At 64.4% G+C, this 688,753-nt stretch carries 626 protein-coding genes, 5 tRNA genes and 8 pseudogenes (1 of these 639 only partly in view); 359 read left to right on the top strand and 280 right to left on the bottom strand.

From position 1 onward, the window contains the following. Window positions 1–722, bottom strand: partial view of an HTH-type transcriptional regulator RutR gene (gene rutR, locus RCH10_RS00530; RefSeq protein WP_409050843.1) — the 5' portion only. It extends 37 nt beyond the left edge of the window; 722 of the gene's 759 nt are visible here — the first part of the coding sequence; it begins with the start codon at window positions 720–722; the stop codon falls past the left edge of the window. A 150-nt stretch (window positions 723–872) separates the two neighbouring features. Here rutR and RCH10_RS00535 point away from each other — a divergent pair, with 150 nt between their 5' ends. The 7 genes from RCH10_RS00535 (at window position 873) to RCH10_RS00565 (ending at window position 7,442) form a co-directional block, all read left to right on the top strand. Further along, window positions 873–1,874 (top strand): isopenicillin N synthase family dioxygenase, encoded by a 1,002-nt coding sequence (locus RCH10_RS00535; protein ID WP_409050844.1) that lies wholly within the window; start codon window positions 873–875, stop codon window positions 1,872–1,874. Window positions 1,875–1,887: 13 nt separating this feature from the next. Further along, window positions 1,888–2,274: a VOC family protein gene (locus RCH10_RS00540; RefSeq protein ID WP_409050845.1), complete on the top strand. Its 387-nt coding sequence runs from the start codon at window positions 1,888–1,890 to the stop codon at window positions 2,272–2,274. A gap of 69 nt (window positions 2,275–2,343) precedes the next feature. Then, window positions 2,344–3,432 carry a BMP family ABC transporter substrate-binding protein gene (locus RCH10_RS00545; RefSeq protein ID WP_409050846.1) on the top strand — a complete coding sequence of 363 codons (1,089 nt, stop codon included), beginning with the start codon at window positions 2,344–2,346 and terminating at the stop codon, window positions 3,430–3,432. Between the two features lie 19 nt (window positions 3,433–3,451). Next, window positions 3,452–4,984 carry an ABC transporter ATP-binding protein gene (locus RCH10_RS00550; RefSeq protein ID WP_409050847.1) on the top strand — a complete coding sequence of 511 codons (1,533 nt, stop codon included), beginning with the start codon at window positions 3,452–3,454 and terminating at the stop codon, window positions 4,982–4,984. Next, the gene (locus tag RCH10_RS00555) at window positions 4,977–6,089 is read left to right on the top strand and encodes an ABC transporter permease (protein ID WP_409050848.1); all 1,113 of its coding nucleotides are present in this window, start codon (window positions 4,977–4,979) and stop codon (window positions 6,087–6,089) included. The genes RCH10_RS00550 and RCH10_RS00555 overlap by 8 nt, the downstream gene beginning before the upstream one ends. Then, on the top strand, window positions 6,086–7,039 hold the full coding sequence (locus RCH10_RS00560) for an ABC transporter permease (protein ID WP_323496818.1): 954 nt from the start codon (window positions 6,086–6,088) through the stop codon (window positions 7,037–7,039). The genes RCH10_RS00555 and RCH10_RS00560 overlap by 4 nt, the downstream gene beginning before the upstream one ends. Before the next feature lie 148 nt (window positions 7,040–7,187). Continuing rightward, window positions 7,188–7,442: a hypothetical protein gene (locus RCH10_RS00565; protein WP_187053792.1), complete on the top strand. Its 255-nt coding sequence runs from the start codon at window positions 7,188–7,190 to the stop codon at window positions 7,440–7,442. Window positions 7,443–7,487: 45 nt separating this feature from the next. On the opposite strand, the pseudogene RCH10_RS00570 reads toward RCH10_RS00565, so the two are convergent. Further along, window positions 7,488–7,778 (bottom strand): annotated as a pseudogene (locus RCH10_RS00570) (RcnB family protein); the annotation flags it as partial. A gap of 31 nt (window positions 7,779–7,809) precedes the next feature. Next, window positions 7,810–8,706 (bottom strand): transporter substrate-binding domain-containing protein, encoded by an 897-nt coding sequence (locus RCH10_RS00575; RefSeq protein WP_323496817.1) that lies wholly within the window; start codon window positions 8,704–8,706, stop codon window positions 7,810–7,812. 186 nt (window positions 8,707–8,892) lie between these two features. Between RCH10_RS00575 and RCH10_RS00580 the strand changes: the two are divergent. Then, window positions 8,893–10,009, top strand: a pseudogene (locus RCH10_RS00580) (FAD-dependent oxidoreductase). On the opposite strand, the gene RCH10_RS00585 reads toward RCH10_RS00580, so the two are convergent. Continuing rightward, entirely contained in the window at window positions 10,006–10,602 is a 597-nt protein-coding gene (locus RCH10_RS00585) for a cob(I)yrinic acid a,c-diamide adenosyltransferase (protein ID WP_409050849.1), read from the bottom strand. The pseudogene RCH10_RS00580 and the gene RCH10_RS00585 overlap by 4 nt on opposite strands. 69 nt (window positions 10,603–10,671) lie before the next feature. Between RCH10_RS00585 and RCH10_RS00590 the strand changes: the two genes are divergently transcribed. Beyond that, window positions 10,672–12,093 carry an FAD-linked oxidase C-terminal domain-containing protein gene (locus RCH10_RS00590; RefSeq protein ID WP_323496814.1) on the top strand — a complete coding sequence of 474 codons (1,422 nt, stop codon included), beginning with the start codon at window positions 10,672–10,674 and terminating at the stop codon, window positions 12,091–12,093. Between the two features lie 71 nt (window positions 12,094–12,164). Here RCH10_RS00590 and RCH10_RS00595 read toward each other — a convergent pair whose 3' ends face one another. The 7 genes from RCH10_RS00595 to RCH10_RS00625 form a co-directional block, all read right to left on the bottom strand. After that, window positions 12,165–13,112 (bottom strand): ParB/RepB/Spo0J family partition protein, encoded by a 948-nt coding sequence (locus RCH10_RS00595; protein WP_323496813.1) that lies wholly within the window; start codon window positions 13,110–13,112, stop codon window positions 12,165–12,167. Window positions 13,113–13,117: 5 nt separating this feature from the next. Continuing rightward, window positions 13,118–13,690, bottom strand: a complete 573-nt coding sequence (locus RCH10_RS00600; RefSeq protein WP_409050850.1) for an RBBP9/YdeN family alpha/beta hydrolase — start codon at window positions 13,688–13,690, stop codon at window positions 13,118–13,120. After that, window positions 13,680–14,594, bottom strand: coding sequence for a ParA family protein (locus RCH10_RS00605; RefSeq protein ID WP_409050851.1), 915 nt, complete (start codon window positions 14,592–14,594; stop codon window positions 13,680–13,682). The genes RCH10_RS00600 and RCH10_RS00605 overlap by 11 nt, the downstream gene beginning before the upstream one ends. 16 nt (window positions 14,595–14,610) lie before the next feature. Next, a complete protein-coding gene (locus RCH10_RS00610) occupies window positions 14,611–15,225 on the bottom strand; it encodes a LysE family transporter (protein ID WP_409050852.1) in 615 nt (204 codons plus the stop codon). A gap of 265 nt (window positions 15,226–15,490) precedes the next feature. Continuing rightward, window positions 15,491–16,144, bottom strand: a complete 654-nt coding sequence (gene rsmG / locus RCH10_RS00615; RefSeq protein WP_409050853.1) for a 16S rRNA (guanine(527)-N(7))-methyltransferase RsmG — start codon at window positions 16,142–16,144, stop codon at window positions 15,491–15,493. Further along, window positions 16,141–18,105 (bottom strand): tRNA uridine-5-carboxymethylaminomethyl(34) synthesis enzyme MnmG, encoded by a 1,965-nt coding sequence (mnmG, locus tag RCH10_RS00620; protein WP_409050854.1) that lies wholly within the window; start codon window positions 18,103–18,105, stop codon window positions 16,141–16,143. Before mnmG ends, rsmG begins: the two co-directional genes overlap by 4 nt. Before the next feature lie 394 nt (window positions 18,106–18,499). Then, window positions 18,500–18,685 carry a DUF1328 family protein gene (locus RCH10_RS00625; RefSeq protein ID WP_187053783.1) on the bottom strand — a complete coding sequence of 62 codons (186 nt, stop codon included), beginning with the start codon at window positions 18,683–18,685 and terminating at the stop codon, window positions 18,500–18,502. A gap of 204 nt (window positions 18,686–18,889) precedes the next feature. Between RCH10_RS00625 and gstA the strand changes: the two genes are divergently transcribed. After that, window positions 18,890–19,498 carry a glutathione transferase GstA gene (gene gstA / locus RCH10_RS00630; RefSeq protein ID WP_409050855.1) on the top strand — a complete coding sequence of 203 codons (609 nt, stop codon included), beginning with the start codon at window positions 18,890–18,892 and terminating at the stop codon, window positions 19,496–19,498. Here gstA and RCH10_RS00635 read toward each other — a convergent pair. Continuing rightward, entirely contained in the window at window positions 19,462–19,614 is a 153-nt protein-coding gene (locus RCH10_RS00635; protein ID WP_409050856.1) for a hypothetical protein, read from the bottom strand. The two genes, gstA and RCH10_RS00635, sit on opposite strands and share 37 nt — an antisense overlap. A 9-nt stretch (window positions 19,615–19,623) precedes the next feature. Then, window positions 19,624–20,811: pseudogene (locus tag RCH10_RS00640) on the bottom strand (YbfB/YjiJ family MFS transporter). Window positions 20,812–21,033: 222 nt separating this feature from the next. Here RCH10_RS00640 and RCH10_RS00645 point away from each other — a divergent pair. After that, window positions 21,034–22,137, top strand: a complete 1,104-nt coding sequence (locus RCH10_RS00645; protein ID WP_187053780.1) for an alkene reductase — start codon at window positions 21,034–21,036, stop codon at window positions 22,135–22,137. A gap of 51 nt (window positions 22,138–22,188) precedes the next feature. Here the strand turns inward: RCH10_RS00645 and RCH10_RS00650 are convergent, their stop codons facing one another. Both RCH10_RS00650 and RCH10_RS00655 read right to left on the bottom strand, forming a co-directional pair. Beyond that, window positions 22,189–23,535, bottom strand: a complete 1,347-nt coding sequence (locus tag RCH10_RS00650) for a sensor histidine kinase (RefSeq protein ID WP_409050857.1) — start codon at window positions 23,533–23,535, stop codon at window positions 22,189–22,191. Beyond that, window positions 23,532–24,221, bottom strand: coding sequence for a response regulator transcription factor (locus RCH10_RS00655; protein ID WP_323496804.1), 690 nt, complete (start codon window positions 24,219–24,221; stop codon window positions 23,532–23,534). Before RCH10_RS00655 ends, RCH10_RS00650 begins: the two co-directional genes overlap by 4 nt. Before the next feature lie 160 nt (window positions 24,222–24,381). Here RCH10_RS00655 and RCH10_RS00660 point away from each other — a divergent pair, with 160 nt between their 5' ends. The 4 genes from RCH10_RS00660 to RCH10_RS00675 are packed head-to-tail and all read left to right on the top strand — an operon-like array spanning window position 24,382 to window position 27,999. Further along, a complete protein-coding gene (locus tag RCH10_RS00660) occupies window positions 24,382–25,230 on the top strand; it encodes an alpha/beta hydrolase (RefSeq protein ID WP_409050858.1) in 849 nt (282 codons plus the stop codon). Window positions 25,231–25,267: 37 nt separating this feature from the next. Continuing rightward, window positions 25,268–25,609, top strand: coding sequence for a phosphopantetheine-binding protein (locus tag RCH10_RS00665; protein WP_323499718.1), 342 nt, complete (start codon window positions 25,268–25,270; stop codon window positions 25,607–25,609). After that, window positions 25,606–26,847, top strand: a complete 1,242-nt coding sequence (locus RCH10_RS00670) for a beta-ketoacyl-[acyl-carrier-protein] synthase family protein (RefSeq protein ID WP_409050859.1) — start codon at window positions 25,606–25,608, stop codon at window positions 26,845–26,847. The genes RCH10_RS00665 and RCH10_RS00670 overlap by 4 nt, the downstream gene beginning before the upstream one ends. 12 nt (window positions 26,848–26,859) lie before the next feature. After that, window positions 26,860–27,999: a sterol desaturase family protein gene (locus RCH10_RS00675; RefSeq protein ID WP_409050860.1), complete on the top strand. Its 1,140-nt coding sequence runs from the start codon at window positions 26,860–26,862 to the stop codon at window positions 27,997–27,999. Window positions 28,000–28,021: 22 nt separating this feature from the next. On the opposite strand, the gene RCH10_RS00680 is transcribed toward RCH10_RS00675, so the two are convergent. Continuing rightward, window positions 28,022–29,071: an aldo/keto reductase gene (locus tag RCH10_RS00680; RefSeq protein ID WP_187053775.1), complete on the bottom strand. Its 1,050-nt coding sequence runs from the start codon at window positions 29,069–29,071 to the stop codon at window positions 28,022–28,024. 74 nt (window positions 29,072–29,145) lie between these two features. Here RCH10_RS00680 and RCH10_RS00685 point away from each other — a divergent pair, with 74 nt between their 5' ends. Then, on the top strand, window positions 29,146–30,000 hold the full coding sequence (locus tag RCH10_RS00685; protein WP_187053774.1) for a PA4780 family RIO1-like protein kinase: 855 nt from the start codon (window positions 29,146–29,148) through the stop codon (window positions 29,998–30,000). Between the two features lie 14 nt (window positions 30,001–30,014). On the opposite strand, the gene RCH10_RS00690 is transcribed toward RCH10_RS00685, so the two are convergent. Beyond that, window positions 30,015–32,303 (bottom strand): heavy metal translocating P-type ATPase, encoded by a 2,289-nt coding sequence (locus tag RCH10_RS00690; protein WP_409050861.1) that lies wholly within the window; start codon window positions 32,301–32,303, stop codon window positions 30,015–30,017. A gap of 129 nt (window positions 32,304–32,432) precedes the next feature. Here RCH10_RS00690 and RCH10_RS00695 point away from each other — a divergent pair, with 129 nt between their 5' ends. The 4 genes from RCH10_RS00695 to creC all read left to right on the top strand — a co-directional run bounded on the left by RCH10_RS00695 (window position 32,433) and on the right by creC (window position 35,531). Further along, on the top strand, window positions 32,433–32,627 hold the full coding sequence (locus RCH10_RS00695; protein WP_187053772.1) for a heavy-metal-associated domain-containing protein: 195 nt from the start codon (window positions 32,433–32,435) through the stop codon (window positions 32,625–32,627). Then, window positions 32,628–33,050, top strand: coding sequence for a Cu(I)-responsive transcriptional regulator (cueR, locus tag RCH10_RS00700; protein ID WP_409050862.1), 423 nt, complete (start codon window positions 32,628–32,630; stop codon window positions 33,048–33,050). A 155-nt stretch (window positions 33,051–33,205) separates the two neighbouring features. Then, entirely contained in the window at window positions 33,206–34,051 is an 846-nt protein-coding gene (gene creB, locus RCH10_RS00705) for a two-component system response regulator CreB (protein ID WP_323499712.1), read from the top strand. Window positions 34,052–34,055: 4 nt separating this feature from the next. After that, a complete protein-coding gene (gene creC / locus RCH10_RS00710; RefSeq protein WP_323499711.1) occupies window positions 34,056–35,531 on the top strand; it encodes a two-component system sensor histidine kinase CreC in 1,476 nt (491 codons plus the stop codon). Here the strand turns inward: creC and RCH10_RS00715 are convergent. Next, the gene (locus RCH10_RS00715) at window positions 35,524–37,863 is read right to left on the bottom strand and encodes a penicillin-binding protein 1A (RefSeq protein WP_409050863.1); all 2,340 of its coding nucleotides are present in this window, start codon (window positions 37,861–37,863) and stop codon (window positions 35,524–35,526) included. The two genes, creC and RCH10_RS00715, sit on opposite strands and share 8 nt — an antisense overlap. Window positions 37,864–37,906: 43 nt before the next feature. Beyond that, window positions 37,907–39,304 (bottom strand): cell envelope integrity protein CreD, encoded by a 1,398-nt coding sequence (gene creD, locus RCH10_RS00720; RefSeq protein WP_409050864.1) that lies wholly within the window; start codon window positions 39,302–39,304, stop codon window positions 37,907–37,909. A 207-nt stretch (window positions 39,305–39,511) separates the two neighbouring features. Here creD and RCH10_RS00725 point away from each other — a divergent pair, with 207 nt between their 5' ends. The 9 genes from RCH10_RS00725 (at window position 39,512) to RCH10_RS00765 (ending at window position 49,855) form a co-directional block, all read left to right on the top strand. After that, on the top strand, window positions 39,512–41,635 hold the full coding sequence (locus tag RCH10_RS00725) for a VIT and vWA domain-containing protein (RefSeq protein WP_409050865.1): 2,124 nt from the start codon (window positions 39,512–39,514) through the stop codon (window positions 41,633–41,635). Between the two features lie 19 nt (window positions 41,636–41,654). Then, window positions 41,655–42,566: an exosortase Q gene (gene xrtQ / locus RCH10_RS00730; RefSeq protein ID WP_409050866.1), complete on the top strand. Its 912-nt coding sequence runs from the start codon at window positions 41,655–41,657 to the stop codon at window positions 42,564–42,566. Further along, the gene (locus tag RCH10_RS00735) at window positions 42,547–43,161 is read left to right on the top strand and encodes a hypothetical protein (protein WP_409050867.1); all 615 of its coding nucleotides are present in this window, start codon (window positions 42,547–42,549) and stop codon (window positions 43,159–43,161) included. Before xrtQ ends, RCH10_RS00735 begins: the two co-directional genes overlap by 20 nt. Window positions 43,162–43,192: 31 nt before the next feature. Further along, window positions 43,193–44,458: a biosynthetic peptidoglycan transglycosylase gene (locus tag RCH10_RS00740; protein ID WP_409050868.1), complete on the top strand. Its 1,266-nt coding sequence runs from the start codon at window positions 43,193–43,195 to the stop codon at window positions 44,456–44,458. A 197-nt stretch (window positions 44,459–44,655) separates the two neighbouring features. Next, complete coding sequence (locus RCH10_RS00745) at window positions 44,656–45,792, top strand: ABC transporter ATP-binding protein (RefSeq protein ID WP_323496788.1); 1,137 nt, start codon at window positions 44,656–44,658, stop codon at window positions 45,790–45,792. A gap of 103 nt (window positions 45,793–45,895) precedes the next feature. Continuing rightward, on the top strand, window positions 45,896–47,179 hold the full coding sequence (locus RCH10_RS00750; RefSeq protein ID WP_323496787.1) for a PotD/PotF family extracellular solute-binding protein: 1,284 nt from the start codon (window positions 45,896–45,898) through the stop codon (window positions 47,177–47,179). A 91-nt stretch (window positions 47,180–47,270) separates the two neighbouring features. After that, the gene (locus tag RCH10_RS00755; RefSeq protein WP_409050869.1) at window positions 47,271–48,188 is read left to right on the top strand and encodes an ABC transporter permease; all 918 of its coding nucleotides are present in this window, start codon (window positions 47,271–47,273) and stop codon (window positions 48,186–48,188) included. A gap of 4 nt (window positions 48,189–48,192) precedes the next feature. Further along, a complete protein-coding gene (locus RCH10_RS00760) occupies window positions 48,193–49,083 on the top strand; it encodes an ABC transporter permease (protein WP_323496785.1) in 891 nt (296 codons plus the stop codon). A 37-nt stretch (window positions 49,084–49,120) separates the two neighbouring features. Beyond that, complete coding sequence (locus RCH10_RS00765; protein ID WP_409050870.1) at window positions 49,121–49,855, top strand: aspartate/glutamate racemase family protein; 735 nt, start codon at window positions 49,121–49,123, stop codon at window positions 49,853–49,855. A gap of 27 nt (window positions 49,856–49,882) precedes the next feature. Here RCH10_RS00765 and RCH10_RS00770 read toward each other — a convergent pair whose 3' ends face one another. Then, complete coding sequence (locus tag RCH10_RS00770; RefSeq protein WP_409050871.1) at window positions 49,883–50,704, bottom strand: ferritin-like domain-containing protein; 822 nt, start codon at window positions 50,702–50,704, stop codon at window positions 49,883–49,885. Window positions 50,705–50,905: 201 nt separating this feature from the next. On the opposite strand from RCH10_RS00770, the gene RCH10_RS00775 reads away from it, so the two are divergent. Then, on the top strand, window positions 50,906–52,252 hold the full coding sequence (locus RCH10_RS00775) for a carotenoid oxygenase family protein (protein WP_409050872.1): 1,347 nt from the start codon (window positions 50,906–50,908) through the stop codon (window positions 52,250–52,252). A gap of 145 nt (window positions 52,253–52,397) precedes the next feature. Next, on the top strand, window positions 52,398–52,985 hold the full coding sequence (locus RCH10_RS00780; RefSeq protein WP_409050873.1) for a Spy/CpxP family protein refolding chaperone: 588 nt from the start codon (window positions 52,398–52,400) through the stop codon (window positions 52,983–52,985). Between the two features lie 104 nt (window positions 52,986–53,089). On the opposite strand, the gene RCH10_RS00785 is transcribed toward RCH10_RS00780, so the two are convergent. Then, window positions 53,090–53,515, bottom strand: coding sequence for a serine/threonine protein kinase (locus tag RCH10_RS00785; protein WP_409050874.1), 426 nt, complete (start codon window positions 53,513–53,515; stop codon window positions 53,090–53,092). A 269-nt stretch (window positions 53,516–53,784) separates the two neighbouring features. On the opposite strand from RCH10_RS00785, the gene RCH10_RS00790 reads away from it, so the two are divergent. The 5 genes from RCH10_RS00790 (at window position 53,785) to RCH10_RS00810 (ending at window position 59,774) form a co-directional block, all read left to right on the top strand. Then, a complete protein-coding gene (locus RCH10_RS00790; protein ID WP_323496779.1) occupies window positions 53,785–54,513 on the top strand; it encodes an endonuclease/exonuclease/phosphatase family protein in 729 nt (242 codons plus the stop codon). A 17-nt stretch (window positions 54,514–54,530) separates the two neighbouring features. Then, a complete protein-coding gene (clsB, locus tag RCH10_RS00795; protein WP_323499697.1) occupies window positions 54,531–55,787 on the top strand; it encodes a cardiolipin synthase ClsB in 1,257 nt (418 codons plus the stop codon). Window positions 55,788–55,822: 35 nt separating this feature from the next. Beyond that, window positions 55,823–56,800, top strand: a complete 978-nt coding sequence (locus RCH10_RS00800; RefSeq protein ID WP_409050875.1) for a YbhN family protein — start codon at window positions 55,823–55,825, stop codon at window positions 56,798–56,800. 59 nt (window positions 56,801–56,859) lie between these two features. Then, on the top strand, window positions 56,860–58,137 hold the full coding sequence (locus RCH10_RS00805) for a putative DNA modification/repair radical SAM protein (protein ID WP_409050876.1): 1,278 nt from the start codon (window positions 56,860–56,862) through the stop codon (window positions 58,135–58,137). An 83-nt stretch (window positions 58,138–58,220) separates the two neighbouring features. After that, window positions 58,221–59,774, top strand: a complete 1,554-nt coding sequence (locus tag RCH10_RS00810) for a UdgX family uracil-DNA binding protein (RefSeq protein ID WP_409050877.1) — start codon at window positions 58,221–58,223, stop codon at window positions 59,772–59,774. Here the strand turns inward: RCH10_RS00810 and RCH10_RS00815 are convergent. Next, window positions 59,771–60,349: an acyloxyacyl hydrolase gene (locus RCH10_RS00815; RefSeq protein WP_409050878.1), complete on the bottom strand. Its 579-nt coding sequence runs from the start codon at window positions 60,347–60,349 to the stop codon at window positions 59,771–59,773. The two genes, RCH10_RS00810 and RCH10_RS00815, sit on opposite strands and share 4 nt — an antisense overlap. A gap of 164 nt (window positions 60,350–60,513) precedes the next feature. Here RCH10_RS00815 and RCH10_RS00820 point away from each other — a divergent pair, with 164 nt between their 5' ends. Then, entirely contained in the window at window positions 60,514–61,047 is a 534-nt protein-coding gene (locus RCH10_RS00820; RefSeq protein WP_409050879.1) for a polyhydroxyalkanoate granule-associated phasin, read from the top strand. On the opposite strand, the gene RCH10_RS00825 is transcribed toward RCH10_RS00820, so the two are convergent. From RCH10_RS00825 to RCH10_RS00840, 4 genes are all read right to left on the bottom strand, one after another. Further along, the gene (locus tag RCH10_RS00825) at window positions 61,013–62,269 is read right to left on the bottom strand and encodes a metallophosphoesterase (protein ID WP_409050880.1); all 1,257 of its coding nucleotides are present in this window, start codon (window positions 62,267–62,269) and stop codon (window positions 61,013–61,015) included. The two genes, RCH10_RS00820 and RCH10_RS00825, sit on opposite strands and share 35 nt — an antisense overlap. Window positions 62,270–62,296: 27 nt before the next feature. Continuing rightward, complete coding sequence (locus RCH10_RS00830; protein WP_409050881.1) at window positions 62,297–62,785, bottom strand: hypothetical protein; 489 nt, start codon at window positions 62,783–62,785, stop codon at window positions 62,297–62,299. 112 nt (window positions 62,786–62,897) lie between these two features. After that, window positions 62,898–63,881 (bottom strand): magnesium and cobalt transport protein CorA, encoded by a 984-nt coding sequence (locus RCH10_RS00835; protein WP_409050882.1) that lies wholly within the window; start codon window positions 63,879–63,881, stop codon window positions 62,898–62,900. Between the two features lie 118 nt (window positions 63,882–63,999). Beyond that, complete coding sequence (locus RCH10_RS00840) at window positions 64,000–64,569, bottom strand: hypothetical protein (protein WP_409050883.1); 570 nt, start codon at window positions 64,567–64,569, stop codon at window positions 64,000–64,002. A gap of 321 nt (window positions 64,570–64,890) precedes the next feature. Between RCH10_RS00840 and RCH10_RS00845 the strand changes: the two genes are divergently transcribed. Beyond that, complete coding sequence (locus RCH10_RS00845; protein WP_409050884.1) at window positions 64,891–65,031, top strand: hypothetical protein; 141 nt, start codon at window positions 64,891–64,893, stop codon at window positions 65,029–65,031. Window positions 65,032–66,031: 1,000 nt separating this feature from the next. Here RCH10_RS00845 and gyrB read toward each other — a convergent pair. The 3 genes from gyrB to dnaA form a co-directional block, all read right to left on the bottom strand. Continuing rightward, the gene (gyrB, locus tag RCH10_RS00850) at window positions 66,032–68,665 is read right to left on the bottom strand and encodes a DNA topoisomerase (ATP-hydrolyzing) subunit B (protein ID WP_323496768.1); all 2,634 of its coding nucleotides are present in this window, start codon (window positions 68,663–68,665) and stop codon (window positions 66,032–66,034) included. 61 nt (window positions 68,666–68,726) lie between these two features. Then, window positions 68,727–69,833, bottom strand: coding sequence for a DNA polymerase III subunit beta (dnaN, locus tag RCH10_RS00855; RefSeq protein WP_409050885.1), 1,107 nt, complete (start codon window positions 69,831–69,833; stop codon window positions 68,727–68,729). A 286-nt stretch (window positions 69,834–70,119) separates the two neighbouring features. Beyond that, the gene (gene dnaA / locus RCH10_RS00860) at window positions 70,120–71,499 is read right to left on the bottom strand and encodes a chromosomal replication initiator protein DnaA (protein ID WP_409050886.1); all 1,380 of its coding nucleotides are present in this window, start codon (window positions 71,497–71,499) and stop codon (window positions 70,120–70,122) included. Between the two features lie 320 nt (window positions 71,500–71,819). Between dnaA and rpmH the strand changes: the two genes are divergently transcribed. From rpmH to RCH10_RS00905, 9 genes and pseudogenes are all read left to right on the top strand, one after another. Continuing rightward, window positions 71,820–71,954, top strand: a complete 135-nt coding sequence (gene rpmH, locus RCH10_RS00865; RefSeq protein WP_007834827.1) for a 50S ribosomal protein L34 — start codon at window positions 71,820–71,822, stop codon at window positions 71,952–71,954. Between the two features lie 80 nt (window positions 71,955–72,034). Further along, a complete protein-coding gene (locus tag RCH10_RS00870; protein WP_187053742.1) occupies window positions 72,035–72,424 on the top strand; it encodes a ribonuclease P protein component in 390 nt (129 codons plus the stop codon). Then, window positions 72,421–72,708, top strand: coding sequence for a membrane protein insertion efficiency factor YidD (gene yidD / locus RCH10_RS00875; RefSeq protein ID WP_323499685.1), 288 nt, complete (start codon window positions 72,421–72,423; stop codon window positions 72,706–72,708). Before RCH10_RS00870 ends, yidD begins: the two co-directional genes overlap by 4 nt. A 2-nt stretch (window positions 72,709–72,710) precedes the next feature. Then, the gene (yidC, locus tag RCH10_RS00880; RefSeq protein ID WP_409051316.1) at window positions 72,711–74,402 is read left to right on the top strand and encodes a membrane protein insertase YidC; all 1,692 of its coding nucleotides are present in this window, start codon (window positions 72,711–72,713) and stop codon (window positions 74,400–74,402) included. A 93-nt stretch (window positions 74,403–74,495) separates the two neighbouring features. Next, window positions 74,496–75,902 (top strand): tRNA uridine-5-carboxymethylaminomethyl(34) synthesis GTPase MnmE, encoded by a 1,407-nt coding sequence (gene mnmE, locus RCH10_RS00885; protein ID WP_409050887.1) that lies wholly within the window; start codon window positions 74,496–74,498, stop codon window positions 75,900–75,902. A gap of 86 nt (window positions 75,903–75,988) precedes the next feature. Further along, entirely contained in the window at window positions 75,989–76,456 is a 468-nt protein-coding gene (locus RCH10_RS00890) for a Crp/Fnr family transcriptional regulator (RefSeq protein ID WP_187053739.1), read from the top strand. A gap of 119 nt (window positions 76,457–76,575) precedes the next feature. Next, window positions 76,576–76,644: pseudogene (locus tag RCH10_RS00895) on the top strand (zinc-ribbon domain-containing protein); the annotation flags it as partial. A gap of 738 nt (window positions 76,645–77,382) precedes the next feature. Then, complete coding sequence (locus tag RCH10_RS00900) at window positions 77,383–77,619, top strand: hypothetical protein (protein ID WP_409051337.1); 237 nt, start codon at window positions 77,383–77,385, stop codon at window positions 77,617–77,619. 346 nt (window positions 77,620–77,965) lie between these two features. Then, on the top strand, window positions 77,966–78,538 hold the full coding sequence (locus tag RCH10_RS00905) for a hypothetical protein (protein ID WP_323499682.1): 573 nt from the start codon (window positions 77,966–77,968) through the stop codon (window positions 78,536–78,538). Window positions 78,539–78,554: 16 nt separating this feature from the next. Here RCH10_RS00905 and RCH10_RS00910 read toward each other — a convergent pair whose 3' ends face one another. Continuing rightward, entirely contained in the window at window positions 78,555–80,540 is a 1,986-nt protein-coding gene (locus RCH10_RS00910; RefSeq protein ID WP_409050888.1) for a cation:proton antiporter, read from the bottom strand. A 48-nt stretch (window positions 80,541–80,588) separates the two neighbouring features. Between RCH10_RS00910 and RCH10_RS00915 the strand changes: the two genes are divergently transcribed. The 4 genes from RCH10_RS00915 to RCH10_RS00930 are packed head-to-tail and all read left to right on the top strand — an operon-like array spanning window position 80,589 to window position 83,590. Continuing rightward, the gene (locus RCH10_RS00915; RefSeq protein WP_323496752.1) at window positions 80,589–81,590 is read left to right on the top strand and encodes a KpsF/GutQ family sugar-phosphate isomerase; all 1,002 of its coding nucleotides are present in this window, start codon (window positions 80,589–80,591) and stop codon (window positions 81,588–81,590) included. Beyond that, window positions 81,590–82,138, top strand: a complete 549-nt coding sequence (locus RCH10_RS00920) for an HAD hydrolase family protein (protein WP_323500382.1) — start codon at window positions 81,590–81,592, stop codon at window positions 82,136–82,138. The genes RCH10_RS00915 and RCH10_RS00920 overlap by 1 nt, the downstream gene beginning before the upstream one ends. Next, window positions 82,135–82,785, top strand: coding sequence for an LPS export ABC transporter periplasmic protein LptC (lptC, locus tag RCH10_RS00925; RefSeq protein ID WP_409050889.1), 651 nt, complete (start codon window positions 82,135–82,137; stop codon window positions 82,783–82,785). Before RCH10_RS00920 ends, lptC begins: the two co-directional genes overlap by 4 nt. Before the next feature lie 28 nt (window positions 82,786–82,813). Next, a complete protein-coding gene (locus RCH10_RS00930; protein ID WP_409050890.1) occupies window positions 82,814–83,590 on the top strand; it encodes an SDR family oxidoreductase in 777 nt (258 codons plus the stop codon). 50 nt (window positions 83,591–83,640) lie between these two features. Here the strand turns inward: RCH10_RS00930 and RCH10_RS00935 are convergent, their stop codons facing one another. Beyond that, the gene (locus RCH10_RS00935; protein WP_409050891.1) at window positions 83,641–84,147 is read right to left on the bottom strand and encodes an RNA recognition motif domain-containing protein; all 507 of its coding nucleotides are present in this window, start codon (window positions 84,145–84,147) and stop codon (window positions 83,641–83,643) included. Between the two features lie 381 nt (window positions 84,148–84,528). On the opposite strand from RCH10_RS00935, the gene RCH10_RS00940 reads away from it, so the two are divergent. The 5 genes from RCH10_RS00940 to RCH10_RS00960 all read left to right on the top strand — a co-directional run bounded on the left by RCH10_RS00940 (window position 84,529) and on the right by RCH10_RS00960 (window position 88,178). After that, entirely contained in the window at window positions 84,529–85,764 is a 1,236-nt protein-coding gene (locus RCH10_RS00940; protein WP_409050892.1) for a homoserine O-acetyltransferase, read from the top strand. Between the two features lie 19 nt (window positions 85,765–85,783). Beyond that, window positions 85,784–86,368: a methionine biosynthesis protein MetW gene (metW, locus tag RCH10_RS00945; RefSeq protein WP_409050893.1), complete on the top strand. Its 585-nt coding sequence runs from the start codon at window positions 85,784–85,786 to the stop codon at window positions 86,366–86,368. Window positions 86,369–86,423: 55 nt separating this feature from the next. Beyond that, the gene (gene otnI, locus RCH10_RS00950) at window positions 86,424–87,227 is read left to right on the top strand and encodes a 2-oxo-tetronate isomerase (RefSeq protein ID WP_409050894.1); all 804 of its coding nucleotides are present in this window, start codon (window positions 86,424–86,426) and stop codon (window positions 87,225–87,227) included. A gap of 49 nt (window positions 87,228–87,276) precedes the next feature. Continuing rightward, window positions 87,277–87,450, top strand: a complete 174-nt coding sequence (locus RCH10_RS00955) for a hypothetical protein (RefSeq protein ID WP_409050895.1) — start codon at window positions 87,277–87,279, stop codon at window positions 87,448–87,450. Between the two features lie 188 nt (window positions 87,451–87,638). Beyond that, on the top strand, window positions 87,639–88,178 hold the full coding sequence (locus tag RCH10_RS00960) for a polymer-forming cytoskeletal protein (RefSeq protein WP_187053727.1): 540 nt from the start codon (window positions 87,639–87,641) through the stop codon (window positions 88,176–88,178). Window positions 88,179–88,202: 24 nt separating this feature from the next. Here RCH10_RS00960 and RCH10_RS00965 read toward each other — a convergent pair whose 3' ends face one another. Further along, window positions 88,203–88,991 (bottom strand): DUF72 domain-containing protein, encoded by a 789-nt coding sequence (locus RCH10_RS00965; protein ID WP_409050896.1) that lies wholly within the window; start codon window positions 88,989–88,991, stop codon window positions 88,203–88,205. A 97-nt stretch (window positions 88,992–89,088) separates the two neighbouring features. Here RCH10_RS00965 and RCH10_RS00970 point away from each other — a divergent pair, with 97 nt between their 5' ends. Next, the gene (locus RCH10_RS00970; protein WP_323496742.1) at window positions 89,089–90,603 is read left to right on the top strand and encodes a M20 family metallopeptidase; all 1,515 of its coding nucleotides are present in this window, start codon (window positions 89,089–89,091) and stop codon (window positions 90,601–90,603) included. A 69-nt stretch (window positions 90,604–90,672) separates the two neighbouring features. On the opposite strand, the gene RCH10_RS00975 is transcribed toward RCH10_RS00970, so the two are convergent. The 4 genes from RCH10_RS00975 to RCH10_RS00990 form a co-directional block, all read right to left on the bottom strand. After that, window positions 90,673–91,161: a YidB family protein gene (locus tag RCH10_RS00975; protein ID WP_409050897.1), complete on the bottom strand. Its 489-nt coding sequence runs from the start codon at window positions 91,159–91,161 to the stop codon at window positions 90,673–90,675. 102 nt (window positions 91,162–91,263) lie between these two features. Continuing rightward, window positions 91,264–92,649: a M20/M25/M40 family metallo-hydrolase gene (locus RCH10_RS00980; RefSeq protein ID WP_409050898.1), complete on the bottom strand. Its 1,386-nt coding sequence runs from the start codon at window positions 92,647–92,649 to the stop codon at window positions 91,264–91,266. 31 nt (window positions 92,650–92,680) lie between these two features. Beyond that, the gene (locus RCH10_RS00985; protein WP_323500391.1) at window positions 92,681–93,430 is read right to left on the bottom strand and encodes a 16S rRNA (uracil(1498)-N(3))-methyltransferase; all 750 of its coding nucleotides are present in this window, start codon (window positions 93,428–93,430) and stop codon (window positions 92,681–92,683) included. Window position 93,431: 1 nt separating this feature from the next. Then, entirely contained in the window at window positions 93,432–94,595 is a 1,164-nt protein-coding gene (locus tag RCH10_RS00990; protein ID WP_409050899.1) for an aminoglycoside phosphotransferase family protein, read from the bottom strand. Window positions 94,596–94,714: 119 nt separating this feature from the next. Here RCH10_RS00990 and RCH10_RS00995 point away from each other — a divergent pair, with 119 nt between their 5' ends. The 3 genes from RCH10_RS00995 to rsmA are packed head-to-tail and all read left to right on the top strand — an operon-like array spanning window position 94,715 to window position 99,354. Further along, window positions 94,715–97,117 carry an LPS-assembly protein LptD gene (locus RCH10_RS00995; protein ID WP_409050900.1) on the top strand — a complete coding sequence of 801 codons (2,403 nt, stop codon included), beginning with the start codon at window positions 94,715–94,717 and terminating at the stop codon, window positions 97,115–97,117. A gap of 22 nt (window positions 97,118–97,139) precedes the next feature. Then, window positions 97,140–98,555 carry a peptidylprolyl isomerase gene (locus RCH10_RS01000; protein ID WP_409050901.1) on the top strand — a complete coding sequence of 472 codons (1,416 nt, stop codon included), beginning with the start codon at window positions 97,140–97,142 and terminating at the stop codon, window positions 98,553–98,555. 1 nt (window position 98,556) lies between these two features. Further along, entirely contained in the window at window positions 98,557–99,354 is a 798-nt protein-coding gene (rsmA, locus tag RCH10_RS01005; RefSeq protein WP_409050902.1) for a 16S rRNA (adenine(1518)-N(6)/adenine(1519)-N(6))-dimethyltransferase RsmA, read from the top strand. Between the two features lie 48 nt (window positions 99,355–99,402). Here rsmA and RCH10_RS01010 read toward each other — a convergent pair whose 3' ends face one another. The 4 genes from RCH10_RS01010 to RCH10_RS01025 form a co-directional block, all read right to left on the bottom strand. Beyond that, the gene (locus tag RCH10_RS01010; protein ID WP_409050903.1) at window positions 99,403–99,618 is read right to left on the bottom strand and encodes a hypothetical protein; all 216 of its coding nucleotides are present in this window, start codon (window positions 99,616–99,618) and stop codon (window positions 99,403–99,405) included. Further along, the gene (locus RCH10_RS01015; protein ID WP_261802611.1) at window positions 99,597–100,031 is read right to left on the bottom strand and encodes a barstar family protein; all 435 of its coding nucleotides are present in this window, start codon (window positions 100,029–100,031) and stop codon (window positions 99,597–99,599) included. The genes RCH10_RS01010 and RCH10_RS01015 overlap by 22 nt, the downstream gene beginning before the upstream one ends. A gap of 64 nt (window positions 100,032–100,095) precedes the next feature. Further along, a complete protein-coding gene (locus tag RCH10_RS01020) occupies window positions 100,096–100,509 on the bottom strand; it encodes a ribonuclease domain-containing protein (protein WP_409050904.1) in 414 nt (137 codons plus the stop codon). 203 nt (window positions 100,510–100,712) lie between these two features. Further along, window positions 100,713–103,061: an NADP-dependent malic enzyme gene (locus RCH10_RS01025; RefSeq protein WP_323496734.1), complete on the bottom strand. Its 2,349-nt coding sequence runs from the start codon at window positions 103,059–103,061 to the stop codon at window positions 100,713–100,715. A gap of 190 nt (window positions 103,062–103,251) precedes the next feature. On the opposite strand from RCH10_RS01025, the gene RCH10_RS01030 reads away from it, so the two are divergent. From RCH10_RS01030 to RCH10_RS01050, 5 genes are read left to right on the top strand one after another with little or no spacing between them, the layout of a single operon-like run. Further along, window positions 103,252–104,313 carry an SPFH domain-containing protein gene (locus RCH10_RS01030; protein ID WP_409050905.1) on the top strand — a complete coding sequence of 354 codons (1,062 nt, stop codon included), beginning with the start codon at window positions 103,252–103,254 and terminating at the stop codon, window positions 104,311–104,313. 43 nt (window positions 104,314–104,356) lie between these two features. Further along, window positions 104,357–105,841, top strand: coding sequence for a DUF4178 domain-containing protein (locus RCH10_RS01035; RefSeq protein WP_409050906.1), 1,485 nt, complete (start codon window positions 104,357–104,359; stop codon window positions 105,839–105,841). 27 nt (window positions 105,842–105,868) lie between these two features. After that, window positions 105,869–106,087 (top strand): DUF350 domain-containing protein, encoded by a 219-nt coding sequence (locus RCH10_RS01040; RefSeq protein WP_187053712.1) that lies wholly within the window; start codon window positions 105,869–105,871, stop codon window positions 106,085–106,087. An 11-nt stretch (window positions 106,088–106,098) separates the two neighbouring features. Beyond that, a complete protein-coding gene (locus RCH10_RS01045) occupies window positions 106,099–107,634 on the top strand; it encodes a polyamine aminopropyltransferase (protein ID WP_409050907.1) in 1,536 nt (511 codons plus the stop codon). Next, complete coding sequence (locus tag RCH10_RS01050) at window positions 107,631–109,217, top strand: FAD-dependent oxidoreductase (protein WP_409050908.1); 1,587 nt, start codon at window positions 107,631–107,633, stop codon at window positions 109,215–109,217. The genes RCH10_RS01045 and RCH10_RS01050 overlap by 4 nt, the downstream gene beginning before the upstream one ends. 13 nt (window positions 109,218–109,230) lie before the next feature. Here RCH10_RS01050 and RCH10_RS01055 read toward each other — a convergent pair whose 3' ends face one another. From RCH10_RS01055 to RCH10_RS01085, 7 genes are read right to left on the bottom strand one after another with little or no spacing between them, the layout of a single operon-like run. Continuing rightward, entirely contained in the window at window positions 109,231–109,359 is a 129-nt protein-coding gene (locus RCH10_RS01055) for an NAD(P)-binding domain-containing protein (RefSeq protein WP_409050909.1), read from the bottom strand. Further along, window positions 109,356–110,009, bottom strand: coding sequence for a dihydroxyacetone kinase subunit L (locus RCH10_RS01060; RefSeq protein WP_409050910.1), 654 nt, complete (start codon window positions 110,007–110,009; stop codon window positions 109,356–109,358). The genes RCH10_RS01055 and RCH10_RS01060 overlap by 4 nt, the downstream gene beginning before the upstream one ends. A gap of 7 nt (window positions 110,010–110,016) precedes the next feature. Further along, window positions 110,017–111,024 carry a dihydroxyacetone kinase subunit DhaK gene (locus RCH10_RS01065; protein ID WP_187053708.1) on the bottom strand — a complete coding sequence of 336 codons (1,008 nt, stop codon included), beginning with the start codon at window positions 111,022–111,024 and terminating at the stop codon, window positions 110,017–110,019. A 40-nt stretch (window positions 111,025–111,064) separates the two neighbouring features. Beyond that, complete coding sequence (locus RCH10_RS01070; RefSeq protein ID WP_409050911.1) at window positions 111,065–112,096, bottom strand: ABC transporter permease; 1,032 nt, start codon at window positions 112,094–112,096, stop codon at window positions 111,065–111,067. Beyond that, complete coding sequence (locus tag RCH10_RS01075) at window positions 112,093–113,655, bottom strand: sugar ABC transporter ATP-binding protein (RefSeq protein ID WP_409050912.1); 1,563 nt, start codon at window positions 113,653–113,655, stop codon at window positions 112,093–112,095. Before RCH10_RS01075 ends, RCH10_RS01070 begins: the two co-directional genes overlap by 4 nt. 27 nt (window positions 113,656–113,682) lie before the next feature. After that, window positions 113,683–114,681: a substrate-binding domain-containing protein gene (locus RCH10_RS01080; protein ID WP_409050913.1), complete on the bottom strand. Its 999-nt coding sequence runs from the start codon at window positions 114,679–114,681 to the stop codon at window positions 113,683–113,685. Window positions 114,682–114,704: 23 nt separating this feature from the next. Further along, window positions 114,705–115,739 carry an ABC transporter permease gene (locus RCH10_RS01085; protein WP_409050914.1) on the bottom strand — a complete coding sequence of 345 codons (1,035 nt, stop codon included), beginning with the start codon at window positions 115,737–115,739 and terminating at the stop codon, window positions 114,705–114,707. A 234-nt stretch (window positions 115,740–115,973) separates the two neighbouring features. Here RCH10_RS01085 and RCH10_RS01090 point away from each other — a divergent pair, with 234 nt between their 5' ends. Then, window positions 115,974–117,047: a LacI family DNA-binding transcriptional regulator gene (locus RCH10_RS01090; RefSeq protein WP_409050915.1), complete on the top strand. Its 1,074-nt coding sequence runs from the start codon at window positions 115,974–115,976 to the stop codon at window positions 117,045–117,047. A 1-nt stretch (window position 117,048) separates the two neighbouring features. Here RCH10_RS01090 and RCH10_RS01095 read toward each other — a convergent pair whose 3' ends face one another. The 5 genes from RCH10_RS01095 to RCH10_RS01115 are packed head-to-tail and all read right to left on the bottom strand — an operon-like array spanning window position 117,049 to window position 122,380. Continuing rightward, a complete protein-coding gene (locus RCH10_RS01095; RefSeq protein ID WP_409050916.1) occupies window positions 117,049–118,437 on the bottom strand; it encodes an aminopeptidase P N-terminal domain-containing protein in 1,389 nt (462 codons plus the stop codon). A 55-nt stretch (window positions 118,438–118,492) separates the two neighbouring features. Further along, window positions 118,493–119,206, bottom strand: a complete 714-nt coding sequence (locus tag RCH10_RS01100) for a nucleotidyltransferase family protein (protein WP_409051317.1) — start codon at window positions 119,204–119,206, stop codon at window positions 118,493–118,495. A 50-nt stretch (window positions 119,207–119,256) separates the two neighbouring features. Further along, window positions 119,257–119,646 carry an adenosylmethionine decarboxylase gene (gene speD / locus RCH10_RS01105; RefSeq protein ID WP_409050917.1) on the bottom strand — a complete coding sequence of 130 codons (390 nt, stop codon included), beginning with the start codon at window positions 119,644–119,646 and terminating at the stop codon, window positions 119,257–119,259. A gap of 19 nt (window positions 119,647–119,665) precedes the next feature. Further along, entirely contained in the window at window positions 119,666–121,900 is a 2,235-nt protein-coding gene (locus tag RCH10_RS01110; RefSeq protein WP_409050918.1) for a molybdopterin cofactor-binding domain-containing protein, read from the bottom strand. A 3-nt stretch (window positions 121,901–121,903) separates the two neighbouring features. Further along, window positions 121,904–122,380, bottom strand: coding sequence for a (2Fe-2S)-binding protein (locus RCH10_RS01115; protein ID WP_323496720.1), 477 nt, complete (start codon window positions 122,378–122,380; stop codon window positions 121,904–121,906). Window positions 122,381–122,563: 183 nt separating this feature from the next. Between RCH10_RS01115 and RCH10_RS01120 the strand changes: the two genes are divergently transcribed. Together RCH10_RS01120 and gap are read left to right on the top strand one after the other, a co-directional pair. Then, entirely contained in the window at window positions 122,564–124,699 is a 2,136-nt protein-coding gene (locus RCH10_RS01120) for a transketolase family protein (protein WP_409050919.1), read from the top strand. A 62-nt stretch (window positions 124,700–124,761) separates the two neighbouring features. Further along, on the top strand, window positions 124,762–125,763 hold the full coding sequence (gene gap, locus RCH10_RS01125) for a type I glyceraldehyde-3-phosphate dehydrogenase (RefSeq protein WP_323496718.1): 1,002 nt from the start codon (window positions 124,762–124,764) through the stop codon (window positions 125,761–125,763). A gap of 114 nt (window positions 125,764–125,877) precedes the next feature. Here gap and RCH10_RS01130 read toward each other — a convergent pair whose 3' ends face one another. From RCH10_RS01130 to RCH10_RS01185, 12 genes are all read right to left on the bottom strand, one after another. Then, the gene (locus RCH10_RS01130) at window positions 125,878–126,417 is read right to left on the bottom strand and encodes a hypothetical protein (RefSeq protein ID WP_409050920.1); all 540 of its coding nucleotides are present in this window, start codon (window positions 126,415–126,417) and stop codon (window positions 125,878–125,880) included. 107 nt (window positions 126,418–126,524) lie between these two features. Continuing rightward, the gene (locus RCH10_RS01135; RefSeq protein WP_409050921.1) at window positions 126,525–127,886 is read right to left on the bottom strand and encodes a hypothetical protein; all 1,362 of its coding nucleotides are present in this window, start codon (window positions 127,884–127,886) and stop codon (window positions 126,525–126,527) included. A gap of 30 nt (window positions 127,887–127,916) precedes the next feature. Continuing rightward, window positions 127,917–128,594: an NTP transferase domain-containing protein gene (locus RCH10_RS01140; RefSeq protein WP_409050922.1), complete on the bottom strand. Its 678-nt coding sequence runs from the start codon at window positions 128,592–128,594 to the stop codon at window positions 127,917–127,919. Between the two features lies 1 nt (window position 128,595). Continuing rightward, window positions 128,596–129,489, bottom strand: coding sequence for an XdhC family protein (locus RCH10_RS01145; protein WP_323500413.1), 894 nt, complete (start codon window positions 129,487–129,489; stop codon window positions 128,596–128,598). 53 nt (window positions 129,490–129,542) lie between these two features. After that, window positions 129,543–130,709 (bottom strand): VWA domain-containing protein, encoded by a 1,167-nt coding sequence (locus RCH10_RS01150; RefSeq protein ID WP_409050923.1) that lies wholly within the window; start codon window positions 130,707–130,709, stop codon window positions 129,543–129,545. A gap of 7 nt (window positions 130,710–130,716) precedes the next feature. Then, complete coding sequence (locus tag RCH10_RS01155; protein ID WP_409050924.1) at window positions 130,717–131,670, bottom strand: AAA family ATPase; 954 nt, start codon at window positions 131,668–131,670, stop codon at window positions 130,717–130,719. Between the two features lie 4 nt (window positions 131,671–131,674). Then, window positions 131,675–132,346 (bottom strand): SRPBCC family protein, encoded by a 672-nt coding sequence (locus RCH10_RS01160; RefSeq protein ID WP_409050925.1) that lies wholly within the window; start codon window positions 132,344–132,346, stop codon window positions 131,675–131,677. Between the two features lie 27 nt (window positions 132,347–132,373). Further along, window positions 132,374–134,788 carry an aerobic carbon-monoxide dehydrogenase large subunit gene (locus RCH10_RS01165; RefSeq protein ID WP_323498349.1) on the bottom strand — a complete coding sequence of 805 codons (2,415 nt, stop codon included), beginning with the start codon at window positions 134,786–134,788 and terminating at the stop codon, window positions 132,374–132,376. Next, a complete protein-coding gene (locus RCH10_RS01170; RefSeq protein ID WP_409050926.1) occupies window positions 134,785–135,276 on the bottom strand; it encodes a (2Fe-2S)-binding protein in 492 nt (163 codons plus the stop codon). The genes RCH10_RS01165 and RCH10_RS01170 overlap by 4 nt, the downstream gene beginning before the upstream one ends. 27 nt (window positions 135,277–135,303) lie before the next feature. Further along, window positions 135,304–136,167: an FAD binding domain-containing protein gene (locus RCH10_RS01175; protein WP_409050927.1), complete on the bottom strand. Its 864-nt coding sequence runs from the start codon at window positions 136,165–136,167 to the stop codon at window positions 135,304–135,306. Between the two features lie 154 nt (window positions 136,168–136,321). Next, entirely contained in the window at window positions 136,322–137,095 is a 774-nt protein-coding gene (locus tag RCH10_RS01180; protein ID WP_323500419.1) for a LytTR family transcriptional regulator DNA-binding domain-containing protein, read from the bottom strand. Window positions 137,096–137,201: 106 nt separating this feature from the next. After that, entirely contained in the window at window positions 137,202–137,510 is a 309-nt protein-coding gene (locus RCH10_RS01185) for a putative quinol monooxygenase (protein ID WP_409050928.1), read from the bottom strand. A gap of 216 nt (window positions 137,511–137,726) precedes the next feature. On the opposite strand from RCH10_RS01185, the gene RCH10_RS01190 reads away from it, so the two are divergent. Both RCH10_RS01190 and RCH10_RS01195 read left to right on the top strand, forming a co-directional pair. Beyond that, entirely contained in the window at window positions 137,727–137,960 is a 234-nt protein-coding gene (locus RCH10_RS01190) for a hypothetical protein (RefSeq protein ID WP_323500421.1), read from the top strand. A gap of 55 nt (window positions 137,961–138,015) precedes the next feature. Next, a complete protein-coding gene (locus tag RCH10_RS01195; protein ID WP_409050929.1) occupies window positions 138,016–139,332 on the top strand; it encodes an Nramp family divalent metal transporter in 1,317 nt (438 codons plus the stop codon). 104 nt (window positions 139,333–139,436) lie between these two features. On the opposite strand, the gene RCH10_RS01200 is transcribed toward RCH10_RS01195, so the two are convergent. Then, on the bottom strand, window positions 139,437–139,652 hold the full coding sequence (locus RCH10_RS01200) for a SlyX family protein (protein WP_323498342.1): 216 nt from the start codon (window positions 139,650–139,652) through the stop codon (window positions 139,437–139,439). A 4-nt stretch (window positions 139,653–139,656) separates the two neighbouring features. Beyond that, a complete protein-coding gene (locus RCH10_RS01205; protein WP_409050930.1) occupies window positions 139,657–140,733 on the bottom strand; it encodes a pirin family protein in 1,077 nt (358 codons plus the stop codon). Window positions 140,734–140,940: 207 nt separating this feature from the next. Here RCH10_RS01205 and RCH10_RS01210 point away from each other — a divergent pair, with 207 nt between their 5' ends. From RCH10_RS01210 to RCH10_RS01230, 5 genes are read left to right on the top strand one after another with little or no spacing between them, the layout of a single operon-like run. Then, window positions 140,941–142,194, top strand: coding sequence for a YihY/virulence factor BrkB family protein (locus RCH10_RS01210; protein ID WP_409050931.1), 1,254 nt, complete (start codon window positions 140,941–140,943; stop codon window positions 142,192–142,194). 33 nt (window positions 142,195–142,227) lie between these two features. Next, a complete protein-coding gene (locus RCH10_RS01215; protein ID WP_409050932.1) occupies window positions 142,228–143,019 on the top strand; it encodes a trypsin-like peptidase domain-containing protein in 792 nt (263 codons plus the stop codon). Next, entirely contained in the window at window positions 143,016–143,741 is a 726-nt protein-coding gene (locus RCH10_RS01220) for a glycine zipper 2TM domain-containing protein (RefSeq protein ID WP_409050933.1), read from the top strand. Before RCH10_RS01215 ends, RCH10_RS01220 begins: the two co-directional genes overlap by 4 nt. A 49-nt stretch (window positions 143,742–143,790) precedes the next feature. After that, window positions 143,791–144,120 carry a YnfA family protein gene (locus tag RCH10_RS01225; protein WP_409050934.1) on the top strand — a complete coding sequence of 110 codons (330 nt, stop codon included), beginning with the start codon at window positions 143,791–143,793 and terminating at the stop codon, window positions 144,118–144,120. Continuing rightward, window positions 144,117–145,235: a DMT family transporter gene (locus RCH10_RS01230; protein WP_409050935.1), complete on the top strand. Its 1,119-nt coding sequence runs from the start codon at window positions 144,117–144,119 to the stop codon at window positions 145,233–145,235. Before RCH10_RS01225 ends, RCH10_RS01230 begins: the two co-directional genes overlap by 4 nt. Window positions 145,236–145,286: 51 nt before the next feature. Here RCH10_RS01230 and RCH10_RS01235 read toward each other — a convergent pair whose 3' ends face one another. Next, window positions 145,287–145,763 (bottom strand): peptidylprolyl isomerase, encoded by a 477-nt coding sequence (locus tag RCH10_RS01235; RefSeq protein ID WP_323500433.1) that lies wholly within the window; start codon window positions 145,761–145,763, stop codon window positions 145,287–145,289. A gap of 37 nt (window positions 145,764–145,800) precedes the next feature. Continuing rightward, the gene (locus RCH10_RS01240; protein WP_409050936.1) at window positions 145,801–147,642 is read right to left on the bottom strand and encodes a DEAD/DEAH box helicase; all 1,842 of its coding nucleotides are present in this window, start codon (window positions 147,640–147,642) and stop codon (window positions 145,801–145,803) included. 271 nt (window positions 147,643–147,913) lie between these two features. Between RCH10_RS01240 and RCH10_RS01245 the strand changes: the two genes are divergently transcribed. From RCH10_RS01245 to RCH10_RS01255, 3 genes are read left to right on the top strand one after another with little or no spacing between them, the layout of a single operon-like run. Continuing rightward, window positions 147,914–148,516, top strand: coding sequence for a GAF domain-containing protein (locus RCH10_RS01245; protein ID WP_323498326.1), 603 nt, complete (start codon window positions 147,914–147,916; stop codon window positions 148,514–148,516). Window positions 148,517–148,533: 17 nt separating this feature from the next. Next, the gene (locus RCH10_RS01250) at window positions 148,534–148,914 is read left to right on the top strand and encodes a hypothetical protein (protein ID WP_323498325.1); all 381 of its coding nucleotides are present in this window, start codon (window positions 148,534–148,536) and stop codon (window positions 148,912–148,914) included. Window positions 148,915–148,933: 19 nt separating this feature from the next. Beyond that, window positions 148,934–149,521 carry a DNA-3-methyladenine glycosylase gene (locus RCH10_RS01255; protein ID WP_409050937.1) on the top strand — a complete coding sequence of 196 codons (588 nt, stop codon included), beginning with the start codon at window positions 148,934–148,936 and terminating at the stop codon, window positions 149,519–149,521. Here RCH10_RS01255 and RCH10_RS01260 read toward each other — a convergent pair whose 3' ends face one another. Next, window positions 149,522–150,790 carry an MFS transporter gene (locus tag RCH10_RS01260; protein ID WP_409050938.1) on the bottom strand — a complete coding sequence of 423 codons (1,269 nt, stop codon included), beginning with the start codon at window positions 150,788–150,790 and terminating at the stop codon, window positions 149,522–149,524. 156 nt (window positions 150,791–150,946) lie between these two features. Between RCH10_RS01260 and RCH10_RS01265 the strand changes: the two genes are divergently transcribed. After that, window positions 150,947–151,717 carry a class II aldolase/adducin family protein gene (locus RCH10_RS01265; RefSeq protein ID WP_323498321.1) on the top strand — a complete coding sequence of 257 codons (771 nt, stop codon included), beginning with the start codon at window positions 150,947–150,949 and terminating at the stop codon, window positions 151,715–151,717. A gap of 35 nt (window positions 151,718–151,752) precedes the next feature. Here the strand turns inward: RCH10_RS01265 and RCH10_RS01270 are convergent, their stop codons facing one another. After that, window positions 151,753–151,962, bottom strand: a complete 210-nt coding sequence (locus RCH10_RS01270) for a hypothetical protein (protein ID WP_409050939.1) — start codon at window positions 151,960–151,962, stop codon at window positions 151,753–151,755. 15 nt (window positions 151,963–151,977) lie between these two features. Between RCH10_RS01270 and RCH10_RS01275 the strand changes: the two genes are divergently transcribed. The 7 genes from RCH10_RS01275 (at window position 151,978) to RCH10_RS01305 (ending at window position 158,796) form a co-directional block, all read left to right on the top strand. Continuing rightward, a complete protein-coding gene (locus tag RCH10_RS01275) occupies window positions 151,978–152,175 on the top strand; it encodes a hypothetical protein (protein WP_409050940.1) in 198 nt (65 codons plus the stop codon). Continuing rightward, complete coding sequence (locus RCH10_RS01280) at window positions 152,175–153,113, top strand: 2-hydroxyacid dehydrogenase (RefSeq protein WP_409050941.1); 939 nt, start codon at window positions 152,175–152,177, stop codon at window positions 153,111–153,113. The genes RCH10_RS01275 and RCH10_RS01280 overlap by 1 nt, the downstream gene beginning before the upstream one ends. 9 nt (window positions 153,114–153,122) lie before the next feature. Next, on the top strand, window positions 153,123–154,508 hold the full coding sequence (locus RCH10_RS01285; RefSeq protein WP_409050942.1) for an aspartate aminotransferase family protein: 1,386 nt from the start codon (window positions 153,123–153,125) through the stop codon (window positions 154,506–154,508). Beyond that, the gene (locus RCH10_RS01290; RefSeq protein ID WP_409050943.1) at window positions 154,505–155,563 is read left to right on the top strand and encodes a histone deacetylase family protein; all 1,059 of its coding nucleotides are present in this window, start codon (window positions 154,505–154,507) and stop codon (window positions 155,561–155,563) included. Before RCH10_RS01285 ends, RCH10_RS01290 begins: the two co-directional genes overlap by 4 nt. After that, a complete protein-coding gene (locus tag RCH10_RS01295) occupies window positions 155,560–156,477 on the top strand; it encodes a DMT family transporter (RefSeq protein ID WP_409050944.1) in 918 nt (305 codons plus the stop codon). The genes RCH10_RS01290 and RCH10_RS01295 overlap by 4 nt, the downstream gene beginning before the upstream one ends. Before the next feature lie 33 nt (window positions 156,478–156,510). Next, window positions 156,511–157,227, top strand: coding sequence for a GntR family transcriptional regulator (locus RCH10_RS01300; RefSeq protein WP_409050945.1), 717 nt, complete (start codon window positions 156,511–156,513; stop codon window positions 157,225–157,227). A 156-nt stretch (window positions 157,228–157,383) separates the two neighbouring features. Beyond that, entirely contained in the window at window positions 157,384–158,796 is a 1,413-nt protein-coding gene (locus tag RCH10_RS01305) for an amidase family protein (protein WP_409050946.1), read from the top strand. A 48-nt stretch (window positions 158,797–158,844) separates the two neighbouring features. Here the strand turns inward: RCH10_RS01305 and RCH10_RS01310 are convergent, their stop codons facing one another. From RCH10_RS01310 to RCH10_RS01325, 4 genes are all read right to left on the bottom strand, one after another. Then, complete coding sequence (locus RCH10_RS01310; RefSeq protein WP_187053665.1) at window positions 158,845–159,141, bottom strand: cupin domain-containing protein; 297 nt, start codon at window positions 159,139–159,141, stop codon at window positions 158,845–158,847. Between the two features lie 48 nt (window positions 159,142–159,189). Continuing rightward, window positions 159,190–159,804 carry a DNA starvation/stationary phase protection protein gene (locus RCH10_RS01315; protein WP_323498311.1) on the bottom strand — a complete coding sequence of 205 codons (615 nt, stop codon included), beginning with the start codon at window positions 159,802–159,804 and terminating at the stop codon, window positions 159,190–159,192. 166 nt (window positions 159,805–159,970) lie between these two features. Continuing rightward, window positions 159,971–160,846: a transglutaminase-like domain-containing protein gene (locus RCH10_RS01320; protein WP_409050947.1), complete on the bottom strand. Its 876-nt coding sequence runs from the start codon at window positions 160,844–160,846 to the stop codon at window positions 159,971–159,973. Window positions 160,847–160,924: 78 nt separating this feature from the next. After that, window positions 160,925–161,242, bottom strand: a complete 318-nt coding sequence (locus tag RCH10_RS01325; RefSeq protein WP_409050948.1) for a hypothetical protein — start codon at window positions 161,240–161,242, stop codon at window positions 160,925–160,927. Between the two features lie 117 nt (window positions 161,243–161,359). Here RCH10_RS01325 and RCH10_RS01330 point away from each other — a divergent pair, with 117 nt between their 5' ends. Then, window positions 161,360–161,611 carry a hypothetical protein gene (locus RCH10_RS01330; RefSeq protein WP_187053661.1) on the top strand — a complete coding sequence of 84 codons (252 nt, stop codon included), beginning with the start codon at window positions 161,360–161,362 and terminating at the stop codon, window positions 161,609–161,611. A gap of 58 nt (window positions 161,612–161,669) precedes the next feature. Here the strand turns inward: RCH10_RS01330 and RCH10_RS01335 are convergent, their stop codons facing one another. The 4 genes from RCH10_RS01335 to RCH10_RS01350 all read right to left on the bottom strand — a co-directional run bounded on the left by RCH10_RS01335 (window position 161,670) and on the right by RCH10_RS01350 (window position 163,917). Further along, window positions 161,670–161,840 (bottom strand): hypothetical protein, encoded by a 171-nt coding sequence (locus tag RCH10_RS01335; protein WP_187053660.1) that lies wholly within the window; start codon window positions 161,838–161,840, stop codon window positions 161,670–161,672. 74 nt (window positions 161,841–161,914) lie between these two features. After that, window positions 161,915–163,315: an ATP-dependent RNA helicase DbpA gene (dbpA, locus tag RCH10_RS01340; protein ID WP_409050949.1), complete on the bottom strand. Its 1,401-nt coding sequence runs from the start codon at window positions 163,313–163,315 to the stop codon at window positions 161,915–161,917. Window positions 163,316–163,320: 5 nt separating this feature from the next. After that, window positions 163,321–163,584, bottom strand: coding sequence for a translation initiation factor IF-1 (gene infA / locus RCH10_RS01345; RefSeq protein ID WP_187053658.1), 264 nt, complete (start codon window positions 163,582–163,584; stop codon window positions 163,321–163,323). Between the two features lie 63 nt (window positions 163,585–163,647). Further along, the gene (locus RCH10_RS01350) at window positions 163,648–163,917 is read right to left on the bottom strand and encodes a hypothetical protein (RefSeq protein WP_187054809.1); all 270 of its coding nucleotides are present in this window, start codon (window positions 163,915–163,917) and stop codon (window positions 163,648–163,650) included. Window positions 163,918–164,371: 454 nt separating this feature from the next. On the opposite strand from RCH10_RS01350, the gene RCH10_RS01355 reads away from it, so the two are divergent. Continuing rightward, entirely contained in the window at window positions 164,372–165,496 is a 1,125-nt protein-coding gene (locus RCH10_RS01355) for a catalase family protein (RefSeq protein WP_409050950.1), read from the top strand. 16 nt (window positions 165,497–165,512) lie between these two features. Here RCH10_RS01355 and xylB read toward each other — a convergent pair whose 3' ends face one another. Further along, window positions 165,513–167,012 carry a xylulokinase gene (gene xylB / locus RCH10_RS01360; protein ID WP_409050951.1) on the bottom strand — a complete coding sequence of 500 codons (1,500 nt, stop codon included), beginning with the start codon at window positions 167,010–167,012 and terminating at the stop codon, window positions 165,513–165,515. Between the two features lie 127 nt (window positions 167,013–167,139). On the opposite strand from xylB, the gene RCH10_RS01365 reads away from it, so the two are divergent. Then, window positions 167,140–168,027: a gamma-glutamyl-gamma-aminobutyrate hydrolase family protein gene (locus tag RCH10_RS01365; protein ID WP_409050952.1), complete on the top strand. Its 888-nt coding sequence runs from the start codon at window positions 167,140–167,142 to the stop codon at window positions 168,025–168,027. A gap of 20 nt (window positions 168,028–168,047) precedes the next feature. Here RCH10_RS01365 and RCH10_RS01370 read toward each other — a convergent pair whose 3' ends face one another. Next, window positions 168,048–168,236 (bottom strand): hypothetical protein, encoded by a 189-nt coding sequence (locus tag RCH10_RS01370; RefSeq protein ID WP_409050953.1) that lies wholly within the window; start codon window positions 168,234–168,236, stop codon window positions 168,048–168,050. A gap of 26 nt (window positions 168,237–168,262) precedes the next feature. Continuing rightward, entirely contained in the window at window positions 168,263–171,244 is a 2,982-nt protein-coding gene (locus RCH10_RS01375) for a DNA topoisomerase III (RefSeq protein WP_409050954.1), read from the bottom strand. An 82-nt stretch (window positions 171,245–171,326) separates the two neighbouring features. On the opposite strand from RCH10_RS01375, the gene RCH10_RS01380 reads away from it, so the two are divergent. From RCH10_RS01380 to RCH10_RS01390, 3 genes are read left to right on the top strand one after another with little or no spacing between them, the layout of a single operon-like run. After that, window positions 171,327–171,920 (top strand): SET domain-containing protein, encoded by a 594-nt coding sequence (locus RCH10_RS01380; RefSeq protein WP_409050955.1) that lies wholly within the window; start codon window positions 171,327–171,329, stop codon window positions 171,918–171,920. Window positions 171,921–171,924: 4 nt separating this feature from the next. Further along, entirely contained in the window at window positions 171,925–172,737 is an 813-nt protein-coding gene (locus RCH10_RS01385) for a biotin--[acetyl-CoA-carboxylase] ligase (protein ID WP_409050956.1), read from the top strand. A gap of 5 nt (window positions 172,738–172,742) precedes the next feature. Continuing rightward, complete coding sequence (locus tag RCH10_RS01390) at window positions 172,743–172,949, top strand: sporulation protein (protein WP_409050957.1); 207 nt, start codon at window positions 172,743–172,745, stop codon at window positions 172,947–172,949. Window positions 172,950–172,954: 5 nt separating this feature from the next. Here RCH10_RS01390 and RCH10_RS01395 read toward each other — a convergent pair whose 3' ends face one another. From RCH10_RS01395 to RCH10_RS01405, 3 genes are read right to left on the bottom strand one after another with little or no spacing between them, the layout of a single operon-like run. Continuing rightward, a complete protein-coding gene (locus tag RCH10_RS01395; RefSeq protein WP_187053649.1) occupies window positions 172,955–174,394 on the bottom strand; it encodes a sensor histidine kinase in 1,440 nt (479 codons plus the stop codon). After that, window positions 174,391–175,065: a response regulator gene (locus RCH10_RS01400; RefSeq protein ID WP_409050958.1), complete on the bottom strand. Its 675-nt coding sequence runs from the start codon at window positions 175,063–175,065 to the stop codon at window positions 174,391–174,393. Before RCH10_RS01400 ends, RCH10_RS01395 begins: the two co-directional genes overlap by 4 nt. A 27-nt stretch (window positions 175,066–175,092) precedes the next feature. Next, window positions 175,093–175,566, bottom strand: coding sequence for a MarR family transcriptional regulator (locus RCH10_RS01405; protein WP_323498301.1), 474 nt, complete (start codon window positions 175,564–175,566; stop codon window positions 175,093–175,095). Window positions 175,567–175,711: 145 nt separating this feature from the next. Between RCH10_RS01405 and recA the strand changes: the two genes are divergently transcribed. From recA to RCH10_RS01420, 3 genes are read left to right on the top strand one after another with little or no spacing between them, the layout of a single operon-like run. Further along, complete coding sequence (recA, locus tag RCH10_RS01410) at window positions 175,712–176,821, top strand: recombinase RecA (RefSeq protein WP_323498300.1); 1,110 nt, start codon at window positions 175,712–175,714, stop codon at window positions 176,819–176,821. Window positions 176,822–176,850: 29 nt separating this feature from the next. Beyond that, window positions 176,851–177,300, top strand: a complete 450-nt coding sequence (gene recX, locus RCH10_RS01415; protein ID WP_409050959.1) for a recombination regulator RecX — start codon at window positions 176,851–176,853, stop codon at window positions 177,298–177,300. 46 nt (window positions 177,301–177,346) lie between these two features. Then, window positions 177,347–178,069 (top strand): hypothetical protein, encoded by a 723-nt coding sequence (locus RCH10_RS01420; RefSeq protein ID WP_409050960.1) that lies wholly within the window; start codon window positions 177,347–177,349, stop codon window positions 178,067–178,069. A gap of 26 nt (window positions 178,070–178,095) precedes the next feature. Here RCH10_RS01420 and argC read toward each other — a convergent pair whose 3' ends face one another. Next, window positions 178,096–179,019, bottom strand: coding sequence for an N-acetyl-gamma-glutamyl-phosphate reductase (gene argC / locus RCH10_RS01425; protein WP_409050961.1), 924 nt, complete (start codon window positions 179,017–179,019; stop codon window positions 178,096–178,098). 181 nt (window positions 179,020–179,200) lie between these two features. Between argC and sucC the strand changes: the two genes are divergently transcribed. The 15 genes from sucC to RCH10_RS01500 all read left to right on the top strand — a co-directional run bounded on the left by sucC (window position 179,201) and on the right by RCH10_RS01500 (window position 195,498). Continuing rightward, entirely contained in the window at window positions 179,201–180,367 is a 1,167-nt protein-coding gene (gene sucC, locus RCH10_RS01430) for an ADP-forming succinate--CoA ligase subunit beta (RefSeq protein ID WP_187053642.1), read from the top strand. Window positions 180,368–180,376: 9 nt separating this feature from the next. After that, entirely contained in the window at window positions 180,377–181,270 is an 894-nt protein-coding gene (gene sucD, locus RCH10_RS01435) for a succinate--CoA ligase subunit alpha (protein ID WP_187053641.1), read from the top strand. 93 nt (window positions 181,271–181,363) lie between these two features. Beyond that, complete coding sequence (locus RCH10_RS01440) at window positions 181,364–182,047, top strand: TerC family protein (protein ID WP_409050962.1); 684 nt, start codon at window positions 181,364–181,366, stop codon at window positions 182,045–182,047. Between the two features lie 22 nt (window positions 182,048–182,069). Further along, complete coding sequence (locus tag RCH10_RS01445) at window positions 182,070–182,879, top strand: Stp1/IreP family PP2C-type Ser/Thr phosphatase (protein ID WP_409050963.1); 810 nt, start codon at window positions 182,070–182,072, stop codon at window positions 182,877–182,879. A 42-nt stretch (window positions 182,880–182,921) separates the two neighbouring features. After that, entirely contained in the window at window positions 182,922–183,578 is a 657-nt protein-coding gene (locus RCH10_RS01450; protein WP_409050964.1) for an FHA domain-containing protein, read from the top strand. A gap of 18 nt (window positions 183,579–183,596) precedes the next feature. Continuing rightward, a complete protein-coding gene (locus tag RCH10_RS01455; protein ID WP_409050965.1) occupies window positions 183,597–185,864 on the top strand; it encodes a CHASE2 domain-containing protein in 2,268 nt (755 codons plus the stop codon). 27 nt (window positions 185,865–185,891) lie between these two features. Continuing rightward, window positions 185,892–186,698, top strand: a complete 807-nt coding sequence (locus RCH10_RS01460; RefSeq protein WP_409050966.1) for a 3',5'-cyclic-nucleotide phosphodiesterase — start codon at window positions 185,892–185,894, stop codon at window positions 186,696–186,698. 207 nt (window positions 186,699–186,905) lie between these two features. Further along, the gene (locus RCH10_RS01465) at window positions 186,906–187,364 is read left to right on the top strand and encodes a pilin (RefSeq protein ID WP_409050967.1); all 459 of its coding nucleotides are present in this window, start codon (window positions 186,906–186,908) and stop codon (window positions 187,362–187,364) included. 144 nt (window positions 187,365–187,508) lie between these two features. Beyond that, a complete protein-coding gene (locus RCH10_RS01470) occupies window positions 187,509–189,503 on the top strand; it encodes a glycosyltransferase family 87 protein (protein WP_409050968.1) in 1,995 nt (664 codons plus the stop codon). Next, entirely contained in the window at window positions 189,481–190,728 is a 1,248-nt protein-coding gene (locus RCH10_RS01475) for a glycosyltransferase family 2 protein (protein ID WP_409050969.1), read from the top strand. Before RCH10_RS01470 ends, RCH10_RS01475 begins: the two co-directional genes overlap by 23 nt. Further along, on the top strand, window positions 190,718–191,734 hold the full coding sequence (locus tag RCH10_RS01480; RefSeq protein WP_409050970.1) for a glycosyltransferase family 2 protein: 1,017 nt from the start codon (window positions 190,718–190,720) through the stop codon (window positions 191,732–191,734). The genes RCH10_RS01475 and RCH10_RS01480 overlap by 11 nt, the downstream gene beginning before the upstream one ends. Window positions 191,735–191,777: 43 nt before the next feature. Continuing rightward, a complete protein-coding gene (locus tag RCH10_RS01485) occupies window positions 191,778–192,521 on the top strand; it encodes an FkbM family methyltransferase (protein ID WP_409050971.1) in 744 nt (247 codons plus the stop codon). Between the two features lie 8 nt (window positions 192,522–192,529). Further along, window positions 192,530–193,234: a glycosyltransferase gene (locus tag RCH10_RS01490; RefSeq protein WP_409050972.1), complete on the top strand. Its 705-nt coding sequence runs from the start codon at window positions 192,530–192,532 to the stop codon at window positions 193,232–193,234. Between the two features lie 555 nt (window positions 193,235–193,789). After that, the gene (locus tag RCH10_RS01495) at window positions 193,790–194,608 is read left to right on the top strand and encodes a hypothetical protein (protein ID WP_409050973.1); all 819 of its coding nucleotides are present in this window, start codon (window positions 193,790–193,792) and stop codon (window positions 194,606–194,608) included. Further along, a complete protein-coding gene (locus RCH10_RS01500) occupies window positions 194,602–195,498 on the top strand; it encodes a class I SAM-dependent methyltransferase (RefSeq protein WP_409050974.1) in 897 nt (298 codons plus the stop codon). Before RCH10_RS01495 ends, RCH10_RS01500 begins: the two co-directional genes overlap by 7 nt. Before the next feature lie 115 nt (window positions 195,499–195,613). Here RCH10_RS01500 and RCH10_RS01505 read toward each other — a convergent pair whose 3' ends face one another. The 7 genes from RCH10_RS01505 to moaC form a co-directional block, all read right to left on the bottom strand. Next, window positions 195,614–196,150 carry a type IV pilin protein gene (locus tag RCH10_RS01505; RefSeq protein WP_315971444.1) on the bottom strand — a complete coding sequence of 179 codons (537 nt, stop codon included), beginning with the start codon at window positions 196,148–196,150 and terminating at the stop codon, window positions 195,614–195,616. Next, a complete protein-coding gene (locus RCH10_RS01510) occupies window positions 196,132–199,491 on the bottom strand; it encodes a pilus assembly protein (RefSeq protein ID WP_409050975.1) in 3,360 nt (1,119 codons plus the stop codon). Before RCH10_RS01510 ends, RCH10_RS01505 begins: the two co-directional genes overlap by 19 nt. 14 nt (window positions 199,492–199,505) lie before the next feature. Further along, entirely contained in the window at window positions 199,506–200,096 is a 591-nt protein-coding gene (locus tag RCH10_RS01515) for a PilX N-terminal domain-containing pilus assembly protein (RefSeq protein WP_409050976.1), read from the bottom strand. After that, the gene (locus tag RCH10_RS01520) at window positions 200,093–200,839 is read right to left on the bottom strand and encodes a prepilin-type N-terminal cleavage/methylation domain-containing protein (protein WP_409050977.1); all 747 of its coding nucleotides are present in this window, start codon (window positions 200,837–200,839) and stop codon (window positions 200,093–200,095) included. The genes RCH10_RS01515 and RCH10_RS01520 overlap by 4 nt, the downstream gene beginning before the upstream one ends. 35 nt (window positions 200,840–200,874) lie before the next feature. Beyond that, window positions 200,875–201,441: a type IV pilus modification protein PilV gene (pilV, locus tag RCH10_RS01525; RefSeq protein ID WP_323500470.1), complete on the bottom strand. Its 567-nt coding sequence runs from the start codon at window positions 201,439–201,441 to the stop codon at window positions 200,875–200,877. Then, entirely contained in the window at window positions 201,438–202,019 is a 582-nt protein-coding gene (locus RCH10_RS01530) for a GspH/FimT family pseudopilin (RefSeq protein WP_409050978.1), read from the bottom strand. The genes pilV and RCH10_RS01530 overlap by 4 nt, the downstream gene beginning before the upstream one ends. A 205-nt stretch (window positions 202,020–202,224) precedes the next feature. Then, entirely contained in the window at window positions 202,225–202,704 is a 480-nt protein-coding gene (gene moaC, locus RCH10_RS01535; RefSeq protein ID WP_409050979.1) for a cyclic pyranopterin monophosphate synthase MoaC, read from the bottom strand. A gap of 55 nt (window positions 202,705–202,759) precedes the next feature. Here moaC and RCH10_RS01540 point away from each other — a divergent pair, with 55 nt between their 5' ends. Further along, window positions 202,760–204,388: a M48 family metalloprotease gene (locus RCH10_RS01540; RefSeq protein WP_409050980.1), complete on the top strand. Its 1,629-nt coding sequence runs from the start codon at window positions 202,760–202,762 to the stop codon at window positions 204,386–204,388. 19 nt (window positions 204,389–204,407) lie between these two features. Here RCH10_RS01540 and RCH10_RS01545 read toward each other — a convergent pair whose 3' ends face one another. The 3 genes from RCH10_RS01545 to RCH10_RS01555 are packed head-to-tail and all read right to left on the bottom strand — an operon-like array spanning window position 204,408 to window position 206,138. After that, the gene (locus tag RCH10_RS01545) at window positions 204,408–204,761 is read right to left on the bottom strand and encodes a phage holin family protein (RefSeq protein ID WP_323500473.1); all 354 of its coding nucleotides are present in this window, start codon (window positions 204,759–204,761) and stop codon (window positions 204,408–204,410) included. A 44-nt stretch (window positions 204,762–204,805) separates the two neighbouring features. Further along, entirely contained in the window at window positions 204,806–205,333 is a 528-nt protein-coding gene (locus RCH10_RS01550) for a hypothetical protein (protein WP_409050981.1), read from the bottom strand. Between the two features lie 46 nt (window positions 205,334–205,379). Then, window positions 205,380–206,138 (bottom strand): TerC family protein, encoded by a 759-nt coding sequence (locus RCH10_RS01555; RefSeq protein ID WP_409050982.1) that lies wholly within the window; start codon window positions 206,136–206,138, stop codon window positions 205,380–205,382. A 473-nt stretch (window positions 206,139–206,611) separates the two neighbouring features. On the opposite strand from RCH10_RS01555, the gene RCH10_RS01560 reads away from it, so the two are divergent. Further along, entirely contained in the window at window positions 206,612–207,064 is a 453-nt protein-coding gene (locus tag RCH10_RS01560) for a DUF3717 domain-containing protein (RefSeq protein ID WP_323500476.1), read from the top strand. Between the two features lie 2 nt (window positions 207,065–207,066). Beyond that, on the top strand, window positions 207,067–207,369 hold the full coding sequence (locus RCH10_RS01565) for a putative signal transducing protein (RefSeq protein WP_187053619.1): 303 nt from the start codon (window positions 207,067–207,069) through the stop codon (window positions 207,367–207,369). A 27-nt stretch (window positions 207,370–207,396) separates the two neighbouring features. On the opposite strand, the gene RCH10_RS01570 is transcribed toward RCH10_RS01565, so the two are convergent. From RCH10_RS01570 to RCH10_RS01585, 4 genes are read right to left on the bottom strand one after another with little or no spacing between them, the layout of a single operon-like run. After that, entirely contained in the window at window positions 207,397–207,957 is a 561-nt protein-coding gene (locus tag RCH10_RS01570; protein WP_187053618.1) for a YaeQ family protein, read from the bottom strand. Beyond that, a complete protein-coding gene (purB, locus tag RCH10_RS01575; RefSeq protein ID WP_409050983.1) occupies window positions 207,957–209,336 on the bottom strand; it encodes an adenylosuccinate lyase in 1,380 nt (459 codons plus the stop codon). The genes RCH10_RS01570 and purB overlap by 1 nt, the downstream gene beginning before the upstream one ends. A gap of 50 nt (window positions 209,337–209,386) precedes the next feature. Then, window positions 209,387–210,475 carry a M48 family metallopeptidase gene (locus RCH10_RS01580; protein ID WP_409050984.1) on the bottom strand — a complete coding sequence of 363 codons (1,089 nt, stop codon included), beginning with the start codon at window positions 210,473–210,475 and terminating at the stop codon, window positions 209,387–209,389. Between the two features lie 7 nt (window positions 210,476–210,482). Further along, complete coding sequence (locus RCH10_RS01585) at window positions 210,483–211,670, bottom strand: YjgN family protein (protein WP_409050985.1); 1,188 nt, start codon at window positions 211,668–211,670, stop codon at window positions 210,483–210,485. 97 nt (window positions 211,671–211,767) lie between these two features. On the opposite strand from RCH10_RS01585, the gene RCH10_RS01590 reads away from it, so the two are divergent. Beyond that, complete coding sequence (locus RCH10_RS01590; RefSeq protein ID WP_409050986.1) at window positions 211,768–212,379, top strand: glutathione S-transferase N-terminal domain-containing protein; 612 nt, start codon at window positions 211,768–211,770, stop codon at window positions 212,377–212,379. A 288-nt stretch (window positions 212,380–212,667) separates the two neighbouring features. On the opposite strand, the gene RCH10_RS01595 is transcribed toward RCH10_RS01590, so the two are convergent. After that, window positions 212,668–213,216 (bottom strand): glutathione peroxidase, encoded by a 549-nt coding sequence (locus RCH10_RS01595; protein ID WP_409051318.1) that lies wholly within the window; start codon window positions 213,214–213,216, stop codon window positions 212,668–212,670. A 220-nt stretch (window positions 213,217–213,436) separates the two neighbouring features. Here RCH10_RS01595 and RCH10_RS01600 point away from each other — a divergent pair, with 220 nt between their 5' ends. Further along, window positions 213,437–214,294, top strand: coding sequence for a ferritin-like domain-containing protein (locus tag RCH10_RS01600; protein ID WP_187053613.1), 858 nt, complete (start codon window positions 213,437–213,439; stop codon window positions 214,292–214,294). Window positions 214,295–214,309: 15 nt separating this feature from the next. Here RCH10_RS01600 and RCH10_RS01605 read toward each other — a convergent pair whose 3' ends face one another. Then, window positions 214,310–215,365: a septal ring lytic transglycosylase RlpA family protein gene (locus RCH10_RS01605; protein ID WP_409050987.1), complete on the bottom strand. Its 1,056-nt coding sequence runs from the start codon at window positions 215,363–215,365 to the stop codon at window positions 214,310–214,312. Window positions 215,366–215,369: 4 nt separating this feature from the next. Beyond that, the gene (glnE, locus tag RCH10_RS01610; protein ID WP_409050988.1) at window positions 215,370–218,177 is read right to left on the bottom strand and encodes a bifunctional [glutamate--ammonia ligase]-adenylyl-L-tyrosine phosphorylase/[glutamate--ammonia-ligase] adenylyltransferase; all 2,808 of its coding nucleotides are present in this window, start codon (window positions 218,175–218,177) and stop codon (window positions 215,370–215,372) included. A 25-nt stretch (window positions 218,178–218,202) separates the two neighbouring features. On the opposite strand from glnE, the gene RCH10_RS01615 reads away from it, so the two are divergent. Genes RCH10_RS01615 through RCH10_RS01625 form a run of 3 tightly spaced genes read left to right on the top strand, consistent with a single transcriptional unit; the run spans window position 218,203 to window position 225,164 of the window. Next, on the top strand, window positions 218,203–222,327 hold the full coding sequence (locus RCH10_RS01615; RefSeq protein ID WP_409050989.1) for a YhdP family protein: 4,125 nt from the start codon (window positions 218,203–218,205) through the stop codon (window positions 222,325–222,327). 60 nt (window positions 222,328–222,387) lie between these two features. Next, entirely contained in the window at window positions 222,388–224,523 is a 2,136-nt protein-coding gene (locus tag RCH10_RS01620) for an ATP-binding protein (protein WP_409050990.1), read from the top strand. Between the two features lie 14 nt (window positions 224,524–224,537). Next, window positions 224,538–225,164, top strand: coding sequence for a response regulator transcription factor (locus RCH10_RS01625; RefSeq protein WP_409050991.1), 627 nt, complete (start codon window positions 224,538–224,540; stop codon window positions 225,162–225,164). A gap of 37 nt (window positions 225,165–225,201) precedes the next feature. Here the strand turns inward: RCH10_RS01625 and RCH10_RS01630 are convergent, their stop codons facing one another. Both RCH10_RS01630 and RCH10_RS01635 read right to left on the bottom strand, forming a co-directional pair. Beyond that, on the bottom strand, window positions 225,202–225,855 hold the full coding sequence (locus RCH10_RS01630; RefSeq protein WP_409050992.1) for an OmpA family protein: 654 nt from the start codon (window positions 225,853–225,855) through the stop codon (window positions 225,202–225,204). Between the two features lie 49 nt (window positions 225,856–225,904). After that, the gene (locus RCH10_RS01635) at window positions 225,905–226,066 is read right to left on the bottom strand and encodes a hypothetical protein (protein ID WP_187053606.1); all 162 of its coding nucleotides are present in this window, start codon (window positions 226,064–226,066) and stop codon (window positions 225,905–225,907) included. On the opposite strand from RCH10_RS01635, the gene RCH10_RS01640 reads away from it, so the two are divergent. The 3 genes and pseudogenes from RCH10_RS01640 (at window position 226,065) to RCH10_RS01650 (ending at window position 229,119) form a co-directional block, all read left to right on the top strand. After that, window positions 226,065–227,210, top strand: a complete 1,146-nt coding sequence (locus RCH10_RS01640; RefSeq protein WP_409050993.1) for a murein transglycosylase A — start codon at window positions 226,065–226,067, stop codon at window positions 227,208–227,210. The two genes, RCH10_RS01635 and RCH10_RS01640, sit on opposite strands and share 2 nt — an antisense overlap. A gap of 25 nt (window positions 227,211–227,235) precedes the next feature. Further along, window positions 227,236–227,406 (top strand): annotated as a pseudogene (locus tag RCH10_RS01645) (IS5/IS1182 family transposase); the annotation flags it as partial. Between the two features lie 399 nt (window positions 227,407–227,805). Next, window positions 227,806–229,119 carry a purine-cytosine permease family protein gene (locus RCH10_RS01650; protein WP_409050994.1) on the top strand — a complete coding sequence of 438 codons (1,314 nt, stop codon included), beginning with the start codon at window positions 227,806–227,808 and terminating at the stop codon, window positions 229,117–229,119. Between the two features lie 164 nt (window positions 229,120–229,283). Here RCH10_RS01650 and RCH10_RS01655 read toward each other — a convergent pair whose 3' ends face one another. Further along, window positions 229,284–231,704: a PhoX family protein gene (locus RCH10_RS01655; RefSeq protein WP_409050995.1), complete on the bottom strand. Its 2,421-nt coding sequence runs from the start codon at window positions 231,702–231,704 to the stop codon at window positions 229,284–229,286. Between the two features lie 122 nt (window positions 231,705–231,826). Between RCH10_RS01655 and mdeB the strand changes: the two genes are divergently transcribed. Further along, window positions 231,827–234,502, top strand: a complete 2,676-nt coding sequence (gene mdeB, locus RCH10_RS01660) for an alpha-ketoglutarate dehydrogenase (protein WP_409050996.1) — start codon at window positions 231,827–231,829, stop codon at window positions 234,500–234,502. Between the two features lie 79 nt (window positions 234,503–234,581). Beyond that, window positions 234,582–236,288 carry a putative bifunctional diguanylate cyclase/phosphodiesterase gene (locus RCH10_RS01665; RefSeq protein ID WP_409050997.1) on the top strand — a complete coding sequence of 569 codons (1,707 nt, stop codon included), beginning with the start codon at window positions 234,582–234,584 and terminating at the stop codon, window positions 236,286–236,288. Between the two features lie 9 nt (window positions 236,289–236,297). On the opposite strand, the gene RCH10_RS01670 is transcribed toward RCH10_RS01665, so the two are convergent. The 6 genes from RCH10_RS01670 to RCH10_RS01695 all read right to left on the bottom strand — a co-directional run bounded on the left by RCH10_RS01670 (window position 236,298) and on the right by RCH10_RS01695 (window position 247,018). Next, on the bottom strand, window positions 236,298–239,750 hold the full coding sequence (locus RCH10_RS01670) for a cellulose synthase subunit BcsC-related outer membrane protein (protein ID WP_409050998.1): 3,453 nt from the start codon (window positions 239,748–239,750) through the stop codon (window positions 236,298–236,300). Continuing rightward, window positions 239,726–240,904, bottom strand: a complete 1,179-nt coding sequence (bcsZ, locus tag RCH10_RS01675) for a cellulose synthase complex periplasmic endoglucanase BcsZ (RefSeq protein ID WP_409050999.1) — start codon at window positions 240,902–240,904, stop codon at window positions 239,726–239,728. The genes RCH10_RS01670 and bcsZ overlap by 25 nt, the downstream gene beginning before the upstream one ends. Beyond that, a complete protein-coding gene (bcsB, locus tag RCH10_RS01680) occupies window positions 240,901–243,219 on the bottom strand; it encodes a cellulose biosynthesis cyclic di-GMP-binding regulatory protein BcsB (RefSeq protein ID WP_409051000.1) in 2,319 nt (772 codons plus the stop codon). The genes bcsZ and bcsB overlap by 4 nt, the downstream gene beginning before the upstream one ends. Continuing rightward, window positions 243,219–245,405: a UDP-forming cellulose synthase catalytic subunit gene (gene bcsA / locus RCH10_RS01685; RefSeq protein ID WP_409051001.1), complete on the bottom strand. Its 2,187-nt coding sequence runs from the start codon at window positions 245,403–245,405 to the stop codon at window positions 243,219–243,221. Before bcsA ends, bcsB begins: the two co-directional genes overlap by 1 nt. Window positions 245,406–245,520: 115 nt before the next feature. Beyond that, window positions 245,521–245,775 carry a BcsR/BcsP family cellulose biosynthesis protein gene (gene bcsR / locus RCH10_RS01690; RefSeq protein ID WP_409051002.1) on the bottom strand — a complete coding sequence of 85 codons (255 nt, stop codon included), beginning with the start codon at window positions 245,773–245,775 and terminating at the stop codon, window positions 245,521–245,523. 232 nt (window positions 245,776–246,007) lie between these two features. Then, entirely contained in the window at window positions 246,008–247,018 is a 1,011-nt protein-coding gene (locus RCH10_RS01695; protein ID WP_409051003.1) for a diguanylate cyclase domain-containing protein, read from the bottom strand. A 115-nt stretch (window positions 247,019–247,133) separates the two neighbouring features. Between RCH10_RS01695 and RCH10_RS01700 the strand changes: the two genes are divergently transcribed. Together RCH10_RS01700 and ltnD are read left to right on the top strand one after the other, a co-directional pair. Continuing rightward, window positions 247,134–249,338, top strand: a complete 2,205-nt coding sequence (locus tag RCH10_RS01700) for an ATP-binding protein (RefSeq protein WP_409051004.1) — start codon at window positions 247,134–247,136, stop codon at window positions 249,336–249,338. Window positions 249,339–249,363: 25 nt separating this feature from the next. Further along, window positions 249,364–250,275, top strand: a complete 912-nt coding sequence (gene ltnD, locus RCH10_RS01705; RefSeq protein WP_323498188.1) for an L-threonate dehydrogenase — start codon at window positions 249,364–249,366, stop codon at window positions 250,273–250,275. 11 nt (window positions 250,276–250,286) lie between these two features. Here ltnD and RCH10_RS01710 read toward each other — a convergent pair whose 3' ends face one another. Both RCH10_RS01710 and RCH10_RS01715 read right to left on the bottom strand, forming a co-directional pair. After that, a complete protein-coding gene (locus RCH10_RS01710; protein ID WP_409051005.1) occupies window positions 250,287–251,936 on the bottom strand; it encodes an MFS transporter in 1,650 nt (549 codons plus the stop codon). Window positions 251,937–251,942: 6 nt separating this feature from the next. Further along, complete coding sequence (locus RCH10_RS01715; RefSeq protein WP_323500503.1) at window positions 251,943–252,446, bottom strand: Lrp/AsnC family transcriptional regulator; 504 nt, start codon at window positions 252,444–252,446, stop codon at window positions 251,943–251,945. A 174-nt stretch (window positions 252,447–252,620) separates the two neighbouring features. Between RCH10_RS01715 and RCH10_RS01720 the strand changes: the two genes are divergently transcribed. The 5 genes from RCH10_RS01720 to RCH10_RS01740 all read left to right on the top strand — a co-directional run bounded on the left by RCH10_RS01720 (window position 252,621) and on the right by RCH10_RS01740 (window position 262,238). Beyond that, a complete protein-coding gene (locus RCH10_RS01720) occupies window positions 252,621–256,229 on the top strand; it encodes an indolepyruvate ferredoxin oxidoreductase family protein (RefSeq protein WP_409051006.1) in 3,609 nt (1,202 codons plus the stop codon). A 233-nt stretch (window positions 256,230–256,462) separates the two neighbouring features. Then, the gene (yajC, locus tag RCH10_RS01725) at window positions 256,463–256,795 is read left to right on the top strand and encodes a preprotein translocase subunit YajC (protein ID WP_409051007.1); all 333 of its coding nucleotides are present in this window, start codon (window positions 256,463–256,465) and stop codon (window positions 256,793–256,795) included. Window positions 256,796–256,848: 53 nt separating this feature from the next. Further along, window positions 256,849–258,741 carry a protein translocase subunit SecD gene (secD, locus tag RCH10_RS01730; protein WP_409051008.1) on the top strand — a complete coding sequence of 631 codons (1,893 nt, stop codon included), beginning with the start codon at window positions 256,849–256,851 and terminating at the stop codon, window positions 258,739–258,741. Window positions 258,742–258,756: 15 nt separating this feature from the next. Then, window positions 258,757–259,710, top strand: a complete 954-nt coding sequence (gene secF / locus RCH10_RS01735) for a protein translocase subunit SecF (RefSeq protein WP_187053580.1) — start codon at window positions 258,757–258,759, stop codon at window positions 259,708–259,710. Between the two features lie 95 nt (window positions 259,711–259,805). Continuing rightward, the gene (locus RCH10_RS01740; RefSeq protein WP_409051009.1) at window positions 259,806–262,238 is read left to right on the top strand and encodes a DUF1631 family protein; all 2,433 of its coding nucleotides are present in this window, start codon (window positions 259,806–259,808) and stop codon (window positions 262,236–262,238) included. A 22-nt stretch (window positions 262,239–262,260) separates the two neighbouring features. On the opposite strand, the gene RCH10_RS01745 is transcribed toward RCH10_RS01740, so the two are convergent. The 3 genes from RCH10_RS01745 to RCH10_RS01755 all read right to left on the bottom strand — a co-directional run bounded on the left by RCH10_RS01745 (window position 262,261) and on the right by RCH10_RS01755 (window position 265,249). After that, window positions 262,261–262,776: a DUF494 family protein gene (locus RCH10_RS01745; protein WP_409051010.1), complete on the bottom strand. Its 516-nt coding sequence runs from the start codon at window positions 262,774–262,776 to the stop codon at window positions 262,261–262,263. 76 nt (window positions 262,777–262,852) lie between these two features. Further along, window positions 262,853–264,019, bottom strand: coding sequence for a DNA-processing protein DprA (dprA, locus tag RCH10_RS01750; protein ID WP_409051011.1), 1,167 nt, complete (start codon window positions 264,017–264,019; stop codon window positions 262,853–262,855). 9 nt (window positions 264,020–264,028) lie between these two features. Continuing rightward, window positions 264,029–265,249 carry a LysM peptidoglycan-binding domain-containing protein gene (locus RCH10_RS01755; RefSeq protein ID WP_409051012.1) on the bottom strand — a complete coding sequence of 407 codons (1,221 nt, stop codon included), beginning with the start codon at window positions 265,247–265,249 and terminating at the stop codon, window positions 264,029–264,031. Window positions 265,250–265,411: 162 nt separating this feature from the next. Here RCH10_RS01755 and def point away from each other — a divergent pair, with 162 nt between their 5' ends. The 10 genes from def (at window position 265,412) to RCH10_RS01805 (ending at window position 274,530) form a co-directional block, all read left to right on the top strand. After that, a complete protein-coding gene (gene def / locus RCH10_RS01760) occupies window positions 265,412–265,933 on the top strand; it encodes a peptide deformylase (protein ID WP_323498205.1) in 522 nt (173 codons plus the stop codon). 38 nt (window positions 265,934–265,971) lie between these two features. Then, a complete protein-coding gene (locus tag RCH10_RS01765) occupies window positions 265,972–266,451 on the top strand; it encodes a hypothetical protein (protein ID WP_409051013.1) in 480 nt (159 codons plus the stop codon). After that, the gene (fmt, locus tag RCH10_RS01770; RefSeq protein WP_409051014.1) at window positions 266,448–267,431 is read left to right on the top strand and encodes a methionyl-tRNA formyltransferase; all 984 of its coding nucleotides are present in this window, start codon (window positions 266,448–266,450) and stop codon (window positions 267,429–267,431) included. The genes RCH10_RS01765 and fmt overlap by 4 nt, the downstream gene beginning before the upstream one ends. Beyond that, on the top strand, window positions 267,431–268,171 hold the full coding sequence (locus RCH10_RS01775; protein WP_409051015.1) for an AzlC family ABC transporter permease: 741 nt from the start codon (window positions 267,431–267,433) through the stop codon (window positions 268,169–268,171). Before fmt ends, RCH10_RS01775 begins: the two co-directional genes overlap by 1 nt. After that, window positions 268,171–268,521, top strand: coding sequence for an AzlD domain-containing protein (locus RCH10_RS01780; RefSeq protein WP_187053571.1), 351 nt, complete (start codon window positions 268,171–268,173; stop codon window positions 268,519–268,521). The genes RCH10_RS01775 and RCH10_RS01780 overlap by 1 nt, the downstream gene beginning before the upstream one ends. 44 nt (window positions 268,522–268,565) lie before the next feature. Then, window positions 268,566–269,759: a phosphoglycerate kinase gene (locus tag RCH10_RS01785; RefSeq protein ID WP_409051016.1), complete on the top strand. Its 1,194-nt coding sequence runs from the start codon at window positions 268,566–268,568 to the stop codon at window positions 269,757–269,759. A gap of 56 nt (window positions 269,760–269,815) precedes the next feature. Next, on the top strand, window positions 269,816–271,270 hold the full coding sequence (pyk, locus tag RCH10_RS01790; RefSeq protein ID WP_409051017.1) for a pyruvate kinase: 1,455 nt from the start codon (window positions 269,816–269,818) through the stop codon (window positions 271,268–271,270). A gap of 252 nt (window positions 271,271–271,522) precedes the next feature. Continuing rightward, window positions 271,523–272,473: an alpha/beta hydrolase gene (locus RCH10_RS01795; protein WP_409051018.1), complete on the top strand. Its 951-nt coding sequence runs from the start codon at window positions 271,523–271,525 to the stop codon at window positions 272,471–272,473. A 117-nt stretch (window positions 272,474–272,590) separates the two neighbouring features. Then, on the top strand, window positions 272,591–273,490 hold the full coding sequence (locus RCH10_RS01800) for a fructose bisphosphate aldolase (RefSeq protein WP_409051019.1): 900 nt from the start codon (window positions 272,591–272,593) through the stop codon (window positions 273,488–273,490). A gap of 134 nt (window positions 273,491–273,624) precedes the next feature. Then, window positions 273,625–274,530 (top strand): phosphoribosylaminoimidazolesuccinocarboxamide synthase, encoded by a 906-nt coding sequence (locus RCH10_RS01805; RefSeq protein ID WP_323501319.1) that lies wholly within the window; start codon window positions 273,625–273,627, stop codon window positions 274,528–274,530. Between the two features lie 42 nt (window positions 274,531–274,572). Here the strand turns inward: RCH10_RS01805 and RCH10_RS01810 are convergent, their stop codons facing one another. Together RCH10_RS01810 and RCH10_RS01815 are read right to left on the bottom strand one after the other, a co-directional pair. Beyond that, window positions 274,573–275,016, bottom strand: coding sequence for an META domain-containing protein (locus tag RCH10_RS01810; protein WP_409051020.1), 444 nt, complete (start codon window positions 275,014–275,016; stop codon window positions 274,573–274,575). Between the two features lie 44 nt (window positions 275,017–275,060). Then, window positions 275,061–275,981: a tetratricopeptide repeat protein gene (locus RCH10_RS01815; RefSeq protein WP_323499038.1), complete on the bottom strand. Its 921-nt coding sequence runs from the start codon at window positions 275,979–275,981 to the stop codon at window positions 275,061–275,063. 36 nt (window positions 275,982–276,017) lie between these two features. Here RCH10_RS01815 and purE point away from each other — a divergent pair, with 36 nt between their 5' ends. From purE to RCH10_RS01830, 3 genes are read left to right on the top strand one after another with little or no spacing between them, the layout of a single operon-like run. Further along, complete coding sequence (purE, locus tag RCH10_RS01820) at window positions 276,018–276,575, top strand: 5-(carboxyamino)imidazole ribonucleotide mutase (RefSeq protein ID WP_409051021.1); 558 nt, start codon at window positions 276,018–276,020, stop codon at window positions 276,573–276,575. 17 nt (window positions 276,576–276,592) lie between these two features. After that, window positions 276,593–277,765: a 5-(carboxyamino)imidazole ribonucleotide synthase gene (locus RCH10_RS01825; RefSeq protein ID WP_409051319.1), complete on the top strand. Its 1,173-nt coding sequence runs from the start codon at window positions 276,593–276,595 to the stop codon at window positions 277,763–277,765. 34 nt (window positions 277,766–277,799) lie between these two features. Beyond that, complete coding sequence (locus RCH10_RS01830; protein WP_409051022.1) at window positions 277,800–278,798, top strand: L-threonylcarbamoyladenylate synthase; 999 nt, start codon at window positions 277,800–277,802, stop codon at window positions 278,796–278,798. A gap of 15 nt (window positions 278,799–278,813) precedes the next feature. Here RCH10_RS01830 and dacB read toward each other — a convergent pair whose 3' ends face one another. Then, window positions 278,814–280,235, bottom strand: coding sequence for a D-alanyl-D-alanine carboxypeptidase/D-alanyl-D-alanine-endopeptidase (gene dacB, locus RCH10_RS01835; RefSeq protein WP_409051023.1), 1,422 nt, complete (start codon window positions 280,233–280,235; stop codon window positions 278,814–278,816). 42 nt (window positions 280,236–280,277) lie between these two features. On the opposite strand from dacB, the gene tsaB reads away from it, so the two are divergent. From tsaB to RCH10_RS01865, 6 genes are all read left to right on the top strand, one after another. Then, window positions 280,278–281,033 (top strand): tRNA (adenosine(37)-N6)-threonylcarbamoyltransferase complex dimerization subunit type 1 TsaB, encoded by a 756-nt coding sequence (tsaB, locus tag RCH10_RS01840; protein WP_409051024.1) that lies wholly within the window; start codon window positions 280,278–280,280, stop codon window positions 281,031–281,033. Then, a complete protein-coding gene (gene rimI, locus RCH10_RS01845) occupies window positions 281,030–281,530 on the top strand; it encodes a ribosomal protein S18-alanine N-acetyltransferase (RefSeq protein ID WP_409051025.1) in 501 nt (166 codons plus the stop codon). The genes tsaB and rimI overlap by 4 nt, the downstream gene beginning before the upstream one ends. Continuing rightward, complete coding sequence (locus RCH10_RS01850) at window positions 281,527–282,285, top strand: uracil-DNA glycosylase (RefSeq protein WP_409051026.1); 759 nt, start codon at window positions 281,527–281,529, stop codon at window positions 282,283–282,285. The genes rimI and RCH10_RS01850 overlap by 4 nt, the downstream gene beginning before the upstream one ends. A 9-nt stretch (window positions 282,286–282,294) precedes the next feature. Then, window positions 282,295–283,119 (top strand): orotidine-5'-phosphate decarboxylase, encoded by an 825-nt coding sequence (pyrF, locus tag RCH10_RS01855; protein ID WP_409051027.1) that lies wholly within the window; start codon window positions 282,295–282,297, stop codon window positions 283,117–283,119. Window positions 283,120–283,294: 175 nt separating this feature from the next. Then, window positions 283,295–285,169 carry a DUF1800 family protein gene (locus tag RCH10_RS01860; protein WP_409051028.1) on the top strand — a complete coding sequence of 625 codons (1,875 nt, stop codon included), beginning with the start codon at window positions 283,295–283,297 and terminating at the stop codon, window positions 285,167–285,169. A gap of 8 nt (window positions 285,170–285,177) precedes the next feature. Next, window positions 285,178–286,668, top strand: coding sequence for a DUF1501 domain-containing protein (locus tag RCH10_RS01865; protein WP_409051029.1), 1,491 nt, complete (start codon window positions 285,178–285,180; stop codon window positions 286,666–286,668). On the opposite strand, the gene RCH10_RS01870 is transcribed toward RCH10_RS01865, so the two are convergent. Together RCH10_RS01870 and RCH10_RS01875 are read right to left on the bottom strand one after the other, a co-directional pair. Beyond that, window positions 286,652–287,281 carry a TetR/AcrR family transcriptional regulator gene (locus RCH10_RS01870; RefSeq protein ID WP_409051030.1) on the bottom strand — a complete coding sequence of 210 codons (630 nt, stop codon included), beginning with the start codon at window positions 287,279–287,281 and terminating at the stop codon, window positions 286,652–286,654. The genes RCH10_RS01865 and RCH10_RS01870 overlap by 17 nt on opposite strands. 4 nt (window positions 287,282–287,285) lie before the next feature. Beyond that, window positions 287,286–287,900: a phenylacetic acid degradation protein PaaY gene (locus RCH10_RS01875; RefSeq protein WP_409051031.1), complete on the bottom strand. Its 615-nt coding sequence runs from the start codon at window positions 287,898–287,900 to the stop codon at window positions 287,286–287,288. A 132-nt stretch (window positions 287,901–288,032) separates the two neighbouring features. Here RCH10_RS01875 and RCH10_RS01880 point away from each other — a divergent pair, with 132 nt between their 5' ends. The 22 genes from RCH10_RS01880 (at window position 288,033) to RCH10_RS01985 (ending at window position 309,798) form a co-directional block, all read left to right on the top strand. Next, window positions 288,033–288,815 carry an enoyl-CoA hydratase-related protein gene (locus tag RCH10_RS01880; RefSeq protein ID WP_409051032.1) on the top strand — a complete coding sequence of 261 codons (783 nt, stop codon included), beginning with the start codon at window positions 288,033–288,035 and terminating at the stop codon, window positions 288,813–288,815. A 2-nt stretch (window positions 288,816–288,817) separates the two neighbouring features. Then, complete coding sequence (paaI, locus tag RCH10_RS01885) at window positions 288,818–289,294, top strand: hydroxyphenylacetyl-CoA thioesterase PaaI (RefSeq protein ID WP_409051033.1); 477 nt, start codon at window positions 288,818–288,820, stop codon at window positions 289,292–289,294. Next, complete coding sequence (gene paaK / locus RCH10_RS01890; protein WP_409051034.1) at window positions 289,291–290,607, top strand: phenylacetate--CoA ligase PaaK; 1,317 nt, start codon at window positions 289,291–289,293, stop codon at window positions 290,605–290,607. Before paaI ends, paaK begins: the two co-directional genes overlap by 4 nt. Before the next feature lie 14 nt (window positions 290,608–290,621). Further along, entirely contained in the window at window positions 290,622–291,638 is a 1,017-nt protein-coding gene (gene paaA / locus RCH10_RS01895) for a 1,2-phenylacetyl-CoA epoxidase subunit PaaA (protein ID WP_409051035.1), read from the top strand. Then, window positions 291,635–291,952: a 1,2-phenylacetyl-CoA epoxidase subunit PaaB gene (gene paaB / locus RCH10_RS01900; RefSeq protein ID WP_409051036.1), complete on the top strand. Its 318-nt coding sequence runs from the start codon at window positions 291,635–291,637 to the stop codon at window positions 291,950–291,952. Before paaA ends, paaB begins: the two co-directional genes overlap by 4 nt. A gap of 116 nt (window positions 291,953–292,068) precedes the next feature. Then, window positions 292,069–292,842 (top strand): 1,2-phenylacetyl-CoA epoxidase subunit PaaC, encoded by a 774-nt coding sequence (gene paaC, locus RCH10_RS01905; RefSeq protein WP_409051037.1) that lies wholly within the window; start codon window positions 292,069–292,071, stop codon window positions 292,840–292,842. An 8-nt stretch (window positions 292,843–292,850) separates the two neighbouring features. Then, a complete protein-coding gene (paaD, locus tag RCH10_RS01910) occupies window positions 292,851–293,378 on the top strand; it encodes a 1,2-phenylacetyl-CoA epoxidase subunit PaaD (protein ID WP_409051320.1) in 528 nt (175 codons plus the stop codon). Continuing rightward, the gene (gene paaE, locus RCH10_RS01915; RefSeq protein WP_409051038.1) at window positions 293,375–294,472 is read left to right on the top strand and encodes a 1,2-phenylacetyl-CoA epoxidase subunit PaaE; all 1,098 of its coding nucleotides are present in this window, start codon (window positions 293,375–293,377) and stop codon (window positions 294,470–294,472) included. The genes paaD and paaE overlap by 4 nt, the downstream gene beginning before the upstream one ends. A 139-nt stretch (window positions 294,473–294,611) precedes the next feature. After that, window positions 294,612–295,757, top strand: a complete 1,146-nt coding sequence (locus RCH10_RS01920) for an ABC transporter substrate-binding protein (RefSeq protein WP_409051039.1) — start codon at window positions 294,612–294,614, stop codon at window positions 295,755–295,757. Between the two features lie 33 nt (window positions 295,758–295,790). Beyond that, a complete protein-coding gene (locus tag RCH10_RS01925) occupies window positions 295,791–296,819 on the top strand; it encodes a branched-chain amino acid ABC transporter permease (protein ID WP_409051040.1) in 1,029 nt (342 codons plus the stop codon). Next, the gene (locus RCH10_RS01930; RefSeq protein WP_409051041.1) at window positions 296,816–298,684 is read left to right on the top strand and encodes an ABC transporter permease subunit; all 1,869 of its coding nucleotides are present in this window, start codon (window positions 296,816–296,818) and stop codon (window positions 298,682–298,684) included. The genes RCH10_RS01925 and RCH10_RS01930 overlap by 4 nt, the downstream gene beginning before the upstream one ends. Further along, entirely contained in the window at window positions 298,681–299,427 is a 747-nt protein-coding gene (locus RCH10_RS01935) for an ABC transporter ATP-binding protein (RefSeq protein WP_409051042.1), read from the top strand. Before RCH10_RS01930 ends, RCH10_RS01935 begins: the two co-directional genes overlap by 4 nt. 28 nt (window positions 299,428–299,455) lie before the next feature. Further along, window positions 299,456–299,767 (top strand): EthD family reductase, encoded by a 312-nt coding sequence (locus RCH10_RS01940; RefSeq protein WP_323499016.1) that lies wholly within the window; start codon window positions 299,456–299,458, stop codon window positions 299,765–299,767. Between the two features lie 144 nt (window positions 299,768–299,911). Beyond that, complete coding sequence (locus RCH10_RS01945; RefSeq protein ID WP_409051043.1) at window positions 299,912–301,120, top strand: ABC transporter substrate-binding protein; 1,209 nt, start codon at window positions 299,912–299,914, stop codon at window positions 301,118–301,120. A gap of 62 nt (window positions 301,121–301,182) precedes the next feature. Further along, window positions 301,183–302,055 (top strand): branched-chain amino acid ABC transporter permease, encoded by an 873-nt coding sequence (locus RCH10_RS01950; protein WP_323501298.1) that lies wholly within the window; start codon window positions 301,183–301,185, stop codon window positions 302,053–302,055. After that, a complete protein-coding gene (locus RCH10_RS01955) occupies window positions 302,052–303,842 on the top strand; it encodes an ABC transporter permease subunit (RefSeq protein WP_409051044.1) in 1,791 nt (596 codons plus the stop codon). Before RCH10_RS01950 ends, RCH10_RS01955 begins: the two co-directional genes overlap by 4 nt. Beyond that, window positions 303,826–304,530: an ABC transporter ATP-binding protein gene (locus RCH10_RS01960; RefSeq protein ID WP_323499012.1), complete on the top strand. Its 705-nt coding sequence runs from the start codon at window positions 303,826–303,828 to the stop codon at window positions 304,528–304,530. The genes RCH10_RS01955 and RCH10_RS01960 overlap by 17 nt, the downstream gene beginning before the upstream one ends. Before the next feature lie 15 nt (window positions 304,531–304,545). Further along, window positions 304,546–305,391, top strand: coding sequence for a shikimate dehydrogenase family protein (locus RCH10_RS01965; RefSeq protein WP_409051045.1), 846 nt, complete (start codon window positions 304,546–304,548; stop codon window positions 305,389–305,391). Next, entirely contained in the window at window positions 305,388–306,983 is a 1,596-nt protein-coding gene (locus RCH10_RS01970) for a GMC family oxidoreductase (RefSeq protein WP_409051046.1), read from the top strand. The genes RCH10_RS01965 and RCH10_RS01970 overlap by 4 nt, the downstream gene beginning before the upstream one ends. 10 nt (window positions 306,984–306,993) lie before the next feature. Further along, window positions 306,994–308,049: a LacI family DNA-binding transcriptional regulator gene (locus RCH10_RS01975; RefSeq protein WP_323499009.1), complete on the top strand. Its 1,056-nt coding sequence runs from the start codon at window positions 306,994–306,996 to the stop codon at window positions 308,047–308,049. After that, entirely contained in the window at window positions 308,046–309,047 is a 1,002-nt protein-coding gene (locus RCH10_RS01980; RefSeq protein ID WP_409051047.1) for an NAD(P)H-quinone oxidoreductase, read from the top strand. The genes RCH10_RS01975 and RCH10_RS01980 overlap by 4 nt, the downstream gene beginning before the upstream one ends. After that, complete coding sequence (locus tag RCH10_RS01985) at window positions 309,034–309,798, top strand: SDR family oxidoreductase (protein ID WP_409051048.1); 765 nt, start codon at window positions 309,034–309,036, stop codon at window positions 309,796–309,798. The genes RCH10_RS01980 and RCH10_RS01985 overlap by 14 nt, the downstream gene beginning before the upstream one ends. 1 nt (window position 309,799) lies before the next feature. Here RCH10_RS01985 and RCH10_RS01990 read toward each other — a convergent pair whose 3' ends face one another. Beyond that, window positions 309,800–310,627, bottom strand: coding sequence for an IclR family transcriptional regulator (locus RCH10_RS01990; protein ID WP_323501294.1), 828 nt, complete (start codon window positions 310,625–310,627; stop codon window positions 309,800–309,802). Window positions 310,628–310,783: 156 nt separating this feature from the next. Between RCH10_RS01990 and RCH10_RS01995 the strand changes: the two genes are divergently transcribed. The 7 genes from RCH10_RS01995 to RCH10_RS02025 are packed head-to-tail and all read left to right on the top strand — an operon-like array spanning window position 310,784 to window position 317,629. Next, on the top strand, window positions 310,784–311,770 hold the full coding sequence (locus RCH10_RS01995) for an MBL fold metallo-hydrolase (RefSeq protein ID WP_409051049.1): 987 nt from the start codon (window positions 310,784–310,786) through the stop codon (window positions 311,768–311,770). Next, window positions 311,749–313,449 carry an FAD-dependent oxidoreductase gene (locus RCH10_RS02000; protein WP_409051050.1) on the top strand — a complete coding sequence of 567 codons (1,701 nt, stop codon included), beginning with the start codon at window positions 311,749–311,751 and terminating at the stop codon, window positions 313,447–313,449. The genes RCH10_RS01995 and RCH10_RS02000 overlap by 22 nt, the downstream gene beginning before the upstream one ends. Before the next feature lie 13 nt (window positions 313,450–313,462). Next, window positions 313,463–313,678 carry a DUF2783 domain-containing protein gene (locus RCH10_RS02005; RefSeq protein WP_409051051.1) on the top strand — a complete coding sequence of 72 codons (216 nt, stop codon included), beginning with the start codon at window positions 313,463–313,465 and terminating at the stop codon, window positions 313,676–313,678. Between the two features lie 39 nt (window positions 313,679–313,717). Beyond that, a complete protein-coding gene (gene hmgA / locus RCH10_RS02010) occupies window positions 313,718–315,052 on the top strand; it encodes a homogentisate 1,2-dioxygenase (RefSeq protein WP_409051052.1) in 1,335 nt (444 codons plus the stop codon). After that, entirely contained in the window at window positions 315,049–316,341 is a 1,293-nt protein-coding gene (gene fahA, locus RCH10_RS02015; protein WP_409051053.1) for a fumarylacetoacetase, read from the top strand. The genes hmgA and fahA overlap by 4 nt, the downstream gene beginning before the upstream one ends. Window positions 316,342–316,382: 41 nt before the next feature. Then, window positions 316,383–317,156, top strand: a complete 774-nt coding sequence (locus RCH10_RS02020) for a hypothetical protein (RefSeq protein ID WP_409051054.1) — start codon at window positions 316,383–316,385, stop codon at window positions 317,154–317,156. 8 nt (window positions 317,157–317,164) lie between these two features. Beyond that, the gene (locus RCH10_RS02025) at window positions 317,165–317,629 is read left to right on the top strand and encodes a type II toxin-antitoxin system VapC family toxin (protein WP_409051055.1); all 465 of its coding nucleotides are present in this window, start codon (window positions 317,165–317,167) and stop codon (window positions 317,627–317,629) included. A 25-nt stretch (window positions 317,630–317,654) separates the two neighbouring features. On the opposite strand, the gene RCH10_RS02030 is transcribed toward RCH10_RS02025, so the two are convergent. Next, window positions 317,655–318,107, bottom strand: coding sequence for an acyl-CoA thioesterase (locus RCH10_RS02030; protein WP_409051056.1), 453 nt, complete (start codon window positions 318,105–318,107; stop codon window positions 317,655–317,657). A gap of 104 nt (window positions 318,108–318,211) precedes the next feature. On the opposite strand from RCH10_RS02030, the gene RCH10_RS02035 reads away from it, so the two are divergent. Continuing rightward, window positions 318,212–319,216, top strand: a complete 1,005-nt coding sequence (locus RCH10_RS02035) for a Bug family tripartite tricarboxylate transporter substrate binding protein (protein WP_409051057.1) — start codon at window positions 318,212–318,214, stop codon at window positions 319,214–319,216. 7 nt (window positions 319,217–319,223) lie between these two features. Further along, complete coding sequence (locus RCH10_RS02040; RefSeq protein WP_409051058.1) at window positions 319,224–320,582, top strand: FAD-dependent oxidoreductase; 1,359 nt, start codon at window positions 319,224–319,226, stop codon at window positions 320,580–320,582. A gap of 36 nt (window positions 320,583–320,618) precedes the next feature. On the opposite strand, the gene RCH10_RS02045 is transcribed toward RCH10_RS02040, so the two are convergent. From RCH10_RS02045 to RCH10_RS02055, 3 genes are all read right to left on the bottom strand, one after another. Further along, window positions 320,619–321,377 carry a hypothetical protein gene (locus RCH10_RS02045; RefSeq protein WP_409051059.1) on the bottom strand — a complete coding sequence of 253 codons (759 nt, stop codon included), beginning with the start codon at window positions 321,375–321,377 and terminating at the stop codon, window positions 320,619–320,621. Between the two features lie 38 nt (window positions 321,378–321,415). Beyond that, window positions 321,416–321,865: a hypothetical protein gene (locus RCH10_RS02050; RefSeq protein ID WP_409051060.1), complete on the bottom strand. Its 450-nt coding sequence runs from the start codon at window positions 321,863–321,865 to the stop codon at window positions 321,416–321,418. A gap of 118 nt (window positions 321,866–321,983) precedes the next feature. After that, window positions 321,984–322,196, bottom strand: coding sequence for a hypothetical protein (locus RCH10_RS02055; protein WP_187053519.1), 213 nt, complete (start codon window positions 322,194–322,196; stop codon window positions 321,984–321,986). Between RCH10_RS02055 and RCH10_RS02060 the strand changes: the two genes are divergently transcribed. Both RCH10_RS02060 and RCH10_RS02065 read left to right on the top strand, forming a co-directional pair. Continuing rightward, window positions 322,180–322,833 carry a hypothetical protein gene (locus RCH10_RS02060; protein ID WP_409051061.1) on the top strand — a complete coding sequence of 218 codons (654 nt, stop codon included), beginning with the start codon at window positions 322,180–322,182 and terminating at the stop codon, window positions 322,831–322,833. The two genes, RCH10_RS02055 and RCH10_RS02060, sit on opposite strands and share 17 nt — an antisense overlap. A 67-nt stretch (window positions 322,834–322,900) precedes the next feature. Continuing rightward, window positions 322,901–323,920, top strand: coding sequence for a DUF3616 domain-containing protein (locus RCH10_RS02065; RefSeq protein WP_409051062.1), 1,020 nt, complete (start codon window positions 322,901–322,903; stop codon window positions 323,918–323,920). Window positions 323,921–324,073: 153 nt separating this feature from the next. Here RCH10_RS02065 and RCH10_RS02070 read toward each other — a convergent pair whose 3' ends face one another. Next, the gene (locus tag RCH10_RS02070; protein WP_409051063.1) at window positions 324,074–324,295 is read right to left on the bottom strand and encodes a hypothetical protein; all 222 of its coding nucleotides are present in this window, start codon (window positions 324,293–324,295) and stop codon (window positions 324,074–324,076) included. A 329-nt stretch (window positions 324,296–324,624) separates the two neighbouring features. Between RCH10_RS02070 and RCH10_RS02075 the strand changes: the two genes are divergently transcribed. Continuing rightward, complete coding sequence (locus tag RCH10_RS02075; RefSeq protein WP_409051064.1) at window positions 324,625–325,776, top strand: ABC transporter substrate-binding protein; 1,152 nt, start codon at window positions 324,625–324,627, stop codon at window positions 325,774–325,776. A gap of 95 nt (window positions 325,777–325,871) precedes the next feature. Here the strand turns inward: RCH10_RS02075 and phnN are convergent, their stop codons facing one another. From phnN to phnF, 3 genes are read right to left on the bottom strand one after another with little or no spacing between them, the layout of a single operon-like run. Next, window positions 325,872–326,414 carry a phosphonate metabolism protein/1,5-bisphosphokinase (PRPP-forming) PhnN gene (gene phnN / locus RCH10_RS02080; protein ID WP_409051065.1) on the bottom strand — a complete coding sequence of 181 codons (543 nt, stop codon included), beginning with the start codon at window positions 326,412–326,414 and terminating at the stop codon, window positions 325,872–325,874. Continuing rightward, on the bottom strand, window positions 326,411–327,139 hold the full coding sequence (locus RCH10_RS02085; protein WP_409051066.1) for a DUF1045 domain-containing protein: 729 nt from the start codon (window positions 327,137–327,139) through the stop codon (window positions 326,411–326,413). The genes phnN and RCH10_RS02085 overlap by 4 nt, the downstream gene beginning before the upstream one ends. Continuing rightward, window positions 327,132–327,899, bottom strand: coding sequence for a phosphonate metabolism transcriptional regulator PhnF (phnF, locus tag RCH10_RS02090; protein WP_409051067.1), 768 nt, complete (start codon window positions 327,897–327,899; stop codon window positions 327,132–327,134). Before phnF ends, RCH10_RS02085 begins: the two co-directional genes overlap by 8 nt. A 77-nt stretch (window positions 327,900–327,976) precedes the next feature. Here phnF and phnG point away from each other — a divergent pair, with 77 nt between their 5' ends. From phnG to phnE, 10 genes are all read left to right on the top strand, one after another. After that, on the top strand, window positions 327,977–328,489 hold the full coding sequence (phnG, locus tag RCH10_RS02095; protein WP_409051068.1) for a phosphonate C-P lyase system protein PhnG: 513 nt from the start codon (window positions 327,977–327,979) through the stop codon (window positions 328,487–328,489). Further along, the gene (gene phnH, locus RCH10_RS02100; RefSeq protein WP_409051069.1) at window positions 328,486–329,124 is read left to right on the top strand and encodes a phosphonate C-P lyase system protein PhnH; all 639 of its coding nucleotides are present in this window, start codon (window positions 328,486–328,488) and stop codon (window positions 329,122–329,124) included. Before phnG ends, phnH begins: the two co-directional genes overlap by 4 nt. 3 nt (window positions 329,125–329,127) lie before the next feature. Continuing rightward, the gene (locus tag RCH10_RS02105; protein WP_409051070.1) at window positions 329,128–330,264 is read left to right on the top strand and encodes a carbon-phosphorus lyase complex subunit PhnI; all 1,137 of its coding nucleotides are present in this window, start codon (window positions 329,128–329,130) and stop codon (window positions 330,262–330,264) included. Then, window positions 330,261–331,172 (top strand): alpha-D-ribose 1-methylphosphonate 5-phosphate C-P-lyase PhnJ, encoded by a 912-nt coding sequence (locus tag RCH10_RS02110; protein WP_409051071.1) that lies wholly within the window; start codon window positions 330,261–330,263, stop codon window positions 331,170–331,172. Before RCH10_RS02105 ends, RCH10_RS02110 begins: the two co-directional genes overlap by 4 nt. Beyond that, window positions 331,169–331,966 carry a phosphonate C-P lyase system protein PhnK gene (gene phnK, locus RCH10_RS02115; RefSeq protein WP_409051072.1) on the top strand — a complete coding sequence of 266 codons (798 nt, stop codon included), beginning with the start codon at window positions 331,169–331,171 and terminating at the stop codon, window positions 331,964–331,966. The genes RCH10_RS02110 and phnK overlap by 4 nt, the downstream gene beginning before the upstream one ends. After that, complete coding sequence (phnL, locus tag RCH10_RS02120) at window positions 331,963–332,679, top strand: phosphonate C-P lyase system protein PhnL (RefSeq protein WP_409051073.1); 717 nt, start codon at window positions 331,963–331,965, stop codon at window positions 332,677–332,679. The genes phnK and phnL overlap by 4 nt, the downstream gene beginning before the upstream one ends. Next, window positions 332,676–333,830, top strand: a complete 1,155-nt coding sequence (locus RCH10_RS02125) for an alpha-D-ribose 1-methylphosphonate 5-triphosphate diphosphatase (RefSeq protein WP_409051074.1) — start codon at window positions 332,676–332,678, stop codon at window positions 333,828–333,830. The genes phnL and RCH10_RS02125 overlap by 4 nt, the downstream gene beginning before the upstream one ends. Before the next feature lie 93 nt (window positions 333,831–333,923). Continuing rightward, window positions 333,924–334,790, top strand: coding sequence for a phosphonate ABC transporter ATP-binding protein (gene phnC, locus RCH10_RS02130; RefSeq protein ID WP_409051075.1), 867 nt, complete (start codon window positions 333,924–333,926; stop codon window positions 334,788–334,790). Between the two features lie 57 nt (window positions 334,791–334,847). Then, entirely contained in the window at window positions 334,848–335,792 is a 945-nt protein-coding gene (gene phnD, locus RCH10_RS02135) for a phosphonate ABC transporter substrate-binding protein (protein WP_409051076.1), read from the top strand. A gap of 39 nt (window positions 335,793–335,831) precedes the next feature. Next, window positions 335,832–336,638: a phosphonate ABC transporter, permease protein PhnE gene (phnE, locus tag RCH10_RS02140; protein ID WP_409051077.1), complete on the top strand. Its 807-nt coding sequence runs from the start codon at window positions 335,832–335,834 to the stop codon at window positions 336,636–336,638. Between the two features lie 14 nt (window positions 336,639–336,652). On the opposite strand, the gene RCH10_RS02145 is transcribed toward phnE, so the two are convergent. Then, window positions 336,653–338,491: an EAL domain-containing protein gene (locus RCH10_RS02145; protein ID WP_409051078.1), complete on the bottom strand. Its 1,839-nt coding sequence runs from the start codon at window positions 338,489–338,491 to the stop codon at window positions 336,653–336,655. Window positions 338,492–338,694: 203 nt separating this feature from the next. Between RCH10_RS02145 and RCH10_RS02150 the strand changes: the two genes are divergently transcribed. Together RCH10_RS02150 and RCH10_RS02155 are read left to right on the top strand one after the other, a co-directional pair. Then, a complete protein-coding gene (locus RCH10_RS02150; RefSeq protein ID WP_409051079.1) occupies window positions 338,695–338,934 on the top strand; it encodes a hypothetical protein in 240 nt (79 codons plus the stop codon). Window positions 338,935–339,003: 69 nt separating this feature from the next. Next, a complete protein-coding gene (locus RCH10_RS02155) occupies window positions 339,004–341,214 on the top strand; it encodes a phosphocholine-specific phospholipase C (RefSeq protein ID WP_409051080.1) in 2,211 nt (736 codons plus the stop codon). 147 nt (window positions 341,215–341,361) lie between these two features. Here RCH10_RS02155 and RCH10_RS02160 read toward each other — a convergent pair whose 3' ends face one another. Both RCH10_RS02160 and acpA read right to left on the bottom strand, forming a co-directional pair. After that, on the bottom strand, window positions 341,362–342,804 hold the full coding sequence (locus RCH10_RS02160; protein ID WP_409051081.1) for a glycerophosphodiester phosphodiesterase family protein: 1,443 nt from the start codon (window positions 342,802–342,804) through the stop codon (window positions 341,362–341,364). Between the two features lie 11 nt (window positions 342,805–342,815). Beyond that, a complete protein-coding gene (gene acpA / locus RCH10_RS02165; protein ID WP_409051321.1) occupies window positions 342,816–344,963 on the bottom strand; it encodes an acid phosphatase in 2,148 nt (715 codons plus the stop codon). A 276-nt stretch (window positions 344,964–345,239) separates the two neighbouring features. Here acpA and RCH10_RS02170 point away from each other — a divergent pair, with 276 nt between their 5' ends. From RCH10_RS02170 to RCH10_RS02180, 3 genes are read left to right on the top strand one after another with little or no spacing between them, the layout of a single operon-like run. Next, window positions 345,240–346,604: a cytochrome-c peroxidase gene (locus RCH10_RS02170; protein WP_409051082.1), complete on the top strand. Its 1,365-nt coding sequence runs from the start codon at window positions 345,240–345,242 to the stop codon at window positions 346,602–346,604. Between the two features lie 39 nt (window positions 346,605–346,643). Continuing rightward, on the top strand, window positions 346,644–347,582 hold the full coding sequence (gene tesB / locus RCH10_RS02175; RefSeq protein WP_409051083.1) for an acyl-CoA thioesterase II: 939 nt from the start codon (window positions 346,644–346,646) through the stop codon (window positions 347,580–347,582). A 2-nt stretch (window positions 347,583–347,584) separates the two neighbouring features. Then, a complete protein-coding gene (locus RCH10_RS02180; RefSeq protein ID WP_409051084.1) occupies window positions 347,585–347,845 on the top strand; it encodes a DUF1272 domain-containing protein in 261 nt (86 codons plus the stop codon). A gap of 30 nt (window positions 347,846–347,875) precedes the next feature. Here RCH10_RS02180 and RCH10_RS02185 read toward each other — a convergent pair whose 3' ends face one another. The 16 genes and pseudogenes from RCH10_RS02185 to RCH10_RS02260 form a co-directional block, all read right to left on the bottom strand. Beyond that, a complete protein-coding gene (locus tag RCH10_RS02185; RefSeq protein WP_323497878.1) occupies window positions 347,876–348,706 on the bottom strand; it encodes a YoaK family protein in 831 nt (276 codons plus the stop codon). A 61-nt stretch (window positions 348,707–348,767) separates the two neighbouring features. After that, window positions 348,768–349,418: an aspartate/glutamate racemase family protein gene (locus RCH10_RS02190; RefSeq protein WP_409051085.1), complete on the bottom strand. Its 651-nt coding sequence runs from the start codon at window positions 349,416–349,418 to the stop codon at window positions 348,768–348,770. Between the two features lie 10 nt (window positions 349,419–349,428). After that, window positions 349,429–350,148 (bottom strand): ABC transporter ATP-binding protein, encoded by a 720-nt coding sequence (locus RCH10_RS02195; protein ID WP_409051322.1) that lies wholly within the window; start codon window positions 350,146–350,148, stop codon window positions 349,429–349,431. A gap of 23 nt (window positions 350,149–350,171) precedes the next feature. Continuing rightward, window positions 350,172–350,927 carry an ABC transporter ATP-binding protein gene (locus RCH10_RS02200; RefSeq protein ID WP_409051086.1) on the bottom strand — a complete coding sequence of 252 codons (756 nt, stop codon included), beginning with the start codon at window positions 350,925–350,927 and terminating at the stop codon, window positions 350,172–350,174. Further along, window positions 350,924–351,913, bottom strand: coding sequence for a branched-chain amino acid ABC transporter permease (locus RCH10_RS02205; RefSeq protein WP_409051087.1), 990 nt, complete (start codon window positions 351,911–351,913; stop codon window positions 350,924–350,926). The genes RCH10_RS02200 and RCH10_RS02205 overlap by 4 nt, the downstream gene beginning before the upstream one ends. After that, a complete protein-coding gene (locus RCH10_RS02210; protein WP_409051088.1) occupies window positions 351,910–352,830 on the bottom strand; it encodes a branched-chain amino acid ABC transporter permease in 921 nt (306 codons plus the stop codon). Before RCH10_RS02210 ends, RCH10_RS02205 begins: the two co-directional genes overlap by 4 nt. Window positions 352,831–352,980: 150 nt before the next feature. Continuing rightward, window positions 352,981–353,886: an EamA family transporter gene (locus RCH10_RS02215; protein WP_323497872.1), complete on the bottom strand. Its 906-nt coding sequence runs from the start codon at window positions 353,884–353,886 to the stop codon at window positions 352,981–352,983. A 29-nt stretch (window positions 353,887–353,915) separates the two neighbouring features. Further along, window positions 353,916–354,935 carry a CobW family GTP-binding protein gene (locus tag RCH10_RS02220; RefSeq protein ID WP_409051089.1) on the bottom strand — a complete coding sequence of 340 codons (1,020 nt, stop codon included), beginning with the start codon at window positions 354,933–354,935 and terminating at the stop codon, window positions 353,916–353,918. Then, window positions 354,932–356,608, bottom strand: coding sequence for an amidohydrolase (locus tag RCH10_RS02225; protein WP_409051090.1), 1,677 nt, complete (start codon window positions 356,606–356,608; stop codon window positions 354,932–354,934). The genes RCH10_RS02220 and RCH10_RS02225 overlap by 4 nt, the downstream gene beginning before the upstream one ends. A 34-nt stretch (window positions 356,609–356,642) precedes the next feature. Beyond that, window positions 356,643–357,734, bottom strand: a complete 1,092-nt coding sequence (locus tag RCH10_RS02230; RefSeq protein WP_409051091.1) for an ABC transporter ATP-binding protein — start codon at window positions 357,732–357,734, stop codon at window positions 356,643–356,645. Then, a complete protein-coding gene (locus RCH10_RS02235) occupies window positions 357,731–358,771 on the bottom strand; it encodes an ABC transporter ATP-binding protein (protein ID WP_409051092.1) in 1,041 nt (346 codons plus the stop codon). The genes RCH10_RS02230 and RCH10_RS02235 overlap by 4 nt, the downstream gene beginning before the upstream one ends. Before the next feature lies 1 nt (window position 358,772). Next, window positions 358,773–359,657, bottom strand: a complete 885-nt coding sequence (locus RCH10_RS02240) for an ABC transporter permease (protein WP_409051093.1) — start codon at window positions 359,655–359,657, stop codon at window positions 358,773–358,775. A gap of 13 nt (window positions 359,658–359,670) precedes the next feature. Next, window positions 359,671–360,648, bottom strand: coding sequence for an ABC transporter permease (locus RCH10_RS02245; protein WP_409051094.1), 978 nt, complete (start codon window positions 360,646–360,648; stop codon window positions 359,671–359,673). 27 nt (window positions 360,649–360,675) lie between these two features. Beyond that, window positions 360,676–362,215: pseudogene (locus tag RCH10_RS02250) on the bottom strand (ABC transporter substrate-binding protein). Between the two features lie 167 nt (window positions 362,216–362,382). Beyond that, window positions 362,383–363,783, bottom strand: a complete 1,401-nt coding sequence (locus tag RCH10_RS02255; protein WP_409051095.1) for an NAD(P)/FAD-dependent oxidoreductase — start codon at window positions 363,781–363,783, stop codon at window positions 362,383–362,385. After that, on the bottom strand, window positions 363,780–364,148 hold the full coding sequence (locus tag RCH10_RS02260) for a nuclear transport factor 2 family protein (RefSeq protein ID WP_409051323.1): 369 nt from the start codon (window positions 364,146–364,148) through the stop codon (window positions 363,780–363,782). The genes RCH10_RS02255 and RCH10_RS02260 overlap by 4 nt, the downstream gene beginning before the upstream one ends. A 291-nt stretch (window positions 364,149–364,439) precedes the next feature. Here RCH10_RS02260 and RCH10_RS02265 point away from each other — a divergent pair, with 291 nt between their 5' ends. Next, complete coding sequence (locus tag RCH10_RS02265) at window positions 364,440–365,900, top strand: PLP-dependent aminotransferase family protein (protein WP_409051096.1); 1,461 nt, start codon at window positions 364,440–364,442, stop codon at window positions 365,898–365,900. A 14-nt stretch (window positions 365,901–365,914) separates the two neighbouring features. Here the strand turns inward: RCH10_RS02265 and RCH10_RS02270 are convergent, their stop codons facing one another. From RCH10_RS02270 to RCH10_RS02335, 14 genes are all read right to left on the bottom strand, one after another. Beyond that, entirely contained in the window at window positions 365,915–366,625 is a 711-nt protein-coding gene (locus tag RCH10_RS02270) for an alpha/beta hydrolase (protein WP_409051097.1), read from the bottom strand. Then, entirely contained in the window at window positions 366,622–366,849 is a 228-nt protein-coding gene (locus RCH10_RS02275; protein WP_409051098.1) for a hypothetical protein, read from the bottom strand. Before RCH10_RS02275 ends, RCH10_RS02270 begins: the two co-directional genes overlap by 4 nt. Then, window positions 366,846–367,925, bottom strand: a complete 1,080-nt coding sequence (locus RCH10_RS02280) for a LacI family DNA-binding transcriptional regulator (protein ID WP_409051099.1) — start codon at window positions 367,923–367,925, stop codon at window positions 366,846–366,848. The genes RCH10_RS02275 and RCH10_RS02280 overlap by 4 nt, the downstream gene beginning before the upstream one ends. Next, complete coding sequence (locus RCH10_RS02285; RefSeq protein ID WP_409051100.1) at window positions 367,922–368,359, bottom strand: nuclear transport factor 2 family protein; 438 nt, start codon at window positions 368,357–368,359, stop codon at window positions 367,922–367,924. The genes RCH10_RS02280 and RCH10_RS02285 overlap by 4 nt, the downstream gene beginning before the upstream one ends. Then, window positions 368,356–369,366, bottom strand: a complete 1,011-nt coding sequence (locus RCH10_RS02290; protein WP_409051101.1) for an ABC transporter ATP-binding protein — start codon at window positions 369,364–369,366, stop codon at window positions 368,356–368,358. Before RCH10_RS02290 ends, RCH10_RS02285 begins: the two co-directional genes overlap by 4 nt. Next, window positions 369,363–370,364 (bottom strand): ABC transporter ATP-binding protein, encoded by a 1,002-nt coding sequence (locus tag RCH10_RS02295; protein WP_409051102.1) that lies wholly within the window; start codon window positions 370,362–370,364, stop codon window positions 369,363–369,365. The genes RCH10_RS02290 and RCH10_RS02295 overlap by 4 nt, the downstream gene beginning before the upstream one ends. Beyond that, the gene (locus RCH10_RS02300) at window positions 370,361–371,278 is read right to left on the bottom strand and encodes an ABC transporter permease (protein ID WP_323497862.1); all 918 of its coding nucleotides are present in this window, start codon (window positions 371,276–371,278) and stop codon (window positions 370,361–370,363) included. The genes RCH10_RS02295 and RCH10_RS02300 overlap by 4 nt, the downstream gene beginning before the upstream one ends. After that, window positions 371,275–372,264 carry an ABC transporter permease gene (locus tag RCH10_RS02305; RefSeq protein ID WP_409051103.1) on the bottom strand — a complete coding sequence of 330 codons (990 nt, stop codon included), beginning with the start codon at window positions 372,262–372,264 and terminating at the stop codon, window positions 371,275–371,277. Before RCH10_RS02305 ends, RCH10_RS02300 begins: the two co-directional genes overlap by 4 nt. A gap of 13 nt (window positions 372,265–372,277) precedes the next feature. Further along, entirely contained in the window at window positions 372,278–373,855 is a 1,578-nt protein-coding gene (locus RCH10_RS02310) for an ABC transporter substrate-binding protein (protein WP_409051104.1), read from the bottom strand. A gap of 139 nt (window positions 373,856–373,994) precedes the next feature. Further along, a complete protein-coding gene (locus RCH10_RS02315) occupies window positions 373,995–374,810 on the bottom strand; it encodes an ABC transporter permease subunit (protein WP_323497859.1) in 816 nt (271 codons plus the stop codon). Then, entirely contained in the window at window positions 374,803–375,591 is a 789-nt protein-coding gene (locus tag RCH10_RS02320; protein ID WP_409051105.1) for a taurine ABC transporter ATP-binding protein, read from the bottom strand. The genes RCH10_RS02315 and RCH10_RS02320 overlap by 8 nt, the downstream gene beginning before the upstream one ends. Before the next feature lie 43 nt (window positions 375,592–375,634). Further along, entirely contained in the window at window positions 375,635–376,630 is a 996-nt protein-coding gene (tauA, locus tag RCH10_RS02325) for a taurine ABC transporter substrate-binding protein (protein ID WP_409051106.1), read from the bottom strand. A gap of 202 nt (window positions 376,631–376,832) precedes the next feature. Then, a complete protein-coding gene (uvrA, locus tag RCH10_RS02330) occupies window positions 376,833–379,901 on the bottom strand; it encodes an excinuclease ABC subunit UvrA (protein WP_409051107.1) in 3,069 nt (1,022 codons plus the stop codon). A gap of 46 nt (window positions 379,902–379,947) precedes the next feature. Beyond that, complete coding sequence (locus RCH10_RS02335; RefSeq protein WP_409051108.1) at window positions 379,948–381,363, bottom strand: chloride channel protein; 1,416 nt, start codon at window positions 381,361–381,363, stop codon at window positions 379,948–379,950. 116 nt (window positions 381,364–381,479) lie between these two features. On the opposite strand from RCH10_RS02335, the gene ssb reads away from it, so the two are divergent. Further along, window positions 381,480–382,013 carry a single-stranded DNA-binding protein gene (ssb, locus tag RCH10_RS02340; RefSeq protein ID WP_409051109.1) on the top strand — a complete coding sequence of 178 codons (534 nt, stop codon included), beginning with the start codon at window positions 381,480–381,482 and terminating at the stop codon, window positions 382,011–382,013. A gap of 47 nt (window positions 382,014–382,060) precedes the next feature. Here ssb and RCH10_RS02345 read toward each other — a convergent pair whose 3' ends face one another. Continuing rightward, a complete protein-coding gene (locus RCH10_RS02345) occupies window positions 382,061–382,483 on the bottom strand; it encodes a BLUF domain-containing protein (protein ID WP_409051110.1) in 423 nt (140 codons plus the stop codon). A 208-nt stretch (window positions 382,484–382,691) separates the two neighbouring features. Between RCH10_RS02345 and RCH10_RS02350 the strand changes: the two genes are divergently transcribed. After that, window positions 382,692–383,696, top strand: a complete 1,005-nt coding sequence (locus tag RCH10_RS02350) for an LLM class flavin-dependent oxidoreductase (RefSeq protein WP_409051111.1) — start codon at window positions 382,692–382,694, stop codon at window positions 383,694–383,696. 4 nt (window positions 383,697–383,700) lie between these two features. Here RCH10_RS02350 and mnmA read toward each other — a convergent pair whose 3' ends face one another. The 7 genes and pseudogenes from mnmA to RCH10_RS02385 form a co-directional block, all read right to left on the bottom strand. After that, window positions 383,701–384,801: a tRNA 2-thiouridine(34) synthase MnmA gene (gene mnmA, locus RCH10_RS02355; RefSeq protein WP_409051324.1), complete on the bottom strand. Its 1,101-nt coding sequence runs from the start codon at window positions 384,799–384,801 to the stop codon at window positions 383,701–383,703. A 58-nt stretch (window positions 384,802–384,859) separates the two neighbouring features. Then, window positions 384,860–386,581: a long-chain-fatty-acid--CoA ligase gene (locus RCH10_RS02360; RefSeq protein WP_409051112.1), complete on the bottom strand. Its 1,722-nt coding sequence runs from the start codon at window positions 386,579–386,581 to the stop codon at window positions 384,860–384,862. A 112-nt stretch (window positions 386,582–386,693) separates the two neighbouring features. Next, a complete protein-coding gene (locus tag RCH10_RS02365) occupies window positions 386,694–387,182 on the bottom strand; it encodes an NUDIX hydrolase (RefSeq protein WP_323497880.1) in 489 nt (162 codons plus the stop codon). A 10-nt stretch (window positions 387,183–387,192) separates the two neighbouring features. Then, window positions 387,193–389,229, bottom strand: a complete 2,037-nt coding sequence (locus tag RCH10_RS02370; RefSeq protein WP_409051113.1) for an ATP-binding protein — start codon at window positions 389,227–389,229, stop codon at window positions 387,193–387,195. Next, window positions 389,168–389,626 (bottom strand): annotated as a pseudogene (locus RCH10_RS02375) (CHASE2 domain-containing protein); the annotation flags it as partial. The gene RCH10_RS02370 and the pseudogene RCH10_RS02375, both read right to left, overlap by 62 nt. A gap of 21 nt (window positions 389,627–389,647) precedes the next feature. Next, the gene (locus RCH10_RS02380; RefSeq protein WP_409051114.1) at window positions 389,648–391,402 is read right to left on the bottom strand and encodes a FecR domain-containing protein; all 1,755 of its coding nucleotides are present in this window, start codon (window positions 391,400–391,402) and stop codon (window positions 389,648–389,650) included. Continuing rightward, window positions 391,399–392,127: a response regulator transcription factor gene (locus RCH10_RS02385; RefSeq protein WP_409051115.1), complete on the bottom strand. Its 729-nt coding sequence runs from the start codon at window positions 392,125–392,127 to the stop codon at window positions 391,399–391,401. Before RCH10_RS02385 ends, RCH10_RS02380 begins: the two co-directional genes overlap by 4 nt. A gap of 405 nt (window positions 392,128–392,532) precedes the next feature. Between RCH10_RS02385 and RCH10_RS02390 the strand changes: the two genes are divergently transcribed. From RCH10_RS02390 to RCH10_RS02435, 10 genes are all read left to right on the top strand, one after another. Beyond that, entirely contained in the window at window positions 392,533–393,675 is a 1,143-nt protein-coding gene (locus tag RCH10_RS02390; RefSeq protein WP_409051116.1) for a Re/Si-specific NAD(P)(+) transhydrogenase subunit alpha, read from the top strand. A gap of 12 nt (window positions 393,676–393,687) precedes the next feature. Continuing rightward, the gene (locus RCH10_RS02395) at window positions 393,688–394,011 is read left to right on the top strand and encodes an NAD(P) transhydrogenase subunit alpha (protein ID WP_187053461.1); all 324 of its coding nucleotides are present in this window, start codon (window positions 393,688–393,690) and stop codon (window positions 394,009–394,011) included. Then, entirely contained in the window at window positions 394,008–395,507 is a 1,500-nt protein-coding gene (locus RCH10_RS02400; protein ID WP_409051117.1) for an NAD(P)(+) transhydrogenase (Re/Si-specific) subunit beta, read from the top strand. Before RCH10_RS02395 ends, RCH10_RS02400 begins: the two co-directional genes overlap by 4 nt. Window positions 395,508–395,564: 57 nt before the next feature. Further along, window positions 395,565–397,259: a long-chain-fatty-acid--CoA ligase gene (locus tag RCH10_RS02405; protein ID WP_409051118.1), complete on the top strand. Its 1,695-nt coding sequence runs from the start codon at window positions 395,565–395,567 to the stop codon at window positions 397,257–397,259. Window positions 397,260–397,328: 69 nt separating this feature from the next. Further along, complete coding sequence (locus RCH10_RS02410) at window positions 397,329–398,339, top strand: ABC transporter permease subunit (RefSeq protein ID WP_409051119.1); 1,011 nt, start codon at window positions 397,329–397,331, stop codon at window positions 398,337–398,339. 1 nt (window position 398,340) lies between these two features. Beyond that, window positions 398,341–399,246 carry an ABC transporter permease subunit gene (locus RCH10_RS02415; RefSeq protein ID WP_409051120.1) on the top strand — a complete coding sequence of 302 codons (906 nt, stop codon included), beginning with the start codon at window positions 398,341–398,343 and terminating at the stop codon, window positions 399,244–399,246. Beyond that, a complete protein-coding gene (locus tag RCH10_RS02420) occupies window positions 399,243–400,262 on the top strand; it encodes an ABC transporter ATP-binding protein (protein WP_409051121.1) in 1,020 nt (339 codons plus the stop codon). Before RCH10_RS02415 ends, RCH10_RS02420 begins: the two co-directional genes overlap by 4 nt. After that, complete coding sequence (locus RCH10_RS02425; protein ID WP_409051122.1) at window positions 400,259–401,311, top strand: peptide ABC transporter ATP-binding protein; 1,053 nt, start codon at window positions 400,259–400,261, stop codon at window positions 401,309–401,311. Before RCH10_RS02420 ends, RCH10_RS02425 begins: the two co-directional genes overlap by 4 nt. 66 nt (window positions 401,312–401,377) lie before the next feature. Further along, window positions 401,378–402,976, top strand: a complete 1,599-nt coding sequence (locus tag RCH10_RS02430; RefSeq protein WP_409051123.1) for an ABC transporter substrate-binding protein — start codon at window positions 401,378–401,380, stop codon at window positions 402,974–402,976. A gap of 46 nt (window positions 402,977–403,022) precedes the next feature. Next, window positions 403,023–403,766, top strand: coding sequence for a 5'-methylthioadenosine/adenosylhomocysteine nucleosidase (locus RCH10_RS02435; RefSeq protein ID WP_409051124.1), 744 nt, complete (start codon window positions 403,023–403,025; stop codon window positions 403,764–403,766). A 115-nt stretch (window positions 403,767–403,881) separates the two neighbouring features. Here the strand turns inward: RCH10_RS02435 and corA are convergent, their stop codons facing one another. Then, window positions 403,882–404,874, bottom strand: coding sequence for a magnesium/cobalt transporter CorA (gene corA / locus RCH10_RS02440; protein WP_323497838.1), 993 nt, complete (start codon window positions 404,872–404,874; stop codon window positions 403,882–403,884). Between the two features lie 213 nt (window positions 404,875–405,087). Here corA and RCH10_RS02445 point away from each other — a divergent pair, with 213 nt between their 5' ends. From RCH10_RS02445 to hprK, 4 genes are all read left to right on the top strand, one after another. After that, window positions 405,088–407,235 carry an ATP-dependent helicase gene (locus tag RCH10_RS02445; RefSeq protein WP_409051125.1) on the top strand — a complete coding sequence of 716 codons (2,148 nt, stop codon included), beginning with the start codon at window positions 405,088–405,090 and terminating at the stop codon, window positions 407,233–407,235. A gap of 330 nt (window positions 407,236–407,565) precedes the next feature. Continuing rightward, complete coding sequence (gene hpf, locus RCH10_RS02450; RefSeq protein WP_187053451.1) at window positions 407,566–407,895, top strand: ribosome hibernation-promoting factor, HPF/YfiA family; 330 nt, start codon at window positions 407,566–407,568, stop codon at window positions 407,893–407,895. A 102-nt stretch (window positions 407,896–407,997) separates the two neighbouring features. Continuing rightward, entirely contained in the window at window positions 407,998–408,465 is a 468-nt protein-coding gene (locus RCH10_RS02455) for a PTS sugar transporter subunit IIA (protein WP_187053450.1), read from the top strand. A 28-nt stretch (window positions 408,466–408,493) separates the two neighbouring features. Beyond that, window positions 408,494–409,450: an HPr(Ser) kinase/phosphatase gene (gene hprK, locus RCH10_RS02460; RefSeq protein ID WP_409051126.1), complete on the top strand. Its 957-nt coding sequence runs from the start codon at window positions 408,494–408,496 to the stop codon at window positions 409,448–409,450. Here the strand turns inward: hprK and fur are convergent. Further along, window positions 409,447–409,866 carry a ferric iron uptake transcriptional regulator gene (gene fur, locus RCH10_RS02465; protein ID WP_187053448.1) on the bottom strand — a complete coding sequence of 140 codons (420 nt, stop codon included), beginning with the start codon at window positions 409,864–409,866 and terminating at the stop codon, window positions 409,447–409,449. The two genes, hprK and fur, sit on opposite strands and share 4 nt — an antisense overlap. A gap of 87 nt (window positions 409,867–409,953) precedes the next feature. Here fur and RCH10_RS02470 point away from each other — a divergent pair, with 87 nt between their 5' ends. Genes RCH10_RS02470 through RCH10_RS02485 form a run of 4 tightly spaced genes read left to right on the top strand, consistent with a single transcriptional unit; the run spans window position 409,954 to window position 412,491 of the window. Continuing rightward, window positions 409,954–410,505, top strand: coding sequence for an outer membrane protein assembly factor BamE (locus RCH10_RS02470; RefSeq protein ID WP_409051127.1), 552 nt, complete (start codon window positions 409,954–409,956; stop codon window positions 410,503–410,505). Between the two features lies 1 nt (window position 410,506). Beyond that, window positions 410,507–411,307, top strand: coding sequence for a 4-hydroxy-tetrahydrodipicolinate reductase (gene dapB, locus RCH10_RS02475; protein ID WP_409051128.1), 801 nt, complete (start codon window positions 410,507–410,509; stop codon window positions 411,305–411,307). A 10-nt stretch (window positions 411,308–411,317) separates the two neighbouring features. Further along, on the top strand, window positions 411,318–412,028 hold the full coding sequence (locus tag RCH10_RS02480; protein ID WP_409051129.1) for a MotA/TolQ/ExbB proton channel family protein: 711 nt from the start codon (window positions 411,318–411,320) through the stop codon (window positions 412,026–412,028). 16 nt (window positions 412,029–412,044) lie between these two features. Continuing rightward, window positions 412,045–412,491 (top strand): ExbD/TolR family protein, encoded by a 447-nt coding sequence (locus tag RCH10_RS02485; RefSeq protein ID WP_409051130.1) that lies wholly within the window; start codon window positions 412,045–412,047, stop codon window positions 412,489–412,491. Window positions 412,492–412,540: 49 nt separating this feature from the next. Here the strand turns inward: RCH10_RS02485 and RCH10_RS02490 are convergent, their stop codons facing one another. The 5 genes from RCH10_RS02490 to glgB form a co-directional block, all read right to left on the bottom strand. Next, window positions 412,541–415,051 (bottom strand): glycogen/starch/alpha-glucan phosphorylase, encoded by a 2,511-nt coding sequence (locus tag RCH10_RS02490; protein WP_409051131.1) that lies wholly within the window; start codon window positions 415,049–415,051, stop codon window positions 412,541–412,543. Window positions 415,052–415,090: 39 nt separating this feature from the next. Then, a complete protein-coding gene (gene glgA / locus RCH10_RS02495; protein ID WP_409051132.1) occupies window positions 415,091–416,551 on the bottom strand; it encodes a glycogen synthase GlgA in 1,461 nt (486 codons plus the stop codon). Between the two features lie 6 nt (window positions 416,552–416,557). Next, entirely contained in the window at window positions 416,558–417,850 is a 1,293-nt protein-coding gene (glgC, locus tag RCH10_RS02500; RefSeq protein WP_409051133.1) for a glucose-1-phosphate adenylyltransferase, read from the bottom strand. A 98-nt stretch (window positions 417,851–417,948) separates the two neighbouring features. Next, on the bottom strand, window positions 417,949–420,003 hold the full coding sequence (gene glgX / locus RCH10_RS02505; RefSeq protein WP_409051134.1) for a glycogen debranching protein GlgX: 2,055 nt from the start codon (window positions 420,001–420,003) through the stop codon (window positions 417,949–417,951). 28 nt (window positions 420,004–420,031) lie between these two features. Beyond that, a complete protein-coding gene (gene glgB / locus RCH10_RS02510) occupies window positions 420,032–422,206 on the bottom strand; it encodes a 1,4-alpha-glucan branching protein GlgB (RefSeq protein ID WP_409051135.1) in 2,175 nt (724 codons plus the stop codon). A 178-nt stretch (window positions 422,207–422,384) separates the two neighbouring features. On the opposite strand from glgB, the gene leuS reads away from it, so the two are divergent. The 7 genes from leuS to RCH10_RS02545 all read left to right on the top strand — a co-directional run bounded on the left by leuS (window position 422,385) and on the right by RCH10_RS02545 (window position 433,655). Next, on the top strand, window positions 422,385–425,015 hold the full coding sequence (gene leuS, locus RCH10_RS02515; RefSeq protein ID WP_409051136.1) for a leucine--tRNA ligase: 2,631 nt from the start codon (window positions 422,385–422,387) through the stop codon (window positions 425,013–425,015). Between the two features lie 18 nt (window positions 425,016–425,033). After that, window positions 425,034–425,573 (top strand): LPS assembly lipoprotein LptE, encoded by a 540-nt coding sequence (lptE, locus tag RCH10_RS02520; RefSeq protein WP_409051137.1) that lies wholly within the window; start codon window positions 425,034–425,036, stop codon window positions 425,571–425,573. A 27-nt stretch (window positions 425,574–425,600) separates the two neighbouring features. Beyond that, window positions 425,601–426,650, top strand: a complete 1,050-nt coding sequence (gene holA / locus RCH10_RS02525; protein ID WP_409051138.1) for a DNA polymerase III subunit delta — start codon at window positions 425,601–425,603, stop codon at window positions 426,648–426,650. Window positions 426,651–426,768: 118 nt separating this feature from the next. Continuing rightward, window positions 426,769–428,061 carry a glutamate-5-semialdehyde dehydrogenase gene (locus RCH10_RS02530; RefSeq protein ID WP_409051139.1) on the top strand — a complete coding sequence of 431 codons (1,293 nt, stop codon included), beginning with the start codon at window positions 426,769–426,771 and terminating at the stop codon, window positions 428,059–428,061. A gap of 145 nt (window positions 428,062–428,206) precedes the next feature. Continuing rightward, window positions 428,207–429,502 (top strand): glutamate--cysteine ligase, encoded by a 1,296-nt coding sequence (gene gshA / locus RCH10_RS02535; protein ID WP_409051140.1) that lies wholly within the window; start codon window positions 428,207–428,209, stop codon window positions 429,500–429,502. Window positions 429,503–429,580: 78 nt separating this feature from the next. Further along, complete coding sequence (locus RCH10_RS02540) at window positions 429,581–431,452, top strand: potassium transporter Kup (protein ID WP_323497821.1); 1,872 nt, start codon at window positions 429,581–429,583, stop codon at window positions 431,450–431,452. Window positions 431,453–431,633: 181 nt separating this feature from the next. After that, window positions 431,634–433,655, top strand: a complete 2,022-nt coding sequence (locus RCH10_RS02545) for a serine protease (protein ID WP_409051141.1) — start codon at window positions 431,634–431,636, stop codon at window positions 433,653–433,655. Here RCH10_RS02545 and RCH10_RS02550 read toward each other — a convergent pair. Next, window positions 433,652–434,554, bottom strand: a complete 903-nt coding sequence (locus RCH10_RS02550; protein WP_409051142.1) for a polysaccharide deacetylase family protein — start codon at window positions 434,552–434,554, stop codon at window positions 433,652–433,654. The genes RCH10_RS02545 and RCH10_RS02550 overlap by 4 nt on opposite strands. Window positions 434,555–434,621: 67 nt before the next feature. Between RCH10_RS02550 and RCH10_RS02555 the strand changes: the two genes are divergently transcribed. Both RCH10_RS02555 and gshB read left to right on the top strand, forming a co-directional pair. Next, entirely contained in the window at window positions 434,622–435,926 is a 1,305-nt protein-coding gene (locus RCH10_RS02555; RefSeq protein ID WP_409051143.1) for a benzoate/H(+) symporter BenE family transporter, read from the top strand. After that, on the top strand, window positions 435,926–436,885 hold the full coding sequence (gene gshB, locus RCH10_RS02560; RefSeq protein ID WP_323500956.1) for a glutathione synthase: 960 nt from the start codon (window positions 435,926–435,928) through the stop codon (window positions 436,883–436,885). The genes RCH10_RS02555 and gshB overlap by 1 nt, the downstream gene beginning before the upstream one ends. On the opposite strand, the gene RCH10_RS02565 is transcribed toward gshB, so the two are convergent. The 4 genes from RCH10_RS02565 to RCH10_RS02580 all read right to left on the bottom strand — a co-directional run bounded on the left by RCH10_RS02565 (window position 436,882) and on the right by RCH10_RS02580 (window position 442,828). Then, window positions 436,882–438,153: a PepSY-associated TM helix domain-containing protein gene (locus tag RCH10_RS02565; protein WP_409051144.1), complete on the bottom strand. Its 1,272-nt coding sequence runs from the start codon at window positions 438,151–438,153 to the stop codon at window positions 436,882–436,884. The two genes, gshB and RCH10_RS02565, sit on opposite strands and share 4 nt — an antisense overlap. Before the next feature lie 15 nt (window positions 438,154–438,168). Further along, entirely contained in the window at window positions 438,169–440,379 is a 2,211-nt protein-coding gene (locus RCH10_RS02570) for a TonB-dependent receptor (RefSeq protein WP_409051145.1), read from the bottom strand. A gap of 153 nt (window positions 440,380–440,532) precedes the next feature. After that, window positions 440,533–441,300 carry a class II glutamine amidotransferase gene (locus RCH10_RS02575; protein WP_409051146.1) on the bottom strand — a complete coding sequence of 256 codons (768 nt, stop codon included), beginning with the start codon at window positions 441,298–441,300 and terminating at the stop codon, window positions 440,533–440,535. Window positions 441,301–441,307: 7 nt separating this feature from the next. Next, complete coding sequence (locus tag RCH10_RS02580) at window positions 441,308–442,828, bottom strand: DHA2 family efflux MFS transporter permease subunit (protein ID WP_409051147.1); 1,521 nt, start codon at window positions 442,826–442,828, stop codon at window positions 441,308–441,310. 95 nt (window positions 442,829–442,923) lie between these two features. On the opposite strand from RCH10_RS02580, the gene RCH10_RS02585 reads away from it, so the two are divergent. After that, the gene (locus RCH10_RS02585) at window positions 442,924–444,330 is read left to right on the top strand and encodes a putative zinc-binding metallopeptidase (RefSeq protein ID WP_409051148.1); all 1,407 of its coding nucleotides are present in this window, start codon (window positions 442,924–442,926) and stop codon (window positions 444,328–444,330) included. Between the two features lie 25 nt (window positions 444,331–444,355). Here the strand turns inward: RCH10_RS02585 and RCH10_RS02590 are convergent, their stop codons facing one another. The 17 genes from RCH10_RS02590 to flgB all read right to left on the bottom strand — a co-directional run bounded on the left by RCH10_RS02590 (window position 444,356) and on the right by flgB (window position 460,899). After that, window positions 444,356–444,580, bottom strand: a complete 225-nt coding sequence (locus RCH10_RS02590) for a cysteine-rich CWC family protein (protein WP_323497812.1) — start codon at window positions 444,578–444,580, stop codon at window positions 444,356–444,358. 28 nt (window positions 444,581–444,608) lie between these two features. Next, a complete protein-coding gene (locus tag RCH10_RS02595; RefSeq protein ID WP_409051149.1) occupies window positions 444,609–445,865 on the bottom strand; it encodes a 6-phosphofructokinase in 1,257 nt (418 codons plus the stop codon). 42 nt (window positions 445,866–445,907) lie between these two features. After that, on the bottom strand, window positions 445,908–446,720 hold the full coding sequence (locus RCH10_RS02600; protein WP_409051150.1) for an enoyl-CoA hydratase-related protein: 813 nt from the start codon (window positions 446,718–446,720) through the stop codon (window positions 445,908–445,910). Next, entirely contained in the window at window positions 446,720–447,898 is a 1,179-nt protein-coding gene (locus RCH10_RS02605) for an acetyl-CoA C-acetyltransferase (protein WP_409051151.1), read from the bottom strand. The genes RCH10_RS02600 and RCH10_RS02605 overlap by 1 nt, the downstream gene beginning before the upstream one ends. 114 nt (window positions 447,899–448,012) lie before the next feature. After that, window positions 448,013–449,260, bottom strand: coding sequence for an HDOD domain-containing protein (locus RCH10_RS02610; protein ID WP_323497808.1), 1,248 nt, complete (start codon window positions 449,258–449,260; stop codon window positions 448,013–448,015). A 43-nt stretch (window positions 449,261–449,303) separates the two neighbouring features. Then, the gene (locus tag RCH10_RS02615; protein WP_323497807.1) at window positions 449,304–450,566 is read right to left on the bottom strand and encodes an HDOD domain-containing protein; all 1,263 of its coding nucleotides are present in this window, start codon (window positions 450,564–450,566) and stop codon (window positions 449,304–449,306) included. Between the two features lie 36 nt (window positions 450,567–450,602). After that, the gene (gene flgL, locus RCH10_RS02620; RefSeq protein ID WP_409051152.1) at window positions 450,603–451,805 is read right to left on the bottom strand and encodes a flagellar hook-associated protein FlgL; all 1,203 of its coding nucleotides are present in this window, start codon (window positions 451,803–451,805) and stop codon (window positions 450,603–450,605) included. Window positions 451,806–451,822: 17 nt separating this feature from the next. Continuing rightward, a complete protein-coding gene (flgK, locus tag RCH10_RS02625; protein ID WP_409051153.1) occupies window positions 451,823–453,706 on the bottom strand; it encodes a flagellar hook-associated protein FlgK in 1,884 nt (627 codons plus the stop codon). After that, on the bottom strand, window positions 453,703–454,554 hold the full coding sequence (flgJ, locus tag RCH10_RS02630; RefSeq protein ID WP_323497804.1) for a flagellar assembly peptidoglycan hydrolase FlgJ: 852 nt from the start codon (window positions 454,552–454,554) through the stop codon (window positions 453,703–453,705). Before flgJ ends, flgK begins: the two co-directional genes overlap by 4 nt. An 87-nt stretch (window positions 454,555–454,641) precedes the next feature. Then, the gene (locus RCH10_RS02635) at window positions 454,642–455,721 is read right to left on the bottom strand and encodes a flagellar basal body P-ring protein FlgI (RefSeq protein ID WP_261802601.1); all 1,080 of its coding nucleotides are present in this window, start codon (window positions 455,719–455,721) and stop codon (window positions 454,642–454,644) included. Window positions 455,722–455,776: 55 nt separating this feature from the next. Next, window positions 455,777–456,472 carry a flagellar basal body L-ring protein FlgH gene (locus RCH10_RS02640; RefSeq protein WP_409051154.1) on the bottom strand — a complete coding sequence of 232 codons (696 nt, stop codon included), beginning with the start codon at window positions 456,470–456,472 and terminating at the stop codon, window positions 455,777–455,779. Window positions 456,473–456,489: 17 nt separating this feature from the next. Continuing rightward, window positions 456,490–457,272 (bottom strand): flagellar basal-body rod protein FlgG, encoded by a 783-nt coding sequence (gene flgG / locus RCH10_RS02645; RefSeq protein ID WP_409051155.1) that lies wholly within the window; start codon window positions 457,270–457,272, stop codon window positions 456,490–456,492. 44 nt (window positions 457,273–457,316) lie between these two features. Continuing rightward, window positions 457,317–458,054, bottom strand: coding sequence for a flagellar basal-body rod protein FlgF (gene flgF, locus RCH10_RS02650; protein WP_409051156.1), 738 nt, complete (start codon window positions 458,052–458,054; stop codon window positions 457,317–457,319). Window positions 458,055–458,097: 43 nt separating this feature from the next. After that, entirely contained in the window at window positions 458,098–459,315 is a 1,218-nt protein-coding gene (flgE, locus tag RCH10_RS02655; RefSeq protein ID WP_409051157.1) for a flagellar hook protein FlgE, read from the bottom strand. A 27-nt stretch (window positions 459,316–459,342) separates the two neighbouring features. Beyond that, entirely contained in the window at window positions 459,343–460,023 is a 681-nt protein-coding gene (locus RCH10_RS02660) for a flagellar hook assembly protein FlgD (protein WP_409051158.1), read from the bottom strand. A gap of 15 nt (window positions 460,024–460,038) precedes the next feature. Next, a complete protein-coding gene (gene flgC / locus RCH10_RS02665; RefSeq protein ID WP_323497797.1) occupies window positions 460,039–460,443 on the bottom strand; it encodes a flagellar basal body rod protein FlgC in 405 nt (134 codons plus the stop codon). Window positions 460,444–460,446: 3 nt separating this feature from the next. Continuing rightward, window positions 460,447–460,899, bottom strand: coding sequence for a flagellar basal body rod protein FlgB (gene flgB / locus RCH10_RS02670; RefSeq protein ID WP_409051159.1), 453 nt, complete (start codon window positions 460,897–460,899; stop codon window positions 460,447–460,449). 195 nt (window positions 460,900–461,094) lie between these two features. On the opposite strand from flgB, the gene flgA reads away from it, so the two are divergent. The 3 genes from flgA (at window position 461,095) to RCH10_RS02685 (ending at window position 462,648) form a co-directional block, all read left to right on the top strand. Continuing rightward, on the top strand, window positions 461,095–461,883 hold the full coding sequence (gene flgA, locus RCH10_RS02675; RefSeq protein ID WP_409051160.1) for a flagellar basal body P-ring formation chaperone FlgA: 789 nt from the start codon (window positions 461,095–461,097) through the stop codon (window positions 461,881–461,883). 88 nt (window positions 461,884–461,971) lie between these two features. Further along, a complete protein-coding gene (gene flgM / locus RCH10_RS02680) occupies window positions 461,972–462,289 on the top strand; it encodes a flagellar biosynthesis anti-sigma factor FlgM (RefSeq protein WP_323497794.1) in 318 nt (105 codons plus the stop codon). Between the two features lie 2 nt (window positions 462,290–462,291). Beyond that, the gene (locus RCH10_RS02685; protein ID WP_409051161.1) at window positions 462,292–462,648 is read left to right on the top strand and encodes a hypothetical protein; all 357 of its coding nucleotides are present in this window, start codon (window positions 462,292–462,294) and stop codon (window positions 462,646–462,648) included. A gap of 134 nt (window positions 462,649–462,782) precedes the next feature. Here the strand turns inward: RCH10_RS02685 and RCH10_RS02690 are convergent, their stop codons facing one another. The 8 genes from RCH10_RS02690 to flhD all read right to left on the bottom strand — a co-directional run bounded on the left by RCH10_RS02690 (window position 462,783) and on the right by flhD (window position 471,271). Then, window positions 462,783–463,499 (bottom strand): RNA polymerase sigma factor FliA, encoded by a 717-nt coding sequence (locus tag RCH10_RS02690; protein WP_187053405.1) that lies wholly within the window; start codon window positions 463,497–463,499, stop codon window positions 462,783–462,785. 35 nt (window positions 463,500–463,534) lie between these two features. After that, window positions 463,535–465,034 (bottom strand): flagellar biosynthesis protein FlhF, encoded by a 1,500-nt coding sequence (flhF, locus tag RCH10_RS02695; protein ID WP_409051162.1) that lies wholly within the window; start codon window positions 465,032–465,034, stop codon window positions 463,535–463,537. After that, window positions 465,031–467,091, bottom strand: coding sequence for a flagellar biosynthesis protein FlhA (flhA, locus tag RCH10_RS02700; RefSeq protein WP_409051163.1), 2,061 nt, complete (start codon window positions 467,089–467,091; stop codon window positions 465,031–465,033). Before flhA ends, flhF begins: the two co-directional genes overlap by 4 nt. An 8-nt stretch (window positions 467,092–467,099) precedes the next feature. Further along, complete coding sequence (locus tag RCH10_RS02705) at window positions 467,100–468,281, bottom strand: flagellar biosynthesis protein FlhB (RefSeq protein WP_409051164.1); 1,182 nt, start codon at window positions 468,279–468,281, stop codon at window positions 467,100–467,102. Window positions 468,282–468,370: 89 nt separating this feature from the next. Continuing rightward, a complete protein-coding gene (motB, locus tag RCH10_RS02710; RefSeq protein WP_409051165.1) occupies window positions 468,371–469,345 on the bottom strand; it encodes a flagellar motor protein MotB in 975 nt (324 codons plus the stop codon). A 4-nt stretch (window positions 469,346–469,349) separates the two neighbouring features. Continuing rightward, a complete protein-coding gene (motA, locus tag RCH10_RS02715) occupies window positions 469,350–470,207 on the bottom strand; it encodes a flagellar motor stator protein MotA (RefSeq protein ID WP_187053400.1) in 858 nt (285 codons plus the stop codon). 164 nt (window positions 470,208–470,371) lie between these two features. Then, window positions 470,372–470,911: a flagellar transcriptional regulator FlhC gene (gene flhC, locus RCH10_RS02720; RefSeq protein WP_323498666.1), complete on the bottom strand. Its 540-nt coding sequence runs from the start codon at window positions 470,909–470,911 to the stop codon at window positions 470,372–470,374. Window positions 470,912–470,932: 21 nt separating this feature from the next. Then, window positions 470,933–471,271 carry a flagellar transcriptional regulator FlhD gene (flhD, locus tag RCH10_RS02725; RefSeq protein ID WP_323498665.1) on the bottom strand — a complete coding sequence of 113 codons (339 nt, stop codon included), beginning with the start codon at window positions 471,269–471,271 and terminating at the stop codon, window positions 470,933–470,935. Window positions 471,272–471,817: 546 nt separating this feature from the next. On the opposite strand from flhD, the gene RCH10_RS02730 reads away from it, so the two are divergent. The 4 genes from RCH10_RS02730 to RCH10_RS02745 all read left to right on the top strand — a co-directional run bounded on the left by RCH10_RS02730 (window position 471,818) and on the right by RCH10_RS02745 (window position 475,363). Further along, window positions 471,818–472,975 carry a flagellin gene (locus RCH10_RS02730; protein ID WP_409051166.1) on the top strand — a complete coding sequence of 386 codons (1,158 nt, stop codon included), beginning with the start codon at window positions 471,818–471,820 and terminating at the stop codon, window positions 472,973–472,975. Window positions 472,976–473,088: 113 nt separating this feature from the next. Beyond that, entirely contained in the window at window positions 473,089–474,528 is a 1,440-nt protein-coding gene (fliD, locus tag RCH10_RS02735) for a flagellar filament capping protein FliD (protein WP_409051167.1), read from the top strand. Window positions 474,529–474,630: 102 nt separating this feature from the next. Next, window positions 474,631–475,044, top strand: coding sequence for a flagellar export chaperone FliS (fliS, locus tag RCH10_RS02740; RefSeq protein ID WP_409051168.1), 414 nt, complete (start codon window positions 474,631–474,633; stop codon window positions 475,042–475,044). Window positions 475,045–475,063: 19 nt separating this feature from the next. Beyond that, entirely contained in the window at window positions 475,064–475,363 is a 300-nt protein-coding gene (locus RCH10_RS02745; protein WP_323498659.1) for a flagellar protein FliT, read from the top strand. 39 nt (window positions 475,364–475,402) lie between these two features. Here the strand turns inward: RCH10_RS02745 and fliE are convergent, their stop codons facing one another. Beyond that, window positions 475,403–475,720, bottom strand: coding sequence for a flagellar hook-basal body complex protein FliE (fliE, locus tag RCH10_RS02750; protein ID WP_187053393.1), 318 nt, complete (start codon window positions 475,718–475,720; stop codon window positions 475,403–475,405). Between the two features lie 149 nt (window positions 475,721–475,869). Between fliE and fliF the strand changes: the two genes are divergently transcribed. The 15 genes from fliF (at window position 475,870) to RCH10_RS02825 (ending at window position 487,701) form a co-directional block, all read left to right on the top strand. Then, window positions 475,870–477,591, top strand: a complete 1,722-nt coding sequence (fliF, locus tag RCH10_RS02755) for a flagellar basal-body MS-ring/collar protein FliF (RefSeq protein WP_409051169.1) — start codon at window positions 475,870–475,872, stop codon at window positions 477,589–477,591. A 13-nt stretch (window positions 477,592–477,604) separates the two neighbouring features. Further along, window positions 477,605–478,600: a flagellar motor switch protein FliG gene (fliG, locus tag RCH10_RS02760; protein WP_409051170.1), complete on the top strand. Its 996-nt coding sequence runs from the start codon at window positions 477,605–477,607 to the stop codon at window positions 478,598–478,600. A 3-nt stretch (window positions 478,601–478,603) separates the two neighbouring features. After that, window positions 478,604–479,299: a FliH/SctL family protein gene (locus tag RCH10_RS02765; protein WP_409051171.1), complete on the top strand. Its 696-nt coding sequence runs from the start codon at window positions 478,604–478,606 to the stop codon at window positions 479,297–479,299. A 22-nt stretch (window positions 479,300–479,321) separates the two neighbouring features. Then, window positions 479,322–480,686, top strand: coding sequence for a flagellar protein export ATPase FliI (gene fliI, locus RCH10_RS02770; RefSeq protein ID WP_409051325.1), 1,365 nt, complete (start codon window positions 479,322–479,324; stop codon window positions 480,684–480,686). Window positions 480,687–480,747: 61 nt separating this feature from the next. Next, window positions 480,748–481,206, top strand: a complete 459-nt coding sequence (locus RCH10_RS02775; RefSeq protein ID WP_409051172.1) for a flagellar export protein FliJ — start codon at window positions 480,748–480,750, stop codon at window positions 481,204–481,206. Continuing rightward, window positions 481,206–482,723, top strand: coding sequence for a flagellar hook-length control protein FliK (locus RCH10_RS02780; RefSeq protein ID WP_409051173.1), 1,518 nt, complete (start codon window positions 481,206–481,208; stop codon window positions 482,721–482,723). The genes RCH10_RS02775 and RCH10_RS02780 overlap by 1 nt, the downstream gene beginning before the upstream one ends. Window positions 482,724–482,895: 172 nt before the next feature. Further along, window positions 482,896–483,492 carry a flagellar basal body-associated protein FliL gene (fliL, locus tag RCH10_RS02785; protein ID WP_409051174.1) on the top strand — a complete coding sequence of 199 codons (597 nt, stop codon included), beginning with the start codon at window positions 482,896–482,898 and terminating at the stop codon, window positions 483,490–483,492. Window positions 483,493–483,540: 48 nt separating this feature from the next. Beyond that, on the top strand, window positions 483,541–484,536 hold the full coding sequence (gene fliM / locus RCH10_RS02790; protein WP_323498649.1) for a flagellar motor switch protein FliM: 996 nt from the start codon (window positions 483,541–483,543) through the stop codon (window positions 484,534–484,536). Beyond that, window positions 484,526–484,900 (top strand): flagellar motor switch protein FliN, encoded by a 375-nt coding sequence (fliN, locus tag RCH10_RS02795; RefSeq protein WP_323501868.1) that lies wholly within the window; start codon window positions 484,526–484,528, stop codon window positions 484,898–484,900. The genes fliM and fliN overlap by 11 nt, the downstream gene beginning before the upstream one ends. Before the next feature lie 21 nt (window positions 484,901–484,921). Next, entirely contained in the window at window positions 484,922–485,218 is a 297-nt protein-coding gene (locus RCH10_RS02800; RefSeq protein ID WP_409051175.1) for a FliO/MopB family protein, read from the top strand. Then, the gene (gene fliP, locus RCH10_RS02805; protein WP_409051176.1) at window positions 485,211–485,990 is read left to right on the top strand and encodes a flagellar type III secretion system pore protein FliP; all 780 of its coding nucleotides are present in this window, start codon (window positions 485,211–485,213) and stop codon (window positions 485,988–485,990) included. Before RCH10_RS02800 ends, fliP begins: the two co-directional genes overlap by 8 nt. A 30-nt stretch (window positions 485,991–486,020) precedes the next feature. Continuing rightward, window positions 486,021–486,290, top strand: a complete 270-nt coding sequence (gene fliQ / locus RCH10_RS02810) for a flagellar biosynthesis protein FliQ (protein WP_187053383.1) — start codon at window positions 486,021–486,023, stop codon at window positions 486,288–486,290. Between the two features lies 1 nt (window position 486,291). After that, the gene (fliR, locus tag RCH10_RS02815) at window positions 486,292–487,050 is read left to right on the top strand and encodes a flagellar biosynthetic protein FliR (protein WP_187053382.1); all 759 of its coding nucleotides are present in this window, start codon (window positions 486,292–486,294) and stop codon (window positions 487,048–487,050) included. Between the two features lie 49 nt (window positions 487,051–487,099). Beyond that, entirely contained in the window at window positions 487,100–487,402 is a 303-nt protein-coding gene (locus tag RCH10_RS02820) for a type II toxin-antitoxin system RelE/ParE family toxin (protein WP_409051177.1), read from the top strand. Then, a complete protein-coding gene (locus RCH10_RS02825; protein ID WP_323498644.1) occupies window positions 487,399–487,701 on the top strand; it encodes an addiction module antidote protein in 303 nt (100 codons plus the stop codon). The genes RCH10_RS02820 and RCH10_RS02825 overlap by 4 nt, the downstream gene beginning before the upstream one ends. Here RCH10_RS02825 and RCH10_RS02830 read toward each other — a convergent pair. The 5 genes from RCH10_RS02830 to RCH10_RS02850 all read right to left on the bottom strand — a co-directional run bounded on the left by RCH10_RS02830 (window position 487,698) and on the right by RCH10_RS02850 (window position 493,218). Then, window positions 487,698–488,327: a response regulator gene (locus RCH10_RS02830; RefSeq protein WP_409051178.1), complete on the bottom strand. Its 630-nt coding sequence runs from the start codon at window positions 488,325–488,327 to the stop codon at window positions 487,698–487,700. The two genes, RCH10_RS02825 and RCH10_RS02830, sit on opposite strands and share 4 nt — an antisense overlap. Continuing rightward, entirely contained in the window at window positions 488,324–489,415 is a 1,092-nt protein-coding gene (locus RCH10_RS02835; protein WP_409051179.1) for a histidine kinase, read from the bottom strand. The genes RCH10_RS02830 and RCH10_RS02835 overlap by 4 nt, the downstream gene beginning before the upstream one ends. A 110-nt stretch (window positions 489,416–489,525) precedes the next feature. Then, entirely contained in the window at window positions 489,526–490,113 is a 588-nt protein-coding gene (locus RCH10_RS02840; RefSeq protein ID WP_409051180.1) for a fasciclin domain-containing protein, read from the bottom strand. A 186-nt stretch (window positions 490,114–490,299) separates the two neighbouring features. Then, the gene (locus RCH10_RS02845; RefSeq protein WP_409051181.1) at window positions 490,300–492,483 is read right to left on the bottom strand and encodes a malate synthase G; all 2,184 of its coding nucleotides are present in this window, start codon (window positions 492,481–492,483) and stop codon (window positions 490,300–490,302) included. 57 nt (window positions 492,484–492,540) lie between these two features. Then, window positions 492,541–493,218 carry a haloacid dehalogenase type II gene (locus tag RCH10_RS02850; protein ID WP_409051182.1) on the bottom strand — a complete coding sequence of 226 codons (678 nt, stop codon included), beginning with the start codon at window positions 493,216–493,218 and terminating at the stop codon, window positions 492,541–492,543. Between the two features lie 235 nt (window positions 493,219–493,453). Here RCH10_RS02850 and RCH10_RS02855 point away from each other — a divergent pair, with 235 nt between their 5' ends. The 5 genes from RCH10_RS02855 to RCH10_RS02875 all read left to right on the top strand — a co-directional run bounded on the left by RCH10_RS02855 (window position 493,454) and on the right by RCH10_RS02875 (window position 497,993). Beyond that, complete coding sequence (locus tag RCH10_RS02855; RefSeq protein ID WP_409051183.1) at window positions 493,454–494,443, top strand: hydroxymethylglutaryl-CoA lyase; 990 nt, start codon at window positions 493,454–493,456, stop codon at window positions 494,441–494,443. 7 nt (window positions 494,444–494,450) lie between these two features. After that, window positions 494,451–495,644 carry a CaiB/BaiF CoA transferase family protein gene (locus RCH10_RS02860; RefSeq protein WP_409051326.1) on the top strand — a complete coding sequence of 398 codons (1,194 nt, stop codon included), beginning with the start codon at window positions 494,451–494,453 and terminating at the stop codon, window positions 495,642–495,644. An 83-nt stretch (window positions 495,645–495,727) separates the two neighbouring features. Beyond that, window positions 495,728–496,654, top strand: a complete 927-nt coding sequence (locus tag RCH10_RS02865; protein ID WP_409051184.1) for a LysR family transcriptional regulator — start codon at window positions 495,728–495,730, stop codon at window positions 496,652–496,654. A gap of 64 nt (window positions 496,655–496,718) precedes the next feature. After that, window positions 496,719–497,492: a glycosyltransferase family 2 protein gene (locus RCH10_RS02870; protein ID WP_409051185.1), complete on the top strand. Its 774-nt coding sequence runs from the start codon at window positions 496,719–496,721 to the stop codon at window positions 497,490–497,492. Between the two features lie 48 nt (window positions 497,493–497,540). Next, on the top strand, window positions 497,541–497,993 hold the full coding sequence (locus RCH10_RS02875; protein WP_409051186.1) for a DUF2214 family protein: 453 nt from the start codon (window positions 497,541–497,543) through the stop codon (window positions 497,991–497,993). A 116-nt stretch (window positions 497,994–498,109) separates the two neighbouring features. Here RCH10_RS02875 and RCH10_RS02880 read toward each other — a convergent pair whose 3' ends face one another. Next, window positions 498,110–498,385: a hypothetical protein gene (locus RCH10_RS02880; RefSeq protein ID WP_323498630.1), complete on the bottom strand. Its 276-nt coding sequence runs from the start codon at window positions 498,383–498,385 to the stop codon at window positions 498,110–498,112. 127 nt (window positions 498,386–498,512) lie between these two features. Here RCH10_RS02880 and argS point away from each other — a divergent pair, with 127 nt between their 5' ends. From argS to RCH10_RS02910, 6 genes are all read left to right on the top strand, one after another. Next, window positions 498,513–500,198 (top strand): arginine--tRNA ligase, encoded by a 1,686-nt coding sequence (gene argS, locus RCH10_RS02885; RefSeq protein ID WP_409051187.1) that lies wholly within the window; start codon window positions 498,513–498,515, stop codon window positions 500,196–500,198. A gap of 14 nt (window positions 500,199–500,212) precedes the next feature. Beyond that, complete coding sequence (locus tag RCH10_RS02890; protein ID WP_409051188.1) at window positions 500,213–500,965, top strand: SPOR domain-containing protein; 753 nt, start codon at window positions 500,213–500,215, stop codon at window positions 500,963–500,965. Between the two features lie 163 nt (window positions 500,966–501,128). After that, window positions 501,129–501,770: a thiol:disulfide interchange protein DsbA/DsbL gene (locus tag RCH10_RS02895; protein WP_323498626.1), complete on the top strand. Its 642-nt coding sequence runs from the start codon at window positions 501,129–501,131 to the stop codon at window positions 501,768–501,770. Between the two features lie 100 nt (window positions 501,771–501,870). Continuing rightward, the gene (lptA, locus tag RCH10_RS02900; protein WP_409051189.1) at window positions 501,871–502,617 is read left to right on the top strand and encodes a lipopolysaccharide transport periplasmic protein LptA; all 747 of its coding nucleotides are present in this window, start codon (window positions 501,871–501,873) and stop codon (window positions 502,615–502,617) included. Next, window positions 502,614–503,396: an LPS export ABC transporter ATP-binding protein gene (lptB, locus tag RCH10_RS02905; RefSeq protein ID WP_409051190.1), complete on the top strand. Its 783-nt coding sequence runs from the start codon at window positions 502,614–502,616 to the stop codon at window positions 503,394–503,396. Before lptA ends, lptB begins: the two co-directional genes overlap by 4 nt. Before the next feature lie 10 nt (window positions 503,397–503,406). Next, a complete protein-coding gene (locus RCH10_RS02910) occupies window positions 503,407–505,020 on the top strand; it encodes an RNA polymerase factor sigma-54 (protein WP_409051191.1) in 1,614 nt (537 codons plus the stop codon). A 9-nt stretch (window positions 505,021–505,029) separates the two neighbouring features. Here RCH10_RS02910 and RCH10_RS02915 read toward each other — a convergent pair whose 3' ends face one another. After that, complete coding sequence (locus RCH10_RS02915; RefSeq protein WP_409051192.1) at window positions 505,030–506,820, bottom strand: ATP-binding protein; 1,791 nt, start codon at window positions 506,818–506,820, stop codon at window positions 505,030–505,032. Between the two features lie 24 nt (window positions 506,821–506,844). Between RCH10_RS02915 and RCH10_RS02920 the strand changes: the two genes are divergently transcribed. After that, the gene (locus RCH10_RS02920; protein ID WP_409051193.1) at window positions 506,845–508,134 is read left to right on the top strand and encodes a class I SAM-dependent RNA methyltransferase; all 1,290 of its coding nucleotides are present in this window, start codon (window positions 506,845–506,847) and stop codon (window positions 508,132–508,134) included. A 24-nt stretch (window positions 508,135–508,158) separates the two neighbouring features. Here the strand turns inward: RCH10_RS02920 and RCH10_RS02925 are convergent, their stop codons facing one another. Continuing rightward, entirely contained in the window at window positions 508,159–508,698 is a 540-nt protein-coding gene (locus RCH10_RS02925; protein WP_409051194.1) for a cysteine hydrolase family protein, read from the bottom strand. Window positions 508,699–508,756: 58 nt separating this feature from the next. On the opposite strand from RCH10_RS02925, the gene RCH10_RS02930 reads away from it, so the two are divergent. Next, window positions 508,757–509,161 (top strand): putative toxin-antitoxin system toxin component, PIN family, encoded by a 405-nt coding sequence (locus tag RCH10_RS02930; RefSeq protein WP_409051195.1) that lies wholly within the window; start codon window positions 508,757–508,759, stop codon window positions 509,159–509,161. Between the two features lie 80 nt (window positions 509,162–509,241). Here RCH10_RS02930 and RCH10_RS02935 read toward each other — a convergent pair whose 3' ends face one another. The 3 genes from RCH10_RS02935 to RCH10_RS02945 form a co-directional block, all read right to left on the bottom strand. Further along, the gene (locus RCH10_RS02935) at window positions 509,242–510,204 is read right to left on the bottom strand and encodes a Bug family tripartite tricarboxylate transporter substrate binding protein (protein WP_409051327.1); all 963 of its coding nucleotides are present in this window, start codon (window positions 510,202–510,204) and stop codon (window positions 509,242–509,244) included. A 73-nt stretch (window positions 510,205–510,277) separates the two neighbouring features. Next, window positions 510,278–510,655: a hypothetical protein gene (locus RCH10_RS02940; protein WP_409051196.1), complete on the bottom strand. Its 378-nt coding sequence runs from the start codon at window positions 510,653–510,655 to the stop codon at window positions 510,278–510,280. Then, entirely contained in the window at window positions 510,652–512,049 is a 1,398-nt protein-coding gene (locus RCH10_RS02945) for an acyclic terpene utilization AtuA family protein (protein WP_409051197.1), read from the bottom strand. The genes RCH10_RS02940 and RCH10_RS02945 overlap by 4 nt, the downstream gene beginning before the upstream one ends. 101 nt (window positions 512,050–512,150) lie before the next feature. Between RCH10_RS02945 and RCH10_RS02950 the strand changes: the two genes are divergently transcribed. Next, window positions 512,151–513,065: a LysR family transcriptional regulator gene (locus RCH10_RS02950; RefSeq protein ID WP_409051198.1), complete on the top strand. Its 915-nt coding sequence runs from the start codon at window positions 512,151–512,153 to the stop codon at window positions 513,063–513,065. Window positions 513,066–513,070: 5 nt separating this feature from the next. Here the strand turns inward: RCH10_RS02950 and RCH10_RS02955 are convergent, their stop codons facing one another. Together RCH10_RS02955 and RCH10_RS02960 are read right to left on the bottom strand one after the other, a co-directional pair. Next, complete coding sequence (locus RCH10_RS02955; RefSeq protein ID WP_409051199.1) at window positions 513,071–513,985, bottom strand: hypothetical protein; 915 nt, start codon at window positions 513,983–513,985, stop codon at window positions 513,071–513,073. After that, window positions 513,982–515,718, bottom strand: coding sequence for an FMN-binding glutamate synthase family protein (locus RCH10_RS02960; protein ID WP_409051328.1), 1,737 nt, complete (start codon window positions 515,716–515,718; stop codon window positions 513,982–513,984). The genes RCH10_RS02955 and RCH10_RS02960 overlap by 4 nt, the downstream gene beginning before the upstream one ends. A gap of 63 nt (window positions 515,719–515,781) precedes the next feature. Between RCH10_RS02960 and RCH10_RS02965 the strand changes: the two genes are divergently transcribed. From RCH10_RS02965 to RCH10_RS03020, 12 genes are all read left to right on the top strand, one after another. Continuing rightward, window positions 515,782–516,576 (top strand): UPF0149 family protein, encoded by a 795-nt coding sequence (locus RCH10_RS02965; RefSeq protein WP_409051200.1) that lies wholly within the window; start codon window positions 515,782–515,784, stop codon window positions 516,574–516,576. Window positions 516,577–516,753: 177 nt separating this feature from the next. Beyond that, the gene (locus RCH10_RS02970; protein WP_409051201.1) at window positions 516,754–518,316 is read left to right on the top strand and encodes a type VI secretion system Vgr family protein; all 1,563 of its coding nucleotides are present in this window, start codon (window positions 516,754–516,756) and stop codon (window positions 518,314–518,316) included. 75 nt (window positions 518,317–518,391) lie between these two features. Further along, window positions 518,392–519,435 (top strand): DUF2345 domain-containing protein, encoded by a 1,044-nt coding sequence (locus RCH10_RS02975; RefSeq protein ID WP_409051202.1) that lies wholly within the window; start codon window positions 518,392–518,394, stop codon window positions 519,433–519,435. A gap of 47 nt (window positions 519,436–519,482) precedes the next feature. After that, entirely contained in the window at window positions 519,483–519,923 is a 441-nt protein-coding gene (locus tag RCH10_RS02980; protein ID WP_409051203.1) for a hypothetical protein, read from the top strand. A gap of 140 nt (window positions 519,924–520,063) precedes the next feature. Then, complete coding sequence (locus RCH10_RS02985; RefSeq protein ID WP_409051204.1) at window positions 520,064–520,579, top strand: hypothetical protein; 516 nt, start codon at window positions 520,064–520,066, stop codon at window positions 520,577–520,579. Next, window positions 520,576–520,926, top strand: coding sequence for a hypothetical protein (locus RCH10_RS02990; protein WP_409051205.1), 351 nt, complete (start codon window positions 520,576–520,578; stop codon window positions 520,924–520,926). The genes RCH10_RS02985 and RCH10_RS02990 overlap by 4 nt, the downstream gene beginning before the upstream one ends. After that, the gene (locus RCH10_RS02995; RefSeq protein WP_409051206.1) at window positions 520,923–521,561 is read left to right on the top strand and encodes a hypothetical protein; all 639 of its coding nucleotides are present in this window, start codon (window positions 520,923–520,925) and stop codon (window positions 521,559–521,561) included. Before RCH10_RS02990 ends, RCH10_RS02995 begins: the two co-directional genes overlap by 4 nt. Continuing rightward, window positions 521,558–521,905, top strand: coding sequence for a hypothetical protein (locus tag RCH10_RS03000; RefSeq protein ID WP_409051207.1), 348 nt, complete (start codon window positions 521,558–521,560; stop codon window positions 521,903–521,905). The genes RCH10_RS02995 and RCH10_RS03000 overlap by 4 nt, the downstream gene beginning before the upstream one ends. Further along, on the top strand, window positions 521,902–522,567 hold the full coding sequence (locus RCH10_RS03005) for a hypothetical protein (RefSeq protein WP_409051208.1): 666 nt from the start codon (window positions 521,902–521,904) through the stop codon (window positions 522,565–522,567). The genes RCH10_RS03000 and RCH10_RS03005 overlap by 4 nt, the downstream gene beginning before the upstream one ends. 2 nt (window positions 522,568–522,569) lie before the next feature. Beyond that, complete coding sequence (locus RCH10_RS03010) at window positions 522,570–524,663, top strand: hypothetical protein (RefSeq protein WP_409051209.1); 2,094 nt, start codon at window positions 522,570–522,572, stop codon at window positions 524,661–524,663. Further along, window positions 524,663–526,018, top strand: a complete 1,356-nt coding sequence (locus tag RCH10_RS03015; RefSeq protein WP_409051210.1) for a hypothetical protein — start codon at window positions 524,663–524,665, stop codon at window positions 526,016–526,018. The genes RCH10_RS03010 and RCH10_RS03015 overlap by 1 nt, the downstream gene beginning before the upstream one ends. 58 nt (window positions 526,019–526,076) lie before the next feature. Then, window positions 526,077–526,571, top strand: coding sequence for a pentapeptide repeat-containing protein (locus tag RCH10_RS03020; RefSeq protein ID WP_409051211.1), 495 nt, complete (start codon window positions 526,077–526,079; stop codon window positions 526,569–526,571). 11 nt (window positions 526,572–526,582) lie between these two features. Here RCH10_RS03020 and RCH10_RS03025 read toward each other — a convergent pair whose 3' ends face one another. The 9 genes from RCH10_RS03025 to apaG form a co-directional block, all read right to left on the bottom strand. Then, window positions 526,583–526,903, bottom strand: a complete 321-nt coding sequence (locus RCH10_RS03025; protein WP_323499247.1) for a GNAT family N-acetyltransferase — start codon at window positions 526,901–526,903, stop codon at window positions 526,583–526,585. Between the two features lie 34 nt (window positions 526,904–526,937). Then, complete coding sequence (locus RCH10_RS03030) at window positions 526,938–527,429, bottom strand: nuclear transport factor 2 family protein (RefSeq protein WP_409051212.1); 492 nt, start codon at window positions 527,427–527,429, stop codon at window positions 526,938–526,940. Between the two features lie 62 nt (window positions 527,430–527,491). Beyond that, the gene (locus tag RCH10_RS03035) at window positions 527,492–527,977 is read right to left on the bottom strand and encodes a CinA family protein (protein ID WP_409051213.1); all 486 of its coding nucleotides are present in this window, start codon (window positions 527,975–527,977) and stop codon (window positions 527,492–527,494) included. Window positions 527,978–527,981: 4 nt separating this feature from the next. Next, window positions 527,982–528,470, bottom strand: coding sequence for a phosphatidylglycerophosphatase A (locus RCH10_RS03040; RefSeq protein WP_409051329.1), 489 nt, complete (start codon window positions 528,468–528,470; stop codon window positions 527,982–527,984). A 206-nt stretch (window positions 528,471–528,676) separates the two neighbouring features. After that, entirely contained in the window at window positions 528,677–529,267 is a 591-nt protein-coding gene (locus RCH10_RS03045) for a TMEM175 family protein (RefSeq protein ID WP_409051214.1), read from the bottom strand. A gap of 30 nt (window positions 529,268–529,297) precedes the next feature. Next, window positions 529,298–530,272 carry a thiamine-phosphate kinase gene (gene thiL / locus RCH10_RS03050; protein ID WP_409051215.1) on the bottom strand — a complete coding sequence of 325 codons (975 nt, stop codon included), beginning with the start codon at window positions 530,270–530,272 and terminating at the stop codon, window positions 529,298–529,300. Between the two features lie 11 nt (window positions 530,273–530,283). Continuing rightward, entirely contained in the window at window positions 530,284–531,405 is a 1,122-nt protein-coding gene (locus RCH10_RS03055; RefSeq protein WP_323499253.1) for a YbdK family carboxylate-amine ligase, read from the bottom strand. 68 nt (window positions 531,406–531,473) lie between these two features. Beyond that, window positions 531,474–532,730, bottom strand: coding sequence for a cation:proton antiporter (locus tag RCH10_RS03060; RefSeq protein ID WP_409051216.1), 1,257 nt, complete (start codon window positions 532,728–532,730; stop codon window positions 531,474–531,476). An 85-nt stretch (window positions 532,731–532,815) separates the two neighbouring features. Continuing rightward, window positions 532,816–533,211, bottom strand: a complete 396-nt coding sequence (apaG, locus tag RCH10_RS03065; protein WP_323499241.1) for a Co2+/Mg2+ efflux protein ApaG — start codon at window positions 533,209–533,211, stop codon at window positions 532,816–532,818. A gap of 41 nt (window positions 533,212–533,252) precedes the next feature. Between apaG and rpe the strand changes: the two genes are divergently transcribed. Beyond that, the gene (rpe, locus tag RCH10_RS03070; protein WP_409051217.1) at window positions 533,253–533,963 is read left to right on the top strand and encodes a ribulose-phosphate 3-epimerase; all 711 of its coding nucleotides are present in this window, start codon (window positions 533,253–533,255) and stop codon (window positions 533,961–533,963) included. Window positions 533,964–533,978: 15 nt separating this feature from the next. Here rpe and RCH10_RS03075 read toward each other — a convergent pair whose 3' ends face one another. Beyond that, the gene (locus RCH10_RS03075; protein ID WP_409051218.1) at window positions 533,979–534,257 is read right to left on the bottom strand and encodes a hypothetical protein; all 279 of its coding nucleotides are present in this window, start codon (window positions 534,255–534,257) and stop codon (window positions 533,979–533,981) included. An 87-nt stretch (window positions 534,258–534,344) separates the two neighbouring features. On the opposite strand from RCH10_RS03075, the gene RCH10_RS03080 reads away from it, so the two are divergent. Both RCH10_RS03080 and RCH10_RS03085 read left to right on the top strand, forming a co-directional pair. Then, the gene (locus RCH10_RS03080; protein WP_409051219.1) at window positions 534,345–535,319 is read left to right on the top strand and encodes a succinylglutamate desuccinylase/aspartoacylase family protein; all 975 of its coding nucleotides are present in this window, start codon (window positions 534,345–534,347) and stop codon (window positions 535,317–535,319) included. Between the two features lie 61 nt (window positions 535,320–535,380). Next, window positions 535,381–536,331, top strand: coding sequence for a Ku protein (locus RCH10_RS03085; protein WP_409051220.1), 951 nt, complete (start codon window positions 535,381–535,383; stop codon window positions 536,329–536,331). A gap of 44 nt (window positions 536,332–536,375) precedes the next feature. Here the strand turns inward: RCH10_RS03085 and RCH10_RS03090 are convergent, their stop codons facing one another. Next, window positions 536,376–537,194 carry a transglutaminase family protein gene (locus RCH10_RS03090; RefSeq protein WP_323499236.1) on the bottom strand — a complete coding sequence of 273 codons (819 nt, stop codon included), beginning with the start codon at window positions 537,192–537,194 and terminating at the stop codon, window positions 536,376–536,378. 259 nt (window positions 537,195–537,453) lie between these two features. On the opposite strand from RCH10_RS03090, the gene RCH10_RS03095 reads away from it, so the two are divergent. Together RCH10_RS03095 and RCH10_RS03100 are read left to right on the top strand one after the other, a co-directional pair. Continuing rightward, a complete protein-coding gene (locus RCH10_RS03095) occupies window positions 537,454–537,600 on the top strand; it encodes a hypothetical protein (RefSeq protein ID WP_409051221.1) in 147 nt (48 codons plus the stop codon). Between the two features lie 61 nt (window positions 537,601–537,661). Beyond that, window positions 537,662–539,881, top strand: a complete 2,220-nt coding sequence (locus tag RCH10_RS03100) for a catalase (RefSeq protein WP_409051222.1) — start codon at window positions 537,662–537,664, stop codon at window positions 539,879–539,881. A 33-nt stretch (window positions 539,882–539,914) separates the two neighbouring features. Here the strand turns inward: RCH10_RS03100 and RCH10_RS03105 are convergent, their stop codons facing one another. Genes RCH10_RS03105 through RCH10_RS03120 form a run of 4 tightly spaced genes read right to left on the bottom strand, consistent with a single transcriptional unit; the run spans window position 539,915 to window position 543,337 of the window. Continuing rightward, window positions 539,915–540,292 carry a response regulator gene (locus RCH10_RS03105; protein WP_409051223.1) on the bottom strand — a complete coding sequence of 126 codons (378 nt, stop codon included), beginning with the start codon at window positions 540,290–540,292 and terminating at the stop codon, window positions 539,915–539,917. 7 nt (window positions 540,293–540,299) lie between these two features. Beyond that, window positions 540,300–540,662, bottom strand: a complete 363-nt coding sequence (locus tag RCH10_RS03110) for a response regulator (RefSeq protein WP_409051224.1) — start codon at window positions 540,660–540,662, stop codon at window positions 540,300–540,302. A 5-nt stretch (window positions 540,663–540,667) separates the two neighbouring features. Then, on the bottom strand, window positions 540,668–543,157 hold the full coding sequence (locus tag RCH10_RS03115) for a response regulator (RefSeq protein WP_409051225.1): 2,490 nt from the start codon (window positions 543,155–543,157) through the stop codon (window positions 540,668–540,670). Between the two features lie 3 nt (window positions 543,158–543,160). Then, window positions 543,161–543,337 (bottom strand): hypothetical protein, encoded by a 177-nt coding sequence (locus RCH10_RS03120; RefSeq protein ID WP_409051226.1) that lies wholly within the window; start codon window positions 543,335–543,337, stop codon window positions 543,161–543,163. 845 nt (window positions 543,338–544,182) lie between these two features. Here RCH10_RS03120 and RCH10_RS03125 point away from each other — a divergent pair. Beyond that, window positions 544,183–545,031 carry a helix-turn-helix domain-containing protein gene (locus RCH10_RS03125; RefSeq protein WP_409051227.1) on the top strand — a complete coding sequence of 283 codons (849 nt, stop codon included), beginning with the start codon at window positions 544,183–544,185 and terminating at the stop codon, window positions 545,029–545,031. Continuing rightward, window positions 545,028–547,511 carry a 7TM-DISM domain-containing protein gene (locus tag RCH10_RS03130; protein WP_409051228.1) on the top strand — a complete coding sequence of 828 codons (2,484 nt, stop codon included), beginning with the start codon at window positions 545,028–545,030 and terminating at the stop codon, window positions 547,509–547,511. The genes RCH10_RS03125 and RCH10_RS03130 overlap by 4 nt, the downstream gene beginning before the upstream one ends. Window positions 547,512–547,543: 32 nt before the next feature. Here RCH10_RS03130 and RCH10_RS03135 read toward each other — a convergent pair whose 3' ends face one another. Further along, window positions 547,544–547,927, bottom strand: a complete 384-nt coding sequence (locus tag RCH10_RS03135) for a hypothetical protein (RefSeq protein ID WP_409051229.1) — start codon at window positions 547,925–547,927, stop codon at window positions 547,544–547,546. Between the two features lie 28 nt (window positions 547,928–547,955). After that, window positions 547,956–548,405, bottom strand: coding sequence for a hypothetical protein (locus RCH10_RS03140; RefSeq protein WP_409051230.1), 450 nt, complete (start codon window positions 548,403–548,405; stop codon window positions 547,956–547,958). A gap of 417 nt (window positions 548,406–548,822) precedes the next feature. On the opposite strand from RCH10_RS03140, the gene RCH10_RS03145 reads away from it, so the two are divergent. From RCH10_RS03145 to RCH10_RS03155, 3 genes are read left to right on the top strand one after another with little or no spacing between them, the layout of a single operon-like run. Beyond that, a complete protein-coding gene (locus tag RCH10_RS03145; protein ID WP_409051231.1) occupies window positions 548,823–550,922 on the top strand; it encodes a CHAT domain-containing protein in 2,100 nt (699 codons plus the stop codon). After that, window positions 550,919–552,619, top strand: a complete 1,701-nt coding sequence (locus RCH10_RS03150; protein WP_409051232.1) for a ShlB/FhaC/HecB family hemolysin secretion/activation protein — start codon at window positions 550,919–550,921, stop codon at window positions 552,617–552,619. Before RCH10_RS03145 ends, RCH10_RS03150 begins: the two co-directional genes overlap by 4 nt. Before the next feature lie 13 nt (window positions 552,620–552,632). Further along, window positions 552,633–557,936 carry a beta strand repeat-containing protein gene (locus RCH10_RS03155; protein ID WP_409051233.1) on the top strand — a complete coding sequence of 1,768 codons (5,304 nt, stop codon included), beginning with the start codon at window positions 552,633–552,635 and terminating at the stop codon, window positions 557,934–557,936. Here the strand turns inward: RCH10_RS03155 and RCH10_RS03160 are convergent. The 5 genes from RCH10_RS03160 to RCH10_RS03180 form a co-directional block, all read right to left on the bottom strand. Beyond that, complete coding sequence (locus RCH10_RS03160) at window positions 557,933–558,802, bottom strand: FkbM family methyltransferase (protein ID WP_409051234.1); 870 nt, start codon at window positions 558,800–558,802, stop codon at window positions 557,933–557,935. The two genes, RCH10_RS03155 and RCH10_RS03160, sit on opposite strands and share 4 nt — an antisense overlap. Further along, window positions 558,799–559,575, bottom strand: a complete 777-nt coding sequence (locus RCH10_RS03165; protein ID WP_323499222.1) for a hypothetical protein — start codon at window positions 559,573–559,575, stop codon at window positions 558,799–558,801. The genes RCH10_RS03160 and RCH10_RS03165 overlap by 4 nt, the downstream gene beginning before the upstream one ends. A 10-nt stretch (window positions 559,576–559,585) precedes the next feature. Next, entirely contained in the window at window positions 559,586–561,577 is a 1,992-nt protein-coding gene (locus RCH10_RS03170) for a hybrid sensor histidine kinase/response regulator (protein WP_409051235.1), read from the bottom strand. Beyond that, window positions 561,574–562,728, bottom strand: coding sequence for an ABC transporter substrate binding protein (locus RCH10_RS03175; RefSeq protein ID WP_409051236.1), 1,155 nt, complete (start codon window positions 562,726–562,728; stop codon window positions 561,574–561,576). Before RCH10_RS03175 ends, RCH10_RS03170 begins: the two co-directional genes overlap by 4 nt. Before the next feature lie 121 nt (window positions 562,729–562,849). After that, on the bottom strand, window positions 562,850–564,724 hold the full coding sequence (locus RCH10_RS03180; protein ID WP_409051237.1) for an ATP-binding protein: 1,875 nt from the start codon (window positions 564,722–564,724) through the stop codon (window positions 562,850–562,852). Window positions 564,725–564,915: 191 nt separating this feature from the next. On the opposite strand from RCH10_RS03180, the gene phnD (RCH10_RS03185) reads away from it, so the two are divergent. From phnD (RCH10_RS03185) to RCH10_RS03195, 3 genes are all read left to right on the top strand, one after another. After that, on the top strand, window positions 564,916–565,935 hold the full coding sequence (gene phnD / locus RCH10_RS03185; protein WP_409051238.1) for a phosphate/phosphite/phosphonate ABC transporter substrate-binding protein: 1,020 nt from the start codon (window positions 564,916–564,918) through the stop codon (window positions 565,933–565,935). 2 nt (window positions 565,936–565,937) lie between these two features. Then, window positions 565,938–566,183 (top strand): hypothetical protein, encoded by a 246-nt coding sequence (locus RCH10_RS03190; protein ID WP_261802597.1) that lies wholly within the window; start codon window positions 565,938–565,940, stop codon window positions 566,181–566,183. A gap of 115 nt (window positions 566,184–566,298) precedes the next feature. Next, window positions 566,299–566,547 carry a hypothetical protein gene (locus RCH10_RS03195; protein ID WP_409051239.1) on the top strand — a complete coding sequence of 83 codons (249 nt, stop codon included), beginning with the start codon at window positions 566,299–566,301 and terminating at the stop codon, window positions 566,545–566,547. Window positions 566,548–566,656: 109 nt separating this feature from the next. On the opposite strand, the gene RCH10_RS03200 is transcribed toward RCH10_RS03195, so the two are convergent. Next, complete coding sequence (locus RCH10_RS03200) at window positions 566,657–567,634, bottom strand: MBL fold metallo-hydrolase (protein ID WP_409051240.1); 978 nt, start codon at window positions 567,632–567,634, stop codon at window positions 566,657–566,659. Window positions 567,635–567,943: 309 nt separating this feature from the next. Here RCH10_RS03200 and RCH10_RS03205 point away from each other — a divergent pair, with 309 nt between their 5' ends. The 22 genes from RCH10_RS03205 (at window position 567,944) to RCH10_RS03310 (ending at window position 599,067) form a co-directional block, all read left to right on the top strand. Further along, window positions 567,944–568,591: a glutathione S-transferase family protein gene (locus RCH10_RS03205; RefSeq protein ID WP_409051241.1), complete on the top strand. Its 648-nt coding sequence runs from the start codon at window positions 567,944–567,946 to the stop codon at window positions 568,589–568,591. A 179-nt stretch (window positions 568,592–568,770) separates the two neighbouring features. Next, window positions 568,771–569,106: a hypothetical protein gene (locus RCH10_RS03210; protein WP_409051242.1), complete on the top strand. Its 336-nt coding sequence runs from the start codon at window positions 568,771–568,773 to the stop codon at window positions 569,104–569,106. A 93-nt stretch (window positions 569,107–569,199) separates the two neighbouring features. Then, the gene (locus tag RCH10_RS03215; RefSeq protein WP_409051243.1) at window positions 569,200–569,892 is read left to right on the top strand and encodes a hypothetical protein; all 693 of its coding nucleotides are present in this window, start codon (window positions 569,200–569,202) and stop codon (window positions 569,890–569,892) included. Between the two features lie 767 nt (window positions 569,893–570,659). Beyond that, complete coding sequence (tssK, locus tag RCH10_RS03220) at window positions 570,660–571,991, top strand: type VI secretion system baseplate subunit TssK (protein WP_409051244.1); 1,332 nt, start codon at window positions 570,660–570,662, stop codon at window positions 571,989–571,991. Window positions 571,992–572,012: 21 nt separating this feature from the next. Then, window positions 572,013–573,350: a DotU family type VI secretion system protein gene (locus RCH10_RS03225; RefSeq protein WP_409051245.1), complete on the top strand. Its 1,338-nt coding sequence runs from the start codon at window positions 572,013–572,015 to the stop codon at window positions 573,348–573,350. Further along, on the top strand, window positions 573,347–576,943 hold the full coding sequence (gene tssM, locus RCH10_RS03230; RefSeq protein ID WP_409051246.1) for a type VI secretion system membrane subunit TssM: 3,597 nt from the start codon (window positions 573,347–573,349) through the stop codon (window positions 576,941–576,943). Before RCH10_RS03225 ends, tssM begins: the two co-directional genes overlap by 4 nt. Further along, on the top strand, window positions 576,940–577,611 hold the full coding sequence (gene tagF, locus RCH10_RS03235; protein WP_409051247.1) for a type VI secretion system-associated protein TagF: 672 nt from the start codon (window positions 576,940–576,942) through the stop codon (window positions 577,609–577,611). Before tssM ends, tagF begins: the two co-directional genes overlap by 4 nt. Further along, window positions 577,608–579,458 carry a protein kinase domain-containing protein gene (locus RCH10_RS03240; protein WP_409051248.1) on the top strand — a complete coding sequence of 617 codons (1,851 nt, stop codon included), beginning with the start codon at window positions 577,608–577,610 and terminating at the stop codon, window positions 579,456–579,458. The genes tagF and RCH10_RS03240 overlap by 4 nt, the downstream gene beginning before the upstream one ends. Before the next feature lie 60 nt (window positions 579,459–579,518). Beyond that, window positions 579,519–581,090: a murein transglycosylase A gene (locus RCH10_RS03245; protein ID WP_409051249.1), complete on the top strand. Its 1,572-nt coding sequence runs from the start codon at window positions 579,519–579,521 to the stop codon at window positions 581,088–581,090. A gap of 71 nt (window positions 581,091–581,161) precedes the next feature. Next, a complete protein-coding gene (locus RCH10_RS03250; RefSeq protein ID WP_409051250.1) occupies window positions 581,162–581,722 on the top strand; it encodes a hypothetical protein in 561 nt (186 codons plus the stop codon). Window positions 581,723–581,774: 52 nt separating this feature from the next. Further along, complete coding sequence (locus RCH10_RS03255) at window positions 581,775–582,575, top strand: type VI secretion system accessory protein TagJ (protein ID WP_409051251.1); 801 nt, start codon at window positions 581,775–581,777, stop codon at window positions 582,573–582,575. Next, complete coding sequence (tssE, locus tag RCH10_RS03260) at window positions 582,568–583,086, top strand: type VI secretion system baseplate subunit TssE (protein ID WP_187053301.1); 519 nt, start codon at window positions 582,568–582,570, stop codon at window positions 583,084–583,086. The genes RCH10_RS03255 and tssE overlap by 8 nt, the downstream gene beginning before the upstream one ends. A 5-nt stretch (window positions 583,087–583,091) precedes the next feature. Further along, a complete protein-coding gene (gene tssF / locus RCH10_RS03265) occupies window positions 583,092–585,014 on the top strand; it encodes a type VI secretion system baseplate subunit TssF (protein WP_409051252.1) in 1,923 nt (640 codons plus the stop codon). Then, the gene (gene tssG, locus RCH10_RS03270; protein ID WP_409051253.1) at window positions 584,990–586,090 is read left to right on the top strand and encodes a type VI secretion system baseplate subunit TssG; all 1,101 of its coding nucleotides are present in this window, start codon (window positions 584,990–584,992) and stop codon (window positions 586,088–586,090) included. The genes tssF and tssG overlap by 25 nt, the downstream gene beginning before the upstream one ends. A 19-nt stretch (window positions 586,091–586,109) precedes the next feature. Next, on the top strand, window positions 586,110–588,827 hold the full coding sequence (gene tssH / locus RCH10_RS03275; RefSeq protein WP_409051254.1) for a type VI secretion system ATPase TssH: 2,718 nt from the start codon (window positions 586,110–586,112) through the stop codon (window positions 588,825–588,827). Window positions 588,828–588,863: 36 nt separating this feature from the next. Beyond that, window positions 588,864–591,791 carry a type VI secretion system Vgr family protein gene (locus tag RCH10_RS03280; protein ID WP_409051255.1) on the top strand — a complete coding sequence of 976 codons (2,928 nt, stop codon included), beginning with the start codon at window positions 588,864–588,866 and terminating at the stop codon, window positions 591,789–591,791. A 17-nt stretch (window positions 591,792–591,808) separates the two neighbouring features. Next, window positions 591,809–594,400: a DUF2169 domain-containing protein gene (locus RCH10_RS03285; RefSeq protein ID WP_409051256.1), complete on the top strand. Its 2,592-nt coding sequence runs from the start codon at window positions 591,809–591,811 to the stop codon at window positions 594,398–594,400. Continuing rightward, the gene (locus RCH10_RS03290; RefSeq protein WP_409051257.1) at window positions 594,397–595,446 is read left to right on the top strand and encodes a pentapeptide repeat-containing protein; all 1,050 of its coding nucleotides are present in this window, start codon (window positions 594,397–594,399) and stop codon (window positions 595,444–595,446) included. The genes RCH10_RS03285 and RCH10_RS03290 overlap by 4 nt, the downstream gene beginning before the upstream one ends. Window positions 595,447–595,477: 31 nt before the next feature. Next, window positions 595,478–596,131 (top strand): DUF3540 domain-containing protein, encoded by a 654-nt coding sequence (locus tag RCH10_RS03295; protein ID WP_323498872.1) that lies wholly within the window; start codon window positions 595,478–595,480, stop codon window positions 596,129–596,131. 10 nt (window positions 596,132–596,141) lie between these two features. Then, a complete protein-coding gene (locus RCH10_RS03300) occupies window positions 596,142–596,537 on the top strand; it encodes a DUF4150 domain-containing protein (RefSeq protein ID WP_187053293.1) in 396 nt (131 codons plus the stop codon). 51 nt (window positions 596,538–596,588) lie between these two features. Further along, window positions 596,589–598,241, top strand: a complete 1,653-nt coding sequence (gene tagH, locus RCH10_RS03305; protein WP_409051258.1) for a type VI secretion system-associated FHA domain protein TagH — start codon at window positions 596,589–596,591, stop codon at window positions 598,239–598,241. A gap of 34 nt (window positions 598,242–598,275) precedes the next feature. Beyond that, a complete protein-coding gene (locus RCH10_RS03310) occupies window positions 598,276–599,067 on the top strand; it encodes a PP2C family protein-serine/threonine phosphatase (protein ID WP_409051259.1) in 792 nt (263 codons plus the stop codon). Between the two features lie 81 nt (window positions 599,068–599,148). Here RCH10_RS03310 and RCH10_RS03315 read toward each other — a convergent pair whose 3' ends face one another. The 5 genes from RCH10_RS03315 to tssA form a co-directional block, all read right to left on the bottom strand. Continuing rightward, on the bottom strand, window positions 599,149–599,715 hold the full coding sequence (locus RCH10_RS03315; RefSeq protein ID WP_409051260.1) for a hypothetical protein: 567 nt from the start codon (window positions 599,713–599,715) through the stop codon (window positions 599,149–599,151). Between the two features lie 48 nt (window positions 599,716–599,763). After that, window positions 599,764–600,246, bottom strand: a complete 483-nt coding sequence (locus tag RCH10_RS03320) for a type VI secretion system tube protein Hcp (RefSeq protein ID WP_323498868.1) — start codon at window positions 600,244–600,246, stop codon at window positions 599,764–599,766. A gap of 106 nt (window positions 600,247–600,352) precedes the next feature. Then, window positions 600,353–601,846 (bottom strand): type VI secretion system contractile sheath large subunit, encoded by a 1,494-nt coding sequence (gene tssC, locus RCH10_RS03325; RefSeq protein ID WP_323498867.1) that lies wholly within the window; start codon window positions 601,844–601,846, stop codon window positions 600,353–600,355. A gap of 42 nt (window positions 601,847–601,888) precedes the next feature. Continuing rightward, window positions 601,889–602,407: a type VI secretion system contractile sheath small subunit gene (gene tssB, locus RCH10_RS03330; RefSeq protein ID WP_409051330.1), complete on the bottom strand. Its 519-nt coding sequence runs from the start codon at window positions 602,405–602,407 to the stop codon at window positions 601,889–601,891. 51 nt (window positions 602,408–602,458) lie between these two features. Next, window positions 602,459–603,499 carry a type VI secretion system protein TssA gene (tssA, locus tag RCH10_RS03335; protein ID WP_409051261.1) on the bottom strand — a complete coding sequence of 347 codons (1,041 nt, stop codon included), beginning with the start codon at window positions 603,497–603,499 and terminating at the stop codon, window positions 602,459–602,461. 137 nt (window positions 603,500–603,636) lie between these two features. Here tssA and tssJ point away from each other — a divergent pair, with 137 nt between their 5' ends. After that, entirely contained in the window at window positions 603,637–604,098 is a 462-nt protein-coding gene (gene tssJ, locus RCH10_RS03340; protein ID WP_409051262.1) for a type VI secretion system lipoprotein TssJ, read from the top strand. Window positions 604,099–604,110: 12 nt separating this feature from the next. On the opposite strand, the gene RCH10_RS03345 is transcribed toward tssJ, so the two are convergent. After that, a complete protein-coding gene (locus tag RCH10_RS03345; RefSeq protein WP_409051263.1) occupies window positions 604,111–605,253 on the bottom strand; it encodes a type VI secretion system protein in 1,143 nt (380 codons plus the stop codon). Further along, window positions 605,250–606,602 carry a DotU family type IV/VI secretion system protein gene (locus RCH10_RS03350; RefSeq protein ID WP_409051264.1) on the bottom strand — a complete coding sequence of 451 codons (1,353 nt, stop codon included), beginning with the start codon at window positions 606,600–606,602 and terminating at the stop codon, window positions 605,250–605,252. Before RCH10_RS03350 ends, RCH10_RS03345 begins: the two co-directional genes overlap by 4 nt. A 197-nt stretch (window positions 606,603–606,799) precedes the next feature. Here RCH10_RS03350 and RCH10_RS03355 point away from each other — a divergent pair, with 197 nt between their 5' ends. Then, the gene (locus RCH10_RS03355; RefSeq protein WP_323498861.1) at window positions 606,800–607,474 is read left to right on the top strand and encodes a response regulator transcription factor; all 675 of its coding nucleotides are present in this window, start codon (window positions 606,800–606,802) and stop codon (window positions 607,472–607,474) included. Between the two features lie 24 nt (window positions 607,475–607,498). On the opposite strand, the gene RCH10_RS03360 is transcribed toward RCH10_RS03355, so the two are convergent. Beyond that, window positions 607,499–608,110, bottom strand: coding sequence for a chalcone isomerase family protein (locus RCH10_RS03360; RefSeq protein WP_409051265.1), 612 nt, complete (start codon window positions 608,108–608,110; stop codon window positions 607,499–607,501). A gap of 369 nt (window positions 608,111–608,479) precedes the next feature. Between RCH10_RS03360 and trpE the strand changes: the two genes are divergently transcribed. From trpE to RCH10_RS03490, 26 genes and pseudogenes are all read left to right on the top strand, one after another. After that, window positions 608,480–609,982, top strand: coding sequence for an anthranilate synthase component I (gene trpE / locus RCH10_RS03365; RefSeq protein WP_409051266.1), 1,503 nt, complete (start codon window positions 608,480–608,482; stop codon window positions 609,980–609,982). After that, the gene (locus tag RCH10_RS03370) at window positions 609,979–610,377 is read left to right on the top strand and encodes a GxxExxY protein (protein ID WP_323498858.1); all 399 of its coding nucleotides are present in this window, start codon (window positions 609,979–609,981) and stop codon (window positions 610,375–610,377) included. The genes trpE and RCH10_RS03370 overlap by 4 nt, the downstream gene beginning before the upstream one ends. A 20-nt stretch (window positions 610,378–610,397) precedes the next feature. Further along, window positions 610,398–610,982 carry an anthranilate synthase component II gene (locus RCH10_RS03375; protein ID WP_409051331.1) on the top strand — a complete coding sequence of 195 codons (585 nt, stop codon included), beginning with the start codon at window positions 610,398–610,400 and terminating at the stop codon, window positions 610,980–610,982. 14 nt (window positions 610,983–610,996) lie between these two features. Further along, window positions 610,997–612,040, top strand: a complete 1,044-nt coding sequence (gene ltaE, locus RCH10_RS03380; RefSeq protein WP_409051332.1) for a low-specificity L-threonine aldolase — start codon at window positions 610,997–610,999, stop codon at window positions 612,038–612,040. Between the two features lie 23 nt (window positions 612,041–612,063). After that, a complete protein-coding gene (gene trpD / locus RCH10_RS03385; protein ID WP_409051267.1) occupies window positions 612,064–613,110 on the top strand; it encodes an anthranilate phosphoribosyltransferase in 1,047 nt (348 codons plus the stop codon). 1 nt (window position 613,111) lies between these two features. After that, a complete protein-coding gene (trpC, locus tag RCH10_RS03390) occupies window positions 613,112–613,924 on the top strand; it encodes an indole-3-glycerol phosphate synthase TrpC (RefSeq protein ID WP_409051268.1) in 813 nt (270 codons plus the stop codon). Continuing rightward, window positions 613,921–614,652 carry a uracil-DNA glycosylase gene (locus RCH10_RS03395; protein WP_323498854.1) on the top strand — a complete coding sequence of 244 codons (732 nt, stop codon included), beginning with the start codon at window positions 613,921–613,923 and terminating at the stop codon, window positions 614,650–614,652. The genes trpC and RCH10_RS03395 overlap by 4 nt, the downstream gene beginning before the upstream one ends. A gap of 63 nt (window positions 614,653–614,715) precedes the next feature. Then, window positions 614,716–614,801: transfer RNA gene (locus RCH10_RS03400), tRNA-Tyr, on the top strand. Window positions 614,802–614,875: 74 nt separating this feature from the next. After that, a tRNA-Gly gene (locus tag RCH10_RS03405) sits at window positions 614,876–614,949 on the top strand. A gap of 40 nt (window positions 614,950–614,989) precedes the next feature. Then, window positions 614,990–615,064 (top strand) — tRNA-Thr (locus RCH10_RS03410). Between the two features lie 72 nt (window positions 615,065–615,136). Then, on the top strand, window positions 615,137–616,327 hold the full coding sequence (gene tuf / locus RCH10_RS03415) for an elongation factor Tu (RefSeq protein ID WP_187053275.1): 1,191 nt from the start codon (window positions 615,137–615,139) through the stop codon (window positions 616,325–616,327). Between the two features lie 11 nt (window positions 616,328–616,338). Next, window positions 616,339–616,414, top strand: a tRNA-Trp gene (locus tag RCH10_RS03420). Between the two features lie 72 nt (window positions 616,415–616,486). Then, window positions 616,487–616,870, top strand: coding sequence for a preprotein translocase subunit SecE (gene secE, locus RCH10_RS03425; protein WP_409051269.1), 384 nt, complete (start codon window positions 616,487–616,489; stop codon window positions 616,868–616,870). Continuing rightward, window positions 616,870–617,469: a transcription termination/antitermination protein NusG gene (nusG, locus tag RCH10_RS03430; protein WP_323498359.1), complete on the top strand. Its 600-nt coding sequence runs from the start codon at window positions 616,870–616,872 to the stop codon at window positions 617,467–617,469. Before secE ends, nusG begins: the two co-directional genes overlap by 1 nt. A 159-nt stretch (window positions 617,470–617,628) precedes the next feature. Then, window positions 617,629–618,060 carry a 50S ribosomal protein L11 gene (gene rplK / locus RCH10_RS03435; protein WP_187053272.1) on the top strand — a complete coding sequence of 144 codons (432 nt, stop codon included), beginning with the start codon at window positions 617,629–617,631 and terminating at the stop codon, window positions 618,058–618,060. Further along, complete coding sequence (gene rplA, locus RCH10_RS03440) at window positions 618,061–618,759, top strand: 50S ribosomal protein L1 (RefSeq protein ID WP_409051270.1); 699 nt, start codon at window positions 618,061–618,063, stop codon at window positions 618,757–618,759. A 261-nt stretch (window positions 618,760–619,020) separates the two neighbouring features. Next, window positions 619,021–619,566 (top strand): 50S ribosomal protein L10, encoded by a 546-nt coding sequence (gene rplJ, locus RCH10_RS03445; protein WP_323498360.1) that lies wholly within the window; start codon window positions 619,021–619,023, stop codon window positions 619,564–619,566. 46 nt (window positions 619,567–619,612) lie between these two features. Beyond that, complete coding sequence (rplL, locus tag RCH10_RS03450) at window positions 619,613–619,984, top strand: 50S ribosomal protein L7/L12 (protein ID WP_187053269.1); 372 nt, start codon at window positions 619,613–619,615, stop codon at window positions 619,982–619,984. Between the two features lie 287 nt (window positions 619,985–620,271). Next, window positions 620,272–624,396, top strand: coding sequence for a DNA-directed RNA polymerase subunit beta (gene rpoB / locus RCH10_RS03455; protein ID WP_323498361.1), 4,125 nt, complete (start codon window positions 620,272–620,274; stop codon window positions 624,394–624,396). Between the two features lie 20 nt (window positions 624,397–624,416). Continuing rightward, entirely contained in the window at window positions 624,417–628,646 is a 4,230-nt protein-coding gene (gene rpoC, locus RCH10_RS03460) for a DNA-directed RNA polymerase subunit beta' (RefSeq protein ID WP_323498362.1), read from the top strand. Between the two features lie 101 nt (window positions 628,647–628,747). Further along, window positions 628,748–629,317 carry a lema family protein gene (locus RCH10_RS03465; RefSeq protein WP_409051271.1) on the top strand — a complete coding sequence of 190 codons (570 nt, stop codon included), beginning with the start codon at window positions 628,748–628,750 and terminating at the stop codon, window positions 629,315–629,317. A gap of 136 nt (window positions 629,318–629,453) precedes the next feature. Continuing rightward, window positions 629,454–630,740: a 16S rRNA (cytosine(967)-C(5))-methyltransferase RsmB gene (gene rsmB / locus RCH10_RS03470; protein WP_409051333.1), complete on the top strand. Its 1,287-nt coding sequence runs from the start codon at window positions 629,454–629,456 to the stop codon at window positions 630,738–630,740. After that, complete coding sequence (locus tag RCH10_RS03475; RefSeq protein WP_409051272.1) at window positions 630,691–631,383, top strand: DUF4390 domain-containing protein; 693 nt, start codon at window positions 630,691–630,693, stop codon at window positions 631,381–631,383. Before rsmB ends, RCH10_RS03475 begins: the two co-directional genes overlap by 50 nt. Next, window positions 631,380–633,694: pseudogene (locus tag RCH10_RS03480) on the top strand (ATP-binding protein); the annotation flags it as partial. The gene RCH10_RS03475 and the pseudogene RCH10_RS03480, both read left to right, overlap by 4 nt. Before the next feature lie 51 nt (window positions 633,695–633,745). Then, entirely contained in the window at window positions 633,746–634,447 is a 702-nt protein-coding gene (locus RCH10_RS03485) for a response regulator (RefSeq protein WP_187053263.1), read from the top strand. Window positions 634,448–634,486: 39 nt separating this feature from the next. After that, window positions 634,487–634,562, top strand: a tRNA-Phe gene (locus RCH10_RS03490). Window positions 634,563–634,630: 68 nt separating this feature from the next. Here the strand turns inward: RCH10_RS03490 and RCH10_RS03495 are convergent. Next, window positions 634,631–635,323 carry a Crp/Fnr family transcriptional regulator gene (locus RCH10_RS03495; protein WP_409051273.1) on the bottom strand — a complete coding sequence of 231 codons (693 nt, stop codon included), beginning with the start codon at window positions 635,321–635,323 and terminating at the stop codon, window positions 634,631–634,633. A 237-nt stretch (window positions 635,324–635,560) separates the two neighbouring features. Between RCH10_RS03495 and RCH10_RS03500 the strand changes: the two genes are divergently transcribed. Further along, complete coding sequence (locus RCH10_RS03500; RefSeq protein WP_409051274.1) at window positions 635,561–635,854, top strand: hypothetical protein; 294 nt, start codon at window positions 635,561–635,563, stop codon at window positions 635,852–635,854. A 13-nt stretch (window positions 635,855–635,867) separates the two neighbouring features. Here the strand turns inward: RCH10_RS03500 and RCH10_RS03505 are convergent, their stop codons facing one another. From RCH10_RS03505 to RCH10_RS03515, 3 genes are all read right to left on the bottom strand, one after another. Further along, entirely contained in the window at window positions 635,868–637,025 is a 1,158-nt protein-coding gene (locus RCH10_RS03505; RefSeq protein ID WP_409051275.1) for a phospholipase A, read from the bottom strand. 14 nt (window positions 637,026–637,039) lie between these two features. Continuing rightward, window positions 637,040–637,396 carry a hypothetical protein gene (locus RCH10_RS03510; RefSeq protein ID WP_409051276.1) on the bottom strand — a complete coding sequence of 119 codons (357 nt, stop codon included), beginning with the start codon at window positions 637,394–637,396 and terminating at the stop codon, window positions 637,040–637,042. A gap of 98 nt (window positions 637,397–637,494) precedes the next feature. Then, entirely contained in the window at window positions 637,495–639,603 is a 2,109-nt protein-coding gene (locus RCH10_RS03515) for an ATP-dependent helicase (protein ID WP_409051277.1), read from the bottom strand. 102 nt (window positions 639,604–639,705) lie between these two features. On the opposite strand from RCH10_RS03515, the gene RCH10_RS03520 reads away from it, so the two are divergent. Together RCH10_RS03520 and RCH10_RS03525 are read left to right on the top strand one after the other, a co-directional pair. Further along, entirely contained in the window at window positions 639,706–640,695 is a 990-nt protein-coding gene (locus RCH10_RS03520; protein WP_409051334.1) for an AEC family transporter, read from the top strand. 47 nt (window positions 640,696–640,742) lie between these two features. After that, entirely contained in the window at window positions 640,743–641,567 is an 825-nt protein-coding gene (locus tag RCH10_RS03525) for a hypothetical protein (RefSeq protein ID WP_409051278.1), read from the top strand. A gap of 12 nt (window positions 641,568–641,579) precedes the next feature. On the opposite strand, the gene RCH10_RS03530 is transcribed toward RCH10_RS03525, so the two are convergent. After that, window positions 641,580–642,326, bottom strand: a complete 747-nt coding sequence (locus tag RCH10_RS03530; RefSeq protein WP_409051279.1) for a hypothetical protein — start codon at window positions 642,324–642,326, stop codon at window positions 641,580–641,582. A 178-nt stretch (window positions 642,327–642,504) separates the two neighbouring features. Beyond that, window positions 642,505–643,386, bottom strand: a complete 882-nt coding sequence (locus RCH10_RS03535) for a hypothetical protein (protein ID WP_409051280.1) — start codon at window positions 643,384–643,386, stop codon at window positions 642,505–642,507. Window positions 643,387–643,579: 193 nt separating this feature from the next. On the opposite strand from RCH10_RS03535, the gene RCH10_RS03540 reads away from it, so the two are divergent. Continuing rightward, window positions 643,580–645,154 (top strand): serine/threonine protein kinase, encoded by a 1,575-nt coding sequence (locus RCH10_RS03540; RefSeq protein WP_409051281.1) that lies wholly within the window; start codon window positions 643,580–643,582, stop codon window positions 645,152–645,154. A gap of 50 nt (window positions 645,155–645,204) precedes the next feature. Then, window positions 645,205–646,380, top strand: a complete 1,176-nt coding sequence (locus RCH10_RS03545; protein WP_409051282.1) for an OmpA family protein — start codon at window positions 645,205–645,207, stop codon at window positions 646,378–646,380. Between the two features lie 11 nt (window positions 646,381–646,391). Here the strand turns inward: RCH10_RS03545 and priA are convergent, their stop codons facing one another. Together priA and hemE are read right to left on the bottom strand one after the other, a co-directional pair. Then, complete coding sequence (priA, locus tag RCH10_RS03550) at window positions 646,392–648,521, bottom strand: primosomal protein N' (RefSeq protein WP_409051283.1); 2,130 nt, start codon at window positions 648,519–648,521, stop codon at window positions 646,392–646,394. 357 nt (window positions 648,522–648,878) lie between these two features. After that, a complete protein-coding gene (gene hemE / locus RCH10_RS03555; protein ID WP_323498377.1) occupies window positions 648,879–650,018 on the bottom strand; it encodes a uroporphyrinogen decarboxylase in 1,140 nt (379 codons plus the stop codon). 91 nt (window positions 650,019–650,109) lie between these two features. On the opposite strand from hemE, the gene RCH10_RS03560 reads away from it, so the two are divergent. After that, window positions 650,110–651,225: an NADH:flavin oxidoreductase/NADH oxidase gene (locus RCH10_RS03560; RefSeq protein ID WP_409051284.1), complete on the top strand. Its 1,116-nt coding sequence runs from the start codon at window positions 650,110–650,112 to the stop codon at window positions 651,223–651,225. Window positions 651,226–651,238: 13 nt separating this feature from the next. On the opposite strand, the gene RCH10_RS03565 is transcribed toward RCH10_RS03560, so the two are convergent. The 4 genes from RCH10_RS03565 to RCH10_RS03580 all read right to left on the bottom strand — a co-directional run bounded on the left by RCH10_RS03565 (window position 651,239) and on the right by RCH10_RS03580 (window position 656,598). After that, on the bottom strand, window positions 651,239–652,537 hold the full coding sequence (locus RCH10_RS03565) for an MFS transporter (protein WP_409051285.1): 1,299 nt from the start codon (window positions 652,535–652,537) through the stop codon (window positions 651,239–651,241). Between the two features lie 114 nt (window positions 652,538–652,651). Beyond that, complete coding sequence (locus RCH10_RS03570; protein ID WP_409051335.1) at window positions 652,652–653,254, bottom strand: redoxin domain-containing protein; 603 nt, start codon at window positions 653,252–653,254, stop codon at window positions 652,652–652,654. Between the two features lie 246 nt (window positions 653,255–653,500). Beyond that, window positions 653,501–655,783 carry a protein-disulfide reductase DsbD family protein gene (locus RCH10_RS03575; protein ID WP_409051286.1) on the bottom strand — a complete coding sequence of 761 codons (2,283 nt, stop codon included), beginning with the start codon at window positions 655,781–655,783 and terminating at the stop codon, window positions 653,501–653,503. After that, the gene (locus RCH10_RS03580; protein ID WP_409051287.1) at window positions 655,780–656,598 is read right to left on the bottom strand and encodes an alanyl-tRNA editing protein; all 819 of its coding nucleotides are present in this window, start codon (window positions 656,596–656,598) and stop codon (window positions 655,780–655,782) included. Before RCH10_RS03580 ends, RCH10_RS03575 begins: the two co-directional genes overlap by 4 nt. A gap of 127 nt (window positions 656,599–656,725) precedes the next feature. Here RCH10_RS03580 and RCH10_RS03585 point away from each other — a divergent pair, with 127 nt between their 5' ends. Next, on the top strand, window positions 656,726–658,084 hold the full coding sequence (locus RCH10_RS03585) for a PQQ-dependent sugar dehydrogenase (protein WP_409051288.1): 1,359 nt from the start codon (window positions 656,726–656,728) through the stop codon (window positions 658,082–658,084). 38 nt (window positions 658,085–658,122) lie between these two features. On the opposite strand, the gene RCH10_RS03590 is transcribed toward RCH10_RS03585, so the two are convergent. Further along, on the bottom strand, window positions 658,123–659,133 hold the full coding sequence (locus tag RCH10_RS03590) for a zinc-binding alcohol dehydrogenase family protein (RefSeq protein ID WP_409051289.1): 1,011 nt from the start codon (window positions 659,131–659,133) through the stop codon (window positions 658,123–658,125). A gap of 58 nt (window positions 659,134–659,191) precedes the next feature. Beyond that, a complete protein-coding gene (locus RCH10_RS03595; RefSeq protein WP_323498383.1) occupies window positions 659,192–659,989 on the bottom strand; it encodes an SDR family oxidoreductase in 798 nt (265 codons plus the stop codon). A 33-nt stretch (window positions 659,990–660,022) separates the two neighbouring features. Between RCH10_RS03595 and RCH10_RS03600 the strand changes: the two genes are divergently transcribed. After that, window positions 660,023–660,874, top strand: coding sequence for a creatininase family protein (locus RCH10_RS03600; protein ID WP_409051290.1), 852 nt, complete (start codon window positions 660,023–660,025; stop codon window positions 660,872–660,874). Next, on the top strand, window positions 660,871–661,680 hold the full coding sequence (locus RCH10_RS03605; RefSeq protein ID WP_409051291.1) for a molybdate ABC transporter substrate-binding protein: 810 nt from the start codon (window positions 660,871–660,873) through the stop codon (window positions 661,678–661,680). The genes RCH10_RS03600 and RCH10_RS03605 overlap by 4 nt, the downstream gene beginning before the upstream one ends. 45 nt (window positions 661,681–661,725) lie before the next feature. Here RCH10_RS03605 and RCH10_RS03610 read toward each other — a convergent pair whose 3' ends face one another. Then, window positions 661,726–662,364, bottom strand: a complete 639-nt coding sequence (locus RCH10_RS03610; RefSeq protein ID WP_409051292.1) for a YbhB/YbcL family Raf kinase inhibitor-like protein — start codon at window positions 662,362–662,364, stop codon at window positions 661,726–661,728. Window positions 662,365–662,471: 107 nt separating this feature from the next. On the opposite strand from RCH10_RS03610, the gene RCH10_RS03615 reads away from it, so the two are divergent. The 8 genes from RCH10_RS03615 (at window position 662,472) to RCH10_RS03650 (ending at window position 669,484) form a co-directional block, all read left to right on the top strand. Further along, window positions 662,472–663,989, top strand: a complete 1,518-nt coding sequence (locus RCH10_RS03615) for an ATPase domain-containing protein (RefSeq protein WP_409051293.1) — start codon at window positions 662,472–662,474, stop codon at window positions 663,987–663,989. A 2-nt stretch (window positions 663,990–663,991) separates the two neighbouring features. Next, on the top strand, window positions 663,992–665,728 hold the full coding sequence (locus RCH10_RS03620; protein WP_409051294.1) for a response regulator: 1,737 nt from the start codon (window positions 663,992–663,994) through the stop codon (window positions 665,726–665,728). A 58-nt stretch (window positions 665,729–665,786) separates the two neighbouring features. After that, on the top strand, window positions 665,787–666,035 hold the full coding sequence (locus tag RCH10_RS03625; RefSeq protein ID WP_323498389.1) for a GlsB/YeaQ/YmgE family stress response membrane protein: 249 nt from the start codon (window positions 665,787–665,789) through the stop codon (window positions 666,033–666,035). Window positions 666,036–666,057: 22 nt separating this feature from the next. Then, window positions 666,058–666,570, top strand: coding sequence for a hypothetical protein (locus tag RCH10_RS03630; protein ID WP_409051295.1), 513 nt, complete (start codon window positions 666,058–666,060; stop codon window positions 666,568–666,570). A 178-nt stretch (window positions 666,571–666,748) separates the two neighbouring features. After that, complete coding sequence (locus RCH10_RS03635; protein WP_409051296.1) at window positions 666,749–667,918, top strand: ABC transporter substrate-binding protein; 1,170 nt, start codon at window positions 666,749–666,751, stop codon at window positions 667,916–667,918. Window positions 667,919–667,949: 31 nt separating this feature from the next. Beyond that, complete coding sequence (locus tag RCH10_RS03640; protein WP_409051297.1) at window positions 667,950–668,195, top strand: DUF4124 domain-containing protein; 246 nt, start codon at window positions 667,950–667,952, stop codon at window positions 668,193–668,195. Window positions 668,196–668,199: 4 nt separating this feature from the next. Continuing rightward, entirely contained in the window at window positions 668,200–668,583 is a 384-nt protein-coding gene (locus RCH10_RS03645) for a hypothetical protein (RefSeq protein ID WP_409051298.1), read from the top strand. A gap of 34 nt (window positions 668,584–668,617) precedes the next feature. Further along, window positions 668,618–669,484, top strand: a complete 867-nt coding sequence (locus RCH10_RS03650; RefSeq protein WP_409051299.1) for a class I SAM-dependent methyltransferase — start codon at window positions 668,618–668,620, stop codon at window positions 669,482–669,484. Window positions 669,485–669,505: 21 nt separating this feature from the next. Here the strand turns inward: RCH10_RS03650 and RCH10_RS03655 are convergent, their stop codons facing one another. Next, a complete protein-coding gene (locus RCH10_RS03655; RefSeq protein WP_409051300.1) occupies window positions 669,506–670,180 on the bottom strand; it encodes a histidine phosphatase family protein in 675 nt (224 codons plus the stop codon). 241 nt (window positions 670,181–670,421) lie between these two features. Between RCH10_RS03655 and RCH10_RS03660 the strand changes: the two genes are divergently transcribed. After that, complete coding sequence (locus RCH10_RS03660; RefSeq protein ID WP_409051301.1) at window positions 670,422–674,564, top strand: autotransporter outer membrane beta-barrel domain-containing protein; 4,143 nt, start codon at window positions 670,422–670,424, stop codon at window positions 674,562–674,564. Between the two features lie 4 nt (window positions 674,565–674,568). On the opposite strand, the gene RCH10_RS03665 is transcribed toward RCH10_RS03660, so the two are convergent. From RCH10_RS03665 to RCH10_RS03700, 8 genes are read right to left on the bottom strand one after another with little or no spacing between them, the layout of a single operon-like run. Then, window positions 674,569–675,531, bottom strand: coding sequence for a threonine dehydratase (locus RCH10_RS03665; protein ID WP_409051336.1), 963 nt, complete (start codon window positions 675,529–675,531; stop codon window positions 674,569–674,571). 47 nt (window positions 675,532–675,578) lie between these two features. Further along, entirely contained in the window at window positions 675,579–676,211 is a 633-nt protein-coding gene (locus tag RCH10_RS03670) for a LysE family translocator (protein ID WP_409051302.1), read from the bottom strand. 2 nt (window positions 676,212–676,213) lie between these two features. Further along, window positions 676,214–676,906, bottom strand: coding sequence for a VOC family protein (locus RCH10_RS03675; RefSeq protein ID WP_409051303.1), 693 nt, complete (start codon window positions 676,904–676,906; stop codon window positions 676,214–676,216). A 2-nt stretch (window positions 676,907–676,908) separates the two neighbouring features. After that, a complete protein-coding gene (locus RCH10_RS03680) occupies window positions 676,909–677,850 on the bottom strand; it encodes a PhzF family phenazine biosynthesis protein (RefSeq protein WP_409051304.1) in 942 nt (313 codons plus the stop codon). Window positions 677,851–677,857: 7 nt separating this feature from the next. Then, a complete protein-coding gene (locus RCH10_RS03685) occupies window positions 677,858–678,499 on the bottom strand; it encodes a glutathione S-transferase family protein (RefSeq protein WP_409051305.1) in 642 nt (213 codons plus the stop codon). A gap of 31 nt (window positions 678,500–678,530) precedes the next feature. Continuing rightward, complete coding sequence (locus RCH10_RS03690) at window positions 678,531–679,739, bottom strand: PLP-dependent aminotransferase family protein (RefSeq protein ID WP_409051306.1); 1,209 nt, start codon at window positions 679,737–679,739, stop codon at window positions 678,531–678,533. A 52-nt stretch (window positions 679,740–679,791) separates the two neighbouring features. Next, window positions 679,792–680,742 carry a DMT family transporter gene (locus RCH10_RS03695; protein WP_409051307.1) on the bottom strand — a complete coding sequence of 317 codons (951 nt, stop codon included), beginning with the start codon at window positions 680,740–680,742 and terminating at the stop codon, window positions 679,792–679,794. Beyond that, window positions 680,739–681,338: a LysE family translocator gene (locus tag RCH10_RS03700; protein WP_323498404.1), complete on the bottom strand. Its 600-nt coding sequence runs from the start codon at window positions 681,336–681,338 to the stop codon at window positions 680,739–680,741. Before RCH10_RS03700 ends, RCH10_RS03695 begins: the two co-directional genes overlap by 4 nt. 119 nt (window positions 681,339–681,457) lie before the next feature. On the opposite strand from RCH10_RS03700, the gene RCH10_RS03705 reads away from it, so the two are divergent. Further along, a complete protein-coding gene (locus RCH10_RS03705; RefSeq protein ID WP_409051308.1) occupies window positions 681,458–682,882 on the top strand; it encodes a PLP-dependent aminotransferase family protein in 1,425 nt (474 codons plus the stop codon). Between the two features lie 24 nt (window positions 682,883–682,906). Here RCH10_RS03705 and RCH10_RS03710 read toward each other — a convergent pair whose 3' ends face one another. The 3 genes from RCH10_RS03710 to RCH10_RS03720 form a co-directional block, all read right to left on the bottom strand. Then, complete coding sequence (locus RCH10_RS03710; RefSeq protein WP_409051309.1) at window positions 682,907–684,220, bottom strand: OmpA family protein; 1,314 nt, start codon at window positions 684,218–684,220, stop codon at window positions 682,907–682,909. Window positions 684,221–684,327: 107 nt separating this feature from the next. After that, on the bottom strand, window positions 684,328–686,121 hold the full coding sequence (locus RCH10_RS03715) for a phospholipase D family protein (protein ID WP_409051310.1): 1,794 nt from the start codon (window positions 686,119–686,121) through the stop codon (window positions 684,328–684,330). A 115-nt stretch (window positions 686,122–686,236) separates the two neighbouring features. Then, window positions 686,237–688,138, bottom strand: coding sequence for an ATP-binding cassette domain-containing protein (locus RCH10_RS03720; protein ID WP_409051311.1), 1,902 nt, complete (start codon window positions 688,136–688,138; stop codon window positions 686,237–686,239). Between the last annotated feature and the right edge of the window lie 615 nt (window positions 688,139–688,753).

Here is a 688,753-nt window from a genome sequence, read left to right on the forward strand (position 1 = left end):
ATGCGCTGCACGTTCTCCACCGTCTCTTCGAAGAACGCCGGATCGTCGAGCGTGCGACCGGTGATGGCTTGCACCTGCACGCCGAAATCGGCGTAATGCTGCGTGGTCGCCCACAGCGCGAAGATCAGGTGATGCGGGTCGACAGGCGCCAGCTTGCCGGCCGCGACCCACTCCCTGATGACGTCCGATTTTCGGTCGACCAGATCGCGCAGTTCACGCCCCAGTTCGTCGCGCAATAACGGTGCGCCCTGAATCATTTCGAGGCAGAACAGCCGCGATGCGTCGGGCTGGTCGCGCGAGATCACCAGCTTGCGTCGGATGTAGTGGCCGATGGCTTCACGCGGGTCTTGCTCGGCGCTGAAACCGCGCAAGGGTTCGAGCCATACGGCAAGCAATTCGCGCAACACGCTCACGTACAGCTCTTCCTTGTTGGCGAAGTAATAGAGCAGATTGCTCTTGGAGACGTCGGCCCGCGCTGCCACCTGATCGACGCTGGTGCCATGCAGGCCGAAGCGCGAGAAGAGCCCCAATGCGGCACCAAGGATCACGCTGCGCTTGTCTTCGATCTGGCGCAGCCGGCGGTTCACCGCGGCCACGCTGCGCACGCCGGGCGTGCGCAGCGCTTGCCCGCGCTGCGACGGCTTGGTGGCGGGCGTCGACTTGACGGCCTTGGCCGTCTTGGCATTGGTCGCCTTCACCGCTCCTCCGGATGTCTTCGGCATGGGCTGCTGCTTTCTTGTTTCTGCATGCCGTGCTGCTTGCATGACGCGGGCCAGTTTGCCGCATTTGTCCATTTGGTCCAACTGGCACAAACGTTGCATGTCACTGCCGCTGCAGCGCACCGGTTCGCGCTGTTCAAAAGGATTCGACGCATGACCCTGCTGACCGTACCCATCATCGATCTCGCGCCCTACTTCGAGGGCACCGAACAAGGCCGCGCCGAGGTCGCACGCAAGGTCGACGAGGCTTCGCGCAGCATCGGCTTTCTGGTCATCACGCACCACGGCATTTCGCCCGAATTGATTGCACGCGTGTCCGAGCTGTCGCGCCAGTTTTTCGCGTTGCCGCTGGCCGACAAGCGCCGCGTCGACCGGCCGCGCGAAGACGCGGTGCGCGGCTACAGCGCGGTTGGCGAAGAAGGTTTGTCGTACAGCCTGGAAGAAGCGACACCCGGCGACTTGAAGGAGTCGTTCTCGGTCGGTCCGTCGAACGTGCCGGACGACGAGTACCACCGCGGCAAGGCGGCCGGCCCGCACTTCGAGCCCAACAGCTGGCCCGACATCCCGGGCTTTCGCGAGGCCTACGAGGAATACTTCGAGGCGATGAGCGAACTCTCGCGCTCGCTGATGCGCATCTTCGCGCTGGGCCTGAAGCTGCCCGAGCGTTTCTTCGACGACAAGATCGACGAACACATCAGCATGTTCCGCGTGCTGAGTTACCCGCCACAGAAAGAAGCCCCGTTGCCGGGCCAGTTGCGTGCCGGTGCGCACAGCGACTACGGCAGCCTGACGGTGGTGCTGCCCGACGACAAGGGACTGCAGGTGCTCAACAAGGCCGGCCAGTGGGTCGACGTGCCCCAGGTCGCAGGTGGCCTCGTCGTCAACATCGCCGACTTGATGATGCAGTGGACCAACGACCAGTGGGTGTCGACCATGCACCGCGTGGTCAACCCGCCTTTCGAGGCGGCGAGTACCAACCGCCGCCAGTCGCTGGTGTTCTTTCACCAGCCCAACTACGACGCGATGGTCGAGTGCCTGCCGAGCTGCCTGGCACCAGGCGACAAGCCGACGTACGCGCCCATTTCTTCAGGCGACCACCTGATGTCGAAGTTCGTGAAACAGACGACCTTCGGCGGCACCAAGGTCGCGGCCTGAGGCACACGTTTCGATGGCCCATCTTTCCTACGTCAACGTCTTTGCGAAAGACGTTCTCGCGCTCAGCGGCTTCTATCAACGCGTCTTCGGCTTCCCTGAAATCGAGGCGATTCGCTCGCCGATTTTTCGTGGGCTCGACACCGGTAAATCGAGCCTCGGCTTCAACGCGCTCGAAGCGTACGAGCTGCTGCACCTGGCCGAGTTCTCCGACACGCGCGGCGTCAAGTTCCTGCTCAACATCGATGTCGACAGCCAGGCCGATGTCGACCGCATGGTGCCGATCGCATTGGCCGCTGGCGCGACGCTGATCAAGGCGCCTTACGTCACTTACTACCACTGGTACCAGTCGGTGCTGCTCGACCCGGAAGGCAACGTCTTCCGCATCAACTTCATGATGTGACGCGGCCTCGGCGACTGTCTCCTTCTTCTCTTCTCGATGTCTTCAACGCTCACCACCAAAGGCCTGACCATGTTCCGCAAAACCGCCCCGTACGCCCTCGTGGCGCTGACCGCCTGCACCGTGCTTGTCGCGCCGGCCATGGCCGACGGCTTCACGCTCAAGGGCGAGCCGAAGATCGCGATGATCTATTTCGGCCCCAAGAACGACGGCGGCTGGACGCAGGCTTTCGACGAGGCGCGCATCAAGGTCGAGGCCGCGACGGGCAAGAAGATCCAGTTCGTCGAGAACGTGCCCGAAGACGCGTCGGCCATCAAGCCGGCGGCCGAGCGCTTCATTTCGCGCGGCGCGAACATCATCATCGGCACCGCCTTCGGCTACTCCGACACCTTCAAAGAACTGGCTGCCAAGTACCCGGACGTCGCGTTCCTCAACGGCTCGGGCACCACCAACGGCAGCAACCTCGAATCGTTCTACGGCCGCACCTACGAGAGCCAGTACCTGTGCGGCATGGCGGCCGGCGCGGCATCCAAGTCGGGCAAGCTCGGCTTCGTGGCGGCCAACCCCTTCGGCGTGGTGAACTGGACCGTCAACGCCTTTGCGCTCGGTGCGCAAAAGATGAACCCGAACGCCACCGTCAACGTGATCTACACCGGCGCATGGAACGACCCGGTGAAGGAGCGCGCGGCCGCCATGGCGTTGATCGACCAGGGTGCCGACGTCATCGGCCAGCACGTCGATTCGCCGACACCGCAGATCGTCGCGCAGGAGCGCGGCGTGTACGGCACCGGCCACCATCGTGATCTGCGCCAGTTCGCGCCCAAGGCCACGCTGTGCTCGTCGGTCTGGGTCTGGGACAAGTTCCTGACGCCCGAGCTGAAGAAGATCATGGCCGGCAACTGGACGCCTTCGCAATACGGCGCCTTCATCGAGATGAAGGACGGCGGCACCGACATCGCGGGCTTCGGCGCGGGCGTGCCCAAGGACAAGGCCGCGATGATCACGGCAGAGCGCGACGCCATCCTCAAGGGCAAGCAGATCTACGCCGGCCCGCTGAAAGACCGCGACGGCAAGGAGCGCGTGGCTGCGGGCGGCACGCTGTCGGATGCCGACCTGTGGAAGATGGACTGGTACGTCAAGGGCGTGGTCACGCAAAAGTAAGCGCAGGACATTCAGCGTCATGGCGACCGCGCTGCAGCTCACCGGCATCTGCAAATCGTTCGACGGTTTCAAGGCGCTGATCGACGCGGACTTCAGCGCGCGCTGGGGCGAGGTGCATGCGCTGCTCGGCGAGAACGGCGCGGGCAAGTCGTCGCTGATGAACATCGCGGCCGGCCTCTATGCGCCGGAGTCGGGCCAGCTGCTGGTCGACGACAACGCAGTGCGGCTCGATGGCCCACGCGATGCGGCGCGGCACCACATCGGCATGGTGCACCAGCACTTCAAGCTGGTGAAGCCTTTCACCGTGGCCGAGAACATCCTGCTCGGGCATCCGCTCGCATCGGGTGAAGGCAGTCATCGCAAGCGGCTCGGCATGCTCGAAGCGCAGATCCGCGCGAAGGCCGACGAGCTCGGCTTCGCCATCGATCCGCGGCAACGCACGGAGCGGCTGTCGATCGCCGAACAGCAGCGCGTCGAGATCCTGAAAGTGCTGCTCGCGGGCGCCCGCATCCTGATCCTCGACGAGCCGACCGCGGTGCTGACGGACCGCGAAGCCGAACGCTTGCTGTCGACGGTGCAGGCGCTGGCGCGCAGCGGTTCTGCCGTCGTGCTGGTGACGCACAAGATGGCCGACGTGAGGCGCTATGCCGACCGCGTGACGGTGATGCGCGGTGGCCGCACGGTGAAGACCGTCGACCCGAAGCAGACCGCGATGGCCGAGCTGGTGCAGCTCACCGTCGGCGACTCGATCGCGCACTCGACCTTGCGACCGCAGCGCTCGCAGGCCGGTGCGGCGCGGCTTACCGTGCGCGGCTTGCGCACGGCTGCGGCCAAGGTCGTCGGTGATGCGCGGCCTGCCCTCGATGGCGTCGACCTCACGCTGCACGCCGGCGAGATCTACGGTCTGGCCGGCGTCGGCGGCAACGGTCAAAGTGAACTCGCCGCCGCGTTGATGGGACTCGACTCGACGATCGATGGCGACATCACGCTGGAGGATTTCGGCGACTTGAAGGCCGCCTCGAATTCGCAACGGCGCGCGTTGCAGTTCGCCGCCATCCCGGCCGATCGCTATGGGCTCGCATTGGCCGGCGCCTTGTCGGTGGCGGAGAACTTCGGCATCGGCCAGGTGCATGGCGGGCGCTACGGCTCGCCGTGGCGGCTCGACACCACGCAGCTTCAAGCCGATGCGAAGGCCGCCGTGGAACAGTTCGACGTGCAGGGCGTCCGCAACCTGGACCAGAAGGCGGCATTGCTTTCGGGTGGCAACGCGCAGAAGCTGGTGCTGGCGCGCGAGTTCGGCCGTACGCCGCGCGTCGTGCTGGCGCACAGCCCGAGCCGCGGGCTCGACGTGCGCGCCGGTGCCGAGGTGCATGCGCGGCTGCTGGCCGCACGCGATGCCGGCGCCGCGGTGCTGCTCATCAGTGAAGACCTGGACGAAGTGCTGGCGCTGGCCGATCGCGTCGGCGTGATGACGCGCGGGCGCATCGTGGCGGAGTTCGATCAGCCGGCCGATCGGCAAGCCGTGGGACAGGCGATGGTCGACCATGGCTGAGCTCGCGGTGGACGCATCGACCGCCACGACCGTGGCACGGCAGCCGTTCGCAAGCCGGCGCTTCGCATTGGAGATCCGGCAGCAGATGGGATGGCTGTCGCAGGCCGCGATCCTCGTCGTATCGCTCGCCATCGGCATGGGCATCTCCGCGGCCATATTGGTCGCGGCGGGCGTGCCCGCGAACGAGCTGCTCAACGAGTTCGTGCTGCAGACGCTGTTCGACAAGCAAAGCCTGATGGCGGTGCTGTTCCAGGCGGCGCCGATGATCCTCGTCGGCATCGCGGCCTCGATGTCGTTTCGTGCGCGCTTCTGGAACCTCGGGCTCGAAGGGCAAATGATCTGGGGCGCCATCGGTGCGACGGCCATCTCGTTCTTCGACCTCGGGCCGCCGACCCTGCGCTTGCCGCTGATGCTGCTCATGGCGATCGGGCTCGGGCTCTCGTGGGCAGTGGCACCCGCGCTGCTCAAGCTGAAGCTCGGCGTCAACGAAATCATCTCGACGCTGATGCTCAACTACATCGCCGGCTACTTCCTGCTGCACCTCGTCTACGGCGCATGGAAAGACCCGAAGGATTCGTTCCCGTATTCGCCGCAGTTCCGCGCCTTCGAGCGGTTGCCCGAATGGTTCGGCAATGTGAGCACCGCGGCGATCGGCCTCGCGCTGATCGTTGCCGTGCTGGCGTGGTGGTTCGTCGGCATCAGCCGTGCGGGGCTGTACCTGCGCTTCGTCTATGCCAACCCGCGCATGGCCGACGCGGTGGGCGTGCCGGTGCGCCGGATGATCCTGTCGGCGGTGCTCGTGTCGGGAGCGTTGTCGGGCATCGCGGGCTTCGTGGTGGCGGCGGGACAGGAGGGCCGGCTGACGCAGGCCTTCTACGCGGGCTACGGTTTCTCCGGCATCCTGATCGCCTTCCTCGCGCGCAACAATCCGTTGGCCGCGACGGTGGTTGCGGTGCTGGTCGCAGCGCTTTTCGTGGCGGGGCGCAACCTGCAGGTGTTCTATCAAATCCCGTTCTCGATGGTGCAGCTGATCCAGGCGATCGTGGTGATCTGCGTGGCTTCGTCGGACTTCTTCATCCGACACCGGATACGGCGCGTTCGATGAGTGCTTTTGCGATCGCCACCAATTGGTTAGGCAATGCGCCGGACTTTGCAGTGCCGTATGCGTTGGCCGCACTCGGGCTCATTCTCACCGAGCGATCGGGCGTGCTGTCGCTCGGCGCCGAAGGCTTGATGCTGGTCGGTGCGCTGGCCGGCATCGGCGCGCAGATCGCCTTCGGGCATCCCGCTCTTTCGCTCGTCATTGCGATGCTGGCGGCGAGCGCGGTGTCGATCCTGTTCGCCGCCATGACGATCCTGCTGCGCGTGAACCAGGTCATCGCCGGGCTGGCACTGGTCTTCTTTTGCCAGGGCTTGACCAGTCTCGTCGGCACGCTGTTCGGCTGGACCAATGTGGCGGTGACCAGCTTCAGTGCGCTGCCGTTGTGGCCGTTGTCGGAGCTGCCGCTGGTGGGCCGGCTCTTCACGCAGAACATCGTCGTGTACCTCACGCTGCCGATCTTCATGGCGGTCGTCTGGTACCTCACGCGCACCAGCGCCGGACTGCGCATGCGCGCGGTCGGCGAGAACCCGCAGGCGGCCGATGCGGCCGGCATCAGCGTCGGGGCATGGCGCTTCGCTGCGGTGCTCTCTGGGGCGGCGCTGGTCGGGTTAGCGGGCGCCTACATCTCTGTCGTGAGCACCAAGCTCTGGATCGCCGGCATGACCGGTGGGCGCGGCTGGATCGCAGTCGGCCTCGTGATCTTCGCGCGCTGGTCGCCATGGAAAGCGCTGGCTGGCGCGGTGCTGTTCGGCTGCATCGAAGCGTTGATTCCGCAGCTCGCCGCGGCCGGCGTGCAGCTGCCGCAGTACTTCGTGTCGATGACGCCGTACGCCATCACGCTCGCCGTGATGATCTGGGTCGCGGTTGCACAAAAAAGTGTCGAGGGCGGCGGGACCAACGATGGCGAACCCGGTGCATTGGGCGAGCCTTATTTGCGGGAAGAAAGACGATGACTACCGCGAGAGATCACATGGAATCACGGGATCTGTGGGCCCATTGGCACAGTGCCGCGTTGCGGACACTGCAGCGCCAAATAAGTCCGCGTCAGCCGCTAAGTCAAGCGTACATTGGTACACAGTACTGCTCCCGAAATGGATCGTCATGCCACTGCGCCGCCCTCTCGTTGCCCCGAAGGATTTCGTTTCTGCCGAAACCATCCGGCGTGACCGTCTCAGGCTGGCTTTGCCGGCAACTGTCGCCATGCTCCGGGAGCGGCACGCCGACCAGATCGACGTCGACGACATCGAAGCCTACGTCGCTCTCAACTGGCTCGAGTGGCAGGGTGGCGGCCTCCGGCTGACGATCACGGGCAAGAACGTCTGCGCGCAGATGGCGCCGGCTGCTGTCGCCGATTAGCGCAGCTTGAAGTGGATACGGTCCACTGCCCGCACACCGTCGCGACTACTGATTCGAGATGATCTGCGCGATCAGCCCGGTCGCGATGGCTGCGAGCACGAAGTCACCGCCGACACCGACCCACTGGTAACCGCGCGGAGGCGCATTAAGGTGGTTGCCGCGCCAGTCGTTGACTACGTAATTGCGGCCACGGTATTCCGTCGGTACGCGGCCACCGCGACGCCAGTCGGCATGCGGCTGCGGGAAGCCGCCGCGATCGAACTGGCTGCCGGGGCGATAGTCCTGATGTCCCTAGCGGCCGTCGTCATGACGGTCGAAATGATCACGTGGCTGATGCCGTTGCCGTTGCTCGTATTGCTGATCGCGGTCAAGTCGCCGGCTTGTCGCTCGGCGTCTTGATGTTGTCCTTCAGTTCCTTGCTCATAGGCAGCCCGATGGGCAGGTTTTTCGGCGCGATGGGCTGCATGAACCACTTGTCGTAGAGCTTGTCGAACTGGCCCGACTTCATCAAGCCGGTGATGACGCCGTCGACCAGCGCCTTGTACTGCGGATCGTCCTTGGGCAGCATGCAGGCGTACGGCTCGACCTGCAGCGCTTCGCCGACGACTTCGAGGTCGGCCGGGGTTTTGGAGTTCGACTTCAACCCGTAGAGCAGGATGTCGTCCATCGCGAAGGCCGTGGCGCGATCGCTCTCCACCAGCAGCAACGAATCGGAATGGTCCTTGCCCATCACGATGTCGATGTCGAGGTTCTTGTCGGTGCTGTATTTGCGCACGACCTGAACGTTGGTCGTGCCGGTCGTGATGGCGACCTTCTTGCCCTTGAGGTCCGGGTAGTCCTTGATGCCTGCGCCCTTCTTCACGAGCAGCCGCGTGCCGGTATAGAAATGGTTGATGGCAAAGGCGACGTCCTTGGCGCGCGCCGAGTTGTTGGTGGTGGAGCCGCACTCCAGATCGAGCGTGCCGTTGGTGATGAGCGGGATACGGTTTTGTGACGTCACCGCCATCAGTCCGACTTCCAGATTCGGCTTGCCCAGTTTTTGCTTGACCGCTGCGACGATGGCGTTCGTCAGATCGACCGAGAAACCGACGGGTTTCTCAGGACCGTCGAGGTAGCTGAAAGGCACCGACGATTCGCGGTAGGCCACAGTCATCTTGTTGGCTGCGGCAATCTTCGCAAGCGTGTCGGCAGCATGCGCGCCGGTGGTGGCGGCGAGTGCGGCGGCAACGGCCAGCACGGCGGTAGTGAGGGCAGAAAGTTTCATGGAGACCTCTTTGGAAAATTGAACGAACAAGAAACTTGGGAAGAGCTCGGCAGTACGCAAGGCGGGTGCCAACATGTCCCGTGACACTGCACACGCCAGATCCGCACTGCGTCGCAGCTCATCATTAGCCAAGCTCGCGAGGTCGAGCGCATCGGCATTTTCCAGAACGAAGGAACGAGGACTTCCATGCACATTTGCGTGCTCGGCGCAGGCATCGTCGGACTGGCCACGGCCTGGCAACTGCAGCGCGACGGCCATCAGGTCACGGTGATCGATCGTGCTGCGCCGGGCGAAGGCGCGAGTGCCGGCAACGGCGCGCAGCTGAGCTACTCGTATGTGGCGCCGCTGGCCGATCCGTCGATCTGGCGACAGTTGCCGCACTTGTTGTTCTCGCCTTCGTCGCCGCTGAAGCTGCGCCCGAAACTCGATCCGCAGCAGTGGCGTTGGGGCCTCGCGTTCCTGGCTGCCTGCAATGCCCCGATGGCCGCTGCCAGCACTGCGCGTGTGCTCGCGCTGGCCGCAGCGAGCCGCGCCGTGTTCGACAGCGTGCGCGCCGAGCTGACGGCCGACATCGACTTTTCTGCCACCGGCAAGCTGGTGCTGTACCGCAGTGCCGATGCGGGCGGTGCACACGCCCAGTGAGTGCGCGGCCGATTGCCTCAAGGTATGCCGGGCGCTCGAACAAGTGCTGCGCGCGCGTGGCGTGGTCTTCTCGTTGGGTGCGGACATCGAAGGCTTCGACCTGAATAGAGGGAGCCAGCAAGGCCGCGTGCAGGCTGTGCAAGCCGCCGGAGGCCCGGTGCAGGCAGACGCCTTCGTGATGGCCCTGGGAAGCGCCTCGGCGCGCTTTGGACGCCAGCTTGGCGCCTACCTGCCGGTGTACCCACTGAAGGGCTACAGCATCACCCTCGACGTCGACAACTCGCCCGGCGCAGCGCCGACAGTGAACGTGACCGACAGCGCGCGCAAGACGGTGTTCGCACGCATCGGCTCACGGCTGCGCGTGGCCGGCATGGCGGAGATCGTCGGCCACGACAGCCGCATCCCCGAAGGCCGCATCGACACGCTGGTCGCCGCGACGAGAGCACTGCTCCCGCACTGCAGCGACTTTCTTGAACTCGCGCCGTGGACCGGCATGCGCCCGGCTACACCGACCGGCGTGCCGATCATCGGCCGCGTCGATGGCGCACCCGACAACATGTTCTTCAACACCGGGCACGGCGCGTTGGGGTTCACGCTGGCTTTCGGCTCGGCGGCCGAACTTGCGTCGAGACTGTCTCCTGCGGCTGCGGCAAGAAGCTAAGCCGTCGGCGCACCATCTTCGGCTGCGCCATCCGCCGCCGCACGCGCCATCCGCTCGCTCTTCCAGTAGACATCGTCGCCGCCGTCCATCCGGTTCAAGACCCGCGACAGCACGAAGAGCAGGTCGCTGAGCCGGTTCAGGTACTGCCGCAGCGCATCGTTGATCTCGGTGGCCGCACCCAGTGAAACGACCGCACGCTCGGCGCGCCGCGCGACTGTGCGGCACACATGCGCAAGCGAGGCCGCGCGCGTGCCCGCCGGCAAGATGAACTCCGCCAATCGTGGCAACACCGCGTTGTGCTCGACCAGCGCGTTGTCGATCTGCAGCAGCGCCTCAGGCTTCAGCAGCGTGTAGCCCGGCATCGACAGCTCGCCGCCCAGGTTGAAGAGTTGGTGCTGGATGTCGACCAGCAGCGCTCGCACATCGGCCGGCATCGCCTCGCACAGCAGCACGCCGATCTGCGAATTCAGCTCGTCGACGTCGCCCATGGCGTGCACGCGCAGGTGGTCTTTGGGCACGCGCGTGTTGTCGCCCAAGCCGGTGGTGCCGTCGTCGCCAGTGCGAGTTGCGATCTGAGTGAGGCGGTTGCCCATGGTGGTGTCTTTCTGCTGTGGAGTTTGGCGGTAGGTTCATAGAATGGTAGACCGCCTCCGGAGACATCCATGAACGCACCCACCGCCCTCGCCCATCTGACGCCTGAATTGGCGTTGCGCAACACACCCGACGCATTGATCGACGCGTTGAAGGCGCGCTTCGGCACCAACTGTTCCACGGCGCTCGCCGTGCGAACGCAACATGGGCGCGACGAGTCGTCGTTCGAGGCGCCACCGCCGTCGGCAGTGGTGTTCGCCGAATCGACGCAGGACGTCGCCGACGCAGTCACGCTCGCGAGCGAATACAGCGTGCCGGTCATTCCGTTCGGCGTCGGCTCGTCGCTCGAAGGCCATCTGCTCGCCGTGCAGGGTGGCATCAGCATCGACGTGTCGCGCATGAACAAGGTGCTCTCGATCAACGCTGACGACCTGACGGTGACGGTGCAGCCGGGCGTCACGCGCAAGGCGCTCAACGAAGAGATCAAGAGCACCGGCCTTTTCTTTCCCATCGACCCGGGCGCCGACGCATCGATCGGCGGCATGACCGCCACCCGCGCCAGCGGCACCAACGCGGTCCGCTACGGCACGATGCGCGAGAACGTGCTGGCGCTCGAAGTGGTCACGGCCGGTGGCGAGGTCATTCGTACCGGCACGCGCGCAAAGAAATCATCTGCAGGCTACGACCTCACCCGCCTGATGGTCGGCAGCGAAGGCACGCTCGGCGTCATCACCGAAATCACGCTACGCATCTATCCGTTGCCCGAGGCGGTGTCGGCGGCGATCTGCTCGTTTCCGAGCATCGAGGCGGCTGTGCGCACGACCATCGAGATCATCCAGCTGGGCGTTCCGATCGCACGGGTCGAACTGATCGACGTGAACACGGTGCGCATGGTCAACGCGTACTCGAAGCTCACGCTGCGCGAAGAGCCGTTGCTGCTGATGGAATTTCATGGGTCCCCGGCCAGCGTAAAAGAACAGGCGGAGACGGTGCAGGAGCTCGCCAGCGGCCACGGCGGCAATGCCTTTGAATGGGCAAGCACGCCGGAAGAACGCACGCGGCTGTGGGCGGCGCGTCACAACAGCTACTTCGCGGCGATTCAGTCGCGGCCAGGCTGTCGGGCGATTTCGACCGATACCTGCGTGCCGATCTCCCGGCTGGCCGACTGCCTGCTCGAGTCGGTGGCCGAGGTCGACGCCAGCGGCATCCCCTACTTTCTGGTCGGTCACGTCGGCGATGGCAACTTCCACTTCGGCTATCTGATCGACCCCAACGATGCCGAAGAGCGCACCAAGGCCGAGGCGCTGAACCATGCGCTGGTGATGCGCGCGATCGAACTGGAAGGCACCTGCACCGGCGAGCACGGCATCGGGCTGCACAAGATGGACTTTCTCGTGACCGAGGCGGGCGCGGGAGCGGTGGACATGATGCGGACGATCAAGCGGGCGCTGGACCCGAAGAACATCATGAATCCAGGAAAAATCTTCCGCTAGGTTTCGCTCGCTTATCTTCTCCTTGCCGGAGCGGTTGTCGATGCGGGTCAGCAGCGCGCTGGCTTCCTTTCCTATGCCATTCGACGTAGGCGATCGATCAGCCCATTCAGCGCCTCGAGCGTGCCGAAGTGGATCGCAAGCTCACCGCTCTGCTCCACTTGCCCGCCGCGCTTGGTGCGTTTCTTGAGCCGGACTTCGACTTCGGCTGTGAGCAGGTCGGCCAGCTCTTCTTCGACGCGCTGCAAGTCGCGAGACTTCTCGCCCGCTGCGCTGCCGTGGCGCGGCGAAGGCGACAGGCTGAACTCGGCCGCCAGCTTTTTGACCAGGGCTTCAGCTTCCCTAACCGACATCTTCTTTGCGGCGATCTGGTTGGCAGCGGTGATCTGCGTGCCACGATCGAGCGACAGCAAAGCCCGCGCGTGACCCATGTCGATGTCGCCCGCCATCAGCATGGCCTGCGCCGGCTCGGCCAGATTAAGCAAGCGCAGCAAGTTGCTCGCCGCACTTCTTGAACGGCCTACAGCCTGCGCCGCAGCTTCGTGAGTGAGCCCAAACTCAGCCACCAGCCTTTGCAGGCCTTGAGCCTCTTCCAGCGGGTTGAGGTCTTCACGCTGAATGTTCTCGATGAGCGACATCGCCGCCGCCGCTTCGTTGGGCACGTCGCGCACCAGCACCGGCACGCTGTCGAGACCAGCCAGTTTGGCTGCGCGGTAGCGACGTTCACCCGCGATGATTTCGAATTCTGCGTTCTTCGCGTCTGCCGATTCGGCGTCTAGCCGACGTACGAGGATCGGCTGCATGATGCCTTGAACCTTGATGCTCTCGGCCAATTCGTACAGCGCGCCCTCGTCCATGCGCGTGCGTGGCTGGTAGACGCCGGGCACCATTTGATCGAGCCTTAGCACGGTCGGGTTGTGCGCAATGCCGTTTCCGTCGAGGCTATCGCTGGCTGAAGATGCGGTCGGACCGAGCAAGGCTTCGAGTCCGCGGCCAAGGCCTTTGAGTTTTTTGGTGACCATGGTCGCTATTCTTCTTTCGAAATTTCGTTGAGCAGGGCGCGCCCTTGGGGCCAATCACCCAATCCAGATTCGCTGTTGAGATGTCCGCCTTTACCGGCGATGCCAGCGTCCACTGAATCGACAAAGCGGACTCCCCAGTCGGCGGCCATGTCTCGTGAGCGGTCTATGGCGCAATACGGATCGTTGTCGGCAGCGATCATCAGAGCCTTGAAAGGCAAGGTCTGCCGAACGATCGGCGCCCAGCCAGGGATCATTTGCCTCAGGTCATCGCGCTCGACGTCGCCCGGCGCAACGAGCAGTGCCGCACGCACCTTCTGCGTGTTGCGTGAGTGCGCGGCCCAGGCGGCGACGAGGATGCAGCCGAGGCTGTGTGCAACGAGGATCACCCGGCTCGGCGCGGCCAGCACTTCTTCTTCAAGGCGCGCGGACCAGTCGCCGCGGCGCGGATGCATCCACTCGTGTTGCTCGACGCGGCGGTCGCCGTAGAGCGTTTCCCAGCGGCTTTGCCAATGACCAGAGTCGCTGTTCTGCCAACCCGGCAGCAGCAGGACCGTACCGTCCGCAGGACTAGCCGCCATTGTGGTTCTGCACTTCTGGTTGCACGCCGGAGGCCTTGTCTGCCACACCCGCGGCGCTGGCTGTACTCACGCCAACGACGAGCCCGTCATCGGGGGGTGCCGACGGAGATTGCAATGCGCTGGCCGGCGGCATCTTTTCAACGAGCTCTTTAGCGAAGGCGACGAAGGCCACGCTGCCCTTGGCTGACGGGTCGAACACCACGCCAGGCAGCCCATAGCTCGGTGCCTCGGCGAGGCGCACGTTGCGCGGGATCACCGTGTCGAAAACCTTGTCGCCGAAGTGCGCCTTCAGTTGATCACTCACCTGCTGCTGCAGCGTGATGCGCGGATCGAACATCACTCGCAGCAAGCCGATGATCTGCAAGTTCTTGTTGAGGTTGGCGTGTACCTGCTTGATGGTGTTGACCAAGTCGGTCAGACCTTCGAGCGCGAAGTACTCACATTGCATCGGCACGATGACGCCGTGGGCCGCACACAGGCCGTTGAGCGTGAGCAGGCTGAGGGAGGGAGGGCAATCGATCAGGATGAAGTCGTACTCGGCGCCGACGGAAGCCAGCGCGGTACGCAGGCGCTTTTCCCGGCGGTCGAGCGCGACCATCTCCACCTCTGCGCCGGCCAGTTCGCGATTGGCGCCCAGGATGTCATATCCGCAACCCGCCGCCTCCAGCTTTTCGGCTTTGACGCGAGCTTCGGCCACAGTCGCCGCCTCAAGCAGCACGTCGTACACCGAGAGTTCGAGCTGCCGCTTGTCGATGCCGGACCCCATGGTCGCGTTGCCCTGGGGATCGAGGTCGATCATGAGCACGCGCTGACCGACTTTGGCCAGGCCTGCCGCCAAGTTGACAGTGGTGGTCGTCTTGCCGACGCCGCCCTTTTGATTGGCAATGCAGAAAATTTTAGCCATGTGCTTGTTCGGTCGGCTAGCGGGACAGCGCCAGCTTGACGCCGAAGCCGATCAGAAAAGCGCCCGCCACTTTTTCAAGCGTCGACGACACGCGCGGATTGGCACGGAGCCTTTCGGCAAGAAAGTAAGTCAACAAGGTGGCGGCAAGTCCATAAGCGAGCGTCAACGTGGCGATCGTCGCAGCCATCACGCCGAAGGTCGTGAGCCCCTGGTGCTGCGCCGGATCGACAAACAGCGGGAAGAACGCCATGTAGAAGACGATGGCTTTGGGGTTCAACAGCGTGATCGCCATGGCCTGTCGAAAAAAGTGCCGCGGTCGGATGTTGAGAATCGGTGCGGCGCCGGGCTTGGCAAGCAACATCTTTAAGCCGAGCCACGCGAGATAAGCAGCGCCCAGCCATTGGACGGCATGAAAGGCCATCGGATATGCGGAGAGCAAAGCAGCGACGCCAGCGACAGCGGCCCACATCAATACCTGGTCACCAGCGATCACACCCAGCGTGGCAGCCAAGCCACCTCGAATTCCGCCCTTGCCCGTCGACGTGATCAATGCCAGATTGCCCGGGCCGGGGATCAGCAAAAACAGAATGATGGCGGCGACAAACGCACCGTAGTCAGCGATGCCGAACATGGAATTGGGGGCTGTAGGAAAACCCCGAGTGTACGCATGGCGTCGGCATTCCCCAATGGCGGGCTGCCGGCCCGCCGCCAGCGCTCCGGCGCAAAACTTCGCTCAGCTGACGACGCGTTCGCCCGCTTCCGACATATCGCACGCGACGCCGACCAGTTACAGCGTGTGCTTCCGGGCCTCGGGTATGTGGTGGAAAAGCAGGTGATCGACACGGACGCGCCCTTCTGTCTTGGACGTCACGGTAAACGCCGCGATCAAGATTTGTCTAGTCCTTCCGAAGCCAGACGATGCAACGCTCGGCGTCCAGGCCGGGAACAACCAGTTGTTCCACGTGAAACACTTCCGTCCCGGCAGGCAGATTTTTAATCTCTTCATCCGGCGTTCGACCCTTCATCGCAAGCCATATCCCATCGGGCCGCAGGGCGTTTGCTGAGCCACCGACAAAGTCTCCAAGTGAGGCAAATGCGCGTGAACTGACGACTTCGTAAGGATCTGTCATGGCCTCGATGCGGGCATGCAGACCTGTGAGATTGGGCAACTTGAGTTCAGCCGCAACTTGCTGAACGAATGCGATCTTCTTGGCAACGGCATCGAGACAAGTCACATCGACATTCGGACAAAGGATCGCGATAACCGCACCTGGCAGGCCGGCGCCCGATCCCACATCCAGAAGACGGACCTTCTCCCACCCTCTTTTTCTCAACTCGCGACGAAGGGCGGGAACGACAGCCATGCTGTCAAGCAAGTGGTGCGTCAAAATGCCGCCCGGGTCGCGCACCGCCGTCAGGTTGTAGACCTTGCTCCACTTCATCAGGAGCGCGCCGTAGTTTCCCAACTGCGCCGATTGGGCATCCGTCAGTTCAACATTCAATGCCTCCGCGCCGCTTCGCAGCGCAGCCTCCGTGAGCACAGCGGTCATTCGGCAGCGTGCGGCTCTGGCAGCCTGACCCCAAGCCCCGACGCATCCGCTGCAAAGGCGCGATGTCCGCCCTTACGCAGATGCACCAGCAGCAACGAAATCGCTGCCGGGGTCACGCCTGAAATGCGCGAGGCCAGCCCAAGAGTCTCCGGCCGATGCTTCGTCAATTTCTGCCTAACCTCAAAGCTCAGCGCCGGCACTTGGGTGTAATCGAACGCGTCCGGCAACTTCAGATTCTCGAAGTGGGACGCGCGCTCGACTTCATCGTGCTGACGTTCGATGTAGCCCGAGTATTTAGCGGCGATTTCAATCTGCTCTATTTCGGTCTCACCCAAAGGCAAATTCGCAACGTACTTGCCACCATCAAGCGACATCAATGAGGCATAGCTGACATCCGGACGTCGAAGCAAATCAGCCAAGTTGTATTCGTGATCGATTGCCTTGCCGAGGACGCGCTGCGACTCGGCCGACGGAAGATTTCGCGGATTGATCCAGATCGATTTCAACCGTTCTGTTTCACGTGAAACAACATCACGTTTTCGGCTGAACGCATCCCATCGCGCATCGTCGACCAATCCGAGCTTGCGACCAGCCTCCGTCAGACGCATGTCGGCGTTGTCCTCGCGAAGTTGGAGCCTGAACTCCGCTCGGCTGGTGAACATACGGTAGGGCTCGGTCACGCCCTTTGTGATCAAGTCGTCGACAAGCACGCCAAGGTAGGCCTCGTCACGACGCGGCAGCCATGCGTCGTCGCCCCGGCATTGCAGCGCGGCATTCACGCCCGCAAAAAGACCCTGCGCGGCCGCCTCTTCGTAGCCCGTAGTGCCGTTAATTTGCCCCGCAAAGAACAACCCCCGCACCGCCCGTGTCTCAAAATTACTCTTGAGCTCGCGTGGATCGAAGTAGTCATATTCGATGGCGTAGCCAGGTCGGAGAATGTGCGCGTTTTCCAAACCGACCATCGAGCGCACCAGCTGATACTGGATGTCGAAAGGCAAGCTCGTCGAGATTCCGTTCGGGTAGTACTCGTTCGTCGTCAGGCCTTCGGGCTCCAGAAAGATCTGGTGGCTTTCCTTGTCTGCAAAGCGATTGATCTTGTCTTCGACACTCGGGCAATAACGCGGACCTATGCCGTCGATCTTGCCGGTGAACATTGGACTGCGATCGAATCCGGATCGGATGATGTCGTGGGTGCGCGCGTTGGTGTGCGTGATCCAGCAGGCCATTTGCGCCGGATGCATTTCGGCGCGCCCCATGAAACTGAACACCGGCATTGGACCAGTGCCGCCTTCCATGCCATCGCCGGGCTGCGCGGTGCATTTCGAAAAATCAATCGTTCTACCGTCGAGTCGAGGCGGCGTGCCGGTCTTCAAGCGGCCCTGCGGCAGCTTGAGCTCCTTCAGACGCGCCGACAGGCTGATCGCGGGCGGGTCACCGGCGCGTCCAGCCTGGTAGTTGTCGAGGCCGACATGAATGCGGCCGTCGAGAAAGGTTCCGGCTGTCAGCACCACCGCCCGTGCGCGGAAGCCAATGCCCACTTGCGTGACAGCGCCCACCACGCGGTCACCTTCGATGATCAGGTCTTCGACGGCCTGTTGAAAAAGCCAGAGGTTGGGTTGGTTTTCGAGCCGATGCCGAATCGCGGCTTTGTACAAAACCCGATCGGCCTGCGCCCGCGTAGCTCGCACGGCGGGGCCCTTGCTGGAATTAAGAATACGAAATTGAATGCCTGATTCGTCGGTCGCCAGCGCCATCGCACCGCCCAGCGCATCGACCTCTTTAACCAGGTGGCCCTTGCCAATCCCGCCGATCGACGGGTTGCAACTCATCTGGCCCAAGGTTTCGATGTTGTGCGACAGGAGCAACGTGCGCGCGCCCATGCGCGCCGACGCCAGCGCGGCTTCAGTGCCGGCGTGACCGCCACCGACGACGATCACATCGAATTCTTCGGGGTACAGCATGAATGAGGCGCGACTTTGACGCGCTGCAGCAAAGTGGGGCATCGATTTTAATCGCCGCCTCGGACATTCGCACCATCCTTTGCCTATAGGCCTCTCGAATCAAGGCATCGGAAAAGCCTGATGCCATCTGCCTCAAACGCTATCCTATTGGTAGCACCGGCAGGTCAGTCTGCGACAGCAATGACATAGGCCCGCTGCACCGTCGCCTCGTAGCTGATCTTCGACGAGCCCCGCACAGCTCCAAAACGGATAAAGCGATGCCGCTCCCCTCGTCGCGGCACGACCGCATCTGCACCTGAGGCTTGATGACCAGATGCTCTCTGCAAGGAGCCTGCGTGCCAAAGCCCGCGGCCTCTCCGTTCAGCAACAGGTGGGAGGGTGCACGAATGAAAAACTAGTCGAGCGCTTTTCGGACAGCGCCCACACCCAGTGCGGCAAGCACCAGGAACACAACCGCGAGGATCAGGAACAAGCCGAACAGCACCTTTGCAATGCCGGCCGCGCCAGCAGCTACACCACCGAAGCCGAGAGCACCCGCGATAAGCGAAATCACGGCAAAAACAATCGCGTACTTCAACATGGAAACTCCTTTGCAGCAGGCCACCGCCCGCAGGGAAACAGAGATTAAATGCTGGCGCGAGCGGCAGCGAATAGTCGGCGCACGCGAGGGACCGTAGGATAAACACGCGGACAACCGCTAGATCCTCCGCACTCGCACCCGAAGTCCATGGACCCGCTAGCATCCGCCGTCTTGTCGACACAAATGAAAGCAACGGAGCCTTCCATGAAGCTGTATTTCTCTCCCGGCGCCTGCTCGCTGTCGCCGCACATCGCCCTGCATGAAGCCGGCCTCGCGTTCGAGCCCGTGCTCGCCAGCACCAAGAGCCACAAGCTGCAAGACGGCACCGACTACTACGGCATCAATCCGCTCGGCTACGTGCCTATGCTCGAACTCGACAATGGCACGCGCCTGCGCGAGGGCCCGGCCATCCTGCAATACATCGCCGACTTGGTGCCGCTGAAAAACCTTGCGCCCGCTGCGGGCACGATGCCGCGCTACCGCCTGCAAGAGTGGCTGAACTTCATCGGCACGGAGATGCACAAGGGCTTCAGCCCGCTCTTCAATCCGGCCACGCCGGACGAGTACAAAGCCGTGGTCAAGGCACGGCTCGCGTCGCGCTACACATGGCTGGAGAGCGAGCTCGCAGGCAAGGAGTACCTGATGGGTGAGCACTTCAACGTGGCCGACGGCTACCTGTTCACCATCACCAACTGGGCCAAGCCGCTGGGCATCGACCTGTCGCCGTACCCGACGGTCATGGCTTGGCATGCGCGCGTCGGTGCGCGGCCGGCTGTTCAGGAAGCCTTGAAGGCTGAAGCCGCGCTGAAGTAGCGCAATGACTGGAGCGCGTCCGGCTCGTCTCGCATGCGCTGCACTGTCTGCCGGATCGCCTCGACCTCGCCCTTGTCGAAGCGGCCGAGGTTCTTGACCATAGGGCGCCATGCCATCGACCGTGGTCATGTCGGCATTGCCAAAGGCTTCTGCCTCGACGCCAACGCAGCGCCGATCCACAAGGTGATCGCCGACATGACGAGCCCGCGCGCCAGGCCACCCGAACCATCGGAAATCCAGCCGGCCACCGTCGGTCCGACGATCTGCCCCAGCGCGAAAGCGATCGTGAATGCGCTGATGCCGGTGGCCCACTGCGCTTGCGGCAGGTTGTGCCGGACCAATGCCGTGGTCGATGCCACCACAGACAGAAACACCGCGCCGAAAAGCACACCGGACGCCAACGCCACAGGCCACGACGTGCTCAGCACCGGCAGCAAGGTCGCTATGCCCAGCAAGGTGTTCAGCAATGCCTGCGGTCGACCATCCCGATAGCGATCGAGCAGGCCAGCCCAGAGACGCGACGACGTGACGCATGCCACGCCGAGCAACGAATAAAACAACGTGACGCCGCCGGCGCTGGCGCCCTGCTCGCGCAGCAGCGCGATGACGAAGGTCATGTAGCCGATGTAGCCTGCGCCGAAGAAGGTGTAGCCACCGAGTGCCCAGCCGAAGCGGCGCACCGGCACGGGCCGCGGACCGGCTCGCACATCCGCCGTGTTCGCGGGCACGGTCGTTCAGCGTGCTGTATTGCGGTCCAGCGCACGCACCGTCACAGCCAACACCATCGTCGCCACGGCACTGACCGCCGCCAGCATCCACCACGCCCAGGCCCAACCGTGCGGCACGCCCGCCGCCGCATGCAGCACCGGCGGCACCAGCAACGCCGACAGCAAGATGCCGAAGCCAGTCCCGCCGTAATAGATGCCCAGCAACAAACCGGCGCGCGTCGGGTGCTCGGCACCGAGCCGCGCAGCCAGCAGCCCACCCGCCACGAAGACCCATGCGCTGGCCACGCCGGCGAGCCAGCGTTGCAACAACAGGGCAGGCGCCGCTTCGACGAAGCCGCTCGCGGCCATGAAGATGCTCGCCAGCACAGCGCCCCACACCAGCAAGCGCGTGGGGCCGACGCGCCGCATCAAGGCCGGCATCACCAGCGCGCCCATCAGGTAGCCAAAGGCATTGGCGGTGTTCATGCCGCCGGCCAGCGCATAGCTCCAACCCAGATCGGCGCGCATCGGTGGCAACAGCAGGCCGTATGCGAAGCGCGTGATGCCGAGCGACACCGCTGCACCCATCGACAACGCAAAGGCCATTCGAAGCGGGCTACGAACAGAGCGCGACGCCGCCGATGACAGCGCGGCCAGGGCTGGCGTGTCGGGTGGCTTGGACAAAAAAGTCATGGGCTCGTGGCGGTCGGCGGATCATTTTGCGACACCCGACCGACGCCGCACGACAACCCTGTCACAGCACGTTTGCGCGCGCGGCGCTAACCTTGCTGCCCTCTTCCCCTTTTGTCCAACTTAGACCTGATCCCGATGCACACACTTTTCGACCCCGTACAAGCCGGCGACCTGCACCTCGCCAACCGCATCGTGATGGCGCCGCTGACGCGCAATCGCTCGCCCAACGCCGTTCCGCCCGACATCGCCTCGACCTATTACGCGCAGCGTGCCAGCGCCGGACTGCTCATCACCGAAGCAACCGCGATCAGCCAGCAAGGCCAGGGCTACTCCGACGTACCGGGCCTCTACGGCACCGAGCAGCTCGACGCATGGAAGAAGGTGACCGACGCGGTGCATGCCGACGGCGGCAAGATCGTCGTGCAACTCTGGCACGTGGGCCGCGTGTCGCACATCGACTTGCAACCCGAAGGCGGCAAACCCGTCGCACCTTCGGCCATCACCGCCAAGACCAAGACCGTGCTCATCAAGGACGGCGTCGCAGGCTTCGTCGACACCTCGGAACCCCGCGCGCTCGACGCTGGAGAGATCCCCGGCATCGTTCACTCCTTTGCCACTGCAGCACGCAACGCAGTTGAAACGGCCGGCTTCGACGGTGTCGAAATTCACGGCGCCAACGGCTACCTGCTCGACCAGTTTCTGAAGACCAACAGCAACCAGCGCACCGACGACTACGGCGGCAGCATCGAGAACCGCGCCCGCTTCACGCTCGAAGTCACGCGCGCCGTAGTCGATGCCGTCGGCGGCGGCAAGACCGGCATCCGCCTTTCGCCGGTGACGCCAGCCAACGGCGTCGAAGACGCCGATCCACAACCGCTCTTCACCTACGTCGTGAAGCACCTGGCGACGCTCGGCCTGGCCTACATCCACATCATCGAAGGCGCCACCGGCGGCCCGCGTGAACTGGACGACAGGCCGTTCGACTACGAAGCGCTCAAGGCTGCTTACCGCCAGGCCGGCGGCAAGGGCGCTTGGATGGTGAACAACGGCTACGACAAGCCGATGGCCGAGATCGCGGTCAAGGAAGGCGACGATCTCGTGGCCTTCGGAAGACCCTTCATCGCCAACCCCGACCTGGTGCGCCGCATCCGCGAAAGCGCGCCATGGAACGAGCTCGACAAGGCCACGTTGTACGGCGGCGGCACCAAGGGCTACACCGACTATCCGGCTCTCGCATAACTCCCGGCAGCCTGGGCGAAGCCGAACTCGCGCCTTGAAAGTGGGCGCGTCTCAGGCGCCAACGAACGCGACGTTGACGCGCAAGCCACCGGTGGCCGCGTCGTTTTCCAGCGTGAGCTCGGCGCCGAGCAGCTTGGCGTAGCGCGCCACGATCGACAGTCCGAGTCCGGCACCCTGGCCCAGCTTCTGCCCCGCCGCACCTTGCGACCCGCGCTGCACCAGTTCACGTTGCGCATCAGCCGGAATTCCGGCGCCATCGTCCACCACACTGAGCGTGCTGCCTGAGAGTTCGATCGTGATCGTGCGCCCGCCATAGCGCATCGCGTTGTCGATGAGGTTGTCCAGGATGCCTTCGATCAATGCGGCATTGGCATCCACCGTGACAGGCTTCTCAAGCCCGATCGCACCGAGATCGACGCCCCTCGCATCGGCGCGCGTCAGGTGCCGCATGACAGCTTCTTCAGCGAGGCGATCGAGCCGAACCGGCTCTCGTTGCAATCCGGCGTGCGCCTCATCGGCCAATGCGAGGCCGAGCAGCTGATCGACGAGGCGGCTCGCGCGTGCCTGGCTCGCCGCAATGCGTTCCAGTTGCTCACGCCACACCACGGGGTTTGGCTGAGCGAGTCCGTACTCGGCCAGCGCACGAATGCCGGCCAGCGGCGTCCGCAACTCGTGCGCCACGTTGCCGGCAAATTCCCGCTGCGCCCGAACGCTTGAACCGAGCCGTTCGAACAGCGAGTTGACGGTATTGCCGAGCCTTTGCAACTCGCGCGACGTCTGCGCCACCGGCACCGGCGCGAGGTCGCGCGCATCGCGGCGGTCGAGTGCGCGTTGCAGCTCTCCCAACGGCCGCAGGTCGTTTCGGATACGCCGCCAGATCCACAGCGCCAACAACGCGAGCAGGATGAGTTGCGGTGTGAGCGCATAGCTGAGCAGGCGCGCAACCAGCGTGGCACGGGCGCGCGTGGTCTGCGCGATGATCACTTGATAGGCATTGGGCGAGTCATGCCTGAGCACCACGGCACGCAACGCATTGCCCTGAAAAACGATGTCCGAAAAGCGCAGCTGCGCGTTTTCGCCAGGCGCCGGCGCTTCCAGCCCGGCGTTGCCTGCCAGCAGCGAACCATCGGGCCGCAGCACCGCGAAGTACACGGTTTCGACCTGATCGAAAAGCACCGTGGTCACTTCGCGCGGCGACAGCAAAAGCTCGATGCCGCCATCGCTCACCTGCACGTTGGTCGACACCGAATACGCATCGTCGAGCATCGCGTGATCGAAGGCCTGCTCGGTCAATACGTTGGCGATGAAGATCGCCACCGCCGTGCCGATGAGCCATGTCAGGCCCAAGGGCAGCAGCACGCTGCGCAGCACACGCTGCGTCAGCGAGGGCGCGTTCACTGCTCGGCTTCCAGCAGGTAACCGATGCCTCGCAACGTACGGATGCTTGCACCGCTGCCCAGCAGCTTCTTGCGCAGGCGCGAGATGAAGGCTTCGAGCGCGTTGTCGCCGAGCGCCTCATCGAAGGTCGAGAGCTTGTCCGACAAGGAGCGCTTGCTTACCGCATGACCCGGCGGGCTCATGAGTTCCCACAGCACCTCGAACTCGCGCGCCGGCAAGTCGAGCGGCGTGCTGCCCATCGCAAAGCGCCGTGCCTTGCGATCGAGCTTGAGCTGGCCGAGCGTGACCATGTCTTCGGTGCCCTTGGCGCGTCGCACCAAGGCCCGCAAGCGCGCTTCGACTTCGGCCAGATCGAAGGGCTTGCCGAGGTAGTCGTCGGCGCCTGCATCGAGACCGGCGATGCGCTCTTCGGTGCGGTCGCGTGCGGTGAGTACCAGCACCGGCGTGCGGTCACCACGAGCCCGCGCATGGCGCAACGCGGTAAGGCCGCTGCCAGTCGCACTGCCCATCGCACCGGTCACCGGCAAGTTGAGATCGAGCAGCACCGCATCGAACGGCTGCACCCGCCACAGGTGATCGGCGTCATCGACATTCGATGCGACATCGACGCGATGCCCCGCATCCGCGAGGCTGCGCAGCATCACTTCGCGCAGTACGGCGTCGTCTTCGACAAGGAGTATTCGCATCGGTTTTAGCTGGAGAAAACGGTGGTCTAAAGTACGTGTTTATACGCAATCAGAGGGTCAGCGGCACGTCAGCCGCTCGGCGCGATAAACGGGGCATGAGCATACGACAGCAGGTGATTTTCAGGGAGTGGGTTATCAGCAAAAGGCCAGGGGTCCACCGTTGAGCGCGCGGCCCGCATTTGTCATTGGACACGACCACGGCTTAGATCATTCAACGGCCAGTCGCACAGCGGTCGTGCTACTGCACGGCTTGTGCAGCACGCCCGATGAATTGCAGGGCGTGCAAAGCGCGCTGCGCAGCGTGGGTTACTCGGTGCACCCGATGTCGATCGATGGCTACTCTTTCAATCCAAGCGTCGAGAAGCAGCAAGCAGCTCCGTTCGAGCAGTGGATAGATTCGATCGAACGTCGCATCGACGCACTGCGCGCATCGCACGAGCGCGTGATGCTGGTCGGTATTTCAGCCGGCGCATCGCTCGCGCTGGCCGCAGCCATCCGCTGCGAGCGCCGCGTCGATGCACTGCTGCTGATGTCGACCACTTTGCGCTTCGACGGCTGGGCCGTTCCGCGCTGGCAGTTCTTGCTGCCGTTGGCGCTGTACACGCCGCTCGGCCGTTTCTGGAAGTACCGTGAGCGCGCTCCTTATGGCGTCAAGAACGAGCGCGTGCGCGCATGGATCGAGCGCGAACTGCGCACGCGTCGCATTTCCAGTGCAGGTTCTTCGGTGATCGGAATCGCACACATGCGCGAACACCATCGCCTGATGCGCCACGTGCGCAGCCAGCTTGGCCGCGTGGTCTGCGATCACGTGCTCGCGCTGCATGCGCGGCAAGACGAAGTGGCCAGCGTGAGCAACCTCGATCTGCTTGCGCGCGGACTGCGCTCGGCTTCTTTTCGTGCCGTGGTGCTGGGTGACAGCTATCACATGATCACCATCGACAACGACCGCCATCAAGTAGTCCGGCACGCCCTCGAGTTCGCTTCGACCATCGCGTACAGTGCTGGCTGACGCACGGACTCTCACCATCGGCACACAGGAGATCCACATGACCGCAACGACAACCTCGACGACGTCCGCGACATCGCCCACATTCAACACCATCGCCGGCATTTTGCGGAGCGACTTCAAGGTCGAGGCTGCAGCCGTTCAACCGACGACGACGTTGACCGACCTCGGCCTCGACTCGCTGGCGTTGATGGAGTTCGTCTTCGCTGTCGAAGATGCGTTTCACCTGCGCATTCCGGAAGAGCGCCTCGACCCCCGCGAGGCCGGCATCACGTTGCAACGGCTGTGCGAAGTCATCGACGATCTGCCCGCGCCCGCAGCGCCCGCCGTGGCATCGCTTGCGAACGCGCAGAAGCCGGTGCTGAGCTCGGTACGCGCATGAGCAAGGGCCAGGGCGCACGCATCGGCGTGAGCGGCATCGGGCTCGTCACGCCGCTCGGCCATACGTTGGCGCAATTCGACGACGCGCTGTTCGCGGGTCGCTCTGCGGTGCGCGCTCTCACGCTTGAAATCGAAGGGCTCGACGCGATGCAGCTCGCCGTCGCATCGTGCGACTTCGACGACTCCGAACGCAGCACATCGCGCTTGCCGCTCGACCGCGGCACCGCCATGGCCATCGCTGCGGCACGCGATGCATTCATCATGGCGGGCCTGGCCGAAACGCCACCCGACGGCGAGCGCCTCGGCGTGTATTGGGGCAGCGGCATGGCCGGCTCGGCGAGCTTCGACGAAACGGCGATCGCGCTGTATCGCCACAAGCGACGCATCCGCCCGACCGCCGTGCTGACCACGATGCCAAACGCCGCCGCGGCCGAGCTCGGCCTGCTGTTCGGTGCGCGTGGTGCAGCGTTGAGCTATGCATGCGCATGCGCCTCATCGGCTGTCGCTATCGGCGAAGCGATGCGCGCGATAAGAGGCGGCTGGATCGATATCGCGATCGTCGGCGGCCACGAGGCCATGCTCACGTCCGGCACGATGGCTGGGTGGCATTCGATGCGCGTCACCGCGCAGCCACCGGCGGACGACCCGTCGACGGCATGCCGTCCGTTCTCGGCCGACCGCGTCGGCTTCGCGCTCGGCGAAGGCGCTGCTGCGCTGGTGATCGAATCGGAAGCGCACGCCTTGGCGCGCGGCATGAAGCCCACCACCTTCCTGAGCGGCTACGCCACCAACTGCGACAGCGTGCACATGACCAACCCCGATGCGGGCGGCCAGGTGCGTGCCATGCGCGCAGCGTTGCGCGATGCCGGCCTCGATGCGACCGACATCGGCTACATCAACGCGCATGGCACCGCGACCGGCGCCGGCGATGCGGCAGAGGCAATCTCGGTGAACGAGGTGTTCGGCGATGCCGTGCCGGTCAGCGCGACCAAGGCGATTCACGGCCATCTGCTGGGCGGTGGCGGTGCCGTCGAGCTGGTTGCCACGCTGCGCGCACTGGAGCGTCGCAGCGTGCCGCCGACGGCCAATCTGCAGACGCCCGACGCGGCGTTCGCGCTCGACTTCGTGCGCGGCACCGCGCGCGCGGCACCGCGGCTGCGGCACGCCATTTCGAACTCGTTCGCGTTCGGCGGTACCAACGCCGTACTGGTCGCGAGTCGCGCCAGCCTCACCGACTGAGCGAAGCATCTCGTGCATCGTCTGGTGGTGTTGGTGGTGCCGGTATTCGCGTTGCTCATGGCGCTCGAGTTCGCATGGGGTTGGCGAAAGCAGCGCAACACCTGGCGGCTCAACGACGGCATCAGCAGCCTGAGCCAGGGCTTGTTGAGCCAGGCCGCTGCGGTCTGCACGCAGCTCTTTCAAATCGGCCTCTACGCGATGGTGTTTCCGCTGGCGACGCGGTGGATCCATCCGCCCGGCGAAACTTTCTGGGACAGCGCCATCGGCTGGGTGCTGGCCGTCGTGCTGTTCGACTTTTGCGACTATTGGCTGCACCGTGCGGGGCACGAGTCGGCCGTGTTCTGGGCCGCGCACTCGGTGCATCACCAGAGCCAGGACTTCAACCTGTCGACCGCGTTGCGGCAAGAGAGCACGGTCGCGCTATTGGGCTGGCCGTTCTACCTGCCAATGGCCTTGCTCGGCGTGCCACCCGAGCAGTTCGGCGTGGCGGGGCTCATCGTGCTGGTCTACCAGTTCTGGATTCATACCGAGCACATCGGCAAGCTCGGCTGGTTCGATCGCGTGTTCTCGTCGCCCTCGAATCATCGCGTGCACCATGCCGTCAACGACGAATACATCGACCGCAACTACGGCGGCATGCTGGTTCTGTGGGACCGGATGTTCGGCACCTTCGCCGAAGAACGCACGCCCTGCGTGTACGGCACGCGCAAGCCGCTGGACAGCTGGAGTCCCATGCGCGCGGTGTTCGGGCCGTATGTACCTTTGCTGCGCGATGCCTGGCATGCACGGCGCTGGCGCGACAAGCTGCGCGTGTGGTTCAAGGCGCCGGGGTGGCGACCGCCCGATGTGGCGACGCGCTTTCCCGAAGCACCGTTCGCGCTCGATGCAGTGCGTCGCTTCGATCCTTCGCTTTCGCGTGTTCAGCAGTGGACCGGCGCCGCGCACTTCATGCTGTGGGTCGCCGCGATACTTGCCTTCCTGTGGCAGGCAGACGAGCTGTCGTTCGGTGTGGATGCCGCGCTCCTCGGCTGCGTGGCGGCGGGGTTGTGGGTGACCGGCGCAGTGCTTGGTGCAACCGTCGGTTTGCGACGGGCTTGGGTGGTGCAAACGGTGTTGCTGACCATATCGGTCGTGCTGCTAACGAAGGCTTGACGCGAAGAGCGCCAACTCACGCTTACCGTGGCGCAGCCCGCTCCGCCATCTGCCCGCGCCGCAATTCCCCCTGCCGCTCGAACATCCACCCCGGATACTCTGGCGCCAGTGCGCTGGCATCGCCGATCTTCTTCAGCTCGTCCTCGCTCAACGACACCTTCGTTGCAGCCATGTTGTCGGTCAGCTGATCGGGTCGCTTGGCGCCGAGGATCACGCTGGTCACTTGCGGTTGATGCAGCAGCCACGACAGCGCGATCTGCGCCACCGACACACCTCTTGCTTCAGCGATCGGCCGCATCGCATCGACGCAATCCCAGGCACGCTCCTTGTTCACCGGCGGAAAGTCGAACTCGACGCGGCGGCTGCCGGCTTCGCCTTTTTGCTCTCGGCCGAACTTGCCGCTGAGCAGACCGCCGGCCAGCGGGCTCCACACCATCAGGCCGACGCCTTCGCTCTTCAGCATCGGCACGATCTCGCGTTCGAGATCGCGGCCGGCGACTGTGTAGTACGCCTGCAGCGACTCGAAGCGCGCCAGCCCGAGCCGCTCGGAGATGCCGAGCGCCTTGACGATTTGCCACGCGGCCCAATTCGACACGCCGACATAGCGCACATGGCCGTGGCGCACCAGCTGGTCGAGCGCGCGCACCGTTTCCTCGATCGGCGTAGCCGGATCGAAGCCATGAATTTGATACAGGTCGATGTACTCCAGCTGCATCCGCTTCAGGCTCGCCTTGACGCCGTCCATGATGTGACCACGCGACGCACCACGCGCATTGGGGCCCTTGCCCACGTCGCTGAACACCTTGGTCGCGACCACGATGTTTTCGCGCGGGACCTTCAGGTTCTTCAGCGCCTGACCGGTAATCTGTTCCGACAGTCCGCCCGCGTACACGTCGGCCGTGTCGATGAAATTAATACCGCCGTCGATCGCCTGGCCGACCAGCCGCTCGGCATCGCTCTGCTGCAGGTCGCCGATCTTTCCCCAGATGCCGTCGCTGCCACCGAAGGTCATGGTGCCGAGGCAAAGTTCTGAAACGAAGAGGCCGGTTCGGCCCAGAGGGTTGTGTCGCATGAAAGGACTCCGTTGAAGGATTGAGAAGAAACCAGAAGGGAAACCGAGCTGGCGTACAGAGCAGAATACGCCGGATGAAAGCACCTCCCAGACTTCAGGTTTTGGTCGACGAAGGACTCATCGACACGGTCGTGCGCCAGTTGATGAGCGGCAAAGAGGCGATGGTCTACGTCGTACGCAGTGGCGACGAGACGCGCTGCGCGAAGATCTACAAGGAAGCGACGAACCGGAGCTTTCGCCAAGCCGTCGACTACACCGAGAACCGCAAGGTCAAGAACTCGCGGCAGGCCCGCGCCATGGCCAAGGGCACCAAGTTCGGCCGGCAAGCCACCGAAGCCGCCTGGCAAAGCGCCGAGGTCGACGCGCTCTACCGCCTGGCCGCGGCCGGCGTGCGCGTGCCCACGCCCTACAACTTCGCCGAAGGCGTGCTGCTGATGGAGTTGGTGACCGACGCCGACGGCGACGCCGCGCCGCGCCTCAACGACTGCGTGTTCACTGCTGACGAAGCGCGCGGACACCATGCGACGCTCGTGAAGGAAGTCGTGCGCATGCTGTGCGCCGGTGTCGTCCACGGCGACTTGTCGGAGTTCAACGTGTTGCTGGCAGCCGACGGCCCGGTCATCATCGACTTGCCGCAGGCGATCGACGCGGCCGGCAACAACCACGCCAACCGCATGCTGCTGCGCGACGTCGCCAATCTGCGCAATTTCTTCGGGCAGTTCGCGCCGGAGTTGCTGAAGACGAATTTCGGCGACGAGATCTGGTCCCTGTACGAAAGCGGCGCCCTACAGGTTGAGACGCCGCTCACCGGACGCTTCGCGCGCCAGACCGGCCCGGTCGATGTCGGCAACGTGCTGCGCGAAGTCGACGACGCGAAAGCTGAAGAAGCGGCGCGCCGCGTGCGGATGCAGTTGCAGCCGGTGCGCTGAAATCGACCTGCGCGCTATCGACCGCTGCGACGACCTTCGCGCTTGAGCAACAGCGCATTCGCCATCACGCTCAGGCTCGAAGCCGCCATCGCCGCCCCCGCCACCACCGGACTCAGCAAGCCGAAGGCAGCGAGCGGGATGCCGGCCACGTTGTAGGCGAAGGCCCAGAACAGGTTCTGCCGGATCTTGGCCACGGTGCGCGCCGACACGTCGAGCGCCTCGGCCACCAAGGCGAGATCACCGCGCATCAGCGTGATGCCGGCCGCCTCCATGGCGACGTCGGTGCCGCCGTCGGGGTTTGCCATCGCAATGCCGACATCCGCGGCGGCAAGCGCCGGCGCATCGTTGACGCCGTCGCCGACCATCGCGACGACATGGCCGCCTTGCTTCAGCGCGGTGACTTGCGCGGCCTTGTCGGCGGGCAATACGTCGGCGAAGACATCATCGACCGCGATGCCGAGGCGCGCCGCCATAGCGTGCGCAGAACCGGGGTTGTCACCGGAGATCATGACCACGCGCAGGCCCCGCCCATGCAGGGTGGCGATGGCCTCGGCAGCATGCGGCTTGGGCTCGTCGGTGAAGGCCAGCAACGCGACGGCATGGGCCGCGTCGCTGGCATCGAAGCGCAGCAAAGCAGACACAGTGGCGCCGTGTGCGTGCAACCGCTCGAGCGCGGTCGCATCGACCGCCACACCGAGCTCCGCACACCAGCGCAGGCTGGCAAGGGCCCAACTCTGACCGGCGATGTCGCCGCGCACACCGCGACCTGGCAATGACCTGAGCCCGTCGAGCGCGTACGCCGTGATGCCGCGCCGCGAAGCGGCATCGGTCACGGCGCGCGCAAGCGGATGCGCGTTGCCGCCTTGCAGGCCCCCAGCGAGGGCCAGCCATGTTGCTTCGTCTTGTGCAATGCCGTCTGCAGTGGATGCGCCCTTGTCCGCTTCGAGCGACACCAGCGCAGTCAGCGCGGGCCGCCCCAACGTCAACGTGCCGGTCTTGTCGAACGCCACCGTGTCGACACGGCGCGCCATCTCGAGCGCGCTCGCATCCTTCACCAGGATGCCCCGCTTCGCCGCCATGCCGGTGCCGGCCATCACCGCCACGGGCGTCGCCAGGCCAAGAGCGCACGGGCAGGCGATCACCAGCACCGCGACCGCATGGATCATCGCGATCTCCACGCCACTTCCATGCAGCATCCAGCCTGCGAGCGTTGCCAGCGCGATGAGCAACACCACCGGCACGAAGACCGCGGCGATCCGATCCACCAGTCGCTGAATCGGCGCCTTGGCCGCCTGCGCGTCTTCGACCAGCCGGATGATTCGCGCCAGCACGCTCTCGGCACCGACGGCGCGCACTTCGATCACCAGCCGACCATCGCCGTTGATCGAGCCGCCGGTCAGCGAATCTCCGGGCCGCTTGGGCACTGGCAGAGGCTCGCCGGTAAGCATCGCTTCGTCTACCTCCGACTCGCCTTCGAGCACGCGTGCATCGGCCGGAACGCGCTCACCGGAACGTACCGCAAGGCGATCGCCCTTCATGACCTCTGCGAGCGGTACGTCGTTCTCGACAATCCGGCCGCCGCGCGTACCGGGCTCGCCGAGCAGATGCGCTACCTCGGGCCGCAACTGCTGCAGCGCACGAATGGCAGACGTCGCCTGCCGCTTGGCACGCGCCTCCAACCACTTGCCGAGCAGCACCAGCGTGATGACCACGGCCGATGCCTCGAAGTACAGATGCGGCACGCCGCGCCACCACAACCACAGCGACAGCCCGAAGGCCGCACTGGTGCCGAGTGCGACCAGCAAGTCCATGTTGCCGGAGCGCGCGAGCACCGCATGCCAGCCTGCGCGATAGAAGCGAGCGCCCAGATAGAACTGCACCGGCGCAGCCAGCAACAGTTGCGCCCACGCCGGCAGCATGAGGTCGATGCCGAAAGGCATGAACAGCATGGGTGCCAGCAACGGCGCCGACAACAACATGCCCAGCGCGATCGGCGCGAAGCCTTGCCAGGGCGATGCCGCCGCCGCGTCGGACAGCGCAGCGGCCGCTTTCGCCGAGCGCGGCTCGTAGCCGGCCGAACGCACCGCTCGCCGCAACAATGCATCGAACTCGCCGACTCCCGAGGGCAACGACGATGCGACCACCCTCGCCGACTCCGTCGCGAGATTGACGCTGGCACTGAGCACGCCGGGCACCCGATCGAGCGCTTTCTCGACGCGCGCGACGCACGACGCGCAGGTCATGCCGCCGATGGCGATGTCGAAGGTTTGCGAGGGAGCCGGGGTAGCCATCGAAGAATCCATGCGTGGAGACTAAAGCCTCACACGATGGCAAGGTCAAGTTGCAATTGAGACCCTGCGCTGGACATTGACATCGTGAGAAGGTTCAAACTCGGCGCTCTGTTCAATCCTCGAATCCAAAGGAACATCAAGATGAGCCAGAAATTCAACGTCACCGGCATGAGCTGCGGCCACTGCGTGAGCACGGTGCAAAACGCGGTGCAGGCCGTCGATCCTGAAGCGCAAGTGACCGTCGATCTCGAGACCGGCCATGTCGACGTGCTGAGCCTGCAGCCGCGTCAGGACATCGTTGCCGCCATCGAGAACGCCGGCTACCGGGTGCAATAGGTGCGCCACGTCGACAGCAGCCCGGTCAATGTCGCGATAGGCGAAGCATCGCGGCGCTCCGGCGTGTCGGCACGCATGGTGCGGCACTACGAAGGCCTCGGATTGCTGCCTTCAGTCGCACGCACCGACAGCGGCTACCGACAATACAGCGAGGCCGATGTGCACAGCTTGCGCTTCATCAAGCGGGCGCGTGATCTCGGTTTCTCGATGGACGAGATCGGCGAGCTGGTCGGTCTGTGGCACAACCGCCGTCGGGCCAGTGCCAGTGTCAAGCGCATCGCACAGCAGCACCTGAACGAACTCGAACAGCGCATCGTCGACATGCAGGCCATGCACAGCACGCTGGCGCACCTAGTGCATTGCTGCCATGGCGATGCGCGGCCCGATTGCCCGATCCTTGAAGACCTTGCAGGGTCGGCCTGAACACTTCCGGACCGGAGACGAGCGCCTGGTGCAGCTACCGATTGGTCGCTTTGCATGCGAACGCTGCGTCTTCCGGTGCCGATCGCATCGATTTCTGCCGATGGCACCCCGACCCAGTGAGCGCAGGCCGCGAAGGCGCGGCTACGATGCCGGGCATGTCGTCTCCGCATCCGCCACCGATTCCAGCGCCGCCATCAGCGTCATCCAAACTCCGCATCCTGATCGCGGAAGACGAATCGGGCATTGCCGACACGCTGCAGTACGTGCTCAAGTCCGATGGCTTCGAGCCGGTGTGGTGTGCCACGGCGCAACAAGCCATCGCGCAATTCACCGCGCAGCCGCCCGCCCTGGCGATCCTCGACATTGGCCTGCCCGACCTCAACGGCTTCGAGCTCTTCAAGCGGTTGCAGGCCATCACGCAAAGCACCGGCGCACCGGAAGTGCCGATGATTTTTCTGACCGCGCGCAGCGACGAGATCGACCGCGTGGTCGGGCTCGAATTGGGTGCCGACGACTACATCGCCAAACCTTTTTCGCCACGCGAACTGGTGGCGCGGGTACGGACCGTGTTGCGGCGCAGCGTGCGGCATGTGGGCGCTGCGCCAACGGCGAACACGCCAGCCGCTCCTCTTGCACCGACTATTGCACCGACTATCGCATCGCCCGCAGCGATTGCGCCTGTCGTTGTAGGCACGACACCTTTCGCGCTCGACGCCGAGCGCATGCAGATTCGCTACTACGGGCGCCCGCTCGAACTCTCGCGCTACGAGTACGGCCTGCTGCGCCTGCTGGTGCAGCGGCCCGGCCGCGTCTTCACGCGCGACGAGCTGCTGCAGCACGTGTGGGACGACGCCAGCGACAGCTTCGACCGCACGGTCGATGCGCACGTCAAGACCTTGCGTGCCAAGCTCAAGGCCATCGCGCCCGACGTCGAGCCGATCCGCACGCTGCGCGGCACCGGCTATGCGCTGAACGAAGACCTGCCGCCAACACCGGTTTGAGCGCGTGAGCCGGAGAACCCGCATCTTCATCGGCGTCCTGCTGATCTACAGCGCAGGCATCGCGTTCCTGCTGTATCGCGTGGTGCTCGACATCGATCCACGCTACCGCGAGTCGGCCGAAGAGTCGCTGGTCGACACCACGCAACTCATGGCCAGCATGATCGAGCAGGACGTCATCGCCGGCGCCATCAACCCCGCACGTCTCGACCCAATTTTTAAGTCGGTCTACGCGCGCGAGTTCTCCGCGCAAATCTACAACCTGCACAAGAGTCGCGTCGAGTTGCGCGCCTACGTGACCGACCGCAACGGCCGCGTGCTGTTCGATTCGCTCGGGCGCAACCAGGGCGCCGACTACTCGCAATGGAACGACGTGACCCAATCGCTCGCCGGCCTCTACGGCGCCCGCACTTCACGCGACGTCGAGAGCGATCCGCGCACCTCGGTGATGTACGTCGGCGCGCCGATCCGCTGGAACAACGAGATCGTCGGCGTCGTCAGCCTTGGCAAGCCGGTGCAGAGCTTCGGCCAGTTCATCGAGGACGCACGGGCGCGCACCTTGTGGGTCGGTGCCGGATCGGCCGCGGCGCTGCTGCTCTTCACGCTCATCCTCTCGGTGTGGCTGGTGCGACCCTTCGGCCTTACCGCCGACTACATCGCATGGCTGCGCACGCAGCGCGGCTTTCATCCGGTGCGCATGGTGCGGCGCGCCATCGTCATGGTGCGCGGCGCGTTCGGAGAAATGCGCGACGCCCTCACCGGCCGCAACTATGTCGCCGACTACGTTCAGACCTTCACCCACGAGATCAAGAGCCCGCTCTCGGCGATTCGCGGTGCGGCCGAGCTGATGCAGGAAAGCAGCATGCCCGAGGCCGAACGCGAGCGCTTCCTCGGCAACATCGCGCAAGAGACCGAGCGCATCCAGCAGATCGTCGACCGCATGATGGAGCTCACCGCGCTGGAGACACGGCGCGTGCTGGACCGTACCGAGCCGGTCGCGCTCGGCGTGCTGCTGCGCGAAGTCGCCGACAGCGCACGCACGAGCGCCGCGGCGCGCGGCATCACCGTGCGTGTCGATGGTCCGCGTGAAGACCTCGGCGAGTTGTATTGCGATGGCGATCGATTCCTGCTGCAACAAGCCGTGAGCAATCTGCTCGCGAACGCGATCGACTTTTCACCCGATGCAGGCGAGGTCACGCTGGCGCTGCGTGTGGCAAGCCGCAACGCCATCGTCACGGTGCGCGATCACGGGGCGGGCATTCCCGACTACGCGCAATCCAAGGTGTTCGAGAAGTTCTATTCGCTGGCGCGCCCGCACACGCTGAAGAAGAGCACCGGACTGGGGCTGGCCTTCGTGAAGGAAATCGCCGCACTGCACAGCGGGCGCATCGAGTTGGCGAATGCGAAGGGCGCCGGGGCAGTGGCGACGTTGACGTTGCCGCTGTCTTATCTGGCGAGGGATACGAATCGGCTCGTCACTTGAACATATCCAGAATCCGATTGCGCTCCTCTACCGGCGCGACCGGCGCCACCTGCTCCCCGGCCAACGTCTCCACCGGCACCACCGGCGCCGCATCCAGTCCCAGGCTCGCCACACCTCGCCCCGGCCCATAGTCGTCGAAGAACACCTCGCCGTCCGCATGCATCAGACCGGCGGGCTCAGGCACTTCGGCGACCTTCACGCCCTTGAGCGCGGCCTGCATGTAGCCGACCCAGATCGGCAAGCTCAGGCTGCCGCCTGTCTCGCCGCGCACACCCAGCTTGCGCGGCGTGTCGTAGCCGACCCAGGCGATGCCGACCATCGTCGGCTGGAACGCCGCGAACCAAGTGTCGACCGAATCGTTGGTCGTGCCCGTCTTACCGTAGATGTCGTCGCGCTTCAGTGCCTGATAGGCCTTGGCGCCGGTGCCGCCTTTCATCACGCTCTGCAGCAAGCTGTCCATCAGATAGGCATTGCGCTCCGGAATGGCGCGGTTGCTTTCGTCGAGCACCGGCGGCGTCACTTCACTGAGCACCTTGCCATCGCGATCGGTGACGCGCATCACCAGATGCGGGTCGACACGGTGGCCACCGTTGGCGAACACCGAGTAGGCCGTCGCCATCTGCATCGGTGTCACCGAGCCCGCACCCAGACCCATCGGCAAGTACGCCGGATGCTTGTCCTTGTCGAAGCCGAAGCGCGTGATCCAGTCTTGCGCGTACTCCGTGCCGATCGACTGCAGCACACGGATCGTCACCAGGTTCTTCGACTCCTGCAGCGCATGCCGCAACGACATGGGACCGTCGTAGGTGCCTTCGAAATTCTTCGGCTCCCACGGCTGGCCGCCGGTGGTGGCCGCATCGAAGAAGAGCGGCGCATCGTTGACCACGGTCGCCGGCGTAAAACCTTTCTCGAGTGCGGCTGAATAGATGAAGGGCTTGAAGCTCGAGCCTGGCTGGCGCCACGCCTGCGTCACGCGGTTCATCTTGCTCTTGCCGAAGTCGAAGCCACCGACCATCGCCTTGATCGCGCCATCGCGTGGATCGACTGCGACGAACGCACCTTCGACCTCGGGCAGCTGCGCCATCTCCCACGTGTTGCGTGGCGTCTTCATGACGCGGATCACCGCGCCGCGACGCACCTTGATGCTGGGGCCGGCCTTGTCGGAAAGACCGACCTGGCCGAGACGCAGGCCATCGCCCGTGATCTGCAGGATGTCGCCGTTGCCGCGCACCGCAGTCACCAACTTCGGCGCCGCGGTGAGCACCACGGCGGACATCACGTCGTCGTTGTCCGGGTGATCGGCCAATGCGTCGTCGACTGCATCGTCGAGCGCCTTGGGGTCGTCGGGCAAGTCGGCGAAGGCCTCGGGGCCGCGGTAAGTCTGGCGTCGCTCGTAGTCCATGATGCCCTTGCGCAACGAGCGGTACGCCGCCTGTTGATCGGCCGCCACCAGCGTGGTCTGCACGGAAAGCCCGCGCGTGTAGATGCTGTCGCCGTACTGCGCGTACATGAGCTGGCGCACGGTCTCGGCCACGTACTCGGCGTGCGGCCGGTTCGGGTCCGACGCATCGCGCAGATGCAGCGGCTCCTGCCTCGCCTCATCGGCCTGTGCGGCGGTGATGAAGCCGGTGTCCTTCATGCGGTCGATCACATGGAGCTGCCGCGCGCGCGCGCGCGACGGGCTGTTGATCGGGTTGGCGGTGCCGGGCGACTTGGGCAGGCCGGCCAGCATCGCGGCCTCGGCCACCGTGATGTCTTGCAAGGGCTTGCCGAAATAGACCTCCGACGCGGCCGCGAAGCCATAGGCCCGGTTGCCGAGGTAGATCTGGTTCAGGTAGATCTCGAGGATCTGGTCCTTGCTCAATCGACTCTCCAGCTTGAAGGCGAGCAGCGCCTCATAGACCTTGCGGCTCAACGTGCGTTCGGAGCTTAGATAGACGTTGCGCGCCACCTGCTGCGTGATGGTGGAAGCGCCCTGGCGCATGCCGCCTCGTAGATTGGCTAGCACCGCGCGCATCAGGCCGAGCGAATCGACGCCGCCGTGCTCGTAGAAGCGCGCGTCTTCGACCGCCAGCACCGCGTCTTTCATCGACTTGGGGATGGATGCGATCGGCGTCAGCGTGCGTCGCTCTTCGCCGAACTCGCCTATCAGCGTGCCTTCGGCCGAGAAGATGCGCAGCGGCAGCTTGGGCCGGTAGTCGGACAGCGACGATACGTCCGGGAGCTTGGGATAGATGACGGCCAGCGCGACACCGCCCACGAGCAGCAGCGACACCGCGCCGGCCGCCGCGGTAACGGCAGTCCATTTCAAAAGCTTGCGAATCGGAACCATGCGAACCTCAATATCTGAATAAACGTGTCGACGCAGCCAGACGTCACGGAGTGCTGGTGTCCAGCTGGCCCGTTGTTGCGTTCGACAGCGCGTACCAGTCGACCTTGCGCGTCGCCAGCATCAGTATCGCCAGCATGCCGAACACCAGCAAGGCGCCGAGCAATAACGCATTGCTCTCGGAAGCGAGCAGCCCGTACAGCGCGCCATACAACAGCGCTACGAAGGCAGCGAAAGAAGCGCCGCGCCGCCAGCCGCCGAGCACCGAGCTGAAGTACACAGCGAGCAGTGACACGCTTGCTGTTGCAGCAACAGAATAGGCCTGCCAGAACAGGAGCTTTTCAGACAGCGCCAGCAGCAGCAGGAAGAACAGCGCGATCGAAAGGCCGACCAGACCGTATTGCACAGGATGGAGCCGCAACTTGCGAAAAAGTTCGAACATGAAGCCGGCCATCAGCACGAGTCCGACGAAAAGCGCTCCGTACTTTACGGCGCGTGTCGACATCGCGTAGACGTTGAGCGGCTCTGCCAGCGTCACGTCGAAAGTTTCCAACGCGTTGCCCTGGGGCCCGCCCACACCAGAGCGCACCTGCTCGCGCGCCGCGCTCACCAGCGAAGAAACGCGCCACTGTGCGTCGAAGCCCTGAGGCGTCACGCTGCGCTCCGATGCCAGAAAACGTCCACCGAAGCTCGGCGCGGCCCATGGCGAGGTGATATGCGCAGTCGTGTCGTCGGCGATCGGCGCGATGGACAGCGTCTCTTGCCCGACCAAGCCAAGCTTCAAAGTAAAGGGTAGCGCTTCTCTCGCGCTCCACGCTTTCAACGCGCCACCGGCCAGCGGCGCATGAATACCGCCAGCGAGCCATGCATCTTTTTTGCCAAGGCCCGGAACGCGCTGCATGAAGCGCAGCCTTTCGCCAGCCAGCGTAAGCGCCGGTGAGCCATCGAGGCCACGCAAATCGCTGACGCCGAGAGCGAGGTATGGCGTGCCCGCTTCAATCGTGGACCCGGTTTCGCTGCGCGGGATCGACGCTGGATCGAAGGCGGCAAAACGCCCTTCCATCCCGGCATTGAAGGTATAGAACAGCACGTTGAAGATGCCGCGATAGCGCTGCTGCGGCGCCATGGTGCCTTCGATGCGAAGTGTCTCTGGAAACACCATGTGCGTGAGCGCTTTGGTCTTCCCTACAGTGCCCGTTACGTTGCCGGCGCTGTTGCGCTGTTCCTCGGACCAGCGCTCGGTGTACGGGACGATGAGCAGCGGCGCGACCAGCGTCTGCGGACCGGCGTAAGTCTGTCCGAGCTCTTCTGCTGCTTCCCGTCGACTGCCACCGCGCTCGTTGATCAGCGATCCGATCTCGGCCAGCGGGATGCACAACAACAATGTCAGCAGCACGAGCACGCCGATCTTGAACAGCACTGAATTGCGAAGGTTCTTGAACATTTTTTCCTCTCCCTGGATGTGGAACGACCCGATGCTCGCCTCGCCATCCGAAGTCCGTGTGAAGTGCGTCGACAGCGTCACTTCACACAGACTTCACACCAGGCGTGCGGCCGTCGAAGTCACCGCGCGAAGGCTTCATTGCGGCTTCTCTTTCGGCTCCGACATTCGACTCCGTGCACCGTTGCACGCACCGGAGAAGAAGCTGTCATGGACACCTGCCACAACCTAAACAACAACAACAGCGCATCGACCCGTCCGGGCCGCTGGCTCTGGGCGACCACAGTGGGCCTCGCTACGCTGGGCTTCGTCGCCCTCGGCATGCGGCCATTGCATGCCCAAGAAGCACCCGGCCCGCGCCTCAAAACCGAGAGCCCGTATTTCTTCGTGAAGAGCGACGACCCGTCGGTCGACCGCCTGCCGCTGAAGGGCACTGAAGTCAAAGTGCACATAACGGGCGTCATCGCCGACGTCACGGTCACGCAGCACTACCGCAACGAAGGCCAGCGCGCCATCGAAGCCAAGTATGTGTTCCCCGGCTCGACCAAGGCGGCGGTGAACGGTCTCAACGTGCGGCTGGCCGATCGCCTAATCACCGCGCAGATCCGCGAGAAGCAGCAGGCGCAGATCGAGTACGACACCGCAAAGAAAGAAGGCAAGACGGCCGCGCTGCTCGAACAGCATCTGCCCAACGTGTTCCAGATGAACGTCGCCAACATCCTGCCGGGCGACGACATTCAGGTCGAGCTGCACTACACCGAGTTGCTGGTGCCGCAGTCCGGTAACTACCAGTTCGTCTTTCCGACGGTGGTCGGCCCGCGCTACAACAGCACGCAGTCGTCGCAAGCCAATGCGAGCTGGGTCGCGCAACCGGTGTTGCGTGCGGCCGTGGCGCCGGGCACGACCTTCGCCATGAAGGTGGCGATCGACACGCCGATGGGCATCAAGGAAGTGCGTTCGCGCACGCATGGCATCGACATGAAGAAGGGCGATGCAGACAAACACGCGGACGTCACCTTGACGCAAAGCGCCGAGCCGGCGGACAACCGCGACTTCGTACTCGACTACCGCCTGGCCGGCGAAAAGATCGAGTCGGGCCTGATGCTCTTCAAGGGCCAGGGCGGCGAAGGTGGTGCGACGGCGGAGAACTTCTTCCTCGCGATGGTCGAGCCGCCCAAGTCGGTCGCGGCCACCGCCATCACACCACGCGACTACATCTTCGTGGTCGACATCTCGGGTTCGATGCACGGCTTTCCGCTCGACACGGCCAAGGTCGTGCTGCGTGAACTCATCGGCGGGCTGCGCACCAGCGACACCTTCAATGTGTTGCTGTTTTCAGGCAGCAACAAGATGCTGTCGCCGCACTCGGTGCCGGCCACGCGCGCCAACATCGAGCAAGCGCTCGCGACGATCCAGAACTACAGCGGCAGCGGCAGCACCGAGCTGATCCCCGCGCTGAAGCGCGTCTACGCCGAGCCCAAGCAGCCCGACGTGTCGCGCACCGTGGTGGTCATCACCGACGGCTATGTGACGGTCGAACGCGAGGCTTTCGAGCTGGTGCGCAAGAACCTCTCGCAAGCCAACGTGTTCGCCTTCGGCATCGGCTCATCGGTCAACCGCGGCCTGATGGAAGGCATTGCGCGGGCGGGCATGGGCGAACCTTTCATCATCACCGACCCCATTCAGGCGACCGAGGAGGCTGCGCGCTTTCGCCGCATGGTCGAGTCGCCGGTGCTGACGAGCGTGAAGGCAAAGTTCGAAGGAATCGATGTGTACGACGTCGAGCCGGCCGCACTGCCCGACGTGATGGGCGAGCGCCCGGTGATCGTGTTCGGCAAGTGGCGCGCGAACGCGGATGGTGGAGCGCCCAAGGGCCGCATCGTCATCGAAGGCCGCAGCGCCAATGGCCCGTATCGGCAGGAGCTGAAGGTCGACGGCGCAGTGCGTCAAGACACCGCCGCACTGCGCAGCCTGTGGGCACGCCACCGCATCGCGTCTTTGAGCGACCAGGAGACGCTGGAAGGCGGCGACAGCTTCAAGCAGCGCATCACCGATCTCGGCCTGCAATACAGCCTGCTCACGCAGTACACCAGCTTCATCGCGGTCGACAAGGTGGTGCGCAACGTCGCGCCGCAAAACACGGTGGGCGTCAACCAGCCGGTGCCATTGCCCAAAGGCGTGAGCGAGCTGGCTGTCGGCGGCGCCACGCTCGGTGCCGAAGTGCCGAGCACACCGGAGCCAGAGACGCTCGGCGCCATCGCGGTGGTGCTGTCGATGCTCGCGATGTTGCGCCGCCGCGCGCGCCGGCACGACGACCGCCGCTTCACGGCTTGAACCGGATCGATCGAACACCATGACGCTCGCTCACCTCGCACAGCACCATCCCCGCTTCGTGGACTGGAGCATTCACGTCGATCGCCTGCCAGCTGCCAGCTGGCTCGCACTGCAGTTCGCTGCGCTCACGCCGACCTGGTGCTGGATGGTCATCCGCATGCGCGACGGCTCGGACGATCCGCTCGGCGCGCTGGCCCTGGCCTCGCTCGCTGTGCTGGTCGGGCACCTTCGACACCAACTGCGCGCGGCGCCACGTCTCGGCTGGATCGCGCTGGCGACGGGCGGTACCTTGCTCGCCACCCTGGCGCGCAACGGTCTCGGCGTGGTGCCTGCTCTGCCGCCGCTCGCGGCCGGTCTGCTGGCCGTGCTGGCGCTGGCCTGCGGCCTCGTCGCCTTCCTGCCGAAGCGCGTCGCCGCGTTGCCGGTGGCAGGGCTCGCAGTGCTGGCACTGCCCCTGCTCTCGTCGCTGCAGTTCTATGCGGGCTACCCGTTGCGCGTGGTCACGGCCGAAGCCAGTCGCTGGCTGCTGGCGCCGGGGTTCGAGGTGATGCGTGAAGGCAGCACGCTGCTGGTCGATGGCCGCATGGTCATCGTCGACGCGCCCTGCTCCGGTGTGCAGATGGTCTGGCTCGGTTACTTCACCGCCTGCGCTGTCGCACTGTGGGCGCACCGCACGGACAGGCAGTTCGCGACGCGGCTGCCCGTGGTCGGACTGCTGGTGCTGCTCGGCAACATCGTGCGCAATGCGGTGCTGGTGGCGTTCGAAGGTGCCGGGCACGCGCTGGCGCCCTGGGCGCACGACGCGTTCGGCTTGTTGCTGCTGGCGCTGGTCTGCGGTGGCATCGCCTGGGCCATGGCGAGTAGGACGGCCAAAGCCATCCCCGGCTTGATCACATCCCCAGGAGGCCGTCGTGTCGACACTGCTCTTTGACCGCTGGTTCGCCAATCGTTTCCTCCATCGCGCGGTGCACAAGAGCCTGTTCGGTGCGGCCATGCTGCTGTGTCTCGTGTGGAGCACGGCCGCCGCCCTGCGTGCCTCACCCGTCACGCCACAGCCGGTGGCCGCCTTCCACGAATGGCCGCGCGCATGGGACGGCGTGCCGCTGCGCCCGCTGGCTTTGAGCGAGGTCGAGCACCGCTTCGCCGACCGCTTTCCGGGCGCCATCGCGCGCATGACCGATGGCGAGCAGATGTTCGTGCTGCGGCAGGTCGTGGCGCCGACGCGCATGCTGCATCCGGCTGCCGATTGCTACCGTGCGCTCGGCTATCGGATCGTGCAGGCGCGGCTGGAACGTGATGCACAAGAACGGCTGTGGCGCTGCTTCAACGCCCAGCGAGGTGCCACACGCATTGCATCGAGCCACCCAAGCCAACAGGGACAAACCCTGCGTGTCTGCGAGCGCATCGTCGATGCGAAGGGCACTTCTTTCACCGACACTTCAGCCTGGTACTGGGCGGCGGCCAGCGGTCGCTCGACCGGGCCATGGGAGGCCGTGACCGTCGCCCGCGTCACAAGACCGACGTAAGGTCATCGAATAAAGAGAGGGCGGAAAAACCGTGAAGAAGACGCTGCGTTTCGTGCTGTTCGGGCTGCTGGCCCTGGTGATCACCACCTGTGTGGCGGCAGCGTTGATCGCGCGCTTTACCCTGGCACCGGCGGCCGGTGAGTGGCAGACGCGCATCACGTTCGGTCCGGTCGATTTCGATGTCAGCGTGCCCTCGGCCATCCGCGTGGCCACTTCGCCGTGGTTCGCACCGTGGCTCGACGGCCGCTCGCTCGACACGCGTTTCGGTACCGTGCATTTCGCCTGGAACGACAGCGTCGGCGCACTCGAACTGCGGTGTGCGCCGTGCAGTGCGTCGGTGCCAGCACTGGGCTCTGCACCGATCCGGCTGGACCGCCTGACCGCCACCGTGCGTCGAGATGGCAACGCGCTGGCCGGCACGCTCGAGGCAACACCTGCCGCCAATGCCGGGGCCACCGGTGCCACTCTTTTGCGCGGCAACTGGGACGGCCGCCTCACACCCAAGTCACTGCCCATCAACGTCGACCTGCCCGATGCGCCCATCGCACTCTGGTACGCGGTGCTCGCGCCGGCGTTGCCCGAGCTGCAACGTGCCCGCATTGGCGGCAGCGTGGCGATGCGCGGCCAGTTCACCCTGCCCGCCGGCACCTTCGCGCTGCAGCCGCGCATCGCGCAGTTCACTGTCGAAGGGCTCGGCACCGAAGCGATGCTCGGCGCCCGCACCAGTTGCGGCTCGCCCGCCAAACTGAGCAACGACAGTTGGCTGACACGCGCCGTCATCGCCGCCGAAGATCAGCGCTTCTTCACCCACACAGGCTACGACCTGACCGAACTCACCGCTTCCATCGACAGCAACCAGAAGAGTGGCCACGTGGAGCGCGGCGGGAGCACGCTGACCCAGCAGCTGGCGCGACTGCTCGTCACCGGCAGCGACCGCACCGCCGAACGCAAGCTGCGCGAGCTGCTCTACGCCGTCGAGATGGAGCAGACCCTCGGCAAGGCGCGCATCCTCCAGCTGTACCTCGACAACGCACCCTGGGGCACCGACCTGTGCGGTGCCGACTCGGCGGCCAGGCGATATTTCAAGCGCAGCGCCGTCAAGCTCGAACCCGCCCAAGCCGTCTGGATGGCCGCCATGCTGAACAACCCGCAGGTCGCCGTCGAGAAATGGCAACGCGATGGCAGCATCGACGCCGCTCGCGCCAAGTGGGTCGCCGAAGGAGTGCGTGGCGTGACCCGTTTTCAGCGCGAGTCGCTGCTCAAGAATGTGGCCGCCGCCAAGTTCGCACCGCCCTGAATTGGGTTTCTTCCGCCGCTGTCGATGCACGGTTTGGGGCACCGATCACTTCTGGCTCCCGTCAGCTTGCGAATACTTTGCGCTGCCGCTCTGCCCCATTTCGACGCCACTCGCGATCTTGCGGAATAACCTGGTGCACCAGTGATGTGCACAAGGCTCGCCGCACAACTGGCACATGTCTTGCACAACAGCACTCAATGGATGCTGTCACTGCCCTGCCGCCCGCGGCCGTCGAAATCGTCTCGCTGACCAAGCAATACGCTGCCGGCACGCCCGCCGCTGTCGACCAGATCGACCTGCGAATTGCCAGCGGAAGCTACTGCTGCTTGCTCGGCCCCTCAGGCTGCGGCAAGAGCACCACCTTGCGCATGATCGCCGGCCACGAGTCCGTGTCGAGCGGCGACATCCTGCTGGACAACCGCAACATCACCGACTTGCCCGCCGCAGCCCGCGGCACGGCCATGATGTTCCAGAGCTTCGCGCTCTTTCCGCACCTCTCCGCGCTCGACAACGTCGCCTTCAGCCTGAAGATGAAGGGCATCGGCAAGGTGAAGCGCCAGAGGCAGGCGCGCGACCTGCTGGAACGCGTGGCCATGGGTCATCTGGCCGAGCGCAAGCCCGCTGAACTCTCCGGCGGCCAGCAGCAACGCGTGGCGCTGGCGCGGGCGCTCATCACCGAACCGCGCGTGCTACTGCTCGACGAGCCACTCTCGGCACTCGACCCGTTCCTGCGCATCCAGATGCGCGCCGAGTTGCGCCGATGGCAAAAGGAACTGGGCCTGACCTTCATTCACGTCACGCATTCCCAGGAAGAAGCGATGGCACTGGCCGACACCATGGTCGTCATGAACCACGGGCTGATCGAACAGGTCGGCTCGCCGCACGATGTGTACAACCATCCGGCCAGCGAATTCGTCGCCCGCTTCATGGGAGGCCACAACGTGATCGACACGCCGAACGGGCCGATCGCGGTGCGCAACGACCACATGCTGATCACACCGGCCAGCGAGCCCATCCAAAGCGCGAACGCCGTGGCCGCGCAGATCACCGACGTGGAATACCAGGGCACCTATGTGCTGCTCGGCCTCGAGTTGCTGCAAGGCGCACCGGGCCGCAAGACCGTGTCGGTGTTGCTGGGCGAAGCGCCATTTTTGGCCCGTCTCTACGCGCAAGGCGAGCAGGTCACGCTGTCGTGGCATGAAGCCGATGCGCGCGTGCTCGGCCCCGGCGTCAAGCGGCCGTCGGAGCGCGGTGAACGCAGGGCGCCACCGTCTTCCAACGCGGCGCCGGCCGTCCGCGATGCGACCGAAGTGCTGACGGTCATTCCCGCCTGACGGCACGTCGGCAACGCTTCGACCACGCGTCCTCGACTCTTCCGATACCGCTCCCGATTCCCGCGATCCCGTTCTCTCAAACCACAAACCTGGAGGCCTCCTCATGTCCGACCCTATCGACAACTCTTCTGCCAATGGCGTCAAGCGCCGCGTCCTGCTACAAGGCGGCGCGGGCATGGCCGGCATCCTTGCTGCGGGCGTCGCGCCCTTCGTGCACGCACAGGAAAAAATCGTCTTGCGCTACCTCGGTACGGCGGTCAACCAGGACAAGGCCATCGGCGAGAAGTTCAAGGCCGACACCGGCATCGAGATCCAGTATGTGGCCGTGACCACCGACGATGTCACCAAGCGCGCCGTGACCGCGCCCAACAGCTTCGACCTGATCGACACCGAATTCTTCTCGCTCAAGAAGATCGTGCCGACCGGCAACCTGAAGGGCATCGACGTCAAGAAGATCAAGAACGCCGACAAGATCACCGCGCTCTTCACCAAGGGCGAAGTGGCCGGCAAGAAGGTCGGTGACCAGGGCACCGCACCCAAGAAGGTGATCTACCTCGAAAGCGAAAAGTCGAAGAAATTCTCGACCACGCCGACGCAGTTCATGTCGCTCATCCCCACGGTCTACAACGCCGACACGCTGGGGATTCGCCCGGACCTCATCAAGCGCCCCATCACCTCATGGGCCGAGCTGCTGAACCCGGAATTCAAGGGCAAGGCCGCCATCTTGAACATCCCGTCGATCGGCATCATGGACGCGGCCATGGTGGTGGAAGCCAAGGGCATCCACAAGTACGCCGACAAAGGCAACATGACCAAGGCCGAGATCGACCTGACGATCAAGACGCTGATCGAAGCCAAGAAGGCCGGTCAGTTCCGCGCACTGTGGAAAGACTTCAACGAGTCGGTCAACCTGATGGCCTCGGGCGAAGTGGTGATCCAGTCGATGTGGTCGCCGGCCGTCACGGCCGTGCGCACCAAGGGCATCGCCTGCAACTTCCAACCGCTGAAAGAAGGCTATCGCGCCTGGGCTGCCGGCTTCGGTCTGCCAGCCACCCTGAGCGGCAAGAAGCTCGACGGCGCCTACGAGTTCATCAACTGGTTCCTCGACGGCTGGGCCGGTGCGTACCTCAATCGTCAGGGCTACTACAGCGCCGTGCTCGACACCGCCAAGGCCAAGATGGAAGGCTACGAGTGGGCCTACTGGATGGAAGGCAAACCCGCTTCGCAAGACATCAAGAGCCCGAACGGCGATGTGCTGGCCAAGACCGGCGCAATCCGCGACGGCGGCAGTTATGAAGAACGCATGGGCGGCATCGCCTGCTGGAACGCGGTGATGGACGAGAACGAGTACATGGTCAAGAAGTGGAACGAGTTCGTAGCAGCCTGAACACTGTTGCTCGCCCCCAGGTCGCTGCGCACTGCGTGTCGCGACTCCCACCCCCTGACCGGGGGCGACACTCCTCTTCCAACATTGATTCATGAGCGCACCAGCAACTTCCGGTCACGCCGTATCCCTGCCCAGCCACACCGTGAAGGCATGGTGGCAGGCGGCGCCGTTCGCGCTGGTATTCCTGCTCTTCTTCTTGATTCCACTGGCGCTGATCGCGATGGTCAGCTTGTGGAACTTCAACGAATACGAGCTCATTCCTGCCATCTCGATTCGCAACTACATCAGCATCTTCGAAGGCTGCACGCACCTCACCGACAACGGTGATTACTGCGTCACGCTCAGCACCTACATCAGCACGCTCAAGTTCTGTCTGCTGGTCTGGGGCATCACGTTGCTCATCGGTTTTTCGGTCGCGTACTTTCTCGCGTTCCATGTGCGCTCGTCGACCATGCAGACGGTGCTGTTCGTGCTGTGCACGGTGCCTTTCTGGACCTCCAACGTCATCCGCATGATCTCGTGGGTTCCGCTGCTGGGTCGCAACGGCCTGGTCAACCAGGGACTGATGAGCCTGGGCGTGGTCCACGACCCGATCGAGTGGCTTCTGTTCTCCGATTTCTCGGTGGTGCTCGCTTTCGTGCACCTCTACACGATGTTCATGATCGTGCCGATTTTCAATTCGATGATGCGCATCGACCGCAATCTGCTCGAAGCAGCCAGCGACGCCGGAGCGTCCGGCTGGCAGACGCTGTGGAACGTCATCGTTCCGCTGTCGCGCACCGGCATCCTCATCGGTTCGATCTTCGTCATCACCATCGTGATGGGCGACTTCGTGACCATCGGCGTGATGGGCGGCCAGCAGATCGCCTCCATCGGCAAAATCATCCAGGTACAGACCTCGTACCTGCAGTTCCCGCTCGCCGCAGCCAACGCGATGATCCTGCTGGCAGTCGTGCTCATGATCATCTGGGGTCTGACCCGGCTCGTCGACATCCGGAAGGAACTGTGACGCCATGAGCAACCGCATAGGCGAACAACGCTCCCCGGGCTTCTGGCCGCTGGCCATCGTCTTCGCGCTTTTCGTTGTCTTTTTATACGGCCCGATGATCACGATCTTCGTGCTCAGCTTCCAGGGGCCCGAAGGCGGCCTCACGTTCCCGCTGCGCGGTGTCTCCCTGCACTGGTTCTACAAACTTGCAGAAGGCCTCGGCACGGTAGACATCGGCGCAGCGTTCAGGCGCTCGCTCGCTCTCGGCGCCGTCGTCATGGCCTTCACCGTCGTACTGTCGGTTTTGGCAGGCCTCGCATTCCGCAAGAAGCTCACTGGCAGCAACGCCCTCTTCTTTATCACGGTGGCAAGTTTGATCATGCCGTCGATCATTATTTCGCTCGGCATCGGACTGCAGTTCCGCCTCATAGACACTGGCATCAAGGAAGCACTGACGGCACTCGGCGCAACCGACATGCTCGAGGGTTATGGCACAGCCCTGGGCCTCTTTACTTCGGCGCTCGGCGCGCACCTGACGTGGACCTTGCCCTTCGGCCTGCTCATCATGTTCGCCGTGTTCAACCGCTTCGACCCGGCTTACGAAGAAGCCGCGCGCGACCTCGGCGCCACGCCGTGGCAAGCCTTCAGGTTCGTCGTGTTGCCGCTCATCGGCCCTTCGATCGTCGGCATCGGCATGTTCGGCTTCACGCTCAGCTGGGACGAGATCGCACGCACCTCGCAGGCCATCGGCGACGTCAATACCCTGCCACTCGAACTGCAGGGACTGACCTCGACGGTGACGACGCCGTCGATCTATGCGCTCGGTACCGTGACCACCATCGTGTCGTTCGGAGTGATGGCGATCGCGCTCGGCTCGGCCGCGCTGCTGCGTCGACGTGCCGCGCGGCCCCGCTGACCCGAACGACGCCAAGCGATCCGGGAACAACGCCGCGATGCCCAGCCTGCTCGTCATCAATCCGAACACCTCGGCGTCCGTCACCGCGCTGCTGCAGGGCCACGTGCAAGCCGCTGCCGGCCCGGCCTTGTCTGTGCACACGTTGACGGCGCGTTTCGGCGCACCCTACATCTCGGACGAAGCCAGCTACGCGGTCGCGAACCACGCAGTGCTCGACAGCTGGGCGGTGGCGCAAGCGCAAGGACTCAAGCCGGACGCGGTACTGATCGGGTGCTTCGGCGATCCCGGACTTTTTGCGTTGCGGGATGGCGCTGGCGTGCCGGTGGGCGGCCTGGCCGAGGCGTCTTTCACGGCCGCCGCGTGGCACGGGCGCTTCGCCATCGTGACCGGCGGCGACCGCTGGCGGCCGATGCTCTCGCGCCTGGCCAACGCGCTCGGCTACGGCCAGACGCTGGCTGGCATCCACACGGTAGCGCCCACCGGCGCGCAGCTCGCCGCCGATCCGGTCGGCGCTCGCAAGCTGCTGGCCGAGGCCTGCTGCCAGGCCGCCGATCGGTTCAAGGCACAGGCTGTGATCCTCGGCGGCGCGGGCCTCGCAGGCATCGCCGCCGACATCGCAGCCCAAGTGCCGGTCCCGCTGGTAGACAGCGTCACTGCCGGTGCCCAATGGGCACTTGAAGCGCTGCTGAATCCAGGGGCACGCAATGTCTCGCCAGCCGGTTTCGGCGTCGCGTGGCAGAACGTATCCTGGGAACTCGAAGCCCTGCCCTGATGCGCGAGCGAGGTCAATGCCGCGGTGCTAGCGCAAGAACACGCGCTGCATGAACTGCTCGACTGGCCACTGAACTATGGCCTGCAAGGCCGGCGGCAGCGCCAGCGGGCGCATCAGCATCTTGAGCGTGGTGCCCGGTCGCAAATTGCGGCGGATGGTCGCGTTCATGCGCGCGCTGATCTGCTGCAGATAAGCCGAGTCTTCGGCACGCTCCGGGGCGTGCGACCTGGCCACGTGCCTGATCGCGCAGTCCGCGTCTTCGCTCTTCAGCTCCAGCGTGCGCCGGCCGACCGTCGCCAACACGCGCGCGCGACCCGGCGCTTCCTGCGCGCGATACCGCTTGAAGAAGCGATAGAAGTTCTTGTAGTGGCTGACCTCGTCGGCAGCGATGCGCTCAGCCAGCTCGTGCAATAACGGCTCGTTCGTGCTCTGGGCGAGAGCGCTGTAGTACGTCGCCGTGCCGGTCTCGACGACGCAGCGCGCTGCCAGCTCCAGCGCCCGCGTCGGCGCCAGCAGTTCGACCTTGCAGTAGGTCGCGTACTCATGGAGGAACGCGTCGAAGGCCGGCTGCCACGCGAACTCAGGCCAGACGTGCTCGACATAGGCTCGCAAGGCACGCCCGTGCTTTAGCTCTTCCGGCTCCCAGCGATCGCGAAGCCAGTCGGCCACCTCGGTATCGCCACGGAAGAAGTCGATCAGGTTGTGCGTGTAGAGATCGGAGCCACTCTCTATGAAAGAGGCACAACTGATCAGATAAAAAAGGTTCTCGTCCTCGTGTACGTCGCCGAGCACGATGCGCGAGAAATCAAGATCCTCCGCTTCCCATCGAGCGGCTTCGTGCGCTGGCATGTGCGTTCCCTGACGTTGTTGATTCGACCCTTGCTTCATTCTTCGCCCGTTGCCCAATCCCCCCTGTAGGCGCGTGACCAATTCAACTTATGAATGAGTTAGGACGGCATGCCCCTAAAAAAGCAGACCGCCGATACGATGGCATCGCGCAGGCACAGAAAGCCCAGCGCCGCGATTTCCGCGAAGAACAGGAGCCTTCTCATGAACGAAGCGACCCCGCGCCACACCGCGGCGCCATCGAACCTGGCGCCGATCGATTTCGAGATCGAAGTCGGCCCGTTGCCCTTGCACGGGACATTGCCTGAAAGTCTGCGCGGCACGCTGGTCCGCAACGGTCCGAACCCGCGCGTGCCGGACGCCAAGGCCCATTGGTTTTCAGGCGACGGCATGCTCCACGCCTTTCACATCGCCGACGGCGCGGTGCACTACCGGAACCGCTGGGTCAAAACGGGCCCGTCGGACGGCGTCGCCAACACCAATGTCATCGGCCACGCAGGCCGAGTGCTCGCGCTCGAAGAAGCACACCTGCCGGTCGTGATCGATCTGGCCACCCTCGACACGCTGGGCCCCACGGACTTCGACGGCGGCCTGCAGCACCGCGTCACCGCCCATCCCAAGACCGATCCGCGCACCGGCGAGCTGCTCTTCTTCGGCTACGGCACGCCCGAGTCGCTCTCCAGCGGCATGAGCTTCGGCACCGTCTCGCGCGAAGGCCGCGTAACGCGGCGGGAACATTTCGAGGCGCCCTACGCGAGCATGGTCCACGACTTCGCGGTCAGTGCCGAGCACGTGATGTTCCCGGTCATGCCGCTCACCGCCAGCCGCGAGCGCGCCCAATCGGGCCGGCCGCCCTTCGCGTGGGAACCTGCGCACGGCACACGCGTCGGCATGATGCCGCGCAACGGCAGCACCAAAGACCTGGTCTGGTGGTCGGGTCCGGCCTGCTACGTGTTCCATGTGATGAACGCGTGGGAAGCCGGCAACAGCGTGTTCGTCGACGTCATGCAGTTCGACCTGCCGCCGCTTTTTCCGTACCCTGACGGCTCGCCCGCCGGCGACAGCCGCACGCCCTCACGCCTCACCCGGTGGACCTTCGACCTCGACAACCCGGCCCATGAGTTCACGCAGACCGTGCTGGAAGAAACCCGCGGCGAATTCCCGCGAATGGACGAGCGCTTCGCCGGGTTTGCGTATCACCACGGGTGGTTCGCCGGACACGTCGCGCTGGACGATGGCGAGGTGCGCATGTACGCGAGCGTCATCCATATCGACCACGCGACAGGGGCGCGCGACATGTTCACCTTCGATGCGCCCGACATGGTTTCCGAAGCCATCTTCGTGCCCCGCGCCGCTGATGCCGAAGAAGGCGATGGCTGGCTCCTGGCCACCGTGTGGCGCGGCCGCAGCAACACGAGCGACCTCGTCATCTTCGATGCGCAAGACGTCGCCAAGGGCCCGGTGTGCACCGCCGTCTTGCCGCATCGCGTGCCGGTAGGCTTTCACGGCAACTGGTTTCCGGAAGGATCGACCCGCCTGACGCCCGATTGAGGCGGCCGCGGCCCGAATGATTCACTGAACAGTTCATTGAACTTTACGCAAGCTCACGCTGCGCTCACGGAATCGATACGGACGGCTTCCACACTTGCCCTCACCTGCTGCCCTTCGGTCGCAGGCTCCAAAAGGAAGCAACGTCATGATCAAACTCCGCCATCGTGTTCTCTGGGCCAGCATGCTGGCCACCGCTACGCTCGTCACTGCAGGAGCCTTCGCGCAACCGGCGCCATCGGCGCCGACGACTGCGCCCGCTGCGCCCACTGCTCAGGCTCCCGTCGGCAAAGCCGACCCCGCGGCCGACCATCGCCGCATGGACCACGGAGACCCCGCCAAGCGCTTTGCCCGCATGCAGGAGCACCGGGCCAAACGCATGGCGGCATTGAAAGAAAAGCTCAAGCTCAGCCCGACGCAAGAAGCTGCCTGGACCAACTTCACCGCATCCACGCAGCCCCCTGCAGGCCCACCACCGCAGCGGCCCGACCGCGCTGAGTTTGCCAAGCTGACAACGCCGCAGCGTCTCGAGCGCATGCAAGCCCGCCAGAGCGAGCGCACCGCCATGTTCGCGAAGCGGGCGGAAGCAACGAAGACCTTCTACGCGGGCCTGAATCCCGAACAGCAAAAAACCTTCGATGCGGAAACTGCTCACATGGGCCACGACGGTCACCGCGGTCACCACGGTCAGGGCGGCCCGGATGGCCATCGCCCGCCGCCTCCTGTCAAGGGATGAGCCATCCACGCTGAGTGCATAAAGGCTCAGCCTCGACGTCCATAAAAAAGCCCGTAGCGCTCATCGCGCTACGGGCTTTTGTTTTGCCTCACGCCAGTGCCGAATTAATTCGGCGTACCGCCACCTGCAGCTGGATTGGTGGGAACGTCTGGACGTTCGACCTTGTCACCACGCACCGGCTTGGTCTTGCGCCCCGCCATGCTGACTTCCTTGCGGGACATGTCACCGGTCGCCTGCATCGTCTCGTTGGGCTGCTTGGTCATCGAGCCCATCGTGCTCGCTTCGCCGGTTGGAATGGTCTTCGCGCGGTTGGCAGCGCGCGTCTCTGCCTTCACAGCTTCGCGCGACACCGGATCGGTGCCGTCAGGTCGCTGAGGCGGGTTGGTTGTACCGTTCTTGAGCGAGATCGTGCTGCCTTCGCCGCCCTTGGACGGATTGGGTGCTGCAGGCTTGTCCTGGGCCATTGCGCTGATGCTGCCGACGCCCAACAAGGTGGCGGTGAGTACGGATAACAGACGTTGGTTTTTCATGGCGATGTCCTTTACTGAATTTCAGAATGGATGGTTGAGCCCTTCCGCTCGAAAAGCTCTGGCTCTACCGTAGCCCCTGTTGGCGCGCACCGTGTCGGGGCGCAGCAGCCAGAGTTGTAGGAGCGAGGAGGGGTCGCACGAAAGGTTTCGGCAAGCTTTGGCAGGGTCGGAAAGGAATGAGGGCGAAGGTGGCGCGTTCCTACAGCCCATCGAGCGCGTGACCGTTACAACTGAGATCTGTGACACCCGCACCCACATCCCTCAAGGTCATGACAGTGAACACCCACAAAGGGTTCACTGCGCTCAATCGCAAATTCATCCTGCCGGAGCTGCGCGATGCCGTTCGCACTGTCGGCGCGGACGTCGTGTTTTTGCAGGAGGTGCTGGGCACGCATTCGCGGCACTCGCGCAAAGTCGACAACTGGCCCGAGGCACCGCACTACGAATTCCTTGCAGACACCATGTGGCCGCAATTTGCCTATGGCCGCAATGCGGTGTATCCCAAGGGACATCACGGCAACGCGGTGCTTTCCAAATTCCCGATCGTGCATTTCAAGAACCACGACGTATCCATCACCGGACCGGAGAAACGCGGCCTGTTGCATTGCGTGCTGCGCCTGCCGGGTCGCCCGGTCGATGTGCATGTGATTTGCGCGCACCTGGGTCTGGCGGAGGCACATCGGCAGCAGCAACTCGAACTGCTGTGCCATATCGTGCGAGACGAAGTGCCATCCGATGCGGCGCTGATCGTCGCCGGTGATTTCAACGACTGGCGCGGCCGCGCGCACGAGATCCTGGAACAAGGCGCTGCGCTGCACGAAGTCTTCTTGCAGGCCAATGGCAGCGCCGCGCGCACGTTTCCGGCACGCTTTCCCGTGTTGCAACTGGACCGTATCTATGTGCGCAATGCCGGCGTGCATTCGCCCATCGTGTTGCCGCGCAAGCCTTGGTCGCATTTGTCCGACCATGCGCCGCTGGTCGCAGACATCTCGCTGTAAACGATCGGGGTCAAACCATGAGCGCGCATTGGATCGCCGGCAACACCATCGCGCTGCTGGAAAACGGCGAGGAGTTTTTTCCGCGCGTGTTCGGGCTTATTGCCAAGGCCGAGCGAGAAGTCATCATCGAGACCTTCATCCTGTTTGAAGATGAAGTCGGCCTGGGGCTGCGTGATGCGCTGGTGTCGGCCGCCAGCCGCGGCGTCAAGGTCGACCTGATGATCGACGGCTTCGGCTCACCCGATCTATCGCCGGAGTACATGGCGTCGCTCACCTCGGTCGGCGTCAGGGTGCGTGTGTTCGATCCGGGCAAGCGGTACTTCGGGCAGCGCCTCAACATCTTTCGTCGCATGCACCGAAAGCTCGTCGTTATCGACGGGGCGCGCGCCTTCGTCGGCGGCATCAACTATGCGGCCGATCACCTGATCGCGCACGGGCCCAAGTCCAAGCAGGACTATGTGGTCGAGTTGACGGGTCCGATCGTCGTGGAAATCCATCGCTTCGTGCTGCACGCCATCGCGGTGGGTGGCAAAGGCGCGGGCTGGTTCAGGCGGCGGCTTCGGGCCGCGAAAGAACATGTGGACGTCGCCATTGCGCAACCATCAGGCACAGCCGATGTGCTCTTCGTCAGCCGGGACAACCGGCGTCATACCAACGACATCGAGCGCCACTACCGCGCTGCGATTCGCGCGGCCAGGCAGCGTGTCGTGATTGCCAACGCGTACTTCTTTCCCGGCTATCTCCTGATCCAGGAGATGCGGCGCGCCGCTCGGCGCGGTGTCGATGTAAAGCTCATCCTGCAGGGCGAGCCCGATATGCCAATCGTCAAGACCGCCGCCAGCATGCTGTATCACCACCTGCTGAATGCCGGTGTGCGGGTCTACGAATACTGCGAGCGACCGCTGCATGGCAAGGTCGCCGTGATGGACGATCGCTGGAGCACGGTCGGCTCGAGCAACCTCGATCCGCTGAGCCTGTCGCTCAACCTCGAAGCCAACGTGATCGTGCGTGACCGTGAGTTCAACGGCGTGTTGGCCGATCGCCTCGACACGCTGATCGCACTCAGCTGCAAGCAGATCAAGACATCGGACCTTACCGAGTGGAGCGGATGGCGGCTGGTGCGCAGCTTTTTCATCTTTCACCTGCTGCGCTGGTATCCCGCGTGGATTCGCTGGCTGCCGCGCCATGCGCCGCGCCTGCAACGGGTCGAGTCCGGTGAGCAAGGCAGCGGCAGCGCAACGGCGGGCGCTACGCAGACGGACACAGCCGCATGACACCGGCCGCGGCCCGGTCTATCAGGTCACAGCCAATGCCTCCGCGCCGGTCATGGATCGTCAACATCACGAGCAAGCCATGGTGGCCTTGGGCCAAGCGCATCGTGGTGCTGGGCTTCCTGGCCTTCGTCATCACGCTGCTGGTCGTCCAGGCCCGGTCTATCGACTGGTCGGAAGTAATGACGACCCTGCGCGCCTACCCGCTGCACGTGCTGCTGCTGGGTGCCGCGCTGGCAGCGTCGAGTCACTTGATCTACAGCACCTTCGATCTCGTCGGCCGGCACTACACCGGCCACAAGTTGCCGGCGGCAACGGTGATGGCCATCGCTTTCGTAAGTTATGCGTTCAACCTGAACCTCGGAACTCTGGTCGGTGCACTGGGGATGCGCGTTCGCTTGTATTCGCGGCTCGGGCTCGAGCCGACGACCATCGCCCGCATCGTCGGCAGCAGCATGCTGACCAACTGGCTCGGCTACTTTCTGCTCGCGGGCGCGGCCTTTCTGTTCTGGCCGCTCAAGTTGCCGGACACATGGCATCTGGGGATGGCCGCGTTGAGAGCGGTCGGCGGTGTGCTGATGCTGATTGCGCTCGCGTACCTGCTGCTGTGCGCGTTTTCAAAACGCCGTGAGTGGACGATCCGCGACCACGAGATCGCATTGCCCGCGCTGCCCGTCGCGCTGGTGCAGCTGGCAATGTCGTGCGCCAACTGGGCGGTGATGGGCGCCACCATGTATGTGCTGCTGCTCGGCAAGGTGAGCTATCCGATGGCGCTCGGCGTGTTGCTGATCGGTGCCGTTGCAGGCTTGCTGTCGCGTGTACCGGCCGGGCTCGGCGTGCTGGAGGCGGTCTTCATTGCCGTGCTCTCGCCACCGCTCGGCAACAGCGTGTTGATCGCGGCAGTGCTTTGTTATCGGGCGGTGTACTACTGGGCGCCGCTCGCGATCGCCGGGGCGCTGTATCTGCTCATGGAACTCAACGCGAAGAAGCTGGCCGCGTCAAAACAAGCCGCCTGAGGCAGGCGGACGAGACGAACGGTATGGATTGAATCCGATAACCACTGTAGATTCATCCAGTGGATATTCAACAGAAACTCGCTGTGCTGGCCGACGCCGCCAAGTACGACGCCTCGTGTTCATCGAGCGGCACCAGCAAGCGCAATTCGGTCGGCGGCAAAGGCATCGGCTCGACCGAAGGTTCCGGCATTTGCCACAGCTATGCACCTGACGGCCGATGCATCTCGCTGCTCAAGATTCTGCTCACCAACTTCTGTACGTACGACTGTTTGTACTGCGTCAACCGCGTGACGAGCAACGTGCAGCGCGCGCGCTTTTCGGTGAACGAAGTGGTGACCTTGACGCTCGACTTCTATCGCCGCAATTGCATCGAAGGCCTGTTTCTTTCCAGCGGCATCATCCAGAGCCCCGACTACACGATGGAGCAGGTCGTCGAGGTCGCGCGCGTGCTGCGCGAAGACCACGACTTTCGCGGCTACATTCATCTGAAGACCATTCCCGACGCGTCGCCCGAGCTGCTGCAAAGAGCGGGCCGTTATGCCGACCGGCTCAGCATCAACATCGAACTGCCGACGTTGCAGGGCCTGGCATTGCTGGCACCGGAGAAAGACGGCACGGCGATCCGCAGATCGATGGCGCGGCTGGCCGTCCACATCGACGACGCCAAAGGTGCGGCACGCGACAGCAGCGTCACCTCGATCGTCTCGATGCCAAACGCCACACCGCGCCGCGCCAAGCCGCCCCGCTTCGCGCCCGCTGGGCAGAGCACGCAAATGATCGTCGGTGCAGACGCCGCCGACGACGTCGCCATCCTGTCGACCAGCGCCAATCTCTACGGCGCCTACAGCTTGCGCCGGGTGTACTACTCGGCGTTCAGCCCTATTCCGGATGCCTCGTCTTCGCTGCCGTTGAAGTCGCCGCCCATGGTGCGTGAGCACCGGCTCTATCAGGCCGACTGGTTGATGCGGTTCTATGGGTTCTCGCACGAAGAGATCGTGCCCAAAGCACAAGGCGGCATGCTGTCGCTCGATGTCGATCCCAAGCTGGCGTGGGCGCTGGCGCACGTCGAGCGCTTTCCGGTGGACCTCAATGTGGCGCCGCGCGCCATGCTGTTGCGCGTGCCGGGCCTGGGCGTGAAGGCGGTCGACCGGCTGCTCATCGCGCGGCGCGTGCGGCAATTGCGCAGCGACGATCTTTCGCGACTGCATGTGCCGCTCAAGAAAGTGATGCCTTTCGTCGTGACGGCCGATCATCGGCCCGACCCCACGCTCACCAGCCACCGGCTTGCGGCGCAGCTGCGCCCCGCGCACGTGCAAGGTTCTCTGTTCGACGCATGAGGCCCTGTGGTTGCGTGACCGCTGCCCATGGCGCGCGCTCAATCCCTACATCGACCGCGACCGCTGCGTCATAGCCTTGGTTCATGGCAGGTCTCACGGTCACGAACATCTCACTTGCAAGCGAAACGGACTGGCCGGGCTTTCGCAACGAAGCCCGCGCGCTGCTTGCGAAACTGATCGCTCCTGCAGAAGTCGCATGGCACACGCCTGCAAGCGGCGCGGCAGATTTGTTCTCGGATTCCGACGTATCGCCGACCAGTCCACTTGTCGCAGCGCATTCGCATGGTCCGATCAACCTGGTGGTGCCGTCGTCTTTCGTCACGCTGTGCGAAACGGTCATTCTGCACAACGACCCCGCTCGCTTCGGCCTGCTGTACAGCCTGCTGTGGAGACTTGTCCATGAGCCCGCGCTGCGTCACGACCCGCTCGATGCAGGCCGTGTCAAGGCGCAGCACATGGCTCAATCGGTGCGGCGCGACATGCACAAGATGAAAGCCTTCGTGCGCTTTCGCACCGTTGAGAGCGGAGAGGGAAAGCCGCCACTGCACGTCGCGTGGTTCGAGCCCGATCACCACATTGTCGAAGCCGTGGCGCCGTTCTTCATGCGACGTTTTACGCAGATGGAGTGGGCCATCCTGACACCGGAGCGTTCAGTGCACTGGGATGGCGAGCGCCTGCACTTCGGCCCTGGCGGCGAGCGTCGCCATGCACCCGCGCCCGACGCGGGCGAAGCCCTGTGGCTCACCTACTACGCCAACATCTTCAATCCAGCGCGCCTCAAGATGGCGATGATGAAAAAGGAGATGCCGGTCAAGTACTGGCACAACCTGCCGGAGGCCGAACTCATCAGCGGGCTGGCAGCCGACGCGATGGCACGTAGCGGGCGCATGGTCGAAGCCGCGCCGACGCAGCCTGCGCGGCGCATCGTGCCCGTGGCAAGTGAGACGGCGCCGAGGGTGTCGAATGCGCCGCACGAGGGCGTTGCCGGGCCAGAAGACGTTGGTCGCGGCGTCTTCGCAGAGCTCACTGTTGCCATCCACCCCGCGCAGGCGCTGACCGCCCTCAAGAAAGCGACCGACCGGTGCCGTGAATGCCCCATCGGTGAACACGCGACGCAATCGGTGTTCGGTGAAGGCCCGGTCCACGCCGCACTGATGGTGGTCGGAGAGCAACCCGGCGACCAGGAAGATCTGCGTGGTCGCCCGTTCGTCGGGCCTGCCGGGCGCCTGTTCGATCAAGCCATCGCGCAGCTCGGTTGGCCGCGCGAGCAGCTCTATGTGACCAACGCGGTCAAGCACTTCAAGTTCGAGCTTCGCGGCAAGCGGCGCATTCACAAAACGCCGACTCAACGTGAGGCCTCCGCCTGTCTGCATTGGCTTGAAAGCGAGATCGAACAGGTTCAGCCGCATGCCTTGATTGCGCTCGGTGCCACAGCGGCCAAGGCCTTGCTGGGCCGGCCCGTCGCCGTCACGCGTGAGCGCGGCCAGTGGCACGACGGTCCGCGCGGACGCAAGGTGCTGGTGACGTTGCATCCGTCCGCATTGCTTCGCGGCGACCCTGCCGAGCACGAGCAGGCCTACAAGGCGTGGCTGGACGATTTGGCACTCGCCACGGACTGGCTCAAGCACGCCGTCTAGAAACGGTACCCGTACCGAACCTTGTAGAAGTTTTCGCCCGGATTCGGCTCCTTGATACCGGCGTTGGAGAAGTGCTGCACCCGCAGCGAGACCTCGTGCTGGCCGCGATCGCCAAAGCTACGACCGACGCCCAGCGCCTCAGTCAACTGGAAAGCCGTACTGAACCGATGCTCCGGGGTGCGATAGAGGTGGTCCATGACGACCGCACCGATGCCGCTCTCGACAAACCAGGGCGAAGTGCCTTCGGCAAGGCGATATCGCAAACTCGGCATCACGCCGATCTGCAAATAGTTGTGATGACCATCCTGAACGACGGGCGTGGCATGCCAGTTGGTGACCGACAGGTCGAGGTAGGTCGACATTGCAGCGGTGTGCAGGGACTCTATGGGTGTCCAAGGAATCATCGTGCCGACCGTCGCAGAGTTGGTGCCGCCGGTTTCGCCACCACGAAAGGCCCGGCCACCTTCAACATAAATTCTGATGCCCTGACCGTCGAAGGCATGGGCCGAACCCCACAAAAGCAGAAAACTGGCCGCAAAGACGGCACGAAGATCAACTTTTGGGATGGTTTTCACTAATGAAAAGGATCTCTACGTGGTGGCCAGTCGGCCACGAGAACGTTTCCAAATGCAAAGTAGGACGCTTTCACCAATCGCAGCGCTGTTGAATGCTGCACCGCAGCAAAAGGTGTCGGCCGAGACTATAGTTATCAATCGAAATCAACGCCGTCACACTTCCCATGTCCTCTCGTTCTACTTCTGCTTCGCCACGCTTCGTCAACCCGCTGATGGTGTGGACCGATGTCGTGTTCAAGACCGGGGAGATGCTGATGTCCTCCGGCTCGGTCATTCAGATCCGCACGCAACGCATGGCCTCCGCCGGGCTTGCGCCCAGCGCCGCCGACATGGCCGAATTTCAATTGATGGGCAAGGAGAAGTTCGAGGCTGCCAACGAGTCGACCGCCGCCATGGCGGACGAGTTGGGCAACAAGCAATTCATGCTCATGAACAGCGTCGTCAAGCACTGGATCGGCAGCGTCACCGCACTCTTCGCGCTGGCAAGCAGCACCACGCCAGCTCAGGCGATGGCGCACCATTCCGCTTTTGTCGATGCCGCCACGCGTTCCGCTGCCACGGTGAGCCAGCTGTCGAGCGCCTCCGCCCTGGCGGCACAGCGCGGGCTGCACCCGATTCACGCCAAGGCGACGTCGAACGCCAAGCGCCTGGCGCCCTTCGTGGTCAAAGCCGCTCGGGCACCAATCGCAGCAGCGTAATTTCAGACGGCGCGCCAAAGCGCTTGGGCGGACCCCAATAGCCGGTGCCGCGACTCACATAGACCCACATGTCACTCAGCTTGTGCAGCCCCGCCGTAAAGGGTTGCTGCAGGGGCACAAAGAGGTTCCACGGAAAAAACTGGCCGCCGTGCGTGTGACCTGACAACTGAAGGTGAAAGCCCGCATCGGCCGCCGCCGCGGCACTGCGCGGCTGATGCGCCAACAACACGCGGGTAGTCGCCCCAAGCGGAGCGCCGACCAATGAAGCGCGTGGGTCGCTGGCATGTGCCGCGTCGAAGTGCCCGGCAGTGAAATCGGTCACCCCCGCCAGCACCAATGCATCGGCATTCACCTCTTCGTCGGTTTGTGCGCCTCGCGGCGGACGGCCCTGCAACACCACATGCTCGTTGAGCAGCACCGTGAGGCCGAGCCGGCGCAGCTCGACGATCCACGCGTGCGCGCCAGCGTAGTACTCGTGGTTGCCTGTGACCACGAAGGTGCCGTGCCGCGCACGCAAGCCGGCGAGCGGCGCGATGTGGTCACGCAGCTCCGGGACCGTGCCGTCGACCAGGTCACCGGTGATGGCAACCACGTCGGCGTCGAGCCGGTTCACCGCCTCGACGATCCGGCTGATGTAGCCGCCCTTGATGGTCGGGCCTACGTGGATGTCGCTCAGCTGCGCGATCGTGAAGCCATCCAGTGCCGCCGGCAACCCGGTGATCGGCACGTCGACGCGCTTGATGCCTGCCGTGCGGCGCGCATTGACGAAGCCGATCAGAGAGGTCGCCGTCGCCACGCCCAAGACTGCCACAGCGCTCCATTGCCGCAACGCCAGCCAGTCGATCACCATGCCACTGGCCGCGCCGACAGCCCAGGTCAGCAACATGCCGACGTCTCTAAGGATCGTGAGCACGAACAGCGACGAGAACCAGCCCATGCTGATGAGCCCGATCCACTTCAGCACGTCGACGGCGGAAGTCTTTTTGGCGATGCCGCGCGACAGGAAAGGCAGCGGGATGGTGGCGGCTGAAACGAGCAGCGCGACGATCGCCAGCGCAGCGAGCGGCCACAACGGCCTCGACGATGCAAGCGCAGGCACAAGACGCAAGGCGATCAGCACATGCAACAGCGCTGTCAAAACACTCATGGAACGGAAAGGCATCGGGTCAGTCGGAACGGGCACGGCCCGGGAACAGACAACTGCAAGGGGCGTGCCGCACATTCAAGGCGCGGACACGGGTGGATATCGCTATGGCTTTGCTGTCGGCGCCGCGGCTGTCACAGAAGGGGCCACGTCGGCGCCCACGGGGAACAGAAACGTCGCCTTGGCAGGTGCGCCAGCCATGATTTGCAGCGGCTGCTTGAGGCTCTGGCCGCCGAGTTGGGCTTCGACCTCATACTCGCCGGGCTCGAGTCGAGCGACAAAGTACGGGCCACCCGACACCACGTTGTCGAGCAGCGCGGTGCCGCTTTTGTCGCGCACGGTCACGTGCACGTTGGCCGCTAAATCAGCACCTTTATGGTCCTTGACCGCGAACTCGAAGGTCGCTGCCCAGCGCGGTGACACGACTTGCATCAGCTCGGCCTCGTCGGCACCGATGCCGCCGCTCATGTACTCGACGCCATGCGTCATGAAGATCGGCGGATTGGCCGCGTTCGCCGATATCGCGCCCAGCAGCGCAACGCCACAAGCGGCCGCGACGAGCAGCGAACGGACCGGTGAGAAAAATGGTTTCATGATGAAAGTCCTTCGGTCTTCCTGGCGCGAATCGCACCGCTAACCACTGTGCTGCGCGCGCCTTAGGTGAGGCTGACTTCAGTCGGCGTCCAGGTCAGCGCTAAGGTCAACGTTACAACCAGCCGGCCTTGCGGAACCGCCAATACAAAACGCCGCACGTAGCAGCAATCAGGCCAAGGGCCATGAGATAGCCATAGCGCCACTTGAGCTCCGGCATCGCCTCAAAGTTCATGCCCCAAATGCCGGCAAAGGCCGTGCACACCGCGAAGATGCTGGCCCAGGCCGCCAGCCGCTTTGTGACCTCGCCATCCGAAATCGTCACCATCGAGAGATTGACGTGCACCGCGGTGCTGATGGTGTCGCGGATCGACTCGATCGAGCCGTTGATGCGACTCAGGTGGTCCACCACGTCGCGAAAGTATTCCTGCGAGCCGGCGCAAATCTGCGGCACGCGTCCGCCATGCAACTTGCCCGCGCCTTCCAGCAATGGCGCGACCGCGTGCTTGAGCACCATGGCGCGCTGCTTGAGTTCATAGAGCCGCTTGATACTCGCGCGCGGCTCACCCTGACTGAAGATCTGCTGCTCGACTTCTTCGAGCTCGACCTCCAGCGCGTCGATCACTGGAAAGTAGCGGTCGACCACCGCATCCATCAGTGCGTACAGCACGAAGCCGGAGCCATTGCGCAGCAGCTCTGGCTCACGTTCGCAACGCTCGCGCACGCCCAGAAACCCCGACCTGCTTCGGCTGCGCACCGACAGCACATAGTTCAGCCCCACAAACACATCCACCTCGCCGACGTTGAAGGTCGCCTCGCTATCAGCGGTCGCTGAGATCGGCTCAACGAGATGCATCACGACGAAGAGCGAGTCTCCGTACTCCTCGATCTTCGGCCGCTGATGGCCGTGGCTCGCGTCTTCGACTGCCAGCTCGTGCAAGCCGAACTCCGACTGCATCATCGCCAGCTCCTCAGGCTCCGGATCACTCAGTGCGACCCACACGAAACAGTCGGGCCGCGCGATGTAGTCGCTGATGCTGTCTACATCGATATCGGCTAGCTTGGCGCCGTGCTGGTAGGCAACGCAATTGATCAACATCGGCAGCTCGCATTGGAAAACGTGGGGATCCGATTGTCGGTACGCGGCCGCTTGCCTGCTGTTGCCACGCGGCTTTGCGGCCCGCGCCGCAACGGTGCAGAACCCCGGCGCAGCACGGTCAATGCTTGACCGACAACATCGCCGTGGTCCGCGATGCCTCCGTCACTTGCGGCGCGGGTGCCGGCAACGTCTGCGCCGTCACAGGTGCGGCGGCCTGAGTAGCGGCCACCATGTCGAAATTCGAAGGCCAGTTGAAAACTGCGTGCCCCGGCACATCGATGGAAACGCTGATCGATTGCGTAAGCGTGAGCCCGCCCACCGTCACGTCGACGTCGTAGGCGCCGGGCTCGAGCCGCGCCAGCATGACCGGGCCTGACGACAGCGCGTCCATGATCAGATCGCCATTCGACGCGTTGTGCACCACCACGCGTACCGGCGCCGGCAGCCTGGCGTTCTTCAAGCCGAATTCGAACGTGGCCGCCCAGCGCGGCGACACCATGGCCATGAAGGCCGCCTCGTCCTTGTTCGCACCACCGCTCATGTACTCGACGCCCTGTTGCGCGACGAGGATCGGCGGGTTGCTCGGGAGCGCATGCGCAGGCAGCGCGGCACAAAAGGCGAGACAGAGGCAAGCCAGCGCGCTGGATGCGTCGAACGAAGGTCGCGAATTCCTGGAAGGTGTGGTCACTGCCGAAGTCCTTGCCGCTGGAGGTGGTTAGAGAGGGTGTTGGGAGATTGCCAAGCGTTACCGCATGAGATTCTGCTTAGCAAGGAGCGGGCTAGCCACAGCGTTAACACCAGTGCGCTATGTTTTTTGTAGCGTCATCGTCAATGCGGGAGCGCTTTGCAGCAGCTTCAGGTGATTGATCACCCCTTCTATCTCTCGATCGACTACCCCTTTTTCCCGCCCATCTCTCGCCTGCGAATTTCGCCGACATCTACAGCGGTGCGCTCGCCGTCTTGATATGAACCAACATCAATCAATCTCACCCAAAACGGAGCCTCCACCATGGCTAACGCGCAATCCACCCTCGACGCAATCAAAGAAGCCCATGCCCGCCGGGCTGTTGCTGCTCATGGCGGCAGGAAGCGGTCGGGCGCGGGGCTGCGCTGCAATTTCTTCGAACGCGCGCGGCGGGGCCTGTTTTGAACGAAGACACTACGCCGCATGGCATTAAACGATCACGACCTTTTGCAAGACCGCCGAGAGGCGATGACAGTTTGGGAACGTGGCCTGCGACCAAAACAGGACAGCCACTGGGTGGTTTGGCTGGCGCTTGCAGCGGCAGTCGTATTCCTTGCATATAAAGGCGCCGAATGGTTGCTCGAGTGGCGCACTCCAACCCCCTGCCGCCACGACATCGAGTGCCCCGACGGCCGTCGCCACAGAACCAACACCCCCATCTGCATCAATTCAACCTGCGGCAAAACCAAACCCAAGCCCGACTGAAAGCTACGGGGTCACCAAGTGCATTTCCGCTTTGGGCACAACGGCGTACTCCGATGGCCCATGCCCGGAAGGCAGCCGCCCAACTATCGTCTGGGTGCAGCCTGATGTGAATCTCGCAGATGGGCTAAGTGCCGCAGACAAGGAAGCATCGACACGAAATAACAGTGCTGTCTTGGCCCAAATACATAGACAAGAACAACGTACCGCGCTGAGCGTTGAGAACGCTTCCAACGAGTGCACAACGCTCGATGCAAAGATAAAGTCGATCGATGCAATGGCGCGCCAGCCGCAGGGCGCATGGACGCAAGATCAACTGACCCGAGACCGGAAAGACGCGCGCGGTCGACAGTTTCGGTTGCAGTGCCGGCAATGATGCTGGCCATGAGCTTTTGGCTGCTTTCTTGCCGGCGCTATCAGTGCAATCAGGTGCGTTGCAGTTGCGCTTGAGCTGTAAGTAAAGCTACGCCCAAAAGATATTCAATGCCCCACACCGCCGTGCGACATAAATGGACCCCCGAAGAATTAATCGCCGCATTCAACCGTTATTGCTAATTGCATTTCGGCAAGCTGCACAAGACCTATCCTCAGATTGTTCAACTCGCTCGACTCTTAAACCGCACGCCCTCTTCGGTCGGATTGACCAAGTAAAACGCCACCCGAAGGTAGCGTCTTTGTCTAAATCAAGGCGCGTTAGTTACGATCAAACATCGATATTCGAAGCCCGCAGCGCATTCTGTTCAATGAAATTCCGCCGCGGCTCCACCTCGTCGCCCATCAGCATCGTGAACACGCGATCGGCCTCAATGGCATCGTCGATCTGCACGCGCAAGAGGCGACGCACGGTCGGGTCCATCGTGGTTTCCCACAGCTGCTCGGGGTTCATTTCGCCCAGGCCCTTGTAGCGCTGCCGTGAAGTGGTGCGCTCGGCTTCGCTGATCAGCCATTTCATGGCGATACGGAAGTCGGCTACCTTTTCTTCCTTTGCACGTTCGCCCTCACCACGTTTGACAACGGCGCCCTCGGAACTCAGCAGGTCGCGGAAGGTGTTGGCTGCCAAGGCCAGAGCTGCGTAGTCAGCGCCATGAACGAAGTCCTGCGTGATGACGCTGCTCTTGATATTGCCGTGATGCCGGCGGCTGATGCGCAGCAACGGTTTGTCGGTGCGCACGTCGAACTCGCTGGCAACTTCGGCAGGCACGCCGGTGCTGTTCAGCTCTCGCAGCTTGATCTGCAATGCGACGGCCGAGGCCTCAGCACTGCCCGGGTTGTCGAGGTCGAGCGCGACGCCGTCTGCAATGGCGCGCAGTGCCTCTGCATCCATGAAGTTTCGCAGCCGTGCGATCACGGCTTCGGCCACTTGGTGCTTGCGTGCCAGTTCAGACAACGTGTCGCCAGAGAGCGTGGTCGAGTTGGCGCCACCGGTTTCAATGCTCGCGTCTTTTAATGCGACCTTGAGCAGGAAGGCATCGAGTGCCGGACCGTCTTTCAGGTATTGCTCTTCCTTGCCGACCTTCACTTTGTAGAGCGGCGGCTGGGCAATGTAGATGTGGCCGCGTTCGACCAACTCGGGCATCTGGCGATAGAAGAAGGTGAGCAGCAATGTGCGGATGTGGGCACCGTCGACGTCGGCGTCGGTCATGATGATGATCCGGTGGTAGCGCAGCTTGGCGACGTTAAAGTCGTCCGCACCGCCGCCGGCACTGCTCCCACCTGCGCGGCCGATACCCGTACCGAGCGCAGTGATCATCACCAGGATTTCGTTGCTGGTCAGCAGCTTTTCGTAGCGTGCCTTTTCCACGTTCAGGATCTTGCCGCGCAGTGGAAGAATAGCCTGGAACTTGCGATCTCGCCCCTGCTTGGCAGAGCCGCCGGCTGAGTCACCCTCCACCAGGTAGACCTCGCAAAGTGCCGGATCTTTTTCCTGGCAGTCGGCCAGCTTTCCGGGCAAGCCCATGCCGTCTAGCACGCCCTTGCGGCGCGTCATTTCGCGCGCCTTGCGGGCGGCTTCGCGCGCTCGGGCCGCTTCGACAATCTTTCCGCAAATGATCTTGGCATCAGCCGGGCGTTCTTGCAGATAGTCGGCTAGCAACTTGCCAACGATGTCTTCGACCGGTGCACGCACTTCGCTGGACACCAGCTTGTCCTTGGTTTGGCTGGAAAATTTAGGCTCGGGCACCTTCACGCTCATGACGCAGCACAGACCTTCGCGCATGTCATCGCCAGTGACTTCAACCTTGGCCTTCTTGGCGAAATCGTTCTCGTCGATGTACTTGTTGATGACGCGGGTCATCGCGGCGCGAAGGCCGGTCAGGTGGGTGCCGCCGTCACGCTGTGGAATGTTGTTGGTGAAGCACAGGACTTGCTCGTTGTAGCCGCTGTTCCACTGCATCGCGACTTCGACGCCGATCTCCGTACCTGGGATGCCACCATAGGTTTCGGCCGGACGCCTGCCCTCTGCGTAGAAGACATTGGGGTGCAATACGGTCTTGCCTTTGTTGATGAATTCGACAAAGCCGCGCACACCGCCCGCGCCTGAGAAGTCGTCTTCCTTCCCTGTGCGTTCGTCGAGCAAACGAATGCGCACGCCGTTGTTCAGGAAGCTCAGCTCACGCAGACGCTTGCTCAGGATCTCGTAATGGAAGTCCGAGTTCTCGATGAAAATTGTCGTGTCGGGCAAAAAATGAACTTCGGTGCCGCGCTTGTCTGTCTCGCCGATGACCTTCATCGGTGACACCTCAACGCCGTTCACTATCTCGAGCAAACGGTTTTGCACGAAGCCACGGCTGAACTCCAGTTCGTGGATCTTGCCTTCACGACGAACCACCAGGCGCAGCTTCACGCTGAGCGCATTCACGCAGCTCACGCCCACACCGTGCAGGCCACCCGACACCTTGTAGCTGTTCTGGTTGAACTTGCCGCCTGCGTGCAGTTCGGTCAAGGCGATTTCAGCGGCAGAGCGCTTGGGCTCGTGCTTGTCGTCCATCTTCACGCCGGTCGGAATACCGCGACCGTTGTCAGTGACCGAAATCGAGTTGTCGGAATGGATGGTGACGACGATGTCGTCGCAATAGCCGGCCAGCGCTTCGTCGATCGAGTTGTCCACCACTTCGAAAACAAGATGGTGCAAACCGGTGCCGTCGGACGTGTCCCCGATGTACATGCCGGGGCGCTTACGCACCGCCTCCAAGCCCTCGAGGATCGTGATGGAGCCTTCGCCATACGAAGTGTCGGGCGCAATGATCTCAACCGGAATCGCACTTTCGATTTCAGGGGTGTAGACCGGTTCGGTATGCGGGGCTTCCGACGGAACTTTCGGCTTGTTTTCTTCGCTCATTGGGACTCTTTCCTCTCGCTCACTGACTCGCTAACTCGGGCAAACAGACTGGCTTATTTTTTTAAATTCGCATTGGCATCACGACGTACTTGAAACTCGCGTTGTCGGGAATGGTGAACAGGGCCGAGCTGTTCGAATCGGCCAAGTCCAACTTAACCATCTCCTGGCCCATGTTGGCCAATGCGTCGATAAGGTAGGTCACGTTGAAGCCGATCTCGATCGCGTCGCCACCGTAGTCGATGTCGAGTTCGTCTTGCGCTTCTTCCTGCTCTGCGTTGCTCGACGCAATGCGCAAAGTGCCGGGCTCGAGATTGAGGCGCACACCCTTGAACTTTTCGCTCGTCAGGATGGCGGTGCGTTGCAAGCTGGCGAGCAATGGTGCACGACCCAGCGTCACGCTGTTCTTGTGGTTCTTGGGGATCACGCGGTTGTAGTCGGGGAATTTGCCCTCGACCAGCTTGGTGACGAACTCCATGCCGCCAAAACTGAACTTCGCCTGGTTGTTGGCGAACTGCATTTCGATCGCGCCTTCGGCATCGGAGAGCAGGCGCTGCATCTCGAGCACCGTCTTGCGAGGAAGGATGACTTCTTGCCGTGGCACTTCGACGTCGAGCGTGGCTGATGCAAAAGCAAGGCGGTGACCATCGGTCGCGACCAGGCTCAATTGCTTGCCTTCGGCGACGAAAAGGATGCCGTTGAGGTAGTACCGGATGTCATGCACTGCCATCGCAAACGAAACCTGGCTGAGAAGGTCTTTAAGCGTCTTTTGCGGGACGCTGAACACGGGTCCGAAGTTGGCGGCTTCCTGCACCAGCGGAAAGTCTTCGGACGGCAGCGACTGCAACGTGAAGCGGCTTTTTCCGCCCTTCAGCACCAGCTTGCTCGCACTCGACTCCAAGCTCACGGTCTGGTCTGCCGGCATGGTGCGCAGGATGTCGATGAGCTTGCGCGCACCAATGGTCGTCGTGAAGTTGCCTTCGTCGCCACCAAGTTCTGATGTCGTGCGGATCTGGATTTCAAGATCACTGGTCGTGAGTTGCAACTGTCCGCCTGTCTTGCGGATCAACACGTTGGCCAGGATCGGCAGCGTATGCCGGCGCTCGACGATGCCCGCCACCGACTGCAGCGCGGAGAGGACTTTGTCTTGGTTTGCCTTCAGGACGATCATTTCTTACCTCTTCCTTATTTCTTTAATTTAATTTAGTAGTAGTAGATAAGGGCAGCGCTGCCCTGTGGAAAGAGGCATTTTCTCCTTTCCTGACAGGCACTTGCCTCGTCCCTCTGGCTGTGTGTAGCCGTGTTTTCTGCTGTCGTGCCAAAGCGCATAACTTTTCGGTTTGCGTCTGGCCTGTGGACAACTGCCCGCTTGTGCCGGAACTGTCCCCAGAGTTGTCCTTTGACAGTCTTGCTTGAATCTGTGATGACAAATAGATCATGGTTTCGATGCTCGCTTTTCAACCCTTGAGCGTCTGCTCGAGCACATGCAGCTGCTGATTGAGCTCGGTCAGTTGCTGGCGCTCTCCAGAGATCTTGCGCACAGCGTGCAGCACCGTCGTATGGTCACGCCCACCGAAGAGTTCTCCGATCTCAGGAAGGCTCTTCTGGGTCAGTTCCTTGGCCAGGTACATCGCGATCTGCCGTGGCCGCGCAATAGAGGCCGGGCGCTTCTTGCTGTACATGTCGGCGACCTTTATCTTGTAATAGTCGGCCACCGTCTTCTGGATGTTCTCGACAGAGATCTGCCGGTTCTGTATTGATAGCAAATCGCGCAGGGCTTCACGTGCCAGTGCGATCGAGATCTCTTTCTGGTTGAAGCGCGAGTAGGCGAGGATCTTGCGCAGCGCGCCTTCAAGTTCACGAACGTTGGAGCGCACGTTCTTCGCGACGAAGAATGCGACCTCTTCCGGCATTTCAGCTGACTCGGCACGGGCCTTGTTGATAAGGATGGCGACGCGCATCTCCAGTTCAGGTGGCTCGATGGCGACCGTCAAACCCGAATCGAATCGTGAAACAAGTCGCTCGTGAATGTCGGCCAGGCCCTTCGGATAAGTGTCGCTTGTCATCACGATGTGCGACTTCTTGGCAAGCAAGGCCTCGAATGCATTGAAGAACTCTTCTTGCGTTCGGTCCTTGTTGGCAAAGAACTGGACGTCGTCGATGAGCAGCAAGTCGAGCGAGTGATAGCGCTCCTTGAACTCGTCGAAAGTCTTGCGTTGATAGGCCTTAACCACATCCGACACGAACTGCTCGGCATGGATGTAGAGAACTTTGGCGTCGGACCGGTCGGCGAGCAGTTTGTTGCCGACAGCATGCATCAAGTGGGTCTTGCCCAAGCCAACGCCGCCGTAGATGAAAAGCGGGTTGTACAAGTGGCCCGGCATGCCGGCAACGTGCATGGCAGCGGCACGCGCCATTCGATTGGCGGTCCCTTCGACCAGCGTGTCGAAAGTGAGGCCGGAGTTGAGTCGGTTCTTGAAAGCAGCCGCGGCTGGATCTTCTCCCGGCCCAGCGACGTCGCGCGGTACATCGGTCTCGGACATCACCGCCATTGGCGTAGAGCGAACGGGCATTTCACGCGGAGCGAGCGCTAACTCAATAGCTACAGGCTGGCCATACATTTTCTCTGCCATCGACGCGATCTTGCCCGCGTACTGGGCACGAATCCAGTCCAGCTTGAAGCGGTTTGCGACGAACACCGTCATGCGCGAAAGATCGTCCGCAACCTGTGCAGTGAGCGGTTTAATCCAGGTATTGAATTGTTGCTCCGACAGCTCCTGGGCGAGCTGATCGACGCAGGCCTGCCACAGGCTTTCACCGATGTCGTCAGTCGACATGGGTGCTGTAAATGGTGGTGAATCCCTCGGGCATTCTCTTGTCTTTGTATTGTGGATATTCTCTGCGGCAAGCGCCCGACATTCTAACTTGTCAAAACCTTATCCACACTCCTGAAGACACCTGGAAAGGTCATGAGAAGGTGGTAAGGAATGCCGCTGGAGCGCAGGGACAGCACGCAGTTGTAGAGCGTCGAGAGCAACGCCAAACAAGCGATCATTGTTGCTTACAGAAATGTTTGCGATAATCGCGGGTTTCCCTGAAAACCCTTTTTGTGTTTCGGGGGGCTCGGCACCTGTCGGGCATATCAGGAAGAACCATCATGAAACGCACTTACCAAGCATCCAAAGTCCGCCGCGCCCGTACCCACGGTTTTCTGGTCCGCATGAAGACACGCGGTGGCCGCGCCGTCATCAACGCGCGCCGCGCCAAGGGCCGCAAGCGCCTGGCTGTCTGAAACCGGTCCGCGCGCCACTGCCGGACCGTCGAAATTTCGATCCGTCGGCCCCGGTTGCTGGTGCGTCGAGATTGCTTTCCATGCAGCGGCTCCAAACCCGCGCGCAATTCCAAGCCGTGCTCGCAGGTTCCACCGTGGCGCGCACTCCTCACTTTGCATTGCACCGTTGCCCGCTCGACGTGCCGGCCGGTGAAGTCGCGACCCTGTTCGACGTACAAGACGTCTGGCTCGGTGCCATGGTCCCCAAACGATGGGCAAAACGCGCGGTGACCCGCAACGCCATCAAACGCCAGATCTACAACGTGAGTGCAGCGCCGGAAGTTACCCTGCCGATAGCGGCGCACGTCGTTCGCTTGCGCTCCGGTTTCGATCGCAAGGAATTCGTCAGTGCGACCTCCGAAAAGCTCAAGGCCGCTGTGCGGCTAGAGCTGCAGCAGCTTTTGAAGCGGGCGGCAGGGGCACGCGCATGATTCGTGGTGTGCTGATCTGGCTGGTAAAGGCTTACCGTTTGCTGTTGAGCCCCTGGCTCGGCGCCTCGTGCCGCTTTACGCCCACTTGCTCCGTCTATGCGATCGAAGCGCTCGAGGTCCACGGTGCAGCGCATGGCAGCTATTTCACTTTGAAGCGTCTTGTTCGCTGCCAGCCTTTTTGCGCCGGCGGACACGACCCAGTTCCCACCAAAGGCAAGCGCCCATGTGACCCAACCAGGTCACTGTTCGCTGGTCTGTCTCCCGACAAGAAGTCTTCGCCATGAACATGCTCGATATCCGCCGAACCATCCTCTGGGTGATATTTGGCTTTTCACTGGTGTTGTTGTGGGACCAATGGCAAGTCTTCAACGGCAACAAGCCGACGTTTTTGCCCTCGGGTAAACCGACGGTGGCTGCAAATGCGCCTGCCACCGCCGGCGCAACCAATGGTGTGCCGACAGCCTCGTCTTCTACTTCGGGCGCGGCAGGCGCGGTGCCGACGCAAGCCGCAGCGCCGGCTGCGAGCGAACGCATTGCCATCACCACCGACCTCTTCAAGGCTGACATCGACAGCCAGGGCGCGACCGTCGATCACCTCGAGCTGCTCAAGTACGAAGACAACGGCGATCGCAGCAAGCATGTTGTGTTGTTCGAAGACGGCTCGCCAGCCACGCGTTACGTTGCCCAATCCGGCCTGATCAACCCCGTTGACAGTGGCGACAGGTTTCCGAACCATCTGACGCCGATGGCCGTTAAATCAGGCCCGCATGAGATGGCCGATGGCCAGAACGCGCTTGAAGTGACCTTCGAAAGCCAGCCCGTCGGTGGTCTGAAGTACATCAAGACCTACATCTTCAACCGCGGAAGCTATTCGATCGGCGTGCGCCACGAGGTCGTCAACATGAGCGATAAGCCACGTGACGCGCAGCTCTATCTGCAACTGGTGCGCCACGGCACGGTGGCCGCGGGCACGATGTTCGGCACCAATACGTTCACAGGCCCGGCTGCTTATACGAACGAAAAGAAGTTCCACAAGCTCGACTTCAAGGACATTGCCAAGGGGAAGGCAGAGCCACCGCCAGCCGCAAATGATGGTTGGGTCGCGATGGTCCAGCACTACTTCGTGTCGGCCTGGCTGTTGACGGGGGCAGGCAGCGACCAGTTGAAGCGTGAATTCCGTGTTCGCGATCTGGGCGACAACCTGTACTCGATCGCCATGGTGGCCGCCTTGCCAAAGATTGCTCCCGGGACCACGCAGGTCGTCAGCAGCAGCTTGTTCGCTGGCCCTGAAATCGAACGCACGCTTGAAGCGACTGCGCCTGGCTTGGACCTGGTCAAGGACTACGGCATCTTCGCCATCATCTCCAAGCCGCTCTACTGGTTGCTCAACGAGATCCACGCACTGCTGGGCAATTGGGGTTGGTCGATCGTCGCGCTGGTGGTGTTGCTGAAGGCAGCGTTCTATTGGCTCAATGCCAAAGCCTACGCCAGCATGGCCAAGATGAAGTCCATAAGCCCGAAGGTCACTGAAATGCGTGAGCGGCTGAAAGACAAGCCGCAGGAGATGCAGCAAGAGATGATGCGCATCTACCGCGAGGAAAAGGTCAATCCGATGGGTGGCTGCGTGCCGATCGTCATTCAGATCCCGGTGTTCATCGCGCTGTACTGGGTGCTGTTGTCGTCGGTCGAAATGCGCCATGCGCCGTGGATTGGCTGGATTCATGACCTTTCGGCGCCAGACCCCTGGTACATCCTTCCGGTCGTGATGACCGGCACCTCGTTGTTTCAGACCTGGCTCAACCCGACCCCGCCCGATCCGATGCAGGCCAAGTTGATGTGGATCATGCCGCTGGCCTTCAGCGTGATGTTCATATTCTTCCCGGCCGGCCTGGTGCTTTACTGGATCACCAACAACACTTTGTCCATCACACAGCAGTGGTTCATTAACAAGCGCCTCGGCGTATTGGGGAAAAAGTAGCCGCGGCGCATATACCCAACCTTGAAGGGCCGCAAAAGCGGCCCTTTTTTGTGAGCGCTCCGAACGTGCTCCAAGAACTGAAAGAATCGCGCCATGCTGTCTCGCACGAACGATCCGATCGTCGCCGTCGCCACTGCGCCGGGGCGCGGCGCTGTGGGGATCGTCCGCGTATCGGGCGCGCGCCTGGCGCCACTGATCAACGCGCTGTGCGGACGCGAACTCAAGCCGCGCGAAGCGACCTACCTGCCGTTTCGGGACGCGCGGGGTGAGCCGATCGATCGTGGCCTGGTGATTCATTTTCCGGCGCCGCACTCGTTCACCGGGGAAGACGTGCTGGAGCTGCAAGCGCATGGTGGCGCGGTGGTGCTGCAACTGCTGGTCGCGCGCTGTCTCGAAGCTGCGACGGAGATCGACGCGGCGACGAGTCTTCCGAGGCTGCCCCATCTTCGTATTGCAGAACCTGGCGAGTTCAGCCAGCGCGCCTTTTTGAACGGCAAGATCGATCTGGCGCAGGCCGAAGCGATTGCGGACCTGATCGACGCCAGCACTGAAGCGGCGGTGCGCAGCGCGTCGCGATCCCTTTCGGGCGAGTTCTCGCGCGAGATTCACAGCTTGCGCGATGCGCTGGTCAATCTGCGAATGCTGGTGGAGGCAACGCTGGACTTTCCGGAAGAAGAGATCGACTTTTTGCAGAAGGCAGATGCCACGGGGCAACTCGATTCATTGCGTGCACAAGTGACCGCAGTGCAACGGCGTGCACGCCAGGGCGCGTTGCTGCGAGAAGGGATTAAGGTGGTGATTGCCGGCCAGCCTAATGCAGGAAAAAGCTCGTTGTTGAATGCACTGGCGGGCGCCGAGCTTGCCATCGTGAGCGCGGTGCCTGGCACGACGCGGGACGTCGTCTCGCAAACGATTCAGATCCACGGCGTGCCCGTGCACGTTGCCGACACCGCGGGCCTGCGCGACAGCACCGACGAGGTCGAAAAGATCGGCGTCGCGCGTGCCTGGGGTCAGATCGAAGGCGCCGACGCGGTGCTTTTTCTGCACGACTTGACGCGCGCGGATACCGACATCTACGCAGCGGCGGACCATGAAATTCTTCAGGGCCTGCAAGCCAAGCTTTCATCGTCGGTACCCGTGGTCAATGTCTGGAACAAGCGGGATGCGGTCGCGAACACGCACCCTCGCTCCGGAATCATGTTGTCCGCCAAGACCGGCCTCGGCGTCGGGGCGCTGCGCGACAAACTGCTCGAAGTTGCCGGTTGGCAGGCGGTGCCCGAAGGGACCTATCTGGCACGCGCCCGACACGTGCAGGCGCTGGAGCGTGTGAGTGGGCACCTCGGCATCGCCAACGAGCATCTGCTTACGCGGGCGCAGCAACTCGATCTGTTGGCTGAAGAGCTGCGCCTTGCGCAAAATGCGTTGAACGAAATCACTGGCGAGTTTGGTCCTGACGATTTATTGGGTGTGATTTTTTCCCGCTTTTGCATTGGAAAGTAGTAGCAATCCGTATGCAAACGTGACATTTGTCGCTGTTCTGGCAGGCACTCCGCCATACTGCGCCACCTAACGCAGGTGTTGAAGCCATGTCATCGACCATCCAGGATTTGTGCCGCGCCGTCTCGCAAAACACGAGCTACGACGCCTTTGCGCCAGCGTTGACGCCGCCGCAATGGGAGATGCTTGCCAGCTATTTGCAAGTGTCCGACCTGGCCGTCGGCCAGGTCCTGATCGACCAGAACGCGCACGACCGAACTCTGTTCTTCATCGAGAGCGGTGCACTCAGTGTCCACCTCATCGGCGACAAGGGGCAGATGCAATTGGCCATCCTCAACCCCGGCTCGGTCGTGGGAGAGGGTTCGTTTTTCTCGCGCCTGCCACGCTCTGCCAACGTGGTGGCGACCGGTCCGGCTCGCGTTTGGAGACTGACGGCAATCCGCTTTTCCGAGATGTCGAATCGACAACCGGGACTGGCGCTGGAGCTGGTGCTGGCTTTGGGTGCAGTGATCGCCAGGCGCATGGTGAACAAGCCGAAGCGAGTCGCGGTCACCTGAGCGCATCAGGCCGGAGTCTTGCGCGGCCGGTGCGCGTCAGCAGTAACAAGCCGGAATCGGGTGATGACAGCCGACAGATCGCGGTTTAACATAGTTACAAAGATACTTTGGGGTGCGATATGGCTGTGGTATGTCCCGCGTGCGGCACCGAAAATAGAGACGGCGCCAGATTTTGTAAGGGTTGCGGCGGCAGGCTGACGTCGGGTTCCACGCTGCGCGCAGAAGCAGCGCACGTGAACGAATGGCCTGCTACCGAGCCCGCGCCGTTGGAGAAAGGGAAATTGCCACCCAGTCCGCTGGAACGTGGCAATCCTGCGCCCATACGACCGACTACCCCCGCTGTGCCATTCGAGGACGAAAGAACCGTCATCGTCAACCCCGCTGCGCGCTCGAAGCACCAGCCCGAGGACGTGACTCTTCTGAAGCCATCCATAGCGGAATCGACGCTGTTCCCTGCCTTGTCGCCTTCATCGCTTTCCTCCTCTCTACCTTCCTTGCAACCCGGCCCGCCTCGATCGACTTTCGTCGCAGCGGACGACGCCGTTTCGCGCCGTCATCCGGAGGCGCCGCTGACTTTGCCTGAGCCGAAATCTTCCAGCGGCGCCGGAATAGGCGTGATCGTGCTGTTGGCGGCCATCGTTGCAGGCGCTGGCTGGTACTGGTTTTCAGGCTGGGGTCCAGCAACAGAGGTTTTGTCAGTGGGGGTGCCAGCGGCAGGCAAACCGGCTGCTACGGGCGCTGTTGAACCGGCGCCGGCTGCCGAAATAACCACGGCCGTCGCATCCCCGGCAGCCTCGGCGACTGCGTCAGTCGCATCAACGGCGCAGCCGGCGCGTGGGACCTCCGAAACCCGCGCGGCACCCGCTCGCACCGCTGTAGCGACGGCATCTGCAAAGGCGAAGAAAGCTCAAGCACCCGCGCCTGTGGTGGCCGCCGCCGCGCCGGTCACGGCGGCGCCGACGCCGGTTCCGGCGCCTGAGCCACCCCCGCCACCGCCGGCCGCCCCGCAGACGGAATGCGCCGGGCGCAACTTCATCGCCATGGCGCAGTGCATGGTCAATCAATGTGCCAAGGCCGAATTCAAATCGCACCCGCAGTGCGATGCAGTAAGAAAGCAACAGCGGATCGACGAAGAAAAGCGTAACCCGAGCATGGCCAATTGAGCTGCGCTGACAACGCCTGCAAAACCGATCGCGCTGGTGCCGCTGGCGTACGGCCAGCATGTGCAAAGTAGCGAAGTCGATGTGGTGCGCAGCATGCTCGAAGCAGATCGATGACAAGGCGCCGTTTTGCGACGCATGCGGTGCTGCGCTGGGCCCCCGCTCGCAGCGCGCCCGGACGGTCGCTGCGTCTCTTGGTTCGTCTACAAATCAATCGACACCGCGTGGCACTGCCGACGGGAGGCGGCACGCAGCGTTTGGTGTTGCCACGACGCTGCTCGCCCTGTTTGTCGCGGTGCTTTGGTGGCCGAGGCCTCCCGAGGTTTCTGCGGATGCGCTGCAGACTGCCATGCGTATCGCCATAGCGCGAGGCGACAGCCCGGGTAGAGATCCGATTTGCGTAGCCAACGGCTTGGCCTACGACCAGGAGCCCGTCAATGTCGAGATCGACAATGCAGCCACGGTGTCGTGGATGAACATCCTCGTGGCGGCCGGCTTGTATGCGGCGCCTGCCAACGGCGTCTCCGGCGGTGCTGTGTCGCAGGCGCTCTTGGTGTACCAGCCGTTGCCCTCACTGGCCGACTGGGCCGGCGCGCGACGCCTGTGCATCGCGCGCGCAGTCAAGCTGGAAAGCGTGGCCAACATCGGTCGGGTCGACGACATGCGGCTGCGTGGCAAGCCGTACACCGGCGTTCCAGCCGACGTTCGGTGGGTGCTCGACCAACCCGCACCGTGGCTCGACAACCCGGGCGTCGCTGAGGCGTTGGCACGCGAGCTGCCGACCTGGCGCAGTGCACGCTGGCAACCGGCGGCGCAAGGATGGCAGTTGACCCAGCGCAAGAACTTCGTACGCATCGACGAGCAGTGGGTGCCGGGGGATATCGCGGATCTGCCGCCGACGCGCGCGGGCGCGGCGCTTTAAAGGCGTCGGTTTCCGTTCAACCCTTCTGCAGCCGTTCAACGGCCATCGCCAGATTCCCCGGTTTGCCCGACAGCACCAGCGTATCGCCGTCCAGCAGCACGGTGTCTTCCCCCGGTTCACTCGCCCGACCATCGTGCCGCCGAATGCTCGCCACTCGCACACCGAGCGCATGCAGCGCCAGCCGCGCCAGCGGCTGCCCGACCGCGCGCGCGCCTGAATTCAAAGTGAAGCTGTTGAGCCGCTCGTGGTCGAGTTCGTCCGCGTTGTCGTCGTCGGCGCCGTGGAAGTAGCCGCGCAGCAGGTTGTAGCGCGCGTCGCGCAGGTCTTGCACCACGCGGATCACGCGCCGCATCGGCACGCCGACCAGCGCCAGCGCATGGCTCGCCAGCATCAGCGAGCCTTCGATCGCTTCCGGCACCACCTCGGTCGCGCCGGCCGCCTGCAGCTTTTCGAGATCGTGGTCGTCTTGGGTGCGAACGATCACCGGCACCTGCGGCGCGTGCGCACGTGTGTTGGCCAGCACCTTGAGCGCCCCGGGTACGTCGAGGTAGGTCACCACCACAGCGCTTGCACGTGCCAGCCCCGCGGCCATCAGCGCCTGCAGCCGCGCCGCATCGCCGAACACGACCGAATCGCCAGCCGCGGCGGCCTGCCGAACGCGGTCGGGATCGAGGTCGAGCGCCATGTACGGGATGCCTTCTCGTTCCAGGATGCGCGCAAGGTTCTGGCCGCAACGGCCGTAGCCGCAGATGATCACGTGCTTGGCGGTGTTGATGGTTTTGCGCGCGATCGAGGTCATTTGTAACGACTGCTGCAGCCAGTCGCTGGCAACCAGTTTTCGCACGATCGCATCGCTGTACATGATGATGAACGGCGTGGCCAACATCGACAGCACCATCGACGCCAGCACCGGGCTGGCCAACTGCGGCGGCAACAGCCCACGGCCCTGCGCCAGTGTCAACAGGACAAAGCCGAACTCACCAGCCTGCGCGAGGTAAAGACCGGTTCGCAGCGACACGCCGGCAGTTGCGCCCAACAAGCGCGCCAACAGCATCACCAGACAGAGCTTGAAGAGCAGCGGCAGCACGAGCAGCACCGCGACCAACGTCCATTTGTCCAGCACGATGTGCCAGTCGAGCGCCATACCGATGGTGATGAAGAAGAGCCCGAGCAGTACGTCGTGGAACGGCCGGATGTCGGTTTCGACCTGGTGCTTGTATTCGGTTTCCGAGATGAGCATGCCGGCGATGAAGGCACCCAAAGCCAGCGACAGCCCGGCGAATTCAGTGATCCACGCGAGGCCGAGCGTGATCAGCAGCACGTTGAGGATGAACAGTTCTTCACTGCGCCGCCGCGCGACGATCGTGAGCCACCAACGCATCACGCGTGGGCCGCCGTAGAGCAGCACGCCGATCAAAAAGGTCGCTTTCGCCAGCGCGATGCCAAGGGCGGTGGCCAGCGCTTCGGGCGGCGCGCCCAATGCAGGAATCAGCACCAGCAAAGGCACTACCGCCAGATCCTGGAACAGCAGGACGCCCATCACGCGCGTGCCGTGTTCGCTCTCCAGCTCCAGCCGTTCGGCCATGAGCTTGACGACGATGGCGGTGCTGCTCATCGTGAGCGCGCCCGACAAGGCCAGCGCCGTTTGCCAGCCGAGTCGCCAGCCGACGGGTAACACCATGCTCAATACCAGCGTGCCGGCGGTCGCGATGGTCATCGTCAACAGCACCTGTAGCAACCCGAGCCCGAAGACGTGCTGCCGCATGGCCCGCAACTTGGGCAGGTTGAACTCGAGTCCGATGACGAACATCAGAAAGACCACGCCGAACTCGCCCAAGTGCTGGATGCCTTCGGTGTTTTGCGCAAAGGCGAACGCGTGTGGCCCGATCAAGACGCCTGCGCTCAGGTAGCCGAGCATCGGCGGCAGCTTTAGCATTCGGCAGGCCACCACGCCGATCACTGCGGCCAGCAAGTACAACAGGGCAAGCTCGAACGATGACATGGGCGGATGCTAGCAAGCACCATGCGCGCGGCCGATAAAATCCGGTCGATGAGTTCCCGCCCTCCCCTGGTCGCCCCGACCGACCCCGACAAGATGCTCGCGCGTGCCCGGACCACGTTCGACATCGAGGCCGCCGCCGTGCTCGGCCTGAAGAGCCGAATCGGCCCGAGCTTCGTCGAGGCGATCGACCTGATCCTGAACGTGCGCGGCCGCGTGGTTGTGATGGGCATGGGCAAGAGCGGCCACGTCGGCCGCAAGATCGCCGCCACGCTGGCATCGACCGGCACGCCGGCGATGTTCGTGCACCCGGCCGAAGCCAGTCATGGCGATCTCGGCATGATCAAGTCTGTCGACCTGGTGATCGCCATTTCGAACAGCGGCGAAAGCGATGAGCTCGCCGCCATCTTGCCGGTCGTCAAGCGCCAAGGCGTGCCGCTGATCGCCATGACCGGCCGCGCCGACAGCATGCTCGGCCGGCACGCCGACATCCTGCTGGACAGCGGTGTCGAGAAAGAAGCCTGCCCGCTCAACCTCGCACCGACCGCCAGCACCACCGCGCAAATGGCGCTGGGCGATGCCCTGGCGGTGGCCCTGCTCGACGCCCGCGGGTTCGGTACCGAAGACTTTGCGCGCTCGCATCCGGGCGGCGCGCTCGGCCGCAAGCTGCTCACGCATGTGGCCGACCTGATGCGCAGCGGCGACAACGTGCCACGCGTCACCCGCGACGCGAGCATGAGCGTGCTGATGCGCGAGATGAGTTCAAAGGGCCTGGGCGCTGCCGCCGTGGTGGATGCAGAGGGCCACGCCATCGGCGTCTTCACCGATGGCGATCTGCGCCGCCTGATCGAAACCGGCGCCGACCTGCGTGCGCTGACGGCGAGCGAGGTCATGCACCACACACCGCGCACAATCCGCGCCGATGCGCTGGGCGTCGAAGCGGCCGAACTGATGGAACAGCACCGCATTACCAGCGTGCTGGTCGTGGACGCCGACGGCTTGCTGATTGGCGCGCTCAGCATCAACGACCTGATGCGGGCGAAAGTCATCTGATGCCGTTCCCGTTCAAGGCCGAAACCCTGCTCGCCGCACAGGACATCCGCATCGCCTTCTTCGACGTCGACGGTGTGCTCACCGACGGCGGCGTTTACTTCACCGAAGAAGGAGAAACGCTCAAGCGTTTCAACACGCTCGACGGCTATGGCCTCAAGCTGTTGCGAATGGCCGGCATCACGCCGGTGGTGATCACCGGTCGCGACTCCAAGCCGTTGCGCGTGCGGCTGGCGGCACTCGGTATCGAACACGTACGCTTCGGCACCGAAGACAAATTGCCCGCGGCCGAGGCAATGCTCGCGGCGCTCGGATTCACTTGGTCGCAGGCCGCGGCCATCGGCGACGACTGGCCCGACTTGCCGGTGCTAGGTCGGGTCGCCCTTCCTGTCGCGCCAGCCAACGCGCACATCGAAGTTCTCGAGGTGGCGCTCTATGTCACCAAGGCACGCGGTGGAGAGGGCGCGGCGCGTGAGTTCTGCGATCTGCTGCTGACTGCAAACGGCCACTACCGCCGCTTGCTCGACGCCGCGCGCGGACCGGCCGCATGAAGTCGACCTGGGCGCTGCTGCGCGATGGTTTCGATCGCGTCACGATCTACCTGCCGATCATCCTGACTGCGGTGCTGGCACTCGGCACCTACTGGCTGGTGCGCAACGCGCCGCGCTTGATCGCCCCCACAGCCAAGGTGGCGCCGGTGCACGAACCGGACTACTTCATGCGCGGCTTCGTCATCAAGAACTACCTTGCCAACGGCGATTTGCGAAGCGAGTTGTTCGGCACTGAAGGCCGGCACTTCCCCGACACCGACACGCTCGAGGTCGACAAGGTCCGCTTGCGCTCGATTTCTCCGACCGGCTTTACCACGCGTGCCACTGCCAATCGCGGGCTCTCGAACGCCGACGGCAGCGAGGTCCAGCTCTTCGGCGACGCGATCGTCACCCGTGAACCGGGCAGCGCAGCCGGTGGTCAGCCGGTGCCCGAAATGCAGTTTCGTGGCGAGTTCCTTTACGCGTTTCTCGACACCGAACGCGTGACGTCGAACCAGCCCGTGACCCTCACGCGCGGCGCCGACAAGTTCACTGCCGACAACCTCGACTACGACAACATGACCGGCGTTGCCGTGCTGCGCGGCCGCGTGCGCGGTGTGCTGATGCCAGGCGCGAACCCGGCGTCGGCTGCCACCAAAAAACGCTGACCGTCTCTTGACCACCACTGGAGCCGCCATGGCACCCCTTGTTTTCATCACCGGTGCATCGAGCGGCATCGGCCAGGCGCTGGCAGCTCGCTTTTACGAAGCCGGCTACAACCTCGCGCTGGTGGCCCGCCGCACCTCCGAGATCGAATCGTGGGCGCAAACCCGGCAACTGGCTACCGACCGCTTTCAGATCTATGGCGCGGACGTAGCGCAAACCGACAGCATCGTGGCGGCGGGCGCGGATTGCATCGCCTGTCAGGGCTTGCCCGACGTGGTGATCGCCAATGCCGGCATCAGTGTCGGGATCGACACCGCGGAGCGGGGCGATATCGACGTGCTGGCCCGCACTTTCGCAGTGAACAACATCGGTCTGGCAGCGACCTTTCATCCGTTCGTCGCCGCCATGGCGAAGCGCGGCAGCGGGCGCCTGGTTGGCATCGGCAGCGTCGCGTCGATTCGTGGGTTGCCGGGGCATGGCGCCTACTGCGCCAGCAAGTCCGGCGTCGTGGCGTATTGCGAAAGTCTGCGCGGCGAATTGCGACCGAGCGGCGTTAAGGTCGTCACGCTGTGCCCCGGCTATATCGACACGCCACTGACGCAAGGCAACCGCTACGGCATGCCCTTTTTGATGCAGGCCAGCGAGTTCGCGGACGCGGCCTTCAAGACGATCGAGTCCGGTACCAGCTACCGGGTCATTCCCTGGCAAATGGGCATGATCGCCAAGCTCATGCGCTTGGTGCCCAACGCGCTGTACGACCGGCTCGTGCAAGGACGCGGGCGGAAAAAGCGGCAGACGGAGCACTAACCATTCAAAAAGGCTCCCGAGGAGCCTTTTAGTTCTGAGCAACTTGCTGCTCAGTAGCCGCCGTTCCCACCGCCTCCGTAGCCGCCACCACTGCCACCGCCGCTGCTACCGCCACCACCGCTGCGGCCACCACCGCTGCGGCCACCACCGCCACCGCGTGGGCCAGCACCGTAAGGGCTGCGGAAACCACCATCGCCACCACCGCCGCCGCTTCGGCCACCGCCGTAGCCTCCTCCGCCACCACTTCCACCGCCGCCGCCATATCCACCACCACCGGCGTAGCCGCCACCGCTGCGCGGAGGACGGGCTTCCATCGGCCGGGCTTCATTGACGACGACGCTGCGGCCGCCGAGCGGTTGGCCGTTCATGCCGTTGATGGCTGCTTGCGCTTCCGCGTCACTGCCCATTTCGACGAAACCGAAGCCCTTGGAACGGCCGGTGTCCCGTTCCATCATCACCTTGGCGCTGGTCACCGCGCCGAACTGACCGAAAGCCTGCTCCAGATCACCGTCGCGGACCGAATACGGCAGATTGCCGACGTACAGTTTGTTGCCCATCGATGGACTCCTGATATCAACACAAACACAAAAGCGATGGAACCCTGAAGGCGTGACCCAACGAACCGTTGTGTCGCGCGTAGCTGGCCGATCACCGAATTCGCCGCCCCGGAAGTTAGCGGGAAGCATTTTTATTATGAGTGAAATCTCATAAATGCAACGAAGAATTTGTGTTTGTGTCTTGCGCTGCAAGATTGGTGAAGTCAGCGCCCGCTTACAACATAGGCGTTTAGCGTGTTGCATGGTGCGACCGCCCTGATAGCGACGGCGTTGCTATACTTCGCCGACGCGCCGATTTGCTTCCAGCTTGCGGGCGCTTAACAAATACTGCTAAAGACGGATGCCGGATCCGGCTCGTTTTTGGCGACGCCGAGTTCTCACATGATCGTTATTTCTCAGTCGATGTTCTTCACGGGGCCGCTTGCTCTGCGAAGCGGCGCGTCGATCAGCGATTACTCGCTTGCCTGGGAAAGCTACGGCAAGCTCAATGCCGACAAGAGCAACGCGGTGCTGGTGTGCCATGCGCTCAATGCCTCGCACCACGTCGCGGGCGTGTACGAAGGTCAGGAGAAGTCGGAAGGCTGGTGGGACAACATGATCGGCCCGGGCAAGCCACTCGACACCGATCGCTTCTTCGTCATCGGCGTCAACAACCTGGGCTCGTGCTTCGGCTCGACCGGTCCCATGCACACCGACCCGGCGACCGGCCGCATCTACGGCGCCGACTTCCCCGTGGTGACGGTCGAAGACTGGGTCGATGCGCAAGCTGCGTTGCTCGACCGACTTGGCATTCAGCGGCTCGCTGCCGTCATGGGCGGCAGCCTGGGCGGCATGCAGGCCTTGTCGTGGACCTTGCAATATCCGGAGCGCGTTGGTCATGCCGTCGTCATCGCCAGCGCGCCCAACCTCACGGCCGAGAACATCGCCTTCAACGAGGTCGCTCGCCGCGCCATCGTGACCGACCCGGACTTCAATGGCGGCCACTTCTATGAGCACGGCGTCATCCCGAAGCGCGGTTTGCGGATCGCGCGAATGATCGGCCATATCACCTACCTCAGTGACGACGTGATGAACGAGAAGTTCGGGCGAATGCTGCAGCCGCGGGCCCCCACGCTACCCGCCGCGCGTGGGTCGCTGCCCCCCGAGAGGGCGCTCGCGCCTCCGGGCGGCCCAGCGGCGCTCGGCGCCGTCAAAGGCGAGGCCAACCCGACGACTTATCGCTATTCGACGCAAGAGGTCGAATTCCAGATCGAAAGTTATTTGCGCTATCAGGGCGACAAGTTCAGCGAGTACTTCGACGCCAATACCTATTTGCTCATCACCCGCGCGTTGGACTACTTCGATCCGGCACGTGACCACGGCGGCAACTTGAGCCTTGCCTTGGCTCAGGCCACGGCCAAGTTCTTGTTGGTCAGCTTCAAGACCGACTGGCGCTTTTCGCCGGCCCGGAGCCGCGAGATGCTGAAGGCCTTGCTCGACAACCGTCGCAACGTGAGCTACGCCGAGATCGATGCGCCGCACGGCCACGATGCCTTCCTGCTCGACGATGTGCGCTACGTCGGCGTCGTGCACTCCTACTTCGAGCGCGTCGCAACCGAGCTGGGGTCGCCGGCATGAGCGAACCTCTGAGCAACCCATGAGCGATAGCGACACCCAACAACTGATCGCCCGTCTGGTGCCTCACGGCGCGCGCGTGCTCGACTTGGGCTGCGGCGACGGTGCCCTGCTCGACCTGTTGCAACGCGAGCGTGGTTGCAGCGGCTATGGCGTCGAGATCGCCGACGGCAACGTGCTCAAGTGCATTCGCCGCGGTGTCGATGTCATCCAGCTCAACCTCGATGAAGGCCTGGCGATGTTCGACGACGCCTCCTTCGATGTGGTGCTTCAGATCGACACGCTGCAACATCTGCGCAATGCCGAAGTGATGCTGCGCGAGACCGCGCGCGTCGGGCGTATCGGCATCGTCGCCTTCCCAAATTTCGCGCATTGGCCGAATCGCTTGAGCGTGGCGCGTGGCCGCATGCCTGTGACGCGACGCCTGCCGTATCAGTGGTACGACACGCCCAATATCCGCGTTGGCACCTTCAAGGATTTCGAGATGCTTGCCGGGAAGAACCAGCTGCGCGTGCTCGACTCTTTTGGCGTGCAGGAGGACCGTAAGGTACGCTGGATGCCCAATGCGCGCGCCAGCACGGCGGTGTTCAAGTTCGAGCGCGCCTGAGGCGACGCCGGCACGAAGACCAGCCACTGAACAACAACGAGACAGGAGTTTTGCCATGCCGAAATTCGCGGCCAATCTGAGTTTTCTCTACAACGAGCTTCCGTTTCTCGATCGCTTCGAAGCAGCGGCGAAAGATGGCTTCAAAGCGGTCGAGTACCTCTTCCCGTACGAGTGGCCAGAGGCCGATCTGGCAGTTCGATTGCGCGACAACGACCTGCAGCAAGTGCTCTTCAACGCGCCGCCGGGCGACTGGGATGGCGGCGAACGCGGCATCGCCTGCTTGCCCGGGCGCGAGGCTGATTTTCGCGCTGGCATCCACAAGGCCTTGGGTTATGCAAAGGCGCTGTCGTGCCCACGCATCCACGTGATGGCCGGCCTGGTACCCGAAGGCATCGAGCGCGATACCTTGCAGCCGACCTACATCGCCAACCTGCATTGGGCCGCGGTCGAGGCGGCGAAACAGGGCACTGGGTTGTTGATCGAGCCCATCAACACGCGCGACATACCGCGTTTCTTCTTGAACCGACAAGACCATGCGCACGAGATCATCGATGCGGTCGGCGCGCTCAATCTGCAAGTGCAGATGGACCTGTACCACTGCCAGATCGTCGAGGGCGACGTCGCGATGAAGTTGCGCAAGTACCTGCCGACCGGGCGCGTCGGGCATCTTCAGATCGCCAGCGTGCCCGAGCGCAACGAGCCTGATCAGGGCGAGCTCAACTACGCCTATCTGTTCGCGCTCATCGACGAGTTGTCGGCCAATGGTGGCTGGGACGGCTGGCTGGGTTGCGAATACCGGCCGCGCACCACGGCGCACGAAGGGCTTGGCTGGAAGACGTCGATGAAAGTCGTCCGCTGAACCGCATCGATAAAGGCATACGCATGAAGGTTTCTCTCTCGTCGAACTGATGACGGCGTTCACGCTCGCATCGCCGGTCTACAGCGAGATGTTCGTCAAGAAGAGCCGCTTCGTGGGATGCGTGCAGCCCATGCCGGTTCGCAAGGCGGCGTTGGCAGTGATGCAGCGGCTCGGCGACGTATCGCAAGGTCGTATCGGGTGGATCGATCGTGTCGAGGATTGAGCTCAGGGCACTACCCATCGGCCGCAGCATGCGGGCCAGGCGGCCGAGGCATTCGATGGCAATCCCACGCAGCCGAAAGTATGCAGCGCACGCCGGTCGTTTTATTCAGTTACTCAAAATTTGTCCAAGAAGCGCCGAACCGCCCGACTGCGTTCTTACGATAGGGGATCTTTCTAGAGGAGCTACCCTTGGCCACACAGTCCCCCTTCTTCGGCAAACGCACCGGCGACACCGATTCGCTCACTTCCCGTCCTGCTCCATTGGTCGGCACGCCGACCAATCTGTCGGGCAGCCCCGTGCATCCTTCGTCTCTCGTCAACGCGCAAGCCGCCAATGCCGCAGCCGGCGGCTCGCCGATGAAGGAAGGCGGCAGCAAGCTCACCGTCGGCCCCAACATCAAGCTCAAGGGCGTCGAGATCACCGATTGCGATACGCTGATCGTCGAAGGTCTGGTCGAGGCCACGATGGACTCGCGGGTGATGCAGATCGCCGAGCAGGGCGCCTTCAAGGGCTCTGCCGAGATCGACATTGCCGAGATCCATGGCCTGTTCGACGGCAACCTCACGGTGCGTGAGAAGCTCGTGATCCACGCCACTGGCAAGGTCACCGGCAAGGTTCGCTACAGCAAGATCGTGATCGAAGAAGGCGGCCAGCTGTCTGGCGAAATCAGCTTCGGTGCCTCGGGTGCCAAGAGCGTCGAGACCAACAAGCCGCTGCAATCGGCCTGATCCGGAACGCTTTCACGAGCGTTCTCAGGCGGCGGGCTTCCATCCCAGACGCTCCAACAAAGCACCTGCCGCGGCCGGTGCTTTTTCTTTGGCGCCGTTGATGAAATAGACGAACACGTCACTCCTCTTTTTGGCCGACGGCGCTGCCCATTTCTGCGCTCGCTCGGCCCATGCATCGAGTGCTTTTGGCGCGTAGCCGGTCTTCAGTTTCGCATCGCTCATCATGAGCCGTGCATAGGTGAACTCGCCCTCGGGTTGTTCGAATGAAGGGAACTTGTCGGAGTCGGTGAAGACCGTCGTCACCTTGTATCTTTTCGCGAGCTTTTGGTACTCGGGCACGATGAAGCTCGGATGCCGTACGTCCATCACGTGGCGCAACGCATGGCTGCCTTCCTTCTTCGGCAGAAGGGCGAGAAAGGCTTCGAAGTCTTCCGGATCGAATTGCTTGGTTGGCATGAACTGCCAGACGATGGGTCCAAGCTTTTTACCCAATTCGGTGAGGCCGCTGCCGATGAATCGCTCGATCGATTCGCCCGCGGTCGAAAGCAGCTTGCGGTTGGTTGCGTAGCGCGTGGCCTTGAGCGAAAAGACGAAGTCGTCCGGCGCCTCGTCGTGCCACTTCCTGAAGCTTTCGGGCTTCATGGTGCTGTAGTAGGTGCCGTTGACCTCGATGGCGGTCGTGTGCCGGCTGGCGTGGCCGAGCTCTTTGGCATGCGACAGGCCCTTGGGATAGAAGTTGTCGCGCCAGGGTTCGAAGGTCCAGCCGCCGATGCCGACCCGTATGTTCGAGATGGTTGGTTTCGAAGTTGCCATGGGGTTGCATGGTGCGTTCGGCCTTTCGCTTTCGTCAACCTCTCCAAGCGGCGCAGAATAATGTTTTGCCCCTGCTCACCTTCAGCGGAGACCCCACATGAATGCACCCCTGCACCGCGAAATTCCCACCGGCCTGCTCGACGCTGGCCGCGCCCTGTCCGATGTCACTGTCAAATGGGACACCGACATCGTCAAGCAACTGACCGACTACATCGAGATCCCGGCCAAGTCGCCTGGTTTCGACAAAGACTGGTCAGCGCATGGCTATCTCGACACGGTGCTGCGCAACGCAGCGAACTGGGTCGAAGCGCAGAAGGTCGAAGGCCTCAAGCTCGAGATCGTCCGGCTCGAAGGCCGCACGCCCGTGCTGTTCTTCGAGGTACCCGCAACCGGCACCACGATGACCGACACCGTGCTCATGTACGGCCACCTCGACAAGCAACCCGAGTTCACCGGCTGGCGCAACGACCTCGGCCCCTGGACGCCCAAGTATCTGGACGGTCTGTTGTATGGCCGCGGTGGTGCGGACGATGGCTACGCGGTGTACGCCAGCGTCGCCGCGCTGCAGGCCCTGAAGGCGCAAGGCGCGGCGCACCCACGCATCGTCGGCCTGATCGAAACCTGCGAAGAAAGCGGCTCGTACGACCTGCTGCCTTACGTCACCGCGCTGAAAGATCGGCTCGGCGAAGTCGGGCTGGTGATCTGCCTGGATTCCGGCGCCGGCAACTACGACCAGCTCTGGCTGACCACGTCGCTGCGCGGCATGGCCAGCGGCACGCTCAAGGTCGAAGTGCTGACCGAAGGCATCCACTCCGGCGATGCGTCGGGCCTGGTGCCGTCGAGCTTTCGGATCATGCGGCAGGTACTCGACCGGCTCGAAGACAGCGCCACCGGTCGCATGTTGCCGGCCAGCTTTCATTGCGAAGTGCCGGCAGACCGGCTGGCGCAAGCCAAGGCGACAGCCGCGATCCTCGGCGAAGAAGTCTACAAGCGCTTTCCATGGGCGCACTACGACTGCGGTGGCTCTACCGCCTTCGCCCTGCCGACCACCACCGACCCGCTCGAGGCGCTGCTCAATCGCACCTGGAAGCCGACCTTGAGCGTGACCGGGGCCGAAGGCTTTCCGGCGCTCAAAGATGCGGGCAACGTGCTGCGTCCCTACACCGCGTTCAAGCTGTCGCTGCGCCTCCCGCCACTGGTCGATGCCGGTGCGGCGGTTGCGGAAATGAAGGCGCTGCTCGAAGACAACGCGCCGTACCAGGCCAAGGTGACCTTCGAGCACGGTGGCGGCGCCACCGGCTGGAACGCACCTGCCATCACGCCGTGGTTCGAGCAGGCGCTCAACGCGGCGAGCCAGGCGCACTTCGGCGCGCCGTGCGGCTACATCGGGCAGGGCGGCACCATCCCGCTTATGAACATGCTGAGTGCGGGCTTTCCGACCGCGCAGATGATGGTGTGCGGCGTGCTCGGCCCCAAGAGCAACGCGCACGGGCCCAACGAGTTCCTGCATGTGCCGTATGCGAAGAAGCTGACGGCAGCCGTGGCCGAAGTCATCGCCGCATTGCCTGTGGCGCATGCCGCGCATGCGGCAGGTGCCACTGCGACCGCCTGATCGCAATAGACAAAAAAAAGAGCGCCCTCCCGAGCGCTCAACTTGCGATGAAACCTGCAGGCTTCTTTGCTAGCCCTTTTGAAGCAATCCGCTCAACGATGACAGCAAATCGTCGTGCTCGCCTAAGCCCTGAGCGGGTACTTGTCCGTGCGGCGTCAGATGGTCGATCAACTGCGGCAGCATGGTCGCCAGCAGAGGCAACAGCGTCGCCGCGTTGATGCCCAACTTGCTGGCGATGCTCGCCACGGTGTCATTGCCGAGCACGTCGTTGAGCTGACCGCCAGAGATCGGCACGTTGTCGCCTTTGCCGATCCACGAGCCGACGACATCGCCGAGGCCGGCTTGCTCGAACTTGGAGACCAGGCCGCCGAGTCCGCCTTGCGACCCGTTGTTGGCGAGCAGGCCGCCGAGTGCACCGGCCAAACCGCCGAGGTCACCGATCCCGCCTAGGCCGCCACCCATGGGCATGCCACCGGCAGGCATGCCGCCCTGCGGTGCCGACTGCGACTGCGGCAACCCGCCCAACACCTGACCGACTATCGAATCGAACAATCCCATGAGTTTCCCCTCGTGCGTGTGACAGAACTGCTGGCATTGTCGGTTGACGCGCGGAATAAAGGAAACTGTCTTTTCCCTACCGGGCGCGCCGTCTTGCTGCAATTACTTCGGCGCCGTTGCCTGACCGACGACAGCCGTCCGGGGCGGGCGCTTTGCCAGCAGTGGTTCGCTCACGCCTTGCACGCCGACCAGCCCGAGCACGGTGAAGAGCGAGTTCTGCGCACCCTTCCACGCATCGGTGACGTCGATCCATTCCGACAGCGCATGAAAGTTGCCGGTCTTTCCACCGCCGCCGATGACGATGGCGGGAATGCCGAGAGACATCGGCACATTGGCGTCGGTGCTGGCACCTGACATCAGCGTCTTGAGGCCGAAGGCGGTGTTCGATCGCACTGCTGCTTCGACGATGACCGAATCGCCCGGTGTGCGGCCACCCGGGCGATCGCCGATGAGCTTGGTCGATGCGGTCAACGTGTCGACGTTCCAGCGCTTGTTCTCCGCAACGACGGCTTCGTCGATAGCGGTCAGGATTTTCTTCTCGGTTTCGAGCAGCGGCGCCATTGCATCGGAGCGGATGTCGATCGCCATGCGCGCGTCGGGCGCAATGGTGTTGACCGAGGTGCCGCCGCCCACGGTGCCAACAGTGAAGGTCGTCCGCGGCACGCTCGGCGTCTGGATGTCGGCGATCTTGGCGATGGCGCGGCCCATGCCGTGGATGGCACTCGGCACCTGCCCGAAGGCGCCGTAGCTGTGCCCACCCGGACCTTTGAAGGTCACTTCATAGCGATGGCTTCCGGTGCCCAGCACGAGCACAGCACCATCGGGTGCCGGCTCGAGGCCGACCATGCCGTCGATGTCGCGATGCTCGGCAAAAATGTGCTTCATGCCGCGCAGGTTGCCGAGCTCTTCTTCGCCGACATTGCCGACGAAGAGCAGGTCGCCGACGGTCTGCACCTTGTTGTCGTTGAGTACCTTGAGCCACGACAGCAGCACCGACAGGCCGCGTACGTCGTCTGAAATACCGGGCGCGTAGAGCTTGCCGTCGCGCTCTTTCACCTTGACGTCGGTGCCAGCCGGAAACACCGTGTCGAGGTGCGCCGAGATCAACAGCTTGGGACCGTTACTGGTGCCTTTGCGCAGGCCGACGACGTTGCCTTCGCTGTCGATGCGTGCATCGGCGAGGCCGAGTGCTTTCATGCGTGCGAGATAAGCCTCGGCGCGCTTCTGCTCCTTGAAGGGCGGCGCTTCAATCTCGGTCAGCATCTTCAGGTCTTCGATCGAGCGGGTGTGGTCGGCTTGCACCGCTTCGAGCAACTGCTTGATGACCTGTGAGGCCATCAGTTGTTCGAACGCCTTGTCGACGGCGGGTGACACCTGCAGCGGCGTTGGCGCCACGGCATTGAAGCCTTGGGCGTGAAGCGCGCTCGAGCAAAGGAGCGCGATTGCGGAAGTGACAGAAGCGAGGCGACGAAGTTTGAGGGCAAGCATCGGAGGAACGGGCGGAACAGGGTTGAGGGGCCTAGCGGGCTTCGGATGCGTCGGACAACAACATCAATGCCGCCAGCGCAGCGGTTTCAGCGCGCAGTACGCGGGCACCGAGCGTGGCCGGCATGAAGTCGTGCCCAATTGCCTCTTGCTCTTCGCTGCCGCTCAGGCCGCCTTCGGGCCCGCTCAAGACCAGTGCGTCGCGGCCACCGATCGTCGGAAGCACGGCGTTCAAGGGACGCGTCCCGTCCGCCAGGCTGAGGACGAAGCGTGCCGGTGCATCCGCCGGCGCCACTTCTGAAGGCATCGAACCGAGCCACGCAGCGAACGACCGGACCGGATGGATCACCGGCACGCGGTTGCGTCCACATTGCTCGCACGAGGCGATGGCGATGGCTTCCCAATGCGCGCGCTTCTTGTCGGCACGTTCACCGGCCAGGCGCAGCACGCCGTGCGCCGTCATCAGCGGCTGGATGCTCGCGACGCCCAATTCGGTTGCCTTTTCGACCAGCCAGTCCATGCGCTCGTTGGCTGGCATGCCGACGACAAGATGCACGGCACGCGCTGCTTCGCGCTCGATCGAACGATGGTCGCCGACCATGACTGCAACATCGCTGCGGCCCATGCGCTCGACCGTCGCGTCGTACTCGCCGCCGACGCCGTCGAACAGCGTCAGCGCATCGCCAGGCTGCATGCGCAGCACCTGCACATGGCGCGCAGCGCCTGCTGGCAGGTCCAGTGATACACGGGCACTCAACGGTACCGAACAATGAAACCGTGGCATCTCAGACGCGGCCGTACGCGAAGCCGGACAAAGCCGTGTTGCCTTCGACTTCGTCGATCACGCGCAGCAGTGGCGTCAGTTCCATGTACCGGGCCGCAGTGGCGCGAATGTAGGCAATGAAGCGGGGCGTGTCGGCCAGGTACTTCGGCTTGCCGTCGCGCAAGGTGAGGCGCGCGAAGATGCCAGCGACCTTCAGGTGGCGTTGCAGACCCATCCACTCGACCGCACGATAGAAGGCGCCGAAGTCGGCATCGACCGGCAACTTGGCCTTGCGGGCGGCGGTCCAATAGCGCACGGTGACATCGAGCACGAACGCTTCATCCCAGCTCAGGAAAGCATCGCGCAACAAGCTGGCGATGTCATAGGTGATCGGGCCGTAGACCGCGTCCTGAAAGTCCAGGACACCAAGGCGCGTACCGCCCTTGATGTCATTGGCAGCACCGAGCAAGCCGCCTGCTGCACCGTCGCGAACCATCAGGTTGCGCGGCATGAAGTCGCGGTGCACATAGACGTTGGGCGAGGCCAGGTTGCTCTCGACGATGAGCTTGAAGCTGCGTTCCAGCCGCTCCTGCAACTTGCCGGTGACCGCCATGCCGCGGTGCTGCGTGATGTACCACTGCGGAAAAAGGGCAAGCTCGCGTTCGAGCAAGGCGCGGTCGTAGGGCGGCAGTGCGTCAGGGCGCGATGCGAGCTGCCAGCGGATCAGCGCGTCGATCGCCTCGTCGTATAGCGGCCGGCTGGCGTTGGCATTCGCCGGGTCGACGACGTCTAGCATCGTGCGGTGGCCCAGATCGTCGAGCAGCAGAAAGCCGTACCTTTGATCCCACTCGAGCACCGCGGGCGCTGTCACGCCGGCCTCGCGCATCAGGGCAGCGACCTTCACGAAGGGGGCGCTGTCTTCTTTTTCGGGCGGTGCATCCATCACGATGCGTGTCGTGCCGTCGGCAGTGTCGACCCTGAAATACCGGCGAAAGCTCGCATCGGCGGATGCGAGGCGGACGGTGTCCGGACGCAACCGTTGTGTTGTCACCAGGCTCGCCAGCCAGCCGTCGAAGGCCGCGGACCGAGCCGTGTCTGGCCAGACGATCGCATCGACAGCTTCGAAGGGCTGCGACGGTTGTACCGGGGTCGTGTTTTCAGGGGCGGGAGACGAGGAGGCTGTCATGGATAATCGATTCTACAAATCCGACTCGCAGCCGCGCAGCCGCGCAGCCGACCTCCCTGCAACCACCGGCCCAGTTGCGCCGTTTCCCGACGAACCCTTGCACCGTGCCGATGCCTGAAATGAAACGAGCCATGTGGCGTCGTCGCCGCGCGCCGCTGCCTCTGGCCGCGCTGTCACTTGCGTTGCTGCATGCGCACGGCGCGCTGGCGCAGGATGCGCCCGCCGTCGATCCGCCGCTCATGCTCAAGCGCACGCCGCAGCTCACCGAAACATTGCCGCCAGCCGAGCGGGGCCAGCTCCCGAGCTTTGTCGATGGCGACAAGCTTTCGGGCCGACCCGATCTTGAAACGATCGTCGAAGGCCATGCCTCGATGCGACGGGGCGACACCGTCATCAACGCCGACCGCCTCGAGTACTACCAGCCGGACGATCTGGCCAAGGCTCGTGGCAATGTTCGCGTGAATCAGGCGGGCAATGTCTACGAGGGCCCCGAGCTCGAGTTGAAGCTCGAAACCTTCGAGGGTTTTTTCAACAACGTGCGTTATCGATTCCTCGCCACGGGTGCCCATGGCGACGCCGAGCGAATCGATTTCGTCGACAGCAACGTGTCGGTCGCTCGCCAGGCGACATACACCACGTGTCGGCGCGAGGACTATCCCGGCTGGATGCCGGCCTGGCTCCTAACCGCGGCAACGCTCACCACCGACTCCGAAGAAAACGTCGGCGTGGCGACCGATGCTCGGCTTAGCTTCATGGGCATCAGCACGCCGGCGCTGCCGTCCATGAGCTTCCCGCTCAACAACGATCGCAAGACCGGCTTCCTGCCGCCGACGGTGGGCATCAGCAGCGTCAACGGAATCGACATCACGGCGCCGTATTACTGGAACATCGCGCCCAACCGGGATGCGACCTTCTATCCGGACCTGATGAGCAAGCGCGGCGTCAATCTGGGCAGCGAATTTCGATACCTCGAGGACAAGTACTCCGGCCAAATCCGCTTCGACTACATGCCGACGGACGAGCTGCGCGATCGCAAGCGCTGGGGTCTTTGGACGCACCATGAGCAAACCTTCGATCCCAAGCCTTTCGGGCTCGATTCGCTCGGCATGGTGTTCAACATCAACCGCGTGAGCGACGACAACTATTGGCGCGATTTCACGCGCACTCCGTCGCTGACCTCGCGTCTGCTGGCGACCAATGGCGCGCTCAACTGGAGCAAGGACGACTGGAGCGGCGCTTTCGGCGCGACCAAGTACCAGACGCTGCAGTACGACGCCTCGACCATCACGCCCCCGTACGATCGACTGCCGCAGATCACCGCCAACTATGCCAAGTATGACTGGCACGGCTTGGACATCAAACTGGCGACCGACTACACGCGCTTCAGGGCCGATCCGTCGGTGCAGCTGCAGCCCAACGGCGACCGCGTGTTCGCCGAGGGCGAGATCAGCCGGCCGCTCTTGTCTTCGGGCGGTTTCATCATCCCCAAGCTCAAGCTGCACACCGCCAGCTACCAGCTCGACTCAGCGCTGGCCAACGGCTCGACCAGCGCGTCAAGTACGGTGCCGACCTTCAGCCTCGACAGCGGCCTCATCTTTGAGCGCGATGCCAATTTCTTCGGGCGCGCCTTCCGCCAGACGCTGGAACCGCGCGCTTATTACGTCTACACGCCGTACCGCAACCAGAGCAATTTGCCGATCTACGACAGTGCGTCCAACGACTTCAACTTTGCGACGGTCTACACCGAGAACGAGTTTTCAGGGCACGACCGGGTGTCGGCCACCAATGCGCTCACGGTCGGCCTGACCACGCGCCTGTACGACGCCGACACCGGTGCAGAGGCCGCGCGCTTCGGAATCGCACAGCGGTATCGCATCCGGGACCAGGACGTGACGCTGCCCGCCACCGGATCGACTGCTGCGTCTGTCGCCTCGCCGGCCGGGGTGAGCGATCTGCTGCTGGGCGCCCAGATCAACTGGACGTCGAAATGGAGCCTGGACACGACGTTCCAGTACAACGCCGACACGCACCGTTCGGTGCGCACCGCGGTCACGGCACGCTACAGCCCGGAGCAGTATCACAACCTCACTGCGTCATACCGCTTCCAGGCGCCGACGACGGCCGGCGGTAGCGACGGCAACAAGTCGATCGACGTCGGCTTTCAGTGGCCGCTGAACGACCTGTGGGGCGACAAGGGCAAAGACCTGGGGCCGGGGCGCGGTGCGGGTGGTGGGCGCTGGTATGCGGTCGGCCGCCTTAACTACAGCATCCAGGACAAGACCTTGACCGATGGCGTGCTCGGCTTCGAATACGACGGCTGCTGCTGGATCGGCCGCGTGGTGCTGGAACGTTTGAGCACCGGCCAAGTCTCAGCGGGTACGCGGCTCATGTTCCAGCTCGAGTTCGTCGGTTTTGCCAGTGTGGGCACCAGCCCGCTGCGCACGCTGACGCAAAACATTCAGCGTTATCAGCCCTTGCGCGCGCCCTATCCCGGCGCGAGCCGCTTCACCAATTACGACTGAGCCATCTGCCAGGACATCTGCCATGAACCACATCCGATCCACCCTTACTCTGGCCTGTTTTGCGACATTGGTCGTTACGTCCAGCGCACAGGCGCAAGGCTTTCGCCCAAGCGGTCGCGGCATCACCGACATCATGCGTACCGGCCCGCGTGTGGCTCCCGCACCGGGTGCGGCAGCACCTGCAGCGACGGCGTCCGGCCCGGCCGTGCAGCGCTCGGCGGAGTACATCGTGGCGCTGGTCAATTCGGAGCCGATCACCAACACCGAAGTGCAGTCGCGGATGTCTCGCGTGTTGAAAGAAAACGCTGAGGCCGAGCGCGTGCCGCGAGCTGAACTTGCGCGCCTGGTGCTGGAGCGGCTTGTCCTGGAGCGTGCGCAATTGCAGCTCGCGAAAGAGACACGAGTCAACGTCGACGATGTCGCGATCGAGCAGGCCGAGCAGACCGTGGCGCGCCAGAACCAGCTCAGCCTGAGCGAGTTGCGCGCCCGCGTCCAGGCCGATGGCATCACGCTCGACGAGTTCCGTAGCGACCTGCGCAATCAGCTGACGCTGACGCGCCTGCGCGACCGGGAAGTCGACAACAAGCTGAAGATCACCGACCTGGATGTCGACCAGTACCTGCGCGAGCAAAAGCTGAGCCCGAAAGCGAATGCACCCGATATCAATCTGGCTCAGGTCCTGGTCGCGGTGCCGGACGGTGCCAGCGCGGCGGATGTCGCCAAGGCACAGCAAAAGGCACAGGGCATTGCGCAGCGTGCCAAGGCGGGCGAAGACTTCGCCAAACTGGCACGCGACCTGTCGGATTCTCCGGAACGCGTGAATGGCGGCGCCATCGGCTTGCGCAGCGCCGACAAATACCCGCCGTTGTTCGTCGAGGCGACGCAATCGGTCGCGGTCAACGGCATTGCCGGGCCAGTTCGTTCGGGCGCTGGTTTTCATGTGATCAAGGTGCTTGCCAAGGGCGAGGCCGGGTCGGCCGAAGGCGTGGTCACGCAAACGCAAGTGCGCCACATCCTGCTGCGCAGCGACCCCAAGGTCCCAACGGCTGACGCGGTGGCCAAACTGGCCGAGTACAAGCGCCGCATCCAGAGCGGATCGGCTGATTTCGCGACCTTGGCGCGCGACAACTCACAAGATGGCAGCGCGAAGGACGGCGGCGAGCTGGGCTGGTCGCGACCGGGTCAGTTCGTGCCCGAGTTCGAAGAAGCGATGGATCGGTTGGCACCCGGCCAGATCAGCGACCCGCTGGTCTCGCGTTTTGGGGTGCACCTTATCCAGGTCGAGGGGCGTCGCGAATCCAAGCTCAGCCAGGCCGAGCAGCGTGAAACGGCGCGTGCCGAGTTGCGTGAGAAGAAGGCTGACGAAGCATTCGAAACCTGGGCGCAAGAAGTCCGTGCCCGCGCGTACGTCGAGTACCGCGAACCGCCGCAAAGTTGATGTGAAGCACATCCCGCGCAAGCGCTTCGGCCAGCACTTTCTGACCGACGGCGGGATCATCGATGCGATCGTGCACGAGATCGCGCCGCAGCCGGGTGACGCCATGGTCGAGATCGGCCCAGGTCTCGCTGCACTCACGCAGCCGCTGGTCGAGCGTCTCGGTCGTCTTACCGTGATCGAGCTCGATCGCGACCTGGCAGTGAGGTTGCGCGCTCATGGTCAGCTCGACGTCATCGAGTCGGATGTGTTGAAGGTCGATTTCGGTGCTTTGGCCGATCGCTTGGCGGTGCCGCCGGCAACGGGGCTTCGCGTGGTCGGCAACCTGCCGTACAACATCTCGACGCCGATCCTGTTTCACTTGCTTGATTCGGCGCATCGGGTGGTTGACCAGCACTTCATGCTGCAAAAGGAAGTGATCGATCGCATGGTCGCCAAGCCGGCAACGTCCGACTACAGCCGCCTGAGCGTGATGCTGCAGTGGCGCTACGAAATGGCCAACGTGCTGTTCGTACCGCCCGAGAGCTTCGATCCGCCGCCACGCGTCGACAGCGCCATCGTGCGCATGGTGCCGCTGGCCATTCCGCCGGCAGTCGATGTCAAGCGGCTCGGAGAGATCGTCCAGGTGGCCTTCAGCCAGCGTCGGAAAATCATGCGCCACACATTGGGCAAATGGCTGGAGACGCATGGCTTCGAAGGCGAGTTCGATGCGCAGCGCCGCGCTGAAGAAGTATCCGTCGCGGAATACGTGGCTTTAGCCCAGGCGGTGCCACCAAACTGCGCGACGAAAGTCACACAATGAGAAAAGCCCGCATTGCGGGCTTTTCTCTTGCTGCCTCTATGGCCGCCTTCAGGCAGCAGAAAGCCAATAGTTGGAGTTGAATGGGCTGCTCATGCGCAGCGCCAGTGGCGACACATCGACAAGTTTGTCGGTCGGCATCTTTTCCGCTGCGGGGTCGACGGTGAGGTCGATGCCCGAGAGCACGTCGGTGCCCTGCGAAGCCTCTTTCGCCCGTTCTGCTTGGCTGGTGTGTGCAGAACGGGCTACAGAAAAGAATAAAAGCACCTGAAGGGTATCTTTCGATCCCCCCAGTAGTCCGAGGCGTCCCGGAAGATATCGAGCAGTTGCTCGCGTGCTTCCTTGTCGAACTTGGCGTTGGCCGGAATCTGCTCGAGCACGATGATGAAACCGGGCTGCGGGCCCGATTTATGCAACGGATCTGTCATGCAGTCGTACAGCGCGTCGAAATTCTTCCCAAAATGCGCCGGGAAGGTGAACTGCTGGGCAATCAGGTCGAGCACGTCCTGCTTGGTCTGGGCGTTGCCCAGATTCGCATAGAGAAAGTGCTGGCCCGCCGCGTGCGCTGCTTCCTGCAGATCGTTGACGCGGAATGCGCGAATCGACTGCACGATGTTCGGTCGCACGGAACGAAGGGATAAGGTCATCTCCGTTGGTCTTTCCATAGTTGTCGTCAACATGTCTTCTTTCGTCATGACGCTTCGAGGCGTCGCTCCCCTCAACAGTTCATCGTTCATGCGGTCTTCATGGGACGATGCGCCGGAAACTTGCATAGTGGTCTGCCGTGTACCAGCAGGTGTCGGGCGTCCTGCGCTCGCCTGCGCAGACGATTCGTCTGGCGCCGCGATCACGCGACCCCGGGGTTTCGACCGTGTATTCGCGGTAGTTTCCGCGACGGGCTGTGGGTAACTGGCGTTCTCGGTTGCCGAAAACCATGCCGTCTTTGTCGTGAGCAAACGGGCCACCGTTCAAAATTGATTCGTAAGTTCGCTGACCCTGCGTCGGCAGTTCGGTCAGTGCAATCGATTCCTTCGCGGATTGACCAGCTGGGCGACTGAACCAGTCGCGGGCTTCGACATCAGATGTTCCCGTCGCCAACGCCGCCAGCAACAAGCCGGTGAACGCAAACTTCGAGGCAAAAAACGTGATCGAGGCCATTGACTGGACAGTGACCGCCAGGGGCACCAGAGGGAAAAGAGCGGGAGTTGAATTGGTGGATTAACCTTGGGGTTAACCCGAAAATTCAAGCCCGCCAGTGTGCACCAGCTCGGCACAAATAGCAAGTACCCTGCTCAAAGATTGAGCAGGGTACAAAGACTGCAGTGCGCCGCTAAGTTGGCGCCCGCTTTCGGTGCAGCGCCTTATCTTTCGACGTTGGCGTCGGCGACTGTCAGCGCCGTCATGTTGACGATGCGGCGCACCGTCGCGCTCGCCGTCAGAATATGCACAGGTTTGGCCGCACCCAGCAGGACCGGGCCGATGGCGATGTTGCCGCCTGCTGCCGTTTTAAGCAGGTTGTATGAAATGTTGGCTGCGTCGATGTTGGGGAACACCAGCAGATTGGCATTTCCCGCCAACGCGCTGTGGGGCATGACAGCGTCGCGCTGTTTGCCGTCCAGGGCCACGTCGCCGTGCATTTCGCCGTCGACTTCAAGCCAGGGCGCTTGCACGCGCAGCAGCGCGAGTGTTTTGCGCATCTTGAGGGCGCTGGGCTCGTTGCTGGTGCCGAAGTTCGAATGCGACAGCAGCGCGGCCTTGGGCTTGAGCCCGAAGCGCAGCATTTCCTCCGCCGCCATGGTCGTAATTTCGGCCAGTTCTTCCGGGCTCGGGTCGTAGTTGACGTGCGTGTCGACGAGGAACACCTGGCGATCCGGCAGCAGCAGGCCGTTCATGCAGGCATAGACCGGCACGTCCTGCGGCGTGCTCTCGCATCCGCCAGGTCGCTTGCCGATCACCTGGTCGATGTAATGCAGATGCGTGTGCGTCGTGCCCCAAGTGCCGCAGATCAGGCCATCGACCTCACCTTTGTGCAGCAGCATCGCGCCGATCAACGTCAGTCGGCGGCGCATCTCGATCTTCGCGGTTTGCACCGTCGTGCCTTCGCGCTCGGTCATGCGGTGATAGGTCTGCCAGAAGTCGCGGTAGCGGTGGTCTTGCTCGACGTTGACGATGTCGTAGTCGAGCTCTTCCTTCAGTCGCAACCCGAACTTCTCGATGCGTTGCGCGATGATCGACGGCCGGCCGATGAGCGTCGGCCGCGCCAAGCCTTCGTCGACCACGATCTGTACGGCGCGCAACACGCGCTCCTCTTCACCCTCCGAAAATGCCACGCGCTTTTTCGTCGCGCGCTTGGCGGCGTCGAAGATCGGCTTCATCGTCGTGCCCGACGCGTAGACGAAGCTTTGCAACTTGTCGCGGTAGGCGTCCATGTCCTTGATGGGGCGCGACGCGACGCCGCTGTCGGCCGCAGCTTGCGCCACGGCCGGTGCGATCTTCATCATCAGCCGCGGATCGAAGGGCTTGGGGATCAGGTACTCGGGGCCGAAGCTGAGCTTCTCGCCAACGTACGCTGCGGCCACGCGTTCGCTCTGCTCGGCTTGCGCCAGCTCGGCGATCGCGCGCACTGCGGCAATTTCCATCTCGTCGGTGATCGTCGTCGCGCCGCAGTCGAGCGCGCCACGAAAGATGTACGGGAAGCACAGGACGTTGTTGACCTGGTTCGGGTAGTCGGTGCGGCCGGTCGCCATGATCAGGTCGTCGCGCACCGCATGCGCGTCCTCAGGTGCGATCTCGGGGTTGGGATTGGCCAGCGCGAAGATCACCGGGCGGGGCGCCATCTTGGCGACCATCGCCGGCTTCAGCACGCCGCCTGCAGAGAGGCCCAGAAACACGTCCGCGCCTTCGATCACGTCCGACAGCGAGCGCGCTTCGGTGTTCTGCATGTACTGGCGCTTGTCGTCGTCCATCAGCTCGGTGCGGCCTTCGTAGACGACGCCCGCAAGGTCGGTCACGTAGACGTTCTCGCGCTTCAGGCCGACCTTGAGCAGCAAGTTCAAGCAGGCGAGCGCGGCGGCACCGGCGCCTGACGTGACGAGCTTGACCTGCCCGATGTCTTTGCCCGCGACCTTGAGGCCGTTGAGCATTGCGGCGGCAACCGTGATCGCGGTGCCGTGCTGGTCGTCGTGGAACACCGGGATCTTCATCCGCTTGCGCAGCTCGCGCTCGACGTAGAAGCAGTCGGGTGCCTTGATGTCTTCGAGGTTGATGGCGCCAAAGGTCGGCTCCAGCGACGCGATGATCTCGACCAGCTTGGCAGGGTCTTTCTCGTCGATCTCGATGTCGAACACGTCGACGCCTGCGAACTTCTTGAAGAGTACGCCCTTGCCCTCCATCACCGGCTTGGAAGCCAGCGCGCCGATGTCGCCGAGCCCGAGCACAGCGGTGCCGTTGGTGATCACGCCGACCAGGTTGCCGCGCGAGGTGTACTTGAAGGCGTTGAGTGGGTCTTTGACGATCTCTTCGCAAGGGGCGGCGACGCCTGGCGAATACGCCAGCGACAGGTCGCGCTGGTTGACCATTTGCTTGGTCGCCGCGATGGCGATCTTGCCGGGCACCGGGAACTCGTGATACTCCAGCGCGGCGCGCCGCAGCTCGGCGCGTTTGTCCTCGGCAGAAGGCGCGGACGGGGTGGCGGGGGTCGATTCGAACATGGGCCTGGGCTCCTTGGGCTGCGCTGCAATCGCGCTTCTTCTGGGGGCGCCGATTGTAGACCCCGACCCCGCCGGACATAGGCCGCATGGCAGAGCCGAGCACGCCCGAAATCCGTGTGGCCGTGCGGGGCAATGTGGCAATATCCCCAGGTCAAAAATCACCCCGGCATATTCCGGACGAGGAGCGACCATGGCGCTGATGGATTTCATCAAGAAACAGTTCATCGACATCATCCAGTGGGCCGAGACCGGCGATGGCACGCTGGCCTGGCGCTTCCCGATGGCGGAGATGGAAATCCAGAACGGCGGCTCGCTTACCGTGCGCGAATCGCAGATCGCACTGTTCGTGAACGAGGGCAAGGTCGCCGACGTCTTCGGGCCCGGCATGTACAAGCTCACCACGCAGACGCTGCCGGTGCTCACGTACCTGAAGAACTGGGACAAGCTCTTCGAGTCGCCATTCAAAAGCGACGTCTACTTTTTCAGCACGCGCCAGCAGATCGACCAGAAGTGGGGAACGCCGCAGCCCATCACGATCCGCGACAAGGACTTCGGCGCGGTGCGTGTGCGAGCCTTTGGCAACTACAGCTATCGGATTGCCGACCCCAAGCTGTTTTATAACGAGATTTCGGGCACGCGCGACATCTATAGCGTGACCGATCTAGATGGCCAGTTGCGCGGCATCGTGCTGCAGAACATCAGCAACGCTATCGCCTCCAGCGGCGTGCCGTTTCTCGACCTGGCGGCCAACCAGATCAGCTTTGCGCAAGCGTTGGCCGCGCAACTCGTGCCCGAGTTCGAGAAGATCGGCATCAAGCTCGAGAACATCACGGTGCAGAACGTGTCGCTGCCGGAAGAGCTGCAGAAGATCCTCGACCAGAAGATCGGCATGGGCATGGTCGGCAACGACATGGGAAAGTTCATGCAGTACCAGACCGCGCAGGCGATTCCGAAGTTTGCCGAGGGCTCGGCCAGCGGCGGTGGCATCGCGGGCGACGCGATGGGCCTGGGGGCCGGTGTGGCGCTCGGTCAGGTGATGGCGCAGAACCTGGCGCAGGGCCTGAATCCGAACAACAACGCCACAGCCGCCGCGAGCGCTGCCGCAGCGGCTGCGCAATCGTCGATCGCGGTCGTCAGCCCCGCCGATGTCATGACCACGCTCGAAAAGCTCGGCGAGCTCAAGACCAAGGGCATCCTCACGCAGGAAGAGTTCGACGCCAAGAAGGCCGACCTGCTCAAGAAGCTTGTCTAGACCCGCGACATGGTCCTGACAGCGCCCCCATGGCGCGTGTGCCGTGGCTGACGATACCGGCAGCCAGCGCTACTACCGCGCGCCGTGTCCCGGCTGCGGCGCGCCGGTCGAATTCCGGTCGGCGCAGTCGACGTTCGCCGTTTGCGCTTATTGCCAGAGCACTGTCGTGCGACAGGGCGAAACGCTGGCGCGCATCGGCAAAATGGCCGAGCTGTTCGACGACTTCAGCCCGCTGCAGCTCTTTTCCGCGGGCCGCATCCAGGACAAGCCCTTCACGCTGGTCGGTCGTCTGCAGTACGCCTACGAAGGCGGCCGCTGGACCGAGTGGATCGCGCAACTCGACGGCGACCGCACGGGCACGCTCAGCGAAGACAACGGCGCCCACGTCTTCACGCTGCCGTACGAACTGAAACAGCCGGCGCCGTCGGCCGGAGCATTGGTCGTCGGCGCGACCACCGCGTTCAACGGCCAGAACTACACCGTCGCGTCGAACCAGCAAGTGACGCTGGTGTCGGCGCAAGGCGAGCTGCCGAAGCTGCCCGATCTCGGCAAACCGTTCGCGATGGTCGAGCTGCGCAACGACCAGGGCCTGGTGCTGAGTCTGGACTACGGCAGCATGCCGCCCGCGGCCAGCCTGGGTCGGTCTGTGTTGCTCGACGACCTGAAGCTCACCGGCTTGCGGGACGAGTCGGGCAAGGAAGAAAAAGGCCGCGGCTTCAATTGCCCGAACTGCGGCGCGCCGGTCACCGTCAACTTCGCCGACAGCAAGACCATCACCTGCCGCGCGTGCAACAGCATCATCGACCTGACGCAGGGGATCGGCGGTGAACTGAAGCACGCCGAGCAAGCCGAGCCGGTGCGCCCGCTCATCGCGCTCGGTGCACTCGGGCAGCTGCAAGGCGCGTCGTGGCAGGTGGTTGGGTTTCAGCATCGAATGGGGCAGGAGCCCGGCGACGACGAGATGTTCGGCTGGGACGAATACCTGCTCTACAACAAGAAGCGTGGCTTCAGCTTTCTGGTCGACGCGACCGACGGCTGGAGCATGGTGCAGCCGACCACCGGCGCGCCCACCATGGCCGAAAGCGGTTCCGCTGCCACGTACATGGGCAAGCGCTTTCAGCAGCAGTACGCCTACAACGCCGAGACGACCTATGTGGCGGGCGAGTTCTACTGGAAGGTCGAGCGTGGACAAAAGACTTTCAACCGCGACTTCGCGGCCGGCGCCACGCTGCTGTCGATGGAACGCTCGGCCAACGAGCTGACATGGTCGTCCGGTGGCAAGCTCGACAGCGCGACGGTGGCCAGCGCGTTCAAGCTCGACGCGAAGAAGGACATGTTTAAGCGCGGCGACGTGCTGCCGGTGAGTGCTGCGTTGGGATCTGGCCTGGGCTGCGGCACCATCATCCTGATCGGTGTGGTGATCGTTGTTCTGTTGATCATCCTGAGCACTTGCAGCAGCTCGTCGGGCGGCTCACGCAGCTCGGGCGGCTCATACGGCGGTTTTTCGAGTGGTGGTGGCCACAAATGACACCCATTTTTTCCGGAAGTCCTCATCATGGGATTTGAATATTTGAAGCCGGGCGTGATCCTGTCGTCGCTGGTCTTCGCGCTGATCGGCGTGCTGATCTTCTGGCTGTGCTTTTTGATCATCGACAAGCTCACGCCCTACGACCTCTGGCACGAGATCGTCGAGAAGCACAACGTGGCCTTGGGGCTGGTGGTTGCCGCCATGAGCCTGGGCATCTGCATCATCGTTGCCGCTGCGATTCATTGACGGACAGTGCGTTGAACGGGCCTCGCTCGACTGGCCCGCAGCCCGTCGAAATCGCGCTGCTCGCCAGCGTCTTCGTCGTCGCGGCCTGCGGGCTGGTGTACGAGCTGAGCGCAGCAGCGCTGAGTTCCTACCTGCTGGGCGACTCGGTGCTGCAGTTCAGCACCATCATCGGCACCTATCTGTTTGCCATGGGCGTGGGCTCGTGGCTCTCGCGCTATTTCGATCGGCAGTTGCCCGCGCACTTTCTGCGCATCGAACTGCTGGTGGCGGTCGTCGGCGGCTCGTTGCCGGCCATCCTCTTTCTCGCCAACGCGTACCTGCCGGGTTCGTTTCGACTGCTGCTCTACGGGCTCGTGATGATTGTCGGCACGCTGGTCGGGCTGGAGATTCCGCTGGTCATGCGCATCCTTCGGCGCAACGTGCTGCTGAAAGATCTGGTGTCGCAGGTGCTGACCTTCGACTACCTCGGCGCATTGGCTGTGTCGATCGCTTTTCCGCTGTTGCTGGTGCCGCAGCTCGGCATGATCCGCACCGGCCTGCTGTTCGGCTTCATGAATGCGGCGGTGGCCGTGTGGGCGCTCTGGCTGTTCCGCCATGAGCTGCGCGGCATCGGTGCGCATGCAACGGCTTGTGCATTGGCGCTGATCGCGATCGGCACAGCCTTCGTGTTCGCCAACCACATCACGACGCTCGCCGAAGACAAGTTCTATCAAGACCGCATCGTGTTCAGCGACACGTCACCGTACCAGCGCATCGTCGTCACGCGCGGCCTGCTGGGGCATCGCCTGTTCCTGAACGGCAATCTGCAATTCGCCGAGCGCGACGAGTACCGTTATCACGAGGCGTTGGTGCATCCGGTGATGGCGGCGCAAGGTGCACCCAAGCGAGTCGCAGTCTTGGGCGGCGGCGACGGCATGGCCGTGCGCGAAATACTCAAATACCCGTCGGTCGAACAGGTGACATTGGTCGAGCTCGACCCGAACATGACCAAGCTCTTCACCGACCATGAAACGCTGGCCGCACTCAACGGCGGTTCGCTGAAATCGCCCAAGGTGAAGATCGTCAACACCGATGCCTTCCAATGGCTGCAGCAGCCGGGAGACATGTTCGATGTCATCGTCGTCGACTTCCCGGACCCGACCAACTTCGCGATCGGCAAGCTGTACACGAACAGCTTCTACGCGCTGCTCGAAAAGCGGCTTTCTGCGAGCGGCTATGCAGTGATCCAGACCACGTCCCCGCTGGTTGCGCGCAAGAGTTTCTGGACCGTCGCGACGACCATCGAATCGGTTGGGCTCACTGCCACGCCGTATCACGTGCATGTGCCTAGCTTTGGCGAATGGGGTTTCATCATTGCGAGCCGGCGGCCGTGGCGCGCACCCGATACGTTGCCTGGCGGCTTGCGCTTTCTGTCGGCGGCGACCTTGCCGCTGATGTTCGACTTTCCACTCGACATGGCACGCGTGCCGACCGAGGTCAATCGACTGTCGAATCAGATCCTGGTTACCACCTACGAAAGCGAGTGGGGCAAGGTGGTCGCGCATTGAAACGCCGGGATTTCATCGCTGCGACGGCGGGTGCGCTGACGCTCGCGGGCTGCGCCGCGCCGCTGTCGATCGAGGGCGGCTTCACCGGCATCGACGTGGCACGGGGCCATGCGCTGCGCGATGGCGCGCTGAAGAATGCGGCGCCGACAACGGTGCGCCGCACGCGCGTGGTGATCGCTGGCGGCGGCGTGGCGGGCCTGGCCGCCGCGCGCGCACTGCGACTTTCCGGCATCGATGACTTCGTGCTGCTCGAACTCGAAGACAGCGCTGGCGGCAACAGCCGCGGCGGCATGGTGGAAGGCATCGCCTGCCCACTCGGTGCCCACTACCTGCCGGTGCCCGGCGATGACGCGAGCGAAGTGCAAGACCTGCTCGAAGAACTCGGCCTGCGCAAGCGCGTGAGTGGCCGTTGGGAATACGACGAGCGCAACTTGTGCCACAGCCCACAGGAGCGGCTGTTCTTTCAAGGCGAGTGGCAAGAAGGCCTGCTGCCGGTGCATGGCGTGACCGAGTCGACGCTCGCGCAGTACAGACTCTTTGCTTCACGCGTCGAAGCGTTGCAGCGCAAGACGCGGTTCGCCATCCCCATGGCAAAGATCGCAGCGACGCCCGAGATGCTGGCGCTCGATGCGGTCAGCTTCGCGGCATGGCTCGACCCCGAAGGCCTCGTTGACGCGCATCTGCGCTGGTACCTCGACTATTGCTGCCGCGACGACTACGGCGCTGGCCTCGCACACGTCTCGGCCTGGGCTGGCATCCATTACTTCGCGAGTCGACATGGCTTCCATGCGCCAGGCGACGACAGCGGAGAACGCGACGCTGTGTTGACATGGCCCGAAGGCAATGCCTGGCTCGCGCGTCGTTTGGTCGCGCCACTCGGCGACCGGATCAAAGTGGCACATGCTGTCACGCGCATTGCCGAATCGCGATCCGGCGTCGAGGTCGATGCATTCGATGCCGCGACGAAAACGATGGTGCGCTGGGAGGCCGAACGTTGCATCGTCGCGTTGCCGGTTTTCATCGCGGCACGTGTGGTCGAGAACCCGCCTGCCGTTCTTCGCAACGCAGCGGCGAACGTGCGCTATGCGCCGTGGCTCGTCGCCAACATGCACCTGCGCGCGCCGTTGGCGGACAACGGCCACGGGGCCGCGCCAAGCTGGGATAACCTCGTCTACGGCACGCCCGGCCTGGGCTACGTCGACGCGCGCCATCAAACGCTGGACCCGACACCGGCACCGACCGTGCTGAGCTGGTACCGGCCGCTGGGCCCTAGCGCGAGCGATACCGACGACGGTCGAAAGCTGCTGCTCGAGCGGCCGTGGTCCGGGTGGCGCGACGACTTGCTGACGGAGTTGTCGGTGCCCCATCCCGATTTGCCGGCGCTCACGACGCGCATCGACATCACGCGCTACGGGCATGCCATGGCAATGCCGACGCCGGGGCTGCTGACCCAATTGGGTGCCGCGCAAAGAAGAGAACGCATCGTGAGCGGCCGACTGGCCTTCGCGCACGCGGACTGGTCGGGCTATTCGATCTTCGAAGAGGCTTTCACGCGCGGTCACTTCGCAGGACTCGACTCTTGAAGACAGTGGCTCTTCAGGCGTCTTTCAAAGTCTCAGCGTTGGGAGCGCTGCGGTTGTAGCACCGCACTTCGTGGCCTTTTTTGTGGACGGTCAGCCCCACCCCGGTACCCATGACGCCGGTGCCGATGATCGCAATTTTCATTTCGTGCTTTCGTCTTGCGTGGCGAAGGCCCGCAGCGTGTCGATGAGCAGGAACCCTACCGTCGCGCCCGCATCCTGCAGGCCCAGCGATTGCTCCTGGAAGCAGGCGGCTTTGCCATGCTGAGCCACCATGGTGCGGGTCGCTTCTAGTGCTTGCGCCGCGACCTCGGTTGCCAGCGTCAGCGCATCCGGCAGCGGCGATTGCGTCTTTGCTGACGATTCGAGCGAGGCTGCAATCGGACCGAGCACATCGACCACCGTCTTGTCGCCCGGCTGCGCCTTGCCGCGTTGCGCCACGGCATCGTGATAGGCCCGCCAGAACACACTCCATTCGGCAGTGGAAAGCGTGAGGCACTCGCTCAGAGCCTTGCCGCCACTCATGAAACCGGTCGCGGTCAACGTGCCCATGGTCGATGGCGCTGCCTTGGCGATCGCCATACCGGCAAGCTGCAGTGTCTTGCCGATTGAATCGCCCGTGTTGGCCTGGACCGAGACGAAGGCAGCGGCAAAGGCCTTGTTCATCGTGATGCCCAAGTCGCTGTCGCCGACCTTTCCATCGAGCTCGATCAGGAATGCGCGTTGCTGGGCAAAAACGTCACGCAGGCGTTCGAACAGTCCGGCCAGATCGGTCTTTCCAATGCTCTGCATCATGCAAGCCTCACAACGGGTTCTGCATGAAGAATGGAGACTGCGCTGGCGCCGCAATCAGTCGCTTGAGTTCATCGTCCAAATAGAGCAGAGAGATCGATGCACCCGCCATTTCCATCGCGGTGGCGAACTCGCCTACGTAGGCGTGAAAGATTGAAACTCCGCGCTCTTTCAGAATCCCCGAGACTCGCCGAAAGAGGATGTACAACTCCTCCTTGGGCGTCGCTCCGAGACCGTTCACCAGCACGACGACTTCGTCGCCTTTGCCCAGAGGACGTTCAGCCAGGATGGGTCGCATCATCTCGTCGACCACCGCGTCGGCCGACAACAACGGGCCGCGCCGAATGCCTGGCTCGCCATGAATTCCCATACCGATTTCCATCTCCTCTTCACCGATGGAAAACGTCGCGTGGCCGACCTCCGGCACGATGCAGCTGCTCAGTGCCACGCCCATGGTGCGTGTATTGGCCTTGGCCTTTTCGGCAACGCGCTTGACTTCGTCCAAGGCCATGCCTTCGCTCGCTGCGGCGCCAGCTGCCTTGAACACGAAGAATGTGCCGGCAACACCACGCCGCTTGTGTTCCTGCCCTGGCGGCGAAGAAGCGACGTCGTCGTTGCCGACCACAGACAACACCCGAATATTTTCCATTTCGGCCATTTCGGTGGCCATGTCGAAGTTCAGGATATCGCCGGTGTAATTGCCGTAGATATAGAGCACACCGGCACCCTGATCGATGGCTTTGGTAACTTCGTACATCTGGTCGGCGCTCGGCGATTGGAAGACGCCGCCGACAGCGGCGCCGTCCAGCAGACCCGCGCCCACGAAGCCCAGGAACAACGGCAAGTGCCCCGAGCCACCGCCGGTCGCAAGGCCGACCTTGCCCTTGATACGCGGCTGCGTTGACACCAGGCATCGGCGGTCCTGCGCCACGAAGCCGACCTGCTTTGGGTGAGCGGTGTAGATGCCGTCGAGCATTTCGTCGACGAAGTCTTCGGCTTGGTTTAAAAACTTCTTCATATTCTTCTCCTTATGTTTTTCGTTCTTGCGCTTGGCACGGTCAACGCCGGCGGCGCACCACAAAGAACGCACCTGCAACCAGAATGAAGGCGCCGACAACGAGGCGTTGCCAAGTGCTCGGCACGCCCGCCATGATCAGTACGTTGTTGATGACCACGACCAGCACCACGCCCAGCACAGTGCCCGTAACTGTCCCGGTACCACCGGTGATGCGCGCACCGCCCAACACGACCGCGGCGATGACGTCGATCTCCATCCCGACCAGGTCGAACGGGTTGGCCATTCGGCTGCTGCAGACATGGATCATTCCCGCCACCCCGGCCAGAGCGCCGGTGTAGGCAAAGATGAAGAAGTGCACCGCGCGCAAGTTATAGCCCAGGCGCTCTGCCACGTCGCGACTGCCGCCAGTGGCAAAGATGGCGCGCCCCATGAGGGTCCGATTGAGGATCCACCAAGTGAGGCCGGCGGCTGCAGGCAACGCCAGGAAGAACGCCGGCAACATGGCTTTGGTGCCGCGTACGGAGACGAACTCGATCAAGGCGAGTTTGCCGAAATGGTCCATTTGATCGGGTAACGAAGCGACCCATGCCGTACCGATGAAGGTCAGAAGAAATCCTCTGAACAAGTACTGAGTGCCGATGGTGACGATGAGCGATGGCGCTTTGAGTTCGTGGACCAGGAAGCCGTTGATCAGGCCGAGCACGCCGCCGCCCAGCGCTGCGGCGGCGAACACCAGTATCAGTGGCGCGCTCGGGAAGTGCGTCACCACCAGTTGCGTGACCGAATACATCGAGAGTGCGGCGATTGCCGTGAAGGACACATCGATGCCACCCGCCGCCAAAATAACGAACACGCCCAGCGCAAACAGCCCGGTGACCACGCTCGAGCGTGCGAGGTCGAAAAGAGTCGCGGCCTGGAAGAAGTCCGGATTGGCAATCCCGACGAATGCACACAGACACACCAGCAGGAACAAGGTGAAAAGCTCGGGACGCCGGTCGAGGCGCAACCGCAACCGGATCGGCCACGGCAAGCGTGTCGGCGGAGCGACGATCACGATGTTGGCCGATGTCATGAAGCGGTCTCTTGTTGCGCAGCCACCATGGTGTCGTACAGGCTTTCCTCGTCGGCATCGGCGGCCGCAAATTCCCGCGCGACCTGGCCGTGACGCATCACCAGAATGCGGTCGCAGTTTTGCAGCAGTTCCGGGAGATCGTCGCTGATGACGATGAGCGCCATTCCTTTTTCGGCCAGCGCCTGGATGGCTTTGTAGATCGTGTCTTTGGAGCCGACGTCGACACCGACAGTCGGGCCGTGGAGCAGCAGCAGTTTGGGCTGGATCGTGAGCCATCGTCCGATCAGAACGCGTTGCTGGTTGCCGCCTGAAAGCGATTGCACCGGGAGATCGACACTCGGCGTCATGACGCGCAGCTCGGCGACCAGCCCTTCGGCAATCGATCGCGCCTTGGGTCTGTTGAGCAGCCCCAGGCGGTTTTTCAATCGGTCCAGGATCAGTGCGCTCATGTTGATCAGGATGGGCTTGTCCAGGAACAGTCCTTCAGCCAGTCGATCCTCCGGCACGTAACCGATCCCGTGTTCGATCGCGTCCGACGGTTGGTTCAATGCGACACGCGTTCCTTCCATGCTGATGGTGCCGGAAGTTGCACCGAGCACGCCGGCAATGGCCAATGCGAGCTCGTTTCGCCCGGAGTCCATCAATCCTGTAATGCCAAGCACTTCGCCGCGGGCCAATTGAAAACTCACGCCCCGAAAAGAGTCTCCATAACCAAGGTTATCGACTCTCAACAAAAGCTGCCCATCTGGACTGCCGCGCCGGTATCGGCTTCCGTCGATGACCTTGCCGGTCATCAGCTGGCCGAGCTCGGACTTCGAGTAGCTATGGACGGGCCCTTGGGCCACGCATTGCCCATCACGAAAAACGATTGCGTTGCCGCCAATTCGATAGCACTCGTCGAGCTTGTGGGTCACAAATAGAACCGCCACCCGTTCTCGCCGAAGTTCGTCCACCACGCGGATCAGGTTGTCCACTTCCTTTCGGGTCAGCGAGGTGGTGGGCTCGTCCATGATGACCAGCTTGGCCCGCGTGGCAATGGCGCGCGCGATGGCCAGGAGTTGCCGAACGGCCAGTGGCAAGTCGGCGACGATCGTGTCCAGAAACACGTCGTCCGTCGCCAGGTCGACCGAGGCGAGGGCGCGGCGCGCTGTCGATCGCATCGCATTGCGATCCAGACGCCGTGCCAGCCGGCCGCCGTAGCGCACCAATTGCTCCGACAAGGCCACATTTTCGGCGACCGTCATATTGGGTATCAGCGACAAGTCCTGATATACCGTTTCGATGCCCGCCGTCAGCGACTCGATCGGCGTCAGTGAGCTGAAAGCCGTGCCATCGAGCCAGATGACGCCTTCATCGGGCGGCTGCGCGCCCGAGATGATCTTGATCAGCGTGCTCTTGCCGCAGCCGTTTTCACCGAGCAGGTGATAAATCTCACCCCGTTCAATGCGAAGGTCGATGCCACGCAGTGCATGCACGCCCCCAAACCGTTTGTGGATGCCTTGTACTTTAAGAAATGCGGGCGCAGTCGCAACCTCGTCTGAGCTTTGCCGTGGTTCCATCGTCTGGCCCGCTTCGCTTCTACCGGATCAGAACAGGTAGTTCTTGTAAGTCACCTTGTCGGCAATGACCATGGCGTTACCGACGAGCAGTAATCCTGTTCCGGGTCCCTTGGTGACCGAGACTTTTTCGTAGCCTTTCACGCCAAGGTTGATGCCATCGGTCAGAGCCTTCTTTTCAAGCAGCATCTTGGCAACGGTGTTCATCGCGATGCCGGCATCTTTTGGATCCCAGAAGCCAATTGCCGTGATGGCGCCGGAGTCGAGCAATTTGGCAGAGGGGTTGGGCAGACCAGTCCCGACCAGGCAGACCTTGCCTTGCAGACCAGCCTCCTCGATCGCGCGTCCGATGCCGAGCACGTCGTTGCCCGCAGAGCTTTGGAAGCCGCGAATATCGGGGTGCTTGCGAAGGATCTCCTTGGCTTTCTCATAGGTCTTGTTGGCGTCGTCGAATGACTCGTTCTTGGCGTCGACCAGTGTCATGCCCGGGTAGCTCTTGGCATTCGCGGCCCCCGCATCGACCCACTGCAGATGGGTGCGGCTTCCCAGCGATCCGACAAACGATGTCCACTTGCCCTGCTTGCCCATGCAGTTGGCGAGCTTCTCGTTCAACGCGGTGCCGTAGGCGGCGTTGTCGAACGCTTCGATGTTGGCGTTGGTGTTCTTCTGGTTATCGGCTTCGTGAGTGACCACGACGATGCCGCGGTCCATGGCGCGCTTGAGCACGCCTTCGATGACGGCCGGGTCCATCGGCACCACGGCCAGCGCACTGACTTTTTTGGCGACCAGATCGTCGATGATCTTTAGCTGTTGTGCGGCGTCGGCCGTAGCGGGGCCGCTCTGGCTTGCCATGACCGTTGGGTTCGACGAGGCAAATTCCTTGACGCCTACGTCCATCCGGTTGAACCATGGAATCCCGCTGATCTTGACCACGGTCGCGATCACGGGCTTGTCTTGCGCGTTAAGCACGCCGACGGTGGCAACCAATGCCGCTCCGATGACGGAAGCCTTGAAAGAAATGCGTTTCATGCGAGTCTCCAATTTCTAAACCCTCAGGACAGATTCTTCGATGCAGGAGGGGTCTGCATCGAGGAGGTGACAGATCGAATCGGTCGTCTGAAAAGGCTGCCGATGTCGTAGCGGCTGATGGCGAGAAACGCCAGAAGCAGAGCGCCCCAGGCGCAGTCGCGAAAGAAGTTCGAAACGTCGGCAAAATTGAGCATGCTCGACAGCAATTGCAGCGCCGTCGCAGACAGGAAGAGGCAAGTCATCCGGCCATAGCCACCTTCCGGCTTCACGCCCGCCATGACGGTGATCAAAATCGCGATCAGCAGATACGACTGGCCGTAGTCCCACTTCACGTTGACGTTTCTCGAAGCGATCAGCACACCCGCGACTCCGGCAAGCACACCGCAAAGACCGTAGGTCGTGACGAGCAGGCGGGTCAGTCCGAACCCTGCGTACCGCGCCGCCTTGGGATTCGTGCCCATGAGAAACAAGCGGATGCCAAAGGGACTGAACTTCAGAACCGCGCCAACCGACACCATGACGGCGCAGAAGATGAGAAACGAAATCGGCACCCCGAAAACCAATCCGTTGCCGATTTCCATCAATGGACCGGCACTCCCGACCCTGACCGACGGCCCGCCCGACAAGACCACGGCCAGCCCGGTGAACACGAGTTGGGTACCCAGCGTGCACAGAATCGGAGTCAGGCCGATTCGTGCGATCAGAAGCCCGTTGACGATGCCGCCGACCAATCCGACCACGAGGGCGACCGCTGCAAAGGCTGCCGTGAAGAGCATCGGGGCGTCATCGGCTGAGACCAGCGGCGACACCAACAACGCCGAAGTGACGCCAGCCAGATTGGCCAACGAGATGCCCGACAGATCGATGCCGCCGTTGCCGGAGCTCATTGCCAGCATCACGCCCATTGCGAGCAAGCCGAGCTCGGGCAACTGACCGGCCATCGACTGAAGGTTGTACGGATCGATGAAAGCCCCGCGCGACATGACGGCTCCGGCCAGCAACACAACGAGGTTGATGCCGACGAGGAACAGCAGTTGCGGATCGCGCTTGGCACTCACTTTGCTAAAACCTATTGACGTTTAGTTAATATCCTAGGATGTCGAGCTACGTCAAGAATCGGTAAAAACCCTTGTGAATTACCAATGGAGATGCTCAAACTATCAGCCGACTGAAAACACAGTCAATTGGAAAATTGGTGAGAAGAGTTAGTTGATAACGGGGTCGTTCAGCTACTATTTACTAAAACAAAGTTGTGTTCGCGAGAAGTCGCGGACACGGAAAGTACCGATCGCATGACCCCGACCATCAAAGACATTGCCCTGTCTGCACATGTTTCACCGGCCACCGTATCGCTCGTCCTGAACGGCAAAGGTGCAATCTCGGACGAGACCCGCGCGAAAGTTTTGGTGGCTGCGGCAGGGCTGAACTACATGCCGAAACCGGCCAAAGCCGCGAAGGCGGGTCACGTCGGCACCTTGCGTTTTTTAAAGATCGCCAAGCACGGCCACACCGTGAACCGCGACCACAACACCTTTATCTCCGACTACATCGATGGCATGTCCCAACACGCGACCGAACGTGGCTTCAAGCTGGAGGTCGTGAGCCATGAGGGCCAGCCGATCAAGGACGTCGTGGCCTCGCTTGCGGGCGCAAACCTGAGTGGCGTCGTGGTGTTGGGCACGGAGTTGACGCAAGGGGATATTCAGCTATTTCAGGCCACAGAGATTCCGCTCGTCGTCATCGACACCTTCTATGACGTGCTCGAGTGCAATTTCGTCAACATGAACAACAAGGACGCGGTCTACAAGATCCTGTCGCACTTCGTGGAGCGTGGGTTCCGGCGAATCGGCTTCATTGCAAGCAATGTCAAGACGATCAATTTTCATTTGCGCCGCGAAGCATTCGTGGAGGGTATGAAAGCGTTCGGCCTCAAGTTCAGTCCGCGCGATATCGTCACGGTCGATTCGACCTACGAGGGCGCCTACCAAGACATGTTGCGAAAGCTGCAGGACGGCCTGACGGTTCCGGAGTGCTACTTCTGCACCAACGACATCATTGCGTACGGGTGCATCAAGGCATTGCGCGAGTTCGACATCCGGATTCCCCAGGACCTTTCCCTGATCGGCTTCGACAACCTGCCGATGAGCGCAACCATGGACCCGCCGTTGACGACCATCGACGTGTCCAAGCAAAAGATCGGCTATCTCGCCATCACGCTGCTCGCCGAGCAAACCCGGTCTCAGATGAACAATCCTGCCGTCAAGATACTGGTCGGCGCCGACCTGATCGTCCGGGGGAGCGTGCTGCTTAAGGCGGTTGATCCCGTAACGGTCGCAGCACGGGTGAAAGCCGCATTGGCGGCCTGACCTAAGCCCGCATCAAAGCCTCGATCTCGTCCCCGTTCACAGGCACGCCGCGCGAGATTAATTCGCAGCCCGTCGCGGTGACGATCGCATCGTCCTCGATGCGGATGCCGATGTTGTGGAAGCGCTCGGGCACGCCTTCGCCCGGCCGCACGTAGATGCCGGGCTCGATGGTCAGCACCATGCCCGGATGCAGGATGCGGCTCGGCCGGTTCTTGATGATTTCGTTCGACAGCGGGTCTTTGCGTTCGCTCACTTCGCCGACCTGCGTGGGTTCGACGTAGCTGCCGCTGTCGTGCACGTCCATGCCGAGCCAGTGGCTGGTGCGGTGCATGTAGAACGGAAAGTAGGCACGCTTTTCGATCACGTCGTCGACGCTGCCGACCTTGTTGGCGTCGAGCAGGCCGACATCGAGCATGCCTTGCGCGAGCACCTTCACTGTCGCCTCGTGCGGGTCGTTGAAGCGGTTGCCGGCTTTGGTTGCGGCAACGGCCGCGTCCTGGCTGGCCAGGACCAGGTCGTACAGCGCGCGCTGCGGGCCGGTGAATTTGCCGTTGGCCGGAAAGGTGCGGGTGATGTCGCTGGCATAGCTGTCGAGTTCGCAGCCGGCGTCGATGAGGACGAGGTCGCCGGCATGCACGGGCGCCACGTCGGCGCGGTAGTGCAGCACGCAGGCGTTGGCGCCGGCGGCCACGATCGAGCCGTACGCCGGGTACTGCGAACCGCTAAGCCGGAACTCGTGCAACAGCTCGGCGTCGAGGTGGTATTCGCGCACCTCCTTGCCTTCGCGCAACATGCGGGCACTGAGCTGCATCGCGCGGATGTGCGCACGCGCGCTGATCTGCGCGGCGCGGCGCATCACGTCCTGCTCATGCGCATCCTTGACCAGTCGCATTTCGTCGAGCGGGCCACACAGATCGCGTTGTTCTTCGGGGCACAGCGCGCCGAATCGGACACGGGCGCGCACCGACTGCAGCCAGCCGTCGACTCGGGTTTCGAGTCCTTTGTGCGTCGCGAACGGATACCAGACCGTCGATTTGTTTTCGAGCAGCTTGGGCAGCTTGGCGTCGAGATCGGTGACCGAAAAAGCCTCGTCGATGCCGAGCGCGGACGGCGCGGCGTCGGGGCCGAGGCGAAAGCCGTCCCAGATCTCGCGCTCCAGGTCTTTGGGCGCGCTGAACAGCGTGGCACGACCGTCGCCAGCCAGCAGCAGCCAGCCGTTGGGTTCGGTGAAACCGGTCAAATAATAAAAGTAGCTGTCGTGCCGAAACAGAAAGTCGCTGTCGCGGTTGCGCTGGCGTTCAGGTGCGGTCGGGATGATGGCGATGCCGTCGCGGCCGAGTTGGGCGGCAAGGCGGGCGCGGCGGCCGGCGTAGATCGAGGTGTCTGTCATGGCGTGTCTTTCGTCATCTCGTGTGGTCGTCAGCGGTTCAACCCGGCGGTGCAATTCAGCGGTTCAAAACAGCGAGTCGCTCGGGCGTGCCTACGTCGGCCCAGGGTCCGGTGTAGAGCTCTGCGCTCGCTTGGTCATTGTCCATCGCGGCACGCAGGATCGGGGCCAGCGGGGCTTTGATGCCGGCCGGATTCCCGGCGGGGATGCCGCAGTACGGTGGTGCGAAGAGTGCGGCCCGATAGAGGGCGATGGTAGAGAAGGTGTACGCAGCGTCGGGGGCGATGGCTCGATTCAACGCTCGGCCGTCGGGGGCGATGCCGAAGTCGCCCTTCGGGTTGTGTGCGGGATTCGGCACGAGCCACAGATGCGCGAGCTTCCCGCTGGCGACGAACCGATCGAAGGCCTGCCGGGTGAACGCGAACTCTGGCGCGAAGACGTCGCCCGCGGCCACCCAGAAGACATCGCCGAGAAGCGGCAGCGCACGAACGATGCCGCCGGCTGTTTCGAGCGCGCCGCCGAAGTCGTGGCCCTCGTCGGAGTACGCGATCGATGCGGTGCCGACAGCGTCGAACAACGACTGTGATCCGAAGCGGCGTGCAATCTGTTCGCCAAGCCAGTCGGTGTTGACCACCATGTCGCCGAACCCCCCGCGCGTCAGCGCTTCCATTGGCCATTGCATCAGCGGCTTGCCATGCACCTCGAGCAGCGGCTTGGGTGTGTGATCGGTCAAAGGCCGCATGCGCTCACCACGGCCGGCTGCCAGGATCATGGCCGCCGCTCTGGGCGCAGCGTTCGCCTTCGGGATATCGGTTTTCGCGTTCACGAGGAAAGGGCCATTACTTCGCCGCGCTGCAGTGCGTGGCGTTCGACATGGCGCGGCGCCATCAAGGTGACCAGCGCGTTCAGCAGCGCGTGCGCCTTGGTCGAATGATCGCCGCCGAAATTGCAGACGTAGACGTCGAGCGTCACGGCGCGTTGCTCGGGCCAGGTATGAAGGCACAAGTGCGATTCGGCCAGGAGCAGTGTGGCAGTCACGCCGCCCGGGCCGTGCTCGGTGGCAGGAAAGGTGTGGAACAGCCGGGCCACGCACTGCAGCCCCGCCGCTTCGACGGCCTCGACGCATGCCGCCCCCAATGCTTCGGCGTCGAGCAGCCAGTGCGCGGTGCACTGGCAATCGTGGAGGTCGGCGGTGAGGTGCATGCCCTGCATGGGCTTGAATGTAGCGCGCCTATGCGTCTTTAAGACCGCCCGACGAGATTGGAAGTTTGCGTACGCGCTGTCCGGTCGCCGCATACACCGCGTTTGCAAGCGCTGGAGCCAAGGCTGCCGTGCCCGGCTCACCGAGGCCACCGGGGGCTTCTGTGCTGGGCACGATGTAGACCTCCACGACCGGCGCTTCGCTCATGCGGAGCACCCGGTAGTTATGGAAGTTGCTTTGCAGCACGCGGCCCTTGTCGAGCGTAATTTCACCCCACAGCGCGGCGCTGATCCCGAACATCACACCGCCCTGGATTTGCGCCTGGACCGTGTCGGGGTTGACCACCTGACCGCAGTCGACCGCACAGACCACACGATGCACGAACACCTCGCCGTCTTTGTCGACCGAGGCTTCCACGACCTGCGACATATACGAGCCAAATGCGAACTGCACCGACACGCCGCGTCCCACACGCCGGCCTTCGATGGACTTCATCGGCTGGCCCCAGCCTGCCTTGCTGGCAGCCAGTTGCAGCACGGCCTTTTCGCGCGGCGATTTGCTCAGCAGATCGACTCGGTATTGCACGGGGTCCTTGCCCGCCTTCGCCGCCAATTCGTCGATGAAGCTCTCGACGACAAAGATGTTGTGCGTCGGCCCCACTCCGCGCCAGAACGCCGTCGGAATTCCAGGCGGTTCGTGGCGCACGTAATCGACATGCACATTCGGAATCGTGTAGGGCAGATCCTTGGCGCCTTCCACCGCGTCGGGGTCAACGCCGTTGACCACGGCAGGCGGCGCGAAACGCGCCATGATCGATGAGCCGGTGACCCGATGCGTCCACGCAGTGGGCTGGCCCTTGTCATCGAGCGAGGCCGACAAGCGGTCGTAGTAGTAAGGGCGGTACATGTCGTGCTGGACATCTTCCTCACGGCTCCAGACGAACTTCACCGGACCATCGATCTGCTTGGCGAACATCACCGCCTGCACCACCGAGTCCACTTCCAGGCGACGCCCAAAGCCTCCCCCGATCAGGTGGTTGTGGATTTGCACCTTGTCCAGAGGCAACCCCGACACCTTGGACGCTGCGCCCTCGGCGAACGTCGGCACCTGGGTTCCACACCAGATCTGACAGCTGTCCTTTTTCAGGTCGACCGTGATGTTGATCGGCTCCATCGGCGCATGGGCCAGAAACGGCAATTCATAGATCGCCTCGATCTTGTTCGCGCTGGCCGCCACGGTGGCGGCTGCATTGCCGTCGTTGCGGGCCACGGCACCAGCGACCATCGATGCGGCAGCCATCTGCTTGTTCAGCTCGGCGCTCGACAAATCGGCATTGGGCCCATCGGTCCACGTCGGTGCGAGTGCGGCCAGACCTTGCTTGGCAGCCCACATGTGGTCGCCGACCACCGCCACCGCGTTGTCGATCTTCACGATCTGACGCACGCCCTTGACCGCCAGTGCCTTCGCATCGTCGGTGGTTGCCAGCTTGCCGCCGAACACCGGCGAAGCCGCGACGGTCGCCACCCGGAGACCTTTCATTTGCACGTCGATGCCGAACCGCGCCGTACCGTTGATCTTGCCGGTGGTGTCCAGCCGATGGTGTGCCTTGCCGATCAGCTTGAAATCTTTGGCGTCCTTGAGTTTGACGTTGGTCGGCACAGGCAGCGTGGCTGCCTTGTCAACCAGTTGGCCGTAGTTGAGTTTGCGCCCGCTGCCCGCGTGCGTGACCACGCCGTTGCTTGCGGAGCAAGTGGATTCGTCGACCTTCCAGCTTTGCGCGGCGGCACTGATCAGCATCAGCCGAACGGTCGCGCCAGCCGTGCGCAGGGGCACATAGGCACCGCGCACCGATGTCGAACCGCCCGTGACCTGACCGCCCAACAGGGGGTCACTGTAGAGTTGTCCGTTCGGCGCGGCTTGTTCCAGCTTGACCTTGTCGATGTCCACTTCCAGCTCCTCGGCCAGCAGCATCGGCATGGAAGTGAAGGTGCCCTGTCCCATTTCGACCTTGTGCATGACGAAGGTCACGACACCCGTGCGGTCGATCCGGATGAAACCGTTAGGGGCAAAGCCTGTGCTTTCGGACGCGGCCTCGGCGACGCTCATAAAGGCGGGCAGCACGAAGGTCGCCAACAGCCCACCACCGGTGGCAGCGCCAACCTTCATGAACGAGCGGCGGGAAGGCCCTGCGCTGGGCTCGACACTTGGTGACGCATCGACGGTGTGGGCGGACGACATAGCCTGCAAGGCGTTGAGGGAGGTCATGACTCAGACTCCCTTCACCGCGACGACCGGAATACCGGCTGCATGTCGGATGGCCGCCTTGATTCGCGGGTAGGTACCGCAGCGGCAAATGTTGCCACTCATGGCGGCATCGATGTCCGCATCGCTCGGCTTGGCGTTGGTCGTGAGCAGCGAGGTGGCCGACATGATCTGGCCCGACTGGCAGTACCCGCACTGCACCACGTCCAACTCGCGCCAGGCGGCTTGTATCCGCTTGCCCACGGCGCTCTGGTCGATGGCTTCGATGGTCGTGATCTTTTTACCGACCACTTGAGACACAGGCGTGACGCATGAGCGTGTCGGTTGACCGTCGACATGGACAGTGCATGCACCGCACAGCGCCATGCCGCATCCAAACTTGGTGCCGGTAAGACCCACGACGTCGCGCACGGCCCATAACAGCGGCATGTCGTCCGTCACATCGAGCTGGTGAGGTTTTCCGTTGATGGTCAAACTGATCATTGGGATTGTTTTTTCTTTAGTGGGAGTCAGAAGTACGGAGCTCGAACTGCGCGCTCGAAACCGCCGGTGCGAGACTGTAGCGCTGCCTTCGATTCTTCACCGGCGGACGGATCGTTGCGCCCCCTTTCGGGCGACAACTTAAAATCCGGACTTTCTCCACACTCTCCCCGAAAGCCCCCCGACATGGCCAACAAAGCCCTGATGGCCAACGCGATTCGCGCGTTGGCAATGGACGCCGTCCAACAAGCCAACTCGGGGCACCCGGGCGCGCCCATGGGCATGGCCGACATGGCGGTCGCGTTGTGGAGCGAGCACCTGCGCTACAACCCGGCCAATCCGCACTGGTTCGACCGCGATCGCTTCGTGCTGTCGAACGGCCACGCGTCGATGATGTTGTATTCGGTGCTGCACCTGACCGGCTACGACCTCCCGATGTCGGAGATCAAGAACTTCCGGCAGCTGCACAGCAAGACGCCCGGTCATCCGGAAATCGACGTCACGCCGGGCGTTGAAACCACCACCGGACCGCTGGGCCAGGGCATTACCAACGCGGTCGGCATGGCGCTGGCTGAAAAGCTGCTCGCGGCCGAGTTCAACCGCACGGGCCACACCATCGTCGACCATCACACCTACGCCTTCCTGGGCGACGGTTGCATGATGGAAGGCATCAGCCACGAAGCCGCCGGTCTCGCCGGTGCCTGGCGGCTCGGCAAGCTGATCGCGCTGTACGACGACAACGGCATCAGCATCGACGGCCAGGTCAAGCCCTGGTTCATCGACAACACGCGCGAGCGTTTCGAGGCGCATGGCTGGAACGTCATCGGCCCACTCGACGGCAACGACGAGAAGGACGTGTCCAAGGCCATTGCCAAGGCAAAGAAGAACGGCGCTGACGACAACAAGCCCACGCTGATCATCTGCAAGACGATCATCGGCAAGGGCAGCCCGCACCGCCAGGGCACCGCCAAGGCGCATGGTGAGGCGCTCGGCGCCGAAGAGATCAAGCTCACGCGCGAGGCCCTTCACTGGCCCTACCCTGCGTTCGAGATTCCCAAAGAGGTCTACGACGATTGGAACCACAAGGCGGCTGGCGCCGAAGTCGAAGCCGACTGGAACAACCGCTTCGTCGCCTACGCCGCGGCGTTCCCGGCGCTGGCATCGGAGTTCACCCGCCGCATGAAAGGCGAGCTGCCGAAGGACTTCAACCAGACCGCCTTCGACACCGTCGTCGCTGCGCACACCAAGGCCGAGACCGTGGCCAGCCGCAAGGCCAGCCAGCTCGCGCTCGAATCGTTCACAGCGGCGCTGCCCGAAATGCTCGGCGGCAGCGCCGACCTGACCGGATCCAACCTCACGAACACGAAGAGCACACCGCCGCTGCGCTTCGACCCGAAGACCGGTGCCGTGGTGCTCGGCGCGATTCCGCAGCCCGCCAAGCAGGGTGCCGAAGACGAAGCCAAGCCCGCCAGCTCGGCAGACAGCGTCGTCGCCGTTGCGTCCGCCGAGCCGTTGAACATCATCGGTCGCCACATCAACTACGGGGTGCGCGAGTTCGGCATGGCCGCAGTCATGAACGGCGTCACCGCGCACGGCGGCTACATCCCTTACGGCGGCACCTTCCTCACGTTCAGCGACTACAGCCGCAACGCGATTCGCATGGCCGCGCTGATGAAGCGCCGCGTGATCCACGTCTTCACGCATGACTCCATCGGTCTCGGCGAAGACGGCCCGACGCACCAGTCGATCGAACACGCATGGTCGCTGCGCCTGATCCCCAACCTCGACGTCTGGCGTCCGGGCGACACGGCCGAAACCGCGGTCGCATGGGCCGTTGCGCTGCAGAACGCCACGCGCCCGACGGCCCTGTTGCTGAGCCGCCAGAACATCGCCTACGCACCCAAGACCGACCTCGGCGACATCAGCCGCGGTGCTTACGTGGTGTCCGAGCCGGAAGCGGTCGGCATGAAGAACAAGAAGACCGCCGCGGTCATCATCGCGACCGGCTCCGAAGTGCAACTCGCGCTGGCCGCGCAGAAACTGCTCGCTGCAAAGAAGATCGCAGTGCGCGTCGTGTCGATGCCTTCGACCACCACCTTCGACCGCCAAGACGTCGCTTACAAGAAGGACGTGCTGCCGAAGAAGCTGCCGCGCATCGCCGTCGAAATGGGCGTGACCGCCGGCTGGTGGAAGTACGGGTGCGCGGCCGTGGTCGGCATCGACACCTTCGGCGAATCGGCGCCTGCGCCCGAGCTTTTCAAGTACTTCGGCTTCACGGCGGAGAACGTTGCAGCCACGGTAGAGGCGGTTCTCAAGCGCTGAGCCTGGCGCAGTCGAGAACCAAAGAACACAGTCGTTTTTTCAACCTTCAGGAGCAAGTCAACATGGCCATCAAACTCGGCATCAACGGCTTCGGCCGCATCGGTCGCAACGTGCTGCGCGCAGCGGTGCAGAATTTCAGAAACGAGATCGAGATCGTCGCCATCAACGACTTGCTCGAGCCCGACTATCTGGCCTACATGCTGCAGTACGACTCGGTGCACGGCCGGTTCCAGGGCGAGATCGCGGTCGACGGCAACACGCTTATCGTCAACGGCAAGAAGATCCGCCTGACGCAAGAGCGCGACCCGGCCAACCTGAAGTGGAGCGACGTCGGCGCCGACATCGTGCTCGAATCGACTGGCCTGTTCCTCACCAAGGAAACGTGTCAGAAGCACATCGACGCGGGTGCCAAGAAGGTCATCATGTCGGCGCCCTGCAAGGACGACACGCCGATGTTCGTCTATGGCGTCAATGACAAGAAGTACGCGGGCGAAGCCATCATCAGCAACGCCAGCTGCACCACCAACGCACTGGCCCCGCTGGCCAAGGTGCTGAACGACAAGTGGGGCATCAAGCGCGGCCTGATGACCACGGTGCACGCCACCACAGCGACGCAGAAGACGGTCGACGGCCCAAGCAACAAGGACTGGCGCGGCGGCCGCGGCATCTTGGAAAACATCATTCCTTCGAGCACCGGCGCCGCCAAGGCGGTGGGCGTGGTGATCCCCGAGCTCAACAAGAAGCTGACGGGCATGAGCTTTCGCGTGCCGACCTCCGACGTGTCGGTGGTCGACTTGACGGTCGAGCTGATCAAGGAAGCGACTTACAAGGAAATCTGCGCCGAGATGAAGGCGCAGAGCGAAGGCGCCCTGAAAGGCGTGCTGGGCTACACCGAAGACAAGGTCGTCGCGACCGACTTCCGTGGCGACCCGCGCACCTCGATCTTCGACGCCGACGCCGGCCTGGCGCTCGACAGCACCTTCGTCAAGCTGGTGAGCTGGTACGACAACGAATGGGGCTATTCGAACAAATGCTTGGAGATGGTGAAGGTCGTCTCCAAGTAAAAACACGCGCGGACCGGCGACCGCGAAAGCGAAGCCGCTCCTCGCAAGCCAGCGCACCCTTCGGGGTCTGCTGGCTTTTTTTGCGCCCGGCTCGCCCGCTCGGTTCAGTTCAGCTCAGTTGGGTGTGTTGCGCCGCGCTTCGTCATGCTGCCGTTGCAGGCGCGCGACCTGGCATTGCGGGTGGCTGGCAAAGACCGGATCGGCACACACGTTGTTGACGCAGATGGCACGCGAGAAGAAGTTCAGCTCCGCGCATTGCACTGTCGGGTCGCGCCCCGAAACCCGTGCCGGCGATGGCGCTGAAGTGCGCGCAGCCGTGGTCTTCTCGGGCGGTGTCGAAGCCACCCAGGGCGTGTCCGGCGCTGCCCGCTCCGGGGGTCTGGACAACAGCGCGATCGCGGCGTCGGCTGCGGCAAGCGCTGCGGTGTCGCGTTCGCTGCGCTGGCTCGGCACGGCGGCTGGTGAGGCAGCCAGCTTTGCTGTCTCCTTTGCACCGCCACCGCCACCGTTCGCCATGGCCGCCTGGGCCGTACCAACCGATGCGCCGGCGCGAATGCGCGCCGCTGCCGACTGCCCGAGGTACCACATAAGCCCTATGGCGAGCACCAGCGCCAGCACGAGTCCACTCGTCAACGAAAGGCCGATCGGCGTCACACGGATCTTCGATTTGCGATGGGTCGAAAGCGCCGATTCGGCGGGCGGTCGTTGTGATACGCGCCCGCGATTCGAGCCGTTGGCACCGGTCTGCGCCAGCCGACCGCTCAAGCTCGCAGGCGCTGTCGCGCGGCCGGGCACCGCGTAGAACGCCGGCAGCTTGCCACTGCAGCCGTGACAGTACTGGGCCGCGTCCCGATTCGACGTTCCGCACGTTTCGCAAACCACAGCCATCCGGAAATTCCTCGCCGCGCGTACCGTACGCCTAACGATTGTCTTCGGTAGCCGTCCATGCTGCGTCGGATCTTGGCTACAAAAGTACTCAGCATGGACCGACTGCCGCACGCCGCCAAACCGATGGCCGAGACAGCGGCCAGCGCAATCTGCGCAGCAGCCAGCGCATCAAAGCCGGCGATCGAAACCGCCCCGCCGAGCCCCAGCACGACCAGGGCGTCGACTCCGGTAGCTGCGAGCCTGCGTTCTCCCGGTGAGAGGCGGCGCAAACGATGCTCGCCGCCGGCTTCGGTGCGGGCGACCCACGCCACGCTCCATGCGCCGCCATGCACCAGCGCCAGCCACCACCCCGCCGCTGCGCCCGGTGCGAGGGCCCAAGCGGTCCCGCCAAGCACCAGCAGCCCGGCACAGCAGGCGGGCGCTCTGGCGGTGACCGGCACGTGACCCCACTTAAAGAGTACGGCCGGACCGAACATGGCGGCAAGGTGCAGACCCAGCACGACCTCGGGCGACACACCGGTGCCACGACACCAGCCGACCATCAGCGGCAGGCTGCACATCATCGGCAGCATGACGAGCGACGCCGCCTTCACCGGCCAGCGCGGTGATGAACCGAAGGCACCGTGCGCCCACACCGGCCGTGAGCCATTGAGCAGTGCGCTGCGGCCTCTGCTCGATGCGACGGCGCCACGTGGCATGAGCGCGGCGAGGAGCAGCGCAGCGATCAGCGCGCCGTTCGCCAGACGGGCGCCCATGGCGTTCACAGCCGTCGGATCACCGATGCACCAGAGTGCCAGCGCCGCGCCCATGGCGCCTGCTACGACGGGCGACGCCTGCTGCGGCCTGTCCGGCCCGCGGCAGGCTCGGACCGTGGCCGACGCCAATGCAAAGAGCAGCGCCCAGCTTATCGCTGCAGCGATGACGACGCCCATGCCTCCCCCCTGCAATGCGACGTGGAGCGCTGACGCTGCGGACAGCGCGGCGGCGAACAGCAGCACAACGGCCAGCCATCGTTGCGGCGGAAATCGGCGCAGCGCTTCAGTGAACAAGCCGATCGACAGCAGCCATACCGCGAGCACTGCGAAGGCCTGCAGAGGCCCAGACGTCAGCGTCTGCGCCACGGTTCCGAGGCCGATCCAGCCCGTCAGCAAAATGGTCCAGGCGAGTGCTCGGGCCGTGTGCAGACGTGCTGTCGCCCCATCGACGCGCGCGAAAGTGGAGGCGGGAGCCATCATGGCGTGTGCCGGTGCGAATCCAGCGAGGTGTCAGTCGGTCGTCGCCAGCGCTGCCGGCCAGCGCAGACCGTGCCCGGTGCGCTCGACGAAGCGCGCGATGTCTTCCGGCGTGTCGATGTCAACGCGGTAGCGCTGGTTGTCGGTGTCGAACCAGAGCACGCGCTCGGGGTTGGCGTCGCGCCAGCGACGGCATGCGGCATCGACGTCGCCGGCCAGCCATTGTTCTCGCAGCTCGGCCTCGAAGATCACCGGGTTGCCGGGCTCGCCCGCCACGCGCGGTACCACCATCGACGCGTCGCCGCGTTTCTTGAAGGCGCCGATCAGCGCGGTGATGTCCTGTGCATTGATCATCGGCTGGTCCGCCAGCGCGACGATGACGGCATCGAGTTTGCCGGCGAGCGCCTGCAGGCCGATTCGTACCGAAGAGGCCTGACCATCGTCGGGGGAAGGATTGCGCGCGAGCGTCACCGGGAAGTCGCGCACCGAGGCTTCGATCGCATCCGCGTGGTGGCCGAGCACGACGACCACCTCGTCGACGCCGGCGCCCGACAGCGCGATCAGTTGCCGCCGGATCAGCGGCACGCCGCCCAGTTCGAGCAACGACTTGGGTCGCCCGCCGAGCCGGCTGCCCGAGCCGGCCGCCAGCAGCACCGCGCCGACCACCACGCGCGAATAGAGCCCGCCACCGCCTTTGAGGATGCAGCCCATGTCAGCCTCCTCCGCAGCAGGAGGCCTTGGCCGGCACTGCGCCCGGTGCAACGGCCGCAACCGTCGGAACCGCAGCGGAAAGCACTTCCACCGCTGCTCGTGCGGCGCCCCGCCGGTTCGACACCACTGCGGCCAGTACCGACAGTGCGATCTCTTCAGCCGTCGAAGCCGATATCGGATAACCGGCCGGCGCGACGATGGCGGCCACCGCCTCGGCATCGGCTCCCGCGGTGATCAGCGAGTCTTTCAGCACCTGTGCCTTGCGCGCACTCGCGACAAACGACACCTGCCGGGCATTCAGCGAAAGCGCCAGGCCCAGCGCCTGCAAATCGCGCCGCCCCTGCGTCGCGATCACGACCCACGCATCCGCACCGACTTGCGGTGCCACCGTGGCGGCGTCGTCACGATCGATCACGCGGTATGCATCCGGATAGTCGGCCACCTTCGCGCCTTGCGCCACCAGCGTCACCGCGAAGCCGACACGCGGCGCAAGCTGCACCAGGCTGGCAGCGACCGGCGAGCTGCCGATGACGACCATTTCGGCGCGCGGCAACAGCGGGTCGACGAACAGCTCCAGCGTGCCGCCCGAGTGGCACGCCATGCCGAACTCGAGCACGTCGCCGAGGTCGCGTTCGTGGCCTTCTTCGGCCGGCGCGATGCGGATCATGCGGGCGCGGCCGTCCTGCAAGGCTTGCCGCACGGTGCGGATGACGGCCGGTTGCGCACAGCCGCCGCCGACCCATCCGTGCATCTCGCCATCGGCGGTGACGATGGCCTTGTCGCCGACGTGCGCCGATGCCGGCGCCAGGGCCTTGACCACGCTGACCAGCGCGCAGGGTGTGCCGGTCTGCCGCATCCGGCGCGCTGCTTCGAAGACGGTGTCTGCATTGCTCATGTCGAATTCCTCGGTTGTCTCTTTGGGTGCGTCGATGCCGATGGCCTATGCCGTCAGCGCAGATGATGTGAAAGGTCTGCCAGGTCGCGCAGGCTGTTGAGCCGGGAGAAGCCTTCGACCAGCCCGTGCTGCGCGGCCACCATTTCCATTGCCGCCGAAGCCGGCTGCGCTTCCGACGGATGAAACCAGTGCACCCGCGCGCCACGTGCGCGCACACGCGCCAACTCCTGGGCCAGCCGCTCGGGCGCATCGGCATCGAAGCCATCCGACAGCACCCACACCCGCGCGTTGCGCGTGAGTTGCGCGCGTGCATGTACCGCGTGGAAGTCGGAGAAGCTGGTCGCGATACGCGTGCCGCCGCCGAAACCCGCGGTGACGGCGTTGACCTTTTCCTGTACTGCGGCCGAGTCGCTGCGCAACAGCGGCGTGACCTCCGCAAGGCGTGTGTGGAACACGAATACGCGGGCGTTCAGGGTCGAGACGAAGGCACGTGCGATGCGCAGAAAGAGTTGCGCGTGCGTTTCCATCGAACGGCTGACGTCGACCAGGATGAAGAGGCGCGGCCATTCGCGGCGCGGCGCACGCCAGACCGGGTGCACCGGCAAGCCGCCGGTGCGCAAGCTCGCACGCAAGGTGCGGCGCATGTCGAGCCGGCGGCCGTGCGTATCGTCGTGCCAGCGGCGCGTCAGGCGCTTGCGCAACCGGCGCGCGATCTGCTCGGCCAGGCGCTGCAGCAGCGCAAGGTCTTGCGGTTGCCACTGCGACAGACTGCGGTCGTGCAAGGCATCGGTGCGCGTCGCGCCGCCCTGAGCACGTTGCAACGCCCCGTCATCGTCGATGGCCAGCGGCACATCGAGTGCGGTGTCTGCGCTGCGGGGGCGCGACGAAGGCACGCCGCCGTCCATGCTGTCGTGCAGGCTCTGCACCACTTGCTGCAGATTGCGGCTCGGCCGGGTTTGCCCGCCGACCTTGGCGCGCCCTTTGACACGTTGTGGATACCAGTAGCTTTCGAACAGATCAGGCCAGCGCTTCCAGTCGCGCGCGTCGTGACAGGCGATGGCACGCCATGCCGGATCGAGCCTGGCCGCGCGCTCGACCGGCAGTCGCAACGCCGCCTGTACGAAAGCCTGCTGCTCGCCAATGCCGACTTTCATGCCGTGGTCGCGCAGCAGCGCCGCAAAGCCGGCGATGCTTTCGAGGGGGCGCGCGAGCGTGGTCATGCGAAGGTCAAGCGGACGTCGACGTCGAAGAAGAAGCGACATCGGCCGTCGGCTGCGGCGCCTTCTCGGCCACGCCCACCGTGCGTCGTCCTTCGATGAGGTGCCGCACGCGGTCTTCGCCCATCTGGAAGCGGTCTTCGCGTGTCTTGATGAGACACGCCAGCGTGGCGGTGAGCGCATGCGGATCGTCGGGCAGCGCCTTGAACGACAGCCGGTGCAGCGCCCGGACCCAGTCGAGCGTTTCGGCGACGCCCGGCGTCTTGCCCAGGTCTTCGCGGCGCAGGCGCTGCACGAAGGCCACCGCCTGTTCGATCAGCGCGCCTTCGGCGTGCGGCAAGGTCGCGCGCACGATGGCGATTTCGCGCGCCAGCGTCGGATAGTCGAGGTAGTGATACAGGCAGCGGCGCCGCAACGCATCGGACAACTCGCGCGTGCCGTTGCTGGTCAACACCACCTGCGGAATGTGTTTGGCATGCAACGTGCCGAGCTCGGGCACGGTGATCTGGTAGTCGGCCAGCACCTCGAGCAGGAAGGCCTCGAAGGCTTCATCGGCGCGATCGATTTCGTCGATCAGCAGCACGCATGGCTGCTCGCTGGAAATGGCCTGGAGCAAGGGGCGCTCCAGCAGGTAGTCGCGCGCGAAAAGGTCGGCTTCCTTTAAGCCTTGCGCGCCCGCCGGATGTGACTCGCTCAACCGGATCGCCATCAGCTGGCGGCCGTAATTCCATTCGTACGCAGCCTGCGAGAGGTCGAGGCCTTCATGGCATTGCAGCCGCACCAATCCGTGTCCGCGCGCCTTTGCCAACGCGCTGGCCAGCGCGGTTTTTCCGACACCGGCATCGCCCTCGATCAGCAGCGGTCGCTGCAACTCGCCGGCCAGCCACAGCGTCGTCACCAAGCCTTCGTCGGCGATGTAGCCGGCGCGGTAGAGCGACTCTCGCAGTTCGGCTTCGCTCGTCATAGGCTCAGGCGCGCTTGCCGCCGAACAGGCCCGAGAACCAGCCCTTGACCAGATGCCAGAAGATCGCCAGCGCGTTGATCTCGTTGGCCTTGGCGGGCGCTGCAGGAACGAAGGGTGTCGCGGTTGGCGCGGGTGAAATCGCGGGGGCCGCGGCAGTCATCGCTGCCGTCTGCGCTGGCTCTGTTGCTGCTTCTGTCGCTGTCGCAACACCCTCCATGGGCAGCGCCGCCGCCGCCACCCGAAAGTTGTCGACGAACTGCCCTAGCAGCATGTCCGACACCTGCACCATCAGCCGCCCGCCGAACTGCGCGAACTTCCCGTTGACGATCACTTCGGCATGGCCCACCAGCACCGATGTCGCGGGCGTGTCGCCGGGCTCGATGGTGGCCGTGAGGTTCATCGATGCCGACGAGCCGCCGCGGTCGGCGCCCTTGCCGAGCAATTGCAAGGTCATGGCAGCTGCGTCGAGTGCCAGCACTTCGATGTCGCCGGCAAAGGCGGCGCTGGCCGGACCCACCTTCACCTTCACGCTGCCCTTGTAGTGCGTATCGTCGAGCTTGTCGGTGATGGCCGCACCGGGCATGCAGCCCGCGGTGGCCGGCACGTCGCTGAGGACCTTCCAGGCGCGCGCGCTATCGACGTCGAGCGGATAGCGTTTGTCGAGTTTGACTTCCATCTTGGTGTTCGATTCGGCACGCGCCCGTCAGAGCGCGACACCGCTTTCCTTGAGTTGTTGCCAGACGCGGTAGGCGCTGTGCGGCATGACCATGTGCTTGACGCCGAGGTGCGCGAAGGCATCGACCACCGCAGAAGTGAAGGTCGGGATCGATCCCACGTGCGGCGATTCGGCGACGCCCTTGGCGCCCAGCGGATGGTGCGGCGACGGCGTCACGGTGAAGTCGGTTTCCCACTTCGGCGTCTCGACGGCGGTCGGCAAAAAGTAATCCATCAACGTGTTGCCCAGCAGGTTGCCCTGCGCATCGAACGGCATCTGCTGGCCCATCGCGACGGCATAGCCTTCGGTCAGGCCGCCGTGGATCTGGCCCTCGATGATCATCGGGTTGATGCGCGTGCCGCAGTCGTCCAGCGCGTAGAAGCGACGCACTTTCGTCTCGCCGGTGCCGCGGTCGATGTCGACCACGCACAGGTAGACGCCGAAGGGAAACGTGAAGTTGGGTGGGTCGTAGTAATGCACCGCCTCCAGCCCAGGTTCGAGTCCCGGTGGCGCCTGGTGATAGGCGGCCCAGGCGATGTCTTTCATCGACTTGAAGCGCGTGTCGTCGCCCTTGACCTTGAAGCGATCGATCTCCCAGTCGAGATCGTTCTCGCCGACTTCGAGCAGGTGCGCGGCGATCTTGCGCGCCTTGGCGTGGATCTTTCGGGAGGCCAGTGCAATGGCCGCACCGGCTACCGGTGTCGAGCGCGAGCCGTAGGTGCCGAGACCGTACGGCGCCGTGCTGGTGTCGCCTTCTTCGATCTGGATAATTTCCGACGGAATGCCCAACTCGGTCGCGATGATCTGCGCATACGTGGTCTGGTGACCCTGCCCCTGCGAGATGGTGCCCATGCGTGCGATGGCGCTGCCGGTCGGATGGATGCGGATCTCGCAACTGTCGAACATGCCGACGCCCAGGATGTCGCACATCTTGCTCGGGCCTGCACCCACCACTTCGGTGAAGGCGACCAGGCCGATGCCCATCAAGGTCGGGCAGTTCGGGTCGGCGCGCTTGGCCGCCTGTTCGGCCCGCAGGCCCTTGTAGTCGACAGCGGCGAGCACCTTGTCGAGCGCGGGCTGGTAGTCGCCCGAGTCGTATTCGAAGCCGAAGGCCGAGGTGTACGGAAACTGCTCTTTCCGGATGAAGTTTCTCGCACGGATCTCGGCTTTATCGATGCCCAGCTTCTGCGCCAGGATGTCGACCATGCGCTCGATCACGTACACCGCCTCGGTCACGCGGAACGAGCAGCGGTAGCTCACGCCGCCGGGCGCCTTGTTGGTGTAGACGCCCTTCACGCTGCACCAAGCGGCCGGGATGTCGTAGGAGCCCGAGCAGATGTGGAACATGCCGGCCGGGTACTTGGTCGGGTCGGCGCAGGCGTCGAAGGCGCCGTGGTCGGCAATCACGTTCACGCGCAGCCCGAGGATCTTGCCGTCGGCGGTGGCGGCGATCTCGCCGTCCATGTGATAGTCCCGCGCAAAGGCGGTGCTCGAGATGTTCTCGATCCGGTCTTCGATCCATTTGACCGGTTTGCCCAGCACGATGCTCGCGACGATCGCGCACACATACCCGGGATAGATGCCCACCTTGTTGCCGAAGCCGCCGCCAATGTCGGGCGACACGATGCGGACTTTCGATTCCGGAATGCCCGACAGCAGCGACACCACGGTGCGCACCACGTGCGGCGCCTGCGAGGTGATGTAGGTGGTGAGCTCACCGCGGATCGGATCGAACGAGGCGACGCAACCGCAGGTTTCGAGCGGGCACGGATGCACGCGCGGATAGAAGATGCGCTCTTTGACCGTCACCGGTGCGTTGTCGAACGCGGCGTCGGCGGCAGCCTTGTCGCCGGCCTCCCAGGTGAAGATGTGATTGGGATGGTCGCGCTTGCCGTGCGCGCCTTCGGTCTTGCCGGCTAGGTCTTCGCGCAGCACCGGCGCGTCGGGCTCAAGGGCCGCGAAGGGGTCGAGCACCACCGGCAGTTCGTCGTATTCGACGATCACCGCCTCGACACCATCGGCCGCCGCATAGCGATCTTCGGCGACGACGACGGCCACTTCCTGCATCTGGAAGTGCACCTTCTCGTCTGCCAGCACCGCTTGCACGTCGCCGGCGAGCGTCGGCATCCAGTGCAGCTTGAGCGGTTTCAGGTCTTCGGCCGTCAACACCGCGATCACGCCGGGGATCTTCAGCGCTTCGCTCTTGTCGATGCGCTTGATGCGCGCATGCGCCACCGGCGAGCGCACGATGGCCATGTGCAGCATGCCGGGCATCTTGATGTCGTCGACATAGTTGCCCTTGCCTTGAATGAAGCGCGCGTCTTCCTTGCGCAGACGGCTGTCGCCCAGCCCTTGCAAGGCGGCCGAACGCTCCAGCAATTTGGGATCGATCGGTGCGTTCATGCGGCCGCCTTTTCGGTTTGTTGGAGCTTGGCCGCCGCATACATCACGGCCTTCACGATGTTCTGGTAGCCGGTGCAGCGGCACAGGTTGCCGCCGATGCCGGCGCGCACTTCGTCTTCGCTCGGATTCGGGTTCTCTTGCAGGAAGCGGTAGGAACGCATCAGCATGCCCGGCGTGCAGAAGCCGCATTGCAGGCCATGCTCCTTGTAGAAGCCCTCCTGCACAGCGTGCAGCAGCGGACCTTTGGCGAGCCCTTCGACTGTCAGTACCTCGGCGCCGTCGCACTGGATCGCCAGGTGCGTGCAGCTCTTGACCGACTCGCCATCGAGGTCGACCGTGCAGGCGCCGCAGTGGCTGGTTTCGCAGCCGATGTGCGCACCGGTCAGATGGCACTCTTCGCGCAGAAAGTGAATGAGCAGCGTGCGCGGCTCGACCGCTTTTTCAAGCCGTTTGCCGTTCACGCTGACGTTGATGATTTGCTTGCCCATGGGGTTGTTTCCTTGCTTCTCGTTCGGCTATTTGCAACGGGCCAGCGCCAGACGCAGCGCGCGCTGGACCATCTGCCCGGCCATCGCGGTCTTGTATTCGACGTTGCCGCGAAGGTCTTCCGCGGGATCGCAGATGGCCATGGCACGGGCACCTGCATCGGCAATGGCCGCGTCGGTCAGCGGCTTGCCGAGCAGCGCTGCTTCGGCATCTGTCGCACGCAAGGCGGTCGGCGCCAGATTGGTCAGCGCGATGCGAATGTGGCTCACGTTGCCGCCGTCCATGCGCAGCACGACCGCGGCGGCGGCGGTGGCCCAGTCACCGGTCTTGCGTTTGAGCTTTTCGTAGGCGTAGCCGGTGCCGGGCGCAAAGACGGGCACGCGGATCGCGACCATCACTTCGTCCTCGGCCATGTCGGTCATGTAGGTGCCCTGGAAGAAGCCATCGGCCTTCACCTGTCGGGTGCCGTTCGGGCCTTCGAGCACGAACACCGCGTCGAGCGCGATCGACAGGGCAGGGTGGTCGTTGCCCGGATCGCCGTGTGCGATGTCGCCGCCGATGGTGCCGCGGTTGCGCACCTGCGGGTCGGCGATGTGCTGCGCAGCCATTGGCAGCAGCGGCACTTTTTGCTGCAGCAAGGTCGAGTTGACGAGGTCGCGCTCGACGGTCATCGCACCGATCACGATCGTGTCGCCCTCTTCGCGAATGCCGCGCATCGACTCGATCCGGTTGAGGTCGATCAGGTGGGCCGGTTGTGCGAAGCGCAGCTTCATCATCGGCAGCAGGCTGTGGCCGCCGGCCAGCAGCTTGGCGTCGCCGCCGTACCGGCCGAGCAGCGCGATAGCGTCGGCGACGGAGCGCGGCGCGTGATAGTCGAATCCGGAAGGGATCATCTTTTTTGTCTCCAGTCGTGGGTGCCTGGAGACGGTAAGACGCGCTGCCTGCGCCGGACGAATCCCACGCACGAACGACGGCTGCGTATGCACGAAGTGCGGCGCTGCGCGCATGAACGGCGGGTGCCGAAGCCCCGCTTCGGGTTATCCCGAATCAGTTGCGGAGGTCGGCTTTGAGTGCGTCGGCTTCGCCGATACCGAGCTGTTCGAGCAGCTTGGCAACGCTGGTGCGCGCCACCGGCAATGCAGTCGTTTCACCGCGCAGCTTGAGGCTGACCTTGCCATCGTCACGCAGGATCTGCTCGGCGAAATCGAGGTTCGCGAGGTAGCTGCGATGGATGCGAAAGAACGAAGCGCCATCCAGCCGATCGGCCAGATCGCCGATGTTCAGGTTGCAGAAGCTGGAGCCCAGCGCGGTGCTCACCCAGGTGTAGTGGCCTTCGGAGCGGATGTACGTCACCGCCTCGACATCGACCAGCACGATGCGGTTTTGCGAGACGGTCGGGATCTTGTTCAGCTGCCGCTTGGCCTGTGGCTTGAGCGTCGGTTCGGTCGAGATTGCCGGCACTTCGCCACTGACCAGTTCGGTGATGTCGTAGAAGATCAGCGTGTACCCCGCCGTGTCGCCGCGCAGGTCGCCGAGCTTGGTGACCTTGATGAGCAGCACCCGCTCGGGGATGTTGATGATCATCGTCATCGGCGGCGGATTGCTCACCGGGCACTCGGCCTGGTCGAGCAGGAACTTGACCTTGGCGACCGAGCGCTCTGGATGAAACGACAGCACCATTTTTTCGAACGGCTGCTTGTCCTCGACCGGCAGGAGGCGCCGCGCGAGGCTGTTCATCGCCACCACGCGCAGCTCGCGATCGAGGTGCACCACGCCCGGATCGAACCGTTCGAGCAGGTACAAGGGGCTGCGGCTTTGCATGGATGTCTCCGGTGCGCTTTTTTTTAGATCCTCGCCCTGGAGCGCGATTGAAGCACTGATTTCGCCGCCGCGCCTGCTGGGGGGAAACGGGCTCGGCCCGCGTCTCTCAAACCGGATCGAGTACGTGAATCATCCGGCTGGCCAGCATGTCCTTGGTCTTTGCCCCGTAGGCGACCATGTGCGGCGCGACGGCGTGCGCCTGCAATGCGGCCAGGCTCTCCCACTTCTCGATCACTACGAAGGTGTCGGGTCCGAAGGTGGCCTTCGAAGTCGGCAAGCCGGCTGCGTCGATGGCCGCGGCGTACTCGATACAGCCGGCCTCGGCCAGCACGTCAGGTCGGTTGGCGGCGGCAAGTTCGAGCACCTGGGCGCGCAGGCCGGGCTTGGTGACGATGATGGCGATGACGTTGATCATGAGGAAAGGTCTCCGTTGGATGGTTGTTGTCGAAGGTGTTGTGTCAGGGCTGAATCTAAACGGGAATCCAAAAATTCGTGAAGCAATGCCGCTCGGCCCGATTTGTCGGCACTGACAATCGACCTCCCCACAAAGCGCTCTGTCACGCGCATTGCGGGAGGATGGCTGCAGGTGCGGCTGTTCTATGAGTCGAGTCGCGCAAGGGAGGGCCAAGAAATGACCAAGAAAAATTCGCACCGCGCCGGGAAATGGCGCTCCACGCTGGTGGGCGCGTTGCTCGGCGTGCTCGTCGTCCAGGTATTTCTGGTGCGCTGGCTGGCCCAGTCACAGGTCGATTCGGCGCAAGAACGCAATGTGGCCGAAGCTGCTGCCCGGGTGGCCGAGGCTCGATGCCTGGAGACGGCGTCGCCCCGAACCAGGGACGCCTGTCGCGTGGTCACTGCACGCTGACCGACCGGAAACGCGGGCAGAAACGCGGCCTTTGTGCGGCCCCTATCATCCCGCCATGTTTTCGCTTCCCCGTACCGCCACCGCGCCGTTTTGCCCCTCTGAAGTCAAAGGCAGCGTCGCCGTCGACCCTGGTCTGCCGTTCTTCAAGAAACTGCTGCGCTACGCCGGTCCGGGCCTGCTGGTGTCGGTCGGCTATATGGACCCGGGCAACTGGGCGACCGACATCGAGGCCGGCTCCAAGTTCGGCTACGGGCTGCTATTCGTTGTGCTGCTCGCAAGCCTTACGGCCATGTTGCTGCAGACGCTGTGCGTGCGGCTGGGCGTGGTCGCGCAGACAGACCTGGCGCGTGCCTGTCGCGAGCGCTACTCACCAGCCGTCAACCGCTTCCTGTGGCTCGGCGCCGAGCTCGCCATCGTCGCTTGCGACCTGGCCGAAGTGCTCGGCAGTGCGCTGGCATTGCACCTGTTGTTCGGCGTGTCGATCCCGGTGGGCATCGCTATCACTGCGTTCGATACGTTGCTCGTGCTGGGCTTGCAGGGCGCCGGATTCCGCCGCGTCGAAGCGATCGTGCTCGGGCTGGTCGTCACCATCGCGGGTTGCTTTGCGGTCGAGCTGGCGATGTCGCAACCCAACTGGTTCGGCGTGGCAATGGGCTTCGTGCCGAGCTTCGAACGCTTGCAGCAACCGGGCGCGTTGTACCTGGCGATCGGCATCGTCGGCGCCACGGTGATGCCGCACAACCTGTACCTTCATTCGTCGATCGTGCAGACACGGCTGTCGGCACGCAACGAGGCCGGTCGTCGCGAGGCGGTGCGCTTCTGCACCATCGACGCCATCGTGTCGTTGTCGCTCGCGCTGTTGGTCAACGCGGCCATCATGGTGCTGGCGGCCAGTGCCTTCAACAGCAACGGCCATCGCGACGTGAGCGACATCGGCGATGCCTATCGGCTGATCGAACCGGTCGTCGGCAGCGCACTGGCTGCGACGCTGTTCGGCGTCGCGTTGCTGGCATCGGGGCAAAGCTCGACCTTCACCGGCACCATCGCTGGTCAGATCATTATGGAAGGCTTCCTCGACCTGAAGATCCCGTGCTGGCAGCGCCGCCTCATCACGCGCGGGCTGGCGCTGGTGCCGGCCTTCATCGGCGTCTGGTGGTTCGGCGAAAGCGGCGTCGGCAAGATGCTGGTGTTGAGCCAGGTGGTGCTGAGCTTTCAGCTGCCGTTTGCGATCTGGCCGTTGATCCGGTTCACCAGCGACCGCCGTTTGATGGGCGGTTTTGCCAACGGGCCTGTGATGAAGGTCACCGCGTGGGGCCTGTTCGGCGTCATCAGCGTCGCCAACGTGTGGCTGGTCGCTACCGTCTTTCAATAAGAGCGGTCAGCGCGCTGCGCGCATCATGAAAGTCCGGTCGTTCACCTGCACTTCCATGCGCGCGGCGCTGTCGTGGTGATCAACGTCACGCGCACATGTGCTCGTCAATAGTGGGGCGGCAATTCGTCCCGCGCGGTGCGAGGGCCTGCGGCGTCGTCGGGGGTTTGCTGCCGCAATTCGGTCAGCTGGTGCACCAGGCCGTCGATCCGCTGCTGCTGCCGGTAGATCGTCATGTTCAGCTGCTCCAGCAGGTCTTCGGTGTAGCTGACCTTGATCTCCAAAGCCTCGAGGCGGCGGTCGATGTCTTGCGTGGCGTCCATGCCGCTATTGGACACGAGGCGCCGGCCGTTCCTGGCGCCCATCCGGGTGCTTCGCAAAGCGCGCCGGGTCGCGGCCATGCACCGGCGCGTCGTCCTTCCACGGCCAGCCGCCGAACTGGGTGCGGCGGTAATCCTGCATCGTCTGCGCAATCTCGGCCTGCGTGTTCATGACGAACGGGCCGTACTGAACGACCGCCTCGCCGATCGGGCGGCCCTGCATCACGAGGAATTCGGCCACGTCATCACCAGCGTTGACCAGCTCGACCGGCGCATCGCCGCGCAGCTCGATCGCCGCGTGGTTGTCCACGGCCTGGCCCGCCACCGACACCGACGCACCCTTGAAGAAATACAGCATGCGGCGCGTTCCCTCGCCGCGCGCGGCTGGCAGCGTCCAGCGGGCGCCGGGCTGCATCTTCAATGTCCAGATCGCCAGTTCGGCGTCGGGTTGCGAGGCCCATGAATCCGGCGGCGGCGCCAGCGGCCCGCCTTCACCAGGCGCGCCTTCGACCGGGCCGATGCGGCCCGCGATGCTCGCCACCTCGGTGCTGCGTCCATCGGCATCGGTCGCGGTAAAGCGCGGAATGTCTTCCGACCAGAACATGGTGAAGTGCGGCGCCACCATCTTGTTGCGCGCCGGCAGGTTGAGCCAGATCTGGAACAGCTCCAACGGATTGGCCGCAGTGGAGTCGAGCAGCGGGAACATCTCCGAATGCACGATGCCCTTGCCGGCCGTGAGCCACTGCACGTCGCCGCCGCCGAAGCGCGCGGTGGCGCCCAGCGAATCGGAGTGGTCGATCAGGCCCTTGCGCACGATGGTCACCGTCTCGAAGCCGCGGTGCGGGTGCCCCGGAAAACCCGGCACCGGGTTGCCGTGGTACATGCTCCAGCCGTCCTTGCGGCTGAAGTCGTGGCCCAGCTCGCGGCCTTCGAGCGGCGCATCGGGGCCCATGGCGGCGTTGGCCTGCGGATAGGCATCGTCGTGATAGACGCAGAACAAAAACGGGTCGATCGTCTGCCACGGGAAGCCGAGCGGCTGGACCGAGACGATGGGATGGGCAAGAGCGGCGGGCATCGCAGACATGGCGGATTCCTTCATTTGGTGACTCGAATATGAGGCCATCCCCCGGCGATGAAAGGGCGCCGGGGTAGGACGCAGCGGCTCACCGATGGAACGATGCGCGCCGCGGTGGCTGCGCGTATCGAATTTCGCCTACTTCGCTTCGCAGCTTTGGCGCATGAATCTTCCAGCGCGGGTGCGCATAGTCGTGCGGTTCCTGGAGGGGAAAACATGATCAAACCAAAGCACCTGTTCGATCTTTGTCGCAAGGCTGTCACGGCCTGGGTGGACGACTTTGCACCAAGCATGGGCGCGGCCATTTCGTACTACACGATGTTCTCGCTGGCGCCGTTGCTGATCATCGTCATCGCCGTGGCGGGCGCGCTGTTCGGGCGTGAGGCAGTGCAGGGGCAGATTGCGGCGCAGTTATCGGGTCTCATCGGGCAAGACGGAGCGACTGCTGTGCAGGGGCTCATCAAGAGCGCGAGTTCGCCGTCGCGCGGGCTCATTGCTGGAGGTATCAGCATCGTCGTGCTGATCGTCGGCGCAACCACAGTTTTTGCTGAACTTCAGAGTGCACTCGACCGCATCTGGCACGTGCCCGAGAAAGAAAAGCCGACCGGCGTCTGGGGCATCCTGCGCGCGCGGGTGCTGTCGTTCGGGCTCATTCTGGGGCTGGCGTTTTTGCTCATGGTGTCGTTGGTCGTGAGCGCCGGCGTCGCGGCTTTCGGCAGCTGGACTTCCGGCCTGCTGCCGGGCTGGGAACTGCTGCTGCAGGGCGTGAATGTGCTGGTGTCGATCGGCATCACGACGGTCCTGTTCGCGATGATCTTCAAGTTCATGCCGACCGTGCCGATCCGCTGGCACGACGTGTGGATCGGCGCCATCGTCACCGCAGTGCTCTTCGAGATCGGCAAGATCGCCATCGGCATCTATCTGGGCAAGAGCGGGGTCAACGAATCGTTTGCGGCGGCCGGTTCGTTGGTGGTGCTGCTGGCTTGGGTCTATTACGCGGCGCAGATCTTTTTGCTGGGCGCGGAGTTCACCAAGGTGTACGCCGACGAGCATGGCTCGGTCGCCGGTGCCAAAGCGGTGATGGCGACCAAGGTCGCGGCGGCCACGTCGGATGCAGGGACGGACCTTCACGCCGCACCGGCCCTGGCGTCCGCTGCGGCACGCAAGGCGGGTGGAAATTTGCCGGTCGCTGCGTTCGCCGCAACGGGTGCGAAGGCAAAGTCGAATATGGACATGGACACCGCTGCAGAGCCCGCCGACCTGGCCCGCGCTGCCAAGGCAAACCGGGAGGTCGACCAGCGCATCAACCTCGCCGTCACCACGTTGGCACGCAAAGTCGTGCTGCTGGTGGTGGCCACGGCGGTCAGCGCCGCGGTCGGACGTTGGCAAAAGCGGCAGCTCAAAAGCGATCGCAAGTTGCAAAGCAAGGGCCAGCGCGAGCGCGCGCGCGGGCGGGGCGCCCGAGCGTAACGACGCCGACAGTTCGTTCCTGTACAAAGCGGAATGGCCGAACCCATCCTGCTCACTACCGCCCGCGTCTCCACCTATGACGGAGACAAGTTGATGACCGGGGCCAGCGGCTTCTTCTTCGAGCGCGACGACAAGCTCTTTTTTGTGACCAGCCGGCATGTCGTCATCGACACGCCGACCAAGCACTTTCCCAACCGCATCGACATCGAGCTGCACACCGACGCGGTCAACCTCACGCTGTCGACCCAGTTCACGCTCTGGCTCTACAAAGACGGCAAGAGCGTCTGGCGCCAGGGCAGCGACCCCGGCGGCGAGATCGACGTGGCGGCGATCGAGATCGACCGCGCGCTGCTGCCGCCCTCGGTCGCGATCCAGTGCTTCACGACCCAACACCTGCAAAGTACGCTCGACGAAGTCGAGGTCGGCAGCGCACTGCTGGTCGTTGGCTACCCGCTGGGCTTTCACGACGTCGTCTATCACCTCCCGGTGGTACGACACGCGGTCATCGCATCGTCGTTCGGCATCCGTTTCCAGGGCCAGGGGTTCTTCTTGACCGATGCGCGCACGCACCGCGGCACCAGCGGTGCGCCGGTCGTCATGCGCGCGCCGGGCGGTGATCCCAAGCTGCCCTGGAAGTTGCTGGGCGTGCACTCGGCGCGCATGGACATGGGCACGCGCGATCTGGTGCTAGACGAATCGCTGGGGCTCAACTGCGCCTGGTACGCCGACATCCTGCTGACCTTGACGGCCGATGTGCCTGCCGGACTTCAGACGGCGTCGCCTCCTATTGACGGAGCCGCGGGCAGCACTAAATTGGGGAAATGAATTCCGATCGAAACCTTGAGTCCTCGAATCCCGCATCGACTCCGACTTCGCCTAGCGTCCCGCGCATACTGTGGGCCGCCATCGCAGTACTGGCGGTCGCCGTCATTGCGATGGGCGGTGTATTGCTGAAGCAAAGCGCCGGCGACGCTGCCAGGATGGCGACGCCAGCTGCCACCACCGCCACTGCCAATCTCGCGAGCCTGCAGCCCGCACCTGACGATGGCATTCGGCCGCCGCTGCCAGTTGCGCCCCCGTCGGCGACGGCGGCGCCCGGGCCCGCCGGGTCCGCGCCGTCAGCCTCGCGGGTACCGATGTTGGTGGGCGCGGCGCCGCAGGCCGCCCCTTCGGTGGCCTTCGCCGCAGCGCCCCCCGCGCCCCCGCTCTGCACCGTCTGCGGGCACGTCGAATCGGTCCGTACCGTGCAGAGCGAGCAGCCCACCAGCGGTGTCGGCGCCGTGGCGGGCGGTGTCGTCGGTGGTGTGGTCGGCAACCAGATCGGGCATGGCGGCGGGCGCACTGCGGCCACCGTGCTGGGCGCGGTCGGCGGTGGATTTCTGGGCAACCACATCGAGCGCCGCACGCATACGCTGACGCGCTACGAAGTGACGGTGCGGATGGACGACGGCTCGCGTCGTACCGTCGAGACGCGCAGCGCGCCGCCCGTTGGCAAAGACGTCACGTTGAAGGGTCAGGTGCTGCAGCCTGCCAACCGACACCTCTGATGTGCCGGTGTCGAGACGTCGAAACCTCGGGCGCGGGTTTAATGCGTTCATGCGCACCCTCTTGCTCTTCGTCGCCACCGCTTTGGCAGAAATCGTCGGCTGCTACCTGCCGTGGCTCTGGTTGAAGCAAGATAAATCGGCCTGGCTGCTTGTGCCTGCCGCCTTGTCGCTGGCGCTCTTCGCATGGTTGCTTACGTTGCATGGCGCGGCAGCCGGGCGCGTGTATGCGGCGTATGGCGGTGTGTACATCGGGGTCGCCATCGTGTGGCTCTGGGTAGTCGACGGCATCCGGCCGACGCCGTGGGACTGGGCTGGCAGCGCGGTCGCGTTGGCGGGCATGGCGATCATCAGTTTTCAGCCGCCACAGGTCTCGCCATGAGCCACGATCCACACGACGGTCAACACGATCAGTTGAACGTGCAGCCTGCACATGACGTCCACGCTGCACATCCCGCATTCAGAGGCGGCTTGCTGGCCTTGCTTGCCGCCGTGTTGTTCGGCATCAGCACGCCGCTGGTCCAGCGGGCCGGCGCGCATGCCGGAGCCTTCACGACAGCGGCGCTTTTGTATGGCGGTGCGGCGCTCATGGGCGCTTGGTTGCGACGGCCGCCCACACAAGAAGCTGCGCTGCGTCGCACTGACTTGAAGCGACTCGCATGGATGGCGATCTTCGGTGCCGCCATCGGCCCCGTCGCGCTCGCATGGGGCCTGCAGCACACGAGTGGCACCAGCGCATCGTTGATGCTCGCGCTCGAAGCGTTGTTCACGGCAGTGCTGGCGCGAGCGCTCTACCGCGAGTCGATGGACCGCCGTGTCGCCAGCGCGATGGGCTTGCTGCTACTCGGGGGCATCGTGCTCGTGCTCGACCGTGGTTTGAGCGGCGGCACGCAATTGCTCGGTCTGCTCGCGGTGCTGGCTGCGACGGCCGCTTGGGGCATCGACAACACGCTGTCGCGCGCGCTCGCCGAGCGTGACCCGGGCCAGGTCGTGCTCGGCAAATCGCTGCTCGGTGTCGGGGCCACGGCGCTGATCGCGGTGGTGGCCGGCGAGTCGCTGCCGGGCTGGGCGGCTGCGGTCGCTTTGCTTGTCATCGGCGCGTGCGGCTATGGTCTGAGTCTGCGACTCTATCTGCTGGCGCAGCGGGCTTTCGGGGCGGCACGCACGGGCTCGGTGTTCGCGTTCGCGCCCTTCATCGGCGCGCTGCTCGCGATGGCGCTGGGTGATCGGTCTTTGAGTTGGGGTATGGCGATCGGTGGCGCGTTGATGCTCGCTGGCGTGGCGTTGCACTTGGCCGAATCGCATGCGCACACACATGACCATGCGGTGCTCGACCATGAGCATGCGCACACGCACGACGATGGGCATCACGATCACTCGCACGATAGCGCTGAAGACCCGGTGCCGCCCGGCGCCCACAGCCATCCGCATTGGCACACGCCGTTGCGCCATGCCCACTCGCATGTGCCCGACGCGCACCATGCGCATCCGCACTAGGACCCAACGAAAAGTCGGGAAGCGGTGATTGCTGCGGCTCGGCAGCAAACCTCAATGATGGTGTCCGTGCGCCCCGTGCACATGCCTGTGCTCGATTTCCACCGGCAACGCCGCGCGCACTTCCATCACCTTCAGGTTGAAGCGCACTTCCATGCCCGCCAATGGATGGTTGCCGTCGAGCAGCACCTTGTCGCCCTTGACCTTCATGACTGTGAAGACGTGCTCGGTGCCATCTTCGGTGCGGCCCGACAGCTTGCCGCCGACTTTCACGCCCGGCGGAAATTCGCTCTTGGGGATGGCTTGTGTCAGCGTCTCATCGCGCATACCGAAGGCGTCTTCGGGTTGCAGCTGCAGCACGACCTGGTAGCCGGGCTCCTTGCCATCGAGCGCTGCTTCGATCTTGGGCAGCGTGTTGTCGTAGCCGCCATGCAGATAGACCATCGGGTCTTTGCTTTCTTCGATGAGCTTGCCCTTGGCGTCGAAGACTTTGTAGAGGAGGGTGACGACGGTGTCTTTGGTGATTTTCATGACACCATTTTCTCCATTCCTGGAGATGGCGTCTGCGTCAGGCTGCCGCCGGTTGCAAGACCTTCGAACTGCTCGCAGTCATCAGAAGCTTGCTCCTCGCCCGCGTTGCCGCCACGTAGAAAAGTCGCGCCTCATCCGGATCGGCGACCGCATTGCCGACGATTTCTCCCACGCCCATCAACGCCACGATGCCAAATTCCAGCCCCTTGCTCGCATGCATCGACATCACCTTGATCGTGTCTGCCTCCGGGTCGAAGGTGCCGAGTCCTTTGCGCACCTGGTGCGGCAGCATCCGCTCTTCCAGCACCTTGGCGCATTCGTCCATCACCGTGTGATGGCGGCAGATCACGGCCATGTCGCCCCAGGCGTGGCCTTCGAAGTGGGCGGCACTCAACAGCTCGGCAATCTTCAAGGCCTCGGCCTGCAGGTTGGGCATGCGGACGACGGTCGGCTCGTCGCCGACGCGGCCACTGCTCACCGGATGCAGCAACGGGATGCCGTCGTCTTCGTCACCGCTGCCGTTGTCTGATTTGTCTGCCATCAATAACGTGCCGGCGATGCGGCTCGCGGTGTCGAGAATCTGCTTCGTGTTGCGGTAGTTGACCTTGAGCATCGATGTGCGCCCTTGCGCATGGATGCCGACGCTCCTGAAGCTGAACTTGCGAGTGCGGTGCCGTTCGTAGATGCTCTGCGCGTCGTCGTACAGCAGCAGCAAACTGTTGGTGTCGGGGTCGACCATTTGCACCACCAGCTTCAACCACTCGTGCTTAAAGTCATGACCTTCGTCGATGAGCACCGCCATGTACTGCCCCGACGGCACCTGCTTCTTGTCGACCGCGCGAATGAGTCGCTGCACGAAGGCTTCCATCAGCTTGGCGGTGCTCAGCTTTTCGGTTTCCGTCGACACCGGTAGCGCTTGCCCGTAGCTGACGAGCTGCTCCCGGCACCACTTGTGAAAGTGGCGCACATGCACCTTGCCGGCGAGGCCCTTGCCCGCGATGACCGATGCGAGCTGTACGGCCAGCGGCTCGTTGTAGCAAAGCACGAGCACCGGCTTGGTGGTAACGCGCTTGGCCAGTTGCACGGCGCGGCGCGCGAGGATCAGCGTTTTGCCGGAGCCCGCCACGCCATGGATCACACGGTGGCCGTCGCCGAGGCAACGGGACAGCCGCTCCTGCTGGATGTCGAGCACTGTCATCGTGTCGGGCAGGTCGAGCGGGATGTCCAGGCTGACCTGGATGTCGGCATCGGCGTCCACACGCACTTCAGGAAAAAGAATCCAGCGCACGCGATCGATGTTGGGGATCGACAGCATGCCGTGCATCAGCGCCGGGAACATGTTCCACAACCGGCTCTTGAGTGTTTGCGGGTCGACGTTCTCGGTCATTTCGTCGCTGCAGATGACGCGCTGCGAATCGATCACGCAGTCGAGCTCTGCCGTGACGAACTGGCGCCGCGTGATGTGCGTCAGCACCAGACCATAGCTCCACGGAAAGCTCAGCATGCCCCGCCATTTGCCTTCGTCCTGAACCAGCTGCGGGTCTTGCGTGAGGGCCGCCACCATCTGGTGCGCGTACTGGCGCGCCTGCTCCAGCGGATTGATGACGCTGCGCGGCACGCCTTCGGGCGCCACCTCGAAGCTCAGCTTGCCGGCCTGGCGGATGTCGTCGAGCTTCCAGTCTTTGACCTCCAGCACCAGCAGGCCGCGGCGCGGATGCAGCACGATGAAGTCGGGGTGCAGCCGCTTGGGGCCGACCGGCACGTCGTACCAGACGAGGTAGTTGCTGCCGAGCTTTTGCTCGAGCCTTTCAGCAAGACGCCGCTCGCCCGTCGTCATGCGCGACACGCAGGTGTTCAGGGCAGGAATCAGGGTGGACATGAGAGGAGGTCTGCTGGTGGCGTCGGGGAAAAATGACATTTGTTTGCAAAGCATCATGCCCAGCGCCGCGGCGCTTGAACATGCCTCTGGCCCCGCGTTCGGGGCTGCTGTGACTTACTTGACAACGCATGTCGGCATTTGTGCAAGCGGTGAATAAAAAAGGCTTACAGCGTGATGGTCGAATCGGGCGAATCTGTGAAATCGACATGCGATTCAGCCTCACATCGAGGGATTGCATGCGTTCAGGTTTGGCACCATCGAGCGCAAGCCTATGTACGCACTCCATCCATCCGACTACGCGCCCGATGCCTTCGAGGTGCGAGTTTCCGAATTGCTCGTTGCTACCTCCGAAGGTGGCGATCCGCTGGTGAGCAGCGCCGTGTCGGAGGTGCTCAAGTTGCTGCGCGAGAAGCTCGACATGGACGTCGTGTTCGTCTCGGAGTTCGTCGATGGCCGGCGTGTGTTTCGCCGCATCGAGGCCGATGCCGACAAGCGCATGTTCGAAGAAGGTCAGTCGCATCCGCTGGAGTCGACCTTCTGCCAGCGCGTGGTCGACGGCCGTATGCCCAACATGATCAAGGACTTTCCCAACTACGCCGGCGCAAAAGACTTGCCGAAGGTGCCGTTTCAGCTCGGAAGTTTTATGAGCGTGCCGGTGGTGCTGAGCGACGGACGCATTTACGGCACGCTGTGCTGCTTCAGCTTTGCGGTGAACGAAGAGTTGACGCAGCGCGACCTGAAAAAGCTCGAGATGTCGGCGCAGCTCACTGCGCGCCGAATCGACGAAGTGCGAGCGCGTGAGGCCGACATGGCGATGGCCAACTGGTCGCTGGAGCCCACCGACAACTTGGTGTTGTCGCGCCGAGCGCACTGAACGCCAGGGCCATGGTCATGGATCACCGCACGTTCGCCGGCTTCAGCAATGCATCGCTTCACGATGACGGGCTGAAGTTCAACCTCACCATCGACACGCTCGAAGGCCCCGTGCCGATCGAAGCGTCGGTCGCCGACATCGGCAAGATGATTCACCTGCTATCGAAGGTCTCTTGGGCCGCAGGTCACATCCAGCGATTGCCGCAGCACTTCGAGAGCGACGGCACGCTGAGCTTGCGACCGGTAGACGCCACCGCGTTGGCAGTGGCTGCCGGCGAACCCGGCAAGACGCTGGTGATGATGCTGGTCGGTGCCACGACGCTGGCCTACGCGTTGGACACGCCGAAGCTCAAAGGTTTTTCGCAGCAGCTGCAGGCGACGGTCGAAGGGCTGGTGTAGCCTGAGTCGAGCACCCACCATGTCATCCCGATCACCGTCCGTCATCGATTTCGACGCATCCCCCGAAGAGGTCGCGCAGCACCTCATCGGGGTCACTTTGCTGGTCGACGGCGTGGGCGGGCGAATCGTCGAAACCGAGGCCTACGACCGGGACGACCCGGCCTCGCACAGCTTCAGCGGACCGACCTCGCGCAATGCCTCGATGTTCGGTTCGCCGGGTCGGGCCTACGTGTATCGCTCGTACGGCATTCACTGGTGCCTCAACATCGTGTGCCGCGAAAAAGGGCATGGCGCCGCCGTGCTGATTCGTGCGATCGAGCCGACGATAGGACTCGACCGAATGCGCGAGCGACGCGGGCTCGACGAGGCGCGACTGCTGTGTGCCGGGCCGGGGCGCGTTGCGCAGGCACTGGGCATCGACGTGGGCTTCAACGGCAAGCCGGTGGACCAGCCGCCGTTTCTGCTGATCGCGCCGGCTGATGGCGAGCCCGAAGTGGTCATCGACGTCGGGCCGCGCATCGGCATCTCGAAGGCGAACGACGTGCCGTGGCGCTTCGGGGAAAAAGGCTCGCGCTTCTTGAGCAAGCCGTTCCGCCGCGCCCCCTGATCAGCGCGGCGCTGGGCCTGTCGCGTTTGGAGTGGGCGGTTGCGGCAGCCACTTAAACGCCGCCGCCCCGAGCAGCAGCATCATCGAGATGGTCATTAGCACCGCCAGAAAAGTGTCGATGCCGCGCGCGGCCGCCGCCGATGCGACGAGGCCCGTCAACCACTGCATCACCGCCACACCGAGGAACATCGCCATCGTGAAGACGGCCATCGCGCGGCCCGTCATGCTGGCCGGGTAGGCGGCCTTCACGTCCGGGTACTCCAGCACGATGTAGCCCGACACCACGCCGACCAGCACCGATGCACACACGTCGAACGTGACGCCGAGGTTGAAGGCCATGGCCGCGAAGATCGCCGCGGTCAGCAAGGTGAAGCCGATGATCCAGCGCCGCCGCTTGGCCGGGCCGGGGTCGATGCGGCCGAACAGCGGCGCGCCGAACATGCCGACCACGGACAGTGCCAGGGCGACGTTGCCGCTTTGCACCAGCGACATCCCGTGGCGCTCGATCAGCAAAGGCCCGAGCCACAGCCCGCGCAACGAAAGGAAGGAGGCATACGTGACGCTCGCCAGTGCCACGATGCCGATCGTGTGCGGCAGCCTGAACAATTCACCGTAGCTCCTCAAGGCGGCCAGCACTGACAGCCGCGGCAGGGGCGGTGCGCCATCGGACGATGTGGGGGCCTTGGGTTCATGCACGAGAAAGAAGATGGCGAGCCAAGCCAGTGCCGACATCGCACCCAATGCCAGAAAGCCGGCGCGCCACGACTGCTGCTCGATGAGCCAGGCCAGCGGCGTGCCGGTGAGCAGCAGGCCTGCCGAACCGATGCCGAGCGCCGTGCCCGATACCGACGCGAAGCGCTCGCCCGCAAACTGGCGCGCGATGAACACCGTGCACACCAGAAACGCCGGCGCGCAGCCGATGCCGATGAGTACCTGGCCCAGCACCAGCGGCAAAAAGCTGTGCGACATCGCCGCGACGAGCGCGCCGACCATCGCCAGCGGAAAGGCGGTGAGCACCGTACGCCGCACGCCGTACAGGTCGATGCCGATACCCATGAAGAGTTGCAGCGCTCCGAAGGCGAAATGAAACGAGCCGGCGAACAGGCCGAGCGCCTGCGCCGACAGCCCGAACTCCTTTTGCAGCGGCGGCGCCATGATCGCCGCGATCGTCCGAAACGACTGGCTCAGGCCAAAGGCCGTGGTCAGCGCCATCAGCATGATCCAGGGCGACGTTGTCTTGTTGTGCGAAAGCGCCGCAGAGGAGGTCATGCAGACGGTTTTAGACGAAAACACGCACCGTATTGGTCCGATATGCGACCGGCACGTTGGCCCATATTTTGCTAAAACGTGTTCAACGTTGACTGTCGACAGTTCGCATCAGCGACTTGGCAGCGACGCAATATCGACCCCGAAGGAGCAAAAGTCATGTCATCGAAAGATGTCTCCCACGCCGAACGCCAAGTCCGCGAAGACCTCGCCGCCGCCTACCGCTTGGTCGCGTACTACGGCATGGACGACAGCATCTACACCCACATCTCGGCGCGGGTGCCGGGCACCGAAGACCAGTTTCTGATCAACCCGTTCGGCATGCTTTTCAGGGACATCACGGCGTCGTCGCTCGTCAAGATCGACCTCGAAGGCCGCATCCTCGACGACTCGCCTTTCGATGTGAACCCGGCCGGCTTCACCATCCACAGCGCCGTGCATTCGGCGCGGCACGACGCGGCATGCGTGCTGCATACACACACGGTGGCGGGCGTGGCGGTGTCGTCGCTGGCGTGTGGGTTGCAGCCTTGCAACCAGTGGGCGCTGCAGTTTCACGAGCGCGTGGTCTATCACGACTTCGAGGGCATCGCGCTCGATGCGGACGAGTGCAGCCGGCTGGTCGCCGACCTGGGCCCGACCGCGCGCGCGCTCATCCTGCGCAACCACGGGCTGGTCACGCTGGGACGCAACGTGCCCGAAGCGTTCATCCTGATGCTGAACCTGGAGCGGGCCTGCCGCGTGCAGGTTGCGATCCAGTCGACCGGCTTGCCGACCCATCCGGTGTCGCCCGAGGTCTGCGAGAAGACCGCGCGGCAATACGAAAGCGGCGACAGCGTGCGCGAGGCCGGCCAGCCCGACCCCAACGGCCGGGAATGGCGCGCGATGCTGCAGCGCATCGAGCCGGCCGCGCCGTCGTCGTTCCGCGATTGATCCACTCGCCTTCGCTCTTTCCCTTATCCGAGCCTTCAGGAGTCTTCATGAAACGTCGCAACCTTATTCAAATGGGCGTCGCTGTGGCACGACGGCAAGCCCTTCACCGACGACGACGTGGTGTTCTCGGCCGACGTGTTTTTGCGCAAGACCCATGCGCGGCTGCGGGCCAACCTGGCATCGGTCGAAAGCATCAGGGCGATCGATCCACGCCGCGCTTCATTGTCGGGAATGGCGGCGATCAATTTCAGCGTGTAGGCATGCATCACGACAACGTGGTCCGTAATCTCCGACACCTCGCCGAAGTCGTGTGTGATGAAAAGCACTGCCACATCGCGGTGCTGCAACGCGGCGTGGTGGTCGAGTACGGCGAAACGCATAAGGTGCTGCGCGAGCCGCAGCACGACTACACCCGCAAGCCGATCGATGCGGTGGTCAGTGCAATGGAGGCGATCTGATGACCTGCGTCGCGTTGTTGAGCGAAGTGCTCGACATGGAATACCTCGCTACGGCGTTTCGCGAAGTCAGCCCCGGCATCGACGTGCGGCAGGGTGCCGACCTCGGTGCGCTCGACGAGATCGACATCGCGGTCTGCTGGTTTCCGCCGCACGGACAGCTGGCGCAACTACCCAGGCTGCGGCTCGCGCAGTCGCTTGCCGCTGGCGTCGACCACATGCTGGCCGACGCGCAACTGCCGCGCGACGTGCCGCTGTGCCGCATCGTCGATTCGGGCATGGCCGCGGGTATGAATGCGTACGTCAGTTGGGCCGTCGTGCAGCAGCATCGCGGCATGCGCGCGTACGTCGCCAGTTCGGCAAATGGGCTTTGGCAGGAGCAGCCGGTGGTGTCACCGCGCAAGCACCGCGTCGGCATCGCGGGCATGGGCACGCTCGGCATGGCCTGCGCCGGGGCGCTCGCGACCATCGGCTACGCCGTGCGCGGCTGGAGTCGCAGTGCCAAGGCCGACTTGCCCGAGGGCGTGACCGGCTACCACGGCGCCGGTGGGCTCGACGCGTTCCTCTCGGGCTGCGACACGCTGGTCTGCCTGCTGCCGCTGACCCCGGAGACGCATGGCTTTCTCAACGCAGACCTGTTCTCGAAGTTGCCGCACGGCGCACACTTGATCAATGTCGGGCGCGGTGATCACCTGGTCGAAGCCGACCTGTTGCAAGCCTTGGAGCGGGGACAGCTCTCTGCGGCGACGCTCGATGCGTTCTCGCAGGAACCGTTGCCCGCGTCGCACCCGTTCTGGAAAGACCCGCGCATTCTCGTCACGCCGCACATCGCGACACGCACCGACCGCCTGGTCATCGCGCAACAGACGCTGGCCAATCTGGCGGCGCTTGAACAAGGGATTCGTCCCGTCAATCAGGTCGATATCGACCGCGGCTACTGAGCACACACCATGAATGCATTCACATTGAACACCGCAACGCATGCTGAAAACGCAGCGCACGACATCGCCTCGGTGCTGCACCCGTTTACCAATCTGGCGACGCATCCGCAGGTCGGGCCTTTCATGATCGCGCGCGGCGATGGCGTGTATGTCGAGGACGACCAGGGTCACCGTTATCTCGAAGCCATGTCGGCGCTGTGGTGCGCCTCGCTCGGCTTCAGCAACGAGCGCCTGGCCAAGGCCGGCAGCGACGCGCTGCGCACCTTGCCGTACTACCACACGTTCAACGGCCGCTCGAATGCGGCCGCCATCGCGCTCGCCGAAAAGCTGCTTGCCATGGCCCCCGTACCGATGTCGAAAGTGTTCTTCGCCAACTCCGGTTCGGAGGCCAATGACACTGCCGTCAAGCTGGTCTGGTACTACCACAATGCCATCGGAAAGCCGGCAAAGAAAAAGATCATCGCGCGCAAGAACGCGTACCACGGCGTCACGGTTGCGGCCGCTAGCCTGAGCGGCTTGATTTCCAACCATCGCGACTTCGACCTGCCGATCGATCGCATCCTGCACGTCGATTGCCCGCACCACTGGCGCTATGCCGAAGCCGGAGAAAGCGAAGAAGACTTCGCGACACGGCTGGCCGATTCGCTCGAAAAACGCATCCTCGAAGAAGGCCCTGAAACGGTCGGCGCCTTCATTGCCGAACCGGTGATGGGCGCGGGCGGCGTCATCGTGCCGCCGGCGACGTACTTCGAGAAAATCCAGAAGGTACTGGCGAAGTACGACGTGCTGCTGATCGCCGACGAAGTGATCTGCGGGTTTTGCCGCACCGGTGAAATGTTCGGCTCGACCACCTACGGCATGAAGCCGGACATACTCACTTCGGCCAAAGCGCTGTCCTCGGGCTACGTACCGATCTCGGCAGTGCTGGTCAATGACAGGGTGCATGCCGCGGTGGCGGCCAACAGCGGAAAGATCGGCACCTTCGGCCACGGGTTCACTTACTCGGGACATCCGGTCGCGTGCGCCATCGCACTCGAAACGCTGAAGGTCTACGAAGACGAAAAGATCCTCGCGCACGTGCAGTCGCTGGTGCCGCAGTTCCAGCAAGGCTTGCAGCGTTTTGCAGCACGGCCTTTCGTCGGCGAAGTGCGAGGCGTGGGGTTCATCGGCGCCATCGAGCTGGTGCCCGATCCGGCAAAGCGCACGGCATTCGATCCCGCGAAGAAGGCGGGCGCCCGCCTGGCCCAGCTGGCGCTGGAGCAAGGACTCATCGTGCGCGCGCTGGCCGACGCGGTGGCGTTCTGCCCGCCGCTCATCATGACGCCGGTGCAGGTCGACGAGATGTTCGAGCGCTTCGATCGCGCGATGACACGCTTCGAAGCCGAGCAGGCATGAAGGCCTTCTTCACCGAAGACCAGCTGCTGCACGATCCGCAGCAGTTCATGCGGCTCGGCCGCATCATGAAGCCGACCGATCTGCCGAGTCGTGCGCATGCCTTGCGCGATGCCTTGCAGGCGCGCGGCGTCACTGTCGAAGAGCCAGCCGACTACGGCCGAGCGCCGCTCGAAGGCGTGCACAGCGTCGACTATCTGGACTACCTGGAAAGCGCCTACGGCCTGTGGCGCGCGTTGAAGATGCCGGGCGTGGAGCCGGGCATCGAGGTGCTGCCGAATCTGTCGCCGTTCTACAGCGGCGTACCCGGCGTGGCGCGGCCGCCGTGCCCGTCGCCGTCGATCGTGGCGCGCACCGGTTATTACATCAGCGACCTGTCGTGCCCCATCGGCCCTGACACCTGGCGCTCGATCCTGCGCTCGGCGCACACCGCCGTCGCCGCCGCAGATTCGGTACTCACCACCGGCGATGCGGCCTACGCGCTGTGTCGGCCCTCGGGACATCACGCGCATCGCGACCGCGCCGGTGGCTTCTGCTATGTCAACAACAGCGCGGCCGCAGCGCACCGGTTGTGGGAGCGCCATGGCCGGGTCGCAGTGCTCGATGTCGATGCGCACCACGGCGACGGTACGCAGAACATCTTCTATGCACGCAACGACGTGCTGACCGTGTCGACCCACGCCGACCCGGCTGGCTACTACCCGTTCTATACCGGCTATGCGCACGAGCGCGGTGCCGGCGCGGGCGAAGGCTTCAACCTGAACCTGCCGCTGCCCCACGGCACTGGCAACGACGTGTTTATGCAAGCGGTGAGCGAAGGCGTGAAAGCGGTGAGTGACTTCGCGCCCGAAGCGCTGGTGCTCGCGCTCGGCTTCGACAGCTACAAGGACGATCCGATCAGCGTGCTCAGGCTCGACCTCGAAGGCTATCGCCTGATCGGCGAGAAAGTCGGCGCGCTGCGTCTGCCGACAGTGATCGTGCAGGAAGGCGGCTACCTGGTCGAAGCCATCGGGCCGGCGCTCGAGATGTTCCTCCGCGGTTTCGAGTCGGCGCGATGACGGCTTCGGTGCTGCCTTCTCGAGGTCGTGCCCCAGCAACGGGCGGCAGCAGGGCCGCGGGCATCGGCCTGTTCCTCTGCGCGCTGGTCGCGTTCGCCTCCTACGACGCGTTCTGCAAGTTCATGCTGCAGTTCTATTCGGCGCCGTTCGTCAACGTCATGCGCTATGTGTCCGTGTCGAGCATCGCGCTGGTGATGCTGCTGCGCCACGGCGACCTGCGACTGTGGCGCGCGCCACGCAAAGGCTTGTTGCTGTTGCGCGGCGCCATGCTCGCAACGGTCGCGACCTGCTTCATGACGGCGCTGATCTGGATGCCGCTGGCCGAGGCGACCGCCATCTATTTCACCGCGCCCCTGCTGATGGTCGCGCTGTCGCCCTGGCTGCTCGGCGAGCAGGTGCACCGCGCCAAGTGGATCGCAGTCATCGTCGGCTTCGGCGGCATGCTGCTCATCGTGCGGCCGGGCGGCAACTTGCCGGTGCTCGGCACCGTGCTGATGGCAGTGTCTGCCGTTTGCTACGCCATCTTCCAGTTGCTGACGCGGCGGCTTGCGGGCCTGGTGCCGAGCCCGGTGCAATACGCCTACACCGCGCTGGTCTGCTTCGTGGTGACGCTGATCCCCGCCCCGTTCTTCCTGCCGGCACAGTGGCCACCGCTTGGCGACGTGCTGTTGCTGCTGGCCGGCGGTGCCTGCAGCGGCGCGGCGCAATGGCTGCTGCTCGCTGCGTTCGAGCGCGTCGAAGCCTCGACACTCGCTCCGCTCAACTACTTCCAGCTGCTGCTGGCGGTGGCGTTCAGCACCTTCTGGTTTCACCGCCCGCCGGACGGTCTGGCCTCCGTGGGCATCGCGCTGATCATGGCGGCGGGCATCTACATCGCGCGCACGCGGGCCGTCGCGGTCGCTCCTGCGGCGTAGCCAAGACGAAGCACCTGGAACAAAAGACAAGACATGGCCCTCTCCACCTCCCCCGACACCGCGTTCTTCGAGTCGGTTGAAGCCACCGACCTGGTCGGCCTGGTCGAAGCGCAACTGACGCGTGCCATCGTCGAAGGAAAGCTTGCGCCGGGCAGCCGCATCGTCGAAGCCGAGATAGCGCGCCGCATGGGGGTGAGCCGCGCGCCGGTGCGCGAGGCGGCGCGCCGGCTCGAACGGCAAGGCGTGCTGGTCGCGCGACCACGCCACGGCTTCGCGGTGCGCAGCATCAGCGCGCAGGAAATCGACAACCTTTACGAAGTGCGGCTGAGCCTGGAACTCACCGCGATCGAGCTGGCCTGCCGCAAGGCCGACGATGCCGGGCTGGCCCGCGTCAAGGCGTTGGTCGACGCGATGGTGCGGCACGCGCCGAGGCAGCCGCAGCACGAGCGCATCGCCAGCGACTTCGAGCTGCACACGCTCATCTGCGAGCTGTCCGGCAATGCGCACCTGCACCGCATCTTCCTGAACACGCAGACCGAGATGCGCATGGTGATGGCGCTGATCGATGCGGTCTACGACGATCCGGCCACCATCGCGGCCACGCACAACCCCATCGTCGATGCGCTGCTGCGTCGCGATGCCGATGCCGCCAAGGCCGCGATGCGCGTTCACCTCAAAGACGCGTGGACGCACGTGCGCGCGCTGTTCGTGCGAAAGCACGGCGACGTTCCGGCGCCCGCCACCGCCTGACAACGAAAGAGGCTCCGATGAAAGTCGTCTACACCGACACGCACAAGGATCACGATCCGCGGGTGTTCTCGGAGGCCAACGTCGACCTGTTGGTCGAGACGCTGGACGACGTGTTGAAGACGTTGTAAACACAAACCCACGTTAAGAGACAACCCCATGTCCAACACCGACTCATCCGAAATCTGGCGCCTCTCCGCGTCGCGCGTCGCCACGCTCGTGCGGCAACGCAAGCTCTCTGCGCTCGAAGCCGCGCAGTCGGCACTGGCCCGGCTCGATGCCGTCAATCCCAAGCTCAACGCGGTGGTAGACCATCGGCCCGACGAAGTGCTGGCCCAGGCGCGCGCCGTCGATGCCGCCCTGGCGCGTGGTGAAGATCCCGGTCCGCTCGCGGGCGTGCCGGTCACCGTCAAGATCAACATCGACCAGCAAGGCTTCGCGACCAGCAACGGCGTGAACCTTCAGAAAGAGTGGATCGCCGCCAGTAACAGCCCGGTCGTCGACAACCTGCTGAAGGCCGGCGCCGTCATCGTCGGGCGCACCAACGCGCCGGCGTTCAGCTACCGCTGGTTTACCGACAACCGCTTGCACGGGCGTACCGTCAACCCGCGCGACGCAGCGTTGACGCCGGGTGGGTCGTCCGGCGGCGCTGCATCTTCGATCGCGGCCGGCATCGGTCACATCGCCCACGGCACCGACATCGCAGGCTCGATCCGCTACCCGGCGTACGCGTGCGGCATCCACGGCTTGCGGCCGTCGCTCGGTCGCGTCGCGGCCTACAACGCGGTGACGCCGGAGCGGGTCATCAGCGGACAGATCACGGCGGTGTCGGGGCCGCTGGCACGGACTGTCGACGACCTGCGGCTCGCGCTCGCCGCCATGTCGGCGCCTGACCCGCGAGATCCGTGGTGGGTGCCCGCACCGCTTGTCGGGCCGGCCGCTCCGCGTTGCGTCGCGTTGTGCGTAGCGCCCGACGGCATGACGACGCAGCCCGAGGTGGTGGCCGCGTTGCGCGATGCAGCCGAGCGTTTGCGCGACGCCGGCTGGACCGTGGACGAGGTCGATGCGCTGCCGCCGATCCGCGATGCGGTGCAGGTGCAGATCGCCTTGTGGATGGGGGATGGCTACGCGGGCATGGTCGCTGCGGCGGAGCGCGAAGGCGATGCGGGCGCCATCGCTGCGCTCGCTGGGCAAGCGACCCTCGCGCAATCGATGACGCTCGAGAAGTTCTCCACCGCGCTGGTGCGGCGGGCCGCCGTCACGCGGCAGTGGCAAGTATTCCTGGAGCGCTATCCGGTCGTGCTGCTGCCTGCCTGTGCAGAGTTGCCGTTCACCGACGATCTGGATTTGCAGGGGCAGGACGCATATGCCCGCGTGTGGGAAGCCCAGATGACCATGATCGGCCTGCCGCTGACCGGACTTCCGTCGCTGGTGGTGTCGACCGGCATGGTCGGGCGTACGCCGGTCGGCGTGCAACTCGTGTCTGGACGCTATCGCGAAGACCTGTGCCTGGCGGCTGGCGAAGCGATCGAGGCACGCGGTGTGCCACCGATGCCGATCGACCCGCAATGAGCTAAGCCGAGCCGAGTTCGCCGAGCAACGTTCGGCCCGACCCGGCAGCTACTTCAATTCGATCTCGATGAATACGAACTCATGCTCGTTCGGGTTGACCACGTTGTGCTCGACGCCGGTGAGCCGCGTGTACGAAACGCCGGCCGTCAGCGGGCTGCGTAATTCTCCTTGCGGCGTTTCGAGCAGCAGCGACGCGGTGGTCATCGGCACCACCACGTAGTCCATGCCGTGGCGGTGCCAACCGGTTTCAGCGCCGGGTGCGAAGCGCCATTCGGTGACCTTGACGCGGTCGTTCTCGAGTTGAACCGTGGGGACCGCCTGGGGTCGTGAAGAGGTTGAAGTCATGTCGTCGATCGGTTGCAAGCTTCATGCCTCCCAGGCGAAGCTCACCCGTTACGCGGTGACGGGCGAAGCCGCGACCAGATGCTCTGTCAGGAACCAGACCTGCAACTCATTGGTACGCAGCACGTTCGACACGAACACGTCGTTGCTGCCGTCGTCGCCCGCATCGTCGACCTTCTTGGCCGCGTCACGTGCGCCGATGATGATCATCTCGTGCGCTTCGGCCAGACGGCGAATCTGCACTGCAGCCGGCTCGCGACCGCGTGGTGGACGCGCAATCTTCGTGCTCTCGGCGACGTCGGCGGCCATGGCCAGCGCAATGCCGCCGAGCAGCTGGATGCGCTCGGCCAGGATGTCGACCAGCAGCACCTGTGCTTCGAAATGCTGGTCGTACATCAGGTGCAGCTGGTTGAAGGTCGGGCCGACAACTTGCCAGTGATGTTTCTTGTACATGTCACGCAAGGTGATGGTGTCCGCCAGGCACTGGTTCAGCAGCGCAACACTTTCCTTGCAAACCTTTTCGCTCAAGCCGTTAGGCAGCTTGACGATCTCTCCATACTTTTGCGTCTCGTGCGATTGCTGATGCAGATTGGGTTGCACGGCGGTAGCGCGCGCGGTAACGGGTGCGGGAGGCAGGGATTTGGAAGTTGGACTTTTGCTGGCCATGAAAATCTCCGAAGGGCGGTTTGGAACGACTTCAGTTTTTAGACGGCCGCCTCGATGGCTGGCGTAGGCGGGCGGGCCGACCACGCGCACGATGAAACGCAAGCCTCGCGTCGTCAGCGCTTCACGCATGCCACGGCCACCGCTGCCACCGTGTTGTGGCCGCCCTTCAGGACGTTTGCTGATCTTGCAGTTGCAGTTGCGGTTGCGGTTGCGGTTGCGGTTGCGGTTGCGGTTGATGGTGCTGCGTTCCGTCGCCCAGGTCGACCTGCTCGACAGTGACCACCATCTCACCCATCTCGAGCGGCCCGTAGTTGGAGATGAAAGCCACGTCGGCCGCATCGCGTCCGTAGGCCACCACGATGCGGCCGCCGCGTGGTGCGTCCTGCGTCGCGTCGAAGGTGTACCAGCGACCGCCGACGAAGGCCTCGAACCAGGCGTGCATGTCCATGGGATGGAGGCGGTAAAGATAGCCGACTACCAGCCGTGCAGGGATGCGCAGGCTGCGCGTCAGGCCGATGCCGACATGCGAGAAATCCCGGCACACGCCCGCGCCGTCGTTCAGCGTGTCGAGCGCATCCGTGGCGCCGTTGCTCACGCCGTAGCGATACTGGAGGTTGGTGTGAATCCAAGAGCGAATCGCCTCGACCTGCGCATAGCCGGGCTCGGCGTTACCGACGATCTGGCGTGCACGATCTTCCATCTTGTCGGACGGGCAATAGCGGCTTTGCAGCAGGTACTGCAGCGCGTCGAAGGGAAGGTCCTCAATGGGCGTGACCATCGCGTCGGGCGCCACCGCGATGTGGTCCTCGGCCTCCATCACCATCTCGACTTCGATGCGCATGTCGCCCTGCGGTATCTTCATGCGCTGGCAGAGGTTTCCGTAGTTGTCGACGTACTCGGTGGTCGGCACCCACGGGTGCAGGTCGTAGCGCTCGCTGACCATCCATTGCGCATCACCGCTGCGGGGCCGCAGCATGGCGACCACCGGGCAGTCGCCTTCGGTGGCAGTCACGGTCATCTTGCAGATGGCTTGGAGCCTCATCGGTCGCTTTCATTGGACGCTGGGATTGGGGAGGCGATGACTATCGTCGGGCTGCGCCCGCGCCTGCGTAGTAGGCGGTCAACCGGCGCCGTAGGCTTCCGGCGCGCGCCAGCCGAGCAGCTCGGCCAAGCGATGCACGATCCAGCCGGCCTCTGGCGCCGACACACCCGATTCAGGCGTGGCCAGCCCCGCCTGAATGCGTCGCAGGATGTCGGCCTCGTCGGGGACTTCGGTGTGGTGCTGGATCTGCGCATGCCCGACGAGATGGTTCGCCAGGTCCTCGCAGATGTCGTAGCGCTGCCTCAATACGCCGATCGGCTCGCGCAGGCGCCGCCTCGCGTCGGTGTAAATCCCGAAGAAGGAGGCAGGAATATCGATCTGGTAGTCGTCTGACATCAGGGGGTTATAGCCTCGTTCTGGCGCCGTACTCGGGCGTTCCGTGAACTAGGTCCTATCGCGGCGAGCCGGTCAGGAATACAAATACAACCTTCCTTATCGAAATGTAAAAAGAACATGGTCGACGCCAACGGCATTGCACTCGTCGTGAATGAGCCCGCCCCCGGACGGTTCTATTGGGTCCTGCAAAAGCAGGACATCGACGACGGCTCGGCCGTCGACACCGCCTCGGCGCCGCTGCCCAGCTATGGCCTGGCCATGATGGCCGGCATGTTCGCCCTGCAGCGCCGGCGTGGCTTCTTCAGCCGCCGCCCGGCCCGAGAGTCCTACGAATCGCGAACCGACTTCGGGCCGACGACGATCCAATGACGAAACGCGCCCGTGGGCGCGTTTCGAAGGGTTTGCAGCAAGACTGCAAAAGGTCGGTTTAGCCGCCCTTTTTGGCCCGCTTGCCCGGGTTCTTTTTGCTGCGCGTGGCCTTGCCGCGCTCGAGGCTGACCTTTTGGCCGCCACCGGTTTTAGGCAAGGTCGAGCCGGCCACCGGGGTCGGCTTGGGAGTGGCGACGCGGTCGGCTTCGGTGCGAATGATCTTGGGCATGAAAAGCTCAGGTAAAAAGTGTTCGAGGCGTGATTAGGCCACACTGGGGGAATGCACCCTGTGACCGGGTGGGCTCAGCCTTCCAGCAGCCGCACCCTGACGCTCTTGCCCTTGACGCGGCCACCCGACAGCTTCTGCGCCGCCTCGTGAGCGATGCCGCGCTCGACCGCGACGTAAGTCGAGAATTCGTTGACGTTGATCTTGCCGATCTGCTCCTTGGCATAGCCGCAGTCTCCCGTCAGCGCGCCGAGCACGTCGCCGGCGCGGATCTTCTCCTTGCGGCCGCCGACGATCTGCAGCGTGGCCATGGGCGGCCGCAGCGCTGCACCGACGCCGGGAGTGAGTTCCGACAGCGGATGCCATTCGGACTCGCGTCCCTGCAGTTGCTCGATCTTTCCGACGCTGCCCATCTCGCTCATGCTGGCGAGATTGAGCGCCAAGCCCTCGGCGCCGGCGCGGCCAGTGCGGCCGACGCGATGGATATGGATCTCCGAATCGGGCGTCACGTCGACGTTGATCACCGCTTCGAGCTGCGCGATGTCGAGGCCGCGCGCGGCCACATCGGTCGCGACCAGTATCGAGGCGCTGCGGTTCGAAAACTGCACCAGCACCTGGTCGCGCTCGCGTTGCTCCAACTCGCCGAACAGGGCCAGCGCACTGAAGCCTTGCGCCTGCAGCACCTGAACCAGATCGCGGCATTGCTGCTTGGTGTTGCAGAAAGCGAGCGTGCTTTGCGGCCGGAAATGGTCGAGCAGCAAGCTCACCGCATGCAGCCGGTCGCTGTCCTTGACTTCGTACCAGCGCTGGCGGATTTGCGTGCCTTCATGCTGTGCCTGCACCGTGATCTGCAGCGGCGCCTTCATGAACTGGGCGCTGAGCTTGGCGATGCCTTCAGGGTAGGTCGCTGAAAAGAGCAGCGTCTGGCGCTCTTTCGGGCATTGCCGCACGACCTTGGCGATGTCTTCGAAAAAGCCCATGTCGAGCATGCGATCGGCCTCGTCGAGCACCAGCGTGTTCAGCGCGTCGAGACTCAGGTTGCCACGGTCCAGATGGTCCATGATCCGGCCCGGCGTGCCGACCACGATGTGCGCGCCGTGCTCCAGACTGGCGATCTGCCCGCGCAATGCAACACCGCCGCAAAGCGTGACCACCTTGATGTTCTCTTCGGCGCGCGCCAACCGGCGGATTTCGGTCGTGACCTGGTCTGCGAGTTCGCGCGTCGGGCACAGCACCATCGCCTGGATGGCGAAGCGTCGCGGATTGAGATTGGCGAGGAGTGCGAGGGCAAAGGCGGCTGTCTTGCCGCTGCCGGTCTTGGCCTGAGCGATCAGGTCTTTGCCGAGGAGCGCCGGAGGCAGGCTGGCCGCCTGGATCGGCGTCATTTCCGTGTAGCCGAGCTGGTCGAGATTCGCCAGCATCTGCGGCGTAAGCGGCAGGGTGGCGAACCCGGTGGACGGATTCGTCACTTGGGTCACGGTGGTTAGCGGCGCTGCGCGCCGTTGTTGACGGGCGGTGGACCGCGACGTTCCAGGTGGCGGAACGTGATCCGGCCCTTGGTCAGATCGTACGGCGACAGCTCGAGCGACACCTTGTCGCCCGCCAGAATGCGGATGTGGTGCTTGCGCATCTTGCCGCCGCTGTAGGCGATCAATTGATGACCGTTGTCCAGCGTTACGCGATAGCGCGAGTCGGGCAGCACTTCGGTCACTGCGCCGTTCATTTCGATGAGTTCTTCTTTGGCCATTGATTTACCTCAAAAAACGGTGTCTGTTGGAGATGGAAAACGGTTGTCCGGCGATGGTCGGGCTCAGCTTGCGAAGTGACCCGGCGCAGGCTGATGAATTGGCCGTGCCGGATGTCGCTCGCTGACCCAGCCGAGGCCCTGGTCGACGGCATAGCGAACGGCGGCGGCATGGCTGGCAAATCGTGGCGTGAAGCGCATGACGCGGTCATGCATACCGCTTCCGCGGCCCGAACGAATAGAAACCGACGCGGCGAAACGCCCGTCGTCTTGAGAGTGAATCAGCGGTGAAACGAGGTACTTGCCCACTGCAATATTATGTTGAACGATGTCCATGAAGCCTTGACGACACGCAACATCGCGTGCGCCGAAAAAATTGAAAAACGAGGCGTAGGCCGGCCGGAAATGACGCGGCGGACGCGCAATTCGCTTCAACAAGAACGAAGGCAGTGGTGGCAATCATGGGCGCCGGGTCTGGCGCTCCAACACACTGTAGAGCCGGCTTGAGATGAGGGCCTTGGCGAGTCCGGAGATCAATTCCATGAACTCCGGGAACGCGCGGGGCCAGCCAGCAAGATGACGAGAGTGCTTCGTCGTGGTATCGAAACGAACTCACCATTATAGGCGAATGGCCAACATTGCTGCTTGACTTGCTACGGAACTTGGGGTTTGGGGCGGGTTCCATGACGGATGGCACGCATTGGTGTGGCGCTCCTACATCGCATCGCATACCGCGTCGGTCGAATAGGCAGCGCCTAGCTGGTTAGCGACACCCAACGAAAAGCCATCGATGAACGATTTCTCCACCTTGTCTATCAAGCCGGTTCTTTTTTCACCTGCCGTCGAGGTTCCGAAATCAGACGAGCCGCAAACGCAGGCCGATCTGGTTGACACCTTGCTCGGCATGTCGAAAACCATGGCAGACAGCACGGGCCATGCGATGCGCGCCGTGCACGCCAAGAGCCACGGGCTGCTCCGCGGTGAACTGCATGTTGTCGAGGGCCTGCCTCCTGAGTTGGCTCAGGGCATCTTTTCAGCGCCGCGCAGCTACCCGGTGGTGCTCAGAATTTCGACGCCCCCCGCTGAAGTGCTCGACGACCGCGTGTCCCTGCCGCGCGGCATGGCGATCAAGGTGATCGGCGTCGAGGGCGAGCGCGTCGCGGGGTCTGAAGGTGACAGCACCCAGGACTTTCTGTTCGTCGACGGCCCGGTGTTTGCCGCGCCGGACGCCAAAGGCTTTCTTAAAAACCTCAAGCTGCTTGCTGGCACCACCGACAAGGCGCCGACGGCCAAGCGAGTTTTGTCGAGCGTATTGCAGGGTGTCGAGAAAGCGATCGAAGCGGTCGGCGGCCAGAGCAGCACGCTCATTTCGATGGGCGGCCATGCCGAAACGCACCCGCTCGGCGCGACGTTCTTTACGCAGGTGCCGATCCGCTATGGTGCCTACATCGCCAAGCTGCAATTGGCGCCCGTGTCGCCGGACCTGCGCGCGCTCGAAAACGCACCGATGGACCTTGACGGCAAGCCGGATGGCACACGTGAAGCGGTCGCCGGTTTTTTGCGGGCTCATACGGGCGAGCCAGCCGAATGGGAGTTGCGCGTGCAGCTGTGTACCGATCTCGAGAAGATGCCGATCGAAGATGCGTCAATCGAATGGCCGCAGGACTTGAGCCCTTTCATTGCCGTTGCACGACTGACGCTCGATGCGCAAGAGGGATGGAGCGCCGCGCTGTCCCGCGAGATCGACGATGGCATGGCGTTCAACCCGTGGCACGCACTCGCTGCGCACCAGCCGCTCGGGGGCGTGATGCGGGCACGCAAGGTGGCTTATGCCGCCTCGTCGCAATTTCGTGGCGAGCGCACCGGATGCCCTATGCACGAGCCGCGCATTCCGAATTCCACGAGCGCTTCGTGATCGACCGGGCCTGCGGTCAGTCTCCTTCAGACTTCTGCTGCCCTGCGGTCGACAGGCGCTGCATCTCGGGCTTGAGGGTCCGATAGAGCCGCTGATATTGCGCATGGCGCTCGGCCAGTTCGGCGGTGCGCGCCGGGTTCGGCGCGAAGCTGTCTTGCAAGGCCGGTGCGACACAGATATCGGCGACCGCCTCCCCCGTTCTCGCCAGGCGTGCGAGTCGTGCCGCACCCAACGCGGCACCCACTTCACCGCCGCTGCGTCGATCCAGCGTGCGACCGAGCACATCGGCGAGCAGTTGTGCCCACGCGGCGCTGCGCGAGCCGCCCCCGACCAGCGTCACGCTGTCGATCTGCGCGCCGCCGGCCAGCAGCGCCTGTTGCCCATCTAGAAACGAGAAGGCCACGCCCTCCAGCACGGCATAGGCGAGGTGGCCGCGGGTGTGATCGTGCGTCAGACCGAAGAAAACACCCGACGCGTACGGATCGTTGTGCGGTGTGCGCTCGCCAGACAGGTATGGCAAGAACAGCGGCGTGGCGGCGCCATCCGGAAGCGCCTCGGCTTCGCTGACAAGCTGCGCTTCGTCGGTCGCGTGCGTGAGGCGCCGTAGCCAGCCGAGGCAACTCGCCGCCGACAGCATCACGCTCATCTGATGCCAGGTGCCCGGAAACGCGTGGCAGAAGGCGTGCACCGCACTTTCGGGGTTGGGGGAGTAAGCCGCGTTCGCCACGAAGTAGACCCCCGAGGTGCCCAGAGACAGGAACGCAGTGCCAGGTGCCGTCACTCCCAGGCCGGCCGCGCTTGCCGCGTTGTCGCCCGCGCCGCCCGCCACCACCACATCGGCCTGCAGACCGAGCTGCGAGGCGACGGTGGGCAGCAACGTACCACTGGCCTCGCTGCCTTCGACGAGGCGCGGCATCTGCGATCGATCGAGGTGCGTGGCGGACAGCATGGTGTCGGACCAGTCGCGTGCCGCCACGTCGAGCCACAGCGTGCCTGCCGAATCCGACATGTCGGACACCGCTTGGCCAGTGAGCTTCAGTCGAACGAAGTCTTTCGGCAGCAGCACCCGGGCTACCTGCGCAAATATCTCCGGCTCGTTCTGTTCGACCCAAATGAGCTTCGGTGCGGTGAAGCCCGGCATCGCGATGTTGCCCGTGATGCGACGGCTCTCGGGCGCGCGGCGTTCAAGTTCGGCGCATTGCGCGTGGCTTCGGCCGTCGTTCCACAAGATGGCCGGACGCAGCACGCGGTCTTGCGCGTCGAGCAGCGTGGCGCCATGCATGTGACCCGACAACCCGATTCCGCGCGTGGCCGCGTACTCCTTCGGGTGGTGCTCCCTGAGCTTGCCCAGCGCGACCTGCGTGGCGCTCCACCAGTCTTCGGGCGCCTGCTCAGACCACAGCGGATGCGGTCGAGAAATAGCCACTGCCGCGCTAGCCTGACCGATCACGCGCTGCGCGTCGTCGACCAGGACGACCTTGACCTCCGACGTGCCGATGTCGATGCCGATATCCATGCTTTGCCTCCGTGATTCGAAACGTTGTCCGCGCGCCTGTCTTCGCACAGGAGCGCTCGCGCGTTGGAAGGATACTTGGCGTGTCGTCCGACCCCGGGCGAGAGGCCGCATCGGCAGAATATTTTCGATGGCCCAACCTGTTTCCGCCCGGCTCAAGATCGGTCTGTCGGCCTGCTTTTCGCATGCCGATCCGTCTCGTGCGATGTTCAGCAACAAGACCCTGCAGTACGTCGAGCAGTCGATCGCGCACTGGTTGATGTCCGCGGGTGCGATGGTCGTGATGGTGCCTTGCCCGACGGGTGAAACTGCGCGCGGCGACACCAAGCTGTCGCACTACGCCGAGTGGCTCGATGGCGTCGTCATGCATGGCGGCGCCGACATGTGGCCCGGCAGCTATGGCGAGGTGCCGCTGAAAGACGCCTGGCTCGGTGACCGCGTACGTGACCTGTACGACCTCGCGCTGGTCGAGGCTTTCGAGCAGGCCGGCAAGCCGATCTTCGGTGTGTGCCGGGGGCTGCAGCTCATCAACGTGGCGTTCGGCGGCACGCTGTACCAGGACATCGAAGAGCAGCATGGCCATCCCGAGACGCTTCGCCATCGCGACCCGGTGGCCTACGACCAGAACTTTCACGCGCTCGAGATCGTTCCCGGCACACGGCTCGCCAAGCTCTATCCGGGCGTCGACACGGCGCGCGTCAACAGCATCCACCATCAGGGTGTGAAGGCGCTGGCGCCGGGCTTCGACATCGAGGCATGGAGCCTGCCCGACCGCGTGCCCGAAGCGATCCGCCGACGCGCCGACCGCGGCCGCAGCTACATCGCGGCGACGCAATGGCACCCGGAGTTCCACAAGTTCGGCAGCAAGGAAACGTTGGACGACAGCGCCATCCTCCACGACTTTCTGTGGGCCTGCGCCACCACCAAGGTAACGGCCAAATCTACCTTGCGTGCAGCCCCCGGCAAGATACGGAACCGAGCCGCGCGGCTGTTGCGGCAGGCGCTGCTCAGGCGCTAACCGTCGAGCCTCTGCGGTTCTTAGCGGCTTGGGATCGACTTGGTCGTGGTGTGGGAGACGCTGGCGTCGATCACGCCGAACACCTGGATGCCGCTGCCGCCGCTGGCACTTGTCGCGGCGCTGCTTTCCTGCGATGTGTTGCCTGACGCGCAGCCCGCAGCAGCGCACAGGGCGACGATGGAGACGAAGGCGGAAAGGATGTATTTCATGAGACGGTTACTGAAGGTTCGTTTCATTACGGCGCCAAGGCGCTCAGGTGTTTGCCCACGATACCCGCCAGTTCGAACATCGTCACCTGGTCTTTGCCGAATACTGGCTTGAGCTTGGCGTCGGCATTGATGGCGCGCTTGTTGGTTGCATCCTGCAGGCCGTTGGCCTTGATGTAATCCCACAGCTTCTTGATGACTTCGGTGCGCGCGACCGGCTCGGCGCCGATAACGGCAGCCAGCGCATCGCTCGGCTTCAGGCCGGTGCCCGGCTTGCGTGGTGCCTTGGGCGCCGCCTTTTTGGCGGCAGTCGTCGTGCCTGCAGCCTTCTTCGCCGGTGCCTTTGCTGCCTTTGCTGCCTTGGCCGCAGCGCCTGCTGTGGCTTTCTTCGCAGCCGGTGCCGCCTTGGCAAAAGTCTTGCGCGGCGGAAACTTCGACGTGCGGGGCTCGAACTCGAAGCTCACTTTGCCCTCTTCCTTGTTCCACGACAGGAAAGCCTTGAAGGCGCGGCGCGTGCGCATGCTGACGAACTTGTCGAGCAAGTCGGTCTTGCCGGTAGCGAGCAGCTTCTCGATCTGCGCGCGTTCCACCGGTTGCTGCAGGATGATCTTGCCGCTCTTGAAAGTGCAGCTCGGTGTCGGCTGTTCGACGGTCGGCACCGACTTTTCGCAGACGTAATTGGTGCCGTACTCGAACACGCGCGACGCACAGATCGGGCACGGCCCGAGCGACTCCTGGCCGCTGAAGTCCACGATCTCGCCGGTCTCCGCATTCTTGTCGTCGCCGAAGTCGAATTCCAGCTTCCAGTTCTTCGTTTCTTCTTCGTCGAACTTCAGGATGATTTCGGCAGTGAACGGCCAGCCAGCCTTCGACCGGAAGCCTTCCAGCGGGCCAATATGCTTGTCGCAGAGCAGTGCTTCGGCCTCGACCACTTCGAAGGTGCGCCCTGCCGGCGACTTGCCGAAAGAGAAGCCGCAAGGCTCTTTGCCGGGGAGCCCCGTGCAGGTGTAGCGGCGGTAGTTTTCTTTGACCACGCCGCCGCAGTTGGGACAGGGCGTCGCGAGTGTCGCGTAGTCGCCTGGGACGGTGTCGCGGTCGTACTCCTTGGCCTTCTTGACGATGTGCTGCGTCATCTCGGCGATCTCGAGCATGAACGCGGCACGCGTCAGCGCGCCCTTTTCCATCTGGGCCAGTTTGTATTCCCACTCGCCGGTCAGCGCCGCCTTCGAAAGCTCCTCGACACCGAGGCCACGCAGCAGCGTCATCAGCTGGAACGCCTTGGCGGTCGGGATCAGCTCCCGGCCTTCACGCAGCATGTACTTCTCGGCGATCAGTCCTTCGATCGTGGCCGCCCGCGTGGCAGGCGTGCCGAGGCCTTTCTCCTGCATCGCTTCCCGTAGTTCGTCGTCGTCGATGGTCTTGCCGGCGCCTTCCATCGCGCCCAGCAACGTGGCTTCGGAGTAGCGCGCCGGTGGCCGCGTCTTGAGCGCCTTGGCGTCGCACGATTCGGTTCGCACGACTTCGCCGGGCTTCACGATCACCAGGTTCTTGCCGTCTTTTTCGTCTGTGTCTTGAACGGCTTCCTTGCCGTAGATGGCAAGCCAGCCGGGCTTCACCAGCACCTTGCCGTCGGAACGGAATGCGTATTTCTTGCCGGCTTCGGTCACGGTGCTGATGCGCGTGGTGATCTGGTACTCAGCGCTCGGGAAGAACACCGACAGAAAACGCCGCACCACGAAGTCGTACAGCTTTTGTTCGGCGTCCGACAGGCCGCTCGGTGCCTGCAGCGTCGGGATGATCGCGAAGTGATCCGACACCTTGGCGTTGTCGAAGATGCGCTTGCTCGGCTTGACATAGTTGCCGTCGATCGCCTGCTTGGCGAATGGCGCGAGGTGCTTCATGCCGCTGTTGGCGAGCATCGCCATCGTGTCCTTCACGACGGGCAGATAGTCCTCGGGCAAGGCGCGCGAGTCGGTCCGCGGATAGGTGAGTGCCTTGTGGCGCTCGTACAGCGACTGCGCCAGCGACAACGTGGTCTTCGCGCTGAAGCCGAAGCGGCTGTTGGCTTCCCGCTGCAACGAGGTCAGGTCGAACAACATGCCGCTGGCGGTCGTGCTCGGCTTGCTTTCTTCGGTGACCGTGGCCGGCTTGCCGCGCGCCGCCTGGGCGATGGCCAGCGCGTCGCGCTCGTTCCACACGCGATCGGCGCGCTGCTCTGCATCCGGCTCGCCGCTGGGCAGGAGCGGCGCGTTCGCCTTCTTCCACGCCGGATCGAAGTACTTGCCGGGGTAGTCGCCGGCCTCGGCCGCAAAGCTCGCGTGCACTTCCCAGTAGTCGCGCGAGACGAACTTGCGGATCTGTTCTTCGCGCTCGACCACCACCGACAGCGTGGGCGTCTGCACGCGGCCCACGGTTGTCAGAAAGAACCCGCCGTCGCGCGAGTTGAACGCTGTCATCGCCCGCGTGCCGTTGATGCCGACGAGCCAGTCGGCCTCGGAGCGCGAACGTGCGGCGTCGGCCAGGCCCTGCATCTGCTTTTCAGTTCGCAGGTGGTCGAAGCCATCGCGAATGGCTTGCGGCGTCATGGACTGCAGCCACAGCCGGCGCACCGGCTTGTTCAAAGGCGTCTTGCCGCCGGCGTACTGCTCGATCAACCGGAAGATCAGTTCGCCCTCGCGGCCCGCGTCGCAGGCGTTGATGAGCTGCGTCACGTCTTTGCGCTTGGCCTGCTTCACGACCGCGTTCAGGCGCGTCTTGGTCTTGTCGACCGGCTTCAGGTCGAAGTGCGGCGGAATCACCGGCAGGTTGGCAAAGCTCCACTTGCCGCGCTTCACGTCGAACTCCTCCGGCGCCTGGATCTCGACCAGATGGCCGACCGCGCTGGTCACCACGTAGGTGTCGTTCTCGAAGTGTTCGTCGTGCTTGTCGAACTTGCCGGCCACGGGCGTGAGCGCGCGGACGATGTCCTGAGCCACCGAAGGCTTTTCTGCAATAACCAGTGTCTTTGTCATATGAGTGCTCTCTATACTCGGCGCCTCGCGTGCGTACGCACGCATGCGCATGTGTGCCTATTCAAACTATCAGACTTCGGCGATGCCCACCAAATCCCCCGTTTCAACCTCTGGCCGCCGCATACAAACGCGCCGCTCGGGCATTCATGGCAACGGCGTGTTCGCCGTGCAGGACATCGCGGAGGGCGAGACGCTGATCGAATACAAGGGCGAAGTCATCAGCTGGAAAGAAGCGCTCCGGCGCCACCCTCACGACCCCAGCCAGCCGCAGCACACGTTCTACTTTCATATCGATGACGGCCATGTGATCGACGGCAAGATCAACGGCAACGCATCCAAGTGGATCAACCACTCGTGTGCGCCGAACTGCGAGGCCGATGAAACCGATGGCCGAGTTTTCATCAAGGCGTTGCAAAACATCGCGGCGGGCGAAGAGCTCAACTACGACTACGGGCTGATGATCGACGAGCCGTACACGGCCGAGTTGCTGGCGGAATTCCCGTGCTGGTGTGGTGCCGAGGCGTGCCGTGGCACCTTGCTCGCGCCAAAGGAAGACGAGAAAAAGAAGAAGAAAAAGAAGGCGAAGAAGAAGGCCAAAGCTGACAAGGTCAAGGCAGAAAAAAAGGTCAGGAGGGCGAAGGGATCCGGCAAAAAGGACAAGTCCACCAAGGACTGATGACATGGCGCTGAGCCACGCGTGGAATCCGGATCAGCTGGCGGCCGCCACGGCGCCGTTGCGGCCCGACATGGCCATCGAGGTGGTCGAAGAGATCGATTCGAGCAACACCGAGTTGATGCGCCGTGGCCGCGCCGGACAACTGGCGCCCGTGTTGCTTGTCGCCGAACGCCAGACCGCCGGCCGCGGCCGCCTCGGACGCCCTTGGCAAAGCGCGCAGATGGCTGAAGAACCCGCGTCGCTGACCTTCTCGATCGGCTTGCCGCTGGCACCGCGCGACTGGTCGGGCCTGTCGTTGGCGATCGGGGTCAGCGTGGCGGAAAGCCTCGATCCGCAGCGCGCTGCACGGCTCGCCCTCAAGTGGCCCAACGACCTCTGGATCGATGACCGCAAGCTCGGTGGCATCCTGATCGAGACCGCGTTGCCGCAGGCCACGATCGGTGATGCGGCCTCGCGCTGGCTGGTGATCGGCATCGGCCTGAACGTCGGCCCCAGAGACGCAACCGGTCTCAGCACAGCGCCGGCCTGGGCGCAGCAATGGCTGCCCGACGCCACACCACCCACCGTGTTGCAGATGCTGGTCGCGCCGTTGTTGCGCGACGTGCTGGCTTTCGAGGCGCAGGGCTTTGCGCTCTTCGCCGAACGCTTCGCGGCGCGCGATGCGTTGCAGGGGCGCGAAGTGCAACTCAGCGATGGCACCGTCGGCCGCTGCGAAGGCGTCGGCTGGGGTGGCGAACTGCGCGTGCATACTGAGAACGGCATGCAATCCATCTCCAGTTCCGAAGTCAGCGTGCGCCCGCGTGGGCCGGCGGTCTGAAGTCCATGTTGCGCTGGGTCTTCTTCGCGTTGGTCGCTATCAACCTCGGCTATTTCATATGGTCTGGCGACGGTGGGCCGTCTGCCGGAACCGAACGCGAACCGCAGCGGCTCAGCCAGCAAGTGCGGCCCGAAATGCTGCAGATTCGCAAGGGTGATACGGCGGCGCCATCGACCCCTGCGTCGAAGACTGACAGCAACGTCGCGCGCTGAGCCCGTCAGGGCTTGGCGGTGTCGAAGCGCACGCTGAAGAGCGCACCCGGCGACTGCACGCCCGGATGCGCGTCCTCCAGCGTGACGGTGGCCAGATGCTGCCGCGCGATTTCCCGCACGATCGGCAAGCCCAGCCCCGAGCCGTCGGCCTCGTTGCCCAGCACGCGATAAAAGGGCTCGAACACCAGTTCGCGCGCCGACTCGGCAATACCCGGTCCCGAGTCCTCCACCTGCAGCAGCACGATGTGCCCGAACGGATCGGCCAGCACCCGCGCGGTGATCACGCCGGGCCGGTCGGGCGACGACGGCGTGTACGCGATCGCGTTGTCGACCAGGTTGCGCACCAGCTCTTTCAACAGCGTTGCGTTGCCTTCGAGCATGACACCTGGCGCACCCGGCTCGACGCCGTCGTACCCGAGGTCGATGCGCTTTTCGATCGCGCGCGGCACCGCCTCGCGCACGACCTCGACGGTGAGTCGCGCCAGGTCGCACGGTTGCCACGCCAGCGCACCGGCGCCGCCTTCGGCGCGGGCCAACGCGAGCAGCTGGTTCACCGTGTGCGTCGCGCGAATGCTCGAGCGGCCTATCTGCTTGAGCGACTGTTTCAGTTCGTCGGCATTGGCGCCTTCGCGTTGCGCCAGATCGGCCTGCATGCGCAGTCCGGCGAGCGGCGTCTTGAGCTGGTGCGCGGCGTCGGCCAGAAAGCGCTTTTGCGTGGCGATCGATTCCTTGAGTTTCGTCAGCAGTCCGTTCACCGAAGCGACCAAAGGCGCGACTTCGTAAGGCACCAGCCGATCGTCTAGCGGGCTCAGGTCATCGGGCTTGCGCTCGCGGATTCGCTCTTCCAGTTCCGAAAGCGGCTTGATGGCGCGCACGAGTGCGAGCCAGATCAAGAGGATGGCGAGCGGCAGGATGGCGAACTGCGGCAGCAGCACGCCCTTGATGATTTCAGTCGCCAGCACCTGCTGTTTTTCGCGGGTCTCTGCCACCTGCACGAGCACCAGCGGTGCCGTTTCGAGCGGCGGCTGGACCCAGGTGTAGGCCACGCGCACCGTCGCGCCCCGCATCTCGGCATCTCGCATGTGCACCGAGCCGATGGTGGCGGATTCGTCTTCGGGTGGGGGTGGTATGTCGTGGTCGCCACCGAGCGATTCGCCGCTCGACGTCAGCACCTGGTAGTAGACGTGGTCGGTGTCGTCGGCTCGCAGGATCTCGCGTGCCGGCTGCGGCAGGTTGAACAGCACGTGGTCGCCCTGCACCGTGACCAGCTTGGCCAGCGTCTGCACGTTGTACTCCAGCGCGCGATCGAAGGGCGCGTTGGCGATGCCCTGCGCCACCAGCCATGTGAGGCCGATGCTGACCGGCACCAGCAGCAGCAGCGGGGTCAGCATCCAGTCGAGGATTTCCCCGAACAGGGAGCGCTGGCCGCGCTGGAAGAGCTTCACGCCGGAATCTTCTCCAGGCAATAACCGAGGCCGCGAACGGTCGCGATGCGCACCGGACCTTTCTCGATCTTCTTGCGCAGGCGATGGATGTAAACCTCGATGGCGTTGAGGCTCACTTCTTCGCCCCATTCGCACAGCCGTTCGACCAGTTGGTCTTTGCTCACCAGGCGCCCCGCCCGCTGCAGTAGCACTTCGAGCAGGCCAAGCTCGCGCGCCGAGAGTTCGACCGTCTTGCCGTCGATGGTCGCCACGCGACCTGCCTGGTCGTACACCAGCGGGCCGTGCTTGATGGCGTTGCTGGTGGCGCCCATTCCGCGCCGCGTGAGGGCGCGCACGCGGGCTTCGAGCTCCTGCAACGAGAACGGCTTGGCCATGTAATCGTCGGCCCCGTAGTCGAGGCCCTTGACGCGCTCTTCGACGCTGTCGGCCGCGGTGAGCACCAGCACCGGGAGCTGTGAGCCACGGGCGCGCAGGCGCTTGAGGATTTCAAGGCCGTGCATGTTTGGCAGGCCTAGGTCGAGGATCAACAGGTCGAATTCGCTGTTGGTCATCAACGCCGCATCGGCTTGCGAGCCGGTGGCCACGTGGTCGACTGCCGCACCCGAGGTGCGCAGGCTGCGCAGCAGGGCATCGGCCAGCACCTGGTCATCTTCTGCAATCAGAATCCGCATCGCCACCTCCGGCTTGTTGCGCAAATTCTAGGCTGCGGCATAAGCTTCGAGGCCAATGGTTACCACGGTGGCGATGTCGTTTCCGACGCTGGCACGAAACTCGTCTTCCGCTTGCGCGACGGCTTTGCGAAAAGCTTCGAGCCAGGCCAGCCCGTCGGCGGTGAACTGCACGCGGCGTGCACGCGCGTCGAGCGGGTCAGGGCCACGGGTGACCAGGCCCCAGGCTTCGCATTGATCGACCAGCGTGCCCATGGCCTGCTTCGTCATGCCGGCGCTCGCGGCCAGCGCAGTGAGCCGCGCGCCATCGCGTGCCAAGTGACGCGTGATGTGGATGTGCGCCGCGCTGATCTGCGAGCGCGCAGCCAGATTCGAGAGCGCCAGCGGCACGTCGACGTCGTGCGCCATGAGTGCCAGCACGCGTTCGTCGAAGCGGCGCATCGCATGGCCGAGCAGTCGGCCCAAATGGGTTTGGCGCCATGCGTTTTCGGGGTCGAGAGTCATGGCTTTAATGGTAACTCAAACTGACTAAAAAACGGGTTTACTTAAACCAATGAGCCTCTACACTACTGTTCAAGCATCCAGCCTGTAGTTAAAAGCAGATGGATCGAAGTCATTCCAACCCGTTGATATTCAAGGAGATTCTCAAATGGACGCACTCGTCAAAGGCACCAGCATTTCAGTCGCAGGCAGCGAAAAGGCCAAGGCACTGCAGGCTGCACTCGCTCAAATCGAGAAGCAGTTCGGCAAGGGAACGATCATGCGGCTCGGTGAAGGCGAGGCGCTGGAAGACGTGCAGGTTGTGTCGACCGGCTCGCTCGGCCTTGACATCGCGTTGGGCGTCGGCGGCCTGCCGCGCGGCCGGGTCATCGAAATCTACGGCCCTGAATCCTCGGGCAAGACCACGCTCACGCTTCAGGTGATCGCCGAAATGCAAAAGCAGTCAGGCACCTGCGCCTTCGTCGACGCCGAACACGCGCTCGACGTGCAGTACGCGCAAAAGCTGGGCGTGAACCTGTCCGACCTGCTGATCAGCCAGCCCGACACCGGCGAGCAGGCGCTCGAAATCGTCGATTCACTGGTGCGTTCAGGTGCCGTCGATTTGATCGTGATCGACTCGGTCGCCGCGCTCACGCCGCGTGCCGAAATCGAAGGCGACATGGGCGACTCGTTGCCCGGTCTCCAGGCCCGCCTGATGAGCCAGGCGCTGCGCAAGCTGACCGCCAGCATCAAGAAGACCAACTGCATGGTCATCTTCATCAACCAGATCCGCATGAAGATCGGCGTGATGTTCGGCTCGCCCGAAACCACCACTGGCGGCAATGCGCTCAAGTTCTACGCGTCAGTCCGGCTCGACATTCGTCGCATCGGCACCATCAAGAAGGGCGAAGAAGCGATCGGCAACGAGACCAAGGTCAAGGTCGTCAAGAACAAGGTCAGCCCGCCTTTCAAGACGGCGGAGTTCGACATCCTGTTCGGCGAGGGCATCAGCCGCGAAGGCGAAATCATCGACATGGGCGTGACCGCCAAGATCGTCGACAAGTCGGGCGCCTGGTACGCCTACAACGGCGAAAAAATCGGTCAGGGCCGAGACAACGCGCGCGAGTTCCTGCGCGAGAACCCCACGCTGTCGCGCGAGATCGAGAACAAGGTGCGCGAATCGCTGGGCATCCCTGTCCTGGCCGAGCTGGTAGAGGCCAAGCCGGTGAAGGCGCCCAAGGCTGAAAAGGCCGAAAAAGCCGAGCAAGCCGACAAGTAAGAAGCAGAGCGACGCGACGCAGGTTCCGCATGGCCTTTGCTGCCCCGTCTCTCAAGGGCCGCGCCCTGCGTTTGCTGAGTCAGCGCGAACACTCGCGGCCGGAACTCGAACGCAAGCTGAAGAAGTACGAAGAAGAGCCCGGCCTGCTGGCGACGGCGCTCGACGAGCTTCAGGCCAAAGACTTCATCAGCGAGCCGCGCGTGGTTCAGTCGGTCTTGAACCAGCGGGCGCCGCGCATGGGCGCGATGCGCTTGCGCCAGGAGCTGCAGAAAAAGGGCATCGGTTCAGAAGCAATCACGCAGGCCGTCGCTGGGCTGCAAGACACCGAGCTGGCCCGCGCCCGCGACGTTTGGGGGCGCCGCTTCGATGCCGTACCGCTCGACGCCAAAGAGCGCGGCAAGCAGATGCGATTTTTGATGGCGCGGGGCTTTGCCGGCGGCGTCGTGGCCAAGGTCCTGAAAGGGACCGTCGATGAGTGAGTTCCTCCGGGCATGATCCGCGTCGTCACACATCGGAATGCAGCTCATGTCGAAAACAAAAACACCCTTCTCCCAGTCCATCGCCCGAACGGGCTTTAAAGCAGGTGCGGCATTTGCCGGGTCCGTTGCCATCGGCGTGGCGCTGGCATTGCTGCTGGGCGGCGGTTTGTTCTTTGTGTATGTCGGCCGGCTCAACGGGCCCGGCATGGCGGGGGCTCGGGCTGGCGGCGCCGGTGCCCTGCTCGCGCTGCTCACCTCTCCGGCCTTGCTGGTGGCGGTGCTGCTCGTCGCTTTTGTGCCGCTGTACGTGATGCTCGGCGTGGCGCAGGGGCGCCGCAGGGCGCTCAGGCATGTCGTCGCGGCGCATGGCGACAGCTTGAGCGAGCGGCTGTCGGCAGCCATCGCTGGCCGCATCGAGGCCATGCCTCGCGCCCATGGTGCGCTTGAGCGCGCGGGCGAGGCGCTGTCGGCCAACGCGTTGGCTGACCAGCTCGCACCGGCGCTCGGCACCAGTCGCGCGGTGCGCCGCATCATCGCCTTCGTGGTCAAGCGTCTACCGCTGTCTGACTTGCTGCGGCAGTGGCGGGCGCAGAGAGAAACGAGCGTACCTGCAGAAGCCGGCAGAGAAGATCCGGCTTTGCGCGCGATGCTGCATCAGCAGGTCGGCGATGCGTTGCGCGACATGGCCATGCCTTCGCACACGCTGCTGTGGATTGCGCTCGGCGCGCACGCGATGCTGTTCGGCGTCGGGCTCTGGCTCACCCGCTAATTGCTCGGCAGAGCCGAGCGCCCGGCTCAAAGCCCCAGCATCAACTTCAGGTTTTGCACCGCCGCACCGCTGGCACCCTTGCCAAGGTTGTCGAGCCGCGCAATGACCACCGCATGCCGATGGTCCTCGTTCGGAAACACCCGAATCTCCAGCGCGTTGGTGTCGTTGAGCGCGGTCGGCTCCAGCTTGCCGTCGATGGTCGGCGGCAGCACTTTCACGAACTTCTCGGGCGTGTTGCTCGCCGCGTAGTGCGTGGCGAGCGCGTCGTGGAGATCACCCGCTTTCGGTTTGCCCGGCAGGTCGTCCAGATGCAACGGCAACTGCACCAGCATGCCCTGCTTGAAGTTGCCTACCGACGGAATGAACACCGGCCGACGCGTAAGTCCCGTGTACTTCATGATTTCCGGGATGTGCTTGTGCTTCAGGCCCAGCGCGTAGATCTCGTAGGGCGGCGCGTCGCCTGTTTCATACGCTTCGATCATGGTCCGGCCACCACCCGAGTAGCCGCTCACCGATGGCAGCGCGATCGCGAAGTCAGCCGGCAAGATGCCCGCATCGACCAGTGGACGCACGATGGCGATCGACCCGGTCGCATAGCAGCCCGGGTTGGCCACGCGGTCTGCCTTGGCCACGACCTGCCAATGCCCCGCCACCAATTCCGGAAAGCCGAATGCCCACGCCGGATTCGTCCGGTGTGCGGTCGAGGCATCGATGATCTTCGGCTTCTTGCCCGGCAACTGGTCGATCAGCGCGACCGATTCGATGGCCGCGTCGTCGTGCAGGCAGAGCACCACCAGATCGACGCCGCCCATCAGGTCCCGCTTGGCGTTCACGTCTTTTCGGAGCTCCGGCGCGATGCTCACGACCTCGATTTGCGGCATCTTCTGGAGCCGCTCGCGAATCTGCAAACCGGTGGTACCGGCTTCACCGTCGATAAAGACTTTGGCCATAGCTTTTGTCAGGAGAAAGTACGTATTGACCGCAGCGCAAAGTGCGCGTTGGTGCGGCGCACCATGATACAGTCCGCGGTTGTTCGCCGCCCCCAGCCGTCAGGTTGCCGTCGCCTGCGGACAACAGCCGATTCAGTCTCCAGATCTCCCCGTTCGCAACCTCCTTCCGAGAAACACCCTCATGAAGATTCACGAGTACCAGGGCAAGGAAATTCTTGCCAAGTTCGGCGTGCCGGTCCCCCGCGGCATTCCGGCCTACACGGTCCAGGAAGCGGTGGAAGCCGCTCAAAAATTGGGCGGCCCGGTTTGGGTCGTCAAGGCACAGATTCACGCCGGCGGCCGCGGCAAGGGTGGCGGCGTCAAGCTGGCCCGCTCGATCGATGAAGTGAAAAAGCTCGCCGGCGAAATCCTCGGTATGCAGCTCATCACGCATCAGACCGGCCCTGAAGGCCAGAAGGTCCGCCGCCTGCTCATCGAAGACGGCGCCGACATCAAGAAAGAGTATTACGTCTCGGCCGTGACCGACCGCTCCACGCAGCGGGTCGCTTTCATCGTGTCGAGCGAAGGCGGCATGGACATCGAAGGCGTCGCACACGACACGCCTGAAAAAATCCACACCGACTTCGTCGATCCGGCCCTCGGCCTGACCGTCGAGCAAGGCACCAAGCTGGCCGCCAGCATCGGCGTGCCGGAAGCATCGCAGGCGCAAGCGGTCGACGTGATGCAGAAGCTCTACAAGATCTACATGGAGACCGACGCATCGCTCGTCGAGATCAACCCGTTGATCCTCGAAGGCAACGGCAACATCAAGGCGCTCGACGCCAAGTTCAACTTCGACCCGAACGCGCTGTTCCGTCACCCTGAACTGGTCGCCCTGCGCGACCTCGACGAAGAAGACCCGGCCGAAGTCGAAGCCAGCAAGTTCGACCTGGCCTACATCAGCCTCGACGGCAACATCGGCTGCCTGGTCAACGGTGCCGGTCTGGCGATGGCCACCATGGACACCATCAAGCTGTTCGGCGGCGAGCCGGCCAACTTCCTGGACGTGGGCGGCGGTGCCACCCCCGAGAAGGTGACCGAAGCCTTCAAGATCATGTTGAAGAACAAGAACGTCAAGGGCATCTTGGTCAACATCTTCGGCGGCATCATGAAGTGCGACACCATCGCCACCGGCGTGATTGCAGCCTGCAAGGCAGTGAACTTGAGCGTTCCGCTCGTCGTGCGCATGAAGGGCACCAACGAAGTCGAAGGCAAGAAACTGCTGGCCGACTCGGGCCTGCCCATCATCAGCGCCGACACCATGGCGGACGCGGCCCAAAAGGTCGTGGCAGCAGTCAAGAAAGTCTAAGGAAACGTCATGTCGATCTACATCAACAAAGACACCAAAGTCATCACCCAAGGCATTACCGGCAAGACTGGTCAGTTCCACACTGAAAAGTGCCAGGAATATGCCAACGGCAAGAACTGCTTCGTCGCCGGCGTGAACCCGAAGAAGGCCGGCGAGTCGATCTTCGGCATCCCGATTTTCGGCTCGGTGAAGGAAGCCGCATCGCAGACCGGCGCGACCGTGTCTGTGATCTACGTGCCGCCACCGGGCGCCGCCGCCGCGATCTGGGAAGCTGTCGAAGCCGACCTCGACATGGCGATCTGCATCACCGAAGGCATTCCTGTCCGCGACATGCTCGAAGTGCGCAACAAGATGCGCGCCAAGGAAGCCGCCGGCGGCAAGAAGACGCTGCTGCTCGGCCCCAACTGCCCCGGCCTCATCACGCCGGACGAAATCAAGATCGGCATCATGCCGGGTCACATTCACCGCAAGGGACGCATCGGCGTGGTATCCCGTTCGGGCACGCTGACCTATGAAGCCGTGGCGCAACTGACCGAAATCGGCTTGGGCCAATCGTCGGCAGTCGGCATCGGCGGCGACCCGATCAACGGCCTGAAGCACATCGATGTGATGAAAGCCTTCAACGACGATCCCGACACCGACGCGGTCATCATGATCGGCGAAATCGGCGGTCCGGACGAGGCCGACGCGGCCCGCTGGTGCAAGGACAACATGAAGAAGCCGATCGTCGGTTTCATCGCCGGTGTCACCGCGCCCCCCGGCAAGCGCATGGGCCACGCCGGCGCGCTGATCTCCGGCGGTGCCGACACGGCAGACGCCAAGCTCGCCATCATGGAAGAGTGCGGTTTTACCGTGACGCGCAATTTCTCCGAACTGGCCAAGCTGCTGAAGGCTCGCCTGTAAAAAGCCTCTGCTTTTTGCAGCGACCCGACGAACTAAGCGCTCGCAATTCAGGTTGCGAGCGCTTTTTTCGATTTACAAAAGACGAGACAACACATGGAATTGCTTCAAAGCGCTGATTTCTGGATCGGCTTGCTCAAGATTGTGTGGATCAACATCATCTTGTCGGGCGACAACGCCGTGGTCATCGCCATGGCTGCCCGATCGCTGCCGCCGGCGCAGCAAAAGAAGGCCGTGTTGTTCGGCTCGGGCGCCGCAGTCGTGTTGCGCATCGCACTCACCGTGGTCGCTGCAAAGCTGCTCGCATTGCCGTATCTGCAGATCGTCGGCGGGCTGCTGCTGCTCTACATTGGCGTCCAATTGTTAAGCGAAGGTGACGAAGAAGAGGGAGAAGGTAAGGAATATGGCACGATGATGACTGCCGTTCGCACCATCCTCATCGCCGATCTGGTCATGAGCTTGGACAATGTGATCGCGGTGGCCGCTGCTGCACAGGGCGACACCACGCTGCTGATCTTGGGCCTGGCCATCAGCATTCCACTCGTCATATTCGGCAGTACGCTCATGATCAAACTGATGGAACGCTTCCCGATCATCGTCATGCTCGGCGCCGCCCTCATCGGCTGGGTCGGCGGCGAAACCATCGTCAGTGACGTCACGTTGCGCGACACGCTGGCCGGGATGCCCTGGTTGCACTACGTCGGCGCCGCTTTGGGGGCGGCTTTCGTTGTCCTTGCCGGACGATTTTTGCAAAAGCGGACGCACGTCGCCGCCCACTGATTTCGGAGCCTGAATCCTGTTTATGGTGACCATTGCTGCCACTTCTTCCACCGCCGCCAGCACGCTGACCTGGGACTACGCCTCGCTGACCGATTCCGGCCGTGTGCGCGCCAACAACGAAGACGCGATCGCATTCGACGCGGCCCTGGGCCTCACGATCCTGGCGGACGGCATGGGCGGCTACAACGGCGGCGAAGTCGCCAGCGGCATGTCGATCGCGCTGCTGCAAGCCAGCTTCGGGCGCTGGTTGGCGCATTCCGGCCCTTCAGCGCATCCGCGCGCGATGCGCCGGGCGATGCAGGTGGGCGTCGACGAGGCAAACCAGGCCATTCTGGAAGCGGGTGTTGCTAATGTGCAACTGCAGGGGATGGGCACGACATTGGTCGTTTCGGTGTTCGGACCCAGCCGCGCCATCGTTGGCCACATCGGCGATTCACGCTGTTATCGGCTCCGCGAAGAGCAACTCCATCTGCTCACACGCGACCACTCTTTGCTGCAGGAACAACTCGACGCCGGAGCCATCACGCCAGAGCAGGCAGCGCAGTCGCCGCACCGCAATCTGGTGACCCGCGCGCTCGGCATCGAACGGCACGTGGAACTTGAAATGCATGAGCACGACGCCCTGCCCGGCGACCTGTTCCTGCTGTGTTCCGATGGTCTCAGCGAGATGGTTTCCGACGCGCAGATTTTCACGCTTCTGTCACGAGATATCGGACTGTCGGAGAAAGCAACACTTTTGGTTGCAACTGCAAACGACAATGGCGGACGGGATAACATTTCAGTTGTTCTGGCCCGTGCAAACGGCGTTGCGGCGCCAGAAGCTGCGGATTGACGGTTCCCCAAGAGTTCAGCGTCCTTCATTCAGGAGTCGGCCATGCCGAAAGTGATCGTTTCGATCGATGGTGTCGTAATCAAGGAAGTGACGCTCGCCAAAGACCGCACTACCCTGGGTCGGCGACCGTACAACGACATCGTCATCGACAATCTGGCGATCAGCGGTGAGCACGCCGTGCTCCACATGATCGGCGCCGATGTCTATCTTGAAGACCTCAACAGCACCAACGGAACCTACGTCAACGCGCGCGCCATCAAAAAGCAGGCGCTGGAGCACAACGACGTCGTCGAAGTCGGCAAGTACAAGATCCGCTACCTGTCGGCTGCCGGCGCCGCTGAAGCCGTTGCGCCGACCAAGCCAGCGTCCATTTCTCACCCGTCTGCCCCGATTCCGCTCAGCTCCGCGCCGACGGTTTCAGCGCCACTCGGTGGCGGTGCGGTCAACTCTGCAGTCATCCGCGTGCTGTCTGGCACCGGTGCCGGCCGCGAACTTTCGCTGGCAAAGGTCGTCACCACCATCGGCAAACCTGGCGTTGCTGTCGCCGCTGTCACGCGCCGCATTCAGGGCTACGTGGTGGCTCCGATCGATGGCGGCACCACGCTCAATGGCGAACCCCTCGGCACCGAAGCCGTCGCATTGCAAGACGGCGACGTGCTCGAGCTCGGCGGCACCAAGATGCAGTTCGTCCACGCCTGACTTTCATCAGGCCTCGCGGTGACCGCCAAAAGCGCGGTCGCAGCGGTAGGGCAACACTGGCCGCGCGTTGCCATCACGCTGTTGCCTGTTTTGTTGGCGCTGATTCACGCCACCGGCGTCTACAAGTTTTCCTTTGTCGAGCGGCTGGATCTGTCGATCTATGACGTTCGGCTCCGCGCGACGCTGCCGCGCACGCTCGACCCGCGCGTCGTCATCGTCGACATCGACGACCCCAGCCTGCAGGCATACGGCCAGTGGCCCTGGAGCCGCGACAAGCTCGCCGCGCTGACGACAGAACTGATCGATCGTCAGCAAGCTTCAGTTCTCGGGTTCGACGTCATGTTCGCCGAGCCCGACGGCAGCTCCGGACTGGCTGCACTGCGGCAGATTGCAGCCGGTCCCCTGCGCGACGTTGCGGGGTTGAAAGAGCAAGTCGATCAACTCGCGCCCGAGCTGGACCACGACGCGATTTTTGCCAACGTGCTCAAAGGCAGGCCCGTCGCGCTCGGTTACTACTTCACGCAGACCACCCAGCCACGCGGCATGGGCTGGTTGCCCAGTCCGGTCTTTGCGCTCGATGCCTTCCCTCCCGGCGCGCAGCGCGCGACATCCTGGAACGGATTTGGCGGCAGCATCGCACTGCTCGCAGATGCAACCGCACACGCCGGCTTTCTCAACGTGCTGATCGAAACCGATGCAGACGGCATCGTGCGCGCCGCCCCGGTTCTTGCGCAGTACCAAGGCACCGCCGCCAAAGCGGGCTACTACGAATCGCTAGGGCTTGCCGTGTATCGCCGGGCCAACGGCATGCCCGCGCTCTTGGTCAAGGATGGCGCGCTGGTCCTTGCGAATGGTTCGAAAGGGCCAATTGGCAAGTCGTTCTTGCGTCTTCCGGTCGATGCCAGGGGCAGCTTGCAGGTGCCCTACCGCGGACCGGGTGGCGCCCACGGCGGATCGTTCAAATACGTACCGGCAGCCGACGTGCTCAGCGGCAAACTCGCCACGGGCGAACTCAAGGGAAAGATCGTGCTGATCGGCGCCACCGCGCCCGGCCTGCAAGACCTCCGCTCGACACCGGTAGGTGCCGCCTTCCCTGGCGTGGAAGTGCATGCCAACATCATTTCAGGATTGCTCGATCGCCGATTGCCCGAAAAGCCGGACTACGCCGCCGGCTACGACGTGCTGTTGATCGCAATCACCGGTCTCATCCTCGCGCTGGGGTTGTCGATCGTTTCGGCCGCGCGGGCGGTGTTCATCGCCGCCGCCACGGTGGCGGTCGTGGTCGGGCTCAACACATGGCTTTACGTCGATGCCGGGCTCGTGCTGCCCCTCGCGGCAACGCTGGTCATGTGCGCGGTCGCTTTCGTGCTCAACCTGAGCTGGGGCTACTTTGTCGAAGCGCGGGAGCGGCGCAACCTGGCGCAACTCTTCGGCACCTACGTGCCGCCGCAGCTCGTGCAGGAGATGCTGGCCTCGCCCGGCAGCTACAGCATGCGAGCCGTCAGCAAGGAACTCACGGTGCTGTTCTGCGACATGCGCGGCTTCACTGAAATGTCGGAGCGCATGGCCCCGACCGAGCTGCAGCAATTCCTGAACGGCGTCTTCAGCCGGCTCACAGAAATCATCAGCGCACACCGCGGTACCGTCGACAAGTACATGGGCGATTGCGTCATGGCCTTTTGGGGAGCGCCCGTCGACACGCCCGACCATGCCGACCTGGCCGTGGCGGCCGCGCTCGAAATGGCGGCTGCCGTACACGCCATCAACGATGCGCACCGCGCAACCGGCCAGCCGGCCATCAGCGTGGGCATCGGCATCAACACCGGCGTGATGAGCGTCGGCGACATGGGCTCGGCCGTGCGTCGCAGCTACACGGTGGTCGGCGATGCCGTCAACCTGGCGTCGCGGCTCGAGAGCCAGAGCGGCATCTACGGTGCCGAAGTCGTGGTGAGCGATGCGACGCGCCATGCCGCCCCCGCCTACGTCTGGCAAGAGCTCGACCGCGTGCGCGTCAAGGGCAAGGCCCAGAGCGTGACTATCTTCGCGCCCCTGGGCCGGGCCACTGCGGCAGCCAAAACGAGCCGCGCCGGGCTCGACGTCTGGCAGCAGGTATTGACCGCCTACCGCGCGCAAGACTGGGCCGGGGGCCGCTCGCTTTTGACGCCGCTGCTCGCTCCCGGCGTCAAAAAAGTCCTTTACCAGCTGTACGCCGAGCGTTTAGCCTCGATGGCGTTGCGCCCCAAAGATCCCGACTGGGACGGTGCAACCCGGTTCGAATCCAAATGACGGCAAAAATCTAGAGGACCTCAAAAAATGCAAGTGCGCGTGTTGGGCTGCTCGGGCGCTATTGCCAAAGGCTGCCGCACGACCTCATTTTTGATCGACGACGACCTGCTCGTCGATGCCGGCACCGGCGTAGGAGACCTCACCCTCGAAGAAATGGCGGCCATCGACGACGTCGTGCTGACCCATTCGCACCTCGACCACGTCGCTGCACTCCCGTTGATGATCGATGCCGTTGCCAGCCGCAGAAGCCAGCCCCTGCGCGTGCATGCGCTGCGCGCCACCATCGAGGCCCTGCGCGCCCACATGTTCAACAACGTCATCTGGCCCGACTTTGCCAACATACCGAGCACCGAGTCGCCCTTCGTCACGTTCCACGATCTCAATGTCGGTCAGACCTTGGCGCTGGGCACACGGCGACCTAAACACATCGAAGTCTTGCCGGCCGTGCACACCGTACCGGCCTGCGGCTACGCCATTCGCTCCGTCGAAGGCAGCAAGCACTGGGTCTTCAGCGGCGACACAGAACGAAACGCCCAGTTCTGGAAGCGCGTGAACGAACTCGACGTTGCCATGCTGGTCATTGAAACCGCCTTCAGCAACCGCGAGCAGGCACTGGCCCAACGCAGCCTGCACTTGTCGCCCGCCACGCTGGCCGACGAACTGGCCCAGATCGCCAGAGGCAAAACCTACCCGATCTACATCACCCACACCAAGCCCGCCGAGACCGAAGAAATCATGAGCCAGATCGGCGCCTTTGCCGAGGGCTGGGAAATGCATGGGTTGGAGCAGCGGGATATTCGGTGGCTGGAGGCTGAGGCGCTTCTGACGCTTTGAGGCCGACAGATCTGGTCACGGTGACAAAATTTGTCATGCGACCGTAAGGCAAAAGCAACAAGTTCTGTCACACGTTGTAACCCGGGCGTGAACAAGTACTCAGATTTTGGCTGTCGGACGAGGCTGACAGGGTGGCACAGATGCTGCGGATAGATAAGCGCACCGGGGAGGTTCCCGGGCCTTATTAACTAACCTGGAGTTTCTCAAATGAACCGTCGCAATATTGCTCGCCGCGCACAAGCAGGCTTCACCCTTATTGAATTGATGATCGTCGTGGCGATCATTGGTATCTTGGCTGCTGTGGCTCTGCCGGCCTACCAGGATTACACGACCCGTTCGAAGATGACGGAAGTGCTCATCATGGGTGCTCCTGCGAAGCTAGCGGTGTCTGAAACGACTTCGTCCCTGGGCTCGCTTGCCTCGGTCACTGCAGCAAACAGTGGTTACAGCTTCCCGGGCGCTACTAAATACGTCTCCGGTGTCGTAATCACTGACGCAACCGGCGTTGTGACGATTACTTCAACTGTCCCGAACGCGTCCGGTACTGTGACGTTGACCCCAGCAACCGTGGGAACCAACACCGGGCAACTGACATGGCTGTGCCGTGCCGGTACCGGTACCGTGGCTATCGCCTCTAAGTACCTGCCTTCGGAATGCCGCAGCTAAGCTTGACGAGCCTTACATAAGCCGCCTTCGGGCGGTTTTTTGTTCGCCAGACAACGCGTCGGACGCAACATGCTCGCATCGTTCCTAACCTGCTACCCCACTGCGGGAAGGTCGATGAGGAGTGAACGCATAGGCGCCTACGTCTTGTGCACCGTTCTCGCGATTGCATGGACCTTATTTGCCGGTAAGGATGTGCCGTGGGACGCTCTGCACTACCACCTGTACGCTGGCTACAGCGTTTTTCACGACCGCGTTGCCATTGACTATTTTCCGGCCGGCCCTCAGACGTATTTCGTTCCCTACGCGCATGCCCCGCTGGCCCTGATGGTGCAAGCTGGCTGGCCCTCGCTGGCTATCGGCATAACGCTTGCGTGTATGCACGCCACAGCGTTGTGGCTTACGTGGGAATTGGCACGTGCCGTCAGCCAGGGTGCAGACGGCCGCAGTCCGGCGCTGGTAACTTGGGGCGCCGTAGCGCTGGCCTTGGCCAATCCAGTGCTGTTGCAGGCCTTGGGCTCATCCTTCACTGACATCACGACCGGCGCGTTGGCCTTAGGGGGATATGTGGCCTTGGTCAACAACTTCCATGGTGTTCAGCGGCTTCACCGAGTAGCCCTTGCAGGCGTTCTGCTTGGCACTGCTGCTGCGCTCAAGATGTCGAACGCCGTCTTTGCCTTGCTGCCCGCGCTGCCACTGGTGGTGGGTTCCGCGCCGAGTTGGCGCATGCGCTGGCAGGGCATATTGCTATTTGCAGGGTGCGCCGGTGGCGCGCTTATCCTGGTTGGTGGCCCGTGGGCGTATTCGCTTTGGCAAGCTTTCGGCAACCCGCTGTTTCCGATGCTGGACGGTCTGTTCAACCCGGCCGCACCAGTCGGCGGCGCGGTCGCTAGCGCATCAGCATCAGCGTCACCACTTGCCAAATTACTGGGCGCTATGGATGTCATGCGCGACCCGCGCTTCCTTCCCTCTTCATTGGTCGAGGCGCTGATGCGCCCCCTCGACATCTTGGCCGCGCAGCGCAGGATACACACAGAGACCTTGGCCGCGGACGCCCGCTATGCAGCGTTGCTGTGCTTGCCCGCGCTATGGCTGGTTGCCGCAATATGGAGACGTTCTGGGCCGGCTACCGTTGTCGGCAACAGAGCAAGCCAGCGTGCGTGGGCCAGCCTGGCCGTCTCCTTTGTGGTTGCGTGGGTGCTGTGGCTGCTTATCAGTGGCAACAGCAGGTATTTTCTTCCCATGGCATGTGTTGCTGCGGTTGTCCTTGTGGCCGGCGTGTACCGCGCTCTGGCCGGCATGCCTCGCGCCCAGGTCGGCGTCGTGGGCATGTTGCTGGCTGTGCAAGCGGTCATGCTCTCCCAAGCTGCCGAATTCCGATGGAGTGCACAACCTTGGGATGGTGTCTGGATCCAGACCACAGTTTCGAAGAAGCTTCAGACGGAGCCGTTTTTGTATCTGTCGATGGACGCTCAGTCGCAGTCCTTCCTGTTGCCTTATTTGGCGACGGGCTCGGCCTTCGTCGGCATGGGCGTCGACATCGATCCTGATAGTCGCGACGGCCGGCGCGTCCTCGCACTGATCAAAGCCCACTCGCCGCAACTTCGGATGCTCGCCCCCGTGCGGGCCATCGAATCAGACGGTCGGCCGATCGCCCCGGCCGCTGCCACGTTCGACTACGCATTGCGGCGTCTCGGTTTGCGCGTCGACGTTGGTGACTGCGAGTACATCCACTTCAGGGGAAACTCAGACGTGCTAGAGCGCGCAGGCCCCAAATCCGGCTCGCGCGATCAGGTCCATATCTATACCTGCCGCCTGATACCCGGGGGTGCACTTAGCGAGGCCGAGGTGGCCGGCAAGCGTTGGGCGGATCAGGTGCTGGATCAGGTCGAAGACGCCTGTCCTGAACTGTTTCGCTCGCGGCACACGACCAGCGTCCGCAACGGCTCCATCTGGCGGCGCGGTTACCCTGACTTCGCCACTTGGGTCAACGACGACGGATTTGTGCGGTTTGCAGATCTCTTTCGGGGAGGTGGCGACATCTCTGGTTTGGGCACTGTGAAGGAATGGATCGAATCACCGCGAGCGCTGAAGTGCTGGCGACAAGGAGGGCGACTTCATGTGGAACGAAGTGATTTCTGAAAACAAGGTTCAGGTCGAGGCTTCGAGAAAGACAGGCTCGGACATCGAACTGACCATCCTGATGCCCTGCCTCAACGAGGCACGTACTCTGCCGGCTTGCATCGCCAAGGCCCATGGCTTCCTCAACAGCAGCGGCATTCGAGGTGAAGTCGTTGTAGCGGACAACGGCTCGAGCGACGGCTCGCAAACGCTGGCCGCGGCGTGCGGAGCGCGCGTGGTATCAGTGCCGGTGCGCGGCTACGGCGCGGCGTTAATCGCAGGCATCGCGGCAGCCAAGGGGCGCTACGTCGTAATGGGCGATGCCGACGAGAGCTACGATTTCGGTGCCCTGGAATCCTTTGTGGCTGAACTGCGGCTTGGCAGCCAATTGGTGATGGGCAACCGCTTTCGCGGCGCAATCCTGCCTGGTGCCATGCCTCCGCTTCATCGCTACTTGGGCAACCCCGTGCTGAGCTTTGTGGGCCGACTTTTCTTCAAGTCGCCGATCGGTGACTTTCACTGCGGCTTGCGCGGCTTCGAGCGTCAGGCCATCCTGCAACTGGGGCTGTGTTGCGAAGGCATGGAGTTCGCCAGTGAGATGGTCGTTAAGGCATCTTTAAGCCACCTTCGAATTGCTGAGGTTCCGACCACTTTGTCTCCCGACGGGCGTGACAGGCCGCCGCACCTGCGTACATGGCGAGATGGTTGGCGCCATCTGCGTTTTTTGCTGCTGTTCACGCCTCGATGGCTGTTCCTCTATCCGGGCGCCGCGCTCGCTTTATTGGGCTTAGCCCAGTTGGTGCTCGCGCATTTTCACGCCGATGGTTGGGGTCGGTGGCCGGTCGGCATCCACACGCAGTTGCTGGCCTCGGCCGGAATGGTGCTGGGCTACCAGACGATGCTCTTCGCCATGGGCGCAGTGCTTGCACGTCACTGCGCTCACCTGAACACCATTCACCCTCGCGATCGATGGGCGCTTTACGTGGCTAGCGGGTCGTTGCTGCCTGTCGGCGGCGGGATCGCAACCGTGGCAGGTTTGGCGCTGTGTGCAAGCCTGACCTGGCAATGGGGAAGCAGCGGATTTGGCGCATTGGACCCAGAAGCGGCAATGCGTCAGATCATTCCCGGCGTGGCGTTGCTGCTGATGGGAACGCAATCGGTGCTCGCATCTATCTTCTTCGCCGCGCTACGCAGTGCATTCGACTCGCGCCGACCGGCGGCAACAGGACAAACAAGTGGAAGCTGATGTGGGTGCGGTTCAGGATCTACCCGATGCGACGCCAGCAACGAAAAGCCTGGGAACTGCTGCAAACGTGCCGTGTGTGGTCGTGATCATGTCGACCTACCAAGGCGAGCGCTATGTGCGGGAGCAAATGCAGTCCGTGTTGTCGCAGCTCCCCGCGCGAGGCACCGTGCTCGTACGAGACGATGGATCTACCGACAGAACGGTGGACGAGATAGTGGCGCTGGCCGATCCGCGGATCACCATCACCACCGGCCGAAATTTGGGTTTTGGGCCGAGCTTTCTCACTTTGCTGACACTTGTACCAAAAGACGTAGACATGGTCATGCTTGCCGACCAGGATGACGTCTGGCTTCCTGACAAGCTTCAGCGCGCTTGGGAGCAACTCAGCCCGCTTGACAGCAAGCCTGGCCTGTACGGAAGTGCGCAGACCTTCGTGGACCAGGATCTGCGTCCGCTAGGTCGGACGCCGCTTCTGCCACGCGGCCCCTCGTTTGCGAACGCATTGACCGAGAACATCATCGTTGGCTGCACTGCGGCGCTCAATCGTGCTGCGCTGCAGCTGTTGCAGCGAGCCGGCGTACCGAGCGCCGTTCGCTTTCACGATTGGTGGATCTATCTGGTCGTGAGCGCTTTTGGTGTCGTTGTGTATGACGAAGAGCCCGCGCTTTTGTATCGCCAACACGGAGCCAATGTTATTGGGAGACACCCCGGGCGAGTAAAGCGTCTGCAACGAGCCTGGAAAGTGATCGTGCGCGACGATTGGGTCGGCAGTCTTCTAAGCCAGATTCATGCGTTCTTCGGCCACTACGGGGAGCTGCTTTCCTCCCATGACAGAAGTTTGATCACGCAGCATTTCGCCAACTATAAAAATGTGGCCGTGCCTCGCTGGGCTGGGGTTTTCAGCCTTCATCGGCGGCATCAGTCTTTGATTGACGATGTGGTCGTGAGATGCTTGCTCGCGCTACGCAAAATGCGGCCTCACCATCCATCACGGAGCGCGCTGTGACTTTGAAATATCGGCCAGCATGCAGAGTGCAAAGGGATCATTGATGCTGATGGAAATTCTGAGATCGGCTCAGCTATTTGCCCGTCGCTTTGGCGTCGATGTCATTCCCTACAAGCCGGGGTCGCATCCTATTGCCCGCCGGCGGCGCCTGATCGAACACCATCGAATAGACACAGTGCTGGATGTCGGCGCGAATATCGGACAGTTCGGATTGGAGCTGCGTCGACAATTCGGATATCGAGGCCGCATCGTGTCGTTTGAGCCGCTCAGTGCCGCATACGCCAAGTTGCAGCGGGCAGCACTTGGAGACGTCGACTGGCAGGTATTGCAAATGGCATTGGGCGATGCTCAGGGCACTCAAACGATTCACGTGGCGGGCAACTCCGAGAGTAGTTCGATTCTGGAGATGCTGCAGCTGCATGAAGAGGCCGCGCCGCATTCTCGCTACACCGGCGAGGAAACTATTCGGGTCGAAACGCTTGATGCCATGTTCGATAAGACCTGCGGCAATGCGCGCAATATTTACCTCAAGGTTGATACGCAAGGCTACGAGGCCCAGGTCCTTCGAGGTGCGGTTCGCAGCCTGGAGCGAATCGATACGATACAAGTGGAGATGTCGTTGGCGCCGTTGTATGCGGGTCAGGTGCTGTTCGATGACCTGTACGCCGACCTTCGTTGCAAGGGGTACGTGCTGGTCGGAGTCGAGAATAATTTTGGCAATGCCGAGACGGGGCAGCTGCTGCAGATCGACGGCATTTTCCGCCGTGAGTCAGCAGCGCAGTCGTGATGCCGCTGTTGAGCATCATCATCCCGACACTCGATGTAGACGTCGAATTGCGTCGCTGCGTGGACTCGGTGTGTCTGGCGATTCCCGACTCAGAAATGCGCGAGATCGTGCTCGTGCTGCCCAGCAGCAAAGCGGCCGACGCGGCCGAGCGGTTTCCAGATGCTCGCGTTGTCGCCGAGTCGCGGCCGAGTGTGTACTCGGCCATGAACGACGGAGTAGCTGCCAGTACGGGACGCTACCTCTACTTTCTGGGCAAGGACGACATCCTTCTGCCCGCGGTGCATCGAGTTTTAAGTTTGTTGGCGGCCGAGTCACCTTCGGCCGTGTTCTCCGATGTTTATTGGGGTTCGAAGGGGCGCCATCGGGCTCGACCCTGCCGCTTCCAGATCCTGGTCTTCAACGTCTGCCATCAGGGAATTGTTTATTCGCGCGAGGCAATCACCACGCACGGTCCCTTCATGCGTCGCTTTCGCACACATGCCGACCATCTACTGAACATTCGTCTGTTGTGGGATCCGAATCTGCGACGGCGTGTTCGATATCTAGCGGTTCCAATTGCTTGGTACGCCGCCACGGGGTTGTCCTCCCGTACCTTCGATGTCAATTTCGTCCGAGCACAGCCAGCAATCATTGGGCGGTACCTGGGGCCGATCGCAGCAGCACTTTGGCAACCATTCAAATGGTTCCGACTTCGATGGCACAGGAGCAGCTAGTGCATCCCCAAGGCAAGCAAGAGATTCAAATGGCCGCGTCCTTTTTCTCGCATTGGTGAATAGCGAATGACATGGAAGCGCCCGCGCTTGAGTCCGTACGCTCACTCAGCGGCATGGTCGATCGTCGAACTGTTGTGCTCGACGGGTGCTCAGTTCGTTCTCACACCTCTGCTGTTGCACCGCTTGGGTGCCGAGCAATTCAGTGTTTGGGTGATTGCCCAAACCGTGCTTGTCGGCTCGGCGACGCTGTCACTTGGCGCGAGCACGGCGCTCATGCCGGTACTGGCGCATGCTAGGACAAGAGGCGACCTCTCGGGTATTCAAGAAGCCATCCGCCTGTTTATACGGCGCACGCTGCTGATGTCGGCCGTGTTGTTCGCAACGGTGAGTACCACCAGCGGATTGGGATGGGCGCCAGCGACTCTTTCCGGTTGGTCGCGATGGAACCTCTGGGCTATTGCGAGCACGGCGCTACTCTGGGCGGCGGTTACCGAGCTCGACAATGGGCTTTCATCGGCGTTGAAGGCGCAAGAGCGATTCGATACATGCGCACTGATGGAAGCGGCAGCCCGCACGGCGCAGATTGCGCTTACGTTCTGGTTGGTCGTTTCGGACGGTTCTGCCCTTGTGCCCATCATTCTGGCGGTAGTCGTGACAGCGACTAAAGCTGTAGTCAAGTTCGCAGCGCTTCGACCCAACGGATTGATTCAAGATCCTCCTATTGATATCGAGAAATTCGAGCGCCTCTCCGTCGCCAATGAATTGAAGTCGAACGGCTTGTGGATCTGGCTTAGCGTGCTGAGCGGTTTGATGTTCAATGCCTTCGACCGCTGGTTCGTCGGTGCGCAGCTAGGCTCGGCCGTGCTTGTGGCCTATGCGGCCTGCACCCAGATTGCTCAGATGCCGCATGCCTTGGTGGCTGCGGCAGGCCAGACGCTTGGGCCATGGGCAGCGAAGCGGCGGGACCGCCTGGCGCAAGTCGACGTGCGTCGCAATATTCGCAAGGTTCTGGTGATAGCGACTGCTGCTGCAGCGCTGCCTTCCTTGTTGCTCCTGCTGGTACTCGAACCGCTGCTGAGCTTGTGGATCTCAACGGAGTTCGCTGTGGAGCATCTGGCGATGGCCCGCGGCATGACTTTGGCTTTCTGCTTGCTTTCGTTAAATGTGCCTGCGTATTTCTTGCTGCTTGGCTTGGGCCGAGTGCGCTCTTCGACTTTGCTGGTTGCGGTCGCTGGTGTCGTGTTCGTGGTCGGCTGTCTGCTGTTGCCGCCTAGCTTGCCGGGCTTCGTATTCATGAAAGGCCTGTTCGCCGCACTGACCATAAGTCTCGTGGTCCTTCTATTGATGCTTTCGCGGGCTCGGTCGAAATGGTGACATCTGCGATCATTTGTCGGACCTGTGGTGGACACGATACGGAAGATCTAGGCGCACTGCCCGACGTGGCCTCATTTGCTGGCGTGCGGCTGAAGGCTGCTTTGCATGGCGGGCACCTGCATCTCTGTCGTCATTGTGGCTTCGTATTTCGCGACCCGATCTTGAAAGACGACATCTACTTCGGGCTTTATTCGGCCGGAAACACGGATGTCTGGGAGTCGCAGGGCAAGCGAAAAGATTTCGAAATGGTGCGTCAGCTTATTCCCGACGCGCCCATAGATGTGCTCGACGTGGGCTGCTACACGGGGCAGCTGCTGGCTGGGCTACCAGCAGCCTGTCGTTTGCACGGTGTAGAGCCTAACGCTGCGGCTGCCGCCAAAGCGGAAGCGCGCGGCGTGCGTATTGCGGCAGACCACTGGGAGCATGCGGACAACGTGCTGTGCTACGACCTGATCACCGCGTGTGACGTGATCGAACATGTTGGCAACCCGCTCGAGTTTCTCGCTTGCTTGGCATCTCGCTTGAAGCCCGGCGGCCGGGTGATCTTGACGACAGGCAATTCAGAGGCTTGGTTGTGGAAGCAAATGCGGTCGAGGTTTTGGTATTGCCATTACCCGGAACACATCAGCTTCATTGGCCCTCGCTGGCTTTCTTTAATGTCAACGCATGCCGGGTTGCGCGTTACTCGCATTGAGCGCTTCTGCCATGCCGGTAATCTAGGACTTCTGAGCACTCTGAGCGCACTGGCACAGATGGCGATCTTCCTCGTGTCACCACTGGCCTATCGAAACTTACATCGACTGGCCACCGGTATGCATGGCGATGTGGTGCCGCCGCCGGGCGGGCGTCTGACAAAAGACCACATTTTGTGTGAGATGGTCAAAATCTGAATTGCCAAAGTAACTGCACGGTTAGCTAGTCGTCAAGCTGCAATGGCTTGTTCCCGAGCATGTGGCATGCAAGTTGAGAATTCACTTTCAATTAAACACAATGTTGGGAAGCAACTTACCAACAGCCGCTACTCGTCAGTGGACTGCCGCCGCTGTCAAGATTGGTCTGAGCGCCTGACTGGTCGACTTGGAACGAATAACATTTTGTGTCTGCCACCTGGGACGAAGTCGGAGTAGCTGTGGCTACAAAACCTGCCGGCGTCGCAGAAAATGTCGCGCTCAAAGTGTAGTAGCTCTGTCCACTGACGTTCACACTGATGGGAAATGCGGAACTACCACCGTAACCAAGTGCGGTAGGAAGATTTGTGTAGGCATTGTTAACGCTGAAATACCTCTCCTGCCGACTTGCAAGATCCAGCACTGCATTCCTAGCGTCGGCCCGACGCGATTTCAAAACGTACTGGTTGTATGAGGGATATGCAATACCTGCAAGTATTCCGACAACAGCCACGACGATCATTAATTCGATGAGCGTAAAGCCGCTTGCGCCTTTCAAGGCGCAGTTGCGGCGGTGACTGAAGTTACGCATCAGATTCATCTGTATTCCTTTTGACACTTTCTCGGAAGTCATGATCAGCGCAGCTTGATCCACGTCAACCGTCCGCCTTTGCTATTGGCGCCGGGATTGACTTGAGTGACCGATCCGACGCCACTGACAGTTTGATTGACGAGATATTTCTTGGTCGCAGTTGTCACGAACGATGGCGAACCCACTGCGCTTAATCCCACACCACTCAATACCAATCCGTTGGTGGTGACGTAATTGTTGCTGGCGTCTGCGAAGTAAGACGATGTCGCAGCCGCGCCAGTGTCTGCAGTAATCGCCATGGTGTAGCCGGAAGCCGGCTGCGAACCACAGGTCAGCGCCTGCGTGGCGCCGGGGATGGCGGTGTTGACCACGAACATCCCGTCCGAAAGAACCGGGTTGTAGACGACTTGCTCATTGGTACCGGGCAGCGCGAGCTTCCAGCCGAACTGGGTATTGCCGCCCGCACAGGTGGTGGCGCCTTTCCAGCAGATTGGATATTGCGTCACGGTCCGGACGCCCGAGATGCCACCGGAGGTGTAGGCGAGGGTCGCAGTAGTCTGTGTTTGCAATACGCCGGCGTTCACATTTTGCGGAGCGGTCAAGCTGCTGTATTGAACACCGCTGAGCGAATTCCAGCTGGCCATATCCCAGTCCCAGATGCCGAATATGTATTGGGTGCCGCTGACGGGAGTCGCAGCGGCAGTCTGTGTTTGCGGAAAGATCTGGCCGGTCCCAAAACCTACGATGACCCGTGCCGTGCCTGAAGACGTGGCTGCGGTATTGACCGTCGCGCGCGTGGTGATGGGAAGTCCACCAGTGTTGAAGATCGGCGTCGATCGCGCTGACCAGCTACCCCCGGTTGCACCGGTCACATCGAAGCGCCACATGTTGCCGAGCACGTCGCCGGCGTAGAAATAGTCCGTGACGTGGTCGCCATCGAGGTCGGCAGACGCGACGTAGGCGATGCCGTTGCGCGCAGTAGCGGTGCCCACACCGGTGTCGAGGTAGCGAAAGCTCTTCGCACCGGTGGTCTGGTCGACCGTCATTACGAAAACGCCCGCCTTGCCGCTTTTGCTGTTGAGGCCGTTGCCAAAAATTACAGCCCAGTTGCCGTCGTGAAGGCGGCGGATGATGGGAGTGCCGAAAGTACTCCCCAGGTTGTCGCGGCAAAAGGTGCTTGCCGTGTCGGTCGGGCAGGTCAAGCTCGCAGAGGTGGAAGTCCAGTCGCCGATGACCAGGCTGGCGGCATTCGCCTCGCTGAAATTTCCTGGGTTGGTGACGTCGAGGACGTAAAGGCCGCCGGTTGCCACCGTGGTGTTGTCGCCGATGACGCCACCGGCATTGCCGCCGTCGCCCAGGCCACCTGCGAGCCAGGTGTGCCAGCCCCCCTGATAGTAGAGATCGCCCGTGCCGGGCGTGGCATCCACGAAGGCGTTGTGGCTGTACTGGGGCGAGGAGTAGTCGAGCGAGGCGGCTGTGGGTGGGGTGGCGTGGATGGTGTTGAGGACCTGCGCCGGCATGTATGCCAGTAGCTCATTGCCATCGTTGGCCGCTGCCGTGTTGAAGTTGCCGCTCGAGTCGTAGGCACCGGCCCGGAACCCATGCAGCAGGCCGTCGTTGGCGCCCGCGTACACGACGTTGGTTCGGGTCGCATTGCTTGTCGCGTAGGCGCCGTAGCTCGATCCTTCGGGCATGGTGGTGGTCGGGCGAAGCGCGTCTTTCCAGATGCCTTTGTAGGGCAGGTTGGGTGCTCCGACCCATGTCGGGCTGCTGCTGACGATGTCGCCAAGCACGCTGTTTCGCGCGCGGAAAGGACCCCCGGGCGTGCCACCTACTTCTTGGGTTCGATCACCTCGAAGGTAGTCCAGGCGCGTCGAGCTGGTGGCTGTTGTTCCAGCCGTCGGGTCCAGTGCACTTTTCTGCGCGGCGGAGAGGCCGAGCCACAGCAGCGGAATGCCTGCGCTGCCGTTCCAGGTCAGAACGTTGCGTGACGAGGATCCCTGCACCGGGGTGCTGGCAGCACCCGTGGCGCTGCAGGCGCCGCCTGTGAGGACGCAACTCGCGTCCCAATTGGCGACCGGATTGATCGAGACTGTCGACGTCGTTGCGTCTTCGACAAGATTTTGCGCGGTCAGTTGGCCCCACCAGTTCACCGGGTGGTAATAGGCAAGGTAGACCTGCGTGCCGACTTGCACCTTGGCCGATTGCTGGATATTGATGCCGGCCGAGCTCGCAGCCGCGTTGATCTGCGCTGCCTTGAAGCACATGATTTCGTGCACGTTGTTGGAGCCGCCGGTGCCTGCGGAGAAGCCGAATCTGAAAGACGCAGGTAGCGGGCCGTTCGAAGCAGTGATGGACTGGTTTGTCAGTACGTTTTGCGCAATGCCACCGTTGACGCTGTAAGAGAGACTGAGCAGTCCGTCCTGCGTAAGCTTCAGTCCGTATGTGATGGGCGTAGCGTTGCCACGAAGGGGCATGTTCATGCCCTGCTGATTTGACAGGCTGAACCCTGCGGGGAGATTTGTACTTCCCCCCGGCAGCAACGGATAGTTGTATGCGAGCTCTATCGTCGTTTGAGTGCGGTTCGCGAAGCCACCCATCGTGCCGCCGCTGTAGTTCCAGACATATCCAGTTTTGCAGGTGTTCTGCACCGCAGACTGCTGGTCGCTCGCGTTGAGAGTCGTGGGGTAATAGGCGCTCGTCGCTGGCGAGGTCGACAGCGATGCGAACGCTGTCGAACCGGCGCCGCGGAGACTGATGCGCCCAGGCTGGAAGCCAGTCCCGCTGCTCGTGTTGTCGTATGAATTTGAGAAGTTGCCGTACTCGTCGATGCCAACGCCGATGTAGGCCCCGACGACGCCGTTGTACGAGCCGTTCACGTTGGAGCAGCTGTAGCCCAGGCTGCCACCCAGGCCGCCCACCGAGGGCGCCTGGCTGCCGTCGGACAGAAAGAAACTGATGCCGTCCGCTCCGGTGCCGCCGTCGCCGCCATACGTGGCCGTGGTAAAGGTGACCTGCAGTCCTTGCGTGGTGGGAAAGGTGAAGTTGGACACGATGGCGCCGGTCTGGTTGTCGCCATTGGAGCCGCCGTTTTGCGTGTCGCCATTGGTCAGGCGAAGGGCGCCGCTGCCTGCTGCATCCGGCAACCTGCCGCTCACACCGCCAACCTGTGTCTTGCCGCTGTAGTAGGTCAACCCGACACACGCGGGGATGATGGGCGAAGTCGCCGGCGGTATCACCGAGTTGTTTCCGGCAGTGAGGCACGCCCCATTCAAGCTCTTCCAGTTATAGGAAGAGGATGTTCCTGTGAGCGTGTCGCTGATCACGAGCTGTGCTTGGGCACTGAATGACAGCGCGCCGAGCGCGGCCAGTGCCAGTGCGAGGCGGAAGTATTTTGAGGTCATGTGGTCTCCTTGAACTACGGCTGACCGATGTCAGTCACGCTGAACTTCATTGCATAGGTACTTTGAACGACGCTGGCAGTCGCAGTGCTGCCGCCGTAGCCGGCACCGGTCACCTGATAAAGCATGGTCTTGCCGTCCGGAGCGAGGCCGAGGTACGACACATAGACGCTCGGCAGGGTGGCGTAGTTGATGTCGTTGGCAATCCCGGTGCTTCCGGTATTAAGGCCGCCGCCGCTCTGCACCGTCATGCTCGGCGGCTGGTAGTTGCCTCTTACGGCCCAGGGAAGTGTGCTGGACGTGGCGATGCTCATCGGCACGTTGCAGATTTTCATGGCGGTCTGATCGTTGGCGCTGAACACGCCGCTGCAGGCCGATCCACCACCGCCACTGCCGCGGCCGATCCACCATTCGCCGTATTGGAGTGCGCTTTCCGCCGCCTGTAGCGAGCGCTGCTTTTCGAGCGTGTTGCCGGCAATTTTTTCTTGCAGACCAAAACTGCGATACATGCTCACAGCCAACAACGAAACGATCACCAGAATCAACAGTGAAGTGATGAGTGCGATGCCTCGTTGGGGACGAGACCCATGGGGGTGTTGGCGTGTCACGGATTGTTCTTGAAATTGATGCTCTGGACGATGCCGGGGCCGGTCAGGAGCACGGGCGCGCTCGGCGTGGAGCTGAGCGTGTTCAGAAATCTGAGCGTGATCTGTGCGGTATGTACCCGGGCCCACAGACCGGCAGCGGCAACACCCGAGCCGGGCATGTAGGTGTCGGTGCTGTTATTCGCGTCTCCGTCGGTGTCGACGCCATAGACGATGCTCATCTGTCCGACGTTGCTGGCCAGAGCGACCGGCGTTCCCGTGCCGACCGTGCAGGTGAGTTCGTTACTCGCATTGATGGAAAAGCTGTTGATCCACACCTGCTTCACCCCAGATGTCGCGGGGTTGGTCTGACCCTGGCAGTTCATCAAGCCGTCGCCACTGGCGGTCTGGTATTGCACAGCAATGGTGTCGCTGCCCGTACCTGTGCCTAAAGTGTTGCCAGCACCGACCACGCCTTGGCCTGCTGCCAGCGCTGAGACGGTGCCGCTGGGCCAGGTCACGTTGGCCGCTGGCAGTGAAGTGATGGCGGTGCTGTTAACGGGATCGGAGAAATAGCCGGCCGATTGAATCGTCGTGGTCAGCATGGTCAGTGCGAGGCGCTCGCTGTCCTGAAGCTGTGCCAATTCGTCTTGCGCCACGAAGGTGGCCTTCATGTTGACGTAGATCGCGACGATGGCCGCCAGCATGAAAAGCGCGATCGTCAGCGAGATCATCAGCTCGATCAACGTGAAGCCGGCCTGTTGCATGCGACGGCCTCCAGACGGTGTTGAAGCAACGGAGTTCATGGTTCGACGTAGAGCGTGTAGGTTCTGGTGCCGGCGGTGGAGGCACTGTTGGACGCGGTGTTCTGGTTGGAAGACACGTACTTCTCAGTCCAGGAAACCGTCACCGTGCAGCTGATGGGCGTGCTTGCCGACACCGTGCACGTCCCTGCCGACGTGTAGGTGGGGAAAAGGCTGGCCATGCTGGCAGCCCACAACTGCAGGTCGTAGGCTGCGAGTTGTGCGGGCGTGCAAAGCGGAGCCGAAGGCAACGTCGCCGCCCGGCAAACAGGAGGCGTCGCGCTCAGCACACCGGTGGCGTCGGTGACAGTGAGTCCCGACGTACTGAATGCGGCCGGGGCGACTCCGCCCGCCCAGTAGGTCTTGTTTCCATGCATCGCCGCAGCGAGGCTCGCGCTCTGCAGTGCAATCATCGAACGACTGCTGGCAACTTGCGTGCTTGAGATTGCCAGTGCCTGCATCTTGGCGAAGCCCAGCAGGCCGACTGTCACCACGAGGACGGCAATCATCACTTCGATAAGTGTGAAGCCTTGCTGTCGACGATAAAGCGTTTGGCTTCGATTCATTGACATGTGCCTCCGTTTGCCGATTGGACTTGCTGCCGCCCCACCAAATTGACTGCGATGCAGCGAGTCGCGGCCGCGTTCAGCGGAGTGGTGTGCACTGTCAAGGTCACCGTGCCGGTGAAAGACATTGCGAATCCGTCGCGGCTGTACGAAATGGCCGAGGTGTTGCCGCTTGCAGTGAACGTATCTGTTCCGGCCAAAGCGGGTTGCTTCCTGAGTACGGTCTCGGTCGAGTCGTGAACCTGGTTGCCGTTCGCGTCTGCAAACACGAGCCATCCGGTCTTCCAGTTGCCACCGGATGCACAGGTCGAGCCGTCCGACGACGCGCAGATCGTCACGGTCTGCCCTTCCTTGATCGCCTCCGAACGGGCGAACTGCAAATCGCCGACGAAGCCATTGACTTCCCCGGACACGCGATTTCTTTGAGTCAGGTCGACGAAAGAGGGCACTGCGACCACCGCCAGGATGGCGATCACGGCAAGAACCACGAGCAACTCGATGGCGGTCATTCCCTTTTCGGCCCGCCGTATTGGCGCGCTCGAACGCAGACCCGTCCGGGCGCCTCCAAGCGCCACCATGAGAAGTCTTACAAGGGCAAACCCTCGAAGAGACGGGCTTTGCAAATTAGAGACAGTTAAGTGCATAACGGTTACAGAATGTCAGTAAACGTTAAAACTAGCAAAACCGTTCGCCCGGCCAAAACTGCCACTCGTCTTGTTGTGCCCGGAGCCACACTGCCGTCTCTGCTGCTCACTCCCCGTGCTATCCGCTCTCTCTCTGGCGCTACCCCGCCACGAAACTCCCCGACTTCCCCCCGTGCTTCTCCAGCACATGCACATCGGTGATCGTCATCCCACGGTCGACCGCTTTCACCATGTCGTAAATGGTCAGCAGTGCGACCTGAACAGCGGTCAGCGCTTCCATCTCGACACCCGTCGGCCCGACGGTCTCGACAGTCGCCTTGCAAGCCACCTGCGGCACGCCGCCCTTGACGATGGCGAATGCAATCGACACATGCGTCAGCGCCAGTGGGTGGCAAAGCGGAATGAGGTCGCTGGTTTTCTTGGCGGCCTGGATGCCGGCGATGCGCGCCACGCCGAGCACGTCGCCCTTCTTGGCGGTGCCGGATTCGATGAGCGCCAGCGTGGCGGCCTGCATCACGATGCGGCCGCTTGCAACGGCTATGCGATGGGTGGCTGTCTTGGCCGCGACATCGACCATGTGGGCATGGCCCTGGGCGTCAAAATGGGTGAGTGAACTCATGGGGTGAACGATCGGCGGAAGGCCGCATCATACGAGCCCGGCCCAGGAAAGACCGATGCCAAGCCTGACTTCAAATTCCACATCGACCCGCGCAATGAAGCCCGCACTTCGGGCGTTATGCGCTACCGTTTTGATCGCGGCGCAAGCCTTGATGCCGCCTATTGCGCGCGCGCAGTTGTTGCCCGGCATGGGAGATGGCGGCGAGATGACGGCCAGTGCCGAGCGCCGACTCGGCGACCAGATCGCGCGCGAGATCTACCGCGACACCGACTACATCGACGACCCGGTCATCGTCGAATACGTGCAGGACATCTGGCAGCGTTTGCTGGCCGCAGCACGGGTGCGTGGCGAGCTCACGCCCGAGCTCGACGAGCGCTTTGCCTGGCAGATCTTTCTGGGCCGCGACAGCACCATCAACGCCTTTGCGCTGCCGGGCGGTTACCTCGGGCTCAACCTCGGGCTGGTCGCCATCATCGGCAGCCGGGACGAGCTTGCGACCGTGCTCGGCCACGAGCTGTCGCACGTCACGCAGCGCCACATCGCACGCATCATGTCGCGCGATGCCAAGCAGATGCCGCTCATGATCGCGGCCATGGTGATCGGCATGCTCGCCGCCATGAGGGCCCGCAATGGTGACGCCGGCAACGCGATGCTGATGGGCAGCCAGGCGTATGCGATGCAAAGCCAGCTGGCCTTTTCTCGCGACATGGAGCGCGAGGCCGACCGTGTCGGCTTCGGTGTGATGACGCAAGCCGGCTACGACCCGCGCGGCGCCGAGGCGATGTTCGAAAAACTGCAGTTTGCCGCCCGGCTGAACGACAACGCCTCGTACCCGTATCTGCGCAGTCACCCGATGGACACCGAGCGCATCGCCGACATGCAGGGGCGCTTTCAGTTTCGAGACATGGATGCGGCGACCGCTTCGACCGGCGTAACGTCGAAGCGCGCCGCGTCCGTCCCAATGACGCCGGGCTTGCCACTCGTCATGGACCACGCAATGATCTCGGCCCGCGCTCGCGTGTTGACGCGGCCAGGCGTCGACGTGTTGCGCCAATGGGTCGAAGCCGGTTCCGGCAGCGACTTCACCAAGAGCACGCCGGCGCAACAAGCCGGCCTGCTCTATGCCGCGGCGTTTTCGGCCAATGAGTTGAAGGACTTCAAGGCGTCGCGCGCATTGAGCGAGCGTCTGGTTACGCGCACGGCCGGCGATGCGTCGGCATCACGTCTCGCCCGTTTGCTCGCTATTGAAATCGAACTCGACGCCGGCAACCCCACCAAGGCCACGTCGCTGCTCAACGCCAAGGCCAAAGACCGACCGGAGATGCTGCTCGCCGTGCAGGCCGCCGTTGCCACGCGCAACCCGGCGCCGATGGTGCCGGTGCTGCGCGACTACACCGCGCTGCAACCGCGTGATGCCACGGCTTGGCGTGCGCTGTCGAGCCTCTACAACGCACAGGGCGATCCGGTTCGGGCGATCCGCGCCGATGCCGAAGCCAACGTCGCCATCCTCGATTACGCCGGCGCGCGCGACCGCTACAAGGCGGCGCAGGAGTTGTCGCGCAACCTGTCGGCGCGTGGCGCATCCAACGCGGTGGACTACTACGAGGCGTCGATCATCGACACGCGCGCACGCGCTGTCGATGCGCTGGTCAAGCAGCAGGCAGAAGAGCCTCCGCTGAAGTAGGTGGCCCGCTGGGCCCGGTTCAGCGCTTGGAGAAGAGTCCGCCGAGCGCCGCTTCGATCACCAGCCCCAGCAACGAATAGATCAGCGAGCCGAGCAGCGCGGCACCAAAGCCGTTGACGTGAAAGCCGCCGAGCAACCCGGACGCGGCCCAGAACATCAACGCGTTGATGACGAACAGAAAGAGGCCGAGCGTGACGATCGTCACCGGCAGCGTGAGCACCACCAGCACCGGCCGCACGACCATGTTGAGCAGACCGATGACAGCAGCCGCTATGAGCGCCGAGCCGAAGCTCGTCACCTGCACGCCGTTGAAGAGATAAGCCACTGCCAGCAGCGCGATCGCGCTGAGCAGCCATTTCAGGATGAGTCGCATGCGGTCAGGATACCGCAGCGACCGGGGTTGTCACTCGCTTGAAATCAGTCGCTCAATTCGCCAGCGATGACCAGCAGCGCGCCCATGCCCACTACCGCGCCGGGCAGCGCCCAGCCCGGTGCTGCAGGCGGCTTCTGGCCGGGCGCGACGGGCTCCAGATCGACCCCGATCTTGGGCCGGCGTGCGTCCACTACCGTGGCCTTACCGTGGATCTGCCGAAGATGCTGCGTCATCTCGGTCAGCGAGCCGCCGGCCAGCATCGGCGTGACCTGGTCGCCGACCGCTTCGAGCAAAGGCACCAGTTGCGCCTGCATCTTGGCGAACCATTTGCCGCGCCAGTTTTCACGCGCACTGTGGCTCACCCATTTGCTGATGCGCTGCGTCATGCGCGGTGCGCAGGCGACCACGATCCAGTGTCTGGGTTCGAAAGCGGCGCGGGCATCGACACCCAAGGTGCCCGGCACTGTCGATGCGCTCTCATCGTCCAGCGCCACCGGCACGCCGGGTGCCAATTTGGCAAGGTGCTCGCGGGCATAAACCGCGTCGTCCACGTACAGGATGATCGTTTCCATGGTGTTGCTCCTTCGTTGAAAAGCTGCCGAATGCGACTTCAAACGTTCAAGGTCGCTCCGGGTGCGGCGTCTTGTCTTGTTGTTGTTGTTGTTGTTCGGGCGCTTCGCCTTTGGCGGAACGTTCCGCTGAAGGCTTGCGCGTCGCGAGCCAGGCTGCGCCCAGCACCAGGGCGATGCAGGCGGCTTCGACTGCGTAGCGCAACGCAGTGGCGGGCGCCCCACGCGTGCCGAAGATGTCGGCGAGGAACGGTTCCGCCACGATCATCTTGGCGGCGGTGTACGCGAGCACTGCCGCGCCGATGTACGTGATCGACGGATAGCGCTCGACCAGTTTCAACACCAGGGTGCTGCCGAACACCACGATCGGAATGCTGATCACCAGGCCGATGACGACCAGGCCGAACTCGCCGTGCGCCGCGCCGGCCACGCCGAGCACGTTGTCGATGCCCATCAGCGCATCGGCCACCACGATGGTCTTCATCGCGCCCCAGAAGGTGGACGCGCCGGCCCCGTGTTCCTGTTCCCCGCTTGAGTCGGCAATGAGCTTGTAGGCGATCCACAGCAGGCCGACACCGCCGACCAGCATCAACCCCGGCACCTTCAGCAGCCACACCACGCCGATGGTCATGGCCGAGCGCAGCACGATGGCGCCGACGGTCCCCCAGGCGATGGCCTTCTTCTGCAGCTTGGGTGGCAACCGGCGTGCCGCGAGCGCAATGACGATCGCGTTGTCGCCGGCGAGCACCAGGTCGATGACGATGATCGCCAGCAGGGCCGACCACCAGGGGGCTGAAAGAAACTCCATGTGCAAAGCACTCCGATCTGTTTTTCGTTCTACTGGTCCGGTGCCGCATGGGTCGGAACGTTTGAATGAAAGACCGGGTGTGCCGGGGGGCTTGCAAACGACGCTTCGACCAACCTGACAACAGGTTCAATCGAAGGTCTTGCTCGACATCGCGCACTGCTCTGATGCACTGCGCGTTGCCCGACAGGCCGGAAGCATGAGGCTCCGTATTGACGACCTGTCGATATCCGCTGCAGTAGATGCAACGGGCGGGAGCTACTCCCCTTCGTGTCCAGATTAGAACATCGGCCTTCGACGGCTGACAACCCCAAAAATCATTGCGCTTAAAAGAATCGATGGCAGAAGCCGCGCTGCCACTGGCATCAGTGCTATCAATTTAAGAGCGAACAAACCCATGACAACGCTTGGGACATTGCCCGTCTATGATGAGTTTCACTCTCCAGCTCGCTGTTTTCTTCCCGCTTGTTTTCCGTATGGCCGCCATTCACATCACCGACATCGAGGCCGCCATCAACTTCTGGCGCGACAAAAAGCCTTCCCCAGACGGCATCACACTGGCGCCTGAAATTCGCGACCTCGCAGAGGTCTACGCGCTCATGGTCTATCACCATGAAGACTACGTCGACGAGGTCGGCTTCCCGAAAGATGCATGGGCAGCATGGCTTACTTGGTATGAGACGACGCCCGACACGCCCTGCATCGCGATCTGCTCCACGAGTCAGGGCGACGATGAGTGCAAGGGCTGTGGCCGCACCTTCGGCGAGGTGCAGCACTGGCCCGCGATGACGCCGGCTGCCAAGCGCGAGACCTGGCGCCGCATCACGATGGAAGACACGGCCTGGCGCTTCAACAAGTACGCCGAGCGGGCGCGTGAAGCGGAGCAGGTCTGGCCCGATGACGGCACCGACACCAAGCCACCGGGCTGACCATGCGCCGACTCGCGCAAGCACCCAACCTCGCGATCGCGACGCTCTGGGCGCACGCGCTTCGCGAAGACGGCATTGGCGCGACGGTGCAGCGCGAGTACCTCGGTGCGGCTGCCGGCCAGTTGCCGCCCGACCAGTGCCTGCCTGAAATATGGATCGACGACGCGACGCAGCTCGAAACTGCCGAGCGCTTGCTGCACGAGTTGAAGAACCGACCGCAACGCCGATGGGTGTGCGAGTGCGGTGAGCTGGTCGAAGGCGGCTTCGAGCAATGCTGGCACTGCGGCCGGATGATGCCGGCCTGAACTCTTGCTGCGGCGCTGCGGCTGGCTCTATTTGAGCCGAATCAGCTCGATGTCGATGCTCTTCACGCCATCGCCCAGCATCAACGTGCCTTCCTGAATCGTCGCCTGCAATTGCATGCTGCGCTGCGCCAGTGCAGCGACAGCCTGCGACGTCTCGCTCGGCACGCGCCACACCTGCAAATTCTGCGGCCGCGTCAGCTTGGTTTCGATGCCCTTCCACCAGATGCCGGCCGCATGGCTGAAGCAATACAACAGCACCTCGTCTGCCTTGCCGCAAGCCTTGATGAGCGGCTTTTCTTCAGGCTGACCGACCTCGATCCACACGCGCGTGCGCCCAGTGAAATCGCGCAGCGACACATCCGGATCGTCCGGGTTCGACAGCCCCGCGCCAAAGGCCAGCACGCCATCGCCATCGCACACGCTCTGCAGCTTGTAGGCGTTGAGCGCCAGCGCGATGAGCCGAATCATCATCCGTTCGTCGTTCTCGCTCGGATGCCGCGCCAGCGTGAGTTGATGGTCCGCGTAGTAGCTGTGGTCGATGTCGGCGACCGCGAGGTTCGCTTTGAAGATGGTGGATTTGAGTGCCATCAGGCGCGCTTCGCCAGCTCTGCTGCCTTGCCGATGTAGCTCGCAGGCGTCATCGCCAGCAGCCGCTCTTTTTCCGTCTCGGGAATCTCCAGCGAGCGGATCAATCCGTGCAGTGCTTCAGACGTCACCGTCTTGCCGCGCGTCACTTCTTTCAACTGTTCGTACGCGCCCTGCACGCCGAAGCGGCGCATCACGGTCTGGATCGGTTCGGCCAGCACTTCCCATGATGCGTCGAGGTCGTCGGCGAGCGCTTCTTCGTTCAGCTCCAGTTTGCCGAGGCCGATCGAGAGGCTCGAGTACGCCAGCACGGCATAGCCGAAAGCCACGCCGACGTTGCGCAGCACGGTGCTGTCGGTGAGGTCGCGTTGCCAGCGGCTGATGGGCAGCTTTTCGCTAAGGTGCCGCAGCAGGGCGTTGGCGAGGCCGAGATTGCCTTCCGCGTTTTCGAAGTCGATCGGGTTGACCTTGTGCGGCATGGTGGATGAGCCGATCTCGCCCTTCTTCAGCCGCTGCTTGAAATAGCCGAGGCTCACGTAGCCCCAGATGTCACGCGAGAAGTCGATGAGGATGGTGTCGGCACGCGCCACGGCGTCGAACAACTCGGCCATGTAGTCGTGCGGTTCGATCTGGATGCTGTAGGGCTGAAACGTCAGGCCCAATCCGAGGGGTGCCGGCGTCTCGACGACCTTGCGGCTGAACGCCTCCCAATCGAAATCGGGCCACGCCGCCATGTGCGCGTTGTAGTTTCCGACAGCGCCGTTCATCTTGCCGAGCAGGTCGACCTTGGCGATCTGCTCGCGGGCCTTGGCCAGGCGCACCGCGACGTTGGCGATCTCTTTGCCGACGGTGGTCGGGCTCGCCGTCTGGCCGTGCGTGCGCGCCAGCATGGAGACGTCGGCGAACTGGTGGGCCATATCGCGCAGCTTGGTGATGAGCCCGTCGATGGCGGGCAGCACGACGACGTCGCGCGCGGCCTGAATCTGCAGCGCATGGCTGGTGTTGTTGATGTCTTCGCTGGTGCAGGCGAAGTGCACGAACTCCGCGGCGGAGAGCAGCTCCGGCCGCGCCTCGAACTTGGACTTGATCCAGTACTCGACGGCTTTCACGTCGTGGTTGGTGACCTTTTCGATCTCCTTGATCGCGAGCGCATCGGCTTCGCTGAAATGCGAGACGAGGCCGAGCAAATACTTGCGCGCGCCGCCGGTGAGCGGCTTGAACTCGACGAAGCCGCAGTCCGAGAGCGCGATGAACCAGGCCACCTCGACTTGCACGCGACGGTGCATGTAGCCCTGCTCGCTCATCAACGGGCGGAGCGCCGAGAGTCGCGACGCGTAGCGGCCATCGAGGGGGGAAAGAGCGGAAACGGTAGAGAAGGCCATGGGCCAATTTTAGGCGGCGGAGACCGGGGCCTAAATGGCCACAGCGGCTCTTACTCCTGCGCGGCGTTTTTGAAGAACTCGATGCGCTCTGCGGTCGCGGGATGCGACGAGAACGCCAGCCCGATCGCATCGTCACCTGCCGTGCCGTCCTTTTCGCCCTTCTTACCGTTTCGATCTGTGCGCCAACGCTCGAGCGCCTCGAAGAAAGTCGCCATGGCGCGCGGCGAGATGCCGCTGGCGCGCATCAGCCGCACGGATTCGGCATCGGCTTCGCGCTCCAGGTCGCGCGAATAGCCGAGCGTGGCCAGCAACACGGGCGCGCTGCCGATCAGCGTGCCGTAGTCGCCGAAAGCGATCGACACAGCGAAGCCCACCGCCGACGCCTGCACCAGTTGCCGCATCGCGTGGCGTCGCAGCACATGGCCGAACTCGTGTCCCAGCACGCCGAGCACGGCATCGTCGTTGCCCGGCATGAGCTCGACCAGCGCGTCGGTCAGCACGATGGTGCCGCCGGGCAGCGCCAGTGCGTTGGGTCCGAAGCGCGGATCGCGGGCGCTGCGGAACTCGAGCTGCACCTCGGGCGCGCCATCGGGATGGGCCCGATGGATCATCCGCGCGAAGCCGTCGCGGATGCGCTGCTGGGCGTCTGGCGGCAAGGTCGTCGGCTTGAGCAAGCTGTCGTCGAGCGACGCCAGCACCTGCTGCCCGACCAGCGCGTCGACACTGCGCGGCACGGCCGCCGTCACGCCTGTGGCGACCCAGGGCAAGCCCCATTGGTACATCGCGGCGACAGCGCCGAGGAGCAGCACCAGCGCGACTGCGACGCTGCGCCAGGTTTGCTGCGCGCGCACCACCCAGCTGTCGTTTCGATGGTGGCGGCCGACCCAGTCGTCCCAGGCACCCACGTCGAGCGCTTGCAGGCTCGCGCCGTCGGGCAGCTGCGCGAGGCGTCCCCCATGGCGGGTGCGCTCGGGCCAGCGGACCGCGCTGAGGGGCACGGACAGCGGCGCGAACGCGCCCTCTTCGGTGGGCGTGATGAGAAGCATGCGTTCGCGCGTTTGCAGCAGCGCGGCGTGCGGCCGGCTGTGGACGCCGTCGAAGAAGCGCGCCGACAGCGCGTCGTGTGGAGCCTCGCTCACCAAAGGCTCACAACCCGATGTCCATGCCGAACAGATCCGCAGCCATGTCACCCGCCGCCGTCGGGTTTTCACGCGCCGCGGTCTGCGTGATGTCGTCGAGCGCAATGCGCGTTTCAAGCACCACGGCTTCCAGTTGCGCGCGCCGCGTGCCGATCACCGCAAACGGCCAGTACAGGCCCAGCGTCAAAAAGATCAGCAGATAGTTCTTGAACTGCAATGGCAGATAGCGCTTGAGCTTCAATTGGCTGTCGAAGCGCATGAGGTCGTTGCCGGTGGTCGACCAGAGCAGGTTCTGCAGGCGCACTTGCAGGTACGACTTGGGCAGCACGTTGAGCAAGAAGACGCCGCCGATGCCGAGCACGAACGACAGGATGATGAAGGTCGCGCCCAGGCCGCCGCCGCTCTTGCGGCTCGCATAGCCGGTGAACGCGAAGATGGCCACGACGCCGAGCAACGCAATCACCGCCACGAACCCCAGGCCCATCAACTTGATGAAGATGCCGTAGAGCACGCCCACGTCGGCGCTGAGGCGCGTTTGCAGGCCGCCGATCGCGTAGTGGTTGTGCTGGTAGCGCTTCAGGCGCCAGAGAAAGTAGGGCAGGCCGAGAAAGAAGATCGTCATACCGATGCCGACCAGCGATGTCGCCAACACGGGCAAGGTGCCCGGCTTGATGCCGTCGGTCGGGCCAGCCAATGCACCCGCCAGCGCCACGGGCAACAGTGCGAGCGCAAGCGGCGGCAGCATCGCCGCATACGCGCCGCGCGTGCTGCCGGCAAAGTGAAAGCGCAGCCCGCGCCAACTGGTGTTGGCGAGCCGGAAGCGCATCGATGCGCGGAACAGCGCCGGCCACAGCAAGACGAACGCCAGCGCCGCGAACAACGCCGCCCAGCCAGAGAAATTGCTGCCGACCGAGTAGACGATCAGGAAGGCGGCGGCAATGAGCGTGCCGCGCAGCATCTTGACCGGCTGGCCATGAAAGTCGAGCGCGTCGCCGCCGACCCAGGTGTTGCTGTAGAAATATTTGAGCTTGCGCACTTTGGCCCATGGCAGGTAGAGCCCGAGCGTCACGACGATCAGCAGCAGGTTGACGATCCAGATGCGGAAATACTCGCTGCCGCTCGCCGTGAATTCGATCGGATGGCGGTGCGGTGGCCCGCTTTCCGGCCGCGCCTCGATCTGCATGTCTATGCCCATGATCCTTCTCCCTGCGTTGTTAGTGCCCGACATTTTGCCCTGCACCGTCCCCTAGAATGAGGTCGAAACTACACGTCACCCGAGGGAGAGAGTCCACATGAAATTGATCGGATCTGCTGCCAGCCCCTATGTGCGCAAGGTGCGCGTGGTGCTGGCCGAAAAGCGACTCGAATACCAGTTCGTGATCGAAGACGTCTGGGCGGCCGACAGCACCATCTCGACGTCCAACCCGCTCGGCAAAGTGCCTTGCCTGATCATGGATGGCAGCGAGGCCATGTTCGATTCGCGCGTGATCGTCGAGTATCTCGACACGCTGTCGCCGGTCGGCAAGCTCATTCCGGCGCAAAGCCGCGAGCGGGCCGAAGTCAAAACCTGGGAAGCGCTGGCCGATGGCGTCATGGACGCCGGTATCGCGTGGCGGCTCGAAGCCACCTGGTCGAACCGTGCCGACACCGAGCGCAGTCAGGCGTGGATGGACCGCCAGAGCGTCAAGATCGAGAACGGCATTGCCGCCATGGCCAAGGGCTTGGGCGACAAGCCTTTTTGCAGCGGCATTCACCTGAGCCTGTCGGACATCGCGGTCGGTTGCGCGCTGGGCTGGCTCACCTATCGCTTTCCGGAGATCGATTGGCGCGCCAATCACGGGAATCTCGCGAAGCTCCACGACAAGTTGATGTTGCGTCCGAGTTTTGCCGACACCCAGCCCTGAAGGCACATCGCACTGCACCAATGAAAACGGCACCCGAGGGTGCCGTTTTTCTTTCGTACAAAAATGTTGCGAGGTGCCCCGACGCGAAGAAGGGAGGGAGGGAGGAGGAGAAGAATCGCCTCGGGATTTCGACCGAACGAAAAGCATTCGGAAGACCTCGCAACATGAAAACTGACGGGCTTTCTTTGGCGCCCGAGCCAGTTATGAGAGCCTTGCGCGTCAGCCAGTTCCCGGTGTCTTCGTAAACATTTGTGAAGTCGAAATGCGGCGCGCCAAGCTCGGGTCGGCCTAATCTGCGCCGAGCTGCTTTTCGAGTTCGCGAATGAAGCTGCGGTCTTCCGGCGCGGTCATGCTCGAATACGCATCGACCACTTTGCCGTCCCGGCCGATCAGGTATTTATAGAAGTTCCATTTCGGCGTGGTGCCCGAAATTTTGGCAAGTTGTTTGAAAAGCGGGTTGGCTTCGCTGCCGCGAACCGAGCTTTTCGAGAACATCGGAAATTTCACGCCGAAGGTACTTTCGCAAAAGTCGGCGATCTCTTTGTTCGAGCCCGATTCCTGCGAGAAGTCATTCGATGGGAAGCCCAACACCACCAACCCGCGCGACCGGTACTTGGTATCGAGCGCTTCGAGCCCCTTGTACTGCGGCGTGAATCCGCAAAAGCTCGCCGTGTTGACGATCAGCACGACCTTGCCGCTGTACTGGCACAGCGACTGGGGCTTTTCGTCTTGCAGCCGGGGGAAGGTGTAGTTCAGGATGGCGGGGCATGCGCCGGCGCCGTATGGCGCGGCGGCAGCCCCAAGGGCCGTAGCCGGTGAACTCTGAGCGCGTGCCATCTGCGCAAACAGGGCAAGAGACACTACACAGGTGAGGGCGAACGCGAGAGTTGGCGTAGAACGAAAAGCAGGTTTCAAGACGGTAATTCGCATGGGGAATCTCCTGCAAATAGAAGGGGCGCATCTGTTCGAGAAAGATGCGCGTACCCACATCATCGCGCGGTTGTCACAGGCGTGCTGAACGTGCCTATTAAAATCCGCCTGCCTTAGAAAGATTTGAATGCTCTACCCGGAACTTTTCAGACAACTCGAATCCGTCCGTTGGGACATGGAGCGGGATATTCCGTGGCAGTCATTCGACGCGACCAAGCTCACCGAAGAGCAGGCTCAGACGATCAAGATGAATGCCATTACCGAGTGGGCGGCGCTGCCGGCCACCGAGATGTTTTTGCGCGACAACCGGCACGACAGTGATTTTTCGGCATTCATGTCGATCTGGTTTTTCGAGGAGCAAAAGCATTCATTGGTGCTGATGGAATACCTCAAGCGCTTCAGCCCCCAGCACGCGCCGACCGAGCAGGAGCTGCACGACGTGCGCTTCGATTTCGATCCGGCGCCGCCGCTCGAAACGCTCATGCTGCATTTCTGCGGCGAGATTCGCCTCAACCATTGGTATCGCCGCGCCGCCGAATGGCATACAGAGCCGGTCATCAAGCACATCTACACCACGTTGAGCCAGGACGAAGCGCGCCACGGCGGCGCCTATCTGCGCTACATGAAGCGTGCGATGGAAAAGTTCGGTGACGAAGCGCGTGCCGCTTTCACCAAGGTCGGCGTGTTGATGGCCAGCGCGCGCCGCACGGCCCAGGCGCTGCACCCTACCAACCTGCACGTGAGCAAGGCGCACTTTCCGCGCGACACGATCCAGAGCCGCATGCCCGATCCGGACTGGCTCGAGCATTGGCTCGACAACCAGATCAAGTTCGATGCGGTGTGGGAGAGCAAGGTCGGTGAGCGCATCCTGCACAACCTGAGCCTGTTGATGAACCGCAGCTTCAAGACCGTGCAGGAGCTGAACCGCTACCGCAAGGAGCTGGCGGCGACGATCGCTCCGAAGACGGTTTACCAGGGCGCTTGAAACAGGGCGCCTGGTTCAGCGCCGCTCGACGACGATCGGCGCCAGTTGCAGGCCGTTTCGCACTTGCTCCGCCGTGCTGCGAGCGATGTCCCGCGAGGCGTAGGGCCCCGCCTGAACGCGATGGGTGTTGCCCTCGCTGAACACATTGAGGTTGGCCGCGAGTTGCGGCATCGTCGTCGCCATCTTCTGCTGAAAGGCGATGGCGCCGTCGCGCTGGCTGAAGGCGCCCAGTTGCACCCAGAAGCCTGCGGTCGACATGCCGGGTGGCGCGTCGGCGGCAGGCGTGGTCGACCCGGTTGGTGCACTTGAAGCCAATGGCGCCAATGGCTGCATCGCCGGCAGATCCGCGACTTCAGCGCGCGGCGAAGAAACCACCGGCGTCGTGAAAACCGCAGGCACTTCGACGCTCTGAGAAGAGGTCGGCAAAGGCGACAGCGTTGCGACAGGCGCCATCGTTTGCTCGGTCTGCGGTCCTGCCGACGCGAAGGCCGCGGCGTCGCCGCTGCGCCGCCATGTTCCCGCCTGAATCTGCTGGTTCGTGATTCGCTCGATCTCGACCGGCGCCACGCCGCGCAGCAAGTCCAGCTTGGCCGCCGCCGCATAGCTGAGGTCGATGACCCGATCGTCGTGGAACGGGCCGCGGTCGTTCACCCGCACGATCGCCTCGCGCCCGTTGGCCGGATTGCGCACGCGCACGTAGCTCGGCAGCGGCAGCGTCTTGTGCGCGGCCGTCATGGCGTACATGTCGTAGGGTTCGCCGCTGGCTGTCGACTGACTGTGAAACTTGCTGCCGTACCACGACGCCAGTCCTGTTTCCTTGAAGGAGCGATCGTCGGCAATCGGTACATACGAACGGCCGAGCACGGTGTAGGGCTTGCTGGTGCCATTGGTGCCATTGGTGCCACGGATGGTTTCGACGCGGGGTTCGGCGTCGGGCGTGCGCGACAGTCCTGAAGGAGGATTCGACGGCGCGCCATCGCGACCACCGCGCGGTCCGCTGGCACAGCCAGCGAGCAGCACGGCCGCGGCCATCGCCACAGCAACTGCCGAGACGGTCGACGACCGCGTCATCGCCTCAACCAAACACGGCCTTCCACAGCGCCAGCATCGCTTCGCGCTCGACCGCCAGGCCCGGCAGGTCGACCTGCGTCGGCTCTTCGTTGAGACGCGCCCGATGCTGCACACGGCGCAATTCGCGGTACGCCGAAGCAGCACCGCGCCCGACGCCTTCAGGCAGCAACCCGGCGGCTTCGGCCCGCAGCAGCAGCGCGATGTTGCCGACGTTGTCGATCAGTTCCGGGTGCGCCTTGGCTGCGCAGAGCACGAGGAATTGCACTGCGAATTCGGCATCGACCATGCCGCCGCGGCTGTGCTTGACGTCGAATTTGCCGGCCTTCACCGGCCTGGCGGCGCGCACCTTGTCGCGCATCGCGATGATCTCGGCTTTCAACGCGTCGCGGTCGCGTGGCGCCACGATGACGGCCTCCCGCACCGCGTCGAAACGCGCGCCGAGCGCGGCATCACCGAGCACGAAGCGGGCACGCGTCATGGCCTGGTGCTCCCACGTCCACGCCGTGTTGCTGCCGCGGCCCAGCTGGTACCTTTCGTAGGCCGCGAAGCTGCTGGCAAGCAAGCCCGAGTTGCCGTTAGGACGCAGGGCCGTATCGATGTCGAAGAGGTCGCCCTCACGCGTTTTCACGGTGAGCCAGTTGATCAGCTTGCGCACATAGGTCGCGTACACGTCGCCGGCGCGCTCGTCGTCGTCTTCGTAGACGAAAACGATGTCGAGATCGCTGCCGTAGCCGAGCTCTTTGCCGCCTAGTTTGCCGTAGCCGATGATGGCGCACTGCGGCTCGTCGCGATGCGGGTTGCGCACCTGCTTCCAGCACCAGCGCGCGGTCACGCGCAACACCACGTCGGCCAGCGCGCTCAGGTCGTCGGCCACTTGCTCGACTGTGATACGACCATCGACATCGCGTGCCAGTGTGCGAAACAGCTCGGCATGATGTGCATGGCGCAGCAGGTTGAGCAGGCGCTCTTCGTCGGCCTCGCCGGTGCCGCGCAGCGATGCATGCCGCGCTTCCAGTTCGCGCTCGAAGTCGGCGGCGTCGAAGCGGCCCAGGAGCATTTCGTCGCTGGCCAGTTCATCGATGACGCCCGGGTTTTGCGTGAGGTAGCGCGCCGGCCATTTGGCCGAGCCCAGCAAGCGCAGCAAGCGCTCCTGTACGGCGGGCCGTTCGACCAGCAACGCCAGGTAGCTTTCGCGCCGCAGCAGCGGCTCGATCCAGTCGGCCCAGCGCAGCGCAGCATCGGTGTGGCGCGATATCTGGCCGGGGCCATCGCTGTCGGGCTCGCGCAGCCATTGGGCGGTGCGCTGCACCAACTGCCGCAAGCGTGCCCGCGTGTCGTCGCGCAACGCCAGGATGCGCGGATGCTCGCACCACGCCTTGATGCGCTCACCGAAAGCCGGCGGCAGGCTGTCGATCAAATCTGCCAGTTCGCCCGAGGTGCCGCTGCTCTTGCCGCCTTTGCATTTGCTGCAGTTCTTTTCGCCGCCGAGCAGCTTGTCGAACTCCTCCGCGACGAACTCGCGGTGCGTATCGAGCTGTTCCAAAAACGGGCAGACGCCGTTGAAACCCAGAGTCGCAGCGATCCAGCGCAGGTCGTCGTCGCTGACCGGCAGCATGTGCGTCTGCTGGTCGTCGAGGTACTGGATGCGGTGTTCGACACGGCGCAAAAATTCATAGGCAGCGGCCATCGCATCCGCGGTTTCCTGCGGCATCAGGCCAGCGCGTGCCAGCCGCTGCAAGGCGTCGAGCGTGGGCCGCGTGCGCAGCTCCGGGAACTGCCCGCCGCGCACCACCTGCAGCAATTGCACGGTGAACTCGATCTCGCGGATGCCTCCACGCGACAGCTTGACGTCGTTGGCCCGCTCCGGCCGCCCGGCGCTGCGGCGCGCCGACTGTTCGCGGATCTGCCGATGCAGGATGCGCAGCGAATCGAACACGCTGTAGTCGAGGTAGCGACGAAAGACGAACGGCAGCACCACGCCGCGCAGCGCCTGTGCCGAGCCATCGGCTACCGCCGACGAAGGCGCCACCACGCGGCTCTTGAGCCACGCAAAGCGTTCCCACTCGCGGCCCTGCACCTGCAAGTATTCCTCGAGCGCGTCGAGCGACACCACGGTTGGCCCGGAGTTGCCATTGGGACGCAATGCCAGGTCGATGCGAAAGACGAAGCCGTGCTCCGTTGTGTCTCCGACCAGCGCATAGATGCGCTTGACCGCCCGCGCGAAATATTCCTGGTTCGACAGCTTGCCGCGGCCTTCGGCGTTGCCCGCCGTTTCGCCGTCGTGGTCGTACAGGTAGATAAGGTCGATGTCGCTCGAAACGTTGAGTTCGCGCGCGCCGAGCTTGCCCATGCCGACGACCCACAATTGCGCGACTTGGCCAGCCTTTTCTTCTTCACCAAGCGGCGCGCCGTGGATGGCTTCGAGTTCCGACAACGCGGTGCGGCAGGCGACATCGAGTGCGAACTCGGCCAGCTCGGTCACGGCGCGAACGACATCGGCGAGCGGTGCGCCTTCGTCGCAGTCGAGCACGGCCAGGCGCTCCATCACCAACTGGCGCACGGTGCGCAGCGCGTCGGCAACGTTGACACCACTCACTTTGTCGCCGCGTGCCTGCAACGCATCGAAGGCGATCTGCATCGTTGCGCGCGTCGGTGTGCCCTTCGGCAGCAGGGTCAATTCAGCCGCGTATCGGCGTCGCAGTCGCTGCACGAAGCGCGAGTGCGACGACAACGGTGAAGCCAGCGGCGCCAACGCGGCACCGGCTGTCTTATCACCGTCTTCGGTGGAACCCGTCTGGAGGCTGGCAGTCATAATTCCTGATACAGCGCGACTCTCAATGAACGACACGGTGTCTTCCCCTTCACGTCTGCTCAAAGTCACCGCTGTCACGGCGCGCTGGCTGTTGGGTTTGCTGATGGGCGCGTGGCTGGTCTTCGCGCTGTCAGTGCTTGTCCTACACGGTTGGATTGTGCCGCGAATCGGCGAATACCGCGGTGCGCTCGAGGCACAAGCCAGCAGGGTCATCGGGGTACCTGTTCGCATCGGTTCCATCACCGCGCAATCGACCGGTTTGTTCCCCACTTTCGAGCTGCGCGACGTGGTGCTGCAAGACGCCCAACAGCGCGACGCGTTGCGCCTGTCGCGCGTGGTGGCGAGCGTGTCGCCGCGGTCGCTCTGGAAGACCAACTTCGAGCAGCTCTATATCGAAAGCCCGCAGCTCGAAGTGCGACTCGATGCCGCAGGCAAGCTGCATGTCGCTGGTCTCGATGTGTCGACCGACACCACCGGAGAAACGCGCGCGGCCGATTGGTTCTTCGGCCAGCGCGAATTCATCATCCAGGGCGGCACGGTGCGCTGGACCGACGAGCGTCGCCGTGCCGAACCGGTGCTACTGACCAATGTGGAGTTCGTCTCGCGCAACAGCGCGCGGCGCCATGCGTTGCGGCTCGACGCCACGCCGCCCGCAGGTTGGGGGGACCGCTTCACGTTGCGGGGCCAGTTCCGCCAGCCCCTGCTGTCGGTGCACAGCGGCAAGTGGCAAAGCTGGAACGGGCAGATCTACGCCGACCTGCCGAACATCGATGCCACGCGGCTCGGTCGCTACGTGGCGCTCGACGCGCGCATTCGCGAAGGCAACGGCGCGTTGCGCGTCTGGGCCGATGTGGACGACGGCAAGCTCGTCGGCGGCGCGGCCGATCTCGGGCTGGCGCGAATCGATGCCTCGCTCGGCGACAAGCTGCAGCCGCTGGTGCTGCGCGCGGTGACCGGACGACTGGCCGGCCAGTTGAAGGACCAGACGCTCGAATTCTCGACGCGCGACCTGCAGTTCGATACCGCCGACGGCTCGCGCTGGCCCGGCGGCAACCTGTGGTTTCAGCACACGCCGGCGCGCGGCAAGACGGCGGAGCACGGCGCATTCAAGGCCGATCGTCTCGACCTGGGCGCGCTCGCGTTCATCGCCGATCGTCTGCCGTTGGGCGATGCCACGCACAAGGCCATCGAATCGTTCGCGCCGCGCGGCCTGGTCGAGCGCATTGACACGCGTTGGCAAGGCCCGTTCGATGCGCTTGAGACCTACCAGGCCAAAGGGCGTGTCAGCGGCTTCAGCCTGGCGTCGCAAGCGCCACCGGAAGGTGTGCGCATCGGCACGCCGGGCTTGCGCGGTGCCACCGCCGAGTTCGATGCCAGCCAGGCCGGCGGCACCGCGAGCTTGTCGATCGGCAAGGGCGCGCTCGATTTGCCCGGCGTGTTCGAAGAGCCGGTGGTACCGATCGACCAGCTGTCGTCGCAACTGCAATGGAAGCTCGACGGCGACAAGGTGCAGGTGCAGGTGTCGAAAGCGCGCTTTGCCAACGCCGATGCCGAGGGCGAGGCCGAAGCCACCTGGCGCACCAGCGATCCGGCCGTGTCGCATGGCAAGAGCCGCCACCCGGGCGTGCTCGACCTGCAGGGCAAGCTGACACGCGCCGACGGCACGCGGGTGTTTCGCTACCTGCCGCTCGACATCCCCAAACCGACCCGCGACTACGTGCGCGATGCCGTCAACAAGGGTAGCGCCAGCATCGTCGAGTTTCGCGTCAAGGGCGACCTGCACGACATGCCCTTCATGGACCCGCGCGATGGCGACTTTCGCATCGCGGCCAAGGTGGCCGATGTGACCTACGCCTACGTGCCGCCGCAGCTCGCCAAATCGACCGGCGCCTTGGCGCGGGGCGTGTCGCCCGCCGTCGTCTGGCCGGCGCTCGATCGCCTTTCCGGCGAACTGGTGTTCGAGCGCGCCGGCCTGCTGGTGCGCAACGCGCGTGGCCGCATCGTCGGCGCGCCCGGCATCGAGATCGAAAAGGCCGAAGCGCAGATCGCCGACATGGCGCACCCGGCCGCGCTGCTGAAGGTCGATGCACAGGCGCGCGGGCCGCTGGCCGAGCTGCTGCATGCCGGCGCGGTGCTGGCTGGCCCGCTCGGCGAGCCGATGGGCAAGGTGCGCGCTACCGGCAATGCGGACTACCGGCTCAAGCTCGACCTGCCGCTTGCGGCGGTCGACAAGGCAAAGGTACAGGCCAGCATCGCGCTGACCGACAACGATCTGCAACTCGTGCCCGAAGCACCGGCGCTGACGCAGGCGCGCGGCACCCTGAACTTCACCGAAGGCGGTTTCTCGCTGGCCGGCGTGCAGGCGCGTTTGATGGGCGGCGAAACGCACATCGAAGGCAAGGGACGCTTTGGTGGATCAGCCGTGGGGGCGGGCGCCACGCCGCAAGACCTGAGCTTCAAGGCGACGGGCACCGTGACCGCTGAAGGCTTGCATGCCGCGCGTGAGGTCGACTGGCTTGCGCGGCTGGCAACCAAGGCGACCGGCAGCGCTGGCTATGCAGCCTCGCTGTCGGTGCGCGACGGCACGCCGGAGTTCCTGCTGACCAGCAGCCTCGTCGGCCTCGGGCTGCAATTGCCTGCGCCACTTGCCAAGCCAGCCGACGAAGCGATGCCGCTCAAGGTCGAGAAGAAAGTGTTGTCGCGCGAGGCCCGCGCCGGCCGCACGCCTCTGGTGCAAGACCAGTTGTCGGTCGAACTCGGCAAGGTCGCATCGGCGCAGTACGTCCGCGATGTGTCGGGCGACGATGCCAAGGTGCTGCGCGGCTTCATCGCAGTCGGGCTCAACGCGGGCGAAGCCGCTGCGCCGCCACCAAATGGTGTGCAGGCCAACATCAACCTCCCGCGGCTCGACCTCGCGGCCTGGCAGGCGCTCTTCACCGAGACCACCGGCAGTGCGCCCGAGGCCGTGGCCAACGCCACCAGCGCCGACGATGCGCTCTCGTATCTGCCGACGCTGATCGCCGTGCGCGCCAAGGAGCTCGCGGTGTCGGGCCGCACGCTGCACGACGTGGTGCTAGGCGGCACGCGCGACGGCACGCTGTGGCGGGCCAACATCGACGCCGTCGAACTGAGTGGCTATGCCGAATATCGGCATACGCAGGCAGGTCGATTGCACGCGCGACTGGCGCGCTTGAAGATCGCGCCGAGCGAGGCGCACGCGGTCGAATCGCTGCTCGACGAGCAACCCGACACGCTGCCTGCGCTCGATGTGGTGGTCGATGATTTCGAGCTGCTCGGCAAGCGGCTCGGCCGTGCCGAAATCGATGCCGTCAACCTCGGCGGCGCAACGCGCGAATGGAAGCTCAACAAGCTCAGCCTCACGATGCCTGAAGCCACCTTCACAGCGCAGGGTTCGTGGGCGGCAGTGCCAGGTGCGGCGCCGCGTGGCCGTGCCGCACCGCGTCGCACTTCGATGAACTTCAAGCTCGACATCGCCGATGCCGGGGCTCTGCTCAATCGCTTCGGCATGAAGGACGTTCTGCGCCGCGGCAAAGGCAAGCTGGGCGGTGATGTGGACTGGCAAGGATCACCGTTCTCGCTCGACTATCCGAGCCTCAACGGACAACTGCAGGTCGATGTCGAATCAGGCCAGTTTTTGAAGGCCGACCCGGGCTTGGCCAAGCTGCTGGGCGTGCTGAATCTGCAAGCCCTGCCGCGCCGCCTCACGCTCGATTTCCGGGATGTGTTCAGCCAGGGCTTCTCCTTCGATTTCGTGCGCGGCGATGCCCGCATCGTCGATGGCACGGCCATCACCAACAACCTGCAGATGAAGGGCGTGAACGCCGCGGCGTTACTGGAGGGCTCGGCCGACATTGCGCGCGAGACGCAAAATTTGCGCGTGGTGGTGGTGCCCGAGATCACGGCCGGCACGGCTGCGCTGGTCGCTACTGCGATCAATCCGGCCATCGGGCTCGGCACCTTCCTGGCGCAGTGGTTGCTGAGTAAGCCGTTGTCCGCAGCCGCCACACAGGAGTTCCAGATCGAAGGCTCGTGGACCGACCCGAAGATCACCAAGGTGGCGCGCCGAACGCCACTGGCGGGATCGACGCCGCCGCCTGGCATACCGTCCAACACGGAGATCAAGCAATGAAAGTCGCTGCGATCCAGATGGTTTCCGCCGTCTCGTGCGGGGTCAATCTGGCGCGCACGCATGCCTTGCCGCTCGAAGCATGAGCGTGTGGTGAGCGTCCCTGGCTTCGAGCGCAACGCCTGGCAGCGCTGGTATCTGTGGCTGTTGCTCGCCATGCTCGTGCTTGCATTGCTGGGCACCGTGGTCTGGCTGGCGGGGCGCCATGAGGTCGAGCAGGCCCAGGCCGCGCTCGATCGCGACACCACCGACGCAGTAGCTGATTTGCGCGCAAGTCTGCAGCGCAACATTCAAAGCCTGCGTGCGTTGCGGTTGCCCGCGCAAAACGCGCCAGGCGATGCAGCGTGGCCACCCGAGGCAGCAGCGCTGCTGCGCGAGCACCGCGAGATGGTCCGGCTGGAGCGGCGCGATGCGGGTCTGATGCCTTTGGCTGTGCTCGAAACACCCTATCGCATGCGCATCTTCGACAAGGTCACGCGGGGCAGCGAGCAAAACGATGTGGCGCTGGCCTGCACCACAGCGCGCAAGCTGGTGGCACCGGCCTATTCGCCGAGCCACTACGTGCCGATGCCCGAAGGCGGTGGCATCGAACTGATGGAGCTGTGCGTGCCGGTCGAGGGCGGTTATCTGGTTGCGACCTATGGCTTGCGCGACATGCTGACCGAGCTGCTCGGCCCGACGCTCGCACGCGGCCAGGAGGTCGCCTTTGCCGAGCCCGATGGCACGCGTCTCGCCATCATCGGCGTGCGCCGTCGCGCCGGCACGCGCATCTTCACTTCGCAGCAGCTGGTCGACTTGCCGGGCGTCACGCTCATGCTGCGCGTCGACGGCTGGCGCGCTGCGCCCGATATCTTCCCCAACCTGCTGACCGCGCTGGTGACTGCCATCTCGATCGCGCTGGTGTCGGTGCTGGTGCTGCTGGCACGCGACACGCGGAGGCGCCTCAAGGCGGAGTTCGAACTTGCCGAGACGCTCGCGTTCCGCAAGGCGATGGAAGACTCGGTGATCACCGGCCTGCGCGCGCGCGACCTCCGTGGCCGGCTCACTTATGTCAACCCGGCCTTCTGCGAGATGGTCGGCTTCAGCGCAGAAGAATTGGTGGCCGTGCACGGGGAGACGGCTGGATCGGAGTCGGGTCATCGCGATGCCCCCGGCATGCCCGAGGCGCCCTATTGGCCGACCGAACTGGCGCACGAATATCAGCAGCGACAGGCGCATCGTCTGGCCGGCGGCATGCCACCGCGCGAAGGCTTCGAATCGGTCTTCATGCGCAAGGATGGCTCGCGCTTTCCGGTGCTGATCTTCGAAGCGCCGCTGCTCAACGCACAGCGCGTGCAAACCGGCTGGATGAGCGCCTTCATCGATGTCAGCGAGCAGCGTCGCATCGAAGAACTGTCGCGCGCCAGCCAGGAGCGGCTGCAGGCCAGCGCCAGACTCGCGACCGTGGGCGAGATGGCCTCGCTGCTGAGCCACGAACTTGCGCAGCCGCTCGCGGCGATTGCCAGCTATGCGAGCGGCTCGCTCAACCTGCTCGAAGGTGGAGCCGATCGGGGCGACGCGGACCGTGGCGCGGTGATCGACACCAATGTCGAAGTCGCGATGGCCGTGCGCCGCATCGCCGAGCAGGCCGACCGCGCCGGGCAGGTGATTCGCAGCGTGCATGACTTCGTGCGGCGGCGCGACCGCACGCGCGAGGCGGTGGCGCCACGTGCGCTCATCGATGCCGTGCTGCCGCTGGTGCAATTGCAGGCGCGCAAGCTCTCAGTGCGCATCGACATGGCGCTCGAAGACACGTTGCCGGCCGTGCTGTGCGACCGCACGCTGGTCGAGCAGGTGCTGCTCAACCTGGCGCGCAATGCAATGCAGGCAATGGACATGCCCGAGCTGGTGGAGCGCGTGCTGCAGTTGCGCGTGCTGCTGGCTGGTGGCACCGATAGCAGAGACGGCTACAGCAATGGCATCGCACGCGCCTCTGAAGTCCGTCGCTGGGTCGAGTTCTCGGTGGCCGACATCGGCAGTGGCATCAGCAAGGACGTCGAAGAGCGGCTCTTCACGCCCTTCTTCACCACGCGGGCCGACGGCATGGGGCTCGGCCTGAGCCTGTGTCGCACGGTCGTCGAACAACATGGCGGTGCGTTGGTCTATGCACCGCATCGGCCGCGCGGCACCGTGTTCCGCTTTACCTTGCCCGCTGCCTGAAAGAACATACGTCCGTGCAACCGCTGAACGATGCCCTCATCTTTATCGTCGACGACGACGCCAGCGTGCGCGAAGCATTGGCGTGGCTGCTGCGCTCGCGTCGGCTGGAGAGCGAACACTTCGCCACCGCCGAGGCGTTCGAAGAGCGGCTGATCGACATGCCGGTGACCGAGCGGCCGCATTGCCTGCTGCTCGACGTGCGCATGCCCGGCACCAGCGGGCTCGTGTTGTTCGATCGGTTGGCAGAGCGAGGTCTGCTCGATGCGATGCCGGTGATTTTCTTGACCGGCCATGCCGATGTGCCGACCGCAGTGGACCTGGTCAAGCGTGGCGCGTTCGACTTTTGCGAGAAGCCGTTTTCAGACAACGCGCTGGTCGATCGCATCGAGCACGCGCTGGGCGCATCGCTGCGATCGCTGGACCGCAAGCAGGCGCAGCGCCGGCTTACCGATCGCATCGCAGAACTCACGGAGCGCGAGCGCGAGGTGATGCGGCTCGTCGTCGAAGGCCTGCCCAACAAGCTGATCGCCGACCAGCTATCGATCAGCGTGCGCACGGTCGAAGTGCACCGTGCGCGGCTGTTCGAAAAGATGGAGGTCAGGTCGGCCGTCGAGCTCGCCAACCTGCTGCGGCCGGCCTAGGACGAGCCCCAATCGATTCAGGCCGAAGCCCGAGTCATCAGCCCTGCGGACGCTCGCCCACGTAGATTTCGATGCGGCGGTTTTGTGCGCGGCCACTGTCGGTCGCGTTGTTGGCCACCGGCTCGCGCGAACCGCGGCCATCGATGTTGATTGCCGAGGAGCGCACGCCGCGCGAGACCAGATAGTCGCGCGTGCTGGCGGCGCGTTCGACCGACAACGGGTTGTTGATGGCGTCGGAACCGGTGTTGTCGGTGTGGCCGATGATGCGCACGTCGGCATTCGCGTTGTTGCGCAGGCCGGTCGCGAACTGGTCGAGCACCGGTGCGAGATTGGGCTTGATGGCGGCGCGGCCGACGTCGAACGACGCGTCGCTCGGAATCGCCAGCTTGAGCTCGTTGTTGGCCGTTTGCGTGACCGCGATGCCGGTGCCTTGCGTGGCCTGTTCCATTTGGCGCTTTTGCGCTTCCATGCGTTGCGACCAGAAGTAGCCGCCTGCTGCGCCGGCCAGTGCGCCGACCGCTGCACCGGTGCCGATCGCACCGCGGTTGCCGCCCGTGGCGGAGCCGATGGCGGCACCGGCCAACGCGCCGATGCCGGCGCCCGCACCGGTGGTGCGTTGCGTATCGGTCATACCGGCGCAGCCCGACAAAACGACGGCAGCAGTGGCTGTTGCAAGAATGAGTTTTTTCATGGTGATCCCTTTGACTCGGTGACTGAACTGGTTAGCGAAAGAGTCGCGACTATGTTGGCGGCAGCTTGTCGTCAGCGTCGGCCGCATCCCCGTCCTTGTGTGCGGGTGTGTCATCGATTTCACCGCGCTTGCGGCCGGAGAACATGGTCCACCAGACGATGAGGACAAGCACCGCGCCGGCTGCGAAGGCTTCGAGCAAAATCAGACCCATGAAACAAGGACTCCGGTGGCGGCTTGGGGTGGCGATGGTAGTGGCAATGCTGGCGGGGTGCTCCTTCGGCCCGCGCCTGCCCGATGCCACTGTGCCTTCGGCCGCCACGCCCCCGCCCGATCTCGGCCCGCTCACGGGCTCGCTCATGCATCCCAAAAGCCGCTGGGTGCCGGTCGCCTGGACCGAGCTTCCCGGCTTCGTCGAAGACCCGCTGCATGAAGGCTGGATCGCATTGCTGTCGAACTGCGCTCGGCCCAATGCGGTGTTCAAGCCACTGTGCGGCGACGTGCGGCGGCTGTCGATCGGCAGCCCCGACGAACAGCGCCAGTGGATGATCGACCGGCTGCAACCGTACCGCATCGAGTCGCTTGCCGGCCAGAGCGATGGTCAGCTCACCAGCTACTACGAACCGGTGTTCGAAGCCTCGCGTCGGCCCACCGCTGCGTTCAGCGTCCCGCTCTATCAACCGCCTGCCAGCATCGGTGCGCGACGGCCCTGGTTCACCCGGCAAGAGATCGACACGGTGCCCGAAGCACAGGCCGCATTGCGCGGCCGCGAGATCGCATGGCTGACCGACCCCATCGACATGATGATGCTGCACATCCAGGGATCGGGCCGGTTACACATCACCGAAGCCGATGGCTCGCAACGCACGGTGCGCGTGGCTTTCGCCGGCACGAACGATCAGCCCTACAAGAGCATCCAGTCATGGCTCGTCGGCCAAGGCGCCACGCGTGTCACCAAGTGGCCCGACGACACCAAGGCCTGGGCCGCGCAAAACCCGCAGCGCGTGCCGCAACTGCTGTGGAGTAACCCGCGGTACGTGTTTTTCCGTGAAGAAGCGTTGACCGATGTGGACGCTGGCCCGCGCGGCGCGCAGGGCGTGCCGCTCACTGCCGGTCGCTCCATCGCGGTCGATCGCGACAGCATTCCGTACGGCACGCCGGTCTGGCTCGCGTCGAACGGCCCAACCTTGCAGCTCGCCAAGCTCGTGGTCGCGCAAGACACCGGCAGCGCCATCCTCGGCGCGGTGCGCGCCGATTACTTCGCCGGCACCGGCATCGATGCGGGGCGGCTCGCCGCCAAGGTGAACCAGCCGTTGCGCTTGTGGGCGCTGTGGCCGAAGGCGGTTGCGACGCCCTGAGCGGAAATTCGGGTCAGTCACGTTCGATGCATGTTTGGAGATGCGCGTCACGCCGCACGTGGCGCAGCACACATCCAATCGACGCTTGGCGGTGCCCGACCTCATTGCCCGCAGCGCGGGCAATGAGGTCTCGCAGCCGAAGAAAAAGCTCCTCGGGCAGGGATCCGGCTGGGTCAAGCCGGTGGGGCGCATGCGCTGGTTGTGGCAGGTCGGTCCGCAGGTGGCGTGAAGGGCAAAAGACGCGTCGAGTGGCGCGTTCAGACTCTCAAGATTCGACCGTAGAGCTGAGGCGCTCGGGATGCGACACACAACAGCAAGAAAACATGCCTGCCGCGCAATTGGGATTGCTTCGAGTGGGGAGTATTTCAGCAACGCGCTACGGTGGCATGGTCAATTTCTGATTATTAAAAAATAAATGACAGAGTGAATTAGTGATGCACCGTGCTGGTGAAGATTTAAAAAGCAATACGTGTTTTAGCGTATAACAATTCTTGTTTTCGGTGCGTAATTGGTGCATTGATAGTTATGATTTAAATCACACAAAAGGACGCTTTTCACCTAGTATTTAAAGACAAATTAACTGCGCGAAGGTTTTATGTCTGAACTTGACTCTGTACAGGAAGTGCTCAGCAATGAGTACGAGCACGAGGCGGTCCCGGCAAAAGCGCGGCGCAGTACGTTCTCCATCTCGATGGTCTGGCTCGGATTCCCGATGATCATTACCGGGGCCATGACCGGGTCGATCATGGTGGCAGGGATGGGTTTCAAATCGGCGCTGTGGGCCATGGTGATCGGCAATGCGCTGATGTTCGCCTATGTCGGGGCCAATGGCGTGCTCGGCACAACGCGCGGTCATAACTTTGCGTTGATCGCCAGCGCGGTGTTCGGCAAGAAGGGCTACGTGCTGGCCTCTGGCCTGCTTTCCACACTGCTGCTCGGCTGGTACGCGGTTCAGACCGGCATTACCGGCAACCTGATTCATACCGCTTTCAAACTGGACTATCTGACAATGACGGTGCTTGCGGGAGCGCTGTACCTGGGAATCACCTATGTCGGCATCAAAGGGCTGCACTGGATCGGCCTGGTGTCGGTGCCTCTTTTCGTCGTGCTCGGCGGCTGGGTCGCTCTGGATTCGGCCTCCATTGCAGGTTGGGCCAAGGTTCTAGCCTATGCGGGCACCAAGCCTGAAATGTCGATGTCGTTCGGCGTGGCGCTGACCATCGTGATCACGCTGTTCGTCGATGCCGGAACCGTGACGGCCGATTTCAATCGTTGGGCCACCAATACGAAGTCTTCCCTGATTGCGACCTTCTGTGCTTTTCCGTTTGCCAATTTGCTGGCCATGCTTGTCGGTGGCGTAATGACGGCTGCGCTGGCGCTGCCTGACCCGCAACCTTTTGGACTGGACAATATGTTCGGCTATTTAATCGGGCAAAACAAACCATGGCTGTCTGTGCTTGCGTTCGTTTTTCTTTTCTGCAATCTAGGCTCGGTCTGCGCGCACTGTCTCTATAACTCAGCGGTTGGCTGGTCACGCATCGGTGGTGGGCGGATGCGTTTGTTTGCCGTGGGTCTGGCGGTCGTTGGTATCTTTATTGCAGCAGCCAATGTGTGGGCGCTGTTTATTCCATGGCTCTCGGTACTCGGCATTCTGGTGCCCCCGATCGGAGCGATCGTGCTTGCGGATCTGTATTTCATTCGGCCCGGTGCAACCATCGAAGCCAATTGGAGGCCGCGCGCATTCATTGCCTGGATCGTCGGTTCACTTGTCGCCTTTGCAGTGGAAACTTTTGCCCCTCAGATGTCGACCGCCATCTGCGCCTTTATTGCCGGCGGCGCGTGCTATTTCGCGTTGAATACCGGGCCCGCACGTCAGCCATCTGTCGAGTTGGGTTCGTTGAAGCCGTAGTTCCCGGCACGCGGGGCTGACCATGACCGGGCAACCTGTGTCCAGGTTCGTTTCCGCCATCGGTGACGATGTGCGACACGACCGGCACCGGGTCACAGGCCGGAGCGGTGCCCTCAAGCCCTCGGCATCGTCGTCGATGTCGATGTCGGCGGCACTCTCAACGTCTACAACCCGATGACCCCGCCGTCGTTCTTCGTGATCATCACCGTCGCTGAACGCGGTCGCGCTACGGCACCACCGGGACCATAAGGCAGCGCGATGCCGGCGCCGGTGCCTGGCCAATGGCTCTCGTACTTGGTCGGGTCACCGATGTTCGCGGCGGCGGTGTTCTCGCCCGGATGCTGGATGTTGATGAACAGCGCCTTGCCGTCCGGCGACTCGGCCAGGCCAGTCACTTCCGATCCCTTCGGCGCCGTCAAGAAGCGCTTGAAGATCGTGTCGGTCATCTTCTTGCCGGCATAGGTCGTGACGGTCACCGGTGCGGTGCCGGCGGTGCCCGGCTTGCCGTTGGGCTGGTTCACCACCTCGATCTTTCCGCCGTCGCCGTACGTGCCTGGAATGGCTGCCAGCAGCATGCAGTTGGTGACGTCGTAGTAGGCGTTGTCGTCGGTCTCGATCCACAGGATGCCGCTGGCGCGCGAGAACCAGCAGCCGTCGGGCTTGGAGAGATCGTTGAAGTCGGAGAGCCCCGACAGGTTCACGTTCTTCTGGTAGTTGACATCGTCCAGCCCTGCATCGGCCTTGGCCTGGCTGCCGAACAGGTAGATGTCCCAATTGAAGGTGGTGGCCGATGCGTCGTTGCCGGTTTCGCGGATGCGCATGACCTGGCCGTTGACGTCGCCCTTGTTGGCCTGCACCGCAGCGTTTTGCGTGGTGATGGCCTTGTTGTCGAGCCAGTAGCGCGGAAAGGCCGGATCCACGTCGGGGTTGGGCACGTTGTTGCTGCTGGTGGAGCCGACGTTGCCACGGTCCGGGTTCTCCGTCATGGTGATGTAGATCTCTCCATTGAGCGGATTCACCGCCGTCCATTCGGGGCGATCGCACTTGGTGGCGCCGGCCGCATCGGCAGCCAGACGCGCGTTGACCAGCACGTCGGCCAGGTCGGCGAAAGCGTAGGCCGTGTTGCCCGCAATCGCCGCGTTGGTCAGGTCGAGCTTGAGCCAGGTGCCGCTGCCGTCGGCGTTGAACTTGGCTGCGTAGAGCGTGCCGTCGTCCAGGTACTTGGCGCCGGTCGCGAGGCGGTCGCTCGGGTTCGCATCGGCCGCGATCCAGGTGGCTTTCGAGACGTACTTGTAGACGTACTCGCTGCGCGAATCGTCGCCCATGTAGAAGGCCAGCGGCTTGCCGACAACCGGGTTGCTCGGCCATGCACCTTCGTGCGCGAAGCGGCCGAGCCCGGTGTGCTTGACGGGTGTGGACGACAGGTCGTACGGATCGATTTCGACGACCCAGCCAAAGGTGTTGTGCGTGTTGCGGAAGTCGTCCGTACCGTCGGTCGATGCGCCGGTTTTGCTGGCGTTCCAGCGTTGGTATTCGGTGCTTGCCGGGTCGGCCGCGACCACGGTCGACCAGCGCTGGCCGCCCGTCACGTTCTGTTTCAGCCCGATGCGCAGGAAGGCCGTGAGTTCCTTGGGCGTGCGTTGCGCATCGTCGGCCGCGCCACGGGTGAAGAAGCCGGCGAAGTTCTCTTCGCAAGTGAGGTACGTGCCCCACGGCGTGTACCCGCTGGCGCAGTTGCCGATCATCCCGCGCGTGGTCGTGCCGGCGGGTGAGTACAGCGTCTTCAGCAAGGCCGAGCCTTTGGCCGGACCGCCGAATGTCATCGGCGTGCGCGGCGTGATGCGGCGGTTGAAGGTCGATGTGTTGACGGTTGCCAGCTTGCCGCCGCTGCGGGCCAATTCGACCACCGATGCGCCGTGCGCCTCGACTTCTTTCAGCGCTTCGGCTTCGGGCCGTGCACCGGCAGTAGCGCCGGCATTGGTCTGGCCGTTCGGGTGCATGAAGGCCACCGTGCCGTTGATGGCTTCGTGGTTGATGCACATCAGGCCGCGGTCGCTGTTGGTCAGCGTCGGCTTGCCGTCGCCGGTCAGGCCGAAGAAGTGCATGCCGTCGTGCTGGTCGCCGCTGCGTCGGCCGAAGTTGTCGTCGGTGCCGTCGTTCTTGTAGTCGCTGACGGCCGGGTCGATCGAGTCGCCGGTCGCGTAGATCACGGTCGCGGTGTAGCCGAGCGGCACGACGATGCTGTCGGCCAGACTCTTGCTCACTGCCGTGAAGCCCAGCGCTGGACCAGCGGCTGGCGCGGGTGCCGGTGCAGGGGGCGGCGGTGCGGGCACCGGTGCGGGAGCGGGCGCCGGCGAAATGATCGGGAAGCCGCCGCTGCTGCCGCCACCGCCGCAGGCACTCAGTGCCAGCGGGCCGAGCGTCGCGGCAGCGAGTGCGCCGACGCCGCCGCGCAGCAGATGCCGCCGATGCATGCGTGTGGCGATGACGTCACCGAGCGCTGTGTTGGCGCTCGGGTTGTTGTCGAAGTCGTCGGGGTCGGCGTACGGATTGACAAGAGAAGTCGGAAGCGTTCTATCGTTCATGGCGGGCTATGGCTTTTGTTGCTGGCTGACGGGAGCCTGACCATATCCACGCGATGTGACGGTTTCGTGGCAATGCGCGGCAGTGGCGATACTGTCGAAGCACACCGAATCGGAACCAACGAATGAACGCCTTGTCCACGCTTCAACTCAGTGTCCTCGCTGGCGCGCCCACGGGAGCGTCTACAGGGGATCCTGACCCGCAGGAAACAGCCGAGTGGCGCGACGCCTTCGCCGCGCTGGTCGAAGCCAGCGGCCCGGAGCGCGCAAAGCAGATCCTCGACGCTCTTGCCGAGCAGGCCCGCGCCCAACGCATCGGCTGGCAACCCGAGCTGTGCACGCCGTACGTCAACACCATCGCCGTCGATGCGCAACCGGCCTTCCCCGGCGACCTCGCGATCGAAGAACGCCTGGCCTCCCTCATGCGCTGGAACGCGCTGGCGATGGTGGTGCGCGCCAACCATTCCTACGGCGAACTCGGCGGCCACATCGCCAGCTACGCCAGCGCGGCCGATCTGTTCGAGATGGGCTTCAACCACTTCTTTCATGCCAAGAACGAGGGCCATCGTGGTGATCTGGTGTTCTTCCAGCCGCACAGCGCACCGGGTGTCTACGCAAGGGCCTTTCTCGAAGGCCGACTGAGCGAAGACGATCTCACGCACTACCGCCAGGAGCTGACCGCCCCCGCCTTCACCCAGGGCAAGGGCGCACGCGGCCTGAGCAGCTACCCGCATCCCTACCTGATGCCCGACTTCTGGCAGTTTCCGACCGGCTCGATGGGCATCGGCCCGATCAGCTCGATCTACCACGCACGCTTCATGCGCTACCTCACTGATCGGCAGCTGCTCGACTGCAGCGCCCGCAATGAAAACGGAAAACACGTCGCAGAGCGACGCGTGTGGGGCGTGTTCGGCGACGGCGAGATGGACGAGCCCGAATCCATGAGCGCATTGACCCTGGCCGCGCGCGAGAAGCTCGACAACCTGGTGTGGGTCGTCAACTGCAACCTGCAGCGCCTGGACGGCCCGGTGCGCGGCAACGGCCGCATCATCGACGAGCTCGAAAAGCTCTTCGCCGGGGCAGGCTGGAACGTCGTCAAGCTGATCTGGGGCAGCGACTGGGACGGCCTCTTCGCGCGCGACACCACCGGCGCGCTGGCCCGCGCCTTCGCCAACACGGTCGACGGTCAGATGCAGACCTTCGCCGCAAAGGACGGCCGCTTCAACCGCGACACCTTCTTTGGCCAGAACGAAGAGTTGAAGCGCCTGGCGCAAGGCATGACCGACGAACAGATCGATCGCCTCAAGCGCGGCGGCCACGACTTCGTGAAGATCCACGCCGCCTACGCCGCAGCGGCTGCACACGTCGGGCAGCCGACCGTCATCCTGGCCCACACCAAGAAGGGCTACGGCATGGGTGCGGGGCAAGGCAAGATGACCACGCACTCGCACAAGAAGTTCGAGAGTGCCGACCTCATCGGCTTTCGTAATCGCTTCAACCTGCCGCTCTCGGACGAGCAGGCGACCTCGCTGTCTTTCTATAAGCCGGCCGACGACAGCACCGAGATGCGCTACCTGAAGGCGCATCGCGAAGCGCTCGGTGGCGCGATGCCGCGACGCGAAACCGAGTGCGACATCGTGCCCGTGCCAGCCATCGATGCCTACGCCAAGTTCGCGCTCGAAGCCGACGGCAAGGACATGAGCACCACCATGGCGTTCGTCCGCATGCTCGGCGCGCTGATGAAAGACAAGGCATTGGGCCCGCGCGTGGTGCCCATCGTGGCCGACGAGGCGCGCACCTTCGGCATGGCCAACCTGTTCAAGCAGGTCGGCATCTATTCGAGCGTGGGCCAGCGCTATGCGCCGGAAGACATCGACACCATCCTGAGCTACCGCGAAGCCACCGATGGGCAGATCCTGGAAGAAGGCATCAGCGAGGCCGGCGCCATCGCCAGCTGGACGGCGGCAGCGACGAGCTACAGCGTGCACGGGCTGGCGATGCTGCCGTTCTACATCTACTACTCGATGTTTGGCTTCCAGCGCGTCGGCGACCAGATCTGGGCAGCCGCCGACCAGCGCTCGCGCGGCTTCCTGTTGGGCGCCACATCGGGCCGCACCACCCTCGGCGGCGAAGGGCTGCAGCACCAGGATGGCACCAGCCACCTGATCGCCGCGACCATTCCCAACTGCAAGGCCTACGACCCGGCCTTCGCCGGCGAGATGGCGGTGATCGTCGATGCGGGCATGCGCGAGATGCTGGTCGAGCAGAAGGACGTTTTCTACTACGTGACCTTGATGAACGAGAACTACGCGCAGCCGAGCCTGCCGGCGCAAGTGCATGCGGATGTGTTGCGCGGGTGCTATCGGTTCGGACGGTACGGTGAAGCGAAGGGAGTCGCGGACGTCACGCTATTGGGCTCCGGCGCAATCCTCACGGAAGTCATCAAGGCCGCGCAGCAACTGGCGAGCGAGGGCATCGCGGTCGATGTGTTCAGCGTTACCAGCTGGAGCGAGGTCGCGCGCGATGGCGGCGCGTGCGAGGCGGCGGCGTTGCGTGGCGATGCCGCCTCAATGCCCTTCATCGCCCAGCGACTCGGCCGGGGCAACGGCCCCGTCGTCGCCGCGACCGACTATGTCCGTGCCGTGCCTGAAAGCGTGCGCGCCTACCTGCCCGAAGGCCGCCGCTACCTCACGCTCGGCACTGACGGCTTCGGCCGCAGCGACACGCGTGCGGCCCTCCGCGACTTCTTCGGTGTCGATGCGGCCAGCATCGTTCGGGCTGCGCGGCACGCGATGCGCTGAGTCGTCGCCTAACGCTGTTTTGTGCGCTCGATGCGATTCCTGCGCCCCGGCGGGCGTACTTTGGTGAACAATTGCCGCCATGTTCACCCGCACGCTCGTCGGCCACCTCAAGATTCGCGATGGGCAGATCCTCTGGGCCGACGTGGACGCGCACCACATGCTGGGCTACGCGCCGGGCTCGCTGACCGATCTGCCGTTGACCGAGGTGTTCGAACCGGTGGCCGTTGAAGCGGGAGTCGGGGGTGGCCCCACGCTCGGCGCAAAAACCGCATTCAACACCGAAGCCCTGAGCGACGTCGCGGTGCCGGCGCTGGGCGTGGTCGAGCGCGACAACGTCGTCTTACGCGCGCTGCACGGCGAGGGGCTGCGTGTTGCCATGCGTGCGGAGCGCATGGATGACCAGTCCATTCTGTGGAGCTTCGGTCTGAAGGCGAGCGGCGCGCGCGCCGAGCGGCTCGACATGCTGTCGCGACACGACGCACTCACCCGGCTGCCCAACCGCATTCCAACCCTCGAAGAACTGCAGCGCGCGCCGCACATGCACGACGGCGACCCCGAGCGGCTGCTGGCGATCTGCTATCTCGACCTCGACCAGTTCCGCAACGTCAACGACGGCTTCGGCCCGGTCGGTGGCGATGCCGTGTTGCGCGAAGTGGCGCGCCGGCTCAAGGCCGCGGTGCCGCACGATGCCACCGTGGCCCGCGTCGGCGGCGACGAGTTCGCGCTGGTGATGTCGTTCACCAGCCAGACGCAATGCGACGATTTGATCGAGCAGGTGCTGGCCCGACTGGCCCACCCGTTCCGGCTGCAGGAACGCACCACGCGCATTCGCGTCAGCGTCGGCGTGGCGTTGATGCGCTATGGCGAGGAGCCGACCGAAGTGCTGCTGCAGCACGCGCGTTATGCGCTCTTCTTCGCCAAGCGCGGTGGTGGCAGTCAGGTGCAGTATTTCGATGCGTCGCGCGCGCTCGAGCAGCACCAGGAGCAGCAGATTCGCCAGCGCATCCGGAACGGCCTGGAGCAGAGCGAGTTCGTGCTCGCGTACCAGCCCAAGGTCGACATGGCGCACGGCAAGGTCATCGGCATGGAGGCGCTGGTGCGCTGGCAACATCCGCAATACGGGCTGCTGCAGCCGGTCGCTTTCGTGCCGCTCATCGAAGACCACGAACTGGTCGAGCTGCTCGGCGACTGGGTCATCGGCGAGTCGATGCGGCAGGCGGCAGCGTGGCTCGATGGCGGTTTGCGCACGTCGGTGAGCGTCAACATCAGCCCGCGCCATTTGCTGCGGCCCGACTTCATCGAGCGGCTGACGCGGCACCTGGCGCGCTATCCGCAACTGCAGCCCGGCGTGCTCGAACTGGAGATCCTGGAGACGACGGCCATCAAGGACTTCGGTGCGGTGGCCGACTTCATCCTGGCCTGCAAGATGCTCGGTGTGCCGGTCACGCTGGACGACTTCGGCACCGGCTATTCATCGCTCACTTACTTGCGCCAGTTGCCGGTGGCGGCGCTCAAGCTCGACCAGTCTTTCGTGCGCGGCATGGTCGAGGACGCAGAAGACCGGGCCATCGTCGAAGGCATCCTGGTGATGGCGCACGGCCTGGGTCGCAAGACCATCGCCGAGGGCGTCGAGTCGGTCGCGCACGGCGATGCGCTGATGGCGCTCGGCTGCACGCTCGGCCAGGGCTACGGCATCGCCCGGCCGATGTTCGCGCCGCAGATTCCGGAGTGGATCGCGGAGTTCGAGCGCGCGCCGCCTTGGGGACACGCGGCGCCGGCGGCTTGAAGCAACGCTTCAAAGCAGCGGCGTGTAAGGGGAGCTGAGCGGACGCAGCGTGGCGCCGCCGTTGCGCGACCGGCCTGCCTCCGACGAACCGCCGAACACGTAGCGCAGGTAGATGCCGCCGGTGACCTGGCGGTAGTTCTGCGCATTGTTGAAGCTCAGCAAACCACCCAGGTAGACCTGCGGTGCCAACTGGTATTCGAGCAGGCCGGCCAGGTTGTAGGCGAGGCCGGTCTTGCTAGAGCCCAGGTGCGCGCCGGTGAACGGCGCGCTGTTGACGCCGAGCGCCGTGGCGACCGCGGTCGCGCGGGCGGCGTCCGACTGGCGTGTGGGGTCGGTCGGGAAGTACGGCGAATCGTTCTGGGTGAACGACTGCACGCCCAACGATGCGTTGAGCCGCCACGACAGACGGTCGTCCTGGCCGGTCCAGTCGATTGGAAACGCGACGCTCATGTAGCGCTGCGGACTGAAGTAGCCGCCCTGCCCGAAGGTGTAGTAGCTCAGGTTCTTGTCGTAGTGCAGCAGGTCGATGTTGATGCCCGCGGTGAGGCTCGACGTGGCGCTCTTCATCAGGTGCACGTAGATGCCGCCGCCCAGTTCGGCGCGATTGTTGTTCTGCACGTTGGTGCCGGTCAGCGCGTGGTACGAGCCGTAGCCGTAGAAGCCGTAGGTGCCGTTGTCGCGCGTCAGGTCGAGCCGGCCACCGGTCGCGACCACGCCGCCGAACTTCGCTCCGGTGCGCGCGTCTTTGGCGCCTGCGAAAGACAGCAGGCTGTCGGTCACCGCGCGGCGCGACAGCTCGCCTTTCAGCGACACGTTGTCGCTGAGCTGGCTGGCGTAGCTGACGTTGCCGATGACATTGGTCTCAGGAAAGCCGAGCGGCGTGGTGCCGATGCTGGCGCTCAGGTTCTTGCCTTCGTAGCCCAAGCTCAATCCGACGCCGCTGGCGGTCTGCGAGCCGACGGCCGGTGCGGTGCCCTGCAGTTGCGCGAGCGCGGCGGCCGGCCCGGCGCCGAAGCGACTGGCCGTGCCGAACGCCGGCGACAGCGTGCCGGCATCGAGAAACGTCGGCGTCGCACCGATCACGATCTTGCCGTTGCCGACCGGGATGCGCGCCTCGATAGGGATCTCCCTGTCCGACAGCCTGCTCATGCCGGCCTCGCCGGCGCGTGTGCGAAAGCTGGTGCCGACGCTCAGGGTCGGACGGCGTTCGGCTTCGAGCGCTTGCAACTCGGCCAGCACCGGATCGGTCGCAGGCGTGCCGGGCAACGGCATGCCTGCGACCACGGCAGCGCGCAAGTACTGCTCGGCCAGCGCGTTGTCTCCGGCGTTGCGATAGTTGCGGCCGGCCGCAGCCAGGACGCGCGATTCGTCGGGTGCCTGTTGCAGCGCAGCGGCGATGTAGCGCTCGGCTTCGTTGTGGTCGCGCAATGCGCTCGCGCTGCCGGCCGCCGCGATGAGCGTGTCGACATCGGTCGGGCTGCGCTGCAGGATGCGCTGGTACAGCGCCAGCGCCTGACGTTCGTCGTGCGCGGCCGAGTACAGGCGCGCACGCGCCGCCATCACCTGCGGGTCGTTCGGTCGCTCGGCCACCAGTGGCGCGATCGCGTCGTGGGCGGCTTCGAGGTTGCCGGCTTCGCGCAGCGCATCGGTCTGGCGCAGCGTGAAAGCGACGCGCAAGCTGTCGAAATCGCTGCGTTGCGCAGCCGTCATGTTGGCGCCCAGCGCGGCTTCGGCCTGTGCCAGCACCTCGCGTGCCGCTGCCACCTGGCCCTGCATTGCAAGCGCTTGCGCACGCTGTGCCTGGCCCTGCGCCCACAGGCGGTTCTGCAGCGCCGACATGTCGAGCGTGCGGGCGTTGGCGGGGATGCGATCGAGGTACTGCAGGCCGGACGCCGGGTCGCCTGAATCGGATGCGAACAAGGCGCTGGCATACAACGCATCCGGCATGTCCGGTTGTGACAGCAAGAGGCCGTCCATCAGGTCGCGCGCCTGTGTCATGAGGCCGTCGCGCCGATAGATGCTGGCGAGGTCGAGTCGCACCCACGGGCTGTCGGGCGCGGTGAGCCTCGCGTCTTCGAGCGTGCGTTGCGCACCGGCGTTGTCGCCCGCTTCGACTTGGGCGCGGGCTTGCGCGCGCGCCTGTTCGACGCGCACGCGGGTGTCTTGCCCGGCTTCGCCGGACGGGCCCGCGGCAAGGCGCAGATCGGCCAGCGCTTTTTGCCCGACGGGCTCGCGTGCATCGAGCTTCACAGCGCGCTCCAGCAGCGCGCGCGCGGCGGTCGTGCTGTTATTTTCGCGCGCCGCGGTGGCTTGGCCGATCAGCGTCCAGTAGCTGGCGCTGCGCAAGGCCGATGCCCATTTGCCGCCGTTCGGTGCCTTCGATGCCTGTCGCAGCAACGGCTCGGCTTCGGCAAATCGCTTCTGCCTGAGACGGATCAAACCGAGCCCGCCGAGTGCGTCGAGATCACCGGGTTGCGCGTGCAACGCTTGCCGAAAGCGCTGCTGCGCCAGGGCGTTGTCGCCGCGGTCCAGTGCCTTGAAGCCTTCGCCGAGCGCTTGTGCGGCCGGCGAAGCGGTCGATGCCTTGCGTTCTGCCGTGAGCGTGCCGAGCCGCGCCGAAACGGCCGCGTCGGGCTGAACCGCGAGGTAGTCCTGATAGAGCGGGGCGTCGCCCGCACCAGCGTCGAGCCAGAGCAACGCCTGCCGCCAACTTGCCCTGGCGCGCGCCGCCACGCTGGGTTGCTTGGATAGGTCTGCCAGTTGCTTGATGCCGTCACGCCGGCTCGGCTCGCGGTAGGTGTCGAGCTGCGCCGATGCGAGCCTTGCGTTGAGGTTGCTCGGCTGGTCTTTGATCAGCTGCGCGACGCCCTTGCGGGCCTCGTCGTAGCCCTGCTGCGTACCGCCCAGCACCTCGTAGAACTCCAGCGCCAGTGGTGTCGGGGGTGGCCGGTTGTCGAACAGCGCGCGATAGAGCTGCACGGCTTCAACCGCGTGGCCGGCCTGCGCGGCGGCGCGGGCACGCTGCAGGTCGCTGGCCGGTGCACCGGGCCGCCGAGCCTGCTGCTGCAGACGCGCCACACGCGCATCGGTCGGGTGCGCGGTTTGCAGTTGTGTGATCCAGCCGCGTGCGGCTTCGGCATTGCCGCGGGTGAGCTCGACCTGCGCCATGCCGTACATCGCATCGGCCGACTTCGGATCGACGCGCAGCAGCTTCGTCCAGCTCTCTTCCGCGAGCTCGGCGCGACCGAGGCTCTGCCAGTAGTTGCCTTGCTCGATCAGGGCCGAGCGCGCGTCGCTCTGCGCGAAAACCGAAGCACCGGTGCCGGCCCCTGCGCACAAGGCACCGAGCAAGCCGAGCCGGACGATCCATTGCCGTGCCGGAGCGCGTTGCCGCACCGAGGTCGGCGACAAAGCGAAGGGCGCATGGAGGGGGGTGTTCATGTCGGTCGTGCGGAAGGACATGGAGACTTCCAATGGGTTTGCAGCTCGCCGGTCTTGCCGAAGGCGAAGCGGCCCTCGAGCCAGCCCTGGCCGAAGAGGATCAGCACGCGTTCGTAGTACGGGAGCGGCTTGTGCGTCGGGGACAGCGGCGGCAAAGAAGGCACGGGGGCGCCTTGCGCCTTGAGGTACGGCAACAGCGCTGCGCTGTAGCCGGTCGGGCCGATGCCGCGGCCGACGCCTGTCGCCGTGTCGACGTACTCGGGCATCGGCTTGCCTTGCTCGATGGCGTGCCGCGGGCCGTAGAGGTGCTTGTGGAGCGAAGTGCGGGCCGGGTCTTCGGCATCCAGCATGCCGGCCCAAAGGTACACGCGAATCGCGTCGTAGCTGCCGACCGGACCCTTGTCGGGGTCGGCGACGAAGCCCTTGTCGTCGCTCGACCAGGCACACCAGTCGGGCGCGAAGCCTTGCGGCGTGACGGCACCGACCATGCGCAGCGTGTTGTCGGCGATCTCGCCCCACGGCCCTCGCGGCGACTCCTGCTGAAAGTAGCGCAGCAACTGCAGGGGCATGTAGCTGGGATTGAGCCGCCAGGTCGGGCCCTTGGCCACTGACTGCGGCCAAGGCAAGAGCATGCGGCCGAGTCCGTCGAGTGTCGTGACTTCGTCGCGCGCGACCATTTGCAGCACGGCACGGCCGAGCGAGCGATAGCGCGGCAGGTTCCACAGGCGGCCCGCTTCGAGCAGGGAATAGGCGAGCCACAGGTCAGCGTCGGAAGCCGGATTGCTGTCGAGCACGCCCCAGCTTTTGCCGTCTGGCTGGCGTCCCCATTGCCAGGCCGGCAAGCGCGTGGCAAGACTGCCGCCGGCCAGGTTGGTGTCGGTCCATGTCAGCACGCGGGCGTAGGTGTCGCGGTCGTTGTGTACCAGCGAAAAGAACAGGCCGTACGACTGGCTCTCGGAGGTCGACTGCTGTTGCGGCGTGTCGAAGTCGATCACGCGGCCATCGGCCTGGATGTGGCGTGCGGCAAAGCGCGACCAGTCGGACGACGTGATGCAGTCGCCGGCGCCAGCGCGCGCCCAGGCAGGCCATGCGGCAAGGCTCGCAGCAAGCGGTGACAGCGCCAGGCCGGCCAGCCAGCGACGCCGGTCTGCGATGGAGGAAACAAATGGATTCATTGGCGACGCAAGCGCTTGCGGGCCAGCAATTGCAGACTGGCGAAAGAGACGCCGGCACCCAGCAGCGCGACGAGCACGACCAGCCCTGCCAGCAGCAACGGGCTGCGCGACAGGTTCCATTGCAGCCAGGTGAACGGCGGTAGCGTGCCCACGTAGTAGGTCTCGCCGCTCAGCAGGCTGCTCACCTGCGCCGACCGCACGATCGACATGCTGCCCTGGATGCGTTGCAGCAGATCGGGCGTCAGCAGCGCGTTGACGAGCGCTGGTTGCGAGGCTTCGTTGGCCACCACCGCGACCACGCTGCGGCCGGCACGAAGCGGCGACTGAAAGCCCGCCAGCACGGCATCGGTGCGCTCTTCGAACACCGACATCTGCGTGGTGCTGGTGGGCAGGTCTTCGCGTTGACGCGAGCCCTGGATCAAATTCAGCGTGTCTTCGAACCAGGTACCGATGTGGAACTGCTCGGCGCCCTGGCCTGCAGCTGCGGCAAGGTCGCGCCGCAACGGCATCTGTGCGGCCCATCGGGTGAAGAGCGGCTGGTTCTTCAGGTTGCCGAGCACCAGCAGATCCTTGTCGGCCCACTGATCGACGTTGGAAGCCGAGCCGACCGTGACGCGCAGGGCCGGGTAGCCGGTCACGTCGCCGATGTGGCCCATCAGCGCGAGGTAGGTTTCGATGTCGCCCCGCTCCGCGCGATCGGGCATCACGACCGCGGTTTCGGCCAGGTCGGCCATCCGCGAAAACGGGAAGCCGCCATTTGCGTAAGCGGCCAGTTCGGGCATCGCGATGTAGTGCGGAAAGCTCGATACGTCGATGGTCGAGGTCGGGTCGATGCCGCCGCGCACGTTGTCCAGTACGGGTGTGCAGGTGGTCCTCGGCTGCTCGAAGTAGTAGTGCATCCGGAGCTGGCTGCGCGAGCCCATGGCGAGCGGCGGCAGATGCAGCTGGGTGCTGTGCAGGGCCGAACCATCGGGCAGCAACTTCAGCGCGAACACGTTCCACCAGGCATCGCTCGCCATGTTGGCCGCACGCAGCGGCAACGATCCGATGAAGGTGTCGTTGACGCTCAGGTTCAGCGTCGATTGGTCGGGCCGCACGCGGGGCGTGTAGCGGTATTGCAGGTCGAGCGGGATGCCGCGGCTGCGCCAGGTGAAGAGGTCTGGCGGGATCAGCAGATCGACCTTGACCACATCCGGCGTGTAGCCCGACACGGAAAAAACGGGCCCTGGTGCCAGCTCGCCGAGCATGACAGGGCGGTCACTTGAAATCCATCGCGGCGCATCGTGCGGCTTGCGCGGCGCGGGCAACTGCAGGTCGGCGATGGTCGAGGTCGCGCCGGTGAACGCGCGGCTGTTGAGTGCCAGCGCCGATGCAGCGGTGGTCAGCTCGGCAGCGTTGCGGCCCATCACCAGCAACAGCTTGAAGGCCGGGTCGCGTGGATGGTCGACCACGGTCAGCGTCGGTCCTTTGATCGCTGGCAGGATGAGGCCTGCGATGCTGCTCTCCGGCGTGGCAAAGACGACTGCGTGCGCCGCAGTGGGCAACTCTCCGGTCGTCACCGGAAAGGTCGCGCCGCGATAGCCGGCAAGCCCGCCGAGCCACGACGACACGATGCCGGCCGCACTCAGCGCAGCGGTGGTCGACGCTGCAGAGGCCGACGCTCCGGCGAAGACGAACGGAATGCTCGCGCGCCGCACGTCGCGCCGGTCGAAGAAGGGCTGCGGCAGCGTCGCGAGGTCGCTCGTGACCTTGAGCGGCGTCACGTTGAGCGTCAGCGCGCTCGACGCGTCGACGGTGGCCCACAGGCTGCTGTGGTCGGGGTCTTCGCATTCGTTCGTGTAGTGCGCGACCAGCTCGATGTTGATGCGGTTGAAGTCCGCGATGAGGCGGCGGTCGATCGGGATGTCGACGGTCTGCGGTTTGCCTGCCTCGGCCGCGCCATACGGCAAGGTCGTCACCTCGACATCGTTCACGCTCACCTTGAGGTGCGACAGCGCGGGAATGAGCGACGGCGAGAAGGCGTAGTTGAGCCGCAGAGAAGCAGCGGTGACGAGCTCGTCGGCACGCACGCTGAACGGAATGCCGACAGTCCCGCTGACGCTACGCAGCTTGATGGCGTAGTTGAGCCCGAGCTGTGTGAGGTTGAGCGTGCGGGGGTCGCCGCTGGCGGCTGGAACAGCCGCGGGCAATGCCGGCACGGCGCTCGCCGCAGGCCGGGCTTGCGCCCATGCGATGTCGACCGGTGCAGTCGCCAAAACGAGCAGCGCGACGACGCCGCACACGACGCCGGAACGGGCAACGAGAGCGGCGCGCATCAGATCGGATCCTTGGCGTCGCGCAGGGCGGCCGTGGCGGGCGCCGGCGCGTGGAACTTGCCGGCTGCGGCATGAAGATAGTGAGCGAACATGTCTTTGAATCCGATGGCGCTGATGTGCGCGATGCGTGCCATGACGCGGTGAGCCGCCATGCGCGGATGGTTGCCCCAGCGCGCGACCCAGATGTCGGCGCGGGCGGTGGTGCACTGCACCAGCGCGCGCTCCTGCGCGAAGCTCATGGCGTCGAAGCGCAGGCCCATCCGCTTGCCGCTGTTGAAGCGAACGACGGCCGGGAAGCGGTACTCGGTGCTGCCGCGATAGAGCGCGACTTCGAACGGCGTCGCATCCTCGGCCAGCACCTCGGTCGGCAGGTCGAGGGCGAGGCCGCCGGTCGAAAAATCGGAGGTGGTGCAGCGCATCGAACGGCCGTCGGCAAAGTACAGCGTGGCCGGCACTTCGAGCGCGACGCGATGCGCGCTGCGCACCTGGCGCGACTCGTTGGCGGCCGCCACGCAGGCGCCGAGGATCATCAGGTTGTAGACGGTCCACGCCAGGTTGAGCCACACCGTCGCGATGTTGTCGGCATCCACGAAGGTGAGGCGCCACAAGCCGACGACGACGCCGACGAAGTTGATCGCCATCAGCAGCATGCTCGCGCGCGCGATCTCGGCGTCGAAATATTGCTTCTGGATCAGGCCGCCCTTGGCCGTCACGTTAAAGCTTCCAAGCTTGGGATTGATGAGCGCGACCAGCGTCGGCCTGAAGATGTACCAGGCCAGTACCGCCTCGTACACCTCGTTCCAGAACAGATACCTGAACCGCCCCTGCACCCTGCTGTTGGTGAAGTTGGCGTGGAACACGTGCGGCAGCGCGTAGGCGAAGATCATCGAGGCCGAGGCGTGGATCACGCTCGCGCCGAAGAACAGGTAAGCCAGTGGCGCTGTGAGGTAAATGCTGCGCGGCAGGCCGTACAGGAAGTGCAGCATCGCGTTGAGGTAGCAAAGGCGCTGCGCCCAGCTCAGGCCCTTGCCGAACAGCGGGTTGTCGATGCGAAAGATCTGGGTCATGCCGCGCGCCCAGCGAATGCGTTGCCCGACATGGCCCGACAGGCTTTCGGTCGCCAGGCCCGCCGCTTGCGGCAGCGCGAGGTACGCGGTGCTGTAGCCGAGCCGATGGATCTTGAGCGCGGTGTGCGCGTCTTCGGTCACCGTCTCGGTGGCGATACCGCCGACCTCTTCGCAGATGGTCCGCCGCAGCACGGCGCACGAGCCGCAAAAGAAGGTGGCGTTCCAGAGGTCGTTACCGTCCTGGATTAGGCCGTAGAACAACTCGCCTTCGTTCGGCACTGTGCCGAAGGTGTCGAGGTTCTTCTCGAACGGATCGGGCGAGAAGAAGTAGTGCGGCAACTGCACCATGCCGAGCTTGGGCTCGCGGCCGAACCAGCCCAATGCGATCTGCATGAACGACCGCGTCGGGATGTGGTCGCAGTCGAAGATGGCGACGAACTCACCGCTGGTGTTCTTCAGCGCGGCGTTGATGTTGCCGGCCTTGGCGTGCTTGTTGTCGGTGCGGGTGACGTGCGCGACGCCGACCGCCTCGCAGAACACGCGGAACTCTTCGCGCCGCCCGTCGTCCAGCACAAAAATGTTGATCTTGTCGCGCGGCCAGTCGATCGCCTGCGCGGCAAGCACCGTCGGGCGCACCACCGACAGTGGCTCGTTGTAGGTCGGGATGAAGACGTCGATGGTCGGCCAGACTGCCGGGTCGGCCGGCATGGGTACGGGCTTGCGGCCGAGCGGCCAAGCGGTCTGGACATAGCCGAGCAGCAGCACGATGAAGGCGTAGACCTCCGCCATCAACAGACCCGCGCCGAGCACGATCTGGAGCGCGCTGTCCATGGTCATCGTCTCGGTCACGCGCCAGTACATGTAGCGCGACGATGCCACCACCGAAAGAAAGATCAGCACCAGGCTGGCGAAGCGTCCGGCAAAGCGGTTGACGACGAGACCGGTGATCAAAATGACAACCGACAGCGTGAGCTGCTGGTGCAGCGTCAGCGGCGTGATGATGACGGCGGGCAGTAGCGCGAAGGTGGCGACCCAAGCGACGACGCGCATCACCGGATGGTCGAGCAGCAGCGACTCGGCCGGTGGCGGCCCGGGCGGCAGCGCGGTTTCTTGTGTCATTGAGGACGTGGGGTTCCGTGGGTAGGCGAGGCAAGGCAGTACTTGCCGATCGTTCGTTCCGTGATCGACAGCGTTGCGAACGAGTCGGCATCGCGCGGCAGCGTGACGACGTGGGTCAGCTGGGTCTGCGCCATCGGGACAGCAAGCCACGTCGTGCCGGCACTGCGGAGGGCGGCACAGGCTCGGTCACAGGTGGGGTCACAGGTGCGGTCGCCGGTGCAGTCGCGGGGAAAGGCGAAATCAGTGGCCGTGCGCCCGCTTCGGCGGCGGGCTCGTTGCGTGGCGCGAACTCCTTGTATGTCGTCGGATCGCCGCCGAACTTACGGAACAGGCAAGCGATGTCTTCGGGCTGATCGCTTTCGTTCGTCATGAAAGTCCAGGTCCGTCACTCGAGTCGGCAGTGAAGGCCTGGTCGAATTCGGGCCACTGAACCGAACAAGTAGAACGTTCGTGGTACTTCAAAAGGGTTTCGTTGGAAATCATGAGCGAATCTGAGAGATTTCATTTTCGCGGACGGTCTCCTTGTTGACAATCAACATGGCATGCACAGCGCCTTGCTGTTGCATATGTGCGATTGCGGACAAGCGCAATCGCGGTGACCGCTAAGCCGCGCCGACCACCCGATTGCGCCCGTCGTATTTGGCGCAATAGAGCCGGGCATCGGACGCGGCGATCAGGTCGGTCGAGCGTGTTGCGACACTGGCCGTCATCGTCGCAACCCCGATGCTCACGGTGACACTGGCGCCTGCGACCGAAGGATGGGGAATGCCCAATGCTTCGACAACACGGCGCACGCGTTCGCCCATTTCACAGGCCGCTTCGGCACCGACGCGGGGGAGGATCACGGCAAACTCTTCACCGCCGAAGCGCGCGGCAAGACTCATCGGTTCGACCATCGCGCCCTGCACCGCTTGCGCGACCCGCTGCAGCGCGTCGTCTCCTGCGAGGTGGCCGAACGTATCGTTGAAGAGCTTGAAGTAGTCGACATCGATCATCAACAGCGACAGCACGGAGGCGTCTTTTTGGGATGTGGCCCACGCCTGCTCGATGTACGTGTTGAAGTAGCGACGGTTTGCGAGCCCGGTCAGGCCGTCGGAATTGGTCAGGCGCTGCAGATCCATGTTGCTTTGCCGCAGCTTCGTCTGGCTTTCATGCAATGCGCGGTAGGCGTTGTCGCGCTGGAGCAGCGCCATGTAAGAGCGTGAGTGATAGCGAACGCGTGCCGTCAGCTCGATAGGCTCCGGCAGCTTGACCAGGTAGTCGTTGGCGCCGATGGCGAAGGCCGCCTTCTTCATCGCTGGCTCGTCGTTGGAAGACAGCACGATGATCGGAATGTTCCGCAGCTCGGGGATCGAGCGGTAAGCCATGACCAGATCGAGCCCGTTGGCGCCCGGCATGTCGAGGTCTTGCAGGATGACGGTGGGACGGCAAGCGCGCGCCAAGTCGATCGCCGCGGTGGCGTCGTTGCACTCGTGGAATCCGATGGCCGCGTCGCTCGACAGCATCTTGCGAACGATAAGGCCGATCACCGGCTGGTCGTCGACCAGCAGCACCGTGGCGCTCTCCGCCTCGGCATCATCCTCATCGTTTTTAAGTCCAACGTTCACGTGCATACTCGTTTTGGCTTACGCGTCAAAAGGCGTCGTGGATTTGCTCGGCAAATGATTTTTTGATCGAGCACTAAGTCGTTTTCATTATTACGCCTCGAAGTTACAACCCGCATCTGAAATGACGAATGCTGAGCACGACGACGCCTTGCAGGATGCGCTGGTCCGCATCGAGCGGCTGTCCGAAGAGCGCGATGCGCTCGAGGCGTTGACGCTGCGCCAGGCCGAAGAAATCGAAGCCTCGCGCAAGACGCTGCTGTCGGCTCGGCGGCACATGCTGGTCACCGATGCAGCGCGCGTTGCGCAGTGGGAGTGGGATGTGCCGAGCGGCCGCATTTTTCTCAGTACACGCTGGGACGAAATGATCGGCGATGCATCACCCGACAGTCTCTGGGACATACGCGAGCTGCTGTCGCGGGTGCATCCCGAGGATGTGCGGGCGGTGCGCGCCGCGTTCGAGGCTGCCCTCAGTGGCAACAACCCTCGCTATTTGGTCGAGCACCGCGTGGCGGCAGCCACAGGGTGGATCTGGATCGAGAGCATCGGCATGATCACCGAGCGCGATGCTGCGGGTGCCCCGCTGAAGCTCACCGGCTACAACCGCGACATCACGGCGCGCCGCGAGATGCTGGCCGAGATCGACAAGGCGCGCGCCGAGGCGGAGGAAAGCAGCCGCGCCAAGGGCGAGTTCCTGGCCAACATGAGCCACGAAGTGCGCACGCCGCTCAACGCGATCCTCGGACTCACTCGGCTCCTTCACAAGTCGAAGCTCGATGCCGAGCAGCGGCGCTACCTGCAACTGGTCGACAGCTCGGCCACCGCCTTGCTGGGCTTGCTGAACGACGTGCTCGACCTGTCCAAGATCGAAGCCGGCAAGCTGGTCTTCGAGCAGATCCGCTTCGACGTCGAACGCTGGATCAACGACGTGGTCGCGCTGCACGTCCCGGCTGCGGAGAAGAAAGGCGTGAGTGTCGACATCGACATCGCGCCCGATGTGCCGCCGGTGGTCGTGGGTGACCCCGGGCGGTTGCGCCAGGTGATGTCGAACCTGATGTCGAACGCCATCAAGTTCACCGAACGCGGCAGCATCCATGTCACGCTGGCTGTCGACGACGACCAGGGCGATCTTCCGCCGCGTCGGCAGCGGTTGCTGTTCTCGGTGCGCGACACAGGCATCGGGATCTCGGAGGACAAGCAGCAGCAGATTTTCGAGGCCTTCACGCAGGCCGATGCATCGACCACACGGCGACACGGAGGCACCGGCCTGGGCTTGGCGATTTGCGCGCGACTGGTGAACATGATGGAGGGCGAGGTCCGGGTCGAGAGTCGACCGCAGAAGGGCAGCACCTTCAGCTTCACTGCCGTGTTCGACGAGGCCAACGACGACTTCAGCGTGCTGTCGGAGCCGGCTCCGCTCGACATGCCCACGGTGCACGGCCTGAACGTGCTGCTGGCGGAAGACCATGCCGTCAACGAGTTGTTGATGCGCCGGCTGCTGGGCGACATGGGGTGCACCTTCACGGTCGTGCGCAACGGCGAGGAGGCCGTGAGCGCGTGGCAACGGCAGCGCTTCGATCTGGTTCTGATGGACGTGCAGATGCCGGTCATGAGCGGCTTCGATGCCACCGCGCAGATTCGCGCGCGCGAAGCGGCGATGCCCGGCCGGCCGCGCACGCCCATCGTCGCGCTCACCGCGCATGCGATGGCCGGCGATCGCGAGCGTTGCCTTGCCGAGGGCATGGACGGCTATGTCTCCAAGCCGGTTTCGCCCGCGCGGCTGGCCGAGGCCATGCAGTCGGCGATGCGCGCGTCGAGCGAGGTGCCTGAAGTGCTCGTGCCTGAATTCGATTTCGACCTGAGCGCCTTTCCGAGCAGGCCGGCGCCAGTGGCGCCCGTTTCACTCTCGGCACCGTCGGCGCGCAAGACGATCACCGCCGTGGTGACAGCGCCAGCGCCTCTCGCCTCTGTGCCCGCTCCCGAGCGCAAGGGCGCATCGACACTGGACCTTGCGCGGCTCATGGAGACCATGGGCAACGACATGGCGTCTGTGCATGAACTCGCCGGCGTGATGCGGGAAGACATCGCGCTGCGGCGCCGCGCCATTCGCAAGGCCTCGATCGCGCGTGACGTGCCGGTGCTGCTGCAGCACGTTCACGCGCTCAAAGGCGCCTTCTCGGCCATCTTCGCGCTTGGCGCGGCACAGGCTTCGCGTCAGCTGGAAACAGCGGTGCGCGCAGAGCAATGGATCGAGGTGCTGTATTGCGTGAACGTGCTCGACCGCGAAGCGACGCGAGTCGATGTCGATCTGGAAAAACTACTGGCTTAACTACACAACAAAAGGAGACGACAAGATGACGTTGAAGATTGGTCTGATCGGCCTCGGTGCCATGGGCAGCGGCATGGCGCAATCGTTGCGCCGCAAGGGCTTCGACCTGCGCGTGTTCGATGTGCGCAAAGAAGTTGCCGATGCGTTCGCTAAAGACGGCGGCGCCGCCTGTGCGTCGCTGGCCGAGTTGGGTGCGCAGTGCGACGTGGTGGTCTCGGTGGTCGTGAACGCGGCGCAGACCGAGAGCGTGCTGTTCGGCAGTGTTGGTGACAAAGGCGCAAACGGCGTCGCGTCCACGATGAAGCCCGGCAGTGTGTTCGTGATGTGTTCCACCGTCGACCCGACCGTGTCGATCGCCTTCGAGTCCCGCCTGAAGGCCATGGGCCTGCTGTACATCGATGCGCCAATTTCCGGTGGTGCCGCGCGGGCCGCCAGCGGCGAGATGACGATGATGACGGCCGCGACACCCGAGGCTTATGCCAAGGTCGGCGAAGTGCTCGATGCAATGGCCGCCAAGGTCTACCGCCTGGGTGACAAGGCCGGCGCGGGCAGCAAGGTCAAGGTCATCAACCAGTTGCTGGCCGGCGTGCACATTGCCGCGGCGGCGGAGGCGATGGCACTCGGCCTGCGTGAAGGCGTCGACCCGGCCGCGCTGTACGAAGTCATCACGCACAGCGCCGGCAACAGCTGGATGTTCGAAAACCGGATGGCCCACGTGCTCGCCGCCGACTACACACCGTTGTCGGCCGTCGACATCTTCGTGAAAGACCTCGGCATCGTGCTCGACATGGCGCGCGCGACTAAGTTTCCGTTGCCGTTGTCGAGCACCGCGCACCAGATGTTCATGCAAGCCTCGACCGCCGGCTTTGCGAAGGAAGACGACAGCGCGGTGATCAAGATCTTCCCTGGCATCGAATTGCCCACGAAGAAGCCCTGACGCGGAGCGCGTCAGCGCCGGACTATGTAGCGCGTGACGACCGGTGGGCCTTCGCCCAGATGAAACGCGAGCCGGCGTTCACGCAGCGCCAGATCGGCGGCGGTCGCACGGTTGAAGCGCCGCAGATGCTCGGTCCACGACGCATCGACGATCTGCTCGACATAGCGTTCCGGCTCGCGAATGTCGTTGAGCAGTTCCCAGCCGATCGCGCCTTCGGCCAGGCGCGTGCGGCGCGTCTGCTGCATTACCAGATGAAAGGTCGCGGCCCGTGCCGGATCGATGATGTACTCGACCGTGATGACGACGCGGCCTTCGCCCGGTGCCGGATGCGCAGGCGCCTGCGCCCAGCCTTCACGCGCGGGGCTCAGGTCGTTGTCTTCGTCGCTGCCGCCGCCATCCACCACATAGCGCAACGCCAGGCCCATCATCAGAACGCCGCTCACGGCACCGATCAACAAGGCGGTCTGCAGCGTGCCGACAGTGGCGATCTGGCCCCACACGGCAGCACCGAAAGCGGTCGCACCCATGATGGCCATCTGGTACATCGACATGCCGCGGGCTCGCACCCAGTCCGGCAATGCGAGCTGAGCCGACACCGACAGTGAATTGGCCACAGTGATCCAGGCGGCACCGGCGAAGAACATGGCGGGCACCGCGACCCAGGTGTTGGGCGCGTAGGCCATCACAGCCGTGGCGGCCGACTGGATGAGCGTGCCGCGCAGCACGAGTTGATCGCGGTCGAAAGCCTGGCGCAACCGCGGCAGGAACAGCACCACGACGATCGCACCCGCACCCATCGAAGCGAGCAACAGCGTGAAGGTGCCGGCATCGCCGCCGTGCAGGCCGCGCGCCAGCAAAGGCAGCAGGGCGAGCAGCGCGGTGGAATGCAGGAAGAAGATCGAGATGCGCACGAGCACCGCGCGCATGCGCTGCGATTGCCGCACGAACTGCACGCCGACGCGCATCGCGCCGATGAGCTTTTCACGGCCGAGCGGATTGGGTATGTGCTCGCGCCGCCAGCGCATCACCACAAAGCCGGAGGCCACCGACAGCACCGCGTTGAGTCCGAACACCCATACGCTGCCCGCACTGGCGATGATCGCGCCGGCCAGCAGCGGGCCGATGATGCGCGATGCGTTCATCGCGATGCCGTTGAGGCCGAGCGCTGCCGGCAATTGGGTGCGCGGCACCAGCTCCGGCACGATGGCCGCGAACACCGGCCAACGCATCGCCAGCCCGATGCCGTTGGCGAAGGTGAGTGCCAGCAGCAGCGGCGCGTTGATGAGGTCGAGCACGCTCGCTGCGCACAGCACGACGGCGGCGCCGGCCAGCCAGAACTGCGTGGCGATCAGCCAGCGCCGCCGATCCAGGATGTCCGCCAATGCGCCGCTCGGCAGTCCGAGCAGGAACACCGGCAAGGTCGAGGCCGACTGAACCAGCGCGACCCAGATCGGCGTCGTGGTGAGCGTGGTCATCATCCACGCCGCCGCCACGTCGTTCATCCACATGCAGACGTTGGCGATGAGCCAGGTGCTCCACAGCATGCGGAACACCGGCAGGCTCAGCGGGTCGAACGCGCCGACGCGAGGTGGGCGCGGGTCGGTGGCCGGCTCGGCATAAGTCTCTGGCTCGGCGTTCTGGTCGGGGGAAATCGGTGGCATCGCCGGCTATCGTCCCGCTCGCGTACGCGAAGGCTTGCCGGCCAAATGCCCCAGCGGCAACGCACTGTTCGCTTTGACTTCGCCCAGCGAAAAACTGGTGTGCAGGTCTTTCACATTGGGCAGGTTCATCAGGTGCTGGCGAGCGAAGCTCGAAAAGCTGTCGAGGTCTTGCGCCACCACCTGCAGCTCGAAGGTGCCGGTGCCGCTGATGTAGTGGCAGGCCACCACCTCGGGCAGCTTGCGGATCGCGTCCTCGAGCTTGCGGGTGGCGTCGCCCTGCACGCGCTCGGTGTCGACCCGCACGAAAGCTAGCACGCCGAGTCCGATCTTGTGGCGGTCGATTTCTGCGTGATAGCCCTTGATGAAGCCGGCCTCTTCGAGCGCACGCACGCGGCGCCAGCAGGGCGCGGCGGAGAGACCGACGCGTTGCGCAAGTTCGGCATTGGTGAGGCGGCCGTCGGTCTGCAGTTCTTGCAGGATTGCCAGATCGAACTTGTCGATGCTTTCCATAAGACGCTATTTTAAGAAAGATCCATTCTGGAAGCGGCGTTTTGAAGGCAAAGAACGCAAACACCTGTCCGTGACCCAGGCATACACTTTGCGTACAACGTGGGCACGCGCCCTACCGGGCACAGACCCTTCAGCCACGCCCACAAGGCCACGCCAAATCAGGAGACAGAGACGATGAATGCACCCCTGCCCGAGCACATTCGCAAGGCGCTAGAGACCGTCACCCTCGACGACAAATATTCGCTCGACTACGGTCGCGCCTTCATGAGCGGGGTGCAGGCGCTGGTCAAGCTGCCGATGCTGCAGCGCCTGCGCGACCAGCAAAACGGCAAGAACACGGCGGGCTTCATCAGCGGCTACCGCGGCTCGCCACTCGGCGGCTACGACCAGGCGCTGTGGAAGGCCAGCAAGTACCTGAAGGCGCAGAACATCGTGTTCCAGCCGGGCGTCAACGAAGAGCTGGCGGCCACCGCGCTGTGGGGCACGCAGCAACTGGGCTTCTCGCCGCCGGGTACCAACAAGTTCGACGGCGTTTTCGGCATCTGGTACGGCAAGGGGCCGGGCGTGGACCGTTGCTCCGACGTCTTCAAGCACGCCAATATGGCTGGCACCACCGAGTTCGGCGGCGTGATCGCGGTGGCAGGCGATGACCACATCAGCAAGAGCAGCACTGCGGCGCACCAGAGCGACCACATCTTCAAGGCCTGCGGCACGCCGGTGTTCTTTCCGGCCAACGTGCAGGAAATTCTCGACCTCGGCATTCACGCCTTCGCGATGAGCCGGTTCTCGGGCATCTGGTCAGGCATGAAGACGATCCAGGAAATCGTCGAGTCGAGCGCGACGGCCATGATCGACCCGGAGCGTGTCGACATCGTGATCCCGACCGACTTCGAAATGCCGCCGGGCGGCCTGCACATTCGTTGGCCCGACCACGCGCTGGAGCAGGAGGCACGCTTGATGCACTACAAGTGGTACGCCGCGCTGGCGTACATCCGTGCCAACCGCCTCAACTACAACGTGATCGAAGGTGACCATGATCGCTTCGGCATCATGGCCAGCGGCAAGGCTTACAACGACACGCGCCAGGCGTTGCTGGACCTTGGCCTCGACGACGCGACTTGTCGACAGCTCGGCATTCGTCTGCACAAGGTCGGCGTGGTGTGGCCGCTCGAGGCGCAACTCACGCGCGAGTTCGCAACCGGCTTGCAAGAGATCCTGGTGGTCGAAGAGAAGCGCCAGGTCATCGAATACCAGCTCAAGGAAGAGCTCTACAACTGGCGCTCCGACGTCCGGCCCCATGTCGTGGGCAAGTTCAACGAACTCGACGATGGTGATTTTTCGGGCGGCGAATGGTCGATGTCGAACCCGACCGCAAACACGCTGCTGCGCGCCAACGCCGACCTGAATCCGGCGCTGATCGCCAAGGCCATCGCGCAGCGCCTGAAGAAGCTCGGCATCCTCGACCATGCCGGCGCCGACATGCGAGCGCGCGTGCAGGCGCAGATCGCCATCCTCGACGCCAAGGAGCGCTCGATGGAAATCATGCAGGCCGGCGGCGTGACCGAGGGGCGCCAGCCCTGGTTCTGCTCGGGCTGTCCGCACAACACCAGCACCGTGGTGCCTGAAGGTTCACGCGCCATGGCCGGCATCGGCTGCCACTTCATGGCAACCTGGATGGACCGCAGCACCATCGGCTTCACGCAGATGGGCGGCGAGGGCGTGCCGTGGGTCGGCCAGCAGCCTTTCACCACCGACCAGCACATCTTCGCGAACCTGGGCGACGGGACGTACTTTCACAGCGGCCTGCTCGCCATTCGCCAGTCGATCGCGGCGGGCGTGAACATCACCTACAAGATCCTCTACAACGACGCGGTCGCCATGACCGGCGGTCAGGCGATCGGCGAGCGGCCCGAAGGCCATTCGGTGCTTCAGATCGCAGAAAGCCTGCATGCGGAAGGCGCCATGAAGGTCGTCATCGTCACCGACGAACCCGAGAAGTACGAAGGCGTCACGGTGCCGGGCAGCTACGCCGGCAAGGGCGTCGCCATTCGCCATCGCGACGATCTCGACGAAATCCAGCGCGAGTTTCGCGAGATCAAGGGCACGACCACGATCATTTACGACCAGACCTGCGCGACCGAAAAGCGGCGCCGCCGCAAGCGCGGCACGGCAGTCGATCCGGCCAAGCGCGTGGTCATCAACGAGCTGGTGTGCGAGGGCTGCGGCGACTGCAGCGTGCAGAGCAATTGCCTGTCGGTCGAGCCGCTTGAAACCGAGTTCGGTCGCAAGCGCGCCATCAACCAGAGCACCTGCAACAAGGACATGAGCTGCCTCAAGGGCTTCTGCCCGAGCTTCGTGACCGTCGAAGGCGGCGCACTCAAGAAGAAGTCGAAGAGCAAAGCCAGTTCGCCTTTCGAGATGGGCGCGATGCCTGAGCCGCGCGTGCCGCAACTGGCGCGCGACCAGGTCTGGGGCGTCGTCGTCGCGGGTGTCGGCGGCACCGGGGTTATCACCATCGGCCAGTTGCTCGGCATGGCCGCGCACATCGAAGGCAAGGGCATCGTCACGCAGGACGCGGCGGGCCTGGCGCAAAAGGGTGGTGCGACCTGGAGCCATGCGCTCATCGGCGAGTCGCAAGACGCGATTCGCACCACGCGCGTCGGTACTGCGGCGGCCGATTTGATCCTGGCGGCCGATCCGCTGGTGGCGGTCAATGCCGAGACGCTGGCGCGCATGCGTGAAGGGCGTACGCACGTTGCGCTCAACACGCACAGCACGCCGACGGCGGCCTTCGTACGAAACGCCAACTGGGTGAATCCGCAAGATGACTGCGCCAATGAAATTGCACGCGCCGTCGGTGTCGACAACCTCGGCACTTTCGACGCCGATGCCTTCGCGGTCGCCTTGATGGGCGACAGCCTGTATGCCAACCCGATGCTGTTGGGTTTTGCGTGGCAGCGCGGCTGGCTGCCGCTCGAATACGAATCGCTGATGCGCGCGATCGACCTCAACAACGTTGCGATCGAGAACAACAAGACAGCGTTCGAATGGGGCCGTCGCGCGGCGCACGACCTGGCGGCCGTGCAGAAGTTGGTGGCGCCGGGGCACGTCATCGAGTTCAAGAAGCGCGAGACGGTCGAAAGCCTGGTGAAGCGCCGCGTCGAGTTTTTGACGGCTTATCAAAACGCGGCGTATGCGGAGCAGTACAAAGGTTTCGTCGCCAAGGTGCAGCAGTCGGAGTCGTCGCTGGTCGGCAAGACCAGTCTGACCGAGGCCGTGGCGCGCTACCTGTTCAAGCTGATGGCATACAAGGACGAGTACGAAGTCGCTCGGCTGCACACCGACCGCTCGTTCCTGGATCGCGTCAACGGCATGTTCGAAGGCGACTTCAAGCTCAACTACCACCTGGCGCCCCCGATCATCGGGAAGAAGAACGCCAAGGGCGAACTGCAAAAGCAGAAGTTCGGCCCGGCGATGTTGACCGGCTTCCGCTTCCTCGCGAAGCTGAAGGGCCTGCGCGGTACGGCGCTCGACATCTTCGGCCGTACCGAAGAACGCAAAACCGAGCGCGCGCTGATTGGCGAGTACCGCGCCGCCATCGATGAAGTGCTGACCGGGCTGAATGCGGGCAACCACGCGACCGCGCTGGAAATCGCGGCGCTGCCGGAGCAGATTCGCGGCTACGGCCATGTGAAGGATCGCAACCTGGCGGCGGCGCGCACCCGATGGGCGGCGCTGCTCGACCAGTGGCGCAACCCGCAAAAGGCGCGCGCAACGGCCTGATCTGCAACGAGATCGCCGCCTGATCCGCGGCGTCGAAAGCCCCGTTCGGCGCGCCGGGTAAGCCTTCGGGTGAGGCCGGCCCCGCCGAATACAATGCTCGGTGCTGTTCGCAGCCCAGGGCTGTGTCATGCGGTCCTGTTGGCCGCCTGCCAGCGACCGGTAGCTTCATTCCGGCTCGCATTCCCGTTTTGTCTGTCTTGTCCGTCTTGTTCTAATCAGTTGGAGACTTCCCCTTGTTCATTTCTTCTGCTTTCGCCCAGACCGCGCCCGCTGCTGCAGGGGTCGGCGACATGTTTTCGTCGCTGGGCAGCATGCTGCCGCTGGTGCTCATGTTCGTGGTGCTGTATTTCGTCATGATCCGCCCGCAAATGAAGCGCCAGAAAGAAGCTCGCGCCATGATCGAAGCGCTTGCCAAGGGCGATGAAGTCGCTACCACGGGTGGCTTGCTCGGCAAGATCACCAAGATCGGCGACACGTACCTGAGCGTCGAGATTGCCTCCGGCGTCGAAGTTCAGGTGCAGCGCAGCGCCGTCGTCCTGGTTCTGCCCAAGGGCGCAATCAAGTAATAAGTCGGTGATAACGCGGGTGCTTCGCGCTACGCGTCTTGAAGGTTGAATCGATGAACCGTTATCCGGTCTGGAAGTACGCGATCATCGTGATCGTGCTGCTCGTGGGGCTGATTTACGCCCTGCCCAATTTCTTCGGCGAAGCGCCCGCGGTGCAGGTGTCGGCTGCCAAGTCGACCGCCAAGGTCGACGGCGCCACGCAGGCGCGCATCGACGAGGCGCTGAAGGCGGCTAATCTCGTGCCGGACATGCAAACGCTCGACGCGACGTCGTTGCGCGTGCGTTTCCTGACGCCGGACGACCAGTTGAAGGCGCGCGACGTCATTCAGCACGCGCTGGTGCCCGACGCGAACGACCCGTCTTACACGGTGGCGCTCAATCTCGTGCCGCGTTCGCCGGCGTGGCTTGCCGCGCTGCATGCCTATCCGATGTACCTCGGCCTCGACCTGCGTGGCGGCGTCGACTTCATGCTGCAGGTCGACCTGAAGGGCGCCCTCGACAAGCGCGCTGAAACTTTTGCCAGTGACGTTCGAAGCGCGTTGCGCGACAAGAACATCCGCGGCAGCGCAGTCACGCGCAACGGCCAGGCCATCGAAGTCACTTTCCGCGATGCAGCGAGCCTCGAAGCCGCGCGCGGCCTGGTGCAGGACCAGTTCCCCGATCTCACCGGCACCGCGACGCAAGACGGCGACAACTTCAAGCTGACCGCCGTCATCAAGCCCGAGGCCGCGCGCCGGCTGCAGGACGCCGCGCTCAAGCAGAACATCACCACGCTGCACAACCGGATCAACGAACTCGGCGTGGCCGAACCGGTGATCCAGCAACAGGGCATCGACCGCATCGTGGTCCAGTTGCCCGGCGTGCAGGACACGGCCAAGGCCAAGGACATTCTCGGTCGCACCGCCACGCTCGAAATGCGCCTGGTCGACGAGAGCGCCGAAGGGCGTGCTGCCGAAACCGGCAGCGGCCCGGTGCCGTTCGGTTCCGAGAAATTTCTGGACCGCACCGGTCGGGCGGTCATCGTCAAAAAGCAGGTGCTCGTCACCGGCGAGAACCTGACCGACGCGCAACCGGGCTTTGACCAGCAGAGCAACCAGCCGAAGGTTGACCTGACCATGGACGCCAAGGGCGGTCGGATCATGCGCGACGTCAGCCGTGAAAATTTCAAGAAGCGCATGGCGATGCTGATCTTCGAAAAGGGCAAGGGCGAAGTGCTGACCGCACCGTCGATCAACGGCGAACTCGGCAACCGATTCCAGATTTCGGGCTCGATGAACGTGGTCGAAGCCAACGATCTGGCGCTGTTGCTGCGCGCCGGCTCGCTCGCTGCGCCGATGGAAATCATTCAGGAGCGGACCATCGGCCCGAGCCTGGGCGCCGACAACATCAAGAAGGGTTTCGACAGCGTGATGTATGGCTTCATCGCCATCATGGTGTTCATGTGCATCTACTACGCGTTGTTCGGCGCGTTTTCGTCGATCGCGCTGGCGGTCAATCTGCTGCTGCTGGTGGCGATTTTGTCGATGCTGCAGGCCACGCTGACATTGCCTGGCATCGCGGCTATGGCGCTGGCCATCGGCGTCGCCATCGACTCCAACGTGCTCATCAACGAGCGGGTGCGCGAAGAACTGCGAAACGGCGCCTCGCCGCAAGCCGCCATCCACGCAGGCTACGACCGCGCCTGGGGCACCATCCTCGATTCGAACGTCACCACCCTGATAGCAGGCATCGCGTTGCTGGCCTTCGGCTCGGGGCCGATTCGCGGCTTCGCAGTAGTGCACTGCATCGGCATCGTCACCTCGATGTTCTCTGCTGTGTTCTTCTCGCGCGGGCTGGTCAACTTCTGGTACGGCGGCAAGAAGAAGCTCAAGACGGTGTCGATCGGCACCGTGTGGCGACCCAAGACCGACGCCGATGTCGGTGCCGCCGTGGCCCCGGGCAAATAAAAGGAAGAACAGGCCATGGAATTCTTCCGCATCCACAAGACCATCCCGTTCATGCGCCACGCGCTGGTGCTGAACATCATTTCTTTCGTCACCTTCGCGCTGGCGGTATTTTTCCTCCTCCATCGCGGGCTGCATTTGTCCGTCGAGTTCACTGGCGGCACAGTGATGGAGGTGGCGTACCAACAGTCGGCGGACATTGGCAAGGTTCGCGAAACCGTCGCCAAGCTCGGTTACCCCGACGTGCAGGTTCAGGCTTTCGGCTCGTCGCGCGACGTGCAAATCCGGCTGCCGGCACAAAAGGGCATGAACGCGACCCAGCAAAGCGCCTTGGTCATCGACGCGCTGAAGGCGGGCGATGCAACCGCCACGCTGCGCGGCACCGAGTTCGTCGGCCCGCAGGTCGGCGAAGAACTCACCACCAATGGGCTGAAAGCGCTCGGCATGGTGGTGGTCGGCATCATGATTTACCTGGCGTTTCGCTTCGAGTGGAAGTTCGCGCTGGCCACGGTGCTGGCCAATCTGCACGACGTCGTCATCATCCTGGGCTTCTTCGCGTTCTTCCAGTGGGAGTTTTCGCTGGCGGTGCTGGCGGCAGTGCTTGCGGTGCTGGGCTATTCAGTGAACGAGTCGGTGGTGATCTTCGACCGGATTCGCGAGAACTTTCGGCGCTACCGCAAGCTGTCGACGGTCGAGATCATCGACAACGCGATCACCTCGACCATCAGCCGAACCATCATTACTCACGGTTCGACGCAGCTCGTGGTGCTGTCGATGTTCTTCTTCGGCGGCCCGACGCTGCACTACTTTGCGCTGGCGCTGACCATCGGCATCCTGTTCGGCATCTACTCATCGGCCTTCGTGGCGGCGGCCATCGCAATGTGGCTTGGCGTAAAGCGCGAGGACTTGATCAAGGGCCCGACCAAGCGGGAAGGCGATCCGGACGACCCGAACGCCGGCGCGGCGGTGTAATGCAAGTGATTGGAGTAACGGATACTCTTGTGCGCAATTGTTTCTCGATGCAAGCTCGCTGTCGTGGAACTGCTTTTTTGCCGCCCTGACCTTTCATGAGTACGTCGCGACCTCCCGCTATCTCCCTGCAGCTCGCCCGCGAGACGCGTGAGCGTTTCGTCGCCGCAACCGAAACGGTGATTGCCCCCGCGGCGCTCGCGATACGTGAACGCCTTTCGTCACTGGCTGCGCAAACCGGCAACGCGCGTGCGATGCAGGAAAACCGCGACGACTTTTTGTCGTTTCAGGGTCAGGCGTCGAACTGGGTTGCGCTGTCGCAAGCCAGCTGGCGCAAGATTCTTGCGACCAGCACGGGCGGCAATACGCAAAATTCGCTTTCCCGCCTCGAACTGATCGGCGACGAGGTGGTGGAAAACAACATCCTCTCGTCGCGACTCGCCCAACTCATCGCCGACAAGGCCAGCTTCGAACTGAACGACCTGCGGCTGCGCATCCAGCATCTCGAGGGCACCAGCGAACTCGATGCCAAGGACGTTTTCAAACCTGAAACGCTCGCCAAGCTGCTGGTCGAGCAGTGGCTGGCGGCCGGGCTGACCCGGGCGATGTGGACCAAGGTCCAGGATTCGATCCAGGTGAAGCTGGTTGAGGCGGTGGTGAAAGCGTACAAGGACGCCAACGCTTTCCTGATCGGCAAGGGCGTGATGCCCGAGATCGATCTCAAGAGCTTCGTCAAGCGCACTGGCAACGCCGCTTCGGGGACGATGCCGCTGGGGAACGGCTACGGCGGCGCGCAGTCGTCCGGCCCCGGGCCTGCCGGGCAGTACGGCGGTGGCGGCGCGTCGAGGGGAATGCAGGGCATCGCCCCGCCCGGCAGCTTTGCGCCCGCCGCCATCGGGGTCGGCATGGGCTGGGGCGGCGGTGCCGGAAATTCGCAAGGCGGCGGCCAGGAAGGTGTTGTTGCAACGGGCGGCTCGCCGCTGTTGATGGCGCGTCAGCGCGCCCAGGGCGTGTTGCTTAACCTGAAGCGATTCGTCTCGGCACGGCTCGGGCCTGAAAGCAGCAGCGGAATCCAGCATGTCGCCGGATCGGGGGCGCCCGGCGGTGGCTACGCGAACGGCGTCATGGCGCGTGGCGCGGGCGGGGCTTCGCCGGCCTTCGTCGCGGCCATCGCCGATGCCGAGGCCGCCTACCAACTGGCCTCGTCGCAGTACGTGGTGGGCGAAGAGGCAACCGCACTGCAGCAGACGGCCGCCGATCTGCGCCGACGCACGACAGAACTCAAGAAGAAAGCGCCCACCACCGCCGACAAGGCGACAGTGGAAATCGTCGCGCTCATGTTCCAGGCCATCCTGGCCGAAGAGCGCATCCCGTTCTCGGCGCGGGTATGGTTCGCGCGCCTGCAGATGCCGGTGCTGCGCGTTGCCATCGCCGAGCCGGAGTTCTTCGGCACCCTGCAGCATCCTGCGCGGATGCTTATCGACCGTATGGGTTCGTGTGTGATGGGTTTCGATGCCGCCGCCATTTCGGGCAGCGCGCTGGAGGGCGAAATCCGCCGCGTGGTGCAGGTCATCGAGCAGTATCCGGAAACCGGCCAACGCGTCTTCAAGCTGGTGTTCGACGAGTTTGTCGCTTTCCTGGGCAAATACCTGACGCAGAGCGATGCGACGCAGCGCGTGATGAGCGTGGCGCAGCAGGTCGAGCAGAAGGAGACGATGGCGATCCAGTACACCATCGAGCTCCGGAAGATGCTCAACGATATGCCGGTGCGCGACGAGATCCGCGAGTTTTTGTTCAAGGTCTGGGCCGAGGTTCTGGCCATCGCTGCGCTGCGATACGGTGCGCAAGACGAGCAAACCGTGACGCTGAAGCGCGCGGCATCCGACCTCGTGTGGGCGGCCAGCGCCAAGCCCAACCGCAACGACCGCACCCGCGTCATTCAAGACCTGCCCAAGCTGCTGCAGCGCCTGCGGCAAGGCATGACCTTGCTCGGCATCATCGGCGACCCCCAGGAAGCGCAGATCAAGATCATCGGTGCGACCTTGTCAGACGCCTTCATGTCCAAGACCGAGGCCATTGCGCCGGCCAAGATCGAGGCGATGGCACAGCGGCTGGCCAACATCGAGGATTTCGTCAGCGACGAAGGCACCGCCGAGTTTCCAATCGACGCTGCCAGCATCGAACTGCTGTTGGGCGTCGACGCCGCTTCGATCGAAGTGGTGCCCGATACCGGCCAGAAGGTCGGCGAAGAGATGCTGGCCTGGGCGCACGAACTGCAGGTTGGCAACTGGTTCATGCTGGACCACAACAGCCGTCCGAGCCAGGTCCAGTTCGTCTGGCGCAGCGACCGGAAGCAACTGCACCTGTTCGCGTCGAGCGATGGCCGCAGCTTCCTGATTCAGGCCGGGCGCCTGGCGTCTTATTTGCAGGCGGGTTTGCTGGTGCCGGCAGAAGAAGAAACCCTGACCGTCCGTGCCACGCGTGAAGCGCTGGCCAAGCTGGACGCCAACCCCGAACGCCTGCTTAACTAGCGCGTGGGGGCAACCGCCGTCGCTAGTGCGCGACCCTGCCTTCGCGGCCGTCGCAAAGCTCGTCGAGCACCAGCGCATCAGGCTCGATGCCGGTGCTCCAGTGCACCATCAACACGATGATTTTCAGCTCGTCGAGCGCCACCGGATCGCCCGGTGCTGCCATGGCGCGCTCGACGACGATCTCGCGCAAGCCGGGTGACAGCACGTTGGCTGTTTCAAGGAAGCTGATGAAGCCCAGACAATCGGCACCGAGGTGGTCTTGCTCGGTCGCCGAATAGACACGCATGGAGTCGGCCGCCTGCGGCAGTGCCGCTTCGCCGGTGCCGCGCAACCCAACGGTGGCGGTCGTCTCGTCGACATGCCTGGTGAGCTGGATGCCCTGCGTGGCAACGGTGAGGCCATCGAGCCATTGCAACGCGTCGCGGATTTCGTCGGGCTCGAAGCCGTGCGCAGTGAGCTTGCGGCCCAGTTGCTCCGGCTCGGGGCACGCGTCGCCGCGCCAGTAGTTTTCGTAGACGAATACAAGCACTTCGAACATGGCACTCAATATAGCCCACCTGCTCGAATCGACCCTGACTCGTTGTGCCGATGCGACGTCGATGTCCACATCGAAGTCAGCCGACGGCGATGCGCTGAAACAGGCCGCCGGGCAGACGCGCGACGTGTCCGTCGAGTTTCAGTTCGAGCAGCCGCCCTTGCAACTCGGCGGCGCTGTAGCCGGTGCGAGCACAGAGCGCGTCGAGGCTCACCGGATCGAAGCCGAGGTCGTGCAACAGGCCAGATGACGGTTCGGTTTCGTCGTCGTCGGTGCTATCCCCGCCGGCTGTAGCGCCTGAAGCTGAAGAAGCTGCGGACGCCGCACCGCCATCGAAGCGCAATTCCTCAAGAATGTCCTGCACCGACTCCACCAGCTTGGCGCCTTGCCGTATCAACGAATGGCCTCCGCGCGACTGGGGTGAGTGGATCGATCCTGGAATGGCGAAGACTTCCTTGCCTTGTTCGACGGCCAACCGCGCTGTGATCAGCGAGCCGGAACGCAGCGCGGCCTCGACCACCAGCGTGCCGCGCGTCAGGCCCGCGATGATGCGGTTGCGCTTCGGAAAGTTTTGGTTCAGCGGCGGCGTGCCGAGTGGGAATTCGCTGACGATCAATCCTTGCGCCGTGATGCGATGCGCTAGGTCACGGTGGCGCGCGGGGTACACCCTATCGAGCCCGGTGCCGACCACCGCAATGGTCGCGAACCGATCGGTGCCTTTGGCAGCATCCAGCGCGCCTTCGTGCGCAGCGCCGTCGACACCCAGTGCCAGTCCAGAAACTACGGTGATATCCGCTTCCCCCAAGGCGCGACCGAAGTCGCGCGCATTCAATACGCCCTGCGGCGTTGGATTGCGGCTGCCGACAATCGCGAGCGCCCGGTCGAGCGCGGTCAGATCGAATTGCGGCGCGCCGATCACGTAGAGCATCAGCGGCGGATCGACCATGTCGAGCAGCGAGGCCGGATAAGCCGGGTCGGCCAGCGTCAAGAGGCGTCGCGTGGCACCGGACGACTCGACCGCCTGCAGCCAGTTCCAGGTTTCGTCGACCAGCGCCGACAAGCCCGCAGGCGTCAGCCGAAGAGCAACCGCCTGTGCGGGCGATACGACCTGCTGCAGCGCGGCGTCGGATTGCGCAAAGACCTGCGGTGGCAAGCCGAAGGCGGCCAGCAGCTTGCGAGCTGTGGTGTCGCCGATGCTTGGCGTCAGCGTGAGCCGAAGCCAGCCGGCGAGTTCGTCACGTTCCAAACTTACGACTTACGGATTGACGAGGATGTCGCCGGCCTTGGGCGTGTCGCTGGAACCGAGGATGAGCGCGTAAGAGGCCTTGTTGAAAACGCGGAACACCATCAGCAAGCCGATGCGTTCGTTAGGCAACTTGAGCGTTTCTTTGGCGCCATTGGTCTTGTCGACGATGGTCTGGCCGTTCTTGAGGATGGCCAGCACCTGACCGCTTTCCATGCCGTCGCGCAGTCCCTTGTTGATGGCGACGATCTGGTTGGTCGCCGCGAAGGTGACTGCGTCGCCGTAGACCGAGACGATGCGGCCGTTGACTTCTTGCGTTGGAGCGCGCGGCACGTAGCTCTGTACTTCGCGTGTCGGTTCGGGCAGCAGCCGGTCGCCAGCACGCATTTCTTCGCGCGCCGCCACGATGTCGATGGTGGCAGGCACCACGCTGGTCACTTCCTTGCCCTCTTCGAACTGGGTGATCGTCGATTCGCCGCGCTCCATGCGGGCGCGGCCGAGGTAGGCGGCCTCGTAGCCGAGGATCTCGCCAGTGGCCGGGTCTTTCAGCGGCGTGGCGTTCCGGTAAATCCGGAACTGCTTGATGGGGCCGCTCGTCTCGACCAATGGCGAATTGATTTCGCCACGGGCATAGGCGCGGTCGCCGCGCGCCAGCAGCACCCGGTCGTCGTTGCCGGCGACGATGCGCGGCGCGGTGATCAAGGTGTTCTCGTCGATGATGATCGCTTCGCTGAGGAAGGGATCGATCAGCGCCGGGCTGAGCGTCGTCAACGCCATGCCCGAAAGCGATTCATAACGGGTGCGCGGCGACAGCTTAATGGTGCCGTCCGGCATGCCGGAACCGCGGCGCGTGCTGAGGCGTGCGCGGCCGCCGGTCTTGTCGAGATAGAGCACCTGTCCTGGGTAGATGCGGTGCGGGTTCTTGATCTCGGTGATGTTCATGCCCCAGAGCTCGGGCCAACGCCACGGGCTCTTGAGGTACATACGGGAAATAGCCCACAGCGTGTCGCCCGGCTTGATGGTGTATTCGTCCGGTGCATTGGGCGCGAGTTCGCTGACCGGAATGCCCGCTTGAGCGGTTTGCTGTGCCACGGCGCGCTGCTCGGGCGTGATCGGATAATTCTGTGCTGAAGCCGCCGTTCCAATGCCGAGACCGGCGCTGAAGAGCGCGGAGGCCACGAGTGTCGTAAGCAGGGTTGGCCGCAAACGGGCGTTGGTTCGGAGTTTTTTCATGGTTTGATGATGTACACGCACAGTGCCGCGCCGGACAAACGTTTCCTCACAATTTGCAACGAATTTTGCGCTGAAGCCCTTGATTGGGCAACGTTTATCAGTTCGCAAGCTGTCTTCGCGTCGCGGAAATGGCGAAAATAGCGACAATGTTTTCTCGCTTTCATGGCCAAAAGAACGATCCTGAGCTTCCCCGACAAACGCCTGCACACCGTTGCTAAACCGGTGCAGGGCGTCGATGCACGCGTCAAGGCGCTGGTTGCCGACATGCTGGAGACGATGTACGACGCGGAGGGCATCGGCCTGGCGGCGACGCAAATCGACGTGCACGAGCGCGTGGTCGTCATCGACATTTCCGAGCATCGCGACGAGCCGATCGTGCTGATCAACCCGGAGATCGTCTGGGCCAGCGACGAGAAGGTGCTGAACGAAGAGGGCTGTCTGTCGGTCCCCGGCATCTACGACGGTGTGATGCGGTCGACTTTGGTCAAGGTCGCGGCCCTCGATGCCGAAGGCCAGCTCCGAACCATCGAAGCCGAAGGCCTGCTGGCGGTCTGCGTGCAGCACGAGCTGGACCATCTGCTCGGCAAGGTATTCGTCGAATACCTGTCGCCGCTCAAGCGCAACCGCATCAAGAGCAAGATGCTCAAGGCCCAGCGCGAAGAGTTGCGCGAAACCCAGGCTTGAGAGTGCTTTTGCTGCGGAACAGGTTTTCGGCGAAGGCTTTGTCGTTCGTCGCAGTGCTCGCGGTGCTGGCCAGCTGCGCCAGCGAGCCGACCAATCTTCCGCTAGGCACGTCGCGGGGCGAAGCATTGCAACGCCTCGGCCAACCCACTGCTGTCTACCCTTTGCCCGGCGGCGGTGAACGCCTTCAATATTCGCGCGCTCCGGCAGGCTTCGAAGTCAACGATGTCGACCTTGACGCCGCCGGCCGCGTCGTCGCGATTCGCCAGATGCTCGATGACCGCGCGTTCGATCGCGACATCCAGCCGGGCGTCGGCCTCTGGCGGGAGGCCGATGTGTTGCGTACCTACGGACGGCCGTACGAAGTCACCCGCGTGTCGTCGTTCGATGGCGTGGTCTGGAGCTGGCACTACAAGTCGATGAACACCCGCCGCCTGCTCTATATCTACATCGACCCTCAGGGCGTCGTGGCGCGTTATCACACGGGCGACGACCTCGAGTTCGAGCGGCTGCCCTGGTGAGCAGCCCGCGCATCGTCTTCGCGGGCACGCCCGAGTTCGCGCGCATTGCGCTCGACGCCATCGCTTCGGCGGGGTTCGACATCGCGCTGGTGCTGACGCAGCCCGATCGCCCGGCCGGTCGCGGCATGAAGCTGCAGGCGTCCGCCGTAAAGCAACTGGCCGTACTGAACGGCTGGCCCGTCGCGCAACCGCGCAGCTTGCGGCTCGATGGCAAATATCCTGACGACGCCCTCGCTGCACGCGCCACCCTTGAAGCCGCGCAAGCCGACGTGATGGTGGTCGCCGCCTACGGTCTGATCCTGCCGCAATGGGTGCTCGATGTGCCGCGCCTCGGCTGCCTCAACATTCATGCGAGCTTGCTGCCGCGCTGGCGCGGCGCGGCTCCGATTCACCGCTCCGTCGAAGCAGGCGACATGCAGACCGGCATCACCATCATGCAGATGGATGCCGGCCTCGACACCGGCGCCATGCTGCAGGTCGAGGCGATCGACATCGGCGGCGACAGCACCGCACGATTGCACGACCGGCTGGCCGAACTCGGCGGGCGGCTGATCGTCGACGTGCTGCGCCGCGCCGAGGCCGGTACGCTGACCCCGACGCCGCAGCCGAATGAGGGCACGACCTATGCGCACAAGGTCGAAAAGCACGAGGCTGCGGTCGATTGGACGCAACCCGCCGCGGCCATCGTGCGCCGCATCCGCGCCTTCGATCCGTTTCCGGGCGCCACGACTGTGATGAGCGGCGAGTCGATCAAGCTCTGGGCGGCACAAGTGCAGCCGCCGCACGCGAATGAAGTGACCGCCACAGTCAGCGAAGTGCCCGGCACCGTCATTGCCGTAACACCCACCGGCATTGCCGTAGCAGCCGCGGACGGCACGGTATTGCTGACCGAACTGCAACGCGCTGGCGGCAAACGCCTGCCGGCGGCGGACTTCCTGCGCGGCTTCGACATCGAGCCCGGCCGGGTTTTCGGCGGCTGATGTTCTTTCTGCGATCGATCCGTCGGCAGCCAGAGTTTCGCGAAGCTGCCCGCAACATGGCGCCGCTCGCGCTCGGCATCGGCGCCTGGGGCCTGATGACTGGTGTGGCCATGGTCAAGTCCGACATGAGCCTGATCGAATCGGTCGCGATGACCCTGTTGGTCTATGCCGGGAGTTCACAACTCGCGGCCATTCCGTTGCTGGCTGCCGGTGCGCCGGCCTGGGTGATTCTGGCGACAGGCTTTTGCGTCAACCTGCGCTTCGTGGTGTTCAGCCTGCATCTGCGGCCTTACCTGATGCACCTGCCGCGCTGGCGCCGCATGACGCACGGCTATCTCACGGCCGACCTGAGCTACGTGATGTTCACCCGCAAGTACCCGGAACCGCCGACCACACCGGCCGAACAGATCGGCCAGGAGGCGTACCTCGCAGGCGGCTACTTCATGACCTGGTCATCGTGGATGGGCATGAGCTTGCTCGGGGTCTTTCTCGCCAAACTGATCCCGCAGTCGTGGGGCCTGGCCTTCGCCGGCGTGCTGAGTCTGGTCGGCATCCTGTGTTCGATGGCGACGACCCGGCTGCGCGTGCTGGCTGCGCTGATTGCTGGCGCCACCGCCGTCGCGGCCTATGCGCTGCCGCTGAAGCTCAACATCGTGGTGGGCATCGGCGTCGCGGTGCTGCTGTGCTTCTGGCTGGAGAAGCAGCTGGGGCTCGACCCGAGCGCGGAGGATGACACCTGATGGCCGGCTTCTCGTTTCTGGGCACCGACATCGGCACGATGGGCATCATCGTCGGCCTCGCATGCGTCACGGTCGTCACGCGCTGCTTCTTCTTCATCCTCGACCGGCCGTGGGGCCTGCCCGACTGGGCGCATCGCGCGCTGCACTACGCGCCCGTCGCTGCGCTGGCGGCGGTGATCGCGCCCGAGATCGTCATGTCGCAAGGGCACCTCGTAACCACGCTACACGATGCGCGCATCTACGCCGCGATCGCTGGCGGCGCTTACTATTTCTGGAAGCACGGCGTGCTCGGCACCATGCTCGTCGGCATGGCGGTGTATCTGCCGCTGCATCTCTGGCTCGGCTGGTAACTCTCAGTTCCGACATCGTCAGGGGCGACTCCTAGAATCGACCCATGAACGTCATCCGCTTTACCGATTTGTGTGCCGACGGCAAGGTCGCCGGCCAACGCGTGTTCATTCGCGCGGACCTCAACGTGCCGCAAAACGATGCCGGCGACATTACCGAAGACACGCGCGTGCGCGCTTCGGTGCCGTGCATCCAGCTGGCGCTCGATTCGGGCGCTGCCGTCATGGTGACCTCGCATCTGGGCCGGCCGACCGAAGGCGAGTTCAAGCCCGCCGACTCGCTGGCGCCGGTCGCCAAACGCCTCGCCGAATTGCTCGGCCGCGAAGTGCCGCTGGTGGCGAACTGGGTCGACGGCGTCGACGTCAAGCCAGGGCAGGTCGTGCTGCTCGAAAACTGCCGCGTCAACAAGGGCGAGAAGAAGAACGATCCGGCGCTGGCGAAGAAGCTCGCCGCGCTGTGCGACATCTACGTGAATGACGCCTTCGGCACCGCGCATCGCGCCGAGGCCACGACCTATGGCATCGCGCAATACGCCAAGATCGCGTCGGCCGGCCCGCTGCTGGCGGCCGAGATGGACGCCATCACCAAGGCGCTGGCGCAGCCCAAGCGCCCGCTGGTCGCGATCGTCGCCGGCTCCAAGGTCAGCACCAAGCTCACCATATTGAAGAGCCTGTCGGCCAACGTCGACCAGCTCATCGTCGGCGGCGGCATCGCCAACACCTTCATGCTGGCCTCCGGTCTGAAGATCGGCAAGTCGCTGGCCGAACCCGATCTGCTCGATCAGGCCAAAGCGGTGATCGAGTCGATGCGGGCACGCGGTGCCGATGTGCCGATCCCGGTCGACGTCGTCACCGCAAAGACTTTCGCGGCCGACGCGCCCGCGACGGTCAAGGCTGCGAACGACGTGGCCGACGACGACCTGATCCTCGACATCGGGCCGAAGACGGCCGAGATGCTTGCTGCCCAGTTGCGCGAAGCCGGCACCATCGTCTGGAACGGCCCGCTCGGCGTGTTCGAGTTCGACGCGTTCGCCAATGGCACGAAGACCGTGGCGCATGCCATCGCCGAGAGCGCAGCGTTTTCGATCGCGGGTGGCGGCGACACGCTGGCAGCCATCGCAAAGTACGGTATCGAGGACAAGATCGGCTACATCTCGACCGGCGGTGGCGCCTTTCTCGAAGTGCTGGAAGGCAAGACGCTGCCGGCTTTCGAAATACTTTCGAAGCGTGCCGCAGGCTGATCCGGAAAAACGAACAAACGACAACGACAACGACAACGACAACACGAGACAAGCTAATGAACACCCCCGCCCCCCGCGTTCCCCGCCACGCCACCAAGATCGTCGCCACCCTCGGCCCTGCGTCCAACACGCCCGAGATCCTCGAGCAGATGATCCTGAACAAGGTCAGCGTGGTGCGGCTGAACTTCAGCCATGGCACGGCGCAGGACCACATCAATCGCGCAGCGATGGTGCGCGAGGCGGCACGCAAGACCGGGCGCGAGGTGGCGATCATGGCCGACCTGCAGGGCCCGAAGATCCGCGTCGGCAAGTTCGCCGAAGGCAAGGTCTTTTTGGAGCCGGGCGCCAAGTTCATCCTCGATGCGGCGCGCACGGAGCCAGGCGACATCAACGGCGTCGGCCTCGACTACAAAGACCTGCCGCGCGACGTCAAGCCGGGCGACAGGCTGCTGCTGAACGATGGGCTGATCGTGCTCGTGGTCGATGCGGTCAAGGGCGAGCTGGTCATGACCACTGTCAAGCTGGGCGGTGAGCTGTCGAACAACAAGGGCATCAACAAACAGGGCGGTGGACTGACCGCACCCGCGTTGACGGCCAAGGACATGGAAGACATCAAGACCGCGATGAGCTTCCAGGCCGACTACGTGGCGGTGAGCTTTCCAAAGAACGCCACCGACATGGAAATGGCGCGCCAGTTGTGCAACGTGGCGGGTTCCGAGTACGGCCATCGCCCCGGCATGATCGCCAAGATCGAGCGCGCCGAGGCGATTCCCAAGCTGGAAGAAATCATCCGCGCCAGCGACGGCATCATGGTGGCGCGCGGCGACCTGGCGGTCGAGGTCGGCAATGCGGCCGTGCCGGCGCTGCAGAAAAAGATGATCCGCATGGCCCGCGAGCTGGACAAGGTCGTCATCACCGCCACGCAGATGATGGAGTCGATGATCACCAACCCCGTGCCGACGCGCGCCGAGGTGAGCGACGTGGCCAACGCGGTGCTCGACGGCACCGACGCGGTGATGCTGTCGGCCGAGACCGCATCGGGCCGCTACCCGCTGGAAACCGTGCAGGAGATGAGCCGCATCTGCGAGGCCGCCGAGGCCGCCGAAGACCTGCAGCTCGACGCCGACTTCAGCGGCAAGAACTACACGCGCATCGACCAGTCGATCGCGATGGGTGCGCTGTTCACCGCGCATCACCTGGGCGCCAAGGCGATCGTGGCGCTGACCGAGTCGGGCTCGACCTTGCTCTGGATGAGCCGCCACCGCGCGCACATCCCGATGTACGCGTTGACCTCGCGGCTGGCGACGCAGCGCAAGCTGGCGCTGTACCGCAACGTGCGGCCGCTTCTGATGGATTCGCAGACCGATCGCGACACCGCGCTGGAGCAGGCCGAAGCGCATCTGAAGCAGCGCGGCATAGTGCAGAGCGGCGACGTGTATGCGATCACCTGCGGCGAACCGATGGGTGCGCCCGGTGGTACCAACATGTTGAAAATCTGCATCGCTAGCTGAGGATTTAGCTCGCCCCCAGGTCGCTGCGCACTGCGTGTCGCGACTCCCACCCCCTGCCGGGGGCGACACCAGCGGCCTGGCGAAGCCAGTTCCGCGGTGTCTCTGGAAGGGCGCCGGCCTTCGGCCATTCGCTTAGATTCAGGTGCGGGGACTGCGGGCGGTTGAAGTGGCGTCCTACCGTTCTGGAGCGCAGAAATGTGCACGCTCACGCACCTTTCGAAACCAGTGCGCGTTGTTCTGCGTACATGCCCGATGAACTTCACTCTTTTGCCACTGCGTTCGCTGGCTTGCGTCGTGCTCGCAGCGTTGCTTACCGCCCTGCTGGCGGCTTGTTCCCCGGTCAAGATCGTCAACGGGTTGGTGCCTACGAGCACGTACCGGTTCGAAGGGGATGTGGCTTACGGTGGCGCGGCACGGCAGCGTCTTGATATCTACAAACCCCTGGCTTCAGCGATGGCAGCTAACGCAGCGCGGCCGCTGGTAATTTTCTTTTACGGTGGCACCTGGAGCAGCGGCGATCGCGCCATGTACAAGTTCGTCGGCGAGGCGCTCGCCGCGCGGGGCGTGACGGCGGTGATTCCGGACTACGGTCTGTCACCGGACTTTCGATACCCGGTGTTCGTGCAGGACAGTGCGCTGGCCACCAAATGGGCACTCGACAATGCGGCGCGGCTGGGCGCCGATCCAAAGCAGGTCTACGTGATGGGCCACAGTTCGGGCGGCTACAACGCGGCGATGGTCGCGCTCGATGACCGTTGGTTGGCCGATGTCGGCGCCAGCCCGAAGCAGTTGGCCGGATGGATCGCGCTGGCCGGGCCGTTCGACTTTCTCCCGCCCATCGACCCACAGGTGAAAGCCGCCTTCAACTGGCCGGGCACGCCGCCAGATTCGCAACCCATAGCGCACGTCTCGGCCGCCGCACCGCGCACGCTACTCATCGCCACGACCAAGGACAAGCTGGTCGACTATGTGCAGAACACAGAGCAAATGGCGAGCCGTCTGCGTGCCGCCGGCGTACCCGTGCAATTGCGGGAATTCAACGACCTGAGCCATATCACGCTGATCGGTGCGGTGGCCAAGCCGCTGCAATGGCTGGGCGGTCCGGTGTTGCCGCCGATCATGGAGTTCGTGGGGTTGTCTGCAGCGCCTGCGGTTTCTGCAGCCTCGGCAAAGGCCGGTGCGCGCCAGGCGAGCGGCAACTGAGTTTGTTCGCCGCACGCTGTTGCGGCTTCATCGCCGACAGGCGCGGAACGGGCCATCGATACAATCTTTCACCATCCAAATACCGCCGTGCCACGGCATGAACAAGAGAGTGACGCAGTGAATCAGGAACAACTCGACAAAGTCAGCCAAGGCAAGGGCTTCATCGCCGCACTCGATCAAAGCGGTGGCAGCACGCCAAAGGCGTTGAAGCTGTACGGCATCGAAGAGAGCGCCTACAAGGGCGACGCCGAGATGTACGACCTGGTGCATGCGATGCGCACCCGCATCGTCACCAGTCCGGCCTTCGATGGCCGCCGCGTGCTCGGCGCCATCCTGTTCGAAGCCACGATGGACCGTCAGTTCGACGGCGTCGACTCGGCCGAGTACCTCTGGAAGCACAAGCAGGTCGTGCCGTTTCTGAAGGTCGACAAGGGCCTGGCGAACGAAGCCGACGGCGTTCAGCTCATGAAGCCGATGCCTGAACTCGACGCGCTGCTTGCCCGCGCGGCCGGCAAAGGCGTCTTCGGTACCAAGATGCGCTCGGTGGTGAATGGTGCGAATGAGAAGGGCATCGCCGCCGTGCTCGACCAACAATTCGCCGTCGGCCAGCAGATCCTGAATGCCGGCCTGATGCCGATCCTGGAGCCCGAAGTTTCAATCGGCGCGGCCGACAAGGAACAGGCTGAAGTCATCTTGAAGAAGGGTTTCATCGAGCGCCTGAATGCATTGCCCTCGGCCACGAAGGTGATGCTCAAGTTGACGATCCCGACGGTCGACGGTTTCTACAGGGAACTCGTCGCGCACCCGCAGGTGGTCCGCGTGGTGGCGCTGTCGGGCGGTTACGAGCGTGACGAAGCCAATGCGCGCCTCATGCGCAACCCCGGCATCATCGCCAGCTTCAGCCGCGCGCTGACCGAAGGCCTGAGCGCGCAGCAGTCGGATGCTGATTTCAATGCTGCGCTGGACGTTGCCATCGAGTCGATCTACCGCGCCTCTATCAGCGAAGCGGTCAGCTGATTCAAGACCGACAGTGCTTCGGCGCTGCCGGCATGCAAGCCACCGTTCGCGGTGGCTTTTTTCTGCGCGCACAATTCAGTTCCCTTGAGATTTTTCGGCGCGTCGCCTGTCCCGTTTTTGCACCGCATTTGCCCATGACCACCGTCCACACTTCCTCCATCCAGAGCCTGCCTTTGCTCGCGCGCGGCAAGGTGCGCGACAACTATGCGGTGGGCAACGACCGCATCCTGATGGTGGCAAGCGACCGGCTTTCGGCCTTCGACGTGATCATGGGCGAGCCGATTCCGGGCAAGGGCGTGATCCTCACGCAGATGGCGCTGTGGTGGTTCGACCGGCTCGGCCATCTGTGCCCGAACCACCTGACCGGCGAGGCGCCCGAAAGCGTGGTCACCGCCGACGAGGTGGCACAGGTCAAAGACCGCTCGATGCTGGTCAAGCGGCTGAAGCCGATACCGGTGGAGGCGGTTGTTCGCGGCTATCTCGCCGGCAGCGGCTGGAAGGAATACCAGGAGAACCAGGCGGTGTGCGGCGTGCCCTTGCCATCGGGCTTGCGCAATGCGAGCAAGCTGCCGCGGCCGATCTTCACGCCGGCCGCCAAGGCTGCTGCCGGCGAGCATGACGAGAACATCAGCTACGACCGCGTGGTCGAGGTGGTCGGCCCGTTGATGGCGCAGCAGATTCGCGAAACCAGCATCGCCATCTACGAAGCGGCGGCTGCGATCGCACTCGGCAAGGGAATGATCATTGCAGACACCAAGTTCGAGTTCGGCCTGGACGAAGCCGGCACGTTGGTGTTGATGGACGAAGTGCTGACGCCCGACAGCTCGCGCTACTGGCCCATCGAAGGCTACGAGGCCGCGTTCGCTGCTGGCACCAATCCGCCAAGCTACGACAAGCAATTCGTCCGTGACTGGCTCGAAGCCACGCGCATCAACGGCAAGCCCTGGGACAAGACGCCGCCGGCACCGCGCCTGCCGGCCGAAGTGATCGAAAAGACGGCGGCGAAATATCGCGAAGCGTTGCAGCGGCTGACGGGCTGACCCGTCGGCGCCGAGCGCGCTGCGTGTGGGTTCTCTAGCGGCTTAGCGCGCCGTGGCGCCGGCCAATGTCGCGAGCGTCTGCCCGCTCGCGTCGATCAGCAACATCCGCCCCGGGCCCACCAGCCGATAGCTCGCTGTTGTCTGCAGCACCTGCAAAAACTGCAGCTCGTTGGCAGTGCGGGCACCGTCCAGACATGCCATCTTGGTCGCGACCAACTGCGAAATCTGCAGATGGCTGCCGGTCCGTGTGAAGCCGCCCGAAAAGCGGTTGCAACCGCCCGAACCGCTCACCCGGCCGCTGCTTCGGTCGAACTCGATTTGTGCATCGCGTCGCGGATCGCCGCCGGCCCCGACGGGTTGATCGCCGAGTTGCACCAGCAGCCACGACGGCCCCTCGATCGGCTCGTCGAGACTGATGCCGCTGCCGCAAGCGCTGACGGCTGCGAGCACCAGCGTGCCGATGGGAAGGCGTGCGAGACGAATCATCGATAGGTGCATGGCAATGGTTCCGCGCTCAGGGTGTCAGGCAGTCAGCTCAGGATGACGCTGCTCAGGCGGCGCCGATAGGTCGCCACCGTCGGATCGACGGGTGGAATCTGTCCGTCGGCAACCTTCACCTTCGGCGGCTCGATCAGTTCGAGGATGGCGATGTAGGTCTTGCGGGCGAGTTCTTCGCTCCAGGTCTTGTCGCGCATCAGGATGTCGAGCAGCTCGTCCATCGCTTCGGTCCAGCGCTGCTCGGCCATGAGCACCTGGGCGCGGCCGAAGCGGGCTTCGAAGTCGCGCTTGTTGGCGGCGATCTTCGAATCGAACTCGGCGGCCTGGCGCAACTCGCCGACCGGTGGCGCTGCGAAATCGATGGCCGACATCCAGCGCTGCAGCGCGTCGAAGCGGCGCACCGCCGCGGTTTTGGCGATGACGGGTGCGAAGGCGACCTTGGCCTCATCGGTGCGGCCCTCCTGCAGCAAAAGCTTGACGAAGTCGAAGCGGGCATCGTCGTTGGCCGGATCGGTCGCGACCGCGTGTTCCAGCTTTTCGAGCGCGCCTTCGATATCGCCCTCGGCCATCGCTTGCAAGGCTGCGTCTTCTTCTTCGGCGGCTTCGAGCTCGGCCGCGGCTGGCACATGCTTGTCGAGAAACTCGCGGATTTTTTCGGCTGGCAGGGCGCCGACGAAGCCGTCGACCGGCTGGCCGTCCTTGAACATCACGCAGAACGGAATGCTGCGCACGCCGAACATCTGGCTCAGCTGCGCCGAAATCTGCGGCACCGCGTCGGCATCGAGCTTGGCCAGCCTGAAGCGGCCGGCGTATTCGACTTCGAGCTTTTCGAGCACCGGGCCGAGCTGCTTGCACGGGCCGCACCATTCGGCCCAGATGTCGAGCAGCACCGGGATCGGCGTCGAGCCTTCGACGAGTTCGGACTGAAAGTTTTCGAGGGTGATGTCGATCATCGGGAATACGTAAGGGTGAAACGTAAAATTGAAACCATGAACGAATCCATTCAGGTCGGTGTGGTGATGGGCTCGAGCTCCGATTGGGAGACGATGCACAACGCGGTCGAGATTCTCGTGCAATTCGGCATCCGTTACGAAGCGCGCGTGGTGTCGGCCCACCGGATGCCGGACGAACTGTTCGCGTATGCCGAATCCGCTGCCGGCCGGGGGCTTGGTGCGATCATCGCCGGCGCAGGCGGCGCGGCCCATTTGCCCGGCATGCTGGCAGCCAAGACCACCGTGCCTGTCCTCGGTGTGCCGGTCGCCAGCCGCCATCTGCAAGGTGTGGATTCGCTCTACAGCATCGTGCAGATGCCCAGGGGTGTGCCGGTCGCGACCTTCGCCATTGGTAACGCGGGCGCGGCCAACGCGGCGCTCTTCGCGGTGGCGATGCTGGCGGTCAACGATGCGCCGATGCGCGCGAAGCTCGACGCCTTCCGTGCCCGGCAGACCGAAGCGGCCACGGCGATGACGTTGCCACCGGCCGGCTACGAAAGCGCTGGCGTGACCGCGCTGGCGACGCAAGGCCCGCAGGGCGGGAGCGCGCTGTGATTCGCGGTCTGCCGCTGATGCCCGGCACCACGCTGGGTGTGCTGGGCGGTGGCCAGCTGGCCCGGATGTTCGTGCACGCGGCGCAGCGCATGGGCTACTTCACCGCAGTGCTCGACCCCGACACCGCCAGCCCGGCCGGCCGCGTCAGCCACCACTTCATCCAGACCGACTACATCGATGTCGATGGACTTGCGCGGCTCGCCGGTCTTGCCGACGCCATCACGACCGAGTTCGAGAACGTGCCCGCACCGTCGCTCGACCACCTGGCAGCCGCCAGGCCCGTCGCACCCGCTGCGGCATCCGTCGCCATCGCGCAAGACCGTATCGCCGAGAAGGCGCACTTCGCCCGCTGCGGCGTGCCGTGCGCACCGTATGCGGTGATCGAGTCGGTAGCCCAGCTCGACGCCGTGGCCGACGATCTGCTGCCCGGCATCCTGAAAACAGCGCGCCTCGGCTACGACGGCAAGGGCCAGCGCCACGTGACGACTCGCGCCGAGCTCGCCGATGCCTGGGCCGACACCGGCAGCGTCGCCTGCGTTCTCGAAAAACGATTGCCGCTCGAATTCGAATGCTCGGTCCTCGTGGCACGCGGGCACGATGGCCAGGTCGTCAACTTTCCGGCGCAGCGCAACCTGCATCGTGACGGCATCCTTGCCGTCACCGAGGTGCATGAAGGCAACATGCCGGCCGATCTGGCGGCGCGTGCCATCGCGGCGACCAAGTCGATCGCCACCGGGCTCGACTACGTCGGCGTGCTGTGCGTCGAATTTTTTGTGCTGGCCGACGGCGCGCTGGTCGTCAATGAGATGGCACCGCGCCCGCACAACAGCGGTCACTACACGATGGACGCGTGCGACCTGTCGCAGTTCGAGTTGCAGGTGCGCACCCTCGCCGGTCTGCCGTTGACGCAGCCGCGCCAGCACAGCCCGACGGTCATGCTCAATCTGCTTGGCGATCTGTGGTTCAGGAACGAGAGCAGCGGCCCATCGGCCGACGAGCCGATGGAGCCTGAATGGGCGGACGTGCTGGCGCTGTCAGGGGTGCACTTGCATCTTTACGGCAAGACGGAGGCGCGGCGCGGTCGCAAGATGGGGCACCTGAACATCACTGGCGCGGACATCGACGAAGTGCGCGGCACGGCGGATTTCGCAGCCGCATTGCTGGGCCTTCCGATTCCGTTGTCCGAGTGATCGTGCACACCTCGCTTCGCCGAAGAGGCTGCCAATGATCAGGGATGGGACAACGCCCGACGCCCTGCACGACGCAGCGCTCGTGTTGCGAGCCGGCGGGCTGGTCGGCTTTCCGACCGAGACGGTGTACGGGCTGGGCGCCGACGCGAGCAGCGATGCGGCGGTGGCCGGTATCTTCAAGGCCAAGGGCCGGCCGAGCGACCATCCGCTGATCGTCCACATCGCGGCCGGTATCAAGGGCGAAGAATCGCTGTCGCGCTTTGCGCAGCCGCTACCGCCGTTCGCCAAAGCGCTCGCCGATGCTTTCTGGCCCGGCCCGCTGACGCTGGTCGTCACGCGGCAGCCCGGCGTTGGCGCCGCCGCCGCCGGCGGACAAGACACCATCGGTCTGCGCTGTCCGGCGCACCCGGTCGCGCAGGCCCTGCTGGTCGCCTGCGCCGAGTTGGGCGTTCCCGGCCTGGCCGGCCCGAGCGCCAATCGGTTCGGCCGGGTCAGCCCCACCACCGCGCAGCACGTGCACGAGGAGTTCGGCGACGCGTTGCTGGTGCTCGACGGCGGCGCGTGCGAGGTCGGTATCGAATCGACCATCGTCGATTGCAGCCGCGGCGCGCCGGTGCTGCTGCGGCCCGGCGTCATCACGCGTGCGCAAATCGAAGCGGCCTGCGGCCAGCCGCTCCGCAGCAAGCAAGAGCTGGCGTCGCCCGACCCGCGCGCATCGGGCACGCTCGAATCGCACTACGCCCCGGCCGCCAAGCTGCGCTTGATGGACGCACGCGCCATGCAGACCGCGCTCGACGTGCTCGGCGCCAATGCGCGCCACATCGCGGTGTGGTCGCGCAGCGTGCTCAGGAGCCCGTCGCCGCACATCGTGCAACGGCGCATGCCCGACGACGCGGTCGCCAGCGCGCACCAGTTGTTCGCCGTGCTGCGGGCCTTCGATGCACAGGGCGTGAGGCTGATATGGGTCGAAACGCCATCGGCCGACGCCGAGTGGGAAGGCGTGCGCGACAGGCTGCAGCGCGCCGCAGCCTGAATCAGCCAGTCAGTTTCAGTCCTGGGTCGCCCAGTCGACCAGTGCATCGAACGCCGGCCGTGCCGCACTCGCATTGGCGTGGTTGGCGATGGCGATCACGATGTAGCGCCGGCCGCTGGCGCCATCGACAAAGCCCGCTACGCCCGCCGCGTCACGCAGCGTGCCGGTCTTCAGGTGCGCCGCGCCGCCCGAGCGCAGTGCGCGCCTGCGCAGCGTGCCGTCGACGCCGGAGGCCGGCAGCGAAGACATCAGCTCCGACATGGCCGGCGAGCGCCAGGCCACCTGCAGCATCTTGGCCAGCGCGGCGGCGGTGATGCGCTCGTTGCGCGACAGGCCCGAGCCGTTGTCGAACACCGGCTGACCTTCGCCGGTGCCGATGCGGTCGTTCCACCATTGCTTGACCGTGTCGCGCGCGCCGTCGAGCGTGCCGCGGTTTTTTTGCTGCAGTCCGAGCGTCAGGAAGAGCTGCTGCGCCATCACGTTGTTGCTGTACTTGTTGATGTCGCGAATCACCTCCGCGAGCGGCGGCGAGGCGACTTCGAATACTGGTTTGAGCCCGGCCGGCACCCGACCTTCGCGCACCTGGCCCTTGAGCTGGCTGCCCATTTCGCTCCACAGCCCGCCGATGGCCCGCACCGCGTAGCTGCGCGGGTCGGCGTACGCAACGGCCCAGACCTTTTCACCGCAACTTGCGGGGTAGCTGCCGGCAAAGCCGATGCGTGCGCCATCGGCGTAGTCGGCGGCGAGCGTGGCGCGGTAATCGCCGCAGTCGCCGGCCGACAGCGGCACCGTGCGCTGCATCGTCACGCCAGTCAGTGACGGCTCGAAGTTGACCTGGGCCGTTTGCGCGGCGCGGTTCGGCACGAAGGTCATCACGACCGACTTGTAATTGAGCAGCAGCGCGTCGGGCGCCACGTTGTAGGGGCGCAAGCCTTCGCCGTCGAAGGCGGCCGGATCGGCCTCCACGGTTTCGAATGCGCTGCGGTCGAGCACGATGTCGCCCGCGATGCTGTTGATGCCCAGCCCCTGAATGCGCCGCAGCAACAGCCACATGCGCTCGATCACCAGCTTGGGGTCGCCCTGGCCCTTGATGTACAGGTTGCCGTCGAGCACGCCGTTGACGATGGGCCCATCGACGTAGACGGGCGTGGTCCAGGTGAAGGCCGGGCCGAGCAGGTCGAGCGCGGCATAGGTCGTGACCAGCTTCATGATCGATGCCGGATTGACTTGCACTTGGGTGCGCCAGGCGAGCCGCGGCGGGCGCACGCCATCGGCATCGGCGACCAACATGACGACCGCATCGCGCGGCACTTTGGCGCGCGTCAGGGCGGCATCGACTTCAGACGGGAGCGCTTGCGCAGTGGCGTGCGCGATAGCGGCCAGGGCACATGCGAAAACGACGGCTTGGCGCCAGGGCTTGGGAAGGGCGAAAGGCATCGCCGGATTATCCCGGCCGGCCCGCGCCTCGATAATCGCCGCATGCCCAAATTGCTTGCCTTCGACACCAGCACCGACCAGTTGTCGGTCGCGGTGCAGAACGGCGACTTGCTCTTCGAGCACAGCGGTGCCGGCGGGGCGCAGTCGTCGACCACGCTGCTGCCGCTGGTCCTGCAACTGCTTGCCCAGGCCGGGCTCACGCTGCGCGAGCTCGATGCGATCGCCTTCGGTCGCGGGCCCGGATCGTTCACCGGGTTGCGCACCGCGTGTGCGGTGGCGCAGGGGCTGGGTTTCGGCGCCGATGTGCCGCTGCTGCCGGTCGACACCCTGCATGCGGTGGCCGAAGAAGCGCGCCATCGTTTCGGCGCGACGCGGGTGGTGTCGGTGCTCGATGCGCGGATGGACCAGGTTTATGCGGCGCGTTACGTGTTCGATGGCCAAAACGAACTGGGCGATGGCAGCCGAGCCGAGGCCTGTCGCACCGAGATCAGCGATCTCGCCGACTTAGGCGAAGCACAGCTGCTGGCGCCCGAAGCGCTGGTCGTCCCGCCCGGTTTCGCGCTCGCCGGCAACGCCTTCCTCGCCTACGGCGAGCGTCTGGCAGCCGGCACCGCGCGCCATCCGGTACTGCCGACTGCCGTCGCCATGCTGCGGCTGGCACCTGCACTGCTCGTGGCCGGCCGCGCCGTCGCCCCGGCCGACGCTGCACCGCTGTACGTCCGCGATAAAGTCGCCCAGACCACCGAAGAACGGGCCGCCCTTAAAGCTGGCGCCGTTGTTGCTACTGCATTGAAATGAGCGCCGTCCTCCAGCCCCTCGAAGCCCGGCTTGAACCACTGACCGCCGATTGGATCGACACGGTCTGCGCGGTCGAGCGCACTGCGTACAGCCACCCCTGGACACCGACCAACTTTTCCGACTCGATGACGGCCGGCTATCACTGCCAGTTACTGAGGGGCGGCGACACGCTCATCGGCTACTTCGTTGCCATGAAGGGCGTCGATGAGGTCCATCTGCTCAATTTCACCGTCGCGCCGGCGTTTCAGCGCCAAGGCTGGGCGCCGTTGATGCTCGAGGCGCTCGGCGGTTGGGCGCGTGCCCAGTCGGCGCAATGGCTCTGGCTGGAAGTACGCCAGAGCAACCAGCGGGCCCTGGACATCTACGCTCGCAAGGGCTTCCGCCGCGTCGGCATTCGCAAGGCCTACTACCCCGACCTCGGCAATCGTCGCGAAGACGCGGTGGTGATGAGCCTCAGGCTCGACGAGACCGGCAGCGCCTGGGGCGCGTTGCAATGACCGAAGCGACGATGCAGCTCGATGCACGCCAGCGCGCCATGCTCGAAGAAATGGGCGTCAAGGTCTGGTGGCCGACGGCGGAGCGGATGGCGGCAACTGCGGCGCCTGAGGTGGTAGAGCCCGTGGCGAGCCGCTCGCGCGCAGCGGCTCCGGCAGAGTCTTTGCCTCCCGCCACTGCTACCGCGGCAACGCCTGCGGCCCGGCGCGCGCCCGGTGCGGCGCAGGCTGCTGCAGTCCTGATCGAACCCGCGATCCGCCTCTACGACGGTAGCGGCCCCCCTGAAAACGGCTGGCTGCTGGTGGTCGACACGCCCCCCTCGGCCGACGGCCGCCACGACGACGAGCCCTTTGCCGGCGAGGCTGGGCGTCTGCTGCAGAACATGCTGCGCGCACTGCAACTCGATCGCGGGACGGCGCCGGTGCATCTGGCGCGCGTTCACCGCAGCGCCACCGGTGCGCCGCCAGGCGACGTAGCGCCGCTGAGCACCGGCTTCACCGCGCAGGCTGCCTCGCTGGCACCCCGGCTCGTGCTGGCGCTGGGGCCGCTCTCGACCCAGGGTCTGATGCAAAGCGACGAGCCGCTCGGAAAGTTGCGCGGCCGCGTTGCACAAGTACAAGTCGATCAAGGCGTGGCGGAAACCCCGCTGGTCGCCAGCTATCACCCGATCTATCTCTTGCGCAATCCGGCCGACAAGGCCAAGGCTTGGGCCGACCTCTGTCTGGCCGCCGCCGAGTTCGAGCGCGTCGCTTCCTAGAATCGGCCCATGACATTTCTCGACAAGTTGCGCGCCGCCGAGCGCCAGAACGGCTCGCTCCTGTGCGTCGGCCTCGATCCGGAGCCGGCCCGCTTTCCGGCAGGCCTCAAAGGCGACGCCAGCAAGATCTACGACTTTTGCGCCCGCATCGTCGACGCCACTGCCGACTTGGCGATCGCTTTCAAGCCGCAGATCGCTTACTTCGCCTCGCACCGCGCAGAAGGCCAACTCGAGCAGTTGATGGAGCACTTGCGCCGCAACGTGCCGCATGTCCCGGTCATCCTCGACGCCAAGCGTGGCGACATCGGCTCGACCGCTGAGCAATATGCGCGTGAGGCTTTCGAGCGTTACGGCGCCGATGCGGTCACGTTGTCGCCTTTTATGGGGTTCGATTCGGTCGAGCCGTATCTCCGGCACGACGGCAAAGGCGCCTTTTTGCTGTGCCGAACCAGCAACCCGGGCGGTGCCGATCTGCAGGGCCAGCGACTCGCCGGCATAAAAGGAGAACCTTTTTTGTATGAACACGTTGCACGGCTCGCGCAAGGTCCATGGAATTTGAACGGGCAACTCGGCCTTGTCGTCGGCGCGACGTACCCGGCAGAAATAGAACGGGTGCGTGCTTTAGCGCCGACGGTTCCGTTGCTAATCCCGGGCGTCGGAGCCCAAGGTGGTGACGCCGTTGCAACTGTCCGCGCAGGTTGGCGAAGCGATGCGCCGATCGTCGTCAATTCATCCCGCGCAATCTGTTACGCCTCTGACAAAGACGACTTTGCGGCGGCCGCAAGGGCTGTCGCCCTGCAGACCAGAGACGCGCTCGAAGCAGCCAAAAACTGACCGACATTTTTCGGCACGCGCAATGCCGAGTTGTATCGATGTGACGAAAAAAGTCACATTTTCTTACAGTCCTTGTCCTACAGACGTCCTTTAGAGTTCCGGTGGCCCACCCATGGTCGGGCACGGCATTTGCCTTGAGCGGAGTGACGCAACAGCGTCGAGGACGAGGAAACCCATGGTCGAAGACTTGCAGACCGGTCGCGAAATCGCGACCGAAGAGACAACGCGCGCCCTTTCGTCAAACGAAAGTTCTGGCAGCACACCCAGCGAAGCCGGACACGGCAGCCGGCTCTCGCTGACGGCGGCACTGGCGGCCGCGGCGGCTCTCGCCGCATGCGGCGGTGGCGGCGGTGGAGGCAGCAGTGGCGCTGCCTTTCTGGCCGCCGGTGGCACCAACGGAGCCACCTCGACCGGAAGCACCCAGGTCGCGGCCGGGTCTCTCACCGCATTGCAAAACACGCCGACCGCCGGCACCTACATCTACACCACCGCCAAGACCGACGACGAGGCCGCGCGCTTCTTGTTGCAGGCGCAGTTCTCGGCGACGGAAACCGACATCGCGGCGGTCCGCGCGAAGGGCTACCTGACCTGGATCGGCGAGCAGGCCGACCTGGCGCCTTCGCAAACCGGCTGGCAATGGCTCGCCAGCAAGCCTTACAACACGGCCTACACCGACAACATGATCTGGAACCAGCTCATGTCGTCACCGGACGGGTTCCGCAAGCGCATGGCGATGGTCTTCTCCGAGATCTTCGTGGTGTCGGCCAATGACATCGGATCGAACTGGCCCGACATGATGATGGCGCAGTACTGGGACACGATGGTCGCAAGCGTGACCACCAATTTCCGCAAGCTGCTCGAAGACATCACGCTGAATCCGGCGATGGGCTTCTACCTGAACACGCGCGGCAACATGAAAGAAAATTCGTCCGGCCGCCAGCCCGATGAAAACTTTGGCCGCGAAGTCATGCAGTTGATGACGCTGGGGCTGTATCAGCTCAATGCCGACGGCAGCATCAAGCGCGCGGCCGACGGCACGCCGCTCGACACCTACACGCAAGACGACGTGACCAACATCGCGCGGGTCTTCACCGGCTACGACCTCGACATCAAGACGGCCGAAAAAGGCGTCTTCACGCCACCGGGCCAGACCTACACGATCGAAAGCAACCAGTGGACCCAACGGCCCATGGTGCTGACCGAAAACAACCATTCGACGATGGCGTCGAACTTTCTCGGCACCACGATCGCGGCCGGTACCAAGGGTGCCGCTTCACTGAAGACGGCGCTCGACACGCTGACCAATCATCCGAACACCGCGCCCTTCATCTGCAAGCAGCTGATCGAGCGGCTCATTACCAGCAACCCGAGCGCAGCCTACATTGCACGCGTCGCGGCCGTGTTCGCCGACAACGGGGCCGGTGTACGTGGCGACATGAAGAGCGTCTTCGCTGCCGTGTTGCTCGACAACGAAGCACGCAGCCCGGCCGGTCTGACCGACCCCAACTTCGGCCGCCTGCGCGAACCGATGCTGCGCCTCGTGCAATGGGCACGCAGCTTCGGCGTGACCTCGGTCAAGGACACCTGGAAGGTCGACAACACCTCGGATGCGGCCAATCGGCTCGGCCAGAGCCCGCTGCGCTCGCCTTCGGTGTTCAATTTTTTCAGGCCCGGTTATGTGCCTCCGTCGACGGTGCTGGCCAGTGAAGGCAAGGTCGCGCCGGAGTTCCAGTTGGTAAACGAGACCAGCGTCGGCGGGTACCTCAACTACATGCAGAACATCCTTCAGAACGGTTACGACACCAAGGATGTGAGCGCGAGCTACACGGTCGAAAAATCGCTGGTGTTCGATGCAGCCGCACTCGTGCGCCGGCTCAACCTCGTGATGTGCGCCAACCAGCTTTCGGCTGCCACGGTGACGCTGATCACCAATGCGCTCGCAACGCCGCCCATCCCGGCCGGCAGCACCAACGACACCCTGAAGAACAACCGCATCTACGCGGCGATTTTGATGGTGCTGGCCTCCCCCGAATACCTGATCCAGAAATAGGCGCCCCCATGCATTACATCGACCCGAAGGGCCATTCGCGCCGAGCGTTTCTGAAGCGTTCCAGTTCCCTGGCATTGGCTGGCACTGCCATGCCGTTCGCGCTCAACCTGGCCACCATGGGTGAGGCCGCTGCGCAGACCGCCACCGACTACAAGGCGCTTGTCTGCGTGTTTTTGTACGGCGGCTGCGACTACGCCAACACCGTCGTCACCTACGACGACGACAGCTACGGCAAGTACAGCACCATCCGCGGCGGCGTTCAGTCGGCCGGTGGCATCGCGATCGCCAAGGCCGACCTGGCCGCCACCGCGCTCAGCCCCACCACGCCGCTGTCGGGCAATCGCCAGTACGCATTGCACCCGTCGATGACGGCGATGAAGAGCCTCTTCGATGCCGGCAATGCGGCGGTGCAGCTCAACGTCGGACCGCTGGTCGTGCCGCTCAGCCGCGCCGGTTTCAACAACAGCAACAAGAAGCTGTTTCCGCAACCGCCCAAGCTCTTCTCGCACAATGACCAACAGTCGACATGGCAATCGTCGTCGCCCGAAGGCTCGACCGTGGGCTGGGGCGGCAACATCGGCGACCTGGTGCTCGGGCAGAACAGCAACTCGCTTTTCACCTGCATTTCGGTCTCAGGCAATGCGGTGTTTTTGTCGGGCGACAGTGCGCTGCAATACCAGGTGAGCAGCGGCGGTGCCGTGCGCATCAACAGTGTGAGCCCTGCGAGTGGTACCACCTTGTATGGCTCTGCCACCGTCAAGTCTGCGATGCAGGCGCTGACCCAACAAACCCGCACGCACAAGCTCGAGAACGAATACAACAAAGTCACCGAGCGCGCGGTGGAGGCTGAAGGCACGGTGACGACCGCCATCGCGCAGCCCTATGCCGCCGGGACGTTTCCGGTGCCGCCCACCAACCTCGGCAACCAACTCGCCATGGTGGCGCGCCTGATTCGCGGACGCGCTACGACGGGTGCCAAGCGCCAGGTGTTCATGGTGTCGACGGGCGGCTTCGACCTGCACGACAACCTGATCAACAACCAGGCGCCGTTGTTGAAGCAAGTGAGCGACGCCATGGCCAGCTTTCATGCGGCGATGGTTGCCGAAGGCCTCGGCGACAAGGTGACCGCCTTCACAGCATCCGATTTCGGCCGCACGCTGGCATCGAACGGCGACGGCGCCGACCATGGTTGGGGCAACCATCACTTTGTGGTCGGCGGCGCCGTCAAAGGCAACATGATCTACGGCGCGCCGCCACCAGTGAGCATCAACAACACCTCCACGCTCGACGGCTACGAAGGCCACGTCGGCCAGGGCCGGTTGATCCCGACCACCTCGGTCGATCAGTACGGCGCGACCATGGGCAAGTGGTTCGGCCTGAACGATGCGCAACTGCTCGACATCCTCCCCAACTTGAAGAACTTCAACGGCAACACGCTGGTGGTGAACGGCACGACCTACACCTACCCGCGCGATGTCGGATTCATGAAGCCGGCTTGACGTTCACCGGCGACACCGGCGCAGCGACGGCACCGATGCCGCCGATGAAGAGATCCGCCACGATCGGTCCCATCGCCGCATGGTCGAGGTTGCCGCCGGGCTTCATCCAGGTGAACATCCAGTTGATCATGCCGAAGAGCAGCATGGTCAGCGGCTTTGACAGCGCCTTGCCCGGCTTGTCTCCGCGCATTTCGGCCACCGCTTTAGCGAAACCGGCGACCACCTTGCGCTCCTTGCCGAGCACGCGCTCGCGGTCGGTCGGCTCCAGGAACTTGACGTCTTCGGTCAGCACGCGGTGCGCGTCCTGCGCATCGGCATATTCCGCGACGATGCGCTGGATGAAGTGCCGCAGGCGCGCTTCGCCCTGCAGCGCTTGCGCCTCGTCTTCTTCCACAAGTGCCGCCAGCCGCGAGACGTGTTCGTCCGCGATGCTGACGAGCAAGGTGTACTTGTCGCGGTAGTAGTGATACAGCGTCGCCTTCGACAGCCCGCACGCCTCCGCCACCTGGTTCATCGACGTCGACGGATAGCCGCGCTGCGCGAACAACCCGGCCGCGCGCGCCAGGATCATGTCGCGTTGGTCGTCGTAGTTGGCGGCTCTTCCGCGTGCCATCGGGTCAGTCCGCCGAAGCGTTGCGCTTGGTGTCGACCAGCGAGCGCACCGACGAACGCTGCACGGTCGGCCGATCGGCCTCGACGACGGTGAGCGGCTGCACTTCGACCAGGCTGGCGAGGCAGCGGCGCGCGAGCGCGTGATAGGTCAGGGTGCCTTCGAGTTTCCAGGCGATCTCGGCGTCGCCCAGTTCGCGCTTGACCTTGGCCGGCATCCCGGCAACCAGGCTGCGCGGCGGAATCTTCATGCCGGCAGGCACGAAAGCGCAGGCCGCGACGAAGGATGCTTCACCGACTTCGGCCTCGTCCATCACCACCGCGTTCATGCCGACCAGCGCATCGCGCCGCACGATGCAGCTGTGCAACACCGCGCCGTGGCCGATGTGGCCGTTCTCCTCGATGACCGTGTCCTGCAGCGGAAAGCCGTGCACCACGCAGGTGTCCTGCACGTTCGAGCCGGTCTTCATCACGATGCGGCCGAAGTCGCCGCGCAGGCTGGCCAGCGGTCCGACGTAGCAGCCCGGGCCCACGATCACGTCGCCGATGAGCACGGCGGTCGGGTGCACGTAGGCGGTCGGGTCGACCACGGGCACGACGCCTTCGATGGAATAGCAGGGCATGTTTTTGTCTCCTCAGGGTTTGCACCGACGTCAATGCGACGGCGGGGGCTTGCGCCACCCGATCGACGAATCTTAAAATCTACCGAACGGTCGGTCAATAGTGTTTTTGCCGAGCGATGGAGACACACCACGATGACGGAGCCTTCGATACTTGCAGCCCGAAGCGGCGCGATCGCCACGCTGACGCTCAGCCGTCCGGCCGCGATGAACAGCTTCACCACCGCCATGCACGCCGAGCTGATTGCTGCGCTGAACGATGCGGCCGACGATGCCGATGTGCGTTGCGTCGTCATCACCGGCGCCGGACGCGGTTTCTGCGCCGGGCAGGATCTGAGCGATCCGATGGCTGCGCCCGGCAAAGACCTCGGCCAGCTGATCACCGGCACTTACGCGCCACTGGTCCAACGTATCCGGTCGATGCCAGTACCGGTGATCGCAGCTGTCAACGGCGTCGCGGCGGGTGCCGGCGCCAATCTCGCGCTCTGCTGCGACTTCGTGATCGCGGCGCGCTCGGCCAGCTTCATTCAGGCGTTCTCCAAGCTCGGCCTGGTGCCCGACACCGGCGGCACGTGGCTGCTGCCACGGTTGGTAGGCAATGCGCGTGCGCTCGGGCTTGCGATGCTCGGCGACAAGGTGCCGGCCGCCGACGCCGCGACGATGGGAATGATCTGGCAGTGCGTCGACGACGACGCGCTGATCGACACAGTCACCGCGTTGGCGACGCGCCTCGCCGGTATGCCGACGCAGGCGTTGGTCGCGACGCGACAAGCGCTGTCGGCAGCGCAAGACATGAACCTGGCCGGTGCGCTCGCCAACGAAGCGCAGCTGCAAAGCCGCTTCGGCGCCGCGCACGATTACCTCGAAGGCGTCGACGCTTTCCGCAACAAGCGCGCGCCGCGCTTCACCGATCGCTGAGCATGTCGGGCACCCCATCGACACCGCAGCAAACCGCCGACCGCGTGGGCGCGGGCATGCTGCGCAACGACCGCGCCACGCGGACGCTCGGCATGGCCGTGCTCGCGATGGCACCCGGTGCCGCCACGTTGTCGATGCGCGTGCGAGAAGACATGCTCAACGGCCACGACACCTGCCACGGCGGCTTCATCGCGACGCTCGCCGATTCTGCTTTCGCCTTCGCTTGCAACTCGTACGACGAGCTCACGGTGGCCTCGTCGTTCGGCATCGACTTCATCGCGCCGGCGCGGCAAAACGACCAGCTCATCGCTTCCTGCATCGAGGTTTCGAAGCGCGGCCGCACCGGCGTGTACGACACCGAAGTGACCAACCAGCGCGGTGAGCGCATCGCGGTGTTCCGCGGCCGTTCGCACACCATGAAGGGCCAGCCAGCTGTCAGCGCACATGACGCCGCGTCTGCTGGAGGAGCCATCCCATGACCGCCAAGCGCCCCGAGCCCGGCGACCTGTCGCCGATCGAAATCGCCAGCCGCGACGAGATCGTCGCGCTGCAGTTGCAGCGCATGCAGGCGACGCTGCAACGCGCCTACGACCACGTGCCGCACTACCGCAAAGCCTTCGACGCGAAGGGAGTGAAGCCCGGCGACCTGAAGCAACTGGGCGACTTTGCGAAGTTCCCGTTCACGGTGAAGGGCGACCTGCGCGACAACTACCCCTTCGGCATGTTCGCGGTGCCGCGCACGCAGGTGGCACGCATCCATGCGTCCTCGGGCACGACAGGCAAACCGACCGTGGTCGGCTATACGAAGAACGACATCGATATCTGGGCCGACCTGGTCGCACGCTCGATTCGCGCCGCCGGCGGCCGGGCCGGCGACATGATCCATGTCGCCTATGGATACGGCCTTTTCACCGGCGGCCTGGGTGCGCACTACGGGGCCGAGCGGGCCGGCTGCACCGTCATCCCGATGTCGGGCGGCCAGACCGAAAAGCAGGTGCAACTCATCCGCGACTTCAAGCCCGACATCATCATGGTCACGCCCAGCTACATGCAGGTGATCATGGAAGAGTTCGTGCGGCAGGGCGTCGACCCGCATGACAGCGGCATCAAGATCGGCATCTTCGGGGCTGAGCCGTGGACCGAAGCGATGCGCCACGACATCGAGAACAAGGCCGGCATCGACGCGGTAGACATCTACGGCTTGTCCGAAGTGATGGGCCCCGGCGTTGCGAGCGAGTGCATCGAAAGCAAGGACGGCCCGGTGGTGTGGGAAGACCACTTCTACCCGGAAATCATCGACCCCGACACCGGCGAGTTGCTGCCGGATGGCGCAGAGGGCGAGCTGGTCTTCACCTCGCTCACCAAGGAGGCGATGCCCGTCATCCGCTACCGCACGCGCGACCTCACCCGGCTCTTGCCGCCGACCTCGCGATCGTTTCGCCGCATGGGCAAGATCGTCGGTCGCAGCGACGACATGATGATCATCCGCGGCGTCAACGTCTTCCCGACGCAGGTCGAGGAGATCGTGCTCGCACACGAACGGTTGTCGGGTCTCTATCAAGTGCACGTGAGCCGCGACGGCTTGCTCGACCAGGTCGAAGTGCACTGCGAATTACAACCGACCGGCAGCGCCATCACGGAAGGCGACCGCAGCGCGATCGCGCAGTGGGTGCAGCACCGCGTGAAGACGCTGATCGGCATTTCGACGCAGGTGCGCGTGTTCGACCCGAACAGCATCGAGCGCACTCAAACCGGCAAGGCGCGACGCGTGGTCGACACGCGCCCACGTTGAACACAGGAGACACCATGTACACGCAAGCGATGGACACGATGGGCAAGGACGGCAGTGATGCGGAGGGCAAGAAAAAAGTCATTCGCTCCGCGGAAGAGATGCAGCTCGAAGAGCGCTTCGATGCCCACATCGACGCCGGTGACTTCATCGAAGCCAAGGACTGGATGCCCGACCACTATCGCAAAACGCTGGTGCGGCAGATCAGCCAGCACGCGCATTCGGAGATCGTCGGCATGCTGCCCGAAGGCAACTGGATCAGTCGCGCGCCGACCTTGAAGCGCAAGGCGATCTTGCTGGCCAAGGTGCAGGACGAGGGCGGCCACGGCCTTTACTTGTATGCCGCGGCCGAGACGCTGGGCACCTCGCGCGACCAGATGTTCGACGCGCTGCACAGCGGCAAAGCCAAGTACAGCTCGATCTTCAATTACCCGACGTTGACGTGGGCCGACATGGGCACCATCGGCTGGTTGGTCGATGGCGCCGCGATCATGAACCAGGTGCCGATCTGCCGCTGTTCGTACGCCCCGTATGCCCGCGCCATGATCCGCATCTGCCGCGAAGAAAGCTTCCATCAGCGCCAGGGCTATGAAGCGCTGCTGACCATGATGACGCAAGGCACAGACGCGCAAAAGGCGATGGTGCAAGACGCGGTCGACCGCTGGTGGTGGCCGTCGATCATGATGTTCGGCCCGCCAGACGACCAGTCGCCCAACAGCGCGCAATCGATGCGCTGGGGCATCAAGCGGTTCTCCAACGACGACCTGCGGCAGAAGTTCATCGACGCCGCCGTCGAGCAGGCGCGCATCCTCGGCGTGACCTTGCCCGACCCGGACCTCAAGTGGAACGAAGAGCGCCAGGCGCACGACCACGGCACCATCGACTGGAGCGAGTTCTGGCGTGTCGTTGGTGGCGATGGGCCGTGCAATCGCGAACGTCTGGCAACGCGTGTCAAAGCGTGGGACGACGGTGCATGGGTGCGCGAAGCAGCGATGGCGCACGCGCAGAAGCAGCCGATGAAGGAGACCGCATGACGAACGAAGTTGCGACTGCCAACGTGGCTGCTCAAGCGGAGTGGCCGCTGTGGGAAGTCTTCGTACGCAGCAAGGCGGGCCTCGATCACAAGCACTGCGGCAGCCTGCACGCGGCCGACCCGAAGATGGCGATCCAGATGGCGCGCGACGTGTACACGCGGCGGCAAGAGGGCAGCAGCATCTGGGTGGTGCGCTCCGACCAGATCGTCGCCAACGACCCGGGGGACAAGGCCGCGTATTTCGATCCGGCGGAAGACAAGGTGTACCGCCATCCGACGTTCTATGCGTTGCCCAAAGCTGTCGATCACATGTGAGCGACGGGCGTTGTTCCAACTCCAATGCGGTGCCCTCGGGGGTGGGCTCACGCCGCACCCCGAACGACAGCGCCCGGAAGCAAGCGCAATCACGACAAGCAACGCGAGCCACTGAAATGCAATCCTCCATCGAACTCGATCGCAAGCCCTCCACGCAATACCTGCTGCGCATCGGCGATACCTGCCTCATCCTCGCCCAGCGTTTGGGCGAGTGGTGTGGCCATGCGCCGGTGCTCGAAGAAGACATCGCAATGGCCAACATCGCGCTCGATCTGCTCGGCCAGGCGCGTGCGGTGTTGACCCGTGCCGGCGAGTTGGAAGACACGCCGCACGACGAAGACCAGCTCGCGTTTCTGCGCAACGAGCGCGACTACCTCAATCTCACGATGGTCGAGTTGCCGCGCGGTGACTTCGCGTTCAGCGTGCTGCGCAACACGATGATCGCGACCTGGCTCAAGCTGCTGTGGGAGCGGCTGGCCGCGTCGAGCGACAGCGAACTCGCGGCCATTGCCGGCAAGGCGGTGAAGGAGGCGCGCTACCACCAGCAGCACTCGGGTGACTGGGTCGTGCGACTGGGCGACGGCACCGATGAGTCGCGCCGCCGGATGGAGACTGCGCTGGTCGACCTGTGGCGCTACGTGCCCGAACTGTTCGACACCGACGCGATCGACGATGAAGCGAGCGCTGCTGGCATCGGCCCGCGCTGGGCTGATCTTCAGACAGCATGGATGGCCGACATGAAGCTCATCCTCGACGAAGCCGGCTTGACGGTGCCGAAAGATTCCGCCTTCCGCAGCGACGGCAAGCGGGGCCGGCACAGCGAGCACATGGGTTTCATCCTGGCAGACATGCAGTACCTGCAGCGCGCGTTCCCTGGAGGTGTGTGGTGACTGCTGCAATGCTCGTGCCGAATGCTGCGCAAGTCGAGGCCGCCTGGGAGGTGCTTGCGACGGTGCTCGACCCCGAAGTGCCGGCTGTGTCGGTGCGGGATCTCGGCATCGTGCGCGACGTGATCGCGCATGACGACGGACTGGAAATCGTGCTGACGCCGACGTACTCCGGCTGCCCCGCGACAGAGGTCATCGAGCACGATGTGCTGGCGGCCATCGACGGAGCAGGGCTCGGCCCGGCCCGTGTCACCTTGCGCCGCGCGCCGGCATGGACGACCGACTGGATCAGCGCCGAAGGCCGTCGCAAGCTGGCCGAATACGGCATTGCGCCACCGCACGTGATCGCCAAAGTCAGGGTAGGCGAGGCGGTACCGATCCGCTTTTTCGGTCGCGGCCTCGACGCGCAACGACTCGAATGCCCGCGCTGCCGCAGCCGCCATACCGAGCGGCTGTCGGCCTTCGGTTCCACCGCATGCAAGGCGCTTTACCGCTGCCTCGCGTGCAAGGAACCCTTCGAATACTTCAAGCCGCTATGAGCGTCATCTTTCATCCGCTGCGCGTCCGCGCGGTCGAGCCCGACACGCAGGAGGCGGTCGTGGTGTCGTTCGAGGTGCCGGCCGAGTTGCGTGAAGTCTTCGGCTTCACGCAAGGGCAGTACCTCACGCTGCGCACCGACATCGACGGCCAGGACTTGCGGCGCTCGTATTCGATCTGCGCCGGCGTCGACGACGGCGAGCTGCGCGTCGGCGTCCGCAAGGTGCGGGGGGGTGTGTTCTCCAACTGGATCAACGCGCACCTGCAGCCTGGCGATACGGTGAACGTGATGGCGCCGCAAGGTCGCTTCTTCGTGCCGCTCGATCCGACCACGAAGCGGCATCACGTCGGTATCGCGGGCGGCAGCGGCATCACGCCGATCCTGTCGATCATGAAGACGGTGCTGGCGCGCGAGCCGTTGAGCCGCTTCACGCTCATCTACGGCAACCGGCAATTGCAGTCGACGATGTTCAAGGAAGAGATCGAAGACCTGAAGAACCGCTACATGACGCGGCTGGTGCTGCAGAACGTGTTCTCCGACGAGCAGACCGATGCGCCGTTGAACCATGGCGTGATGAACCGCGACAAGATCGGTGAGTTCCTGCGAAGCGTGGTGCCTGCAGCCCAGATCGACGAGGTGTTCGTGTGCGGGCCGTTCCAGATGAACGACGAGGCCGAGGCGGCGCTGCTCGCTGCCGGCGTGCCCGAAGAACGCATTCACATCGAGCGCTTCGGCGTCGCGCTTCCGACTGGCGCCGCAGCCGGGACGGCAGTGGGCGCGGTGTTGCACGAAGCACTGCCCGGCGATGCCGAACAGGCCCGCATCGTCATCGTGCGCGACGGACTGCAGCGCGAAATCTCGTTCCGCAAGGGCCAGCCGAGCATCCTCGATGCCGCCTCTGCTGCAGGGCTCGAAGTGCCTTTCTCGTGCACCTCGGGCGTGTGCGGTACCTGCCGCGCCAAGCTGGTCGAAGGCGAGGTGCGCATGGAGCGCAACTTCGCGCTCGACAAGCAGGAAGTCGCCGCCGGGTTCGTGCTCACGTGCCAGGCGCATCCGCTCACCGACCGCGTCGTGCTTTCGTTCGACGAACGTTGAAATGTTCACGCGAGCCGGGGTCAATCCCGATGGCGGCAACGCCTGCGAGACCCTCTACTACGCCTCTCCCCGACCTTCTGGCGCGCTGCGCCCGTCGTTCCAAATTTTCTGTTTTGCGTTCAATTTCCTGGAGACAAGAATGAAGCTTTTGAACCCTCTCTTGCTGGCTGGCTTGCTGGCTGCGGCACTGTCCGCGCATGCCGACATCAACGTCGGCGTCACGCTGTCGGCCACTGGCCCGGCCGCATCGCTCGGCATCCCCGAAAAGAACACCATCGCGTTGATGCCCAAGACCATCGGCGGCCAAAAGATCAACTACATCGTGCTGGACGACGCATCGGACACCACCGCGGCCGTGACCAATACGCGCAAGCTACTGGCCGAAAACAAGGTCGACATCATCCTCGGTTCGACCGTCACGCCGGCTTCGCTGGCGATGATCGACGTCGCGGCCGAGGCGCTGACGCCGATGATCTCTATGGCCGCTTCGGCACGCATCATCGAGCCGATGGACGCCAAGCGAAAATGGGTATTCAAGACACCGCAGAACGACATCATGATGTCGCTCGCCATCGCCGAGCACATGCAGAAGAGCGGCATCAAGACGGTCGGCTTCATCGGCTTCTCGGATGCCTACGGCGAAGGCTGGTCGCAGGAGTTCGCCAAGGCTGCAGGCCTCAAAGGCCTCACGGTCGTCGCCAACGAGCGCTTCGCAAGGTCCGATACGTCGGTCACCGGCCAGACCTTGAAGCTGATGGCCGCCAAGCCCGATGCGGTGCTGGTCGCCGGCTCCGGCACGCCGGCCGCATTGCCGCAAAAAGCGCTCAAGGAGCGTGGCTACACCGGCAAGATGTACCAGACCCACGGCGTCGCCAACGCCGACTTTCTGCGAGTCGGCGGCAAGGATGTCGAAGGCACTTTCCTGCCGGCCGGTCCGGTGCTGGTGGCCGAGCAGCTGCCGGCCTCTAACCCGGTGCGCAAGAGTGCGCAGACCTATGTCGCGGCTTATGAAGCGGCCTATGGCAAGGGGACGGTATCGACATTCGGCGCGCACGCGTGGGATGCCGGCCTGCTTATGACCGCCGCCGTGCCAATTGCGCTCAAGAAGGCTCAACCCGGCACGCCCGAGTTCCGCGCCGCACTGCGCGACGCGCTCGAGCAGACCAAGGAAATGCCCGGCGCCCACGGCATTTTCACGCTGTCGCCTACCGACCATCTCGGCCTCGACCAGCGCGCGCGCGTGATGGTCAAGATCGAAAACGGCGCGTGGAAATACCAGCCCTGATCAGCCTTGAGGCGTGACTTCGGAAAGTAAGTAATGGATTTTCAGATCGCCCTGCTCCTGGTGCAGGACGGCCTGGTCAACGGCGCGGTTTACGGGCTGATGGCGGTGGCCCTCGTGCTGGTTTTTTCGGTAACCCGCGTCATCTTCATCCCGCAGGGCGAGCTGGTCGCGTTCGGCGCGTTGTCGATGGCCGCCATGCAGGCTGGCCGCATCCCGCCGACTTTGTGGCTGCTGGTCGCACTGGCTGTCTTGGTGCTGGTGGTCGAAGCGTGGCGCTGGAAACGTGGTGCCACGGTCGACTGGACTTCGGCACTGGTCTGGTGCGTCGCGTTGCCGGTGCTGGCCTGCGTGCTGGTGCTCGGTTGGCGGCCTGCTTCGTTGTGGGCGCAGGCGGCCAACACGCTGGTCATCATCACGCCGCTGGGGCCACTGCTCTATCGGCTGGCATTCCGACCGCTGGCCGACGCCACGGTGCTGATGCTGCTGATCGTGTCGGTCGCGCTGCACGGCGTGCTGACCGGGCTCGGCTTGCTCTTCTTCGGTGCCGAAGGTTCACGCACGCCGGCGTTCTCCGATGCCCGATTCGAAGTCGGCGGCCTCCAGGTCAGCGGGCAGGCGCTGGTGGTGGTCGGGACGACCCTGGTGCTGGTTGTGCTGCTGTTCCTGTTTTTCGGCCGCTCGATGGTCGGCAAGGCCTTGCGCGCCACCGCGATGAACCGCGTCGGCGCGCGGCTGATGGGCATCCCGACCGAACTGTCGGGTGACGTCAGCTTCGCGCTGTCGGCGTTGATCGCAGCCGTGTCCGGCTTGCTCATCGCGCCGCTGACGACCGTGTACTACGACACAGGTTTTCTGATCGGCCTCAAGGGCTTCGTCGCTGCGATCGTCGGCGGGCTGGGCAGCTACCCGATGGCATTGGCCGGCGCGCTGCTGGTCGGTCAGCTCGAAGCGTTTTCGTCGTTCTGGGCCAGTGCCTTCAAGGAGGTGCTGGTGTTCACGCTGATCATTCCGGTGCTGTGGTGGCGCTCGCTCAAGAGTCATCACGTGGAGGACGAAGAATGACGGTGGACAAGCGTTGGCTCACACGCCGCCATCTCACCGCGGCGGCCATCGTGGCGCTCGCTGTGGTGTGGGGTTTTCTGCCCGAGTTCACCGTGGTGGTGATGACCTACATCGGGCTCTATTCGCTGGTCGCGGTCGGGCTCGTGATGTTGACCGGCGTCGGCGGCATGACGTCGTTCGGCCAGGCGGCTTTCGTCGGCATCGGCGCCTATGCGACGGCGTGGGTCTGCACCTCGCCGATGGCGGTCGCCGCGCTCGGCAGCGTCGTTGGTGCGGCGGGTCTGCCATGGGTCGGGCTGGTTCTTGGGCTGGTGCTGACCTTCGCGGTTGCATGGACGCTCGGCGCGGTCACGGTCAAGCTGTCGGGCCACTACCTGCCGCTGTGCACCATCGCCTGGGGACTGAGCCTTTACTACCTCTTCGGCAACATGGATTTTCTCGGTGGGCAGACCGGCATCACCGGCGTGCCGCCGCTGGTCATCGCCGGCGTGTCATTGGCGTCGCCGCGGGCGCTCGGCATCGTGGTCTGGGCGGCGTTGCTGGTCGGCCTGTGGCTGCTGCACAACCTGCTCGACTCGCGTGAAGGCCGCGCCATTCGCGCATTGAAAGGCGGGCGGCTGATGGCGGAATCGATGGGGGTCGACACCGCCCGCTATCGCGTCAAGCTCTTCGTACTGGCGGCGCTGATGGCGGCGATTTCCGGCTGGTTCTATGCGCACATGCAGCGCTTCGTGAACCCGACGCCGTTCAACCTGAACATCGGCATCGAGTACCTCTTCATGGCGGTGGTCGGCGGCTCGGGGCACCTGTGGGGGGCCGTGCTGGGTGCGACCGTGATCACGCTGTTGAAAGAGAAGTTGCAGGACGTGTTGCCGAGCCTGCTCGGCACCAGCGGCAATTTCGAAGTGATCGTATTCGGTCTCCTGATGGTGCTGGTGCTGCAGCGTTTCGCCGACGGACTGTGGCCGACTCTGGGGCGTCTGGCGCAGCGCTATCTCCGACCCGAGACAGCGCATGCGCCACGCGATGTCGCGGCCCTGACGCAGCGCACGTTGCCGGCGCGCGGCGAAGTGCTGTTGCAGGCGACCGCGGTGACCAAGCGCTTCGGCGGCCTCATCGCGAACAACGCGGTGACGATGGACTGCAAGGCCGGCGAAATTCATGCGCTCATCGGCCCCAACGGAGCAGGCAAGAGCACCTTCTTCAACATGATCTCCGGCGTGGACGACCCGACCGAGGGCGAAGTCCAGCTGATGGGTCGCACCATGCTGCTACAGCCTTCGCGTGCCTTCGCTGCACTGGGTCTGAGCCGCACCTTTCAACATGTCCGCCTGCTCGGCCAGCGCAGCGTGATCGAGAACGTGGCGCTCGGTGCGCACCGCCGAGCGCGGCGTGGCTGGGTCGCTTCGATGCTACGGCTCGACCGCGCCGAAGAGGCTGCGTTGCTGGCAGAAGCGCGCGTGCAGATCGAGCGCTGCGGCCTCGGCGCGCACGCCGATGCACCGGCGGCCTCGCTGGCATTGGGGCAGCAGCGCGTGGTCGAAATCGCCCGCGCATTGGCGAGCCAGCCCGCGGTGCTGCTGCTCGACGAGCCGGCCGCTGGCCTGCGCCATCTGGAAAAGCGCGCGCTGGCCGATCTGCTGTCTCAACTGCGCGCCGAAGGGCTCGGCATCCTGGTGGTCGAGCACGACATGGAGTTCGTCATGAACCTGGCCGATCGCATCACGGTGTTCGAGTTCGGCACCGTCATCGCTGCCGGCACGCCAGCCGAAGTACAGGCCGATCCGAAGGTGCTCGAAGCCTATCTGGGGGTCGCCGACGATGAACCTTTCGAGGCGCTCGAAGCAGTGAGGCGCAACGCATGATCCCTTTGCTCAGGCTCGAAAACTTCAGCGTCTCTTACGGGGCGGTCGAAGCGGTGCACGACGTCGCACTCGATGTGAACGAAGGCGAGATCGTCACCGTGATTGGCCCCAACGGCGCCGGCAAGACCACCTTGCTGTGCGCTGCGATGGGCTTGCTGCCGGCGAAGGGCGCGCTGTCGCTGAGCGGTGAGCGCATCGCGCGCCCGAGCGTCGAGGCGATGGTGGCGCGTGGCGTGTCGCTGGTGCCGGAGCGGCGCGAGTTGTTCGCCGAGATGTCGGTCGAAGACAACCTGCTGCTCGGCGGCTTCTATCGCTGGCGCACCGGCCGGCGCGACCAGAAGGCGCGCATGGACGAGGTCTTCCAGATCTTTCCTCGGCTGCGCGAACGGCGCGGCCAGATGGCCTCGACGCTGTCAGGTGGCGAGCGTCAGATGCTCGCCATCGGCCGCGCGCTGATGGCGCGGCCGCGCCTGTTGATGCTCGACGAGCCTTCGCTCGGCCTCGCGCCGCTGATCGTGCGCGAGGTGTTGCAGGTGGTGTCGTCGTTGCGGCAACACGGCGTGTCGGTGCTGCTGGTCGAGCAGAACGCGCGTGCCGCGCTGCAGGTGGCTGACCGCGGCTACGTGCTCGAAATGGGCGCTGTCGCGCTCACCGGTGCGGCCCGCGATCTGCTGCACGACCGACGCATCATCGATACGTATCTCGGTATCGGTACAGGCGTCGGGAACAAAGCGGCGCAATGAGTTCTTCCAACCTCGAAAGGTAATTCGCATGATCAAAGTAAGCGTCCTCTATCCCAACGACGAAGGCAGCACCTTCGACATGAACTACTACGCCGACAAGCATGTGACGATGATCCAGAAGATGCTCGGCGATGCCTTGAAGAAGGTCGAGATCGACGAAGGCGTGTCGGGCCCGGCGCCAGGCAGTCGGCCTTCGTTCGTGGCTGCGGTGCACATGTACTTCGAGTCGACCGATGCGTTCTACGCTGCGTTTTCGCCGCACGCGAAGGACATCCGCAACGATGTCGCGAACTACACCAACCTGAAGCCGGTGACGCAGATCTCGCAGGTGCGCGCCTAGATCCGCGGCACCGCGGGTCAACCCGGATATTTAAATGAAGCGCTTCAAACTAGACTTTTTTACGTTCATTGCCCTATAGCCGGACAGTTCGATCCGGTGGGTCTGAAGCGTTTCATCGCACTCAAAACCACTTGGAGACAAACCATGTTCAAAGCTCTGCGCCGTGTCGTGGCGGGCGTCGGTATCGCGGTCGCACTGGTGGGCGCGCCGGCCCATGCCCAGGAACTCAAGCTCGGAGCGCTCTATCCGTTCAGCGGCGGCCTTGCCCTGCTGGGCGACGAGAGCTATCGGGGTGTGCAACTCGCGGTCGACGAACGCAATGCCGCCGGCGGCATCAACGGTCGGCAGATCACGCTGGTGAAGGCCGATGCGGTCGATGCGAGCCAAGCCGTGGGTGAAGCGCGGCGGCTGACATCGGTCGAAAACGTCGTCGCCGTCTTCGGCAGCTATGCATCGGGCATCTCGCAGGCGGCCACGCAAGTCACCGAGTTGGCGGGTGTCCCGTACTTCGAACTCGGCGCCACCGCCGACACGATCACGGGCCGCGGTTTCAAGTACCTGTTTCGCGTGAACCCCACCGCTAAGAACATCGGCGACCGCACGCTCGAGGCGCTGGTCAAGGTGGTCGCGCCCATGCTGAAAGTCGATCCCAAGACCCTCAAGCTCGCGATCATTCACGAGGACGGCCCTTACGGTTCGCTTGTGGCCGCAGCCCAAAAGGAAGGCGCTGCACGCCTCGGCATCCCCGTCGTCGAGGTGCAGGCCTACTCTGCCAAGACGGTCGACTTGTCTTCGGTGATCCTGCGCCTCAAGGGCGCGGGCGCCGATGTCGTGTTGCACACCGCCTACCAGAACGACGCGGTCCTGTTCTTCCGCCAGGCGGCCGCTGCGGGCTACAAGCCGCGCGCGGTGATCGGTGGCGGCGGCGGTCATTCGTTGACCGACACCGCGCAGGCGGTGGGCGCACCGATCGAAGGCGTGTACGACGTCGACTTCCCGCAGATCACGATGAACCCGGCGGGCGCACCCGGCCTGCCCGAGTTCGTCGCGGCCTACCAGAAGAAGTTCTCGTCGGCGCCCCGCTCGGGTCACAGCCTCGCGAACTACGTCGGCGCGAAGGCGATGCTTGAAGTGCTGGCACGTGCCAAGTCGACCGACAAGGACAAGATTCGCGATGCGGCGATGGCCTATCGCGCCCCGGTCGGCAGCACGGCGGCTGGCTGGGGCGTGCAGTTCAACGAGACAGGCCAGAACACGGCCGCGACGCTCAACCTGATGCAGTGGCAGCAGGGCAAGCTCGCCACGGTATATCCCGAAGCCGTGGCCAACGCCAAGCCCACCGCGGCACCCTGAGTCGCTTTTCAGGCGACTAGCCATCCATCGCGCGGGGCTCTTCCCGCGCACAGGGAGTTCCCATGTCATTGCTGCTCCAGCTGGTGGTGAACGGCCTGCTGCTCGGCGGGGCCTTCGCCATCATCAGCATCGGTCTGACGCTGATCTTCGGCGTCGTGCGCGTCGTGAACTTCGCGCACGGCGAATTCCTGATGGTCGGCATGTACGTGGCATGGCTCTGCGCCAGCCGTCTCGGCCTGCACCCTTACCTCGCGGTTCCGATCGTCATCGTCTTCCTGTTCCTGGTCGGCGCCGCGATGCAGCGTTACGTGATCCAGCCGCTGCTCTCGGCCGACGCGCACATCCAGGTCTTCGCGACCGTCGGCGTCTCGACGGCGCTGCTCAACCTGGGGCTGCTGCTGTTCGGTGCCGACATCCGCAAGGTCGAGTTCGCATTCGGTAACCAGAACCTGAGCCTCGGCCCGCTGACGTTCGTCAGTGGCCAGGTCGTCACCTTCGTTGTTGCGATCGCCGTAGCGGTGGCGATGCATTTCTACCTTACGCGGACCTACACCGGCCGCGCGTTCAGGGCGCTGGCGCAGAACCGGACCGCCGCGGCGCTGATGGGCGTCGATGTCAACAAGACCTACGTGCTGGCGTTCGGCATCGGCTCGGCGCTCGTCGGCATCGCCGCGTGCCTGCTGTCCCTGCAATACCCGGTGTTCCCGACGGTCGGCAGCTACTTCGTGCTGACCGCTTTCGTGATCGTCGTGCTCGGCGGCATGGGCAGCCTGCCCGGCGCGGTGATCGGTTCGATGTTCATCGGCCTGATCGACAGCCTGGCGGGGTTCTATGTCGGCCCAGACCTCAAGGAGGTCGTCTACTTCGTGATTTTCCTGGTGATCTTGATCGTGCGGCCGACCGGGTTGTTCGGCCTCGGCAAAGGTTCCGAATGATGCCCAATCTGTTGGCCCCGCGGGGGTACGTCGCCTACTTGGCGCTTGCCGCGCTGTTGCTGTTGCCCATCGCGACGCAGTCGCCTTTCGTCATTCACCTGGCGATCCAGGTATGCGTGTTCGCGGCGCTGGCCTCGGCCTGGAACATCGTGGGCGGGTTCGCCGGCCAGTTGTCGCTTGGGCACGCGGTGTACTACGGCATTGGCAGCTACGCGGCCGGCCTGCTGGTGCTGAACTTCGGCATTTCGCCGTGGATCGGCATGTTCGCGGGGGTCGCGGTATCGGCCGTCGTCGCGCTGGTGATCGCGTACCCCACGCTGCGCCTGCGCGGGCCCTTCTTCTCGCTAGCGTCGATCGCCTTTCTCGAAGTCGCGCGGCTCCTGGTCAACCATGAAGAAGCCTGGACGCACGGCGCAGGCGGGATCAACGTGCCGCTGCAGATCGGGCTGAAGTGGATGATCTTTCGCGAGAAGTGGGCCTACCTCCTGGTCGCGTTCGGCTTCCTGATTGGGGTGCTCGGCATCTGCCATGCCATTCGTCACTCGCGCTTCGGCTACTACCTCATCGCGGTGCGCGAACGCGAAGACGCAGCGCGTGCGATCGGCATCAATCCGGTCAAGGTGAAGATCGCGGCCGCCGTGATCTCGGCCGTGCTCACCAGCTTGGTGGGCAGCTTCCACGGCATGTACCTGACCTTCATCGAGCCGTCGTCGGCGTTCTCGCTGGAGCTGTCGATCCAGGTGGCGATGTTCGCGCTCATCGGCGGTCTCGGCACCGTGGCGGGTCCGGTGCTCGGCGCGGTCATCGTGCTGCCGATCGCCGAATTGGCGCGTGGCTGGTTGAGCGCCTTCGGCAACGGCACGCATGGCTTCGTCTACGGTGTCGTGCTGGTGGTGGTGGTGCTGTTCTTTCCGCGCGGACTGGTCGGCCAGCTCGGCCCTCGCGTGGGCCGATGGATAGAGAGGCTACCGAACTTCGCGAGAGCCCGGCGCGTCGAGGTGGCGCCGTTGCCGGTGGTCGCGCGCGACACGGCGAGCGTCGGCCAGCCGATCCTCAAGGCCGACAACATCGAGAAGCGCTTCGGCGGCCTGAAGGCGACCGACAAGGTGACGCTGACGCTGCATGAGGGCGAGATCCTCGGCGTGATCGGGCCCAACGGCGCCGGCAAGACGACTGTCTTCAACCAGCTCTCCGGCTTCCTGCGGCCCGATGGCGGCACGGTGACGATCCGCGATGCCGCGGGTGCGTGGTCAGCCCCGCACAGCCCCGAAAGCTTTGCGCGCGCAGGCGTCGGCCGCACCTTCCAGATCGTGCAGCCGTTCGCCGGCCTGTCGGTGCTGGAGAACCTGCTGCTCGGCGCCTTCATGCGCACCAAGGGGCGCGACGAAGCCGAGGCCCTGGCACGCTCCGTCGCCGAACTGACCGAGCTGACCCCGCTGCTCGACACCGAAGCCAGAAGCCTCACCGTCGGCGGCATGAAGCGGCTGGAGATCGCGCGCGCGCTGGCCACATCCCCGCGCGTGCTGCTGCTCGACGAGGTGCTCGCCGGACTCAACCCGTCGGACGTCGCGCGGGCCATCGTGATGATCCGGCGCATCCGCGACGCGGGCGTGTCTGTGCTGATGATCGAGCACCTGATGCAGGCCACGATGGCGCTGTCCGACCGCATCGTCGTCATTCATCTGGGCAAGGTGCTCAAGGAAGGCCTGCCCGCGGAAGTCGCCAACGATGTCGAGGTCATCCAGGCATACCTCGGAAAGGGCTACACCCATGCTGAAGGTTCGTGATTTGCGGGCCGGCTACGGCAAGAGCGAAGTGCTGCGCGGCATCTCTTTCGATGTGAAACAAGGCGAGATCGTCACCATCGTCGGCGCCAACGGCGCCGGCAAGACGACAACGTTGCGAACCCTCTGCGGCATCGTGCGCGCCACCGCCGGCAGCATCGAACTCGACGGCGTTGCGCTCAGTGCGCGCCAGCCGCACGAGATCGTCGAACTCGGCGTGACGATGATTCCCGAGGGTCGGCAGCTCTTTCCTTTCCTGACGGTGGAAGAAAACCTGCGCATGGGCGCGTTCAAGAAATCGGCACGCGATACCTATCCGCAGAAACTGGAAGAACTGCTGGTGCTGTTTCCCAGGGTCAAGGAGCGATTGAAGCAACTCGCCGTCTCGCTCTCGGGCGGCGAGCAACAGATGGTCGCCATCGCGCGCGGCATGATGGCCGGCCCGCGCCTCTTGATCTTCGACGAGCCTTCGCTGGGCCTTTCGCCGTTGCTGGTGGAACAGATGTTCGAGATCGTTCGCAAGGTGGCCGACCAGGGAACCACCGTGCTGCTGGTTGAACAAAACGTCTTTCACACCTTGCAGCTCGCCGACCGTGGCTACGTGCTTGAGAACGGCGAAGTGGTGCTGTCCGGCACCGGCAAGGATCTCCTGGTGAACCCGCATATCCGCAAGGCCTATCTTGGCCATTGACCGACACCTTGCACCATGACTTCGAGTCTGTTCGAGATCACGGGTCACACGCGCTTTCTGGCGATCGTGGCCGACCCGATTCACCATGTGAAGACGCCGCAGCGAATCAACGAACTGGTGCGCGCGCACGGCATCGATGCGGTGATGGTGCCGTTGCACGTGAGCGAGGCCGACCTGCCCCGGGTGATGAACGCCTTGCGCGGCATGCAGAACTTTTTCGGTTGCGTGGTCACGGTGCCGCACAAGACCAGTGCGGTCGCGCTGTGCGATGAAGTGAGCGACGAGGCGCGGCAGATCGGCGCCGTCAACGTCGTGCATCGGATGCCCGATGGGCGGCTGCGTGGCGCCATGCTCGACGGCATCGGCTTCGTCGATGGGCTGCGCGGCGCGGGCATCGACCCGGCAGGCCGTAGCGTCTATCTCGCGGGCGCCGGCGGTGCCGCGAGCGCTATCGCGTTCGCGCTGGTGCAGGCCGGCGTGGCTCGCATCACGGTCGCCAATCGAAGTGTCGACAGGGCCGTGAGCCTGGTCGGGCGGCTTCGCCAGGCGCACCCCGCCATCGACGTCTCGGTCGGGACTTCCGACCCGGCGGGCCACGATATCGTGGTCAATGCGACCTCGCTCGGTCTGCGCCCCGGCGATGCGCTGCCGTTCGATGCGACGCGGCTCGACGCGAAACAGATCGTCGCCGAAATCATCATGGACCCGGCGGAGACCGCCTTGCTGGCGGCCGCCCGCGCCCGCGGCTGCCGCGTACACGAAGGCGCGCCGATGCTCGCGAGCCAGATTCGCCACATGGCGGCCTTCATGCTCGACCAGCCGATGCCGGCGGTCCCTGCGCGCGCCGGAGCGCCAGCGTGAAACCCTTCGACTATGTGATCGTCGGGGGTGGCGCTGCGGGCTGCGTGCTGGCCAACCGACTGAGCGCAGACGGCAAGCAGCGCGTGCTGCTACTGGAGGCGGGCGGGGAACCCGCGAGCCGCTGGATCGCGATACCCGCGGGCTTCAGCAAGTTGCTGGTCGACAAGCGCTACAACTGGCTCTTCAAGACCGAGGCCGAAGCCAATACCCACGAGCGCCGCATCTCGGTGCCACGCGGCCGCGGCCTGGGCGGCTCTACGCTCATCAACGGGATGATCTACGTGCGCGGCCAGCGCGAGGACTACGACGACTGGGCGCGCGCAGGTGCGGCCGGCTGGGGCTACCAGGACATCGAACCCTACTTCCGCAAGCTGGAGAACTACGCCGTGGGCGCTGCGCTGCGCGGCAAGGAAGGCCCGCTGCGACTCGAGCGTGTGAGCGAGCGCTTCCCGATCGCGGAAAGCTTCCTCGCCGCCGCCGCGGAAGACGGCCAGCCGATGAACGCCGACTACAACGGCGACGACCAGGAAGGCTTCGGCTACTACCAGGTCAACCAGCACAAAGGCAGGCGCTGGAGCGCGTACGACGCTTACCTCGCACCCGTGCGGCACCGATCGAACCTCGTCGTCGCGACGGACGCGCACGTACAACGCCTGCGCATCGAAGGCACGCGCTGCGTCGGGGTCGTCTATCGGCAGGGCGGGCAGGAAATTTCGGTCGATGCACAGCTGGAAGTTATCGTCGCGGCCGGTGCTTTTCAATCGCCCCAGCTGCTCGAACTGTCGGGCATCGGTCGCAAAGACGTGCTCGGCCCGCTCGGGATCGCAGTGCGCATGGACGCGCCCGGCGTCGGCGAGAACTACATCGATCACTACGCCACGCGCATGAACTGGCGCGTTCGAAATGCCGTGACGCTGAACGAGATGTCGCGCGGCTGGCGGCTGGTGCGCGAAGTCGTCCGCTACTACTTGCAGCGGCGCGGCATCCTGACGCTTGGCACCGGGCTCGTGCACGGTTTCGTGAAGACCCGGCCCGACATGGCGCGTCCGGACGCGCAGTTTTTTTTCATGCACGCGAGCTACGCCAACGCGGCCGAGCGCATCCTCGATCGCGAGCCGGGCATGACCATCGGCGTGAGCCAGCTGCGACCCGAATCGGTCGGCAGCGTGCACGCGACATCGCCCGATCCGCAAACGCAGCCCGCGATCCGGCCGAATTTTCTCGACAGCGCTGTCGATCAGGAATGCCTCGTCGAAGCCATGAAATTGGCGCGCCGCATCGTCGCGCAGCCTGCGATGGCGCACTACATCTCGCACGAAACCGGTCCCGGCGATGCGGTTCACGACGATGCGGAATGGCTGGACTTCGCACGGCAGAACGGACAGACGATCTACCACCCGATCGGCACCTGCCGCATGGGCAGCGATGCGCTCGCGGTGGTCGATTCGCGGTTGCGCGTCAACGGCGTGCAGGGCTTGCGCGTGGTCGATGCATCGGTCATGCCGAAGATCGTGTCGGGCAACGTCCAGGCCGCCGTGATGATGGTGGCCGAGAAGGGCGCTGACATGATCCTGGCGGACCGGCCGCGATGAACGAATCGCCATGAAGAGCCGCGCCACGCTCGAAGACGTCGCACGCCTGGCCGGCGTCTCGCTCGGCAGCGCGTCGCGCGCGCTCTCGGTGCCGCGCGAGGTGCGTCCCGACACGCTCGAACGCGTCCAGCGTGCGGTGTCGCAACTTGGCTACGTGCGCAACGGCGCGGCGCAAGCGTTGGCATCGCGCCGCACGAAGACGATCGCGGCCATCTATCCGACGCTCGACAACCCCATCTTCGCGGCCTCGATCCAGTCGCTGCAGCAGAGGCTGTGGGGCCTCGGCTATCAGGTGCTCGTCGCGAGCCACGACTATGAACCGGCACGCGAGGTCGATCTGCTGCGCACGATCGTCGAGCGCGGCGTCGACGGCATCGTGCTGGTCGGCACCGACCATGCCGACGGCGTGTACGAACTGCAGCGCCAGCACGGGCTGCCCTGCGTGTTGAGCTTCGCCGTCGACGAGACAAAGCCGGGGCAATGCGTGGGCTTCTCCTATCTGGACGGCGCACAACGCATGGCGAGCCTCGTGGCGGAGCGCGGCCACACGCGCATCGCGCTGTGTCCGGGCATCGCCGAGGGAAACGAACGGGTGCGCGCACGCATCCAGGGAACACGCGCTGCGCTGAAGGCGCACGGACTCGCACTGCGGGAAGACTGGATCGTCCAAACCCCTTTCACCTTCGAGGGCGGGCGCAGTGCCATCGCCCGACTCTTCGGCACATCCGACCGGCCGACGGCGTTGATCTGCGGCACCGACATCCAGGCCGTGGGCGCCATCGGCGAGTGCCGCGACCGCGGCGTCCGGGTGCCCGATACGCTCTCGATCACCGGCTCCGACGACATCGAACTTGCCAGCCTCGTGGAGCCGCGGCTCACGACCCTGCGCGTGCCGACGTCGGAGGTTGGACGCCTGTCGGCCGAACGCATCGTCGCCCTGATCGAAGGCCGCGCGCTGGGCGAAACGGGCGCCTTGAAGACGACGTTGACGCTGCGCGAGAGTCTCAAGGACCTCACGCGGAACGAATCGAATCCACCCACAACCGAACAGGAGAACAAGACATGAAACGCATAGTGCATGGTGCAGGCGGCAATGCCGACGTGATGCAACTGGTCGACGACGAGCGCCCCATCCCCGGGCCGGGCGAGGTGCTGATCGAAGTGCACGTGGCCGGCGTCAACCGGCCGGACGTGCTGCAGCGCTCGGGCAACTATCCGCCGCCCAAGGGCGCTTCGCCCTACTTGGGGCTCGAAGTCGCGGGCGTGATCGCGGCGACGGGCGACGGCGTCGATGCCTGGCGCGTGGGCGATCGCGTCTGCGCACTGACACCCGGCGGCGGCTATGCGGACTATTGCGTCGCCGATGCGCGGCACTGCCTGCCCGTGCCGCAGGGCCTCAGCCTGCTGCAGGCCGCGGCACTGCCGGAAACATACCTGACCGTGTGGGCCAATCTTTTCGACCGCGCGCGGCTCGCGTCGGGCCAGTCGGTCCTGGTCCACGGCGGCTCGAGCGGCATCGGCCTCACCGCGATCCAGCTGGCCCGCGAGTTCGGCGCCACCGTCTACACGACCGTCGGCAACGCGGAGAAGGCGCAGGCCTGCGTGGCCGCGGGAGCGCGCCGCGCCATCAACTACCGCGAAGAAGACTTCGCTGTCGTGGTGGCAGAAGAGACCGCAGGCCAGGGCGTCGACATCATCATCGACATGGTCGGTGCGCCTTACATCGTGCGCAACATCGCGAGCCTGGCGCTCGAAGGCTGCCTGGTGCAGCTGGCGTTCCTGGAGGGCAGCCGCTTCGACTTCGACGCGACCCCGGTGATGCTGAGGCGTCTCACGCTGACCGGCTCGACGCTGCGTGCGCGCACCGCCGAGCAGAAGGCGGCCATCGTGTCGAGGCTGCGCGAGAAGGTCTGGCCGGTGCTCGAGCAGGGACGCTGCCTGCCCGTCATCCACGCGGTGTTTCCGCTCGCCCGCGCGGTCGAGGCGCACCAGCTGATGGAGAGCAGCCGGCACATCGGCAAGATCATGCTGATGGTGAAAGAGGGTGCCGATGCGGCACGCTGACCGCGTCGTGCTCGTCACTGGCGGGAGCGGCGGCATCGGGGCTGCGCTCGTCGAGCGCTATCTCGCCGAAGGTGCCGCCGTGGGCATCGTCGACTTCAACAGCGAGGCAGGAGAGCGTCAAGTGGCCGAACTGCGCAGCCGCGGGTGCCGCGCACACTTCGCGGCGGCCGACGTGGCCGACTACGCGAGTTGCGAGCAGGCGCAGCACGAGATCGAATCGGTGCTCGGCCCGATCGACATCTTGATCAACAACGCAGGCATCTCGCCCAAGCACGAGGGCAAGCCGGTGCCGGTGCATCGCATGGACCCGGCCGAGTGGCAGCGCGTGGTCGGCGTCAACTTGAACGGCGCCTTCAACTTCTCGCGCCTGGTGACCGGCGGCATGATCGATCGGCGCTACGGGCGGATCGTGTCGATGTCTTCGGTTGCCGCCAAGGCTTACCTGGGCGATATCGTGGCGTGCCACTACAGTGCGACGAAATCGGCCTTGATCGGCTTTACCCGTCACCTCGCCGGCGAACTCGGGCCTCACGGGATCACCGTCAATGCCCTCGCGCCGGGGCGGATTGCCACGCCGCTGGTTCGCACCGTCTCCGATGCCACCAACAATGCCGTGATCGATGTGACGCCGCTGCAGCGCCTGGGCGAACCGTCCGAGGTCGCCGATGTGTGTTGCTATCTCACGTCCCCGGTCGCCGCGTTCGTGACGGGCCAGGTCATCGATGTCGCCGGCGGCTGGCTGATGACCTGATTCAGCGCCGCGGCGCACCCAGCCGCTGCGACACCGCGTCGGCGCACGCCTTGAGCGCCTTCGCCAGTTCGCCGTTCCAGCGGCTGTCGAAGATGCCGGCCGCACCGATGGCAGTGATGGCCAACTTGATCGCACCCGTGTGGTCGAACACCGGCGCCGACATCGCATTGACGCCCGGCACGATCTCGCCTTCCGAGCGGCTGATGCCGTGGCGACGAACTTCGTCGAGCTGCACTTCAAAGTCTTTCCATGCCGGCACAGGCGGCTGCGGCGGCATGCCGACAACCTTGGCCGCCCCTTCGCGGTCGCGCAACTTGCGACGCGCTCGGGCGGCCTCGAGCTGCTGCTTCACGATGGCCGCATCCAGGTAAGCGCCGAAGAGCCGCCCCGACGCCGTGTCGGTCAGCGAGAACACCGTGCCGTGCCGCATGGCGACGTGCACCGCCGCTGGCGACTCCGCAATGCGCACGATGGTCGCGCCGCGATCGCCCCACACCGCGATCGCGACCGTCTGGCCGATGCGCTGTGCCAATGCATCGATCAGCGGCGTCGCAATCTGCACCGGATTGGCCTGCTGCAACCCGATCAACCCCAGTTGCAAAGCGAGCGGACCGAGCAGATAGTGACCGCTGATGGCGTCTTGCTCGATGAGCCCGAGCCGCCCGAAGCTGACCATGTACGGATGCGCCTTGGCGGCGCTCATGTCGGCTTCGCGGGCGAGGTCTTTGAGCGCCATCGGCCGGCCGTTGTGCACCAGCGCGCGCAGCAACTGGCCGCCGACTTCGATGCTCTGGATGCCGCGTTGCGTGCGGTCGATGTCGATGGTCATGGGCGCGTGGCGAGTTCGTTCATGTGAAAAGAATTAGACATTAACTGATCAGCATCCTAGACTCGATGATTCGCACAGAGCAAACGTATTCTTTTTAGACGAATTGGAGATCGAACCGCCGCGGCATGCGCCCGCGACAAACCGGAGACACGCACCATGACCCAACCCACGAACACCCCCCCCAAAGTCTTCGCCAGCCAGGCCGACCTCGCCGAGAAAACCGTCAGCTTCACCCGCCTCTCCGAGAACGCCTACGCCTACACCGCCGAAGGCGACCCCAACACCGGCATCTTCATCGGCGACGAAGCCGTCATGGTCGTCGACACGCAAGCCACCCCCGGCATGGCGCAAGACGTCATCCGTCGCATCCGCGAAATCACCCCGCTGCCCATCAAGTACGTGCTCCTGAGCCACTACCACGCGGTGCGCGTGCTCGGTGCCTCCGCCTATTTCAAGGAAGGCGCCGAGCAGATCATCGCCAGCCGCGACACCTACGACCTCATCGTCGAGCGCGGCGAACAAGACAAAGCCAGCGAAATCGGCCGCTTCCCGCGCCTCTTTCGCAACGTCGAATCCGTGCCGCCCGGCCTCACCTGGCCGACCATGACCTTCGACGGCACCATGAGCGTGTGGCTCGGCAAGAAGCTCGAAGTCAAGATCGCCCAGATCGGCCGCGGCCACACCAAGGGCGACACCATCGCCTACCTGGAAGACCAGAAGATCTGCTTTGCCGGCGACCTGGTCGAGTACCAGAGCACCGCCTACGCCGGCGACTGCTACTTCAGGGACTGGCCCACCACGCTGGACCGCTTGTCGGCCTACGGCTTCGAGAAGCTCGTGCCCGGCCGCGGTGCCGCGCTGGAGAACGCCAGCGACGTCAAGAAGGCCATTGCGTCCACCCGCGCCTTCATCTCAGACGTCTACACGATGGTCAACAACGGCGTGGCCGCCGGCAAGAACCTGAACACCATCTACAAGGAAACGATGGCCGCCTTGCGCCCGACCTACGGCCACTGGGTGATCTTCGACCACTGCATGCCGTTCGACGTGACACGGGCCTACGACGAAGCCACCGGCTACGACCATCCGCGCATCTGGACTGCGGAGCGGGATGTGGAGATGTGGAATACGTTGGAGGGCTGATCGTGGCGCGGGTCGACTATCAGCGGCAAGTATTCGACTACGTTCGACATCCGGATCAAGACGCCGCTAAGGACGCAGCTTCGCCAGCGCGTCGTCCGGTCGTCGTCGTCGGTGCCGGCCCGGTCGGGCTCGCACTGGCGATCGACCTGGCGCAGCAGCGTATTCCGGTCGTACTGCTGGACAACGACGATCGCCTTTCGACGGGTTCCCGAGCGATCTGCTTTGCCAAGCGCACGCTTGAAATTTTCGACCGGCTCGGTTGCGGCGACCGCATGGTCGACAAGGGCGTGTCGTGGAAGCTGGGTCGTGTCTTCTTCAAGGACGAGCAGGTCTACGAATTCGACCTGCAGCCGGAACCCGGCCATGAGCGCCCGGCTTTCATCAACCTGCAGCAGTACTACGTCGAAGGCTTTCTGGCGGAGCGTGCTGCGGCGCTGCCGCTCATCGACATCCGCTGGCGCAGCAAGGTCAAGGGCATCGCTCAGTTCGACGACCATGCGGTGCTGACCATCGAGACACCCGAGGGCGAATACTGCATCGCGGCCGATCACGTGGCTGCGTGCGACGGATCGCGCTCGACGCTGCGGCAACTCGTCGGGCAAGAGGCACAAGGCCGAACTTTCAAGGACCGCTTCCTCATCGCCGACGTCAAGATGAAGCTCGACCGGCCGGCTGAGCGCTGGTTCTGGTTCGATCCGGCGTTCCATCCGAACCAGAGCGTGCTGTTTCACATGCAGCCCGACAACGTCTGGCGCATCGATTTCCAGCTCGGCTGGGACGCCGACCCGGAGGAAGAGAAGAAGCCGGAAAACATCATTCCGCGCGTGCAGGCGCTGCTCGCCAACTCGGCCATGAAAGACGCGCCTTTCGAGCTCGAATGGGCCAGCGTCTACACCTTCTCTTGTTTACGCATGGCGCGCTTTCGGCACGGCCGCGTGCTGTTCGCCGGCGACTCTGCGCATGGCGTGTCGCCCTTCGGTGCACGCGGTGCCAACTCGGGCGTGCAGGACGCGGAGAACCTGGCCTGGAAGCTGGTTGCGGTGCTCCGCGGTCACGCAGGCGAGACGCTGCTCGACAGCTACGCGGACGAGCGCGAGGCAGCCGCCGACGAGAACATCCTGAACTCGACGCGCGCCACCGACTTCATCACGCCGAAGAGCGAGGTGAGTCGCCTGTTCCGCGATGCCGTGCTGCAGTTGGCGAAGAAACATCCGTTCGCGCGCACGCTGGTGAACAGCGGGCGCTTGTCGGTGCCAGCCACCTTGCATGCGTCGCCGCTCAACACCGCGGATGTGCATGGCGATGTGTTCGAAGGGCGCATGGTGCCGGGTGCCGTGGCGGCTGATGCGCCGCTGGCGTCACGCGACAGGGCAGGCGAGCCCGGATGGTTGCTTCGCGCCGTCGGCACCGGCAACTTCGCAGCGCTGGTGTTCGGCGATGGCGCCGCCGCCGACCGAAGCGCGCGTGCTGTTGCAGAGGGTGCGTCCGCTGCCGATGTGCAGGTCGCAGTCTTTCAGGTGCCGCTCGACGATGCGCATGCCCTCGCCACGCAGCGCTACGGCGCGCAAGCCGGCACTGTCTATTTGCTGCGCCCCGACCAGCATGTGTGCGCGCGATGGCGGCAACCGGATGCGCGAGCGATCCGAGCAGCGCTCGACCGTGCCCTTGCGCGTGGCTGAAAAGGAACCTGTCATGTCCAGCCCATCGATCACAACTTCAGCCCCTCTCGTCACCACGCCCAATCTCGAAGCGCCCGATGATTTCTACGAAGCTCTTATCGAGGCGCATCAAGGCTTCAACACCGAACAAAGCCACGCACTCAACGCCCGCCTGGTGCTGGTGCTCGCCAACCACATCGGATCGATGGCGGTGCTGCGCCAGGCGCTGACCACGGCGCGGCAGGCCTGAGAAAATTCTGTTCATATCGACTCCTCGTCGAGACATTCCATGACAAGCACAGACATCCTTTCCTATCAATCCGGCTTCGCCAACGAGTACGCGACAGAAGCCGTTGCCGGCGCGCTGCCGCAGCATCGCAACAGCCCGCAGCGCGCGCCGTTCGATCTCTACCCGGAGCTGATTTCCGGCACCGCTTTCACCGCGCCCCGCCACGAGAACCGGCGGACCTGGGTCTACCGCCGCCAGCCCTCCGTAGTGTCCGGCCGCTATGCGCCTTATGAGCAGCCGGTGTGGACCACGGGGGGCGACCGCAGCATCGCGCTGCCGCCGGAGCCCATGCGCTGGGGCGCGATCCCATTCGACACCGCAACCGGCGCGGGCAGTGCCGCCACCGCCGACTTCGTCGACGGCATGCACACGCTGGCCGCCAACGGCGATGCCGAGGCGCAGAGCGGCGTCGCCGCGCACGTCTACCTGGCCGGCCGGTCGATGGACCGTCGCGCCTTCGTCAACGCCGATGGCGAGATGCTTCTGGTGCCGCAGCAGGGCCGACTGGTCATCACGTCCGAACTCGGCGTGCTTGAAGTCGCACCGGGTGAGATCGCGGTGATGCCGCGCGGCGTCGTGTTCAAGGTGGCGCTGCCGGATTCGGAGGCTGGCGCGGGTCCGTCCCGCGGCTACGTCTGCGAAAACTACGGCGCGCAGTTCCGCTTGCCCGAGCTCGGACCCATCGGCTCGAACGGACTCGCGAACGCGCGTGACTTTTTGGCGCCGGTCGCGGCCTTCGAAGACGCAGGCGGCGCCTACGAGATCGTCAAGAAATACGGTGGCCGCTTCTGGCGCGCGCCGATGAAGCAGTCGCCCTTCAACGTGGTCGCGTGGCATGGCAACCTGGCACCCGTCAAGTACGACACGGCCAACTTCATGACGATCGGCTCGATCAGCTTCGACCACCCCGACCCATCGATCTTCACCGTGCTGACCTCGCCGAGCGACACGCCCGGCACGGCCAACTGCGACTTCGTGATCTTTCCGCCGCGCTGGCTGGTGATGGAAAACACCTTCAGACCACCGTGGTATCACCGCAACCTGATGAGCGAATTCATGGGGCTGGTCTACGGCGAGTACGACGCCAAGCCGGGCGGCTTCAAGCCCGGTGGCGCCAGCCTGCACAACATGATGGTGCCGCACGGGCCAGATGAAGAAGCCTTCGACAAGGCCAGCCATGCCGACCTCAAGCCGCAGAAGCTCGACAACACGCTGGCCTTCATGTTCGAGAGCCGCTTTCGATTCATCCCGACACCGTGGGCCATGCAGAGCCCGGTGCTCGACCACACCTATGCCGATTGCTGGGCTGGCCTAAAAGACCAATTCAAATCATGAGCACAAGCCAAACGATCAACGCGATCAACGAAACGCACGACCCCAAGCGCCGCAGCTGGGTCGAATCGGCCAACGACACGGGCTGCGATTTTCCGATACAGAACCTGCCTTTCGGCACCTTCAGCCGCGCACCGCGACACGAGCGGCGCATCGGTGTGGCCATCGGCGACAAGATCCTCGATCTGCGCATGGCCAAGCTGATCGATACCGACGACATGAACGTGCTGATGGCCGCGACACCAGCAAAACGTGCCGCGTTGCGCTCCCTGATTTCGCAGGGCCTGACCAAGGGCAGTGCGCGCCAGTCGGAGTGGGAAAACGCGCTGGTCAACCCTGCGCAGGTCACGATGCACGTGCCCTGCCGCATCGGCGACTACACCGATTTTTACACCGGCATCCATCACGCGACCACGGTGGGAAAACTGTTCCGCCCGGACCAGCCGCTGATGCCCAACTACAAATGGGTGCCCATCGGGTACCACGGTCGCAGTTCGTCGATCGGCGTCAGCGGCCAGCAGTTCAAACGGCCGCAAGGGCAGACCAAGGCGCCCGATGCGGCCGAACCGTCGTTCGGCCCGAGCAAGCGGCTCGATTACGAACTGGAGCTCGGCTTTTTCATCGGCCAGGGCAATGCGCTGGGCGAGCCGATCGGCATGGACCAGGCCGAGCAGCACCTGTTCGGCGTGACGCTGTTCAACGACTGGTCGGCGCGCGATCTGCAGGCTTGGGAGTACCAGCCGCTCGGCCCGTTCCTGGCGAAGAATTTCGCCAGCACCGTATCGCCGTGGCTGGTGACGATGGACGCGCTTGCGCCGTTCCGCGCGAAGTTCGAGCGGCCGGCCGACGACCCGCAGCCGATGCCGTACCTCGATTCGCAAGCCAACCGCGATGCGGGCGCGCTCGACATCACGCTCGAGGTATTGCTGCAGACCGCGGCCATGCGTGAGGCCGGCAGCGCACCGGTGCGGCTCACGCTCGGCAACACCACGCAGGCCGCCTACTGGACCGCCGCGCAACTGGTCGCGCACCATACGGTGAATGGCTGCAACCTGCAGCCCGGCGACCTGCTCGGCTCCGGTACCTTGTCGGGCCCCGAGCCCGATCAGGCCGGCTCGCTGCTCGAACTCACGATGGGCGGCAAGCAACCCATCACGTTGCCGAATGGCGAGCGCCGCACATTCCTGGAAGACGGCGACATGTTGACGCTGCGCGGCTGGTGCGAGCGTGACGGGGCGGTGCGCATCGGGTTGGGTGAGGTGAGCGGGACGGTGCTGGCCAGCGCGCCATAGTCGCATAGGCATTTGCAGAGCGTCTCTCTACAATGAACAGGATGGACGCCCAATGCATCACTATCGCCTTAGTAGACCGCTCGGCCGGATACGAGGCGACGCCTGCGCGTGTGCGGTTGAGCGTACTCGCCGAATTTTCCGCGGACGTATCGCAGTTTTTGCGGGGCGAAACCAAAGAGGTTGATACCGCACAACTGGAGGTGGCGGTCATCGAAGGTTCGCTCGCCATACAGACAGCACCAATCATGCTCGCGCCACTTCTGTTCCATGACTTGAAGATGTTGCTCGAAATCGAGTTGCTCGACGCCGTCGATCGCAAGCGCCGAGAAGTCATCGAACGCTGGCAAAAGATCGCACGCAAGACGAGTGGAATCGCTTTTCAAATTGCTGCACCGTTTTTGCCACGGCCCGTGGTTGTGAGTTCCGGTAGCGACTATCGCTCTGACGATGCGGACCAGTGGGTGCAGGTGGAGCGATACATTCGTGGAGAGATACAGGATTTGGGTGGGTCGGGAAAAGTCAACGCGCATGTACGGCTGCCAGATGGCACATCGTTGACTGTGTCGACTGACCGCGATCTGTTGCGCAATGAGAAGGTCAATCGTCTTTACAAGATGGCGATGCTTCGCATCAGAGCGCAGTACAACGTGCTCACCCGTGAATTGCGAGACGCCCGACTCGTCGAGTTCGTCGAGTACGCGCCGAGCATCGATGAAGAAGAGCTTGCAAGATTGACCCGGCGCGGTGCGCAAGCGTGGAAGGACGTGCCCGATGCAACGTCGTGGGTGGATGACTTGCGCGGGGGCACTGATTGAACAGCGTCTTGCTCGATACGAGTTTCCTGATCTCGTTGAGTGATCCGCTGCGCGCTCACCACGGCGCTGCTCAGCGCTATTACAGAGAGTGCATTCAACGGCAGGTGCCGATGTTTCTCTCCACGATCGCCATATCCGAATTCCAAGTAAAGCAGGCGATCAACGATCTTCCGCTCCGTAATTTTGTGGTGCTCCCGTTCAATGTCGATCACGCCATGGCCTGCGGACTCTTGCTCCGTGCCACCGATCGAGACGCTGGTGACGATCGCGTAAGAGTCAAAGATGATTTCAAGCTCATCGCACAGTGCCAGTGCGAAAACATTACGCACTTGCTGAGCGAAGACGACGGGACGCTGGCTAAATATGTCAGCCGGCTTGCCGGCTTAACGCCAGGAGCAACCAAGGTCGTGCTGCTCAAGGACGGGTTTGAAACGCACTGGTTCGACAACGGCCAAGGCCGCCTCGTCCTGTAGCTTCGGCAGCCAATACGGCTTTCAGCTAAATCTTCGGACTCGCCGCAGCCCGAGCCGCTTCGAGATACGACCTGGCGCGCTCGGCCAGCGCCGCCTCGCCCGGCGTGCTCGGTGTGAAGGCTTCGACAGGCGTCGGCCGCCCATGCGAATCGACCGATACGAACACCACCAGGCATTCAGTGGTCTTGGTCATCTCGCCGGTCTTCATGTCGCCGCTGCGCACTTCGACCGAGATGTTCATGCTGGTCGTGCCGGTGTAGGCGAGGCGGGCTTCGACCTCGACGAGGTCGCCGATCTTGACGGGGTGTTGAAAGCGGATGCTGCCGATGAAGGCGGTCACGCAGTAGCGCTTGGCCCAGCTGGTGGCACAGGCATAGCCGGCTTCGTCGATCCACTTCATGACGGTGCCGCCGTGCACCTTGCCGCCGAAGTTGACGGTGTTGGGTTCGGCAAGAAAACGCAGGGTTATGGATGACATGGGGCCGCCTGTGGGGGGTGCGCCAAGGGCGATGGCGCTGGATAATCGTTGGCATTATTCCCGAGAGCGGTCACACGCCGGTCTCTTCTTTCCTCATCCTCGACATGCATTCAAAACAAAAAGTCCTGCCGCGCTTTTCGCGGCGCTTCCAGCTCGCGGCCTTGGCGGTCGGTCTTTGCACGGTGGTGGTGGGCGCCTCGGCGCAGGGCACGCCAGCGTGGCCGACCAAGCCGATCCGCATCCTCGTCGGCTTCCCGGGCGGCTCGACGCCCGACATGGCCGCGCGCGCCATCGCCGAGCCGCTCGGCCGTGCGCTCGGCCAGCCGGTGATCGTCGAGAACAAGCCCGGCGCATCCGGCAACATCGCGACCGACCAGGTGGCCAAGGCGACCGACGGTCACACGCTCGGCGTGGTTATTAACGGCAATCTCACCTCCGCCAAGATGCTTTACCCGCGCCTGCCGTACGACCCGGGCAAAGACTTCAGCTACATCAGCCTGCTGGCGACAGCGCCTTTGGTGCTGGTTGCGCAAACGTCGGCGCCCGATGGCGCTGCGTTCTTCGAAGCCGCGCGCAAGGCCGGCGACGCCTGGAACTACGGCTCGGTCGGCACCGGCTCCGTCGGCCATCTCGGCATGGAGTTGCTCAAGGCGAAATTGCCTGGACTGATGCCGCAGCACATTCCGTATCAGGGCAATCCGCAGGTCGTGACCGCGATGATGGGCGGGCAGATCCAGATGGCGCTGGTGCCACCGGGCATCGCGCAGCCACAAGCCAAGGGCGGCAAGCTGAAGGTGATCGGCCTGACCACCAGTGGCCGCAGCGTGCTGATGCCGGAGGCGCCTTCGCTGGCCGATGCCGGCGTCAAGGACTTCCAGCTCGAGGTGTGGACCGCTCTCATCGGACCGGCCGGTTTGCCGAAGGCGGCGCAGGATCGATTGGCGCTCGAGATGCCGAAGATCATGCAGAACCCCGACGTTCGGCGGCTGCTCTTCAACCAGGGCTGGCAGGCGGTCGGCACCTCCGCCGAAGGCCTGAAGACGCGCATCAAGGAAGAGAGCGCGACCATGGCGAAGATCATCGCCGCGCGCGGCATCAAGATCGAATGACCGGCGCATGACGGCACGCACCACCACGCTGGACGAGCCCGGCCGCGCGCTTCCGGTCTTCGGCGAATACGACGTCGTTGTCATCGGTGGCGGGCCCGCTGGGCTGGCCGCTGCAGTGAGTGCGGCAACGCACGGTGCGCGCACCCTGCTGGTCGAGCGCTACGGCTTTCTCGGCGGCATGGGTACGGCGGGCGGCGTCACCAATTTCGCCGGGCTCTACGGCCGCAAGGACGGCGAGATGCAGCAACTGGTGCATGGCGTGGTCGACGACCTGATGCAACGCATCGATGCGCTCGGCGGACTCAACAAGCCGCAGGACGGCATGCAGGGCCGCATCCGCGTGCGCTCGTACGACGTGTCGGCATACAAGTGCGCGGCCGACCAGATGCTGCTGTCGGCCGGTGTCGACGTGCTCTTTCATGCGTGGGCCGCCGCGGTCATCAGGGACGATGCGCACATCGAGGCGCTCATTGTCGAAACCAAGTCGGGCCGGCAAGCCATTCGCGCCAACGTGTTCGTCGACTGCTCCGGCGATGCCGACGTGGCTGCCTTTGCCGGCGTGCCGTTCGAGGTCGGCGACGGTCATGGCAACAGCCTGTTCCCGACGACGATGTTCCGCATCGGCCACGTCGAGCCGGAGCGCGCGCTGGCGGCCATCGGCGAGTTCAAGGCCATCAACGATTTGATGGAAGCAGCGCTGCGCGACGAGCCCGGTCGCTACAAGTTTCCGCGCGCGGGTGCCATCGTGCGGCCGCAGATCAACCCGACCGAATGGCGCGCCAACGTCACCCAAATTCGCAACGAACAAGGCCGCGCGATGAGTGGTGTCGATGCGCGCGAGCTGAGCGCGGGCGAAACCGAAGGCCGGCGCCAGATCGTCGAATACTTTCGCTTCATGCGCGAGAAAGTGCCGGGCTTCGAGCACTCGCAAATCGTCGACATCGCGCCGCAGGTCGGTATCCGCGAGACGCGGCGCATCGGCGGCGACTACGCGCTGAGTGGCGAAGACATCCTCTCGTCCGCGCGCTTCGACGACGTGATCGGGCTCAACGCCTGGCCGATGGAACTGCACGGCGACGGTCGCATCGACTGGGGCTTTCCGCGCGATGCCGGCAACGCCAACAACGACTTGCCGTGGCGCATGCTGGTGCCGCAGAAGGTGGATAACTTATTGGTCGCGGGACGTTGCGCATCGATGACGCACGAGGGGCAATCGGCCGCGCGTGCGAGCGGCGGTTGCTTCGTGATGGGGCAGGCTGCAGGGACTGCAGCGGCGAGCGTTGGCAAGGTTCGCGGCACGGTACGCGACGTGGATGTGGCCGCGCTGCAAAAACAGCTTCGGGCCGACGGCGCGATGTGGGGGTGACTCGGATGAAGTCGGCCGCGCCGTGCTGAAGCTCGCCTAGAAGCGCACCCCCGTCGACAGCCGCGCCATGTTCTGCGGCGTGAAGTTGACCTTCGGGTCCCAAGCGGCGCGCACGAACCAGCGTGGCCAGTCATAGCCGACCGACAGGCCGACGCGACGAATGAACTGGCCGTCGACCGTCCCCTGCTTGGCCAGCAGGTCGACCGTCAGCCGCTCGCCGTTGCCCACGCTCTGGCGCCATATCAGGTGCACGTGTTGCTGGTCGGGATTCAGGCGGTTGTCGCGCACCAGCTGCACTTGCAGCGACGTTGCGTCGGACCAGCGATAGCCACCGTAGGCTGTGTACGAATCGTTCGGGTCGAAGTTGAGGTTGGCGTAGCTGCGCAGGTTGGTGCGGCCGAGCCCCGCACCGACGAACCAGCTGTCGCCGGTCTCCACCGCGAGGCTGCTGCCGAAGAAGCCGCCCGATGCCGCCTGCAACGACGGCAGCACGCGCACCGGTCCGAGCGTGATGGTGCGGTCCCAGCCGCCACGCAACTGCGAGAAGTCGAGCACCGGCGAGCGAAACCAGCCGAGCCAGACATTGCCGGATCCATAGTCGTAGCGCAAGTTGACGTCGAGCCCCGGCCCCGCCGGCAAGCCGCCGCCCGACACGCCGTAGTAGCCGACAGTGAGCTTGTAGGGTGTCGGCGCTTCTTGCGCCGCAGCCTGTTGGCAGAGCCCCAGCGTGAGGAGCGCCGCCAGGCAAACGGTTGGGAGAGAAAAACAGAAACAAAAACGAAGAGGGCAGCGCATGCCGCGAATGTACGGCGCCCTCTATGTCATCGAGCTGACTACTTCGCCGGAACCGGAGCCTGTTGGGCTTGAACGTTGGGGCTGGTCGGATTCGTCATCGTCGAGATGACGCGGCTGTTGACCCGCGATCCGCCAACCACGTTTTGATCCGGTGCGGCAGCCGTCGCACGGGCCTGCGCATCGACAGCGGCGGGGTCCATCGTGGAGACGAAAGGATCGGCGCCGCGCGAGCCGCGTGTCACGTTCTGGTTGACGGCGTGCGCCGCATCGATGGCTTGCTGCTGCATTTTTGCCGGGTCGGCCGTGGGCGTGAACTTCTCGGCACCGCGTGAGCCGCGCGTCACGTTCTGGTCGGGCGCGCGGGCTGCGGCGATGGCTTCGGCTTCGACCTGGGCGCGGGTGCGGCCGGTGGCGGGTTGGGCTTGGGCGGCGGTCACGGCCAGCACGGCGATGGCCGCAGTAGCGATGTTCGTGTAGAGCTGTTTCATGATCGGTCCTTGTCTTGAGTGGTAGGTGTTAACCCGAGGCCAAGGTTAGGCCTCTCACAAGGCAGGCGGATGACACGCGCTGCATCTCGCGGCGCATGCTTTTCTGACGGCAGTCGACTTAGTCGACTTGCTTCTTCGGCCGACCCGACTTCAGCGGTGTCAGCGCATCGAGCGCGGCGCGCAAGGCGGGCGCCGACATGGCTTGCAACGCGTGCAGGCCCGCACGCAGCAACTCACTCTTCTTGGCCGGACGCTTGAACATGACGGCGCGGTCTTTGAGCCTGGCGATCAACGCGTAGTCGTCTTGCGGCATCGTGAAGCTGTCGCGCACCAGCTTGTCCTTTTGCTCGGATGTTTTGCGGGTGTTGATGGCTTTGGTCGATGACTTGACCGATGACTTGGCGTTCGATTTCGTGGACGACTTCGGCGCAACCTCTGAATGCTTTGCGGGCGCTGGCTTCACCGGGATGATCGGGCTGACCTTTTTTGGCGCAGGCTTCTTGATGAGTGAAGAAGCTTTCTTCGCGGCTGGCAATGGCGCGGTCTTCAGCTTTGGGATGGGCTTGGCGATCGGCTTGATGGCCGTCTTTGCGACTGGTTTTCCCACGGTCTTCGTGACAGGTTTTGTTGATGCCTTGACCGATCCCTTGACCGTTGCTTTCGGCGTTGACTTCGGCACCGGCTTCGCGGGCAGCTTTGCTGCAGCCTTGCGCGCGGGTGCGACCGCCTTCTTCGGCGCCGCTTTGCGCGGGGGCGCAACAGCCTTCTTGGCTGCAGGCTTCTTTGGCGTCGCGGCGGCGTCGGGCACGGTGGTCGCAGCGGCGACGGGTGCAACTACGGCGGTCGTTAATGCATTCGAGGCCTTCGGCGGAGTAGAGGTCGGCCGTGCGTTGGAAGTCGCAATGTCGGCGGTTGCGTCAGGGGAAGGCGATGCGGTCGCAATGGAATTTGTCATTGATTTTTCTTAAATGGTGTAAATCATTTATACCATAATGATCAGATTAGCCCGATCTGCAACACGTAAGCTTCACTCAAATGATTCGATTCAATGTTCGTTCGATCGCGGCGACCGTCGCGACTCTGCTGGTGCTCGGGTTGGCAACGTGGGATTCCGTGGCACAGGCAAGCACATCGAATCCGTCCGCCGCCATGGAGCGCTACGACGGTATGTGCGAAGCCTCTGCAGCAGTGGCGCTCGACTCGCAGCACTTCGTCGTCGGCGACGACGAGAGCAACGCACTCAACGTGTATCGCATCGGGCAGAGTGCGCCTGTGCGGCCCGCCGTCGACTTGGCCGCGTTCCTCGCCACAGGAGACAAGGCGTCCGACATCGAAGGCGCAACCCGCATCGGCGACACCATCTACTGGATCTCGTCGCACAGCCGGACCTCATCGGGCAAGGCCAGACCTTGGCGGCGCCGGCTGTTCGCCACGCAAGTTGATCTCGGTGCATCACCGCCCACCGTTCGCCCCGTCGGCAAGCCCTATGTCAACCTGATCGAAGACCTCGCTTCGGCACCCGAACTCAAAGGACTCGGTCTCGGTAAAGCGGCCGATATTGCACCCGAGCAACCGGGTGGTCTGAACATCGAAGGCCTGGCCGACACGGCCGACGGACATCTGCTCGTGGGCTTTCGCAATCCGCTGAAAGACGGCAAGGCGCTGCTGGTCCCCATCACCAATCCTGCTGCGCTGGTGGTCGGCAACGGAGCAAGACCAGCTTTCGGGCCACCCGCGTTGCTCGACCTGGGAGGCCGAGGCATCCGCAGCATGGAACGCATCGGCGCCGTCTACTGGATCGTCGCCGGACCGACCGGCGATGTCGGCAGCTTCGCGCTGTACGCATGGGATGGTGTGCCGACGCATCCGGCCACGCCCGCACCGGTGGCACTGCCGGCGCAGTTCAGTGCCGAGGCGCTGTTCGCTCTACCCGGCACGGGTCAGGCGATGCTGCTGAGCGATGACGGCGCCCTGCGCGTCGAGGGCACACGCTGTGACCAGTTGGACAAAGCGAAGCAGCGCTTCAGAGCGCTGCGCATTCCGTTTCAGAAATAGAAAGCGTTTCGACACTGCACGTCGATGCGTGCGCGCTCCATGTCACAAAACCGTCAGATGATCGTGGCAGCATGAAGAAGTGACAGCCGCGGGCGCTGGTAGGGAACGCGCAAGCACCTCAGCCATGAGGCATCCCGATGTTTGCGGCTGTTGCTATCCCCATTGCTCCACAGTGGGCGTGAATTTGGCGAGCCGTGTCGCGCGGTCGGCGAACAGCGGTGCACCGACATATCGCAGTGGCGCCTGGATGTGCGCATCGGCCAGCGCCAGATGCCGGACTGCTTCACGCAGCCGGAGCACCTCGGCGTCCTGATCCCCATATCTGGCGGACATTTTCTCGAGCAGATGGCTCAAGCGTGCGTTCTCTTTGCTCATTTGAAGCTCCTGTCAGAAAAAGCAGCCGGCTATTGAACCTTGCACGCCAGTCGCCAAGCTCTTCGTTATAGGGCAGAGCCGGATCGTCTGCCGATGGTTTTTGTTTCGAGGCGCAACGCAGCGAGCGAGTCCGCCGCTGCCACTGCTGCAGCGACAGCCGCTGAAAACCGCCACGTCAAGTCGCTAACCTCAAAACACTTAAGACCCGGCTGTGTCGCAGATGAAGTGCATCCCGCTCCCGCTGCGCTGGGCGCGCTTTTGAGCCAGGAATCATCGGCGCGCCGTCAGGCAAGACGGCGAATGTCACAAATGGTATCTAGCATGGGCCGATGACCTTGCCCTGCCCCTCTCGCCGCCGCCTGCTCGGTGGCACCGTCGGCGCCGCAGCGCTGACGCTGTTTGCAACAGATGCCACTGCGCTTGCACCACTCGCTCGACCTCCGGATGCACCTGCGGTTCAGATGACGCAAATCATGGACATGTCGCCGAGCCAGCAAGCGTTGTCGCGCGACTACGCGACAGGATTCCGACTCGCCTTCGCTGAATCGACTGCCAAGGCGGGACCGCGCATCGAGCTCAAATCCATCGAGGTCGATGGATCGGATGCCGCATTGCAAGAGGCCATCAGAAAGGTCAAGGCTGACAGCAGCCAGGTGGCCATGATCGGTACGGTGGGCGAAGGCCTGGCGCTGGCGAGTCTGAAGCAGGCAGAGAAGAACGGACTCGAGATTGCCCATGTCGCGCCGTGGCTTGCCGACTCGCGCTTCGACGGCCAAGTCAATCTGTTCGCGCTTTTCGCTTCGAGGGAAGATCAGATTCGGTACGTGCTCAAGGGCTTCGCCACCATGGGTGTGTCGGAGTTGGGCATCGTGTATCCGAACGCAGCGCACGAGGCTGCATTGCAGCCGGGGACAGCGCAGATCCTGGAGCGGTTGAAGCTCAAGGCACGAGTGCTCACCGCAACCCAAGAGAGCGATCTCGAATCCTTCGGCAGACACCTCGATGCAAAGGTGCCGTACTTTCTGCTTTTCATGGGCAGCGCGATCGAACTGTCTTTGTTCACGCGCGGGCTCAGCAAACGGGGAATGCAGCGCTATGTGGTCTGCTTGTCCGACGTCGACGCCAACACCTTCTTGCAACTCGCCCCGGGCACGGCCGTGCCGATCGTCTTCACTCGCGTCGTGCCGGACCCGCGTGACGGCAAGGTGGCGGTGGTGCGGGCCTACAAAAGCGCACTTCAGCGCTATTTCGACGAAGACCCTTCACCCACGAGCCTGGCCGGCTACCTCGGCGGCCGCTACGCCGCTTCAGTCGTTGCTTCCGCAGGTTCGACTCCGGGGCGCGCCCGCGTTCTGTCGGAGTTCAAACGGCGTGTTGCGACCAACATCGACGGTTGGCGCTTCGATTTCGCTGCTGACGGACGGGCCAGCAGCTACGTGAGTCAGACCTTGCTGAACAGCAACGGCAGCCTTGTCGGCTGACGCACCACAGCCCATGGCGTGCGACCGCGAAAGTGCGAGATCGCCCCTTTGCGCAATGACGGTCGGCAGGAGTGGCCGGAAGACAAGGTGATACGTCAGCCTCGATGGAAGGCTCTCAAAAACTGCAGGCCCGCGTCTTCCAATGAGCCGTCGTTGTACACCTCGATCGCGCCCGCTGGCGCTTGAAATGCAAGAGCGCGCTCTATGCGCGCTTCGACGGCGGCCGGTGTTTCACGGCCGCGCGCCAGCAGACGCGCCCGCAACGTGTCGACGCTCGCGGTGACATGAATCACCTCGAGCTCCGGAAATCTGATCAGAGCTTGAGACAGGTAGGCACGCGACCCGTTGACGATCACCCGACAGCCCGCGTCGAGCGGCGCCAATTCGACATGTCGAACGCCGTAGCGCAAGCCGTTGGCTTCCCAGTCGAAGGCAAAAGCCTGCGTGTCGCACAGCCTCTGAAACGCTTGTGCATCGACGCTGTGGTGCTGCTCATCGCCCGACCGCACTGGGCGGGTGATCGTCCGGCGTGCCCAATGGACAGACGCCTCCGCAGGAAGATGGTTTCGAAGCCACGCGAGAAGGCTGTCCTTGCCGGCGCCGGAAGGGCCCATGACATAGATCAGCTGCCCCTTCATCGGCCCAACCTCATGTGCTCGACGAGTTCGAAGTCGGCGCCGGGATGCGGCTCGGCAAAGAGCGCGACCGAGTCGAAGCGACAGGCGGGCAATGCGTCGAAGCACTGGGTGGCTGCGGCTTTGATGGCGTCGACGACCTGCGGCGGCGTGTCACCCAAGGCGCCCGTGAGCGACATGTGAAAACGAAAAGCGTCCAGCACGAAGGGGTAGCCCCAGCGCAGTAGCAACGCGTCTTCTTGCGGAGTCAACCGTGCTGCCCGCCGACGCTGCAACTCAACCGGTGACAGCGTTGCAGCCAACGCATGAAGTCCCGTCACGCAAGCTGCTGCGACCGCGTTGATTCCGTCGAGTTGGCCGGAGTCGCCTTCCGGCACAAGGGCGAGAAAATCGTCGAACTGTTGCACCTTCAACCCGGGCAACGTAAAGCCTTCGAACCCCGCGCACAGGTCATGCAGGCGATCGCGCAGCGCCTTGAATTCGACGCCCGGCGCGAGCGCGAAAGGCGCCTTGAGCGTTGCGTGCCATCCGTAGCGACGCGGCGCGCGGGTCAGGCGCTGTTGCACCAGGCTGCTGACGCCCGGCACGACAGGCTGGGGCAGCGATCGCCCTTGCGCTGCGCAGCGTCCGATCCATCGACTGCCGACTTCCCACCAAATGCTGCTCTCGGCCGGCGCGAAGTACGCGGCATAGCGATGCGCCGTTCCGTGTGACGCTGTATCACTCATCGTGAGCCACTGTGAGGGTGACGCGGTCACCTGCAAACCAAGCCAGCGCATATTCAATGGGCACACCCAGCGGGTCGACGTTGACGCTCTCGACCAGCAGCACCGGCCGGCTCGCCGTTTGTCGAAGGTGCGCTGCCACGATGGCATCGGGCATCTGCGCGGTGATGCGGCTTTCGAGCCGCGTGTAGTCCTTGACGTCATGCGCGGCGAAGCCGGCGGTGATCGATCCGGTCTCGCGCACCACTTCTTCGAGACCGTCGAAGCGGGGCAGCGGAAAGTAGCGTTCGCTGAAGTTCAGCGGCTGGCCCTCGGCCTCGCCCAGGACGCGCAGGCACAGCACCGCGCTTCGGGCTGGCACGCGCAACGCACGCGCCTGCGTGGCCGTTGCGCGCACGTTCTTCGCGTCGAGCACGCGCAGTGCGCCGCGCAAACCCGCATGCACCATGTTTTGGTGGTGCCGCGTCCGTTTGGCCAGCACAAGGTCGACGGCGAACTCTTCGACATAGGTACCGCTGCCTTGTGCGGCGCGCAGCAGGCCCTGACTGCACAGGCTCGCGAGCGAGCGCCGGATCGTGTGGCGATTCACGCCGAACTGCTCGGCCAGCGCGTGCTCCGACGGCAGGCGTTGGCCTGGTGGGTAGACCCCGCGCGCGATGGATTCGGCCAGCTCGGCCGCAATTCGGGTCCAGAAGCTTGCACGCGTTGCGGTCGCGGAAAGGGAAGCGGAGGTAGAGGAATTGAAGGCAGTGATGGCTGTCATGAAAACTACACGCCCCGGTCCTAAGCTCGTGGCAGTTGTCCGATTTGTCTATACAACTTTTCCAGAGTAGCACCTTCATGTTTCATGCCTTTGACAGTCATCCGGTCGACCGGCCTGCAGATCGTGCGCAGTGGATGGCCTTGCTGGCGCGTGCCCCGATGGCGCTGCTCGAGCCGGCGCTCGGACCGCATGCGCATTGCGCGCCATGTTGGCTGCGCCCGCCGGAGACTGGACTGGTGATGGTCCAGGGTCGTGTTGGCGGGACCGGAGAGCGCTTCAACCTCGGTGAGGTCACGGTGACCCGCTGCGCGCTGCGTCTGCCTGACCGGCGCTACGAGCAGGCGGCCGTCGGCGTGGCCTATGTGCTGGGTCGCTCGCACCGCCAGGCACAACTGGCCGCGGTGGCCGATGCGCTCCTGCAGGAGCCGGAACAGCAGGCATTGCTCGACGCCAGCTTGCTGGAGCCGGTGCGGGCGCACCTGGCCCGCGAGCGCGCACGTCGTCATGCGCGTGCGCAGACCAGCAAGGTCGAGTTCTTCACCGTGGCGCGTGAAACCGGGTCGGCACGCGACGAGGAGGGCGACGAATGAAGCCGGCCGATCTGCGCGCCATCGGCCCCGGTTTTTCCGATCTCTCGTTTGGCAGCCAGGCCGTGTTTCGCGCTGCGTTGCATGCGCTCTCCTACCCTGGCCGTCCGGTCGACCTTCCGCATGATGCGCAAGTGCCGGCGCATGGACATGCGGCTGCGGCCGCTCTGCTGCTGGCGCTGCTCGACCCGGACTGCAAGCTCTGGCTGTCCCCCTCGCTGGCAGGCACCGATGCAGCCGCGTGGCTGCGCTTTCATTGCGGCTGTGTGGTGGTTGAAGAACCGGCGCAGGCGCAGTTCGCCTGGGTCGCAGCCAGTGACGACATCCCTTCGCTCGCAAGCTTTGCACAAGGCAGCGACACCTATCCCGACCGGTCGACGACTTGCGTGATCGAGGTGTCTGGCCTTGCCGAAAGCGCCGTTGCATCGGGTGAGGCCGGTTGGCGCCTGCAAGGTCCGGGCATCCGCGAGCAGGTACTGCTGAGAGTCGAAGGCCGTGCGCCGTCGACCGCTGCGACGCTGGTGGCGCAGCGCACGCTCAACCACGCGGCCTTCCCGCGCGGCGTGGACCTTTTTCTCGCGACGGCCCGCCAGATCGTGGGCCTGCCGCGCACCACCCGCATCGAACTGGAGGCTTGAAGCATGTACGTTGCCGTCAAAGGTGGAGAAGCCGCCATCCTCAACAGCTACCGGCTGCTGGCCGAGCAGCGACGCGGCGATACCGCCACGCCAGAGCTCTCGATCCGGCAGATTCGCGAGCAGCTCAAGCTGGCGGTCGATCGAGTGATGACCGAGGGCTCGGTATACGACCCCGAGCTCGCCGCGCTGGCGATCAAGCAGGCCTCGGGCGATTTGGTCGAAGCCATTTTCCTGTTGCGCGCCTACCGCGCGACGTTGCCGCGCCTGGGCAGCAGCGTGCCGCTCGATACGGCGCGGATGGACCTCGACCGGCGCATCTCCGCCACCTTCAAGGACCTGCCCGGCGGCCAGGTGCTGGGCCCGACCTACGACTACACGCAGCGGCTGCTGGATTTTTCGCTGCTCGCGCAAGGGCAGGAAACGCCCGCCGGACTGCCTGCGACAAAGCTGCCTGCGACTGAGGCGAACGACGCCGCATCGACACCCCGCGTCGTCGATCTGCTGCACCACGAAGGCCTCATCGAAACACGCCCTATGCCGCCAGGCGATCCGGCGCCCGTGGACATCACGCGCGAGCCCCTGCGCTTCCCTGCGGAGCGCGCGAGTCGTCTCCAGAACCTGGCACGCGGCGACGAGGGGTTCCTGCTCGCCATGGCTTATTCCACCCAGCGCGGCTACTCGCACAGTCACCCTTTCGTGGGGGAGATCCGGTTTGGCGGGGTCGCGCTCGAACTCGAGCCCGAGGAACTGGGCTTTGCAATCTCCATAGGCGATCTTGAAATCACAGAGTGCGAGATGGTCAACCAGTTCGCCGGGAGCAAGAGCCAGCCGCCCCAGTTCACGCGCGGCTATGGCCTGGCTTTTGGCCACAGCGAGCGCAAGGCGATGGCCATGAGCCTGGTCGACCGCGCGCTGCGTGCGGAGGAACTGGGCGAGGCGGTCGAGTCGCCGGCCCAGATGCAGGAATTCGTGCTGTCGCACAGCGACAGCCTGGAGGCCTCCGGCTTCGTGCAGCACCTGAAGCTGCCGCACTACGTGGACTTCCAGTCCGAACTGGCCCTGGTGCGCAAGATGCGCGCCGCCGCCAGCCAGGCGACGAACCAGGCCACGAACCCACCGACCGATAGCGAGCTCCCATGAATCCATCGCTTGTCCCGCAGGATGCCGGGCCGGTTGTCGACGCCTACGCCGACGATGCCGTCGCGCAGAACTTCAACTTCGCCTACCTCGACGAGCGCACCAAACGGATGATTCGCCGTGCCGTGCTCAAGGCCGTTGCCATCCCCGGCTACCAGGTGCCTTTCGGCTCGCGCGAAATGCCGTTGCCGTACGGCTGGGGCACCGGGGGCATCCAGGTCACTGCGGCCGTCATTGGGCCGCGCGACGTTTTGAAGGTCATCGACCAAGGCTCGGACGACACCGTCAACGCTGTCAATATCCGGCGCTTCTTCGAGCGCACTGCGGGTGTCGCGACCACCACGCGCACGCACCAAGCCACGCTGATCCAGACGCGCCACCGCATTCCCGAGGCGCCGCTCGCCGAGGGGCAGGTGCTGGTCTATCAGGTGCCGGTTCCCGAGCCGATGCAGCGCCTGGAGCCGCGCGAGAGCACCACCCGAACGTTGCATGCGCTGGCCGAATACGGGCTGATGCATGTGAAGCTCTACGAAGACATTGCTCGCTACGGTCACATCGCCACCACCTACGACTATCCGGTGATGGTCAATCACCGCTACGTGATGTCGCCCTCGCCGATCCCTAAATTCGACAACCCGAAGATGCACATGAACCCTGCATTGCAGCTGTTCGGCGCAGGGCGCGAGAAGCGCATCTACGCCGTGCCTCCGTACACACCGGTCGAGAGCCTGGGCTTCGAAGACCATCCATTCGAAGTGCAACGTTGGGACATGCCGTGTGCCCTGTGCGGCGCCACCGAAAGTTTTCTCGATGAGGTCATCACCGACGACCGTGGCACGCGCATGCACGTGTGCTCGGACTCGGACTACTGCCAGACGCGCGCAGCGTCTTGCGCAGCGGAGGCTGCATGAGCGCCGACCCGATGTCATGCGCGCCGCCGCCGCTGCTGCGCGTGCGCGGCATCGGCAAGCGCTATGGCGATCGCGTGGCGCTGCAGGACGCGTCGTTCGATCTTTGGCCCGGCGAAGTGCTGGCCGTGGTGGGCGAATCGGGCTCCGGCAAATCGACGCTGCTCAACGCCGTCGCGGCGCGCTGCCTGCCGGACACAGGCAGCGTGCAATTCCTGACGCGCGCAGGGCGTCTGCAGGAAGTGTTCGACATGAGCGAGGCAGAGCAGCGCCTGCTGGCGCGCACCGACTGGGGCTTCGTGCATCAGCATGCACCGGACGGCCTGCGCATGGATGTCTCGGCGGGCGCCAACGTGGGCGAACGCCTCATGGGGCTCGGCGAGCGGCACTACGGCCGCCTGCGTGCCACCGCGAGCGAGTGGCTCGAGCGCGTGGAGATCGATCCACGCCGCATCGACGATGCACCGCGCACCTTCTCGGGGGGCATGAGGCAGCGCCTGCAGATCGCGCGCAACCTGGTCACGCAGCCCCGGCTGATGTTCATGGACGAGCCGACCTCCGGCCTCGACGTGTCGGTACAGGCCCGCCTGCTGGACCTGCTCAGGCAGCTGACGCGGCAGATGCAACTCGCCGCGATCATCGTCACGCACGACCTCGCCGTGGCGCGCCTGCTGGCACACCGCATGGTGGTGATGCAGCGCGGCCGCGTGGTCGAGTCAGGGCTCACCGATCAGCTCCTGGACGATCCGCAGCACCCCTACACCCAGCTTCTCGTGTCCTCGGTGCTCCAGCCATGAACCACCCGCTTCTCCGAGTCGAGGGGCTGGCCAAGCGGTTCACCCTCCACCATCAGGACCAGCTCGAGTTGGCCGTCTTCGACCGCGTCGACCTCAACGTGAATGCTGGCGAATGCGTGGTGCTCGATGGCGCCTCGGGCCTGGGCAAGAGCACGCTGCTCAAGCTCATCTATGCCAACTACCGCGCCAGCGCGGGCAGCATCCGCGTGCAGCCAGCGCAGGGCGAGGCAGTGGAAGTGACGACCGCTTCCCCGCGCGAGCTGGTCCGCCTGCGGCGTGACACCATCGGCTACGTGAGCCAGTTTTTGCGCGTGATCCCGCGCGTCTCGGCCCTGGATGTGGTGGCCGAATCCCTGGCCGAAGACGCGGGCGACGACGCCTGCGCCATCGAGTCGGCACGCGAGCAGGCGCGTGCCTGGCTCACACGGCTGCACATCCCCGAACGCCTCTGGCACCTGCCGCCGGCCACCTTCTCGGGGGGCGAGCAGCAGCGCATCAACATCGCCCGCAACATGATCAAGCCCAAGCCGCTGTTGCTGCTCGACGAGCCGACCGCGGCACTCGATGCAGGCAACACGCGCACCGTCATCGAACTGATTCGCGAGGCGGCGGCGCGGGGTGCGGGAGTGGTCGGCATCTTCCACGATGCGGCCGTCGGCGCGGCGGTCGCCACGCGCCGCATCGACGTCGCAGATTTCAAGGGTCGGTCATGAGCGCCACGATGGTTTTCCGGAATGCCCGCATGGTGCTGGCCGACGAGGTGGTGCGCGGCACGCTCCACGCGGTCGATGGGCGGATCGCCAGTTTCGACACCGGCGACACTGCCCAGGGCGCGCTGGACCTGGAAGGCGATTACTTGTTGCCCGGCCTGGTGGAGGTGCACACCGACAACTTCGAGCGGCACTTGATGCCGCGGCCCAAGGTTCACTGGGCCGAGATGCCGGCGCTGCTGGCGCACGATGCGGAAGTGGCTTCTGCCGGCATCACCACGGTATTCGATGCGCTGGGCGTGGGCGAGGCCGACCCCGAGAGCCTGCGGGGCAGCACCTGGCACAAGGTGCTGTCGACGCTGGACAACTGCACCGCATGCGATCTGCTGCGCGCCGACCATCACCTGCATGTGCGGTGCGAATTGCCGGCACCCAACACGGTCGAACTCTTCGAGCCGTTCTGCGGCCATCCGCGGCTGTCGCTGATCTCCCTGATGGACCACACCCCGGGCCAGCGCCAGTGGGAGAACCTCGACCTCGCCCGCATTTACTACACGGGCAAGAAGGGCTGGAGCCGCGAAAAATTCGAGCACCGGGTGGCCGAGGCCGGCGCCCTGCAGGAGCGCTATGCCGCGCCGCACCGCCGGCACTTCGTCGACTACTGTCGTACGCACGGCATTGCACTGGCGAGCCACGACGACACCACGGTCGCCCACGTCGAACAGGCGCATGCGGAAGGCGCCAGCCTGTCGGAGTTTCCGACCACGCTGGTGGCTGCACGTGCCGCACGCGACCGCGGACTGTCTACCGTCATGGGGGGACCCAACGTCGTGCGCGGCGGCTCGCATTCGGGCAACGTGGCCGCATCCGACCTGGCGCGCAACGGACTGCTGGACATCCTCTCGTCCGACTATGTGCCCAGCAGCCTGCTGGGCGCCGCCATGCGGCTGGTGGCCGACGACGTTTTCACGCTGCCGCGTGCCGTGGCGACGGTGACCAGCGCACCGGCCAGAGCGACCGGCCTGAGCGATCGCGGCTCGATCGCACCCGGGCTGCGCGCCGACCTGGTGCAGGTCCGCATGACCGACCTGGCAGACGGCACACGGCACGCCGTGGTGCGCAGCGTGTGGCGGGAAGGCCGCCGCGTGCTTTGACCGGCGGCTGACACATGCGCGTCGTCTAAGTGTCAATGCCACGTCATACCCGCTCACCAGACTTCGGTTGTCTAGACGACTTTAAAGAAGCCCATGGAACCCATCCTGCGCATTCGCCAGCTCAACAAGCATTTTCCGAACGGCCGGCACGCGCTGCGCGACATCAACATCGATGTTGCGCGTGGCGAGATGGTGGCGCTGATCGGCGCATCGGGCTCGGGCAAGTCGACGTTGCTGAGGCACGTGGCCGGCTTGGTGGCAGCCGATGGCGACAGCGAATCCCTCATTGAGATCGACGGCCGTCGCGTACAGCAGGGTGGTCGCGTGCACCGCGACATCCGCAAGGTGCGGGCACAGGTGGGTTTCGTCTTCCAGCAATTCAATCTGGTGGCACGGTTGCCGGTGCTCATGAACGTGCTGGTGGGTTCGTTGCACCGCACGCCCTGGTGGCGCAGCTGGCTGCGCGCCTTCACCGCCGAGGAGCGGGCGCGCGCGCTCGACGCGCTGGCCCGCGTGGGCATCGCCGATTGCCATGCGCAACGTGCGTCCACGTTGTCGGGTGGACAACAGCAGCGCGCCGCCATTGCACGCGCACTGGTGCAGGGCGCGAAGGTGGTGCTGGCCGACGAACCCATCGCCTCGCTCGACCCCGAATCCTCGCGCAGGGTGATGGAGATCCTGGCGCGCATCCATCGTGAAGACAACTGCACCGTGATCGTCTCGCTCCACCAGGTCGAGATCGCGATGAAGTACTGCGCGCGCGTGATCGCACTCAACCAGGGCCAGGTCGTGTTCGACGGGCCGGCCGCGGCGCTCACGCCCGTATTGCTTCGCGAGCTCTATGGCGCGGATGCTGAAGAGCTGCTGGGCGCGCGTGCTTCCGAGGGCGGCACTGTTCATGTGTTGCCGCAGGTCGCCGTGGCGCCGTGGCCCGCGCAAGGTACCCGCGCCGTCGCCTGACTGTCCTGCCGACGCCCGTTTTTCGAGCGCCTTTATTCCCCCCCTCCGGAGCAATCCATGATCAAGAAACTGTGTGCAACGCTGGCCCTCGGCCTGAGCATGACCTGCGCTTTTGCGCAGGACATCAACTTCGGTTTTATCTCGACCGAGGCCTCGGCCAATCTGAGGCAGGACTGGCAACCGCTCATCGACGACATGAGCCGCCAGACCGGTTTGAAGGTGACTGCCTTCTTTGCGTCCGACTACGCCGGCATCATCGAAGGCATGCGCTTCAACAAGGTGCAGATCGGCTGGTTCGGCAACAAGTCGGCAATGGAAGCGGTGGACCGCGCCAGCGGCGAAGTGTTCGCGCAAATGGTCAATGCCGACGGCACGCAGGGCTACTACTCCCACCTGATCGTGCACCGCGACAGTCCGATCAACAACCTGGACGACGTGCTGAAGAACGGCAAGAGCCTGAGCTTTGGAAACGGTGATCCGAATTCAACGTCCGGCTTTCTGGTGCCAGGCTACTACGTGTTCGCCAAGAACCACGTTGACGCCAAGTCGCTCTTCAAGGTGACGCGCAGCGCTAACCACGAGACGAACGCGCTGGCCGTTGCCAACAAGCAAGTCGACATCGCGACCAACAACAGCGAGAACCTGGAAAAGATCAAGGAGCGTTTCCCCGAGAAGTTCAAGGACATCAAGGTCGTCTGGACCTCGCCGCTGATCCCGCTCGACCCGCTTGTGATGCGCAAGGACATGCCTGAAGAAACCAAGGCCAAGATCCGCAACTTCTTCTACAACTATGCAAAGACCGATGCGCGTGAAAAGGAAATCGTGATGAAGATTTCCAAGCTGTCGGGCTTCAAGGAATCCAGCGACCGGCAGCTGCTGCCGATTCGTCAACTGGACCTCTTTGCCCAGCGCAACAAGGTGGAAGCCGATCCGGTGCTGAGCGACAGCGACAAGAAAACCCGCCTGGCCGATATCGACAAGAAGCTCTCCGCGTTCAACTGATACGAGCAACGCAACGCCCACTTCAGTCCACTCCAGTCCATGCAGCCGATCGTTTTCACCCCGCGCGCGCCGCTACCGGTCACGCCAGCGCCTCGGCGCAGTCTGGTCCGGCCCTTCGGTTGGGCGATTCTCCTGGCGCTGCTGGCTGCGTCATGGAAGGGCGCCGACATGCGCCCCGTCGACCTGTGGCGCGACTCGGGGAACATGGCCACGTACGCAGCGGATTTTTTTCCGCCCAATTTCGCGCAGTGGCGCACGTATGTGGAGGAGATGGTCGTCACGTTGCAGATCGCGCTGTGGGGCACGGCGCTGGCCGTGCTGACGGCGGTGCCACTCGGACTGCTCGCCTCGGCCAACATCGTGCCGTGGTGGATTTACCAGCCGATACGCCGCTTGATGGACAGCTGCCGCGCCATCAACGAGATGGTGTTCGCCATGCTGTTCGTCGTCGCCGTCGGGCTCGGTCCGTTCGCGGGTGTGCTCGCACTGTGGATACATACCACCGGTGTGCTGGCCAAGTTGTTCGCCGAGGCGGTGGAGTCGATCGACCCGCAGCCGGTGGAGGGCATCCGGTCCACCGGGGCCAGTGCGCTGCACGAAATCGTCTACGGCGTCATTCCACAGGTCATGCCGTTGTGGATCTCGTACGCGCTCTACCGCTTCGAGTCGAATGTGCGATCCGCCTCGGTGGTCGGCATGGTGGGTGCAGGCGGTATCGGGGTGGTGTTGTGGGAGATCATCCGTGGCTTCCAGTACGCCGAGACCTGCGCGGTGATGATCATCATCGTGGTGAGCGTGAGCCTGATCGACCTGCTCTCGGCACACGTCCGCAAGCTCTTCGTTTGAATCCGCGCGACGGCTCAGCAGGCTGCGCCTGCGGCTTCGATGCGATGGCCGTCCGCCTCGTACACGGCCAGACCGGACGCGGCCGTTTTCGCGCCGTGCTTGGCGCGCGCCGCTTCGGTGGCGACGTCTTCCACCGTCCGGCATGTGCCCGGCGCGATGTGAACCGCGCCGATGCAAAGGGTGGCGCAGGGAAAAAACCGCATCGTTCCGTGGCGGTCTTCGGCACGGATGCCGCCGGCCAGCCGATCGGCCTCGTCGTAGAGGCCGATCGCCTGGCTCGCGAACTCGTCGATCACGCGTCGGCACCGCGCCTCCCAGTCATCACCCTGAAAAAGAACGATGAAGTCGTCGCCGCCCACATGCCCGACGAAATCCTGGCAGGCGTCGCAGTTGGCCACGAGCAATCTTGCAACTGTGCGGATGACTTCGTCGCCGCGCCAGTATCCATAGTGGTCGTTGAAAGGCTTGAAGTCGTTCAGGTCGGCATAGCCTGCAACGAAGTCGATGCCGCTGCTCAGGAGGCGCTCGATATGAAGGCTGATTGGAATGTTGCCCGGTAGAAAAGTCAGCGGATTGGCATGGCGCGCAGCCTCGATCCGCGTCTCGGTCACGGCGCGGACCAGTTGCTCACCTGTGCCCAGCCCGAGGTATTTGCCCTGCTCGGCGACCACGAAGCCTTCGCTCAGATAGCGCTGGTCGTCCGATGTCAGGATGCCCATCAGCTCGCTCACGTCATCGTCGAGATCGATCACCCGGGGCGTGCGGTTGGCGTGGCTGATGCAGGCCTTGCGCCCATGCACCTCGCGGAAATAGAGCCGTGCAAAGTGGTCGGTGAACTCCCGCCGGTTCACCAGTGCGACCGGCTTGCCGTGGTGGACCACCGCCAGCGCGTGCAGCTCGGGTTGGGCCTGGAAGATGGCGGCAACCTCCTCGTTGGTGGTGCCGGGCTCCACCGCCGGCGCCTTCACGAGCACCAGATTGCGCAGGATGCCCGGCCTGGCAAGCTGGCCCGGCATGGGCAGTACGACAAGCCTTCGGTCCGCCAGGACATCCGCTGCATCGCGCGGCAGCACGGCAGGCGGCGTCCTGGCGGGCCGGCCCAAAAAGTACCCCTGTCCGATGGCCACACCCAGATCGCGCAGCGTTCGCAGGTCGTCACCGGTTTCGATTCCCTCGGCGACCAGTTGGGTTCCGAATGCTTCGCTGAGGGCGACGACGGCGCGAACCATCTCGAAGTTCTCCCTGTTGCCGGTCACGTTGCGGGTAAGGAACTTGTCGAGCTTGACGAACCTGGGCTTGAGTTCTGCCCAGCGGCGCAAGTTCGAATGGCCGTCTCCGAAATCGTCCAGTGCCAGTCGAACGCCGGTAGGCCCCATCGCATCGACGACACGAATCAGCGACTGCGGGTCGGTCGCCCGCTCGTTCTCGGTGAGCTCGATCACGAGCTTGCGCGGATCGACGCCGGAGCTCGCCAGCATGCGTGGCAGAACCGTGGCCGAGGCGCGGACCAGCGCATCGGCACTCAGATTCACGAACAAGTTGCCGGGCAACCTTGCCGACAACCACTCGCGCAGGATCACGTCGACGCAGCGCAGTTCGAATTCCATGAGGACCGATTCGGATGCGGCGCACTCGAAGAGCGCGAGTGGCATGTGCAGCGGTCCATCCACGGGGCCGCGTATCAGCGCCTCGTGGCCGTAGACCGATCCGTTTCGGAGGTCGACCAGCGGTTGAAAAACCGCATGAAGGCCATCGCTCTCCATCAGGCGTTGCAACGGGCTGCGCCCGTTCCTTGGCGTTTCAGACTCGATCGGGATGGCCGGCTCTAGATTGGAGACGAGAGAGGATTGCATGTAGTTCCGGCTGAGCTTAGGAACCGCCGGAGACGGCCGTGTGACGGTTCGTCCAAGCACGGCGGTTTTGTGAACTAACGCACGGTCAGCGAACCTGGAAGCCCTGCGTCGAAACGCGCCTTCGACCGTGCCGGCGTGGCGATTCCTTCACGAAGACGTCACGCGGCTTGCCTCTAATGCGCCAACTCACAACAGGAGTGCCCATGCATGCAGTTCTCAAATCCTGGCGTCTCGCGACGGCGCTGATTCTGATCATCACCCTTGCCTCGTGCGGCGGTGGAAGCAGCGGAGGCGGCGGCGGCGTCTCGGCCGCAGGCCTGAGCAAAGGCACGACGCAGGACGGCGCCGGCAAGGACGGCACGGCGGCGGCGACGACGACGACGGGAGTTTCGGGCACGGCCGACGCTGCCGCGCAATCGCCGGAAGTCCGCTACGCCCCTTGAAGCGATGAAGCGATGAAGCGACAAGACGACGACCCGAACACATAACGACCCCCCAACGAGGAGAAGGCCATGAATTCACGCCGCAAGTTCCTGAAAAACGCTGCGACCGGCACGGCTGCCGCCGCCACGCTGAGCGCATTTCCGCCGAGCATTCGACGTGCGCTGGCAATCCCTGCGCACAACGCGACAGGCACCATCAAGGACGTCGAGCACATCGTGATCCTGATGCAGGAAAACCGCTCTTTCGATCAGTATTTCGGCACCCTGCGGGGTGTGCGCGGCTTCGGTGACCGCTTCACCATTCCGTTGCCCGAAGGCCGCAGTGTCTGGCAGCAAACCGATTCCAACGGGCAACCGGTCTTGCCGTATTACCTGGACCAGAGCAAAGGCAACGCACAGCGCGTGAGTGGCACGCCGCACAGCTGGGTCGATGGTGAAAACGCGTGGGACGGTGGCCGCACCTACCAATGGCCGAAGTACAAGGGCGCCAACGCCATGAGCTACTTCAAGGAAGCGGAGTTGCCGTTCCAGTTCGCGCTGGCCAATGCCTTTACTTTGTGCGACGGCTACCACTGCTCGATGCACACCGGCACCAACTCCAATCGCATGTTCCTGTGGACCGGCACCAATGGCCCGACCGGGGCCGGTGTGGCGTCGGTCAACAACGAGTGGGACTCGATCGATTCTTCGGCATTCGGCTACCAATGGAAGACGTATCCCGAGCGGCTGCAAGAGGCCAAGGTGAGCTGGATCGTCTACCAGAACATGCCGGACAACTTCGGCGACAACCCACTCGCCGGCTTCAGGCAATACCGCAAGGCCAACGAGGCTTCAGGCAAGCCGGTGAGCAACGAGGCGCTGTCTCCGGCCTACGATCCGGCGAGCGACGACGCCGGCAATCCGCTCTACAAGGGGATCGCCAACACCATGCCTGGCGAGTACGGCAATGCGGACAGTTACTTCGAGCGCTTTCGGCAAGACATCAAGAACGGCAAGCTGCCGCAGGTCTCGTGGATCGTGGCGCCGGCGACGTACTCCGAGCACCCCGGCCCGTCGAGTCCGGTCCAGGGCGCCTGGTACATCCAGGAAACGCTCGATGCATTGACGGCCGTGCCCGATGTCTGGAGCAAGACCGTGCTCTTCATCAACTTCGACGAGAACGACGGCTACTTCGATCACTACCCGTCGCCCGCCGCGCCGTCGATCAATGCAGACGGCACGCCGGCCGGCAAAACAACGTTGAGCGACGTGGCGATCGCGTTCGAGCGCTTCAACTATCCCGCGTCGCCGGGCACCACGAGCCAGCCGCTGCCGGACGGCCGTGTCTTCGGGCCCGGCATCCGCGTGCCGATGTATGTGGTCTCGCCATGGAGCCGCGGTGGCTGGGTCAACTCCCAGGCGTTCGATCACACCTCGGTCATTCGCTTCATCGAGAAGCGCTTCGGTGTGAAGGAGCCGAACATCAGTCCGTTCCGCCGCGCCGTGTGCGGTGACCTGACCAGCGCCTTCAACTTCGCGCGGCCGAACGACGAGCGCCTGCCCCAACTCGCCGGCCGCAAGACCCGGGCGCAGGCCGATGCGCTGCGCGCTGCGCAGGACCTGTTGGCTCAGATCGCGCCACCCGTGAATCCACTGTTGCCGGTGCAGGCGACCGGCACGCGTCCGTCGCGTGCGCTGCCGTACGAGTTGCATGTCAGCGCGCGATGCGACGGGCTGCGCGGTCGCGTCAAGCTGATCTTCGCCAACACCGGCGATGCCGCGGCGGTGTTCCACGTGTACGACCGCTTCAACCTCGATCGACTGCCGCGCCGCTACATGGTCGAGCGCAACGAGCGGCTCGACGACGAGTGGGCTGCAACGACCGACAACGCCGGAAAGTACGACCTCTGGGTGCTGGGCCCCAACGGCTTTCATCGCCACTTCAAGGGTGACCTGAACACCCTGAAGTCACGCGGCGCGCCCGAGCCGGAGATACGCGTCGGCTACGAAGTACGCCGCGGCGATCTTCATCTGAAGGTTCGTAACGATGGGGAGCGCGTCTGCTGGTTCACGGTCACCGCGAAGGCCTATCTGCAGGGCCGCGACGATCGCACCTGGCGCGTCAAGGTCAAGGGTGGTGAAGACGCCGAGAAGCGATGGGAACTCGACGACAGCGGCCAGTGGTACGACTTCGAGGTGGTGTGCGACTCAGACCCGACATGGTCGCGCCGCTTCGCAGGCCGTGTCGAAACGGGTCGCCACTCGGTCAGCGATCCGGCGATGGGAACGCCCGGCAACTGACGCGGGACTCCGCTGCGCCGACGAGGGGTCTGTCTTCGTCCTGACGCTTCAGCTCGGCCGTCTCGGTCTGCGTCTTGCCTTGCCAGCGGTCGGGCCCATCGGAACCATCGAAGTCAGGGTCCATTCAAGTTCCGATCAGGTCCGAATTCAGCGCCCCGTCTCGGTCAGGTAGGTTTTGCGCGCGGCGAAGCCGGTATTTGAAAAATCGGTGAAGACGCCGTCGATACCTGCCCTGAAAAATACCAGGTACTCCGCCATCGGGTCACCCTTGTAGAACCCCGCGAGGTACTGCGGCTCGTTTCGGAAGGTGTAGGTGTGTACGAACAAGCCCGCCGTGTGCGCATCGGCGATCAGGCTTGTCGGCTTGACCGTATTGACGTCGGCCAACGAGCCGGTGTACGGCGGGTCCTTGAATGGCACCACTGTCAGCGACATGACCTGCGGCTTCCATGGCCCGATACCGTCGGCGTAGGTCTTCACCTCCGCGAGGCCGGCGGGCGTCAGCATGCTGCCGAAAAAACGGGGGTCGCCGGCGAGAGTCCAGCTGTACGGGCGACCATCGACGAAGGTGTACTCGTCGGTGGTGACGTAACCCATCTCGCCGGTCTTGTAGTTGACGTCATTGCCGTCCACCAACTGCACCGCTTTGCTCTTCAAGCCGGCCGATCGCAGGTACTTAAGGCTGGCCGGATCGAAGCTCTGCACGAAGACCGGTGCATCCTTTCGATTCAGGTCGTTGAAGTTCAAAATCTTCAGCATCGCGTCTTCCAGCGGATGGCTGCCCACGGGTCCACAGCCGTTCGCGATGGCTTGTGCGTTGTTCCAGATCGGGTTCTTGCTTTCCGGATACACGCTGATCGTGCGACCGGTGCTCGCACTCTTTGCTTTTGCGATGTCGATGATTTCCTGGAAGCTCAGGATCGGCAGCTTGCCGTTGAGGTCGGTCGGTCGCTGGGCACGTGCATCGTAGGTCGTGCCGGCGATCCACTGCTTGAGCTCTGCCATCGTGAAGTCGGTGATCGACCAGTCGCCGGTGTGGTCCTCGCCGTCGACCACGAGCGATTTCAGTACCGACTTGGGATCGTTGGGATTGGTCAGATCGCTCAGGTACTTTGCCGGGCCGTTGGCGGGGATGGGTGGATAGGTCACGTCGACCAGCACGCCCGGCACTGTCCGCTTGCGCGCAGCGACCGTGGTGTTGGTCGCAGCCACAGCAGTGATGTTGGTGTTGTCGCTGAGCCAGGGGTTGTGCCGGGCCACCAGCACGCAATCCTTCGTGAGGTGCAGGTCGGTCTCCAGTGAGTCGGCGCCTGCGTCGGCGGCGGCCTCGTAGGCGGCCTGCGTTTCCTCCGGGAAGAGCCCTGGCAAGCCGCGGTGGCCGATGATCAGCGGGGCCTTCCCATCGAGCGTCAGCAGCGCGCTCGGCACGGGTGCCGGAGCAGGAGCAGGCGCGGGTGCGGGAGTGGGCGCCGGTGCGGGTGCAGCGACGATCGGAAGAAACCCGGTCGATCCGCTGCCGCCGCCACCGCACGCGGCCATCATCAACGAGCCAGCGAGTGCGACGCTGGTGCAGCGAGCGATATTCTTCATGGCGGGGCGCTTCACGATTTACCGCCGAAGTCGAGTGCACCGGTCAGATCGCCCATGGGCTTGGCGCCGTTCTTCAACAATGCGGTGTCACGCACCACCAGCCCGGCGAGCGGTGGCAGCGACCAGCGGTGCGTCATGAAGCGCAGCGTCGATGCGGTGTCGTACTGCGTCTTGTCGACGAAGCCCTTCTTGGAGAACGGCGAAATGATGAGCGCCGGGATGCGCGTGCCGGGACCGAAGCGGTCGGCCTTGGGCACGGCCGCGTGGTCGTAGAAGCCGCCGTTCTCGTCGTACGTGATGACGATGAGCATGTTCTTCCACTGCGGGCTGGCCTTCAGCTTGGCGACCAGGTCGGCGATGTGCGCATCACCATCGGTGATGTTGGCGTAGCCGTTGTGCTGGTTCAGGTTGCCTTGCGGTTTATAGAAGCTCACGGCAGGCAACGTGCCGGCTGCTGCCTGCGTCAGGAAGTCGGCGTCGAAGTCCTTCAGGTGCGCAGCGCGTGCGTCGGCGTGCGTGGCCGGGTCGAAGGCAGCGTAGTAGTTGAAGGGCTGGTGGTGGAACTGGAAATTGGGCGCCTGCGCGGCCGGTGGCACGGCGGCAGGGAATACGCGGTTGCCCTCCGCGGTGGCGGTGGTGCTGTTCCATGCGCCGCCGTACCAGGCCCAGCTCAGGCCCTTGGCCGTGAGCACATCGCCGATGGTGGTCTGCGTTTGCGGCGGCAAGGTATTTGCCTTCGTCGGATCGGCGTAGAGCTTGCTGCTGTCGCTCGCGGCCGGCGCATTGTTGCTCGGCTGATACGCCGGTTGCATCGTGTTGACGGCGTAGAAGGTGCCGCTCGCGTCCTTGGGCGTGAGCGTGCTGTCGTTCTTGTAGATCGGGGCGCCGCTCAGCACCGAGGCCGGTGCAGTGGGTGCAGCCGTCAGCCTGACGAAGTTGCCGTCGGCATCGGTGTCGATGGCGGAGATCGAAGCCTTCGCGGGTGACGTGTCGGCATCGGCGTTCGGGTAGATCGGTGCGCAAGCGCACACGAGGTACTGGTGGTTCAGGAACGAACCGCCAAAAGCGCCCATGAAGAAGTTGTCGGCCAGCGTGTATTGCTGCGCCAGGTTCCACAGCTGCATCTTGCTGCCGTCGAAGTAGCCCATGCTCAGGCCACCTGCGTCGGAGTAGGCCGCGAACTTGTCGTTCTTGCCGCCGTTGATCTGCATCTGGTTGTTATAGAAGCGGTGCACCAGGTCGCGCGTGATGGTCGACTGGCCGATGACGGTACCGGTGTTGAAGAAGCCTGCCGCGTCGTCGATGCGGAACATCTTGTTCGGCATGCCGACGGTTTGCGCCTGCGTGATGGTCGTGGTCTGGCCAGCGGCAGTGACGCCGCCCCATACCGGCGGCAGTGCCGGGAGGGTCGAGCCGTCGAAGTCTTTCTGGGGCTCGGCGGTGCTCGATGCGGGGTTCACGCCCGGGATGCCGTTGGCGCCGGGGTACAGGCCGTACAGGTTGTCGAAGCCGCGGTTCTCTGCGTAGATCACGACCACGTTGTTGATCTGGTCGAGTGCGAAACGATTGCGCAGGGCGCCGGTCAGGTCGCCTGCGGTGCCAGCCTCTGCCACGGCTTCGGCAATGCGCTCGATGCTCTGGTCGATCTCGGTCTGCAGCACGGTGCGGATGGCCACGTCGGTGATCTTGTTGTGGTCGGCCAGCAGTTGCGACTCGGCCACGCCCAGGCGTTTGGCAAATGCGGTGCGCGCCGCGGCAAGGTCGCCGCCGTTGGCCTCCATCAGCGCCACCATCTCGGTGCTGATGGCGCTGACCACGCCGTTGGCGTCGGCCGGTGCGCGGAATACGAGCGGCTGCGTGACGGCGGATTCGACGCTGGTGGCCGGGTCGTAGCGCTTGCTCGATGTGCCGATCTCGGCCACCACAGCGCCCTTGCCGGTGAGCGTGAAGGCGCCGTTGGCGTCCGTCGTGGTGCTGGTTTCCGACGCGTCGCAGCGGCCGTTTTTGTTGCTGTCGATGCACACCTTCGCGTTGCGAAAGTAGCTGCCGGTGACCACGCCGCTCGTCGTGGCGGGTGCCGTGGGCGTGGTGGTCGCAACGCCGGTGGCCGGCACGAGGCCGCTGAAGCCGTTACTGCTTCCGCCGCCGCCGCAGGCCATCACCACGGCCGACGCGACGATGGCGGTCGGCCACAAGGCGAGTGCGAGCGGCTGGCCGTTTCGGCGGGATGTTCTGGGCGCGGAGTCGCGCGAAGAGGGAGACAGGGGTTGGGCGGTCATCTGGGTACTCTTGGTGTTGGAATGGTCCCGACTGACGCCGGGCGCATCGATGGTCGTGCGGCTCCGTGACAACCGCGTGGCAGTGGCGTGTCATCGCGCTGACACGCTGCGGCAGCACAGTCGCCGCCAACCGAGGCTTTTCGCCCGATCTCCACCGTGACGTTTCGCTTCGCCTTCTTCAGCGTCTTCAACTTTCTTCGCCGCTTCGGCTGGCTGCTTCTCGGGGTCGTGGCCCTGTCGGCATGCGACGGCCGGCCTGGCGCAAGCACGGCAGCCGCTGGGCCGGATGCATCGGCCTCGCCTGCCGCACCGGCCTACGTCGGCGCCACCTACGCACCGGTGTCCGGCAAGCCGCAGCCCAGTGCCGCGCAGTTGAGCGCGATCGGACAGCGCATCTTCTTCGACACCTCGATGTCGGCATCTGGCACGCAGTCGTGCGCCAGCTGCCACGATCCCGCACATGCCTACGGGCCATCGAACGCCTTGTCGGTGCAGCTCGGCGGTGCCGATGGCCGCACGCCGGGTCCGCGCGCCGCGCCGTCGCTGCGCTACCTGCAAACGCTGACCGCGTTTTCGGAGCACCACCACGACAACGACGGCGACGACAGCATCGACGCCGGCCCGACCGGCGGCCACATGTGGGACGGCCGCGCCGGCTCTGCACATGAACAGGCAGGGCTGCCGCTGCTCTCGTCCGCTGAGATGGGCAACGCGTCGGTGGCGATCGTCGCCGGCAAGCTGGAGAAGGCCGGCTACGCGAACGACATGCGGCAGGCGTTTGGTGACGAAGTCTTCGACAACCCGGACACGGCGTTCAAGGCGGCCGGCCTGGCGCTCGAAGTCTTCCAGGAATCGCCGACCGACTTCTATCCGTTCACCAGCAAGTACGACGCCGTGCTGCGCGGCCAGCAAAAGCTCGATGCCGCGGAGTCGCGTGGGCTGAAGCTCTTCAACGCTGCCGACAAGGGCAACTGCGCGGCCTGCCACCTGAGCGAGCGCACGCCCGACGGCGCGTTTCCGCTGTTCACCGATTTTGGAATGATCGCCATCGGCGTGCCGCGCAATCGCGCACTGGCCGCCAATGCCGACCCCGCGTTTCACGACCTCGGCCTGTGCGGCCCGCTGCGCACCGATTTGGCGGACCACCCGGAATACTGCGGCCTGTTCCGCACGCCCACGCTGCGCAACGTGGCGGTCAAACAGGCGTTCTTCCACAACGGCGTCTTCCACTTGCTCGATGAAGCGGTGCGCTTCTATGCACAGCGCGACACGGCACCCGCGCGCTGGTACGGCCGTGGTGCCGAAGGCAAGGTCCAGCCCTACGACGACCTGCCCTCGAAGTACCACCACAACGTCAACGTCGAAGCGCCCTTCGGCCAGCGGCCGGGTGCGAAGCCGGCCTTGACCGAAGCCGAGATTCGCGACGTCGTGGCCTTCCTCGGGACATTGACGGACGCCGATGCCGCCGCTGCCGGTCGGGCCGCTTCCACTCTGCGACCGCCGCAGTCGTCGAGGAACTGACGCCTTAATATCGGCGCTGGCTTTTTACCTGCAGCACCGATGACCGTCCCCGACCCCGCTCCTGACTCCGCCTCCGCCCTCGCTCCCCCGGTCGACCCCGCCCGCCTGGTTGCCGACCTCGTCACGCTGCTGCGGCTCGAGCAGATCGATGCCGACCGCTTCATCGGCCAGAGCGAAGACATCGGCACGCCGCGCGTCTTCGGTGGCCAGGTGCTCGGCCAGTCGCTGATGGCGGCCTGCCGCACCGTCGGGGCAGATCGACCGGTGCACTCGCTGCACGCGTACTTTCTGCTGCCGGGCGACAAAAACGAATCGATCGAATATCTGGTCGACCGCGTGCGCGACGGGCGCAGCTTCACCACCCGGCGGGTCGTCGCGCAGCAGAAGGGCCGCACCATCTTCACCATGATGGCGTCGTTCCAGACCGTCGAGCCGGGTGCCTTTTCGCACCAGCTGACGATGCCTGAAGCACCGGCCCCCGAAACGCTGGTGAGCGATGCCGAGCTGCGGCGCGCCCTCGGCAACCGCGCACCGGCCGGCATGAACGACAAGTTCTTGCTGGAGCGGCCGATCGAGTTCCGCACCGTCGATGCACCGGACCTGCTGACGCCCGAGCTGCGACCGGCCGAAGCGCTGGTCTGGATGCGTGCGCTCACGGAGCTGCCCGACGACCCGGCCCTGCACTGCGCGCTGCTGGCCTATGCGTCCGACCACGGCCTGCTGCGCGCCGCGCTCCTGCCGCACGGCCTGAGCTTCATGCAGGGTCGCCTTCGCCCGGCCAGCCTCGACCATGCGATGTGGTTCCATCGCGATTTCCGGCTAGACGACTGGTTGCTCTACGCCATCGATTCGCCGAGCGGCGGTGGGGCCCGCGGCCTGTGCCGCGGCGAGATCTTTTCGCGCGACGGCCGGCTGGTGGCGTCAGTCGCGCAAGAAGGAATGTTGCGCGTGGTCGATGCCGGCACACCGGTCGGCTGACCATGCTTCAAATGCGCCCCGGTTGCGAATGCTGCGACCGCGACCTGCCACCCGATTCGCTCGACGCACGCATCTGCACGTTCGAATGCACCTTCTGCAGCGATTGCGCCGAGACGCGGCTTGGCTGCGTGTGCCCCAATTGCGGCGGTGACCTGGTGCAACGGCCGCGTCGGCCTGCGGGCAAGCTCGCAAAGTTTCCGACGTCGACCACGCGTGTCTTGAAGCCGGAAGGGTGCCAGTCGCGGGTTGAACCAGCGGCTTGAAACGGCCGCCTCAAGAGGCGGCCACAAGGCTCAGGGCCCGCGGGACTCGGAATCGGCGTGCGGCTTGCGTGTCGTGCGCACCGGCGGACGCCGGCCCACACGCCCCAGCAAGCGCGACAGCACCGGCGACCGCGGCACATCGCGAAAGAGCGGCGGCAGCGACAACGCCAGCAGCATCACCGCCAGCGGAACCACGCAGACGAAGCCGACGTACTTGAAGCCCAATGCGCCGACCGTTCCGCCCAGCACGAACATGCCGATCAGTCCACCCGCCGTGACCATGCGGGGCCGGTCGTAGTGCACGGCAGAAGCGGCATGGTGGCTGCGCCGGTTCCAGTACAGCATCTTGCCCAGCTCCATGCCCAGGTCGGTGATGTTGCCGGTCATGTGCGTGGTGCGGATGCTGCCGCCCGATGTCTTGGAAGCCACCGCGTTCTGCAGGCCCATCATGAAAGCCAGCAGCAGCACGGTGAGCGGCACCGCGAAAGGTGTCGACCAGGTCAGTGTGATGGCGCCCATCAGTCCGAAGGGGAACAGCAGCGCGGCTTCCAGCAGCAAGGGCAACGCATAGACGCTGTGCAGCCGGTGCTGCCGGCCCCAGTTCACCAGGATGGCGCAGACGGCGGCGCCGCTCATGAATGCCAGCACGGCGCCGAGCGCGTTGAGAAACAACTCGGTGTTGCCCAGCACCAGCCCGTCGGCCAGCTGCGACGCGAAGCCGGTCATGTGCGAGGTGTACATGTGCAGCACCAGAAAACCGCCTGCGTTGATGGCGCCGGCGTTGAAGGCGAGCAGCAACCCGAGCGCTCTGTTGCTGGCGGGCGAGCGGTGGCGGTCGGTGAGAAAACGCAGTCGGCGCATGGTGTCTGTACCCACGCTTATACGCCCCGCTGTGCGTCAGAACCGGGCGGTGCTTGGCTTCTTAGTGGGCGTTGGAGAGTCGCGCACGCAGCGCGGCAACGGCGCTGTCGACCGTCGTGAGCACCGGGAGGCCCGACGCGTCTTCGCAGGCCGCGCGGGCACGCGCCATGCTGAACTGCGCCAGCGCGATGCGGGTGCAGCCCTTGTCGCGCAGCCATGCCGCCTGCTCGGCGATGAGCGCGTCGTGGCGGGCCCCGTCACCGGCGTCGAGCGCATCGAGTGCGCCTTCGGCCAGCGCCGTATCGAGCGCGACATCGGGGCCGAACTCGGGCGGCATTGACACCAGCGTCGCGGCGAAGGTGGCGATCAGCCCGAGCTTGCCTATGCCGGCCCGGGCTTTGGCGACCATCGCCTCGTTCGGCTTCAAAACGGGGATGCCCGGATGCCGTGCCGCGACCGCTTCGATGCAGGGCCCGAACGCCGAGCAGGTGAACAGGATGCCGTCGGCGCCGGTCGATACGGCGTAGTCGCCGAGCGCCATGAAGCGCCGGTGCATCGCATCGTCCAGCCTGCTTCCACTGCGCGCGAGGTCGGCCGAGAGACTGTCGTCCATCAGATTCATGCGGATCGCTTCGGGCCAGTCGCGCACGAAAGCGTCGTTGATCGGGGCGACCGAATGGGCGAGTGCGTGGATGAGGGCGATGCGGGTCATGAGGCGGACGTTACACGCCCAGGTAGCGCGCCCACAGCGAACGATCGGCATCGAGCGCTGCCGAATCGCCCTGCCACACTGCGCGCCCTCGCTCCAGGATGATGTGCCGGTCGGCCAGCGGCAGCAGGCGCTGCACGTACTTGTCGACCACCAGAATCGCCTCGCCTTCTGCCTTGAGCGTCGCCAGGCAGCGCCAGATCTCCTCGCGGATGACGGGCGCCAGCCCTTCGGTCGCTTCGTCGAGGATCAACAACCGCGGATGGGTCGATAGCGCCCGCGCGATCGCCAGCATCTGCTGCTCGCCACCCGACAACTGGTTGCCGGCGTTGCCCTTGCGCTCGGCCAGGCGAGGGAACAGTCCGTAGAGCGCCTCGATGGTCCAGCGCGGCGCGCCCGGCTGCTGGCCCGATGCGGTGGCACGTGGACGCGCGAAGGCGCGCAGGTGCTCGTCGACGCTCAGGTTGGGGAACACGTGGCGCCCCTCCGGAACGATGGCAATACCGCGGCGCGCGATGGCGTCGGGCCGTGTGCCGCCGATCTCGGCGCCGTCGAAACGCATGCTGCCGCGTATCGGTGCGAGCGTGCCGGTGAGCACCTTGAGCAGCGTGCTCTTGCCCATGCCGTTGCGGCCCAGCAGCGCCAGCACCTCGCCGGCCCGCACCGCGATGTCGATGCCGAACAGCACCTGGCTCGCGCCGTAGCCGGCTTCGATGGCGCTGGCTTCGAGCAGCGTCGTTCCGGAGATCGAGTCGGTCATGAATGCCCTTCCGCTTCGGTGCCGAGATACACCGCCTGAACGTCCGGATGACCGCGCACTTCGTCGGCCGTGCCGGTCATCAGCACCTTGCCTTGCACCAGCACCGTGAGCCGGTCGGCCAGGCGGAACACCGCGTCCATGTCGTGCTCAATGAGCAGGATCGCCATGCCGGCGCGCAGTGAGTCGATGAGCCTCACCATGCGCGCGGATTCGTCCGGGCCCATGCCGGCCATCGGCTCGTCGAGCAGCAGCAGCTTGGGATTTGCGGCGAGTGCCAGCGCCACGTCGAGCGCCCGCTGCGCACCATGCGGCAAGGTGCCGGCGATGCGGTCGCGCTCGGCGCCGAGCCCCACGCGATCGGCCAGCGCGATGGCGCGTTCCGTCAGCGCGGTTTCGTTGGAACGTGACGCCATGAAGCGCAGGCTGCTGCCGGCGTGCGCCTGCGCTGCGAGCATCAGGTTGTCGTGCACCGTCTCTTTGGCGAACACCCGTGTCACCTGGAAGCAGCGCGACATGCCGGCCGACACGCGCTGATGATCGGTGAGCCGGGCGATGTCTTTTTCGTCGAGCAGGATGCGCCCGCCATCGGACTTCAGCAGGCCGGTGATGAGGTTGACCAGCGTGGTCTTGCCGGCGCCGTTCGGCCCGATCAGCGCATGCACTTCACCGCGCTCGACCGTCAGGTTGACATGGTCGGTCGCGACCAGTCCGCCGAAGCGTTTGACCAGTCCTTCAATGCGAAACAAGCTCATGACGCGTTACCCCCTCTCCCCTCGGGGGAGAGGGTCGGGGTGAGGGAGTTTCTGCGCCTGTACAACGCCGCCAACCCCTTCGGCGCCCACAAAGCCACAGCGATCAACAGCAACCCCAGCGGCAGATGCCAATGGTCCGTGTACTGCTTCAAAACCTCTTCGAGCAGCAGCCACACCGCAGCGCCCACCGGCCCGCCCCAGCTGCGCCCGAGCCCGCCGATGACGACCATCACCAGCAACGTGGCCGACTGCGTCCAGTGCATCGTCGCCGGGCTGACGAAGCCGTTGCCCCCGGCCAGCAGCGCACCGCCAAGGCCAGCGATGGCACCCGCGATGGCAAAGGCGACGAGCTGCAGCCGGAACACCGGATAGCCCAGCGCACGCATGCGCGTTTCGTTGTCTCTGATGCCCATCAGCGCATAGCCGAAGCGCGAGCGCGTGGCGCGGTGCAGCCACAGCAGCGTGAGCGAGACCAGTACCAGCACGACCCAGTAGAAGGTCGAGTCGTCGGCCAGGTCGAGGCCCGGCAACAGGGTCGGCCGCGCTGGTAGCGTGTAGCCGTCGTCACCGCCATAGCGCCGCAGCGAGACGACGACGAAGTACAGCATCTGCGCGAAGGCCAGCGTGGTCATGATGAAGTACACGCCGCGCGTGCGCAGCGCCACGGTGCCGACCAGCGCCGCCACGATGCCTGCGACTAAGGCTGCGACGGGCCACAAGATCCAGGCCGACATCACGCCCGCATTGCTCAGCGCCACCACCGTGTACGCGCCGACGCCGATGAAGCCGGCATGCCCGAGCGCCACCATGCCGCCGAAGCCGAGGATGAAGTTCAGGCTCGCCGCGGCCAGTGCGACGACCAGCACGCGCCGCACGAAGCCGATGTAGAACTCCAGCCCGAGCAATGGCGCGACCAGCGGAAACGCGGCCAGCAGCACGAACACGATCGCGATGACGACGGTGGATGTTGTGTTGCGCTGCGTCATGCTCTGGCCGAGAAGAGGCCCGAGGGCCGGAAGATCAACACGATCACCATCAGCGCGTACATCGCCACTTCGGCGAACAGCGGGCCGAGGTCGGCCGCGGTCGACGGTGGCAAGGTGGCGCGCAGCAACATCGGCACAAACGCCCGGCCAATGGTGTCGACCAGACCGACCAGCAGCGCCGCGACGAACGCGCCACGCACGGAGCCGATGCCGCCGATGACAAGCACGACCAGCGCCGGAATCAAAATCTGCTCGCCCATGCCGACCTGCACCGCGACGATCGGCCCCATCAGCGCACCGGCCAGTGCGGCCAGAGCGGCACCGAGCAAGAAGATGCCGTTGAAGATGCGGCCGACGCGCACGCCCATCAGCTCGGCCATCGGCCGGTCGGATGCACCGGCGCGCACCCGCATGCCGATGCGCGTGTGATTGACCAGCAGCCACAGCGCCAGCGCGACGAGCATGCCGCCGGCCAGGATGACGAGGCGGTAAGACGGGTAGGGCAGCCCCGCAATGATTTCGATCGGCCCCGACAGCGCAGCGGGCGTCGGTGCCATCACCGGCGACGGGCCCCACACCATCGTGACGATGTCGTCGGCCACCAGGATCACCCCGAAGGTCGCGAGCACCTGCGCCAGATGGTCGCGCTGGTAGAGCCTTCGCATCAACAGCACTTCGAGCAACAGCGCGACGACCACCGTCACCAGCACCGCGATGACGATCGCCGCCGCGAACGAGCCGGTGCGCGTGTGTGCCTCAGCGGCCACGTAGGCGCCAGCCATGAAGAGCGAGCCGTGCGCCAGGTTCAGCACGTCCATGATGCCGAACACCAGCGTGAGCCCGGCTGCGAGGAGGAACAGCATCAGGCCGTAGCCCAGGCCGTTCAGCAGCTGTTCGAGGAGAAGGATGCCGGTCACGGCGGAGTCGGTTTCACGGATTCGCGAGACGCTGTGCGATCACGCGGCGGCGCAGGTGGGTTTGGTGAACCGGGACATGAACTCTCCGACAAGATGGATCGACCAAATAAATGTTTATAGCTAAATACTTTAACTATAAACAATCTGCTGTCAATCGCGCCGGTAGGAATACCAGCGCGCGGCCATGCGCCCGCCGAACATCACGACCGCCAGCGCCGCCACCACGCAGCCGCTGCCGGCCCACTGCCATGCCGAAACCCGTTCGCCGAGCGTGAGCATGCCGGCCGCGAGGCCGATGATCGGCACGCCGAGGCTGAAGGGCGCGACGCGATTGGCCGGATGCCGCTTGAGCAGCGAGGTCCACAGCGCATAGGCCACCACGGTCGCGAACCAGCCCAGGTACGCGACACCGGCCCATGCGCCAAGGCTCGCGTGCGTCCATTGCCAGCGTGACGCCGGCGGATCGAACAGCCAGGCCATGAGCGCGAACGGCAGGATCGGTACCACCGACATCCAAACGACGAACTGCAGCGGGTCGTAGCCCGGACTGGCGCGCTGCGCCCGGCGCGCGACGATGTTGGAGGCCGCCCACATCGCAGCGGCGAAGAGGTTGAGCACCAGGCTCGCCAGCGTGATGCCGCCCGTCGCGCCACCGCCGACGAAGTTGGCCGCGAAGCACCCGAGCCCGATCGCCGCCAACGCCAGGCCGGCCCGCAGCGGGCCACTCAGGCGCTCGTGCAGCAGCACGACGCCGAGCAGGGTCGTGAAGAACACTTGCGTCTGCATCAGCACCGACGCCAGCGCCGCCGTCATGCCGATCTGCAAGGCCACGAACAGCAGGCCGAACTGGCCGAACTGCGCGAGCCCGGCGGGCACCAGCCAGCGCCACGAGAGCGTCGGCCGTTTGACGAACAGCATCAACGGGAGCACCGCGAACACGTAGCGCAAGGTGCCGAGCTGGAACGGCGTGAAGTCGCGCAACGAATATTTCATCGCCACAAAGTTGAGGCCCCAGATAACGACCACGCCGAGCGCAGCGAGCAGGTCGCGGCCCATCAGCGGGGCGGGTGCGGTAGCGGTGGTGTTCAGTCGGTGCTTTCAGGGAGAGGCGACGTTGCAGTGGGCACGTCTTCGGTCCGCGCCTTCACTGCCTTCTGCAAGGCGAGAGCGAGCGTTTCTATGGGGAGTCGGTCGCGCAGCCCGATGGCCACGATGGCGCTGGCCGCGCCGTCGATCGGCAACGGGTGTCTTGGGGGCCAGGCCCGAAGCGATCCGTGCCGACCTGAAAATTGCAGAACGGCCCAGCCGTGCAGGTCGGTCCTGATCACCCCTTTGAGCCGGAGCACGCCCTCGGGCATGGCGCGCAGCAGTTCGCGCAGTGCGGCCGCGTGGTAGGTGACGTCGGCCGAATTCGACCAGCTCGCGAAGAGATCGCCGTGCAGCGCCAGGCCGGCATCGTCCTGCGCAGGCGCCTCCATGTCCCGCGGCCAGCCCGGTGCGCCGAGCAGGGCGAGCGGCACTTGCGCGAAGTGGGTCTCGAAGTGCGGGATGTCGGGCGCGTTGGCATCGAGCCAGTCGTGCAGGCGCTGCATGGCGAGTTCGTCGACACGGTCGCATTTGTTCAGCACGAGCAGGTCGGCGGCGCGCAGCTGGCGCAACACCGTGTCGCCAAGCAACGGGTCGTCGGCCTGCGCGAGCACCGACGTCGCATCCACCATGACGATCACGCCGTCGAGCGCCAGTGCCGGATCCGATAGCCCGACCTGCGCGATGCGCCAGGGGTCGGACACACCGCTCGCTTCGATGACGATGGCATCGGGTGGCGGTGTGCTGCCGATGACGCGGATCAGTGCGTCGGTCAGGTCGCCGCTGATCTGGCAGCACACGCAGCCGTTCTGCAGGCTGATGGTGTCGGCGCCACGCGAGACGACCAGCGCGGCGTCGACATTGATGGCGCCGAAGTCGTTGACCAGCACGGCGAGCCGGCGACCGTCGTTGTGCTTGAGCAGATGGTTGAGCAGCGTGGTCTTGCCACTGCCCAGAAAGCCGCCGATGACGATGAGCGGAATGCGGCCGGCGTGGGTGCGGGTCGTTTTGTTGCTCATGCGGCCTTGGAGGATTCGATCTTCGGCAAGGCCAGCACGCGCCCACCGATCACGGTGCCGCGCACCGGCACGTCTTTCAGCGCCTCGGGCGGCACGGCGGTCGGGTCGTCGCCCAGCACGCAGAAGTCAGCGTACTTGCCGATATCGATCGAGCCGATGAGGTGGTCCATCGACAGCGTGAAGGCGGCACCCATCGTGATCGCGTAGAGCGCATCGGCGACGGAGATGCATTCGGCATCGCCGAGTTTCTTGCCGCTCGATGTCAGCCGATTGACGGCGCACCACGCGGTGAAGAGCGGGCCGAGCGGCGTGATCGGCGCGTCGGAATGAATGGCCAGCGGCACGCCGGCCGCGAGCGCGGTGCCGCAGGCATCCATGCGCATCGCCCGGTCCGGGCCCATCGTCAGTTCGCGGTGCGCGTCGCCCCAGTAGTAGAGGTGGTTGGCGAACAGGTTCACGCAGATGCCGAGGCGTGCCATGCGAGCGAACTGAGCGGCGTCGGCCATCTGGCAATGCTGCAGCGTGTGGCGATGGTCGGCGCGCGGATGCGTTTGCAGCGCGGCCTCTATCGCGTCGATGGCGAGTTCGGTCGCCTCGTCGCCGTTGGTGTGGATGTGCAACTGGAAGCCGGCCGCGTGGAACTGCGCGATGGCCGCTTTCAACTGCGCAGGCGGCAGGATCCAGATGCCGTTCGGTGCGCCGTTGAAGTAGCCCGGCCAGCGCACGCGCGCGGTGAAACCCTGGATCGATCCGTCGACCACGATCTTGACCAGCCCGTAGTGCAGCTTGTCGTTGTTCATGGCCTGGCGCTCGCGGATGCGCGCGATGCCGGCCTCGATGCCGACGGCCTCCACCATGCTCAGGTAGGCCGGCACCAGCCGCACCGGAAAGTCCGGCTCCGACGTCACCTTGGCGAGCGACGCGTGGTTGAAGTCGGAGAGGTCGTTGACCAGGTCGGTGGCTGTCGTCACGCCGGCGTATTGCGCCATCTGGCCGAACATTCGTAAGGCTTCTTCGGTCGCACCCGCCACCCGAAAGATGTTGCCGGTCAGCCGCGTGATGGGGAACATCGCCGCGAACTCCTGCAGTTCGCCCGTCGCCTCGCCGATGTGCTCGCCGCTGTCGAAGCGCGCGATGCCTTCGATTTCGGTGTCGCGCGTGATCTCGGCCTGCGCCAGCGCCGTCGTGTTGACGTTCATCAGGTGCTGGCTCGCATGCAGGATGACGACAGCACGCGTGGTTGACACGCGGTCGAGGTGGTGCACCGTCATGCGCTCGGTGCCGAAGAAGATCGGGTCGAAACCCCACGCCAGCAGCGGTGCGGCCGGGTCGGTCATAGCCGCTTCTATGGCGCAGAGCCGCTCGATCACCGCCTCGAAATCGACGCAGCCGGTCCATACCTTGCCATCGGGCGCGGTGCGCGCATGGAAGCCGACGAACGGGAATTTCCACAGACCGCCGGCCATCAAGTGCGAGTGGCCTTCGACCAGGCCGGGCATCAGCACGTCATCGGCAAAACGCGCATCGAGCGTGAACTCGCCCCAAGCCTGCATGCGTGCCAGGTCGCCTACCGCCAGCACCCGGCCGTCGCGCACCGCGACGTGCGTGGCCTCGGGCTGCACCGGGTTCATGGTGATGATCTTGCGCGCCTGGAAAACGGTGATGTCGGTCATTGAATGCGATTGAAAAATAGACACCGACTGGCGGTCAGGCAGCGAGCGCCAGGGCGATCGGCATCGGTGACGGTATCGATGCAGGCAAGCTCAGTGTCGGCAAGGTCAGTGGGGCCACGGCGCGGCCATCCACCACTTCGACGCGGCGGCAGCGCACCCAATGGTCGGGCTCGACCTGCACCAGCGGTGGCAGCGCCGCGCTGCACTCCGGCTCGGCCACCGGGCAACGCCCGGCGAAGCGGCAACCCGGCGGCGGCGAGATCGGGCTCGGTGGATCGCCTGTCAGCTTGATGCGTTGCGCCGCACGCGCGCGGCCGCCCTTGACGTCGGGCACGGCCGACATCAGCGCCACGCTGTACGGGTGCAGCGGCCGCCCGAAGAAGGCCTTGCGCGGCGCCCGTTCGACGACCTGCCCCAGGTACATCACCGCGATCTCGTCGCAGATGTGCTCGACCACCGCCATGTCGTGCGAGATGAAGAGGTAGGTCAGGCCGAGGTCGCGCTGCAGCTTCACCAGCAGGTTGAGGATCTGCGCGCGGATCGCGATGTCGAACGCCGACACCGGCTCGTCGCACACCACTAGTTCCGGGTTGGTGGCGAGTGCCCGCGCGATGTTGATGCGCTGGCGCTGGCCGCCGGAGAACTGGTGCGGGAACAGGTTTTCTTGCTCGGGCCGCAGGCCGACGGCAGTGAAGAGTTCGTCGACACGCTTCGTGCGCTCTTCCTTCGTCCCGATCTTCATCAAGTCGAGCGGCGCGCGCACCGCATCGCCGACGCGCTGGCGCGGGTTGAGCGACGAGTACGGGTCCTGAAAAATGATCTGCAACCGGCGCCGTGCCTCGCGCATGGCGTCGTCTCCGAGCAGGCTGAGGTCGGTGCTGCCCAACCGCACGCTGCCACCGGTGATCGGAGCCAGCCGCATCACCGCCAGCGCGGTCGTCGTCTTGCCGGAGCCCGACTCGCCGACGATGGCGAGCGTGGTGCCGCGCCGCACGTCGAACGACACGCCATCCACTGCCTTCACGACTTCAGGTGCCCTGAAAAGGCCGGAGGGTCGCGGAAAGTGCACCTTGAGATCGGTGACGGACAGCAGCACCGGCGCCCCGGTTTTGTCGGGAGCGTTCATGCGGCGATGGCCTCCACGGTGACGGGCGCTTCGTCGAGCAGCCAGCAGGCCGCCGCGTGCGGCGTGCTCGATGCATTCGCCGTCGCACGGTCCGTGGCGGCCAGCAACGGCGGCATTTCCAGGCAGCGCGCGTGCGCCTGCGGGCAGCGTTCGCGAAACGCGCAACCGCGGCCAAGCTCCCAGATCGACGGCACCACGCCGTTGATCTCGACCAGCTCCGGGCGGCCTTCGTGCTGGCTGCTGCCGAGTTCGGGCAGGCAGGCGATCAGGCCCTGCGTGTAGGGATGTTGCGGGTCGCCGATGACCTCGGCGGTGGTGCCCTGCTCGATCACGCGGCCGGCGTACATCACGATCACACGGTCGGCCATTTCGGACACGGCGCCCATGTCGTGCGTGATGAGGATGATGGCGGTGCCCTTGTCGCGTTGCAGTTCGCGCAGCAGGTCGAAGATCTGCGCCTGCACCGTCACGTCCAGTGCGGTGGTCGGCTCGTCCGCAATCAGGATGTCGGGCTGGCAGGCCAGCGCGATGGCGATCATCACGCGCTGCCGCATGCCGCCAGAGAGTTGATGCGGGTACTCGTCGATGCGGCGCTCGGGGGCCGGAATGCCGACCTGGCTCAGCATGTCGATCGCGCGCTCGCGGGCCTGCTTCGCATCGAGTCCGCGGTGCAGCCGAAGCGACTCGCCGATCTGGTCGCCGACGCTGAACACCGGGTTCAGCGACGTCATCGGCTCCTGGAAGATCATCGAGATGCGGTTGCCGCGCACTTGCCGCAGGCGGTCTTCGCCGGCCTGTAAAAGGTCTTCGCCCTGGAACAGGATGCGGCCCTCCTTGACCCGGCCCGGCGGCATCGGGATAAGGCCGAGCAAGGCGAGTGCGGTCATGCTCTTGCCGCAGCCCGATTCGCCGACGATGCAGAGCGTTTCGCCGGCATTCAATTCGAAGTCGACACCGTTCAGCACCAGCGCCTGGCCGCGTCGCGTCTTGAATTCGACCTGCAGGTTCTGCACTTGCAGCAAAGGCGTCGTGGTCACGTTATCTCTCCCTGAGCTTGGGGTTGAGCGCGTCGTTGAGCCCGTCGCCGATCAGGCTCACCGCCAGCACCGTCACGAAGATCGCCGCACCCGGAAACGCCACCGCCCACCAGCACGACAGCACGTACTGCCGGCTCGATCCGATCATCATTCCCCAGCTCATCTGGTTCGGGTCGCCGAGGCCGAGGAACGAGAGGCCGGCCTCGAACAGGATCGCCGCGCCGATGGCCAGCGTGGCCGATACGATCAGCGGCGCGAAGGCGTTAGGCAGGATGACCTTCCAGATGATGCGTGCATTGCCGGCGCCGATGGAGCGCTCGGCCCGCACGAATTCGAGGTCGCGATAACGCATGAATTCACCGCGTGCCAGGCGTGCCGTGCCGGGCCAGCTCACCAGGCCGATCGACAGCGTGACGGTGAGCAGCGATGGCGAGAACAAAGTGACGACGACCATCGCGAACAGCAGTGCGGGCAGCACCTGGAAAAACTCGGTGATGCGCATCAGCACGCCGTCGATGCGGCCGCCGTAATAGCCGGCAAAGGCCCCGATGGCAGTGCCGATGAAGACCGACAGCAGCGCCGCGATGGCGCCGACCAGCAACGTGGCCCGACCGCCGTAGAGCAACGAAGTCATGACGTCGCGGCCGAGGTAGTCGGTGCCGAACCAGGCTTCAGGGTCGAACGGTGGCGTGAGCGGCGCCGCGCGAATCTCGAACGGGTCGGCCACGTACAGCATCGGGCCGAACACCGAGAGCAGCACGATGACCAGCAGCAGCACGAGACCGACGATCGCCGATGGATTGCGCAGGAACATGCGCAGCGCCTCGGTGAAGGGCGACGGCGCCTTGACGGGCAACGGCATGGCGGCAGGAAGGATGGCGGACATGTCGGTGGCTTCCTCAGCGTGCCTTAATGCGCGGATCGACCAGGCGATAGGCCAGGTCGGTGAGCTGGTTCATCACGAGCACGACGACCGATGCGAACAGCAGCACGCCGAGCACGGTCGGGTAGTCGCGCCGCAACACCGCTTCGAACGCGAGCCGGCCGAGGCCCGGCCAGTTGAAGACCGTCTCGACCAGGATGGCGCCGGCCATCACGTTGCCGAACTGCAGCCCGAGCACGGTGATGACCGGCAGCACCGCGTTGCGCAGCGCGTGCTTGTAGAGCACCACGCGCTCGGCCAGACCCTTGGCACGCGCGGTGCGGATGAAGTCGGAGCCCAGCACCTCGAGCATGCTGGCGCGCGCCAGCCGGCTGTATTGCGCGAGGTACACGAGGCCGAGCGTGACGGACGGCAGCACCAGGTGGTGCGCCACGTCGAGCATGTCGCGCCAGCCGCCACCGCCGCTCGAATCGACTGCGCGCATGTCGGAAACCGGGAAGATCGGGAACACCGAGGCGAACAGGATCACCAGCATCATTCCGCTCCAGAACACCGGTGCCGCGAAGCCGACCATCGACAGCACGGTGATGGTCTGCGACAGCCAGCCGTTCGGCTTGCGCGCCGACAACACGCCCAGCGCGGTGCCGGCCAGGAAGGCCCAGAGCACCGAGCACAGCACCAGCAGCAAGGTGGCCGGAACACGCTCGGCGATCAAGCCGGACACCGGCAGGTTGAAGTAGTACGAATAGCCCAGGTCGAGCCGCACCACCCGGCCGAGGTACACGCCGAGCTGCACCGGCAGTGGCTTGTCCAGCCCGTAGCTCTGCCGCAGCTCGGCCTTCAACGCTTCGGTCATGCCGCCGCTCGCGCCGGCGATGGTTTCGACCGGGTCACCGGGCGCGGCATGCACCAGCACGAAGTTGAGCACCACCACTGCGGCGATGAGCACGAAGGCCTGCAGCAGGCGGCCGGCGATGAAGCGAAGCACGTTCATGTGGAGCGATTGATCCCGCTTGCGTGCTTACTTCAGGTAGACCTCGTCGAGCGGAGAGGCCGGGCCCCAGATCGTCACCGGCACGTTGCCCACCTTCTTCGTCGTCGCCGTTTGATAGGGCGCGCCGTTGATGAAGACGATCGGCACGTCGTCGGTCACGATCTTCTCGAAGGTCGCGTAATAGGCGCGGCGCTTGACCGGGTCCAGCAACTGGCCGGCCTGATTCAGCAACTCGTCGACCTTCGGGTTGTTGTACGACTGGGTGTTGGTCCAGATGATCGGCTTGATGTTGGTCGACAGGTAGGTGCGGGCGACGCCGATGACCGGGTCGCCCCAGTTGAAGACCGTGTCCATCGTCATGTCGAAGTCGTGCGAAGCGATGCGCTTGGCCCAGGTCGGGAAATCGGCCGAAGCCCGCACGTCGACGGCGATGCCGACTTTCTTCAGCTGCGAGCGCATGTACTCCGCCACGTTCTTCTGCTGCTCGTCACCACCGGGGATGTAGTCGATGGTGAGCTTGAAGCGGCTGCCGTCGGCGCCGGGTTTGTAGCCTGCGGCATCGAGCATCTCGTTGGCCTTCTTCAGGTCGAACGGGTACTTGACGAGGTCGGGCACTGCGAACGGGCTGCTCGGCACGATGGGGCCGTCCACCACGCTCGCGAAGCCGCCCATCAGCGCCTTGGTGATGAAGTTCTTGTCGATGGCGGTGGCGATGGCCTTGCGCACCTGCACGTCCGACAACGGCTTGCGCTCCAGGTTGAAGGCCAGCCAGTTGATCGAGCCGATCCCTTCGTAGCCCTTGTCGGTCAGGTTGATGTTGGGGTTGACCTTGAGGCGGCGCAGGTTCACCGAACCCGGCCGAGTACGGCAGCATCTGGATGTCGCCACGCTCGAGACCCAGCAGCAGGCTCTGTTCGTCGGTGCTGATGGTGAAGATCAGCTTGTCGAGATACGGCTTGCCAGGCAGGAAGAACTTGTCGAACTTCTCCATCACGATGCGCTGGCCGGCCTTGAACTCGACCAGCTTGAACGGGCCGGAGCCGACCACGTTCTCGGAGTTGCGCGGGTTGACCTTCAGGTCTTTGCCGTCGCCGTAGATGTGCTTGGGCAAGATCGGGCACAGCGCCGGCGACATGGCCAGGATGATGGCCGGGTGCGGCATGCTCATGCGGATGATGGCGGTGTACGGGTCGGGCGTTTCGACCTTCTCCACCGGCGCCAGCATGGTCGTGAACGGATGGTTGGCCTTGATCGCCATGATCGAGAAGGCCACGTCTTCGGAGGTGATCGGCTTGCCGTCATGGAACACCGCGTCGTGGCGCAGATGCAGCGTGAGCGACTTGCCGTCGTCGGCCAGCTTCCACGATTCCGCAAGGTACGGCTGCGGATTCCATTTGTCGTCGAAGCGCAGCGGGCTGGCGAAGAGCTGGGTCGATGGCAACGCGGTCGCCAGACCTGACTGCACGGCGCCGTTGAGGTGGCGTGGCGCCTGCGTGGTGCCAATCACGAGCGTGCCGCCCTTCTTGATGTCTTCGGCCTGGGCCAGCGACAGCACGCCGAAAGTCATAGCGAGCGAAGCGGCAGACAGGAGCACGCGGCGGGTGAAGTTTCGGGGGGTCATGACAGTTCCTCTGAAGTCTGAAAGCGGCTGCGCAAGTTGCGTTCCATCGTAAGGGGCACGATGGAGCCAGTGGCAGTGAATCGTTGGGGCCAGTGGCCGGGCGGGTTGGTCGGCTAGAGCACTTCGTCGTGCAGGTAGTACCAGCGGTACAACATGCTTTGCCCAAAGCGCCGAAAGCGAGCCGCCCACTCGCCCTGCGCCGGAAACTGCAGCGGGCTGTCGTAGATCGGCAGGTCGAACACCGCGTCGGGCTCACCCGCGATGCGCTGCGCCATGCGGCGACCGGCATGCGCCGAGAACGACACGCCGTTGCCGCCGTAGCCGAGTGCGTAGAACACGCTTTGCTTGGGGTCGGGCTGCACCACGCGCGGCATCATGTCGTGCGCCACGTCGACCCAGCCCCACCACGAATAGTCGATCTGGATGCCCTTGAGCGGCGGGAACTTGCGGGCCAGGCCGTCGACCAGCAGCGCGTAGTGCGATGCCTTGGTGGCATCGGCGCCGGTGATGGCGCTGCGGCTGCCGATCTGCACGCGGTTGTCGGGCAAGAGCCGGTAATAAAAGCGCAGCGTGCGCGTGTCGGTGATGGCTTCGCGCGTGAGGAAGTTGGTCTCCGCCAGCTCCGACGGTGTCAGCGGGCGCGTCACCAGCGAGTTCGACAGCACCGGAAAGTAGCGATTGGTGAGCGTCGGGTGCAGGCCGGGCGCGGTGTACGCACCGGTCGCGATACCGACCGCGCGTGCACGCACCGTGCCGCCCGGCGTCTTCAGATGATGCACGCCGTTGATGGTTTGCCAGCCGATGACCGGGCTCGACGGATGCACTTTGGCGCCGACGGCGCGCGCGCGCTTCATGTAGCTGTAGGCCAGCTTGAGCGGGTGCACGCAGATGCCTTCGGCTTCATGCATGGCGCCGTGCGCCTCGTGGTCGTTGCAATACTGCGCACGCACTTCGCTTGCGGTCAGCAAGTGCGTGTCGTAGCCGAACTTGTCGCGCATGACGCGCGCTTCGTTCTTCAGGAAAGCCATCTTCTTGTCGCGGTGCGCTATGTAGAGATGGCCGCCCGGTTGCGGGTCGCAGTCGGCGTTGGCGACGAGGTCCTTGAAGGTCTCGAAGCCGTAGCGGATTTCGGCGTCGAGCCGGCGTGCCGTCTCCAGTCCCCAGCGCTCGATCCACTGCGAGCGGTACAGGCGACCGCTCGCGTTCTGGCCCTGGCCGCCGTTGCGGCTGGTGCAGCCCCAGGCCACGCGATTGGCTTCGAGCACCACCGCCTTGATGCCGTGCTCCTTGGCAAGAAACAGGGCGGTCGCGAGGCCAGTGAAACCCGAGCCGATGATGACCACATCGGCATCGATGTCGCCGGACACCGGGCCGTCGTCGTCGGGTGCCGGGCCTGCGGTGGCGGCCCAGTAAGTCGGAGCGTAGTCGCGGTTGTGGCCGGGGCCGTCGGACACCAGCGGGTCGTACGCCGGGTCGTAGGGCGCGAAGATTTCCTTTGGCGTTGCGATGCTCATGACAAGGCGGGCAGCATGGGACGGGCCTTGCGGAAGACGTTCTTGACAAGGATCTTTCCGTCCTTGAACGTAAACACATCGACGCCGCCCGACTCGCTGCGCGCGCCGTCTACGGCGGTGCCGGTAAAAGTCCATTCCGACATGCCGCGGTCGCCCATGACGACGTGTTTGCCGTCGCGCCATTGCGCGTCGGGGAAGTTCTTCCAGGCCGACTCGAAGGCCGCTGCGACTGCTGCGTGACCCTGATGACGCGCGCCCCAGGCTTCGCCGCCGGCGGCTGTTTCGAACACGCAATCGGCGTGCATGAAAGACATCAGGGCCGGCAGGTCGTGACGGTTCCACGCGTCGGAAAACTGTTCGAGCATGGCCGCCGTCACGGGCTGTGCGGTGGCGGGCAGGGGGGTTGAAGCGAGTGCGGTCAAGGCGGCGTCCTGGCAAGGTGTCGGGGTAGCGAAAAGCGCCTTCGAGGCAGGGCTTTCGCTCGGTGTCACGAGGTTAAGCTCGACTCTCGCCACCCCATAGAGCCAGGCCCTCGCAATCGTGAAAGCCAGACCCGACGCGCATGCACCATCGAGGAGCGTGCGATGACTCCCATCAAGCCCCCGTCGACAGCCCCGCTGTGGGCGTAGCTGTTCGCGCTCGACGGTCATGCAGGCTTGCCGTTGCAGTCCCGGCTTCGCTTGCGCGTGGTGCAGGTGATCCTCGACGGGAGCCTGGCCGAAGGCGCAGCGCTGCCCTCTTCGCGTGACCTGGCGCTGGCACTCCGCCTGAGTCGCAACACGGTGACCGCCGTGTACCAGCAGCTGGTGGACGAGGGCTATCTTGAATCGCGGCCGCGCTCCGGCGTTTTCGTGAAGGCCGGCGCGCGGCCGGTGTCGATCGGTGCCACCACCGACCGCATCGTCGACCCCTTCAGCGCGAGCGGTGCATCGGCCGGCCCGCCACCCGCGTGGTCGCAGCGCGTGCTGCGCTCGTTGCGCGACATGCCCACGCTGTCGAAGCCGGCGCAATGGCGGGATTTCGCTTACCCCTTCGTCTACGGCACGCACGATGCGCAGCTGTTTCCCACAGAAGACTTCCGCGAGTGTTGCGTGCGCAGCCTGGCGCGCTCGCAGTTGCCCAACTGGACGCCCGACTTCGAGACCGACGACATGCCCGACCTGGTCGAGCAGATCCGCACGCGGCTGTTGCCCAAGCGCGGCGTGTTCGCGCGGCCTGAAGAAATTTTGGTGACAGTCGGCGCGCAGCACGCCTTCTATTTGATCGCCGAAGCGCTGTTCGACCAGCGCACCCGCGTCGGCTTCGAAGAGCCCGGCTACCCGCATGCGCGCAACACCTTCTCTTTGCGCACCTCGCAGCTCATCGGCATTCCGGTCGACGAACAAGGGTTGGTCGTCGATGCGTTGCCTGATCTCGACTACGTGTTCGTCACGCCGTCGCACCAGAGCCCGACCACGGCAACGCTGAGCCTGGAGCGCCGCCAGTGGCTGTTGCGCAAGGCGGCGCTGCAGGACTTCGTCGTCATCGAGGACGACTACGAAGCCGAGAACCTGTATGTCGGCGACCCCACGCCGGCGCTGAAGAGCCTCGACAAGACCGGCCGCGTGATCTACATCGGGTCACTGTCCAAGAGCCTGTCGCCCGCATTGCGGCTCGGCTACATCGTCGCGCAGAAGGAGCTGGTGAGCGAGCTGCGCGTGTTGCGGCATGCGATGGTGCGTCACCCCAGCGCTTTCTTGCAACATGCCTATGCGCTGTTCCTTTCGCTCGGCCACCACGACTCGCATGCGCGTCGCGTGAACCATGTCTTGCAGCAACGGATGGACGCGGCGGCCAAGGCGCTCGCTGCGCACCTTCCTGAATTCGTCTGCACGCCGGCGCAGGGTGGGGCATCGATATGGGTCAAGACGCCGGACTGGCTCGACGGCGGCGCACTGTCGCTGCGGGCGCGCGACTACGGCGTGCTGATCGAACCCGGCGATGTGTTCTTCGCGCAGCCGCCACGGCCTTGTCCGTACTTCAGGCTCCGGCTGTCATCGATCGATGTGGGGCAGATCGAGCCGGGGATCCTCGCGCTGCAGGCGGCAGTGCGGTCGCTCGGTCGCGATCGGCACTGAAAGGCCGGTTCGCGTCAGGCAAGTGCAGGGCGTCGATCCGGTGCCACCATGCGCGTGCACAGGAATGCCGCCATCGCGTCTTCGAGCGTCGACGTGCTGTCGCCCATGACGGGCATGGCCGTGGCGGTGCGTGGATAGAAGTGTGTGCCGTCTGCGACGACATAGCTCTCGTGATCGACTCCGACGGATTGCATGTGCAGGTGCAATTCGTGGCTGATCGGGCCGATGCCCGGCAGATCGTTCTCGCCACGGAACAGGAGCGCGGGCGGTGCGTCTGCGCTGCGGATATAGCGATGCATTTCGGCCAGGCCCATCGCACCCGAAAGCGCCACCACGGCGGCGGCCGGACTCTTCTGACCATAGGTGGCGGCCAGCGCCATCATCGCGCCCGCCGAGAAGCCTCCAGCGGCGATCTGTTGCGGGTTCACGCCCAGCGTACCGGCCTGCGCGTGCACCCAGTCGATCGCGGTGCCCATGTCGTCGATCGCCGCTTCCATCGCGTTGGCGATCATGACCGGCGTCGACGGCGGCAGTCCCATGATGCCGCGCACGAAATCGATGCGGTCGCGGTTGACGTTCATCGGGTTGAGCAGCAACGGCGTGCTGCCTGGGTGGGGGTCTTCGGGCGTGAGCCGGTAGTCGATGGAGAAGCAGACATAACCGCGCCGCGCGAACTCGTGGCAATAGGCCGACACCGGCGTGTTCTCGTGCCCGTCCTCGATCACCGTGTCGCTCTGGCGCGAGCCACGGTGGAAGGCCCCGCCAAATGCGAGCACGAGCGCCGGCCGGCCATGACCGGCGCCGCCTGCGGGCGGTAGATGTCGAGCAGCAGCGGCCGCATGCGGGGCGTGGTGCCGTGGTCGACCATGGCCTCCCCGTAACGGACGTCGCGCTCGACCAGCACCTCGTAACGTTTGGCGATGAAGTCTTCGGTGTCGATGGAGTTCATGACGTGCCTGTTCCAGTAGTGCGCGCAGCAGGGCCGGTGCTACCGCGGATGATGAGTTCGGTTTCGAGTTCGCAACGTGCCATCACGGGTTCGCCGGCCAGCTTGTGTGCCAGCCATTCGGCCGCCATGTGGCCCAGCTTTTCGGCTGGAGTGCGGATGGTGGTGATGCCCGGCTCCATGGCGGAGGCGAGTTCCAGGTCGCTGTAGCCGGTGATCGACAGGCGCTCGGGGACGGCGATGCCGCGGGAGCGACATTCCATGATGGCGCCTGCGGCCAGCAGATCGTTGGCGCAGATCACGGCGGTCGTGTCCGGGTGCTGTTGCAGCACGGCGCGCAATGCGTTGCGTCCATCCTGCAGGCCGCTGCCGCCGGCAAACAGGATGCGGTCACCCGGCAACGGCACGCCCCGTGCGGCCAACGCGGCCGCTATCCCGGCCAGCCGGTCGCGTTCGCGGTCGCTCACGCGCAAAAAAGCCATGATCACGGCAAAGCGTTCGTGCCCGAGGTCGAGCAGGTGGCGCGTGACGCGCTCCATCGCTTTCTGATGGTCGAAGCCGATGCACGGCACGTCCGGGCTGTACGACCAGGTGACGATGTACGGAATGCCGCCCTGCTCCAGCAAGGCCTCCAACTCAGGGTCGCGTTGCAGGCCCACCAGCACCAGACCGTCGACGCCCTGGCGGATCATCGCGTGCACGGCATCCAGCTCCTGCTTCTCGTCGTAGTCCGAGGTGGCGATCAGCAGCGAGTAGCCGGCTTTGCGGCAACCCGCCTGCAGGCCTTCGACCGTGCTGCCAAAGTAGCCGTGGCGAAACGACGGAATCACCGCGCCGATGGCCATGCTGCGGTTGCGGCGCAGCGAACGCGCCACGCCGTTGGGCTGATAGCGCAGCGCCTGTGCCACCTCGGTCACCCGCTTGAGCGTGTCCGGGTTCAACTGGTGCGGCGAGTTGAATGCGCGCGACACCGTGGCCGGCGATACGCCCGCGCGGCGGGCGACCTCCTGCACCGAAGCCACGGCAGCGGGCCGCCGGCTTGCGTTTCGCGGCACCGACGCGGGCGCGGTCTGTTTCATTCCGGGTTCATTTCCAGGGTCTGGTTCTGCACGATTTTCCAGTACGAATCTTTCTTCGTGACGCGCGCTTCGGCGTCGAAGGAATAGAAGTCGCAGCCGTTCGCGACGATGCGCTCACCGCCCGATGTGGTGCCGGAAACCGTCCAGCGCGAGATGCCGAGCTGGCCGATCACGCGGTGCGACACGTTGCTGTAGTGCACGTCCGGCAGGCCGGCGAAGCGCGATGCGACGCCGCTTCGCACCGCCACTTTGCCTTCGAAGCGCCGACCGCACGGCTCTGGTCCCTGCGGCAGTTCCATCGAACAGTTCTCGGCAAAGAACGACAGCACGGCGTCGACATCGTGACGGTTGAAGGCCGCAGCGAGGCCCTCCAGCTTTTTCAGAATCAGGTCTTCGGTCGGCAAAGGGAATGGCTCCAGGGCAAAAAGGTTCATGTGTGTTGTGGCCCGACGCCGTGGTCGTCGACCCGATGGCAGGCCACCAGCCGGTCGCCCGGCATGGCGCGCAACTGCGGTTCCGACACATGGCATAGCGGCTCGGCGAAGGGGCAGCGGCCGGCGAAGCGGCAGCCCGGTGGCAACCGCGTCGGGCTTGGCGGGTCGCCGCGCAGCACCGCGGGCGCGCGGCCACCGGTCAGATGCGCGTTGCCCGGGATGGCCGACACCAGCGACCATGTGTAGGGGTGCAGTGGCGAGTCGAAGATGGCATCTGCGCGCGTCTGCTCGACGATCCGTCCGAGGTACATCACCGCGATGTCGTCGCACAGGTAGCGCACCACATGCAGGTCGTGCGAGATGAAGAGGTAGGTCAGCTGCAACTCGTCCTGCAGCCGGGCCAGCAGGTTCAGGATCTGCGCCTGGATCGCCACGTCGAGGGCCGACACCGGTTCGTCGCACACCACCAGCTTGGGGTTCGAGGCCAGTGCGCGCGCGATGCTGATGCGCTGGCGCTGCCCACCCGAAAACTGGTGCGGAAAGAGCTGGTGCTGGTCGGTGCGCAGGCCCACGGCGTTCAGTATTTCGGCCACGCGTTCTGTTCGTTCGGCCGGCACACCGATGCCCATCAGGTCAAGCGGCTCGCGCACCAGCTGGTCCACGCGCAGGCGCGGATTGAGCGAGGAGAACGGGTCCTGGAAGATCATCTGGTAGCCGCGGCGGTGCCGACGCTGCTCGGCCGGCGAGAGGCGTTCGCGCACTGCGCCATCGAACACCACGGTGCCGCGGGTCTTGCGAACCAGCCCCATGACGGCCTGTGCGGTGGTGGTCTTGCCGGACCCGCTTTCGCCCACGATGCCGAAGGTGCGGCCGCGTTGAATGCGAAAGCTCACGCCATCGACCGCGCGCACTGTTTCGACCGGGGCGAAGGGCCGTGCACGCGGCAGCGCAAAGTGGACGGCGAGGTCATCGACCTCGAGCAAGGTGTCGTCGCTCTGCGTCGTCATGGCAAAGCGCCTTCGAGTTGCCGCAAGCAGGCGGTGGCGTGGTCGGGCCGCAGCTGCACGAGCGGCGGAATGCTGCGCGTGCAGGCCGGCTCGGCGTAGGCGCAACGCGGTGCGAAGGCGCAGCCCGGCGGCAGCGAAGTGGTCGAAGGTACGACGCCCGGTATCTCGGGCAACGGCACGCGGCGTCCGGCGACAGGGGCTTGCTGTTGCCTGGGCATGCACGACACCAGCGCCCGCGTATAGGGGTGGGCGCGCGGTGAGAGCACGTCGCGCAGGGGGCCGTCTTCGACCTTGCGACCGGCATACATCACGTTGACCCGGTCGGCCACGTCCGCCACTACGCCCATGTCGTGCGTGATCAGGATCATGGCGGTGCCGAGGCGCCGTTGCAGGTCTTTCAGCAAGTCGAGCACCTGGGCTTGCACGGTCACGTCGAGTGCGGTGGTCGGCTCGTCGGCGATCAGCAGTTGTGGCTCTGCGGCGAGTGCAATGGCGATCATCGCGCGCTGGCGCATGCCTCCGGAAAGCTGGTGCGGGTAGGCATCGAGGCGCCGCGCCGGATCCGCGATGCCGACCGAATGCAGCAGTGCCTCGGCACGCTCGCGCTCCTCTTTGCGCGGTACCACGCAGTGCTGGCGCAGTGATTCGGTGATCTGCAGCCCGATGGTGAGCAGCGGGTTCAGTGCGGTCATCGGCTCCTGGAAGATCATCGCCATGCGGCGGCCGCGCAGCGCGCGCATGCGATGACCGTCGAAGCCGGCGATCTCCTCGCCGCCGAAGCGGATGCTTTGTGCGGTGGTGCGTGCGCCCCGCGGCGCGAGCCCAAGCAGCGCCAAAGCAGTCATGCTCTTTCCGCTGCCGGATTCCCCGACCAGGCACAGCGTTTCGCCGGCGGCGACATCGAGATCGAGGTCATACAGGATTTGTTTGGTGCCGCTGGGTGTGTGGAGCACGAGGTTCAGGCCCCGCACGGACAACAGGGGTTCGCTCGGGTTCATCGTTCGCGCAATCTCGGGTTGAGCACTTCGTTGAGGCCGTCTCCCACCAGGCTGATCGCCAGCACCGAAGTGAAGATGGCCGCACCGGGCATCGTTGTGGCCCACCACGCGTCGAGCATGTAGGGTCGGTTGCCGCCGATCATCAGGCCCCAGCTCATCACGTTCTGGTTCGACAGGCCGAGAAAGCTCAGGCCGCTTTCGAACAGGATGGCGGCGCCGATGGTCAGCGTGGCCGAGATCACCAGCGGCGGCATGGCCGCCGGCAAGATCACGCGCCAGATCAGGTAACTGTCGCTGGCCCCCATGGTGCGTGCCGCGGCCACGTAGTCGAGATGGCGGATGCGCATGAACTCGCCACGCGTGAGCCGTGCCGCGCTGGTCCAGCTGGCCGCGCCGATCGCTGCGGCCTGCACCAGCAGTGTCGGCTGCAGCAGCACGATCAGCACCATCGCCAGCAGCACCGGCGGCATCACCTGGAAGAATTCGGTCAGCCGCATCAGCATTCGGTCGACGCGGCCGCCGTAGTAGCCGGCCAGTGCGCCCACGACAACGCCCAGCAGCATGGCGAGCAGGGTGGCCAGTACGCCGACCAGCAGGGTGGCGCGGGCCCCGTGGATCAGGCCGGCCAGCAGGTCGCGCCCGAGGTAGTCGGTGCCGAGCAGCGGTGCACCGTCTTCGCCTGGTGCGAGCAGCGGGGCCGCGACGGTTTCGAACGGCTCGACGTGGTAGATCGACGGGCCGATGATCGCCGCAGCAACGATGAGAACGCACAGCACGAGTCCCACCAGCGCGGGGATATTGCGGCAGAAAATCTGCGCGGCCTCGCGGAACTTCCCGCGGCTGGTCGTCGCGGATCGGCCCGCAGGCATCGCCGGCGCAGCCGCCTCGTCGGCCAGGGTCGTGCTGGCGTTCATCCGGCTGCTCCCTGCATGCCCGATCCGATGCGCGGGTCGATCAGGCGGTAGAGCCCGTCGATCACCATGTTGGTCAGCACCACGATCACGGCCGAGAACAGGAGGATGCCCATGAGCACGGGTGTGTCGCGCCGCAGGATGGCTTCGAATGCCAGCGTGCCGAGGCCGGGCCAGTTGAAGACGGCCTCGACCAGCACCGCGCCGGCGAACAACTGGCCGACCTGCAATCCGAGCACGGTGAGCACGGGCAGGATCGCGTTGCGCAGAGCGTGCCTGAACACGACGAGGCGTTCCGGCAAGCCTTTGGACCGGGCGGTGCGGACGTAGTCGGCGTTCAGCACCTCAAGCATGGTGGCGCGCGACAGTCGGCTGTATTGCGCCAGATAGAACAATGACAGCGATACGGTCGGCAGCACCAGGTGATGCAGCACGTCGATCGCGCCGGCGATCGCGCCACCAGGCCGCTGGGTCACGTCGCGCATGCCGTTGACCGGGAACACCGGCCAATGCGATGCGAAAAGCTGCACCAGCACGATGCCGGTCCAGAACACCGGCGCGGCGAAGCCGACAACCGATAGCACTGTGATGCCTGCGTTGGTGATGCCGCGTGGCCGGCAAGCTGCGGCTACGCCAAGCGTGGTGCCGAGCAGTACCGCGATGGTGATCGCCGAACCGACCAGCAACAAAGTGGCTGGCATGCGCTCCGTTACCAGCTGCGCGACGGGTGCGTTGAAGAAGTACGACTGACCGAGATCGCCGTGCGCGATGCGCCAGAGGTGCGTCGACAGTTGCTTCAGAAGCGGCTGGTCGAACCCGTACAAGCTGCGGACCTGCGCCAGCGTGGCGGCATCGGCCGAGTCGCCTGCGATCACCAGCGCCGGATCGCCCGGCGCCAGGTGCAACAGGAAAAAGCTGAACACCAGCACCGCGAAGATGAGACCCAACGCATTGGCCAGCCGCCCTGTGACGAAGGTGATGGCGTTCATGTCCTGGTTGCGATCAGTTGGCTGCTTCGGGCGCCCAGTGGGTGTCGTTGAACGGCGCGGCCGTGCCCCAAAAACCGGCAGGCAGATCGACCAAACCTTTTCGCATCACGGTCTGGTACCGCAGGACCGTCAGCGGGAGGATGGGCACGTCGTCCATCGCAATCTTTTGGAACTGCGCGTAGATGCGTTCGCGCTTCTGCGGATCGATCTCGACCGAGCCGGCGTCCAGCAGGTCGTCCACGATCGGGTTGCGATAGTTCGCGTTGTTGGCGTACGGGAGCGGCTGGATGTTGGCGGACGAGTACTGCGGCGCGACGCCGAACGCCGGGTCGCCGAAATTGAACAGCGACACCATGGTCATGTCGAAATCGCCGCTGCCCGTGGCTTTGAGCCAGCTGACGAAGTCGGAGGCCCGCACGTCGACGTCGATGCCCACCTTGCGCAGCTGCGAGCGGATGTATTCGGCGCCGTTCTTGTGATAGTCCACATTGCCCGGCGGGTAGTGCATGGTGAGCTTGACGCGGATGCCGTCCGCGCCCGGCTTGAGGCCGGCTTCGTCCAGCAGCGCGGCTGCTTTCTTGAGATCGGTGGCGTAGGTCTCGACCTGGTCGGTATAGAACGGCGTGGTCGGCGCCAGCGGGCTGTAGGCCACCGTCGTGACGCCGCCGAGCAATGCCTTCGCGATGAAGGGTCGATCGATTGCATAGGCGATGGCCTTGCGCACCCGCACGTCGTCGAGCGGCTTGTGGCGCAGGTTGAACATCAGGTTGTTGAGCGGACCGATACCGCCGTAACCCTCCGATGTCATCGTGAAGCGCTTGTCGGTCGACAGGCGCTTGATGAGGCGCCAGTCGTACATGTAGGGAATCATGTCGATCTCACCCCGCTCCAGACCGAGCACCAGCGTCTGCAGGTCGGAACCGGCCTTGAACACGATGCGCTCCAGCTTGGGCTGGCCGAGGAAGAACTTGTCGAAGCGCTCCAGCGTCACGTACTGGCCGGCCTTGAACTCGGCCAGTTTGTAGGGGCCGGAGCCCACGGCCCCCGTGGTGTTGGCTGGATTCATGCGGATGTTGCCCTGGCCATAGACGTGCTCCGGCAGGATCGGCAGGAACGGGCTCGACATCGCCAGCACGATCGAAGGCGCCGGACGGTCGAGCTGCACCACCACCGTGTAGGCGTCGGGTGTGCGCACCTCGGTGATCGCATTGAATTTGGAGACGCGGCCGGCCAGGCCCTTGACCGTCAGGATCGAGAACTTCACATCTTTCGAGGTGATCGGCTTGCCGTCGTGGAACAGGCCGTTCTCGACCAGCTTGAGCGTGAGCGTGCGCTGGTCGGCCGACCAAGCCCACGACTTGGCGAGATAGGGCTGCGGCTTGCCTTGCGCGTCGAAGCGCAGCAGGCTCGCGAACACCTGCGAGCCGGTCACCGTGCTGGTGTAGTCGGGGTTCAGCGCCTGGTTGAGCGACAGCGTGGGACGGTACATGCCGACCACCAGCGTGGCGGGATCGGCAGCCAGGGCGGCGGACGCAGCCAGCGCGGCGAGCAACAAGACCGCACGTTGCGCGACAAATGAAATCAATTTCATAAATGCTCCAGAAAAAGGCGCTGAGAGCGCCAGTCGATTCAGTCACGCAAGATGCGTTCCAAGCGAAAGTCCAGGATTTCGGGATTGCGCCGAAAAATGAAATCAATCCCAATTTTGCAGGTTTTCAAGGTTTTGTCCATCAGATCCTGCCCTTCCACGGCACGACCCTGCGCTCGACCCAGCGCATCAACAGATCGAACAAATAAGCCACCACCCCGATCACGATGATCCCCATGATCACGATGTCGGTGCGCAGGAAGTTCGATGCATTCAGCACCATCTGGCCGAGCCCGAGGTTGGCGGCGACCATCTCGGCGGCGACCAACGTGGTCCAGCCGAAGCCGATGGCGATGCGCATGCCGATCAGGATGTCGGGCATGGCAGACGGCAGGATCACGTGGCGGATCACCTGCAGGTAGCTGGCGCCCATCGAGTACGCGGCGTTGATCTGTTCTTGCGACGCACTTCGCATCCCGGCGCGTGCGGCCAGTGCCAGCGGTGCGAAGCAGCTCAGGAAGATCAGCAGGACCTTCGGCACTTCGTCGATGCCGAACCAGATGATGATGAGCGGCAGATAAGCCAGCGGCGGCAGCGGCCGGTAGAACTCGAGCGGCGGGTCGAAGATGCCGCGCATCACGCGCGACATGCCCATCGCGATGCCGATCGGGATGGCCGTCACGCACGCGAGGATGAAGGCCGCGAACACGCGGAACATGCTCGCTAGGAAGTGCTGCCACAACGGCTTGTCGTTGGCCGTGCCCATCAGGTATTCGTAGAACTGCTGGAACACCGCTTGCGGCGTGGGCAGAAAGAGCGGCTTGACCCAGCCAAGGTTGGTGATGGCGAACCAGATCGCGATCAACACCACCACGGTGACCACGCTGATGCCGGCGCTGTTGCCTTCGCCCGGCACCTTGAAGCGCGTGGTCTTCGGTGCGATGACCAGATCAGACATGTGCAGCCTCCCGGTGATGAATGATGGCGAGCACTTCTTCGCGCATGCGGATGAACTCCGGCTCCGACTTGACCTTGCGCGCGTCGCCGTGCGCGAGGAACTGCCGCGAAAACGGCACGTCGTTGTAGACATGCGAGATGCGGCCGGGGCTTGGGCTCATCACGATCAGCCGCGTGCCCAGAAACAGCGCCTCTTCGACCGAGTGCGTGATGAAGAAGACCATCTTGTTCGACGCTTGCCAGGCGTGCAAAAGAATCTCTTGCACCGTCTCGCGCGTGAAGGCATCGAGCGCACCCATCGGCTCGTCCATCAGCAGCAAGGCCGGGTCGCTCGCGAGTGCACGCGCAATGCCGACGCGCTGCTGCATGCCGCCCGAGAGTTCATAGACCGCGCGGTCGCCGTACTTTTCCAGGCCGACCAGCGCCAGCTTGGCATCGGCGATGGCATCGCGCTTCGACGTGTCCATGCCGCCGAAGCGCAGGCCCAGCGCGACGTTGTCGCGCACGTTGAGCCAGGGCATCAGCGCATGCTTCTGGAACACCACGCCGCGGTCTGCGCCGGGGCTGACGATGGGTTTATCGTCGAGCAAAATCTCGCCGCTCGATGGCGGCAAGAAGCCCGCGATGCAGTTGAGCAGCGTGCTCTTGCCGCAGCCCGATGCACCCAGCGCGACGACGAAGTCGCCGTCGTGCATCGTCAGGTTGACGGGCGCCAGCGCCTGCAACGAGCCGCCCTTGATGGCGTAGTGGACCTCGAGGTCGCGGATGTCGAGCGTGGGCATCGCGTGCTCTTTCGGTGATGTGGCGACCTGGTGTGGCGACGCGTTACTTGGCCATCGCCTTCTGCACGTACGCAGTGGTCACGAATGCGCCGTAGTCGGGCTTCACTTCCTGCACGCGGCCTTGCTCTTTCAGGAATGCGGCGGTGCCGGCCATGGCCTTGGCAGCGCCACCGCCGAGCCATGTCGCCGAGACCTGGTCGGCCATCGTCGGGAAGGTGTAGAGCGCCATGGCAGGACCGACATCGGCTGGGTTCGCCTTGGTCCACTTGGCCATCGCCTTGGTCTGTGAAGACTCTGCCGTCCAGTTCTTGCCGGACGCTTTGTACTCTTCGTTGGCGCGGTTCAGCGCCTTGACGAAAGCGATCATGAACGGCTCGTTGGCCTCGGCCCACTTGGCGTTGACGATGATGCCTTCGAAGGTCGGTGCGCCCCTCTTGCCGATGGTGCCGGAGGTCGCGATGACCTTGCCGTTGCTCTTGATCTTCGACAGCACCGGGTCCCAGATGAAGGTCGCGTCGATGTCGCCGCGTTCCCATGCGGCAGCGATCTCGGGTGGCCGCATATTCATCACGTTGACCGCTTTGCCGTCGACGCCGTCCATCTTCATGCCGGCCATCAGCTGGTAATGCGCGGTCGAGACGAATGGCGTCGCCACCTTCTTGCCGACCAGGTCCTTCATGCTCGTGATGTTGGAGCCGTTGCGCGCCACCAGCGCTTCGGCATCGGCGATGTCGGCGGAGATCCAGAACAGCTTGATGTCCTGCCCCTGGCTGGCCGCCGCGGTCAGTGGGCTGGAGCCGGCTTCGCCCATCTGCACGTCGCCGGAGGCCATGGCGCGGATCACGTCGCCACCACCGGCGAACATGCGCCAGTTGATCTTGTAGCCCGTGGCCTTCTCGACCTCGCCCGACTCCATGACCAGGCGCAGCGGCACCAGCATGTCCTGGTGCGCGAAGGTCACTTCCTTGGTCTGTGCAAGGGCGGCGCCACTGGCGGCGAGCGACAGAACGACGAGCGAAAAGAACCGGTTCAGCTTCATGAGAAAAACTCCTGTGAGTCGACATCCGAATGCGCTCACGACGACCGTGAGACGCTCCGATGCGGACTGTGCAGGCAAGGGCCGGGCCCGTGAAGGTCCAGCACCAAAGCGTGTTTGGAGCCAGCTTGAAACAGCGCACCGTCTTGTTGGTGCGCGGGTCGCGCGGCTGCACTCGCGCGGTGCGCGGCGCGCCGGACTGCTGCTAAAGCAGCCGCTTCAAATACCGCCCCGTATGACTCGCGTCGTTCGCAGCGATGTCTTCCGGCGTGCCTTCGCCCACCACTTCACCACCGCCCGCCCCGCCTTCCGGCCCCATGTCGATCAACCAGTCGGCCGTCTTGATGACGTCCAGGTTGTGCTCGATCACCACGATGGTGTTGCCGGCGTCGCGCAACTGGTGCAGCACCTTCAGCAGCAGTTCGATGTCGGCGAAGTGCAGGCCGGTGGTCGGCTCGTCCAGGATGTAGAGCGTGCGGCCGGTGTCGCGCTTGCTGAGCTCCAGGGCAAGCTTCACGCGCTGCGCCTCGCCGCCAGACAGCGTGGTGGCCGACTGGCCTAGCTTGATATAGCTCAGGCCCACGTCGAGCAGCGTGTGCAGCTTGCGCGAAATGGTCGGCACGGCTTTCAGAAACTCGTGCGCTACCTCGACCGTCATGTCGAGAATCTGCGCGATGTTCTTGCCCTTGTATTGCACCTCGAGCGTTTCGCGGTTGTAGCGCTGGCCGTGGCAGACCTCGCACGGCACGTACACGTCCGGCAGAAAGTGCATCTCTACCTTGACCACGCCGTCGCCCTGGCAGGCCTCGCAACGCCCGCCCGCCACGTTGAAGCTGAAGCGCCCTGGGCCGTAGCCGCGCTCGCGCGCGGTGTTGGTCTCGGCCATGAGTTCGCGAATCGGCGTGAAGAGGCCGGTGTAGGTGGCCGGATTGCTGCGCGGCGTGCGCCCGATGGGCGACTGGTCGACGTTGATGACCTTGTCGAAGTACTCGATGCCTTCGATCGCCTCGTGCGCTGCCGGCTCGTCGTGCGCGCGGTACAGCGTGCGGGCGACCGCGCTGTAGAGCGTGTCGTTGACGAGCGTCGACTTGCCCGAGCCCGACACGCCCGTCACGCAGGTGAGCAGGCCGACCGGGAAAGCGACGCTGACATTCTTCAGGTTGTTGCCGGTCGCGCCGATGACGCGGATTTCCTGCAGCTCGCTTTGCGAAGCCAAGTGCGCCGCCTCCCGCGCGGCGCGGCGTTCGGCTGCCGGGCTCGGCGCAAAGCGCGACTTCTTGCCGTCGTTGAAAGCCGCCTTGGCGACCACCGGAAGCCATGCCGTGCGGTGTTTCGGCACCGCGATTTCTTTGACGCCCGACAGGTACTGGCCCGTGAGCGACTCGGGGTTGGCCGCCACTTCCGCATACGTGCCTTGCGCCATCACGCGGCCACCGTGCACGCCGGCGCCCGGACCCATGTCGATCACGTGGTCGGCGGCGCGGATCATGTCTTCGTCGTGCTCGACCACGATCACGCTGTTGCCGATGTTGCGCAGGTGCTTGAGCGTGCCGATGAGCCGGTCGTTGTCGCGCTGGTGCAGGCCGATGCTCGGCTCGTCCAGCACGTACATCACGCCGGTAAGGCCCGAGCCGATTTGCGATGCCAGCCGGATGCGTTGTGATTCGCCACCCGACAGCGTCTCGGCACTGCGGTCGAGGCTCAGGTAGTTGAGTCCGACGTCGTTGAGAAACTTCAGCCGCAGTCCGATTTCTCGCACGATCTTGTCGGCGATCTCGGCCTTGGAGCCGCGCAGTTGCAGCGTCTGAAAGTACGCGAGGCATTCGCGCAGCGTGACGTGGCTGATCTCGAAGATGGGCGTACGCGTCGGCTCGCTGCCGTCGGCCGGCGGTGCGCTGACCAGGAACACATTGCGCGCCTCGCGCCGCAGCCGCGTGCCGCCGCAGTCGGGGCACGGCTGCATGTTGCGAAAGCGCGTGAGTTCATCCCGTACCAGCACCGAATCGGTCTCCCGAAAGCGCCGCGCCATGTTGGGGATGATGCCTTCGAAGGGATGCTTGCGCGACAGCTTCTTGCCGGCCTGCTGGCCGCTTTCCATCGCGTAGCTGAACTTGATTTCTTCTTCGCCGGAACCTTGCAGCACGGCGTTCTGGACGGCGGCGTCGAGCGATTCGAAGGGTGCGTCGATATCGAACTTGTAGTGCTTGGCCACGCTCTCCAGCATGCTGAAGTAATAGCCGTTGCGGCGGTCCCAGCCTTTGATGGCGCCACTCGCCAGCGACAGCGACGGGAACGCGACCACGCGCGCCGGGTCGAAGAACTCGCGATGGCCGAGGCCGTCGCAAGTCGGGCAGGCGCCGACTGGTGAGTTGAAAGAGAAGAGGCGCGGTTCGAGTTCGGCCAGCGAGTAGTGGCAGACCGGGCAGGCGAACTTGGCGTTGAAGAGGTGCTCTTTGGGCGCGGCGGCGTTGCTCGCCGGCGTGATGTTCGTCGCGCTGTCTTCGCCCTCGGGCGTTTCCATTTCGAGTGCGATGGCACGGCCGTCGGCCAGTCTCAGCGCGGCCTCGAAGCTCTCCGCCAGCCGCTGCTGCATGTCGGGCCGCGCGCGCAGCCTGTCGATCACCACGTCGATGTCGTGCTTCTCGGTCTTCTTGAGCTTGGGCAGGTCGTTGTATTCGTAGGTTGCACCATCGACCCGGAAACGCACGTAGCCGGCAGCCTGCATCTCTGCGAACAGGTCGAGGAACTCGCCCTTTTTCTCGCGCGCGACCGGCGCCAGGATCATCAGCCGCGGCTCGCCGGGCAGGGCGATGGTCGCGTCGACCATTTGCGATACCGTCTGCGCTTGCAGCGGCAAGTGGTGATCGGGGCAATAGGGAGTGCCGGCGCGTGCGTACAGCAGGCGCAGGTAGTCATGGATCTCGGTGACGGTGCCCACGGTGGAGCGCGGGTTGTGGCTGGTCGCCTTCTGCTCGATGCTGATCGCGGGGCTCAGGCCTTCGATGACATCGACGTCGGGCTTGTCCATCAGCTGCAAAAACTGACGCGCGTACGCCGATAGGCTTTCGACGTAACGCCGCTGGCCTTCGGCATAGAGCGTGTCGAACGCCAGGCTCGACTTGCCCGAGCCCGACAGGCCGGTGATGACCACCAACTTGTTGCGCGGGATGTCGAGGTCGACGTTTTTCAGGTTGTGCGTGCGGGCGCCGCGAATGCTGATGCGCTGTTGTGCGAGCACGGCGCCGAGGTAGGCATCGTCAATGGGGGAGTTCACGGGCAGTCCGTTTTGGGCAACCGAGCATGATAAGTCGCTCAGGCTGTCAGTGCGATGGCGGGGCTTCGGTCGGTTCCGGTGCCAGCAAAGGGGGCACGGAAAGCGGTGCTTCGGCAGCGTCGTCCGTCCCGTCGGGCGCGACCGGCAAGTTCGTGCCGATCGCAGTCGCCAACATGTGATCGGCCAAGGTGTCGTACAGCGGCCGGCTGATCATTCGCGAGACCAGGCTGGCGAGCATGGCCGCCGCCATCAGGCTCAGCACCATCGCATGGCCGTCGACCATTTCCATGACGATGATGAATGACGTCAGCGGCGCCTGCGTGACCGCCGCCAGGAAGGCTGCCATGCCCATGGCGATCAGCGCAGGGCCCATGTCGGCCTGTGCGATTTGCGCGACGGCACTGCCGATGCCGGCACCGATCGACAGCGAAGGCGCGAAGATGCCGCCCGGCACGCCGCACCAGGCCGTGAGCCAGGTGGCGATGAACTTGAGCAAGGTGTAGAGCGGCGTGAGCGCGTCGTGGCCTTCGAGCATGCGTTTGACAGCCTCCGAGCCGGCGCCGAAGGTCACGCCGCCAGTGACCAGTCCGATGACGGCGATGACCAGTCCACCGACCGCCGCGAAACGAATCGGATAGCGCGCCCGCAAAAGGTTGAGCCGTTCCGGCACATCGGTCAGCGAAGCGATAAGCAGCCGCGAAAAGAGCCCGCCCGCCACGCCGCTGATCAGCACGATCAGAAGGCCGGGCCCAAGCGAATCCCAGCCCAGCCGGGGCACCCTGACGACGCCGAAGTAGCTCAGGTTGCCAAAGGCCGACACGGCCACCAGGCCGGCCAGCACGATGGCCGTCATGATCAGTCCGCTGGCGCGCGATTCGAGCCGACCCGACAGTTCTTCGATGGCGAAAACCACACCGGCCAGGGGCGCGTTGAAGGCGGCGGCGATACCGGCGGCGCCACCGGCGATGAGCAATGCGCGCGTGTCGATGGCGCTGTGAGGCGACAGCCAGCGTCGTGCGTGCTGCATGACGCCGGCTGCGACCTGCACCGAAGGGCCTTCGCGCCCGAGCGACAGACCCGCAGCAAAACCCGTCATCGTGAGGGCGAGCTTGGCTGCGCTGAGCCGCAGCGAGACGAAGATGCGGCGCCGGTCTGGCGGCAATGCCGAATGCAATGCCGCCTTGACCTGCGGGATGCCGGACCCGCTGGCACCGGCAAAGAAACGACGCGTGGCCCACACGATGAACGCCGTCAGCAGCGGCGTGACGACGAGAACGGCCCAAGGCCATGCAGTGAAAAAACGATGAAAGCCTTTGAAGGCCCAGTCGCTGGCGATCGTGATGGCGACGACCGAGAGGCCCGCCGCGATCGCGTAGCCGAGCACGATGGCCCGATCAAGCCAGCGACGGCCGCCGGAAAGCTCGGCGCGCAGGTGCTGGAAAAAGTTGGGCTCGGCGTTCATCGACAACCGCAATTGTCACCCGTCAGTTACCGCGACTTTGCGCGGCCCGGCGGCAGGCGCATGGGGCACAATTCTGCTTTTCCTCCTCCTTCAATCCTTCATCAGGGGCAGTGCACATGGCATCGGTCAATAAAGTCATCCTCGTCGGCAATCTCGGGCGCGATCCCGAAAGCCGCACCTTTCCCAGTGGCGATCAGGTCTGCAATGTGACCATCGCGACCACCGACAAGTGGAAAGACAAGTCCAGTGGCGAGATGAAGGAGGCGACCGAGTGGCACCGCCTCGTTTTCAACGGCAGGCTGGCTGAAATTGCCGCGCAGTACCTGCGCAAGGGCTCGCAGATCTACGTCGAAGGACAGATTCGGACCCGCAAGTTCACCGACAAGGAAGGCGTCGAAAAGTTCGCGACCGAGATCCGTGTCGACCAGATGCAAATGCTCGGTAGCCGGCAGGGTATGGGCAGCCCGCAAGGTGGTGGCGACGACGACGGCGGCTATTCGCAAGGTGGCGGCGGTGGTGGTGGTGGCGGCGGCGGCTACGCACCGCGCGCTCCGGCGGCTGCGCCTCGCGCTCCTGCACCGGCGCCACGCCAAGCACCTGCCAAGTCGTCGTCCGGCTTCGACGACATGGACGACGATATTCCGTTCTAGATCGGTCCTTTTAGAGCCGAGTTCTGCTTTTTTGACGTTGCTGCGTCTCAGGACGCCGGTGCGTCTACCGTTCGACCTTCGGTAATGAGGTCGGCGATGCGCGTCATGACCAGCGCCCCGCCCGGCGAGTAGGGATCGAAGTCCGGCCAGATGATTTTTGTCTGCGGATCCACGTCGGACAGGTTCACATGCGCCATGGACCACTCACCGTAGTGGCGCTTGGTAATGCTTTCGCAATGGATCAGCTCCAGGTCGGTGTGGCGCGGGTCCGCAAAGATGCGTGAATACAGGCGCGTTACCAGGCCACGCTCGCCTTCGAGCACCTGCAGGAACACCCCTTGGCCCTCGCAGAGCACGCCGGTAATACCGTTCTGCGTGTTCCAGGCGTGGGCCGTGCGCAAGATCGCGTCGGTCAGTGTGGTTGATTGCAGATCGACCACCTTGCTTACATAGATCAAACGTATGAGCACGATTTTTGACGTCTTTGTAGTGTGTGAACCGGGGCGAAAAAGACAGCGCCAAGCCTCGAATCATGAGTTTTTGCGCCACGAAGCAGAGTAGCGGTTGGCTCGATCCCGTGTTCGACCGGGGTCATCCGCTCGGCGGATACCTCCTGAAGCCTGGGGGGAAAATTCTCGGGCCCGTTGGAAATCGTCGGTTCGGACCAAAATGAAAGCCATGGCTTCGACATCCACCCCCCTTTCGATCCTCGATCTCTCCCCCATCACTGAAGGCAGCGACGCCGGGCAGTCGTTCCGCAATTCGCTGTCGCTTGCGCAACTCGGTGAAAAGCTGGGCTACCGGCGCTACTGGCTGGCCGAACACCACGGCATGCCGGGGATCGCCAGCGCGGCGACGGCGGTGCTGTTGGCGTACATCGGCGCGGGCACCTCTACCATCCGCATCGGCGCCGGTGGCGTCATGTTGCCGAACCATTCGCCGTTGGTGATCGCGGAGCAGTTCGGCACGCTCGAATCGCTCTATCCGGGCCGCGTCGATCTTGGCCTGGGCCGCGCGCCGGGCTCCGACCAGCGCACCGCGCAGGCGCTGCGGCGCAATCTGGAATCGGACTCGGACCAGTTTCCGCAAGACGTGGTCGAGCTGATGGATTTCATGTCGAAGGAGCCGCGGCAAGCCGTGCGCGCGGTGCCCGGTCAGGGGCTCGAAGTGCCGATCTGGATTCTGGGATCGAGCACCTTCGGCGCCCAGTTGGCGGCGCACCTCGGCCTGCCCTATGCCTTTGCGTCGCACTTCGCGCCGCAGCAAATGATGCAGGCGATCCGCATCTATCGCGAGACCTTCAAGCCATCGGCGCAGCTGCAAAAGCCGCACGTGATGCTCGGCTTCAACGTGTTCGTGGCCGACACCGATGCGGAAGCGGAATTCCGCGCCAGCTCTTGGCAGCAAGCGTTCGTCAATCTGCGCAGCGGACGGCCGGGACGCTTGCCGCCGCCGGTCGAAGGCTATCGGCAACGTGTCGGCCCATCGGAAAACGCGCTGCTCGATTCGGTGTTGTCGTGTTCGGCCGTCGGTTCACGCGAGACGGTGCGCGCCGGCGTCGATGCCTTCATCGCGCGCACGGGCGCGGACGAATTGATGATCACGTCGCAGGTGTTCGACCACTCGGCGCGACTGCGGTCCTACGAGTTGCTCGCTGGACTGCGCGAGACCGCCGCGGCGTGATCCGCTAGACGATCACGCCGCCGCCGAGGCACACGTCGCCGTCGTACACAACGGCCGACTGGCCAGGCGTCACTGCCCACTGCGGCGCGCCGAACGCCAGGCGAAACGCCTGGTCGGTGCCCCTGTCAAGCTCGCATGCCGAGTCGACCTGCCGATAGCGCGACTTCGCCGCATAGTCGCCCGTCGCAGGTGCCGCGCCGGCGACCCAGCTCGCATCGTCGGCTTCCAGCAGATTCGACAGCAGCCAAGGATGCTCGTGCCCCTGCACGACCCACAAGGTGTTGTGCTCGATGTCCTTGCGCGCCACGAACCACGGCGCGTGGTCACCCGCACCGCGCTGCGCACCCTTTGCCTTGATGCCGCCGATGCCCAGGCCTTGCCGCTGGCCGAGCGTGTAAAAACTCAGGCCCTGATGCTCGCCGATGGTGCGGCCGCGCTCGTCCTTGACCGGACCTGGCGCCTTAGAGATGTAGCGATTGAGGAATTCGCGAAACGGCCGCTCGCCGATAAAGCAGATGCCGGTCGAGTCTTTCTTCTTCGCGTTGGGCAAACCGATCTCGTCGGCGATGCGGCGCACTTCGGTCTTCTGCAGCTCGCCGACCGGGAACAGCGTCTTCGACAGCTGCTGCTGGTTAAGGCGGTGCAAAAAGTAGCTCTGGTCTTTGGAGCCGTCGAGGCCCTTCAACAACTCGTGCTTTTGCGTCGCTTCGTCGAAGCGGACGCGTGCGTAGTGTCCCGTCGCGATTTTCTCGGCACCGAGCCGCATCGCGTGATCGAGAAAGGCCTTGAACTTGATCTCGGCATTGCACAGCACGTCGGGGTTGGGCGTGCGGCCGGCCTGGTATTCGCGCAGGAATTCTGCGAAAACACGGTCTTTGTAGTCGGCCGCGAAGTTGACGTGTTCGATCTCGATGCCGAGCACGTCGGCCACGCTGGCCGCGTCGATGAAGTCGATGTTCGAGGAGCAGAACTCGCTGTCGTCATCGTCTTCCCAATTCTTCATGAAGATGCCGACGACCTCGTGGCCCTGCTGTTTCAGCAGGTGCGCCGTCACCGCGGAATCGACTCCGCCCGACAGGCCCACCACGATGCGCTGCTTTTTCAACATAGGGGAAGGATTGTCCCAGTGTTGCGGTGCACGGGGGCGCCGTGCGGATTTGTGATCAGGCCGTCGCGCGCTTGCGGGTTTCCTCTTCGACCAGGTCTTTCTTCGACAGCTTGCCGACGGCCGTCTTCGGCAGCTCTTTGCGCACTTCGAGGAATCCGATCATTTCGTGCTTGCCAAGGCGGTCTTTCAGGAAGGTCTTGAGCGCATCGAGTTCGAGCGGTTCCGCGTCGGCCTTAAGCACGACGAAGGCTTTGGGCGACTGTCCGCGGTAGTCGTCGGGCACGCCGATCACGCAGACCTCCGCGACCGACGGATGCTCGTAGATGGCTTCTTCGAGCACGCGCGGGTACACGTTGAAGCCGCCGCACAGCAGCATGTCCTTGGTGCGGTCGACGATGTAGAGAAAGCCGTCGGCATCGAACCTGGCGACGTCGCCACTGCGGAAGTAGCCGTCGGGCGTCATCGAGTCGGCCGTGGCGCCGGGGTTGTTCCAGTAGCCGAGCATCACGTTCGGCCCCTTCACGCACAGCTCGCCCGGCTCGCCGGTGGCGACCTCTTCGCCGGAGCCGTCGAGCGCCAGCAGCTTGATGAGGATGCCCGGCAGCGGCATGCCACACGAGCCAGCCTTGCGTGCACCGCGTGCCGGCGTGAAAGTGCCCGAGGGCGAGGTCTCGGTCATGCCCCAGCCTTCGTTCAGATGGCAGCCGGTCATGTCGAAAAAGCGCTGCTCAACCTCGACCGGCAGCGGTGCGCCGCCGGAGCCGCAGAACTTGAGCGAGGTCATGTCGGTCTCTTTGGCCTTCGGGTGCGACAGCATCGCCGTGTACATCGTCGGCACGCCCGGAAATACGCTGATCCTGCCCACCGATATCTCGCGCAGCACCGCGTCGATGTCGAACTTGGTGTGCAGTACCAGCGCGGCGCCGAGCCGCATGCCGAGCAGCATCGCCGCGCTCAGCGCGTAGATGTGAAAGAGCGGGAGCACGATCAAAAAGCGCTCCACGCCTTCGTCCAGGATGGGTGGATTTCCTTTGGTCGATTCGAGGTATTGCGCGCTCGCCGCACCCAGGTTGGCGTGGGTCAGCATTGCGCCCTTGGGAAGGCCGGTGGTACCGCCCGTGTACTGCAGCACGACGACTTCTTTCTTCAGGTCGCCGAGCGGATGGCGCACGACACCCGCGCCGTCGTTCTCGAGCAACTGCGCAAACGACATGTGCTTGGCGTCGACCGGCACCGGCGCCAGCAGCCCGGCGCCCTGCAGCATCGCGCTGACTTTTTCGGGTGCGCCGCTGTATTCGGCGAGGCTGCCGACCACCAGCTTCTTCAGGCGCGAACTCGCCAGAATGCGCGCCATCTGCGGGTACAGCACGGCCAGGTCGAGCGTGACGAGGATGTCGGTTTGGCTGTCCTCGACCTTGTGCGCCAAGACGCGCTCGACGTCGAGCGGCGAATAGTTGACCACCACGCCGCCGGCCTTCAGCACACCGAAAAACGCGATCGGATAGTGCGGCGTGTTCGGCAGGAAGAGCCCCACATGCACGCCCGGCTTCACGCCGAGTGTCTGGAAGCCCTTGGCCGCACGATCGCTCAACTCGTCCAGTTCGCGGTAGCTGATGACGCGGCCCATGAACTCGATGCAAGAGTTGTCGGGCCAGCGTGCTGCGGCGTCTTCGAGAAACTGCGCGACCGGCTTCAAGGCCAGCTCGGCGTCCCAGCGCATGCCGGGCGGATACGACGTCGTCCAGGGGGTTTTTCCGGGCGTGGCGGCTTCTGTCATGTCGTCTCCAAAGGTCACTTCTTGAAGACCCCATTGTGGAAGCGCGTCTGGGTCGACAAGCGCCGCTGGGCTCGGGGCTTTCCCGTATGCGCAGCCGATAAATCCCGAACGTCTACAGCTTTTTCAGCGACGCGACGGACGTGTCGACATGCACCAGGTCCAGCGGAAAGCGCCGGCCGGCCAGGTAGTCGTCGATGCACTGCATCAGCAGCGGGCTGCGGTGGCGCTCGACGTTGCCGCGGAGTTCTTCCGCCGTCATCCACAGCGTGCGCACGATGCCGTCGTCGAGCGTGCGGTCGGCTTCGAAAGCGCCCAGCGTGCCTGCAAATGCGAAGCGCAGGTAGGTTACGTCGTCACCGTTCGTCTTGCGCGTGGCGCGCGCCATGTAGATGCCGACCAAGGCAGTCGGCACGAAGTGGTGCGCCGTTTCTTCGAGCGTTTCGCGGACGCATCCTTCGGCGGGCGATTCGCCTGGGTCGAGGTGGCCGGCGGGCGTGTTGAGCTTCAGTCCGTCGCCGGTGTGTTCTTCGACGAGCAGGAACCGGCCGTCGCGTTCGATCACGGCCGCCACGGTGACGTTGGGTTTCCAGCGCTCGGCCATGGTCATCGGGTCACTCCTGCACGTCTTTTCTCAATTCTTCTAGTTCGGCAGCGGTCGGCCTGGGCAGCACCAGCGTCACGGTGCAGCCGGCATTGGCCGCGCTGTCGATCTCGATCGTTCCGCCATGACGATGCACGGCGGTGCGCACCAGCAGCAAGCCCAACCCGACACCGTGCACGTCGGGGTGACTGTCGCGGTGGAGCCTGTTAAACGGCTGGAACAACTGCGACTGTAGCTCCGGCGGGATGCCGGGCCCCTGGTCCTGAACGCCAATGCGCCATGTCGGGCCGGAATCAGCTTCGGCTTCGACAAGGCTGCAGCGCAGATCGGCGCCCGGTGGCGAGTACTTGAGCGCATTGCTCAGCACGTTGGTCAGCGCCCGGGTGAGCAAACTTCGGTCGGCGGTGCAGGGTGCATCTTCCAGCGCAGTGGTCAGAAGCACCCGCACTTTGCGCTGTCGCGCCGCGATCCATGCGTCATCGATGGCCATCTGCATCAGCGCCACGAGATCGAGTATTTCCGCGCGGAACGGCTGGGCTTCGGCACGGGCTAGGTTGACGAAGCCATCGGCCAGTTCGAGCCCGGTGCGCGCATGGCGCTCGATGCGCTGGAACAGCGCGTCACCTTCGAAAAGTTCGGGGCGCGTGCGCGCCAACTCGATGGTGGTCAGTATCGACGCGCTCGGTTCGCGAATGTCGTGCGAGATGAAACGCAAGGCTTCGTCGCGCTGGCCCTGAGCGCGGCGCATCTTGCTGATGTCGACCAGCGCCACCATCCAGCCGGCATGCGCGCTGGCATCGTCGAAGAACGGCACGCAGCGCAATAGCAACGAATGGCCCTTTGGGTCTTCGCCTTCGCCCATGATCGGCTGCACACCGTTCAACAAGGCGCCGGTCGGCATCATCTGGGCGCCCGTCGTGCGCCAGCGCAGGTCCGCGAGCAACCGGTGCGCATCGCGGCCGAACAGGCCGGTGGCATCGGTTTGCCAATATCGCTGCGCAGCGATGTTGGAGATCATCACGCGGCCGCGGCCGTTCAGAATCATCGTCGCGTCGGGCAGATGGTCGATGCCATCGCGCACGAAGCGATGCAGGTCGCGCATGCGCTGTGCGGCGGCCGATGTGGCGGCCATTTGCCGATCCAGAAAGTCGCCACGTCCCGGCCTCGGCGGCGGCAACGGCACCGTGCCGCCCTTGAAATCGAGCGCCAGCTGCTCTGTTTCCCAACGCAGGTAACTCAGCGCGGCATACAGGCGCAAAAAGCTCCACAGCGGATAGACCAGCAGCAAGCCCGCGAAGCCCGCCGCCGGCGCAAACTGAACGCCCACCCAGGGCCGCGTCGCATTCAGCCCGAGGCGCAGCGCGAGCATGGCGCCGATCAGCGCGATCACGCCGACGGGCCGCAGCCAGAGCAGTCCGAAGAGCGCCACGGCGAGCGGCAAAAGGTTGTAGGCAAGGTCTTGCCAGATCGACGCGTCGACCACGCGCTTCCCGCTCAGCACGCCCTCGAGCACGTCGGCAAAGATCTGTACGCCGGCAGTACGGCCGGTCACGCTAGGCGCCGTCGTGGCATAAGCGGCACCCATGCCGACCGCGGTGGCGCCGACGAGCACGTACTTGTCCCTGAAAACATCGGGCGCGACGCGACCTTGCAGCACATCGACGTACGACACCGTGACAAATGGCTGCTCGCCGCGCGCGAACACGACCAGCTCATGCTGCTCGCGCAGCCATGGCGAATTGCTTTCAATGGCCGTCAACGGCGGATGCGGCGGCGGCGCCTGGCCTTTTTCGTACGCCAGCGCGGCGTCGTGCAGCGCGACGACGGAGTGCGGCCAGGGGCGGCCCTCGAAACCTTCGCGCATGTAGACGCTGCGGGTGATGCCGTCCTGGTCGAGCGACAGATGCGCATGGCCTATGGCATTGGCCGCACGGGCCAGCAGGGGCGTCGGCAGTAGTTGTTTTCTGCGTTTGCTGGCCGACCGATTGCAGCGCCATCGGCAGCACCACACAACCGCTGTCCTGCATGGCCTGCGCCAGCACGGCATCGTCGGCGGCGTAAGTCGAATCCTGTTCCGGCAGCAGCAAGTCAAAGCCGATACAGCGCGGGTTTTGCGCCGCAATGCGCCGCAGCGCTTCGGCATGCAGGGCGCGTCGCCAGGGCCAGCGGCCGATGGCCGCGAGCGACTTTTCGTCGATCGCGACGATGACCACGTTGCCGGATGGCTTATGTTCAAGCGGCGCGCCGGTGTTTTCTTGTAGCAGACGATCGAAGCGCGGCAGCGGCTGGGTCAGCGTGAGCTCTGTCACGAGTGCGAGCAGGCCGACGGTGAGCACCAGCCAGGCGCCGCGGCGACGCCAGTAGCGCTGAAGCGCTTTGCGAAACGGCGTCTGCGGAGCGGGGTCCGAGTCGCCGGGCAGCAAGGGCGCAGGCGTTGTCGCCATGGTGGAAACCGGGCCCGCGGCTCAGGGCCGGGCGAGCGGTTCGCCGTCGCCGCTGAACACGCCGCCGCCGGTCGAGGTCCGCACCACACCGCCGATGCGCAGCAAACGTGGCGGCGAATACGGCCCTTCGGCACCCGATGCGTCGCGTGCCCGGAGTCGCACGTAGTAGGCGCCACGCTCGACGCCGTTGATGGTCCAGCGCGGCGCCTTCAGATCAGCTTCGAGGACGATTTGCCGGAAGGCCTCGTCTTTGGCGATCTGGCCGTGGAAGCTGTGACCGGCCACTGCGCTCCAGTTGAGAGTCGGGGCGTCGCCGGCATCCGCTACGTCCAGCGTGCCGACCTTGGGTGTCGCGATGAGTGAGAAGCGCTGCGGCGCCGCGAACGGGCCGTGTCCCGGCCCGGGCGTCTGCACCGAGGCCACACGCCAGTAATAGTCGCCGAGGGGCAGCGTCGCCAGGCCGAGTCGGCAACGGGACAGCCCCGGCTGATCGACCTCGGGCTGCGAAAAATCAGCGCGGCTCGAAACCTGCAGATGGACTTCGGTGCCGGCCACTTCAGAGCACACGAGTTGCGCGGCCTCGCTGGTCACGCGTGCGTCGGGCGCGGGGCTTTGATACAGCGGTGGCACCGGGTGCGCGTGGACGCGGATGCTGCGCCTGGCCTCCGCGCCGGCCAGCCCGTCGGCGTCGACCGAGCGAATCCCCAGCATGTAGTCGCCATCGTCGAGCGCGACGAACTTCACTGCGCGGCCGGCGAACATGCCATCGCGCAGCACTTCGCGAAAGGTGTTGTCGCGGGCGATGCGGACTTCGTGGCGTGTGGACGCCTCGCTTTCGCCCAGGTCAAAGACGAGCTGGTCGGCGTCCTGGTACTCGGCTGGCAAGGCGGTGAGGTCCGGTGCGGCCGGTAAGGCGCGGCGCTCTCCAAATTTGCCGTTGCCGTCGACAAGCACGCCCTGGCCTGCGGTGATGGTGGTGTTTCGGGAAGCACCGCGCGCGGGCTTGCGCGCCTGCACCGCCACCGTGCCTTCGCTGACCGAGGTGCCGGTGCGGCCATCGAGCCCGACGGCGACATCGAAGTGCGTGCCGCGTACGCTGGCCACGGCGCCGGGCGCATGGATTTCGAAGACGCGGCCCTTGGGTTGTTTGGAGACTTCGGACTCGACCTTACCGCCGCGCACGTCGATGATCGATTCGAAGCTGTCGGAGGCCGCGCCGCGCCGGCGCAGACGTTTGAGTTCGACGTCGGAACCAGCCAAAATGCGCACGATCGAACCGTCTGCCAGTCGAAGCAAAAGGTAGCCGTCTTCAGGCACCTTTATTTGTGCGCCTTCGACCAGGGTGTTGCCGATCGCCAGCGGCTCGGCAATGGCGCTGGCAGGTGCCGGCACGCCAAGCGCACCTTTGGCCGGTTTGCGGCGCGGCGCGGCCGTATCCGCTGCTGCTGCCGCGCTGATCGCTGTGGTCGAGCCCCTGACGAATTCGACCCGTGCGTTGATGGCAGCGGGCTTCATCAGACGCGCCGGAATCTGCAGCATCGTGCCGACGGCGATCTTGTTCGGGTCTTGAATGCGGTTGAGCTTTTGCAGCAGCGGCCATTGCTTGGGCGACCGCAGGTAAGTCGCTGCGATCGATGGCAGGGTCTGGCCCTCTTCGACCCGATGGGTCGTGAACCCGTCGGGCCCACGTGCCCAACTCGGGCTCGCGGCCAGGGCGACCAGCGCTGCGGCCAACAGCGGCGCGGCGCAGGCGCCACGCCATTGCACTCGCCTCATGAAGGCGTGCCGAGGGCGGTGCGAACGTCTGAAAAGCTGTCGGCCTCCAGCGCTTCGAGCCGATAGCCAAGACCATAGATGGCCGACAGCAAAAAGCCATTGGCCGGACGCAGGTCGAGCTTGCTGCGGAGGCGTGACACGTGAGTGTCGAGCGAGCGCGAAGCCGGTTCCGGCCCGAGTCCCCAAACGGCTTCACGCAAATGCTCGCGTGACAGCAGCCGGCCCATGTTCTGGAACAAGAAAAGCGCAAGTTCGTACTCGCGGTGCTTCAGTTCGACGGCCTTGTTGTTGACTTCGAGGCTGCGCGATTGTGGAAAGAAATGGTATGGCCCAAAGACCAGTTCCGACTCGAAATGCGCCGGATAGGCCTGGCGCAAAAGCGCCTGCACGCGGGCCTTGAGCTCGCCGACGCGGATCGGTTTGACCATGAAGTCGTCGGCACCGGCGCCGAAGCCTTCGACCATGTCAGCTTCTTCGCGCCGGTTGGTCACGAACAGGATCGGTAGCCGGCTCGCGAGCTCTTCGCGAATCCAGCGCACGACTGTCGGGCCTTCGACGTCCGGCAGGCTCCAGTCGAGAACCAGCAAGTCGAAGGTCTGCGTCCGGAGGTCGCGCAACAGCGTCCTCGCGTCCGCATAGCCGTGGCATTCGTGGCCAATGCCATCCATCGTGTGTTGAATCAGCTCGAGCTGACCCGCTTCGTCGTCAAGCGCCGCAATTCTCATTTTTTGAGCTCCCTGCTAACCGATTTCTACTGACCTAATGCGGCCTTGAACCGCTGCGCGCATGTTAACGACGGGCCTCCTGGAACAACTGTTAACTACTCCACGGATAGATGACCGTGCGGATAACAAATGTCATCAGCCGAGAACTAGTGCGCTTTGGCTATCTTGGTTTCCCAACATAGCCAGGGCAGCCAGCGCAACGCCATGATGTGCGGCACTGTCAGTCGCGCGTCCCGTGCAATCTGCCCGGGATAGACGTCCAGTTGCTATCATTTAAATAGCAATGGGAAGAGGCTGGCCGGGCGGTTTGGTGCTCTGGCGTCCGCGTAACCGCTTAGCCGCTGGGCCGGAGTCTTGCGGTAAGCTCTGCCCGCATTCCGCGACCCCTGCCCTGAGGAGACTTCTATGCTGATAGGCGTACCCGCCGAAACGACGGCGGGTGAAACCCGAGTGGCCGTCACCCCCGAGACGGTCAAGAAACTATCGGCACTGGGCCACAGCTTGCGCGTGCAGTCCGGCGCCGGCGTCGCAGCCAGCGTGACCGACGCGGCCTACGAGGCGGCTGGCGCCGAGATCGTCGATGCCGCGGGCGCCTACGCCGCGGAGATGGTTCTGAAGGTGCGCACGCCTTCCGACAGCGAAGCCGCCCTGATGAAGCCCGGCACGGTCCTCATCGGCATGCTCAACCCTTTCGACGCCACCGGCCTGCAGCGCATGGCCACGGCGGGCCTGACCGCCTTCGCGCTCGAAGCCGCCCCCCGCACCACGCGCGCCCAAAGCATGGACGTGCTGAGCTCGCAGGCCAACATCGCCGGCTACAAGGCAGTGATGATCGCCGCCGACAAATACCAGCGCTTCTTCCCGATGCTGATGACCGCTGCCGGCACCGTCAAAGCCGCCCGCGTCGTGATCCTCGGCGTCGGCGTAGCCGGCCTGCAGGCCATTGCGACGGCCAAGCGCCTGGGCGCGGTGATCGAAGCTTCCGATGTGCGCCCGAGCGTCAAGGAACAGATCGAGTCGCTCGGCGGCAAGTTCATCGAAGTCTCGTACGACACCGACGAAGAGAAGGAAGCGGCAGTAGGCGTCGGTGGCTACGCCAAGCCGATGCCTGCGAGCTGGCTGGCGCGCCAGCAGATCGAAGTGGCCAAGCGCGTGGCGCTGGCCGACATCGTGATCAGCACCGCGCTCATCCCCGGCCGCGCCGCACCGACGCTCATCACCGAGGACATGGTCAAGGCGATGAAGCCCGGCTCGGTGATCGTCGACATCGCCGCCGGCAAGGGACCGGACGGCGTGGGCGGCCTTACCGGAGGAAATTGTCCGATTTCCGAACCCGACAAGACGGTGGTCAAGCATGGTGTGACGATCGTCGGCGAAACCAACCTGGCGGCACTGTTGTCGGCCGATGCCTCGGCGCTCTATGCGCGCAACGTGCTCGACTTCGTGAAGCTGATCGTCACCAAGGAAGGCGCGCTCAAGATCGACCTGGAAGACGACATCGTCGCCGCCTGCCGTGTGTCGCACGACGGCCTGGTCACCAAAAAATAACGAGGAGAAGCCATGGACCCCGTATCTCACACAGTCATCAACCTGATCATCTTCGTGCTGGCCATCTACGTGGGTTACCACGTGGTGTGGACCGTTACGCCGGCGCTGCACACGCCGCTGATGGCCGTGACCAATGCGATCTCGGCGATCGTCATCGTCGGCGCCATGCTGGCGGCTGCCCTCACCGTCACGCCGCTGGGCAAGACCATGGGCGTGCTGGCGGTGGCGCTGGCGGCGGTCAACGTCTTCGGCGGCTTCCTGGTGACCCGGCGGATGCTGGAGATGTTCAAGAAGAAAGAGAAGAAGACCGTGGCACCCGCAGGAGACAAGACATGAGCATGAATGTGGTCACGCTGCTGTACCTCGTCGCCAGCGTCTTCTTCATCCAGGCCCTGAAAGGCCTGAGTCACCCGACCACCTCGATCCGCGGCAACGTCTTCGGCATGAGCGGCATGGCGATCGCCGTGGTGACGACCATCGCGCTGGTGCACGGCCAGGCGCAGTCGCTCAACGTCGACTTCGGCCGCGGCCTGGCGTGGGTGCTCGGCGCGCTGGTGGTCGGCGGTGGTGTCGGCGCCTACATGGCGAACAAGGTCGAGATGACCAAGATGCCCGAGCTGGTCGCCTTCATGCACAGCATGATCGGCCTGGCGGCGGTGTTCATCGGCGTGGCTGCGGTGGCAGAGCCGTGGGCCTTCGGCATCACGCCGCCGCCAGTGGCTGCCGTCGCGGCCGCCACGACGGTCGATGGCGCGGTGCTGGTCGACGGCTTCTTGCGTTATGCGATTCCGTTCGGCAACCGGCTCGAGCTGTTCTTGGGCGCGGCCATCGGCGCCGTGACTTTCAGCGGCTCGGTCATCGCCTTCGGCAAGTTGTCGGGCAAGTACAAGTTCCGGTTGTTCCAGGGCGCGTCGGTCCAGTTCAAGGGCCAACACATGCTCAACCTGGTGCTCGGGTTGCTGATGCTGGTGCTCGGCCTGGTGTTCGTCGGTACCGAAAGCTGGATCGCATTCTTCGCGATGCTGGCGCTGGCCTTCGTGATGGGCGTGCTCATCATCATCCCTATCGGCGGCGCCGACATGCCTGTGGTGGTGTCGATGCTCAACAGCTATTCGGGCTGGGCGGCGGCCGGCATCGGCTTCTCGCTGAACAACGCGATGCTGATCATCGCGGGCTCCCTGGTGGGCTCGTCGGGCGCGATCCTTAGCTACATCATGTGCAAGGCGATGAACCGCTCGTTCTTCAACGTGATCCTGGGCGGCTTCGGCGGCGAGGCCACGACCGCGGCCACCGGCGCCAAGGAGCAGCGCCCGGTCAAGAGCGGCAGCGCGGACGATGCGGCCTTCGTGCTGGGCAACGCCGAGACGGTGGTGATCGTGCCGGGCTACGGCCTGGCTGTCGCTCGCGCACAGCACGCGGTGAAGGAGCTTGCGCAGAAGCTGACTGACAAGGGCATCAAGGTCAAGTACGCGATCCACCCGGTGGCGGGCCGCATGCCGGGCCACATGAACGTGCTGCTGGCCGAAGCGGAAGTGCCGTACGACCAGGTCTTCGAGATGGAAGACATCAACGGCGAGTTCGGCCAGGTCGACGTGGCGATCATTCTCGGTGCCAACGACGTGGTGAACCCGGCCGCGCACACCAAGGGCAGCCCGATCTACGGCATGCCCATCCTGGAGGCGTACAAGGCCAAGACGGTGATCGTGAACAAGCGAAGCATGGCGGCAGGCTATGCGGGCCTGGACAACGAGCTTTTCTACATGGACAAGACCATGATGGTCTTCGGCGATGCGAAGAAAGTAGTCGAGGACATGGGCAAGGCGATCGAGTAGCCTGACGGCGAGCCACGAGCCCGAACGCGAGCACCGAACAAAGAGAGACACAGAGACATGACAGACCGCCCCTGGCTGAGCAGCTACCCGCAAGGCGTACCCGCCGACATCGACGCCTCGCGCTACGCGTCGCTTGTCGCACTCATGGAAGAAAGCTTCACCAAGTACGCCGATCGCACGGCCTACAGCTTCATGGGCAAGGACGTCAGCTACGCCGAGACCGACAAGCAAAGCAAGGCGTTGGCGGCGTACCTGCAAGGCCTCGGCTTGGTCAAGGGCGACCGCGTCGCCGCGATGATGCCCAACTGCCCGCAGTACCCGATGGCCGTCGCCGCCATCCTGCGGGCGGGGCTGATTCTGGTGAATGTGAATCCGCTCTACACGCCGCGCGAGCTCGAGCACCAACTGAAGGACTCCGGTGCCAAGGCGATCGTGATCATGGAGAACTTCGGCATCACGCTGCAGCACTGCATCGCGTCAACGCCGATCAAGCACATCGTGCTCGCGTCGATGGGCGACCGGCTCGGCTTTTTGAAGGGTGCGCTCGTCAACTACGTGGTGCGCAACGTCAAGAAGCTCGTGCCCGACTTCAATCTGCCGACTGCGGTGCGCTTCAACGATGCGCTCGACCAGGGCGCGGCCCGGGCGTTTCAGCCTGTGACCATCGGGCCGGACGATGTGGCGGTGCTTCAGTACACCGGCGGCACCACCGGCGTATCGAAGGGCGCGGTCCTGCTGCATCGCAACGTGATCGCCAACGTGCTCCAGTCAGAAGCCTGGAACGACCCTGTCATGCAGCGCGTGCCGAATGGCGAGCAGCCGACCAGCGTGTGCGCGTTGCCGCTCTATCACATCTTCGCGTTCACGGTGAACATGATGCTGGGACTGCGCACCGGCGGCAAAGTGATCCTGATCCCCAATCCGCGCGACATGGCCGCCACGCTGAAGGAGTTGTCCAAGCACACCTTCCATAGCTTCCCTGCGGTCAACACGCTCTTCAACGGACTGGCCAATCATGCGGACTTCAATACCGTCAACTGGAAGAATCTGAAGGTGTCGGTCGGTGGCGGCATGGCCGTGCAGGGCGCTGTCGCCAAGCTCTGGCTCGAGAAGACCGGCTGCCCGATTTGCGAAGGTTACGGCCTGTCGGAAACCTCGCCGTCGGCCACTTGCAACCCGACCACCAGCACGTCCTACACCGGCACCATCGGCGTTCCGTTGCCCAGCACCTGGCTCAAGCTGCTCGACGACGACGGCATCGAAGTGCCGGCCGGCGAGCGGGGCGAAATCGCCATCAAAGGCCCGCAGGTGATGGCGGGCTACTGGCAGCGGCCCGATGAAACAGCCAAGGTCATGACGCCCGATGGCTACCTCAAGACCGGCGACATCGGCACCGTCGATGCGCAGGGCTTCTTCAAGATCGTCGATCGCAAGAAAGACATGGTGCTGGTGAGCGGCTTCAACGTCTACCCTAACGAGGTCGAAGACGTGGTGGCCACGCTGGCCGGCGTGCTCGAATGCGCGGTGGTCGGCGTGCCGGACGAGAAGACCGGTGAAGCGGTCAAGCTGGTAATCGTTCGCAAAGACCCGACGCTGACGGAAGACCAGGTCAAGGAGTTCTGCCGTGCCAACCTCACCGGCTACAAACAGCCGCGCGTGATCGAATTCCGCACCGACTTGCCAAAAACGCCGGTCGGCAAGATCCTGAGGCGCGAACTGCGCGACGCCAAGAAGCCGGCTGCGGCCGTCTGACCGCCCGCCGGTAACAGGAACGGGAACGCGCGTCGGTCGGCCGGCACTGGTCTTGCATCAAGACGATCGATGCTCCGTTTTATTCTCACGCGCCTGAGCCTTTTGGTGCCGACCTTCATCGGCATGACGCTGCTCGCGTTCTTTTTGATTCGTCTGGTGCCCGGTGATCCGATCGAAACGCTGGCCGGTGAGCGCGGCATCGACCCGGCGCGCCATGCGGAACTGTTGAAGGCCTATGGCTTCGACAAGCCGCTGATCGCGCAATACGGCATCTACATCGCGCGGGTGCTGCACGGCGACCTGGGCAAATCGGTCATCACGCAGGAGCCGGTGATGAGCGAGTTCTTGTCGCTCTTTCCCGCCACGGTCGAGCTTGCGCTGTGTGCCATCGTCTTTGCGCTGGTGCTCGGAATTCCAGCCGGGATCCTGGCGGCGGTACGACGAAATTCCATCTTCGACCACGGCGTGATGGCGGTGTCGCTCACTGGCTATTCGATGCCGATCTTCTGGTGGGGCCTGCTGCTCATCCTGTTTTTTTCGGTGCAACTGGGATGGACGCCGGTGTCGGGACGCATCGCCGTCCAATATTTCATCGAGCCGAGCAGCGGCTTTCTGCTCATCGATTCGCTGCGGGCCGGCGACGTCGACGCCTTCTGGTCGGCACTGCATCACCTCATCCTGCCGACCATCGTGCTCGGCACAGTGCCGCTCGCGGTCATCGCGCGCATGACGCGCTCGGCCATGCTCGAAGTGCTGGGCGAGGACTACATCCGCACCGCGCGCGCCAAGGGCTTGTCGCGTTTTCGCGTGGTCGCGCTGCACGCGTTGCGCAACGCGCTGATTCCGGTAGTGACGGTCATCGGGCTTCAGGTCGGCGTGCTATTCACGGGCGCCATCCTGACCGAGACGATCTTCTCGTGGCCCGGTGTCGGCAAGTGGTTGATCGAGGCGATCGGTAGGCGCGACTATCCGGTGTTGCAGGGCGGCATGCTGCTGCTGGGCGTCATCGTGATGATCGTTAATCTGCTGGTCGACGTGGCCTACGGCGTCATCAATCCGCGTATCAGGCAGTCGCGCTGACATGGCCTTGTCCACCTCCTCTTCGCCCGTTCTCGTGATGACCGCACCGCCCGGGCCATGGCGCGAGTTCTGGACCGCGTTCTCGGCGAACCGCGGCGCTGTGATGGGGCTCGTCGTCATCGTCGTACTGTTGTTCGTTGCCTCGGCGGCTCCGCTGATCGCACCGCACGCGCCCAACCTCACGAACAGCGCCGCATTCTTGCGACCACCGTTCTGGCAGCAGGGCGGCTCCATCACCTATCTGCTCGGCACCGACGCCATCGGCCGCGACGTCCTTTCGCGCCTCATGTTCGGCGCGCGCCTGTCGTTGTCGATCGGCATCGCGGTGGTGGCGATGTCGGTGGTCGTGGGCGTCTCGCTTGGCCTCATCGCGGGCTTCTTTCGTGGCGTCGTCGAGATCGCGATCATGCGGGCGATGGACATCGTGCTGACCTTGCCGAGCCTGCTGCTGGCCATCGTGGTGGTGGCGATTCTTGGGCCGGGGCTCGTCAACGCGATGCTCGCGGTGGCGATCGTCGTGCTGCCGCATTACGTGCGCATCACGCGGGCGGCGGTCATCACCGAAGTTTCGCGCGACTACGTGACGGCGGCACGCGTCAGCGGTGCCGGTACCTTGCGGCTCATGTTCAGCGAGGTGCTCCCCAACTGCGCGGCGCCGCTGATCGTGCAGGCGTCGCTCGGCGTCTCGACGGCCATCCTCGATGCGGCGGCGCTCGGCTTTCTCGGGCTCGGTGCGCAGCCGCCATCGCCCGAGTGGGGAACGATGCTGGCCGATGCGCGCGAGTTCGTGTTGCGTGCCTGGTGGGTCGTGACGTTCCCAGGGCTGGCGATTCTGATCGCGGTGCTGGCCTTCAACCTGCTGGGCGACGGACTGCGCGACGCGCTCGATCCGAAGTTGAAACGATGAGCCTGCTCGACATCAAGGATCTTCACGTCGACTTCCCCACGCAGGGAGGGGTGATGCACGCCGTCGACGGCGTGAGCCTGACGGTCGACGAAGGCGAGGTACTCGGCATCGTCGGCGAATCGGGCTCGGGCAAGAGCGTCACGATGATGGCGCTGATGGGCCTCATCGCCTACCCCGGCCGCGTGCAGGCCGCCCACATGCGCTTTGCCGGCAACGACCTGCTTGGCGTCTCCGACAAGGCACGCCGCAAGCTGGTCGGCAAAGACGTCGCGATGATCTTCCAGGACCCGACGACCAGCCTCAACCCCTGCTTTACTGTCGGCTTCCAGCTCATGGAAACCTTGCGCCTTCATCTGAAGCTCGACCGGCGCGCGGCGAAAACGCGGGCCATCGAACTGCTCGAACAGGTCGGCATTCCGGCGGCGTCCACACGCATCGGCAGCTACCCGCATCAGCTCTCGGGTGGCATGAACCAGCGCGTGATGATCGCGATGGCGATCGCCTGCAACCCTCGCTTGCTGATCGCCGATGAGCCGACCACCGCGCTCGACGTGACCATCCAGGCGCAGATCCTCGACCTGCTCCGCAACCTGCAAAAAGAGCGCGGCATGGCGCTGGTGCTCATCACTCACAACATGGGCGTGGTGGCCGACATGGCGCAGCGCGTGGCGGTGATGTATGCGGGCCAAGTGATGGAAGAGCAGCGCGTCGACCGGCTCTTCAGCACCCCGCAACATCCGTACACCGAGGCGTTGCTGGCTGCGTTGCCGGAACGCGCCGCGCCGGAAGGTCGGCTCGCCACGATCGCTGGCATGGTGCCCGGCGTGCACGACCGCCCTGCGGGCTGCCTTTTTTCGCCGCGCTGCGTCGACGCGACGGCCAACGCTTGCGCGGTGCGGCCGGCGTTGCAAGCGTTTCAGGACGCACAGGTGCGTTGCCACTTTCCGTTGGGCGACGCGGATCGCTCGATTGCCATCATGGATGACCGTTCGCGCGCAGTCGAGGCGCTGTCATGAGCGCCGTCGAACCCGATTTGAAATCGATGACGACCGAACGCTCGTCGAGCGAAACCGTGGTCGATGCGGTCGACCTGAAGCGCGTCTACGAGGTGCGGCGCGGGCTGTTCCGTGCGCCTGCGAAATTACAGGCCGTCGGCGGCGTTTCGTTCAAGCTGGCGCGCGGCCGCACGCTCGCGGTGGTCGGTGAATCGGGGTGCGGCAAGTCGACGTTGGCACGCATGGTGTCGTTGATAGAAAGGCCGACATCGGGCCGCCTCACGTTGATCGGCGTCGACGCGGTCGACCCACCGCCCGACCGCAAGCGTGAGCTGCGCCAGGCCGTGCAGCTGGTGTTCCAGAACCCGTTCGGTTCGCTCAACCCGCGTAAGAAAATCGCCGCGGTGCTCGAAGATCCGCTCGCCATCAACACGACGTTGAGCAAGGCCGACCGTGCCGCCAAGGCACGCGACATGCTGGCGCGTGTCGGCCTGCGGCCCGAACATGCCAACCGATATCCGCACATGTTCTCCGGCGGCCAGCGGCAGCGTATCGCCATCGCGCGGGCACTCATGTTGGAGCCGCGGCTGCTGGTGGCAGACGAGCCGGTGTCGGCGCTCGACGTGTCGATCCAGGCGCAGGTGTTGAATCTGCTGGCGGACCTGCAGGCCGAGCTCGGCCTCGCATACCTTTTCATTTCGCACGACCTGGGCGTGGTGCGGCACATCGCGCACGATGTGCTGGTGATGTATCTCGGACACGCTGTGGAGCAGGGGCCTAAAGCACGGATTTTTTCGCGTCCGCTGCATCCGTACACACAGGCGCTGCTGGCGTCGACGCCGGGGCTCGCCACGGCGCGCATCGTGCTGCAGGGTGAGTTGCCGTCGCCGCTCGATCCTCCGGCCGGTTGCGTGTTCAGCACGCGCTGTGGGCACGCAACCGAACGCTGCCACATCGAGCGCCCGCTGCTGCGCGCACTCGACGAGCGCATGGTGGCGTGCCACTATGCCGAGAAGTTCATCGATGGGCCGGTCGCGGTGCAGATCGCGCGCTCGCCGATGGCGTTCTGAATTCGCTGAGTCACCAGGTCACTTCGTGACCCGTTTTGTCGTTCAGTTTTTTGAGAAGGAGATCCCATGAAGAATGTTCGTCTCGCATCGGTGCTGCTGCCGATGGCCTTTGCCCTCACTTGCGGCGCTGCGGCCGCCAAGACACTGGTCTTCTGTTCCGAAGGCAGCCCCGAGAATTTCTACGCGGCAGTCAACACGACCGGAACCTCGTTCGACGTGACCACGCAGGTCTACAACAACGTGGTCGACTTTGAGCGCGGTGGCACCAAGGTGTTGCCCAGTCTGGCCGAGAGCTGGACCATTTCACCCGACGGCACCGAGTACACCTTCAAGCTGCGCAAGGGCGTGAAGTGGCACACGACGAGCAAGAACTTCAAGCCGACGCGCGACTTCAACGCCGACGACTTCATCTTTTCGATCGAGCGACAGTGGAAAGAGAACGACCCGTACTTCAAGGTCACGAGCCAGAACCACTCGTACTTCAACGACATGGGCATGCCCAAGCTTTTGAAGACGGTGGACCGCATCGACGACTACACCGTCAAGATCGTGCTGAACAAGGCCGAGGCGCCGTTCCTGGCCAACCTCGCGATGCCGTATGCCGGTGTGCAGTCGAAGGAATACGCGATCGCGATGCTGAAGGCCGGCACGCCTGAAAAGATCGACCAGGACCCGATCGGCACCGGCCCGTTCTACCTGGTTCAGTACCAGAAAGACGCCATCGTCCGCTTCAAGGCGTTCCCGCAATATTGGGGCGGCAAGGCGAAGATCGACGACCTGATCTTCTCGATCACGCCCGATGCGTCGGTGCGCTGGGCCAAGCTGCAAAAAGGCGAGTGCCATGTGATGCCGTACCCGAACCCGGCCGACCTCGATGCGATCCGCAAAGACCCGAACGTGCAGGTGCTCGAGCAGGCCGGCCTCAATGTCGGGTACCTCGCGTACAACACGACGAAGAAGCCTTTCGACGACGTGCGCGTGCGCAAAGCCATCAACATGGCGATCGACAAGAAGGCCATCATCGACGGCGTCTACCTGACAACCGGCGTCGCCGCCAAGAACCCGATTCCGCCGACCATGTGGTCTTACAACGATGCGGTGAAGGACGATCCCTACGATCCCGCTGCTGCCAAGAAGCTGCTGGCCGAAGCCGGTCTCGCCAACGGCTTCACGACCGACCTGTGGGCCATGCCGGTGCAGCGCCCCTACAACCCGAACGCCAAGCGCATCGCCGAGCTGATGCAGGCCGACCTTGCCAAGATCGGCGTCAAGGCCGAGATCAAGACCTTCGAATGGGGTGAGTACAGGAAGCGCATGCAGGCCGGCGAGCACCAGATGGGCATGCTCGGCTGGACGGGCGACAACGGCGATCCGGACAACTTCATGTACACGCTGCTGGGTTGCGCATCGGCGCAGTCGAACGGTTCCAACGTCGCCAAGTTCTGCTATCAGCCTTACGAAGACCTGGTGGTCAAAGCCAAGAACGTGCCCAAGCAGGCCGATCGCGACGCGCTCTACAAAAAGGCTCAGGTCATTTTCAAGGAACAAGCACCTTGGTTCACCATCGCCCACGCCGTGCAGTTGAAGCCGGTGCGCAAGGAAGTCGTCGATTTCAAGCTGAGCCCCTTCGGCCGTCACACCTTCTATGGCGTCGACATGAAGTGATGGCGCAAGCCACGGCGGAAGCGACCGCGAACGTCGGGGTGCTCTGATGCCGACGGCCATCCTGAGTGCGCTGCCCGAAGAGCAGCACGGCCTGCGCGAGCAGCTCGAAGAAGCGATGCATGTCCGGCATGCGGGCCGCGATTTCCACACCGGCCGCTGGCACGGCAAGCCGGTGGTGCTGGCGCTGTCGCGCATCGGCAAGGTCGCCGCGGCAACGACGGCGACGGCGCTGATCGAACGCTTCGGTGTTCGACGTATCGTGTTCACGGGTGTGGCCGGCGGATTGCACACAGACGTGCGTGTCGGCGACACCGTCATCGGCACAGAGTTTCTGCAGCACGACATGGATGCATCGCCACTGTTCCCGCGCCACGAGGTGCCGCTCTACGGCCGTTCGCGCTTCGCGGCCGACGAAGAGTTGGTCGACCTGCTCGCGATGGCCGCAGGCGCCGTATCGACCGGCGTGTTCGACGCCGCGACACGCGCCCGCTTCTGCCTCGACGGCATGCGCATCCACAAAGGATTGCTGGTCAGCGGCGACCGCTTCGTTTCAGGCGCGCATGAAGCGCTGACCCTGCAGCGCGACCTCCCCGAAGCCCTCGCCGTAGACATGGAAGGCGCAGCGGTAGCCCAGGTCTGCCATGACTACGCCATCCCCTTCGCCGCAGTCAGAAACATCTCCGACCGCGCCGACGACACAGCCCATGTCGACTTCCCCGCGTACCTCTCCCAAGTCGCCGGCAAGCAAGCCAGAGCCCTGATCGGCGCCCTTCTCTCCCTGCTCGACTAACGTCCCGGTATCAGTTCAGGAACACCGCAGCACGGGCTCCGCCCGGCCGCTGGTGTTGCCCCCGGTCAGGGGGTGGGAGCGGCGACACGAAGTGGGCAGCGACCTAGGGGCGAGCTCAACTCAACCAGCCCTTGCGCCCGAAGTACCACATCGGTCCCAGGGCGCTGGCGATCATGAAAGCCACGACATAGGGGTAGCTGAGCGTGGGGCCGAGCCATTCCAGTTCCGGGAACTTCATGTTCATGCCGTAGATGCTGGCCACCAGTGTCGGCGGCAGCAGCGCCACGCTCGCCACGGAAAAGATCTTGATGATCTTGTTCTGGTTGATGTTGATGAAACCGACGGTCGCATCCATCAGGAAGTTGATCTTGTCGAACAGGAACGCGGTGTGGTTGTCGAGCGACTCGATGTCGCGCAGGATCTGCCGCGCTTCTTCGAATTGCTCCGCGTTCAGCATCTTGCTGCGCATCATGAAGCTGACCGCGCGGCGCGTGTCCATCACGTTGCGCCGAATGCGGCTGTTCAGGTCTTCGTGGCGTGCGATCTCGCCAAGCACTTCGCTTGCCAGGTCGTCGGTCATCTTGCCGGCCAGCACCTGTTCGCTGACTTTCTTCAGTTCGTCGTAGATGTTTTCCAGCGTGTCGGCGGAGTATTCGGCGTCGGCGTCGAACAGTTTCAGCAGCACTTCCTTGGCGTCTTCGATCAGGCCCGGTGCGCGGCGTGCGCGCATGCGCAACAAGCGGAACACCGGCACGTCTTCGTCGTGTATCGAGAACAGCACGCCGCGGCTGCGCAACTCGCTGTTGTGCTGGTTCAGGATGAATGCGACGCGCACCGAGCGCGGGTCTTCGTCGTCGTCGATCAAAAAGTCGCTGCGAATATGCAGTTCGCCGTTGTCTTCTTCGTAGAAGCGGGCCGACTCTTCAATGTCCTCGTCCATCGCGTCTTCGGGGATGGAGAGGCCGTAATACTGTTTGATCCAGCGCTTTTCGTCGACCGACGGCGACTCGAGGTCGACCCAGATCGGCTGGAATTTCGACAGCTCTTCGAGCGACTCGATTTCTTCCTGGACGAGGCGCCCGTTGGCGAGCGTAAAGATATTGAGCATGGGCTCACTCCCGTGAATGGACTGTGCGGTTGAACGAGGGCGGGGCGCTTCCGAATCCCTCGATCGACACGCGCGTCAAACGGGAACCGAAAGCTGCCAAGACGGGTAGGTTTCCAAGGCGGAGTCTCCGGTTGCAGCAAGGCGCGAATTATGTCACCGGGCCCGTCATGTAACGGTCACGCATCTGGATGGGCATCCAGTAAAGTTGCGCCAATGCAGACCATGGCGCCGACCCTTCTCCCTCCGCATCTTTCAGCGCATGGCGCGGCACCGACCACGCAGGCAGAGCGGCTTGCCGCGGCGCTGGCGGACCTCAACGATGAACAGCGCGCAGCGGTCGAGCACGGTGTCGATGCGGCATTTGGCGACCCTGCTTGCGACGACCGACCACTGCTGGTTATCGCCGGTGCCGGCTCGGGCAAGACCAGCACGCTCGCGCACCGCGTGGCGCGGCTCATCGCGCAAGGCACCGATCCGCAGCGCATCCTGCTGCTGACGTTTTCACGTCGTGCCGCGCAAGAGATGGAGCGCCGCGCCGGCCAGGTCGTGGCACGGGTGTTCGCACTGAAGTCCGAGGTGCCGCCGGCGTTGCCTTGGGCCGGCACCTTTCACGGCATCGGCGCGCGACTGTTGCGCGAGTACGCGGCGCACATCGGACTGAACGACAACTTCACCATCCACGATCGCGGCGATGCGGAAGACCTGATGGGTTTGGTCCGGCATGAACTCGGGTTGTCGAGCAGCACCCGACGCTTTCCGCACAAGGGCACCTGCCTGTCGATCTACTCTCGCACCGTCAACACCTGTGCCCCGCTGGGCGACGTGCTGAAGCAGGCGTTTCCGTGGTGTGCCGAATGGGAGGTCGAACTCAAGCGCTTGTTCGGCGCTTATGTCGAGGCCAAGCAGCAGCAGAACGTGCTCGACTACGACGACCTGCTGTTGTACTGGGCCGGCATGGTCGCCGAGCCCACGTTGGCTGCGCAGGTCGGCGCGCGTTTCGACCACGTGCTGGTCGACGAGTACCAGGACACGAACCGCTTGCAGGCGTCGATTCTGATGGCGCTCAAGCCCGATGGCGGTGGCGTGACAGTGGTCGGCGACGACGCGCAATCGATCTATTCGTTTCGGGGCGCCACGTTGCGCAACATCCTCGACTTTCCGACGCAGTTCACGCGCCCGGCGCGCATCGTCACGCTGGAACGCAACTACCGCTCCACGCAGCCGATCCTCGACGTGTCGAACGCCGTCATCGCACAGGCGGCCGAGCGGCATGCCAAGACGCTGTGGACCGACAAGGCTTCGGCCGGCCGGCCTCAACTGGTGCTGGTGCCCGACGAAGCGCATCAAGCGCGCTGGGTGGCCGACCGCGTGCTCGCGCACCGTGAGGGCGGGCTCGCGCTCAAGTCGCAGGCGGTGCTCTTTCGCACCTCGACGCACAGTGCGGCGCTGGAGCTCGAACTGGCGCGGCGCAACATCCCGTTCGTCAAATACGGCGGCCTCAAGTTTCTCGAAGCTGCGCACGTCAAAGACCTCCTCGCGGTGCTGCGCTTCGTCGAGAACCCGCGCGGCCGGATGGCAGGCTTTCGCGTGACGCAGATGATTCCGGGCATCGGGCCGGCGACAGCAACACGCTTGCTCGATGCCATGGACGTGGCTGCCGACCCCGGCGCCGCGGTAAAGGCATTCATGCCGCCCGCTGCAGCGCAGGTCGAATGGCAACGCTTTGTCGAAACGTACACCGCCTTGCGTGAGTCGTCGCTCAGCTGGCCAGCCGATATGGAACTCGCGTTGCGCTGGTACATCCCGCACCTCGAACGGCTGCACGACGACACCTCGGGCGTGCGACGTGGCGACGTCGAACAGCTGGCGCGGCTCGCCTCCGGTTATGCCTCGCGCGAGCGATTTTTGACCGAGCTCACGCTCGATCCGCCCGAGGCGACGAGCGATCGCTCTGGGCCACCACTGCTCGACGAGGACTATCTGATCCTGTCGACCATCCACTCGGCCAAAGGCCAGGAATGGAACTCGGTTCACGTGCTCAATGTGGTCGACGGCTGCATGCCGGCCGACGTCGCTCAGGGCGCGCAGGAGCTCGAGGAAGAGCGGCGGTTGCTTTACGTTGCCATGACGCGGGCGCGCGACCATTTGCACCTGCTCGTGCCGCAGCGCTTTTATGTCACGCAGCAGGCCGTAAGGGGAGATCGCCATCTTTACGCCGGGCGCACTCGCTTCATTACCGCGGCCGACACGGCACGGTTCGAGCAGGTGACATGGCCCGCACCGCCTGCGAGGGCGCCCGCGGTGCCGCCACCCGCCGCGACCATCGATTTGCTGAGCCGGATGCGAGCGAGCTGGCGTTGATCCCCTGCCGGCGGCATGGCGATGTAACGACGACCGGGCTTTGATTTGCGGCTGAATCGAATTGCCGACCAATGCGGGCGCACACGGACTGCTATGAATTAGGTAGCGGACAAATGTGTCCCCAAAGTCACCCCAAATGTTGGGGAAAGAGAGGGATTGCAATGCCTCGGCAACGTGGGCATAGTGAATCGAACCCACCCTCTTTCTGCTTCGCGCTCCACCCCACTCCCAACAATCCTTCCGTTCTGTTCCGGTGCCATTCCGTTTCCGCCGGCCACTTTCCATCCCGGAATGCTGGCCATTTCTGCAACGTTTCCCAGGAGGTCATTCATGAATCTGACGATCAGCGGCCATCACCTCGACGTCACTCCCGCATTGCGAAGCTATGTCACGAGCAAGCTGGACCGGATCACCCGGCACTTCGACCAGGTGGTCGATGTGAAGGTGATCCTCACGGTGGAAAAGCAAAAGGAAAAGGAACGCCGGCAAAAGGCGGAGTGCAACATTCACGTCAAGGGCAGTGACTTGTTTGCCGAGTGCAGTAACGCTGATCTGTACGCCGCTGTTGATGAACTTGTCGACAAGCTCGACCGTCAGGTGGTGCGCCACAAAGACCGTCTGCAAGATCATCATCATGAAGCGCCTAAACGTGTGATGTAGTTCTCCTTTGGGTAAATCCTCTTGCATGATCGAGGGCCGCCAATCTAGCGGCCCTTTGCTTTTTTCGGGGCCAGTGCATAATCGCCCCCGCCCTGCCCCACCATGAATCGCCTCGCGTCCATCCTGCCACCCGCCCAAGTGCTCGTGAGCGTTGACGCCACCAGCAAAAAACGTGCTTTCGAAGAAGCCGGCTTGCTGTTTGAAAACCTCCACGGGTTAGGCCGAGCCCTCATCACCGACAGCCTCTTTGCCCGTGAACGGCTTGGTTCAACCGGCTTGGGTCACGGGGTCGCGATTCCGCATGGCCGCATCAAGGGACTCAAGTCGCCGATGGCGGCGGTGTTCCAGTTGGCCAATGCGATCGGCTTCGACGCACCGGACGAACAGCCGGTCGTGCTTCTCATCTTTTTGCTGGTGCCCGAAGCGGCGACGCAGAAACACCTCGAGATCCTCTCCGAAATTGCCGAGCTGTTGAGCGATGCCGCTTTGCGCGAGAAGATCAAGTCGAGCACCGACGCATCCGTCTTGCACGCACTCATCGCAGGATGGCAGTCGGCGCAGGTGGCTTGAACGCATCGGCAGCAGGACGGTCGCGCGCATGAAGCCGACCGTCATCAGCGCCGATGCGATGTTCGAGGAGTTTCGCGGCTCGCTTCGCTGGGAGTGGCTGGCGGGACTGGGAGCCTCGGAGCGCCAGTTCGACATCGAGGTCATCAGCCGCGCGCAGTCAGCGGCAGACCTGGTCGGCTACCTCAACTACATCCATCCTTACCGTGTGCAGATCCTCGGCGCCCGCGAGGTGGCCTACCTGACGCGCGGAACGCCCGAAGACTGCGCCCGCCGGATCGGCCGCATCGTGACACTGGAGCCGCCAATGCTGGTGCTGGCCGATGCCCAGAGCGCGCCGGACGAACTCCTGTCGATCTGCGAGCGCGCCCAGTTGCCGCTCTTTGCCACGCGCGAATCCTCGGCCTTCGTCATCGATCTGCTGCGCGCCTACCTGTCCAAGCATTTTGCAGAGCGCACGTCGATGCACGGCGTTTTCATGGACATCCTGGGGCTCGGCGTGATGATCACCGGCGAGTCGGGCCTCGGCAAAAGCGAGCTGGGTCTGGAGTTGATTTCCCGTGGCAATGGTCTGGTGGCCGACGACGCCGTCGATCTCTACCGGATCAACCAGAACACGCTCGAAGGCCGCTGCCCCGACGTGCTGCAGAACCTGCTTGAAGTGCGCGGCATCGGCCTGTTGGACATTCGCGCGATCTTCGGTGAGACGGCTGTGCGCCGGAAGATGCGGCTCAAGCTCATCGTGCATCTGGTGCGCCGCGACAGCTTCGAGCGCGACTACGAGCGCATGCCCTCGGCCCCGCTGACGCAAGATGTGCTGGGCATCGCGGTGCGCAAGGTCATCATCCAGGTGGTGGCAGGGCGCAACATTGCGGTACTGGTCGAGGCGGCGGTGCGCAATTCAATTTTGCAGCTGCGCGGCATCGACACCTATGCCGAATTCGTGGAGCGGCACCAAAGGGCGATGGAGTCCGGCCGGCAGGACTAGCGTCGGCTGGCGCAGTCGGCGCAAAGGCCGTACAGCGACATGGCGTGGTCTTGCAGAATCCAGCCTTTGTCGAGAGAGATCATTTGCTGGCGCCGCTCGATCTCGGCGTCGTAGAACTCCTCGACCTTGCCGCACGATGTGCAGATCAGATGGTCGTGGTGCTTGCCTTCGTTGAGCTCGTAAACGGCTTTGCCGCTTTCGAAGTGGCTGCGCTCCAGGATTCCGGCTTGTTCGAACTGGGTCAGCACGCGGTAAACCGTGGCCAGGCCGATGTCGGAGTGCTCGTTGAGCAAAATGCGAAAGACGTCTTCGGCCGTCATGTGCCGCAGGCCGCCGGTCTGGAAGATCTCGAGAATCTTCAGGCGCGGCAAGGTGGCCTTCAGGCCGGTGTTCTTGAGTTCGTCGATGTTGGCCATGGTCGTTCCTGCGTGGGCCGTGCGGAACGGGGTCCGCCGGGGGCCAGCCGCTACAATGCGCCAATCATATCGTTACCCTTTTCCCCCATGCTTGCCAATTCAAAAAGCCGCGTCTGGCTTATCGCCGGCGTCGCCGCGAGCCTCTGTCTGGGCGCTTGCACCAACCTCGGCACGCGAACGCGCGATGCGTTGAGCGCTGTCACGCCCTACAAGGTCGAGGTGGTCCAGGGCAACTTCGTCTCCAAAGAGCAGGTCGAGCAGCTGAAGCCTGGCATGTCGCGACAGCAAGTGCGCGAAGTACTCGGCACCTCGCTGCTGACCGACGTGTTCCATGCCGATCGTTGGGACTACGTCTTCACCATTCGTCGGCAGGGCGTCGACGCTCAGCAGCGCCACCTGACTGTTTACTTCAAGGGCGAGGTACTCGACCGCTTCGACGGCGACACCATGCCGAGCGAAGAAGAATTCGTGGCGGCTGTCGATGCCCGCAAGCGCAGCGGCAAGGTGCCCGTGCTCGAAGCCAGTGAAGACCAACTCAGAAAGTTCGTGCCGGACAAGAGCATCAAGCCTGACGCATCTGCCGCTTCGCTGGCGCCGCTGCCGCCGAGCTACCCGCCACTCGAATCCACCACCCGCTGATATGCGGCGTATCGCGATAGCTGGCGCCTCTGGTCGCATGGGCCGCATGCTCATCGAGGGCGTGCGCAACGCGCCTGACCTCGAACTGGCCGGCGCGCTGGATGTGCCGGGCTCCGAAGCCCTCGGCACCGACGCCGGCGCGTTTCTCGGTTTTGCGAGCGGCGTGCCGATCGTCTCTGATTTGCGCAATGGGCTCAAAGATGCCCAGGTGCTGATCGACTTCACGCGGCCTGAAGGCACCTTGGCGCACCTCGCGGTCTGCCGCGAACTCGGTGTGCAAGCGGTCATCGGCACGACAGGTTTCACCGACGCGCAAAAAGCGGAGATCGCCAAGATCGCCGAGGACATCGCGATCGTCATGGCGCCCAACATGAGCGTCGGCGTCAACGTCACCTTGAAGCTGCTCGAAATGGCGGCGAAGGCACTTTCGACCGGCTACGACATCGAGATCATCGAGGCGCACCATCGCCACAAGGTCGATGCGCCGTCCGGCACCGCGCTGAAGATGGGCGAAGTGATCGCCGACGCGCTGGGTCGCGACTTGGAGGAATGCGCCGTCTACAGCCGCGAAGGCCTGACCGGTGAGCGCGACCCGTCCACCATCGGATTTGCCAGCATCCGCGGCGGCGACATCGTCGGCGACCACACCGTGCTCTTCGCCGGCACTGGCGAGCGCATCGAGATCACCCACAAGTCGGCCAGCCGCGCCACTTACGTGCAAGGCAGCTTCCGCGCTGTGCAGTTCCTTGCGCAGCAAAAGGCTGGATTGTTCGACATGTTCGACGCGCTCGGCCTGCGCTAGAAGGCATCGGGTGAGCGTTCTCGAGCTGCTGACCCAGGGCGATGGCGTCAGCCGCGCGGTGGCGGCGCTATTGCTCGCGATGTCGGTGTCGAGCTGGGTCGTTATCCTGCTGAAAGCCTGGTTGTTGCGCAGCGGCACCCGCAGCGTGTTGCGTAGCATCGCCGCGTTCTGGCAGGCCACCACGCTGGCCGAGGCAGAGCAGAACCTCAAGTCTTTCGATCGCACGGCGCTGGTGTTGCCTGCGGTAACGGCTGTCAAAAACCTGGCTGTTGCGACTGCAACGAGCAGCACTACGCTCGGCGCGGCTGGTGATCGGTCGCAGCGGCTCACACGCGTGCTGCGCGACGCACTGCATGGTTCGCTTCGCCGACTGCAGTCGGGCCAGATCCTGCTGGCGACCGTCGGCGCCACGGCGCCCTTCGCCGGCCTGCTCGGAACCGTCTGGGGCATCTACCGGGCGCTGTCCGGTATTGCTGGGCAGACCGGTGGCTTCACGATCGACAAGGTGGCCGGTCCGGTCGGCGAGGCGCTGGTGATGACGGCTTTCGGCCTCGCGGTGGCGATCCCGGCCGTGCTGGCCTACAACGTGTTCGGTCGTGTGATCGGCCGCATCGAGGCCGAGCTCGAAGGTTTTGCGCACGACCTGCTCGGCACCTTTGGCGGCGTGGTAGCCCGGCGCGACGAAACGTTGCCGCCGGCGCGGCCGATGCCGGTCGCCTGACCCGCGGAATACGCAAATGGCCTTCGGTCGCATTTCGCTCGGAAGCAGCCACGGTGGCACTGGCGGACAACGTCCGCTCTCCGACATCAACGTGACGCCGCTGGTCGATGTCATGCTCGTGCTGTTGGTGATCTTCATCATCACCGCGCCGCTGATGGCCAGTTCGATCAAGCTCGATCTGCCGCAAACCGATGCCGGCCAGCCCAACGACACGCCCAAGTTCGTGAGCCTGTCGGTCGATGCGGCCGGCAAGGTGTTCTTGAACGACCAGGCGGTGAGCGATGACGAACTCGCGAGTCGCTTGCAAAAAGCCGCCGCCGACAGCCGCGACACCGAGGTGCAACTGCGTGCCGACCATACGGTTCCGTACGGCAAGATCGTCGAGCTCATGGGCATCGCGAACAAGGCGGGCTTGAGCCGCATCGGCTTCGTGACCGAAGCGCCAACGCAGCCCGCGCGCTGACGCGAAGCCATCGGCCTCAAGGGCCGATGGCACGCGGAGGCTCAGACGTTCAGAGCACCACCGGCTTCGTGTGCCAGATGTCGTGCGCGTACTCCGCAATGGTCCGGTCCGACGAAAACGCGCCCATGCCCGCTACGTTGAGGATCGCCATCCGCGTCCACGCATCCGCATCGCGGTACAGCGCATCGACCTTGCCTTGCGCCTCGATGTAGCTGGCGTAGTCGGCCAAGAGCAGATAGTGGTCGCCCCAGTTCACCAATGAGTCGTAGATGCCTTGGTAGCGCGAAGGCTCGCCGGGAGAGAACGCGCCGTCGCGCACCGCGTCCAGCACGCGCTGTAACTCGGGGTTGGCGCCGTAGATGTCGCGCGGCTGGTAGCCATGCAAGCGGATGTCCGCAACCTCCGGCGTGGTGTTGCCGAAGATGAAGATGTTCTCTGCGCCGAAGTTGTCGCGCATCTCGACATTGGCGCCGTCGAGCGTGCCGATGGTCAGTGCGCCGTTGAGCGCGAACTTCATGTTGCCGGTGCCCGAAGCCTCGGTGCCGGCGGTTGAAATCTGCTCTGACAAATCGGCCGCCGGCATGATGATCTCCGCCAGGCTCACGCTGTAGTTTGGCAAGAAAACGACCTTCAGCAACTTGCCGACGCGTGGGTCGTTGTTGATGACTGCTGCCACGTCGTTGATGAGCCGAATCACCATCTTGGCGACGACATAGGCCGACGCCGCCTTCCCCGCGAACACCACCACGCGCGGCACGGTGTCGATGGTTCCGCCCGCCGCGTGCGCGTCGAGGATGCGCTGGTAGCGCGTGATCACGTGCAGCACGTTGAGCAACTGGCGCTTGTATTCGTGGATGCGCTTGACCTGTACGTCGAACATTGCGTCGGTGTCGATCACCACGCCCATGTGCTGCTCGATCCAGTTGGCCAGGCGCAACTTGTTCTCGCGCTTGGCATGCCGGAACGCACGTGCGAAGGCGGGTTGTGCCGCCATCGGCTTCAACGCTTCGAGCTGCATCAGGTCGCGGCGCCAGCCCTTGCCGATGCGCTGGTCGAGCAGTGCGGCGAGCGACGGATTCGCCTGCGCCAGCCAGCGGCGCGGCGTCACGCCGTTGGTCTTGTTGTTGAAGCGTTCCGGAAAGATACGGTTGAAGTCGGCAAAAATCGATTGCTTCATCAGCTCCGAATGCAGGCCCGACACGCCGTTGATCGAGTGGCTCGTAAGCACCGCGACGTACGCCATGCGCACGCGCCGCTCGCCGGACTCGTCGACCAGCGACAAGCGGCGAAGCAGCTCGACATCGTTGCCGACCTTCTGCGTCACGGTCGCGAGAAACTTCGCGTTCATGTCATAGATGATCTGCAGATGTCGCGGAAGGATGCGGCCCATCATCTCGACCGGCCACGTTTCCAGCGCCTCGTGCATCAGCGTGTGGTTGGTGTAGCTGAAGACCTTTTGCGTGGCGGCCCAGGCCGTGTCCCAGTCGAGGTTGTGCTCGTCGAGCAGCAATCGCATCATCTCGGGCACCGCGAGCACCGGGTGCGTGTCGTTCAGGTGGATGCTGACTTTGTCGCCCAGCTGGTCGAAGGTGGTGTGGTTGCGCAGATAGCGGCGCAACAAGTCCTGCACGCTGGCGCTGCAGAAAAAGTACTCCTGATGCAGCCGCAGCTCGCGGCCCGACGTTGTCGAGTCATCGGGGTACAGCACGCGAGAAACGTTTTCCGACTGGTTCTTGCTCTCTACCGCGACCATGTAGTTGCCCTTGTTGAAGGCAGACAGGTCGATCTCTTCGGTAGCGCGCGCTGACCACAGGCGCAGCGTGTTGGTTGCTTGCGTTCCGTAGCCCGGAATGATGGTGTCGTAGGCCACGGCCAGCACGTCGTGCGTGTCGACCCAGTCGGCAGCGCCGTAGGGCGCGTTGTTGCCCTCACGCTTTTGCACATGGCCGCCGAAGCGCACGCGGTAGTTGACCTCGGGCCGCTGGAACTCCCACGGGTTGCCGCGTGTGAGCCAGTAGTCGGGCGTCTCCACTTGCTGGCCATCGACGATGCGCTGGCGGAACATGCCGTATTCGTAGCGAATGCCGTAGCCCATGCCGGGAACGCCGAGCGTCGCCATCGAGTCGAGAAAACACGCGGCCAGGCGGCCGAGGCCACCGTTGCCGAGCGCCGCATCGGGCTCGCGTTCGGCCAGCGCCGACATGTCGACGCCGAAGTCGGCCAGCGCCTCGCGCACGGTGTCGTAGAGGTCGACCGCCAGCAGTGCGTTTGTGAACGTGCGCCCGATCAAAAACTCCATCGAGAGGTAGTACACGCGCTTCACGTCTTGCTGGTACTGCGCACGGGTGGTGGTCATCCAGCGTTCGACCAGTTGGTCTCGCACGGCCAGCGCGGTGGCGTTGAGCCAGTCGTCCTGGCTGGCCGCGACTGGGTCTTTGCCGACCGCGTAGATCAGTTTGTTCGCAACGGCGCGTTTGAAAGCGGCGACGTCACGATCGGGATGGTCGTATTCGAAAGTTTTGATAGGTGTCGCTGCGGTCGTGGGCGTCGTTGTGGTCATAAAGTGTTCGCAGATGTTGTGAGGGGGGCTTGGAAGCCGTCAGGCGATGGCCTGTTGATAGACCGCGATGTATTGCGCGGCGGCGGTTGCCCAGTCGACCGGGCGGCGCATGGCGGTGGCACGCACCCGTTTCCAATCGGTCGGACGCCGGTACAGGGCGAAGGCGCGACGCATGGCACGCGCGTAGTCGCCGGGCTCGAAGCGGTCGAAGACAAAGCCGGTGGCCTCGCCGTCCGCCATGTCCTCGAGTGTGGTGTCGACCACTGTATCGGCCAATCCGCCAACGCGGCGCACAAGCGGCAGGCAACCATACTTGAGTCCGTACATCTGCGTGAGGCCGCAGGGTTCGAAAAGCGAGGGCACCAGCGTCACGTCGCCGGCGCCGAAGAGCTGGTGTGCCAACGACTCGTTGTACCCGATGGTCACGCTCACCGACTGCGGCATGGCGACAGCGCGATGGCGAAACGCCTCTTCGAGCCAGGCGTCACCGCCGCCGAGGAGCGCCAGCTGGCCGCCCTGTTCGAGCAGCGCATCGAGACCGCTCAGCACGAGGTGCAGTCCTTTTTGTTCTGTCAGTCGGCTGACCACGATGAAGAGCGGGGCATCGGGCAATTCGGAAAGGCCGAGCTGTCGCTGCAGTGCTGCTTTGCTGAGCGCCTTTCCGGCCATGCGCCGAGCTTCAAAGCGGTAGGCCAGCAGTGTGTCGTTGGCCGGGTTCCAGACCTGGTCGTCGACCGCGTTGAGGATGCCGGTGAGCACGCCGTTGCGCGCACGCAGCAAGCCGTCGAGGCCGAAGCCTTGTTCGGACGTCTGGATCTCGCGGGCATAGGTCGGGCTCACGGTGGTGAGGCGGTCGGCGTAGTACAGCCCGCTTTTCATGAAGGACAGCTGGCCGTGGTATTCGAGCCCATTCATCTGGAACGCCGGCCCTGGCAGTCCAAGGTCGGCAAAGTGCCACGGCGCGAACACACCCTGGTAAGCCAGGTTGTGCACGGTGTAGACGCTGCCGACGCGCGGTCCGGCTGGCCGCTGGGCAAAGGCCAGGTACGCGGGTACCAGGCCGGCGTGCCAATCATGGGCGTGCACCACCTGCGGCTGCCAGGCCGTATCGAGCCCTTGGGCCAATTGCGCGCCGGCCCAGCCGAGCAACGCGAAACGGCGGTGGTTGTCGTCGTAGGGCTGGCGATCGGCGTTTTCGTAAGGGTTGCCCGGCCGGTCGTACAGCGCCGGCGCATCGATCACGTAGGCGGGAACATCGGGTGCGCCGGTTGTTTGAATGCGGCCGAGCAGCAAGCGGCTGGTGTCGCCCCACGGCGCCCGCAGTTCGGCAACGGGCACCAGGTCGACAACGCCTGCAAGGATGGCCGGAAAGCCAGGCAGCAACACGCGCACCTCCTGCCCGGCGGCTGCGAGCGCGATCGGCAGCGCACCCGCCACGTCGGCCAGGCCACCGGTCTTGAGGAGGGGGAAAAGTTCGGCGCTGACCTGGAGAATTCGCATCTGCGCTCAGATTTCGAGACGCTTGAGCATCTCGCGGGTGACCAGCGTCACGCCGGCCTCGGTGCGCTCGAAGCGTGCTGCGTCGGCGGCCGGGTCTTCGCCGATGACCATGTCGTCGGGGATCGTGCAGCCGCGGTCGATCACCACTTTTTTAAGGCGCGCCCCGCGTCCGATCTCTACGTCGGGCAGCAGCACGGCCTCGGTGATGTCACAGAACGAATGAATACGCACACCCGAGAACAGCACCGAATTGCTGACGGAGGAGCCCGAAACGATGCAACCGCCCGACACGATGGTGTTGAAGGTCATGCCGTTCTTGCCGTCGCGGTCAAGAACGAACTTGGCCGGCGGCAGTTGCCTCTGGTAGGTCCAGATGGGCCAGTCGGTGTCATAGATGTCGAGCTCGGGGGTGATGGAGGCCAGATCGAGGTTGGCCGCCCAGAATGCATCAATCGTGCCCACGTCACGCCAGTAAGCCTTAGCGCCGGGTCCGCGTGGCCCGCGCGTTACGCACGACATGCCGAACGGATGCGCGAGTGCGCGCCCTTCGGCCACCGCCCGGGGAATGATGTCCTTGCCGAAGTCGTGATCCGAATCCGGATCGAGGTTGTCTTCTTCGAGCAGTTGGTAGAGGTACTGCGAGTCGAACACGTAGATGCCCATGCTGGCCAGCGCGACGTCCGGGTTGCCGGGCATCGCGGGCGGGTCCGCAGGCTTTTCGAGGAATGCGGTGATGGCGCGGTCTTCATTGATCGCCATCACGCCGAAAGCCGTGGCCTCCATGCGCGGTACTTCGATGCAGCCGACGGTGCAGCCCAGGCCGCGCTCGGCATGGTCCTTGACCATGATCGAATAGTCCATCTTGTAGATGTGATCACCGGCCAGGACCACCACGTAGTCGTGCTTCGTCGACCGGGTCTGGAGGATGTCGAGGTTCTGGAACACCGCGTCGGCCGTGCCGCGATACCAGTGCTCGTCACCCACGCGCTGCTGCGCAGGCAGCACATCGACCATCTCGTTGAGTTCGGCCCGCAAGAAGCTCCAGCCGCGTTGCAAGTGGCGCATCAGCGAATGCGACTTGTATTGCGTGACCACCGCCATCCGCCGGATACCGGAGTTAAGGCAATTCGATAGCGCGAAATCGATGATTCGGAACTTGCCGCCGAAGTACACGGCCGGCTTGGCGCGCCGGTCGGTGAGCTGCTTCAGCCGCGAGCCGCGGCCTCCGGCAAGCACGAGGGCGATGGTGCGGCGCACGAGCTGATGCGCCTCGAGAGTGACTGGCGTGGGTTGGTCCATGGTGTGTCTCCGTCTGTCTTTGTTGGTTCGTTCGTCTGCAGTTCTTGTCCAGATCCTTGCCTCGATTCCAGCCTAGCACCGGCACGCGCGCATGGCTCCTACGTTCTTGCAATCCACAGACTCGCAGGTGCCACACGGACGCTTGCCGGCAACGGCTGCGATGCGACGGATTCGTCTTGCGCCGGGTCGGTAGCGAGGCAGCCACGCCAGGTGCCCTCGGGCAACCGGAAGTCGACGGGCGCGGCGCCTGAATTCACCAGCACGAGCCGCATCCCTTCGCCGGCGGCGGCACCCGGGAGTGGATCGAACCGGATTGCAAGGGCCGTGCCTTGCCAGTCTGCAGCTGTCATTGGTTGGGCATCCGGGCGCAGCCAATGGACACCCGCAGAAGCGGCATCGCCGGCAAGCCACCAATGCGCGTTGCGCAGCGCCGGCGACTCGCGGCGCAAGGCCGTGAGCCGCGCGATGAAGGGCGCAAGCGACGCATCGGCTGCGGCCCAGTCGAGCCAGGTCAGCTCGCTGTCCTGGCAGTAGGCGTTGTTGTTGCCTTGTTGCGTGTGGCCGAGGTCGTCGCCGGCCAGCAGCATGGGCGTGCCTTGCGAGAGCAGCAGTGTTGCCAGCAATACCCGCTGCAGGCGCGTGCGTTCGGCCCTCACGGCCAAGTCGTCGCTCGGCCCTTCGACACCGCAGTTGCGGCTCATGTTGTGGCTCGTGCCGTCGCGGTTGCTCTCGCCATTGGCGAGGTTGTGGCGCTCGTCGTAGCTGACCACGTCGCGCAGCGTGAAGCCGTCGTGCGCCGTCACGAAGTTCACGCTCGCGGTCGGTGCCCGCGCGTCGTGGCGAAACTGCTCGCTCGATGCGGTGAAACGGTGCGCGAAGTCACCGAGGCCCGCGCTGCCGTCGCGACCCTGTCGTACCCAGAAGCCGCGCTGGGTGTCGCGGTAACGGTCGTTCCATTCGAGCCAGCCGGAAGGAAAGGCGCCGAGCTGGTAGCCACCGGGTCCGATGTCCCAAGGCTCGGCGATCAGCAGCACACGCGACAAGACAGGGTCTTGCGCTACCGCGGCGAAAAAGGGCGCCCGCCGGTCGAAACCGGTCACCGCATCGCGGCCGAGCACCGGCGCCAGATCGAACCGAAAGCCATCGACTCCGAACTCGGTGACCCAGTAGCGCAGGCTGTCCATCACGAGCTGCACGACGCGGGGTTCGTCGAGCTTCAGGCAGTTGCCGCAGCCGGTCCAGTTCTCGTAGAGCGCGCGATCGTCCGGGCGCAGGTGGTAGTACAGCGCGTTGTCGATGCCGCGCATCGACAGCGTCGGGCCAAGTTCATCGGTTTCGGCGCTGTGGTTGTAGACCACGTCGATCACCAGTTCCATGCCGCGCGCATGCACCGCGTCGGACATCGCGCGGAACTCGCTCGCCGGCGTGGTGCCGACCTGGCCGCTCCAGTAACGCAGCTCCGGTGCGAACCAGCCGATGGTGTTGTAGCCCCAGTAGTTACTGAGCCCCATGCCGAGCAGCCGCTGCTCGTCGGCACGGTGCTGCACCGGCATCAGGCTCAGCGTGGTGACGCCGAGTCGCTGCAGGTGATCGAGCACCGCCGGCTGCGCCAGTCCCGCGTAGCTGCCGCGCAGCGCTTCGGGCACGGAGGGGTGCAGCCGCGTATGGCCGCGGACGTGCGCTTCGTAAAGCACGCGTTCGCTGGCCGCAATGCGGGCGCGACCGGCTGGCGCGGTAGGCAGCGGCGCTGCCACGCAGGCTTTGAGTGCCACCGATGCGTTGTCGCGGCGATCAGGCTGCGTCGCGTCTCTGGCATCGTGGCCAGCGAAGATTTCTTCACCACCGTAGCGACCGTTGATGGCGCGCGCGTAGGGGTCGAGCAACACCTTGGCCGGATTGAAGCGGTGCCCATCTCTGGGCGACCACGGGCCGTGCACCCGGTAGCCGTAGATCAAGCCCGCCCGGCCGCTCGAGAGCTGCCCGTGCCATACGCCATCGGTGCAGGCGGGCAGCGCGAGACGCTGTTGCTCGTGCTTGCCGGAGCTGTCGAACAGGCACAACTCGACCTTGGTCGCGTTAGGCGCGACGAGGGCGAAGTTGACGCCTTGTGGGCTTGGCGTGGCGCCCAGGGGGTAGGGGTGGCCTGTGTTCATCGTGCTGTCTTCATCTTGTCGTGTCGGTTCAAACCAGCACCCACATCAACGTCCCCAGCGGCGGCACATCCACGGCGACCGAATGCTCCTTGCCATGCCAGCGCACCAGGTCGCTCCAGACCGTACCGTTGCCGACACCGCTGCCGCCGTACGCCGTGCTGTCGGTGTTCAGGATTTCGCGATAGGCGCCGGCGACGGGCACGCCGAGGCGATAGCCACGTCGCACTACCGGCGTGAAGTTGCACACCACGATGACGAAGGTGCCATCGCGGGCGCGGCGGATAAAGGCGAAGACCGACTGGTCGGCGTCGTCGTGCACGATCCATTCGAAGCCCGGCCCTTCGTTGTCGAGTTCGTGCAGTGCGGGAAAGTGCCGGTACACGTTGTTGAGATCGCGCACCAGGCGCTGCACCCCTTGATGCGGCGCGCGGTCGAGCAGGTGCCAGTCGAGGCTCTGGTTGGCGTTCCACTCGGCGATCTGTGCGAATTCGCTGCCCATGAAGAGCAGCTTCTTGCCGGGGTACGCCCAGAGGTAGCCGTAGAGGTTGCGCAGGCCAGCGAACTTCTGCCATTCGTCGCCCGGCATGCGGCCGATCATCGAGCCCTTGCCGTGCACCACTTCGTCGTGCGACAGCGGCAGCACGAAATTCTCGGAGTGCGCGTACATCAGGCCGAACGTGATCTTCTGATGGTGGTGCTTTCGGTGCAGCGAGTCGGTGCCGGCATAGGCCAGCGTGTCGTTCATCCAGCCCATGTTCCATTTGTAGTGGAAGCCGAGCCCGCCGCTGTGGCCGTCTTCGGAGGGCGGACGTGTCACACCGGGGAAGCTCGTCGACTCTTCGGCGATCGTCACTGCGCCCGGCCGCTCGACACCGACTACGCGGTTCATGCGGCGCAGGAACTCGATGGCTTCGAGGTTCTCGCGACCGCCGTGAGCATTCGGCACCCACTGACCCGGCTCGCGGCTGTAGTCGCGATACAGCATCGACGCCACCGCATCGACGCGCAGACCATCGACACCGTAGCGTTCCAGCCAATACAACGCGTTGCCGACCAGGTAGTTGCGAACCTCGGGGCGCGCGTAATTGAAGATCAGCGTCTTCCAGTCGTTGTGGAAGCCCTCTCGCGGGTCGGCGTACTCGTACAGGGGCGTGCCGTCGAAATTGCCAAGGCCGTGCGCGTCCGTCGGAAAGTGCGCTGGCACCCAGTCGAGGATGACGCCGAGCCCCGCTTCGTGCGCGGCTGCCACCAGAAAGCGAAAGTCCTCCGGCGTGCCGAAGCGCGACGTCGGCGCATACAGGCCGACCGGCTGATAGCCCCACGAGCCATCGAACGGATGCTCGCTGACGGGCAGCAATTCGAGGTGCGTGAAACCCAGGTCGCGTGCATACGGCACCAGCGTTTCGGCCAGTTCGCGGTAGTTGAGCCACTCACCGTGGTTCCGACGCCATGAGCCCAGATGCACTTCATAGATGCTGATGGGCGCATCACGCTGGTTGGCTTCGGCGCGGCCTTTTGGCATCGGCACTGCAGCAGGCAGCGGCCGCACCACGCAGGCCGTATGCGGGCGCAACTGCGCAGAGAACGCAAACGGATCGGCCTTGCGCTGCACCGTGCCATCGGCGAAGAGCAGCTCGAACTGGTAGTTGTCGCCCGCCATCAGGTGCGGCGCGAACATTTCCCAGACACCGCACTCGCGTCTGAGCCGCATCATGTGACGGCGTGCATCCCACTGGTTGAAGTCGCCCACCACCGATACGCGGCGCGCGTGCGGCGCCCACACCGCAAAAGCGACGCCGCGCACGCCGTCGACCTCCCGCAAGTGCGCACCGAGCTGCTCGTAAGGCCGCAGATGCGTGCCTTCGGCCAGCAGCCAGACATCGGTCTCGCCCAGCACGGGGCCAAAACGGTAGGGGTCGTCGAGCTCCGATGTGTGACCACCCCAGTCGACCTGAAAGAGGTAGCCGAGTCGGGCCGGCGCAGCGGGCACCAGCGCCGAAAAAAGATCGGTATCGCCATGCCGGGCCAGCACCGCGAGCGGGTCGCCCGAGCGCGCGTGCACGGCCGTCACCGAGCGGGCGCCGGGCAGCAGTGCCCGGATCGTGAGGCCGGCGCTGGTTTCGTGCGGGCCGAGCACCGCGAACGGGTCGCCGTGTTCGGCGCGCATCAGCGCGTTGATTTCTGAATCGGGCAGCAGGGCCATCGGTCAGCGGGCTTCCCAAAAGACACCGGACAGCGCGCGGGTCGCGTTTTGCGCGGGGTCGAATTCATTGTGGCACGCGAAAACGGGGCTGGCCGCATGGCGGAGGCGCCAACGTGCTGCCACCCGCGATAATCCGCCTTCCCCCGGCCGCCCGGTGCCGGGCTCCTGCCGAATTGCCATGAACCCCAGCTACAAACCCAGCGACGTCGAGTCGGCCGCCCAGGCCCAGTGGACCGCTGCCGACGCCTACCGCGTCATCGAAGACGCAAAGCGGAAGAAATACTACGCCTGCTCCATGCTGCCCTACCCGAGCGGCAAGCTGCACATGGGCCATGTGCGCAACTACACCATCAACGACATGCTGGTGCGCTACCTGCGCATGTGCGGCTACAACGTGTTGATGCCGATGGGCTGGGACGCTTTCGGCCTGCCCGCGGAAAACGCCGCCATCAAGAACGGTGTGCCGCCAGCCAGGTGGACCCACGAAAACATCGACTACATGCGCAGGCAGCTGCAGGCGATGGGGCTGGCGATCGACTGGAGCCGCGAGATCGCCACCTGCGACCCGAGCTATTACAAGTGGAACCAGTGGCTCTTCCTGAAGATGCTCGAAAAAGGCATCGCTTATCGCAAGACCCAGGTCGTCAACTGGGACCCGGTCGACCAGACCGTGCTGGCCAATGAACAGGTGATCGACGGCAAGGGCTGGCGCACCGGTGCGACCGTCGAAAAGCGTGAAATCCCCGGCTACTACCTGAAGATCAGCGCTTACGCGCCTGAGCTGCTCGAGCACACCCAACACAAGCTGCCGGGCTGGCCCGAGCGCGTGAAGACGATGCAGGAGAACTGGATCGGTAAGAGCGAAGGCGTGCGCTTCGCCTTCCCTCACGACATCGAGGATGGCAGCGGCCAATTGATCCAGGACGGCCGCATGTACGTCTTCACGACGCGCGCCGACACCATCATGGGCGTGACCTTCTGCGCCGTCGCGCCGGAGCATCCGCTGGCGCTGCACGCCGCCAAGACGAATCCGAAAGTCGCTGCCTTCATCGAGGAAGTCAAGGGCGGTGGCACCACCGAGGCCGAACTCGCGACGCAGGAGAAGAAGGGCGTCGACACCGGCATGGTCGTGATGCACCCGATCACCGACGAGCCGATCCCGGTGTGGGTCGGCAACTACGTGCTGATCGGTTACGGCGATGGCGCGGTGATGGGCGTGCCGGCACATGACGAGCGCGATTTCGCCTTTGCCAACAAATACGGCATCGAGATCATCCAGGTGGTGCTGGTCGACGACGAGCCGCACTTCGACTATCACAAGTGGCAGGACTGGTACGCCGACAAGCAGCGCGGCGTGACCATCAATTCCGACAACTTCAGCGGCATGCCGTTCAAGGAGGCGGCGGCTGCGGTGGCGCATGCGCTGCAGCACAAAGGCCTGGGTGAACTGCAGACGACATGGCGGCTGCGTGACTGGGGCGTGAGCCGCCAGCGCTATTGGGGCACGCCGATCCCCATCATCCACTGCGACGAGCACGGCGCGGTGCCGGTGCCCGAGAAGGATCTGCCAGTCATTTTGCCGACTGACTGCGTGCCCGACGGCTCCGGCAACCCGCTGATCAAGCACGAAGGTTTCCACGCCGGCGTCGTTTGCCCCGTGTGCGGCAAGCCTGCTCGGCGCGAGACCGACACGATGGACACCTTCGTGGATTCATCCTGGTACTTCATGCGCTATTGCGACCCCAAGAACGACCAGGCGATGGTCGGCGAAGGCGCGCAGTACTGGATGCCGATGGACCAGTACATCGGCGGCATCGAACATGCCATCCTGCATTTGCTCTACGCCCGCTTCTGGACCAAGGTCATGCGCGACCTGGGCCTGGTGACCATTGACGAGCCCTTCGCCAAGCTGCTGACGCAGGGCATGGTGCTCAACCACATTTACTACCACCGCGACGACAAGGGCGGCAAGCACTACCACCCGCCGCTCGAAGTGACGCCGACGCTCGATGCCGCGGGCCGCATCGTCGGCGGCACGGTGGCCGGTGGTCGCAAGGTCGAATACGGCGGTGTCGGCAAGATGGGTAAGAGCGAGCGCAACGGCGTCGACCCGCAAGACCTGATCGAGAAGTACGGCGCCGACACGGCACGGCTGTACACGATGTTCACCGCGCCGCCCGAGGCCACGCTGGAGTGGAACGACGCGGCGGTCGAAGGCAGTTCGCGCTTCTTGCGGCGCGTGTGGAATTTCGGCGTCGCGCTGGCTGCATCGGCTGCAGGCAAGGGCGCTGCCCCCACCTTCGGCAAGAGCGCGCAGTTGCTGCGTCGCGAGGTGCACAGCGTATTGCGTCAGGTCGACTACGACTACCAGCGCATGCAGTACAACACGGTAGTGTCGGGCGCGATGAAGCTCCTGAACGCACTGGACGCCTTCAAGCCCGACGGCAGCGCCGGTGACTCCGCGGCGGTGCGTGAAGGCTTCGGCATCCTGCTGCGTTGCCTGTATCCGGCAACGCCGCACATCACGCACCAGCTCTGGCTGGCGCTCGGTTACGACCAGCAATTCGGCGACTTGCTCGATGCGCCGTGGCCGGCCGTCGACGTAGCGGCACTGGCGCAAGACGAGGTCGAATTGATGTTGCAGATCAACGGCAAGCTGCGTGGCGCGGTGAGTGTGCCGACGGGTGCGTCGAAGCAGGAGATCGAGAAGATCGTGCTGGCCAGCGAAGCCTTCGCGACCCACGCGCAGGGCGCGGTGCCGAAGCGCGTCATCGTGGTGCCGGGTCGGCTGGTCAACGTCGTGCTCTGACGTGGTGGAATGAAACGCATGAAATCCTCTTCTTCAATGTCGCGCCGTTGCGTGCTTGCCGTGTCGGCGATGACGCTCGGCGGCACCATCGCAATCTCCGGGCTGGCCGGTTGCGGCTTCGAGCTGCGCAAGCCGCCGGTGTTCGCTTTCAAGACCATAGCGGTGCGAGGCACTTCCGCCACCGTGAATCTGCTGCGCCGTAACTTGCGCGCGACCGGCACGCTCACTGTGGTCGAGATCGGCAAGGCCGGTGAGCCGGTGGTGGCCGATGCCATCCTCGAAGTGGTCAGCGAAGACCGCACGCGGGTCGTGCTGTCGACCAATGCCGCCGGTGAAGTGCGCGAACTCGATCTGGTACTGAACTTCAAGTTCAAGCTCTCCACGCCGGCTGGCAAGGAACTGTTGCCGACCACCACTATCGAGCAACGGCGCGACCTGACCTACAACGAGACCAATGCCATCGCCAAGGAGAGCGAGGCCGACTTGCTGTACCGCGACATGCAGAACGACATCGCCCAGCAGACCGTGCGCCGGCTCGGCGCCGTCAAGCAGCTCTGATAGAGCAGCTCCGAAAGTCACGTCCCCATGCAGCTCTCCGCGGCACAACTCGCCGGGCACCTGAAGCAGGCGCTGCGGCCGCTTTACACAGTGCACGGCGACGAGCCGTTGCTCGCACAGGAGGCCGCCGATGCCATCCGCGCCACCGCCCGTGAGCAGGGCTACACCGAGCGCAGCTCGTACACCGCCTCCGGCGCGCACTTCGACTGGAGTGCCGTGCTCGCGGCAGGCGGTTCATTGAGCCTGTTCGCCGACAAGCAGATCGTCGAGATCCGCGTGCCGTCGGGCAAGCCGGGCAAAGACGGCAGCGCCGCGCTGCAGCAGATCGCAGAGGCGGCGCGTGGCAACGACAGCACGCTGACGCTGGTGCTGCTGCCCAAGCTCGACAAGGCGACGCGCACCGGTGCCTGGTTCTCGGCGCTGGAAAACCATGGCGTGAGTTTGCAGGTCGATCCTGTCGAGCGCGGCGCGCTGCCGCAGTGGATCGCGCAGCGTCTGGCGACGCAGAGCCAGCGCGTGAAGGCAGGCGAAGAAGGCCAGCGCACGCTGCAGTTTTTTGCCGATCGGGTCGAGGGCAACCTGCTCGCCGCCCACCAGGAAATTCAGAAATTGGCGTTGCTGTATCCCGCCGGCGAGCTGAGTTGGGAGCAGGTCGAAGGCGCGGTTAACAACGTTGCGCGCTACGACGTGTTCAAGCTGTCCGAGGCGGTGCTGGCGGGCCATCTGCAGCGCGTGGCGCGCATGCTCGACGGCCTCAGGGCCGAAGGCGAGGCCGAGGTGCTGGTGCACTACGCGCTGGCCGAAGACATCCGCGCGCTAAAGCGCGTCAAGGACGCGATGGCTGCGGGTCGACCGCTACCGATGGCGCTGCGCGAAAACCGCATCTGGGGCGCGCGCGAGCGGGCGTTTGAGCGCGTGTTGCCGCGCATCGACGATCGCGCGCTGGCCCGCATGCTGCGCGCTGCGCACATCGTCGACGGCATCGTCAAAGGGCTGAAGCAGCCGGATTGGCCGGCCAGTGGCTGGCAGGCTTTGCAGCGGCTGGCGTTCATGCTGTGCCGCAGCTGCGCGGCATGATTCGCGGTCTGGGTCGCGGCCTTCTGATCTGACCGATCAAATCAGATCGGTCCAGCGTCGCAAGGCGTTATAGAGCGTGGGCGAGCGACTGGGTTCCGAGGCGCGGCAAAATAGGGCGATGAACGCGTTCTATGTCCACGAGCACATGCAAGCCCTCGGTTTGCAGGCAAAAACAGCGTCGGCCGTCATGGCTCGCGCCGATGCCGCCACCAAGATAAAAGCGTTGAAGGCGCTGGCCCGGCGCTTGCGCGAGGCCGGTCCGGCGTTGGAGATCGCCAATCGGCAAGACCTGGAGCGCGCCACGGCTGCCGGTCTGTCAGAACCGATGATCGACCGGCTCAAGCTCACGCCCAAGGTGATCGCCACCGTCGCCGAGGGCTGTGAGCAACTTGCCGCGATGCCCGATGTCATCGGCGAAATCATCGGCATGAAGCAGCAGCCCAGCGGCATCCGCGTTGGTCAGATGCGCGTGCCGCTCGGCGTGTTCGGGATGATCTACGAGAGTCGGCCCAACGTGACGATCGAGGCGGCCAGCCTCGCCATCAAGAGCGGCAATGCGGCGATCCTGCGTGGTGGCTCCGAGGCGATCGAATCGAACAAGGCGCTGGCACAACTGGTGAGCGACGCGCTGGCCGAGGCCGGCCTGCCGCGCGAAGCGGTGCAGCTGGTGCAAACCACCGACCGTGAAGCTGTCGGCCAGTTGATCGCGATGCCCCAGTTTGTCGATGTGATCATTCCGCGTGGCGGCAAGGGGCTGATCGAGCGCATCAGCCGCGACGCCAAGGTGCCCGTTATCAAACACCTCGACGGCAATTGCCATGTGTATGTCGACAGCACCGCCGAGCTGCCGATGGCGTTGGCCATCGTCGACAACGCCAAGACGCAGAAGTACAGCCCGTGTAACGCGGCGGAGGGGCTGCTTGTGGCCGAGAGCGTGGCGGCGACCTTCTTGCCGATGATCGGGGCCGTGTTCGCGGCCAAGGGTGTCGAGATGCGCTGCGATCCCAAGGCTGCGCGCATCCTGCGGGGCGAGGGTGCGGTCGAAGCAGGTTCGTTGGTGGTCGATGCCGTCGAGTCCGACTGGTCCGAGGAATATCTGGCAGCCGTCATCAGCATCAAGGTGGTGAGCGATGTCGACGAAGCGATCGCGCACATCAACCACTATTCGAGCCACCATACCGATGCCATCGTCACGCGCGACCACGTCAATGCGCAGCGATTTTTGCGCGAGGTCGATTCGGCCAGCGTGATCGTCAATGCCAGCACGCGCTTTGCAGATGGCTTCGAGTTTGGCCTCGGTGCCGAAATCGGCATCAGCACCGACAAGTTTCACGCACGCGGCCCGGTGGGGATCGAGGGTCTGACGTCGTTGAAATACGTTGTGCTGGGCCAGGGCGAGACCAGAAGCTGATCGGCGTGCGGGCGAGGGCGGTCGACGGCAACGTCGGGCGTGCCGATTTGCGCACGGCGGGTTGTCATCCAGCGGTCAGGCCCCAAATCTTACAATCCCGATACTGCTTTCTTGCACAAAGCGCCAACAACAACAAGGCCGCCGCATGGTCCCGCATCTCGTCACCGCCCTGAACGGCCCGATCAACGAACTTGAGCAACGCGTGCTCGACTCGATGTCTGCCATCGAGCGCTGGTTCCGGCTCGAATGGATGGAGCACACGCCGCCGTTCTATACCTCGGTCGATGTTCGCAACGCCGGCTTCAAGCTGGCGCCGGTCGATACCAACCTGTTTCCGGGGGGCTGGAACAACCTCACCAAAGAGATGCTGCCGCTGGCAGTGCAGGCCGCACAGGCAGCCATCGAAAAGATCTGTCCGGAAGCACGCAACCTGCTGGTCATTCCGGAAAATCACTCGCGCAACACGTTCTACCTGGCCAACGTGCTCCAGCTTGTGCACATTTTCAAGATGGCCGGGCTCAATGTGCGGGTCGGCTCGATCGATCCGGCGATCAAGTCGCCCAAGAAGATCGAACTGCCCAATGGCGAGAGCATTTGCCTGGAGCCGGTGGTGCGCACCAAGCGCCGGCTGGGTCTCAAAAACTTCGATCCCTGCACCATCCTGCTGAACAACGACCTTGCTGCAGGAACGCCGGGCATCCTGGAAGACCTGCACGAGCAATACCTGTTGCCGCCATTGCATGCCGGTTGGTCGGTGCGCCGCAAGAGCAACCATGCGCACAGCTACGAAGAGCTCACCAAGCGCTTCGGCAAACTGCTCGGCATCGACCCCTGGCTGATCAATCCGATGACATCCAAGGCCGATGGCGTCAATTTTGCGGAGGGTATGGGGACCGATGTGCTCACGAGCCACGTCGACGCCATGCTCACCAAGGTGCGCCGCAAGTACAAGGAGTACGGCATTAACGAGAAGCCGTTCGTCATCGTCAAGGCCGACAACGGCAACCACGGCATGGGCGTGATGACGGTGCGCGATGTGAAGGAGCTCGAAGCCCTCGACAAGAAGACTCGAGGCAAGATGAGCAGCGCCCGCAGCGGGCTGGAGGTCAACGAAGTGATCGTGCAGGAGGGCGTGCTGACCAACGAGCGGGTACACAACGGCGTGGCCGAGCCAGTCGTCTACATGATGGACCGCTACGTGGTCGGCGGCTTCTACCGGGTGCACGCCGAACGCAGTTCCGACGAAAGCCTCAACTCGCCGGGTTCGAGCTTTGTGCCACTGGCGTTCTCGGAGAGCGCCCACATGCCCCAGCCCGGCGCCAAGCCGGGTGCCAGCGCGCCCAACCGCTTCTACATGTACGGCGTGATCGGTCGATTGGCGATGGTGGCGGCCAGCTACGAACTGGAAGCAACCAACCCTGACGCCGAAGTCTACGAATAAGGGCGGGCGGGGAGCACAATCCGTCTCCTACCAATTGAGCGACGACCGTCCGGGAGGGCGGCCACGTTGCAGTGACGCATGCGCAGCAATGTCAAGTCTTCGGTTGCCGCGCTCACGCTCGGCGCCATCGGTGTCGTCTACGGCGACATCGGCACCTCTGTCCTGTATGCATTCAAGGAGGTTTTTGCGCACGGCCATGTTCCGCTGACGCGTGACAACGTTCTGGGCGTGCTGTCGATGTTTTTCTGGACATTGATGGTGGTGGTGTCCATCAAGTACGTCGCGCTCATCATGCGTGCCGATAACCACGGCGAGGGCGGGCTGATGGCGTTGCTCGCACTGGCTTCGCAATCGGTGAAAGACAGGGAACGGCTGCGTGGGGCGTTGCTCTTGATCGGGGTGTTCGGTGTCGCGCTTTTTTTTGGCGATGGCGTGATCACTCCGGCGATCTCGGTGCTGTCGGCGGTCGAAGGGCTGGAGATCATCACACCCGCAGCTAAACCGTACGTCGTCCCCATCTCTCTCGTGGTGCTCACGGTGCTGTTCATGGCACAGAGACATGGAACCAGCGACCTCGGGCGCTTTTTTGGGCCCATTACGATCTTGTGGTTTCTCGCCATTGCGGCCACCGGCGCAGCGCAAATCATTCGTGAGCCGGCGGTGCTCGCAGCGATCTGGCCCGGTCATGGTGTCCGCTTCGCCTTGGCAAATCACTCTATGGCGTTCATCACGCTCGGCGCAGTATTTTTGTGCGTCACCGGGGCGGAGGCGCTCTATGCCGACATGGGTCACTTCGGAAAATTCCCGATCCGGCTGGCCTGGTTCGCGCTCGTGATGCCGGCATTGGTGATCAACTATTTCGGGCAAGGCGCGCTCGTGATGCTGGACCCCAAGGCGGCTGAGAATCCGTTTTTCCTGATGACGCCTGAGTGGGCGTTGGTTCCCATGGTCGTTTTGGCGACTGCCGCCACGGTCATCGCTTCGCAAGCACTGATATCGGGCGCTTTTTCGGCCACCAAGCAGACGATCCAGCTCGGCTTCCTGCCCCGACTCACCATCCTGCACACGTCCGTGCGAGAAACCGGCCAGATTTATATCCCAGCCGTCAACTGGGCGCTGTATGCCGGCGTGGTGCTGGCTGTGAGCCTGTTCGGCTCGTCGTCTGCGCTCGCTGCGGCTTACGGTATTTCAGTCAGCCTCGTGATGGTGATCACGACTGCACTGACCTTCTTCGTGATCCGATACGGCTGGGGCTACCCCCTGTGGTTGTGCGTCCTGACCACAGGCTTCTTCTTCGCGGTCGACCTCGTCTTCGTTGCCTCGAATTCGCTCAAGATCATGCAGGGCGGCTGGTTTCCACTGGTGATGGCGGCCGTCCTGTGCGTCGTACTGACCACGTGGAAAGAAGGCCGGCGCCTCATGGGCGTAGCGCAGCGCAAAGATGCCCTCGAGCTCAAATCCTTTCTGGCTTCGGTGTTTTTGAACCGGCCGACGCGGGTCGAGGGGACGGCGGTGTTTCTCACTGCAGACCCGGGAGTCGTGCCCAACGCGCTCCTGCACAACCTGAAGCACAACAAGGTGTTGCACGAGCAGAACCTGTTCGTCACGGTGCGCAACCACGAGGTGCCGTGGATACCGATGGACAAGCGCATCGAGATGGAGGCGCTAGGGCATCACTGCTGGCAAGTCATCGTGCATTACGGCTTCAAGAACGACGTCGACCTGCCGCGTGCGCTCCAGCAGGCGCGCATGCGGGGCTGCCAGCTAGAGCCTATGGCGACGAGTTACTTTCTGTCGCGCGACGTGGTCATTCCCACCCTCGGCGGCGGCATGTCGCCGTGGCGCGAAAAGCTGTTCGCGCAGATGCACCACAACGCGAGTGGCGCGGCCGATTTTCTGGGTCTGCCCAACAATGCGGTGGTGGAGCTCGGCTCCAAGATTGAGATTTGAAAGCGCGTAGAAACCTTGCACGCAGTGGGTGTAGCACTTTGTAAGTATTGTGTAAATGTGCACTAAAGTCCGTTTGCCGACTTCTTAGTTTCGTTCCAGCGTCGGCTCACAGGTGAGGCGACTTTTGGCAACCAGTACGTCGGCTTTTGGGGTTCTGCGGCTAAGCCGCGGCGCGTTGGCTTTGGCTTTCGTCACCCTCGTCACGGCTTGCGGTGGTGGAAGCAGCGGCACAGGTGTCTCGGCTCCCAGCACTGTTTCCGTTGCCGAGTCCGGCACCGCCGTTGGCACAGCGACCAGCACGGGCGCTGGCATCAGCGTCGCGCCCGCCTCGTTCAGTTTGCAGGCTGCCTCGAAACCGGCGTCCGCCACGACGACCTCAGACGGTCCCATCGTCGCGCTTACACGCACTGCCGACATGCCGCAAGACGCTTCACCTGTGCGCAGGCGCACGCCTGGCGTCTCCGGGTCGCTCGCGTACGTGAACCTCGACGGCTTGAACGCCGAGAAAAGAGGTGTTGTCGCGCGAAAGACCCGAGTCGTTGCGAACGAATCCGCAGCCATACCCACGCAAGTCGGCCTGGGTCGCAACATCGATGCCACCGCTACGGAGGCCGCCACCGCGCAGGTCCTGGTGTGGAACGACTCTCCGGGAAAAGGGCGCATCGCCGCCATCCACTTCGCGACGCCTGACGCCAAGGGCGTGCGGCTCGGCGTGCGAATCACCAGTCTGCCGCTGGGCACGATGTTGCGGTTCTATGTCGCCGGCGGTAAGACAATGATCGAGGTCTCGGCGCAGCAGCTGCTCGCGTCGATTCAGCGCAGCCTCGATGCCGGCGAAACAGGTGAGGCTGCACACACGTATTGGTCACCCGACCTGGGTGGCGAAGAAATTACACTGGAGATCGAGGTGCCACCCGGCACTGACACGGCGCTGGTGCAGATGGCCATCCCGCGCCTGACCCACATGTTTGTCCAGGCCGATGCCCTGAGTGCCACCGGCGCGCTCGGCAATGCGGCGGCTTGCACGCTCGACGTCAGTTGCACCCATGCCTACGACACCGAGAGCAAGTCGGTAGCTCGCATGACCTTCGTGAAAGACGGCGACGGCTACGCCTGCACCGGCACCTTGCTGAACGACAAGGCTTCGTCCGGCACGCCGTATTTTCTGAGTGCGTACCACTGCATCTCGACGCAAGCAGAAGCGTCGAGTCTCGTGACTGACTGGTTCTTTCATTCGTCGCAGTGCGGCAACGGCGTGCTGAGCGACGCCACCCGAACTGTCTACGGTGGCGCCACGCTGCTGCTCGCCAACGCCAACGCCGACACCGACACGTCTTTCATGTCGCTTGCCGGCACGCCACCGCCAGGCGCGGTGTATGCCGCATGGATTGCGACGCCGCCGCCGATCGGCAACGACGCCTTTGGGCTTCACCATCCACTTGCCGATCTGCAGAAGTACAGCACCGGCAAGGTGATCGACTACTTCTCGTGCATCGCACACACCACCGACGGCAACTGCACCTTTGCCACCGCTACGCCTTCAACGGCGCGCTTCATCGAAGTGATGCTGGGCCAAGGCCCGGTGCAGCCAGGCAGCAGCGGATCGCCACTGTTCACGACATCGAACGGCACGAGCGTGCTGGTGGGTCAGTTGTTCGGCGGGGCGGCTTCATGCACCAATGCGATCGCGGTGTACGGGCGCTTCGATGTCGCCTACAACGCGGGCATGTCGCAGTGGCTCAATGCGCCGGCGCACCCGCGCATCCCGATCTATCGGTTCTATAACACCGACACCTCTACGCATTTCTACACAGCCAGCGCGACCGAGCGCGACACCGTGCGCAACACCACGCCGAAGTACAGCTACGAGGGAATCGCGTTCTATGCTTATTCCGACGGCAGTACCGGAGCGACGGCGCTCGAGCGCTTCTACAACTCGAAGACCGGAGCGCACTTTTACACCATCAGTGCAGACGAAGCCCAGAACGTGAAAGCCAACAGTCCGGCTTTTGCTTACGAGGGAAAGAGCTGGTTTGCCGACACAAACCCCACCACTGGAGCGACGGCGATGTATCGCTTTTTCAACACACGCACCGGCACGCACTTTTATACGATCAGTGCGGCCGAACGTGACTCCGTGCTTCAAAGTTCGCCGAACTATAACTATGAGGGCGTTGGCTATTACGCCTGGACCGCACTCTAGCCCTCCAGCCCCTCCACATGCCTCACGATAGCGCCAGGGGTCGTGAACCAGATCTCGCCGCGATCGCGCGCGGCAGCCAGCGCTTCCAGCGCCCGCCGCAAATGCCGCAGCCGATACGGCTGCCCGACGATGTAAGGGTGCAGCGCCACACCCATCACCAACGGCTGCGTGCGCGCCTGTTCGCGCATCTCGTCGAAGTTGTCGATCACCATCGTCGCGAAGTCTTTCGCGTCCATCTGGCGCGCGATGATCATCGGGATGTCGTTGAGTTCTTGCGGGTACGGCACGGCCCACAACGACTTGCCGCTGCGCGTGCGCATGCGTGTCGGCTGGTCGTCGTGGCACCAATTGAGCGTGTAGGTGTAGCCGGTCTCGACGAGCAAGTCCGGCGTCACCGCGCTCTCCGATATCCAGGGCGACAGCCAGCCCGCGGGCGTGATGCCGCTCTCGCCGGCGATGCGGTCGCGACAGCGTTCGAGCAATGCGCGCTCACCGGCTTCGCTGTAATCGCCTTGTCGCTCCGCATTGCTGTGGCCGTGGCCGATGAGCTCGTCGCCGCGCAGCTGCACCGCGCGCAGCAGTTCGGGGCAGTGGTCGTACAGCGCGGTGTTGATCAAGGCGCCGGTGGGCAGGCCGAGCGAGTCGAAGAGTTCGAGGCAGCGCCACGCACCGACGCGGTTGCCGTATTCGCGCCATCCGTGATTGAGCACATCGGGCTCCGGTGACGGCGGTCCGATGCGGGCGCCCAGGCCATCACCAAAAGCGAAGTGCTCGAGGTTGAAGCCGAGGTAAACGGCGAGCCCGGCGCCGTTCGGCCAGCGGTAGTCGGGCCGCCGGGTGATCGGCGAATAGTCGAAGCGGTCGTGCGAGGGAAGCCTGTCGGGCCAGCGTGCGGTCATGCGGCGAGTTTGCAAGAGGCGGGCCACCTCCGCAAGGCAGGCCATGAACGCCGGGCACAATTCGCCAATGCGTTTTTTCAAGGACTTGAGCCTGTCGGCTTTCACGGCCGGCTTCGTCGCGGTGCTGGTCGGCTTCACCAGTTCCGTGGCCATCGTGTTCCAGGCCGCACAGGCCTTCGGCGCCACGCCCGCGATGATCACCTCGTGGATGTGGGCGCTGGGGCTCGGCATGGGCCTGTGCTCCGCGGTGCCTTCGTTGTATTGGCGCAAGCCGGTCATGATTGCGTGGAGTACGCCGGGCGCGGCGGTGCTGGCGGTGGCCGGCGTGGGCTACGGCATGAACGAGGCGGTCGGCGCCTTTATCGTCTGCGCGGCGCTCATTACGCTGGCCGGCGCGACCGGCTGGTTCGAGCGCGTGATGAACAAGATCCCGATGGCGATCGCCTCGGCGCTGCTCGCGGGTGTGCTGGCGCGCTTCGGCTTGCAGGCCTTCCTTGCGGCGCAGACCGCGCTGCCGCTCGTCTTGCTGATGCTGGCCGCCTACCTGCTGGCCAAGCGCTTCATGCCGCGCTATGCCGTGCCGCTGACGCTGCTCGTCGGCGTCGTCTATGCGGCGTCGCGCGGCCAGTTGGCCTGGTCGGCGGTGCACTTCGATATGGCCCTGCCGATCTTCACGATGCCGGTGTTTACCTGGCGCGCCGCGGTGAGCCTGGCGCTGCCCTTGTTCGTCGTCACGATGGCCTCGCAGAACCTGCCCGGCGTCGCGGCGATTCGTGCGGCCGGCTACGACCTGCCGATCAGCAAGCTCATCACGATCACCGGAGTCGCCACGCTGGTGCTCGCGCCGTTCGGCGGCTATGCGCTCAACCTTAGCGCCATCACCGCGGCCATTTGCATGGGGCCTGAGGCGCACGACGACCCGAAGCGGCGCTATACGGCGGCAGTGAGCTGCGGTGCGATTTACGTCGTGATCGGGCTCTTCGGTGCGGCGGTGGTCGGCGTGCTGACCGCGTTTCCGAAAGAGCTGGTCGCTGCCATCGCCGGGCTCGCATTGCTCGGCACCATCGGCGGCGGACTTGCCGCGGCGGTGCGCGACGAGTCGCATCGCGAGGCAGCGCTCATCACCTTTCTTGTCACGTTGTCGGGCGTCTCCGTGGCCGCCATCGGCTCGGCTTTCTGGGGTGTAGTGGCCGGCGCCATTGCGCTGGCCGTGCAGCAACTCGGCCGGCGCAATCGTTACGACTCCGCTCAAAGCATCCACGGCGCCGACCCGACAAAAACCTCCGTCGGCAAGGCCATCGCACCCGGCGGCAAGATCGTGCCCAATGAACAGCAGGCGACTCGCAACGCGGCCGCCGGAAAGACCTTCTGATGCACAACATTCTCTTCGTCGCCGATCCGCTCGACGAATTCAAGATCTACAAGGACACCACTTTTTCGATGATGCGCGAGGCGCAACGGCGCGGACATCGCATAGCGGCGTGCCTGCCGCAAGACCTGCAATGGAAATCAGGTGGCGTGGTTACCGCCAACGTTCAGCAGATCACCCTCACCGGCGACGCCAAGGACTGGTATCGCGAAGACATCATCGAGACCAAGGCGCTCAAGGATTTCGACATCGTGGTGATGCGCAAAGATCCACCATTCGATGCCGAGTACATCTACGCGACGCACCTGCTCGAGCAGGCCGAGCGTGAAGGCGCGCATGTGGTCAACACGCCGCGCGCGTTGCGCGACCACCCCGAAAAGCTCGCGATCATGGAGTTCCCGCAGTTCGTGACGCCGACGTTGGTCACGCGCAGTGCCGAGTCGGTGCGCGACTTTCATGCGGAGCACGGCGACATCATCCTGAAGCCGCTCGACGGCATGGGCGGCATGGGCATCTTCCGCGTGCGGCAAGACGCGATGAACCTCGGCTCCATCGTCGAGACGCTGAACAAGGGCGGTGCCGAGACGATCATGGTCCAGCGCTTCGTGCCCGAGATCACGCAGGGCGACAAGCGCATCCTGATCATCGCGGGCAAGCCGGCGCCCTTCGTGCTGGCGCGCATCCCGCAGGGCACCGAGGTGCGCGGCAATCTGGCGGCCGGCGGCAAGGGCGTGGCGCAGCCACTGACCGCGCGCAATCGAGAGATCGCAGAAGTCGTTGGCCGCACGCTCGCACCACGCGGTCTGCTCTTGATCGGGCTCGACGTGATCGGCGATTCGGTCACCGAGATCAACGTCACCAGCCCGACCTGCTTTCAGGAAATCACCGAACAAACCGGCTTCGACGTGCCGGCGATGTTCATCGATGCGCTGGAAGAATCAGTCGGCATCAAACGCAACTAGGCGCTGCTGGGAGCCACCGAGCCTCGGGGTCCGGTCTGTCGCGCACGCCGCTTGCGCGCCCATATCACGATGCCGGTGATCGACAGCATGGCGACACCGAGGCCCATCGCCGACATCATGATGCGGCCCGGCAAGCCGAGGATGCGGCCGGAGTGCATCGGGAACTGCAGCTGCACGAACACGTCTGCAGCGGTGCCTTTCCATGGCACGTTCTGGCTCAACAGGCGACCGTCCATACCGTCGATGTAGAGGTTGCTCAGACCCATGCCGCCTTGTCCGTTTTCAGCGCCGGGCTTGAAGAACGACACGTTGTAGAAGCCGTAGCGTGCCTCGTAGTAGATGCCTCCCGGAGGCGTCGTCCAGCCTTGTCGCCGTGCCTCGGCCTCGGCGATGTCCACGACCTGTGCGAAACCCAGTGACGGCGTGATGGTGGTACCGAGCGGTGCCATGGTTCGCGTCTCGTAGGGACCGGGTGTCGTCTTCGACACCAGCGACAGCACGGGATAGAAGACTTCGCGGTACAGGTTGAGTGAAAACGAAGTGAAGGCGATCACGATGATGAACACCCAGGCCCAAAGCCCGCCCGCGCGGTGCAGATCGAAGTTGAGCCTGTAGCCACCGGCGCGCCACCGGATGGCCCATGCCGGTTGCCAGCGGCCCAGCCAGGTCGTCGGCTTGCGATGACGCGCCGCGTGCTTCGGCGCGTCGCGCGGCATCTTCAGGCGACGCGGCGTGGTGATGTAGAGCGCCACGCAGCTGTCGATCAGCCACACCAGCGCCACCGTCCCCATGATCCAGTAGCCAATGCGATCGGTGCCCCAGATCGCGGGGATGTGCAGGCTGTAGTGCACCGTGCGCAGAAAGGGAATGAGGCTTTCGCGCGAGAGCGAAACGGCGGTCGAGTCGCGCCGGCCGACGACGTGTCCCGTGACCGGGTCGACGAAGACCTGGTTGCAGCCGAGCGAATAGGGCTGTCGCGTGGCAGCGTCGGTGCGTGGCTCGACGAAGAAGGCAGCGTTATGGCCTGCTTCGAGTCCGAGCGAAACGTAGCTGACTTTGGCGCGCGGATCGGCTGCTTCCACCGCCGCGGCCATTGCCATCGGGTCCTTGAAGGGTCCGCGGCTATCGGTGTCGTAGAGCGCGCTGTTGAGCCACTCGTCGAGTTCGTGATCCCATGACGTGACCGCGCCTGTGAGGCCGGAGACGATCAGAAAGAGCGCGACCGTGAGGCCCAGCCAGCGGTGAGTGACGGTAAAAAACGCGCGCACGGATCAGGCGTGTCCTTAGAAGTTGACCGTGCCGGTCATGACGAACGTGCGTGGCTGGCCCAAGACGAGGTAGTTCGCGCCGGGATAGCCACCAGCCGATGCCCAATATGACTTGTTGAGCACGTTGTCCACACGTCCCCGGATCGTGAGCAATCGCCCGTTGCCGATGTCCACGAGATAGCGCGCACCGAGGTCCAGACGAGTCCATGACGGCAGCACTTGCGTGTTGGCAGCATCGGCGTACTGCTTGCCGGTCTGCAGCACGCGTGCATTGACCGAAAAGCCGTTGATGCCCGGCACGTCCCACTCGGCGCCCAAATTGATCTGGTGCTTCGGCACGCCGATCACCTCGTTGCCGTTGTTCGACGCGATTGCTCTGCGGCGCTGCTCTGCGTCGAGCAATGTGATGCCGCCCAGCAGGCGCAGGCCCTTCGTCGGTTCGCCGAACACCGACAGTTCGACGCCGCGGTTGCGCTGCTCGCCATACGAGCCATAGGTCCCGTTCTGCAGGTAAGCGCTCGGCTTGCTCGTGCTGAAAAGTGCGACGCTGGCACCGATGTTGCCGCCGTCGTACTTGGCGCCGATTTCCTTTTGCTTCGACACATACGGTGCAAAGACCTGCCCCGCGTTAGTGACGCGCTGCCCGGTCGACGTGGTGGTCGGGGCGACGTCGCCCTTGATCAGGCCTTCGATGTAGTTGGCGTAGAGCGAAAGGCTTTTCAGCGGCTTGAAGACGAAGCCGACCACGGGGGTCGTCTTGCTCTGGTCGTAGCCGTCGAGTCGCGAGCCTTTGTTGTAGTCGTACGTCGTGTCCTTGATCTTCTGGCGACGCGCACCGACGGTGAGCAGGACAGTGTCTTGCGCAAAAGACATGGTGTCGGCAACGGCGAAGCTCGACGTGTCGGTCGATTCGGTCAGGCCCGGATTGCTCAGCACGCCGCCGGTGAAGAAGGTCGCCGCCGGCGCGAACACCGCGGTCGGCCGGTAGATGTTGCTGTCGATTCCACTGAAGCCTGACAGCGCATAGGCATTGCGTGAGTCGGAACTCAAGGCCGCCGCGGAAGCCACCACCGTATGGCCGATGCTCCCGGTCTGGAACTTGCTGCGGATACCGATTTCGCCGGTGTTGACCTTGTCCTTGCGGGCGTTGTCGAAACGGTAGCCCGACGTATCGCCGAGCGCATCGATGATGCTCATTGGCGTGAGCGAATTGTCTTCGGTGCTGCGGCGCGTGCCGACCGCGGCCCAGGCCGTGACGTTCGAAGAAAGATCGACCTCGCCGCGCACCGTGCCGAATACCTCCCGGCTGTTCGAATAAGTCCAGGGCTGCGCGAAGTTGTTCTTCGCATCCGGTGCTTCGGGGATCGGCAGGTTGGAGGCCGGCGTCACGCTCGGGCGAGGCGACTTCAGCTTGTCGTTCTGGTAGCCGACGTCGGCCGACAGGCGCACGTTGCTGCTGTGCCAGTCGAGGCCGAGGCTGAGTGCGCTCAGCTGATGCTTTTCACGGTCGACGCCGTGGTCACCGCCATCGCGACGCGCCGCGTTCAGGCGAATGCCAGTTGCCTGGTCAGGGCCGAAGCGCCGGGCAATGTCTGCCGCCACGTAACCCTGCCCGCCGCTTTGCACGCCGACGGAAACCTCGCTCAGCGGCTCGTTCGGCGCCCGCTTGGGGAGTACGTTGATCAGCCCGCCGATGCCACCGCCGCCGACCGAACCCGCGCCTGCGCCGCTCAGAAACGCGTTGGCGCCGCGAAATACCTCGACGCGCTCGACGAATTCGGCTGCCATGTACTGACGCGGCACCAAGCCAAAGAGGCCGTTGTACGACACGTCGTCGGAGAACACCGGAAAGCCGCGAATGAAGTACGCCTGCTGGAAGTTGCCGAAGCCGCGCGCGGAGCGCACGGAGGCGTCGTTCAACAACACGTCGCCGATACTTTGCGCTTGCTGATTCGCGATCAGTTGCTGGGTGTAGGTCGTCGTGTTGAACGGCGTGTCCATCATGTCTTGCGCGCCCAGCACGCCGATGCGGCTGCCGCGTGCGACTTCGCCCCCGGCGAAGGGCTTGCTCAAGCCTTCGGCCGATGCGTCGGCACTGGCCTCAACCTTGATCGTCTCCAGCGTTTGCGGGGCAGCCGGCTGAGCCTGCGCAGCGGCGCTCAGGGCATGGATTGCCAGGGCACTGGCGATTGCGACAGCGCGCAGGGGAAAACGGGCGGGAGCCATGTGAGGTTCTGTTGTTGCAAATGAGAACCGTTATTGTTCACGGAAAACGTACCTCTCGCGGTACTTTCATGCAGATTTGCTGTGAACGCCACACCCGCCGGGTGCAATTCCGGATCGCTGCACGCCAGTGACTCGCCGATAACTCGCAGTCGACTATCCGCTTTGCGCCTGCCCGTCGACGAACACCTTGAGTTCCCCCGGGGCGAAAGCGGTCCACGCTTCGTTGGTCGTCAGTGGCGCCGTGACGACGATCGCCACCCGATCGGTCGGCGTGGTGTGCGCCGCGAAGTCGATCGCCAGATCGTCGTCCGACAACTGCGCCGAAACGAACGGATGCCGGCGTTCGATGTACCAAAGGTTGGTCGACGCGTGCGCCCACAACGCCTGCCCGTTCGACAGCATGAAGTTGAAGGTGCCGTGCTTCGCCAATTGCGGCGCCAGCTCACGCAGCGTGAGCGTGAGCTCGTCGACGCTCGGCACACCGGCGTGCGACTTGGCCAGCTCCTGCATCAGCCAGCAGAACGCGTGCTCGCTGTCGGTGCTGCCGACCGGATGAAAGGCGCCGTGCAGCCGCGGTTTGAAATTCTTGAGGTCGCCGTTGTGCGCGAACACCCAGTAGCGGCCCCACAACTCGCGCACGAAGGGATGGCAATTCTGCAGATTGATGGCGCCCTGCGTCGCCTTGCGAATGTGCGAGACGACGTTCTGGCTCTTGATCGGATAGCGGCGAATCAGCTCGGCTACCGGTGAATCGCAGGCCGGTTGATGGTCGACGAAGTGGCGCAGCCCGCGATCCTCGAAGAACGCGATGCCCCAACCGTCGGCGTGATGGTCGGTGCGGCCACCGCGCTGCGCGAACCCCGCGAAGCTGAACGTCACGTCCGTGGGGGTGTTGCAGTTCATCCCGAGCAATTGGCACATGGCTGCATTAAACCGTTGTCGGCAGCGGCTTCTTCTGGCGCAACTGCAGCGCCGCCAGGATGGCCAGTGCGCACAGCCCTGCAAGCATGGCAAAGGCCTCGTCGAAAGCCGCTATCCGCGCCACGCTGGTGGTCGGGTTGATGAGCGAGTCGCCGTGCACCGAGAGCCGCCACTCGAGCACGATGGCGCACAGGCTCACGCCGGTCGCGCCGCCCAGCATCCGCAAAAAGCTGATGGCGCTCGCGCCCTGCGGAATCAGCGGCTTGGCCAGCGGCCGCATCGATCCGATGTTGAGCGACGGCAGGATAAAGCCGAGGCCGATGCGCCCGATGGTCGCGAAGATCACCAGCAGCCAGATGCCGCTGTCGAGCCTGAGCACAATCATCAGCGCGAACGAAAGCGCCAGCAACGCCAGCCCGATGCTCACCAACATCCACGTCGGCTGGCGGTCGGCCAGGCGCCCGACCAGCGCGATGGTGATGGCCAGCACGATGCCGGCCGGCAGCATGATCGTGCCCACATGCGAGGCCGACAGCTGCAGTCCGAGCTGCATATAGACCGGCAGCAGGTAGGTCGAGCCGAACAGCGCCGTGCCGTAGATGAAGGCCACCACGCTGCCCATCGCGAACTGTCGGTACTTGAAGAGCGCCAGGTTCATCAGCGGCTCGCGACCCGAGGCCGACATCCGCTTTTGCCACCAGAGGAACGCCACAAACGCGAGAACGGCGCCGGCCAGCAGCAGCGTTGCGTGCAACGGCGAATCACCGCGCAGCGCGACCAGCCCGTTCAGCAGGCACAGCGTGCCGATCGTGCCCAGGCCGAGCCCACGCCAGTCGAGGTTGCCGGCGCGCGCAGCGACCACGCCGCCCGGCGCGGTGGTCGGCACGAAGCGGTACGCCAGCGCGATCGACGCGATGCAGAACGGCACCACCATGAAGAAGATCGAGCGCCAGCCGAACAGGTCGACTAGCACGCCGCCGATGCTCGGACCGATCGCCGGCGCCAGCACCACGCCCATGCCGAAGAGGCCGCTCGCGCGCCCTTGCTCGTGTGGCTCGAAGGCGCGCAGGATGATGATGGCGGGGATCGGCTGCACCACGCCAGCGGCCAATCCTTCGACCACCCGCGCGACCAGCACCAAAGAGAAGTTGTTCGACAAACCGCCGGCCAGCCCGCCCAGCAAAAGCAGCACCATCGTGCCGACGTAGGTCGCGCGATAGCCATAGCGACCGAGCAGCCACGGCGTGGTCAGCATCGATACCGTCATCGCGACCATGAAGCCGGAACTCACCCACTGCGCTCGCTCCTGCCCGAGCGAAAAGTAATGGCTCATGCCCGGAATGGCCACGTTGACGATGGTCGACGACATGATCGACGCCATCGTGCCCACCATCACCGACAGCAGCAGGTACCAACGGTAGCGATCGCCGTACCGGTCGCGCAAGCTGTGGATCGAAGGCGCCGCAGAATTCGGTGGCGAGTCGGCGGGCGGGCGGTCGGGGATCTGTGGAATCTTGGGGTCGGTCATTGGCGCGCGGATGGCCGCGGGGGTTCGGCCGTCCTACAAGGATATCGGCGTTTGAGCGCGTGTGCTCTCGCGCCCGGTGACTTCACAATGACGCCATGGAACAGACCTTCCAATCGCAATCCGTCGGCACCGCGCCCGAGCAGTCGGACCACTCGCTCGCCGCCGACCTCAAGGCGCCGACACTGAGCCGCGCCTACCAGTGTCAATGCGGCCACCCGATTTTTCTCGGCAACAGCGAATGCCTGGCCTGCCACACGCCGCTTGGTTATGTCGTCGAGAGCCTGGGAGTCGTGCCGCTCGCACCCGCGACGTTCCAGGGCGCCGAGGCCGATACCTACACCGTGTTCGGCGATACCAACGGCAAGGCCTACCGGCGCTGTACCAATCTGATGACCGCATCCAGTTGCAACTGGATGGTGCCTTCACCGCGTGAGGGCGACGACGCCAGCTTCAACACGATCGGCCTCGCTCCCGGCTACTGTCTGTCGTGCAGTGTGACGCGGACGATTCCCGATCTCTCCGTCCAAACCAACGGCGTACTGTGGCGCAAGTTGGAGCAATCGAAGCGCCGCCTCGTCTCGCAATTGCTCGCGCTCGGACTGCCGGTCGTGAGCCGGCACGCCGACCCGGTGCATGGGCTGGCCTTCGACTTCTTGAGCAACATGCCCGGCGGCCCGCACGTGCTGACGGGCCACGAAGCCGGCGTGATCACGCTGAATGCCGAAGAAGCAGAAGACGCGGTGCGGGAGCGCATCCGCGCCGAAATGCGCGAGCCATATCGCACTTTGCTCGGGCACTTTCGCCACGAGATCGGTCACTACTACTGGGACTTGCTCGTCTACCCGACTAACTGGCTTGAGCAGTTTCGTGCGCTCTTCGGCGATGAACGCGCCGACTACGCTACCTCCCTGAAAACGCACTACGAGCAAGGGCCGGTGCTCGACTGGCGCAATCGCTACGTGACCAGCTACGCCAGCTCGCATGCGTGGGAAGACTGGGCCGAGACCTGGGCGCATTACCTGCACATGGCCGATACGGCCGACACCGCCATGAGCTTCGGAGTCGACGAGACACGCGCGGAACTTGCCAGCGATTTATTCGAGCCCGCCGACCTGTGGCAGCCCGACCATCCGGACGCGATGAAGTTTCTCGACTTCCTGAACGGCTGGGTGCGCCTGACCAACGTGCTCAACGAGTTGTCGCGCAGCATGGGCCAACCCGACTACTACCCGTTCGTGCTGCCACGCGCGGCGGTTGGCAAGCTGCAGTTCATCCACCAGGTCATCACCGACCAGCGCCATCGCATCGGCGCACCTTCTCCCGCGCCGGAAGCGATGAGCGATCCCGTCCCCGTGCCCCCGACGGCGGGTTCGACGACGTCGCTGCAAGGTTCGCAAGCTTTGCAGCAGCCGCCGACGCGATCGACACCGCTGCAGATGCGCCAGCCCGTGCAGCAGGCACAGGGCTACGCATACGACCACGGGTTTTTCTCGCGGCGTTGAGGCCGCGCGAGCATGGGTCTGCTTGTCAGCGGGGCGTGGCAGCTGCGCAGCGGGCACAGATACATGAAGCGCCGCGCGCCGCTTCGGGCACCTTGGAAAGCAATGCCGCGCTGAAGTCGGCCTGCATGCACCAGCACTCGCTTTGCAGTGTGCCGGTTTCGCGCGCCAACTCGACTGCACAGCGATTCGCTTCGCCGCAGATCGGACAGTGAGTGGCGTCGATCACGCCGATGATCTCGCCATCGTTCATGGCCGACCAGCCGCCGATATCGCCATGATCAAGCCACCTCGAAGGCGGGTAGCTTTTTCGGCACCGCCACATTGCGCAGCGTCACGTACACCGGCAAGCCATCGCGGTACGCCGGATAGTCTTCGCCCTGAATCAACGGCATCAGATACCGTCGGCAAGCTTCGGTGATGCCGAAGCCATCGGCCGTGATGAAGTCGCGCGGCATGAACTTCTCGGTGTTGGCCACCGCTGCGAGCGGTGCACTGCCGATGCGATATGTGTAGGGCAAATCGCTGGTGCGCTCGATCGTCGGCATCACTGCATTGCGACCTTCGATGGCGAGTTCGACGGCGCGTTGGCCGAGTTCGTATGCCTGTCTCACATCGGTCGCCGAAGCGATGTGTCGCGCCGAGCGTTGCAGGTAGTCGGCCACCGCCCAATGGAACTTGTGGCCGAGCGCTTCCTTGACCATGTTGGCAACGACCGGCGCCGCGCCGCCGAGCTGCGCATGACCGAACGCATCGCGCGTGCCCTGTTCCGCCAGGAAGCTGCCGTCGGCGCGATGACAGCCTTCGGACACGACCACGGTGCAGTAGCCATGCTGCTTCACCAGCGCATCGACGCGCGTCAGGAACGCCGCCTGGTCGAACTCGATCTCGGGGAACAGGATCACGACCGGGATGCCGTGGTCGGTCACCAGCCCGCCCGCCGCGGCAATCCATCCGGCGTGCCGTCCCATCACTTCGAGCACGAAGACCTTGGTCGATGTCGCGGCCATGGAGCGCACGTCGAGTGACGCTTCAAGGGTGGAGATCGCGACGTACTTGGCGACGGAGCCGAAGCCCGGACAGCAGTCGGTCAACGGCAGGTCGTTGTCGATGGTCTTCGGCACATGGATCGCCTGCAGGGGATAGCCGAGCGACTGCGACAACTGGCTCACCTTGAAGCAGGTGTCGGCCGAATCGCCGCCGCCGTTGTAGAAGAAATAACCGATGTCATGCGCCTTGAACACCTCGATCAGCCGCTCGTATTCGCGGCGGTTTTTCTCGAGCGACTTGAGCTTGTAGCGGCACGATCCGAAGGCCCCCGCCGGCGTGGTGCGCAACGCGGCGATGGCGTCGGCCGGCTCTGCGCTGGTGTCGATCAGGTCTTCGGTCAGTGCGCCGAGGATGCCGTTGCGCCCGGCATAGACGCGGCCGATTCGGTCCGGGTGGCGTCGTGCTGTTTCGATCACGCCGCAGGCCGATGCGTTGATGACCGAAGTGACGCCACCGGACTGCGCGTAGAAAGCATTGAGGACAGTCATGGTGCATTGTCCTGCAGCGGCCCCGAGAGGCCAAATCCGCGTTCAACGCCCCGGAAAAACCGGTGCCCGTTTCTGCAGGAACGCCGTCACGCCTTCGCTGAAGCTCGGCTTGTCGATCAGTTCGCGTTGCCGCTCGCTCTCGAAATGCAATTGCTCGCTGAGCGTGTGCTGCGCCGAGGCTTCGAACGCCTTGCGGGCTTCGAGCACCGCGTGCGCCGGCAGGCGCGCCAGGCGCTCTGCGATCTTCTGTGCTTCGAGCAACAGCAAATCGTCTTCACAGGCGGCCCAGATCAAACCCCATCGCTCCGCCTGGTCGGCGCTCACGCGCTCGTCGAGCAATGCCATGCCCATGGCACGTGCCGCCCCGATGCGGCGTGGCACGAACCAGGTGCAGCCGAGGTCCGGCACGATGCCGAGCTTGGGCAAGAACGGCAGATAGAAGTACGCGCTGCGTGCCGCGATGGTGATGTCGGCGGCAAGTGCCAGGCCCACGCCGGCGCCCGCCGCCGCACCGTTGACCGCTGCGACGATCGGCACCGGCAGCGCATGCATCGCCTCGATCAACGGATTGCTGAGCGACTGCATCCACTCGGCGGTCTGCGTGCCGAGCGAGCCTTTCGCCTTGCCATCTCCGTCGTCAGCACCGCCAAGAATCGCGCTCAGATCTGCACCCACGCAAAACGCCTTGCCGGCACCGGTGAGCACCACCGCGCGCACGCTGCGGTCGTCGGCCACGCGCGCCAGCGTGTCGCGCAGTTCGACCTGCAGGTCCATCGCGATCGGGTTCAACCTGGTCGGGATGTTGAGCGTCAGCGTCGCGACGCCGTTTTCCAATTCATACAGGACATGCGACATCAAAGTCTTTCGATGATGGTGACGTTGGCCATGCCACCGCCTTCGCACATCGTCTGCAGGCCATAGCGCTTGCCGCGCTGAGCCAGCGCATGGATCAGCGTGGTCATCAGCTTGGTGCCCGACGCGCCGAGCGGATGACCGAGCGCGATGGCGCCGCCGTTGACGTTGAGCCGCGCCGGGTCGGCGCTGAGCGTTTGCAGCCAGGCCAGCGGCACCGGTGCGAAGGCCTCGTTCACTTCGTACAGGTCGATGTCGTCGATCGACATGCCGGCCTTGGCCAGTGCGCGCTGCGTCGCCGGCAACGGTGCTTCCAACATGATCACCGGGTCGTGCCCCATCACGCTCATGTGATGAATGCGCGCGAGCGGCTTTACGCCCAGCGCCTTCAGGCCGCGCTCGTTGACGACCAGTACGCCGCTTGCGCCATCGCAGATCTGGCTCGCGGTCGCGGCGGTGCAGCGGCCGCCTTCTGCGATCAGCTTGACGCCGGCAATGCCTTCGAGCGTCGCCTCGAAGCGGATGCCTTCGTCGACCGTGTGCATCTGCCCGCTGCCCGATCCATCTGCAAGGCGAATCTCGATAGGCACGATCTCGTCGCCGAACAGGCCTTCACGGCTGGCCGAGATGGCGCGCTTGTGGCTCTCGAATGCGTAGCGATCGAGCGCGTCTTTGTCGAGCCCGTAGTTCTTGGCGATCATCTCTGCGCCGGTGAACTGGCTGAACTCGACGCCGGGGTAGCGCCGCTGCATGCCGGGGCTCATGTAGGTACCGAGTCCGGCCTTGGCCGGCAACGCGTTGGGCGTGAACATCGGCACGCGCGTCATGCTCTCGACACCGCCAGCGATCACCGCGTCCATGCTGCCCGACATCACCGCCTGCGCCGCGAAGTGCAATGCCTGCTGCGACGAGCCGCACTGGCGGTCGACCGAGGTGCCGGGCACGGATTCAGGCAGCTTCGACGCCAGTACCGCGTTGCGCGCGATATTGCTCGCCTGTTCGCCGACCTGGCTGACACACCCGAGGATCACGTCTTCGACCGTCGCCGGATCGATGCCGCTGCGCTCGAGCAATGCATTGATCACTTCGGCCGCCAGGTCGGCCGGATGCCAGCCCGCGAGTTTGCCGCCGCGCTTGCCGCCTGCTGTGCGCACCGCAGCCACGATGTATGCCTCTGCCATCTTTGTTCCTTCAGTGAGCCTTCGATAGGGAAGGTCGATGGTTGAGCGTCATCGCCGCGAGGTCAAGCCGGGAACATCCCTTGCGCGACACCGGCCCAGTGTGACCGCGCCGCTTCAGCGCTCAAGGGCGTCCGCCCACATGAGCGCCTGGAGATGCGCCCAGTTGATCTGGTGGTTGGTCAACTGCAACTCGTTTGCGGCCTTGGAAAAGGCGACGTCGTCACCGCTCTCGCATGCCTTGGTGAGCGCAAGGAACGGTGCCAGCTGCCCTTCGTTGCGCAGCAGCGCGTCGAGCACAGGCTCCGGCAACGTGACCGAACCGAGCGCTTGCGCCATCGGCATGCCGACCAGCGTGTCGAGCAGCGAGAACACGCCGACGATGAAGGCGTTGTCGCAGTCTTCCTGCGGCATCAGTTCGGCAGCGAGCAGCTCCATCAGCCGGCCACGCACCACTGCTGTGGTGCCTGCTGCCGGCGCGGCGCCGCCGGGGCGCGACACCGTCATCAGCAACGTGGCCCAGCGGATCAGTTTGTTGAGCCCGAGGATCATCACCGCGTGGCGGAACGAGGTGATCTCCACGCTCAGCCCGAAGCCGCACGAGTTGATCATGCGCAGCAGCTTGAAAGACAGCGTCGGGTCTTTCTTGATCAGCTCTTCGATGTCGCCGAGGTCGGCTTCGCGCCGCACCAGGTTGATCAACTGGATGATCGTGGCTTGCGAGGTTTGCACCGCCTTGTCGGTGATGGCAGAAGGCTGCGCGAACCAGCGGCCCTGGAACAGCTTGACGCCAAAACGCTTCATCAGTTCGTACTGCTCGACCGTATCGACCTGCTCGGCCACCACATCGGCGCGGCTCGAAGTCTTTGCAAGCTTGATGAAGCGCTCGGCCTGGTCGTTCGGCATGCCGGCCAGGTTGAGCTTCAAGAATGCAGCCATCGGCCGCCACGATGCGTAGGCGGGTTCGAGGACCGCCGGGCCGAACGCCAAACGGAATCCGCTCTCGCGAATTTTCGTCAGCGCCAGACGACCGAACTCGATCTCTTCTTCGGTGCTGCCTTCTCGAGTCGACACCTCGAGCACGACCTTGTCGGGGTCGAGCAAGTCGAGCTGGAGGCCGCCGAGATTTTCGAAAGCGCAATGGATAAAGACGAGCTTTTCGCCCGCCACCGCGTTGGTGCCCGAGTCGGAAAGCGCATCGACCACCACGGTGGAATCGTTCGCGCGGTCGCGCGGTTGTTCGAACAGCGCGTAGCCGAACACGGCACGCCGCTCGTCGACGATGGCCTGGCGCGACAGCGCAGCGCCCACGCCGACCGGCGCAGCACTTTCGACATCAGGGGCGAGGGCATGATCAGTAGACATCGAGACTCCGGGGAAAGAAAAACAGGGAAAACACAAAGATCGGTCAGGCGGCGCGCGTCGTCAGCAGTCCAGCCGGCTGCAGGCTGCTGCCCGCGAGCATTCGCAGCAGTGCGCGGTTCACGTCGTCGGATGCCAGGCCATAGGTTTCGCGCACGGCACGCAACGGGGCAGGGTCGTCCGATTCGAGGGCGAGGGCGGCTTTCAGGCTCGGTGCATACGGGCCGTTGTGGCTCACGATGGCCGAGACGATTCGCTCCGACAACGGGATCCGACTGAGGCTGAGCTTGAGAGGCTCGTCGAGCACGAGGTCGAGCTGCGCGAACAGGCCGCACAGGTACACCTCGCGCCGCAGATCGTCCTCGATGCCGGCGTCCATCAGGTGCTCCATCAGGTGGCCGCGCAGCACCATCGTCGCGTTCACTGGCCGCAGGCCCGCATCGTCGGTCGCGTGCGGCAGTTGCTCGGCCAGCCACGCACTCAGCGAACGAAAGCCCAGCATCATGAAGCCGTGCCGCAACGACGCGATGCCGCTGCGCAAGCCCAGACCGGCGGAGTTGAGATACAGCAAGAGGCGGTAGGCCAGCGTCGGTTCTTCGCCGAGCAATTGTTCGATGCGTTCGAGCGACGGCTCGTCGTCGAGCGCGTTCATGGTCTGCACGATGGCGCGACGGCTCGGCGGCAGCGGCTGCCCTGCGTAGCGGTGCACGGCATCTTCGACCGGCCAGCCTGCGATGGCCCAGGCGCCTTGCTGATCGAGTGCGTGTTCGGCCAGCGCGCGACTCGCCACGCCTTCGACCATGGAGTTGGGGAGTACCGGGCTGCCTTCGGCGCGGGCCGCAAGACGACCGACTGCAGCCGATTCGCGCGCGCGCTTGGCGGCATGCAGCGCGGTGCCGGCATCGACCGCCGACAGCGCGGTCATGCGCCGCTCGAAGCAGCGCGCCACGTCTTCGGGCGGGTTCTGTGCCGCGTCGCCACGCGCCACCATGCGCACGCCGCGCGAGCGCGCGGAATGCACGCTGGCACGCAGCCGTGCGTCGTCGAGCCAGCGCACCGGCACTTCGATCATCGGGTCCGATGGCGTGGCGTGTTGCAGCAGGCTGGTTAGCAGTTCGCGCGACTGCAAAGACAGCAGCAGCGCCGGCGACTCGGCGGTGCGCAGCTCTGCCAGCATGCGAAGCAGGTGATGGCCGTCGACGCCTTCGCTGTCTTCGTGAACGAACAGCTGCACGCCGGACAGTGTGCGGCTCCGGCCCCACAAGGGTCGGTAGCCGAGGGTCAGGCTGCCTAGTACGGTTTGCGCCATGAGGCCTCCCGTGGCATGAGGGTGTGTTTCATCGCGCTAGCTGATGAAGTTGAAGAGCGACTGTTTCTGGATCTGCGCGTAAGAACCGAGCGCCGCGGAATACGCGGTCTGCTGCGTCTGGAAATCCGAGACCCCTTTCACCATGTCGATGTCTTCCGCACGCGATCGATCCGCCTCCAGCTGGATGCTGCGGTCGGCTTGTCGCCCCGAGATGTCGTCGACCCGGTTCAGCAGGTCGCCGGCCGTACCGCGCGACGACTGCAGGCGCGACAGGCCCGAGTCGATCTGCACCAGAGCCTGCGACACGTTCTGCGCCACTGCGCCCGTGCTGGTGGCGTCACGGATCCCGGCAATCGCCGCGTCGAGCACGCCGAACAGACTGGCGTGGGTGCTCGGCTTCACTTGCAGAGTCGCGCCGTTGGCAGGCGTGCCCGATGGCGTCAACGAAATGCCGTCGAAAGCGATCGCCTGACCTCCCAGGTAAGGCTGCGCGCTCTGTACCGTCGTTCCCGCGGTGGTGTTGAGCACGTCGTAAGTCGTCACACCGCCGCTCACGTTGAACACGATGTTGTAGTTGGCGCCGGTCACCGCGCTCGGGTCGGTTACCTTGCCTGCGTCGGTGTACACGGTGCTGGTGCCGCTCGCCTGCGTGATGGCGAACACGCCGTTCCCGGTGGGCACGTTCATCCAGGTCGCGGCGCCATCGAGCGTGGCGGGCACCGACACCGCGCCGCCTGCGGTCTGGCCTGCGATGCCGTTGAACGTCACGCCGCCGCTGGTGTCGGAGAACGGTGCGGCCGTGCTGCCGAGCCCACCGAAGAGCGGCTGCCCGTTGCTGTCCTTTTCATTGGCGTAGCCGAGGATCTGGTCGCGCAGCGTGGTCATCTGCTGCGCGATGCTGGCGCGGTCGGTGGCGGTGAGCGAGGTGTTGCCGGCCTGCACCGCGAGGGCGCGAAAGTCCTGCACCGCAGTCACCGCATCGCCCAGTGTCGACTCGGCCGTGGCGACCGCGTTGCGTTGCACTTCGAGGGCGCGCTGGTCGGTGGTGACGCGCGCCATGCGCGTGATGGCGCGCTCGGCCTGGGCTGCGCCGCTCGGGTCGTCGCTCGGGCGCAGCACCTTCTTGCCGGCCGTGAGTTGCTCTTGCAGATTCGACAGTTGCGACTGCCGCGCGGTGAGTTGGCGCACCGCGTTGTCATAGGTGTTCGCGCTGCCGAGGCGGGTGGTGTTGCCAGACATGGTTTGCTCCGGTGAATTCAGTTCATGCCTTGCAGCAGCGTGTCGAAAATGCTTTGTGCAATCTGGATCATCTTGGCCGACGCCTGGTAGGCCTGCTGGTACTTCAGCAGGTTGGCGGCCTCTTCGTCGAGGTTGACGCCCGACACGCTGGTGCGGCTGGTCTCGAGGTTCGTCGCGATCGAGTTGGAGATGCCGGCGGCGTACTGCGCGCTCTGCGAACGGACGCCGACCGTCGCCATCAGCGAGGCGTAGCCATCGGACAGCGGTGCGCCGTCGAACACTGTCGCATCGCGCAGGCCGAGCAGTGCGGTCGCGTTGCCGGCATTCAGGTTGCTGTAGCCCGGCGTCGCTGCCTGCACGGTGATGGTGTCGCCGGGTTTCGGTGTGCCTTTCAGCGTGAGGTTCCAGCCGTTGAAGCTGATCGGCTGGCCCGCTGTGTACGCCACGCCGGTCGGGTTGCCGGTGCCGGTGCCGCTCACATCGACGGTGCCGGCTGCGTTGAAAGTCAGCGTGACGGTGCCGGTCATGTTGGCATCGGCCTTGGCCGGCGCGAGTGCCGACACGGTCACGTTGCCAGTGTTGCTGGTGCCGGCGCGGGCCTCGATGGGGCTGGCTGCGGCGAGCGCGCGCGGCGAGGTGATCGCGGTCGCGACCTGGCCCGCAGCGGCGGCATACGGCTTGAGGGTGAAGCTGTCGCCGGCGTTGGCTGTGCCTGCACCGACGGCGATGGTCAGGCCATCCACTTGCACCGGCAGCGGTCCGGCGAAGTTGCTGATCTTGCCGTCCGACAGCCGCGTCACCTGCAGGCTGCCTGCCGCGCCGAAGTTGAGCTGGTAGGACGATGCGGCGAGCGCCGACGGGTCGGTCACGGTGGCGCCCACCGTCGCGTTGCCGGTGTTGGCCGTCGCCGGCACCGCGTCGGGCACCGCGATCGGCTGGAAGAAATTGCCGCCCGCATTGCCGTCCAGATCGACGCCGAGCTTGTGCTGCGCATTGACTGCGCTGGTGATGGTCGTCGCCATGCGCCCCAGCAGGTTGCGGGCCTCGGCGAGATCGGTATTTTGAAAACGCAGCAGCCCGGCCACCGCCCCACCGCCCAGCGTTTCGCCCTGGATCGTGGTGCCGGCGTTGGCGCGCGTGAGCGTCAGGGCTTGCGTGCCGTCGGCGCCGGTCGCAAGCGACAGCGTTGCGGCCGAACTGCCCAGCACCAGCGGCTGGCTGCCGATGAAGACGCTCATGGTGCCGTCGTCGGCCGCCACGGTGGTGGTCTGCACCTGCTGGTTGAGATCGCGCATCGCCTGATCGCGCTGGTCGAGCAGGTCGTTGGGCGCTTGGCCGCCGCCTTGCGAGCGTGCGATTTGCTGGTTGAGCGCGGCCACCCGCGTGGCCAGGCTGTTGATGGTCGTGACCGCATCGCCGAGTTGCGACTTCACGCCTTGCTGCAGATCGTCGAGCCGGCTTTGTGCGTCCCGGAAGCGCGCGGACATTTCGTCGGCGCGGGTCAGCACCACGTTGCGCGCGCTGATGTCGGTCGGCGTGCTCGCCACGTCCGACAGCGAGTTGAGCATGTCGGTCACCGACGCGCCGAGGCCGCTGGCGCCACCGGTGAAGATGTCTTCGAGCGACGAGAGCTGGTTGGCACGCGTGCTGTCCATTGACGACACGGAAGCGGCCTGCGTGGCCTGCGTGGTCAGAAAATCGCTGTGGGCACGCTCGATGGTCGAGACCTCGACGCCCTTGCCGATGTAGCCGCTGCCGGTGTATTGCCCCGGCACCTGCGACATCACCGCGGTCTGGCGCGAGTAGCCGACCGTGTTGGCATTGGCGATGTTGTTGCCGGTGGTCGCCAGCGCAATCTGGTTGGCGAGCAAAGCCCGCGCGCCGACGTTGAGCAGACTCATGCTTGAGACCTTTGCAGCTGCAAGCTGGTGTTGATGGCGCGGCTCAGCTTGGCCGCGTAGGCCGGATCGGTGGCGTAGCCGGCGCGCTGCAATTCTGTGGCGTAGGCGGTGGCCGAGCCGGTTTGCGCGCGGGCCTGCGCATAGCGCGGGCTCTCGCCGATGAGCTTGGCGTAGTCGCGGAAAGATTCCTCGTACGAGCCGTAGGCGCGGAACTTGGCCGTGACCTTCTTCGCTTCGCCGTCGACGTATTCGGTGGTCGTGATCTCGGCCACCTTGCCGGTCCAGCTGCCGGTGGCCTTGATGCCGAACAGGTTGAAGGCATTGCTGCCGTCGGCGTTGCGGATCTCGCTCTTGCCCCAGCCGGTTTCATGGCCGGCCTGACCGATCATGAAAGCCGATGGAATGCCGGTGGCTTGCGCCACGCGCTCGGCCGCCTCGGTGTGCTGCGACACGAAGCCGCTTTGCGTCGCGCTCGGATTCGTCGTGGTGCCGCCGAGCGACACCGTCGGCGTGGCGCTGCGCGCATTGCCGGTCATCTGCTGCGTGAGCTGGCGCGTGATGGCTTCGGTCAGGCCGCCGGGCATGCCGGAGAGCTGCACCGCGAACTGCTGGTCGAGCAAATCGGTGCCGAGCTTTTCGCCGTCGCTGTCCATCAGTCCTGATTTCATCGTGGCCTCGCGCATGCTCTTGATGAGCTCGCGCATGAAGAGCGATTCGAACTGCTTGGCGGCTTCCTTGACGGCCTTGGGATCGTTGCTGCCCGCGACCAGCTTGAGCGTGTCGAGCGAACGCGCGTCGGCCGCGAGTCCGCCACTGCTCAGGGTGGGAATGGATGACGGCGCGGCCATGTCAGTGCCGCCCGGCCGCCCGAAGGCACTGACGCTCCCCCTCGGGGGGCAGCGATACGCGAAGCGATGAGCGTGCGGGCTTCATCTTCAGATGACTTCGAGTTCCGCGTTGAGCGCGCCCGAGGCCTTGATGGCTTGCAGGATCGCCAGCAAGTCTTGCGGCGTGGCGCCGAGTGCGTTGAGTGCACGCACCACGTCCGACAACAGCGGCGAGTTCGGCAGCTGAATCAGGATGCCCGGCTCCTGTTTGATCTGGATGCTCGCTTGCTCGGCCACCACCGTTTTGCCGTTGGAGAACGGCTGCGGCTGGCTGATGATCGGTTGCGAGCTGATGGTGATCGACAGGTTGCCGTGGGCCACGGCGCAGGGGCCCAGCGTGACGGCCTGGTTCAGCACCACCGAGCCGGTGCGCGCGTTGATGACCACGCGCGCAGCGGGAATCGGAATCTCCAGCGTGAGCTCTTCGAGTTGCGCGATGAAGCTGACACGAGCGTTGGCATCGACCGGTGCCTGCACCTGCACCGTGCGGCCGTCGAGCGCGCGAGCCAGGCCGCTGCCGAGCTTCAGGTTGACGACGGCGGCCACGCGGCGCGCGGTTTCGAAGTCGGCCGAGTTCAGGTCCAGACTCACGCTGTCGCCGTCGTTCAGCGAGGTGGGTACCGAGCGCTCGACCTGCGCGCCGTTCGGCACGCGACCGGCGCTCAGGTGGTTGATCTGCACCTTGCTGCCGGCGGCCGAGGCACCTGCGCCGCCGATGATCAGGTTGCCTTGCGCCAATGCGTAGATCTGGCCGTCGGCACCGCGCAGCGGCGTGGCGATCAGCGTGCCGCCCTTCAGCGACTTGGAGTTGCCCATCGACGAGACGTTGACATCGAGCATCTGGCCCGGCTGCGCGAAGGCCGGCAGCGTCGTCGTCACGATGACGGCCGCGACGTTCTTCAGTTGCAGCTGCGATGCGGTCGCGGCCGGCAAGGTCACGCCCAGTTGCTGCAGATAGTTGGCGACGCTCTGCGTGGTGTAAGGCATCTGCGTGGTCTGGTCGCCCGTGCCGTCGAGACCGACGACCAGGCCGTAGCCAGTCAATTGATTGGAGCGCACGCCTTGCACTGCGGCCACTTCCTTGATGCGGATGGCGTGGGCGGGCGCGAGCAGCGCCATGCTCAACATGAGCAGGCCGGCGAGACGAGCGGAGGTGCGAATGGAGATGGTCTTCATCGAGTGCTTAGAAAGGCAAGACGCTCATGAAGAAGCGGTTGAGCCAGGGCATGACTTGCGCTTCCTGCTGCGCACCGCGGCCGCGCGACTCGATGCGCACGTTGGCCACTTGCGCCGAGCTCACCACGCTGCCGGCCTGGATGGAGCGTGGATCGATGGTGCCGGAAAAGCGCAGCACGTCGACGTTTTGGTTCACGCCGATCTGCTTTTCGCCGGTCACGACGAGGTGGCCGTTGGGCAACAGGTCGACCACCGTCGCGGTGATCGAGCCCTGGAAAGTGTTGGCGCTTTCGGTGCCGCCCTTGCCGGCGAAGTTGTAGGTCGAGTCGGCCGTCGCGCTGGCGCGGCTGAACGAGTTGCTCTTGAAGAAGGGCATCGCGCTGATGCTGGCGTCGACGCCGTCTTTCTTGTCGATCGACGAGGTGGACTTCTGGCTCGCGGTCACGTTCTCGACGATGGCGATGGTCACCGTGTCGCCGACCAGCCGCGCGCGACGGTCTTCGAACAGCGGACGGTAGCTGCTGGTGTGGAACAGGCTGCCCGTCGCATTGCGCGGTGCGGCAATGGGCGCCGGCACAGCTGGCGGTGCGGTGCTCGGCATGTCGACCTGCGGCGTATTGGCGAGCGTGGTGCAGCCGGTGACGAGCGCCGACGACATCGAGAGCATCGACACGATCAGGGCGAGGGAAGCGAGACGTTTCATGAACAAGCGCGAAGTGTTCAGAGCTGCGCGAGCTTCTGCAGCATCTGGTCGCTGGTCTGGATCGCCTTCGAATTCATTTCGTAGGCGCGTTGCGTCTGGATCATCGAGACCAGTTCCTGCACCACGTTCACGTTCGAGGTTTCCAGAAAGCCCTGCATCACGGTGCCCAGGCCGTTGGTGCCGGCAGTGCCGCCTTGCGGCTGGCCCGACGCAGCGGTCTCGGCATAGAGGTTCTCCCCGCGCGGTTCAAGTCCGGCCGGGTTCACGAAGTTGGCGATGGCCAGCGTGCCGATGGTCTGCGGTGCGGTCTGGCCCGTGAGCGTGGCCGACACGGCGCCGTCGGTCGCGATGCTGACGTTGGTGGCGCCCGCCGGCACCGTGATGCCGTTGGCCACCGGCAGGCCCGCCGCCGTCACGAGGCGGCCCTGCGCGTCGACCTGAAAGGAACCGTCACGCGTGTAGCCCATGGTGCCGTCGGGCTGCGTCACCTGGAAGAAACCGTTGCCCTTGATGGCCAGGTCGAGCTGGTTGTTGGTCTGCTGCATGCTGCCCTGCGTGAACGAGCGGCTGGTGGCGACGGTGCGCACGCCCAGGCCGAGCTGCAGGCCGGTCGGCAACTGCGATTGCTCGGTGCTGTTCGCACCGACCTGCCGCAGGTTCTGGTACATCAGGTCTTCGAACACGGCGCTGGCGCGCTTGAAGCCGGTGGTCGAGACGTTGGCCAGGTTGTGCGAGATGACGTCGAGCTGCGTCTGCTGCGCTTCCATGCCGGTCTTCGAGATCCAGAGCGAGTTGATCATGGTGTTCTTTGAATGGTCTTAGCGTGTCGTGACGGTCGCGGGCATCAGCCCACGGCGAGCAACTGGGCGGCCGATTTGTCGGACGCTTCGGCGGTGGTCAGCAGGCGCATCTGGGCGTCGAACTGGCGGGCGGCGGCGATCATGCCGACCATGGTTTCGATCGCGTTCACGTTGGAGCCTTCGAGCGCGCCGGTTTCCAGGCGCGCCGTGTTGTCGCTGGGCAGCGGCTCTTGCGATGCGGTGCGAAACAGGCCGTCTTCGCTGCGCTTCAACGGGTCTTCCTGCGTCGGCGTGGCGAGCTTCAGGCGGCCCAGTGTCGACACCGGCTGATCGCCGGTTTTCGAGGTCACGGTGCCGTCGTTGCCGATGCTGATGTCGCCACCCGGCGGCACGTCGATCGGCGAACCGCCATCCGACAAGATGACCAGCCCGGAGCTGTTGACGAGCGTGCCGGTCGGCGACACCTGCAGCGCGCCGGAGCGGCTGTACGCCTCGGTGCCGTCGAGTCCCTGCACCGCGAACCATGCATTGCCTTGCGCCTGCACGTCGAGGCTGCGACCGGTGCGCTGCACGGCGCCGGGCGTGCTGTCGTGGCCCGAGGTGGCTTCGAGTGCGAACACGCGGGTGGTCGCGCCGTCGCCGCGCACCGGCACCGCACGAAAGGTCGACAGCTCGGCACGGAAGCCTTGCGTCGATGCGTTCGCGAGGTTGTTCGCGAGCACGGCCTGGCGTTGGGCGGCCGCGTTGGCGCCGCTCATCGCGGTATAGATCAGATGGTCCATGGCGTGCCGTGCGTGTGCTGGGAGGTCTTGGCGGACGGATCGATCAGCGCAGGTTCACCAGGGTCGACATGACCTGGTCTTGCGTCTTGATGGTCTGTGCGTTGGCCTGGTAGGCGCGTTGCGTGGTCATCATGTTGACCAGCTCGGCCGTCAGGTCGACGTTCGATTCTTCGAGCGCGCCCGAGCGCAGCTGGCCGAAGGTGCCTTCGCCCGGCGCGCCGTGCACCGGCTGGCCGGATGCGGCCGTCTCGACCCAGTAGCCCGAGCCGGTCGGCGACAGGCCCTGCGCATTGCGGAAGTTGACCAGTGCGACCTGGCCGGCCGACTGCGTCTGGCCGTTCGAGTAGGTGGCGGTCAGGATGCCGCTGTCCTCGATCTTGATGCCGGTGAGGGCGCCCGAGGTGTAGCCGTCCTGCGAGAGATCGGCCACGGCAAAGGCCGAGTTCACCTGCGTCATCTTGCTCAGGTCGAGCGTGATGGGGAAGGTTTGCGCAGGGTCGTTCGGCGAGGCCAGCGTCAGGCTGGGCACCGGCGAGGTGGCGGTATTCAGGCTGCCGTCGGCGTTGAAGTTGACGGTGAAGGGCGTCGAGGTGCTCGGATCGCTTCCGTTCACGCTGGTGTGCACCTGCCAGCTGTTGTTGGCCATCTTGGTGAAGTACATGCCGACCGGCACTTCGAGACCTTGCGCGTCGAACGCGGTGAGCGAGGTGCCGTAGGTCTGGATCGGTGTCGGAGGCGTTGCGGTGGCGGCGATGGGCGCGGCCGCGTTCAACGTGATGTCGGCGGCCATCTTGGTCGTTTGCTTGGCCGGAATCGGTGCGCCGGTGGGCAGCTTGAGCGGCTGCGCGTCGAAGCTCTGGCGCACGCCGTTCGCGTCGGTGGGATAGCCCATTACCGTGGCGCCGCTGTTGGTGACGATGGCGCCGGTCTTGTCGAGCTTGAAGTTGCCGGCGCGCGTGTAGGCGGTCGATCCGTCGGTCGACTTCACCTGGAAAAACCCTTTGCCGTTGATGGCGACGTCCAGGTCGTTGCCGGTGATCGACAGCGTGCCTTGCGAGAACTGTTGCGCCACCGCGCCCACTTCGACGCCGAGCCCGAGGTTGGTACCGCCCAGTGCGCCGGCCGAGCTGGCATAGATTTCGGCGAACTCGGCGCGCGAGGACTTCATGCCGGTGGTGCCCGCGTTGGCGATGTTGTTGCCGATCACGTCGAGGCTGCGACTGGCCGCGTTGAGGCCGGAAAGTGCTTGTTCAAAACTCATGGGAGTGCTCCTGGAAGAGGGGGCTGATCAAAGAACCGTGTGGACCTTGGCGTACGGCGTGACGCCGGCCGACAGCAGCGTGAGCGTGAGACCTTTGGTGTCGCTGCCGACCGCCACCACCTTGTCGCGCATCAACGCGGTGGACTGCACCGCGTCGCTGCCGTTGGTGGCGGTGACCTTGAACTGCAGCACCGCGCCGGTCGGGTAGTTCGACGCGTCGAGGCTGAAGCCGTGCTGGCCGGCGTCGAGCTTGCCGAGCGACACGGTGTCTACGATCTGGCCGCCCGCGGTCATCACCTGCACCTTGACGTCGGTCGCACCGGTGGCGAGTTCGACTGCGCCGACGGCCGTGGTGCCGTCGATGGCGATCTGGTTGCCTTCGGTCAGCACGCTGCGCCCGACCATGTCGCCGGACTGAAGCATCTGCTGCGACGACATTTGCGCGGCCATTGCCTTCATCGTGGTGTTGAGCGACTCGATGCCGGTGACGGTGTTGATCTGCGCCATCTGCGTGGTCATCTGCGCGTTGTCCATCGGGTTCATCGGGTCCTGGTTGCTGAGCTGTGCGACCAGCAGCTTCAGGAAGCGGTCCTGGATGTCCGACGAGCTGGTGCTCGTGCTGGAGGTCGAGGCGGCGTCGGCACTCGAGCTGATGTTGTAGCTGGAGGTCGTGCCGGCGATGGAGGAGGTGGCGCTGGTGGCGGTCATTGACGGGGTCCTTGTTTACTGGCCGAGCTGAAGCGTCTTCAGCATCAGGCTCTTGGCGGTGTTCATGATTTCGATGTTGTTCTGGTAGGAGCGCGAGGCTGAAATCATGTTGACCATCTCTTCCACCGGGTTCACGTTGGAGTGCGTCACATAGCCTTCGGCATCGGCAGCCGGGCTGGCGGGTTCATGCACCTTGCGGCCGGGCGTCTGGTTTTCTGAAATCGAGTCGACGCGCACGCCGGCATCGGCGGCGCTGCCGTACGGCACGGTCTGGAACACGACCTGGCGCGCCTTGTAGGCCTGGCCATCGGGGCCGGCCACGGCGTCGACGTTGGCCAGGTTGCTGGCCACCACGTTGAGGCGCTGCGACTGCGCGCTGACCGCGCTGCCGGCAATGCCGAGGATCGAGAACATCGACATGGTTTATTGCCCCTGGATGGCAGACATCAAAGTCTTGCTCTGGCCGTTGATGAAGCGCAGCGTGGCTTCGTAGCGCACTGCGTTGTCGGCAAAGGCGGCGCGCTCGCGGTCGAGGTCGACGCTGTTGCCGTCGGCGGTCGGCTGGGTCTGCACCACGTAGCCCGCCGCGTTGTCGCTGTCACCGATGCCGGCGCCGCTGCCGCCGGTGAGCGGGATGTGGCGTGCGTTGCTGCGGCCACTGTCGATCGTGTCGGCGCTGGTCGTCATGCGCAGGGGCGAACCGCTGCTTGCACCACCCGTCGCACTCTTTAGTGCATCGGCAAAATCGAAGTCACGTGCCGCATAGCCGGGCGTGTCGGCATTGGCAATGTTGCTGGCGATCACGCGCTGGCGATCGGCGCGCAGCACCAGGACCTTCGCATGGAAGTCCAGTGAGTTCGTCAAGTTGTCCAGCATCGGGAAAGCCTCGGATAGGAGTGGGTGGCCATTTCGGGCCGTGTGGAAATTATGAAAACGCGGCCACTCCGGGAAGCACGGAGTAAAGGGGGGATTCGCGGCCTGTTCGGTGCTTTGTGTGGTGCGGGTCTGCCTATATTTCAGTCGCGGCACTGTTGCTGCAGCTTCTCTTCTGGACTTTTGGAAAGGCACCTCATGCCGTCCCTTCGAATTCGCAGCCGACGTCCGAGCCAGGGCCGCATCGCCGGCCCCATCACCAGCGTTATGGCTGTGTGCATCTCTCTGTATGCGGCCGTCCTGTGTGGCAATGCACAGGCCCAGCAGGCGCCGTCGCAAGGCGCCGAGGTCGCGCCGGAATTCGTCGCCGCCACGCAGCAGTGGCTGGACGACGCGGTAGCCAAATCGCAAGCGGCATCAGCCTCGCCGCTTCGCATGGAAGTGAGCGTGGGCACACTCGACAGCCGGCTGCGGCTGGCACCGTGCACCCACGTCGAGCCCTACATCCCGGTCGGCATGCGCCTGTGGGGCCGCACCCGGCTCGGCCTGCGTTGTACCGATGGGGGCGGTCGCTGGAACGTGTTCCTGCCCGTGACCATCAAGGCCTTCGGCCCGGCTTGGGTGTTGCGCGACAACGTGATCGCCGGTAGCTTGCTGACCGCTGCCGATGCGGTCGAGGCCGAAGCCGATTGGGCCGCCGAGACGTCGCCGGTGGTGGCCGATCCGGCTTTGTGGGTCGGGCAGACCGCAGCGCATTTGTTGGCGGCCGGGCAACCGGTGCGGCAGTCGATGGTCAAGCCGGCCCAGGTGTTCGCTGCCGGGGCGCAGGTTCGTGTCGTGGCGTCGGGGCCAGGCTTCGAGGTGACGTCCGATGCGCAGGCCATGACGCCGGGCGTTGTCGGCCAGATGGTGCGGCTGCGGATGGAAAACGGCCGCATCACCACTGGAATCGTGCAGGATTTGCGCACGGTACGGCTTTCGATGTGATCCAACTTGAAGAAAGTTCTCAAGTTCCTCCAAAGGGTGCCGAAATTACAGGAACGATGCTTCCACAAGGGGGCACTGGAGTTGAATCATGAAGATCCAAGCACTGAACGATCCCGCCCTCGCGGCCGCATCGCTCGCAGCCACCAAGGCCGAGCGCGGCGGAGCCTCGAGCGGCACCGGCGGAACCGAAGCAGCAGGCGCTGCCAGCGGTTCGGGTGCGACCGTCACCGTATCGGGCGCGGCCCGCACGCTGAACGTTGCCTCGGCCGGCACCGGTATCGATGAAGCCAAGGTGGCGTCCGTCAAAGCATCGATTGCCGACGGCACCTTCAAGGTCGATTCCGGCGCCATCGCCGACAAGATGCTTTCGAATGCCCAGGAAATGTTGAGCCGAGTGAGGAACTGACCATGCCCGATACCCGCAATTCCACCGAATCCCTCCTGGTCGAAGTCGAGCAACAGCTCGACGTGGTCGATGCCGGCCTGATGGCGGGCGAGCCCGATGCACTGCAGCGCGCATGCGCCGCGCTGCGCGAAGTCGCCCTGTCTTTTGCCCGCGTGCTCGAAGCGGCGCTGTCGGCCGAAGTGTTCGACCATGCTTTCCGTCGCCGCATCGATGCCGTCGCCCAGCGACTGGCCACGCAGCGCCAGAGCATCGCCCGCCGCACCGTGATGGTCGAGCGCGCGCTGGCTTCGATCTTCCGGCCGCAAGCCGAGGCGACCTACGCGCGACTGGGCGACCGCCCGACCTTCGCTTCGCACTGATCCTCTTGCAGGATCGAAAGGCCGTCGAAGCGACGGTTGCCCGTTGACCGGGCGCGGAGCGCTTAGACACTCTGTTTGCTCCAATTGAAAACGGCGCCGCAAGGGCGCCGAAGCACTCGGCCTCAGAGGCCGTTTCAGTGGCTGCGCATCTTCGCGCGAAGCCGTGCGATCGACTGGCTGTGCAACTGGCTCACGCGCGACTCGGTGATGCCGAGCACCGCAGCGATTTCTTTCAGGTTCATGTCCTGCTCGTAGTACATGCCCATGATGAAGCGCTCGCGTTCCGGCAGACCGTCGATCGCCACCACAAGTGCCTTCTTCAGGCGCTGGTCTTTCAAGAGGCTGAGTGGGTCGGCCTCGGTGTCGGCGGTATGCCGATCGAGAAAACCGTCGGAGTCTTCGCTGCCGGCACCGATGTCTTCGAGGTAGACCAACTGCGTGCCGCGCACGCGACCGAGCAGGGCCTGGTATTCGTCGAGCGGCATCTTGAGCTCGGCGGCAATTTCCGATTCGACCGGAGAGCGGCCAAGCCGATGCTCCAGCTTGTGCACCGCCTGCTCGATCTGCTTCTGGCTCTTGCGCGAGCCGCGCGACAGCCAGTCGCCTTCGCGCAGCTCGTCGAGCATCGCACCGCGAATGCGCTGCGTCGCAAAGGTTTCGAACTGCACGCCCTGGCTCGCTTCATAGCGCGACAAGGCGTCCGCCAGACCGATCATTCCGACCTGGATCAGGTCGTCGAGTTCGACGTTGGCCGGCAGCTTCGCGATCATGTGGTGCGCGAGACGCTGCACCAACGGCACGTACTGGCGAATCAAGCCGTCGCGGTCGAGTCGGCCTTGGGGGTTGTACATCTGGGAAGCGGTAGCGGCGAGCATTGCGTCGAAGTTCAGGCGCCGCAGTCGGCCGGTGAGAAGTAGCAGGGCATGTCGACCGGCTTCGGGTCGAAGGCCGAGCGTTGGGCTGCCTGCATCGAGGCGCGGATAAGGCCGCGTGCATCGCCGACCTTCCAGTCCTCGGGCACGCGCTGGCCATTGCCGATGCCGCGCACGGTGAACTCGTGGCGCATCAGCACATCGAGCACCGGGCCGAGCTTGGCGGCTTCGTCGATTTTCGAGACGATGGCCTGGCGCGTGCCGCCGAGCTTGAATGCGATGGCCATGTCTTCCAGCGTGTCGCCATGCGCACCGGCATTGAGCACCAGCACGCGCTTGACATTCGGCACGTCGAGCATGTCGAGCAGATCGCGGCGACGCGGATCGTGCGGCGCCACGCCGGCGGTGTCGATGATCACGACCTTCTTGCCTATCAACAGATGCAGTAACTCCTGCAGCGCGGCGCGGTCGTGCGCCAGATGCGCCACGACGCCGAGGCTGCGCCCATGGGCGCGCAGTTGTTCGTGCGCCCCGGCGCGTTGCGTGTCGAGCGTGATAAGGCCGACGCCGGAGGGTCCGTGCAGTTGCGCGCCGAGCGCGGCCAGCTTGGCGGCGCTGGTCGTCTTGCCGACGCCGGTGGCGCCGATCAACGCGAACACGCCGCCTTCTTCGGGGATCGACGGCTGCACGGTCTTGGAGCTGAGCCGGTTCTCCAGCGAGCCGAGCAGCCAGCGCACTGCGTCGCTGGCTTCGAGTGAAGCGGGCATGGCTTCGAGCACCGAGCGCGCGAGGCCGGGCGAGTAGCCGGCACGCACCAGCTTCAGCATCAGGTTCGACTGGATCGGGTCTTGTCGCGCCTGGCCGAGCCACGCGAGCGCGTTGAAGCGCTCGTCCATCATGGTCTGCATCGACTGCAGTTGCGCCATCAGGTCGGGGGATGTGGCGGCGGTGGCGGGGGCGGTGGCGGGTTCGGTCACGACCGAAGCGGTCGGCGCGCCAGGCGTCGCAGTGGAAGCGATGAAGTCGTTCACTACGACGGTGACCGGGGGCGATGAAAGGATCTGAAAATCGGGCTTGGCCGCGGCTTTGGCGGGTGCTGGTGCGGCTGCGGGTGCGGCTTGCAGCGATGCAGCTGCGGTGACAGCCACAACGACCGGCACGCTCGCTTCATGTTGACGGCGCAGCATCCGCTCGCGCACATAGTCCTGGAACGACAGCGTGCTCATCGCGAGCTGCTCGGTGTCGGCTTGCACGCCGATGTCTAGCGCGGGTGCGGCGACCGCTTCGACGATGGCCCTGGGTGCTGCGACCGGCGCTGGGCGTGCAACTTCGACCGATCCATGCTCTGGCGTCTTGCTGTCGATCAGCGCCAGCGCGGCTTCGGTCGCGGCCATCACTTCGACGCCGTCGGGCAGCTGGCGGTTCGACAGGATCAGCGTGTCGTCACCGAAGGCGGCACGCGCCTTGGCCAATGCCTCGCGGGCGGTCGGTGCGAGAAAGCGTTGAATATTCATGCGGAAGCACCTCGAAGGATCGGGCCGATACGGATCGTGTGGGTTTCAGGAATTTCGCTGTGCGCCAGCACTTGCAAACGGGGCGCAACGCGGCGCACCAGGCGCGAGATCGAACTGCGGATGGCGTCGGGTACCAGCAAGCAGGCCGGTACGCCCAGCTCCTCCTGCTTTTGTGCGACTTCGGCCGCGGTGCGGGTAAAGAGTTCGGCCACGCCGGGATCTAGCGCCGGGGCCTGCGCATTGGCCAGCGCCTGCACCAGCAGGCGCTCGAAGCCGGGCTCGATGGCGATGACGTCGAGCTCGCGCGTCGGGCCGTAGATCTGCTGCACGATGGCCGGCGACAGCGCCACGCGCACACGGCGCGCCAGCTCGGCCGGGTCGGTGGTTTGTCCGGCCTGTTCGGCCAGCGTTTCGACGATGGTGCGGATATCGCGAATATGAACAGACTCTTCGAGCAGCAGCTGCAAAACTTTCTGGAACGTCGAGATCGGTACCAGTTTGGGTACGACTTCTTCGATCAGCTTGGGGGCCAGCTTGCTCACGTGTTCGACCAGTTGTTGGGTTTCGGTGCGGCTCAGCAAGCGCGCTGCCTGAACATGCATCAAGTGTGAGAGATGGGTCGCCATCACGGTGGGTGAATCAACGACGGTAAAACCGGCCATTTGCGCGGCTTCCTTCTGGCGTTCCTCGATCCAGTGCGCCGGGAGGCCAAAGGCCGGGTCGGTCGTCGCAGTGCCGATCAGCGGCGTGTTGATGCCGCCCGGATTGATCGCCAGGTACATGCCGGGGAACGCTTCGCCCTCGGCCACCATCACGCCGCGCAAGGTCACGCGGTAGCCGCTCGGCTTGAGTTCGAGGTTGTCCCGCACGTGCACCGCGGGCGGCAGGAAGCCGACCTCCTGTGCGAACTTTCGGCGCACGCCCTTGATGCGCATGAGCAGGTCGCCTTGCCGGTTCTTGTCGACCAGCGCGATGAGGCGGTAGCCGAGTTCGAGGCCGAGCAGGTCGACCGGTTGCAGGTCGTCCCAGGTGGCTTCTGCATCGGCCGCGGGTGGTGGCGCAGGCGCATCGACGGCCGGTGGCGGACGCCGCGAGATCATCCATGCGCCGTAGCCGAGCAGCCCGCCCATCACCAGGAACACGACGTGCGGCATGCCGGGGATGATGCCGAGCAAGATGAGGATGCCGGCGGTCAGGCCGAGCACGCGTGGCGAGGTGAAGAGCTGCTGCACGATCTGCCGGCCGACGTCTTCTTCCTTGCCGACGCGCGAGATCACCATGGCGGCGGCGACGGAGATCAGCAGGCCCGGAATCTGCGCGACCAGCGCGTCGCCCACCGCCAGCAGTACGTAGGTGTCGGCGGCCTTGCCCACCGGCAGGCCATGCTGCAGCACGCCGATGGTGAAGCCGCCGATCACGCTGATGATCAGGATCAAAATGCCGGCCATCGCGTCGCCGCGCACGAACTTGGAGGCACCGTCCATCGCGCCGAAGAAGTTGGCTTCTTCGGCCACTTCGAGGCGACGGCGCCGCGCTTCTTTCTCGTCGATGTTGCCGGAGTTGAGGTCGGCATCGACCGCCATCTGCTTGCCTGGCATCGCGTCCAGGGTGAAGCGCGCCGACACTTCGGCGATGCGCTCCGCACCCTTGGTCACCACCACGAAGTTGATGACCACCAGGATCGCGAACACGATCAAACCGACCGCGAAGTTGCCGCCGATCAGGAAGTGGCCGAAGGCTTCGATCACCGCGCCGGCAGCGCCGGGACCGGTGTGGCCTTCGAGCAGCACGACCCGTGTCGAGGCCACGTTGAGCGACAGCCGCATCAGCGTGGTGAGCAGCAGCACCGAAGGGAATGCCGCGAAGTCCAGCGGCCGCACCATGTACGCGGCGACCATCATCACCATCAGCGCGACGGCGATATTGATGGTGAAGAAAGTGTCGAGCAGCCAGGGCGGAATCGGCAGCACCATCAGGCCGAGGATGGCGACGACGAGCAATGGCGCCGCAGCGCGCTGGAACATCGCGCCCTGCGCACCGAACCATTGGCGGATCATGTCCGGATTCATTCAGTGCCTTCGACGGGTTGCTTCGGGTTCTTCGGTTGCTTGGGCGTTTTGTTCAGCGGATCGAGCTCCGGCGGCACGAAAGGCTCCGGCACGACCAGCGGCATCGGCGCTTCACCGCGCAGTGCGGCTTTCAGGCGATACACATAGGCCAGCACCTGCGCGACGGCGGTGAAAAGACTGGCCGGAATGGGCTGGTCGAGCTCGGCGTGCGCGTACAGGGCGCGCGCCAGCATCGGCGACTGCACGACCGGAATCGAATGCTCCTTGGCGATGTCGCGGATCTTCATGGCGAGCAGATCGGCGCCCTTGGAGATCACTTGCGGCGCGCTCATGGTCTGCTCGTCGTAGCGCATCGCCACGGCAAAGTGCGTCGGGTTCATCAGGATGAAGTCGGCGCGCGGCACGGCGGTGATGCTGCTGCGCTGCGCCCGCTCGCGCGCGTTGCGGCGCATCTGGCCTTTCATGTGCGGGTTGCCGTCGGCTTCCTTGTGCTCCTGCTGCACTTCCTGGTGCGACATCTTCAGCTTGGCGCGATGAAAGTGGTTTTGCAGCGGCACGTCGATCACCGCTGCGGCCAGCACCACCAGCATTACCAGGCTCATGCCCGACACCAGCCAGTCGCCGAGCGCAGCCAGCCCGGCGGGCGACTGCTGCATCGCGAGCTGCGCGATGGTGTGCAGCGAGCCCGCCGCGAACATGTAGCCGACGGTGCCTAGCAGCGCCGACATGAAGACCAGCTTGGCGACGTTGACCAGCTGCTGCTTGGACACCAGATTGCCGATGCCCGACAGTGGATTGAGCCGGCTCAGGTCGGGCGTGATCGACTTCATGCTGGCGACCCAGCCGCCCGTCGCAACGGTGCCGGCGATGGCCGCGAAGAGCACGATGGCCGCGAAGATCGCGCAGGCCGCGAGCCCGAGGTTGGTGTACGCGGTGAGCCGGGCCAGCATGTCGCCGGGCTGGGCGATGCTGTGCGCGTCGAAGTGGAAGGCGTGCGCCAGCGTGCTGCGCATGCGCTCGAAGGCGGTCGGTGCCAACAGCAGCAGGGCGACAGCGCCGGTGCCGAGAACGATCAGGTGCGGCAGGTCTTTCGAGCGCGCAGCCTGGCCGTCACGGCGAGCCTGATCGAGCTTGCGTTGCGTGGCGGGGAGGCGACGGTCCTGACTGCTGGATTCCATGGCGGGCTTTTGGGTGTGCCAGCCATTGTCCGAAGCGGGGGCGAAAACGAAGCGACGATAAGCGGCGCGAGTGCCTGTCTATTCGTCGATCAGTTCGTTGGTGACGAAGAAGATGCAGCCTTGTCGTGGTCGCGGATCAACTGTTCGTTGATGGCCTTCACCGCATCCGGCGCGTCCAGGCGCGGCGTGCCAAGCAGTCGCGACTCAGCCTCGTGCGTCAGCACTGTGATGCTGATGCGCCGATTCACCGGCGCCATCGCGTTGCCCTTGTCGAGCAGGTCGCTGGCGGCCAGGCCGACCACGCGCACCAGCTTGTCATCGGGCATGCCCGAGGCGACGAGCTCGCGGCGCGACGCGTTGGCGCGATCGGCCGAAAGCTCCCAGTTGCCGTAGCCGCGATCACCGTTGCCGTACGGCGTGGCGTCCGTGTGGCCGGCCAGGCTGACCTTGTTCTCGATGCCGTTGAGCGCGCTGCCGATCTCATGCAGGATGTCGCGCATCTGCGGCTTCACCAGCGAACTGCCGGTGTCGAACATCGGACGGTTCTGGTCATCGACGATCTGGATCTCGAGGCCATCGATGGTGACCTGCATCTTGATCTGCGAGCGGTACTCGCGCAGCTTTGGGTTGGCCGCGATCAATGCATCCATCTTGGCTAGCAACTCGTTCATGCGACGCGCGTCCTGCTTGGCCTGTTCTCGCTTCGGGTCTTCGATGTTGAGCGGCGCACTCTCTTTGCCCTTGCTGCCGTCGTTGCGCTTGACCGCACCCACGGTGCGCGTTAAGTCTTTGCCGCCGCCCGTGACGATGCTCGAACTGGCGCCGGCGCCCGAGCCGCCCGCCATCTCGACCTTGAGCGGCGATTGAAAGTAAGAGGCGATGCCCTGCAAGTCGCCCTTGGCCGTGGAGCCCAGCAGCCACATCAAAAGAAAGAACGCCATCATCGCGGTGACGAAGTCGGCATAGGCGATTTTCCAGGCGCCGCCGTGGTGGGCATGCGCCGTCTTCTTCACCCGCTTGATGATGATCGGCTGGAGCTTCTTGGTACCGGGGCTGGTGGCCATGTCGTCACTTCTTCTTCACGTGGGCTTCGAGCTCGCTGAAGCTCGGGCGGTCGGTCGAGAACAGCACCTTGCGGCCGAACTCGATCGCGGTCGTCGGGTTGTAGCCCTGCATGCTGGCCAGCAAGGTGGTCTTGATGCACTGCAGTTCCTTGGAGGCGTCTTCGGCCTTCTGCTCGAGCAGGCCGCCGAACGGCTCGACGATGCAGTACGCCATCAGGATGCCGAGGAAGGTGCCGACCAGCGCCGAGCCGATCATCGCGCCGAGCACCGCCGGTGGCTGGCCGACCGAGCCCATGGTGTTGACCACGCCCAGCACGGCAGCCACGATGCCGAAAGCCGGCAGTCCGCCAGCCAGCCGCGCGATGGCCGCGACCGGTGCGTGCTCTTCCTGGTGGTGCGTTTCGATCTCGCTGTCCATCAGCGCTTCGATCTCGTGGGCGTTCAGGTTGCCCGAGACCATCATGCGCAGGTAGTCGGTGGTGAACTCGACGACGTGGTGGTCTTTGCCCACGGTCGCGTACTTCTGGAAGATGGCCGAGTCCTGCGGTGCTTCGACATCTTTTTCGATCGACATCAGGCCGTCCTTGCGCGCCTTCTGAAGAATGTCGTAGAGCAGCGCCATCAGCTCCATGTAGCGCGCCTTGGTGTACTTGCTGCCCTTGAAGGCCTTGGGTACCGCCTGCAGCGTGGCCTTCAGTACCTTCGGCTGGTTGTTCACGATGAAGGCGCCGATGGCACCACCGCCAATCACCATCATCTCGATCGGCAACGCATGCAGCACCACGCCGATGTTTCCGCCGTGGATGATGTAGCCGCCAAAAATGCAGCCCAGCGCGACGACGTAACCGATGATGACGAACATGGGGGAGTGATCAGTTCAAGGCACGAGTGACATGTAAAAAGCGGCAGCAGACATTGCTCCGCGCATGCAGCGATTTGGCACGCATCGATCTCGCCGCACTCCATTGAAAAGGGCCCGTTCAGGGGCCCTTATCGAATCTTTGTGGCCGGTGCGGCCTCGCAGAATTACTGCAAATGAATGCCGCCCGCCGCCGACCCTTTGCCTGCTCGCGCCGGCGGCACGCACATGCCGCAGACGTAGTGCCTGGCGTTTTCGTAGGGTTCGGTCACGAAGTGGCCGCCGCACTTGGAGCACTGGGTCATGGCGAGCATGTTGTTCTCCATGAAGCGCACCAGGCGCCAGGCCCGCGTGATCGACAGTTGCGGCTCGATGTCGCACGAGGAGATCTGCTCGGTGTAGAGCTGGTAGGCCTTGATCAGCACGTCGACCGGTTCGAGGTCGCTCGTCTTGGCCAGGTAGGTATGGATGTTCTGGAACAGCGACGCATGGATGTTCGGCTGCCAGGTCAGGAACCAGTCGGTCGAAAAAGGCAGTTGGCCCTTGGAGGGCGACTTGCCCGCCACTTCCTTGTAGAGACGCAGCAGCCGCTCGTAGGAGAGCTCGGTTTCGCTTTCGAGCACCTGCAAGCGGGCGCCAAGGTTGATCAGGCTGACGGCGCGCCCAATCTGCCGGGAATCTCCGAGAACGCTTTTGGAAGTGGCCATGTCGGTGTCTCTCGCTCTGTTTCAGGGAGCGATGGTTTCGGCAGCGTAGCGGCCGGCCATCACGATGCCTGCATGCAAACGCGTCGTCGCGTCGTTGGCAGTGCGGGCGTTGACGTTGTGATTGGTCAACAGGCTCCAGACCATGTCGTCGTCGGCGCGGAAGCGGCACAGCAACATGCTGCCCGATGCGATCTTCATGATCTGCGCAGGGGAGAGTGCTTCGATCAGGTCGGCCGATTCTTCCGGCAGGCCGAGGCGGAACAGGGCTTGCGCCTTGTCAGCGCGGATCAGGCTCTGCGCCAGCATCAGGTAAGTGAGGTTGGCTTCACGAATCTCGGCAAGGATTTGCTCGCTGGTCATATCGGTGCTTTCGTAGGACGACGTCCGGGTTGCGTTAAAGCCGATTCTGACCAGCGTTACAAAAACTTTAATAGGTTAACAACTGTTAACGACGTCTCCGAAATGTGTCGATGTGTCATTCAATTGCCTACACCCAAAGTATTCATGTGAACTTTATGAATACACATTTGCGTAAGACTTTGGTCGATTTGAATCACAAGGTATTCATTTCCACTCACCCCGTAAATGTGACGGCCGGAAAAGCACTGACAACACGCCGTTGTTCAAACCGTGACTTAGTTGGCTTGCCTCTAAGGTCTGTGGCGGCACAGACACGTTTTCTCCTTGATTCGCGGGCGGTGTGTAACTGCATCGGTCGCCCTCACATCTGCCGTTGCGGCGATTTCTAAAGGGTCAGTTACGAAAAATATACCTCTCAAGCTAGTCGCAGTTCGATCCGAAAACAAAACCAGCGGGTCACGAATGCGATCCGCCAGGCGGCCAGTCTCTTTGCTGGCGTGACATTGGCAGCGATGCCGGATTTATTCAGCTCTAAAGGACTTCTCCATGACCTCAGTTATCAACACCAACATCAGCTCGCTTACGGCGCAGCGCAATCTCACCAACAGCCAGTCGTCGCTTGCGACTTCGATGCAGCGCCTGTCCTCGGGCTTGCGCATCAATAGTGCCAAGGACGATGCCGCTGGCCTGGCGATTTCGGAGCGTATGACCTCGCAGATCCGCGGCATGAACCAGGCCGTGCGCAATGCCAATGACGGCATCTCGCTGGCGCAAACCGCTGAAGGCTCATTGAGCGAAGTCGGCAATAACCTGCAGCGCATTCGTGAGCTCGCCGTGCAGTCGTCCAACGCGACCAATTCGACCAGCGACCGCACCGCACTGAACTCGGAAGTGAACCAGCTCGTGTCGGAAATCGACCGCGTCTCCAAGCAGTCCGACTTCAACGGCACCAAGCTGCTCGACGGTTCGTTCAGCAGCCAACTTTTTCAAGTCGGTGCCAACGCGGGTCAGACCATTGCAGTCAACAAGATCGCCAACACGACCGCCGCCGCACTCGGCAACGTCAAGTTCGCTGCAGCAGTCACCGGTACCGCACAGACGCCTGCCACTGCAAATGCCGCCAGCGACATCACCGATATCTCGATCAACGGTGTCGCGATCGACAAGGTGTCCATTGCTGTCGGAGACACGGGCGGCGCGACCGGGAAGTCCTTGGCCGGCGCTATCAACTCCAAGATGAATGAGACCGGCGTCTACGCCACCTCTGACGCGACCACCGGCGCCCTGACCTTGACCTCGATCAAGGCCGGCAAGGATCTGGTCGTTGCGGGTGGCGCAGCTGCTGGCCTGACGGCCGGCACCACGACCGCGGCGGCCACCACCACCGCCAGCTTCGCGAAAGACCTCGACATCACGACCGTGGCCGGCGCACAGAAGGCGCTTGAAATCGTCGATGCCGCACTGACGCAAGTCAACGGCAGCCGCGCCGACCTGGGTGCCATCCAGAACCGTTTCACCTCGGTCGTGACCAACCTGCAGACCAACTCGGACAACACCGCGGCCTCGCGCTCGCGCATCCAGGACGCAGACTTCGCCGCTGAAACGGCCAACCTGTCGCGCTCGCAGATCCTGCAACAAGCAGGCACAGCCATGGTGGCCCAGGCCAACCAGCTGCCGCAGCAAGTGCTGAGCCTGCTGAAGTAAAAAGGGCGCGGTGCCACCTGGGTGCGATGGCGAGGGGCGCCACGCACGTACACAGCGGCTAACGGGCATACCGTTTGCCGCTTTTTGGCTATTTGGACGAAGGAGTAAGCGACATGTCGACCATTTCATCGGCGGGCATCGGCAGCGGACTCGATGTCGAGAGCATCGTCACCAAGCTCATGGCGATCGAGAAGCAGCCGCTCACCGCACTGAAGACGCAGGCGAGCGCGCTCGACAGCAAGATCTCGGCCTTCGGCGCCATCACGTCCCAGCTTTCCGCGCTGAACGACAGCGTCACGGCGCTCACTTTGCCGGCCACCTGGAGTAGCAAGACGGTGAGCTCGTCGAACACGGCAGCGGTCTCGGCGGGCGTGTCGGGCACTGGTGCCTTGGCCACGTCGTTCAGCCTGCAGGTGTTGCAGCTTGCCCAAGGCCAATCGGTCGCGTCGAATGCGGTCGCCACGGGCAGCGGCTTCGGCGCCGGCAGCTTGTCGCTCCAGCTCGGCACCTGGGCCGGCACCACGCCCGCCTTCACGGCGGGCAGCGCCGCCGCGGTCTCGGTGACCGTGGCCCAGGGCGACAGCATGTCGACCATCGCCGGCAAGATCAACGCGGCCGACGCGGGTGTCACCGCCACCGTCATCAAGGATCTGTCGGGCGAACGCCTCCTGATGCGCTCGACCGCGACGGGCGAGGCCTCCGGCTTTCGGGTCCAGACCACCGATGGCGCCGGGGCAACCGGGCCCAGTCTGGCCGCGCTCGCCTTCGACAATCCCTCCGCGGGCGCCGGGATGGCGGCCAACCCGGTGCAGTACGGGCTGAATGCCAAGGCCACCATCAATGGCGTGGCCATCACATCGGCAAGCAACACCCTGGCCGATACGGTCCCCGGGCTGACGCTCACGCTGTCGCAAGTCACCACCGCACCGGTCGAGATCGCCGTCAAGAACGACACCGGCTCCCAGGTGTCGGCGGTCGATGCCTTCGTCAAGGCCTACAACGCCATGAACGAGATGTTCAACGCGGCCACCAAATACGACAGCACGACCAAGACCGGCGCGCTGTTGCAGGGCGACGCGACCACGACAGGGCTCCAAACGGCTATGCGCACGCTGATCGGCGCGGTGTCCGGCGGCGGTGCCCTGCAGCGGTTGTCCGATCTGGGAATCTCGATCGCCAAAGACGGCGCGGGCGACCTTGCGATCGATTCGACCAAGCTCGCGACGGCACTCAAGGACACGGTCGGCGTCGCCACTTTTTTCACGTCGGCGAACGCCACCTCCGCCAGCGCGACCGGCTTTGCCACTCGGATGAAGACTTTTCTAGATGGTGCCATCGGGAGCGCCGGCATTTTGGCAACCAAAACCACGTCGCTGCGAGGCCAGAAGACCTCGAACGGCAAGGATCAGGATCGCCTGAACGACCGGCTGACGACGGTCGAGGCGAACATGCGAAAGCAGTACTCGACGCTCGACACCAAGATGAGTTCGCTGACTGCGCTCAATGCCTACATCACGCAGCAAATTGCGCAATGGAACAAGCCGGCCGCCTGAAGAACCCGCAAACGGTCGTTGAGTTCGGCGCACGGATGCCGATAACTAGAGTGTGAAGTGAATGCTGCGCACCCTCCCGCAGAGCAGATTAAGGAACACACCATGTACACCCCGCCCAGCCTCCGCGCCGCAATGGCTTACAAGAACGTCGGCGCCCAGTCGAGCGTCGAGTTCGCCAGCCCGCACCAGTTGATCGACTTGCTGTTCGACGGCCTGGTAGTAGCGCTTACTTCGGCGCGCGGCGCGTTGCAGCGCGGCGACATGGCGGCCAAGGGTGTGCAGATCATGCGCGCGGTGCGCTTGCTGAACGAAGGCCTGAAGGCGGGCCTGGACAAGGAACGCGGTGGCGCGCTGGCCGAACGGCTCGCTTCCCTTTACGACTACTGCATCGAGCGTTTGACGCTTGCCAATGCGCGCAACGATGGCGAGATCCTCGCTGAAGTCGCTGCCCTCATCGCCCCGGTGGCGCAGGGTTGGAAAGAAATCGGTCGACCGAGTGTCGGCCAACCCGCTTGAGGGCGTGACCGGAGGTCCCATGCAAGACGATTTGATGGACTACTACAAGGCAATCGAAAGCTCGAGCCGGCAGATGCTCGACGCGGCGCGCCGTGAAGACTGGGACGACGTCGTGCGCTGCGAAGGCGCCTGCGCGGTGCTGATCGAACAGCTACGGTTTCTGGCGAAGTCGCAAGACCTCCCCAAAGACCTTCGCTCCGAGAAGTCGCGGATCATGCAGCGCATCCTGCGCAACGACGCCGAGATCCGCATCCTGGCCGAGCCGTGGCTCAGCACCTTCGCAGAGATGTTCGACGCCAAGCTGCAGTTGATTCACTGACGGGTTTTTATCCACTCTCCCTCCGGGAGAGGGTCACCCTCAGACCTGCATATTCATGATGTCGGTGTAAGCCTGCACCATCCGGTTGCGCACATTCAGCGTTGCAGCAAACCCGATCTGCGACTTTTGCAGCGCGACCATCGTCTGCTCCAGACTGACATTCGGATTTTCGAGCTGCACTTCGCGCTGCAACGCGGTGGCGTCGCCCTGCGAGGCACTCACTGCTTTCAAAGCACCCGACAGGGCCCCGGCAAAGCCGGTTTCCTGCGTGGCACCGGTCGATCCGGTGACGGCGCGGGCGGCCCCCGCCGGGCGCGTGGTTAGCGGTGCGGTAACGGGGGTGAGGCGGAGGTCCATGGCGATGATGCTAATTGGGCAGTGGACGGGCATGGGCTGGAAATGAGCGGGAAAGCGACGCCTTATCGGGCTTATGCGGAACGGGCCGGCCCGAATAATCGTCTCGTGCAAAGAGCCGACCGGCTTGCTGCCGCACCCACCCACCGCCCATGTCCGCCGTCGCTGAAATACCTGTCCCCCTCGCCACTGCTGCGCCGTGGTCGCGCAAGTTCGAAGGCCTGGCACCCCGCCAGCGCATCCGCTTCGCCATCGGCGTCGTCCTGCTCGTCGCGGTCGCCATCGTTGCCATCGTGATCGGTCGGCAGCCGGATTGGCGGGTGCTGTACGCCAACCTGGGCGACAAGGATGGCGGCGCCGTCATCGCGCAACTGGCGACGATGAACGTGCCCTATAAATATTCCGAGGGTGGCGGTGCCGTCATGGTCCCGGCCGATCGCGTGTACGACCTGCGTCTTCGCCTCGCGGCGCAAGGCCTGCCCAAGGGCGCCGTGGCCGGCTTTGAGCAGATGGAAAACAACCGCTTCGGCATGACGCAGTTCCAGGAGAAGCTGAGCTTTCAGCGGGGCCTCGAAGGCGAACTCACCCGATCGATCCAGGCGATGAGCTCGGTGCAGAGTGCCCGCGTTCATCTGGCGCTGCCGCAACAAAACGGCTTCTTCCGCGAACAGCAGAAGCCGACCGCATCGGTGCTGCTGAGCCTGCACCCCGGCCGCACGCTGGAGCGCAACCAGATCGCCGGCATCGTGCATCTGGTCGCTTCGAGCGTGCCCGAACTGACGCCCGCCGCCGTGAGCGTCGTCGACGACACCGGCAAGCTGCTCTCGGCCACCAGCGAGCCCGGCAGCGGTGCCGATGCGCAGCAGCTTCAGTACGTGCAGCAGATAGAGCAGCAGTACACCCGCCGCATTCTCGAAATGCTGGAGCCCGTGGTCGGCCGTCAAAACGTCAAGGCGCAAGTGACAGCCGACGTCGACTTCTCGCAGACTGAAGCGACCTTCGAAGAACACAAGCCCAACCTGGCGGCCGACGCCAGCGCGGTGCGCAGCCAGCAAACGGTCGAGAGCACCGGCCCCGGCGCGACCGGCGCACCGGCTTCGGGCGTGCCCGGCGCCACGTCGAACCAGCCACCCGGCCCGTCGTCGACCCCGATCAACGGCGCAGCCGCACCGCTGTCGCCGGCCGGCACCGCGCCGGGTGCAGCGGCGGCCAAGCCCCCGAGCAAGCGCGAGTCGACCACCAACTACGAAGTCGACAAGACAGTGAAGACGGTGCGCAATGCCACCGGCCAGATCAAGCGCCTGAGCGCTGCGGTCGTGCTCAATTACCAGAACGTGGCCGATGCCCAGGGCAAGGCCGGCCCCTCGACCCCGCTGTCGGCGCAGCAGCTCGAACAGATGACGGCGCTGGTGCGCGAGTCGATCGGCTTCAGCAAGGACCGCGGCGATTCGGTGAACCTGATGAACGCGCAGTTTCTGAGCGAGCACAACGAAGTGGTCGAGGTGCCGATCTGGAAGAACCCTGAAATGCTCGATACGGCGCGCAGCTTCGCCTGGCCGGTCGGTCTGGTGCTGATCGGCGCGATCGTGCTGTTCGGCCTGGTGCGACCGGGCCTGAAGACGCTGGCGACGATGCAGCCGCCGCAGCAACTGACCAACGAACCCGGCCGTCAGCTCAACGCCATGGTGGCGGACACGCCGCAGCGTCCCTCGCTCTCGTCGCCCTCGGTGGCCGAAGCGCTGCCGCGGCCGGAAGCAGCCGAACAGGCGCGGCTCGAAGGCGCGCGCCAGATGGCGCGACAGAACCCGGTTGCCGTCGCCAACATCGTGAAGACATGGGTCAACGGCGACGACGCCGCGGCCGCGTCGGCCTGAGAGTCGCATCGCCATGGACGAACAAGGCCTCAACGACGCCGCCATCCTGCTCATGTCGCTGGGCGAGATCGAGGCGGGCGATGTGCTGCGCCACCTCTCGCCGCGCGAAGTGCAGAAGCTCGGCGAAACCATTTCGAAAACGCGCGCGGTATCGCGTGAACGTCTGGGTGCGGTGGCCGACCGCTTCGTCACTGCGACCGCTGGTCAAAGCCTGTTCGCGGCCGACACCGGCGACTACGTTCGCGCCGTGATGAAGCACGCGCTGGGCGAAGAAAAGGCCTCGATCCTGATGGACCGCATCCTTCAGAAGGCCGACCTGAGCGGCATCGAAAACCTGAAGTGGATGGACGCGCCGTCGGTCGCCGAACTGCTGCGCGTCGAGCATCCGCAGATCGTCGCGGCCATCCTCGTGCACCTCGAGCCCGAGCACGCCGCCGCGGTGCTGGTCAAGCTGCCCGAGCAGCAGCGCGCCGAAGTGCTGCTGCGCGTCGCCACGCTCGAAGGCATCCAGCCTGCCGCACTCGAAGATCTGAATGAAGTGATGTTCCGCGTGCTGGCCAACGGCGCCAAGGTGCTGACGGCTTCGCGCGGCGGTGCCCGTACGGCGGCCGGCATGATCAACCTGCTCGGCAACGGTGTCGATACGCAGGTCATCGAGGCCATTCGCAACCACGACCCGGATCTGGCATCCGAGATCAGCGAGCTGATGTTCGTGTTCGACGACGTGATGAAGCTGGATGACAAGTCGATCCAGATGCTGCTGAAAGAAACGGCGTCGGAGACGCTCATCATCGCGCTCAAGGGTGCGGCGCCGCCGCTGCGCAACAAGTTCCTGTCGAACATGTCGTCGCGTGCGGCCGAGTCGCTGCGCGAAGACCTCGAATCGCGTGGGCCGATGCGGCTGGTCGAAGTCGAGGCGCAGCAAAAGGAAATCCTGCGGTCGCTGCGGCGCCTCGCCGACGAAGGCCAGATCGTGTTGGGCGGTGGTGCCGAAGGCGGCATGGTCTAAGCGATGCAAAGCCTGAACAATCTTCGAAACCGCGGGCTGATCGCCAGCGAAGACATCGCGCATGTCGCGCGCTGGCAGTTCGGCGCGGTAGCCCCCGACAGCGGCGAGCCTGAGAGCGGCATCTCCGATCCCCAGGCCTTGCGCGCGGCCCATGCCGAAGGGCACGCAGAAGGTTTTGCGGCGGGCCGCGCGCAGGCGCTGGCCGAGGCCGAAGCCCAGCATGCGATGTACCGCGCCAATGAAGGACAAGAGGCGGCACGCCGGCTCGCCGCGTTGCTGCAATCCGCCGAGGCGGGCCTCGTCGAAGCGCAGCAATCGATTGCGCGCGGCACGCTAGAAATCGCTTGCGCCCTGGCGCGCCAGGTGCTCCGCCACGAACTCGCGACCGACCCGAATTCGCTCGAACCCGTGGTGCACGAGGCGTTGTCGTTGCTGCTCGCCGATGGCCGCAGCGCCACCGTGCGGCTGTCGCCCGTCGACTTCGATTTGCTCGACGGTCCATTGCGTGCGCAGTTCGCCGGTCAGCCCGTCACCGTGCTCTCCGACAACGCAGTGCAGCCCGGCGATTGCCTGGTCGAATCGGCCGGTGCGGTGGTCGACGGCAGCGTGGCGTCGCGCTGGTCGCGTGCGGTGGCGAGCCTCGGGCTGTCGATGCCGTGGCACGAGGAGAGCAATGGAGCAAACAGCGATGCCGCCTGAGCAGGAAGTCTGGCAACGCTTCATGGCCGACGCACATGCGCGCGCCTCGCAAGACGCGGGGCTGGCGTTGCGCGGCACGCTCACGCGACTGACCGGCCTGGTGCTCGAAGCCGCCGGGCTGCGCGTGCCGGTCGGCTCGCAATGTCTAGTGCGCATGGGCAATCAGCCGCCGGTGCTGGCCGAGGTCGTCGGCTTCTCCGATCAACGTGCCTTCCTGATGCCGGCGGGCGATGTGCACGGACTTTCCAGCGGTGCCAGCGTGATGCCGGCGCCGCCGTATGTGCCGATCCCGCGACTCGGCGAACCCGAGCGTGACGTGACGGCACGTGTCGGCGTGCTGCGCTTGCCTTTGGGTACCGGCCTGCTCGGCCGCGTGGTCGACCCGCAAGGCACGCCGCTCGATCATCAAGGGCCGCTCGCGGATGTCAGCGCCGAGCCGCTCGACCGCAAGCCCATCAACGCGATGGACCGCGCCCCCGTGCGCGAACCGCTCGACACCGGCGTGCGCGCGATCAACGCGTTGCTCACCGTGGGGCGCGGCCAGCGCATCGGCTTGTTCGCTGGCTCCGGCGTCGGCAAGAGCGTGCTGCTCGGCATGATGGCGCGCTACACCGAGGCCGATGTGATCGTGGTCGGCCTCATCGGCGAACGCGGCCGCGAGGTCAAGGAATTCGTCGAAGACATCCTCGGCGATGAAGGCCGCGCACGCTCGGTCGTGGTGGCCGCGCCGGCCGATGCGCCACCGCTGTTGCGCATGCAAGGCGCCGCCTATGCGACCGCCGTGGCCGAGTACTTTCGCGACCGCGGCCAGCATGTGCTGCTGCTGATGGATTCGCTCACTCGCTATGCGATGGCGCAGCGCGAGATCGCCCTGGCCATCGGCGAGCCGCCAGCCACCAAAGGCTATCCGCCATCGTGCTTCGCCAAGCTGCCGCAACTTGTCGAGCGCAGCGGCAACGGGCTGAACGGGGTCGGCTCGATCACCGCTTTTTATACCGTGCTGTCGGAGGGCGACGACCAGCAGGACCCGATCGCCGATGCGGCGCGGGCCATCCTGGACGGGCACATCGTGCTGTCACGTTCGCTCGCCGAAGAGGCGCACTTTCCGGCGATCGACGTCGAGCAATCGGCCTCGCGGGTGATGCACAACGTGGTGCCGCGCGAGCACACGGATTGCGCCCGCCGTTTTCGTGCGGTGTATGCGCGCTATCGGCAAAGCCGTGATCTGGTGCGGCTCGGCGCCTATGCAGCAGGAAGCGACCCGGCACTCGACGAAGCGATCCGCCTGCAGCCCGCGATGACTGCCTTCTTGCAGCAGGACATGTACGAAGCCGCGACGCTCGGCGCGAGCGTGGGCGCGATGGCGCAGACGGTGGGTCGAAGCTAAACGCGCACATGACCTGCATGACCTCCCCGTATTTCACTTCTCCGATCCCGAAAGCCCAACCATGTCGAACCTGAGTGCCTTGCAGACCGCCGTGTCTCTGGCCACGAGCGAACGTGATGCCGCGGCACAGCGCCTGGCGCAAGCGCGCCAGGGATGGCTCGCGACGCAGGTTCAGCTCGATCAGCTCGAAACCTACGCGCAGGAAACGATGACGCGATGGCAGGTGCAGTCCGCGCGGGTGACGCCGGAAATCATGGCGCATCACTACCAGTTCATGGAGCGCCTGACGCATGCGATCGCTCTGCAGAAGAGCGCGGTGGCGCAGCAGGTGAATCAAGTCACGCTGATGGCCGATCGCCTGCGCGTTATCGAAATGCGGCGCGAAAGCCTGGTGCAAGTGCACGCCAGGCGCGACGCCGAACAACGTCGCCAGACCGATCGGCGCGAGCAGAAGGTGTCGGACGAGCAGGCCGCATTGCAGTACCGTCGCCTGGGTGGCGGCGTGATGGGAGGACTCTGATGGCGATCGAATTTGCACGCAGCAACGAAGTGCCGGCGGCGTCCGGCGCAGCGCGAGGACGATCGAGTTCGAACGACAACGCGGATGGCGTGAGCAGCTTTGCGGCGGCGCTGGCTTCGGCCGATCGGGAACCGAACGCGGACGCGATGGCAGCGTCGAGGCCAGCGCAATCGAACGGTGGCGCGGACCGCAACGCAGAGCAGGGCGCCACTGCCGACAGTGCATCTCCTTCCGACGCCGCGTCTGCAGCCGCCGATCGCGAGAAGGCCGATCGGCGTGAGCGGGCTTCAGCTGCCTCAGCGGCTTCAGCTGCGTCGACTGATGCGGTCAGCAATGCGGCAACCAACGCAGTTGACAACGCGACACCGACCGCGCCTACCGTGCCGACGCCGGCCGCCGATGCGTCGGCACTGCTGCTGGCGCAAAGCAATCTGAACGCCGTGAGCGCATCGTCGGCGCTCGATGCCGGATCGGCCGCCATGGCCCTGGCCCAGCAAGCGGGCAATGGCTTGCCGAGCGCGCCGGGCCGGGGCGGCGCATCGACGCTGCCCGACAGTACGGTCGCCGGCCTGACCGGTGATGGCGCGAGCGCAGCTGCAAAGGCCGTCGCACTGCCCGAAACCGTGAATTACACCGGAACCGTCAAGAGCGCCGGAACCGTCAAGGACACGGGCACGGTCGATTCGCATTCGGCCGCGCTCGGTGTCGCCTTGCTCGATCGCACCGGCGGCAAGAAAGACGGTGTCAAAGACCTCTCGCGCACTGCATCGGCGCAAGACGCGTCGACGCCGCGCATCCCCAACTCGACGGCAGCGACTGCCGCAGCAGCGGCCTCGGCCGACGCCGCTGCTGCCAGTCGTGTCGCGATGTCCGCCACCGCGACGCCAGCGGCCGAAACCGTCGCGCTTGCGCAGGCGGCAGCGGCCAGCATTCCGGGCGAAGGTGCGTCTCCGTGGCGTCGCATCGAACGTCCCGGCGACGCATCGACCCCATCGGCAGGCGCAGGCTCGTTAGGTTTCGACGCCACAGGCAGCGCCGCATCGTCATCGACTGCGCCGACCGACGCCGCAGCGGCCGCCGCCAACGCAGGCGCTGGCAGCACCGAATTCATGGAGCGCATGGTCGATCAGGTGAGTTGGTGGATGGCACACCGCAGCCAGGGCGCCGAACTCAAGCTCGATCTGCCGGGCGGCCAGCCGGTCTCGGTCAGCGTGCAGGTTCAAGGCAACGAGGCGCAGGTCGCGTTTCGCAGCGACCACCCCGAGGCACGGCAGTGGCTGAACGCCGCGATGCCGCAGTTGAAGGAGATGCTGGGCAACGAGGGGTTGATGCTGTCGGGCTCGTCGGTCGGCCAGTCGGGCAGCGGCGCCGAGAAGGAAGCTGCGCGCGATGCGCAGCGGGCCTGGCGCGCAGAAAGCGGCAGCAGCGGCGCCGCGACTTCGACCATCGACACCTCGATGACGACAGCCCCGCGGCCCCGCACGGTGAGCGAACGCGCACTCGACCTCTACGTCTAGCCTGCTCTGCCCTCTACGGGCAGCGGGCCGGGGCAAGCGCCCATAAAGCGCGGCTTTCCCCCCTTTTTTCCGGGCTTGGCGCGAGGGGGTCGCGCCGAATAATCGGTTCCAAGCAGACCCTGCTGCGCGTGGCGCGATGGGTCGTTCTGCCGACGAATCGAAGGAAACTCCCGTGTCCGCCCCTGCCGCCACCGCTGCCGCCATTCCGGCCCCCGATGCGCCCAAGCGCAAGGGAAAGTCGATGCTGCTCATCATCGTGGCGGCGCTCGTGCTGGCCGGCGGCGGTGCCGGCGGCTGGTTCTACATGAACAAGAAGAACCACGCGGCCACCGACGAAGAGCCGGCTGCGCACGCGCCCGAGCACGCCGCGGCGCCGACCTACCTCGCGCTGGAAAACATGGTGGTCAATCTGGCCGACCCGGGCGGCGAACGCTTTGCGCAGATCGGCGTGACGCTCGACCTCGAAAACGAAAAGGTCGGCGACAAGATCAAGACCTACCTCCCCGCGATTCGCAGCAGCGTGCTGTTGCTGGTGTCTCAGCGTACTTCCGAAGAATTGTTGAAGCGCGATGGCAAGGAAAAGCTCGCCACCGACATCGTGGCCGAGGTGTCCCGCACGCTTGGCTATGAAGTCGAAGCGCCGGTCAAGAAGTCCAAGGTGGTGGCCGAGTCCGATGACGACGAAGCGCCGGTCAAGACCAAGAAAAAGCGCAAGGCCGAGCCAAGCCCTATCAAGGGCGTGCTGTTTTCCAGCTTCATCGTCCAGTAACGGCCGATCTCGCTGCCAACAACTCGCCTCGACTGCACACGCCTTCCGATGGACAACATTTTCGACACTGCGACCGATGCTGCGAAAGACGCGGCAGATGCAGCGCCCGACGATGCCGTAGAGCGCATGGCCGATGCCATCGTCCGCGAATACGACATGGCAGCGCAGGAGCGCATGGTGCGCCGGCCGATGCCGACGTTGGACATCGTCAACGAGCGCATGCAACGCTATCTGCGCGCCGGCATCTTCCAGTTTGCGCGGCGCAGCCCGGAGATCACGGTCGAGCCGACTGTGGTGCAACGCTTCTCCGAGTTTCTCGAAGTGCTGCCGGCCCCGGTGCACTTCAGCGTGGTGGCATTGCGCCCGTTGCGTGGAAGCGGATTGGTCGTCTGCGAATCCACCTTGATCTCTGCGTTGGTCGATGCGTTGTACGGCGGCGCCGGCACATTGCAGGCACCGTTCGAAGGCCGCGATTTTTCGCCGACGGAACAGCGCGTGATCCAGCGACTGCTCACCCTGGTGTGCACCGAATACGCCAAAGCCTGGAAGGGCGTCTATCCGCTCGAGCTCGAATTTCAGCGCTCGGAAACGCATCCCCGCTTCGTCAATGTCGCGGCACCGGCCGACCTGGTGCTGGTGACCACCTTGCAGATCACCTTCGGCGAACTGAAGGGCGCGATTCGCATCTGCAAACCGTGGGCGGTGCTCGACCCGGTGCGCGACATGCTCTACGGCGCGCAGCAGGCCGACGCCATCGCAGAAGACCGACGCTGGGTCACGCAGCTGACGCGCGAGATCCAGGCGGCGGAGGTCACGCTCACGGCCGAACTGGCCCAACCCGAACTCACCGTGGGCCAGTTGCTCGCGATGAAGCCCGGTGATTTCATCCCGCTCGAACGCGCCTCGCGCATCGTCGCAGCGGTCGACGGCACCCCTGTTTTCGCCTGCCATTACGGCACCCACAACGCGCGCTACGCCTTGCGCATCGACGAATGTGTGCGAAGCGACAGCGCGCACTGGCTCGGAGGCTCCCATGTCCATTGAAGAACAGACCATCTCTCCCTCCGCTTCCGGTGCCGACTGGGCCGAAGCACTCGAGGCCCGTCCCGAAGGCATGAGCAGCGCCGCGAGCGGTGCGCCGCTCAACGACATTCAGCGTGTGCTCGACATCCCGGTGCAGTTGTCGGTCGAGCTCGGCCGCAAGAAAGTGCCGATCAAGCAAGTGCTACAACTGGCGCAAGGCTCCATCGTCGAGCTCGATGCCATGGCCGGCGATCCGATGGACGTGCTGGTCAACGGCTACCTGGTCGCGCAAGGCGAAGTCGTGGTGGTCAACAACAAGTTCGGCATCCGGCTGACCGATGTGGTGACGCCGGCCGAACGGCTGCGTCGCGTGCACCGCGGCTGAAAAAATCTACGGATCGAGTCGATGGCACAAAGCCTTTTCACCGTCGTGCTGTTCCTGGCACTGCTCGCCTGCGCGCCCTACCTGCTGCGTCGTTTGCAGGCGCGGCGGCTCGGCGCTTCCGGCATGGTCGATGGCGAGGCGTCGAAGCTGCTGTCGACCGTCGTGGTCGGTCCGCAGCAACGCGTGGTCACGCTCGAAGTCGGACCGCAAGGTGCGCGCACCTGGCTCGTACTGGGCGTGACGGGGCAGTCGATCAATTGCCTGCATGTGCTGCCGGCCAATCCGGTTCACGCAGCGCAGGACGCCATCGATGTCTGACGCCCGGAGCAAGCGTCGCCATGCATGGATCGGCGCCCTGGTCGCACTCGGCCTGAGTGCCGTTGCGCCCTCGGTCTTTGCGCAAGCGACGGGGCAGGGTGGTCAGTTGCCGCTGGTCATCGGCACGGGTGCCGGTGGTACGAGTTACTCGGTGCCGGTGCAGACGCTGCTGTTCTTTACCGCTCTGTCTTTCCTGCCCGCCATCTTGTTGATGATGACCGGCTTCACCCGCATCGTGATCGTGCTGTCGCTCCTGCGGCAGGCGCTCGGCACGCAGTCGGCACCGCCCAACCAGGTGGTGGTCGGGCTCTCGCTCTTTTTGACTTTCTTCGTGATGGGTCCGACCATCGACCGGGTCTACAGCGAAGCCTATGTGCCGTACACCAACAACACGCTGCAGTTCGAGGCGGCGCTCGGCAAGGCAGAAGCGCCGATGCGTGAGTTCATGCTCAAGCAGACGCGGCAGTCGGACTTCGCGCTGTTCGCGCGGCTTGCCAAGTTGCCTGCCGACGTGACTGCCGAGACCGCGCCGATCCGCGTACTGATCCCGGCGTTTGCGACGAGTGAGCTGAAGTCGGCCTTCCAGATCGGCTTCATGATCTTCATCCCGTTCCTGGTCATCGACATCGTGGTGTCGAGCATCCTGATGTCGCTCGGCATGATGATGTTGTCGCCGGTGCTCGTCGCCTTGCCGTTCAAGCTCATGCTGTTCGTGCTGGCCGATGGATGGAACCTGCTGATCGGTTCGCTGGCCGCCAGCTTCGTGCAGTAGCGAGGTTGACCCAGACCTGAAACAGCCCCCATGAACGCACAAACCGCATTGACCATCGGCCAGGAAGCACTGGTCCTGCTGCTCACCGTATCGCTGCCCGTGCTGCTCGCGGTGTTGGCCGTCGGTTTGCTGGTCAGCATCTTCCAGGCGATCACGCAGATTCATGAAGCCACGCTGGCTTTCGTGCCCAAGCTGATCGCCGCCGTGGCCGTGTTCGCGATCGCCGGCCCGTGGATGCTCAACACGCTGGTCGACTACATCCGCCGCACGATCGAATCGATTCCGCAGATGGTCTTGTAGGGTGCTGACCTTCACCGAAGCCCAGCTCATGGGCTGGATCACGCCGGTGCTCTGGCCGTTCCTGCGCGTGCTCGGGCTCTTCACTACCGCGCCGCTCTTCTCTACGCGCGCCATTCCCATTCGCGCGCGCATCGGCCTCGCCTTCCTGATCGCGCTGTGCGCGCAGCCCACGTTGCAAGGCCAGCCGATGGTGGCGCTCGACAGCGTCGCGATGCTCGGCACGCTTATCCAGCAGGTCGGCATCGGCATGGCGATCGGCTTCACCGTGCGGCTGGTGTTCACCGCGGTCGAATTGGCGGGCGAGTTGGTCGGCCTGCAGATGGGCCTCAATTTCGCGTCGTTCTTCAATCCGATGAGCAACGCGCAGACCAGTGCGGTGTCGAGCTTCCTCGGCAACATCGCCACACTGCTGTTCATCGCAATCAACGGCCATCTCACCATCGTCATGGCGGTGATGAAGAGCTTCGACGCCTTCCCGATCGGCGGCAGCTTCATGCAGGCGATGGGCCGCATGCGCATTCACGAGCTGGGCACCGAGCTGTTCGCGAGCGCGCTGTGGATCGCGCTGCCGATGATCGGCTTGCTGCTTTTCACCAACCTCGTGCTCGGCGTCATTTCACGCGTCGCGCCGCAGATGAACATTTACGCGATCGGCTTTCCGGTGACGCTGGTGGCCGGGCTGGTCGGCATCACGTTGACGCTGCCGATGATGGAGCAGCCGTTGTTGATGCTGATGGAGCAGATGATGGCGCGGATGTAGGGCGCGCCCCGAGGTCATTCTTTTGTATCTCATGTGATACAGTTTGAGCTTGATCGAAGTTCGCGAAACACCTGAATACGAAAAGTGGTTCGCGTCGCTGAAAGATCGAACGTCACGTGCTCGTGTAGACATTCGAATTCGACGCCTGTCGCTCGGAAACCTGGGATCTGTCGAACCTGTTGGAGAAGGTGTTTCAGAGCTGAAGATCGACTATGGCCCGGGCTACAGGGTCTACTTCGTGCAGCATCGGGGTCACTATGTCTTGCTGCTGGTTGGCGGTGACAAGTCCACGCAAGCACGTGACATCAAGAAAGCCAAGCAACTGGCGCGTCATTACGCGGAGCAAATATGACCAAGACGACTCGTATATGGGATCCCGCCGAACATCTTCAGACCGATGAAGACATGGCGGCCTATCTTGAAGCGGCGCTCGAAGAAGGCGATGCATCGCTCGTCGCCGCAGCGTTGGGCGACATCGCGCGTTCCAAAGGCATGTCACAGCTCGCTCGCGAAACCGGCCTCGGGAGAGAGAGTCTGTATAAGGCGCTCTCGCCTTCTGGAAATCCCGAGTTCGCGACCATTCTTCGCGTCGTCGGAGCCCTTGGTATCCGGCTGCATGCAGTGCCGGTTGGGGCCAAGCCGGTCGCCTAAATCAAATTGTTCCGAATCGCATAAACCGTCAGCGCCGCATTCGTCGGCAACCCGAGCTTTTCCATCACCCGCGTGCGGTACACGCTCACCGTCTTGGGGCTCAGCATCAGCTCTTCCGCAATGTCCGAAAGACGCTGGCCCGATGCGATCTTGATGAGGGTCTGCAGCTCGCGTTCCGACAGCGCGGCATGCGCCGCTTCCAGCGCTGGGCGAGCCACCGAGTCGGCCAGCATCTGCGCGACTTCAGCGGTGACGTACTTGCGGCCTTGCGCGACAGTGCGCGTCGCCGAGATCAACTCGTCGGGGTCGCCGGCCTTGCTCACGTAGCCCTTGGCGCCAGCGCGCAGACAACGGATCGCGTACTGGTCGGCCGGGAACATCGACACCACCAGCACCTTGATGGGCGAATCGGTTTCGGTCAGGCCGGTCAGCACTTCCAGGCCTCCGCGGCCGGGCATGCTGAGATCGAGCAACAGCACGTCGCACAGCGTGGAGCGCAGAAGCTCGCGCAGTTCGGCATAGCCGCCCGCCTCGCCCGTCACCTTGATATCGACCGCTTCCGATAGCGTGTCCCTGATACCCCTGCGCACGACGGCATGGTCGTCGCACAACACCACATGGATCATGTTTCTGCCCGTTCCAGCGGCACCGACAAAATGATCGATGTGCCGATGCCGCCCTGGTTGCTGATGTCGAGCCAGCCGTCGACGGTGCGGGCGCGTTCGCCGAGGCCTTTGAGTCCGAAGGTCTTGGGCTTGTCGAGTTCGGCACGCGTCAGGCCACGGCCGTTGTCGGTCACTTCGAGTGTGAGCACGTTCTCGCCGTCCGACAAATCGATGTGCACTTCGCTGCAATCGGCGTGCTTGGCGATGTTGGTCAGCGCCTCTTGCGCGGTGCGGTAGGCCACCAGCTTGACGGCATCGGACGCATCGATGGTTTCGTGCGTCGCGGTGAAGGATGTCTTCACGCCGGTGCGCCGCTCGAAGGCAGTGGCGAGCCAGTCGACCGCCGCCACGATGCCCTGGTCGAGGATGGGCGGCCGCAGGTCTTGGACGATGCGCTGGCTGGCGTCGATGGCGTGCTGCAGCGTTTCGATCGCGCCGTTCACATGTTCGACGATCGCCGGATCTTTGGCGCGGCGACCGATCCAGGCGAGGTCGAACTTGACCGCCGCCAACGAGCCGCCAATGTCGTCGTGCACCTCGCGCGCGATCGACTGGCGCTCTTCTTCCAGGCAAGCCTGCAGGTATTCGTTGAGCTCGGACGAGCGCCGCATGGAACCGGCGAGTTCTGCATGGGAGTCTTCCTTGACGGTGCGCATCTGGTTGGCGCCGAGCGCCCGCACGATGGCGCGGGGCAGGTCGGGCAACGCGCTCTTGCGGACGAAGTCGCTGACGCCGCGGCGGATCGCGTCGATGGCATCGGACTCGCTGGCCGAATTTGACAGCACGATGAAGGGTGGCTGCACACCCGATGATCCGAGCACGATGTCCCAGGCGTCCATCGCGGTGAAGCCATTCGCGTGATAAGCCGCGACGATGACATCGCAAACCTGCCGCTCCAGCCGGTCGTTCAACTCGGCCAGCGTTTCGATGCGCTCGATGGCGTAGTCGGAACCGTTCAGTTCGAGAGCCGCCCGGGCCTTCGCATGGTCGGCCGCAGAGGGCTCGATGTGGAGGATTCGCAGCCGGCGCGGAGGTTGGGCGGGTAACATTTGTGACGAATGATAGTCAGCCTGCGTTGCGTATTGCCGACGCAGGCTGACTATCGTTCGCAGATGGCCCCGCGCGAGGGGCCATCTGTTGTTTTACAGAGCGCGTGCGATCAGCCTGGGATCAGAACCTTGTTGACCACGTGGATCACGCCGTTCGACTGGTACACGTTGGCGATCGTCACCATCGCGGTGCCGCCCTTGGCGTCGGTGATCAGGACGTTTCCGCCGCTCGTCGTAGCGGTCAGCGTGCCGCCGCTGGCGGTCTTGAGCGTTGCCTTGCCACCACCGGCGGTGATTGCGCTCATCAAGGCGGCTGCATCCATCTTGCCAGGCACCACGTGGTACGTCAGCACCTTGGTCAATGTCGGCTTGTTCTCAGGCTTGAGCAGCGTGTCGACCGTGCCGGGCGGCAGCGCGGCGAAGGCTTCGTTGGTCGGTGCGAACACGGTGAACGGGCCAGGGCTCTTCAGCGTATCGACCAAGCCTGCGGCCTTGACTGCAGCGACCAGCGTGGTGTGGTCCTTCGAGTTGACGGCGTTGTCGACGATGTCCTTGTTGGCATACATCGGTGCACCGCCGACCATCGGATTGGCCGCCATGCCGCTGCCGCCCGACATGCCGCTACCGCCCATGCCCATACCGCCCGCGCAAGCGCTGAGCAAGACCGAAACGCCGACCGCAATCATGAGTTTTTTCATTGGAGGCTCCAGAAGAATTAGATGGTTTGAAGAAGCTCTGTGGAAACCGCCAACAGCTCGGAGGCGCCAAGCGCTTGGAGGTGATACGGAGATCGTGTCTCTTTGGATGTGTAGGACAAAACCCGATAGTCACGGGCATGAAAAAAGCGCCCGAAGGCGCTTTGCTCCGAGGGGCAAGAACCCGTATCAGGCTTCGCCCTTCACCTTCAAGCGCCACGCATGCAGCAGCGGTTCGGTGTACCCGCTCGGCTGCTCGACCCCCTTGAACACCAGGTCTTGCGCTGCCATGTACGCAGCCGAAGTCTGGAAGTGCCCGGCCATCGGCTGGTAGATCGAGTCGCCCGCGTTCTGCTTGTCGACCACCGCAGCCATGCGCTCGAAGGTCTCGTTCACTTGCGCCTTGGTCACGACGCCGTGCAGCAGCCAATTGGCGATGTGCTGGCTGCTGATGCGCAGCGTGGCGCGGTCTTCCATCAGGCCGACGTTGTGGATGTCGGGCACCTTGGAGCAGCCCACGCCCTGGTCGATCCAGCGCACCACGTAGCCGAGGATGCCCTGCACGTTGTTGTCGAGTTCCTGCTGCTTTTCTGCGGCGCTCCAGTCGGTCCTGGTGGCTGGCGTCGCGATCGGCACCTGCAGCAGCGCATTGAGGATGTTGTCGCGCTCGCCGTCGGCGTCGATCTTTTCCAGCTCCATCTGCACCGTCGTCACGCTGACCAGGTGGTAGTGCAGTGCGTGCAGCGTGGCCGCAGTGGGCGAGGGCACCCACGCCGTGTTGGCGCCGGCCTTGGGGTGCGCGATCTTCTGCTTGAGCATGTCGGACATCAGGTCGGGCATGGCCCACATGCCCTTGCCGATCTGCGCCTTGCCGCGTAGGCCGCAGCTCAGGCCGACCAGCACGTTGTTCTTTTCATAAGCGCCGATCCATGCGCTCGATTTCATGTCGCCCTTGCGGATCATGGCGCCGCCCTGCATGGCGGTGTGCATCTCGTCGCCGGTGCGATCGAGGAAGCCCGTGTTGATGAAGGCGACGCGTGCGGCGGCCTCGGCGATGCAGGCCTTCAGATTGACGCTGGTGCGGCGCTCCTCGTCCATGATGCCGAGCTTGACGGTGTTGGCGGGCAAGCCCAGCAGCTGTTCGACGCGGCCGAACAGTTCGCTGGCGAAGGCCACTTCCGCCGGACCGTGCATCTTCGGCTTCACGATGTAGACGCTGCCAGTGCGCGAGTTGCCCTTTCGTTTCAGGTCGATGGTCGCGATGGTCGTCGTCACCACGGCATCGAGGATGCCTTCCGGGATTTCCTTCTTGCCGTCGTACAGCACGGCCGGGTTGGTCATCAGGTGGCCGACATTGCGCAGGAACATCAGCGAGCGGCCATGGAGCTTCAACGGCTTGCCGTCGGCGCCGGTGTATTCGCGGTCGGGGTTCAGGCCGCGCGTGAAGGTCTTGCCGCCCTTGGCGACTTCTTCGGTCAGCGTGCCCTGCATGATGCCGAGCCAGTTCGAATACGCGACCACCTTGTCGGCCGCATCGACCACCGCCACCGAGTCTTCGAGGTCGAGGATGGTGGAAAGCGCTGCCTCCATCACCACATCGCTCACGCCGGCCGCATCGGTCTTGCCGATCGCCGTGGTCGGATCGATGACGATGTCGATGTGAATGCCGTTGTGCTTCAGCAGGATCGAGGTCGGTGCTTCTGGCGTGCCCCGGTAGCCGACGAAAATGGTCGGGTCGGCCAGCAAGGTGCTGTTGCTTTGGAGAGCGATGTGCAACTGGCCGCCTTGCACCGTGTAGCGCGTCGCCATCTTGTGCGAGCCGTTGTCGAGCGGCGCCGCCTGGTCGAGTGCTTCGCGTGCAAAGCCGATCACCTTGGCGCCGCGAACCGGGTTGTAGCGTGTCCCTTTTTCGGCCCCATCCGTTTCCGGGATCGCGTCCGTTCCGTAGAGCGCGTCGTACAGCGAACCCCAGCGCGCGTTGGCCGCGTTGAGCGCGTAACGTGCATTCAGGATGGGTACCACCAGTTGCGGGCCGGCCTGCAGTGCGAGCTCTGCATCGACGTGGGTCGTGGTCGCTTGCGTGTCCTTCGGTTGCGGCAGCAGATAGCCGATCTTTTCGAGGAAGGCGCGATAGGTCGACATGTCGGCGATCGGCCCGGGGTGCGCCTTGTGCCAGATGTCCAGTTCGGTCTGCAGGCGGTCGCGTTCGGCCAGCAGCGCGATGTTCTTCGGCGCCAGGTCGGCCACGATGGCATCGAAGCCTTTCCAGAACGTGGCGCTTTCGACACCGGCGGCTGGCAGCACCTTTTCATCGACGAAGCGGTAGAGCTCGGTGGCGACCTGGAGGCCGTGGGCGGTGGTGCGTTCAGTCATGGGGCTTGTCCGGAAAGTAGGGGGGTTGAGAGATGAGAGTCGAAGACGAAATCGGAATCAGAAGAAAGCCAGCACGTCGCGCAGGCTGCTGCCGGTCCGCTCGGGCGTCGGTCCGATGGCTTCAAGCGGCAGGCTGAGCCGATTGATCCAGAGCGTGCGAAATCCATACCAGGTGGCGGCCAGTGCGTCCCAGCCGTTGCTGCTGACGAAGACGATGTCGGCCGCTTCGCAGCCCGTCGCTTGCGGCCCCAGGGCGTAGGCATCGGGATGCGTCTTGAACTTGCGCACGGCATCGGTGCTGAGGACGTGATCGAACAGGCCGCTGAAGCCGCCGTTGTGCACCAGCGGCGCAAGCATCGAGGGGTCGCCGTTCGAGAGGATGCCGGTCACGACGCCGCGGGTGCGCAGCGCTTCCAGCACCTCCCGAGCTTCGGGATACGGGGTGAGGCTCAGGTATTGCGCCATCAGTGCCGCTTCGCGTTCGGCCGTCAGATCGAGCGCCAGACGCTGGCAGGCGTAGCGCAATCCGGCGCGCGTCAGTTCACTGAAGGGTTGGTAGTGCGCGCCATCGTTGCTCGACGTCACGAGGCGCGAGTACTCGATCTGCTTGTCGCGCCACAGCACGCTGAGCACCTGTCCCTGACCGGGAAAGAAGCTTTCGGCCAGTGCGGCGACGCTGTGCACGTCGAACAACGTGCCATAGGCATCGAACAAAACGGCGGAAGGCGTGCGCATGCCGCTACTCTATTAGATACCGAGCTCTGCATTGAGACGCGGCGGAGCGATTGATTGATGACCAAAACATGCGCAATCAATCCCGCCCATGAAGTTTTGCCGCCGGTTCGCGCACAGGCGCAACAAAGGCGACGTTTTGGGGACGCGTCGGCGGGGTGAGCGCGGCGGCAGCTGCCCGGGGTGTCCGTCTGATAGAACAATGGCCGCTGCGAATCGATTCGCCCAGGAGACAAATTTGGAATCTGCATCCAACCGCAAGTCGGACGTCCGCACGGCGTACGACGTGCTGATCAGCGAGGTCGGTCCGCGCGACGGCTTGCAGTCGGTCAAGGCCACCATGCCGACAGCAGACAAGCTGCGCTGGATCGACGCGCTCTACGCCGCCGGCCTGCGCGAGATCGAAGTCGCTTCATTCGTGCCGGCCCGGTTGCTGCCGCAGATGGCGGATGCCGCCGAGGTCGTGCGCCACGCGATCACATTGCAGGGCCTCACCGTCATGGCGCTGGTGCCCAACCGGCGCGGCGCGGAGGCCGCGTTGCGAGCCGGAGTGCACAAGCTGACGATGCCGGTGTCGGCCAGCCCGGCGCACTCGCTTGCCAATGTGCGCAAGACGCCGGCCGAGATGGTCCAAGAGGTGCGCGCCATCAGCGATTTGCGGCGAGAGATCGCGCCGCATGTGCTGCTCGAGGCCGGCATCTCCACGGCTTTCGGTTGCACGCTCCAGGGCCATGTGGCCGAAGACGACGTCATCCGGCTGGCGGTGCAATGCGTCGCCGCCGGTGCCGACGAGTCGGGCTTGTCGGACACCGTCGGCTACGCCAACCCGGCGCAGGTCCATCGGCTCTTCAAGCGGCTGCGTGCCGAGCTCGGCGCCCAGGCCGGCGCCGCGCACATGCACAACACGCGCGGCCTCGGCCTTGCCAATTGCCTGGCCGCTTACGAAGAGGGCGTGCGTACTTTCGATTCTTCTCTTGGCGGTCTGGGCGGGTGCCCGTATGCGCCAGGCGCGTCGGGCAACGTCGTGACCGAAGACCTCGTCTTCATGTTCGAAGCGATGGGCGTGCGCACCGGCATCGACCTCGACAAAATCATTGCCGCGCGCGTGCCGCTGACGGCCGGTCTGCCCGGCGAGCCGCTGTACGGCATGACGCCGGAAGCGGGGTTGCCAAAAGGCTTTGCGCAAAGGTTCGCGCAAGGTCTCGTGAACGAAGCCGAGCATGTCTGAAGCCAAGATGTCCGACACGAAACAACCGCTGCCCTATGAAGGCATCCGCGTCGTCGAATTCACCCACATGGTGATGGGGCCGACCTGCGGCATGGTGCTCGGCGACCTGGGCGCCGAAGTCATCAAGGTCGAGCCTATCGAGGGCGACAACACGCGCCGCCTGCTGGGCTCCGGGGCAGGATTCTTCCCCAACTTCAACCGCAACAAGAAGAGCATCGCGCTCGACCTGAAGCAGCCCGCCGGCGTCGAGGCGGCGCTCCGCCTGATCGCGACGGCCGACATCGCCAGCGAGAACTTCAAGCCCGGCACCATGAAGAAACTGGGGCTCGACTACGACACGTTGAGGAAGCTCAATCCGCGCCTGATCTACGTCAGCCACAAGGGCTTCTTGCCCGGCCCGTACGACCACCGCACCGCGCTCGACGAAGTGGTGCAGATGATGGGCGGGCTGGCCTACATGACGGGCCGCTCCGGCGACCCGCTGCGCGCCGGCACCAGCGTGAACGACATCATGGGTGGCATGTTTGGCGCCATCGGAGCGATGGCTGCATTGCGCCAACGCGAGCTCACCGGCGTCGGATGCGAAGTGCAATCGGCGCTGTTCGAGAACAATGTGTTTCTGGTCGGGCAGCACATGATGCAGTTCGCCGCGACGGGCAAGGCGGCCGACCCGATGCCGAGCCGCATATCGGCCTGGGGGGTGTACGACGTCTTTACCGTCAAAGACGGCGAGCAGATCTTTCTCGCGGCGGTCAGCGACAAGCAGTGGGCGATCTTCTGCAAGGCTTTCGGCCTCGAAGAAATGATGGCCGACCCGCGCCTCAAAACCAACAACGACCGGGTGATGGCGCGCGAATGGATGATGCCGATCCTCCGTTCGCACATCGCCGACCGCAGCGCCGCCGAGCTGAGCGCAGTGTTCGAGGCGAACGAGTTGCCCTTCGCGCCGATCACGCGTCCCGAGGCGCTGTTCGACGATCCGCACCTGAACGCCAACGGCGGCCTCGCGCCCATTCGAATGAACGACGGCAGCATGTCGAAGGCGCCGCTGCTGCCTTTCACCATGGGCGGCAAACGTGCCGGCATCCGGCTCCAACCACCGCTGCTGGGCGAACACACGGATGCGTTGCTGACCGAGGTCGGCTGCAGCGACGAAGAGATCGCCGCGCTCAGGCATAACAAGGTCGCTCACGGAGCCTGAATCGCAGGACAACCCCAAAGTGGCTGGCGAAGTGCTCGCCAGGCCGGCCGCGCTCGTGTGGCCGGTATGAATAATCGGGCGCCATGGACCGCCTGAAGCAACTCGAATCCTTCGTCTCGATCGCCACGCGCGGCAGCCTCACGGCGGCGGCCAAAGCGGAGGGCGTGGCGCCGGCCATCATGGGCCGACGGCTCGACGCCCTCGAGGAGCGGCTCGGCGTCAAGCTGCTGGTGCGCACCACGCGGCGCCTCACGCTGACGCACGAGGGCAGCGCTTTTCTCGAAGACTGCCAGCGCCTGTTGATCGACATGGCCAACGCCGAAGCCAGCGTGAGCGCCGGCGGCGTCAAGGCCAGCGGCCACTTGCGCATGACCGCGCCGGCGGGCTTCGGGCGCCGACATGTCGCGCCGCTGGTGCCGCGCTTTCGCGAGCTGCATCCCGAGGTCACGATCTCGCTCAACCTGAGCGACCGCGTGGTGGATCTGGCGGGCGAGGGCTTCGACTGCGCAGTGCGAGTGGGCGACATGCCGGACTCGTCCTTGGTCAGCTTGCGGCTGGCCGACAACCGCCGTCGCTGCGTGGCCACGCCGGCTTTCATCCAGCGGCATGGTGCGCCACAGCACCCGAGCGAGCTGTCGCGCTTCGCCTGCCTCACGCTGTCGAGCGACGCCTCGCAAACCCGCGGCTGGGCCTTTCGCACACCCGATGCCGCCGGCAAGCTGGAGGTGATCCATTTCAAGCCGCACGGCCCGCTCGATTGTTCCGACGGGCAGGTGCTACACGACTGGTGCCTGGCCGGACACGGCATCGCCTGGCGCAGCACTTGGGAGGTCGAGGCGGAGATCGATGCCGGCCTGCTGGTGCCGCTGCTCGACGAATACGCCGCGCCGGCCAATGGCATCTACGCGCTGTTTCCGCATGCGCGCCACCTGCCACTGCGGGTACGGCTCTGGCTGGATTTTCTGAAGCAGCAGTACGGCAGGCCGGAATTTTGGGGAGAAGTTCGCTGAATGGGCGGCGAATCGAGTTCTTGTCTGGGGTTCGACAGCGCTCGCTGCATTGCACAATCCGGCCATGAAAATTTCAGTCGTCACCATCTCCTTCAACCAGGGCGAGTACCTGCGTGCCTGCATCGACTCGGTGCTGAACCAGAACTACCCCGACCTCGAATACATCGTGGTCGACCCCGGCAGCAAGGACGACAGCCGCGCCATCATCGATTCGTACGGCGACAGGATCATCCGCGTCTATGAAAAAGACGATGGCCCGTCGGATGGCCTGAACAAGGGCTTCGCCCATGCCGCTGGCGAAGTGCTCGCCTTCATCAATGCCGACGACGAACTGCTGCCCAATTCACTTCAGCGCATGGCCGATGAATTCAAGCGTCAGCCCGACGCCGATCTGGTGATGGGTTGCGGCTATTTCTCCGACGAAAAAGGCAAGCGCGGCAAGCGCATCCTGCCGTCGCGCCTGACGCCCTGGCTCTACGTCAACGGTGGCGTCACGCTGTTCCAGCAGGGAACCTTTTTCCGCCAGGGCATCTTCCGCAAGATCGGCGGCTTCAAGAAGACCAACCGCACTTCGTGGGATGCCGAACTCTTCCTGGACATGGCGCTGGCGGGCGCCAAGTTCGTTCGCATCGAAGACGACATCGCATTGTTTCGCATGTACCCCGGCTCCATCACCGGCAGCGGGCGACTGCAAAAGCTGTACGAAGCCGACAACCTGCGCATGTTCAAGGCGGTCATGGGGCGTGAACCGCGGCCGGCCGATCGACTGCTCAACAAGGTGGCGCGGGCGATGAAGTTCGCGGCCGATCCGGGCTACGCGTTGCGCCGCATGCGCTGAAGCGGTTGCAAAATAGACGAGCTGCCGTCTATCTTTAGAGAGCAATCGATGACCCTCGAAGCCATCCTCGCGTACCTGCATTTGCTGGCCATCCTGACGATGGTCGTCTTCATCGCCAGCGAAGCCGCCCTGTGCCGGGTGCAGTGGCTCAATGCGGCCGTGGTCGAGCGGCTGGCCAGGGTCGACATGATCTACGGCATCGCGGCCATCGCGGTGCTTGCCACCGGCATCGCGCGAACCTGGTGGGGCGTGAAAGGCACGGCCTGGTACTGGACCAACCCGCTGCTGCACGTGAAGCTGGGGCTCTTCATCATCGTCGGCGTGCTGTCGATCTTTCCGACGCTGACCTTCTTTCGCTGGCGCAAAACGCTGCGTTCCACCGGCAAGCTGCCATTCGAGGGCGACATCAAGATGACGCGGCGCCTGGTGATGTTGCAAGCGCACCTGATCGCACTCATCCCGCTGGTCGCCGTGTTCCTCGCGCGCGGCTTCGGCAAGTAAGCCCTCGAACAAAGACGGGTGCTGGCGCGATCTGCCATCGTTGGGTGAAGCAGACGCAAAAAAGCCCGCGCGCGGCGGGCTCTTGAGTGCGACGCAGACGTCGCGCCAGTGCGGTCTCAGCCTTTGGCGTCGGCTTCGCACTTCTTCATGAAGCTGGTCTTGGCGGCACCGGCCAGCGCCTTGCCGTTCTTGTCCATCGCCTTCGTCGCGCATGCGGGCGCTGCCGAGGACATGGTGTCCTTCTCGCACTTCTTCACGAAGCTGGTCTTGGCGGCGCCGGCGAGGGGCTTGCCGTTCTTGTCCATGGCCTTCGTTTCGCAGGCGCTCTGGGCGTGGGCTGCACCGAAAGAGAGACACGCGCCGAGGGCGATCAGGGAAAGGAGCTTTTTCATGGTGTGGATGTCCTGGAGGTTGAGTAACGACAGCAGCCCCGACCGGGGCCAATGATGCTAACGGGGCAAGGTGCCTGCAGGATGACGCAAGAAAGGAGCCCGCTGTTACGCCCGGTAAAATTGGCCGATGCTATTGGTCAAACAGGAGTTGCTCGCGGCGCTCGCGAACACACTCGATACTTTCTCGCCCGGCGCTGGCGCCAAAGCCGCGTTCGAGTCGCCCAAGGTGGCGGCGCACGGCGACTTCGCCAGCACGGCCGCGATGCAACTCGCCAAGCCGCTCGGGCGCAAGCCTCGCGATCTGGCCGAGGAGGTGAGCGCGGCGCTGCTCGCCACGCAATCCTTCCAGCAATGGGTGCAGTCGATCGAAATCGCCGGCCCGGGCTTTCTCAACATCCGCCTGAAGACCGCCGCCAAGCAGCAGATCGTGCGCGAGGTGCTCGATGCGCGCGCCACCTTCGGCCAGCGAGCCCCCACCGGCGAGAAAGTGCTGGTCGAGTTCGTCTCCGCCAACCCGACCGGTCCGCTGCACGTCGGTCATGGCCGCCAAGCCGCGCTGGGCGATGCCATCTGCAACCTGCGCGCCTCACAGGGCGATGCCGTGTTCCGCGAGTTCTATTACAACGACGCCGGCGTGCAGATCCAGACGCTCGCCAGCAGCGTGCAGATGCGCGCCAAGGGCCTGAAGCCTGGCGACGCCGACTGGCCGAGCGGTGAAAAGGCCGCCGCCTACAACGGCGAATACATTGCGGATATCGCTGACGACTTCAGGGCGAAAAAGACCGTCAAGTCGGACGACCGGGAGTTCACCGCCAGCGGCGACATCGCCGATATCGACTCGATCCGCGAGTTCGCCGTGGCCTATCTGCGGCACGAGCAAGACCTCGACCTGCAGGCGTTCCGGGTGCGCTTCGACAACTACTACCTGGAGTCGAGCCTGTACACCAGCGGCCGTGTCGAGTCGACCGTGCAAAAGCTGGTCGCCGCCGGCAAGACCTACGAAGAAGACGGCGCGCTCTGGCTGAAGTCGACCGACTACGGCGACGACAAGGACCGCGTCATGAAAAAGCGCGACGGTACGTACACGTACTTCGTGCCCGACGTGGCGTACCACTTGGCCAAATGGGAGCGCGGCTTCCACACCGTCGTGAATATCCAGGGCACCGATCACCACGGCACGATCGCACGGGTTCGCGCCGGCCTGCAGGGGGTTGGTGAAGGCATCCCGCCGAGCTACCCCGACTACGTGCTGCACACCATGGTGCGTGTCATCAAGGATGGCGAAGAGGTCAAGATCAGCAAGCGCGCCGGCAGCTATGTCACGCTGCGCGATTTGATCGAGTGGACCAGCACCGACGCCGTTCGCTTCTTCCTGCTGAGCCGCAAGCCGGATACGGAGTACACCTTCGATGTCGACCTGGCCGTGGCCAAAAACAACGACAACCCGGTTTACTACGTGCAGTACGCGCACGCGCGCATCTGCTCGGTGCTGACTTCATGGGGTGGTGACGAGGCCTCGCTGAAAGCGGTCGACGTGTCACCGCTCGACAGCCCGGCGGCCCAGGCCCTGATGTTGCTGCTCGCCAAGTACCCCGACATGCTGAGCGCCGCTGCCAAGGATTTCGCGCCGCACGACGTCACTTTCTACCTGCGCGAACTGGCCGCGAGCTACCACAGCTACTACGACGCCGAGCGCATTCTGGTCGACGACGAAGCCGTCAAGAAAGCCCGTTTGGCGCTGGTCGCCGCCACTGCGCAGGTGCTGCACAATGGCCTCGCAATTCTTGGCGTCAGTGCGCCACGCAAGATGTGATTCCGAACCTCAAAATGAAATCAAGTACACGCTCAGTTCAGCGCGGCAACATCGTCATCGGGCTGATCATCGGCCTGGTGCTCGGGCTCGGCGTGGCGCTGGGCATCGCGGTCTACGTGACCAAGGTGCCGATCCCGTTCATGAGCAAGAACCAGCGCGGCGGTGCCGAGCAGGACGAAGCCGAAGCCCGCAAGAACCGCGACTGGGACCCGAACGGCCCACTCGCAGGCAAGGCCGGTGCCGTCAAGCCGCAGCCGCCTTCGGTGACCGCACCTGCGACGGTCGGCCCGCTCAATGCGCCTTCGACCGGCCCGGTTCCGGTCGTGGTCGCGCCCGGTGCGTCCACGACCCCTGCTGCGCCGCGCCCGCGCACGGCACCGGTGCCAGCCGAAGCCAACGCACTGCCGCCGTCGAGCGATCCGTTGGGCGACTTGGCGCGCTCAAGATCCGGCAACAACCCGACCGCCGGCGGCACCATTGCCAGCGTGGCGCCTTCGACGGCTGCTGCTGCCAACGCCAGTGGCGCAGACCCGTTCCTCTACTTCGTGCAGGCCGGCGCCTTTCGCACCACCGACGACGCCGAAGCGCAGCGCGCCAAGTTGTCGCTGATGGGTGTCGAGGCCAAAGTCACCGAGCGCGAGCAAGCCGGTCGCACCGTGTACCGCGTGCGCGCCGGCCCGTTCAACAAGAAGGACGATGCCGACCACTTGAAAGATCGCCTCGATGGCGGCGGCTTCGATTCCGCACTGGTGCGGGTGCAGCGTTGAGTGCGGTCCGCCGTGGAGCGTTGAGTTTTGGAACGTTGACTTTTCTTTACTCGCCGCGGCGTGACGCACTGCGTCTCTGCCGCGTTGAATCAACCGGGCGCGGAACTCCGCGCGGCACTTCTGGCTCTTTCAGCCGAACAGGAGCACCTCTTTGATGAAACACATGAACCGTCGTGACTTTTCTCTGGCCGCCACATCCCTCGGGTTGATGTCCGCCGCTTCTCTCTCGCATGCCCAGGTTCAGCCCAAGGCCGGCAAGGACTACATCGACTTGAGCCCCCGCGTCCCGGTCGATGCGCCGGCCGGCAAGGTGGAGGTCATCGAGTTCTTTTCTTACAACTGTCCGCATTGCAATGCGTTCGAGCCCGAGCTCGAAGCCTGGGTCAAAACGTTGCCGAAAGACGCCGCGTTCCGTCGCGTTCCCGTGCCGTTCGTCGGCAACGACGTCGAGCCTAAGCAGCGCCTGTATTACGCGCTCGATGCCATGGGCAAGCTCGACGAATACACGATGAAGGTCTTCAATGCGATCCACACCCAACGCCAGAACGTGAACGGCGACGCGGCCATCATTGCGTGGGCCGAAAAGAACGGCCTCGACAAAGTCAAGTTCACGGAGGCGTTCACCTCGTTCGGCGTGGTGAGCAAGGCCAAGCGGGCGACGCAAATCACCGAGCAGTACAAGGTGGCCGGTGTGCCTGCTCTTGGCGTGGCAGGGCGGTTTTACGTCGACGGCGAGCTCGCCGGCAACATGACCAAGTCGCTGCAGGTCGCCAACTACCTGATCACCGAAGCGCGCAAAGGTTGAAGCTGTCACACGCGTTTTTTGAGAAGCCCGCTTCGGCGGGCTTTTTCGTCAAGGTCGTGTCAGTTGGCCGCATACAATGCGCAGCAAGTTTCGTGCCTCTATGACCCTGCGCTCAAAATCCCCCCTTCGCTCCTTTCGTTCTGCTTTCGCGATCACCTTTGGTGCATTGCTCGCCTTGGCACTCGGCACCGGCCTGCCGGCGCATGCCGAAAAGGCCGACCGACTGAAGCCGATGAACATCGAGTCGGACGCGCTGCGTTACGACGACCTGAAGCAAACCAGCGTTTTCACCGGCAAGGTGTTCGTCACCAAGGGCACGATCGTGATTCGCGGCGCCCGCATCGACGTGCGCCAGGACCCCGAGGGCTACCAATACGGCGTGGTCACGCCCGAGCCGGGCAAGCTGGCTTACTACAAGCAAAAACGCGACGCCCCGGGCGACGAGTGGACAGAGGGTGAAGCTGATCGCATCGAATACGACAGCCGCGCCGACAACGTCAAGTTCATCGGCCATGCCGTGATGCGGCGGCTGATCGGCACCAAGGTCAACGACGAAACCACCGGCCCGCTGATCGTCTACGACCAGAGCAACGACACCTTCACGGTCAACGGTTCGACCTTGCCGCCGGACGCCAGCGTCGCGGCCGGTGCTTCGGGTGGTCGCGTCAGGGCGGTGCTCACGCCGCGCGCTCCGGCGTCGGCAGCCGGTGGCGCCAAAGCGGCTCCGCCTGCGGCCGGTCCGGGCTCGGGTTCCAGTGCCGCGCCGGCCACGACGGTGCCCGCCACCCCCGCTGCAGGCTCCGGCCTGCGCCAGAGCACCACGCTCGGCGGAGAACCGCGCAAGTGATCGAAAACGCAGACGCGATCGACGTCGGCAGCCGCCTCGAAGCGCGCGGCCTCAAAAAGACCTATGGCAGCCGAACGGTCGTCAAGGATGTGTCGCTCGGCGTGCAAAAGGGCGAGGTGGTCGGGCTGCTCGGCCCGAACGGCGCCGGAAAAACGACCTCGTTCTACATGATCGTCGGACTGGTTCGCGCCGATGCGGGCGAGATCACCATCGACGGCGAGCCTATCGCGCACATGCCGATCCACAAGCGCGCGCGCATGGGTCTGAGCTACCTGCCGCAGGAAGCGTCGATTTTTCGCAAGCTCACCGTTGAAGAGAACGTGCGGGCCGTGCTCGAGCTGCAGCTAGACACCGACGAGTCCGGCAGGTCGGTCCCGATATCGAAGGCACGGATGGAAGAGCGGCTGAGCGAGCTGCTGAACGACCTGCGCGTCGAACATTTGCGCAACTCGCCGGCGTTGTCGCTGTCGGGCGGCGAGCGGCGGCGGGTCGAAATCGCCCGTGCGCTCGCCACGCAGCCGCGCTTCATCCTGCTGGATGAACCCTTCGCCGGCATCGACCCGATTGCCGTTATCGAAATCCAGCGAATCATCAGTTTTCTCAAAGAGCGCGGCATCGGCGTGCTGATCACCGACCACAACGTGCGTGAAACGCTGGGCATCTGCGATCACGCTTTCATCATCAGCGACGGGCAAGTGCTGGCACAGGGCACGCCTTCGGAGATCGTCGACAACGCCGAGGTACGACGCGTCTACCTCGGCGAACACTTCCGGATGTAGAGCGCGCAGGATGAAGCAAGGCCTGTCGCTGCGCGTATCGCAGCACCTCGCGCTCACGCCGCAACTGCAGCAGTCGATCCGACTTTTGCAGTTGTCCACGCTCGAGTTGAGCCAGGAAGTCGAGCAGATGCTCGACGACAACCCGTTCCTGGAGCGCACGGCCGAAGAAGCCGCACGCGAAGAGTTCGGCATCGACGTGTCCGACGCGCCAGCGCCGCGCGAAGAGCACGACAGCGACCGCCAGAGCGAGAGCGACGGCGAGTTCGCGCCCAGCGCGCTGGCGACCAGTGCCGACGGCGCGAGCACCACCACGACCGCCAGCGAGACCGAAGCGCCGGCCGCCGAGATGTCCGACCAGGAGCCCGACTGGGGCGGCGACGGCACGGTCGAGATGACGCCGGACGATGGGGAATGGGGCGGCGAGGCGCCGGCCAGCAGCAACAACCTCGGCCCGAACGACGGCAGCGAGCGCACCGACGCCACCGAGCTCGCGCGCAGCCAGGAGTCGCTGCAATCCTTCCTGCACCGACAGGCACTGAGCCTGCGGCTGAACGAAAACGACCAGGCCGCACTGCGTTTTTTGATCGAATCGTTGAATGACGATGGCTACCTCGAAGACTCGTTGCCAGCGCTGGCATCGGGCCTCGCGGGCGATGACAACGACCAGTTCGACGGTCTCGTCCACCACTTCCAGGTGGCGCTCGGCCTGCTGCAAAGCCTGGAGCCGGTCGGCGTCGGCGCACGCGATCTCGGCGAATGCCTGGCGATCCAGCTGAAGGCGCTCGCCCATGAGAACGAGACGGCCGAAGAAAAGCAGATCCGCAAGACTGCGATCCTGATCTGCAAGCAGCCGATGGAGCTGCTCGCGCGGCGCGACTTCAAACGTCTGGCCACGCTCACACGCAGCAACGAAGAAGAAGTGCGCAGCGCGCTGCAGGCGATCGCCAAGCTGGAGCCCAAGCCGGGCCGCCGCTTCGTCGATGTCGAGCGCAACATCGTGGTGCCCGACGTGATCGTCACCCGCACCGGTCGTGGCGCGACGCTCAAGTTCCGCGTGATGCTCAACCCCGACGTGATGCCGCGTCTGCGCGTGCACGACATCTACGCCGGCGCGCTCAAGGCGCACAAGGGCGAGGGCAGCCAGGCGCTGTCGCAGCGGCTGCAGGAGGCGCGCTGGTTCATCAAGAACATCCAGCAACGCTTCGACACCATCCTGCGGGTGAGCAACGCCATCGTCGAGCGGCAGAAAAGCTTCTTCGTGCACGGAGAACTCGCCATGCGCCCGTTGGTGCTGCGTGAGATCGCCGACGAGCTGGGCTTGCACGAGTCGACCATCAGCCGCGTGACCACGGCCAAGTACATGTCGACGCCTTACGGCACGGTCGAGCTCAAGTACTTCTTCGGTTCGGCGCTCGGAACCGAGACCGGCGGCAATGCATCCAGCACGGCAGTGCGAGCGCTCATCAAGCAACTCGTGAGCGCGGAGAGCATCAAGAAGCCGCTGTCGGACAGCCAGATTTCCGACATGCTGAAAGAGCAGGGGATCGAATGTGCGCGGCGCACCGTCGCCAAGTACCGCGAAGCGCTGCGCATCGCACCGGCGAATCTGCGCAAGGCGCTGTAAGGCTTCGGTTTACCGCCGCGCCTGCAACAAAATCCCGCGCAGCTCCGCCGGCTGCACCGGCTTGCGCAACGCATGCCAGCCACGCTCGCGGGCCAGGTGCAGCGTCGCTTCATCGATATCGGCCGAGATCAGCGCGATCGTGAGCGACGGCTTTTGCAGTTGCAGGCGTCGTGCCAGGTCGATACCGTCGAGCTTGCCCGGCAAGCGGATGTCGCACAGCGCGACGTCGATGGCCTGCAGGTCGGCGAGCGCCAGCGCCTCGGCCGCGCTCTCGTAGATGCGTGGCAGCGCCTGCCATTGGCGCAGCAGGGCCGCGAGGCTGTCGGCCACCACGGCGTTGTCTTCGACCACCAGCACCGCCAAGCCGGGCGCCAGCGGCATGGCGTCGAGCGCTGCGGTGCTGGTCGCCGCCGCGGTCGCGGCGCGTGCCGTGCGGTCGGGGTGCGCATCGCGAGGGGCCGATGGCAGCGTGAAGCCGAACACCGAGCCGCGTCCCGGCAGCGACCGCAGCGTGATCTGGACCCCCAGCCGCATCGCCAGGCGCCGCACGATGGCCAGCCCTAGGCCGTGCCCACGCTGTAGATTGCGCTCCACGTTCCCGACCTGCTCGAAGTCGCCGAACACCCGCTCCTGCGCTTCGCAAGCGATGCCGATGCCGCTGTCGCGCACCTCGATGCGCCAGCCGCCCGGCCGGCGCCGACAGGCCAGCAACACGCGGCCATTGGGTGCGAACTTGACAGCGTTGTCGACCAGATTGGCGACGATGCGGCGCAGCGCCACCGTGTCGGTCCACACGATGGCTTCGGCCGGGCAACGCACCCGCACCCGGCCGCTGCCTGCCTGCCGTGCGAACTCGTTCAGCAGCGGTGCGAGGGCGACCGCGGTCAACGTGAACGGGTCGGCAGCGGCCTCGATGCGACCGATTTCGAGCAGCTGGTTGGTCAAGCCTTCGAGCGCCTGCTGTGCCCGTGACAGCGCATCGACGGAGCCTTGCACCACGGCGGCGCTTTCGCCGGCGCGCAGTTGCTGCCGCAGCACTTCGGCCTGCAGGCCCATAGCCATCACCGGCTGCCGCAGGTCGTGGTTGGCGGCTGAAAAGAACCGGAGACGCTCGGCCTGCGCCTGTTCCGACGCGCGCAGGCCAGCCAGCGCCTGCACGCGCAGCGCGCTCTCGTTGTGGCGCAGGCTGATGTTTTCTTCGAGCTGGCGCGAGCGCTCCGACACCAGGTTCCACACCATCGCAAGCAGGCCGATGCCGAGGACCGCCGCCGTCACCATCACCGGCTGGCCGTAGGTGAGGCTCATCACGATCATCGGCACCAGCAGCAGCGAGATCGCCAGTTGCATCGCGGGCGTGTGATACGACACCGAGAACGCCGACGACAGGGTCATCGCCATGATGACGACGGCCAGCAGCAGTTGCACCACCGGGTCGGTCGGACTGAACAACAGTACGCCTGCCGCACCGTGCGCGGCCTCGTGTACTGCGATGCGAAAGGTGTGCAGGCGGAGCGCAGGCTGCAGGTTCTCGGGCGTCAGCGAGCTGGGCAGCACTTGCGGAAAAAAGCCGCGCCATGCGGTGCTGGCGGCGATCATGGTGATCCAGATAAGCGCGTGCGATACCGAATACTGCCAGGCGAAGAGGGCTGCAACGCCGCAGTCCAGCAGGAACTGCACGGCCAGCATCGGTCCGGTGGGCTGGGCGCTTAGGCGCAGCACTTCGCACTGCACTGCAAAGCGCACGGCCGGCGACGGAGCGGCCTGTGATGAGGGCGACGCGGGGGCGGACGGGGAACTCATGAGCACGGCCACTATAGTGGGCGGGTGAACGATCTCTCTCTCTTTTTGCCTTGCGCCGCCGGCGTCGAGGAACTCCTGGCGCAGGAAGTCCATGCGCTGACCGGCCGTGTCGGCCAAGACCTGCTGACGCTGCGCGGCGGCGTGCGGGTCCGGGCCGAGTGGCGCGACGCCCTCAAGCTCAACCTGCACAGCCGCCTGGCGCAACGCGTGCTCATCGAATTGGCGCATGCGCCGTACCGCAGCGAGAACGATCTCTACGCCATTGCCAGTGGCGTGGCGTGGGAGATCTGGTTCACGCCGAAGCAGACTTTCAAGATCGAGACCACTGCGCAGCACAGCCCGCTGCAGAGCCTGAACTTCGCGACGCTGCGCATCAAGGACGCGATCGCCGACCGCTTTCGCGCCAAAGCCGGCGGCGTGCGGCCGAGCATCGAAACGCAGTGGCCCGACTGCCGCGTCTTCGCGCATCTGACCACCGACGACTGCACGCTCTACATCGACACCAGCGGCGAGCCGCTCTTCAAGCGCGGCTGGCGACAAGACACCGGAGATGCGCCGCTGAAGGAGACGCTGGCCGCGGCCATGCTGGCCGCCAGCGGCTGGTGGAACCCCGAAACGGGCGAGGTCGCAACCCAACCCTTGTACGACCCCTGCTGCGGCAGCGGCACGATCGCCATCGAGGCGGCGCAGATCCAGTCGGGCATTCCGGCGGGCTGGTTGCGGTCGTTCGGCTTCGAGAAATTGCTGGCGTTTCAGCCGCACGTGTGGGCGGCGATCAAGGCCGCGGCTGAAGAGGCCGGCGCTTCGCACGAGCCGGGGCCGGCCAACATCTTCGGCTCCGACGTGGCGCACCGGATGGTCGATTTCGCCGAGCGCAATGCCGAGCGCGCGGGCGTGGCCGACCGCATCGAGTTCCGTGGCGGTGACGCGTTGCAGCGTATGCCGCCAGTTGACGTTGGCACCACTGGAGGCGTCATGGTCGTGAATCCTCCATATGGCGAGCGCATCGAAGTCGGTGGCATCGCAGGCGCGGACAGTGCAGCCAACACCGCGCGGTTCGGCGCACGCGAGTCGGCGCAGACCGAAGGCGGCGATGCCAGCGGCGACTTCTTCCCGCAGCTCGCCAGCCACTGGAAAAAGAACTACGCCGGCTGGACCGGCTGGGTGCTCACGCCCGACCTGCAGTTGCCCAAGCGCATGCGCCTCAAAGAGTCGCGCCGCGTGCCGATGTGGAACGGGCCGATCGAGTGCCGGCTGTTCAAGTTCGACATGGTCAAGGGCTCGGCGCGCACGCCGAAAGCGCCGGTGACCTGAGCCACCTGGAGGCACCGGAACGCGTCAGGTGCCGATGCGTAAATCGTCCGTCGACACTGCTGTCACGCGCGGCCCGAAGCTGCTGATGTTGGTAAGTGTGTCGTTGTGGTGCCGGATGACTTGTTGCGGCGTCAGCCCCGCATTGCCTTCGGTCGTGTGTGCGTCGGACACCAGCACCACCGGGTAGCCCAAAGCCAGCGCGCGCCGGGTGGTCGTGTCGACGCAAAACTCGGTGTGCATGCCGCAAACGATGAGGTCTTCGACGTCGTGCGCCTTCAAGACATCTTGCAGATCGGTCTTGTGGAACGAGTCCGCGGACGTCTTTCGAACGCGCAGGTCGGTCGGCGCTACGGTGAGTCCATCGGCCAGTTGCCAGGCGGGAGTGCCGTGTTCGAGGTAGCCCGAGCCGGACTCGTGCTGCACGAAGATCACGAAGGCGCCCGCGGCGCGCGCCTTGTCCGAAACCCGGTTGATCCGGTCGATGACTTGCGGCGATTCGAAGGCAGCATGCTCGCCCTCGCACAGACCTTGTTGGACGTCGATTACGAGCAGTGCGGTGTTCATGAAACGGATTGTCGGTCAGGTCTTTTGCAGCCGTTGTGGCGGCGCCTAGACTTCCCCGATGATTTCGGCGCCCATCGTTCTCGACACCAACATCGTTCTCGACATCTTCGTGTTCAACGACGTGGCCGTGCAAGCGTTGCGCGCCGAACTCGAAGCCGGGGCACGAACCTGGATCGCGACGGAGGCCATGCGCGTCGAACTCGCACGCGTGCTCGGCTATCCGAAGATCGTGCCGCGCCTCGTTTTTTATGAAATCAGTGCTGGCGACGTCATCGCCGCCTTCGACCGTCTGGCGCACATCGTGCCCGCTGCAGCCAAAGCTGTGATGACCTGCAAAGACCCCGACGACCAGATATTCATCGACCTGGCCGTCGCGCACGGTGCGATGCTGCTGAGCAAGGATGGCGCGGTGCGCGCCTTGCGCAAGCGGCTGGCGGCGCTGGGTGTCGAGATGGAACCCTGAGCGGGACGCCCAGCAGGCCTTGTCTCCTGGCTCACCCGAGCTTCATTGCAGTCATCCCCCCGATTGCATGCGCCGCGACCCTATTCCGCTTCGATCCCGGCCGCCTTCACGATGCTGCCCCACTTCTGCGATTCAGCGGCCTGGAACTTCGCCAACTCGTCGGGCGTGGTCGTGAAGACCTCGGTGCCGGTGGTCGCGTAAAAGCTGGTGCGTGCTGCGTCGCTCTTCGCGGCTTTGACCAGCAGCTCGTTCAGGCGCTTGACGACGGCGGGCGGCGTCGCGGCCGGTGCGTAGGCCGCGAACCAGTAACCCATCTGGTAGCCCTTGACGCCGGCTTCGGCAATCGTCGGGACATCGGGTGCGAGCGGCGAGCGTTGGGCGCTCGACATGCCCAATGCACGCAGCTTGCCGGCTTTGACTTGCGGCAGGCCCGTGGCGGTGTCGGTAATCATCATGTTGATCTGGTTGCCGAGCAGATCGGTCACCGCGAGCGTGTTGCTTTTGTAGGGCACATGCAGCAGCTTGATGCCGGCCATCTGCTGCAGCAACTCGCCCGCCATGCGGCTCGACGAACTGCCGCTGCCGAAGCTGTACTTGCCCGGATCTTTTTTTGCGAGAGCGATGAACTCGGCCACTGTCTTCGCCGGGAAATCGGGCGCGACGACCATGATCTGGCCGCCCTTGCCGAGCGCGGTGATAGGCGCGAAATCCTTCACCGGGTCGTACGGCAGTTTCTTGTACAGATGTTCGTTGGCCGCGTGCGTGGTGTTGGTGGTGATGAGCACGGTGTAGCCGTCGGCTGGAGCCTTGGCGACGTTCTGCGACGCGATGAAGCCGCTTGCGCCGGCCTTGTTGTCGATGACCACCGGCTGTTTCGTCTCGGCCGTGACGGCGTTGCCGAGCGCGCGGGCGATCTGGTCAGTCGCGGTGCCGGCCGCGAAGGGCACGACGAAGGTGATCGATTTTTCCGGGAAGGTCTGCGCCTGGGCCAGCATCGGCGCCAGCGAGAGTGCCAGCGTGGCGGCCACGGCAACGACCGCCATCGAAGCAAAGGAAGGGAGTGGACGGAACGATTTCAAGGGATGTCTCCTGATGTGGTGATGATGAAAAGTCGCGTCAGTCTTCGGATGGACCGGCGAGCAGATGGTGCAGGTGATCGGGCACGTCGACCGGCAGTGCGAGCAACAGAAACGACAGTGCCTTGCCGTGCGTGTCGAGGTTCAGCGCATCGTTGACGCCGCCGTCGAGCACGCCGTCGAGCACGAAGTTCATCGCGTGCAATTTGGGAAGCACGAAGCGTTGTACGCGGCTCGGCGCGCGATGGTGAAACTGCGCGGCCACCGCCTCCGATGTGACTTGCGCGACGAGCAAGTCGAACAGCTCGGGATGCCATGCGATGACGCTGATGTTGGAGCGGTCGCCCTTGTCGCCGGTGCGCCCGTGCGCCAGGCGATACAGCGGGAAAGCCTGGGTGCCCATGACGGTCGTGTTCATGGCAAGTTCCCACCGCTGACGATCTCGAAGCGCACCGGCACCGCCTTGCGCGGCAGCAGGCAGGAGAGGGTGCTGAGGCGCGGCGTGAGCGTGGTGCGGACGCCGCCGCCGCCGGCCGGGCCGCAGGTGTAGAGGGCGGTCACTTCGCGGCCGAGCCGCTCGGCCTCGGCGCGATCGGCATGCGTGGCGGCGACGCGCAGGCGGACATCGCGGTGGCCGGCGTCGGGCAACTCGGCGAGCGCCCGGCCGGCGTCGTCGCCGAAGATGCTGAGCGAACCGATCAGGTCGACGCGCAAGCTAAGCCCGACCAATCGGCTGCGCAGCACATCGGCTGCCAAGCGTGCACGGGCCTCGGCGCGCGGGCCGGCGTACGAGATCTCGCCTTCGGCAAGCCAACCGCCTTCGTGGCACACGTTGACCTTGTAGTGCGTCGGACGCGCATGGCCGCGCACGCCCGACAGTCGCACGCGGTCGGCGCCCAGCAGTTCAACTTCCGCGTCGGCGATATCCGCCACCACGTCCGGGGTCAGATAGGCCGCCGGCTCGTGCACCTCGTACAACAGTTGTTCCTTGACCGTCGCCTCGGTCACGAGGCCGCCGGAGTTGTCGGCCTTGCCGATGGTGCAGCGACCGTCGTTTTCGATTTCGGCAATCGGAAAGCCGACGTTCGCCAGGCCCGGAACATCCTTGAAGCCGGGGTCGGCGAAGTAGCCGCCGCACACCTGCGCGCCGCATTCGAGCAAGTGGCCGGCCATCGTCGCGCGGCCGAGCACGGTCCAGTCGTCGGCGCGCCAGCCGAAGTGCGACATCGCCGGGCCGACCGTGAGCGATGGGTCTGCCACGCGGCCGCAGACCACGATCTGCGCGCCGGCATCGAGTGCGGCCGCAATCGGTTCCGCGCCGATGTATGCGTTGGCGCTGACGATGCGCAAGCCGTCGAGCTGCGCGCCCAGTTGTTCTCGCAGCAGCGCGCGTTGTTCCGGCGAAGACAGATCGTCGCCCTCGACCACGGCAATGCACGGCGGGGGCTGCTGCAGCTCGACCGCCATGCGCGCGATGTGTCGTGCCGCCGCGCGCGGATTGGCCGCGCCGAAGTTGCTCACGATGCGGATGCCGTGCGCCAGGCAGCGCGCCAGCACGGGACGCAGCATGGCATCGAGCAGCGGCTCGTAGCCTGAATCCGGATCGGCACGGCGACGTAACTGCGCGAGCGCAAGCGTGCGTTCGGCCAGCGTTTCAAAGATCAGGAAGGCGCGTTGGCCGGCCGGTCCGCTGGCGAGCCGAGCGATCAGCGTGTCGACCACCGGGCCCGCAGCGTCGGTGCGATCGCCGGAAAAACCGGCGGCACAACCGACGAGCAATGGGGGTGGGCTGGGCGTGACAGGCGACGGCATCGTCCTAATGTAGGTACCAAAGCATCATCCGTAAAATCAAAAATTCGAATGAATTGATCCGAATTTCAAATCACAGAACGAGGTCGTAGAGTGGACTGCAGATGAGAACCCCCGACCTGTCTTCACGCCAGCTGCGCGCCTTTCTTGCGCTGGCTGATCAACGCAACTTCACGCGGGCTGCGCAGACCTGCCATCTGTCGCAGCCTGCCTTCAGCGCGCTCATCCGCACGCTGGAAGCGTCGGTCGGCGCGCGCCTGTTCGACCGCGACACACGCAGCGTGCAGCTCACGCCCGAGGGCCGATTGTTCGAGGGTCCTGCGCGGCGCCTGCTCGACGACATGGGTGGCGCCATCGAAGATCTCGCGAACCACGTCGCAATGCGCACGGGGCGGATCAGCGTCGCGGCCTTGCCATCGCTGGCCGCGGGCTGGCTGCCCGCGGTGTTCGCGGAATTCATGCAAGCCTGGCCCGGCATCACGCTCGATCTGCACGACGCGCTGTCTGATGCGTGCGTGGCATTGCTCCGCAGCGGTCGGGTCGACTTCGCACTGGCTGCATCCGGCGCCGGTTCGGCCTCGGCGAGCGACCTGCGCAGCCGCAAGCTTTGCTCCGATCGCTTTCATCTGGTCTGCCGCGCCGACCATCCCCTGGCGCAGGAGCCGCGGCTCACGGCCAGGAAGATTGCGCCGTGGCCGTTCATCCAGATGGCGCGCCACAGCAGCGTGCGCCAGTCGCTCGATGCCGCTCTGCATCCGCTGCGACTCAATGCCGTGTTCGAGGTCGAGCATCTGGCGACAGTGATGGGATTGGTCGAAGCGGGGCTCGGCATCAGCGTCGTGCCTGCTCTCACGCTATTCCATTTCGGGCGGAAGACACTGGTGACGCGGCCGTTTCCGGTGGCGTCCCTGACGCGCAATGTCTATCTGGTGCAGCGTCGTGAGGGCAGCTTGTCGATGGCGGCGCAGGCGCTGCACGACCTCATCGTGAAGCGGCTGGGGTCGATGAAGCTCGATTGATCGCGTCAATCCGACAAGGCATCGCCCTTGCCATGCCAGCGCGACAGCAACCGCGCGACGGCTCGCACGCGTTGCGTGTCGCGACCCCAGCGCCGACCCGCCGGCAAATGACGCAACCAGCGCATTCGCTGCGCTGCCAGCCGCAACCGCGCGCGTACCTCGATGTCGGCCGCCTTCAGCACCGCGTGCCAGTGATCGGCCGCGGCCTGCGGCGACGCCGCGCGCACCAGCATCGCGGTCGAATGCAGGTAGCTCAGCCAGTCGCGCGCCTGGCATTCAGCCAGCGGCAGCGTCTCGCCTGGGTCGTCCTCGAAGTCGATGTAGCCGATGACGCCGTCGGGGCACTGCACCAGGTTGCGGTCGAAGGCCTGGCTCAGGTACTTGCCGCGCGCGTGCACGATGGCGATGGCGTCGAGCCCTTCGCGCCACACGGCAAGCAGCGCGGCGGGGCCGGCGGCGGCAGCGTGATCGAGCTTTTCCTGCAGCACGACGGTGCTGCGACCACTCTCGCCGAGGTCCGACATCAGCAAGCCGTCGGGTTGCTGCGCCAGCACGGCCGGCACGCGCAAACCCGCTGCGCCGAGCTCACGCAGGCGTCGACCTTCGATGGCGATGGCCGCCTCGCCGCCGGGGTTGGGCACGGGCTTGAGCACGTCGAGCCGCAGCAGGCCGGCAACGACCGCGAGCAGGTGATAGCGCAGCTTGCCGTGCCGCGCACCGGCCTTCTTGAGCCACACGCGCTCGGCGCCGAGCCGGTGACTGACGACGTTCTTCGGTTGCTGCCGCAGTGTGATGCGAAGGAACTCGGCGTAGTCGCCCGGTGCAGGTGCGCGCGGAAGCGCGTCGAGTGGCGCAGGCCCCGAGGCCACGCCTTTGCGCATCTGGATGCGCGTGGAGCCGCTGCGTTTGGGAGGGTTCATGCGCTGAGCGCGACCTCTTGCGGCGCCTGCCCTTCGGCCTGCGTTTGTGTTCTTGCTTGCACGTCCGCAGCCTCACGCTGCTTCTGCGCATCGGCCTGCAGCGCCGGCAGCAGCGGCTGAAAACTGGCCGAGTTCGCCAACGGCCAGTACGTGCGAAACACGTTGTGCTGCGCATCGAGTGGCCCGAGCAGCGCACCGGGCTGCACCTGCATCACGAGGTTGCTCAACAGTCGCACCTCGGTGTCGGAAATGCGCCGCACGATGTGGTGCGCGGTGATCTGTTGCGGATGGTCGAGCCCCGCGGCCTGCACCAGCTCCTGCAGCGCGTGCAGCGTGCTGCGATGAAAGTTCTGCACGCGGTCGGCTTTGGTCGGTACGACCAGCGCCTGCTGGCGCAACGGGTCTTGCGAGGTGACGCCGGTCGGGCAGTTGCCGGTGTGGCAGGTCTGCGCCTGGATGCAGCCGAGCGCCATCATGAAGCCGCGCCCCGCGTTGCACCAGTCGGCGCCCAGCGCCATCATCCGCGCCAGGTCGAAGGCGGTGATCACCTTGCCCGCGCAACCGATCTTGATGCGGCTGCGCAAGCCGACGCCAATCAGCGTGTTGTGCACCAGCAGCAGGCCTTCCTGCAGCGGCGCGCCGACGTGGTCGCTGAACTCGACCGGTGCCGCCCCGGTGCCGCCCTCGGCGCCATCGACGACGATGAAGTCGGGCGTGATACCGGTCTGCTGCATCGCCTTGACGATGGCAAACCATTCCCATGGATGGCCCAGGCAGAACTTGAAGCCGGTCGGCTTGCCGCCCGACAGCTCACGCAGCCGGGCGACGAAATTCATCATCTCGACGGGCGTGCTGAAGGCGCGGTGCGACGACGGTGAGATGCAGTCCACACCGATCGGCACACCGCGCGCCGCTGAGATTTCGGCCGTGACCTTGGGGCCGGGCAACACGCCGCCGTGGCCGGGCTTGGCGCCCTGGCTCAGCTTGATCTCGATCATCTTTACCTGCGGGTCGCGCGCGTTGGCAACGAAGCGTTCTTCGCTGAAGCTGCCGTCGTCGTTGCGACAGCCGAAGTAGCCCGAGCCGATCTCCCAGATCAGGTCGCCGCCATGCACGCGGTGGTGTTGCGAGATCGAGCCTTCACCCGTGTCGTGCGCGAAGTTGCCGGCCTTGGCCCCCTTGTTGAGCGCGAGGATCGCGTTGGCCGACAGCGCACCGAAGCTCATCGCCGAGATGTTGAACACGCTGGCGTCGTAAGGCTGCGCGCAGTCGGCGCCGATGACGATGCGAAAGTCGTGGTTCGCGAGCTGGGTCGGCACCATCGAATGGTTGATCCACTCGTAGCCGGCGATGGTCACGTCGAGCTGCGTACCGAAAGGCCGGTTATCGGGCTCGCCCTTGGCGCGCTGGTAAACCAGCGAGCGTTGCGCGCGCGAGAACGGCGCGGCTTCGGCATCGCTCTCGATGAAGTACTGGCGCATCTCGGGCCGGATGTACTCCAGTAAAAAGCGCAGGTGCCCGATGACCGGGTAATTGCGCAGGATGGCGTGCCGCGTCTGCCGCAGGTCGTGCACGCCGGTGCCGCTCAGCACCGCAAAGGCGCCAACGCCGACCCATCCGCGCCAGAGCCAAGGCCACAACAGCACCGTCGCCAGGCTTGCGACCAAGCCGACCACGCACAGCGCGAACGCGATGTAGCGGGTGGGAAAAGGTGTGTTGATCGGTGTCGCGATGGTGTGTTCTCCAGTGCCCGGCGGCCTGCCTGCTGCATCATAGAGGGCTCAAACAGACGCAATATGACGACTCCTTCCGCTCCTGACAACGACTCCGCTGCCCAACCCATTCCGGACCCCGCACCGCTCGGCCCCGACGACTTCGACGCGCTCGACGGCGACCTCGACGCCATGCGAGAGACCGACGAAGAAATCCCTCAGTGGGAATTCTGCGAAGGCTTCATGGCCGCGCTCGTGTGCTCGCGCCGCCCGGTGCCGACCGAAGAATATTGGCCGGTGCTGCTGGGCGACGGCTTCGTCGCGGCGCAGCACATGGAATTCGTCTGGCGCTGGAAGCGCCGCTGGCGCGAGATCGAGCAGGGCCTCGATGCCGATGTGCAGTCGCTCGATGACGAGCGCACCTGGCAACCAGAAGTGCTCGACACCCGCGGCGCCATCGCGTCGTTGCCCGAAGACGAACGCACCGACATCGAGGGCGAAGAGATCCCCTCGTTCGCGCAAGTGTGGGCGCTGGGCTTCATGTACGCGGTCGAAAACTGGCCCGAAGACTGGGCCGCGCCGCGCGACAAAGAGGCCGCGCAAATGCTCGACGAAGCACTCCAAAGCATCGTCGCCCTGACCGAAGACGACACCGCCAAACCGACGCTGTCGATGTTCAGCGAAGACGGCCCGCCGAGCGTGAGCCAACAGCGACTCGACGACTTCGGCGAAGCCATCTGGGCCGTGTACGACCTGCGTCAGCTATGGAAGAGCATGGGGCCGAAGGTCGAGACGATCCGCAAGGAAGCGACGCCGGGGCGCAATGATCTGTGTCCTTGCGGGAGTGGAAAGAAATTTAAGAAGTGCCATGGGGGGTGAGGGTGGGTTTGATGCGCAGGATTAATTAACCGACTGCTTTTAGCGCATACGTGCATTCGTTCACATGGCATGTGGTTGCCAGTGCCAAGTCACATTTCATCCATGCTTTCGTTCTGAAGCCCCTCTCATAATCCGGCAGAGCAGTCATCTGCCGGGTCATTCTCAGGGGGAATCTTCATGTCCGTTATCAGCGGTCTATCCGCGCGCACGCTTGAAATCAGCAGCAGCGCCATTCCGGTCGTACTCGGCCGTCCTGCACTCGAGCCAGTTCGCCTTTCCGGGCACGAAGGTGTCAATAGCCTGTTTGAGTACGAGCTGCTGCTGAAGACTCCAGACACGTTGAACATCGGCGCCGCAAAGGCTGCGGACTACGATCTGGACAGCTTCATCGGGCGCGAAATCACTTGTTCCATCGAACTCGACGGCGCTGGCGAGTTCATTCCGGGCGCGGTTGGCGCTAGCTCCGACCGTCTCGGTGCCGGCAGTCGCCAGATCAGCGCTCTGATTACCGACGCGCAACTGTGGGGTGAAGAAGGTCGCCACATCCAGTACCGCCTGACCCTGCGGCCCTGGCTTCACTTGGCCACGCTCACGACAGACTGCAAGATCTTTCAGGACAAGACGGTTGTCGACATCCTTGACGAACTCCTGGCTGACTACGCTTTCTCCGTCGACAAGCGCCTGTACGAGCAGTACCCGACGCGTGATTACCAGGCTCAGTTCAATGAGTCTGACTTCGCCTTCTTTGAGCGCCTGTGCCAGGAATGGGGCATCAGCTACCACTTCGAACACTCCGACGATAAACACCGGTTGGTGCTATCTGACGCCATGGGCTCCTACAAGCCCAACGAAAGTGCCGGTTATCAAAACGTTGACTATCACGCGCCTGGATGGAAGGTCAACGCGGAGTACATCCACGCCTTCGCGCCGCACAACCATTTGACCAGCGGCCGCTATGCCACCCGCGATTACGACTACACCCGTCCAAAGTCCGAGTTGGCTACTGGACGCACGGACCCTCGTCCCACCGGGCAGGCCGCCCAGGAGGTTTATCAGTGGCACGCGAGCCATTCAGGCAGTCACTACGCCCAGCCCCGAGCTGGGGCGGCCGCAGCCAGCGATGCGGTAAACGACGGTGGCAAGCTCGCCCTCTTGCGCATGCAGAACTTGCGGACCCACGGATCGCGGGCTCGCGCGAGCGGCAACCTCCGCGGCATGGTGCCCGGCTGCACCTTCAAACTCCAGAAGCATCCACGTCAAGGCGCCAACGCCGAATACCTGATCCTGGATACCCAACTGCTGATCGAAGACGCCGCGCTCGACAGCCAGAACGTCGATGCTGGAGCTGAGCGACGCCAGCAATGGCGAGTCCAGGTCGACCTGACGGCTCACCCAGTCACCGAACCATTGCGTGCCGAACTCACCAGGCGCAAGCCGCAGACAGGCGGCCCGCAGCCGGCCATGGTGGTCGGTCCTGAGGGGCAGAACATCTGGACCGACGAACTGGGTCGCATCAAGGTCCAATTTCCTTGGGACCGCATCGGCCAAAAAAACCAGAACAGCACCTGCTGGCTTCGCGTCTCGAGCCCCTGGGCCGGCAACCAACTTGGCGGCGTGCATGTGCCGCGCATCGGCCAGGAGGTCGTCGTCGATTTTTACGGCGGCGATCCTGATCTGCCGATTTGCACGGGGCGCGTTCACAACCAAGCGAATCAACCGCCCTGGAGCTTGCCTGACTAATCGGCACTCAGTGGTTTTCGCAGTCGTGAACTGACCAAAGAAGGCGGCAACAGCGCAGCGGGTCGCAGCAACCACATGCTGCTGGACGACACCGACGGCAAGATTCAGGCGCAGGTCAAGAGCGACCACATGGACTCCAGTCTCAGCCTTGGCCATGTGACGCGGGTAGAAGACAACGCCGGCCGCAAGGACGAGCGGGGCGAAGGCTTCGAACTGCGCACCGATGGCTGGGGCGCAGTGCGCACGCAGAAAGGCCTGCTTATCTCGACCGATGGCCGTTCGAAGGCCATTGGGGGCCTGCTCAGCCGCGATGAACTCGTGGCCTGCCTCCAGCAGGCGCTGGCGATCGCGAAAGACCTGACCAAGGCGGCCACGAAATGCGAAGCCGGTGCACGCGAAACTGCGCCCCAGCAGGCCTTGAGCGAAGCTGCCGAAGCCCTTGGCCACAAAGCAAGCAATGAAGCCGGCGCCCACGGCAAGGCGCAAGGCGGTCAGCCGGTATTGGCCCTCAGCGGTGCCGCCGGCATTGCCACCGTCACGCCCAACGACTACACCCAATATGCCGGCCTGAACATCGACACCGTGGCGGGCCACAACCAGCAGCACTACGCCGACCAGTCCATCCTGCACACCGCCGGCAAGGACATCGGGCAGTTCGCTCGCACTGGCGATATCCGTGTCATTGCCAATGAGGGCAAGCTGATCCATCAAGCCCAGCACAACAGTGTCGAGATCACGGGCGAGAAGTCCATCACGATCCAGTCCACCGAGGACGGCATCACCCTCAAGGCCAAGAAGAGGATCACGTTAGCCCTGGACGATGGCACGTACCTGCGCATGGAGGGCGGCAAGGTGACATGGGGCATGACCGGCGAGCATCTGGTGCAGACCGCCAACTTTCGCCTCAGTGGCCCCAGCACCATCGGTGTGGACTTCCCCGGTTTTGTGCGCACCGACCAGGCCCAGCAACTCAAATTGCACAGCGTGGGAGACAAGGACGACAGCCTGGCAAACCGGGCCTACACCGTCCTCAAGGCGAGTGGGTCAAAGGCTTCCGCCGAGACAGGTGGCGACGCCATTTCCAAGCTCGACAAAGACAAGCCGTTCGATGTCACTTGAACGGGCTTGTGAATCCGAAAACTTGAAACCATTCAGGGAGTTAAGAAATGAAAAAGAAGAACTTGTTGCCTGTCAACGGTCGAATTGGCCAACTCGCGTTGACATCCGCAATGGCTTTGCTGGCCGGCGCAGCCAACGCAGACATCACCGCCGGTCAAGCGCAGGCCATGGCTGCAGACGGTGTCAACAAGACTGCCCAGTTTTTGGTCGGAGTCCTGGGCGGTTGCGCCAGCACCTACCCGGAGATGCGCGTTGATGTCGTCAAAGTCTTGCAAACCATGAGGGACGACTTGCAAGCCGAAGAGGCAAACAAGATCATCAGTTCGGTAGGTCGGTGCATGAGCAAGGAAAGCGTCCCGACAAAAAGCCAATGCAACGACTTGGCAGCGCAGGTGCCAAGTCGCAGCTTCGATCCCAATGACAAGAAATTCGAGCCCTTATTCATGACAAGCCTGGATATGTTGGCGCCTTGCCGAGGCGGCAAGTGAAGGTGGCCGACGGGTTGAAGCCTGGCTCGAGATCTGCTTGTCTTGCCGCGGCAATGCTGGCCGTAATGATGAGCCTGTGCCTGGGCGCATGTGCCGGGGGTGGAGTCTCACAGTCATCTGTGCCACAGCCCAAGTCTTCCGTGCCGGCACAGGTTGCCTACCGCATCGACGATCACCGTTACTTCGAGATCACGCCGGACGAAACCTGCTTTGGGAACATGCTGTATTTCGTAGACACAGCAAAAGGCATTCATTCGGAGGTGGTGACGTTCGACGCGGTGATGAATCGGACCACTCTCATCATCGATGCGGCCAATGATCAATACCTGGTGGCGCCGGTGACGCGCGGAGGCACGAACTGCTCGTCCGGTGGAGGTGCTTGTGGGGGCGACAAGATGCCGTATTCCACTGATGGTGGCAGGACATGGAAACGGGTATGGTCTCCGGGCAGCGACTATGACCTGATGCTCAGCGGATCAACGGCGTATCAATCGCACCGAAACGTAGACGTCATTACTGAAGGACTTGAGCTGACTCTTCTCAAGCCGATGAGCGAGGACTGGAAGTACCTTCCGGGCTTCATCTTTAAACCTCGCATCGCTCCTACTGACACCAAGGTGAGCTGCAAAGCTCTGAATAATGGGAGCCTCAAATGACCCAAGACAGCGACCTTAGTCGATTGACGCCGATCACCCCAGACCCAGGTGTGTACCAATGGGTCAAGGGCATGGTCACGGGTACTGACGATAAGCAAGTCGACCGCACCCACACCGTTGGCGTGCCGCACTTGATGCCCGGAATCACCATCTTCGTGCACGGGGTCAATTCAGACGGCGAGTGGTATGGCATGGACAGGAACTACAGCAGCGGCAACGTCAGAAGTTCCAAGTCGCCAACAAAATCAAGAGGTGACATCATTCCCAAGCCCTACGAGGTTGAAGCATTCGAAATGGCTTGGTTTGCGTCGCGCAACCGTTTCACCGCAACAGAAAGATGCGCATGAGAGCCGATGACATCTCTTCAATGACGCTTTTGCTTGCGCCCCTGCTGTTTGTATTGAGCGCATGTGCCGGGGGTGGAGTCTCCCAGTCATCTGTGCCACCGCCCAAGTCTTCTGTGCCGGCACAGGTTGCCTACCGCATCGACGATCACCGTTACTTCGAGATCACGCCGGACGAAACCTGCTTTGGGAACATGCTGTATTTCGTAGACACAGCAAAAGGCATTCATTCGGAGGTGGTGACGTTCGACGCGGTGATGAATCGGACCACTCTCATCATCGACGCGGCCAATGATCAATACCTGGTGGCGCCGGTGACGCGCGGAGGCGCGAACTGCTCGTCCGGTGGGGGTGCTTGCGGGGGCAACAAGATGCCTTACTCCACGGACGGGGGCAGGACGTGGAAACGCGTTTGGTCTTCAGGCAGCGAAGACGACCTGATGGTCGGTGGATCGACGGCTTATCACTCATATCGTTTTGGGGAAGTTCTGTATACGGATGCAATTGACCTGGTCGCGCTCAGTACTCAACAGGATGTCGACTGGAAATCTTTGCGCGGTTTCATCTTCCAACCGCAAATTGCTCCGGTGGATACGAAGGTGCGCTGCAAAGCCAGTGGCACAGAGGGCAAACCATGAGCGATGAACTTAGCACCATCAAAATACCCGTCACTCCCGATCCTGGAAAATATCAATGGGTCAAAGGAAAAGTCACTGGCATTGACGACAAGCAAGCTGCCCGCACCCACACCGTTGGCGTGCCGCACTTAATGCCCGGAATCACCATCTTCGTGCATGGAGCCAATTCATATGGCGAGTGGTATGGCATGGACAGGAACTACAGCAGCGGCAACGTCAGAAGTTCCAAGTCGCCAACAAAATCAAGAGGTGACATCATTCCCAAGCCCTACGAGGTTGAAGCATTCGAAATGGCTTGGTTTGCGTCGCGCAACCGTTTCACCGCAACAGAAAGATGCGCATGAGAGCCGATGACATCTCTTCAATGACGCTTTTGCTTGCGCCCCTGCTGTTTGTATTGAGCGCATGTGCCGGGGGTGGAGTCTCACAGTCATCTGTGCCACCGCCCAAGTCTTCCGTGCCGGCACAGGTTGCCTACCGCATCGACGATCACCGTTACTTCGAGATCACGCCGGATCAGCACTGCTACGGTGACATGCTGTACTTCGTGGACACAGCCAAGGGCATTCATTCAGAGGTAGTGAGATTTGACGCGGTGATGAATCGGACCACTCTCATCATCGATGCGGCCAATGATCAATACCTGGTGGCGCCGGTGACGCGCGGAGGCACGAACTGCTCGTCCGGTGGAGGTGCTTGTGGGGGCAACAAGATGCCTTACTCCACGGACGGGGGCAGGACGTGGAAACGCGTTTGGTCGCCCGGCAGCGACCATGACCTGATGATTAGTGGATCAACGGTGTATCAATCGTGGCACCGCCCAGCCTACGGCACCACCAGCACGGATGGACTGGACTTGGCCAATGACATCGCGACCACGGGTGGAGTGAACGGCCCCTTGCAATACGAAGCCCAGTGGAAGTCAGTCAAAGACTTCGTCTTTGAACCCAGCATCGCCCCGGTAGACATCAAGGTTCGATGCTCAGCCAAGTCCGGGGAGAACTAATCATGAGTAACGACTGGAGCAACATCAAAGACTCCGTGATACCGGACCCCGGAAAATACCAGTGGGTTCAGGGAAAAGTCACTGGCATTGACGACAAGCAGACTGACCGTACCCATACGGTGGGTGTGCCGCACTTAATGCCTGGAATCACCATTTTTGTGCATGGGGTCAATTCCGATGGCGAGTGGTATTTCGATGCATCCGGGCAGTTTGCAAAGGGGTTGAACCAAAGATTAGGCCGAGACGACCTGGAACAGTTGGCTTCAGACAATGTAGGCGACAAGAACAAAGCCACCGCGCATCGCTATCTCAAAGTTAAGGATGGTCAGCGCATCAACTCCTCCATCATTCCTTTCTGGTGGGGCTACAAGGTCGAAAAATCCGAGCAGAAGATGGTCAAAGGCACCGACCAGACTGGAGAAACTCCGGCCTCGACCGACGGCTATGGAAACCCACTGCGTACCGACGGTGCCTGGGGCGGCGGCCCTTTCCAAAACGGCGGTGCCGCACTCAGCTCCTTCTGGCTGCCCACAGGGTTTCGCAAGGACATCCTGAACGGCGTCATCGACGTGAATGCGGTCAATCCCTTTCTTGGGCGCATCCTGTGCGATTGCCCGCCACGCCTGTACTACGCGCATGCTGCACGGCGCCTTGCCAATCTGGTCAAGGATATCCGCAAGAACCTGCCCAACGAGCCCATCAACATCGTCTCGCACAGCCAGGGCACGATCGTCGCGCTGTGCTCGCTGTTCTTTCTCGATGAGGTGCGCGCGCCTGATACGGTGATCCTTAACAGCTCGCCCTATCGGTTCGACACCCAGATCACCGACTACGGCAGCGCGTCCGACGGCCGTCACAGTGTGCAGCCGGAGGCCGGGCGTATTCAGACCTTCGCCAACGCCGCTGGCATCCTGTCCAAAGCCATCAAGGACTATCCCGCTCCACCCGCCGCCAAGGCCGAGTGCACGGTGGAGCACCGCCCGTGCAATGCGTACGACGATGTGGTCTACGTGAACAAACCGGCCAATGCGCCACTATGGCAGGCCGAGATCGGCGGCAAAGTGGAAGACCCGAAAGGCCCTCGCGGCCAGGACGGCAAGCCTTGGTGGAGCGATCCCAAGTTCGAGCGCCGCGAGACTCGCGGCAAGCTGATGGTGAACTTCAATCCGGGCGACCGCGTGATCGGGGTTTCGGCCGTGTCCGGCATGGGCTGGCGTGGGATTCCACCGCAGTACATAGCGCAGATCGGCAGCAACGTGCAGCAGCGACTGTTCGCGCGTGGAACCAATCCTGAACACAACCCAGCTGTTGGGTCAAAACCGACGGGCGAGCCGCTGCCTTATTTCTACAAGCAGATCGTGCACGTGCCGGCGGGTATCAACGGTGCGTCCGCGCAGGATCGGGAAGAGTGGCATTACCTGGACGGTGGCGCGGCCAACCGGGCGTGGAAGATTCCGTCGGAGAAGATATTTGGTCTCGCCGCCGCGCTGGGTGATCTCAGCCCCAGTTGGAGCGGTCATGTGGAGAGCGTGCTCGTGAATGCGCCGGAGGTCCCCAGCCCGTTGGAGTTGCCGCAAGAGTTCGACGAAGGCTACGTGATGTACGACGGCCAGGCGGGCAAGGCGCCGGATGGCACGCCGGTGCAAGCGTCCGAAGAGCAACAGGAGGATTTTGCGGACGACGTGAGATACCAGGAGCGGCAGACTGTCATGCAGCACGACGAGAAAGGTATGCCCACCCACTTGAGCTACGAAAAATGGGCGGACGTTGAAAAGCGCCGCACCCACAAGGTCGGCCACATACCAATATCGCCTACCAACCATGCGGCCATCCTGCGCTTCAAAAATCAAGGGCAGGACACCTCTCCTGTGGCCGACGTCCTGAGCTACGACGTGACAGTCGGCCTCGGCTATGCATGGCACGACGAGAAATATTGGAATTACCTGCTCGACTTGGCGGACTGGAAGAAAAGCGATCCGTACTACGACACGGGCAAGCTGCCCGATTCCGACAAAAGCATGCCGGCGGGCATCGTGAAGGATCGTGCGCCTGAATCCGCGCCGCAGTCGGCGTCTAACCCGGTGGAAGTTCGCTGATGGCAACGCGCAATCGTTACCATCCCGCCGCAGCCTCTCCGGCCAAGTTCCTGCACGTTTCCGGGGTGGGGCTGCGCGTAGACCACGTGCCCGCTGGACCATTGTGGGACCGCGTAGGACGACTGGCATCGCCCGACGAAGAAGCGCCCGACCCGCCACGGACCCTGGACGAATGTCTCACCCAGGCGCGACTGTTTCGCAGCGCCGCATTGCGCGCCGCGCTGACTCATCGACCGAAGAACGGTGAGCGTGGCCGCTTCGTGGAGGGCTATCCCATTCCGACGACCGTCGCGCTGCCACCCTCAAAACAAATGGATGCGGCGGCACTATCGCAGTGGACACGCACTTATCAGAGCGATGAGAGTCAGAGTGGGCTTCCGTGGCAGTTGCATGACGGCCCGGCAGGCATGGCGTTCCACGACCTGCGGTTCAAGGGGTCGCCGCGTTTTGAAGCCGCTGGCATCGACCTCTGGCGGTCGGCTTTCAACGCCTTCGACGCGCAGGGAGATTTGAACAGTCTGCTGGTGTGGGCCGAGGACGGCTACGCCGCGCGCTCGGACCTGGGCGGATGGGAGAACCCGAAAGGCCAGGGCGGCGAATCTTTGGAGGACATCCTTGCGCGGCCCAAGCGTGCCGGGCAATTGCGAGACACCTTCTCGGGCTTGCTGTTGACGCGCCCGGACGCGGCCGAATGGTTGCGTGAGTGGTCGCTTCACGTTGTCGATGCCAGCGAAGACAGCCATTTTCCCAACGGCGTGGTCGGTCGCGGCCGGCACGGTTTTGGGGGCTTGCGCACCCAGGCCCACGACGGACGGGTCACCTTTCGCACGTCGCTGGGTGCCTTCACGCCGACCCCTAACGTGCCGGCCCTCTGGAGCCGGCCACAATATGAGCAGTACGCGCTTATGCCGACACTGGCACTGCTGCTGAAGCCTGAGTTCGCTCGATTCGGTGATGGCATGTCGGCGGACCAAAAGGCCGAAGCCCTGGAGGGTGCGCTGAAGGCGTCACTGGACGGTCCTTTGCGAAAGCAACCGCCCAAACGCTTGTTCTACAGCGCGGCATCGGACGGTGATGACATCGCGCTGCTCGCACGCTGCGTCGCCAAGTTGGCGCCGCAAAGCGGGTTGATGAATTCGGGCGCAGGTTTCCGGCTGGAGCAATGTCTGGGCGGTGAATTGGGAGCGGCAAGCATGAATGCGGCCATCGGGCTGGCGAGCATCGCCGTCTGGGAAAGCGGCGAACCAGCGCTGGCTATCAACCTGCGCGATCCGCGCGGTGCGTTGGTCTTCGTGTTGTTTCCACCAAGCGCCGAATACCGCAAGAGCATGAACGCGCGACCGTACGTCATTTGATCGACTGCAGAGCGCCCATTTGGATTGCCCTGCCAAACCCACAACGACTCATTCCTCGATGTCAGCCCAGCCTTTAATCTTCAAGCACGACCAATGGCGCAAAGGCACCGGGGGCGCCGCAGCGGGCGTGGTGGGTGAAAGCGACGCCAACGCCTACACCGGCTTGGACCTCAACCTCGTTACCTTCTCGGCCAGCACTTTCAGCGGCAGCAGCTTCTTGTCCACCACTTTCGTGAACGCATCCTGGACTGGGTGCCAGTTTTCTAATTGCACCTTCAGTCATTGCGACTTGCGGCGCATCTCTGTCAGCGGCTGCACCTTCATCGGCTGCACTTTCTCGGACAGTCAACTCGCCCATTGCAGATTCAATAACTGCAGCCTGACAGACTGCACCTGGAATCAGTTGAACTTCGACCACGGTCGCTGGAGTGGTCTCGAAGTTCTCTCTTGCGCAGGCAGCGACATCACGGCCGAGGGCCTGATCGGCAAACAGGTGGACTTCACAGGCAGTCGGTTCCGGAACATGCAGTTGACGAATGCCTGCATCAACTGAATCGGCCGCAACTAAATCTTGAACGCCCGCTGAATATCCTCCCGCACCAGATCCACATAGTCCCGGTGCTTCCGGATATACCCCGCGATGAACTGGCACACCGGGATCACATGCAGCTTGCGTGCACGCGCGTCGTCGAGCACGTGTTTGGCCAGGGTCGAACCGACGCCTTTGCCTTCGAAGGTCGACAGCACTTCGGTGTGCGTGAACATGATGGCGTCGGTGAGCAGGTTGTATTCGGCGTAGCCGGCCAGCTCGTTGCCGATGTGGGCTTCGTAGCGGTGCTTGGCGGTGTCATCGGTGAGGGCGATGTCGGTGGTCGGTGCGGTCATGAGTGCGGGGCTTTCCAAACGTCTCGAATTGGTCTCAAGACTGGCGTGCCATGAAGGCAGCGAGGTTGGTGGCTGCGGTCTTCCTGACCTTGTTGCGCAGCGACGGCGACCAGCCGAGCAGCAGGCCCGGCGTGCCGAGCGCCTGCCGCGCCCAGGTCCAGAAGGGGAAGCTGTCGTGGTGCGTGGCGATCAGGCCTTCGGGCGTGAAGGTCATGCGTGCGTCGATGGCGTTGTCGACGATGCGGCCAGTCGCGCTGAATCGGTAGTGCGCGTCCCAGTGGGCTTTTCCGCTGGTGTCGTCGGCCGCGACGTCGCGATACGTCAGCTTCCATACGTCGGCGCCTTTGGCTTGGGTGCCGGCGCACAGCATGGTCCACATGCCGCCGACTTCTTTCCGACCACGCAGCGTGAACACCTCGTCTTCGAAGGTCACGTCGGGCGCGTAGCACGCGCTCATGGTGGCGGCGTCGAGCTTGGCGAAGGCGTTGTAGAAGCGGCGGATGGTTTGTTCATTGGTCGTCTTCATGGGCTCCCACTGCGATGTCGTTGTGGTGAATGGGTCGATTGCGGCGTTGGACAGACGAGGCGCTAGGTCGGCAGCTGCAACATGAGCACCAGCGTCTGCAAAGCATGTCGCACGGTGGCCGCGCGCACCTCGGCGCGGTCGCCATCGAATTGCCGGCGCTCGCTGCGAATCTGCCCGCCGACCGACCAGCCGAACCACACGGTGCCGACCGGCTTGTCGGGCGTGCCGCCACCCGGTCCGGCGACACCGGTGACAGCGACGGAGACCTGCGCTTTCGATCGCGCCACGGCGCCTGACGCCATCGCCTCGACCACTGCCTGGCTGACCGCGCCCTGCGTCGCGATGAGCGATGCGTCGACACCTAGCAAGTCGGTTTTGGCCTCGTTCGAATAAGTGACGAAGCCGCGCTCGAACCACGCGCTCGAACCGGCGAGGTCGGTGCAGGCAGCGGCGATCATGCCGCCGGTGCAACTCTCTGCGGTGGCCAGCATCCAGTGCTTTTGCTGGAGCAGGTCGGCGGTCTGATGGACCAGTGGATCGATCGTCATGCGCTCACCACGCCTTCCATGCGGCGATGACCAGCAGCGTGCAGAACGCGGCCACCAAATCGTCGAGGATGATGCCGAACCCTGCCGCCCACCATGACGGCTCCGCAGCATCGCGCTGCTTGAACAAACCGTCGGCCCACGCGACCGGTCCGGGCTTGGCCGCATCGAAGAAGCGGAACAGGCCGAAGGCGATGGCCTGGCCGAGCAAGCCCGCCGGCGCGATCATCCACAGGATGATCCAGAAGGCGATCACCTCGTCCCACACGATGGCGCCGGGGTCGGCGATGCGCATGTTGCGTGCGGTCACGGTGCAGGCCCACCAGCCGACCGGCAGCGACACCAGAATGATCCAGCCGATGGTCGACGGCACGAACCAGCGCTGCATCACGAGGAAAGCGACCCAGGCCCACAGAGTGCCGACCGTGCCGGGCGCGATGCGCGGCAGGCCGGAGCCAAAGCCGAGTGCGATGCAGTGCGCGGGGTTCGACAGCATGAAGCGCACTGTCGGGCGGCCGGGCAGCGGCGCGCGGGCTGCCTCGGCGCGGGTCGCGCCGTTTGGCGGAAGGTCTGAAGGTTCTACAGGGGGCAGCGACTCGGTCATGAAGGGGGCGCTGCGGAGCGTGATGCTCTCGCTTGGGCGCGCCCCTCCATGGTATCGGCTGCAGCGTGTGGCGGACCGAGGCAGGGCCGGAGAGGCGATCAGGCGGCCCGCGCGAAGAGCGCATAGACGCGTGCGGTCGGCCCGGCTGCCAAGTTGAGCGCCAGTGCCCACAGCGCGTTGCCGGGGGTGATGAAGCTCAACACGATCGTCAGGATGCACGAGGCGAAAAGCACGACCAGCGACACGCGCCGGTCCAGCCAATGCGCGTCGCGCACCGGGTCCGGCAATACCGACATCAACAGGAACCCTGTCGCCGCCACCAGGCCGATGTTGGCTGCATACAGGGCGGTCGCCGCGGCATAGGCTGTGAAGCGCCCCATCACCACCGTGGAGAACGGCAGCAGCGTCACGAACAGCAGGTACAGCAGGCACCACCGGGCGTAGCCCGCGCCGACAAACTCGCTGCGCGACCGCACCTTGATGAGCGAGAGCCAGCTGACGCCGAGCAGGTAGAAGCTCAGCAGATACGGGATCAGCTTCGGCGTCAGCGCCCACAGCGCGTGGACGAGCGATGCCTCGTCGGTCGGGCGACCGATCTCGTCGGGAATGCGCAGGTCGAGGACGAGCAAAGTCATCGCCACGGCGAAGATGCCGTCGGTCAGTGCTTCGAGGCGGTTCTTCGGGTACATCGGCCTGCTGCTTTGGTCAGGTGTCGGTTGTCAGGCGAAGTGATCGAACGAAGTGAAATGCTGCGCAAGCGGTACGCCGCGGGCGTCGACGATGCGCAGGCCCGGCGCGGCTTCGATGTGCCCAATGCGCGTCACCGCAGTGGCGGACGTGATGCCCGCCTGCAAGACCGTATCGCGCGCCGCCACGAGCGCGGTAAACACAAGCTCGTAGTCGTCGCCGCCCGAAAGCGCGCACGTCCTGAGAACCTCCCTGGTGAAGAGATCGGCCGAGCCCGGCGCGTGCTTGTTGGCTGCGACGAGGGCGGCAGCGGCGTCTGCATCCAGCGTCGCACCGACGCGGCTCGACGCCAGGATGTGCCCGAGATCGCCGATCAATCCATCGCTCACATCGACCGCAGAACTCGCGATGCCGCGCAGTGCGATGCCCAGTGCTACGCGCGGCGTCGGCTGCTCCATACGGCGACGTGCCTGCTCGAACACTTCCGCACTCAGCGCCAGCGTGCCGCGAAACGCCTCCAGCGCCAGACGCGCATCGCCCAGCGTCCCGCTCACCCAAATGTCGTCGCCCGGCTTCGCGCCCGAGCGCAACAGCGCCTTGCCGGCCGGCACTTCGCCGAACACGGTGATGCAGATGTTGAGCGGCCCGCGCGTCGTGTCGCCGCCGACCAGCTCGCAATCATGTTCATCGGCCAGCGCGAACAGTCCTCGCGAGAAGCCGGCGAGCCATGATTCGTCGACGGCCGGCAAAGACAGCGCGAGCGTGAAGGCGAGCGGTGCCGCACCGCAGGCCGCGAGGTCGCTCAGGTTCACGGCCAGCGCCTTGTGGCCGAGCCGCTCCGGCGCCACGGTCGACAGAAAGTGTCGCCCCTCGACCAGCATGTCGGACGACACGGCCAGCTGCATGCCTGGCGCCGGCGCCAGCAGCGCACAGTCGTCACCATTGCCCAGCGGGGATCGCTTGGCAGGCCGCGCGAAGTAGCGCTCGATCAGGTCGAATTCCCCCATCGCCGGCCTGTTCAGGTGCCCGCGCGAAAGCGCAGCGACGCTTGGCGCACGACCTCGGCCAGCAGGCGCTCCTTGCCCTGCTTTTCGCGAAGCCAGCGGGCGTCGTTGCGGTTGGCCTCGACGCTGGTGCGCAGCTGGCCCAGCGCCTGCGTCGCGTTGAGCGCTTCGCTGTGCCATTCGAGTTGCGTCATCGTCATCAGGATGTGGTCGCGCAGCGGCATGTGCTCGCCGCTTGCCGGGTCGACATACACCGCGTCGAGGCCGAAGCGGCAGGCCTGGAACCGGTTGTAGGTGTAGACCAGGTAATCGTCTTCGGTCGGCTCGAAAGGCTGCTCCTGCAGGAACCAGGCGGCAAGCGATTGCACGTAGCCGGCCAGCGCCGCGGCACGCTCGATGGTCAGCGGCGTGTCGAACACGCGAATCTCGATCGTGCCGAACTCGGGTTTGGGCCGGATGTCCCAGTAGAAGTCTTTCATGCTGCGCACGACACCGGTGCGGGTCATGCGCTCGAAGTAGTTCTCGAACTCCTTCCAGCTCAACGTGAAAGGCGCGCGGCCCGACAACGGGAAGGCGAACACCGAGTTGAGCCGCGCCGAATCGAACTGCGTATCTTGCCCCTGGACGAAAGGCGACGAGGCCGACAGCGCGATGAAGTGCGGGATGTAGCGCGACATGCGATGCAGCATGAGCAGCGCCGCGTCGGCATCGGGGCAGCCGATGTGCACGTGCTGGCCGAAGATCGTGAACTGCTTGCTCAGGTAACCGTACAGCTCCGACAGCTCGCGAAAGCGCGGCTTGTCGTAGATGCGGCGCTCGTGCCACTGCTGAAACGCATGCGTGCCGCCGCCGACCACCGCGATGTTGAGTTTGTCGGCGTTGCGCACCAGCGCATCGCGAATGGGCGACAGCTGCGTGAGCACGTCCTGTGCCGAGTGGCAGATGTCGGTCGAGATTTCGATCATGCTCGACGTCATCTCGGGGACCACGCTGCCCGGCAACGGCGTTTGCGCCATCAGCCGCAGCATGTCTTCGGCGTACGGCGCGAGGTCGTAGTCGTGCGTGTTGACGAGCTGCAGTTCCAGCTCGACGCCGAGCGACAGCGCCTCCGACTTGTTGAAGGGCTCGAGCTTCACCACGCGGCCGGCTGGCGACTTGGATGCGTCCGGCAGCGCGGGCAACGGACCGCGGTTCAAATTGCTGCTCATCGTTGCGTCTCCTCTGCCGTCATGAACGCCTCGGGCGTCCAGGGCAGCGAGCTTTCGCCGGCGCTGTGGATGGCGATGGTCGCAAGCACCGCGCCCAGCACTTCCATCAGCAGGATGGCGGGCAGCGCGACCTGCGTGATCATCGCGCCCAGCAACGGCGATGCAGTGACGAAGCCCGACGCGATCAACAGCGCGATCGACGACAGCGGCGACATTGCGCAGCCGACCCAAAGCGCCTGCTTCCAGCTCGCGCCGCTGCCCGGGTTGGCAATGGCGACGCCGGCGATCTTGGCTGCAAAGCGCACGCTGATGACGGTGAGCACCACGCTCGCGACCGGCAGGCTCCAGTCCGCCTGGGCGGCGACGATCGACACCAGCACGAACATGAGCATCGTCAATAGCGACGCTGCGGTGCCGAGCTGGCGCGGCCAGGCCCACGGCTTGGGATTGAGTTGCTTCAACAGCACGCCGCCGATGAGCGCGGCCAGCGGTGCCGAGCCACCGACGTGCGCCGTGAGGGCCGCACCGGCCGCGATGATGGCCAGCAGCAGGATCGAGGTGTTCTCGCTGGTCGGGCTCATGAAGCGCAGGGCCGATCGCAAGGCCAGCGCCATGACCGCACCGACCACGAACGACAGGCCCAGCACCACGCCCACCGGGTAGAGCTTTTGCACCAGCCCCTGCGGCGCTCGCTCGATCAGGCCGGCCTGCGCATAGCCCAGCGCCAGCGCATAGAACGTGTTGAGCGTCGCCAGTGTCATCGCCCGATCGGTCACCGGGCCGGAAGCGCGGGTGTCCATCAGCACGCGGCTCAGCACTGCGGGCGAGGCGACGATCGCCATCAGCGCGATCGGGTTGGCGACCGGGTCCGGAATGCCAAGCCAGTGCAGCGCCCAGAACACGCCGAAGTACGTCAGCGAGGCTTCGAGGATGCTTTGCAGCAGCACCATCGGGTTATAGCGAAACCAGCGCAGCGGCAGGCGACCGCCCGCCTCGAACAGCACGATCGCCACGCCGAGCTCCAGCAGGTACATGCTGATGCCCTGCAGTGGCCAGAGCGCACCTTCGAAACCGGCAAAGCCGACGATGGTGCCGACGATCGAATAGCCGACCACCTTGGGCATGCCCATGTAACGCTGCACCAGGTGCCCGGCGGCTGCTGCCACCGCCAGCAGCAAGGACCACAGCACGATCGGCAGGCCGGCGGTCGGCCGCGCCCATTCCGCCCAAAACGCCATGAGCTCGTTGGTCATGACCGTGAAAGACGGGAGCGAAGAGAAGAAAGACATCATCGGAGAAACTTCATCCGGCGGGGTTGCGGCGACACCGCTACACGCGTCAATGCAGCACGCGGGTGCTGGGCCGACCGTCCGAATTGGCTTCGAGCACGAACATCGGGATGGGTACGTCGAAGCGGTCGCCGGCTTCGTTCACCACGAAGAAGCTGCCGTGCATGGTGCCGCTGGGCGCCTGCAACCGGCAACCACTGGTGTAGCGGAACGACTCGCCGGCTGCGAGCAGCGGCTGCTGGCCGATGACACCGAGTCCCTTGACCTCCTGCGCGTGACCCGAAGCGTCGTTGATGAGCCAGTGGCGGGCGATGAGCTGGGCCGGCACCTCCCCGGTGTTGGTCACCGTTACCGTATAGGCGAAGGTATAGACGTGGTCTTCCGCCGACGATTGCTCGGGCAGAAAACGGGGCTCGACCTTGACGGTCATCGTGCTGTCGGACATGCGGCGATGGTACCCGCAGCCTGCTTTGCGACAATTGGAGAATGAGCACCACCGCCCGCCAATTCCGCATCTCACCCTCCATCCTGTCCGCCGATTTTTCGCGCCTTGGCGCCGAAGTGGCGCAGGTCATCGCCGGCGGTGCCGACTGGATTCACTTCGACGTCATGGACAACCATTACGTGCCGAACCTGACCTTCGGCCCGATGATTTGCCACGCGCTCAAGCCGCACGCCAAAACCGCCGCCGGCATTGCGGTACCGATCGACGTCCATCTGATGGTCGAGCCGGTCGACGCGCTGGCAGCATCGTTCGCCGAGGCTGGCGCGGACTTCATCAGCTTTCATCCCGACGCGTCGCCGCACACACACCGCAGCATTCAGGCGATCAAGGCGGCCGGCTGCAAAGCGGGGTTGGTGTTCAATCCGGCGCGCGGGCTGGAGGTGCTGGATTGGGTCATCGACGACATCGACCTGATCCTGATCATGAGCGTCAACCCGGGCTTCGGCGGGCAGACCTTCATCGACACCACGCTGCGAAAAATCGAGGACGCCCGCAAGCGCATCGAGCAGAGCGGGCGCGACATCCGGCTCGAAGTCGACGGCGGCATCAAGGTTGACAACATCGCCCGCGTGGCGAGCGCCGGGGCCGATACGTTCGTGGCGGGCAGTGCCATCTTCACCCAGCCCGACTATGCGGCCGTTATCTCTGCGATGCGTACCGAACTTGCCGGCGCCGCCCCGGCCCGCGACTGATCCCCCTGCGCGGGATCAGCGCTTGCTGACCTTTTCGTTGTAGACCTTGTCGGTGACTGGGCTGGTGCCGGTGTCGACCAAGCCTCGTTCCAGGTCTGCGTGACCTTGCTTGCCGACGCGTGTCGGCTCGCCATCCGCAGTTTCCTGGCTGTCTGAGGATTGGTCGCGTTCGTGTGGCAATTTGGGCGCCGAATCGCCATCCTGCTGGACCTTGGTCTTGCCGCTTTCGGCGTCGTCCACCGGCCCGGGCTGTACCGAATCGATTGCGGGCTGGGACGGTTTTTTGCTTGCCATGACGCTGCTCCTGTAAGCGTCTCTTTATCGCATGATGTTCGCCTGTCCCCGGTAGGACCGTCCTGCCGGTCGCTGTAGGATCGTTCGATGACATCGCTCCATGCTGTTGTGCCGCTGCGAATCCACAGCTTCGAATCGACCGCCCCCGGCCCCCGGCTGATCGTGCTCGGCGGCGTGCACGGCGACGAAACCTGCGGCACCGTCGGCATCGAACGGGTGCTGGCCGAACTCGATGGCGGCACGTTCACCTTGCTGCGCGGCACGCTCACCATGGTGCCGGTGGCCAATCCCCTGGCGCGACAGCGGCAGCGGCGCGAAGGCGAGCGCAATCTCAACCGGTTGTTCCAGCCGAGCACCGCACCGGCCGACTACGAAGCGCTCATCACCAACCTGCTTTGCCCTTTGCTCGACCGGCACGACGTGCTGCTCGACCTGCATTCGTTTCAGAGCGCGGGCGATGCGTTCGCGATGATCGGTCCGCGCGACAACCACGGCGGGCTGGAGCCGTTTTCGCGGGCGTTCGAAGAGGGGCAACTGGCATTGCACATCGGGACCTCGCGCGTGGTCGAAGGCTGGCTCGACATCTACGCCGCCGGCCTGGCGCACCGCGCAAGTTTGCCGGGTGGCGCGCCGGTCGACGATGCCGCGCTGGCGTTCGGCTGGGGCACCAACGAGTACATGCGCAGCCAGGGCGGCTACGGCGTCACGCTCGAATGCGGACAGCACCGCGATCCGGCTGCACCCGATGTCGCGTACCGCGCGATCGTGTCGGCGTTGCGAGCGCTGGGGATGATCGAACACGCTGAAGGCGCGCCGACGCAGCCGTACCGGCCGGCCCTGCTTCGCCTGGTCAGCGTGACCGACCGCACTCACGAAGAAGACCAGTTCGTTCGCGAATGGGCGACCTTCGACGCGGTGGCGCAGGGCGAGCCGATCGGCGTGCGCGAAGACGGCGCCATTCTGTACGCCGAGCGCGATGGCTTCGTCGTGTTCCCGAATGCCGAGGCGCTGCCGGGTACCGAGTGGTTCTACTTCGCGGTCGAGAGCGATCGGCTGCTTTAGCTTCGTTCCTACAGGTGTGATGCTGCGGTGCGCCTACTGTCAAGGGATGGAGGATTCTCAAATGCCCGATTCGAAACCTGCCCCGCGTGTTCTGTGGAAAGGCGCCATCAGCTTCGGCCTCGTTCACATCCCGGTCGCGCTGTACTCCGCAACCACCGACAGCGGCATCGACTTCGACTGGCTCGACAAGCGCACGATGGACCCGGTTGGCTACAAGCGGATCAACAAGAAAACCGGCAAGGAAATCGACCGTGAGCAGATCGTCAAGGGCATCGAATACGAAGACGGCCAGTACGTCGTATTGAGCGATGCCGAGATTTCGGCCGCCTACCCCAAGACCACGCAGACCATCGAGATCGAGACCTTCGTCCCGGCCGCCGGCATTCCGTTCGTCTACCTGGAGCGGCCGTATTACGTGGCTCCCATCAACCGCGGCGCCAAGGTCTATGCGCTGTTGCGCGAAACCCTGCAACGCAGCGGCCGCATCGGGGTGGCGCGCGTCGTCATCCAGACCAAGGAACATCTGGCAGCGCTGGTGCCGTCGGGCGCCGGGCTGGTGCTGAACCTGCTGCGCTGGGGCACCGACATCCGCTCCTGGAAAGACCTGCCGCTGCCCGCCGAAGGCGCGAAGCAGGCGGGCCTTTCGGACAGCGAACTCAAGATGGCGAAAGCGCTGGTTGAAGACATGAGTTCCGACTGGGACCCGGACGCTTTCAAGAACTCGTTCAAGGACGCGATCATGAAGCTGGTCGATCGCAAGGTCGAAGCCGGACAGACCGAAGCGGTCGAAAAGCTGCAGCCGATGGAGGCAGCGGATGCGGGAAGCAGCGCCAAGATCATCGACCTGACCGAATTGCTGCAGCGCAGCCTGCGCAAGGGCGGCGCCAGGGCAGCTCAGGATGCGCCCTTGTCCGGCGGGGCCGAGGCAGCGACCAAAAAGCCGGTTACCAAGCCGGCTGCAAAAAAGGCCGCGCCGGCAGCGGCAAAGACATCTCGGCGCCGCGCCGCCTGAGCCTTTCAAGAGGCGCCCGAGCGGCGCCTGAAATCGCTCGGGGGCTACTGGACGATCTCGTCCGTCGTCACTTCGAACCGCTGAAGCGTGTTCGCCCCGAACACCATGCTGATCGGCACGTCCGCCGCATCGCGACCGCGCGCGATCACGATGCGCCCGATGCGCGGCGTGTTGTGCCGCGCATCGAAGGTGTGCCAGCGGTTGCCCAGGTACACCTCGAACCAGGCGCTGAAGTCCATCGGATACGGCACTGCCGGAATGCCGATGTCGCCGAGGTAGCCGGTCACGTAGCGCGCCGGAATGTTCATGCAGCGGCACAGCGTGATCGCCAGGTGCGTGAAGTCTCGGCAGACGCCGACGCCCTCGCGAAAGCCTTCGAGCGCGGTGCGCGTGGCGCGGGCGCGTTGGTAGTCGAAGCGCAGATGGCGGTGCACGAAATCGCAAATCGCCTGCACACGGTGCCAGCCCGGCGCAACGTTGCCGAAGTTGGCCCAGGCGAACTGAAGCAGCTCGCTGTCGACCTCGCAATAGCGGCTCGGCAGCACGAAGGGCAGCGTCGATACCGGAAGGTCGGACGGCGCATGCGCGATGGCGCCATAGTCGACCGGGTCGGCCCAGCCGCTGTCGAACACCACCGCTTCGTTGCGCAAACGCACGCTGCTGACCCCAAACGGAACATGGACGCGGGCGCAATGGTTTTCGAAAACGTCCTGGTAATGGTCGGTCACCAGGGGCGGGCTGATGGTGATGTTCTCGCCGGCCGGGATGTCGGCGGCACGTGACGGATGCACCTGCAGCATGTAGATCAACGCCGTGGGAGCGGCAACGCCGAGTTCGATGTCGAAACCGATTTTGATGAGCATGTTGGCGTTTCTCTGAGGACAGGAGCTGGAAGCAAAGCAGTTTTGATGCCTGCAGTCCATCTGCAGGTTGTGAGCATCCTATCGGGCACCAAAGTCACCCCGCGTGGGCCGTGGCCGGTTCGCGCGTAGGTGCCAGCGCGGAATGGTCGGCACGGTCCTACCTTGCTTCCCTCGCAACTCCCACACCGGCGCACGCGTGCTCACTACGGGTAACGGAGCGTGTGAAACGTAAATTTCATGCCATCAACAGGAGCTGATCATGGGGCTGTCGTCGTTGTGGGGTGTGTTGAGTAGCGCATCGGTCGATGACGCGCTGGTTTGGGGCGTTGCGATCGTCTCTGCGTTGGTCGCTTTGCTGGCGTTGGTCGATGCGCTCGACATGTTCCTGGATGCCGAAGCCGGCTAGCTTTTTCTAATTTGTTTCCCGGTGCCACATGCACCTGGATTTCGGTCCCCGAAGGATTTCAATGACGCCCCAGAACAAGGGAGCCGCAGGCCGTCGGCCCAAGCCTTCAGCCAAAGCTGCCGCCAATGCCGGTGCCAGCGCCAAGCAAGAACAACTGGCCGGCTACACGACCGACAGCGCGCCGGAGCTGACGACAAATCAAGGCCTGCAAATCCCTGACAACCACAACTCGTTGAAAGCGGGTTTGCGCGGGCCTACGCTGCTCGAAGACTTCATCCTTCGAGAAAAGATCACCCACTTCGACCACGAGCGCATTCCGGAACGCGCCGTCCACGCCAGGGGTTCCGCGGCACATGGCTACTTTCAGGTCTACAAGTCGATGTCGCAGTTCACCAGTGCCGACTTTCTCCAAGACCCATCGGTCAAGACGCCCGTTTTCGTGCGTTTTTCGACCGTGGCGGGCGAGCGCGGCTCGGCCGATACGGTGCGCGACGTGCGCGGATTTGCGGTCAAGTTCTACACGCAGCAGGGCAACTACGACCTGGTCGGGAACAACATCCCGGTGTTCTTCATTCAGGACGCGATGAAGTTTCCCGACTTGATCCACGCAGTGAAGCCCGAGCCGCACCACGCGATGCCGCAGGCGGCCAGCGCGCACGATACTTTTTGGGACTTTGCTTCGTTGATGCCGGAGTCCACCCACATGCTGATGTGGGCCATGAGCGATCGCGCCATTCCGCGCAGCCTGCGCATGATGGAAGGCTTCGGCGTTCATACGTTTCGCTTTATCAACAGCCGCGGCGAGAGCCACTTCGTCAAGTTCCACTGGAAGCCGAAGCTCGGCATTCATGGCCTCGCCTGGGACGAAGCGCAAAAGATCGCCGGCAAGGACGCCGACTTTCATCGCCGCGACCTGTGGGAAGCGATCGACAAGGGCGACTTTCCGGAATGGGAGCTGGGCGTGCAGCTCATTCCGCAAAACAAGGAGCATTCGCTCGGCTTCGACTTGCTCGACCCGACCAAGCTCATCCCGGAAGAGATGATTCCGGTCCAGCGCATCGGCAAGATGGTGCTCAACCGCAACCCGGACAATTTCTTCGCCGAGACCGAGCAGGTCGCGTTTCACCCCGGTCATGTGGTGCCTGGTATCGATTTCTCGAACGATCCGTTGTTGCAAGGCCGGTTGTTCTCGTACACCGACACGCAGATCTCGCGGCTAGGAGGCGCTAACTTTCACGAGCTGCCGATCAACAGGGGCGTATGCCCGTTCCACAACTTTCAGCGCGACGGCATGCACCGCCAGACCATCGCACGCGGTCAGGTTGCTTACGAGCCGAACACGCTCGGCAACGGATCGGAATTCAGGGTCGACGGCAGCGACAAGGGATTTCACTCCTTCCCCGACGAGTTGGAGCCGCCCAAGATTCGGCGTCGAAGCCCGTCATTCGACGATCACTTCACGCAAGCTCGCCTGTTCTTCAACAGCCAGAGCACGGCCGAGAAAGACCACATCGTCGCAGCCTTCCGTTTCGAGTTGTCGAAGCTCGAACTGCCCGCTATTCGTCAGCGAATGGTAGACAACCTGGCGCATGTCGATGAAAAACTGGCGCGTCGCGTGGCGGAGCCTCTGGGCATCGGCGTCCCGGATGCCAAGGCTGCGGCTGGGCGTGCGGGCTTTCGCGACCACCAGATCAGGCTGCCCATTTCGGAATCGCCGGCACTCAGCATGGTTGGCAGCGGCGACGGCTCTATCAAGACGCGCAAGGTGGCGATCCTGGTGGCCGATGGCGTCGACTCGGCCTCATTGAAGCCGATCCGCGAAGCCATCGAAGCAGCGGGCGCGCAGTGCAAGGTCATCGGTTTGAGGCTCGGCACCGTGACCAGCAGCAGCAAACGTCAGATCGACATCGACGCAACATTCACCAACATGCCGTCGATCATGTTCGACGCGGTGCTCGTGCCGGCGGGCAAGGACAGCGCCCAGGCTTTGTCGCGCAGTGGCGATGCAGTGCACTTCGTGCTTGAAGCGTTCAAGCATTGCAAGGCGATCTGCGCGGTGGGCGAGGGCGTGGCACTGCTGTCGACGCTGGGTCTCGATGCGGGCAAGGGGGATGCCAAGAGCGGCGGCGCCGCGGTTCCGTCCGGTGTAGTGATTGCCGCGACCCCGGCGACCAACATGGGCGACCTCACCGCAGCACAGCAGGTGGCGCGCGATTTCATTGCGGCAATGGCCAAGCACCGGCACTGGGATCGCGCCGACATCGACGCTGTGCCGGCCTGAGGACGGCAGCACGCGCTGGGCCAGGCTGGACAGTCAGCGCGCCAGGCTGGCCCGAACGCGAGACCACAACTCGGCGCGCGCGATCGGCTTCGTCAGAAAGTCGTCGGCGCCCGCGTCGAGGCCTGCCTGACGCTCGGCGGCGTCGACCTCTGCACCGATCAGGATGATCGGGATGTGTCGGGTCTCGTCCAATGCCTTCAGCGCCCGCGCGACCGCGTGACCGTTCATGCCCGGCATTCGCACATCGAGCAACACCACGTCGGGCGTATGTCGCGCGGCCAGCGCCAGAGCCTCGGGTCCATCGGCTGCACTGAGAGTGGCGTAACCCTCGGGCGCGAGCAGCGCTTCGAGCAACCGGCGGTTGGCCACGCGGTCGTCGACGATCAGCACGGTGGCGTCGGATGTATTCATATGCATCTCATGCCAATAACTTGTTGATGGCCGCATGCAATTCCTGGTAACGCAAGGGCTTGGCGATGTACGCATCGCAGCCGGCGGCTTCCGCCTTCGCCTGGTCGTCCTTCATGGCCATGGCGGTCAATGCGATGACCGGAATCGCCGCAGTCGCCGGCGCGCGTTTGAGCAGCGCCGTGGCGGCCAGGCCGTCCATGCCGGGCAACTGGATGTCCATGAGGATCAGGTCGGGCTGCGCATCGCGCGCCATCATCAAACCCACTTCGGCATCGACGGCGCACAGCATCGTGTGGCCGGCGTTGCCCAGCAGCAGGCAGGTCAACTTCATGTTCGCCGGGTTGTCTTCGATGATCAGGATGCAGGCCATGCTGTTCAATCTTGCGGTAGCGCGCGGCGCACTTCGTCGACGAAGCGGTCGTGGCCGAATTCGTGCTTCTCTATGACACGCAAGGCCTTTCCCGGATAGCTGTCGAGCGCCGCACGATGTTCGACAGAAATGGGGCTGGCGGTCACCACCACGATCGGGATGTCGGCGGTATCGGGGTTGCGATACAGCGCCTCCACGACGTCGATGCCGCTGGTTTCCGGCATGGTGAGGTCGAGCAGGATGATGTCTGGCTTCACGCGTTGCGCAAGCGCGATGGCGTCCTCGCCGCCATAGGCGCGAAGCACGGCATACGCCGGCGTCGGTAAAAAGGCGGCGATGACATCGACCGCCTTCGGGTCGTCGTCGACGACGAGCACGGTGCGTGTAAGGCTCGCGCCGGGCTGCAGCCCGAGGCTGGCCAGCGTTGCCTTCAGGTCGGCCCGGCTGATCGGTTTTTGCATGGCGGCGACCGCGCCGCGGCTCAGCGCCACGTTGCTGTCGGCTACTCCGGCGATGATGACCACCGGCAGGTGCGCAAGGTCGGCACTTTCGCGCATCTTCAAAAGGAACTCCCAGCCATCCATGCCCGGCAGCTCAAGGTCGAGTGTGACCAGGCTGAGTGTCTGCATCGGCGCCATGACGAGCGCGGCTTCGGCGCTTGCGGCATGCAGCACGGTGAAGCCTTCGGCCTCCAGCAACAGGCGCACCAGGTCGGCCGCTTTGTCGTTGTCTTCGACCACCAGCGCCATGCGTTCCCTGCGAATGGCCGCCGCCGGGTGTGCGTTGCCATTGGTGGTCGCCATCACATGGGCCAGCGGCGGCGTGGCGAGCAGCGGTAGCCACACCGCGAAGCAGGCACCTTGGCCCTCGGCGCTCGACACCGCGACAGTGCCCGCGTGCAATTCGGCCAGTTGCTTGACCATCGCCAAACCCAGACCCGTGCCGGCGAACTTGCGCGCCAGACTGCTGTCGATCTGGCTGAAAGCCTGAAACAGCCGCGCCATGTTCTCCCGCGAGATCCCGATGCCCGCGTCGCTCACCCGTATCTCGAGAAAATCGTCGTGCTCGCTGTCGGCCAGAGGGAAGCTTTGCACCGGCCATGTACCGGGCAGGGTGCCGACGCTGGCACGCGGCACGCGCTGCACGCTCAGCACCACACGGCCCCCGTCTCCACTGAACTTGACCGCATTCGACAACAGGTTGTAGACGATCTGCTTGGTCTTTCGCATGTCGAGCCGCGACAGTCCGATGCCTTCACCGGTTTCCAGGTCGAGCCTGATGTGCTGTGCTGCCGCCTTGTCCTTGACGATCGACAGGCTGTCCTTGAGGAGGCGCGCGAGGTCCACCGTTTCCATCTCCAGGCTCATCATCCCGGCCTCGACCTTGGACAGGTCAAGGATGTCGTTGATGAGCGAGAGCAGGTGCAGCCCGCTGGTAAAAATGTCGCCGATGTACCCCGTTTGCGTATCGCTCATGGAACCCATCAGGCCGTCTTTCAGCGCTTCGGAAAAACCGATGATGGCGTTGAGCGGCGTGCGCAGCTCGTGTGACATGGTCGCCAGAAACTCCGACTTCATGCGGCTCGCATGTTCCAGCTGGAGATTGGTTTCTTCGAGCGCGCGCTCTACCCGCCGCCGTGCGTCGACGTCGCGTGCCGAAGAAATAATTCCCTTCACTTCACCCTCGCGATTCCGGAACGTCGCTGCGTTGAAGGACACCACTGTTTCGACCCCGGTACTCGAGCGCACCGTCAACTCGAAGTCGCTGATCGTGTTGTCTCTCAGCACCCATGCGACGCCCCGTTCGGCGCTGTCGGGGTCGGTAAAGGAGTTGCGGCATGGTGTGCCGATCAGTTCTTCGCGGCTGCGCCCAGTCAACTCCACCATCTGCTGATTCAGGTCGGTAATGATCCCTGCCGGATCGGTCATGACCAGCGCGTCGGTGTTCGATTCGATCAGGGATCGCATGTAGAACTGCTGATCGCGCAAGCGTTGATCGAGCTGTGCCTTGGCGGCTTCCACTTGCATCCGCGCCGTGTTGTCAGTCCCGATGAGCAGATAGCCGATGATGGTGTCGTGCGCATCGCGCAGTGCTGTGACAGACACGATCGCCGGGAAGCGGCTGCCGTCCTTGCGGATGTAGGTCAGCTCGTAGATGTCTTCGATGCCGCGCGATGCCTTGAACACCAGCGCCTCGAAGCCCGGCGTGATCTGGGTGCCGAGTTCGAGGCTCAACGCTGCAGCCCGCGCGATCACTTCCTGCGGGTCGGAGATGTCGGCCGGCGTGATGGTGTCGACTGTCTCGGCGGCGGTGTAGCCGAGCATGCGCTCTGCACCGACGTTGAAAATCTGGATGACGCCGCGGGCGTCGGTTGCAATGCTTGAAAAGTTGGCGCTGTTGAAGATGGCGTCTTGCAGCGCGCCGGCCTTGATGAGCGTCTCTCGCCGCCGGAATTCGACGATACCTTCCGGGCCTGGTGTTTCAGCGGTGTCCATGATTCAGGTGAACCGCGTTTCGGATCTGTCCGACGCGTGCGACTTGTCCGACGTGTGCGACTTGTTCAGGTCTGTAATCGCGACTGCCTCGCCGTGGGTGAAGGCGGCGGCGCGGAACCGGCTTGCCCGTTCGTTGTCCAGAGTGACATCGATGGTTTCGGCGCGTCCGATCTTCGTCATCGGCGTTTGCGGCACCAACTGCTTTCTGGCACTTGAACCGTTGAGTTGAATCAGTCTGGGCATGGGTGGTTCCGATCTACACGTTTGGTGAGGTGCGAGACGGCTCCAACGGCTGCGTCAAACATGCGGTCATCTGCAGTCGAAGGAAAAAACCGTGTCGGGACTTCCTCAAGAATTATCCAAATTCAGTTCTCCCGTACAACATTGCAAGTCGCAAAACTCTTTTGTATTTTCGACGTCGATACAAAAATTTATTGGGACTAAAGTTCTCGCATTGAAGATAAAAATACAGCAATAGAATCACTGAGCTTCTTGTAGTCTAGAACTTGTCCGTCTTAATTATGTAGTTCGAGACGCCGTCTATATCGGCCCTGCATCCCAGAACACTGTGCAAACACGCTAAGGGAAATTGCTTTGATGCTGCTTTGTATTGGAAACAAGAGTTGCAAAATTGAAACTACTGAAACAGATTGGCCGTGTTCAACAAAAACGTTTTTGGTTGTCGATCCTGAATGGCAGAGAGCGCCACGGGCCGTTTCGCACGGGCAAGTGAAAGTCGGTCTGTAATTCAACTTATCTCTGTACGGTGCGAGAGCCAGCCGGGGACAACCCAGCTGCAGGTCGCAGATTCGACCGGTGATCCCGGAAATCGCATTCCGGTGTCGGACTGAGGGTAAACCAGCCAATAGTCTTTTTGGGAGGGACTAAGGTGGCTGGGGTTAAATTGGCATTTGGACGCTACCGCACAGTTGGCGCTTAAATGACAGTTCAAAATAGCTGATTTATCTGAAATTCGAGACTGCGATGTCGATGTTTTTGAGTTCGAAGTCGAATGGGCGACAAACATGACGATGAAGTCTGTAGAGCCCTACGTCGCGCGCCTGTTGGTAGTCGACGACAGCCCGGAGCAACTCAGATTGCTGCTGGAAGTGCTGCGCGGTGCGCGCTTCGAAATCATTGTTGCTTTCGACGGAATGCAGGGCTACGGTCGCGCCGTCGCACAAGCGCCCGACCTCATCCTGATGGACGTCCGCATGGACCGCACCGACGGCTTTGCAGCCTGTCGGCTGCTCAAGGCCGATCCGCTCACAGCGCATATCCCGGTGATTTTTCTGACGAGTTCCGGCAGCCTCGAGGAGCGGCTGACCGGACTGCGCGAAGGCGCTGTCGACTACGTGCTGAAGCCTTTCGAGCCGGCCGAAGTGCTGGCACGCATTCGTACGCATCTGCGCCCAGCGCTCCCCTCGCCCTCTGTGGCGGAACGGGCTGGAACTGCAGGAGTTGCCGGAGTTGTCGGAGTTACCGGAGTTACGGAGGCGAGCACCGCTGTCGCAGCAGACACCGACCAGCAGCCCGACCATGTGCTGGTGCAAGCCGCCCTGCGCCAGGTCGAATCCAACCTGGCCAGCATGCCCACGCTCGCTGAAATTGCACGCCGTGTGGGCACGCACGAGAAGCGGCTGACCAAGGCGTTCCGCCAACAGACCGGCATGTCGGTTTTCGAGTTCGTGCGCGAACAGCGGCTCGGCCTGGCGCGGCGACTGCTCACGCAAACGCCGCTTGGTATTGCCGACATCGCTGCGGAGGCGGGCTTCTCGAGTGCCGCCAACTTCGCCACCGCATTCAAGGCCGGACTGGGTACATCGCCGAGCGAATACCGGGCCCAGCTGGCATCGCGGCAAAGGCCGTCTTGAGGCTGGCGTCGTCGCGGATCGAAGCCTGCAGCCTCGCTGCGCTGGCTTTGTTATCTGCGTTGTCGGCGCTGTCGATGCTTTCTACGTTGGCGGCGGCCAACACCGCAATCGCTGCAAGCGTGGCAACGCCATCCCTCGACACAGTGCAGACCGCGGATGCCCACTGGCCGATGTCGCTCACCCGCCGCATCCAGGTACTCGAAGACGCCACTAGCAGGCTCTCTTTGGCGGACGTACTGGCCAAGGCAGACCCCTTGCAGCCGGACGCGGTCTCGGGCTCTTCGTCGCACTTCGTTCCGGCCACGACGAGCCTGCTCCAGCCAGGCTTCTCGCAGTCGGCCTGGTGGCTGCGCCTGCGCATCGCCAACGACGCCGGCAGCGAGCAACGCTTGCGACTGTTGCTGCGTTCACCTCGACTGCAGTACGTCGATTTCTACTGGAACATCCCAGGCGCGGAGCCCGCCGGCTGGCAGCACAGTCGCGCCGGCACCGCGGTCAGGGTCAGCGAGCAGGAGCCGGCGCGGCGCGAGCCTCTGCTGCCGATCAATCTCGACCCGGGCCAGCGCGCCGAAGTGATGGTGCGAATTGCCGGTGCATCGAGCATGCAGATCCAGCCCTGGCTCTATCCGGCCGATGCCTGGCTCGACCGTGAAACGCGCGATGCGTTGAAAGACGGTGCGCTCATCGGCGGCCTGCTGATGATGGCCGCGTATTCGCTCGTGCTCTGGCTGCTGTCGCGCAGCGGGACGATGGGCTGGCAGTGCGCCGGTTTCGCGATCCTCGCCCTGTATGAGGGGTCGTTCCGCGGCTTGACGCGCTTCTATCTTTGGCCGGAAAGCCCCGTATGGGCTTCGCGTGCGCCCGGCGTCCTGGGCGGCGCATGCGTGCTGGTGCTGATGTTCTATCTGCACAGCCTGACGCTTCGATTGCGAACCCGGCCCACGGGGGGGCGTGGCTACTTCATTGCGCTGGCCGGCGTGCAAGGCGCGGTGTGCGTGGGCATGCTCGTCGGAAACTACTACGTCTTCACGCAGATCAACCTCGGCGTGTCGTTGCTCATCGTCGGCAGCCTCATCGTTGCGGGCTATATGTACGTGCGTCGCGAAGGCGCTCACCACAAGCTGCTGCTCTGCGCCATCTTGTTCGCGCTGCTGAGCGTGGGCATTCGCAACGTGGGACTGCAGGGCGCCCTGCCGCCCATGCTGGCAGGCGTTCGCAACTACGCGACGGGGTTCACGACCGCTGTCGCCGCGCTGGTCGCGCTGGCGGTGTGGGCCCACCAGACCTCACGACAGCGCCAGCAGATCCAGGACAGGGTGATCGACCTCTTGAGCCGCCAGCACCATCGTCTGCGCCGTGCTGTGGCGCGTCAGACGCGTGCGCTCAACACCGCGCTGGCCGAAGCCGAAAGCAACTACAAGAAGCAGGTCCGCATCATGTCTTTCATCGGCCACGACCTGCGTGCGCCGCTTGCCACCATCATCGGCTATGCACGTCTCATGCGGTACGACGAACCGTCGTCCCGCGTCGGCCGTGAGAGTCACCTGGACACCATCGAGCGCGAGGCGACCTACCAGCTCACGCTGATCGACGAGCTCCTCGAACATGCGCGCGGCGAGCGCGACCAGCTCACGTTGAATCCGACTGCGGTCGACCTGGCCGGCCTGCTGGATGCCGTCACGCAGCACGCGGCGAGCTTCGCAGCGCAGCAGCGCAACGCGTTCATTTTCGTGCCCGACCCGGCCGGACCGCGCTGGGTGCTGATCGATGCAGCGCGGTTGCAACAGGGGCTGCTTCACTTGCTGGCCAACGCTGGAACGTTCGCGCGCGATGGCTGCATCAGCCTGCGCGTCGGCTCGCGGCGCGAAAACGAGGGAGGCGACAGTAACGACGGCGCCTGGCGATTGAGTTTCGAAGTGACCGACACCGGAACGGGGGTCGAAGCCGAAGACCTCGCTCGGGCCGCCGACAGCTTCGAGCAGGCCCAGCCGGTCGACGGCGCACCGGGGGTTCCTGGCAGCGGTGGCGCTGCCCGGCAAAGCAGTCTCGGACTCGGTCTCTTCATCGCGCAACGCATCGTGCAACGCATGGGCGGCAAGTTGTCGCTGCATTGCGATGCGGGACGTGGGTGTCGTTTCAGATTCGAGTTGCTGGTGCCGGAAGCCGAGCCTTTGTCGGCTGCTACACCGGCGAGTCCCAGCGCGCCCGCAGCGCCGGTTGCACCCACCGCAGCGCCCACGTCGATCGGCGAGCCCGGTGATGTGCCGACCGCCGATGCGCTGGCACGGCTGCATCGCCTGGCAGGTGACGGCCAGTGGAGTGCGATCGACGATTGGCTGGCGCAAACGCTGATGGCACAACCGGAATGCAGCGGGTTTGTCGCCGCCGTGCGCGCTGCCTTGTCGGCACTCGATTTCGATGCCATTCAGCGCATGGCGACACCGTCGATGCCCGAACGCGCTGCCTGGCCCGCTACCTGAATCGACCGAGGCCAACGATCGAGGCGTTGGGTCTACAACTCGACGAAGTTGCTTTCCACTGAGATGCCGCCTTCGGTGTTGAGTACGAAGGTCAGGTTCTTGGTTGTCGATTGGCCGGACTCGCCATCCGGTTGCACCAACGCCAAGGCGCGATCGTCCCCGGCCTGGTCCGGGCGCGCGTAGAAGTGCGAAACCGTGATGCCGTCCAGATCGGCGAGCGGCTTGAGGAACGCGATGAACGCCGTTGCCGTGATGCCGTCGTCTTGAATGGCGCGCCAGTGTTGCAGCAGCGTGAGATTGGAAGCGTTGCGCGCCTGCGCTGCATCGAGCGCTTCGACGCTGTCGATGTTCGCTTCACCGCCAATGACATCCAAGCCATCGAGAAGCGACGCATGAATCGAGTCCTTGTTGTTCATTGTGTTTGCTACAGAGTTCGCCATGCGGTCAATGCGCGAACCTCGCGTCCGACCGACGTTGCGCGTCGGGCGCATTGGCCGATGGGTCGGTCAGGATGAGCACCGCGCGGTAGGCGGCGCGGCCGGCACCCTTGGCGTCTTCGGCCAGCTGCTTCCAGCTCAGCGCCCGCTCCAGCGGCGTCGGCGCGACAAACGTGGGCCGCACCAAAGCGTTGGTGATTTCCAGCAGGCCACCGACCGAGGTCATGCACAGCTCGATGGCGTCCATCTCGGAACGCGTGATCTCGGTGCCGGCCGTGGTGGCGGTGGACAAGGCATGCGAGCCCGTCTGCTCCCGCACAGCGGCCATCGCATCCTGCAACGCCAGGGCTGCAGCCTGAATCAACGCGCTGGCTTCTTCCCTGGACGCGTTGTCGGCACAGCGGTACTGCATCGGCTTTGTGGTGGCTTCCGAAAGTGGGGCAAAAAGGCAGTCCATGAGCATCTCCATCAGGTGTCGGCACGCAGTAACCAAAAGGGCTACCGGGGGTTGAACAGATTGTTGGCCGCCTGAAAAGGCGCGACCTTTGAATGCGGGCGGAAACCATTGATTGACGTTTGCTTTCGGGGGCGGATCGCCCGATCCGTGATGAATTGCGTTGAATGCCTGAACCATTGCGAAGCGATCCACGTCGTCCGACAGGTCACCTCCATAGCCCTTAAGCGCTAGACCTTCTTGCGAATAGGCGGGTCGTGCACCCCTCCCTAGACTTTCCGGACGAGGTCTGAGAGGCGCGCATTTTCGCGGCGTCGGAGTACCGCCAGCGCGGAACTGAGGGCCGCGCGTGGGGGTCGAATGGAACGGTATTTGAAGGTGGGTGGGGCATGCATCGCGCGCCGATGGATTGCGCGTGAAATGGCATTGAATGCGATCGTGGTGATCCTGGTGTCCTTGACTCCATTGCAACCCGCATCGGCACAGCAGGTCGTCGACGCAGAGGCCGCTGCCAGCAAACAGGAACAAGCCCGCCTCGCCGACACCGACACGCTGTTCGCGCTCACCAACGACGGCGCCGTGCTGTACGCCAACGATGCCGTCAAGCTGTCGGGCTATCAATATTGCAGCCAGGCCGTCGCGCTCGCCGAGGCCGGTGAATTCCGGCAAAGCGTGCGGGCCGCCAGCAAGGCGCTGCACCTGGCCAACACCACCAAAGACCCCAACTTGCTGGCCATGGCCAACCGCGATCTGGCCATCGTCTACAGCTACTCCGGCCAGCTCGACAAGGCCGAAGACTTTGCCCGTGAGGCGCTCAAGTACCCGGCACGCGACCCCAAGCTGGTGGTCGGTCCGGCCAACAAGGTGTTGGGCGATGTGCAGACGCGCCGCGGCGATTATTCGGGCGCGGTGCGCAGTTACGACGTCGCGCTGGCCAACAGCTCCGAGCGCTACATGCCGCTGGTCAAGTCGTCGCTGGTCAATGCGTTGATCGAGTCGGGCGATGCGGTGCGCGCGCGCGAAGTCATCGGCACCATCGCGCCTGCCAAGGAGCCGTCGCTCGCAGCCCAGTTCGACCGCACCCGCGCCCGCCTGCTGCTGGCCGAAAACAAGCCGGCCGAAGCGCGCGATTTGTACCGGCAACTCACCACGCGCACTGTCGGCACGGACACCGGCTACTACCAGCTCTGGGCATGGGACGGCGTGGCCCGCAGCGAGCTGGCGCTGGGCCAGAAGCAGGCGGCGGCCGATGCCGTCGGCCATGCGCTCGGCGGTGTGGACGCAGTGCGCTCGCGCTTTCGCAGCGAAGAATTCAAGATGGGTTTGTTCTCCGATCTGCAGTCGGTGTTCGAGCGTGCCATCGGCTTGTACAGCGATGTCGGCGATGCACGGCAGGCCTTCGAGGTGAGTGAGCACAGCCGCTCGCGTGCGCTGCTCGATGCGGTGCGCGGCCGTGCTGCGGTGTCGGGCGAAGCTGTGGCAACGGTCGACCTCGCGACGCTGCAAAAGACGCTCAGGCCCGACGAGCGCGTCGTGCAGTTCCACTCGCTGCCCGACCGTTTGCAGGTGTGGGTGGTGAGCCCGACCGCCATCGCCGAGAAGAGCGTCGCCATTTCGCGCGACGACCTCACCGAAGTGGTCGAGTCGTTTCGCAATTCCGTCGTGCGCGGCCGGCGCACCGCCATCGCCACCGCCGACAAGCTGGGCGCGCAACTGCTGGGGCCGCTCGACTTGCAAGACGGCCAGCGGCTGATCGTGGTCCCGCATGGGCCGCTGCATTACCTGCCATTCCAGGCGCTGCGGCTGAACGGTCGTTACGTGATCGAGACGCATCCGGTGTCGGTCTCTCCATCGATGAGCATCGCGGTGCAACTTGCGCAACGCAGCCCGCGCGTGTCGGCATCGCTCACCGCTTTCGGCAATCCACGCATCGACGAAAAGTACGAGCTGCCCGGCGCCGAGATCGAGGTCAAGCAACTGGCGCAACTGTTCCCGCGCAACAACCTCTATATCGGCGCGGCCGCCACCAAGACGCAGTTTCGAGATATCGCATCGCGCTCGCCGCTGATGCACGTCGCGGCACATGCCGAGGCCGACCAGATCGATCCGCTCTATTCGCGCATCTTGCTGGCCAACGAAAACGGCAAGCAGAACTTCTTGGAAGCGCACGAAATCCTGGGGCTGCCGATGCAGGGCACTGCGCTCGTCACGCTCTCTGCTTGCGAGTCGGGCCTGGGCCGTATCGCGCAAGGCGACGAGGTGCTCGGCTTCACGCGGTCGTTTCTGTCGGCCGGCACATCGAGTCTCATCGCCTCGCTCTGGCCGGTGTCCGACGACGCCACCGAGGTGCTGATGACAACGCTCTACACCGAGCTCTCCAAAGGCCGTGACGTGCAGCTTGCCATGCAGGCAGGCCAATTGGCCGTCTTGAAGAACCCGCGCATGTCGCATCCATTTTTCTGGGCCCCGTTCAACCTGATCGGCAACTGGCGCCTGACGGTCGGAGGAGCCGGAGCATGAAGCGCTCGCCACTCCTGATCTCGATGCTGATGGCCTTCGGCGCTCATTACGCGCAACTGTCGCACGCTGCCGATGCTGTGCTGCCGCTTCTGCCGACCAAGGACCCGTGCAGCAGTTGCGATCGGCCGGTGGCACAGGCCGGTTCATCTGGTTCGGCCACCAACCCGAACAGCCAGTCACTGCCCGTCGCGCCAACGCCGACAGTGACCGCCTTCCGCCTGAACGACCTTCGTCTGAATGGCGCGCAGACGCTGTCGAGTGCCGAACTCAAGAGCGTGACGCAGCCCTACATCGGGCGCGACGTGACGCTCGGCGACCTCGAATCCTTGGCCCAGGCGATCACCGCGCAGTACCGGGCGCGGGGCTACTTTTTGGCGACCGCCATCGTGCCGGTGCAGACGGTGCGTGATGGCATCGTGGAGATCAGCATCATCGAAGGGCGGTTGGGCAAGGTGGAGGTCAACGTTGCCGCCGACGCGCCGATGAGCGAAGCACGTGTGCGCGGATTCCTGAGCGGTCTCGCGGTTGGCGAAGCGGTCAATGCACCGGTCTATGAGCGATCGATGCTGCTGCTGTCGGATCAGCCCGGCATCCGTGTGTCGTCGGGCTTGCAGGAAGGCACGCAGACCGGCACCACCGATCTGTCGGTCGACGTCGTGGCTGTGCCGCGCTGGGCCTTTACCGCCGAGGCGGATAACCACGGGACGCTCGAATCGGGCCGCTACCGGGTCGGCGGAACGGCACGCTGGCTGAGCCCTTTCGGCATCGGCGACAACCTCGACCTGCGGGTGATGGTTTCCAACAGCAATGCGTTGCAGTTCGGCCGTCTCGCGTACGAAGCACCCATCGGCACCAGCGGCCTGCGCGCCGGCATCGGGCTGTCCCGCGTGGCCTATGCGCTGGGCGGAAACTTCGTCGACCTCGATGCCAGGGGCACCGCCAACGTGCTCGATTTCGCGCTCAACTATCCATTGATCCGGCAGCGGCAGCAGAACCTCTTCTTGCGGCTCACGGCCGATACAAAAAACCTGACGGACGAAATGCGCGCCGTCGACTTCACATCGAAAAAGAAGGTGCATGGCCTTGGCCTCGGCTGGACATGGGAGCGCCGCGACGACGTGCTGGGCGGCGGCTACTGGGCCAGCTCGGGCACGCTGTACCGCGGCTCGCTGCGCATCGAAGACGAGATCAGCCTGCAAAACGACGCGAGCAGTGCGGGTCGCCATACCGAGGGCAGTTTCAGCAAGGGGACGTTCCAGCTGTCGCGCCTGCAATCGATCGTCGATCGGCATTCGCTGTACCTGTCGGTCGGCGGTCAAGCCGCTAGCAAGAACCTGGATGCGTCGGAAAAACTGTCGCTCGGTGGCGCGCGCGCGGTGCGGGCCTATTCGTCGTCCGAAGCATTGGTCGACCAGGGCCTGATCGGCACCGTCGAATGGCGCTGGTCGTACAACGCCGAGCTCAGTCCGTTCGCTTTCTACGACGCTGCGCGCGGCAAATACGCGCGCAGTCCGACCGCCTTCGACGGGCCGAACAACATCAGCTTGCGCGGCTATGGCCTCGGCGTGTCATGGGCGCGTTCAGGCAACTTCGCGATCAACGCGACGTTGGCATGGCGCGATGGCACACGCCCTGCACAGTCCGATGGCGGTGGCCGCAATCCGCGCTTGTTCGTGCAGGCGCAGAAGAGTTTTTGACGGGACGATTCGCATGAAAAAAACTTCTTCGTCCCTCCGAACGAGGCGTCCGTCGCATTGGCGATTGCGTCCGCTGGCCCTGTCGCTGGCCTGCATCGGCATGGCGCCGGCCGGCGCGCAGACCGTGCCGACCAACGCCACCCTGGGTGCAGGCGCGGCCACCGTGGGCGCGCCCATTGCCTTGCCAAACGGCGGCCTTGCGCTGGGCATCAACCAAACGTCGCAGCGCGCTGTCCTCAACTGGCAGACCTTTTCCATCGGTGCGCTGGACCGCGTCAACATCGCTCAGGACAAGGGGCCGACGAGCGTGCTGCTCAACCGGGTGACCGGCGCGCAAGCCTCACAGATCCAGGGCCAACTCAACGCCAATGGGCAGGTCTACCTGGTCAATCCGAATGGCGTCACTTTCTCCAGCACCTCGCAGGTAAGCGTGGGTGGCCTGGTGGCTTCGACGTTGAACATGGTCGATGACGCGCAGTTCAGCGGCTTCATGTCGGGCACGTCGAAGCAATTCGCGTTCGAGCTTCCCGTCGGAAAAGCCGGCACGGTACTCAACCAGGGCACCATCACCGCCGCCGACGGCGGCATCGTTGCGCTCATAGGCGCCCAGGCGCGCAACGAAGGTTCGATCAACGTGGCGCGCGGGTCCATCGGGCTGGCGGCCGGGCAGCGGGTCACGCTCGACTTCGACGGCGACGGCCTCACCAGCTTTCATGTCGACCCGACCGTGTTAGCCGCCAGCGCCAGGGCCGAGAACGCGGCCAGTGGCGTGCTGTCGGCCAGCGGCGGCCGCGTGGTCATGGTGGGCGCATCGAGCGCCGCTGAAACGGTGGTCAACCAGGCGGGGATCGTGCGCGCGCAATCCATCAGCAACCGGGGCGGCGAGATCATTCTTGGAAGCAGCGGCGGCGCGGTCGGCAATGCCATCGTGATCTCGGGTGGTCAACTCGACGTGAGTGGTGTCGAGGCCGGAGTGGCGGGCGGCCGCATCGACGTGCGCGCGCCTTTGCTGCGCATTGCCGCCGGCACGTTGAGTGCGGGCGGCGCCACGGCCGGCGGCGGCATCACGACCCAAGCCGCCATCGTCGAAGTCGGCCGAGGCGTCGTGATCGATGCGCACGGTGGCAGCGGCGCCAACGGCAACTGGACGCTGGATTCGGGCCGCACGCTGGTCGTCACCCAGGCCGACCCCATCCCCGACGCCTCGGTTGCCATCCAGCCTTTCGGCACATCGAAGCTCGCCGATTCGACACTGGGGGCCACGATGGGTCGCGCCACCGATGTGGTGCTGGCTTCGCATGCGCTGCCGCAGCAGGTCGCCAACTTTGGCGGCGGCGTGCAGTTCGACAACGGCTCGCAAGTCATCAAGACCGAAGGCCGTGCATCGCAGTTGACCGTCAATTCGGATCGAAGCGTTGTCATGGACGCGAATTCGGCGCTGCGCTCGACCGCCGGCGCGCTCAACATCGATTTCAATGCCGACGCCAGCGGCGTGCTGTTGCCCGTCACGCCAGCCGTGACCGACCGCAACGACAACAACCAGCGGGTCGGCAATATCTCCATCTCCGGCACCCGCATCGAAACCGCTGGCGGGAACCTGCGGCTCTACGGGCAGAGCGATGCGGTCAACGGACGCGCACTGGGCGCCACTTCGAGCAGCGGCGGCGGCGTGGTCAACGGCGTCACCATTTCCGACAGCGCCATCTCGACGTGCGCGCAGGCGGGCGGCGTATGCGGTGGCAGCGGCAGCATCCTGGTGCGCGGGCAAGGCGCGACCGCGGGTGGTACGGGCCAGACCGTGGTGGCGGGGCCGGGCGTGCGCGTCGATGGCGGCAGCTTCGAGACCGGCAGCGGCACCATTTCAATGGACGGCCGCGGCGGGCTGGCGCAAACCGGCGTGACGATCACCGGCCTCTTCGGCGAAGCCTTCATGACACCCTCGTCGTTGCGATCTGCCAGTGGCGACATCACGCTGGTCGGCAGCACCCGAAGCTGGACGGCCGGCGAAACCAGCGGCACGCTGCAAAACGTCAACGGCGGCTCGGGTATCGAACTGGCGCAGGCCGGCATCGCGACCGGCGGCAACGTCCGGCTCGACGGCAGCGGTGCCGACCTTACCGGCCTGATGAACCAAGCGGCCTTTCAGACGGCCGCGGCCGCAGCGAACAACGGCGCGGGGACCACGTTCGGTGCATCGAACGGCGTCACGATGGCCGATTCGAGCATCGTCGTAGGGGCAGGCAAGTCGCTCGACCTGCTCGGGACTGCGGGCAGCCGCGGTTTCTCGGTCACCGGCAACAAGGCGCCCGTGCTCACGCTCGATGCCAACGACGCCTTCGGTGTGGTGGTTCGCGCCAACGCGTCCAACGGCCTTCAGGCCGAAGGGGGGCGCATCACGATCAATGGTCGTGGCAGCGATGTGGCGCTGGCGCAATTCGGTGGTGACGCAGGCCCGACCTTCGGCATCCAGCCGCCGGGCGAATCGATTCTTGGCGCGCAGCCACGCACCCTGCTGTCGACACGCAGCGAGGCCATGACGGGCGGCAACATCGCGATCAGCGGACGCAATGTCGTGATCGCCGGCAGCGGCACCGCGGCGGTCATCGACAGTGGCGGCGCCGGGCAATCGGGAAACATCGCTGTCACCGGCACGGCCGTCGCCGGCGTCAACGCCAGCGGCATCGTGGTGGTCGGTGACACGGTCGAGCTGAATGCAAGCGCGACGTCGGCCGTCGGCAATGCCGGTCGCATCGACATGGTCGGCGACGAGTCGCTCTATGCGAACGGCCGCCTTTCTGCGCGGGGCGGTTCGGCAGGCGGCAATGGTGGCCGCATCGAAACCTCGGCGCCCGCGTTGCAGCTGCAAGGGATTCGGGTAGATGCCTCGGCATCGGCCGGCCAGGCCGGAAGTTGGGTGATCGACCCGGTGGATGTCACCATCGCCCACGGCGCTGCCGCAGGCACATTGCCGACCAATCCATTCGTGCCGCTCGTTGCATCCACCGTGCAGGACGGCGACATCAACTTCGCGCTCGACAACAACACCGGCGTGACCATCACCACCGGCACGCCGGCGCCGACCACGGTCGGCAACGTCACCTTCGGCCTCAACACCGTCATCCAGCGCACCAGCGCAGGTGCGCCGGTGAAGTTCGAGATCGATGCCAACGCGGGCATCGCGGCCTTCAACCCGACGGTGATCCAGTCGACCGGCGGTGCGCTGGACGTGGTGCTCAGTGCCGGCCTGGGCGGCGTCGGCGGCAACGTCAACTACAGCGGACAGATCACCACCAACGGCGGCAGCGTGTCGATGACCGGTACCAGCCTGTTCGCTACTTGCGGCGTGTGCCTGACCAACGCGAAGGTCGACACCCGTGTCGGGCAAAGCGATGCCAATGCAGGCGGCGCGGTGCAGCTGATCGGCACACGCAACCCCGGGGCTTACTTCTTTCTGGCGCCGGCGGTCGTCGGTCTCACGGGCTCGACGATCCAGAGCGCAACCGGTGACGTCACGCTGTCGGGCATCAGCAATGCCACTGGCACCGGCGTGCAACTGATCTCCAACTTCAACGGAACGGACAGCAGCATTTCCACCACCAGCGGCGCCATCCGGATCACGGGCGTCGGGAACTCCTTGTCGGGCAGCGGTGCGCCCACGGCAGGGCACGGCGTCGAGATCAACGGCGCCACCGTCCAAAGCGTCAGCGGCAACATCAGCGTGCACGGCCTGCGTGTGGTGCAGACGCCCGACTCGCCTGTCGGCAACGGTGTTCGCATCGTCAATGGCGGCAGCGTCACCACGCTGGGCGCGGGCAACATCGAGATCACCGGCGAGTCGCAGATCGCGGATGCCGGCATCTTTATTCAAGGGCCCACCGGCACGGGCATTCCCATTCCTGCATCTCGCGTGGCGGGCGACGGCAACGTGGTGCTGCGCGCCGCGAGCGGCGGTACGGCCGATGCACTGGCCGTTGGCGGCTCCGTCAACGCCGGCGGTGTGCTCGACCTCCGACCCGGTGGCGTCGATGCCGCAGGCAACGCCGGTGACCGCATCGCCAACCCGATCACGCTGGGCGGGACGGCGGCTAACGGCTTCGCGGTCAGCGCCGACGAACTGACGCGCATCACGGCCGGTTCGATCGTGGTCGGCAGCAACACGCAGGCCGGCAACATCGACGTGGTCGGGCCGCTGGCCATGGTGTCGCCGCTCACGCTGCAGAACGGTGGCGGCGGCAACATCACGCTCGGCGCATCGGTCAGCGCACCGCAGCTCGGCCTCTTGAGTGCCGGCAACATCACGCAGGCGGCTGGCGCCGACATCGCCGCGGGCACGTTGCTGGCGCGTTCGACCGGCGGCAATGTGCTGCTCTCGTCCGCGGCCAACGATGTCGGCGTGGTGTCGGGCGGCGCTGCCGGACGCTTCGAATACACCGATGTCAACGCGGTGACGGTCGGCAATGCGTCTGTCATCGGCTTCGATGCAGCGTCGAATACGCCGCAGGCGATCACCGCAGGTTCGATGGCGGCCGATACTGTGTTCTTGCGCACGCTGGGCGGCGACCTCTCGCTCAACACCAGTGTGACGAGCGGCAGCGGTGCCGATCTCGTGGCGGCGGCGCGGTTCCAGAACCTGGCGGCCAACACCATCGCCGGCGCACCGTGGCGGGTGTGGGCCCAGACGTGGATCGGCGAGACACGCAACGGACTGAGCGGCTCCGGGCCTCTGCCCAATCTCTACCACTGCGCGTACCTCGGGTTGTGCAGCGTCGGCGTGACGCCGGGCGACAACCATTTCATCTATGCGCAGCAGCCGACGGCCACGGTGGTCATCGGCAATGCCACTCGACCGGGTGGGTTGCCGAATCCGCCGTTCATCTACAGCCTGACCGGGTTGATATTGGGCGATACCGGGTCGAGCTTTGCCGGTGCGTTGTCGTCGCCCGCCAACGCGTCGAGCCCGCCAGGCGCGTACCCGATCAACGGCGCCTTTGCGTCGGCCGCGGGCTATGCGGTCAACGTGGTGCCGGGCCAGCTCAACGTCGGTGCGGTGCCTGCACCTTCGACCGCGCCGGTGTTCGTGTTGGCCCAGTTGTCTCGATTGCCCAAGCCCGATGTGCTGCGCGAGATGCCCGACAGCTGGATCTACGACCGCAATATCGGCGCGCCGCCGATCTGTTTCGCCACGGGGCCGCTGGATGGCGAGCGTGCACAGCAAGGCGGCGACGTGCTCGCCAGCGAATGGTCTCGCGTGCGCTCCCGGCCCAACCTCACGAGTTGCGTCGACACCGAGCGGCGCAACGGCTGTTCGGACTTCTAGGGGCCGAGGTCTGCGGGGTCGGGTGCGGCCAGCAGCGCGGCATAGGCCTGCTGCGCGCCAGCCTGCAGCGTGCCGCGCTGTTCCAGCAACGCGACGCAGCGCAGCGCCAGGTCGAAAGAGCCGTAGCAGCTGTGCGCGATGGCGGCGAGCTGGCGCAACTGCGCATCGCTCATGGCGTCGGGGCGCGTGAGATCGCGCACGTAGACGATGTCGGCCTCCAGCAGTTGACGCAACCCGCGGCCGCCGTCGCCGGGCACCACCGCCGGTGCGATCGGAGCCTGCTTGATCTGGTCGTAGCAATGCGGCATGAAGCCCTGGCGGCGCAGTTCTCCATCGATCTCGCCGAAGGGCGGCTGGCCCTTGTACAGCGTGACGAACGAGACTTCGGTGTGCACCGCGACCGCTTCCCGCAGCTTCGTGCGGCCGCCCTGCAGCACAGCGAGTTCGCTGCCCTGCACGTCGAGCTTGATGAGGTCGAGGTGCGTGATGGTGTCGAGTGCGTCGAGGCGGTGGGTCTGTATGGACACCCGCTGCAGCACCTCCGCCAGCGGCTGCAGCCCGGTGAAAAGCGCGAGTGCCGCAGGGTCGGGTTCGAACAGGCTGGTCATGCCGCTGCCCCGGCAAATGTGCAGCGAGTGGACGGCGCCGTCGCCCAGTGCGTAGGGCAGATAGCGCGCCAGCGGACCCTGGGTCGCCTGCAGCGTGTCGAACGCATCGGCTTGCGGTTCGAAGCCGGTCACGCGGCACCTGCCAGCCACCAGCATCGACGCATAAGGCGGCTCGCCGTCGATCGGGTTGGCGCCGACGTCGACGACCTCGGTCAGTCGTGCCGGCGCGATCAGCGCGTAGATGCCGGTGTTGTTCATGTGTGCGACAGGTAGCGCGCGAAGTTGCCCGTGTAGGTGCGCTGACCCTGGTGCGCGAGGTTCGATTGCGTGTCGATGACTACCTGTCCGCCCGCGGCACGCCAGCGCCGACAGAATGCGAAGTCTTCGCTGAGGTAGCGGCCGCCGTCCGGCTCTTGCATCGTGTCGAAGAAGCGGTAATGCGGCCAGCCGGCTTCGGCTGGGTCGTCGCTCGCATCGGGGGTGTAGCGCAGCTCGGAAAACTGCGACGCCATGCGATCGAACACGCTGCGCTCGATCAGCATGAACCCGGTCGGCGCCTCCGCCACTTCGACAAAACCATCGGCATCGGCTGCGTGCGTTCCGGCCAATGCATTGACCGGAAAGCGTGCGTAGCGGGCCTCGAAATCCGCGCGTGTGCTGCCCGCAGGCAAGGCCGCTTCGAGTCCTGCGCCGGGCCAGCCATCGCGCTTCTGCGGATAGATGCCCGCCACCACATCGCGCCCCGACAGCAGCAGCCGCAGTGCCGCCTGCGGCTCGAAGCCGATGTCGGCGTCGATCCAGAAAAGATGTGTCCAGCGCGTGTCGGCCATGAACTCGGCGACGAGCCGATTGCGGGCGCGGGTGACGAGGCTGTCGCCATCCAGAAATCGCGTCTGCATCGACATGCCGTGCGTCCAAGCGGTGTTGACGAGCCCGAGCAGGCTGCGCACATAGATCGAGGTCAGCACGCCGCCGTAGTTGGGCGTTGCGACGAACGGACGAATGTTCTTCAGCGCGGTGAGATCGAGCATCGGCGAATTGTCATGCTGTCTTCTGCCGACGTGTCGACAGCAACGCTCGCAGTTTGGCCGGCGCCACCGGCTTGGTCAGCAGCATGACGCCACCTTGCCGGAGCCGCTGCAGCACCTCCGGCCCGGTGGCGCCCGACACCAGCACCGCCAGCGCATCAGGCTGCAGCTTGCGCGCGGCTTCGATGACGGTCATGCCGTCTTCGTCGCCTGCCAGTTGCAGGTCGCACAGCAGCACGTCGAAGTGCACGGCAGGCTCGCCGAGAAGCACCACTGCTTCGCCGAACGTCGCGGCCAAGTTCACCTGGCAACCCCATTGCTCCAGCAGCATCCGGCTGCTTTCGAGGATGGCCGGATCGTCGTCGACGACCAGGCAACGCAGGTGCGCCAACGCCGACGGTACGACCGGTTGCGGCATCGGCGGTGTGACATCGGCGAGCCGGGCTTCGGGCAGGTCGAGGCTGAAGGTGCTGCCGTTCTGCAAGGCAGAGCGCACCGCGATGCGGGTGCCGAGCAGCCTCGCGATACGTGCGCAAATCGCCAGCCCGAGTCCGAAGCCCTGGCGCCGATCGCGCTCGGTGTTTGCGACTTGGTAGAACTCTTCGAAGATGCGGCTCTGATGGATCGGCGCGATACCGACGCCGTTGTCGCGCACCTCGATGCGCACTGCGCCTCCGCGGCGTCGCGCCATCACCAGCACCGTGCCGTCGAGTGGCGCATGCCGCACCGCGTTGCTCACGAGGTTGCCGACGATGCGCAGCAGCAATGCAGGGTCGCTGCGCACCGCCAGATCGTGATCGCGCCAGACCAGCCGCACGCGCGCTTCGCTGGCTTGCGATGCGTGCTGCGCTTCGAGCTGATCGAACAGCATCGCGAGCGACACGGCGGTGATGGCGGGCGTCAGAACCTGTGCATCGAGGCGCGAAATTTCGAGGAGGTCGTCGAGCAGCACGCCCATGAATTCGGTGCTCTCCTGCAAGCGTTGCACGGCGGGCCGCTGCGTTGGCGTGGCAGTCGGCATCAGGCCATCGATGAAGAGGCCCATCGCGTGCAGTGGTTGCCGCAGGTCGTGGCTCGCCGCAGCCAGAAAACGTGCGCGCGACAACGCCGCTTGCTCGGCCTCGGCCATGCGCTGCAGTGCCACGGCGGTGGCCTCGCGCACGCGCTCCTCGCTGACCTGCTGGTTGCGCTGCAGCCGCTCGGCGAGCCGGTTGATGTCGTGCGCCAGGTTGGCGACTTCGTGCGTGCCGCGCGGCACCGATTGGGCGCCTTGCTCGTCCTCGGTCGCGCCGCGTCCGACGACGTCGCAACGCGCGTCGAAGTTACCGGCTTCGAGTGCCGCCACCGTGCGCGACACGCGGCGCAATGGCGATGCCACCGCCCGTGCCATGTGCCGCACCGACGCCCATGCGGCGAGCAACGCCACCAGCGCGATGCCGATGCCGGCCATCAGCGAGCGCGTGCGTTCGCGGCCGTATTCGGTGGTGTCGCGAAAGGTCTGCACCACGCCGATGGGCGCGTCGCCTGCGGCCGTCGAGCCCTCGGGCGCGAAGGCGCTGGCACGCGAGGCTTCGCGCACCGTAACGGGTGCGGTGAACATGCGCTGCCGCTCCATCGGCGCGGTGCTTGAACCAGCGGTGACGAAGACGCCAGCGCTGTTGCTGATCTCGATGCGCACCACCTGGCCGCCGCGCAATGCCGCGTTGGCCACGTTCTGCAGGGCCGGCACATCGCCCGCGTACAGGCTCAGGTCGGACATGGCTGCGACCTGTCGCGCCACCGCCTGGCCTTCGGCATCGAAAGCGCTTTCGAGCGTGCGCAAGCGACTGTGGGTGAACCACGTGGTGAGTGCAATGGCGACCGCGGCGCACGGCACCACGCCGAGCCGGATCAGGTCGCGCTGCAGATTGCCTTGCACGACGAGTGGATGGCTTTGCGAGCGCGACGCTTGCGCCGCAGCGGCCACCGGCGCGGAGTGCGCTACACCCGGGCTCGGCGCGGTCATCGAACGGCAGTCAACCGGTCGGTCAGCTCCCGCTCGTCCGGCACGCGCAAGTTGAGCCCGCGCGCCACCGTCGAGTTGACGCGTACCGTGGCCGGCGTCGCGGCTTCGACCAGCACGCCGGCTGCGTTGGTGCCCGCACCGTTACCGCCAGCGCCGCTCACCAGCTTCAGGCCCATGGTGCGCGCCTGCATTGCCAATTGCGATGGCGTCGACACCGCGGCGGCCAGGCCACCGGAGCGCACCAGACCTTCGTTGGCGCCGAACACCGGGAGCCCCGCACCGGCGCCCGCGTGCAGCACCGCGAGCGTCGCGGCCTGGCTGTCGCCGATGAGGTCGGGCAGCACCATCAGCGCATCGTTGCGCGTCAGAACCGCACGCAGCGCGGCGCCGAGCGACTTGGCATCGGGCGCGTATTCGATCTGCAGGTCCCAGCCCTGCGCGGCGCGCTGCAGTTCGCGCAGCAGCGGCTCCGACTCGGCCGTGGCAACGACACCGAGCCGCCGCTTGCCAGGCAACACCGCATCGACCAGCACCAGCTGATCGGCCATGGCCGGGTCGCGCAGCAGCACGCCGACGCGGCGGTCGGGCCGCTTGAATGAGGGGCTGGTTTTCAGGCCTTCGTAGTCGAGCCGCGTCAGCATCACGAGCAGCAAGGGCTCACGGCCGGGCCGCTCGATGGCCGCGCGTGCAGCGCTCGGGCCGACGGCCATGGTGATGCTGGCGTCGGCGGGAACGATCGGGCTCGCGGCAGCGCTGGCGCGCATGCTGCGGGTTCGCACGCCGGTCACGACGCTGCGCTCTTCATCAGCGGTTGCTGTTGCGGCGGCGGCGGCGGCGGCGGTTGCGATGGCGGTTGCGGCGGCGGAGGCAGTCGACAGGTCGGCGCCGCCGTTCGACATCCGCACCACGTCGAAGCGGCTGTTGGGGTCGCGCGCATCTCGCGTCTCGCGCAACTGCCGCAAAAATTCGGTGTGCGGCGCGGTCTCGTCGGCTATCAGCACCGTCAGCCCGCCGGCGTGCGCACCCCCGCCGAGCAATGCGGCGCCCACAGAGGCAACGCCGACGCCGACGCGCAACGCACGCAGAAGCGTCCTGAGGTGATTCGCAAACATGGGCAGCACGATGCAGCTCAATGTACGGACCCGGCTCATTTCACGCGATAAGGCAGAAGGCCGGTGTCGCGCGTCCAACGGTGGCGTTGCGATGTCGGGCGGCAACGGGTCGCGGCCTGTCGGTCTATGCCCGATGGACTAGCCACCTGCACAACATGCTTCAGATCGTTTCGCGCACTGCCGCCAACTGCGCCGCGATGGCCTGTCGCAAGGCTCGCGGCGCTACCGGTTTGTAGAGCACGGCGACTCCGGCGGCCGCCACTTCGCGCAGCCGGTCGGGCTTGGTTTCTCCGGTAACCAGCAGCCGTGCTGTCGCCACCCGGATGCCGCGCGGATGCCGCTCGAGCGCGGTGATGACGTCGAGCCCGTTGTCGCCACCCTGCAGCAACAAGTCGCTCACCACCACGTCGGGCGGGCTCTCCCAGCGGTCGGCCAGCGCCAGCGCTTCGGCCCGGCTTGCCGCCGCCAGCACGGTGGCACCCCAGTTGCTCAGCACCACCTGCAGGCCTTCGAGAATGGTGCGCTCGTCGTCGATGACCAGCACCCGCACGCCGTGCAGATCGGCCTCTTCGTCGTGCCCGCCGAGCGTGGTGCCGCCCACCGGTTGGCCCAGCGAAGCGGTGGGCGCCGCGCCGCGCACCAGCACGCGCACCGACGTGCCTTTCTTCGGCCGCGAGATCAGGTCGACCCGCGTGTTCAGCAAAGACGCCAGCCGCTGCACTGTCGCCAACCCAAGGCCCATGCCGCGCGCGCCACGGGTCGCCTGCTTGCCCTGGTCGACTTGGTAGAACTCTTCGAACACCTTCTGCTGGTGCTGTGGCGCGATGCCGATGCCGGTGTCCCACACGTCGATGCGGACGCCCTTGCCGCGCCGCCGAGCGCCGATCAGCACGCCGCCCTCGGTCGTATGGCGCAGCGAGTTCGACACCAGGTTGTTGAGGATGCGCGAGAGCATCACGTAATCGCAGCGCACCCATGCGTCCGTCTTGCGCACCACCAGCCGCAGGTTCTGCTGCTCGGCCACCGCGCGAAAGTTGCGGCTGATTTCGTCGAAAAGGCGGTCCAGCGGAAAGTCGGTCCATTGCGGCTGCAGCACGCCGGCATCGAGTTGCGACAGATTGAGCAGCTCCGAAAAAAGCCGGTCGAGCGAGTCGACGCATTCCTTGATGTGCTCGATGCGCTGCAGCCGCGACGGATCGGTTTCGCCATTGGCAAGCCCGTCGGAGAACAGCGTGAGTGCGTGCAGCGGTTGCCGCAGGTCATGGCTGGCAGCGGCCAGCAAACGGGTCTTGGCCTGGCTCGCGATTTCCAGCTGCTCGTTCTTGCGCGCGAGCTCGGCGGTGGCGTCGCCGATGCGGCTTTGCAGCATGCGCTGGCTCTGCACCAGTGCGCTCGCCGCCTGATTGAAGCCGCGCTGAAGTCGACGCACTTCGGTCGAGCCTTCGACCGACACGCTGGCGTCTTCGCCGGCGCCGAGCCGGTCGACGGCTTCACCCAGCGCCTTGATCGGCGCGCTGATACGACGCGCCGCCCACCACCCCGCGAGCCCGACGCCCGCCAGGCTGGCGGCCAGCACCACCAGCACGTTGAACCACACCGCCTTGCGCACCGCATGCACCGCGTCGAGGCTGATCTCGACCATCACCTTGCCGATGCGCGCACCGTCTTCTCCGACGATCGGCACCACGGCGCGTAAGCCCTCGTCTCGCGTGCGATCGACCGTCTCGGAGTTGGCGACGATCTCGCCGTCTTCCGACCAGATCTGCACCTGTTGCACGTGCGGCTGTGCGATGCCGGCTTGCGCAGTGCGCAGCAGGGCGCGCCGGTCGAGGTGGGTCAGCGGCTGTTGCGCCAGCGTCGCGACCTGCAGCGCCACGGTCTGCGCATTGGCGCGCATCAGGTCGGTCACGCTCGTCAGGTGTTGCCCGGTCAGCACGCCGATGGCGCCCAGCGTCGCGACTGTGGCAGGCAGCAACGCCAGCAACACGAGCTGCTGTGCAAGGGACAGGCGGGGCAAACGCGAGAAAAACGTCACGAATCTGTGGCTAAGTTGGTATCTAATTGTGTTCCGCACAGTCCCCCTTTGAACAGCCCTAGTCGATGCAGGCCCCTGCCACTGCCGCCCCCACTGCCGCCGCCACCGCCCCCCGCACGTCCGCATTCGCCGCTACCTGCGCCGGGGACAGTCCGGTCCGCCATGCCGGTCTCGCTGGTTTCCCGGGCGCTTTGTTACGTTTTTTCGAATTTTTGTCGGCGCTCTTGGTCTGCGGATTGCTGTCTGTGTCTTCACTGGCAGGCGCCCAAACCGCGCCGCAGCTCGATGTAGCGCCGGTTCGCTTCGGGATTCTGCCTCTGGGCGGCGCCTTCGAATCCCGCAACGACTGGGAGCCGGTGCTCGCCGACCTGAGCCGCGCCATCGGTCGGCCCGTGACGGTGCTCTCGGTGACGTCGTACGAAGCGCTCGAACAGGCCATCCAGCGCAACCAGGTCGACATGGCGTTTCTCTCTGGAAAGATGGCGCTCGACGCGGTGACGCAACGCCGCATGAAAGTGATTGCACAGGTCACGCGGCACGACGGCATGCCCGGTTATCGATCGCTGTTGCTGGCGCGCAAGACCGGCCCCAAGACCTCGCTCAAGGACCTGCTCGATTCGCCCGAACAGTGGCGTCTGGCGCGCGGGGAAAGCCGTTCGGTGTCGGGCTTCATCGTGCCGCAGCTGCAGTTTTTCTTGCCGCACAACATCGCCATGGAAACGCGTTTTGCGAGTGAACTGGTCGGCACGCACCAGGTGACGGCGCTGGCCGTCGCCAACGGCGAGGCCGATGTGGCGACCAACAACACGGCCGACTTCGAGCGCTTCAAGCTGCAGTTTCCGACCGAGGCGGAGCGGCTGCAGGTGATCTGGGAATCGGATTTGATTCCGCATGCGCAGATCGTCGTGCGCCGCGACTATCCGCCTGCATTCCAGGCGAAGGTGCAAGCCTTTCTGGTCGCCTTTGGCCGCGGCAAAGGGTCGCGCAGCGACGCGGAGCGCGCCATGCTCAAGTCGCTGCACGACCTGGCTGGTTTTCTGGCAGCAGACAACGGCTCGCTCATGCCGGCCGCCAAGCTGGCCTATCAACTGGCGCGGCAAAGCGCGATGAGCGCGCAATGGGTCAACGAAGATGCGCGTCAGGCACGCCTGCAGCGCATCGAAGCCACGTACGCCGAGCAGGTCGCCGCGCTGCGCGAAGGCGCACCTTGAGCGTGAAGGCGCTGCGGTCGTCGTTTGGCCCCAACTGCTACTGGTGCAGCCTGCCGATGGACTTCGACGAGCCCTACGGACGGCCCGAGTCGGCCACCATCGAACACCTCAACGATGCCACCCTGGGCGGGGTGCGCAAGCAGAGCCATCGGCGTCTGGCGCATGCTGTCTGCAACCAGATGCGCAATGAGTTCAAGCTGCAGGCCGAGCGGCAGTTCAAGCAGTGGATCGAGGCGCGGCGGAACTGAACTGCCAACGGGCACACGGGCGAACAGGCGGCGAGCTCACGCGGCGGCGGCTGACAAAGCGCTGGCCGGGGCGGTGTAACCATCTGCTTCGTCCAATCAATATCCGGAGAACCCAATGAAGAAGATCCTGTTCGCGCTTGTTGCATCCGTCGCCGTCCTCAGTGCCCACGCCCAGGTCGGCAAGGCCGCCTCCGAAGCCACCGACTCGGTCCAGCACAAGATCGACGAGAAGCGCGCCGACAGCGCGGCCAAGAAGAGCGGCCCGGTCGGCAAGGCGGTCAACAACGTCAAGTCCGGCTATCACAAGAATCGCGCGAAGCGTTCGGCCAACAAGGCCAAGCAGTCGTTGAAGAACGCGGGCTGATGCCAACAGCGGTCGGATCACCCGGCCGCCGTAACCGCTACCGAGTCTGCAGATCGAGTGCAACTCGATCGATGCGGCGGGCGATGCTCACATCGATTCGTCGACTTCCTTAGTTCGTCGAACATCCAGCGGCGCAGGCACCGGTCGAGGTGAACTCCATCGCGATGCCAGACAACGGCACATACACCGGCACCTTTACCGCCTTGATAAATGCTTCGGTCTTGCTGCCGGGGCGCACCTTGCCGCCCACGGTGCCGACCTCGTTCGCGTGCGACGCAATGACCGATACCGGCTTTACCAGCTCATTCATCACGAATGCTGCCTCGGCCGGGCCGGTGGTGAAGCCGTCGCCCATGTTCATGACGGCCAGCTTCGCCTTGTAGAGATCGCGCACCACGCGCTCCTGGTCGGCGGTGACACCGGTGTCGCCGGACAGGTACGCGACGAGCCCGTTGCTGAACCACAGCACGTAGCCAGTCGCCAGTCCCACGTCGCCGGCAATGCCCGCGTCTTTCATCGACTTGCCGAGCTCGCCGCCGATGTACTCCGGGTCGACGCCGTTGCTGTGCATCGCAGTCACCGTCGCGATGCGCACGCCGCCCACTGTCACGCTGCCGCCGAAACGCGCGAGCATCGAGTTGGCAGGGTCGCCGCCGAGCGCCTTGAGCTTGGCCGCGAAGAACGGCGGCATCTCGCTGCCGGTGACGATCTTCGACTTCTTGGCGAGCGCGATGTTGACCGCGTTGGAGTTGGGCACGTCCGACACCGACATGTCGGGGCTGGCACACGTGCCTGCGTTGGGCGCCTTGTTGTGCGCGTTGCCCAGGTGGTCGCCGTGCATGTGGCTCACCAGCAGGATGTCGATCTTGCCGAGCCGCGGATCGGTGGCGCCCGCCACCGTGCGACCCGGGTCGTAGAGGATGCGCGTACCGTTCGGGTCTTCGAAAATCAGCGCGCGGTCTTGCGCACAGAACTCGCCGTCGATGCCGCCGAGCGGCGTTACCTTGACGTTCTGCGCCAGCGCGGGCGTGGCCAGCAGGGCCGACAACGCGGCAGCGGCCGCCATGAACTTGATCGATCGATTCATTGAATTTCCGGCAAATTTGAAGAAGAAGGGGAAGGGAAAAGACAAAGCGAAAAAACGAGTATCGCGGCATCGGGCCGTGCCACGCATGAGTCGGTGCAGTGACCTTGAACTTGACTTCGACTTCTGAAGCCCAGCGCTGCCGGATGGATGCCGGACATCCATTGGGAGGCCGCTATTTGCGTCGGCGTGTACCTGGATGAGCAGGACGCGATCGGTGCCGTTGCGCCGCATGCAGGATCGGGCACGCCGCTCGCGAAGAGTCACGGGAATAATCGGCCAGAAGTCGCCGTTTGGGTCGCAAGGAGAACCATGCTGAAAGTCTACGGATTCGGACGCGTCAACTCGGCCGCCCGCGGCCACACCCGCGACCTGCGGGTTCTGTGGGCACTCGAAGAAATGCAGATGCCCTTCGAGCTCATCGGCATGGATCATCCGGCGCATGAACTCAACACCGATGCCTACCGCAAACTGAATCCGTTCGAGCAGCTTCCGGCGATCGATGACGACGGGGTCGTGCTGACCGAATCGGCGGCGATTCTGATCTACCTTGCGAAGAAGGCGAACAAGTTGATTCCAAGTGATCCCGCGGGCGAGGCGCAGGTCATCCGCTGGTGCTTGGCAGCAATGAACTCGATCGAGCTACCGCTGATGAGCGTCCTCTACATCGATTGGACTGCCGACGGCGGCGCAGGCGCGGCCAAGCCCAGGCAGTTCATGGCGGGCTGGGCTCAACGCTTGTTCACCGGACTGGAGCGCTGGCTGAAGGGCCGTGAGTTCGTGGCCACCGACCATTTCACGGTGGCCGACATCCTCATGTCGCATGTGCTCTCGGAGGTCAGAGATGAACGGCTGCTGGAGCCATTCGAGAACATCCGGAGCTATCGCGACCGTTGCGTGTCTCGGGCCGCATGGCGGCGAACGATGGAGAAGTATCTGGCTCGGGTGGAAGCGGGCTGAAATTGGCAGCGCGGCCGTCGAAGCCCCGGGGCCCTTCTTCGCGTCTTCGCGGGAACTGGTCTCAAGGTCTGCTTTTGAGACGACGCTATGTCGGGTGAGGCTCCGAATGTTCCGGCGATCCTGTGGCGGGATTCGGGCCAATAGCCGACCTTCCATTGCACACTTCTGTCGAGGCCTTAATGAGTGAGATGCACGATACAGAAAATGCGTTGGCGCGAGCGGTCAAGGCGATCTACGACGCGTCTGATTTGAATCGCGAGATCCAGCCTTTGCTTGCACCACTGCTTGACGAACTGCTAAGCACGACGAGCGCGACTTCCGTCAGGGATGTGCTTCCGGAGTTTCATGACTGGACGATCCCAACGCGCGTCCAACTTGCTATGCATGTACGAATCCTTAGTCTCGACGGCGCAAGGCCTTCTGACGAAGCACAGCTGGCCCAGTTTCTTGAACTGTTTTACGAAGATATGCCAGAGTGGGCAGCGGCCTTGCGAGCAAACTCACAAGTCGCCTAACGGCCAAAACCGGACGTTTAAAGAGCCTCAGAGTGAACCGATAGATCCTACAAATCCCAACCGAATTAACTTGCCCCCGAGGAGCCATTTCTAGTGCTGACGCAGACACTGCAAGACGACCGTGATTCATTTGAGGTCTCAGTCCGCAAAGCGGCCATAGGTTCGCCTGTCGTTCTTTTTTCAGTTGGATCGGGCGGTCAGCCGGAACGGCTCTCTACGCTCCTGGACGCCTTGGCTGAATCTGGCTGCACGGTTGTTGCACCGCATTTTGAGCGACTTGCCTCGACTACCCCAACAGAGGAGGAACTGACCGTTCGGGCTAGACGCCTCACCGTTGCACTGGATGCGTTTATTGAGCCCTCCGCAAGAGCAATAGGCGTCGGGCATTCGATCGGCGCTGCCATCCTCGTCGCAATGGCCGGAGCTCAATTGTGGCTAGGGCCAGGTCGTCGCGTCAGCATCGCACTGGACCGTCGCTTGGCTCGCCTGGCCCTTTTGGCGCCGCCAACCGGTTTTTTTCAAGCTCCGAACGCACTCGATGCAGTGGGTGTTTCGGTTTTGGCGTGGGTGGGGTCGGCCGACAGCATCACCCCGCCAGCCCAAACAGAATGGCTTGCACGTGCCATGCACGACCGGAACGTTGTGGATGTCCGCATCACCGAAGGCGCTGGCCATTTCTCGTTCATGGACCTTCCACCGCCGCACACCACCGAGCCACATCCCAACAAGCAAGCGTTTCTGCGAGATTATTCGAATGAGATCTGCAAGTTCGTGGGGGTCGCGTAGAACTAGCAGGAGGGCGTGTGTGTCTCTGCCGCCTATGCGCTCCGTCGATCACAGATTCGCATTGGTGCCTTGGCTGACTCGAAAAAACGGCGGTGGCCCCGAGGGTTCGGCCGTCGCAACCGGCTACATTCGGCCAGGAGCCGCCATTCACACAGGGCACTTTCATGTCTTACCCCAAAGTCCTCACCAAATCTGAGCCAACGGTTCTTCACCGTCTGAAATGCGGCGAGTGCGGCTGAAATCTATCGCTGCTTGCCGCCACGGACGCGGTGCTGTGTGCCTGCCCATGGTGCGGCTGCGAGGATCTCTCCATCTCCACATCGACTCGTCACGGTGTCGGCATTGAGATTGAATGCGAGGTGCACGGAAACATCACCGTGAAGGTCCTTGACGAGAACGTGCAGTTGCAGGACTTCTCTCCCGATCCTTTGCGGTGTCCTTTTTGCGGCGTAGATGTCGCCGCCTGAAGGTCAAACTGCCACGAGATCTTGGAGCGCTGACTCAAATGAATGCCCTGTCAAGAGAGCTCTCCAAAGTCAGCTTAGGGCCCATAGCAGTCACACGCTCCGACCGTTCATTAGTGCCCGCCTGCCGCCACCCCATGCGCACTGAACCATAAGCCCGCGCACCCAATCGACGAAGGCCTTCTAGGCCCTTCGACTTAGACCCAACGCCTCCGTCTAGGCCGTTAGGTGGATTTGCCGTTCACCCTCTGCGCCGGAAACTAGATGTTTCTTTCTGGCACCCCTGCCATTGACGGAGCGCGGATGAGTTGGCGAACAAAAGTGGTTTGGAGCGAGGGGATGCTGCTGCAGCCTCAGCACCTGCAGCAAAGCGAGCGCCACGCCGACCATGCGCGGCATGTGCTCCTGCGCACCACGACCCCTCATGCATGGGGCTTCGCTGAAATTGAAATCGACCAGGCGGCGCTCACCCTCGGCAAGCTCGCGCTGGTACGTGCCGTCGGCGTGTTCGGCGACGGCACCGTGTTCGACATGCCGGCTGTCGATCCATTGCCCGATCCCATCGACATCCCGCCGACGATGCGCGACGAGGCCGTCGTGCTCGCCTTGCCACTACGCCGCGCCGGTGCCCGGGAAGCCGATGCCGAGGGCTACGACGACCTGGTGCGCCATCGCGTGCTCGAGTCCGAAGTGCCCGATTCCAACACCGCCGGCGAGCGTACCGCCATGCTGCAACTCGGTCAGCTCCACACGCGCCTGATGCGCGCCGATGAGACGACCAATGCGTGGACCACCGTCAACGTCGCCCGGGTGGTCGAGCGGCGTGTCGACAACCAGGTTCAGCTCGATCGCAACCTGCTGCCGCCGCTGCTCGATGTGGCTGGCCACGCGGTGATCCGCTCGTGGCTCGACGAATTGCTCGGCCTGTTGCGCCAACGCGGCGAGGCTCTCGCTGGCCGCATGACGCAGGGCGGCACTGGCGGCGTGTCCGAGATCGCCGACTTCATGCTGCTGCAAACAGTGAACCGTAACGAGGCGGTGTTCGCGCATCTGGCAAAGAGCGCGATGCTGCATCCGCAGCGCTTCTTCGAGCATGCACTGGCGCTGGCCGGTGACCTCGCGACGTTCCGCGATTCGCGTCGGGTCGCGCGCTTCGGTCCCTACATCCACGACGATCTCGCACTCACATTTCGCCCGGTCATGGACGACTTGCGGCGCAGCCTGTCGATGGTGCTCGAACAGTCGGCCATTCGCATCGAGCTGCATGACCGCAAGCATGGCGTGCGCGTCGCCGTCATCCCCGATGTGGAGCTGCAGCGCAATGCGACCTTCGTGCTCGCGGTCAACGCGCAGATGCCGAGCGAGGCCTTACGCGCGCGCTTTCCGACGCAGGTCAAGATCGGTCCGGTCGAGCGCATTCGCGATCTGGTCAACCTTGCGCTGCCCGGCGTCACGCTCATGCCGATGCCGGTCGCGCCGCGGCAGATTCCGTTTCACTCGGGCGCCAACTACTTCGAGCTCGAAACGCGCAACAGCGACCTGTGGCGCCAGCTCGAAGCATCGGGCGGCGTGGCGATGCACATCGCCGGCGACTTCCCCGGCCTGGATCTGGCGTTCTGGGCGATCAGGTCCTGACGCGCCCATGGGAAAAGCACCATGACAACCCCGGACCCTTTCGCTGCTTTTGAATCAGAACGCACGGTCATCAAGCCGAAGCCGCGTGCTGCTGGCGGCGCATCGCCGGCAAGCGGCAACGCCCCGTATGCAGCATCGGCAGAAGCGTTGCCAGCCGATGTCGGTGAGCTCGGCCTGCTCAACCCACTGGTGTCGGCCGCCGGCAGGTTACTGGTGCTGGTCGGCAAGCTGCGCAACCTTGTGCAGCCGCCCAACGTGCCGGCGTTGCGCGCGTCCACTGCCGATGCGGTTAACCAGTTCGACGCTGCCGCGCGTCGCTCGGGCGCCTCGAACGAGTCGGTGCTGGCAGCTCGCTACATCCTTTGCACTGCGCTCGACGAAGCCGTCGCCAACACGCCGTGGGGCGTGCAGGCGGGCTGGAGCAAGCAGAGCCTGCTGGTCCAGTTCCACAACGAATCGTGGGGCGGTGAAAAAGTTTTTCAGCTGCTCGCAAAGCTGGCGCAAGACGTGCCGACGCACCGCAATTTGCTGGAGCTGATGTACAGCGTGCTGGCGCTCGGATTCGAAGGCCGCTACCGCGTGATCGACAACGGTCGCGCGCAACTCGACACCGTGCGGCAGCGCCTCGCCGATCTCATCGCCAAAGACCGGCCACCGCTGGAAGCCGAACTGTCGCCGCACTGGCGCGGCCAGGCAGCCGGCACCGCACGGCTGCGCGAATCGCTGCCGTTGTGGGTCTTCTCGGTCGGCTTCCTGCTGCTGCTCGCACTCGCCTGGTTCGGCCTGCGGCTCACCCTCAACAACCGCTCCGACACGACCTATGCAGCGATCTCCGGCCTGCGCGTGCCCAACGTGCAAATCGCGCCGCCGGCCATCATGGCGAAGTCGCCGCGGCTGGCGAAATTCCTGGAGCCTGAAGTCAAGCAAGGGCTCGTCACCGTCACCGACGAAGCCGATCGCAGCACCGTGCGCCTGCGCGGCGACAGCTTCTTCGGCTCCGGCAGTGCCGAGCCGATGCCGCAATCGCTGCCGGTGTTGACGCGCATCGGCCAGGCGCTGGCCGAGGTCAAGGGCGAGGTGCTCATCACCGGCCATTCGGACAACCAGCCGATCCGCTCGATGCGCTATCCGTCGAACTGGCATCTGTCGGCCGCGCGTGCCGACGCGGTCAAGGCCTCGCTGGTCGGTTTGGTAGAACCCGGTCGCATGCGGTCCGATGGCAAAGCCGATGCCGAGCCGGTCGCGCTCAACGACTCACCGGCCAATCGCGCGCGCAATCGCCGCGTCGACATCGTGCTGTTGTCCGAGCCGGAGCGCACAGCGGCCACGCTGAACGCAACGCCGGAGGTCAAGCGATGAAAAAGCTCCTCGGCTGGCTCTTCAGCCCGCTGCTCTTCATGCTGCTGGCGCTGCTGGTCGTCTCGCTGTTGATCTGGTGGGTCGGCCCGCTCATCAAGATCGGTTCGCTGGTGCCGCTTGAATCCGAAACCTCGCGCTGGGTGCTGATCGGCGTCATCGTGCTCATCGCGGTACTGCGCGCGACCTGGAAGCGCTGGCGCACGCGCAAGGCCAGCCAGAACCTCACGGAAGGCCTGATGCGCGCGCCGGCCGCGAAAACGGGGCCTGTGGACGAAGGCGAGCAGAAGGTGCTCGACACGCGCTTCACCGAAGCGGTCGCGACGCTCAAGCAGATGCGCCTGCATGCGGCCGGCCGCAAGCCCGGCTGGCGCGACTGGTTGTCGCTGTCGGGCGGCAGCTATCTGTATGACTTGCCGTGGTACGTCTTCATCGGCGCACCGGGTGCGGGCAAGACAACGGCGCTGGTCAACTCGGGCCTGTCGTTTCCGCTGGCCGACAAGTTCGGTCCCGGCGCCATTCGCGGTGTCGGTGGCACGCGCAACTGCGACTGGTGGTTCACCGACGAAGCGGTGCTCATCGACACCGCCGGCCGCTACACCACGCAAGACAGCCACCAAGCCGAAGACAAGAACGCGTGGGAAGGCTTCCTCGGCTTGCTGAAGAAGGTTCGGCCACGCCGGCCGCTCAACGGCGTGTTCCTGACAGTGAGCGTCGCCGACCTCCTGAGCCAGGGCGCCGAGGCGCGCAGCTCGCTGGCCTCGTCGATCCGCGCGCGGCTGCTCGAGCTCGATGCCAAGCTCACCACGCGCTTGCCCGTCTACGTGCTGGTCACCAAGAGCGACTTGCTCTACGGCTTCACCGAATACTTCGCCGATCTCGGCAAGGAACAACGCGCGCAAGTCTTCGGCTTCACGCTGCCGGCCGCAGAGGTGGTGCAGGTCGACGAGAAGGGCCTGTCGGCGGTGTTCGGTCGGGAGTTCGGCTTGCTCCACGACCGCATCAACGACGGCCTCATCAACCGCATGCAGCATGAGACGGACGTGACACGGCGCGCGGCTGTCTTCGGCTTCCCGGCGCAGCTCGGTTCGGTCGGGCCGCTGCTGTCGGACCTGCTCGACCAGGTGTTCACCGGCTCGCGCTTCACGCAGCCGCCATGGGTGCGCGGCGTGTACTTCACCAGCGGCACGCAAGAGGGCAGTCCGATCGATCGCGTGATGGGCAGCCTGGCGCGCAGCTTCGGGCTGGAGCGGGCGATGCTCGCTCCGCAAAAGAGCAGCGGCCGCAGCTACTTCCTGACCTCGCTGTTGCGCGACGTGGTGTTTCCCGAGCAGCGGCTCGCGGGCGCCGACGTCACGCTGGAGCGACGTCGTCACGGGCTGCGCCTTGCGGCCCTGTCGCTCATGACGCTGGTCACGCTCGGTCTGCTCGCCGCATGGGGCTACAGCACATGGCAAAACCTCAACTACCTGAAGGCGGTCGAAGCGAAAGTGGAGCCCGCCAAGCAGACGCTGGCGGCACTGCCGGCGCGCGTGCAGAACCTGGTCGAAGTGGCGCCGGTGCTGCAAGGCCTGCGCGATATCTGGAAGGCGCCCGAAAACCGGCAGGGCAACGAGCCGCTCTCGATGACGCTGGGCCTCTACCAGGGCGACAAGCTCGACGCAGCTGCGATGCTGGCGCACCAGCGCGCACTCAACGAAGCCTTCTTGCCGCAGCTCGCCAAGCGACTCGAAGACCAGCTTCGTACCGCGCAAAAGGACAACCTGGAATTCAGCTACGAGGCGCTGAAGAGTTACCTCATGCTGCACCAGCCCGAGCACTTCGATGCCGACGCGCTCAAGGCCTGGATCACGCTCGACTGGGCGCGCAACATGGACCGCGGCATCCCGGAAGACCAGCGCAAGCTTCTCGAAGACCAGCTCGACGTGCTGATCGCGCAAGGCCCGCCGCGCTCGCCGTTGAAGATGGACGAGAACCTGGTGCGCAGCGTGCGTGGCGTGCTCGCCAGCTACCCGCTGGAGCAGCGCGTGTTCAGCCGGCTCAAGCGGCAGCGTCTGGGCAAGGACGTGCCGGCCTTCAGCGTGGCGGCAGCGGCCGGCCCTTCCGGCCCGCTGGTGTTCGAGCGCATCAGCGGCAAGCCGCTGACCGATGGCGTGCCGGGCATGTTCACCTACGACGGCTATCACAAGCGGTTTCAGGCCGAGGTGACCGTGCTCACCGGCCTGCTCGCGCAGGAAGATCCGTGGGTGCTGGGGCAAGACCGCACCGCGACCGATCGACTGAAAGACGCGTCGCAACTCGGTGCGATGACCGACCGCGTACGCCGCCTTTACCTCGAGGAGTACGTGAAGGTGTGGGAGGCGATGCTCGCCGACATTCGGTTGGTGCGCGGCGCAGGGCTCGAGAAGAACATCGAGACCGCGCGCATCTTGTCGGGCGCGAGTTCACCGCTCGCCAACTTCTTGCGTGCGGTGGTCAAAGAGACGACGCTGATTCCGGCCGAAGGCGCCAAAGACGTGGTGAGCAAGGCGACCGAGACCGTACGCAACACGCGCAAGGGCCTCGAAGACCTGTTCGGCGGCGATCCCAACAAGCCGGTCGTGACCGGCAAGCGCATAGAGAGCATCGTGGACGATCGCTTCGAGCCGCTGCGCCGCATGGTCACTGCCGGCACGCCCGGTGGGCCGGCCCCGCTCGACGATGCACTCAAGCTCTTCAACGAGGTCTACGTCTATCTGACAGCCGTCGATTCCGCGGTGAAGAGCCGCTCGTCACCGCCGCCCGGCGACGTGGCCGCCAAGCTCAAGGGCGATGCGGGCCGGCTGCCGGAGCCGGTGCGCAGCATGGTCGAGAACCTGAGCCAATCGGGCGCGACGCAAGCGCAAAGCGCGGAGCGCAGCAACCTGAGCCAGGACCTGCGGCCGGTAACCGACTTCTGCACACGCGCGATCGCCGGCCGCTATCCGCTGGTCGCCACCAGCAACCGCGATGTGCTGCCCGAAGACTTCGGACAGATGTTCGGACCCGGTGGCTTGATGGACGACTTCTTCCAAAAGAAGCTGGCCGCACTGGTCGACACCAGCACCAAGCCGTGGCGCTACAAACCGGTGGCAGAGAAGGCGGCAGTCACCACCGCATCGCTCGCGCAGTTCGAGCGCGCTGCGCGCATCAAGGACATCTTCTTTCGGGGTGGCGGCCGCGGGCCGGCATTGCGGCTGGACTTCAGGCCGGTGGAGATGGACGAGAACATCACGCAGTTCATCCTCGATGTCGATGGGCAGCTGGTGAAGTACGCGCATGGCCCGGTCGTGCCGATGGCGGTGCAATGGCCGGGACCCAAGGGCAGCAACCAGGTGCGGGTGCAGATCAGCCCGCCTTCGGCCACCGGAAATTCGGGTCTGTCGACGGACGGACCGTGGGCGCTGTTTCGCACGCTCGACAAGGCGCAGCTCGAACAGGGCGACCTGCCGGAGCGCTTCTTCATCACCTTCAACATCGAGAACCGTCGCACCCGTTTCGAGGTGACGACCAACAGCGTGCAGCATCCGATCCGCCTGCGCGAACTGCGCGAGTTCTCTTGCCCGGAGGGGCTGTGAGCGAGACGCGAACCTTCCTCGCATCGGACGAGTTGCCGGGCTGGTTCGGCAAGCTTCCGGGCATGGGCGACTTCGCGCATCGCCGCATGCCGGAGCCGATGCGCGAGCGCCTCGACCACTGGCTGCAACGCGGCCTCTTGCGGCTGCGTGACGCGCACGACGACTGGACCGAGCGCTATCTCGCGGGTCCGCTGTGGTTCTTCGCTTTGGGCAGCGGATTGGGCGGCACCAACGCGTGGCTCGGCGTGCTGATGCCATCGGTCGATGGCGTCGGTCGCTACTTTCCTTTCATCATGGCGGCCGAATGCGATGTGCCGCTGAACGAGTTCACGCCGGCGCAGTCGGGTGCCGTGTGGCGCTGGTGGCGCACTTGCGCACAGGCGGCACTCGAGGGGCTGGCGAACGACCTCGATGCAGGACGCTTCGACAACGCGTTGCAACGCGTCTTCCATGCCGCGGATGGTGAGGCAGTGGACGAGGTAGCCGATGCCGACCGAGGCGCTGCGATGGTTTGGCCGACGGGGGGCCAGTCACTGTGGTTGACAGATCCTGCTGCTGACCAAGGCTTGCGCATGACGGCCACCAGCTTGCCAGCGGATGCGCGCTTCGATGCGCTGTTCGGCTTCGTCAGCGACGAATGGGTGCAGCGGGTGGAGGCTGAGCCATGAGCAATGCCGACGCCCCGAAGAACGAGGACGGCGCAACGGTGATCTCCACGGGCGGCGCGGGCAGCACCGGCATGGCCCCTCTCAGCGGCAACCCGACACGCCTGCCGACCTCCGGCTCGCAAGCCGGCGCCGAAGCCGGCGTGTTGCCGGCCGGCAGCAAGGTCGGCGAGTTCGAGATCACCGCACTGGTCGGGCAGGGCGGCTTCGGCGCGGTGTACGAAGCGTGGGATCACACGCTGGAGCGCGTCGTCGCCATCAAGGAATATCTGCCGGTGTCGCTGTCGACGCGGCAATACGACGGCACGGTGGTGGCGTTGTCCGAGCGGCACCGCGAGACCTTCGACCTCGGCATGCGCAGCTTCATCAACGAGGCGCGGCTGCTGGCGCAGTTCGATCATCCCTCGCTGCTGAAGGTCTACCGCTTCTGGCAGGAGCGCGGCACGACCTACATGGTGATGCCGTTCTATCGCGGCGACACGTTGCGCCAGGCGTTGGCCGCCATCCCGGCCGGTGTCGACGAAGGTTGGTTGATGCGCATCATGGACGGCGTGACGCAGGCGCTGGCCGTGATGCATGCGGCCAATTGCTATCACCGCGACATCGCGCCCGACAACATCATCCTGCTCGAAGGCTCGGGCCGGCCGGTGGTGCTCGACTTCGGTGCGGCGCGCCGCGTGATCACCGACAAGACGCAGGCCATCACCGTCATCCTGAAGCCGGGTTACGCACCGATCGAGCAGTACGCCGAGATGCCCGACATGTCGCAGGGCGCGTGGACCGATGTGTACGCATTGGCCGCGGTGATGCACGTCGCCATCTGCGGTCGCGCGCCGCCGCCGTCGGTCGCGCGGTTGCTGTCCGACAGCTATGTGCCGCTGATCAATAACGAGATGCTGCGCAAGCGCTACAGCGCGCGGTTGCTGTCGGCCATCGATGCCGGGCTGGGCGTGCGGCCGGAGGCGCGCCCGCAGTCGATGGGCGCGCTGCGAGAAGCGCTCGGGCTCGATGACGAGACGACGAACGTGCCGGTGCGGCGCTCGGTGCCTGCTGCGCCAGCGTCGGCGCCTGCGCCCGCACCGCGTCCGTCGAAAGCCGTTGCGGCTTCGAGCGGCGGCACGGGCAAGGCCGTCGCTGCCATCGCGGCAGTCGCGGTGCTTGCCGTGGCCGGCGGCGGCTGGTGGTGGATGCAGGGCAGGTCGAACGGCGCCGACACGGTGGTCGGCAGCGCAGCCGGTTCAACAGACGGCAAAGCGTCCACGCCGCCAGACACGAAGGTCGCTGAAGTTCCCGCGCCCGCAACCGCAACCGCAGCCGCAGCCGCACCGCCGCCCACACCACGCACGCCGACCGAATCGATGGCCGCCATCGGCACCGGCGCCACACCAGGCTTCAACGTGACAGCGACGCCGCGCAAGGCCGAGGTCGTCATCAAAAAGGATCGGCTCTCTTTCGACGTCAAGAGCAACCGCGACGGCTACGTGTACGTCTATCTTTTGTCGAGCGGCGGAGAGATGTTCCTGCTGTTCCCCAACCTGCTCGACAAGTACAACAAGATCACTGCGGGCACATCGATCTCGCTGCCGCGCGCATCGTGGCCGATGGACGCGGGCGGCCCGGCCGGCGTCGACTTGTTCGCGGTGGTGGTGAGCGAGCGCGAGCGCGATTTCTCCGGCTCGGGGATTCAGAACGACGGCGTGTTTCCGCAGTTTCCCGTGCCGGTGCTGGCGGCCCTGGAGGCGACGCGCGGCGCCGGCCCTTCGCCGCTGGTCGGCAAGCCCGTGTGCCCGCCGGGTGCGCCATGCAACGACGTCTACGGCGTCGGGACTTTCAAAATCACAGAGAAGTAATCGTCCTGATGAACAGGCAGCCCTTTCGGGCCGGCTCGTTTCACGGCAAGGAGACCGCCCATGAACACCTCTTCGACGACTTATCCGGTTGCCATCATGGTCGCCATCGCGTTGGCAGGATGCGCCATCGGGCCCAAGACCCCCGCTTCCATGACGACCGCTGCATCGACGGCGCCAGCACCCGTACCCGTCGAAGCCGCGGCACCGGCGCGACCCGCGACCAGCGGGCCCGGTGCCGGCAACGTGGCCGGCCAGGCCCGCACCTTTTCGACCCAGCTCGCGACCTACACCGCCGTCAACTTCGAAGCGATGCCCGGCTGGCGGCATGACGACTTCGCCGAAACCTGGCCCGCGTTCCTCGGCAGCTGCAAGGTGCTTACCGGCCGTGGCGATGCCTGGAAAGAGGTGTGCGAGCGCGCTCGCAGAGTCAGCGACAAAAGCTCGCCCGCGATTCGCGACTTCTTCGAAACGGAGTTCGCGGCGTATCAGATTCGCGACGACGACCGCAAGCCCGACGGCGTGGTCACCGGCTACTTCGAGCCCGAGATCAGCGGCAACCGGAGTTATGCGCCGCCCTTCATCTACCCGGTGTACGGCCAGCCTGAGGACATGCTGTTCGTCGATGCGCGCAAGTTGCCCGCCGGCAACGGCACGGTGCCGGTGCGCGTGCAGGGCCGCGACGTGATCGTGCAGATGGGGCTCAGCACGCGTGACATGGGCGCGCCAGGCTTGTATGCGCTCGACCTTTCCACCATCACCCGCGACACGCTGGATCGCCGCGTGCGGCTTCGCATCGATGGCAAGCGGCTGATGCCTTACTACACGCGTGAAGAAATCGAAACGCGCGGCGCGCCCAACGCCAAGGTGCTGGCCTTCGTCAACAGCGCGACGGCGCTGTACGAAATGCAGATCCAGGGCTCGGGCCGCATTCGCATGCCGAGTGGCGAGGTGGTCCGCATCGCCTATGCCGAACAGAACGGCCAGCCGTTTCGCCCGACGCTGGTCGGCGCGGCCAACAGCAAAGGCAAGAGCGCGGTGCGCACCCGCGGCGGCGCCATCGAACTCGACCCTGACGACGATGACGACGAAGACCTGAGCGCAGTCAAGACGCGCGGCTTCACGCTGGCCAAGCCGGTCGAGAGCGGTGCCGTCATGGTGCCCGGCCGCAAGGCCACGGGCGACGTGATCGGCTCCGGCATCAAGGACCCGAGCTATGTGTTCTTCAAGGAGACGATCGGCGCTGCGGGCGGCCCGGTCGGCGCCTTCGGCGTGCCGTTGTCGGCGGGGCGGTCCATCGCGGTCGATCCGCGCAGCACGCCGCTCGGCTTCCCGGTGTTCGTGTCGACACGCGCACCCGGGACCGGCGCGCCGATGCAGCGCTTGACCATCGCACAAGACACCGGCGGCGCGATTCGCGGTGCGGTGCGGGCCGACTACTTCTTCGGCAACGGCACGCAGGCCGCGGCCAATGCGCGTCGCATGAAGGAACGCGGCCAACTCTGGATCTTGTTGCCGCGTGGCCTGGCGGTGGCAGCAGCCTCGACGTCGACCCTCCGGACGCGCGGCGGGGCGGTCGGGGCCGACTTGCCGCAGTGCCTGGTGCCGGTCGAAGGGCAGTGCGTCGATGACTGACTGTTCAGTGCTTTTGCACCGACTTCCGGCTTTGTTTCTTACCCATCTGATCTACCACGGGAGTGAATGCCATGTCATTGAACGGCGATGGATACCTGGACACAGACGAGGCATTGCGCCTGCTCGACCTCGGCCTTCGCAAGGGCGTGTCGCTCGACATGGCGATGTCGATCGACAACCGCGGAACGCCGGTCGAAGGCGAGTCGCCGCGCACCTATGCGGACGGCAAGGCGCGCATGGACCTGCTCGGCTACGACGTGCACGCGGGCCTGCGCATCGCGCCGGGCGCGAGCACGGCATCGCTGTCGCTGTCGCACTTGCACGTCGTGCGGCAGTCCGATGCGGCCACCGCGTCGATCGCCAGCCTGCTGCGCAACCAGACGGTCGGCCTGACCATCACCGTGTCGATCTATCGCTCGGGCGGTGAAGACGGCTCGCAACTGGAACCGATGATCGAGTTCGTCTTGACCGGCGGCCGCGTCAACGAGGTCGCCTACCTCACCGGCGGCTCGTCGGGGCACCCGTGCGAAATCATCCGCTTCGGCTACCGCGTGATGTCGATCAACTCTGCCGCGCAGCTCGCCACCGGCATTCGCGGGGCCGTGCGTACCTGCGACCTGACGGCTTCCTGAAAAGAACCGAGCAAGCGCAAAGCAAGCGCAAAACGAAAGCAAAGGAGTTGCCATGTCCGCCATCGAACTGTTGAAGGCATCCGACCCTGTGGGCGCACTCAAGGCGCTCAGCGACGATGTGCGGGCCAAGCCGGGCGACAGCAAGAACCGCGTGTTCCTGGCGCAGCTGTTGTGCGTGCTCGGCCAGTGGGAGCGCGCGCTCAACCAGCTGTCGGTCGCCGCCGAACTCGACGCACTGGCCGTGCCGATGAAACAGGTCTACGGCGAAGCCATTCGCTGCGAAGGCGTGCGTGCGGAGGTGTTCGCCGGCACCCGCAAGCCGATGGTCTTCGGCCAGCCCGACGAATGGCTGGCGCTGCTGATCGAGTCGCTGCTGCGGCGCGGCCGTGGCGAAGAGGCGATGGCCGAGCAATTGCGTGAGCGCGCCTTCGACGGTGCACCCGCCACGGCCGGGACGATCGACGGCTCACCCTTCGAGTGGCTGGCCGATGCCGACATGCGGCTCGGCCCGGTGCTCGAAGCCTTCGTCAACGGCAAGTACTACTGGGTGCCCTATGCGCGTCTCTCGCACATCAAGCTCGATCCACCCGAAGACCTGCGCGACTGCGTCTGGTTGCCGGCGCATCTGCAGTTCAAGAACGGTGGCGAAACACTGGCGCTGATCCCGACGCGGTACGAGGGCTCCGAGAAGAGCGACGACGGCGCCTTGCAACTGGCACGCAAGACCGAATGGCGCGAGCTGGCACCCGATGTGTGGATCGGCTCGGGCCAGCGCGTCCTGGGCAGCGACGCCGGCGAGCACGCGTTGATGGACGTGCGGGAGATCCTGTTCAACGAAGCCTCGAATGGCTGAGCCCGCCAGCGCGCAGGAGCGGTTGCAGCCATCGCTGCTCGACCGACTTGTCGACCATGCGCCGACGGAAAAGCGAGAGAGCGACGACAAGCGAACGCTCACCAAGCAGGCGCTTCGGCAAGCGGTGCTGCGCGACCTCGGCTGGCTCTTCAATGCGACCGGCTTTGGCCTGGCCTTCGACGACAAGCGCCATCCCAACGCGGCACGCTCGGTCATCAACTACGGATTGCCTATGCTTTCCGGCCAGTTCACGTCGAGCGTGCAGCGTGTCAGCATGGAACAGGCTTTGAAGAACGCGATCCTGCAGTTCGAGCCGCGCATCCTGCCCCGCACCCTGGAAGTCGAACTCGTCATGGAAGGCCCGGCCCTTGATTCACACAACCGCATCGGGCTGCAGATTCGCGGCATGCTCTGGGCACAACCCGTGCCGCTGGAGTTCCTGATGCGAAGTCGCATCGATCTCGAAGAGGGTCGCATCGAGATCGAAGACATGGCGCACCCGGCACGGTAGTCGGCATGGATCCCCGCCTGCTGAACCTGTACGAGCAGGAGCTTCGGTATTTTCGCGAAAGCTCCGGCGAGTTCGCGCGGGCTTTTCCCAAGATCGCGCACCGCCTCGGTGTCGAAGGGCAGGAGGTCGCCGACCCGTACGTCGAGCGCCTGATAGAGGCCACCGCCTTCTTGTCGGCGCGCGTCGGACTCAAGCTCGATGCGGAGTTTCCGCGCTTCACCGGGCACCTGCTCGACATCGTGTATCCACACTTCATGGCGCCGACGCCGTCCATGACGGTGGTGTGCTGCACTCCCGAACTCGACGATGCGAACCTTGCCACCGGGCCCACGCTGCCGCGCAACAGCGGCCTGCGTTCGCGCCATGCCGTGGGGCAGAACACGCACTGCGAATTTCGCACCGCACGTGCCTTGCGCGTGTGGCCGATCGAAGTGATCCGGGCGCAGTACTTCACCTATGCACCCGACCTGCCGATCAACCAGCATCCGCAGGCGCGCGAGATCCGGGGTGGCTTGCGCATGTCGTTGCGCACGACGGCCGGCCTCACCCTCGACAAGCTCCAGCTCGATGAGCTGGTGATCCACTTCGGTGGCGCCGACGACGTGGCGTGGCAATTGCACGAATGCTTTCTCGGCAAGCCGATCGGTGTCATGGTGCAGCCGATGGGTGCAGGCTGTGCGGTCACTGCGAACGCTGTACGGACGCTACCGGCAACTGCGGTGCAACCGGTAGGTTTTGACGACGATGAAGCGCTGCTCCCGGAAACGGCCACCGGCTTTTCCGGCTTCAGGCTGGTGCAGGAGTACTTCGCGTTTCCGCAGCGCTTTCAGTTCGCGCGCATCGTCGGCTTGCAGGCGTTGCTGCGCAGCATGCCGGGCACCGAGGTCGAGCTCGTCGTGCTGTTCTCACGCGGCGACGCGGCGCTCGAAAAACTGGTGACGGCAGACAACATCCAGCTGCACTGCGTGCCGGCCATCAACCTCTTTCCCAAGCGCCTCGACCGTGTCGCCATCACCGAGGGCAACAGCGAATTCCATCTGGTCCCCGACCGCACGCGGCCACAGGATTTCGAGGTGCATTCGGTCACCGAGGTGCTCGGGCTCGGCAACGTCGGTCAGGGCCAGGGAGCCCCGGGGCCGGGCCAGTCCGAGGGTCCGCAAGAGCTCCTCTTCCGCCCCTTCTATGCCGCGTTCCATGGCAGCCGGCACAGCCATCCCGCGTACTACACGACGACGCGCGAGCCGCGCAGCCTGTCGGTCAAGCAGCGCACCGAAGGGCATCGCAGCAGCCACATCGGCTCCGAGGTCTACATGCAGATCGTCGACCCGCAGGAGGCGCCGTACCCGCCGGGCTTGCGCCAGTTGGCGGTCGCGGCGCTCGTGACCAATCGCGATCTGCCGATGCTGCTGCCGCTCGGGCGCGACAACGATTTCGATTGCGTCGACTCGTTCCCGGTGCAGCGCGTACGCATGGTGCGCGGCCCGTCGCGGCCGGTGTCGCCAGTGGTGAACAACGGCCTTGGCTGGCGTGTGGTCGACCATCTGGCGCTCAACTACCTGTCGATCGGTGGTGCCGATACGCACAAGAACGCGGCTGCCCTGCGCGAGATGCTGATGCTCTATGCGGTGCATGCCGACGAGTCGCGCCAAGTGCAGGTGCGCGGCTTGCTGTCGGTGTCGTCGAAGCCGGTGGCGCGACGCTTGCCGATGGCCGGCCCGATCGCTTTCGGCCGCGGGCTCGAAGTCACGCTCGAAGTCGACCGGAATGCTTTTCATGGGCAGAGCGCCTTCCTTTTCGGCGCCGTGCTGGCGCAGTATCTGGCGCGCCATGTCGAGGTGAATCACTTCGTCGAAACGGTGCTCACCGTCGCCGGCAAGGGCGAGACGATGCGCTGGAGGCCGCTGTGCGGGACGCGCCCGGTGATGTGACCTCACGGGTCGGTGCGCACCTGCATTCGGTGTCGCACGAGCCGTGGGCCTACGACTACTTCGCGTTGATGCGTCGCCTGGAATCGGTGGCAAAGAGCAGTCCGCGCTGGGGTCGTGCGTTGCTGCCGAGTGCCGAGCCGGTGCGCGTCGGGCAAGAGCCGTCGCTGTCGTTCGCGCCCGCCAGCTTCAGTCGATTCGAAGCGGCGACCGATGTCTCGCCGCCGCGCCTGCGCCAGCACTTCTTCGGCTACCTCGGCCCCAACGGCCCGCTGCCGGTGCACCTGAGCGACTTCATTCGCGAGCGCTTCATCAACCACGGCGATCCGACATGGGTCGCGTTCCTCGACACTTTCGCGCACCGCTTCTCGCTGCACTTCTACCGCGCGTGGGCCTCGTCGCGGCCGGCCGTGGCGCTCGATCGACCGGGCGAAGACGCGTTTCGATTGCAGGTCGGCGCACTGGTCGGTGCCGGCACCGCGGCCCGCAATCACCGCGACGAAATCCATGACGACGCGCGACTGCACTTTGCCGGTTGGCTCACGCGTCGCGTGCACAACGCGGAGTCGGTCGAGGCGGTGCTGTGCAGCTACTTCGGCGTGCCGGTTCGGCTCGAGCGCTGGGTAGGCCACTGGATGGCGTTGCCGCCCGGCGAGCTCACACGGCTCGGTCGCGGTGAGGCTTCGCGCTCGATGGGCATGGGCGCGATGCTGGGGCAGCGCGCGTGGGACCGGCAGCATCGGGTGCGGCTGCATCTCGGGCCTTTGACGCTGGATCAGTACCGCCTCTTCCTGCCGATCGGCCCGGCGCGCCCCGAACTGCAGCGCTGGATGCAGCAGTTGCTCGGCGACGAACTCGAGTGGGATGCCGAGCTCGTGCTCGAGCAACAAGAGGTGCCGGCGACGCGGCTCGGCCAGGCGCGGGGCGGCAATGCGCCGCGCCTCGGTTGGGTCAGCTGGCTCGGGCAGCGCCCTCGCACCCACGACGCGGCCGATGTGCGCGTCCGGCGTGATGCGGGCGAGCTGGCTTCGCATCGTTCGGCGCGTTCTTTTGAAACCACGGCCCACGGTTCGTCTTGATCACATACGGAGAAATGCAATGAGTGAAATCAGCCGCACCGCCTTGTTCGGCAAGCTCAACTCGCTGGCCTACAAAGCCATCGAAGGCGCTACGGTGTTCTGCAAGATGCGCGGCAATCCGTACGTCGAGCTGGAGCACTGGTTCGCGCAGTTGCTGCAAGCGCAAGACTCCGACCTGCACCGCGTCATCCAGCACTACGGGCTCGACATCTCTGTCATCGCGAAAGACATGACCGCAGCACTGGACCGGCTGCCGCGCGGTGCCACGGCCATCAGCGATTTCTCTCCGCACATCGAGAATGCGATCGAGCGCGCCTGGACCTACGCCACGCTGCAGTTCGGCGAGGCGCAGGTGCGCACCGGCTACATCCTGATCGGCATGCTGAAGACGCAGAGCCTGCGCAACCCGCTGTTCAATCTGTCGAAGCAGTTCGAGCGCGTCAAGGTCGAAGACCTGGCCGACAACTTCGTCAAGATTTGCGACCCGTCGCCCGAGTCGCAGATGCGTGCGCAAGACGGCACCGGCATGGCGTCAGGGGGAGGCGTTGGGACACCGGGCGCAGACGCCGGCGCCATGGCACCGGCAGCGATGGGCAAGGGCGATGCGCTGAAGAAGTTCGCGGTCGACCTCACGGAGAAAGCCAAGAAGGGCGAGATGGACCCGGTGACGGGACGCGACGAAGAGATCCGCCAGATCGTCGACATCCTGATGCGCCGACGCCAGAACAACCCGTTGCTCACCGGCGAGGCCGGTGTCGGCAAGACGGCGGTGGTCGAAGGCTTCGCACAACGCCTGGCGCGTGGCGATGTGCCGCCGCAACTCAAGGACGTGAAGCTGCTCACCCTCGACATCGGACTGCTGCAGGCCGGTGCCAGCATGAAGGGCGAGTTCGAACAGCGTCTTCGGCAAGTCATCGACGAGGTGCAAAGCTCGCCGACGCCGATCATCCTGTTCATCGACGAAATCCACACGCTGGTCGGTGCGGGTGGCGCGGCCGGCACGGGCGATGCGGCCAACCTGCTGAAGCCGGCATTGGCGCGCGGCAACCTGCGCACCATCGGCGCGACGACCTGGGCCGAGTACAAGAAGTACATCGAGAAGGACCCGGCCCTGACGCGGCGTTTTCAGGTCGTGCAGGTGCCGGAGCCGGACGAGGTCAAGGCCATCCTGATGCTGCGCGGCGTGGCCAGCGTGCTTGAGAAACACCATCGCGTGCAACTGCTCGACGAGGCGATCGAGGCCGCGGTGAAGCTGTCCCATCGCTACATTCCGGCGCGTCAGTTGCCGGACAAGGCGGTGAGCCTGCTCGACACGGCATGTGCGCGGGTTGCCGTGAGTCAACATGCGACGCCGCCGGAAGTCGAGGACTGCCTGCGCCGCATCGAGGGGCTCAAGGTCGAGCAGGAAATCATCGGGCGTGAGGAGACGATCGGGATCGATGTGACCAAGCGGGCGGCGGCGGTGGCTGGGTCGCTGGTCGAGTCGAACGGGCAGCTTGAAAAGCTCAATGCGCGCTGGCAGGATGAAAAGGGCCTGATCGATCGCTTGCTCGAACTGCGGGCGCAACTTCGCAAAGCGGGTCAGCCGGTCGATGTGCCGGTCGAGAGCGCGACGCCCTCCATCGCCGAGGTAGCCACTGCACCCGACCGCGCGGCACTGCTTGCGGAACTGCACGAACTGCAGATCAGAATCGCCGCCGTCCAGGGCGAGTCCCCGCTCATCCTTCCTTCGGTCGACGAGCAGGCCGTGGCCTCTGTCGTCGCCGACTGGACCGGCATTCCTGTCGGCCGCATGGTGAAGAACGAAGTGCAGGCGGTGCTGGAATTGGCGGACACGCTGAACAAGCGCGTCATCGGCCAGAAGCACGGCCTCGAGATGATCGCGCGCCGTATTCAGACCTCGCGTGCACGACTCGACAATCCCGGCAAGCCGATCGGCGTATTCATGTTGTGCGGCACCTCCGGCGTCGGCAAGACAGAGACCGCACTTGCTCTGGCCGAGGCGCTTTACGGCGGCGAGCAGAACATCATCACCATCAACATGAGTGAGTTCCAGGAGGCGCACACCGTGTCCACGCTCAAGGGTGCGCCGCCCGGCTACGTGGGCTACGGCGAGGGCGGCATATTGACGGAAGCGGTGCGACGCCGGCCTTACTCGGTGGTGCTGCTCGACGAGGTCGAGAAGGCACACCCGGACGTGCACGAGATCTTCTTCCAGGTCTTCGACAAGGGCTGGATGGAAGACGGCGAGGGCCGGATGATCGACTTCAAGAACACGATCATCCTGCTCACCACCAACGCCGGCAGCGAACTGGTCATGAGCATGTGCCGCGACCCGGAACTGCTGCCCGACCCGGTGGCGCTGAACGAGGCGCTCAAGGCACCGCTGATGAAAATCTTTCCGCCCGCGCTGCTCGGCCGCATCGTGACGATTCCGTACTACCCGCTGTCGCCCGAGATGATGGCGATGATCGTGCGACTGCAACTCGGCCGCATCCAGAAGCGCGTCGCGGCCAACCACGGCATTCCGTTCGAATACACCGAAGCGGTCGTCAAGCAAGTGGTGGCGCGCTGTAACGACGTGGAGTCGGGCGGCCGTGCCATCGACGCCATCCTGACCAACACGGTGTTGCCGACGATCTCGGTCGAGTACCTGCAGCGGCTGGCCTCGGGCGGCGAGATCAAGCGCGTCGCGCTCGATGTGAAAGACGCCGACTTCACCTACGCGTTCGACTAGACGAACACGACGGCAAGCCCACGAAAGATCTGCGACATGGCCGAAGAACTGTTCCACATCAAGAGCGATTCGCCGGTGGTCGACGACTTGATGTTCTGGACCTTGGTGGGCCATGAGAGCTTGTCGAATCCTTCGATCTACGAGCTCGTGGTGCTTTCCAGGAACGATCAGATCGACGGCAAGGACATCCTGGGCCGGGCCTTCGATGTGGTGCTCGATTTCTTCGACGCCGACGGCGGTAAGCACCAGCGTCATTGCCAGGGCCATGCCGTGCGCTTCATGCGGACGGAACGGGCTGGTCGGTATGCCTCGTACCGCATCGTGCTGCGCTCGTGGTTCTGGCTGCTGACCAAGCGCACCAACTCCCGCATCCTGCAGGAGAAGAAGGTGCTGGAGGTGATGGATGCGGTGCTCGAAGACAGCCCGATCAAGCGCTTCAAGAAGGTCGAGACCCAGAACGTGATCGGCAACCACTTGCAGCGCCGCTACAGCGTGCAGCACATGGAAACCGACTTTCACTTCATCTCGCGGCTGCTCGAAGACGAAGGCATCTACTACTGGTACGACGCACACGATGCGCCGGGCACGATGCACCTGTCGGACGCCAGCGAGATCGCTCATGAACCGTTGCCTGTGAAGCAGACGCTGCCGTACGTGAGCTTCGGCGTCAACGACTCGCGCTTCGAAGAGATCAGCCGCTGGGTCAGCGCCCGCAGTTTCGAAAGCGGCAAGTACGACACGCGCGACAGTGACTTCAAGGCCATCGGCAAGCGGCTGGGCGCCAAGCGCGACACCTCGGACGATCACCAGTTGGCGGACTTCGAGGAGTTCGAGTTCCCCGGCGGCTACTTCACCACCGACGATGCCGACAACACCGCGAAGATCCGCGGTGAAGAACAGATCGCACGGCGCGACCGGCACTGGGCCATCACGACCTGGCCCGATGTAGCGGTTGGCCGTACCTTCAAGTTCACCGGCTCGCCCGATGGTTCGAGCGATGGTGAATACCTGATCGGCGGTTGCGACTTCGTGGTCACGCACTCCGGCTACGAAGGCATGAACGCCACCGACGGCAATGCGCATCGCATCGGTTCCGTGCTGCTTGCGATGGTGACCGAAGATCCGTCGAACAACGACATCGCCGGCTTGCTGAAGGAGTTGATCGACGGGCATCCGGCGTTGCGCATTCCGGAGCGCGGCACCCAGTCGTTTCTGATCACCGTGCTGCCCGCCGACATGCCCTTCAGGCCGCGCCGCATCACGCCGCGCGTGACGATGCCAGGGCCGCAGTCGGCCATCGTGGTCGGCCCCAAGGGCGATGAACTGCACGTCGACCAGCTCGGCCGCGTCAAGGTGCACTTTCACTGGGATCGCTACGACGACAGCAACGAGAAATCGACCTGCTGGGTGCGCGTGTCGCAGCCGATGGCGGGCACTTCGTGGGGCGGGTACTTCATGCCGCGCATCGGGCAGGAAGTGATCGTCGACTTCCTGAACGGCGACCCCGACCGGCCCATCGTCGTCGGCCGTGTCTACAACGACAAGCAGCCGATCCCGTACGACTCGCCGACGCGAAGCGGCTTCAAGACGCGGTCGACGCCGGGCGGCAACAGCAACAACTACAACGAGTTGATGTTCGAGGACAAGAAGGGCCAGGAGCTCGTCAACATCCATGCCGAACGCAACATGTCGACCTCGGTCGAGGCCGACGACTCGACCAGCGTGGGGCACGACCAGAGCATCACGGTCGAGAACGACCGCACGGTGCACACCATCGGTTTCGAAAAGCGCGAGGTCGACAAGGACCAGCGCAACATCGTCCACAAGGACCAGTACACCAACGTGACGCTGGCGCAGTACAACAACATCGGCAAGTACCAGGAGAACATCGTCGGCTTGAAGGGGCAGTTCAACCAGGTCGGCGGCAAGGTCGACATGATCGTAGGCCAGACCTACAACCTGAACGTGACGGGTGCCATGACGCAGTTCTCGGCGTCGCTGGCGCTCACCTCGGGCGCCGTCAGCGTCACCGCCGCCTCGCTGGCGGTCGGCACCAAGGGCGACATGTCGTTCACCTCGCAAGCCGGCCGCAAGGACATCACCAGCGGTGCGCATCTGGTCGCATCCAATGCCGGCATCAAGCTGGTGGCTGCGGCCGATGTGGACCTGATGGCCTTCGGCAATATCAATGCGACCTCGATGGGTTCGAACACCACGGTGATGGGTTCCAACTCGAGCGGCTACATCGGCTCGTCGAGCGAAGCCAACATGGGCATGGCGCGCAGCACCTTCATGGGTCTGCAGATGAGCAACTTTCTGGGAATGAGCATCGACAACGCGCTCGCCATCCAGATGGAGAACTGCGCCGCGCTGCAGATGCACAACGTGGCGGCGCTCGATCTCACCAATACGCCGGCCGACATCGAGTGCACCGCCGTCAAGATCATTCAGCCGGGCGCCGGCGCCGGTGGTGCGGCCGGGGCAGCGGTGGTCGGCGCGCTGGGCGGCCTGGTGGCGAGCGTGCTGGGCGTCGCCGACTCGGCCGCGACCATGAAGCAGTACGCCGACGCGGCCGCGGCACTGCGCCAGACAGCAAGCGAAATCCCCGAGTTGCCCGAACTCCAGGGCAAGCTCAACAGCCTGGCCGCCAGCGCCGACCGGCGCCAGCGGCAACTTGGTACGGCGGTGGGCGCAGGCGTCGGGGCAGTGGTGGGCGGCGTGCTCGGCGGGCCGGCGGGCGCTGTGGCTGGCGGCGGAGTCGGCTCGCAACTGGGAGGCAAGTATGTGCCCGGTGCGGCGCCATCAGTGGCGAATGTGGCCGACAAGGCAGGCGAGGCGGTCGGCAAGGCGGCCGACAAAGCCTGGGACGCCGCGATGCCTCCCGCGCCACCCGCGACCAAGACACCGAGCCCGAGCGACAACAAAGGTGGCAACGGTGGCGGATCGACTCCGGCGGGCGGCTGATGCAGGTCTGCAAGCCCATGTCGCTTGGGTTTTCGAGCCGCGCGATCGAATACCGAAAACGCTACGGCATGTACGTCACGCACTATCTGCACGTGCCTTTCGTTCAGGGCAGCGCCGGCCGTTTGTGGGGCGAGCAGTCGCTCTGGAATTTTTTAGCGCGCGAGATGGCGCTGCCGCTGCTCGACGAGGGCGTGGCCAAGCTCACGCCCGAGTTTCTGGTGCACGGCCATGCCTATCCGCAGCCGTCGGAGGCCGCGGGCTGCGCGGTGCGCGTGCGCGTCGGCCATGTCGAGAAAACGCTGCTGGCTTTCGGTGAGCGCTGGTGGGATGGCGACCGGCCGCGTGCCGTGGCCGCGGCGCCCGAGCGCATCGCGCTGGGCTGGCACAACGCCTATGGCGGTGCCGACTACGCACTGAACCCGCTTGGCAAGGGCCGCCAGGCCGTCAACGGCGTGCGCCTGCTGCCCAACATCGAACTGCCGGGATCGCGCATGCTGTCGCCGCAGTCCGAGGTAGTGCCGGCCGGCTACGGCCCGCTCGACACCTTGCACCCGCAGCGGCTCGCCTACCGTGGCACCTACGACGCCGACTACCTCAAGGCCCATGCGCCGGGCTTTCCGCCGGACCTCGATTGGAAGCACTTCAACATGGCCCCGAGCGACCAGTGGTTCGATGCGCCGTTGCGCGGCGACGAACCGTTTGCGCTCAACAACCTGCACCCGGTGCAGCGTCGGATCGAAGGCCGGTTGCCGGGCCTGCGCGTGCGCACCTTCGTCAACTATGCGATCGGCGCTGCCACCAAGCTGCGCGAAGTGCCGATGCGCCTGACCACAGCGTGGTTCTTTCCGCATGCCGAGCGCATGGTGCTGGTGTTCCACGGCATGGCCGAATGCGCGGAGGACGACGGTGCCGACATCCTTCAATTGCTCGGCGCGGTCGAGCGCATCGGCGAGCCGAAGACCGATGCGCACTACATCGACGTGCTGGCCCGGCGTGCCGACCCGAAGCACGGCGGTCTCGAAGCATTGAACGATGCCGACCTGCTGCCCGAGGGCATCGACACCGCCGACCCCGAAGCCACCGAAGCCGAGCAGGCCTTTGCGATGGAAGGCCTGCAGGGCGCAGCGCAGCGCCGCCGTGCGGAGATGGACATCGCCGTCGCGCGCGAAAGGATGACCGCCGAAGGCAAAGACCCCGGCGCACTCGCATTCACCCTGGCGCCGCCTGAACCCAGACGCAGCATGGGTGAGCTGCCGGCCTATCTCAAGGCCAAGCAGGAAGAAGCCCAGGCGCAGCAATGGGCCGCGATCAGCGACATGGCCGATCAGCTTCAGCGCGTGCTCGATCTCGAAGAGGCCGGCGAGATCGATATGGCAAAGCTGGTGCACCGCGGACCACCCGACTACAACGCCGAAGCGCATCTGGCCGCGCTGGATGCGCAGCGCGCTGCGGGCCTGGTGTTCGACCGTCGTCCCGTTGCGCAAAAGCTGGCGCAGCGCGAAGGCGCCGAGCGACTCGGCTACCTGCAGGCGGCGCATCTGCAGCCGCCCGCGTATCCGCAGCAGGGCGAAGTGGCGGCACGCGGCCGCGCGCTGATGCAGTGGATGCTGGCGCGCGGGCTGCGGAGTTTTCCGGGCATCGACTTGACGGGAGCAGACCTGTCGGCGCTCGATCTGCGAAATGTCGACTTCACCGATGCGTGGTTGGAAAGCGCGAACCTGCAAGGCGCCAACCTGTCGGGCGCCAACTTCACGCGGGCGGTGCTCGCGCATGCCGATCTGCAGCGCATGCTGGCGGTCGGCACCGACTTCAGCTACGCCAACCTGGGCCGGGCTCGCCTGGCCGGCGCGGTCTTCGACCAGGCGCAACTGGCAGATGCCGTGTTCATGCATTGCGCGCTGGCCGACACGCACTTGCGCCGCGCCGTCATAGTCAACGCCAACCTGCTGAACACGTCGTGGGGCCACGCCGACTGGACCGGCGTCGAAGCCGCGGGCAATCTGTTCTACAAGCTCGACATGCAGGGGCTGCAGGCCGGCGAAGCCAACCTGGCGGGCGCGACCCTCGTCGAGTGCAACCTCAGCGGCGTGGACCTTCGTGGTGCGCGGTTGCCGGGCGCGAGCTTCGTCAGTTGCCGGCTCGATGGTGTGCGGCTGGCCGGCGCGCAACTCGACGGCGCGGTGTTCACCAAAGACTGCTCGCTGGTCGGCGCCGACCTGTCGCATGCCAGCCTGCTCGCAGCCAACTTCGGCGAGGTCGACCTGCGAGATGTGTCGCTGGTCAAGGCGCGGCTGGCCGGCGCCAACTTCGGCTCGGCCCGCCTCTCCGGCTGCGATGCGCGACTGGCCAGCGCCGAGGGCGCGTTGCTGCGCAAAGCGGTGCTCACCCGTGCTCGCCTGGCAGGCGTCAACTTCAAAGACGCCATGCTGCAGCACGCGGATTTGCGCGGTGCTGACCTGCGCGACGCCAACCTCTTCGGAGCCGACATCTCGCGGGCCCGGCTCGATGCCGATGTGCGCTTCGACGGCGCATTGCTCGAGCGCGTGCGCAGCTGGCCGCGCCTCACCGCCGAACAACAGGCACGGCACGCGGCCGCGCATCCACTGTGAAAGCCGAGCATCTTTCGCTGGCGGTCAGCATGGGCGAGACCATCGACGGTCTCGACCTGCGCAAAGGCCAGTTCGCGAAGATCTTCATCGGCGGCGGTGTCTTCACGCAGGCGCAGCTCGACGAATGCGACTGGCGTGAAGCCGACGCGCGTGAAAGCGTGTTCGACCGCTGCAAGCTGCAAGGCGCGATGTTCAACGGCGCCAATCTGCGGCGCGCGGTCTTCAACCGGTGCGAGCTGGCGCACGCCGATTTTCGGAATGCGCATCTGCACGGCGCGACCTTCAGCGAGTGCACGTTGACGCATGCGCAATTCGCTGCGGCATGGCTCGGCATGGCGACGTTTTCGCGTTGCCGGCTCGACCACGCCAGCCTGGCCGGCGCCACGCTCGAATCCGCGGTGATCACCGGCTGTTCGCTCATCGACGTGAATGCCGACGACAGCGAGTGGAAGCACACCTGCGTGCTGCAGTGCGACCTGGCGCAGCTCACCTGGGCGGGTGCGCGCATGACGCGTGCCGTGTTCACCAAGACCGCGCTGATCGGCAAGTCCTTCGCGGGTCTGGTGCTCGATGGTTGCCAGTTTTCATTCGCCGACCTGACAGGTGCCGACTTTGCCGGTGTCTCGCTGAAGCAATGCAACTTTCAGGGGTCGGTGTTGGACGGCGCTCACTTCAACCACGCGGTCGGGCCGCATGCGCTCTTTTGCGGCGCGCAGGGCGAGGGCGTCGATTTCTCCAACGCCAAGCTGCGGCAGGCGCTCTTCACGGCTGGGCAGTTTCCGTCGGCGCGTTTCGATGGCGCCGACCTCTACCAATGCCACTTCGCCAACGCGAACCTGGCCGATGCGAGCCTCGCCGGTGCCGAACTCACCTACGCCGACTTTCGCCATGCCGACCTCAGTCGCGCCGACTTGCGGCAGGCGACGATGTTTCGCGCCGCGTTGCACGGCGCACGGACCGACGAAGCGCAGATGACCGACCGCAGCCGCGCGCTCGAAACCGACCCTGAACTGGCGCGTGCCGAACGCTGGACTGCAAGCGCCTGACGCCACCTTTATGCTCTTTCCGGAGATACCTATGACTGCCACTGTCGTTTCGAAACCGCGCCGCCGAACGGCCGTGCGCCACGCTGCGCCGACGCCTGCGCAGAGTTGTGTCGGCGTCATCACCGCCGCTGACGCGAACGGAATTTCGGTGAGCAGCGGCAGCCTGCAGGCCCGCGGCCGGCGCGCTGCGAGTTGCCTGCTCGAACCGGCCGTCGGCGACACCGTGGCCTGCTTGCTGGTGGCGCCCGACGAAGTCTGGGTGCTCGCTGTGCTGCAGCGTGAAGAGGGCACGGCCAACGTGCTGCGCTGCCACGGGCCGACGCGCATCGCGGTCGACGGCGGCGCGCTGACTTTGGCCGCGCCGCATCTCGCGCTCGAAAGCGAGGTCTTTTCATTGCGCGCAGCCAAGGCCAGTGTCGCCGCCGACGATGCCGAACTCGTTGGCAAGAACCTGCACGTGATCGGCACCGCGGTGAAGCTGGTCGGCTCCGTGCTGTCGACCGTGTTCGAGCGCGTCACCCATTTCAGCCGCAACCACTTGCGCACCACCGATGGCATCGACCGGGTGCAGGCGACGCATGTCGAATGCGAGGCCGAGCAGCTGGCGCGCATTTCGGGCCAGCATCTGCTGCTCAACGGACAGAACCTGGTGAAGGCGCGCGGCGGCCAGATCCACTTCGGTTGAGGGCGCGGCCATGTTCGCCAACTGCCAGCTCATGGGCACCGACATGGGGTTTCCCGATGTCTGCATGACGCCGGCTGCGCCGTCGCCGTTGCCGATTCCCTACCCGAACATCGCGATGGGCCCGATGGCCATCCCCAACTGCCCGACCATCCTCATCATGGGCATGCCGGCGCACAACCTGGGCACCAGCATTCCCATGACCAACGGCGACAACGCCGGCGTCGTGATGGGCGTGGCCTCAGGCACGGTGATGGGACCGAGCCGGCATTTGACGGCTGCGTTCACCGTGTTGTTTCAGGGTATGCCTGCCACGCGCCTGACCAGTGTGTCGCTGCAAAACAGCACGAACTGCCCCGGTGTAAGGGCCGTGCCGAGTCAGGCGCTGGTGTTGCTGCTGTCGCCGTGACACCATGCTGTTTCAGGTCAGATATTCACAGATTGCAGCAGGAGTGAGTTCGTGATTCGAGTCGTTGTGGTTTCACATCAAGGCGGGCCCGTCGGGCGCGCGCTCGAAGGGCGTTTCGGGCCGGAAGGCGGCACCATCGGGCGCGCTTCGACCAACACGCTGGTGCTCGACGACCCGGACCGCACCGTGTCGCGGGTGCATGCGCAGATCGTGTGCCGCGGCGATGCTTTCTTCATCGTCGATCGCGGCAGCAATCCGATGCTGTGCAACGGCCGGTCGCTGGGTGCCGGCAACGAGGTGCCGATGGCCGATGGCGATCGCCTGGTGATCGGCGGCTTCGAGCTGAAGGTCGAGGCGCAGCAATCTTCGGGCTCGGCGGCTCTGGCGGCTTCGGCGGGGAACGGTTTCGGCGACGACCTTGGGCTGTTGGGCGCTGCGCCGAATGCGGCGGCGCACGACGACGATCCGTTCGCCGACCTGCTGGCCGGTCTGGGTGCGCCGACCGCACCGACCGCACCGACCTCACCTGTGCCTTCGCCCGCACGGGCAGCCGCACCTTCGTTCCCTTCCTCCCCGTCCACCGATTCACTGCTGTTCGCCAACCCGCTGGAATCCGGACCGAGCCGCGGCGGCCCGACCGGTGCCGATCCGTTCGCCGACCTGCTCGGGCCGGACTCGAGCGCTCGATCTGGTGCTACGCCAGGCAGTTCCTCCGCAGATCGATCACCGGGCGCGCTGGACGATTTCTCCGACTTGGGGCTGAGGCCGGCCGGCAAAGCTGCCGGCATCGACGACCTGTTCGGTACCGGTGGCGGTCTGGGCGGCGACCCGCTCGCGTTGTCGCCATTGGCCGACCCGCTGCTGCAACCCAACACTGCGAGCAATGCCGATCCGTTCGCGGCGTTGCAGGGCAAGGCGAAGCCGACCGCGGCGCCGCGCAGCGACCATGTGCAGATTGGTAACTTCGGCTATGCGCCGCCGGTGGCAGTGGTGCATGCCGCGATGCCCGTGCCGATGCCCGCGCGTCCGCGTCCGCGTCCGCGTCCGCTTCCGCACGCACCAGCGCCGCAGTTCGACGACCAAACCGGCTCGCCGGTCGGCAACGCCACCTCCGACGCTGAACTGCTGGCCGCGCTGCTGCGCGGACTGGGCGGCCTGCACAAAGAGCCCCCGGCGCTCACGCCGGAGTTGATGGAGCGCATCGGCATCATCCTGCGCAGTGCGACCGAGGGCACGCTGCAACTGCTGCTGGCGCGCCAGGAGCTCAAGCGCGAAGTGCGGGCCGAGGTCACGATGATCGCGTCGCAGGCCAACAATCCGCTCAAGTTTTCACCGACGGTCGAGGTCGCGCTGGCGCATTTGCTGGGTGACGGCGTGCGCGGCTTCATGCCACCGGAGGTCGCCATGCGCGATGCGTTCGACGATTTGCGCGCGCATCAGTTCGGTGTGATGGTCGGTATGCGGGCAGCCCTGGCGCATGTCATCGGTCGCTTCACGCCGGAAGAACTGGAAAAGAAGATCGCGGCCAAATCGGCGCTCGACAGCCTCTTCGCTGCGAACCGCAAAGCCAAGCTGTGGGACCAGTTCGTCGCGCTGTACGGCGGCATCGCAGCCGAGGCCGAAGACGACTTTCACAGCCTGTTCGGCAAGGCATTTCTGGAAGCCTACGAAGCGCAGATGGCGCGGCTCCGGGCCACCGTATAAATTCATAGCAAATCCACGACAAGAGGAATCCGGTTTGGAAATCGAAATCGTCACGCTGTCCAAACAGGGCGGGCGTCCCTACAACGAAGACGTGCACGGGCATTGGCACGACGATCGCTTCGTCGCGTGCCTGGTGGCCGACGGTGCAGGCGGCCATGGCGGTGGTGATGTCGCGGCCGCCACCACGCGCAGCAGCGTGCTCGGCGGCTTCGCTGCGGCACCATCGATCGGCAGCGACGCATTGCGCGCGCTGCTGGAGCGCGCCAATCTCGACGTCGTCGCGCGCCAGGCCGAGGGCGGCAAGCTGGCGGCGATGCGCTCGACCGTGGTGCTCGCGGTCATCGACCTGCACGACGATCAACTGGCCTGGGCGCACAGCGGCGACAGCCGGGCGTATCTGTTTCGCGCGGGCGCATTGGTGGCGCGCACCACCGATCACAGCCTGGTGCAGCAGATGGTGGCCGGCGGCATGATCGATGAGGAGGGGGCGCGGCTGCATCCACAACGCAACATGCTGTTGTCGGCGCTCGGCTCCGTCGACGAGGCGCCGGAGATCAGCGTGTCCGCGTCGATGCCGCTGGCGCCCGGCGACGTGCTGCTGATGTGCAGTGACGGCGTGTGGGAGCCGCTCGGCGACGAGTGCCTGCTCGAAACGCTGCAGGCCTCGCGCAACCCGAGCCAGTGGGTCGAGTTGCTCGACCAGCAGATCAAGGTGCGCGCCAAGCCGGGGCACGACAACTACACGGCCCTGGCCGTCTGGTTACGTGAGGACGACGAAGACACGCGCCGCATGCCGGTCGTTGCGGACCAGCCCGACGCAAGCTGAGGCCCGTGCCCGGGGCGACTCACCAGGGCGGCGATCACCGCCACGCTGCCGCGTTGCGACAGGTCCTTGTGGCGTGCCGCATCAAGGCGCCTTGGGGCGGTAGGCCGTGATCGTGCCGGTGACGCTCACGTCCGTTGTCACCTTCACCGTCGCCAGTTCCATCTTGCCGTTATCGGATCGCTTCATCGACTTCCGGGTGCTCGTCTCTTTGATCGGTGCATCCTTCCAGCGGATCACGCTGGCCTTCACTTTTTCGTGGTGGCCCTTGTCGTTCTGTTCGAGAACGGTCAACTCACCGGCGCCGGTGTTCTTGCTGACGATCGACGTGTGGTGCGGATGCCCGATCGTCGTCTCGACGGCGTCTTCGGACTCCAGTCCGTCCGCGAAGGTAACGGTGGTGGTGGTCGTCTTCGTCATCTCGTAGTCGCGGTACTGGAGCACGTCACCGGGCAGCACGTCTTTCAGGTCGACCTCGTCGCCCCACACGTAGTCGGCATCGCTGTCCGTGGGCCCGCCGAAATCCGACGATGCGCCGGCCCCTGCCTTCTTCAAAGCGCTTTCCGCGAGGTCCCAGCATTCGCCGGCCCCCACGCTCTTGCCGACGTGGCCGCTGGCCCACTGCAAGATCTTCTGATTCAGTGTTGCCATGGCGTCTTCCTCGGTGCGGGACGGCTTTGCGACTTGAACCTCCGTGACTCAAACCTTCTTGTTCGCCGCGATGTCCCAGCCCGCCGTTTTGGCGGCATCGCCCGTGCCGTCGGCTTTTTGCGGAACGTATTCGAACTTGAATTTCGAAAAGTTCAGCGAGATGTTTTCGGTGAGGCGGTCCTCGCCACCGCTGCCGCCGGTGGCGACATGCGCGACGATCAGGTTGCTCAAGGTGAGCTTGATGTACTCGAGCGGTTCTTTGCCGGCCTTGCGCACCACGAACACCGCCTCCTTGATGTGCTCGCCGTTGCAGCACGCCAGTAGCAGCGCATGGGAACTCGCGTCGATGTACTTGGTAAAGGAAAAATCTTGAACGGAAACCTTGCCGCTGCCGCCGCCGCCGCCCATGTGGCTGGTGCCCGACTGGCTGGCGCCCCAGCTCCAGGACATGACATCGATTTCCTTCTTGTGCTTGTCGTCGGACGACTCGCCTTCTACGCCTTCGATCTTGATAAACATGTCTACAGCCATGATGGTCACCTTTCAGTTGTGTTGTGAGAAACAGATCGACTTCCGTGCCGACGCAGCTACAGGGATAACGACTTCAAGTCCCTGAATTCAAAGACTCGCGACAAATTTATTTGGCCCCTTTGGCGGAGGGAAGCTTGGAGACCAGGCGCAATGAAACGGTGAGTCCTTCGAGCTGGTAATGCGGCCGCAAGAAGAACTTGGAGCTGTAGTAACCGGGATTGCCTTCGATCTCTTCGACCACCACCTCGGCCGCGGCCAGGGGCTTTTGCGACTTGGTTTCTTCCGAGGAGTTGGCTGGGTCGCCATCCACGTAGTTCATGATCCATTTGTTGAGCCAGCGCTCCATGTCCGACTTCTCCTTGAAGCTGCCGACCTTGTCGCGCACGATGCATTTCAGGTAGTGCGCAAAGCGGTTGCAGGCAAACAGGTAAGGCAGGCGCGCGGCCAGGTTGGCGTTGGCGGTCGCATCCGGGTCGTCGTACTCCGCAGGCTTGTGCAAAGACTGCGCACCGATGAATGCGGCAAAGTCCGAGTTCTTGCGGTGGATGAGGGACAGCAAGCCGGCCTTCGACAATTCGGCTTCGCGCCGGTCGCCGATGGCGATTTCTGTCGGGCACTTCTGGTCGACACCGCCGTCATCGCTCGGAAAAGTGTGCAGCGGCAGGTTCTCGACCGCGCCGCCCGATTCGATGCCGCGAATGCGCGAGCCCCAGCCATAGAGCTTGTACGAGCGATTGATGTTGGTCGCCATCGCATAAGCCGCATTGGCCCATGCGTATTTGTTGTGGTCGGCGCCGGCAACGTCTTCCTCGAAGTCGAACTCTTCGATCGGATTGGTCTTGGCGCCATAAGGCGTGCGCGCGAGGAAGCGCGGCATGCACAGGCCAAGGTACTTGGAGTCGTCGGAGTCGCGCAGCGAGCGCCAGCCGGCGTACTCGGGCGTGCCGAAAATCTTGGTGAGGTCGCGCGGGTTCGCGAGCTCCTGCCACGACTCCATTTGCAGGAGGTTCGAACTGGCGCCGGTGATGAAGGGCGCGTGCGCCGACGCAGCGATCTTCGCCATTTCGCCGAGCAGTTCCACATCGGGCGGGCTCTGGTCGAAGTGATAGTCGCCCACGATGGCGCCGAAGGGCTCGCCGCCGAACTGGCCGTATTCCTCTTCGTAGACCTTCTTGAACATCGGGCTCTGGTCCCAGGCCGCGCCCTTGAATTTCTTCAGGTTCTTGTGCAGTTCCTTCTTGGAGATGTCCATCACCCGGATCTTGAGGAACTCGTCCGACTCGGTGTTGTTCACCATGTAGTGCAGGCCGCGCCAGGCACTCTCGAGCTTCTGAAATTCGTCGTTGTGCAGGATCTGATTGACCTGCGCAGTGAGCTTGGCGTCTATCGCGGCGATCATGGCCTGGATCGACTTGGTCACGTCCTTGCCGATGACGGTGCTGTTGCTCAGTGCCTGTTGCGCGAGTGTGAGCACGGCGGCTTCGACGGCACTCTTGGCCTCGTCGCTGCGCGGCTTGAATTCCTTTTGCAGCAGTGACGAAAAATCGCTGCCGGCAAACGCGACATCTTTCAGCGCGCCTTGTTCAAGTGCTTCTGCCATGGTGCTTTCTCCTCGTTGTCCGTTGAATGGGTAAGGCGTTGCTCAGGCAGCAGGCGCGCTGTCTTCAGGCTTCTTCGTCGCGGCCAGCGTGGCCAGCAGGGCCGGGTCTTCGAGCACCTTGGCCAGCAGGTCTTCGGCGCCGCCCTTGCCATCCATGTAGGTGACGAGGTTCGACAGTTGCGTGCGGGCTTCGAGCAGTTTTTTGAGCGAGTCGACTTTCTTGGCGATGGCGGCTGGCGAAAAGTCGTCCATGTTCTCGAAGGTGATGTCGACCTTGAGGTCGCCTTCGCCGGTGAGCGTGTTGGACACCGAGAACGCGGCGCGTGGTTTCATGGCCTTCATGCGCGTGTCGAAGTTGTCGGTGTCGAACTCCAGGAACTTGCGATCGCCGACCGGGGCCAGCGGGTCGGCGGGCTTGCCGGACAGGTCGGCCAGCACACCCATCACGAAGGGCAACTGCACCTTCTTTTCGGCGCCATAGAGCTCCACGTCGTACTCGATCTGGACCCGGGGTGCCCGGTTGCGGGCGATGAATTTCTGACTGCTCTTGGACATTGAAATCTCCTTGCGGATGGTGTGCGGGTCGTTGAAAAGTGTTGAAGAAAAAGGGCGCTAATCGGAACTCGGCCGCTTGCCGGTGACGGTCTCGATGGTGTCCATCGCGTTGGGCGCGAGGTTGGCCATGATTTCGAAGAAGTCGACGCCGATGAGCTTCTTGGCGCGCTCGATGAGCAGCGGCGCCGGGTTGCCGGGTTCGGCCTGTATGAGGTAGCTGATGACACGGTCGAGCATGTGCAGCGCGTCTTGCCGCGTCGTGATTTCGCCGCGCGCTACAGCCGGCGATGCGGCAGTTCCGGACGCGGCGGTTTCGGCTTCCGTTGCTGGCGCGACGTCGGCTTCAGCCTGCACTGGCGACCCGACCGCACTCGCTGCAACCTTGTGGAGCAGATTGCCCAAGCTGCGCAACCCGTCCATATCGACGGCGTCGTGGCGGCCAGTGCGTACGCCGAGCAGCTCGTGTAAGGCCGCGATCGTCGCGCGTACCTCGAGCAGCGACTGCAGGGCGGCCGGATGCTCGGTATGAATCTCTTCGAGCGCACCCTGGATCTGCGCAGTCGAATACGTGGGCTCGCCCCCTGCGGCGCCGATCAGGTTGTGCGCGATCGCGATGTCGCGCACGCGAATGGCGCCGACACCGCGCGCTACGCCGACTCGCGCGTCGTACAAGTCGCGCAGCACCATCGCATCGTCGGTGAGTGGCATCAGCGCGTTGAGGCGCATCGTCGGATCGTTGTCGTCGTCGGCATCCAGCTTTGGATGTATGCCGTCCCAGTACGTGTCGAGCAAGCCGGTCAGCAAGCCGAGGCCCGACGCGAAGCCCGGCATGCCGTCGAGTCGCGTGGCGGCGCGCAGCAGCAGCATCGCGGCGCGCAAGTCCTTCGATCGTCGCAACACCGCATCGGCCTGTTCGGCGACCTGCCGCCAGTCGGGCTCGACGGCTGGAATGACGGTGTCGCCGAACTGCTGCTCCGCCTTGCCTTGCGCCAGCGATGCCAATGCCGTGAACGCCGGGTCGTACTCCAGATCGTCGCCGCAAGGAGAGGCTTCGTTGATGGGGCGTTGCAGCGCTTCGACGAGTTCGGGGGTCAGCATGTTGCCTGTTCGAGTTGACTGGTGATAATCAAAGATGCCTATGAACGGGTCAATGCAACGAAGGGAATAGCATGCGATCGCCTGGTACACACCGTTTGCCCTATGGTCGGTTTTCCATAGCGACCCTGCGGCGCCGCATGACCGCATCGGGCGTGTTGCTCGCGGGCCTCGCGCTCGCCGGTTGCAGCGCACCTCCTCCTCCGCCCAAGCCGGTGGTGACGCAGGTCTCCATGACGTTGACTGCAGGCCCCGACGCCAATCCCGATGCGCGCCTGCGCCCGTCGCCGCTCACGGTTCGCGTGTATGCGCTCAAGTCGCCGGGACCTTTCGAGAGCGCCGACTTCTTCTCGCTGTTCGAAAAAGACCAGGCCACGCTCGGCGCTGAAATGGCGCAGCGCGAAGAAGTTTTGCTGCGACCTGGCGAGAGCAAGAAGCTCGAAATGACGTTGGCCGCAGACGTCAAGGTCATCGGCGTGATGGCGGCGTATCGCGACCTGGAGCGCGCGCGCTGGCGTGAGGTCAAGGTGCTGCAGGTCGGCAAGCCGCTGGTGATGACGGCGACCTTCGGAGCGCGTCAGATCACCATCGATCCGAAGTGAGCCGGAAGTGATCTAGGCATCGAAGCGCGCCAGCGGCTGGTCGGCCGGCAGGAAGCGCTCGAACAGATCCGCTGCAAAGGCCGCGCCCGATGCGTCCGCACCCGAAGGCGTCGAGCCGGTGAGGTACAGCCCGCGCCAGCGTTGCGGGCGACGCTGGTCCTTGATGCGACCGAACAGCGCGTCGGCCAGCTGACGCAACCCTGGTTGCATCGCGCGCACCTGTTCGACGAACGCATGAATCGCCAGGCGATCTGCCGGCGTGCTCGTTTGCCGCAGCAGCGCCATGCGCAATGCATCGAGCCCCTCGATGATCGAGTCGAAGGCTTCGGTCGCGCGCTCGTCGGCGCGAACGCTGGCCGCCGCACCGGCGCCCGCAATGCCCGACCAGCGATAACCGATCACCTGCGTCAGCACGTCTTTCGACAACGACGAGCGCAGCGTGTCGTAGCCGGTCAGTTTCTCGAGGCCGGTGACCACGAGGTAGATCGGCAGTCGCAGATGCAGGTGTTCGGCGGCTTCGTCGATCAGGCGGCGCATGCGCATGGCCGATGACTCTTCCGTTGTTCCGGCCGCTCCCGTTGTCGCTGGCAACAGGCTGCTCGCGCCGACGCAAACGACGATGCCGTTCAGCGGCAGGCGTGGCCGCTCCTGCACCAGCACCAGCAACGCCCGGTACCACGAGCGCCGTACGCGTGCGGGGTTCGCTCGCTGCAGCACTTGCGGATCGATTCCGATGGCGACCATCGATGGCAGTGCGTGCCACTGCCAGAAGTGCCAGAAGGGCTGGACTGTGTCCGCGCCGCCCGCCGAAGCACTCGCTGCATCGAGCAGGCGTGGCACATCGGCAGCCGCATCGCCGAGGAATAGAAACCAGGGCGTGCGATACAACGTTGCGCGACCGCCGGTCGAACGCACCGAGGACTGTCGGGCCTGCCGCGGTGCGTCGCCCAGGCCGTCGAGCGTGGCCTGTTCGGCCGGCGATTCGGCAGGGCCGCAGAGCGTGAGCTGCCGCTGCAAATCACGGCACCGCGCCACTCGGCGCCGGCCCGTGATGCGCCACCACAGCGCTGTCGCCCCGCCGATGCAGACGGCCACCAGCAGCCAGAACACGAGCGGGAGCTGGGTCAGCACGGTCACGGCGGGGGTGGCAGTCATCGTTCCGCGGTCTCCAGGAAGAGGAACTCCGCGATCAGCCTGTCACCGCCCTTGTTGGCGGCGAGCGCCTCACGCAGCTTGAGCAGATACGCCGATGCCAGCTCGAAAGGCGGGCGGTCCGGCGCCTCGGGAAACGGAGAGGGCGACGCCAGCGCGACCACCATCACGGTGCCGAAGGGCGGGTTCACCAGCCAGCTCGAAGGGATGTCCTTGCCGAACACCAGGCGCTGCCCGGCGACGAAACGCGTCGGCTCTCCCGCGCCGCTCAGATGCTGCACCGCGCCGTCGGCCGTGTAGTAGTCGACCCGCACGTTGCCCTCGTAGTGCGGTGCGGTCACTTCGATGCGCACGGCATCGCCCTCGCGCAGCCGGCCATCGTGTGCCGATGGCGCCGTCACTTTGAGGTCGAACGTCTTGTCGCGGTTTCGGGTCTGGTACGGCTTCAGGATGGCGACGACCTCGCAATGCGGCCACACGCGCAGCCGCAAGTCGAAGGTCGCGGACGACATGCCGGGGCTGGCGCGCACCTCGCGTTCGACCTTGGCGATGTCGTCGGCCAGCGGAACGAAGCCGCTGATGTGCAACGCGCTGAAGGCACCGACGGCGCCGGTCACGCCCCAACTCGCTTGCAGGTCGGCACATGCGTAGCTGCGCAGTTGCTGATCGAGCCGCTGCTCGGCGCTGGCGGCGGTCTGCCGAGGCCCGGCCAGCAGCAGCCACAACAGCGCCATCAGCGGGACGAGCACTGCGCCAGCGACGACCCCACGCAGGAGCGCGCGCTCGCGCCGCTCCGGGTCGCGCGGCGGCACGGTGCGGAGCTGGGCGTAAGGCTGCGGCGTGATGCGGTCCTTCGCCAGCGTGGCGATAGCGGCCGGTACAACCGGCAACTGCCGGCCGTGCAAGTCCTTGAGCTTGCCGAGCTCCCCGCCGTCGCCGGCCTCGAAGTAGTACTGGCCGGTAAAGCCGTTGGCCAGCGCGTACCAATACACCTCGCGCACCGCATCGTCGCCTGCCTGCAGGCCGGAGAGGTGATGAAAGAACTCGCTGTGTGCGTTGCTGGAATTGAAGAGCTGCGCCTGCAGCGGTGGGGCAGCGTCGGTCCAGCGGCGCTGCCGCGCGAAAATTTCGTCGAGCCACGCGACCATCGCGAAGGCGGCCGATTCGACCTGCGCGGGTGGGGCGCCTCCTGCCGTTGCTGCCAGTCGCGCCTCGGCGAGCAGCCGGCGTGCTTGTGCCTGTGCATCGGCGCGGGTGGTCGGCTCGGCAACGCCGGCGCGCAAGGGGTCGACGGCGTCGATCGCCAGGCCGTACGAGAAAAGGGCGGAGAACTGATCGAGCAGGCGCGCCATCGATTGCCCGCGTCAGCAGTGGAAGAAGACGCACATGCCCATGTCTCGTCCCTCGGGTGTTGAGGCGATTCTTTCGAGCCGCGCCGCGCAGCACCATATCCCGTGGGGACTATGCCGTCCGCTCGGCGCAAGCCGCTTGCCGCGCGCGCCGAAGGCCGCTATCTTCAAGACTGGTCCATCAAAGCGCGGAACTAGTCATGAAAATCCTGATCGCCGACGACCACCGGCTCGTCATCGAGGCGGTCAAGGCCAAGTTGGCGGAACTCGAACCGGGCATCGAGTTCGTGCTGGCCATGAGCGTCGACGAGTTACTCGCCGGGGCTTCGGACGACCTCGACCTGGCCGTGATCGATCTCAACATGCCTGGCGCCGACGGCCATGCGCACATCGACGAGATGCGGCGTCGCCATCCGGCCGTGCCGGTGATCGTGCTGTCTGGCTACGAAGATCCGGCCATCATGCGCACCGCACTCGCGCACGGCGTGCTGGGCTTTATTCCGAAGGCGTATTCGCCCGAGGTGATGTTGTCGGCGGTGCGGCTGGTGCTGGCCGGTGGTGTCTATGTGCCACCGATGATGCTGTCGGCCCTGCCGCCCGGCATCGTGGCCGGCGTGCCGGCAGTGGAGGCGGCCGCGCGCGTCGCGACCCCAGCCGCGGCCCACACGCTCGACCATCTGCGCAACGTGCTGACCGAGCGGCAGGTCGAAGTGCTGCAACTGCTGTCGCAGGGCAAGCCGAACAAGTTGATCGGGCGCGCGCTCGGCATCAGCGAAGGCACGGTCAAGATTCACCTGGCAGCGATCTTTCGGGCGCTGAACGTGCGCAACCGGACCGAGGCGGTCGTCGCTGCGCAAACGCTGGCGGAAGCCTGAGCTCCCGCGTTAGACGAATCGTGGTCAGCTGCTGCGGCCGAGCAGCGCGTCTTTGAGCCGGTAGTCCGCAGGCGACGGGCCGAGCCAGATGCGTACCAGGGCGTTGAAGAACGCCACTTCCTTGATCGGATCACCCTGCATCGCGCCTCTGACCGTGATGACCGTGCCCGTGCCAGGAATCCAGTCGATCGTGAAGGTGTCGCCGGTCTTCAGCGTCTTCTGGTCGGCGAACATCTGGCCCATGCGAAGCAGGCCCGGAATGAGCTGCGAGAACTCCGCGCGCGGTGAGTTGTCTTCGACACCGCGGGTGAAAAGTTTGCCCAGCTCATTGGCATCGATGTCGCGCAGCATCGTGATGGACACGCGCTTGGAACCGGTGGCGGCCAGCACCTCTTCAGGCGTGCCGGCCTTCTTGCCCAGGTACAGGCCGGCGGTGTAGACCTTGAAGATCGCCTTGAAGCGAATGCCCGCGCCATTCAGCTGCAGGGTCTCGCCTTTCAGGCTGACGCTGTCTTCGAGCTTGACGCCGGAAACATCGACGGTCGCCGCATTGGCCGTGCTGATCGCGCAGGCGGTGCTGACGGCGACCAGCGACAACAGCGTTGCCGCGATGCGTTGACTAAATCGTGCGCGCATTTCAGTTCTCCTTTTTCCATCCAGAACGCGGATGTTCTTTTGTGTAACTGGATTTTCGGTCGGTCTTGCGTCAGCGGCGTCCGTAGAACCCCGCGCAGGCAAAAGTACGACATGCCGGCCGCTTGCAGCGCGAAAGGCCGCTGCTAAACTCCCGGCCACATGTTCGTTCATCACATCATTCAGACTGGTCAGGGCCGTCGGGGAGCCTGGCCCTGGCGTAGTCCGCACGGCGCCATCTGACTGATCGGCGCGACACTTGTCGCGCCCCCGCGGACCCGAAACGCACGCCACGCACTCGGGTCACCCCCATGAAGACTGATTTGCCAAAATCGACCGACGACGCGTCGTGAGGCAACGGAGAACGAACCTGTGATCACCGAACTCGAATTCAAAAGCCTCAGCGCGCAGGGCTACAACCGCATACCGCTGATGGTGGAGGCCTTCGCAGACCTCGAAACTCCGCTCTCGCTCTACCTCAAGCTGGCACACACCAAAGACGGCGGCAAATACAGCTTTTTGCTGGAATCCGTGGTGGGCGGCGAGCGCTTCGGGCGCTACAGCTTCATCGGCCTGCCGGCGCGCACGTTGATCCGGGCCAGCGGCTTCGGCGCCGCAGCGCGTACGGAAGTCGTGACCGACGGGCAAGTCGTCGAAACTGCCGAAGGCAATCCGCTGGACTTCATCGATGCGTACCAAAAGCGCTTCAAGGTCGCGTTGCGGCCAGGGCTGCCGCGTTTCTGCGGCGGGTTGGCTGGCTACTTCGGCTACGACGCGGTGCGCCACATCGAGAAGAAACTCGAAGCCAGCTGCCCACCCGACACGCTCGGCTGCCCCGACATCATGTTGCTGCAGTGCGAAGAGCTGGCCGTCATCGACAACCTTTCGGGCAAGCTCTATCTGATCGTCTACGCAGACCCGACGCGGCCCGAGGCGTACACCATCGCCAAGCGCCGCCTGCGCGAGTTGCGCGACCAGTTGAAGTACTCGGTCAGCGCGCCGCAGGTGAAGCCGACGCAGGCGCATCCAGCCGAGCGATCGTTCGCCAAGGCAGACTATCTGGCGGCAGTGGAGCGCGCCAAGGAGATGATTGCCGGCGGCGAATTCATGCAGGTACAGATCGGCCAGCGCATCAGCAAGCGCTACACCGAGTCACCGCTGTCGCTGTACCGCGCGTTGCGCTCGATGAACCCGTCGCCCTACATGTTCTATTACGACCTGGGCGATTTCCACGTGGTGGCCGCGTCGCCGGAGATCCTGGTGCGGCAGGAGAACATGCCGAACGGCGAGCAGAAAGTGACGATACGCCCGCTGGCGGGCACGCGTCCGCGCGGCGCGTCGGCCGAGCTCGACAAGGCCGCCGAAGTCGAGCTCATCAACGACCCGAAAGAGCGCGCCGAGCACGTGATGCTGATCGACCTGGCGCGTAACGACATCGGCCGTATCGCGAAGATCGGCACGGTGAAGGTGACCGAGGCTTTTGCCGTCGAGCGCTACAGCCATGTGATGCACATCGTGAGCAACGTCGAAGGCACGCTGAAAGACGGCATGACCGCCATCGATGTGCTGAAGGCGACCTTTCCGGCCGGCACGCTGACCGGCGCGCCCAAGGTGCACGCGATGGAAGTCATCGACCAGCTGGAGCCCGTCAAGCGCGGCATCTATGGCGGTGCGTGCGGCTACATCAGCTACGCCGGCGACATGGATGTGGCCATCACCATCCGCACCGGCATTATCAAGAACCAGGTGTTGCACGTGCAGGCGGCGGCGGGTGTCGTTGCCGACTCCGTGCCCGAGCTGGAATGGAAAGAAACCGAAGCCAAGGCGCGCGCGCTGCTGCGTGCGGCCGAACTTGTCGAAGAGGGATTGGAATGACTGCCGTCGAACTACAGAACGCACAGAACGACTTCTCGCACGAGATCATCGGCGCCGCCGTCGAGGTGCAGCGCGTGCTGGGCACGGGGCTGCTTGAAAGCGCTTACGCCGCTGCGCTGGAAATCGAACTCGCCGAACGCGAGATCGGTTTTGTCCGCAATGTGCCTTTCGGCGCGATGTACAAGGGCCGGCCACTCGGCGACGTGTACCGCGCAGGATTCGTCGTCGAGCAGTCGGTCGTCGTCGAGTTGAAGGCGGCCGAGTTGCTGACCGACCTGCATCGCGCGCAAGTGATGGCAGCGCTGCGCTTGTCGGGGCTCAAGCTGGCGCTGTTGATCAATTTCAATGTGTTCCCTGTCGTCAAGGGTGTCCATCGGATCGTCGGCAAGCCATGACGCAGGCTATGAACCAAGCCATAAGAGTCCTGATGATCGACAACTACGATTCGTTCACCTACAACATCGTCCAGTATTTAGGTGAGCTGGGGGCGGAGGTCGATGTGGTGCGCAACGACGAGATCACGGTGGCGCAGATCGGCGAGCGTGTGGCGGCGGGTATCACGCGGCTGGTGGTGTCGCCGGGGCCCTGTTCGCCGGCCGAAGCTGGTGTATCGGTCGCAGCCATCGAAGCTTTCGCGGGCAGGCTGCCGATCTTGGGCGTGTGCCTCGGGCACCAGGCCATCGGCGCGGCCTTCGGCGGCAAGATCGTCCGCGCGCAGCAACTGATGCATGGCAAGACGAGCCAGATCTCGACCACACGCGAGGGTGTCTTCGCCGGCCTGCCGGGGAAATTCACGGTGAACCGCTACCACTCGCTGGCCATCGAGCGCGACAGCTGTCCGGCCGATCTGGCAGTCACCGCCTGGACCGACGACGGCGAAATCATGGGTGTGCGCCATACCGCTTTTGCGCACGATGTTCGCATCGAAGGTGTGCAGTTCCATCCCGAATCGATCCTGACAGAGCACGGCCACGCCATGCTCAAGAACTTCCTGGAGTGACCGCCTTGACCGCCCTGAAAACAGTCGACCTGCGCAGCGACACCGTCACCCAGCCGACCTCTGCGATGCGCGCTGCCATGGCCGCGGCACCGTTGGGCGACGACGTCTTCGGCGCCGACCCCAGCGTCAACGCACTGCAGGAAAAGATCGCCGACATGCTCGGCTTCGAAGCGGCCCTGTTTGTACCGACCGGCACGCAAAGCAACCTCTGCGCGATCCTGTCGCACTGCGGTCGCGGTGACGAGTACATCGTCGGCCAGCAGGCGCATGCGTATCGCTGGGAAGGCGGAGGTGCCGCGGTGTTCGGCAGCGTGCAGCCGCAGCCGCTCGACCATGCGGCCGATGGCACCTTGCCGATCAGTGCGATCGAAGCCGCCATCAAGCCCGACGATGCGCACTTTGCGCGCACAAGGCTGCTGGCGCTGGAGAACACGCTGGGCGGCAAGCTCTTGTCGTTCGACTATGTGCAGGCCGCGACCGATCTGGCCAAGGCCAAAGGATTGCAGCGGCACCTCGATGGCGCGCGGTTGTTCAATGCGGCGGTGGCGCAGGCTGCCCGGGGCGGTGGCGATGTTCGCGTCGAGGCACGGCGTATCGCGCAGTGCTTCGACAGCGTGTCGGTGTGCTTCAGCAAGGGCCTCGGCGCACCGATCGGCTCTGCGTTGTGCGGCTCGCGCGAGCTCATTGCGAGCGCTCACCGTATTCGCAAAATGGCCGGTGGCGGTATGCGGCAGTCCGGCTTTCTGGCTGCAGCGGCATCGCATGCGCTCGACCATCACATCGATCGGCTGGCCGACGATCACGCGCTGGCAAAGCGGCTTGCGGCAGGACTGGCGGGTATCGACGGGCTCATGGTCGAGGCGCCGCAGACCAATATGGTTTTCGTCGATCTCACCGGTGCTGTCAAAGAACGCTCGGCCGAGTTGCTGGCCGCGTTGAACGCGCAAGGCGTTCACACGATGGGCTTGTACCGGCTGCGCTTCGTCACGCACCTCGATGTGGATGCGGCGGGCGTCGATCGTGCAGTGACTGCCATCCGTGGCTTCTTCAACGCCTGAATCAAAAATCCAAGAGACACGACATGATCACTCCGCAAGAAGCATTGCAACGGACCATCGAACATCGCGAGGTGTTTCACGACGAGATGCTGCACATCGTGCGGCTCATCATGAGCGGCGAGTGTTCGCCCGTGATGATGGCCGCGCTCATCACGGGCCTGCGCGTCAAGAAGGAAACCATCGGCGAGATCACCGCTGCCGCACAAGTGATGCGAGAGGTGTCGACCAAGGTGCCGGTAAAGGACACCAAGCATCTGGTCGACATCGTCGGCACCGGCGGTGACGGCTCGCACACCTTCAACATCTCGACCTGCTCGATGTTCGTCGCGGCCGCGGCTGGCGCCAAGGTGAGCAAGCACGGCGGCCGCAGCGTGTCGAGCAAGTCGGGCAGCGCCGACGTGCTGGAGTCGCTGGGCGTCAACATCAACCTGAAGCCCGAGCAGATCGCGAAGTGCATCGAGGAGGTCGGCATCGGTTTCATGTTCGCGCCTAACCATCACCCGGCGATGAAGAACGTTGCGCCGGTGCGCAAGGAACTCGGCATCAAGACCATCTTCAACATCCTGGGCCCACTGACCAACCCTGCCGGCGCACCCAACATGCTGATGGGCGTGTTCCATGCCGACCTGGTCGGCATCCAGGTGCGAGCGCTGCAGCGGCTCGGGACCGAGCACGCACTGGTGGTTTATGGCCGCGACGGCATGGACGAGATTTCGCTGGGCGCCTCGACGTTGGTCGGTGAACTGAAAAACGGTGAGATCCGCGAGTACGAGTTGCATCCGGAAGATTTCGGTTTCGCGATGTCGAGTAACCGCGCATTGCGCGTGGAGACGCCCGACGAGTCAAAGGCGATGTTGCTCAGCGTGCTCGACAACGCGCCCGGCGCGGCGCGTGACATCGTCGTGCTGAACGCCGGCGCCGCGCTGTATGCAGCGAACGTCGTCGATTCGGTGCTGGCTGGCGTGGAGCGTTCGCGTGCGGTGATCGAATCGGGCGCGGCCAAGGCCAAGCTGGCCGAGTTTGTCTCAGCGACGAACACGGCATCCATGAACACCGCGGGAGCGCACTGACATGTCCGCCGACATCCTGAACAAGATCGTTACGGTCAAGCACGAAGAAGTGGCCGCTGTAAAGCGCCGTACGCCGCTCGAGCGCATTCGCTTCGACGCTGAGAGCCGCGTGCTGACGCGCGATTTCGTCGGCGCGATGCGCGCAAAGATCGCAGCGGGCCAGGCGGCGGTGATCGCCGAGGTCAAGAAGGCGAGTCCGAGCAAAGGCATCATTCGCGAAGACTTCATTCCGGCCGACATCGCGCAAAGTTATGCCGAGGGCGACGGCACAGCGGGCAGCGTCAGCGCGGCCTGCCTTTCAGTGCTCACGGACAGGCAATTTTTCAAGGGCGAGATCGACTACCTGAAGCAGGCACGGGCGTCTTGCGACCTGCCGGTGTTGCGGAAGGATTTCATGGTCGATGCGTGGCAGATCTACGAGTCGCGCGCGATCGGCGCCGATGCCATCCTGCTGATCGCATCGGTGCTCGACGATGCGCAGATGAAAGACTTCGAGGCGATCGCGCTGGGGCTCGGCATGGCGGTACTGGTGGAAGTGCACGATGCGGTGGAGCTAGACCGTGCGCTCAGGCTCAAGACGCCGCTCGTCGGCGTCAACAACCGCAATCTGCGCAACTTCGAGGTGTCGATCCAGACCACGATCGATCTGCTGCCCAGGCTGCCAGCCGATCGGTTGCTGGTTACCGAATCCGGCATTGCGACGCGGGACGACGTGGCCGCTCTGCGCGCTGCAGGGGTTCAGGCCTTTTTGGTCGGCGAAGCGTTCATGCGCGCCAAAGAGCCAGGCGAGGCGCTCGCCGATTTGTTCAAGTGAGCCGCGCGCCATATGGTCAATTGACGCGCGCCGATCCGGCGGACTGGCCTGTGGCTCCCGGCTGGCAGCCCCTCGTCGACACGTTTTTTGCGAGCGCAGCGGGTCAAAAGCTTTTGGGCTTTTTGCAAGCGCGACTGGCCGCTGGTGCAGTGATCTTTCCGCCGCGCCCGCTCCGCGCGCTGGAGCTCACACCCCCTGAGGAAGTGCGCATCGTCGTCCTCGGACAAGACCCGTACCACGGTCGCGGCCAGGCGGAGGGGCTGGCGTTTTCCGTGGCGCCGGGCGTCAGGGTGCCGCCGTCGCTGCGCAATATCTTCAAGGAACTGGAGCGTGATGTCGGTACACCCCCGCCACCGTTTCCCGAGCCTGGGGGCAGCCTGGTTGAGTGGGCTAAAAAGGGTGTGCTGCTGCTGAACACCTGCCTCACGGTCGAAGAAGCGCAGCCTGCCAGTCATGCGGGTCGCGGCTGGGAAATCTTGACCGACGCTGTCATTCGCCATGTCGGCGCCGGCAACGATCCGGCGATGTTCATGCTGTGGGGTGCACATGCGCAGAGCAAGCGGGTGTTGATCGACATGCAGCGCCACAAGGTGCTGACGGCGAACCATCCGTCTCCGCTGTCGGCACTGCGGCCGCCCCTGCCGTTTATCGGCTGCGGGCATTTCAGTCAGGCACGTGCCTGGCGAGAGGCGCAGCGTTCCGTGTCCGGTGGACGCGCCGGGATTTAGGCGCAGTTGGTGCGCAAGGGACTCGAAAGCGCCTCCGAACCATGCTATATTCCGCGGTTCGCCGGAGAGGTGGCCGAGTGGTTAATGGCAGCAGACTGTAAATCTGCCCTCTTACGAGTACGCTGGTTCGAATCCAGCCCTCTCCACCAGCGACGAAATGGATTTTCAAGGGCGTTTGGCACCGTGAGAAACGGGCATTTGGGGTGCGCTGAAGGCTCCCGATGCGGGAGTAGTTCAATGGTAGAACCCCAGCCTTCCAAGCTGATGACGCGGGTCCGATTCCCGTCTCCCGCTCCAGAAATTCCGGATCGCCGCAGGAATGCGTTGGTTTGTACAGGCCCTTTTGGCTCAGTGGTAGAGCACCCCCTTGGTAAGGGGGAGGTCGCGGGTCCGATTCCCGCAAAGGGCACCAGTTTTGGGGTTGCAGCGCCTGGTTTGCAGCTCGCGTAGATACGTTGATATCTTTTTTTTCGGAGTCGAGAAAATGGCAAAAGGAAAATTCGCCCGTACCAAGCCCCACGTGAACGTGGGCACCATCGGTCACGTCGACCACGGCAAGACCACGTTGACGGCGGCCCTGGCCACCGTGCTGTCCGCTAAATTTGGCGGCGAAGCCAAGGCATACGACCAGATCGACGCGGCGCCTGAAGAAAAGGCCCGCGGCATCACCATCAACACCGCCCACGTCGAGTACGAAACGGCCAACCGCCACTACGCCCACGTCGACTGCCCCGGCCACGCTGACTATGTGAAGAACATGATCACCGGTGCTGCCCAGATGGATGGCGCCATCCTGGTCTGCTCCGCTGCTGACGGCCCCATGCCCCAGACCCGCGAGCACATCCTCCTGGCCCGCCAGGTCGGTGTCGGCTACATCATCGTCTTCCTGAACAAGTGCGACATGGTCGACGACGCCGAGCTGCTCGAACTCGTCGAAATGGAAGTACGCGAACTCCTGGACAAATACGATTTCCCAGGCGACGCCACCCCCATCATTCACGGCTCCGCCAAGCTCGCCCTCGAAGGCGACAAGGGTCCGCTGGGTGAAGAAGCCATCATGAAGCTGGCCGACGCTCTGGACACCTACATCCCCCAGCCGGAACGCGCCATCGACGGTGCCTTCCTGATGCCTGTGGAAGACGTGTTCTCCATCTCTGGTCGCGGCACCGTCGTCACCGGCGCTGTCGAGCGCGGTGTCATCAAGGTTGGCGAAGAAATCGAGATCGTCGGCATCTCGCCAACCCAGAAGACCACCTGCACCGGCGTGGAAATGTTCAGGAAACTGCTCGACCAAGGCCAGGCTGGCGACAACGTCGGCGTGCTCTTGCGCGGCACCAAGCGCGAAGACGTCCAGCGCGGCCAGGTGCTCTGCAAGCCCGGCTCCATCAAGCCGCACACCCACTTCACCGCCGAAGTCTATGTCCTGTCCAAGGATGAAGGCGGCCGTCACACGCCGTTCTTCAACAACTACCGCCCGCAGTTCTACTTCCGCACGACGGACGTGACCGGTGCGATCGAGCTGCCCGAAGGCAAGGAAATGGTCATGCCTGGCGACAACGTGAGCATCACCGTGAAGTTGATCAACCCGATCGCCATGGAAGAAGGCCTGCGCTTCGCCATCCGCGAAGGTGGCAAGACCGTCGGCTCTGGCGTCGTGGCCAAGGTCCTCGCTTAAGAAGATAACGAAGGGGTATAGCTCAATTGGCAGAGCGTCGGTCTCCAAAACCGAAGGTTGTAGGTTCGATTCCTACTGCCCCTGCCACCTGAGGTGGCAGCTCTTGAAAAGCCCGTCATGTCCTGACGGGCTTCGGCGTCTAAGGAAACACAGCCAACCATGGCAACTTCTCAAATCGAAACCGTGAGCACCGGTACAGACAAAGCCAAATTGGCTGCGGCGGTGTTGCTGGCTGTGGGCGCCATCGTCGCGTTCTACCTGCTCACGCGCCAGGGCTCGCTGGTGCAGTGGGCCGTGTTGCTCGTATTGCTCGCGGCAGCGGTGGGTGCATTCGCCAGTTCTGAAAACGGCCGTCAGCTCTGGGCTTTCGGGCGCGACTCCTGGCGTGAGGTCAAGAAGGTCGTCTGGCCGACGCGCAAGGAAACGATGCAAATGACGGCGTACGTGTTCGGCTTCGTCGCGATCATGTCCGTTTTCCTTTGGCTCACCGACAAGACGCTCGAATGGGTGTTTTTTGACCTCATTCTGGGTTGGAGAAAATAATGACCGAAGAAGTTGTTGAAACCACGCCGGAAGAGGTGAATCCGCTGTTGGCACCTGCTGCCAACCCGGATCTGCGCTGGTATGTGGTGCACGCTTATTCTGGAATGGAAAAGGCCGTCGAACGCAACATCCTCGAGCGCATCAGCCGCGTGGGGATGCAGGCTAAGTTCGGTCGCATTCTGGTGCCGACAGAAGAAGTCGTCGAAATCAAGAATGGTCAGAAGCGCACCACAGAGCGTCGCTTCTTCCCGGGCTACGTGCTGGTCGAAATGATCATGGACGACGAGAGCTGGCACCTGGTGAAGCACACCAACAAGGTGACGGGTTTTGTCGGCGGCGCGAAAAACCGGCCAGCCCCGATCTCGCAAAAAGAGGTCGAAGACATCGTCAATCAGATGCAGCAGGGCTCCGAGAAGCCCCGTCACAAGGTCGAGTTCATGCCGGGTGAGTTCGTGCGCGTCAAGGACGGCCCGTTCACCGACTTCAATGGCACCGTCGAAGAAGTGAACTACGAGAAGAGCAAGGTCCGCGTTTCGGTCATGATCTTCGGCCGCGCGACGCCGGTCGAGCTCGAGTTCAGCCAGGTCGAAAAGACCTGAGCCGGACCTGAGGCAGGCCTGATGCCGCCGGTCGAAAGACCGGAACCAATTTCGACCGCGCGTAGTCCGACTCGCACGCGGTTTTTATCGAAGAGTCGTTAACCCCCGGGGAGCCGAGGCTGAACCAGCCAACGCGTTATCACCCGCAAGGAGAAAAGCATGGCGAAAAAAATCGTCGGCTTCATCAAGCTGCAAGTGCCAGCTGGTAAAGCCAACCCCTCACCGCCTATCGGTCCCGCATTGGGCCAGCGCGGTTTGAACATCATGGAGTTCTGCAAGGCGTTCAACGCGCAGACTCAGGGCGTCGAGCCCGGCCTGCCGCTGCCAGTGGTCATCACTGCGTTCGCTGACAAGAGCTTTACCTTCATTATCAAGACGCCACCAGCGGGCATCCTGATTAAGAAGGCGATCAAAATTGACAAGGGTTCGGCCACGCCGCAATCCGTCAAGGTCGGCAAGATCACGCGCGCTCAGCTCGAAGAGATCGCCAAGACGAAGATGAAGGATTTGACCGCTGCCGATTTGGACGCAGCGGTTCGCACCATCGCCGGCACTGCCCGTTCGATGGGCGTGACTGTGGAGGGCGTGTAAATGTCCAAGCTCACCAAAAAACAAAAAGTGTCTGAAGGCAAAGTGGACAGCGACAAGCTGTACGCCTTGATCGAAGCTATCGGTCTCGTGAAAGACGCGGCCACCGCCAAATTCGACGAATCGATCGACGTCGCAGTGCAACTCGGCATCGACGCGAAGAAGTCGGATCAAGTCGTGCGTGGCGCTGTCGTGCTGCCCAACGGCACCGGCAAGACCAAGCGTGTGGCTGTGTTCGCCCAGGGCGCAAAGGCTGAAGAAGCCAAGGCGGCCGGCGCCGACATCGTCGGCATGGACGACCTGGCCGCGATGGTCAAGGCGGGGAATATGCCTTTCGACGTGGTCATTGCTGCGCCGGATGCCATGCGCGTCGTCGGTACGTTGGGCCAGATCCTCGGTCCACGCGGTTTGATGCCGAACCCGAAGGTCGGCACTGTGACGCCCGACGTCGCCCAAGCGGTTCGTAACGCGAAGGCAGGCCAGGTGCAGTTCCGTGTCGACAAGGCCGGCATCATCCACGGCACGATCGGCCGTCGTTCTTTCGACACCGACAAGTTGCACGGTAATCTGGTTGCACTGATCGAAGCGCTGGTGAAAGCCAAGCCGGCGACCAGCAAGGGCGTGTTCCTGCGCAAGGTGGCTGTTTCGTCGACGATGGGCATAGGTGTCCGCGTGGACACGCAAACCATCTCGGCGAGCTGAGAGAGCAAGAGAATTTGCCCTGCTGTTCGAACGGCGGGGCGATGTGGTGGGTCGCGGCAGCTTCTGTTGCCGTGGGCCATCCAAGACCGCTGGTGTGCAGGGCAGCCTGTACTTAATTGCCTCTCCCGCGCGAGAGGCGACCAGCGCAGATGGCGATCCCGCTGCAAAGGATTTGTTTCCTGAACGGTTGGTCGCTGCATGAAGCGCGTCCCGAGGCTGTGGCAAAAACCAGGCTGAGAGGCGCATTAAAAGGAGTAGACCTTGAGTCTGAATCGCAGTGAGAAAGAAGCGGTCATCGGTGACGTGACCAGCCTCGCCGCAAAAGCTCAAACGCTCGTTCTGGCGGAATACCGTGGTATCACGGTTGCCGATATGACCAAGTTGCGCAATGAAGCGCGCAGCAAGGGTGTGACTCTCAGCGTGTTTAAAAACACGCTGGCACGCCGTGCTGTCGCTGGTAGCGCATTCGAAGTCCTCGGTGACCAGATGACCGGTCCGCTGATCTACGGTTTTTCCGTCGATGCCGTGGCCGCCGCGAAAGTGGTGGCCGATTTCGCGAAGACCAACGACAAGTTGGTGATTCGCGGCGGTGCATTCGGCGGCAAAGTCCTGGACGTGAACGGCGTGAAGCAACTGGCCAGCATTCCTTCGAAGGAAGTGTTGTTGGCGCAATTGCTGGGCTTGATGCAATCCCCCATTTCCCGTACCGCTCGCGTGCTCGCGGCGCTGGCGGCGAAACGTGGCGAAGGCGCGGTAGAAGCAGCACCCGATGCACCTCCGGCAGAAGCCGAAGCGCAGCCAGCGTAAGCCGGCTTGCGTTTAAACATTTCAACCCAATTGTTAGGAAACAAAAATGGCATTCGATAAAGACGCATTTCTGACCGCGCTCGACAGCATGACGGTCCTGGAACTCAACGACCTGGTGAAAGCCATCGAAGAGAAGTTTGGCGTGAGCGCTGCCGCCATGGCAGGCCCCGCTTCCGCCGGCCCAGCCGCCGCAGTCGCTGAAGAACAAACTGAATTCAACGTCATGTTGATGGAAGCTGGCCCGAACAAGGTCTCGGCGATCAAGGCTGTGCGCGAAATCACCGGCCTGGGCTTGAAAGAAGCCAAGGATCTGGTCGAAGCCGCTCCCAAGGCTGTCAAGGAAGGCCTGTCCAAGGCTGACGCCGAAGTTGCCAAGAAGAAGCTGGAAGATGCCGGCGCCAAGGTGGAACTGAAGTAATTCGGTTTCCGCGAAGGGCTGGAGGGCTTTATGGCCCTCCAGCCTTTGCCGCTTTCAGAGCGCGTTCAAAATCCATGCTGCGGCGCGGTTTTTAACGGGCTCCGAGAGGCCACCAGAAAGTCAATTCAAGACTTTCTAGTGTCTTCTGACCCCGACTACAGAAGACCCCTTGGTTCGGGCGATGTGCAATGCATCGCCGTCCGCCAGGGCTGGTAGTGGCCAGCCGCCAGGGAGTGGTGCGAAAGCATCGACTCAAGTCGCGCAAGATCTCAAGCCCCGGAGCTCTCATGGCCCAAACGTCCGCGTACAGTTACACCGAGCGCAAGCGCATCCGAAAAAGTTTCGGCAATCGCGACAGCGTCGTCGAAATCCCTTACCTGCTGCAGATGCAGAAAGACGCGTACACCGCGTTCCTGCAAGCCGGCATCGCGCCCACCAAGCGCACCATAGAAGGTCTGCAAGCCGCTTTCACAGCGGCGTTCCCTATCGTCTCGCACAACGGTTTTGTCGAGATGAAGTACCTCGAATACAACCTGGCGAAACCGGCGTTCGATGTGCGCGAATGCCAGACCCGCGGGTTGACCTTCGCCTCGGCCGTGCGCGCCAAGGTTCAACTCATCATCTATGACCGCGAGTCGTCGACTTCGCAGTCGAAGGTGGTGAAGGAAGTGAAGGAACAAGAGGTCTACATGGGCGAAGTACCGCTCATGACCGAGAAGGGTTCCTTCATCGTCAACGGTACCGAGCGCGTCATCGTGTCGCAGCTGCACCGTTCTCCGGGCGTGTTCTTCGAGCACGACAAGGGCAAGACCCATTCGAGCGGCAAGCTGCTGTTCTCGGCCCGCGTGATTCCTTACCGCGGCTCGTGGCTCGACTTCGAATTCGACCCGAAGGACATGCTGTACTTCCGCGTCGACCGTCGCCGCAAGATGCCTGTCACGATCCTGTTGAAGGCCATCGGCCTGAACCCGGAATCGATCCTCGCGAACTTCTTCGTGAATGACAACTTCCGCCTGATGGACAGCGGCGCGCAGATGGAGTTCGTGTCCGAACGCCTGCGCGGTGAAGTCGCCCGTTTCGACATTACCGACAAGTCCGGCAAGGTCGTGGTCGCCAAAGACAAGCGCGTCACCGCGCGCCACACGCGTGAACTGGAAGAGTCGAAGACCACGCACATCAGCGTGCCGGAAGACTTCCTGGTTGGCCGCGTCATTGCCCGCAACATTGTCGAAGCCGACACCGGCGAAATTCTGGCCAAGGCCAACGATGAGCTGACCGAAGCGCTGCTGAAGAAGCTGCGCACAGCGGGTGTTCAAGACATCCAGGTGATTTACACCAACGAACTCGACCAGGGCGCGTACATCTCGCAAACCCTTCGCATCGACGAAACCGTTGACGAGTTCGCGGCGCGCGTGGCCATCTACCGCATGATGCGTCCCGGCGAGCCGCCGACGGAAGACGCGGTGCAAGCGCTGTTCCAGCGTCTGTTCTACAACCCGGACACGTACGATCTTTCGCGCGTCGGCCGTATGAAGTTCAACGCCAAGGTCGGTCGCGACGAGTCGACCGGTCCGATGGTGTTGACCAACGAGGACATCCTGGCAGTGGTCAAGATCCTCGTCGACCTGCGCAATGGCAACGGCGAAGTCGACGACATCGACCACCTTGGCAATCGACGCGTACGTTGCGTCGGCGAACTGGCCGAAAACCAGTACCGCACCGGTCTGGCACGGATCGAAAAGGCCGTGAAGGAACGTTTGGGTCAAGCGGAGCAAGAGCCGCTGATGCCGCACGACCTGATCAACAGCAAGCCGATCTCGGCGGCGTTGAAAGAGTTCTTCGGCGCTTCGCAGCTGTCGCAGTTCATGGACCAGACGAACCCGCTGTCCGAAATCACCCACAAGCGCCGCGTGTCGGCTCTTGGCCCGGGCGGTCTGACGCGTGAACGTGCCGGCTTCGAAGTGCGCGACGTGCACGTGACCCATTACGGCCGCGTGTGCCCGATCGAAACGCCTGAAGGCCCGAACATCGGCCTGATCAATTCGCTGGCTCTGTACGCCCGCCTGAACGAATACGGCTTCATCGAAACGCCCTACCGTCGCGTGGCTGACAGCAAGGTCACGATGGACATCGACTACTTGTCGGCCATCGAAGAAGGCAAGTACGTCATTGCCCAGGCCAATGCGGTTCTGGACAAGGACGGCAAGCTGACCGGCGACCTGGTTTCCGCACGTGAAGCCGGCGAATCGATCCTGGTCGGTGCCGAGCGCGTTCAGTACATGGACGTGTCGCCGGCGCAGATCGTGTCGGTCGCGGCATCCCTGGTGCCGTTCCTGGAGCACGACGATGCCAATCGCGCATTGATGGGTGCCAACATGCAGCGTCAGGCCGTGCCTGTGCTGCGCCCTGAAAAGCCGTTCGTCGGCACCGGCATCGAGCGCGTTTCCGCGGTCGACTCCGGTACCGTGGTGACGGCCACCCGCGGCGGCGTGGTCGACTATGTCGATGCGACCCGTGTCGTGGTGCGCGTGAACGACGCCGAAGCGGCGGCCGGTGAAGTCGGTGTGGACATCTACAACCTGATCAAGTATCAGCGTTCGAACCAGAACACCAACATTCATCAGCGCCCGATCGTGGCGCGTGGAGACCACATTTCCAAGGGCGACGTGGTGGCCGACGGCGCATCGACCGACCTCGGCGAACTGGCCCTCGGCCAGAACATGCTGATCGCGTTCATGCCATGGAACGGCTACAACTTCGAAGACTCGATCCTGATCAGCGAACGGATCGTCGCCGAAGACCGCTACACCTCGATTCACATCGAAGAGCTGGTGGTCATGGCGCGCGACACCAAGTTGGGTGCCGAAGAAATTACCCGCGACATCCCGAACCTTGCCGAGCAACAGCTCAACCGGCTGGACGAATCCGGGATCATCTACGTCGGTGCCGAAGTGCAGCCGGGCGATACGCTGGTGGGCAAGGTCACGCCGAAGGGCGAGACCACACTGACGCCTGAAGAAAAGTTGCTCCGCGCCATCTTCGGCGAGAAGGCATCCGATGTGAAGGACACCTCGCTGCGGGTGGATCAGGGCTCGCAAGGCACCGTGATCGACGTGCAGGTGTTCACCCGCGAAGGCATCGTGCGCGACAAGCGTGCGCAGCAGATCATCGACGACGAACTCAAGCGCTTCCGCCTCGACCTGAACGACCAGCTTCGCATCGTCGAAGCCGATGCGTTCGACCGTATCGAGAAGCTGCTGACCGGCAAGGCTGCGAATGGTGGCCCGAACAAGCTGGCCAAGGGCACCAAGCTCGACAAGGCGTACCTTACGTCGGTCGAGAAGTTCCACTGGTTCGACATCCGCCCAGCGGACGACGAAGTGGCCTCGCAGCTTGAATCGATCAAGAACTCGCTGGAGCAAACACGTCACAGCTTCGATCTGATGTTCGAAGAGAAGCGCAAGAAGCTGACGCAAGGCGACGAGCTGCCGGCTGGCGTGCTGAAGATGGTCAAGGTCTACCTGGCCGTCAAGCGCCGCCTGCAACCCGGCGACAAGATGGCCGGCCGTCACGGCAACAAGGGCGTCGTGTCCAAGATCGTTCCGGTCGAAGACATGCCCCACATGGCCGACGGCACGCCGTGCGACATCTGCCTGAACCCGCTGGGCGTGCCTTCGCGCATGAACGTGGGCCAGGTCCTCGAAGTGCATTTGGGCTGGGCCGGCAAGGGCATCGGTCAGCGCATCGGCGACATGCTGCAAGCCGAGGCCAAGGTGGCCGAAGTGCGCAAGTTCATGGACCAGTTCTACAACGGCTCCGGCCGCAAGGAAGACCTGGCGCAGCTGAGCGACAGCGATGTGCTGGCGATGGCCGCCAATCTGGCGGCCGGCGTGACCTTCGCGACGCCGGTGTTCGATGGTGCCTCGGAAGAAGAAATCCGCGGCATGCTGAAGCTCGCTTATCCGGAAGAGATCGCCAAGCTCAAGGGTCTCACCGACACGCGCACGCAGGCCTACCTGTACGACGGCCGCACGGGTGATCAGTTCGATCGTCCGGTCACCATCGGCTACATGCACTTCCTGAAGCTTCACCATTTGGTGGACGACAAGATGCACGCGCGCTCGACCGGTCCGTACTCGCTCGTTACGCAACAACCGCTGGGCGGCAAGGCTCAGTTCGGTGGTCAGCGTTTCGGCGAAATGGAAGTGTGGGCACTCGAAGCCTACGGCGCTGCCTACGTCCTGCAGGAAATGCTGACGGTGAAGTCCGACGACGTTGTGGGCCGTACCAAGGTGTACGAGAGCATCGTCAAGGGCGAACACTCCATCGAAGCCGGCATGCCGGAATCGTTCAATGTGCTGGTCAAGGAAATTCGTTCCCTCGGCCTCGACATCGAACTCGAACGTTCATAAGCAGAAAAGGAAAGAGTCACATGAAGTCACTACTCGACCTGTTCAAGCAATTCACGCCCGATGAGCATTTCGATGCCATCAGCATCCGCATGGCTTCACCCGAGAAGATCCGTTCGTGGTCTTTCGGTGAAGTGAAGAAGCCGGAAACGATCAACTACCGCACGTTCAAGCCCGAGCGCGACGGCCTGTTCTGCGCGAAGATTTTTGGCCCTATCAAGGACTACGAATGCCTTTGCGGCAAGTACAAGCGCCTCAAGCACCGCGGTGTCATCTGCGAGAAGTGCGGCGTTGAAGTCACGCAGACCAAGGTGCGCCGCGAGCGCATGGGTCACATCGATCTGGCCGCACCTTGCGCCCACATCTGGTTCCTGAAGTCGCTGCCATCGCGTCTGGGCCTGGTGCTCGACATGACGCTGCGCGACATCGAACGCGTGCTGTACTTCGAAGCGTACGTGATCACCGACCCCGGCATGACCCCGCTGAAGAAGCGCGAGATCATGTCCGAAGACGACTACGACACCAAGCGCAAGGAATTCGGTGACGAGTTCACTGCCAAGATGGGCGCCGAAGGCATCAAGGATCTGCTCGAAGGCATCGAGCTCGACAGCGAGATCGAACGCCTGCGCGGCGACCTGACCGGTTCCGAAGTCAAGGTCAAGAAGAACTCCAAGCGCCTCAAGGTGCTCGAAGCCTTCCGCAAGTCGGGCATCAAGCCCAACTGGATGGTGCTCGACGTGCTGCCGGTGCTGCCGCCGGACCTGCGTCCGCTGGTGCCGCTCGACGGTGGCCGTTTTGCGACCTCCGACCTGAACGACCTGTATCGCCGCGTCATCAACCGCAACAGCCGCCTGCGCCGTCTGCTGGAATTGAAGGCACCGGAAATCATTGCGCGCAATGAAAAGCGGATGCTGCAGGAAGCCGTCGACTCGCTGCTGGACAACGGTCGTCGCGGCAAGGCCATGACGGGCGCCAACAAGCGTGCACTCAAGTCGCTTGCCGACATGATCAAAGGCAAGAGCGGTCGTTTCCGCCAGAATTTGCTGGGCAAACGGGTCGACTACTCGGGTCGTTCGGTCATTGTGGTGGGCCCGACCCTCAAGCTGCATCAGTGCGGCTTGCCAAAGCTGATGGCGCTCGAACTGTTCAAGCCCTTCATCTTCTCGCGCCTCGAGGCCATGGGCATCGCAACGACGATCAAGGCTGCCAAGAAGGAAGTCGAATCCGGCACGCCGGTGGTTTGGGACATCCTGGAAGAGGTGATCAAAGAGCACCCGATCATGCTGAACCGTGCGCCCACGCTGCACCGGTTGGGCATTCAGGCGTTCGAGCCGATCCTGATCGAAGGCAAGGCGATTCAGCTGCACCCGCTCGTTTGCGCGGCTTTCAATGCCGACTTCGACGGTGACCAGATGGCCGTCCACGTGCCGTTGTCGGTCGAAGCGCAGATGGAAGCCCGCACCTTGATGCTGGCCTCCAACAACGTGCTGTTCCCGGCCAACGGCGAGCCTTCGATCGTGCCGTCGCAAGACGTGGTGCTGGGTCTGTACTACACGACCCGCGACCGCATCAACGGCAAGGGCGAGGGCCTGATCTTCTCCGACATCGGCGAAGTTCAGCGTGCGCTCGACGCCGACGTGGTCGAACTGACCGCCCGCGTGGCGGTGCGCATCACCGAGTACGCCAAGGACAAGGAAACCGGCGAATTCACCGCGTCGACCTCGCTCGTCGACACGACCGTGGGCCGTGCGCTGCTGTCCGAGATTCTGCCGAAGGGCCTGCCGTTCTCGAACATCAACAAGGCGCTGAAGAAGAAAGAAATTTCCAAGCTCATCAACGTCTCGTTCCGCAAGTGCGGCTTGAAAGAGACAGTGGTGTTCGCCGACAAGCTGTTGCAGAACGGTTTCCGTCTCGCCACCAAAGCCGGTATCTCGATCGCCATCGACGACATGCTGGTGCCCGCCGAAAAGCACGGCATCATCGAGCGCTCGGCCAAGGAAGTGAAAGAGATCGAGCAGCAATACGTCTCGGGTCTGGTGACCTCTGGCGAGCGCTATAACAAGGTGGTCGACATCTGGGGCAAGGCGGGCGACGAAGTGTCGAAGGTCATGATGTCCAAGCTCTCGAAAGAGCGCGTCATCGATCGCCATGGCAAGGACGTCGAGCAAGAGTCCTTCAACTCGATCTACATGATGGCCGACTCGGGCGCTCGCGGTTCCGCTGCGCAGATTCGCCAGGTTGCCGGCATGCGCGGTTTGATGGCCAAGCCCGACGGCTCGATCATCGAAACGCCCATCACCGCGAACTTCCGCGAAGGTCTGAACGTGCTGGAGTACTTCATCTCCACCCACGGTGCCCGTAAGGGCCTGGCCGACACGGCATTGAAGACGGCTAACTCGGGCTACCTGACGCGTCGTTTGGTCGACGTGACGCAAGACTTGGTGGTCATCGAGCAGGACTGCGGTACGCACGGTGGTTACCTCATGCGCGCCATCGTCGAAGGCGGTGAAACCATCGAATCGTTGCGGGACCGAATCCTCGGTCGTTCGGCGGCCGAAGACGTGCTGCATCCGGAAAATCGTTCGGTGCTGCTGAAGGCCGGCGAGATGTTCGACGAGGACAACATCGAAGTGCTCGAGGCGCAAGGCGTCGACGAAGTCAAGGTGCGGACCGCGCTCACGTGCGAAACGCGTTTTGGTATCTGCGCCACCTGCTACGGACGAGATCTCGGTCGCGGCGGCCTGATCAACATCGGCGAAGCTGTCGGTGTGATCGCGGCGCAGTCGATCGGCGAACCCGGCACGCAGCTGACGATGCGGACCTTCCACATCGGTGGCGCGGCATCGCGTTCGGCGATCGCTTCCAGCGTTGAGGCCAAGTCGAACGGCACGATCGGTTTCAACGCCACGATGCGCTACGTGACCAACGGCAAGGGCGATCTGGTGGTCATCTCGCGTTCGGGCGAAATCGTGATTCACGACGAGCATGGCCGTGAGCGCGAGCGGCACAAGGTGCCGTACGGCGCCATCCTGGCGGTGAAGGCGGATCAGCAAGTCAAGGCTGGCCATGTGCTCGCCAACTGGGACCCGCTGACGCGCCCGATCATTACGGAGTTCGCCGGCAAGACCCAGTTCGAGAACGTCGAAGAAGGTCTCACGGTTGCCAAGCAGGTCGACGAAGTGACCGGTCTGTCGACCCTGGTCGTGATCGATCCGAAGCGTCGCGGTGCCACCAAGGTGGTTCGTCCTCAGGTCAAGCTGATCGACGGCACGGGCAACGAAGTGAAGATCCCCGGCACCGACCACTCGGTGACGATCGGCTTCCCGATCGGCTCGCTGGTCCAGATCCGCGACGGCCAGGACGTGGGCCCTGGCGAAGTGCTGGCGCGCATTCCGGTCGAAGGTCAGAAGACGCGCGACATCACCGGCGGTCTGCCGCGTGTGGCGGAGCTGTTCGAAGCCCGTTCACCGAAGGACAAGGGCATGCTGGCCGAGATGACCGGTACCGTGTCGTTCGGTAAAGAGACCAAGGGCAAGATTCGCCTGCAGATCACCGATCCCGAAGGCGGCGTCTACGAAGACCTCGTGCCGAAGGAAAAGAACATCCTGGTGCATGAAGGCCAGGTCGTGAACAAGGGCGAAAGCGTGGTCGACGGACCGGCGGACCCGCAGGACATCCTGCGCCTGCTGGGCTCGGAAGAACTCGCGCGCTACATCGTGGACGAAGTGCAGGACGTGTATCGCTTGCAAGGCGTGAAGATCAACGACAAGCACATCGAGGTGATCGTTCGCCAGATGCTGCGCCGGGTCGTTGTCGACAACATCGGCGACACCAACTACATCTCCGGAGAACAGGTCGAACGCAGCGAAATGCTCAACACCAACGACGCCCTGCGCGCCGCTGACAAGATCCCCGCGACGTTCACCAACCTGCTGCTGGGTATCACGAAGGCATCGCTGTCGACCGATTCGTTCATCTCCGCGGCTTCCTTCCAGGAAACCACGCGCGTGCTGACCGAAGCGGCCATCATGGGCAAGCGCGACGAACTGCGCGGCCTGAAGGAAAACGTCATCGTCGGCCGCCTGATTCCCGCAGGCACCGGCATGGCGTACCACCAGGCACGCAAGGTCAAGGACGCCATGGACGAGGCAGAGCGCCGCGCGATCGCCGATTCGGAAGCGGCCGAATTGGCTGGCAATTCGAGCGACGACACTGCGACGGCCGACGCGGGCGAAGGCGCCGCAGCCGAGTAATCGGCCCGACGCGCCACCGCGCGTTAGCATGCCGGCATGACCGGTATCCGACGCCCTCCCTCCGCTTGCGGACGGAGGGCGTTTTTCACTCTGGGCCGGCGATGAGTGCGGCCCCCGATTCATTGGCTTTCTGGATCGGCTGTGCGCTGCTGCTGTTCTGGTTCGTCGGTGCCTACAACCGGATGGTCAGGCTGCGTTCTGCGGCCTTCCAGGCGTATGCGATCCTCGACGCCGCATTGCTGCGGCAACTCGAGTTCGTCCAGGCCAACGCGGCCGTCGGGGCGGAGTCTTTGCTGGCAGCCACCACGCAGCTCACCACACTGCTGGCAGCGACGCGGATGCGCCCGCTCGACCCCGAGCGCATTGACGCGCTCGGGACGGCCCTTAACGTCATGCTGTCGGCATGGCAGCGCCTGCATCCCGACGATGTCGTCAGCTTCGATGCCGAGGGCACGCTGTCGCGACCTGCGCCTCTGAAGGGCGTCGACGAAGCGCCGCCATCACCATTTCCTAGCCGCTTCATTGCATGGCCGGAACCATCGGCTGCAGCGGAGATTGCGCGCGGGCAGTTCAACACGGCCGTTGCGCAATACAACGCTGCCATTCGGCAGTTTCCCCCTGTGCTCATCGCCTGGATCACGCGGTTGCGTCCGGCGGCGCCCTTGCTTTGACGCCTTGGACGTCGCCGCAGCGGCGGCAGCTCGCGCGCCCCGTTACCATGGCGGCAACTTGCCCGATCTCACAGACCCCTCCAGCGGCACTGCGCCGAACCAGCCGCCGCTTTGGCGCCAATTGCAGCTGACAGCGATGGCCCTGGCCGCCATCCGGAGCGGCGTGTCCGGCTCCGTCGCCTTCGAAAATGTGGAGACCGCCATGCGGCCCGGCGTGCAGGCGCTCGGCTTCCAGGTGCTGCGATGGCTCGGGCGCGCCGAGGCGTTGCGTCGGCACCTCGCCAAACGCACGCCACCACCGGCCGCCGACGCGCTGCTTTGCACCGCATTGGCTTTGGCGTGGGACGTTGGCCGTGCGCCGTACGAGCCCTTTACTTTGGTCGATCAAGCCGTCGAGGCCGCCAAGCGCAACCCCGCCACGCGTGCCCAAGCGAGCTTCATCAACGCCTGCTTGCGGCGCTTTCTGCGAGAGCGCGACGAGCTGGTCGAGGTGACGGAACGCGAGCCGGTCGCGCAGTGGAACCATCCGCGCTGGTGGATCGAGCGGCTGCGGCGCGACCATCCGCGCGATTGGCAGCGCGTGCTTACGGCCGACAACCTGCAGGCACCCCTGACGTTGCGGGTCAACGTCCGTAAAATCTCTGTCGCCGACTACTTGGTCGCCCTGACAGCCGATAGTCAGACCGCCAAGGCCGTGGGCACGAGCGGCGTGCAATTGGGCCGTGCGCGACCTGTGCTGCAACTGCCCGGCTTTGCCGAAGGCGAAGTATCGGTTCAGGACGCCGCCGCGCAGCTCGCCGCGCCGCTGCTGCTCGAAGGCTTCGATCTGGCGTCCGGGGCGCGTCTGCGAGTGCTCGACGCCTGCGCCGCGCCCGGCGGCAAGACTGCGCACCTGCTGGAGCTCGACCGTGGACGCGGCCTCGATGTCACCGCGCTCGAAATCGACGCCGCGCGCACTGGCCGTATCCAGGAAACGCTGACGCGGCTCGGATTGCAGGCGAATATCGTCGTGGCCGACGCTGCGCGACCGGAGAATTGGTGGGACGGTACGCCATTCGATGCCATCCTGCTCGACGCGCCTTGCACGGCGTCGGGCATTGTGCGTCGCCATCCGGACGTCCGATGGCTGCGCCGGGAGAGCGACATCGAGCAGCTGGCGGCCCAGCAAGCCCAGCTGCTGGCCGCACTCTGGCCGCTGGTGCGGGCTGGAGGACGTCTTGTCTACTGCACCTGTTCGGTTTTTCGTGAAGAGGGCTCGCACCAGATCGATGCGTTTCTTGCGCACAACACCGACGCCCGATTGCGACCTTCGCCCGGCCATTTGCTACCCCAAAGCGCCGGGATTGCCCATGCCGTCCCGGACAATGCCTTGGGTGAACACGACGGTTTCTTCTACGCCCTGCTCGAAAAGCGCACCGGCTGAGTTGCGCGCTCTGGCAGCGGTCGGTTTGCCGATGCGCCGGCGTCAGATCGTCGCGCTCGCAGCATTGCTTGTCATTGGCACGCTGGCAGGTGTGCCGAAGCCCGCCTTGGCCGACTCGCCTCAAGCCTCCATTACTCAAATGCGGCTGGAGGAGGCCGACGACGGCATCTATTTGACCGCGCAGGTCCAGTTCGAACTGCCCCTGGGCGTCGGTGAGGTGCTCGACAAAGGTATCGCTATCTATTTCGTGGTCGACGCGGAGCTTTATCGTGAGCGTTGGTACTGGGCGGATCGCAAGGTCGGGTCGGCCACGCGCCACATGCGGCTGGCTTACCAGCCACTCAGCCGGCGCTGGCGGCTCAACGTGTCGTCGGTGCCTATCGCGAATGCGGGTTTGGGCGTGTCCTTGAACCAGAACTTCGACAGCCTGCCCGAAGCCCTGGACGCGATCAAACGCGTCGGAAGGCTTCGGCTGGCCGACCGGAGCGAAGTCGGTGATGAGGCGACGCAGCCCGTGCAGTTCAGTTTCAGGCTCGACACCACGCAACTGCCGCGGCCGTTCCAGATCGGCGTGGCGGGGCAGGCCGACTGGAACATCGTGGTCGAACGCAGCGCGCGCCTGGCACTGGAGAAACTGAAGTGAGTAGCGGAAATGGCGGCCCTCGCGGCGGCGCGTCGTCGCCCGCTGCGCGCCGTTCGCGCGCCGTGCGCTGGGCCGTCGGCGTAGGGGTCGCACTGGTTGCGGCCATCGGCCTGGTGCTGATCTTCCTGCTTGCGCAGGCGACCAACAACCGCGCGCTCTACGAGCAGAACTACGCGCGCCTCTTCGGTCTCAACGTCGTGGTCGCGGCGCTGCTGGTGCTGGTGATCGGCTGGGTCGCTTTCAGGCTGTTGCGCCGGTTGCAGCAGGGCAAGTTCGGCAGCCGGTTGCTCATCAAGCTGGCGGCCATCTTCGCGCTCGTTGGCGTCGTACCGGGCGCGCTGGTGTACGTGGTGTCCTATCAATTCGTCGCCAGGTCGATCGAAAGCTGGTTCGACGTCAAGGTAGAGGGCGCGCTCGACGCCGGGCTGAACCTCGGCCGTGCCACGCTCGATTCCTTGTCCGACGAGCTCGCTTCCAAAGCACGCGTCGCCAGCAGCCAACTCGCCGAAGTATCCGATGCGAGCGCCGGCCTGCTGCTCGAGCGTATTCGCGACCAGTTGGGCGCCAGCGACGTGGTGCTCTGGACGGGCACCGGGCAACTGGTCGCCAGTGCTGGCGCCTCGCGCTTTCAGCTCAGTCCCGAGCGACCGACGCAGCAGCAGTTTCGACAGGTACGCGCCGACCGACCGATCGCGCACATCGAAGGGCTGGACGAAGTGCCAGCACCGGGCACCAACGCGCCGCCCGCCGCCACCATTCGTGCCCTGGCGCTGGTCCAGCGACCGGGCTTCGATTTCAATACCGAGCCTCGCTACCTGCAGGTGACGCAACCTCTGCCGCCCGCCGTCGTTGCCAACGCGCTGGCGGTGCAGGAAGCCAACCGCGAATACCAGGAGCGAGCGCTGGCGCGCGAGGGCCTTCGGCGCATGTACATCGGTACGCTCACGCTCAGTCTGTTCCTGGCGGTGTTCGGCGCCGTGCTGCTGGCGGTGCTGTTCGGCACCCAGCTGGCGCGACCATTGCTGGTATTGGCCGACGGCGTGAGGCAGGTCGCAGCTGGCGATCTGCGACCGACCGCAGTGTTGCAAGGCAGGGACGAGCTTGGTGGGCTGACGCGCTCTTTCGCCGTCATGACGCAACAGCTGTCGGACGCCCGCGGCGCGGTCGAAAAGACGATGGGGCAGCTCGACGCCGCGCGGGCCAATCTCCAGACCATTCTCGACAACCTCACCTCGGGCGTGATCGTGTTGGACGCGAGGGGCACGATGCTCTCGATCAACCCCGGCGCCACGCGTGTTCTGCGGGCGCCGCTGGCCGCATTCGAAGGTCGCTTGCTGAGCGAAGTGCCGGGCCTGACCGAGTTTGGGCAAGACGTGCAGCAGCAGTTCGACGACTTCCAGGTCGAGCGCCTGCAGCATGGGCTGGACCATTGGCAGCATGCTTTCGAGTTGCACGCTTCGGGCAACGGCCTGTCGCAGGACGCCATCAATCTCGTGGCGCGGGGGGCGGAGCTGCCGGGCGCCGCTCGGCTTCTGGTGTTCGACGACATCTCCGAAATCGTGTCGGCACAGCGCGCGCAGGCATGGGGCGAGGTGGCGCGGCGGCTGGCACATGAAATCAAGAATCCGTTGACGCCGATTCAGCTGTCGGCAGAGCGGCTGGAGATGAAGTTGTCTGGCAAGGTGGCAGCGCCTGAACAGGCGATCCTCACCAAATCGGTCAAGACCATCGTCGACCAGGTCGACGCGATGAAGCGGCTGGTCAACGAGTTTCGTGACTACGCCCGTCTGCCCGCTGCAGACCTCAAGGCGATCGATCTCAACGCACTCGTCGGCGACGTGCTCCAGCTGTATGGTGCCGAGAACGCGCCTATCGCCGTACTGTCCGAACTCGACCCGCGTTGCCTGCCGATTCGAGGCGATGCACAACAGATTCGGCAGGTGATTCACAACCTTTTACAAAATGCTCAGGACGCGGCGGAAACGGCTGCCCACAGTCTCGGTCGCGTCGGCGAGATCAGCATTCGCACACGCCTTTCCGACTCCGGCCAGCGGGTGCGATTGACGGTGCAGGACAGTGGGCCGGGCTTCGCCGAGAACATCCTGAAAAGAGCGTTTGAACCCTATGTCACGACCAAGACCAAAGGCACCGGTCTCGGGCTCGCGGTGGTCAAGAAAATCGCCGATGAACACGGTGCGCGCATCGAGCTGAGCAACCGCGTGTCCGACGGGGCTGTAGCAGGAGCGCAAGTCTCGTTATCATTCGCGTTGGCAGGCGATCCGCAATAGCGGTCGCTCACACCGAAGACGCAAAGTCTTTCTTTGGCGAGCGGGCCTCATACCGGCGCAGTAAACAAGCATTCATGGCAAATATCCTCGTGGTCGACGACGAGCTGGGCATACGAGACCTGCTCTTCGAAATTCTCAATGACGAAGGCCACAACGTGGAACTCGCAGAGAACGCAGCCGAGGCGCGCGCCGCACGGCTGCGCGCTCGGCCCGATCTCGTGCTGCTCGACATCTGGATGCCGGACACCGATGGCGTCACGCTCTTGAAGGAGTGGTCGACCGCTGGCTTGCTCAGCATGCCGGTCGTGATGATGAGCGGCCACGCGACCATCGACACGGCAGTGGACGCTACCCGCATCGGCGCGTTCGCTTTCCTCGAAAAGCCGATCACGATGCAGAAGCTGCTCAAGGCAGTCGAACAGGGTCTCGCGCGGGAGAGCGCACGTCGGGCTGCAGCGAACGTGGTGCCGGCTGCCGCATCGAGCAGCTTCGCTGCAGCGCTGACCACTGTGAGTGACAGCACGATGGTGCCGCCCCCCCTGCACATCCCGGCTACGGACCCAGGCCCCCAATCGAACCAAAGCTTCGACCTCGACCGCCCATTGCGTGACGCACGCGACGGCTTCGAAAAGGCGTACTTCGAATTTCACCTCGCCATGGAAAACGGTTCCATGACGCGAGTTGCCGAGAAGACCGGCCTTGAACGCACGCACCTCTATCGCAAACTCAAACAACTTGGCGTCGACCTTTCTAGGGGCCGCCGCAGCGCGGTATAATTTGAGGCTGCATTCGAGCTTGCAAGAGCTTGTGTGTATGGCCCGGTAGCTCAGTTGGTAGAGCAGCGGATTGAAAATCCGCGTGTCGGTGGTTCGATTCCGCCCCAGGCCACCAAATTGAAATCAACGGATTGCGCGTCAGCGCAATCCGTTTTTTTATGCGCGCCGCAGTGGCGCGCCGCCTCACCCCATGACAGCTGCGTAAGACCGGCAATCCGCCGCATAGCAAGTGCAGGCAGCGGCTTCCAGGCCTTTGCGATCGAGCACTGTCACGTCACCACGGTGATAGCTGATCAGCCCATCGCGCCGCAATGCGCTCGCTGCAGAAGTGATTCCCACCCTTCGAACGCCGAGCATGTAGGCCAGAAATTCATGCGTGACACGAAAACCGTCCGAGGCTGCTCGGTCCTGGCTCATCAAGAGCCAACGGGCCAATCTTGGTTGCACGGAGTGAAAGCGCACACAGGCGGTCGATACAGCGAGCTGAGCCATCAGCACATGGAGATAACGAAACACCGCGCTTTGCAACGCCGGGCTTTGGCTCAGCTCGGCGCGAAAGGCGCGAGCATTGATCCGCAAGGCCGATCCGGCACCTTGTACCAGCGCGTGCAGAGGCTGCGACGCCACGCCGAGCGCCAGATGCGCACCCAGCATGCCTTCTTGCCCGACCATTCCGACCTCGATGCCTTGGTTCCCATCGATGACAGACACCAGCGAGATAAAGCCCTCGGTCGGAAAGTAAACGTACCGCGTGGACGTTTTGGCTTCGCAAAGGACTTCGGACAGTACCAGCGGGTGCGGTTCGCAGAGTGCGATGAGCCTGGAGCGGGCGGCGCGCGGCAACCGTTCGATCAGTTGATTCGACGAAGTGGGCAAGAAGGCTTTCGGTTGCTGGCGCCTCCGAAAGAGGGAGGAGCCAGCAGTTGCAGGCCGTGTCGAATGCCGTTTCGAAGCGAACGGACAGTATGAGGCCGGTCGATAGGCGCCGCGAAACCGTTTGTCATTGCACGTGCCCTTGTGCTGCAGGCACGTTCGCTTCCGTACAGACCGATTCAACTTGCGGGTCTACAAGAGCAACTCAAGGATGCAACATTCAGACGGAGACTCCAAGCCATGAACGACGATGATTTTGCCGCGGACTATTCCGTCGATGATGCGATGGGCACCACGACGGTGCCGCACATGCAATCGAGCAGTGTCAGCGCGTCGTTCGATGCATGGGTGCAGCTGACCGAGGCTTTTGCCGAGCAGATGCGCTTGCTCGAAACCGGGGCTGCATCTGCGCGTCCCGAGGCCATTCGCCTCGGACATTTGCTGGAGCAGATCAATCAGGAACTGCATGTCGACAAACAGTTGGGGTTGCCGGGCCGCATCGACCCGACCTGGAGCTCAGCGCCCGCGCCGTAACGCTAGGGTTGCGCTAGAAGTCGACCAGGCTCAGGCCGATGCTCAGCACAGTGCGTTTGCGGTTGTAGTCGACCAGCGTATCGCCGTACCCATGGAACAGCTGCGTATGAAAGCGCAGGTTGCTCTTGGTCGGATCGCCGATGGCCTTGAGCCACTCGAAGCGCACCGACCCGCGGCCACTGTCGCGCAGGTTGTTACGCACCGTGACGCCGAGCGTGTTGTCGCGATTCAAGTTCCAGCGGCCGGTAATCTCGGCGCGACCGACAAAGTTCTCGATATCCGGGTTGTCGTCGCTCTGGGCGCTCTCGTTGATGCGCTTCCAGATGCGGCCGGTGACGGTAAAGCGGTCATCCAATTCCATGCCGCCCATCAGGTACGTACGGTTCCAGCTGCGCGACAGCGGCAGGCTTTGGCCGTTCGAGTTGTGTACCAGACCGAGGCCGGCATAGCGCCATCTCCACCCCCCTGGTAACGCGAAGTCGGTGGGGTAGACGTACATCAGCTCAGGCTCATGGTCGGTGGTGCGAAAGGGGCGCGACAACGCGCTGTTGAAAATCTGCCAGGTCGATTGCTGCGAGTAGCCGAACCAGAGCGAATCCTTTTTTTGTGGATCGTTTTGCGTCAGCAGGCCTTGCGCCAGTTTGGTTCTGATCGAGACGCCGATACGCATCTCGTTGGCCTGATACGCGGTCGCGGTGCCGGTGTGACCTTCGGCCGGTGACGTCGGAATTTCCGGCTTGTCGCTGGCCGCTGAAAACGAGACATTGATCGGGCGATAGCCACGGAACACGAAGGTGCCGCAGTCGCTGCCGTTCTCCAACTCCCAGAAGCGCGACAGCTCGGAATATTGGCGGTCGCGGCAACCTTCTTCGGTGCTGACCGACACCACGCGGGTTGCCGGTATGGACGCATCGACGGGGGTGGCCGGCTGTGTCGTGGCCAGCACGGGCGGCGCGGTCGGTACCGACGTCGGTGGCAGAGTCTGCTGCTGAGCCCAACGGTCGTAGCACGCGAGCCGTGCGTCGTTGCTCGCCCCCAGCGCGCTGCACTGCTGCCAGGTGAGTTGCGCGCTGGCGAGTTGGCTCGGTGGCTTGTCCGCAGCTTGCGCCTTTGCGCCTGCGAAGCCAAATAGGGCCAGCAGCGCGGCGAGCGTACGAATGTTTGAAGTCATTGCTGTCCTTGCGATCATCGATATGTGCCGGTCTTGTGGAGCGCGAACGGATGTGTGCTCTCGTCGGCGACGTTGCGCCACGTCCCCCTGAATTCCTCGCCACAAGAGCCGGGCTGCAGCGTGCCGACCCACACGCCGCTGATGCTGCGCCCGTCTTGCGATTCGTCGATTGCAAGCTGACCTTCGGCGTCGATGTCACCTGCAAGTTGCGCTACCGAGCGCAAAGCAGCGTCGCCACTTCGGGCGCCATCGCGCGTGATCGTGCCGCGCACACCGTCGTAGTCCGGGTGCTTGCCGAGCGTGACGATGGCTATCGCGGGCGCATCGTCGAAGCGGACTTGCCAGGTGCCGTAGAGCATTTCGGTCGACATGTCGCTCGCACTTGCAGGACACGTGCCTGATCCGCTATCTGCCATAGCGGTCGTTGAGGCGATGCAGCCTGACAGCAACAAGGTGGCAGCCAAAGCTCTCATGGCGCCGCGGCGGCGGCTGCTGCAGCGGCTGCGCTGTCCAGTGCCTTGCGCGCGAACTCGGCACGCAGGGCCTTGAGCTTCTCGCGCGGGTCTTCCTTGGCGGTGGTCTTGTCGAGCGCCATTTCAGCGATGAAGCGGCTCGGAATGCCGGCGATCATCTCGCGGCCTTTCTTGCGCTTCTTGGTCCAGCTCACGGCCAGCGTGCGTTGTGCACGCGTGATGCCGACGTACATCAGCCGGCGCTCTTCCTGCAGCCGCTCCAACGTGCTTTCGCTGATCTTTTCCTGCTTGCCGTTGTCGTCGTCGAGCTTGAAGGGCAGCAGCCCTTCGGTCACGCCGACGAGCATGACGTGCGGCCACTCCAGACCCTTGGAGGCATGCAGCGTCGACAGCGTGACGACGTTCTGGTCCTTCTCGCGTTCGCTGATGGTCGAGAGCAAAGAGATGGTCTGCGCCACTTCGAGGAGGCTCTTGCGTTCGCTCTCGACCGTCGCGCCCGACGCATCGTCGATCTCGCCGCCAGCGCGGGCCGACATCCAGTCGCAGAACTCCAGCACGTTGGTCCACCGTGCAGCCGCGACCTGCTCGCTGTCTTCACCGTCGTACAAGTGCTTCTCGTAGTCGATCTCTTTCAGCCACTCGGTCATGAAAGCGCGCGAATCTGCGGCGCCCATGGTGCGGCGCGCCTTGTATTCGAGGTCGTTGATGTAGCGGCCGAACTCGTGCAACTGCTCATGCGCGCGCTTGGCCATGACGCTGGGTAACGACGGGCTGAACAGCGCCTCGAACAAGCTCAGCTTGTACTGGCTCGCGAAGGTGCCCAGGCTGGCCAGCGTCGTGTGGCCGATGCCGCGCTTGGGCGTCGTCACTGCGCGCAGAAACGCCGGATCGTCGTCGTTGTTGACCCACAACCGGAACCAGCCGCACAGATCCTTGATCTCGGCCCGATCGAAGAAGCTCTGCCCGCCCGATACCTTGTAGGGAATGTTGGCTTTGCGCAGCGCTTGCTCGAAAACGCGTGCCTGATGGTTGGCGCGATACAGCACCGCGAAGTTGCGCCATTCCAAGTGCTGCGTGCCGGTAGAGCTTTGCGTGATGGTTTCGCCGGCGCGCAGGCTCTGGATCCGCGCCACTGCGCGTTCGGCTTCATGCGCCTCGCTGTCGGCATCGACCACGCGCACCGGTTCGCCTTCGCCCAGTTCGCTGAACAGCGTTTTCGGGAACAGCTTCGGATTCGGCGCGATCACGTTATTGGCCGCACGCAGGATGCCGGATGTGCTGCGGTAGTTTTGTTCGAGCTTCACGACCTTGAGCGTCGGATAGTCGATCGGCAGCTTTTTCAGGTTGTCGAGCGTCGCGCCGCGCCAGCCGTAGATCGACTGGTCGTCGTCACCTACCGCGGTAAAGCGCCCGCCCGCGCCGACGAGCGCCTTCAGCACTTCGTACTGCGTCGCGTTGGTGTCCTGGTATTCGTCGACCAGCACATGGCCCAGCGTGGCTTGCCACTTGGCGCGCACATCGGCGTGTTGCTGCAGCAGCTTGAGCGGCATACCGATCAGGTCGTCGAAGTCGACACTCTGGTAGGCCGACAACCGCTCTTCGTAGCGGCCCATCACTTTGGCGGTGATGCGCTCGTTGTCGTCCGCCGCGATGGCCTCGGCCTGAGCCGCATTGAGGCCCATGTTCTTCCACTTGCTGATGGTCCACTGCCAGATGCGCGCGGTCGCGGCATCGGTGGTGCCGCCGGCATCTTTGAGGATCTTGGTGACGTCGTCGCTGTCGAGGATGCTGAAGGCGGGCTTCAGGCCGAGCACTGCGCCGTCTTCCCGCATCATGCGAACGCCCAGCGCATGGAAGGTGCAGATCACGACCTTCTTTGCGTCTCGCCCGATCAACCCTTTGGCGCGTTCGCGCATTTCGGTAGCGGCCTTGTTCGTAAAGGTGATGGCCGCGATGCGGTTCGGCGCCATGCCGGTTTCGATGAGCCGTCCGATCTTGTGCGTGATGACCCGGGTCTTGCCGGAGCCGGCACCGGCCAGCACCAGGCACGGCCCGTGCAGATAGTTGACCGCTTCCTGTTGCGCGAGATTGAGACCGGATGACATGGGGGCAGGGTACTTAGCGGGTCGGCCAGCGGGGCTGTGAGCGCAAAGCGATGAATGATACGGGCCACCAGCAGCGGCACCGGCAGCCCCGACAATCGCCGCGTGCTGCAGATTTTTCTTGTCACCTTTCCGTTCTTCGCGCTGATCGCAGCTGGCTATGCGGCAGCCCGTGGTCGGGTGCTGCCGCTGGACGCCATTCCGGGCCTCAACACCTTCGTTCTTTACTTCGCGTTGCCGTGCATGCTGTTTCGCTTCGGCGCCCGCACGCCTATCGCCCAGTTGCTCGACGGCAGCGTTGCGCTGGTGTGGGGCGTGTGTGCGCTGATCGTGGTCGGTGCCGTGGTGTGCGGTACGCGGAGCGCACGCATCGGATGGAACGACGCGGCCTTCGGAGCGCTTGTAGCGGCTTTTCCCAACACCGGGTTCATGGGTGTGCCATTGCTGGCTGCGTTGCTCGGGCCGCAGGTGGCGGGGCCGGTCATCATCACGATCGCCTTCGATACGTTGGTGACGTCGTCCGTGTGCATCGCATTGTCGCGACTCGACGGCGCCGACGACCACGGTGCGGCCAAAGCGGTCCGTCAGGCGATGCGCGGCATGTCGGTCAATCCGCTGCCGTGGTCCATCCTGCTCGGCGCGTTGGTGTCTGCGGTGCAACTAAAATTGCCCGCGCCCATTGCGGACACGATTGCGATGCTGGCCGATGCCGCCTCGCCTGCGGCGCTGTTCACTATCGGCGCGGTGCTGGCGCGCTCGGCTTTGTTGAGCCGCGGTCACGCCCTGCAGTTTCCCGAAGCGCCGCACCACGGCCTGTCGCGCATTGGTGATGTGCTCCCTGTGGTCATCGTCAAACTGGTGGTGCATCCGCTGCTGGTCTATGCGGTGGCACGCGGAGCGATGGCGCTGGGTTTGCCCATCAGCCCGATGGCTCTGGCGGCGATCGTGCTGGTCGCGGCCTTGCCGAGCGCCAGCAATGTGGCAATGTTGGCTGAGCGCTTCGGCGCAGACAACGGGCGTATTGCGCGGATCATTCTGTGGACCACGGTGGCGGCGTTCTTCAGCTTTCCGCTCGCGGTCGCATGGATTCGCTGACATCCTGTTCGTTGGGTCTGGACACCGATTGACCGGCACTCGAAGTGGTGGACCGCGACACCGGCCAATCGCTTCCGGTCTATGCGAGCGGCGGTGAGCGCTATGTGCCTGGCCGGCCGGGTGCGCGATACGGGCTTCGCATTCGCAACTTGCGACGCGAGCGCGTGCTTGTCGTGATGGCGGTCGACGGAGTCAACGTTCTGACGGGGCAGACCGCGGGCTGGCAGCAGAACGGTTATGTGCTCGACCCGCTCGACGCAGGCCAGATCGATGGCTGGCGTAAGACAGACCGCGAGATCGCCGCCTTCGAGTTCACCGCACAGGCGCAGTCTTATGCGGCGCGGACGGGCCGGCCGCTCGACGTGGGCGTGATCGGCATTGCGGTGTTTCGTGAGCGGGTGTCCGTGGCGGCACCGATGCCGGTGGCACCCCGGCAGGCACTGCGGCGTGACTTCAGCGATCAAGGCGCGGCGCAGAACGAGCGCAGCGAGTCGGATGGCCGCAGCGAGCGACGTGAGCGAAGTGTGCGAGAGGCACCTGCGCCGTCGGCATCGCCCGCACCGGAAACGCGTGGCGAAGCCAAAGCCTCTGCCGGGCCGTCCGGCCCATCCGGCGAATTCAGCGCAGACAGCACAGCCAAGCTAGACACAGGGCATGGGCAACGCGAAGAATCGGTGGTGGGGCACACGCGGTTCGAGCGGGCTGCAAGCGCGCCCGAAGCAGTCATCGCCGTGCGATACGACAGCCGTGCAAATCTGGTGCGTATGGGTGTGTTGCCGGCCGACGTCGATGTGCCGGACCGGCCTCGCCCTTTCCCGGCCAATCCACGCAACCCGCAGTACGGCTTTGTACCGGACCCGGCCCACTGGTAACTGCTGGCACCGCTAAGGCGTTAACACGCCGAGCTTGTAAGGGTCGGCATCGCTCAACGCCTCGCACTTCGAAACGTCGCGGCCCTGCGAGCCATCGCAGTAATAGGTGTTGTAAACGCGGCCGAAGAGCGTCGGAGTCGAACTGAACAGCAGACCATGGTCAGGCTGCCAATTTTCGCGTGGCGCCGATGGGGCTGTGGACGAGACCGTAGCGGGAGATGCGACGTTGGTTGCAGACAGTGCGCCCCTCGGCGAGTCGGAGGTCGACACTGGCAGTGTCGCGGGCCTCGACGAGGAAACGGCGGTGAACTCCGCCAGCGTTTTCTGTGCTTCGTCGCCGCGCCAACGGCTTTGCAACTCACTGGGATTGGGCCGCATCGCGACCGGAATCAGCAAGCCGTTGACCTGTATCCCGCGGCCGAAGCGATGCTCCTTGCCGGCCAGAAACGCGTAGGCGCAGGCGGCATAACACTGGCCGCGTGCTTCGGTGTTGACGCCGCTGGCCCGGATAGCCTTGGCATAAATCTCGGCTGCCTCCGCGGTGCCACCGAACGAGTCTTCGAAGACGACAACGCGAACTTTTCCGGTGTCGAGGTGCTCGATGAATGCTTTGGTGGCACTGCCGTCGAGCATGCCGCTGACGCGCAGGCGCGGACCTTCAAGTTCCAGCTCCGCCGCCGACGCAGGCAATGCAGTGCTGGCAACGGCAAAGGTGGCGAGGGCACCGAGGACACTCAACAAGGCTGACAGCGTTTTCACTGCGTTCTCCGGTAGTCGACACATCAGACACCTACCTGCTTACGGTTTGCTGAGCAGGGTCAAGGCATCGCTTCATTTTGCAGACTATTTGATCGCCAGGGCGACCCGCCATTCGCGCTGCGTCGCCCGCATAGTCTTGCTCTCTATGCCCGCCTCCTTGCCGCTCCGTGCCTCTGGCCTATTGCCTGGCAATCAGTCGGCGGTACTCGCTCCTCTTCATCGCGACGTAGTCGTCCTTGGGCATCTCGTGCAGCTGCAATGCGTATTGCTCTGTGGCATCGAACCAGGCCGCGGTACGCTGGTCCTGCTGCTGCGGCGAGGGCGCATCGAGATAGGCGTCGATCGCGAGGTAGTAGCGCATGGTGTTGCGTTCGACCACGCCGCGCACGCCGCCGATGTAATCCGGCTCGCCTTTGCCGTTCTTGCCTGTGACGGTGAAACCTACCTTGTCACTTCCGATGGTGCCCAGGTAGACCTGCATCGCGATCTTGGCCGCCGGGCCATAGCCATACGAATAGCCGAGGTGAATGAAGGTCGTGCTGGCGTCGATAGGCGTTGCCTCGAGCACGATGCGGTAGTCTCGCGTCGACATCGGCCCGCTCGCGGCATTCAGATTGACGTCGAGGTAATCCGCTGTCGCGGCCTTGAGCGAGTAAACGAAATTGACTTGTGAGGCGTCGGCCACAGGCTGATCGAACTTGCGCCCGACGGCGACATTGAGCGTCGGGCTGGCGCCGCTTCCCTGCACGCCGCAGTATTTGGTATTGAGATGCAGCATGAGCACACCGCACCAGGTGGCCGGCAGCTTGAAGGCGCTGGCGACATCGGCATACGGATGGTCCACCACCGCATAGATATTGCCGCTCAGCTTGCCCGAGCCTTCCTCGGACTGAAGCACCAACTTGCGATGAAACGGATTGCTGGCGAGGGCCGGCGCCATCGTCTTGTATTGCGCTCGCAAGCCCTCGGCGCTCGAGTCTTCCTGAGCATGGGCCAACCAAGGCGCCAAGGAAATCATCAAAGGCATGACCCAGCGCAGCAGGCGTCTCGGCATTGGCATCGACTGATTTTTCATCGCCAGAGATTAGGGCGCGAGCGCCTCTCGCGGCGTAGGAAGAACGGACAAAAAATAAAGTCGACAAGGTCGGGCGGGACGTCTGCAGCGGTTCACATTCAAACTTGAATGTGTCGAATCGTGTAGCTATTTGGTATTCATGACACTGTTAGAGTGCCTCCCAAAACAGGGGGGTTCAATGACGTCGACGCGGCATCGCATCGAGGAAAACGGCGCGGGCGCGGGCGCGGCTGCATTGGCTGAGAGCACGAAGCCGTTCGAATACGAGATCACGGGTCTGATCGCCGAAGGCGACTTCGGCATCGTCTACCTCGCCTTCGATCCTTCTTCAAGAGAGCGCATTGCCATCAGGGAATACCTGCCGGCTGCGCTGGCTGCTCGGTCGGCTGCATCGCCCGCGGTGGTCGTCAAGTCGGAGCGGCATGTCGACCTTTATCAGTCGGGGTTGCGCAGCTTCATCAACGAAGCCCGGACGCTCGCGCGCTTCGATCATCCGGCCGTCGTCAAGGTGCTGCGTTGGTGGGAGGCCAATGGCACGGCATACATGGCCATGCCGTACTACGAAGGCCCGACGCTGGCGCAGTGGCTCGCCGATCTCGGTCACGCTCCGGACGAAAAGCAGCTGCTCGATCTGCTGCACCCGTTGCTTGACGGGCTTTCCGCGATGCACGCGGTGCGTTGCCTGCACCGCGACGTAGCGCCCGAAAAAATCATCGTCTCGCGCAGTGGCCCGGTGTTGCTCGACCTTGGCGCGGCACGCCGCGTTATCGGCAACATCGCGCAGACACCCAATGCTGCGCGCCAGCTCGGCTTTGCATCCATTGAGCAATACGGCGAGGCGCCGTCGATGAAGCAAGGCCCCTGGACCGATCTGTATGCACTGGCGGGCGTGGTGTACGCAGCGATCACCGGCGAGCGGCCGATGGCCGCGATCGAGCGTTTGATGGAAGACCGGTTGGTGCCGATTTCAGAGCGGGCCAAAGGCCGGTACGGCATGCCGTTTCTCGCCGCAATCGACAACGCATTGACGCTGCGACCGCAAGACCGAACGCAAACGGCTGAAGCGTTCTGGGCGCAACTGAATGGCCGTGAAACCGAAACGCCATCGACGAACTCCGGTAGCGCATCGGATAACAACGGGACGTACCCGACCTACCCGGCCCCGCTCGAGCCGGTCGAGCAAGGCGCATGGCAGTCGACTGCTGAGAAGCGGCTCGATCTGAGTGAGATGGACCCACTCTGGTCGAGCGGCGCCGCGCTCTCCGCCACATCGCGTGGCGGAGTCCGGCGGCAGGGCAGTGCACGTTACTTCGTGGTCGCAGCGCTTTGCGTCGCACTGGTCGCTGCCGTCATCGGCGGCGCGATGTTCCAGGCGCGCCATGCCGACGCTGAAGCACGCTCTGCACTCGGGCAGAAGCAGGCGTTGAAGTTGAGGCAGATGCGCGAGGCGGTCACGCGCACTCACACGGAGGTCTCGCCGCTTCCTGGACTTCCCGCCGAGGCCGCACCACCTGCGCCGTCCGCAATGACCGGGTTGGCCACGGAGTCAAAGGCGTCGACATTGCCGGAGCCCATGGTGATTTCTTCAATGGCGTCGACCGCATCGGCCAAAGCAAAAGCGGCGGCCGCCAGCGCAACCGCCCATCCAACCGGCGCCTCTCGCAGTAGATGCAGCGAGCTTCTTCAATCCGCTTCGCTCGGACCACTTCGAGCCGGCGATACCTCTCTTCTTAAAAGCGAATGTCGACCATGACTTTTTCCGTATCCGTGCTCTCCTTTTCTCGGCTGCATGGGCTTAGAGCAGTGTCCTTGTCCGTAGCCTTGATGCTCGGCTTGACCATTGCAGGCTGTGCCAGCACCGAGTCGGCACCGACGACTGCAGCGCAACGTGTCGACCAGGCCGTCGCGCAGGTCACCGACGCGCTGGTGTCACAAACGCAATCGTTGTCGGGCATGTTGGACACAGGTCGCCGCGGTGTGGTGCTTGATCCGATGATCGATGCGAACAGCGGGCAGCAGACCGTATCGACGCAGCTGCTGCAAAGCCGTGTTTCGGATCGCATCCGGTCGAAGCACGCATCGCTTGAGCTGCTGCCGTTTCAACGCGCCAACCTCGACAAGGCCGCTTATCTTTTGACGGGCACGCTCACACGTCAGCGGCAGACCGGCAAGTCACGCGGCGCACTACAGATCAACCTCGCGTTGACCGATTTGCGCAAGGGCATGGTGGTCGCGCAATCGTCGGCCGTGTTGCGCGACGACGAGCTCGACAACACGCCGCTGGCTTTCGAACAAGACAGCCCGGTGCTGCCCAAAGACCAGCTCATCGAAGGCTATGCGCGCACCACCGTCACGCCGGCCGGGCAGCCTGCCGACGCGTATTACATGCAACGCTTGCCGGTGGCGCCGATCGTGAGCGAGGCCGGCACCGCCTACAACGCGGGCCGCTATCAAGACGCACTGAATCAATACAACCTGGCCAATGCGACACCCGCTGGTGAGCAACTTCGGGTGCTGAGCGGGATATACCTTGCATCGGTCAAGCTCGATCGCGCCGCCGAAGCCGACAAGGCGTTTGGGAACATCGTCGCTTTCGGCATCGCCAACAAGCAACTCGGGGTGAAGTTTCTTTTCAACCCCGGCACCACCGTGTTCTGGTCCGATCCCAAGGTCAGCGGTTCCTACGGTCTGTGGCTCGCGCGCATCGCGCAGGTCAGTACGCAAGCGAACGTCTGCATGGACATCGTCGGCCACACCAGTCGCACCGGCGCGGAGTCGCTGAACGATGCGCTGTCGCTGCAAAGAGCCGGCTACATCCGCCAGCGGCTGACAGGCGTCTCTGGCGTGCTGGGCGACCGCACGCGCGCGGCCGGCATGGGCTTTCGGGAGAACCTCATCGGCAGCGGAACGGACAACGCGGTCGATGCGCTGGACCGCCGTGTCGAGTTCAAGATCGTCGGCTGCGACCGCGCCGGCTGATCCGAAACCAGTCAGATCTGCTGCGGGTCGACATCGACCAGCCAGCGGATCACGCCTTTGCCCTCGGCGCTGCGCCGCACGGTCTGCAACAGCGGCTGCCACGCCGCCAACAGGCGTTGCAACGCGGCTCGCGAGCCGCTCTCTATCAGCATCTGCGCGCGCTCCACGTTGGCGACCCGCTGGATCGCGAGCGGCACCGCCGGGTAGCGGGTCACGTGTTCGGCGCCAGGTAACCCATCGGCCGCCGTGCTCGCGGCAGTCAAAAAGGCCTGCGCCGACTCCTGCGTCCGCGCGTCGGCACGCAACAGCGCCTGGAACGCGAAAGGCGGCATGCCGGCGGCGCGGCGTTGCTCGAGTTCCGACGCAGCGAACGCCGCGTAGTCATGCCGGCGCAGGGCTGCAAACAACGGGTGCTGCGGGTGCGAGGTCTGCAGCCACATCTCGGCGCGGCTGCCTTGCGCCGCGAGGTAGGCGGCATCGCGCCCTGCGCGTCCTGCCGACTGCATCAGCAATCCGAACAGACGCTCGGGTGCCCTGAAGTCGCTGGAAAACAAGGCGCCGTCGGGGTTCACCGCGGCAACCAAAGTGATTCGGCGAAAGTCGTGGCCCTTGGCGATCATCTGCGTGCCGACCAGCACGTCGACCTCGCCGGAATGCACGGCCGCCAGTTGCGATTCGAGCGCGCCTTCCTTGCGTGTGCTGTCGGCGTCGATTCGCGCGATGCGAACGGCGCTGCCATCCGGTCGCTTCACATCGGCGAAGAGCTCTGCCAGATGTTCCTCCAGCCTTTCGGTGCCGCGCCCCACCGGCGCGATGTCAGGGTTGCCGCAGGCCGGGCATGCGCGCGGCACTCGCTCGGTAAAGCCGCAATGGTGGCAACGCAGGGTGCGGTCGATCTTGTGGAACACGCGGTATGCGCTGCAGTGGGGGCACTCGCTTTTCCAGCCGCAATCGCCGCAGGCCAGCACCGGCGCGTAGCCGCGGCGGTTCAGGAACACCATGCTCTGCTCGCCACGCGCGATGCGTTCGCCGATGGCGGCGAGCAGCGCGCCCGACAGCACCGTTTTCGGCGGCTGCAGGTTCATGTCGACCAGCCGAACCGTGGGCAGTTCGCCGGCGCCTGCACCGGCCCCACCGTCGCTGCTGCCTCTGCTTGCGGCGCCGATGCGCGACGGCATCGCCAGCCGGACATAGCGGCCCCCCGCGTCGTCGCCCTCCGCGGGACGGCTCTGATGCCAGCTTTCGAAGGACGGCGTGGCCGAGCCGAGGATGACCTTGGCGCCTTCACGCTGGCCGCGCCACACGGCCAGATCGCGTGCCGAATAACGCGCGCCTTCCTGCTGCTTGTAGCTCGGGTCGTGTTCTTCGTCGACCACGATGAGCTTCAGCCCCGGCATCGACGCGAACACCGCCATCCGCGTGCCGAGCACGATGCGCGCCGTGCCGCTGTGCGCCGCCAGCCAGCTCGCGAGGCGCTGCGGGTTGGTCATGCCGCTGTGCAGCGACACGACGGCGTCGGCGCCAAAGCGTGTCTTGAAGCGAGCTTCGAGCTGCGGCGTGAGGTTGATCTCCGGCACCATGACCAGCGCCTGCGCTGCGGCATTGCGTACCAGCAGCTCGGCGACCGCGCGCAGATAGACCTCGGTCTTGCCGCTGCCAGTGCTGCCGAACAGCAGGAACGGGCCGGCCTCCGCATCGAATCGTGTCAGCGCAGTCTGCTGCTCGGAACTGAGCGCCACCGCGCTCTCGGCGCTTTCCGACAGCACATCGACCCGGCCAGACACCTTGCGCTTGAGCCGCCGCGCAAGTTGCGCCGTGCTCAGATCGCGCAACTGCGGCGGCAGCGCTGCCAGCGCCACTTCACCCAGCGAGCGCTGGTAGTAGCGCGCCGAGAACGCCACGAGATCGCGCCACGCATCGCCCAACGGCGCAAGGGCATCCAATGCGGCACCCACGGGTTTGAGCGTCAGCTGCGGGTCCGGCAGCGCTTCGCCCCATACCACGCCGAGCACCTCGCGTGAACCAAAAGGCACACGGACCAGGGTGCCTGCGACGAGCGGCACGGAGCTTGCGTAAGTCAAAAGTTCTCCCAGCGCACTGTGAGCCGGGGTCTGCACCGCCACCTCAACGTGCCAGTTCATGGCCGCCTCCGGTACGGGTGTTTCTTAAAGCGAAGTTGAACAAGACGGGTTAAGTCGTTGATTTCCTTGCCCTTTGCAGATCATCCAGAGTTTGTGTGGATAACTTTGTTGATATCCTTGCCTGAGACGCCGCAGAGCCCCGCAAATCAAGGGCTTTGCTGGAATGCCCACAAAAAAAGCAAATCTGGAAATCCATATAAATCAATGACTTAGGAGCGCTATCGCTTTGGTAGCAGGGAATACTTCACGGGTGCTGTTTTTGCGCACCGCAGCAAGACTTTTGTGCATAAGTCAATCGGCGCTCGTGGTTTTTAAGGGTTGACAAGTGTGAACTGGCTTGGTCGGCCTTACAGCCGCTCACAGTTCTTTCGAATTCTTCAGGGAACTGCGCGCCATGCGCGAGTGCGAATGAACCGCATCGACCAACGCAGAAACGTGCTCCGGCGGCGTGAACTGGCTGATGCCGTGACCCAGGTTGAAGATGTGCGTCGGGCCGGTTGTCGTGCGGTCAGTGTGCGGCACGCCAAAGCTGTTCAGCACCTTCACGACCTCTGCCTCGATCTGCGCCGGCGGCGCGAACAGCACGTTCGGATCGATGTTGCCTTGAAGCGCCTTGGCCCCTTGGCCTTCACCCGCCAGCGCGCGCGCTTTGCCGAGGTTCACCGTCCAGTCGAGCCCCAGCACTTCGCAATCGAGCGACCGCATGGCCTCCAGCCACGGGCCTCCGCCCTTTGTGAAGACGATTCGCGGCACCGGCGTGCCGTCGACACCGTTGCGCCGCAGCTTGGCAAGCACCCGCGCGGTGTAGGCGAGGCTGAATTCCTGAAAGGCGCCGTCGGCCAGCACGCCCCCCCAACTGTCGAACACCATCACGGCTTGCGCGCCGGCTTCGATCTGGGCGTTGAGGTAAGCGGCGACGGCGTCGGCATTGACCGCGAGCAGTTTGTGCATGAGGTCGGGGCGACCGTAGAGCATGCTTTTGACCATCCGATAGTCGCTGCTGCCTGCGCCCTCGACCATGTAGCAGGCGAGCGTCCACGGGCTCCCTGAAAAGCCGATCAACGGCACGCGTCCATCGAGCGCACGGCGAATCGACGTCACGGCGTCGAACACGTACCTGAGCTTTTCCATGTCCGGTACCTCGAGTGCGGCGATCGAGGCTTCGTCACGCAGCGGTCGGGCAAAGCGCGGGCCTTCGCCTGCTTCGAAAGACAAGCCAAGGCCCATCGCGTCGGGCACGGTCAGGATGTCCGAGAACAGGATCGCGGCGTCGAGCGGGTAGCGGGCCAGCGGCTGAAGCGTTACTTCGGTTGCATAGTCGACGTTGGTCGCAAGCCCCATGAAGCTGCCGGCGCGTGCGCGGGTGGCGACGTATTCGGGCAGATAACGGCCGGCCTGGCGCATCAGCCAGACGGGCGTGTGGTCGGTGGCCTGACGCCAGCAGGCGCGCAAAAACGTGTCGTTTTGAAGAGGTGCGAAGGTGGAGGCGGAGGGCATCGTGGGATTGTCGCAGGGGCTTTTGAGGGCGGGTGCGTCGAGGGGCCGCATTGTTGGCATGCTGGGAACGCCTACCTACCGGAGTTTGCTCGTGAGTGCCCTTTTTTCGCCTTTCACCTTGCGTGATCTCACGGTGCCCAATCGCATCGTCGTCTCTCCCATGTGCCAGTACTCCGCGACCGACGGGCAAGCCAATGCATGGCATCTCATTCATCTCGGCGGCCTCGCCTTGTCGGGGGCGGGCATGCTGATCATCGAAGCGACTGCCGTGGAGGCACTCGGCCGCATCACACCGGGTGACCTCGGCCTGTGGGACGACGTTACCGAAGCGGCACTGGTACCCATGCTGGCCGCCATCCGACAGGTTTCGAACACGGCCGTCGTGATGCAAATCGCCCATGCTGGCCGCAAGGCATCGAGCCACGTGCCATGGGATGGCGGGCAACTTATTCCAGCCGACGCGCCGGATGGCTGGGTGCCGCACGCACCGTCGGCCGTGCCGCAGAAAGCAGGCGAAGCGGCATCACTGGCGCTGGATTCCGCCGGCTTGCATCGCGTGCGCGATGCCTTCGTCGCTACGGCGAAACGTGCAGCGCGGCTCGGCATCGACGGCCTGGAAATTCACGGCGCGCACGGCTATTTGCTGCACCAGTTCTTGTCGCCCATTAGCAACCGGCGCAACGACGAATACGGCGGGTCGCTCGAGAACCGGATGCGCTTTCCGCTCGAAGTGTTCGACGCAGTACGCGCCGCTTTCCCCGCCGACAAGCCGGTCGGGCTGAAAGTTTCCGCGACCGATTGGGTCGAAGGCGGATGGGACATCGGGCAGACCATCGCGTTCTCCAAAGAGCTGAAGACGCGCGGCGTCGACTGGATCGACGTCTCGTCAGGCGGCATCTCGCCGCTGCAGAAGATCACCGTCGGCCCCGGTTACCAGGTGCCTTTCGCCAAGGCGGTCAAAGAGGCGACGGGCGTGACGACCATGGCGGTCGGCCTGATCACCGAGGCGCGTCAAGCCGAGGACTTGATTGCCAGCGGGCAGGCCGACTTCGTCGCGCTCGCCAGAGCGATGCTGTACGACCCGCGCTGGGGTTGGCATGCCGCGGCAGCACTGGGTGCGACCGTCGAGGCGCCGCCGCCGTATTGGCGCGCGCCGCCACGGGAGCACCAGGCCGTATTCGGCAACACCGCGTTCGGCGCGCGATGACGCGTGCTTCGGCTCAGGCCGGCACGCCGTAAGGCCGCGGCGCTTGCCGCCGGTACAGCACCAGCGTGGCGATCAGCCCGCAAATCGCAGCCGCCGTCATCCACAAACCGGGCGCGCCTTTGTCGCCCGTCATCTCGATCAGACCGGTCGCGATGGCCGGCGTGAAGCCGCCGAAGATGGCCGTCGCCAGGCTGTATGCCAGCGAGAAGCCGGCGGTGCGCACGTTGACCGGCATCACCTCGGTGAGCGCCACCACCATCGCACCGTTGTAGCTGGCGTACAGGAACGACAGCCACAGTTCGACTTCGAGCATGTGAATAAAGCTCGGCGAACCGACCAGCCATTTCAGCGAGGGGTACGCGGTGAAGATCGCCAGCACCGTGAAGATGATCAGCAGCGGCTTGCGGCCCACGCGGTCCGACACTGCGCCCATCACCGGCAACCAGATGAAGTTCGAAATCGCCACGCACAGCGTGACGATCAGCGCATCGGTCGTGCTCAGGTGCAGCACCGCCTTTCCAAAGGTCGGCGTGTACACGGTGATGAGATAGAAGCTCACCGTCGTCATCGACACCAGCATCATTCCGGCGACCACCAGGCCCCAGTTGGCGACCATCGACTGGAAAATTTCCCGCGCATCCGGCCGATGCTTGCGCGCCATGAACTCTTCGGTTTCCTGCAGCGAGCGGCGCAGGAAAAACAGCACCGGCACGATCAGGCAACCGACGAAAAACGGAATGCGCCAGTAGAAGTCGGTGACTTCGACCTGGGTGAAGGTCACGTTGAGCCAGTAGCCCAGCGCCGCCGCGACGACGATCGCCACCTGCTGGCTGGCCGATTGCCACGCAACATAGAAGCCCTTGTGGCCGGGCGTCGCCATTTCAGACAGATACACCGACACGCCGCCCAGCTCCACGCCGGCCGAAAAGCCTTGCAGCAAACGGCCGATCAGCACCAAAACGGGCGCCGCCAGGCCGATGGTCGCGTAGCCCGGTACGCAGGCGATGAGCAGGGTGCCGACCGCCATCAGCGCCAGCGTGACGATCAGGCCCTTGCGCCGTCCGACCCGGTCGACGTAGGCGCCGAGAAAAATGGCACCGAGCGGGCGCATCAGAAAGCCCGCGCCGAAGGTCATGAAAGTCAGCATCAAGGATGCGAACTCGTTGCCGGTCGGAAAGAACGCCTTCGAGATCTGCGTGGCATAGAAGCCGAACAGAAAGAAGTCGAACATCTCCATGAAATTACCGCCAGTCACGCGCAAGACGGTGGCGAATTTCGAGGAGGAAGCGATGGAAGTCGTCCCTGGTGTCATGGTCAGCGTCTCAAGTCGTTGGCGGGCAACTCGCGAAGCTAGCTCACCACACTTGACCGGAGGCTGACTTGATTGGTCAGCTTGGGTCCACGCCTGCGTTCAGGCCTGGACCGGCTAGGCTTTGTACCGGATCGAGTTCCCGTAGGCGCGCGTCGTTGCAGCCGAAATCGGCTTGCCGCCGAAGGCTTCGCCCAATGCCTGGTTCACGTAGTTGGTCGCGGTCTTGACGTCATCGGGCCGAGACGATGCGATGCTGTCGATGGCGCCTGCGTAGACCAGCATCCCCGTGGGGTCGACGATGGAGATATGCGGCGTGGTGCGCGCACCGTAAGCCTGGCCGATGGCACCGTCTTCGTCCATCAGCACAGCGCTCGGCGCGGCACCTTGCTCTTTCATCCAGCTGTCGAGCGCGGCCGGCTTCAGGTAGTCGCTGGCGGCGCGTTCGGTCGAGCTGATGGACAACCAGACCACGCCCTTGGACGTTGCGGACTTTTGGGTGGCGGCCATGTTGCCGCTGCCGTAGTGCTTGCGAACGAAAGGGCAGCCAGGGTTGGTCCATTCGAGCACCACGAACTTGCCGGCGAAGTCCGAAAGCTTGTGCTGCTGGCCGCGGGTGTCGACGGCGATGAAGTCGGGCGCCTGCTGGCCGACGGACGGCGCTGCGAAGGCAGTGGTGCCCACCAAGAAGGTGGCGCCAAGCGCCACAGCCGCCGCCATGACGGCGCGGCGCGAGGCGCGATCGAGTGCGGCACGGGCGTTGCGTGCGGTCTGCGCGACACGGCGGGTGCGGGATGGAGAAGACGAGGGCGTCGCTGACCCGCGAGATTCGTTGGATTTGCTGGATTCAGTTTGGGAAGGAGATGGCTGGGCCAACTTGGACTCCTGACAGTGAAAAATCTAACACCGACCACAGCTTAGGCCGCTTTTCTAACGCCGGTGTGACAACCCGTAGCCGCCCGAGTCTTACAGCGCGGCGAGCGCGGCCCGGACCTCTTCTGCGCTGAGGATTTCCGTCATGACGACCGGCGCTTTACCTGCGACGTGAAGCACATAGACCGGTACGCCGCTGCGGCCCAGCGCCGTCAGGGCGGCGGTGATCGTCGGATCCTGGCGGGTCCAGTCGGCGCGCAGCAGCGCCACGTTGCGCGCCTCGAAATCAGCCAGCACAGCGGCGTTGTTCAAGGTCGCCTTCTTGTTGTACTGACAGGTGACGCACCACGCCGCAGTGAAGTCGACGAACACCGGCCGGCCTTCGGCATTGAGTTCGGCCACGCGCGCCGCCGACCACGTTTGCCAGCGCGCGCCGCTCGCAGCGACCGCCGGTTCAACCGTGCGCACGATGTTGCCGCCGATGGCGACCACCACCGCCGCGCTGCACACCACCAGCAAGCCCGAGACGAGCATGCGAGTGCGGCCGCGCAGCGTGAACGACCAGGCGAGGGCAGAGAGGCACACCAGCAGCCCGAGCAACGCGCCAGCACCGTCGATGCCGCTTTGCTGGCCGAGCACCCACACCAGCCAGGCGACGGTGGCGAACATCGGAAACGCCATGACATGCCGCAGTGTTTCCATCCAGGCGCCCGGCTTTGGCAGCAGCCGTGCGACCGCCGGGATAAAGCCTGCTGCCAGGTACGGCAACGCCAGCCCGAAGCCGAGTGCGGCAAACAGCATCAGCGCCTGCGCTGCCGGCAGCGCGATGGCGAAGCCGAGCGAGGCGCCCATGAATGGCGCCGTGCAGGGCGAGGCGATGACGACGGCCAGGATTCCCGACAAGAAGTCGTTGGCGACCGGGTGCCTTACCTGCGCGGCGCACAGCGAATGCGGCACCAGGATGCCGAACTGGAACACTCCGACCAGGTTGAGCCCGATCATCGTGAAGAGGCCGGCCAGCACCGCCACGACCACCGGCGACTGCAACTGAAAGCCCCAACCCATCTGTTCGCCGGCGGCACGCAACATCAGCATCGCACCGCCCAGCGCCAGGAACGACAACATCACGCCGGCCGTGTAGGCGACGCTGGCGCTGCGGTGGCCGCGCTTGTCGCCAGCCTGGCGTGCGAAACCCAGCACCTTGATCGCCAGCACGGGGAACACGCACGGCATCAGGTTGAGCAGCAGGCCGCCGATGAAGGCACCGAAGAGGGCGGCGATGAAGCTGCCAGCGGTGGCTGAGGTCGGGGTCGCAGCCAAGACCGCAGCCGCGTTGGCAGCCAGCGCGGATTGCAGGGCCGGCGAGACTTCTGCGCGCGGTGCGGAGGTCGGCCAGATGCCGGAGACGGGCGCTTCGGCACGCCATGCGATGGGCTGGCCGGGCTGGCGGTCCGACACTGCCAGTGTCACCACCACGGGCATGACGGTCGGGCGGGCGCTGCGCTGGTCGGCCAACGGGATGGTGGCGGTCCATGTCGCGCCGTCCCAAGCCTGCGTCCAGTCCTTGCCCGGAATCGCCGCGGTATGGATCACGTCGCCGGTTTCGGGGAAGAAGCCGAGCGTCTTGCCCTGCACCGCGGCGGGCAGGCCGTCGAGGCGCACCTTGAGCGTCTTGCCCTGCACCTCGATCGTGCCGGGCCGGGCGAGCGCGACCGGCTGCGCTGCCAGCGCCGCATCGAAGCCGGCCTTGTCGAGCGCGGTCGAGCCCTGAACCGGAAGCTTGAGAGAAAAATCGCCCTGCTCGGGAATGCATTCCTGCCGGCACACCAGCCACGACGCCTTGAGCCGGATGTCGATGTCGGGGCTGCCAGTCAGCGAGGTGGCGGGCTTGAAGTCAGGCGCGACCATGAGCGGCACCGGCAACACCACCGTGCCTTCATAGCCGTAGTTGGCCAGCGTCCCGACCGCGATCTTTTCGGGCACCGGCCAGGCAATGTCGCCGGCGGTGATGCCGGGTGGCAGCGTCAGCGCCAGCTCGGTGGGCAAGCCGGAATCGCCAGCGTTCTTCCAGTACGTGTGCCATTGCGGCTGGTGGGCGATCTGGAGGCCGACCCATACTGGGGCGCCAGGCGCCACGCCATCGGGCGCATAGGCAATGAGTTCGGCGCGCACGTGCGAGGTGGTGACGACGGCGCTGGTCTTGGGCGACAGCTGGGCGTGGGCTGGAAAGCTGAACGACAGCACGGTTGCTACGGAAAGGAGAGCCGCCGTAGCGCTGCTGCGAGCCGCTTTGGACGCGTCACTGAACAACGTCCGGAACGATCCTCCCACGCCGGGCGTCGGTCGAGCGGGAAGAAGCGGTGCAGAAGGGTTCATGCCGGAATGTCGGAGCGGGGAGTGATCGGGTTAGTTCCGGCCGGCGCGGCCCAACCGAGGATGACCCGTCGGCTGTTAGCGCTTTTCTTCTCTATCTTCGTCACCACCACGGCGCCGATCTCCGACGTGTTTGCAACATGCGTGCCGCCGCAGGGCTGGAAGTCGATCTGCTCGCTTTTCTCCTCGCCGTTGCCAGTGCGCCCGATGCGGATCGTGCGCACCGTACCGCTGCCACGCGGCGGCTGCACGCTCATGCTCTTGATCAAAGCCGGGTTGGCATCAAGCTCGGCATCCGTGATGGCGCCAACCGCCAGCGGATGCGCTGCGGCCACGAGCCGTGCGAGGCCGGCGGTCAGCGCGTCCTTGTCGAGCGGCTCGGTCATATGAAAGTCGAGCCGCGCGTAGTCGGGCGTGATCGAGCAGCCGTTGACCGGTTGCGGCACCAGATGGCACAGCAGATGGGTGGCGGTGTGAAAGCGCATGAGTCGATGGCGGCGTTCCCAGTCGATGCGAGCCATGACGCGATCGCCCGGCTGCAGCGTGGCGAGCAAAACGGCAGCGTCAGCCTGATCGGGCGCCGGCAAATGAACGATCTCGGCGGTCGGCTTGCCGTCGGCATCTTTCGCCTTGCGGGTGTCGACGATGACCATTTCGCGCCCATCGGCCAGCGTCAAAACGCCACTGTCCCCGGCCTGACCGCCGCCCAGCGGGTAGAACACCGTGCGGTCCAGCACGATGCCCGCCTCGTCGACGCGCACGATACGGGCTTCGCATTCGCGCAGGTAGGCGTCGGTGCGGAACAGGTCTTCGGTCATGCGGCATGGTAGCGGCGATGCGCCAAAGGGGTGCGCTCACGGCAGAAAGCGCCTGTCGCCGACAGCGTTTGCCTGTGAGTCGAGCAAGCTGCTCGGACGTCCGATGGACGTGCAAGGAGAATTCCGAATGAACCGATTTACGACGCGCCGGCCCGCCGAGGTGCTGACCGTCATGGCCGTCGCCACTGCAATGCTGCTCGCCGCTTGCAGTGAAACCGCCAAGCTGCCGCCAGAACGCACGACCGGCCCCACACCCCAGCTGGCCGCCCCCAACCCGACGCTGATTCCCACCGTCAACATCGCGCCCGCCGTCGGCTGGACCGACACCGCCGGGCCGACGCCCGCCAGCGGGTTCGCGGTGACGGCCCTGGCGCGCGGGCTCGACCATCCGCGCTGGGTCTACGTGCTGCCGAACGGCGACGTGCTGGTGGCCGAAAGCAACAAGCCCCCGAAGCCGAACGAGCCCAAGGACGGCGGCGACGGCCTCTTCGCGCAGATCAGGCAAAAGATCATGGGCATGGTCATGAAGCGTGCCGGCGCCGGCACGCCCAGCGCCAACCGCATTACGCTGCTGCGTGACACTAACAACGACGGTGTGGCGGAGGTCAAGGAAATCTTCCTGCAGAACCTCACCTCGCCCTACGGCATGGTGCTGGTCGGCAACGAACTCTTCATCGCCAACGCCGATGCGCTGATAAAGGTGCCCTATACCGAAGGCCAGACCAAGATCACCGCAGCGCCCACGCTGGTGACCGACCTGCCGGCTGGCATCAACCACCACTGGACCAAGAACGTGATCGCCAACCGCGACGGCACCAAGCTCTATGTGACGGTCGGCTCCAACAGCAACATCGGCGAGAACGGCATCCCGGCCGAAGAAGGCCGAGCCGCCATATGGGAAGTCGATGTCAAGAGCGGCGCCAAGCGACTCTTCGCGAGCGGCCTGCGCAATCCGAACGGCATGGGTTTCGAGCCCGACACCCAAGTGCTGTGGACCGTGGTCAACGAGCGAGACGAGATCGGCAGCGACCTGGTTCCCGACTATCTCACCTCCGTCAAGGACGGCGCTTTCTATGGATGGCCGTGGAGCTACTACGGGGGCCATGTCGATGTGCGCGTCTCGCCGCAGCGACCCGACATGGTGGCCAAGGCGATCCCGCCCGACTTCGCGCTCGGTTCCCACGTGGCGCCGCTCGGCATGACCTTCTCCAGCGCACGTGGCATGCCGGGCGATTTCGCCAATGGCGTGTTCATCGGCGAGCACGGCTCGTGGAACCGCAAGCCGCTGTCGGGCTACAAAGTGGTGTTCGTGCCCTTCATCGGCGGCCGCCCTAGCGGCGCGCCGGTTGATGTGCTCACTGGTTTTTTGACTGCCGACGAGAAGGCGCAAGGCAGACCGGTCGGCGTCGCGCTGGACAAGTCGGGTGCGCTGCTGGTGGCAGACGACGTGGGTAACGCTGTCTGGCGGGTGTCGAAGGCCAAGTAAGAGCGCCGGGCCGAGCCTAGCCGAGCTAGAGGTCTGGGCTAGAACCCCTGCAGCACGACCTTCCCCTGTGCCTTGCCGCTCTCGACCAGCGCATGTGCCTTTCTCAAGTTGGCCGCGTTGATGGTGCCGAGATTGGCGTTGACAGTCGTGCGGACCTTGCCAGCGTCGACCAGCGCTGCGACTTCGGCCAGCAGCTTGCCCTGCTCGTCCATGTCGGGCGTCTCGAAACGAGAGCGCGCGAACATCATTTCCCAATGCAGTGACAGGCACTTGGTCTTGAGCGGCATCGCGTCCAGCATCGGCATGTCGTCGATCACCGCGATGCTGCCTTGCGGCTTCAAGCTCTCGATGATCTGCGCGTAGTGCTGCACCGTCTGCGTGAGGCTGGCGACCATGTCGACCTCGCCGAAGCAACCGGCCCTGAGCTCGGTTGCAAGTGGCCTGGAATGGTCGATGACCGCATGCGCGCCGAGGTCCAGGCACCACTGGCGTGTCTCCGCGCGCGACGCGGTGGCAATGACCTTCAACTGCGTGAGCTGGCGGGCCAGCTGAATGAGGATCGAGCCGACGCCACCGGCACCGCCGACGATCAGCAGCGTCTGTCCGGCGCCGCCGCCCTTCGGTACGCCGAGCCGATCGAACAGGAGTTCGTAGGCAGTGATCGTGGTCAACGGCAGCGCGGCCGCTTGCGCATCGTCCAGGCTCGTCGGTGCCTTTGCCACGATGCGTTCGTCGACTGCGTGGAGCTCGCTGTTGGCCCCCGGCCGCGTGATCGAGCCGGCGTAGTACACGCGGTCGCCGACCTTGAAGTTCTTCACCTCGGCGCCGATCGCCTCGACGAGGCCGACCACATCCCAGCCCAGTACCTTGGTCTGGCCGGGCTCGGGCGCGGCGTTCTTGCGCACCTTGGTGTCGACCGGGTTGACCGAGATCGCTTTCACGCGCACCAGCAGGTCGCGCGGGCCGGGGCTGGGCGCGGACAGCTCGAAGTCTTCGAGCGCCGCAGGATCGTCGATGGGCAATGCGTGGCGGTATCCGACAGCTTTCATGAATCGTTCTTTCTTGCTTTCGATCGGTATCGATCGGTTGTTGTCGGTGCTTGCGGGATCACACCATCGGCGTCACGGCCCCGTCCATCGCCAGGATCGCGCCGGTGATGTAGCTGGCTTTCGACGATGCCAGAAACACCACCGCGTTGGCGATTTCTTCCGGCGTGGCGATGCGGCCGAGCGGCAACCGCGCAGTGGCGCGCTTCAGCGCCTCGTCCATGTCGATGCCTTGCGCCTTGGCGTCGACGGCCAGGCCTTCCTGCAGCCGGGTGGTGAGCGTGAGGCCGGGGTTCACCGCATTCACGCGTACGCCTCGCGGCGCGTAGGCGACAGCCATGCCGGCGCTGACCAGCATGAGCGCCGCGTTGGCTGCGCCGCCCGGCATGTGGACGGGGCTCGCGACCTTGCCGCCGGCGCCGACGACGTTGACGATGGCGCCACGACCTCGCTGGCCCATGCGCTTGACCACCGGATCGATCATGTGGATGGTGGTGAAGTACTTGGCTTCCATCGCTTCATGCCAGACCATGGCGTCGAGCAGATCCGGCGGCGTGCGCTTGGCGGCACCGGCGGAGTTCACCAACACGTCGACCGGGCCGAAGTTGCCTTCGGCTGCATCAAGCGCCTCGATCGCCTCGGAGGGCAGCTTGAGATCGGCGGCATACAGCGCCACGCGGCTGGCGGCGTCGGGGAGTTGCTCAAGGAGCGTGCGCTTAGCTTGATCGAGATTCGCCTGATCACGCGAGACCAGGCTGACGCGCGCGCCTTCGCGCAGAAAACCGAGCGCGCAAGCCAAGCCGATGCCTTTGCTGCCGCCGGTGATGAGGATGTGCTGGTGTTCGAGTTGGAGGTCCATGCCGCCATTGAAACACCGCTCTAAGATTGCTGCATGACCGCATCCAACGCCAGTGCCCCCAGTGCCCCCAGCGCTATCGCGCCGAATCGCTTCTGGGCCGACCTGACGACGCGCGACTTCGCGGCGCTCGACGCGACCCGCACCGTCGCGGTGCTGCCGCTCGGCGCGACCGAGCAGCACGGGCCGCACCTGCCGCTGGGTGTCGACACGCGGCTAGCCGATGGCATCGTGGCCGCGATGCTCCCGTTGTTGCTGCCCGATGCATCGGTGCTGGTGCTTCCGACGCAGGCGATCGGCCTGAGCCCGGAGCACGCGCGCTTTGCCGGCACGCTGACGCTGTCGGCCGAAACGCTCATCCGGATGTGGAAAGAGATCGGCGCCGGCGTGGCCCGTGCCGGCATCAAGAAGCTAGTGCTCTTCAACGCCCACGGCGGGCATGTCGGCGCGATGGACGTCGTGGCGCGCGAGCTGCGCGAGGCGCACGACCTCATCGTCTATAGCGTGAGCTGGTTCAATTTGCCGCTGGGCGATGCAGGCACGCAGTTCGGTGCCGACGAGCATCGCTTCGGCGTGCATGCCGGCGACATCGAGACCTCGATGGTGCTGGCGCTGCATCCTGAACTCGTCCGCATGCAGGCGGCAGAAGACTTCGCGTCCGCATCTCGGCAGCGCGCCGCGGACTACGCCATTTTGGGCAACGGCAAGAGCGCCAAGCTGGGCTGGGCCATGCAGGATTACAACGCGCAGGGCGCGGCTGGCAACGCGCTTGCGGCGACGGCGGTGAAGGGGCGCGCGGTGGTCGAAGCTGCTGCGCGACAACTCGCGTTGCTGCTCGCCGAAGTGGCACGCTTGCCCTTGTCGATTTTGGGAAAGGACCCGGTATGAAGATGAAAACAGAGGCAAAGGCAACGACGGGCGTGGCCTTCAGATCGGTCGCGCGCGTGCTTGGAGGCCTTGCTTGTACAACGTCGCTGGCCTTCACGCCGGCTGCTTTCGCCGACACGATCAAGGTGCTCACATCGGGCGCCTTCAAGCAAGTGGTGCTTGCCTTCGTGCCCGCCTTCGAAGCTGAAACCGGCAACAAGGTCGAAGTTGCCGATGGCACCGCCGGCGCGCTGCAAAAGCGTGTCGATGGCGGTGAGGCATTCGACGTGGTGGTCATCACGCCGGCGGCACTCGCGCGATACGCCGAGACAGGAAAGGTCGTGCCGTCCAGCGTTGCGACCTTGGCAAAAGTCGGCGCTGGCGTGGGTGTGAAGGCGGGCTCGTTGTTGCCGGAGATCCGCACGGTCGAACAGTTCAAGCAGACGGTGCTGAACGCCCGCGCCGTCGCGTACATCGACCCGGCAGCGGGGGGCTCGAGCGGCATCTACCTGCAAGGCTTGTTCGATCGGCTCGGCATCGGCTCGCAGGTCGCGGCCAAGGCGGTGCTCGTGCAGGGTGGCTACTCTGCGGCCAAGCTAGTGACAGGCGAGGCCGATCTGGCGATCCAGCAGATCAGCGAGATCCTGCCGGTAGCCGGGGTCACGCTGGTCGGGCCACTGCCTGAAGAAATCCAGAACTACACCAGCTATGCCGGCGGGGTCGGTGCGGCGTCGATGCATGCGGCCACGGCGCAAGCCTTCATGTCGCGCATGACCGGTGCGGGCGCGGCCGACGTCATTCGTTCCAAAGGCATGTTGGCGCCCTGACGTAATAGGTCTATCGGTCGCCGCTCAGCCTTCACTGGCCTCTGATCAGTCGGCGGCTGGCGTCATCCCGAAAGGCACGGATTCGGTCTTGCCAACCTTGACCGAGCCGTCAGGCCGCTCGCAGGTGCCGATCAGCAATCCGCTCGCCACGGCTCTCGCACGCAGCGCATCCACGAGCTCATCGCGCCCCGGCGTTTCGGAAAACGCATCGCCGGGCTTCAACGCAAAGATTTGAAATGCATAGCGATGCACGCCGTGACCGGGTGGCGGATCGGGTGGCAACCAGGCCGACTGCAGATAAGAGTTGCGACCGGTGTGCAGTCCAGTGCCGTCGTGCTCCGAACTCGCGAGTGCGCCTTCGGCGATGCCGCCGTCCTGCGGTGGCAGATCGACCACGATCGCATGCACCAGCGGGTTGGGCGTCGGCGAGTCGGCGTCTTCCACCAGCAGCACCAGGCTCGCGACATCGGCCGGTACCTTGGCCCATTGCAGCGGGGGCGAGTGGCCGATGCCGTCGGCCGTGTAGCGATCGGGAATGGGTGCGTGATCGACGAAGGCGAGGCTCGAGACTTCGATCGCCGCGAGGCCGCTGCGCAGGCCGAGCGTGTTGAACACGAGTTGGTCGAGGCCGGCACGCACATCGTGCAATGCGTGACCGATGACGTCGGGTAATTTTTCAAGCATGGGACGAGGTATAGCGCGCCTGTCCGGCGCGGGTTGTAGGACGGTGCATGACATGCGCAGCACAAGGTTGCCACCAGAATGTTTTCGAAACGAACACGTCATTCTCCATGCGCACCCCGCCCTCGTCTCCCGCATCTTTCCCGGCGCAGCCGCGCGCTTCTACCGGCATTGCCGGACTCGACAGCGTGCTCGGCGGAGGCCTGCCGCGGGGCCATCTTTATCTGCTCGAAGGAACGCCGGGCGCTGGCAAGACCACCCTCGGCCTGCAATTTCTCCTGGACGGTCGTGAGCGCGGCGAGCGCGGTTTGTACGTGACCCTTTCGGAGACCGCGACCGAGCTCGGCATCGTCGCCGCTTCGCACGGCTGGTCGCTCGAAGGCATCGAGGTTTTCGAGCTCGTTACTGAAGAGGGCCTGAGTCCGTCCGCCGAGCAGTCGATTCTCTATTCATCCGAAGTCGAGCTCGGGGAAACGACGCGCGGAGTCATGTCAGCGGTCCAGCGGCTGACGCCCAGCCGTGTCGTCTTCGACAGTCTTTCCGAGATGCGTTTGCTGTCGCAAGACCCGTTGCGCTATCGCCGTCAGATTCTGGCGCTCAAGCATTTTTTCGCCGCGCGCGAATGCACGGTGCTGCTCCTCGACGACATGACGGCTTCGGGTGGCGACCTGCAATTGCACAGCATCGCCCATGGTGTGCTGGGGCTGGATCAGGCCAGCGGAGACTACGGCCCGGTACGGCGCCATTTGCGCATCGTGAAGATGCGTGGCGTGAAGTACCGCGGTGGCGACCACGACGTGAGCTTGGACACCGGTGGCCTTGAAGTATTTCCGCGTCTCATCGCCTCTGAACACAGGACGGAGTTCGAGGCGTCATCGGTCTGCACGGGAACCACCGCATTCGATGCGTTGCTCGGCGGTGGCCTGGCGCGTGGCAGCAATACGTTGTTCATTGGTCCGTCGGGCGTGGGCAAGACGACGACCGCCATGTCTTGCGTGCTCGCCGCATTGCAACGTGGCGAGCGCGCTTCTTACTACCTGTTCGACGAAGGGATGGGCACCTTGCTGCAGCGCTGCGACTCGCTGAATCTGCCGATTCGCAACTACCTCGACAACGGTCAGCTCGAGGTCTTCGCGCTCGACCCGGCCGAGGTATCACCGGGGCAGTTCACCAACATGGTTCGCAATGCAGTGCAAAAACGCGGCGCCTGCACCGTGGTGATCGACAGTCTCAATGCGTACCTGCAAGCCATGCCGGGTGCCAAGTTCCTGCTGCTGCAGATGCACGAGCTGCTCAACTTCTTGAATCAGCAGGGCATCGTTACTTTGCTGGTGCTCGGGCAGCATGGCATCGTCGGCGACGTGCGCAGCGACCTCGACCTCAGCTATTTGTCGGACGCCATCGTGCTGTTCCGTTTTTTCGAGGCGCGCGGGCAGCTCTTGAAGGCGGTGTCGGTGGTCAAGAGCCGGACGAACCGGCACGAGCTGACGATTCGCGAGTTCAGGCTGGGCGATGCGGGCGTCGAAGTGGGGCCTGCCTTGACCGATTTCGAGGGCGTTCTTTCGGGCGTGCCGTCTTACAGAGGTGGTGTCCGTTTGCTCGGCGACGCGATGGTTGCCGCCGCCTGAGCATGGAAGGGCGCGTACTGATTCATACGCCGCGCGGACGCGATGCCGCGGTGGTGCAAAAGGTTCTGGCCGGTCGCGATCTGGTGGCGTTGGTGTGCGAATCGGCCGAGGAAATGCTGACCAATCTCGATGAAGGCGCGGCGACCGCGATCCTGACCGAAGAGTCTTTGCTGCAAGTGCCGGAGATGCCGTTGAGCGCCTGGCTCACCGCGCAGCCCAGCTGGTCCGATTTTCCTTTTATCGTGTTGGCTTCGCGCGATGCCAATGGTCGTTCGCGAAGGGCGCTTGCGCTGCTGCAGAAACTCGGCAACGTGTTCGTATTGGAGCGGCCAGTGCATTCCGAAACTCTTGCGCGGGCTGCCGACGCCGCAGTGCGTGCGCGTCGCCGCCAATACGCGACGCGGCTCAACCTGCAGCAACTGCAGGACACGCGTGCCGAAGTCGAACGGCTGAACGGCGCGCTCGAGGAACGCATCGTGTCGCGCACCCGCGAGCTGGCGGGCGCCAACGACCGCCTGATGGCTGAGATCGCTGAACGGGAGCGGGCCCAGGCCGCGTTGATCCAGGTGCAGAAGATGGAGGCGATCGGTCGGCTCACGGGCGGCATCGCGCACGACTTCAACAACCTGCTGCACGTGGTCAACATGAACCTCGACATGGTGTCGCGTGTCGCCAAGGACGACAAGGTGCTGGGCATCGCGGCGCGCGCGAAGGGTGCGGTCGGACGCGGCGCCAAGCTGACAGGGCAACTGCTTTCCTTCGCTCGCAACCAGTCGCTGTTGCCGCGGCTGACCGACGTCAATGCGCTGCTGGAAGGGTTGCGCGAACTGGTCGCGGTATCGGTCGGGCCGTCCGTCAACGTCGAACTGCAGCTGGCCGACGAACCCGTCTGGGCCGTGCTCGATGCCAATCAGCTGGAAATGGCCGTGCTCAATCTGGCGGTCAATGCGCGCGACGCCATGCCGGGCGGTGGCGCCCTGACCATCTGCGCATCGGTGGCCCACATGGCTTCTAGTGCGGACGGCCGAGACGCCGGGCATGGCGATGATCCTGTGGGCGCCTTGTTGAAGCCCGGTCCCTATGTCGCCGTGTCGGTGGTCGACACCGGCGCTGGCATTCCTCCTCATCTGTTGACCAAGGTGTTCGACCCGTTCTTCACGACCAAGCCAGTAGGCAGCGGCACAGGCCTGGGGCTGAGCCAGGTCTATGGCTTCGCGCAGCAGTCGGGCGGCATTGCCACGGTGCGCAGCGAGGAAGGTCGCGGCACCGTGGTCGAGATGCGCTTTCCGGCGTCGAACGATCGGGTCCAAGCCGGGGCCTCGAACGCTGCGATACCGACGCCTGACGTCGCCGCCGAGCGGCAGAGGGTGCTGGTGATCGAAGACGACGCCGAGGTTCGCCGCGCCATCGTCGACAGTCTGACGATGCTGGGTTACGCGGTGAGCGAAGCGGCTGGCGGTGCCAGTGGACTGGCCGCGCTCGGGGCTGCGCCGCAGGATTTGCTGATCGTCGACTACGCCATGCCCGGCATGAATGGCGCCGAAGTGATCGCCAGGGCGCGCGAGCAGGCAGGCGATATTCCGGTGATCCTGGCGACCGGCTATGCCGACATGGCCGAGGTCGGACGTGTGCTCGGTACGCAGTCGATCCTGATCAAGCCTTTCGATATTTCGACACTCGCAACAGCCGTGTCAAAGGCGCTTCAGCCTGCGCTCGTCGCACCGACAGAACACAGTTAGCCGTCAGCTTGGTCGCTCTATCATCGGGCGGTTTCAACAACCGACAAAAGGGAAAAGCATGGGAATCATCTGGACAATTCTGATCGGCTTCATCGCCGGTCTCGTGGCACGTGCCGTGCTGCCGGGCAACCAGTCACTGGGCTTCATCCTGACCACGGTCCTCGGAATTGCAGGATCGCTTATCGCGACCTACATCGGGCAGGCCATGGGTTGGTACACGGCGGGTGCAGGCGCGGGCTTCATCGCCTCGGTGGTCGGCGCGATCGTGTTGCTGGTGCTCTACGGGCTCGTAGCGCGCAAGAGCTGAACCCACAGACAAGGAGAAAATCATGGGATTGATGGACATTCTTCAGAGCGCGCTGACTGGTAACGGCGCTGCGAACGAAGCAAATGCCGAACAGCATTTCGATCAAGCGGCTCAGCACGCGTCGACCGACGAATTGGGAGCCGGCCTGGCGGGCGCGATGCGCTCCGACCAGACGCCGCCGTTCGGTGACATGGTCGGCAAGCTGTTCGGCCAATCGTCCTCTGCGCAGCAGGCGGGCGTGCTGAACCAGATTCTTGCCACGCTCGGGCCTGCTGCCGCATCCGCCATCGCAGGCGGTGCGCTCGGCCGCATCCTGTCGCCCGGCCAGACGCAGGTCACGCCGGACCAGGCATCGCAGTTGTCGCCGGCGCAGGTGACCGACATCGCGGCGCATGCCGAGCAGTCGCACCCCGGCATCGTCGACCAGGTGAGCCAGTTCTATGCGCAGCATTCGGGGCTCATCAAGATGCTCGGCAGCGCTGCGTTGATGGTCACGCTCGCAAAGATGAAAGAGAACGCGACAACGCGCGGATAGCCTGAAGTCAGGCGCGCATGGCGCCGGGTTGCCAGAGTGCGCATAAAGTCACAGGCGCGCCCGACGGCCATGCGCTGCAGTCGTACAAACCCTGAGGTTTGCGTATGATGACCTTTGTAATTGATTGTTTCATGGCAATCAATTTGCAACCGTTTTCATGCGCTTCAGGGACACGATCATGCAAGCCACTCGAAGAGGATTTGGCCGGACGGCTGCTGCCATCGGGTTGTTGGGTGCGACGGGCGCCGCCGCCCTGATCGGGACGACGTCGTTTGCCCAGGCTGCGCGCCGCGTCCCGAGTTGGAAGATCATCGCCGGCCAGTCCATCCCCATGACCGGCGCGGCCAACGAAATCGGCATGGCATTTGCGGCGGGCGCCAAGCTCTACGTCGACGCGTGGAACGAGCATGGCACCACCGGCCCGACGCTCGAACTGCGCCAGCTCGACGATGGCTACGACGGAGAGCGAGCCAAGGCCAATTCCACGAAGTTGCTGGGCAACGGCGCCGATGTATTGTTCGGCTATGTCGGTACCGCCAGCAGCATGGCCGGCGCACAAGTGGCACAGCAGCAGGGCGCAGCGTTTTTCGCCCCTTTTGCGGCTCCCGACTTGTTGCGCGACAAGGCGCACGCCAACGTTTTTCATGTACGGCCGAGCATGGCCGACGAGGCTTTTGCGATGCTCCGGCACTGCGACATCCTTGGGCAAAAGCGCATCGCGGTCGTCGCCGACGACGACGCGATGGGGCGCGCCGCACTGCAGGCGGTACAGGACGCCGCGGTCGAATTGAAGCTGGCGCCTCCGGTTGCAACCGTGTTCGTCAAGCCGGGCAGCACGCAAGTGGCCGCCGCGGTAGCCGTCATCGCCAAGGCTGAACCGCAGACCATCATCCAGGCGTCGCTCTCATCGACCACCGCAGCGTTCGTGCGCGAGATGCGCAAGACCGGCTACGGGAGCGCGTTCATGACGTTCTCTGTCGTTGGCATCGATCCGCTCTACACCGCGCTCGGCAAGGAAATCCGTGGCGTCATCATTTCGCAGGTGGTGCCGTCGCCGCGCAGTTCGGCCACGGTCGCCATCGTCAAGGAATATCTGGCGGCGGTCGGCGACTCGGATCAGATCGCGTCGTACGAAGGACTTGAAGGTTTCATCGCCGCCAAGGCGTTGGCCGAGGCTGCACGCCGCGCCGGGCCGTCCCCCACACGCGTGGCGCTGCAAAAAGCCATGACCGGCATGACCGACTACGACGTCGGCGGCTTTCGCGTGAACCTGCGTCCGCCACTGCACGATGCGGCACGCGCGGTCGACCTGGTCTACATCACGGCCGAGGGGCGCGTGCTGCGCTGATGCCGTGCACGCGTCGCGGAGGCATTCGCTCATGTCGTGCGCGGCGCTGCTCGCTATCGTGAGTGTCGGAAACCTCGAAGCGCAGGTGCAGCGCTGCACCGACGCGAATGGCAAGGTCTCGTATTCGGACGCGATGTGCGACGGCGACCGCGCCGTCAAGGTGTTCAGTGCGGGGTCGACCGCGAGCCAGCAGTGGAAGCCGGAGGGTTATCGTGCGCCGCTGCCGATGGTTCCACCACCGAACGCCCGACCTGTGCAGGTTCGTCAAATACGATGACCGCATGCCGCCTCGCGTTCCCAGTGTTCCAAAAGTCCCCAAGGCGCCAAAAGTCCCGCGCATTCCCCGCAGTCACCACTACCACGTGTATGTCGTGGAGCTCGACGACCAGGTCTGGAACAGCACGCGCTTTCGCAAGGCCAACTCTGGCTGGACGCTGGGCAAGCCCTTCGTCTACGTCGGCATGACGGGGCTCGATCCCGACGTGCGCTTCGACAAGCACAAGGCTGGTATCCAGGCCAACGTGTTCGTGCGCGACTTCGGTGTGCGGCTGCTGCCGAAACTCTACGATCGCTACAACCCGATGCCATACGACGCAGCGCGTGACATGGAGGTCGAACTCGGCATCGCGCTGCGCAAACTAGGCTTCGGTGTCTGGCAGGCTTGACGCACGAGGTGCCTCGGCTGGCACACTGGTCCGCATGCACCTGCTTTCTTCCACGATATTCGCTGCCTTGTTGATCGCGACCACGCCGTCCGCGACGTTCGCAGCGCAAGGTCATGGTCATGCTGCCGCGGCTGCAGCACAGATTGAAGACGTCACGGGCTCGCGGCTCGCCGCGGCGATCGACGGTCCGCAACGCAGTGCTTCCAATCGCGCACGCGATGCGGCGCGCCATCCTGCGGAAACCTTGCGCTTCTTTGGCCTCACGCCCGGCCGGACAGTGATCGAGATCGCTCCGGGCGGCGGCTGGTACACCGAGATCCTTGCGCCGTACCTGCGCGACGGCGGCAAGTTCTACGCCGCCTATGAACCGGATGAAAGCCCGGACGCCCGGGCTTCGCGCCAGCGCTTTGAGAAGAAGCTGGAAGCCAGCCCGGACGTCTATGGCCGTACTGTTCTCGGCACGATGCCCGCTGCCGGACGCGGCTTCGTCGGCATCGCGCCCAAGGGAGGTGCCGACTTGGTGCTCACCTTTCGCAACATCCACAACTGGATCGAGGCCGGTGATTTCGACGATACGCTGCGCGCGTTCTATGCGGTGCTCAAGCCCGGCGGCGTGCTCGGCGTCGAAGAGCATCGCGCGCCGGCCGGCACCTCGCTCGCCCGCGTCATCGCAAGCGGCTACGTGCCGGAAGATTTCGTCATCGCCCGCGCCCGCGCAGCGGGCTTCGAGTTGGCAGCGCGCAACGAGATCAACGCCAACGCGCTCGACACCAAAAACCATCCGAACGGCGTCTGGTCGCTGCCGCCGACGTTGCGCGGTGGTGATGTCGACCGGAAAAGGTTCGAAGGCATCGGCGAGTCCGACCGCATGACCTTGAACTTCGTGAAGCCGCTGCGCTGAAGGCGGCTTCAGGCGCACGTTTCAGGCGTACGTAACCCAACTCTCGTAGTCCGGCCCGTCGAGGTGCGGCAGCGTGTTGTAGGTGACCAGCATGTGGCGCTTCGGCGTGAACGCGAACTCTGTGACCGAGGTGTTCCGAATGCGCATGTTTAGCTCGATCGTCGTCTCCGCGCTGGTCCCCAATACGTGGCCGACCGCCGTGCTGATCGGCCCACCGCTCGACACCACCAGCACCTTGGCGCCATGGTGCCTGTCTCGCACGTGGTCTAGCGCGGTCGTGACGCCCGCCAGAAAGTCGATGTAGCTGGGCATGCCGACCGGCTCGGTCTTGCCCAGCATCCACGCGGCGAGGCCAGTGCGAAGTAGCCGGAAATGATGGCGGTACATCTCCGGTGAATCGGCTTTTTCAAGCTTCTCCGGATGAATCGTCGCAATGATGGCCTCGCTGTCGTACTCGTTCAGCCCCGGCCACGGCAGCACGTCGTCGCGCTCGATGCCCAAACCCTCGGCGATGCCGTTCCATGTCTGGACATGGCGCTTGAGCGTTCCGGTGATCACCGCGTCGAACTTCACGCCCCGTTCGCGCCAGTACTCGCCAAGCCGCACGGCCTGACGGATTCCCAAATCGCTCAAGTTGTCGTAGTCCAACGCCCCGAAGCTTGCTTGTCCGTGGCGCACGAAGTAGAGGGTTCCCATGGGTCTATTTGGCAATAGCACGGCTGGAAAAGCTTGTCCCGCTTGCGACTTTTGCTATCGTTTTTATAGCATCCGACGAGGTGGAACAAATTGGCACTTCGCTTTGGAAGGTAGTACTTGGTGCTTACCAGCAACAGCCAAACGCCAAACTTGTGTAACACTAAGATACTCAATTGCACTGTTCTGCACGTCTAGTTGTTACTGGGCGTAGCGGACATTTTCACCGTCATCGGAGCTTGTTTTGAATACCTCGTATCGCAGCGTCTGGAACCATGCTCTCGGCGCATGGGTTGCCGTTTCTGAAGTCACACGTTCGCGCGGAAAGCGCTCTGGGTCGTCAGTGGCCATCGTGGCTGCGGCGCTCATCGGCGGATTGGGCGCGACCGGGGCGCTGGCGCAGGCGACTACCTATGGGGCGACCGGCACGTACAACACTCCGATCAACGCGTCGGGCGGCGTGACGCTCACGGTGGCTCCGACGGCTGTTGCAGACCAGACCGGTTTGATCAGTAACTTTACGACTGCCGGTGGAATCGTCAAGGACGGTACGGGCACGCTGCAACTGAGTAACACAGGCAACTCCTACGTCGGCGCCACCTCGATTACGGCCGGCATTTTGCGCATTTCCAGTGATCTTGTATTGGGAAACGCGGCCAACGGCTTGCAACTCAACGGGGGCACTCTCCAGTTCGGGGCCGGCGGCGTAACGAGCGCGCGGGCCATAACCGTATTGGGCGGCGGTGGCTCGATTGACGTCAACGACGCCTTCGCAAATGTCCTGAGCGGTGGCTTCGCCGGCAGCGGTGCACTGGCGCTGGTCAACCTCGGGACCAGCCCGAGCGAAACGACGCGACTGACGCTGGCAGGAAGCAGCGCGGGGTTCACCGGAACTACCCAAGTCGGCCGCAACGATGTGCCAAATGTCCCTGCTTCGGGCCGCATCAACGTCGCAATCACGAGTGACGGCGCCCTCGGAACGGGCGGCAACGCGGTCAGCATCTACAACAACGGCGAACTCGATTTCACGGGCACTGGTGTTACCGCCGGCAACTTGCAGATCCAAACGCTGAGAAGTACCGACACGCTGGGAACGAACTCCGGCGTGACGTTCGCTGCCGGCGCGTCGGCTGGCAATGCCACGATCAGCAGCAAGGCTGCGGGCGCTTTGATCGACTTTCAAACCGGTACGACGGCGGCAACGTCGACCCTAAACAACAGCGGCGGCGGTCGAATCTATTTCGAGGGCAACAGCACGGGTGGCACTGCAACGATCAACAACACCGACGGTCGGCTGTATCTCCTGGGCACGGTAGATCTGAGCGGTGCCAAGGTGAACAACGCCGTCGCCGGAACGGTCTATATCAGCGACTCCACCACCGGCGTTGCGATTGGCAGGCTGTCAGGCGCCGGCAACGTGGTCTTGGGCGGAAAAGCGTTGACGGTCGGCGGGGCCAGCATTTTGGGTGACAGCGACACCATCAGCGGCGTCATTTCTGACTTGGGCAAGCAGTTCAAGGACCTCAATGGCAACGGCTACAACAACGCCGCTACTGCGGCCGGCGGTTCAGTCGTCAAAGTCGGCGCCGGAACGCTGGCGCTGACCGGCACAAACACCTATTCGGGCGGTACTGGCATCACTGCGGGAACCCTGGCGTTCAATAACGCGCAAGCCTTGGGCACTGGCGCGGTCGTCATGACCGGTGGTGAATTGCTGGCGACAAACGACGTGGCGTTCGGCAGTGCCTTGCAGAGCATCACTTTCAACGGATCGGCCACCGTGGCCGCAGCGACAGGCAAGACGTTTACTTTCACGGCTGGCATCACCAACAAGGCATCGGTCGCGACCTTCGGCAACGCGATCGACAACGGCGTGGTGCTGTTCACGCCCGCGTCTGTCACGACGACCAACGTGGCGAGCCTGAACGTGGCCGGCGGCACGCTGCGCGCCGGCGACGCCACCGGCCTCAACGCCCTGACCTCGATCAATGCATCGACGACAGTCGCCAAGGGCGCCACGCTCGATCTCAACAGTTTCAACACGAGCGTTGCCAACCTGCAAGGTGCTGGAACGGTACTGACGGGTACGGACGCGTCGAAGGCGCTGACGGTCAATGCCGGCAACTTCGCTGGCTCGATTCAGGGTGCCGACAGCCTCATCAAGACCACCGCCGGTATTTTGGTGCTCTCAGGCGCCAACTCGTACACCGGCGCCACCGCCGTCAATGCGGGAACCCTGCGCGCGGGCGCTGCGAACGTGCTGCCGGTCGGCACCGCGCTCACGGTCGCCAACGCAGCCACTTTCGACCTGAACAACCAGGCACAAGCCATCGGCTCCCTGGCCGGCGTCGCCGGCAGCGCCGTCACGCTCGGCAGCGCCGCACTCACCACCGGTGGTAACAACGCCAGCACGGCCTTCAACGGGGTGATCTCCGGCACCGGTTCGCTGGTGAAGACGGGCACCGGGACCTTCGCGCTCAGTGGCGCCAACAGCTACACCGGCGCCACCACGGTGAACGCCGGCACCCTGCAAGCCGGTGCCGCCAACGTGTTGCCAGCCAGCACCGCTGTGACGGTGGCCGGTGGCGGCACGCTCGACCTGAATAACCAGGCACAGACCATCGGCTCGCTGGCCGGCGCAGGTGCAGTGACACTCGGCTCCGCGGCCCTGACCACCGGCGGCGCGAACACCAGCACGACTTTCACCGGTGCGATTCTCGGTAGCGGCTCACTGGTCAAGACCGGCACCGGTGCATTCGCCGTGTCGGGTGCCAACACCTACACCGGCGCGACCACCGTGGCCCAGGGCACGCTGTCCGCCACCGCTGCCAACGCGCTCAGCGCCGCTTCGGCCCACACCGTCGCCGCGGGCGCCACCCTGGCGCTCAACGGCAACAGCCAGACCGTCGCATCTCTTGCCAATTCGGGCGTCGTCTCGCTGGTGGGCGCGGCGCCGGGTACGACCCTCACAGTCAACGGCGCCTACGTCGGCAACGGCGGAACGCTGGCACTGGGCACCCTGCTCGGCGCCAACGGCACCTCTGATCGCCTGGTGTTGAATGGCCCCAACGCCAGTGCTTCAGGCTCGACCAACGTTGCCATCACCAACTTCGGCGGCCTCGGTGCGCTGACCAGCGGCAACGGCATCGAAGTCGTGACGGCACAGGGTGGCGCGACCAGCACCAAGACCGCCTTCGCACTGGCCGGCGGCCACGTGGATGCCGGCGCCTTTCAGTACCGGCTGTACGCGGCCGATGCGGCAGGCAACGGCAGCAGCTTCTACCTGCGCACGCAGGACGGCTCCACGCCTGTGACGCCCGTCACCCCAGTCACCCCAGTCACGGCCACCTTCCCGGCGCTGAGCGTACCCAGCTACCGTGCCGAAGTGCCGGTGTACTCCGCCATGGGCAATGTGCTGCGCCAGGGCGACCTGGCGATGCTCGGCAACCTGCACCGCCGCATGGGCGACGAAGCCAACGTCGCTGCGGCGCCTGCCGCCGGTGCGACCAGTGCCAGCGGCGTGATCGGCGACACCGGCTGGGGCAGCGGCAATCGCCGCGCCTGGGGCCGTGTTTTCGGTGGTACCACCACCATCGAGCAAAACGGCACCGTCGGGACCGACACCCGCGCCAGCACCACCGGCTTCCAGACCGGCGTCGATCTCTTCGCCAACGACCGCTGGAACGCCGGCGTCTACATCGGCGCCCTGCGCACCGATGCCAACGTCAATGGCAACTTCGGCCTGGGTGGCCTGAGCGGCTATGCCGGCAGCTTCCGCGCCGACAGCCAGTACCTGGCGGGCTACGCGACGTACCAGATCCCGCAAGGCATGTACGCCGACTTCGTGTTGCAGTACGGCCGCCAGGACGTGACCGCCGATGCGCTGTTCAAGCCGAGCGCCAAGACCAAGGGCGACAGCCTTTTGGCCTCGGCTGAAGTCGGCCAGCGCTTTGCGATTGGCAATGGCTGGGCAATCGAGCCGCAGGCCCAGTTGGTGTATCACCGCCTGAATCTGGACAACACCGGCATCACCGGCTTCACCAACGTGCAGCAGGATCCGGACAGCCAGATCCTCGGTCGTATCGGCGTGCGCTTTGCGGGCGACATGATGACCTCGATGGGTCGCTTCCAGCCGTACGCACGGGTGAACCTGTGGCACGGATTCGGTGGTACCGACACGGCGACCTTCGTCGGACCGGCAGGTGCGACCACGATCTCCAGCCGCATCGGCTACACGTCGACCGAATTGGCTGTCGGCGCCACGCTGTCGGTCACCAAGTCGGTGAGCCTGTACAGCGAAGTGGGCAAGCTGTTCCACTCCGGTGGCAGCGATGCGCGGGTGAAGACTTCGGTGCAGGGATCGCTGGGTGTGAAGTTCGCGTTCTAACTGGCTAGCTTGTAAGGACACCGGCGAACATGCCGGCGTCGACATTGCCGCCGGTGAGCGCAATGCCCACCGTCTTGCCGCGCCAGCGGTCCTGCTGTTGCAGGGCCGCTGCCAGCGCCGCAGCACCGGCACCCTCGGCCACGTTGTGCGTATCAATAAATAGCGCACGCATGGCTTCGGCGACTTCGTCGTCACTCACCGCAATCACATCGTCGGCTTCGCGTTGGATGACCTGAAGTGCCTCGGGCACGGGCGTTCGGCAGGCCATGCCGTCAGCCAGTCGCGTGCTGACAGGCGCCTCCATCAGCCGTCCGGCCCTGAACGAGTCGCGGTAGGCCGTGGCGTGCGACGACACCACGCCGATGATTTGCGTCGACACGCCGCAATGCGCGCGCGCCACGGCGGCGGCCGCAAAGCCGGAGCCAAGCCCGATCGGGACGAACAGCACGTCGGGTGGCGTGTCGCGCAAGGCATCGAAGAATTCGACATACGCCGTGGCGACGCCGCGCACCAGATCGCGATCAAACGACGGCACGCGGTGCAGGCCGTCGCGCGTGGCCAGCATGCCGGCGTGCTCGCTGGCCTCCTGAAAATCGTTGCCGTGTTCGATCAGCGTGACGCCGAGCGCGCGCATGGCAGCGTTCTTTTCGACCGAGTTGCCGTGCGGCACGACGATGGTGGCGGCAAGGCCGTGGCGCCGTGCAGCGAAGCCGACCGACTGGCCGTGGTTGCCGCGGGTCGCACTGATCACATGGCGCACGGTGGGTTGTTGCCGTGCCAGCATCTCGAAGTAAGTGAGGCCGCCACGGATCTTGAAGGCGCCGACCGGCGTGTGGTTCTCGTGCTTGACCCATACCGTGGCGCCGAGCCGTGTGGACAACAGCGGCCACGCGTATTGCGGTGTCGGCGGCATGGCGGCGTACACCGTGCGTTGTGCGGCTTCGATTTCTTCGCGGTCGAACAACATGGGTGCGGATGCGGATGCGGACGTGTTCTCCGACAAAAGCACGGCGGTCATTTGCGCTCCGTCAGCGCGATGCGCACTGCGATGGCCGCGAGCACGGTGCCCATCACGTAGCGCTGCGTACGCAGCCAGCCGGTGCTCTGCGACAGCACTGCCGTGATGCCCGCCGCACCGAACACCAGCGTGGCATTGACGACCGCGCTGCCTGCGATCTGCACCGCACCCAGCATCGCGCTCTGCAGCAGCACCGAGCCATGCTCCGGGTGAATGAATTGCGGAAAGAACGAAAGGTAGAACATCGCCACCTTCGGGTTCAGCAGGTTGGTCAGGAAGCCCATGCGAAAGAGCTTGCCCGGCCGGTCTGCCGGCAGTGCGCGCGGCTCGAATGGCGCTGTGCCGCCCGGCTTCACCGCCTGCCATGCGAGCCAAAGCAGGTAAGCCGCGCCGATCAGGCGTATCGCATCGAAGGCCAGCGGCACGGCGAGCAACAGCGCCGTCAGCCCGAGCGCCGCGGCGACCAGATGCACCAGAAACGCCAGCAACACGCCCGCCAGCGAGACGAACCCCGCGCGCCGCCCCTGCACCAGCGTGCGCGAGACGCAATAGATCATGTTCGGCCCCGGGGTCAGCGCCAGCAGCAGCGAGGCGATGGCGAACCAGGTGAGTTCGGTGACAGAAAGCATGGTCAGAGTCCCTTGGATTCGAGTGTGACGGGGCCGCGCGGTGTGTCGAGCACAGCGACGAGGTTCGGTGCGCCGGCAAGCACGTTCATGTCGACGAGGCCGATGGCTGTCAGCGCGGTTGCAAGGTCGTCGGCGCGCGGGTGTGTCAGATGCATCGAACGCAGCGAGATGCCCGAAGTTGGCAGGCTCTCGACCGGGTGCACGGCGCCCCACTGGATCAACGTCGGCAGCGCGCCATAGAAAAGGCGCTGGCCGTCGTCGCGCACGGTGATTTGCCATTCGAGGCGGCCGGCGGCCGTGTCGCGTGCGGCTTCAATCAAGGGGCCGCGATCGATGTGCGCGTGGTGGTGCGACAGCGCCTCCAGCGAGGCGCGCGCATCGGCCACGCGGGCGACGAAATGGATCAGGTGCGGACCGTGGCGTGCGAGGCCCGCCTGCAGCACCGCATCGTCGAAGTCGAACCAGCGGCGCAATCTGGCTGCGCGCGTCGGCGTCGTTTTGCGATTGATCGCGATGATCTCTAAGTAGCTCTGCGGAAACGCATCGCTCGAAATGGCGAGCAAGCGGTTGTGCGTGCCCATCATCGGATGCGGTCCGCCTGTCGAGGGCGTGACGCCGAGCGTGGCCTCGCACCAGGCCACGCCTTCGTCCAGCGAGGCTGCAGCGATGACGAGGTGGTCGAGGCGGGCTGGCATCGCTACAACGTGACCGTGCCGTCGATGCAGGTGACCGAATCGCCACCGATCCAGACCGTGCCGTCGGCGTCGCGCTCGACGGTCACGCGGCCGTCGCGGCCCAGCGTCTGGCCTTGTGCGACGAGGTAGCGGGCCGGCAGGTGGTCGTCGGCAATCAGCCATTCGGCGAGACCGGCGTTCAAGCTGCCGGTGACCGGGTCTTCCTCGATGCCCATGTTGGCAGCGAACGCGCGGACTTCTAGGTCGGCGGCGATCGGGGCGATGGGCTTCACGCTGGCTTTGTCCGCACTGCCGAAGGCGCGCCCCTCGCGGTTCGATCGACCGATAAGCGCGCCGTTCGAAGCCGGCGCAGGAACGCCGGCGACGCCGACCGCCTGTCCCAGTTCCTTGAGCGCGCGATGGTCCGGCGTCAGCGCGAGCACCGTGTCCGCATCGTTCAGCAGCAGCCCGAGCCACACCGGTCCGTTGTCGAGCAGTTGGGCCGACAGAATCTGATGCGCCTTCAGTCCGAGCGCACTCGCCACCTTGGCCAGCAAGGTGGGGCTCGGCGCACTGCGCTTGAGCTTCGGCGCCGCGAAGGCAAGCCGATCGCCGTTCGCGCCGGCTTCGCGCCGCACCGTGACCAGCCCGGCTGCGCATTGCTGCACCACGCGGCCTTCGGATCTCGGTCGACCGCCGGCCTCCAGCCAGGCATGGCAACTGCCTAGCGTGGGATGGCCCGCAAAGGGCATCTCGCCGCCGGGCGTGAAGATGCGCACGCGGTAGTCGGCGGCATCGTCGGTCGGCGGCAGCACGAAGGTCGTTTCCGACAGGTTGGTCCAGTGCGCGAAGCGTTGCAGCTCGGCGTCGTCGAGGTCGGTGCCATCGAGCACCACGGCCAGCGGGTTGCCGCGGTACCGCACGGCGGTGAACACGTCGACTTGTTTGAACGCACGGGTTTTCATTTGTCGTCTATTCCAGTGCGAGGTCGAGCACGCCGCGTGCGCCAACGCGTGCCGACACGTCGGCGAACCAGCGCTCGAGGTTCGGCCAGGCCGGTCGCGTGTACTCGGTGACGGGCAAGCCGAACCAGCGATGCGTCTCGCAACCGATCGGGATGTCGGCCATGGTGAAGCGGTCGCCCGCCATGTAGGCCCGGTCCGCCAAATGCGTGTCGAGCATGGCGAGCAGCGGCTCGGTCGCATTCACCGAGCGGGCGATCACGGCGGCGTCGCGTTCGTCCGGCGCCTTGCGAATCCACTGCACGAACGCGCCACCGCTGACCGCGTTGAGGGCGGTTTGCTGCCAGTCCATCCAGCGCTCGGCATCGAAGCGTTCGCCCAGCAAGTCGGGATAGAGCTTGCCGAGCGAATGCTTCGCGCACAGGTAGCGGACGATGACGTTCGACTCCCACAGCACGACGCGCTCGGCACCCTCGCCGTCGTCGATCATCGGCACCATCGCATTCGGATTGAGCGCCAGATACTCGGGCGTTTGCACCACGCCGAAGCGGCCGCCGGCTTCGGTGCGCTGGAAGTCGAGCCCGAGCTCCTGCGCGCACCAGACGACTTTGCGTACGTTGAGGGAACTGATGCGGCCCCAGATATTGAGCATGGTTCGGTTCTTAGGTTTCTGTTTCAGTCGTTCAGGTCGAGGCCAGCTCGCGCTCGACCTTGGCCGCAGCGTTGTGCGCCAGCTGTTCGCGCAACGTGGCGCCCAGTGCTGCGATGGCGATGTCGATTTCTTCGACGCTGGCCGTCACGAACGACAGTCGAAGCGTGCGCGGATCGCCTTCTCCAGCGAAGAACGGCGCACCGGGCACGAAGGCCACGCCGCGCGCGACCGCCTTCGGCAGCAGCGCCACGGTGTCGATGCCCTCAGGCATGCGCGCCCACAGGAACATACCGCCGACCGGCGTGTTGAACTCGACGTCGAGTCCCTTCATCTCGCGGCGCAGGGCAGCGATCATCGCGTCGCGCTGGCGCTTGTACAGGGCGCGGATCGTCGGCACGTGGCGGTCCAGAAAGTTGTCTTTCATGACCGACGACACCATGCGCTGCGTGAAGATCGGCGTGTGCAGATCGACCGCCTGCTTGGCCTGCAAAAGCTTGGGGTAGATCGCTTTGGGCGCGACCAGGAAGCCTAGGCGGAGTCCCGGTGCCAATACCTTGGAGAACGAGCCGAGGTAGATGCAGCCTTCCGGGTTGCGCGAGGTGAGCGAGAGCGGCGGCGGCGCGTCGAACCACAGGTCGCCGTAGGGGTTGTCTTCGACGATGGGCAGGCCTGCCTTGGCTGCGGCGGCCGACACGGCGGCGCGCCGCGCCTCGGTCCAGGTGCGGCCGGTAGGGTTCTGGAAGTTGGGCAGCAGATAGACAAAGCGCGCGTCTTTGGCCTTGGCCAGCAGGTCGTCGACAAGCACGCCGTCGTTGTCGCTCGCCACGCTCACCGGCACCGGCTCCATCGGGCCGAAAGCCTGCAGCGCGCCGAGGTAGGTCGGGGTTTCGACCAGCACCTTGCTGCCCGGATCGATCAGCACCTTGGCGACCAGGTCGAGTCCTTGCTGCGAACCGGTGGTGATGAGCACCAGCGAAGGATCGACGTTCCACGGCAGCATGTCGGCCACGGCTTGCCGCAGCGGCCCATAGCCTTCGCTCGCCGCGTACTGCAAGGCTGCCTGACCATCGGTGTGCAGCACTTCGGCACATGCGTCGGCGAACTCCTGGATGGGAAAGGTCTTGGGTGAGGGCAGGCCGCCCGCCAGGCTGATGATGCCGGGCTGTTCGGCGACCTTCAGAATTTCCCGCAACACCGAGGGATTCATCTTTTCGGCCCGTGCGGCCAGTTTCCAGTCCATGCTTTTTCCTTGATTGCCTGATGAGCGGGTGATTTTTGGTGGCCGTCGATTTTCAACCGAGCGTGTCGATCGCGGGGGTGGCACCCGTCGGCATCGCGCGCGGCTGCGACAGCTTCTTGCCGATGACCACGGTCGCGACCACCGCGAACGCGAAGCCCAGTGTGACGACGTCGAGCGGTTCGCCCAGCAGCGGGATCGACGCGAGGATCGACAGAAACGGTTGCAACAGTTGGGCCTGGCTCACGCGCAGTGCACCCCCTAGCGCCAGGCCGCGATACCAGGCGAAGAAGCCCATCCACATCGAAAACACGCCGACGTAGACGAAGCCGACCCACGCCGACACCGCGATGGCCTGTGCCGGCCACAAGACGAGCGTCGCCGGCAAGGTGAAGGGCAGCGCCATCACGCAGACCCAGCAGATCACGCGCTCGGCACCGAGCGACGGCGTGACCTGCGCGCCGTAGATATAGCCGAATGACGCCGCGATCACCGCGCCGACCAGCAACAGGTCGGCCCATTCGAACCCGAACCCGCCGCCGTGCCGGCTGGCGCGCAGCATCGAAAACGCGACCACGAGCAGGCTGCCGACCACGGCGCACACCCAGAAGCCGAGCCGCGCGCGCTGATGCAACACCCAAGCTGCAACGGCGGCAGTGACAAGCGGCAGCAGCGCCGTGATGACAGCCGCGTGGCTCGCGGTGACGACGCGCAACGCATACCCGAGCAACAAGGGATAGCCGACCGCGTTGCCCAGCACGGCGATGCCGAGCGGCTTCCATTGATGACGTTGCGGCCGCGGCGATCGCGTCGCCAGCAAGAAAACGACGGAGAGCGCGCCAGCCAGCGCCGCGCGGCCGACGGTGACGAACCACGGCGACAGCTGCGGCGCTGCCTGCGTACCCGTCGCCAGCCGCGTCATCGGCAGCGTGACGGCGAAGATGGCGACGCCTAATACGCCGAGCCACATACCCAGCGTTTCGTCCTTGAGCTGCAAGCCCTTCATACGCCCACCATCCACCAGGCCGTGAGCACCAGCACGGCGGCCATGCCGCGGTTGAACCACAACAGGCGCTTCCCCTTGGTAAGCCAGCTGCGCAGCACGGCGCCGACCACCGCGTAGGCTAGGTTGCTGGCAAAGGCATAGAACAGCATGACCGGCGCGACGATGGCGAAGCGACCCAGCGCATCGGGCTGCCCGGCGATCCAGCCCGCCACCAGCGTGAGCGCCAGCAGCCAGGCCTTGATGTTGATGAACTGCAGCATCACGCCCTGGACGAAGCCGACCGACAGCTGCGCCTCGTCGGCGCTGCCGAGCGTTGCACTGCGGCTCAGCTTCCAGGCGAGCCACAACAAATAGGCAATGCCGAGTGCCTTGATGACCAGGCGCAGCGCGGGCACCGCAACCACCAGTGAACCGATGCCTGCAGCGCAGAGCATCAGCAACAAAGTCCAACCCACGGGCACGGCGACGATGAAACGCATCGCGCGCTTCAGACCGCCGTTGGCCGCGAGCGCGGTCGACAGCGTCGTGTTCGGCCCCGGCGAAAAACTCATCGCCGTAGCCAACACCAACAGCGCGGTGAATTCTTGCCAGTCCATGAAACAGACTCTAAACTCTTGACCATTACAGTACCGACACAGATCGTCGGACAAGAGTCTCGTCTGTATTGGCCGGCCCTTCGGTACAGAGGTGAAAAACGGGACACAGACGGACACGCATGCTGACACGTACTTCTACCCAATCGCTCACCGAACAGCTCGCCGGACGCTTTGCCGAGCGCATCCGAAACCGGCTGCTGGCGCCAGGCGCGCGTTTGCCCTCGGTGCGCGAATGCGCGCGGCAGCAAGGCGTGAGCCCGCACACCGTGGTGGCGGCGTATGACCAGTTGCTGGCGCAAGGCTTGGTGGAGGCCCGCAAGCAGCGCGGCTTTTACGTGCGCGATTCAGCGCCGACGCAATCGCAGGACGCCCGTGCGGGCGGGGAGGCAAGCGCTGTGCTGAAGCCGTTGCCTATTTCCGGTGTGCCGGCCGACGCAAGCTCGTTGATTCGCGGCATGTTCCATCGGCAGAGCGACAAGCCGCAACCGGGCATGGGCGTTTTTCCGCCGGACTGGATGGAGTCGACCTTCATGCCGGCTTCGGTGCGGCGGTTGACCAGTACGAGCGCGTTGCAAGAGTTGTCTTTGCAGTACGGCGAGCCGGCCGGCGACTCGGCGCTTCGGCGCAGCCTTTCGCAAAAGCTCGCCAGCATCAACGTGCCGGCGTCGCCCGACCAGATCATCACGACCATCGGCGCCACGCACGCGCTCGACATCGTGAGCCGCACGCTGCTGCGTGCAGGCGATCCTGTGATGGTCGAAGAGCCGGGTTGGGCAATTGAATTTGCACGGTTGGAATCGCTCGGCATGCGCATCCTGCCTGTGCCGCGCCGTGCCGATGGGCCCGATCTCGAAGTGATGGCGCGGTATTGCCAAGCGCATCAGCCGAAGCTTTTTGTCAGCGTCAGCGTGCTGCACAACCCGACCGGCTACAGCCTGACGCCGGGCAGCGCGCACCGTGTGCTGAAGCTTGCCAATCAGCACGACTTTCATATCGTCGAAGACGACACCTATAGCCACCTCGCGCCTGAGCATGCGACGCGCCTGAGCGCGCTCGACGGGCTGCAGCGCACGATCTACGTGAGCGGCTTCGCGAAGATTCTGGCGCCCAACTGGCGCATCGGTTTTCTGGCGGCGCCTCCCGATGTGTTCAGCCGCTTGCTCGAAACTAAACTGCTCACGACTCTCACGACGCCCGCGTTGTTTGAACGGGCGCTGGCGTGGTGCATCGACCAGGGGCAGTTACGCCGGCACGCCGACCGCATCCGCATTCGGCTCGACGGCGCGCGTGCCCGCAGCGTCAAGCTCGCGCTGGCGCACGACTGCAGTTTCGTGTCGGAGCCGGCGGGGTTGTTCGGTTGGGTCGACGCCGGCGTCGACACCGACGCACTGACGCAGCGCATGCTCGACGAAGGCTATCTGCTGGCGCCGGGTTCGTTGTTCCATGCAAGGCGGCCGCCATCGACGCTGATGCGCATCAACTTTGCGACCGCGCAGGACGCGACTTTCTGGAAGACTTTTGCCCGGGTTCGCGATGTGATGTGATGGGCTGGCTGCGGCGTTCAGCGCTCAGGTCGTCGGGCAGTCGATCACCTTGAACTCCACGCGCCGGTCGAGCACATCACGCGCATCGTCAGTGCCGAGTCCGGAGATCGGCTCGCGCGAGCCCTTGCCAACGGCGACGGTTCGCCTGGCCGTTCCGGGCAGGCCGTTATCGAGGCGTTGAGTGATGTATTGCGCTCGCACCAATGACAATCGATCGTTCAACGGTTCTGGCCCGGTGCGGCTGGTGTGGCCCGACACTTCCATGCACGCGTTGGCTACCCCGGTGCGCGCACCGATCTGCTTCAGCCAGACTTGGTACTGCGTGTTGATCTGTTGATCATTCACGAACAGCGTCGAGCCGGGTCTGAACAAAAACTTTACCGCGATTCGTTTTTGCGCGATGCCGTAGTCGACGATCTTGCCGAAGGCCTGCGCTGCATCGTCCTTGCGGCCGAGCTTGAGACTGGACAGATAGACGCCGTTGTAAACACGCAGCTGGTCGCCGCCGGCCGAGCGCGCAATGCCGCGATACAGGTCGAGCGCGTCGTCGTAGCGGCCCGCGTTGTAGCTGTTCATCGCGTCGTTGATCATGGCGGCGGCAACGATCTTGTCCCAATACGCCGGGTTGATCGGATCGCCGACCTTCGTGCCTTGGCAGGTCTTCACATAGCCATCGGTGGCGCCGTCAGGCACCCATGCTGGACTGTCCTGATAAAAGGCGATGGGCGTCGAGTCGACGCTGTCTGGCCGGGCGCGACCGAGGCCCTTGGAGACGATCTTGCCGCTCTGCAAGTCGACCAGCGCAAGGCACACGCGGTACCACTCGCGCGGACCCGGCGCATTGCCGCCGGCCTTGTCGACCGCGGTCACCGTGCCGATGAAAAGCAGCGGTGACCGCGTCAATGCCGTGGTCGTGAAAGGCTGCAGGTCGTAACGCGGAAAGTTCGCGCGCAGCATCGCGCCGATGCGTTGCTCCATCGCTTGGGTCGACACAGACTGGGCACCGGTGTTGCCGTCGATCAGCGGGTCGATCACCAGCGGCAACCTGCGGGTGCCGTCGGGCAACACCGCCTTGCCGAAGAGGTTGGTGGCGGCAAAGCTTACGGCGTCGTCGAACGCCATGATGGGTGGCGGGGGTGGTGCCGCAGTGACCGCGGCCGGCGATGGCGGGCTGGCGCTGGTTTGCGCAGATGCTGTCGCCGCTGTCGCCGCCGCTGCAGCAGCGGGTGGCGAAGCGGCAGCGGCAGGTTGCTGCGTGCCGCATGCGGTCAGGGTCACGCTGGCAAGCAGGGCAAGCGGTCCGGCCATCATCGCAAAGACCAATGCGGAAGATTTCATCGAGCGATCATCCGGTCTCGCTCATGGACGGACAACAGGCCGTTTGGCCGAGTCGACTCAGCCAATCGACCACCAACCTCGCCGTCCGCTTGCCGCCCACCGGCTGCTCAGAGCAGCTTGTCGGGCGCCAGCGGGCCGAAGAGCTTGAGCAGTAAACGCAGGCTGGCGCTGGTATCGGGCTCAGTCGTCGTGTCTTGCAACCCGCTGCCTTTCGGGGCTCGCCAGATGAGCTTGCCGTCTGCAAGTTCGACGTGCCAGGCACCTTCGTTCAGTGCAGCCTCGATCTGCCCGGTCGCGATACGTGAAAGCTCGTTGCTGCGGATGAGCAGCGCGACCTCGGTGTTTTGCAGTTGTGAGCGAAGGTCGAGATTCATGGAGCCGACCACCAGCAGGCGACCGTCCAGCACCAGCACTTTGGAATGGAGCATGGCTTTGGATTCGCCCGTCACGCTCGCGCCGGATGCGCCTAAGGCGCTGCCGAAGTCGGCCTGGCCGCTTCGCAACTCATACAGCTCGACGCCCATCGTCAGCATCTCTTCGCGATGCCGCGCGTAGCCGACGTGGGCGACAGGCGCATCGTTGGACGCGAGTGAATTGGTGAGCACGCGGACGCGCACGCCGCGCGCCCGGGCCGCGGCAAACGCCTGCTTCATATCATCGCCCGGCACGAAATACGGCGAGATGATCAGCAGATCGCGGCGCGATTGGCCGATCAGCTGGAGCAAACCTTCGACGACGGTGTCGCTTCCGGCGGCAAGGTCTGCAGCCGCATCGAGGGCCCGGTTGGCCGGGAGATTTTGCGTGCCGTTCTGCTGACTGATGACCAGGGCCGGCGCCCGCCCGTCGCCGGCGTTGGGGCTACTTTTGTCCGGCGGAATCTTGCCAGGCTGGTCTGCCAGTACGACGGCAGGCGCCCAGGCGAAAGCGGCGGTGGCGAGGTCGATCGGCTTTTCGTCCCATGCGTGCGAGCGTTGTTCGGGCGTCGGACCGTCGTCGGTGCGTGTTGCAGGCGAGGTTGATGCTGTTGCGCCGGCTCCCTCGCGCGCCGCGGCGGTGGCATTTGCCTCGTCGGAACTTCGTTTTTGGCTGGCGGCATCGGCATCGGCATCGCGGGAGCGCTCCCGAATTTGGGCGAGCTCCACTTGCGACACCAAAGACTCGACAGGATAGGAACGTTCGTTGTTCCAGTAGGTGTCGAAGCTCCTGGACAAGTCGCGCACGATGGGACCGGCTGCGAGCACGTCGAGGTCGACGAAGTTGCCGACGGTGGAGTTGCCGAAGTACGCGTCGCCCAAATTGCGACCTCCGGCCACACCCATGGCGTTGTCGGCGATGAAGAGCTTGTTATGCATGCGCTGCTGTACACGCGACGCTTCGCCCAGCGAGTTGGCCATGCGAGAAAGAGCTGAGCTGCGGTCGCCGGCCAAAGGGTTGAACATTCGCATCTCGATGTTTTTCTCGAAGGCCAACCGCAGCACGAGCGCATCGCGTCCGGTGCTGTGAAAGTCGTCGATCAGGATGCGTACGCGCACGCCACGTGCCGCCGCATCACGTACACCAGAGAGCAGCCGGCCGGTGCTGGCATCGGCGTGGATGGCGTAGTACTGGAGGTCGAGCGTCTTTTGCGCAGATTCGACCAGCGCGAGTCGACTGCCGTAGGCCGCCTGTGGGCCGTCGAGTAAAACGAAGCCGGAGTCGAACCGGGCCGAGGCGGCGTCATGCCGCCGCTGGACGAGTATGGCAAGCGCGGTATCCCCTGCCGATACCAATGCAGTCGACACCGGCCGTTCGACATTTTTGGGCAACTGTGCGCAGGCCGAAATGAGCAGCGCCGCGGCCACTGCGGCACACCACCGCTGCATGGTTTTGATCGGATGCTGCGGGGCACTGGACAAGGACATGCTGAGGTGGCGTGGTGTTAGGCGCGTATTGTTAGGTGCGTGTGTATAACGCAGTCGCCGACGCTGACTCGTCGGACAACCCAGGCGAACCGCTGCGGCTTGGCGCCCGCGATTGCTAACGCGTAGCGCCGAGCTCTTCCTGGCGCTCGAGCGCGACCAGCAACTCTTCGTCGATTTGCGAATGGCGCTCGCCCAGTTCGGCTGCGCGCGAGGCTTCGCTCGAATAGATCGCGCCGCCGTCGACTGCCAGCATTTCTGCAATCCGCTTTTGTTCGTCCTCAAGCGCTGTGATCTGTGTCGGTAGCGCTTCCAGCTCGCGCTGTTCTTTGTAGCTCAGCTTCTTGCGCGTGACGACGCGCGCCGGCGCGGCTTCGGCTTTCGGCGCAGCGGCCGCTGCTGCAGGCGCGGCAGCCGGTGCTGCTGCGGCGCGCTGTTCAGCGATCTCTCGTGCGCGCTTCGACTGAATCATCCAGTCTCGGACGCTGCCCTCGTACTCGCGCCAATGGCCGTCGCCTTCGAAAGCGATCGTGCTGGTGACGACGTTGTCGAGGAAGGTCCGGTCGTGGCTCACGAGGAAGACCGTGCCGTCGTAGTCCTGCAGCAGACTTTCAAGCAGTTCGAGCGTGTCGATGTCCAGGTCGTTGGTTGGCTCATCGAGTACGAGCACGTTGGCTGGCCGCGCGAACAGGCGTGCCAGGAGCAGGCGATTTCGTTCACCGCCGCTGAGCGACCGAACGGGTGAATTTCCGCGGGCCGGCGAGAACAGGAAGTCGGCCAGGTAGCTTTTGACGTGCTTGCGCTGGTTGCCGATTTCGATCCACTCGCTGCCGGGGCTGATGAAATCCTCGAGCGTGGCGTCGAGATCGAGCTTGTCGCGCATTTGGTCGAAGTACGCGACCTGCAAATTGGTGCCACGGCGAATCTTTCCGCTGTCGGGCTCGAGTTCGCCCAGGATCAGCTTGAGCAGAGTGGTCTTCCCGGCGCCGTTTGGGCCCATCAGCCCCACTTTGTCGCCACGCAGGATCGTGCCGGTGAAGTTGCGGATGACAGTCTTGGGACCGAACGACTTTGAGGCTTCTGTGAGCTCGGCCACGATCTTTCCGCTCGACTGCCCCGATGCAACATCCATGTTGACGCTGCCCTGCACATCGCGGCGCGCGGTGCGGTTGTCGCGAAGCGCCTCGAGTCGGCTGATTCGGCTTTGGCTTCGGGTACGGCGTGCTTCTACGCCTTTGCGAATCCAGATCTCTTCCTGAGCGAGCAGCTTGTCGGCCTTGGCGCTGATCACCGCCTCCTGAGCGAGTTGCTCCTCCTTCTGTATGAGGTACTGCTCGAAATTGCCCGGATAAGAGCCAAGCTTGCCTCGGTCCAACTCGATGATGCGAGTGGCAACACGATTCAGAAAGCTGCGGTCGTGCGTGATAGTCACGACGCTGCCTTTGAAGTCGATCAATAGCTGCTCGAGCCATTCGATTGAATCGAGGTCAAGGTGATTGGTGGGTTCGTCCAGCAGCAAGACGTCGGGTGATGCCACGAGCGCTTGTGCCAGGGCGACCCGCTTGCGCGTACCGCCCGAAAGGGATCCGACGCGGGCGTTGCGGTCCAGGTGCAGCCGGTGCAGCGTTTCTTCTACGCGCTGCTCCCAGTTCCAGGCGTCGAAAGCTTCGATCTTCGACTGGAGCGCATCGAGATCCAGCCCGTCCGCACCTGATAGGTAGAGGTCTCGAACTGCGATAACTTCGGCGAGGCCGGCACTCGCGGCTGTGAAGACATCCGCATCCATGTCCAGTAACGGTTCCTGCGCTACGTAGGAGATCCGAAGGTTCTGCTGGAGCTGCAGCGTTCCGTCGTCTTGCTTTTCAAGGCCGGCCAAGATCTTGAGGAGCGAAGACTTGCCCGTGCCATTGCGGCCGATCAGGCCGATTCGCTCGGATTCGAGGAGAGAGAAGTCCGCATGATCGAGTAGCGGAACGTGACCGTACGCGAGTTGTGCGTCGAGGAGAGTGATGAGTGCCATGTGGCACGGATTATCGGAGGCGAGACTGTCTCTTCATTTGCGGCACGCGGTGCATAGTTCGAAACGACGCTGTAGTTCGCCCTCTGTGTGCTGCCCTCCTTGCGCGAGCATCGAGATTTTTTATACTCGATGGCCTGGCGCAATCTGTTTGGCGTCGTGGCGGACAGATAGGTGACCTGAAATGCGGACCAGTTAAAGAAAAGCCGCAGAAGTTGACGGGACTGCGAAAACCACGTCATAATCGAAGGCTGCGCTGAATGCGACGGAAATAAAAGTTCTGATTGAACTTTCGTACAAGTCGAAGAAGGTAAAGGCCCCAAAGATTGACTGGTTTCAAGTAAACAGGTCATAATCGAAGGCTTCGCTTAATGCGAGATGTTTTTGAAGTCCTTTCCGGAATTCAACTGCAAATCAAAATAAGCGAAAAAGAAAGTTGACAAGCTTTTAAAACACATGTTAGAATCTAAGGCTGCGCTGATCACAGCAAAGCGAGTTACTCGGCAGAAGATGTTGAGTAAATAGTTCGTTAAAAATTTACAGCCGATAAGCGTGGGCGTTTGAAGGTTAATTGCCAAGTTCTTCGGAACAAAGTCTTTAAGACTTTAAACGCTCATG

Origin of the sequence: Variovorax sp. GrIS 2.14 (genome assembly GCF_046115955.1) — a bacterium.
In the GTDB taxonomy this organism is placed as follows: domain Bacteria; phylum Pseudomonadota; class Gammaproteobacteria; order Burkholderiales; family Burkholderiaceae_C; genus Variovorax.

Bases quoted from the DNA above. Each gene is read 5' to 3' on its own strand.
- RCH10_RS00535 (WP_409050844.1), top strand. From the start codon at position 873: ATGACCCTGCTGACCGTACCCATCATCGATCTCGCGCCCTACTTCGAG.
- RCH10_RS00540 (WP_409050845.1), top strand. From the start codon at position 1,888: ATGGCCCATCTTTCCTACGTCAACGTCTTTGCGAAAGACGTTCTCGCG.
- RCH10_RS00545 (WP_409050846.1), top strand. From the start codon at position 2,344: ATGTTCCGCAAAACCGCCCCGTACGCCCTCGTGGCGCTGACCGCCTGC.
- RCH10_RS00550 (WP_409050847.1), top strand. From the start codon at position 3,452: ATGGCGACCGCGCTGCAGCTCACCGGCATCTGCAAATCGTTCGACGGT.
- RCH10_RS00555 (WP_409050848.1), top strand. From the start codon at position 4,977: ATGGCTGAGCTCGCGGTGGACGCATCGACCGCCACGACCGTGGCACGG.
- RCH10_RS00560 (WP_323496818.1), top strand. From the start codon at position 6,086: ATGAGTGCTTTTGCGATCGCCACCAATTGGTTAGGCAATGCGCCGGAC.
- RCH10_RS00565 (WP_187053792.1), top strand. From the start codon at position 7,188: ATGCCACTGCGCCGCCCTCTCGTTGCCCCGAAGGATTTCGTTTCTGCC.
- RCH10_RS00575 (WP_323496817.1), bottom strand. From the start codon at position 8,706: ATGAAACTTTCTGCCCTCACTACCGCCGTGCTGGCCGTTGCCGCCGCA.
- RCH10_RS00585 (WP_409050849.1), bottom strand. From the start codon at position 10,602: ATGGGCAACCGCCTCACTCAGATCGCAACTCGCACTGGCGACGACGGC.
- RCH10_RS00590 (WP_323496814.1), top strand. From the start codon at position 10,672: ATGAACGCACCCACCGCCCTCGCCCATCTGACGCCTGAATTGGCGTTG.
- RCH10_RS00595 (WP_323496813.1), bottom strand. From the start codon at position 13,112: ATGGTCACCAAAAAACTCAAAGGCCTTGGCCGCGGACTCGAAGCCTTG.
- RCH10_RS00600 (WP_409050850.1), bottom strand. From the start codon at position 13,690: ATGGCGGCTAGTCCTGCGGACGGTACGGTCCTGCTGCTGCCGGGTTGG.
- RCH10_RS00605 (WP_409050851.1), bottom strand. From the start codon at position 14,594: ATGGCTAAAATTTTCTGCATTGCCAATCAAAAGGGCGGCGTCGGCAAG.
- RCH10_RS00610 (WP_409050852.1), bottom strand. From the start codon at position 15,225: ATGTTCGGCATCGCTGACTACGGTGCGTTTGTCGCCGCCATCATTCTG.
- rsmG (WP_409050853.1), bottom strand. From the start codon at position 16,144: ATGACCGCTGTGCTCACGGAGGCTGCGCTGCGAAGCGGCGCGGAGGCA.
- mnmG (WP_409050854.1), bottom strand. From the start codon at position 18,105: ATGCTGTACCCCGAAGAATTCGATGTGATCGTCGTCGGTGGCGGTCAC.
- RCH10_RS00625 (WP_187053783.1), bottom strand. From the start codon at position 18,685: ATGTTGAAGTACGCGATTGTTTTTGCCGTGATTTCGCTTATCGCGGGT.
- gstA (WP_409050855.1), top strand. From the start codon at position 18,890: ATGAAGCTGTATTTCTCTCCCGGCGCCTGCTCGCTGTCGCCGCACATC.
- RCH10_RS00635 (WP_409050856.1), bottom strand. From the start codon at position 19,614: ATGGCATGGCGCCCTATGGTCAAGAACCTCGGCCGCTTCGACAAGGGC.
- RCH10_RS00645 (WP_187053780.1), top strand. From the start codon at position 21,034: ATGCACACACTTTTCGACCCCGTACAAGCCGGCGACCTGCACCTCGCC.
- RCH10_RS00655 (WP_323496804.1), bottom strand. From the start codon at position 24,221: ATGCGAATACTCCTTGTCGAAGACGACGCCGTACTGCGCGAAGTGATG.
- RCH10_RS00665 (WP_323499718.1), top strand. From the start codon at position 25,268: ATGACCGCAACGACAACCTCGACGACGTCCGCGACATCGCCCACATTC.
- RCH10_RS00670 (WP_409050859.1), top strand. From the start codon at position 25,606: ATGAGCAAGGGCCAGGGCGCACGCATCGGCGTGAGCGGCATCGGGCTC.
- RCH10_RS00680 (WP_187053775.1), bottom strand. From the start codon at position 29,071: ATGCGACACAACCCTCTGGGCCGAACCGGCCTCTTCGTTTCAGAACTT.
- RCH10_RS00685 (WP_187053774.1), top strand. From the start codon at position 29,146: ATGAAAGCACCTCCCAGACTTCAGGTTTTGGTCGACGAAGGACTCATC.
- RCH10_RS00690 (WP_409050861.1), bottom strand. From the start codon at position 32,303: ATGGATTCTTCGATGGCTACCCCGGCTCCCTCGCAAACCTTCGACATC.
- RCH10_RS00695 (WP_187053772.1), top strand. From the start codon at position 32,433: ATGAGCCAGAAATTCAACGTCACCGGCATGAGCTGCGGCCACTGCGTG.
- creB (WP_323499712.1), top strand. From the start codon at position 33,206: ATGTCGTCTCCGCATCCGCCACCGATTCCAGCGCCGCCATCAGCGTCA.
- RCH10_RS00715 (WP_409050863.1), bottom strand. From the start codon at position 37,863: ATGGTTCCGATTCGCAAGCTTTTGAAATGGACTGCCGTTACCGCGGCG.
- creD (WP_409050864.1), bottom strand. From the start codon at position 39,304: ATGTTCAAGAACCTTCGCAATTCAGTGCTGTTCAAGATCGGCGTGCTC.
- RCH10_RS00725 (WP_409050865.1), top strand. From the start codon at position 39,512: ATGGACACCTGCCACAACCTAAACAACAACAACAGCGCATCGACCCGT.
- xrtQ (WP_409050866.1), top strand. From the start codon at position 41,655: ATGACGCTCGCTCACCTCGCACAGCACCATCCCCGCTTCGTGGACTGG.
- RCH10_RS00745 (WP_323496788.1), top strand. From the start codon at position 44,656: ATGGATGCTGTCACTGCCCTGCCGCCCGCGGCCGTCGAAATCGTCTCG.
- RCH10_RS00750 (WP_323496787.1), top strand. From the start codon at position 45,896: ATGTCCGACCCTATCGACAACTCTTCTGCCAATGGCGTCAAGCGCCGC.
- RCH10_RS00755 (WP_409050869.1), top strand. From the start codon at position 47,271: ATGAGCGCACCAGCAACTTCCGGTCACGCCGTATCCCTGCCCAGCCAC.
- RCH10_RS00760 (WP_323496785.1), top strand. From the start codon at position 48,193: ATGAGCAACCGCATAGGCGAACAACGCTCCCCGGGCTTCTGGCCGCTG.
- RCH10_RS00765 (WP_409050870.1), top strand. From the start codon at position 49,121: ATGCCCAGCCTGCTCGTCATCAATCCGAACACCTCGGCGTCCGTCACC.
- RCH10_RS00770 (WP_409050871.1), bottom strand. From the start codon at position 50,704: ATGCCAGCGCACGAAGCCGCTCGATGGGAAGCGGAGGATCTTGATTTC.
- RCH10_RS00775 (WP_409050872.1), top strand. From the start codon at position 50,906: ATGAACGAAGCGACCCCGCGCCACACCGCGGCGCCATCGAACCTGGCG.
- RCH10_RS00780 (WP_409050873.1), top strand. From the start codon at position 52,398: ATGATCAAACTCCGCCATCGTGTTCTCTGGGCCAGCATGCTGGCCACC.
- RCH10_RS00785 (WP_409050874.1), bottom strand. From the start codon at position 53,515: ATGAAAAACCAACGTCTGTTATCCGTACTCACCGCCACCTTGTTGGGC.
- RCH10_RS00790 (WP_323496779.1), top strand. From the start codon at position 53,785: ATGACAGTGAACACCCACAAAGGGTTCACTGCGCTCAATCGCAAATTC.
- clsB (WP_323499697.1), top strand. From the start codon at position 54,531: ATGAGCGCGCATTGGATCGCCGGCAACACCATCGCGCTGCTGGAAAAC.
- RCH10_RS00800 (WP_409050875.1), top strand. From the start codon at position 55,823: ATGCCTCCGCGCCGGTCATGGATCGTCAACATCACGAGCAAGCCATGG.
- RCH10_RS00810 (WP_409050877.1), top strand. From the start codon at position 58,221: ATGGCAGGTCTCACGGTCACGAACATCTCACTTGCAAGCGAAACGGAC.
- RCH10_RS00820 (WP_409050879.1), top strand. From the start codon at position 60,514: ATGTCCTCTCGTTCTACTTCTGCTTCGCCACGCTTCGTCAACCCGCTG.
- RCH10_RS00825 (WP_409050880.1), bottom strand. From the start codon at position 62,269: ATGTGCGGCACGCCCCTTGCAGTTGTCTGTTCCCGGGCCGTGCCCGTT.
- RCH10_RS00830 (WP_409050881.1), bottom strand. From the start codon at position 62,785: ATGAAACCATTTTTCTCACCGGTCCGTTCGCTGCTCGTCGCGGCCGCT.
- RCH10_RS00835 (WP_409050882.1), bottom strand. From the start codon at position 63,881: ATGTTGATCAATTGCGTTGCCTACCAGCACGGCGCCAAGCTAGCCGAT.
- RCH10_RS00845 (WP_409050884.1), top strand. From the start codon at position 64,891: ATGGCTAACGCGCAATCCACCCTCGACGCAATCAAAGAAGCCCATGCC.
- gyrB (WP_323496768.1), bottom strand. From the start codon at position 68,665: ATGAGCGAAGAAAACAAGCCGAAAGTTCCGTCGGAAGCCCCGCATACC.
- dnaN (WP_409050885.1), bottom strand. From the start codon at position 69,833: ATGATCGTCCTGAAGGCAAACCAAGACAAAGTCCTCTCCGCGCTGCAG.
- dnaA (WP_409050886.1), bottom strand. From the start codon at position 71,499: ATGTCGACTGACGACATCGGTGAAAGCCTGTGGCAGGCCTGCGTCGAT.
- rpmH (WP_007834827.1), top strand. From the start codon at position 71,820: ATGAAACGCACTTACCAAGCATCCAAAGTCCGCCGCGCCCGTACCCAC.
- RCH10_RS00870 (WP_187053742.1), top strand. From the start codon at position 72,035: ATGCAGCGGCTCCAAACCCGCGCGCAATTCCAAGCCGTGCTCGCAGGT.
- yidD (WP_323499685.1), top strand. From the start codon at position 72,421: ATGATTCGTGGTGTGCTGATCTGGCTGGTAAAGGCTTACCGTTTGCTG.
- yidC (WP_409051316.1), top strand. From the start codon at position 72,711: ATGCTCGATATCCGCCGAACCATCCTCTGGGTGATATTTGGCTTTTCA.
- mnmE (WP_409050887.1), top strand. From the start codon at position 74,496: ATGCTGTCTCGCACGAACGATCCGATCGTCGCCGTCGCCACTGCGCCG.
- RCH10_RS00890 (WP_187053739.1), top strand. From the start codon at position 75,989: ATGTCATCGACCATCCAGGATTTGTGCCGCGCCGTCTCGCAAAACACG.
- RCH10_RS00905 (WP_323499682.1), top strand. From the start codon at position 77,966: ATGCGTATCGCCATAGCGCGAGGCGACAGCCCGGGTAGAGATCCGATT.
- RCH10_RS00910 (WP_409050888.1), bottom strand. From the start codon at position 80,540: ATGTCATCGTTCGAGCTTGCCCTGTTGTACTTGCTGGCCGCAGTGATC.
- RCH10_RS00915 (WP_323496752.1), top strand. From the start codon at position 80,589: ATGAGTTCCCGCCCTCCCCTGGTCGCCCCGACCGACCCCGACAAGATG.
- RCH10_RS00920 (WP_323500382.1), top strand. From the start codon at position 81,590: ATGCCGTTCCCGTTCAAGGCCGAAACCCTGCTCGCCGCACAGGACATC.
- lptC (WP_409050889.1), top strand. From the start codon at position 82,135: ATGAAGTCGACCTGGGCGCTGCTGCGCGATGGTTTCGATCGCGTCACG.
- RCH10_RS00930 (WP_409050890.1), top strand. From the start codon at position 82,814: ATGGCACCCCTTGTTTTCATCACCGGTGCATCGAGCGGCATCGGCCAG.
- RCH10_RS00935 (WP_409050891.1), bottom strand. From the start codon at position 84,147: ATGGGCAACAAACTGTACGTCGGCAATCTGCCGTATTCGGTCCGCGAC.
- RCH10_RS00940 (WP_409050892.1), top strand. From the start codon at position 84,529: ATGATCGTTATTTCTCAGTCGATGTTCTTCACGGGGCCGCTTGCTCTG.
- metW (WP_409050893.1), top strand. From the start codon at position 85,784: ATGAGCGATAGCGACACCCAACAACTGATCGCCCGTCTGGTGCCTCAC.
- otnI (WP_409050894.1), top strand. From the start codon at position 86,424: ATGCCGAAATTCGCGGCCAATCTGAGTTTTCTCTACAACGAGCTTCCG.
- RCH10_RS00955 (WP_409050895.1), top strand. From the start codon at position 87,277: ATGACGGCGTTCACGCTCGCATCGCCGGTCTACAGCGAGATGTTCGTC.
- RCH10_RS00965 (WP_409050896.1), bottom strand. From the start codon at position 88,991: ATGGCAACTTCGAAACCAACCATCTCGAACATACGGGTCGGCATCGGC.
- RCH10_RS00970 (WP_323496742.1), top strand. From the start codon at position 89,089: ATGAATGCACCCCTGCACCGCGAAATTCCCACCGGCCTGCTCGACGCT.
- RCH10_RS00975 (WP_409050897.1), bottom strand. From the start codon at position 91,161: ATGGGATTGTTCGATTCGATAGTCGGTCAGGTGTTGGGCGGGTTGCCG.
- RCH10_RS00980 (WP_409050898.1), bottom strand. From the start codon at position 92,649: ATGCTTGCCCTCAAACTTCGTCGCCTCGCTTCTGTCACTTCCGCAATC.
- RCH10_RS00985 (WP_323500391.1), bottom strand. From the start codon at position 93,430: ATGCCACGGTTTCATTGTTCGGTACCGTTGAGTGCCCGTGTATCACTG.
- RCH10_RS00990 (WP_409050899.1), bottom strand. From the start codon at position 94,595: ATGACAGCCTCCTCGTCTCCCGCCCCTGAAAACACGACCCCGGTACAA.
- RCH10_RS00995 (WP_409050900.1), top strand. From the start codon at position 94,715: ATGAAACGAGCCATGTGGCGTCGTCGCCGCGCGCCGCTGCCTCTGGCC.
- RCH10_RS01000 (WP_409050901.1), top strand. From the start codon at position 97,140: ATGAACCACATCCGATCCACCCTTACTCTGGCCTGTTTTGCGACATTG.
- RCH10_RS01015 (WP_261802611.1), bottom strand. From the start codon at position 100,031: ATGTTGACGACAACTATGGAAAGACCAACGGAGATGACCTTATCCCTT.
- RCH10_RS01020 (WP_409050904.1), bottom strand. From the start codon at position 100,509: ATGGCCTCGATCACGTTTTTTGCCTCGAAGTTTGCGTTCACCGGCTTG.
- RCH10_RS01025 (WP_323496734.1), bottom strand. From the start codon at position 103,061: ATGTTCGAATCGACCCCCGCCACCCCGTCCGCGCCTTCTGCCGAGGAC.
- RCH10_RS01030 (WP_409050905.1), top strand. From the start codon at position 103,252: ATGGCGCTGATGGATTTCATCAAGAAACAGTTCATCGACATCATCCAG.
- RCH10_RS01040 (WP_187053712.1), top strand. From the start codon at position 105,869: ATGGGATTTGAATATTTGAAGCCGGGCGTGATCCTGTCGTCGCTGGTC.
- RCH10_RS01055 (WP_409050909.1), bottom strand. From the start codon at position 109,359: ATGAAAATTGCGATCATCGGCACCGGCGTCATGGGTACCGGGGTGGGG.
- RCH10_RS01060 (WP_409050910.1), bottom strand. From the start codon at position 110,009: ATGATGCAGAGCATTGGAAAGACCGATCTGGCCGGACTGTTCGAACGC.
- RCH10_RS01065 (WP_187053708.1), bottom strand. From the start codon at position 111,024: ATGAAGAAGTTTTTAAACCAAGCCGAAGACTTCGTCGACGAAATGCTC.
- RCH10_RS01070 (WP_409050911.1), bottom strand. From the start codon at position 112,096: ATGACATCGGCCAACATCGTGATCGTCGCTCCGCCGACACGCTTGCCG.
- RCH10_RS01075 (WP_409050912.1), bottom strand. From the start codon at position 113,655: ATGGAACCACGGCAAAGCTCAGACGAGGTTGCGACTGCGCCCGCATTT.
- RCH10_RS01080 (WP_409050913.1), bottom strand. From the start codon at position 114,681: ATGAAACGCATTTCTTTCAAGGCTTCCGTCATCGGAGCGGCATTGGTT.
- RCH10_RS01090 (WP_409050915.1), top strand. From the start codon at position 115,974: ATGACCCCGACCATCAAAGACATTGCCCTGTCTGCACATGTTTCACCG.
- RCH10_RS01095 (WP_409050916.1), bottom strand. From the start codon at position 118,437: ATGACAGACACCTCGATCTACGCCGGCCGCCGCGCCCGCCTTGCCGCC.
- RCH10_RS01100 (WP_409051317.1), bottom strand. From the start codon at position 119,206: ATGATCCTGGCAGCCGGCCGTGGTGAGCGCATGCGGCCTTTGACCGAT.
- speD (WP_409050917.1), bottom strand. From the start codon at position 119,646: ATGCAGGGCATGCACCTCACCGCCGACCTCCACGATTGCCAGTGCACC.
- RCH10_RS01110 (WP_409050918.1), bottom strand. From the start codon at position 121,900: ATGACCTCCCTCAACGCCTTGCAGGCTATGTCGTCCGCCCACACCGTC.
- RCH10_RS01115 (WP_323496720.1), bottom strand. From the start codon at position 122,380: ATGATCAGTTTGACCATCAACGGAAAACCTCACCAGCTCGATGTGACG.
- RCH10_RS01120 (WP_409050919.1), top strand. From the start codon at position 122,564: ATGGCCAACAAAGCCCTGATGGCCAACGCGATTCGCGCGTTGGCAATG.
- gap (WP_323496718.1), top strand. From the start codon at position 124,762: ATGGCCATCAAACTCGGCATCAACGGCTTCGGCCGCATCGGTCGCAAC.
- RCH10_RS01135 (WP_409050921.1), bottom strand. From the start codon at position 127,886: ATGATGGCTCCCGCCTCCACTTTCGCGCGCGTCGATGGGGCGACAGCA.
- RCH10_RS01140 (WP_409050922.1), bottom strand. From the start codon at position 128,594: ATGGGCTGCATCCTCAAAGGCGGTGGCGGGCTCTATTCGCGCGTGGTG.
- RCH10_RS01145 (WP_323500413.1), bottom strand. From the start codon at position 129,489: ATGAGCAATGCAGACACCGTCTTCGAAGCAGCGCGCCGGATGCGGCAG.
- RCH10_RS01150 (WP_409050923.1), bottom strand. From the start codon at position 130,709: ATGACCACGCTCGCGCGCCCCCTCGAAAGCATCGCCGGCTTTGCGGCG.
- RCH10_RS01155 (WP_409050924.1), bottom strand. From the start codon at position 131,670: ATGACGAGCGAAGCCGAACTGCGAGAGTCGCTCTACCGCGCCGGCTAC.
- RCH10_RS01160 (WP_409050925.1), bottom strand. From the start codon at position 132,346: ATGGAAGTCAAACTCGACAAACGCTATCCGCTCGACGTCGATAGCGCG.
- RCH10_RS01165 (WP_323498349.1), bottom strand. From the start codon at position 134,788: ATGAACGCACCGATCGATCCCAAATTGCTGGAGCGTTCGGCCGCCTTG.
- RCH10_RS01170 (WP_409050926.1), bottom strand. From the start codon at position 135,276: ATGGGCAAGCAAATCATCAACGTCAGCGTGAACGGCAAACGGCTTGAA.
- RCH10_RS01175 (WP_409050927.1), bottom strand. From the start codon at position 136,167: ATGATCCCTTCCGGATTCGACTATCACGCGCCGCGCTCCGTCGCCGAC.
- RCH10_RS01180 (WP_323500419.1), bottom strand. From the start codon at position 137,095: ATGCAAAGCCGCAGCCCCTTGTACCTGCTCGAACGGTTCGATCCGGGC.
- RCH10_RS01185 (WP_409050928.1), bottom strand. From the start codon at position 137,510: ATGATCAACGTCATCGCCATCATCGTCACCAAGCCCGGCCTGCGCGCC.
- RCH10_RS01190 (WP_323500421.1), top strand. From the start codon at position 137,727: ATGACCAAGAAAAATTCGCACCGCGCCGGGAAATGGCGCTCCACGCTG.
- RCH10_RS01195 (WP_409050929.1), top strand. From the start codon at position 138,016: ATGTTTTCGCTTCCCCGTACCGCCACCGCGCCGTTTTGCCCCTCTGAA.
- RCH10_RS01200 (WP_323498342.1), bottom strand. From the start codon at position 139,652: ATGGACGCCACGCAAGACATCGACCGCCGCCTCGAGGCTTTGGAGATC.
- RCH10_RS01205 (WP_409050930.1), bottom strand. From the start codon at position 140,733: ATGTCTGCGATGCCCGCCGCTCTTGCCCATCCCATCGTCTCGGTCCAG.
- RCH10_RS01210 (WP_409050931.1), top strand. From the start codon at position 140,941: ATGATCAAACCAAAGCACCTGTTCGATCTTTGTCGCAAGGCTGTCACG.
- RCH10_RS01215 (WP_409050932.1), top strand. From the start codon at position 142,228: ATGGCCGAACCCATCCTGCTCACTACCGCCCGCGTCTCCACCTATGAC.
- RCH10_RS01220 (WP_409050933.1), top strand. From the start codon at position 143,016: ATGAATTCCGATCGAAACCTTGAGTCCTCGAATCCCGCATCGACTCCG.
- RCH10_RS01225 (WP_409050934.1), top strand. From the start codon at position 143,791: ATGCGCACCCTCTTGCTCTTCGTCGCCACCGCTTTGGCAGAAATCGTC.
- RCH10_RS01230 (WP_409050935.1), top strand. From the start codon at position 144,117: ATGAGCCACGATCCACACGACGGTCAACACGATCAGTTGAACGTGCAG.
- RCH10_RS01235 (WP_323500433.1), bottom strand. From the start codon at position 145,763: ATGAAAATCACCAAAGACACCGTCGTCACCCTCCTCTACAAAGTCTTC.
- RCH10_RS01240 (WP_409050936.1), bottom strand. From the start codon at position 147,642: ATGTCCACCCTGATTCCTGCCCTGAACACCTGCGTGTCGCGCATGACG.
- RCH10_RS01245 (WP_323498326.1), top strand. From the start codon at position 147,914: ATGTACGCACTCCATCCATCCGACTACGCGCCCGATGCCTTCGAGGTG.
- RCH10_RS01250 (WP_323498325.1), top strand. From the start codon at position 148,534: ATGGATCACCGCACGTTCGCCGGCTTCAGCAATGCATCGCTTCACGAT.
- RCH10_RS01255 (WP_409050937.1), top strand. From the start codon at position 148,934: ATGTCATCCCGATCACCGTCCGTCATCGATTTCGACGCATCCCCCGAA.
- RCH10_RS01260 (WP_409050938.1), bottom strand. From the start codon at position 150,790: ATGACCTCCTCTGCGGCGCTTTCGCACAACAAGACAACGTCGCCCTGG.
- RCH10_RS01265 (WP_323498321.1), top strand. From the start codon at position 150,947: ATGTCATCGAAAGATGTCTCCCACGCCGAACGCCAAGTCCGCGAAGAC.
- RCH10_RS01275 (WP_409050940.1), top strand. From the start codon at position 151,978: ATGCATCACGACAACGTGGTCCGTAATCTCCGACACCTCGCCGAAGTC.
- RCH10_RS01280 (WP_409050941.1), top strand. From the start codon at position 152,175: ATGACCTGCGTCGCGTTGTTGAGCGAAGTGCTCGACATGGAATACCTC.
- RCH10_RS01285 (WP_409050942.1), top strand. From the start codon at position 153,123: ATGAATGCATTCACATTGAACACCGCAACGCATGCTGAAAACGCAGCG.
- RCH10_RS01290 (WP_409050943.1), top strand. From the start codon at position 154,505: ATGAAGGCCTTCTTCACCGAAGACCAGCTGCTGCACGATCCGCAGCAG.
- RCH10_RS01295 (WP_409050944.1), top strand. From the start codon at position 155,560: ATGACGGCTTCGGTGCTGCCTTCTCGAGGTCGTGCCCCAGCAACGGGC.
- RCH10_RS01300 (WP_409050945.1), top strand. From the start codon at position 156,511: ATGGCCCTCTCCACCTCCCCCGACACCGCGTTCTTCGAGTCGGTTGAA.
- RCH10_RS01305 (WP_409050946.1), top strand. From the start codon at position 157,384: ATGTCCAACACCGACTCATCCGAAATCTGGCGCCTCTCCGCGTCGCGC.
- RCH10_RS01310 (WP_187053665.1), bottom strand. From the start codon at position 159,141: ATGACTTCAACCTCTTCACGACCCCAGGCGGTCCCCACGGTTCAACTC.
- RCH10_RS01315 (WP_323498311.1), bottom strand. From the start codon at position 159,804: ATGGCCAGCAAAAGTCCAACTTCCAAATCCCTGCCTCCCGCACCCGTT.
- RCH10_RS01320 (WP_409050947.1), bottom strand. From the start codon at position 160,846: ATGAGGCTCCAAGCCATCTGCAAGATGACCGTGACTGCCACCGAAGGC.
- RCH10_RS01325 (WP_409050948.1), bottom strand. From the start codon at position 161,242: ATGTCAGACGACTACCAGATCGATATTCCTGCCTCCTTCTTCGGGATT.
- RCH10_RS01330 (WP_187053661.1), top strand. From the start codon at position 161,360: ATGGTCGACGCCAACGGCATTGCACTCGTCGTGAATGAGCCCGCCCCC.
- RCH10_RS01335 (WP_187053660.1), bottom strand. From the start codon at position 161,840: ATGCCCAAGATCATTCGCACCGAAGCCGACCGCGTCGCCACTCCCAAG.
- infA (WP_187053658.1), bottom strand. From the start codon at position 163,584: ATGGCCAAAGAAGAACTCATCGAAATGAACGGCGCAGTGACCGAAGTG.
- RCH10_RS01350 (WP_187054809.1), bottom strand. From the start codon at position 163,917: ATGGACATCGTTCAACATAATATTGCAGTGGGCAAGTACCTCGTTTCA.
- RCH10_RS01355 (WP_409050950.1), top strand. From the start codon at position 164,372: ATGAACGATTTCTCCACCTTGTCTATCAAGCCGGTTCTTTTTTCACCT.
- xylB (WP_409050951.1), bottom strand. From the start codon at position 167,012: ATGGATATCGGCATCGACATCGGCACGTCGGAGGTCAAGGTCGTCCTG.
- RCH10_RS01365 (WP_409050952.1), top strand. From the start codon at position 167,140: ATGGCCCAACCTGTTTCCGCCCGGCTCAAGATCGGTCTGTCGGCCTGC.
- RCH10_RS01370 (WP_409050953.1), bottom strand. From the start codon at position 168,236: ATGAAATACATCCTTTCCGCCTTCGTCTCCATCGTCGCCCTGTGCGCT.
- RCH10_RS01375 (WP_409050954.1), bottom strand. From the start codon at position 171,244: ATGACAAAGACACTGGTTATTGCAGAAAAGCCTTCGGTGGCTCAGGAC.
- RCH10_RS01380 (WP_409050955.1), top strand. From the start codon at position 171,327: ATGCCCACCAAATCCCCCGTTTCAACCTCTGGCCGCCGCATACAAACG.
- RCH10_RS01385 (WP_409050956.1), top strand. From the start codon at position 171,925: ATGGCGCTGAGCCACGCGTGGAATCCGGATCAGCTGGCGGCCGCCACG.
- RCH10_RS01390 (WP_409050957.1), top strand. From the start codon at position 172,743: ATGTTGCGCTGGGTCTTCTTCGCGTTGGTCGCTATCAACCTCGGCTAT.
- RCH10_RS01400 (WP_409050958.1), bottom strand. From the start codon at position 175,065: ATGCGGATTCTGATTGCAGAAGATGACCAGGTGCTGGCCGATGCCCTG.
- RCH10_RS01405 (WP_323498301.1), bottom strand. From the start codon at position 175,566: ATGACTCTCGACCCCGAAAACGCATGGCGCCAAACCCATTTGGGCCGA.
- recA (WP_323498300.1), top strand. From the start codon at position 175,712: ATGGACGCACTCGTCAAAGGCACCAGCATTTCAGTCGCAGGCAGCGAA.
- recX (WP_409050959.1), top strand. From the start codon at position 176,851: ATGGCCTTTGCTGCCCCGTCTCTCAAGGGCCGCGCCCTGCGTTTGCTG.
- RCH10_RS01420 (WP_409050960.1), top strand. From the start codon at position 177,347: ATGTCGAAAACAAAAACACCCTTCTCCCAGTCCATCGCCCGAACGGGC.
- argC (WP_409050961.1), bottom strand. From the start codon at position 179,019: ATGGCCAAAGTCTTTATCGACGGTGAAGCCGGTACCACCGGTTTGCAG.
- sucC (WP_187053642.1), top strand. From the start codon at position 179,201: ATGAAGATTCACGAGTACCAGGGCAAGGAAATTCTTGCCAAGTTCGGC.
- sucD (WP_187053641.1), top strand. From the start codon at position 180,377: ATGTCGATCTACATCAACAAAGACACCAAAGTCATCACCCAAGGCATT.
- RCH10_RS01440 (WP_409050962.1), top strand. From the start codon at position 181,364: ATGGAATTGCTTCAAAGCGCTGATTTCTGGATCGGCTTGCTCAAGATT.
- RCH10_RS01445 (WP_409050963.1), top strand. From the start codon at position 182,070: ATGGTGACCATTGCTGCCACTTCTTCCACCGCCGCCAGCACGCTGACC.
- RCH10_RS01450 (WP_409050964.1), top strand. From the start codon at position 182,922: ATGCCGAAAGTGATCGTTTCGATCGATGGTGTCGTAATCAAGGAAGTG.
- RCH10_RS01460 (WP_409050966.1), top strand. From the start codon at position 185,892: ATGCAAGTGCGCGTGTTGGGCTGCTCGGGCGCTATTGCCAAAGGCTGC.
- RCH10_RS01465 (WP_409050967.1), top strand. From the start codon at position 186,906: ATGAACCGTCGCAATATTGCTCGCCGCGCACAAGCAGGCTTCACCCTT.
- RCH10_RS01475 (WP_409050969.1), top strand. From the start codon at position 189,481: ATGTGGAACGAAGTGATTTCTGAAAACAAGGTTCAGGTCGAGGCTTCG.
- RCH10_RS01485 (WP_409050971.1), top strand. From the start codon at position 191,778: ATGCTGATGGAAATTCTGAGATCGGCTCAGCTATTTGCCCGTCGCTTT.
- RCH10_RS01495 (WP_409050973.1), top strand. From the start codon at position 193,790: ATGGAAGCGGCAGCCCGCACGGCGCAGATTGCGCTTACGTTCTGGTTG.
- RCH10_RS01500 (WP_409050974.1), top strand. From the start codon at position 194,602: ATGGTGACATCTGCGATCATTTGTCGGACCTGTGGTGGACACGATACG.
- RCH10_RS01510 (WP_409050975.1), bottom strand. From the start codon at position 199,491: ATGACCTCAAAATACTTCCGCCTCGCACTGGCACTGGCCGCGCTCGGC.
- RCH10_RS01520 (WP_409050977.1), bottom strand. From the start codon at position 200,839: ATGCAACAGGCCGGCTTCACGTTGATCGAGCTGATGATCTCGCTGACG.
- pilV (WP_323500470.1), bottom strand. From the start codon at position 201,441: ATGAATCGAAGCCAAACGCTTTATCGTCGACAGCAAGGCTTCACACTT.
- RCH10_RS01530 (WP_409050978.1), bottom strand. From the start codon at position 202,019: ATGGTGGCGCTTGGAGGCGCCCGGACGGGTCTGCGTTCGAGCGCGCCA.
- moaC (WP_409050979.1), bottom strand. From the start codon at position 202,704: ATGAGTTCACTCACCCATTTTGACGCCCAGGGCCATGCCCACATGGTC.
- RCH10_RS01540 (WP_409050980.1), top strand. From the start codon at position 202,760: ATGCCAAGCCTGACTTCAAATTCCACATCGACCCGCGCAATGAAGCCC.
- RCH10_RS01545 (WP_323500473.1), bottom strand. From the start codon at position 204,761: ATGCGACTCATCCTGAAATGGCTGCTCAGCGCGATCGCGCTGCTGGCA.
- RCH10_RS01550 (WP_409050981.1), bottom strand. From the start codon at position 205,333: ATGGAAACGATCATCCTGTACGTGGACGACGCGGTTTATGCCCGCGAG.
- RCH10_RS01555 (WP_409050982.1), bottom strand. From the start codon at position 206,138: ATGGAGTTTCTTTCAGCCCCCTGGTGGTCGGCCCTGCTGGCGATCATC.
- RCH10_RS01560 (WP_323500476.1), top strand. From the start codon at position 206,612: ATGGCCGCCATTCACATCACCGACATCGAGGCCGCCATCAACTTCTGG.
- RCH10_RS01565 (WP_187053619.1), top strand. From the start codon at position 207,067: ATGCGCCGACTCGCGCAAGCACCCAACCTCGCGATCGCGACGCTCTGG.
- RCH10_RS01570 (WP_187053618.1), bottom strand. From the start codon at position 207,957: ATGGCACTCAAATCCACCATCTTCAAAGCGAACCTCGCGGTCGCCGAC.
- purB (WP_409050983.1), bottom strand. From the start codon at position 209,336: ATGGCCTTCTCTACCGTTTCCGCTCTTTCCCCCCTCGATGGCCGCTAC.
- RCH10_RS01585 (WP_409050985.1), bottom strand. From the start codon at position 211,670: ATGGGCATAGACATGCAGATCGAGGCGCGGCCGGAAAGCGGGCCACCG.
- RCH10_RS01590 (WP_409050986.1), top strand. From the start codon at position 211,768: ATGAAATTGATCGGATCTGCTGCCAGCCCCTATGTGCGCAAGGTGCGC.
- RCH10_RS01595 (WP_409051318.1), bottom strand. From the start codon at position 213,216: ATGGCACGCGCTCAGAGTTCACCGGCTACGGCCCTTGGGGCTGCCGCC.
- RCH10_RS01600 (WP_187053613.1), top strand. From the start codon at position 213,437: ATGCTCTACCCGGAACTTTTCAGACAACTCGAATCCGTCCGTTGGGAC.
- RCH10_RS01605 (WP_409050987.1), bottom strand. From the start codon at position 215,365: ATGACGCGGTCGTCGACCGTCTCGGCAGTTGCTGTGGCGATGGCCGCG.
- glnE (WP_409050988.1), bottom strand. From the start codon at position 218,177: ATGACTGCCAGCCTCCAGACGGGTTCCACCGAAGACGGTGATAAGACA.
- RCH10_RS01615 (WP_409050989.1), top strand. From the start codon at position 218,203: ATGAACGACACGGTGTCTTCCCCTTCACGTCTGCTCAAAGTCACCGCT.
- RCH10_RS01620 (WP_409050990.1), top strand. From the start codon at position 222,388: ATGCCTTGCCGCTCGAAGCATGAGCGTGTGGTGAGCGTCCCTGGCTTC.
- RCH10_RS01630 (WP_409050992.1), bottom strand. From the start codon at position 225,855: ATGAAAAAACTCATTCTTGCAACAGCCACTGCTGCCGTCGTTTTGTCG.
- RCH10_RS01640 (WP_409050993.1), top strand. From the start codon at position 226,065: ATGAAACAAGGACTCCGGTGGCGGCTTGGGGTGGCGATGGTAGTGGCA.
- RCH10_RS01635 (WP_187053606.1), bottom strand. From the start codon at position 226,066: ATGGGTCTGATTTTGCTCGAAGCCTTCGCAGCCGGCGCGGTGCTTGTC.
- RCH10_RS01650 (WP_409050994.1), top strand. From the start codon at position 227,806: ATGTCTGAACTTGACTCTGTACAGGAAGTGCTCAGCAATGAGTACGAG.
- RCH10_RS01655 (WP_409050995.1), bottom strand. From the start codon at position 231,704: ATGAACGATAGAACGCTTCCGACTTCTCTTGTCAATCCGTACGCCGAC.
- mdeB (WP_409050996.1), top strand. From the start codon at position 231,827: ATGAACGCCTTGTCCACGCTTCAACTCAGTGTCCTCGCTGGCGCGCCC.
- RCH10_RS01665 (WP_409050997.1), top strand. From the start codon at position 234,582: ATGTTCACCCGCACGCTCGTCGGCCACCTCAAGATTCGCGATGGGCAG.
- RCH10_RS01670 (WP_409050998.1), bottom strand. From the start codon at position 239,750: ATGTCCTTCCGCACGACCGACATGAACACCCCCCTCCATGCGCCCTTC.
- bcsZ (WP_409050999.1), bottom strand. From the start codon at position 240,904: ATGAATCCATTTGTTTCCTCCATCGCAGACCGGCGTCGCTGGCTGGCC.
- bcsB (WP_409051000.1), bottom strand. From the start codon at position 243,219: ATGCGCGCCGCTCTCGTTGCCCGTTCCGGCGTCGTGTGCGGCGTCGTC.
- bcsA (WP_409051001.1), bottom strand. From the start codon at position 245,405: ATGACACAAGAAACCGCGCTGCCGCCCGGGCCGCCACCGGCCGAGTCG.
- bcsR (WP_409051002.1), bottom strand. From the start codon at position 245,775: ATGACGAACGAAAGCGATCAGCCCGAAGACATCGCTTGCCTGTTCCGT.
- RCH10_RS01695 (WP_409051003.1), bottom strand. From the start codon at position 247,018: ATGCACGTGAACGTTGGACTTAAAAACGATGAGGATGATGCCGAGGCG.
- RCH10_RS01700 (WP_409051004.1), top strand. From the start codon at position 247,134: ATGACGAATGCTGAGCACGACGACGCCTTGCAGGATGCGCTGGTCCGC.
- ltnD (WP_323498188.1), top strand. From the start codon at position 249,364: ATGACGTTGAAGATTGGTCTGATCGGCCTCGGTGCCATGGGCAGCGGC.
- RCH10_RS01710 (WP_409051005.1), bottom strand. From the start codon at position 251,936: ATGCCACCGATTTCCCCCGACCAGAACGCCGAGCCAGAGACTTATGCC.
- RCH10_RS01715 (WP_323500503.1), bottom strand. From the start codon at position 252,446: ATGGAAAGCATCGACAAGTTCGATCTGGCAATCCTGCAAGAACTGCAG.
- RCH10_RS01720 (WP_409051006.1), top strand. From the start codon at position 252,621: ATGAATGCACCCCTGCCCGAGCACATTCGCAAGGCGCTAGAGACCGTC.
- secD (WP_409051008.1), top strand. From the start codon at position 256,849: ATGAACCGTTATCCGGTCTGGAAGTACGCGATCATCGTGATCGTGCTG.
- secF (WP_187053580.1), top strand. From the start codon at position 258,757: ATGGAATTCTTCCGCATCCACAAGACCATCCCGTTCATGCGCCACGCG.
- RCH10_RS01740 (WP_409051009.1), top strand. From the start codon at position 259,806: ATGAGTACGTCGCGACCTCCCGCTATCTCCCTGCAGCTCGCCCGCGAG.
- RCH10_RS01745 (WP_409051010.1), bottom strand. From the start codon at position 262,776: ATGTTCGAAGTGCTTGTATTCGTCTACGAAAACTACTGGCGCGGCGAC.
- RCH10_RS01755 (WP_409051012.1), bottom strand. From the start codon at position 265,249: ATGAAAAAACTCCGAACCAACGCCCGTTTGCGGCCAACCCTGCTTACG.
- def (WP_323498205.1), top strand. From the start codon at position 265,412: ATGGCCAAAAGAACGATCCTGAGCTTCCCCGACAAACGCCTGCACACC.
- RCH10_RS01775 (WP_409051015.1), top strand. From the start codon at position 267,431: ATGTTCTTTCTGCGATCGATCCGTCGGCAGCCAGAGTTTCGCGAAGCT.
- RCH10_RS01780 (WP_187053571.1), top strand. From the start codon at position 268,171: ATGGCCGGCTTCTCGTTTCTGGGCACCGACATCGGCACGATGGGCATC.
- RCH10_RS01785 (WP_409051016.1), top strand. From the start codon at position 268,566: ATGAACGTCATCCGCTTTACCGATTTGTGTGCCGACGGCAAGGTCGCC.
- pyk (WP_409051017.1), top strand. From the start codon at position 269,816: ATGAACACCCCCGCCCCCCGCGTTCCCCGCCACGCCACCAAGATCGTC.
- RCH10_RS01795 (WP_409051018.1), top strand. From the start codon at position 271,523: ATGAACTTCACTCTTTTGCCACTGCGTTCGCTGGCTTGCGTCGTGCTC.
- RCH10_RS01805 (WP_323501319.1), top strand. From the start codon at position 273,625: ATGACCACCGTCCACACTTCCTCCATCCAGAGCCTGCCTTTGCTCGCG.
- RCH10_RS01810 (WP_409051020.1), bottom strand. From the start codon at position 275,016: ATGATTCGTCTCGCACGCCTTCCCATCGGCACGCTGGTGCTCGCAGCC.
- RCH10_RS01815 (WP_323499038.1), bottom strand. From the start codon at position 275,981: ATGATCGACATCACCCTCGAAAACTTTCAGTCCGAACTCGTCGAAGGC.
- purE (WP_409051021.1), top strand. From the start codon at position 276,018: ATGAACGAATCCATTCAGGTCGGTGTGGTGATGGGCTCGAGCTCCGAT.
- RCH10_RS01825 (WP_409051319.1), top strand. From the start codon at position 276,593: ATGCCCGGCACCACGCTGGGTGTGCTGGGCGGTGGCCAGCTGGCCCGG.
- RCH10_RS01830 (WP_409051022.1), top strand. From the start codon at position 277,800: ATGATCAGGGATGGGACAACGCCCGACGCCCTGCACGACGCAGCGCTC.
- dacB (WP_409051023.1), bottom strand. From the start codon at position 280,235: ATGCCTTTCGCCCTTCCCAAGCCCTGGCGCCAAGCCGTCGTTTTCGCA.
- tsaB (WP_409051024.1), top strand. From the start codon at position 280,278: ATGCCCAAATTGCTTGCCTTCGACACCAGCACCGACCAGTTGTCGGTC.
- rimI (WP_409051025.1), top strand. From the start codon at position 281,030: ATGAGCGCCGTCCTCCAGCCCCTCGAAGCCCGGCTTGAACCACTGACC.
- RCH10_RS01850 (WP_409051026.1), top strand. From the start codon at position 281,527: ATGACCGAAGCGACGATGCAGCTCGATGCACGCCAGCGCGCCATGCTC.
- pyrF (WP_409051027.1), top strand. From the start codon at position 282,295: ATGACATTTCTCGACAAGTTGCGCGCCGCCGAGCGCCAGAACGGCTCG.
- RCH10_RS01860 (WP_409051028.1), top strand. From the start codon at position 283,295: ATGGTCGAAGACTTGCAGACCGGTCGCGAAATCGCGACCGAAGAGACA.
- RCH10_RS01865 (WP_409051029.1), top strand. From the start codon at position 285,178: ATGCATTACATCGACCCGAAGGGCCATTCGCGCCGAGCGTTTCTGAAG.
- RCH10_RS01870 (WP_409051030.1), bottom strand. From the start codon at position 287,281: ATGGCACGCGGAAGAGCCGCCAACTACGACGACCAACGCGACATGATC.
- RCH10_RS01875 (WP_409051031.1), bottom strand. From the start codon at position 287,900: ATGCCCTGCTATTCCATCGAAGGCGTCGTGCCCGTGGTCGACCCGACC.
- RCH10_RS01880 (WP_409051032.1), top strand. From the start codon at position 288,033: ATGACGGAGCCTTCGATACTTGCAGCCCGAAGCGGCGCGATCGCCACG.
- paaI (WP_409051033.1), top strand. From the start codon at position 288,818: ATGTCGGGCACCCCATCGACACCGCAGCAAACCGCCGACCGCGTGGGC.
- paaK (WP_409051034.1), top strand. From the start codon at position 289,291: ATGACCGCCAAGCGCCCCGAGCCCGGCGACCTGTCGCCGATCGAAATC.
- paaA (WP_409051035.1), top strand. From the start codon at position 290,622: ATGTACACGCAAGCGATGGACACGATGGGCAAGGACGGCAGTGATGCG.
- paaB (WP_409051036.1), top strand. From the start codon at position 291,635: ATGACGAACGAAGTTGCGACTGCCAACGTGGCTGCTCAAGCGGAGTGG.
- paaC (WP_409051037.1), top strand. From the start codon at position 292,069: ATGCAATCCTCCATCGAACTCGATCGCAAGCCCTCCACGCAATACCTG.
- paaD (WP_409051320.1), top strand. From the start codon at position 292,851: ATGCTCGTGCCGAATGCTGCGCAAGTCGAGGCCGCCTGGGAGGTGCTT.
- paaE (WP_409051038.1), top strand. From the start codon at position 293,375: ATGAGCGTCATCTTTCATCCGCTGCGCGTCCGCGCGGTCGAGCCCGAC.
- RCH10_RS01920 (WP_409051039.1), top strand. From the start codon at position 294,612: ATGAAGCTTTTGAACCCTCTCTTGCTGGCTGGCTTGCTGGCTGCGGCA.
- RCH10_RS01925 (WP_409051040.1), top strand. From the start codon at position 295,791: ATGGATTTTCAGATCGCCCTGCTCCTGGTGCAGGACGGCCTGGTCAAC.
- RCH10_RS01930 (WP_409051041.1), top strand. From the start codon at position 296,816: ATGACGGTGGACAAGCGTTGGCTCACACGCCGCCATCTCACCGCGGCG.
- RCH10_RS01935 (WP_409051042.1), top strand. From the start codon at position 298,681: ATGATCCCTTTGCTCAGGCTCGAAAACTTCAGCGTCTCTTACGGGGCG.
- RCH10_RS01940 (WP_323499016.1), top strand. From the start codon at position 299,456: ATGATCAAAGTAAGCGTCCTCTATCCCAACGACGAAGGCAGCACCTTC.
- RCH10_RS01945 (WP_409051043.1), top strand. From the start codon at position 299,912: ATGTTCAAAGCTCTGCGCCGTGTCGTGGCGGGCGTCGGTATCGCGGTC.
- RCH10_RS01950 (WP_323501298.1), top strand. From the start codon at position 301,183: ATGTCATTGCTGCTCCAGCTGGTGGTGAACGGCCTGCTGCTCGGCGGG.
- RCH10_RS01955 (WP_409051044.1), top strand. From the start codon at position 302,052: ATGATGCCCAATCTGTTGGCCCCGCGGGGGTACGTCGCCTACTTGGCG.
- RCH10_RS01960 (WP_323499012.1), top strand. From the start codon at position 303,826: ATGCTGAAGGTTCGTGATTTGCGGGCCGGCTACGGCAAGAGCGAAGTG.
- RCH10_RS01965 (WP_409051045.1), top strand. From the start codon at position 304,546: ATGACTTCGAGTCTGTTCGAGATCACGGGTCACACGCGCTTTCTGGCG.
- RCH10_RS01975 (WP_323499009.1), top strand. From the start codon at position 306,994: ATGAAGAGCCGCGCCACGCTCGAAGACGTCGCACGCCTGGCCGGCGTC.
- RCH10_RS01980 (WP_409051047.1), top strand. From the start codon at position 308,046: ATGAAACGCATAGTGCATGGTGCAGGCGGCAATGCCGACGTGATGCAA.
- RCH10_RS01985 (WP_409051048.1), top strand. From the start codon at position 309,034: ATGCGGCACGCTGACCGCGTCGTGCTCGTCACTGGCGGGAGCGGCGGC.
- RCH10_RS01990 (WP_323501294.1), bottom strand. From the start codon at position 310,627: ATGACCATCGACATCGACCGCACGCAACGCGGCATCCAGAGCATCGAA.
- RCH10_RS01995 (WP_409051049.1), top strand. From the start codon at position 310,784: ATGACCCAACCCACGAACACCCCCCCCAAAGTCTTCGCCAGCCAGGCC.
- RCH10_RS02005 (WP_409051051.1), top strand. From the start codon at position 313,463: ATGTCCAGCCCATCGATCACAACTTCAGCCCCTCTCGTCACCACGCCC.
- hmgA (WP_409051052.1), top strand. From the start codon at position 313,718: ATGACAAGCACAGACATCCTTTCCTATCAATCCGGCTTCGCCAACGAG.
- fahA (WP_409051053.1), top strand. From the start codon at position 315,049: ATGAGCACAAGCCAAACGATCAACGCGATCAACGAAACGCACGACCCC.
- RCH10_RS02020 (WP_409051054.1), top strand. From the start codon at position 316,383: ATGGACGCCCAATGCATCACTATCGCCTTAGTAGACCGCTCGGCCGGA.
- RCH10_RS02030 (WP_409051056.1), bottom strand. From the start codon at position 318,107: ATGTCATCCATAACCCTGCGTTTTCTTGCCGAACCCAACACCGTCAAC.
- RCH10_RS02035 (WP_409051057.1), top strand. From the start codon at position 318,212: ATGCATTCAAAACAAAAAGTCCTGCCGCGCTTTTCGCGGCGCTTCCAG.
- RCH10_RS02040 (WP_409051058.1), top strand. From the start codon at position 319,224: ATGACGGCACGCACCACCACGCTGGACGAGCCCGGCCGCGCGCTTCCG.
- RCH10_RS02045 (WP_409051059.1), bottom strand. From the start codon at position 321,377: ATGCGCTGCCCTCTTCGTTTTTGTTTCTGTTTTTCTCTCCCAACCGTT.
- RCH10_RS02050 (WP_409051060.1), bottom strand. From the start codon at position 321,865: ATGAAACAGCTCTACACGAACATCGCTACTGCGGCCATCGCCGTGCTG.
- RCH10_RS02065 (WP_409051062.1), top strand. From the start codon at position 322,901: ATGATTCGATTCAATGTTCGTTCGATCGCGGCGACCGTCGCGACTCTG.
- RCH10_RS02070 (WP_409051063.1), bottom strand. From the start codon at position 324,295: ATGAGCAAAGAGAACGCACGCTTGAGCCATCTGCTCGAGAAAATGTCC.
- RCH10_RS02075 (WP_409051064.1), top strand. From the start codon at position 324,625: ATGACCTTGCCCTGCCCCTCTCGCCGCCGCCTGCTCGGTGGCACCGTC.
- phnN (WP_409051065.1), bottom strand. From the start codon at position 326,414: ATGAAGGGGCAGCTGATCTATGTCATGGGCCCTTCCGGCGCCGGCAAG.
- RCH10_RS02085 (WP_409051066.1), bottom strand. From the start codon at position 327,139: ATGAGTGATACAGCGTCACACGGAACGGCGCATCGCTATGCCGCGTAC.
- phnF (WP_409051067.1), bottom strand. From the start codon at position 327,899: ATGACAGCCATCACTGCCTTCAATTCCTCTACCTCCGCTTCCCTTTCC.
- phnG (WP_409051068.1), top strand. From the start codon at position 327,977: ATGTTTCATGCCTTTGACAGTCATCCGGTCGACCGGCCTGCAGATCGT.
- phnH (WP_409051069.1), top strand. From the start codon at position 328,486: ATGAAGCCGGCCGATCTGCGCGCCATCGGCCCCGGTTTTTCCGATCTC.
- RCH10_RS02105 (WP_409051070.1), top strand. From the start codon at position 329,128: ATGTACGTTGCCGTCAAAGGTGGAGAAGCCGCCATCCTCAACAGCTAC.
- RCH10_RS02110 (WP_409051071.1), top strand. From the start codon at position 330,261: ATGAATCCATCGCTTGTCCCGCAGGATGCCGGGCCGGTTGTCGACGCC.
- phnK (WP_409051072.1), top strand. From the start codon at position 331,169: ATGAGCGCCGACCCGATGTCATGCGCGCCGCCGCCGCTGCTGCGCGTG.
- phnL (WP_409051073.1), top strand. From the start codon at position 331,963: ATGAACCACCCGCTTCTCCGAGTCGAGGGGCTGGCCAAGCGGTTCACC.
- RCH10_RS02125 (WP_409051074.1), top strand. From the start codon at position 332,676: ATGAGCGCCACGATGGTTTTCCGGAATGCCCGCATGGTGCTGGCCGAC.
- phnC (WP_409051075.1), top strand. From the start codon at position 333,924: ATGGAACCCATCCTGCGCATTCGCCAGCTCAACAAGCATTTTCCGAAC.
- phnD (WP_409051076.1), top strand. From the start codon at position 334,848: ATGATCAAGAAACTGTGTGCAACGCTGGCCCTCGGCCTGAGCATGACC.
- phnE (WP_409051077.1), top strand. From the start codon at position 335,832: ATGCAGCCGATCGTTTTCACCCCGCGCGCGCCGCTACCGGTCACGCCA.
- RCH10_RS02145 (WP_409051078.1), bottom strand. From the start codon at position 338,491: ATGCAATCCTCTCTCGTCTCCAATCTAGAGCCGGCCATCCCGATCGAG.
- RCH10_RS02150 (WP_409051079.1), top strand. From the start codon at position 338,695: ATGCATGCAGTTCTCAAATCCTGGCGTCTCGCGACGGCGCTGATTCTG.
- RCH10_RS02155 (WP_409051080.1), top strand. From the start codon at position 339,004: ATGAATTCACGCCGCAAGTTCCTGAAAAACGCTGCGACCGGCACGGCT.
- RCH10_RS02160 (WP_409051081.1), bottom strand. From the start codon at position 342,804: ATGAAGAATATCGCTCGCTGCACCAGCGTCGCACTCGCTGGCTCGTTG.
- acpA (WP_409051321.1), bottom strand. From the start codon at position 344,963: ATGGCCTGCGGCGGCGGCGGAAGCAGTAACGGCTTCAGCGGCCTCGTG.
- tesB (WP_409051083.1), top strand. From the start codon at position 346,644: ATGACCGTCCCCGACCCCGCTCCTGACTCCGCCTCCGCCCTCGCTCCC.
- RCH10_RS02180 (WP_409051084.1), top strand. From the start codon at position 347,585: ATGCTTCAAATGCGCCCCGGTTGCGAATGCTGCGACCGCGACCTGCCA.
- RCH10_RS02185 (WP_323497878.1), bottom strand. From the start codon at position 348,706: ATGCGCCGACTGCGTTTTCTCACCGACCGCCACCGCTCGCCCGCCAGC.
- RCH10_RS02190 (WP_409051085.1), bottom strand. From the start codon at position 349,418: ATGACCCGCATCGCCCTCATCCACGCACTCGCCCATTCGGTCGCCCCG.
- RCH10_RS02200 (WP_409051086.1), bottom strand. From the start codon at position 350,927: ATGAGCTTGTTTCGCATTGAAGGACTGGTCAAACGCTTCGGCGGACTG.
- RCH10_RS02205 (WP_409051087.1), bottom strand. From the start codon at position 351,913: ATGACGCAGCGCAACACAACATCCACCGTCGTCATCGCGATCGTGTTC.
- RCH10_RS02215 (WP_323497872.1), bottom strand. From the start codon at position 353,886: ATGGGCCGCGACCTGCTCGCTGCGCTCGGCGTGGTCGTTATCTGGGGC.
- RCH10_RS02220 (WP_409051089.1), bottom strand. From the start codon at position 354,935: ATGAGCAACAAAACGACCCGCACCCACGCCGGCCGCATTCCGCTCATC.
- RCH10_RS02225 (WP_409051090.1), bottom strand. From the start codon at position 356,608: ATGACCGACATCACCGTTTTCCAGGCGCGCAAGATCATCACCATGAAC.
- RCH10_RS02230 (WP_409051091.1), bottom strand. From the start codon at position 357,734: ATGAACGCTCCCGACAAAACCGGGGCGCCGGTGCTGCTGTCCGTCACC.
- RCH10_RS02240 (WP_409051093.1), bottom strand. From the start codon at position 359,657: ATGTCCGCCATCCTTCCTGCCGCCATGCCGTTGCCCGTCAAGGCGCCG.
- RCH10_RS02245 (WP_409051094.1), bottom strand. From the start codon at position 360,648: ATGAACGTGCTTCGCTTCATCGCCGGCCGCCTGCTGCAGGCCTTCGTG.
- RCH10_RS02255 (WP_409051095.1), bottom strand. From the start codon at position 363,783: ATGAGCATCGCAACGCCAAAGGAAATCTTCGCGCCCTACGACCCGGCG.
- RCH10_RS02260 (WP_409051323.1), bottom strand. From the start codon at position 364,148: ATGCTCGAACAGTTTTCCGACGCGTGGAACCGTCACGACCTGCCGGCC.
- RCH10_RS02275 (WP_409051098.1), bottom strand. From the start codon at position 366,849: ATGAACTCCATCGACACCGAAGACTTCATCGCCAAACGTTACGAGGTG.
- RCH10_RS02280 (WP_409051099.1), bottom strand. From the start codon at position 367,925: ATGAAACAGACCGCGCCCGCGTCGGTGCCGCGAAACGCAAGCCGGCGG.
- RCH10_RS02285 (WP_409051100.1), bottom strand. From the start codon at position 368,359: ATGAACCTTTTTGCCCTGGAGCCATTCCCTTTGCCGACCGAAGACCTG.
- RCH10_RS02290 (WP_409051101.1), bottom strand. From the start codon at position 369,366: ATGACGACGCAGAGCGACGACACCTTGCTCGAGGTCGATGACCTCGCC.
- RCH10_RS02295 (WP_409051102.1), bottom strand. From the start codon at position 370,364: ATGAACCCGAGCGAACCCCTGTTGTCCGTGCGGGGCCTGAACCTCGTG.
- RCH10_RS02300 (WP_323497862.1), bottom strand. From the start codon at position 371,278: ATGAACGCCAGCACGACCCTGGCCGACGAGGCGGCTGCGCCGGCGATG.
- RCH10_RS02305 (WP_409051103.1), bottom strand. From the start codon at position 372,264: ATGAACGCCATCACCTTCGTCACAGGGCGGCTGGCCAATGCGTTGGGT.
- RCH10_RS02310 (WP_409051104.1), bottom strand. From the start codon at position 373,855: ATGAAATTGATTTCATTTGTCGCGCAACGTGCGGTCTTGTTGCTCGCC.
- RCH10_RS02315 (WP_323497859.1), bottom strand. From the start codon at position 374,810: ATGTCTGATCTGGTCATCGCACCGAAGACCACGCGCTTCAAGGTGCCG.
- RCH10_RS02320 (WP_409051105.1), bottom strand. From the start codon at position 375,591: ATGCCCACGCTCGACATCCGCGACCTCGAGGTCCACTACGCCATCAAG.
- tauA (WP_409051106.1), bottom strand. From the start codon at position 376,630: ATGAAGCTGAACCGGTTCTTTTCGCTCGTCGTTCTGTCGCTCGCCGCC.
- RCH10_RS02335 (WP_409051108.1), bottom strand. From the start codon at position 381,363: ATGAACGCCGAGCCCAACTTTTTCCAGCACCTGCGCGCCGAGCTTTCC.
- ssb (WP_409051109.1), top strand. From the start codon at position 381,480: ATGGCATCGGTCAATAAAGTCATCCTCGTCGGCAATCTCGGGCGCGAT.
- RCH10_RS02350 (WP_409051111.1), top strand. From the start codon at position 382,692: ATGGCTTCGACATCCACCCCCCTTTCGATCCTCGATCTCTCCCCCATC.
- RCH10_RS02360 (WP_409051112.1), bottom strand. From the start codon at position 386,581: ATGACAGAAGCCGCCACGCCCGGAAAAACCCCCTGGACGACGTCGTAT.
- RCH10_RS02365 (WP_323497880.1), bottom strand. From the start codon at position 387,182: ATGGCCGAGCGCTGGAAACCCAACGTCACCGTGGCGGCCGTGATCGAA.
- RCH10_RS02370 (WP_409051113.1), bottom strand. From the start codon at position 389,229: ATGCCGTGCTGGCGCAGGCCATGCAGGACAGCGGTTGTGTGGTGCTGC.
- RCH10_RS02380 (WP_409051114.1), bottom strand. From the start codon at position 391,402: ATGAGGCGAGTGCAATGGCGTGGCGCCTGCGCCGCGCCGCTGTTGGCC.
- RCH10_RS02385 (WP_409051115.1), bottom strand. From the start codon at position 392,127: ATGAGAATTGCGGCGCTTGACGACGAAGCGGGTCAGCTCGAGCTGATT.
- RCH10_RS02390 (WP_409051116.1), top strand. From the start codon at position 392,533: ATGCTGATAGGCGTACCCGCCGAAACGACGGCGGGTGAAACCCGAGTG.
- RCH10_RS02395 (WP_187053461.1), top strand. From the start codon at position 393,688: ATGGACCCCGTATCTCACACAGTCATCAACCTGATCATCTTCGTGCTG.
- RCH10_RS02400 (WP_409051117.1), top strand. From the start codon at position 394,008: ATGAGCATGAATGTGGTCACGCTGCTGTACCTCGTCGCCAGCGTCTTC.
- RCH10_RS02405 (WP_409051118.1), top strand. From the start codon at position 395,565: ATGACAGACCGCCCCTGGCTGAGCAGCTACCCGCAAGGCGTACCCGCC.
- RCH10_RS02410 (WP_409051119.1), top strand. From the start codon at position 397,329: ATGCTCCGTTTTATTCTCACGCGCCTGAGCCTTTTGGTGCCGACCTTC.
- RCH10_RS02415 (WP_409051120.1), top strand. From the start codon at position 398,341: ATGGCCTTGTCCACCTCCTCTTCGCCCGTTCTCGTGATGACCGCACCG.
- RCH10_RS02420 (WP_409051121.1), top strand. From the start codon at position 399,243: ATGAGCCTGCTCGACATCAAGGATCTTCACGTCGACTTCCCCACGCAG.
- RCH10_RS02425 (WP_409051122.1), top strand. From the start codon at position 400,259: ATGAGCGCCGTCGAACCCGATTTGAAATCGATGACGACCGAACGCTCG.
- RCH10_RS02430 (WP_409051123.1), top strand. From the start codon at position 401,378: ATGAAGAATGTTCGTCTCGCATCGGTGCTGCTGCCGATGGCCTTTGCC.
- RCH10_RS02435 (WP_409051124.1), top strand. From the start codon at position 403,023: ATGCCGACGGCCATCCTGAGTGCGCTGCCCGAAGAGCAGCACGGCCTG.
- corA (WP_323497838.1), bottom strand. From the start codon at position 404,874: ATGCTCAATATCTTTACGCTCGCCAACGGGCGCCTCGTCCAGGAAGAA.
- RCH10_RS02445 (WP_409051125.1), top strand. From the start codon at position 405,088: ATGCAGACCATGGCGCCGACCCTTCTCCCTCCGCATCTTTCAGCGCAT.
- hpf (WP_187053451.1), top strand. From the start codon at position 407,566: ATGAATCTGACGATCAGCGGCCATCACCTCGACGTCACTCCCGCATTG.
- RCH10_RS02455 (WP_187053450.1), top strand. From the start codon at position 407,998: ATGAATCGCCTCGCGTCCATCCTGCCACCCGCCCAAGTGCTCGTGAGC.
- hprK (WP_409051126.1), top strand. From the start codon at position 408,494: ATGAAGCCGACCGTCATCAGCGCCGATGCGATGTTCGAGGAGTTTCGC.
- fur (WP_187053448.1), bottom strand. From the start codon at position 409,866: ATGGCCAACATCGACGAACTCAAGAACACCGGCCTGAAGGCCACCTTG.
- RCH10_RS02470 (WP_409051127.1), top strand. From the start codon at position 409,954: ATGCTTGCCAATTCAAAAAGCCGCGTCTGGCTTATCGCCGGCGTCGCC.
- dapB (WP_409051128.1), top strand. From the start codon at position 410,507: ATGCGGCGTATCGCGATAGCTGGCGCCTCTGGTCGCATGGGCCGCATG.
- RCH10_RS02485 (WP_409051130.1), top strand. From the start codon at position 412,045: ATGGCCTTCGGTCGCATTTCGCTCGGAAGCAGCCACGGTGGCACTGGC.
- RCH10_RS02490 (WP_409051131.1), bottom strand. From the start codon at position 415,051: ATGACCACAACGACGCCCACGACCGCAGCGACACCTATCAAAACTTTC.
- glgA (WP_409051132.1), bottom strand. From the start codon at position 416,551: ATGCGAATTCTCCAGGTCAGCGCCGAACTTTTCCCCCTCCTCAAGACC.
- glgC (WP_409051133.1), bottom strand. From the start codon at position 417,850: ATGGACCAACCCACGCCAGTCACTCTCGAGGCGCATCAGCTCGTGCGC.
- glgX (WP_409051134.1), bottom strand. From the start codon at position 420,003: ATGAACACAGGCCACCCCTACCCCCTGGGCGCCACGCCAAGCCCACAA.
- glgB (WP_409051135.1), bottom strand. From the start codon at position 422,206: ATGGCCCTGCTGCCCGATTCAGAAATCAACGCGCTGATGCGCGCCGAA.
- leuS (WP_409051136.1), top strand. From the start codon at position 422,385: ATGAACCCCAGCTACAAACCCAGCGACGTCGAGTCGGCCGCCCAGGCC.
- lptE (WP_409051137.1), top strand. From the start codon at position 425,034: ATGAAATCCTCTTCTTCAATGTCGCGCCGTTGCGTGCTTGCCGTGTCG.
- holA (WP_409051138.1), top strand. From the start codon at position 425,601: ATGCAGCTCTCCGCGGCACAACTCGCCGGGCACCTGAAGCAGGCGCTG.
- RCH10_RS02530 (WP_409051139.1), top strand. From the start codon at position 426,769: ATGAACGCGTTCTATGTCCACGAGCACATGCAAGCCCTCGGTTTGCAG.
- gshA (WP_409051140.1), top strand. From the start codon at position 428,207: ATGGTCCCGCATCTCGTCACCGCCCTGAACGGCCCGATCAACGAACTT.
- RCH10_RS02540 (WP_323497821.1), top strand. From the start codon at position 429,581: ATGCGCAGCAATGTCAAGTCTTCGGTTGCCGCGCTCACGCTCGGCGCC.
- RCH10_RS02550 (WP_409051142.1), bottom strand. From the start codon at position 434,554: ATGACCGCACGCTGGCCCGACAGGCTTCCCTCGCACGACCGCTTCGAC.
- RCH10_RS02555 (WP_409051143.1), top strand. From the start codon at position 434,622: ATGCGTTTTTTCAAGGACTTGAGCCTGTCGGCTTTCACGGCCGGCTTC.
- gshB (WP_323500956.1), top strand. From the start codon at position 435,926: ATGCACAACATTCTCTTCGTCGCCGATCCGCTCGACGAATTCAAGATC.
- RCH10_RS02570 (WP_409051145.1), bottom strand. From the start codon at position 440,379: ATGGCTCCCGCCCGTTTTCCCCTGCGCGCTGTCGCAATCGCCAGTGCC.
- RCH10_RS02575 (WP_409051146.1), bottom strand. From the start codon at position 441,300: ATGTGCCAATTGCTCGGGATGAACTGCAACACCCCCACGGACGTGACG.
- RCH10_RS02580 (WP_409051147.1), bottom strand. From the start codon at position 442,828: ATGACCGACCCCAAGATTCCACAGATCCCCGACCGCCCGCCCGCCGAC.
- RCH10_RS02585 (WP_409051148.1), top strand. From the start codon at position 442,924: ATGGAACAGACCTTCCAATCGCAATCCGTCGGCACCGCGCCCGAGCAG.
- RCH10_RS02590 (WP_323497812.1), bottom strand. From the start codon at position 444,580: ATGAACGATGGCGAGATCATCGGCGTGATCGACGCCACTCACTGTCCG.
- RCH10_RS02595 (WP_409051149.1), bottom strand. From the start codon at position 445,865: ATGACTGTCCTCAATGCTTTCTACGCGCAGTCCGGTGGCGTCACTTCG.
- RCH10_RS02600 (WP_409051150.1), bottom strand. From the start codon at position 446,720: ATGTCGCATGTCCTGTATGAATTGGAAAACGGCGTCGCGACGCTGACG.
- RCH10_RS02605 (WP_409051151.1), bottom strand. From the start codon at position 447,898: ATGGCAGAGGCATACATCGTGGCTGCGGTGCGCACAGCAGGCGGCAAG.
- RCH10_RS02610 (WP_323497808.1), bottom strand. From the start codon at position 449,260: ATGTCTACTGATCATGCCCTCGCCCCTGATGTCGAAAGTGCTGCGCCG.
- RCH10_RS02615 (WP_323497807.1), bottom strand. From the start codon at position 450,566: ATGGCGCAAACCGTACTAGGCAGCCTGACCCTCGGCTACCGACCCTTG.
- flgL (WP_409051152.1), bottom strand. From the start codon at position 451,805: ATGTCTGGCAACACCACCCGCCTCGGCAGCGCGAACACCTATGACAAC.
- flgK (WP_409051153.1), bottom strand. From the start codon at position 453,706: ATGAGTCTGCTCAACGTCGGCGCGCGGGCTTTGCTCGCCAACCAGATT.
- flgJ (WP_323497804.1), bottom strand. From the start codon at position 454,554: ATGGCCGCGCCGTCATCCATTCCCACCCTGAGCAGTGGCGGACTCGCG.
- RCH10_RS02635 (WP_261802601.1), bottom strand. From the start codon at position 455,721: ATGTTGAGCATGGCGCTGCTCGCGCCCGCCCACGCCATCCGCATCAAG.
- RCH10_RS02640 (WP_409051154.1), bottom strand. From the start codon at position 456,472: ATGAAACGTCTCGCTTCCCTCGCCCTGATCGTGTCGATGCTCTCGATG.
- flgG (WP_409051155.1), bottom strand. From the start codon at position 457,272: ATGATCAACTCGCTCTGGATCTCGAAGACCGGCATGGAAGCGCAGCAG.
- flgF (WP_409051156.1), bottom strand. From the start codon at position 458,054: ATGGACCATCTGATCTATACCGCGATGAGCGGCGCCAACGCGGCCGCC.
- flgE (WP_409051157.1), bottom strand. From the start codon at position 459,315: ATGAGTTTTGAACAAGCACTTTCCGGCCTCAACGCGGCCAGTCGCAGC.
- RCH10_RS02660 (WP_409051158.1), bottom strand. From the start codon at position 460,023: ATGACCGCCACCAGCGCCACCTCCTCCATCGCCGGCACGACCTCCAGC.
- flgC (WP_323497797.1), bottom strand. From the start codon at position 460,443: ATGTCGATGTTCTCGATCCTCGGCATTGCCGGCAGCGCGGTCAGCGCG.
- flgB (WP_409051159.1), bottom strand. From the start codon at position 460,899: ATGCTGGACAACTTGACGAACTCACTGGACTTCCATGCGAAGGTCCTG.
- flgA (WP_409051160.1), top strand. From the start codon at position 461,095: ATGCCGTCCCTTCGAATTCGCAGCCGACGTCCGAGCCAGGGCCGCATC.
- flgM (WP_323497794.1), top strand. From the start codon at position 461,972: ATGAAGATCCAAGCACTGAACGATCCCGCCCTCGCGGCCGCATCGCTC.
- RCH10_RS02685 (WP_409051161.1), top strand. From the start codon at position 462,292: ATGCCCGATACCCGCAATTCCACCGAATCCCTCCTGGTCGAAGTCGAG.
- RCH10_RS02690 (WP_187053405.1), bottom strand. From the start codon at position 463,499: ATGTACAACCCCCAAGGCCGACTCGACCGCGACGGCTTGATTCGCCAG.
- flhF (WP_409051162.1), bottom strand. From the start codon at position 465,034: ATGAATATTCAACGCTTTCTCGCACCGACCGCCCGCGAGGCATTGGCC.
- flhA (WP_409051163.1), bottom strand. From the start codon at position 467,091: ATGATCCGCCAATGGTTCGGTGCGCAGGGCGCGATGTTCCAGCGCGCT.
- RCH10_RS02705 (WP_409051164.1), bottom strand. From the start codon at position 468,281: ATGGAATCCAGCAGTCAGGACCGTCGCCTCCCCGCCACGCAACGCAAG.
- motB (WP_409051165.1), bottom strand. From the start codon at position 469,345: ATGGCCACCAGCCCCGGTACCAAGAAGCTCCAGCCGATCATCATCAAG.
- motA (WP_187053400.1), bottom strand. From the start codon at position 470,207: ATGTTCGTCATCATCGGTTACGTCGTCGCGCTGGGCTGCATTTTTGGC.
- flhC (WP_323498666.1), bottom strand. From the start codon at position 470,911: ATGGCCACTTCCAAAAGCGTTCTCGGAGATTCCCGGCAGATTGGGCGC.
- flhD (WP_323498665.1), bottom strand. From the start codon at position 471,271: ATGACCAGCGAGCAAATCCTTGCCGAGATTCGTGAAGCCAACCTCACT.
- RCH10_RS02730 (WP_409051166.1), top strand. From the start codon at position 471,818: ATGACCTCAGTTATCAACACCAACATCAGCTCGCTTACGGCGCAGCGC.
- fliD (WP_409051167.1), top strand. From the start codon at position 473,089: ATGTCGACCATTTCATCGGCGGGCATCGGCAGCGGACTCGATGTCGAG.
- fliS (WP_409051168.1), top strand. From the start codon at position 474,631: ATGTACACCCCGCCCAGCCTCCGCGCCGCAATGGCTTACAAGAACGTC.
- RCH10_RS02745 (WP_323498659.1), top strand. From the start codon at position 475,064: ATGCAAGACGATTTGATGGACTACTACAAGGCAATCGAAAGCTCGAGC.
- fliE (WP_187053393.1), bottom strand. From the start codon at position 475,720: ATGGACCTCCGCCTCACCCCCGTTACCGCACCGCTAACCACGCGCCCG.
- fliF (WP_409051169.1), top strand. From the start codon at position 475,870: ATGTCCGCCGTCGCTGAAATACCTGTCCCCCTCGCCACTGCTGCGCCG.
- fliG (WP_409051170.1), top strand. From the start codon at position 477,605: ATGGACGAACAAGGCCTCAACGACGCCGCCATCCTGCTCATGTCGCTG.
- RCH10_RS02765 (WP_409051171.1), top strand. From the start codon at position 478,604: ATGCAAAGCCTGAACAATCTTCGAAACCGCGGGCTGATCGCCAGCGAA.
- fliI (WP_409051325.1), top strand. From the start codon at position 479,322: ATGGCCGACGCACATGCGCGCGCCTCGCAAGACGCGGGGCTGGCGTTG.
- RCH10_RS02775 (WP_409051172.1), top strand. From the start codon at position 480,748: ATGTCGAACCTGAGTGCCTTGCAGACCGCCGTGTCTCTGGCCACGAGC.
- RCH10_RS02780 (WP_409051173.1), top strand. From the start codon at position 481,206: ATGGCGATCGAATTTGCACGCAGCAACGAAGTGCCGGCGGCGTCCGGC.
- fliM (WP_323498649.1), top strand. From the start codon at position 483,541: ATGGACAACATTTTCGACACTGCGACCGATGCTGCGAAAGACGCGGCA.
- fliN (WP_323501868.1), top strand. From the start codon at position 484,526: ATGTCCATTGAAGAACAGACCATCTCTCCCTCCGCTTCCGGTGCCGAC.
- RCH10_RS02800 (WP_409051175.1), top strand. From the start codon at position 484,922: ATGGCACAAAGCCTTTTCACCGTCGTGCTGTTCCTGGCACTGCTCGCC.
- fliP (WP_409051176.1), top strand. From the start codon at position 485,211: ATGTCTGACGCCCGGAGCAAGCGTCGCCATGCATGGATCGGCGCCCTG.
- fliQ (WP_187053383.1), top strand. From the start codon at position 486,021: ATGAACGCACAAACCGCATTGACCATCGGCCAGGAAGCACTGGTCCTG.
- RCH10_RS02825 (WP_323498644.1), top strand. From the start codon at position 487,399: ATGACCAAGACGACTCGTATATGGGATCCCGCCGAACATCTTCAGACC.
- RCH10_RS02830 (WP_409051178.1), bottom strand. From the start codon at position 488,327: ATGATCCATGTGGTGTTGTGCGACGACCATGCCGTCGTGCGCAGGGGT.
- RCH10_RS02835 (WP_409051179.1), bottom strand. From the start codon at position 489,415: ATGTTACCCGCCCAACCTCCGCGCCGGCTGCGAATCCTCCACATCGAG.
- RCH10_RS02840 (WP_409051180.1), bottom strand. From the start codon at position 490,113: ATGAAAAAACTCATGATTGCGGTCGGCGTTTCGGTCTTGCTCAGCGCT.
- RCH10_RS02845 (WP_409051181.1), bottom strand. From the start codon at position 492,483: ATGACTGAACGCACCACCGCCCACGGCCTCCAGGTCGCCACCGAGCTC.
- RCH10_RS02850 (WP_409051182.1), bottom strand. From the start codon at position 493,218: ATGCGCACGCCTTCCGCCGTTTTGTTCGATGCCTATGGCACGTTGTTC.
- RCH10_RS02860 (WP_409051326.1), top strand. From the start codon at position 494,451: ATGTCCGACACGAAACAACCGCTGCCCTATGAAGGCATCCGCGTCGTC.
- RCH10_RS02865 (WP_409051184.1), top strand. From the start codon at position 495,728: ATGGACCGCCTGAAGCAACTCGAATCCTTCGTCTCGATCGCCACGCGC.
- RCH10_RS02870 (WP_409051185.1), top strand. From the start codon at position 496,719: ATGAAAATTTCAGTCGTCACCATCTCCTTCAACCAGGGCGAGTACCTG.
- RCH10_RS02875 (WP_409051186.1), top strand. From the start codon at position 497,541: ATGACCCTCGAAGCCATCCTCGCGTACCTGCATTTGCTGGCCATCCTG.
- RCH10_RS02880 (WP_323498630.1), bottom strand. From the start codon at position 498,385: ATGAAAAAGCTCCTTTCCCTGATCGCCCTCGGCGCGTGTCTCTCTTTC.
- argS (WP_409051187.1), top strand. From the start codon at position 498,513: ATGCTATTGGTCAAACAGGAGTTGCTCGCGGCGCTCGCGAACACACTC.
- RCH10_RS02890 (WP_409051188.1), top strand. From the start codon at position 500,213: ATGAAATCAAGTACACGCTCAGTTCAGCGCGGCAACATCGTCATCGGG.
- RCH10_RS02895 (WP_323498626.1), top strand. From the start codon at position 501,129: ATGAACCGTCGTGACTTTTCTCTGGCCGCCACATCCCTCGGGTTGATG.
- lptA (WP_409051189.1), top strand. From the start codon at position 501,871: ATGACCCTGCGCTCAAAATCCCCCCTTCGCTCCTTTCGTTCTGCTTTC.
- RCH10_RS02910 (WP_409051191.1), top strand. From the start codon at position 503,407: ATGAAGCAAGGCCTGTCGCTGCGCGTATCGCAGCACCTCGCGCTCACG.
- RCH10_RS02915 (WP_409051192.1), bottom strand. From the start codon at position 506,820: ATGAGTTCCCCGTCCGCCCCCGCGTCGCCCTCATCACAGGCCGCTCCG.
- RCH10_RS02925 (WP_409051194.1), bottom strand. From the start codon at position 508,698: ATGAACACCGCACTGCTCGTAATCGACGTCCAACAAGGTCTGTGCGAG.
- RCH10_RS02930 (WP_409051195.1), top strand. From the start codon at position 508,757: ATGATTTCGGCGCCCATCGTTCTCGACACCAACATCGTTCTCGACATC.
- RCH10_RS02935 (WP_409051327.1), bottom strand. From the start codon at position 510,204: ATGGCGGTCGTTGCCGTGGCCGCCACGCTGGCACTCTCGCTGGCGCCG.
- RCH10_RS02940 (WP_409051196.1), bottom strand. From the start codon at position 510,655: ATGAACACGACCGTCATGGGCACCCAGGCTTTCCCGCTGTATCGCCTG.
- RCH10_RS02945 (WP_409051197.1), bottom strand. From the start codon at position 512,049: ATGCCGTCGCCTGTCACGCCCAGCCCACCCCCATTGCTCGTCGGTTGT.
- RCH10_RS02950 (WP_409051198.1), top strand. From the start codon at position 512,151: ATGAGAACCCCCGACCTGTCTTCACGCCAGCTGCGCGCCTTTCTTGCG.
- RCH10_RS02955 (WP_409051199.1), bottom strand. From the start codon at position 513,985: ATGAACCCTCCCAAACGCAGCGGCTCCACGCGCATCCAGATGCGCAAA.
- RCH10_RS02965 (WP_409051200.1), top strand. From the start codon at position 515,782: ATGACGACTCCTTCCGCTCCTGACAACGACTCCGCTGCCCAACCCATT.
- RCH10_RS02970 (WP_409051201.1), top strand. From the start codon at position 516,754: ATGTCCGTTATCAGCGGTCTATCCGCGCGCACGCTTGAAATCAGCAGC.
- RCH10_RS02975 (WP_409051202.1), top strand. From the start codon at position 518,392: ATGCTGCTGGACGACACCGACGGCAAGATTCAGGCGCAGGTCAAGAGC.
- RCH10_RS02980 (WP_409051203.1), top strand. From the start codon at position 519,483: ATGAAAAAGAAGAACTTGTTGCCTGTCAACGGTCGAATTGGCCAACTC.
- RCH10_RS02990 (WP_409051205.1), top strand. From the start codon at position 520,576: ATGACCCAAGACAGCGACCTTAGTCGATTGACGCCGATCACCCCAGAC.
- RCH10_RS02995 (WP_409051206.1), top strand. From the start codon at position 520,923: ATGAGAGCCGATGACATCTCTTCAATGACGCTTTTGCTTGCGCCCCTG.
- RCH10_RS03000 (WP_409051207.1), top strand. From the start codon at position 521,558: ATGAGCGATGAACTTAGCACCATCAAAATACCCGTCACTCCCGATCCT.
- RCH10_RS03005 (WP_409051208.1), top strand. From the start codon at position 521,902: ATGAGAGCCGATGACATCTCTTCAATGACGCTTTTGCTTGCGCCCCTG.
- RCH10_RS03010 (WP_409051209.1), top strand. From the start codon at position 522,570: ATGAGTAACGACTGGAGCAACATCAAAGACTCCGTGATACCGGACCCC.
- RCH10_RS03015 (WP_409051210.1), top strand. From the start codon at position 524,663: ATGGCAACGCGCAATCGTTACCATCCCGCCGCAGCCTCTCCGGCCAAG.
- RCH10_RS03020 (WP_409051211.1), top strand. From the start codon at position 526,077: ATGTCAGCCCAGCCTTTAATCTTCAAGCACGACCAATGGCGCAAAGGC.
- RCH10_RS03025 (WP_323499247.1), bottom strand. From the start codon at position 526,903: ATGACCGCACCGACCACCGACATCGCCCTCACCGATGACACCGCCAAG.
- RCH10_RS03030 (WP_409051212.1), bottom strand. From the start codon at position 527,429: ATGAAGACGACCAATGAACAAACCATCCGCCGCTTCTACAACGCCTTC.
- RCH10_RS03035 (WP_409051213.1), bottom strand. From the start codon at position 527,977: ATGACGATCGATCCACTGGTCCATCAGACCGCCGACCTGCTCCAGCAA.
- RCH10_RS03040 (WP_409051329.1), bottom strand. From the start codon at position 528,470: ATGCTGTCGAACCCCGCGCACTGCATCGCACTCGGCTTTGGCTCCGGC.
- RCH10_RS03045 (WP_409051214.1), bottom strand. From the start codon at position 529,267: ATGTACCCGAAGAACCGCCTCGAAGCACTGACCGACGGCATCTTCGCC.
- thiL (WP_409051215.1), bottom strand. From the start codon at position 530,272: ATGGGGGAATTCGACCTGATCGAGCGCTACTTCGCGCGGCCTGCCAAG.
- RCH10_RS03060 (WP_409051216.1), bottom strand. From the start codon at position 532,730: ATGACCAACGAGCTCATGGCGTTTTGGGCGGAATGGGCGCGGCCGACC.
- apaG (WP_323499241.1), bottom strand. From the start codon at position 533,211: ATGTCCGACAGCACGATGACCGTCAAGGTCGAGCCCCGTTTTCTGCCC.
- rpe (WP_409051217.1), top strand. From the start codon at position 533,253: ATGAGCACCACCGCCCGCCAATTCCGCATCTCACCCTCCATCCTGTCC.
- RCH10_RS03075 (WP_409051218.1), bottom strand. From the start codon at position 534,257: ATGGCAAGCAAAAAACCGTCCCAGCCCGCAATCGATTCGGTACAGCCC.
- RCH10_RS03080 (WP_409051219.1), top strand. From the start codon at position 534,345: ATGACATCGCTCCATGCTGTTGTGCCGCTGCGAATCCACAGCTTCGAA.
- RCH10_RS03085 (WP_409051220.1), top strand. From the start codon at position 535,381: ATGCCCGATTCGAAACCTGCCCCGCGTGTTCTGTGGAAAGGCGCCATC.
- RCH10_RS03090 (WP_323499236.1), bottom strand. From the start codon at position 537,194: ATGCTCATCAAAATCGGTTTCGACATCGAACTCGGCGTTGCCGCTCCC.
- RCH10_RS03095 (WP_409051221.1), top strand. From the start codon at position 537,454: ATGGGGCTGTCGTCGTTGTGGGGTGTGTTGAGTAGCGCATCGGTCGAT.
- RCH10_RS03100 (WP_409051222.1), top strand. From the start codon at position 537,662: ATGACGCCCCAGAACAAGGGAGCCGCAGGCCGTCGGCCCAAGCCTTCA.
- RCH10_RS03105 (WP_409051223.1), bottom strand. From the start codon at position 540,292: ATGAATACATCCGACGCCACCGTGCTGATCGTCGACGACCGCGTGGCC.
- RCH10_RS03110 (WP_409051224.1), bottom strand. From the start codon at position 540,662: ATGGCCTGCATCCTGATCATCGAAGACAACCCGGCGAACATGAAGTTG.
- RCH10_RS03115 (WP_409051225.1), bottom strand. From the start codon at position 543,157: ATGGACACCGCTGAAACACCAGGCCCGGAAGGTATCGTCGAATTCCGG.
- RCH10_RS03120 (WP_409051226.1), bottom strand. From the start codon at position 543,337: ATGACGAAGATCGGACGCGCCGAAACCATCGATGTCACTCTGGACAAC.
- RCH10_RS03125 (WP_409051227.1), top strand. From the start codon at position 544,183: ATGACGATGAAGTCTGTAGAGCCCTACGTCGCGCGCCTGTTGGTAGTC.
- RCH10_RS03135 (WP_409051229.1), bottom strand. From the start codon at position 547,927: ATGAACAACAAGGACTCGATTCATGCGTCGCTTCTCGATGGCTTGGAT.
- RCH10_RS03140 (WP_409051230.1), bottom strand. From the start codon at position 548,405: ATGGACTGCCTTTTTGCCCCACTTTCGGAAGCCACCACAAAGCCGATG.
- RCH10_RS03145 (WP_409051231.1), top strand. From the start codon at position 548,823: ATGGCATTGAATGCGATCGTGGTGATCCTGGTGTCCTTGACTCCATTG.
- RCH10_RS03150 (WP_409051232.1), top strand. From the start codon at position 550,919: ATGAAGCGCTCGCCACTCCTGATCTCGATGCTGATGGCCTTCGGCGCT.
- RCH10_RS03155 (WP_409051233.1), top strand. From the start codon at position 552,633: ATGAAAAAAACTTCTTCGTCCCTCCGAACGAGGCGTCCGTCGCATTGG.
- RCH10_RS03160 (WP_409051234.1), bottom strand. From the start codon at position 558,802: ATGAACAACACCGGCATCTACGCGCTGATCGCGCCGGCACGACTGACC.
- RCH10_RS03165 (WP_323499222.1), bottom strand. From the start codon at position 559,575: ATGCTCGATCTCACCGCGCTGAAGAACATTCGTCCGTTCGTCGCAACG.
- RCH10_RS03170 (WP_409051235.1), bottom strand. From the start codon at position 561,577: ATGACCGCGCCGAGCCCGGGTGTAGCGCACTCCGCGCCGGTGGCCGCT.
- RCH10_RS03175 (WP_409051236.1), bottom strand. From the start codon at position 562,728: ATGAGCCGGGTCCGTACATTGAGCTGCATCGTGCTGCCCATGTTTGCG.
- RCH10_RS03195 (WP_409051239.1), top strand. From the start codon at position 566,299: ATGAAGAAGATCCTGTTCGCGCTTGTTGCATCCGTCGCCGTCCTCAGT.
- RCH10_RS03200 (WP_409051240.1), bottom strand. From the start codon at position 567,634: ATGAATCGATCGATCAAGTTCATGGCGGCCGCTGCCGCGTTGTCGGCC.
- RCH10_RS03205 (WP_409051241.1), top strand. From the start codon at position 567,944: ATGCTGAAAGTCTACGGATTCGGACGCGTCAACTCGGCCGCCCGCGGC.
- RCH10_RS03210 (WP_409051242.1), top strand. From the start codon at position 568,771: ATGAGTGAGATGCACGATACAGAAAATGCGTTGGCGCGAGCGGTCAAG.
- tssK (WP_409051244.1), top strand. From the start codon at position 570,660: ATGAGTTGGCGAACAAAAGTGGTTTGGAGCGAGGGGATGCTGCTGCAG.
- RCH10_RS03225 (WP_409051245.1), top strand. From the start codon at position 572,013: ATGACAACCCCGGACCCTTTCGCTGCTTTTGAATCAGAACGCACGGTC.
- tssM (WP_409051246.1), top strand. From the start codon at position 573,347: ATGAAAAAGCTCCTCGGCTGGCTCTTCAGCCCGCTGCTCTTCATGCTG.
- RCH10_RS03240 (WP_409051248.1), top strand. From the start codon at position 577,608: ATGAGCAATGCCGACGCCCCGAAGAACGAGGACGGCGCAACGGTGATC.
- RCH10_RS03245 (WP_409051249.1), top strand. From the start codon at position 579,519: ATGAACACCTCTTCGACGACTTATCCGGTTGCCATCATGGTCGCCATC.
- RCH10_RS03250 (WP_409051250.1), top strand. From the start codon at position 581,162: ATGTCATTGAACGGCGATGGATACCTGGACACAGACGAGGCATTGCGC.
- RCH10_RS03255 (WP_409051251.1), top strand. From the start codon at position 581,775: ATGTCCGCCATCGAACTGTTGAAGGCATCCGACCCTGTGGGCGCACTC.
- tssE (WP_187053301.1), top strand. From the start codon at position 582,568: ATGGCTGAGCCCGCCAGCGCGCAGGAGCGGTTGCAGCCATCGCTGCTC.
- tssF (WP_409051252.1), top strand. From the start codon at position 583,092: ATGGATCCCCGCCTGCTGAACCTGTACGAGCAGGAGCTTCGGTATTTT.
- tssH (WP_409051254.1), top strand. From the start codon at position 586,110: ATGAGTGAAATCAGCCGCACCGCCTTGTTCGGCAAGCTCAACTCGCTG.
- RCH10_RS03280 (WP_409051255.1), top strand. From the start codon at position 588,864: ATGGCCGAAGAACTGTTCCACATCAAGAGCGATTCGCCGGTGGTCGAC.
- RCH10_RS03285 (WP_409051256.1), top strand. From the start codon at position 591,809: ATGTCGCTTGGGTTTTCGAGCCGCGCGATCGAATACCGAAAACGCTAC.
- RCH10_RS03295 (WP_323498872.1), top strand. From the start codon at position 595,478: ATGACTGCCACTGTCGTTTCGAAACCGCGCCGCCGAACGGCCGTGCGC.
- RCH10_RS03300 (WP_187053293.1), top strand. From the start codon at position 596,142: ATGTTCGCCAACTGCCAGCTCATGGGCACCGACATGGGGTTTCCCGAT.
- RCH10_RS03315 (WP_409051260.1), bottom strand. From the start codon at position 599,715: ATGGCAACACTGAATCAGAAGATCTTGCAGTGGGCCAGCGGCCACGTC.
- RCH10_RS03320 (WP_323498868.1), bottom strand. From the start codon at position 600,246: ATGGCTGTAGACATGTTTATCAAGATCGAAGGCGTAGAAGGCGAGTCG.
- tssC (WP_323498867.1), bottom strand. From the start codon at position 601,846: ATGGCAGAAGCACTTGAACAAGGCGCGCTGAAAGATGTCGCGTTTGCC.
- tssA (WP_409051261.1), bottom strand. From the start codon at position 603,499: ATGCTGACCCCCGAACTCGTCGAAGCGCTGCAACGCCCCATCAACGAA.
- tssJ (WP_409051262.1), top strand. From the start codon at position 603,637: ATGACCGCATCGGGCGTGTTGCTCGCGGGCCTCGCGCTCGCCGGTTGC.
- RCH10_RS03345 (WP_409051263.1), bottom strand. From the start codon at position 605,253: ATGACTGCCACCCCCGCCGTGACCGTGCTGACCCAGCTCCCGCTCGTG.
- RCH10_RS03350 (WP_409051264.1), bottom strand. From the start codon at position 606,602: ATGGCGCGCCTGCTCGATCAGTTCTCCGCCCTTTTCTCGTACGGCCTG.
- RCH10_RS03355 (WP_323498861.1), top strand. From the start codon at position 606,800: ATGAAAATCCTGATCGCCGACGACCACCGGCTCGTCATCGAGGCGGTC.
- RCH10_RS03360 (WP_409051265.1), bottom strand. From the start codon at position 608,110: ATGCGCGCACGATTTAGTCAACGCATCGCGGCAACGCTGTTGTCGCTG.
- RCH10_RS03370 (WP_323498858.1), top strand. From the start codon at position 609,979: ATGACTGCCGTCGAACTACAGAACGCACAGAACGACTTCTCGCACGAG.
- trpD (WP_409051267.1), top strand. From the start codon at position 612,064: ATGATCACTCCGCAAGAAGCATTGCAACGGACCATCGAACATCGCGAG.
- trpC (WP_409051268.1), top strand. From the start codon at position 613,112: ATGTCCGCCGACATCCTGAACAAGATCGTTACGGTCAAGCACGAAGAA.
- tuf (WP_187053275.1), top strand. From the start codon at position 615,137: ATGGCAAAAGGAAAATTCGCCCGTACCAAGCCCCACGTGAACGTGGGC.
- secE (WP_409051269.1), top strand. From the start codon at position 616,487: ATGGCAACTTCTCAAATCGAAACCGTGAGCACCGGTACAGACAAAGCC.
- nusG (WP_323498359.1), top strand. From the start codon at position 616,870: ATGACCGAAGAAGTTGTTGAAACCACGCCGGAAGAGGTGAATCCGCTG.
- rplK (WP_187053272.1), top strand. From the start codon at position 617,629: ATGGCGAAAAAAATCGTCGGCTTCATCAAGCTGCAAGTGCCAGCTGGT.
- rplA (WP_409051270.1), top strand. From the start codon at position 618,061: ATGTCCAAGCTCACCAAAAAACAAAAAGTGTCTGAAGGCAAAGTGGAC.
- rplL (WP_187053269.1), top strand. From the start codon at position 619,613: ATGGCATTCGATAAAGACGCATTTCTGACCGCGCTCGACAGCATGACG.
- rpoB (WP_323498361.1), top strand. From the start codon at position 620,272: ATGGCCCAAACGTCCGCGTACAGTTACACCGAGCGCAAGCGCATCCGA.
- rpoC (WP_323498362.1), top strand. From the start codon at position 624,417: ATGAAGTCACTACTCGACCTGTTCAAGCAATTCACGCCCGATGAGCAT.
- RCH10_RS03465 (WP_409051271.1), top strand. From the start codon at position 628,748: ATGAGTGCGGCCCCCGATTCATTGGCTTTCTGGATCGGCTGTGCGCTG.
- rsmB (WP_409051333.1), top strand. From the start codon at position 629,454: ATGGCCCTGGCCGCCATCCGGAGCGGCGTGTCCGGCTCCGTCGCCTTC.
- RCH10_RS03485 (WP_187053263.1), top strand. From the start codon at position 633,746: ATGGCAAATATCCTCGTGGTCGACGACGAGCTGGGCATACGAGACCTG.
- RCH10_RS03500 (WP_409051274.1), top strand. From the start codon at position 635,561: ATGAACGACGATGATTTTGCCGCGGACTATTCCGTCGATGATGCGATG.
- RCH10_RS03505 (WP_409051275.1), bottom strand. From the start codon at position 637,025: ATGACTTCAAACATTCGTACGCTCGCCGCGCTGCTGGCCCTATTTGGC.
- RCH10_RS03510 (WP_409051276.1), bottom strand. From the start codon at position 637,396: ATGTCGACCGAAATGCTCTACGGCACCTGGCAAGTCCGCTTCGACGAT.
- RCH10_RS03515 (WP_409051277.1), bottom strand. From the start codon at position 639,603: ATGTCATCCGGTCTCAATCTCGCGCAACAGGAAGCGGTCAACTATCTG.
- RCH10_RS03535 (WP_409051280.1), bottom strand. From the start codon at position 643,386: ATGCCAATGCCGAGACGCCTGCTGCGCTGGGTCATGCCTTTGATGATT.
- RCH10_RS03540 (WP_409051281.1), top strand. From the start codon at position 643,580: ATGACGTCGACGCGGCATCGCATCGAGGAAAACGGCGCGGGCGCGGGC.
- priA (WP_409051283.1), bottom strand. From the start codon at position 648,521: ATGAACTGGCACGTTGAGGTGGCGGTGCAGACCCCGGCTCACAGTGCG.
- hemE (WP_323498377.1), bottom strand. From the start codon at position 650,018: ATGCCCTCCGCCTCCACCTTCGCACCTCTTCAAAACGACACGTTTTTG.
- RCH10_RS03565 (WP_409051285.1), bottom strand. From the start codon at position 652,537: ATGACACCAGGGACGACTTCCATCGCTTCCTCCTCGAAATTCGCCACC.
- RCH10_RS03570 (WP_409051335.1), bottom strand. From the start codon at position 653,254: ATGGCGGCGGCTGTGGCGCTTGGCGCCACCTTCTTGGTGGGCACCACT.
- RCH10_RS03575 (WP_409051286.1), bottom strand. From the start codon at position 655,783: ATGAACCCTTCTGCACCGCTTCTTCCCGCTCGACCGACGCCCGGCGTG.
- RCH10_RS03580 (WP_409051287.1), bottom strand. From the start codon at position 656,598: ATGACCGAAGACCTGTTCCGCACCGACGCCTACCTGCGCGAATGCGAA.
- RCH10_RS03585 (WP_409051288.1), top strand. From the start codon at position 656,726: ATGAACCGATTTACGACGCGCCGGCCCGCCGAGGTGCTGACCGTCATG.
- RCH10_RS03590 (WP_409051289.1), bottom strand. From the start codon at position 659,133: ATGAAAGCTGTCGGATACCGCCACGCATTGCCCATCGACGATCCTGCG.
- RCH10_RS03595 (WP_323498383.1), bottom strand. From the start codon at position 659,989: ATGGACCTCCAACTCGAACACCAGCACATCCTCATCACCGGCGGCAGC.
- RCH10_RS03600 (WP_409051290.1), top strand. From the start codon at position 660,023: ATGACCGCATCCAACGCCAGTGCCCCCAGTGCCCCCAGCGCTATCGCG.
- RCH10_RS03605 (WP_409051291.1), top strand. From the start codon at position 660,871: ATGAAGATGAAAACAGAGGCAAAGGCAACGACGGGCGTGGCCTTCAGA.
- RCH10_RS03610 (WP_409051292.1), bottom strand. From the start codon at position 662,364: ATGCTTGAAAAATTACCCGACGTCATCGGTCACGCATTGCACGATGTG.
- RCH10_RS03615 (WP_409051293.1), top strand. From the start codon at position 662,472: ATGCGCACCCCGCCCTCGTCTCCCGCATCTTTCCCGGCGCAGCCGCGC.
- RCH10_RS03620 (WP_409051294.1), top strand. From the start codon at position 663,992: ATGGAAGGGCGCGTACTGATTCATACGCCGCGCGGACGCGATGCCGCG.
- RCH10_RS03625 (WP_323498389.1), top strand. From the start codon at position 665,787: ATGGGAATCATCTGGACAATTCTGATCGGCTTCATCGCCGGTCTCGTG.
- RCH10_RS03630 (WP_409051295.1), top strand. From the start codon at position 666,058: ATGGGATTGATGGACATTCTTCAGAGCGCGCTGACTGGTAACGGCGCT.
- RCH10_RS03635 (WP_409051296.1), top strand. From the start codon at position 666,749: ATGCAAGCCACTCGAAGAGGATTTGGCCGGACGGCTGCTGCCATCGGG.
- RCH10_RS03640 (WP_409051297.1), top strand. From the start codon at position 667,950: ATGTCGTGCGCGGCGCTGCTCGCTATCGTGAGTGTCGGAAACCTCGAA.
- RCH10_RS03645 (WP_409051298.1), top strand. From the start codon at position 668,200: ATGCCGCCTCGCGTTCCCAGTGTTCCAAAAGTCCCCAAGGCGCCAAAA.
- RCH10_RS03650 (WP_409051299.1), top strand. From the start codon at position 668,618: ATGCACCTGCTTTCTTCCACGATATTCGCTGCCTTGTTGATCGCGACC.
- RCH10_RS03655 (WP_409051300.1), bottom strand. From the start codon at position 670,180: ATGGGAACCCTCTACTTCGTGCGCCACGGACAAGCAAGCTTCGGGGCG.
- RCH10_RS03665 (WP_409051336.1), bottom strand. From the start codon at position 675,531: ATGTTGTTCGACCGCGAAGAAATCGAAGCCGCACAACGCACGGTGTAC.
- RCH10_RS03670 (WP_409051302.1), bottom strand. From the start codon at position 676,211: ATGCTTTCTGTCACCGAACTCACCTGGTTCGCCATCGCCTCGCTGCTG.
- RCH10_RS03675 (WP_409051303.1), bottom strand. From the start codon at position 676,906: ATGCCAGCCCGCCTCGACCACCTCGTCATCGCTGCAGCCTCGCTGGAC.
- RCH10_RS03680 (WP_409051304.1), bottom strand. From the start codon at position 677,850: ATGAAAACCCGTGCGTTCAAACAAGTCGACGTGTTCACCGCCGTGCGG.
- RCH10_RS03685 (WP_409051305.1), bottom strand. From the start codon at position 678,499: ATGCTCAATATCTGGGGCCGCATCAGTTCCCTCAACGTACGCAAAGTC.
- RCH10_RS03690 (WP_409051306.1), bottom strand. From the start codon at position 679,739: ATGGACTGGAAACTGGCCGCACGGGCCGAAAAGATGAATCCCTCGGTG.
- RCH10_RS03695 (WP_409051307.1), bottom strand. From the start codon at position 680,742: ATGAAGGGCTTGCAGCTCAAGGACGAAACGCTGGGTATGTGGCTCGGC.
- RCH10_RS03700 (WP_323498404.1), bottom strand. From the start codon at position 681,338: ATGGACTGGCAAGAATTCACCGCGCTGTTGGTGTTGGCTACGGCGATG.
- RCH10_RS03705 (WP_409051308.1), top strand. From the start codon at position 681,458: ATGCTGACACGTACTTCTACCCAATCGCTCACCGAACAGCTCGCCGGA.
- RCH10_RS03710 (WP_409051309.1), bottom strand. From the start codon at position 684,220: ATGAAATCTTCCGCATTGGTCTTTGCGATGATGGCCGGACCGCTTGCC.
- RCH10_RS03715 (WP_409051310.1), bottom strand. From the start codon at position 686,121: ATGTCCTTGTCCAGTGCCCCGCAGCATCCGATCAAAACCATGCAGCGG.
- RCH10_RS03720 (WP_409051311.1), bottom strand. From the start codon at position 688,138: ATGGCACTCATCACTCTCCTCGACGCACAACTCGCGTACGGTCACGTT.